Source organism: Bremerella sp. TYQ1 (genome assembly GCF_020150455.1).
GTDB classification, from domain to species: domain Bacteria; phylum Planctomycetota; class Planctomycetia; order Pirellulales; family Pirellulaceae; genus Bremerella; species Bremerella volcania_A.
In genome coordinates this window covers 2941251-3863996 of record NZ_CP083740.1, presented here as the reverse complement: position 1 = coordinate 3863996, position 922746 = coordinate 2941251, and the positions used below count along the sequence as shown (strand labels likewise).

Sequence of the window (922746 nt, the reverse complement as noted above, 5' to 3'; positions counted from 1 at the left end):
CCAGCGTAAGAGGCCGCGCCTCGAGGGTTCCCTGCACGCAGCGCTGGAAACGCGTTGTAGGCATCGTGATACAAATGCAACGCCATGCCGATCTGCTTGGTGTTGTTGCTGCATTGCATTCGGCGAGCGGCTTCTCGCGCTTGTTGTACCGCAGGCAGCAGCAGGGCGATGAGAACTCCGATGATGGCAATCACCACCAGGAGTTCGACCAGGGTGAACCCGGTAGGTCGTTTGTTCATGGTTCAGACGCTTTGGCGAAAAGGATGAAGAAATAGATGCCGGCAGGGCGCAGTCGACAAGACAAGTGAGACCGCGAAGGAAGTACGTCATCTGCTGATGACTCGTTCTATTCGTAAGTGAATACTAACAAATCGAAATGCAGGCAAAGACGGACTTCCTGGTATAAATCTAATTATTTGCTAGGCATCGAGAGGGGGCAACCTTAGTGATTTCACAAAGCGTCTTAAGAATATTTACAGGAGCGGTGACGTTCCACCTGAAGTAAGGGTGTCGGTTTACGGCAGTTCAATGACGTACTGCTGGCGGTCGACATCAATCTGTTTGACGAAGACCTCTTTCTTCGCCTTCAAAATCTGACTGTCATCGGCATCGCTCAGGTTGTTAAAGTCGTTGATACGGAGTTTGCTGGTATCGACGACGGCAATCGTCCACTCAGCAGGACCTGCGGCGACACCGATCGGAGCACGGAACTTCCCATCGACAACTCTTGCTGGCACCGTGCGACCGCTGTCGCCTGCGGATGTCGGATCGATATGCATTTCGGCATAACGGACTGGCTCGCCATTGAGGCGGACTTCTCCTTCCACTTGATAGAAGTCGAGGCCGCTGGCCCCACAGCCGCCGAGGCAGGCAGCAAGCGAGGCGAACAGCGACGCCAAAAGAACGGAACGAATCGAACGCATGACTTTCCCCTGGAATTCAGAACGTGAACGAAGGGGCAACAAAATCTGCCCCTTCTGAAGCGAACGTAAACGCATCGACTAATAACCGCCGACGACGTAGCCATCGGAGTTGGCCAGGAGACCCTCAAAGACCGAGTCGTACGCACCCGTGGAAGTCTTGTGGTCGATGTTCTCGCTCAGAAAACGGACCGAGCCATCGCATAGCGCGAATTGAGCCCCGCCTGGGTGAGCGGAAGAGAAGTTGCCGGACGCTTTCAAGCTGATCGCATCGATCGAAGAGTCGGGGTAAATTCCGTTGATCCCTGATCCGCCCATGCCGAGTGCGTTTGAGGCGCCATGTCCTTGCGTGGGGCCTTTGGTGGAGATCGCGAAGTACATCGCTCCGGCACCCGACGTGATTTTCGCACCACCAACGTTGTAGCTCCAAGCTCGTTCGCCGATAAGGATGGTGTTCGTCGAACCATCGGTGATGTCACGGAATCGCGTGTTGGTGTTCACATTGAAAGGGCCTTCTGCCCAGCCACCGAAGTTCATTTGGAACCAGCGATCGGCACTGCAGCACGTCAGTGCGTCTCGGCCGCGGCCCATGTTACCGACGTAATTGGAAAGCGCCAGAATGTTGTTGTGAACCGTCCCATCGGCATCTTTAACGCCGGTGTGCTTGAGCGAAGGACGATCGGTTGTTTCGCCTGGCTTCGGGTCAGAAGGGCAGTTGAACGTGGGCATAGGAATGGAAATGGCCGCTCGAACGTCTGCGTTGGTCATCGCATGAATCGCGTCGATCCGCCCGACGCCAAGCCGTTCGTGCATGGCCGATTGTTCCATGTAAGGAAGGACCAACGCGGTCCACGCCCAGTCTGGTCCGCCGCGCCATTCGCCGCGCGCGATCGGTCCGCCGCTGTCGCTACCGGTATAACGATCGGTCTTTTGATCCCAACTGCTGATCATGCCGATCACCCCGGAAGGGAACGACTTATTGGCATCGGCGTATGTGTGACATGCCAACGCAAGCTGCTTCAAATGGTTGCTGCACTGCATGCGTCGTGCTGCTTCCCGGGCCTGTTGCACGGCCGGCAAAAGCAAAGCGATCAGCACGCCGATGATGGCAATGACGACGAGAAGCTCTACGAGAGTGAATCCACGTTTCAGACGAATGGTCATTGGTATGGCCCCAAGAATAGAAAGAAATAAGAGAGCGATAAGAGGGTGCTCGCGTCGTGCGGTGAGGAGAGCACCTGACTTGCGCGACCGACCGGGAAATCAGATGAGCCACTTACTTCCCAGGTGGTGTAATCAATTTCTTAGGGCAATTGGAAAAACACGTCTTGGCGGATCGGATTCGAACTTTCGCCCCCGAATTGCAATATAAGGGGCTGTTGAGTTTCCTTACGCGCAGCCGCACATCCGGATGAAAACGATGCGTTTCCGCCGGATCGTAGTAAGAGGTGAGGGCTTGGAATGGATGGAGCTATCGCTTGGTAATCTCGCCGTGGCCAATCAACTTCCAGTTCTTTCGGTCCCACGACCATGTGGCTTTGTCGGCATGCAGGCGAACCCAAAGGTGACGGTCCATCGAATAGAGTTCGATGAACTCTGGCGTATGTCGGATCTCACGGAAGCGATTCGTCGTATAGCGTTCTTTCTTCTCGAGCCATTCGATACCGATCCGCGTAAACTCGCAAGGGCGACCTTGTTCGTCCGCCTCAAGCGTCAACTTTTTGAAGTGCAGACTATCAGGCTGCGATCCCTCATAGTCGGGCTGGTTGACCTCGAAAAGAACGCCCAAGTTCTTAGCTAGAATGGTCGCCTTCTTTTTGAGTGGTTCGGGATGATCGGCGGCAGCGAATGTTTTCAGAGCGGCAATCGATCGATCGGTATTCTCTTGCGAGATTGGATAAGCATCGACACGCATCACAAACTTCTCGAAACCTCGGAGACCATTCTCTTGCATCGACTTGTCTTCCGATTCCAGAAGCGAAAGCAACGCGGTGATCCAAAGGGTGTCCCATTCAGGATGCTGGTCGTGCTTCCAGAAGATCTGATGGTTCAGCGATTTGCCTTCTCGCAAAATGGCAAGTTGCTCTTCGATCAATGCTGTTAGCTTCTGCTTTTCTTCCGCGACGAGTTCGTCGTACTCGTGCAGCTTGCCAATCGATTCTTTCACTGCTCGCGTCTGGCTCGCTTCGTCTGCCCAGGCTTTGGCATGTTCGCCCATTTCTTTGTAGATGATCGAACGATTGTTGCGCAATGCACCTGAGAGAGGACTCATCGACATGGCCATGTTCAAGTCGGCCAATGCCCCGTCGTGATCCCCTGCGTCTCGCTTGACCATGCCACGGAATCGGGGCCAGTCCGAATTTTCTGGCTCAAGCTCGACCATCTTATCCCAGTCTTTGATCGATGCTTCGTAGTTGCGTAGCTCTTCGTGAACATCGGCACGAGCTCGGTAGCCGGATGCGTTTTCCGGTCTTGCTTCCAGGAATGTGCTCAGATCGGCAAGGGCTTTTTCCCAGTCTTCCATCGCGATGAAAATCTCGGCGCGACGAACGACACGAGCCGCATCGCGAGGGTTGAACTCCATGTACTTGGTCGCATCGAGCATCGCTTTTTCGTACTGCTTGGTGAACTTGTATGCCATGCTGCGATACGAATACATGCACTCTGATTCGGGGTCGTGCCAAATGACGTACGTGGCGTGGCGAATCACCTCTTCGCTTTTGCCATAGCCATGCAGAGCACGGACGTAGTGGTAACGCGCCAACAGCCAGTCAGGCTTCGCTTCGACGACCACTTTCAAATCTTGCACGGCGGCTCTACAGTTGCCATAAGTAAAACGTACGCCCAGCAGTAGGTAAGCTCGGTTGTAGCGGGCATCGAGATGATTGGGATCGATTTCAATCGCCTTCGAGAAGTCGCCGTACGCTTCGGCCGTCTTCCATTGTTCGATGAAGATCTTCCCGCGTGCGAAGAGGACGTCAGGGTTTTCAGGCTCAAGCTTGACTGCTTCGTTTAAGTCCGCTTCGGCTTTATCGAAGTGGTTAAGACTCAGCTGAAGCTTGCCTCGCTCGGCAAGGATCGCCGCCGACGGTCCTTGCAATTTCATGTACTGCGTCAAGTCGGTGATGGCGCCTTCGCGTTCTCCTAATTCTGTTCGGATGCGTGCGCGGGAAAGCCAGAGGTTCGGGTCGTCGAGCGATGTTTGCAGTTTGGCAGTGATTCGATCGATCTCTGCTTTCTGCATGTCCCGAATCTCTTTGGCTCGCTGCTCGGCAACACGCTGTTCCTGTTTGGCTTTCTGCTCCGCTTCGGTGAGCTTTTTCGCACGCTCGTCGATCGGGCCGACAAGTTCTTCGATCGACTTTAAGTCTTGGGCTTCCCCAGGCTCGCACCCAATGCCCCACGCGGTGGAAGAAGTGCCGTGCATCGCTACGGCAATGGCCAAAGCCAATAGGGAAAGCAAACGCAGGATTGAGAAACAGTTAGTATGCGGCATAGGTTCGAAACGTTGTCGAAGAATAGCGGTAGGCGGACGGTCAGAATAGGGCTCGACTTGCGTTTTAACGTAGGGTGAGCGGCGCGTGATTGCAAGGAAATATTGAGGGTGTCGCGATGAAGTTGATTCCCTCAAAAAACGAGATTGCGTTTGGGGAGAACTTTGCCCGAAGTTTGTTTAAGATTGATGTCTGGCCGTCGAATAACTGCCTGATTGTTTTCGCAACATGCCGATCTGATCTCATTACACGAATGCCATGGCTTTGATTCCTTTAAATTGTCGCAACTGTGCAGCACCGCTTCAGGTCCCTGAGGATCTGAAACATGTGACTTGTATGCACTGCGGAACGCAATTGGCTGTCGTGCATGAAGGGGGAGCGGCCTATACCGAGAAGCTTGATCAGTTGGCCGAACGGACCGAGAAGATCGAGGACAAAGTCGACCAACTGCATCGTCAACAGCAGATTGCCAGCTTGGATCGCGAGTGGGAGCTGGCTCAACAAGGATTCTTGGTCAAAGGGAAGGATGGTCATACGTCGATCCCTTCGGCCGGAGGCGCTATATTCTCGTGCCTGGCGGGGATTGGCTTCTGCATCCTTGCGACGACCATCGGATTGAACGCCTCCGAAGGAATGAGCGGTCCTGGTCCGGGTCCACAGGTGATCTTCCCTGCATTCGGCGCACTTGCGGCTGTCGTGGGAATTGGAACAGGGTTTTGGCAATTCGTCAGAGCGGACCAGTACCAACAAGCAAAACGCCGCTACGAATCGCGACGACGCAAACTGTTAAGCGAAGATTAGTCAGACCGTTCCCCATTGCTGTTTTCGCTTAGCCGCAGGGAGGTCACGCGGCGAAATGGCCTGCATGAATGTGCTCGTGGGAACATCTTCTTCTTAAAGCCCGCGATTGGCCAAGCGTCCGCTATGCTAGCAGCCAAGAGAAAGAAATATCAAAAATAAGTCGGTAAATTCTTGCACGCCCCCATCGTGTTCTTTTAGGTGGTCTGACGTGGCCTTCTAGTAGTGATAATAGGTGGGTTGGTTGAGAAATGTTACCTCCTGCTAGGGGTTTACGCTTCCATATATTAGGTGAAAAAAGGCAGTGTTGATGCGTTGCTGGGTCATATAAGTGACCGTTAATCGTGTGGAAGGCCGCGAACGGTGCCCTCTGGACCGATTTAGGGGTGGAATTAACTCAGGAAATACGAGAAATATTGTGACTGAGCAACCAAAAGCCATCGCCAGCCGGCCAGCTCGCGGTGGTGCTTTTCCTTTTCTTATCTCTTCTCGTGCTGGAGGCTCTTTTCATGAATCGTATTGCGCTTCAAAAGCGGGGGTTTACCCTCGTTGAACTTCTCGTGGTGATCGCCATTATCGGTGTGCTGATCGCACTTCTTCTTCCCGCGGTGCAGCAGGCTCGTGAGGCTGCGCGGCGTATGCAGTGCACCAACAATCTGAAGCAGATTGGTATCGCGATGCACAATTTCCACGATACCTACAACAAAGTGGTTCCGATGAGCCACGAGGACTTTGGGGATGAAAATACCCATGGAAACTGGGGCTGGGCTGTCGACTTGATGCCGTTCTTGGAACTGAGCAACACCTACGACGCGCTGAATCCATCGTACGGTAACAACAAGAACAACTACTGGCCGTACAACGCAAGTTCACCGAAGAACATCTTGCACAACGCCGTTAACGACGCCACGTTGCTGGGCATCATGCAGACTCCTGTCGATGCGTTCATGTGTCCATCCACTGCTGGGCCGGAATTGAACGAGTCGAAGCCGATTCCTTACGACAGTGGAAATGGTGATAAGTACCTGGCCCGGGCCGACTACATCGTCGCCAACGATGCGGACAACATCGATCGCCAAGACTGCGATGGTTCGTTCGTGTGGACGCGTTACGATTCGCCGCTAACGTTCGCTTCGATTACTGATGGCTTGTCCAATACCATTTTCGTGGGCGAACGTTGTTACACGCTCGGCGGCGAGTTGATCGGAAGCGGCGTGGTTTACGGGCACGCTGGTAACAACGACGGAGCTGGGGGCGGTGCGACAACGACAGGCTTTTTCTACATTGCCGGTAGTGGCTTGATGCCGATCAATTCGACCAATGGTGGTTCGGACAATGATCATCGCCAAGGGTTCGCATCGAATCATCCTGGCGGAGCGAACTTCGTGCTCGGCGACGGTTCGGTTCGTTTCATTCCGGAAACGATCGACCACAACACCGATGATGCTGCCAACAGCACGTTTGAAAACCTGATCCAACGCAACGATGGTCAGCCGTTGGGCCGCTTCTAATTGCTGGCGATTCCGAGATCGTTTTTCGAGGCGTATCAGCGCGGCAGATGATGCTGCCGTGCTGACTGAGGCTACGAACTCCCCCAGCATTGCAATCGGTGCAAAGAAGGTGCTCGCGATGAAAATTTCAACCTGGGCTTCGACGTCCGGAGTGCTGCTGCTGGCGGTCGCATGTGTGATCGGCTGTAGCGGCACCAGCAGCGAACATGGCCATGTGACAGGAACCGTAACGATCAACGGTTCTCCAATTCAAGATGCGACGGTGACGTTCGCCCCAGCAGGAGGCGGGCGATCGGCCATCGCGACAACGCAGGCCGATGGTACGTATGAACTGAACTACACGCCTGGCGTAAAGGGTGCCAAGATCGGAAGTAACACCGTACGCATTACCACCTATTCTGCCCCAGAACTAGACGATAATAACCGTGTCGTGAACCCCGGTAAACCGGAACGTTTTCCGCCAGATTACAGTGGCGGTAAAGAGATAACTGTCGACGTCAAACCAGGCGAAAACACGTTCGACTTCACCATTGAAGCGGACAAAGAAAAGTATCCTCCGCCGAGGGAGTCGTAATTCGCTGCGTCCTTTTGATCCAGCACGAGGGGCAGAGTCTTTCTTCACGGGAGGGAAGACTCTGCCCCGATTCTTTGGGTAGGGATAGCAAGAGCCGGGAACGATTTGCTAGAACCAAGGAAGCGTCTGTGTTTCCGAGGAGTAAGCTGGTTTGTTCGTCCCTCGCTTGATTGTGTTCGATCTCGATTTCACGTTGTGGGATTGTGGAGGCACGTGGTGCGACTGTTTGTCGCCGCCGTTTCGCGTGGATGGTGCGAGGATCGAGGATCGGACGGGACGTCTTGTCCGGCTATACGACGACGTGCATGCGATTCTGGAGTATTGCGATACGGAAGAAATACCATTTGCCATAGCGTCGCGAACGGAACAGCCGACGTGGGCTCGGCAACTTCTTGAACATTTGGCGATCACCGACCGGTTCGCATTCGCGGAGATCTATCCCTCTTCCAAGCTGCGTCATTTCGCTGCGCTGAATCGCGCAAGCGGCATCGATTATCGCGAGATGTTGTTCTTCGACGACGAGATGCGAAACATTCGCGAAGTAGGCGGACTGGGCGTCGCAAGTATTTTCGTTCGCGACGGAATGACGGCCGATCTCTTTCATGACAGTCTCGCAGATTTCGCGGCAGGCGCGAAAAACGCTTAATGCATGTTGCCCCGGCCATTCGCATCTTGCCGGCGAAGCGGTTATCTTAGGCAGATTCCCGCCAAAAGTACCTGCCTTAGTTGAAAGAAACCTCGATGATGCGCTGTGCCGTAGTCTTGGCTCTGAGTCTTGTATTAGCCACGTTTGCTCCGGAGTGGATCGAAGCGGGTGAGCTGTTTGTTTCGCCAAATGATTTTCAAGGTAGCGACATCGAACGCATCAATCAGGCCATTGATGCCGCAGCGAAGACCGGTCAGCGAGTTATCGTTCCGCGAATCAATCACTCCAGCGATGGCGCCAAAGAAGTCTGGCTCTTAGATTCGGCGATCTTGGTGAAGTCGAACACGCATCTGGTGCTGGATAACTGTCGTCTTAAGCTTTCTGATCAAGCACGGGACAATATCATTCGGAGTGCGAACTGCGGGCTCGGAATTACCGACATCGCACCAATCGAAAACGTGACGATCCGTGGTCTGGGGCTCGCCGTATTAGAGGGAGCAGATCGCCCCAGGGCGACCGGCGACTCTGCAAAGACGTTGGGCGAGCGGACCTACGGCACCGATGCCGGTGTGAAAGGGGAGAGCCAAACCGGAGATTGGCGAAACATCGGTATCTTGCTGGCACACGTCGATCGGTTTCGTGTCGAGAACATCGAGATCCGTGACCCGCATTGCTGGTCGATTTCTTTGGAGCGTTGTTCACGCGGAACAGTTCGGGATGTTTCTTTTCAGATGGAAGAAACGAGAACGATTGATGGTAAAACCTGGAAGGTGTTGAACCAAGATGGTTTGGATCTGCGGCAAGGATGTCATCAGATAGTGATCGAGAATATCCGCGGCGTGACTGGTGACGACTTGATTGCACTGACCAACATTGTGGGAAACGTTGGACCAGGCACTGATCATTCGACAATGGTCAGTGGTTCTCATCGCAGCGAAGATGACTCGGATGATATTCGAGGAATTTTCATTCGTAACGTGCAAGGACATTCCCAGGGAGGACATCACGTGGTGCGACTGCTCAATGCCGGCGGACTCAAGATTTATGACGTCCTGATCGATGGATTGATCGATACCTCGCCACCGCATCGTCCATGCAAAGCGACCATTAAAATCGGCGATGCGAATCCAGCTTGGGGTGGCGTGACACCTCTGGGAGATACGTCGCAGATTCTCGTCGATCACGTCACGAGTCGCTCGCGGTATTCGATCTTAATCGCCGGATCGCTGAAAGATTCGATCCTAACGAATATCGTCCGGTGGCGAATTGCCGGAGACGTGGTGACGTATGCCTCCGGGAAAGAGAATGTGCAGAACGTGCTGATAAGCAACGTGGTGCAGCAGGGAGAGTAGCCGCATGGTCCGCTTGGATTACTGCAAGCCTAATTGCTTTTCGCGATCATCTTCGTAGATCTCATCGAAGACCAGAAACGTTGAGAATCTTGGTTGAAGTTGCCCTCGCTCATTGAACTGGCCGACGAGCTTGGGGAAGACTTTCATGAAGTGACGCAACTTGAGGGCATGGTCGGTGTCTAGTTCGACGGTCGCTTGCAAGGGAAACGTGGCCAAATCACTCGGCGGAAATTGCTTATCAATCGCCGGAAGAATGGCATCGATATCTGCAATTGGCGTACTGTTTAACGAGAGCGAGCGGATGGCCCCATCGTCGTCAGCACGTACAGATACTTTCAAAGGGGCCTGTAACGCAAAACGAACGTGCCCGGGACTGAACGGGGGCATGACGACCGGGTAAGTGGTGTCGATATGCCGGATACGAAACTGCTGGATGCCTAGCTGTTGGCACGCATCGACGACGGCTAACAGATCGCCGAAAGTCGCATTCGGATCGAGCTCTAAGTAAACGGTGAGATCACTGGCTTGCCATCGGTCAGGCGTAAGTTGGTTGACTTCTTTTGGCAACCACTGCGAAAACTTGGCAGGAGCAAGAGTTTCCTCCGGTGCGACATGCACATGACCATCTTGTAGAACAGTCATGTCGATTTGGCGCCGACTTGAGGAGCTCTGGTCGCAAGCAGAAGCGGTTGCGACCATCCCTGCGATCAGTAGGACGAGCATTCGTTTTGACGACAAGCTCATGGAGCGTCTTCCGCACTTAAAACTCGAATGGTCGTGCTGAGGTAGAACGGCACTTTGTCGTGGGCGTAAACGACTTCGGCGAACGTGGCCTTGTAGCCTTCCTGCGGAGGAGTAATCTCGATGGAGGCATCGCCTGATTCGTTCCGTGGCACCACTTGGCTCGTCCACTTCGCTTTACGGAAGTCACGCGTTGGCGATTCGGCGGTCCACAGATGAACCACGGCCGCTTTTTCGCCAGGAGAAACATTCAGCTTTAATGGTACGTTGCCGCCGGAGGTGACATATTGCCACGACAGATCGGGGAGGTCTTTCTGATGGTCCACGTGCCGGCGTAGTGCTCGAAGGCCGCCGAAGATACGAATCCAATCGTTCGCTAAATCGTGATCGGCGTTGGGGACGTAGACGATATGCTTTTCGCCTTCGATATCGTCCCAATAAAGGTTCAGCGAATCAACCGTCCAGAAGCTATCGTTTGTGCCGAGGAAGATCAGTTTCGGTTGCTGGATCTGCGGCAGGTAGTGGTATGGATCGACGATAAGACGGAGTTTCTGTCCTTCTTCGGTTTCCATCCGCTGCGGCAGCTTTAAGTCGGTGTAGTCGTGAATACGCGGCGATAGACTGCCGTAGGTCTGCTGCTGATGCTTGAGTTGAGCGTCCATCTTCAGCGTGTCGATCACCATTGGTGCGAGGCCCTCGACGCGTGGGTCGATGGCAGATACCAGCCATGTTGTCCAGCCACGCTTCGATGCCCCCGTCACCGTAAAACCATCGATCTTGATGTCGAGTTGCTCTTTGGCGTAGGCCTGAACGGCATCCATTGCTTTAGTCGTGCTTTTGACCATCGGAAGCAGTAGCGGCCAATCACTTTCGCCGGTGGTCAGGTACTTGTCGAACGTATGGGCAATGATCGCATCTTCCTTCTTGCCGTCGAAGATCGGTTGTTGCGGGACATTTAAAAGAATGGCAATTGGGCAACCAATTTGTTGGGCGTAAACCGAAAGCAGCGTCGCTTCCTTCGGCAGGCCAAGCTTGCCATCTTGCGGCGGTTGCTCGTACTCGTCTTTCCACGAGCCACCGGCAACAACAAGCACGGCATCGGTTTCTTGAGGTACGCCGGACGGCAGAATCACGAAGAGACGGTGCTTCCAAACGATCTCTTTCCATGTCTGAGAAGTGAGCGTCAATTCCGTGACGTCGCACGTACCAATCTTTTCGGTGTGACGAATTTTCCAGGCATAGCTGTCGTCAGGTTTTTGGACATAAGCCTTTAAAGCTTCCGCAGGAGCTTGAGCTTGGATAGCAGGGGCCGCAGAAGCGAGAAAGCTGAGGGCGAGAATGAGAATTGAAAGGCGGGCAAGCATGACGTGGAAACTCCGAGGCAAACCATCGACAAAAATGCCCACGGCCAATCAGCCGTGGGCAACGTCATATTACTTACTTTTCAGAGGCCATGCCAGTTTCATGGCAATCGACTATTTGTCGCCGACGAATACTGTTTTCCAGTCGTCTTTCATGCTGACCACGGTCCAGCCATATTCCTTGGCCGCTTTCAACGCGGTCACCAGTTTGCCGCTGGAGGGCGGGTCTTTGTCGTAGGCATAGGCTCGCTCCGCGTCGGTGTGATGCACGATCAAGCCGAAGCTAGGATACTTATTGCCGATGGTGACATACTCGATCATTTCCTGATCGCCATCCGAGTTGCCAAACGCGGCGATCGGTTTGCGACCGATGAAATGCCAGATTCCGACCGGCTTGCCCGCTTTGTCGTCGACGAAGAACTGGTCCATCGTTTTCGTGAGTGTGGGCTTACCGTCGACCATTGAAAACTTGGCCAGCGAGTTGGAGCCGACGACCTGATTCGGCGGAATTCCATACACGCGATGCGAAAAGACACGCATAAAGTCAGCTCCACCTCCGGAAACGATAAATGTCTGAAAGCCATTCGCGCGAAGGTATTTCAGCAGCTCCTGCATCGGCTGATAGGTTATCCCCGGCAAGTTGTATCCGAAGCGTGGATGCTTGAACGTCTTAATCCAGTTGCGAACGTTTTGGTCGTACTCGTCGGTCGTCATGCCGGCGTGCGTGATTGCCAAGATTTCCATCAAGCCATCGTAGTGATCACCGGCCAGCAGTTTGTCGAAGTCTCCGTTTAACGCGGCTTGAACCATGGGGTTCTTGGCCAGCTTCGGTTCTTCGGGGACGCGTCGTTTAAGTTCGTCCAGAACATAGTAGATTTGCATCGGCAGAGGCGCTTCACACCAAAGCGTGCCGTCGTTGTCGAATGTTGCAATGCGGTCATACTTGGGAACGAAGTCTTTGCTGCCTTCGGTGGTGACTTTTTCGACAAAGTCGATGATCGACTGCTTCGCCGCGCCATCATTCCAAGAAGGAAGCGGATCTTCCTGACTGAAAGCAATTGAGGGAATCAATGCCAAGAGGAAAAGCGAGAGCCATTTCATGGTTTAGTTCCAGCAAGGGATAAAAAAAGCTTCCGCCGCCTGGGGATACCAGACGACGGAAGCTTCGTGTTATTGCCAATCAAATTAGCGACCGCGAGCGGCGTTTTCAATCTGTTCCTGTACTTTTTGCAGGTTAAATGAGCCAGGCGTTTGGCTTGGGGGATAGTCTGCCATTGATTTTAAGAAATTAGCAGCTACCTGTTGCATTGGAACAATAACGAATGCTCGATCGAGCCACCAGTCGTGATAAGTATTCGAGTTGTGTTGGGCTTTTTCGAACGGATCGCGGCGTAAGTGGAACAATAGTGGAACACGTAGCTCCACAAACGGTTCCCGCCAAATTTGAAGCGTCTTTTCACGGTTTTCCAGGAAGACCGCTTTCCAATCGCCCAGGCGAATCGCCACGATTTGTCCGTCGTCGTTGACGTAGATGAATTCTTTTCGCGGCGAGTCTTCAACTTTGCCCGAGAAGTAATCAAGCATGTTGTAGCCGTCCGGGTGATTGCGGTACTTTCGGCCGTTCAGCTCGACACCTTCCATCAGCTTTTCTTTGATGTCTGGAGCACCTGCAGCCGCAGCCAACGTAACCATCCAGTCTTCGTGAGCGACGATGCCATTGCGGACTTCGCCAGCTGGGAATTTACCTGGCCAACGAACGTAGCAAGGAACCCGGTAAGCACCTTCCCAGTTCGAGTTCTTTTCGCTGCGGAAGTGAGTCGTGCCTGCGTCTGGCCAGGTGTTGTAGTGAACACCGTTGTCGGTGGAGTACATCACCAGCGTGTTGTCGGCAATGTCGAGCTTGTCGATCAAGTCCAGCAGTTCGCCAACCATGCGATCATGTTCGACCATACCGTCATGATATTCGTTGCCGCTCTTGCCAGAGATGCCGGTGTTTTCTTCCTTCACGTGGGTGCGGAAGTGCATACGTGTGGCATTCCACCAGACGAAGAAAGGCTTGTCCGCTTTATGCGCACGTTCGATGAAGTCTTTGGCTGCGGCGACCGTTTCTTCGTCGACCGTTTCCATACGCTTCTTCGTCAGAGGCCCTGTGTTTTCGATCTTGCCGTCAGCGGACGACTTGATCACGCCGCGTGGACCATACTGTTCGAGGAAGGTCTTGCCGTTAGGCAGAACGTAATCGCGTGGATAGTCGCGATTTTCTGGTTCTTCTTCCGCATTCAAGTGATACAAGTTGCCGAAGAACTCATCGAAACCATGGTTGGTCGGCAGGTGTTCGTCACGATCGCCGAAGTGGTTCTTACCGAACTGCCCGGTGACGTAGCCCATGCTCTTCATGATCGTGGCGATGGTGCAGTCGGTTTCTTGCCAACCTTCTTTTGCGCCTGGCAGACCGACTTTGGTCATCCCGGTACGAACAGGAACGGTACCACCCATGAATGCCGCGCGACCGGCGGTGCAGCTTTGCTGACCGTAGTAGTCGGTGAAAAAGAGACCTTCTTTAGCGATACGGTCGATGTTAGGCGTCTTATAACCCATCATGCCGCGGTTCTGATAACTGATGTTCCAGTTACCAATGTCATCGCCCCAGATGATCAAAATGTTCGGTTTGTCGGCTGCCTGGGCTGCTGCACTGAGCAGCAGTACGGCACAAGTCGCCAGTAGGGAGCGTGTCCAAGTCATAGGTTCGCCTCGCAGGGAGAAAGGGGGAAGCATGTTCGTGAATCAAAGTCGTAGTTGCTGGCGTAAAGAACGGTCTCGATAAGAAAAGATCTTTCGCTCTGCGTGATGTCAGATGGGCCGACAGCAATCTCGCACAGGAGGCAGGCGACTCGTCAAAATTGTTCTGAAGAGAATGAGATGTTCCATCTGAAATCTAGGGAACCTTGGTCGGTCCCGCAACCACTTTCGGGGGAATTTCATAAAAACCGTAGTGAGAAATTTATGTGGAATTTCCTGACGTGCGACGAAACGTTAAGCTGCTGCCGTGATTTCCCGCCGCTTGTCCTTGCTGTCATAGCTGACCGAACGAAATATGAAAATTAAACAAATAGCCATTGCATGTGTTTTTCTGCTTTGGGGTGGACTTCATGTTGCGGTCAGCCATGCCGAAGAGCCCACGTTCGAGAGATGGGATCGGGCAATTTGCTTGTTGGAGCAGCAAGTCGACAAAGAGAATAACAAGCAAAAATTCGACTGGTCGACCTGCTTTCTACTTCAAGACGAACATCACATTACGTTGGTTGCCACTGCCCACGGAGCTCGATTGACGAGTAGTAATACGAAGGTCATCTTTCGTCGTGCCAACGGTGAAAGCGGATTGTTAACGCTAGGGCAACTGAGTGCCGGAGAAGGCAATCCGTGGCGATTCCACCCCAACGCCGATGTCGCGGTGATGCGGCTGGACGATGTGGAAGAAGCAAATGAACTTCGTAAGGAACTCGTTCGCTTGGCAATCCCGCGAAAGAATGTCTCGGTAACTTTGCCGCGTCGATCAACCTCGGTCGAAATGGCCGGGTATCCCCTGGGATTAGGAATTCAAGGAGTGAATCAGCAAACCGAAACCTCGCCGTTAGTGGTTAGTGGCGAGATCGCATCCCGTGAACTGCCATTCTCGACGAAGTGGGGAAGCGAGTCGATCATTCTGGTCCAAGTCGCAGCGCCTGGGGGGATTAGTGGCAGCCCTGTCTTTCGACGGGAAGAGTCCCCGGAAACGTGCGAAGTTTTGGGAATGGTCATGGGTTACGTCCGCGAAGATTCCTCCGGTTTGATGATGAGCAAAGTCATCCCAGGACATGTGCTGATCGATGCGATCGAAGGTGCTTACTCTCGTTTTTCGGAGTAATGCGACACAAAACGGCAGCTTCGTCGACCCGTGGCTTGGTGTATCGATTGGTCTAAGTTGTTTATTTGAAAGTGGTTAGGCGGTATTCCATCCTAAGGTGGCGGGCGAAAATAGTTTTCGTGTAAACTTTTTTCGCGTAAGGTGAAACGGCTCACGCAGCGCGGCATCGAACTGTTACGTAAGCGCGGCCCTGTGCCGCATTGTGCTGACCGATTGTTTCGATGCGACCAAGGATTTGACAATGAGCCATAACGATTCGCCCCTGTTTCAGCCATTCGATTTGCGTGGACTTGAACTCGCCAACCGTATTGTGATGGCCCCTCTGACGCGGGCACGTGCTGGCAAAGACCGAATCGCGAACGATTTGATGGCCGAATACTACCGGCAGCGATCGTCGGCAGGTTTGATCATTTCGGAAGCGACTTCCATCTCGCCTCAGGGGAATGGTTGGAACGAATCGCCTGGCATCTATTCCGACGCGATGGTCGAGGGTTGGAAGGGAGTCACCAGCACCGTTCATGGTGAAGGAGGCAAGATCTTTCTCCAGCTTTGGCATACCGGCCGCGCTTCGCACAGTAGCTTCCACGATGGTGAGCCGGCCGTGGCTCCATCGGCAATCATGATCGATGACGGCGAACTGCAGCACACCCCCAAGGGAAAAGAGCCGCGGGAAGTTCCTCGGGCGCTGGAAACGGACGAGATTCCTGGCGTCGTGCAGGACTACGCCAAAGCTGCCGAGCGAGCCAAAGCGGCTGGCTTCGATGGCGTGGAAATCCATTCGGCGAATGGTTATTTGCTGGACGAGTTCCTTCAATCGAAGTCGAATCACCGTAACGATCAATACGGCGGAAGTATCGAAAACCGCTACCGCATGCTTGATGAAGTCGTCCAGGCGGTCAGCCAAGTCTGGGGAGCTGAGCGAGTTGGCGTTCGACTCTCTCCGAACGGCGTTTACAACGGCATGGGGTCGCCTGACTATCGCGAACAATTCACCTATGTCGCCCAGCAGCTGAATCGCTACTCGCTGGCCTACTTGCATGTGATGGATGGAACCGGGTTTGGATTCCATGAACTAGGCGATCCGATGACACTCCAGGAATTCCGTAAGGTATTCGACGGGCCACTGATGGGGAACGTTGGCTATACGCGAGAATCAGGCGAGCAGGCCATCGAGCAGGGGGATGCCGACTTGATTGCCTATGGGCGGCCATTTATCAGTAACCCTGACTTGGTGACTCGATTCGCAGAGAACGCTCCGCTGAATCCTGAGGCCGATATGAGCACGTGGTATACCCCGGCCGGGGCCGAAGGCTATATCGATTTTCCGACTTTAGATGCTGTTTAACTGATTACACGAAGCGTGACGTCCCTTGGCCCGCGAATGTCCAGGCATTCGCGGGCCTTTTTGTTTCCCTACCGGAAAAATGAGCTCGGATCGCTCGCTGCTGATCTATCGGGGAGCGAAACCGCATGAAATGTCCCAGATTTTATGTCAGGTTCTGCATCGGAAGTCGTTTTCTTAGTAGGACGTAAGCATAGTGAAGTAGTCCTGAATACAGCGAGAAACGCAAAGCGGATGCAAGAAAGTGACGTGGTTCGTGTCCTGCTGGAGGCTCGAGTTCGTTTGACCGTGCCGATCTGGTCGATCGTGCGCGAAACGCAAGCAGTGGAAGATATCTTCCAAGAGGTGGTCCTCAGGGCACTTCGGCAATGCGACACGATCCAGGACGAGAATCATCTTTTGGCATGGTCGCGGACGACGGCTAAGAATCTAGCCGTCGATTGGCTGCGTCAACGCGGACGATCCCAAGTAATGGATGGCGGTGCAATGGACCGCATCTGGGCCATTTCGGACGAGCAGTCGCAGGCCCTTTCCGATCGCCAGGACGCACTGCGGTTATGTTTAAAGAAGGTACCGCAGCGACAGCGAGAAATGTTGCAACTGCGTTACGGCGAAGGCCTCAGCTGTTCGGAGGTCGCCAAGCGAGTCGGCGCGTCGCTCGACGCCGTTTACAAACGCCTGTCACGAACGCATCGAGAGTTACGCCGATGTGTCGAAGGGACGCTGCTGGGGGAATCGAATGGCTGATCAGGGGACGCATCCCGTATGGGGCGAGGCATGAACGAGAATCATCCACAACCGAACGATCAGTCGATGTCCGACGATGATCTGCTGGACTTAATCGTACGTTACCACGACGACGCACTCGACGAGTTCGAGGTGGCGGCACTTTCCGCTGCGCTCGAAGGGGACGATCGTGCGTTGGAGATCTTCCACCACGTCGGGCTTCATGCGTTAACCATCGCCGAAGTGACTCCTGCCCAGCTGAAACCTTCCACCAAATCTCGTTCTAGTTTTCGATGGTGGGGCGTTGGTTTGGCGCTTGCGGCAAGTGTGGTGATTGCTGCGCTCGTGGGAACGATGGCGGCTCAGCCGCAAGCCGTGGCAAAGCTCGTGGAAGTTCACGGTACGGTAACACTTGCGACGCCTGGAGGAGACTCCCGCGAGTTAAGCGTCGGCGATTCCATTCCAGCGGATACACGTTTGTCGATACGTTCGGTCGGAAGTTCGGCAACGTTAGAGTTTCCCGACAAAACACGCGTGCGGCTATTTGATACGAGCGAGATCTCTTGTCGCGAAGAAGACCAGAAAGAGATCCACGTTTACTCTGGAAACGTCGTTGCCGATGTTCAGCCGCAACCACCTGGCCGACCATTGATTATGATTACGCAGCAGTCAGTGACGGAAGTGCTGGGAACGGTGTTGGCCATTCAAGCTTCGCCGTCGCGGACCGACGTCGATGTTGTCGAAGGAACCGTTCGTGTGAATCGAACTGGTGATCGAAGTACTGTCGATGTTTCTGCCGGGCAAAAGACAACCGTTTCACGCGACGTTCCGCTGAAGAGCCATCGCCGCGAACCGACGCCGATTGCTTGGGGATGCGACTTTGAAGATGGTCTGCCGACCGATTGGCGACGCGGTATCCTTATACAAGATCGCTTGCCGAGCGGGTCACATCATGGAGTTCTTGCCGAAGCCAGGTCAGGCTACACCGACCCTTCCACAATCTGGTACGAGATCGAAACATACAATCGTTGGAGCGAAGGGCTGTTCACGGTGACCGAGGATGCTCGAATGAAGCTGAGGCTGCGTGCGGATCAGTCGAGATGGGTCCAAGTCGTTCTCTTGACGCGTTCGACCGACTTTCAAGGGCCCGAGGGAATCTTCGAGTATGTCATGTCAGACTACGATCGCACGCGATCAGGCGATTGGCAGACGTTTGATATTCCACTTTCCGACTTCAAGCGGACCGTTAAAAATCCTGATATTGGCTACAAAGAATCGCCCGTCAATCCACCCAAAACAGGCGATGTGGCCTTCAAAGTGGTTATTTCTACACAAGATCGTGATTTGGGCACGATCGTCGACGAACTCTACTTTGGGCCAGAGTCGTCGCCATAACCGTTACCAGCGGATTGTTCTTCGGCTCCCCCGCGCGGCGTTTGTAAGGAACTTGCAGAAGTTTCACGCAACCGTTTCTTGGAACGCTCGATGATCTTATTGGCAGGCAAGAAGCCACAAACAACGGCACGGAGAGCTTGATCGTTTAACGTGCCGGAAGTTGGCACTTGTCGATAAGGTTCCGAGCAATGGTTACATTCGACTTAGTTCAGTGGGAAGATGCAGTACGAACTGCGTTGGGAAGAGGAGGGCACCTGGTCGCATTGTTGGTCGCGATGGTTTTGATCGCAACCTACATGAGTGGCGGCCATCTGCAAGAGAATCCGGCCAAGTTGGTTATCGGCGGTTTCTTTGTCGGAGCCCTGCTGGATATGGCTTTCAGTCTTTGCTGGTACCAGGTTCACGGCTCGAAGGCTTAGGCCAAGCCCGTTTCCCCCGCCGATTTTTTTACGACCGTCGATCCCCACCGACTCTACTCCTCAACGTTTGCTTCTGATTGCTGCATCAGAAATCTCGCTTTCGGACTTTTCTTTCACCGAATAACGAGGCCTCATCAGAGCGACATCGCTTCTATTTCCTTGCGGACTTTGTTGGCATAAACTGGGGTTATCCCGCCTAACTTGCCTGCCTGGATCGGATAAAGATGATTCGCCGTTTTTCGCTTGCGGTTCTATGTACGCTTGCCGCCGCGCACGTTACGTTTGCTCAATCTGAGCTGCCACAATTTCATGTGCCAGGCCATGAACAAATGACTACATCGTTGGAGTCGATGTTCCAGCGACATCATAGCCCTCGCACGCGTTGCACGTTGTGGGATGGCTGGATTCCAATGTCGACGTTGTGGCCGGCCGTCGGTGAAGAGGCTTCTGCCGAAGCGATGCGATCCTTCTATCGGAACGTATTTCTATCACGACAAATTTCACCGGATGGTTATGTCGTCATGGATCAACACCGCGGCCACGCCCATCCTGGCGGATGGCCATTTCCACTTTGGGAACAAGCCGGCGGCGCTGGCTGGCATTTTACGGTTGCGGCAGATCCGTACCGCGAAATGATGCGGATGCAACCGTTCAACGCCAAGGTGATCAACTTTCAAGGAGCGACCCATATCGAGCAGGACGATTCGTTTGGAGTTCGTTTGCTGACGCAAGGAGAACAAACTTCGTTGACATTTCCGCCGAGACCATTCGATAGTTTCGTGGCTCCTTTTTTCGTGATCGAATGGTCGAGCGATCGACTGGCGGAAGACTCTCAGGTAACGCTTCAATGGCGTAGGAAAGAAGACCAGCAGTTTAACGAAACGCGGTCGCTGGTCGTCACAAAAGATAGTGGAATGGGCGGCCAGTATGGGGCTGGGCTGAAGCTAAGCGTTGTCCCGGTTTATCAGCACGAGTTGTGGAATGGAACGATCGAACAGCTTCGGTTGTCTTGGGAAAACGAACAGCCGCAAGAGATAACGATCCGCAACATGCATACGGCGACCGACTCGCGTCACCCTATCACCGGTCCCATGTTTATTCGCGGAAGTGCGGACTATTTTCTGTGGACGCATGATGTCGATTTCCTCCAAAAGAACATCGAACGCATGCGAACGGCGATGGCTTATACGTTGAGCGAGTTTCAAGTTGCCACGAAAGGTGCCGTGCTGGTTTCGTGGCCAGGGCATGATGGCCGTACTGGTTTTGTGTTCGATGCAATGGGAAAGAAGCAACTGCGGCATGGACATGGCGTCGGCAACAATTACTGGGATCTACTGCCGTTCGGTCACTACGACTGCTACGCGTCAATGGTGACCTACGACGCATTGCAAGTGATGAGTACGTTAGAAGAGGCGATTGCGGAACACCCGGAATGGAAGCTGCCACCGCCAACATATTCTGCCGAAGCGCTTCAAGCCGTGGCTGCCCGTTTGAAGCAACAAGCTGGTCAGCGATTTTGGGATGCGGAGAAAGGGCGATTCATCGCGTGTATTGATGCCGATGGACAACCGCACGACTATGGCTTCACGTTTCTCAACTTGGAAGCAATCTATTATGGGTTTGCTTCGGAAAGTCAGGCGAAGCAAATCATGCAGTGGATCGACGGAGACAGAATTGTCGAAGGCGATACGTCCACAGGAGGCGATATCTATCGTTGGCGATTTGCACCCAGGGCTACCACGCGGCGGAATACAGAATGGTATGCCTGGGTCTGGCATAACCCTGATGCGATTGCCTGGGGAGGGCAAGTGCAAGATGGAGGAGCCGTGCTCGGCTTTTCGTTTCATGACTTGATGGCTCGCTTGAAAGTGCAGGGGCCCGAGAATGCCTCGGAGCGGCTCAAAGCGATCACAAAATGGTTTGCCGAGGTCGAAGCGGAAGGAGGCTATCGCAAGTACTACGCGGTGCCTGGCCGTGGCAGTTTGCAGGGCGGGGGCACGCCAGGCGGTCTTGGGTTAGATCACGAATTCATGGAGTCGGTATTGGTTCCGCAGGTCATGCTTTATGGCTTCCTTGGGTTTCAACCGACGGCAGAAGGATTTCGCTTGAACCCTGCGTTACCAGAAGATTGGCCGAGCATCGGAATTACCCGAATCGCGTTGGCAGATCATACATTCGCCGTTACGGCAACTGACACGTCGGTGGAAATCGACTTTCAGCATCTCGGTAAAAAGCCATTAGTGATTGAATTGCCCCCGGGAGATTGGCGTGTGGACGAAGGGGATGCGGAGCTTTCTCAGCAGATGCTTAAGATCGATCCAAGTCGTCCCACGACGCGAATTCGCGTTGAGCGCATAAAAACAGGTGGCTGACCCTGCCAAGTCAGCCACCTCTTCCGTGCCAGGCGTGCGAGCAAGATTTACATCTTGGACGCCATGCCTTCGGGAATCTTGCCGTCCTTCGTCAGATCAAACTCGAAGTTGTTCTGATCGGGAGCGACGGATATGCGTAGTTTCGATTGGCGGTTATAAACCGCGGGAATGATCGAAACTCGGTCTTCTGCTAATCCACGTTCGATTTCTTCACGTGTTGGATTCGGCTTTTGAACCATCTTGTGGGCATGGATCTGCACAGCCATCTCGCCGGGGGAAGACTTGGCTGTGTAATAGCCATCTTCGATCAAGCCACCTCCCATGCTGCCGCCACTAACCGGCATCAGGGAGATCGAACCGTCCTGGACTGGTTCGCCGTCAAGGGTGACCGTTCCAGTGATTGTGATCATGCCGTCATCCGCACCGCATCCGGTCAGAAAACAACAGGCCAACAAAGCTGTCAGCGTACTGCTAAAGGAGAAAAAGCGTTTCATACTCATCGGACATGTGCTCCGCCTAGGAGTGTCGGGAAGGGAGCATCGTGAAGATGGTCCCTTCTCCAACAAGCCAGGTCATGTTATTGACTGATAACCTCGCCACCTTGAGTCGACGTACGAGCACGCCATGCCCAGATGTCGATCGTTTCCGGAACGAAGCTGACCGATCCATCGAAGTTACAAGCATTCACCCCGCCTGGGTGCATGCTGAACGCAGCGAAAGTTGCCGTGTGCCAGTGGTCGCCACCGTTGTGGCAAGGAATCTTCTGGAGATAGTCATCAGGGTTCCAGCAGCGACGACCGCCGTCGACCGAAGCCTTGGTGTTCGGGGTCAAGTAACCAGTGAAACCAGCGCCGGAAGCGTAGATGCCTGCGGCGTACATCCCTTGCCAGCCATTTTCGTTTTGGTTCATTGGCAATTCCGAAACCATCACGGTGTTACTCGTACCGTCGGTCACCGAAGCCAGGCCGGCAATCTTGTCGCCCATGCGGAAAGCGGAACCACCGTTGGTGTAAGTCCACAGACCATCCCAGTTGTTCGCGTTCTCCTGACCGTAGTTCGTGTTACCGACGCAAACACCGTAGCTGTATCGCTGATGCGACCAATGGTTGTTGCCACTGTTGGCTTCGCCCAGCGTCACCGTTTCCGAAGGGCACGAGTAAACGTCGATCGGCGTGGTGCGGTACAGCTTGTTGTTTCCATCGTTGGCACGCACGTTGAAGTTCAGCGTGTCGTACATTGCCGTTTGTTCGATGAACGGCAGCAGGCGACCGAATACCGAGATCGTGTCACCGTTCCAGCCGGTGAAGCCGAGGTAGGGGAGGTTCGTATAGGTATCGTGGTAGTTGTGCATCGCCAACCCAATGTTCTTGAGGTTGTTAACACACTGGGCGCGTCGAGCGGCTTCGCGAGCTTGCTGGACGGCAGGAAGTAAAAGCGCGACGAGGACACCAATGATGGCGATCACCACGAGCAATTCGACCAGCGTGAAACCCCGACGATTTCGGGACGATGGACGTTGAGAATCAAGAAGCGATTTCATGTTTAGGAGCCTTTCACCGCCATGCGGCAGAACAATGGGATGAGGGGAGATAAGCTGGGACTTCGGGAAAACGATGAGATAAGTCGATTAGCGAAGTGAACCAGGTAAAGCTTATTTTCCGTTCTTTTTGCTGAAAGTGAATGAGAAGCCACGTTTATCTTTTGAGAAGTATTTCGGCTCTTACATCCTCAGGAAAATAGATAGTGCTGCGATCTTCTTTGCAAGATGCGGGTTTGTGCAAGTTTCATTCGCGTACAGAGGATGGTGACCGCGAAATGCGCAGGGGAAGACTGTTAGTTGTTTCGGGTGGGTTTTGCGAAACAGAATGACATGCTCATTGAGAAAATCCTTCATTCATGGCCCCTAATGGGGTCGTTTCTGCTACTCGCAAACGAGCATTTTCAAGAGATAACTCTCGTCCAATTGAGCTTTTTTCCTTTGGCGATGGCCAACGCTCGACCATCAGCTGCACGAAAAACTTCGCAAAGAAAGTCCAGGCGGCATGAGAAATCTGGTCGTTCAGTCTTTCGATTTGCTAGCAAATTAAGTCCGACCGCGGCGAAAAAATTTTCTCGGCGGCCCTTTTCGTGAGGCCAATACCGGGCCGGTGTACTCATCCAAGGGGGTAAGTACGGCGTTTTCCGGGGTCAAACAGGCGCATAAGAGGCGCAGACTTCGTCAATACTTCGCGCACATTTCGCGATCTTTGTGGGCGCTTTCACGCAAGCAACCATTTGACTTCGCGTGGGGAAGACGTAGATAGCTGGGACGCAAATCGTATGTGGCTTTCGATGAGCCTGGCGTTGGGCGTCCATCCAAACAACAAACTAAGCAATCTCATTTGGGCAGGAGATGTTCCCATGCCAAGCAGCGCCACGATTGAAGCTCCACAGAAGTCTTCCAAATCGACCACGACGAAAGCCAAGTCGACGTCGACTCGCTCGAACTCGGTCGAAGCGCGGCTCCGACAAGAGATTGCTCAACTGAAAGCTGAGAACGCCGCCATCAACAAATCGCAGGCGGTCATCGAGTTTTTGCCAGATGGTACGATCCTGACCGCTAACGATAACTTTCTCGGTGCCGTCGGCTATACGTTGGAAGAAATCCAAGGCCAACATCACCGTATCTTCGTCGATCACAATTACGCCAACAGTGCCGAATACCGTGACTTCTGGTTCAAGCTCGGCCAAGGGCAATTCGATGCCGGACAGTACAAGCGATTCGGCAAAGGTGGCAAAGAGATCTGGATTCAAGCTTCGTACAATCCCATTCTCGACGACAACGGTCAAACCATCAAAGTCGTGAAGTACGCCGCCGACATCACCGAACAGAAGAGGCAGTTCGCCGACTTCTCCGGTCAGATGGAAGCGATCGGCAAAGCCCAAGCCGTTATCGAATTCAACATGGACGGCACCATTCGTTGGGCTAACGAAAACTTCCTGAACACCGTCGGTTACACCCTGGGCGAAATCGAAGGACAACATCACCGTATGTTCGTCGGCGCCGAGTATGCTCGAAGCGCCGAGTATCGCGACTTCTGGGCGAAGCTTAACCGTGGCGAATACGAATCGGCCGAGTACTGCCGCTTCGGCAAAGGTGGCAAAGAGATCTGGATCCAAGCCAGCTACAACCCAATCCTCGACTTGAACGGCAAGCCTTACAAAGTCGTCAAGTTCGCTACCGATGTGACCAAGCAGAAGATGCAGTTCGCCGACTTCTCCGGTCAAATGGAAGCGATCGGCAAAGCCCAAGCCGTTATCGAATTCAACATGGACGGCACCATTCGTTGGGCCAACGAAAACTTCCTGAACACGGTTGGCTATAGCCTGGGCGAAATCGAAGGACAGCATCACCAAATGTTTGTCCATCCTGAATTTGCCCGCAGCAACGAATACAAGCAGTTCTGGGACAAGCTCAACCGTGGCGAATATGAATCGGCCGAATACAAGCGTGTCGGCAAAGGTGGTAAAGAGATCTGGATTCAGGCCTCGTACAACCCAATCTTCGACGTCAACGGCAAGCCCTACAAAGTGGTGAAGTACGCCACCGACGTGACCGATCAAAAGCTGGCCAACGCAGATTTCTCCGGTCAAATGGAAGCGATCAGCAAGTCGCAAGCGGTCATCGAATTCAACATGGATGGTACTATTCGTACCGCCAACGAAAACTTCCTGGCCACCGTCGGTTATTCGCTCAGCGAAATCGAAGGTCGTCATCACCAGATGTTTGTCGAGAAAGAACTTGCTGCCTCGCCGGAATACGATCAATTCTGGGCGAAGCTGAATCGTGGTGAGTTCGACGCCGGACAATACAAGCGTGTCGGCAAGAACGGCAAAGAAATCTGGATTCAAGCTTCCTACAACCCAATCTTCGACCTCAACGGCAAGCCGTTCAAAGTGGTCAAGTACGCCACCGACATCACGCCTCAAGTTCAGCTGCGACTGGACATGGGCGAACTGATCTCGAACGTGCTGGAAAGTGCCAATCAGTTTGCCGAAAGTGCCACGACGGTCAGCGAAGCTTCGCAGTCGGTTGCCGAAGGTGCTCAAACGCAAAGTGCCGCCGTCGAACAGATCAGTGCTTCCGCTCAAGAGCTGACACGCAGCATCCAAGGCGTGCGTGATCGAGCCACGGAAACCGATAAGCTGGCCGCCGACACCAACCTGATTGCGATCGAAGGGGGTGAAGCGGTCTCGAAGAGTGGCGAAGCGATGGACTTGATCAAAGCTTCGTCCGAACAAATCAGCGAGATCATCCAGGTGATCAGCGAGATTGCCAGCCAGACCAACTTGTTGGCTCTCAATGCGGCCATCGAAGCGGCCCGAGCTGGCGAACACGGACTTGGTTTCGCAGTCGTCGCCGACGAAGTTCGCAAGTTGGCCGAACGTGCCAGCGATGCCGCCAAGGATGTTTCGGCACTGATCAAGGAATCGACCGCTCGTGTTGCCAACGGTGTCGAGCTGAGTGCTCAAGCCGGAAACGCATTGTCCAAGATCGTCACTGCCGTCGAAGCTACCTCCAGCAACATCGCGGAAATCGCTTCGGCTACCGACGAACAAATGAGCATGGCTCAAGAAGTGTACGGTACCGTCCAGCAGGTCGCTTCCGTCACCGAACAGTCGACCGCTTCCAGCGAAGAAATGGCAGCAAGTGCCGAAGAACTGGGTGCCCAGGCTACCTCGCTACGCGACCTGGTCGAAGGCTTCGACATGCAGCGATAACGTTATCCACGATAACGCGATCGAGCAACTTACAAACGGAGGACGAATCGCAAGGCATTCGTCCTTGGGTGGCAGGGGACATCCCGACACGAGGATGGCCCCTTTCGCCGATTCTTGGGAAGCTTACTCCGCCAATTCTGGCAGCGGCTAAGAAACCCTCTGGTGCGAATCGACATATTGTTTCACAAAGTCGCGCAGTTCTGGCTTGTCGCATTCAAAGCCCATCGCTTCCGCTTTTTCCAGCGTTTGATCGCCGGTCATTCCGTTTTGGACAGCCATGTGCATCATGACCATCGCTCCGGCCCGCTTGCCACTTTTGCAGTGCGCGAACACCGGCTTGGGCATCTGCTGATACGCTTCGCGAAACGCATCGACCACCTCGGGCGTCATCGATTTCATCGAGACGGGAATGTGATGATACTTAAGCCCGCACTCCTGCGCGATCTGACCTTCTTCAAAGGGGGAGATCGGCTGGTCTTCTTCGCCATTGGTGCGGAAGTTAATGACCGATTGAAAGCCCTTCTGCGGTAGCTGCTTCAATTCGTCGGCAGTGGGCTGCCCGCTTACGGTGACGTTGTCGTTGATGGAAATCGTATTCGACATGGCGAGTCTCCTTTTCTGGTCAATCAACGAACCAAGTGGCTCCCCTCCGCGCAGTGGAAGCGGGGAGTTAACCTGGAATAAGAGGGATGTGGAAACAGACCATTCCCAGTGCAAACTTCACGCCGAATGTCTGCCAGCCGAGGGGGGACGCGGCGGAAGCGTGATCGGCAATGCATTGCGATTGGACAATCTGACGTGTATAAGAATGTATGCCGATCCATCGCAAATAGACTTCGCAGAAAGAGTTCAGGCCATGGCCAACGACCCCCAGAAGATTCGCTTCGTCATGTTGGGCGGTTTCCTCGGAGCAGGAAAAACGACCACCATCGGCCGACTTGCCAAGCATTATCAAGAGCAAGGCTTGAAAGTTGGTGTCGTAACGAACGATCAAGCGGCCGACCTGGTCGATACCAATCTGTTGCGTTCCCAAGGCTTGAACGTGGGAGAAGTCGCGGGCGCTTGCTTTTGCTGCAACTTTAACGAACTGACAAGCACTGTCGAAGCACTCGCCGAATCGGAGCGACCAGACGTCGTCATCGCCGAGCCTGTGGGCAGCTGTACGGACTTAGTCGCGACGGTTGTGCAGCCGCTGATTCGACTGTTCGACGCCCAGTTTGACGTCGCTCCGTATGGCGTGATCTTAAAGCCGTCGCATGGCCTGCGGATTCTTCGCAACGAATCGAACATGGGTTTCTCGCCCAAGGCTGCCTACATCTTCGAGAAGCAGTTGGAAGAAGCCGACTTTCTGATCATGAACCGGATTGACGAATTAAGCCCCGACCAGGTGGCTGAGCTGGACGAGCTGCTGCAACAGTTTGCGCCAGAGACGCCGGTGCTGCGGATGTCGGCAAAGACAGGGGAAGGCTTTGAAGGCTTGACCGAAATGCTCGATCAGCGCGGAGCGTTTGGGCAGAAGATCTTGGACCTCGACTACGACATCTACGCCGAAGGCGAGGCGGAACTTGGTTGGCTAAACAGTAGCTTGGATATCCAAAGCGAAACGCCATTTGCATTGGACGACCTAATTTTGGGAATCGTGGAAGCGCTGCGTGTTCGACTTGAATCGGCCAATGCCGAAACGGCTCATCTGAAAACGATTGGTTTAGCGGAAGGGGCATACGGCGTGGCGAATCTGGTCAGCAGCGATACGCCGGCGGTCCTTTCGTTGCCTTCGCACTTCGAAACGAAGGAAGCCAACGTGGTGGTGAATGCTCGCGTGGCGGTCGATCCTGAGCTTCTTCGACGGGACGTCGAAGCGGCGGTCGAGGAGGTCGCAGGCCAGATGGGCGTGGCCGTTAAGTTTCGACAAACACAGAGCTTCCGCCCAGGCCGGCCGGTGCCGACGCACCGATTTGCCAAGGAAGATCGCTAAGGGGAGGGTGTCGCATGGCGCGACATGCCTGTCGGACCGAGTGACATTGCGAGCGAGCCAAAGGGGCGTTTTCTCGGAAAAAAGCAGATGGCGCGCTAGTTGCATTCTGGCGAGGGGTTGCGGAAACGAGGCTTCCACCGGCGTCGATTTCCGCAGGCTTCGTTTCTCCGAACGCTGAAAAACGCGTTCGTCCGATTCCCCTAGCAGAAGTGTTCAGCAACATGCATCGAAGTTATGATGTCATGAGCGGTACCCAAGTGGCCGACCGACCTGTGGTAAGTCCGGAAGCCGAACGAGAGCAGCAATCGCCGATCGTTTCGCAAGACCTGCTTAAAGGGCGGCGTCAGGTGTGGATCAATCACGATGGGACGCTCTATTGTTTGAAGGCGACCTCGAACGGGCGTCTCTATTTGACGAAATAAAGCTCCGCCAAATCGGGGCTTGCTAGCAGCTTGCCCCGACGGTCGTTTCAGGCCGCGGCGTGGCGATTTCCATGCAACGACTGACGACTGCACAACTTGCCATACGCATTTCCATCGCCGTCCATCTGGGCGCATTGATCTGCATGGCTTGGCAGAAGGCGTCCGTCTTGCTGCGAACCGATTTCGCCGGGCAGCGTCAAGCTGTCACCGTTGCGGCCACGTTCGCTCCGCCGGTTCCTTTAAGCGAGCCAGAACCGGTCGAAGTCGTTCGCAGCGAATTGGACGATGTTGAGTCGACGACCGATGTCGAACCCGATTCGACCGTCGCGAAGCAGTCGCCAACCCTTGTCGCCACGGTCGATGTCTCGGAACTTCTTGTTCCAGATCGCGCGACGACTCCTCCTGTGGCCCGAGCCGATCGTCGCCGGTTCCAGCAGCAGGAAGAAGAAGTTCGGCCGGAAATGGCCAGGCTTCCCCGCAAGTCGCATCCAATCACGCATGCGACGATGGCTTCGGCGGTTCCCATTCCGGTAGGAACCCAGAAAGAAACGCCGCCAGACTTTTCGATGAATCCTCCGCCGAAGTACCCCGCCGAGGCGGCACGCAACGGTTGGCAAGGGGAAGTTATTCTGCGACTGCTTGTCGCGCTGGATGGAAGTGTCAGCCAAGTGGTTGTCGCGAAGAGCAGCGGTTATTCGATTCTCGACGAAGCCGCACTGCACGCGGTCCGTCGCTGGAAGGCCATTCCAGCCACCAGAGGTGGGGAGCCTGTCGCGGTGGTGAAGCTGATTCCAGTCCAGTTTATCCCGTAGTTCGCTTACGGGCGGGGCCATCTCGGTACCGATTAGGCCGACTGATCGGTACAGCCTGACTCACCGTTCCCGTTTTACCAATTGCTATGTCAAATATTGCTGTTGGGCCATGCAGTGCGGTTCGCGGTGCCGATAACGGTTTTGGGGTCTAGGCAAACGTTGCCAGGCACGAAGTGGTTGGGGTCTACCTGGGCAGGGACACCATGCAATCCAACAAGTATCACTTACGTGTCATCGTCGAGGTGATTCTCACGGTGGCATTAGCGGAAGTAGCGTCGACGCTGCTTTTGCCGTGGGTGATCCCCCATCTTCCGTCGCTATCGGAGCGGCTGCTTGGTATGGCGATGACGCTGTTAATCGCCGCGCCGGTGATCATCTTTCGCCTCCTTTCAATCTGGTCCGTACATACCGTTTCGCCAGAAGTCGCTTCGATGAAAACGCCGGTGATGCGGCCGGTCGCGGTGGCTCTTTTGTGTGGGGTAGCGATGACCGCCTATACCGCCTACTGGATGGCGTGCGAATCGCACCGGCAAGCCGAGAGTAAGTTCGACGCGTTGGCCGAGCGAGTGAAGTACGAAGTCGCGCGCCGCATGAAAGAATTCGAGGATGGCTTGAAGGCCCTCCGCGGTCTTCATGAAGCGAGCGAGCAAGTCACGCTGGAAGACTTCCGCGACTACTGCAAAGTGGTCGACCCGTTGGTCTGTTTCCAAGGAGCCATGGGGCAAGGCTTCATTCGCCGCGTTCCCAAAGATGGAACCGAATCTTTCCTCGCGTGGTCTCACGAGCATCTCGATCCGAACTTCCGCATCAAGTCGTCCGGAAAGCTAGATCAATACGACGACTACCTGGTCATCTGTCATATCGAACCATTGGCGAACAATCGAGCCGCTTGGGGCCTGGATGTCGGGTCGGAAAACAACCGACGTGTCGCGGCGGAAAAAGCGAAGACGACCGGCGTGCCGACACTTTCCGCGAAGATCAACCTGGTGCAAGATCAGCTCGATCACAATGGTTTCTTGTACTACCTTGCCGTTTACAAAAGTGGTGCTCCGCTTGAAACAGAGCAGCAGCGCGACGACGCGTTTGTCGGTTGGGTCTATATGCCGATCACCTCGGAATTGGCATTGGAAGACATCACCGCATCAGGCGACGAGATGGTCGATGTCGAAGTCTACGACGACATGGCGTTCGATCCTTCGGCCAAGCTGTTCAGCGGGCATGGGTATCGCTTTGAAGATAAAGTCGCCCAAGGGAATTACAAAGCGTTGTTCTCGAAGACGTACGCGCTCACGTTTGGTGGACGGCCCTGGACGATCCTGATTCAAAGCAATCCGAACTTCGATACCAGCGATCTCTTCCTGCGGCCATTCATTGCCACGGTCGTCGGTGGGACGCTTACCGTAATGGTTGCCGTGGTGGTGTGGAACATGGGAACGTCCCGTTTCCGTGCAATTCGCATGGCCGAGTCGATGACGGTCGATTTGAAACTTGCCAAGGAAGAAGCCGAAGATGGTTTTCGACGTTTCAATACGATCTTCGAGAACGTTCCGATCGGCGTGAATGTCTTGGATGTCGATGGCCACGTTTTGCAGACAAACCCAGCCGGGCTAGAGCTGTGGGAAGCCGAATCGCAGGAAGCGATCCGCGGGATGTCGCTGATGGATCAAATCCCGAAGACATCGCATTCGATGGTGATTCAGGGCCTGTGTAGCGCGTTGACAGGGCGTTCTTCGTGTGTCGAATTCCAAATGATTGGCCTGCGTGGTTCGGTACGATTGATCGAACTGCATGCCGTGGTTGTCCATAACCCGACACGCGTTTATCAGCAAACGCATCTGCTGACGGTGCTGCGAGACATCTCGCCACAACGGCAAGTCGAAAGCGATCTGCGTGAGGCACGCGAAAAAGCAGAGGAATCGAACCGCAGTAAAAGCGAATTCCTGGCCAACATGAGTCACGAAATTCGTACTCCGATGACCGCCATTTTGGGCTATGCCGATTTGCTGGCCGAGCCAGAGCAGGGGGGCCTCGGGCATGAAGACAAGATGGAATACATCGCGACCATTCGTCGCAACGGCGAGCACCTGTTGACGATCATCAACGACATCTTGGACTTGTCGAAGATCGAAGCGGGGAAGATGACCATCGAGTCGGTCCCGATGCGCGTCGATGCCCTCATTCGCGACGTGATGGACCTGATGCAGGTCAAAGCCTCGGCCAAAGGGTTGTCGCTTGACTCGATCATCGAAAGCCGGATTCCGATGATCATTCATAGCGATCCTATTCGCCTGCGGCAGATCTTAGTCAACTTGTTGGGGAACGCGATCAAGTTCACTGAGATCGGTCGGGTACGTTTGCGTGTCTGTTACTTAAACAACGATCAGCGGTTGCGGCTTTCGATCGAAGATACCGGAATTGGTATGACCGACGCCCAGCAGGCGTCGCTGTTTCAGGCCTTTGTCCAAGCCGACAATTCGACCGCGCGAAGGTTCGGGGGAACTGGGTTGGGGCTGCGAATCAGCAAGCGGCTCGCTCAAATGCTCGATGGCGACATCAATGTGACAAGCGAAATGAATGTCGGTAGTGTCTTCTGTTTGGATCTGGCCGTCGGCCGCGTCGACGAAGGTAACTGGCTGACCGCGTCGGAAGCACGCGCAGTGCCGGTCGGTAATGAGCCGGACGAGGAAACCACGGCCACCAAGACTTCCACACAGCCGCTGCAAGGCATGAAGATTCTTTTGGCCGAAGATGGTCCCGACAACGTTCGTTTGATTGCCTTCCATTTGCGAAAAGCAGGGGCGGAAGTCGCTACCGTCGAGAATGGTAAGCTGGCCGTCGAACAAATGACGACCGACGGAACCGTCGGCGGTAAGTTGACCGACTCGCCACGCTTCGACGTGATCTTGACCGATATGCAGATGCCGGAAATGGATGGCTATGCTGCGACGCGGCTGCTGCGTGAAAAAGGGTGTACGCTGCCGATCGTGGCGCTGACCGCCCATGCGATGGCAGGCGATCTGCAGAAGTGTCTCGATGCTGGGTGCACAGCCTACACGACGAAGCCAATCGATCGGCAACGACTGATTGAAACGCTTCAGCAGTACCACCCTGCCGCGATGCAATCGGCGGTGATCTAAAGACACCGCTTCGAGGTATTTGGTCCGTTCTGCGGGAAACCTCATGCCGGCGCCCCTTGACCAAATTGCGAGTTGGTTCGTAGGCTAAATGTATCGTTGCTGAGACGATATCTCTGTAAGGCAAGCTTGTCGCCAGCCGCATCGATTCGCCTCCTGCCCCCCTCGAATCTTGCTACAAGGTTGCCCCCATGCTTCGTCGAAAAGGCTTTACGCTAGTAGAGCTGTTGGTGGTGATTGCCATCATCGGAATCTTGATCGCCCTGCTGCTTCCCGCCGTCCAACAAGCCCGCGAGGCTGCCCGACGGATGCAATGCCAAAACAATCTCAAGCAGATTGGTTTAGGCTTCCATAACTTCCATGACACGATGGGAGGTTTCCCCGGAGCGATTTCCAACAACGGTGCCCGGCATTATTGGGGTGCTCAGATTTTGCCGTACATGGAGCAGAATCCATTAGCCGAGTTGTACGACTATTCCGTTGCCTGGAATGCCGAAGAAAACAAAGAAGCGGTTCAATATCCGGTCTCGTTCATGCTGTGTCCTAGCACGCCCGGCAGTCCGATTCCGCATCCGAAGTTTAAAGCCGGCACCAATGGCTGGGGTTCGCTCGGAGCGGATTACATCGGTTCGCAAGGGCCGAACGCTTCGCAGTGGGCTTTTGGATCGATCCCAGAACCGAACGACTACAACGGTTTCTTTACCGGCTCGGTCGAGACCGCCAAGAAAGGACGCCGTATGCGGGACATCACCGACGGAACATCGCATACCAGCGGTGTCGTCGAGTGTGCCGGCCGCCCGCAGTATTGGTACAAGAGTAAGCTTGTCCCGGAAAGTGGTTTGGCGACCAGCAGTGGATCGATGTACAACTCGCTGTGCAGTTGGGCCGATCCGAACATCGCCAAGATGAGAGGCTGGACGTTCGACGAAACGCAAACCGATCCGATGGATCGATTCGACGACCCCGGTCCGCAAATGGTCAACGGTGTGAACAAGTGGTCGATCTATGCGTTTCATCCCAGTGGTGCCAACGTTTCGATGGCGGACGGTTCGGTTCGTTTCCTTAGCGAATCGACTAGTGTCGAGATCGTGTGTGCTTTGTTGACCATCGACGGACGAGAGATCGTCAACGAAAACTAAGGAAACGCCACGTCATGCTTCGCCTCCTCGCGCTCCAAGCCATTTTGCTGCTTGGGGCGTTTGTTTCGTTTGGCTTTGCCCAAGAGACCGCCACGGTCGAGCGGCCGAAGGTGCGGCCAGAGCAGTCGGCGCTTCAGCAAGCGGCACGCGCCGAAGGGCTGCGAACCGTTTACGCACAGTCGCCGGAGAAGTGGCCGGCGCCGCATGTTGATGAAGGGGTGGCGTGGAAAGAGATCGGTTTGCTGCCTGAGGTAGTCCATCCCGCGGACAATCCTTTTAACGAATCGAAAGAGGCGTTAGGCAAAGCGTTGTTCTTCGATCCGCGGCTATCTGGTAGCGGTCAGATTGCGTGCGCTTCGTGTCACGATCCCGACTTGGCTTGGACCGATGGACGCACGACCAGTTTCGGTCATTCGCGAAAGATGCTGGCTCGAAACGCTCCGACGACCCGTTTCGCGGCGCATCAAGAGACTTTCTTTTGGGATGGCCGGGCCGATACGCTTGAAGGCCAAGCCGTTGCCGTGCTGTTGAATCCAGACGAAATGCATGCCAGTCGCGATCATGTGGTGCAGACAGTTTCTTCCATTACGGCCTATCAAAAGCTGTTCGGCGAAGCGTTCGGAGACGAGGAAGTCACCCTGCAGCGTGTCGGTCAGGCCATCGCCTGTTTCGAGCGAACCGCCGTCAATGGACGAACGCGATTCGATGCGTTTTTGAAAGGGAAGACCGACGCGATGTCAGACAGTGCGATTCGTGGGATGGATTTGTTTCGCCGCGAAGCACGCTGTATGAACTGCCATCATGGCCCACTGCTCAGTGACGGAAAGTTTCATGATGTCGGCCTGAGCTACTATGGCCGGAAGTACGAAGACTTGGGCCGCTTTGAAATCACCGGCGAAGCAGCCGATGTCGGTCGATTCCGGACGCCGGTGCTGCGTGATGTGACTTCGACCGAACCACTGATGCATAACGGATTGTTTCATTTGCCAGGCGTTTTGAACATGTACAACGCCGGCATGCCAACACTGAAGCGGAAAGAGCATCAGCAAGCGGACGAGCGTTTTCCGACCAAGTCGCCGCATCTCAAACCGCTCGGACTGAACAAGCAAGATCTTGCGGATCTCGCTGCTTTCCTGCAATCGCTGGAAGAACCGAAGCTGCGTGTTCGTCCGCCGGAGCTTCCTGGCCTGCATCCGGCTCCTTGACTAAATCCTCGCCGGTCAGGCGATTTTCAACTAGGCTGGAAGCGTTCTAGGGATTGGCAACCGAGAGTTTTCCGCCATGCGTTTTTCGCTTCGTGATCTGCTGTTGATCGTCTTAGTCTGTTTCGTGGCACTGCCAGCGATTCAGCCGACGATTCGATATTTTCAGTGGAAGCAGAAGCTGGCAGGAATGTCTGAGCTGCAAGTCGCCATCGAGCGGTTTAAGGCCAAGCTCGAATTGGAACGGAACGCTCGGTCGTATGCCATAGGGCGTCTTCGAATGCGAGTGCAACTTGAAGAAGCCGAGTTAGGGCGACTGGCCGAGTCAATCGTGCGTTTTGAGTTAGAAGAAATCGGCCGCGAGCCAGCGTCCGCTGAGTGACTCGCGGCCGGCTTCCTATCGCTGCGGGACGGCGGCTGGGGGCTTCTCGCTCGAGCCTTCGGCCCGGGCTGGCTTGCCGGCCATAAACCGGTTGCAACCACCATTTCCGGTAATTCGGAGGTGAAACGGTTGCAGGTCCTGCTCGATGCAGTAACCGCACGTTTGATCCTCAATCGAAGCGTCTGGCTCGATCTGCCACCACTTACAACTCTTGCAAAGTCCCCACTGTTCGGACATTACTCGTCTCCTTGTTTGGACGTAGAAATCGACTGGAAGTGCAGAGCCAAACTGCACACAGCGTGCCGGAATTCGCAAAAGTCTTCCCGGGGGGACCCCCTACGAATCTGGCTTCGTTCGCGGTAACCTAGTACCGAGGCGAAGTTTAGGTAACGAACAAGCGAGACGAGAGCTGACATGTATCACGAAGAGCATGTGCCGGGATTGAATCTGTTGGTCGAATTGCTCGATCAAGTTGTCCGCGAACAAGTCGGAGATTCGTTGGCCGAGACAATGAGCCGAATCCGACGAATGTCGCTCGAACGCCGCGCCGGGCTGCCCGATGCGGAAGAACGATTGCTGGCCGAAATCGGTCGCATTCCGAAAGAGCAACTCCGCAGCGTCATTCGCTGGTTGAGTCTCTACTTCGATCTCGCCAACTTGGCGGAAGACTATCACCGAGTCCGAATTTTGGATCAGCGTGCTGCCGAAGCGGAGGCGGAAGGATTACCTCGCAGCGAATCGATCGCCGACGCGATTCGTCAGCTTTTCGAAAGTGGTTGCACCGCTGCCGAAATGCAGGAATGGCTCGACCGGCTCGCGATCACTCCTGTCTTCACCGCTCATCCTAGCGAAGCCAAACGCCGCACCACGCGGGAACTGCTCCGTCGCTTGCGCGATCACTTGCCATACTTGGAAGTGCAGCCGCACGACGAAGACTTTGAAGCAGCGCTCAGCGACTTGACCCTGTTGTGGCAGACCGACTCGCTCCGTCCACAACGACCTGGCGTGATGGGGGAAGTCGAGCGTGGTCTGTTCTTTGCCGAGGCACTTTGGGATGTCGCTCCGCAAATTTATCGCGAGATGCGGATGGCTTTGGCTCGCTACTACCCGCATCACCAGTTCGAGATCAAACCGTTCCTGACGTTCGGCAGTTGGATCGGTGGCGACCGAGACGGGCACCCGTTCGTGACCGCCAAAGTAACCGAGACAACACTCGGACTTCTGCGAAAGACGGCCCTCGAACGGCATTTGTCGTACTGCCGCGAACTGAAAAAGACGCTTGTTACTTCCGATCGTCAGGCCGCCGTCAGCGACGAGATTCGCGAGCGCGTTCAAACGGCAACCGAAAACTGGGAAGAGCTGCAAGCCCGTCTGGAAGAGGTTTCGCCCAATGAAGTGTATCGCCGCTACTTGAAGATGATCGAGTTTCGGCTCGAGGTTTCTCTGGGTAGCGCTTTTGTCGAAGGGGATGAGCATGTCGCCTATCATCAGCCGGAAGAGCTGATGGAAGAGATCGAACTGCTACGCGATAGCATGCTGGAGCATCAAGGACGCCGCGTTGCCGAGCGTTACTTAGACCCTTGGAAAGATCGCCTGCAAACGTTTGGCTTCCACTTCTTTTCGCTGGATGTCCGTCAAGACTCGGACGTACACCGCAATGCTCTGCGCGAGATCGTGTTCGCCGATATTCCAGCCGATCAGACGATCGAAGAAGCTGATTGGCTCAAACGCCTGGCACAGCTCGACAACGTGCCGAATGTCGATGCTTCCAAGCTCAGCGAAATGACGCAGGAAGTTTTGGCCACGTTTGGCGTGTTGGCCGATACGATGGCGGCCGGTGGTACGAAGCCATTTGGTGGGTACGTCATCAGCATGACGCATCAGCCGACCGACGTGATGGCCGTGCTGTGGTTGTGGAATTACGTTTGGAATCAAAGACATCCCGACAAGCCGCGTCCTTACCTGCCGATCTCGCCGCTGTTCGAGACAATCGACGACTTGGAAAGAGCACCGGCGATCTTCGAGGCGATGCTCAAGCAGCCCGTTTATCGAGAGTATCTCAGCCAACAGCCTCGGCTGGAACAGATGATCATGGTCGGTTACTCCGACAGTACCAAGGATGGTGGTTACCTGACGGCCTCGTGGAACTTGCACTCCGCTCAGGAACGCCTCGCGGAAGTGGCTGCGAAGCACCACATCGAGATGACGATATTCCACGGTCGTGGGGGAAGCCTCGGCCGAGGTGGAGGTCCTGCGGCTCGCGGTATTCAGTCGCTGCCGCCTCAAGCGGTCGACGGCAAGCTGCGACTGACCGAGCAAGGGGAAGTGCTGGCCGAACGATACGACAACGCGGTGATCGCCCATCGTCATATTGAACAGCTGACTAACGCAACATTGCTTGTCAGTGCTTCGACGCCATCTCCGGAAATGGAAAACTGGAAGGAGATGACCGAGGCAATGTCGGACGCGGCATTGACGAAGTATCGCGAGTTGGTTTCGCACGAAGACTTCCTGCGTTATTTCGATCAGGCCACGCCAATCAGCGAGATCGAAGGCCTGCCGATCGGTTCGCGTCCGGCCCGACGACGTGCGAGAAAGTCGCTCAAAGATCTGCGGGCAATTCCGTGGACGTTCGCGTGGACGCAATCGCGACAACTACTGCCGGCGTGGTACGGCATGGGAACCGGCATTCGAACGTTGGTCGATTCCCAAGGAGGGGATTGGGCACCCCTTCAAGAGATGTACCAGGATTGGCCGGTCTTTCAGGCCATGATCGACAACGCCGAGTTGGCACTTGCGAAAGCCGACATGGACATCGCACGCGACTACGCGGAACTTGCCGGCGACGCACAAGAGAGCATCTGGCGTCTGATCGACGAAGAGTATCGGCTTGCTTGCGGCGTGATTTGCTTGATTCGCCAGCAGCACGAATTGTTGGAAAAGATCGGCTGGCTCAACCGCAGCATTCGTAGTCGAAATCCTTACGTCGATCCGTTGAATCTGATTCAGATCGAATTGATCAAGCAGACTCGCGAAAACGGTACGTCGCAAGATGAAGAGGATACGGAAGGCTTGCCGCAGATGGTACGGCTTACCATCCAAGGCATCGCGGCCGGGCTGCGCTCGACGGGATAATCTGGGAATCTGCTAGGAATTCGGAATCTATTCGGTAGACTTAGGTTCCTAGCCCAGATTCCTTTTCCCAATCCCACCTGCAATTGCCATGATTAACATCCGCCCGTTGATGGTGTGGGGATGTTTTGTCCTCGCCATCGGTTGTGGTCCGACGGTTGATGTCTCGATTCCGCGATTTCAACCTCGTCCGGTCGTTTGGTTGAATAACTGGGAAAAGCCAACGCCAACCGAGACCCGCAAAGAGGCCGAACAGTTTCTGCAAAAAGCGGACGTGATGAAAGAGCTCGCGCTGTTCGACGACGCCGAGCAAATGTATCTTCGTGCGGCGAATGCCGATCTCGACTTCGCCTATCCGATGTATCAGCTCGCTTGTAACTACGAGCTTGCCGGAAAACATGAGGAAGCAGTCGACGCGTTTCAGCAAGCGATCCAGCGTGGCTTCGATGACTTCCCGACCGCGGTCAACGACGACGAGCTTGGCAAGATTCGTCGGCGAAGCGACTTTGGCGATGCCTTGGCGACCATTCGTACGCGGTACATTATTTCCGCGCCGGCCCATGTTGGGCAGCCGATCGCCGTTCGTCCTGAAACCGATAAGCCGCCGGAAGGTTGGCCGATCATCTTGATGCTGCATGGCTACGGCGATAGTCATTTGAACTATCTGGACGAGGCACGCTTGTGGGCCCAGCAAGGGTTTGTCGCGGTGGTTGTTCCTGGCAGCGTGCCGACGCATGGCAGCTATTACCAGTGGTCGAACGATTCGAGCGAGCCGACGCACGAGGACCTGCAAGCGATCGTTCAGTCAGAACTGTTTCATGGCGTGATCGATTTGAACAAAGTCTACTTGCTGGGATTCTCGCAAGGGGCACTCCATTCGATGCTGGTCACCCAGGCCCATCCCGATCTTTACGCCGGCTGCGTCGCGTTATCGCCGGGGGGAAGTCTCATCAATCAGCTCGCACGTCCAGGGCTCGATCCCGAGAAGGGGGCGGCGCGTGTGGTGATCATTCATGGCGACGAAGAGCCGCACGCACCGCTGGTCCGTATCTGGGCGAGGGAATGTGGCAAAGCCAAATGGATGTTTGAAAGTCAGACCCATCCCGGCGGGCATCATTTTCCGGACGATTGGGAAAGCCGCGTCCCAGGAATTGCAACGTTCCTGCTGAAATGATCCCGCCTACGGTTTCTCGGGAATGATTGCCTCAGCCGATCGATCGTCGACTTTGAAATAGCCCAACGGTTGATCTTGGAGGGAAGAGATTTGCCACACCGCGCCGGGGCGAGTCTTCTGAGTGAACGTCTTTGTCGGTGCGATCTCTTGGTAGAACTTCGCTTTGCCTTGCTGGTCGATCCAGTAAAGCTTCACTGGCGATTCGGTTTGGTTGGTAAAGAAGACGGGGAACGTCGAACCATCGGGTCGAGACGCTGGTGACGATTGACTGCCCAGTGGAACCCACTTCAGTTTGACGAGCGACTCGACACTCGGGGCTGGCTTTTCGGCGAACTTGGTTGGGGCTTTGACTCGCAGTTCGGCAAGCTTATCGGCGTGCGATTTATTGCCTGCAAGATTGTTCCACTCGTATGGATCGGCTTGCGTGTCGTACAGTTCTTCTTCGCCGTTAGCATACCGAACATACCGCCAATGACGATCGCTAAGGCCAATATTGCCTGGCCTCTCAAGATGCGTTACCGAAACATGCGGCCATGCGGCGTCGCTGCTCTCGAGAAGTGGCTTGAGGCTTGGAGCGTCGTGTGCTTCGTTGGGCGGCAATTGGCATAGATCAAGCAGCGTCGGGGCGAGACTTAACAGATTGACAGGTTGATCGCAGACGGTCGGCGAAGTTCCTTCTGGAAGGCCGGGACAATGCTTTGGCACACGAATCATCAGCGGAACTCGGGTACACGCACGCCAGGCGGTGTACTTCTGCCAATGCTCTTTTTCGCCCAAGTGCCAGCCATGATCCGACCACAGAACAACGATCGTGTTGTCGGCATACTCGCTGTTATCCAGCGCGTCGAGTACGCGTCCGAGCATGGCATCGGCGAAGTGGATCGACGCCAGATAAGACTGAATTGCTTTCTTCCACTGGCCATGCTTTTGAATGTGCGCGAAGTAACGATTGCGTGCTCGCCGCTGGCCTTCTGCTGGCAAGTCGTTTAAGTCGTCGGCTTTATATCCTGGTGGAAGCTGAATCGACTCGAGTGGAAAGGGCTCGAAGTATTTCTCGGGAACGAACCATGGTTCATGCGGACGGTAGATGCCACACGCCAGAAAGAACGGTTTGTCGTGTTGCTTCGCGAGTTGCTCGGCAACGTATTGGCTAACGAGATAGTCTCCGCCGAACTCTTCGTCGGTAGCTTGCAGGGCGCCCCAATCGGTTTCGACATATTGCCATGGACCTCCGCGAGGCAGATTCAATGGACGCTTGTCAGGATAAAGCGTTTCTGGAATCGGCATCTCGGACGCGGGTTCCGGGTAATAGTCATCCCATGACTGCGCATCGATGATGTAATGCAGCATCTTCCCCGATCCAGTCGCGAGGTATCCGTTGTTCGAGAACGTCTTGGGAAGCAGCTCGGCATCCGGCAAGACTTCGCGTAACACTTGGTCGTTCGCGTAAACACCAGAAACATTGGGTGCGATGCCTGAGAAGATCGCGATTCGCGATGGGTTACATGCCGGGGCTGCGCAGTGCGCGTTGGTGAACAGCACGCCTGATTTCGCCAAGCGATCCAAGTTCGGCGTAATCGTTTGAGGATGGCCTCCCAGGCATCCGATCCAGTCATTCAAGTCGTCCATGGCGATGAACAAAACGTTCGGTCGCCCCGGTTCCGCTGCCGCAGTCGTGCTTGTGGCGATCGCGAGCAGGACGATCGAAAAGAAGGGGATCGAGCAAAGTCGGTTCATAGCGAGGCACCAATTTTCTGGCAGATCGATTGGTTGGTGAAAGATCGCGTCAAGCGAGTCAGCCCTTCAGTATCTCCCCCGCTCGTCGACGCTTCAACGAACGATTCGACCGATGTCATGCCGAAAAAACACAAAAACGGCCGAGGGGTTCAAAGGTTCATTTTGGGGAATGCCCCACGTTTTTAGTTGCACTGCCGGTGAGAAGCTCTATTTTCAGAGGCATAGTTCCCGTGACATTCCATGCGTGCGACCTCTTTGCGTTGACGCGTGGAAGCATGCGGTTCATACTGTGATTTCCCTCGATATCTAGCCGCGACGCACCGTTGGACCGGAGCCTGATCGAATGTCTCGAACTTGCCGTTTTGCTTCTCTCTGTTTAACTGCCTCTTTGTTATTGGTCGGAGTGTTCTCCGCTGCGGAAGCGGCTGATCGTGCTCCGAACATTGTTTTCATTCTTGCCGACGATCTCGGCTACTCTGAACTGGGCAGCTACGGACAGCAGAAGATTAAGACGCCCCACCTGGACCAACTGGCCCAAGAGGGCATGCGATTCACCGACTTTTATTGCGGCAATGCGGTGTGTGCTCCGTCTCGCTGTGTCCTTCTGACCGGCAAGCATGGTGGGCACGCTTATGTTCGCAACAACGGTGATCCTGGCGAGATGCTGCCCGAAACGAAGGCCCTCGGCGCCGAGTTCCCTGGCCAAAACCCTATCCCGGACGAAGAAGTCACCATTGCTGAAATGCTGAAAGCCAAAGGCTACGCGACCGCCGCTATCGGTAAGTGGGGCCTGGGGCACTTCGGTTCGACAGGCGATCCCAACAAGCAAGGCTTCGACTTGTTCTACGGTTTTAACTGTCAGCGTCATGCCCACAACCACTATCCGAAGTACTTGTGGCGTAATCGTGAAAAGGAAATCCAGCCAGGCAACGATCGTACATTGCATGGCGAAACCTATTCGCAGAGCCAGTTCCGCGACGTGGCGATTGAATTCATCGATGCCAATGCCGACAAGCCGTTTTTCCTGTACTTGCCGTTTGCGGTGCCGCATCTTTCGATTCAGGTTCCCAACGACGATCTCGAGCAATATGCCGACATGCCGGAAACGCCTCACAAGCATCATGGCTATCTGAAGCACCCCAAACCGCACGCCGGGTACGCGGCGATGATTTCGCACATGGATCGTGACATCGGTGCTATCCTGGACGCGATCGAAGCAAAGGGGCTGACCGACAACACCGTCGTAATGTTCAGCTCGGACAATGGCCCAACGTACGATCGCCTCGGTGGAAGCGATTCGGACTTCTTCGAATCGTCGGCCAACTTCCGCGGTTTGAAAGGAAGTTTGTACGAAGGGGGCATCCGCGTTCCATTGATCGTGAAATGGCCAGGGCACGTGAAGCCAGATACGACAACCGACCATCCGGCCGCGTTTTATGACTTGATGCCGACGTTCGCCGAGATTGCCGGCTTGAAGGCACCTGCTGGTATCGATGGCACGAGTATCTTGCCGACGCTATTGGGCAAAGAGCAGAAAGCTCCCGAGTATCTGTACTGGGAATTCAGCGGTTATGGTGGCCAGCAGGCCGTCCGAATGGGAGACTGGAAAGCGATTCGTCAGAACATGATGCGGCCGAAAGTCCCCGGGGCCGGCAAGCTGGAACTGTACAATCTGAAGAGTGATCCGAGCGAATCGAAAGATGTCGCTGCCGATCACCCGGATGTTGTCGCAAAAGCGGAAGCAGCAATGAAAGAGGCCCACACGCCATCGAAGCTGTTCCGAATTCCGATGCTGGACGGAAAGAAGTAACTACAAGGGTTTCACGACCGATGATGGGAATTGGTATCCAGGAATTACTGGTTTTACTCGTGATCATCGGTGTCTTTGTGATCCCTCCTGCGTTGGTGATTGCAGTCCTTTTACTGCTGGTTTTGAAGATCACCAAGAAGAAATAGTCCTTCATCATCTTCCGCCGTCGCAACACTTTACAGCTTCGGCTTGAGTCAAAATGGGCTGCTAGCGTCGATTTTGCGGGAATTTGATCTAGGAACAGGGCGTCCGTTTGGTTAGCCTTTGAAAACTTTACAAGTCGGCGATACGCCTCTCACATGGCTGAACGGATTGACGCCGGGAAGCGTATCGAAAAGGGCTGTCTGTGCTCCGATGACCCCAACAACCCACGGGAGGCACGACAGCAGAGCCTGAACATGTTGCCGCCAGTCCACCGCATGATGTGACGGAGTGGTTGGGAACCTATTTGCCTGGAGCCTGCTATATGAGCATGGATGCTCGCGTGATGCGTCACGCTTTGGTGACGTTGTGCGTCTGGACTGTCCTTTTGACGGTCGCTTCTGCTGCCAGTGTTCGTGGAACCAACTTCCTGGTTACCGCTCAAGACCCGCAACTGGCGAAACAAGTTCTCGAACTTGCCGAAGTCTATCGCCGCGACTTAGCCATGGAATGGCTCGGACGCGAACTGCCTCCTTGGTCGCAGCCATGTCCCATTTCGGTTCGAGTCGGTGGTGGTGCCGGCGGACAAACCAGCTTCGCTTTCCATCAACGCGTCCCGTTCAACTGGACCATGGAGATCTTTGGCCCACGCGATCGAATCCTCGATAGCGTCTTGCCACACGAAATTCTGCACACTATTTTCGCAACGCACTTTGGTTGTCCGCTCCCTCGCTGGGCAGACGAAGGCGCCTGCACGACGGTCGAACATTCGTCGGAAAAGAATAAGAACACCACGCTGCTGTACCGCTTTCTCAAGAGCGACCGCGGCATTGCGTTCAACCAGATGTTCGCCATGAAAGAGTACCCGGCCGATATCCTGCCGCTGTACGCCCAAGGCTACTCGTTGGCTCGTTTTCTGATCGCCCAAGGGGGCAAGCAGAAGTACGTGCAGTATGTGGGTGAAGGGATGCGAACCAACAATTGGACGGCGACCACCAACAAGTTTTACGGACATCCAAGCCTCAGCAGCTTGCAAGTTGCCTGGCTCGATTGGGTTCGCGACGGCTCGAACGAAGGGATGATCAACGAATACTCCCCGACGCAGCTGGTTTCCAATCAGCAGCCAAACAATGGCGTCGCTGTCGTTCGTGGTCAAAGCCCACAATCGCACGGCAACGAAGTCGCTTCGGCCCAAGGACAACAAGATCGTCCGTCTCCTTTGACGGGGCCGATCATGCCAGTTGGACATCAGGAAGACATCACTCCGCGTGAGCCTGGCGTAAGCGGCGGTTTCTATTCCAACGGAGGCCGATTGGCTTCGGACGAAACCGAACCACGCACCACGTCGGTGCCTCAAGAACGTCGCGAGATTCGTCAGATCGATGCCATGCCGATCTCGACGGGAGGTAAGAGTGCTCCTACGTTCTACCTGCCCGGCGGAACGTCGCTTTACCGCTAACGTTCCATTACCAATCCACACGTGATCGAAGCGGCCGCTCGGGGCAACCTGAGCGGCCGTTTTGCGTTCTTGCGGATGGTTTACTCAAAGAGAACTCGTTAACCCGGCGGCCAGGTCATTTTGCGTCCGCCGAGTAAGTGATAATGCAAGTGCGGCACCTCTTGTCCGCCAGCTTCTTTGCAGTTGACGATCACACGGTAGCCTTCTTCCAGGCCCAGCTCTCGAGCCAGGTTGCGAATGACGATCCACATATGGCCGATCAGTGCGGCGTCTTCGTCAGCAACGTCATCAACCGTGGCGATCTCCTTCTTGGGGATAATCAGCACGTGCGTGGGGGCCTTGGGGGCGATGTCCTTGAACGCGAGACATTGGTCATCTTCGTAAACGATGTCCGCAGGGATTTCTTTGTCGATAATGCGCTTGAAGATCGTCTTTTCCGACATCGAGGGTGCCTTTCCGAGGGGGATTGAATCGGCAGTTCAGGCTACCACTTCCCCTTGTCGGCACAAGCTGGCAACAGAAATTTTCGCACAAGCGTTGCTGGATGAAAGCACGCCTGATTCCGAGTCGATGACGACGAACCCGCGGCGTTTGCGTGACTTAGATTCATCGAAGCCAATCGATCCTCGTTTCCAGGCGATACGATGGCAACGCTAGCGTGGCAATTTGTGTGAACTGGTGTGAAACCACGTGCCGAAACGGTTACTAGGAGAAGCTGGGAAACGCGGTAAGCTGCGAACTTCCGGCGATGTCTCTTACTGATTGGCAGTTCGCAAGGATGCGAATGGCCAACTCATTTCTACGATCGATTTGGACGCTTGGGGGAACGCAGGATGCGCTGCCGCGGACTTGTCCTGGGAATGCTGCTTTTCGGGACCGCTCAACCACTTTTGGCTCAAGAGAACCGTTTCGTCAATGAAAACGGCACGACCTATAAAGAGGTCGTCCAAAAGGTCAAAGTACCTGTTTCGGAAACGACCTATCAAACGCACACCGAGAAGTTCTATCAGGAACGTCTGACGACCGATATTCAAGAGTCGCAGCGAGCCTATCTCGCTCCTGTGACCGAGTATCGCTGGGAAGCGTACACACCGTTCACGCTGAATGTGTTCGCCCCGCCACGCATTGCGTACCGCTATGTTCCGCGAACGCACTGGGAGCAACGAACCGAAACGGTTCGCACCCCTGTCACTCGTCGTGAACTGGTCCCCGCGGAACGCACCGTTTCGCGTCCGGTCACGACGCTGAAGATGGTCGAACGCGAACAAGTCACGCGTATTGCGATTGCACCACCGACGCAACCGGCAGCGAGCGTCGCGTCGCGTGGCTCGATCGGAGGCGTCTCGAATCTGCAGAACGATCCGCCACGCATCGGAACGACATCCCTGACGCCGATGGGCAACCTGCGACGTTAACTAGATGTCGTTGGCAATTCGCCGGCAGCAGAGCGGAGCGAGGTCATTTGGGCTTTGACTTCCTCTTTGCCGGCATTTGATTGCAGAAGCTCTTGCAGCTTCTTGGCTTCATCGCGCACTTTGGCGAATGCTTCGCTACGTTCGGCACTCCCTTCGAGCGACTCAAGCAGCAATGCTAATTCCCCTTGCGCACGGGAAGGAGCTTTCTCTGCTTTTGTCAGAAAGGTTTCTACCAAGTCTTTCGTTGCCTGGCCAAACTCTCCATCTGACGTGCCGCCACCTTGGCTCGCCGGGCCAGGCATGCATCCGGCAAACAACGAGAGACAAAGGACAACGAGAAACAAGTTATGTGAATGCGTCATGGTCGTTACCGCGTACTTGGTCGGAAAGATAATAGGCCAACAAAGAAAGCCCATTTGCTGCCCGAGCAGTTCAAATGGGCTTTTATCGGTTCAAGGGTATTGCCAAAGCGGCACTGGTTATGGCAGCTGAGTGGGGTTGCCGTCGGCGATGGCCAGGGCGTTCACGTAAACGGTTTCGTCGATCGTTTCCGACACGAACTGGCAGCTTGCATCCCCCAGGCACATGATGACGCCGCCAGGGTGGAAGCTTCGAGCAGCGACACATCCGTCCAGCGTGTCGGGATTGCTGTTCATGCCATAGATGGTTTGCGACGTCGAGTTAAACGAGTAGTGCGACGAGTCGTACTGCTGGTTGTCGTTAGGCGTCAAAATGTTCGAGCCGTTGCGTCCATTGAACGTTGCCCCAGTATTCCAGCCCCAGGCACCACGGTCGTCACCACCGGAGCTGACGTTGAAGATCTCGCTGAGCATCACGGAGTTCGACGTGCCGTCTGTGATATCACGGAAGCTTGCTCCATATTGCTCTACACAGCTGAACGCACCCTTACGAGCGTTATTGTTGAAGTCGGAACGTCGCCACTGTCGAGCCGCTCCAAGGCTGACGGCATAGTTAACTTTGGCAAAGCCGTTGAAGTCTTGCGTCAAGCGGCCGGTTACTTCGGGATGACTAGGGCAAAGGAACGCTTCCGGCTTTTCCCGAGTCACTTGATTATTGCCGCTCGAGGCACCACCGCTTCGAGCCACGGCTCCGAAGTTGTACTGGGCGTGCAGATTGTTCTGTTCGATAAAGGGCAGAATCATCAATGCCCACGTCGCCCCCCAGCTGGCATCACGTCCATTCTCGGGAGCGGTGGAACCTGATCCGAGCCAAATCGCGGCCGGCGGAAAACTACCGAACGTATCGTGATAGTTGTGGATCGCTAGTCCCAATTGCTTTTGCTGATTGGTGCATTGCATCCGGCGAGCTGCTTCTCGTGCTTGTTGCACGGCCGGCAGTAGCAACGCGATCAGGACGCCAATAATTGCGATCACCACTAAAAGCTCGACAAGCGTGAAGCCAGGTTTCTTTTGCATGAAAACAGTCTCCGGAGATTTGAATGAGAAATGAAAAGAAGCCAGAAGAGACCACGGGAAGCCTGAGATAGAAAAGAGAAACTGCTTCAGCGTGGACAAGGAAAAGGGGCGAACGTCATTAAGGCGTGTTTGCCGGGGTGATGATCGCCGTTATGTATCAGTGTATAAACATATTTAAAAATGCACAATAACAAAACACAGTAACCCTGAGTGTGGTTGCGGGGTGCGATGTAGTTTTATTTAGGGGTTTTTGGTTGGATTACGACACACTAACCCGGGAAATCTCACAAAAACGGGTCTCGATCGCCCATTCAAACCGCTTCGGAAAAATCTACTCTTCCGAAACTGCGCGATATGCCGGCTGTTCGTGCTGTGCCTGTCGAGCGTGATGTAACTTCGCACCAGAAAAAGGTTTGTCTTCGCTAGCACTCTCGCCGATACCTTCCTGTGCAAAGGCAATGTAGCCAATTGGAATTGAGGAGGCATCGGAAAGACATGGCAAAGAAAGACACCTTCCGCGTGGTGACCCGAGGCGCCAACGGCGAGATCCGTATCAAGGACTATGACTCGGCAGAACCCCTTTTGAAGATGCACTCCCAAGTTGGTACGGAAGACAGCAGTACCGATCTGGCATTGCGAGGCATGCCCGTTTTCCGCGGTCTGATCGGTCCTATGCCGGAAGGCAAGACCATCATCCGTTACGAATCGCCTGAAGTGTTCGAAACATTGACGAAAGAATGGAGCACCAACAAGCCAAAACGTCGCCGACGACGTACGACTGCTCCTGAATCGGCAGCGACCGAAAGCTAAACAGCGTCTGAACTTATCACTAGCCGCCGCCGGTGGTAAGCCAGACGCCCTCCAAGTCACCCTCCCGGGCGATCCCGCCGAGTATCCTGTTCTCGGCGGTCGCCATAGCGAGAAGCGCGGATCACGGGTGGTTGAGAAGTAACGCACGAGAATTCTCCAGAACTGGGTATTGGAGAGTTTCTCTCCTTTACCCTATTTCTCAACCACCCGGCGCTCTCGCCGACGTTCTACGGCAATCAGGCTGATTGCAAGCACTCTGCCCCTATTTTCGCTCTGGCAGTGGTTTCCGTTCTCTGTCTATAATCCGCGGCCATTGTCCAATCAGGGCACGTTATTCCGTTCCTCTGAGAAACGCAGCCTCATGCTGGCACGACTGGTACAGGGAAGTCCCGGCCGACAGCGCATTAACAGACTGCTCCGAACCGCGAAAAGGAAGTTCGCAGTGCGGTGTGTCTCGCTATGTGCGCTGACGCTTGTGCTGCTTCTGCCTGCGATCAGCAACGCCCAGACAGACACCCCAACCCAAACAATCCGCAGTACGCTGCGAGTCGCTTGGGGAGGATCGGTCGAAAAGCGTTGGCGCGGAACCATCTCGTTGAACGCCGGCAAAATTCAGCTGCTTAATTTGCTGGGAATGGAAGCGGATGAAGCCCGCGCGGTCCTGCCTGCTCAAGGGCGTGTCGAGATCAATCATCTCACTCCGCGGATTTACGATGGCTTCGACATTCAAGTCGATGCGCCAGCCGCCGCCCAGTTGACCATTCATCTCAGTGGCAACCCCACCGAGAAAGCGAAGACAATCTCGATTCCGATAGCGACGTTGATGCAGCAGCCCTATCAGGCCGCGCTCGACGAACAAGGCTCGCGAATTCTCATTCAGCGGGCTCCGACTGATGTCATTCGGACCGAACTCAATCGGGATCACCTCGTCTTTTCGCCGGAAGAATCGTTGCGAACGACCATTACCGGGTATCAGACGCAATTTCCCCCCAACACAACGGTCGAAACCTGGGTCCGCGTTCGTCCGGCTCGTACCGGTCGGAGTATCTGGGAAAAGAAATTGACCGCCACGGTCGATGGCAACGGCAATCTCGCGCTCGGGGAAGCGATCGAAGTGGAGATGCCCGCCGAGGAAGGCGTCTACGAGTTGGTTATCACCATGACCGAGCAGCGTCTTTCGAGCCTGGTGTTTGCCTCGAAACCGACCCATCAGCGGGTTCTGCAATTTGTCGTCATCGATCCGCAGCTGCAGTACGCTCCGAGTCAGGAAGAGCCTCGCTCGCTGGCGTCGTTCGATCCGACCGCCGCCGACTGGTGGCCGAAGCTTTCCAAGCTGGCGTCTTACAATCCTTGGATGAAGTCGAAAACGTCCGAGCTGCACAACAGTCAAACCAAGACGATCGAACACAACGACCGCAAATGGCAGCAGCTACAGCCGGGCGGTTGGCATGCTTACCCCTTGCCGATCGAGGCAATCGGGGCTCCGCTGGTTGTCGAAGTGGAATATCCGACCGATCTGCCACAGAGCATGGGGGTCAGTATTGTCGAGCCAGACGCGGCCGGCATGATCACGCCGATTGGTATCGATTCCGGCGTGGAAGTCTCGCCCCCGCAGCCGGGCGTCAAACCCGGTGAAGCGAAGCACCGACTTGTCTTCTGGCCCCGAACCAACACCCCGATGTTGCTTCTGACATGCCGAGATGAAACCAATCCATCCACCTTCGGTCGTATTAGCGTGTTGGCTGGTCGCCCGAAGATGCCAGGAGCGGAAGAGGAAGAATCACCGGCGACTCGTCCCCGCGACGACGATCGTTTGGCGATTGCATTCTGGGATAAGCCTCTGTTTGCCAAGGGCTTTGGTTCACCGGAGGATTTGAACGTTGCATCCAATCGCTCGCTGGAAGATTGGGTGACGTTCCTGGAAGGAAGTAACCGCGTTGTCGAGCACATGAAGCGTGTTGGTTTCAATGCGGCATGCATCAGCGTGATGAGCGAGGGCGGGGCTCTGTACCCTAGTCCCCATTTTCGTTCGACGCCGAAGTTCGATAAAGGCTTGTTCTTCGATGACGGCCGCGATCCTTTTAAGAAAGATGTTGCCGAGCTGCTGTTCCGGCAGTTCGATCGTGCTAATTTACGATTGATTCCTTCGATGGAACTCAATGCTCCACTGGCGCGATTGGAAGAGGCCCGCATTCGTTCCGCAAATCCGAACTATGCCGCTCCGCTGAATCTGCTTGGCCAACCGGCGATGGACCAGCTTGGGAACACGGTTGGCGAAGGTGCCTATTACAATCCATTGAACGAAGACGTGCAGCAGTCCATCAGCGACTTGGTGCTCGACTTCATCTCGCGTTACGGCCATCATCCATCGTTCGCAGGTATTTCGTTAAATCTCGACAGCGATGGCTATGCGTTGTTGCCTGGCCCGCAGTGGGGCATGGACGAGAACACGCTGCTATTGTTCGCTCAGACATTGCCGGCCGTTCAGCAGCAGATCTTCGCGAACTTGCCGCCCGATGTCAAAGTGCGTGCTGAATGGGTATACACCCAGCAGAAAGAAGCCTGGCTGCAATGGCGCGGCGAGCGAATGTTCCAGCTTCATTCCCGATTGGCGACGATCCTCCGCAGTGCGAATTCCAATGCGGTGCTGTACCTGAATACCTCCGGCTGTTTTCATGGGCCGCATGCGAAAACTCGCCTGACTCCTGAGCTGCCTCGCACGGTGACGACGACCGACGTTTTGTTGGAACTGGGGATCGATGCTCGGCGGTACAAAGCTCATCCGAACATTGCGTTGCTGGAAACCAACTTCGTTCGTCCCCAAGGAAACGAAAAGCGGGCTCAGTGGTATGCCCACTATCAAGCCGCTCGGGAAGAAGAGGTTTCATACTCCGACGAAGACAATCGTGGAGTGCTTCACTTTCATGTGCCCGACACAATGCATGTGGCCGGGTTCGATCAGGCCAAGCCGTTTGGGCGCGACGGCAACTTTACTTGGATCGCCTCGCAGTTTGCCGGCAGCGGCGCGGAAGTCCGAAAGCCGCTCGTCGAACACCTCGCTTTAGAAGATGATCTCAGCATCTTCTACGGTGGCTGGATGGTGCCGATGGGGCAGGACGAAGCCCTGCACGAATTCCTGACCGTCTACAAGATGTTGCCGCGTGGTAATTATCACCGCTTGAATGTGCCGCAATCGCAGCCCCTCGTAATACGTAAGCTGACGACTGGATCGGAAACAACGCTTTACTTCGTGAACCCTACGCCGTGGGATTTAAACGCCACGCTGACGGCTCAATTGCCGAGCGATGGGACGATCACACCGTTGGCTTCCAGTCAGATTTCACGCGGCCCGCAACCGAAAGGGGAAGGGCAGTGGAGTATCTCGATTCCTGCCTACGGCTTGATTGCCTGCAAGGTAAACGTTTACGACGTGGCAATCACCGGTGCCAAGGTTTACTTGCCAACCGGCGTCATGCGAACGATGCGTGACGAGTTGGATGCGTTGGCATTGCGGCTACGAAGCATTCGTTCGATGCCACCGGTGGCGATCCTGGCCAACGGAAACTTCGAGCAGCCTTCCAACGGCGGAGAGATCCCCGGATGGACAACCAGTAGCCAGGCCGAAACTGCCATCGGTTTGGAAAAAGTAAAAGTCTACGAAGGTCTTCAGTCACTTCGACTTCAAAGTAACGGCCCGGTGGTTTGGGCTCGCAGCGAAGAGATCGAGATTCCCAAGAGTCGTCGGATGCTGCTGAAGATGCATCTGATGAACGACAATCGGGCCATTCAGCCGAACCTGCGAATTGTGCTCGATGGTTACATTGGCGGGCAAAACGTTTATCGCCCAGTCTCTGTCGGCTCGGGCACTCCGTTTCCATTGCAAGCCGAATGGAGCGAGTTCGCTTATCCTGTGCTCGACTTGCCGCCGGAGCTCGACTACGCGAAAGTTGGCTTCGATATGATGGGAGACGGCAACGTACTTGTCGATCGGATCGAAGTTTACGACGTGGCGTTCCGCGATAATGAAATCGCTCAACTCAACAAGCTCGTAACGCTGGCATATGCCAAATACCAGCAAGCTGACGTAGGAGATTGCCATCGCTTGCTGAACAGCTATTGGGTGAAGTTCCTGGAAGAGCATGTACCGATTGCTCCAGCATTGGCTGAGAAGCTCGAGCAAACGCGTGCGGCGAACCTGGCACAAAAGAAAGCTGCCAAGGAAGAACCGGCTCCGAAGACCTGGCTCGAAACGTTCCGCAGTTACACGCCGCGGTTGCCTCGCTTCCAGTAGACGACTACACCGCCTCTTTCAATTCGTCGGGGATCTCCGGCAGCGGCGAGCCATCGCGATACGCTTTCTCGATCGCCAAAGCCGTGTTCAGACCGACCTCGGCGATGTTCTTACAGCGATCGGCCACATTGTTGACTTCCCAGCGATCGTCTGGTTTGACGAACAACTCTGTCGCGATTTGAAACGTGTCGATCTCTTCCAGCGGCGTTTCCAAGTCGGGAAGATGATATCGCAAGCTCCAGTGTTTCGATCGAAAACAACGCTGATCGGCGAACCCGGAGAGTACAAACTCGCGTGATTCTCCTAACCGAACAGTCAGCAGATTCAAGCCTTCCTCTGACGCGTTCTGTAGGCCGAACGTTTCGACGATGGTCGGTAAAATATCGCCAAGCCGTGCGATCCCTTGGCAGCGTGTGAGTCCCTCTTTGGCGCCGGGCTGGCGAATCATCAGCGGGACATGCAGCGTGTCGCTGTAAAGCCGGACGGTCGATTCGTCGTCGCGGCCAATCTGTCCATGGAGCCCCAGGGGGTAGCCTCCGGTGGATGTCAGCACGACCAGCGGTTGTTCCTCTTCGGGAAGCTCTTCGATGGTGGCTAATAGTTCGCCGAGCAGCATATCGAGAACCGTTACCTGGCCGGCATACGCCTGAGTGATTCCCAGGATATGATCGGAATCGAATTCTCGATTTTCTCGTTCAAACGGAGGCTGAACGATCTCCGGCGGGGCGGGATCTTCTTCGTCGGCTAGATCTTGCCGAAAACTGTAGGGGGCATCCCAGGGGCCTAGCATGCCGCGGGCATGAGCCCAGATCACTTCTTCCCGGGCAGGCTCTTCCAGCCAATCCAAAAGCACGCTCGCGAAACGAGCCAGGGTTGTTTCTTCCGGCGAGCTTGCCGCTACTTCCGCAACTTCGGGAAACGTCTCGACCGAAGCCAAAGGAGTCGTGTCGCGAAGTTCGGCCAGACGCGGATCGTCCGAAAGCAAATGGACAGGGATTTCGGCGTCGGCAAGCGCACTCATCAATCCGCCCGGCTGGATGGCACCCACGGGATGCGAACCGCCAAACAGGTGCGGATACAGGGTCAACGGATCGGGGCATTCCGACACGCATTGCTCGAACAGCACCGACTGACACGCCCAATGATCGAGCGCCGGCGTATCGAGCCACGAATTTCCATAGCAACCGAGAAACCCGGCTCCCCAGCCATCGACAACGAGAACAAGTGCGCGACGCACGTAAAACCTTCCTCTTGAATCGGCCTACCACGTGGGGTGGTACGCGACGACGAAACGACTTCCCTGCCGCAACTATAGAGGGGACGTGCTATTTGGAAAAGTCGGGGCGACGCAGACCAGGCTTGGTCCATTCGTTCCACAAGATGCGTGGAAACACGACAGCATCCTTCGCGTAACGCTTGGCCAGCCGTTTGGGATCGGTGCCAATTCGGTAGGCCCATTCCAACCCGGTACGCTGCATCCACTTTGGAGCACGACTTTTTTCGCCAGCCAGGAAGTCGATCGTTGCCCCGGCACAGACAGCCACTTTGGCAGCCACTTCATGCCGATGTTGATGGATCCACAGCTCTTGCTTGGGGGCCCCGAGGCCGATCACAAGCAGCTGTGGCTCGGCGTCGGCAATCCGTTCCATGATCTTTTGATTTTCGGTAGCGTCGTTCTCGAAGCCAAGCGGCGGGCTATAGGTTCCCACGATCTGCACATTGGGGAATTGCCGATGCACGTTCACCGCCGCACGCTGGGCAACGCCAGGGGCAGCTCCCAGCAGAAACACTTTCAGCGGAGCAGCACCGCTGGCCGCATTGAACAACGCCGGGATTAAGTCGCTACCGGTAACGCGTTCAGGAAGCGATTTACCGAACAGCCGTGAAGCCAACACCACCGGCCAGCCATCGGCCAAAACCAGGTTGGCATCTTCGTAAGCTTCCCGCAGGGGAGCACTCGTTTGGAGGATCACCGTATGATCGACATTGGGCGTAACGACAAACTTACATGTCGAACTCGACTCGGCATGCAGCCATGTCATCAAGCGATCAACGGCGCCGCTCATCCGCAGGGCGTCAATCTCGATGCCAAACATTTCAATGCGTTCAGGTTTCATGATGGTTAACCTCGCGCGGCGGCTTGTGGCTGCCAGGGGTTGGAAGTGGAAGCAGTGTGTCGGGAACGAGGCAACAATCCAAAGTCGTATGCCAACGCGGCATTCATGCCAGCCACAAGAAAAATCAGCAAATGGTCGTACGGCATGAAGGTGATTTCATGGCCGATCATCTGGCAGAACGCAATTAGCACGACGCCAACGCCCAGCGTGCCGACTGCTTTCGCCCATGGTGGCGAGTCGCCACGTGCTTGTCGCCAGGCATTGTGCAGCCACATTCCGTACATCGTGATAAACGGAATGAAACCCAGCAGGCCAAGATCGCACAGCACACTGAGGAATGTGTTGTGGTGGTCGTAATCGCGGATCGATTCGAGCACTAAGTCGACGTTGCGATTGGAAAGATACGGCAGCTTGGCCTTCTTAAACTGACTGAAGCCATGCCCCAGGATCGGTCGGTCGAGAAACATTTCCCACGAAACGTAGGTGAAACTTGCACGCATGCTGACTGACCGTCGTGTGTCTTGAACAGAGCCTTCTCGCTTCAGTCCCATGATGGCATCAGACTTGGCCACCACCGCCAGCATGCCACAAACGACCATGCCGCCGATCAAAACGGTTCGAGCTTTGCCGCGCATCGTCAGGAAGATCCCAGCCATCAAGCTCAAGCCGCAGCCGGCCCAAACCGTTCGTGTTTTGGTAAAGAAGATCGCGGCAAGGAAGAGGGGAATCAAGCTGAAGACAAACCACTTCCACTTCTGCGACGCGCGCGTCCACAGCAGGCATGTCGTCAGCAAACAGCCGCACAAATAAACCCCGTAGCTGACCGATTGCACCATCGGTCCTCGAGCACGGCCAAAGTGCAGCCCTAGTTGCGGATCGGCAATGTACCGAGGGAATACCAAGCCATAAAGGCCCAGCCCTTCCAGCACGCCAATCACCGCCAGGTAAACCCCAAAGGCGGTCATCGCCATCAGGAACCAGTCGATCTGTTGTTCGTCATATTTCAGATTTCTCGCAACGACATACACAGCCAGCGGAATCAGGTAACCGTTAATCAAGTGCTGAACCGGCGGAACTTGCCCGGGGGCGATGTCGCGGTAGTCATGCGTAAAGGTATTGAAGAAAAGCACGCCGAAGAATAGGGCGATTACCGTATCAAGCGTCATCCAAGGACGCAGCTCGACTTTGCCCATCTTCCACTGCACAACGAAGGCCGCCACCAAGCCCACAATTGCCAGGCGATCGATCGAAAGCGTGATCCCGCCGAGATCAAACTGCAGAAAGTAAACGCCGAACGTCGATGTCGCGACGAGTAAACCAACACATGCCAACAGCAAGTTGCCGCGCGTGGCCAGAATGGTTCCCCAAACCAATCCAACAAGAGCAAAGATGGCAACAATGGCGGTCATGAAAACGTCTTCAGCGAGCCGTTTTCAATCGTGCCGAGCGGCGAAAGTTTGAAAACGGGAACTAGTTCGGGGAAGGGCTCCGGTGAGCCAAGTGGAATAAAGCTTCCTTCAAAGATAGGCCATGCCCTGCATCAGGGGCCGCCGATTGATCTCCCGTTGCGTCATTCGTGCTGGAGGTTGCCGGTTGTGCTGATTGTGCCGATGATGCCGACAGCGAGGGTACCGTCAGAAAGAGAATCCCTAGCCCCACGGCCACGCCGCCGAGCACGCCGGCGGCAACGATGGCTTTTCGGGAAGGACCGACAGGGTAATCGCTCACTTCGGTACCACTGACTTGCGTGATCAAACTGGTCGTCGTGGCCGCTTCGACCGACGAATTCGCATCGGCCAAATCGGTGCGAATACGCGTCAGCTTCTCATTCTTCTCACGCACTTCCGCTACGACGTTGTTATAGCCTGCTCGTAGCGAAGCAAGTTTCGTCATTCGCTCGCTGACATCGTTCAGCATTGTTTGCAGCTGAATCATGCGGCTTTCGTTAACACTACGGTCGGCATTCAAGCTGCGGATGGCTACGGCAATTTCCTGGTGCAAATGCTCGCGGATCTCTGTTTCAGAATGTCTTGCCGCGACGACGCTTGGGTGGTTTTCAGTACGTGTTCCCTCCAGCTTCGCCGACTGAAGCTGAGCGTCAATCAGGCCATCTTTCAGACGCTTTAACGAAGGCTGCGATTCCAACAATTGATTCGGCGTGGCAATCAATTCACTCGTGTTTTCCTGAGCCGTTTCCAAGATCTCTAAAAGTCTCTGCGAGCTTTGTTGATCGGCCATGGCGGTGCGGAGCTCGTTTTTGATCTGCACCATTTGCTCACGAAGATTCCCATTGCCGGAGCCAACTTCGTTCAAAATGCGCAGCTCAGCCAGATCGGTTCCGACTTTCTCTTCCATGGCGGAAAGCCTTTGGGTAACACGATTCAGCGCTTTAGCCGCTTGGCGTTCGCGGTGTGCCAGTTCCGCGACAAGACTCTCCGCGCGATCGTTTCGCATCTTGCCCAGCTGCCGATCGAGACCGGCGCAGATCAGTTCATTCAATTGTCGAGCTCGTTCCGGGGAGTCGGCTTCGACGCGGATATATAGCATTTCGGTCGTGCCGAATTCGGTACCACTAGGAGAATGCACACCGATCGTTTCGCGTGCGGCGGCAATGTCTTCTTTGCTGGGCCACGCAGCGGTCGACCAACTGTTTTCCGGGGGACCTAAGCTTTTCAGTGCCGACTGCACTACCTCACGCGATCGGGCCAACTGCAGGACCGTTTCCTGGGCATGCTTCATTTCTTCAACGCCAGAAAACTGCCCTGGTCGGCCGAGGCTGCTCACCGCTTCGTCGCGCAGGACGATGGCTTGCGTGGCTTCCCAGCTACTGGGTTTCAGCGTGGCATAAATCAACGCAGCACATGCGATCGCAGCGGCTGGCAAGATCCAACGCAGGCGATAATGGACGAGAGCGAAAAGAACGTCGGCAAGGCTCCCCATTGGTTGCTAGTCTCGCAGAAGAAGTCGTTCAGGCAGGGGCAATAAAAAAGGTGCGGGAAGCAAGACGCAGCCATTCGGCCGGAGGTCCTGCTTCCCACAACCCCGATTCGTAAGGACTAAATGGCAAAGGGAATGCCAAACTGCACGTCGTACGTGATAAAGCTCCGTTAAATGCCGACGCGCAGATGACTTAACGTCGATTTGCTATGCAAGACAGCATGGCGTGCCGCGGTGGTATCTACGCAACGTATGTGGCGAAAAAGCAACACTTGAGGCAGAAACGACACGGCAGCCGAAAACAGGGGGAGCATCCCGCACAAACCGATCCAAGTTCGTTTGCATTTACTAAGCGGTGGCGAATGTTTGAGAGACCATTTACCAGTGGTACGCGTTTGTTAGTACACAAATGCCAGACAGTTTCATGGCTTCGTCCCCACAAAAGCACATGCACGTCGAACGATTTTCCGACCCACAATCGATTGCCCAGCTTCGCCCAGCCTGGAATGCGTTGGCCGAAGGTGTGCCATTTCGCAGCTACGAATGGATGATGTCGTGGTGGAACCACTACGGCGCCGATCGTCAGCTGTACGTCCTCAGCATCTTTGATGAAGAACGCCTCATCGGACTTGCTCCTTGGTACTGCACGCCGCTGACTTCCGGCGGCCGTACGATCCGTTTTCTGGGCGATGGCGATGTCTGTAGTGACTATCTCGATATCCTTGTCGATCCGCAAGAAACGCAGCGGGTGATGCCGCTTCTCGTCGATTGGCTGCAAGAGGCGCTGACCACTTCCGATGCGTGGGATGCGATGGAGTGGGATAGCCTGCCGCAAGATGCTCGGAACGCGTCTTCGCTGAGCGAACGCCTGACACATTGTCATGCGATGGTTCGCCGTCTGCCTGCTCAGAATTGTTGGCGACTGCAGTTGCCAGATTCATGGTACGACTTCGAGATGCAGCAGTCGAAGTCGCATCGCAAGCAAATTCGTCGACACATCAGCCGCGTGCTCGATACCGATCGTTGCCAGCTGAAAGTTTGTCGCGATGCCGACACGCTCGACGAAGCGATGCCCATTCTGATCGACTTACACATGCGACGCCGGCAATCGCTCGATCAGCCAGGTTGCTTTGCTTCAGACCGCTTTACGAAGTTTCTGCACGAAGCCTCGCGCGAGATGATGGAGAACGGCCAATGCGAGATCCTGTGGCTTGAACTGGATGGAAGTCCGGTCGCCGCCGAGATTCATTTTCCCAGCGAAACTATCGCATACGCCTATCAAGCCGGCATCGATCCCGATCGTCTATCCGACGAGCCAGGCAGCTTGATGCAGATTGCCGTCATTCGCCGGGCGATTGAAGAAGGCAAAACGGCAGTCGACTTCCTGCGTGGCGACGAACCCTACAAAGCTCATTGGCGAGCCGAGCCATCGGCTTGCGAGACGTTACGCATCGTTCCGAATACCACCTTCGGGCTCATTCGCCACGGCATTTGGAGCACGAAGGACCAAGTGAAAACCTGGTTCAAAGCCTCGCTCGGAAAAAGCTAGATACGCATTCATGCACAGCATCAAGGGAAGCCTGATCGACGGATACTACGCGGCAACTTGGCCTTGGCGGGCCCGGTTTCGCCACGTCCGCGCGCGCGTCGGCATGGCTCCGGTGATGGTCTTGTTCTACCATCGTGTCGCCGACCAAAACGTGACCGAATGGACGATCCGTAACGACGATTTCAAACGCCATTTAGATTGGTTGCAATCGCATCTGGAAGTGGTCTCCCTGGCCGAAGCCCAACGCCGTGTCGCATTTCGGATGAACCGAAAACCGTGCGTGGCGATTACCTTTGACGACGGCTACGGCGACAACAGCGATCAAGCCATCCACGAGCTGATAAGCCGCGAAATGCCGGCGACTTACTTTGTCACGCTCGATAACGTTTTGACCGGTAAACCGTTTCCGCACGACGCGAAGTTGGGGATCAATGCCAGGCCTAATTCGGTCGACGAGCTTCGAGCGATGGTGGCCAGCGGCGTGATTGAAATTGGCGGCCATACGCGAACGCATCCTGATGTCGGGAAGATCCATGACCATGCGCTGCTGCAGTCGGAAGTGATCGATGCAACGTATGAACTGGAAGCGTTGGTCGAGCAGCCGATTCGCTACTTTGCATTTCCGTTCGGGCAGCATGCCAACTTGAACGACGTGGCGATCAACATGCTGCGCGAGCATGGCATTCAAGGCTTTTGCTCTGCGTACGGGGGCTACAACTTCCCAGGCGACGACCCTTATCACATCCAACGAATTCATGGCGATCCAGAACTTTCGCGACTGCGAAATTGGTTGACGGTCGACCCTCGTAAAGTGCACGGCGTGACTCGATTCCAGCCGCGCTACTCGAAATTATCGACGGCGAATGGAGGCGACGCATGAGCAGCGCATCCACGCTCGATAAATCGGTTGAAGTTTCCGGCAGTCCGAGCTATCAAACAACATCGTTGGCCGAAAGCATGTTGCTGTTGGCGATGCTGACGGTGTTTCAGCGTGGCATCGGCTTCGTACGCGGCGTGCTGTTTTGCCGCTGGCTACCTGCCGAACAGTTGGGACTTTGGGACTTAGTGTTCGGGTTCCTCATGCTTGCCGGGCCACTGGTCGTGCTGGGGATTCCTGGTTCGTTTGGCCGTTACGTCGAACACTTCCGCCAAAAAGGACAGCTCCGTACGTTCCTCCGCCGTACAACGATCGCGACCGTGGTGCTCTCCGCGGTGGGCTGCAGTTTGTTGTGGGTGTTTCATGAGCAAGCGGCCGTCATTCTGTTTAAAGATGGCAGCCTGGCCCCGATCATTCCTGTCGTGTCGCTCACGCTGGTGTCGGTGGTGGGATTCAACTATTTCGTCGAACTGTTTATCGCCATGCGGCAAATGCGAACGGTCTCGGCGCTGCAGTTCGTTAATAGCGTGCTGTTTGCTTCGGTCGGTTTAGGTTTGCTGCTGTGGTACGAATCCTCAGCCGAAAGCGTCATCATTTCGTACGGCATCGCGTGCAGCGTGACCGTTGTGCTGGGCGGTGTCGTGCTGCTGCGTGATTGGCGGCAGTTGCCTCTTTGCGACAGCGTGCCGATGCAGTCGGAGTTCTGGCGAAAGCTGCTTCCGTTTGCTGCCTGGCTGTGGGCGATCAATCTGCTTTCCAACTTGTTTGAAGTGGTCGACCGCTACATGATCGTTCACTTCAGCGGGCTTTCGCCGGAACAAAGTATCACGCTCGTGGGTGACTATCATAGTAGCCGCGTCGTGCCATGGTTGATGGTGGCGGTGGCAAACTTGTTCGGCGGAATCCTCTTGCCGCATCTCTCGGCTGACTGGGAACGAGGCGAACACAAGCAGGTTTCCGATCAACTCAATTTGCTGCTGAAAACCGCCGCGATGGTCATGATGGCAGGCGCGATGGTGATCGGACTCACGGCGCCATTTTTGTTCGAGCATGTCTTCGAAGGAAAATACAGCGGCGGTTTAGCCGTGTTGCCGTGGACGCTGACCTACTGCGTATGGTACAGCCTCAGCGGGTGCGCGATGCTTTATTTTTGCTGTGCCGAGAAGACCTATGCGGGGGCGATTGTGTTTGGCGTCGGGCTTGCATCCAACGTGGCTCTCAACGCCATGCTGCTGCCGATGTGGGGACTAACTGGGGCGGTCGTTGCCACGGCATTGGCCAACGCCATCGCGATTGTGCTGGCCCTTTATCTCGCGAAACGGCACGGGATGGAAGTTCAGAAATCAACGATCTTACTTGCCGCGGCTCCATTGCTATTGGGCTTCGGCTGGGCCACTGCCATGGCGGTTTGGATTGTTTTGCTATGGCAAGCTTTCGCCGCGAACTGGGTTTTCAACGAACAAGAAAAGCGAACGCTGCTCGATGGCTTGAGCGTCCTGACCAAGCGATTCCAATCGTAAAGAAGAAGAGACCGAGAGGGAAATACGATGCGACGACGAACCCACTTGCCGATCGACAGCCGCGGCCCATTGAAGGTCATGTACATGGTGACCAGCATGCCGGTCGGTGGCGCGGAAACGTTGCTGGTCAACTTGATCCGGCGGATGGATCGCAGCCGCTTCGCTCCGGAACTGTGCTGCATGAAAGAGCTCGGCCCTTTGGGGGAAGAGATGCAGCAGGAAGTTCCCACGTTCCACAACATGCTTAGCGGCAAGTACGATCTGCGCGTTGTCCCGCGACTGACGCAGCTGTTCTCGATTCGCGAAATCGACGCCGTGGTGACCGTCGGCGCCGGCGACAAGATGTTCTGGGGCCGACTCTGTGCATGGCTTGCCGGCGTTCCCGTGGTTGCTTCGGCAATTCATTCGACTGGATGGCCTGACTCGATCAACTGGCTCAATCGTCGTCTGACGTCGATCACCGACCGCTTCATTGGTGTCGCAGCTCCGCATGGCAAGCATCTAGTCGACGTCGAAGGTTTCCCCACTGAAAAAGTGACCGTCATTCCCAACGGTATCGATACCGATCGTTTCGTCCGCAGCGAAGAGATCCGTCGCCGCGTGCGTGCCGATTGGGGTGTCGCCGAAGACACCGTTGTTTGCGGAATTGTCGCTGCGCTGCGTCCGGAGAAAGATCACGCATTGTTTCTGAAATCAGCCGCCAGGGTGATCAAGCACTGCCCGAACACCCATTACGTGATCATCGGAGATGGGCCGGAGCGACCTGGTATTGAAGCACTGCGAGATGAACTGGGAATTGCCGATCATATCACGATGATGGGTAGCCGCAGCGACATTCCGGAGCTTCTGTCGGGGATGGACTGCTTCGCGTTGACATCGAAAAACGAAGCCAGTCCGGTCTCGATTCTCGAGGCAATGTCAATGAACTTGCCGGTCGTTGCCCCTCGCGTGGGGAGCATCCCCGATGCAATCGACGACGGCGAAAATGGTGTGTTGGTCGAAGCCAGCAATCTCGATCAAACGGCCGACGCGATGCTTCGCATCATGCAAGATGCGTCGCTCCGAGAAGCGATGGGCCAGTCTGCTCGGGCCAAAGTGCTGCGGTATGGCTCGCTCGACGCCATGGTGGCGGGGTACCAGGACTTAATCAGCGGCGTTTATCGCCAGAAGGTTCAAGCGGCGCTGCATGCGGCGCGTCAGCCCTCTTCCAATGCCGTTCTGCTGCCCCAGACGTCAGATGTGAAGGCATCGTAAACCTCAGTCAGCACAAGAGTTTCGCTTGTCGGGCCGCTAGTCGTAACCGTCGCCGCGCGATACCATAAGGGGAATCGATGCTGTCGCGCACGTAGGTTTCTTTGGCTCAGGGTTCCGAAGCAAGGTGAAGGTCAACTTAACGGGTCCGTTCTTGGCTGGTCTGGCGAAAGTTGTCGCCGGAAGCAGTGTCCGCTGGGTGGATTGCCACCCCGACACCTGCCAGCGGATCTATTTTGCGAACCACACCAGCCATATCGACGCCGTCATCATTTGGGCTTCGCTGCCGAAGCATTGCCGAGAACTGACGAAACCGGTCGCCGCGAAAGACTATTGGGACCGGGGGTGGTTTCGCCGCTATCTGGCTCGCTCGCTGAATGCGATGTTGATCGATCGCGAGAACATCAAAGTTCACCGCAGCCCTGTTGAATCGATGCTACAAGAGATCGGCGACAAATACTCGGCGATCATCTTTCCCGAGGGAAGCCGGAACGACGGAACGACGTTGCGGAACTTTAAAAGTGGGCTTTTTTACCTGGCAAAGAAGCGACCCGACCTGGAACTTGTTCCTGTCTATGTCGACAATATGACACGCATTTTACCGAAGGGTGAATACCTTCCGGTTCCTTTGCTTAGTCGCGTAATCTTCGGACCGCCCATTTGGCTGGAAAATGGCGAGCCAAAGACAGACTTCCTCGTCCGTGCTCGGGAAGCGGTTTCCCGGTTGCGAGACGTTTGACGCTGAAACGACACCATGCATTTGCTGCCTGATTGCCTAAGCACGATTTTCACAGCACCGTTGTTGGCCCAACAAACGGCGTTTCTGCTGGATGGTGCAACCGGCATCTTGCTGGGCGTGGTGATCAGCTGCTTGTTGATTGCGACGGGGGCAGGCCAAATCTTACGGCGTCAGCCTGACTCGAGCGTGAACCCAGCCATCGTTCAGGCATTCATTCGTCGCGTGCGAGCATGGTGGTTGATGACCGCTATCCTGGCCGTTGCGTTCATGATTCCCTCGCCGGTTGCGACGGTGATCTTATTCTTCCTGATCTCGTTCTGGGCACTCCGCGAGTTCATTACGCTGACCCCGACACGGCTTGGCGACCATCGCACGTTGTTCTGGGTCTTCTTCGTGTTGACGCCAGCCCAGTACGTGCTAGTGGCCATGGGGCAATCGCAGTACGAACTGTTCAGCATTTTGATTCCCGTTTATGGCTTTCTCTTTGTCGCCGCGCGAATCGCGGTGGCAGGGGACTACAAGCGGTTCCTGGAACGTATCGCGAAGATTCAAGCGGGGCTTTACATCTGTGTCTACTCGCTCAGCTACGCTCCGGCACTGTTGTACCTGACCGATTGGACCGATCCTGAATACTCGACGAAAAGTACCGCCGGGCTGCTGTTCTACTTCCTGCTGATTGCCCAGCTGAGCGACTTGTTGCACTTCGTTTGCAGCCGTTTACTCGGAAAGAATGTGATTGCCCCCAACATCAACGCCAGCCGTACTTGGGAAGGCTTTTTCGCAGGAACCGGGGTAACCGCGGTTGTGGGGGCACTGCTTAGTTTGACCGGGGCGACGCCGTTCAATCCGTGGCAGAGTGCGGTGATGTCGATCGTGATCGCTGTGATGGGGGCCGCCGGCAGCATGGCGATGAGTGCCATCAAACGGGACCGCGGCGTACAAGATTATGGCACATTGGTCGAAGGACATGCCGGCGTGCTCGACCGGATCGACGCGTTATGCTTCGCTGCTCCGGTCTTCTTTCATCTAACGCGGTATTACTTCACCACCGCAGGCGGTTAGTCGGCTACGAAGCCGTCAGCTCCGGATGCACTTCCGGTGGTGTGGCACGCTCCGTTTCGTACTGGCTCGCGTCGAGATAGCTTTCCAGTCGCTCAGCGAATGCCTCGTCCGATTCGGCAAACAGACGCATGCCAAGCGTTTTCGCTTCGGCTCGAAGTTCTCGCTGGCGGCGTACTGTAAGAATGACGAACGCGTCGGTGGCCTCCGCGCCGGCAAACGCTTCCGCTTCCTCTTGAATGGTCTCTCGCAGCACAGCCAAGTCGTGATCGTCTCCTAGCAGATCGGCCAAATCATCCGCTTCTTTTCGCCGCGCGTTCACTTCGCGTTGCCAGATGGGCCGGATCAGTCGCATGTGATACCAGTGGTACTTCACCCGTTTTCGCCACTCGTGGAACTGCTCGGAGTCATCTTTCTTGTAGGCCTTTTTCATTGCCTTCAGCCCGCGCTGGTAGGTCTTGTCGATTCCGGCCATGATCGCCTCAGGCTCCATTTCGTCGAGAGGCCAATAGGGGATTCGATCGCGACCTTCTTCCAGCTTCGCCTTCACGTCGCGTAGCTCTTCGTCGAGTTGCACATCATCTTCCAGCAATTCTTTCAGCCGCATCGTCAGTTTGCGGCGAATCGGCCCAAACAGTTGCCGATCGACTTCTTCTTCGTAACGCTCCATCAGCTTGTCGTACGTTTCGATCAAAACCTGAGCATCTCGAACGTCCGACAACCGCGCGGCGATATCGCGATACCACTTGTTTTCGGCCTGATAGGTTTTCTCAAACTCAGGTCGGACCAGCCGCACGAGGCCGCGAATCTTCTTGCACCGTTTGCGAACCTGGTGAACCGCTTCGTCACGCGGCACCGTCTTGTCGTCGATTTCTGCGATGGCCTGATCGATCTGCTCTCGGGCAATTCGCCGCAATGCGTGGGAAAGTGGTTCGTTGTCGACTAGCTGATAGGTCATGATTACTCCCTTCGTGGCGTCGTTTCAGTGCCAGTCAGAGCTGCAAAAATCGTGCCTAGCCGACGTCGGCTCTTCTTTCGCCGAAGAAAGCGGAGAAGAAGTAGGACCCAATCGCGAACCAATCTCGGCCCCAAGCGTCCCAAGAACATTCACCCACCATTTTGGCCTGACTCCCGGTTGATCAGATTCCAAGAGTCGATAAACTGGAGAGTTCCCAAGCCGGGAGGATACGCGAACTGGCTAGCAGCTTGACTCGAAATCAAGTGCCGGGCAACCGGTTGAGGGTTCGAATCCCTTGTCCTCCGCTATCGGTAATATTCGAACACAAAGGGACTTACACGTTGGTGTGAGTCCTTTTGTTGTTTCTTGGGCTGCCGGTTTCTGGGTGGCGTAAGCCGTGGGGGTTTTCGGCGGTGATTGAATATCTGGCTGGGGACTAGCATTTGGCTGCGGGGAGCCGCAGGGCTTGAGGTTGCTGGGGAAAATAGCTGGTCAGATCTTGCCCTTAGGGCCTGCTTGGTGGCTAACTCTTGGCCATTTCTTGGAAAACGCCGGGTTTTTGCTGTTTCGGCTTAATGGCGCCCCATATTAGCGTACGGGACGTGATCTTCCCGTCGACACGTTTTATTCGGCATGAGGAAGGGGCGCTTCATGGTAATCGAGCAAAGCCAAGCACAATCTTCAGCGGTCGCGAAACCGACACGGCGTCAGTTTCTCGGCCAAGCTGCCGCGGCTGCTATGGGGGCGAGTTATCTCAGTTCGCCGCCGGCCGTACATGCTTCGCGAGAAATCACGCTTCGTGTTCTGGGAACCGACGTCACATTGCAGGAAGACATTCGCCGCCAGGCCGAAAAGGACTTGGGCATTCGTATTGTCTTCGAGCCGAGCGGAAGTGCTGGGACGCTGCAAAAGGCTTCGACGCGGCCAGAGTCGTTCGACGTTTACGAACAATGGTCCAACAGCATCAACGTGCTGTGGTACGCCAATGCGATTCAGCCGATCGAGAAGTCGCGCATTCGTCGTTGGGACGAGATCAACCCACTGACGAAGTCAGGCCAACTGACCCCGGAGATGAAGATTGGGGCAGGGGACGCGCCGCATAAAATTCTGCATGTCCAAAGCGACGGCAATCTTGGACCGAACGCGACCGACCACATCAGCTTCGTGCCGTACGTGCACAATGTCGACTCGTTTGGCTACAACACGTCGGTCATCCCTCAAGGAGTGGCTTACGAAACGGAAAGCTGGGGCTGGCTGCTGGACGATGCCTACCGAGGCAAAGTTGGTTTGGTGAACGAGCCAGCGATTGGCATCTTCGACGCCGCACTGGCCGCCAAAGCGAAAGGCCTGGTCGAGTTTGAGGACCTTGGCAATTTGAAGCGGTCGGAAGTCGATAGCTTGTTCGAGGTGTTGCTGGATTACAAACGCCGCGATCATTTCAACGGCATTTGGAATTCGGTGCCGCAATCGGTGCGGTTCATGAAGTCAGGCCGCGTGGTAATCGAGAGCATGTTCTCTCCGGCCGTTTCCAGCTTGAATGGAATGGGAATCCCGGTGACGTACGCCGCGCCGAAAGAAGGCTATCGTGGCTGGCATGGGGTGTTGTGTTTGTCGAGCGCGGCGACGGGACACGTTCGCGACGCCGCCTACGATTACATGAATTGGTGGCTTGAAGGTTGGGCAGGTGCGTACATGGCACGGCAAGGCTACTACATTTCGATTCCGGAACGCACAAAGCAATATCTGAGCGAATCGGAATGGAACTATTGGTACCAGGGCCGCCAGGCCGCGACCGATTTGCCAGGTGCCGACGGGACGATTGCTGTCAAACGCGGAAGCTACCGCACCGGCGGCTCGTATCACGAACGTCTCGGCAATGTGGCCGTCTGGAACACGGTGATGGATTCGTACGAGTACAGTCTCGTACGTTGGTACGAGTTGTTGACCACATAAGCAGGTTCACCGGCGACAATTATGAGCATGCAACGAGCAACCACCTGTGCCAACAGCTTAAGCGTGAGCGCGAAGATCTCTTTGGGGTTCTTGATCGTGCTCATTCTGCATATCTCGATTGCGCTGCTGGGGCACTATGGTTTGTCGAAGGCGCAGCGCGACCTGGAAACGTATGGCAAGCTCGATCGTGAAGTCGAGCAGTTTCACCAAATCGATCGCCTCGTTGCAGCGCTTCAGCGGAACGTGTTGTTGTTTGCGTTCACGGGGTACGAAGGGCCAGAGCAACGCGCGAAAGAGTTGCAGTCGCAGTTAGAAGCGTTGCTCGAGAAAGCTGCCCACAGCGATTACCTCAAGGAACGCGAAGCCGTGCAAGAGATGCAGGCTCACCTGGTGAAGCATCAAGAGATCTTCGCTGCCGTGGCTGCCGATCGAGCCAAGCGGCGCCGGCTGGTCGACGAAGGTTTGCAGCAGCATGTCGATCGCTTCGAGCAGGGGCTTCTAGCCCTCGAAGGGAACCCACGGATCGAACGCGAAGTCACCGAGGCATCAGCCGCATTCACCGCGGCGCAGTTGAACATTTTGAAGTTCGTTAACGGACCTGATTCGACGTACTTCCGTCAGGCGAAAAACGAGATGGCCGAAACGCGTCGGCACTTACTCGCAGTTCGTGAGGTGATCGGTGCGGAAGAAAACGTTACCCTGATCGCGATGCTGGACTCCGTCGACGCTTACGAAGCGGCCTCGATCCAAATGGTCCAAGCGACACGCAGTTACTTGCACCTGGTGAACGTTGTTTTGGCCGGCGAATCGGTTGAGTTCCGTCGTCTGGCGACCGACATTCGCGAAGAACAAGACCTTCGCGTCGGTCAGTTGGCCGAGACAATGACCGAAGACAACCGCCACTTCCAGTTCGCCAGCAATATGTTTTCGGTGATCACCATCGTGTTGGGCGTTGTCGCGGCATGGTTGATCGGAAAAGATGTCGTGCCGCCGCTCGATGCCATTGCCACCACGTTCGATCGCCTTGCGAAAGGGGAACGGATTGAATCGATTCCGGCCATGGATCGCAGCGACGAACTCGGCCGGTTGGCTCACGCGGCTCAGGTCTTCAAAGAGAAAGCCAACGAAACGGAACGGTTGTTGGCAGTCGCCGAAGAGTCGCAAGACGAATTGAACTCGGTCAATCAAGAACTTGCCAAGCAAAGTGCGCTCGCTGAAAAAATGGCCCAGGATGCCACCGCGGCGACGGTTGCCAAAAGTGAGTTCCTGGCCAACATGAGTCACGAAATCCGTACGCCGATGACGGCCATTCTTGGCTTCGCGGAAACCGTTGCCGAGACGACCAAAGACGAAGAAACACGGCAATCTGTGGAAACGATTCAGCGTAACGGCGAGCATCTGTTGTCGATCATTAACGACATTCTCGATTTGTCCAAAGTGGAATCGGGCAAGCTTTCTGTCGAGATGATGTCGGCCTCGCCGTACACGGTCGTTTCCGAAGTCATTTCACTTGTCCAAGTCAAAGCAGACGGTGCCGGTTTGAAGCTTTCGTCCCGCTTCATGGGGAAAGTCCCCAAGTCGATTCATACCGATCCGACGCGGCTGCGGCAGATTCTGATCAACTTGCTGGGCAATGCCATCAAGTTCACCGAGATCGGCGGAATCTCGCTTCAGGCCGAACTCATCCAACGCGATGGACGCGCGGTGATGCAGTTCGACGTCATCGATTCAGGCATCGGCATGACCGACGAGCAGTTGGCCCGATTGTTTCAACCATTCTCGCAGGCCGATACCTCCACGACGCGGCGTTTTGGTGGAACCGGACTGGGGCTTACCATCAGCAAGCGACTTGCCAACATGCTGGGGGGCGATCTGACGGTGGCTTATTCGCGACCTGGCGAAGGGACATCGTTCCGGCTGACGGTCGATGCCGGCCCGGTCGAAAAGATCGAATTCCTCGATGCCCCTTCGGCTCATGCCCTGCAGCAAGAGAAGGACGAAGTCGACTGCGAACATGTCAGCCTGGCAGGGCTACGCATTTTGCTGGCCGAAGATGGACCGGACAACCAGCGGCTGTTGAAGTTCGTGCTCAACAAAGCTGGCGCCGACGTGACCATTGTCGCTAACGGTCAGGAAGCGGTCGACGCGGCTATGTTGGCTCTTGAAGAGGGAAGCCCGTTCGACTGCGTGCTGATGGATATGCAGATGCCGGTTCTGGACGGTTACCAGGCCACGCAAACTCTTCGCGAGCGAGGCTACTGCAAGCCTATCTTGGCTCTGACGGCCCATGCGATGGAGCGAGAAAAGAAGAAGTGCCTGAACAGTGGCTGCGACGATTTTCTTTCCAAGCCAATCGATCGCAAACGAATGTTGCTCACCGTTTGCCATTGGTCGCGCAGTGCGACATGCCAGTACGAGTGCCCACTGAGTAGCAGTTGCCAGCCGAAAACCCAAAGCCAGATCGACCAGAGCTACACGTCGTAGTCGATCTGCGAATGCTGGCCGATGTTCGCCTAGCGAATCGGTGGCTTGCCTGACAAGCGACGCAAAAGACCCATCTGGCCGAAGTGCATCATCGCGTGGTACGGCAGGAAGACGAGCGTGTCGAACTTGGTCTTGAACAGCGGGTGTTCCGGCAGGCTGGGTTCGTCTAGCAGGTCCAGCGAGTACGTTTCCATTTCTTCCTTCAGCTTGTCGTTGACGCGCTTATAGAGTTCGATCATGCGCTCGATCGAAGGATAAATGGTTTGGTCCTGCGAAGGGACACTGCCGCGGCCGAACGTCGCCGCATAGCTTTCCGGCAACAGCCCAGCATCTTCGGCCTTCTTGCCGCGAACACGCATCATGCCGAGGCCATAGTTGGCCAGCGTGATATGTCCGACTTGCCACGCAATGTGGGTGACTCCTTCGCTTGGCATGCGGAACCAAAGCTCCGGTTCCAAGCCTTCGATGAATTCACAAATCATCTTATCGGTGAAGGCGATCCGTTGCTTGGTCAATTCCCATTGAGCTGCGTCAGCCATTCTTCTTCGTTTCCAGTTGGGGTAGGTTAATCTTCTAGTGGATGTGGAAGGCCTGCGATCTGCAATGCTTCGCGATACGCCTCTGGCGTGTTGACATTGCGTAGCAAGCCGAGGTTCGGATCGATGCTGCTTAGTTGGCGCACCTTGACCCAGCGTGTTTCAAGCCCTTCGATGCAGGACAGCAAGCGGTGGTTACCAGAATGCAGGATATTCTCGATCGGCTCTAACGCCGCGTTAGCATACACGGCGGCTAATGGTTGCGGAAAGCCTTCGAACCGCGGGATCACCGCGTCGAAGTGATTTAATTCGGCGAATAAAAACTCGATACTTTCTGCGGTGACCAACGGCAGATCGCATCCCAGCACGACCGAAGCTTCCGACCAGCTGGTGACATACTTCAGCCCTTCGTACAGCGCCGCCGCGGGGCCTTGTTTTTCCACACGATCTGGCAGCTCGGTCACGTCGTAAGGAAGCTCGGGGACTTCGTACACTTTGCTTGTCAGCAGTACTACTTCTTCGACCAACGGAGAAACGATCCGCACGACACGCTCCAGCATCGTTTCGTCGCCGAAAGGAAGATGCGCCTTCGATTGCCCCATCCGACGGCTTTCACCACCGCAAACAATCAATGCCGTTCGCTGAGATCGAGGCAACGTGGTCATGTTGTCAGAACACTCGTCGGTTATATTGGAAACGTGCCAGGCAATGCCCCATCACGTTTGTGTTGTCGGTATGTTGGGGTGGTCCCGGTTTTTAAACCGGGATGGCCGAAGGCCACAAGAAGCCATTGTAAGTAGTTTGTCCTATAAGCAACGGTTTCATTCGCTTCCCAACGCATTCAATGGCAGCTTGTCGGCTACGCCGATACCGATTTAAAAATCGGTACCATCCTGCATGCACAACCTGATCGTTTGAATCACGTCCTGACTTTGATCCATAAAGCCATGAGACTTCGCCTACGTCACGATATCACGGTTGGCCTCGATCTTCGAGGTGTCCTTCCTTCGCGCTTACTGCCGATGTCGATCGAAGAAGCCGCGAAAGTCACCGTTTGGGAAGGGAACCGCCGTGTCGAACTGGGCGAGTTGTTCCATATCGAAACCGAAACACGCCGTGAAGAGACGCTTCGATTGATTGGCAACTTGGCCAAAGCGGACAACATCGGAGCTGGCCTCGATGGCGGAACGCTGTTCGTGCAAGGAGCTGTCGGTCATCATGCCGGGCAAGAGATGAAAAGTGGTTCGCTTTACATCCATGGCCATGTCGGCAATAACCTGGCCGAAGGGATGAAGTCAGGCTTCATCAAAGTGCTGGGAAATGTCGGCGATCGTGTCGGAGCACCTCTGCCAGGCCTGAAGAAAGGAATGGCCGGAGGCAACATCTTCATTCTCGGTTCGGCTGGTAAAGAGCTGGGTCATCGGATGCGGCGGGGAACAATTGCGGTGACCAACGACTGCGGCGATTTCCTCGGCTACGAAATGCTGGCTGGGACGATCTTCGTCGGCGGGAAAGCAGGTGCCCACGCCGGGCTTTCGATGCGACGCGGAACGATCATTCTGAATGGCAACAAGCAAGCCGACTTAATGGCTGGGTTCATCCATGCATGCCAGTTTAAGCCAACGATGATGCCGCTGTTGGTGCAAGAGTTCGAGCGGCTGGAAGTCCCTGAGGTGGCCCGGCTGATGTCGACCGCCAGCTACGATCTTTACCATGGCGACTTGGCCCAGATGGGACGTGGCGAAATTTTGCTGCCAGCGTGACCGGCACTCTGCCAGGGGGCAAGCGGAAGGGAAGCTGCACCCCCTTTATTTTCAAGCGAACTCTCGTCTGCTTCGCCTCGCGCCTATTCTACATAAGTCTGCGCACTCTTTGCAAGAAATATTAATAAGGTGTTGTGCAGTTGTGCTTCAGGATTGAGCGTTTCCAAGGCCTTTACCGTCCCGACGTCAAGCCAAATTAACGGTAGCGATTCGAGCATCGTTTGAAGCGTTTGGGAAAAGGGGCATAACCCTCGGGAAAAACGTGGTTCCCGAAGTCCCCTGTACACGCTGGTAGAATCAAGAGCGAGTCTCCTTGCCAGGGGAACGCTCGTTGGCAATTCGATCGCTCTCTGCAGCTTCCGCCGCGGTGCTTGAGGTATCGTTGGTTTGCGATAGGCTCTCCCAGATCGGGTGCCATGCCTTCGTCTTCGTAGGCATGCTCTTGTCAGGAACCCCCATGCTCACGAAGACGAGAGCATGGCACCCTGAATGACTTTCCTTTCCCCAGGGGATGACGGGGTTAATCGTCAGAATCGATACAGTCGGCATTCTCTTTTCGGGCAGGGCAATCGGGGGCACGGCTGAGGCTGCCTTCGGTCGGGTCGTAGGTAACGTTTAATCCTTTAAATCCGAGGCGAACCATTTTCTGAAAAAAGCATGGATCAATCAGCCGATACCTGTTTGTAGCCACGGATGGGTGAAGTGACTCATGGATGGGCAAATCTCGAAACCACAACGTTGGGACGTAGAATATGCCTGTCGAACTACTACACGCTTGCTTGGGCGTCGCATTTGTTGCGACTTGGGCGATGATCGGCCAAGTGACCCTCGAGCGAAATTAGCTGCACTCGGATCGTATCGGGAAAGAGCACCCCTTAAAGCCTTACGCTTTCCTCGGATCGTCCCGTTTGCAGCCTTCACCCCCTTTTTCAGGCGGTTCTTTCTTTGCGCGTCTAGTTGACAGACGCATCGGAATTGATTTTCCTAGCGGCAACTTTTCTTTTCTTTTGAAATATATTGCCCCGGAAAATCCCGCATGTCTTCCTCCCCACCTCCAGCCCGACCAGAGCCCAAGGTTGCCTATTGGCGTCAAAACCTGATGGTGATCGGCGTGCTGCTTTCGATCTGGGCGTTTGTTGCCTTTGGTTGCTCGATCTTCTTTGTCGAGTGGCTTAACCAGTTCAAGATTGGCAACTTACCGCTAGGCTTCTGGTTCGCCCAACAAGGCTCGACGTACGTCTTTTTGGTGCTGATTCTGGTCTACGCGTTGGTGATGGACTATCTCGACCGCAAACATGGTGTGAAGGAGTAGTCCGTGGAATTCAACGACGTATTGCCGCTATTGGGCACTGCCATGACCGAAACGCGGGCATGGACGTTTACCTTCGTGATCATCACTTTCATGGTTTATCTTTACATCGGCTGGCGAAGCCGTGTGAAGGAATCAGGCGAGTTTTACGTGGCCGGGCAGGGCGTTCCCGCGATTGCCAATGGTGCCGCGACGGCTGCCGACTGGATGAGTGCCGCGTCGTTCATAAGTATGGCCGGCCTGATCAGCGGATTGGGCTCGGACGGCTCGGTCTTTCTGCTCGGCTGGACAGGGGGCTATGTGCTGTTGGCCATGCTGCTGGCGCCGTATCTCCGAAAGTTCGGACAGTACACCGTCCCTGACTTTGTAGCGAAACGGTATTACAGCGAAACGGCCCGAATCGTGGCGGCCATTTGTGCGGTATTCGTTTCGATCACCTACGTCGCCGGTCAGATGCGTGGCGTCGGAATTGTGTTCGCCCGCTTCCTGGAGGTCGAAACCTGGCAAGGGGTGGTCATCGGTATGTTTATCGTCGGTGTCTTCGCGGTGCTGGGGGGCATGAAGGGGATCACGTGGACTCAAGTCGTGCAGTTTTTCGTGCTGATCGCTGCGTTTTTGATCCCGACGTTCGCCCTTTCCGGAATGCTGACCGACAGTTCGATCCCACAGATCGGCTTCACGACGGGGGACGTTCACGAGAAAGTGAACCAGATCCACGAAGACCTTGGCTTTGCTTCCTACACGCAGCCATTTACCAACTATGACATGGCAAACGTGCTGTTGATCATGTTCGCCTTGATGACAGGAACGGCCGGGCTGCCACACGTGATCGTCCGGTTTTACACGGTCGCCAATGTGCGAGCGGCACGCTACAGCGCCTTTTGGGCATTGTTGTTTATCGCGCTGCTGTACACGTCGGCCCCTGTGTTGGCGATGTTCGCACGGTTTGAAATTTTGAAGACCCTCGACGGTGCTCACATCGGCCAAGTCACCCAAGACGACGGCGATGATGCGAAGTACATTCCGGTTTTCCAAGAGAATGAAGAGGGCGAGAAAGTCCCTGTCGAGTGGGTAAACACCTGGCAGCGAACCGGACTGATTGAAATTGAAGACAAGAACAATGACGGCATCCTGTCGCTGAAAAACGTCGACGGTAACTTCGAGGAAGTCAAAATCGACAAAGATATTTTGGTGTTAGCAACGCCGGAGATCTCGAAGCTTTCGCCCTGGGTGATTGCGATTGTCGCTACCGGCGGTTTAGCTGCGGCACTTAGTACGGCGGCTGGGCTGCTGCTGGTAATTTCGAGCTCGATGGCGCATGACTTGTATGTTCATTTCGTCGAACCGGAAGCGTCCGAACCGCGGCGATTGATGATTGCCCGAATCATGATTATCGGGGCGATCTTGGTGGCTGGTTACTTCGGAATTTCCCCGCCAGGGTTCATCGGCGAAGTGGTCGCGTTTGCGTTCGGTTTGGCGGCGGCGAGCTTCTTCCCAATCATTTTCCTGGGGATCTTCGACAAACGCATGAACCGCCAAGGCGCGATTGCGGGGATGATCGTGGGTATCTTGTTCACGGCCATCTACATCATCGCATGTCGCTCTGATCGTGTGCTGGGCTTTGATCAGCCGCTGATGACGCCTTGGTTCAAGGACAGCAGCTGGATGCCCAACGGTTTACGCCCCGAAGGTGTCGGGGCGATTGGTCTGGCGCTGAACTTTATCGTGGCGATGGTGGTCAGCCGACTGACTCCGGCGCCTCCGGAAGATGTGCAAGACCTGGTCGAAAGTGTGCGAATTCCACGTGGGTCGCATGCCCCCGAGGCACACTTCGACGAAACGGATGCCGAAGCGGACAATCCGTAGGCAAGAAACGAAGCGTGGCTGCTCGATCGAATTCGGGCAGCCACTTATAGTAGGTCGGTCTAGGGCTTTCGCCAGCAGCGACACATTGGGCCATGCTGCGGCGAAGGATAGGGGGAGTGGAGCTAGTTTGATGCGTATCAGACGAGCTCAAGCGACTCCGCAGGAACGTCATTGCCTTCGCGGTACTTATCGAGCATTTCTTCCTCGACGTAGTACGTGACGCCCTCGTCTTCGGTGAACAGCCCTTTCAGGCCGGCCGACGTTTGATCGGCGCGTGTGATCTTTCGGCACGAAACTGCCAAAGCACAGAACTGTTCGGGATCTACAAACTGAACGTTTGGTTGATGACGCAAATGTTCGCGTCGTTCCCAGAGAGTTTTGCCGTTCAAACCGCTACTTGCTTTCAAACCGACCATGATTTCAATCTTCCTTCCATTCTCTATCGACAATTCGAGCGAGAATCATCAAGGGAAGGAAATCCGTTCCATGTCGCAGGGTCTTCAATGACGCCTGAAATCGCACGTAAATCCGTCGCGCTCTCCATTTTTGGGAGGAATCCGTTCCGACCGGCATCGCCTGCCGACCGTACTTGCTAGCACGACATCCTTGGCGGAACTGATTGTCTTCGCGTTAAGAACGATGACAAGCTTCGCCACGTGCGATTAACGATACCTTAATCGCGAGTTCACTTTCAAGAGGCGGCCGAAGCAGATTGCGCAAATCATCATGAGCGGGATGGAGTTATCCGGAAGAAGGGGTAATTGCTTTAACCTCATTAATTTAAAGAGTTTAGGTTCCATGCCGCTTCGCGGAACCGATACCCCACCCCTCGGACTGTTTCGATCAGGACGCCTTTTCGGTCGAGCTTGCCGCGGATCGACTTCACATGAACGTCGATTCTTCGGGTTCGGCTGGCACTTTCCGATTCGGTTTCTGGCTCTTTGTCTTTGGCCGGAAGTCCGGCTGCTTCCTCGAGCTGAGCCCGCGTCAGTACGTGCCCCGGACGTGCTAGCAGTGCTTGGAGCAAGCGAAATTCGGTCGGGGTGAGATCGAGTCGTGTTCCATCCATCTCGACAAGTGCGAAGCGTGGGTCGAGCCGAATTCCATGGCATTCAAGAACCGCCTGCGCGTCGACCGTATGCCGGGCCCGATAAGTCAACGTCTTTACGGACTGGGCCAACAGATCCAGTGCGAGCGATTCGGCCAGGCGAGAATCGTGAGCGGGATCGTCAATTGCGGTGACGTCCGAACCGGTCGGGGCAATCAGAATGGCAGGCGTGGAGTCCTCGCCCAAGTTCCGCATGATCGAGCGACATAGATCCAGCGTGTCAGTTTCCGTCAGCGAACGCGACAGGACAACAACATCAGGAACGAATTCCATGGCATGCTGCAAGCCGTCCCGAGTACCGCTGGCCAAGTAAACCTGGCAGCCGGTTTGCTGCAGGTTGTGGGCGACGTTGTGAAGCGGTCCGCCTGCTTTTTCCACGATCAAGATGCTACGTTGAGACACGGTTCGTCATCGCATTTTGTTGGAAGGAAACAAGCGGCAAAGTGCATCCAAACAGCTGAGGGAACGCTTCCTGCTTTGTGGCCATCGATCTGTCATGCGGATTCCTCCTCGGAATCGAGTGCTTGACGGTGACGGACAATTTCGCCTTCGATCCAATAGATCACGATCTCGGCAATGTTCGTTACATGGTCGGCGATTCGTTCAATGTGTCGCGAGATACTTGTCATCTCGAGCATCCAATCGATGTCGGCCGGATTGCGGTGAATGCCTTCTTTGAGCCAATGAAAAATTTCACGGTGAAGCCGATCGAGTTCACGGTCTTGTTCGATCAACTCGCGACAAGACTGGGCATCTTGTTCGATAAAAGCATCAAGGCTCTTTCGCAGCATTTCAATCGCCTGACGGTTGGCTTCTTTCAGGCAATCAGGGAACACCACTTGGTTGGTCAGGTGACCTCCATCGCGCAAACGGACAACACTGCCAGAGATATTGACCGCGAGATCGCCGATCCGTTCCAGTTCGTGTCCGACGGACATGGCTGAAATGATCAATCGCAAGTCGGACGCGACCGGCTGAAACAACGCAATCGAATGGAGGCATTCCTCTTCGAGTGCCACGTCCAACGCGTCGAGCTCATCGTCGTCGTCGATGACTTTCAGCGCTCGCTCACGGTCTAGGTCGAGCATCGCACGTGTCGCCTCACTCACTTGAGCTTCGGCATGCGTACCCATCGATAGCAAGTGCGAGCGAATTCCTTCGATTTGCCGAACCCAATGACGCGTCATTCGTTAAAACTTTCTTTTCCTTGAAGCAAAAAGTACAACCGAACTTATTGGCCAGGTTTGCCCAGGAACTTGTCGATAGTGTCGGCGTCGGGGGCTTTGATGGTCGTTCGCATTGGCCCAGCTCCGATTCGCGTGACATGTTTTTCAGGAAGGCCATCTTCTGAGAACGCCTTGGCGGCGTCGGTGTGTTTTGCGAAGACCCAAGCTCGACCTTGTTCAAAGTGGGTAACGAAGCCAGGGCGAGTGAATAAGTACTGCAGTGCTGTCTCACGACTGTCCGATTTGATCGTCTTGCGATCCGGTCCGGCGCCGGGAAGTGTGACATGCTTCTCGGGACCGTCGCCGTGGATCAGCTTGGCGACATCGTTGCTTTGCAGAGGTAATACCCAAATGCGACCATCGACTTGCTTGGTGATAAATCCTCGACGATTGAACTTGGACTGATCGGCTGAAGTCTTCACGACGGTACCGTCGGCAAGATAGTAGAGTTCGTACCAATCGTTGTTCTTTTGGTTGACGCCTTCTCGAGGGCGAAACAATGCCGAGACCGCGTGTGGTTTGCCATCGTGTTGATGTTCGATGACGAGGATACTTCCGTAGGCCATCTCGTCGACTGCATGGGCCGCCATTTCGTTCCAGTAGATCGTTCCCTCGGTGCCTGCCTCTGGGCGAGGAGCCGACGCGGGATAGCTATCGGTTGTTTGCCACGTCGGGTACTTATCGCTCAGATAACTCCAGAATTGTTCTGCGAATTGTTGATGCTCCGCCGTGCGAGGGAGTGGCTCTTCGGCGTGCGCTGCGGTTGCGAAGAAGCTGACCAATGCGAACGCAAGGAGCGTTAGGAATCTGGCTTCCAGACGAACTTGAGGAATCATCATCGACGTCCTTTCGCAAAGATGGAGAGTAACTACTTTGATTAGCCGAATCGGCCGGTGACGTAAGCGTTGGTTTCCGACAGTTTGGGTTTCGTGAAAATATCGACGGTTGGTCCATACTCGACGAGTCGGCCGAGATACATGAACGCGGTGTAATCGCTGATGCGCGACGCTTGTTGCATGTTGTGTGTGACGATCAGGATGGAATATTCGCCGCGAAGTTCACGAATCAAATCTTCGATCTTCCCGGTGGCGATCGGATCCAAAGCCGAGCAAGGCTCGTCCAGCAGCAGCACTTCCGGTTCGCTGGCTATCGCCCTGGCAATGCAGAGACGCTGCTGCTGACCGCCGGAAAGGCTCAAGCCACTTTCATGCAGGCGATCCTTTACTTCGCTCCAGATGGCAGCCCCTTTGAGGCTATGTTCGCAAACCCCTTCCAGGACGCTACGACTTCGTTCGCCATCGATACGTAGGGGATAAACAACGTTCTCGAAGATGCTCATGGGGAAAGGGTTAGGTTTTTGAAAAACCATTCCCATGCGTTTGCGAAGCTCGATCACATCGACGCCTCGGTCGCAGATCGATTGATCGTTCAAGTAGATGTCGCCATGAATGCGCACCGTATCGATCAAGTCGTTCATCCGATTCACGCAGCGAAGCAAAGTCGACTTGCCGCAGCCTGACGGTCCCACGAGAGCGGTGACTTGCCCCCGAGGAATCGGCATGTTGATGTTAAAGAGGGCTTGCTTGTCGCCGTACCACAAGTTGAAGTTCTTGATCTCCAGGACTTTTTCTTCGCGGAATACGGCGTCGTGGACGACCGGCGCGAAGTCGTGCCCTTGGGCAATCAGTTCCAGCCGACTGGTTTCGGATGTACGTGTGGTAGGTTGACTCATAGGGAAGATCTTGGGTTGGCCAAAGCTTGTGCGATCTGGCAATTGAACGGCATCAAAATTGGCCTGATTGGAAACGTTTTCTTAGGCGAGCACGAAGCCAAATGGCAAAAATGTTTAGCGTCGCAATCACGGTGATTAACAGCAGTGTTGTCGTAAACACCATCGGCTTGGCAGCTTCGCTGTTGGGGCTTTGGAAACCCAAGTCGAAGATGTGAAAGCCAAGATGCATAAAGCTGCGATCTAAATGGACAAAAGGCGCCGTCGTATCTATTGGCAGTTCTGGGGCTAACTTGAGAACCCCGACAAGCATCAGCGGCGCGACTTCTCCGGCACCACGGGCCATGGCGAGAATCATGCCGGTCATGATGCCAGGAAGTGCATGGGGAAGCACGATACGACGAATCGTTTGCCACTTGCTGGCTCCGCATCCATAGGAACCTTCACGTAGTGAATTGGGCACCGCAGCAAGGGCTTCTTCGGTGGCGACAATAACGACAGGAAGAGTCAGCAGGGCCAACGTCAGGCTTGCCCAAAGCAGACCGCCTTTGCCAAACGTCGGGTTCGGCAAGCTGGCCTGGTAAAAGCCGTGAAAGCTAGGCGTAAAAGCGACGAGAATGAAAAATGCGATCGTCGTTCCGATCCACAGCAGTAAGCTGATGATGCCTAAGTGAGGTGTCCGCATCCGCGTGAGAATCTTTCGACTGCCAAGCGAATACGAGGTCGTAATGAATGCACAGAAGGCGACCAACGCTAAGCCGGCCGCGGTGAGCCACCACCAAAACGGAGGAATCGTTGGCAGGTTGGCATTGCGTGGGCCGCCATCGATATACGCCCCTACAACAAGGATCAGGAAGCCATAGCCAAACACACCGAAGACGATACTTGGAACGCCGGCCAGGTTGTTAATACTGATCCGAATGATACTGACGATTGGGCCACTCTTGGCATATTCACGCAGATACAACGCGGCGAGTACGCCGAAGGGGACCACGATCAGTGACATGATCATCGTCATCGCCACTGTTCCCCAGATCGCGGGAAAGACGCCACCTTCCGAGTTTGCCTCTCGTGGATCGGCCAACAGGAATTCGCCCCAACGCGAAAGGTAAACCTTCAATCGCCCCAGCCAGTCCAGTTGATTTGAAGGAAACGCTCGGACGATCTCACCCAGCTTCAATTCGGTTTCGATATCTTGCGCCGTCGTGGCGAACAGGCTAACACGATCGTTACGTTCTTCAATCTCGTGGATACGCTCCTGGATGGCGGAAATCTCATTGTCGACTTCAAAGCGAACTTCCACAAACTGATAAACGGCTTCGCGTGCCGAGTTAGGAACCTCGTCAAGAAGCTGTGCGATCTCGTTCAGGCGGTTCTCGATTGTGTTCTCTTTTGCGGTGCGATCGGCATTCAATGCCGCCACCATCTCTGGCCCAACTTTCGCCATTGCGGAGTCTTTGCCTAGCACGCGTGAGGCTCTTTCTACCACGCGTGCGTCTCGTTGCTTCTCCTCTTGGATCGCATTGAGCTCAAGCTTCAAGTTGTAAATTTCATTGGCCAGGCTTTCGATGAATACATCGTGCTGTAACTCTTGCGAACGTAGTCGAAGGCGTGCTTTTTCCTGTCGAAGACTACTTTCGCCCACTTCATATTCCGCGATGCGATCGGCGGCTCGAACGCGCTCGCGAGCGTCGGCATGATGCTTCTGGTACGCGGCGTAAGTGTCGGGTGCTCCTTCGGTGATTTCTTCGATGGACACAAGATTGCCATCGGCGGGAATGTCTGAAATCGGAAGAGTTTCGCCGCTAGTCAATAAGCCATGCAGGTTTCGATTGGCGCTAAAGTTTTGCTTAATGAAGCTTTGTGAGTTCTCGGATTGAAGGGTTTTTAGCTTTGCTCGGACGGTTTCGATTTCCTGGTTAAGCGATTCGAGTGTCGCTGCCCATTGAGCTTGATCTTGATCGTCGGCATCTGCGGGAATTTGAAGACGGCTTTTATTGTTTTCGTAGAACTGTTCGATCGCCGATAAGTCGTCCTCATCGGATGAGATCGGTCGCGGATTGGAAATGATAAACCGCTGAGGGGTACCGATGAAGCGGCCAAGCTTCGTTCGCTCGAAGAGCATCGCCCACTCGGGCATCGTGGGTGGTGGATCGGCAAGTTGCTCTTCGGTGACCCACTGATACGTGCCGCTTTGCGATCCCTTGAATTCAAAATTATCGGTCCGATATTGCCAGCGATGTTGTAGCGGCGAGTCGGTTTCTTCCGTGTCGGTCGTGGCAGAGCTACTTTGTTGGTAGTCTTCCTCGTCGGTCAACTCACCCATCAAGACGGTGCCGTCCTGCAACGTCACGCGATACAAACGGCCAGGCCAAAAGCTGGCCATTCCTTGATAGAGAATCAATGCCAACAGGCCAAAGATCATCAACAGCGCGAGTGCCAATGCGCCGCCGGAAAGCCAGATCATTGGCTCGCCCTGGGCAAGTACCGTCAGCCCTGGCCGAACGGTTCGCTGGTACTTCTTTACGTTGCTTTTCGCGTTGTCAGAAGATCCGCTCATAGCTGGTATGCCCGTCTCCTGAAGTAAAGACGAACCACTTCTGCCACCGTGTTGATCAAAAAGGTAAGCAGAAATAGAACCAGGGCGGAAAGGAACAGGACGCGATAGTGCGAGCTGCCTTGGACGGCTTCGGGCAATTCAATGGCAATGTTCGTGCTGAGCGTACGGAAGCCGTTGAAGATGTTCCAATCTTCGATCGGCGTGTTGCCGCCAGCCATGAGTACGATCATCGTTTCCCCAGCAACACGCCCGAGCCCAATCATCAATGCCGAAAACAGTCCGCTCATCGCCGTCGGAATCACAACGCGAACGGCCGTCTGCCAATGGGTCGCCCCACAGCCAAGAGAAGCTGATCGCAGGTGAGCCGGAACTGTCGAAAGGGCGTCGTCGGCGATCGTGTAGATGATTGGAATCACGGCGAACCCCATGACAAATCCAACGATCAACGAGTTGCGTTGATCGTATTCACCAATGTAGGTCCCGCGCGGGTCCCATCCGATCAAATCGAGAAGACTGCCCAGTCCATAGGCGAAGAGCAGCGTGCAAATGACCATCAACACGAACTTCACCAGGCTTAGCACTGCGAACGTAAATCTCGGTGATCGAGCGACTTGACCTCGCCAGATCGAATTGAACCCATAGGCGTCTAACGCGAAAAGCAACAGAGCGCAAGTTGGAATTAAAATGAGCAGCCAACCACCGACGCCAGATCCTTGCTCGGGATGGACGAGCCAAAACTTGATGTTGCCGAGGAACAACCACTGCTCAACGAATGGTCCAAGTAGGTAGGCGAAGTAAATACCCAGTAGCAGCACCGGCGATAGGAACCATAGCCGAAACGGTTGAATTCGTAGCGTGACCGCACGAGGAAGCGTTTGCCAGAGAAACGCTCCGAGCAAGATCGTCATGGGAACGGTAAACACCGATGCCAGGCAGGCCGGAACGACTTTCTCGACTACCGGAGCAAACACCAACGCAGCCAGAAAACCAAGTACAACACTCGGCAGGCTGGCCATCATTTCGACCGTTGGTTTGACCATCATGCGGGTGCGTCGCGTGCTGAATTCGCTCGTGTAAATGGCTGCCAACAATGCCAGAGGAGCACCAAAAAGCATGGAGTAAAACGTTGCTTTGAACGTGCCGGAGACAAGCGGATAAAGCGAAAACTTGAGTTCGTCCTCGATGCGGGAGGAAGAGCTTTGCCACATGTTCAGTGGTTCGGCGTAGCCTTCGTACCAGACCGGCAGAAAGAGCGACGCCAGGGTGATGTCAGGAAAGCCTGGCGAAAGTGCGTAGTGATAGATCTCGCCGTTCGATTCAATAAACAAGCCGTCGTCGCGTGGTGAAATCTGAGCGATATCAATTGAGTCCGCTTCGGGCATCTCGATATCGGTGACATGCTTTTCGGTGGTCATATGAAAGAGCGAGCACGCCCCGGTCTCGTAGCCAACCAGAAACATGCGACTTCGGGAGGAAGCTCCAAAGGCAGAGACCGGGCCGGGGCCTGGGCCGAATTGATGGGCACGCACCAAGGCAAAGCCGTCGGTGCTGCTACGGTCTGCAAAGGCATTGTCTTTGCGGTCGGCAAGCCGGATCTGAAACCAGCCAGAGCAGTTACCGTTGCTATCGCCGACGAAAAGGGTTTCGCGTCCTAAGATCCAATCGCATACGGTGACCGTAGCTTCCGAATCAGGAACGAGATCGACCGTTTCGGCAACAAGCAGGTTGTTCTTGTCGCGGATATCGTACCTAGCGAGCAAGCCATCTTTGTCGATGGCATAGAAATTGTTGCCCAGCCCTTCCATCAAGACGAAATGCGGAACGCCGGCGCCGGAAGCTGGCAAGTCGTACAGCTTGGTTTGTAGTTTTGCGGTGCCGGTGAGTAGGCTCTTTTTCTCACTGACAGTTCCCAGCTTAAGCTGCTCATCCTCGGTCAATGCGACAAAAGTCGTTGATTGGCTGCTAAGTCCCGAGCGATTGTTCCCTTGCGGGACGTGATCGATCAGCCGAATTGCCGACTCGGAAACTTCGATCGGATCGCTGAGGGTCCATTGGACGTTTTGGGCCCGATATTGTCCTTGGGGCGTTAGTTGGACGACCCCATCGCGGTAGACGGCCGTATCGCCTGGGCGAGAAAGTTGAGTAGCGGAAGCAGTGCCCGATTGCTCGACCAGCCAGTCTTTAATTTCAATCGGATCGACAAACGTTGTCTTCAGCGAAACGTCGGCCAGCCGTATCGTTCCGTCTGCCAGGCCGATGATCAGGTCTGTCTCGCCGGTGGCAGTTGAGATAGCGGTGATTTGGCCTTCTTCAATCAGCTTGGTCTCTTGAACGACTTCAAACGCGGCAGCCATTGACGACTGAGTTGCATTCGTTTCGGAAGAAGGGGACGTAAGCCGAATGACCTGAAGCGTGCCGTCGGAGGTCAGTAGCCAGCCCATCGTTTGATATTCGTTCAGCTCAAAGTGAACGATGGCGTCTGTGTCCCATGGCGTTTCGCGAATGCCGAGCGGAGTGACCGAGGCACTGCGAAAAAGAGGAATCACTTCCATTACCAAGACCAACGCGACCAGGCAAACGGCGACGATCGTTCCAATTCCACCGATGGTGATCACGCCTTCCGATAGAACGTCCGAAAGCCGGACGCTCCAGTGCGTCTTCAGCTTGCGTTTTCTACCGGTAAATCTTGGCTGGATGCCACTCATGGATATTGGAAGTGCTTGTTGGGAGCCAGCGGTGAAGGAGGATGGCGGGAAAGGGAAGCGACAGAAATAGCCCCGTTCCCAGCTTGCCGATATTCGGCGTTTGGTATTGGGGCCATGTGGCAAGTGGGAGGCTACTTGGTGATGCCCACTTTAGCGAGTTGAGCTTCAGCAATCACGGCAGGAATCGGCAGGTAGCCATCCTTCACGACCGCTTTCTGTCCTTGTTGGCTATAGATGTATTTCAAAAACTCACGTCGAAGCGGATCTAGCTCGCTGCCCGGGCGATAGTTCACGCTGACGTAAAGGAAACGCGAGAGTGGATAGTCGTCAGCGTTTTCAGCGGTTGGCTCGACGTAGTCTTCCCCTTCCAGGGAAAGAGGGAGTGCTCGTACGTCGGAAGTCTTATAGCCAATACCGCTGTAGCCGATGCCGAACTTATCGGTCGCGACCCCTTGCACTACCGAAGAACTGCCAGGCTGTTCTTTGACGGTTGGCTTATAGTCGCCGCCGTAAAGGGCATTCTCTTTAAAGAAAGCATAGGTGCCTGACGCTGAATTGCGCCCATACAAACTGATCGGCGACTGAGCGAATGAGCCTGACAATCCAAGCTCGCCCCAGCGGCTAATGTCTTTCTCGGCTCCCCCTTTACGGTTGGTCGAAAAGATGGCGTCGACTTGCGGAAGCGAGAGTCCTTCAATCGGATTGTCCTTGTTTACGTAGACGGCCAGCATGTCGATGCTGGTTCCGATCTCGGTTGGCTTATAGCCGTATCGCTTCTCGAAGTCGTCGATCTCGTTCGCCTTCATTGGGCGACTCATGGGACCGAATGTGGCTGTTCCTTGGATTAATGCCGGCGGAGCGGTAGAGGAGCCTTTCCCTTCGATCTCGATCTGAACGTTCGGATAAATCTCCTGAAAGCCCTCGGCCCATAGCGTCATCATGTTGTTCATCGTGTCGGAACCGATGCTTTTGATGGTGCCGGACACGCCTGAGACACGCTCGTAAACAGGCAGCTTCGGATCGACTTGAAGCTGGGCGAAGAGCATGCCAGGAAACAGGACGGCCAGCATAAATGCAAGCATGGAAACACGTTGGCGCAACATCGGATCAAATCCTTCCGAAAGCGGGCAATCAAGTTGTGGGAGAGGGCGACGACGCCAGGATTGTAAATGGGAGCGAATTTCGCGTTAACAATATGCTAACACTTAAGAAAGCTCGCCATAGCTAGGCCAAACGAAAGGAGAATAAGCCAAATTCCCGGGAAAAAACGCACGTTGGACCATCGCTCAATCTTCAGAAAAATCGCCCCCCAAAGAAAGCCCCTCCATCTTTTGAGCGGATATATTTACATAACGTTAATAAAACCAGCAGAGGGAATAGTTGGTTAGAGGGGGTTCTGCAAAGAAGTGTGGAGGTTACTCCTCCGACGAATTGGCTTCGCTTGCCGTCAGAAAGCCATCGCTGTCGGCATCCAGTTCTGCGAACTGCTGCGGCGTGCCGAGGAACTCGCGGGGACTGATGTCGCCGTCGCCGTTATAGTCCATTCCGGAAAACCACGGAGGGATATTTGCCGCCGTGGCAGAAGGGTCGGCGGTTGGCTCGACATAGGGTACCGCACGAAGGGGCGAATCGTCCTGGTCGCCACGGAAGAACTCGAATACTAACAGCGAAGGAATCTCGTCGAATTCGATGGTCGAAGATTGATTCCGATCGAGCGAGGCTAAGCGGTCACCGAACCCACGAAGTTCGCGTGCGGAAAGTTTGGTGTCGCGATTGGGATCGACCATACGAAACAAGGGATCGTCGCCATCGATTCCTTGCAGACGGATATGACAACGCTGAAACCAGTTTCTCTGTAGCAGGGCCGTTTCTAATTCTTCACTGTATAGCTTCTCATCGCCATCCGTATCGGCGACTTGAAAACTGACTCCGATGCTGTTCTCCGGAAGTTCGTCCTCTTCGAGATAGCCATCTTGATTGCCGTCGTAAAGTTGCAAGATGTTTTCCGCTTGCTGCGTAATGAGTTCTGAGTCGACACTGTCCCGCATTCGGAAAATGAGCCAATCAGCACCCAGATTTAAAGCGACCTCTTGTCCATCGGCCAATGGGGTGTCGTCGATGCCGAAGCTGCGCCGCAGCGCGATCCGTGGCTGTTGCTCAGGTCGTTTTCCGAAGCGAAGCGTAAGATCGTACTGCGGGGGCTGCTTGCCAATTTCCGGTAGTTCTTCACGACTGAGTTTTCCGTCACCATTGGCATCGACTCGATGCAGAAGATTGTTCTTCGGAAATCGATCTAGACGAAGCGTCCCGCCCCGCTCGTAGTTCTCTTGCATGGCATAGTGCAGATCGCCCCAAGGAGTGGAATCGTCCAGCGTGAACATGGCCTGACCGCCAAAGAAGCGGCGTCGATCTCCGCGACGGTTCATGTCGTTCATCGATTGCCCGGAGGTTATTTGAAGTTCCATGGGCGTGACGATTTCGTCATCGTCGAGATCTCTCGAGCGAATCTTTTCAGCGGCGGATGCGATTTCGGAATCTTCAATGACGCCGTTGCTGTTTTCGTCGAGCAGCTGCCGCAGTGGCGAATCGTTCCGGCTTCGATCCGCGGCATAAGACGTCCGGCGAACAGAGAATGCTTCGGTCTTGGCCCGGCTACGACTCACCAGCCGAGGCACCTCGGATCGATCGACCCAGCCGTTTCGATTGGTGTCGTAGCGGTCGATGTTTTGCCGTCGCTGGCGAGGATCTTCGAACGAAAGATTGCCAAACTGGCCGCTTCTCAGTTGCGGTTGATCGGCTAACTCTTCCCACGTGGCTCGTCCATCTTGGTCGGCATCGGCAAGTTCAACGACATGGTCGACTAGTTTCTCGAGTGCCTGATCGAACGGTTCGTTGTCGATCCAAAGTCGCACATCCACACGAATCGGTCCCTGCGTCGTGAAGACCAAAAGACGCTGCGGCTTGACGATTGGGTCTAAGTCGAATGGTATGCCTGCTTCGATCGTGGCATGGCCGTCCAGCGTAATCGAGTCGGCAGGATGGGCCGGCGGCGAAGCAGGTGTTTGTGGCGGCGGAGGCAACTGCTTGGCGACGCGGTTGTTGCAACCAAGTGCGACAACAGCGATGGTGAGAGCCAGCGTTAGAACAGGGAGCGGACGCATCTTAAGCCAAGACCTGATCGATAGGATTGCCTTCCGAGATTTTGATCGGACGAGCTTGCGGCGAATAGTGCTCTGTCGCGGGATCGACGCCGACGGCCTGGCATAGCGTCGCTAGGAGATCCTGCACCTCCGTCTTGCCATCGGTGACTTCGGTGCCTCCCTCATTGGTCTTGCCGTAGGCCTGACCTCCGGCGATTCCACCCCCTGAGAGTACACACGTCCATGCGTCTGGAAAGTGGTCTCGTCCGGCATTGTTGTTGATGTTCGGCGTTCGACCGAATTCCCCCATCCAGCAGATCGTGGTGGTTTCCAGTAGGCCTCGTTCTTTCAGCTCGGTCAGCAGTGTGCTCCAGCCTTGGTCGAGTTCCTTGGAGAGTCGCTCGACGGCAGGGAAGTTGCCTTGGTGGGTGTCCCAGCCGAGTCCGTTGCCACCCAGCGTGACTTCGACGAATGGTACGCCACGCTCTACCAGGCGACGAGCAATTAGGCAGCCTTGGCCAAACGTGCCGCGGCCGTACGACTCGCGAGTCTTCATCGATTCCTTGGAAAGATCGAACGCCGAAGCCGCTTCGGGGTGCATTAGTTTGACGGCCGATTGGAAGATGGTTGCTTGCGCCTCGGCAGCGCCAGAGGGGTGACTGACGATAAATTGATTTTGCTGTTCTTGCCACAAGGCAAGTCGCGCGTCGTGGCGTTGCTGATCGATGCCAGGGGGAAGCGAAAGAAAGTCGACCCCTAAGTCGGCCATCGCTTCGGCGTCCTCAGGCCGCGGTGTTCCGCGCGTACCTACGGTGGCCGCAGCATAACGAGGACCGAGGAATCCAGAACCGAGCGCCGCACCGTTCAGTAGCCCGCTGGGATTTACCGCGACGTAGCTGGGCAGTATGGACGAATAGTCTTTGAGCGCTTTGGCAAGCGAAGCTCCGATGGCCGGATAGTTCAATGGACCGCCGGGGCGTTGGCCGGTGTGCATCAAGTAGGTTCCGCGAAGGTGGTCTCCTTCGCGAGTACTCATGCCTCGCAAGATGGCCAATTGATCGGCATGCTGGCCGAGGCCGGTGAAATGTTCGCTGAAGCGAAGTCCTGGAACACTCGTTTCGGCCTCTTTGAATTCTCCTCCGTTGGCATGTCCTGGCTTCATGTCGAAGGTATCGGTCTGTGTCGGGCCGCCAGCCATCCAGAGCAAGATGCAGCTTCGCTTTCGCTCGGGGTTGGGAGCCGCCGCTGCAGCCAACTGTGGAAGCCACGAGCAGCTGGCTGCCCCCATTAGGCCGGCAGTCGTTTGCAGGAAACGTCGTCGCGAATTCGATAGGTAGTTCATCGAAACTCTCGTTAGTGATTCAGCATGAACTCGGCACTATTGGCCAAGACCCACAAGATATCTCCCAGAGCTGCCGATTGGTCGGACGGTGAACTCTGCGAGAGAAACTGTTTATAGCGAGCCAATTCCGCCTCGTTCGGCGTTCGACTATAAGCGGCCAGGAAAAGGACATTCAGTCGCTGATCATCCGAAAGAAACGGGGCCGAGACCGCTTGCAGTAGCCCGCTCGTTTCTGGCGACGTCGCTGTCGAAACCGGCGGACCATTCATGACCGCCAAGGCCTGAGGCATGCCCGTGTCGAAGCTTGTGCGGTCTTTGCTCGCGGTTCGCATGCGCGCGACAAATACGTTTCGTCCGCCGAGGTTTACCTGGGGGCCATTGCCGCCGCGAAGCAGTCCTACTTTCAACAGGGCATCGTAAAGCTGTTCCGGGGTAAGCGACTTTACTGCCATCCGAGCAAACAGCTCCGGCGGCGCTTCTGAATCGGAAACGGCTTCGCTGCTGCGAGCATAAGTGTCCGTCAGTGCGATCGTTTGCAGCAACTGCCGGAGGTCAAAACCGGTTTGGATGAAGTAGGTCGTCAGTTCGTCGAGTAGTTCTGGATGGCTTGCAGGATTTTGCGGCGACATGTCATCGGCAGGGGAAACCAAGCCGCGCCCCATCATGTGGGCCCAAGCCCAGTTCACTGCACGCCGAGGCATGTAAGGGTTGTCGCGCGAAACCATCCAGATCGCCAACTGCTGCCGACGCGTCCCGCCAAACGATGCGTAGCTAACATCGGTCCCGGGGAATGCTGGCGGTACCACTTCTTCCGTTTCCGGGATGGTCACTTCACCGACGTTTCGATCGACAATGTCGAAACGCCCGAGTCCCACAATGTTGTCATTCGCAGGACGTTCCAGTTGAGCGAAGAATGCGGCCAGGCCCCAGAAGTCGTGCTGTTTCCAGCGATCGAAAGGATGGTCGTGACACTGAGCACATTCGAGCTGTAAACCCAGAAAGATTCGCGAAGTTTCCGACGCGAGCATCTCAGGCTTGAGTTCTTGCGCCGCGTAGAAATAACCAGGGCCGTCACTTCCTTGCGTAGCTGTAAGGAACTCTTCCACGAGTCGGTCGTAGCGAACATTTTGGCGGAACTTACCACGTAGCCATTGTTGAAGCCCTTGTTCGTTCTGCAGGCTTTGCGGGTCGTCGGTGGCTTCGAGAACGAGTGCACGCCAGGTGTTCGCCATGTGGCTGGGATAGGCTGGCGAACTTAAGAGCTGCGAGATCAAGTTCTCGCGCTTGTTCGGCGAATCGTCGGCGAGGTAGGCCCGCGTTTGGGCGACGGTCGGAATGGTTCCCGCAAGATCCAAATAGATGCGACGAATGAATTCGCCATCGGAGGCCAGCGGAGCGGCAGGAACATTTTCCTGATCGAGCCGCTGCTGAACGAGGGCATCGATCCGCGCGGCCATGGCATGCATCGTCGGCTCTGACGTGTTCGTAGCGAGATCGTTTTCCGCAGCAAAGGCTTGCCCGCCGCAGGTCGCCATCAGGACCGAAATCGCTAACGCATGCACGATGCGAAACATGGTTCCGCCTTGTTGGAGAAGAGACAATTTGTGAGCACAATTGCGGGGGAACGAGTGCCACCCGATGCCCCCTCATTCTAGCAATGACTGGGGCATGTGATAAGCAAAATGCGGCCGATTGTCAGGGAAAATCGGCCGCACAAAAAAGTTCTCGATGCTTGTACAGGGCATCTGATAGCATGGGAAAGATTAAGCTTTCTCTTTCGCCTTCTGCTCGGCCGCGGCAGCACGGCGTCCACGGACCGCATCCACTTCCTGGGCTTGTCCCCAGAAGTAAAGCAGGATACCCAAGATCAAGCCGACAACGCTGGCCGAAAGAACCGCGAACGGACTTTGTGTGAACGTCGAGTTTTGAGCCGCAGCTTGCGTCGTCAGTACGAGACCGACCAGGCTGATCACAAAACTGAGCACGTCCGACAGGATCTCGCGAATGCTGAAGCCGAGATGGGCCACGACGACCAGTTTTCCGATGACCAACTGCAGGGCAAAACCGATCACACCGGAGAGCATCAATGCGAACGCCAGCCAATGAAACGCAGGGAATTCCAACGCTTCGGCGACCAGGTAAATGGGCGTTAAAATGCCTGCACTGGTCTCCTTAGCCGTTTCGGAATCGTCAACACTTTTGGCGATGTCTTCCAAGTGGGTTGGAAGTTCTCCTTTGGGTTCGTTGACTTCCTCTGGTTCGGCTAGTTGCTCCTTAGGGGCTTCCTCTTCGGTTGCTTGCGGAGTGCCAGCTTCCGGGGCGGCGGCTGCTTCCACCATCGGCGTATCGCCGGCGGCATCTTGGCCGTAGACGGTCGGCTGAACGAAACAGCACGTTAACGAGAACAGAAAAGCAAACGCAACAAGACGAGACATGACTTCCACCTCCGTTTCAGAAACAGGATAAGACGCAAAACGCCGCGAAGTCGATTCTATCGCTCCAATTGGGTAGTTACGTCTCAACACATGTGAAGTTTCGCTTCGTCTGGAAGACGTATTCCCGCGATAAATCGCTGGGCTCGAATGGGTATTCGCCGAAATCAAACTTTTCTTGGCCAAATCGAAGCGATTCTAGGCGAGTGCTTCACAGCACGAAATTATTCCTATCGAGGGGTAAGTGAGAGACTATTGCGCAAATGGGATATTGTTTTTCGCGGTCGCTCTTGGTTTGATAGAACGTGCGACTAGTCTCGCCAGAATCTACAAATTATCCTGCCTAACCATCGATGGAGACCTTCGCTCATGAGCGCTTCCGATGCATCGCGTCGAACTTTTTTGAAATCATCCGCCGCCGGCGTTGCGGCGACTTCGCTTGCCATGCAGGCCCAGAAGTCGCAAGCTGCCGACGCCAACTCGAAGCTCCGTATCGGTTTCGTCGGTGTCGGTGGACGTGGTTTCGGTGCCCACGTTAAGAGCCTCTCGAAGATCGCGAAGGAAGGGGCCAACATCGAATTGGTCGCCGTTTGCGATGTCTACGAGCACAACCGCAATCGCGCCGCCGACTATATCGAAAAAGAAAACGGCGGCAAAGTTGCTCGCTACGTCGACTTCCGCGACATGTACGCCAAGGAAAACCTCGACGCTGTCAGCATCGGTACGCCAGACCACTGGCATGCCATTCAAGCCATCGAAGCCCTGCAAGGCGACATGCATGTCTATTGCGAAAAGCCGATGGTCAAGCAGGTCGAAGAAGCGATCGAACTGGTCCGCGTCTGGAAAGACAGCGGCAAAGTCATGCAGGTCGGCGTTCAAGGGACCAGCCTCCCGATTTGGGATGCAGCACGAGAAAAGATCGACGAAGGTCTGCTCGGCAAAGTCCTGATGTATCAGACTGAATACTTCCGTAACTCCGACCTCGGCCAGTGGCGCTATTACAAGTTGTCGAAAGACATGTCGCCTAAGACGATCGATTGGAAGCGATTTCTGGGTGTGGAAGAAGGTTTGGCCGAAGATCAGCCATTCGATCGTGCCGTGTTTGCTCAGTGGCGACGTTTCTGGGAATTCGGTAGCGGGATGTTCACCGACTTGTTCGTCCACCGAACCACGCAGATGATGAAGGCAACCGGGCTACGTTACCCAGCTCGCATCACCGGCAGCGGTGGTCTTTACCTCGAATATGACGGCCGCGAAGTGCCAGACGTTGCGACCGTTGTGGCCGAATTTAACGAAGGCTGCCAAGGTCTCGTCACCGCGACGATGGCTGCCTCGGAAACCCCAGTTGAACAACTGGTTCGTGGACACGACGGTTCGATTCTGTTCGATCGACCAGATAGCTCCGGCGAATTCACGTTCGTTCCGGAACGACCTCAAGTCACGCACATCAGCCCAACCGTTCTGCCGTACGAACGTCAGGTGATGAAGGCTTCCCAGGAAGCACCGAAAGATCAGACGAAGGCACACTTCGAGAACTGGATCGCTGCGATCGAGAACAACGAGCCGCAGTCGTGTAACAACCCACCAGATCTCGGCGCCGCGGCAATCGTGTTGGTGAACCTTGGTGCACGCAGCTATCGCGAAGGCAAAGTTTATCGCTTCGACGACGAAACGATGACGATCAGCGAAGCAGACGGTTCCTGGTCGAAGAAGTGGGAGAAAGTCTCCAAGGAACGTGGCAAGCCTGAGCATGTCCCTGGCTGGAAAGCTGGCGACAAAGGTTCGACCATCAACGATCCAGACCATCAGAAGCTGGAAGGCCCATGGATCGACGGCAAAGATCCTGCCTCCTAATGGCCAATAGCTTAACATTTCAAACCAAAAACGGCACCTTCGCGAGGTGCCGTTTTTCATGCGCCAATCGGCCGACAGTCGCCTGCCGGAAACGATCTCAATCGCGGTGTCTTGTCGTCCTTCATGGGCAGAAAAACAGGCGAGTATGGCGAGTTTGCGCAGGGTGATCTCCGCGCGGTATTGATCAAAAGGTCGTAAATACTTTTGGCAAAGTGTGCGCATACTTGCGTACAATAGGGGCACGCCACGAAACGCTTCCACTTCCAGACGATCTTTTCGGCAACTTCTGCTCGGCCAGCAGCCGTAGCATTGCCAGGTGTGGCTTGACGGTGCGAGAGCCGTTATGGTGAGACAACGCATCGTCGTCTGATTTTGGGCGATGCCTGAGAACGTTTCGAGCAGAAGGAGAAGCGATGAGTCACGTCTTTATCATTGGTTCGACCGGAGGTGTTGGGTCGCGGTTGGTGCCGAAGTTGGTTGCCGCTGGGCACGAAGTGACAGGTCTGCATCGCAAGCCAGAGCAAGCCGAACAGTTGCAAGCGGCAGGTGCGAAAGGGGTGCTCGCTGATATCATCGACATAACCACCGAACAGCTGGCCGAAGCGACCAAGGGTTGCGACGTGTTGGTCTTTTCGGCCGGGGCGGCAGGCAGTGGGCCAGAGCGAACAACCGCGATCGACGGTGGCGGGGTGATCAAGATGATGGATGCCGCGAAAGCGAACGGCATCAAGCGGCTGTACGTCGTTTCGGCGTTTCCCGATGCTCGCCGCGATGCGGAGCGGAAAGAAGGTTTCGAGCATTACATCAAAACCAAACGCATGGCCGACAACGCGTTGGCCGCCACCGACTTCGATTGGGTCATCCTCCGGCCTGGCACGTTGGTCACCGAAGAAGGCAACGGCCAAGTCGCCGCCGGTTTGGCTTTGCCGTATGGCAACGTGGCCCGAGGCAACGTAGCCGCCGTGTTAGCCGAACTGATCGACACCCCACAAATCCGCCGCGAGATCATCGAACTAACCGACGGGGACGTCCCAGTAAAAGAAGCAATCCAGAAACTGGTGCGATAGTTGTTAGGCCTAGCCTGGAGATGATAAATGGGGACGGGGGCTTTTTAGGAATCGCCATGCAGCGTTTCAGGACAACGGCCAAAGGCAAAGTGACAGACGATTGATAACCTCAGCTGTATCACTCAGTCGAAAAGACTCCCGCCGTCTTTTATTCGTCGCTTCAAGAACTCGACAGAAGGTGGAGGACCTCTGAATGCAATTGAGATATTTGGGGATGGCTTCTTCCTAAAGAAAGTGCGACAAAATTATCTATTGGAATACGAACACCCCAGTCACTGGAAATGGGGCGGACTGGGTGACTGGTAAGTTGAAGGAACTTATATGCCAATAACTCGAAAGATCCGTTTCGACTGCAACAGCCCACTCGAACGGGTGCAAGAGAGGCTATCGCACCTATTCAACAGTCCGCTACAAAGGGGCACATCGCTAGATGGCAGCACAGTCTATTATTTTAAATCAATGGGAATAGAAGGATCGGTATACAAGTGGGACTTTTTCGATCCCGACTGGGACCCGCGACTGAGCAGGAACGATGCAGTTATAAGTATAAATATATATGCCTCGATGACAGGCAATTTATACGACAATGCTGACGTGGTTTTCGAGTACGCAATAATACTCGCCCTTATGACGGCGGCCTGCATGGATTGCCCCGTCTACGTCTGTTCGGAAGATAACGAGGTCATGGAAGAGGTATTGCCGACAAATCTCGTAATCTGTAAGTGCCATCACGACACGCAACGGCTAGTCAGAGGCGATGTCATGTCAAAAGTGGTTAGAATTCGGTTCGGTTTTGCAGGAACTCTTGAACAGGCACAGGAAATGCTTGCCCAGCTATTCCATGTGAAAACAAAAAAGGCAGTGTCGTCAGTCTACGATGAGTATTTCATTTTCTCATCGATGGGGGTGCAAGCAACACTTTCAAAAATATTTTACTATGACCCCGAACTAGATCCAATGCTAGGAGGTAAAGACCTAGTATTAGATATTTCGCTGTGTGTGCCCATGTCGAGGTGTACGCATTCGGAGGATGATGTGATCCTTAAATTGTCGTCAATTCTTGCTGGTATGGTAGCGGCCAATTTTGATTGCCCTGCTTATATCTGTTCAGAAGACAATAAGGTCATAGAGGAAGTACTTCCGGCGAACCGTTAAGAGAGTGGGCTGGGTGGCACTCAACGCTGGTGACGATATCACCTCGCGAAAAAAATAAGACTTGATGCGGTGGGCACAAAAGGGGGCGGGGGCTTTTTCGATAGGATGGCACGTTTGAGAATGTCGTGTGCCGCTTTGCCTTTGGCTAGGGGATGGGAGCGTTGCTTGGCGATCCACAAAAGCTCCCCGTCCCCTGTTGTTATCCTGCATTGTATATTCATTTCAGGATGATGTACTAAGAAAAGTGGTTTATGCGGATTCAATTGGCAATATTATTTATGCATTTCCATATGAAGAATCAACGGGAGTTAATTGTTACGACGATGGCACATCGGAGGACTAACCATTCAGTTCCTGCAATCTCAACTTGGATGCTTGGGATTCTTTTCGTGGTGATGCTTACCGCCGGATGTCAAGAAAAGAAAACAGCCCTAGCACCAAGTCCTGTTAATTCGCCGGTGAAGGTCCGAAAAGAGAGGTACACAATCGTTCAAGCGGAAAAATGGGAGCCGAAGGACTTTTTCCAAGATGGAGAATTTGTTCAAATTTGCCAGGCTGTTACTGCACGAGATCAAACAAAACTTGAGGAATTGCTCAAGCGATCACCGGATATCAACGCAGGGGGGAAGTACGGATTCACTCTGCTACATTGGGCATTCGCCGAGCGCAATATGGAAGCATTTCGACTCCTACTTGAATATGGAGCCAACCCAGATCAAATGCTCAAGGAAGACGTACCGTGCAAAGCGTATGATGTCAGCTTTATCGAAGGTTCCAATATTTTTTTCACCAGCATTCAGTGTCTTTATCCGCAATATTGCGTGGCGGCACTACCATTTTCTGACGACCCGAATCAGGCGACTATCGGCGGAAACAGTTTGCTGCACCTTGTGCTTAGCAGAATGCCATGCCCCGCCAATAAGGAGGACATCGATGTGATGCTAGAACTGGGGATCGAAGTGAATACCCAGGGCGCGTATGGTTACACCCCATGTCATTGGGCCGTTCACAATGCACCTCGTCTGTGCGTCACGTTGTTGGAAGCTGGCGCAGACCCAAGTATCCAAGATGATAAAGGAGAAGACATCGCGGACGCATTGGAGTGGGAAATCGCCCAGGCCAGAAGGCTAGGCCGCAAGATTGAAGAGTACGAGCCTGCGATCGTGTGGCTTTCCAAGAATTATCGTAAAATTGACGATCAACAACCTTCCGAAATCGCTCCTAGCACCGAGGGGAAATAAAAGGGGACGGGGTCTTATTCGGTAGGCACAGTTAAAGATCCCTGTCCGTTGTTCGACTGCGATGCACCCTACTCAGTCAAAAAGCCCCCCGTCCCCCTTTTAACTCCAATATTAGTGTATCTGGAATAACGGATGCGATTATGATAAAGCTACTATGGACGACAATCCCTACGGTTCGCCAAATTGCAATCGATCCCAGAAAAAGAAGACAGAAGAAGCAAGTTGCGATAACAGCAGCCTTAAGTGGCATGTTGCATGTGGGTTGATGATATACGGTTTTCGCCTAGCTCTAGTGCTGGTATATGGCTTACTTTTAAACCCTGTGGCAATTGGTGGGCCGCATGCGGACAGCGGCATGTTAGTGTGGCTTCCGTTTTTTCTAGCTGATCTTCCTTGGAGCGTGTGGTTTGACAGTTTTGAGTACTCTTCAAATTTCGTGGCCCTCGCAGTCTATGCAATAGTTGTTGGGTTGCCGTGGATCCTGTATGGAATCGTTTTTTCGCGTTTCGCGACCTGGTGCATGAGAAGGTGACTCCGGGTGGCACGCTCAGTCGAATCTGATGTCAAGCGTGCCACGCAACGCTGGCAACGATTTTACGAACACTCGCTCGCGATCCTGATCTGTCATACCGTGGCATCTTTTACTTTGGGGGCTCCGCAACTGGGAGATTCCTATTTACACGGGTAGTGACGTAGAATGGCTACCGGCGTCTTTGTCGGATAGCCATCTTCATGCTCGTAATAGGTCGAAGTATGATTTCGATCGCGAAATTCCAAATATCTCTGAAGGCGTTATTGCTGATAACGGCTGTCTTGGCAGCGATGTGTGCCTGGTACTTCCACGACCCTTTTGAGCGGTCGGTTGAAGCGGTTCTGAGTCATGGGGGCGCGGTTTCCTATAGCGATAAGGCGATCTATGTGAGCTTTGGGCCTTTTATGCCGAGCGGGGCTGCCGAGTCATGGACAAATCGAAAGCCAAGCAATTTCGTCGTCGCGGATCTTCACGAGATTTATGACGATCTGAAAGTACTCGCAACTTCCCGTAGGACGTTCCGAATCGAGTTTTCAGACGCGTCCCAGGCAAGTGAAATTAAGAAGTACTTCGATTCCGCGATGATCAAAGGAAGAACGGTAAACCTGGTTGAGCGACGGCCAGGCTCGCTGGCATTGATAGTGCTGCGGAAAGACAAGCCCTAAGGATGACAGTGAAAACGTGTCCGCGAGGGCTATCGCTGGGCTAAGAAAAGTCAGGGCTTTAGTATCGCATTCAACAATTGGAAATGGTGCAATTCGTGGACTTGAAATTCAGCATCAGAACTCTCTTTGTTGTCTTGCTGCTAACTTGCGTCGTTTTAGGTGTGACAAGCGGCTATTCAATGCAGGCATCTTATGCAATGGACGCACTAAAAAAGAATGGCGTGCAGGTCCATGAAACGAGGTATGGCGGACCTTCCTTTTTGTCTTGGTGCTTCGAGCCTCTTGGGATTGGCTTTTACGCCACCGAAATATCTATTTCAAATTACGAAGAAGATGCCGCTTGGGAAGAATCTTTCGCGAGTAATTCACACATTTGGTGCGTTGAATTACGTGACGCCAGCAGTCGTAGCCAGTCAGTTATTTCCGCGTTGCATAAGCTGTCTAGCTTGCAGATGCTTATGGTCATATGCGATGAGCCTGGGACGTTGATCTCCATTCCGAATAGTGGTGATTGCGGTTATCTAGAAGATCTCTATTTCTACCGGGTCAGTGTTAATGAGGAATTGGTCGATAGCATTGTCGGGCTTCCCGGTGTGCGTGAAGTGCATTGTCTTGAGTGTGAAGTAATGGATAGAGACCTACTGGACAGTATGGTGAAGAGTTGCGAGTTAAGGCTATTGAACCTGGAAGAATCCTCACTGTCTCGAGATGACGTGGAATGGCTCAGGCAGTCAAACCCACAAACAGACATCACCGACTAACACAGAAAGAGAAGTGGATGGCACCCTGGCTTCCAACTCAACCGCCGATCCATGATGTCGCATCGCAAATCTCCTTTAGGATACGCCCTGCCGAAAGTGTATGTTAAAGAGAGTCAAGCGATTTCGCACACGTTAGGTTACTGACGCAGGAATAAATTAGTGGGATAACTCCATGTTCAACAATAATCGCTGGCACGGTTGGGAAGCTCGATGTTTAGGGGTATTGATTGCCGTAATTGCCCCCGTGGGATTGTATCTTGTAACTCTCAGGCCAATTTTCGAGGCTCAAAAAGGAGCGGAGCGGGTTGGCGTTTACCCTGGTTTAACCGGAATGCTTAGCGGGTGCCTAGTAATGGGACTCGCCATGTTACTAATGGGTAGATCATTACGGCATTACGTCGTTTTGAACGAAAAATTCTACGACTATGGTGAGAAGCATACGCTGACCGCCAAGATTGGTTTCGTTTCAGTCTTGCTCGTAGGCATCATAGGTGAATTGGTCTTCGATAGAATCATGCTCAGCTATGGATTCCGCGTTTGGTTGTAGCCTCTGGATAAAACAGGTTAGTTGCTTATTGCGCCCTGCGCCATAAATCCTATCCGAGATAAAAGAGGACGGGGCCTTTTTGCTGTGTGGTACAACTGAGGCTTGCCCGGCGGTTGTTGAGATCGATCTGGTGAGACGCGTTACTTCAAGTCGATATCGATCTGATTGGCGCCTTCGGTCACCTCGAACTGAAGGCCGCTTGTTGAAAGTTGGCGATACTTGAAGGCGAACTCGTTTTGGTTCTTCGCCGGTTTGCTGAGCTGCGGATTGTCGAGCAGTTCTTCCGCGGAAGGTTCGTCTTCGGCGGTTAGCGTGCTCGCCGGCGGCTGTACCATTACGCGGTACATGCCGACCGGAATTGCATCTCCTTCGGACGAAGAGAGCTTGTACGAACCATCATCGGCCAACATGCCATAGGCGGCGGTGCCTTTCTCGTTGTGAATGAAAACGATACTCGTTTCCGGCGAAAGGTTTTTGCCCTTGTTGGTCAATGTGCCTTCGACGGTGCCTGTCGGCCCAGTGGGCCCACCGCCGGAGCAGCCTAGAAGCATGGCGCCCAGCAGGACGCCCCATATCTTACTACCGCGCATGATTCGCAAATCCAAGTTCATCAGTTCAAAGTGGTGGTGTGCTGAAACGTTCGCCGAGGTTTAGCCACGATCGAAGACCTGGCCGTCGTCACGCGTGGCCATCTTCTTCAGCGCTTCCAAGGCCATCGTGTCGGTGAAGAAGTGAATCGAACCATCGGCCAGGCCGACATTCACGCCGCCAGGATGGTTGGACGAAAGAGGATTGTTCGCACCGACGTTGCTGGCCATGCCGGGGAACAACTGATAGGCGAACGGATCGGCATTGGGCGAATAACGCACCGTGGTCAAGTTGAAGCAGCGCTGGTCGCTGTTGGAGCCATTGTCGAGATTCGGCGGGTAACCGGTGACGCGGTTGCCCATCAGCCAGCCATGCGTGGTACCTGCTGCTGCAAGCTCCGAGTACGCACCATCAAGCCGCTTCAGGCGACCGGAGATCTCACCCAGGATGATCGTGTTGGAGGAACCATCGGTGCACGACTGGAAGCCAGTCGAATAGTTCGGCAACATCATGCCACCTCCGGAAACGAGTGTCGGTTGCCCGGCAACGGTGACCGTTGAGATACGGTTTTCAGTGAACGAAGTTGGTTCCGCACACCCAGAAACGCCGGCGTAGTGGGCTTGAGGGCAGAAGTTATCGCCGCCCCTTAGGGGACCACTCGAGGAAGGGCAACGCATGACGGTGATTGCACCGGCTTGCTGCACGAAAGGACGGTTCGCATCGCCTGCACTGCCGGAACCTTCGGCGATATAGCCAGGCGATTCGCCGACCCAAGTCATGCTGTCGTACAGCGCGGCTTGCTCGAAGAAGGGAAGCATCATGCCGTAGAAGCTCGGCCCGAAGCTGTTCCCGCTGCCGCCGCCGTTTCGAGGAACCGTCGAATTAACGCTGCCTGGGGGAAACGCGAGAAATTGATCGTGGTAATTGTGTAGCCCAATCAGCAGTTGCTTTAAGTTGTTGGTGCACTGCATCCGCCGGGCCGCTTCACGAGCTTGTTGCACCGCAGGAAGAAGCAGGGCGATCAGCACCCCGATAATCGCAATGACGACCAATAATTCCACTAACGTGAAACCACGAAAAGAGATAGGGCGTTTCACTGAAGCACCTCGCAGCAAATTGAAGAGAATAGATAGAGCATGAAAAGAGACGGTTTTTTGTCCGTCTGATGGATTTCTCCCAGGCGGAAGGGAATTCCCCAGAGAAAATGGAATTTTTCGCCTGAATTGCGAAATGAGGAGTCCGAGGGCGAAATGGTCGCGAGATATTCGTCGGGGCATAGCAGTGCCCCGAATAGAGATTGCTCTATTCGCTTAGCGTGCGAAGTACCGAGCCAGTACGATGTCTACTCCGAAAGCAAGCGTCCAAGCTCGCGTGCTTCGGCTTGCTTGCGGCGGTGCTCTTCGAGACGCGTTTGATACGTCTGGGCCTCTTTCAGCGTGGGGAAGACTTTGATGCTTTGGATATCTTCCAGCCGCCACCACTCTTCCCATTTCAATTCGTCCCATTCGTTCGACACGATAATAAAGCTATGCGAGCCGACGGTTTCCACGCGAAGGTCGCCGCGGACGATTTCTTTATACCCTTTGCGCTCGAGCCAAACCCCTTTGCCTTCGAGCTGAGGGAAATCAGTTTTGCTGGGGGCCTCGGGTTGCATCGCGGCCAACGAACCAAGCACTCCGATCACAATGACGACACCCAGGGTGATACTTACAAAACGATTCATGCGAAGCGGCTCCGGCGGAAGACATTAGGCAGCTAATCAAACGCTTTCGCTGAGCATATCAGTCTGCCGGTGCCGAAGCCAGAAAATCGTGGGAAAGAATCTCGAGGAATGAAGCGAAGTAATCGCGAGGCGGAAAATTTTGGATGGGGATGTCGAATCGGACTGAGCTGGGGCGACTACTTCGTGAAAGCTCTTAACTATCTACCTCGCAGGAGAAACGTCGTATGTCTCAAGCATCGAATACCGTCCGACTTCATCGCGTTTTGCGTGCCCCGGCCGATCGCGTTTACAAGGCATTCATCGATCCCGATGCGTTATGTCGTTGGCTGCCGCCGTATGGTTTTTTGGGGAAGATCGACCGCTTCGATCCGAGCGTCGGCGGCGGCTATCATATGTCGTTCACCAATTTTGGAGCAGGGCAGAGCCACTCGTTTGAAAGCCGCTTTGTGGAATTGGTACCGGGGAAATTGATTCGCCTGGCCGATCAATTCGACGATGCCGCATTGGCAGCTGATATGACGAAGACGATCACACTCAACAAAGTCAGCTGCGGCACCGAAATCGAGATCCTCCACGAAGGCCTGCCTGCGGCGATCCCCGCGGAAATGTGCTACCTCGGCTGGCAGGAATCGCTCGTGCAGCTGGCCCATTTGGTCGAGCCTGAAATTCCAGCAGGGGAATAGCCGTGGCCGCTTTGAGTAGGGAGGCAGATAGCTTTCTGTCTGAGTCAGATGGCTGCGTCGTGTGGCTTTCGGCTTAAGCGATCTGCCTCTTGTTTGCTTCCTGGGCAACGCCATTTAACGACAGCTACTTGAATTGGAGGCTCGCATCGATAGCGTTCAACGCAGTTTCCGGGCATCAAGCCATCAATTCCTTTAGCGAAGAGAGTATCGCGTCGGGTTTGCCCATGTGGCGGCTTAGCGAGTTGCTGATCGAGATATTGTTAACGGCTTGATAGCGGCCGTCACGCATGCTCTTTTCCATCGCTTTAAGCTGCTTGGGGGAGATGTCGATGATGCCGACCGACTGCAGTTGCATGCGTTTGTAATGCGTCTTAGAGCAAGTGCCAGGGCGGCGGAGTTCCCAGGGAGATTCCGTCTGCAAATGATCGAACGAAGGTGCTTCGTCCGCATCCCAATCGGCAGCGAGAACCAGTGGATGATAGCAGGCCAGGTAGCCAAAGACATGATGGCTTTTGAGAATGCAGCAGGCACCCCAGCCCACTTGTTCCCTCTCGGGCTTATTGAAATAAGGATTAAAGCAGCCCTTCTGTGGGTTGCGAGGAAAGATCAACACTTCGCCTGGCTGCATCAGCAATGGCTGGGGTTTCGCAAGCGTTTTGCGGGCCTTCGTTTCCAAAGGTTGGGCAAGCCGCGTGCGAAGTTCGGCCAGCTTCTTTTCCCGTTGCTTTAAGTCCGACTTACTGAACTCTTGATGGCAAGGATGTTCTAAGTCCATGCCGGAGTCGATGATGTGCATCGCCTTTTTAACGACATCCTGGGAGGTGATGCCGCGTTTGTGAAACTGGTCGGCGAGGACCAACCAGAATGTTGTGTACTCTTCGTGCCCTTCGGTTTGGCTGGCCTCGGGGTAATGCTCTTGCAGGATCTCGACAAGCTCTTCCACTTCAACCGGCAATCTGGCTACTGCGCTGATCGCCGGTTTGAAATCACGGGCAAAGTCGTTCGCGTACAGCCCCGCTCCCCAAGTTCCCATGGAATTAGCCTTCCTCGAAGTCTTCCAGTTGTTCCTGGTATTCCAGCCACTTGGCTTCTAGTTCCGAGATCTCGTCGGCGACTTCCGTGAACTTGGCGTGCACTTTTTGGGCTTCGGCGGGGTCGGTGATTTTCATCAGCTGTTCGTTGAGCGACTTGCGTTCGTCGTCGAGCTTGGCGATTTTGCTTTCCAGCTTGTTGACTTCCTTCCGTGCGGCGCGGGCCTCTTGGTTGCGTCGCTTGCGTTCTTCTTTGGCCAAGTCGGAATCGCGGCCGTCGCCGGCAACTTGAGCGGCGACCTGGTTGCCATCTTCCTGTTCGATTTCCTGGCTTAAGCGATAGAGATAATGCTCGTAGTCGCTGGGGATGTGGGTCACTTTGCCGCTGCTGACTTCGATAATCTGCGTCGCGATGCGTCGGACGAAGTAACGATCGTGGCTGGTGAAGATGACCGTTCCGTTGTAGTCGTCGAGCGCTTCGCACAACGAGTCGACCGTTTCGACATCCAAGTGGTTGCCTGGTTCGTCGAGGATCAAAATGTTGTACTTGCCCAACAAAAGTCCAGCGAGGCAAAGTCGGGCACGCTCGCCCCCGCTGAGCACTTTCACTTTCTTTTGCACGTCGTCGCCACGGAACAGAAAACTACCGGCGACGCTAAGCACTTGCTGATGATTGATCGAAGGATCGCGGACGCTGACCAGGTAATCTTCGACGGTATCATTAGGAGGCAGCGAGCCATACACATGCTGGGCGTAAATACCGATGTCGGTGTTGTGCCCCCAGCGGACTTCCCCTTCTTTCGGCTGCAGCGAACCGACGAGCGTCCGGAGGAAAGTCGTTTTTCCTTGGCCGTTGTCACCAACGACCGCGGCTCTGGCACCATGTTCGATATCGAGCGTAATGCCGTCGGCAATGGTGCGGTCAGGATAACCGATGGCGAGCTCTTCGCAGCGAACGGCCGTTCCCTTTTTGCGATCGACCTGAGGAACGCGGATGTAGGCACTCGCTTCCTCTTCTTCGATCTCGATCATTTCAAGCCGGTCGAGCTGCTTCTGTTTATTCTTGGCCTGGGCGGCCGTGTTGGCTCCTGCACGGTTCTTATCGATGAACCGCTGCAGCTGTTTGGCTTTCGCTTTGGTGGCAGCGTTGACCCGTTCGTCGTGCTGTTTTCGTTCTTCGCGGTACTCGATGTAGTCTTCGATGCTGCCGGGGTAGAGCGTTAGCTTGCCGCGTGAGAGCTCGAGCGTTTCGTTACACGTCTGCTTCAGGAAGCCACGATCGTGCGACACGATCAAGTAGCCCCCTTTGTAGCTTTTAAGGAACCGCTCTAAGAGCATCTGCGTTCGGATGTCGAGGAAGTTGGTCGGTTCGTCCAGGATGAGAAACGTGGGGTCGTGCAGCAGCAAGGCTGTCAGCTTCACACGCGTTTGCCACCCGCCGGAAAGATTATGAACCGGGGCGTCGAGCATGGCTCCTTTGATTTCAAAGCGAGCCGCGACTTCGCCACACTTCCAGTCAGGCTGGTTACTGTCGCGCATCAGGAAGCCGACTACCGTTTCGCCTTCCTGGAAGGGATCGTGCTGGCGGAGATAGCCTAGCCGTGTTTTAGGGTGGAGGACGACTTCTCCCTTTTCGAGTTCTTCGTCTCCGAGAATGGCACGGCATAAAGTCGACTTGCCGGCACCGTTGCGGCCGACCAGGCCAACTTTGTGGTCGTCCGTAATGGCCGCAGTGGCGCTGTCCAAGAGTACTTTATGACCGAATCGCTTCGTGGCGTTTTGAATGTTGATGACGGGGGGCACGGTCGCAGTTTATCGATCAGTTAAGGGTTTCAAATAAGTCGTAACACGATCTTCACACAGTGCGACTATCGAACCTTGCGCGATGCCCGTATCTTGGTGGCTCTTTAAGGAATTGACACCATAGTGGGGTCTGAAAGCCCGTTCACCGCAATCGCTCTGATGAATAAGTCGCAGCCACCGGTAATTGTTGCGGAATCCGCTTCCGTGTCCAAGACGGCCTACAACGAGGGCAAATTGACGCCTGAAACGTTGGTCGACTTGCGCAATAAGCACCCTAACTTCACTGGCGACTGGGTTCACCTCGTTCATCTGGAAACTGGCCTCCGCAAACCGAACACCGATCCCGAGCGTTTTCAGGCTTGGAACCAGTGGCGTCACGATGCCTTGGAAGGGGACCAGCCGCAAGACAAAGTGGTTCACTTAGAGGGCGTTTCGCTGCGAAGCGTCGACTTGCGAGGGATCCATTTGGAAGGGGCCGTACTGCGGGACGCGACCATTGCGGCCAGCGATTTTCGTGGAGCACGCCTGGCAGGGGCCATCCTGGAAGAGGCGAATCTTTCCTTTGGCGACTTCGCCGATGCCGACATGACGGGGGTGCTGCTGAAAGATGCCAATCTTGATCATGCCAATTTGCGTTCAGCCACGCTCGATCAAGCCAACTTGGACGAAGCCGTTTTAACTTCCGCCAAGCTGAAGGAAGCGCGTTGTCACGTAACTTCGTTTGAACGGGCGAAGCTGGCCGGTTCCGATTTCAGCCGAGCCGATATGGCTGGGGCGAGTTTCTTTCGAGCGAACCTGGCCGACGCGATCTTCGAGTCGACGTGCCTCGACAAAGCGAACTTGATCGAAGCAGATTTGAACTATGCGAATCTGCAGAACGCGAGCCTGAAAGATGCCGAGCTGCAGCGAGCCAATCTGCACGGAGCGACCGCCCATGGCGCGGACTGCGAAGGGGCAGACTTCACCGCGGCCATTTTGCGTCAGGCCAACCTTGGCGATTGCAACCTCAAGGGAACCCACGGGCTGCTGCTCGATCAGACATTCGTGACCGGGGGCGAGTTCGACGCCAAAGCGAACGATCCCTGGACGCGGCTTTTGCAGACGTATACCTGGCAGCGGTTGGGACTCGTCGCGCTGATCTTTTGCTTATGGGCAGTCCCGTTTGGTTTTGGAAACTATTTCAAGTCGCCGAAAGACCTGATCGAACCTTCGGTACCTGCGCGGCTGGAAGAGATCTCGGCGAACTTTTTTAAAGTGCCACATACCGGGTACGAACTGCAGGAGTTCCTGGAATTCCGGTACGAAGAATACTATCGGCCTTTGGTGAGCGGTCTGGATAAACCGGCCACGTGGGCGTACCTGGCCATCGGCGGTGTCGATGGCATTTTGTTTTACGCGACAATTCTTGCGATGATCCTGTGCGTCTGGCAGCGAATCGCGTTGACGCGAAGCATTCATAAGTTGGAAGCGGCCAACACGGTGTTTCGACGCACGCCCAAGTTGGACGAATACATGGGCCCCTACAGTCCCATTGGCGAAGAGCCACATAGCTGGTACTTCGCGATGGGCAAATGGATTCAAGGGCATTTCACCGAAACCAAAGCCGGGCACGGGCAAACTGAAACCAGCGTTCGTCCCTTTCGTTGGTTGCGGCTTCCGAGCTGGTGGCTGGCTGGGATGCAGGCGATCAAGCCGTTGTGGAAGGTGACGCCCAGTTTTGTGAAGAGCCTGCCACCTCCTTCTTGGATCGACATGCTCGGCATGACGCGAATCGATCGGATGAACCAATGCCTGACGTGGGGCATTTTTGTTGTCGTCCTGTTCATGCTTTGCCGTTTGGCGATCGAGCTGGTCCTGGGCAATCAGTTGGTGCTTGGGCAGTAGACGGCCTCTTTGCGTTAAATGTGCAGCGGCGTCTTTGCCAAGCGAACTAGAAACGCGCACACCGGCGATCACTGCTTGCTCTCATAACTGTCATCATCGCGCCAGGCAGACCCCTTCGCCATCCTGCAGGTGGGTTTCCCGCAAGCTGTGGGGGAGATGACTATCTTCAACAGTACTCAGGCAGCGCTGTGACCTACTCTTTAGCAGCGTAATGATTGCCGATCTGCATGGGCCAGACCGGCTTACCTGGCAGCACTGCATTCACAAGTGACATGGCATCTTCTTCGACCATTGCGACGCAATGCCTTGGCTATACACCCATTCCGGTAGGACTGTTGTCCGCGGAAGAGGTGCCTGCCGTAGATCTGTATTGCAAGGATAAAGAAAGCGGGCGATTCCGACTTTATCGGGCCGCCACGTTACCAATGCTGCCGGAAGACTTGCAGCGATTGGTCGCCTCGAAAACGAACTGGCTGTACGCTTCCGATATTGATCACGACGACATGCAGCGTCTGATCCGCAGGAAGCTTGACCTTCTGATTCGGGATGAAACGATTTCGCTTAAGGATCGTTTCCAGAAACTCAACGTCGTCGTCGAAGGCATTCTTGCTTCGGCGTTCGAGTCGGACGATACCGAAGAAGTGATGCGTGGGGCCGGAACGATCTCGGCACTCGCGGTACGTCTGTTGTGTCGCGACGACATGACTGCGGGAGACTTGGTTTCGCTGCTGCATCACGATTATCAAACGGTGACGCACTCGCTAAATGTTTCATACATGATGGTTGCCCTCGCTCGCGAGCTGCGACTTGTGGGCGACGACGAACTTCCTTCGGTGGCGGCCTCTGGCATTCTGCACGATGTCGGAAAGCTCTCGGTCAGCGAGCGGATCCTTTCCAAGAACGATCGTCTGCAGCGCCGCGAACAACGAATCGCCCAAAAGCATCCGGCCCTTGGCTTTCGCCGGTTGGCACAACGCGTCGATGTTTCATTCGCCCAGTTGATGGTCGTCTATCAACATCACGAACGCGTAAATGGCAAAGGGTACCCTGTTGGCGCGATGGGGGACGAGATTCACCCTTGGGCGCGTCTGTGCAGTGTTGTGAATGTGTTTGAATCGCTCATCAGTCATCGGCCGTATCGCCAGCGATATTCGCTAAATGAAGCGGTCAAGATGATGGACCAACATTTGTCGGTCGGCTTGGATCAGGAAATGTATCGATGCTGGAAACAGTCTATTCTCAAAAAATGAAGCTGCTCTTGGACCGGCTGCGTTGTCGAATTCAGCTGCCGGATCAATTTGCCGACTTGGAAAACCGCCGCGGTGTGCTGCCGGCGCAAGCACTCGACATGCGCCGCACGACGCGCATGTATTGCCCTGGCAAACTGCTGATTGAGTCGTTCGCGTCGCTTCCTTCCGTACCCCGAAATCATCAGTACGTCGTAGGCTACTCCGTAGATATTTCATCGACAGGAATCCGCTTTCTGCACGATACCGAGCTCTACCCCGGCGAGCAGATTACCCTGTGGACTTCGGCTCAGCGTTTGACATGCACCGTGATCCGTTGCCGCCGTTTGAACGAACTTTGCTATGAAATCGGCGCCTCTTTTGCCGACGACGATCCAAACGTCGAATCGCCTCAAGATGTTGAACATCCTGAACAGGATGGACATCGCAGCGAAGACTTCTTGAACTAAAACGATCGTATTCTCTTTACGGCCGTAGCTGTCAGGGGCGAATCCTCCTGCTTCTCCACTGGCAACCGCATGTTGACTGTGAGTCACGATGCGTGTATCCATAGTGCGTATCCAGCATCCCCCTCAAAACCTTGGTGGAGAACGCGGTGAGCGTACTAAGCGATTTGAAGAAGGGCGATTCGTCCGATGTCGTAGCAGCCATTCTCGAACTGTTTCGAACGCGAGGCGATTCCGAATATGGCAGCGAAGCAGTGACTCAATTAGAACACGCGCTTCAGGCCGCCACATTGGCTTTGGAAAGTAACGCGACGTCGGAGTTGATCTCGGCGGCACTGCTGCACGATGTTGGCCATCTGCTGCATGACTTGCCGGAGGATGCTCCGGAGCAAGGGATCGACGATCATCACGAGAACATTGGATTTCACTTTTTGAAGTCTTATTTTGGCCCAGAGACGTACGAGCCAGTTCGGATGCACGTCGATGCGAAACGGTATTTGTGTGCCGCGCGAGAAGGGTATCACGAAACGTTAAGCGAGCCGTCGCAGCTTAGCTTGCGGCTGCAAGGTGGACCCATGAACGCGGAAGAGGTGGTCCAGTTCGAGAGCAATCCCCACTATCAAGCGGCGATCGAGCTGCGGGGTTGGGACGATACGGCGAAAGACCCAGAGATGAAAACGCCGCCGCTGGAAGACTTCGAACCGCACTTGCGACGTGCGGTTCGAATGCCTTCGTAATCGCGATTATGGTTGCCAGGCTTCGTCGAAGAAGTCGGCTGCAACAACTTTGCCAGGCGCATTGCCGTCCGGGTCTTGGCGAATGTCGATCAACGCCCAGTCAGGCAGCTTGGGGTTCTGCAGACTGTTGGTCCGATCATGGTTTTCGCGGAACGTCGGACCACTGTTAAGAACCACATACTTCTGCTGATTGAGTGGGTTAGGGTAGATCATCAGCGGAACGTGGTTCGCGGCGTCGACTTGATGCTTGCCGAGCGAGATTTCTTTCTCGTCCCAGCTTAGTGGCAACTTGCCGATCGTTTTGCCGATCACCGAATTGCTTTCCGGCGTACCGAAACAAATCAGGTTGTAGTTTTGGATGTCTTCGTCGGTGACGTCTTTGTCGAGCTTCGTGCGAAGCTTACCGCGGAAGAGTGCTTGCCAACGATCGGCTAAGTGCTTCACCTCGAAATCAATCCAACGCTGAACCTGTTTGTTGGATGCTTTGCCGGATGGCAGAACGACCAAGAAAGGAGACATCAACGCGTCGTCGATGGGACCTTGCAGGCCTGGCGATTTGACGAGTTCGTCTGATGGCGTGTCGTTCAAGATGACTTGCCACTGGCCGTCTTTCTTCGAGAGGATGATAGCGTCTTGACCGTCGAGGGCGACATCGAACTCTTCGCCGTCGATCTCGATGTTGAACTTCTGGTGTGTACCGGGATCGATCTTCATTTTCGCGACGTTTCGCGTGACGATGTAAAGTTCGTCATCCGACTTCCACAAAGCCCCGACGCGGGAATCTTCCCAGTGACGCGTCAGTTCAAGCAGTTCGACCCAGTGCATCTTGCCGTAGCGAAGTGTCGGCGTTTGGATGGTGACGTTTTGGGGATATTCGGCTTGGCCTTCTTCGCGAGCCGCTTTGACCATGGCCAAGATTTGTTCGAGCGTTTCCGGAGCGTACTTGTGCCCCATCTTGGGACCGATCAGGTGGGTCAGCTTTTGGCCCTCCTTCTCGAATGCTTCTTCCATCACGCGTGCCGCTTGGATTTGCTTGTCGTTCTCGCCGCTGTAAGCAACCACGGGAAGATTGAACAAGTTGGTGGTGTAATTCGGAACGTCGTACACCTTCCAAAGCGTTTGTTCGTACGGAGCAGGGTAGTCTTCTTTTTTCAGTTTCTGATAACGCGCCGTTTCGGCAAAGCCGGCGCCGGGGCTCATGGCGACGAAGTCGTCGGCGTAGTGGGCACCGATGTGCCAGCATCCGGCGCCACCCATCGAGAAGCCCATCAGCACGATGCGACGATCGTCGATGTTGTACTGCTGTTTGACTGCTTCAATCGCATCGAGCACGTCAATTTCGCCAGCCGATTTGAAACCGATACATTGACGACCGAAAGGATGCAACACGATCGCATCGTCGGGCGAGATTTGCCCGGTCTTCGTGGAGCGCTCGTGAATGAAGTGCATATCGGTCGCTTTGTCGCCGCGGCCATGCAGCCAAATGTAGAGTGGCTGCGGTTTCGATAGATCAAGGTCTTTCGGAATCACCAGGCCGTACGGCTGCGAGCTGCCGTCGATACTGCTGGTGTACCCACGCACGACCAAGCCGGTTTGATCTTTCCAGGGCGTGTCCCCCTTGGCGAGGCTTTCGGCGCGGTTGCGAGCCATCGTCAGACAGGCCTGGGCCTTCTTGATGTCTCCTTCGCCGTAGAACTCGTTGTGCTTCAGCGCGAACTCGACCGCTTTGCGATAGACGTCGACATCGGCGAACAACGGATTGTCTTGGATCGGGGCCGAGAACTTTTCGACTTCCTCGATACGGTCTTGCAGGTTCTTCTTGGTCGGCTCCGGCAACTTGTAGTCGCTCTTGGCCGGCAAACGCCTGGGGATGGGCTTGATCGGATCTTGCGCGACTGTCAGCGACGCGAAGAGCAACAGGAGCGAAAGCGATATCGAAGCGCGAATCATGGCAGGTTGGCTCGCAGGTAAAAGGGAATGCATTATTTGTGTTGGCTGGCGTATTGGATCAGGCGGGTCAGCGACTCGGTGGGGATATCCAGCGGCGAGTCGAAGGGGACGTAGCGAATATGCGAAAGGTCTTCGCCTTGGAGCAAACCATCTTCGTCCGGCAGACGCGTGCCCCATTGGAACCCAAGCCGAACGTGGTCCGCTTTCGGTTGAATGAACGCGAAATAAAACGCATCGCGGTAGCCGATGATTCGCCAACCGGGATATGCTTTTTCACGCACGCCGGGGACGGTCTCTTTCAGCAACTTGCGAAGCGTTTCGGCCGAGTCACGAACCGAGAGGGGAAAGTCGGCAAGCAGGTCCTTGGGAGAGAAGACTCCTACCGGCCGACGTTTTCCCATGTCTCGAATTCCTGCGTGGGCGGAAGTTACTTCTTCACAACCCAGATGTTACGAAACACGACTGGGTTGCCGTGGCCTTGCAGATAGATGGCATCTGCTTCGGGGCCTTCTTTATGGCGGCCAGGCGTTTGGCTTGGCAGTTCCAAGTCTTTGTGAATCACGACACCGTTGTGCTTGATGGTGACACGAGCGTTGTCGGTCTTCTTGCCGTCAGCATCGTACTTTGCCGCGGTGAAGTCGACGTCGTAGGTTTGCCACGTGAGTGGCGGGAAGCACATGTTCACTTTTGGCTTGGAGACTTTATAGATGCCGCCGCATTCGTTGTCGGCGCCGGTCAGACCAAACGAATCGAGAACCTGGCATTCGTAACGGCTCTGGATGTACAGACCGCTGTTGCCGCGAGCCTGGCCGCGAGCGTCGGGCTTGAAGGGCGTACGGAATTCGAGGTGCAGCGTGTGATCGCCAAACTTCTCTTTCGATTCGCAGTCGGCCAGCAGAAGATCTTCCTGGACGATCTTGCCGTTGTTCCAACCATCGGCGCTGGTGCCGTCGAACAGAACGATAGCGCCTTCAGGAGCTTTCGCGCCAAGCGTTGGGCTTTTGCGAACGACCTTTTCGAGCGTGCCGATGTTGTTGCCACCTTCGCCGACGACATTGATTGCGCCGTCGGAAAGCGTAGCGACGAAGCCTTCGCCTTTGAACTCGATGGAGTCGCCGTTGGCTTTCGCTTTGGCTTTGAGCAGTTCGTCGTAGTTACCGCCGGAGTAGCCTTCGCCGGGCAGACCGCCTGGGTAGGTGACGGCTTCAAATTCGTCGTTGCCGAGGGCGATCACTTGAACGCCATACTTCACTTCGGCACCGTCGACGTTGACTTTGCCAACGTATTCGCCTTGAAGCTTATAGGAAGCAGGGGCTTCTTCAGGCGTAGTGTAGGTCTTCGAATCGTCGGCGGCGAAAGCGGCCAACGGAGCGGCGACAGCCAACAAGGCGGCCAAGATTGTGTGTGCAAGGGGACGCTGCATGATGAACTCCCAGCAGTTGGTCAGGGGGTGAAAGAACAAGGAGAGGGACGTTCCATTGTGGTTTGCCGTGAGGCGAGATGCAACCATCCTCAAGAATCACACCAGGGAAGGTTCTAAACGCATTAACCGGCGGTCGATCGGCGTCGGGGGAAACCAATCGGAATGGTTTGCGGAGGTAAGCGGCGACCGGCGTGCAGGGCCCTGGTCATTTCCATTTGATCGTTCGGGCTAACGGGACGCAAAAACTCAATTTCGCCTCCACGTTTTATGGCAATGACTTGACCGTTTTGCCAGATGATGGCGTTGGTGTGAATGGCCGGCACTTTGGTGTCGTCGGTCATCACACCGGCCAGGTTCAGCGGATCGGTCCCGCTCACGGCAACCCAGGGATCGTCCGGGGCGGCATCGCGAAGCTTTCGCAGCGCGTAGATGGCTTGTTCGGTACCATATTGTTCGCCCCCGGCATTCTTCACGAAGCGTCCCCCCCGCAGTTCGCCACGACGTTCCATCCGCCGCAGCATCGGAACGAGTTGAGCCCAGGAGGGGGCCGCCGATTCACGATGCAACAGATCGCGAAAGATAACGCCGTAACGCGCGACCAATTGCAGGCACCAGTTGTGGAGGTAATCTTCCGACGAAACTTCTTCGACAATGCCAGGGAAAAGAGACCATCGCCCGGCCCGCGCGGTGGCGTTGCTCTTGCGTCGGCTGCGCGACTTCTTCGTCCCGCTATCGTCAACGATCTTGCGGACCGCACTGAAGCTATCGCATGTCACCAGGCCGAGTGCGGCCAGTTCTCGTAGCGCTTCGTCCAAATGCGTAGGCATCAATTTCGTCAGCACTCGGATATCTTGATGGAACAATGCCCCCCTCGACGTCAACGCTTCGAGCACGTCTTGAGCATTGCCCCGCGCGAGAGCTTCGGCCGATTGCCGTACATCCGGAATGAGCCAACCTAGGTTCTCGCGACTGACGATCGCCATCGGGACGGTGCGGCGCAGCGACGCCATGCTGGGGCCTTCTTCGGCGTCTCCGTGCGGTGGTCGCAAGCGTCCCCAAATGAGTTCACCGGAGGTTAGCTGTTCGTCGAGCCAGTCAGGGTCGTAATCGTCGAGACGAGCCGCAAGCAGGCTGCGTTCCCAACTTCCGGCCGAAGCTTCGAAGCCTTGCAGCAACTTCATGACGGCATTCAAACCGCGGGCACCGGAGGCTTTGGTTTCTCGCTGTAGGTTTTGATGCCGCACAAGAAACCGCAGGAAGACGTCGCGTTCGACCGGTTGAATTTGTTGCCGTAAGCCATTGACCGTCAAGCGATGAATGCGAGCGAGCAAACGGCGGTCGCACCACTGCAGGTCTCCTTCATGCGAAGAGCCTTCGGTGGAGTAGTGCCCTCGCAAGATGACCCCTTCCGCTTCGACCGCTTCGCAGGCAGCGTGCACGCTAGAAGGTTTCAGACCCCAAGTTTGGGCAAGCTCTTCGGTCGAGAACGGACCGAGGCAGGGGGCCGCACTGCGAATCAGTTCGACCCAGGCTTGATGCGATTCCAGTTCTTTAGCGACACCTTCGGGAACGTCAACCGAGGGCTGGGCAGTCCCGCCAGGAAGCGCGGCTTGGATGACGGGAAGGGTTTCTGTAGCGGTCCAAAGGGGTTCGTGACCGTCGCGGATATAGGCGGTGGCGCGGCCTTGTTTGACGAGGCGGTCGAAGAGGCTCTTCCATTCCTGCCCCTGGGACGCTGGTAGCGCGATCATGGAGCTGAGCACGTCGTGCAGCTCGTCCGGATCGCGAGCGGTTGGCCAGGCCTCGCGACGGACCGTGGCGATCGCTTCAGGGGAGAGCTGGCCCAGCTCTTTCATTTCGTTGGGGGCCAGCGTGCGACGCGTGCTGACGGCACGCGTACGGCGGTCTTCGAGCCCGGCCGGGTCGAGGAACGAGTAAGGATTCGCGTTGATTCGTTCGTGAGCAAAGGGGGAAGGCTCTCGCGTTTGTCGAGCGACGAACTGGACTTCGCCCGCTTCGACGGCGCGGAGTAAGTCCTTCCAGCGTTCGACGTCCATCCCTTCGGTCAGGCAATCGTGCAGGGTCTGCTGAACCAATGGATGGTCGGGATACTTGATGTCTTCGTTGTGGTTTTCAAGGCAGCCGACTTGATCGGGGAATGCGGCCGCTAAGAGGTCGTCAGAGCGGAAGCGAACCATGTGGGGCGGAACCTTCTTGCCACCCATGAAACGCAGAATGGCAAGTGCTCTGGTCGCGTTCCACCGCCAGCGAATGCCGAACATGGGAAACGCGAGCAAAGCTTGTTCGAGCAGGGCCTGACCGTTGGTCGAGTTCAACATTTTGAACATGTCTTCCAACGGGAAACTGTGCTGCGGGCCAAGCGATAAGACAAGGCCGTCGTCGTCAGCGCTGGCTTGCAATTCAAAGTCGAAAGATCGGCAGAATCGTTTGCGGAACGCGAGTCCCCAGGCGCGATTGATCCGCGTACCGAGCGGGGCATGGACCACTAGCTGCATGCTGCCGGCTTCGTCAAAGAAGCGTTCAAAGACGATCTTCTTTTGTGTAGGGACTAAGCCCATGGCCGCGTGCTGGGCGGCTACGTAGCGAACGGCCTGAAGTGCTGCCCAAGGGGTCGCGTGACATTCGGCTTGAATCCAACGGACGATCTCGACATCGATTTGATCGAATGACGACTCCAATAGATCGCCATCTTGCGATTGGATTTTGAATCGGTCTCGAGTGGGATCGTTGGCGGAAGCGACCACTTTGTCGGCGATCTCTTCCCGAAGATCGGCAACTTCCTGGGAGAGTTCGATCGTGCGTCCGGGCGATTCACCAAACCAGAAAGGTACACTGGGAGGTTGCCCCTGGGCATCCTGAACGATGACGTCGCTACCGCGAATGGCGAGCACGCGCCAGGAGGTATTCCCAAGCAGGAAAACGTCGCCTGCTTTACTGTCGACGGCGAAATGTTCGTCGACCGTCCCGACGACCTGATTTTCAGGATCGGTCAACACGCGGTAGATCGGCATGTCGGGGATTGCCCCGCCGGAAGTGGTGGCGCTGATGCGTGCCCCACGCCGTGGTCGCAGCTTGCCATTGATCCGATCACGATGAAGATGAGCTCCCGTCTTGATCGAACGAGTTACCCCTTCGTTCACCATTTCCAGAACATCTTGATACTTCTGGAACGTGAGGTCGCGATACGGCCAGGCGCGTTTGAATCGCTCGTATAGCTCCGCTTCATCTTGCTCTTCCGCCGAGACCTCCGCGACGATCTGTTGAGCGAGGATATCGAGCGGGGCAACGGGGATTTCGATCCGATCGAGGTGCCCCTTATCGACACTGCGCATCAGCGCGAGGCATTCGATCAATTCGTCACGCGTGAGCGGAAACAACCGGCCTTTGGGAGTGCCATGCAGCGAGTGTCCAGAGCGACCGACACGTTGCAGGAAGTTGGCAATGCTGCGAGCCGAACCGATCTGGACAACCAAATCGATGTAGCCGATATCGATCCCCATTTCGAGCGAAGCGGTCGCGACAATCGCCTTCAGTTTGCCTTCCTTCAGGCGCTGTTCGGCGGAGTGGCGGATCTCTTTGGCGAGACTGCCGTGGTGACTGGTGATGACTTCGTCGCCGAGAACTTCCGTCAGCCGGTGGGCGACACGTTCGGCCATGCGGCGTGTGTTGACGAAGACCAGTGTGCTGTGATGCGACTGAATCAGCTTAACGAGTTCGTCGTAAACTTCGCCCCATTGTTCGTTGGAACAAACCGCTTCCAGTGGCGAAGCAGGCACGGTCACTTCAAGGTCCAACTCTCGCTTGTGGCCGCCGTCGACGATCGCACAATCTGGCACGTTATTTTCGTCGACACGCTGAGCACCGACTAAGAAGCAAGCAATTTCCTCAATCGGTTTTTGGGTGGCGGAAAGGCCAATGCGTGTCGGTGGTTCGATCGCGAGGGCTTCCATCCGTTCAAGCGTGATCGACAAGTGCGAGCCACGTTTGTCGCGAGCCAATGCATGGATTTCGTCGACGATAACGGTGTCGACATGACGCAGCGTTTTGCGACTGCGATCGGCCGTTAGCATCAGGTAAAGCGATTCCGGCGTGGTCACCAAGATATGGGGAGGCCGCCGCGTCATCGCTTGCCGCTGCGAAGGAGGCGTATCGCCGGTTCGGACGGCCGTCCGAATTTGGGGAGGCAGCATGCCCATGCTCTCGGCCATCTCACAGATCTCCATGAGTGGCGTGTCGAGATTGCGATGGATGTCGTTGCTGAGCGCTTTGAGGGGAGAGACGTAGACAACGTAGGTGGTGTCGAGCAGTTTTCCGGCCAGCCAGCGGCGAAAGAGCCGGTCCAAGCAAACCATGAACGCGGCGAGTGTTTTACCAGACCCCGTGGGGGCGGCAATCAGTGTACAGCGTCCTTCGGCAATGGAAGGCCAGCCGGCGTTCTGAGCGTCGGTAGGCTCGCCAAACCGCTTGGTAAACCAGGCCTGGACAACGGGATGAAAAAGCTCGAGCGACATGCCCGGCCATTATATCGTACTGTACGGATGTGCATAGAGAGAAGTTTTGCGGTTGGCCGATTGCCGGCTTCCGCGCGACCATTGATGAGCCGTTTAAAGCTTCTCCAGCTCCAAATTCCGCAGGGCCGCTCCGGTGTTCCAGGTACCGATACCTAGCGGTTTAGTAGTGTCTTGTTCGATCCAGATAGAGAGTTTTCGGCCTTCAGGGTTGTAATGGATGATCTCTTCGCCATCGAGCCAAACTTGAACATGCTTGGGCTTCACGCTGAGGCGGATTTTGTACCACTTGTCGTTTTCAAATTCGGTGTACCCGGTCGTTTCGTTTTCGACGGCGGACATGCCGTCGATGCTCGTGACGCCGGTAACGCCACCTCCCCAGCCGCCGATGATCAGCGTTTGGTGGGCTTCGCCAACGGGAAACGTAAGTCCGCAGAAGAAGTCGGACCCTTCCACACGCATCGCCTCTAGGCGAATTTCGTAATTCATCTTGGGGGGATTGCCTTGCAGGACGATCCCAGTCGCCGGGTCACCTTTGGCGAGGAAGATCTGGCCATCCTTGACGGTCACTTCGCCATGATCTGCGTAGAAGCCTTTGTCGTTCAGCTTCCACCCTTTGAGTGATTTGCCGTCGAACAGCTTTTGGACTTTGGGCTTGTCGGCGTCTGGCTTTTGAGGCTCTGGCTTGGCGGTCTCTTTTTCGTCGCCATGTAGCGAAGCGACAGGAAGCAAGAGCAGGCTACACAGCAGCAGGGAATGGCGAAGCATGGGAAGACCTCTGGTTCGATGGCGAGATTCGTACGATCCGATTCTCGCACGAGCCGAGGCAGATGGCAACGGCTACGTTAGCTGGTAGCGGCGGCATGTTGGGCGAGTTGCCCGTAGCGATGAACGATATCCACCAGCGCCGCTCGTTTGATCGGCTTGGTGAAGTAGTCATCGCAGCCGGCGTCCAAGCAACGCTGTCGATCGCCGCTGAGGGCATGTGCGGTCACCGCGAGGATCGGTTTTTGAAAGCCGTTATCGCGCAACATGCGGGTTGCTTCGTATCCGTCCATCACCGGCATCTGCATGTCCATCAGGATGACATCGACGCGGGGGTCTCGATCGAGCCCGGTGTTGGCCGTATCGCGTCGATTGGCACTGATCCATTGAACCGCTTCCAGCCCATTTTCTTTTAAAACGACCGACGCACCAGCTTTCTCCAGGAAGGCCTTTAAGATGACCTGATTGTCATGGCCATCTTCGACGAGCAATACCTGGTAACCATCGAGACGTGGCAGCTTCGGCTTTTCGTTGGTGTTGTCTTCGCGAATACGCTCTTGAAAGGAAGTGGTGGGAACTTCTACTGGGATACGTAGCAGAAACGAAGTGCCGAAATCGACTTCGCTTTCGACATCGATCGAACCACCCAGGATATCGGCGAGTCGGCGGCAGATGGAAAGCCCAAGGCCTGATCCCGAGTGGCTGCGCGACGTGGAATTGTCTCCCTGGTTAAATGGCTCGAAGATAGTTTCGAGACGACTCGGAGGAATGCCAATGCCGGTATCACGAATGATGAACTGAAGCGTTGGAGTCGGAACTTGAAGCAAGCTGGCATCCACGCTGACTTCGCCGGCCGGCGTAAACTTAATGGCGTTCTCGACCAGGCGGGCCAAGATCTGCCGTGTTCGTGTGGCGTCGGCGTAAATCGTCGCAGGCGAATCGTTTGGCCAATGGATGTGTAGCTTGAGTCCTTTTTCGACCGCTTTCTGGCGATAGATTTCATTCGTGTCACGCAAGATCGCATCGAGCGACGTCTTGGCCAGCTTAGCCGAAGGACGCGCTCCTTCGATGCACGAAAGCTCGAGAATGTCGTCCAGCAAGTGCATCAGCTGATGACAGTTCTTGCGGATAGAATCGAGCGAATCGGTCGCGGTTGGTTCGGACGAAAAGTCTTGCAGTAGTTCCGCGTTGCCTAAAATAGCATTAAGCGGCGTCCGCAAGTTATGGCTCATGTTGGTCAGGAATTCGTTCTTTGCATGGATTGCCGATTGAGCCAAATCGGTTGCTTTAGAAAGCTGAAGCTCCGCTTCTTTCTTCGGAGTGATATCAACCGCGGCTCCGAGAATACGGGAATGGTTGAGCGCCGTTGATTGTTGCTGACCACTGAGCGTGAACCAGCGATAGACGCCGTCCTGTCGTCGAATACGGCACTCGATTTCAAACCGTCCCGAGTTTTCTAGAAGGTGCTGCCGTATCTTGTGCGCGACTTGGGGGCGATCCTCTTCATGAATTTGATTTAGCCATGCATCGACATTCCGAGGAAGTTGATCGGTCGCTAAGCCGAGCATTTTCTGGAATTGTTTCGAGAGATAAACGAAATCGATGCAGTCGTCCCACCACCACAGGCCTACGTTTCCTTCTGCGACGGCGACACGGTACCACGTTTCGTGCAGGCGAAGGTTTTGGCGAATCTGGGCTTCATCAATCAGGCGAGTCAGTGTTGCCTGGATGGTATCGGTTTCGAATTCTTCCCACGCCAATACACAAGGGGAATGCTTGTCTTGGTTTGTGTCTTGGACGTAGACGTTCAGGCATCCGCACGACAACGCCGCCGATTGGCAAGGATCGGGAAGATAGGGATCGTTGGTGTCGTCCGGGCTTGTTCCCCAGATGCACAGACCGATCGATTCGTGAACCAGTTCCGCCCAGCGGTTGGGTTCAACGTGAACGATCTGCCGAGGCGAAACACCACAGGCGTGCAAACGCGACTGAATCTTTGCCGATTCATGCGCGCGCGCAACGATCGCGATTTGAATTTTCTCTGGCTCCATCATCGATCTGCCCCCACGACCTGACGAGGTCGTGAATCAATGTGAGTTAATAAGTTCCGTACTCTGAGGAGAGTGTTCCCTTCGAGAGATACTCAACCGTACGTTACGATAACCGCTATGTCACACTTTTGGGGGTAATCTAACCGAGGCGAATGACGACGGTAGCGGTTGTGCGGCTTTTGACGTGGTCGCTCAGGCCTGTTAGTTCTTCAGAAGCTCTTCGCGGTAACGTGCCATTACGTCGGCGCGAATGAGTAGCCCGATCAAGACGCGCTTGCCGCCGGTGGTGATTTCGACCGGCAACGTATCGACGTCCCGGGAGCCGAAGTCACGTAATGCTTCCAGCAGGTTTTCGTCTGGCGAAACCGCAATCGGCGACACCATCGCGATATCGTGCGCGTTGACTAAGTAAGGAGAGATGTCGGTGTCGAGCACGCGGTGAAGGTCTTCCGGACGAATGATGCCGTGCAGACTGCCATCGGCATCCATCACCGGAAGGCTTTCGATGTGCGGGTTTTCGCGAGCGATCTTGATGATCTGCATCAAGTTATCGGTGTAGCTGACGGTGGGGAACTTGCGGACCATCACGTCACGAACGGCAATGCCTTCAATGTGGTGCAAGTCGTGGCTTCGGGCGATCGACTCGCCACGTCGCGAGAGCTTCTTCTCGTAGATGCTCTCAGGATCGACCCATCGGGCAATCAAGCTCGAGATGCCGGCAGCGGCCATGATCGGCAAAATAATGCGGTAGTCATCGGTTAATTCATAAACCACAACAATGGCGCTTAATGTCCCGTGCGTTGTTCCTGCGACGACGGCTCCCATACCTACCAGCGCATAGGCGCCTGGGTGATCGCACCACTCCGGCGCAATCAGGTTTAACGCCAACCCAATAACGGCGCCAGTTGTTGAACCAATAAAGAGGCTAGGCGCAAAGATACCGCCAGAGCCACCGCCTGCCAGGCAAGCACTTGTCAGAAATGGCTTGACGAGCACCAGCGGAAGAAGCCAGACCAAGTGCTGCCACATTTCATCACGCGACAGCCGGACATTTTCGTGATGAGCATCTTCTTTGTCGAGGTCGGCGTCGGTAATCTTCTGCGCGTTTTCCAGGTGCAAAGTATGGCTGATCGCGGCATACCCGGTGCCGTAAAGGACCGGAATCGGATGGCTTCGATCGATATCTTGCTGAGCGGCGACGGACTGTTCGGGAGCAACAGGGTACACCATGTAATAACTGGTACCGATCACACCGAGCAGCAAGCCGCAGGCAATCGAACGAACCCAGTGCTTCGGAATCCAATACTCCGATTTATCTTCAAACCAATACAGCAGCTTCGTGAAGCCAACCGCCATCAACCCGCAGACGATCCCCAGGAAGATGTACGAAGGAAGTTCGTGATAGGCACCGTCAAACTTGTGTTCGATATGGGGGAACTCTGGGGCGAAGCCATGGTCTCCCTGGTTTTGCTGTACGACGTTTGCCAAGACGGCGGCAATCACAATCGCCGAAAGGCTTTCCACGGCGAAGTTGCCGAGGATGATTTCGCTGGCGAAGATCACCCCGGCAATCGGCGCGTGAAATGTCGCCGAGATACCAGCTGCTGCTCCGGCGGCTGCCAAAACTTTGATGTTCCGCGCTGAAAGCTGAAAGACTTGCGCGGCCGTACTGCCAAATGCCGCCCCGATTTGAACAATAGGGCCTTCGCGACCGATGGAACTTCCGGTCCCAATGCAGAGACCGCTCGCCAGTAGTTTGACAATTGCCACCGGAGGACGAATGACGCCATCTTTCCGGGCAATTGCTTTCACCACTTCAGGGACGCCGTGCCCGACCGCTTCGGGGTAGTACTTTCGCGTATACCACGAAACGATGACCAAACCGACGACAGGGCAAAGCACCAAGCCAACGAGCCCCAGCCAATTGTGCTGGGCAAATTCCATGCAGGGCCGAATGGTGATGCGCTCGATCCATTGGATCATCAGCGAAAGAAATATCGAGCTATACCCGGCCAGAATGCCAACGATACCTGCCAGCACAATGGTTAGTGGCTGCGCAGGAATGGTCCCACGTTTCAAATGCAAGGCCAGCCAGTCTTGAACCGGCGCCATCCACCCACGAACCCGAGACCAAGGCATAGCACTCGCTGGGGAAAACAACCCCCGGACTCGACCCCGGAGGGAACCAAATTGGCAAGGAAAGCGCTTTAGGGTATCAGGGATGCGGGTTCGGTTAAAGGGTGCCATATCTCACAGAGCGGCCGCTAATTCACCGCGAATTCAACTTTCCTACATGAAATGCCAGCCGAGCAAGGGGATAAATCGGGATTACCTTCGGTCGAAAAATTCTTTGCATGGAAAGGCTAAAGTAATGAACGCAGAAGACCTGCGGAAAATCATTGGCGCGTCGCAAGAGCCGGTTGAGTACGCTCCAGTCGCGATGTTGCTGAAAACCGGCTATGCCTGCTTTGGGCATTACAACCACAAGCTGAACGAAGACCTCGGAGAGACGCTTGTCGTACTGAACGCTCAGCTAATGGACTTGAAGGCCGAAGCACATCGCAGTCGGCCAGCCGCGGAGGACTTTCGGGAATTCCTATTAGAAATCGTTGGCGCGTACGACTCGGAAGAGCAAGACGATTTGCCGACTCGCGAGTTCCTCGGCAAGTCGATCCCTTTGGTGGCGATTCCGTTGGAAGAGATCGCGATCGTTTACCCCGTCGCGCAAATCGTTGCCATGTTGCAGCGAGTCAGCCCCGAGAAGCGGGAAGAAGGAGCGACGCCGGCTCTGTTCGATTTCAATCGCAGCGAGATCCTGAACGTGTTGCGAATGAAGCTTTGGTAAACCGACACGCATATTTGTCTCTCAAAAGTGTCGAGCGGCCGGGGCCAACGTCCGGCCGCTTTTCATTCGCGGGCACTTGTATTGCGCAATTGATCCCGTAGTGTGATTCATTTCACCGATCGGCAGCCGAGGAATAGAAAGGATAAGGGAACCTTCCCGACGATTCCTTCCCTTGCGACCCAAAGAATGTCGATGCGACGTATCTACCTGTTTCTGTTGAATGCCTTGGCGGTATTGTTATGTGTGGTTTCGATTGTTCGTGCCGAAGAGAAACTCACACCGCCGAACGACTATCCCGCTGGCCCCTTGGGCGAGGTCGTTCGTCTGGGCGAAACGTTGGTAATGGAAACGAAGGATCATCCATTGAGCAAGCCGTTTGTCGGCAATCAGTTGAACTGCACTTCGTGTCATTTAGATGGCGGTAAGCACCCCGCGGCTGGAAGCTTTCTGCAAACAGCGGCGGCCTATCCGGCCTGGTCGCCGCGCGAGAAACGTGTCATCACGTTAGAAGATCGTGTGCTGAACTGTTTCATGCGAAGCCAGAACGGTATTCGTCCCCCTAACGGCAGCGAGCCGTCCGTCGCGATCACGGCTTATATCACTTGGCTTTCCACCGGCAGCAAGATCGCCATGAACGAAGAGAAGCCACTCGGGCCCAATCATGTGCCGCCGTTGGAATACGACTGGAGCAAAGCCAGCAGCGAGCGGGGCAAGCTACTGTACGAAAATCATTGCCTCGATTGCCACGGCGAAGCAGGGGAAGGGACTGCCGACGGGCCGCCGGTTTGGGGGCCGAAGTCGTTTAACGATGGAGCCGGTCTAAGCCGCATTGAAAAGATGGCTTCGTGGCTGAAAGTAGGCATGCCGCTGGACGATCCTTATCTGACCGCTGAGCAAGCCGCCGACTTGGCAGCCTATATCAACAGCCACGAACGCCCCCACTTTAAATTAGAAGAGCATCTTCCGGCGAAGGACCGACTCGGCGAATACAACTCGGCGGTGAAATCGCCTTAGGCGAGGAATAACCGGTAAACAGGGTTCTCGGTTTCTTCCACATACGAGTAAGCCACGCTATCGATGAAATCTTGAAACTCGGTCGTCGCGTCGCTGGGAATTTGTAGGCCGACGAGAATTCGCCCGTAGTCGGCCCCTTGATTGCGATAGTGGAACAAGCTGATATTCCAGTCGCTCGGCATCGCCGATAGGAAACGCATCAGCGCCCCAGGGCGTTCCGGAAAGACGAAGCGGTAAAGATGCTCACTCGCAGCAAGTTCGCTCCGGCCTCCGACTAAATGCCGGACGTGTAGCTTCGAGAGTTCGTCGTCGGTCAAGTCCAGCGTATCGAAACCATTGGATCGCAATTCGTCCGCAATTCGTTTTGCTTCTTCGCGGTTGCTGACGGCGAGACCAACAAAAACATGGGCATTGCTGGAATCTGAAATCCGATAGTTGAACTCGGTTACCGCGCGTGGCCCGATCAGTTCGCACAGTCGCTTAAAACTGCCGCGCTGTTCTGGAATGGTGACGGCGAACAATGCTTCTCGTTCTTCACCCACTTCGGCACGTTCTGCCACAAAGCGAAGGCGATCGAAGTTCATATTCGCCCCGCACGTGATCGCTACCAAGGTATCACCGAGCAAGTGATGTTTGGCCGCGTACTGCTTCAAACCAGCCACGCTGAGTGCCCCGGCAGGTTCTAAGATGCTTCGAGTATCTTCAAACACATCCTTGATCGCCGCACACACGGCGTCGGTATCGACGACAACGAAGTCATCTACCAATGCCTTCGTGACGCGAAAGGTTTCTTCGCCGACTTGCTTGACTGCAGTGCCATCAGAGAATAGTCCGACGTCAGGAAGCTGAATTCGTTTGCCTTGTTTGACGCTGCGAACCATGGCGTCGGAGTCGTTCGTCTGAACGCCGATCACTTTGATGTCTGGGCGGACTGCTTTGATGTAGGCGGCCACCCCCGAGATCATCCCGCCGCCGCCGATGGCTACGAAGATAGCGTGAATCGGTTTTTGGTGTTGCCGCAAGATCTCCATCGCGATCGTGCCTTGCCCGGCAATTACGTCGGGGTCGTCGAACGGATGGACGAACGTCATTTCGTTGGTGCTGCTCAGTTCGTTCGCGTGTTGGTAAGCGTCGGTGAAGCTTTCGCCATGCAGCACCACATTCCCACCGAGTGCTTTGACCGCTTCGATCTTCAGCTTTGGCGTCGTCTTCGGCATGACGATCGTGGCAGTGCAGCCGAGATGACTTGCCGACAGGGCGACCCCCTGAGCATGATTGCCGGCCGAAGCACAAATGACGCCTCGCTGAAGTTGCTCCGGCGAAAGCTGGGCCATCTTGTTGAATGCCCCACGAAGCTTGAAGCTGAACACCTTCTGACTATCTTCTCGCTTCAGCCAGACGTTGTTCTGCAGTCTCTTGGAAAGCTTCTCGGCACGTTCCAATGCCGACTCGTGAGCGACATCGTAGACTTGGGCATTGAGGATCTTACGCAGGTAATCCATCAGCCCGAGATGCGTACCATCTCCGACAAGACCACGCATGGCAGGCACCGAGGGACCAGACTTCGATTTAGGCGTTTCATTCATTCCTTTATTGGAAGCGAAGAACGCCTGGGGGTCTAGGGCTCTGTTGGGCGAGCGTGAACCCGATCGAGCAGAACCAGGCAAAACTCAGGAGCAAACGTAAACTCGTTTCGAGTCACGATGATCAAAGGAAGCCCATTCCGGAACTCGATCTCAATTCCCTCAAGGGCGTCCAAGACTTGCTCGGGAGAGGAATCGGCAAGGATCGAATTGCGGCGAAACATAGGATAAACCGCATCGATTTCATGGATCGGCCAACTCTTTACATTACGAAACCAAAATCCCTTGGCGCGGATGGTCTCTTCGTTGACTTCCACCCAGTGGTAGTCTCTCGATAGTTGGCGAATGATCAACAAGCTTAATGCGACATACGGAATCGCAATAAGATTCGGCAAGGGTGTGAAGAAAATGGTGATCGACCACAGCGCCGTCCCCGAAAGATAAGCGGCAAAGAGCAGCGGGTTCCAAACAATGTTGGAAAAAAAGACAGCCCAGCGTTTCTCGCAGCGAACAATCGGGTTAGGTGGGGTGTTCATCGGCGGGAACTTAGTACCTTTCGTTCGTGCTCCAGGAGCCACTTCTTTCGCCAAAGTCCGCCGGCATACCCGCACAAGTGACCATCGCTTCGGACGACACGATGACATGGAATAACGATCGCGAATCGGTTATCACCGTTGGTACGTCCCACGGCACGCGAAGCGGTCGGTCGCCCCAGCATTTCGGCAAGTTTACTGTACGAACACGTTACGGCAAACGGGATCTTCCGCAGCTGCTGCCAGACCGATTCCTGAAAATGCGTTCCGTCCATTCGTAGTGGCAAGTCGAAGGATGTTCGTGTTCCATCAAAGTACTCAGCCACTTGATTGGCCGTTTGTGCGAGCACCGCATGGCTGCCCGGCAAGATGGGTTGGCGATAAAGCTTGCCAATCCGCTCGAACTGTTTCGGCAGCATCTTGCGGTCGGCAAATTCTAACAGGCAAAGTCCAGCGTCGTTCCCTGCGGCAAGCATGGGACCGAGCGGAGTAAGAATGCGATCGACAAGAATCGGTTCGCCTGACTTGGCATCGGTTGGCGTTTGCCCGGTCCATTTCCGCAGGCTATCGCGGAAGCCACTTAACGACTCGAATCCGCTATCGAGTGCCGTGGACGTGACATCCAATCCCGTTTGCAGCATATCGACGGCCAAGCCAATCCGGCGCGTCCGCAGGTAAGCGTGGAATGTCATCCGATGATGCTGTTGGAACCACCTGCGAACACGGATCGGAGATAGGCCCATCGCTTCCAGATCGGCATTCGTCCAGCGGCGTGTGGGATCTTGTTCCAGTGCTTCGGTTAACTGCTCGAGCCAATCGGGGACGCTCCCGGCAAATTCCGTTGGGCGGCAGCGTTTGCAAGGGCGATACCCTGCGGCAATCGCTTCTTGGGCGTTGGCAAAGAATTCGACGTTCTCTCGTTTGGGAGTTTTCGCCTTACAACCGGGCCGACAAAATATGCCGGTTGTCTTTACCGCGAAAACGAAGAGGCCCTCCATTTCGACGTTGCGGTCGACGATGGCCTGATACATGACGTGCGGGTCGGGGAGTGAAATGGTAGCGTTCATGCCATCACTATAGGAGCACTCGGCCCGACCTGGCGACCGAAAAAGGAACAAGCAATTCGGAAAGCTGCTAGTTCAAGATTTCGGTGGTTTGACGAACGATCTCCGAGATCTCCTCTTTGGAAAGGTGAGGTGCCAGCGTGCGATTTACTTTCAAGCCATCGTCGTTCCACATCATGACTTGAATTCTTGCTTGGGGGGATAATCCGTAGCCGGCAGGTCCTGACTCGCCATCGAAGACGGTCATCGGCGTGTTCTCAATATGTTGAGCCACTTGAACACGTTGTAGTTCTGGCTTCACCTTCTCGGTATCTTTCCCAACAACGACCATGAAAGCGGAGAGCTTTTTGTCGCTATGTTCGGCCACTTTCTGATCGAACTGCTGAACAAGACTCGTCACGGAATCATTCACTTCGCGGGCAAAGATCACCACGGTCGGTTTGCCGCTGTACTTGCAGCGATAGCAAAGGATTTCACCAGCGGCAGGCCCCGTGACGTCTTCTACCTGAAACGCCCCCGGTTGTTGGCCGATTTGCAACGAAACCAACTGATGAGGACGCGCGTCGGACGCCAGCGAGCTATCGGAATCGGCAGAAAACTCGGGGGCTTCAAATTTCGCACATCCGAGGGCGAGCGTTGAACAGACCGACAACGCGAACATGGGGATAAGGGTTCGCATAAGACACCTCCGCGAAGATATCAAGCAATCGCAAGAATAGAGCGGATCCATCCGGGGATTCCGCCAACGGTGCGTAGCTGAGAAACGAACTTCCCGTCGCACACATCCGCTTCATTATAACTTCCGAGAAGTTTTTGCCACGAACTGGGACACGATCCAACGAACGTTTTCCGGAACGATTCACACAATCGGCAAATTTTTGAGCGTCAGCTGACGACACCTAATTTAATGTCGGCTTTTCGCAGGGAATTCATCCCGGTTTGCTAGCACAGTTAAGGTAGGCGGTTATGGGTGACGAGGCGCTACAGGTATCGGAACAGTTTGAAGCGTGGGCCAATTTGTTTTTGACTTGGGTAGGTTTCGGCACGCTCACCGGGCTGTTTGCCAAAGCGATTATGCCAGGTCGAGATCCTGGCGGACCGATTGCTACATTGGCCATGGGAATTGGCGGATCGGTGATCGGCTGTGGAATGCTGTCGCTGTTCTTTGAAGGCTACAAAGTCTCGCCGTTAAGTCCGATTGGGTTTGTCGTTGCGACCGGCGGGGCTTTTTTGATTCTGTTTTTCTACCGATTACTTTCGGGGCATGTCATCGACGAAAGTCAGCCAGCTCCACGCAGAATGCGGCTGTATTCGACGCGCCGCCGATCGAGCCGTTCGACGGTCGATCATTACTAAAGCCTGTCGATGAACTTTGCTTTCGCTGCAAGCGTAAAAAAAGCCGCTCCAAGATAGGAGTCGGCTTTTCGAGTATTTCTTAGGTGGTGCCTGATGGCCGGTGCGCGGGGGCGATCAGGCACATCGCGGCATTGCCGCAAAGTCGATCTTAGATAGCGGACGATCCAGTTTCCGCCGTGCGAATGCGGATGGCATCGTTCAGTTCGGAGATGAAGATCTTCCCATCGCCGATTTGGCCCGACTGTGCTTTCTGGATAATCGTGTCAACGATTTCCTGGCACTGTTCGTCGGTGCAGACGATTTCGATCTTGATCTTAGGAACGAAATCAATCGAGTACTCCGCACCACGATAGGTCTCCGTCTGTCCTTTTTGACGTCCAAATCCCTGGACTTCCGTAGCGGTCATACCACCAAACCCTTTGGTTACCAGGGCTTCCTTGATTTCGTCCAACTTGTGGTGGCGGACGACGGCTTCAATCTTCTTCATTAATGCATACTCCAACAAACTGACGTGACGTTATTTGGACAGGTCTGGACGTGGTGCTCGTTTCAAAGCGGAGCCATGCACCCAACAAGGCGGAGAGCAAGTGCATGATGAGCGGGCGACCTAATTTGTCCTTCGCCCCGCTTGTTTGCAACCGTTATGCCAATTGAACCGACAGGATGCTGCGACTTCTTGTAACTGGCAGTATAGCAATTGCTTACGTCAATTAAAGTTTTCCGCATTTTCGCCGTGTAGACCCCCATCTGCAAGACAAATCAGCAGTAAGAGGGGCACCTGCCTAAGATGGTGACAGGAAAAAGTTTTGCAGAATACGCTTTCGCGCATAAAAATAGCCGAGGTTAAGGAGGCAAAACCTCCTCAACCTCGACTACCGTTCGCGGCAGCCCCACTGCACGCGAACAACACCCCATCATGCTTCCACACTGTTCGGGTCAGATCACTTGGATTTGATCTGCGTTGCTTGTTCGGTTGGAAAGCGAATCGATCGAGCTTGTCCCCACCCCTGATGACACTCCTTATCACAGAAGTGCGGGGCAAGCAGCTTATGCTTTACCGCAGAGCAGAGTTCCGAGGTACACGATCCTTCGCGACCGGTTCCGAATCTGCTTGCGATTCGCTTTCGCCCTACATTAGATGCATTCGGTGTGCCAATTCTGCTGCGGGCGAAGAAAACGCGACAAAAACGGCTCATTTCCCGGTTTTCGGGCAGGAAAGTGCCTGTAGTTTTTTTGACCGCCCCTAATCTGCCAGCGAAGAAGTGCCTAAAATGCACGCAGCTGCTGCCTCATAAGGCATCGACGCGATGTCGAGACTGCGGGTAACCGTGGTTCTACCGGCTGATTGTCATGTAACATGGGCGATAAGAGCGTAGACCACCTGATTTTTGGGGTACTGATCCCAAATAGTCCTTCCGGTTTTCGGCAAACTACGCGCAAACTTTTGCAACACTTTCCGCATACTTCAGGCAAACTATGTCACTCGATTGGTCCACCCTCTATTCCGGTGCTCTTTCTTACGAAGACTTCCTCGCCAAGTACGGTAACGAGAACCAGCAACAGCGCTGGGCTGCGAAGCGAAGCACGCTTTCTCTAAGCGATGCTCAAAAATCGCTGCTGGGTAGTTTTACCCGCAAGATGCATGTTCTTTGTCTGGCCGGAGCATGGTGCGGCGACTGCGTCGATCAGTGCCCCATGTTTCAGTTGATCGAAGAAGCTTCCGAGAACATCGAGATTCGCTTTGTCGATCGTGACGACGCATCGGACGAGCTGAAAGAAGCGATCAAAGTGTGTGGGGGCAATCGTGTTCCTGTAGTTGTGTTCCTGAACGAAGACGATCAAGTTACCGGCATGTACGGCGACCGGACTTTGGCCAAGTATCGTCAGATGGTCGAAAACCTGACAGGCGCTGCGTGCAGCACTGGTATCGCTTTGGGGACCGAGGGGCAAATGGATCCGCTGACCAGCAGCGTGTTGGCGGAATGGATCGACCAGTTCGAGCGAAATCAGTGGATTTGTCGCACGTCGACCCGCCTCCGCGAAAAGCATGGCGACTAGAATAGATTGGCAAGGAGCAGCCTGAGCGGTTGACGGAGCTCAGGCTTTTGCGGTCCCTCCTTCGGGAAGAACTTCAGTAAGAAAGGCAAACGTTGAACGAACCGCCAGCATTAACTGCGGAAGAACTGATCGATGACTTCGAGTTCGCGGAAACCAAAGAAGAACGGCTCAAGTTGATCATCGAACTGGGGCGTGAGCTTCCCGACATGCCGGAAGAACTGCATCGCGAGGAATTCAAAGTGCAGGGCTGCCAAAGTCAGGTTTGGCTCGTGCCGGAAGTGGTGGAAGAAGGTTCGGCCAAGAAGATCGTCTTTCAGGCCGACAGCGACGCCCACATCGTCAAAGGGCTAGTCGGTATCTTAGTGATGCTGCTTTCGGGAAAGAGCCCGCAAGAGATTCTCGACTTCGATCTGCGAGGGCTGTTCGATAAGTTGAAGCTCGAGAATCACCTGGTTCCGGCTCGCTCGAACGGTTTGCATTCGATGGTTCGCAAGATCCACGAGATTGCTGTGAGCGTTCGTTAGCAGGCGAGGGGATTGGTGGGGTGAAGCGTCTATTTGATTTTGAACCCACACCCTAGCCCTCTCCCTTGGGAAGGGAGACGGGACAAGAGTTTTGTTGCCATGCCCACGAAGACGTGAGTATGGCACCGGGTGAGTCAGCTGTCGGCTTCTAGTGTGCGGGCTTGTTGCGGTCGTCTTCGTGGATGACCATTTCAATCAGCTCGTCGGCGGGGATATGTTGATCCCACCAATTCTTGGCGTCTTGTTGTGTCCAGGGGAAGTCCTCGATCATCTTCTCGACTTCCTGGATCACTTCCTCGGCGGACTGGGGTCGGTCCTTCGGGTCTTTCGCCAGGCAGCGCGAAATCAAGTCTTGCAGGGCATCAGGAACGATTCGATCCGAGGCTTCTTTGATGGAAGGAATCGGCTTGGTCACGATCTGAACAAGCACATCGACGGCACTGGCCGCGTTGTAGATCGTTTGCCCTGTCAGCATGAAATAGGCGGTCGCTCCGAGAGCATAGATATCAACCCGGGGATCGGCTTGGGTCGGGTTTTTGACACGCTCCGGAGGAATGTACATCGGCGTGCCGCTAATCTCCGTGGTGTTGGTGACCAGCGTTGTGCCGGCATCGGCGGATAGATTCTTGACGAGACCAAAGTCGAGCACCTTCGCAACGTCGAACTCGCCCCCGACGCGGCAAAGCATGATATTCAACGGTTTGATGTCGCGGTGAATGAGTCCGCTATCGTGAGCTTCTCGCAGCGACGCAGCCACTTGCCGCATGACCCACAGAACCCTGGCCACCGATTGCCAGCCATATTGCCGAACGAGCACCTCCAGCGTGATGCCGTCCAAGTATTCCATCGCATAATAGAAAACGTCGTTCGGGGTCTTTCCGTAGTCGTAAATCTCGACCGTATTCGGGTGTTTCAAACGACTGGAAAGCTGCACCTCACGCTCGAATCGTATGAGCAGCTGCGGATCGGTTTGCTCTGGGCGAAGCAGCTTCACGGCGGTGGGGCGTTTCAGCATCTGGTGCTTGGCAAGATAGACCTGACCCATGCCTCCTTCGCCCACTTTGCGAAGCAGTTCGTAGGCACCGACAACGGTATGCTCGCCGATGGTGCGTCTCATCTGGACCAAGGAGTTCGCCGCGTAATAGGCGAGCCCTGCGAAACCGGCGACCAATACCAGCAAGGAAATCTGGGCAATGGAAATGTAGGTATAAGGACGAAATGCTTCATGCGTCTGTGTTTCGTAAGCGACGCCGAAGTTGTAATCGTCGAGCCACTGCCAGGCTCCGATGGTGTTACGGCCAAGGTAGTTGCCGTAAGGGTCCATGATTAGCCCAGAGCTGTTGCCGGTACCGCGCGAGTTGATTGCTTCTTCGACAAGTTGCGTGAAACGCGAGTCGGCCCTGCCTGGCGGATGATGCCGCGCGTGAGGTGGCTGAATGACCAGGTTGGCGCGGGAAGGGGTTCCTTCCGGCAGAATTCCGTGGCGCCACAAATCTTCGGTGAAACGGCTTTCGGTCAGCATGCGACCATTTTCATCGAAGGCGTATGCTTCGCCGGTCGCCCCAGTTCGGGCACTGGTAAGCGAACGGGTAAAATTGCCGACCGAGAAATAGCCCAAACTGAGCACGGCCGACGGAAGTGGCCCTTGGTCTTTGATCGGCGTGTAAACCCATGTCAGCGTTAAGTCTGGGTTGGTTTCGTCGAGTTCGCTTTCCTGCTGGGGACGCATCGGAGGAATGAAACCGGTGCGGCCCATAACCGTATCGGAGATGACTCGCGCATGGCGATTGCCGGGCAGTTGGGTGCCGATGATCGATTCTTCGGTCGCCGCGAGGATTACTCCGGTTGGCGAGGCGACGAAGTAGACCCCTTCGTCATCGATGATCTTGGGAACCGAACCTGAGGAGCCTAACGTTTCGTTCTGTCTAAGAGGGTCGTTCGAGTCGACAAACCGTTGGGCATCTTCCTTGTCGCGGTTGAACTCTGGCAGGCGATCGCGGAAAACTTGCAGCTCTTCCTGAATGCTTTCGTGGGAGTAGTCTTTGCCAAGTTTGGCCTGTTTCTCAGCCATGCTGAAAATGGCATCGCGGATTTCAGGATCGGTAGCGACCACTTGCAAGTGATCTTTTCGGGTCTCGATCCACATGGTGAGCGCTTGCACGTCGGCGGCAAGCAGCGCCGTGAATTCCTGTTCGCGGATTTTGCGTAGCTCGTTCCATACCAGGTAACGTGAGCCGATGCCGAGCAAAATGATCAGCACGACCAGCGAGACAATCGCCACGGTGCGGTAAAGCTTCGAGGCCCAGACACGCACCAGCATGTTGGTTCCGGGAATGAACCGGGTCGTTGCTTGCTTGGGATGCAGCGAATGTTGAGAGGGGGCATCGGGGATATGCGTCGCGGTGACGTCCAGCTGCTGCGGGACCAGCGTGCCGAGACGCTGCGGTTGGAGCCGCTGTTCGACAAGTTCCCGCAATGCGATATCAGTGCCGCAGGTATCTTCGAGAAATGCTTCGCGAGCCGCTCCCTGGCGTCGTCGTGCTTCCGCGGCGATCTTCTGAACAACTTCGGGATCTGGCTGAGTCATGGGCTTCGTGCGTCAAGTCAGGCAAGTGGCAGTTGCCCCTATCGTAATGGCAAGCGAAAGCGAAAGGACCAGCATGACGAAAAAAAATAGCGTCGGCAAACGATGCCGATTTCGTGCTGTGGTTGCCGTTACGTGCGGAATGTTCGATGTCGGCACGAAAAAAGCGACTCCCCGGGGGAAGTCGCTTTCTTGTTCAGTGGCATGGTCTGTCGAATGATTTACTTTTCGACGGAGAACTTATGCACGGTCGTTTCGTGGAACGTTTCGCCTGGCTTGAGCGTTGCCGATGGGAAGTTGGGCTGGTTCGGCGTGTCGGGGAAGTGCTGCGTTTCAAGGCAGAACGCTTCGTGCTGATTCAAGCCGGCGTTTCCTGCGGTGCCGTCCAGGAAGTTACCGCTATAGAACTGAATGCCTGGCTGCGTGGTCCAAACTTCCATCACGCGACCAGAGGTAGGTTCTTTGACGGTCGCTGCAAGGGCCAGGTTGTCGGTGTCGTCGCTCAGGACGTAGCAGTGGTCGTAGCCGACAGGATCGCCGCCGGTCTTCTGGATATCTTCGCCGATCGTCTTGAACGAGGTGAAATCCATAGGAGTGCCTTTGACCGATTCCAACTCGCCGGTTGGGATCAGCGTCTCGTCGACCGGCAGGTACTTGTCCGCTTCAAGCTTGAGCGAGTGCTTGTAGTTCTTGCCGCTCTTCGCACCAGCCAGGTTCCAGTAGTTGTGATTGGTCAGGTTCAAGACGGTTGGGGCGTCGGTGGTCGCCGTGTAGTCCATCACCAACTGGTTGTCGGGCGTCAGGGTATATTTGACGGTGACTTTAAGATTGCCAGGGTAGCCTTCTTCGCCATCCTTGCTGGTGTAATCGAACTGAACGCCGACGGCGTCTTCGGTTTCGATCTTCTTGGCAGCCCAGATCACTTTGTCGAACCCTTTTTCGCCGCCATGCAGCGAGTTCGGTCCGTTGTTGGTGGCCAGGGTGTACTCTTTGCCATCCAGCGTGAATTTGCCTTTGGCGACACGATTGGCATAGCGGCCGACGGTTGCCCCGAAGTAAGGCGTTCCGCCGAGGTAGCTTTCCAGGTTGTCGAAGCCGACGTTGATATTGGCCGACTCACCATTTTTGTCAGGCGCGGAAAGACTGGTCATGATGGCGCCGTAGTTAATCAGCTCCATCACGATGCCGTTGCCATTATCGACCGTATACTTGGCAATCACGGTTCCGTCCGGCATTTTGCCGAATTCGCTTGCGGTCACATTCATGGGGGTGTCACTTCCTTTTGCTGCAGGCTCCGCGGCGTTCAGGCCAGAAGCACTCAATACAATCGCCGCAAGGCATAATGCGGCAGGGGCTAAGCAGCGTTTCATCATCGGGACTCCAAGCATTTGGGGCTAGTAGACTGACGACAAGTGTTGCCGTCTGGGGAAAAGCAAAGGTGACGTGCATTGAGAAACATTATCTGGCTGGAATTTGCGGAAGTCTAGCGTTTGCCGGGCTTTACGGAGTAAACCAAGTCGGTTTTTCGCACGTAGAAGTAGCGTTTGAGTTTGATTGCACAGCCATCTGAGATATTTTGCGAAAATTTCCGCGATTCCACCGCAAGGTTTTCGCCCCAGCGGTAACTAACCCTCTGAATACAGGATGAACCCCATCGAGTTGCCAGGAGACAACGTGAAGCCGGAGCCCGCACAACTGCTACAGCAGCACGAGCGATGGCTGAGGACCGCGCTGTTTGCACGATTACGCAGCGTGATGGAGGTTGACGATGTGATGCAGGAGACGGTCACCGCGGCGCTGGAAAACTGGCAGCAGATAAGGGACCCCAGCGCCGTGGGACCGTGGCTCTACAAGATTGCCATCCGTCAGGCACTCTTGTACCGCCGCAAGCAGGGCCGAATCCGCAAGTTGCACGAAGAGGCCGAAAAGAACGTTCCGCCGAAAAGCAACGCTGAAGCAAACCCTTTGGATTGGCTGCTCGCGGAAGAACGCAACGAGATGGTTCGCAAAGCCTTGAACGAATTACCAAGACGTGATGCGGAGATCCTACTGCTCAAATATACCGAGCATTGGAGCTACCGCGAGATCGGCGAACGACTGGGCATTAGTACCAGCGCCGTCGAAGCCAGACTTCATCGGGCTCGCCAAAGAATGCGAGACCGGTTAGTGGCCCGCGAGATCGTCTCGTCGGGTACCTGAGTGAAACAGAACTATGAACGATTCATCCGACAACATTGACGATCGCCAGCTCGACCGACTCGTCGACGGCGAACTTACCTCGGACGAGTATCGCGAGCTGCTTGCCGAGTTAGAACAAACCCCAAATGGTTGGCGACGTTGTGCCCACGCGTTCCTCGAGTCACAAGCGCTGGGGCAATCTCTGCCGTTGGTGATGCAGACCGCTCCGTCTAGCCCCCAGACAGAGTTGGCACCAACGGTAGAGAAGTCGTCCAACACGCAGGCCGCTTCGTTTTATCGAATGGAGAAGCTTGCCGCGATGGCTGCTTCCGTAGCGGTCGCGTTTGGCATGGGATGGTTTATTTCCGACATGGGAAGCGGCACTCCAGCGATGCCTGGGCCAGCCCCTGGACATGTCACCAATGCCGGCAACCCACCGCTTCCGCCTGATGGACCTCGGCATGAAGTCCAGAAGCCTCAGTTTGTCTACGTCAATCAATGGGACGGACAAAAGGGGAGCGGCATGCCGATCCCGATTGATCCGACGAAACAATATAACCCGGAAGAGAAATGGGATCCGGCTTGGGGGATGAACCCTCAGCAGATGCAGCGGCTGAAAGATGCCGGGCACCAACTGCAGACGCAAAACCGGTTGATCCCTGTTTCGATGGACAACGGCGAGAAAGTCGTCGTCCCGGTACAAGACGTTATCGTCTACGAGAAACCCAATCTTCCGTATCACTAATTCACTTACTGCCCCACGGGCACCAGCACGAAAACTTTTTCACGATTCATTTAAGCCCCCACACATTGAGAAGGAGTGAAAGAATGAAGGTCAGACATTGGTTCATGGCCGCGCTTTTGACGATGGGTGTCGTCGCCGTTCCGATGATGCAGGTTGCATCGGCCGACGAAGCCGCCCAGCAGGAAGTCAAAGCCGAGTCCAAGGACGAAAAGCCGGCCGAGAAGAAGTACTGGCTTGGCGTGCAATTGGCACCCACGCCTGAAATCTTGGTCAAGCATGTCGAGCGTCTGAAGGATGGCGGCGCCATGGTCGCCGGCGTGGCCCCAGAAAGCCCTGCCGAAAAAGCAGGATTCAAAGCCGGCGATCACATTCTGAAAGTCAATGAAGTAACCGTTACCGCTCCGGAACAAGTCGTCGACGTCGTTCGCGATAGCAATGGTCAGGCGATGAACGTCCGAGTCCTCCGCGGTTTGGAAATCGAATCGCTCGCCGTTCAGCCGGAAGAAGCTCCAGCCGAGGCAGCTCCCCAAGTGCAGTCGATACGACGCGTTCCAACAATGCCTGGCCAACCGGGAGCTCACTTCCGTTTCTTCGGCCCTGGACAAGTCGTTCCTCCGCAATTTCGAGTTGGCCTGGCCGGAGAAGACCTGCCGCAGAATCTGATGATTCGTGTTGAAAAGCAGGGCGACGGACCTACGAAGCTGCACATCGAACGGGACGGCAAGTCTTGGGACGTAACCGAAGACAACGTCGACGAGCTTCCTGAGGACCTGCAAGGCGTTGCCAAGCGTTACCTCGAAGGGGGCGGCAATGGCAATATCATCATCAGTGGTAAAGACGTTCCTCTCATCGAACTGCAAGAGATGATGAAAGGGATGGATCCGAACATGATGCCAGGCAATGGCCAATTCGAGCAACGGATGCAGCAGGAAATGCAGCAGATGCATGAAATGATCCGCAATATGCACGAGCGAATGGAACGCATTCAAGTCGCTCCGCCTGCCGCTGAAAAGCCCGCCGCAGAGAACGAAGTGTAAAGCACACGAAGAACTGCTGATTTATCCTGGTCCTACCTCTTAAGCCAGGAGACGACAGGCCGCCGGACCGCAATCGTGGACCGGCGGCTTTTTTTGTATAACGAAGGCAACGTTCTCCGCGAAACGATCACGCCCAGTTGCCGACGCCCCTTATGAATCGAACCGATCACGATCCTTTTCAGCTTTTAGGCGAGGCGATTCAAGAGAATCCGCGGCTCGCGACGATGCTCACGCAACTTTGGCGACAGCTCGACAATTCGAAAAGCTTACCGCAACTGCTTAGTGGAATTTGCCAGTCACTGGTTCAGTCGTTTCCCAAGTCTTCGGCCCAGTTTCTGCAGCAGCAAACCTCTGGTAACTGGAAGCAGATTGCTTCGGCTGGGACGATACGCGAGCCCAGCCTCTCGCAGATCGAGACTTGGGTCCAGGGAGATGTTTCGCCTGGCAATCCGGCCGCGTTAACGTTGCCGATGGAGAACGAGCCAAATCGATTACTCGTACTCGAAGGCATTGCGGCCATGCCGATGACGTCGCTGCAAGCCATCGCCCAAGTCGCTCGATTTGCCGTGAAGCGATTCATTGAAGCCAAAAACAAAAACGATCGCGCGACACGTCTCAAAGCAATGCTGTCGATGGTCGAACGTTGGCATCAAACTGACGACCTGGTCTCGCTGCTCAATCAAATGGCCGAGTGTTCGACCGAGTTCTTTGATGCCGAACGAGCGAGCATCTTTCTATGGGATAAGCCCAAGAGGCAGCTTATCGGTCGGCCAGCATTGGGCGTCGAAGATGGCAAGCTGGTGGTGCCGGATGATAAAGGAGTTGTCGGTGCGGTTGTGCAGTCAGGCGAACCGCGACGCGTTGACGATATGCTCGCCCACGAGGTGAATCGCGAGATTGATAAGAAGCTTGAATTTCATACTCGCAGCTTGTTGTGCGTACCGCTTCTCGATCGCAGGGGCAAAGTGTTTGGCGTCTTCGAGTTGATCAACAAGCGAGAGGGGAACTTCACGACCAAGGACGAGCAAGGCCTAACCGAAGTTGCCGTACACGCCGCGGCAGTGATCGAAAGTTCGCAGCAAATTGCCCAGCTGATGGAAAGCCGCGATCGAATTGCTCAAGCTCAAGCCTCCGAGATCGAACTGATCGGCGAGTCGCCGGCGATGATGCAGCTGCGGAAGAATATCGATCGCATAGCCGCCACGAAGTTGCCTGTGCTGGTGCTCGGCGAGAATGGTAGCGGTAAGGAAGTGGTCAGTCGCATGATCCACTTTCAAAGCGATCGGCGTGGCCAGCCGTTGGTGGCCGTGAACTGTGCGGCGCTGCCAGATACGTTGCTGGAAAGCGAGCTGTTCGGGCACGAAAAAGGAGCGTTCACCGGCGCTCATGAAACGAAAGCAGGTAAGTTCGAGTTGGCTTCTGGCGGAACGTTGTTTCTCGACGAGATCGGCGACATGAGTCTGCCTGGCCAGGCCAAACTTCTCCGCGTGCTGGAAGAGCACGTCGTAACGCGCCTCGGGGGACAAAGCGATATTGAAATCGACGTACGAATCATCGCCGCGACCAATCAAGACTTGCCGAAGCTGGTCAAGAAGAACAAGTTCCGCCAGGATCTTTTCTATCGCTTAGATGTGGTTTCGTTGGTATTGCCGCCGCTGCGTGATCGCGGGAACGATATTTTGATTTTGGCCGAGCAGTTTCTCGAACGGTTCTCGAGAAAGGCACATCGTGAGAAGCCGATGCTATCGACCGATGCCAAGAGCCGACTGCTAGAGCACATGTGGCCAGGCAACATTCGGGAGCTGCGCAACACGATGGAACGTGTCGCGTTTCTTTGCGATCGCGAAATTGTCACTGCCGAACTGCTTCCGCTAGAAACGCTGTCTGGTCCGCAGGTTCACCAGGTATCGGCTCAGCTCGATTTATCGGCGGCGACTGACCGCTTTCAGGCCGATTTCATCAGCTATCACCTCGACCGAACCGGCGGCAACATGGCCCAGGCAGCCAAGAATATGGGGCTCCACCGATCGAATCTGCACCGCAAAATGAAGCAGCTCGGGCTGATCGAAGAAAAAGAATAAGGCCCTAAGTTCGGGCGAAACGGCAGTTGCCGGTTTACCGTACCGAAAATCTTAAAGCCGCCCCTTCACCACAGCCGAGAAAAGCGTTAAAGTATGCGTTTCGCCCCCGGAATCCGATTCCCACAGGGCAAAACCGAAGGATTTCGGCCGAACCTCAAGTTCCCCGAACACCTCCTTTAACAAACAAGCTCCCTTAGCTCAATTGGCAGAGCAACTGACTCTTAATCAGTAGGTTGTTGGTTCGATTCCAACAGGGAGCACTCAGAAGCCCTTAGCTGACAACAGCTTGGGGTTTTTCTTTTGCGCTACCCGATTCAGAATTCGGGCTACTGTCCAGAGAAGTGTCCATTCTTGCGGCATTCCAGATGGCATCGGCAACACTTTCAGCCTGTTGGCCGACGTAGAAATTCATAGTCGTCTGAATATTCTCGTGTCGCATTAGCGTTTGGAGAATTGCCGGCATAACTCGCTTCGACCAACGAACGCCAAACGTTCGTCGCAGGTCGTGAGCACTCGCATATTTAATCTTGCCGGATTCGTCCTTTACTTTGATGCCGGCTTTCTCGCCGATGTCCGAAATTCGTTTCCCGATGGCGTAAGGGCAGATCATTGGTTTGCCGGCTTTATTTTGAAGCGGAAAAACCTTCCCATTTCGATTGGCTTCGGGAATGGAAAAAAGGAGTTCAGCAAAATCCGGTGTTATCGGCAACATGCGGTCTTTGAATCCCTTCTCCGCACTTGCCGGAATTAACATCATGGGGCGTTTGCCTTCCAGGCAAATAATCAGGCCTTCGTCCCCATCCCATGACAATTCCAAGGCTTCACTAATGCGAAGTCCGGAAAGCCACAGTCCACGAAGCAAATGCGTGAAGCTACCGCTACCTTTTCCGCATACATCGTTGGCCTTGGAAATCATTCGGTCGAATTCTTCGCCCGTAATTGGCCGCCCCTTCATCATTGACTGCCCCTTAATTCGTTTGGGCATTTTGATTTTTGGGGCCTCAGGAATTAACGATAGGTCTGCGGCCCAGCGTAAAGCTGATTTGATGTGACGAAGATAGGCGGCAATCGTTGCTTCGGCCAATTTCTCTTCTCGCAATTTAGCCTGGAAATCTGCCAGGACATTTGCGGAAACGTCTCGCAGTCGTTTCGGATCGATGATTCGTTCCAACGCTGCAAATGCACCGCGATAAGCCTTTTGCGATTTTTCAGCCAGTCCTGAGCAGTGGTCTCGCTCAAAACGTTCCGTGAATTCCTCCCAGGTAATTTTTGAAGGGGCTTTGTATTTCCCATTTTTTAGATCGGCTTCCCAGATGCCGGCGAATCTCTCCGCTTCCTTTTGGTCTGCCGTCTTCGTGGATCTGGCCACTTGTTTTCCGCTCAGAGGGTCAACATAGTAGGCCATCAAAAAACGGCGATCTGTCTTCTTGGTGACAAATACTTTGATTTCTTCCATTCACAATTCCTTATTGCCAGGTCAGTTTCACCTTAAGTCAATCCCTTGGTGACCCGAAGCCAGGGGACGCTTCACCTAAAGATTAAGGCCGCTTGGTGCCTTGCTCTTGCAATCCTTTCTGTAAGTCGCTGCCGTTGATAAAGCCTTTACGGCCCACGTAGTAAATGTAATTTCCAAGGCCGCGTTTTCTTGCGGCGAGCCAAGCTGCCTTTGATGGGAACCAACAGGCTCTTACTCTTTCGATTGGGTAGACCACATCGTGCTTAATTGCCGGTGGCACTGCCCGATTTTGTGTTGTTGGATTTTCAGAGGGGGATTTTCTATTTCTCATTTTTGAGGGCTCAGTTGCGATTTTATTCGTTGAATTTCGGGCTAGCTACGTCTGTTGGTGAATTTGCTCTGGAATAGGCGGAAGGGGTGTTCTTCCGACTTGGGTGGCGAGCCTCGTAGAAATTCATTGAATTCAAAATCAGCCCGAATTGGCTTACATTTGTCAGCCAATTTTCGATCGCCCATTCTTTCGCTCGAATTCGCGCTAAAAGGGCTATTTTCAGGGGAAATGTTCGCAGCAAGTTTCAAGGAACCGTTAATTAAATTGTTGCCGCCTTTTGCGAATCCATGCGGTCTTTTGCGAAGTACTGCGACCTTGTCGATATTCGCTCGTTGCCCTGAATTTCGACCGTGAGTGAATTTCCAATTCTCGGAATTTGTTAAGCGAGTGGGCTGTTTATCGATTTCCCTAAGTGGAAACAATTTGGCAAGGAAAACGTGCCATCGGTGGGGCGGTAAAACTGGCCAATATTCGCTTCTGGTTACTCGCTCTTGATAGGCAAGCGAAGATTTAAATGGGCTGACCCCGCATGGCCGAATTAACCAATTGCCTTTTCGTTGCTTGTCGCTGAAGGATTTTCTGAGCTTCTGTTGGTCGATGTTTATTTTCATCTTACTTGTGAATTAATGAGCAATTGCTTGCTACCGGGGAGTCTGTGGAATTGTTTTCAGGGCACACGCTGAGTCCCCTGAGATGACTTGAAAAACTTGAATTAATGGGAGTCCGAATTTCTTCCCGTCATTCGAGCGTTAATCCACTTTCGTAAGGCCGTTCTGGAATACATGACCCTGCGACGAATTCGGACGAACGGGATTTCTCCTTCGTTGGTTAATGCCCACAGCGTTCTAGGTGAGACTGAGAGCAGTTCTGCGGCCTTGGTGGCACTGATGAGTAATGGGTCGTTATTTGGTGGATCAATCGTTTTCGGCATGTTCATCTCCGGGGGAAGACTTCGTAGGCATGGGCGGTTGGAGCATTCGTATTGAACGCGTCCCTATACTTATTCATCGGAACGAGTGGCTTGCGTTTGCGCCGGAAAACAGACCTCTTTGCGAGTCAATACGCGTCCAGACGGCCAAATGACACTGGTTTTTACGGGGAATCACAACGATTGACGTGATTCGTGCCCATCTAATTTTTGGGGTATAAAAGTTGCCCGGCTCTCTAAGAGATAGAGCGATTCACACGTATTTCAGAAGGTGGCGTTTGACTATAATCGCGTGATGCCGTGGGCCTTCGTGCCTACGGCTGACAATTCGGTTTAGCTTTGCAGACCCCGATAAATCGCCAAATCTTTCGCTGAGTGTCTGCGGGCGTACACCCCCACAAATCCTTGTGGGGCGTGGCGCTCGCATAGTGTCCACTCAGCAGGCTTTGGCGAGCCTTTCGGGGGATTACGTGTGGGCGTCCCCCCTCCTTTTAATAAGCGCCCACACTTCTCCGGCAAAGCTGGCCATCTGCCAACAACCTTTGCCGGAGAAGATGATGAGCAATAATTCACTCAGCCCGAAAAAGACCGTCTTGGCGGTCGTCCTTGCCGTTCTGGCAGTCCCGTTTTTTAGTTGCTGCGTTTGTGCCCCGATGGTCGCGATTTTTATTCCTTCCGAATTGGCGGAAGCGGACCAGATGTGGAAGGACGGTCGAAAAACGGAAGCAGTAGCGATTTACGCGGAAAATATTGAAAGCGGAATCGGTGTATCGAATGAGACGATGTTGGAACGGCTAGTCACCTTTTATTTCGAGCAGGGGGACAAGGAACGGGCCAAACAGTATCGACGCATAGCCATCGAAAATGGAACTGACCTAGCTCTTAGCCCTGATTCTCTCCGTGCGGCCTACGAGCGAGAGAAGATGGCCTACGAAGAAGCAGAGAAACGGCAAATTGCAGCCAAGCAGGCTCAGGATGAAAAGGAAAAGCAGGAAGCGGTTCAGAAGGCTCAGGAAAATAAGCGGAGGCTTGCTGAGAAAAACAAAACCGACCTAGAGCGAGCGAACGATTTTTGGGCCGAAGGAAAGCGAGCTGAGGCCGTGAGAATTTATTCGGTGGAAATTACCCGAAGGAAGCCGGCGGAAATTCCAGAGGTTTTTGAACGGCTAATTATTTACTCCCACGAATTACGCAACGGGGAGCAGGCAAGGAAATTTGCTCAAATGGCAGGGCGAGCGAATTTAAAGTTGAAATTCGATTCAGAGACGCTGCAAACCTATTACGATGCCGAGTCAGCCCCCAATCGCCTTCGGGCCGAACTGGAAAAGCAATTTAAGGATCAGGGGCTCTCCGTTGAAATCAACGACCACGCATTAATGCCAGAGAAGAAAGTGATTTTGGTGCGTTTTGATCTCAGCGACAATTTAACGAACAGCATGATTAAATTCGGGGCAAAATCCGACGTCGCTAATATTCTGAGGGCAGTTGGCGAATCGCGGATTAATTGTGCCGAGACGACCGTTTTCGGTTCTTTCCCACTCACGGATAAATTCGGTAGTTCCCAAAAAGAAGTCGTCGTGAAGGCGTCCTACAGTGGCGAAACGATTAAGCGTATCGACTGGTCGGGATTTCTTTTAGACAACGTCTACGAAATTGCAGAGAACGTTTGGATGCATCCGGCATTTCGAGACTAAGCCTTCTAAAGTTGGGGCCTTAGAACGATCCGCTTTCACTTTAGATCCTCTAAGTAGAAATAGTTTCCATTGTTGCGGGCGCACTTTTGGGGAAATATACTCCTGTAATATTGGGGGGCGTCGTTCTTATCCCTAGCATCATAGACCAGCAAGTAAGTTTGGGGACAATGTCTAAACTCTTTTCAGGCCTGTACGAGATCGTCGAGCACCAGTGTAAATACGACCACATTCAGGCCCTTCTCAGAGAGTACAAAGAGCATAGTAAGAAGCACTTTTCGGAAATTCGTTACTCGGGGACGAAGCCCGAAATCGTAAAAAATCTCAGGCGAGTCGTATCAGCGGGGCTGATTCCGAAGCAAAGGGTTTACGACCTTATTCAGAGCAGCGAGGAAAATGGGCATCAGCACATTTTCTATTTCCGCCCAAGCGATCAACTCCTCGAAACGATTCGAAAAGGCGACGAAATCGCACAAGCGCTATTTGAGGACCAATGGGGCGAGGACTTTTTCCCTCGTTTTGATCGTTTTGAGGATTCGCTGTCATGGTCCGATTTTAGAATAGGCCTTCCCGGCAAACCCAAGGATTGGGTTGCAAAAGTCTATGGTCACCAGAAGGTAAATAGGGTGACAAAGCGAGAAATAAAGGACGAAACGGCTACTTCCTTCACGGAAGTCGTCAATTATGTTCGGAAGGATTTCTCCTATATTTTGATGGCTCGCTGGAATGATCCTGATTTGCTGGAGGTGCGTATTGATCAGGAGGGGTTATTAAAGTCGGGAATGTTAGAAACTCGCCTCGGGGACATTTTGTCCCTGTTAGGAAAAGCGATTCCAGCCGATCAAATTGAGCCAGCCGCTCTCACGAATGTGGTCCACAATTTGCTTGAAAAGCGTACAGAGAACAAGTCACAATACATTATTGGAACTGCAAGGCTACATGACGCGAGCCGGGGGATCATCGATTTTTACCCCGATCATGACGATGAGGAAATCGATACCGATCCTGGGCGAGCTGAAGCGTTAAATAACCTGCTAGCAGCGAAAGCGCGAGCTCGTAAAATGGGAATTAAGTGGAAGCAAATCGAAGGTTCCGAGCATATCTTGCCCGGCGATTTGCCGACAGTTATTACCGGTGAGCACTTAAATCAGTTGGTGATCTCAAGTAAGACCACGGCAGCAGCAATCGATTATGTCACGAATCAACTTCGACAAAATTCGTGAAAAGAATCCGCGTCTTGCGGAGACTTATAATCGGATTGAGAACTGGCTCGATTCGCATCCGGCAGCGTCGTATGTAGAGCCACGCCGGCTGTCTCACGACTTTCCTGAACTAAACATCTCAGAGCTTTCTGAAGCTCTATATGTGCTCACGATTGATTCGGGCGTTAAATTGGCGTTTAAAGTTAAGCAGCCAAACGGGGCCTTCTTGCCTTACGTCTTTGACGACGCTAGCGACATTCCGGATTCGTTGCCCGATCGTTTACACGAGCATTTTTTCGAGGTTGGACCAGACGATATCTTTCCAATCTTCTACTTCGTGCATGATGACGAAAGTCACTCGCGGATGGCAGAAGGGGGATGAAAAATGCCGTCTGAAGAGGGTGTTGGCTGCGACAAGCAAGCGGTTATAGATGCTTTTCACGAGATTGCTTGCCTTGAAATCACCAGTCAGCGTCACGCCCTTTCAGAGTGGTACAAATTTGCGAATGAGAAGTGTGGTGAGCTGAAGTCGATTTGGTTAATTATCTACCAAACCGCCTCTGGTAGGTTAGATGCAGAGCATCGTATTCGAGAATCAGACTCTGTAGTTCAATGGGTTAGCAACGTAAATATTCAGGTGAATGTCATGGCAGAAGATAATAGCGTAAATGTAAATACTGGTGGTGGGGATGCTACGAACATTTTCGGTGCCAATTCACAATTCTCGAATACCCAGATTCAGGCACTGAAACAAATACAAGAATCCAGCAACATCGATCCGGAATTGGTGTCACAGTTCAAAGAAGCAATCGGTGCCTTGAACGCAGAAGACGAGCTTGACGAAATAGAAAAAGATTACGCCGTGAAGCAGCTTGGGAAGCTTCGTGACGAATTGGACAAACCCAAAGATGAAGTCGACGCTTCTAGCGTTAAAGTTGCTTGGGGAAAAGTTTGGGGAGCAGTAGAAGGAACGGCTAAAGCTGCTATCGCTATTCATGCCATCGCCCAAATGGTTTCTGCCTTTTACGGAATTCCATTGTTTTAACGCCGCGAATGTTCTGCTTTGGCATTTGCTGACTTGAAAGACAATCAAAACCTCAGCGAAAGTGGTTAATCAATACACTTGTCTAGTAATGGTTCGTTGATCTTCATGCTGATCTCAAAATCCCTTGTTTCGTAGGGTAAAGAAATTCTCAGGGCCTAAAAAACTACAAAGGCTCTTGGCCCGATGGAGGGGGCAGGTTCTTTAATAATTTCCAGACCGCCTTGAGGTCAGATTTTTGTTGAATCTTGGGATCGAATTTGTCTTTCGGTTTCGAGGAGTTTCCTCCGTAGGAATCTTTCGCCCATTGTCCTCGTTTCCTTTGATGACTTCTTACTTCGAGCGGCGTGGCATTCGGATCAAGAAACGTGTGAAGCGAAGCACCGTTTGTCCACATGGCTAAATCTTGCAAGTCATGATCAGGTGCCTGCAAATCGGGTCGGAGAATTGAATGGTAGTGAGGGTGTCGCCTGTATCTGTCAGTTGACTCGGCCAATATTTTCGCATCGCTTTGAATCGCCCAGAGTACGGCATCAAGCAGCCACTCGCATGAACCGTAGACTGCCCAGCCAGAATGCTGAATTTCGATCGTGCCTATGACGATTGCGGATTGTTCTTGCGCGAAATTCGCTAGAAACTTTATTTGGTCCGCCAAGTTGCCGTTTTTCTCCTGGGGGCCACTCGAAACACGTCCGAATAATAGGACGCGATCACCGGGGTAAATCCCTCTATGAGTTATTAATTGGCTTGCATCGCCTTTCTCGAAACGAATACGTCGGTTTGCCCTGCTGGGCTTATTGGATGATGTTTTATTGGGTTTCATCGCTATTTAAAGCTGTCCAGGAAAGTGTTCAGAAAACGAAGGTCACGCGAGAAAAACCGAAGATGGTTTTCGCCAGAGAATTCCGCCCAGAACTGTATCAAGACATCACCCGATACGGCATCAGAACCGTATCAGGTGACTCTTAATCAGTAGGTTGTTGGTTCGATTCCAACAGGGAGCACTTCTTAAACCTCGTGAGTGTCAGCACTTGCGAGGTTTTCTTATGCGCTTTCTGCGAAAGGGTTTCCGTTGCCCTGAATTGCTTTCGGTCGAAGTGCTTAGGAGCGTCTCTGGCAGACTGATATTATTTGGCGGTGGTCGATTCGTCGATTATATTGCCAGCGAATCTTGGGAGGGCCTGATCGTTGAAGACCTATTTGTCGTTGGCTGGGATTGTGCTGGGGAGCCTGTTGGGGTGTTCGCCTCCGGTGATCGATGCAAGTAGTGACGAAGCGCTGATAGCTTCAATGAATAAGGTGTTGGAAGGCGCGACCGAAGAGGAATGCAATCGGTTGGTCGAAGACATCAACTTTCTGTCGTTTCGAAATGGTGTTGAAATCAGAGACGATCGGTATGCGGGGATCGATGGCCACACCTCGGAAGAAATTCAAGTATTGGCTGCTAAGCGGCGGGAAGAGCTTGAAGCGCGAGATGCGATGATACGCGATGTCCTCGCCAAAATTGACGAGGGGTTAGCTTTCGCTTTTCTCTCGGACGAGGGCCGCATGGAACGAGACGTGGATCGAGCGCGAGAAGCGATGCAAGACGTAATATCGAAGTACGATACCGATGTTGCGAAAGCGACCTCTCAGGAGGAAAGATTGGAGCTTCAGTGGATGTTCTTGATGGAGTTGGAGTATGCGAAATCGGATCTACACGAAGCGGCCGTTGCCTTGGACGCGTGGATGAAAAAGAACGCCAAGGGAATTATCATCGATTAACCATTCGCGGTTGTGCGTTCGGTGGAATGCGTCGACGTCAGGTGCCCGTAAAGGTGAGCTATCACGCGAAGTGGTCTCTTGGTACGGCAACGCGGTAGGCCCCTCCGTTATGTCCCAGGATAGAAGTTCTGACCGCCGGCTTGGTTGCTGGCCGGTTGGGGAGGGAGAGGGACGACCTCGGTAGCTGGAGCATTGAGCATTTGTTCCAGCTCTCCGACACGGTTTTCGAGGGACATGATTCGGGCCTTGGTTTCGGGGTGATCGCCGTGGCAAGTCTTGCCGCCCAAACTGAGGCTGAAGCAGCCTGGCGTGATGACCAACAAGCATGCAGCAAGAATCAACCGCGTCGGAAGAGATAGAGTTTGCATAGATTGATTGCCCAGTGCGGAGGATAGGAAAGCCGTTTCGTGAGAGCCTGGCGATAATCGTTTCGGGTTCCTAATCGTGCAATACGAATTCGATGTTATGCATCCAATTCGCGTCTAAATTGAGCTGACCGGTTTGCTGCAGTGCAAGCTGTATCGGGTTACTTGGAGTTTGTCTGCGCAATGGCTGTTTCATGCTGACAAGCCGCCGGAGTGTGTTGTAGCCGCGTTTGTTTGGTGTCGCTCACTGGCAGAACTATAATCGTGGCAACTCGCCTTAGCTCCCTCATGCCTTGGAGGAACGATGATCGCCTCGAGAACCCTTCTGACTTCGCTTGCAATGCTGTTTGCATTTCTGCTGTTGGCTTCGCCTGTTTCGGCGGAGAAGCCGAACGTGCTGTTTATCATTTCCGATGATCTGGGAAGCCAGTCGCTGGGATGCTTTGGGAACGAGCAATGCCAGACGCCCAGCATCGACAAGCTGGCATCGCAAGGAATGACGTTTCGCCGCACGTATACTCAGTACCCTGTGTGTGGGCCATCGAGGGCGGCGCTGATGTCCGGCATGTATGCTCAGGCGATTGGTGTGACGTCGAACGGTGCTTCGGATAAGTTCACGAAGAACTTAGGTGATCGGCCGTCGATGACGCAGCACTTTCGAGACAACGGCTATTACACAGCCAGGGTCAGCAAGATCTATCACATGCGAGTGCCCGGTGATATTACGGCCGGGGTCGATGGGCCTGATCATCATGCATCGTGGACCGAACGTTTCAACTGCCAGGCACCAGAGCAGTGGAGCGAAGGGGAGCACAGCCATTTAACGAAAGAGCGGCTGAAGCCTGATCCGAAGCGATCGATTCATTACGGTTTGGGCTATGGTGGTGCGTTCTACGTCGTGAAAACGCCAGGAGATGGCGCCGAGCAAGCCGACATGAAAGCCTCGGCCAAAGCGATTGAAATTCTGGAAGAGCGAGCCAAGGACAAGCAGCCATTCTTTTTGGCCGTTGGCCTGGTGCGACCCCATGTTCCGCTAGTCGCACCAGAGTCGTTCTTTGAAAAGTATCCAGCGGAAACGATGAAACTGCCGAAGCAAGTCGAGGGCGATTGGGAAGACATCCCCAAAGCAGGCATGGTTAAAAACAGCCGGAGCAGCGGGCTCGATTCGCAGACCAAAAAACAGCAAGTTCTCGAAGCGTATTACGCGTCGGTTTCCTTCATGGACGCTCAGGTCGGCAAGATGGTAGGCGCCCTCGATCGGCTCGGTCTTGGCGAGAACACGATTGTCGTCTTCACGGCCGATCATGGATATCACCTGGGGGAACACGAGTTCTGGCAGAAGATGAGTCTGCACGAAGAGTCGACGCGAATTCCGCTGATCGTTCGGATGCCAGGAAACAAGCAGGCGGAAACGGAGGCACTTAGCCAGCAAATCGATATCTATCCAACGCTGGCAGAACTGTGCGGGCTCAGCATTCCAGCGCACGTGCAAGGGAAGAGTTTAGCGAGCCTGTGGAGCAATCCACAGAACAACGTTCATGACGAGGTTTATACGCTTCGCAACCGGAACGATCATCTTCTGCGAACCGATCGCTGGGCGTTAATGCGCTACGGGAATGGTGACTTAGAGCTTTACGACATGCAGAACGATCCGCAGCAGTTCACCAATTTGGCATCCGATTCGAAGCACCAGGAAACGCTGCAAACGCTGCAGGCTCGGCTCGATGAAAAGCTGAGCGAAATGTAGGCTTCCGCTTCATAAAAATAAGGCCACGAGCAGATCGCTCGCGGCCTTATTTATTGGTTGGAAAAGTTGAGCTTAAGACGCCGCCGTCTTGCAGGCCTCCGACGCGATGTCGAGGCACTGCTGGATGTCGGCGATTGGATCTTTCGGGTTCTCTTCGTATTCCAGCGACAGGCATCCATCGGCAGGGAATTCGACCTGACGCAGAGCACGGAATACGCCGACCACATCAAGATGCCCCTTGCCGAGAATCACGCCTTTGGTGCGTTCCTTTTGTTCGGCGAAGTCTTTCAAATGGATGCCGAAGAGGCGACCTTTGAGCAGGCGAATCACTTCCACGGGATCTTCGCCGCTACGGATGAAGTGTCCTAAGTCGGCACAGGCTCCGATGCGTGGATCATGTTCTTTGACCGCGTTCAAAACGTCGAGGGCCGTGTTGTAGCGGTGCGATGGACCATGGTTGTGGATCGCAATGCGGATGTCGTACTTGTCGACCAACTTGTCGAGACTGTCGAACGAATCAGGGGCGGGATCTGCCGAAAGGTTTTTGATACCGGCCGCTTTGGCGAACTTAAAAATCGCCTCGTTCTGGGCATGATCTTTCCCAAATCGATTCACGCCGTGGCCGTAAATTGTCATCCCTTGGTCGGCCATCTTCTGGTTCATCGCCGAGATTTGTTCGGCCGACGAGTTGATCGGGAAGTGGCCGCCATAAAACTCGAGGTGAGCACAGCCGAGATCGCCGGCATGTTGAATGGCTTTGTCGACATCGAAGCCACGTAGGGAATAGCTTTGCAGTCCAACTTTGAAGCCAGGGAAGCGAGACTGATCGTACTTGGCCCAAGCTGTTCGTCCGGAAAATGCAGCCGCAGCAACGGCAGCAGAAGAAGTGGCGAGAAATCGGCGACGCGAAAGCATCATGATGGTTGGTCCTTTGCGTGAACTGAGGGGATCGGCGGGAAAGGGGAATCAGTGCGACGCATTATAGCTGCCAGCTTTCGCAGATTCATCAGTTTGCGTGATTTCACGTTGGTGACGGAAAACGCCTGAGATTCGTAGCAAATGTGTCCGGCCAAGTGTGGTTTTTTGGCAACAACTCGTCAGCACTCGGGTTAATACCCCAATCTTGCCAGCGGTGTCGAATCAGGAAGCATCCCGGGCAAGTTTTGCAATCGTTATAACGGGAATTTGATTACCGTTACGGCCGGAAAAACTGGGCCAAATTCGGCCGATTTCGTAGTAAGACCAAGCGAGAAACTTGGTGTAAAAGTGCGAAAGGGAAGTCGTTTGCAGAAATCTTGCCGCATAATTGTGAAAGGGTCTTAACTTGATGACGCAGATTCCTATAGTGAAGTTGGTTACCAACGGCCCGCCATTCGCCCAGTCGCAGGACGCGATTCCTACCCATCAGGAAGCGATTTCAAGGAAAAAGCTTCCGTCTGTCGTTCCCATGGAGAAGGAGACCGCATTGCGTCCTGTTACTGAATTTGCCCAAAAACCCGAAGTACGTCAGTACGCCGCGTTTCTTGTGATTCATGCCTTGGTGTATGGCATCGGCTTTACGATTGCCTTTTTGCCTTAGGGCAGAATCTTCTTAACAGATCAGGCCGACAGACGCTCAAGAATGGCCTGAACGGTTTGCCCTGCTGTTGGCAGATCGGTCGATACGATTTCTCGAACCGGAAGCGGCATATCGTCCATGCGCGACATTGTGCCGCTGCTGTTTAATGCCGGTCGAGCGATCGGTAGAAAAACGCCTTCCGCTGGCGTCGCCCCTGACTCTCGATGTCCCAGAATGACATGTGGAATGGACTGCAGTGTTTGACGGGCATCGCTCGGCAGCTTCTCGAGCCACTCTCCGGCCAGCAAAAACGCCGCATCGACGCGCTTCTGCGCAAGCAAGTTAACCGCAGAAAAATTGTCAGGATCGAATTGCGGTAGACCCTGCAACAACGAGGCACTGCCAGGGTAGCCAGTTCGCGAGGCAACAACACCGCCGGCCCCGACCCAGTTCGGTCCTGGCCGTAAGATCGTAACGGCGCCTCGCGTTTGTTCGTGCAAAGGACGGACGTACTGCGAAAGGAGCTCTAGCGAGACACGGCCATGATCACGCTGCAGAAACGTTTCGCCCAGAACGAAAACGAAATACTTCGACTGTTGAATTTGCTCGTGCAGCTTCGCTAATGCCGGCGTCAACTCACCCAGTTGATTCTCGATGACCGACGAATTGAAAGGCTTTTTCTGAGCCAACGCGACAAGATGATGCAGCGCGGCTACTTGATGTTCGCTATCCAGCGGGATGAATTCGTCGCACTCTGCGGTGGTTGCGTTTGCTGAACCCATGCCGACGACATGGCGATCACTTCGCCCGCCAGGCACAAATCGACCGGTTGGTTCCACGCTGTAACGCTGCCAGTGACGCTCGTGGGTCGTCTTGGGATCGCATCCCCAGAAGATCACCATATCCGCGCGATGGCGAATCTCGCCGAGGGAGCACGTCACCATTCCGGTTGATTGAAGAATGCGTCCTGTCGGGTCGTAGAACGTTGGATGCGAGGCATCGACAACGCCGCCAACGCGATCTGCCAGATCGATCACTCGCCGCACCGTCTCGCTGGTCGATTCGCCGAGTCCAAAGAAGAGAGGAGCTTTCGCGTGACGCAGAATGTCGGCCGCTTTCGTGACGGCTTCCTCCCATGTGGCTTGCTCGCCATCAATTCGACATGCGTCCTTCGCGACGATTGGCTGCTGGAAATACCGAGCCGCTTTCGCGCATGCTGGTTTGATCGACGTTACGTTGCCGTTGCTTACTTCCAGCGTCAGGTCGTCACATAGGCAGCCACAGCCAGGGCAGGGGACATCGTGATGAAGTTCTAAGGCTTCAGCCATATTTGCCGTGCGGGAATGGGGAAGAGATCGAAGCGAAGTCGTTAGATAAAGTATAACGGACGAGATTGAAATTCGAGCCAGGTCGTCGAACGCGAACGCAATATCCGTTAACTTGTGACGAATACCCGCTTGCGCAACGAGTCGCTTGTTGCCACCTTATTTTTCAAGAACCTGATCTCTTCCTATGAAGTGTAACAGTTGCGGCGCCAATTTGCCGGAGAATCAGTCGACGTGCGAATATTGTGGAAGTCGAAGTCTATCGACGGAACCGTCGCACGACGCCGAAATCTTTCGACAGATTAAAGCGTCGCCGAAGTTCGTCAATCGACTTTCCGAGGAACGCATTGCCAAGATTCCCAAGCCAGGAATCGGGGGGATGATTTTTCTGGGTGTCTTCTTCACGATGTTTTGCGGCATTGCCCTTTTTATGTCGTTCATGTTTATCGGTGTCGGCGGGGCATTGAGCTTCAGTGGCGACGCGTTCCCTTTTTCGCTCATGCCGATCTGCATGGGGGTCGTACCGCTGGGAATGTTTGCGTTGGGTATTTTTCTGGCGGTGACGCAATTTAAACGATTCCATCAAATGACCAACGGCGACGTCGATGCCGTTCCAGCGATCGTAACTGGCAAGCGAACGGCCATCAGCGGCGGCAAGAATCGATCGACAAGCTATCACGTGACGTTTGAATTCGAGGATGGCGAGCGAAAAGAATTTCCTGTTTTCGATGGCAGTTTTTACGGACGCTTGTCCGAAGAGGATGCCGGCATTTTGTTCTTGCGTGGAGAATTTGCGGCCGATTTCGATCGAGTTCGCATTTAACCGCGACGGCAATTCCCCCCAACGCGTGCTGGGACTTGTCGCTAAGAGGGAACGTGGCATAATCGGGGGCTAAGTTTGCCTGTCCGTCGATTTGAACCGGGAAGTCCCCAAATGCTCGATCTGTACGACAAAATTCAAGACGCCCTGAAAGTTATCCACGCGAAGTGGGATAAGACCCCCAAAGCCGGCATTATTCTGGGGACCGGGCTCGGCGGTTTGGCGGAAGAGATCGAGGAAGAGGCATCCTTCGAATACACCGAGATCCCGCATTTCGCCGCATCGACGGCAACAAGTCATCGCGGCCGTTTGGTTTGCGGTACATTGTGCGGGGTTCCTGTCGTTGCCATGGAAGGCCGCTTCCATATGTACGAAGGTTATTCGCTTAAGCAAATCACGCTTCCGGTTCGCGTGATGAAAGCGATGGGGGCTGAACTGCTGCTTTGCTCGAACGCATCCGGCGGGATGAATCCCTTCTACAAATGCGGTGATATCGTACTGATCGACGATCACATCAACTTGATGGGCGACAACCCGTTGATTGGAATCAACGACGATCGTCTGGGCCCACGTTTTCCTGACATGTGTGCTCCGTACGATCACCAGTTGATCGACAAAGCATTGGAGATCGCTCGCAAGGAAGACATCGTCGCACATCGCGGCGTGTTCGTTGCCGTTGCGGGACCTAACTTGGAAACCCGTGCCGAGTATCGTTTTCTGCGAGCCATCGGAGCGGACCTGGTCGGCATGAGCACCGTTCCGGAAGTGATCGTGGCGGTGCACTGCGGCCTGCGTACCGTTGGCATGTCGATTGTCACCGATATGTGCCTTCCCGATGCATTGAAGCCAGCAGACGTTTCTGAAATTATTTCTATCGCCAACAAAGCCGAGCCGAAGCTGCGTACCTTGGTGAAAGGTGTCCTGACCGAGTTTGCCGGGAAGTAGCGAACCAGAGGAAAGAATTTGTTCAAACTCAAAGCCCAGGTCGAAGAAGTGGCTGCGGCCATTCGGCGCCGATGGAACGAGCGTCCCCTTGCTGGGATCATTTTGGGCACAGGACTCGGAACACTGACCGATGGCGTCGACGTCGAAGTGACGATCGACTACGAAGACCTACCGCATATTCCATCTTCTACCGCCCTAAGCCATAACGGGCGACTCGTATGTGGACGACTGGGCACTGTCCCAGTGTTGGTCATGGAGGGCCGTTTTCATGTTTACGAAGGGTACTCGCTCGAGACGATTACCTTGCCGGTTCGTGTGATGAAGGCGCTGGGGGCCAGCATTTTGGTCGTCAGCAATGCCAGCGGCGGCATGAATCCGTTTTACAAAAGCGGCGACATCATGCTGATGGAAGACCACATCAACTTCATGTGGAGCAATCCGCTGACCGGCCATGCCGATCCGAACCTCGGCAAGCGTTTCCCCGATATGTCTAGCCCCTACGATCGCGGCTTGATCGATACCGCGGCACGTATCGCTCGCCGAGAAGGGATCACGCATCATCGAGGCGTTTACGCCGCCATGACGGGGCCCAATTACGAAACGCGCAGCGAGTACCGCTTCTTAAAGAAGATTGGCGCTGATGTCGTTGGTATGAGCACCATACCGGAAGCGATCGTGGCATCGCAGGTCGGGCTTCGCGTGCTCGCGCTTTCGACCGTTACGAATATCTGTCTTCCAGACAACTTGGGCAGCGTCGGCAAGTACGACGTCATTCACGCCGCGCAAGCTGCCGAGCCGCGGCTACGCTACATCGTGCGAGAAGTTTTGCTGGAAGAGCAGGGGCAGTTGGCTTCCGTCTCGTAGCCGTCAGAACGATCGGCTACTTCCGCCAAATTTGAAATTCGTCGTTCTGCCAAGCGGCGGCAAACCCGGCTTCGGTCAGCCACGCAGGAAGTTCTTCAGGCTGATCGCTCGTCGTAATCACAACATCGACGTCGGCTTGCTCGATGGTACGCGTCAGCGAAGCTTCGTCGAGCGGAATTGGATAGCCTGTGCAGTTTCGTCGCGTATAAAAAGCGAGAACGCGAGGCTTGAAGAACAAGCAGACCTGATCATCTGAAACCGTTTGCTCCACTTCCGCAAAGAGGGCTTGTGACGCGGGGCTATCTGGGCCAGTAATCGAGCCATATTCGGCCGTCACATATTCGCCGGCAAAACAAAGCAGCGAGTAACCAATCACTGCAGCGATACCGCTGGTTCGCCACATTTTCGACACCGGGAGGTTCTCGCACGCATACAGCAGCCAGTAAAGAAACGCCGGCAGTAGGGGCCAGATCATGCGAATGCCATTCGCACCCGGCCACACAACGACAAGAACAAAGTGCAGTATCGAGGCGATTGCGAGAAGAGTTGGTCGCGGCCAGTTCTCTTTGGTGAAGCCTCCGATCGCGATGAGGCTGAAGCCCAAGCCTGCCCCGGCGGCCAGGTATTTGTAGTAGCCGTTCTTCCAGACGAATAAAAACGAAAGCGAATCGGCAAAGAGGTTCGAGGATAACGTCGTGGAATTGATTTGCGAAAGTTGATCGAGGTACCCTGATCCTCCAAGCGGCAACAGTAGTTTCTGGATCGCGTAAAAGAGAATCGCTGCGACGAGACTGACAATGGTAAAACGCGTGAGCCGGCGATACGTAATAGTTTCTGTCAGTAAGATCGCCGGCGGTAAAACGATGCCGACCGTTCGTGTTCCAATGGTCAGGTAAACGAGCAGGCCTGCGACGATCGCGACCCATAGGCTGTCTGATTTGTTTTCGGTGTCGCCGCGGTACTTGGTGTAAAACCACATCAGCAGCATCCACCAGAAAACGAATAAATGCTCGGAATCAATTGTCTGGTTGAATTCCCAAAACAACGGGCAAAAACCAATGAGCATTGCCACGCCGATGGTCGTCCAGGCCGATAGCTTGCGTGCGAACAGCAGTGACGAAACAAAGATCATTCCGACAAACAACGCTACGAGACCGAGTCGAATCGCCGTGAGATCCGCGCCAAAGATCGCGTAGAACGCGGCCAGGAATAAAGGGAAGATCGGCGGGTAGGCACGCGGCCCGATCACAGCCGCGTCGGGGTTGTAAACGTATCCAGTATCGGCGTAGCTTTGTCCGGTGGCGATGTTGCGAGCGTGACTTAAGTACTGGGCAAAATCACCACCCCAGTCATGCCCCGTTCGCAGCAACAATGCGTGAAGTATGAATACGGAAAGTAGTACGGCTGCAAGAACGATCTTCTGCAGCGAAGTCCATCTGGCGACGTGTTGGCAATCCGTTTGTTCCACGAAAGCACCGATGGTTTACGTTTCTTGCGCCCACTTGTCCTGGTCGATCACCTCGAACATATAGCCGTTGGGGTCTCGAAAGAAGAAACGCTCGAACGGGGTCGGACGGATTGGTGGAATCACTTCAACGTTGTATTCCGCAAGACGCTTGCGAATCTCTGCCAGCTTGGCTGCCGAAAAGAAAAACGCGAAGTGTCGACCGAATTCCTCTTCGAATGGGGACACCTCGAAAGGGTCAACTTTCAGCACATGCAGTTGCTGTCCCTTGCCGATATCGAGCCAGTAGGTCGTCGGATCGACATTGGCTGGGCGATGCACTTCCGGCCAGCCAAAGATGGTTTGAAAAAACTGAGCAGTCGCTGCGGAGTCTTGGGCAGCGATCGTAAAGTGAGCGAGCGTCATGTGGATTGCTTTTCCAGAACTTCAATCATGGCTCGGCAGAACGCCGGTAAGTCGTCAGGGCGACGGCTGGTAACCAAGTGACCGTCAACGACCACTTCTGCATCTTCCCAGGTAACACCAGCGTGAACCAGATCGTCTTTAATGCCGGGGGAACCGGTTTGACGTGTACCACGACAAATGCCTGCCGAAGACAGCAGCCAGCCACCATGGCAAATCGCCGCGACTAGCTGGCGTTTCTCGTGGATATGGCGAATGATCTGCTTGACCTTCTCGTCGCGTCGCAACTTGTCCGGCATGAAACCGCCAGGGCAGATTACACCGTCGAAGTCATCAGGATTGACGTCGGCAATCGCCAAATCGGACTTCGCAGGGTAGGTATGCTTGCCGTCGTAGGTAACGCCAGCTTCGGGGCCGGCCAGGACCGATTCGGCGCCAGCTTCTTTCAATCGCAAGTGCGGATACCACAGTTCCAAATCTTCATAGATGTCGCCCACGAAGATGAGAATGCGTTTTCCGTTAAGTGTCTGCTCGGAAGGCATGAGAAAATCCTTATTCGTAATCGATGGAGAATATTGTTTCGAATAATCCTCACAATTGCCAGCCCGAGGACAACCAGTGCTGAAGTGGGGGGCTTCGGCGGGGAATCTCGGCCATCGACTCGACCAACGGGAAATGAGGGTTAGAATTAAAAGCCGGATTAGCCCGCCTTTCTAACTCGTCTCGGGAGTTCCCAGAAACATGCCTCGCCGAATCAGTAAACTTCAAAACGCCGCTATTGGATGGATCTGCGCGACGCTTCTCGGCGTGATCATGGTCGCTGGCTGTGGCGAGAACGTAAAGTTCCGTAATCCGCTTGCCAAGAATCAACCCAAAAAAGAAACGACTTCCACCAAAAAGCCGGCCCCCAAGCCAAAGCAAGAAACGAAGCCTGCCGAGTCGAAAGAAGCTCAGGCTCGCAATTCGATGATTCGGACGACCTCGCTGCGAGGAGGCGGCACCAGCCGTTTCAGCCAAGGCAAGTCGGTCGGTGCGAATGCTTCCGTGGAAGAGAATGTTGATCGTTTGCGAAGTGAAATCGCCAGCAGTATCGACTTCGCCCCGACGATGATTGTCTGGGTGATCGACTCAACGCTCAGTGCTTCGGAAATGCGAACCTCTTGGGCCAACGCGGCTAAGAAGCTTTACTCTGACTTCCAGTCGAGCGGACTGCCAGGCGATAAACCCGCCAACAGTCTGTCGACGGCGATCGTGAGCTTTGGTGGAAAGACCAACTTCGTGCTCGAGCAGCCGACGACCAATTTCGGCGAAGTGATCAGTAAGCTGGATACGATTTCTACCGACAATTCTGGCAAGGAAGCGACGTTTTCGACCATCGGTCAAGTCCTCGACAAATATGGCCCCATGAAGCAGCAGCAGGCTCGGGAACTGATGGTAGTGGTCGTTACCGACGAAGCTGGCGACGACTGGAGCCAAGTCGATGCGGTCGTAGAAAAGGCGAACACCACCGGCGTGCGAATTTACACGGTCGGCGTGCCTGCCCCGATGGGACGGCAGATGGCCGAAGTTGCGCCGCAAGAGTCACGCAGCGATGGCATGCCGGCGATGCTGCAAGGGCCGGAGACACGTTACTCGCAGCGAGTTGATATGAAGTTTAACAGTGGCGGCTTCGGCGGTGACGACGTTGATAGTGGCTATGGACCGTTCGGGCTGAGTTACCTGGCGTATCAAACGCGCGGGGCGTTTCTCGTTTCGCGTCTTCGTTCGGCTCCTTGGCCGGCAAGTGCGATGCGTTTTGAAGACGACGTCATGCGAAAGTATCCGCCGCAATATCTGACCGAAGCTCAGTATCAGGCAAAGTTGTCCGAGAACAAAGCGCTCGCCGCGCTTCATCAAGCCGCACGGCAAGGACAAGTCGAAGCGATGACCTATCCCGCTTCTCAGTTTGTGGTCGAGGATGAAGCTCGCTTGAAGAACGCGTTGGATGGCGCCCAGCGAATTGCTGCTCGACTGGAACCCCTGGTGAACGCCATTTACGAACCGCTGGCGGAAGGGGAGAAGGATCGCGACAAGATCACCGACAAGCGTTGGCAGGCCAGCTACGACTTGGCATTGGGACGTGCTGCGGCGGTTAAAGCTCGCGTCGATGGCTACAACCAGATGCTCGCCATCTTGAAAGGCGGGCGAAAGTTCGAGGACCCTTCGCACAATACCTGGAATCTGGAGCCGGCCGATACGCTGGAGGAAGCTGGTAGCCGCCTCGAAAAGACACGGCTTCAAGCGAAGGAATACCTGGAACGGATTATCCAGGAGCATCCCGGCACGCCATGGGCTTACTTCGCCGAGAAAGAGCTGGAAACGCCGATCGGTTGGAAATGGGTCGAATATTAATCGACTTCGGTTTACCCGCACTCTGAATGAGATCGGCGCAAAAACTAAGGCCGGCATCGCATAAGACGATGCCGACCCAAGCGGAACGCTTCACAGCGAGAGTCATTGTTTATGACCGCTCTGCTGGCAGCAATCCGCGCGACGATGTACCAGCGCTGATTCGTCAAAACTAAAACGCACCTTTAACGGACATTAACCCGCTAGGCCGAAATTGCCACCATTGGTGGGTGGTCGTGGCCGCATTCTTGCTATGTCCGCGCAATTTGGCGTCGGTCCGCCTCTTGGATCGATGAGGGCACCACTTGGCCTGTGTTCATCATGCTATCGACGCGGCAGGGCATGCATGGCATGTGAACGCGTCGACCACACTGAGGGCAACGTTCGATCGGGCCATCGAAGAACGAACTGACGTCGTCCTCGGCCGATTCGGTCGGCTTCTCATTTGCCGCAGAATGCTTGCCGGTGAGAATCTGGTGAATCGTCGTCCGCGAATGCCCAGTGATTCGCTTGATTTCTGTTTGCGTGCATCCTGCCGCTTTCAGGCGGCGGATCTCGGAGACTTGATGAGGTTGTAGCCGGTTGCGAGGAATTCGTGGTGATCGCGACATAATGTCCCTGGCTCCCAATGGGTGACTGCATGAAAAGCTGCTGCCAAGCTCAAGAACATCCCGTCCAACTCAGCGCGCAACGAACCTATGAACTGCGTGAAACGTGTCCTGACAGAGGGCTCGAATCGCGGGCAAAATTCAGACGCGAAACGAGCGATTCAGGTGGCATAGATGCGATCGGACGGCGATCGCTGCCGGCAGCGCCCGGGCTGACGAGGTTGTCTTTCTGAGATGACTATTACTGTACATAAATACAGTAATATCGGCAAGCATTCGCTAGCCCAAAATGTGGGGGCACTACCGGTGGGAAGGCACAAGGTATTCGGGCATCAAGTCATGCTCGACCAAAGGTCTTCCACGTCCTTTTTCAAGCGTTCCATTTCAGCCTTCAGGGTGGCAATTTCCGCACGCAATTCCTCGATTTCGCTGCTGTTGGAAGGGGCGGATGGTGCGGGATTGGCAGGGGTGGAAGCTCTCAGCGGCTCCTGCGAGATCGGACGATCGATTGGCTCGGCAATCGTTGTTGCATCAGGAGGTTCGACCGGGGTATCGACTACGCGACCACCGCCGAGGCGTTCTCGCTGTTCGGCCAGTTCTTTCTCGCTGAAAAGCCCGTGCGTGATGACCTGACCACGTCCCTTGGGCGTCAGCGGGACGACAAGCTTCTTACGTTGAAGCTCTTCCAGTAGAGGCTGCAGCGTGGCCATGTCGGGAATTTTGCCCATGCGAGCCGCGCGTCCACGTAGTTCGCCTACGGTTTGAGCGCCGCGGAGAAGAAGCTCGGCCATGATGGCGAGTTCGTTGCCGTCGCAGCCGAGCCAGTCCTTACCGTAGTGTCGAAACTTAACAACTCGACCGTCGCCGTGGACTTCCGCAACGGCCCCCATATCGCGCAGCTGCTCCAAAGCTTCTTCGATCTCCCAGCTTTCAAGGCTCAGCTGTGGATCTCGATTGCTCTTTTGGTTGCTGCCGGTCGTCAGGCCGTTAAGCGACATCGGATAGGCATCCGGCGTCGTCTTCGCTTTCTCGATCAGCACGCCAAGGACGCGACGCTGAATCTTAGTTAGCGGACGCCAAGCTGGTTCGGGGGATTGCATCTCTTCAGACATGGGGGCCTTCCTGGTTTTGCGACAAGATGTATGTCGCGCAGGATACGACGCCCAGTGTTTGCTGGCAAGGATGCGGCACAACGAAATAGCGCGTAATTCGTTGTGCCGCTTCTACCAGCGGAGTCTCGTCAAGCGATTAGAATCGTCGCGGTTAAGCTGACGCGTCTTTCGCTGCGGGAATCAGAAATTCAAGATGATGCTGGCAATGCCACAAATGCACTTTTCGCCATTCGTCTGCGGTCAAATTACCGAACAGTGGCGACGGTACAAACTGGGCGTCGGGGCTCGTGATGCGAGCGATTCCCTTTTCCAGTTGCGGCAATGCGTTCTGATCTTCGGCCCACTCTCCGGGGGTGAATTCCCGCAGCGTTGGCATCTTGGCCGGCATCTGCTCGTTACGAAGAATCTTGCCCAGATACATCATGCGAGCGAAAGGACGCATCAACGATGCATAGAACGGCGTCGGCGGAAAACCGTCGAGCGACGCATCCATGAATCGTGATAGGTGGTCGCAAATTTGCCCAAGCGACCACTTGGATACACGATGGTATCCGACTCGAGAAAGACTTCTGGCATCACCCAAGACATCTTCGAATGTCTCGAAGTGAAGTTCGCGCCGCGACAGCTTGTCGCTAGCACCATTCCGATGAAAGCTCATACATACACCGTAAGTAAGCTGGTCCAGTGTTGGGTCCACAACGGTAGTGAACCACAGGCAAAGTGCTGGGTGCCTCTGGATAGCGAAAGTCTACGCGGTTCCGAACGCGCTGACTTTTACCTGGTGCCTGGCGTCTCTGTTCTTGTTGCTTCCCCGAAGGAAAGCGGTTCCTCTTCTAAGCTGGAAGACGTATGAGCTTATTGAATGATACGATCGTCTTCTGGCTTATCGACTCGAGGAGTCTGGCCGCCCCGCAGAACGCTATTCCCTTCAAACAACGTACGTTGATCGATGGGTTCTGGGTCCAACCAATCCGATTCCTCGAACTGACCGCTCTGGCTATAAGCTGCCAAAGCGTTCTTGTAACAGGTTAACTCAACGTGCTCTTGAGGGACACCCCGCTCCAACATCAAATTTCCTGTTTTCGGAACCGCAAGCGGATCGGAAACACCCCAGTCGGCGGAGGAGTCGACAATGATTCGCTCAGGCCCATACTTCTTTACGACTTCCACCATCCGTTCGTTCCCCATTTTTGTTTTGGGATAGATGGTAAATGCGGCCCAGTAGCCGCGTCGCAGGACCTCTTCACAGGTCTCTTCATTGTTATGGTCGATGACCACTAAATGGGGTGGTATGCCGTGCTCTTCAATGATGTCCATGCTCCGATACGTTCCCTGCTTTTTATTGCGATGGGGCGTGTGGATTAGGACGGGAAGATCGACTTCCTTAGCCATTTCCAGCTGCAAGCGAAGGTACTTCTCTTCGAGTGCTGTCATGTCGTCAAAGCCAATCTCACCCACGGCGACGACGTTCTCTTTGGCCAGGAACAGCGGCATGATTTCCATGACTTGTTCGGCGAGCGCTTCGTTGTTGGCTTCCTTCGAGTTCAGCCCGATGGTGCAGTAATGGCGAATCCCAAACTGAGCCGCTCGGAACTTCTCGAAGCCGACCAGGCTGCTGAAATAGTCCTGGAACGAACCGACATGCGTACGAGGCTGGCCAAGCCAGAAAGCTGGCTCGATGATCGCCGCCACGCCAGCTTTGGCCATCGCTTCGTAGTCGTCGGTCGTACGCGAAGTCACGTGAATGTGGGGGTCGATGAATTTCATGGTTCGTCTTCAGTGGTCAGGGGTCAGTTTTCAGCAGGAGGCTCGACGCCGCACAATCGTGGATGATTTAATACGCCGCTTCCGCAATCGCGTGCCAGGTGATCTCGCCGCTTTCGGCACGTTTGGCGATTTCGGGATTGGTTTTCAGGATGACGTCCGCTTCGTCCGAGGCGGTTGCTACCAGTGCCAACGCGATAGCAGACTGCTCGAGCTGCTCGCCGGAGGCATACAAGGCCTTCATGTCTTCTAATGCTATTTCATCGGCAAACGGTGCCGCGACACGCCACAGTTCCACGGGAATCGGTCGTGTGGCTGCCCGGCGTTCGTGGGCAAAGTCGATCAGCATTCGGGCCAATTCAGGGTTCACACGCTGGTCGATACCTTCGATCGGATCGAGGGCCGCACCGATGAACAGTGCCTTTAGAATCATCTGATTCCACGCATGTTCCGTCATCAACTCCATCGGTAGTGGGTTGTGATGGGCGATCGACTCGAAGACGGTCTTGATGTTCGTGCGGATGCCCTCGGACAATCGGTCGTCAAACAGTTCCTGGTGTGGCAACAACTGGAGGGCCTGATAGAGACAAATCTGCTCGCGAATTTCGGCGGTCTGAAACAGCTTTTCGACCGTTGCGAAATAGGCCGCATCATCTTCGGCCGGCAGCGACATCAACAGCAATACGCGTGCGGCTTGATCGAGTGTCCATGTGTTCGGCTTCCACCCTGGGCGGGCTTCGGCGGCATCATTCAGATCTCGCTCAGTCAACTGCAGATCCGCTTTGCCAACTTTCCGTGGAGCGAAGCCGAACGACATGTACAACGCCTTCAGGTCGCCGGTGGCAACCGCTTCGCGCTGCGTGTCGAGCCAGGCCTGGCCGGCATCGGAAGCTTGACGCAGAATCCAATTCTCGAGTAACTGAATTGGGGTGTAGGACATATCGTCGACCTGATTGTCAAATGGAGGATTTCTTGCCGCAGGAAATAGCGGAAAGGCATCACTTTTAGCCTAAATCGCAGGGGAGCTCGAGGCAAGGGATCGGCCCTCGCTTCGTGAGTTCGCACCGCGCAATGTGAAATGTCTTCATCCGGAATTCTTTGCCCCTGCAAAGGTAAGAACGCCGGATGCTTGTCAGCCCTTTCGCAGCATCTCGGCGGCTTTCGGGGCGAAGTATGTCAAAATGCCATCCGCTCCGGCTCGCTTGAATGCGGTGAGGCTTTCGAGCATGGTCTTGTCTAAATCGAGCCAGCCATTGGCCGCGGCGGCTTGCAGCATCGCGTACTCGCCGGAGACCTGATACACGTAGGTCGGTTGCTGGAAGGTTTCCTTCACGCGCTGGACGATATCCAAGTACGGCATGCCTGGTTTGACCATCACCATGTCGGCCCCTTCTTGAATGTCGAGGGCAACTTCGCGTAGCGCCTCGTCGGTATTGGCCGGGTCCATCTGGTAGGTCTTTTTGTCGCCTCCTCCCAGGTTGCCGGACGAGCCCACTGCATCACGGAAGGGACCATAAAATGCCGACGCATACTTGGCCGCGTACGACATGATTTGCACGTGCTGAAAGCCTTCGTGATCGAGTGCTTTGCGAATCGCGCCGATGCGGCCATCCATCATGTCGCTAGGGGCGATGATGTCGCAGCCAGCTTGGGCTTGCACGATCGATTGTTGGCAGAGCATCTCGACCGTTTCGTCGTTGACGACATAGCCATCTTTGACGAGCCCGTCTTGGCCGTGGCTCGAGTAAGGGTCGAGTGCGACATCGCACAAGATACCGAGGTTCAAACCTTTCTCGTGAATCGCTCGAACCGACTGGCAGACCAGGTTATCGGGATTGATGGCTTCTTCGCACTGAGGCGTTTTCAACTCGTTGGGAGTTGCAGGAAAGAGGGCGATGACCGGGATACCAAGTTCGACGGCTCGCTCCGCTTCTTCAGCGGCAATGTCGATCGTCACACGGTCAACACCTGGCAGCGAGGGAACTGGGGTCCGTGTCGCTTTGCCGGGCTGAACGAAGATGGGCCAGATCAAGTCGTCCACCGTCAGGTGATTTTCGCGAACCAGTCGGCGCGACCAATCGGTTTGACGATTCCGACGAGGGCGAGTTTGCGGGTAATTTCCTAGTGGACCCATGGCAGTCATGTTGGCAACGTTCCCAGGGGAAATTTTAGAATGGATTGACTTTTACGGTTGACAGGAAACGATTGTCAGTAAATGAGTTATCGACACAACACGTCATCGGCTGTCGTCGGAATCATTGAGCCGAAGCGTCTCTCGCGAAACAATGATTCGTGGAAGGCGGGATATTCCTTAGTGTACTCAGTTTGTCCCCGTCTGGGCAGTCACAGCTGTCTGTAACTCAAGAGTGCCGTTGGCATCTCAAGACGTGGCGCGTGGGATCGACTATGATAAAGCGTTGCATTTGGTTTGATTCCGCATCGCCGCCAAAGATTCACCGGACTAGAAAATAGCGGTTGCCCCCATGCGAAATTGCCGGTCTAGCCTCTGGCAAAATCCGACCGCACTAAAATACCCTCCGCCAAGGAAACCTTGATGTCTACTGACTCGCCTTTGTCTTCGCAACCTGCTTCGGCTACGCCGTTGGCATCGGAAGCGACTCGACCTTTGGCTATGGACACCTCGCCTCGTTTGCTTCCCGACGTCGCTAACGACACCGCTCCGCAGTTTCAATCGGCCATCGATCGTGTCGGTATGTCGGGCATCGAAGTCGCCATCGTCGTACGTGGTGAAGACGACATCATGATGCGAACGCCGGCCAAAGTGGATGCCTACGTCAGCTTGGACGATCCCGCGACCAAGGGCATTCATATGTCGCGGTTGTACTTGAGCTTGCAAAACGAGCTGCACACCGAGTTTTCGCGAAAGCAGATCGAACGTATCCTCGGCCGCTTTCTGGAAACGCACAACGAGATGAGCAAGTCGGCCTACTTGCAGTTTTCGTTCGAGCACATGATTCAGCGGGCCTCGCTTTTGTCCGACAATACCGCCTGGCGAAGCTATCCGGTTCAAGTCGAAGCGTTGCAGCAGGGGGATCAAGTTAAGTATCGCGTTCATGTTCGGCTGACCTATTCCAGCGCGTGCCCATGCTCGGCTGCACTGTCGCGTCAGCTTTTGCAGCAGCAGTTTGAAGAACAGTTCTACGGCCACAACTGGCTTAGCGCTTCGACGGTCCTCAACTGGCTTGGCTCGAACAACACCCTGATTGCTGTTCCGCACAGTCAGCGAAGCCACGCTGATATCACCGTCGACTTGGACGACTCGCGTGACGATCTGCCAATCGACGAGATCATCCAGCGTGTCGAGGGTGTCCTGAATACGGCAGTGCAAGCCGCGGTGAAGCGAGCCGACGAACAAGAGTTTGCCCGACTCAATGGCGAGAACTTGATGTTCTGTGAAGATGCCGCTCGCCGCATGAAGTCGGCTATCGACCCGATGCCTGGCGTGATTGACTACCGCGTTCAAGCAAGCCATTTCGAGAGCCTTCACCCGCACGATGCCGTGGCAATCGTTGTCAAAGGCATCCCCGGCGGCATGGTTCCGTAGTCTCTGTTTTTGCACACTCATTGGCTTCCAAGTCCATGCTTAGTCGTCGAACATTTCATCAACAAGCTGCCGCCCTGGCAGCTTGTTCTTTGTTGGCAGGCCCAACGTCGCTGGTGGAAGCTGCCCGGCAACATGGGATCGAGATCGCAACGCAGCAGTATCCCTGGGGCACGTTTTATCGCCGCAGCGGGAAGGCTCTCGGCAATCTCGATCTTCTTCTGGGCGAGATCCAAAGTTGTGGTTTGACTGGATATGAACCAATCGCCAACTCGCCGCAGCAGATCAAGCAAATAGCGAAAGCCGCGCGTCAGCGGGAACTCAAAATCGATTCGTTGTACGTCAACAGTACGCTGCACGATTCGGATCAGACAGCGGCAAGCATTCAAACAGTTGTCGATATTGCCACCGCGGCGAAAGAGGCTTGCGGAACGCAGATCATCGTGACCAATCCGAGCCCAATTCAATGGGGCGGGGCACAAGATAAATCGGACGAGCAGCTGCGAACGCAAGCCAAAGCATTCGATCAGCTGGGGGCCCGACTGCGAAAGAACGGCCAGCAGTTGGCCTATCACAATCACGATGCGGAACTGCGGCAAGGTGCCCGCGAACTGCATCACATGTTGGCGTCGACCGACCCCGCAAATGTTCGGTTTTGTTTGGATGCCCATTGGATCTTTCGTGGTTGTGGGAATTCTGAAGTGGCTGTCTGGGACGTCGTTCGGCTTTACAAAAATCGCATTGTCGAACTGCATTTACGGCAGTCGCACGATGGCGTTTGGGACGAAGCTTTTGGCGACGGCGACATCGATTACACGCAACTTGCCGACATGCTTTCCGATTTAAAAACACCTCCGCTGCTTGTGCTGGAACAAGCGGTCGAAGGGAAAACTCCCCAGACTCAATCCGCGGTCGAGGCCCACACACTCGGTCGTGCGTATGCTCAAAAAACCTTTGCGAAACTGGCGGCCAAGTGACTGACGAAAACGATGCTTTGACCCTGCGTGCCGCTCAAGAGGAAGTCGATCGTTGGATTCAAACGATTGGCGTTCGGTACTTCTCCGAGCTGACGAACTTGGCTCAGTTGGTCGAGGAAGTCGGCGAGGTCGCTCGCATCATTTCTCGCACCTATGGAGAGCAAAGTTTCAAGGCTTCCGACAAGAAGGTTGAGCTCTCCGACGAACTGGCCGACGTGTTGTTTGTGGTGATCTGCCTGGCCAATCAAACGGGAGTCGATCTGACCGAAGCGATGCGTCGCAACTTGGAAAAGAAGACTAAGCGTGACGCGACTCGGCATCAGGAAAACGAAAAGCTGCGATAGACCCCGCGGCCAATCCCCATGGAATCGGAAAAGTGTCCGCGGGGCAATTTTTATTTTTGAGGTCTCGCTTGTACCGCAATCAGGCACAACGCCCTCTGAGATCCGCTGCCTGCCCAGCTCCCTGTTTGGCGCAAGGGTAGACAAGCTTGGACAAGAACTCGTCAATAAATGGTGGATACTTGGACAATAAAAGCGTAAAATGATTCTTTAGCGAAAACGATCTTCGTGTTTCTGAGTTCCTCAAAAGTTTTTTGCCGATTTTGGCGTTTCCATCGCCGGCCGAATCTTCTGAAAATCGCTTGACACTTGGACAACTCAGTCGATGCTCATTCCGCCCTGCAGGACACCCAATTGGGGATCCATTCTTTTGGGGTACTGGTAATTGCCTGTGAAAAATGGTACGATACTGGATGCTGTGGAAAAACTGGCGCATTTCTGTAAGTAGCACGAAGCTGTTTCAGCGGGCGTTTTCTTTTTCAAATCGATGATCGCACGAGCCATCGTCTCGATCATTCGCCACACAGCTCCAACGGCTTTATGGAGAAAGTCGCCAATTTGATAGCAGGAGGCTGAGCTCTTCGAATTCCTACATAGGAGCTTCCCATGCTGACCGAAGGCGAAAAGAAAGTCCTCAGAACATTCCGCCAATACTTGATGGATCCAGGCCGAATGCTCTGCTTCACTGGCCCGATGCTCGCGACCCACAGCAAATCTCTCACCAAGCTGGTCAAGCGGGATTACCTGGTTCCTGAATCGTTCAAAGGCGCTTACAGCCTGACGAACGCTGGTTTTCAAGCGATGCGATCTTGTAAATAACGATCTCCAATTTGGATCGTTTACCATATCCGGGTGTCGGGATGACTTCCAAACCAAGTCGACCCGGCACCCGTTTTTTTATCTGCTCTACCGACAGCCAACCGCCACCATCAATCCGCATACCCGGGTCAAGTGGCACGGAAGCCACTTGTCTCTTACAAGCATCGCTTCGGATGAAATGTCGCTTCGTTTGACGGAACGAATGCTCTGAGCGACGGGAATGCTTAAGCCTGGTTCGCACGCGGCGAATGTGTTAATTCATTTCACCTGGTGGTGCGTCTTTCGTTTCTGACGTAACGATCGTGTTCTCTTCAGGCTCGGGGCCGCTGCCAGGTTGCAGATACCACGTTCTTGTCTTCGGTCCATTGATAAGCAGATTGTGACGAACGGTTACCTGCGAGGGGCACTTGAATTGAGTCCCGCCGGCGGTGACCAGAATGAGGTTCGTCTTGTTGTCGTTGGCTCGCGCATCGACGACATTGTCCGCGATGGTCACATTCGTTGAATCGCTTAGCACCATCACGACGCCGTTGGTCTGACGACTCGAACCATGCACGATCGTGTTGCCGGTAAGGGAGATATTGTTGGAGCGATCCTCGACATGCAACGCTTCGCTGCCGTAGTTACGAATGTCGCAGCGTTCGACTTTGCTGTCGGCAACGTTGGCAAAGCCGACCGCGAAACCTGCCCCTGGTGTTTGGCAGCGATTGTCGCGAAACGTGCAGTCTCGAACGATGATGTTTCGCATCTTCCCTTTGGGCGAATTGAACTCGAGATCGGAGGCTCGGTTTTGCTCGAACGTGCTATGCTCGACAAGAACATCCTCGACGGTGCCGGTGGCGTCATTCGTCTGGAACAGCCCGAACGAACAACCGCGGATAGCAATACGGTTCAGCTTCAAATCCTTCAACGTACCGAATCCAACTTGCATCGCATGGCAGTAGGTGCCGGGAAATTGATCGGCGTTGCCCACGATCTCGACGTCGCGGAACGTAATGTTTTCCAGCGTGCCGAACATCGGCAACAACACCGCGGGAAACGCCTCGACGCGTTCGATCGTCAGCCCGGCAAGCGTAACGTCGCTGCTTAGCTTGAACAGATTGCGAAACTTCTTTTCCGTTCCCGTCGTCGCGAGAAGCAGGCGAGTCTGCCCCCCTTGGCCCAGGAGCGTGATCCCGGAAGGAACGGTCAAAGGGCTTTCGGTCAGTTCGATACGATACGCGCCGGCCGGAAGCACCAACGTGTCGCCAGGTTCAAGCTTGTCAAACGCTTTCCTCAGTGCCGCACGATTGTCCGTTTTGCCATCGGCGACCGCTCCAATCGATGGATCCGTAAAGAAGTATTCCCCAGCCGCTGCCGCCTGAGAAAGGAAAGTAAACGTGCCGAGCAACAGGAGCAAACGGAAAGTCATCATCGAATAGCGGCGATCGTAAGAGGGGCAGGGAAGGGGCGCGAAGGAAGCGTTATTCTGATTAAGTCGACCGCAAGCGTCAATTATTCGGGAGGCTCACTAAGCCACGCCCGCAATCGCGTTTCATCCTGCAAGCGAAAGCGACTGGTGTTGGCGTGGAGCGTGAGTTGCTGTTGGTTTTCGGTCACGACGAAAGTGATTGGGTTGCGGCCTGATTGGATGGTGACTTGCGTGACGATGGCATCAGGTTTGATTGGGGTGGGGCTGATCCGACTCGCCGAGTCGAGGCTTGCCAGGAACGCTCGGGCATCGGTTTCGGTAAGGTCGATTCGCTGGCCAGCAGCGGTTGTTATGGACAGATTAAAGATCCGCGCCGTTTGCAACTGCTTAAGATCGACTACATCAAGCGGTTGGGTTCTCGAACTAAAGCAGCCGACAACGCAACACAGCAGGAGCCCGGCGATGGTGCCCCTGGAAAGTCTTACTCGAAGGGCATGGGCTGCCACGTAACGGAAGGCCTGCATTTCAAGTGGTGAAGTGGAGTTGCCTACGGATGCTTTGGCAGATCGGTCATGTCGACGACTCGTGTTCCCGTCGGAAGAAGAAGAGTAAGGTTTTCGTCGGTTGGGGGATCGCGAAGTTCGTGAGAGGTCAGCGTAAGCGTTGTTGTGGGGCCGATCTTCTCGGTGGGAAGTTTTGAAACGTCTCCCTTAGCGAATTGCCGCATGTCGACTTTCGAGACCAGCCAGGCGTCTCGCGATTCGATTCGCTGGTAGCTGATTTTCGTGTGCCACAGGATCGAGCCGTCGACATGGTAGAGGATCGACTCGACCGGTAAGAGGTCGACTTTCGGATCGAAGCGAATCCAAAAACGGTTTGGGCCGTCGTACTCCGCTTCGATTTGCTGCAGTTCGCCCTCAGGCGAAACTTGCTGGGTCAAGCGGAACTCCGGCAGCAAGCTGAGAAACGGTTGGCGAATGTCGAACATGCAAGCTTCGCGGGGATCCAGCGGAAGCATGCCTGCCATCTGATCGGGGCGGCGGACGGCAAGCGTTTTGTTCCAGGATTGCCATTGGTCGTAATGCTGGCCGTCAAACAGGAGCCGCGTCCTAGGGTCTTTTTCGCCAAGCTCTTTACTTTCGTAGCGGTACTTCTCGCCGAGGTAAGCCACGGAAATTGCGTGTTCGGTTTTCGGCCGCATTGTCATGATGAACTGGGCACCATCCGGCGTGTCATGCTTGATCGTTTTCTCTTTGTCGACTCTCGGGTCCAAGTTCAGCGAGTCGTATTGGGCTTCGACCATGCCCAGTCGATCGTGATTCTGAACCCACGCGGCTTTCACTTGCTCGCGGAGCGACGCTGACCGATCGGCTGTCTCTTGAGCCATCGCGAAACTTGTCAGCGTGCCTGGCACGACGATACTGGCCAAGAAGATACCGAGAGCACGACGAGATAACATGGCAACGGAACGCATAGGTTTCTCCTGATCCATGCAGAAAACCGATCGGCGAAATGAGAGACACACTGCGAATCTTAAACCTGCGGTTTACCGGGTGTCAAAACAATCTGACTCGGAAGAATGGTTATCAGCAGTGGTCGGGGCTCGACCCGAAATGGGATCGTGCTAGGCTGAACCGTTCGCCGCAGGTTGTGTCCTGCCCGGAATACGTTGCCATGAAAGGATGGGCCGAGATGCCACCGATCGAATCGCTTCCCTATTTTCTGCTGGCCATGCTGGTGATCAGTATGACGCCGGGACCTGATATGTTGGGCATCTTGAGTTACGGAATTGCTCGGGGGCGTCAGGCCGGCATGGGGTTCGCTTTTGGAGTCGGGCTGGGGACCCTCTTTCACACCGTATTAGCGGTTGTCGGAATCTCGGCTGTGGTGGCGACATCGCCATGGGCGTTTCGTTTTATTCTTTACGCAGGTGCGTCGTACTTAATTTACCTCGGCACCAAAGCGCTCATGAGCCGCAGTAGCGTCGATGAATTCGCGATCGATGACAAGCCGGCACGGCAAAGCTTTGGCGAAGCCTGCTTGCGAGGCTTTGTGTGCAACGCATTGAATCCGAAAGTCGGCCTCTTCTTTCTGGCGTTTCTGCCGCAGTTTATCGACGCCGGCCGGCCAGCATGGTCGCAGCTGCTGGTGCTGGGGATCGTCTTCTGGCTTTGGACGACGCTCAGTTACTCGCTGCTGGGGTATTACTGCGGCGTGGTCGGGCAATGGATTCGCGGCCATGCATCGACTGGTCGTTGGATCGACCGCGTGACCGGCACACTGTTTGTCGGTCTCGGGCTACATCTGATCTTTACCGGGCAGAAGTCTTAATCTCGACCCATTTCGGTACAGCAAGCGAAATATGCAATTTCGCTTATGGGAAATAACACCACTTTATGGTTGTTCGGAACCATCGCTTGTAAGTGGTCAATAAATGGCCTACTCCAAAAGCAGTGGGTGTGCTGGCTAGAAAGTACTAGTCGTGCCGTTGTATCTTCCTGCGCATGTAGCCCGGTGGCAGGGTAAATGTGAAAAAACACGCAGAAAAATATTGCAATGCCTACCGGGCATCGGTATGCTTCGAAAACTTCGCGAATGTCACGTGAAATCTTGACGAAGCGAATCTCGGAACGGAGAAACGGCCATCATGCAAACGCTGCAAAGCCTATTGAGAGGCAGGCTTGGCAGCGAAGTTCCCTCGGCAATATGTGATGTGGACAAGATTTGTTCGCGTAGCTGTACAGAGGGGTAATCGAGCAGCTTGGTCGAAGGTGTGTTGCCAATGCGTAAAGGGAGAGAATCTTACACAGGGTGAATGGTTTCACTGTGTAAAGGATCTTCTTGTTCGCTTGGGAATCGCCTCGTTTTCATCTTTCTTTTCTTCGGTTCGTTGGAGATTCCTATGACCGTGACGAGAGTGCGTAGGACTGGCTTTACGCTGGTCGAATTGTTGGTGGTGATTGCCATCATTGGCGTTCTGATCGCTTTGCTGTTGCCGGCCGTGCAACAGGCTCGCGAGGCCGCACGGCGGATGCAGTGCACCAATCACTTGAAGCAGATTGGTTTGGCGTTCCACAACTATCACGACATCTACGGCAAGTTCAGCTGTGGGGCTCGCGGTATGGACGATTGGTCGTTGAAGAATGGTTCCAACTGGCGGACCGCCATCTTGCCGATGCTCGAGCAAGGAAACATCTACGACCAGCTCGACTTCAGTGGTAGCTTCGCGGGCAACAGCTATGCCGGCAACGAAGTGCTGAAAGACCTGGTGGTGGATGGCTTCCTTTGTCCATCAAGCACGCTGCCAGAGATTGATACTTCGGTGGGGAACAATACCTGGGGCATGTGCCATCACTACGTTGGCTTGCAAGGAGCGGCGCCGACGGTGCCGGGCAACGTGGGCGGCTACCACGACTGCAAACATGGTTGGTCGTGTAACAATGGTTTGCTTTCTCCGAACGAGTATCGCAGCTTTCGTGATGCGACCGATGGTTCGTCGAATACGTTGTTGATTGCCGAACAGTCGGGACTGACGAACAATCTGAACCGCACTGCGAATTACTACGGCGGTTGGCACGGCGCACGAAACTACGGCCATGTCGGCAACTCGACGGAAGGATGTAGCGACTTGTGGCAGTCTGGAACGACGTGCGTTCGTTTCGCGATTAACTCGGACATCATACAAGTGGGTGCCACCGATACGACTTATCGCAACAACACCATTCTGAATTCGTTCCATCCTGGCGGGATCAATGCGATGTGCTTGGACGGCAGTGTGCACTTCATTCCTGAGACGATCGACTTCGACATGCTGAAGCGGCTGGCGGTTCGTAGCGATGGACAGACGGTTGAATTCTAGTTGCGTTGAAGTTCTTTGTTTCAAGCGCTACGTCGCGCGGTAGCGGTAACCTGTCGCGACGTAACGCTTGTGTCTTAAGCCCCACAGACACAGGAAAGTAAAGTTAATGAATCGAGTCTTATGGACCCTATGCGCGGTCGCGGCCGTTGCATTGGGAAGCACAGGCTGCAACAACGGACCCGGCTACCCTGTCGGGCAAGTCGAGGGAACGTTGCTGCTGAAAGGAAAGCCAGTGAATGACAACGTCGAACTCTTTTTGATGAATCATCAAACAGGCTTTGCCTACAAAGCGAAGGTCGGCGAAGCAGGAGCTTTTAAAGTGGAAGAGCCAGTGCGTGTGGGCGACTATGTGGCCTACGTGCAGCCGGCGGTTGATGTGAATCTCGATATGGACGGAGCACCCACTCCGGTCACAGCCGTTGCTAAAATTCCTAGGAAGTACACCAACGACGTAGGAAGCGACTTAAAGATCAGTGTCGCGGAAGGAGAAAACGTCGTCGAGTTTGACATGAAGTAATCGGCAGCGTCCGGTTACTTCGCAGCGAAAAGGCCAGGGCTCATGGTGCGAGGCGAGTCCTGGCCTTTCGTATGCGCGGTGTCGATCTGAAACGTTATGCGAGCAATGCTCGTTAGGATCCGGTGTCTTACTTCTTCAGATCGAAGTTGATTTTGTTCTCGCCTTCTTGCACGTTGGCAGTCAGTCCGGATTGGGCTTCAGAACTGTAGCGAGACGGAATCAGCGGGCGAACAGGGTGCTCTGGGCCGAGATCTTCCACGGCGCTGATCATCACGCGGTACGATCCGATAGGAACGTTCTTGCCGTACTCTTTCGTTTCGACGTGATAGGTCCCATCTGGCTGGATGGTCCCTTGGGCGTACGGCATTCCTTCTTTCTCAGGAATCAACATGATGGTTCCTGTGGGAAGCGGCTTGTCCTTGTAGGTGACGTTCCCGATGACTTGGCCTGAAGGGGGGCCTCCAGGACCGCAGCCGATGGTCACCGTGCAGGCAAAAACGAAAAGAAGCAATGCAATGGAATGTTTCGTCACGAGCATAGATCTCTTGGGGATATGTATCGAAAGCAGATTGCGGTACCACCGCCGCGAAAGCTGACGATGGCACCGCTTCATCTTCTGACTGTTTAGCTGTCGGTTTAGTTATCAGCGATCACTTCGCCGTTGCTACGTGTAGCCATGCTCTTCAGCAGGCCCAGTGGCATCGTTTCGGTGAGAAAGCTGACGCTACCGTCGCCCATCAGGAACATGGCGCCGCCTGGGTGTTCGCTGGTGTACGGCGTCGTAGAGGTGATGAAGTCGCCGGTGTAGTTGATGGGGTAGTTGACCGTTTTGTGGTCGATCGTCAGCCACGATCCGGTGTACTCGAAGTAGCCAAACACCCATGGCTTAATACCACCCCAGCCGGTAGCCATGTTGGAGGTAAGCCAATCACGCGACTTCGAGGTTTCGCCAAGCAGGATTGTGTTGGTCGTACCGTCGGTGATGTCACGGAAGCCGATTTTGCTGCCAGGATACATGATGCCGGAGCGGCTGTGATAGCGACTTGAATCGCCGCTGCTGGTATCGAGATCGACGTCGTACGAGCCTGAGTTTGCGCGGTAGTGGAGCGAGCCTTGCTGCTGGGCGTTGGGGAAGTTGCCGCCTGGTGGGTGATCGGAGGCTAGTTCACCAATGGCCGACGAAGGGCACGTAATGCCAGGCACGGCGCCGAAGATAGGGTTGTCGGTATCGTGGTTACGGTAAGGGCTACGTGCGGTGAGATAGTGCGGATGCAGCGCCTTCATCGCTTCCAGGCGGGTGCCTTGCTCGATGAAAGGGAAGATGCGAGGAACCCAGCCGAGTGCGTACTGGATGCCGTTGTCGCGAATATGGATCGGGCCAAGCGGAAAGCTTTGGTAGGTATCGTGATAGTTGTGAAAAGCGAGACCCAGTTGTTTCTGGTTGTTGCTGCATTGCATTCGGCGAGCAGCTTCGCGGGCCTGTTGCACGGCCGGCAGTAACAGGGCAATCAATACGCCAATGATGGCGATCACAACTAAGAGCTCGACAAGCGTGAAACCGGAACGTTGTTTCATAAGAAGTAGAACCAATAAAAAGGTTGTTCGTGGCGCAATTTCCGATAAGGAGGCTGCCGACGATCAAGCGTAGTCAGCCTAGTGTCATCCGCCATGACACTTCTGATGATACCACGTGGCATCACAAATGCAAGCTTTTTGCGTTTCGGATTGACTTTTGCGCAAGCGAGAGATTGTCGCGTAGTATTTGAGAGAATTGCCTGATAGCATTCTTTTTTCGCTATGTAACGGTTATGCTGGCACGTTTTCTCAGATTGAAACAGACGGAACGATTCGATGGATACTGAGGCGATACGGAAGAAAAGCCTGTCGAAGGCTAAGAAGCTGGGCTATCCGATTAACGCAGAGCTGCCGCTGCTGGGCGACCTTTCGATTAAGCGAACGCCGGAAGAGTTCCTCGATCGGATGCTTTGCCTTTACACGTGTGTTGCTTGCTCGTTTGGGTTTCCGAAGCAACTCGGCTGGTCTTGGTTGGCCCAGGAAGGGCTCCTTGAGAAAGTGACCGAAGAGGAATCGCTGTTTCTGCGAAACAAGGATGACGCACCACTGGACAAGTTCGCCCCGCATGTCGAAACCGTCTGGGCGATGACTTGGGTTGGCCAAATTCAAGATACGCTTGAGTTCGATCAAACGTGCACCAACGACATGGTGACATTCTTCCCGAACTTGAAAGCTTCGGCATCGAGCGAAGCGTTTCGCAGTAAGTGTCAACTTCGTACCGCGGAAGAGATCGCGCCGAAGCTGGATCTGGCTTACTGCATTCATTGGGCAATCCAGCACGAGACGGCCAACAACTTGGAGCTGCCCAAGAAGCCAAAGCGTCTGCGGCCGTATATCATTATCAACCGGCGGCATGCCCTCGAGTGGCTCTTTTGCGATGAGCCATGGGCGGAAGTCCCGATGGATATCGACTAGCCGCCGCGGCCAGGCAATCTACGTTCAATGCGGCGAATGGCCAATGCAGCGTCACGAACCTCACCGGAAGGAAGGCATCTCTTATGCGCAAGTTGGAAGGTAAAACGGCAATCGTCACTGGCGGCTCTCGCGGCATTGGAGCCAATATCTGCGAATGTCTTGCCGCGGCAGGTGCCCAGGTCGTCGTGAATTATGCCCACAACGAACAAGCGGCCGCCGAAGTGGTCGAGCGAATCGAGGCCAGCGGAGGTATCGCGGTTGCGGTTCAAGCGGACGTTTCCAGTTCGGCCGATGTTGCTCGGCTGTTCGATGCGGCGGAAGAGAAGTTCGGCAAAGTCGATGTTCTGGTCAACAATGCCGGGATTGTTCATTACAAGACGATCGAAGAGACGACCGACGAAGAGTTCGCCAAGCTGATGGCCACGAACGTCAGCGGCGTCTTCTATGGGATGCGTGAGGCTTCTCGGCGGTTGGCCGATGGTGGTAGGATCATTTCGATCTCGTCGTCAGCGGCACGCATGTTTCTGCCAACATATGGTCCTTACTGTGCGACCAAGGGAGCGATCGAACAACTCTCGCGAAGCCTGGCGAAAGAGTTGGGGACGCGCGGCATCACGTCGAATATCGTTTCGCCAGGCCCAACGGCAACGGAACTATTCCTGGGAAACAATGACCAGGAAAAGATCGAACGCATGTCCAATCTGGCCGCCCTTGGCAGACTTGGCGAACCAGAAGATATGGGCCCCGTCATTGTCTTTCTGGCCAGCAGCGACGGAGGCTGGATCACCGGTCAGGTCCTCCCTGTAAACGGTGGGACCGCTTAGTAAAGAGTGACTAGGGGGCGATGTCGTAAAACCGCAATGGAGCGAATCCTTCCCATGGTGGTGTTCGGACACTAGGAAGAAGGGATTCGCCGTGCTAAGAGGCTAGAGCCCCTTCTTTGAGGAGTCTGGCGTGCCGCTATCACGGGATAGCAAGGGGTTTAAGCATTGGCGTGACATATCTGCGCACTTTCAGTGCAGCTTTTCAACGCCTGACGCGCGTGGGCAAAGGGTGATACTGAAAAAACAGTATCTGTTTCATTTTAATGGCAGATACATCTCCTGGGATGGCGATTTAGGGAATGCAATGTCCCTGTGCGGTGTTGGTGCGGCAAACTTCATTGAGGATTGAGGTGCTGGCAAAGGGATTTGGAACAAGATTTGATCAGTAACAGTCCGTAACCTGGAAAGGGAGATTCCCTTCCATTACGACTTCCTCCTTTATCCCTTCCTCTGGAGATGTTGCTGATGTCTGTTCCTTTCCGATCGCGTCGCGGATTCACGCTTGTGGAACTGCTGGTGGTGATCGCCATCATTGGTGTTCTGATTGCTCTTTTGCTTCCGGCGGTCCAGCAAGCGCGTGAAGCGGCTCGGCGGATGCAATGCACCAACCACCTCAAGCAGCTTGGCTTGGCGATCCACAACTATCACGACACCTACGGCAAGTTGCCGTACAACGCGGTGCCGCAGCTAGGCAGCGTGGGGGATCGGCAGCGTGGCCCTTCGTGGTTCGTCCGCATGCTTCCTTTCATGGAACAGAATGCCGCTTACGATCAATTTGAATTCGCAGGCGACTGGACGATGCAGGATGGGCCAAGTCCCAATGCTGCGATTCTGGGCCAGCTGCGCGTGCCTGGCTTCAATTGCCCATCGAGTCCACTGCCTGAAGTCGAAACGCAGTCGACCAACGCCAACGGCAGTGTTGATTTGCAAGTGGCCAACTATGTCGGCATTACCGGTTCTTACTTTCAAGGAGGCACCACGAGTGTGGTATCGACTTCGCCCCAAGACAGCAGCTACGGCGATGCGGTTTATAACGGGATGATCGTTCCGATCAATTCCAAGAGTCGCGCGATTGGCTTGGAAGCTGTGACCGACGGTACCAGTAACACGATGATGGTCAGCGAGCAAAGCGACTACTTTTATAACGCGTCGGGAACCAAGATCGCTCGCCGAAGTTCCGGGCATGCCGGTCGCACTTGGGGCAACGGCGGTGGTGCTGGAACGTGGACGTCCAACGTCACCACGGTGCGATACGCCATTGCTACCGAAGGTGGGACTGGTAACGCCGCGAACTATAACGTCAACGTCGCATTGATCTCGGCCCATCCAGGCGGCGTGAACTTGGCGTTAGGGGATGCAAGCGTCCGTTTTCTGGCGGAAACGATCGACTTTGCCATTCTGACCGGACTTGCGGATCGCCAAGATGGCGCGGTCCTGGGTGAATTCTAATTCCATTGAGAAACGGCTTGAGAATGTTGATGAAACGATGGCAACTTCATGTTGGTTTGGCCCTCGTATTGGCGATGCTGACAGTCGGTTGTGCTCAGGAAGATTACGGTGACTTAGGAAAAGTGACCGGTAAAGTTACCCTCGACGGATCGCCCTACGCAGACGCGATTGTTACGTTCGCGCCTGAGGGTGGTCGACCGTCCAAGGGTGCCACCAACGCAGACGGCAGTTACGAGCTGACCTACATCCGCGCCACGAAAGGTGCCGAGCCGGGGGATCATGTTGTTTCCATTGAAACACAAGCTCCCACGCAAGCAGATGACTATCGTGGACCGGCATTCAAAGATCCGATTCCGATGAGGTACAACCGGCGAAGTGAATTGAAGCGAACGGTTGTGCAAGGAGAGAATACGTTCGATTTCGATTTGAAGTCTAAATAATTCGCCACTCGGAAACGAACAACAGAGAAGAGACGTCTTGTCCGTCCTGGGCAAGGCGTCTTTTTCTTTCTTGTCGTTAACCGATAGGATGGAGCAACTCAATTCGACCGAGCAAGGAATGCTGATGATTCAGGAACAAGAACCACTGCCAGATGTCCCCGAGCCGGACCAACCATATCGCCGGCCTGTCGAAACGATGTCGCGTCCCCAAGTCGAAGCGGAGCTTCGTGACTTGTTCGGCGGGGCTGTCATGTATTTGCTGATCCCCATCTTTTTAATCGCGCTGAGCACAACAACGCTGGTGACCACGCCGATCTTTGTGAGAGTCTTGCCGGCCGTGGCGATTATCTTTGTTGGCTACTGGGTTCTGCAGAAGGCCTACGTCCCGATGCTGGAAGCGGACCCTAAAATGGCACTTTTCTATCTGCGCATGGTCTCGCGGCTGGGGGGCGGCATTATGAGTACTCCTCATAGTCGAGTCGTCGAACTTTGCAAGCGACGAGAGGATTTGAGCCATGCCGAGGGGCCTGAGGCGTAAAGGATTGAAGGGCGCTCGATCTACCGTTATCCGTGCTAGCTAATCTGTTACCTGTTTAAACGGGTATTGGGCGAATTGGGTCACTTTGTATCCCCACCAATGGCAATGAAAGGGGGTTTGTCAACGGGGGTGAAATTTGCGTTAAAAGGCAAATAGCTTCGATAGCGGTGCTAGGCTTCTTTTTTCGACAAAGTTTACCAAGAACGTGCAAGAAGAATTTAGTCGAGAAGTAGGAGAAAATGTTCGCAAGGGAACTCAGTTGAACTGCTTTCTGCCATGCGATTGAATAAAGTGGGGATCTTGTCCTTTAAGGGGGGTGTCCCCGTGTCAGGGAAATTAGTTTTTTTTAGTTGGCTGATTGCCCCTCGTGAATATCAGTTTCTGGAGTATAAAGAATCACGCAGCGCTTTTCATGCAGTCAGATTCCTCATCAATCGATCTGCTTTTACGCTGGGTTAACTGACCAATAGAGGCACGGAGAACGCCATTCTCCGGGGTCGGAAAACCGGTTCTCGCTCGATGATTCAGCGGGGGCTCGTCCATCTAGTTCTAATTTCTTGTAGATCTCTGGGAACAGAGAAGGAGACTTACGTGACTCATTCTTGGAATGCCCGCCGGGGTTTTACCTTGGTGGAACTGCTTGTTGTGATTGCCATCATTGGCGTGCTGATCGCACTGCTTCTTCCGGCGGTCCAGCAGGCTCGTGAAGCCGCTCGTCGTATCCAGTGTACCAACCACTTGAAGCAGGTTGGCCTGGCAATGCACAACTACCACGACACTTACATCAGCAAGCTGCCATTCAACGGCGGTACCACGCAGATGCAATCCCCAGCCCCTTCGTTCTGGGTTCGTCTGTTGCCATTCATGGAACAAAGTGCTGCTTTTGATCAGCTGAACTTCAACAACATTGCTACTGGTGCTTACCTGACCAATAACATTGGCACCTCGTCGGCTCCTGGTACACTCGCCATACTGAATGTTGATGGCCTGTTGTGCCCATCGAGCCCACTGCCAGAAACGGCTGACGCTTATCCGAAGTATCAGTTCACCAGCTATGTTGGTATCGCGGGTACTTGGGGTCAGGTCAATCAGGCTGACGGTTCGATCGCAGCGATCAACTCCAGCAACTTCCAGAACTACAACGGTGTTGTGATCAACATTGGTAACGGTGCCAGCGCTATCGGTCTGGGTAGCATCACCGACGGTACCAGCAACACGATGATGGTCAGCGAAGTCAGCAACTACTACTACGACGAGTACAACAACAATACCCGTCAGGCCGCGACTCTTCGCCCAACGGTTGGTACTGCTGTTGCCAACGGTGGTGCTTGGGCTACGCCAACAAGCGTTGCCAAGACGGCTGACATCGGTTTCCAGAACATTGTTGGTATTCGTTACCCAATCAACAAGTTCAACAGCAACACTCTGACCGACGACGGTAAGGCTATGGGCGGCGTCAACATGCCACTCACCTCGCCACACCCAGGCGGCGTGCTTTGCAGCTTGGCCGATGGTTCGGTCCGTTTCCTGGCTGAAACCATCAACCAGGCAACGCTGGTCAACTTGGCTTCTCGCCAAGACGGTCAGGTTCTGGGCGAATTCTAATCGCTCGGTTTCATCTGAAACAACGAAGCGAGGGTGTCGATCGGCACCCTCGCTTTTTTTATGCGCGGCTTGGAAAGACGAAGCTAGGGATAGAGCGGTCGCTCGATGGAGAACTTCCCAATGGTCCAGGCCGGTAGGTTGGAAGAAGAGCCTATTCTATCGAGAACGTATCGCCCGGCTGTTGGATGATCTCCGGCTGATTGAGGCTTTGTTGATAGGCGATCGCTGTGGCGGCTCTGGCGTAGTACAGCTCGACAGCGCCCAGTAACTCTTGCTGATCGCTTTGCTGTTTGGGAAGAGGGATCTTGATGGTCTGCTTCTTGCCGTCGCGACGGATGACGATGTCGAGCCTGGCTCCCCAGTCGTTCTCGACCGACATGCTTTCGACTTCGCGGAAGTAAAGTGGTTGATCCCAGTCTTCGTAGGTGATCTTCTCGTAATCGAAATGAACGAGTCGATCTTTGGCGGCCATTCGCTGGATGGCAGGGAAGAACTTCTCGACTAGTTCCTGCTCGGTCTCGTTCGAGGGGATATAGCGATAGGCGAGGACTTGTTCGTGGAACTGGCGGAACTGCTCTTCGTAATGTTCCCATTGGGAACGTTCGAGGTGTTCGGCGCCATCGATTTTCTCGAACCAAGGGCCGAGCGTATCGTCGAATAAAGCGTTACGCATCGCGTCGGGCGAAGGGTGAAACCCGAGTGCCTCGAGCCGCTGCTGAAGGGGAGGGTGCGTATCAAAGGGATGTACGGTGGCCAGTTCGCCGACGTCTCGTTTGTCGACAAACGCGCTGGCGAAGTTGGCAAAGCCACCTTCAATGCGTTCGGACAAGTTGATTTCTTCGTGGGCCTGTTCGGCGTCGAAGATCTCTTGTTCCAGTTCGTTTCGATATTGGGAATAGGCGGTGATGCGAAGTAGAGCGTGCGCCATCGACTCAGGCGATGTTTGCTCGGATGCGAGTCGATCCGCACGGAACTCACGCTTACGGCTAAGGCTGCCGAGTGACAATTCGTACAACGCACGGAACATTACTGCATAGTAGAACACCGGCAACGAAAGACCACCCTCGTACAGACCTTGCAGGTAATGACCGTAGCGAGAGAGCAGGGGAGAGATCTTCTGTGTGTAAAGGGTGTCGTTGCCGCTGAAGTGAGCCAGTTCGTGCAGCAGGACGGCATCTGCTTCGCGGTGGGGTAAACGCTTGAGAAGCGATAGGCTAACGAACAGCGTGCGTCCTGTCAGCGTTTGTAGCTCTTCGCTTTCTTTCACTTTTAATTTGACAGGCATCTGGGTGACGAAGAAGTTGTCGTCGATGCCAGCGATCACATGATCTGGCGGAGCCGTCTCCATCGCAACGCTGAGACGTTCCAGATCTTCCCACAGCACTGGAGCCATGTCACGGGTAACGTTTTCGCCTTCAATGACAAACTCATCGTCAACCTTCTTGAAGATCGCAGCGAGTACCGCACCCACGGCACAAATGCCCAGCAGCCCGATGATGAAGAGCAATTTGATGCTGTAGAAACTGAAGAAGAAGGCAGGCACCCAAAACGATAGGGAGAAGACCAACAGTGCCTGAGCGATGACTTCCAACGTGCAAAAGATCCGCAGCGTATGCCAGCCAACAAGTAGGCTGTAATACTGCATCCATTGCGATCGCATGGAAAGAATGACGGCGATCCCAGTCAGGAAAAACGCTCCTACGCCAGCAAGGATGCAGAACCACGCAATGCGGATCGCCCAAATCAGCGAGAGATTGTAGTAGAGATACTCCGTGGCGAGGCCGTCCCGGAATGCCACCACGTTGGGATCGTTGCTCACCATCAACCACGACAGCGGCGTGCTCTTCACATTGGCGATGCTGTCGGCTTTCTCTTGGGGTGTCAGCTGTGCGCTCGCTTGAATGTCCGCAATCGCCATCTCCATGAATTCCTGATCGTACGTATGCTGAACGTACTCATAGAACGCGAGCGATGCGATTGGAATCAAGAAGAGTGCAAGTGCCGGGTAGACGTACGTTTTAGCGAAGCCGAGGCTGGAAACATCTTGCTGCATAGCGATCGTCACTCACAAGCAGAAGGAGAGGAAGAAGAATCAGGCTGCAGTATGGGGGATGGCCAGCGGCAAGGCAAGCAAATCAGACGAAGACAGAATCTTCCACCATTTGCCATAGCGAATCTTCTTTTTGGGGTGGTTTCGATTTCTGGTACTCCACCGCCGCATCGGAACGGTTGGAGTAGGAGGTGATAATATGCTTCAGCTGGTCTTGGTGGACAGGATCCAAGCTGATCGGCAGGACGACCGACATGTTTTTCTGGTTGCGCCGGAACGAGATTTTTAGCGTCGGGTTCTGGCCGAATCGGTCCAGGGCCAAGTGGTACAGTTCATGGTAGTAGATCGGCTTTTCCCATGCTTCGTAGATCAGCTTCTCGCAGTCGTAGTACAACCGTTGATCGTCTCGAACAACCAGTTCTCCAGGCGGGAAATACGATTCGACAAATTCCCATTCTTCCCGGGTCTTCGGCAAGTAACGGAAGAGTAGTGCATGGCGATGGTTTTCGACGAAGTTCGATTCGTGGGAAGACCATAGTTCAGCTTCCATCGACGCCGCGTCGGCAACGAGGTTCCATGCCGGTTCGGGAACCAGGTTCCTAATGGCGGCTCGAAGCATACCGTCTTCCGTGGTTGTGCCTAACACAGCCAACTTGCTTTGAAGGGAAGGATAAGGAAGCTCTGAATGTTTTCCTTCTTCGGGTAAGTTCGGCGGAAAATCTAAGAGATGCCATTCCAAATAGCGAGCGTAGTGCTCTTCCATTAGTCTTTTAATTTCCGCACATTCCAGTGGGTGTTCATGCTGGAAGTACGTGCTTTCAATGTCGTGCATGAGATCGTACAAAGCGAATGATCGTACGATCGTTTCAGCCGCGATGCTGGATGAGGTAAAAGTGGCCGATGTCTTGTCCGCATCAAGTCTTAGTTGGCGACCATGCTTGGCGTTGGCAGGGTTAAGTGCTCTGCGGAGGAAGGCTCCATAGTAGTAAATAGGGCGGAGGAAAATGTTGTTCTCTAGGCCAAGCATGAAGTCTTCAAAGTGATCGTTTTGTTCATAGATTTTAAAGTAAATCTGTGGAGAGCCCTGGCGGAAGAAGTGCAAGTTAGCCGCGATGATCGCCGTCAATTGCTCTTCGTTGAGGTAATTCAAGAGAGCGAAGTTCAAGTAGAGAGTGCGACCCCGGAGTGTATGTTGTCGGCCGTCAGGTTGATACAAAACGAACGAGGTATTCAAGCTGTGCGCAGGTTGTGAGACGCCCAGGATGATGTGGTTCGGAACGGGGATCTCCATCCGCTTGCACAGTGTTTGCACAAGTTCCCATAGCTGTGGTGCGTCCTGAACTGAGGTGAGTATTCCCGTGATCCCCGGAAGTTGCCGCGATGGCTTGAACAATGCAATTAACGCGGCGACGACAGGAATTCCGGCAAACATTGGGAGCAGGACCATCGTGAGAACGACACTTTTTTGCACGCTGCCAACATCGACATCCAGCGCGAACATGCTGAACATGAAAAATACCATGACGGCAACGGTCGACTGTAAAAGGTAAGAGGCGACTCCGAAGAGTCGTACGAGCGAGAAGCCGATATCGAGCCCTGAGTGATAGGTCTGCGGGGACCGTTTGGCGTACTTGCTAATGAGCCAGATGGTGCCGTGCATGACGAAGGGAAGCAAGAGGCCTGTCCAGCAAAGATAGATTCCCCATCGGACTGCAAGAAAGTATTTTTGATCTTCTTTAGGAACTGCGTTACGAAGTGGTGTCCACTTTGGATCAGATGAGCTGAGTGCGGTTGAGAGAGATGCTGACTCCAGCAAGGCAATGGTCTCATCTTGTTGCTGGGGTGAAAGGCTCTCGTTCTGAGTGATTTGTTCTCGCGCGAGTTGGCTAACGTCATGATTCATCTTCCACTGAACGCCATAAAAAATGGCCAGGCAGATAATCGGAATGACGCAAAGCAGTGACGTGCAAAACACATAGGCGAATACAAAAAAGGATTTCGAGTTCGTATGTGGATTGGCCATAGGACGCTTTCGGCGGAATGGAAGGGAGTGATTAGAAATTCGAGTCGAGTGAGAACGTCAATTCTGAGACAAGAAATTAGGCTCAAAGCTGGATCGGCGAACGTCCGTGCGAAACCAAGTTTGCAGTTAAGATTCGATGTTCGGGTAGCGTCCCATGGATGCGGCAAGAAAGCACGCACCAAGTGGCATGCGACAAATTGGCCTAGGCGGGGCGTTACTTGCGGGGCGGACGGCAACCCCTATTGGGAGTATATGCTCTGTTTCGGCGAGAGGTCGAATCTTGCACGAATTGGGCAAGATGACTTAAGAGAGGGGCGTGTTATGTCAGCGCATGAAAAAAGCGGGCCGAGATGTAAAGTCTCGGTCCGCTTTCTAGGGAAAGATTGACTTGTTGGAATGCGTCAAACCGCTTAGCGGATGAAGAGCATTTCCTGGTAGGTCGGCAGCGGCCACAGGTCGTCAGCGACGTAGCCTTCCAGTTCGTCGGCGTACTTACGAACATCGTTCATCGCCGGCAGAACTTCGTAGCAAGCAGCTTTGGCGTGAGCCTTGGCACAATCGCCTTCTTCGGCCTTTTCAGCAGCAGCTTCCAGAGCCGTGATGCTATCCTGCAGCGACTTGACGAGGCTGGTAACTTTGTCCAGCGTGTTCTTGTCGAAGTCGTAGCCGAGAGCTTGAAGGTTGGCACACGTTGCAGCCAGCTCGTTTTGATAACGAATCGCAGCTGGGAAGATCATCGTGCGAGCCATCTCGATGGTGAGATTGGTTTCGACTTTGATGCTCAAGCAGTACTGTTCCAAGTACGTCTCCATGCGGCTTTCCAGCTCGCGTTCCGAGAGAACGTTGTACTTGGTGAACAGTTCTTTGACTTCGTCCTTTTCCAGGAACGGCAAAGCATCGGCGGTGGTCTTCAGGTTCAGAAGGCCACGCTTTTCTGCTTCGGCGTGCCATTCGTCGGAATAGCCATCGCCGTTGAAGATGATGGTGCCGTGCTCGTTCATGATTTCGGACATGAGCTTCGTCAGGGCAGCGTTCAACTTCGACGAGTCGCCGCCGGTCGCTTCTTCCAGCTTCGTCGCACAGTAGTCCAGCGATTCAGCAACGATGGTGTTCATTGCGACCAGTGGGCCAGCGATCGACTGATTGGAACCGACTGCACGGAACTCGAAGCGGTTGCCGGTGAAAGCGAACGGGCTGGTACGGTTACGGTCGCCAGCGTCTTTTGGCAGAGGCGGAAGAACATCGGCACCAATTTCCAGCGTACCCTTTGGAATGGAGCTGCTGGCACCGCCACCTTTGATCTGTTCGAAGACGTCCGTCAGTTGGTCGCCCAGGAAGATCGAGATGATCGCTGGAGGAGCTTCGTTGGCACCGAGACGGTGGTCGTTGGAAGCCGAAGCAACAACGGCACGCAGCAGGCCTTGGAACTTGTGCACGGCACGAATAACGGCTGCACAGAAGACCAGGAACTGAGCGTTTTCGTGTGGCGTGTCGCCTGGATCGAGCAAGTTGCCCTGCGAGGAGCTGCCCATCGACCAGTTGACGTGCTTACCGCTACCGTTGACGCCAGCGAAAGGCTTTTCGTGGGTCAAGCAAGCCATGCCGTATTTCTCGGCGACTTTGCGGAGCGTGATCATGATCAGCTGCTGATGGTCGGTTGCCACGTTGGCGAACTCAAACATCGGAGCGATTTCGTACTGACCAGGTGCGACTTCGTTGTGACGCGTTTTAACTGGGATGCCCAGCTTGAACAGTTCTCGTTCGCTTTCGAGCATGAAAGCCAGAACGCGATCTGGAATCGCACCGAAGTAGTGGTCGTCGAATTCCTGGCCCTTAGGAGGTGCAGCACCGAACAAAGTACGGCCGGCGTTGAGCAGGTCTGGGCGAGCAAAGAAGAAGTTTCGATCGACGAGGAAGTATTCCTGTTCAGGACCAGCGGTGGAGCTGACCATGGCACCGTCGGTGTGACCGAACAGCGTCAGAATACGTTGAGCTTGCTTGTTCAAAGCTTGCATCGAACGCAAGACAGGCGTCTTCTTATCGAGAGCTTCCCCGGTCCACGAAACAAACGCCGTTGGAATGCACAGCGTGGTTCCGTTCGGGTTTTCCATGATGTAAGCAGGGCTGGTAACGTCCCAAGCGGTGTAACCACGCGCTTCAAACGTTTGGCGGATACCGCCCGATGGGAAGCTGGAGCCGTCCGGTTCGCCTTGGATCAGCTGCGATCCGCTGAATTCAGCGATGGCGCTGCCGTTGCCGTCAGGGCTCAGAAAGCTGTCGTGCTTTTCGGCGGTGCTTCCGGTCAGCGGGTAGAAGACGTGGGCGTAGTGGGTGGCACCCTTTTCAATGGCCCAATCTTTCATTGCCGAGGCGACATAGTCGGCGACCGTCGTGTCGAGCTTTTCGCCCGTTTCGATCGTCTTCATCAGCGTCTTGAAGATCGGCTTGGGGAGACGGTCCTTCATGACCGATTTGCCGAAGACGTTCGAGCTGAACAGCTCTTGCGTAGGCGTCTCCAAGAAGTTCATGGCAGGGGCGGAGGGCTTGTAGTTGGTAACCGCAGCAATCGCAGCCATTCGTGCCGTGCCGCCAGCGTACCCGCTACCGTTGCCTGTGGTAGTTGTTCCGTTGGAACCCGCCTTACCTTTCGATACCGTACTCACTAGTGTGTGACCTCCAAAGCCTAGCGCGAACGGTAACCCCCAAAAGGGATCGTCGTCACGCTTTTCGTTGTTGAAATTCCCTTACGATCTTTCGTTTCGCGATCCCTGCGAAAGCTTGGTGCGGACAGTTAGCAACTACCGTGCCGCGTCGTCAGAAGACGTAAAATCCCTAGGAAATGACCCCAGAAGGGGCATCCTCTGCGCGCAAAATGAGCGTGACCTGCATAGAAATGTAGCAAAAAAGACTTGCCGAGGCCTGTTTTTTAAACTTTGCAAAAAGGGTGCCGGTAGCACTTGCGAGGGAGACCATTTTTTGCCCACCTTATCCAGGGGAGAGGTTTCTCGTTTGATAAAGCTAAACGACAGGCCGAACATTTCTATCACTGAAAGCTCTTATTCAGTGGCCACAATCGCTAAACTTAAAGCGCCCAGAATTCAAAGGGAAGTAGGCAATTCCGTCAAATGGCGGAAGGGGCGAAACTATCTCGGAGGATCATGACTGATGAGAACGTTTTTCCTGCCATTTCATGTCTTGGGGGTGGCGCTGGCCATTTTGGTGCTGCATTGCAGCTCCGTTTGGGCTGAGAAGCCTGAGACGCAGGTTCCGCTATTTGCTGGCCTGGGAGATCACACTTGGAAGATTTCGACGGACAATGCCCAAGCGCAAGCCTACTTCGATCAGGGGCTCGCTTTCATGTATGGCTTCAATCATGACGAAGCGATTCGTAGTTTTCACGAAGCGGCGAGGCTCGACCCGAAGAGCCCGATGCCGTGGTGGGCGATTTCGTTAGCCAACGGCCCCAATATCAACTATCCCTTGCTTGACGAGAAACATGCTCCTCTGGCATGGGAAGCTCTGCAGGAGGCCAAACGGCGAGTAGAAAACGGCTCGGCGCTAGAGAAAGACTTAATCGCGGCATTGGATAAGCGCTATGCCGACCCGCCTCCTGTCGATCGCAAGGCGCTCGATCAGGCATTTGCCCAGGCGATGCGTAGTGTGTGGGAGAAGTATCCGAATGAGCCAGACGTAGGGGCGTTGTATGCCGAAAGCTTGATGGACCTTTGGCCGTGGGACTTATGGCAAAAAGCAGGAGCGGCAAATCCAGATACAAGAGAAGTGATGCAGACGCTGGAGACAGTGTTACAGCAAGCTCCTCTTCACCCCCTGGCGCTGCATCTATACATTCACACGCTGGAAGCGTCAGGAGAAGTTGCGAAAGCGGCAGACGAAGCAGATCGACTTCGCGACTTACAGCCCGGCTTGGGGCATATGGTTCATATGCCGAGTCACATCGATGTTCGTCTAGGGCAGTGGCGAAAAGCGATCGAGGCTAACGAAAAAGCGATTGCCGCAGATACGGCGTATAAGGAACAGTCGCCGGAGCAGGATTTCTTTCGCATCTACATGGCCCACAATCGACATATGCTGGCTTTTGCCGCCATGATGATTGGGCAAGAGAAAGTCGCGACAGATCAGATCAACGCCATGTTAGAGGAAATGCCTCCGGCGTGGGTGAAAGCGAATGCTCCTTTCGTCGACGGGATGCATAGTATGCCGTACGAAATGCATATTCGGTTTGGGCGCTGGGATGAAATTCTTGAAATGCCGGAACCGCCGGATCATTTCCCGATCACACGTGCACTGCATTATTACGCTCGGGGTGTGGCATTCGCAGCTAAAAAAGACAAGCGGGCCGGGGTCGAACTTTGCATCTTTATGGCCGAAGCAGGTAAAGTGCCTGAAGAAGCCTTCTTTGCTCAAAACCGGGCTCATACGATTTTCGAGATCGCTCAAAATATGCTCGAAGGCGAGATCCTTTATCGAGAGGGACGAACGGATGATGCGGTTGCTAAGTTAGAAGAAGCTGTCCGCATTGAAGATACGCTTCGCTACACAGAACCGCCCGATTGGATCCAGCCGGTGCGACATGCACTGGCGGCTACGCTGATGGATGCCAAGCGTTACAAAGCGGCAGAAAAAGTGTTGCGGCGTGATCTTGAAATTCACCCGCACAACGGCTGGGCACTTCATGACTTGGCCCGAAGCCTACGAATGCAAGGCAAACTTGACGAAGCGGAGAAGGTTCAAGCTGAGTTCGAGGTGGCCTGGAAAGATGCCGATGTTCAGATGAGTTCGGCATGTATGTGTCTGCCGGCCCAGTAGAAAGAGCCGGCGAGTTATCTTTTGCCGCGTTTGCCGTCACGTCGGCGAGCGCTTCGGCTCTCTTGAGGTGGAGATTCTTCAGGCTCCGAGTGCAGCAGCGGAACAGGGTGATCCAAACCACTAACCGTCTTAAGCATGGTCTCGCGAACACTTTTCCAACGCAGCATTTTCGGGGCGAGTAAGTTGCGAAGCGTTCGTTTGATGAACGACTCCGCTTTGACGTAGCCCGTGATGGTTCGAATGCGGCTTACGATCGCGTTGTCGATTGGCCATCGCTGTTGGTGGTATAACGCAAGTTCGTCCCGCTTGGCCAACTCGGCAAAAACCCAGGCATCTTCGATTCCAAGGTTCATCCCTCTGGCGCCGACGGGGGAATGCAGGTGAGCCGCATCGCCAGCAAAGTAAACTTTGCCAACGTTCATCGACTCGACCAGGCGATGGGCGATATGAAAGGACGAGTTCCAAAGCGATTCGCCGACAGGCGTAGACTCGGTTAGCTGTGAAAGCGGTTCCGGGTAGTTGCCGATCACTCGCCACACGGTCGGTTCGCCCGGTTTTTCTTCTCCGGTGAAGACGGGAAGCATGAACAGAAAGCCATCGTCTTGAAGCTTGATGTGAGCACGATCCGGAGCGAAATCGGTGGCAAGTGGAATATCGTCCAATACCCAAGCCCGGTCGTAGGTATCGCCAGGGAAGGGAACGTGGACGGACTTACGGGCAATGCTATGCGCGCCGTCGGTTGCCAATATCCAAGGGGCCTCGATGGTTTCGTTGGCTTGTGTTTCAACATGTACCAAATTGGCTTGCCCTTCAGCCAGATTCGGTGATTCAACAAGCTCTAAACTGCGCTCAATCTCGATGCCTCGCTCGGCAAGATCCTCTCGCAAGACTCGTTCCGTGCTCGCTTGAGATAACGCGAGCATGAAGGGAAAGCGATGCTCGATTTCCTCGAAATCAATCTCGGCGATAACGCGGCCGTTGCGATGGATGGTGGCTCCGTGGATCTTGCGGCCCAAAGCCAGCAATTTATCGGTCAAACCACTCTTTTCCAGCAACTCGAGAGTTCTCGGGTTGATCGCGAGAGCCTTGGAGTACCGGGATGGTTCGGCGCGTTTATCAACGATTCGCGGAACGATATCGTAACGCGAAAGTAGGGCGGCGGCAGCCATTCCGACCGGCCCGGCACCAATGATTAAAGGTGGTGAATGCGTCATGCAGTGTGATTAAGGGGAGGAGATTTCGTCGATTCGGCGAAAACCTATACCCATCACCCTAGGGTTCCGCGTCGTTCTCTGCAACTAAGGGAACCGATGGAATGATTGAGAATCGCCAATCCGGGCCGTTAGAATAGGCAGTGAAGAACGATCCTCTCAATTTCTTAACTCGGGAGAGCCTGGATGTCGCTTTCGCTTCGTTTGGTTTTGATGCTTTTATGCTTGGCAACGTTTCCTGTTCTGTCCAACGCCGAAGACTGGCCGCAATGGCGGGGACCGAATCGCGATGGAATTTCCAGCGAAACTAACCTCGCTGAATCGTGGCTGGAAGACGGTCCCAAGTTGTTGTGGCAAGTTGACAACCTTGGGGATGGCTATGGAGCCGTTTCGGTAGTAGACGACTCGATCTATCTAGTCGTCAATGATGGACTGGAAAGTGAGCTAGTCGTCGCTTTAGGGGCCACTCGTGGGGAATTAAAGTGGGGCACGCGCATTGGAAGGGTTGGCAATCCAGATCAAAAGCCGAGCTATCCAGCGGCGCGAAGCACACCCACGATTGTTGGCGAGCAAGTCTTTGTGCTGGGGTCAGATGGAGATCTCGTTTGCTTGGAAGCAAGCAGCGGCGACATCGTATGGCAAAAGAGCGTCCGTAAAGAATTTGGTGGCAAGCCTGGCGAATGGGCCTATTCGGAGTCGCCATTGGTCGATGGAGATAAAGTTGTCGCGACTCCCGGAGGCAAAGAAGCGGGAATCGTTGCCGTAAGTAAGTCCAGTGGTGAAACGATCTGGAAGGCGAACACGCCGGAAATGGGAGCAGCGGCCTATGCCTCGGTGCAAAAGGTAATAACGGACGCCGGCGAACAGTATGTCTCATTCATGGGAAATGGCCTCGCAGGTGTGGCAGCGAAGGATGGCAAGTTCCTTTGGTCGTACACGCGCACGAAGGGAATTGCGAACATGCCGACCCCTGTTGTCGATGGAGACGTGGTTTACAGCGGTGGAAGCCGCGCAGGTGGTGGAGCGGTGAAGTTGATCGGGAAGGAAGATGCGATTGTCCCGGAAGAACTGTACTTCAATCCAAAGCTTCCCACGGCCATTGGTGGATCGGTCAAAGTTGGGGAGCATCTTTATGGATGTAGTGGGTCGACACTGATGTGCGTTGAGTTTGCCACCGGAGAAATCAAGTTGCAGGAACGAATCAGTGCCGGGGCTTCACTTCTCGCAGCCGACGGACGACTCTATTTGCATACCGAAGATGGCAAAGTGATGATGGTGGCCGCCTCGCCGGACGAGATGAAAGTGATCAGCGAGTTCACACTACCGAAACAACCGGAAGGCACCGGAAAAGAATGGGCTTATCCTGCTCTGGCCGATGGCAAGCTCTATTTGCGTCAGCATGGAACGGTTTGGTGTTACGACGTGAAATAATCTCGCTTGCCGCAACGAGATGGGACGGCAGCGAAACCAGTTCTTCCGCCAAGCAAAGGGTGGGTTCGCTTGAGGTGTCATGGCTTCGCTGCCGCTGCCCCACATTGAGTTAGGTCGAACAACTTGCGGCCTGATTCCATGGCATTTTCGCCAACAGCATTGCCATACCACACGTGTCGGTGATGCCGGCAAACATGAGTCCAGCTCCGACAAACGCGGAGAGTCCGGCAAAGTATGGATGGACAAAAATCGCCAAAAGAGCCCCCAGCAGTACCAGGAATCCAGCCGCGATTCGTACCTGGCGTTCCAATGAAATGGTTTTCTTTCCTCGCACAACCGGCAAGCCGGAAGAGGCCCAGGCGTCCGTTCCCCCTTCGACGTTTACTACGTTCTGATAGCCTGCGGCGATGAACTTGTCGCAAGCTTTTCCTGCGCGGTTGCCTGACTTGCAGATCACATAAAGTGGTTGGTCCGCCGAGCCATTTCGGGCTGCCATGATCTCTTGTGGAGCCAAGCGATCGAGCGGCTTATTGATGGCTTCGGTCGCATGAATCTCTTGAAATTCGGCTGGCGTTCGGACGTCGATCAGGTCACACTTTTGCGATTCACGGAGCTTCGCGAGCTCCTGCGGCGAAATCGTTTGAACGCTCATGGTGTGCTCCTTAACGAATCTTGTTATGTCGTGAGTTGACGATGTAAAGTGGCAAATAAACTTACCGACTAGCGTTCAGTAGGAAGCGACTTTCGATGCAGTTCATGATGTCTTCCAGGTGAGGTTCGGCGACGGCGTAGTAAACGCGCCGTCCTTCACGTTCGCTCGTGAAAAAACCACATCGCTGCATAAGCCGAAGGTGCTCGGACGCCAGGTTTTCAGCGATACCGCAGTCTTCTGCAATTTCACCCACGGTATAGCGCCCATGCAGCAGCAGCTGGACCATCCGGATACGCACAGGATGGGCTAAAACCTTCAAGCATTCAGCCGCCTCGTTTAAAGCGTCCATCTTGAGTGGTGGTTTCGCAGCAGATTTCTTGGGCATATTGACTCTCCTTATGTCAATATATCGTGAGTTGGCGAGGTGTCAACGAAATGAACTGATGTGGTTCGCCGAAGCCGAACGATTGTCTATGGCAGATCTTGGTTAGAAATCTCGGAATGGACGCCGTGGTTCTGCTGCTTCCATTTCTGATTGCCAATGGGCCAGACGCTGTTTGAGTTGTTCGACTTTTTCGGGGTGCTTTTGGGACAGATCGTTTTTCTCGCCGATATCTGTTTTTAGATCGTAGAGCCCTTTGGCGCGTTTGCTGTCGACCCATTTCCAATCGCCCACGCGGACAGCCACTTCGCCGCGACGTTGCCAGAACATTTCATTCCGCGGAGACTCGATTTTTCCCTGGAGAACCGGCAGCAAGTCAAATCCATCGAAAGTGATCTGCTCAGGAAGCGGTTTGCCAGCGGCAGCGCATGACGTCGGAAAGACTTCCAGCGAAGTCAGGAATGCGTCACTGACTTTTCCTGCTGGCACTTTGCCTGGCCATCGAACGATGCATGGCACGCGATTGCCTCCTTCCCACATCGTTGATTTGCGACCTTGAAGTGGGGCGTTATTAGCAAGCCCACTGCCACCGTTGTCCGAGAAGAAGATGACCAGCGTATTGTCGGCGATCTCGTACTTGTCGAGTCGAGCGAGGATCTCGCCGATCGCCGCGTCCATTTCTGTTACCGCGGCCATATAGCCACGTCGACGTTCGGCCGACTTGGAACGGCCTTCGGGATACTTCGCAAGATACTCTGGCGAAGCTTGTACCGTACCGCGAATTTCACGATCAAGATTCGAGGCGCCATGAGGGGCGTTGAAAGGCAGGTAAAGGAAAAAGGGGCGATCATGATGCTTGTCGATGAATTCCAAAGCGTGATCACGGAAAAGCGATGTGCAGTACGTCCCTTTGTCTTTCGTGGTGGGCTCGTTGCCGTCGAACATTGATGGCACGCCGTAGCGTTCATGCGTGAAGTAATCGATGCCCGTGTTGCAGAAACCATAAAAGTCGTCAAAGCCACGCTGGAGCGGTAAGAAACGTTTTAGCTGCCCTCCATCCCACTTGCCGTAGCATCCACACGCATAGCCGGCATCGCTGAGAGTTTGCGAAAGAAACACTTCGCGAACGTCGGTGCCTAAAAGATGTTCGGGTGAAAGGACGTACTCTTCCGGCGAATAGAGATGACCGTCGTCGACTCGATCGTTGCGGATCATGTCATAGGTGCCGTTTCGTTGTGGATAACGGCCTGTCAGGATGGCGGCACGCGACGGAGTGCAAGCATTCCAAGCAACATAAAAGCTTGTTAGGCGCGTTCCTTCTTCGGCCAAGCGATCAAGATGCGGAGTTTTCACATCGGTGGCACCGAACGAACCAAGGTCGTGATAGCCTTGGTCGTCCGAAACAATCAGGACGATGTTCGCCGGAGGTTCGGCGGCAAGCAAAACGGTTGGGAGTAGCAGAAAGGCTAAGCTGATAAACGCACGCATAATTCGATCCCTTAACGGCGGGAGGGTTGGTAGGCTAGTGCGTTTTAGGATACCCCTTTAGAAAGCGGAAGCAAGCATTTGCGGGGGAAATGATATTACGAAATATCAAATCGGGTAAATTTTTTATGTGGTGGCTGCTAACCGGTGCTTAAGGATGGCGAAATGGTCCTGCGAACTGATGAAGAATTCTCGTGGCATGATCGCGTACCGATCAAGTGTTTCTTCGGTATGACTCCAGCCCATTGCTGCGGCCATGTCAAAGGCTTGTAAGCCTCGTAAGATTCGTTCTTCTTTTTGGTCGAACTTCCAGAATTGAAGCCACTTACCTGCTGGGAAGTAAGCAAACTTCACCGCTGGCATCAATGCGAGCGACTTCATCAACGGCCAATCAAATTCGGCGACTGCTTGCTCGATGCGTGGGCCGACTATAGTTTCTTGCTCATCACGAAAGTGCGTTTCAAAGATATCTCGTTTCGCTTGATCGGTCAGTTGTTCGCCACGGCGATTGGCCGAGTGCACTATTTGGAGTGCGGCGTGTAAATGGGGAGCGACGAATTGTGTGACATCAGGATGGTCGCCGTAACGTTTCGTGAAGTGGTAGGTGGTATAGATTTGAACGCACACACGTCGATTGACTTCACGGAACTCTTCGGCGAATCTTTCAAGTTCATCCATCTTTTGTTGCCGCTGTCTAGGCGAAAGCAGATACTGCCACGACATCAACGCCCCCAGTTTCATGCCGAAAGCAAAGTAGCCCTTGGCCCATAAAGCACCATGGGCGGCAATTAACGGAAAGATATGATTCCGGCCAGAGTCTTCGTAAACATGATGATACGTTGCGGCGCGTTGAGGAAGCTGTTTAGTAGTGCCGGCCAAGCGTGTGGCTTCGGCAAAAATGGCATCGTAGCATTGCTGCAATTGGGCACAGGTGTCCATGTCCCAGGGCCTCGTTCTTCGAGTGGGTTGTGGGAAATCTTTCCGGTATGTGGCAAACCGAAGTGGGGGGACTTGCGATAACCTGAAAAAAGGAAATGTTTCCGTTGCCTGCCGAAGAACGCATAGAATGGAAATAGCAGTCAGCTTTTAGCTACTCGCTAGTCAAACACCCCGCCGGTGTTCATCCGGTACGTTGCCCCCATCGATCTAGGAGAGACTCATGATTTTGTCGACGACCGCCCCCGTCGCTCGCCCCGAGACCCAGGCTTTTATCGAGCAGGATCACAAGCTGTTGATCGATGGCCAATGGATGGCGGCTGAGACGGGGAAAAAGTTTGAAGTCACCAATCCGGCCGACGGGAAAGTTATTGCCCATGTCGCCGAAGGTGGGCAGCAGGACATAAACAAAGCAGTTGCCGCGGCACGCCAAGCGTTCGAGAGCGGAGCGTGGCCGGCAATGACTGCGTCCGAACGGGGAAAGTTGCTGTGGAAGTTGGCCGATCTAATGGACCAGCACATCGAGGAGTTCGCAGAAATTGAATCTCTCGATAACGGCAAGCCCAAAGCCGTAGCGGCCGCTGCAGACGTTCCCCTCGCGATCGATATGTTTCGCTACATGGCTGGTTGGGCTACGAAGATCGAAGGAACGACCATTCCCATTTCGGTTCCCTATTTGGATGGTGCGGAATTTCATAGCTATACGCTGCGTGAACCAGTTGGAGTAGTAGGGCAGATCATTCCATGGAATTTTCCACTGCTGATGGCAGCTTGGAAATTGGGACCTGCGCTGGCGACTGGGTGTACCGTGGTACTGAAAGTTGCGGAAGAGACACCGCTGAGCGCACTCCGTCTGGGGCAATTGATCCAAGAGGCAGGATTTCCACCTGGCGTGGTGAACATTATTACCGGCTTCGGTGAAACGGCCGGGGCGGCTTTGTCTTCTCATCCAGATGTCGACAAGATCGCGTTTACTGGTTCGACCGAAGTTGGCAAGCTGATCGTAAAAGCGGCTGGTGAAACCAATCTGAAAAAGATCTCGCTGGAACTCGGCGGTAAGAGCCCCAATATCATTTTGCCAGATGCGGACATTCCAGCGGCAATTGCTGGTTCTGCGAACGCCATCTTTTTTAATCATGGGCAATGCTGCTGTGCAGGCTCGCGATTGTTGGTGCATCGCAGTCGATTTGATGAAGTCGTGGAAGGGGTTGCAGAACAAGCCAAGCAAATCAAATTGGGACCTGGGATGCATCCTGATTCTGATATGGGGCCGATGGTTTCCAAGGTTCAGCAAGATCGTGTCTGCAGCTATCTCGACATCGGCGAGAAAGAAGGTGCGAAAGCCGTCTGCGGTGGCAAACGGGCAGACAGCGAAGGCTACTTTGTCGAACCGACCGTATTAGTCGACACTCGCTCCGATATGAAAGTCATTCAGGAAGAGATCTTTGGACCCGTGGTTGCCGCTGTCGCGTTTGACGATGTCGAAGAGGTTCTAGCGGAAGCCAACGATAGTATCTATGGTTTGGCCGCCGCAGTTTGGACCAAGGATATCAGCATGGGGCACCGCATTGCCAAACGATTGAAGGCAGGAACGGTGTGGATGAACTGCTACAACGTGTTCGATGCCTCCCTTCCGTTTGGCGGCTATAAACAGTCTGGCTGGGGACGAGAGATGGGGCACGAGGCAATCAATCTTTACACGCAGACGAAAGCGGTCACGCTTCAGCTTAAATAGAAAATCGTGATAAACTCCAGAATAAGGACCAGTTTTCCTCGTCAGGAAGCTGGTCCTTTTCGCTTAAATAGAGGAGCCGATTCGCTACTTCGATTCTTCCGAAAGCTTTGAAACCAGATGCTCCGATCAATCTCTTCTCTTCTGCTTGGCACGGTAATCTGCACGTCACTTTGGGCCGAGAAACCGAATCTTCTGCTAATTGTGGCAGATGATATGGGATACGGCGACTTGTCCTGTTATGGCTCGAAACAGATTGCCACACCTAATCTGGATCGACTTGCCGGCGGAGGTGTGCGTTGCACCGATGGGTACGTCTCTGGCCCCGTCTGTGCACCATCACGAGCAGGATTAATGACAGGACGGTACGGATCGCGATTTGGATTCGAGCATAACTTGAGCCATCCGGCTGGACTAGAAGATGAATTCGCAGGCATTCCGCTCGACGAGACATTGCTTCCGCAGCGGCTGAAAGAGCAGGGGTATCGCACGGGGCTTGTGGGTAAGTGGCATCTCGGGGAAGCAGTGCCAGGGCATCATCCACGAGAACGTGGCTTCGATTTTTTCTTCGGAATGTTAGGTGGTAGTCATGCTTATTTTCCGACACCGAGCAAGAACCGCTTGCTGTACGACCATGACTCGCCCAAAGAAATTCGAACACCATATCTGACTGATTGGTTTACGCTCGAAGCGATCGATTTCATTCAGGGCGAAAGGAAGTCGGAAGATTCAGCGATAGAACAGCCCTGGTTTCTTTATCTGTCCTACAACACACCGCATGGTCCGATGCAAGCCAAGCCAGAGGACATTGAGCGGTTCTCTCATATTCACGATAAGACCCGGCGTATTTATTGTGCCATGCAATATTGCATGGACGAGAATGTTGGCAAGATCATCGATGCCTTGGAAAGCACAGGCCAACTTGAGAACACGTTGATCGCGTTTATCTCGGATAATGGTGGTTCTGTCGAAGTGTCTCACGCGGTGAATGCTCCACTGCGAGGAACGAAGGGAACGTTTTTGGAAGGTGGGATTCGTGTTCCGACCATCTACCATTGGCCAGCCAAGTTGCCAGGCGGAACCGTTTATCGCGAGCCCGTGATCGCGTTGGATATCGTGAATACGTTTGTTACAGCCGCAGGCGGAAAGATGCCGTCGCCAGGCCGAGCCGAGCAGGGAAAAGGAAGAAAAAACTCTCCAGTTTATGACGGTGTTGATCTGGTTCCTTTCTTCCGAGAAGAGACAAAGGAAAGCCCTCACGATGTTTTGTATTGGCGGATGGCGCTACGTGGAGCGGCGGTTCGCGAAGGGGATTGGAAATTGCTGATACCCAACAGCCAGCTTCCCCAGCTATATCACTTGAAGGAAGACATCGGAGAGACTGCAAACTTGATTCGCGAAAAGCCAGACATTGCGGAACGCTTGCTGGCAAAACTGAATGCCTGGGAAGCAAACCTCGAACGGAATCCGCTGTTCATGTCTGGCCCTTACTGGTCGAGCTATAACAAGCGTTTGTACGACAAGATCTATTCGTTAGAGCAGCCGCTGCCTGATAGCATGGAAGATATCTGGTCATTCTGATCGACGTGGCAGCTTGTCCAAGAATCCGTTTTCCTTTACCGCGGTGGCGCGATACAAAGAAGTGTGCGCGGAAGCCCCAGCCATCCTCAACTTCAGGAGGAATCGCCATGCCCCTATCTCGCCGCCAGATGCTTCAATCGAGTGCCGTTGCCGGTAGTCTGCTTTCTATGGGAGACATTGGTCTTCTGTCTCAACTGCGACCGGTGTCTGCGGAAGAAGCCAAACTTGATCCAAGCGTTGTAAGGCTCGATCCCAGTATCGAACCGTTGGTTCGATTAATTGAAGAGACGCCGCGGGAGAGATTGCTGGAAGAAATTGCCGCCAAGATTAAGAAGGGCACGAGTTATCGAGAGGTACTCGCGGCGCTGCTTTTGGTTGGTGTTAAGAACGTCGAGCCTCGTCCGAGTGTCGGTCATAAATTTCACGCCGTATTGGTGGTGAATTCGGCCCATCTAGCGAGCATGTCCTCGCCGGATGAACATCGCTGGCTACCCATCTTTTGGGCTTTGGATCATTACAAATCGGCTGAAAAACGAGACGTGGAAGAGCGCGGCGATTGGACAATGTCGGCGATGGATGACAGTAAGATCCTTTCCCGCAATAAAGCCAGAGCCCAGTTTATCGAGGCAATGGATAACTGGGATGAAGGAAAAGCTGATATTGCCGCAGCGAGTTTGGCACGAACCGGTGGAGCGAACGAGGTCTATCGATTACTGTTCAAATATGGGTCACGCGACTACCGCAGCATCGGACACAAAGCGATCTATGTTGCCAACAGTTACCGTACGCTGGGGTGTATTGGGTGGCAGCATGCCGAGCCGGTTCTGCGAAGCTTGACGTATGCGTTGCTCATGCATGAAGGGAGCAATCCTGCCAAACGTGATGACGAAGCAGATCGTCCATTTCGCCGAAACGAAGAACTCGCCGGCAAGTTTCGTGACGACTGGACGTCTGGCAAAATCGATTCGGTGGCGACGGAGACGCTCATCGAAACACTACGCTCCGGTTCGAATGACGATGCCTGTGATCAAGTCGTGCAGTTGATCAACCAAGGTATGCATCCACAAGTGATTTGGGATGCACTTCACGTCGTTGCTGGAGAAATGGTGATGCAGCAACCGGCGATTGTTCCTTTGCACAGCGTGACCACGACGAACGCTCTCCGTTATGCTTATGAGACATGCGGGGACGATGAAACTCGCCGCATGTTGATGCTGCAGAATGCTGCGTTTCTGCCAATGTTTCGAAGTGGTATGCGCGGCCGTGGAGGTGTCAGCGAAGTGAACGTAGGCAAGCTCGATCCACACAAACCGACCGGTGATACCGAGGAATCGGTAGAAGAGATCTTTGTCACGCTCGGAACCGATCCGATGCAGGCAGCCCAAATGACGCTTGGCTACCTGCGAGATCCAGAGAACCACTCCGCCAAAGCAAAGCAGCTTATCGATGCAGCCAGAGTGCTCGTTTTCCGCAAGGGAACCAACGCCCATGACTACAAGTTTAGTTCGGCGATTTTGGAGGATTACTACCATGTATCGCCGCAATGGCGCGACACCTACTTGGCATCCAACATATTTCTGCTGCGGGATTCAAAACGAGCCGACAATCAGCTTGTCCAGAGGATCCAGTCGGCTCTGGCATAGTCGCTGAGGGTAGCAGGGCTTACTCTTCAAGCAGTTTCGGTGTACCGAAGACAGTTTGTTGATCGCCTTGCTCCTGCATCCAGGCATCCAACTTGCTGCCGAGTTGAGTCAACAACTCGGCATGCTGAGGATCGTTGGCTAAGTTGTGCTGCTCGGTGGGATCGGCGTCGAGATCGTAAAGTTCCACGGCTGGACGCTGGAGATATCGTTTGACTTTCCTGGCCGCTTCCGGAGTCGTCTCGGCTTTTCGGATCCAGCTCCCCCAGTAAGGCTGTGGTTCTTTATCGAGCAACACGTGCGACGTGAATTTGAACTCAGGGTGAAGGTTGCGAATATATTTCCATCGCGGAGTGCGAACGCTTCGTGTTGGATAAACGTTATTGTTGCCGTCGCCACTATGAACGGTGAAGATCACGTCGCGATGTGTGTCGGCTTCTCCTTTGAGAACCGACATAAACGAACGGCCATCTAAGTCCTGGGAAGGTGTTTGCCCGGCCGCCTCGTACAAGGTAGGAAGAATATCGACCCACGAGACCATGGCATCCGTTCGATGGCCAGGCTCAATCTTGCCAGGCCATACGGCAATCATCGGCGTGCGTATGCCTTCGTCGTAGAGAGTCCACTTTCCGAAAGGCCACTGTGCCCCGTGATCGCTCGTATGGAGGAACAAAGTGTTTTCGCCGAGCTTCTCGTAGGCCGCATCAAACACCTGTCCTAACTCTCGGTCCATCGTGGTAACCGCTTGGTAATATCTTGCCCGAGCCTTTCGCGTTTGCGGTGTGTGAACGTGATGGAGCGGGATTTTAATCGTGTCGGGGTCAATGTCTTCCGCCACCGGCCAAGGAACATGCGGCCAGTTGGTACCGACAAACAGTAAAAGCGGTTTGTCACTTTCCCTGGCTTTGAGCCATTTCAATGCTTCGCCGACCGCGATGTCTTCGTGATATTTGAAGTGCCGAGCGATGTCGAAGCCATACTCAGGGGTTTGGCGATAATGCCCCACTTTGCCGAAGGAAACGACTTCGTAGCCGAGCTCCTGAAAGTAGGCGGGCAGCTTTTTGATTTCCTTGCGAGGACGCGAATGGTTGGGCTCAGCACCATTTCGTGACGGCATCAATCCTGTTAGCAGTGCGGCTCGACTCGGTGCGCACGAGGGTGAAGCAACGAATGCCTGATCAAACGTTACTCCTTCCTTCGCGATTCGCTCCATGTTTGGCGTCGGTAAGTCGGTCGAACCATACAACGACGAGTCCGTGATCGTGTGGTCGTCGGAAAGGAAGACGACGATGTCTGGTAAGTCACCGGCGGACGCAATGCCAGAGCAGATTGCCACGAGAAATAAGCACAGTAGGGAAATCCGCATAAGAGAAGCTCCTTGGCGATTTTGAATGTCGATAGCGCTGGGGGCATAGACTTACGGTCTGACGCGATCAAACCACGCTTGCCACTGTTGTTTCATTGCTGCGACTCGGTCAGGATGAGCGGCAGCGATGTTCTTTGTCTCGGTTCGGTCCTTGGCAAGATGGTACAATTCCCAGTCACCATTTTGCTTCGGCTGCACAAGCTTCCAGCCATTGGCAATGATCGCTTTGCCACCTTCGTGCTCGAAGTAAAGTTGGTCGTGACCGTCGCGTTGTATTCCACTGAGGATCGGTTTCAACGACTTGCCTTCGAGCGGTTTGACGGCGTGACCATCGAATGTTGTAGGATAATCCGCTCCAGCGATTTCCAGGCATGTCGGCATGATATCCATCACGTGACCTGGCTGATCGGTCATGGAACCTGCTTCAGTTTTCAAGCCGCTTGGCCAATGGGCGATGAGCGGGGTATGAGTTCCTCCCTCGAAAGACTGAGCCTTCCAATATCGGAACGGCGTGTTGCCGGCATTGGCCCAGTAAGAGCCGATGTAGCCCCATGTTTGTTCGCTGCCAGGCTCGAAAATTCCTTCATATTGGATCGGGTTGCCGCCGCGTGTTTCATTCGGACGATCAAATCCTGGATTGAGATAGCGTTCCGGCGAAGCGCCATTGTCGGCCATGACTAAAATGAGCGTGTTGTCATAGCGGTCGGTTTCTTTTAGAGCTTCAACAATCTGTCCAACCCCTTGGTCAACGCAATCGACCATGGCGGCATGAACGGCCATTAGTTGAGCCATGTGTTTCCGTTCTTCTTCGTTCAGCGAGTGCCAATCTGGCCCCTCTCCTTGAAGTGAGGGTTTCGGGTGCGTTGCGGGATCAATAATGCCAAGATCTACCATCCGCTGATAGCGATCGTCACGCAATTTCTGCCAACCCTCTGCGTAGGTTTTTTCGTACTTGGCAATGTCTGTGGGCTTCGCGTGAAGTGGCCAATGGGGTGCCGTATGGGCGACGTACAGAAAGAACGGAGCATCCTGCTTCGCCATCGTGTTGATGTACTGCACCGCTTTGTCAGTGATGGCATCCGTCATGTAAAAATCTTCAGGGACTTCGGGAACGATGCTTGTTCCGTCGACCAAAGAAAACGGGTCGAAGTAATTGACGACTCCCCAAATTGGACCGAAGTGATGCTCGAATCCTCGATTGGCCGGATAGGTTTCCAGGGGGGCGAACGGTCGATTGAAGTTGGACTGATGATTGAGCCAATCGAGCTGTTTCTGGCGATCTCTTAGCGGGTTGGTTTCGCTTAAGTGCCATTTCCCGGACATCGCTGTTTGATAGCCTGCCGCTTGCAAAGCTTCAGCAATAGTCACGCCATCCTTTGTCAGGGAACGTCCATTGCGGATGAGACCGACTTGGTGTGGGTAGAGACCGGTAAGCAATGCGGCACGAGTAGGACAGCAGCGCGCACAGTTGTAAAACGACGTAAAGCGAAGTCCGGACTTGGCCAGCGTATCGATGTGAGGAGTCTGTATTTCACCGCCATAGCAGCCGAGATCGGAGTACCCCAGATCATCCAGCATCACGACGACAATGTTGGGGCGGTCGTCGGCCTGGGCGGCCATGCACCAAGCCAGTAATAAACCGCATGCGATAAGAGACGTTCGTTTCATGGTCACTATTTCAGATTCGAGTTATTTCTTCTTGTTTAAGTTGCCCCACGGCCAAGGAAGTACGTCCGATGTTTCAGCCCAGGCTTGCCATTGATCCGCCATTTTCTGCACTAGTTCAGGATGCTGTTCAGACAAGTTGTGTTGTTCGGTTCGATCCGCATCCATGTCGTACAGTTCCCACGGCGTAGTTGCTCCGGATCCCATTTTGCCGTAGCGGACGATCTTCCATTTGCCGTCTCGGACAGCGCAGTTCGCTTCGTGTTCCCAGAAAATGGGTTTCCCACGTTCGATCTTTTCGCCATGAAAAGCAGGCTGCAGGCTGACGCCGGCCATCGGTTTAATCGATTGGCCACCCAACGGTGACGGATACTTTGCTCCAGCGATGTCGACACAGGTAGCCATGATGTCAATCAAATGGCTTGGCGTGTCGTTCAGCTTGCCATTGAGTTGCGAAGTAATGCCTTGGGGCCAATGCACGATTAAAGGAGTCGAAATGCCTCCTTCGTGGACCCAATGTTTGTACTCGCGAAATGGCGTGTTCGAAACGTTGGCCCATGATCGTCCGTAAGCAATGTATGTGTCGTCCGCCCCTGGCATTGTTTCAGGACCATGTCGAATTGGACGACCGTCACGAGTAAATCGAGGGATGACATCAAGTTGGATTTCGTCGGCTGTCATCGCAGGTCGTTTCTTGGGCAAGTTCTTGTCGCTTGCACGCCCGACGCCTTCGGCACATCCGCCATTGTCTTGCATGAAGAAAATCACCGTGTTGTCGAAGTCTCCGGAAGCCTTCAACTGGGACGTGATCTTGGCGATATTCTGATCCATGTTGTCGATCATCGCAGCATAGACTTCCATGTTGCGAATTTCCCACTCCTTGTGCGGCGTCTTTTCCCAGTCGCCAGCTTGCTCGGACATCGCCCAAGCTTCATCGATGAGTCCGAGTTCTTTTAGTTTGGCAAATCGAGTAGCACGGATCGCCGCGTAGCCGTCGTCGTATACGCCGTCATACTTCGCAATGTCTTCTGGCAATGCATGCATCGGCCAGTGGGCTGCGGTAAAGGCAACATATAGGAAGAACGGAGTCTCAGCCGATTCTTTTTCGTGCTGTTTGAGAAACGCAACAGCGTTATCGCCGATCGCATTGGTGTAGAAAAAGTTGTCTGGTTGATATTTCGGATCGTTTTCTGGTGTGATCAGCGTATTGTCGCGACACAATGCCGCTGGGTCGTAAAAACTGCCAGCTCCGGTGATGGTTCCGTAGAAATGATCGAAGCCACGCTGTCGAGGCCAATTCTTCTTGAGACCATCAGGTCGAATGTTATGACAAACGTGCCACTTGCCAGTCATGTAAGTCGCGTAACCGGCGGGCTTGAGCACTTCCGCAATCGTTTGACAGCGATCGGTCAGGCCCATTTGAAAGCCTGGGAATTTGGATATGTCGTAGTTTCCGGTCACCATGTGCCCAATTCCTGCCTGGTGCGGATAAAGCCCCGTTAGCAACGAGGCCCGCGTTGGACAGCATCGGGCCGTGTTATAGAACTGAGTGAACCGAAGGCCATCGTTGGCCAGAGTGTCGAGTGTGGGTGTCTTGATTTCACTGCCGTAACAGCCGATGTCGGAATAGCCCATATCGTCTGAAAGAATCAGAACGATGTTGGGTTGATCCGCAGCAGAAAGCGAAGCCGCGAGTAGCGTCGTGGCCAAAACAGCCGACATGAGTGGTGTCAAAAGGCGGTCAAGCATGGATGGGTCTCGACTGGAGGGTTTGAGAGTGGTGGCCATGATTGTAGCCCAAAGAAAACTTGAAAACGAATCCGTTTTATTCGAATCGATAGAACATTGCCGAATCGTTCGGAAATCGAAATAATCGATGCGCAAACTTAGAATCTTTGCGATGTAAGCCAATCTCCTTTAATCGATTGAAGTCAGAAATGTCTCGAATGTTCGGTCCGCAAATTCTTGATGATGGAAATGTCCGCTTCACGGTCCACGCACCGGCATGCGAGCAATTGACACTAAGTATTGAAGGGGAAGACGCTCAAGAGATTCCCATGACGGACGAAGGTGAGCGTACTTACGTTGCCATGGCACGTGTTCCCGTAGGAACGAAATACTGGTTCCGTGTTCCAGACGGAAACCCAAGGCCAGATCCTGCAAGTCGTTTTCAGCCTGATGGTGTGCATGGAACATCGCAGCTCATCGATCCCCACTCCTATAGCTGGCAGGATGCTTCCTGGCGCGGCTTACCGAAAGGGGAGATGATTTTGTATGAACTGCACGTTGGTACGTTTACCAAAGAGGGAACCTACCTCGCGGCGATCGATCGCTTAGATGAACTGGTCGAGTTGGGGATTAATGCGATCGAGGTAATGCCGGTGGCACAGTCGGCTGGTCGGTGGAACTGGGGCTACGACGGAACGAACTTCTTCGCTCCACGAAACACGTTTGGAACTCCCGACGAGTTGAAAGCTTTCGTAGACGCGGCGCATCAACATGGAATCGCGATGGTACTGGATGTGGTCTACAATCATTTCGGTGCTGAAGGCAATTACCTACATCCATTTGGAGGCTATGTTTCACCACGCCATCAAACTGTGTGGGGAGATGCTCCGCATTTGGATGGAGACGGGGCAGACATGATGCGGGACTACATCATCGAAAACGTTCGTTACTGGATCGAGGACTTCCACTTCGATGGACTACGACTCGATGCTACGCATTGCATCTTGGATGATTCCTCTCATCATATTGTCGGCGAGGTAGGAGAGTTGTTCGCTCAAATGAAAACTCGCCTTGGCCGCGAGCTTCATTTGATCGCTGAAAGCAACGTGTACGACCCTGATCTTCTCAAACCGATTACTTCGCAGGGGTACGGATTTGATGCGATCTGGTGCGATGATTTTTTACATGCCGTTGCTGCGGAAACCAGGCCTGACGAGCATATGTCAGATCGACGGTATCTACCTGGAGAAGATATCGATGCGGTATTGCAGCGAGGATATGTTTTTCGTGGAACGTTTGAGGAGAAACGACGACGCATTCCATTGCACGAAGATGATCGTGCGGCAGATTGGGAATCGTTAATCTTTTCTATTCAGAATCATGACTTCATCGGAAACCATCCAGAAGGTAAACGACTCCATCAAGTGACGTCCGAAGACGCACACCGAGCATCGGCAGCACTAATGATGCTGCTGCCTGCGATACCGATGTTGTTCATGGGAGAGGAATTCGCCTCGGAGAAACCGTTTTATTTCTTCACTGACTTTGGCGACGCGAATCTTCGTGACGCCGTCGAGAAAGGGCGACGACGCGAGTACCCGCAGCATGATTGGACCGACACGGTCTCATGTCTTTCCAAAGCTGCCTTCAACAAATCTAAGATTGGTCCGCGAGAAAAAGGGAACCGTCAAACGCTCAATTGGTATCGCTCGCTAATCGAACTTAGAAAAGCCTGGAAGACCAGTGGCCTGTTTGCGGGGGGGAATTTAAAGGCAACTTGGGACGATCTCGCGAAAGCGGCCATCCTTCAATATCAGCAAGACAAGCAGACTTCTTTTGCAATCGTTGGGCTTGCGTCCAGTTCTGGGAATATGACCCCTTCTGATATTAAAGTGGATGGTAACATTCGATTGAGCCAAAACGCTGGCATCGATGACCTAACCGGGCAGATCTCGCTTGGCTCGTTCGGCGTGTTGATCGGTGAGGGAATTCTTCAAGCGAACGAGTGAGTTCCAGTCTCAAGCTTCAATCGCGGCGGAGTAAGACGCTTCACGGAGCAATGCCCGTTTTTTTCTGTTAGTCGACCCTCTCTCAGTAATGGCGTCTTGTGCGACGTTCTTTGCTTCAGAAGCGGGTTAAGGGCGCTTCGTTGCGTCTCGTTAAAATGGGGTGTTAGTGAATTTGTCTTTTTTCAGGAATATCGCGTTAAAAGATACGTGTAGCTTGGAAAAGAGTCTTTGATTGCCCCGCGTTTCAGGTGGTGTCGATTCCTGTTTTCGGATGGGGTTTCGTCATCACACAGGCGAAACGATTTCCTACCTAATCTCCTCATGCCTCATCAGTCGGCCACAGCCGATGAGTTCCCTTTTTTGCTCCCAGACTTCCAGGGTTTGTGTATCGACCTCACTGACGAGGTTTTGTGATATCCCATGCAATTTTCGTGAAAAACAGACATCTGTACGTCTGAACCATGTCGGATTGTGCACAAAAGTTGTCCGATTTAACAAAGACTATCAAGATTTTACTTATATACTGAGTTTGTCGCAGTTGACGCGGGAAATCACTCGATTTACTGGTTAGCCGCGAGTCCTTATCCATTTTCTATTCTTATGTTAGGAGCTTCCCTATGCGCATCGAGAAGCAGAGAGTCCGTGGCTTCACGCTCGTAGAATTGCTTGTCGTAATTGCCATTATCGGCGTATTAATCGCTCTGTTGTTGCCGGCTGTTCAACAAGCCCGTGAAGCGGCAAGACGAATGTCCTGCTCGAACAACTTGAAGCAGGTCGGAATTGGATTGCACAACTATCACGACACATTTGGCTCGTTTCCATACGGAAGCTTGGTCAAGCGGATTGGAACATCCAACTCTTTCGGCCCATCTTTCTGGGGCGGCATGCTGCCGTTTATCGAGCAAGGGCCGTTGTTCGATCAATTGAACTTTTCGGTAGCTCATTGTGGTTGGAGCGCGAACAGCGGTGTCCTGACGGGGCATGCACCAGAAACTCTTGTTTGTCCTTCCTTTGCTGGGGACGTCGATACGATTCCACAGAATCCATCTTGGGACTCTGCGACTACGTACATCGGAATCGCCGGGGCCATGATCGACAACGCCAACTTCACGGAAACGAGAACAGCAACCGGGTTTGATTGCTGCTCGCATTCTGGTGGTCACAACAATGGAACGACTGCTGCCGGAGGGATGCTGGTCGCGAACAAAGTTTTGCGATTCCGTGATGCAACAGATGGAACGAGCAACACGTTGGCCATCGGAGAGTTAGGGGGCCGTATGTTCACTGGCAATTCCAGTTCATACGCAAACATTTCTGGTCCGAATGTCTTGATGACTGCCAGTGGTATTTATCACGGGTGGCTTATGGGAACGAACGGTACGGGAACTCCCACGGCTATTCGTACGTTCAACCTGACGACGATTCGATATGCACCGAACACTCGCAATTTCGACTTGGATGGTATCAACGGAAACTACGGCCCCAACAACCCTTTGTTGTCGGATCATCCAGGCGGTGTGATGGGGGTCTTTGCTGATGGGCATGTCGAGTTCATCGCGGAAACGATCAATCTTGACATTTTGAAATATCAGGCGACCCGAGACGACGGTCAGGTAATTCCTCAGTCGTAACCTCGGATGACCCAATTAGAAAAAACTTTCCCGGCGGAACATCAAAATCGGCCGGGAAGTTGTCGTTACGCGCGGATTGATATCTTTTCTTTCTCTTATCCAAGGATCGAACGATGGCTATTCGTAATCCTGTGCGCGGATTCACGCTTGTCGAGCTCCTGGTCGTGATCGCGATTATCGGCGTGTTAATCGCCCTTTTGCTGCCAGCCGTGCAGCAGGCACGCGAAGCAGCACGGCGTATGTCGTGCTCGAATAACTTGAAGCAAATCGGCGTGGCACTTCATAACTATCACGATACTCACTCCCAATTTCCCTTAGGGGCTTGGAGATCGGCTGGGGCAACGTCGAGTCCGTTTGGGACTTCGTGGTGGGGAGGGCTGCTGCCGTTCATCGAACAGGCCGCTCTTTACGACCAAATCAACTTCGAAGCCGATCGGCCTGGCTGGTCGGGGAACACATCGGTTCTCGTGGGCACATCGGCCGACGTTATGGTGTGTCCATCATTTCCAGGCGAAACATCTCAGTGGAATAATCGCAACTGGGACTCTGCTGCTACGTATATCGGTATTGCCGGGGCGGTGATTAATAACGCCGAATTTACCGAGTCCCGTACCGATGCTGGTTTCAATTGCTGCTCGCACTCCGGTGGAACAAACGACGGCATTATTTCGGCTGGGGGAATTATGTTTCCGAACCAGTGCGTTGGATTCCGTGACGTGACGGACGGTTCGAGCAACACGCTTGCTGTTGGTGAGTGTGGCGGTCGAATGTTCACCGGTAATTCGGGTTCTCTCGCCAATATTTCTGGTCCCAATGTACTGATGACCGCGGGTGGACAGCATGGTTGGCTGATGGGTTCGGAAGGTTCTGGAACACCACCAAATTACAACGGTTCGCGTGCATTCAACATTACGACCGTTCGCTACGCCCCCAACGAAAAGAACTATGACTTGGATGGCATAAGTACCAATTACGGTGCAAACAACCCGTTGATCTCCGAGCACCCCGGCGGTGTCATGGCCGTGTTTGTTGACGGCCATGTCGAATTTATTGCCGAGACCATCAATGTGGACATCCTGAAATATCAAGCCACGCGGGATGATGGCCAGGTAATCTCTCTGAATTAGCCTGGATCAACTTTACCCATTTTCATCGCCCTGGATTCAGGGCATGCCCTTATATAGGAATTTATGTTGTGTACCGTGTTACTGCATCGATTTTGCTAGTCGCCTTTTTGGCAGCCGGGTGTGAAGAAGCTAAATCAGGACTAAAGGGAGTTCAGGGAACGGTTACTGTGGACGGTAAGCCAGCCCCTGAAGGATCTCAGGTAAGTTTCAATTTGGTGGGAGGAAGTTATCGGTTTACAACGCGTACGGATGGAAGTGGCGCGTATGCGTATTTGCCACCTCCCCAGGCACCACTGGAGCGAGGAGAGTATCTCGTAGCCGTGTTGCCTCCTCCAGGTGAAACGATGGTGGACGAAACGGGGCTCTCGGTCGAAGTTGCCAGTAAAGGCTCGACAACAAACTTCGGGAAGTTTTCAAATCCCAAGACAAGCGGCATTAAGACGAGTCTCGGAGGAGATGTCGTGACCCTCGACATTGCTGTGGAAACTTAGGAGGTGTCTTTCTCCAGTGCATAAAAAAGGTCCGGCAGATATTTCTGCCGGACCTTTTGGAATGGCTACTCTTGCTGAGGTTGCTTAGTAGCTGAACTCGCTTAGAGTTTCGTTTAGCTGAGAGGCCAGCGTAGTCATGCGAGTGCCGACTGTGCCTGTCTTCAAGGCATCGCTCGCAGTACGGCTGGCGACGTCGTCGACTTGGGCGATGTTGCGGCTGACTTCCGCACTTGCTTCGGTTGATTGATCGAGGCTGTGCGAAACCGATTGAACTCCCGTTGCAACGTTGGTCAATTGTTCCGAGATGCTTTGAGCAACGCAGCGTTGTTCTTCCACCGCAGCGGCGATCGTTGTCGAAATATCGTGAACTTGTTTCACCACATTATCGACGTCTGAAATGGTTTCGACGGCCAAGTTGGCAGAAGACTGAATTCCAGCGATACGATTGCGAATATCGTCCGTCGCCTCGGCCGTTTGACGGGCCAGGGCTTTCACTTCGGTGGCCACCACCGCGAAACCACGGCCAGCTTCTCCGGCCCGCGAAGCTTCAATGGTTGCGTTGAGTGCCAGCAGGTTAGTTTGCTCTGCAATGTCTTGAATCACTTCCGTAACACGGCCAATTTCCTCTGCCGCTTGACTGAGAAGCTGCATCTTTTCATGGCTGCTTCCCACAGTGATTGAAGCCGAGTTGGCAATTGTGGAGGATTGCTCGGTATTCGTCGCGATCTCGGAAATGCTACGGGTCATTTCTTCCACGGCGGTCGAAACCATCGAGAAGCTATCGTTCATTTCGTGCGTTGTACGCTGGATATTTGAGATGGAAACCGACATTTCTTCCGCTGCGGCTGCCACGGATGAGCTGCGTAGCGAAGCTTCTTCCGCACCTTTCGAGAGGCTACCGGCCGTTTCGTCGAGTTCTGCTGACGAGGACACCAGCACTTCCGAGTCGGAAGCAATCCGACTGACGACATGCTGAATCTTCTCAATAAAGCGATTGAAGGAACCTGCTAGTCGCCCGAACTCATCGCGACGATTCATAACCAAACGCTGCGTCAGATCACCACCACTGGCTGCGATTCCGTCAAGCATGCGGATCGTCTGATTCAGCGGCGTAATAATCGATCGAGCGATAACCGTTCCGAGAACCATGGTGAGCGCGATTGCGATTCCACCGATAAGGAGGAAGCTATTCACCGACGACGCGGCCGTCTCGCGGACGTTTTGTGATGTAGCAACAACAGATTCGCGGCTTTCGCTCGCTTTCTGTTCACTCTCGTTAATAAGTTGCTTCTTCTTATCAATCGCCTCCAACGCGGCAGCGATATCAAGTTGAAGCTGTTCTTTGGCACCATCAAGAGGTTCGCGAAATGCCTCGAACGCGGCAAGAGACTCCGCCGTCAGGCGATTCATTTCTTCCGTGTTGAATGTCTTGCCAGGAGCGGAACTGGCGACGATTTGACGAGTGATTTCCTTCCAAGCTTCCAGTCGAGAAAGGGACGTCTCTAGCAGAGTCATCGCTTCGTCACTGAAAATACCATCGCGTGAGCTGCTAACACGGCGGTCAATCTGAGAAAGATTGTCTTCGTGATCGGTTAAGAACTTTTGGTAGAGCTCGTCATCTGATTCGCCCATCTTGGCCAGATTGCGGGCTTCCATTTCCGCGATCAGAACTTGATAAGCGTCGCGGTCTGCATCAAGCATCAGCAAAATACTGTCTTGCATCTGCTGGGTTTTGACGAGGTCTTCGTTGAGAAAGGGAAGGATCTCGTCCTTCAGCAGTGGCGTGATCTTTTCGTCGATGAGAACCAGAAAGTGGTTGTCGACGATATCGTCCAGACTTTGAACTTGCTGAGAGAGTGCGGACCAACCAATTCCCATCAGAAGAACGAGTGCCAGACAGCTGATCGTTACCAGCCCTCCGATTTTCCCCTTGGTATTGAACATCGCTTGAGTTTCTGCCCCGTGACCGTTTTTCGGTCATCACTGAAATAGCGTCCAACATGGCGTCACCACCGTCGGCAACGCGACTGCGGAAACCTAGGTCACGGCGAAATGCCGAAACATCGCAGGCACGAAAAAAGACGGTTCTGGAACCTGGTTCAGCGTAATTTGCGGGAACCTGCAGTTTCAGAAGAGGCGACATAGGCGAGTTCTCGTACTAATTGGTGGTATGAGCAAGATGGTCTGGTGGTGCTCACCGGAACCCCTCGTCTGGAGAGAATGCGCAAAACTTTCCGTAGCTGGCATAACGGCGAGTTAGAAGCTGCGGGAAACAGCAGCCCGAACCGATCTAAGCACTTTTCTATGTTGGCACTGATAGCAATGCGCCGAACCTGCAAGTGCCGGACAATGGATGGGCCGGCTCGACTTCGACTTCTGACAATTGGCATTGGGGCAGAAATCAATGACACGATGGATCGTAATGGCCGCCGTTTTGGTGGCCAGTGGCCTGCGGACTGCGCACGCACAATATGAGGCTTCTCAGTGGGGGAACGAGCTTCCCCCCGTACCATCTTCTCCTTCAGATCAGGTCATGGCCGTTGACCAAGTCGCGATCTTACAGGCACAGATCGACGAACTGAAAAGGGAGTTAGAGCGATCAAAAGTTCAAGCAAATGTGCCGGCGATGAACGTCAGTACGCCAAACAGTACGTCGCCTGATTTGATCGGTGATGTCGACAGCCTGATGAAGTGGCGTGCTTCTGTCGAGAAGTCGGAAGCAAGTGCAGCCGCTAAAGCCGCGTTAAAGCCTTCCTTAAAGATCGGTGGGCGAATTTTTCTCGATACGGCCGTGTTTGGCCAAAACGACGAAAGCATGGCCCAAGTTGGCGACGCCGAAAATGCGATCAAAGTCCGAACGGCTTGGGTTGAACTGAAAGGGGACGTTCTCGAGAACACTCAATACCGCCTATGGTTCGACCTGGCAGGCCAAGTAAGTCTGCTGGATGTATACCTCGACTTCGGCGAATTGCCCTACATCCAGAATCTACGAATTGGTCACTTCTTCGAGCCATTTAGCTTAGAGCAACTTACGCCCAACAAGTACCTGACGGCCATGGAACGATCGAGCCCGTTTTTGCTCGGCCGAAACATGGGTGTGATGGCTCACTCAGACAACGCTGAAGCAAACTGGACTTACGGTGTTGGTCTTTTTGTTTCCGAGCAAGGATCTAAGCCACCGTTTTATCAAAGCGATCAGGACTCTTCGGCAATCACCGGACGTTTGACTTACTTGCCATGGTACGATGAAGCTAGTGATGGGCGCGGATTGATTCATCTCGGAGCTGGCTACAGTTGGCGGCATCTGGGAGACGGCACGCTGGAGTTTGACAACAAGCCTGACTCCTCGCTTGCTCCGGTAATTGTCGATACCGGAGTGTTCGGGGCAGATGCGTATCACTTGCTGGGACTCGAAGCGGCTTATGCCTATGGCTCTTTTACACTGCAGTCGGAATACCACTGGGCTTCAGCCGACACCGACGATTTTGGTGCGGAGTCGTTTGACCACTACTACGTTCAAGCCAGTTACTTCCTAACCGGTGAAAACCGAGCCTACAATCGCCGATCGGGTTCGTTCTCGAATCGCGTGGTTCCGTTTGAAAACTTCTTTCGCGTGCGAACCGAAGACCAGTGCATTTACAATGGTTGGGGTGCCTGGGAAGTGGCCTATCGTTTCGCTCACGACGATTTGAACAGCGACAACATCTTGGGTGGTACCGACTATCGGCACTTGGTGGGTTTGAACTGGTATCTCAGTCCGTATACGCGGGCCATGTTCGAGTACGTCTACTCTGATACTGACCGACAGATCGCGTCCAATGGCAAATTGCAGATCTTTCAGATGCGATTGCAAATCGATTTTTAAACGGCGATACAGCGACGACTTGAAAGTTACGAAACCTGATAACTGCTCATTTTGAAAGACATAATCATGCTTACCCAATCCAGGATCATGGTGTTGATATGCCTGACGGCGAGCCTGGCGATGCCGTTACACGCAACCGAACCGATCGCCATCCCTCCTGTCCCAAACCCTGAAATTCCACCGATTCAATCGATGGAGCAAGTCGTTTACGGCGAGCCAAGTTGTTGTGCTCACTGCACGCAGCATTGTGCCTGCCAGAAACAAACTTATGTTGTTTGCGAGATGAAGAAGGTCAAAAAGACCGTCTTCGATTGTGAAACAGAAGATGTTTGCGGACTACTGCCGCAAACGATGCTGCCTGATACTCTCTTCGGATTCTCGCTTTGGGGGAGTAAGAAGGTGGGTTGTGGTGAAGATGGCTGCGGAGACTGCGCTGCTGGCTGTTGCACAAAGTCACCCAAAGCTGGCCATTGTCGCTCGCGAAAAGTCCTTGTCAAAAAGACGATCGTCGTCGAAGTGCCGGTCTATAAGTGTGTCGTCGAGTATTCGTGCGACAGCTGCGGTAGTGCGATTGATGTTGCTGAGTTGAAGCAAGGATCGAGTCAGGCCTCGCTTAGCAAAAAGGAAGAGCCACGAGTCGCGACGCTTCCACGCAATCAAGCAGGCTACGGCGAGTAACCTTAATTCTCTAAAGCGGTTCAATTCCCACTGCGTCTGCTGTGCCTGTTGAAAGATTGGCACAGCTTTTTTATGCGCGAGTCCTGGCGCATGAAAAAGCCCTGGTCGATGGGACGCCAGGGCAGTGAAATTTGACGGTGACCGAATCGGCTTAGCTTTCGCCATAGCCCATCTCATCGCGGTATAGCGAGGGATCGTTGGCGTGTCGAATCACGTTAATAGTTGGGTAGTATGAAGGTGTCGAATGATAGTAACGGTATTCGACGCGGGGTGCGGAATGGTAGTGTGGACGATATACACGTCGTCCAAAAATACCAGCGTCAGCCGTCGATACTAACGTGCAGCCGACAAGGGTCGCGAATGCAACGGAAGCGACAATGCGAGTCATCATGGTGTGTGGGCCTCCAAAAGTCTTCAGACGATAGACCAGGGAATTGTTAGCGGGGGCGGCGAACTTCTTTTAGTCATCCTAATCGGCCTGAGAAAGAGTTCAATTGTTTGCTGGTTCGCTGAAGAGCTTGCACTAAAAGGATGCCGGCTTATCGCAGTAATGTTTCGCGATTGGCAAGCGAATCGATCTCGTGAGCGATAAGAAATCGTTTCGATTAAAACGATTGTGACGAAGAAGGACCCACATCTGTGGTTCATCCACGACCCAGAGGTAAGAAACCGACAGGGTCGTGACGAGACGAAAAATTTTCTCGATTTTGAAGCAATGTACCGCGGTAAGCAGTCAGTTAGAACAAGCTTTTCAGATCGGAGTTACCGGTTGATCTATCTCGGCGCGACGTGGCGAGAGCATCTTTACGAGTGCCTTCTCGGCTTGGTCATACGAACGATAGGTACTTGGATCGACTAAGTAGCCGCGTTCTTCACGTGCCATATCTTCCGGCAATTGCCCGGGAGGCACTTGAGCAATGGTGAGGTTTTGGTTGACCTCGATAATGGCAAATCGGACCATGATTGGACTCCTTTTCGCAGTAGGTTCCATTCAGTTAATCCCTATGCCCAGCGTTCCTAAATCCGCCTCGAACGTTGAGACATCGTCGCTGTTTCCGTGCGACACGTTCTCCTTATTTCGGCAGTTTGGCACTCCGCGGAAAATCTGTAAATGGGAAAAATTTCACGAAGTCGGAAATTCACCAAGTCTAAATTGAAGTGGCAATTAATTACCCAGTTTTCGCGCGAAAGGATACGGCGTATTAAGTGAGGCCCAGAACATCGAGTTCCGCTCGGCCTTCGTTCATGTCGATGCGTTCCGGCCGGCCTTTGTGGCGGTAGATCAGCTTGGTGTGATCGATACCTAGAACGCGCATGATCGTGGCGTGAAGATCGTGGACGTGCAGAGGATTCTCGATCGCTTTCAAGCCCAGTTCATCGGTTGCCCCAATGGTGCGGCCTCCTGGAATGGCTCCACCGGCCATCCACATGGTGAAGCCTGTAGGATTGTGATCTCGGCCGTTTCCTTTTTCCGACATCGGAGTTCGGCCGAATTCACCACCCCAAACAACGAGCGTTTCGTCCCACAGGCCACGCCGCTTCAGGTCTTTCAGCAAACCGGCGATCGGTTTATCGACTTCTTTGCAAAGCTTGCCATGGTTGCCTTCGATATTGCTGTGGGCGTCCCAGCCGCTGCCGGCACCGCTATAGAGTTGAACGAATCGAACCCCGTTTTCGACCAATCGACGAGCTAAGAGACAGTTGTTGCCAAAGACGTTGGTCTCTTTCTGGTCGATACCATAAAGCTGCTTGGTTTCTTCGGTTTCGGTGCTTAAGTCGACGATGTCAGGTGCGGCCGACTGCATGCGAAACGCCAACTCGTACGACTTGATACGAGCTTCCAGTTCCGAATAGTCCTCTCGGTCTGCCGCATGGCGACGATCCATTTGGCTTAAGAAGTCGAGCTTCGCTTTTTGGCGATCGGTTGTGATATGGCTAGGAGGATTCAGGTTGAGAATGGGATCCGCGCCTGACTTGAATTGAACGCCTTGGTAAGCAGCCGGCATGAATCCGCTACCCCAGTTTCGCGATCCATTCACTGGTTGACCTTTGCCGTCGGTTAATACCACGAACGCCGGCATATCTTGGTTTTCGGTTCCTAGTCCATACGTTGCCCAGGCACCCAGGGAAGGGCGTCCGCCGATCACGTGCCCGGTGTTCATCTGGCAAACACCGGACGAATGGTTGATGCCATCTGAGACACACGAACGGATCACGCACAGGTCATCCGCACATGTAGCGATCTCTGGAAACCAATCGGAGACCCACAAGCCACTTTCGCCATGCTGCTTCCATTTTCGAGGACAACGCATCAGTGGTGCATCATTTTCCCCCATGGCGAGAATGACTTTGCCGAAGCTGTCCGGCAGTTTTTGGCCGGCCAACTCGTTGAGCAATGGTTTGGGATCGAACAAGTCGATATGGCTCGGGCCACCTTCCATGAACAGAAAGATGACGTTCTTGGCTTTCGCTGGGAAATGCGTCGTCTTCGGGGCGCGGGGATCAACGGGAGCTCCACTTGCCGACTGACCCATCAACGCCGCCAAAGCCATGGCACCAAATCCTCCACCAGACTTGGCAAGGAATTCACGACGAGTCGTAGGAATTTCAATGTGAGGTTGGTTATGCATCGCGATTCTCCCTTCGGAGTTTCGTAGGTAGGCGTGAGGTGAGGTGCGCTAATCGACAAACTGGAATTCACTGGAATTCAGCAGCACGTGGCAGAAGTCGCTCAAAGCAATCTGCACGGCATCAAGACCACGACGATCCGACCGCTTGGAAAGCTGCAAGTCGCGGGTATCGTCGGCGACGTCCGCGAGTGGACCGCGTGGATCGGAACGAACGAATTGCCACATCCCGACGGTATCTTCGGTAACCAGGTCGTTGGGGGTGTTAATCAAGATTTTTGATTCATCTTGAATCGCGGACTTGGTCAGGCGAACTTCATCGATAAGGCCATCCCAGTTATGGGGGCTTTGAGAATCTCTTCCGCCAACGCTGAAACGTAAACTGTTACTGCCGCAGTCACTGACGATCGAATGTTTAACAACAACCGTTTCTAACTCCGACTCGTCGTACGACATATCGCGAGCGAAAAACGTGGCGGTTCCCGCCTCGAAATCTACGGCTGCCGCTACGTAGTAAGGCTTGTCCGATGGGATTCGGATGTTGGAAGGAACCACTTCGTATTTCACGTCACCGTTTTTGTCGTTACCAATCAGCTGTAGGATGAGATTACGGGGACGATAGGCCGACTTTTTGCTGGTAATACCGAAGTTCCAACCTGGCGTCGAATTGGAACCATTCCAGTGAGAAGCGATTGTACGTACCGAGGCGTCGTTGAATAACGTTCGATTGAAAACGATTGCTTCGATCGTAAAGTTATCCGCAGGCAAGGGACGCGTGTCTGGTAGCGTTAGAAACTGATGTGGCGTTTTATCGCTGATATTGAATGCCGTATTCCAGCGATGCATTTGAGGCTCATCAAGCAGCGCCGTCGAAGGGATTTCGCCATCTTTCGCTTTGTTTAAGTCGCGATTGTAGGCCACTTGTTCTTCAATAAAACGAATTGCCGCTTCCAGTTCCGCAGGTTCGGGTGGACGGCCAAAGCACTCACGAAAGCTCTCGCGAACAACTGTTTCGTAGTCGTTACCATAAGCACGATGCAGACGCTTGGCCATCGCTTCCGAGCGTTTTAGCGTCCAGTCACCATTGAACATCAAGAGCGATTGTGTCGCGGTTGTTGTCGCATTTCGCGAAGCAACGCTGGCAAAGCCTGAGGGTGAATCAAAACTTTCAAGCAGTGCATCAGGAGAATTTCGCATCTTCTTGGTAAAGACCGAACGAACCGCACTGTTACTGGAAGAGGCAGGGCCTCCTTCTTTTTCATTCAGCTCGCCACTGACGGCCAGCATGGCATCGCGAATCTGCTCTGCTTCCAGGCGATGAGCAGGAAATCGCCAAAGGAGCCGGTTCTTAGGGTCAATTAGCTTGGCTGTTTCCGGCACGTCGATCAACGACGACTGGCGATAGGTTCCTGAAAGCAAAATCTGACGATGCAGGGGCTTCAGACGCCAGCCGTTGTCGATGAACTCGCTTGTCAGCCAATCGAGTAGTTGCGGGTGGCTAGGTGCTTCACCAAGTCGGCCGAAGTCGCTGGAGTTTGACGATAGCCCGACACCGAAATGATACTGCCAGACACGATTGACAATCACGCGAGGTGAAAGCGGATTGTCATCTCGGCAAAGCCATTTGGCCAATGTCGCACGACGCCCACTGCTCTGGGGATTGGCGCTCAGCGAAGCGTCGACCTCCGCGGGGCCAGGCTCAAGGATTGTAAGGAACCCAGGATCGATGGCTCGTTGCGAGCGATCGTCTGGGATTGTCGTCGGAGGAATTTTCCCGTCCGCGTCGACAGCAACACTGGCTACTGGGGGACGTTTGGGTTTGCTACTGAGGACGTCTTGAAGCTTCTTCTTCAGGTCTTCCCAGTCTTGCTTTTTGTCTTTAGGAATACGGTTTTGCAGGCGATCGTATTCGAACTCGACTTGCTCTTCGACCAAATAGAAGATCTGGTTTTCGTAGGTGGTTCGTTCTTCGGCTGACTTCCAGTACATTTCCTGGACTTCTTCCGGGAACATCTCGACCGCTTTTCGCCGAGCCGATTCTCGTGGCTTCTTTTCGATCGCAGCAATCTTATCCAGCAACTCTTGATGCTTAGCTTCCCACTTGGCGAGATCTTTCTGGTACTGCTCGAGCTCTTTCCTGTTGGCAAGCGGATGGTCATCTTTCCAGACCAGAGGCTTGAAGAAAGCCTGTAAGCGATAGTAGTCGTCCCGCAAGATCGGATCGAATTTATGGTTGTGACAATGAGCACAGGCGATGCCCATGCCGAGGAAGACGTCACCGACGGTATCGGTTAATTCATCAACGATCAGGACCTGCTGGCCTTCGGCGTCACGGCTGTTGTATTCGTAGACACCAGCTCGGAGAAAGTAGGTCGCGACCATCGCGTCGGGATCTTCCGGAGCAATTTCATCGCCGGCGAGTTGTTCCGACATGAATTGCTTATAAGACTTGTCTTCATTCAAGCTGCGGATCACGTAGTCGCGATAACGATAAGCTAGGGGCCGATAGGCATCTTGGCGGTAGCCATCGGAGTCGGCATAGCGAACGATATCGAGCCAGTGCGTTGCCCAACGCTGCCCATAACGAGGATCCGCGAGGACTTGATCGACAAGCTCTTCATATGCAGTTGGGCTTGAATCTGAGACAAATGCCGAGACTTCTTCCGCGGTCGGAGGAACTCCAAGCATGTCGAAATAGACACGGCGAATCAAGTCGCGACGTTCCGCAGGAGGAGCGGTAGTGAGCTTGTTTTCCTTAAGCTTGGCAGCGACGAAGTTGTCGATCGGATTTCGTATTTCGGCATTATTGTCAGCGCTGGGAACTTTGGGACGTTGCACCGGTTGGAAGGCCCACCAAGCGAGATCTTCTTTTGTGAACAGTTCGTCTTCACGCGGTTCGCCGGCATGCTCTGGCCAGTAAGCTCCGTTCTTCACCCAGGTTTCCAAGATCGCGATCTGCTCGTCCGGCAATTGCCCGGAAGGTGGCATTTCGTAGCTCTCGTATTTCACGGCTGCGAGTAGCTCGCTCTCGTCTGGTTCTCCTGGCACAACAATCGGACCGCCAACGCCTCCTTTCATGAAATGATGGCGGCGATCCAATCGCAGATCCGCTTTTTGTTCTTTGGAACCATGACACTCGAAGCAGTGCTGAGCCAGCAACGGGCGGACTTTGGTTTCGAAGAAAATGGCTTTCTCGCGATCGTCTGCCAGCAACATTCCAGACGAAAGCAAGCACGTCAGGAATAGTGTTGTTGGAGCGATTAATCGGAACATATGCGGCATGATTTACTCTTCCGTTGAGATGGGCTCTTCGGGCGAGGCGGGATTCAGTAGGGAAGGGAAGCCACCGATAAATACAGGATCGACATAGTTGTCATCGTCCATGGCATCCTGAAAGAACAGCTCATGGACCTCGGCTCCTTCTGGATAGCCAAGATCCGAAAGGTCGATTCCGGTGGCGATCACATTGGCAGGAACAGCATGGGGAACGCCGCCGTTGTGGTTGGATTGGCAAAGCTCTTCCACGCTGCGAATGCGTCGATCAAAGCCATAAAGCCGAAAGCTGCTTAGGCGATGGGAGCCATGATCGGCGAGGGAAATATCAAATTGACGAACGGTGTGTGATTGAAGGCCAGGCTCGAACTTAAGCGGCGAAACATGAAAAGGATCGCCATCGGCTGGATGTACCACCACGTGAAGATCAAACAGCACCACATCCGGGCCAGGACCATTGATAACCGGTTGGTGAAAACGTACGGCAAAGCCTGGCGTACGTTGGCTGAGATCGGAGTTCGTAATGTCAGGATTGGACGTCAAAGGAACGCTATTGCCTCCAGGATTCAAGATGCCTGTGCAAAGGCAATGATCGCGATCGAGGTAATCCATGCGACGCCGGGAATCGTCTCCCTGCTTGGGATCGAGACTTATCAGTGGTGTCGTCAGGTTGTTGATGTTCTGATTGACTTTGAAGTGAATCAAATCGAATCCAATGAGCTCATCGACGTCGTAGGTGACAGGTTTGCCGTCCCGTTGGACGATGATATCGACGAGCTTGTCAGGGTGAGGGGAGCCGGAGGGCGTCACATTAAAAGAAACAACACGATCAGGTAATTTGGATTTGTAAACGCGACCAAACTGCGACGCATCACCAGCGGCAATTTCGCCCAGGGAATTGATGACTCGACCTTCTCCTGCTTCGAGCAAGAGACCGGCGTGCTGTGGGTCGATCGCTTCCTCTGCGGTGAAAACCTCTGCTGCGCCTTCAATCACTTCTACGTCTGCTTCCCCCGATTCGTTGACGCTGATGGAAAAACGGGTTCCCTTGTCGATCACTTCAGCTTGAGGAGTCAGGACGCGAAAACCTTCCGCGCCGTCTGGGGCGTAGACCGAGCACTCGCCCACTTTCAACATAACTTGCTCGGCCGATTGAATCGAAAATACGGCCGGGGCCTGAACAATCATTTCCGCGCCAGATCGACTACGCATCTGAACGCTGCCTTCTACTAAGGCATAGTCGTGATTTAATTGCAGGATATCGCCGGGCGCCAGAGCTTTCGGCTCACCAAAAAAGCGGCTGCGTGCGAGTTGCGTGATTTGCATCTCCGGGGTCAACAAATCGACTTGGGCGACTTGTGGAGCATCGGTGGCGGAATGGTCTTCCGTCGGTGGATCGTTGTCTGCGACGGAAGGGGCGGCCCTATTCCAGATCGCCCAAGGAATCGCAATCAAGCCGATCAAAGACAAAGCGAGAGCTAACCAGCGATAGGACTGGGGCCGTTGGCTCGACGATTGACGACGCTCGACGGTTGCCGCCGGAACGATCGCTTCCGGCATGCTCAGTGTTTGGCGACCGGTTTCTTCGGCTGCCAGTTTAGCCAAGCCATATTCCAGATCGAGCAGACAAAGGTATTGATCTCGCAGCGACTCACTTTCAAGCAGCATCGCTTCCAGTTCGGCATGCTCTTGATCGGTAAGCAGTCCATGCACACTACGATGGGCCAATTCGGCTAGGCGCTTGTTTTGCTTCTGATTCATGCGTCCTCTCCTGCTGCGGTGAGTTGCAGCTGAACACATTGGGCCAGTTTGCGACGGATCGTTGCCAATTGGTTGTAAAGCGTCTGGGCCGATCGGCCAGTCGCCGCAGCCAGATCGGCCATTGTCGTGGCGCTACCGTATGCTTTCCAAACAAGTTGCTGCTGATTATCTGTCAGTTTCTTGACGCACAATCGCAATGCGGCGAGTCGGTCAGGCATACTTGAAATGTCTTCACTTCGACGCTCGGCAAGCAAGTCGAGTAATGTTTCACTAAATTGTAGGCGGTCTCTTTGGGCAGTTCGCAGGAAATTCTTCACTTCATAAAAAGCGACACCGCAAGCCCAAGAGAGAAAGTCACGTTCCTGATCAAACGTCTCGAACTTTTTCCAGAGCAACAGGCTGCAACGCTGAAAGACATCGTCGGCATCAGCATGGTGCGGCAGCAGCGAGTAGATGTAGGCATGCAAGCGTTCGCAGTCAGCCGAGAAATAGGCCAAAAAGTCTGCGTAAAGCTGCCCTTGCGATGCATCCTCTACTGGGGAACGTTCTGGAAGTTCGTAGGTCATTATTAGGCGGGGTATTCGTGGGAAGGGCCCCAGCAGGCAGCTAGGACGTCAATAATAGATCGTACGCCTACTCATCAGTTTACTACGATGAAACACACAAAAAGAATGGAATAAAGGGGCGGCCACCCACCTAAGGCGCGAGGCCGCCCGCGGAAAGCTCTTATCGAGCCTCCAACCGAATAACGAAATCGTTCTCCCCCGGGCCCACGTCAAACTTGAGTCCGGACGTTTCGTAATTGCGGTATTTCTTAGGAAAGGACGGAGCTGTTGCCGCGTTCGAGCCATCGCCCAGTGCAGGACTGAAGAGGATCGCTTCGTGTTCTCCGGCAAGGGCCCCGTCTCCGTTTTGGAACGTGCTGAGTTCAAAAGTGCCATCCGAATTGATCTGGCCGTGGGCTTTCACGGTCTCTCCTTCTTCGGAGGTTGTTCGAAACTTAATGATGCCACCGCCAGCTGGTGAGCCGTTCGCGAGAACCACTTTTCCCTTCACGGGATGCGTCGAAGTCGTTTGCTCGCATCCCACAAGCGGAATAATACAGGCCAGCATGACTAGCAGCTTCGTTGCTTGCTGTCGTAGATTGCGTTGCATGATAGGTCGCCTTCTTTGCTAAATGACGAGAAGTGAGCATTTGTGCTTAGAAGTCGACGTTGATCACTTGGCCATCTTCCCGACTAGCAAGACGGCCGAGATTGTCCTCATCGATATTGACTTGAATCGGACGAACGCTGCCATCTCCCATCACGAAGTTGACAATGCCTGGGTGAAAGCTGCCAAAAACAAGATGCTCAACACCATCGACATCGTCTCGCATGTTTTGGGCTAAGGGGTAATCGGGCCCTGCCGCTCGCATAGTGGTGTACGCCCATCCGCTGAGGATCGGGCCGTCGTGGCCGGTGTTTTCGTTCTTTAGCTTTTCAATATGGACATGACGTTCGCCGATCATGATGGTGTTCGTCAAACCATCGGTAACCGAAGCAAAGTTGGTTTGACTGCTGTAGCCATCCTTGTTTCCCTGGGCGACGACCAGCATTCCTTTTTCTTTTCCGAATTGACGGATGATCGAGTTGTCGCCGCTGGGGCCGCAGACGGTGGCGTAATCCCAGACGGCACCGTTGTCGGCATTGATGGCTTGGACAGCCGTCGTTTGATCGCCAACTTTATGGCGGCTTGGGCAGACATACCCCGCAATCCCGGTTTGCTGAACGGCGGTCGTTTGAGCGTTGTACTTCTTCTTCAGGTCAATTTGATCGTATAGGTTCGACTGTTCCATGAACGGCAGTAGCAAAGCAGACCAGCCAAGGTATTCGTATTGAATACGTGATGGTGGGAGCTCGCCGAATGTGTCGTGAAAGTTGTGTACGGCGAGGCCGACTTGCTTCAAGTTGTTCACGCACTGGGTGCGTCGCGCCGACTCGCGAGCCTGTTGTACGGCGGGCAGAAGTAAGGCGATCAGGACGCCAATAATGGCAATGACCACTAACAATTCGACCAAGGTAAACGCGCGACGCGCAGGGGGGACGAGGGAGATAGCCATGTTAGATTTTCGCAGAATAGAGAATGGATTAGAGGGAAGCGCATGTTGGAAAGCAGGAGGAGAATTGCCTTCCGTAAAGAAGTCGTACTGCGATTGGGTTGTTTACTAATGTTTTGTAGGTAATTTCAATAAAAAAAGTCACACCCTTGGTTTGGATGTGACTGGCCTTCCCTAAAGTGCCTGTTTGTTAGGAAGTGTGGTCAGGAGTTGGCCATTAAGCTATTTCCGCTTTTTGACCCTTTGGATATACGATTTGTACTCCCAGCGATCTTCCCATTTGGGGACATACGACTTGTAGCGAGGGTGGGTAAACCAAAATTGAGGTTCCGGATCAGGCTCATTCAGTTTCCCTGCCTCATAATCTTTCCCGGCGAAGCTGGCTTCAACTTCCTCGTTCCAAGCGTTGTATTTGCCTTTGAGCTTTTCAAACTCCTCTGGCTCAGTTTTCGCAAGATTGGTCGTTTCGTGCGGGTCGTCCTTAAGATTGTAAAGCTCGAAGCTCTTTTCCTGATTTCGATTGGTCGTTACGAGCTTCCAGTTGTTGTCCACCAGCGCCGCTTGTTTGTGAAAGCGAAAGGGGATCGGATTCTCGCGTGCACCCAGATCGTCCGACATCAATGGTTTCAGGCTAACACCGTCGAGTGGCTGAACGAACACATCGTTAGGAAGGCCCAAGACATCGGCGACCGTTGGAAACAAGTCCATCGTGCAAGCGGGATACTCGGTAATGCGAGGCTGAATTTTTGAGGGCCATTCGATGATCGCTGGTACGCGAAGTCCCCCTTCGTAAAGGCTTCCTTTCTTTCCACGAAGGCCACCGACGGTATCGGGCTGGATCTTGGGCAGCCCGCCATTGTCGCTACAAAAAACAAACATCGTGTTGTCAGCCATCTTCATTTCCCGCAGGGCCGATCGTAGCGTTCCAATGCTTCGATCCATGGCAACCAACTCGCCATAGTGATTTTCTGAGTCAGCCTTCAAATTGCCAAAAGGGATCTTGTCTTCATCCAACGCTTTGAAGGGGCTATGCGGTGTACCGAACCAAACGACAGTAAACGTCGGCTTGCTGCCATCTTTATGCTTTTTCAAGAACTCAATTGCCTCGGCGATGACGACTTCTGATGAGTCTCCTTGCATCTGTTCTATCTTGCCTTGGCGGCTCATCAGGGGATCGACATCGAAGAAGTTTGTCACCGAAAGCCATTCGTCAAATCCAAAGTTGCCAGGGTTATAGTCGTCGTTGTCTAGAATCGGGACGCCGGGTCCTTTTAGACCATCTAAATGCCACTTGCCGAAGTGCCCCGTGACATACCCTGCATCTTTGAGAGCCTGGGCGATCGTTTTTTCCTGGTGACGTAGTGCGTATCCATGCGAAAGCACGCCGCAACGATCTGGCGATCGACCGGTGAGCACGCTTGCACGTGTCGGTGAACAAACGGCACATCCCGCATAGAAACGCTCGAATCGCAATCCGTTGGCGGCCATTAAATCTAAGCTGGGCGTCTTTAGAACGGGGTGATTGCGATAGCCCGTTTGGCCCCACCCCATGTCATCGGCCATGACAAAGATAATGTGCGGACGGTCTTGTTCGTTTTCGACTTGAGCCGTCGCGACGGATAGCCCCCAAGTCAGATGGAGGGCAACGACAAGCGTAAGCATGCGAGTCATAGGGAGGTCTCTTCAATAGGGAAGTGCAGGGAGGCTTAACGAACCTGTCCATGCGTTTGTATCGTTTTGAGTTTCTGCTTTAGCTTTTCGACACGTTCAGAATTCTCTGCGTATCGATTTTGTTTCTGGGCAGGGTCATCGCTCAGGCGGTAGAGTTCGCCTGGTTGCGGATTGTTAATGTACCCACGCTGCTCGTTGAACCACTTGGGAATTCGATTATGCGAACCTGACGAGGAATCAATCAGTAGCCAATCTCCATCCCGAATCGCGTAGGCCTTTGCGAAGGTGTTGTGAATGATTTCGGTACGAGGCGATGCTTCGCCAGACGTCCAAACGGCAAGTTGATTGTAGCTATCGTGAGCCGTGTCGGCGGGAACCTCGTAATCGATGATCGCAGCAATCGTCGCCATGATATCGACTTGACTGGTCAGCGCATCACTGGCGGTGCCTGGCGTGATCTTTCCGCGCCATTTCACGATGAAAGGGACATGATGTCCCCCTTCATATAAATCTCGCTTCACGCCACGAAATGGCTCGGAGCTCCAGTGATCATACTTCTTTACGCGTTCGTAGGCGTACTTCTCGGCGCCGTTGTCGGCGGTGAAAATGACGACGGTGTTCTCTTCGAAACCGTTCTCTTGCAAGGCTTTGAGGATGCGTCCTGCCATGGCGTCGGTCATTGTGACGAAATCACCGAACGGTCCGGCTTGGGAACTGCCAACGAACGGTTCGGTCGGCACGATAGGCGAGTGAGGTGAATTGAACGGTACATAAAGAAAGAACGGTTTGTCAGATCCCTTCTGTTGGGCAATCCAGTCGACCGCGTTATCGGCTAACTTCGGAACAACATTCCAAAAATCCCAGTCCTCGACGGCAGGGCCAGGGCGTGCACTCCAGCTTCCTTCAGGTGTTTTGGGAGTCTTGGTGAGAAGCACTGTCGGCGTTGTGATGACTTTATCGTCTTCAAACCAAGCATAGGGCGGAAAGTTGGGAACGTCGTCGCCGAAGTAGAAATCAAATCCATGCGAGGTCGGACCACCTGAGATCGATTGGCTCCAGTCGATGTCTTCTGGAGAGAGGATCGGATTGCGGCCAACCAGTTTGGCTTGGGCCTCAGGGCGAATGACTTCCTTCCAGTTCCAGCCTAGGTGCCACTTGCCGATGCAGGCCGTACGGTAACCGCTGGCCTGCAGCATCTCGGCCATCGTCAATTCATCGGCATCAATCACGGGAGGTCCGAACGAATGCACGATGTCGTGAAACTTTCGCCAGTGATATCGTCCTGTTAGCAACGCATAACGACTCGGCGTGCAGATACCTGACGAGCTATGGGCGTCGGTCAAGCGAAGCCCTTCTTCGGCCAGCTTGTCCAAATGAGGCGTTGGAATCTTTGACTTTGGATTGTTTGCACCCAGATCACCAAAGCCCATGTCGTCGGCATACAAGATGACAATATTCGGCAACTCGTTAGCCGCGGCTGATGTAGCCGCTGCACAAATAACTGCCATCGCAGATAAAATGCGAATCATAAGTTAATCCTCTATGTAACGAACGATTGCATAATACGCACCGACTTCACCACCATCTTCCATCACAAACAGTGGAGATAGTTTGTGCGATCCTTTCGTCAGCTTCGTCTTAAAACGGACATCGTGGGCATCGGCGGCAACCCGCTTCGACTCCAAATCGGTATCATCAATCCGAAGCGTGGCGGAGACAACTGGAATCGATACGCCAGGGCGAGTACGAAGAGCCTTCGATGCACCAGGTACATCCGAACCAGGGGGAAGTTCGGCTCGAATCGCTTGATCGGCTTCCACGGGCCAGCGTCGGAGGCTGACTTCGTACGTTCCATCGCGAACGACTTTTACTGCCCAGTGTCCCTCATGCTTGGCTGGCTTTTTCTTTGGTTTGCTACCATCGCCAGAACGAATGTGCGCTTGGCTCCAAGGTGGGTAGGCCGATTGGATCCAGTCATGGGCGGTCAGCGAAACTTCCGGAGCATTTTCGTCGCCCAGGTAGATCTCTGTTGGGTTCGCGAATGTAGGTTCTAACTCGGCCCACCACTGATCGTAAAAGGCAGTCATCTTGGCGACTACATCAGGGTGCGACTTGGCGACGTTGTTCTTTTGGCCAGGATCTTTCTGGATGTCGTACAGTTCCTTGCCATTGACTAGTCGCCACTGCTGCGACATGACCGCCGTCTGTTTCCACTTGATCGGATCGCGGACACGCTGCGAGTCCGTTACCAAATATCGATCTGCCCAATCGGTATCCGACTTGGGATCGAGCAAAGCTTTGATCGAAACCCCGTCGAACTTGTATCCTGCCGGCGCGGTTCCTCCGACCATGTCCAGGAGCGTCGGGGCAATATCAACAGCGTGGGTTAAGCGGTCGCTTACATGCTTTTCATTGAGGCCCGCTGCAGGCCAATAGCACATGAATGGTACTCGGTGTCCGCCATCGTATTCGCTTCCCTTCTTGCCACGCATTCCGGCATTGAAGACAGAGCCTCCTGTCGCGGTGCCGTTGTCGGTGGTGAAGATAAAGATGGTATTCTCGGCGATGCCCAGTTCTTCCAATAGCTTTCGCGTCTTGCCAACGTTATCGTCAATGTTCGTAATCATGCCAAAGAACGCTGCGATAGCAGGTTTCTGATCGGCATACATATCCATGTAGTTTTGAGGACAATGAAGCGGACCATGCGGAGCGTTTGTCGAGATGTACGCAAAGAATGGCTGCTTGGCTTCAGCGTTCTTTCGGATGAATTGATTCGCTTGATCGAAGAAAACATCCGTGCAGAAACCTTGGGCAGGCTCAATGTTACCGTTGTGAAAATAGCTACCATCGAAGTAGGCGTTATCCCACACGTCAGGCGTTTGGCCGACACCGCCGCCGCCGTGGCGATATACTTCGTCATAGCCGCGGTCTTCCGGACGGTAAGGGAAATTATCTCCGAGGTGCCACTTGCCGAACATGGCGGTGGCATAGCCATTGTCTTTAAGCAATTGACCGAGCGTTGCTTCCTCGGCGCGAAGCATCGACCGACCCATGATCGTGTGCCAGGCACCGGCGCGATCGGTCCAATGCCCTGACTGAAGGGCAGCACGCGTCGGTGAACAGGTCGGCGCGACGTGATAATTCGATAGCTGCGAAGACTCCGAAGCCAGCGTATCAAGATTGGGTGTCTTGATGACTGGATTGCCATAGCAGGCCAAATCTCCGTAGCCTTGGTCGTCGGTGATCACTAAGACAATGTTAGGTTTAGCGGCCGACGTACTTGCTGTTCCAAGTACGACAAGTAGCACCGCGAGTAAACCGTTTTTCATGGGGGAGCTTTCCTCAGATGAGATACGAATGAAAGGTTCTATTTCTTGCGACGTTGTTGCTGCAGCTCTTTCCAGTCCCAGACGCCGCACCGTTCTGACCAGGCTTGCCATGCATTGGCTAACTCTTGCGTTTTGTCCGGATCCACTTGATTGAGATTGGTCGTTTCCGTTCGATCTTCTTTCAGGTTGTACAGCGACCAGGGCCCGTTCTTGATGCGAAGTGCCTTCCAGTCACCGCGACGAATGGCCTGATTGCCCTCATGTTCCCAGAACAAATCCCGTGGCTTCGTGGCTTGCGACGCGTCAAACTGAGCGGCGAGGCTGGTGCCTTCGTAAGGGATCACTTGCTTTCCGTCGCGATTCTGAGGATACGTCGCCCCGGCAACTTCCAGCAGCGTCGGCATGATATCGATCACATGACCAGGCATGTCGACCAAGCGATTGGGCGATTGAATCCCTTCAGGCCAATGCAAGATAAGTGGTGAAGAGATGCCTCCTTCTCGCGTATCCATTTTGAATTTGCGAAACGGGGTGTCACTAGCGTTGGCCCATTCCAAGCCGACGCTTGCGTAGGAACTGCCGGTGCCGATGGGAGCGTTCTTCTCACCACGACTAAAACCGCCTGGTCCTCCTTCGGCCGAGCATCCGTTGTCTGATAGAAAGATGAACAGGGTATTCTCGAACTGGCCAAGTTCTTTCAATTTGCTTACCAGCCGACCGACGTTCTGGTCGATGCAGTCGACTTGGGCAGCGTACACTTCCATGCGGTAGGCCAAGTCTTTCTGCGTTTCGGCGGAAGTCTTGGCCCAGGGCTTGGCTTGTCCGTCACGCTCGCTTAGCTGGGTTCCGTCTGGAAAAAATCCCATTTGTGTCTGGCGATCAAAGCGCGCCTTGCGTACCGCATCCCATCCGATGTCGTACTTGCCGTTGTACTTCTCGATGTCTTCCGGCTTCGCTTGAAGTGGCCAATGCGGAGCGATGTGGGCGAGATACAAGAAGAACGGTTTCTTGGTTTTGTTGACCGCTTCGTCGACAAATTCAATCGCGTGATCCGTAAAGGCATCCGTCACGTAGAAGTCGTCGTCGATCTCAACTCGCTCCTCGTTGTTGACGAAAAAAACGGTGTTGCGAACTTTGAGAGACTCTTTGAAGTAGAAGCCACCTCCCGTGGGTGTTCCCCAATAGCGATCAAAACCACGTCGCGTGGGCCAGTGTTCCTGCTTGGATCCAACATGCCATTTGCCGGTCATCAGCGTCGTGTAGCCGGCCGGACGAAGGGCCTCGGCCAAGGTAACGCATTGATCGTTGAGGTAGCCTTGATAGGAAGGGACACCGTAATCGCCAACCATATGGCCGATCCCGGCTTGGTGCTGGTAGAGCCCAGTCAAAAGTGCAGCGCGTGTCGGGCAACAGCGAGCCGTGTTATAGAACTGCGTAAATCGGAGGCCGCCCTCGGCCAAGGCATCGAGGTTAGGTGTATCGATTTCACCTCCGTAGCAACCGATGTCGGAAAAACCCATGTCATCGGCCATGATCAGGACGATGTTAGGCTTCTCCGCAGCCATGGTGAGCAGCGGCATTACCAATGCCAGAGTCAACGCCCAAGTCGAGACGCGCAGGGAAAGACTAGGAGGCATGGATGGTCCTCGTGAAAGAATGGCAGATTAGCGAGCGCGGTGAGATATTAGAGGACTCGTTATTGTCTTCGCTTCGACATGCCGAGTCAACTTTTTGCCGAAATCGAATCTGGGTTACTTCTTCTTACCGTGAGATTCGATGAAATCTGCCACTCTTTTTGGGTCCGGATGGGTGAAATGATGACCCTGCGACTTTTCGGTTCCTTCTTTGACCTCGATGATGTCGATCGTGCCACCCAGTTGCCGATACCGTTCGGCCAGAATGAATGTGTTTTCCGTTGGCGGAACTACGACATCGTTGAGAGAAACAATATGAAGAACCGGGATCTTGGCATCCGCGATCGGCTGGAGGATCTCGATGGGATTCTTAGAATAAGCCATCGCTTGTTCTTCGGTGAAGTCATATTCCTCGAGTAATCTCTTCCAGGTACCGCTGCTGCCGACCCCTTGGCCCTTACCGCCAGGCCAGCTCTTGATGTCGCAAACTGGCGTATCGCAGTAAATGCAAGCGACAAGTTCAGGGTGTCGCGACGCCCAGCCATAAACGAAGAGCCCACCGCGACTGACTCCTTCCAGGCAAACCTTCTTTGAAAGCCCTTTCTCGGTCAGGAACTTGTAGAAGTTGTCCCAATGCTGCATGGCTCTAGGGCTGCCGAGCATGTCGTTGGTATTGATGTAGGCAACGTGAAACCCACGGTCCAGGAGCAATTGATCTGCCTCCGCATGGAAGCCGGGAAAACGAGCTCGCCAGACCCATGGATTGCCATCGGCCGCTTGTTTGGGAACGACAACATAAGCTGGCCGCTGATCGACGGTGAAATCAAACTTCTGGAAACCATTCCAGGTCGACTCTTTTCCAGGCCAATCAGCACGAAGCGTCCCCGCCATCAAGCAGAGAGCAAAGAGTGTGGTAATAACGAATTTATGGCTTGGATGTTTCATAGAAGTTGCTCAGGTTGTATTGCTGTATTGATGAGGAGTTGCGCAGTTAATGTAATGATAGGAAATCGCATTTAGGAGAATTGTGGAGGGACGTTTGTAGGTAGTTTCTGTTCCTCTATGCGGCTCGAAGTGGCTTGTAACGGAAGTTACGTGACACTAAGCGTTCTCCAGGGGCTCTAAGTGGCTTTAAAACTCCATAATTCGCATCTACTTAAGGTGAGGGGGTATCGTGCCCTGGTAATCGGTAAAGGCGCAACGAATGTACGGGTTTACCTAAATCTGATTGAGAACCCTTGACACATAGTTTGACCACTCCTGCGGCATACCGCAAGCTTCAGTAGTTGCTCGTGGTGGGGCACAAATCACCATGAGTGGGGCACAACAAAACGATCCGAGGGGCAGGGCACGCTATGAAAGCGGTCATTCTCGGGCCGGCTGCGGTCGCGGAAACGCTTGCGCCGGTCGTTCAGCAGCGAGGAGTTACGGTCGTCGATCGCATCGACAACGACCTACCCGCAATTCGCGCATATTTCGAGCAGAATACGGCTCAGTGCGATCTCGTGCTGTTGGTTTCCGGAGAGGATCTGCACGAAACACGCTCGGTTATCTGCGGCTTGCAGATCTTAATGAGCAAGCCCATTCTTGTATTCGGTGTTGCGCGTTCAGCATCAGAAGTCATTCAAATTATGCGCAGTGGTGCTGCAGACTTCATTGAAATGTCGGGAGACTTTCTGCATGACTTAGAGGACTCACTCAAACGATTATTTGATTCAGAAGGACTGACGAAACGGAATGGTCAAGTCATGAGTGTCGTCTCGGCGGTGGGAGGGACGGGGCAGACCGCCGTGGCGACCAACATTTCGGCATATCTCGCAGCGAACAAACGCCACAGTACCGTCTTGGTTGATTTGAACTTAACTGGAGGGGACGCGGCCGAACATCTCGGTCTCTCGCCGCGGCAGACCATTGCGGACTGTCCTCGGTATGCGGACGAAATTCATACCGTTACCGTTTCAACGCTGCTCGAGCATCACGCGTCGGGGCTGAAGCTTGTCGCGGGACCTAACTATCTGGGCGAACATGGTGTTTTGCCGGCCGACGCGGTAAAGGCGTTGCTCGCGAATCTCGCGCAACTACACGAGTTCGTTGTCGTCGACGTCGAAGATGCATTTCATGCGGAACAGCACGCCGCACTGGAATGTTCCGACATCGTCGTGGTGGTGACCAGGCTCGATTTCCCAGGCCTCCTAAGAACGAAGCGATTGATCGAACATCTCGAGAAGTTGGACATCACCAATCTGTGCGTCGTGGCCAACAACTATATCAAGGGAACGAGCATTCCCGAGACGAAAGTCGAGTCGGTGATGAAGCGTCGACTCAGCGCGGTGATCCCTCATGAACCTGCTAGTGTTCTCAATGGGGTGAATATGGGGGAACCAGCCGTACTGGAATTCCCTCGATCGAAGTTCAGCCATTCCATTGCCAAGCTCACAGATGCCATCTTGTCTGCGACGCCAACACGGGAGATGGAAATCCATGTTCCAGCAAACGCGTACTGAGCAAGCCAAAGCGACTTCGGACATCAAGTCGTCTCGAAACGATGACAAGCAAATCAAAGAGAAGTTCCATCGATGGCTCATCGAGATGGTCGACGTCCGAGCGATGCTCAAGCTGGACGAGTCGGTCGTTCGCCGAGAACTGCGAGCTGCGATTGAAAAGCTTTTCCTGTCGCATCCCGAGTTGGTTCGGCACCGCGAGAAAGATCGTCTTGCCCAAGAGTTGATCGACGAAATGGTCGGCTTCGGGCCATTGGAAGCATTGCTAAGAGATACATCGATTTCGGACATTCTGATCAATGGCCCACAGCATGTGTATGTCGAACGAAGCGGGCAGTTGGAAGAAACTCCGGTCCGATTCTCCGACAACGAACAGCTAGTGCGTATCATCCAGCGTATCGCAAGCCGCGTAGGCCGCCGTATCGACGAATCGTCACCGACAGTCGATGCCCGACTACCGGACGGCAGTCGATTTCATGCGGTTATTTCGCCGATCGCGTTGGATGGTGCGTTGGTTTCGGTGCGGCGATTCACGACGCACGCGATCACTCCAGAGCAGTTCGTATCTGGCGGCGGCATGTCAGAAGAAATGATGGCGTTTCTGCAAGCGGCCATTCGAACGCGGCTGAACATGGTGATTGCCGGAGGGACAGGGAGCGGGAAAACGACGCTGCTCAATATGTTGTCTGGATTTATCTCGCCTAGGGAACGCATCGTCACCATCGAAGACGCGGCGGAACTTCGTTTACGGCAGCCCCATGTCGCGAGAATGGAAACTCGTAGCGAAAACCTGGAAGGAAAAGGACTCGTCTCGACGCGAGACCTGGTTCGCAATGCACTACGAATGCGGCCTGATCGGATCATTGTCGGCGAGTGCCGTGGCGAAGAAGTATTCGACATGCTGCAAGCGATGAACACTGGCCACGATGGTAGCCTCACAACGGTTCACGCCAACAGTGCCGACGATGCGATCAGTCGACTGGAAATGTTGCTGGGGCTCGCTCAAGACAATTTGCCGATGTGGTACATCCGGCAACAAATCGCGGCTTCGATCGATCTTGTCGTGCACGTAAAGCGTCTGGCCAACGGTCAACGAAAAGTCACGCAGATCGGTCAGGTCGTTAAGCAAGGAGACACGGTCACATTGAAACCGATGTTTGTTTGCCGATTTCATGAGGATGGAGGAGAACCGACATTCGAGCGGCTCGACATTCCATCCGACTTAGTTTCCAAAATGAACTCACGCTGTTAATCAGGACAATATAGGGGCAGGTCCGATGTCGGAATCATTCATTTTGATCAATACGTTTCTCGGCGTGACGATCGGAGTCGTCGCCGTTGCGTGGCTGGTCTACGACGCGTTCTTTCGTGTGCGGGGAAAAGTGGCCGAGCGAATCGACGGTGCGATGCGCGAGCATGTCGAATCGCATCAAGAGAATTCGCCGATCATCAAGGACATGGTTCGGCCGATCAACTCCGGCAATAAACAGTTCACCCAGCGAATGCAGGAGCGAACGCAGACTTGGCTTGATCAAGCCGCGACAGGGATGAATGTCTGGCAGTTTTGCGTGATCAGCATTGTCACGGCGATTTTCTCCGGCGGGATTTTTTGGTTCGCGTTCGGGCCGGGATGGGTTTTGAGTATCGGAACACCGCTGATGATGCTAATGCCTGCGGTGGTCGTTTACTCGCGGCGAAACGCTCGTAGCGAACAAATCTCGACACAATTGCCGGATGCTTTTTCGGCAATGAGCCGTGGTCTTCGAGCCGGTCAGGCCGTGCCTGCGGTGGTGCAGATGATTGCCAACGATTTTCCCAAGCCACTTTCCGAAGAGTTCAACTACTTCTACGAACAGCAACACTTAGGTGTTCCGCCGGAAGTTGCTTTGCGAGACATGGCTCGACGCGTGAACGTGATGGAGCTTCGGATTTTCACGATCGCTTTAATCGTTCATAAGCGAGCTGGGGGTAACCTGGCCGAACTTCTTCAGCAGTTGTCCGAGTTAGTTCGCAAACGCGTCAAGATGAAACGACGCATCAAATCGCTGACCGGCGAAGGTCGTATGCAAGCGGCCGTTCTGATTGCGATGCCCACGATTGTTGTTTTGATCATGGCGCTGATCGCACCGCAATACATCAGCGTGCTGCTGGAACGACACGACATCCTCGCCGGCTGTATCATCTCGCAGATGATCGGGGCGTTCTGTATCTATCGCATTGTCAACTTCTCGTATTAACCGAAGCGAACATTTCAGGGGCAGAAAAATGTTTGGATTGGATTGGACAACCTGGTTGATCATCGCTTCGGTGTTCACTGGTGTGTTTTGCCTGGTGATGGTGGCTTCCAGCTTATTGGCACCGGTTCCCGATAAAGCGCTTTCTCGTGTCGATGGGCTCATCGATGGGAACCGCGACAAGACCGTTTCCAAAGCTTCGGAGCTCTTAAGCCGAGTTGCGGTGAGCGGCGCGACGAAAGAACTCATGCGGCGTTTGATGCCGGATGACGAGACTCGTCGAACAAGGATGATGAATCGATTAATCCGTGCGGGATACTACGAGCCTGCGGCGTTGGGTTACTTCATGATCATGAAAGTGAGCATGATGGTCGCCCCGCTTATTTTGTGCTCGATGTGTGCCTGGGCGTTACCCTGGTCTTCGCACTGGACGGTGATGGTCGGAGCTTTGCTTGGGTTCGTCGGAATGATGATTCCCGACGTAATCCTCAGTTCCATCACGCGTGGCCGTCAACGCCGTTTCCGTCAGGCACTTCCTGACTTTGTGGACTTGTCAATTACTTGCGTCGAAGGGGGCATGGGGCTTTCCGAAGCCGTGGCCCAAGTGCACGCGGAAATGCGACAGACCCATCCGCTTCTAGCGAACGAACTCGACTTCGTGTTGCGGGACGTTCATCTGGGACAAACCCTGGGGCAGGGGTTTCAACGGATGAGCGACCGCACCGGAGTCGACGAAGCACGAGCGTTGGCGTCGTTCGTCGAACAGTCGCAGAAGTTCGGTTCCGAAATGGGGTCTGCATTGCGAGAGTTGTCGGACATGTTGCGGTTTCAGAGAGAGCAGCGTGCCGAGGAACTCGCTCAGCAAGCGTCGGTGAAGATCTTGGTGCCGACTCTGCTGTTTATCTTTCCCACCATCTTCGTTGCGTTGGCTGGCCCTGCGGCTCTGCAAATTCAGCAGTCGTTCCAGGAAATGCCTGCCGAAACGAAAGCGACGGAGGCTAAGAAATGAGATCCCTCCATCGGCAATCAACGCGTGCTGTCGCGGCTACGGAACTTGCCATTTGTCTTCCACTGCTGTTTGTCATGACGATGTTCTGCGTGCAACTTGCCCAGGGCTATCACATCAGAGCCGTGGCCAACCAGGCCGCATGGCGAGCAATACGTTTCGCAAGCACTACGCGCTTCGACGAAGACGAAATAGAGCAGTGGAAAGCGGAAGTCACCGCCGAAGCGGTCGAGGAGCTTTCGCAGTTAACCTCCTTCGATCCCGATCAATTGACGTTGGATTTGGAAGCCACAACGACCGACGACCGAGTTGAAATTGAAATGCAAATGCGTTTGGTGATCGACTCGCCGCTGCAGTTAATGCCTGGCGATTTTGAAGTCAATCGAACCCTTAAGATCCGGCAGTACCGATGAACAATTCCAGGAGAAAGCGACGTGTTTATCGACGAGGTGGCACTCTCGTTGAAACGGCACTGGTGCTGATGATTTTTTTCATCACGATCTTCGGCATCTTCGAGTTCGGAATGACCGCCATTCGACAGAACGTATTGGACGAAGCCGCGCATCGGTTGGCTCGCGCGGCGGCCATTCGGGGCGAAGATTCCGAGATGGGCCGCTGGGGGCCGACGGCAATCGAAGCAACGCTCGACAGCCAAGAAGACTTCATGGCCGAGATCGGTCCGGCCGCCTATTTGTTGGATACCAGTCTCGTGAATGTGCAGATGTCTTGGGAAGACGACATGGCCACGACAAATTCTGAACTGACCGTTCAGCTGACATGTGATCAGCCGCTGTTATTGGGAACGTTTTGGGGCATGCAAACCATTCCACTTTCCAGTCGAGCAGTGGAACGCATCGAGTAATCGATGAATCACAAGGGGCAAAATAATGAAACGTCAGATCCGTCGAAACACACGCCACGGCAAGATTCTCGTTCTCTTGGCTGTGCTGCTGCCAACGCTGTTTACTTTCCTGCTTTTGGTGCTGGATGGTAGCAACGTGACGTCTAGTTTTCGAGACGCCCAGCAAGTAGCAGATACCGCGGCACTATCTGGTGCGGACGAGCTCTTCTTCGGATCGACACCGTCCGAAGTGGAAGCGACTGCCCGGGAGTACGCGGAGGCAAACGTCTCCTCAGGCGGCGCTACGATTGAAGTGAATTGTCCTCCGGTTTCTGGAACATTCGTGGGATCTTCCAATCATGTGGAAGTGATCTTGCGCGATACCGTTAGAAATTCCTTTGGCTCAAGTCGCCTGGGGAATGAAGAGACCACCATCAGTGCCCGATCGGTGGCAGGCCTGAAGGCAGTTACCGACGACTCGGCGATCATCGTGTTGGATGACGATCCACCACCGTTCGCCTTGTCGCCGGTGCTGCCTATCGTGCCTTCATTGCCGGCTATTCTTGGCGGCATGGAAGTGCTCGGGTTAGGTCGGGTTACTGTGGATGGTGCGGTGATCGTGAACACCGATTGGGGTGGTGTCGACGAGCATGGCGAAAACGTCGGTGAGAACCGACTTCCTCCGTTTGGAATCACTTGCATGCCGATTCTTCCGTTGTCGAAATTGGTCGCTACCGATATCCGTACGACCGGCGGTGTCGATCGCCTGCAGAACTACTCGAAGTACGGAGGCGATGGTTCCGAAAGCGTGCTGCAGGCACGACGACGTCCGGTGCCCGATCCGTTTCGCGACGTGCCGGTGCCGACAGTCTCTGCCGATAGCAGCAACGTGAAGAACGTCTACCATGGCGGCCGAACAATTGTTGGCATTCCGTTGATTGGGCCTCCCATCACATTAGAACCTGGCGTGTACGAATGGATTACGATCCTTGCCGGACGCATTCAGTTCGAGCCTGGCGTTTACATCATTCGGAACAAGGACCCACTCTTGCAGATTTCGCTCACCATGTTGGCCGGCGAAGTGGAAGCGGAGGGAGTGATGTTCTATATCACCGACAACACTGGCTACTCACCGGTCAGTGGCAGTCCCGACGCATCCGATGGCGAAACTCGTCCCGACGATGGCGGCTTGCTGGCGGACGTTTTGGGGCTGCTTCCATCGGCCGTGGTGAATATCGGGCTGTTGGGAAGCAACATTACACCGATCAACGATTCGAGTAGCCCGTTCGACGGCTTCTCGTTCTACCAGCGTCGGATGGATCGTCGTCCGATTGTGTTTGTCCAAGAGAACCTTTTGGGAAATGGAAGTCTCGAAGGGAACGTCTATTCCAAGTGGGGGCACGTCATTCTAGCCGGAAAAGGGACTTTCGATGCCCGGTTCGTGGTGGGCACGATTCGTCTTATCGCGTTGCTAGATATGGACATACGTCCGTCGGTCGAGCTTCCGCCGGCCTACGATGTCTATCTTGCTGAGTAGAACACCCTGGTGGGCTGAAAGGGGCTCGAAACGGGTGCTAGCAGGCGTAAAGCTTCTCGCTTTTCTTGAACATATTGGCTAGAATACCTACCGGATGCCGATGGAGAAACGAGACCTGCCAGGCATCCGCACCCTCCTTTAATTCCGCTGCGACTCATGCTCGCAGCCTCTCCCACCTTGCTTGCGAATCCTATGAATTTCATCCCACGCGTTTCGACATGCGCGCGCCTCGGTATTTTGACGAGTGTGACGGGTCTGATTCTCTTGCTGACGACAAACGCGACGCTTACCGCGGCCGAGTCGTCCTCGAACCCCGTGCGCTCGTTCCTTGAGAACAACTGCTACGACTGCCATGTCGGCGACTCGGCGGAAGGGGCGTTGGACCTCGAGCAACTTTCGTTTGACCTGGGCGATGCCAGCAATATGCAGCGATGGGTCCGCGTTTACGATCGTGTCCACTCTGGGGAAATGCCCCCTGAAGATTACGGGGAAGCCGATCCTAAAGAGCGTGCCGCGTTCCTCGGGGCAACCCATCACGGTCTGAGCGATTTTCAGAACAAGATCAATACGAAGTATGGCCGCGTGCGTGGTCGTCGTCTGACTCGAAAGCAGATCGAGCGTTCGCTGCAAGACTTGTTTGCCATCGACGTTCCTTTGATGGAATACCTCCCGGAAGAAAACAAGACCGACGGATTCACCACCGTTGCCTCAGGGCAAGGGATGTCGCACTTTCAGTTGGCGGCTCACCTCGATACGGTCGATGCCTCGTTGGACGAAGCGTTCCGGCGAGCGCTCAGTCCCGAGGACAAGGATGAACGCGACTTCGATGCCAAAGGCGTCGCACGAACCAACCCCAAACGCCGCTGCCGCGAACCGGAGATGCGTAACGGTCAGGCCGTCATTTGGTCTAGTGGAATGATCTACTATGGTCGAATGCCAGCGACAACTGCCAAGCATGATGGATGGTACGAGTTTGAGGTGACCGTTTCGGGGCTGAAGCTTCCAAAAACTGGGGGCGTTTGGTCGACCGTGCGAAGCGGCCCTTGCGTTTCGAGCGCTCCATTGTTGACCAACGTGACCACATTCGAGGCGATGGAGAAACCGCAAGTGGTCAAGTTCACCACGTGGCTTCCCAAGGGGCATATGCTCGAAATTCGCCCCGGCGACACGACGCTCAAAAAGGGGCGGTTTGCCGGAGGGCAAGTCGGTGTCGGTGAAGGAGAGCCACAAGACCTCCCTGGCATCGCATTCGATCGTGTCACGATGAAGCAAATTCATCGCAACGGGAACGACGATCTCGTCCGCGAATATCTTTTCGGCGACCTCAAAGTCGAACCGCAGAAAGATAAACGCAAGCCTTGGAAGGTGATTAGCAAAAATCCGAAGGCGGATGCGGAACGCCTGCTGACTCGGTTTGCCGGACGAGCATTCCGCCGACCGGTAACTTCGGACGAACTGCAGCCATACCTGGAAGAGGTCAACGCCGCACTCGATAAAAAAGCAGAGTTCGTCGACGCACTGCGCCTCGGCTATCGAGCTCTGCTTTGCTCGCCGCGGTTCGTTTACTTCGCCGAAGAGCCAGGGCAGTTGGACGACTTTGAAGTGGCGACACGTCTCAGCTATTTCCTCACCGGAAGTACGCCTGACGAAGAGCTGTTGCAGTTGGCTGCGGCGGGCAAAATTCGAGACGAAGCAATCCTCAAGCAGCAAGTCAATCGCCTGTTGAAGGACGAACGGGGCGAGCAATTCGTGCACGATCTCGCGGCCGAATGGCTCGACTTGGATCAAATCGATTTTACGCAGCCCGATAAAAAGCTTTATCGCACGTACGACCCCATTGTCGAAATCGCCATGCTCGACGAGACGGAAACGTACCTCCACGAAATGCTGGAAAAGAACCTGAGCGTTTCACACTTGATCGATTCCGATTTCACCTACATGAACAGCCGCCTGGCTCGCTACTACGACATCGACGGCATCACCGGAGATGAGCTTCGCCGCGTGAAGCTGAAACCGGAGCATCATCGCGGAGGCTTGCTTACACAGGGAGCCATCATGAAGGTGACCGCTAACGGCTCGAACACTTCGCCGGTCATTCGGGGTGTTTGGGTTTCCGAACGTCTGTTGGGTGTCGAAGTGCCTCCACCGCCGACCAATGTCCCCGCGGTGGAACCTGACATTCGGGGAGCGAAAACGATCCGCGAGCAGTTGGCCAAGCACCGCAGTCAGGGACAGTGTGCCAGCTGTCATACGAAAGTCGATCCGGCTGGATTCGCGCTGGAGAACTTCGACCCGACCGGGCAATGGCGAACGCACTACGTGAAAATGGAGCGTGGCAAGCCGCGAAATGGACTGCCGATCGATGCCAGTTACGACTTGCCCAGCGGCCAGAAGTTTAAAAACATCAAAGGCTTCCAGAAGATCGTCACCAGCCACCCGCATCGCCTGGCCGCTAACGTTGCCGAGCACATGCTGACCTATGGCACCGGGGCGACGATCGAGTTTGTCGATCGTGCCAAAGTGGAAGCGATCGCCGAGAAGTCGGCCACGGATGACTACGGTTTCCGCTCGATCGTCGAGCATGTCGTCACCAGCGAACTGTTCCTCACCAAGTAAACGTCCTCACCTCCAACGAAAAGAGACAAGTGATGTCGCGCCAAGTTCATTTCAACTTCGGGAAGAAGCTGAGCCGTCGAACCGTGCTGCGTAGCACCGCAGGCGTGGGGATGGCGATTCCTTGGCTGAGCGCCATGCGGAAGGCATTCGCTGGCAACGAAGAAGAGCAGAAGACTCCTAAGCGGTTCGTCGCGATGACGCTTGGCCTAGGTCTGCACGCGGAGAACTTGAACCCTAAGAAAGAAGGCCGCGACTACGAGTCGTCGATGTACCTCGAAAAGCTGAAGGACATCCGCGATAAGTACACCGTCGTTTCGGGGACGTCGCATCCGGAAGTTTCCGGCGGGCACCGTGCTGAAGCCAGTTTGCTGTCGGCCACGCCGATGGGATCCGGGGCTCAGGCTCGCACGACCATCTCGGTCGATCAGCTGATGGCGAAGCACCTGGGGCACCATACGCGGTTTCCATCGCTGGTGCTCAGTTCGTCGGGCAATAACAGCCCTTCTTATACCGAGAACGGTTCGATGATTCCGGCTGAAAGCTCGCCGGCTCGGCTGTTCATACAGTTGTTCGTTAATGACTCGCCGCAAGAGCAAGCCAAGCAACTGCATCGTGCTCGTCAAGGGAAGAGCATCATGGACCTGGTCGCCGAAGATGCCAAGTCGCTCTCACGCGAACTGGGGGCTGGCGATCGTGATCGGTTGGCGGCTTACTTCCAAAGCGTTCGCGAGTTGGAAAAGCGGATGGTCGAAGCCGAGCAGTGGGCTCACTTGCCGAAGCCGAAAGTCGACATGCAGAAGCCGATCGACATCAACAACCCGAACGACTTCATCGGCCGTCAGCGACTGATGAACGATATGATTCGCCTGGCTTTGTCGACCGATTCGACCCGATTCATTTCATACCACCTCGGCGGCAGCGGCGGTGTCGTGCCGATCGAAGGGGTCGACGAAGGGTATCACTCGCTCAGCCATCATGGCCGCGACGAAGAGAAGCTGGCCCAGTTGGCAATGATCGAAACGGCCATCGTTCAAGCGTGGGGCGACTTCCTGCGTGGGCTCGACGGCGTTCAGGAAGAAGAGGGAAGCTTGCTCGATAACACTTCGGTGCTGCTGACAAGTAACCTCGGGAACGCTTCCAGTCACGATAACCGCAACATGCCGGTGTTGCTGGGTGGTGGTGGCTTCAAGCATGGGCAGCACCTCGCGTTCGACTCGAAGCGGAACTATCCGCTGCCGAACTTGTACCTCTCGGTGCTGCAGCAAACCGGCTTGGAAGTCGACTCGTTCGCGACAAGTACCGGAACGATGCGCGGGCTCGAGCCTGCGTAAAGGCTTGGCCGAAAAGAAGATCGAATTGCCATAGATCGGTGCTGGAAACTCTTGAGTTATTATATCGGAGTGTCCAAGCGACTCTGGCAAAGAAATTGAAAGTGCGTAACTCGTTGGGGCTACGCACTTTTTGTTGCGCGCATCGGACCAGGTAAAAACGGCACCCTTAATTTCGACCGCTTGCGGCCCAAAATCAGGTGTATTCTTCGCGAAGACTTGCCCATGTGTTGGAGTGCAAGTGTGCAATAATTCTTGCAAAGAGTGCGCAGACTCGTTTATAATTCAACGCGTCGGCAAGTAAGAAGCACCGGTGCGAAAATTAGTGGCGTTCAGTCCGCTTTAAGCATGAGGCTTCGAGGCGACCAACTCCCACGGATCTTGTTCACCACACTGGGTGACCATCGCGGGGAACCCTTTCTCGAGGGCGTCGCGCCAATCGCTGGGGATCTCGCCGGCGATGGTGGCCAGCTTCGGACTGCAAGGTTTCGATTCTGCTTCGATCTGAAAAAAGATGACCGGCGGATTGGTCATCCATTGGTCGAAATGATCGGCGACGCGCTGCGTCAGGCTTTCGTCCGCGTCGGCGAAATGGTTGTCGGCAACGAAGACGATTTCGCACGGCTTCATCATCTTACCCCACAGTCGATCGCAGCCGCGCTGAAGCACGCCGGCAAGCCGATGCCGCAGGAAGCTGGCCTGATCGTCGAACGATTGGCCGACGTAGGGCGCAAGATCTCCCTGTTGGGAACAAAGCAGTGGGGTGGTGTTGCCGGCCTGATCGATGCCGGCGACATACCAGCGGAACGATGCCGTTTCGATCAGAACCGTTAGCAGCACAGGTTGTTTGGTCGACAAAGGGGCTACTCTCCTGCGGCCGGTTTGCATGGTTCGTTGGCAAGTTCTTCCAACAAATTGCCGGTTTCGGTGAACGATTGCAGCAAGTCTTGATCGATGGTCTGCCCATCTTGGCCGAGCCGTAATTGCTGCGAGATCTGCTGACCCATGCCCACATAGCGTTGCATCTGGTGGAGCATTTCCCGATGAGCGGTTTCTTTTTCGTAAACTTCCACCGCTTCGGTAAGCAGATCGATCAGTTCGTCCGGGTCCCAAGGCTTCGTCACGTAGCGGTAAAGTCCGCCGGTGTTGATGGCCTCGATGACCGACTTGATGTCCGCATATCCAGTGAAAAGGATTCGCGTGGTTTTGGGGAACCGCCGGCAACAATGACTGGCCAGTTCGGCCCCTGTCATTTCCGGCATACGCTGATCGGTCATCAGGACGGCAATGGGGTGCTCGGCCATGATTTGCAAAGCTTCTTCGCCTGACGTCGCCGTATGCACGGTAAACTGTCGGCGCAGCAGGCCAATCAGCGAGTGCAAGATATCTGGCTCGTCATCCACCAGCAAAATCGATGGCTTATTCTTCATGACTACCTCCCGTGGTTTGACTCTCGAGCGGTCGTACAGGCAATTGTACACTAAAAGTGCTGCCGCGGCCCAATTGACTGCGAACTTGAATCGAACCTCCATGGTCGCGGACGATGCCGTAGCTGACCGCGAGACCCAGCCCTTGGCCGCTTCCTACGGCCCTGGTTGTGAAAAAGGGTTCAAAGATATGAGCTAGCTCGCTATCTGACATACCGCAGCCATGGTCTTGAACTTCGATTTGGACACCTTCTTCGCAGCGGGAAGAACGGAGCGAGATATGGCTGCCGGGCTGGCTCGCTTGGACTGCATTTAGCAATAAGTGGTGCAGCACCTGTTGGATCTTGACGGGCTCGCACAGAATGTCGGGCACTTCGCCGGGGTCGATGGACAGTTCGATCTGACGCGACTCGATTTCATGGTGCAGCAGCTGCGAAACGGCAAACAACGCCGCGTTGACGTCCATGTAGTCGAGTTCCGCTTCGTCGAGCCGAGCAAACGAACGGAGGTTCTGCACGATGTCGCGGACGCGCTGCAGGCCATGCTGCGAACGGTCGAACATCTGGGGGGATTCGTCGCGGATCCATTGATAGTCGCACTCTTCTTCCAGCTCGGCTGCTTTCTGGGCAACTTCAGGATGCGTCTTGGCGATCTCTTCGTGCAGCGATCGATATACGTCCAGCAGTTCGAATGCCGCAGCGACGTCGCGTTTGAGGACTGCCAGGTTGTTGGCGACCAGGGCGATGGGGTTGTTGATCTCGTGCGCCATCCCGGCCGCCATCTGACCGAGACTGGCCAGCTTTTCGCTTTGGACCAACGCGGCTTGGGTCTCGCGAAGCTGCCGGTTTTGCTCGGCGAGTTCTTGTTCCAAGCGAACGATCCGTTCTCCTTCCCGAAGACGGACACGCAGCTCGTTGTGATCGACCGGTTTGACGAGGAAGTCGTCGGCGCCTGCCTCCATGCCGACCACCAGGTCTTCCTTTTCGCTCTTCGCCGTCAGCAGAATGATGTAAACGTAAAAAGGCGTTTCGGAAGAACGAATGCGGCGGATCAGCTCTAAGCCGTCCATCTCTGGCATGACCCAGTCGGTCAGGATAATGCGGAACGGTTCCTGCTGAAACGCTTCCCAAGCTTGATTGCCATCTTCCACTTCGGTGACGTCATATTCCCAGCCCTCGAGCGCCCGAACGAGGATTCGCCGCATCATCATTCCATCTTCGGCAACGAGGACTCTCATGGGGAATGTTCGTCTCGGGGCGTTTGGGCTGCGGACAGGGCGGACGTCAACTGGTCGATTTTTTCCTGCAGATTGCTCCATGCCGAGGAGAACTCGTCGAGTTTCTCGTCGCGTCCCATGAACTCGATTTTGCGAGCCGCTGCGGTTGCTTCGTCGGCCGCAAACAGCGCTACGGAGCCTTTGAGCGTATGGGCCGAGCGAATCAGCTTTTCGAGATTGCCGTTTTCGTAGGCGTCTTCAATCTCGTGCATCTGCTTGGGGCACTCGGTCAGGAACAGGGCAATCATCTCTTGCAAGATTTCGTCGTTACCCCCGACGTTTTCTAAGGCTCGTTCCAGATCGAACGCGCCAGTGTCTTGGGCAGGGGGCGTCGTGCTTTCGCTGGGGGATGGATCGGGTTCGTCCCCCAGTGCCGGTTTAATCTTTTCGACGGCAGCGAACAGTTCTTCGGGGCGGAATGGCTTGGAAACGTAATCGTTCATACCACCTTCGAGACAACGTTCGCGATCTCCTTTCATGGCATGGGCGGTCAACGCAATGATGGGAATGCTGCGTTCGGCGTTGAATTCGAGCTGGCGAATTTCAGCGGTCGCCGCGAAGCCATCCAAAACCGGCATCTGCACATCCATAAGGATCAAGTCGAACGTGCCGGAGCGATACGCATCGACGGCCAGGCGACCATTCTCGACCGCGGTGACATAGTGTCCGCGATTTTCGAGCAGGCTTTGGGCGACTTTCCGATTCACGACGCCATCTTCGGCCAGAAGGATGTGCCGCGGCACGAACTTCTTGGTTTTATCAGGCAGCAGATGCTCGCCATGGATCGAATCGGAACGGGAGGTACCCATCGCCGTGGCAATGCCATTGAGCAGCATCGACTGGGTGATGGGCTTGGTGATGCATTTCGCGATGCCATGTTTGTCGCTGAAGTCAGGATCGGTCGGACGATCGGCCGACGACAGCATCATGATCGTCAGTTCGGGCGAGTCCTCGATCTGGCGGATGTGCCGCACCAACTGCAATCCATCCATCTCAGGCATCATTACGTCGACAAGAATCAGCTGATACGGATCTTCCTTTTGCCGAGCTCGTTGCAATTCCTGCAGGGCATCTTGGCCGCTGGAGACCGACTTCGGTTTCATGCCCCAGTTAACGAGCATCTCTTCGCAGATGATGCGGTTGGTCGAGTTGTCGTCGACGATCAGAACGTGTAAGTCGTAAAGCGAATCGAGTGCGGCAGGCTTGGTGTCGGGCTGTTTTTCTGAACGGCGGAACCGAGCGGTGAAGTGGAACGTGCTGCCTTGGCCGGCGGCACTTTCGACCCAGATTTTCCCTCCCATCATCTTGGTCAGCTGCGAGGAAATCGCGAGTCCCAATCCGGTGCCGCCATATTGCCGCGTGGTGGAAGCGTCCGCTTGCGTGAACGCGTCGAAGATCTGGGTTTGCTTCTCCGGCGATATGCCGATGCCGGTATCGCGAACGGAGAAGTGGAGGGTGATGAAGTCGCCGGAGAACGCTTCGTTCTCGACTTTCATGACGACTTCTCCTTTTTCAGTAAACTTGATCGCGTTGCCGACCAGGTTCACGACAATCTGCCGCAAGCGACTTGAGTCGCCGCGAAGGAAGTCGGGCACATCCGGCACGATTCGTACGGCCAACTCAACCCCTTTGCTGGAGGCCCTGCCGGCGAGCGTATGCAACGTGGAACCGAGCGTGTCGCGAAGACGGAACGGAGCATCTTCCAGCTCCATCTTGCCTGCTTCGATCTTGGAGAAGTCGAGGATGTCGTTCAGCAGGACGAGCAGGGCGTCGGCCGAACTTTGCACAAGCTTCTGGTACTCGCGCTGTTCGTTGGTCAGGTCGGTATTGAGCAGCAATTCGGTCATGCCGATGATGCCGTTCATCGGCGTGCGAATCTCGTGGCTCATGTTCGCGAGGAAGTCGCTTTTGGATTGGTTGGCCGCTTCGGCTTGTTCCTTGGCGGTGACCAGTTGGCGATTCATCTCGGTCAACTGGGCCGTCATCAAGTTGAACTGCCGAGCAAGCTGGGTCGCTTCGTCGCTGCCATGGACGGGGACTTTGGTCTCCCAGTCGCCTTCACCGATCGAGACCGACGCGTCGGTGATCTCGCGAATGCGACGGGACAGCGACCACGAGAACCCTCCGGCCACGGCCAATGTCAGTAGCGTCGCGAAGAGAGCGAGCGACCAGATGTTTTGCCGCATGGTATAGATCGGCGCGAAAACGAGGGCCGCTTCCTGCTGCACCATAACAATCCAGTTCAAGTTTTGCCGCGCGTCTGCTTCGCCTGCCGAGGTGGCGTAAGCGGCAAGGACTTCGCCGTTGCCATCCGGTCGGCGGCGTGTGGCAATGACGCCCTTCTGGGTGAAGTCTTCGTCGAGGTTCTGAAAGTATTCGCGACCATCGGCAAGTGGTTCCGAATGGCCAGCAGGACCGCGGACGATCTTGAAGTCTTTGGTGAACAGGAAGAACTCGGTGTACGCGTGGGTGTCGGCACGCGATTGGCCATCAATGATGTTGAACACTTCCTGGATGTTCAGCACAGCTTTCATGACGCCGGCCAGTTTGCCGTCGGGCGTTTCGACGGCAATACAGATTTCGACAGAGTAAACGTGAGCGCTTTCGTCGAACGCGACATCCCCCACGTAAATCTGATTTTGGACTGCCTGTTGCCACCACTGCTCGTCATCTTGCCGGAAGTCGGACGTGCGGCTGGTCAGCGCCGCGATGCCGCCGTAACGGTTGGTGAAGAAGATCTCGCCATAGACGGGATAGCCAGCGGCTTCCTGGAGTTTCTCGGAACGCAATCGCAGTTCCTGGGAAAGCTGGTTGTCGATCAGCCCGGCAAGCAAGTCTTGCTGCTGAGCGACGCTGCCGGTCTGCCAGATCTTGTCGAGGTTCTCGACTTCGGCGAGCGGATCGGCGAGTTCTGCGAACGTGGCATTCGATTCGGCCAGCGTCTGCCGAACGAGAGTACTTCGCGAAAGGGCCTGTAGGTTGGCGATGTGGGAGGTGAGGGCCCGATCGATTTCATCCATCACCGCCGCGGCGCGCGCCGACGAACGTGCCTCGATCACTTCCTTCAGGCTACGTTCGCTGACAGCAACCGCATAGTACCCGACTACCCAAATCAACAGGGCCGGCAGGACGGTCGCCAACAGCAACTTATGGACGATACGCATGCAATAGTTAGATAAGTCAGCGGAGCGAATAGTCACACGTTCACGCGTCCGCGTAAACGTGATACGTTGCATCCAAGAGCCATTATTAATGTAAGGCAGATAACACCTTACAGGCAACGACTTACCACCATGATGAGCGTGGATAATCGCAAGTCGCGAAAATCTTTTCCGCCGAATATTGACAAGTCAGATCGCCGTTACAGCGACCAGACCGGTTCCAGCTCTACCTCTTCATCCCATTGGGCAATGTCTGCGGGATCGGAGAAGTCTTCTTCGTTTTCCCATGCCGCGTCGATGAAACGAGGATCGAACGATGTGCTGATTGCCCATGGTTCGGCAGATTCCTCGGGATACTCTAGCGGCAGAGTGGACTCTTCCGCAGGTGTCGTCGATGGGGAAGTGGACGTGAATAGAGGATACAGGGCCGATGGTTCCGTGACGGCGTTATCGACGGAAGTAGCTATTTCGATTGCTGATGCTGCCGCGATGGTAGTCCGTGGTAGCGATGCTGGCGGCGCGATCGATTCCCCTTCAAGCAGCGAGAATGTCGCGGCCTGGGCTGGTTCGTCGAAGCCACGAATGTCGTACACGGTTTGCGGGCCACCTTTGTAGAAGCCGAAGTGGATGACGAACAAGCCAAAGTCGGGCAAGCTGACATGGCCGCTGAGGTTGAAGTCAGAGCCATAGGCATGAGGGAACTGCTCGCTAGGGGTCAGGTTAAACGCTTGCACGAACAAACCAAAGTCGGCCAGGCTGACTTTGCCGTCGTCGTTAAGGTCGTACACCACAGGGATAAAGCGGCCGGTAACGTCTTCCATGGTGCTGAAGGCTTGCTCGGTGCCATCGACGCCGCCGGAAAGGAGCTCGACACCATGGTTAGTGCTCGCGGTTGGATATTGGCCGGAGGCATTCATCGGAACGCCGACAACATCTTCCGCATTCTTCGGGAACTGAATGGTGGCCAACAGTACCCGATCGCCTGGCTGATGTTCGGTCAGATCGACATTCTGAAGTGTCGCGGTCGTGATGCCAGATTCGGTCGACCAGGTGGCGCCGTCTCCCACGCTGTCGAGTAAGACGGGATCAATAAACCAACTGCTCGTGCTTGCGAATTGGAAGGTCAAGTCGAACGGCGCGGCAGGAATATCGCCGGCAATGGTGATCCACAGCTCGGCCGTGGCATCTTGCCATTCGTTGAACGTGGCTTGCGGCGAAGAACCGCTGTTGTCGACTTCACCGGCAGTGCCGAGATCGTTCTCGAACTTCAGTTCCAAAACGGAGCTTGTCGTCACGTTGATCGACTGCTGGACGGTGTGCGTTTTTCCATCCCCGTCGGTGACTGTCAGCACAATCCGATATGCCCCGGCTACCGAAGGGGTGAACTGGAAGTTCGTCAGCGCTGTGCCGCTATCGGAAGCAAAAGGTGTCATTTCCTGATCGAGGAACACTTCGTAGCTGAACGTCAAACTGCTGTTGGGCGTGTCGACATCGGTCGCCGAGGCGGTCACGTCAATCGCGTTGCCGACATAGCGTGCGGCGCTGATCGAGTCGATCGTAGCAACCGGGCTATCGGCCGAACCTGTGATCGTAATACTGATCAGCTGAGGCGTCCCATCGACCGACAACACGGTGAACAAGTCGGTTGCCGTTTCATTGGCGTTCAGGCTTTGTGCCGCGGCATTGTCGAGCGTGTAAGACCAGACGCCGGCTGCATTGACGGAGAACTCTCCGAAACTGCTCGTGGTGTTTGCTTGAGCGACAAACGAAGCTTCGCCGGGGTCGGCATCGGTGATTGTCAGTGTACCGCCGATGGCAGACGTATCGTCTTCACCGATCGTGCCGGTGATGGTTCCGCCAATGATGGCACTGTCTGGCTGCGAAGTGATCGTCAGCAAGACGGTTGCCGTGGCAGTGAATCCGCTGCCGTCGCTCGCTTGGTAGGTGAACTGATCGGTCCCGAAGTAATCGTCGTCCGGGTCGTAGGTGAAGCTGCCGTCAGGGTTGAGCGTCAACGTTCCATGCTGCACGTCGGTGACAATGCTGGCCGTTAAAGAACTGCCGACGTCGTTGGTTAGCACGCCGGACGCACTGACGGTCAGCGCCGTGTCTTCATTCGTTTCGTAGGAGTCGTCCTCGGCGGTTATCGGGGAGGAGACTTCCACGCCGTACATAATACGCGTGCCAGCCCCGTTGAACGAACTGAAGTATAAGTGATTGCCGACGGTGACTAAGTAGGCAGGGAATCCTGAGGAAACGCCTGGATCGACATCGAAAGCCGTGATGCTTCCGGCCCCATTATTGGCGGTCGGATCGTATTGCCAAACCTCTGAGCCTGTCAGCGGAGTGAAGGCAGCAAAGAAGAGGCTTCCGTTGAGCGGGGTCAGGTCCGTCGGTGTCGAGTTGGGAAGTCCTTCGTTGAGATCGTCGATGAGCGTGACGGCGTGCGTTGTTGAGTTGTAGCTCCAAAGCTCGGCACCCACATCGTTGCGGAACGCTTGAAAGAACAGTTCGCCGTTGAATACTGCCAACGAATTGGGGAATGTATTCCCTGTTCCTGAAATGCCGGTTCTGCGTGTCAGCGTTCCGTCGACGCCTGAAGCAGGATCGAACTCCCAGATTTCTTTTCCGACGGTACCGTCATCGGCGGCGAAGTAAAGCTTGTCGTTAAGCAGCGTGATTTCCGTGACTGAGAAACCGTCGTTGCCGGACGAATTGATTTCTGAAACGCGGGTTGCTTCCCCAGCGCCTGCGTTGGCGGCTGGATCGAAGACCCATAGCTGCGACTTGTAGTCGTCGTCCCATGCGGCAAAGTAAAGCTTGCCGTCGAGTGGGGTCAAAAATGTCGGGTCGGAGGAGCCTTCGGCATAGATATTGGCAGCGAGCGTCGTTTGGCCGGTGTCGGGGTCGTAGCGATACAGCTCTTTCTGAAGGTCTGTTCCGAAGGCGTTGAAATAGAGCTTACCATCGAGAACGGCGTAGTTCTTCGGGAGCGAGCCTGAGGCTTCTGCACGAATGTCGGTCACGTTATAGACGTCGCCGGCACCTTCGAGGGCAGTGGGGTCGTAGACGAAAACTTCCGAGCCGACGTCGGCCGACGTGGCAGTGAAATAAAGCTTATCGCCCAGGATGGTGAAATGATCGATGTTGGACGACACACCTCCGACGTTGATGTCTTTGATAAGCGTTACGTCGCCGGTCGCGGAATCGTAGGTGTATAGCTCGTCGCCGACCTCATCGTTCTCGACACTGCCATAAAAGAACAGCTTGCCTTCGAACTCGATGCCGCGCTCGAAGTAGATCTCGAGCGGCGACTCGGGAGTTCCGCCGTTGATCGCCGACGCGGTCAGCATCAATCGCGGTTCCATCGCTTCGACTGCCGAGCGGCTGCGCCATCGGCGACGCTTCGGCTGAGGGGTGGACTTCGAGTGAATGCTTAACAGGCGATCGCGGAATCGTTTCAGCACAAGAGAGGCCCTTAACGTCGCTGGAGTCGGCTTGTGATATTGGCGGTTGGAAGGTGCGCTTGCCACGACATTTCAGCCACGGCGATGCCCTTCGGAGGAGGGAAATGATCAATCCCCATTGATATTGCCACCCGTTCTACCGAACCGCTTGTCGAGAGAAAAGAGTGATTCTTGGGGTTTTAGGGAAAAAATAACGCCAGGTAAACCTCATTCGGCTTACCTGGCGTGGCGATTCATTTGAATTTCTTGATCTGAGCTGGCTATTTCCGTTTCGCAGCGGAAGCCGGCACTTGGAGATCCTCGACGTGATTCTCTTCGGGGAACTTCAGTTTCACCTCGTAATCGCGAAAGATGACCTGACCGTCGGGGAATAAGCCATCTTCGTCGTTGGCAGGCTGAACGCCGTCGTAGCCATCGACGCGAACGATATAAGGACCGCCCATCACGCCAAAGCGAGAGCTGGCCGTATCGTACTTGCCATCCTTGATGGTCGCGGTTCCTTGCGGGCCTTGGTTGCCGAGCGAGGTATCTGGCGTGAAGTAGATCTTGCCGGCCGGGAGCGGCTTGCCATCGAACTGGACGGTACCACTGACATGATAGGCGGTCGCACTGTCGCTGGAAGAGCTACAGCCAAACAGCCCGGCAGCAAGCAGTACCGTGGCGATTCGAAGGAGAAACGTAGGTTTTCCGTGGGGCATGGAAAAGGCTTTCAATCGATGTCGAAAGAGGAGCGAGGAGGTTAGTTGTCCGACGCAGGTTCACCGCCGGCTTTGCTGGCCGCCGATTGATAGACGTCGAAGTCGATCGTTTCCGAGACGAAACTGACCGATGCGTCTCCTAAGGCAAACATCACACCGCCGGGGTGCTCGCTACTGAAACTGATGTTGTTGAAGTTACCGCCTGATTCACTTTGCAGGCCAATGCCGTAGCGGATGTTCTTCGACGATGCCATGCCGTTGCCACTGACGCCGCGAACCCAACTGGCGAAGCTGCCGTTCTCGCCGCCGATTTCGCTCAGCACGTACGTGTTCGACAAACCATCGGTCGCGTCCCGAAACTTGACGCTCTTGTCCAACAGCATCATGCCGCCTTGGCAGAAACCACCATGGCCGGAAGGATTGGGCTCGTGAGGATACGTGGCGCCTGTCACCGAGTTGGTTCCATAAGGACCCATCACCCCGTAGTAGTGCGTCGTGAATGTCTTTCGGCCGTCGGTCAGCGTGCTGCTACCGTGGGTGGTTTCCAAGCGAGGCGAGCTAGGGCACATGAACATATCGATTTGATTCAAACCGTGGATGTTCTTGTTGGGGCCTTCTTTATTGGTGCTGGCGTTCCATGCGCCGGCGTTGAAGTTGAACTGATCGTGCAGGGGGCCTTGTTCGATGAATGGCAACACGAAGCAGTGCCAACCGAGGGTGTTCGAGTTGAGCGCCCCAGGCGGCAACGTGCCGAACGTATCGTGATAGTTGTGCAAGCCCAAGCTAAGCTGTTTCAAGTTGTTCGAGCATTGCATCCGACGAGCCGCTTCGCGCGCTTGCTGGACGGCCGGCAACAACAGGGCGATCAAAACACCGATGATCGCAATGACGACCAGCAGTTCAACCAGCGTGAAACCAGATGGCTTCTTCATAACGCTACCTCTTCCGAAAAGAATAAGAATGATGGGTGAATGGGGATGTGCGCCGTACCGCCGCGTCAGGAGGCAGGGTCGTTGAATTCGACCGGCAGCCGCTTGATGGCATCTTCCGGTGAATGCCCTTGGGCTTGCTGCACGAGTGCTTCGGCCAGGTGCGCGCCGATGGTCTCGGACGAATCGACGGTACGGATTGAAGGCCATGGGAGCTTGGCCTGATTCCGGCTGTAGACATCGGAAACGACAATCGGAATCGATTGCAGCTTCTTCTGTTTGGATGCTTTAATGGTCTTAGCGGCCGATTCGGCAAGTGGTTGCGATCGGCAGATGAGCCCGGTGATTCCTTGTTCGTGAATCAAGTCACGCGTGGCATGCTGGATCGATTGATCGTCGGTAGGCAGAAAGCGGACCGTCAAATCGCTCGGCGTGAGTCCCAGCTCGGCGGCCGTTTTCCAGATGGAATCCATGAAGGGATGATCGCCCGGCAGGACTTGGCTTCGCATGAGTACGCCCAAGCGGCGAACCCCTTGCTCGAACAGTTTCGTCGTCAGCAGTCGACCAGCTTCGACGTGGTCGCGATCGATCGACGGCAATGCTTGAATGGAAGGAAACCGCGAACCGAAAATGACCGTCGGCAGGCCGCTCGCTTGAAATAGCCGCTGCGATGTCAGCGACGAACGGGCAAGCACGAATCCTTCCGCTTGTTGCGAGCGAGCCGTTTTGGCGATCAGTTCCGAAACCCAGGCTGTATCGTCACTGCCGGGCAGGTGATTGAATTCGATCTCGGCATGCGGCAGCACACTTTGAATGCCGACAATCACTCCGTCCGCCATCATCCCTTCGGTGGCGAGATAGGTATTGTTGACGACCAGGTGAACGCGATCGATGGTCCGCTCGGCTTGGCCATGGATGCCGTCGGCAATGAATGTTCCCCGTTTTTGGCGGCGGCTGAGGATGTTTCGTTGCACGAGCAACTGCATCGCGCGATTAGCCGACGTAGTGCTGACCCCCAGCATTCGCGCCGCTTCGGCCGTGCCAAGATAGGGGTCGCCAGATTGCAGGCCGCGCGTAGCGATGTCGGCCATGATTTGGTCGGCCAACTGAATAACTCGAGGTGTCGTTGAACTGTCCATAACTTTTAGATTACCGCGAGGTGAGGAGAATGCAATATTTATTTTCGTAATTAGACGGAATATTTCCTGGTGTGTTGAAAATAATTGAGCGGGACATTAATATGGCCTTAGCTGGGGAATGATTCCCGTCCGATCCATTTTCTCGGCTCTCACCCGATCTTCCTTTCTAATCGAGAACCCACCGTCATGCTCCGTTATGTCTACTTATTGCTTGGTTGTGCGATGCTGCTGAGCGTCGCGGTTTCCCCCGTTGCTGCCGACAAGTTGCATGCCATTGAAAGTGGCGTAGCGCACGAGCTGCGGCTGGAGGATGGTGCGTGGAAGACGGTCGACGATGGTCTGGTCGGCCAAGGGGTAGGGCATGTGGCGTGGGCCGCGAAGTCGATCGTCGGTCCCAATGCGACCGTGCGTGTTCGACTTGCATTGAATGAATTAAACCATACTGCGGCCTCCATTTCGCTAGGACCTGGCAGCCAATTCGGGCTCGATGGGACGAACGGCAAGCTGTTTGTCCAAGGCTCGATCTTCGGCGGCAAGACCGCCTACTTGAACGACGTCGACTCAGGCATTCAGCCCAACAAGATGTTTCTGTGCGAGCTGAAAAGTTCGGCCGGGCAACTGACGATTTCGATCGACGGCAAGCAGGTTTACCAAGGAGCGATGCAAGGAACGCTCGGGATGGTGGGCCTTCGCCCGTGGCGTTCGACAATGACGGTTCAGGAGTTCACCCTTGAAGGCGATCTCAGTGAAGGGAATTGGCTGCCCAAAAAACTGGGCGATACGATTACGATTCCGACGCTCGATCTGTCAGGCGATACGGCTCGCCAAGTGGTGGTCGCTCGCGGAACGAAGGAGATTTATCAGGGGCATCCGACAACACTGCTGATGCCGGACGGCAAAACGATCTTCGCGGCGTGGACTTACAATCATGGTGGTCGCTGCGGTCCCTTGAAGCGGAGCGATGACGGTGGTTTGACATGGAGCGAACTGATCGACGTGCCGCAGAATTGGAGCGACGTCGAGAACTGCCCTTGTCTGCATCGCCTGATCGATGCCGACGGAACGGCACGTTTGTTTGTCTTCGCTGGGCGCGGCGACATGACCCAGTCGGTCTCGCTCGACGAAGGAAAGACCTGGTCGCCGATGCAGAAGAACGGCTTGAAGTGTATCGTCGCACCAATCACTATTTTGCCGATTCACGGGGGCAAGCAGCACCTGGCGATCTATCATCGCGGAGCAGGGGATCAAGATCGTCCGCCGCTACAAATCTGGCAAGCAATTTCCAGCGATGGTGGTTTGACTTGGGAAGACCAGCGAATGGTTGCCGCCGTGGAAGGAGCCAACCCTTGCGAACCGTTTCTGTTGCGTTCGCCAGATGGCAAACAGGTAATGTGTCTGATGCGTGAGAATGCCCGGCGGCTTAACTCGCTGGTGATGGTTTCCAACGATGAAGGCCAGACCTGGTCCGATCCGCAGGAAGTCAATGCCGCACTGACCGGCGATCGGCATTGTGCTCGGTACACCCAGGATGGTCGACTGATCATCGTCTTCCGCGATGTCGTGAAGAAGAGTCCCACCTACGGTCACTTTGTGGCTTGGGTCGGTGAATACGACGACATCCTGGCCGGAAAGCCAGGGCAGTATCGCGTTCGTCTGCTGGAGCATCATGGCCGTCCGCTCGATACCGGTTATCCCGGGCTGGAACGCCTTCCGGACGAAACATTCGTGGCAACCACCTACGTCGGCTATCGACCCGACGAGAAGAACTCGGTCGTTTCGGTGCGATTCACGATCGACGAACTCGACCAACTGGCCAAAAAGCTTACGCCGATCACGGTTTGGAAGAGTGGTGAAGATGGTTACGACACCTACCGCATTCCCGCATTGATTCAAGCTCAAGATGGAACCCTGTTAGCTTTCTGCGAAGGACGTCGCGAATCTCGGAGCGATACCGGAGCGATCGACCTGGTGATGAAGCGTTCCACCGATCATGGCAAAACATGGAGCGATCAGGTCGTCGTCTGGAAAGATAAAGACAACACGTGCGGCAATCCTTGTCCGGTCGTCGATCAATCGACCGGGCGCATTCATCTTTTGCTAACGCACAACTTGGGGGAAGATCACGAGTCGGCCATCAAGCTGAAGAAGTCGAAGAGCACGCGAACCGTCTGGGTTTGTCATTCCGACGATCACGGCCAGACATGGACCGATCCTGTCGAGATTACCAAGACGACGAAGAACCCTGACTGGGGTTGGTACGCCACTGGGCCTGGCGTTGGTATTCAACTGCAGCATGGACCACACAAAGGACGCCTGGTCATCCCGTGCGATCATAGCTACTCCATCGATCCGGCCGTCGACAAGAAAGGGTACGGCTTCGGTTCGCATGTGATTACCAGCGACGATCATGGTAAGACCTGGCAACTGGGCGGTACCATTACGCCAGGCATGAATGAATGCCAAGTCGTCGAGATCGGCGATCAGGGGCACATGGTGATCGACATGCGATCGTACCGCGGCCAAGGGTGTCGCGCTCAGTCGATCAGCACCGACGGCGGCCAAACGTGGTCGGAGATCACCGATGCTCGGGAACTTGTTTCGCCCGTTTGTCAGGCCAGTATGATTCGTTATCAGTGGCCTACGACCGACGAGCCCGGCATGCTGTTGTTTTCGAGTCCACGCGATCCGGCCAAACGCCGCAATCTGACCGTGTTGGCCAGCTTTGATGACAATCTGACATGGCCTTGGAAGCAAACGCTTTATCCCAGCCAAACCGCCTACTCGTGCCTCGCTCCGCTGGGTGAGGATCAGTTCGGCTGTTTGGCTGAAATTGGTGAGAATCACCCGTACGAAACCATTTCCCTTTTCCGCTTGGACGTGCCACAATCGAAAGCCAATACCCCATGAACATGGATACGATGAAACCGGAAACGCTCTCGATGGACGGCCCCGAACCGTTGCCACAACCGACTTCCTCTGGCCGCTTGCAATTGGAAGGTCTTGTCGCCGCTACGTTCGCGCCCCTTTCCGCGGAAGGGGAGCTTAACCTGGACGCGATTGGACCGATGGTCGATGCATTGGTCGACGCCAACATCGCGGGGCTTTACGTCAACGGAAGCACCGGCGAAGGGGTTTCGTTAACGGGTAGCGAGCGTCGGCAATCGGCGGAAGAATTTGTGCAAGCGGCCGGTGGTCGTTTGCCGGTGATCGTTCAAGTGGGGCATACAAGCGTTCGCGAAGCTCAGCAACTTGCCGAGCATGCTGCGTCTGTCGGTGCCGACGCAATCAGTGCGACTCCGCCAACTTACTTCAAGCCGGCCACCATTGGGCTGCTATTGGATTCGCTGCGAGAGATCATGCGCGGCGCGCCTTCGTTGCCGTTTTATTACTATCACATTCCGCGAATCACTGGGGTCGACTTTGACTTGCATCAACTGCTGACGCAAGCCAGCGAAGAACTGCCGCAACTCAACGGCGTGAAGTATACGGCTCAATCGATTCACGAGTTCCAGGCCTGTCGTGCCCACTTCGCCGATCAGTTTGATTTGTTGTACGGCTGCGACGAGATGCTGCTGAGCGGTCTTGCGGCAGGTGCCAACGGAGCCGTGGGAAGTACGTACAACTTCGCCCCCGGCCTCTATCGCCGGCTGATCGAAGCGTACCGCCAAGGAGAAAACGAAGCGGCCCAAGAGCTGCAACTTCGTTCGGTTGAAATGGTGCAAGCTTTCGTCCGCTACCCCGCATTGCCGGCCCAAAAAGCAATCATGGAAATGATCGGCCTCCCTGTCGGTCCGCCCCGTTTGCCGTGGCGTGACTTGACTGCGGAAGAAAAGCGAACGCTGGAATCTGATTTGAAGTCGCTCGGCTTCTTCGACTGGCGTTAAGCTTCGCAGCATCGGCCAACAAACGGTCGCGCCCCATCAATAAACCTTATTCAAGATGGCTACGCTTTTAGAAGCGATAGCCATTTTTCTTAAGGACAACGTTCAGGGGCTTAGAGGCTACGACTGTCGATCGCGTTTACAGACTGTTCCAAAGGTACATGTTGCGATTCGATTCCGTTGCCGACCGAGCAAGCCGGATCAATGCAACGAGTAGATCACGCAAGTCTTTGTCGTTATTGTACGGAGCTTCTTCGTCAATTCTCCACTTCTCAACGATGGAGGCAATTTGTGACTCTTCCAATTCGATCAATGCCGAAACAAACGATGGCGGAAAAGCGAAGGTGATTTGTGAGTAGTCCTCGCTCATCGCGACCGATTCAAACTGAGGGCATTCGGTCCCCGTGATTATCTGAAATATGGGAGCAAGTCCGGTGTGCATGACGCGGTAGAACACGGCAAGATGCTCCGCGGATCCGCCTTCGAGGCCATCGTTGCGTTCGGCATCTTCACCTGTGGCAATGAAGAAGTGCGAGGCGAGACTCATCATTTACTCCGTAATTAACTAGGGTCAATGGGACGTTCCGGCACGCGAAGCATGAATTATTCTAGCTGTTCACGATATGGCGAAACTTGTCGCCATATGATTCCCGGCAAAAAGTGGCAAACGTGAGGCAACTTCGTTCAGGAGTGCACCCAAGTTTCGATCACCCAGCAATCCGGCGATTGTTTGACGAGTTCCCAGAAGCGATGCTGCCATTTTTGTTTCGCGATTGTGTTGGATCTCTCATCATTCAGCATTCGAAAACCGAAGTCGGAAAGATCATGCCATTGGCCATTAGGCGTGATCACTGCGCCAGGCAACGAATCGCGTTTTATGCGAGATAGACGGGAAACGTACCCCGCATAGGCATCGTGAATTTCTCTGGGAAGTTCGGCGTCCGTCTCCGAACAGTTGAGGGTCGGTTCAAACCGACATAGGTAATCGAATCGCCAATCATCCTGGATGTTGTCTTCATCCTTCAGTCGGTGGGGTTCCAGGAGCGTGTCGACAGCATCATTCAGCATTAGAGGTTCTGTCGATTCAGGGACAAAAACGTACAGCAAGGTTTTCATGGCTGGGATTTCGAAGAGCAATTGAGTCTCAAGATTGCGACAATAAGCAACGCCTCTGACGCATCATACCCTAAGATTTCAGAAGAAAGCGCGAACCTTCTGGCGAGTCGTTCGTCTAAATAGTCAGAAGTGAACAACAAAACTTTTTATGTGCGAGAGTGAAGAGCCTTCGATGTTGACATTACGAAACAATGATCGAAATCAGATGGATCGTGGTAAGCGATTGCCTGGGTTGCCCGGCATCGGTTATCTCGCTCATTCTTCGCGCTTATGACAGGGGAAACCCTTTCGTGGCTATTGAAAAGCCCGGTGTCATAAGCGACGCCGGGCTTTTTTTGTGCCCTGACGGAAGCATGGTAGTCGAGGACTGGTTGTCCATGCCTGACTGATACTCAGGCCGCGCTGAGTTCGATTCCCAGGGCTACCACTGAAGTAATTGGGACCGAGGTGTTATGGCGGCATCCCTGGCTCTTAACCAGGCGGGTGAAGGTTCGAATCCTTCCGATCCCACTTTGTCACGATTCGTCATGACGCACCGGTCGTCCAGCGGTCGAGGACACCGCATTCGTATTGCGGAGACGAGGGTTCGAATCCCTCTCGGTGCTCTTTGGTTCTTTGAAAATTGAAAAGCAAAAACGCGCTCATGATGTAGTGGCAGCCTACTGCCTTGCCATGGCGGAAGTGTGGGTTCGATTCCCGCTGAGCGCATTTTCAACTTAATCAGGGTGTGGGAAAGCTTGGTTTAATCCGCGTGCTTTGGGCGCACGAGATCGCTGGTTCGAGTCCAGCCATCCTGACTTTTAATTATGTGGTGGGTCCTGTGTTGGTACGGGAAGGCGGCTGTTAACCGCATTGCCGCAGGTTCGATTCCTGCCTCCACAGCTTGTGCATTGAACGTGTGCCCTTGGCCGAGCGGCAAAGGTTCCAGGCCTCCAACCTGGCGAGGTGGGTTCGACTCCCGCAGGGCACTCTCGGTAGGAAGAACGTGACGAGACGAAGCGCGGAACATCGGTGACCGATCAGCCGTCGTGCTGTTGCGTTCGTTCGACTTACATCCTTGCGAGGTAGACGCTGTTGGTAGTATCGCCTGGCTCTGAACCAGGAGGTCGTTGGTTCGATTCCAACCCTCGCAGCTTGAAAGAATACGTCCCTGGTGTAACGGGAGCACGGCTGGTTCCAACCCAGTCAAGTCAGGGTTCGAATCCTTGGGGGCGTGCTGACCTACGAACAATACTAGTCCTGTGGCCCAGCGGCAACGGCAACTCTCTTACAAAGAGTCGATCGGGGGTTCGAGTCCCTCCAGGACTACTTCGCTGTGGCGAGATGGCATGGCGGCGTTCCTACACCATGTAGGCCGCAATGCCAGGTATTCACACTCAAAACTAACACGCGATTCATCGCGCATCAAAAGTTCTCGTGGAGCAGCGGAATGCTCGCTTGCCTGTCACGCAAGAGGTCGCCGGTTCGAATCCGGTCGGGAACGCTTTCAACAACATGGCACGCTACGCCAATAAGGCAGAGCGGCCTGGCTCAAACCCAGGCGGATGGGGGTTCGAATCCCTCGCGTGCTACTGCAGAAATATGTCAAGGGTTGTGCTCCTCGCAGCGGCTTGTAAAGCCGCCGTCATAAAAGAAGCGTGGTGGCCGACGAGAGGTTCAATTCCTTCACGACCCACTGTGTTGTTTTACTTAGAAGTACACGTTTTGCCCAAGCTAAAGAGTTCATGTGGATACCTATTCATCAAAGAGCTCGGAGGCGCAATTCGTCGCCGGTCCGTTAGCCGTGCTGCGAACTGGTTAGTTCAAGCGAATCTGATTCAAGGACGCGTGCTCGACTATGGGTGTGGTTTTGGTTTCGATGCAGACAGCCTCGGTTGGGACGCATTCGATCCGTACTATCGATCCGCACCACTGCAAGGAGAATACGACACCATCGTGTGCAATCACGTTTTGAACATGCTGACCCGTTCGTCACGAACTCAGGTAATCGCATCGATTCAACAACATTTGCAAACGAGCGGCACCGCCTGGTTGGCTGTGCCAAGAAACATTCCCTGCCGCGGAAAAGTTGGCCTACGTAAACGTATCCAGAACTATGTGATCCTAGACCTTCCGTCGGTATGGCGCACGGACAACCTAGAGATTTATAAGCTTAGAAAGAAAGCGGTTGTTATTGATCGAACCGACGAGATCGAACTCCGACTTTCAGGACGATAGACAACCATGGCCAAGTGGCGGAATTAGAAGACGCGCGACGCTTAGAACGTCGTGCCCGTTGGGCGTGGGAGTGCAAGTCTCCCCTTGGCTACTTTCATACTATCGCGGGTGGGCCAGTGCTCATCCGGGCCTCATAAGCCTGGACGGTCGGGTGCGACTCCCGAACCCGCTACTTTTTTCGCTGGGCCTGCATGCCGATGGAGGCGACTGATCCTTGCAAGATCGGTGCGATCGGTTCGACTCCGATCAGGTCCACTTCCTTACTTTTCAACCCCGATCGTACCGCCGGACGACACTGCCATGATGCGGCCGTTGTTCGCTTGGTTGGGAATAAGTTGGATTCCCAATTGGTCTACGGAAAACGAAATCAATCGAGAATGGGTGGCTGGGGCGGTAACCCTGGGGATGCTGCCGGGTCGAGTTCGCGGAAGTGGAGAGAGCTCCTCGGCAACTGGCCCCAGCCACCCCAAATTATGGTGACTGAAGTGTACTCGGTAGGCACGCCTGCCTGTGAAGCAGGAAGTGGGAGTTCGAATCTCCTCGGTTACCCCTTTGACTTGATAGTGTAACGGATCGCACGAGACCCTCCGAAGGTCTAAGTCCTGGTTCGATTCCAGGTCGAGTCACTCCTTTCATGTCCTGGGAGTGTGCCGGATTCGCACGCGAGCATGCGACGCTCGTAGACCAGGTTCAATTCCTGGCCAGGATACTTTCCGCCAAAGCCGTAGGGTCCGCTGTGGGACGCGGGGCGGAAAGAAGGGTCGCCACAGAGGACACAGAGTTCACCGAGAGAGGAGTAAAGCCGGGGGTGTCGTGAACACCGGTCAGATCTTCAATGGGTAGCCCAGGTTGCTTGCAACCTGGGGAGCGTAGCGAATAGAGGTCTTCTCGATGGATAAACCGCACGTAGAAACCTCGATTCGGCTTCGCCTCCCTTGCTTGCAAGCAAACAAGGCTACCCAATTCCTGAGGAAACCTAACATGCGGTTTTTCTCGTTCTCCTCCCTCTGTGGCTAATCTCAGCTCTATCGACTAAGTGATTTCGGCATCACAGCGTCTTCAAATACGCAATCAAATCAGCCGTTTCTTCTTCGCTTAGCGGCTTCGTGCCAGAGACTTCTTCGGGGGAGTGGAAATCGTTGAGCACTTCTTCGAGGCTGCCGGCGCGGCCGTCGTGGAGGAAGCGAACTTTGCGATAGATGCCAACCAGACTCGGCGTGTTGTAGCCTTCGTACTCATCTTCTTCCGAGCCAAGACCGACGTCATGAATTTGACCATCGGTGAAACGATCGCCGCTGTGGCAACTACTGCAGTTGGCGGCGGCACCCATGAAAATCTTTTGCCCTCGCTGGGCAGCCTCGCTAAGGGAGCCATCTTTCTCGCGAAATGGATTCGGCGGCGTTCGGTCGGTTCGCAGATAGGCCAGCATCGCTTCCGTTTCACGCGGTCCAACGGGACGCCCTTGCATCGTCGTCGTGAACGACTTGTGCATCGCGTCGTGTAGATCTTCCTGCCAGCCATGCCATGTCCAGGGCCCTGTTTCTTCCAAATGCTCCAGCGGCAAGACGGTCTTCATGGTCAGCGCCGAACCATCGTTCCATGTGTCCATCGCCTTCGAGTTCACGCCACCGTTGTAGTGGCAAGTGTGGCAGCTATACCACTGATCGAGGCTTCGCCGAGCATCATAGAAGAGCTCTTCGCCATGCCGCTCCTTCGTACGTCGCGGACGAACGCTTAGCGGAATCTCGCGAATGATATGGCGATCTTCGATGTCGACAACTTGAATCATCTCTTTCAGGTAATTGGCCACGTAAACGGTGCGGTCGTCTTTGGCCAGGGCAGCCCCCATCGGTCGACCACCGAGATTGATTCGAGCAAACAAATCGCGATCGCGCGTCAGCTTCGGATCGATCAAGTCGCCCGGCCCACCGACTCCTTCCCATGGCAAGTCTGCGCGGCGATAGACCAGCAGTTCGTGCGTACCGGAAGCTGTAACGGCAATCCGTTTGTCGTTGCTGCTTAGCACAATCCCATGCGGGTCAGCCACTGCCGAACCAGGCACGTCCAGCGTGATCGCTTCGCGGTACTTCGGTCCATCGAGGCGCACACGGCCGATGCGACTTCCCAGTACCCAACCGCGGCGGATGTTGTCGCGGTTGATCGGATTGCTGCGATAGATCATCCAGGGAAAGTAAACGTATTCGCCGTCGGACGAACAGCTGAGGTGGCCGATGTTGATGCCGCCAGAAAGTTTCTCGGAGTAGGCAACTTCGCCGCTGTCCAAGTCGACGATGACAATCTTGCTTTCGCCACTGCAGCCAACGGCCAGACGATTGCCCTTGGGCGAAACGGTCAGGTAGCGGGGCCACGCACCGACAGAAAACTTGCGAGACACAGTTCCCGTTTCTAAATCAAGCTCGGCGACTTCTCCGGTCGCGACGAGCCCGGCGTAGGCTTTCTTGCCGCTTGGCGAAACGGCGAGCCCGGTCGGTTCGTAGCCGATGTCGATCGACTTCTGCTTATGAAGCTTTCCCGCTTGCACATGAATCAAATCGACTTGACCGGCATGCGATCCGCTGACCAAAACATGTTCGCCGTCCAGGCATTTCACCACGGACGTGGGGTGCGAGGCGCAAGCGATTTCGTCGAGCGTTTCTCCCGATGCGACATCGATCAAGCTGACGGTGCTTGACGTTTGATTGGCGACAACCAACCAAGTGTCGTGCTTCATCAGAACTAAATCGACCGGAGAGCGATATTCGGCCGACTTTGGCGGAGCAGGGACGGCTAGCACCGGAACGGCAGCGACACAAAGCAAGATGCCGAGGGCGATCAGATAGCGAATATTCATTGAAGGAAGGCCTTTATTGCGTCTGCGCACAGGAACTGGCGCTACTTCTAACCGGTCTGCTGCGAATTCCGGGGCTTCCCGTGGGCACCCCTGTTCGTTCGATTATGCAAGTTTCAATAAGGAGAGTAACCGGCAGGCTTTTCTGGGGTTTGTTAGCAGCATAACAGAATTACGGATTCTAGTGGATAATCATTCCCAAGACTTGTAGCGTGACTCCGGATTGCGGATACTTGCATCTGACCGGGATGGAGGTCCCAGGTCAACCTCAACGCTCGGAAGAGGGCGTTTATCCCTTCCGTTTACCTCCCCGTTTTGTCCCCCTCGGTTTGTTCCAGGAGACTCTCAATGAAATTTTTGACAATGGCTTTGACTGCGGTCGCACTGATGGCTGGTTCTTCGCTTGTAATGGCGGAAGAAACCAAAAGCGGTTTGCAGGAAGGCGAAATGATCGGCGCTTTCTACGTCACCAAGCTTGCTGGTGCTTCGGAAGATGGTGTCGACGTCGGTAAGAATCTTTGCTACCGCTGCAAGAATGGCGGTCGTCCTCAGGTGATCATCTTCACGCGTAGCGGCGACAAAGCCGTTGTCGATTTGGTTCAACAACTCGACAAAGCAATCGCCAAGAACGAAGACAAGCAGCTTCGTACGTTCGTGAACTACTTGGGCGAAAACAAAGCCGCTGCGAAAGCTGCTGCCGAAAAGTTGGCCAAGACCGCCAAGGCTGACAACGTCCCATTCGTTCTGCCAAACGAATTTGAAAATGGTCCAGAAGATTACGGCATCAACCCAAATGCTGAAGTCACCATCATCCTGGCCAAGGGTGGCGAAGTGAAAGCAAACTACGCTGCTGCTTCCGCCAAAGACCTGAAGGTCGACTCGGTCGTTAAGGGCCTGAAGTCGATCCTGAACTAGGTTCGCTTGGAACCCAATCGAAAAGAGCCGTCGATCCATTAACGATCGGCGGCTCTTTTTTTATGCGCGGTGCGGAAATGGTTTAACCGAAGATTTCCATCACTGGTTTGCCTTTGCCATCTTCGGTGGCGTAGAACGGTCGGCGTTCGACTTCATACTGCGTTCTCGGGCTGATGCCCATGGCCGTGAAAATGGTCGCGTGCAAGTCGGTCACCGAGATCGGATTCTCGGTGGCAATGAAGGGACGCTCGTTGGCCGTCTTGCCGTACAATTGTCCCTGCTTCACACCACCGCCCCACATCATTACGCACGATCCGCCGGTGAAGTGGCGATGCTGACCGTAATGCTTCAGCTCTTTGAGGATGTCCACTTTCTCGGTCGCTTGATCACGGGCGTTGGAGCCTGGTTTGCCTTCCATGATCATGTCGCGACTGAATTCGCTGGCGAGAATGACCAGCGTGCGATCAAGCATCCCGCGGCTTTCCAAGTCGCGAATCAACTGAGCCACCGGCTGATCGATTTCCTGCTTCATCCGCTGTAACGTGGTGAAGCCGTTGGCATGCGTATCCCAGTGCAAGAAGGGAACGTACTCGGTGGTCACTTCGACAAAGCGAGCTCCGTTCTCGACCAACCGGCGAGCCAATAGACATCCGCGACCGAAGCGTCCGGTGTCGTACTTCTCATACGATTCTTTCGGTTCGAGCGAGATATCGAACGCTTCGCGCTCTTTGGCGGAAAGCAACCGATAGGCATTCTCCATCGAACGCAACTGCGATTCACGTTGAAAGTCGCCGATGAAGTCGCGCTGCGGAGATTGATCGATCAGTTTTTGGAACAGCTTGTTGCGATTGGCGAATCGCTCCGACTTCATCCCTTCTGGCGGACGCACCGACTGCGCGGCTTGCTCGGGGTAGGGCAGATTCATCGGGCCGAACTCGCTGCCGAAGAAGCCTGCGGTGGTGAAAGCTTTTAGCTCTTCTTGTTCGCCGACCCCTTCCAGCCGCTGACCGATGTTAATGAACGCCGGCATGACAGGGTTCAGCGGGCCAAGCACTTTTGCCATCCACGCACCGATATGCGGACAAGCCACCGTTTGCGGCGGGACGTACCCGGTATGCCAATGGTACTGATGTCGCGAGTGCAGGATGCTGCCGAGGTCTGGCTGCACGTGCGAGCGAATCAGCGTGCCGCGATCCATGACCTGGGCGATGTTTTCCATTCCTTCGGTGATCTTGATGTTGTCGACGTTGGTATCGATCGCGGGGAATGTGCTTTCGACTTCCGCGACCGGCATTCCTTCTTGGAAAGGAACGTACTTCTTCGGATCGAACGTGTCAGGCGCCGCCATGCCGCCAGCCATCCACAGCAAAATGCAGGAGTCGGCTTTCGCGGCAGGATGTTCGATCGGCTGGCCATCGTTGGCGGTCACCAGTCGCGGCGCACCAGCCATCATCGTCGTTGCGGATGCAGCGGCCATTTGCTTGAGGAATTGTCGTCGAACTTGGGCGCGGTCCATTGGGAACCTCACTTAGTGAACCAATTGAAATTCAGGGAGCATGAAGACGGCCCAAAGCACGTCTTCCATCGCTTCGGCCGACATGTCCGGCCCCAGAGAAGCGGCCAGCGTTGTCAGCTCGGCCTGGCTTGGATCGCGGCTAAGGGCAAAGTGATACAGCCACGTTACAAACACCTCCGGCGATTGCCATTGCCGCTGCTTCAGTTTCGCGGCGCCTTGGCGAAGGGTGTTGGCAAGCGTCTCGCCATTGGAAAGGTCGATCGCTTCCAGCGTGGTAAGTTCCAGCGGACGCACGCTCACCACTTGATCACGATTCGGTCGACCGAGCGAACGCATCAGGAAGTCACTCTTTAGCAGCGACGCACGCACCATGTATTGTTGTGCGTCGAGTCCTTGGGAAAGTAGCTGGGCGATGGGGTTTTGCAATCGGCCCATCCAAACAGCTGCCCCTTTCACGACGGCGGCTGCTTGCCAATCGCTCGGCTGTTTGGCGAACTTCCCCGACTTCTTATCAGGCAGTGTCGCAGTCCATTGCCACGATTCATCCGAAGCGATCGTCATGTCGCCTAGGCGAGCCTCGAAGAAAAGCCCTGCCGCGTTGGGACCGCTGCCGGCGTTCTTGGCGATGATCAACAGCTCGTTCCGCCCCTTCTTCAGCGAAGGAAGCCGAACCATCTTCGGTTCCATCCAGTTGTCACTCGCGCTGACTTTGCGGCCGTTGACGAAAAGTGTGTACTCGTTGTCGCAAGTTATCACGGCGAAACCATCGTGAACTGGCTCGGTCAGATCAAACGTTTTACGCAGCGCGATTGTTTCTCCGGCGGCAGCCTGAGAAACGTCGGCCCGATTCCAAATCCATTGCGCGACAATTGTTTCGCCAGGCTCCGATTTCGCCGCGGGCTCACCACGCATGACTGGGGCGTCATATTTGCTGGGGGCCATGTCGGTGATTTGCCAAACGCAGTCGACAAACTGTTCGGCGGTCATCCGCTTGCTACGAGGGCCAGCATATTGATAGCCGTCGACGTCGGTCTTTTCGGTGACACGCTCTGACTCGGTTTGATATGCCTTGGAAGTGGCGATCAGTTCAAGCGTTTTCTTTAAGTCGTATCCGTTGTCGACTAGATGCTCGGCCAGGTAATCGAGCAAGTCGGCGTTCCACGGCGGGCTTTGCATTGCGTCGGTGGGATGCACGATCCCGCGCCCCATCATGCGATGCCACAATCGATTGACGATCGTACGCGTGAATCGGCCGTTCTCGCGGTGGGTCATCAGGCCGGCCAGTTGCTCAAGCCGCTGTGGCTGCGGAGCGTTGGCATCGACCTGACCAATTTCTGGGAAAAGCCACGCTGCTTCGGCCGTTTTACCGATCGGCTTGTCGCACCGATGGAGTTCCAGCGATCGCTCGGAGTAGATGGCTGCCAGGCCGTACGCATCGGTCAGCTTCCAGCGGTCGATGAAGCTATCGTGGCAAGAAGCACACTTGAGGTTAATCCCCAGGAACGATTGCCCCACGTTTTGGGCAAACTGAATTTCCACCGCCTGGGCAGCGCTCACTTCGCCACGCCATTTAATCCCGCCAGCGAAGCCAGAGCTTTCGTCGTTGGGTGGAGCGATCAGATCGCGGGCAAACTGATCGTACGGCTTGTTGGTTACCAGTGCGTTGTACAGCCACTTGGAAATTTGTTTTCGTCCGCCGGTGATGAACCCAGTGCCTGCGTAGTCGTTGCGGAGTAAGTCGTTCCAGAATGTAAGCCAATGCTCCGCGTACTCAACGTCGCGATCCAGCAGTTGGCGAATCAGTCGGGCACGCTTGTCCGGGGACGAATCGGCCATGAACTCCGCATGCTCTTCAGGAGTCGGCAACAGGCCGATCAAGTCGAGATAGGCACGCCGCAGGAACGCTTCGTCGCTGATCGGTTCCAGCTTGTCGCTCTCTTGCGATGCCAATTGAGCGTCGAGGATTCGGTCGATCGGATTGGTGCGTCCGGCAATCGCAGGCGGAAGCTCGGGGCGGCGTGGTTTGAGGGGTGGTTCATAGATCTTTTCCCCGAATGTGAAACCAGGCTCCCAGGCGACGCCCGATTTAATCCAACGTTTGAGGAGCGAAATTTCCGTCGGTGAAAGAGGATCTCCTTCAGGAGGCATTCGTGTGAATTCGTCGTCGGTGGTTACCCGGGCCAACAATTCGCTTTCGTCTGGTTTGCCGGGAACAAGACTGCTGCCAGATTCCCCGCCGGCGAGAAGTGCTTCGCGAGTATTGAACGAAAATCCGCCTTCTTTCTGCGTTCCACTATGACAATTGCCGCAGCGCTGCTTGAGCAGGGGGACAATCTGGTGGGCGAAGTCAATCTCTTCGCTACGCACCATCCCAGCAATAGCCAGGAGAACGATCAGGGAGGCAGTTCGAGTCATCGGATCACTTTGGCAAGAGCAGTAAGGCAGGTCCCTTTACTGTACACGAAAACGGTTGGCCTGCCCAATATGCAAATTGCGAAAACGCAAATTCACAACTTGTCCGAGATCTATGCTGATGCAGCCGCGACCGACACTCTAGAGCATTTCCTGGCGATCACGCAGATAACGCGTTAACGCGTCTTGCCATGGCGGCAGCGGCTGGCCGATTTGCTGGACAAGCTTCGCGTTATCCAGCACGCTATAGCAAGGACGCGGAGCAGGGGCCCCGTACGCTTGCGTGCTAATTGGCATCACGCGTATCGAATGCCCTGAGTGCTCGAAGAGGGTTGTCGCGAACTCGTGCCAGGTCGTGCTTCCGCTATTGGTCACGTGATACAGTCCGGTCGCGCCAGTTTCGATCAAACGAATAATCGCCGCTGCCACATCGCAGCCATAGCTGGGCGTGCAGTGTTGATCGTTCACGACATTCAGTTCGTCACGAGTTTCGGCCAGGCGTAGCATCGTCTCGACAAAGTTGCGGTGGATGGGCCCGCCACCATAAAGCCCACACGTTCGCACAACCAAATTTCGCGGAACCGAAAGGGCCGCTAATTCGCCGACACGTTTGGCGTATGCATAAACGCCGCGCGGATCGACCTCGGCCGATTCGGTACGTGGCGTGTCGCCGGAGTAGCTGTCGAAGACGTAGTCGGTACTAATCTGAATCAGCGGAACCGCACGCTCCGCACAGTTTTGGGCTAATACTTCCACGGAACGCCCGTTGATTTGAAGGCATGCTTCGCAATCTTCTTCTGCCTGGTCGACCGCCGTATACGCGGCGCAATTGATTACGACTGCCGGACGGGATCGGTCGAGCCACACGGAAATTGCTTGCGGCTGAAGCAAGTCGAGTTGCTCTCGCGAAACGGCGACGGCTCGATCGCCCAGTTGCTGCATCAATTCGCTGCCAAGTTGACCGTTGGCACCCAGAATGGCGATTTGACTCATGGAAGAATTATCGGCGTATGGCAGCTTTCAACTAGAAACAGCAACCGTTGATCGTAACCGAGCCGAACCAATTCGGGGAGTCGCTTCGCGGAAGTTACTTTGCTTTTCTCGGTCGCGATTGATCGAATTATGAAGATGTGCGACGTTTCTTAACAGAAACTGAAAGTTGCTCAGGCATACTAAAGAGTCTTTGGATCGACGTCCCAGCAATGGTAATACGTAGACATGCAGAAAATTCTTGTTACCGGCGGTGCTGGCTTCATCGGCAGTTGTTTCGTGCGCCAACTGTTGCAGCAAAGTGAAACCTCGGTCATCAATTTGGATCTGCTGACCTACGCAGGGAATCTTGATTCGCTGGAGTCGGTCGCCGCCCATCCCCACTATCAGTTTGTTCAGGGAAGCATCGGCGACGCTCAATTGGTGAGTCAGATTTTTGAAGTGCATCGTCCCACCGCCGTGGTGAATCTGGCCGCGGAGTCGCACGTCGATCGTTCGATTGATGGTCCAGCCGCTTTCGTCGAAACGAACGTGATGGGAACGTTCCAGTTGTTGGAGACAGCACGTCACTACTGGGGCACGCTGTCGAGCGACGAACAAGATGCATTTCGGTTCCTGCATGTCTCGACCGATGAAGTCTATGGCTCGCTGGGTGAGACTGGTAAGTTCACCGAAACCACGCCGTACGCTCCGAACTCGCCCTACTCGGCATCGAAGGCTGCTTCCGATCATTTCGTACGAGCCTATCACCACACGTATGGCTTACCGGTTCTGACAACGAACTGCTCGAACAACTATGGCCCGTTTCAGTTTCCTGAGAAGCTGATTCCGTTGATGATCGCCAACGCGGTGGCCGGAAAGCCGCTGCCGGTTTATGGCGATGGGCAGAATGTGCGAGATTGGCTTTTCGTGGAAGACCACTGCGAAGCCATCGCCAAAGTACTGGAGTTAGGCCGCGTCGGCGAAGTCTATAACATTGGTGGCGATAGCGAGCGAACGAATCTGCAGGTGGTGGAAGCGATTTGCGACATCGTCGATCGGCTGCTGCCGGAGCTCTCGCATGCCCCTTCGCGGCAGTTGATTCAATTCGTGAAAGATCGACCAGGTCACGATCAGCGTTATGCCATCGACGCCAGTAAGATTCAGTCGGAACTCGACTGGCAGCCCCGTATCTCGTTCGAGGAAGGGCTCGAAACGACGGTTCGTTGGTATCTCGAAAACGGGGCGTGGGTCGATCGGGTCACCAGTGGAAAATATCGGGGCGAACGCCTGGGACTTTCGGCGAATCCCGCGTAACGCGAAGCAACCATCAGCGATCGAAGTTAAAAGCGATGAACGACACCACGGCTCGCAACAAGGGAATCATCCTCGCGGGAGGATCTGGCACGCGGCTTTATCCAATTACCAGGGCCGTCAGTAAGCAGTTGCTGCCGGTCTACGATAAACCGATGATCTATTACCCGCTGTCGACACTGATGCTCGCCGGCATTCGGGATATTTTGATTATCTCGACCCCGCACGACATCGGCAGCTTCGAGCGACTGCTGGGGGATGGCAGTTCTTTGGGGATTCAAATTTCGTACGCGGTTCAGCCTAGTCCTGATGGACTTGCCCAAGCGTTTCTGATTGGACGAGAGTTTATCGGAAACGATCGCGTGGCGTTGGTGCTTGGGGACAACATCTTCTACGGGCAAGGTTTTCAGCCGATGTTGACGCGTGCGTCGACGCAGCAGGAAGGGGCAACCATCTTCGGTTACCCGGTCAGCGACCCTGAACGTTACGGAGTGGTCGAGTTCGATTCCGCAGGCAAAGCGATCTCGATTGAAGAAAAGCCGCAAGTACCGAAGTCGAACCTGGCTGTTCCAGGGCTTTACTTCTATGACAATCGCGTGGTCGAGATTGCCGAGAACCTGAAGCCATCGCCGCGTGGTGAACTGGAAATCACAGACATCAACATGAACTATCTTCGTCGCGGATTGTTGAACGTCGAAGTCTTCACGCGAGGGTTTGCGTGGCTGGATACCGGGACGCACGATTCGCTCATTCAAGCTGGCAACTATGTCGAGACCATCGAGAAGCGGCAAGGGCTGAAGATCGCTTGTCTGGAAGAAGTGGCGTACCGCAAAGGGTTCATCACGCGAGACCAGCTTGTCGAGCTAGGTCAACAAATCAAGAACGAATATGGCGAGTACCTGACGAAGATTGTCGCCATGGAGCGCGTTTAACATGCAGATCGAACCGACCGCAATTGCTGACGTGCTGTTGATAAAGCCTCGAGTCTTTCGAGACGAACGAGGCCATTTCCTGGAAACGTTTCGCGCGTGTCGATATGCCGAAGCCGGGATCGATGTGGCGTTTGTTCAGGACAACTTTTCTCGTTCGACGCGTGGGATCTTGCGTGGGCTGCACTATCAGCTGAATCATCCCCAAGGGAAGCTGGTCAATGTAATCCGGGGGGAAGTGTACGATGTCGCGGTCGATCTGCGCGTCGATTCACCCACGTTTGGTAAGTGGGTTGGGGCATATCTTTCCGAAGAGAACAACCACCAGCTATATATCCCGCCAGGTTTCGCGCATGGCTTTTGCGTGGTGAGTGATGTTGCCGACTTCATGTATAAGTGCTCCGATACCTATCATCCTGAAGACGAGCATGTGATTGCCTGGAACGATGCCCAGCTGGACATCAATTGGCCGATCGACACGCCGATCTTGTCGGATCGCGATCGAAACGCTCAGCCATTCTCAGACGCAACTTACTACGAGCATACGCTGGCCAAGTAGTTGCCTGCCCCCCATGCGGTTTCTTCTCGCACGACGTCGGCCGAAAAAAAGACGAGGTTTCTTCTTTGCTGCGATCTGCCCCGCAAAGCCACGTTCAAAAGTCGTTAACGGGAAATGAATTCCCCGCGTGAACGCCTGCATGCTGCCAGCCGCAGGGTGGGTGTCATCTTTTTTCTGTTTCTTGACGAGAATTGAACCTTCTCAGGATGAATCACCATGCAGAAAGGCAAGAAGCGTTGGAAATATCGCAACAGAATGAAGAGTTTGTTCGGCTGTATGCCCGCGACGAAGGTCGTTTGCGGCGTTATGTCGCTGCGCTTGTTCCTGATGCGGCCGACGTCGACGACATCCTTCAGGAAGCGGCAATCGCGCTGATGCGAAAGTTCGATCAGTACGACGCCACTCAGCCATTCTTCAACTGGGCATGTCGTTTTGCGTTGTACGAAGTGCTGCAACATCGGAAACGGACCAAGACGCGGCGGCGGTATTTCTCGGAAGAAGTCGTCGAAGCGATTGCGGCCGAGTACCAGCAGCATCAGCAACGATCCGAACAACGCAAGAAAGCATTGACCGACTGCCTGACGAAACTTGATGCCCAAGATCGACGCTTAGTCGAACTGCGTTATTTCAGCGACGAAACGGTCGATAGCCTGGCCGAACGAATTGGCGAACCTGTCGCGCGACTTTATCGTTCGCTGGCTCGCATTCGTTACCAACTGGCAACTTGTGTCCAGCAAAGGGTCGCCTCGGAGGGAGGCTCATGAGCGAAGAAACCAATCCACGTCGCGATCGCCAACTCAGCGACTTGATCGCCGCGCTGATCGATGGCTCGATCGACGACGCGCAGTTTCAACAGTTGGAAGATTGCCTGCGAGACGATCCGGCCGCGCGCCAGCTTTATCTCGATCAGCTCCAGATTCACGAAGACCTGCCCGAAGTCGCGTTCCCTGCCGACCGTGTGGAAATCGCTTCTCGGCAGCAATCCGCCGAGCCGCTGCCAAGTGCCGGGCTCACGTTGTGGCAAGCTGGCTTGGCCATTGCCATCATGTTGCCCATCGCGTTTCTGATCGGCACGCTGCTTCCCCGCGGTACGCAACCGGTAGCCCTCAATACCGATAATGGTGTTTCCGGAGTTCAGTTCGCGAATCTTGCCCACGCAAAGTTCTTTGGCGAGATGCCTCCGAAAATGCAGTCATCTCCCCAGGCCCAACGAGACTATGTCTTGATGGAAGGGATGGTCGAACTTTCCTTTCCTGCCGGGGCATCGGCCATTATTGAAGGCCCTGCCGTCTTTCGTGTGGAATCGGACGAACGTTTGGCGCTCGACATGGGACGCTGCAGCGTGCATGCTCCGGACGGGGCCGAAGGGTTTCAAGTCGATACGCCTGACGTACAAGTGGTCGACCGTGGAACACGTTTCTCGGTGAATGTCTCGGAAGATAACGCAACCGAAGTTCAAGTGGTGGAAGGGGCCGCCGATGTTTACGGCAAGATGGCCAGCGCGAAAGAAGCGGCGCTCAATCCTCCCCTCGAGCTCCGCATCCTCCCAGCCGAAGCACGTCGCTTTTCCTATGCCGATCCCTCTCAGCCGATTGCAGTGGCTTTCAAGCCTGATCAATATCAGCGGCAACTGCCTGATCGCGTCGTCTCGTACGAAGCCACCACCGCCGACGATGGTCGTATCGATCAGCTGACGCGGCTTCTCGTCCAGCGCGGAGGCAAACAGTACAACTACCCCGTGGAAGCGTTGATCCCTTCACGCGTCACCCACTTTCATGCCCAGGAAAACCATGGGTATCTAATCGGTGATGCGAAGCTGCCGGACGATCGCACTCAGTTTGCCTCCGACCGCAGTCTACGAACAGGACTCATCAATATCGGTGGCAGTCGGCAGCCCTTGACCGAAAATCCTGATCTTTCCGCCGACGAAGCCAACGGCACGTATGGTACGCCTGGGCTTGCCGTTCGGTTTGATCGTCCCGTCCAAAATGGCCCCGGCGACGACGTCGTGCTCTTCGAGATTCAGATGTTTTCCAATCCGTTGTCAGGCGACGCCTTTCATGTCAGCCCACTCAAGTTTGCTTCCGGCCTGAAGTCGCACACCGTAACGCGATTTGACTTGACGTTGGAATCCCCCGAGGCGTTCCCGCTGCAGACACTGCATCTACAAAAGTTTGAACAGTTGCCGCGCTCGCTCGACGAGCTTCAAACGTTTGCCTGCACGCCGGTCGTACAGGCCGTCAAGTTCCGAGCCATTGCCGTCGGCATCGATCTTTCCGACCTCGGCTACGCCGAAGGAGCGACCGTTGATGGGCTCTTCTTCCAAGATGCCATGAACGACGAAGATGTCGTCGACCCGACGTTTATCGCCGGGCTGCCAGCCGAGTTGCCATGATCGATTTACCCAACATTTAAGCCAGCTTTTCCCCTTATCCCAAAATCCTATTTGGACGACATCGAACGCTTCGTTCGACCGATTACCTCGCCTAATTCCTTATTTTTCATTCCTCGTGCTTCGAAGGTTTCTTCTCATGAATCATGTTTCCATGAATTCCCCGCGTCGTGGTTTCACGCTCGTGGAGTTGCTCGTCGTGATCGCGATCATTGGTATTTTGATCGCGCTGTTGTTGCCAGCGGTCCAGCAAGCGCGTGAAGCGGCTCGCCGGATGCAGTGCTCGAACAATCTCAAGCAAATGGGGCTCGCGTGCCATAACTATATGGACACCAGCCAAGGCGCCTTTCCGCCGGGTTCGTATTACAAGCTGCAGTCTGGCCAATGGGACAAGCATGGCTGGGCCGTCGCCATTTTGCCGTTCATTGAGCAAAACGCGTTGTACGACGCCTACGACTTCTCGGTCGCTCCGCTGGCCGCGTTCCATGAAGACATCCGTCGTACGGTGATCGATGGCTACATCTGCCCCAGCTACAACGGGCCGTCCACAAGCGAATCGAGTTCGCTATTTAAGGATGGAGCTTTGCTGACTTATCAAGGGGTCGCGGGTGTTTACTACAACGACTCCACCCTCGATCAAAACCTGCCAGGCAACGCCGGTAACGGGATGATCACTTCCAACGGTGCGTTCCGAATCAATGGCGAGCGTCGTGCGGCCGAAATTGTGGACGGCTTGAGCAATACCATCATGATCGGTGACTACATCCACGCCGACCGTACCGGAGCCAACAGCGGCAAGCCTGGCAACGTTCGCTGCTGGATCATGGGAACCACCGACGTCGCCAAGGGAGCGTTGTACAACGTGAAAATCATTTACGAAGACACGATCAACTCGCGTCGTGATCGTAACGATGGCATCGCGTTCAATCACTTGCCATTTTCAAGTCAGCACCCTGGCGGCGCTAACTTTGTCGCAGCCGACGGAAGTGTTCACTTCCTGCCAGAGACGATCAACTTCGACGTCTACCGCGCCGTGGCAACCATCAACGGTTCCGAAGCGAACTCGATTCCTTAATCCTGCTGATCCGTTATTCATCCTGCCCATCAATCGTCATTCGCTGGGAAGCTCGCCATGGAGGCGAGTCCTTTCCCGGCGAGGTGACTGGAGAATCCCAATATGCGTATTGCGAACTATTGCCTGATCTTGCTTGGCGTTGTGCTGCTCTCCGTCGGCTGCTCCGGTGGCAACGGCCTGGAAACAGCCCCGGCAGAAGGAGTTGTGACCTACAACGGCAAGCCACTTCCTTACGGCCGCGTTAGCTTCCGCCCGGAAGCGGGTTCGCCGGCGACCGGAGAAATTCAAGACGACGGTACTTTCACACTGTCGACTTACGGCACCGGAGATGGTGCGATTGTCGGAACGCATCAAGTTTCGATCAGTGCCACCGAACGCGATGCCGGCTTAGAAGGGGAGATCAATCCCAATGCCGAATTGCCGGTCTCGAAGTCGGTCATTCCCAAGAAGTATTCCAGCTTCTCGACAAGTGAATTGACCGTCGAAGTCGTCGCGAGCGGACCGAACCAGTTTACCTTGGAACTGAACGACTAAGCGTTCGGTTTCACCCAGCAAGTCCCGCCTGCCTGACAACACCCCGCCTTGTTTTAGTCGATGATCGGAAAGCACCCCATGAAGTTCACTCGCATCTTAGCTGTTGCTAGTCTCTCGGCGTTCATGCTCGGCATGGCGTCGCCGGCCAGCATTGCCGCGGCGGAAGAGCCTATCGCCGCGTGGGAATTCGGCACCGAAGAGGCAACGCCGCTCCGATCGGTCGGGGGCGTTCATCGCGACGTGCCTGGCCCGCGACCTCCCAGCTTCCCCGACTTTCCTGAGAACAATACCGCCGTGGCGTTCGATGGAAGTGGTGCACGATTCGTCTTTTCCGACCCCGGGGTAGAAAGTGACTTCGACTTCACCAACGGCGACGAGATCACGCTCGAAGCCTGGGTCAACGTGAAGGAACTGCGGGAAGGGGAGAACACCTACGTCATCGGCAAGGGACGAACCAACCGATCTGGCTTCGCACCGAACAACCAAAACTGGGCCCTGCGAATCCGCCGCTTGAACGGCAAAGCATGTGTCAGCTTCTTGTTCGCCACGCCTCCCGAAGCTGGCGGCAAAGATCCTTGGCATCGTTACACCAGCCACGAAGGGTTCGTCCCTCGCAGCGGCTGGCATCATGTCGCGGCGACCTATCGGTTCGGCGATCCGAACAGCATCGGCACATGGATCGATGGCCGCAAAGTCTCTGGTTTTTGGGACATGGGGGGCAGCACAACCAAGTCTCCAGTGGTGGATAACGACGAAATCTGGATCGGTTCGTCGATGGGCGGGGCGTCGACGACCAGCTTTCGCGGGGTGCTCGATTCCATTGCCATCCATCGCGAAATCCTTACCGATGAAACCCTCAAGAAACGTTTCCGCCGTGTCGGCGAGCCGACCGTGATTGGGCCTGCCCCAGAAACGATGCCGAAGCTGGGACTCATTCCCGCAAGCGAAGTGCAAGTCACGTTTCACGAAGACTTCCCCGCCCATGATCGTTGGCGGATGAGCGACGAGCCATTTCCTGAAATGGCCGCCGCGTGGTCTGGCGAAGCGTTCCTTCTCGATAGCCTGCCGACGCGGTTCGATAGCTGGGGCATCCGTACCGCGTGGAAAGCGCCCGTCGTCGTTCGCATGGCCGGCGATGTGATGCTACCCAAGGGAGATCACACGCTGTTGCTGCGTGCTCGCGGGATGGCTCGCGTTTGGGTCGACGGTCAAATCGTTGCCCGAACGGCACCACTTTCAGGTTCTCCCGACGGCGAAGAAGCGATCACCCCTGTCGCCGATCCCCCAGCCCCTGGGCACCGAGCGAAGTGGCATCGCTGCAAAGAAGTTACCGGTCTGGTCCACCTAGAAACGTCTGGCCCCGTGCGTGTGGTTGTGGATGCCATCGCCGGCGGCCAGCGTTTCCGACCGGAGCCTGGCGAACTGACCGTGGCCATCAGTACCGATGGCGAAGAGACCTTTTCGGTGCTGCGACCGGTCGGACTGTCCGCCGATCCGCTTCCCCTGACCGATGCCGCCGTCGAAGCGGAACTCGACCGCATTGCCGCTTCCATGGAAGCATTGAACGATCATCAACGCCGCGCCGCCGCGGAAAGCCAAAACGCCTTCTGGGCCAAACGGCATCAAGCGGCCAAGGAGTATGTCGCGAAGCATCCCGCCCCGCAGCCGCCGCAATCTGGCGATTCGGCCCGGCACCCAGTCGATGCGTTCATCGTCGCACGGATCGAAGAAGTCAAGTCGTCCGAAGCGGGCAGCTCGGCGCCGCAGGAAAGCTATTTCCACGACAAAGTCTTGCCAATCCTGCGGAGCGAATGCTTCCGTTGTCACGACGAAAAAGACAAAGGGGGCCTCTCCCTGAGCACGCGGGAACTTGCCATCGGTGGCGGCTTCTCCGGCGAACCTGCCATCGAGCCTGGCGATCCGCATGCCAGCGCGATGATGACACGCATTCGCAGCCAAGATGCCGAAACCCGCATGCCGCCGACCGGCGATCCTCTTTCTCCTGAGCAGATCGAGATCCTCGAAAAGTGGATCACCGCAGGGGCGAAGTGGCCCAAGAAGACCGTCTCGGCCGATCGAACCAAACGGGCTTCGATCGTTGACGACGCCACATTCATCCGCCGCGTCTACCTCGATACCGTCGGCGTCGTCCCCACCGAAACGGAAGTCAAAGCGTTCCTCGCGGACGAGTCCGCCAACAAGCGTGAAAAGCTGATCGATCGCCTGCTGAAAGATCCTCGCTGGGCCGATCACTGGGTCAGCTATTGGCAAGATCTGCTGGCGGAAAACCCAACGATGATCAACGCCACGCTCAACGCGACAGGGCCATTTCGCTGGTTCCTGTACGACTCGTTGAAAGATGACAAGCCGCTCGATCGCATGGTCACCGAACTGATGTTGATGAAGGGCAGTGCTCCGGAAGGTGGCAGTGCCGGGTTCGCCCAAGCGGCTCAAAACGATTCGCCGTTTGCCGCCAAGGGGCATGTCGTCGCGAGTGCTTTTCTAGGTGTCGAGATGCAGTGTGCTCGCTGCCACGACTCGCCGTATCACTCGACGACGCAAGAGAACCTCTACTCGCTCGCGGCGATGTTCGCGCGGAAATCGGTCACCGTGCCGAAGTCGAGCACCGTACCAGCGGGCTTCTTTGAAAGCAAAGAACGCGAGTCGCTGATCGAAGTCACGTTGAAGCCTGGTCAGCCGGTTCAACCGGTCTGGCCGTTCGCCGAATTGACTGGTGCCGAAGACAACGAAGCCCTCGCCGCGCTGATGCAGAACAAGTCCGACACGCGTGAGAAGTTGGCCACGTTGATTACCGCGCCGCAGAACACGCGCTTCGCCCAGGTGATTGCCAATCGCGTTTGGCGTCGACTGATCGGGGCTGGTATTGTCGAACTGCCGCACGACTGGGAAGGCAATCCGCCCAGCCACCCAGAATTGCTCGAGTGGCTCGGCAAAGAGCTTGTCGCGCATAACTACGACGTGAAGCATCTTGCCAAAGTGATCATGACTTCCGAGCTTTATCAGCAGGAAGCGATCGGCGAAAACCTGCATGCCGAACCGGCTCAGCGATTGTTCAACGCGCCGGAACGTCGCCGCATGACGGCCGAACAAATCGTCGATTCATTCTTCACCGCCACTGGGCAAAAGATGGACGTCGAAGAGATGACGCTCGACCCCGACGGTCGTCGCCCGGCACGCAGCCGTAACACGTTCGGCACGCCACATCGCAGTTGGATGTTCGTCAGTCTCTCGAACGAACGCGATCGACCGAGCTTGACGCTGCCAAGGGCCGAAATGGTGATCGAAGTCCTTTCCGCCTTCGGTTGGTCGGCCGAACGACAAGCGCCCAAGACCGATCGCGAAACCGATCCGAACGTTCGCCAACCTGCCGTGATGGCCAATAGCAGCTTGACGATCAATCTGACCAAAGCGGCCCACGATAGCCCGCTTGCCGATCTCGCGGTCGAAGCGAAGTCGGTCGACGCGTTGATCGATTCGGTCTTCCTGCGGTTCCTGAGCCGCTACCCAACCGAGGAAGAACGAACGCTGTTCGCACCGCGTCTGGTCGAAGGTTTCGACAGCCGCTTAGTTCCAGCCGATCAAGTGAAACGTCCGGCACCACTGGAGCGATTGCCCCAAGTGACCTGGTCGAATCACCTTCGCTCGGAAGCGAACACCATTCAAAAGCAACATGCCCAACGCGTTCGCCAAGGCCCAGCGGCCGACGGACGACTGCAGCCCGAGTGGCGTACACGCTACGAAGACTTCGTCTGGAGCGTGGTCAACCTGCGCGAGTTTGTCTGGATGCCCTAGGCCCAACAAGCAGCCCCCAAACCTACCCACAACGGACCCTATTTCAGGACAGTCCCATGCATACTCCTTCCCTCAATCGTCGCGGTTTCCTGGCCGCAAGTGCTGCCGCAGCCGGCATGGCTGCCACCCCGGCGTTGGCTTCCAGCGATGCTCCTCGTTTGCAAGGGCAAGCGGAACATGTCATCTCCATTTGGCTTGGTGGTGGCATGGGGCAGATCGATACGTTCGATCCGAAACGCAAAGGTGACCCTGCCAAAAAGCAAGCGGGCTCCTACTACGATTCCATTCCGACCGCCGTCGAAGGTGTCGAAGTATGCGAGCATCTCTCGCGAATGGCTGGCGTCATGGATCGTGTGACCGCGGTCCGAACGGTCCACCATTCGGTGATCGACGAGCATGCCGCGGCAACCAACTGGATGCATGTCGGTCGCCCGGTGAGTGGGACGGTCGTCTATCCGTCGCTCGGATCGATCATCGCTCACGAGCGTGGCGCCGTCAGCGATGCGGCTCCACCGTACGTGCTGATCGGTTACCCCAACAGTTCGCGCGGCCCTGGCTTTTTGGGCGCCCAGCACAGCTATCTTTACCTCACCGAAACAGGTCGCGGTCCGGCCGGTCTTTCGCGTCCCGACGCCATTTCGCCGGAACGTCAGTCGCGTCGCGAGAAGTACCTGACCAGCCTTCGCGGCGTACAGCCATCGACCGACGATACGCGACTGAAAGATTACGATGCGGCGGCCAAGCTCAGCTTGAAGCTGAGCGGTCCGGAATTCATGAAAAGCTTCGCTCTCGATAGCGAACCGGCCGATCTTCGTGAAAGCTATGGCGGCGAGTTTGGGCAGCGCTGCTTGCTCTCGCGGCGACTGGTCGAACGTGGTGTTCGATTCATCGAAGTTTCTCACAATTTGAACTTCCTCAACGGTGCCGGCTGGGACGTCCACAATCGGGGCATTCTCGATCAGCATAAGTTGATTCAGGAAATGGACGCTGCCGTATCGACGCTGCTGCTCGACTTGGAAGAGAAGAAGCTGCTCGACAAAACGTTGGTCGTCATCACCACTGAATTCGGGCGTCCGCCTCAATTCGACGGTGGAGGTGGTCGTGGCCATCAAGGCTCGACGTTCTCCTGTGTCTTGGCCGGTGGCGGCTTGAAGCATTGCGGCGCGTATGGCGAGACCGACGAGCTGTCGCGGAAGATTGTCTCCGATCCGGTTTCGGTGCCAGACTTCTTTGCGACGATCCATGCCGCGATGGGAATCGACTACGCCAAGTCGCTGTACGATGGCGACCGTCCGGTACCCATCACCGACGGCGGAAACCCCATCGCCAAGCTGTTCGGCTAAAGCGTATTTCACAATCGCAACTCGAACTTCGCATTCCCAACAACGAGCATCGGTTAGCCCAGGTTGCAAGTAACCTGGGCTAACCCAAGTTGTCGGCACAAACTCTGTTTCTTCCCGGCAAGGCAAACGTTCCTCTCTCGAATTCGCCGCGGCAAGCAACTAGACTAAGCTCTTTCCGGAAACCAACGCTGGCCCCAAGCTTTGGGTGACTCACGCCGCGCGAAATGCCCCGGCCGCCCTTGGAATTGGTTTTCGATTCCAATCCTAATTTTCCTTCCCCAAAACACCCTCCCTGGAGTCCCACCGATGAAGCTGTTTTCTTCTTTGATCTCTTGCGGCTTGGTAATGATCGCCGCGGCGTCACTTCTCGCCGAGCCGACTTACGAGCCAGTCTCCGCCGAATTGGTTCGTCCGCGTGAAGGTCTGGGTAACGTGTTGGCGAAGCTGGAAAATGGCGAGACGGTTCGCGTCGCTTACTTGGGCGGTTCGATCACGGCCGCCAACGGTTGGCGTGTGAAGACGACGCAGTGGCTCAAGGACCAATACCCCGATGCGACCATCGAAGAAATCCACGCGGCAATCGGCGGCACCGGCAGCGACTTGGGCGTCTTTCGTTTGGAACGAGACGCACTTCGTCACAAGCCGGATTTGTTGTTTGTTGAATTTGCCGTGAACGACGGCGGAGCTTCGCCCGATCGGATTTGGAAGGCGATGGAAGGTATCGTACGGCAAACTTGGGCCGCCAATCCCAAGACCGACATTTGCTTCGTGTACACTTTTCGTGTGAACTACGAAGACCCGCTTCGTAACGGCGAATGCCCCCAAGCCGCTTCGGCCATGGAAATGCTGGCCGATCACTATGGCATTCCTTCGGTGAACTTCGCCAAGAAGGTGGTCGAGCTGGAAGCGGACGACAAGCTGATTTTCAAAGCGGACGAGCCTGTCGAAGGAAAGATTCATTTCTCGAAAGATGGCGTTCACCCGCTCGACGCTGGGCACGAAATTTATCGCGACGTGTTGGCCGCGGCGATCCAGCAGATGGCCGACAGCAAGCCTGTCGATCACAGCAAGAAACTGACCGAGCCATTTGTCGAAGATCATTGGCAAGCGGCCAAGATGGTTTCGCTCTCGCCGAGCATGCTTAGTGGTGACTGGAAGCCGCTGCCGGAAGATGCCCGATTGCAACGATCGTTCGGCAAACGGATGGGGCAGATCTTTGAAGCGACCGAGCCAGGCAGCAAGCTGACGTTCAAGTTCAAGGGCTCGACGGCGAAGCTGTACGATTTGCTCGGTCCTGACGGCGGTCAGGTCATCGTCACCGTCGACGGTAAAAAGCGTGATAAGCCAACGCCGCGGTTCGATAGCTACTGCACTTATCACCGCATCGCCACGTTAACGCTTGCAAGCAACTTAGATCCGAACGAAGTTCACACGGTAATCGTCGAGATTCACCCTGAGCAGCCTGATCGTCAACCGGTTGCGTTTCGCCTGAAGAATCCCGAAGAGGAACTGAAGGGGGAGAAGTACCAAGGAACCAACGTTCGCGCGAGCCAGATCTTGGTGCTCGGTGATGTAGTCGAATAACGCTCGTCAGACGAGCCACAATCTGAGCGAATAACGCCGCACTGAATCCCCTAATTCTCGGCCCATGTGCTGAGGGTTAGGGGATTCTTCTATTGTAATGAAGTGTGCGCACAGTCTACAAGAAGTATGTGTGAGTTCTTGCGTTTCTTGCAGCAACCGTGCATGAGTTATGCTGGTCCTTCCCGGGGGAAAGTGGGCGTCAAGCAAAGGCGTTCGTTCCGGCATGCATACCTCGCGCAAAAAAGAAGTGCGTAACTCTCGAGAATTACGCACTTCAGAAAAAGCATGGGGTCGCTTGAACACTATTTTGCGACAATGGCCAGCGACTGTATCACGTGGCCTCTGGGGGAGGCTCGGAATCGGCCTGGTGGGTATGAATCGGCGAAAGCCCTTCCTTCTGCAGCAGCTTCATCACGACGTAGTAGAACACCGGGGTGAAGATCAGACCGAAGCCGGTCACGCCGAGCATCCCGCTGAAAACGGCCACGCCGAGTGCGAATCGCATTTCTGCCCCGGCCCCGTGACCCCATAGCAGTGGAGCGACGCCGAGCACGAACGCGAAGCTGGTCATCACGATCGGACGCAGACGCGTGATCGAGGCTTCGACGGTCGCTTCAAGCAGCGGTTTGTTTTCCTTTTCCATCAAGTCCTTGGCGAACTCGACCACCAGAATCGCATTTTTACACGCTAACCCCACAAGCACCACAAACCCGATCTGCACGAAGATGTTCATGTCCATGTGGGCAATCATCACCCCGGCCAACGCCGCCAGAACGCACATCGGCACGACGAGAATAATGGTGACTGGGAGCTCCCAGCTTTCGTACTGAGCCGCAAGGATCAGGTAAACCAGAATGACTGCCCCGATCAGAGCCGAGATCGGGTTTTGCAGCACATCCTTGAACGAAGTGAACTGGCTGGCTTGTTCCTGCAGGAACGAGATTTCAGTCCACTCCGCTTCCATCGACGCCGGAAGTTCCTCGGCAGCGAGCTCGTTCATGATGTTCAGCACTTCCCCGGTACTGACGATCGGCACGTTCACACCGTTGATCGCCGCGGCGGGGAAGTTGTTATAGCGGTTGATGAACATCGGCCCGACGCTGTCTTCAATGGTACAAAGCGTGCCGAGCGGAACCATTTCGCCGGTACGACTTTTCACTTTGAACTGACGAACGCTTTCCGCATTCACACGGAACCGGGAATCGGCTTGAACGTTCACCTGCCAGGTTCGTCCGAAGCGGTTGAAGTCGTTCACGTAATAACCACCCATGTAGACCTGGAGGGCCTCGAAGACGGCATCCAATTCCACGCCCATGCTCTTGCACTTCTCGCGATCGATGTCGACGTAAAGCTGCGGAGTACTGGCTCGGAAACTGCTGAAAGCGACCACAATGCCAGGCTGATCCAGCGCGATACTCGCCAGGCGATCGGCTTGAGCTTGCAACGCCGCGTAGCCGTTATCGCCGCGGTCTTCGACCATCAGTTTGAAACCACCAGCGTTCCCCAAACCATTGATCGGCGGAGCCTCGAATACCGAAACACGCGCGTCTTGGAGCTGACTGAATTTCTTCCGCAGTTCCATGGCGATGTGTTCGGCCGTCAGATCGGGGCTGTTTCGCTTGGAGAAAGCATCGAGCACGATAAAGCCACCACCCAAGTTCGACGTCACTGCGTTTTGGACGAACGACTGACCTGAGACATCGACGATGTGCAAAATGCCAGGCGTGTCGAGACAGATCTTTTCCACTTGAGCCATGACACCGTCGGTACGTTCACGCGAAGCGGAGTCTGGCAGTTGAACGTCCAGGATCAAATAGCCTTGGTCTTGGGTCGGAATAAAACCACCAGGAACAACGGTAAATCCATACCCTGTTAGCCCGATCAAACCAACGTAGACCACCACCGCGACAAAGCTGATACGCAGCAGCGAAGCGATCCCTCGACCGTAAACCGAAGTGGCCCAGTCGAAGGCTCGATTGAAAACGCCAAACACGGCCGCCAACGCACGGTTGATTGTGTGAGCGAGAAAGAAGCCAAGCAGTGCCCCAGGAATGAACAACGCGGCTTGCATCCAAAGTTCGAGCTTAGTTTCGCCATGTTCGCCGGAGCTGCCGAGGAAGATACCTCCGAGCCATACAAACAAAATGCCGCCCAAGATGGTGATGCCCCACCAAGGAAGTGCTTCGCGATGATGCGTATGGTCTTCGCCTGGCTTCGGGTCCTTAAAGATCGAAGTCGCACGAGCCGGGGTCATCGTCATGGCGTTCAACGCAGAGATCAACATCGCCGCGGCAATCGTCAGCGCGAACTGTCGGAAGAACTGTCCGGTGACGCCCCCCAGGAACGCACTCGGAAAGAACACACTACTCAGCACGAGGGTGATCGCGATAATCGGCCCGGTAATTTCCTGCATCGCATGAATGGTCGCATCGCGCACTTTGTACCCCATGCCGATCCAACGCTCGATGTTCTCGAGCACCACGATCGCATCGTCCACCACAATCCCAATGGCAAGCACTAAGCCAAACAGCGTCAGGTTATTCAGCGTGAAACCCATCACCGCCATAATGGCAAACGTACCGATAAGCGAAACGCCGACGTCAATCAGCGGCAGCATCACCGCTTTCCAGTCTTGCAGGAACAAGAGCACCACGATCGCGACGAGAATCACCGCATCGCGTAGCGTTTTGAACACTTCCTCGACCGATTGCTCGATGAAAGGAGTGGTGTCGTAACCGATTTCGTATTTCAGGCCCGGCGGAAAACGTTCCTTGAGTTCTTCCATGCGACGTTTAACACGTTCGCCGACGTCCAAAGCGTTCGATCCCGGCAGCTGAAAGATCCCTAGCCCGACCGAAGGTTTTTGATCGTAGCTACACAGCGTATTCAGGTTCTTCGCGCCCAGTTCGACGCGACCAACATCGCTGACACGTGTGATTTGGCCATCGCTACCAGTTTTGACGACAATGTCCGCGAACTGTTCCGGCGTACGAAGACGACCGAGTGTGGTCATCGTCAACTGCATCTCCTGGCCTTTGGGTACAGGAGGTTGACCGATTTGTCCAGCCGCGACTTGAACGTTTTGTTCCTTGAGAGCGGCCACCACTTCACCGGCCGACATGCTGCGTGAAGCCAACGCATCAGGGTTTAGCCAGACACGCATGCTGTAGTCTTGCTGGCCCAAGATGCCGACGTCGCCGACACCGTCCAGACTGGCCAACTGGTCGCGAATTTGAATCGTGGCGTAGTTGCTGAGGTAAAGATTGTCGAGGATCGGTTTGCCGGTTTCGGGATCGGTGTCGGAAAACAGGCTCACCGCAAGAAGGATGTTCGGCGACTTTTTCTTCGTCGTCACACCGGTTGCTTTCACCACGTCGGGAAGCAGCGGCGTGGCTTGAGCGACGCGGTTTTGAACCAACACTTGGGCCATGTCCAAGTCGGTGCCCAGGGCGAATGTCACCGTCAACGTATAGCTGCCGTCGCTGGCCGACTGCGATGACATATAGAGGGCGTTTTCGACGCCGACCACTTGCTGTTCGATCGGTGCGGCGACCGTTTCGGCCACCACGTCGGCACTTGCTCCTGGATATTGGCACGTCACCGAAACCGTCGGCGGTGCGATTTCAGGGTACTGAGCAATCGGCAAGATCCAAACGCAGATCGTACCTGCCAAGACAATGACGATCGAAATGACCCAGGCAAAAATGGGGCGGTCGATAAAAAAGCGAGCCAGCACGATGCGTTCCTTCGTCGATGGTTACAGCTACAAAGTGGCAGGACGGCGATTAAATCACGACTAAGAGCCAGCAGGCTTCGGGTCCGCAGGAGGTTTCGAGTTATCGGCAGGTTGCGATGGGGCCGACTGCGGCATCGGCGACATCGATTTGACCGATTCGAGAATCGTTTTGTCGATCGGTGGCGGCTCCGGCATCGTCGACTCGGTGGCTTTGACCGGTTTGTCAGGCCGAACCAAAAGCAGGCCATTGATGATCACTTTGTCACCTTCCTGCACACCACTTTTAATGACTTGCAGAGGGCCATGCTTGGTGCCTAGTTGAACGCTACGACGCTGGGCATTTCCGTCTTTATCCAAAACGTAAACATAGCGATCGCTTTGATCGGCTCCGATCGCTTTTTCAGGAACGAGCACGGCATCGTAAGGAGGTCCAGCGGCCACTTTAACACGGATAAATAGACCGGGACGCAATTTGCCATTTGGGTTCGGAACGACGGCTCGAACGGTAAGCGTACCGGAGCCAGCGTTGACTTGATTCGAGCCGAAGTCGATCGTCCCGAGGTGTGGGTAAAGTGTGCCATCGGCGAGGTAAAGCTGAACGGGAATCTTCTTCTCGCGAAGCGAACCGTCGCCACGCTCGTTGGCTTGCTTGACGCGTTCCTCGACATAGTGGAGCAACGCAAGTTCGTCGATATCGAAGTAAGCGTACATCGGATCGACCGAAACAATTGTGGTCAGCAGCGTGGGCTGGCCGACACCGCTTTGAATCAAGTTACCGTCGGTCACGTAGGTTCGGTCGATACGCCCACTGATGGCAGCGTTGATCGTGCAGTAGTCGAGATCGACTTTGCGAGCCGCGATTTCGGACTCGGCAGCATTCACTTGAGCAACTGCTTCGTTGGCCGCGGCGACACTTTCGTCGTAAAGTTCCTGACTGACCGCTCCCGAGCCGACCAGCTTTTTGTTACGGGCAAGTGTCGCTTGAGCCAGTTCGTTTTTGGCGACGTACAGCTCTTTTTGCGAGACGGCCTGGTCGTACTCGGCTTGATAGGTTCGCTTGTCGATCTCGAACAAGAGATCGCCTTCCTTGACGACGGCACCATCTTCAAAGGCGACTTTTTGTAGATAGCCAGAGACTTTGGCGTAAACGTCGACCGAGGAAACCGCTTCGACATGACCGGTATATTCGTTAAAGTCGACCACTTGGCGTTTGATCGCCGGAGCAACGGTTACGTTAGGCGGTTCGGCTTTCGGCATCTCGCGGCGGCGACCACAACCAGAGGCGACCAATGCCGCAAGAGCGAATATCGTTGCCAGGCGAAACGCTTCAAACTTCATTTTCCACTTCCTGTTGCTGCTCAATGAAATGCAGTAACGATCGCGCGAAAAATTAGCGGCGCGACCGGGCGACGAACGAATTTAACGAATTCAGAGACGCTCAGTTATAGCGTGTCGTCTTTAAGATACCACGAATGGAAGTCAAATTGGGGTGATTCGTGGCAGGACAAGAAACAAAGGCGGTGCCAACCGTTTTGGTGGCACGACCCTCAAAAAATGAGTATTACCAATGCGGGGTAAGCACTCGTTGCCGACCCCGCTGACGCCACGCAGCCGTTACGGCAGGAACCACTGCAGGTAGGCATAAACAACATCGCTGTCGTATACGGCCGAACGCATGATGTGGTACTCGGCACCGGCCGAGAGCGAACCGTTGATGTCGCAGTAGCTCTTGATTCGTCCGATGTTATAGAACTCGCCCCGTGAGTCCCATTGGCCGCGATATTCCATCGATGCCCAGCACAGGGGAGCCCCATTGAACGTGTACTGGCTGAAGTAATGCTTCCACTCCAAGCCCAGGCTCACATTCGAGAAGCCCGATGGCGAGAAGTAAGGGTGAGTCGTCCCTTGGATGCCAGGACCTGGCCCGAACACCGAGCCTTCGTCGTACGATAGGAAGTCGTAGTCGGCCAGCAAGTTCAGTTCGTTCGGAGCTTCGATCAATCGGAATTGATTGTGAACGTAGAAGTCGTGGCGGAAGTTGTGATCGGAATACCCGATGAAGCGATATCGTGATTCACCATACCAACGAGGCATCAAGTGCATGTAACCGAACAGTCGGCCACCACCCATAAAGATGTCTTGTTGAATCGACTCACCGTTCTCGACAACGTTTTCCAGGAAACCGCCGACTTCGACATGGCCGTCACATGCGGTATCCATCCCGAGACCTAAATTGAACGTAGGGCGGCTGCTGAATCCTTCGTCGAAGACTTGCACGTCCATCTCGGCGAAGTAGGTATAGCAGCCCATGAAACGATCGTAGATCCCACCACCAAACGCGTTCCCAGTCACGGCGTCGTATCCAGGGCCGTCGTAGATGAGGTGGGTATAGTGGAACTGGACATATTCGTCTTCGTTGCCAAACGGAAATACAACACCCCAGTCGAGTCCCAGTCGTGTCACGTTCGCCAGGCCATCACGACCACTTTGATGAAAGTAAAGGAAGTCGAAGTTAGTGCGAGGAACCACTTTGCGAACCGTTCCGTCCAGCGCGATGTGGGCAGGGTGGTTGCAAGGGTTCACATCCAGCAGTTCCTTGTACGAGTGAATCGCTGCATGCGTGTTCTTCTTAACCGTGTACTGTTGCCCCAAGTCAAAGTAAGCCGCTTCGTTGGACGGTTCGACGGCGATCAGCTTTTCATACTCGCAGATCGCAGTGGAGGCTCGCCAATCTTTCCAAGACTGAGCCACTTGCTCGATCGCAATCGCTTCAGTCAAGCCATGCGATTCAAACTTCATCGGATCGATGGAAAGCATCGGTCCGAGTTTGGGTGGCGGAGTGGAGCTTGGTAAATGCTTGGGAGCCTGTTTGAGTAAGTTGTTGTAAGCCGCATCGCCATGCACACGACCTCGGCGATCGTACACCAGGCGAGCGTTTTCACGCTGAGCGGTGACAAAATTAGGCATGTCCCGCGTTAAATTGTGATAACACTGTTCCGCTTCGGGATAACGTCCGAGGTTTGTCAGCACGCGACACAATCCGATTCGGGCCGCAGCATTGGTCGGCGACATCGTCAGCACGCTGCGGTACATTTCCTCAGCAATGCAGAATGATGCCCGATCGTTCATCGCCGAGTAGGCATCGGCTTGGCGTACGATCAAAGCGATTTGGTCGCCACTCATATGTCGAGCTTGATCGAGGATCTCGACGGCGAGTCCGGCCATGCACTCATCCAATGCATCGTTGGCCGTTTCAACCGAGATGCTGAGGGATTCGCTGCAGATCATCATCAGCTTCGCTTTCGCTGCCGAGGCAACCGCATGATCTCCGGCGATCGTCGCCGCTTGATACATGACGAAGTATCCCCGAGCAAGCTGAAGCCGTGAGGCAGGCTCGAAGTTACGTAACAACTCCATCGCTTGGATGGCTTGTCCCTTTTTCGTCAGGATATGAGCCTGTTCGATGCGAAGGGCAGAAATCAGCAGCAACTCCTGCGAGCGTGTCGCTTGAATCTGATGAATCAGTGCCAACGCGTCGACGTAGCGGTGTTGTTCAGCCAGCATGCCGAGATAAGCTTCGTAGGTATAAACGATGCCGGGATACTCGGTCAGGATCTCTTGATAGATACTTTCGGCCATCACGAAGTTGCGACGCTCGACATGCAGCTGAGCCAGGCGATACTTGACGCTGAGAAGGTCAGGGTGGTGGTGACCGTAGTCGGCGAGCATCGCTTCGGCAACATCGTATTGGCCGAGATATTGCAATGTTTCTGCTTTGCCAAGCGTGGCTCGCAGGTTCTCAGGATCGAACGAAAGCACTTGATCGAAGTCGGCGAGCGCCTCGAAATAGTTGCCGGTGCGAAGCATGATCTCGCCCATCAGCAGCGTGCATTCGTATTCTGGAATCACACCGCAGAACTCTTCAATCGCTTGCTGTGCGGCGGTTAACTGGAACTCTCCGATACGTGCTCGTGTAAGCAACGTAAGAATCTTGGCTTCCGGCTCGGTATATCGTGCGGCTTCTTCCAAGATATGCAGAGCGGCAAGACTGCGTTCTTCGTCGAGCAGTTCTTCGCCGAGGCTGAGGATGACTTGAGTGTTTTCAGGATTGAGCTGGATGTGGTGGTTTACCAGGTTTCGCAGCGACTCGAAGTGCCCTGTGATCGCATAGCATCGCATCGCCAGCTTCAGGCCATCGGCACCCAGTTGATCGGTTTCCATCAAGGGAATTAGAAGTTGAATCGCCCCGGAAGGATCGTTTAGATCGACAAGAAGTTGTCCCGCAGTGATACGATCGTAGCGTGCCGAAACGTTTTGCCGGATGTGTTGATTGAAGACCTGCATCGCCATGACGCGTTCGTTGGTTTGCAGGTAGATTCGACAGAGTTTCAATGCGACTTTGATGTTCTGAGGATCTTGCTCGAGTTGACGAATCAACAGATCCGCTGCTTCGGCCAGGTTCTCTTGCTCCGCCAATAAATCGGCCAAAGCAGCAATGGCGGCTGCATTGCCGGGATCAAGCTGGAGGATCGTTCGGTAAACTTGAATGGCTTGCGTAGTCCGTTCTAAACGAGCAAGGATACCTGCGTATTCAATACGTCCTTCGATCTCGGAAGGGAATGCTTCGATCAACGCCTGGAAACGTTCTGCTGCTTCTTCCAGATCGCCTAAGGCAACCGAGTTACGAGCCGCCTGAATGAGAATCTGACGCTGTGTATCGTCGGTAACGCGAGGGTTCGGGGTGTCAACGGACTCCGATTCTTCCTCAACGATTTCGTCTGTCACGGGATCTGCCGGTGGGGCAGGAGGAGCCGGCAACTGAGGTGCTTCAAGGGCTGGCCCTGGTCCCGCATCGGCCATAGGAGGAGCTTGAGCGACTTGCATATTCGCCAGGCCATTGCCGGATGCAGCTTCAAGCGTATGCAACGGGGGAGTGATCGCACCAATAGTCGTTTCGCCATCCGTACTGGAAGCCTTCGTGGCTGGCTCTGGAGTGAACGATTCAGGCTGCTCGAACTGCGCCGGAAGAACTTTAGGTTTGACCGAGGCGGTTTCTGAAGCGATCTGCGTCAGCGATTCCATCGCGTCAGAAATGGGAGTTTGCATCACCGCATCTTTAGAACTTTGCAGATCACGCGAGTTCCATGTGGCATCGACGGCAATGATGGAAGTTGGAGTAGAGTCGAGCCACTTCGAGGTGGCTTTGTCGGTTTTGGCGGAAGGGGATTCGACAAGAGTCGTCGGCTGCAGTGCATCGTGTCGGTCGTCGAGCGGTGCGCCGAGCACGCTTGGCGATTTCGGCGAAGAACCACTTGGTGACGTAGCAACCGGAGATGAATTCCAAAGTCGGATGCCGTCGACGTTGGTGTAAGCAACCACTGCGGTAACGATCGCAATGGTGCCGAGCACCCAAATCAGTGCCGAGGGTGAATGTGGCACGATGCTTAACGTCGTTGAATTCTGCTGCGACTGTGGGGCGCCCACATTCGGATTCTGTTTATCTGGCCCAATCGACATTGTTCTTCCCCCAACCGAACAATCGGCTCCATCCGTTTATCACGCACTTTTCGTGCAACTGTGCCCCGCCTGACAACTCTTTCGTCTGGCCGGACCCCTAAAATTAGTAGTTTCGAACTGCAAGGGGTTAAGTAGTAGAAAATGATAAGCAGGGGTAGATGCGAGGTATTTGCGGTGCCTTGAAAGTCCGTCTTATAAGCAGATTTGCCGAAAGCGATAAAGTCGGTGAATCCTTTGTGGCTCTCCTAGGTTTTCTAGTTGAAGGGCAAATGCAAGAAAAAGAGGGGTTAGTGGTTAATAAATGGCCACTGGCGATGCTGGAACAGATAGCAAAAAGCCGTCCTGCGATGGTTGAGGAGCAACAGCGTTGAGAGTCGTCGTCGAGGGCCAATTAGCCAGCCATTTGGCGAAGCATCGTCTCTAGAGGTGGGGAAAGCATGCTAGCGAAATCGCTGGGCTGTACTGAGAGCGGATAGTCATTCCACCATTCCCCCGCCGCCCAATATCCGGCAGCCAAATGAGCCTCATGAAGCTGTTTTGAAGCGGATGCGACAAGTTCCAACCAGCGAGGATCCGTATTCGGAACTCCGATCTCACCCAAGTAACCAGGCACTTTGTTTTCTTGGCACCACTGCACGAAAGGTGAGAGTACCTGAATCGGTCGTTGCGCCAACTTTGGATCACGTTTCAATTCTTCGTCGTAGCTCAAGCGATACTTGCCTGACTGATCTGAGTCGAAATAGGCATGGGCTTCGTATACTGTTTTGTTCGCCACGTCCGAAATCCATGGCTTGTTACCGTTGGCGGATTGAAAGCGGGCAGCCGACGCCCAGCTTCTGCCACACACGGCAATCCACTTTTGCTGATCGACCTGACGAATGGCATCGACCACCGAATTCGATGCCGCTTTCCAATCCAAGCTGCCCAGATCGTGCGGCTCGTTCATGATTCCAAAGCACGCCACACTTTCGCGAGGACTCAGGGCTGTCGCCAAGCGTCGCCACAAGTCGCAGAGATCTGCCGTCGAAACGAGGACTTTGCCGTCGTAAGTTTCATCCATCACTGCTTCTACCACTTTTTTGCGGTGAGCAATTCGATAACGACAGTAATTATGCAGATCAATAATCGCCGTCGCGTCACATTCTTCGAGCCAAGTCAGGAGAAGAAGAATATTCGAGAGATATTCTTTATTTAAGTCCTGCCTTAAATTGGGCTGCAAACGTTCCCAGGCAATCGGAACTCGAAATGTCCGAATGCCTCGTTCTGCGAAATATCTCACCGTCGCCAGACTGTTAAACGTGTAGTCCTGATGTAGTTTGCCAGGGTTTTCGTTCGAGTAGCCAGGCTGCTGCATGCCAAATTCTGCCCCGGCCAAATTCACGGTGACGTCGAAGGGAAGTTCTGGCATTGGTTCCGTTACGCTCTCCTGGCAACCATTAAGCATGGTGTTAGCCGTTAAGAAAACGCCAGTGGCTACGAATCCTCGACGAGTTAAAGTCACAGGGCTTCTTTCCTTCAGTGTCGTCGTTCAGCGGGTGATGTGCGGCTCAGTGTTTCTGTAAGGAAATATCACTGGAATTCTCGTGAAAGGCAACTGGAATTGCGGGTGTTGCCAAATACCTCTGTGGAATTTTGTCAGGACTTTTTCATTCTTTCAGTGTGGATATTTAAAGGTCTAATTGATTTTAACTAAACGTCTGGTGCTAACAATTATGCAGACTACACTGATCCTTGCGCAAATCATGTGCATCTTTTGGGTGGTCAGAATGGGCCTGTTAGAAGAGGTCATTTTTTGATCAGATGCCAAAAATCCCTAGTGGTAGCGATGATTGCATTGCACCAGGGGCATGGGGGTTGATCGGCAGGTTGGAGGGAAATAATCGAAAGATTGCCATGGTTCGATGCGTATGGCGCCAGCTTTGCATTGGACGAAAGCCTGGCGGAAATCGAACAGACAGAGAAAGCATATTCGGGGGGAAGGCTAGATGACTTCAAGTTTAGCTCGAAAGCTGGCAATTCTTGCCGCGGGCTCAGCAGCCGTTTGTTACCTGACGTTTCGGGTAGGTTTCACAGTGAATCTGGAAAGCTACTACTCCATCGTCGCGTCGCTTCTTCTATTGAGCGCCGAGGCATGGGGGATTGGGTTGATGTTCCTTTATTTCCTGCAAGTTTGGGACACACGGGAACCGGAAAAAGCAGCAGTCGTGCCTGGGAAAACGGTCGACGTTTTCCTGCCGACCTACAACGAAGATGCCGAGCTCTTGCGTGGCTCGATCAATGCTTTGAACCAGTTAGACTATCCCCACACAACGTACGTGCTGGACGACGGCAGGCGTGAATCGGTGAAGAAGCTGTGCGAGGAAATGGGGGTCGAGTACATCTCGCGCGATAATAACCTGCATGCCAAAGCAGGTAACTTGAACAATGCACTCGATCGTACCAATGGCGAGTTCGTCATTATTTTCGATGCCGACCATATCGCACGTCCTCATTTCATTTCGCGTTTGATCGGCTACTTCGAAGATCCCAAGCTCGCGTTCATCCAAACGCCACACGCGTTCTATAACTTCGACAATTTCCAGGCGCACGTGGACTATAAAAAGGGCGTCTACTGGGAAGAAGGTCAGTTGTTCTACAACGTGATCCAGCCTGGCAAAAACTGCTGGAATGCAAACGTGTTCTGCGGAAGTGCCGCCATGTTCCGCCGCTCTGCGTTGGAAGAAGTCGGGCTGATCGCCACGGAAACGATTACCGAAGACATGCACACCGGTCTGCGAATTCATTCCAAAGGCTGGAAGTCGCTGTTTGTTAACGAACGGATGATCTCGGCCCAAGCCGCACCTGACATCACTACGTTCATTTCGCAGCGTTTGCGTTGGGGGGAAGGGAATCTCAGTATCTTCGCGTACGACAATCCATTGACACTGCCTGGGCTGACGCTTGCTCAGCGATTGAACTATCTCGGTTCGATGTTGGGGTGGACGACTGGACCGGCTAAGCTGATGCTTTACGCTGCACCGATCATGATGCTGTTCAGCGGTGTGTCACCAGTGGGTGAGTTCAGCTGGCTACTAGGTGTAATCACCGTCGCTTACCTGATTTGCACTTGGATGGCAGTGAAAATTGTCAGCGATGGTTATGGCCGCTTGTGGGATATCGAAGTCCAAGCGATGACGAACTTTTGGGTTCAATGTCAGTGCTTGTATCGTTCGATCGTGCATCGCGGACGGGGTAAGTTTGTCGTCACGAGCAAACGTGGTCGACAAAGTAAAAGTATCTTCTCGTTGATTCTTCCGCACATCGTTTTGATCTCGGTAGGAATCGCAGCGATTACCTGGGCTTCGGCCAAGATCTTCTTGGGAGTCAGTGCAGACTACCTTGGCCTGGCAGTGGGGGGAACGCTGATCGGTTTACAGTCGATCATGGCATTTCAAGTGGTGCGAAAAGCACTGCGACCTTCGGATGGGCGTTTCTCGTGGCGTCATCCAACGAGCGACATTCATGTTCGCTATGACTCTCGCGAAATTGCTGGCCAGGCAATCAGCCTTGATATCAACGAAACCGGTATCGGCTTGATCGCTTATCACCCAATGACCAAGGGAGATCGACTTGATCTAACACTTACCACTGCCGAGCAGGAAGTCACTTGCCTGGGCGAAGTGCGTCACTGCACGCCATTCAACGGGCTCGGCGTGGGGCAAAAAGCTTACCGCGTGGGCGTCCACTTCGAGGATTTGACGACCGATCAATTGAATGCGATTTGGACAATCGCGTCGAACGTAGCGGTGGTGAAACAGTACGAACGAATGGCCAAGACGAACGCCGAAAAGAAAGAAGACCGTCTCGGCTATCGTCTTCCGGTCGAGGTGTTTTCCGCCGATGGAAGTACGCTTGAGTTGTCGGCCGTTTCGACGAAGCTGGAACCGCAAGCAATCTACTTCGAAACGTCTCAACCACTAACCGCCAACCGCGATGTTCGTTTCGAGATCGATTGCTTTGCTGGGACGGTCAGCGGAGGTGGCTATCTGTCATCTACTAACAAGCCGGGCCGTTATCAGCTAGAGTTTCGCTCGTTCCAAGATCAGTCGCGTAGTATTTTGAAGAGCGTTCTGACCGCGCAGCGGGGCGATCATGTCCAACGCGTCGTCAATCCAGTTCCCAAAAAGGCTGCTTGGCCGGTCATCGAGCCCGCCCTCAAGTGTGGCTGGCTTTCGCTTGCCGCATCGGTGCTATGCATGGCCGGAGCATGGTACGTTTGGGAAGATCAATACTTTCTTTCGCACATTGCTCGCCAGGAAGAATTGACTTCTGAGCAGCTTGCTAAAGCGGATGAACTGCTCGACAAGATCGTTGCGGAGCCTAATCAGCTATTCACGACAACCGAAATGTTGGATGCCCGAAAGGTTCTAGAAACGATGGGCGACACCAACCGTTTGGTGAAGTTGGAAGATCGTCTTCTGCTTCAGCATCCAGAAGATGTTGGCTTGAAGTTGTCTCGGGCAAATCGTGCTTTGGCGACCAAGGACTTTGATGGTGCCGCGAAGTCCTTTGAAGCTTTGACCGCCATGGTGCACGAAGCCAATATTAAAGCGACCAAGGATCAGCGATTTGAAGCCAAGGCAGGGCTTGCTCGCAGTCTGGTTGGCTTGGGCGACGTTTCGGGGGCGATCGATGCCTACCAATTGGCGCTCGATGAAAAGAAAGATCCTCAAGCCGCGCTGGAAGTCGCGAATCTGTTGGTCGATCAGAAAGACTTTGCCCAGATTCAAGAGCTTCTCGCGATCTTGCCAAACGGTTTTGAATCACGATTAATTGAAGCTCGCCTCGACGTCGCGAACGGTTTACTCGAAAAAGCAGAGCAGGCCCTGTTTGAGTTGACCGTCGAAGATCCTGCCAATCATTTGGTTCGTCAGACCTACGCTGAAACCTTAGCAGTCAACGACAAGACCGATTCGGCAATCGACCAATTCAAAACGCTGATCAATTCAGAGTATGAGGTCGAAAACCTTCGCAAGCGAACCGCGGACTTGCTGATCCGGGACGAACGCTTTGCGGAAGCCGTGCCGATCTTGGATCAGTTGGCGGTTGATATGGTGCAAGATGAAGAGTTCTGGGTGACCTATGTGACAGCCATTCGTCGTGCGGGAACTCTTTCGCCGACAGCAGCGGGGACGATCGAAGAGATCTATCGCCAGTTGTTGGAAACCCCAGAAGCTTCGATTCAGTTGAAAGTTGAATTGGCGGAGCACTTCGCGAAGCACGACGATAGTTTCAAAGCGGTCAAGCTGCTTGCGTTGTGTACCGATCAGCAGCCGAACAATCTGTCGATCCGCAAACGTTACGCCGAAGTGTTGCACGATGCTGGCCGCTTTGATGAAGCAGATCAGCAGTATCAATTGCTTCTGACGCCTGCGAAGCAGCAAGCGAAGAAGAAGCAGGAGCTGAAGGCAAACCCTGTCGAGCCGCTGCCGGTTCGTCGTCCGGTGGTTTCGCTGGCAAGTGGCTTGCGGTAATTGTCTTCGATCGAACGTTTGAGAACGAAACAAACAAGGCCCGTATTGATACGGGCCTTGTTGCGTTCTTGGAGGTAGAAACCGTTCGCGATCCTAGGCGGAAATACGAACCGGGGTCTGAGCCCGGGCGTCGTTCATGAGCCTGCCGTCGACCAGTTTGAGTTGTCGTGTCGCTCTTCGAGCAACATTCGGATCGTGGGTGACCACAATCAACGTTCGGCCTTGCCGGTGGCATTCGTCAAACGTATCGAGAACAACCTCACGACTGTCTGGATCGAGATTTCCGGTCGGCTCGTCCGCCAAAATGATTTGGGGATCGTTTACCAGCGTGCGTGCCAAGGCAACTCGCTGCTGCTGACCGATGCTCAGTTCTGACGGCTTATGGTGAAGACGTTCTGCCAGGCCAAGCTGTGTCAGAATCTCGGTTGCTCGCTCCAGTTGTTCGCTGGCCGGAAGCTTGGCCAAGCTTAAGGGAACTTGAACATTCTGAAGCGCCGTCAGGTACGGGATTAGATTGAAGCTTTGGAAAACGAAGCCCATCTTCTCTCGACGTAACGCCGATCGCGCGGAAACCGATTGGTCGTAGAGCGAAACCTCGTCGATGGTAATCGAACCGGATGACGGGGAAAGCATCCCGCCGAGCATGGAAAGAAGCGTTGTCTTTCCACTACCGCTTGGTCCGACGATTGCCACGTATTCGCCATCGGCGATCGTGAGTTCCTCGGACGAAAATGCCGTGATGGATTGACCTCGACGCGTATACTGTTTGGCGATGTTATGTAGTTCAATCATGGGCTTATACCTCGCGGAAGCAGATGCAAGGGTCAAGATGAGCCGCTTTTCGGGCCGGAATCCATGCCGCGAGAAGGGCCACGAGCGTAGCGATCAGCACTGCCAATACGGAAGTGCCTGCCAACGGAGAGATAGCAACACCTGCCCATGCTGGACCTGCCAACAAAGCCGTAGCAACACCGAGCACGCAGCCGACCGTTCCGGCACCAATGCCCAGGATGAACGCTTTGCCGAGGAACAACTGTTGAATGTTACTTGGCGTCGCTCCCAAGGCCATCAGAGTGCCGATCTCGCGACGACGTTCGCGCACGTTGGCAGCGATCGCCCCTGCCAGACTGGCACCACCAACCACCACGAGAACCGCGAGAACAATCCACGATGTCTTCGCCATCAGTTGGTTGACACCCACTTGGGTTTGAACGACCTGAGAGATGGTGACGACTTTAGCTTCCGGCAACAGATTCTGTAGTTCAGGAACCAAGCTACCGGCAGCATCTTCGCAGCAGCCAACAATTTCAATCGCGTTGCACGTTGCGCCCGATTCCGATAGCCGCTGGACTTCGTGCAGGTGGGCAAAGATGCGTCCATCGTCGACGGTACCTGTCGCGGGAAGAACGGCCTGAACGACAAAGCTTTCTCCGAAGAGGTTAACTCGATCGGCCGCTTCGCATTCCAGCTTTTGGGCTACATCGGCCCCTAACACGATCGAGTCCTTGTTCAGATCCTGGATCGCACGGTGCTGAATGAGTGCTTCCGGTTTCGCAAGATCGTCCGTCGAAGCGACGTTGGCTCGCTGGCAACAACCAGAATCTTCGGCATTCATGAACATCGTCGTCGCTTGCCACGTCGCAAGTGCTTCTACTTCCGATTGCGGCAAGATGCCTGTCACGGCAAACGATTTTCCCTGAACGTCGGTCGTAACGTTTAAGCGAGGCGAAACCTGTTCGATTCCGGATAGACCTGCCAGATAGATTTCTGCCACATGTTCTTCCGACAAAGTGCCTCCGTTTTGATCGGCGGCGTAGTAATCTTGCAGCGTAGCGTCCTTGGGCAACACGAGAATGTTCGCCCCCAGTTTCGTCAGTTGCTGCGAGATCTCTTTTTCTGAATGAACCGTCACGTGGCGAATGGCCACCAGGGCGGCGACACCTAGCAATATTGCAAGGCTATTGAAAACTAACGTACCTGGCCGAGAAGTGAGTTCGTGCCAGATGATCGATCGAAGATTCATCGATAGATTCCTTTATGTGAAATGCACAAACTTATCGGCGGGACGTGGTCGACTGCGAAGCTTGAGCCGAAGCGCCATGCTTGCAGTTAGGGTCATCGCAGCATTTGCCTGCTTTATGAATGGCCGCGGCAATTTGGTCGGCCGAATCGGTGGCATTGAAGTGACCCACCAGAACGCCAGGAGGGGCGATCAACGCCGCCATGGGGCCGCTCACCATATTGGCGTCGACTTTCAGTTGGTTCATCAGTTTCGCTTCCGTCGTGTCCTGGACGTTCAGGCCGATCAATGCCATGCGATCCTTGAACATTGGATCGAGCTGCAGCGCGCGAACTCCAGCAGGCACGGCTGCTTGTTCCGACTTCGTCAAGCAAACAAACACCAGCTTTTGCTCCTGAAGTTCCTTCATGCATTCCATCATGACGGGCGGAACAATGGCTGAGGCGACGTTTTGCGGAGCGACTTGCTTCGCGAACAGTCCCGTCACCGCGCCGTTAGGTGCCACGACAACGGTCATGGGCATGGGAGCTCTGGAAACTTTGAACTGCTCGGCCAGTTGTTGTCCTTCCGGTGTCGCGAGACTGGTCGTCGCCATGGTGAGATTCGGAGCATGGGCCGTAACGCTTTTCTGGACGACTTCCAGCATCTTATGCGTTGGGGCCGAATTGTCTCGATAGAAAACCAGGCAGGTGAACTGATTGGCTTGCTGAGCTTGCTGCAGCGTTGCCGCTGGCGACTGAGCGAACGCAGTCGCGGCAGGGAAAGCGAAAAGACAAGCCAGCAGCGGCAGCGTATAGCGATGGAATTTCATGAGTTGATCCTTAAATTCGTTCATGGTTCTTGTTCGTGTCTACGATCGGCACTACGAGTTGGAAACACGCACTGCGTCGTGACATCGTGTGTGATAAGGAATTCGCAAGCGTGGGATGATCGAGGCTTGCTAAATGATCCATTTCGGGGCGAATGACTTGGGCGAACGGATTTCGCGCGATGGCATCCGCATGCGTCCGTTAAAGAAGGAGAACGGAAAAGGATAGATGCAGCGGAACGTGTGGGCTTGGTTTCGGCGACGGCTGGGGCAATTTCGGATGCGGCCGATAAAGCGAATCGGCCAGGCAAACCGCCGACGTATCGACAAACAGCGGTAGCGGGGCATCGAACTGGGCGTCGTGAATCAGTCCCGTCAGCGAAGATTCGCTTTGAATGAATGGAAACTTCGACAGCCCGCAGCCCTGGCATTGTTGATCTTGCAGCGGAGCCTCATGGGCGATGCACGCGTTCTCATGAAATGCTGGAATATTGCTGGCCGGTTGACAGCAAAGCTCGAGATGGTCGTGATGCGTCATTTCGCCGTCATCGCAACGATGGCATTCACAATTTTGAGCCGCGACTTGAAGGCATCCGCAGGCTTGGATGCAATGGGCACAACAGCCCAGTAGACAGTGCAGGGTCACTGCTGCTACTGCAAGCATGGTTGTGATTCTTCGAGTCATAACGCTGTATTGGTTAAAACCGTTAAAATTGGCCCTGGGGTTTTTATCGACTTCCAGGGCAAACTTCCATTACCGTTTCTCTCTTTCACGTCGGCGAAAGTCACGTTCATCAAATGGCTGTTTTTCCAGTGATAGCTTTACTGGCGCTGGGGAATCCGATTCAATGAGCGTGGTGCTCTATCTACAGACGCACCCCGTTCGCTTCAAGATCGAGTTACTGCACCGTTTCGCTTTAGTTGGCATTTCGATGGATATACGCGAATCAATACAACAAGTTTCCAATCAGCTGAACGAGGCGGTCATCGGTCAGGCCGAAGTCGTCGAACGTCTGGTGATCGCTTTGATTGCCGACGGACATGTCCTGATGGAAGGCTTGCCAGGCACGGCCAAGACCCGATCGATTAAAACCTTGTCGCATTTAGTCGATAGCACGTTCAGCCGAATTCAATTCACGCCTGACTTATTGCCATCAGACGTGACGGGGGCCGAAATCTATCGCGAGCAGAAAGGGACGTTCGAGTTTTTACCAGGCCCGATCTTTGGAAACCTGGTCTTGGCCGACGAAATCAATCGTGCCCCGGCCAAAGTTCAAGCGGCACTGCTCGAGGCCATGGAAGAACGCCAAGTCACCGTCGCTGCCGAGACGCATCGCCTGCCAGAGCTTTTTCTGGTGCTCGCCACGCAAAACCCCATCGAGCAGGAAGGAACGTATCCACTTCCCGAAGCTCAGATGGACCGCTTCATGATGTATGTCCGCGTCGACTATCCCGAAGGGGACAACGAATTGTCGATATTGCGTCTGGTTCGTGGCGAGAAATCAGGCAGCAAACAGCAAGCGTCAGAGAAAGTGTCGCAAGAGTCGATCTTTGCCGCTCGTAAGGAAGTGCATGCCATTCAAGTTTCTGAACCTGCGGACCGCTACATCGTCGACTTAGTGCTCGCGACTCGCCGGCCAGAAAAGCTGAAGGGGGACTTGGCCAAATGGATTCGTATCGGAGCGAGTCCCCGCGGTACGCTTGCTCTCGACGCGGCAGCAAGAGCCCATGCATGGCTACATGGTCAAGAGTTCGTTTCTCCGGAGAATATTCGTGCCGTCGCGCCGGCTTGCCTGGCTCATCGAGTGCATCTGTCGTACGAAGCGGAAGCAGCCGGAATTACGAGGACCGACGTCATCAACGAACTGTTAAAGACGGTGGTGCCAGCCTAACGTGAAAAGATGAAAGCACGCATTCAGGTAACGTTGGACGATTTGCTTTTGCTGAAAGCCAAGGCTCGCGGATTCTCGCTGCAGGCTCGGCAACCGGTGTCTTCGTTGCTCGCCGGACGGCACGCCTCGCGAATCCGAGGTCGCGGTTTGACGTTCGAGGAGCTGCGACGTTACCACGAAGGTGACGATGTTCGGACGATCGACTGGAAAGCAACGGCCCGACTGCGTTCGACCCAGGTACGTGTCTATACCGAAGAACGCGAACGTCCTGTTCTTTTTATCGTCGATCAGCGAAGTCCCATGTTCTTCGGCAGCCGCCACATGATGAAGTCGGTCGCCGCCGCCGAAGTGATGGCGCTTGGGGCGTGGCGTGGGTTGCATTCCGGCGATCGTGTCGGTGGCCTGGTCTTTAACGAATCGGAGATCGCCGAGGTCCGTCCCCATCGCAGCCATTCACGCGTGCTGCAGCTTTTTCATGAAACCGTTCGGCTCAACGATAAATTGGCGCGACATGAAATTCCAACGGGCGATATTTCTTTGAACGACGTCCTGCGTCGGGCATGCAATCTTGTGAACCACAGCCACATGGTCGTTTTGATCAGTGATTTGGACGGCGCGGACGAAGAGACGCAGCGATTGTCGACTCAGCTGGCCGCGCATAACGATGTGTTAGTCGTGGCTATTTACGACCCGCTAGGGGCATCGCTTGTCGGAACCCCAGGCATGTTGGCCGCCGATCGTGGTTCGGTCTGGGAGATTCCCGCAGGGAAGAGCTTCACCGATCGGTTCCAGCAAGAGTTTCAGCAGCAACTCGATAAATGGACGCAACTGTTTCAGAACTTGCGAATTCCTGTCCTTCCGATTTCGACCGCGATTCCGGTTGCGGACCAGATACGTTCCCTGTTGGGGCAGCGATAAAGGCATTCGATGAGTGACGACCCTGGAAGTCTCGACAATTTGCACGACATCGTCATGCCGCCTGATGTGGCATGGTTCCCGTTGGCGCCTGGTTGGTACGTGCTGATTGTTATCGTCTTGGTAGCGATCGGCTGGGCAATGTTCCGTGTTTATCAAAAGTGGCAGGCCAATGCTTATCGCCGTGCCGCATTGCAAGAACTGCAACATGCCGATTCTATCTTCGCCATCTCCGAGATTTTGCGAAGAACCGCATTGGTTTTTACGCCGCGAGAAACAATGGTCGATCTGATCGGTAACGACTGGGCCGATTGGCTCACGCAAAGGACAAGCCAACCGATGCCGACGGTCGTTCGCCAGGCATTTGCTGAAGCGATGTATCAACCGAATTCAGCTGGAACCAACATCGAGCCTGTCCGCGCGTATGCAACCGCGTGGATTCAGCAGCACCAGACAGCGGAAAGGGCTCCGTCAGGTTAACGCGATGCTGTCGTTCCTTTACCCCTGGCTGCTACTTATTCTGCCGCTACCGCTGTTGGTGCATTGGCTGGTGCCGCCTCGGCGTGTCGAACCGGAAGCGGTACGAGTGCCTTTCGGGCAAAGGCTTTCTACCATTCTCGGCGCCGGCGATGGAGCTGCTGCCTCCGCAATTTGGAGTCATTCTACGTTCTTCTCGATTGCGATCTGGGCGCTTGCCGTTTTGGCATTGGCGCGACCGCAGTGGATCGACCCGCCCATCGTCAAGGAATTGCCGACACGCGACTTGCTGTTGCTCGTCGATCTTTCTGGCTCGATGGATCAGAAAGACTTTACCAACGCAACGGGAGAGAAAGTCGATCGTTTGTCGGCCGTCAAAGAAGTGCTCGATGAATTCGTCGCCAAGCGAAAAGGGGATCGTGTTGGTTTGGTCGTCTTTGGGGACGCGGCATATCTTCAGGCTCCGTTTTCGACCGACCTAACTTTGGCCCAACGACTGGTAAACGAATGCCAAGTCGGCATGGCGGGACCACGAACGGCCTTGGGAGATGCCATCGGGCTGGGGGTGAATTTGTTCGACAGCAGCGAAGCCCCGGCCAAAACCATGATTGCATTGACTGACGGAAACGATACCAAAAGCCAGATTCCTCCCGTCGAAGCGGCCCGGGTTGCTGCTCAGCGAGAGATTCGTATTTACACCGTAGCGATCGGAGACCCTACCACCGCGGGCGAAGACAAGCTGGACGAGCAAGCGTTGCGAGAAGTTGCCAACGAAACCGGCGGTTCCTATTTCTTCGCCGCCGATCGTCAGTCGTTAGGAAAGATCTACGATAAGCTGGACGAGATTGAAGTGCATCAGGTCAACACGGTTAGCCATCGCCCACGCCACGACTTGTTCCAATGGTTTTTGTTGGCGGCACTTTTACTGTGGCTGACCGACAAGCTTTGGACAGTGCTTGGACAAGCTGCCAAACGCCCGAAGCCTGAAGCCCAGGCCCGCGTGCACGTCAATCCACGAACAGGAAAGTTGGAGGTGGTGTCATGATGGAACTGCTGACCAACTTTCATTTTCTGCGGCCCTATTTTCTTTTGCTGTTGCCGATTGTCGGGGGCGTTTGGTGGCTTTGGATCACACGCACCGGACCACTTCAAGGGTGGGCCAGCCAGATCGATCCCGACCTGCTTGCCGCTTTAACGCTTCGTCGAGGCAACGCAGAGGGAGTGTTTAAATGGAGTTCGTTGGTGGTAGTGTCGCTTATGGTCTTGGCCATCGCGGGACCAACGTTCCGTATGCAGCCGAGCCCCTTTGCGGAAGATGCTCCGCCGCTGATGATTTTGTTGAACGCCGACAAAGCGATGGAACCGGACGACCAAGAAACGTCGCCGCTGAATCAAGCGAAGTTGAAGATTGCCGACCTGGCCGACGCGAGAAAGGGGCAGCCATTGGGCTTGGTCGTCTACGCCGGATCAGCTCACTTGGTATTGCCCCCCACGGAAGATACGTCGGTCGTCGCTCAGATGGCAGCTGAAGTGAGCCCCGAGATCATGCCGCGTCCTGGCAATCGACTTGACTTAGCCATTCAGCAAACCAGAGAAGCCCTTGGCGATGATCTCAACGCATCGTTGTTGGTTATAACCAATTCCGTTTCTGACGATCCATCGCAGATCGAATCGGCGGAAGAGTATTTATCAGGAATGCCGGTTCAGTTCCTCGCAGCAACGCAGGAAGATTCTAGCGATTGGAATTCCATTCAAAAGGTGGCCCGGTCACTACGTGCACCCTGCCGTGCGTTGGCAGTGGATGATGCCGATATCGAAGCGATCGTTCGTTTTTCAGAGTCGTCGTCAATTGCATCGGTAACCGGCAGCGATCGGCAATGGTCGGAAGCAGGTTACTGGTTCGTTCCTTTCATTGTCGTGCTGATCGCTTTGTCCTTTCGCCGTAAAGTGCCCCGCGTCGAAGGAGGCCGTTCATGAGACCTATCACCCTTCTGCTGGCGATGACGTGGACCAGCTTGTGGTACACGCCCGACCAACTTGGGCAATACTACTTCGACCGAGGCGAATTTGCGGAAGCCGCGAAGTCGTTTGAAGACTCGATGTGGAAAGGGGCGGCTCTGTATCGCGATGGCGAATTCGAACAAGCAGCTCAAGAGTTTTCACGCAGTTCGTCCGATATCGCGAAGTTCAATGCCGGCAACGCGTGGCTTTTCCGCGGCAAGTACGACTTGGCGATTGCCAGTTACGAGAAAGCCTTAGAGCTTCGGCCAGATTGGAAGGAAGCCCAAGAGAACATGGCCATTGCTAAAGTACGTGCCGATAAAATCAAACGAGAAGGGGGCGATCTTGGCGATCAACAGGAAGGCGCGGACAAAATTGTCTTCGACAAAAAGAAAGAAGGAGGCCAAGATACCGACGTCAGCGGCGACAAAGCGACCTCCGATTCGGCTGTACAAGCGATTTGGTTACGTCAGGTTCAAACCAATCCGGCCGACTTTTTGAAAGCCAAGTTCTCGTACCAATCTGCCCAACAACCGGAGAGTCCATGATGGTGAGTCTTCGTTGGCTTGGCCTATTGTCGATATGGCTTTCGGCGGCGTATGTTTCCGCGGAGGACTTGCAGCCGGTGGAAGCCAATATTGCCGTCGACAAAGCTTGGGTTGGACAACGTATCCCTTTTCGCGTGGTGCTTCGTGCGAAAGGATCGTTCGAAGGCGCTCCCAGCTTTTCGATGCCGCAAATTCCTCAAACGGTGATTGTGAAGATTGGGAGCCCGACCGTTTCCTCCGAACAGCATGACGACGAAACATGGTTTGCTCAGTCGCATACGTTCGCCATCTTCTCGCAGGCCGCCGGAACGCTGACCATTCCCGCGTTTCCTGTGCGATTCAGTCACCATGAAGGCTTTACTGGTCCCGTTCAAGACGAAGAACATCAGGTTCCCGAAGTCACCGTTGTCGTAGAAGACCCGCCCGGCCGACCGAGCGATCAATTCATCGTATCGACCAATCAACTTGAGATTGCGGAAACCTGGAAGCCGCAGCCAGGAAAGTTCAAGCAAGGGGATATCGTCGCGCGAACGATTACTCAGACTGCGAAAAACATGACAGGGATGGCCTTGGCTCCGCCTATGGAAAATGCCCCCAGCAGTGTGAGTCTCTACCCGAGCTCGCCAAGCGTTCACGATAAAACCGATCGTGGCGATTTAGTCGGGCAGAGGATCGATACGTTGAAGTATCGCTTCGACCAGCCCGGCACGGTGATCATACCTGAGTCGACTTACACCTGGTGGGACCCTGATAAAAAGCAGTTCGGTAAGAAGACATTGCCGGCAGCAACTTTCGAGGTGGAAGCTGTCCAGCAAACGACCACGGCCGGATCGCCAGCAAGCGAGAATGGGTGGCGATGGATGGCTCTCTTGCTGCTGCTTCTCGGCACAGTGGGCATTTTGTTCTGGCAACGTGAATGGTTGTTCGATCGCTATCGAAAACTGCACGCCGTGGTCTATCCACCGCACAAAGTCGCCGCGAAGAAGCTGCTGCGTGCTTGTCAACGAAACGATCTCGTCGAGGCGGAGCATGCCTGGGCCGAGTGGCAGAACCTTCAGGAAGCCAGTTTTACCCCTTCGTCTGATCTTGCCGCGGCGGTTCACGAACTTCACGCCGCGCGTTACGGCAACGGTTCATCCAGCGATTGGAGTGGCGAAGCATTGAGCCGTGCGTTTCGTTTGCAGTTGACCGAGGGCAAACAAAAACGGCGGCAACACGAGAACGCGCTGCCGCCGATGAATGTTTGATGTTCGCGAATCAAGCTCTCGCGAGACGTTTACTTGCCAGCTGGTGAAAGCCAGATCGCTTCGCCTTGGTTGGCCGACAGCTTCAGCTCGAACTCATCCTCAGAGTCCACCTCGGATGTCACGACACGGACTTTGGTTTTGGTATCCATGGTCGGATCGTCCTGGTAACGTCGGGCTTGATAAGATTGTCCAGCAGAGAGGAAACCAAGCGGCAAGCTGAACGTGCGCGTTTCGTTCGCGTTGATCGCACCGACGAACCACTCTTTGCCGCTGCGGCGGGCGATCACCGCGTACTCGCCGATTTCTCCGGAGATGACGCGAGTTTCATCCCAGACCGTTGGTACTTCTTTGAAGAGCTCAAGCTCTGGCGAATCAAAGATGCGGTTCCGCGACTTCCGAGGATCTTGGCCGGAAGTTGCTGGCGCGTCGTACCAATAGATAAACTGCCACGGCGAATAGGTGCAGATCGCTTTGGCCAATTGCTGACCGTGCGACCAGTTCTTATCGACGCGTGTATCGAAATAGCAAATCGTATGGTCAGCCGCGCCTGCCAGGTTTCGTGTGAACAATGTCGTCACGGCCAAGCTTGTCGGGGGCGTTGCTTCATCGCCACGCACGCCTTCTTGCGTCATCAAGTTAGGATACGTGCGTGAATATCCGACCGGACGATACTCGTCATGGATATCGACCATCAGCTGATGATCGGCCGCTTTGCGAACCGCGTCGTGCAGCCAGGAAGTCCATTCCTGCGAACCGGTATTCACAAAACCATACTTCACGCCGGCGATGCCCCACTTCTTATACAGAGGCAAAATCTCGTCCAGCTGTTTTTCGAGCGCTCGGCGATTCACATAAACAATGATCCCGATGTCACGGTCTCGGGCATACTTCACCATCCCTTGCAAGTCGAGCGGACCTGCCGAACGTTTAGGGTCTAGCGTCACGGTCGTAGCGTCCGAGGCGTCGTCATATTCATGGCCGTACCAGCCTGCATCGAATTCAACGTACTGAAAGTTGTTTTCGACCGCGAAGTCGATACAAGCCTTCGCTCCCTTGGAAGTCAGGCTAACTTCACGAATCACTTTGCCTGGCTTGATCCACGAGGTGTCAGCAATCGCACATGGTTCGTTCAAGTTCAGGATAATGTCGTTGTGCTCCAGCAAATCGCCAGGGCTATCGCCGATCATCACCACGCGCCAAGGAGTCGTCATAGGCGAAGCGGAAGTGACTTCTCCGCGAAGTTGGCTCACGATCGTTGGCTGGCCATTTTCGGTCGAGCGAAGTCGCATTGCGGCGTAGTCAACCAACTCGGCTTCTGCGACGGCAACGTAACGGTTGTCGTTCAGCTTCACCGTCAATGGTCGTTCGACATTGCTACCCAGTTCGCTTAGCGGTACCTCATCGTACACCCCTTGGGCGCTGGTCGTTCGCCAGGCAGGGGCATCCTTGGGGAAAGCAAATTCGCTGTCTTCCTTCTTGATTGCAATTTCCTTTCCGTCAGCACTTGTCAGCGTCGTACGGAATGCAATGCCAGAATCGTAGCAGCGAACTTCAACCGCCATCGAGCAGTTCGCGGCGGTGTCGGCAAACTGAAATGTCTGGGCCTGGTAATGATCGCGAATCTGAGAGCGTTCGCCATAGACAGGCTTCCAGGTTTCGTCGTGGCTCGTCGGTTCACTCTTCGACTCAAAGCGAAGATGGTCGCCAATCACAACGCCATCGTTTCGTGTAAAAGTGATCGTCGAGTCGGCGATTACAACTTCATCCTCGACAGAGACTTGGTAGTTAAGCTGTTGGCGTTCGCCATCTTCCTGGACGTCGAGGGCCACGGTGATGCGACCGTCCGGCGATTTCACTTCATGCGCCAGCAGCGCCGAAGGAATTGCCAGGCAAAGGGTGACTGCCGCGACAAGATATCGGGGCAGCGAGACGTTGGGCGTTAGTACTTGCATACGAGGCATGCGGCGAGTCCTGTTGTTGAAAGCAGTAGGCGGGGCTGGCACGAACGTATCAAGGATAACTTGCTTCGTGCGTTCGTGCGAATGAAACAAAGCCAAACGTTAATTCTTCAGCTCGAACTTTCCTAAATCATTTTCGTTCTGCGCGGCGACTTCCACTTGCAGGCCGGACTTGTCGAACTGAGCATACTTCTTGGGCAGAAAGTCCTTTTCTCGAATTCCCCCAGGCTCGCGAACCACTTCGACTTCATTGCCGTTGCGGTCAATCAACTTCGTTTTGCGGATCGCGACTAAGTGCGAGCCTTCGGTCAGTCCGTCGGCAGGCTCGAATGTCTGAGCTTCAAAGAAACCGTTTGAATCGGTAATTGCCGAGCCCCCTTTGCCATTGGGATCGACCGGCTGAAATGTCACCGTTGCTTCAGCGACCGGTTCGCCGTCGAGCAGTACCTGGCCGGCGGCAGGATAAACGGGCGGACGTCCTTGTGTCCATTTGTCTTGCTTTTTCGAGCACCCAGCCGATATGGAGGCGATTGCAGTAAATACCAACAGAGCCATCAACGAAAACGCGCGAGATTGCATGGCAGATGTCTTTCAGAAGAGAAGAGCCAAATGCTTCGAGCAGGAAGAGGTTGCCTGCTCGAAGCAATGAATAGAGACGCAGCAAAACTAGAGAGTCGTGTTGGTTTCTCCACCACTCTTCGAGCCAATCGCTCCCCAAACGCCGTAAGGGCTTATGCCGGAAATGGGCGGCGTAAGAGACAAGTTGCCGGTATCGATCGTTTCCGGGACGAATCGAACGGAGCCATCCGCGAACAACGAAAGCACGCCGCCTGGGTGACGGCTGGCAGGCGTATAAATCCCTGCGCTGGCCTGCGTGCTGCACGTTGCGCTGTTGGGGGGAAGGATGGTCGTGACCGCACAATAGCCAGGGCGACCATCCTGCCAGCGTTGTCCATGGCAACGATACTGGGCAATCATGGTGCCGGACGTGTATTCATTGCGCGTCAAGTGAGCTCGGCATGCCAATGGGTTGTTCGACGAACTTGCGACGGCTCGACCCAGTTGTTCTCCGGAAGGGGCGACGATAATTTCAGACATCATCATCGTATTGCTCAAGCCGTCGGTGATGTCGCGGAAACGCGTGAACGAGAGATATCCGAAAATACCGCGCATGTTCTGATCGGCCTGCGAGGCATCGAAGTTGACGTTGCAGTTGTCTCCCATCGAAAGACCGTAATTCAGTGGCGAGTATTCCCCGTTTCGGTCAGGACCGGTCGGCGAGAACAAACCGTCGGAAGGACAGATGAACGCATCGATCTGACCGACGTAGCCGGAGTTCGTGTTGTTGTGCCAAACGTGGTTGCGAGTCGATTCAATCTGGTCGTATCGCGAACTCGCTTCAATGAAGGGAAGCAAGCTGACAAACCCGCTCCAGCGTGGGTGACTGTTGTTGCCAGACCAATCAGGTCCGCCTTGTCGGGGAGGCAACGCCAGGTACGTGTCGTGATAGTTGTGCGTCGCCAGGCCGAGTTGTTTGAGATTGTTCGAGCAGCTCATACGCCGAGCCGCTTCACGTGCTTGTTGCACGGCGGGAAGTAACAAAGCGATTAGAACACCAATGATGGCGATCACCACAAGAAGCTCGACGAGGGTAAACCCAGTCTTTTTCATAACAAGATCCGATGTGAGAGAAGGGAAGGATGAATTCAAAATAGAGGCGAAAAGGGGATGACGAAAAACGGAAACATTCATTCGTCTACTGGCACTCAGTGGAGTATAGAAGCAGCTTATTGAGGCGGCAAATAAAACATAGAAATTGAAAATTACGTACTTGCGAAGGGTTTGGTTGGAAAAATGCTTCTGTGGAAAGCGGTATATTACAAACCGTTCTGACGTTCGAAGCTCAGGCGGTATTCGCAACTTGTTTGTTTTAACGCCTTTAAGTCGCAACGATCTCAATTGAGGTCGGTTGCTCTGGCTTTGTAAAATGTTTCCCACCTCGAATAGGGAGAGATTAAAATCCAAATTCAGGGTGACGAAAATGGGGAAATCGTTGACGAAAATGGGAAAATGACTTCGCTCAATCAATTGGCCCAAAGGAACTAGGAAAGGCCCCTCCGCATGCTCCATCGCAAGCTGACGGTTCTGCTGTTGATCGAGTCGTCTCGTGGGTATGGTCGTGGATGTCTGCGTGGCGTGGCCGACTACTGCCGAATTTATGGGAACTGGCAAGTCATCCATGTCGAACGCACGATGAACGAACCGCTTCCCCGCGGCATTCGCGACTGGAAGCTCGACGGAATTATCTCGCGGTCCGAGATGGCCGACATTTCTCGCGAGGTCGACGCATTGGAACTGCCAACGGTCGATCTGCGCGGTTCATACGTTCCGCGTCACGGCGTTTCGTTAGATACCGACCCTTATGCATGCGCACTGCAAGCGGCGGAACATTTCTGCGAACGCGGACTGCGTGACATCGCTTTTTGTGGCTATGGTGGCGTCGACTTTTCCGATGCCCGAGGAAGCGCATTTCGCGAGATCGCGGCGGAGAAAGGGTGTCGTGCGTATCACTTCGACAGTCCTGCGAATCAGTTCTCTGGCATCTCGCGAGAACTCTCGGCCGAAGGTGATGACACCGAGTTGATCAAGTGGTTGAAGACGCTGCCGACGCCGTGTGGGGTGTTCGCTTGTAACGACGTTCGCGGACGTCAGGTGCTTCGGGCATGTGCCGAAATTGGTATCGCCGTTCCCGAGCAGCTGGCACTTGTCGGGGTCGATAACGACAGCGACATTTGCGATCTCACGATACCTTCGATGAGCAGTATCGAGCCAGACACGCACCGCATTGGTTTTACTGGGGCAACGTATCTAGCGGAACTGATGAATGGAAACCGCGTCGACGAGAAAACCTTCGTAAAGCCGAAAGGGGTCGTCGTGCGTGCTTCGTCCGACATGGTGGCGATTGCCGATCGAGAGATCGCCGGCATCCTCAACTACATCGGGCGGCATGCGTGCGATGGCTTGAATGTCGAGATGCTTTGCCAAGAGTTTCGCCTGAGCCGTTCCTCCCTGGAGCGGCGTTTGAAGAAAGCGATCGGGCGCAATGCGAAAGCGGAGATCGATCGTGTGCGGATCGAACGCGCCAAGCTGCTATTACGCGAAACGGATCGGAAGTTGCTCGCGATTGCCAATCACGTCGCCTATTCCTCGGCAGCTAAGTTCGCAGTGGCATTCAAGCGGATTACCGGGAAAACGCCGGGAGAGTTCCGCAATCAATACCACACGAACTGACTTCAATACTGCGTGATTCAAACGGTGCACAATCGCTACGGGGCGTCGCTGCCGGACGGTTGCTTCAGCTCGATCATGGTTCGTGCCATCTCGTTGCCGATGCGCGTGAACCAGATGGCACTGCCGAGATAGTGATAAGGCCGATCCGACCCGACCAGCTTCCACTCCTCGACGTGATCTTTCCAGTTGGGGAACTTCGCTTCAGCCGTTTTGTCGACCAATAGATCGGTACGAATCGACTTCACGTTGCCGGCGAATTCTGGAATGGAATTCATTGCTAACTGAGCGTCTTGGATCTTCTTCATGTTCTCGGCCGGAGGGCTCGAACCGTTTTGCCCTAACGCTCCGATGACGACCGGCAGCTGCGGTGCATTCCATTCCTTGCGGATATCGCCGATGAGCAGCTTGAGGTTTTGCTCGTATTCGGCCGGCGCGTAATCACCGAACATGTCGTTGAAGCCTTGGAACCAAACGAAACCAGCGATCTGAGGCGTTTTCCCCTGGAGTTGCGGGAACAACTGATCCGCATCGTTGAGCGTCGATTCGACTTCGTTCATCATGGCTCGGTACGAGACGCCATACTCTGACTTAACATCGTCCAGCGTCGGCAGCGGGTCTTGGCGGTTGCGTTTTTCGTTGTTTTTTCGAGTTCGTTCCTGAAGACGGGCAAGTTCTTCCTGCAGCACTTCCTCGCTCGGCAGGCCGGCGCTCGGTGGACGAAATTTCTGGTACAGCGAATGGCCGCCCCATGCGGTTTTGATCAGCAGCACGGGCTCGTCATAATAGTCGCCCATGATGCTGCCGAAGCCAAGTTCGAGGCCAGTCTTGTCCCGCGAACCATAACCCAACGTCAGCGGCCCATGCCGCTGCAGAAACTTGATGAACACGTCGTCGCGTTCGATCCATTGGCCGTCCTCGCGGAACGGAGCGAAAAACGATTTTGTCGCTTCGGCGTTAGCTTGGTGCTCGAACAATGCATTGCTCGCTTTGCCTTCCATGTTCGATTGACCCGCCAAGATAAACACCTGGTAGGTCTCGCCAGCAGCCGCCGACGAAGTGCCGATCAGCCCGAAACAGGTCACAGCAAGAAGCAGTAATGAGGTTCGCATGAGACGGTTCTTTCCAACAGGACGTGGGACGTGCGGGATGAGAAAAAACGAAGGGAGGTGTTAGCGGGAAACGGTTTGAGACGCCAGGGAACTCGAACCGTCCTTAATACGCGGCAGATCAATCAGGACGACTCGCGGTAGCCCAGCGGCGCGGCGACGTTTATGGTTGGGCGGAAGTTTTCTCGGCGGACTTCTGTGGTTGGGGACGCGAACTGGATCGACCGCCCCAGCACTTCTCGGCCATTTCGTAACCGGCCGGATCGTAGGTCTTCAGCTCCGCACGAACGTACGGGAAAAAATCGTTGGTGCCGAAAAAAGCTTCCGAGGTTTCCGCGAAATATTCCATCGGATTTGTTGCCGCGTAATGCTCTCGCTCCGCACCGTTGATATGACTCACTGGGCCATAACGATCATCGGACGTGGCGGCCTCGAATGTTTTGCGGACCGCGGCATTTCGGAATCCGTTTTCCAGAAACTGATGATGATAGCCATGGGCGAGCTCGTGCAGAATCATCCAGGGCTGATCCAGACTCCATCGTACGAAGTTGTGGGCATTGGCAAGCTCGACGCAGCGATGCTTGTCGGGGTTGAGATCATGTTCGACCAGCCATTTTGCATCGGGATGATAGGCGGCACAGGGATGGTTTTTCTCGAACAGTTCCACCCAGATCGTAATCTTCTTCAGCTTCGCGAGGGCTTCGTCCGGAACGACCCGGGTAATCTGGTAGAGTTGCGATTCGATCTCTCGCAAAACCTCGCGGCAAAGCGCCGGCTCGTCCTTAACAAGCCGGCGATTCAGTTTGATCTTCCAACCGAGTATCTCGCGATCGTCATAGTGGGTAGTCGGTTCGTAATTTGCTTCGGTCGATTCGGCCGCCGAAAGGGGCGAAACGTGCCAAGCTACGATAAAGACGATCAGACAACGCAAGATACTCGACAGGTTCATTTCCTTGCTTTCTCGGCTTCTGCCATCAAAGACTCAATATCGTCCGCTTCGATCGGGATGTCTTTCATCAAATCGATCGGGCCATCTTCGGTGACCAGAATATCGTTCTCCAAGCGAACCGCGAAACCTTCTTCGGGCAAGTAAATACCTGGTTCGACGGTCAACACCCAGCCAGGCGCGAACGGCGCATCGACAGGGGCCACATCATGCACGTCCAAGCCAATCGGATGGCCGAGACCATGCATGAAGTACTTCTTGCAGGCCGGTTTTTCGCGGGTGCTTTGTTCCACTTCTTCCTTGGTCAGAAGCCCCAGGCCTAACAGCTCTTGATCCATGTGCTGCTGCGATTCGTATTGCCAATCGCGATGTGCTTTGCCGACGACCGCTCCTTCGATCGACGCTTTCATGACACGGAGCACTGCTTCGTACACGTCGCGCTGACGCTGGGCGAACTTGCCATTAACGGGAATGGTGCGTGTCATGTCGGAGTTATAGTTCGCATAGTTCGAACCCACATCCAGCAGCAGCATGTCGCCATCGTTGCAAATCTGATCGTTGTCGATGTAGTGCAAGCCGCACGCATTCTTGCCAGAGGCAATGATCGGCGTGTAGGCGAACGCTCCGCGGTTGCGAATGAACTCGTGAGCTAATTCCGCTTCCACTTCATATTCCGTGACGCCTGGCTTAACGAACTTCAACAGACGCTCGAAGCTTCCCTTGGTGATCCCGACGGCTTCCTTGATCAAGTCAATTTCCCACTTCGATTTGACTGGTCGCAGTTGGTGGAGCAGGGGGGCCAGTCGTCGATAGGTATGCAGCGGGAAGTCTTTCATGCACTGCGTAACGAAGCGGTCGTCACGTGTCTCGACGACGGCAGCCGCTCGGCGATGTTCGTTTCGATTCAAGAAGACTTGCTCGGCGCTGAGCATGCAATCGCGGAAGACTTGAGGGAAGTCTTTCAGCCACTTAATCGTAGGGATGCCGGAGACTTCGGTCGCTTGTTCCTGCGTTAGCTTGTTGCCTTCCCAGATCTGCATCAGCTCGGTTGGTTCGCGCAGGAAGAGGATCTCTCGATGGCGCGGTTCGTACGCATCGGGAAACAGCAGCAGGATCGATTCTTCCTGTTCAATCCCCGACAGGTAAAACAGATCGGCATTGGGAAGAATCTTCAGGCTGCCATCGGCGTTGGTTGGCAACACGTCGTTGGCGTGCAGCACGGCAACGGAATTCTTAGGAAGCAGCTTCGTCAAGTTGGCGCGGTTTTCGACAAATAGTTCCGCGTTGAGAGGACGATGTCGCATCGAGTCTTATTCCTTGAATGGGATTACGAGCTTCAATTTTAATAGGGGATGAGACGAGGCTCTTGGAAATTGAAAGAGACAATTCTACCAAATTGCGCACAATCTAGTCTCTGTCAGGCAAAACAATCGTTTTCACGCAGTTCGGCCTGTTACGGTAGAACTTGCCGGAATTTGCTGGGAGTGGTGCCGGTCGCTTTACGGAACGAACGCGTGAAAGCACTGTGGTCGTAGAAACCGCAACGATGAGCGATCTCTGCCACGGAAAGTTCGGTCTCTTGCAGCAATCGGGTCGCCGCTGCGATGCGGATCTTAGTGATGAACTGCCCCGGCGTCAGATCGAAGACCCGCTTCGTTAAACGAGACAATCGATGGGGCGAAAGATGGCACCGCTCGGCGAACCATGCCGGCGTTACCTCGGTCGATAGGGTCTCTTCAAACTCGTCGAGTGCTTGGGCAAACTCAAGCGGTATCTCGTCCGCTTCGATGCGCGAACGAATGTCTCGCGAGAACCCGACCAGCCCGATCACGTTGCCAGAATCGTCATGAATCGGCAGCTTGGTTGTGACGCACCATGTCGGGATGTGCGGCCGATGCCATTGCATCTCGAGCTGATCGAGTAATGGCTTGCCGGTTTTCAAAACGCGTTCGTCCTGTTTCGAGGGGATTGCCCCGAAATCGCCTTGGCAGATCTCCGCCGATTTTTTGCCCAGGACGTCCTGTTTGTTTTTCCACCCATGGCGAAGTGCCAGCGATTCGTTGACGGCGAGATACCTTCCGTCGGCGTCTTTCACAAAGAACGCCGTATCGGAAGCATGGTCGAATAACTGAGCCAAAAGTTGGACGTCGATGTGCATCTGTTGAGCTTCTTGCAGCCGGCGATCTGTGCAATGTGCGCGCATTGGCGACATTGCACGAAGATTCACCAAGAATCGAATTCAAGGAGACGTTATCTTAGGGAACGTTGGAACAGGCCCACGTTTCAAGCTTAGTAACTCGGGGGCCATTTCACAGTAGGCCAATCTTGTAAAAGTTACCGAGCTGCTTGACGAGACAATCGATGGAAATCGCCAGAATTTTTGCCCATCAAGTCGATCTTCCGTTGGTCGAGACAACCTATCAATGGGCCAAGGGGAAATCGGTAACTGTTTTCGATAGCACCATTGTCGGGGTGGAAACCACATGCGGGATGGTTGGCTACGGAGAAGTTTGTCCGCTTGGCCCGGTCTATTTGCCGGCCTACGCAGGTGGCGTTCGTGCTGGCTTGAAAGAGCTTGCTCCGCAGCTGCTGGGGCAAGATCCACTGCAGCTGGCCAAACTGAACGAACGGATGGACTTGGTTTTAAAGGGGCATCCGTACGTGAAGTCGGCGATCGATATCGCTTGCTGGGACTTGCTGGGGCAACATGCTCAGATGCCGGTTTGCGAACTGTTAGGAGGCCGCTTCGGTGACGAGGTGTTGCTCTATCGAGCAATCTCGCAGCTTCCCCCGGACGAGATGTCGGCCAATGTGGCCAAGTATCGGGCGGAAGGGTACCAACGTTTTCAGCTGAAAGTAGGTGGCGATCCCGATCAAGACATCGAACGAATCCATGCCGCGCGGGCCGTCTTGCCACCTTCGGATCGGCTTGTCGCTGATGCGAATACCGGCTGGAGTCAACACGAAGCAATGCGTGTCGTTCGTGCGGTACGCGACTTGGACGTTTATATCGAACAACCATGTGCGACGTACGAAGAATGCGTTGCCGTTCGCCGAAGTACCGACCATCCATTTGTGCTGGATGAGAACATCGACAGCCTGCAGGCATTTCTCCGCGCGAAAGCGGACTTGGCCATGGACGTCGTTAATTTGAAGATTAGCAAGCTCGGGGGACTGACGAAAACCAAACAGCTGCGCGACCTATGTGTGTCGTTAGGAATTGCAATGACGCTGGAAGATAGCTGGGGTGGCGATGTAACGACCGCCGCGATTGCCCATCTCGCGCATAGCACTCCAGAGATGTACCGATTCACCTCGACCGACTTCAACAGCTACGTTACCGTCAGTTGCGCGGAAGGCGCTCCGCAACGAATCAACGGCGCGATGACAGCTTCGACGGAGCCTGGACTAGGCATCCGTGTCCGTCCGGAAGTCTTGGGCGAGATGGTCTTAGAAGTTACGAATCGTGAAATAGTTTGCGCGTAGTTTGCGCCTTGTTTACGAAAAGAATGCAGGTCGGAAATCACCCCAACGGTTTTCGACCGAACCAGTGCTGACAAAGGATAGCCAGACGTAAAGTACGAACTGCCAATGACTTGCCACGAGGCTTCGCTACGACAGGGGCGGAATTCGTGGATCAAACCTCCAAAATGAGTAGTTTGCTGTACAACCCACCGATATACTGAATAGATGATTCCCGCCTGTCCCGCCCCAGCCAATTTCCTCCCCATTTCCGCCGCCCAAGTGGTGATTGTTTAGGTCATGACCATGCCGCTTGAGCATGGATGTGACCCCGTCGAGACGCCCCTTCGCCAGTAACGTAAATCGCGACCGAAACTCGTTTTCGTGGAAGGACCGAACATGCTCAATCGAAGAGAACTGCTGCGTGGAGTGGCCACCGGAACTACTGCTGCCCTCGGACTGTCCCTGGTCGATCAAAACCTGCTGGCCGCTCCGATTCAAAGCAGTACGACGCAAAACTCGACGCCTAAACGCATTATTTTCTTCATGCAGAATCAAGGCTTCGATCCTGCGACTTGTATTCCCAAAGGAATGAAGAACAGCGGTTCTTTGGCCAAGGCGGAACTGCCGGAACCGATCAGCCCGCTCGAACCGTACAAAGAGCGAATGCACATCATCAACGGTCTGCATGGCCTGCATACCAGTCCGTCGCATAGTGCGTTCTTCGGGGCTTTGGGCGGTTATCGTGGAAGCGATGGGGTTCCGCCCAGCGGGGCAACGATCGACTACGAACTGAGCAAAGTGCTGCCGCAGACGTTGTTGCCGCATCTTTGTATCGGCATGGATTCGATCGAAAACATGACCACCAAGCCGACGTTGGCGACGTTATCGGCAAGTGGGGCAGGGCAGCCGATCTTCATGTATTCCGATCCAAGCCAGCTTTACCAACTGCTGTACGGCGGCATTGCCACTGGGGACATTCGTCGACAGCACGAAGCCCGGTCGAACATGTTCAATCAAATCGAAATGCTCGCCGCGGCTAAAGGAAATTCCTTGCCAGGCACCGAGCAGCAGCGGTATGGGCAGTTCGTACAAGGCTTCGAAGACATCAACGGACTTCGCGATCGACTTGGCACCGTATCAGAACATCTGAAGAAGTTCGCTCCAGAAGTCGACGAGCGATACACCAAGCCAGAATTCGAAACCGACTGGCACGATGTGCTGCTTGATCTGGGTATCTCGGCACTGACATCCGGCATCACCAACACGCTGACAATCGGCTCCGGCCGAGGCGAGATCTTCGGCGCCTGGAAGGGGCTCGGCATCGAGCAACAGGGGCACAACCTCGGGCACATGAAGCAGCCGGATAACCCAATCTGGATTAAGATTCGTCAGTACAACAGCCAGATGCTTGTCCGTATTATGCAAGCCCTCGAGGCCGTTCCAGAAGGCAACGGTTCGATGATGGACAATACGTTGATCGTCTATACCAGTAACAACGCCGATAGTCAGCACACCAAGGGATCGAATTGGCCGGTCATGCTGCTGGGGAATTTTGATGGAGCGTTCAAAACCGGATGCTTCACCCAACTGGATGGTACCCGTCCGATCAACGCTCTTTATACGTCGCTGCTGCGTGCCGCAGGCGTGACCTGCGATCGATTCAACATGAGCGATAAGCTGGCCAAGAAGTTTGATAGCGGAAATGGTCCGTTGAAGGAAATCCTGGCATGATCCGGCTCGATTCCATTTCGGCACTGCTTCTTTGCTTGACCCTACCTGCGGTCGTTCACGGCGAGAAATACACGCCGGGTCAGGGCGTCAATCAAAGCTTTGAACAGATTGGCCAGCCGTTTCTCGTGAATCACTGCGTCGATTGCCACGGAGAGTCCGATCCAGAAGCGGGCTTCTCGCTCAGCGATATCGGCCCGATCGACGAAGTGAACTCCGATGCGTGGACGGCGGTGTGGGCCCAAGTCGCACTGCAAGAGATGCCGCCGCGTGATATGCCGCAGCCAGAAATTGTCGAACGGCTTCGGTTCTCGGAATGGATCGTTGGCGAACTCAAGCGAACGCTCAAAGACAAAGGCGGCTTCCATGTCGATCGTGATCCTAACAAAGGAAATTTTGTCAATCATCAGTTGCTCTTTGGAAAGCTGCCGGAAGGGATTCAGCTGCAGCCAACCTCTTCGCCTGCTCGACTGTGGCGGGTAACGCCCCAGGAACATATCACTCGCTTGAACGAGTTGATCAATCGTGAGCCAGAATTCGATCCCGCAAAGCCCGGTCTTCGCACGCACGGAGACATGGTTCCGACCAATCATGGCGGCGAACTGAAGCTTTACTTTGGCATCGACCGCATCATCAAGTGGCAAGGAGGAACGGTCGCCTATGCCACTGCGGTGAAGAGTGTTCCTGTCGCGTTGTCTTCGGCACGCGACCATGGGCTCGAAAATTACCCTCACTTTTATACGGTCAACAGTGCCGAGGCGACTCAAATCATTGGCGTCGCCGAAGACATTATTGGCTACATGGCCTATGGTCCTTTGAGCATCGCCGAGCCGTATCAGATTACCGACAATCCCAATTCGATCAAAGACAAGATGCAGGGAGATTTGCGAGGGCTGCCGACGTCGCTGGTTTACAGCACCAAGGAAATGCGGCCGCTGACTCCCATTCGTGATTTGATGGAGAGCGAAGAAGTTACCGATGAAAGCCTCCGAGAATCGGTCGATTTCCTTTTCGAGGCGTTGACGTTTCGCCCACCATCGGCGGAAGAATCGGACGCGTACCTCGCGATTGTTAAGCAATCGATTGCCAAGCTAGGGAAAGAAGATGGCGTGGTATTAGGTTTGTCGTCGATCTTCCTCGACCGAGATGCGTTGTTTCGACCTGAATTGGTAGAAGCTGGCCAGCCAGATCGTTACGGCCGTGTAATGTTGCAAGACTGGGAGCTTGGCCTCGCCGTGAATCATGCGCTGCGTTACATCAAACCAGATGCCGAGCTGAAAGCGGCCATCGTCGAAGGGCGGATGCGAACGAAAGAGGACGTCAAGCGAGAAGTCGAACGCATGCTGGCAGACGATACGATTCGCAAGCCACGCATCTTGCAGTTCTTTCGGGATTACTTCGACTACGACTTGGGCGGATACATTTGCAAGGATACCAAAGCCCTGGCCGATACTGGGGCGCTCAATGGCCAGGCACACTACTCGGCCATGTTCGATGCGACCGCAAGTACCGACCGACTTGTCGAACTGATTCTGGAAGAGGATCAAGAGGTTCTCAAGCAACTTCTTACGACGAAGAAAGTGATTGCCGCGAATAAGGACAGCACCTATTTCGGCGAGCGGCGATCTGATAAAGAAACGGCCCAGGCAGCGGCAGAGGCTCGCAAAGTCTACAACGCGGAGATCGCCGCGTGGAAGAAAGCCAATCCCGATAAGATGCCGCCGGCCGCGTTGGTCCGGAAGTTTCGGAACGCCAATCACAAAGTAGAGGAAGCAGAATTGTCAGGCCCTGAGATCTATGCTCGTGTCGGTCGACGCAGCTTCGGAAGCGGGTCGCTAAAGCCGGAACGCGTTCTTTCGACCGTCCCTGAAGGGCAGCGATTGGGGATTTTAACGCACCCCAGCTGGCTTGTCTCGCACTCGGATGCCATGGACAACCATGCCATTCGACGAGGGAAATGGATTCAAGAACGGCTCCTCGGCGGAGGCATTCCGGACGTGCCGATTACGGTCGATGCCATGCTACCGGACGAGCCACATCATACGCTGCGTGAACGAATGCGGGTCACCCAAGAGACGTACTGCTGGACTTGTCATCAGAAGATGGATCCGCTGGGTTTGCCGTTCGAGATGTATAACCACGCGGGGATTTACCGCGAATCAGAACTTGGCAAACCGGTCGAAACCTACGGCGCGATTATCAATTCTGGAGTGCCGGAGCTTGATGGCGACGTTGCCGATGCGATCGAGTTGATCGAAAAGATTGCCGCAAGCGAGCGTGCGGAGCAAGTCTTTGTGCGGCATGCGTTTCGGTTCTGGATGGGACGCAACGAAACGCTGAATGACGCTCCGGTGCTGCAAGCGGCACATCAAGCTTATCGAGAAAACGGGGGCAGCATGAAGGCGCTGCTCACGTCACTGCTGACGTCCGACGCGTTCCTTTATCGAACGCGAGAATACCCTGCGAATGGTTCGCAAAACTAGCAGGCCACGCGCAGACTTGGCGCAAACTTCAGGCAGACTTTGAGATCTTATGGGCACAATGTGCGACTATGGCGTCACGTTGAGTGCGGCTCGGTAGTCGGCCATCGCTTTGAAGAAATCTGCTTTGGCAGAAATCTCAATAATCCTGGCATCGGTGGTCGCTTGCTCGTAGATATTGAGTTCTACGAGATCGATGTCGCCGGCATCGAACTGAATTCTCGCCAGCTTCAACGCTTCATCTGCCAGGCTGACATTTTGCTCGGCTCGGGCAATACGTTCTTTGGCGTTGATCAAAGCCGAGACGGCATCTTGAACCGCGGCGATCGTTTTGTCGGCGGTGAATTGACGCTTCGCGGAAAGTTGCTGAAGCTTCGCTTGCGTTGAAGTAATCTTGCCGAATGCTTCACGACGTTGTAGCGGAACTTCGCCGAACAAACCAAGTTCTAACTCGAACGGTGTCTTATCACCTTTAGAACTTGTCGGGTCGCCGATATCTTTCGAGGCGTACAACTGAGCGTCCAGTTTCGGTAAGACCGAGTTCTCGGCTTGCTGCAAGTCGACTCGGTTTTGACGTATCTGCCAGTCCAGCTCGGCAAGCAGCGGCGAAGCGGCAATCGCCGTATCGGAGGCATCGGCAAGGGCCTCGGTCGTGGGAAGCTCTTGCGCTGGAAAGCCATCGGGCAGCAGCGATTCGTGCGGCAGCAGTGGCTCGCCGGCAGGATCGCGGAAGAAGAGCGAAAGCTTGATTGCGGCGCTTTGCAGTTTTCGCTCCGACTCGATCACCTTCGTTTCGCGGGAAGCGATCAGCTGTTCGTTGTTGATGCGAGTGATCGGTTTCAAGTCGCCCAGTTCGATTCGCTTTTGAATGTTCTGCACGCGCTGTTGGGCCAGCGTGAGTAGGCCTTTCTGGGCGTCGCGAGCCTGTCCGGCGGCAACCCAGTCCCAGTAATAAATCGAAGCGACTCGGCTGAATTCGATGAGCTGAGCACGAATTTCGGGCTCGACGCGTTGCTGTTCCAGTTCAGCTTTGAACAACTCGGCGCGGCGTTTGTCGATGGCGCGACCTTTGAGAAGTGGAATCCCCACGCCAGCGGCGAATTCGCCGCCACCGTTAGTTTGTCGTTCTCCGTACCATGGCGGAAAGTTGCCTTCGCCGAGGCGATAGCCACTGTAGAGATAGCCGCCGGAGAAGAGTGGTTTCTCCATCGAGACGGCTTGGCGGTAGGTTTCGTAAAACCCTTCCGGGCGGGAGATCGACGAGCCTTTCAGCTTCAAGTCGAATTCGCCCCAGGCCGAGGTGTTTTGCCCCGCGGCAACGGCCCGGCTCAGGTACGCGCTTCGCAGCAATGGATAGGAAGCTTGCACCGCGGTCAGCACGTCTTGCATGTTAAGCGGCGACGGCTGGATCTCTTCCAGCGGAACAAGCTCTAGATTAGAAGGCGTGTTCGCGCGGCCCGGCAGCTCTTCATCGTACGAAACATATTGGAACTCGGACGAGTTCTGTTTGTACGATGACGGCTGTGGTGCTTCGTCGACGTTTTGTAAGGAGAGCTGTGGTTGCTGCTCGGCATATTCCGGCGGGCTTGGCGAAGCGGTACGGCATCCAGAGATGGCGAATGCGGCGCTCAACGCAAGCACGACGATCCCAACGAAACCTACTTCGGTAGCTTGACCTTCGGTTTCGCAGCATCCTTGCTCTTGGCCTTTTCGGTATCCGAGGCCGTGGGAGGAAATCCGTTTAGTTGTCGCCATATCTCGTAGCCCAGAGGAACCTGATTCAGCATGACCCAGCCGTTGGCTTGAACACCTTGCCGTAAATAACGATCGGATGGCCATGAGGATTCCTCATCTGGCACGACCAACACGCGAAAATTTCCCATTCCATCGTCCGTGGCATCGACGCTGGCGACGGTACCACTGAATGTTCCCACGGCCACCGAAGGCCACCCGGCAAACTGAACTGCCGGCCATCCTTCAAACTGCAGCCGCACGTGGTCGGCTGCATGGACCAAGGGAACATCGTTTCCGGAAACCCACAGTTCGACGGCCCGCTGACTTGTCTCAGGGACGATCGTAAACAGGGGATCTCCTTCCTTCAACATCTGCCCTTGTTCAAACACTTCGACACGATAAAGCGTGCCGTCACGCGGAGCTCGGATATTCAGTCGTTGCAGTTCCGAAAGCTTGATCTCGATGTCACGACGTTCCTTGTTGGCGGTCGCAACTTGTCCCAAGGCTTCCTGCTGCATCGCTTTGGCGTAATCGACTTTTGTCTGAGCTTCGCGTTCCTTCTGGATTCGTTCTTTGCGTTTGGCGCCCAGTTCTCCGAGCGCCGCGTTCACTTCCAATTGAGCCGATCGCAAGTCGGACTCGGCAACGTTCAAATCTTTCTGCAGCTTTTCAAGTTCCTTCTCGGATTGAAGGCCATTCTCGAACAGCTTCTTTTGGCGTTCCAAATTAAGCTGAGCTTGCAGGCGTTTCGCTTCATATCCGGCGACTAATTTTTGCTTGGCATCCCACTTGGCTTCGGCGGCTTCCACCAGTTGATCGGCAGCGGAAACGGCGGCCGATTTCGCCTCGGTGAAGTCGATGACGTTTCGTCCGTACACTTCCGCTTTGGTCTCGGCCGTGGCGACTTTTGCGTCCAAGTCTCGGAGCGAGGCTTCCAGTTGGCTGACTAAGTCGGCCGCGCTCGGTTCCATTTCAAGGATCAAGTCACCCTTTTTGACGATCGAGCCTTCGCGGAGTTCTGGCGAAATGATCGCAACAATTCCCTTCGTCGGGGCGGTCACCGTTTGTTGACGTTCCTGCGGCGAGTAAGCGATCACCTGGCCGGCTCCGCGTGCGGATTGCTGCCAGGGAACGAAAATCATGCCGACGATACTCAACAAAAGGAGGACGAGCAGTGCATTGGCAAATCGCCAGACCCAACGCGACGATTGGACTAGCTTCAGTGCTGGCAAGCTGGCGTCTCGTGATTGCGTCGAGGCCTGCATATTCGTCAAACCCATTCTCTTCATCGGAAATCGCTATGAAGAGCCCTTAGAATCGATTCGTTTTACTGTGTATTTACCTGGGTATTCTTCGTGGGGCTCGTTAGACCCAACGTAACTTGACGCTCGCATTGTTCGGCCAGCCGTTTTCGGGTGGTCGCCAGGACAAGCGTCCAGGTTTTGATCTCTTGGATGCGTGCTAGCAGACGATCCGCCATTTCGTCGGAAAGTCCATCCAGAACCCCATCGAGCAGAAGCATGCGAGGGTGGCCAACAATCGCTCGGGCGATCATCAGTCTGGCGGCCTGGCTGCGGGAAAGTTTGTGTCCGTGTGTCTGAACCATCGAGTTCAAACCGTCCGGCAGTTCTTGGAATTCGTCCAGCAGTTCGACAAGGCCCAACGCGTCGCGAACATCTTTCGCATTGATATGTGCCCGATTGAGATGGATGTTTTCGTGGATCGTGCCGTGGAAGATTTCCACTTCACCGGCCAATGCGATATGTTCTCGCAACGAGTCAGGTCGAAGCTCGCGAATGTCGATGTCGTCGAGTTCGACGCCTCCTTTCATCGGCTGACGAAGTCCGCACATGAGGCTGAGGAACGTCGACTTGCCGACGCCTGAATCGCCGTAGATCGCTGTCGAAACGCCTGGTTCAATTTCGAGGTTTAAATCGTTGAACAAAGGACGCTGCTGATTGGAAAGCGAAACACTTCGCATCCGCATGCTGGCCGGTTCTCCTTCGCGGAGATGGAACAAGCGGTCATGCTGTTCGATGCTTAGGTCGAACAGCTGCCCCAGTTTGTCGACCGAGGCGAGCAGATCGTAGAAGTTCTCGAGGTGCTTCCCAAGCTTGGCAAACGAACTGAGGATGGTCATCACAATCAGTTCGGCGGCAACCAGTTGGCCCAGCGTCATTTCGCCTGAAATGACCAGCCAGCCACCTAAGCCGAGCAAGCTGGTAGCGGCCACCGCTTGCAGACCGAGCACGAACAGGATTTGACGCAGGATGATCCGGAAGTGGGTTCGGCGTGCTTCAAGCCAATGAACGGCCAGATCGTCGGCACGTTCCAAAGCATAGGCTTGCCCGCCGTTCATTTTGAATGCCGTGGTATGCCGCGCGAGTTCTTCCAGCCAGGCGGCGACTTCGTATTTCATCTTCGATTCTTTGATCGATGTTTTCACCGCACCACGGCCGAGTCCAAAGACCGCCAACGTGAGCAGCAGCAACAGGACGATGTCGAAACCGAGCAGAAACGGGTGATAAAACGCGATCACCGCCATACCGATGAGCGTTTGCAGCACGATGGCAACCCCATCGAGCAGCAGCGTCGAGACCGCTTTTTGCACGGTCACCACATCGAAGAAGCGGTTGGTCAGTTCCGGGCCATGCTGTGCGTCGAACTCTTCCTGCTGCACGCGAGGCAATCGATACGCGAGGTCTTCGACCACGCGGATGAAAATACGACGCTGCAGCACTTCCGCAACGAAGATGATCAGGGCTCGCATGGCGGCGGCAAACAGCAGGAACGTCAGCAGCAACATCGCGAGCACGATGACCGGCTGTAAGTAGCGGCCGAACGCGACGGTGTTGACCAACACTTCCACCGCGACCGGCGTGGCCAATGCCAGTAAGCCGACAATCGCGGAGAAGATCAGCAGGATCCACAAGTCGCGGCGTTCCGGCATCAACAGCGAGATGAGCCGAGCGAACGGTTTCAGGCCGCCTTCTTTCGTCGAAGGAATGTTGGTGGGGCGTCCTTTCGCCTGGCAGCTTAGCGCCGGCTGGCCGATGATCCAGCGGTATTTGGTGTCGCGTGTCGAGAGCGAAAGTTCTTTCCGCAACGCCGACATCGAATGCCAGTGTTTGCTATCGCTTAGCGGTTCGTAGACGAGAACTTTGTTCCCTTTGGCCTCCAGGAGGACGTGCCAGTGCACGTCGCCGGATTCGTCCTCGCTGCCGTGAGCGACGGGGACTCCGTCTTGAACGAAAGCGATGATGCGATCAAGGCTAGCATCGATCGTGCGAACTTTCAGATTGATGCTCTCGCCAACTTCGACGAGCCGACGCCCCCACGCAGAGTGGTCGGTGCCGGGGATCGCGCGTTCCGCTTCGTGGAGTAATCGGCGAACTTGCCCGCGATCGAATGTCACTCGGGCTGACGAAGAGAATTGGGCTAATACTTCCGTGGCTCCTCGGAGTGAAGTATCTTCCCATTCATTCGGACGTCCCAGCGTCATTGTTTGTTATCTCAATCGGACAGGATTTTGCGCAACACGGTACCTAACCGTAGATTATCGTGACAAATATCGTTCGGAATAATAGATTTATTGCATCGGACGCATAGAAAAAATCGATACATCCAGCAAATTCACGCGGACAGTCACCGATTTCAGCCGACCAGGGCCGCTCTGCTGCTAGTCTGATACGTTTGCCGAAAGCAATTGAGACCCGGAACGATCTCGCCAATAAAAGCCGATCTCAGGCCATTTCCGTGCCGATCGCGGACCCCCGCAATTTCTTAATGTGCCGTCCAATCTAGGGACGCCCCAAGGCTTTTTGAGACACGGAAGCCAGATTCCGCGGCGTCAATTCAAACGGTCTAGGCCGCCGTAACACTGCCGAGGTGGGGAATTGGTAGGGGATTACAGAGGAATTGTTTTCCAGCGAATTCAGAAAAGTTGGAAATTGTGTGGCCGCTATCTCGGCTGTCACTCGCTGGGCTTAGTAACGAGACACTTACCGGCCACAACCCACGGCCAACCAAATTCCCTCCCCCTATCACAGGAAACGGAACCATGAAAAACGTTGCTTACCTCTTGCTCGCCGCCGTCGCACTCACCTCCTTCAACGCCAGCCCAATTCAAGCGAAAGATCTCAACTGGGGGCCCATCGAAATCGAAATTCCCGGCTACTGCCCGAAGCCGATCCAGCGACACCGACATCGTGTGACGCTGTACCACCCGATCAGTGGTGGCGTTGTTTGGTCGACCGTAGTCAATTCGCGAAGCCAAGCCGACTCGGTCGCGGATCGCTACCGCCGTCAGCACTGGAAGATCTGGAAGTACAACGGCATCGGCCAGGAACTTCACTCGCGACAGTTCAGCAGCTACCGTGCAGCCGATAAATACGATCCACCCAAGAAGCTGCTCGGTTTCAACAAGCGATACGTCCGAGCCGGACGCGTTTCGGTCCGCAAACTGTAATCCCAACCAATCCGAAGCAGAAAGCGGCATGTGCCTTCGAGCCATGCCGCTTTTTTCGTTGTTACTCTGAATCGAAACGATCATGACGATCGATGGCAGTCGGCACTTTGTTGCGACGGTCAGATCGTCTCACTAGACTGAAGACATAACTAATACTCGGGGGAGTGAAATTCGATGGATGACGAGGGCGATTTGGCTCGAGATATCGATACGTATATCGAGCGAATCAACAGCGGCGACGAGAACGCCGTTTCCGATTTACTGAATGTCACCTGTGACCGCCTGGTGCGATTGACTCGCAGCATGCTGCGAAACTTTCCGAACGTCGCGCGTTGGGAGCAAACCGACGACGTCTTCCAGAACGCATCTCTTCGCTTCTATCAGGCATTACGCGAAACGCAGCTGACCAATGCACGTCATTACTTTCGCTTGGCGGCACTGCAGATTCGTCGCGAACTGATCGACATGGCCAGGCACTATCAAGGGCCGCAGGGGATGGGGGCGAACCATCAAACGCAGTTCTCTGATCCGCAAGAGTCGCTGGCTCCTCAGCAGTTTGAACATGCCGAAGTGACCAACGACCCTGGCCATCTGGCCGAATGGCAAGAGTTCCATTCCCGTGTCGAGCAGCTTCCCGCCGAAGAAAAAGAAGTGTTCGATCTGATCTGGTACCACGAGCTTTCGCAGGAGCAAGCCGCCGGCGTGTTGCAGACGAGCGAACGTACCGTGCGACGGCGATGGCGATCTGCGCGATTGATGCTCCACGATGTTCTCATGGGTTCCGGCGTGGTCGTACCCGACGGCGAGGCTTAAGCGGTGAGTGAAACGTCTGAAAGCCGACTCGCTCAACTGTTGGATGCGTGGGAAGAAGCTGCCGAGCGAGGCGAGTACCTTCATCCGGCAGAACTTTGTCGCGACGATCCAGAGCTTCGTTTCGAGTTGGAACGGCAAATTGAAGCGTTGCAGAAGATCGATCAACGACTGCAATCGGAAGAAGTAACACTCGGATACGAGGCGCGTGACGAAGGTCGCGAAAACGACTGTATCACCAGCGCACAGTTTCGCAGCCTCCGCTTGTTGGCCCAGGGGGGACTGGGGGCTGTCTACTGTGCGCAAGATAACGAGCTTCATCGCGAAGTCGTGCTCAAGTTTATCCATCGGCACATCAGCCACAGCGACGAACATCGCTCGATTTTTCGTCGTGAAGCGGAAGTGACCAGCCGGCTCGATCACCCTGGCGTTGTGCCGGTGTATGGTCTCGGTGAAAGCGTCGACGGACGGCTCTTCTATGTCATGCGGTATATCCAGGGAGACACGCTCGACGACGCGATTTCGCAGCTGCATAACAACGGTTCGCATGCCCCCAATCAAGCACAACTGCGGCGGGTGTTGGCCCAATTCATCGCGGTCTGCAAAACGATTGCTTACGCTCACAATCGTGGAATCATCCACCGAGATATCAAGCCTGCAAACATCATGCTAGGCAAGTATGGCGAAACGTTGGTAGTCGATTGGGGTCTGGCAATTCCGTTTGGGCGAGATGATCAGTTTCGGCAAGCGGGCGAAGAAACGCTTTTGCCCAGCGACAGCGACTCGAACAGTGGCTTGGATCACGGAGCCGGAACGCCTGCGTACATGAGTCCGGAAGTGGCCGAAAGAACGGCCGCTTGTCTGACCCCTTCGACCGATATCTACAGCTTAGGGGCGACGCTTTACAAGATTTTGGTCGGCGAGTCTCCCGTGACAGGCGATAGTTTGAACGCGATTCGTCAGCAGATCATTCGTGGAGATGTCACACCTCCGACCCAAAGCAAGCCAGGCATCTCCAAAGCACTTGAGGCAATCTGCTTGAAGGCGATGTCGCTGAATCCTGCGAAGCGTTATGCCACCGCACTCGACTTAGCGCAGGACGTTGAATGTTATCTGGCCGATGAACCCGTCTCCGCATACCAAGAGCCGATGTCACGCCGCGTCGCACGTTGGTCGCGTCGGCATCGATCGTTGGTTGGTTCGATCATGGTAAGCGCCGCCGTTTTGATGGCGGTGACTGTTGGTTCCACATTGTGGCTCGGATATTTGGCTCAGAGCGAGCACGAGGCTCGGCTCATCGCTGAAAAAGCCAAGCGAGAGAGCCTTCAGATGTCCGCCAAGTTTGCTGCTCGCACGATTGCCAGCCAGATTGATTTGCGCTGGCGAATTCTGGAAGCAGCCGTACGCGATTCTGAGATCAAGGAAGTGCTCGCAGGAATCAATCAGGAACCAAACGATCTGCAGCGTTGGAGGAAGGCTCAAAACTGGTTGAATGAACAGTTCATTCAGCTTCGCGCTGAAAACGCTTTGGACTTCAACACGATGTTTCTGCTCGACGCATCCGGAACCCAGGTCGCGCGAACGCCGGTAAGTGGAACGATTGGAAACTCGTACGCGTTTCGTGATTATTTCCATGGCCTGGGGCATGATCTGTCCGCTGAAGAAGCACGTGACGTTTCGCCCATCTCGGAAGCGAGTCTCTCAGCGACTTATTCCAGCGATACGAGCAAGATCTTAAAGGTCGCGTTTACAGTACCGGTGTTCGCGGGTAGCGGTGCCGAAAAGAAAATCGTCGGCGTATTGGGAATGTCGGTCGAGTTGGGTGAGTTTGGGATTCTCGATACCGATCTGACGAGCGATCAGATGGTCGTTTTGATCGATCTTCGGCCAGACATGATCGACGGTGTTTCGCAAACCGGCTTGATTTTGCATCATCCAGCGCTCGACTATCACGAAGGAATGGCCGAAAGTGCCCGGCTGGACGAGACGTTGCTGGCCCAGTTTACGTCAGATGAAAATTCGGTGCGAATCCTCAACTATATCGATCCCTTATCGCTCGAGCACTGGACTGCCGCCGTCGAGCGTCTTGTCGTGGAAGGTAGACGTGGCAAGAATCGCTTGCCTGGCTGGGCCGTTATGGTTCAAGAGAAAGCGGAACCATAACGCGAAGCATCCACTGGGAACGCTGCGTTGCTGATCGCAGCGGCGAACGCCCCGGTTCAGCGAGACTCTACCCTGTTCTTCGGCGTAGGGTGAACCTCGTTGGCAATTAACTGTGTGGCCGTATTTTGATTCCACTGATGAAAGATGCCTGCCAATACATGTTGGCAAAACGTGTAGACGATGATCGCCACCATCGCGAGTGGAAACTGATCTAGCCAAACGGCTGCCAAGACCAAAGCCATTCCGGTATTCTTCATACCGACTCCGTAAACAAGCGACGGGACTTCCGAGCGGCCGACTCCGAGGCGAGATGTCAGTGTCACGCCAATGCCGAACACAATACTGCACATCAACGCGGTCGCTGCGATCACCATCAACAGCTGTTGCGGTTGGAAGTCGCGAACGATTTCAGGCAGTGCCAACGAAGCGTTTGTGTAATTCAAGAACAGCAAAAGTAGCACATTGCAGACTTTGAGCGCCGGACGAAGGTACGCGACGCGATGTTCTCCGAGCAGGTAGCGAACCAGAATTCCGAGAAGCACCGCGGGGACAATCCACGATCCGAACATCCGTATCGGCATGTTCACATCGCTGAATTCAACCGAGCTGGGATTGAACGCGAATGTCAGAATAAGCGGAGTCAGCAAAGTGCTGAGAAGGAGCAATGCGAAATTGATAGTAACGTTGCCCCGGCTCAGTTGTGTCCAAGCCACCGATGCTGCCGCCGTCGGCATTAGCGCGACCAGGCCAAGTCCGGCGATCGTTCCTTCCGGTAAAAATCGACTGGCGAGACTAAGCGAAGCCACGACAACGCCTGGCACACCCACCAGCAGCACGCAGGATAAGAGGACTTGCCACCAACACCGAGTCGCTCTCCCTAGCTCGCGCGGTTCTATGCCAACTCCAGCAAAGAACAGCAACGCGCCCAGTAGCACAACGGGTAAAGGACGCTCCAAGAAAACATGCGTCCTGGCAACTGTCCCCAGCGATGGCAAAAAAGCGGCCAAGGCGTATGCCGCAATCAGCAGCGGCAACAAGTACGCATGCAGAACATGAGCCACACGCCCCAGAGGTGCTGAATTTGCCGCGACAGTTGTAGGCTGAACGTTGATGAAATGGCTCCTTATAGCGTCGTTGTGCCAGGGGGATCTCGCCTAAGATGCCTAGCGGAAGCCGGCGGCCGAAGCGGCCAAATATTTTTGCTGTTTCGTTTTTGATGCTGTAAGTGCTTTCAGTAAAAGGCTTTGCGTTTTTTGTGGGCTGGGCGATCGGCTGGTCATTGAAGAGCGTCGGCAGGAAGGACTTCAAGTTTCTGACCGATTTTCGCTGAATCTCTGCGACACTAGCGATTCTCGTGGAGAGTAAGGGTACGGAGATTTCATTGCGATGCTGACAAACGAACAACAAATGCAATTCACGCGACTGTGGACCGAGGCCCAACCGGTGGTCAGTCAATACGTTGAATCGCTCGTAGGAGATGCTTGGGCGGCGCGCGACATCGTCCAAAATACGTCGGTGGCGTTGCTATTGAAGTTTTCGCAGTACGACCCGTCTCGCCCCTTTCTGGCGTGGGCATTAGGAATTGCCAAGTTCGAGATCCTGAGCAATCGGCGTGACTTGGCCCGAAGTCGAATCGTTTGCGATGACGAGCTGCTGGAACAATATACGGCGGCCTGGGTCGAGATTTCTCCACAGGTGGCTGACGAAGCGTTGGCACTGCGTAGTTGTGTTGCCAAGCTGGAAAGCAAGCAGCAAGAGCTATTGCGTCTTCGTTACGTCGAAAACATGAATTCGGATGCCATTGCCGGTCAGTTAGGGCGAACGGCCACGAGCGTTCGATCGACACTGCATCGGATTCGAATCGCTTTGCGGCGATGCATTGAAGGGCAACTTCGCGAGCAAGGAGCGTTTTGATGGGAGACATCGAGAATCGGCTGCTTGATCGTTGGCTGGAAGGAAGTTTGACCGACGCCGAAGAGCAACAGCTTCAGCAGTGGCTCAAGCAAGATCCGCAGAACATGCGTCAGTTTGTCGAAGCGAACATTCAGGAGCAACAGTTACGGACGGCGGTTCGCTCCGTATGCCATGCCCAGCAAGCCAACGAAAAAGTAGATGTCGCCCCCGTTGCACGCAAGCGGCCAACATGGCGTCAGGCGTCATTAGGGTTTGCGTTGGCGTTGTCTTTGTTACTTGGCGTCTGGTTCGTTTTGCCGGGAGGCTCGACTGGCGTCGATGTCAGCGTGATCGGGGCGACTGATACACAACTACAAGGGTTTTCCGGTTCGTTGTCGGCCGGACAGCAGATCTCGCTTGGGTCGGTACGACTTGAAGCAGGCGCTTTAGAAATCATGTTGCCGCGGAATGTTCGTGTCGAGTTGATCGCTCCGCTGGAGGCCGTCTTCGAGAACGACACGACGCTACGATTGATCGAAGGACGGCTGAGCGCGGATGTTGGCAGCGGTGGGGAAGGCTTTACGGTTCTGACCGCGGCGGGAAAAGTGGTTGACTTGGGAACCAGTTTCGGACTGGAAGTCGAACGCGATGGCGAGTCACGTGTGGCCGTTTTCTCTGGCACCGTCGAGTTTCATCCGGCCGACACGATGTCTTCGCGCGAGGTCGTCACGCTGACCGAAGGGGAAGCACTTCGCTTCTCGGCCCGCGCCGGGTTAAGACGTTGGCAGCAAGTCGCCTTGCAGGCGGACCGATTGGGACTGCGTCGCGTGTCGAGCCAAGGGGTGGTGCGAGAGGTTTATGACAATCTCGGCGATGGCGACTTGCGGCCGTTTTATGCGGTGATTCAGGAAGGAATGAAGCCTGGGGCGTTGGCGTTCAACGATAAACCGAATCCAGTATGGGGGGCGGTCCCGGGGGAAGAATTTCCGGAGTGGATCGACAACGCCGATCTCATTCGGACGTATTATCACTTTCGTTTCATCGAAGACTACGAGCTAACGCTGGAGCTGAACGAGCCTGCGGTTGTCTACTTGTTGGTTGTCTCGGAAGGGCAGACGCCTGATTGGGTGGCCGAACGATTCGAACCGACCGGCGCGACGATTCGGGCCGGTGAATGGCATCCTGCGATGGAGTCGCATCCGGCGGCAACGGTCGAAGAAGATGGCCCCTACGTCAACTTTGCGATTTGGAAATGTGAAGCGGGACCTGGCGAGTTCAAGCTGGGTGCGCCGCTGGAACACCGAGTTCGCGGCGTCCATTCATTCATGTACGGTCTGGCAGTGAAAGCAAAGTCGTCCCTGTGAAAACCACTCGAGCCATGAACGATTCAGTAAACTCCCTTTCGCGAATCCAGCGCTCTGTGATGGCGACTGCCGCCGTTTTGCTGGCTGTCTCTACGGCAGCAGCGGACGAAGCAATCATTGGTTCGTACGTTTCCAAGTATTGCATCGAGTGTCACGGAAGCGACACGACCGAAGGAGATGTCGATCTGACCGAATTGCAGCGTACTACGGATATCGCGTTGCTCTTTGGTACGTACGATCAATCGGCGCTGCATAACATGCCGCCGGAATACTCGCAGCAGCCAACGTCATCAGAACGCGCAAGATTTATTCGTTCTCTGGACAACGTGCTCAAAGCAAAGGGACATGATCGGACTCGCCAGCCTGGCTATGGCAATCTGGTCGATCATGCTCGTTTGTTTACCGAACCCCAGGTACGAAAGGCCGCAACACCAGCGCGGATCTGGAGACTTGACGTCGATTCGTTCATCGAAAGATCGCGCAGTATTACGGCCAGCCCGAAGTTGTTCTACGATCATCGCAATAACGCGAAGCCGGTTTCGTTTCCGTATCAAACGCCTGACCACACGTTCCTCGACTTTGCCAACGTACATGCTTTTGATCACTCAACGACCGAGATGCTGCTCTTGGAAGCGGATTTGATTGTCGACTCCTTTATGAGCCGACAATGGAAGCGCTACCAAAAACGAGCGAATGGCGATGATGAAGAACTGTGGGGTGCGATCTTCCACGCGATCACCGGCCAACGACCTCAAGAGGAATCGCTCGAAGCAATTTTGGAACTGCATGCCAAGGGTAAGCGAGATCTGGGCCCACAAGTTGCCAACCGTCTCGCCGTCAAGGCGATCTTATTGCGTCCGAACGTGTTGTTTCGTTTCGAGCTAGGGGCAGGCGAAAAGGATCGATTCGGTCGGCGATATTTGAGCCCCTGGGAGGCGGCTACGGCGCTGGGCTACGCGTTGGATGTCGCTGGTCCAGATACGGCGCTGATTCGCTCTTTAGAAAGGGTGGATCTGAACGATCGGGAACGACTTCGTTCGGTCTTAAAACCCTACTTGGAGCGCGACGCAATGCGGACACGGTTGCTTCGATTTGCTCACGAATATTTCGAGTACCCTCGGGCGGAAGAAGTATTTAAAGATGCGGACAAGCACGACTACCATCCTAAGCGTCTCGTTCAAGACGCGGACGCGTTCATCCTAAAGATCATCGATGAGGACGAAGAGGTACTGCAGAAGTGGCTTACTTCGCGACATTATTTTGTTCGTGGGATGTTCAACTATACCGGAACGAAGATCTCGCCGATCCGCTGGGAAAATGGCTACAAAGATTACCATCGCAACTACAATTTGAAGCCGAGCGACGTCGGGAAGCACCCGGATTGGTTCACGATGCCAGGGGAGGAAAGGGCAGGAATCTTGACCCATCCCGCGTGGCTGCTGGCGTTCTCGGACAACGAAAAGAACCAGGCGATTCAACGAGGGCGCTGGGTCACAACGAAGCTGCTCGGCGGGATGGTTCCGGATGCTCCTGTCGAAGTTGACGCTCGTCTCCCGGAAGACGAGTCGTTGACGCTTCGCGAAAAAATGCACGTGACTCAGGCACAGCAGTGCATTCACTGTCACCGGCATATGGATCCGTTGGGCTTACCATTCGAGCAGTACGACCTATTTGGACAGTTCCGAACGGAAGAAAAATCGAAGCCAGTAGTCACCACTGGGGAGCTATGGGAAACCGAAGTTGCCGGACCAATCCCCTACGTAACGCAGCTGGCCGAATCACGAAAAGTGAAACAAGTATTTCTGCGGCATCTGTTCCGCTTCTTCATGGGCCGCAACGAAACGATCGTTGATGCCCCGACGTTGATCGATATGGAAGCCGCCTACGACGATTCAAACGGAAGTCTCAAGGCTGCCGTTTTGTCCCTGCTAACTTCGGATTCGTTTCTCTATCGTGTCGACGACCAGGCAACGGTAAATGCATCATGAATGGTAACCTGCAAGCACGCCGCACATTCCTCAAGAGTCTTTCGCTGGGACTTGGAGGAGCAACCTATCTGACACCGATGCTGGCCAATATGGCATTGGCCGCAGAAGGTGTTGAACGCAAGTCGCCGCGATTCCTGTTTGTCCTGGAAGGGAACGGTCTTCCGCCGGCACAGCTTCATCCGCGAAATCTGCCATTCATTAAACGGGAAGATCGCCAGCAATTGGATGTGCACCCATTAGAAGCAGATCAGTTGCCTACCTCGCTTCAGCCTGTGCAAAAGTATGCCGACCGCATGGTGGTGATGCAGGGGATTAATGGCGAGGTTTGCGGAGGAGGGCACTCGACAAGTCACGGTGCGCTGGGGGCCTTTAACACGCGTGACGGGAAAGTGATTCACGATGCAACGATCGACTATGTTCTGGGACGCCATGCCAATACCGTTTTTGATCATGTCGTTCTCGGAATCTCTGCTCAAGATCGTGATGTGGTGTTCAATTGTTCGGCGACAGGCCCAGGCCAAAGCGCGGCGACGTTCTGCAGCCCTGACGCGGCTTATAAAAGGATCTTCGGTCCCATTGCGGCTTCCGATACGACGAAAGAACAAGCCTATCTGCTCGACTATTTGAAGGAGGATATCCGTAGCGCTCGAAAGGCACTTCCGAAGGCCGAAAAAGGAAAGCTCGATTTGTACCTGGATGCTTACGAGAACATTCAGGTCCGCAACCGACGCGTGAAGGAACTGGCTGGTCAGAAGACGTTGGATCCCTTCAAGCCAAGCGATCCACTACGCTCGACGCTGCCTGAAGCTCGGCTGGATGCGCACTTCGATTTGGCAATGTCAACGCTTATCTCAGGCTTGACCGATGTTGTGACGATCGCCTCAGGCGTTGGCTTTCGGCACTTTAACATTCAGTTTGCTAAGTTCGCCTCGCAGTCAAAGCATCCGATGGGACATGCCGTGATCGGCGGCGACAAGCAGGCGATTGCGGAAGCGGAGGCCATTCGTGCTTATCATTTTCAGTTGATTGCGCGAACGATGGATCGGCTGGCTGAAATTCCCGAAGGTAACGGAACCATGTTGGACAACACGGTGATTGTTTACCTGAGCGACGCGGCCGATAAACATCATACGCAATGTTTGGAATGGCCCTACGTGCTGCTGGGCGGATCGCCGCGATTGAAGCTCGATGGCCGCTACGTCGTCTATCCCACACGGGGCGAATCAGGCTGGCGGACGGTCAATACAATTCACAACTCGCTGCTTCACGCAGCCGGACTACCTGCCGATTCGTTTGGCCATCTGATGGCCGGCGTCGGTGACGATGTCCAAAAGGGGCCGCTTGAGGAGTTGATTGTTTAATGCTGGACCAACGACGCATAAATACATTCACACAGAGTTTTCTGTGTAGCTCTTTGCTAATTGGAACACTGTGCGGAACCGCGATGGCAGGCGAAGTACCGCCGAAGGTTACCGATGCGGAAAAGCTTGCGATGATTCTTAACGGAAAGAATGACTTTCCTCGGGCTTACCGCATTCAAACGTTCGCACGCGAGGGAGAGATTGACGCCGTCGGACGCTTGGTCACCATCGGGAAAACCGTCTATTTCAAGACGGCCGATCAATCTTTTATTCCGCAGGAAAAGCGTTTTCCCTATCCCGAGTTGTTTCTCGAACTTCACCTGTCCGAAGCCCACGCGTACAAGCCGATGCTAACGCAAGATATGGTCCGAAAACGGCATGTTGTTTATGACGGCCCCATTCGCGTTCAAGGAAATTGGGCCTACGAACCTCCTTATCATATCTTTGGGCTCGTCTGGGTTGATGAGGTTTCCAGGGTCGAAGAAAGTCCGGAGGCGGATTGGGGACCATGGCTAGAGAAACAGGCTTCGACCAAGAATTCTTCCGGCGCAAAACCATAGTACGCGTCGAATTCCGCTGTAGACGAGCTTTATGTCGGCGGGCAGAAAAACAGGACACCAGCGGTAATGACTCAATTGAACTTACGTACGGCTTTAATCGCGGTAGTTGTCTTGAATGCGATTGCCTGGACGCAGAATGCTACTTCTTTGCAGGCCGAAGATCGTGCGATTGTCGGCAATCAATTTGTCCAGCGTGAGATATCGTGGAGGCAAGGCCATCCGCGAACGCAATCGATATTAAATCATCTGGCAAATACGGAGGCACGACCTCGAGAAGGAGAAGAGTTTGCATTAACCGTACGAGTCCAAGGCAATGCCGATGACGTACGTTTGAAAGCAACCGATTTCAAGGTGAAGAGCAGTCAGGCAAGTCCTGATCGTACATTGCTCGAACTGCATTTGACTGCCGACACGGTGCAGCTCGATGTGGTTCTGCGTTACTTTACGAAACCGGAGAAACCATGGATTCGGAAGCAGCTTGTCATTTCGCCGCGGCAATCTATTGAGGTCGTGGAGGTCGAGCTTGAGAGCTTGGCAATCGACGATGCGTATGCTCCTTATCAAGCAGATCAGTTTACCGCGCAAGGGCCTGCGAAATGGCGGCCGCCGCTAGGACAGCCTGTCTATACTTCCACGAGTGGAACGTGGTGGGGTGTGGAGTTTCCTGCGGCACGAAATCAGGTAAAGGATGGCCGGTTGGTTTGTCGGTACCTGACCGATGTGCATTTGGAAGCCGGAGATAACTATACAACGCATTCATCTGTATTGGGCGTTTCCGACGATCCGAAGTTCATTCAAGATGCATTTCTAAGCTATATCGATCAAACTCGGGCACGCCCTTTACGTCTGCAAACGCAATACAATTCATGGTTCGACTACAACCGAGACGTGGACGCGGAGAACTTCATTGCCAGCGTTCGGAAAGTAAACGAAGAGCTGGTCGTTGATCGTAGTGTTCCTCCGCTTCGTGTTTACGCAATCGATGCCGGCTGGCAGGACATGACTCAAGATTGGACGAAGGTAGGCGTCTGGCCGGTCAATGAAAAGTTTTCTCCTAAATTCGAGCGATCTCAACAAGAGGTTGCCAAGGCAAACGCCTCGCTTGGCTTGTGGGTCAGTCCTGGCTGTTTGTTTGGAAGTCAGAAAGCGATTCCCAAGATGCGGGAAGCTGGTTGGCGTTCTCTCGATCCATGGATGTCGATGACGGGGCCAAAATACATGGACGCCCTGGAGCAACGCTTGGTTCAGTTGGCCGAAGAAGGCGTGGGCTACTTCAAGCTGGATGGCGTCTTCGGTCACTTGAGAACGCGGAACTTTGACATCGAGGGCTTTCAGGGAGGAGAAGCGGTTCTCAATGAATCTAAATATGATGACGCGAAGGAACGGTATCTGTCGCGAGGTTCAGAACGACTGATCCAAATCTTCGATCGCATGGAAGAGGCGAACCCAGATGTCTATATCGTGATCTCCAATGGGGCGTTCTTAAGCCCATGGTGGCTGCAACATGTCGACGCCGTTTGGTTGATCAATGTGGGCGATCATGCCCGCGGAGATGATCGCAATTCGCAGCTTGCCTATCGAGACGGGGCCTATTATCAATTCGCATCTGCAGCGGCAGACAATGCTCAGTTCCCGCTGAACTCGATCTTTAATCACGAGCCGAAGAAGATCTCCAGTGACGAAGACCCCGAGGTGTTTCGCCGTTATTTGCTGATGAGCCTGTCGCGGGGAACTGGATTCGTTGAGTTGTATCTGAAAACGTTCAGTCTTAGCGAAAAGGATTGGGATGTCTTGGCGGAGGGGATGTTGTGGGTCGAGCGAATGTTCCCTACCTTCCGACGAGCGAAGATGATTGGTGGCGATCCTATGCAGAGCGAAGTGTACGGTTTTACCGGATGGGACGAGGAGCGTGGCTATCTCTCGCTGCACAACCCTTCCGGTGATTATCGCAAGTTTGAGATCGACTTGGATCGAACCGTGGGCCTGCCGACGACGCAGCAACAGCCAACAACATATGAGATATCTTCACCCTTTAAGGAAGACGAAGATGTCTTGCCCAAGAAGGCCATCGCTGGGAAGCGTCTAACGATTGATTTGCCCCCACGTTCCATTCGTGTCTTGGAGTTCAAAGCTTCACGAGACGGCGAGTAACGACCAGGAAACTCTACTACGCTGCGTGTTGCTTCTATAGTTTTCGATCAGATACTGCCTTCGACGAACGTATCAGATGTTCTTGTCGCTCTGGGGCGATCGAAAGGAGCTTCTCGAACAACATTTCGAGGACAGATTCGCCGGCGATGAGGGAAGGGGCCTCTGCTTTGATCGGATCGCGATTCGCTGTCGTGATCAGCGAGGTATCGGCCAACGAGTTAAGGGGAGACGTCGAAAAGTTTGTCATCGCCACGATCGAAGCTTTTTGCTCCTTGGCAACTTCCGCAGCATGTAAGATGTCTTTGGTGGCTCCAGAAGAACTGATCGCAAAAAGCGTATCGGATTTCGTCAGCAGTGTCGCATTGACGGCCATGACGTAGCCTTCGGTCGAAGAGCGAGCGTCAATGCCGATGCGACTTAATTTCCAAGCGAGGCTCAACACAAGAGGTGCCGAGCTGGCTACGCCCACGATCAGGACGACGCGACTTTTAAGTAGCTTGACGGCTGCCTGGTGCAGATCGTTTTCTTCCAGCAGACGCAGTGTCTCGTTTAAGTCACTGCGAAGTCGCTTGGCCGTTTCGCTTTCGGCAGGGTTCGCAGAGTTGTCTTCTACATGTCCGTGGGCGACTCCATCGGTCGCGAGCAGAATCTTGAACTCTTGAAAGCCCTTGCACCCAAGCTTTTGGCAGAATCGAATGATCGTGCCATAGCCAATCTCACTATGGGCGACGACTTCACTAATGGATCGATAGGCTGCCTCGGGATGATTTTCAAAATATTCCCCAGCACGCTGCTCCGCCGCGGTGAGATCGCCGTGAAGCCTGCGAAACGTTTTTCGCCAAGAGTTAGGTGAGACGTTGTTAGGGTTTCCGATGCTCATCGTAGCTTAGGCGTATCTATGAAAAGGGGCATGGGCCAGGCAAAGCTCACATGGTGCTTGCGATGAATTGCTGAGGTGTTTTGACGTCAGAAGATCATGGCAGTTGCTATGCATCATCATATTCGTTTGCCAGCAATGAACAACGCGTCTCATTGGCAGGATGAAATGTCCAGGATTTGTTATTGTAGAGTTAATTTTATCCAGAGTGATAGACTGGCTCGAATTAATTCGCCATATTGTGGTCTGAAAGCAGCAAGTTAGAAGTCTTGTTGTAGTGAATAAAAAATCCACTCGGCATTTCATGCGAAGTTGTCGAATCGCAACTTGGAGATAAGACACGATGCACAACAGGCCTCCGTTATTCCGTATTCAACTCGGGATGATTGCGAAATTAACTCTAGTAATGACGATCGGCTTTATGCTCAACCCATCACGCCTTCTGGCTGCTACCCAAGATTCAAAGTCGGTTAAAGCTTACGTCTGGGATCATCAGGATAAGTGGACGAATCGAACCGGTAGCGAGCAACTGCTCGCCGATGCAGGTTTCGAGGTCGAGCCTCTTCCGATGGATAAATCGCCGTGGGGGCTTTCCGGGCTGATCTTCATCGGAAGCTTCGCCAGTGAAGACCCCGCCTACCAAGGCTACATGAAGAAGTATGCCGAAGATCTCTACAAATTCGTAGACGACGGCAACGTTCTTGTGCAGATGACTCAGGCAGACCAAACAGAAGATCGACCGCCATTTCTGCCCACGACGTTAGAAGCACGTCGATGCGATATTGATTCTTCGGATGTGCACGTTTTGTCTCCCCAGCATTCGTTGGTTAAGGGAATGCCAACCACCAAGAACAAGCTGGCGTTCACGCATGAACGCCTTGGTTGGGAGACGTTCGATCGACAAAGCGGGTTCGAGGTTATCTTGAGCTCCGATATCGGAGCAGGGCACCCGATTCTAATGGAAGGAGCCTATGGCCAGGGACGTATTATCCTCGGGGCTATGCACATCGATAAATCGATCGATGAGGAAGGAAACCGCGTCGACGAACCGCAACGGCAAGATCTTGCCAAACGCTTTGCGTCGAATTTGCTGACCCACGTGCAAGACGTCGATAACCGCAAAGCGAAAGCTATCGAAGTCACGTTATCTCCGAGAGTCCAGCGAGGATTCGTCGAGGGATCTTGGACATTGGCGTTGCTGCCAGATACCCAGGTTTATTCCGTGCGGTACCCAGGTTTGTTCTCGACGCAAACGGCTTGGCTGCGTGCCCATGGGAAGGAACGAAACATTCAATACGTGCTGCACCTTGGGGACATCACCGACAATAACACGCGCAAAGAGTGGGAACGTGCCTCCGAATCGATGCGTTTGCTCGACGGCCAGTTGCCCTATGCGATCGTCGGTGGAAACCATGATTATGGCCCATCTGGAGACGCTTCCACGCGAGATACTTTTCTTAATGAATACTTCTCATTTGAGAAAACGGCGGAAATGCCCGGCTTTGGTGGAGCATTCGAGGATAAAAAGCTCGATAACACCTTCCATCTGTTTGAGGTCGCTGGCCAGAAATGGATTATCATCGCGTTAGAGTGGGCGCCACGCGACGAGGTGATTGCCTGGGCGAATGACGTGATGAAGAAGCATGCCGATCGTAAAGGCATCTTGGTGACGCACGCGTACATGTACTCCGATTCGCGGCGGTATGATCACACCGATTCGTCCCATCCCAATCACTGGAATCCACACAAATACCGTACGCCTCGTCCGGTGAACGATGGACAAGAGCTGTGGGACAAGTTGGTACGCAAGCACAACTTTGTATTTACCTTCAATGGGCATGTCCTTAACGATGGAACCGGATATCGCGCCGATCGGAACGACCACGGCCAATTGGTGCACCAGATCCTTGCCAATTACCAGATGCGGGAACTTGGCGGAGAAGGGTACTTGCGATTGCTTGAATTCGATCCAGATGGAAATACGGTTCACATGATGGCCTACAGCCCGCTCCACGACAGCTACATGTTGGCTGGAGATCACACTTTCACGATCAAGCTGGATCAAGCACCTGCCGATCAGCCGCAGCAAAGTGGATCGGAACCCAATGGTGATCCGCAAAGTCACCAACCAGAGTCCGTTACTCACGGAAAAACAGTTCGACCAAACATGAAGACGGTGAAAGCCCCCTGATGATTGGAAAGCCTGTCCGCCAGTTTGCAATGCATTTCTTCCCGGTTTTACTCGGCATTGTCGGGTTCTGTACGACGACGTCGGTCTACGCGGAGGAAATCCAGCGAGACGGCAGCGAGCAGAAGCCGCTTCAGGTAATGCTCATCCCGGCAGACACAGGCGCCGATACGACATTGAGTGACTTTCGACCGGTCTTCAATGCCATCAAGGAAAACTTTGGTCTTCATTGCGAACTGCGAGTTGGTACTTCCTACGCGGCTGTGGTGGAAGGCCTTGCTGCGAAGCGGGTTGATATCGCATTCGTCGGTCCAGTCACTTTTGATCAGGCTCGCCGCCGAAGTGCCGCGGAGCTTTTGGCCGTGGCGGTCAAGCGAAACTCGAATTCTTATCGCTCGGCCATCGTTGCACGGCGAGGTGAGAATGACCGCGGTCTGACTGACTTGCGTGGCAAGACAATCGCGTTGGGAGATATCAACTCGACCTCGAGCTTCCGATTTCCGATTGCGATGCTACTCAACGCGGCCGTCGATCCTGTCCTGGGATTGAAACGTGTCGTCATTACCGGCAGCCATAGCGATGCGTTGGCTGCACTGCGAGAAGGACATGTCGATGCAGCCGGCTGTTCGCTCGATGCCTATGAGAAAGCAATCAACACCGGTTCGATCAATGCAAAAGAGTTCCAGGTCGTTGCCGTTAGCCCACCTATTCCCAATCCTCCTTTGGTGATGAATTGTGGCTTGCCCGGCGCGGTGAAGGAAAAGCTGCGAGACGCATTTCGCAAGATCCATCAATCACCTGGTATTCGGCCAGAGATGATACGAGGATATGGTGGCGATCAATACGAGCGATATGACATTGATTTTCCCCAAGAGGATTTCGATGACGCCATTGCCCAGCTTGCTCCCGTTACGCCGCAGTTGATTGGTGCAATCATCGAGCGTGCGGCGAACCGTTAAAGAGTCGTGCAAGTCTCGTGCATCATTCGGTCAATTTTGCTGGCCTATCGGCTTCCGTTTTATCTTCTAAATGACAAGCAGAAACGTGATGCTTTCGATAAACGCGGTTAGCAAATCTTACGAAGGAAAGACAGGCCCAACGCAAGTTCTGCGCGATGTCAGCTTGCAATTAAAGCGAGGTGAGTTCTGCGTGATGTTAGGGAGTTCCGGAGCTGGTAAATCGACTCTTTTAAAACTGATCAGTGGGCAGTTGACCGCCGACCAAGGGCAAATTGCAATTGATGATACCGTTTTGACGACTAGGAATTGCCGGGAGCTGCAACGTCAAATCGGTATGGTTCATCAGCACTTCGAGTTGGTTGAAAGGCTGACGTGTCTCGACAATTTGATGCTTGGAATGCTTCCCTGGGTGCCACGGCGTCGATCCGCTTTTCGGTATTGGACAAGCCGAGAGCGTGCCAATGCATGCCAATGGCTCGATCGCGTTGGTCTGGAGCCATCTCATGCTCTAAGGCGATCGGGAAAGCTCTCAGGCGGGCAGCAGCAAAGAGTCGCTATCGCACGAGCCCTGATACGACAACCGAAATTGGTTCTGGCAGACGAACCTGTGGCGAGTCTTGATCCTGAGACGAGTCGTGCCATTCTTTCGTTACTCCGTGATGTTGCTCGTGAGTGTAACGCAACCGTTTTGTGCAGCCTTCATCAGCCTGATCTGGCTCACGAATATGCCGATCGTATTGTGCACTTATCCTCTGGGGTCATCCAGTTTGACGGACCTGTGACAGAGTGGGGCAACATGTCGAATGATCGTGGAGCGGCAGCCGTTCATCACAACTAAGCCAAGCATTCTCTAATCGTTTCTTAAAGCGATAGTAAACTGAACCGAGCCTCGACAGGCGAAAGCAACAAAGAGATTCTCGTGGTGCCCACCAACGGTTCTTCCCGTGACCAGCCTGAAAGTTCGGTAAATATCGACGCAATGAACCAAGCGGGCTGGCCTGTAAAGCGGCGTTCACTTTTGCCAGTGTTTTTGGCAACGATTCTGATTGGCTCGGCACTTATTTATTCGTTTGGACGAGTTGGATTGGCCTCGGCCGCGCAAGAAACAGTTCAGGCGATTCTATCTCTGGTGGGTCTCGGAGAGTCGAGTCAAGTCGTCGAAGCGACGACACGTTTTTTCGAGCAAGGTTGGCCGCCGATGATTGCAAGCGAGCAGGAAACGAGCCGAATCGAAAACTTTGAACGCGGCAGCTTACCGTGGTTTAGTTATATCGAGAAGCGAGAAGTGCCGGCGATATCGGTTGAGTTTGTTGATGGAACCGTGGTCGAACGAGAGGTAACCGAGGTAAAAGAAGTGCTCGTCAAACCGGTGGGGTACTTGCAGCGAGTTGCGTGGCTTATGTGGGAGACCTTGGAAATCGCCCTGTGGGGAACCATCATGGCGATCGTATGTGGTTTTCCCCTGGGAATGCTGGGCTCTAGGCGGATTACCAAAACTGGTCCACTTGTTTCGTTAGCAAGATCTGTTTGCAGCTTGAGTCGGGCCATCCCTGAACTGATCTCGGCACTTTTCTTCGTCCTGCTCTTTGGGTTTGGCCCTGCTGCCGGCGTTTTGGCACTCGGGCTTCATTCGGCAGGCTTTCTCGGAAAATTTTTCGCCGACGACATCGACAACACCAAGCCTGGTCCTTCGGAGGCACTCTCGTCTAGCGGCGTTGGTCGAATTGACGTATTTCTTCATGCGTTGTTGCCACAGGTGTTGCCACAATACCTCGCGTACGTTCAGTACATTTTGGAACGCAACGTACGAGCGGCTACAGTACTCGGGATTGTTGGCGCGGGAGGAATCGGGGTTGAGCTGATGGGGAAGTGGCATAACTTTCAGTTTGGACACGCGACAACCGTACTGATTGCCATCTTTTTGACCGTGGTTACCTTAGAAGCAATTTCACAAACTCTTCGGATGAAGTGGATACAAGACTAGTCAGCTTGTCGGTGCCGACATGTGAGCGACGTTCACTCGTTGAAGAGCTGGAAGCAGCCAAAATGGTTTGTCCGCATTTTCGAGATGAGGGCTTTGCTCGATTCCCTGAATTGATTCGGGGCAAGTTCCGCCGCCAAGTTGGCATGTTGACTTGCGAGGGACGTTTCCTGGATGTCTTCGTAAAACTGCGCGAGCAAAAAATGGCGTTCGGCAGTCGGCTGTATTTCCAACAGGCGAAGATAGGCGGCTTCGGCTTGATCGATTCTCCCAAGCTTGCGGAGTGCAAACGCCTCGCCTTGGAGTGATTGAGCGAGTCGAGCCTTTCGTAATTCTGAATTCTGCTTTGACCGCCAGAACTCAGAAGCCAATTGGAAGTGAAAAAGGGATTCCTTCCACTCGTGACGGTCTTGGTAAAGCGTTCCAAGTAGTTCATGGCCTCCATTCATTGCAAACGTGGGTTGCTGTGCGACGGGAAGCAGTAGTAGCAATGCGTCCTCGCGTTTGCCTAAAACGGCCAAGTCGATGGCACGTTCGATGCGGGGTGGTGGGAGCGAATCATCTGGAAGCGGATGCACGGCTCGAAGCTTAACCGTCGCGAGCCGTTCTTCCAGGTCATCGATCAATGGCTGAATCGGTCTTCCGCGAAAAGAACTCTCTGGATCCAGCAAGAGACAGCGTTTTAAAAGTTGCGACGCTTCCGCGAGTCGGGATTGGTCGAGGAACTCAAACGCTCGTTTCTCGCTTGAAAGAAGCTTGGCACGTTCATAGGTCATGGGAACCAGTATTAGCAGCAAGATCGCAAACAGCCATGAAATAGAGTTGGCATGCGATCGATCTTGTTCGGCCGAACCAACGCTGTTCTGTTTGTATGAAAGCAGCGTGCATACAATTCCTAGCGACGCCAGCAGCGCAGCAGAAATTCTGGTCGTGATGTTTCCATGCTCCAGCATGGTTGTTGTCGTATTTTCAGTCACGTTCCAGAAGCCAAGGCGAAATGCTGCCAGCAATGTTATGCCCACGCCCAGGGCAATGAAGGGAGGGAATGATTGGTTGCAAAGCCGGTATTCCGACCAGCTAACAATCAGCCAAGCCAAAGGGATGCCTGATGCGATTGCAACAGCTGCTACGTCCCACCAGGCATATGGCAGCAAGAGGCCGTCGTTGTTGCCATGAAAGAGCAGCGAGCCGATCCATGACGTTAGCACAAGAAGTGATAGCAAACGCGCGAGAGTCGAAGATGGTTGTTGTTCAAATGGATGACCCATGAAAATCTCTCGTCTTATTGTCCAACGCGGTTCGTCATGTTCGATCAGCAGGAGTGTTTGTTTTACGTTTTTTCCAAAGGGCTCCGTCGTACCCATAATGCAGAAACGCAACGATGACGTTCAGCAGGAGCCATGTTTCTAGGAGCTGGTGTTCAAAGAGCCAACTACAAGAACCAAGGACGACGATAAATATCAGTAGAGAAAAAGCCCATCGCGAGGCGATCCACTGGAAGATTCGATCACGAGAATCAATTTCGCGATTGCCGTGTTGCTTCTGCATCCGCCAGCCGACGACGGCCAGATATTCGCTTGCATGAAACCACGCTGAAGCGGTCGTCAACGTGAGTACGATCGCAGGGAAACTGAAGTGGATTGCCCAAAGCATGCCGGAAAAAAGTCCAATCATACTTATCAGGTATAGGAGCCGCCCGAGTGATTTTCGGTTGTAGTGCCATAAGCAATCGAGAAGCACCATGCCAGGCATGATCGGCGCTATCCAGTCGGCAATGGATAAAGCATCAGAAAGCATGCCTGGACGAATTGCGACTTGGGCTACTCTTAGAATGCAGTAAAGCATGAAGCCGCGTAGTAGAAGCTTTTCCAGCCAGCCTGGCAGGAATGTGTTGGCTTGACTTAGTCTCCCATAGATGCGGTAGATTCCATGGTGTTGGGATGCGAAGTGCCAAGCATTCCAAGTGTAGTCAATTGCCAGCAGGCAAGTTAGTTCTCCTGTTCCAATCCGTACGCCAACGCAGATAAGAACGACGGCGATAGCAAAGCCAAGGAAGAATCGAGGATTGGCCCGATAGGGGGTTCGATCAAGCAGGACCAGCCCCAACGTGCTCCATCGATGAGGTGTCGTAATGAAATAAATTTGCCAGAACTGGATTGCTTGCCGGCCGGATCTGTCGTCGAAATACTGGACGAGCACAAGAAGCGGCCAGAAGATGTTCGCGATCAAGAGGAGATCAAGCCCAGGGCCAAGGATCCAGCGGGGGCTTGGCGAACGAACGGAAGTATCGCTTTTCGATGCCTGCCGAGTTGCGGGCATCGAATTGGCAGTTTTCTTCGTGAGAGTTTTTTCCTGCAGGAGATCGCTCACATCAAGCCCTCGTGCGAGCGTCTTACATCCGTTTCAAGTCAATTGTCAGATCGTTTGCGCCTTGTGGTTTTACTTCGATCGTAATCGGAGACTTAACGGGATCTGCGTAGATGAAAGGGATGCGGTCCACTTTCGCAACGGTTTCGATTGGCTCGGACGACATCTTGGGTTCCTCGCCTGAATCACTGGCCACCATTTCCGGTTCCTCGGAAACTGACTGGACGACCATGACACGGAACTTGCCAGGAATCGATCCATCGCCGTCATTGTAGGTCGACATGACAAACGTACCGTCTTCACGAATTTCTCCTCCGGCGGCTTTTCCAGCTAAGTTGCCAATTGGGACAAAAGAGATCGCTCCTCCTCCCTTCATTGGTTGGCCATTGAATCGAATCACTCCTGAGGTTGGGTAAGCTTGGGGTTGTTCGTTTTGCGAACATCCAAGGGTGGATAAGCAGAGAATGGCAAATGCAATCAGGCGATAGGATGGCAGCATTGGATGTATCCTAAGAGAATTCAATGAGAATCAATCGAAGCCGTGGCGGCGAGGGAAGTCGGTATTGCTCGCCGCTACGTAGGTATGACGGTTTATTGTGAATTCGTTTGTGGCTTCATAAAGAAGGCTATGGGATGGAGACCACTTCGCGTCCACCGCGAGTGCCTAATCCTTGCCAGATTGTTAGATCGATGGTTTCTGGGAAGAACCGAACCGAGCCATCGGTCATCGCTGCCATGACGCCACCTGGATGATAACTGCGGGCCGCCGAATACATCTCGGTGTAAGGGCTACCAATTTGTACGCATGGCATGCCTTCGGCAGGGAAGTTGCGACATCCCCAGACACCATCAGGGGTGGTACTGTTGGGGCCGGTTTTGGTGCTGAAAATATCGGCTCCCATGGCAGGGTAGGCCCAAGTTCCGCGACTGTCTTGATAGGACGGACCGGTGCTGCTGGGCAAACGGTATTTCAGTTCGCTTAAGGAAATCGTGTTCGCTGTTCCGTCGGTGACGTCTTTCATGCTGAAGTCGGAGTTGTTTCCGAACACGCCCCCTTCGTCGGCGGTCTTCGTGTGGATCATTCCATAGCCAGCTTTACCGTAGCAAGCGGAATAGTTACCGCGTGCAAGATCTTCCAGGCCGGTTCCGTTTGCCAGCTGTTCGGTGGTGGACGGATGGGAAGGGCAGTTCATCGCATCCAGTTGCTCTGAGCCAACGGTAATACCTTGCGAGGTATAGGTCCCATTGCCTAGCCAGTCCGTAACTTCAGGTCGCTCGTTTGCAATGATCATGAACTGCTCGTGAAGGGCAGGCTGCTCGATATGTGAGAGAATCAACAGGCTCCAAGAGGCACCGATCGCAGGGGTTCCGCTACCGTGAGCTCCGTTAGGGTTGTCTCCTCGTTCGTTGATTGCACCGGAAGGGAAAGCAAGGAATGTGTCGTGGTAGTTATGAACGGCAAGCTGCAGTTGTTTTAGCTTGTTCGAGCATGACATTCGCCGTGCTGCTTCACGTGCCTGTTGAACGGCGGGAAGAAGCAGCGATACGAGAACACCGATAATCGCGATGACGACTAGCAACTCGACCAACGTAAAGCCAGCCAGCGATCTTTGAGAGGCACGAAAGGGCGAATTGATGACCTTCATATCGGTCTCCATTTCAGAGTGCGAGAATGATCTAAAGATTTAAAAGAAGGGGCCAGGTAAAGCGGCTTAGGCCAATGCGAACGCTCGAGAGTACTCGCAGAGGGACTTGTTTGCCGCATGGATGGATAATCTATCCGTTTAGCTTGTGAAGTCCATCAAGTTTCTAGATTTAGCCAGGACATTCACAAAATGTTAACCCATTGAAGGCGTTTTCTTTAGATCCAAACGCGGGTGGATTGGCGTAAGCAGTATCGCACTGTCGGTACAATCAAGACGCAATTCGCAATGTGAATATAATATCCATTCGTGTTTAGGGTAGTTGCGTTGCCACAATTGTATGCTGATTGTGTGGCAGTCTTCCGCAATCTAACGATGACGTCTTTAGATTGATCTTCGCGGCGATGCTTGGCCCTTAAGGGGACGCGGTGATAAAGAATTTGCCGGTCAGATGGCAAGTGCTATCGGCATGTCACGCGAGCGGACAAAGCCTCAGTGAGCGAATTGGTCCACGCCATGTTAAGGGATCGTGGTCGCATGTTCGCTTTCTTTAGAGGATTCCGCGACAACTGCACCATGTTGCCGCAATGCCCTCATGACGCCTAGATAAATGAAGGGGTTGTTGCCAGGGGAAGATTGGTTCTTTTCGCTCCAGCGATCGTAGCCGAGTTTCTGGAATGCTTCATCGTCGAGGTGCCCGAGTTCGATAAGTATCGAACGCATCACCGAGGCGCCTTGCAGATTGAGATCTTGCATCACGGGTGAACCGTCGGAGTAGCGGATTGCGGCCAACTTGCGTAATGCTGATGTCTTGGGAAGTGAGGTGTCAGCATCAGTTGCGGCAGCGATCGGGTTCCATAGTGTGTATTCTGCGTCGTATGATTGCTGAAAAATCTTAGACTGCTGGCCATGAGACTGTGGCCATGGCCCAGCAGGATCGTAGCGAAGGTCCCCCAATGCCTGGTGGCAAATGCCGTGCTCGAACCAGCGTGTCATGCCTTCGAGGTACCAGCGATTCTTAAAGTACGTGGCTCCATATTGAATCAAGTGGAACATCTCGTGCGCTGGTGTCACGTTATGAATAGGGTCGACATGAGAGCCAATGGTGATCGCCAAGACTCTTTCGTCGGGGCGGATGCCATTCATCGGACGAGCTCGGCTCATGGCGTCATAGGCAACTCCATTTCCTTTCGCACGATGAAGTAGCGTGACCTGAATGCAGGTTGCTTCCTTAAAGCGTGATGAGGTGAGGGGGTCAGGGAATTGGAGAACTTCGCAGTAAAGTCGATAGGCAACGTTAAGCTGCCGAGCCACGTCTTCAACGCGGTCCGGTACGCCTGAGCGATCATGATCGTCCGGTGCAACAGCCGATTCGCCTTTGAGGGTGTAAAAGATGCGGAACTTACCGGCAATCAAATAGCGGTCTAGTTCGGTAGCTGCATAGATTTCCGCCGGGAAAGAACTGGCTAAAAGGACAACGCCCAGCAGTCCGAACGATGTTCTCCAAGCGGAACGCGAGTTAGTCAGCAAACTTCTCTCTCCAGATGGCAATACCACGGGCTCCAGTTGAGTTAGCCCAGGCACGGCTCATTGAACTTGTGTTGAATTCAAATGATATGTTGCCCTGTTTGTCGACTGCGATAAGGCCTCCGTCGCCGGGTTTGAGTACCTCGTTGATGCACGCTTGCATCGCTTCAGAAAGCGATTGATTGGCAAATCTTATGCGCCAGTTTACCTGCGCCGCAATTGTATGACGGATGTACTCTTCGCCGCTTCCTGTAGCACTGACGGCGCATCCTTGATTGTCAGCATAGGTTCCCGCGCCGACGATCGGTGAGTCGCCGACGCGTCCGACCATTTTTCCCGTCATTCCTCCGGTGCTGGTTGCCGCCGCAAGATTTCCCCGTTGATCCAATGCTACGCACCCTACGGTTCCGCGTGAAATATCCTGATCGCTAAGGTCTCCTTCCTGATTCATCGTCGTAGGCAGTTGATATTTGGGTGCCTCCGGAACTGGCTGTCCTTTGCTGAGAAGTTTCTTTTGCAGTTGCTGCCATCGGGTGCCATCGTAAAAGTAATCAGGCGATACCGTGGCAATGTTTTGTGATTTGGCAAACGCTTCAGCTCCTTCGGATGTCAGTAAGACATGCGGCGTCTTTTCCATCACAGATCGGGCCAGCTGAATAGGATTGCGAATCGTTTCCACGGCTGCGACGGCGCCGCATGATAGGTCTCTTCCGTCCATGATCGAGGCGTCCATCTGGTGAAATCCCTCGGCATTGAATACGGCTCCTTTGCCTGCGTTGAAGCAAGACGCATCTTCAAGAACCGTGACGGTTCGCTCGACAGCATCAAGTGCTGAGCCGCCTGAGCTTAAGATAGATTCTCCTTCGCGAAGTGCTTCACTCAGAGCTCTCTTGTATTGCTGCAACCGCTCTGGCGAGATATCCTTCGAAACAAATCCTGCCCCGCCGTGCAAAGCGATTGCCCACTGCGGTTTTTCCGCGGAGAGTCGGCCGCAGGCGAACGCCGTTGCTAGAAAGCAGATCGAAAGCGCCAAGTGTTTTCGATTTAAGTCGGAAGGCTGCATCGTGATTCTTTCCACTGGCAAGCAAAAGAAAGTCAAAGACGGCAAGGGAGGCCACATTCAAATCTAGTTTGGACGAAGAAGCCAGCAATGCTATATTGCGCAAAATGCCTGGGCTTATGCGCATGGCCATTGGAACCATTCCTAACGAACTATACTGAAACACCCCATATTGAAACGCTCCGAGTTCTCATGATTACTCTCGGGGGTAACAGCCTTCCACGTCAGCCCCACGGGAGATTCCTGGCTAATGTCGAGTGATCGGTCGATCGTCGTTTTAGTGGAAACTTATGACAGCTGGGGACGCAACGTTGTCGAGTCTATTTCTCGTTTCGCTCAACTCGCACGTTGGTCCCTGGTGATCTCACCTCGCGATAACGACGGGCGATTGCATTTGCCACCTCAGTGGAATGGAGATGGGGTAATCGCCATGTTGCGCGATGCGGCCATGGTCGACCACCTTCTGGATGCCCACGTTCCGGTCGTGGACGTCGATGCGATAATGCAACATGTTGGTGGAGTCGGGCGAGTCATTACCAATGACAATCTCAGAGTGTCGATGGCGGTCGAGCACTTCCGGGCAATGAACTTTCGCCACTTTGCGACCTACGCTCCGAGGGTGAATCGATATCCCGATTGGCGATCGCAGTTGTTTCGCGAGGTGGTCGAGGAAGCGGGTTTTGAATGTTTCGACTTCCACGACGCTTGCGGTGAAAACTTCGGTTGGTTTGCTGACTCGAAAGAGGTGGCCAGCTGGATCCGACAACATCCAACTCCACTAGCAGTCTTTTCTCCCGATCCTGTTCCTGCTCGACAACTTGCGGAGATTTGCCAGTGGGAAGAAATTCGCGTCCCGGATGAGGTCGGGATATTGGCAGGTGATACGGATGACTTGCTGTGTTCCATCGCCTTTCCGCCAATTTCCAGTATCGAGCTTGATTGCTATCGGATTGGTCAAGAGGCGTGTCGTTTACTCGCCGGGATGATCGAAGGCAAGGAGCCGCCGGATGAGCCGATCCGTATTGCTCCGCTGCGAGTCATTCCTCGCCATTCCACCGAAATTTTAGCCGTGTCAGATCAGGAGGTTGCGGAGGTTCTCCGGTTCATTCGTTCCCGAGCATGCGAGCCAATCCGGGTAACCGATATCCTTGAGGTATTTCCAATCTCGCGACGTCGTTTGGAACAGAAATTTCGCTCTCTACTTGGCCGTTCGATTGCTGAGGAAATTCGTCGCGTCCGCTTAGAGCAAGCTCGGCAATTACTTGTCGAGACGACACTGTCGACTTCAAGCATTGCGACCAAATGTGGCTTTTCCAGCGGAGTCGAATTGGCCCATGCTTTCCGGAAGTATCACGGCATCCGGCCGTCAGATCTTCGCAAACGTCGATGATTCAACTCTGCGCAATCACCCATGTTTATTGCGCAGCGGAACATTGCTACTTCTAAAACGCGCGAGCACAATCGAATGCGGTTGGAGCTTTTAGCCTTTGGAAGTGGACAGATTAATCGATGGTAACTTTGTCGAATCCGAAAGTGGAACTGCATAAGTCTGAAAGTAAGCAGGGTAGTACCCTCGCGCCAGGGCAAAAGCCAGTTGTCATTGTCGGCGGGGGAGTGATTGGAGCGGCATGTGCCTACTATCTATCGATGCTGGGAAGCCGAGTCGTCGTAATCGATCAAGAGGCTTTCGGCAACGCATGTTCACACGGCAACTGTGGCTACGTTTCGCCTAGCCATATTCTTCCGCTTTGCCGGCCGGGAGCCGTGCTTTCTTCGTTGAAGACACTGTTCGCAAGGAACTCGCCTTTCAAGATTCGTGCCCGACTCGACCCAAAGATGTGGTGGTGGTTTCTTCGATTTGCTCTGCGTTGCAACCACTCCAGCATGATCGAAGCGGGGCATGCTCGGCACGCCCTGTTGAACTCTTCACGTCAACTGTACCAATCGATGATGGACGACGGCCAACTGGGTGACTGCGAGTGGGAAGCGGTGGGTTTAATGTTCGTCCATAGCGACCGCCCTCATTTCGAGTCGTTTGAAAAGACCAATCAGCTGCTGATGCGGGAGTTTGATACAAGTTTCGAGCGACTGGATCAGGCCGAGCTTCTTCATCGTGAACCGGCACTGCGTGATGTGGTTTGTGGTGCCTGGATGTTTGAGGGAGACGCGCATTTACGTCCGCACCTTCTGATGAAATCGTGGCGAAGATTACTGGAGGAGCAGGGCGTTGAAATTCGCGAGCAGTGCGAGTTTTATGACTTGGACTCGAATGGAAGTAATGCTCACGCCATTGAGACAAATCAGGGAAGAATTGAAGCGGACCAAGTGATCTTTGCCACAGGTGCCTGGTCTCGCATGATTCAGCAAAAGCTCAAAGCTCGAATCCCCGTAGAGCCTGGCAAGGGCTACTCGATTACGATGCAGCGTCCTGAAGTTTGTCCTAAATATCCCATGCTGTTTGAGGACCATCGAGTCGGTATCTCTCCCACAGCAAGTGCGTTTCGGATCGGTTCGACGATGGAGTTCGCTGGGTACGACTCGTCCTTGCGAGAGGATCGACTTCAGCTGCTGACTGATACCGCGAAGTTTTACTTGCACGATCCAATTCGAGATCCGTTTGTCGAGCGTTGGTACGGATGGCGACCCATGAGTTGTGACGAAATCCCTTTGGTTGGACGTGTGCCGCGTTACAGCAATGTCTGGCTTGCTGCTGGGCATAGCATGCTTGGACTGTCAATGGCTACGGCAACCGGCAAGCTCATTTCAGAAATGATGACCGGTCAAACACCTCACATCGATCCCCATCCTTACCGACCCAGCCGTTTTTAATTCGGTGGAAAAATCCAGCGACTATTCTCCGCATTCGAAGAGGAAAGATGATGTTCGCACGATTGTCCCGTCACCTGTGTACGCTTTTGCTGCTCTTGTTGATAGCGATGTCGGCACAAGCCAAAGATGACTTGGTTTTGGCTAACGCGACGATTTATGACGGAACAGGAGATCCTCCGATCGTCGGTTACGTAGCCGTTGACAACGGAAAGATCTCTGCCATCGGAGAAGGCCAGCCTCCGGAAGCGACCTGGACGATCGATGCCAAAGGGCTCGTCGTATGTCCTGGATTTATTGACCTGCATACTCATAGCGACTCAGGTGTCGTGTCACCAACGCGACGGGCCTGCGTGAACTATTTATTGCAGGGATGTACGACCTCTGTAACTGGCAACTGCGGAAGTGGCAAGCGATTAGTAGGGGCGTTTTACGATCAAATCGACGAAGCGGGAGCTGGTACGAACGTCGCTCATCTGATTCCTCAGGGGACGCTACGTCGCTACGTGGTTGGCAACGAAGATCGGGAAGTAACCGATGAGGAAATGCAGCAGATGCGAGACATGGTTCAGAAGGCGATGGAGCATGGCGCCTGGGGGATGTCGACGGGCTTAATTTATTCGCCTGGAATATTTACCCCGACGGAGGAGTTAATCGACTTAACCACGATCGTCGCACAGCATGGTGGTATCTATGCGAGTCACATTCGAAATGAGGAAGCCGATCTTTTACCGGCGATCGAGGAGGCCATTAAGATCGGCAAAGAGTCGGGCTGCCCGGTTCATATTTCCCATATCAAGTCCGCGGGAACCTCGAACTGGGGTGGAGCTCACTTAGCCATCCGAACAATTGAAGAGGCTCGCGCGGCGAACTATCAAGTGACAGCTGATCAGTATCCGTACACGGCTCTTAGTACGACGCTCACGCCGATTCTGTTTCCCGGTTGGGCTCGCTCTGGTGGCAAATCCAAGTTGTCGGAACGTTTGGATGATCCAGAAACAGGTGCCAAGATTCGCGATGAAGTTGCTAAGAAACTAGCTGATATCAGCGATGGCGAGCGAATCTATATCATTCGCTGTTCATCGTTTCCCAGCTATGCAGGACAGAACTTGAAACAAATTGCCGCATCAGAAGGTGCGACTTCGCTTGCAATCGCTGAAAAGATTGTGCGCGGAAGCGGCGCTAGTATTATCAGCTTCGCCATGAGCGAAGACGACGTGCGGCAGATTATGAAACGGCCATGGGTAGCAACCGCGTCTGACTCTTCGACTCGGCTTCCCGGAGCGAGCCGTCCCCACCCGCGAGGATATGGCACGTTTCCGCGAAAGCTCGGGTTCTATTCACTGCGTGAAGAAGTCGTACCGCTCGAACATGCAATTCGCAGCGCCACTGGACTTCCTGCCGATATTATTGGCTTTACCGACCGAGGATATCTCAAGCCGGGTATGGCTGCAGATATCGTTGTGTTTGATCCCGAAAAACTCATCGACAAAGCGACATTTGACCAACCCAATCAGTATTCGCAAGGCGTCGCTTACGTCTTTGTGAATGGTACCGTAGCCGTCAGTGAAGGAATTCCTACTGGTGCTTTAGCCGGAAAGGCGCTTCGCAAGCCGCAAAAAGATACAAGCAAGAAAGCATCTTCAAAGTAACAAGTTGATGGTTACAGATAGGAACGAATAAGAGGGACTTACGGATGAACGAAGCCCTTCGAAATGCGCAAAGTGCCAAGTATTTTACGCATTGAACTATCAAGATAAATGAATGCTTAAAGTAGAATGATAGAACACCTGACCATGCATGCGACTGCCTTTCCCCACAGGGCTCGTCGATTTAGTTCTATATGTATTTCACTAAAATTGCATGAGGTACGGGTATGTCTTCAACGACACTTCGACGTCCAGGTTTTACTCTGGTCGAACTCTTAGTTGTTATTGCTATTATTGGGGTTTTGATCGCTCTTTTGCTGCCGGCGGTCCAGCAAGCACGAGAAGCTGCTCGCCGAATGCAGTGCAACAACAATCTGAAGCAGATTGGGCTGGCTCTACACAACTACCATGATACCTTTGGATGTCTGCCTGCAGGTTATCATGACGTCGACTACGCCTATCGTCTTGAGCCGATCTATGGCTGGGCCGTTTCGATTTTACCATTCTTGGAATTGAACAACCTCTTCGAGGAACTCGATCCTAATCACATTCCGTTAAGAGCTCGCTATCATTCTGGCTACACCGCAGATGACCAGCGCCTTCTTCAAACACGAATTGACGCGTATCGCTGTCCCTCGGATATCGCCGGGGATACCCACGCGTTTGTCTTTGGTGCGACGGATCACTTCTACCCAGGAACATCAAATTATGTTGCCTACGGAGGAGCTGGCGATACAACGGTGACGCTTCGCGACAACAACGACGCGCATGGTACATTCTTCGGCGGATCGTATCTTAAGTTTCGTGATATCACAGATGGAACCTCGAACACGTTTTTCGTTGGTGAACGAGATGCAAGTAAGGTCGGTCCATCAAGTAGTGGCCATACAACAAACTTCGGTGCCGCAGTTTGGGCTGGTGTCGCTAGCCGAACGAATTCCCATCGTCCTTACCGAACCCTTACTCATGCGGTCTACCGTCCGAATCATGACTATGTTGCGGCTCTCGATGACGAGTCGAACATATATAACGGGAGAGGAGTTAGTAGTCTTCATCCCGGGGGTGTCAACGTGCTGTTGGGGGATGGTTCGGTCCAGTTCGTCTCCGAGACCATTGAGCATTACTATACGTACCGCTACATGGTTTGGCGAAACGACGGCAATGTCGTAAGTGAGTACTAAGCTCTGTCGTCCCTGTCTGGAATTTTGCCTGAGCGTTTCTGGGGACGCTCAGGCCTTTCAATCATCGTATTTTCGGAACGTCATGACGGCGCCGTTACCTTAGGAATCCACTAATGATTTCAGCACGATTATTCCACCTGTCTAGCATCCTATTGGCCGTTGCAGTACTTGGTTGTTCGTCCGCAACAGGTACAGTTGAAGGAACTATTACCGTAGACGGCGAGCCAGTTCAAGGTGTTGAGGTGATTTATCAATGCCCTAGCTTTTCGGCTGAAGGCTCTGGTATCACCAATTCGGAAGGTCACTACCGAGTATTCTATGGCCGAGGCAACCGTGATCTTCCTATCGGGGAATATCAGTTGTCACTCGGAATCATGTTGCCTGAAGACTCAAGTGGTGCCAGTGGCAAGCTTCACAAAAAAGTGAAGCTCTTCAATGACAACTCAAGATCGGAACAAGTCAAGTCGGGCAATAATGTAATTGATATTGAAGTGAGCAAGGGCTCGGCTTAGTTCAGAGAATGCCTAATGCCGAACAATGATTTGTTCGGTTCAAGCGAATTTAACTGAGCATTTTCCGTCATCGAAGTTGTGTCTGCAGCTTCGGTGACGATTCAGTTCGCCGATGCGTAACGTAAGATCAATTGCAGGACTTACTTCGAACGCATGTGTCCCAGTTTTCGAGTGTGCACGACATCGACAACTTTGCCTTCATCAGATAACGCAAGATGAAAACGATCTTTTCCTTGAAGCCGATGCAGCGACAAGTGATACGACTCGGTCGATTTAGCGAGAAAAGGACGATCGTCCGGTCCATCTGGTGAACGAATCTTGCCCCACGAGCCGTCGCCGAGATAAAGGATTCCTCGCTCATTGACCAAACCGTCCTTAATTCGATGCGTTCTCTTAAACGCGTGATCGTGGTGTTCTAAGGCGGCGTCAACGTTGTATCTCTCTAGTAGCGGACTCCAGTGTTTTCGCATCGAAGCGTGTAGCTCTCCGTCCGCACCACGTACGCATGGATACATAGGAACGTGATTTACAACAAACACGTTGGGATGATCTTCACGCTGCTTAAGTGTTTTCTTAAGCCAGTCGGTTTGCTCGCCATGGACAGACGATGTGTGTCCAGAATCCATTAACACAAGGGAGAGGTAATCGCCGAAATCAAGAGTGGCGTAACCTGTTTCTGGGTACAGGCCGTCAAACATCGCGTAAAAGAAGGGGGCCTTGGATCGTGTCTTACCGTAGAAACCATCCGTTTCATGATTGCCTATGCAGGCCACAAGTGGAATCAGGTGCCCACGGTCGTCACGTAAGTCTTCGGAGTACTGATCGAGAAACTTCAAGAAGGTACTGGCCGATTTTCCATTTTCGTACGCGAGGTCTCCTCCCATGATGACAAAACGCGGTGACTGAATCGCGGCAACCTGATTGGTTCTGCGGGCGGCGTTTCCGGTGCCACTATCGCCGCCTGACACAAAGGTAATTTCATTAGTTGCTTTGGCTGGCATTGTCCGTACGCTCTCTTGTGGTGAGTCGAGCCCAATGCGAATGCGGTAGGTCGCGTCGGGCACTAAATCAACCAATTCGGCACGAAATTGCCATAGATCGGTATGGGGAAATCGACGAGCGACATGAGGTATCTCCCGCCACGTATTTTGCCCACTTTGTCGATACCAAAGATTTCGAGTCAGTCCGTCTTGTTCATTCTCGCCCAGCCATTGCAAGGTCATCGTTGTGGTGGGATCACGCTGCCAAGTCGCAAGGAGGGCACGAGGCTGAAAGGAGGGTTTCTCCGTAAACTTTGGAGCTCCCAACGCGTGATGATTGTGATTCAAAATGCCTGACAAACCGCCAGCGACAAGCAGCGAAGATGATCGAATAAAAAAGCGACGATCGAATGACACGTGACCAAACCTTGTGGCAAAAGTGGAGCAGGGGGGGAGGGATTTCGATACTACTTGAAGTCATGTTACATGACAAACGGAAACGATGCCCATCGGTAATTCCTCGCCTGAGATTCTCTAGTAGTTTTGCTTTCTAATTCAAATTTCTTTGGCGGCAGTTCGCAAACTCGGTAAGTGGTTTCGAGTGCTTGCCGGAAGATTGGATCGAGCATTTGTTCGCGCCAATCACGTAAAGCGTGATAAGAATTCCCGCCGTGCACAAAGCGATTATTGGAACGTACGTCAGAAGGCTGAGCATGGACATCTTCCTTAGGCAGTAGGTGTGTTAAAGTGACTACTGCCAGTCTAGGGAGGCTCCCTAAAGTGCCCCTGAAGATTAGATAAAATCGGCCTTAGATAGACGAAACCGTCGCGATGGTTGGCTTCGCACTCAAGTATTTGGGGCAAGATGAAGTCGATTTTATGTTCAAAACAGAATCACCAGGAAGGCTTCGGTAAGATAGAGGGGTAGTCAATCGTGCCAAAGGAAATCTGCTTACACCGTTATGTCTAGCCGCCTGTTAATCATTGAAGATGAATCGCAAATTGCCGATTTTTTGTTGCGTGGTCTAGGAGAGGAGGGGTTTAGCGTCCAGCATGTATCAGACGGGCGCATTGCTTGGCAATTATTGCAAGAGGAAACATTCGATTTAATTCTTCTCGATTGGTGGCTACCTGGCGAGGATGGAATTGACGTGCTGCGTCGATTCAGAGGCATTAACCGCGAAACGCCAGTCTTGTTTTTGACTGCGCGAGATTCGGTTTCCCATAAAGTAGAAGGTCTTGATGCAGGGGCTGACGATTATTTGGCGAAACCATTCGCATTCGCTGAACTGCTGGCTCGCGTGCGAGCCCTTTTGCGACGCCCCAATCAACCGTCAGGATTGCATTTAGAGTACGGCGATGTCCGAGCAGATTTAGGAAGTCAGAAAGCAACACGAGATGGATCGACGCTCGGCCTGACGGCTAAGGAGTTTTCGCTGCTCTGCTTATTCTTGCAGAATCCGGGCAAAGTACTGACGCGTACACGGATCTTTGACACCGTCTGGGGCGATACCTTTGATGGTCTCTCGAACACTATTGAAGTTCATATCAAAGAACTTCGGCGAAAGCTGGAGCAATACGGTCCGAGGGTAATACAAACAAGACGTGGACGCGGATACGTGTTAGAAGCGAACTCACCGGAAGACGAACTGACATGACTCTAGTCAATCGAGTTTCCGCCTTCTTTCTCGTAGCATTGGCAGTAAGCCTTCTTGTAAGTTCGTGCGCGATATTTTTTTCGATTCGCTATTATTTGTTCAGCGAGTTTGACTCACAGGTTTTGACTGGAATGCGCGTTGTCGGAGCTGCTATCGAAGTCGAAGAAGATGGGGTGAAATGGCAACCTTCCGAGCACACAATCGGTGTTGGGGACGACTTGGAAATTGATGACGTTCGCTGGATCATCGTGGATGAAAATGGCCGTGAGATTGATCATTCGGCGAATATGAACCATAGCCAAGAGGCTATCGACGCCATTCAACGTCTACCAAAGTCAACGCAGCCAGGCTCACTGCAATTCGCAACTCAAGGTTCATGGCGATACGTATGGACAACGATGACCGCACCGTCCCCGAAGCCTGAAGGTGATCGCGAGCTAGATGAGTTTGCTGAGATTGTTTTAACGGTTGCACGGCCAACGGACGAATTGCAACAAAAAATTGCCCGACTCGGAATCTTCTGTCTCTTGCTTCCTTCGCTTGTCTGGAGTGCGGCTGCATTCATTGGGAGAGCTTATTGCCAGAGAGCTCTTAGGCCTGTGAATGTCATGTCAGCGCAAATTCGTGAATCGAAGGCGAACGAATTTGAATTTCGCTTGCCAAAATCCAATCAACGCGACGAGTTGTCAGAGATGGCTGATGCATTCAATGATCTGTTAGAGCGAATGCAGGAAGCTTTTCAGAGGCAACAACGGTTTAGTGGAGATGCTGCTCATCAGTTGAGAACGCCTTTGACGGTGTTGCGAGGGCAAATTGACGTTGCTCTGATGCGTCGTCGGAGCGAGAGCAACTATCGCAAGGTCTTAGAGACGATCAGTGAACAAACAACGCAATTGCAAAACATCATTGAATCACTCCTCTTCTTAGCTCGAAACGAAGATGACAGTGGTGCCATTCTTGATCGCCAACTCTTGCCCGTCGATGCGTGGATGAAAACCTATGCGGCAGGATGGGGTGCGCTACCGCCTGAGAAGCAAATTTCCTGGAGCATTCAAAGCCAGCAAGCGATTGACGCTTCACCGACATTGCTCCGCCAACTGTTAGACAACCTGATCGAAAACGCCATAAAGCATAGTCCCGCGGGTACTCTCATTCACGTTTCAGCGACCGACCAAGCCGATTGCGTGATGATCTCTGTCGAAGATTCAGGCCCCGGCATTTCGATCGAAGATCAAAAATACATCTTCGAGCCATTCTACCGAAGCAGTTCTGCCAGAAGTCGCGGCGTTCACGGGACAGGCCTCGGACTAGCAATCGCTGCCCGCATTGCAAAGCATATGCGTGGCGAGGTCACATGCGATTCAGCGGCCAGGAACGGATCACGATTCACCGTCAAAATCCCTGCCACCTAAGTGCCGGCCAACGAATGATGTTTAGCTTTCGTTATAGTAGATTTAGTTCAAGGGGGCAGGTCACAGTAAGTCTTGTTCTCAACAATATGGATGATGATCTACTGTAGTTTTGCTATGCAGCTCTTCGGGACGTCGTTGCCCCAGAGTGAGTTTCTGGCTGTGCAGTCGTATTGTCGACAGGGATATCGGTATATTGGCCTGGCCCAATGTATCGAAAAAAGAGTGAAGCAAGTTTGAATGGCCCCAATAAGAAGTCTTTCGCTTTCAGGCGACTTCCTTCGGCGTCTACCCATCGTTCCAGTGGTTGCTCGTAAACAACCTCATGCAGGTCCGTCCGGAAAAGCTTTCGCATCCGAATGAACATCTCGACATCAAAGAGCCAGCGATCGTGAAACGGTTTTGCAAAAATTTCGCTGAGCCATCGCTCGTTTCTAAAAAGCTTGGCTCCGCATTGAGTATCCCGGAGTCTCAGTCGGAAGAATAGGTTGGTTAGCGTGGCAAAAACCATGCCGATAAACCGTCGACGTGCCGTGCGATCTATCGAACGCCCAGCTAACTTGAGGCGACTGCCTATCACGGCCTTTATTCGAGGAGCTGCGAGTATTCTTTGATGCATGGTAACAAGCTCGCTAAGCGGGGTTGCCAAGTCGGCATCCAAGTAGCCAATAAATCTTATGCCACGAGGCTCCGCGAATATTTCCTCTTGAGCAAAAAGAATGCCTTGTCGTGTTGCTTCTGCTTTGCCTGAATTCTCTTCTAGGTGCAATATGGCGACCTGCCGTATTCCAGATGAGCTTCGCAGAGAGCAGAGTACCTCTTGGGTATTGTCCGTGCTGCCATCGTTCACAAAGACAAAGTGAAACGCCGTATTGGCTCGGGCAAAGTCAATAAATGCTTGTCTATCTAAACGGTCAGCTTCATTGAAGCAGGGAACCACGATAGCAACATTTTCAGCGTCATGTTGTGTCAGCATTGGAACTTGAAGTGCTTGCGTTTCGATAGAAAGGGAGAGGGGCATCATGGGGGCGAAGCATAACTGAACAGCGCTTTTTTTGTAAATACGAATCGCATGAGGCCTCAACTGCTCGGTACCGCGGCTACCCACTTACGACTAGCCACTCGTTTTTGGTTTTGCCAGAATGCCAATTGCTGGCTGTTTTTGGCGACTGTTCTTGGAACTTGGTCTTTGACAAGTTCAGTGCAAGGAGTATCTTCCATTCCAATGTTTGCAAACAGCGCGTTTGAGCAGGCTTGGGGGACGTTTTCCTTCTTTTCTGCTTAAGTCATTATTCTTAGGATTTGCTAGCAGTCAGGTTACGCTGCCCGCAAATGACTAGGCATTAAGAGATGCGTTAGTAAATTCGGGCAACTGTGAAAGCTAACAAGGTGGCGGCCTACTACAAAGCGATATTCGTTGCGGTCTCTGTTTTTGCATCCGCGATTCTTTTGGCGTCATTGGCACGCTATGACCAGGCCATCGTTACTTTTAGTAGCGATGAAACCTATGTCGGTTTGCTGTATCGTCATCTTCTAGAAAATGGAAACGTCCGTGATTTTGCACTGAGCAATACTTCGTATCTCTTTCCCGATGTTTTAATTCACGCCCTTTCGCTAAATCTTTTTTCCGACGAACTGACTGCGCAGATTGGTTATGGGGCAATTTCGCTGACAATTCTGTTCACTTGCATGTTGCCCTGGTTTCAGGACATTGAGAATTCATTTTCTGAGGCCGATAGTCGTACGAGTCAACGCTCACTGCTACCGGTGTTCGCCGTTATTGCTTGTGCGTTTCTCGTCATTGGCTGGCAAGGCGTCATAGCGACGCCGCTACGAACAACTGGATATCAGCTTGACTCGTTCTCTTTATTCTTTTGCCCAGCTCATCATGTGGGAGCGGCTATTGTTGGTTTCCTAGTTCTTCTTTTAGTTAGACGTGTGTACTTTAGTGCGAGGGGTACGTCGTTACTGACGCTGCTAGGTATCTTCGCATTAACATTTTCTACATTCGCATCTGATGCGCTAGCTCTACCTTGGTGGATAGCATCGATTGCCGCAGCCTCTTTGCTATTCATGCGAGATGCGGACCTGCGCACAAAGGCGGCGCAGGTTTTGGGAGTGCTGATTCTCGGCGTGCTTTTGGGAGCTGTGGTAAGTCGGCTGCTTCGCAATATGGCAATTCCCTACGATCCTGGAATGAGCATTAATCTCTCGCTAGAAAATGCTCTGATGCAGATCGGACGACTTTGGGGATATTATTCTCATGTGACAATCCATTCACCTGCAATAATTGTGATCAATCTAGGAGCCATGCTTTCCGCTTGGCATCTGTGGCAATCTAAGTCGATCGAAGCAAGGTTTGTATCGAGGGTATATGTATGTTCGTTTCTTCTTTCAAATATGGCGGTACTTGTTGGACCAGTTTACATAACGACCCGACTTTTTATTGGAGTGGATTGCCTTGCGTTATTGCTTTTTGGCATGGGGGCATTCTCACTTGCTTTGGGAGTCTCTCAAGATCGAACAAAGTGGCTGATTTGCCCGTTTCTAATGACTGGCTGCATGTATGCTGCCTCGATGGTTTATGTGAGTAATTTGGAGCCGTTGCCAGAGGACGCCTCAACCAACGAAGACTTTATCGCTCTTCTCGATTTCCTAGAGGAGAGTGGGCTTACTGTTGGCGTGTCACACCTATACGACGCGAAGCGACTTACTTATGTATCAGGTGGGAAAATTAGCGTGACGCCGTTGAGATGTTATCAACCCTTCAGTCCGTCCTGCGCTTTGGTTCATCCAGGCCGAGGGGAGATGCAATTTATCGTCACTCGACGTTCTGGAATATTAGGCCATCCCGTCGATCACCTCGATGCGGATTTGCTTGAGAAGTGTTTTGGCCAGCCTACGCATTCCCTGGACGTAGGTATGTATAGTGTCCGAGGGTTTGAAGGCAATGATGAATTTGCGAGAACCTTCAAGCCCAAAATACTGCGCGAAGCAGGAGAGAAAATTGAACTCTTTCCAATTCAATTGACTTTTCCGGACTTGGCGAAGGGGGTACTCAATGCTGATGAAGAAGTACTCGATGCCAAATCAAATGAGGCCACTCGAGAGATACTTGTGATGGTTGAGAACGTCTGGCTCAACGATGGCAAGTATAAGCTGACCATCGATAAAGAGCACAGCGGAGCTAGTATTTCAATTGATATTATTGGGGTGAAGGGAACAACGTCTTATCTCGCAGCGACAAAAAACTTAGATCCCGCGGAAGATATTTTTGAGTTCGAATTTGATGGACCGTTTGAGAACGCGACGCGAGTCGTCGTAAATATTTTGTCGAATGGAAGTGTTGAGGCAAAAATTCGTAAGATCACAATTGAGAGAAACGGTGACTTAAAAATACAAGACTAACAAATGGTTCTAGCACCCTAAGTCGCGGCCATTGAGTTGATCGATCGTGTGATAGCCCGCGACTGTCAGGCAGTGGCGAGCTAGGGTTTCAACGTTGCTAATACCAGGGCGTGTTCGGCTTCGTATTGGTCTGGCGACTTTTAGCCCAGCGTCTAGTGAATGAGATACCATACGCCCGACAAGTCCATTACCCAGGACGACCAACCGCTATCGGTGCACCTCGACTACGATCGTACGGAAATCTCCATGAATGAATCTATTACCGCCACGGCATCCGTGGCCAATCAGATGGATTCGTCGGCTGCAATGGTCATTGACCTGCCTCCACAAATGAAACCAGTCTTTAGTTGATAGTTTTCAAGGGTGCTTCCCCTGGAAGAATTGCCTCCGGTGCCGGTGGGCGATTCTCCAACGAACTGTGCGGGCGTACCGTGTTGTGCTCGACTCGCCGCCGTTCGATCAACACTTTCGCTTCCAGCAGAGCGTGTCGAAGATCTCTCGATCGAGTAGTTCGTCTCGCAGTTTCCTGTTGAAGGATTCGATGTAGTCATTCTCCCACGGACTGCCTGGCTCGATGCACAAGGTGTTGGCCTCGACGCGTTTCAGTCCGGGTGCGAACGTTCACGGCCGTAAACTCGGAGCCTTTATCGCTGCGAATGAAGTCTGGTATGCCGCGGAGAACGAACAGGTCACAAAAATAAGGCCTTCCAAAACTTCCTCGCTGGTTAACTGATGGGCCAAGTCGATTGCCAGGCACTCTCACGTGTACTCCTCGATCAGCGTCAGCATCTAGAACGCTGGACCATCGTGCATACGGAGATGTACGAAGTCAAAGCTCCAGACCTCATAGCGATGACTCGGCCGCAAGCGAACCATCATTCAGCAACAGTCGACGGCGTTTCGACTGCCTTTTCGGGACTTTCAAGCCTTCACGATGTCACATGTGTTCGATGCGTTTATGGTTCACCTGCCAACCTTTTCGCCGTAACATCTCAGCGATTCGCCGATGGCCGTAACGACCCTGCTGTTCCGCCAACTCAATCATCTCCCGGACCAGGCGAGGTTCGTCATCGGGAGCATTTGCCTTGGGAATCGCTTTGGCTTCGGCAACGATTGAAATCTGGTTCGCGTTTGGGCCGAATCAGGGGAATTAGGTAATCATGCTATCGGTGTCACGACTGCACCACGGATGTCTCATTGTTGATAGTGGTCGCCAATAACGAACCGTCATGAGATTCTCAGCCCTTGGTCCGCAGTTTGGAAATTGGTTGGATTCGAGGCAGCAGATCTTGGATACGTAAAAGAAGATCCAACCACAGCGTTTCTTCGTGCAATGAGTATTCTCATGAGCGGCAGTAGGTTACGTCGTTGACTGGACATTGGCCGCTAGGCAAATCGTATCTCCTAAGCTGGCTGCTGACGAATAGCAGTGGAATCGATGTAAGTGTTTCGTGTTAAATGGTTGTGGCGAGTCTGTGGTGCATTGCTAGCATCAGGTATTGCGTCCCGAACGACAATCCTAGTCGTAAGTCCTTATTTACCAACAGTATTGGCAAGCGCGTCTGACCAAATTCCGGACCTGCGCTTGCCAACCGCGCTTGCCAGATGTAGTACTTTACGTAAACGCATTGCCACTGGCAGGAGCGAGGTGCGCCCAACCTGTAGAGAAATAAGATGGCCCACAATGATCCGATGACTTGGCGTTCTAAGGAGCAGCGATGGACGAAATGGTACAAGGGGAAAATCTACAATGTATCCCCCAAAAAGCTGATTAAAGAAGGGCTCCTCGAAAAGGGGACGCCCGCAACCAAAGATGCAACACGTACCGCGATGCGGCAATGGTGGGAAAATACTCAGGCCCGACTTGAAGCTGCCAGTCGCCAGGACGATGAATTACAGCGGAAAGAACGAGTACAACTTTCCGGAGTTGGAATCAAAGTCGATTATGGCGAGGATGGCAAAGTAAGCCGGAAGAACCAGATCAATTTGCGAATCAAGCGGCACGTCACTAAAGAGGGTGACGTTCTGACGGAACCGAAGGAAGATGTTCAAGAAACGATAGGCAATCTCATCTCCGAGGGGAATCGGCGGCTCGAAAAAATCCATGCCGTGACGCCTGTTGAGCAAACGATCCGTTCGAGTGTCGATGATTTCATGGCCTTCAAACGCTCGCAAGCCGAAGCTGGGGAGCGAAGTGTCGAACGGGTTGAAAGTTTACGCGGTCACCTCGAAAAATTTCTTCAGTGGATTCAACCTGATTCACCCGTGGCCAGCGTCGATGAACAGACTGTGGACACCTACTATCAGCACCTCCTCGCTCAATGCCGGTCTAGCAAATACTCCCGCTATTACGCCCGTGACTTATTCGCGTCTTTTCGGCAGTTCGCTAGGTGGCTGGCAAGTCGGCGACGAATTGCAATGCCTCATAATCTCAACAGCCGTGAATTGGGGTTCAAGTTGCGTGGCACGATCAAAATCTTCACGGACGATGAAGTCAAAGTTCTTTTAGAAGCCGCCAGCGAACGGACCAAGCTCTACATACTTCTGATGTTAAATACCGGCGGAACACAAATCGACATCGCCGAATTGTCTAAGACTGCGATAGACTTTCGACAGAGAGAATTAACTCGGAAGCGGTTCAAGACGGAAGCTCATGAAAATGTTCCCACAGTGGCGTATCCACTATGGCCAGAAACATTAAGGCTATTAAAAGTTCACCTCAATACGGATGACTCTTTGGTAAACCGTCATGGCGAGCCCCTCGCGCTGGTATCGGAGAATCAAAAGCCTCTCATTACACGACACCACGGTCCCAAGGGGCAACTCATAAAAACCGATGCGATTCGGAGCGCCTTCGATCGAGTCATTCGGAAGCTGAAGAACGAAGAAGTCGTGATTACGGGGAGCCTCAAGACGTTCCGGAAAACGGCATCGTCGAAACTGGAAGAGCATCCAATCTACGGTAGATATGTTGTGCAGTTCTTGGGACAGTCACCTGAAACAATTGCTGGCCGGCACTATGTTACGCCCAGCCAAGAGCAGTTCTCTGCAGCGGTGAGATGGCTGGGTAGTACCGGATTTAGTGCCATCTCAGGGGAACTTTGAAGAAAGGAAGAAGTTGGTTAAAAACGGGCTCGGAAATAACGAATACTTGTGAGTGGTAGGACAACAACTGGCAGGGACTCGTTATTCGGGTTGGCATGTATGGCATCGGCGCTGTGTGAATTGGATTGGCCCCGCTCCCGCAAGGGAGCGGGGCTTGGCTTCTCATGCGAGCATTTGAAGCTAATCAGCGGACTCTTCGTTTCTGACGATGTGTTCGGATTCATGACGAAATCCCTCTGGATACTGAAAAGGTGGCGAACTGTCACGATCCAAGGGACTACCCCAAATCAAGGATGCTGAAATATCGGCAAGCATTTGGGCTGACACGTTGTGTCCTTCAAATGAGGAGGGGAAACATCGATACGTAAGTTGATCTCGGTTGAATCGTGATCGTAAGCAGAAGTGTCCTGATAACGATCCAACGAAATGCGGCATGGCATAGACGTTGCCTTGGACGTTGTGAACAAACTGTTGGATAAACTCAGAGTGGTTCATGAACTCTCGATTCAGGTATCTCCAATACGTCCTCGCAAGCGTTCGTCCATCAAAGCCAATTACAGCTCCGACAATTCTGCCACACCGGCGCTCAAGCAGGCTGTGAGAGGCGTGACGGCGGCGTAGCTGGGTCAAGACATGGCGCTTGGCCGTGACGACGTTGCAAAGCCCTTCTCTTAGCGGGTTGCTCCTGCCTAGTGTGTTCAGTCGCTTCTTCACCTGAATAATGCCGAGGACAGATTCAGGCTGCACGATAACGAAATCATCCATCCGAAAGATGGGACGGTATGTTTGTTGATCGTGAATCAAAATGTCAATTTCCGGCGAGGACTCGGCCCCGTGGTCATCCGCTGTTCGACCATAAATGAATCCCTTGTCCACACCCATCCACGGCAGGAGAACTCGACGAAAGTAGTCTCGCAACAACACTTCGCACAAAGTTCCAGTGTGCAAGTGATCGTGCGAAGATCGGCCAAGCAGGAAGTCAATTCGTCGATATTGTGCGAGGAGTGCCTCTGCCTCCGAACTGTAGAATCGGAGGAGTCCTTCATCTCGTGGCGGCACACTCTCAGTAGGAACAGGGCTGTCGGTACTCATCTTGGCGATCCGTGAATAGAATTTGTCTATCGTCCATCGGGTCCGTCCTCAGCACATTGTCGAATGAAAACTACTCGATAACCTGCATTCTACTGACGCTTAACCGCAGTCGATAGAATCGAGTCGGAAAGGGCCATCACCATAAACAAGAGTGAACGACAAGGACCAAGGAAACCAGCGCCAAGATACCTAACCTGCAAATGAAGATGGCGCAGGCCGAAAAGTCGATAGTGAAGGTGAAGCGGGACAAGAAAAAGTGACAACGCAGCCCTTCATTCCTGCCGAGCAGTTGAAGGAGAAGTCGGGGCTTCGGTCACTTCTACTCGGTCGAACTCGCTTCCAAGGAGGTCGTGGAGTGCCGAAGCGTTTTGGCGATCGTCAGCCACGACCACACTCCAGCCGATCACACCGAGTTGTCAGCCCATCGGCCCGACGCCGTGTTCATTATGATGAATCCCGGCTCGTTGGAGCCTTTGGTGGAGCCTTGGGTGGAGCCGGGATCGACGAACAAGTAGCTGACACTCCATTTTGCATCGACCGGCTCGACGACTCCGACGATAACACTGATCATCCGACATTCAAGTGCTAAAACGCAAATCATCGTCATTCGTGGTGGCGGATCAACCACCCTAGCAGACAATCAATTACCTGCAATTGAAAAGTACCAGATGCGCCTAACGGCTTATTCCAGCAAATATGACGATATTTGTGAGGTATTACTTGCAACTGCTCAGTGAAATCTTGCCGGTTGTCATATGTAAGCAATTTGTGTTTCTTGTCAGCGTATTGACTGTTTGCCTGCTCAACTACAAGCTCAGCAAGTTCCTCATTGCGATACATCATCAGGCATTCGACACCATCAACGTCGCCAATCACGAATAACTCACCTTCCAAGTTCAGTTCTGATTCTAAGCAGAGTGCCCAGACAGGAAATCGCAGGTTATCGTTGTCTGCAGATGCTTGCATCACACTTGAGACCTTAAAGACAATTTAACTCTAGGGCCACGTATGTTTTGCAAGCTGACAATCATTGCCGTACGCATATTGAGCACTCGCCAACGCAATCGCGTCGGGTAATGGGATCTCTTGAATCACGGTCAATTGATTTGCTGGGTATTCCAAAAAGCTCCAATTCATTTGGGGCTCCCAGTATTCATCAATTGCTAACGGTAATTGGGCGAAAGCGGCTGTTTTCGTACCGAGATGCCCGATTACGGCCATTGGTGATGGATTGACTATATCGGGAGTAACTTCGTAGACGTGAACTGTCACACCAGAGTTCTGCGAGATGGCGAAAAGTGCGGCGTTCGCAGGAGTATCAGACGCATAGACCGCGAATTGACGATCTGTTGCTCGCCCATTTCGTAATGCCTCAAGATGGATCTCAACCCACTGCTTGCCCTGAGAAACTGCATGTTTATATGCGTTGGAGGTCGATCCAGTGGGCACGGAAATGACCGCGCCTTGTTTGTGAATGTTGACGGTGGCGTGAAAGTATTCAGTCATATATCTGTGGAATACCGTATTGTACGATTTGGTGTTTCCGTAAAGGTCTGTGGCAAGGCGACAAAGCTTGTAAAATGTGCTTGATACCACATCAACAGGGTCACACACAAGCGAACATCGAGGCTATATCATAAAAGTCTATTTGCCCATCGTTTTCAAGTGCCGTTGAATGAACGCCCGTTTGAACGTGTCGCAGCTGTTCGCATAATATCGCGGGCTTATCGGTTTGACGATAAATGCAAAATACTGGCTAGACCAAGAATGACCGAGCCGGATAGTGCCAGAACATCAGGCGGTGTTGGACGGTGGAGCTTCCAATTAAAAATGGCCCCTAGACGCCACTCTTTCCATGTAATCGCCTCCAGTGTTTTCCTTAAGCAACCTCCAACGACTACATACCCTACCAGCTATTTTTTTTTGCTTGCGACAAGTACCGATTTCTGGGAAGTCCGAATTAGCTGCTACCCTCACCGCCATCCTGGTTCTGTCGTTGGGCAACACGATAACGTTCGTTGGTGTCAAATTAGCCGAGCAGTGTTCAAGTCGGTAGTGGAGCGACATCCCTATGCCTACCAAACCGCCTATTTTTCACTCCCACAGCGGTGCCTTCTCTGGGAGCGAGAATTTGCTGAGTTTTCTCGCGTTTGACTTGACGAGTTCGGTTTGGTGATTAAAACCAGAATCGTGACCACTGAGGGCGATTCTCTATCGCATTGCCACGTTTGAGCTCTTGCTCACTCTACCCACTGACGGGTGCTTGTAACCCGTTCTGTCTCACGACGTGACAGATGTTTTTCAAATGAGTCGTCGACTGCAGAGCATCGTTTTCGACTCCAGAATTGAGAACAGATTTAGATCGTTACGAATAGTCGGTAAGGCGGCAACTCGTAACGGTTAAATCGCCAGGAATCGAGTAATCTGGGCAAGTCTTCAGCCACACGCCAACTGTAGGGCATGTGCTGATCATCGCTCGATTTATTCGACGAGTCTTTCTTGAGTCATTCGCGGAAGAGCCGAGGCAGACAGGACAATAATCAATGAACCACTATCACGCATCGTTGCCAGATAACAGTCAGGTCAACTTGTCGACAGATTCCGACGCACAACTTGCTTATTTGCGATCACTCGACCTTGCGACTCGGGCATCGCGATTTACTCTCCAGGAGCCCACGATCCAGTTTGAAGACCTCAATCTGCTTTTTAAGCATTTTCTTTGCGATCCGTCTTTTTTCGCAGAAGCAAGACCGCATGTACTCGAACACTATTTTCATGACCATGAAGTTGCTGTCCGGTGCGTTTGGATGGCAATGTGCAGTCGATATCCAGCTCCGTTCACAGTGGAAGGAATTGTCAGTGCAATTCACGAGTATCGCAGTTCTCAGCCACAAATCATGATTTCGCCAGATGTTTATAACTTGCTGACAGGACCTCATAATCGAGTCGGTGAATGGCTTGCGACTCCGCGTGAGTCGCTTGATATTGGTCGAGCGCGTACGGTCCTCAAGCGATTCCTTTATCAGCGGTCCGTCTTTCTGCCAACCCGTCAGTACGTAGGTAGTCATGGACCTAATTTGGCACCCGCGGATATCGTTCCATTCTTGCAGCACGCCATCGAACAGAGTCACTCCATTGAAACGCTATTTTCTCCTCCACCTCGGACGATGGGAGACATCTGGGACGAGCATGAATCACGTCTGGCAATCACTCGTGGTCGTGATCTGGTAGGACTACAAACAGGGCTGACGAAGCTAGACGAAAAATTACTCGGATTACGGGGCCTTACATTGCTTGGGGCCATGCCCTCCGTCGGCAAAACGGCATTGTGCCTGCAGATTGCATTGGGAGTCTGCGGGGCCCACGCTTTCAATGATGCGGTGGTCGTGTTCATCTCACTAGAAATGACACGAGATGAGTTGATGACTCGCGCCAAGTGCATGCTTTCACGACTGGATTGGAGCACCTATGTCCTAGGATCAGTTGGCTATCGAAACGGTGGCGAAAATGTCTTCAGCCCCGAACACTTGAACTGCATTCAATTCGGTCGCCAACGCATGATTGACCAACAGATCGATCGACGTCTCTGTATTATTGATCGATCTCAAGTAGGTGACGATCTCAGTTCTACGCAGATCCAAAAATACGTAAATGACATCAAGTCCCGGGCGAACGCCAGCCGAGCGTTAGTCGTACTTGACTATCTCCAACTGCTTTCGCCGGGAAAGGCTGGGCTGAGTGATTTGGAGGCAGACAAGCAAAGAATGCGTGTACTGCAGGACGTCGTGAATCGTTCAAGAATGGATTCCAATCCAATAGGTGATGCACTAATCGCAATTTCCGAGGCCAGGAAGCCTGCCGGCGCAACGGAAAACAACCGTAAGATTGTCTGGGGACAACGGCTGCAGGAGTTGATGGGATCAGCTCGTCTAGGCTACGGGGCGGATGCTGTTCTTCTCTACAGGCGTATGAGTGCCGAGGACATCAAGGATTGCTACAGCTTAAGAAACAACGATCAAATTGAGCGTCAATACGAGACGCTTGAAAATTCGGGCATATCGCCAGTCATTCTTACCGTCGAGAAAGGTCGAGACGGTACTAAACGTGGTGAGATTCCCATGGAGTTTCATTATCAACAGAACCACTTTACGGAACTTTCTTCTCGCAGTTTTGTTACTCCATCTCGTCCATCAAGACTAGGCGATCGCGCAGGGGCTGCCGAGGCTCAAAGTGAAATGACTGGTCAGCCAAGACAAAGTTCCGAAAGTAGCATCCCCATTACATAGATAGTCAACGCATAGTATGTCTTACTTAGTCAATCAGATCCCTGACACAGTCATGACGGATACTGTACAGGAACAGCTGTTCACACTAGTAAGTAGTGAACGCTCTCCATTTCGCGGACTCTCTGAGTGGCCCTGGCTCGACGAATTACTACGTGAACGGTCAAAGGAAATCCTCGAAAAGCACGGGGAGGTCTCTTGGCAAATGGCTGGAGGCAAACTTAATCCGCAAGGCAAACCGACCTTGGATCTGCGCAGCGACACGGTCGAGGCAATGCTAGGAGAAGTTGAGGAGAACTACGGCGGCATATTGTTCCATGACGAAGATGGTACCACGTGGGCCCTGAAGTTAAGGACGCTTTGTCATAATAGCGTGCGAAGCCGTTTCGGATATGGAATCACTTGGTGGAGGGAGTCTCCAAACGTACTAGACCCACTGGTAAGAGAACGCTGCCATGACTTGGCGTATCAAAAAAGCGAATTGAAAGAAACCCTGAATAAAGTTGCCACCAATATATTGGTATACAGAAGATCGGAGCAGCTGCTTTGGTTAATCCATTTTCAGGTGCTCGCCCAGCGGTCATCAATCGTGACGATCCCAGATGTGAGCATCGGAGAAATGTTCTGGGGAGAACGCAGGCGATGGCCCCAAAACTGGCGACGAGACATACGGCGAGCTCTAATCTCACTTACTGGACTGCATAGTCAAGCCCTGAGATTTGTAGGGAATGGCTGGCAGCCCCAGCTTAATTCTCATTCTGTCGCGCTCGCAAATATTAAGTTTATCTCCACCAATTCAAGTGATTCGCCCAACTGCCCCCCCTGTTGCCTTCTACATAGTAGTGAACGCCGCCACGGTCATTATGAAGTGCAAGTCGGTAGGGGATTTCTCGGTGTTCTGGAAAACTACTTGACGAACGTTGATGGCGATCGCTGTCGTTACGACTTCAAGCGGGAGCCGAGTGGTGAATCAGGTACGTTGCTCAAAGCTAGTCGAAATGAAGGTCAGATTGCCACGACCAACCTCCCTTTGAAACTTTTGGGCCCCGCGAAGTTCTCTGGCTTTTCTCGCCGAGTGCAGCAATTGCTTGCCGGGCTATTTCGCGAAGTAACGCGCCGAAAGAAGGGTAAGACTCTTGAAGAGATTCGGAATCGGCAAGTAATTGGGAGTTCAATCAAGGAGGTCGTAAAATGTCCATCTCTAGACCCCAGCCAAACGTACGTGGTCTTCGGTGGCAATGGTCATCGCCGTGGATGCGGTTATCAGGTTATTGGGAGGTCGCGAACTGGTTGGCTGTCGAAGTGCGGATATGAGATTGGTGCTGCGAATGACCAGGAGATGAGGCGATTTGCTCGCAAATGGCTGAAAGACCTTAGAAAGCTTGAATGTGAACTGGGATTCAAAGTAGTTGGACTTCTTCCAAGATCCAAGGAATGGTTCGACTTGGAGAAGATGCAACAACTGACTCACCACAAGGCGAGTTGGAATCGTTTGCAGCTATTACACATACGTGTCTACGCACCTTCGGACTATGAAGCACGGTTGCGCAAACTGCTGATGGATCGCGCTGGTCTCGCGAGCTACGAGGCCTTAAGTCAGGATAATCAAGATTGCAGTAATTTTGGAGAACGCTTCGCACGGCTGGGGATTAAACAGCAGGTACTCGCCGATTATCTCGGGACGTCACGACCGTATGTAAGCAAACTACTAAACGGCGGCAAATGGCCGGCCGATCGTGCCGCTCAGGTTGAGACTTGGCTAATCAGTATGGAAGCTCGCACGTAACCATTTGCTCACTTTTTAGGATGAGATGTAACCAATCTGCTCACTTTTTGGGGTGATGTGTAACCAGGTTGTTCACCTTTAGGGAAGTAGTTTGGCGACAGAAAGGTGTCGTATCTCGTGACAGCAAAGCGTGTTACAGCGGGGACGATAGCCGCCACTAAAGAACACCAAAGTTCACCTGCGGTCGGCCGTTGGTCGGCCGTCCGCTGGACGAGAGGAGCGATTATCGCAATGCCATTTCGCGAGCCTATCTTGGTAACTGCCCGTATCCTGAGGAGTTGCAGACCGAAAGAGATCACGCTGCCCTGCGAGAAGTGCCTCCTCAGTAACTTGCAGCCTTTGAAAACCTTTCATTACATCTAGGTTTGAGCAGCTCACTTTTATGGGAAGTGACAATCGACTCGAAAAGGCCCACCAGTGCCCTTTCTATCTGGGGGGCCCAATGCCAAGTTCGCCTGGGCCCACTCGCAATATTCTTTCACGCAGCGGTAGCCAAAACCGGCCTCTACGAGCGCTGATATCGTTGGTCGATTCGCGTCATTAGCGTACGAAGGCTCGATCGATGGGTGACGCAGAGATCGTGAAATAGGCTGTCTTGCAATGGTTTGTGTCAATTATCTTCTTCTGTGATGTCGGAGCCGAGAAGGGATCGCACGTTGTTAGTTCACTCCCTGCTGACAGTATTTTGCAAAAATGCTGCAATCACCCATGGTCTACTCATCGAAAGATCCCCACGCCATCGTGCCACGTATTGAGTCAGCGACCCTACCCTTGGATCGACTGCTTGGAGGCCAAGTATTCGCCTAAACCAGGTCCATTGGTAGGATTGCCAATCGTCGATGTGAACCAACTTTGTTTCGCAAGGTGACAACAGAAGCTTAGGGTTTACCTAGCAAAATCATTAGCTCTGCCCCTGCCACTTCCCGAGCTCCACGAATCAACAAAAGTAGTCTTAACTAGCTCGCTCGCTTAGTGAGCCTTCCGATTGCCGGCCCCATAGAGCCTATGCGTCGCTCTGCGGGTTTGAACCAAGAGTTGACCATGGTAGTAGACCTGTCATTTCCCTCGCAGCGTAGCGTGTCTGACAGGCCAAAGGGCTCTCAGAGCTCTCACAGCGATTTGGCGACGGGAGAAAACCTGTACGGAGGGAGCATTTTGTACGCTGTCCGTGACTGCCCCCGTACGAATGCGATGAAGGGAAAAGTTCGTAAGGTGCTGCCGGCTAAAGGATTGCGTTAGAGAGCAGCGAAATCAGCGGGTTTCCGTCTCTCGCTCCAAGACGCTCTTAGTTCGACCGCTGCTGAAACGAACACGAAAGAGGCCGCTGTTGCCCCTGGGGGATCGACCGCAGTTCCGCTAGGCCAGGCTCAGCAAGCCATGCAGGGCTTCCTGCCGCAGCCTGGCCCGATGGCCGGCGGTGGACTGCCCCAAACTGTACTGAGAGCACAGTTGGCTCTATACGCCCAGAATGCTTAAGAGGGTGTCGGCCAGGCCCCTGCTGCGCTTAGGCGAGAAGGTACCGCTGCGCCTAGCGTGGAAGCTATCGCTGCGGCTTATCCATGCGATATTCACGGGTCGCTTGATCTGCGAGGTCCGGCCCTGGATGGCAACCACGCGAGCAGCGTGGCCAAGAGCGATCTCAGCTTTACACTGGGTGAGTTTGAGGACAGATACCTGGCAAAGACCCAATGGGAGCTGAGGCCATGGGACGAATCGTAGGGAAAGATGGCTATAGCAGATGGCTCTAAACACGCTCACAGCCATTTCAATTTGGCCGATTGGCTGTCACAGCTCTCACAGGCAATTGGCTCTCAGGGCTCTGGGAAGCCTACACTCCTTTCGATCAAAACAGACGTGGCGACAGACACAGTCCTGAGATGAGGAAAGGTGTTTGGCAAAACAGAATTGCGATAGTTGCCTAGCGATGCTTGACTCACTTTAACTCTCTGCAATGATGGAAAGCGAAGGAAGTCATACCCGACAACCTTCCACACAGATAAACGGACCCCGGCACGCGTAAGGCGACCGGTTAGCTAACCGTAGTGTGCGAAAGAGACCTACACCAATTCCGGTGGGAGTCCGCGCGCATTTACGGTTTTTCTTGCGCTAGGCTCCCGACTTATAAGAGGAGCCTATCTGTGACTGATCTGCTGCAGAACGGCGACTTGCTTCCAGTCGCCTCGGTCGCTGAACAAATTACAGGTCAGCGGCCAAGTCGACCTACCGTCTGGCGCTGGCTCCGTAATGGAGTGTCTGGAGGAGTGAGGCTGCAGGCCGTACCCATCTATGGGAAGTGGCATACGACCAATGCCGCTTTCCGAGACTTCTTGAATCGACGGGCAGAATCAATGCGGCAGTCCATCGAGTCACGTGCTTCCTCACCTTGTGACGATCTCCAGGCTGACCGGCGTTGATAGAGACGATGTACCCGACCTTGTCACTCAACTGCATTCGGGAAATGAGGTTTTTCCGATGACACGCAGAATCAGGCTAGTCTTTCAGCATTGTCCAAGACACCCTAAACCACCACACCGAGCCACTCGAATGAATACGACAACGCGTCCCATTGCTGAATTGCGACCACATTCAATGCAGCAAGACGTCTACGGCAATTTATCCGAGCTGGAATTTCAGGCTCTGGTCGTCGACATTGACGAGAACGGTCTTCGGCAACCGATTGAGATCGCCAAGGATGGAACGATTGTCGACGGCCATCAGCGTGTGCGTGCCTACCAGCACCTCGGACGCCAAGTCATCGAAGTCGTTATCTACGACGGTTTGACGCAAGATGAAATCGACGAGCGTTTCATCAAGGCTAACCTGATACGCCGGCAGCTTGACCCCCTCGCCAAAGCGCGGGCTATTCAAGCTCTCGTGGACTTGGAACGTGATCGCCGGGGTTGTCCTGGCGTCGAGTTCCGTGACAGGCTCGCGCAACAGCTTGGTGGTAATATCTCGGGACGGACGATAGATCGCTACTTGAAGCTGTTAGAGCTTCCACGCTCGATCCAAGATGCGGTGTCCATACGGCAACTCCCTATGAATAAAGCACTGAAACTTGGTTCTTTGCCTATTATTGAACAGGAAAGAGTAGCACAGGCTATTGCCGATGGTGCGGTTCCCAAGCAGGCTGCTGCTGCGGCCCTTGCCCTAGGTAAACCGAAAGAAACCATCGATGACAATTCCCCAGCGCATGCCTATGCCGTCTTTGTCTTTTTTCTAGAAGATCAACTCGGGCGAATGATGGAGCACGCAGACGAAATCGTTGGTAAGGCATCCAGGAGCGAAGCAACGGCGAGTCTGCTGGAGCAAGCCGCAATCTTTTGCAAGCACATGCAAGAACTGGAGCTGGCGGCTCACGATGACGACCTGAATCAAATACGGTCAAGGTTGGACATGGACTGATCAATTCGTCGGACACGGTGTCCGACTTGATGATTTGGTTTCTAGCTACCGCACCGCAGTTTTGTCGTTGTAAGAAGTAACATGATCAATTTCCAATTCGCACGGAACTATCCGCAGTCGCCATCGATCCGAATTGTGCCTCGTTACCTAGCTGATATCGATGCCACGTTTGAGCCAGTCATATCGGATGGCTATCCTACTGCTCGAACAGTCAGCGCGACTCCATCGGCACAACCACCTCTTGCTCACACCTGCGATCCTAAAGGAGGCTGGAATAGATCGCTCGGTGGCTTATCGTGCCTGTCGGAAGTTGGAAGAAGCCGGTTTAGTATCCGTGCGGCGATGCCGCGGCAGCAATCCGATGGTATCTCTATGCCTTTCTAGCCGGCCTGCCGACCCCAGCTCTTAACTGGGGACAAACCCCTGCCATCCTGGGGCGTTTGCGGCGAGCCAAGTTTGTTAGCAAATACCCGAAGCGTACCAGGCAAAAACCAATTTCCGCTCGGCAATCCGTTGTCTAGCCGTGTAGGGTCTGACAGGTGAAATCATTCGCTCTGAGCCTAGCGTTTGGCGCGTCCATCTTGTGAAGAACTATGACCGTCGCAAGGTCTTTAGGCCATTGCCGCTCAGAAGACGGGAGCATAGAGGGTATGCGTCGCTCTGCGGGTTCTAATGCCAAGTTGGCCTAGGCTCACTCACATCAATCTTCCCCGCAGCGTAGCCAAAACAGCGCATTTGGAGCCAAACCGGGTCTCTACAAGCGATAAAATCATTGGTCGATTTGCATCAGTAGCGTACGAAGGCTCGATCGCTGGATTACGCAGAAATCGTATAACAGGCTGTCTTGCAATGATTTGTGGCGAAAACTGACTCCGGTGTCGTGACAGTTGAGACGTAGTCGCACGCTGTTAGTTCACTCTCTGTTCATAGCATTGTGCAAAATATCGCGTTCACCCATGGTCTACTCGTTGAATAACGCCCGGGCAATCGTGCCACGTATTGACTCCGAGCCCTATCGTGGGATTCGCCGTATTGAGTCCAAGTATTCGCCGGCTCCAAGTCAGTAAGCGATACATCGAAGCCTCCCGCTCGAACAATTCCGTTACGAAAGCGATGCGCCGAAGCTATGGGTTTAGGTGGCGAAATCATTAGCTCTGACCCTGGCGTTCCGCGAGGCCGTCCTATGACACGAATCGTTCTTCCTAAGACCTTCGGGGCATCGCAGCCCATGAGAGGGGAGATACCCCAAGCACTGCGTCGCTCTGCGGGTCTAAATGCGACATGACCAAGGCCAGTTCGGTGTCAGACGCCCCACAGCGTAGCCCGGATGACAGCAAGAATAGCTCTCAGAGCTCTCACAGCGATTTGGCTCAGGGAAAAAACCTGCGAAGAGGGAGCATTTTGTACGCTGTCGGTGTCTACCGTGGCACGAAGGGAGCGATGAAAGTGTGCGTAAGATGTTGCCAGCTGAAGGATTGCGTTCGAGAGTAATAAGGTCGGCGGCCTTTCGCCTCTCCCAGCAATACGCTCTTAGTTGGACCGCTGCTGACACGCACGTCAAAAATCTTGCTGTAGCCCATGAGGGATCGACCTCTTTTCCCGTAGGCTCAGGACTACAAACGATGCAAGGCTTTCTTCCCCAGCAGGATCTGATGGTCGGGAGTGGGCTGCCCCAAGCTGACCTGAAAACATAGCTGGTTCTAGACGCCCAGCCCACTGCAGATGGTGTCGGCCAGGTCCCTGCTGCGCCTAGCCTGGAAGGTACCGCTGCGGCTTTCCCATGCGATATGGACGGGCTGCATGACCTGTGAGACCTCGATGTTCGTCTTTCGCGTATCTACGCTTCGCCGATTGTTTTTTCTCCAGTTTCCGTCTCCGATCAAGTACCAATCTTAACTTGCGCATAGGTAAAAAAAGGAGATCGATCCGTCCGGCCTGGCTGGCCGGACGGACAAGGGCTGTCTGGGAGACTAGCTAACACACATTGCGGATCTCTTCTTCTGCGAGCGCTGTGAGTCACGCTTGATTGGTGGATCGGGGCGTCTTGCTTTGACTGAGCAATCAGCCGAATCCACCTGCATAGCGTCGTCCGACGGTGGAAACGCACTCTCTTGACACAAGTTGGCCCATACGAACGTTCGATGATCAGACTTGGCAACAACGGGCGATTCCGGCCTATCCACCTGGAAGTTCCGGAAGCCGAGCTGAACTGCTCGTGCAAGATGGTGACGATTCACGGCGAATCGAATGAATTTACCCGTCCATCGCGACCGGCTCATAATCAAGTCACATGCTGACGACTTTTCCGCATCCCGAGCGCGGAATACAACTTTGCCGTTGAGATCGACCGTGATCGGTGAATTGGCCGCATTTGTGCCGGGAAGATGCTGAAGGTTCTGTTGCAGGAATGCTGCGTCCTCGTCATTTAATGCCAGTAGTCTATCCCCATGGACTGCCGTCGGCACAAGTGAGTCTACCTCTGGAAATCGACTCGTCTTATCGATCTTGAGCCAAATTGACCATGGACCGTTCCGGAAGACTACCCAGGCCTCCTGGCATGCAACATCGGTTGAGGTGCCACGTTGCAAGTCAGCACAGGAAAACAGCGGACTGGCAGGAATCAACACCTGGCCCTCCCATGGAAGCGAAAATCCATCTTGGACGAGCAGTTGTCGTCCATCCGTGGCCGCGAGTTGACCGTCATGCCCGCGTAGACGAATACAATTCAACGCGTATTGGCTGGATTCAGAGTCGGCCGTCCCACTTGCATCGCGGAGAGCTGTCATTAGCTCTGAGTTGTTGCTGCACCACTGCTCTGGTTCGCGAGGTAGGGGTTTCGCAGGCAAACGTGGAAACAGCTTTTGTTGCGGGATGGCTCCCTCGAACCAGGAGACGTCTACCACTTCATTGCCAGCCTTAATGAGAACATCAGTTCGCGTGCTTGCCGAACATTCTCGCATGAGTGCCAGGGGGGCAGCGAACTGAACAGGGACGAAGCTGCCCGACTCTCTGTATTCTAGGATCGCGTTCTCGCTCGAAATGCTGATACTCAATTCTCGTTGGTTGGCAATGAACGTGATCGGGCGATTGGATTGTCGCTTGTTCATGCACAAACCTTTGCGAACCATCGTCCGCAGTTGCTGGAGGACTTTTCCGGAAATCGAAATCATAGCCATGGTTGATATTCCTCTCTTGGTTATTGCGTTGAGCGATTGGGAAATATTGGCGGCCGATTGTGGTCAAGCTGTTCCCTCGGCGAGATGACCTCGAAAGTTCAAGGGCAAGGCTTGCACGTTATTCAAGGTTGGTTAGCGGCGACGCCGGCGTCGGTGGCGACGTCTTGGCCCGTTAGGCGGTTGGGGGAATCGGCTTCCCGTCATTACAAACGCGGTTGCCAGCCAAACGAGAATCGCGACGGGGCCAGCATGGACAGACGCGATCAAGCAGGCAATCGCGAGCCAAGCGAGGAAGCGATGCACCGCGTCCTCGTAGTCAGATTTCATGGGCGCTCCCGTAAGCTCAGGGATTAACTCCCGGGGACCGGTCGACACAAAGGACGCTAAGCAACCATGTGATCGATAGGGCCTGCCATGGGCGTAGGCTGACCAAGCTCTTCGTTATCCCAGTCGATCGACTGGGCCAGGAGATCGTCAGGTTCTGGGTCAAAATCAATCTCGAAAGGATCGGCGATCGAAAATCCTCGGCGACGAATTTCAGCGAGGTCTTCGCCGGTAGCACGAGAAACGGCAGAAACAATTTCAGTCTGAGTCATAAGACAGGTATCCTTGTTAAGAATGATGGAATCAGATCCCCATCGCGAGCGATGGAGCAAGAAGCAGCGCCGATAACAAACACGGCACCATAGAAAAGGGGAGGGCAGATGTTCAGAATGGAAGTCGCAGGTTCACCGGTTGGTGGCGAAGATGCGAAAGAGAAGCAGTGGATGGATCAGATTGCCACTGCCAATGACTTGTCGAACGTCATTCTTAGGTTCCAGATAGAACCCAATCGCAACGTCCACCTTGACAACCTGGTACGACCCGCGATGCACGCTCTCAAGAGGGCGGGCTATTACCACGACGGATTCCGAGAGTTGAACTCGATCGCAGCAACGAGAGCATGGAATGAGCCAGAAGGTCTCGTCGTCGAGTCGGGATTCTTAAATCAACCTAGGGGAGAAGTGCTCGACATCGAATGGCGTTCGGTTCCACCTTCCGAGTCGGCAGGGGATTGGAAGCAGGAGTGGACAAACGCTATCGCCGAAAGTTACAACTCGCCTCCAATTAGCCAACCCGCTTGGGTCGCCATCACGACAACCAGCCGTCGATCCTTGGTCGACTTATTGGGGCCAATCATCAACGGATTGGAACCGCTGCTTGGTCGTGATCCGGCAGGCTCCAATCCGTTTAGTCCCAATGCCAACTTGATTCAGTGGCTTCACGTCCGACGTGTCGAAGCCGGGGAACCTCTTCGCCTTGTGGCGGGCCTACTTTAGCGACTTTGCTGCGCGATGAGGAATCCAGTTCTCACTCAGCCAACGATATTCCGCGGCGAGAGCTGCGGTACGCGAGTCAAAAGGGCCCAGAAGTGGTCCATTCACGGGAGAGAGGTCTGCGGTCCATTGGCCCGCCTGAGTCGGTTCGACATGCGATCCGCGAGTAATCGTCAATCGACCAAGAGAGCCTAGGGGCAAAGCCTCGTCGTAGACACATCGTATGGCACCATTGGTCTCAATCAGAAGTTCCATTTCAAAATTCCTTATCGCGGCCGGCGGAGAATATTACGGCGAGGTCGATCGACCAGGAGGTTGTCAAGCGAGGCTTGGACAGCTCCGAGCTGACGGGCTACCTGCTGGCGCAGGCCTTCCTCGTCACGCAGTTGCTGTGGTTCGACCCCAGTCACAATCTGCTGGGCACGCTGTACGAGTGCATCCAGGTCCGGATTAGACCGCACGTTCAACGTTCGGAATCGCTCGAAGAACTCAGTCAGGTTGCCAACCGCCGAATCTCGGAAGACCTTGGGTTTACCGTCTGAGTTGCCACTGAGACGCTCAGTAAGGTGATCGACTAGACGGGAGATTTCCTCCAGGAAGGCTTGTTCCGCGAGCTGAACCGCCTCGTCAAAACGTGACTGCATTCGCCGGCACTCTTGTTCGTACAGGTCCGGATTGAGCTGTCGCAGATAATTGGGAGGTTCGACGCTGGGGTAGTCATGCTCGATCGCAAACATGCCAATCAGCGTCGGTGGGTAGTCATCGGGGTGATACAACGCACCGAGACGACTTCTGGCGGCTTGGCGAAGCTCATCGAAGTGCTGATCGAGTTCCTGGACAGCTTCGGCAAGTTCTTCCTGAAACTCAGCAATACGACCATTGAATTGACCGATCGCATCTTGCCGAATCAGGCGGATGCCCGGTTCGGGAAACGGCAGGCTCATGCCTTTCCAGTAGTGAAGTGCCTGGCCTCGGATGGCCGTTACCGCCTTGAAAGCCGGGTGCGACGTGTCGAGCAGCTTCTTGCCGGCCGACAGGAACTTGCCTTCGGCTCCGAATGAATCAGCGGCTTGATCCCTTTGATGCGAGTTGAGGGACTTACGCACGCCAAGCCAGGTGAAGCTCAGCCTGGCAGCTGCCATGGTTGTCAGCATTCGCTGCGACGGGGTTCTCGTTGTCGATAATTCACTGTCCGTAGAAGTGATCATTGCTTTTGGCCTCATACAATAAAGGTCTAGTCCCACAAAACGAAAATAGCCTTGGACAACGACCACAAAGGAAGTCATCCAAGGCTAACGGGTAAAGATTTGTTCTTCGACGTCGCATCGACTGGCTAAATGCGAGCTATTGGTCATGAGCCTCCGGTTCAGCGGGAAGCTCGGGCAGTGGAAATGATTGATTGGGATATCGAGTGCGAAGGACATGCCGCATCGACTCGATTTCCGTGCGTTGGTTCTGACGCTCTTCCAGAATACTGAACAATTCCGTGAACCAGTCTTGCATCGCCGGAGGAAGCTTTACCCACTGTTCCTCTGTCAATTCGGCCATCCGATTCAAGGCCTCTGCGGCTGACAGGTCTTCTCGGGGTTGGTTTTCAAAGTTCGTAAATGTGGCAAGTTCGTTCGCCCAAGCCAGCTCCCTCTCATCCGTCGCCACGAGACGCTGGACTAACTCCCGTAGCTGCGGATCGGCGTGCGAAGCGGAGCGAAACGAGTCTCTCGTCTTGTCGAATTGTTTGGTCATATTGGCAATCACTGAGTCAAAATCCTCTTTGCTTTTGACCGGCGACATTGGGGGACCGAACCGGTGGAGGTGACGCGAGGCGACGGCTGCCTGCCAAAGCGTCTGAGTAGTCTTTCCGGTTTGCTCCACCGGACTATTGGCTAACGCTCTCGGCTGAGCATTGGGAGGCAACTTGGGACGAGCATTCTTCTGGTTGTCGACGTACTTTACGAACGCCATCATCCCCAGCATGGCCAGCACGGTACCGAACTTCTGCAGCCACGAGAGTTTCGTGAACTCGACCCAACTATGCAGTGCATACAAACCCATGCAACCAAGCACGAAGATCATAAATGCCCCTGAAGAGTCGATCCAATTGAAAAACACTCCCACTAAAACCAACAGCAATAATCCGGCCCCCATGCCCAGAAATGGACTGGCGTGAAAGAACTCCTTTACCGCGGATGGCAGGGATTCCTCGCCTGGACGTTTCTGGCTGGCTCTATCTACCTTGGTAGATTCCAGCAAGCTGTCTTCAACGAGAATAGCCTCTACGCAATCGTCGTCAGCACCAGTCGTTGCCTTCTTTGAATTACGTGCAAGCCGGAAGTAGAAGTTCACGGCGAGCAAAATGACTCCAACGGCAATCAAGGCAGCACTGGTCGTCACACCGATGATACCTAATACTCGCGCAACCACGACGACGGTCACCATGGCGACACCCGTTCCAAGCTCTGGAACGTGCCGCATGGCTCTGCCAAGTTGGAAGGCCAGCTTGTCGAGCCCGGCAATTCTTACGTCTTGATCATCAGGATCATCGTTTTTCGGCATCAGCTAGGCTCCTTTCCCAAATGGGATGTTGATTAAATTGCATATGGGTCCCAAATCAATGATACTTATAGTCCGTGGTGCTATGGTAGTCATTGCCGCCTAATTGGCGTAATGGCAACCACGGCAGACATTCTCGTTCGATTTGGCAAGCGAGTCCGGGAACTACGGACAGAGCAAGGCTATTCCCAAGAAGCGTTTGCCGATGCTTGTGAGCTCGATAGGACCTATGTCGGCGGAATCGAGCGTGGCGAAAGGAATCTGGCCTTACGCAATATTGAAAGAATCGCTGAGACGCTCGGCATCTCCTTGGCGGAACTCATGCAGGGTCTTTAGTCCTTGGGTTTCGCTTTAAATAGCAGAGCAGCCTCAAGTGGTTGCTCTGCATTTCCCGGGCTTTCATCCTCTTCCTGACACACCCGGGCACTGTTATCGATCATCTGCCCGGTGCGGGCGTCAATCACGACCGGGCGAATAGTAGTCGACTCAAGCGTGCGAATCAGTTCAGATACTTCTTCGGGATTGAGTGGTTCGGCGTCAAGCTCCTGGAAGTATGGCTTCGACAGAGTGTGATCGTGCGAAGCCATCTCGTCGTGCCAATACCGAAGGGCAGCCCGGATCGTTGCCAGATGGCGTTCGTTGAGCATTGACGTCTCCTTACGAGGCGATTGAGGTTTCCTCGAACTAGTTACTCGACGGATCACGGGAAACACGTCGTCGGGATTTCGCTTGTGCCGCACCGACTTGGTAAATTCCAGCCTGAGAGGCATTCAGACATCGACCACTGGCCCACTGCCTCAGTCGCGATACCGACTCTGCTGAGGTCACGGCGACGGGGACAATATACTGAGCGGCCTGCGTCAGCGAGACGTCTAATAGGGCGGCAAGCCGGCAGCACGCTCGGATCTCTGCACCCGTGAAGTCGTCATCCCTGGGGACTCGCTGTTCTGGATCAATCTCGAACAGCGTTCGATAGATGTTCCAAATGGCATCTTTCTCTTCCTGTCCCGGTAGATCGACGAAGAACACGCCGTCGAATCGTTCGCTGCGACTGAACTCCGGGGGAAGCTTGCTGACATCATTGGCTGTGCAAACCACAAAGACATCAGACTCGTGATCATTGAGCCAAGACAAGAACGTCCCGAACATGCGAGCGGATACTCCGGAGTCACTGCTGCCCTGAAATCCGGAAAAAGCCTTTTCGACTTCGTCGATCATGAGGATGCAGGGAGTCATGGCATCAACTGTGCGGAGTGCCGCCCGAGTTCGCTCTTCACTTTGTCCGACTAACGAACCCAGCAAGCTGCCAACATCCAAAATCAGAACGGGGCGGCCAACTTCGCTTCCAAGGGCCTTACAGAACGCGGACTTGCCACAGCCAGGTGGCGACAATAGCATCACGCCCCGAGGTCGTTTCAGCGGATTGTTTCGGCTCGGCTGAAGTAACGCACGTTTCGTGAACGCCTTCAACGCCGAAAGCCCACCAAGTCGGCTAAAGTCGTCGCCTCCGCGGTAGAGGTTCAGGAGCCCGCTCTTCTTGAGCATCTGAGCCTTTTGCTCCCAGAGCGTCGCTGCGCTGAGCCGGTTATCTCGGACGAGTGACAGGCTAAACGCGCCTTCTGCCTCGAAGCGAGTCAGTCCTACGGCGGCATCCAGTAGTATCTCCCGATCCTGGCCGTCGGGGAACTCACCCTCTTCGGTCGCAATCCCTTCGGCAATCTCCCGCAGCTGCTCGCGATCAGGTAGTTCATGCTCCAAGACAACAAACAACTTTTCCAGTTCCACAGGTAGGCTGACCACTGGCGAAAGGATCACGACAAACGTACGGTTTTGTTTGCCGGCAATGACCTGCTTGGCGAGTGCCTGAACAATCTCGGCCGACTGCATGAATCGGTGGAAGTTCTGTAGGATGACCAAGGTAGTCCCGTCCGGTGTGGCGAGCGTGTTGATCGTCCGGATCACTCCCAGAGGATCTCCGGCTGACGAGTTGGCTTCGCTGGCTGGCGATCGCAGCCCAGCTTCCAGATCCCATGTTGCCAATTGCCAGTTTTCCTGCAGGCAAAGCTGCGCAACAGCCACAAGAGCATCCTCATGTTCGTGCGATTCAATCCACAGGCCCGTGAAGCACGCGCGCACGTACTCCCCGAGCCGCTGAATAAGCGTCATAGAAAGACTCCAAAATAGGAGGTGAGAGTTAGTTAAGCAGAGAGCTAAGAGAAGTGTTAAATGCCGGTCTGGGTTGCCTGGCGTAGCGTCTCCGACTGATAAAAAGCCGGTTTGAGAAGTTCGTCTTGTTGCCGGCCCAGAGCGTTTTCCAGAAATCGGCTCGCGGCCTGGCAATCGGAGCCAGTAAAGCCTTGGGTTTCAACGCGGGTTTGCCCGTCGGTGGCGACCGTGATTTCGATGATTCGATTCATATATTGCCTCGAACATTTACAGTGAGTTTGATGGAACCGTCATCGAGTGTTTGCTCGATGACCGAATGCCCCTTTTTTACGGCCTCTAGCTTGGCCTTTTCGACCGCATATCCTTGCAGGAAGCGATCGAGATGGCGTTGATCACCCCAACGGCCGCCATAGTTGTCGAACGCGATCTTTGCAGTGGCGACATCGCAGACGACGGGATAACGCCAATCAGGTAGCTGAACTGCCCAGCCCGTCGACGACGAACTGAACAGTTTGGTTTTGCCGAAAATCGGCTCGGGAAGTCGCAGGCGACCACATGCTGACCGGATGGCAGCAGGGTCGCGGACTTCGGTTTGAATGGAAACGATGTGTGACACAGAGGCTCTCCTTCTTCTCGAAGATCAATATCCAGGAAAATCCTGCCTCGGAATAGCTAAGCCACTCCCTACGTCTTACTTGACGTGTTTTTTCGGTCAATTTAGCTATCCTGGCACAAACGGACCTAACGTGTCATATGCCCCCAGAACAATGGCTTAGTACGAGCTTTCCGAAGGGGGGTAGACTTTGATAGACTGGTGCGACATTCACGTGGGGCGTCATCTCCACAAACCGAAGATGCGGCGAATGGAAAAGCTGAGTGATTGTCTGAAGACTGCGAAAGCCGCCGAAATCCTGGGGTGTCTCAAACAACCCTGAGAAAGTACGCGGAGGCCGGCAAGTTCAGCATGCGACGGAATCCCGTCAACGGCTATCGGCTGTTTCGACGCGGAGACCTCGAAAGCCTCCTGAAGCAGATTGTCGAGCCAACTCAGAAACCACGAGCCAAGAAAGGGTAAGATCCACGCAGCATGGTGCGAATCGAAGACCTGCAACCCGGAATGTCTCTCGTGGGACTTGAAGCATCGGGCGTCGCCACGATTGCCGCTCTGGTTCCTATCTCTGACGACTCCGTCCAAGTCATCTACAAGACTGGTGACGGATCGCTCAAGGACCGGCTTCTCGGTCGAGCTGATGAAGAGAACATCAGTATCGCCGAAGCGGAACGCCCATGGTCGTTCGAGGGAGATGGTGAAGCGTTCAAGCTGGCCGTTGAGGCCAAGCGAATTGACCTTGCGTTCCTGTTCGACCCGATGATGGCGGTGCACACGTCCAACGTCGAACCACTGCCCCACCAGATTACTGCCGTTTACGAATCCATGCTGCCGCGGCAGCCACTCCGGTACGTCCTTGCCGACGATCCCGGTGCTGGTAAGACCATCATGGCTGGCCTCTACATCCGCGAGCTGGTCATGCGGGCCGATGCCCGGCGAATCGTCATCGTGTCACCAGGTAGTCTCGTCGAACAGTGGCGAGACGAACTCTGGGAAAAGTTTGGGTTAGAGTTTCGAGTGTTCTCGCGAGAGCTGGAGCTGGCTTCACCTAGCGGAAACCCATTTGAAGATCATGACCGACTTATTCTTCGACTCGACCAGATGTCTCGCAATGAGGAACTACGGGACAAGTTGTGTAGCGCCCAGTGGGATCTGGCGATCTTCGATGAGGCCCACAAGTGCTCCGCCCACTATTACGGAAACAAGTTGGAACGGACTAAGCGGTTCATCCTGGCAGAGCAACTCGGTGGTGTCTCCCGACATCTACTGCTGATGACCGCCACTCCACACAACGGAAAGGAAGAGGACTATCAGCTCTTCCTTTCGCTACTGGACTCCGACAGATTTTATGGCAAGTTCCGTGACGGTGTTCACAAGGTCGACGCTTCGGACGTCATGCGTCGGATGGTCAAGGAAGAGCTGGTACGCTTTGATGGTACTCCGCTATTCCCCGAGAGACGCGCTTATACGGTCAACTATACGCTCTCAGACAAGGAAGCAGCTCTCTACGAAGCCGTCACGAATTACGTGAAAACAGAAATGGGCAAGGCAGAAGCCCTCGGTGGTCAACGGAAAGGATCCGTTGGCTTCGCATTGACGGCCCTGCAGCGGAGATTGGCGTCTAGTCCGGAGGCGATCTTCCAGTCGCTCAAACGCAGACGCGACCGGCTTGAAAAGCGGCTTCGGGAAGAGCAGCTGCATCAGCGGGGGCAACGGCTGTTGGCTGAGACTTTAGAAGCTCCGCCCGAAGATGATGATGACCTGAATGCGGAGGAGCAAGAGGAGCTCGAAGAAGAACTGGTCGATCGAGCGACCGCCTCGCAAACTCCAGAGGAACTTCAAGCAGAGATTCTGATCCTAGAAGGACTCGAGCAGCAGGCCAAAGACGTGGTCGGTTCCGGTGAAGACCGCAAATGGGATGAATTGTCCCGAATTTTGCAAGACGCTCCAGAACTCAAGGATGCGAACGGTCGTCTTCGAAAGTTAATCATCTTCACCGAGCATAAGGACACGTTGTATTACCTGCATGCCAAGATCGGCGGCGTTCTCGGCGACATGGACGCCATCGTGACTATCCATGGCAGCGTAAAACGAGATGATCGCCGTCGGGCCCAAGCCCTATTCCGTAGCGATCCGGACATCCGCGTCCTGATTGCCACCGATGCTGCTGGGGAAGGTGTCAACCTCCAGAACGCCCATCTAATGGTCAACTATGACCTGCCCTGGAATCCAAACCGGTTGGAACAGCGATTCGGTCGAATCCATCGTATCGGCCAGACTGAGGTTTGCCATCTCTGGAACCTGGTCGCCAAAGAAACCCGCGAAGGTGATGTTTACCATCGGCTGCTCACAAAACTTGAAGTCGAGAACGTCGCCTTGAAAGGTCGGGTTTTCGACATCCTGGGCGAGGTTTTTGAGGAGGTCAGCCTCAAGAACCTGCTTATGGATGCGATCAAATACAGTGATCTTCCGGAAACGCGAGCCAAGCTCCAGCAGCAAATCGACCACGCATTCGGAGAAGAACACCTCAAGTCGATTCTCAACCGGAATGCTTTATCCCAGGAAACTCTTGGGCCAGAACGGCTGTTTTCCGTCAAGGAAGAGATGGAAAAGGCAGAAGCGCGCCGGTTGCAACCCTATTTCGTGCGATCGTTCTTCACCGAAGCATTTAATCGGGTCGGCGGCACAATGCACCCCCGTGAGAGTGAGCGATTTGAGGTCACACATGTTCCGGCCTCTCTACGTGAACGGGATCGCCGCATCACGGGCCGAAATCGACGGGATCAGACGCCGGTTTTGAGGCGATACGAACGGGTATGCTTTACCAAAGAGGCGGTCCAACCTCTGGACAAGCCTGGTATGGCCCCAGCTGTCATGCTGCACCCTGGTCATCCGCTGATGCTGGCGGTTAGTGATATCATCCTTGAGGAAAACGCAAATCTGCTACAGCAAGGTGCAGTGCTCATTGACCCTGCGGATGATGGCGACCAACCGTGGCTGCTGTTCATGCTGACTCACGAAGTCAAATCGGGTGATGGTGAAGTCATCTCTAAACGCCTGCAATTCGTGCGAGTCACGAATGAGGGTGAAGCGACATTCGCAGGCTGGGCACCTCATCTCGATTTGGAGCCGGTCCCGGAGGATGCCAAAGAACTGGCCAGAGAGCAGCTTGAAGCTGAGTGGTTGACTGGGAATCACGAGCAGCGGGCTTTGGCACTCGCCGCTTCGACGCTTGTCCCCGAACACTTCAAGGAAGTCTCAGGGCGTCGAATTGCTCACGTTGATAAGACGCTCCATGCCGTCAACGAGCGGCTCACTAAGGAAATCGACTTCTGGACCGATCGCTGGATGAAGCTCAGTGAGGATAAAGAAGCAGGCAAAGATGTCCGCCTGAACCTCGAAAATGCCCGTCGCACGATCAATGACCTCCAGGGCCGACTGGATAATCGAAAGAAGTCGCTGCAATCCATGCGGCACGTGACTTCCGGGACACCCGTGGCATTAAGTGGTGCGTTGGTCTTGCCAGCTGGACTGCTTAAGAAACTCAGAGGCGACGCTCCTTCTCCAGGTCAACTATCTCACGACCAGGTCGCGAGAATGCGAATTGAGCAACTGGCGATGGATGCGATCACAGAGATTGAACAGTCACAGGGTTGCCGCGTCGAAGATGTTGCGGCAGCCAAGTGCGGTTGGGATATCACGTCTTATCCCCCTTCAGTTGATGGCAAGCAGCCAGACGCGAAGCACATTGAGGTCAAGGGGCGTGCTGCAGGAGCAGAAACCGTAACCGTAACCCGCAACGAAATGCTTTATGCCTTGAATCAGGCTGACAAGTTCATATTGGCGATTGTGCAGATCAATAAAGACGAATCAATCAAGAGTGTTCATTACCTAAAGACGCCATTCGATAGCGAGCCACCCTGGGGAACGTCGTCGATCAATTTCAATGTAAAAGACTTGCTCGAACGAGGAGAGCAACTGCGATGACGGAACACCCTGTTATTTCTCCAAAGAAACTCATTGAAGTAGCTTTGCCGCTCGACGTAATCAACAAGGCCTCCGTCAGGGAAGGTTACATTTACAGAGGAAATCCATCCGCACTTCATAAGTGGTGGGCCCAACGACCATTGGCTGCAGCTCGGGCCGTGATTTTTTCGCAACTTGTGAATGACCCAGAAGATGTGTGGAGGATTCGCAATCCAAACGCGACGCCTAATTCGCAAGTTAAGGGACACTGGACAAAACAACGCGAGCGGTTGTTTCAGATTATTGAACAGCTGGTTGTATGGGAGAACACGAATGATGCTGAAGTGCTTGCACTTGCACACAAGGAAATTCGTCGATCATGGAAGGACGTGTGTGAACTAAATCAAGACCACCCTGAATCACCTACACTTTTTGATCCCGAGTCTCTCCCGTCTGTGTACGATCCGTTCGCAGGAGGAGGCACCATTCCGCTCGAGGCCCAGCGTCTTGGGCTAATTCCACACGCCACAGACCTTAATCCGGTTGCAGTCCTTCTCAATAAAGCGATGGTTGACTTTCCTGCGAGGTTTTCTGGGAAGCCGGCAGCAAACAGTTCCACAAGAGACGAAAAAAGTCTGCTTGATCGTGAGTGGTCAGGCATCGCAGGAATCGAAGAAGATATCCGCAAGTACGGGCGAAGGATTCTCGAGGAGGTTCGGAAAAGAATAGGCGAGTATTTCCCAACGATTTCACCATCCGTCCAGATGAGAGATGACGAGGAAGATGTATCGCACCGTGGACGTGAATTACCTGTTATCGCTTGGTTGTGGGCCCGATCTGTAAAAAGCCCCAATCCTGCGTTTTCACATGTCGACGTTCCTCTAACCACTACGTTCGTATTAAGTAGCAGGAAAGGAAAAGAGGCCTTTGTCGAACCAATCATTTCATCCGTCGGCTATTCGTTTGTTGTGAGGCATGGAACACCGCCGAGTTCAGCCAAAAAAGGCACAAAGGCGGGACGAGGTGCGAAATTTCGCTGCGTAATGTCACAAACCCCAATAGAGCCGGAGTATATAAAAGCGGAAGCTATGGCCGGGCGTATGGGCAAAGTGTTGATGGCCATTGTTGCAATTGGTGAGGAAGGTCGAACTTACTTATCCCCAACAGCTTTTCATGAAGATACTGCGAATTCAGCGAAACTACGTCATCGGGATCAAAGTATTGAGGTGCCAATTGCTGAAGACCCGCGTCCAATGACATGTCTTTTGTACGGCATGAAGCGGTTTGACCAACTCTTCTTGGAAAGACAGAAAGTTGCCTTAACTACGATCAGTGATGTGATTAAGGAGTTTATCCCAGTCATCTCAAGTGAGGCGTTAGCGGCAGGGTATCCAGAGGATCAAACACCGCTTTGTAGAGGCGGCTCTGGTGCACTGGCTTATTCTGAAGCTCTCGCAACGTACCTCACTTTCGCTCTAGATAAAACCGCAACTTACAACTGTGCCTTGGTGCCATGGAACGCTAAGGAAAGTCGCCCTAATAATTTGTTCACGCGTCAAGCAATACCAATTCTCTGGGATGTCGTTGAACTCAATCCGCTTGAAGATATTGGGGGGACATTCATAGCCTCAGTTAACATTGTCGCGGGAAGCTTAGCTGGAGTTGCTCCCGCTGGTCGTGTTGGCATTATCGAGCAGCACAGTGCAACCGATCCGCCAATACTTGGCTGCAAGCCATTCGTTTCAACGGATCCTCCGTACTATGACAACATAGGATATGCGGATCTATCGGACTTTTTTTACGTTTGGCTGAGACGGACTTTGCGAGATTGCTTTCCGGAGTTGCTCGCCACTATCAATACGCCCAAAAGCGACGAGTTAGTAGCGACAGCCTTCCGACATGGTGGCAAGAACAAGGCGGAAAAGTTCTTTTTGAAGGGTATGGCGAAAGCGATGGAAAACATCGCGAAACAGGCCCATCCGGCAGCTCCGATAACAATCTATTACGCATTCAAACAGTCTGACACTTCCAATGAAGAGGGAACTTCTTCTGCGGGATGGATGACATTTTTGCAGGCAGTATTGGATTCCGGTCTCGCAGTGACTGGTACTTGGCCCATTAGAACTGAACGCTCAGGTCGTATGCGAGATGCTGGGTCAAACGCACTCGCTTCATCAATAGTTTTGGTGTGTCGGCCACGTACGACAACTTCGACTTCTATTTCGCGTCGGGACTTCATACGCGAATTGAACACCACGCTACCTGCGGCAATGGACGCGATGACACGTGAAGCCGAAGAGCTTCCGTCACCTGTAGCACCGGTGGATCTGTCTCAAGCGATTATTGGGCCAGGTATGGCAGTCTTCTCGAAGTACTCTGCGGTACTTGAGGCGGATGGGGCCGCAATGTCAGTAAAAAACGCCCTTCAACTAATCAATCGGTTCTTGGCTGAGGACGACTTCGATTCGGATACACAATTTTGCTTGCACTGGTTTGAACAACATGGTTGGGAGAACAATGTGTTTGGATCGGCGGATGTTCTTGCCCGTGCAAAGGACACAAGTGTTAATGGACTGGCTGAAGCGGGGGTCGTTCAAAGTGGTGGAGGTAAGGTTCGGCTTCTCAAGTGGAATGAATATCCCGCTGATTGGGATCCCTCCAAAGATTTCCGCACCCCTGTCTGGGAAGCATTGCACCATCTGATCCGAGCTTTAAAGCAAGGCGGCGAATCCGCAGCTGGCAAGGTGCTCGAGGGTGTCGCCTCAAAAGCCGAAGCAGCTCGACAACTTGCCTATCGCCTTTACACACTATGCGAGCGTAAGGGCTGGGCCGAAGACGCCCGGGCTTACAACGAGCTCATTACTTCATGGCCAGCAATCGAATCTGCTGCACCGAAAATCGAACAACGGGAACTGTTTTAGACCTTAGGAACGCATACCAATGAGCTTAAAGCCCTGGCGAGAAGTTATCGCCCCCCATGCCGACGTGCTCGAAGGCACGTTCCAGCAATCCGAGTTTGCCGCGGATATCACTGCCGTGCATACGGGTAACGCAACTCGTGAATACCAGGACGCAACGGCGTTCTATGATCGCACCTTTATTACCGACGGAATGCGATTGCTGCTGACGTCGGTCGCCAAACGACTAAACGGCAAAGGCGGCGATCCGGTGATCCAGCTACAAACAGCATTCGGTGGCGGTAAAACTCATACCATGCTGGCCGTCTATCACATGGCTACTCGCGATTGCTCGCTGGACGAACTTGCTGGGATCCCTGGTCTTTTGGACCAAGCCGGCCTGATGGACGTTCCGAAGGCCAGGGTAGCAGTTATCGACGGGGCGGATCTTGCTCCCGGACAACCCCGCAAGCACGGCAAACAAACGGTCCGTACACTCTGGGGTGAGCTCGCTTGGCAACTGGGCGGCGAAGAGGCCTATAAGCTGGTCAAAGATGCCGACGAAAACGGTACCTCCCCAGGGAAAGACACTCTCAAACAGGTGATGGAGAACTACGCGCCTTGCGTAATTCTGATCGACGAGCTGGTGGCCTACATCCGGCAGTTCCCTGAATCGGGATCTGTCAGCGGGGGCTCTTATGACACCAACCTCTCCTTCGTTCAGTCACTTACCGAGGCGACCAAACTCGTTCCCAACGCCATTGTCCTGGCTTCGCTACCGGAATCTGAGTTGGAAGCGGGCAGTCAGCGGGGAGTGACAGCCCTTCGGGCGATGGAAAAGACGTTTGGCCGGGTTCAGGCGCTCTGGAAACCTGTCGCCACCGAAGAAGCCTTTGAAATCGTCAGACGACGGCTTTTCGACAAGGTTCGGGACGAAGAAGCCAGGGATACCATTTGCCGCGCCTTTGCGGATTTATACATCACCGAAGGGGGCAAAATGCCCTCGGAAACCCAAGAATCACGGTATTACGATCGCCTGGTTCAGGCCTTTCCCATTCATCCAGAGGTTTTTGACCGCCTGTTTGAAGACTGGACGACACTAGAAGGCTTTCAGCGGACCCGCGGCGTGCTGCAACTCATGGCCAAGGTGATTTACCGAGTGTGGAAGGACCAGAACGCCGATTTCTTGATTATGCCGGGTAGCTTGCCGCTCTATGACGGAGATTGCCGTAATCAGCTGACCTACTATCTGAGTGCCGGGTGGGACGCGGTCCTTGAAAAGGATATCGACGGTGAAAGAGCCGAAACGAACGCATTGGAGAGCAAAGAACCACGCTTCGGAGCCGTCAGTGCGGCTCGGCGAGTTGCCCGGACGGTCTTCCTGGGAAGTGCTCCGGCAGCAGGTGGGACCAAAGCCGGGACACGAGGAATTGACCGAGGCCGGATCCTATTGGGCTGTCTCCAGCCGGCTCAGACCGGTTCCACCTTCGTCGATGCCCTGAATCGACTCGCAGACCGCCTGCACTATCTCAACAGCTCCGGCGACAAGGCTCAGGAATCGACCCGGTTCTGGTTCGATGTCCGAGCCAATCTCCGACGCGAGATGGAAGATCGTAAAGGTCGATTTGACGAAAAGAACGAAGTCGTTGGCAAGGTAGCAACACTGCTGAAGAAGTTGACGGCTGGGGCAACTGGATTCGACGGAACTCACATTTTTACGCCACATGCTGACGTCCCAGACGACACTTCACTTCGGTTGGTATTGCTACCGTTAGCAAACGCCTATTCCCGTGATGAGTCATTCAACGCGTTTGAAGCAGTCCAAGAATTCGTCAAGAACAACGGAACCAAACCGAGGTACCGCGGAAATCGCTTAATATTTGTAGCCGCAGATCAACCTTCCCGTAGTCGTTTGAAGGATGCGATTCGCACAGCACTCGCTTGGGCCTCAATTGTCGATGACGTTAAAGAAGGTCGCTTGAACATTGATCGCCTGCAAGAGAATCAGGCCAAGAAGGAACTGGAAACCGCCGAAGCTGTAGCAGCGCGCGTCGTTTGCGATTGTTTCCGCTGGGTGCTGTGTCCTTACCTGCTCAACCCCACGGATCAGACGCCGACCGTGGAAGCATTCCAGCTCAACACGAGTGGCAGTGGATTCGGCCCTGAGGTCGAACGGGTCTGTGAGGAAAATGAACTGGTCATCAACACATGGTCGCCAATCCACCTGCGATCAAAACTCCAAGAGCTTTACTGGAAAGACGACAAGCAGGTCCTCCCTGCTATGACATTCTGGGAGGATTCACTCCGTTATTTGTATCTCCCGCGACTGAAGAATCGCCGTGTCCTGGAGCAAGCGATCGTTAAGGGAGCCGCAAGCAAAGACTTCTTTGGGACCGCCTACGGCCAGTCAGGAGACAAGTACGACGGCTTCAAGTTCGGAGATTCCAATGTGCAACTCGATGATACGTTGTTGTTGATCGAACCAGCAGCCGCCACAGAATACGAAGCGAGCATTGCTGAGCCCCTGTCAACATCCGATCCAGGGACTGGAGGCGACGGAGATAGTTCGCCCGGCGGTGGAACAACACCAGATCCTGACGGAGGATCAACCGGCGGTGGAACTGGAGGCGATGGCACACAACCACCACCCAGCGAAACGTTGAAGGCATTTTACGGATCGGTCGAAATCAACCCTTCGACAGCCAAGATGGGCATGGTTCAAGTCGCAGAAGAGATCATCAATCTGCTCTCGTCGGACCCGAATGCGTCGTTGAAAGTCACCGTCGAGATAAGCGCCGAGTTCCCCGAAGGAGCATCGGACCAGATCAAAAGAGCCGTTTCAGAAAACGCAGCCAGTCTCGGTTTCAGCACAAAGAGTTGGGAGTAAAAACCAAATGCGTTCAATGAATTATTCGGCGGCGGAGTCAACAAAACCGCAGATAATGAAGCGGGGGCCAGTGTGACATTGCCAAGCGACTTGCTGAGAGCTGTTTCATCTCCTGAAGGAGGCAAGATTGCCCTTGTCACCGGGGCGGGGTGCTCGTTTGAGCATCCAACAAGGCTTCCCTTGGCTTGGGAGTGCTCCGTATCAGCGCACGAGCGTTTGGTTGATGACGGAATACTGAATGCGGGCGATTGCACAGATCCTTGTAACCTCTCGCAAGTTGCCGAAGTTGTTGCTCAGAAGACCGGCAGCCAGAGAGACTTGGTGAGGGCATTGCCAACCACTGAGTTTCGCAATGCCAAGCCCAACCCAGGCCATTTGATTGCCGTTGCTCTAATGGTCGAAGGTGCCGTATCCAATATCGTCACCTTGAATTTCGACTTGGCATTCAGCCATGCTCTTAGTGAGTTGGGCATTCGTAATGAGGTTGTTGTTCTGAACGGCCCGGAGGATCACGCGCATATGGGGCAGCGCAACATCATTTATTTGCACCGAAGCGTGGATTCTCCGCCGGAAGCTTGGATCTTGACTAAAGAATCACTTGACCATGCTTGGAAGGACGGCTGGGAAGAGTCGATGGCAAGATTCGCCACGCTTGCCCCAGTGACGGTTTTTGCCGGACTTGGGTCATCCTGCGGTGTTCTCACTTATAGCTCGCAAAAACTCCGGAATAGCCTTAAGGAAAATGCTGTCCTTCTGCTTGCTGATCCTGGTGATCCAGCGAATTCCCACTTTGTGCAAGAGGTTGGCATCGAGATTTGCAATTGCATCCGCTGCGGATGGGTTGACTTTATGTCACAACTTGCAGAACGCTTCGTGCGAAAAGTGCTGAGCGATGTTAGAAGCGAGGGGCAGGTTCTAGCCGTTCGCGAACAGTGGGTCGCGTCGAACAAAGACTACGAGAAGCTACTTGAACCATTACTGGTCACCTTGTATTCGGATATTGAGAACCTAGGTCTTCTAGGTCTTGGAGAACTTCGTGCAGCGTGGTTCCAAGAGTATGACCGATACTCGACCACAGATCCCCAACAAATCGGAGCACTTGCGGACTTAGTAGTCGCTATTGCCTTTATTCTCCACCACGAATCCGGTTCAGCTCAATTCCACGAAGACGGGACCGTATCCATTTCATTTTCTAGTGGACCTGAAGTTAGGATCATATTGGCCTCAGGCTGGCGAAAGCACTTACGGTGGAACTCGTTGGAGACTGCCCTAAAGGAGCGAGTGAGGCGCCGGCGCAGAGGTGCGAGCACGCCCCAAAAAGTACTTGCAAGTGGAGTCACCGGAAAAAAAACCTCGGAAACGACGGCACCGATGGATATCGTCGGTTCAACGCCTTCTGACAGTATCATTGATGCGGACGGCGGGATGTTGATGTGGAGTATCGACGACCTGCGTGAGGATCCGAGGATAATTCAGGAGATAATGTCATGACGAGCGATGCGGTGCTGACTAGAGATCAAATCCTCGGCGAAGTCGTGGACGTTCTTTCAAGGAACGATTTTTCATTTGTAGGCGATGAGCAGCTCGTCGGATTCGACAGCATCTATCAGCGTGTGTTCGAGGATGCGTATAGTGTGGTAGCGGTTGTGTACTTCGAATCGTGGGAGGACTTGAAAGCCACTTGGATTGAAGTTCAGACCTCGTTTGTGGAGTTGATCTCCGAAAACTTCACGAGGTCAGATCGCAAGAGCTGGGAAGCTTACCTTGTACTTATGTCAACAGATTTGGTGCCGTCACGAGACAGCACTCGTGCACACGACATACGCTACAACACCAGCCGCGTAAGGAAGTTACTGGCTACAGGTGACCAACTCCGAGAGCTTCGTGACGTCGAAGCATGCTTGTTACCGTTGTTACCGATTCGCACTCAAGAGGGGAGTATTCGCAGTTCCAATGTTCTGCAACAGCTTCCAGGTTTGATTTCAGGTCCGGAGCTTTCCCGTCAGCAGATTCAGGCCATCGTTGATGCCTATGAGCAGCAGGCCTCAATGCTCGAAGCCGTTTACCAACTGGAGGACGGACCATGAGGCTAAAGCACATTGAAATATCTGGATTCCGTGGATTTCCAAAGACGGTCGCGTTTGATTTAAGTGCTGATGCGACAATCTTGGTTGGTGCGAATGGCCTTGGAAAGACATCCTTGTTGGACGCCATTCACTGGGGACTGTGCGGACAGCTTCCGCGTTTGGGCGAAAATGGAAGCGTGATATCGCTTTACTCAGAAACCGGGCAGGCTAGGACGACATTGCGCCTCACTCAGCCCAATGGCGAGGAATTGTGCATCATAAGGCTCATTGATAGCGATTCTCACTCAGTTTCGGTTGTCGAGAACGGACAGCAGCTAAAAGGGAGTATTGCCAAAGCCCGATTGATCGAGAGCTTGTGGCCGGACGCTGCGTCCGCGAACGACGAGAATTCTGTGCTCTCATCGACATTAACGCGATGCGTTTACTTGCAGCAGGACAGGATCAGAGATTTTGTTGAATCGACCACAGATCGAGATCGGTTCAGCGTGATTAGTGAGCTGGTCGGCACCGGAAGGCTTAACGAACTTCAGAGCCAACTTGAATCGGAGAGTCGCAGCTGGGCGATCGCTACCGGAAAGTTGGCGAAGGAAAGCGACCCGCTCTCCAAGCGGGTTCAGGATCTCGAATCCCAATTATTGCGACTTCGAGAAACAGTCGATTCAAAGACCGATGGAGAGCTTCCTGAATGGCAAGTCTGGTGGAAAAGAGTTGGCACTGTCGTCGATGTACCTAACGTTCCTGCACCGTCTTCGCCAGACGCAGCAACACGTGTGTCTGATGCAATTCAGCGGCTAGAGTCAAGTCGTGCTAAACAGCGACGCCTCGAGGGATCGGCGGTTCAACTTCGAGAATTAGCTGGTTCAAAACCAGAGTTCAACTCAGAGGCAATTCCTGAGGCTCAAGTCTTGCTAGATCAAGCAGGAAAAGAGTTGGCCGATGTGCGACAGGAGATCAAGTCCGCTCAGGAAAGGACGGCATCTTTGAGGGCCGAACGCGTGCGAGCCAAAGAGCTTGTTGAGCAACACAAAGCCCTTGCGGAGATAGCAATTCGGCTGCTCGAGGAGCGATGTCCCGTGTGTCAGCAAGATTACGATGTTGATGCTACTCGGGCACGATTGGAGGAGCTGATCGGAGAGAAAGGTCCGTCTGAGCCAGTTGCTGCAGAGAATTCCATCGAGAAGCTTCTGGAGCGGGAAAAGCAGTCGACTGAGAAGGTCTCGAAGTGTGAAGCTAAGCTTCGAGACGTAAAGGCCCAAGGGGCAAAGCATGAACAGTGGAAGGTAGACGTTTCGAGTCTGTGTCAGGAACTTGGTGTTGACCCCAGCAAGATTGAGGAAGAGATAGAGCCTGTTCTGGAGAAGCTCAAGGTCAAAGAACAGCTTGCCGTGCAATGTGTCCGCGATGGTGAGTTGATGGCGGCGAATCTTGCTCGAGAGTCAGCAAAAGCACGCCTATTGGTCGTGGAGGCAGAACTTGAAAAGTCAAGACAGGAGCTGCTTCAAAACTCACGCAGAATAGAAATACGTGAAAGAGCATACAGTACAGCACGTCGTATAATTGAGGAGCTCCGAGAAGCCAACTCAAAGATAGCGGTTGAGCGGTTGAGGGACATCGAGCCGTTTCTTCAACGGATATACGCCAGAATAGATCCACACCCGGCATTTCGGGCTATCAGTTTCGTTACATCGCTAAGTCGCGGAAAGGGACGACTCAACGCGGTGATTAAGGATGAAGAGGCCGTGGTGTCATCGGAGAAGCCATCTTCGGTTCTGTCGAGCTCACAATTGAATGCTCTGGCTGTTTCTTTGTTTTTGTCATTCAACTTGACCCTTCCCAGCATTCCAGTCCAGGCGGCGGTGCTTGATGATCCAATTCAGAGTCTGGATGAGATTAACTTACTCGGTTTGGTTGATTTGCTTCGTAGAACCAAAGATGAACGCCAATTACTCGTGTCGACTCACGACTCTCGGTTTGGCGAACTGTTGGCGAGAAAACTTCGCCCGGCGAGCCCCGGAAAGAGGACTTCAGTAATTGAGTTGCGTGGATGGAGTCGCTCTGGCCCTGACATCGAGCAGTACGAGGTTGAAGCTGATGTTTCACCCCGACGTTTGGTCGGTGCAGAATAGAGGCAATTTGCTGATATTTTAGAAAAGGCCTGTACCGGACTTCTACCAGTCGGTACTACGTCCGTTTTCAGTCCGCGCAGTGAAACAGACGCTCTGGAGTATTACGCCGATCTGGGATTGAAAGCGAACGATGGCCTATTCGCGACATTCGCCTTTGGAATGAACGCTATCATTCAGGATGTTTACCGGAACACTTCGGCAGGATTGCGATACGCTGTCATGGAGAAGAAAACTCGTCCGATGAAGAAAGGTCCACAGCGGGGCGCAGAGGAAGCCAAGATTAGCGCACTTCGCAGGATGAAGGAGAACCGATTCGCGATCGGGTCAAAACTGACCCGTTCCAAATTCGACCGTTGGCTATCCGAGAAGGATTCTGGATTAAATCGTAACGTCCGCTACATCCATAATAAGTTCATTCTGATTGACCCGCTCACAAGTTCGCCAATCGTGATCGCCGGCTCAGCCAACTTCAGTGAAGCTTCATCGACTAAGAACGATGAAAACATGTTGATTGTCCGCAACAATAATCGAGTCGCCGACATCTACCTAGGCGAGTTCATGCGGCTATATAATCATCACGCATTTCGCGAGTTCCTGGAGGGAGTTGACGCCAGCAAACTAGGCACAAAGCCCAATCACTTGAGAACGGATGAATGGTGGAAAGGTTACTTCGGGGATACTGCACGTTCACGTCAACGGCAGTTCTTCGCAGGATAGCTGTTTCTAGTGCATGGCATCACTTGCCAGAGCTAATCCCATCAGGCAAATCAATCCAACCTCCGTTAATTCAGCAAAGTACCACTGGGTTTCGGAGTGGTTGTGTCGCAAACGCCGTATCCGTCGATCGACAGCCCAAGGAAGTTCTCATGGACCAAGATTACAAGACGCTTTCGGAGAAGCGCCCAGTCGCATTGATTCTGAATGGGTTACGCTAAACGCGGTTCGTGAGCTCATAAATCTCGCGACGGCGGGGAACTAGTCTAAAGCGACCTACCGAAAGGCTCTTGAAATTGGAGGTCAGATTTGTCCGGAGGTACTCGGGGATTCTAGTTTGTTGCGCGAAGCACAAGTCAGTCCAACTGTCCGCGAGTTCATTCAACTCGCCAAACTTCGATCTAAGCAAAGCTTGTTGTCATCCCACACTTTGTATTGAATCATCACGACCTGAACTCGTTCTGACTGGGGATGATGACGTTCGTAGATCAAATCGGCTCCAGTGATCTCTTCTGCTTTGTCTGGATGTCACGCTCGGACCCGAAGTATATGTCCGTCAAATAGTTCGTAATCTGAATACGCATGCCCTTCAGCGATGTTTGATAAATCGTGATTGAATTGTCTAACATCTCGATTGATAATCTGATTCTCGCTCATCTGGACAGGAGTCAATTCAACCTTAGCTGCTTCTAATTTTCTAACCCTTTGACGAATACGATCCGTGGCATTACCTCGATCTGCAACGGCGAGTAAAGAGTTTTCGTTAGATAACTCCACTTCAACAAGCAGTAAAGGTGAAACATGTTGGCCGTCTTACTTGCGTGATCAGCGGTTAAACTCGCAGCTTGCGAGGTTAAAAGGAATGACCTGCGATAATTATCTATGCCGGTTCGCTGATGATCAAAATAGATTTCGCTTTCCCTGCTGTTGTGGATTCCTTCGACCGACTGATCGTCTTCAATGTCCTAACCAAGTCCTTCGGACGTCGGGAGAGCACATTCCCGTTTGTGAGATAGAGGGGCTGCAGTCCATGGGTAAACGAGGCGCGCCGATTCTTCAACGGGATGATGTAAGAAAAGTCTCGCTTTCGCATGTTGAATTTGAGTCCCTTTTTCGATCAGGGAAAATAGGGTCTCGCCTACTGAAATATGACGAACTCCCACCTTTATACAAATCAATGACATCGTTAGCAGCGACTGCGACAATTGTCATTCATGCACAAGACTGCGAGCTGTGATATCTGATCCGATTGAAAACGTAGGTCAAAACACTGCAGTCACAAGACCTGGTGTGGAAACCCTTAGATTCGACGAGTGGACCTCCATCTGAAGTAATTCTATACGGCTTTAGCCGTCATTCACGCTACATACTGACCCTGCTTAGCTACCTTCTTAGCCTTCGAGACTGACCCGCCTTGAATTCCCGTATTGCGTCTTAAGATAGCTCAGATATTGTTGTTCTTCATCGTGATAATTGCTTAAAATCTTCACGTCACTTAAGGAAGTGTTGCAGTGACTCAGCTAACAGGTCTTAGGTTGTCGTAAATTACGAAAGCTTCTGGGGGTTTAAATTGACAGTCCATTACATCCCTTGTGGCGAGTTTGCTAACGAGAGTGAAAGAATCGCCGTAGAACGATTGAAGGCGGACTTGAATAAACTTCAGGGAGGAGGCGATTGGATTATACTTTCCAATCTTCCCCACTCGGTGACGACTCAAGCAGTTCCGGACGATGTGGATGTGATCGTAATAGGGCCCACTGGATTACACGTAATCGAGGTAAAACATTGGGATGCCTCGTATCTTAAAAGTTCCGGTCATACCGTAATTCACGAGGCAGATAAGCTTGCAAACAAATTGCGAAAGATCGCCAGTAAGTTGAAGCGAGCAAGCATTGATGCCGGTTTTCTCGCTGGAAAGTTCCTGCTTACACGTGGAAGTGTTTCTTGGTCCTCGAATCGGCCAAAGATTCACGGTTCCACTTTTTATGGACTGAAAGACAGTTCTGAGATGCTGGGGGTTGGGTTACCTAATGTACTCAAACCGATGGAAGTACAGCAGATTTGTCAGCTTCTACAACCGCTGAGCAAAGTTGTCCTTCGCGGCGAGGTTCGGAACATCGCAACCGCTCGCAATTTAGAACGAGTAGAACCGGCCAATGATCGCTTTCATAGGGTCTACCGGGGAGAGCACATTAGGACGAGGGATAAGATTGTTCTTCATTTGTATGACCTCTCTGCGAGCGATGACCCCAAATCAGATGATCTCGCTCGTCGTCATGCGGAAACTCTCCAGAAACTGCAAAAGTCTGCGTACGTACCTCGGTTAATGGACTCGTTTCAGGAGGTTCCTCAGTATCCTGGCGAGCTAATGTACTTCTCGATTGTCGACCCATGCGCCCCGTCCCTCTTAAAGCGTTCGGGCGATGCCAAATGGGGCGAAGATCACCGAATCGAGTTTTGCTGTCGTGCCCTCGCCGCCTTGGAGGAACTTCATGCCAGTAACCTACAAGACGTTCAGTTTGTGCATCGTCACATTTCTCCAAGTTCGCTACTTGTCGGTGCGAATGACCAGCCGATTTTCACAGATTTCGATTTGTCACGTATTTCTGCGTCAAAAACGCTTTCACCGAACGCAAAACTGAACCCAGCGGATGCCGACTTCGCCGCCCCAGAAGTAGTCACTCACGGCATAGGAGGGGCTGACCAACGCAGCGATATCTATTCACTATGTATGACGCTGAGAACGCTGTTCCAAGACAACGGAAGTGATGCGGCCATCAGTGCATCAATCACGCTCGAAGAAGGAATGACTGACGAGCCGAGCAAGAGACTGTCACTCCCAGAATTGATTCAGTCGTTGACCAAGGATAATAGCAAGTCCGAGCCTCAACCTAGCGTCGAAGCAACTAAACTCTCGGCAAGGTATTGGAGTGAAGGCGACATAATTGAATTCAATAACCAACACTACCGGATCGCCAGCAAAATTGGATCAGGAAGCTACGGATCGACATTCAAAATAGTTCAAGTGCAAGATGGGCAGGATGTTGGGGTCTTTGCGGGAAAGGTGATGTTTGACGAGGAGAGCGGATCGCGGTCAATAGATGCTTACCGTCGTGTTCGTTCGCACACTGACAAGCCGCATTTGGCAACAGTATTTGAACATTCCAATCAGTGGGAAGACGACCGCTTTGTGGCACTGCTCAAGTGGGTAGAAGGCAGCACGCTCTTCGATTGGATTGGGTTAGCAGAATTATTGGCCGAAGAACTGGGCGAAACACCTCTTTCAGTGATCGGTCGCTGGATCATTAGCAGCTGCGAAGGATTAAGTGCGTTACACCGAGCGGGTCTGGTTCACGGCGATGTTAGCCCTAAGAATCTCATCGAACATGCTGGTGATGTGACCCTTGTTGACTTTGACTTTATTCTCAAAGAGGGAGAGCCAATCTGGAGTCCAGGCACAGTGATGTACTCCCCAGGGGAACAGTCGGAGGGACAGCCGGCCTCGGCTTCGCACGATGTCTACTCCCTGGCGGCGACAATGTATCACGTCATATGTGATCGCGATCCATTCTGGTATGGAGGGCAGAAACAACGCGAGAAGGGTCTGAATTGGGAGAAAGTTGACCGAGAGGTTTGGGGCTGGATTCCTGAGTTTTTGGATATTGCCACATCTGCAGATCGGGAACAACGTTTCCTCAATGCGATCCAGGCATTGAAATGGATAAAGAATTCAACATCACAATCAGACGCGGAAGATAAGTCCCCAAGCAAGGACCACGCAGCCCCGGAACATGAGTTTAGCACAACTGTGAAGCAGACGTTTCGTGGTAATGACAATGGAGGAGAGTTCGATGACGCAACACGTACTCCTAATCGAATACCTTGGCTTAGCGAGCTGCTTTCGACATACCCAGGATCTCCTCGTGGTGGAATTGAAACTCGCGGACTGGACTCACCTTTTGCTGATCAAACATATGTTGAAACAACGCTTGAGAAAAATCTGCTTGAGGATATTGAAAGCGGCAAAGTACAACTCGTTATACTCTGTGGAAATGCGGGTGATGGGAAAACGGCGTTTCTGCAGCATCTTTCGGTAAAACTTGGTCTCGGAAGGCAGGAGTCGTCGCAACGTGTCAACTCCGGCACGGCACTTGGCTCGACGATTAAGATAAATCTAGATGGCGCAGCATCGTTTAAAGGTCAAACGGCAGACGAGCTACTCAATGATCTCTTTGAGCCTTTTCAGCAGGGGCCTTCGGAGGAACCTAGAGTCCACTTGGTCGCGGTTAACGATGGACGTCTACTCCAGTGGGCGGAAAGTTATGTCAGCGCCCATAGCAAAACCCCACTCACCGATTGGATAATCACCAGTTTGATAGGGGAATTCGGTCCCGATCAAACTGTAGAACATATTCGGCTGGTCAACCTAAATGAGCGCTCACTTGTCGGTGATGCGCGACGGTTGCCACAGAACGAAGATGAGAAAGAGAATTGGAAACCGTCTACCGAATTCTTTAACGCTCTCCTTGATCGTATGCTTGGGGGCAAAGAGTCTGGTGACATCTGGAAGGGGTGTCTTACCTGCACTTCTGCGTCGCGTTGTACGGCGTGGAATTCGGTCAAGACTTTAACGGGAACCGGTGAACAGGCTGAGAAACTCGCAGCAAATGTGCGTCAACGAATGGCGGCCGCATTGCAAGCGGTGCATCAGAGAGGAATGGTACATATAACAACTCGCGAATTGCGAGGTGCGCTTAGTTATATCTTTTTCGGTGTCTATTTCTGTGACGAGTTGCATGAGTCACCCGATTTAGAGCCGAAGCACTACTGGGATCGTGCATTCGCATCAGACTCGATCATGCGCCAGGGCGATTTGCTCTCAGAACTTCAACGACTTGATCCGGCATATGGCGCGAACCCGTCAGTTGACCGTTATCTGCGAAGCCATGAGGCAGTGGTCGATCCGGACAAGCCACCGAAGTTTTCAGATCAAGACACCTTGGTCTCTAAAAGACGACGAGCCTACTTCGAGTGGATTGAAGAACAATCGTGTAACGTTACGAATGAACCGCAGGCAATCGAGTTATTTCAAAACTCAAGCTTGAAGCAGTTCCGCGACGTACCGATATTGTCGGACGAGGAGAATCGCGAATTGACGCGTCGCCTGTGCTTCGGAATCTCACGCCTCGAACAATTGCCGCATCGCGTGTTATTAAGGCCAGATGTCGTCCCATTGAAGATCATGCCAAGGACGCCTGTCGAGACGACTTTTTGGGTCGAAAAACAACTCGACCGATTTTCGTTGGAAGTCGATGAACGCGGAAATAGCGGCGGAGTTGAATGGTTGGCGAATGGGTTGATCTTGCGATATCACTACCGGGGCAACAGCCGTGAGGAAGAATTGAGGCTAGGCGCCGATCTGTTCGGTTTGTTGCTGGAACTTGCAGAAGGTTATCAGATCATGGATGCAGCCAACGATGACATTTTTACGAACCTGTCCATCTTCACGCAACGTTTGGCACAGGAAGATGAGCGAGAGGTCTTTGCATGGAATCCGAGTCAACCAGACGATATATACCGTCTCGGCGTACGTGAAAGCAATGGCGTTCAGCAAATGTTCTTCGAGGATACGCAGATAACTGCCGGCACGAGGGAGGAAACAACTAATGCCTGATAAGCTCGAGAAGGAAGTGCTGAACGAGATTCTGACTCCTGCGATGGTCAATGAAATCTGGACAACAATTTACACAGAGGCTCTCCCGTTTACACCGCAAGATTTTTCGGTTGGTGCCTTGTTGCCGGCGATGTTCTATATGTTTCGTCGGGGACACCGACGTGGTCAAGGCAACTTTGCTGATACGTTCAAACCCCTCCCAGACGAAATGGAGTTCACACGATCTAGCACAAAGAAGGCTGCCACTGTCTTTAGCGTTGCGAAAGGCCTAGCTGCTGATGAAAGCCAGTTTTCCGGATTTGACTCTCCTTTTGCAATTAACGTTCTTTCTGATTTCTTGCTCACGCACTGCCTAGAAAACAAGAGTCATGAACCAGGAAGGAGAAAACCAATTATTCGGGCATTTCCGACACATTATCAATCGGCCTGGATGGATTTGCCAATAAGCGTCGTCAATCTACGTTTGGTACCTGAGTCTTTGGTCGCAATTCTTGCTGATCAGAAAGTGGGCGACGCGATTGAACCTAATTCATCGGATAAATCATTCTTCAGGGTGAACGATGATTTCACGCAGAACATCTTACTAGCGGTCTTTGGTGCTGGCATGAGCACTCGCGACCTGAAGTCTGATCTAGTTGACGAGTTCGACGAATCAGCGAGGCTGGGACTCGATCAACTAGCAACGGTTCGCATTGCAAGACGATGCAAGCAACCCATTAAATTGAAGGGGACCGAGAAGTCAAAGACCAGCAGTCACGGTCGAGGATCAAGCGCCATTGCAAACCAGCATCCGATTGCAAAACAGGCGACCGACGCGTTCCGTGAAGACACGCGACTTTTCCTACAAGACTATGGTTCAACAATTCCTAGGCAATCGCTAACGCAGATGCTTGAGTCTTGTATTGGCTTGAGCTTGACTAATATTTTTCTTTCAACTGCCGCAATGCTCTTTCAGTGGGAGCGCGATGGTAAACTTCCCGGAACTACTGATCCATGGCCGCTCGTCGTTGATTGCTCAAGTGGGGCGGACCATGAGCTTCGTCGACTGTCTGAAGAAGTGACTGAAGATGTGACTAGGCAACTTCATCGCTTACCCGTGGTCTTGATGGCACTTAGGATTCTTGAGAGCCAATCCCGCTATGAGATTTCTGATTTGCCACCAAAACGCCCTGATGCAACCGATCGAATCAACGTTCTCGGGGATGTGCTATCCCAGCGGCATGGGGATAGCAAGATGATCTTGCGAGATGTGAAGAGGCATTGCATGAAATTGTCTGAGCGTTTCAAGGAAGATGGAATTGGGGATGCTTGCATCGCAATTTTGGATGACGAAACGGCGATTCCTAATCCTGTCATGCGACTTGCGGAAACTGTCACTCAGATGATGGGAGATCGGCTTCAATTGGCACATATCCTCAAATGTTTTGGATCATGCCTCATGATAGGACAGGCAAATGGCTTAGCAAGTGAGCGGCGAGTATCCTTTCAGACCATGAGAAATGGCCGCAAGTCTGGCATGATGAAGTCGATACTGCTTACTGATACTATGCTCGACTTTCTCGTCCATCGACATCTTCGTAAGTCAGGTATAGAAGGTGATTCAGAAATGAATCCTATTTCATTCAATGACTTTGTGTCATTGTTGAAAGAGCGTTACGGACTATTGATTGATCAAGCTCCACCTGGCCAAACGATTTCTCGTGAGTTGTTGCTTCGCAATCGGCGATTCTTGGAACGAAGACTTCGTAGCCTCGGGCTTCTAGTGGGCGTCAACGACGCTGAGTCGATGAAGCGGCTTCGCCCCAGATTTGATCTGCGTGCTGCCGGAATAGGAGCCTAGCACATGACTAACGTTGCCGACTTGAATTCGCTAACCAACGAACTTACAAACTTTCTCAATCGAGTATTCTCTGAGCTCATTGGCAAGGGGACTGAGGGAAATGTCACATTCTGTCGATGCCTTTCACCTTCGGTCGTTGAGTCACTTGCTATAACCGCAGAATTCTCCCCGGAGGGCTGGGATGTCCGAGCGGTCGTTGACGAAATTGACGTGTCCCGGCGTTTCATACGCTCAGATGAAGCGGTCGAAATACGTGAAGAAAAAGGGCAAGCTGTTTTATTGTTGATTGACGTACAGCGGGCCGGTGCAGGGATGGACGGTATCTACAGCGCTTCGCGTGAATTGACCGAAGAAATGATCTTCCGTCAGACGAAGGAGATCACGAAAAGGGAGCTCGGACGCACTCTGTACGACAAGGCTGAACAAGCCATAAAGCAGGTTCGCTATATCGGAGAGCGAAAGTCATTGTCAAAGTGGCAACAGATAGAGTTCTTGGCTTCTTTATGCGATAACCCTGCGAATTTTGGGAGAGCGATCTCGTTACTTGGCCTATGGCCGATCAGTGGAAGTGTTGATTCCATTCTTCACAGCGATCTGCAAGTGTCAGCTCGAATGGTCGATCGTCTTTTTCTAGGCTCTGGAAACGCGAGAACACCAGCAGAGAGAGTCGAGTCTTTGCTATTGAAAGGCGAAACGCCATCACAGAACACTAGCTTGCAGCAGGCGGTTCGAGCGGCGTCCCGCCGCCCAATCTCGACCGTAATTCAAGACGTTGTCAACGATACGACACTATGGCTGGGTGAAATTAAGCCTGAATTCCTTAGCCAACAGTTACGACGTGTGAATCTCAGGACTTGGCGAAGCAAACAGGGAAGAATCGCCAAATGGTCTGGTCTTGTCGATGGTACTCCACCCGAATTCCTACTTTCATCGGAAAAGACATCCAAACTAGAAGTCCGATTTGAGACCGAGCCGGAACAGCTTCCGAAGGGAAGCGTTGAGTATCGGGTAAGCGTAGTTTCTGGCGAAGATGAGCTTGCCTATCGCGATATCTCGCATGGTGTCCGCAAGGGTGGGCAGTATCAATCCGTCAAATTGACAACTGAGGACTTCGAGGGAATTGCAGAGGATTCGCAGTTTGAAGCTCGCGTAGTTGTTTCGGTTATTGGAAACTCACAAGAAATCATTGAAGACGAATCAGAAGAGTTTCTGATTCGATTTGGTGAGGCTACGACCGATACGACTTCAAACACAACGAAGTTTGAACGCTGCATGGCAGAGGGCGCAATCAACATCTCTGACGGAGAGCAGTTCGACGCTGACGTAACGAATTCAGATTGCTACTTGATTGACTCATCAAAGAACTTCATCGCATTCAGGGCGGCAGCTTCTAAAAAGAGTTATAAGGTTCACCGACCAACACTGATCGAAGTTATTGAACGAATGCAGGCAGAGCAGACCTGCCTTGGACGTTGGTCTGTCAAAGTACGAGGTGATGGCCAGAGAATCGCCGAGCCAGAATTTCATCCTTTTGATACAAATGATGATTTCGGCACTGAATGGGAAAGAGTTGTAAAGGCTTGTTCTAGTTTACAGAGTGAACTTGGCCAACGCGGTGGGTTTTGGGGTAGCGTCTACGGTGGAAGCTTAAAGAAGGCCGATGAATATTTGAATGCTTGGTTGCCTGTCTTAGAAAAAGGTCAACCCGAAGTCGCATTGACCGAAACAGTAGAAGTCCAGTCGTTGTCAGGCGAGACAATCGGTTTGATCGTACTTCCGAGCCACCCACTCCGTGTCGCTTGGCATGTTGCCTACGACCAGTTGTTGCGGAATATTCGCTATGAAGTTGATATGACACCAAGTCGCGTGCGGGATGCTGTGGCAAATCTTCAAGCGGCACATTTTCCGTCAATCTTGCCCGGACTAACTAAGGGAGAAAACTTCGTCTATGCAGATACCTTATCGTTCTTCGCAACAGCGATGGTTTGCGATCGCGACCCTGAGCCTAAGTCTGCAGTGGCAGTGTTAATGAGGACACTCGGCCTGAATGAACATGACCCCGGCGTCAGCTCAATGGGAATACAGGTCAGTACCTCATTGGCGAAAGAGGTGTCACGCTACATACAATTTCATGAATTGGGCGAATCGTCTAGCGGAGCTGTTCTGCTTCATGCACTTCGCCCAGGCGACGGTTGTACGGTAGCCCGAGCGTTGGGAACTGCTCTCAAGATGACTGACAGTGATGGAGAGTCAACGTCCGTACGATTCAATTTAGAGATGTTCCCTGCACAGGAGAATTCGGACATCACTGGTAGTTTCCTCGTTGATGTCGTGGAATGCCATCGAACTGGGGCGTCGGGGATTTCTGACGGAGACCGTTGGATGTTGGAAAGCCAGGCACGCGATGGTGGTGTCACTCTACCGCGTCTACGATGGGCCAAGAAAAATGTCCAGGTGCCTGAATCATCAGCTCACCTCGCGATTGCATTTGATAGTTTTGATACGAATGTTCACTTCGTTCCAGTGGAGGATCTGCCGGCTTCAGCGCCATTGCATGTCTACGGCCTGGTTGCAAATATTCAGCGTTCATTCAAGTTCAAGCCTGACGCAGAGTGGCTAAGCTGGCTGCCTCCAAATGCTGATGGAGAAAAACATCCGGCCGGACGTGCAATGTCCGATCGCTTGACGAAGCTCAACAAAGCCATCATGAACTGTGTCTGTCGCTTTGCCGGCCAAGACGGTGATGTTTGGCCTGTATTGCGTACTCAGCTTTCCGCTGAACAACAGGAGATGCTTAAGGTCGTACATCGCCTCGCGGATTGGGTGATTACAGTCGATCGAAACGCGGGGGTTGAGTTCTTTGACGCACCGCGTGATGAACCGTCAATCTATGAGACCTATGTTATCGACTGCGTGCCAGAGCGAGATGATCTTGGAAGCTTACAAATGATCACCTCAACAACGCGAACCGACGAGATTCGCGAGTTACTCGACGAAATGCTTGAGCGAATGAGCTTAAGTGCGAGTCGACGAAATTGCGAGTTTCTGGTCCGGCATCTAAAGGGACTTAGCGGTAGGCTTGCCATGCGGCTAACCAGCCTTGGCAGCACGAGCAGTGAGCTCATCGCTCTTGCTCTTGTACATTCGCAATGCGAAATTGCTTCCGAGGATAGCAGTTCTTGGATGTCATTGGAGCGAGGATTTTTTGTTCCTGTGGATGACATAGCCGATCTTGCGCCGAGAGAGAAGGGGGATACTTCTACCACTCCCGAAGACACGACTCCGTTAGTTCGATCTGACCTCATATACGTATCCCTGCCTTCAAGAGGCGGACTCTCGTTCACATTTGTAGAAGTGAAATATAGGCGAAACCTCCGTGCTGCGCGGGCACCTGATCTCATCGTTCAGATCGAGAAGCAGACAACTCTCCATCGGGATGCCTGGGTGAATTGGTACTTTGACGAAAGCGTTGCCGAGTCGCTGCTCGCGATTCGACGCAGCCGACTTGTAAGAGCACTACGCTTCTATTTGGAGAAGGCTCGTCGGCACTATCTGAATGAGGATCAATACGATCGAATTCGGCAGCAGCTTGACCGGTTAATGGCCGAAGGGACAAGGTATAAATTCAGTGAGCCAGCTGTTCCGAATCGCGGGTACATTTTCTGTCCGGAATATGTCAACTCTGATCCGGTAACGATCTCGGAGCCCGGTTCACCGACGAATATAGTTTTATTCGGGGCAACGACCATGCCTGATCTCGCGATCGGAATCGAAAGGACGCCGACGCCCGCTCAGGTGCCTGCAGGCTCATCCTCAACGAGCCCTACAGACGATCAAGGTTCTCCTCCACCTGAACCAGCCTTTCACCAAGGCCTGGAACGAGAACTGGTTGCAGAATTGCCAGAGAACTTAGAAACACAAGAAGTCGCGGATGGTTCAGATAACGCAAGTAGTAACTCTGCCATTGTACCTGCCCTTATACGCTTTGGTTTAGACAAAACTTCCGAAGAACCAGTTCAGTGGTCGGTCTCAAAGTCCGCAAATCCACACTTAATGATTGTTGGTTTTCCTGGAATGGGAAAGACCGAGGCTGTGATGAACATTTGCCAACAGTTAATGGCACAGTCAATCACTCCAATTGTTTTCTCATACCACCCGGACATCGACGAGCGACTGTCAGAAAAACTTGCTAATGTCCAGCTTCTCGATCATCATCAACTCGGATTCAATCCGATGCACCTGGATACGGTTACTCGTACGGCGCATGTTGACAGTGCGGGGATGTTACGAGACGTTTTCTCTGCGATGTTTCCGGATCTCGGTGATATTCAGCTAGAACGCTTACGGAGCGCTATTCGCGAGTCGTATGTCCGGAATGGCTGGGGCGGAAACGCTGAATTTCCAACAATTCCCGAGTTTCGAGATTTTTACACTATCCTAAAAAGCGATCCCAAACCCGAAAGGAACCTGCTCGCTCGCTTGGACGAACTAGACGACTATCAAATATTTGGCAATGCAGGTGAGGTTCGCAGCCTATTAGAAAGTGAAGAACCTCTAGTTCTCCAAATCCATGCTACGCAAAATGAACTTGTTCAACGTGCGGTGGCCATGCTTGCGCTCTACAACGTCTATAAGGAAATGTTCCGCCGTGGCGTCCAAGATAGAATCACACATGCGGTAATTTTCGATGAAGCGCATCGTGCCAGCAAACTCAAACTTCTTCCTAAGCTTGCCGCGGAGTGTCGAAAGTTTGGTATTTCACTGATCCTCGCATCTCAATCGGCAAAAGATTTTGACACGGCATTGTTCTCCAATGTTGCCAGTTATTTGTTACTCCGGATGACGGATCAAGATGCAAATATCTTATCGAAGAACATTACAACATCTGATCAAGCAAAGAGAACCGCTGATCGCATGAAGCAACTCGAAAAATATCATGCGCTTTTTTTCCGAGAAGGATTCCGCCATCCATCGCACGTTAGGCTCGATCCGCCATCGTAAGCTTGTTAAGTGACCTAGTTCTAGATGGTTAGTCGCTCGGGTCCCATTTCAGAAACTAGCCAGGCAAATAGAAACTCTCGCTGCTTTCGCATGCCCTCAAGTTCGGCGTCGATCTCATCCCATCGGCGTTGAAATTCTTCAGGTGGCACTAGTACCGTTCGCATCAGGCGTCTTTGTATCTTCTCAAATAGCCATCATAATGAGGGGCCAAATCCCCCGAAAGCGAACACCGCCACTATTTTCGTGTCCTTTTCGGAAATATGGGAAGGTATGCACATGCAAGATACTCAGGAAATTACCGTTCAATCGATCCGCCCGGAATCGCTTCTTTATCAAGAGGTCAAACAGCTTTGGAGAACAAACAGCAAGACACTAGGTTTTCTGCCGGACGGGGCTTTCCTGGATCATGCAAGCCAAGGCCACTTGCTCGTTGCCGTGAATGGTTCGGAGTTAATGGGCTACACCTTGTACCGAACGGGTAAACGAACCGCTGGCATTATCCATATGTGCGTGGCTCCAAACGCTCGCGGAAATGGGGTCGCCCGTACGCTGTTGAACGGCCTTCGTGCTCAGGTAAACCGCCTGGAACATATCACGCGGATAGAGCTTCGTTGCCGCCGCGATTACGGAATCGATGACTTTTGGGCTGCTCTTGGTTTCGTGGCCAGAGTCGAAAAAGTTGGTAGAGGAAAGGATGCCGCCGAAGTTACCGAATGGCACATGAAGCTAGAACGTGCTTCGCTATTCGACGGCATCGACGAGGAAGAAACTAAGCTTCGAGTCTCGATTGATACAAACGTCTTCCTCGACTTGGAGGTGGGAAAAGACCCGGAAGCAATCGAATCGCGTGGCTTGGTCTCGGACTGGATTATTCCTTACCTACAGATTGAAGTCACACCGGAACTTCAGAACGATCTAAACCGACAGCAAGACAACGAGGAACGCCAAAGGGTAAAGCGCAAAACGAAAAAGTACGTTGAATTAGCGCCCCCTCAGCTTCGAGTAGATGAGTGCATCGAGGAGTTGCGAGAACACTTTTCGCAACAGCTTTCGGACAACGATGAATCGGACCTAAGACATATCGCGCAGTGCGTGGCCTCAGGTATAAGCGTATTCGTAACAAGGGACGATGCCCTCCTGAAAAAATCGAGCAAGCTCCGAGAATTACACGGGCTCGAAATCCTTAGACCTTCGGAGTTAATCGGGCGAATTGACACGCTTTCGCGGTCGGCCGAATACCAACAGAGGTTCGTAGCCGGGGCAAATAGCCTTGTCCGAGAACGTCTCAAACGAAGTGATTCGGAACTACGGGCGAACTTCTGCAATTTTCATGGGGGTGAACTAAAGAGAAAGTTCAACCAAGGCATTCAAGAGTGTCTCGCCCATCCCCACAGTTTTGAAGTTCATGTTGTCAAGGAACGACGTGGGGACGACGTCGCCCTGGAAGCAATCGATTGGCGAAATGAAAAGTACGTCAACCTGAAAATGTTTCGTGTAAGGGCTTCGCGGTTTGCTGGTTCCCTTGCTTGTACGCTGCTAAGCAATCTAACTCTCCGAGCTGCCACCGAAAACAAGCTCGCTCTTATCGCTACGGACGCCCACACTAGCGAGACAGTAACCACAGCGTTACACGCCATGGGGTTCATTCCTGCTGACGGTTCGCACGTCAAGTTTACGCCCCGTGGTATCTTCAAGGCTGAAGAACTCGGCGCTTGGGTAGAAAACGCCGCGAATGAACTATCAGTGAATGGGGAAAGTGTCGAACGATTGATTAGCGTTCTCCGGAGCGATGAAATCCACCTTGACCCTAGCCTAGCTTGCCAGGTTGAACACTTGCTTTGGCCTGCCAAGTTGATTGACTGCCAAATCGAAACCTACCTTGTTTCGATTCAACCTGAATGGGCATCGCATCTATTTGAAGAAACGCTCGCCAACGAGACGTTGTTCGGGGCCGAAGAACATCTTGCGATTAACCCGGAAGCTGTCTACTATCGGGCCGCGCGACCTAAGGTGTCACCCCATGGGCGAATACTGTGGTACGTAAGCAGCAGGGGCAAGTATTTGGGCCGGATGAGCCTGAGGGCTTGCTCGCGAATTCGAGATGTCAACGTTGAAGCGGCTAACATCCTGTTCAAGCGGTATCGACGACTAGGCATCTTTGAATGGGAAAATGTGCTGAAAGTCGCAAAGGGCGTTCCAGATGCTAGCATCATGGCCGTAAACTTTGATGACACCGAATTGCTACCCAATCCGATAAAATGGAATGATCTAGAACACCTCCTCGAAACCCATGGTGTTTTTGGGACTATCCAGGGACCGAGAAAACTCCCCAATGAAGCTTTCATCGAAATCTACGAACGTTGTATCGGAGCTGGCCTCCGATGACAGGTTGACATTGTGGTTATCGATTAAGCCCACATTCGCTGGATTGATTACTTCGGGTGAGAAAACGGTAGAGCTTCGCCGGACAAAGCCGTCCGCTTCGGCCGGTGATATTGCCCTGATCTATGCTTCCTCCCCGGAACGTTCGTTAGTAGGTGCCGCTGTTATTGCATGCGTGTTGTGCCTAACCCCTACCGAACTGTGGCCCCACGTCAAAGATTGTGCCGGAGTGGACCGGCAGCAGTTTGACGACTATTTCGAGGGAGCATCTACAGCTGTAGGCATTTGGTTTGAAGACGTTCATGTCCTTCAAAAGCCCATCACGCTCGCCAAGGTTAGAAACAAGCTTCCAGGCTTTCATCCACCGCAAACCTATCGCTACCTAACACAGCGAAACATCCGTTCCCTGGGGCTTTCATCCTGCCTAAATGAGCTGACCGCTTTCTAAGTGAAGAAAAAAGTCTTGGCGAAATTTTTTCCGAGGCGAGAATCTGATCCGTTTCGATTGTTCAGTGTCTCGTTTCGTGAGGTAAGGGTTTGGATACAATCAAGACCAGGAACAGCCACACTTTACAGAATGACGCGAAAATCAGTTTTGCCATGTTAGCCAGGCTGAGCATCCAAATCATGTCTGGCCGATCGACTTCATCTTCGATCGGACCGAGAACGGTCGGCAATTGAAGATCCTGTCGCTGGTCGACGAGTCCAGGCGGGAGTGCATCGCGTTGGAAGTGAGTCGCAAGCTCACTGGTGATCACCTGATGGAACTGCTGACCGACCTGTTCGCGATCCGCGGCGTGCCAAAATACATTCGCAGCGATAACGGCCCCGAGTTCATCAGCCGTCGTGTGCAGCAGTTCCTGGAGAAGATCGACGTTGGTTCGTCGTTCATCGAACCTGACAGCCGATGGCAGAATGGCCAGCGTCGCGAACAGTCCGGTGAACTCTTGGCCGCCGTATCGTCATATGGAACTAACGGCTGCCTATTTCTGTCCTTCTCATGGATTTCCATCAGATTCACGAATGAGCGGATTCCAGCATCGACTAGCATTTGGACCCTCCCTTGGTGTTCCGCCGGGTCTGGGTGGCCAGGATAGGCACCAGCGAGCAAAAGCGATGGCACGACCCAGTAACTGAACGAAGTTGGTGGCAGGATAGAATTATCAGCGAGCTTTAATCTCATGAAATCCCTCAAGAAGCGGCAAATTTGATCAAATCGAAGGACGCGCCGGTGGTTGGCCTTCTCGTAGCCCGGGAGACGCTACGGGATCTGGGCGCAACATTTTGGCCAACTTCCTACTTTTTAAACGATTCGAGGATTATTTCGAGTACAAATTCGTTGCGGTTGCGTATTAAGGTGCGTGCTTGCCATTGTGCATCAGCCACGTGAGGCCACGGTCCTCATTCTTCGGACGATCCTCGTCACGAGTACCGCTTTTCCAGTCTTGGCCCAAGATGGTCTAAGAAGTTGCCAGGGAGTGCTACGGCCAACTTCTATCTTTGGGAGACTTGCGAATGCAGAACTCCAAAATTGGGTGGACCCACTACACCTGGAATCCATGGTGGGGATGCAACAAGGTGTCGGCTGCCTGCCGTCACTGTTACATCGGTCAGATCATGCGTCGATCGGGCAATGAGCCGTTTGATGGCCCGATGCGAACCAAGACCACCTGGCGATTGCCATTTCGATGGAACCGCGCGGCCATCGGAACTGGCGAACGTCTTCGCATTTTCACTTGCTCGATGTCGGATTTCTTCCACCCAGGCGCGGATAAGTGGCGCTGCGAGGCCTGGGCGATCATCCAGGCGTGCCAGAACCTTGACTGGCTTATTTTGACGAAACGCCCTGAACTGATCCGGGATCGGCTTCCGAGCGATTGGGGCACCGGCTATCCGAATGTCTGGATGGGGGTCACGGTGGAAGACCAAAGCCACATCAAGCGCATCGATAAGCTCGCTAAGATCCCGGCTGCGGTTCGCTTTGTTTCCGCCGAGCCTTTGCTTGGTCCTGTTTACTTTGGTCGCCGGCTTCGCCAGCTCGACTGGGTGATCACGGGCTGCGAAAAAGCGGCGAAGGCCAAGCGGCGAGGCTTGGAAAATAGCTGGGTGCGCAATATCCGCGATGAGTGCGAGGCGAGCGGCGTTGCGCTCTTTCACAAGCAATACTATCAGGGCAACAAAATCATGTTTGATGGCCTGATCGACGGCAAAATCTATCAGAAGTGGCCCGCATCGACTGCGTAACACTTCCCTCTCACACTCGAAAGACCGGTCGTGCTGATCGGTCTTTCGAGCACATGGTTTTCCATGATGGCATTCCACCTTTTATGGAACGGGAAACTCAAGACGAGATTCCCGTTCATTAGGAAACACCATGAACTCCATCAGCAAAACACCAGGCGTTTACGTCCTGATTTTTTATCTTCACAAGAAGATGTGGATCACGTTCGATAAGAAGGGCTCAAAGCACTATTTTGACAGGGGCTGGTACGCGTACGTTGGCAGTGCACGTGGACCCGGCGGTTTGCATAGCCGCGTCGCACGCCACCAGCGCCGAAGTGATCACGGCAAACGCATGCACTGGAATGTCGATTATTTCCGTGAACATGCGGTTCTCCGCGAAGTATGGTATGGCAAAACCGACGATCCTCAAACGGAGCACACTTGGGCAAAGACGATGGGCACGCTTCGGGGTGCCGGCGTCCCAGTGGAGCAATTTGGAGCAAGTGACTGTTCAGCTGGGTGTAGGTCTCACTTCTTCTATTTCTCAGATCAGCCCAGGACATCGGAATTTCGCGGTCGCTTGCAGAATCTGAATGACGGTCTGCCGGTCTTCGTGGAAATTGTAGACGGTAAGAAGGGCACTTCTCGAAAGTGGTCTTCCTTAGTCGCAGAGTATTACCTCGGTCGCCAATTTCTTGAGCAACGTCGCCTGGCCGTTGCAGAAGGGCCTATCGGCTTTGATGACTTGAAGAGCTTAGCGAAAGGACGTCCCGGTCGCTTTCTGGCGGAACAGGTGGTTAAAAATGCGAAAGTCTCATTCCCCCGATTGAAGGCAGCGATTGAGTTTTCGGAAGCGGTCGAGACGATTATGGAAAACTGCGGTTCAGACTCTTTCGACGTATTGTTCGACTCGAAACGGCCGCAAGCTCGAAAAGCGATCATGCAGATTAGTCGGACGTCCGACACTCGCCAGCAATATCGATTTCACGGTGTCGTATCTGGGAGATTTCGTTCCATCGGACCGAGCAACGACGATACTGTCTTTGACACAGTGGACTTTACAGAAGTCCTCAAGAGGCTTTTTAGGGCCCGCGGTGCGATCCAGAAGCTCAATTCAGAGGTCAAGCGATCGCGGAATATCGGTGTTCGTTGTGAATCCCAGCGACTGTCTCGATTGTGCATGGAAGCAGCTCGGACTCTCAAAGGAATAACGACTTCCACTCAACCCAATTCACAGAGCGTTCCGCATGGACTCAGGAAGGAAGTAGTCATGCCTGTCCTGCGAGAACGCTCTGCTAAAGGAACGGTCGTTGGGCTGGGACGCCTCGCATTGCGGCTGACGGTCAAGAACGTCTGGGACCACCAGGAAATGGTCCATCGGGACATTCTTCCCACCGAAGATCAACGAAAGCGAGTGCGACAGGAAGTCCAGCTTATCGTGGAAGCCGCAAAGGCCATTCGCCAGACCGTAGAATATTCGCATGACGTACCAATTTCTGTGGCCGGCTTTGGATGAGTATTGGAAAATGAAGTTGGCATTCGGCCTCTGTTTCGGCCGCATGCCTCGATCCGGGGATTCCGCACCGAGAATCCCCATAAGATGGAGGCGAGAAATGTCAGCTGATTCCGAACAGCCCGCACTAACTCGAACAGAACTTTATGATCGCGTTTGGAACGAGCCATTAAGCCGAGTTGCCAAAGCATTACAGAAAACCGACGTCGCCCTGCGACAGCGGTGCCACGAGCTTCGTATTCCAATCCCGGACCGGGAGTATTGGAAGCGGAAGCGAAACGGTCTCTCCGTCCGAAAGATCGCGCTTCCGCCAGAGGGTGATATACGCAAGAAAGCTAAGCGTTCAGGGATATCCAGAAGACGCAAAATCAATCTTGAACGATACGATTCCGACATTGCCCAGCGGATCGCTTTTGAACAGGAGTCCAGTAACAGAATCTTCGTACCTAAGAGACCGACCGCTCCACATCCTATGGTCCTAGTAACCAAGGAAGCGATGAAATCAGCCTTTCGTGGAACGTATGACCGATTAACGTCCCACTGGCGAATCGAGGAGACGCTCACGATTGAGGTCTATGAGCAATCGATTTCAAGGGCACTGGCTCTATTGGATGCACTTCTCAAGGCTTTGCAATCCCGCGGATACGAAACGGCTTTCCGGCGCAGCACGCACCGCAACAAATGCCCCTACGAAGTTACGATGTTAGACCATAGCTTCCACTTCGTTATCCGCGAAAGATTTCAGAAGGTTGAGAAGGCGGAGCAAAGGTCGCGTTTTATGACCGACTATGAATACAGACCAACCGGTGAGCTGCGACTACTCGTATGTCGTGGCGATGGTTGGGGACCGATGTTCACTCTTTCTGATGGTGAGACGCTCTTGGAAGATCGCCTGAATGAGGTGGTAATTAAGCTACTCCAAGAGATTCAAAAGTCTCGCCACCAGGAAATCCGAAACCGCCAGGAAGCGATTGAACGCGAAGCGGCAGAACGCGTACGACGGAAAGCCGAAGAGAAGCAGAGAAAAGAAAGGGAGCGACAGAAGCACTTTTTAACTGCCGCGACCGATTGGGCCCGTTGTGTGGAACTTCGCCAATACATCGAAGCGGTTCGCGAGGAAGCAACCCAACGGTCAGGTCCCAAACTGAGTCATGAGTTGAATGCTTGGCTTGATTGGGCAAACGGGTACGTTGATACGCTTTCGCCACTGGCGAGGGATAGGCCGCTACCAAGAATTGATTCTTCCGACGTTCGGGGCAATCCAACGGATGAGACGAACGATTAGCCGTCGAATCGGTTACCTCTCTCTTATTGGGAGCTGTGCCTCTTTGAACGTTGGAAGAGTGCTATCTGGCAGTTTGAGATTCAAGAAGTCCATGTTCCCCACCGGCAACTCTATGGCATATTCAATCGACAATTAGTGATACTTTTCGAGACGTGGTTAAAATCCGAAAAGTCAATTCTCCGTATCCAACGCTGACTATCATCATCCTGGACGTGAACGTAGGCATCCGAGGCGACCTTGTAATTGGGCGTATGTCCCTGCCAGTCATCGACATATTCACGGGGAACACCCTGGGCAATCGCGTGGCTCTTGAAGAAGTGCCTCAGAGAGTGGAGCGTGAAGCCTCCGTTTTTCTGGCCAGCCGGTATTCCAACCCTTCGGAGTGTTGCCTTAAAGTCGTCGTTTAGGTCGTCGGGATCGATGTGATGATTTCCATCAGGGTACTTCTCGCTGGCCATCGCTGTGAAGTACCAGCCTGTTTCATTGGGTTGGTAGCTTAGTAAGACGTCGCGAAGTCGTGGGTGAATGGGAACCTTCCAATTTTGGCCGGTTTTGGTTTCTCGTCCTTTTCGGGACACAATGTAGATCCAGCCGCTTTCGAGGGCCACGTCTTCTATCAGCAAGTTTCGCAGTTCGCCGCTGCGCATGCCTGTGAGTGCCAGCACACTAAACATCGTTTGACGGGTCGGTGTGGCTGACCTAAGGATCTGATTCACCTGTTCAAACGTGAGCACCGACTTCTTTCTCACGTTAGGCACGTGGAACTTCTCGTTGGCTAGAAGGCTGGTCTCGATATAGCCACGCGTAAAACACCAGTGGAGAAAGTCCTTCAACAGTCGCGACTCTTGCCAAAGGGAATGCCCGCTGATGACCGGCTTCCTCATGCTGCGGTAGCGATCGAAGAGGGGGACCGTCACTTGGTCGACACGCTGCACTCTCACCTTGGAAGCAAAATCACTGAATCGATCGAGGATTGAAGAGTAGCGGGCAATGGTTCCCGGGCGATTGCCTTCGGCTACTCGATATTCCATGAACTGCTTGATAGCTTCCGCGAGAGCAGTTCTGGCGATTCTGCTTTCCTGGACATTGGAACCGAATGTGCCTTGGATGAGTTGTGCTTCCACAACAAGTGCTTTCTTACGGGCGATTTTCAAGTTCCGGGTTTTGGTTGTCAGTATCCGATGCCCTTTATAATAGAAATCCATCTGCCAGATTCTCTTCTTGCCACGCTGGACGAGAGTCACACGGTCTCCGACGAGGATACGCTTCTTTTCGACATGCTTTTCGGTCATTTCAGGTGCCCCTTTGAGATAACGTGGGATGAGTTGTTCAACTGGAATAGTATGCCTCGTCCTAGCGTTGGGGCAGTGACGCTGACTTGCATCTGTGCGGCTGAGATTGGATCATAGGGCAACCATTGTCCAGCTTTGATCCAACTACAGATGATTTGAGGGCCGGCGTATGCCGCCATCGGTATTTCTTTCGATTCCTTGCGACAAGTGGATTGCATCCAACGAGGTCGCCTTTGCAATCTTCGACGGCTTTCCCGTCAGCCCCGGGCACGCCTTGGTGATCACTCGGCGTCTGGTGCCTACTTGGTTCGATGCCACGTCGGCCGAACAAGTTGGCCTGATGGACCTGGTCAAAGAGGTGAAGGCAAAGCTCGATGAAACACTCGACCCGCAGCCCGATGGCTATAATGTGGGCTTCAATGCGGGAAAAGCAGCGGGGCAGACAGTACCTCATGTGCACATTCATGTGATTCCGCGTTACCTGGGCGATATGTCCGACCCCCGTGGTGGCGTTCGCCATGTGATTCCCAGCAAAGGTAACTATTTGGTGGAGTCGCCGGAGCAGGGCTTATCTGGCTCCAAGCAGGTCGGCTTACAGCTTAGCTCGGGATACCCGGACTCGCCGTTGTGGGAACATCTCTCATGGAGAATCGCGGGTGCCCGGTATGTGGATGTCCTGGCCTCCTTTGTCCAGTTATCAGGTCTGGACGTCATCGAAGAGCGGATCTTTGACGCTATACGGAATGAAGCGCGCGTCCGCATTCTGGTGAGTGATTACCTCTACATCTCCGACGCTCAGGCGCTGCGACGTCTTCTGGGGTGGTGTGACCTAGCCGTTGAGGAGTTTCAAGCGGAGCGGCTGTTCGTCAAGTTGGTGGAGATCGCCAAACTCCCATCGAGACCGGCATCGTTTCACCCCAAGGCGTGGCGAATTGCGGACGATCACCATGGCTTCATCTCGATTGGGAGTAGCAACCTCTCAAGGCCCGCTTTACAGACAGGCATAGAATGGAACCTGCTTTCGACTCAAGAGGCAGAGCCTGAAGCCCATTCTCAGGCATCTACTGAGTTTGATTCGTTGTGGGAACTTGCTTCACCTCTAACGCCAGAACTGGTTGAAGACTACTCGCAGCTTGCCGCCAAATACCGGGCGAAGCATTTTGAGCCTGAGGCCACGGATATTCGTGAAGTACCGCTGGTTCCACGTCCCTGGCAGGCGGAAGCCCTTCAGGCTCTCGATCAGCTTCGTTCCGCGGGTTACCAGCGAGCCTTGGTTGCAGTAGCTACCGGTATGGGCAAGACATGGCTGGCAGCCTTTGATGTGCGGCAACTTGGAGCGGGCCTGGAACGCCGTCCGCGAGTCCTCGTGATTGCTCACCGCGCCCAGATCCTGGCCCAAATCGAAGCGGCTATTTCGCTGGTTCTGGACGCAGCCTACGCCGAAGGAACGACGGCTTGGTATGTAGGCGATCGAAATTGCTTGGACGGCGATACGGTCATTGCCTCGATTCAGAAGCTATCGCGACCTGAGGGGCTGGAGCAAATCGCCCAGCAGGAGTTCGACTACGTAATTGTCGATGAGGTCCACCATGCTCATGCTCCCACTTACCGGCGAGTTCTCGCCAAAGTCCAGGCGGGCTTCATTCTGGGGCTGACGGCTACGCCAGAACGGGCGGATGGTTTCGACGTGGCCGCCATCTTCGACGACAATCTGGCCTATCATGCGACCATTGGCGACGGAATAGCCGAGGAGGCGCTGGTGCCGTTCCATTACATCGGGATCAAGGATACCGTCGACTTCCGGCAAATCCCCTGGCGTAATGGTCGGTTTGACCTCGAAGAGCTGGAACAACGCGTCGAGACAAGCGAACGCATGGATCGCCTTCAGACTGCCCTTAACTCGCATCCCGGTGAGCGAACGATCGTCTTTTGCTGTTCTCGGAGACATGCCCTGTTCACCCGGGACTGGCTCCGATCGATCGGCATGTCGTCCGCGGCTGTCTTCTCCGGGGCCGGTAGTGATAGCTGCGGTGAGTCTCTGGAGGCCTTGCGGACCGGCAAACTAGATACTCTCTGCGTCGTCGACATGTTCAATGAGGGACTCGATATTCCGGCTGTCGATCGAGTCGTCATGTTGAGGCCAACCGAGTCGAAAGTCATCTTCCTACAGCAACTTGGTCGAGGGCTACGAGCCAGTGAGGGCAAGTCTCGCTTGTTGGTGATCGATTTTGTCGGGAACCATCGAGTCTTCGCCCAGCGAATCATCCACCTTCTTTCGCTACGGAGTTCTCAGGAAGGGTGGCAGACTCTCAGGCAGTGGCTCAACGGCGAGCCTCCGAGTCTGCCCGAGGGATGCTTATTGGATGTAGAACTGGATGCCCAAGACATGCTCAGGGTGTTCCTTCCCCAAGGCAGATCAGCTGCGATCGAAGGGTATCGGAGCATCCGTGACGACCTGGGACGACGACCAGCTATGTTGGAAGTGTTTTCACGTGGCTTTCTGCCGCGAACTATATCAGCCGCAGAAGGCAGTTGGTTCCCATTTGCTGAGTCGGAAGGCGATTTGTCCCAGGAGGAGCAAGAAGCTACCGCCGAATTTGCGGACTGGCTAAGAATGCTAGAGACGACGAATCTCAACAAGTCCTACAAAATGGTTGTCTTGCGCGTTCTGCTCGACCAGGGAAAGCTATTTGAAGGCGTGGACCTGCGAGAGTTCGCGAGCAAATGCCGGCAATATCTCATGAATCACCAGGTTCTTCGTCGCGATCTTGAAGGAGACGGGCACGCTCTTGATCACGAGACGGCGGAGGATGAAGCTTGGACTGCCTGGTGGAACCAATGGCCGATCGGGCGCTGGCTTGCCAAGCAAAAGGGCAAGACCTGGTTTGTCCGAGAGGGTGATCACTTCCAACTGGCATTCGACGTTACCGAGCACTTGAAGCCGGCCTTTGAAGCAATGACGGAAGAGATCGTCGAATGGAGATTGGCTGCCTATGCCAAGAGCCGGCGTTTGGTAGATACCGAGCCTGGTGAAGTAGTATTCACAGCAAAGGTCTCCCACGCCAATGGGCGTCCCATTCTGTTCCTGCCTGATAGGGCAAGAGAGCCCAATCGGCCGGTGGGAGTTACCGAGGTCCAACTTCCCGATGGCGAGGTTTGGGAGTTCAAATTCGTGCAGGTGGCCTGTAACGTGGCCAAGCCTTTGGGGGAAACCAAGAATCAGCTTGGTTCGCTTTTGCAGGAATGGTTTGGGCCAAACGCCGGACTGCCTGGTACCAATTTTACAGTCCAGTTTGAAAACCGCGGGGAAGGATGGCAAGCCAAACCTGAGAATATGCCCGAAGGGCATTCGGCAGAAATTTCTGAGTTACCTGACGATGTTTCCAAGATCGGGATCTTTGATGAAATCCCTGTCGAAGCACAATTCACCACGCACGTTCCCATTTACGACCTTTCTGTCGCGGCTGGCGGTTGGAGCAACGTGGGAATCCCAGAACCCATTGGTTGGCTTCCTGTCCCAAATCAGCGTCTCAGAGAAGGGATGTTTGCCGCGCAGGTGAAAGGCCAATCCATGGAGCCGACTATTCCTTCCGGTGCGTGGTGTCTGTTCCGGCCATGTCCAGCAGGTAGCAGGGAAGACCGACTCTTGCTCGTTCAGGTGAACGCGCATCTCGACCCGAAAGATGGGGGGCGCTACACGGTAAAGCGGTACCGCTCCAGGAAGCGAAGCAGCGAGGGCGGCGGGACGTATCAGACGATCGAACTTGAACCTCTCAACCTGGACTACCAACCGATTCCCATCACTGAGGACATAGCGGGATCAATAAGAATCATGGCAGAGTTTGTTGCCGTTATTAACGACGGAAAGCGTTGAGGCTCCGTATTTATCACTGTCGACGATCGGTCCCATTCTTACGAGAGTTGACCATCGCCGGCCCCAAGTCAGGGCTGTTGGACTCACTGAGGACAAGTAGAGTCGAGGTTTCGAGTCGCCCGTAAATTCGAAAGCAAGTGAGAATGTGTCTTCGAATGAGGTCAGAATATAACAAATGTGGAATGGGTTGATACGAGCCAATCATTTCTTTCGTTTGCGGCTTTTAGGGTAAGACTTCGCAAACGCTCGTTCAACACGTTCGCGGATTGCGTCAAGAGACATCGAACTCTCCTCGATCCTTCGTAGTATTTCGTGCACTTCCAACTCTAATCTCGATTCTTCCTTGAAGAAAGACTGTTGAACCTCTTGCCGATGAACCACATCGGTATCCGATTGATCAGCCCAGCGAACGTTGGTTGAAATGAGTGGCAGAATTTCGACTTCTAGTACGCCACGCGAAATCGTGCGAAAATCTGGTCGGCCTGAATCTCGGCTTTCGAGAAGCGTCATCAATTCCGCTAGAGCAATATCGCAAGTTGGTCTTTCAAGCCAATGTGATGGGCGTCCAAGCTCTCTCCGCATCAGCCAGCCTAAGCCGTTTCCATAATTGTCAACGGTGGTTTCAGGAACAAATCCAGCACATACGCCATACCACAGAAGACTCTCTCGCAATTCGCCGATTAGTGGAAAGATCAATGATAGATGATCTAATGAGCCAGGCCTCACTCTGCTGACCAAGTAACCCATTGCAAAGGCGCGATTTCTTTGCGTGGTTTTTGTTCCTGTTGCCAATGTACGAAGGCCAATTTCGACAGCAATTACTCGACCTTCGCGGGGGCCTTCCATGGCTGACCAGAGTTCCGTTGCGGAAACCGAACTGGGCAAAAGATTGCCCCATGTGTTCTTCGAAAGCCGTCCTTCCAACTTGAGTTCGTGAAGCGCAGTTGCAACGATATCATTCTCGCTTGGAGCATCTGAGGCCAGAACTACTTCCCATACGTTCTTGACTTCATTCGGTGTCAGGTCTAATGGTGGATTGCCGACGAGCTTTCTGGTTGAATCCCATCCCTTCTCCAATAAGTGTTGAAATTCCCGGCTCGAAACGACTGAGACCTCATAGTTCCGTACAGCCTTTGCTAGCGCGAATGACATCGTTCGCGTAAAAGCACTAAAAGGTAAACGATTTATGTCGGCGCGACCGATTGAGTAGGCAATAGCTTCTGTAATGATCAAGCCAAGGTCAACAGATCGGTTTCTTGTAGTCCAATCGGTACCGGCTGCACTGGCTGCAAGTCGTGCATTTGGTGGATTTTCAACGCGGCAATGCGCTGTAAACGGTCGAATGTTTCGAAAGTAAGTCGAGCACCAGGCAAGGAAATCCGAAGTCTTCCCATCGGCGACAACTGCGGCACGAGGAAGCGAAAACGAATCGGTAGGTGGAGACTTCCATGCAAGAAGAACGTCATCTCCCCGAACAATAAAATTTTCCGGAGATTCGCTTTCAATAACAACCTTTCGAGGGACTGGATTTCTACGCGAGAGCAATTCAACGAATTCTTCTCGACTGCACTTCCAAAAGTAGTTCATTTCTTTCCTCCAAAAACTGACGCCATAGTAGGAGGACTTGCAGCTGGCTCAACTATTGTCAATGCCGCTTCGAAATAGCCATGAAGATCGTCGGTGTGATAAATCGAGAGGGCCGTTTTTGCTCGTGTCACCGCGGTAAATGCCATCTTCCTGTTGTTTCCAAATTTCTGGAGGAGTTCACAACCTGCCAGATGAAGCGCCCGAAACTCTAAGCCTTTCGCGGCGTGAAACGTTGAAACAATTATCCTTTTGTCCGCGGGAAAGGTATCGCTCGCACTACCATGGAGCAAGAATGCGTTTCCTCCGTGTGCCGAGGAACTGATGACTTCCCAAACAGTGCTCATTTGCTCCTTCTTAGGGCACAGTATTCCAATGTACTCATCTGGAAACGCGGCAGTCTGCGTATTCAAACGCGAAACAATTTCTGTCGCCTGAGCTTCGAGCGACGGGAGTCGCTTGTAGTCTACAGTGGACGGATTGGTGGCTTCGTCATAGTTCGAGGTCTCGACGAGTGGACGGTAACCATCCCATTTCTGAGCAATTTCGTCGGCTACACGGCATATGTTTACTCCATTTCGATAGTGAAATTTAAGCTCAAATGTCTGATTAACTCGATTCGCGATCGTGCTCAATGAGTCGTCGCCGGCATAGATTTTTTGTCGCTCATCGGCTACGCAGAACAGACGTTCGGTTAATCGGTCAAACAATTCAATTTCTTTCGGCGTGTAATCTTGAGCCTCATCAAGCAGGATGCCGTTATAGATACTCTCAAGCTTGTGCTCGTCGGCAACTCTGAGCATTTCATCTAAAAACGTTTCACGAACTTTCTCAAATGTTCCTGTGGGATCTATATGGCGTCCGTATTGATGCAGAAAGTCGATTTGCCATTCCCGACATGTCACGATCTTCGATGCTGGGAAATCATATTGACCGGCTCCACTGGCAATGAATTCTTTTAATGAGCGTGTAAACGTGATGATCTGAATATTCTTCAGCTTTGACAAATAGAGATAGTTCGCCCTAAGCAAGAGCAAATTGGTTTTTCCAGAGCCAGGTGGCCCCGTAACAAGGTAATTTCCAAATTCCGGCAATGCGATGACCTTTTGTTGATCCTCGTCAAGCTCGTCCTGACCTACCCACCATGTTTCGCTCATGACTGCTCCTCAGTTGAATGAAGGGGTGCCAGCCAGTTCGGATTACCAGATGAATGAGAACCCTGATTATTAGACTGGACGGCATCCAGCCATTGATACAAAGCATTTTGAACATTTGTCGGCAGGCTGGAAGAGTCTAATGGACCTCGAAACAGACCGCACTCAGATGGAGGTACTCCATGATCATTGGGGCCATCTAACAAGCACGCCGATGCGGAAACGTATACAGATAGCGTCGGCTCATCTATCACCTCGGCGACGAACTTGATTGAGAGCTGACGTGGAACCATGAGCGTCACATTAGAATCGAAAACAACGTGAATTCCTACTTGCCCACCCGTAAGTTCCACGATTTGCATGCGTGGAAACGCGGAATTTCCTGCACACTCCAATCGTACAATTCCACTCAATTTGTCGTTTATCTGACGCGTCAGTTGGGCAGGCGGCGATGTGTTCGATCCAACCGTAAGTTCATCTGATGCCACACGTGCTGATAAGCTGCGTTTTCTCACGCGATCTCGTGCGCTTTGAGCAGATTCTTTTGGTGGAGAAGTTAGTTTAAGGAAGTCGTCCCAACTGACCAATGCAATGCGTGATTGGGGAGATTTCACCAAACAATTCTGTGCAAGCAGAACCAAGTCCGGCGAAACTTCATCCCCGTGTATTTCAGGTTTCTCACTTTTTACAGCCTCGACCAGCACAGCATACGGCTCGGAGAACTCGTCGAATAATGGACGACGGGTAATCAAGTCGTGCAAAACTCCACCGAGTTGGTAAAAAGTAATAGCCCTCCATCCTTCGATGCTGTCCTCCTCTTCTCTCCTCAAAAATTCGGGAGAACTGTAGCGAAGAGTTCCAATAAAAGGCCGTCCTGCCTCGTCGGTCAGACTCGGATCGCCGAATGGCCTTAAGACCCCAAGGTCTAGCAGAATTGCTCGCTCAAAATCGTTGGTAACTGCAATATTGGATGGTTTTATATCTCGATGGGCGAGTTCTTTGTCTTCGAGAAACTTTGCCGCCGCAGCGACTTGTTCAACTATGGACGCGATCTTGTCTAGGGGGACATCGGGAAGAGCTTTTTCGAGATCACGAGCTTTCAAGAATTGCATCGCGATGAAAAGATGTCCCGACTCTTGACATTCACCGCCATCGAAGATTTCTACGAGATTTGGATGAGACTCGCCGATTAAAGCACATTCGCGTGCGATTCTCGAAAGTTGGGTTTCCTTACCAAATCTTTCCACTAATTCGGGGTCGAAGATTTTGAGGGCAGCATCCTGTGCGTCCTTTCTAGCATGAAAGACTAACGCAGATTTTCCAGATCCTAAGTATGAGATGATGTTCCAGCCAGAAACGGATGATCCGATCAGTTCGCCGGACATTATCTTGGCCCGTGCTTCATCCATACTTGTTCTCCAATCGTCGGCTACTGCGTTTCAAACTCCTCGGCCTCCACATCATCCTGCGAATGTAAAGGTTGGCCAGTTGCAAGCGGTAATGTATCTTACCTCGTGAGAAGCGTCCAGAATCAACCAGGTTTCCGGGGGCTGGGGTGCTCAAACTGGCAACGAAATACATGAAATAAGAGTCCGGGCCGATTTCGAATCGAAAGTTCGGAGCGAACGATTGCAGTCATGGAGTTGACGGCGATCGATCATGGTGTGAATTAGTTGTTGCCTCAAGCGTGGTGAGACAGTCTGTTGGTTTGGTTCGAACTCGACATGTCCGTCGAAGTCGGCTCGGCGAGGACAAATACCTTTCGAGACCAAAAATCTGACCTGCAAGGGTTCATCGATGTCCTCATGGAGTAGATAACCCTGACCAGTGAACGAAATCGGTTACGGAGTCGTTTTTGAGGTTTCTAGACAAAAGATCGGAACTGGCGTCTTCCAGTGTAAAAGGTGATTTGGCGACTCTTATACATGTTGCACGGTGGTTTTACTGGCAGCGGCCTTTCCTGTGGGGAACCTATGCAAGGGTGTTAGAAACATCGACACCGATGAACCCGACTGGCGTGGTCTCGAAGTTTTGCAGGTCAATCGATTGCGAGCTGCGGCAGAGCAGTTTGTGCAAACGGTGGTGCACACTCGTATTCAAGTGAATCCACGGCTTTATAAAGATATGCGTGACCTATGCAGTAATTCTTCTTAGGGCATTCCAAAGAAGACCCTTTACTAGATTGAGAAGTGATGATCACGTCGGCAACACCCGAGGAGTCAGTTCTTTTCCTTTGCTAAGTGTAATCTTTGTCAATAGAAGGACATTATGTTTCAGGCTACAAGTCGGCTCGTCTCCATTGCCTCACCGTCCCAGGTATGACAGCCCGGCACTGGGACCTCTGAAGAAAGCCCAATCATGCCACAGAATTGGTCAGAAATCGAAGTTCAGCTGATTGTTGAGGACTACTTTGAGATGCTGCAGAGCGACTTACTCGACCAACCCTACAGCAAAGCCGAACACCGACGGTCGCTTAGCCCACAACTAGATGAACGCTCAAGCAGTTCGATCGAGTTCAAGCACCAAAACATTAGTGCAGTGATGGTAGAGCTTGGCCTGCCCTATATTCAGGGATATAAACCGAGAGGGAATTTTCAATCACTCTTGGCGGATGGTGTCAGGAATTACCTTGATGTACACCCCGACCTGCTGGACAGGCTGGCGGATGGTCCGGTAGTCAGCCCAGATCGTGTGCCGAAGATGAAACCAATGTCCTTCAATTCGGTGCAAGAGACCCCACCCAAACGCATTTTTTCGCCATCTGAGTCTTCCCGTCCGTGGAACACCCGGAAACCACGTTGCCGCGATTTCGCTGCACACGATGCCGCCAATCGACGTTTGGGACAGTGTGGCGAGGAGTGGGTGGTCGATATCGAACGGCAAAGGCTCATTTCGCTGGGAAGAGATGATCTTGCAAACAGAGTGGAGTGGGTGGCGCAATCGATAGGCGATGGATTAGGCTTCGACGTGTTGTCTTTTGACGCGGTTGACGACTCCGAACGGTTGATTGAAGTCAAGACAACAGGGCTTGGCAAATACTTCCCCTTCTATGTGACTCGCAACGAGTTGCGTTGCTCAGAGGATGTCGAGAAGCAGTTTCATCTTTACCGGGTGTTTGACTTTGGCCGCACGCCTAGATTGTTTGTGCTACAGGGGTCGCTTCGTATTGCGTGTCAACTCGAGGCCGTGCAGTATATGGCGGCGATTTGAGTCTGCATGAACAACTAGTGCCTTAAGCAGTTGTTAGCTCATCTGTTTTTCAATTTTGACTCGTCACCTTTCGCCACTCTTTAACTTCGACCCGAATGTATTCCGCTTTCCCGTCTGAGAGTCGGTCTAAGTTATCGGACAGGTCGTGAGCTCCGCCCAGTATTATGATGGAGAGATGTCCACCGTTGAGTAGCAGACGAGCCTGACTATCTTCTCTATCCTCGATCTTTTCCTGATCGAAACTCACAGTTCCGTCTTCGGCAATCGGTCTAGCTGCTTGATGAGCCTTCTCGTCCTCCAAGGGCAAAACACCTTCCAATTCACCGGAAAGCACCAACCGGCCGGCAGCACCAAGTTGAAGAATGTCACGATGGTACTGCTTCTCCAGCTTTTGAATACCATCAATGATTCGCCTTGTTGGGACATCTGGCTCCGAATCGGCGAACAACTCACGATGCTCCTGCCGTAGATCGGAAAGCTCTTTGCCAACGACTCGCAATCCTTCCACTTTAGCATTGAAGATCAACTGGTCCGGTTTGGTCAGGCCTTCTAGATGAACTTGCTTTAGACCGAAGTGTTTGATGAGCCACCGCAAAACGGCCATCTGCTGTACCTGCACTCGATCCACTTCGCCCAGTAATTCAGCGAATCGGCGGTCGATGTCTTCATCAGAAATGGGTTCGTCTGAGAGGGATCGCAGGTCGGCTGCGTAATCTTCCCGATCAACATAGTGCCAGTCAGCAATGTGGATGATGCGATGCAGCGGCTGTTCATCCGAACCATATCGCTTCACGTCCGCAATATCTGGATGCTGTTGCAGAGTATCTATGGGATTTGAGTTGAGGTTATTTAAGTCAGTGATTGCTGGAAGCGAATGGTCCTCAGTTTCCTTAGAACTACAACCGCTGACAGCATGTATGACAAAAGCGATCCAGCACAGATACGCCACAAAACCTCGCATATTCGATGTCCCAACTGAATTACAAGGCCCGAACTTTATGGAAAGAAAGGTTCTCATGGCAACCCCGACGTTGCGTAGTTATCATCGTCCTTCACAATCTTAATCGAACAGAGGGGAGACACCATGCACCTAATGAAGGCCATTATCAAAGCCCGAAAGATTGGAGCAGCGGTCTGCTTCTGGACTGAGACTGATGACTTTCGTACGAAGCTCATCGTTAAATTGAAGGACGCCAAGAGGGCCGAGGTACTCGACTATGAGTTTGAGGAGGTGTTGACCGATCCGGCGGCGTTTGAAGAGGTCATCGCCCAGCAAATTGATCGGTTTGTAGCGGAATGGTAATGCCATGATGGCGAAATGACAGGGGATAGCGGCATAACTAAATCAGGCGCTGTGTATGGCGATGTGATCGAAAACAGGTGATGGATCTATCAAGACTTGAACAAATCCAGCCCCCTCAACTGCTGCAGGTTATCAGGACAGTCGCGAGGGTGAGATGGAGTAGCTATCCTGTTAAGAAATAGGGCACAGGACCCTCAATCGACATTTTGGTTGCTACTGGATTTAAGCGTGAACGAAAACGCGCCTGGCTGTCTCACGGTGATCCTCCGAATGTTTGGCGTCAATCTTGCGTCCGGCATCGAACCGACGTCGCAGACGCTGCCGTATCTTTTGCGGGATGATTTTCTTTCACCCGCGGAGCTATCCTTTTTTCATGTATTGCGGAAAGCTGTAAGCGACAAATACATCGTCATCGCAAAGGTGAATCTGGCGGATATCTTATTCGTCCCAGGGAAGGAAAACATCTCCTATCGCAACAGAATCGACCGGAAGCATGTTGATTTCGTTTTGTGTGACCCGGTCTCGATGCAACCGATCTGTGCGGTTGAGTTAGATGACCGATCACACCGACAAGCCGACCGACAGCAGCGTGATGAGTTGGTAGATGCAGCACTGGCTGCTACCGGCCTGCCATTGATTCGCGTGCCGGCAAAACGAGGATACAACGTGGAGAATCTGCGTGAAATCCTCGCTACTATTCCGCTTCAAGATTCACAAAGGATAGAGCCTGTTTCTCCGCCGAGCGGTGAGGTTCCGATCTGTCCCAAATGCCAGACCTCCATGAAGCGACAAACAGCCCGACGTGGAGCGAATGCTGGAAAGCAGTTCTGGGGATGCTCCAACTATCCAAAGTGCCGCGAGACGATGGACATTTCCGGCTAAACAATCAGCATCCACCGAGCGGATCGACGCACAATGAAAGGAAGGCCCGAGCCAACCTCGGGCGTCAGCCCTAGGGCCACAGGAGCAGAGTCACGCGTTTTGAAATGTGGGCTTGCCAATCGGACTGGCGCTTGCCAAAATTCTTGCCAGACGCCGCGCTTGCCAGAAATGGCCAAAAGAAAAGCCTCGCAAATCATTGATATGCAAGGCTTTAACAAGTCGGGGTGACACGATTTGAACGTGCGACCTCTGCGTCCCGAACGCAGCGATCTGCCAGGCTTAGCTACACCCCGATTGCGTTTGCTTTGGCGGGCTGATTTGTGCGAAGGCCAATTGGAGGGGAGGATTTTAGTCGGTGGCGAAAGGTTCGGTCAACCTGATGGGGTGGCGGTGATTTCGGCTGCGGCGGGCTTCCAGGCTACTAGTTGTAGCTCTACATTGCTGCGGCCTCGGAAGGTGTTGATGACGGGGTGGTAGGCAACGTCGAGAGGGCCGTTGTTGGCTTCGAGTTCCTCTGCCCATTCTCCGCGGCCGAATGCAACGCCACGGATCTTAACTCCGTGATGTTCTAGATGGATTGCGAGGTGTCGTTCGCCACCTCCAATACGTTTCGGAGGAGAGGCCAGCTTAGCTCCCGACACGCACATAAGCGGTCGAGGGTTGCTTTGTCCAAATGGGCCTAGCTGGTCAATTTGTTCCACGATTTGTCGCGTCAGTTGGCTGAAGGGGGCTTCGGCGTCGATGACCAGCTCAGAAATCCGATCTTTGTCGGTAACGTTCGCGGCGGCGTATTCGCAAAACTCATGGCGGAAGGTTTCGATCTGGGCCTCGTCTATTTGTAACCCTGCCGCGGCAGCATGTCCTCCGTGTCCAAGCAATAGGTGATCGCAAGCTTGTAGGGCCTCGTGCAGATTCAGCCCGTTGGCTGAACGGCAGGAACCAACGCCAGGTTTGACGCCAGCTTCGTCGAGAGCAATCATCACCACAGGGCGGTTGTACTTGTCCGACAGCCGGCCAGCGACGATGCCGATGATGCCTGGGTGCCAGCCGTGTCCGGCGAGTACAAGGGCGGGATCGTTTTCGGGGTCAAACTGTTCTTTGATCTGCTTCGTGGCCGCCATCTGGACACTGCGTTCCAGGCTCGATCGGCTGTCATTCAGTTGATGTAAGTATTCGGCGAGTGCTAGCGCTCGTTCATTGGAATCGGTCGTTAGGAGTTCGATACCTAGCTGGGCTTGGCCTAGTCGACCGGCGGCGTTCAGGCGAGGTGCCATTGTAAAGCCGATGTCATCGCTCGCTAAAAAAGGCTTGTCTTGAAGACCGGTGATTTTCATTAGTGCACTGATACCAGGCACAGGAAACTCGCGGAGGCAATTCAGGCCGTGACGAACGAGCAGGCGGTTCTCATCGGTAAGTGGCACGACATCGGCAACCGTTCCGATCGATGCTAAGCCGACAGCCGAGAGGAGATAGTTTTTGAAGCGGTCGGTGACCCTTTTCGATTGGCACTCCAGCTGGCAAAGTGCCCAGGCCAGTTTCAATGCGACGCCAGCTCCGCAGAGTCCACCAAATGGATAGGCGGTGCCAGGCAGTCGTGGATGAACTAGAACGGAGGCGTCGGGGAGTTGTTCTCCCATTTCATGGTGATCGGTAACGATTAGCTCGATGCCGAGTTCTTTGGCTCTCGCGGCTTCTGCTACGCTTGCGATACCGCAATCGACGGTAATCACCATGTCGTTGTCGCGTTCGGCCAGCTTTTCAAGGGCTTCGACGTTTAGGCCGTATCCTTCATCAATGCGATGTGGCACATAGTAAGAAACGGACGCACCCATGAGTTTAAGGCAACGATAGAGAATTGCCGTCGAGGTGATACCGTCGGCGTCGTAGTCGCCGTAGATCGTGATTTTTTTCTCGGCTTTGATCGCCGCGTGAATTCTCTCTGCCGCTTGCTCAACTCCCGGCAGCAGCTCTGGATCTCGCAGCCCTGACAGTTTGGCGTCGAGGAACTCGCGCGCGGTTTCTGCATCTCGGATGCCTCGGCAGACCAGCAGTTGGGCCACGATCGGGGGAATGCTAGCGGATCGTTCTAAGTCGCGTACGACTGCCATATCGTGCGGAAGAATTCGCCAGTTAGCATCCATAGGGCTGTGTGTCGCTCCGTCAGAGATAGAGGAAAGGCTTAACGCATGTGCCAATTATCGAGAAGGAAGGCCGTATTTCCAGCCCTTGCTTGACATTCATGAGAATAGATCGGATCGCGCTTGCATCTAGCGCATGCAAGAAGCCGGATCTTTTCGACCCGGCTTTCAAGATTCTTGGTCCACGACTCAGGTCCCGATGGCGTTCATCGGGAGCGGAGACTATTTCTTCTTTTCAACGTGGACGGTGTGCTTTCGCAGTCGCGGGCAGTACTTCTTCAGGCGAAGCTTCTCACCGCCAGGCTTGCGGCGTAGCGAGTAATTGTAGTCGCCAGACTCTTCGCAAACGAGAAATACGGTTTCAGCTTTCTTATTCTTCTTGGCCATGGGTTCGGACCAATTACCTGCTTGTAGTCTTCGGAAGGGTATGTCGAAACCTTAGTTTTTAGCAAAACGGTCGCTCCGTCGTAAGGGGTTGTTGTCGATTCTCGCGATCATTTTAGCCACTAAGGCAAATCTTGGCTTTCTTGGCAAAACTGAGCCGACTGAAGAGTACTTCTGAGGCAGAAAATCGTTCCTAGCCATGTAAAGGTTCGCAATAATTCACGTACGATGGTGCGAATCCTTTGATTAGAACCCAATAGACTCATCTAATGCGGATTGCGGATAGCAAAGTTGCCTCCCTTGTTGGGGGGTGTTGGCGGGGTTGTTTCCCCGTAGAATAGGGAACGGCCGGGAATTCTCTCGGCGTTCGCAGCACCTAAACGGCTTTCTATTCAAAGCTTCCGGGGCCTTTTCTTTCCCAGAAGATCGCGACAGTCTTGCGAATGCAAGCCTTGGTGAGGCAATGAGTTGTTAATCTCCGCTTCTAGCGTGAAGCGATGAATTCCACGGAGAATTGAAATGGCTCAAGTCGATACAGATCACGAATCGCATGACGAGCACGAAGAACAGCGTCCCAAGATCGCGACGCGGTTCCTTTTGTTTACGGCCGTTCCGTCATGGCTGATTAGTCTTGTCGTGCATTTGGTCTTTTTCTTGATCTTGCTGACTATCTTTATGCCGCCAGTGAAGCGGGATAAGCGAATTTTGACCATCAACGATTCTGCTGATGCAGAGGAAATCGAAGAGTTGGTGATGGAAGAGTTCGAGCCGATCGACGAGCAGACGCTCGAGTTCGACGATCCCCCTGAGCAGCCGGAAGAGGCCGTCTTGAGCGATGAGATCGTCGTTTCTGACTTCCAGGAAGAGATGGCTGCTACGCAAATGGTCGAGCTAAGCGACTTTGCTGAGGAAACGATGCCGTTTTCGGACATCATGAGCGAAGTTTCCGGGGTCGACGGCAACGCGACTTCAGGCCGCGGTAAAGCTACGCGAACTCAGATGCTTCGTGAGAATGGTGGTACTGGGGCGAGTGAGCAAGCCGTTGTGTGGGGAATCCAGTGGATTGCCGACCATCAACTGAAAGATGGCACGTGGAGCTTCGATCATCGCCGGGGTGCTAAAAAGCCTGGCAGCAAAGATTGGGGTAGCTTTGGCGATTCACCTCGTGCGGCAACTGCCATGGCCCTATTGCCATTTCTGGGTTCGGGCATGACGCACAAAGAAGGTAAGTACAAGCAGCAGGTCGAAGCGGGGTTAGGCTCGCTCATTAAGCTGATGGAGGTTCGCGGCGATACCGGAAGCTTCCGTGAGCAAGAAGGCAACATGTACTCGCATGGCCTGGCGACGATTGCGATCTGCGAAGCCTATGCGATGACGCAAGATAAAAACCTGCTGGGACCATCGCAGTATGCCATCAACTATATACAGGCCGTACAAGATCCCGTTGGCGGTGGCTGGCGTTATCAGCCGCGACAGCCGGGGGATACTTCGGTCGTTGGTTGGCAAGTCATGGGACTGAAAAGTGGTCACATGGGATACTTGAACGTTCGAAAGAATACGATTGCTGGAGCGATCAAGTTTCTTGACTCGGTGCAAACCAAAAATGGTGCAGCCTACGGTTATGCAGATGCAGGTAGTAAGCCTTCGATGAATGCCGTCGGTTTGCTCTGTCGCATGTACACCGGCTGGAAGAAGGATAATCCTTCGCTTCAGCAGGGGGTGGAAGAACTGGGCAAGCGTGGTCCAAGTCTGGGTAACAATTCGGACATGTACTACAACTATTACGCGACCCAGGTCATGCGTCAGTATGGTGGTCCTCAGTGGGATCAATGGAACGAAAAGATGCGTGAGTTCCTCGTTAAGCAGCAGGTTCCTCAGGGGCAGGCCGAAGCAGGGAGCTGGCATTTCAATGGGCCCCATACCGAGCGTGGTGGACGTCTCTACAACACTTCGTTGTCGTTGCTAACGCTCGAGGTGTACTACCGTCACCTGCCGATCTATAAGGCGAATGCTTCCGAGGAAGACTTCCCGCTGTAAGCGACGCAATCGCTACAATCGATACGAAAGAACCTCGTGGTTGAACTCGATTCGCCGCGAGGTTTTTTGTTGCGCGGTCAGAAAAAGAACGCGACCTATAGTTTTCCGTTTTTACTAATCAGTAGCCAAGGCAACGCAGATCTTGCAAGCCAACACATCGAGTGCGAATCACGAAAGCGCGGCCTATGGGGCGTCGTCGAATGGCGCTGCGCCGATCCGTTTCAAATTCCGTAAGTTCGTATTGTTTTCCGCGGATCGCTTGCAGGGGAGTATCAGCTTCTTTGCGAGTGCTGCGATTCATTTCGTGTTGTTGATCGTTCTTGCGTTATGGACTGCGCCTGTCGGGCCGAGCGGTAACGCGAATAACATTACCTTGTTGCCCTATGAGAAATTGCCTGAGGATCTCTCGATCATTCAAACCGTAACGCCGGTAGAGATCAGTGATGCCCAGGATGTGATCGAGCAAGAACTTCAGACTGACTCAGCCGCTGCCGGAGAATTGACCAAGTTGACGGAGCCTCTGCCGAATCAATTTGCAACCAACAGCCAGGCAGCAACCGTCGACGTGACGAGCGATTTGCAGAAAAATCTGCCTTGGCAAATGACAATTCCCTCGAAGAGTGGCGGTGGATTTAAGGGACGTAGTGGAGAGCTCCAAAAAGAGTTGTTGGCTGCTCGCGGCGGTTCGCCGGCAACCGAAGATGCCGTCGAAAGGGCCCTTCGCTGGATTGCTGCGCATCAGTTGCCGGACGGTTCGTGGAATTTCGATCATCACAAAGCTGAAATTGGGAAGCTAAGTCCCAATCCTGGCGAGCCTCTCACGCGGACCGGGGCGACCGGTTTAGCGTTGCTGCCATTTCTCGGCAAGGGGTACACCCATATGAACGACAATCCCTATCGAGACCAGATCGAGCAAGGGCTGTACTTTTTGCGAGCCAATCAAATTGTCGGTCCTAACGGTGGAGACTTGCAGGATGGCTCAATGTATGGGCATGGGCTTGCGGCACTCGCGTTGTGCGAAGCATATGCGATGACCGAAGACCCTGCCTTGCGGACGGAAGCGGCCGAGGCGGTGCGATTCATTGAATATGCCCAGCACGAGCAAGGAGGTTGGAGATATCAGCCCAAGCAGCCAGGCGACATCAGTGTATATGGTTGGCAGTTAATGGCGCTCAAGAGTGCTTTGCTTGGGGGGATCAAAGTCGATAGCTCGACGATCGGGCTCGCAGAGTTTTGGTTAGATCGTGTTCAGCAAGCAGACGGAGCCTACTACGGATACCAGCATCCGGGAAAAATGATCTCTCCGACATCGATTGGTCTACTAAGTCGGATGTATCTTGGTTGGCCTCGTGAAGATGCCAGGATGCACAAAGGTGTCGACTTCCTGGCAGACAAAGGACCGTCGAAAAGCGACATGTACTACAACTACTATGCCACCAACGTTCTCTGTCACTACGGCGGCCCTAAATGGGACAAGTGGAACGAGGAACTAAAGGGATATCTGCTGAAGACACAATCGCGTCGTGGCTATACGACCGGCAGTTGGTATTTCGATGATCCGCATGCAAGGGTGGGGGGGCGATTGTACGTGACGTGCCTCTCGGCGATGATTCTGGAAGTCTATTATCGCCACATGCCCCTTTACTCGGAGAAGTCGCTTGACTTCACCTTCTGATCGCCCCGATTGGTATGACGCTATCTTGCCGGTTATCGATATCAGGCATGGTCACGTCGTGCGTGGACTCGCAGGGCGCCGAGACGAATACCAGCAAATCGACTCGCGATATACCGAAGATTCTCGACCTGGAAGCGTTGCCCACGTTTATGCGAACCGTTTCGGCTTTCGCGATTGCTACGTTGCTGATCTTAATGCGATTTGCGATCGGCACTTGGATGTGGCTGCCCTGGAAGCAATTGCTGTTCAAGGGCTCAATGTTTGGCTCGATGCCGCCGTCGGGAGCGTCTCGCAATGGGAGGCCCATGAGAAATCGCTTCGAGATTGGCGTCCGTTTCGGTGGATTGTTGCCCTGGAATCACTTGAACGTTGGTGCGAGCTGGAAGCCCTGTTGGAAAAGGTCGGGCCTGAACGGGTGGTGTTCAGCTTAGATCTCAAGGAGGGGAGGCCGTTGACCTCGCAAAAGGACTTCGCCGATATGGAAGCGGTTGAAATTGCCCGTCAGGCGACGTCTCTTGGCGTTAAGTCCATGATCGTGCTCGATTTGGCTGCCGTCGGCGAGGGGAAGGGGAGTCTCACAGAATCGCTTATCGATCAGTTGCACGACAAGCAATCAACCGTCGAGTTGATCGGCGGGGGCGGGATGAGCTGGCCTGAGGATATTGAAGCACTCGCTCGCTGCGGAGTTCAGAGGATCTTGGTGGCATCCGCACTGCATGATGGTCGAATCGCGCCAATCCGCGGATAGCCAATTCGATGAATTTTTCTGGCGACCTCAAAAAAAATTCTGCCGCCCTGTGGGGGAAAGCTAGGCAAGTTTCCATGAGCGAGAAGCTCAATTGACGTAGTTTTCTTGCGTAGCGAGTGGAAGCTAGGAAATGGATTGCCAGACCGCTTCCCTTAGGGCATCTCAACGGAATTCTGTTTTCCACTACGGATTTTTCCCGGTTTCAATATCGGCTGGGAGCGTCAGCATCGAGAGTGAGGGGTTCCCGCAGGTCGTTTTAAGCGGTCGAATCTCCCCTTGCTGCATGATCCGTAGGCATTATGATTTCATGAGTCGAGCTGGTTACCCCACCACGCACTGAATGTTCTGGAAAGATCCCGGGCAGGCTAAGCCGCATCGACGCAGGCATGCCTCCCTCCTTGGTTGCGACCATCTTTCACTCGGACAGTAACGCAAACTACGCATTCGTTTTTTCCGAGGATTCCCAAACAAAACATCACGCGGGGGACATTCGACACTGACATTGTGATACTTTTCACAATGCCCTCCTTGCAAGTGTGTTGAACTATAGTCTCCCAAGCGGGAGTGAGGCCCAAGATGCCACGCCAGATCACGATTAGCAAAGGCTTGGATCTGCCGATTGCCGGCAAGCCGAAACAATCGGTCGAAGAGATCGCGGACGTCCGTAAGGTCGCCGTGATGGGACGCGACTACATCGGCATGAAGCCGACCATGATGGTCACCGAAGGGGACACCGTCCAAGCCGGTCAGCCCCTGTTTGAAGACAAAAAGACGCCCGGCGTTCTCTTTACATCGCCGGTCGCTGGCAAAGTGGTTGAAGTCAACCGCGGTGCTAAGCGTAAGTTTCTTTCGGTCGTCATCGAAGCCGAAGGCGACGATAAAGTTGCCTTTGAGTCGTTCAATCAAGCCGATCTATCGCAATTGGATCGAGCCAAAGTTGAAGAGAACCTGGTCAAATCAGGGCTTTGGACTGCTTTCCGAACTCGCCCGTTCGGCAAGATTCCCGCGTTGGGAACGTCGCCACGCTCGATCTTCGTTACCGCTATCGATACGAATCCTCTTGCCGCGGATCCTGCTCCGATCATCAAAGGAAACGAGCTGGAATTCATCGCCGGCTTGGAAGTGATCAGTAGCCTGACCGAAGGCAAAGTTTTCCTGAATCAGGCTCCCGGTGCCGCATTGCCTGGTAGCAGCCTCGATTTCGTTGAAGACGTCGAATTCGCTGGCAAGCATCCTGCCGGTTTGGCTGGGACGCACATTCACTTCCTAGATCCTGCTGGGCCTGGAAGAGTGGTCTGGTATCTGGGCTATCAAGACGTGATCGCCATCGGACATCTCTTCCGGACTGGGGAACTGGACACGAAGCGAGTTATTTCGCTGGCTGGTCCTGGAGTGAAGAATCCTCGCCTGATCAAAGCGCCGCTTGGGTCAAGCATCGAAGACCTGACCGATGGGGAACTCAATGAAGGCCCCATGCGAAAGGTCTCCGGATCGGTTCTTTGCGGTTACGAATCGCAAGGAGTTGAAGCCTATCTAGGTCGTTACCACACGCAGGTTTCAGTTCTGGAGGAAGGCCTCCAGCGAGAAATGTTTGGCTGGTTGGCTCCAGGCTTTAAGAAGTTCTCGGTTAAGTCGGTGTTCGCATCGTTCCTCTCGCCTGGCGAGTTGGAAATGACAACGACGGCCAACGGTAGCCACCGTGCGATCGTGCCGATCGAAGTGTACGAAACGGTCATGCCGTTGGACATCGAACCAACCGCTTTGCTTAAGTCGCTCATCGTTGAAGACACCGATTCCGCTCAGGCTTTGGGCTGCTTGGAATTGGAAGAAGAAGACATCGCTCTGTGTACGTTTGTGGACACAGGTAAACACGATTTCGGTACCATTCTGCGGAAGAATTTGATCCGCATTGAAGCCGAAGGATAGCCATGAAATTTTTACGCGGAATGCTCGATAAGGTCGAACCAATGTTCCTCGAAGGAGGAAAGTTGGAGCGACTCTATCCGCTGTACGAAGCGGCGGATACGTTTTTGTACACGCCACCAGATCGTGCCAAGGGACTAACCCATGTGCGCGACGGGCTGGATCTCAAGCGAACGATGATCTTCGTCGTTCTCTCCCTGATTCCATGTATTTACATGGCCCTGTGGAACACCGGGTATCAGGCCAACTTGCAGATCGCAGCTGGGGCACAGCCAACGGCTGATTGGCACGAGACGCTGTTCGAGATGACAGGGCTCGCGCACGATCCGTCAAGTTGGATTAGCAACATCGTGCTGGGGACAATCTTCTTCCTGCCGGTTTACATCGTCACGATGAGCGTCGGTGGTACGATCGAATTGATCTTCAGTATCGTTCGCAAGCATGAAATCAACGAAGGCTTCCTCGTTTCCGGAATGCTCTTCCCGCTAATCCTGCCTCCCACGATTCCTCTATGGCAAGTGGCAGTCGGCATTGGGTTCGGCATTCTTGTTGGTAAAGAAGTCTTCGGCGGTACTGGAAAGAACTTCCTGAACCCTGCTTTGACGGCACGTGCATTCCTGTACTTTGCCTACGCGACGGACATTACCGGGGAAAAAGTCTGGACGGCCGTTTCGCCAGATGGCTTTAGCGGTGCAACGACATTAGGTGTGGCTGCTTCGTCTCCTACGGGAACGACCATGGCAGAAGCCGTTCAACAGGTCGACGCTCACGGAATTACTTGGATGGGAGCCTTTATGGGCTGGATCCAAGGTTCGATGGGTGAAACTTCGACGTTCGCTTGTTTGCTCGGTGCCGCCTTCCTGATCGCAACCGGAATCGGCTCGTGGCGAATCATGGCGGGCTGTGTGATCGGAGCGATGGGCTTGTCCGGCATCTTCATGCTGGCCAGCAGCGACGTTCTTCTCGGGATGCCTCCCTGGTGGCACCTCGTTATCGGCGGTTTCGCTTTCGGTACCGTGTTCATGGCAACCGACCCTGTTTCGGCAGCGATGACGCGAACCGGTAAATGGTTCTACGGCATTTTGATTGGTGTCGTCACGATCTTGATTCGTGTCGTCAGCCCGGCGTTCCCTGAAGGGATCATGTTGGCCATTTTGTTTGGCAACGTGATGGCTCCGCTGATCGACTACTTCGTCCTGCAAGCCAACATCAATCGGAGAAAGGCCCGCTATGCGACGTGATAGTGTAGGCGGAACCATCCTGGTTGCCGCAGTGTTATGCGTGGTCTGCTCTGTGATTGTGAGTGTTGCAGCGGTTGGCCTACGAAGCTTCAAAGAGAAGAACGCTTTGCTCGATAAGCAGCGAAGCGTCCTGGCCGCCGCAGGCCTGTTGGATCCAAAAGATTCCGGCAAGCAGGTCACCGAGAAGTTCAACAATGTTGAAAAGCAGATCGTTAACCTCGAGACCGGCGAAGTCGCCACTCCCGAAGAGTTGAAGGAAGCTGGTATCCTCGATCCAGCCACCTACGATCCCAAAACTGCTCGTGACAATCCCAATTTGAATCGTGCCGTTGAGGACTTTCCTGGTTTTCAAACCACCGAAAAGTACACCAACGTTTATCTGATCAAGAAAGACGGCAAGCTGGAAACCCTTGTTCTTCCAATTTACGGGAAGGGTCTGTGGTCGACGATGGAAGGCTTTTTGGCCTTGGAATCCGACCTCGTGACGGCCAAGGGGATCACCTTTTACTCGCACGGTGAAACGCCTGGCTTGGGTGGTGAAGTCGATAACCCGACTTGGAAAGCTCAATGGCCTGGCAAGAAGCTGCGTGACGAACAAGGCGACGTGTTGATCGAAGTAAAGAAAGCCGGGGGTGCTTCGGCAGACTCCCAGTCGCAAGTCGACGGCTTGTCCGGTGCCACGATCACCACCAATGGTGTGAACAATTTCGTGCGGTTCTGGCTCAGCAACGAGGGCTTTGGAACCTATCTCGAACACCTCCAATCGAAGGAGAAGTCCGATGGCTAAGAGCTCCGCAAAGGACGTTTTGCTCGACCCAGTCGTGCATAACAATCCGATTGCCCTGCAGGTCCTTGGGATCTGTTCGGCGTTGGCTGTGACCTCGAGTTTGAAGACTTCCGCGGTGATGTGCCTGGCCGTGATCGCGGTCACCGCATTCTCGAACTTGGGCGTCAGCTTGATTCGGCAATTCGTTCCCGGCAGCATTCGTATCATAGTTCAGATGACGATCATTGCTTCGCTTGTGATCGTGGTCGACCAGCTGCTTCAGGCATTTGCCTACGGAATCAGTAAGCAAATGTCGGTGTTTGTCGGTCTGATCATTACCAACTGTATTGTGATGGGCCGAGCGGAAGCGTTTGCGATGAAGAACAAGCCAGGGATCAGTTTCCTGGATGGTATCGGCAACGGCCTCGGTTACTCCGTGATCTTGCTGATCGTTGGTTTCTTCCGCGAACTTCTCGGCAGCGGCACGCTGTTCGGATTCACGGTGCTCGCACTGCAAAAGAACGGTGGCTGGTATGTGCCTAACGGCTTGATGCTGTTGGCTCCTAGTGCGTTCTTCCTGATTGGCTTCATCATTTGGGTCATTCGCGCTTTCAATCCTGAACAAGTCGAATCGGAGGGCTAAACGATGGAAGATCATTTAACCATCGCCCTTAAGGCGATCTTCAGTGAAAATCTGGCTCTCGCATTCTTTCTCGGGATGTGCACATTTTTGGCGGTGTCCAAAAACGTGAAAACAGCCCTCGGGTTAGGTGTGGCCGTGATTGTTGTGATGACGATCACCATTCCGGTTAATCAATTGATCTACTTTAACTTCCTGAAGAAGGGGGCCCTCGGCTACTGGCTCGGCGAAAGCTACGCCTCGGTCGACCTCGACTTCCTGCGGTTGATTACCTTTATTGGTGTGATCGCGGCAATCGTGCAGATCCTGGAAATGACGCTCGACCGTTACTTCCCGCCGCTGTACACCGCACTCGGTATTTTCCTTCCGCTGATTACCGTGAACTGCGCCATCCTGGGTGGTTCGTTGTTCATGGTTGAACGTAACTACAGCTTCAGTCAAAGCGTTGTGTATGGCCTGTCGGCTGGCTTTGGCTGGGCATTGGCGATTGCCGCGTTGGCTGGTATTCGTGAAAAACTGAAATACAGCGACGTGCCGGACGGGCTCAAAGGCCTGGGCATTACCTTTATTACCGCTGGCCTGATGGCGATGGCCTTCATGTCGTTCGGCGGGATGTTGTAAGCCAATCGTTTCGGCTCACCACTGAAAAAAATTGACAGACTCCTGGCATCAGGAAGAACATTGCAATGGGTACAATTTTTCTCGGCGTCGGCATGTTCACCGTAGTGGTTCTGCTGCTGGTGGCCGTCATTCTCTTGGCCAAGAAGCTCTTGGTTCCTTCCGGTGACGTCGCGATCGACATCAACGAGCATACCAAGGACATCAGCGTTCCAGCTGGCGGCAAGTTGCTCAATGCTCTCGCCGATCAGGGCGTGTTCGTTTCCTCTGCCTGCGGTGGTGGTGGTACGTGTGCCCAGTGCGTCGTGCGTGTGAAGAGCGGTGGCGGCGACATCTTGCCGACGGAACGCTCGCACATCAACAAGCGACAAGCTCGCGAAGGATATCGACTTTCCTGTCAGGTCGCTGTTAAGCAGGACATGGAAATCGAAGTTCCGCACGAAGCTTTGGAAACGAAGAAGTGGGAATGCGAAGTCATCTCGAATCGCAACGTCGCCACTTTCATTAAAGAATTCAAGCTGAAGATTCCGGAAGGCGAGTCCGTTCCGTTCAAAGCTGGTGGTTACATTCAGATTGAAGTCCCACCGCACGAACTTGCGTACAAAGACTTCGCCATCGAAGAGGAATACCACGAAGACTGGGACAAGTTCAATCTCTGGCGATACACCAGCAAAGTTGACGAACCGGTTATTCGCGCTTACTCCATGGCCAACTACCCGGGCGAGAAGGGCATTATCATGCTCAACGTCCGTGTTGCTTCGCCACCACCGCGTGCTCCCGAAGGTACGCCTCCTGGTAAGGTTTCCAGTTATATCTTTAACTGCAAGCCTGGCGATAAAGTGACCATCAGCGGTCCTTACGGCGAGTTCTTCATCAACGACAGTGACGCTGAAATGGTGTACATCGGTGGTGGTGCTGGTATGGCTCCGCTGCGTAGCCATATCTTCGAGTTGTTCAAGAACTTGAAGACCGGCCGCAAGGTGACTTACTGGTATGGTGGTCGTAGCTTGCGTGAATTGTTCTACGTCGAAGAATTCCGTGAAATCGAAGAACAGTTCCCGAACTTCAAGTTCAACATCGCGTTGTCCGATCCTCTGCCGGAAGACAACTGGACCGGCTACACCGGCTTTATCCACCAGGTTCTGTTGGAAAACTACCTGAAGGATCATCCGGCTCCGGAAGACATCGAATACTACATGTGTGGTCCACCGATGATGAACCAAGCCGTCTTCAAAATGCTGGACGACTTGGGCGTGGAACCGGAAAACATCCGCTTCGACGACTTCGGCGGCTAAGCCCTCACTTGGCGAGCATGTTCGGCTCGCGAAACGTCATGCGAAATTACATCACGGCCGGCCTTCTGGGGCTGGCCGTTTTCCTTGGGTGCCAAACACAAACCCCGCCAGAGCCGGTCGCGTCCATTCAAGGACAAACGATGGGGACGACCTACGCCGTTCGCGCGGTTACAGGTCCCGATGGTGCCAAGCGGTTGGAGTCTCTGCAGCCGAAAGTCGATTCGCTTCTCGCCGAGATCAATCGGCAAATGTCGACTTACGATCCGCAGTCGGAGCTTTCCCAATTCAACCAAGCGAAGGCTAACAACTGGGTTTCGGTTTCTTCGGAACTTGTCAAAGTGGTTCACGATGCCAAGCAGATCAGTGATGCCACCGAAGGGGCGTTTGATGTCACGGTTGGCCCAGTTGTCAATCTGTGGCGATTTGGTCCAGACAAACAGCGCAAGAGCTTTCCAACCGACGAAGAGATCGCGGCGGCCGACCAGTTTGTTGACTATCGGCACGTTGAAACGCAAGGCAATCCGCCGGCGCTGCGGAAGCAACAAGACGAAACCTATGTCGATCTGTCCGCCATCGCCAAAGGGTATGGCGTCGATGCCGTTTTCCAGTTGTTGCGAAAGGAAGGCTTGACCGATTTTATGGTCGAGATCGGCGGCGAAGTACGCGCGACAGGGCTCAAGCCGAATGGCGAACCTTGGATGATTGGGATTGAAACGCCGTCGGATAACCAGCGTAACTTCAGTATTGTCGTCGGTTTACACGATAAAGCCTTGGCAACGTCAGGCGACTATCGAAACTTCTTTATGCACGACGGCAAACGCTATTCCCATACCATCAATCCCAAGACAGGGCGGCCCGTCGAACATGACTTGGCTTCTGTCAGTGTGCTCCATCCAGAATGTGCAATGGCCGATGGTTACGCGACCGCTCTTTTGGTCTTAGGGCCTGAAGAGGGATATAATTTCGCTCAGGAGCACAACTTGGCCGTGCTGTTCCAAATGCGGAAAGAAGACGGCAATGTTGAGACCAAAGCTACCACCGCTTGGCAGCAATACCAAATGAAATAGAGGATGACTGAAAATGCTTTCCATGTTGCTAATCACCGTAGGCGTATTCGCGATCGCCTTGGCTGGAATGGCGGTCGGTGTGATCCTCAGCAATCGCCGGATCAAAGGAAGTTGCGGCGGGCTGAATAACTTCAAGGACTCCGTCGGCAACCCTATCTGCGATGCCTGTAGTAATCCATCGCCAACATGCAGCCGAATTCCGGAAGAGGAACGTTGCCAGGAGCCTGCGGACTGCACCGATCATGAAACCGAAGAGAACGCGACGCACCACGCCCATTAGGAATCGCGAGCGATACCTGAGAGCCCTTTTTCAGGGCTTTTGCGAAACTTTACGGATAGAGTGGGGGTTTAACAGTCGAACCCACACTTTTCCTAACTTCGCAATTTCTTTCCAGGGGGCTGGCCATGAAATGCTCAGCGCGGTGTCTCTCGGTGCTCGGTTGTCTCTTGTTAGCTTCGGCAGCGTTTGCTCAAGCACCCTCTTTCGATCGACTCGATCGCAACAGTGACGGTAAGATCGAAAAAGATGAATTGCCGATGCAAGTTCAGCGGTTTTTCGATCGACTTGATGCTGATTCCGATGGCAGTATCTCCGAAAAAGAATTTGATACTTTCGAGCAGCGCCGGGCCCAAATGCAAAGAGCACGTCAGGGCCAAAACAATCAACGAGACAACAACGTGCAAGGCGTAAAAGTTACTCGAGACATTCCCTATCTCGACGGGAAGAATGATCGCCAAATGCTCGATATCGCGATCCCGGAAAAGCCGTCCACGGAAAAGCCACTGCCGGTCATCGTGCTTATTCATGGGGGCGGCTGGCAAGGTGGCACACGCGGTCCCTTCTTAAGCCGGGCCATGCCGTTAGTTCGCCAAGGCGATTATGTGGCTGTATCGATTGGCTATCGCCTGACCGATGAAGCCAGCTGGCCGTCGCAAATTCATGACTGTCAGGCCGGGCTACGTTGGGTCAAAGCCAATGCCGAAAAGTACAATTGGGATCCTGAAAAGATCGTTGTCTGGGGCAGTTCCGCCGGTGGTCATCTTGTGGCAATGCTGGGCGTTTCGGCCGACGTGAAAGAATTAGACGGAAAGCTTGGCCCTCATGCTGATCAAGATCTTACGGTTGCCGGAGTGGTCGATTTCTTCGGCCCTGCGAACATGTTGACGATGGGAGAACCGGCTGGGTTCGAGCGTCACGACAGCCCTGATTCGCCGGAAAGTAAATTGCTCGGCGGACCTGCTAAAGAGAACGTTGACGTAGCGAAGTCGGCATCGCCGCAAAGGCATGTCTCGAAGGAAGACGCTCCATTTTTGATTCTGCACGGAACGGAAGACGCCACGGTTCCGTTTCAGCAGTCGGTCGACTTCCACGACGCACTTCAAAAAGCTGGCGTCGATTCGACCTTTGTGCATGTCAAAGGGGGAGGGCATGGTTTCGGCGGTCAGGAAATCAATGAACGTGTCGAAGCGTTCCTTGCGAAGACACTACTTGGCGAAGACGTTGAAGTGAGTGACAAGCCGATTGAAGTCTCTCCACGGCAACCGCGACGTCAACGTCCGATGCGACGTGCCGAATAATCACTCGCTGCGTGCAATCGTACGTTCAGTTGATTACACTAGGCTGATGAAACCGCAAAAGTTTCGTCAGCTTTTTTTATGGGAGTCACCGATGTCTCGTGTCGTACTGTTCGCTCTGCTACTTACTTTCCTGGGTGTGACTTCTATTTCGGCGGACGAGCGTCCAAACTTCGTCCTGATTTACGCCGACGATCTTGGTTGGAAAGATGTCGGCTACCAGGGTAGCGACTTCTACGAAACCCCCGTGATCGATCAACTCGCTCAAGAGGGGATGACGTTTTCGGCAGGGTATGCGTGTGCTGGGAACTGTGCTCCTAGCCGTGCTTGTTTGCTTTCTGGGCAATATACACCGCGGCATGGTTTGTACGCTGTCTACAACACCGAGCGGGGTAAGAAGAATGAAATGCGTTTGGTACCGACACCTAACAGTGACGGACTGAGCGCTTCTAGCTACACGCTCGCTGAAGCTTTGAAAGATGCTGGCTATGTGACCGGTCATTTCGGTAAATGGCATTTGGACGGCAAAGATGGTGCCAAGCCAAGCGAACAAGGCTTCGATGAAACGTACGATTCGTTCGGGGATGGCGAGTTAAAGGAGGGGACTGAAACCAATAAGAAAGGGCCGCCTACCGATCCGAAAGGTGTATTTACCCTGACTGATAAAGCGTGTGCGTTTATCGAAAAGAATCGCGATCGTCCATTCTTCTGCTATTTGCCGCATCACGCCATTCATGGCCCGCTTCAAGGGCAACCCCAGACGGTTGCGAAGTTTCAAGAGAAGACAAAAGGGGAAGAGCACAAGTCGGTAATGTATGCCTCGTGCACGTACGACTTGGATGAAAGTGTCGGGCGTCTCCTGAAGAAGCTGGACGAACTAGAGCTTTCCGAGAAGACGATGGTGATCTTTACGAGCGATAACGGAGCGACGCCACAATCTTCACAGGAGCCACTGCGTGGAAATAAGGGAGGCTATTACGAAGGAGGCATTCGCGAACCGTTTATCATTCGTTGGCCAGGCAAGATTAAAGCAGGCAGCAAATCGGATACGCCGATCATTCAAGTCGATCTCTACCCAACAATTCTCGATGCGGCTGGCATCGCGGTTCCAGAAGATAAGAAGCTCGATGGCGAAAGCTTAATGCCGCTTCTGACCGGCGACGGCGAACTCAAACGCCAAGCAATCTTCTGGTACTTTCCTGGTTATCTGGATCGACCTGTCACGCGTGGACGTCCGTTGGATGTTCGAACAGGGTTTCGATCGCGTCCGGTCAGCGTGATCAATAAGGATCATTGGAAGCTGCACCTATTTCACGAAGAGTGGGTGCTCGATGGGGGCATGGATAATCTGCCGCAAAACGGTGCCGTCGAACTCTACGATCTTCGGGCCGATATCGGTGAGCGGCACGATCTGTCGGCTAAAAATCCAGAAAAACGAGACGAATTGGTGCGAGATCTCATCGAGTGGCATCAGCACGTTGGGGCCAAAATTCCCAGCCAGCCGCACCCGAAATACGATCCTGGAGCCGAAAATAAGGGTAAGCGTACGAAGAAGCAAAACGGTAAGGGTTAGGCAAGCTTCATTCATTGGTGCCATCTGGGGGAACATGCTTGCGTTCCACCCGTCCGGGGAGCCGTGTATCAGCCGCAACTTATGACTATCAAAGGGTTTTCCTATTGGACTTACCCTGGCGGCCTCGTGTAAAATAAAATGACCTGAGACATTTCAGGAAAAACTGTAGGCAGTTAACGACGATGTAATACATAGTCGACCTGCCGACGGTGATCCCGCCTCCGTTCCTTCCCCACCTGTCAGTTTTGTAGAACATCGACGTTTATATTCCATGAGGAACGTCGGCCGGGCCGTAATACCCTTTCTGCAAAACACCTCCGGAAACCTATGAAGTCCTTCGCTTTATCTGCTGGAAAGATCCTTCCGCTTGCGCTCTTGGCGGTGCTTGGCGTCAGTCAATTGTGCTGGGCCAACGACGAAGCCTTGCGCGACAAGGGAAAGAAGATCTACACCAACATGTGCGCTGACTGCCATGGCGAAAATGGCGAAGGGGTTGTCGGTGCGTACGAATCTCCGCTGGTTGGAGATGCTAGTCTGGGGGAACTCTCGCACCAAATCGTTAAGACGATGCCGGAAGGGGATGCCGAGTCGTGTGTTGGTCCCGATGCGGAAGCCGTCGCCGCTTACATGCATTATGCGTTCTACAGTGAAGCCGCTCGAATACGTAATCGTCCACCACAAATCTCACTGGCCCGTTTGACTGGCAACCAGCTTCGTCAAAGCCTGGCCGACATCTACAGCCATTTCCACGGAACGCCTGGCTATACGGAAGAACGTGGTGTGAAGGGTATCTACTTCACTGGGGCTCGTTGGAAGAATGAGAATAAAAAGATCGAACGCGTCGATTCCATGATCGACTTCGATTTCGGTCGTGAGAGTCCCGGCGAAGGCATCAACAAAGAAGACTTTCTGATCCATTGGAACGGCAGCATCATTGCCGAAGAGACCGGCGACTACGAAATCGTCGTTCGCAGCACCGTTTCGTTCACCATGGATTTCGGCAAGTTGGGTCGAACGTTGATCGATAACCACGTTCAATCTGGTGATAAAACAGAGTTCCGGGAATTGGTTCGCCTGACCGCTGGTCGCGCGTATCCATTCAAGATCGACTACGTCCAGCGAAAGCGTAAGACCGAACAACCACCGGCGATGATTTCGCTCTCGTGGGTTCCGCCGCACGGTACGGAGCAATTGATTCCGGAGCGGAATCTGATTCCATGGACGACTGAACCAACCTACTCGTTGCAAACCAAGTTGCCGCCCGATGATCGAAGCTACGGCTTCGAACGCGGGATTGCTGTCGATCGCCAATGGGACGACTCGACCACATCCGCCGCAATCGAATTCGGAATTGTCGCCGCCGAAGAGCTTTGGCCTCACTACAGTCGTCGCAACAAAAAAATCACCGAAGAGAACCGCGAGCGTCTGAAGTCGTTCCTTACCGAGTTCGTCGAAGTCGCTTTTCGCACGAAGCTTTCCGATGAATTGAAAGAGCTGTACATAAATCAGCAGATTGCTCAATCGCCGGACGACAACGAGGCGATTCGCCGAGTTGTATTGATGACGCTCAAATCGCCACGTTTCCTCTACCCGCAAACGGATAAGCACGATTCTCCTTCGCAGCAGGCCGCCAATCGTTTGGCGTTGACCTTCTACGATTCGATTCCGTCCGATAAGTGGTTGCTGGATAAAGTCGAGAAGAATCAGCTGCAAAACGAACAACAAGTTCGGGACGCTGCCTGGCGAATGGTCAACGACTACCGCACACGTGGCAAGACCCGCGAGATGCTGCACGAATGGCTCAACGTCGGGCACTTCGGCGAGATTACCAAGGACGAAGCACGTTTCCCTGGATTTGAGCCTGAACTGGTCGCCGACATGCGAGCTTCGCTGGACGCATTCCTGGACGACGTCGTCTGGAGTGAAAAGAGTGACTACCGACAGTTCTTCACTGCGGATTGGGCCTACTCGTCGGATCGAATGGCGAAGTTCTACGGCGATGCTTGGAAGCCAGCCGAAGTTGCGATACCTGAGGAAGACAAGCAGCCCCGCGGACCTCGCCCGCAAGATTTGCGAAAGACGGCCAGCGACGGCAAGCATCGTCTCGGCTTGTTGACGCATCCTTACTTGATGAGTGGCTTGGCCTATACCGATTCGACTTCTCCCATTCATCGTGGTGTCTTTTTGATTCGCTACGTGCTCGGTCGGACGTTGCGACCACCGAATGATGCGTTCACGCCTCTGAGCCCTGACTTGCATCCCGACCTGACGACACGTGAGCGTGTGGCTTTGCAGACCAGCCCGGAAAGCTGCCAGGTATGCCATACACGAATCAACGGCCTCGGATTTACGCTCGAACATTTCGATGCGGTTGGTCGTTTTCGTGAACTGGAAAAAGAACGACCTATCGACTCGACTGGTTCGTACACGACCCGTGACGGTCAAGAGGTCACCTTTCAGAACGAGCAAGAGTTGGCCCAGTTTTTGGCCAATAGTGACGACGCCCATCGGGCATTTGTCAGCCGTGCGTTTCAGCATTTCGTCAAACAGCCGGTGGCCGCTTATGGGCCGAATAAGCTGGACGAACTGACTGAGAAGTTTAAGAATAGTGGATATAGCATCCGCGCTTTGTTGGTCGAGATCGCAGTGATCGCGGCCATGGAACCCCACAACGCCAAGATCGCAGGATGAACCTATGGTGCATCAACTTTCACGACGTGACTTTTTGCAGAAGACCGGCATCAGCTTTGCCGCCGCGAATCTGCTTGCCGGTTTGCCAAGCCTCGGCTGGGCATCCCAAGCCGCGCCGAAGAAGCGTCTGGTGTTTATCTTCAGCCCTAATGGCGTGATCCCAGACCACTTCTGGCCAAAGACGCTCGGTTCCGACTACGACATGCAGCGGATCCTCAAGCCGCTCGAGCCTTTCAAGCAGCAGACGATGACCATCAAGGGCATCGGCAACCTGATTAAAGGGGATGGCGACGGTCATATGCGCGGCATGGGCTGTCTGCTAACAGGGATCGAACTGTTCCCCGGCGACGTCCAAGGTGGATCCGATACCCCAGCCGGTTGGGCCATGGGGATCTCGGTCGATCAGTACCTGAAGAATCAACTGCAAGCCAATGCCGACACCCAGACCCGATTCGGTTCGCTCGAGTTTGGTGTCATGGTTCCCGATCGCGCCGACACATGGACGCGTTGGTCGTACGCTGGTCCAAATCAGCCGGTCGCCCCGATCGACGATCCTTACCAGATGTTCGATAATATGTACGGTCAGGCCAAGAACCGAGCCATGCTTGCCAGCGTGCTCGACGATCTAACCGACGACTTTAAGAAGGTTGAAAAGCTGATCAGCGTCGAAGATCGCCAGCTGCTCGACACGCACATGCAAATGGTGCGAAAAGTCGAATTGGAACTTCAGGCCGAAATGGCTCAGCAGCAAAAGCAAAAGGCGGAACAATCGGAGGATGAAAGAGCCGAGCTCGATCATGCCATTCCTGAACTGCCGCCGAATGTTCGCGAAGACAACGACAACATTCCTCAAATCACCAAGATGCAGATCGAGTTGATGGTCAACGGTTTCGTGCACGACATGAACCGCATCGCTTCGCTGCAGATTACCAACAGCGTAGGTCAGCCAAAGATGAAATGGCTGGGCATCGACGAAGGGCACCATGGCTTGTCGCACGAGCCCGATAGCAACGAAGACGCTTACGAGAAGTTGATCAAGATCAACACCTGGTACTGCGAACAAGTCGCTCACTTGGCCAAGCGTTTGTCGGAAACGCCTGAGCCCGGTGGCAATGGTAGCATGCTCGACAATACCACGATTGTCTGGACCAACGAACTGGGTAAGGGGAACTCCCACACCCACAACAACATTCCGTTTGTTCTCGTTGGGGGTGGTCTCGGCTTCAAGATGGGTCAGGCCCTCGACTTCAAGAAGGTCCCGCACAATCGTTTGCTGATGAATCTCTGCGAAGCGATGGGCTATCCGCAAAAGACGTTCGGCAACCCCGACTACTGCGGCGACGGCCCCCTGACCGGGCTGACTTAATCGCCCACTGAGCATCCCACAATAAAAAAGGCCGTAGCAGTTGCTACGGCCTTTTTCGTATGTCCGCTCTCAAAAACCTCACCCGGCGACTTCCCATCCCCTGTCGCCGGGTGAAGTTTGATGTGGAAGTTAATGGTTCGCAGGCGGAGGAATGTCCTTCTTCATTTCCGGAATAACAACTTCGTTCATGAACTTCTTCCAAGCGCGATTCGATTTGACGAGTTTCTCATCATGCATTCGAAGTCGCTCAAGTGTAGCTCCATCATACTTTTCATGAGGTGGAAGCTGATGCCAAGATTCCAGAGTTAAATTGGCAGTCTCTTGAGGGGATGACGGACTGTTGGCTTTTTGGCTGCTACAAGCCATAACTCCAAGCAGGGCCATGCAAATGAGCCAATAACAGAATGCTCGCATTGGAAGACTTCTCAAAGGTTTGAGCTCGGCGGAGACATCTGGCAGTTAGTAGCTCTGCCAGATGTTGGGGATCGATCGGAGGGAAATGCTACGGTAGTTGTGCAACTTCGCTTCCGGAACGCGTAAACATCGCGTGGTAGATGTCTTCGTTTAATGTCTCGGCAACGAATCGAACGGAGCCATCAACCAGGCCGAAGTGGGCTCCGCCAGGGTGCTGGCTGCGAAAGCCACCGTAGGTTGTCGTCGTGTGGTCATGCTTGTTGAAGGGGTGATAGCTCGATCCCCAGCCATAGAAGTAACCGTACGACCAAATGGCACCATATTCAGTCGATGGGACACCTCGTGGCGTAAAGTCCGTTTCACCAACCATAAAAGTGTTGGACGTACCATCCGTCATATCGCGAAACTTGGTTGCATCGCGGTGGTTGGGTCCTGCTGGGTTATCCGAATCCGTGAACGTTTTGGTAAGAATAATCGCACCATCACATGCTGGCTCAGGAACGCCTGAGGCTCGATAAGCATAACCATACTGCAGGTCGATATCACTGAACGTACAAAATTGGTAACTACTAGGGGCTCGATTTTCGGAACCTCCCACTGGCCCTGTGGGCATGGTCATCGTCGGGCACAGGTAGCTTGGGATAATCTCTTGCTGAAGCAACGCGTTCGTCCAGCCATCACCATCGGTATCAACGGTGCTGTTTCGCCGTTCTTCTGGATCCCAGCGACTCGCAACGGCGTCTTGTTCGAGGAAAGGAAGGATTTGGATCCAACCGGTGTCATATGTCGCCACCGAACTTCCCTCTTCACGGTCTCGCATCGCGAATGGAAATTCACCAAAGGTGTCGTGGAAGTTGTGCATCGCCAAGCCAACTTGTTTCAGCTGATTCGAGCAGCTCATGCGGCGGGCAGCTTCCCGGGCTTGTTGGACGGCGGGGAGCAGGAGAGCGATCAGAATACCGATGATAGCAATCACCACCAACAGTTCTACCAGCGTAAATGCATTGCGAGACGACCGAGTCGACATCGTAAAAATACCTTTGTAAGTACCAACCAGGGAAGGATTTAGGGCAGGAAAAAGAAGCCCTGACACGGTGGCGTGGCTGGCATCGCAAAGGCGACGGCTGGCTGCGGCAGAGACTCATTCGTTAGCTAGTTAAATGAAACTGAGTCTCAGTTGCATTCCTTTTTATGGGACAGTTTGTCGAATGTCAACCGTTAGCCCTGTGGATTCTCCAAACAATTTCTCGACGGCTTTTCTGCCTGTCGAAATGACAACCAGTGCCATTTTGGCAGTGACACTGCGGTGTTGGTTTTGGCAGCAAGAAAGTTCTGCTCTTACACAAGTCCTTAGAAAGTAGTGACTTGCGGAAATGCCAATTTCGTTCACCGGCGATTGGCACACTCGTTGCATTTCTGGCTGTCGCCTCGCCACACCGAGGCACTCAAACCGACAAAGAAACTGAGTTTGCAAACCCAAATAATTTGGTGCGGTTTTGTTTCAACTTCTGTAGGAACTGTTTATGGAAAGGTTGATCAAAATGGTACGTCCACAAACCCAATCGGAATCGAAGTCTCACGCTTTGGCCAACTGGTCGAGCGAGATGGACAACTTGTTTGAATCGTTCTTCCGCCCGGTACGGCAAAGTGCCTCTGGGGCTTGGATGCCGGCGATGAACATCTCAGAGTCGGAAGGCAGCTATCAAGTCGATCTCGAACTGCCAGGCCTAGGTGCGGAAGATGTCAACGTCGAACTGCACGACGGCAAGCTCACGATCTCTGGCGAACGGAAGACCGAAGAGCAATCGGAAGATCGTCGCTGGCACCGCGTCGAACATGTCTACGGCAAGTTTGAACGCGTGCTGAAACTCGGCATGCCGGTCGACGACGAGAACGTTTCAGCCAGCTTCAAAAATGGTGTGCTTTCGGTCACGATTCCGAAGTCGGAACAAGCGAAGCCGAAGAAGATTGAAGTAACGAACAGCTAAGGGGTACATGCCCTCAACGTGCATTTTCCTTGGATGAGTAAGACGCCGGTTCGCGAACCTCTACGCGGCCGGCGTTTTTCTTTTCTTGGTTGATTCGTCCTCGCGACCACCCCCGACATGTTGGTTCGCTTGAGGTTTGGTCCAGGGCCCGGCATACTACTTGGTTACCTCGACTTCCTTCATGCCATTCTCAAGTGAACCCTCCCATGGAACGACCTCTCAATTGGAATAGCCGAAATCTGACCCAAGGCTGGCAGCGCGGAGTGACCGCGTTTTATTACGGTCTCAACTTCCAGGAAGAGGATTTCCATAAGCCGCAAGTTGGTATCGGCGTGCCACTTTTGGAAGGCAATCTTTGCAACGTCCATGCGTACCGACTCGCAACGCTTATTAAGCAAGGGTGCGAAAAGGAAGGTCTGATTGGTTTTCCGTTCGGAACGCCAGCGGTCAGCGACAACATCACGCAGGGGCATGAAGGGGGCAATGCGAGTTTGCCTTCTCGAAATATGATTGCTAACGCAGCCGAATGCGTGACCAGTTCGCATGGTTACGATTTCCTGATCGGCATGCACAACTGCGATAAAAACGGCCCTGGATTCGCCATGGCTTTGGCACGGCTGAACTATCCCGGCTTGATCGTCAATGGAGGAAGCATCAAGCCAGGCTGCCACCGTGGTCACGATACTTCGATTCTCGATGTTTACGATTCTCAGGCTGCGGCGAGCGTCGGTGCGATGTCGCATGACGAAGCGGATCAGATTTTGCGAACTGCTTGTCCTGGGCCTGGCGGCTGTGGTATCGCGGCATCGTTCAACACCTGGGGAATTGCCCTGGAAGCGATGGGACTTTCCGCTCCCTATTCCAGCAGCAACCCTGCCGACGATCCTTCCAAGATTGCGGAATGCGAAAACATTGGTCCGATGGTCAGGCGGCTGCTGGCCGAAGATATCCGCCCACGCGACATCGTCACGCGCGCATCGATGATCAATGCAACCCGTGCCGTGGCTGCGATGGGTGGTTCGACCAATGGCGTCTTGCATCTCCTGGCACTTGCTCGTGAAGCCCACGTAGATTTCCATTTGCAGGACATCCAAAAGATTTGTCGCGAAACTCCGGTGCTGTGCAGCTTTGCTCCGCGCGGCAAGCGAACGATGTTCGATCTTTTCAAGCTCGGCGGGACGCCCATGTTTCTGAAGTACCTCCTGCAGCAGGGAATGCTCGATGGAGACTGCATCACTGTCACTGGGAAAACGGTTGCCGAGAATCTTGCCGATGCCCCAAAGATCGATTGGAATCAGGATCTCATCGTGCCGGTCGAGAAGCCCTTCAAACCGTATGCAGACATGCAGATCTGCTTCGGCAACCTGGCCCCAGGCGGCGTTGTGTTTAAAGTCAGCAGCATGAAGGAGCCAACGTTCCGCGGCAAAGCAATTTGCTTCGACGAGGCCCGAAAGATTGTCGAGGCCGTGGAGCGAGACGAAATTCAGCCAGGCAGTGTGATCGTGTTGCGGTACCTTGGCCCAGTTGCCTCAGGCATGCCGGAAGTGTTGGTCGCCACGGCCGCGCTGGCAACGCCAAAGCTTGACGGCAAAGTGGCATTCCTTTCCGACACCCGAGTCTCTGGCGTTTCGCACGGAGCGATCGGGGTGCATTGTTCGCCGGAGGCTGCCGTTGGCGGGCCGATTGCTTTAGTCGAAAATGGCGACGAGATTTCATTCGATCTCACCGCCGGCGATCTCACGCTGCATGTTGACGACGCCATCCTGGCCGAGCGCCGCCGTGAATGGAAGGCACCTGAGATTCCCCGAACGCGTGGGTATCTGGCCGACTTTGCCGCGACCGTTTCTCAGGCCCATCATGGCTGTGTCAGTCAGGCATTCCTGCCGGATGCGGATTAAGTTTGGCACTCGGTCAGAAAAATTTTCTTGCCCAAAACAAACATCTTCCTTTATTGGGTGTGTAATGCGGAATCGTTTTCCGTTCGAATTCCTAATGGTGTGGTGACCCGTGACCGAGCCGTTTTTGTTGGGTAGGATCAGGCCAGAAAATGACAACCTTGCACTCTCAACAACTTGGTGCCACGCATGGACCTACGAGAATCTCTTGGCATTCGTCAGCCCGGTGAAGTCTTTGACCCGAAGTCGGAACGACAAGAGTTGATTCGCTACATCAACTTGCAATTGATCGCCAATGAACTGCCTCCGGCGCTCGACGAAAGCGACGCACAGTTTATTGGTTTGGCCAAGGGGCTTCTTGCGAACTACCACGAGAAGACACGCCTGCTGTACGATCGACCTGCTCCTATCGATCAGCGTATCGAAGCATTTCTGCAGCGTTACTTCCGCGATTTGAAACCAAGCGAACCACTTAAGCTGCCACGTCGTACGCTGACGCTTGAACGACATGGAGTAGCACGCGAGCTTTCGATTCCTGTGAATCGTTCTTCCTTCAAGAGCGAACTGGTCGAATCGTACCGCATTGCCAATGGTGTGCTGCACAATCCTCGTCACGACCGTCGTACGACGAAGGGGACCTTCCACGTGACCGAAGGTGGCCTGCCGATCGCAGGCGACAAACGCGCCGTGCCGCGGGAAGTCTTCATGAAGATGTTCCAGATTGCGGTGAATCCACCTGAAGAAGATACACTGCTGCCATTCACGGCCGATAGCGATAACCCGGCCCATAGTATTGTCTCGCTGTTGCTGCGTCCGATCGTCTGTCCGGAAGTACCCGGCGTGACTCCAGAAAAGACGATGGAAGTTCGCTTCTTCGTGCCAGGCCAGTTGGTCAGTAACTTGGACTTTGTCGAATCGATCTTTGGCAACGCCGGCGATCCGTACATCTCGAAGAACGATTCTGGTCTCGACGTCGAGCACTGGACCGGCCACACCGGCTGTGTGATCTTGGCTCCGCACTTGGGGACGTACACCAAGAAAGAGCTTGGTCTTCCACATTGGGACGATGCTACCGAGCGTCAACGTAACGACTCGATGTGTTGGAAAGACGAGTCGGAACTGTACAACGATGGCATGGCGTTCAAGCTGACTTGCCGTGATGCCAGTGGTGTGGTGGTCACCCTGATTGCCGATAACTACTACGGCTATTGCAAGAAGGAAGTCAAAACACAGATCAGCTATGCGGCCAACCTTTACGGCGATACCGAAGAAGAACATGCCGGCGGCTGCATTGCTTACACCAGCTGGAACTTGGGTGACGAATTCCAAGTCAACAGCCAGAAGTACAACGGCCGCACGATCGACGACGTGAAGCAAGACTACGGCGATCTGATTGACTTCCAGCCGGAAGGATACGGGGTCGATAAGCTGCATCCGGAAGTCTTCTACATTCCGGAAGATGCCCGCGCGACGATGGCCGATCAGTGCATCAAGTGGACGCGCGATGGTAAGGAGCATCGCCTGCCGCTGCTTCCCAATCAGTACTACATTGCTCCGTCCGGCTATAAAATCCGAATGGAAAAGCATCCGGCTGCCCCCAGCTGGCGACTTGTCGGGAGCACGGCCGAAGGCGTCTTCTGTCACAAGCCATGTACCGTTAGTGGTGGTGGAAAAAGCGAAATCAGCAAGTCGTTGACCGACTTCACGCTTTACGGGCCGATCTTTGTTTCCGATATCGAGAAAGATCTCGATATGGTCGACGAGATCTTCCAACGCGACTATTCCGATCGCTGGAAAGCTGACTCGCCGAAGCGACCGGACTACTCCTCGCGGCCATCGCGTCCGATCCTTTCGGCCGATCGAACCCTGGGTAGCGTGATCAAATTGCTGACGCCGTCGCTGGATTACACCGACGAGTACAACGAGTGGCTCGGCAACATCCCGCACCACATTACCTCGATCGTCTTTATCATCAAGCGTCTGATGCTGCCGGAATGGGGCGACAACTGGCGCGAATACTTTGGCGTCGATATCGTCAACGGTGTTCCCGGTCACGAACTGAAAGTGCTCGACCGTCACCTGGTCGGTACCTATCTGCGTGTCGGCTTCAACAAGGACAGTCGCTGGCGAACGTTCAAGTTGCGGCAAGACTTCATGCCGTCGGACAAAGTTCAAACCGAGGACGATATTAGTGCGTCGGTGATTGTCCCCAACGCATTGCTCAGCGACTTCGAGCCGCAAGGGGATGGGGTTGCCTCGAAGTTCACGATTAACTGCGAGAACCGCTTATTCCAGCGACCTGACGAAGCAATCCATCGTGGTTTCGATAAGAAAACTGAAATCGACTTGGCTAAGCCAAGTAACTTCATCTCGAACTTCGAGCCACTAACGAAAGACTTCGTCGATCAGATGGCAACACACGCCGTCGACTTCGATTCGTTTACCGAGCCGATGAAGAGCTTCTTAGGCGAGTTCCTGAAATCGGACGAAGATTACGTCGTCAGTTCGGCGAACCCTCGTCTGGTTAACGGTGTGCCAACGAAGAATCCTCGTTATCTGCAAACGCGACCTGATCTGGAAAACCCATTGCCGAAGTACGTTGGCGAGATGGGGGCGCGGCTTTATCGCAAGCTGAAGCCTTCGCAACCACTGCATCAACCGGTGGGGGCTGTGCTGTGCGGTCGCCGTAACAATCCGGCCGATAAGGAAGCTGGCATTCGTGGTTTGGCTGTTTACGGGCCGATCCATTATCAGGAACTGCCGGAATTGTTCATGGACTTCGTCGCGTCGCTGACCGGCAAAAGCCCTTCGACGACTGGGGCTGGTAGCGAAGGGGCTCTCACCAAGGGGCCATTCAATTGCCTGCGTCCGACGGCCGACTTGAATCAGGCGTTAGTCGGGTACATTCTTACCGGGCTCGGCGGGTTTTCGACGGCGGCTGGTTATATCGGACCGAACGTCCGAGTCGATCACGACATCAGCTTGTTGGTTCCGGAAGTCTGGTGCCGACTTTCGCCGGAAGAACGTGACCCTGAGTTCCTCATTCGTCAGCGCATGCTAGAACGAATCGACGACTTCGAGCATGAAGGCGAAACCGTTCCGGCCAGCCGACTCGGTTACCGGATTACTCGCGGCTTCGTGCGAATGTTCTTCGGGCGCGTGTTCGACTATCCGCTGTCGGTCTTCGACGAGTCGATCCTCAAGCCAGAAACGCAAGGCATGGAAGACTACATCGACGGTATCAAGCATATCGCCGAGGTACAGCAGCGTGTCGCTCAGCGTTACCTGGACGACGGTTCGATCGAAGAAGCTTGTCCGCCATTGAAGGCTCTGCTGCACATCATGGCGACTGGTTCGTACGAAGGGAAAACGGTCCACGACCCAGAGTTCCGCGGAATGTTCACGCGAGAATCACTGCTCAAGAGCGACTGGTATCAGGAACGTCTCTCGACGAAGCAGAAGCGGGACATCGAACTGTGGCAAAGCCACATGAAGTCGCTCGAAGCTGCTCTCGCCGATTCAAGCCACCTCGAATGCGACATGAAGCAAGAGCTGGAGCGACGCCAGGAATATGTCCAACGACAATTGGCGAAGCTACAGGCCCCTGAGTACCTCGAAACCCAGGTAGGTGCCATCGGCGTTCAGCCGATGTAGAGGTAAACCCTCTCGCAAGAAACGAGAAAAGGAGCCCCGGTAGCATACATCGGGGCTCCTTTTATTTTGCCGTGTGGAAGTCGCCTATTTCTTTTTTGGGCGAAATGCTTGGATCCGCTCTGGGTTGGTTTCCAGGTACGGCCCCTCCATCAAGTCGATGCAGTAAGGAATCGCGGGGAAGACCGCGTCAAGGCATTCCCCGATCGCTTTCGGTTGCCCTGGCAAGTTAATAATCAGCGAGCCCCCACGCAGTCCGGCCGTTTGGCGAGAAAGGATCGCCGTCGGGACTTTTTCAAGGCTCACCTTCCGCATCAGTTCGCCGAAGCCTGGCATCATGCGGTCGCAAACCTGCTCGGTCACGTCAGGCGTTAGGTCACGCTTGGAGGGTCCCGTACCGCCGGTCGTGATAATCAAGCAGCAGCCGACGTCATCCGAAAGACCAATCAGCGTTTGAGCCAAAACATCGCGTTCGTCCGGAATTACTTTGGCGACCCCTTCCCACGGCGAAGTCATCACTTCATCCAGGTACTCACGAATGGCCGGACCTCCGCGGTCTTCATACTCGCCGCTGGAGGCTCGGTCTGAGACAGTAACAATTCCGATCTTAGCTAAGTTGTTGGTCATCGAGGGAGTATTCAGTGTTCGGTGTTCAGCAGAAACGCACGTTGAGCGATCGAAGTCTCTTCAGCTTGGTGCCCGTGCAGGGGGGCTTTACTCGCTAAAACCGGAACACCAAGCCCTCAAAACGCTTCTTACGAAATCATCGGTTCGGAAAGTTCAGCGACCGTTTGCACATTGCCGGCCGTGTCGATGCTGGCTTCGGCGAAACTGTCTTCGGTTTCCCAGATGGCGACTTTGCTGCAAGTCACGCCGGTTCCTTTGAGCAGCTTGGGGCAAACCTTTTCCAAGAGGTAGGTCGCCATGCTTTCAGCGGTCGGGTTGGTCGGCAGGATGTACATCTTGCACGGAACGACTTGTTTCAACGCTTGAATGCCGTTGTCGTCGTTCTCGTTCAATATGAATGCATGATCCCAGTGCTCGTCGATCCAGCCTTTGAACAGGCGTTTCAGCTCGGCGAAATCGATCACGCGGCCGACGTCGTCTACCTCGTCTCCGCTGACGTGGAAGTCCGCAACGTAGTTGTGGCCATGGAAGAACTCACACTTTCCGCCATGTTTGTAAAGTCGGTGCCCGGCGCAAAACTTAATACGCCGCATAATGGTCAGGCTCATATCTCTCTCCCTGGACAAAGTTTCCAGGATTGGGCGGCCCGGGGTAGGGGCCAAATGCATCTTCTACTGAATATTCTCAGCGATTGTGCCGGTCGAGGCAAGCAGTTGCGGATCGGGCGATTCTTCCTGCTCGGCATTGATCGGCCGTTGAAATCGCGTCAGGTCGATTGTCGGCCGCCAGGTCAGCTTCGTCAGCAGTAGGCCCAGCACGACGGTAACTCCGCTCAGAACGGCTGCCGTAGCCAAATCGCTCCAGCCAAACGGCTGATGCCACTGATTCCAAGTCAAAACCAGCAAAAAACTACTCGCCAAGATCGACAGTTCCAAGCCCCCGGCGAAATCGACGCGGCCGATCCGTTTGAGGGGAGGCCAAATCACCAGGGCCATGAGTACCGACATCGCGGCAATCGCAAACGTTGCTTGCCAGCCGAAGTACAGCCCCGCGGCAACCATCATGATCGGTATTCCCAGTCGGCGTGATTGGTCGGTCGATTCTGGCCGCGAGACGAACTTTCGCAGCACGATTCCCCATAAGCTACCAGCGATCGCTCCGCAGAGTAGCGTCAGGAAGACTTCCATGCGCTCGGCATCGACAACATTCATGGCCTCGAATTCGCCCCAGCGAACCGGCAAAAGATTCGGCCAGATCATCGGTCCCAGGAAGCCTACGCCGTAGCCCAACACGCAAAGCGTCAGTGGCATGCGCGAGCGGTCCCACGCAATCATGGCCCAGCAAACCATCAGGCTGAACAGGTAACAGTGAAACACGTAGATGGAAAGCAGCGGAAACTGCAATTCCAGCATCGCCCTGGCATGGGAAAGCCGTATGGCTTCAATGCCTGGCAGGTTGCCTCCGCCACTTAAGACTTCAAACTGCAAAAGCAACAGGAAAATCAGCCCCACGACCGTTTCGATGATCGGGTATCGGGGCGAAATCGGCAGTCGGCACGTGCGGCAGCGGCCACCAAGCATGATCCAACCGAAGACCGGGACGTTATCGTTCCACTTCAACTGAGTACTGCAAAAGGGACAGCGGGAAGGGCGAGAGACCACCGTTTCTCCGCGCGGCATTCGCCAAATGACAACGTTCAGGAAGCTGCCAACGGTTGCCCCGAAGAAAAAGAACCACGTATAGAGAAACGCGGCGATCAGAATCGTCTGGACCCACTGAATTTGATCGAGACGATTTTGCCGGCTGACGAAGTCTTCATCGGTGCCGGAGAGCCAAAGCATCTCGAACGCCGGCCACGCCAATAGCGCCCCCAGCCCCAAGCACACGGCAATCGCAATCGTATAGCGAAGCCAGGTCAGGCGAGTATTTCGTTGGTTCATTGGCCAGCATGTCAGCAATTGTTGGAAGTCGTATCCCTGCATTCTAAAATGGAGCCCCTAACCCATTAAAGGGGAGCCCCCATCATGGCTGGTAAGGGGGCACGTCAGGCTTCCCATATTCGTCCTTCTTGAGGTTCACCATGTTGTCCGCCGCCGAATTCCGCGAACGCTGGTATGCTGCCGAGGATGCCGAGCCCTTAAAGTCATTTTCGGCTGAGGCACTCGCTGGTGTCCATCTTCCCAAAGCAGCCAAAACCTTCTTGAAAGAAGCGGGATTGCCGGAATCGGCGGCTCCATTTCTTGATTTTCGTGTCCCGGAACGAGGCCCGTTGCCAAGTGTCGCCGAGGATTGGCATTTGGAAGACGCCTATCGTCGATACCGCGTGATCGGTTCCAACGGATCAGGCGACCCTATTTGTTTGGACGAAGCGATGGATGGAGCCGTTGTCTATCTGAATCACGATGCCCGTTTTCAGGCCATTTACATGAATGCCACCATCTTCCAACTGGCCGAATCGCTGCTTTCGTATCGCCAGATGATTGAAGAGACCTGCGAGCGAAACGGCGAGGATGCGTATCTCGACGGTGATATCCCTGACGAAGTCAAAGCATGGCTCAGAGACGAGTTGACCCGGATCGATCCCCATGCAATGCGGCCGGGAAGCCATTGGGCGATTGAGGTAGACAACTTGGAAGATCTCGCTTGATTGCTACCGGAAAAGCAGCAGTGCAAAACAACAAAAATAAGTGACATCCGATACGACGTTGGCTAAACTTGCTGTCCCACATGCCCCGATGCAGTGAGGGACATTCTTTTCGCGCAGAATTTGGAAAACCAATGGCAACCGGCAGCAGCGAGAATCCTTCTACAGCAACCGAAACAGGGCCAAACTCTAAGCGGCATACTGTTGAGATTCTTCCTTTTGCAGTAAACGACCGAGATGTCGATTGCATGAACGTCTCGGCGAAAGATGCGGTCGAAATGTTCGAGAAAAAGTTGGTCGCATGCTGCGAAGACTTCGGCTTTGAGGTGGTTGATGGCCCTGGAGACTTTCGGATCAAAGGAACCATCTGCGAAGTCGTCGATGACGAGAAAGCTTTGAAAGCGGTTCTTGGCTTTCTCCAGTATCCACTACGTGTTCGTTATGGCAAGCTGAAGGCGGTCCGTGTCTATGTGACCGGAAGTATCGATCAGGAGGGGCACTTTGCCGAATCGTTTGACTATCCAATGTCATTTTTTCGCAAAGCTAAAGTTGCTCCGGAAAGCGATGAGATCGTCAAGTCGATGTTCGGTTCCATCGCCGGCAAAATCTCGACCGCTGCTGCTCGGGTGGCCGGGGACGCGGTAAGCGAGACCTCTGAGGAAGTCGCCCGTTACTTCCGCAAGGTTTACATTGCGATCGTGGCCGTTGTCTTGCTGGGAATGCTAGGTGCCGGCGGCTGGCTGTTTTTCAACATGGGACAGGACGAAAATCTTGTCTCTACGATCGCAATGGTAGCGGCAGACCTCTTCGTTGCTGGGTTTTGCACCTACTGGCTAGGACTTGCCATTGCTCCGACATCGGTCCTGGAAGACCGTTCCATGATGCGGTTTCGGGCCTACTCCGGGGTATCCAAAGTCTTTATGCTTCGCTTGGTTCTTCTTGGACTTGGTTTATTGCCGCTGGGTTGGTTTTATCTTCAGATGACAGCCTTTCAAGACTGACGATCCAACGACGCGGGTCGCCGCAACCCGCAAATTTCGTCGAACCTATCTTGCTCAAGAATGCCGACCGTTTCTACAATTCTGCAAATGGTGCCCGAGGCATGCCAGACCTGAACTCTTAACCCCAAGGTCTGCCCCGGCGCAGCTCCTGCGAGTGCTGTCCTGGGATGGCCAATCCGTTCGACTTCGAGATCCTGCCTCAGCCGGATGATACGACCTGTGGGCCAACGAGCCTGCACGCCGTTTACCAGTACTTTGGCTTAAACCTTGATCTCCACCAACTGATCTCGGAAGTGCCTAGCTTAGAGCAGGGGGGAACCCTCGGCGTGATGCTAGGTATCGATGCGCTGCGGCGCGGCTTCAACGCCACGATCTTCACGTACAACTTAGAGGTGTTCGATCCGATCTGGTTCACACGCAGCTACGATCTGACCGAGCGTCTGGAAGCCCAGCTGACCGTCAAAGCCGAGCCGAAGCTCCACTTGGCCAGCCGAGCCTACGTCGAGTTTCTGGCCCTGGGGGGAAAGATCAAGATGCGCGACCTCAGCGCGATGCTGATCAGTCGTTACTTGCATCAGTCGATCCCGATCTTAACGGGGCTCAGTTCCACGTATTTGTACAGCGGCCCACGCGAGCATGGCTTGAAGAACACGCCGGACGACGTGCGTGGGCTTCCGCAGGGGCATTTCGTCGTGCTGTATGGCATGAACGAAAACCAAGATCGCGTTTACGTAGCCGATCCCTACCTGCCCAATCCGCTCGGCGAGATGCATCACTACCCCGTCAGTTTTGATCGGCTGGTTTGTTCCATTCTGTTGGGCATTTTGACGTACGACTCGAACCTCTTGGTGATCGAACCGAAATCGGAGGGCCCCACCAAGGGTACGCGAAAGATCTGATGACATGTGATGCGGACCGGAATCCGTGCCCCACGTCAATCGTTTTCGATCTGGGTGTTCCGGGCTTGCAACCCCGGTCCACCCGTAGTCCTTTGAAACTTTAAACCTCCGTCCCCCACGACGCATAGAAAAGCCCCCATGGCCGTATTGATTGTGACCGACCAAACCGACCGCTGGCCCAGCGAAGATCCAGCGGTAACGGTGGTCGATCCGAAAGCTTATATCACCCAGCCGCAGTTCAGCGAAATGCGTGGGGCGAAGGTGTTTAACCTTTGTCAGACGTATCGTTATCAGAGCGTTGGCTACTACGTTTCGCTGCTGGCCGAGGCCCGCGGCCATCGTCCGGTGCCAAGCGTCGGAGCGATGCAGGACTGGAAGACACGCAGCATCATTCGACTGATCAGCGAAGACTTGGACGACATCGTGCAGAAGTCGCTCGCTCCGATCAAATCGAACAAGTTCACCCTCAGCGTTTATTTCGGCAAGAACATGGCCAAGCGGTACGACGCGCTGGCCTGGCGGCTGTTCAATGTCTTTCAAGCTCCGCTTCTGCGGGCCAAGTTCATGCTTGAAAAAGACCGTTGGCAGTTAACCAGCGTCGGCGGGATTTCCGCATCTGACGTGCCTGACGCTCACTGGCCATTTATCGTCGAAACGGCGCTCGAGCATTTTTCGAAGCGACGCAGCGTTGCCAAAGTCAAGAAGACACGCTTCGACATGGCAATCCTGCGTAACACTGACGATCCCGAACCTCCTTCGGACGAAGTCGCTTTGCAGAAGTTCGCCAAAGCGGCAGCTCAGCAGGGGGTGTCGACCGAGTATATTTCGCGGGAAGACTATGGCCGTCTGGCCGAGTTCGACGCACTGTTCATTCGCGACACGACGGCCGTGAATCACTATACGTATCGCTTCGCACGACGGGCAGCGGCGGAAGGTTTGGTGGTGATCGACGACCCGACATCGATCCTGCTTTGTACTAACAAAGTTTATTTGGCCGAACTGCTCGCCCGGCACAAGATTCCTGTCCCCAAGACGGTCGTCGTGCATCGCGACAATGCCGAAACGTTGGCCACCGAACTGGGCTTTCCTTGCGTGCTGAAACGTCCTGACAGTGCGTTCTCGCGCGGCGTGGTGAAAGTGAAGGATCCCGACGAGCTTCAGCAGAAACTGAAAGAGTTCTTCGCCGACTCCGAGCTGATCATCGCTCAAGAGTTCCTCCCGACCGACTTCGATTGGCGGATTGGTATCTTCGACGGTCAACCGTTGTACGCATGTAAGTACTACATGGCCAAGGGGCACTGGCAAATCATCCGCCACGAAAACGCAACGCGTGGACGTTACGGCAAACTGGAAACGTTGCCGGTCGAACTGGCTCCACGAAAAGCAGTTCAAGTGGCATTAAAGGCCTCGAACTTAATTGGCGACGGACTGTACGGCGTCGACGTTAAAGAGTCGGACGGCAAGTTCTTCGTCATCGAAGTGAACGACAATCCCAACATCAACGCCGGCTGTGAAGATGCCGTATTGAAAGACGAGCTATACCGCCGCATGGTCTCGACATTCGTGAAGCGAATCGAGCAAAAGAAAGCTGGCGTGGAATAGTTTCCGCGGCCCAATATTCAAGCAATTCACCCTCCGCTATTTGTAAGGCACCCCAACATATGTTGGCTGAGTCTCCTGAATCGAAACGCAACGCTATTCCCTTGTTCCAGGCCTTCGGCGTGGAAGTGGAATACATGATCGTTCATGAAAGCTCGCTCGATGTCGCACCGATCGCCGATCAGTTGCTGCGCGACGAACAGGGCAACCCAAGCGAAGAAGTCGAGCGAGACGACATCGCCTGGTCGAATGAACTGGCGCTGCATGTCGTGGAGCTGAAAACCAACGGCCCTGTCGAAAGCCTCGACGGTTTGGCCCAGCGGTTTCAGGACAACGTCCACGATATCAACCAACAGCTGAGCGGCATCGGAGCTCGCCTGATGCCCAGCGCGATGCATCCCTGGATGCGGCCAAACGTCGAAATGAAGCTGTGGCCGCACGGATATAACGAGGTGTACGAAGCGTTCAATGTCATCTTCAACTGTAGCGGCCATGGCTGGGCCAATCTGCAAAGCTGCCACCTGAACTTGCCGTTCAGCAACGACGAAGAGTTCGGACGACTGCATGCCGCCATTCGGTTGCTGCTGCCGATCTTGCCGGCCCTGACCGCCAGCAGCCCTGTTTGCGAACGCCAGATCACACCTCACCTCGATCATCGTTTGGAAACCTATCGCCACAACGCGATGCGGATTCCCCAGGTCGCCGGAGTGGTGATCCCTGAAAACTTCTTCACTGAAGAGGACTACCGTCAGCACATCTTAGAACCGATCTACCAGACGATGGCTCCGCTCGATATGGCTGGCGTGCTACGGCACGAATGGGTCAACAGTCGCGGAGCAATCGCTCGGTTCATGCGTAATACGATCGAAATTCGCGTGATGGATGTTCAGGAACACCCTGCTGCCGACGTTGCCATCTGCCAGCTAGTCGCTAACGTGGCCAAAGCGTTGACTGAAGAAACCTGGTCGAAGTTTGCCGATCAGAAGAAAGCTGAAACGTTACGCTTGCGGGACATCTTCCTCAACGTCATCGACAACGCCGACGAGACAATGATTATCGATCCAGATTACCTGCACTACTTCGGCTGGAATCAAGGGATCTGCACCGCTGGTGACTTGTGGCGATCGCTGGCCGAACGTTTCCCGCTCGAGCAGCAGCCTCTTGCCGATGCGATGGACGTGATCCTGAACGAAGGTCCCTTGGCTCGGCGAATCGTCACCGCTTTGAAGGGGGACGTCGATCAGCAATTGCCGATCGTCTATCGTCATCTGTGCGATTGTTTGCAGGAAGGGCACTCGTTCCGCCCCAGCGTGTTGGGTGCTTAGCGGATGCCGACGCGCTGCGAGACCGTCTTGCTGTTAACTTGCGAGCATGGCGGCAACCTCATTCCGAAGAAGTTCGCCAGGCGTTTTGCCGAGCACGATCAACTGCTCGGTACGCATCGCGGGTGGGACTTGGGGGCTCTTGCCACGGCGAAGCATTTTGCCAAGCAGCACGCGGCGAAGTTATTCTTCAGTCAAACCTCGCGGCTACTGGTCGACTTGAACCGCTCGGAGTCGAACCCCGCGTTGTTCTCCAAGTTAATTGCCCCGCCCAGCGAAGCGGATCGAGGAGAAATCGTAAACACAATCTATCGGCCTTGGCGTCAGGAAGTGCTCGATTGGATCCATGCACGGATCAGCGAAGGGCGATTCGTGCATCACATTTCCTTTCACAGCTTTACCCCAGCGCTCAACGGCGAAGTCCGAACTGCCGAAATCGGTTTGCTTTACGATCCGGCTCGGCATGTCGAGAGAAGCTTCTGCCATGCGTGGCGCGATCAACTGCGGCAAGTCCTTCCCGCGTTTCGCGTTCGGATGAATTACCCGTATCGCGGAACGGCCGACGGCCACACGACTTACCTTCGCAAACAGTTCACCGGCGACCAATACGCAGGCATTGAACTCGAGGTAAATCAGCAGCTTTATCAAGCATCACCGGAAGATCTTCGGCGACTACTCTGTGGGCTGAGCGATTCGTTACCGCAATCGCTCAACTTATCGGGTGGTCCGGGTTTGTAAACCCGGATGGCCATCGGCCACAAGAGGCAGATAAGACGCGGATAGAACCTTGGTCGCAGTCACTATGCATCTCAGAACTCTGGGATGCGAATAGGAATACCGACGCTGCGTCCCTCGTCATACCATCGAGCGGAACTCCATTTCCAGTCGGTTGGTATCGACGTCAGCCCAGCTCGAACTGGGTTCTGATGCATGTAGATCAATTTCTCTTCCAGCTTCTCCCGACAGTAGATCTCGAAGCTGTAGAAATTCGCTTGCCAGATGGGATCGTCAGACGCAAGCTGATGCCGGTATGCCCAGTCCCGCTTCTCCATTTGCACTTTGATTTGAAAGCTGGTGTTCCGCTTCCATTCTCTCAAAGCCGTTCCTAAAGTTCCTGGCTGTGGGAACCAAAGTACTAAGTGCACATGATTCGGCATGAGCACAAAGCCCTGGCACATGGCATCAAACGTCTTTAGAAGTTCCGTCAGAGAACCAAGTACGATACGTTTCGCATCGTCAAATTCCAGAATTCTTCGTCGCTTGTAGCAGCTGTAAGTCACGAAGTGGAAATATAATTGATCACTGGGAATCTTGGCTGGCGGCATGGCGAGAACCTCCGCGGCGATTTTATCGAAGGTAATATCCTTCGGCGAGTGTTTTTTGCTGAGATGTGTGGTAGCCGCTACGTGCTTTGGGCTCAAACGATCTGCCTCTTGTCGGCTGCGCCGATCCGGGTTGGCAAACCCGGACCACCCGTAGGTAAGCCCTTCGTTTTGCTCGGCCTGGCATATCTTCTATCACCGGTCGTAACCGGTTGCCTGCTTGCTACTTGAGATTCGCCCTGGGAATGGTATTCTAACGATTGGCAAACAGGGAGGGGCTCCTGGCATGCTGTCGGTGCGCGCGACGGCAATGCTAGTCTCTCGACAATTACCTTCTGTTCAAGTTCGGGGGAACGTCGAACGATTGGGAATTAAGGCAGGGGATCGCCAGGACGCACGGATTCGTCCATGTACTGGGGGTATATCACGTCCAAGAGGCGTACTTCTGCTTGTTGATCCCACGTCGGTGGTTCTCACCTTCGCAATCTGAATCGCTAGCGGAATAGGAATTTTGCATGAAGAACCCACCCATCCATTGGTCGGAAGGGATGTTTCTTCGCCCCCATCATTTCCAAGCACAGGACCGCCACTGGTACGAGTTCTTCGAAAACTCCATCCGTGACCTCATCCCCTATGCCTACGGAATTCGCTCCATAGAGATCAGCGATCAGGCCATCGCCAACTTTCAAGTCGAGGTCTCGCATTGCGAAGCACGCATGCGCGATGGGTCGATCATCTCCATCGGTGGCAACGATCAGATGGACCGCGTCGACATTCGCCAGGGCCTCAAAGGCTTGCAAGACTTAAAAGAGGTCTTCCTGGAAAACGAAATCATCCGCGTCTATTTGGCCGTTCCCAGGATTAAGCAGGGGCACGAGAACACGGCACGTGACGCCCACGAGCCCAATACCCGCTACTACGAGTTTTCCCGTGAAGACGAGGAAGAGAACCGTGGCGGCAATCCTCAGGAAGTTTCCTACCGCGAACTGAACATTCGCATTCTACTTTCGACCGACGATCTTTCCGGATTCGAGTTGCTGCCGATCTGCCAGATCATTCGTAACGAATCGGACGGAACGCCTCGGATCGATCCGAACTATTGCCCACCCTGTCTGTCGGTCGATGCGTGGACGCCACTGGGCACCGGCATCGTTCGCCGGGTGTTCGACTTGATCGGCGAACGCATCGAGCGTTTCCGCAATGACATTCTGAATCAAAACATCACGTGGGATCCGCGCGAAATCGGCGACCTCGAGAAGATGATGAGGCTGCGTACGCTCAATGAAGCATACGGCGAGTTGCGTGTGCTTGCGTTCAGCGACGGCATTCATCCGCTTAAAGTTTATACGGCGCTGTGTCGTATCATCGGACAGCTGGCGATCTTCGACGACAAAGAACGCCGTATCGAAAGCATTCCGAAGTACGACCATGAAAACCTCGCCGACATCTTCCAGTGGGCTTACAAAGAGATCCGCCGCTTGAGCGAAGGTCGAATCGATGCCAGTTACGAGCATCGTTTCTTCTTGGGCAGCGGCCAGTCGATGCATGTGCAGTTGGACCCGAAATGGTTCGACCCCAGTTGGGAGTGGTACATCGGCTTCGAAGGGGTCAGCATCTCGAAGGAAGATACCTATCAGTTGGTCACCCAAGGTTTCCACTGGGTGTTTGGAAGTGGCGAGCAAGTCGAAACGTTGTTCCGCAACAACATGCCTGGCGTGCGGCTTCGCCCAGTCGCCCAGCCGCCGCGCGTGCTGCCGCAAGGGGGCAATTGGGTTTACTTCCAAGTCCAACGCCAGGGACCCCCGTGGGACGAAGTCCAACGCACGCAAACCATGGGATGGCGTTTCCAGGAAGAATACATTCACGATGTCAAAGAGCTGCAAGGCAAGAAACGCCTCGTGCTCAACATTCGCAATCAATTGATCGCGTTGCATGTGGCCGTCTTCGCGCTGCGGCATGGAGATCAGAAGAGGTAAGGGGAAGGGAGAGGGAGTTTTCAGTTTTCAGTGTTCAGTTTTCAGTCGGAAGGGGACGCTTCCGCGGTTGGGCACTTGGGCTGAAACAAGAGACGTGGTTTCGAATCGCGGGCCGTTTTTCTCTACGACTCTCCCCCTCCGAACTGAACACTGAAAACTGAAAACTGAATACTAAAAACCAAAATGACTCCCAAATTTGCCAAAGCGGTCGATCCTATCTTCCTCTGCGTGCTCGATTTGTTGGATCGGATCGAACGGGACGGTAACTCGTTGGACCCCGGCCAAGAGCGGATTCGCGTGAAGAAGCGGATCGACACCGCGGAAAACATATTAGGGCAAACGGCCGAATGGGAACTTGCCAAATACGCACTGGTCGGTTGGATCGATCAGATGCTGATCACCGCTCCCTGGAACGGCGCCAACTGGTGGCAGAATAACGACCTCGAGTTCGAGTGCTTCCACAGCGGTAAAGCATTCGAGCATTTCTTTGTGGCGGCGAAAGAAGCTCAAAGCTTGCCGAACAAAGATGCGTTGGAAGTTTATTACATCTGCGTGGTGCTGGGCTTCCGCGGCTTGTATGGGCATCCGCACTCGTTGCAATACACCCAGCACTACGGCTTACCAGCCGACTTGGATACGTGGGCCAAGCAAACCGCCTCGGCACTTCAGTTGGCCATCGGACGTAGCCCCATCATGGATCGTCCCGAGCCTGGCGAAGGGGCCCCACCTCTGACCGGCTACAGCAAGCTGATCAACATGTCGCTGTTCGCGGTGATCATGATGGCGATCTGCGTCGGTTACTTTTTGATGTTCGGAATTAAGTAAGTAGGGTTAGTTTCCATTCGTAGGGTCCGCCGTGCGGATGCTGTCCTGCAACCTGCGAAATAACGAGAACCGAAAGTTCGTCCCATGATGTCTTTTGTTTACAACATCGTTTACTACGCTACGCTGCCGTTCAATGCGTTTCATACGCTGGCGTCCAACTTGCCTGGCGTGCGTAACCTCGGGAAGATTTCGGTTCCCACGCGAATCGCCTTGTTGGTGTTCGTGTTTCTCTTTTTCGTGCTCGTCTCCTTCGCGATCACGTTCCAGTTTTCGGATACGTCGGCTCAGTGGTCTGACTATCTGTTGGATTGGAAGACCGGGCTGACCGTGTTGGCGTTGATGATCGTCATTCCGATCGTCTCGTACTACGTCGTGAAAATCTGGATGGAGGAAGATACTTCCGACTTCCCCGACATCGATAAAGCCTGGAAGCAGGGCCTCACCGAGCTCGAAAAGCATGGCATTCCACTCGGCAGCACGCCGCTGTTTCTGGTGGTGGGAAACCCGGACGATCGCCGAGCCAGCAATCTCATGCGGGCCTCTGGCTTCGGGTTCAACGTATCCGATCCAGCCCAAGGCCCCGCCGCGCTGCATTGGTATGCCAACCCTGACGCGATCTTCATTTTCCTGACACAGACGTCTTGTCTTTCGATGTTGGCTGACGGCTATAAGAACAATACCAGCACGCATTCGCAGTTGGCGACGCCCTCGCCGCAGCAAATCCCCGGCGGACAAACAATCGTTGCCGGGGCCGGTCAGCAAAGCCTTGTCGCCGATCAATACCACGATCAAACGATGGGCGCTGAAGAAGATGACGAGCAGCGTTTCATGGAAGCTCCTTCCGGGGCTCAGCAAGGAGTCGGGGCGACCATGGACTTCGGCCAAGGCATGGCCGGCGGTCAAACGATGAGCTTCGGCGCCGAAGATGCCGCCAAAGCAGCCGCCCAGTCCAAAGGTATGCGGCAATCGAAGACTGATTTAACCGACCAAATGGAACGCCTGGAGTACGTCTGCAAGCTGATCAACAAAGCCCGCCGGCCCGTTTGCCCGATCAACGGCTTGTTGGTCACCGTTCCGTTTGACATGATCGAAGAAGTCAGCGAGCCAGTTCAGATGGCGATCCAAAGCGACTTGGAAGTCATCCGCTCGACCACGCGGCTTCGCTGCAGCGTGACCGCTTTGATCACCGAAATGGAAAGCGCCCAAGGCTTCATGGAACTGATCAAGCGTGTCGGCGAGAAGCGGGCCAAAGAGCAACGTTTCGGCAAAGGTTTCAACGTCTGGAATCCACCCATCGCCGAGCAGTTGGAAGCGGTCTCGCAGCATGCGACCGGCGCGTTCGAGGATTGGACATACCTTTTGTTTCGCGAGAAAGATGGCCTCCGCCGGCCTGGCAATCCGAAGCTGTTCGAGTTGCTCTGCAAGATTCGCGGCCGCTTCAGCGAATGCATGACGAACATCATTGCCAACTCGTTTGGCTTCGAGCCCGACAAGAACCCGCGCGCGGCCGGCAATTCGCTGCTGTTCGCCGGCTGTTACTTTGCCGCCACCGGAGACAACAGCGACCGCCAGGCCTTCGTTCGCAGCGTGCTGTACAAGGTGATGGAACAAGACGCCGAGCTCGATTGGAGCCAGGAAGCCTTAGAAGAAAACGCCGGCGCCGACTTCGCCGCCAACGTCGCGGCCCTGATCGGAGGTGTCTGCTTGTTAATCCTGATCGGCGTCGGCATCAACGCAGCATTCGGCGAATACATGCCGTGGCATCAGGACGGATAGAGCTCGACCGATCATTGGTATTCGCCACTTCCAATAGTCCCTGCCCATGGCCCGCAAACGCTATTTCGGAATCTCGACGAAGACCGATCGCCAGCCGATCGAGTGGCGGAAGTTTTCGATTCGGTTTCTCTTGGTGCTGACCGCGGCGGTTGCGTTGGGGCTGGGATATTGGCGGGCCAACTCCTATCGTCATCCGGCCCACGAAGTTGCGGCTTACGAAAACGCTCCGTATACTTCTAGCCGCCGCATGACGATCGGCCCGAACGAGATCGCCATTCGTTCGATTGCTCGAAATCGCTACGACGGCAAGATCGATCTGATTCAGGGGCCAGGGCTCCAAGCCAACATTCCATATGTCGGCCAGCTGAAGAAATGTGCGAAGTGGTTGGATGTGGTACAGCTTGAAATTGAGCCTGGGCCTGACCGCGTGTCAATTATTGAAGCACGCATCTTCGACCATGAATCGCGAACGCTGCTGACTTCCGCCAATGTCGGTTACGGCTGGAGTGTGCTCGATCGGAACGTCATTCATATCTATGGCTATGGCAAAGAGCTGCCGGACAAGCTAGACGTTTGGCTGCGTGTGCAAAGCCACCCTGACAATCGCGTCTATAAGCTGGCTGCCCAGCCCGGTGCGACCGTCGAGATCCCCGGTGGCGTGATCGAACTAAAAGACCTGACCGAGCACTTCGGTGGATGGTCGTCGGCGACCGGCTTTACCCCTTCGGTCAATCCGGCCACATCACCGATTGGGCTCACGTTGAAATGGCAAGGGGACTGGAGCGAGCCAACACGTTACCAAATGCATGCGGTCGCGGACGATGGCCGACGGGTGTTTGAAGATACTTATCTCGCCCTGGAAAATCCGCATCAATTTTCCGGACCGCTCGACTTCATGCTGCCACTGAGCAGTGTCGACCATTTTGCATTGCAGCCCTATGGCGGCCGCGAGCCATTCTTTTTCGACGGCGTCGAGATCCCTCCGCAAGCTGGACGAAAGTTCGATCTGGTGGCCAACGCCACTATCCCCGTCAACGGTCAAGCAGTCAGCGGCATCATCGATCAGTATGAACCGCTTTGTATCCGCTACCTCGTCGACGAAGGGGATCTGCTGCATCGTCAAACCCCGGAAGAAAAGCAAGCCCAGGGGGATCAGATTTCGGTGATCCTTTACTCACCAGGCAATTTGAATTTCTATACCAACATGAATCTGTTCGGTCCCAGCGAAGAGCCAGGCATCCCTAACCAACTTCGAGCCAACTCCAACGGAATAACCTACAATGCTTCCGGTTCCCGCACCGCCGCGAAAGTATTTAAACTGCCGCTCGAGCAAGTGGATCATCTGAAAATCGAACCGGCCCCCTTACCGTAAGCTCGCCCTGCTTTGGGTATCGGCACAAAAAAAGACGATCGACCTACGATGGCCGATCGTCTTTTCGATGGATTGCATTGGGTGCTGCGAGCCGATGCCTGATTAATACTCGCCGAGCACTTCGCCACCGGCTCGGGTACCAAGAGCACGCCATGTGGTCAGGTCAATTGTTTCGCTAATCGAGCGTGCGCTGCCGTCGAACATTACCACATCGACGACGCCGGGGTGCCAACTACGGCTGGTCACGATGGCATAAGTCGGGCTGCCGCTGCTGCCATCTTTGCCTTCCTGCCAGGAATTGAAGTCGCACTCTTCGTAGGCTGTGCCGCCGACGGTACAGCCCGTCTTGGCGTTGGGCGGCATGGTAACGGTGAAGCCAGTATGGTGTACACGACCGTCAGGCCACTCGGTGTGGCCGGTGTTCTTTTCATCCGACCCGGAAGCGATCTGTGTTTCGGCATCGCTGATCGAGTTAGGAATGGTGGTCGAGTCGGGGCCGGCGTTGCGGCGATACGGCGTCCAGGCTTTCACCTCCGCACCGAGCAGCGTATTCGAGGAACCATCGGTCGCGTCACGGAAGCCAAGCTTCGAGTTCGGGTAGAACAAACCGTTACCGCCTTGGCGAGTGGTCGGGTTATAGACAAACCACGTGCCGTAGTTGAAACCGTACGAAGTGGGCCAAAGCTTCACTTTGCCACTGCCAGGGTCACGTTCGCGGCCAGCCCCTGGATCGCTAGGGCAGCCATAGCCAGGAATCTTGAGGCCATCAATCGCGGTCTGAAAATCCCAAGCCGTTGTGATGTCGACCTGGTCGTACAAGTTACCCTGTTCCAGGAAGCTGAGGATACGTCCATGAACGCCCCACGAGCCGTTGTTCCCAGTCGACGAGACCGAAAGATCGACCGTGCAGCCCATCGGCAACACGCGGTAGGTGTCGACATAGTTGTGTAGAGCGAGCCCCATTTGCTTCAAGTTGTTCTTGCACTGCATCCGCCGAGCGGCCTCGCGGGCCTGCTGCACAGCTGGTAGTAACAATGCGATCAGCACACCGATAATGGCGATCACAACAAGCAGTTCCACAAGTGTGAAACCAGAACGCGGCATTTTCCGTGGGGTTGGAAATGTCGTCATGCTTCTTCTTCTGTCCTTCCTAATGAGAGCTCCGTCGTGGTCAGTGACGAAGTCTGTTGGGTGAGAACGCGAGCCGAATCACAACAATCCAACGAAGGGGCCCGCGCAAGTGAGACACTTGGGCAAATTGCATACCTAATTGGCAGGGTTTGCCTGAGCGGAAAATGTTCGCACGCTAAGCGATATGCTAAGACCCGGCGTTTAGGATGGTTTTGCCAGGGCAGGGCAGTTGGGAAAAATTCAGCGAACTTCCCCGCCCAGAAATTGGTCCCCTGCGGCGTGTCATTTGAGGTGACATGCGTGTCGTACGAGGCGACTTGATAAGATGACGCAGACCCAGTTGCCACCAAATGAGGGGCCGACAAGGGGTGGGCTGCTGTTGGAAGTTAATTGTAGCGAAGTATTGTACAAGTGTACAAATAGTAAGTAGAAAATATTGGTGAATAGTGATCGGTGTCACCGTGATTATGCTTTGAGTTGACAGGCAAATTAAGCAGTAAGGGAAACTGGAGAACCATTATGGACGCGATGATTGACCTGTTTCGAGACATCGATCGAATGGCTCCAGGAAGCCGGGAAACGACATTGAGGGCGTTTACTGCCGCAACAAAAGGAAACGATGTCCAAGTGATCGTTGAGTTTGGTTGCGGTAGCGGAATTTCGACGCTTTTGTTGGCGGAGCAAAGTGCTGCCCACGTGACGGCGATCGATACCTGCCAGGCATTTTTGGATCGGCTGCAAACGAAAGCGACCGCCGCGGGGGTGAGCGATCGGATCACCATTGTTAATCAAAGCATGGATAAATCTTGGCCCAGTGGAACGCAATTCGATCTGATCTGGTGCGAAGGTGCGGTGTACAACATGGGCCTCGAAACGGCGTTAACGCAGTGGCGTCCACTTCTCTCGAACTCAGGTCGAATTGCGGTCAGCGATTTGATTTGGCTGGAAGGCTATCCTGAGGAAGCGGTGCGGAATTTCTGGGAAAAAGAGGGGCTTTTCATGCCCACCATGCAGGAAGCAGAGGCTTTGTTCGAGGCGTGCGGGTACCGAATGATCGATCGGTTTGTCTATCCTGATTCCGACTGGGAGAACTACTACGCCCCTGTGCGCGAGCGGCTCAGCGATTGGGCCGCCGGATGGCATGACGCCGACGAGGCAAAAAGCACCGTCAGAATGTTCGAAGATGAGATGAAAGTATACGAAGATTTCGGCTCGCAGTATGGCTACGCGTTCTTCGTCGCGGAGGTTGTTAACTGAATTCGAGATCGGCGACGCGGCGTGCTATAATCGAAGCCACTCCTACTCATTCCCCCCTTGAGATGAAATCATGCAACGCGGTCTATTGAGTCTCGTTCTTTTGTTGATTTGCGGCACGTTTTCGTACGCCGCGGACAAGCCGAACTTCCTGTGGATCATGTCGGAAGACAACTCGAGCCATTTTCTGGAACTGTTCGATCCCACGGGAGCTTCCGCTCCAAACATCGAAGCCCTTGCCAGCGAAGGACTTGTGTTCGAGAACGCGTTCTCGAACGCTCCTGTCTGCAGCGTGGCCCGAACGACGCTGATCACCTCGTGCTATGCCCCACGGATCGGAACGATGCATCATCGCAAGAGTTTCATGGTGCCGATGCCGGAAGGATTGAAAATGTTTCCGGCCTACCTGCACGAGGCTGGGTACTATACGACCAACAACAGCAAAGAAGATTACAACGCAAAGAAATCCGCTGACGTGTGGGACGATTCGTCACGCAAAGCGAGCTGGAAAAATCGTGGAGAAGGGCAACCTTTTTTCCACGTTCAAACGTTCACGACAACCCACGAAAGCTCGTTGCATTTCCCTGAAAAGGACATCAACGACAAGCCAACGAAGACCGACCCTGAAACGGTTTTCGTCCCACCGCATCACCCCAAGACGAAGACGTTCAAATACACGTATGCTCGGTACCACGACCGCATCCAGGATGTCGACGCACAGATCGGAAAATTGATTGATCAGCTGAAGAAAGACGGCCTTTTGGAGTCGACGTTTGTGTTTTATTTCGGCGACCACGGAGGTGTGCTCCCGCGCGGCAAAGGGTATGCCTACGAAACTGGACTGCACATCCCCCTGGTAATCCGCATCCCCGAAAACTTCCGAGAAAACCTTCCTCAAAAGCCCAACACCCGAATCAAATCGTTCGTGAGTTTTGTCGATTTTGGGCCAACGGTTTTGAATCTGGCTGGTGTCAAAATTCCCGAAGGAATCGACGGTCACGCGTTTCTTGGATGGGGCGATCAGCAGCTGCAAGAGACCGACGAATCGTTCGGATACGCCGATCGATTCGACGAAAAGTACGACATGGTTCGCACGCTGCGGAAAGGAAAGTATCGCTACGTTCGCAATTTCCAGCCGTTCAATTTCGATGGCTTGATGAACAACTATCGCTACAAAATGGTGGCCTATCGAGAATGGCGAAAGCTGTACGATGCCGGCAAACTGAACGAAACAGAAGCTCAGTTCTTTAAGGCCCGTCCAGCTGAAATGTTGTTCGACGTCGAAGCTGATCCGTACGAAACAAAGAATCTGGCTAACGATCCAAAGCAGGCCAAAGTGCTCGCGGAACTACGAGGGCGGTTGAACCAGATTCTGACCGATATGCCTGATTTAGGTTTCTATCCCGAAAGTTACCTGGCGGAAAACGCCGTGGACAACCCGGTCGCATTCGGACAGAAGCACCAAGCCGAGATCGCTAAGCTTTTGGAAATCGCGAACCTGGAGAACCTTCCTTTCGCCAAAGCGAAGCCTCGTTTGGAAGAGGCTTTGCAGTCTTCCGATCCATGGCAGCGTTACTGGGGTGTGATTGCTTGTACGTCCCACGGAATGCCAGCTGTTTCGTTGGCGAAGTCGTTGGAATCAATCGCCGCGAACGATCCAGAGAATCTGGTACGTGTACGTGCTGCGGAGTTCTTGGCATTGCATGCCGAGATCGATCCGAATGCCGTGATCAAGCAGGCCATTGCCAATGCAGAAACGGCAACCGAAGCCAACTTGATTCTCAACACGGTTGTGCTGCTGCAAGATGGCCAGCCGGGCTATGCGTTCAAGCTGAAGCGTTCCGACTTCAAGCATGTGACAGGGAACCGAGGCGAATTGGATCGACGTCTCGAGTACCTATTCGGGAAATAGTTTTCTGCGACGCTTTCGAAATGAGAAAAGGCCTGAGACATCGAATGATGATTCAGGCCTTTTGAGTATCTGCTGCGAAGTGGCGGCTTAGTGGAGCCAGACTTCTTTGCCGGAGGTATCACTGCCGAACGAGAAGTTTTCGCTCGACTTCGCTTCGGCGGCTCGGATGATTGGCGCCGGAGCGATCCGTTCGACCGGAGCGATTGAATGGCCAGCCGGTTTGATAACACCGCTGCTTTGCGCGGAAGCCGATCGCAGTGGATTGTTTCTCACCGGCAGCGAACTGGTTCTCGCCGATGGCGAAACTTCGGGTGTTGCGGGTGGGATATTCAGCTTTTTCATCGGCGGTGTGACCGAGCCATCCTTGGGTTTGGCCACCAAGGTGTTATCGACTTTGCGAGGTTCGCCGATCACGGCTTCGTTGATCACGTAATTGTGATGAGCAGCACGCTTGTGAAGATCACGCATGACGGCATCGTTGTAAGCTTTTTGCGGCCACGGGCCTTCGGCAAGCGAGATCTGGTAGAACTCAAGCAGCGAGCCTTTTTCAAAGTGAACATTCTTCACCGCCAAGGCATAGTCGACACGTGCCTGGTTGAACAAAGCACTCGAGTCGATCACGCGGCGTTGGGCTTCCAGCAGCAAGTCGATCGGAGCTTTACCGGCTTCGTAACTCGCACGCACGGTCGCCTCTTGAGCGTTGGCAGCTTCGCGGCGATTGAAGAGCAGTTCCATGATTTCATAGGCACGTTGAATTTCCGCGTAGGAATTCGACAGGCCGTACATGATCTGCTTTTCCTGTTCCTCGCGAACCGCTTTAGCTCGAGCCAATGCCAATTCGCTGCTGCGGACGGCTGAATGGGCTCGACGGAAACCGATCGGCATGTCGAACTCGAAGCCAAGTTGGTATTCGGCGAAGTCGCCATCGGTCAGGCTCTGCAGGGCACCTGCTTCGCCGGGGATGCTGCTTTCGTCGGACAATGTTGGGCCGAAGCCACGCTGACGATAGCGTGCGATCAAGTCCAAGTTGGGCTTCAGAAAGTTGCGGTTGGCCAGCAGTTCCAGTTCACGCTGTTTGATAACCCATTTCTGGCGACGCAGTTCTGGGCGACGTGCCAAGGCTTCCGTTGCAACCGCGTTCCAGTCGAATTGAACTTTCGCGACTGGGGCTTCTGTCGAAGGACGGATCAAACGGCCATTGGTTTGCGTCAGTCCCATCATGAAACGCAAGCGACGTTCGGCCACGCGAACACCACCGGGGTTGTTGAACGTACCACCAAGCGAACCGTTGTTCCCGCGGGTGCGTTCGACGAGTCGGCCGTTCAAAGCGTTGACCACTTCGACTTGGAAGCGGAAGTATTGTTCGCGAGCTTGGGCTTCGGTATCGGCCGACTTTTTGTCTGCTTCGACGTTGGCGTAGGCCTTCTTCCAAACTTCCAGCACGTTGTTACGTGCATTGATTTTGACATCGAGATCTCGGTAAGCGAAGAACAAGTCCCAGTAAGCGTTTTCGACGTCGCTCACCAGGTTTCGCACGGCAATCTCGAAGTCGGCCAGGCTGATGTCGGTGCGTGTGCGAGCGATCAAAACACCATTGGCAAAACCAGGTTCGCCGTTGGGGCCTGCGATGCGGTTGAACATGACGCCGGCACCTTGGAGTAATGGCTGACGTACTTCGGCATCGATGTAGGTGTCCCAGCCGGCGCTGAAGATCTTTTGTGGATTGTTGTTGTAGTCGTATTCGGTGATACCACGAATCGAGACCAAACCACCGGTCGCGTTTCGCTTGCTCAGGTTCACTTCGTAGTTGTGCAAGTCTTGCTGGAAGAAACCATTGTCACCAACGGTAAAGTTGTTGACGCGGCGATCGTTCGATTCAAAGTAAGCGCCGGCGCCGAATGTCGCATCGAAGGCGCTCAGTGCCGCTTCTTCACCGAATCGTCCATCGGTGTAGACGATTGCGGGGTCGTACATCGAAACTAATGCTTCGGGGCTGCGAAGCACACCGCCGAGGTCTTTCATGACCTGCGAGTTTTGAAGAGCCAGGCGAACCGCTTCTTCCAGGCTCAAGTCCCAGTAGCCGGTTTCCAGGTTGATATTGTCAGGATTGATTGCATCTGGCGAGTCAGGAATCTCTAGCCAGTCTTCGTCTTCACACACGCTGGGGACAGGGTCTTCGATCTTCAGACCACGATCGGCGTATTCCGAGATGAGGCACTCGTCATATGCGGGTGGATCGGGGCAATCGTAGCTTTTCCAACACGGATGCAAGCAACCGCTCAGCCCGGTCGTCATGCAGGTGCCTAAAACTACGAACCAATGTGTATAGCGATTTAGCATCGCTAGTTCCCTCCTGGGGTCGATCGTACGTGCCAACTGGCCGTTGTGTGGGTGACGGTCGTTTGCGCGAAGGATGAGCCGATGCAAAATCTGACAGGGTCGATCGTCAGCTGGGTCGTGCGCACCACGCTTCTGGGTTGAATCCTTCACCGTCTTTTTCGGCTGTCAGTATTTGTAAACTCAATAAAACCCGTACTTTCTGAGGATCGGTTAGGAATGGTCTGATGCATGCAATCGCTAGCAACGGTGGTTGCCTCGCCCTGGTTTTCCTAACCGGAATAGTCGCCGGAAGATGCCAGCGGTTCTGGCAATGCATTGCTGACTGATTGGAATGATTGGAAGGATTGGTATACTCACGGGACGTGGAGCACACAGGCAATGGGGGTTGCCTGATCAAAACGTTCCACCAACGGCAGTGGTTTATCCAACTGACGGGGCAATAACTTAGGGGGGAGCTATGCCTTCCGGAAACTGGAATTCCGATCCATCGGAAGACGATCGCGCACGGGACGAGCTTTCCGAAAACGCGTGGTCGCTGGACGATGTTCTGCGCCGCACGGGTGATTCGGGGCAGATCGATGACGTTGTCGAAACGATCAAGCAGCTCCAACAAGCCAATCCCCAGGCCAAACCCAACGAGATCGATACCATCACTCGTTTCGTGCTGGCTTTTCTGAAACGCCGCTATCCAGACTTGCCGCTGAAGAGCGAAAAAGTGCTGACGATGGCCTCTTCGATCGCCCAGTCGCTGATCGAAGACCCGGTGGCCAGCGAACGAATGCGTCTCCTTTGGTCCCAGTTGAGTTAAGCCATGACTGCTGAAGCGACCCAACTCGAGCAACGCATCCAGGAAAACCAAGGGCTGGTGGTTTCTCTGGCGAAATCAATTCATCGGAAACTGCCGCCGCAGATCGGCATGGACGACCTGATCGCCTACGGTCAATTGGGCCTGGCAGAGGCCGCTCAGTCGTTCCAAGACGATAAAGGGGCCAGTTTCTCGACGTTTGCCTACTATCGCATTCGAGGAGCGATCTACGATGGCATCTCGAAAATGAGCTGGAACTCGCACGCCGCACGCATGCAGAACCGGTACCAGAAAATGGCTGCCGATACGCTTCAAGCAGGTGCTGCCGAAGGCGATCCGGCCAAAGCAACTGCCGAAGAAAACGCGAAATGGCTGGGGAGTCTCACCGAGAAACTAGCCATCGTTTACTTGGCCAGCCATGGGGAAGAAACCCAGCATGCGTTTCAGGCCGTCGCCGATGCACGAGCCGAAAAGCCGGACGATCAGCTCGAGAACGAAGAGATCCAGCGTTTGCTGAAAAAGCTGCTCAAAACGTTAGCCCCGCAAGAGCAAGACTTGATCCGGATGACCTATTACGAGGGACTCAGCCTGAAGGAAGCGGCCGACAAGCTTGGAAAGAGCAAGTCGTGGGCAAGTCGACTGCACCAAGCGATCCTCGAGCGACTTGCGAGAGCCCTGCGGCAGACTACTTAAAGCTATGTCGAATGAGAAGTTAAGTTAAATGGTAGGGATTAAATCGATCGGAATGGTTTTTAGGAGAGTGGATAGCCGAAGAGCACCGTAAGAGGACTTCTGCAAGTGGTTTGGCCAGGCAGATTGGCCCCTACAACTTGGTTGAAGTTCCCAGATTGACACTTATACTTTCGCGGCAATTTGGTTGTCCCGTCCGCATTTCGTCCGAGAAGAACCGCCATGGCATTCCCACAAGTGCTAGATGTTGAGTCGCTGATCACTCCGATTTCGGAAGATAGTCCGAGCGGTGTCGAGCTTCGTCGTTCCGACAATGCGACAGAGTTCTTCGACCTTCGCGAGGTATTCAATCAATCCAACAAAGCAGAACGTGATCTCCTTCAAGCGATGGCATTTCCGGACGAAGAGTTTCCGGACTTAAAAGATCCTCAGTGGGAAGAGGTTCGCGATCGAGCGGTCAACATACTCTTGAGTTATTCCAAAGACGTTTCGGTCGCATCCTGGTTAATCGAAGCGACGATGCGTTTGGATGGCATCCCAGGCGTCCGCGACGGTTTCAAGGTGATGCTCGAAATCTGTCGTCGCTATTGGGACACGATCCATCCCGAGCCCGACGAAGACGAAGGATACGCAGAAACCGTTTCCCAGTTGGTCGGTCTGACAAGCGATCGAACGTTCGGCGTGATCGACAACATGCCACTTACCAGTGGCGCCGGCGGTAACTTCTCGATGTTCGATTTCAACGAATCCAATCGCTTGGACGGTATGGATGCGGAGGAGCGGCAGCGACATCTTGCCAACGGAGCCATCGAGCGGTTTACGTTTGATGAATCGTTCCGGGCAACGCCTCGCGAGCACTGGGACAACGTCGTAGAGGACCTCGACGCGGTTATCGATACGATCCGAGAACTAGGCAGTTTTCTGGACGAGCGTTGTCTGCGGAACTCGTACGGCGAAGAGACCTCGCCGTCGATGACTTCGTTTCGTCAGAAGCTGGAGTCGATCCGTTCCACCGTCCAACAACTGATGTCGGAACTGTTACTGGACGAAGTTGGAGATGCTGCTGAAGCAGGAGACGCCGCCGAGGAGAGTGGCGAGACGGTCGTCCAGCAGAAGGCGGTCGTCGGTACCATTCAGTCGCGAGCCGACGCAATCAAAATGATTCGTAAAGTGGCGGAGTACTTCCGCAAAACGGAACCACAGTCGTTCCTGCACTTTAAGTTAGAGCAAGCAGCACGCTGGGCTGAAATGCCATTTCCAGAGTTGCTTAAAGAGCTGCTCCGTGACGAAACGGCCATGAGCGAGTTGCATCGCCAAACAGGGATTCCGATTCCTAGCGAAGACGATTAGTGAAAATCCTTTAATATCTGCCTGACTTCGATTGAAAACTGTGCGGATATTTCCGAAATTAGGGGCAGGTTAAGTAGGGGCAATACTTGGCCAGTGACGATGCGTGCTGTCCAGAAAAGCTCAATCCGCTTTTCCTAAACGCATCTAGTAGTACTGACATTGAGGGGAAACGATGGCTGAAAGTTATCAAAAGAGGCTCAATCGCGTTCGAAAGCCTCGTGTCCACATCACTTACGACGTGGAGACCGGCGATGCGATGGAAAAGAAGGAGCTTCCATTCGTGGTGGGTGTCATGGGGGACTTCTCCGGCAACCCTGCGGAAAAGCTGGAACCGCTGAAGGATCGCAAGTTCGTTCAAATCGATCGCGATAACTTCGACGACGTGATGAAGCGATTCCGTCCAGAACTGAACATGCGTGTCGACAACACGCTCGCGGACGACGGCTCGCAGATGGCGGTCAATCTGAAGTTCAACTCGATGGACGACTTCAGCCCAGCCAATGTCGCCAAGCAGATCGAACCTCTTAAGAAGTTGCTGGCCACCCGCGACAATCTCCGCGACTTGCTGACAAAGATCGACCGTAGTGACGATCTGGAAACGCTCTTGGAACAAGTCATGAACGATGCCGATCAGCTGAAAAAGTTGGCTTCGGAATTGGGCGTAAATGAATCGGACGGTTCCGACAAGGGAGATAGCTAACGATGAGTGCTGGCGAACAACAATCGGCCCAATCGGCCGCACAGAACGAAGAAGCTACCAGCTTGCTCGATGCCGCGATCACCGCGACCAAGCAAACCGAGCAGCCGCGTGCTAAGGAACTGATCGAAACTTTGGTCCAAGAGGCCATGAAGGGAACGGTCACGTTCGACAAAGACATCATCCGCACGATCAACCAAGGGATCGCCGCCATCGACGAAGCGGTCTCGAAGCAGTTGGCCGCGGTCATGCATCACTCCGAATTCCAAAAGCTGGAAGGTAGCTGGCGCGGCCTGCATTACCTCGTCAGCAACAGCGAAACGGGCGAGATGCTGAAGCTTCGCGTGCTCAACGCGTCGAAGAAGGACCTTTCCAAGGACTTGGAACGTGCCGTCGAATTCGACCAAAGCACCGTCTTCAAGAAGATCTACGAAAGCGAATTCGGTCTTGCCGGTGGTACGCCTTACGGCGCGCTGATTGGCAACTACGAATGGGACAACACCCCTGACGATATTGCCGCGATGGAAAAGATGTCAGGCGTCGCCGCCGCGGCATTTGCTCCATTCCTGACCGCTCCGAGCGCTGCGTTCTTTGGCTTTGACGACTGGGAAGAGCTCTCCAAGCCTCGCGACTTGGCGAAGATTTTCGACTCGCAAGAGTACATCAAGTGGAACTCGTTCCGTCAGTCGGAAGATTCCCGCTTCGTCACGATGTGCATGCCTCGTACGCTTGCTCGCTTGCCATACGGTGCTGCGACGAAGCCGATCGAAGAGTTTGCTTACGAAGAAGTCGCGACCGGCCCTGGCGGTCAGCCAATCGAAGTCGATCACGAAGAATATTGCTGGATGAATACCGCCTTCGTGATGGGCGCCAAGCTGACCGATGCTTTCGCCAAGACCGGCTGGTGCACGGCCATCCGTGGTGTCGAAAACGGCGGTAAAGTCGAAGGACTGCCGGTTCACGTTTTCAAGAGCAGCGACGGTGACTCCGGCGTGAAGTGTCCGACCGAAGTGGCGATTACCGATCGTCGCGAAGCGGAACTGAGCAAGCTTGGTTTCCTTTCGCTCTGTCACTTTAAAGATACCGACTACTCCGTCTTCTTTGGTGGCCAGACCACGCAGAAGCCGAAGCAGTACCACGAACCAGATGCCACTGCGAACGCCGAAATCTCGGCCCGCTTGCCGTACATCATGGCTTCGTCCCGTTTCGCTCATTACCTGAAGGTGATCGCCCGAGACAAAGTTGGCGCCTTCATGGAACGCGACGACTGCGAACGTTGGTTGAACAACTGGATTCATAACTACGTTTGTGCGGATGAAAAACCATCGGCGGAAGTCAAAGCACGACTGCCGTTGGCTGAAGCACGCGTGGAAGTCACCGAAACGCCCGGCAAGCCCGGTTCGTACAACGCGGTGGCCTATCTGCGTCCGTGGCTGCAGATGGAAGAATTGACCGCCTCGCTTCGCATGGTGGCTTCCATTCCGCAGAAGTCAGGCGGCTAGTTTCGCCTGTCCCAGGTAAGCAATCCCAGAGGCACATTGGGGACCGCTCCTCTGTGCCTTTTTTTATTACCTTCTTCTCTGCGCCGATGCCGCGATGAGTGCCAAGTTTCAATCGCAACCTGAAGATTACGCCGAGCCTCTCACGACCGAGGCCTCTCCGCAAGATTCGCCGGAGATCGCCTCGGAAGCGGATGCGTCTGGCTCGATTCTCGATTGGATTGTTTCCAACGAGAACGTCGCGCATGCCCAGCGTGCTTCGCATCGTTGGGACGACTTCATTCATGCCCCGACCGTTCGAGAAAAGCTGCTCGCTTGGCTGGGGAAGATCGATGGTCTATCGCAAAAGTCACTTGTGCGTCGTCTGAATGCGGACGTTGCCCAGATCGATCAGTGGCTCAACGATCAGCTCAATGCCATTTTGCATCATCCGCAGTTTCAAAGACTAGAAGCCTCGTGGCGTGGCCTTCAGTACCTGACCGATATGGTCGATGAAGAAGCCGATCGCGAACAAGTGCACATTCGCGTGCTGAATGCCAGTTGGAAAGAAGTTGAGCGTGATATTGAACGCGCCGTCGAGTTCGATTCCAGCGAATTGTTCAAAAAGATCTACGAAGAAGAATTCGGTACCGCCGGCGGAAAGCCTTACGGCGTGATGATTGGCGATTACGAGATTCATCCTAATCCAACGAAAAATCATCCACATCGAGATCTCGACACGCTGCAAGGTCTCGCCGGAATTGCCGCCGCCGCGTTCTGTCCGTTTATCGCCGCGGCAAGCCCGATGATGTTTGGCTTGGATGATTATGCGGGGCTCGAGCATGTCGAGAACCTGCGTTCTGGGTTCGATCAGGCCGAGTTCACCCAGTGGCATGCATTTCGCAAAACGGAAGATTCACGTTTTGTTGCGTTGACGATGCCGCACGTGCTGATGCGGCTTCCGTATGAAACCTTTGATGCTCGCGCCGACGGTTTCAGTTTTCGTGAGGAAGTCAGCGGCCGCGATCGACGCAATTACCTTTGGGGTAATGCTTCGTATGCATTCGCCGAAGTGCTGATCCGGGCCTATTCCGAATGTGGCTGGCTCGCCCAGATTCGTGGTGTTCAGCGGAACATCGTTGGAGGCGGATTAGTCAGTCGATTGCCGGTCGACTATTTTCACACCGATCGGCATGGAGTCGCTCCGAAGTCTTCAACCGATTGCCTGATCTCGGATCGACAAGAGGCTGAACTAGCCCATCTCGGTTTCATTCCGCTGACGCACTGTCACGATACCGAGTTCAGTGCTTTTTACTCAAATCAAACCGTGCAAAAGCCACGTGTTTACGAGGACGAAGCCGCTTCGCAGAATGCCAAGATCTCTTCGATGCTGCAGTACATCCTTTGTTCGTCGCAGTTTGCTCATGCGTTGAAGGTCATCGCCCGCGACAAAGTGGGTACCTTCGAAGACCGTCAGGCCATCGAACAGTTTCTGAGCGATTGGATTCACAACTACGTGACTCCAGACGAAAAGGCGAGTCCTGAAACGAAGGCCTCACGGCCACTCCGCCAAGCCGACATTCAGCTTCGCGACGATCCGAGCAAGCCTGGCTCGTACCATTGCAACTTTAGGCTTTGGCCTCACTATCAACTCGATGACCTGGTCGCATCGATTCGGATGAAGACTACCATCGAAGGTCGCCGAAAATAAGCTTACAATCCAACATTGGCTGAGAATCGACTGCAGGGGAAGCACATGAGTATCGGCGAACAACTTAAGAATGGGCAACTGAACGAAGCGATCGACGCGGCGATTCAGGATGTCAAAAAGAAGCCCATGCAATGGGACTTGCGAATTGCACTGGCCCAACTTCTTTGCCTGCGTGGCGACTTGGAGCGTGCCGATAACCATTTGGACACCGCCCAGATTCAATCGCCCGATGCATTGCTGCGGATTTCGATGTATCGCCAAATGATTCGTGGCGAAATGACTCGGAACGAGTGTTGGCAGGAAGGCCGTACGCCTGACTTGATGCAAAATCAGGATCCGAGCCCACTGTTCGAGAAAACTCTCCGCATGATTCTTGCGATGCGAGAAGGAAAGAACACGGAGGCCGTTCAACTGGTCGACGAGATCGAAGAGGAACGTCCTGTCGTCCAAGGGACGTGCGATGGTGTCGCGTTCGAGGATATCCGCGATCAAGACGACCGGACCGCTTACTTCATGGAAACGATCACCAGCAATGGCAAATATTTCTGGCTTCCATTCGATTCGATTGACTCGATCGAGTTCCATGCCCCGGAACAGCCATGCGATTTAATCTGGCGTCGAGCGACCATGAATGCCTTCGGTCAAGAAGGCGACGTCTTCGTCAACGCATTGTATCCCGGCAGTTCGGCTAGTGATGACATCACGCACAAGCTGGGGCAAAGCACGGCCTGGCTCGGGGGAGAAGGAGAGCCCGGCTGCGGACTTGGCCAACGGATGTTCTGGCTCGGTGAAGACGAGAAGTCGATCATGGAGATCGGCACATTGGAATTCTCGAAGTAAATCAGCGATTCAGGAGGGATCAATGTCGCGAGGGAATCCTGAGGAAGAGCCGCTCATGCCGTCGGTCTTTGACCGATTGCTCGATTTCGAGCCGTACAACTCCCAGGAAACGCCACGATCGCAAACACAGACGATGCGCGAGATTCGCGAGTCGGTGATGCGTGATCTGGAAAACTTGCTTAACACGCGTTGGCGTTGCAAGTCGTGGCCCCCCGACATGAAAGAACTGAGCAACTCGCTGGTGAACTATGGCATTCCCGATTTTTCGTCGATCGATCTCAGCTCCGAGATGGATCGTAATTCGTTACGGGAAGCGATCGAGTTCGCGATTCGTACTTTTGAAACGCGGTTTGTGACGGTGTCGGTCGAGATTCCTCCGGATCACAAGAAGGAAGATCGCACGCTGCGGTTTATTATCAGGGCCGAACTCCACGCCACTCCGGCTCCTGAGCCCATCGTCTTTGATTCGAAGTTGGAGCCATCGGATCATCTATTTCATGTCAAACGGAAGGATCGATGAGCGACGAACTGCTCGATTTTTATCGACGCGAACGTGCTTACCTGTTGGATCAGGGAAAGGCTTTCGCGCGAGCTAATCCAAAAATAGCCAGCCGTTTGGGTTTGGGTGGGGATGATTTCAAAGATCCTCACGTCGGCCGATTGGTCGAATCGTTTGCCTACCTCAATGCACGCACACGGCTGAAGCTGGAGGACGACTTTCCTGAGATTGCGGCCTCGATGCTGGAGGTGTTGTTTCCGCATTTGCTGCGGCCGATTCCTTCGATGTCGGTCGTACAGTTTGGTTTGGACAGGGCCCAAGTCGAAGCCTTCAATGGCATTCAAGTCGCCAAAGGGACCAGCCTGGAAACGGAGCCGATTGACGGCGATCCATGCCGCTTTCGTACCTGCTACCCCGTCACTTGTTGGCCGATCGAGATTACCGATGTCGGGATGATGAGCCATCCGTTCGAGGCTCCCCAGACGCCGTACAACGCCGATTCGACGGCGATGATTCGGATTCGCTTGAACAGCTTTTCTTCAAGCGGGGCACTGAATCAGCTGAAGATGAAGTCGCTTCGTTTCTTCATCAAGGAGCAAGCACCCTACAAATTCGACTTGTACCAACTGCTGATGACTTCCGTTGTTGGAGTAGCCGTCGCCGAAAGTTCCAAGTCGGCCAGGTACGAAATGCTTGGTCCGCGTTGTATCGAACCGGTCGGTTTCCGGCGTGACGAAGGGATGTTCGATTACCCCGCTCGATCGTTCCTGGGGTATCGCTTGTTGGCCGAGTTCTTCACGTTTGCCGACAAGTTCCTCTTCTTCGATTTGAATCTCGAAAACTGTTTGAAGAAAATCTCCGGCAATCAGGCCGAAATCTATATCTTCCTCAAGGAAAGCAACTCCGATCTCGAACGTCGTTTGCAAGCCGATACGTTGCGGATTGGATGCACGCCGATCACCAACTTGTATCGTCAAGAGGCGGAGCCCATTCGTCTGACGCACGAGAAGACAGAGTATCACTTGATACCAGACGCGCGTCGTCCGTTCGCCAACGAGATTTACTCGGTCGACGAAGTCACCGCCGTTTCGCAAGATCATCGTGAAGTCAGCTACCATCCGTTTTATTCGTTCAAGCATGCCTCGCAGGCCAGTTCGGCCAGCACCTACTGGCATGCCACACGTCGGCCGAATCCCAAAGGGGAAGAGATCAACGATCGTGGCACGGAGTTATTCCTGTCGGTGGTCGACTTGGATTTCAAACCAAGTTCTGAAGCCCAATGGAGTTTGCATGCCGATCTGACATGCTTCAATCGAGACTTACCGGAACGGTTGCCCTTTGGCGGAGATCAGCCGAAGCTCTCGATGTCAGGTCTTGCTCCGATTACGAAAATCCGCTGTTTGCAGCCTCCCACTCCGACGCGTCGGCCAGACATGGAGCAAGGCATTCGCTGGCGGTTGATTTCGCATCTTTCGTTGAATCATCTTTCTTTGAGCGACAACGAAGAAGGATCGCACGCGCTGCGAGAGATTTTGGGTCTGTACGACTACGTCGATTCCGGGGTCAGTCGTGCGTTTACCGAAGGAGTTCAATCGGTTCGCAGCGAACCATGTACGGCGCGAGTCAAAACACCCAATGGCACTGTCTTCTGCCGCGGAACGCGAATTCACCTGACGTTCGATTCCAGCAGCTATACCGGCGGCGGGATGTTTCTGATGGCGAGCGTCCTGGAACGATTCTTCGCGTTGTACTGTACTATCAATTCCTTCACACAGACGGTCATGCATGACGAGACCGGCAAGGAGATCTATCGTTGGGCACCGAGGGCCGGCGAAAACGTGCTACTGTAGCAAGCCGTTTGATCGAGAAGCCGTATCAGTTCGACTTCTTCCAGGCCATGCGTCTGCTGGAGCGTGTTGCGCAGGAAGATCCCGACGCGTTTCCTGATTGGAAGTCGGTCGGTCGCGACGGTCCGCCGCAGCGCGAATTGGTCGAGTTAAAGGTGCTCTGCGCCCGAACATTTCCACCAAGCGAAGTGACGTCGATCATTCGCAAGCGTCCTGATGCTGAGCATGCCCATCCCGAAGGGGAACCACCCTTCACGATGACGACCACCTTCATGGGGATATTTGGTGCCCAGGGGGTGATGCCGATGCATTATACGCAAACGATCCTCGATCGGGTTCGGCGAAAAGATTATGCCCTGCGCGACTTCATCGACTTGTTCCATCACCGGATTTTGTCGCTCTTTTACAAAGCGTGGGAGAAGTATCGCTTTCCGATCGCCTTTGAACGTGCTCGACGTCATTCACTGAAACCGAAAGAGCTGGACCTCTTTACCAAGTCGCTGCATGCATTGGTCGGCATGGGGACCGATGGCGTTCGTCAACGTTTGCTGATCGATGACGAGACATTTCTATACTACGCCGGCCACTTCGCCCACCGTCCTCGCTCGGCGTTGGGGCTGCAACAGATCTTGGAAGACTACTTCGCGTTTGATGTCGTCGTGCAGCAGTACACCGGCCATTGGCTTTACCTCGACCCGGCCGATCAGTCTCGCTTGCCGAACGCCTCCGGCACGCTCGGAGGAAACAACCGTTTAGGCGAGGAGACGGTGATTGGCCAGCGGATGTGGAACTGCGAGACACGCTTTCGTTTGCGCATCGGTCCGGTCGGTTATCAGCAGTACCAGCGACTGATGCCTAATGGCGATCAGCTGGCCGAAGTCGCACAACTGACGCGGACCTATGTTGGGAATTCATTGGATTTCGATACACAGCTAGTGTTAAAAAAATCGGAGGTTCCTCCCTGTGTCTTAGGGAGCGAGGAAGAGCCATGTTATTTGGGGTATAACATGTGGCTGCGCGTCGGCGAATTCGTCAACGACGTTGAAGATGCCGTGTTCCAGCACTCGGGGTATCCGCTGGGCACCACACAGACGGCGACGCAATAAGAAGATCAATTCACGTACGAATTGGGGCATGTCGGATCAACTCGGGAAACATTCAAAGATTGAATTGAAAGGGATCGACCTACCATGGCATCCGTAAATTTGAAATCGTTGGTGGGCAAGCTGAACGGGACGTGTCGGCGAACGCTGGAAGCAGCGGCTGGCTTGTGCCTTTCGCGAACGAACTATAACGTCGAGATCGAGCATTGGCTGACGAAGATCCTCGAAACGCCCAACACCGATCTCGAAGCGATCATGCGCAACTACGAGATCGATCCCAGTAAGTTCATCACCGAACTTTCTCGAGCGATGGACAAGCTGAAGACCGGCAATGCTCGGCCACCGGCACTTAGCCAAACCGTTGTCGACTTGGCTCGCGACGCATGGCTCTTGGCTTCGGTCGACTACTTGGAGCCAACCGTTCGCAGTGGGCACTTGGTGATCGCCATGCTGTCGGATCGCATCACCGCCCAATCGGTGCTGTCTAGTTGTCCCGAACTGGAAAAGATTAGCCTCGAAGATCTGAAAACGCACCTCGCGAAGATCACCGCCGAAACCTCCGAAGAGGAAGAATCGCAGGCTTCGATCGCGACGACGTCCAGCAGCGGAACAAGCGGTGGCGGTCCTGCCAAACCGACGAAAACGCCAGGCCTAGATCAGTTCACCATCGACTTGACCGAGCGAGCCAAGAAGGGTGAAATCGATCCGGTTCTCGGTCGCGATGACGAAATCCGCCAAATCGTCGATATCCTGTGCCGTCGCCGTCAAAACAATCCAATCCTCACCGGCGAAGCTGGCGTCGGTAAGACGGCTGTCGTCGAAGGGTTCGCACTTCGTGTGGCTGCCGAAGACGTGCCCGACGCGCTCAAGAATGTTTCGATCCGTGCCCTCGATCTCGCTCTGCTGCAAGCCGGAGCCGGGGTGAAAGGGGAATTCGAGAACCGATTGAAATCGGTGATCGAAGAGGTCAAATCATCTCCCAAGCCGATCATCCTGTTCATTGACGAAGCCCACACCATGATCGGGGCCGGCGGACAAGCAGGGCAGGGAGATGCTGCCAACTTGCTGAAACCAGCTCTGGCACGTGGCGAACTCCGAACAATCGCTGCGACGACTTGGGCAGAATACAAGAAGTACTTCGAACGCGATGCGGCCCTGGCTCGTCGCTTTCAAGTGGTCAAAGTTGAAGAACCAAGCGAAGACAAATGCATCGGCATGATGCGTGGTCTTGTGGCGACGCTCGAGCATCACCACAACGTTCGCATTCTGAACGAAGCAGTCGAGTCGGCGGTCAAGCTTTCCAATCGGTACATCTCCGGGCGGCAGTTGCCTGACAAAGCGGTTAGCCTGTTGGACACCGCATGTGCACGCATTGGCTTGAGCCAAAACTCAACGCCACCCCAGATCGAGCACCTGACCCGCTTGATCGATCGGATCGATACCGAGGTGGAAATCCTCAACCGCGAAATGGCCGCTGGTGCCGAAGGGCACGAGGAAACGATTGCCCAGTTGGAAGAGCAGAAGACCGCTTCCGAAGCAGAGCTGGAAGCGTTAACCAAACGCTGGGAGCAAGAAAAAGAACTGGTCAATCAAATCCGTGAGATTCAGGATGAATTGGCCGAAGATGACGCCAAACGTCGCAAAGCAGTACCGGAAGGAGAGCCGAAGCCAGAACTGCTTTCCGAAGAGCAGCGTGCCGAAATCAAGCAGCGCGTCAAGAAAGAGCAAGCCGACTTGCTGGAAATCCAGGGAGAATCCCCCTTGGTCCATATCTGCTGCGATACCAATGCCGTCGCGGAAACGGTCGGCGCTTGGACCGGAATTCCTGTCGGTAAGATGGTGGCTAACGAGATCGCAACCGTTCTCAAGCTGCAGGACATGATGGAAGAAAACGTCGTCGGTCAGTCGCACGCGATGGTGCAGATTGCCGAAAGCATCAAGACGTCTCGTGCTAACTTGGAAGATCCCAATCGTCCGATCGGGATCTTCCTGCTCGCGGGGACCAGTGGTGTCGGTAAGACCGAAACGGCGCTGACGCTGGCCAACCTGCTTTACGGTGGCGAGCAAAACATGACGACCATTAACATGTCGGAGTTCAAAGAAGAGCACAAAGTTTCGCTGCTGATGGGTTCCCCTCCCGGGTACGTCGGTTATGGAGAAGGGGGCGTGTTGACCGAAGCCGTACGTCGCAAACCGTACAGCGTTGTGCTGCTCGATGAAATGGAAAAAGCGCATCCTGGCGTGCAAGACATCTTTTACCAAGTGTTCGATAAGGGGCACATGAAAGATGGTGAAGGTCGCGACATCGACTTTAAGAACACCGTCATCATCATGACTTCCAACGCCGGCACCGACTTGATCATGAGCCTCTGCAAAGATCCCGAAACGCGGCCTGATCCGCAGGGACTGCACGACGCGATGCACGAGGAACTACTCAAGACGTTCAAGCCCGCATTCCTTGGTCGCGTGTCGATCATTCCTTATTTCCCACTCGACGACGACGTGATGAAGAAGATCATCCGTTTGAAGTTGAAGAAGGTCGGCCGCCGTGTGCAGGATCATTACCGTGCGACGTTCGATTACTCCGATGCATTGGTCGACGCCATCGCCGCGCGTTGCACCGAAGTCGATACCGGGGCACGAAATGTCGACAAGATCCTGACGCGGACGCTGCTTCCGGAAATGTCGGGCGAGTTCCTCTCTCGCATGGCCGAAGGCAAAGAGATCAAAGCGGTCGGCGTCGACGTCGATAAAGATGGCAACTTCGTCTACGAGGTCGGCTAGTCCGATTATGCGGATCAAGTAAACTGAATCGTCCACTCCGATTCTTCCAACGGCAGCACCTCGCTGCCGTTTTTTTGTGGACGTTTCTTCTGGTTTGACTCGTCAAATCGGGGGAACTACGCGCTCTGCGTTTATAGTGAAACGTCGTATGTCCCACCTGCGGGCACCCTGACAAGGCATAATCCATTTGCCGCGTTTCACGAATTCCGGATAATTCAAGTTTGATCCTGTCGCGCACTATGTCTTCCGCGGACAGGACCATCCCATCGAACCATGGAATCATCGTTGCATCATCAAGACGCACCCCGGACGGCGGACGAGGCCCGGCAGAGAATCGAGTCGTTGCTCGATGAAATGGCCGATTTGTCCGACAAACCGATTGCGCCGGACGTCTTCTATGGGCAACTGCTCGATCGTCTGACGTTCGCGGCGTCGGCCGTCGGGGCAGCTATCTGGACGAAGGGCCCCAGCGGCCATTTGCTTCTCGCCCATCAAACCGATTTAGCGGCCTGCTACCCGATGGGACAAGCCGCGAAGGCAATGAGCGACGACGAAGCCTATTTGTTCCAGGTCTTTCATAGCGGTGAAGCGGACGTGCTGCCGGGAAGTGACGCCGCGCCAGGGAAGTACCAACTCGTCGCCGTGCCGCTGCAAGTTGCTGGCGATCCATGGGGGGTGCTTGCGCTCTATCAGTCGACGAATCTCGCCAAGTCGGTCGTTCATACCCATCAACGAATCACGCACGCATTCGCGGAAGTTGCCCAGCACTATCAGCAACAGTCGCTACTAAGGGACTTTCAGCAGCACCAATTCGACTGGAAACGCCAGCTCGAATTTGCCGGGCTCGTGCATACGGACCTGTCATACGAGAAGACCGCCTACCGAATTGCCAACGAAGCACGTAACTGCCTCGATGCGGATCGAGTCGCCGTCCTTTCCACGCGAGGTAGCCGTTGTCGATTGGAAGCAATCTCTGGCGTCGACAAGCCGCACCGACGCTCCAACACCGTTCGTAAGCTGGAACGCCTGGCCGCGGAAGTCGTTCGTTCCAAGCAAACACTGCTCTACACCGGCGAGACAGAAAACCTCCCACCACAAGTCGAGGAGGCCTTGGTCGAATACCTGGAAGAGACCCCGTCGAAGGTCCTCGCCATCGTGCCGCTGTTGGAAGCAGCGAAGTCGGACGACGAAGACGAATCGAACATTCGCCCCGCGCAAGAACTTGTTGGGGCCCTCGCCATCGAAAGTATCGAGCAACTGGATGGACATCATCTGCTGCAGCGTGCCGAGCCGATCGTGCGTCATGCGAGCACAGCACTCGGTAACGCGAAAGCTTATCACCAACTGCCGTTGGCCTCGGTACTGATTCCGTTGGGCGGCCTACTAGCAACGGTCGGTTGGTATCGCTTATCGACGACGCTCAAAGTGCTCATTCCGCTGATCGTTGTTGTCGCGGCGTTGTTTCTCATACCTACCGACTTCTCGATTGAAGTGCATGGGCAACTGGTTCCCGTCGTCGAACGCAATGTGTTTGCCCCGTCCGATGGCTACGTCGAAGAGATCTTTGTTAAGCATGGGCAGCCGGTCGAGAAAGACTCGCCACTGATTCAGCTCCGATCCAACGAATTCAATTTGCAACGCACCGAGATCGTCGGGCAACTGCAAACGGCCCAGGCCGAACTCGATGCGATCTTGGTCAAACGTTCGCAAGGGATGCGGCGCGATCCTCGCTCGGAAAGTCGCCCGCCGGAATCGTTCGAGGATCTTTCGGCCGATCAGATGAAGCTGACCAAACTGATTGAAAACCTCACTCAGCAGCGAGATCTACTGCAGAAGCGAGAAGACGATCTGAAGCTCGTCAGTCCGATCGATGGCCAGGTGCTCGACTGGGAAGTGGAGCAAGTTCTTGCCGCGCGCCCGGTCAGTCGCGGCGAACTGCTAATGAAAGTCGCCGATGTCGATGGCCCTTGGATGTTAGAGTTGGAGCTGCCCGACAAACGCACGCATCACGTCGTCACCGCTCAGCAGCAGGTCAAAGAACCTTTGGCGGTTCGTTTTCAACTCGTCAACGAACCAGGCAAAACGTATCGGGGTGAACTGGTTGAATCGGCTTCGATTGTTGATCTCGACGAGGACTCCCCGGAGCCATTCGTGCCGCTTGAAGCGGAAATTGACAAGTCCGAAATCCCGCACTTACGTCATGGGCTCAGTGTTGTTGGGCGGATTGAATGTGGTCAGCGATCGGTCGCCTATGTGTGGACATATCAACTGGTCGAGACCGTCCGCCGCTATTTGTTTTGGTAATTCGCCTCCCTGTTTCCTCGTGCACAACGAGATCGATTTATGCCTCGAAAATCATGGTTTGCCCCCACGCTTCTCGCTATCGCCGCATTCTCGTTCGTCTCGAATACGCTTGCCGCAGAAGAAGTTGAGGTCTCGGCAACGCTGCTGAAGATCGTCGAAACGGTCGAGGTTCCTGCTCAGCAGTCGGGCGTGCTGGAAGACGTTTCGGTTACCGAAGGAACGATCGTCGATCGAGGGCAATTGATCGCCAAGATTCACAGCGTTGAAAAAGAACTGGAGATGCAGCGAGCCAAAGTCGATCTCGATATCGCCGAGCGCGAAGCCAAGAACGACGTGAACATTCGCTTTGCTCGCAAGAGCCTGGATGTGGCCGCCGCAGAGCTGGCTCGTTCGGAAGAAGCATTGTCGATCGCGGAGAAAAGTGTTTCCGCGACGGAAATGGATCGCCTGCGATTGGTCGTCGAGAAAAGCCGTCTCGAGATTGAGCAGTCGGAAGAAAAAATGGCCATTGCCGATCTGACGTCCCGCCTGCGTGATGCGGAGTTGCAGATCGTGCAAATGCAACTTGAGAAACACAAGATTTATTCGCCGATCGAAGGTATGGTCGTCGGTGTTTATCGCAAACGCGGCGAATGGGTCGAAACCAGTGATACCGTTTTCAAAGTGGTTCGCATCGATAGACTTCGGGCCGAAGGATTCATTCGCAACGAAGAAGCGATGATCGAGCTAATCGGTTCACCAGCACTTGTGACTGTCGAGATTCCGAATCGTGATCCGATCGAAGTGACCGGGAAAGTGACCTTCGTCGACCCGGAAGTTGATCCCGTTAACGGGCAAGTTCGCGTTTGGGTGGATGTCGAGAACAACGGCTTGAAGCTGCGGCCAGGGCTTCGTGCCTCGATGACGATTCAGCCGAAGTCTTAAAGGGAACACGCGTGGCGACGGCGACCGTCGAGTCTGAAACTGGCCTCCGCAGCGGAGTCCGCATCCGTCCTGACTTAGTCTACGCGCGGCGACGGGAAGATCGCGAAGAAGTCTGGGTCGTGAAAGATCCCGTGACGCTACGCTACTTTCACTTCGGGCCGTCCGAAGTGTTCATCATGCGTCGGATTGATGGCCGCAATACGCTTGCGGAAATTAAAGAACAGTACGACGAAAAGTTCGCTCCGCACCGAATTTCTCAGCAAGAGATTCTTGGATTCTGCCATAGCCTTTATCAACGTGGGCTACTCGTCGGTTCCGCTGACAATCAAGCCGAAGGACTGCTCAAGCGGAAGCAGAAACAAGCATGGATGCAGGGGGCCAGCCTGCCGCTGCAAGTCTTAGCAATTCGACTTCCCGGTGTTGACCCAGAACGTTTTTTGACCGCGACAGTCGGCGCCGTTCGCTTGCTGTTTCGGCCGACCACCGTTTGGCTGGTTATGGCGTTCGCCGCGATGGCACTACTGCTGGGGCTGCTCAATGCCGAGTCGATTACGGCTCGCATGCCGAGCGAATCGGAGTTCTTCCGCGGCGAAAATCTTATCGTGCTGTTGGTCACGTTTGCCCTGGTGAAAGTGCTACACGAACTGGGGCATGCCTACTGCTGCAAAGCACTCGGAGGTGAATGCCATCAGATTGGTATTCTACTGATGGTCTTCACCCCGGCGATGTACTGCGATGTTTCCGATGCGTGGCTTTTTCCGAGGCGGTGGCAACGGATCTTCGTTTCAGCGGCGGGCATGTACATGGAAGTGATCCTCGCCACCATCGCTTTCACGCTGTGGTACTTTGCCCAGCCGGGGCCGATCAGTGAATGGCTGTTGAACGTTGTCTTTGTATGCGGCGTCAGCACCGTGCTGATCAACGCCAATCCGCTTCTGCGATACGACGGCTACTACATTTTGTCCGATCTGCTGAACCTTCCGAATCTCAGTTCGCGAGCAACCGAAGCGTTTTGGACACCGCTCAAGAACTGGTTCTATCGCTATCCGCAACCTACGATGCCGGAACCACGTGCGGCAACGCTACGGACGTATGCCGCTTTAGCAATAATTTATCGAACGTTCGTATTTGGCTTGATTCTGTGGTTTCTGTACAAAGTATGTCGCCAGAACGATATGGTTCCGCTATGGCATACCATTGTTGTTTTATTTGCCACTGGGCTATTGCTGCGTCCGGCAATTCGTTTCACGCAGTGGCTCAAGCGGCCGAAGGGAAGGGGAGATGCCATGGTGAAAAGCCGCGTCGCGTGGGCGATGGCTGGGCTAACGCTGGTCGGTTTCGGACTGGCCATGATTCCTATCCCCTCACGAATTCATGTTCCTGTCATCGCCGAAGTCGACTCCGACCATCGCGTCTATGTGCAAGTCGATGGTCGCGTGATCGAAACGGTGCGCCCAGATCAGGCCGTTCAAAAAGGAGACATCCTCGCGACGCTGGCCAACGACCAATTGGAAGCCGACTTGCTGAAAACCAACGGCGAGATCAACGTTCAGCGGCAGCACCTCAAAGGTCTCGAACTTCGCTCGAACAACAACCCGGAAGCGGCCGCCCAGATTCCGACCGCCAAGTCCGCACTCGCCGATCTCGAGCAGCAGTTGGCCATCTTGCAGCGGCAGCAAGATCAGCTAACCATTCGTGCTCCGGAAGATGGCGTTGTCATTTCAGCTCCACGCAAAATGGAGAAGCAGAAGTCAGATCGCTTCTTGGCGACCTGGTCAGGTAGTCCGCTAGATCCTAAGAACCGTGGCTGTGTTTTAGAACGGGGCGAACTGCTTTGCCTGATCGGCGATGCGTCGGCGCTTCAGGCCCGGCTTTTAGTCAATCAGGATCAAATCGAGCTGATTCGCCCCGGCGATGATGTTTCGATCTTGTTCGATGGTGCTTCGCTGCACAGCGTGTCCGGCACCGTAAAAGAGGTGTCGACCGATCAATCAACCGACGTGCCGCGTAACCTGACTGCTAACGAGTCATTGGCACTCAAACGCCAGGAGGATGGCTCGCTGGCCCTGTCACGCGGGGCTTACTCGGTAACGGTCGAGCTGGTTGAAGACGAAAACGCGGCAACGGTACTTCCAGGCACCGTTGGCCGAGCCGTCGTCGTCGGGCGAACGCAAACGTTGTGGCAAGTGCTTGCCCGGTTCGTTCAGCTCAACTTCCGCTTCTTCTCGTAAGCGACGCAAAAGCGTCTGTTACCACTAAGGAAATGCAGCGCCAACGCCGGAGTAAACGGCCCCGGTGTAGATGACACCCTTCCAGGTAAACGGTGTCGTGTGGATATCGTGCGGGTTACAATCGCCAGGTCGATAATGGCCAAGCGTATAAATCCGTTCGCACGGTGGATAGGCACCCATCTTGTATGGCAAAGCCAACGTGTTGCCGAAGAAATGGGCCGCCGAGAACACCGGCTGCAAATGCTTATGCGTGTGGCCATAACGTTCGAGGTTGACTTCCTCGAAGTAGAGCGGACGATGGTACAGTGCTGGGGCTTCCCACATGGCCACCATCGGATACCAATCGCGGTGATAACCGTTAGGGAAGTCTTCGACAGGTTCTTGCGAGAACACTTTCGCCGCAATATTGGTTGGCGGAGTCACTTCCTTGCCGTCGATTTCGTAGTCGAACGTGCGGCCGATTCCAAACTGATCCGGCAGCTTGCCATCGTAGAGCAGCTCGCGGTCTTCCGGGGTCAAGCTCTCGAAGAAGCTGTCAGGCTTGCCCGTCAGCCGTCCACGATCATTGGCCAGCGAAGGCAACGGCTGCGGGGCCGATGGCGCCGAATCAGATGGACTGACTGCTGGGGGCGACATCGGTTGAGCCAGCGGCGCAACAGGTGGATCGACCATTGGCATCGGCATTGGAGCGTCTAGTTGCGGTGTTGGAGCTGTCGGTGCAGCTGGTTCGACAATCGGTGGAACGATCGGCGTCGGATCAGCAGCAGGAGGCTCTGGCTGAAGCAGCGTCATGGCAGCTGCTTTGACGACTGGTTTCAGTGTCGAGGGAGACGTACCGCCGGTTTGGCGAATGGTCGCCGAACGCTGCATGGTCTTCTGGGAAGTGACCGGATGAATGCGCAAGCGTGGCTTCGTGGTCGGTTCTGCCGCAGAAAGAGTGCTCACCAGGCATAGCGTCAGCATCAGCAGAGCGGTAGCTCGGCCAAGGTGGTGAAAGCAAAGTTTCTGTATTTGCAAGACGCTGGGCATTGCGAGGAATCCTCTATCCAGACGTGGCACTCGATAGGCACACCGACTCGACCCGCTCCCCAGAGGCAGCGACGTCCTTGGTTCTTTCGACCGTCACAGAACGTCCCCCACACAATTATGGGGGCAAATGAAAGGGTTTATCTAGTTTGCCTATTGTGATTCGCCCATTCATCACGGTTTTGCCCGTAGCAAGGCATTTGCCTAAGGGACGATGGTCTCCCGCAGAGGGGTATTTGAAGGAAATAACGGGGCCTTATTCAATTTCATAGGAAGTTCATTGACATCCCACAGGACCGTGACTTGAATGAACTTCTATCTGAGAATTCGTTAGTCTGGGGGATTTAGCGCAAAATAGGCAATTTGCGGCCTCCTTGTTCCGCGCTCTCCTCCTTGATCGGTCCCATCCTAACGAGTTCCTGCCTCTCCTTGCCGCACGCTGAGCAGCGAACCATGAAAAAGCAGAGCCTCTGGAAGCGTATCTTTGGCCAGAAGACCAGCCCCAAAGTCCGCGCGCAGCAAGCATTCCAAGAGCAATACGATACTAAGCTCCGCTTCCGGGAACTCGAGCCCCGTGTGGTCTTGGCAGCCACGGCGACGTACGACAACGTCGCGAATTCGCTGACGATCGTCTACGACGCGGCCGGTGCGGACGTTTCCATTGGTCGCAACGGCGGCGGCTTTCTAGAGGTGACTGGGGCCACGCTGGTCGGTGACCCATTCGTCAATACGGTTACGTCGCTAGACGACTTGTCCGTCTTCGACGACACCAATGGTAACTCGACGTTGACATTCCTGGGAATCGGGATGGGGACCGAGTTGACGGGGGTTCTATCTAGCGACGTCGAGCTTATGAACGTCGACTTAGTAACCATTGAATTTGGAGCCGACTTCTCGGTCACCAACGATTTTGAATACGTTGCCGATCTATTTGATACGGATAACAATCTTCTGCAGATCGACGGAAAGCTGACGACCGATCGATTCCTGGTAACAAATTTCGGCGATTTTGAGACGAACATCGTCGACGCGGTCAGTGGTGAATTGACTGCTGCCAATTTGGAGATCGACGCCTTAGGGGCCCTTGGTTCGGTTAGTGTTGACCTATCGGCAGGTTCGCACGATTTCGATTACTTCCGGGCCATAGGGAATAATATTGAGGCTTCCGTCAGTGATGTCGACGATATCATTTTAGAAGATATCAATGTCGCCAAACTGCAGGTCGTCTCGACCGGCGGCAACATCACGCAGGATGCCTTCGACACGATAACCGTTGATAATCTTTCGATCGTCGATCCTGCTCAGGAAACCGCCATCTTCCAGGCCAGCGGCAACATCACCTTGGATCAAGCTGGCAACTCGTTTGCCGGACATGTCAGCCTGAGTGGTCAGATCGTCGATGTCGACGTGACCGTAGGCAGCGTCATTCTGGACGATGTGAATGCGACGAGTCTTGATCTTTCGGTTACCAATGGTTCGATCACGCAGACCACGACCGGTGTAAAAGTCACCGATACGGCCACATTCATCTCAGGAATTGGTCAGGTGATAGATCTGGATACCTCAGCCGCGAATGAGTTCAAAATCATTTCCGCGACTGGAAAAGGAGGAGCCGCATCCATCGTCGAGATTGCTGATAGCGACACCAACGTGGATGACTTGCAGCTGGACGACGTTCACGCGTCCACCCTCAATGTCGCTACCGCAGGGGCCATTTCCCAGACCGCCACAGGCATTCAAGTCAGCGGCGTCAGCACGTTTACGGCTGGCAACGGCTTGGACATTCTGTTGGCGACAAGTGGCAGCAATAAGTTCGGAACCGTCTCCGCACAAGGGGCAACGCTTGCCGCAGGTACCGTTAAGCTCGACGACAGCGAGGCCGACTTAACTCTCGGCACGATCAACGCTGCGGACTTGGAAGTCACTGCGACGAATAACATCTCGCAAAGTGGCACGGTAACCGTATCCAATGACGCGACGTTCACCGCTGGAAACAACATCACGCTGGGCGGCGCAAACGAATTTCAAGGGATCGTCAACGCCAGCGGAAACGTGGTAACGCTGAACGATACTTCCGCGGTGACCCTCGGTAGCATTACCGCCACGACACTCGATGTCATCGCGACCGGAGAACTGAAAGATTCGACCACCGCGTCGATCGTATCGGTAACCGGATTGGCCAGCTTTACCGGCGAGTCGATCAAGCTCGACAACACGACCGACGCCGAAGGGCATCAGCTTAATGAAGTCACGCTGAACACAACAGGCGCTTCGCCGACGAGCCATGCATTCCTGAAAGAAGATGACGGCTTCTCTTTCAAGGGAAGCAGCGCCGTACAAGGCAACTTGACCGTCACCACGAATACCAATGGAATTGGGCAGATCGACGGCGACTTGACGGTCGATGGCACGACGAACCTGACCGTCGAAGATGGGGCGGCCGTTACACTTGATAAAGCGAACGATTTCGTTGGCGTAGTAACGGTTAGCGGAGCGATGGCAGATGCCGGGACGGTCACGCTGAACGATACCAACGCAATTGTGCTCGGGAACATCAATGCCGACACGGTCGATGTCACCGCGACCGACGCAATCTCGCAAGACACCGGAACGACGATCGACGCGACTACCTCGGTCACATTGACGCAGAATGGTGTTGGTACCGGCATAACTTTGGGCAACATCGAAACAGACACGCTGATCGTGAATGCCGATGCCAACGTCGGCGTTGCTTCTGGCACCACTATCAATGCAAGTAACTCGGCCGCGTTGACGTCGAACACCGGAAGCGTTGTCGTCGGGCCCATCGAAACGAATGTCTTAACGGTCGATGCGGTCGATCAGATCTCATTCGCATCCGGGGCCACCGCGAAAGCAACCACTTCTGCCACATTCACCCAAGTCGATTCGATGCAGCCAGGGATTATCCTCGGTAATGTCGAAACGGCCACGCTGATTGCAACCGCCGGGGCATCGATTTCTCAGGAAACCGGCACCTCGATCACGGCGACAACCTCGGCCGACATCACCTCGAATCAAAAGAGCGTTACCGTTGGTGCGATTTCTACCGATGCGTTGACGGTCACCGCGCTCGAAGAAATTTCCTTCGCGACAGGAACGCTGGCCCAAGCGGCCACATCGGCCAAGTTCGTCCAGAACGGAGCGGCCACCGACCCTGGCATCACGCTTGGAAACGTACAAACGCTTAATCTGACTGTCGATTCACAGGCCGGTGTCGCGCAGCAGGCGATGACAACGCTCGACATCGGCGGTATCACGACTGTGAAGGCTGGCGACGGTAAGGACGTCACGCTGTTCAATGCCGGCAACGACTTCACCGGAGCGGTCAGCGTTAGTTCTGATGGCGGAACGCCTGCGACGGTAAAGATCCTGGATGCCGATACGCTGCTGCTAGGCAACATCGAGGCCGATATGCTTCAGTTGGAAGCTACCACCGGCAACATCACTCAGGCCATGGGGACGGCACTCGATATTGAAGGAACGACTCTCGCGACGGTAGCGGGAACCTTCGACGTACTGCTCAATAAAGCCGCCAACGATTTTACGGGAGCCGTTTCCGTGACGGGAGCGAGCACGGCCGGTGAAGTCGAAATATCGGACGGGAATAGCCTGGTCCTTGGCGATATCGATGCCGATAAGCTCACTGCGACGGCAGTGGCTGCCATTTCGCAGGCAACTGGTACGTCGATTGATGCGGATACTTCGGCCAGCTTGGACGCGGGCACCACGATCGCGCTTGGCGATATTACCACGCCGATGCTTACGCTTATTTCTGGCGACGCCATCACCCAAGCCGAAGGCTCGCTACAAGTTTCTGGCATGACTACGATTGAGGTCGGAGCTGGAGTCGATGTAACGCTGCTTCAGCCAGGGAACAACTTCGGTTCTATCTCGGTCAACGATGGACTTGTCGACTATGCCGGCGAAGTGAAGTTCTTCGATAGTGCCGACGGGATCGTGCTTAAGAACATCCAAGCCGACGTGCTGGAAGTGGAAGCGGATGGGATGGCTGGCACCATCACGCAAATGGCCGGAACCACGATCGATGCCACCACGTCGGTTAAGCTTGATGCCGAAAGCACGCTTTCCTTCGAGGACATCGTTTCCCCGAGCGTTGAACTGATCTCAGGCGGTGCCATGACGCTGGGAAGTGTCGCGGCGACGACGCTGACGGTGACATCTGGCGGAGCGGTCGATCAGGCTGCGATGACTTCGCTCAAGATCACCGACATGACGACCGTCACCGTCGGGACAGGAGAAAACGTCGATCTGTCGGCCGCCGCGAACGAGTTTAATTCCATCGGCGTTACGGGCACCGGAGCCACTACGGCCGGAGACGTGACGATTGTTGACGCCGATGGCGGAATCGTGCTGAAGGATATCATCGCGGAAAACCTTTCGGTGACGGTGAACGATACCATCGATACGGTCGACGTCACGCAGTTGATGGCGACTTCGGTGGCCGTAAGCAGCACGACGACCATTACCAACAACACCGGCGGCAACGTTACGCTCGCCAACGCAGGCAACTTGTTCAACGAGATCGGAGTCACGACACAGAAGGGGGTGACGCGTGGTGATGTCACGCTTGTCGACGAAGAAGACGGACTCGTATTTAACAATATTATCGCCGCGAATCTGACCGCCACCATCAACGACACGGCCGACGTCGTTGGCGTTTCCCAGAACGGTGGGCAGACGCTCGATGTTACTTCGATGATCACCATCACGAATACGACTGGGGGTGATGTCGATCTGTCCAACGCGATGAACAAGATCGCCATGATCGAAGTTACGTCGGTCGACGGTATGACCCGCGGCAACGTGACGATCACCGACGACTACGACGGCCTGGTGCTGAAGAATATCGTCGCGAATGATCTCACCGTCACCGCCGATGATGTCGACGACGACATGGTGGTCGATATCAGCCAGTTGGCCGCGACAACCATCGACACGACCGGACTTTCGACATTCACCAACAGCACCGGCGGCAAGATCGATCTGTCGGAAGTTGGCAACGAGTTCGTCGAGTTCACCGCGACCAGCGAAGATGCGATCACGACTGACGTAGGCGATATCATCGTCAACGACGATGCCGGAGCGTTACTGATTCACGATGTCCAGGGAGCAAGCCTCGACGTCGATGCCGTCGGGGCCATCTCGCAAATGGGCGGCACGTCGATCAATACCGCCGATTCGGTCGACCTGACTTCCGAGACAAGCACCGTCACGCTCGGCGATATCATGACCGACAAGCTGACGGTCGTCGCCGAGCAAGCGATCGAAACCGATCTCGCCACCACGGTGAACGCCACCACTTCGGTCGATCTTACATCCAACACGCAGTCGATCACACTCGGTGACATCAACACGACCGACCTGACGGCAACGGCTCAGCTTGATATCGATTCCAATCTCGGTACGACGCTTGATGCGGAAGAAACGGTGACGCTCACCTCGATAAAGGGGGGCATCACGCTACACGATATCGAAACGAAAGTGCTGTTGGTGGAAGCCGAACTCGCCATCGATACGCAGGCCTCGACGACCATCGATGCATTGACTTCGGTCGATCTTACGTCGCACACCCAGTCGATCACACTCGGTGACATCAACACGACCGATCTGACCGCAACGGCTCAGCTCGATGTCGATTCCAACCTTGGCACGACGCTTGATGCGGAAGAATCGGTGACGCTTACCTCGAAGATGGGTGGCATCACGCTGCATGATATCGAAACGAAAGTGCTCAAAGCGGAAGCCGAGCTCGCCATCGATACGCAGACCGCAACGACCATCGATGCATTGACTTCGGTCGAACTCACCTCGAATACCGAGTCGATCACACTCGGTGACATCAACACAACCGATCTCACCGCGACCGCGGAATTGGCAATTAATGCGAATCCATTAACGACCATTGATTCGGAAACGACGGTGACACTGACGTCGAACATGTCGACCGTCGAAGTTGCCAACATCGAAACGAAAACGCTCACTATCAGCGCTGGGGGCGATATTTCGCAGCAGGAAGATACGCTGCTGACGATTGAAACGAAGACCGATTTGACCCTGACTGCGGCTGGGTCGATCACGCTGCTTAACGATGGCGACACGGACGTCTGCTTGGATCTCGATCCGACCGATGGCAACGACCTTTCAGCCGATGTCAATCTGACCGTTGCGGTTCCAGCCAACCTGTTGAACTTCGAGATCCTCAACATCAATGCAGCGGCAGATATTCCGACCGGCGACTTGACTGCGATTTTGCCAGCCGGAACGATCACCGACTTGACCCTCAAGTTTACCCAGGCCCCGCTAGTGACGCTGCCACAGATCAAGATCATGGGCGATCTGTCGATCGAATCTGGCGGCGACATACAGCAGTCCGCTTCGGTTGCCGTGGGCAATGCGGCCACGTTTGTCGCGAATGAAATCCACCTCGCAAGTATGTTCGGGCACAACTTAAACGTCACCGGGCATGCCACGTTTGTTGCTCGCACTGGCGAGATTGAAGTTGGCGTCGTCTCGAAGGCGATCGACTCGATCGACCGTGGCGAAAACTCGGCGGCCATCGTGAACTTCGATTCAATCACGTTCAACGCTGTCGGTGCGACAGGGCATGTAACGATCGCTGAAGACTCGACGATGCAGCTCAAGAGTGGCGAGATTTGCATGGTCGAAGTCGAGAACTTTGCCCAAACGGCAGTCCTCAATTCGACCGGCAACATTGTCACGCTGGCCGATGCGAAGCTGACCGTGGCCGATCTGGCCAGCTTCTTCGCGACGAACGTCGACCTCGGTAACGCGGCCGGTTCAGAGGTTGACCTGCGAATTCTTTACATGGTCGCCGACAACGCTTCGATCGTTGAGATGTCCGACTTCAACGGAGCCGATCCTAACAACACGGCCCTTTCCATCGTCGATGGCACCACCGTTAGCGGAACCGCTGCCATCCAGACCGGCGGTCACCTGATTCAAGTCAACGACATCCATTCCGACAGCAACTTCACCCAGGTCGAAATGACCAATGCGTTGCTTGTCGCAGACGGCGCGATCCTGATCACCAACGCCTCGATTGATACGCTGGCGGCAAGTGCTGGAGGTGTCGGCCAGACCACGCTGAACGTCACCCCGGGCAGTGCGTTGTCGCTGGCCACGGCCGGAGTGACCGCGATCAATAGCGACAGCGGTTTCATGACGAAGTCGACGCTGACGACCGACGCGATCGATCCGTTTCTGCCAGATCAAAATAGCGACGCGTTTGCCGCTCCGGCGAGAGCAACCGGGTTCGACGCAGCGGTCGGCGAAGACTATTCGATCGTCGTTCGCAACAACGGCGATCTGCTGATCGATACGGTCTCTGACGTGGTCGGGGGGATCAGTTCGGTCGATGGATTACGGACATATGGCGGCATGGCCGGCGACGTCTTTCTGCGTGCGGTGGGTGCGGGAGCTGACTTAACATTTGGTGGTGCGGCCCCGGCCGGAGCGATCGTTGGTTTGGCCAACAATGGTGTCATCACGGCGCTGGCCCAGGGACAAGTCGAGATCACCACGAACTACGCGTTGATTGTCACCGCGGGAACGAATCCGGACATCGCGGCTGCGTTGGCGGCGGTCACCACGATCGAACCATTTGTCGACAATCCGGTCAGCCCGTATGAAATCGACAATACAGCTCCGCCGACGAATGATGGCCCTGTTTATTCGCGAATCCCTGGGAATTCCGATACCTACGTACTGCCAACGCAGACTACTGTCGATTCGCTGGCTACCATCGTGGTCGACATGCTTGGCCAGCCTGGCGGCACCAATGAAATGGACTTCGAGATCACGATGGATTTCGGAGACGGCACGGGGCTGCAGGTCTTTACCTTCGCCGACTTGATCAACGCCGATACGGCTCTGCAGCATGCCATTCCGTGGGAATTCGCGACGACAAACGCCTTCACCACGGTCACGCTCAATGCGTTCAACAGCCCACAGATCAACTTGTTCGAGTCGGTCGTCAACGATACGACGTTCAACAACTTGAGCGTGGTCGTCGATACGTTCAACATCTTCTTCCTGACGCCGATCGACTTTGTGCCGGAGATGCCGGAGTTTGTACCGCCGCAAAATCCGTACGTAACGCCGATCATCATCCAAGAGCCAAGCGTCACTCCGTACGCAGCGCTGACAGAGATTGCGGACGATACACGTGTCGCAACGCAGATCGACGGCGTTACGGTGGTTCAAGTCGATCCGAGCGATTTTATGGAGATCGGCGAAGAGATCGAGTTGGACGACGACTTCATGACGCTCGACGCGGTGAAGGAGTATATCCAGAACGGCGATCAGTTCCCGCCGGGGCTGTACAAGATCGAGATCCTTTATCCTGGCTCGGAAGTACCGGAAGAGCATTTCTATTGGAAGCAGGACCGACCAGATCCGTTCGACTTGTTCAGCCGTTCGACCAAGCCAATCTCGCCGAGTGCCGCCGAGCTCGCCGCGGTGGAACGAACTCAGTCGCAGCTTTCCGCCGAGGAAGTTTGGGCACGCGAGTACGACAAATGGTTCCCCGGAGTCTCTGCTGAAAGCGATGCCGATGCGTTCTCGGTACCTTCTGCCGAAGGGGAAGAATCTTCCGGCGATGTGCTGCCGAGCGAACAGGACATCGTCTTCCAACGTGTCAGTCAGGTCGATCTGCAAGCGATCGATCGCGTGACCGATCGCCTGCGGGCCAAGCGTCTCGCGGCTCGTGATGGCCTGCAAAACGCGATGGTGGGCGGAGCCGCATTGATGGCGGCCGTTGGCGCCCAAGCTCGCCGCGACGAAGAAGAAGCTGCCGACGATGCTTCGCCAAATCAGGAAGCGGAAAACGATCTTGGTCCGGCACCGCTCAACCGTCTCCAGCGTCGCGTTCGTCAATGGCTTGATTAAAGGTCTAAAAATCATGCCTTCTCGCGAGTCGGATTCCTTGGGAACCGACTCGCGGCGCGTTATTATCGTTGGTTCTTGGCGATCCACTTCCCCACAACTGGTGAGGATGAGTTAGGATCGAATAGGCGCGTCGCCAATTGCTCGTAGTGGTATGGGTGAGAGTCGTGGTGCACGCGAGTTCGCGGGGGATTTTTGCAACATGTCGACTTTCAAGTGCCCGAGCTGTCACGCCGAACTTCCAGACTTTCAGCAATCGGCTGGCTTCTGTCCCTATTGCGATGCCAAGTGGGGCAAGGAAGGGGTCGACGCCCAACAATCTGGGGGTGACTCGCCTGCCGATGCTGATAATTCTTCCACGCTGAATGCCGGCGATCACGATTGGGATGACGACGACGCGCTGGCGATCGAGCCCTCTGACAATATCGACTCAGACAAGGCCGACTCAGACAATGCCGCCGAAAAGGCCTCGGCAGGACAGACGCTGCAGTTGGATGACTCGGAAGAGACTCCGCAGGAAGATGTCAATCAAACGATCGACCTTCCAGACGCGGCCGACGTCGGCAGCGAGTTCATGGGAGCGAAGCACGAGCAAGTCGATCAAACCATCCAGTTTGGCGAAGACGACACGTCCGCCACGGTTGTACCGGACAAGCTGCTCCAGGGAGGCGATCCGAGCCAAACGCTCGATCTCGATCATGGCCCACCCTCAGGCGTCGACACCAATCAAACGATCGATCTTCCGCCGAGTGGTTCGCCTGACTCGATGCAGACGCTCGACTTGGACGACATGCCTCCGGCCGGCAACAACCGGAACTCACAGACGCTGGCGTTTCAAGTTACCGACGACAACCAGCAAACGATCGACATTCACGACGCCAACGGTCCCGAGAGCGAAGACGACTTGATGGTCACCTTCGGTTCCAAGCCTTTGTCGCCCAGCGCGGTGAAAAAGTTTTGGGGAACCGGAGAAGGCTCGCCCATGCAGACAATGCGTACCGCAACGGTCAGCAAAGCGAAAGAGTTGGGGGTCGATCTGCGTCGCCGCGTGCTTTCCGATCAGGAAGAAGGTTCCGACTACGCGATCATCAACCAACTGGGCAAAGGGGGGATGGGCGTTGTCTATGCGGCCAAGCAAAAGTCGCTGCGTCGTCGCGTCGCGGTAAAGACGTTGAAACGCGATATCGGCCAGCGAGACGATGACCGCGCGAAGTTCCTTAGCGAAGCGGTCATCACCGGCGTGCTCGATCACCCGAACATCGTGCCGATTCACGAACTGGGCCAAACCGAAGATGGCACGCTCTTCTATTCGATGAAGTGCGTTACCGGTACCGAATGGCACAAAGTCATCCGCAGCAAAAGCGAAGCGGAGAACCTCGAGATCTTCATGAAAGTGGCCGACGCCGTCGCGTTTGCCCATTCGAAGAACGTCATCCATCGCGATCTTAAACCTGAGAACGTCATGCTCGGCGAGTATGGCGAAGTGCTGGTGATGGACTGGGGGCTCGCGGTCGACTTAAACCGCAAAGAAGAGTTCACCATGGGGGGCACTCCAGCTTATATGTCGCCTGAGATGGCGAAGGGGCCGCTCGACCGCATCGGGAAGTGTAGCGATATCTACTTGCTCGGGGCGATGCTGTACGAAATCGTCACCGGCTTTCCACCCCATGCGGCATCTTCGATTACGGAGTGTCTTGTCGCGGCGGCTCAGAATGTGATCGTTCGTTCCGAGTCGACCAGCCGCTTGAAGAACATCGCGTTGAAAGCGATGGCGACTTCCCCCAAGCTGCGATTCAACTCCGTCGCCCTGTTACAGGAAGAAGTTCGCAAGTATCAATCGACCGCGCAAAGTATCGAGCTGACCAACACGGCCCAGCAGGAACTCAAGACGGCGAAGGAAACCGAAAACTACGAGCTGTTCTCCCGCGCGATGTTCGGCTTCGAGGACGCGCTGAAGCTTTGGAGCGAGAACGACGCCGCCGATCGCGGGATCAAGGAAGCCCGCCAAGAGTACGCCAAGTGCGCGCTGAAGAAAGCGGACTACGACTTGGGTCTGCAGTTGGTCAGCCCCGCCGATCCGGACGAAGCCCCCATCTATCAAGAGCTTACCGCGGCGAAAGCCAACGCCGAACGGACATCGCGCAACGCCAAGATGGCCCGTTATGTGGCGGTTGGTTCGCTGCTGTTCGCACTCGTCGGTGCTGGGATCGGCTTATTCATCATCAATGGCTTGTACCAGAAAGCGGAAGAGGCTGCCGACATCGCCATCGCCGCCGAACAGGAAGCAACCAAGCAGCGTGACGACGCGCAACAGGCCCGCCAGAAAGCAGAAGATCTTGCCGAGGATCTCGCGACCGAACGCGACGCATTGAAAGTTGCCTACTCCGATCTCGACAAAGCAAACTCTGAGCTGACCAATGCCAACTCGACGCTCGAAATGAATGCGAGCACCATCCGCAAGCAAAACAGCGAGCTCGAAAAGCAGCGGGACAGTCTGAAAACCGCCCTCGTTACCGTCGAACGAGAACGCAATCGCGCTAAGTTCGCCGGTATGTTCGCCTCGGTCGGTCTGGCACAATCGAAAGTCGAGTCGAACGATATTTCCTCGGCGCTGAATCTACTGGAAGGCGTTCCAACCGAATTCCGCGGCTGGGAATGGAAGCACCTGGCGTATCTTTGCCATCCCGATATCCCACACATTCCGCTGAAGCATATCGGCAGCGCGGTTGCTATTTCGCCAGATGGTAAATGGACCGCCATCGGCACGCAAAATGGCGGCGTCGATGTCTATCCGACCGACAACGCTACCGCCCCAGGCACGCAGCCCAATCATTTGAATCTGCTGGACGCGCGGATCACCGCTTTGCAGTTTTCCAACGACGGCAAACAGTTGTGGATCGGTACCGACAACACGCAGAAGCTGCTGCAAGTCTGGAACATGCAAGGCGAACCTCGTCCGATTCCTCTTAACGGGCTCAACGAGTTTTCGACGTTCCCGGAAGTCAGCGCCATTCAGTTCACCCCCGGCAGCAACCCCGAAGCGTTGTTGGCTGTGGGAGGTCGCTGCTATCGAATGAACGCGTCAACGTTCGCCGGTCGACCGACGATTAACGTGGCCAACGTTTACGATCTCGCTATTTCGCCCGACGGTCAGCAATATGCTCACTCGCAAGAATGGCAAGGCGAATACCGCGTCAAGCGTTTGTCGGTCGTCGATGGGAATAAAGAAATCGCCGAGCTGCAATTGAGCGACCGTGCAACGCACTGCGAATATGTTGCCAACGATCTTGTCGCGATTGCGTCGGCCGATGGGAGCCTCAACTTGTGGGGCGGGCCCGAGAACCGCTACGAAACCGTGTTCACCATGCCGGCTCAAATTAACGACATGCAGTTTGATGCCGGCCGCAACTTGCTTTCGGTCGCCTTGGCGGACAGTTCGCTCAAGCTTTTTCAGTTCAATCCGGCTACCCGTCGACTCAGCGAAGCCAAGACCCTGCGTGGGCATCAAGCTTCGGTGCTCGGCTGTGCATTGCATCCTGGCAAACCGTTGTTGGTGTCGGCGTCGGAAGACGAAACGGCTCGGTTCTGGGACTATCAGTCGTACCAGGATCAGCGAGAAGTCGATCTGCCTAACAGCGTGTTGTGGGCCGGCTTCTCGGACGATGGGAATCGTTTCGTGACCGGCGACCAAAGTGGCAGGGCCCAAATCTGGAACAGCAAAGCGACCAGTGCGAAGCCTTTAGTGGAACTGGTCATTGGTGACTGGACCGGACAAAACATCGCTCAGCGTTCCGCTTCCACGCCCCTGGGTGACGGCAAGCATGTGCTTTCCGCCGATTCCGATGTCGGCCTGGCCGTTTGGGATATCGCCAGCCAGCGAATTGTTTGGCAGCGAAAAACACTCTCGCAGTCGTACCAGGTCGCCGCCATTCCGCAGACCGATCACTTCGTTTACGTCGACGTAGAGCGAGACGAAAACGAGAACGAAACCACCATCCTGCGAGGCGCTACGGCAACCGGCCAATCGCTGTTCGATGTCGAGACGCTCGTGGAAGCGAAGCAAGTGCTCGATCTGGCAGTCGCTCCGAGCGGTAAGTTGCTTGCCGTGCGAAGTCCCAACGGCATTCGTATCTACCCGATGCCGCAGAAAGGGGACAAGGAACTGGCCAAAGAGATCTGGAGTTCTGACTCTGGTCCTGTCTTGCAGATGGAATTCCGTTCGGACGATGTGATCTTGCTCGGCTATCATCCCGGCCAGGAAAATCCGCGGCTGTCGGTCGTGAATTTCAAAACTGGCCAAGTCGTGCACGACTTCCCCAAAGAAGCGGGTGGCCTGCGTTACTTGCACTTCACCGTTTCACCTGATCGTAATCATGTCGCACTCGCGTTCACCAATTACTCGGGCACCCAAAACGATGCTCCTCAGGCGATCTCCGGGCACTTGAGCTTGTACAACTTGGACCAACCTGATAAGCCGATCGGATCGGTGACTTGTTCCGGAGTTGCCGCTTACCCGGCGATCTCGGCCGACAATCAAGCGGTTTACTTCGTCCAGCAACACAGCCTGGGCGACCGCGACATTGGCCAGTGGAAAGTAGGCCAGAACAAGACCGAGATCTTGACGTTCTCGCGAAAAGGGATCGATACCGCTGGGACCGGATCTCGCGAAGTGTCCCAAGTCGATTTCATTCCTGGCAAGCCAAACGATATTCTCGTCAGCTTCAGCAATCGCGACATGGAAGAGTGGGACCTGGCCAAGCAAAAAAGCCTGGCTCGCATGGCCCCTTCTCGGGCCGTCGTCTTCTGCGACTTCTACCAGAACGATCAACAAGTGGTCACCGCGCATGTCGATGGCCTGGTTCGCTTGTGGGACGCTGCCAGCGGTACGTTGCTGCATCAGTTCGATGCCGACTACCAGGCCGTTGAAGCAGCGGCGCTCTCTGGCGACTTGCTCGCTGTGGGGGGATCGGCCGGGAAGATCGATATCATCGACTTAGGTCAGAAGGTGGTCACGCGTTCGTTGCCGATCGATGGTGCGTCGATCGATGCGTTGGCGTGGGCCGCTCAAGACGGCAAACCAATCTTGATGGTCGCGACCAGTCAGATAACGCCTGACGCCGACAACGGCGAGCATCGTGTCGGTCAGCTTCAATTGATCTCGGCGACCGATTGGACTCCGCTGGGGCAACCGTTTGCTCAGCACCCTGGCCGATACCATAGCCTGACCGTTTCGCAAAAGGGAGATCGCTTCGCGGCGACAAGTTCCGATAAGGGCGTGCGATTGTGGACCGATGCCCAAGTCACCGACTTGGCTGCCACCGAGCCGAAGATTCTCTCCGGCCACTCCACCGACGTGACAGGGGCCGCGTTCTCGGCCAATGGCGATCGTCTGGTGACCGGCAGCTTCGACGGTTCGTTGACGGTCTGGTTTGTCGATCGTCCTGTCCGTCCGGAAGCTGGCATGGAAGAAGGAGCCGTCCCAGAGCAGGGCGAATTGCACATCCAGCAGTTCGTTCCGCTGAAGGGGCATCGAAAAGAAATCTCGTCGATTGCCTTTTCACCAGATAGTTCCATGTTGCTGACATCGTCGCTCGACCGTAGTGCCATTTTGTGGTTCACGACCGACCTGCCCGGAAACTTGGCTATCGATGCCGAGGGGGAATCGCCAACCAAGCGCGAGGTAGTGTCCAGCATGCAGCCAGAAGTGACGCGATAGCATTTTTCATCCACACATCATGATGTGTTAGGGCGAAATGCTGCCAATTTCACGCAATTTTCCCAAATCGCGCCAGATATTTTGGAAAACCGAGCGACGCGAATCTCTATTGTTAGATAATTAAATAAGCGATAACAGAAGATCCACGGGCAAACGGTCTTTTCGCTGACGGAGTTTTCTCTTGCGTTTCGCGCTTCAAATTTATTCAGTGACTTCCGGTAACCGTCGTGTTTGGCTCGACGCGGAGCAAACCGTGCGCGTTGGTCGAACTACGCAAGCCGACCTGACTGTGCCGGACGATCCTCATCTTTCCGGGCTCCATTTTTCGATCTCCCTCGATGGGGATTCGATCGTCCTGAAGGACCTGCAAAGCCGCAATGGTACCTTCGTTAATGGAGCGAAAGTCGGGACATCGATGCAGTTGCATGATGGCGACGTGGTCGTTGCCGGAAAAACGCAGTTTCAGATCCTTTCGGTGAACGATTTGCCCGGTAGCAATGCCGCTCCGGAACCACCGATGCTGGCCGATCCGCAAGCGACCCCTGGCAGCAAAGCGGCCCAGTTCGACTATGATCGGACCGAATCGATTGCTCCGGAAAACAATCCCTACTTCACGACTGCCAGCGGTCAGTACGACTCGAAGACCGTGCAGAACTATCCGCGGCTGAGCAGTCAATCGTTCAAAGATGTCCGCCGCAATGCCGGGCTGGGAAGCGATTACCCAGGCCGCCGTTCGGTGCAGATGCCATCTCAAAACATCGACCCTGGCCCAAGTTCTCCACCCCCGGCTCCGCCCAGCGTTTCCGGTATGGACAACGTACCGCAGCGATCCCTTTCCGCTTCCGAGCTGGAACGTGGATTACAGATGCGATACGAGACACGATTGGCGCCTTCGGGGATGACCTATTTCTGCCCTCGCAATGAAGTGAAACCACCTACCGACGTGGCGGACTTCATCGGACAGAATCGGTTCCTGTACGCGATTGTCAACTTCTCGCGACTTCAGCCGCAGCAGCAGCCGACGTTCTATAACGAAGCGATCGCTGCCGGTGCCGTTCAGATTTCCAGCACGCAATTGCTGATCCCCAAGCGGGACGCGATGGCGTTCCACGGAATCTTACGCAGCACGTGGGGACAAGATGCGTTGATCTGCATGGCAAGCCGACTGAACAAGTTAGAGTTCATGAGCCTGGCCTATCGCCTGACCAACGAACTGGCGAGCCCCGCCGAACTGCTGAATCACCTTTATTCCGATGGCCAATACAGCAACTACGGTTTCCTGGATGGCATCTCGGCTGTTCTGCTGGAAATCGAACGAGGCTCTCGCTGGGTGATCTTCAAGAACGATTCCGAGATCCGCACCTGGCGAACGCTCGGTTTGCCATGCCCACCTGAATTGGTCGGCTAAAAAGATTGAGAAAATAGATTCGGTTCTGTTTGAAGGCATGCCACTGCGGTATGCCTTTTCTTTTTGCACCGTAGCAAACTCCCTTAACATCGCTGCCGATCAGCATCGCGCTTATTGTAACGAAGTATTGTCCAAGCGTCGAATAAGTTTGCGCGAGATCTTGCAAAGTGTGCGTCGGATGATGGTCGATTTTCGCTGATTTTCGAGATGCGGGAAACGCCAAAACAGCGGCCGCGATTGTTACACTCGCGTTTCGCGCAAAAACGAAGTGCGTAACTCTCGGGAATTACGCACTTTTAAAATAGTATTCGACATGTGTACACGAAAGACGCGATAATGCGTAACGAGTCTATCCGCCGATCATGACTTGGGGACAGCCAGCGACAATCGATCCCCCATGAGCCGTAGTATCCCCCAGCCGAGCCGCTGGCATAAAACCAATCATCACGGTGGCGGACCCTTTGGCGATCACATCAGGAGGGCCAGTGCAGACGGCCATATCGCCGACGCGAGCCGCCGGCATGAAGCCAATCATGACGTTGGGAGCTCCCATGCAGACTGGGCCGCCCACGTGAGGCACCGGCCCTGGATTGACCAAAGGGCAGGTATGCATGTCAGTAATTCGTGCAGCAGGGGGCATGGGGTGACTCCTAAAGTACAAGTTACTCTGGCAACGACTTGAAGCCTGTTTTCTCGTCGTGGGCCATAGCAGGTTCGGTAGGGGCTGCTTTGGTGACGGTTTCCTCCGGACCTGTCGGTGCGGTCGGAGTTGTCGTGGAAGCGGCTTGAGCGGGGGTCGACGAACCGCCGCTGTTGATGTTGACCAGCGTTCCCTGAATGAAAATACCGCCGGGGTTGATACTGATGAAGTTGCCGCCAACGCTCAACGAGAGGCTAGCCCCCGCTTGAATGTTGACATTCATACCACCCTTGATATTGATGGTTTGATCCGCGGTTTGGTTGAACGTGGTTCCAGCCTCAATATCGATACCAGTACTCGCGGAAGTGCTGATCTCGTTGCTGGACGTATTGAAACTTGAGTCGACGGTGAAGTGCAGGTTTTTGCTCTTCTGCATAATATCACCATCGACGAGCAGTTCGTGGTCGCCTTCGGTGTGCTGTTTCGAGTCTCCTTCACAGGTCATCTCGAGGCCTTCGGAGCCGATCAGGATGCCGACACTTTTTTCGACGACCAAGGCGATGTTGCCACCTGTCGACTCGTCGCCGTGGCCAACCATCATTTGATGATTGCCTTCGATATGTTCAATCTGGTGGCGTTTGACGTTGATCTCTTTGTCCTGATAGATCAACTCACGCTGCCAACCGCCACGTTTACCTTCCTTGTCCTCGTAACCAATGATTTGCGATCGATTGCCGAACGTGCGATTTCTCGAATCGTTCAAGACGCGGACGTCGAGATCTTTCTGTGCATGCAGAAAGATGCGTTCCTTTTCCGCTTTGTCATCGAAGAACAGCTCGTTAAAGCCTTCACCGCCAGGCGTGCTGTTCGTTTTGAAGTAGGTCTTCGCCATGTCGTCAGGAAGCTTGTAGGCGGTTTCCTGAGTCGAGTTATAAACCGAACCGACGACCAGCGGCCGGTCGGGATTGCCATCGAGAAAGTCGACGACTACTTCCTGTCCGACGCGAGGGATCGAAAGGAACCCCCACTTTTTGCCGGCCGATGCCTGGGCCACACGGATCCAACAAGATGTTTGCGTACTAGGTTTTTTTCGGTCGCTGTTTTCCGGGCGAGCCCAATGAAACAGACATTTGATTCGAGCATGCTCGTCGGTGTGGATCTCTTCCCCTTCGGGACCGATCACCGTCGCCGTTTGAATGCCACCAACGGTTGGTTTCGGAGTCGTTCGCGGAGGATTAAAGACGTAGCTTTCCGGGACGCATGTAAACGAATTTGTGTACTTTCCGCCGGCGGCAGGACCGGTGGCGTAGTTGGGGTTGCTGCCGGAATGCTGCACGGAAATGATGGCAAACGTCTTGCTGTCGTCCGCTGGAACACGCTTGGAATTGAGCGTGAACTTACTGCCTGCGGCAAACGAAACGCAATCGCTTGTGCCGGTGACGCGATCGAACGGGTGCTCCTCTTCGCCGATTCGTACCTTCGATAAATCGGTCGACTGGGTGCTGCCGTTGCTGGACGACTTCGAGTCGACAAAGTTGCCGGGGTAATCGTACATCTCGTACTTTTTGAAGTCGGATGCAAGTTTGTTGCTGATTTTAGTTTCCGAGTTCTTTTCAAAGTTCTCGTAAGGTTCTTTGAAAGTATGATCGGAATGAGTCCACTTACCGGCGACAAATTCGTAGCGGTGTTCCCAGTCAAGAATTTCAGGGCCAACGTTGTGCGTTCCAGCCGACGTGGTGCGTTGGATCGGGTTTTTCTCGATCGAGTCGAAGTAGGCTTGGGCATTGTCGGCCATGATTAGCTTATTGCTATTGGACCCATCGCCCGAGAAATCGAAGAAATAGAAGATGCCGGCTTCTTCCATCAGGCGACTGACGAAATTAAAGTCGGTTTCGCGATATTGAACGCAGTATTCCAGCTTCGGATAGTTGTTCTCTAATTTTCGCTCGAACTTGGCTATGTCTTTAATCGGGTCGGAATTGAAGACATCCTCGATGATATCGGGAATCGATTTATCCTCGAAGATTCGGCAGTCAGACGTTTGCGTGAGAAACCAAAGCCACGGGACAAGTTCGGCATGGAAGCCGGCCAGCACGCCTGGCTGGTAGTCGGACGAAAAACGATTGATGTAACCTTTGACGTAGCGAGTATCTGAATCGCCAACATAGAAACGAAGCTTGGCCTCCTTGTTCAGGATTTCCTCTGGCTTGTGCTGCATGTCGTCGCGTCGTGATGCGAGGTGCAGCTGATAGCTAAAGAGCTTGGAGATTCCTTCGCTGCCGGTGAACGACAAGAGATAGAAATCTTCCCCCAGTTGGTCTTCCAGGGTGTACGCACGATTCTCTTGAGCTTTGTTCATGGTCGGTGGAACGTCCAAGATGGAAAGGCTGACGAAAAACCAACATGCCCGGTGCGTTGCGGTTGGTTCGGCGTTCGCTGGTTATTGAACGCAAAAACGCAGGGGAGACGGATAGAGCTCCCCTGCGTCCATTCGATCGGAGCGTTTTAGCCGTTCTTGCCGGCTTCGACATCCCACTTGGCTTCGACTTTGCCCTTGTTCGAGCCGTCTTTGCCGTACTGGGTGTAGGTCCACTTGATCATTTCGGCGTTCAGCGAGAACGATTCGGTCGGCACAACGCCGTCCCCTTCGACATTCGCACTGAAGCTGTACGAGGTAACGATCACGTTATCCAGCTCGAACTGGAAGAACGGAAGGCGTTTGCCCTTATCGCCGAGGGACATGACCATGTCGATTTTGACTTTGCTGTGCACGGTACCAGCGGCGACCGATTCGATCAGCTTTGGAGTCGACTTGTCCATTTCCTTCACGCAGACAATGTCGCCGAAGATAGCACTTTGGACGTGTCGCGACGAACCGGACGAACCCTGCGAAGCGGCACGCGTGATGCTTTCGCTGATGGACAGGAGGTTAATCCAATCCTTGTGATCGGTATCGTTGCTTTCACCTGGGATGTTCGGAAATTGAATGAAACCAGACATTACTAATCTCTCCCTCAGTCATGAAATGTAGGTGTACGATGGAATCGGCTTAGGCTCGTGTGTCTAGCGCGAAACCCCTGTGATTGATCTCAGGTTGGCCCCGCTTCCCCTGAATGTATCTAGGTTTACGACGCGTCGCGGACATCGTTGCGTGGATTTCCGAAAGAATCTTGGAAATCTGGCAGCAACCCATTGGAACGAGCATTCAAAGGTCGCAAGTGGAATAACTGTAATGATTTGCGGCAATATATTGGCGTGCCGCCAGCAGCTTGATACGTACCTCATCGCACTGAAAGTGTCGAAGCGGAATACGTTCTCAGGCTTTGGGGTTTGGCAAAGTGTCCTGCGCAGCTTGCCTAACTTCCGAAGTGGCAGAGCCGGGGATTACCACTTCGGGATTTGCACGTCGAGCGTGAAAGAAGGAGCTCCGGTCGTCAGCTGTTCGCGTGTCCAGATATCGACTCGAGGATTGGCGGCCGCCTCGACATCGTTTTTACTTTCGTACATGAAGCGATGGGTGATGCTGAGGATCTCCTTGCTTCCGTCGCCAGCAATTGTGTACGTCCGCTGGATCCGCGGCGGAGCAGGGAAGATGCCAACATGGTGCGGCTGGATGCCCTGCGTCCCAGGCTCGACGCGAACGACGATCTGATATTTGTACTGATCCAAGCTGGTCGACGATTCGACTGTGAAGTCGCCAGCCTCGAAATCGGCGTCGGTGTTGGTCACGTTGTTTACCAGCAAGTCGCGGAGCGAGATCGACTTCCTTGGTTTGATTGGCTTTTCAAGCTGCGTATAAACTTTGACTCTGGCCCATTTGGCAGCCGGCTGCCACTGGTTCAGGCGGATGAGAAACTCGGGAAACTGCGTTTCATTTCGTAAAAGCAGATCGCCGAAGTAACGTGTCTCGAACAGTTCGTTCGGTTTGAACGCGTTGGTCACGCTCGGTTGGATTTCGGCCCAAATATGAAAAGGGCGAACGGTAAAGTAAGTGTTGTTCGTGTTCTCGAGACGAATTGGAATTTCAAGCGTGCCTGTATCGGCGTCGGGCGACTGGAAGTTAAGAATCTGCGCGAGGTATTCCCCCTCGAAATTCAAAGCATCATGCACAGAGATGGTGGCCTGAGCAGCTTCGTCCGTTGGATCGTCGGTGAAGATTAGCTGCTTCAATTTGCCATCGTATCCGAGGCGAACTCTTTCGCCCCCACGCAATTGAATCTCTGCGGTGTCATCTGTATGAAGTTCTCGAACGATGTAGTCGTGACGCTGGTTGTCAAATCGATCCTTGGCATACCAGATTTCTCCGAAGTCGTACGGAACCGGCTCTTTCGGATCATCCGTTCGTTGGACCGAAAAGTAGATTTTCGTTTTGATCAGGTCTTCGATTTTTCGTTTCAGCTCAATCTGTTGATCGGCTGGAATGAAACCGCCGCGGCCTCGTTCCTTCGCCAACCAGGCGATCTCGGCAAGCGTGTTCGCTTTGGGACGCGAATTGGGATTGGTTTGCAAATTGCGTGCTTGTTCGCCTAAAGCGAAACCGACCACTTGAAGCTGTAAATTACGGTACTTTGGCTTCTCGAGCTCATCAATCAAGTTGATCGCGCTTGTTCGATAAGGACGACTGCTGGGGTCGTCTGCCTGATCGTTCGCTCCATCCGTAATCACGATGATTTGGGTCGGTTTGCTAGGGTCAACTTTTTGTAGCGCGCGTGAAATTGAGTAGTAGAGTGGCGTTTCGCCGTAGGCTTCCAGGTCTTCAATTGCATCTTGAATTCGAGCCACGTCGACGCCTGGTTCGTTTCGCTGCGGCGTGCGATTCAATAGTGGAGCCAAGTTGTCGTTGACCAACGTCATGACATCGTTGGCCGGAACGATGCCTGCGGGCACGTCAGCCCCAGGTCGCTGGATCGGTTGATTATCCGCGTCCCAGCCGACACGACTTCCAAACGCATACGTCAAAACGCGAAACTGCCCTTTGGGGCTCGCCATCGTTCCCAGAATGTCCTTGAGAACCCCTTTGGCAATACTCATGCGTGACGCCGGGGGATTGCCAGGAACAAGCTTGGCCATCGAGCCAGAGCAGTCGAGAATGAAAATGACATCGGCCGTGCCAGACAGCTCGCCCGAGACCGAAACGTTAGGTTGCCGGAACGGGAAAGGATTGATGTCGACAACTTGAGTAATGCTGTCGGGTCGCTTAGTGCCGGAAATTTGAAGTGGGAATCGTCGGGCGTTTCCGCGGAAACGAATCCGCTCGGTACATGTCGTCGTTCGTAAGATTTCCTGCGTCTTGATGATCTGCTCGAAGGGACGTTGGGCCTGATAAAGGCCGGTCGGCTGCGTTTGAAATGGATGAGCACGCTCGGTTTGGCCGGTTGCATCAGCATATGCGATGGCGGTTCCTTCGTTGACGAGCACATCGATGGCCGAGATGCCAGAAGGAATCGATTTCGGAAAATGAACCGTGAGTGTATGCCGTAAGTCATCCGAGGAATCGCTGATAGAAGCAGGCGGATTACCGACTTCCACCCATCGAATGTAATCCTTCCGGAGTTGGCTGAGCCGACTGATGACACTAGCGGCCAGATCGCTCGGTGCACTTACGGACTCTTTGCTGAAGGGCTCAAGAAAGCTTTGGGCGGAACGATCGAAGTAAGGATTGCGAGAGTCGTTCCCCCAGAAATCTTCCATGGCTCGGTTCGCGCACCAGGCCAGATGTTCTTTTCGTTGAACACGATAGTCGACCTGAGGTGGCGTCGTGCGATTGACTTCCAGGCGAGTGCGATTGCTGACCACTAGCCCGGTGAATGCCGTGGCCTCGGTTGCGTTGGGAGCACTCGGAAAGGTTTCGATTTCGCGAGTCGGCGTCAGCGAACTCTCCATGGCTTGCTGAAAAACATTTTCGGCGAATTGAACTGTCGCTCCGCTGTTCTTCAGCAATTGCTGGGCTTGAGCTTCTCGTTCGGTCGAAAGTGCGGCGATCTGATAGTCGGAAGCACCGCCGGCCTGGTTCATTGCCAATTTCCAGGGGCCTTTTTCAAACGAGGAAAGCCCCAGAATCAGCGGGCTGGATGACTCAGGCTGTACATTCACGGTGCCGAGCGACTGTCCTAGAATGGCCTGCATTTTGGCTCGCAGCGAATTGCGATCGTACGTGGTCATCGAAGGGCTAAGCTTTGCCACGTAACGCACACGAAGCAGGTTGTAGATTTCCAGCAATGTTTCGGAATCGGAGCGATCTTTTCCGCCTTGGGCATCCAAAATGTCTTGCGACTCGCGATTGAGGAAACGCACGACTTCGCTGTAGCTTTGGGCGATGTCGTTGACGAGTGTTTCGTCGGGCATGGGGGCTTTGGAATAGTCGGGACGGTTTTCACCCTCAAGCTTTCTCGGCGAGAGTGAAATGGCCAGTTCGTTCGTTTTCTGAATCGCCGACGTGACTTGATTTAAACGCGATTGCCGTTCGGCATTAGGGTACGGATGGTGCGCCAGCCAATCGAGGAAGAACGGTGCCGACGCACGGACACTATCGACGACCAGGTAGGCGGTGGTGAGACGATCCTTCTTCTGCTGGATCGCTTGAAGACTTTGCGTTCCATCATTCAACGTAGCGTTGAGCTGTAGCGATTCCTTCGGCTGCAACGCGTAGAGTCGGTCTTCCGCTTCGCGACGCGTTTGATCGGCATCGGCCAGCGAACGTTCTAACCAAGGAAAGACGCGTTGATCGGTAACGAACGCGATCTTCTCGAGTTCCCGCCGAGTTTGTAACGCGGCAACCATCGCATTTCGATAGTCGGTCGCGTCGTACGAATCGGACTCGATTCCAAAGTTGGTTTCCAAGGTTTGGAAGAAGTCGCGTAGCATGACCAGCATTTCGACTTCGATGACATGCGTTCCTTCGTTCTCGCCGGTAACAGGAGAATTAGGGGCGGTCTGCAGGTAAGCGAGAAGGAGCTTGATATTCTCTAACGTTAAGTCACGCTGGTTCTCTGGAGTGAAGCCATCCAGAAGGAATTCGGCCGCTGCATAGTAATCTGCACAGACAAGCGGTTTGAGTTTGTCTTGTGTCTTCTGCTTCGTATCTTTGGCTTCCTCGTTCAGCTTCTGTTCATGGGTTTTGATCTCGGCAATGGTGGGAACGCCGGTGATCTGTTTCGGATGCGTAGCTCGCCAGGCAGCCAAACTGCTATGGGGGAATGGCTTCGCATCGGAAACGTCCCGCTGGAGGCTGCTGTCCTTATAGTAAGCCAACTGCGAGTTCATTATCGCCGCTTGAGCGATCGTATCGTATTGAGCCAGCGTCATTGCCAGATCGTCGATCGACTTGTTGATCGCTTTCAAGCTTTGGGCGAGTTCTGCCTGATAGGCAACGCCTGACTCGGTAAGTTGCTCGGCACGCGTCAAATCGTATTGAAGCAAGCTAAATCGTGCCGGCGCGATCTTCAAAGCTCCCTGGTCTCCGAGCAGTTTCAACGCATCCCATAACTCTGCCAAACGCAGCTGGCTGGAACTGTCTGAGCCTGGCGATCCGCTAGGTTTGACTTGGAACTTGGCGTCACCAACACGGCTTAGCAGAACACTTGCCGGAGCCGGGGAGTTGCCAATTGGGATTAGCATCGGGACTTGGTGCGAATTGCGATTCTGCACTGCCCACTGATCGACATGCTTTTGCAGGTAAGTGTGAAGTTCGTCCAGCGAGACACTATCGTCCGCCACCGATGTTGGCATCTCGTTGGCCTCGCCCATCAGACCGCGACCGAAGAACAGCCCAAAGTTTGTGCCTCCTTCATATGGATTGGACCAAGCCTTTTGCCCATCGCTATTGGAGAGCAGCAGGAAAGTGTTGCCCAGTTGAATATCTTGCGGAAGGGACTGAGCCAACATCTGCGATGCAGACGGGAAATCGTTGAACAGGCGGTTGGAGGACCATTGCGATTCGGCTCGACCCATGTCGAGCACTAACAGCTTGAACGCCTTGGGATACTTCTGGATCTTGGGATGGTCCGCAATGGTTTTCAGGATATCCGTGAGCGGTACCAAGTCGGCGCCTTGATCCGACTTGCCGGGCGAGAGCGAGCGGCTGTTCTTCGCGACAAGGTAAGGAACACCATCAAAATTGGTTACGCCATGGCAGCTGAGATAAAAGATCCACCCCCCAGGTCGTGGTCCGCCGGGACCATTGGCAACCTCAAGATACTGGCTGATGGCCGAAGTGAATTCGCTGTCGTCTAGGTCGATCCAAGGTTTTTGCTGGCCTGCGCCGGCTGCCATTCCTTGTCCGGAGACCAGCTCGATGTTGCTGGCGTTGTCTTCCATGGTGAACTCGAAGTTATTACGGTCTTCCATCGCGTAAGCGTTGGGCAGCCACAACGAATCTTCATGTTCCAGCGTGGTCAGGTGCATCATCGGAGTTTTCGTTGGTTGGCAGCCAATGATGGCCACAAACGATGCAACGAGGATTACCAGGGCGAGCAGCAGCAAATTCAAAATGCCGATGTTCTTCGGGCCTTTGGTCTTACCACCTTGTAGATAGGCTTTGTCGGAGCGGCTGTTCCCTGCGTTCGCTTCGCCCCGTTTGCGGCTGCGCCAATCGGAGGGATCTTTGGGAGCCTTAGAACTGGGCTGAGGGGGGCCGGCGGGCTTTCCCTTGGACTTCGGTTTGCTCGAACCTTCTCGCCAATCGGCCATAGTGCTCGCGTTGCTCCTATTTCACGCGGACCCGAGTTCGTGATCTTCCAGATGGCGGAGATTGTAAAACAATTCTCAGGTCGACTAAATCGAGGTTACCAAATAAACCGCGATGTAGAGAACGAGATTCTTCTAAAATCAACATGTCGCCACTGGAAGCCCAAGAACGCAAAACGCTACGTCATCGTTTGGGCATGACGTAGCGTCGAGAGATGCTTCGTTCGTCAGCTGTTTGACCCGTTAGCGGGCAATGGTGATCGCACTGCCTGGACGAAGAACTTTGAGAGCCAATCCGTCGACAGGGCTCACATGGACCAGGCTACCGTCGATCTTCATGACTTGGACCATTCCGTCGATCGTGTGGTTGCCGCGTCGGCTGTGGATTTGAATCGGAAGTACTTCACCGACACCAACTTCGGCGGTCTTGGGCATGTGCATAACTGCCAGTTGTTGGTTGTCGAGAACGAACTCGACCTTCGTTTCGACGTTGAGGGGCTGCTTCGTTTGCGGAGCCTTGCGAGCTACTTGAGCTTGTGGGGCCTGATTGTCGTGAATGACGATCGGAGCCGAAGTCGACGCAGGCTTAACATCCGAAGGCGAGATAACTGGAGCTGGCGTGTTTTCAGCGAAGCCAAGATTCACAGGAGCGTAAAAGTTCGTCGCAGGTGCTTTCGCTTCGTTTGTCGACGGCAGCGAAACGAATTCCGCTTTGTGCAGCTTCGGAGTCGAAACATCCATCGGGGCTGGTGGTGGAATCGGTGGCAGCGGTTCTCCAGCACCTGGGGCAGTCTCGCGACCAGGAATCGGTGGAGTAGGAACCGTTTCACGATTGTCTTGCTCGTTGGGGACGACGCTGATCGGCGGACAAGCGGAAAGGGCCTGCATGGCGATCGCTCGGACTTCGGCGGAAGGCTCGTGCCAACATCCGTCCGTTTCGCCGTAAGCCATGTCTTGTAGTTTCTCTTGGATCTTTTCGGTGCAGCAGTTGTTACCGCAACCGTCGTGGCAGCTGCAATTTCCAACGAGTGTAAGTACCGTTTCGGCCGCAGTCTTGCGAACTTCTTCGGTGCAATCGTTCAAGCCGGCAAGCAACGCGGCTTCGACTTTGCCTTCTTTGTCGTAGCAGCCACATCCGATCGTGGCGAGATACTTCAAAGCTTTGATCTTTTGTGGTGCGAGATCTTCTTCTGCTTTGATTTCGGCTGCCGCTTTAATGGCCGGGTTGGGCGATTGTAGGTTGGCCGGGTCGGCGATTCGCTTCAGCGGTGCCGTCTTTTCCCATTGGGGATGGTTGCCACGTCGATTGACGAGGTTGGCATTGGCAGCATCGAAGGCTTGCGGAATGCCCATCTTGTTCCACACCGTCACCGTTGGTGGTGCGGAGTGAATCGAGCATCCATTGGCAAACATGGCTACGCACGCGAGTAGGGCGTAAGGCAGGGATGGCCGAACCATGAGAAACTTCCTGTTTAGATTAAGACGCAAGTTCGATGTTAGCCTCGCATGAAGGACAATCCGTTTACGCGGGATCAACGCGCAAGGGATCTCCCCCACAGTCACTACCATCGGAGTCCTTGTCCCTCAAAAACAGTATTCGAGATGCTTGCGCAAGAGTTGACGCAAGTTGGCAAGTTGCCGCAGAAGGAAAAGTTTGCCAGAGCCTCCCAGGCTGCCGTCGATCGCTAAATCGCTGGCAGTCTGAACGATTTAGCACGGTTGAAAAGTCGCTGGCAGCGCCATCAGTGGCGGCATGAAAGCAATGCTAGTCAAATTGCAAACGATAGATCGGAGCACGTTCTTTGGCAGGCGTTGCCTGCGCGACGGTTTCGGTCGACTTAATCCCTCCGGACGACTGTCGACCACTTGTTTGCAGCGTGTAGTTGGTGTCTGGCTTCAACAGTGCGCTCTCGAAGACCCAGGTGATATCGTCGTTGTCCAGTCGTGGCTGGATCGGCAGTTCTTTGATTTTGGGTTTGTATTGGCGGTCGGTCGTCGCTTTACCGTTGACGAAGACAATCTGCGTTTTGATCACCATCAACTGCGTTGGATTGTCCATTGGGTCTTCCATCTTGGGGCCAACTCGAACAACCAGATCGAGCGGCTTTGATTTTAATCCAGCTCCGTTGACGGCAAGCACTCGCAATTTGTGCGTTGTGCCGACTTCCCATTTCAAATCTGTCGGGCGAATCTGTAGTTGAAACTGTGGGAAACGATGGAACGGGTCGTTGGCATTCGGAACGATGTTTCCGACAAGTGGCTCCAAGCGAGCCGGTTTCCCACCGATCGTGTCGCCGGGGCCAGGATCGCCATATTCAAGGTACTTGATGCCGGAATCCTTATCCTGCGCCGGAATTGTCATGGTCGCACTTCCGTTGACAGGAACTGTCATCGGCGAAGGATCGATATCGATTACCGGGGCATCCTTGTCGATCACCACAGGAATTCGCAGGCTATCAACAATCTTCCGACCGTTGAAAATCTCGACGACGAAATCGCCATTGAACGTTTCGTATGTTTTATCGCTGAGTCCTTTCACGGTGATGTCTTGCAGGGTCGACGTAATCACCAGCGGGCCTTCTGCTTGAGCTTTGGTGAGTTCGGCTGTGAACGATCGGTTCGAGTAAAGCGTCTCGGTGAAATTCAACCGAGCCGATTCAAATCCGTTCCCACGTTCCAGCAATCCCAGCTGGATCTTGTCGGGATTGATTTCGCTGGCTCCATTGAAGCTATTGGTATCGGTGGAAACTGCCAGATTCCAGTCGACCGTTTGGCTTTCCGTGGGCAAGATGATCGGAAAGCGATCAGCCGGCCAACGCGATGCCATGACGTCGATCGGTACAGGAGGCTGCATGGCGCCTTCAAAATGAGGGACATAGGAATCGAGTCGCAACGCTTCAAAGCCGGCGGACGCATCGGCATCGAGCTGCCCTGTGTTTAGATTCATGACATCACGAAACGCTCGACGAAGCGTCGGCAGTTTTTCTCCGGAGGCGATGTCTAACAAGATCGGACGTTTGACTGGCTTGGTGCTTTGGAGATTTAAGATGGCACCAAGTGTGGCGGTCGCATCAGGAGAGGCGATCGTTCCGAACGACTGGCGTTTAATCAGTTCCGAAGCATCGAAAGTGTTTTCCCACTTCCAATCCCATTCGACTCGAATGGGAACCTTCGCCAAGTTGGAAGGAAGGCCTAAATAACCAGCCAGGCGGTGTTCGTCCCAAGTCGCCGTCGGCAACGCACGTTCGCCGGTAATTGGCCGAACGATCACTTCCAAACGCGAGAGCTTGTCGGCCGGTAAAACGGAAGGTTGTACTTCGAGATAAGACTGAGGATCGCGAGGAACCCATTCGATCCAACGCATCCATGTCACAGGCTTTCCGGCGGCGTCTTTGTTTTCTTGATCTTCGATGACGACCAACAGGCCATTCGTCAAATCAACCGAAGCAATCTTCTTCGGCTCGACTGGTTTGCCATCGGCTGCCGGCGGCCCTGTCGGCCCGGTAAAACGTAGCCACTGACATCGCTCCGGGGCGACTGCTTCATTGATAATCCGCCCGCGTGCCCTGGTGGCTGGCGGGGGAACTTGGTCATAGGAAGGCGCTTCAACTCCCGTAGCCACTGCCGTGGGAAGAAAGTCTGGTCCCAAGTTCACTTTCAGGCGTTCATACGAAGCGACCTTCCAAGGAGCGATTTCGGCCGCTTGGCTGTCAGGACCACCGGAAAGTGGCTTGCGATGATACTGATCGGAAAAGATTCGCCCGGTCGGCATCACGCTTGTTTCAGGCCGGACAACGGGATACAGCGAGACATTCACTTTGCGGTTAATCCGCGAGCGATTCAAAATGCCGAGTTGGAATTCTGACTCTCGATTGTCGAACAGCGGGATTTGAACGCGTTGGCCATAGAAGATGCCTGGTTGTTGAGCGTTGACCTGTTGGACAATAAGTTCGACGACTTCCGCCCATGGAAGAGAGACATTTAGCACACTCGTGGGACTGGCATCGGTATCTGGCGAAACATATTTCGGAGGAATCGTCAGGCGGATCGCTTCCTGCTGGGCAGCTTGAATATCGCTAAGGTTTTTCCTTCGCGCATTCGCTTCTCGGTCTAGTTTGGCGGAAACGGTTCCCTGAATATTTATTGGACCACTGGCATCGATGGTGTAGTTCAACATTCCTGTCGACGAATCGAAGCTTCCGTTTTCAAACGAAATATCGAGGGCATCTCGATCGTATTCGACTTGAAAATTGACCGGACCAGGCGGGAAATTTGATGCGAGCAGCTGAAATTGAAATTCTGTCTTACCATCGATCCGATCCAGCTCGACTTGTTGCTGCTGCGAACCGGAACGAACGGCGAGATAGGGTGTCTTAACTTTTACCGGGAAGCGAAACGGTAGCGGAGGCACCTCGCCGACAATCTGCGTCATGTCGCGCCAGTCCAATGTTCTGACCCGAACTTGATAGCGAACTTGGGCATGGTAGTCCGAGGCAGTTGGAAATTCTGCAGGGACGGTGTTACCCAGAGAAACGAACGGATCTTGCGAACTCGTAGGTAACGGGCTGCCTACCGAGGCAATCTGTAGATAAAGCTCGCGCAGCTTGTCCATGCTGGCCGGAGATGCATGGGGCAGGGCAGCCGTTGAGAGCTGAGGAAGAAATGGATCGGCGTTGTCGATGAACGTATAGTCCGGGATCGGTTGCTCAGCAAACTTCTTCAGCGATTGTGCCATTCGCTGACGATCGGCCGCTTTGGGTAGCGACGTACGCAAATAGCCAATCAGCCGCAACGCGTCAGCCATTTGAGCATTGAGATTCGATGCCTCCGGGTTCCGCGGCGTGATGGTCATGTCGGCGTTGGCGTATCGCCGCATCCCTTCCAGTTCCCCAAGAGCTCGGCTGACGACATTAGCCAACGGAAGATTAGCTAATTCGGGACCGTTCGAGCCACTGGGCGGGACTTCCAACATGCCAATGGTGACATCTCGGATGTCTTGGAGAAGCGACTGATAGCCAGCGAGCGTCGAATCACTGCCCGTGTGCTCGAACATCTGAGTCACTTGAGGCACATGATAAACGCAGTAATTCCAACCTAAAATCGCGTCGCGTGTGCGCTGGCCAGCCGATGTCAGATCGGCACTCCAGGCCAATTGATAAGGGGAGTCAACAAACTGATTCCAGGACTCGATGAGGTTGTCGGCCGGAGTATCACTTAGCGGAGGAATCGTCTCGACTTTGCGACCATCGCGAATATGCGATTGCAGGGTTTCCAGCGACGATTTCATCATCGCCAGTTTCTCTTCCGGCACGCTGCCGCTGGAAAAGAGAAGGCGAAACTGATAGCCGATCAGGTAGTTGTCTAAGCGACGAAAGTACTGTGGCGCGAAGTCGACGGGGCTCCAAATCATTTCTCCACGTGCCGCTGGGGGTTGAGCCAGTTGATCGCGAAGTTGCCACACTTCATTCAAAGTGACCCAGCGAGGATCTTTGGGTTCCTCGGCTGATTTCTGTTTGTCGTCTTTCTTTTCTGAATTCGCTTTAGGCTTCGGTGCGGCAGCAGGTTTTTTCTCTTCAGTATCGGATGGCGAAGCGTCTTTTGTTTCTTCCGAAGGCTCTTCCTGGAAATACCGACAGACAAAAGTCGCAGGAAAGCTCTCGGTGAGAATGCCTTGGCCGCCCTGGAAGAGTCGCGGGGTTTGGGCGATAACACCATCGCCGATGTGGTTCTTTACTCGCACGCAGATGTGATGGTAAAGCTCGTCAAGGCTGAGTGATCCATCCGCTGAAATATCGACGATTCCTTTGCCGCTGAATGCCTCTTGTACTGCCTGCGAAAAGATGGTGTTGTGCTGCAGCGAAAGGGATAACGACTTCTGGCCACTTTCGTGCGAGGTAATCAGAAATAACTCGGAGTCATCGCGATTCTTCATTTCCGTTTCCAACGCGGAAGTGAAGTTGTTGTCCATCAAGTCGATGCGGCCGTCCGAGACAATTGTTCCTGCGTCGAGCAACACCAGCTTCAGAGGAGAATTGGCTTCCGCAATCCAATCGAGTACGACACTCAGCGGTAAAACGCCTCGGCTCTGCCAGTTTGCCAACGAGTTGCGGAGAAACGTCGGCGTCGCCACGACTACGTGCGGCTCTCCCTCGACATCGTAGCGAAGCGTGTGCGCTTGCAGATAAATCACGCAGGCATCGTTTCGGCCTGGTATGCTGCCGCCGGAAGCTTTTGCCGCCAGCTGATTGATTGGTGAAAACGTTTCTTCCAGGGCGACACTGCCCATGTGAAATGAACGTGGATCGTGATTTCCATCTTGGGCAAGCGTGTCAGCAACCGAGCTGTGGACCAACGGGATGGTGGCCCACAGGTCGTATTCGACAGGGTCGGCCGCGAAGAAATAGGTGCGCTGCTCCGACGGGGGAAGCAGGAACCAAATTAAGACACCCAAGAGAATGAGGAACAGCGTACCCACCATAAGAAGACGGACCATCCGTTTCATAGGACGTCCGCCATTGGCGGGGCGATGCTTCCAATCCTGCTTCATGCCGGGCGTCAGCTTGGCCATCGTATAACTCGTATTTTGCGTAGATTTTCGGGCAGCTGGGGCGGCTGCCCGCTTCTCCTCCGAAAGAAACGTCGACAACGGCTCCACCATCGGTCATTAAATCACACCCGTCCAGCGATTCAAGACAACGTGCTCGAGACAATCGGTTCTCAGCGTACAAGAACGAAAAAAGCGGACCAAGTTTTCTCGGTCCGCTTTCCTGGGGAATGAGATTTTCCAGGTTCTTAATCTTGCTTCACGAGCAGGCTTGCTTTTGCGACCCGGCTCAGCACTTCGTCAACCGCTTTATCCATCACGGTATCCATCGAGAGGCTATCGGGGCGTTCTCCCTTCTGCTGGATGACGAGCTTTCCTTCGTCGACAAGCCGCTTTAACTCTGCGACAAGCTGGTCTTTGGTACGTGTACCATCCATCAGCGGCACGAGATGCTTCGATAAGTCGTCTACGGTGACCGTTTCATGACGGCAGCTGGTCAGGCGGTTGGTGCTTTCGGCCTGCATCCGAGCCACGGCAGACGTTTTGGGGAACTCCGGAATGTCTGCCGTATACCGCGAAGGGTTGTACTGCAGTTCCACGATCCCGCTGACGGTCATGTGAATGATGTTGGTCGCCAGCGAGCGCTTCAGGGCTTCGATTTTCGTCGCGTCGGCGATCACCCCGTCGACCATCTTGTCCATCGCATGCTGGAACAAGTCTTCAAAAGAAATCGCACAAGGGAAGGCTTCTCTCAGCTTCATCACCGTTTCGATCACCAGTGGGTCTTGCGTGGTCATCGTTTGGCGGGTCAAAGGATTGACGAACGTGCGTGGATCGCCGGGCTTAGGCTGCTTGCCCTTTTCGATCTGTTCGTCCAAATTGCCGGCGACGTGCGCCCCTTCAAGCGACTCCATTTTCAATGCTCTCGAGACGGGAGCATCTTTGTGGCACAGCAACGTTTGGCGGAAAGTTCGGTTGCGGACAAAGTCGGCGTATTGCTCGCGCTGAACAATATCGGGAGCGATACGTTCCAACGTTTGTGCAACGTCTTTGGGGAAATTGCCAATCCACATCGTTGCCAACTGCGACTCACCGAGGTATTGCAGGTCGTAGGCTTTCGCACGCTCGATAAATTCGTGGAAATAAATCGGTGTATTGTCCTTTTCCAGGTGCTCGTGGAAAAGGTAATTGTCGGACTGACGACGCAGCAGTTGCAGTTCGTTGTTGAGCAGCATCCCATAGGCACCCTTGTCGGCCGAGACGCTCTTCGCGAGGAATTCGAGCAACGCACGCGACTGTTGAATACGACGCGGAGCATCTTTCAGGTTGCGCACATGATAGTTCATCATGTCGCGGATCATGCCGCGAAGATGCCACCCTGGGTAGGTGTTGTAGCTAACGTAGGCAATTCCGTTTTCGCTAAGTTGCTTCTGGCAGATCTCGAAGATACGTTCCTGGACATCTTCCGGAATCCAAGAGAACACCCCGTGTACGATGATGTAATCGAACGTGCCCATCGACTCGTCGATGTCAACACAGTTCATGTATTTCAATTCGATGTTGGTCAGTCCCAACGAATCGATGTTGAGTTGTCCTCGTTCGATCTGCTTCTTCGAGAGATCGACACCAACAAATTTGCTATCAGGCAGGCCTTCTGCCATGGGAATCAGATTACCGCCGGCGGCACAGCCGATTTCCAGTACACGGCAGTTATGAATATCGGCAGGCTTGATCCCAAAAAGATTGCCCACCGAGGCAAGACGTTCCGGATGGGATTGGCGGAAGGGATGACTCGGGTAAGGAACGACGTCGTAGCTGTACTCTTCTTCGGCCAGCGATTGCTGTTGCAGGTTGTCCGCAGTGCTCATGAGCTCTTTCACGAAGGGGGTCAGAAGAATGGACGAGGGTAATCAGGGCCAAATCGCCCTTGAGCCAGTAAGGTTTTATTCTTCCCACAATCCGGCGGGGTGTCGTGGGCAAAGTCGGAAAACTCGACGAATTCTTCCGGTTTTCCGGGGTATTCTTGGCGATTGCAGTCAACGAGACAGTTGGGGTGAATCACGCGATATGCGCGATCATGACGTACATGCAGGTTGTATCGGCATCGGGGTAACAGTTTCGTTCCGCAGTTGTAGCAAAGCTGTTTTAGACTTCATTGTGCGAAGTCGTTGCGACGTAATTGTTTGACGAGGTACTTCGATACTGATCTAATCGAACTTTGGACTCATTCTCCCTAAATTAGGCACAGTTTCTACATCATGTTGGTTGTCCTCGAGGTGGTCGTCGGCGCGGAAGTCGGACGCCAAATCAGAATTCCGCGAGATCAGACGTGCAAGATCGGACGGACGAATTTCTCGGACGAAGCTTTCTCGGACGACGTGATGATGTCTGGCCAACACTTCGAGATTCGCAATGACGGCAAATATTGCTGGCTGCGAGATCTTGATAGTCGGAATGGAACACGTGTCGACGACGACTTTGTCAAAGAAGGGCTCGTCATCCGCGATGGCCAGAAGATCTACGCCGGGCGAACCGAGTTCCTTGTGAAGATTGATGGCGGGGCGAAGAATCCATACGAATCGACAAACGTGGGTAATTTCGAGCCGGTGAAGAACAGCTCGCTCATGTCGATGACATTCGGTAGTCAGGCGAATATTGAACAGGACCCTCGATTTCCCCAATCAGAAGTGCCTGGATCGCAGCCCCCTGGGGCACCGCTTCCACCGGGAGCTCCTGCGGGACCCCCGGTGCCACCAGGAGCTCCTATGCCTCCGGTAGGTGGCAATCTCGAAATACCTCCAGGAGGAGAATCGCCCGGTTTTCCACCGCCAAACTTCGATCCTCCGACCGCTGACGCAGTTCCTGGCCAACCGCCGGGAATGCCACCTCACAGCGCGGGCAAAAACCCACCATGGGGTCAGTCAGCTCCGCCGGCCATTACGCCCGGCCAATCGCAGCCCTTGCCGCCAGGTGCTCCGCATGATTCACCCGGCAATTTTCCACCGGGCATGCCGCCCAAGCGTGGAGGTTCGGATGGTCCGGTTTTCCGATTCGCAAAAGGAGGCGTCGATAAAGGGCCCATTGGTCCGCCACCTGGTTTGCCGGGAGATATAAAGCCAACGCCCGGCAAGTTTCCGCCGGCGAATCCTGCCCGATCTGATTCACCACCGTTTGATCGTGCTGCTCCGGGGAACGCTCCACCGAATATCGATCCGCCTGAGCCCCCCAACTTCGAGAATCCTGAATCGTTTCCGCCGACGCCTGATCACCCGTTACCGCCCGGAACTCCGCCCGGCAACTATGTGAACTTTGACGAGCCGGATGATCCTCCATCGTTTACAAATTTCCCTCCTGAAGAACCTGGCAAGTCTTTCCCGCCCGGAAGCCAAAACGTGCCGCCGTGGGAAAACAAAGGGGGCTTCGGCCAGGGAGCGAATCCGAATCTCGATTTCGGTTCGGACGATTTCGGTCCGAGCATTGGTCCAGCTCTCGACTTTGAGGAAGATCCGGAAGACGACCCCAAGCTTGGACCTCCATCCTTTTCGCCCCCGAGCGGGCCGTCGTTTACCAATCAGCAAGGGCCCGTCGGAGGTAACCTTAATTTAATAGGCTTTTCGGACGAGGAAGAGCCGGCCGCGAAGTTTTCGCCCCCACCCACATTTGAGAAACCAGATGAATCGTTAGGCGATTCACCAAACTTTGTCGAACCGAAACGGCCGGAATCGCCAGCCGATTGGCGAAATCCAGACTACGCTTCGTCGACGCCACCAGCCTCGATTTCTGAGGAGCAACCGGCTGCTGAGAAACCGACGCCTATCACGTCGATTCGTGGGCTTTGCTTCCAGGAAGAGATCGCTAAGTCGAACTACCCTGTCTATCACAGTATTATCGAGGGTGTGCCTCAGGTTCCGTTTTCTCCGTTCGCTTTGATCCGTGAACTATCGAAGCTTGCAAAGCCGGTCTTGTCGATTCATTTTCTACGAGCGGAGAAGAGCATTCCTGAGGACCTGGCAGGAGTGCCTCTGCGGGGTGATCTGGACGAGAAGTTCGCCGCGCTCGGTGGACCGATGCTTTACTGCCCAGAAGACTTGGAGCCGTTCCGCGAGATCATTGAAGAGTTGTGGGGAATGGATGCCATCAGCTGCTTGTTCACCCACGGTGACCCGAAAGCAGTCGTCGAGCATTTCCGGGAAGGGCTGTTTGCTCCGACGCGGGGAGACCTGCCGGCACCAGGGCCTGGGCCACAATTCTTTGCCATCTTTTCGCCGAACTTGCTGACGACTTTTCTTTCGCAGCGAGACCAGGAAATTATCGATGAGCTGCTGGGTGACTCCGTGCAAGGCGTCCTCACCGAAGTTGCCGACATGCCTGATAGTTGGCAACTGTTCACGAAGAAGCCTTGGACGGAATCGCTTAAAAAGCTAGGCATGAATCGCGTCGTCGAACAATCGCAATAGACGAACATCTCGATACCAATTTAGGAAGACAGCCTCGGGGGACATCATGGCGGAGATTCAAGTCGGGGGTTCGCGCAGTCATGCGCCAGAGGTAAACGAAAAGACGCCGCTGCACATTTTGTTAATCGGTAATTTCCGAGGCAGTGTGCATGATGATGCAGCGAAGACCGTGAGCGTCGATCGCGACAATCTGTATGAATTGCCAGAGCAATTAGGCGTTTGCTTGAATGGAATTCTCGCTTCGGCTGATGGCCAGACCGAGCAGATCGAATTCCACGAGTTCGAAGATTTCGAGCCGGACGAACTATTCGAGAAGTTATCGCTGTTTGAAAACTTGCGAACACTGCGACGTCGGCTTTTGAACCCCAAGCACTTTGATTCGGCCGCAGCTGAAGTGATGAGCTGGGCCCGATCGTCGGAAGTTTCTTCCGCAGCAGAGGCGACCGAAGCGTCCGGTGTTTCGGCAGCGGCACCAGGGTCGGAAGATCTTTTCGCAGACGTACTTTCTCAATCGCACGACGCCAGCGGTTCGCCATTGGAAACAGGCAATTGGGAGGCGTTCATACAAGAGGTGCTTGCCGGGAGCAACATCCAGAAAGTCGATCCACGCCAGGATGATTTGGTTGCCCTCGTGGATCAGGCGATTGAAGAATCGATGCGGTTGGTCCTGCGTAGCCCTAAGTTTCGTTCGTTGGAAATGAACTGGCGTGGACTGCGGTGGCTAACTTTTCAGATCGAGACGCACGCGAAGCTTAAGTTCTACGTGCTGGACATCTCGGCTCAAAGATTTCGAGAAGCACTCGAATCGGACGACTGGCAGAGCGGCTGGTTGGCCGAGACGATTACGAAGCCATCCAAAACGCCAGGAGCAATTCCTTGGGGAATGGTTGGCTGTTTGTTTCCATTGGGCGTGAATCAAGACGACTTAATCCTAGCCGCGAAACTGGGAGATCTGTGTCAAAACGCTGGGGCTGCTGCCGCAGTTGAGCTTCGAGCCACCAAGCCAGACTGGCTTAAGATGGACGACGCGGTCCATGACTTTTGGCAGGCCAATCGCATGACGCGACCGATGTTGAACGTGGCAGGGCTTTGGCCACGCGTTCAATTGCGGTTGCCGTATGGAAAGAAGTATAAATCAACCGACCGTTTCTCGTTTGAAGAGGTCTCGCAGCCAGGCGGAAGCCAATTGGCATGGGGAAGTCCTGTGTGGCTGGCCTGTGCCGCAATCGCCCAAGGCTATAACGAATCAGGCTGGGGGCTCGATACATCTGCGGTATCCCAGTTCGGCGACTTGCCGCTCTATTACGATCCGGCTGACGATGGCGATGCCTACCCTTGTGGCGAGCACCTGTTGACGGACGAAGAGTTCGCCAAGCTGATGGAGCTGGGATTAAGCCCCGTCATTTCGTTCAAGAATCAGGATCGTGTTCAAGTGCGTGGGCTTCAGTCCATGCGTGGCGGAAAGCTGCAGGGACCTTGGAGCTGAGTCGCAGCAAGCTCGTTCACTAAAAAAAGAGGCTGCCTGCGAAATGCTGGCAGCCTCTTTCTAGTTTGAGACCTCGCGAGATCTTACTGGCCGAGGATGTACGAGAACATCAGCGGGGCAACGATCGACGCGTCGGAGTTGATCATGAACTTCGGGCTATCTTTACCGAGCTTGTACCAGGTAATCTTTTCGTTCGGTACCGCACCGCTGTACGATCCGAACGAAGTCGTCGAGTCAGATATCTGGCAGAAGTAGCTCCACAAGTTCGAGTCCCGCATTTCCAGGTCTTGCAGGATCAGCGGCACCGCACAGATGGCAAAGTCGCCGGCGATACCACCACCGATTTGGTAGAAGCCGATTCCTTTCTTTTCATGCTCCAAGTACCACTTCACCAAATCCTGCATCATGCGAGTGCCAGGGTGAATGACGTTGTGGGTCGACAGCGTGCCATCGTAAACACGAGCGGCAAAGATATTGCCCAGCGTCGAATCTTCCCAGCCAGGGGTGAAGACGGGAATGCCTTTTTCATAAGCGGCGAGCACCCAGCTGTTTTCTGGGGGGATCTGGTAATGCTCTTGAAGCTTGCCATCTTTCAGCAAGCGGAAGAAGTAATCAACAGGGAAATGTTGTTCCCCTTTCTCGTCAGCTTCTTTCCAGTATTCCAGCAAGTTGTGCTCGAAGTGACGGATGACCGTTTCCGGAATACAAGTGTCCGTCACGCGATTGAATCCACCGTCGCGAAGTTTCAATTCTTCTTCCGGCGAAAGATCGCGGTAGTTCGGGCACAATTCGTATTCGTCGTGAGCAACGAGATTGAAGAAATCTTCTTCGAAGTTGGCCGCAGTACAGCTGATAGCGTGGACTTTGTCTTGGCGGATCATCTCGGCCAGCGAGATGCCTAATTCAGCGGTACTCATTGCGCCGGCGATCGACATGAACATCTTGCCGCCACCTTCGACCATAGACTTATACGTCTTGGCCGCATCCAGCATCTCGCGTGCATTGAAATGGCGGTAGTGCTTCTCCATGAACGCGCTGATGCTCATCGGCAATCTCCTGAGGAATACTGGGGCAGCCATTTTGGCCAAAAACCCCCGGGGCAAACTTGGTGAACGTAAGGCGCGAAATTATATCAAGGGGGCAACGCGTGTGAAATCGGGTGAGAACACGGTATGCGTAGACCCGTACACCTCGCCGCTGAATCGGTAATAATTCAGCAGTCACGACGAATAACGAAACGGCAACCCTGTATCGTACCCCAGGAAGTGAACGCCCCCCATGGTTTACCTCGCCGCAGTTCTACTTGCTTTGCTCAATAGTTTTGCCTGGCTGACAACATTCATCACGTTGCCGGGCAACTGGATTTTGCTGTTGTTCACCGTGCTTTACGCTTATTTTCTTCCGCCGGACTATTATCCGCGGGTCAGCTGGACCGTCGTCATCGTAGTCGCCGTGCTGGCCGTCGTCGGCGAGGTGGTCGAATTCTTGGCCGGAGCCGCAGGTGCCGCTAAGCAGGGAGGCAGCCGCTGGGGTGTCTTTCTGTCGATCGTCGGGGCGTTCATCGGCAGCCTGACAGGGGCCGTCTTGCTAAGTTTCATTCCGCTACTGGGAACCATGATTGGTGCGCTGCTAGGCGGGGCGCTCGGCGCGTTTGGAGGGGCCTGGCTAGGCGAACACAAAAGCGAAAAGACCCGTGAAGAACGAATGGCGATCGGCCAAGGAGCGTTTCTCGGCAGGATCCTCGGCACCGTCGGCAAGTTGATCGTCGGCGTGATGATGTTGGTGCTCGTCACGCTCGATTCATTTTTCGATCTGAAAAGAGAACCCATTCCGGAACAGGTTCCAACCGAAACGCCGGTCACTTACTTCGACAACTCGAAGTCAAACGACGCTTTGTCGTCAGAAACGTCAGCACTCAGATCGGTAGTACGAATCGAGTGATACTTCTTGGGGATGTTGTCGGCGTACTTCGTCGTCGGCGGCGAATTGGGGTTTCTCGAAGGAACTTCCACTAAAGAAGGTTCGACGGCAATTTTGTATTCGCCAGGAGGAACCGCGATTTCGTAGCTGCCGTCGCCGATATCGCCCCGTGCCGCGTGACCTGTGGCTGTATTTTCAAAGGAAATGGAACCACCTTGAACAGGCTTGCCGTCCAGCGAAACCTGACCGGTAACGGTCACTCGATGAGGGCCGGACGGGCCACAGCCAATCATGAAAAGCAGCAAAGCGAAAAACGAAACGTATTTAAACATTCGATCTGATGGGGAAGAAGATGGGCAATCGAAACCGCATGGCGAGTTAGCTCGCCATGCAACAGTTGACACAACAATTACGGTAGTTGCGTGACGTTTCCATCATCTCGATCGGCCAGGTTCTTGCCGACGTTGATATCCAGAGTTTCAGGGAGAAAGCGAACCGAAGCATCCGAGACAATCGCCAATGCTCCGCCAGGATGGGCCGACTGAATGGGCGTATTGCAGGCCAGCGGTTTCGCCCAATTGCCACCGATGATGTTGGTACCGATGCCTTGACGCACGGTCGTAATGTTCCAACAGCGGTCGTCGGTTCCCCATGAATCGTCAGTGCCATCAGGGCGAGCAATAATCTTGGCTCCCATGTACCAACCACTTACTGGATGCCCGCGTCCATCAAACGTTTTGTTGGTGCCATCGACGGTGAAGCCAGATTGCTCGGAGACACAGATCGTGTTCGACGTACCATCGGTAATATCACGGAAGCTGGTCCCGACGAAGTTTCGGAACACGCCACCATCCGAGACCGAGCTGCTGTTGTAAGCGGCAAAGTCAGTGCTGATGTGGTTATCGCTTCCAGCGATCAGGATGTAGTCGGTCTTGTGGACTTGAACTTGATCTCCGGAAGGGCCAGCGGTTCCAAAGCGGGGAAGGGCACTCGAAGGACAAGAGTAGCCTTGGACTTCGATGTCTTTGACCAAGTTGCGTAGCGGACCAGAGCCTGTGGAACCAAGCCAGAACGTCATGCTGAAGTCGTTGGACGTTGTACGGATTTGATCCCAGAACGCTCCTTGTTCAATGTACGGCAACAGGCAGACCCAAGCAGTCGGACCGTGGGCACCCGTGTTCCAGCGACCGGCAATCGAAGATGGCGGGAACGTGCCGTGGGTGTCGTGGTAATTGTGTAGAGCCAAGCCAATTTGCTTGAGATTATTGCTGCAACTCATTCGGCGAGCTGCTTCTCGGGCCTGTTGGACGGCTGGTAAAAGTAACGCGATCAGTACGCCGATGATCGCGATCACCACCAGCAATTCGACAAGCGTAAAGCCTCTTCTTCGCATTCTCGTCGGTTCCTGTTTGAGTTGCAAAAGTTCTCAATTATTCCGCAAATATCTTAAGTTTAGAACGATTCTTCCTACCGGCAATGGAGTGAAGTGGGCTAATGGCATATGAAATGGCAAAAATGCCATATTGAAGGAGTGTTTTTGGATGCTGAGCCATCCGAAGGTGGGGAGGTCGGTTTTGGCGTGCGGTGCTGATTGGCTAATTCGAGGGGGTTAGGTGTCCTCATCCAGGATCGACACGTGCGAAATCGGCGGGTGCAGCAGCGGGGCGAAAACCTTCGTCAGCATCGGCATGACGACCCAGGCCAGCGTGATGGTCACGCACATGGTCGTGAGGGCAACGGTCATTAAGCTGGGGATTGCCGTCAGGTACGGGGGCAGCAGCGTGCCCCAGAACAGCACCGAAGGAAACACACCAAGCCACGTGATGATGGCCATCTTCCAGCGTGGAGGGCTGGTGCGTGGATCACGAAAGAATGCTTCTAAGCCATGAAGCTTTCGGCGTGTTGCCTCTTCCACCACCAATGGTTTTGTCAGTTCGTGAAATTGACGAAAACGCTCCGATTGATAAAACGCGTCGCAGGACGACTGATCTTCGAACGAACGCAGAATTCCGTACTCGCACCCATGGGTTCCCGGAACAGGGGCTAACAACAAAACGCCAGCTGTTCCTGGCTCGTGAAGCGATTCCCGTGCGAAATTTCGTAAAGCAGCTTCGTATTCTGCTTCTTTTCCTGGCTTCGCCTGGTGGGTGATCGCAACATGCACACGGCTCATGACTGCCTCGATGGTAGGTTAAGAAATCGTTCTACGTGATGATACGTAACCGGAGTGGTTAATCGGTACTCGCTATGACTGTCCTCGCTACCGACGGCAATGCGAAGATGTTCAGAGTTCGAAATTCTTGCTGCACGAACCATTTTTCTAGCAACCATTGTGTGGTCTCTCACGATAACCTGCACGACGCGGGACTTATCAAACAATCGGAGGAACCGAAATATGTGGCAGATCAGTGCATCGGTAGGAAGTTACGAAAGTGGAGCGGTGAATCATGCAGCGGACGTGACCACGGTGCAGAAAATGTTAACCGAAATCACGCGTAAACTCATGAATCCCTTGTTCGATCCGAAAGGGATTGATGGCAAGATCGCTCGCACGGCAGCACTTTCCAGTACGGTCAAAGCGATCACCCATTTTCAATCGCAGCGTGTAGGACTCGCGCGGCCGGACTCGCGGATCGACGTTAATGGTAAGACATGGAACACGATGACATCGATCATCGGCGCTGTGGCCCCACCTCCTCCAACACCGATCGGCGGCAACATCACGTTGACCGTGCAGCATGGTGGTTTGATTCCCAAAGGAACCAAGCGTGAGGGTAATATCGCCCATACGTTTGAAGGACTTTACGAATCGAAGTTTATTCTTTCCGGAGGCGGCGTCGGGGGAAGCTTCCGCGGGTCGATTTGGCCGGACGATATGACACGAAAGGGCCGCGTCGTGGATGGTACCTATCCGCTGCATATCGGTTTTCACAAGGGTGGCAACAAGGCTCAACAGGAAGCCAAAGACCTGGTCGTGAAGTGGGAAGGCATTCGGGCAGGGCTGTTGGTCAACATGCGAGAGTCGGTTCCTGTGACAAGTGACAACGCTGCCAAGGTAACTTCGCAAGGGATCAATGTGCACAATGGTCAATACAACTCGCGTGGCTCGGACGGTTGCTTGACAATTCAACCGACCGATTGGACTCGATTCATTCAGGTGTTTCTCGATGGATTCCCGAACATTCAAGATTGGCACAAAATGTACGCTAATACGGGAAAGAAGATTGGCGACCTGATTATCAAGCCGTAGGTGCTTGCCAATAAAAAAGGGTGAATGCGATCGAGATCGCGTTCACCCTTGGATGCGTCACTAATTCAAGCTTCTCTATTCGCTGCCGAATCCATTGGGTGGCAATGCGTCGGGACTGCCGAACCCATTGGGGGGAAGCTCTTCGTCCGGGGCGCTACCAAATCCATTCGGAGGAAGTTCGTTACCGCCGCTCCCGAAACCACTTGGAGGAAGAACATCCGGCGTGTTCCCTGCTGGGGCATTGGTCTGCGAATCGGTCGTTTCTTCGTCGTCGAATTTGGGTGGTGGTTTCAGGTCGCCTGCGATGAGTCCTCGCGTCGTGACATCGGTGGTTCCCAAACCGCGAGCATACTGCGGATGCATGACTCTCGCTGGTAGGTCGACATTCTCGAAGTAGGAAACGCTAAGCTTTTCGTAGCCAGGCACACGTGACTGAATCGATTCTTCTGGTCGAATCGTAATGAAGGGTGGTAGCCCACTTCGCATTTGGCTACTCCAAAGGTCTTCGTCCTTAACGGCGATCTTGAGTTTGTAGAGATTAGGAGTGTAAGTCACGGACTCGCGACGATAGACCCCCGGCCCGGAAACAACATACTCGGTAGTGACAGAATTCTGACGTTCCGCATCAGCGTACATGATTGCGTAGGGATTCTCCTGGTCGAGAATCCAATCATTTTCTTCGATCTTCTTTTTCAGTGCGACGTAAACGTCTTGGTTGATTTCGTCGCCGCAACGAACCTCCAAGCGAATACGCGTACCTGGTTTGATGATCTCGAGATCTTCGCGGTTGATCCCATCAAACACGTCCATCACTTTCGGGCCAGGCAGTCGGACGTTGCCTACCGCCAAGCCAGAGTTGCCGTTGTCGTCCTCGACGATCGCACTGTAAACCAAGTGGTCGTTGATGACGTGAACCAAGGGGCGTTCGGCCGCACCCCGCTGCGTTTTGCCTTGGAATTGATAGCTCCAGAGCACGATTCGCTGGGGAAGACTGAAGAGATACATTTCTCCACGAGCCGTTGCCATAAGCTTGTCGTTTCCAAGCCAGAAGAGATCGTTCACCGAGGCACTGCCAATCTGGTCGGCATGATATTTGAGCGGCTGCTTCGAGGCGTCGGTCAAATCCCAGACAGTGATCTGGTTTCTGTCGAGCACCGCGACACGTTTGCCATCTTCACTGACGGCGATAGCGTTCGATCCGTTCGGAGCAGGAAGCGAAGTCAATGTCGTTCCTGACAGGGGTTCAAAGACACGAACCTTCTTATCTTCCGGCAGAAACCCGTAACGTTTCGAGCCACTGAACGTCGGCAACGGTTTGAAGAACGACTCTTGCTTGAAACGGTAGGCGATCGTTTTTCCGGCAATGTCCCAGCCAACGTACTCGCCATCGTTCCGCCGCTGCAGGACCGTGTTGCCATCGATCAGTCGAGCATAGGGTGTGTCCTTCAGGCCTTCGCTCGGGCTCGTTTCCCAGCGAACGACAGGCTTCACCGATTCATCGGTCGGAAGAACTTCCCAGATCGCTAAGGCGATTTCTTTATCGCGAGCATGTACGTCACCCTTGGTATAGCTGTACGTCAACAGCCGATGAGTCGGCGGGTGATAGTCGAGAACAAATTCGTTCTCGGGCAACTTCTGCTCGTTGATGACTTTTTGTTCAGAAACCGAAATCCACAAAATACGCGTGATTGGTTTTTGATTGCGGTGCGACCAGCGTGGATGGACTTCGCCGGAAGCAAGGATCAGCGACTGCGGACCACCAACAGGGATGATCACGCCGAACTCTTCACCCCAGAAGCTGGCGTCTGTTCGGCCAAACGCGACGCCCCCTTCGCGAAGTCGCATATAGGCAGGGAGTGGGTCTGGCAGAATGGCAATTCGGCCATCCCCGGCACCGAAGGAAGAGGAGATCGTGTTGCCGGATCCTGATTCCGAGAAACGCTCGGCCGGAAGGTTTTCTGGAACGGGAGTAATCGCGCTACCCATCTCACGTTTCAATCGCTCGATGTAGCTTTGGTCCGATTCGCTGAGTTTGGCAATCGGAACTTCTAACTCGGTCATGTCCTCTTTGCGGATCTTCAGCATTTCCCCTTCAACGCCTAATGGAGCAGCAAGGACTTTGAACGAACCGGAAGCATCTTTCCAAGTTCGGGCCGGTCCGACGGCACCATCTTCAAACGCAAAACGCACCGCGCGGGGGTGGTAGACATCGCGTTTGAGGCTCAACCGGGAAGAGGTTTCGATCAGCAACTCACCACGGCGATTGATATCGACCACGGTGCCGTTCTTCCATTCGTTTCGCCAGTCGTCGTAGACCTGAACGACGTCGCCAACTTTGTATTTTCCTGCTTCGGCGACAAGCGGAAAGATTGCGAGAAGCAGCGGGACAAGAAGCCATGCCCCAATAAAACGATCCAGTTTCATCAAATTCACCATGCCCAGGGCGGATAGGACGTTGAAAAAGGTATTTGCCGTGAGGATGTGGTTGTTGCAACGAGACGCGCGGGTTCGTCTCGGGGTGGATTCACCCTATGAACGCTCCTAAGCGGCTACGTCCGGGGGGTGAGTGGCCATCCTGTGACACTTATTATGTCAACGATGATGTCTCGTGTCAGGTCGAATTCTCAGGATTTGATCAAACCTCCACAAAACACCCATATTGTCGCTACGTTATGTTCAGGCGCAAAGAAAAAGGACCCAATAATTCGGGTCCTTTTCATGAAACTTCGTTCGATCTGCGATCGGCCTAATTAGGTAGGCATTTGGCTGCTGAGACCGCCAGCGGCTGGCACATAGCACAGCTTGGTATAGTCAGCGACCATGCGGTGAGCACTGAATCGCCAAGCCGAAGTGCTGATGCTGTACATCATGCGTTTGATCCAGTCGCGCGGCAAACCGTCGACGTCGCGGTCGTAGTACAGCGGAATGACTTCGTTCTCGAGCACTTTGTACAAGTCTTCCGCGTCGCGGGCATCTTGCTTGGCCGAATCGGTGTGAGTTCGACCGGTGCCGATGGCAAAGCCGTTGCGGCCATCGTAGGCTTCAGCCCACCAACCATCGAGAATCGAGCAGTTTAAACCACCGTTAAGAACGACTTTCTGGCCGGACGTTCCGGATGCTTCCAGCGGCTGACGTGGATTGTTCAGCCAGACGTCGACGCCCTGAATCAGGTGGCGGCAAACATTGATGTCGTAGTCTTCGATGAAGACGATCTTATCGCGGAACTGCGGATCGTGTCGCAGGTTCTGGATCTTCTTGATCTTCGCTTTCCCTGGCTCATCTTTCGGGTGAGCTTTACCACTGAAGATGAACTGAACCGGACGATTCGGATCGCTCATCATCTCGACCAAGCGATCGACATCCGACATGAACAAGTCAGCGCGTTTGTAGGTGGCGAAGCGACGTGCGAACCCGATCGTCAGGACGTTCGGATCCAGCACGGTTCGTGCGCGTTCCACCGATTCATCACTCTCACCTCGGCGACGACATTGACGCGAGATACGGCGACGTACGAACTGCAACAGCAAGTTCTTCAGCGTGGCGTGCGTTTCCCACAGTTCGCCTGGGTCGACGTCGTGGATATGCTGCCACACGTCCGATTCACCCATACGTTCGTACCAGCCACTGGGGAAGTGGCGATCGTAAAGTTGCAGCATCTGCCAGGCGATCCACGATGGGATATGCACACCATTGGTGATATGCCCAATCGGAATTTCTTCCTCGACTCGCCATGGCCAGAGGTGAGCCCACATGCTGCGGGAAACGTGCCCGTGCAGTTGGCTCACGGCGTTTGCCCGACGCGAAGCCTTCAGGCCGAGAACCGTCATGCAGAACGTTTCGTGCTGGTTGTTGGTATCGACGCGGCCAAGGCCCATCAGTTGTTCGTGCGAGATGTTGATCGATTCACGCAGTTGGCCCAAGTGTTCTTCGATCAGGCCGGCATCGAAGCGGTCGTGACCAGCGGGAACCGGCGTGTGCGTCGTGAAGACGGTACGCTTAGCGACTTCGCGAAGGGCGTCGTCGAAGCTCATGCCATCTTCGTGCATATGATCACGAACAGCTTCCAGCGTAGCAAAAGCACTGTGGCCTTCGTTCAGGTGATAAACGCCTGGGGTGATACCGAGGGCCTTCAAGGCTTTGATACCACCGACGCCAAGCACCATTTCCTGACGGATACGCGTGCGTTCGTCGCCACCATACAAGCGGCTGGTCAGTTCGCGATCTTCAGGACTGTTGCCTTCGACGTCGCAGTCGAGCAAAAACAGCGGCACGCGGCCGACATTCATCTGCCAGACTTTCGCCAGCAGATTGCCATCTTTCATTTCGATGGTGACGGTGATGTGCTTGCCATCGGGATCCGTGGCTGGCTTCATCGGAAGGTTCTCAACTTTCGTGTCGAGGTATTCTTCCATCTGGTAGCCTTCTTCGTTCAGGTGCTGCTTGAAATAGCCCTGATCGTAGAACAAGCCGATGGCGACCAATGGAACACCCAGTCCGCTGGCACTTTTGATATGGTCGCCGGAAAGAACTCCGAGACCGCCGGAATAAATCTGAATCGATTCGTGAATACCGAATTCAGCCGAGAAGTAAGCGACCGGCTTACCACCGAGCACACCAGCATGGGTATCAGCCCAAGGGGTGCTGCTGGCCATGTATTCTTTCAGTCGGCGATACGCGTGGTTGATGCGGCTATACAGCACCATTTCCGCCACGCGTGTTTCCAGTCGCTCCGGAGTGAATTCGCGAAGCAGCGCGATCGGATTGTGATCTAACTGTCGCCAGCGAATGGGGTCGAGATCTCGAAACAGGTTGAAAACGTCTGGCTGCCAGGTCCACCACAAATTGTTAGCCAAAGACATGCACTTTTCGTACAGCTTCTCGGCGGAGAGTTCGACTGGTGCTGTCACGTTTTCGTCCTCGGTTCTTGCCATTTCAGCCTGGCTCATCGCGGTCACCTAACTGGTTGAAGATACAAGGGCTTCTGAATCCATGCACACTGGCAATGTAGCGAGTTGATTTCCAACGTGCGACCCCTGCAAGCAATCGCAGGGTAGGGTTTATGCTAGGAAATTCATGCAAGCATCCGATCAAAGTCCAATCCCCCTCGGCAATCCTTTCGCAGCTTGCCAGCTTGGCGTAGCTTACGACCGCAAAGCGATGGAATCGTTCACGACTGGTTTCCGAGGAACGTCTCCTTAGGGAGGTCAACTTACCTTGGCGGAGTGGACTGCTCGATGCGAAAAACGAATCATCGCATGCGGAATCTGTCCGATGATTCATCGCGGACTCGAGACGCTTCTCGGTATCGCATCAAGTCGATCAGCAGGGAAAGAACGGTCAGCGTATGACTTGCTATTCCGCTCACATTGGGAATGATGGATTGAATGCGAAAACAACGAGCGGTGTGGATTCGCAAAACAAGTGCCAACAAGCCAGCGGTGCTGGCGCCATCGCCTGCCAGCGAGAATTCAAATGACCGATAAAGAAATCATTACGCCCGATTCAGACAACCTTGGGGCACTTTGTGCGCAGCTAAGCGAAAAGGCAAAATCTCTGCAAACCGCGCAAGATTGGCCAGCAGAGCAGCTACAAATTTGTGCAGACCATGGGGTCTTTCGCTGGTTCATCGCTCAAGAGCAGGGCGGTCTGGGGTGGACGCCGGAAGATGTCGTGCGTGGATATCTCGAACTTTCAGCCGCATGTTTGACTACCACATTTGTCATCACGCAGCGAACAGGGGCATGCCGACGAATTGCCTCGAGCGAGAACGAACGGCTCAAGCAGTCGCTATTGCCAGATCTCTTATCAGGGCAGACGTTCGCGACGGTGGGAATCTCGCACTTAACCACCAGCCGGCAACACTTGAAGAAGCCGGCATTGCTCGCAACGGAAGTCGAAGGGGGCTACCAACTTGATGGATATAGCCCATGGGTAACTGGCGCGAAGGAAGCGGACACTTTGGTGGTGGGGGCCAGTTTGGAAGACGGCCGGCAAATGCTGCTCGCTGTTCCAACAACGGCAGCAGGAATTGAAGTCGGGGCCCCTGCAGAGCTAGTCGGCTTGTCGGCGAGTCAAACAGGACCGGTCAACTTCAACGGGACGTTCTGCCCGCAAGACTGGCTGCTCGATGGACCTCGCGAAGATGTCATGAAGAAGGGGAAAGGGGCAAACACGGGCGGCCTGGAAACTTCGACGTTGGCCGTAGGACTTTCGACCGCTGCGTATCGATACCTCGTCGAACAGCGAGAAAAACGAACCGAATTCGCGCAGCCGACCGAGCACTTCGAGGCCGAGCTCGAGTCCCTCAAAAACGACCTCCTAGCGGCTGCTTCAGGAGAGCCTCAGTGCGATCCAATGCAGATCCGTTCGCGTGCCAACAGCTTGGTTCTGCGGATCACGCAGGCCGCCCTAAGTTCAGCCAAGGGAGCCGGTTACCTGCAAGGGCATCCGGTCGGACGATGGTGCCAGGAAGCGCTGTTTTTCCTTGTCTGGAGCTGTCCTGCGAACGTCCTGTCCGCGAACTTGTGCGAACTTGCTAGAATTGAGGGCTAAACAAGATTCGCACCTCGCAAACGTAAGTACGCCGCATGTCCGATAACGTCGAAATCACCTGGCACGATCACCATGTTTCTCGCGCCGATCGAGAGAAACTTAATGGGCACAGCGGCGGCGTTGTTTGGTTCACTGGGCTCAGCGGTAGCGGAAAAAGCACCGTCGCGAATGCGGTCGACGCGAAGCTGCATCAACTCGGAATTCACACGTTCCTGCTCGATGGCGACAACGTCCGTCATGGCTTGAACGCGAGTCCCAAGATCTTGGAAGAAAGCTACTCGCCAGAGGTCGCCAAGCGATTCGGTTTAGGCTTCGGGGCAGACGATCGGGCCGAGAATATTCGGCGAATCGGCGCGGTCGCGGATCTCTTCTGCCAAGCCGGAGTGCTCGTGCTGACAGCGTTCGTCAGTCCCTATCGGGCCGATCGCGACGCCGTTCGTAAGATAGTCGAAACGAGCGGAAACGCTGGGGACTTTCTCGAAGTGTTCGTCGATACGCCGCTGGAAATCTGCGAGCAACGCGATCCGAAAGGGCTGTACAAAAAGGCTCGGGCCGGTGAGATCAAAGGGTTTACGGGAATCGACGATCCGTATGAAGCTCCGAGTCAGCCGGAACTCCATTTAGCAGGTGGTGATTGCTCGCCAGATCAGCTAGCGGATCAAGTAATCGAACAGCTGCGAAAGCTCGGTAAAGTGCCGCAAGTTTAACTTGACCATCTGTTGGTCGAGTTCTACAACTAATGGGGTGCATCGCTGCCCTTGAGGAACACTTGCCGCGACGGATTTTTCCGCAGTGATGCCGCCTCAGCTTCTCCTGCTCTCAGCCCAGGCTTGCCCGGACAAAACGCACCTGTCTCGGGGAAATCGCCTTCCAGAGGATTAACGGATGATCAGTTCCTCGATGAAAGACATTCGCTCGCGCGTGGCTACGGCGCTGGCGGCCAGCAATGTCCCCCGCCTCCGATTCATTCAGGTCGAACTCGACGACTCGCACGAGAACGCCGTTTGCCTCAGTGGACGTGTCGCTTCCTTCTATCAGAAACAGCTCGCCCAAGAGGTCGTTCGGGCCATCGATCGTGAAGTCGAAGTGCGGAACAATCTTAGCGTCGAAGAGCCTTCCGCGTCGTAGCGGGATATTGAGTTTCTTTACCCGGAAACGGCGCAGCGCTCGTGTAAACTTGTAAGAAATTCTTTGCAAAGAGTGCGCAGATTCGCGTAAAATGGCGCACGAAACGAATTTCGACGCAAACCAGCCCAGCTCAAGCGGCGTCGCGCGATCTCTTTAGGCCACTTTGCTCTGATCGGTTTGCCAATCGAGTTGCCGTTGGGCCGCTCGCAGCACATCTTCCACCGCCAGATCTCGCATGCAGCGGTGATGCTTCAAGGGGCACTCTCGCTCCGCGCACGGGGCACAGTCGGCGCCGGACGAAAGGATCAGCTCGTGCGGGTTATAGTTCTCTGCCCAGCGTGGATCGGTCGGGCCGAAAATCGCTACGGACGGCGTGTTGAATGCCGCGGCGAAATGACGTGGGCCGGAATCGGTCGTGATCATCAGCGACGCCATGTTGATCACCGCTTTGCTCAAGCCGATGCTCGGATTCTCTTCGGCGAGACTGCGAACGAATGGGTGGTTCACTTCGCGCTGGATTTGGGCGACCGTCTCACGCTCGCTCGGGCCGCAAATCAGCAGTACCGCATTGCGTGGGTCTTCAACCAAACGCCGGGCAAACACCGTGTAATAGTCAGCCGGCCAATGCTTCGCGCCGCCGTAGGCTCCGCCGGTGTTGAAGACAATCACGCGGCGTTCGAAGAAGCGGTACTGACGCCAAAGCACTTGGGCACGCAGGTCGTCCACTTCGGTGAAGCCAAGTTCGCAGTGACGCGTGCGAACGTCATAGCCGGCAAGCTCGGCGAGGGAAAGATAATAGTCGACGGCCGAAACAGGAATGCGTTTGCCGTTTTCAGTCGGTGGATTCAATGCGTGAGTCAGCAGGGGACCACGGCCGTAGCGACGATAACCGACTCGCTCTTTCGCACCGCCAAGGTAAGCCAGTCCGGCAGAGCTCATCGAGTTGGGCAGCAAGATGGCCTGATCGAAACGTTGCTGGCGAATCTTCTTCACCACGCTCAGAAAGCGTTGGCTCGCGTCGTTCGACTTCTTATTCCACAGGATCACGTCGTCCAGGAAGTTGGTACCGGCCAGCACATCTTGAACGTATGGCTTCATGATGCCGACAACGCGATCGCCTGGCGATAGGCCTTCGCGAATTGCTCGCAATGTTGGCGTCGCCATGACGACGTCGCCAATCCAATTGGGCAAAACGACCGCGATGTTTCGTGAGCCAGACATGGCAGGTCCTAAATGCTTTTTAGCGGGAGTGAACCGATTAAATTGGGTAGCCCTGTTTGCTTGCAAACTGGGGAGCGAAGCGAATCGCGGTCAGTGTGTTTGGGCAGGCCTCTTGGCGAAACCTCTGTTCGGCTTCGCCTCCTCAGGTTGCAAGCAACCGTGGGCTGCCCGGGATTGTTGGCTTGGCTATACCTGTCGAGGCGATAGCCACCATTCGCTTCAGTCGGCAAGATGGCTATCCACGAAGACGTCGTTAGCCATCCTACGACTTGGTTTGCCCCTCACCCTAACCCTCTCCCCTCGGGGGCGAGGGGACCAGATGAATAAGGCAGCCCCACGCAGTCGTGAGCGTGGCACTTGGTATATTCGCTTAGGCGGCCGTGCGGCGGATGGTTTCGTTCGCGGCGACCTTCTGGATGATGTCGGTCGTCGAGAAGCCACCCACGATATCGACCAGGCGAATCTCGCCGCCATATTCCTGCAGGATGTCGTACCCGGGAATTTCTTCCGGCACGTAGTGGCCTCCTTTGACCAGCACGTCGGGACGGACCGCTTTAATCAGTTCGTACGGCGTGTCTTCGCCGAAGACGACCACGTAATCGACACACGACAAAGCGGCCAGCATCGCGGAGCGTTCGGTCTCGCTGATCACGGGACGCGTGGGGCCTTTCAGCTTGGAAACACTTTCGTCGCTGTTCAAGCCAACCACGAGCACTTCGCCCATCTTCGACGCTTCGGTCAGGTTGCTCACATGACCAAAATGCAAAAGGTCGAAGCAGCCGTTGGTGAAAACGATTTTCTCGCCCCGACGACGATGTTCTTCGGCGATCGAAGCAATTTGCTCGTGCGTGATAATCTTCTTCTGACCAGGCAGCAAGTCGGTTCGCAGTTCGGCTTCGATTTCGGAGAGCGGAATGACGGCGACGCCTGACTTTTCGACTTCCAGTCCGGCGGCAACGTTGGCCAGGCGAACCGAGTCTTCTTTGTTCAAACCACTACCAAGACAAGCCCCGAGCATGGCCAGGACCATGTCACCGGCTCCGGTGATGTCGTACACGCTGCGGGCCTGGGTGGGGAAATGACTGGAGGTACCATTCCGATTGACCAAAGCCATACCGTCGCGATCGAGCGTGACGATCACGTCTTGCAGATCGAGTTGTTGGCAAAGCTGACTGCCAGCTGCAGAGGCATCGGAAACCGCACGCAGCGAAACGCCGGTGGCCAGTTCCGTTTCGATACGGTTTGCTTTCAGCAGCGTCGCACCGCAGTAACGCTGGTAGTCGTGCCCTCGCATTGGATCGACGAGGGTCGGAATGTTGTGTTCGTTGGCCAGCTGAATGACTTTTTGCAGCAGCTGCGGGGTGCAGACCCCTTTGGCATAGTCCGAGATCAAAATGACGTCGAAATCTTCGATCTGGTTCTCGATGCCGTCGTAGATTTTGTCGACCAGCCAATCGGCGATCGGTTCGGTCTTTTCGTGATCGACACGAAGAATCTGGCTGGGGTGCCGCGAACCGGCTCGACCGACGAAGCGTTCTTTCAGCGTGGTGGGCCGGGAAGCATCGCAGGCAATCAGACGCGTATCGATGCCAGACTGCTGGGCGAGCTCGACCATTTGCGTGCCAGACTCGTCGCGGCCATGCACGCCGGCAGCAACAACGTGGCAGTCGAGACCCCGCAGCATGTTACAGACATTGGCAGCACCACCCAGACGCAGTTCCTGGTCGTCGGCATGCAGCACAATGACCGGCGATTCCTGGCTGATCCGCTGGGCGTTGCCGTACGTGTAGCGGTCGAGAATCATGTCTCCCAGGACTAAAACCCGGGCAGGACGCATCGATTTGAACGCTTGCAAGAGCGGGGGGAGGCTCATGGCTCGTCTTCCTTGACGCAGCTTTTATTCGGAAATCCCAGGCACCAGCGCATCCGTGGCCAGCCCAGGCAAAGTTTATCGGGCCTTCGTTATACCCAGAATGAAGAACTGGGCAAATAGAGAACCTGACGATGCATTGTTACCACCAAGCACTAGTCCGGGTGGTCCGGGTTTGTAAAACCGGATGGCCGAAAGCCACAAGAGGCCGATATGACCCGGCCGGAAACTAATTGGAAGCAGCAATCAGGGTAACGCTCAAACGAGCAGCCTCTTGTCGGCTGCGCCGATCCGGGTTTACAAACCCGGACCAGCCCTGATTGGGAAAGGGCATTAAGCGTTCGTGCTAGCACCGAGCACGGCTTCGACGTTGTTGACCACCTGGCGGCAGCTGATGGCGGCCATTTGGAAGTTGGTGTGGTCGGAGATTTCGGGCTGGATCTCTTCGAATAGCTCGCACGCTTTGCGGAGTTTGCTGAACTTCTTCTTGGCCTGTTTCATGTAGGCGGCCGGATCGCCTGCTTGGACGGCGGGACCGAGCGCGAGCATGTAATCGTAAAGCGTTCGGGCCACTTCCTGCAGTTCGTCATCTTCTTCCGTTTCCTCGGCATGCTTGAGGAACGTCCGAACCATCCACAAATGCGCCATCTGCAAATCGATGGCGTCCATCTGTTGCTGAGGGGTCAATGCAGCATCACTCATGGGAACAAGCGTTGTTGGGTCCGCTGGGCGGACGCAGGAATCTGGTTTGCCGTGATGGGAATGTTAGGGGGATCCACCAAAATCGGGTGCCATGCCCACGTCGGCGTGGGCATGTCTTCGTGAAGGGGAACATGCCGACGAAGACGACGGCATGGCACCTGGTTGGAAGACTTGCGTACTCCAATCCTCTCGCCCGCAGGGAGGGGCAAGGGGATTGGGCGATTGACGTTTAGTTCGTTTCGTCCGGGGTTTTGCCGGTCAACTGCTCGACGGCGGAAGGTTTCTGTTGGGCGTCTTCCTTAGGCGAAACCTTTTCGGTCGAATGGGCAGTCGACTTTGTCGGTGGGGCACCCTTCGGAGCGAACAGCAGCACTGTCACGGCGCCAGCGACCACCATGATGATCCCGGCGTAGAAGACCGGGCCGGCCTGGCTCCAAAGGTTCTTGGTAAACAGCGAGATGATCGTGGTGACGATCGGGGCGAAGCCAAACACCAGTGGCATCACCACCCATGGCTTACCACCGTTGGTCAGCGCGAGAATCAGGCCGAACGCACCAAACGTTCCACAGGTACCAGCGATGAAGCTCCATGTGAAGCCGCTGAACGTCCAATCGGTGGTGAACTTGCCTTGGGCGATCAGCAGCGCCGAAGGAAGGATCACCGCGACGACGAGGTAAGCCAAGCCAACGCAGATGAGTGGCTTGATGCGGTCATTGCCGAGGTGGTGCTGGCCTTCGTGGAGGACTGGACCGTAGCTTCCCCAAGCCAACGCCGTTAACGCGATACCACAGATGACGAAAATGTATTGCATGGGAAGACTACTCCAGGTTGGGTCGGGGGAGAGCAAGATAGTTGTTAGAACGACTTTCGCCCATTCTAACGGGACAAAACCAAGTTGGCGAGGTCCAGCTAGGGGAGGGCAGCGGAACGGGCAAACCAGTCGGTTGTAAAGCCGGTGCCATGCTCATGTCTGCGTGGGCATGTCTTTCTGAAGCATTCACCCAGCTTGAAGACCCCCTCACCGTAACCCTTCTCCCCCGTAGACGGGGGCGAGGGGACTGGAGTTAGGCAAACCGCCGAATCAACTGCCACGTAACGCGGGGACGATGTTGCCGCGAAGGGCGGAGCGTACTGCCAGCGTGCTGCTGATCAGACCAACGATCAGAATGACACCGAGCATGGTTGCGAGCGACGCAAACGGAACCGAGGCATCGCCAAACAGCATGTGCGGCACGACAGTGACCAATGCGGAGAGCACGCCAAACAGCAGCCCTCCGAAGAGCAGCAGCATGGTCTCGCGGAGGACAAGCGATTGCAACCGCGAACCGGCGAACCCTGCCGCACGAAGCAGTGCGAGTTCAGCGCGGCGTTCCAAAATGGTTCGAAGCTGAACCGCGGCGAGCCCAAACGTACCGAGCAGCAGCCCGAGTGCTCCGAGGCTTTGGAACGTCGAGAGGTAGGTGTTCTGCACTGCCAACAAACTGGTCAGCATCTGCTGGGCGGAAACGGTATCGAACCCTTGATCCGCGAGGCGGCTTTCCAGGATCTGAGCCACTTCGGTCGACTCGCCGGCAGGCGTCCGAACGAGGAACATCTCGTACCCGCTCACGTCGGGATAGCGTTCCAGGAAGTTGGTTTCGCCGATCAGCAAATTACCTTGGAAGATGCTGTTGGAAAGGAGGCCGGCGACGATGTACTTGGTTTCGCGGCCATCGTCGTCGGTGGTGGTAAACTGCTCGCCGATGCCGGCATACAAGTGCAGTGCATACATGGCGGTGTTCTTATCGAGAACAACTGGGATCGGCGTTTCGATGCCGTCTGCTTTCTGCTCGAGCAGATGCCATGGATTTTGCTGGGCTGCCTCTCCTTCCGCCGCCGAAGCTGCCCACTCGAACGACGTGACCTCAGGCTGATCGTAGTAGGCGATCATGCTTGGCGTGACGCCCAGCACGCGGGGGCTGTTGGATTGGTAGAGATTCAAACAGCTCGCATCATCCCCCGGCTGCACGCGGAGGGAAAGAATGGTGGTGTCGGCCAGCTGTTGTTCTTCCTCGGCCGAGAAGCCTGTTTCGAGACGACCTTCCTCGGTGTTCAAGTTGCGGTACAGTGGCTGCGAGCTTTCCGCAATCAGGTCCATGCCGCCAGATCCTTTTTCAGTGGGGGAAAGCCGGAAGGCACCGATCGCGACAATCAGAAACGCGGCCGACGCGATCAGACCGACCGTCAGCGTGCTGCGGCCAGGGTTTCGCGCGGCATTACTAAACGCCAATTGACCGAGCGAGAACGACGACTCGCTTGCCGAGCCGAAACCGCTTCGCATCGCATGCCATAACAGCAGCAGGCAAGCCGACAGCACCATCGCTCCGGAACCAAAGAACGCGCCGGCTTGGGCTTCACCGCCAAGGCTTGTCGCCAGGATCGAAAGCCCCACTGCCGCGATGCCGCAGAAGAACCCAGTCAGCAGCGCCCAGCGTCCACGCTTGCCGAACGTTTGCTGCGTGTCGGTGGTGCTGCCTTGCAAAAGTCCGCGGACAGAGAGCTTCTTCAGGCCACGCATGCCGAAATAGATCGTCAGCCAGCAAACCAGCGAACCGCTGACCAGGCCAATCAACAAGCTGCTAGGGTTGTCCAAGTGCAAAAACAGAAACGGTGTCACTACCGCTCCGAGCCACCACGTTCGCAGGCCAGCCAACATCAGCCAGGCATAGCCAATTCCGATGATCACCCCAGCGATGCTACCTAACAGCGCGACGAGGCCTGCTTCGCGCATGAGTAAGCCTTGGGTCGTTTGACGCGTGAGACCCACCGCTTGCAGCAAGCCGATCTGTTGGCTGCGTTGTTCGAGTCCCAGCCGGAACAGCAGAGAAACCAACATCAACGCCGAAGCAATAATGAACATCGAGAACCCCATGAACAGCACGTTGAAGGGGGTTGTCCCGGCCGCTGCCCGCAACGCATCTTGTCGGACCGTCAGCAGCTGAAAGCCGAGCTGCTGGCGATGAGGGGCTAGAGCGTCTTCGATCTTCGATTGCAGCGCATGTTCGTCGGTATACTTCTTGGCCGGAAAGCGAAACGAAGTCACGTCGCCGAAGCGGCTACCCCACAGTTTTTGACCGGTCTGCAGGGCAATAAACGCTTTGGGAGTCGTGCGGTAGTTCTCCCAGTAGGCGTCGTCGTCGCCGTCGATGCGACTGTTGTCGTACGGAAACGGCGGATCCCAGTCGTCAATCGAATCTTGATCGGTAATCCCTTCCACGACCGGCGTGTAATCGGGATCGTTCGCCGTCGTAGGTGCGGTCTCGAACACCGGAGGACGCCGCCGCCGGAAAGGTTGGTCCGGCTCAGTAAGGGGCGTGATCGCGACCAGCCGAAACGTTTGTCCGGTCTCTTTCGCTTCGCCATGCGAGCTTTCAGGCTCGAAGTATTTCAGGTAGATCGTATCGCCGACTTTGGCATCAAGTTGATTGGCGGTCCAAGAGTTCAGCACCACCTCGTCGGGGCCAATCTGGTCGATGCGATTGCCATCGAGATCGAGCAGTGGGTAATCGAGATCGCTGGCTTGCAGCGCCGTGACGGTCGAGTAGGGAATGGCATCGGTATCGTCACCAGAGGGCAATTCCCCTTTGCCGATCGACGTGGCCAGGTAAGTAAACGTCGGGTGCGCGTCTCCCCGAAAATCGTTTTCGACGGCATCGGCGGCCGTGTTGCTGAAGATCATCCGGCTGGAGGTGAGTTGCCAATAATCGAAGATCGTCTGCTGCTGGCCATCTTCTGGCTGGAACGTTTGTTCGACTTGGGTCAGCTCGAAGTTGTAGTCGGCCAGCGTCAGGAAGAGTTTACTGAGGTCGAGCGTCTGGCCCTCTGGGTGACTGACCAGCACGGCGTTGACGCGGTCGTCTTGTTCTAACGCATCTTGCAGAGCCGCTTTAGATGCGTAGGCATTCATCGGCAACTGCTGCGTGGGGTGCATTCCGAATCGACCGAGTCCTTCGGCTGGGATGATCGCTTTCACCGTCAACCGTGGCAAGCTTTGCGTTTCTGCCGTTTTGCGGCCGAGCGGGCTATCGGCGGGGACATCGTTACCGCCTGGCAATCGCAACGTGACTTGATCTCCTTGCTTCACACCGAGTTCGTCGGCGAGAGGCTGGTTGAGGATGATCTCTTCGTCTCCAATTGGCGTAGGCGTCCAGCCAGGAACGTCTCCTAGTTGCCAGAAGGTTTCCTCAATGCCAAGCACGGCCAAGTTGCCGGCCACTCTGGTCGGATCGTCGGGGCTACCACCAACGGTTTGCAGCGTCCCTTGCATCAGCACAATGGGAACGGTCGTCGCGTTTTCGTTTTGCTGAGCGATCTGCTCGGCGACATTCGGACGAAAGAAACGATCGGCCAACAAGATTTCTTGAATCGATCCTAAGCGGGACAGGGCCAAGTCGCGGAGACTACCGCGGACCGAGTCGCCGATGATCAGTGCGCCTGTCAAGACGGCCGTTGCCGCGGCAACACCCAACAGCACGGCCAAGTTGGTTTGCCAAAACTGCTGAGCACTTCGCAGGACCAAACGCCAACGATTCATGGTGAGGACCTCCTTGGCGTTACGATTGAGCGACCGGCGGTTGGCCTTGCAGTTTGCCGTCGTCCAGCTGGAACTGCTGCTGGAAGATGGTCGCGAGTTCCTGACTGTGCGTCACAACAATCAGAATCGACCCTTCCTCTTTTTGCAGTTCCAACAGCAGATTGCCAACCGACTCGGCGTTCGTTTTGTCGAGGTTGCCGGTCGGTTCGTCGGCCAGCAGAAGCTTGGGTTGGTGGATCAAGCTGCGCGCGACGGCAACGCGTTGTCGTTCGCCGCCGGAGAGTTCGGCCGAACGATGTTCGATCCGCTGCGATAGCCCGACACGGTCGATCAGCATCTTGGCTCGCTCGATCTGCTGGGGTGTCGATTTGCCTTCGGCGAGCGTCGGAACGAGGACGTTTTCCAGCACGGAAAGCTGCGGCAACAAGTGGTGATCTTGAAAGATGAAACCGATGTTCTCGCTACGAAAGCGGGCCAGTTCGGTTTCGCTGAGGGCGAAAGGATCTTGGCCGTCCAGGGTAACGCTTCCAGACGTGGGGGCTTCGAGCGTACCGATGCAGTAAAGCAGCGTGCTTTTGCCACAGCCGCTGGGGCCCAGGATGGCGGCGCTTTCGCCTTGGGAAAGCGAGAGGGAGATCTCTTGCAGGACTTTCAGCGACTCGGCCCGAGTCGGGTACTCCTTCGCCAAACGCTCGATTACCAGGTCGGCCATGATCGTCATTCCAAGGTGAAGTCCGGGGGTGAGTTCAACAGGGCGAGGCTTCCCAAACCATAAAACGTGTATTCCACGTCTGCAACCTCGTCCCATGCGGCGCCGAAAAAGCCACCGCTCTCTTGTTCTAAACTGCGAACGTACTTCAGGGCATCTTCTTGTTCGATTTCATGCAGCGCGTCGAGATCGGTCAGCGTCAGCATGCCGGTGAACGTACTGAGCACGTCGGCAATGGGGATACGCGTGTTCGCGCGCAGGCCTCCTTCATCGTTCTGCATCTCGGCCAAAAAGTCGAGGGTGCCTTCGATGATGTCTTCGGTCAGGCTATCGAGGATACGCAGCGCGCCAATCGCGGCGGCGGTCGGATTGGTGCCGGCTCGTTTACTGGCGCGGATCTCGCGAAAGCCGCCATCTTCTGCCTCTTGCGACAGCAGAAACGTCACCATCGACTCAGGCTGCGGGATCGGTTGTTCGATCAACTGCAGGCAAAGTAGCACAAGAAACGTGTGATAGGTGCTGCTGGCCATTCCTTCGGGGCCTTTGGCATAGCCACCATCTTTTCGCCGCAACGTATGCAGCGTGTCGGCGACACTTCGTTGCCAGTCTTCGGCGGCGTGAGCGAAGATGTCGATGCCGGCAGCCGATTCGAGTAGCTTGGCGCTGTAGATCAGCGAAAGGAAGTCGACAACCGATTCGTGTCCTGTCAGCTTGGTCTGCAGGAACGTGGCTGCACGCTCGGCGACTTCGCCATGCAGTTGCCCCAGGATGGCCAAGCTGCGGAGGCCGAAGCTGGTGTAGTAAAGATCGCTTGCTCCTTCGCGGCCAGCGAAACCGCCGTCTGGCTGCTGCTTGGCAAGGAGGAACTGCGTGTGACGCAAACGCGTCGGTTCGTCAAGCTCACCGATCCCGGCCGCAAGTCGAAGCGTGAGTTGTTCGTGGTAGGAAAGCATGCCGGTTTGATTGCGTTGTGGTGTGGCCCCATTGTTCTCGCTTTTAACGAAGAGCACCTGGGGCGAATGGGCTTGGGTTGGTTGGATCGCGGGCCCTACGAGTCGAAGTCTGGCCGCGGTGTTACGGGGCGGCTTGGGTATCGACGAAGGGGAGCAGCTTCTCGTGGAACCATTCAGGGATGTCCATGCTTTTGGGAGGCACGCCAGGCTGGACTTCGCAGCAGACCGCCGTCATCGTTCCTTCGGCAAGCTGGTGGCCGTCTCGCTCGAAGCGGACTTGATAGGTGACGCTTCGCTTGCCGATCCGCGCGATCGAGAGGGAAACGTCGAGGATTTCTTCAAACTTGGCTGGGCCTTTGTAGTCGCAGTGGATCGAAACGCGCGGCCAACTCATCGCCGAGTCTTCCAGCTGATGATGGACGCTGAGCCCGATGGTGCGAAGGAATTCGTGCTCGACTTGTTCCATGTAGATCAGGAAAGCCGAGAAATGAACGATCCCCGCGGCGTCCGTGTCTCGGAATTCGACACGGCGGGTCGTTTGAAAGGTTTGCGACATGGTGTTCTCCTGACCCCATTGTTAGCACTTGGGTGAGGTAATCAATATGAGGCAACTTGGAGACGAGGGAGATGGGGCAGGGGAGCGACGCTTCGCGCGCACGAAAAAAGCCTGCTAACACGGAGGAAGCAGGCCTTTTGATGTTTGGGCGGCGAATGTGGTCTGTCGACGATCGCCTGACTGTCTTGAGGATGACTGTCCTCAGGACTAGTCTTTGACGTAAGCCAGCAGGGCCATGAATCGGGCACGCTTGATGGCTTGGGTAACCGCGTGTTGGCTGACCGCGGTGCAGCCGCTCTTGCGACGACCGACGATACGACCGTGACGGTTGGTCAGTTTCTTGAGCAGCTCGACGTCCTTGTAGTCCACGAACATGGGACGTGGACGTTTGCCATCGACGAAAATCGGATCCTTTTTGGATACTCGGGCCTTGGTCTTGGCACGCTTACGGGCTTTGGACTTATTGGCTGGTCTCATATTTCTCTTTCGGGCGTCTCTAATATGCCGCATTCTGACGCGGCAACGTTCGACATGACTTAGCGATATTATGGAGGATAGGGACGCGTGCGTCCTTTACCCTGGAATTTCCGTCTAGTGGAAACTCAAGATTCTATAACTGCTGGGGCGAGCTCGCAACCCCCAATGACCGATTCCCACCGTTTCGGCGGAAGGGGCCCAGGGAAACAAGTCACGTTGTGGGTGCTGCGGCGACGCCGGATCGGACACAGTCCCTCACCGTCGTCCAATTTCCATCCCCATGGTGGCGTCGCCGATGCACCCTAACGTGAATTGTAGTAACGCGTTGCGTTAATCGGCACCTTCTGCAGTGACCGCCATGACAACGGGAGCGGTGTCGTCGTTACCTTTGACGAGATCGATCGAAGCGACCACTTTGGCTTCGCTCGGGCGAACCGTCAGATAACGCATCTGGCGGCCGTTGAGATCGAAGGCGAACTTCGACTCCGGCACGTCCACGCGGCGGATGTAATCCGCGATGTGGATCCCGTTTTTCAGCTCGTGATCTTCCGTGGTGCCATCTTCGTACTGGAAGCGGACGATCATCGACGTGGTGCCTTCTTTCCCGTAAGGGGAGGCCCAGCCGGCGACGCCACCCAGAATGTGGACCGCTTTCAGTGGCATGTTACACGGAATGGAGACCTGCTTCGGCATCTTCGGAGGGAGATAGCCCCCAGGAGCATGCAGCAGAACGGCGTTCGGTTTGGAAGTTCCTTGTGGATCGACCAATTGGAACGGAACGCCTTCAACGGTTTTCGGTTTCCAGTCGTCGAAGACCAACGTTTCGACGGGAGCGTCCTTCGAGACGAACATTCCTTCGGTGCTGACTGCGGTGGCAACTTTTTCCAGTGGCAGCGGCACGAACTTGCCTCGCTTGGTGAGGAACGCCAACAGGTCCTCAAATTCCTTCGGCTTGATTTGCTTCTCGAAACCGACCGGCATCAGCGACTGTGGCGTGCCACGAAGTTCGTCGATGTCTTCTCGCAAGATCGATTGCTGCTTCCCTTCGGCGTCGACCAGCTCGATGGCGGTTCGGCTTTCCGAGGCGAGCAAACCACTCATCACGCGGCCATCCATGGTGGCAACCATGTAGGTGCGATAGTTCGATTCGACACTACGGTTGGGGTCGAGGATTTCGGTCAGCAGCTGCGACTTCGGATGGACAGCCATCCCAGTCAGATCAGGACCGATCTTCGAGCCTTCGCCGCTGTGGATGTGGCACTTCGAGCATTCTCGCTTGAAGACCAATTTGCCGGCGGCCGCGTCCCCTTTGGCCTCGGTGGTTGCCCACAGTTCTTTGATGACCTTCTCGCGGTCAGCGTTCGGCAATGCACCACCACGGGCGAACAATGCTTCCGCCTTTTTGCGAAGCTGCTTGTCAGGATGCTGCGACAATGCCTGGCGTTGGTCGAGAGCCAGTTCGTTCAGCTGAATGGCCCCCTTGTCCATCGAAGCAAGCAAGTTGGCCGTCCATGCAGGTCGACCGAGCATAACGCCGATCGCTTCTTTACGAGCCGTTGGGGTAAGACTCGGCAGCGTTTCCAGGACGTACTGGCCGAGCTCGTCGTTTTCGCTCGCTTTCAAAGCGCTAAGCAGTGCGGTGGTGACATCGGCAGACGTTTGTGGGCCGATCGAAGCGAGCAGTTCCGCTTCGACAGGAGGATCCATCTTGACGTTCAGTTCGACGATCTCGCGAGCGAGCTGTTGAACTTGTTTGGCGTTCAAGTCGCCAGAATCGATTTGATCGAGGGCGTTCTCGACGAGTTCTTCCAACTGCGAAGCGAGTTTCACGCTGCCCCAGTTCACCGCCATGCGGATCAGCTGGCCTCGCGAAGAAGCGGGCAGCTTCTCGATCAGGCTGGCGAGTGAGTCGTCCATGGCCGCGGTGATTTGCGGCTTGGAGTCTTTCGGCCAACCTTTGGCGAGACCGGTGACGATGGCCTCGGCCACTTGCGGCTGAGCATCGACAATCGCTGGAAGCAGTTCGGCGATTGAATCGGTGGGACCACCACGCGAGTAATGCTCGGTGACGATTGCGACGAGATTCAACACTTTGTTGTCGACTTGGTCTGCTTTGGCGACCGCCTTCAGGAAGCTGCCTCCTTGGTTGGCGGCAGCGGACGTCGCAGCGTCCGGAATCCAGCGATCGGTCGCGTTCTCTGGCTGAGTGATCATTGCCAAGATATCAATCGCGGCGGCATCACTAGCAGGCAGGTCGGCCAACGCAAGCAGTGTCATCAGGCGAACCTGAGGATCGACATCGTTCAGTACGCCAGCTTCCAGAATCGCAGCAGTACTTTCAGGTGCGTGTGGCAAGACTTGAACCGCATTGCGACGAACACCAGGAGCGTTGTGCGACAAAGCAGCGTAGGCAGCCTTGGTGGCGTTGCTGTTGGCGTTGTCCAGGGCACCGAGGCCTTGTAGTGTCCACAAAGCGTGGATTGCTCCGACGTTCAAGCCGATGCTGTCCATCGAATCGTCTTCGATCAGTGCGATAAGCCCTGGCACAGCGTCTCGGTTACCGCGTTCGACCAAGATCTGCTGAGCGTGACGACGCCATAGCAGGTTGTCGCTCTTGAGGGTATCGACCAGCTTTTCGGTCGAGGCTTTCTCGAGGTTAACGTGCCAATCTTTGTCGGCTTTGGCCCCTTCGCCGGTGTAGACGATGCGGTAGATACGGCCATGGCGTTTGTCACGCAGGTCGGTTTCGTAGGCGGCGCCTTTCCCGGTTTCAAAGCCATGTGGCGTCGGGTTGTGTTGGACGATGTAATTGTACCAGTCGAGAACCCAAACGTTGCCGTCAGGACCAACTTCGGCTTGGATCGGAGCGGTCCATTCGTCGTCGGAAGCGACTAAGTTGAATGGACTCGTCGAGTGGAAGTTGCTGCCGTCACGCGAGATGACGAACGCACCTGTCAGGTGACCCGTAGGACCGTTGACAAATGCAACGCGGTTCCAGAACTCTTCTGGATAGTTACGAGCCGTATAGAGCGAATGCCCGGCCCCGGCAGTGTAGCCACCATGATGATCGACTTGGCGTACTTTGTCGGTGACAGGGTCGAACTTGTGCGTGTCGGCCATTGAGTCGAGTACCAGGCGAGCCGTCCAGCCGCGAACTTGTTCGTAGTAGCGGTTCGGAATCGGCATATAGACGCTCGGACAGTGGTTGGCGGTCGAACCGAAGATAATGCCTTCTTCGCTGATCCCCAGCCCCCACGTGTTGTTGTTAGTCGAACGAATGAACTCCAACTGGCTGCCATCTGGCTTGAAGCGGAAGAAGCCGTTGCGGAAGCCTGGCTGTTCTTCACCATTCACAACGACATGCGAGTCGTTGTAGCCCTGCATGCCCCAGATCCAGTTGTCGTGGCCGTACTGGAAGTTGCTCACGCCGCCATGGGTGTCTCGCATGTTCCAGCCGGTGAACATCACCTTCTTTTCGTCGGCAACGTCATCGCCGTTGGTGTCTTTGAACCAAAGCGTTTCGGTCCCGTTTTGCACGATCACGCCGCCGTCGTGGAAGGCGATCGAAGTCGGAATGCTAAGGCCCTCTGCGAACGTTGTGACTTTGTCCGCTTTCAAATCACCATCGGTATCTTCGCAAACAACAATGCGGTCACGACCAGGTCCCTTGGTGTGAAGTTCGTTCGGGTAGTCGAGCGTCATGCACATCCACAAACGACCGCGAGCGTCCCAGGTCATTGCGATAGGCTTGCCGCCGTCGAAGATTTCTTCCGAGGCGAACAACTTTGCTTCAAAGCCTTCCGGCAGAACCAGGTGCTTGCCGGATTCTTCTGGCTCAAGCGGCTTCTGCATCAAGTTGAGCGGCTTGGCTTGCGTTCCCCAGTTGGCACCAGCGGTGTAGTTGGGGATCTTCGCACCGACGTCGACATAGTCGAACGGTTTGACGTCCTTGTTTGATTTTTGCGGCTTGGGAACGTTCATCGGACGATCGAACGCAGTAACGAGACCATCCTTTTGTGGTGGGAAGTTCGGGACGATGCTTGGATCTTGTCCCACTGCCCAGCGAACGCCACGTTCGACAAGATTGGCGAAGCCGGGGTTGGTCCACGTACGGGCGTCGTGTCCCCAAGCGGTGTAGAAGACGCGTCCTTGGCCTTGTTCGCGTACCCATGTCCATGGTTCACGTTCGCGATCGCTGATGCGGTAAGTCAAAACGGTGCGATTTTCTTCGTTGTGCTTTGTATGCACGTAGGTTTCGTCCCAGCTTTCAAACCCTTGGAAGCCTTGCATGATTGGGTGCGAAGGCTCCGTGATCTTCGTGCGGAACGTTCCCGTTCCGTGGCTCTTGAACTGCGCCCCGACCAGTGCGATGTACTTCGGCGAATTCAAGAAGCAGTAGGAAGCACAGTGCAGAGGGATGAGCCCGTGACCTTGCTCGACGTAATCGATGATCGCCTTTTCCGAGGCCGGATCGATTTGCTCGATGTTGGCGTAAATCATCAGCCCATCAAACTTCGCGAGCGTTTCTGGATTGATGTTGGCCAGCGAATCGGTGTACTTCAGATCGATTCCGCGCTGTTCGAGGACCGGCTGCAGTTCGACGAATCGCTTGGCCGGTTGATGATGCCCATTGTCGCCCAGGAACAGAACCGAGAGACGTGCTCCCTGCGTTTGGGGTTCTGCCGCCGAAAGGGTGGTGAGGCTGGCCAGTGTCAGAATCAAGCTGGCAAAAAACCACGCGCTGCGAAAGCTGAGATTTTTACGAAGCATGGCACTTGGTGGGCTGAGGTTGTACTGAATTAGGATAAGGGTTTGGTCGGTCGCGCTGCCGTGGGTATTAGGGGGAAAAGCTGGGCAGAACGAGTTTTCCGACTTATTCCAATATAGTGGCGTTTCGCCAATAGTCTTCCTAAATAAGTCTCGCAGATTGTAGCTATTTCACATGTGAATCGGTTAACGGGGCGATTGGCTCCCTATTCAAGCTCTGCGCGATCGTTCATACTTGCCGATTCGGTTCGAGAATTTACCTGCCGCGAAGAGACTCTCTTCGCTTTCCTACAACCTGAACAACGAGAATCATGACTGAACGAACCGCTGATCGACCTGTGATGTCGATCCAGTCAACCGCTTTGCCTTGCTCTGTTTTTTCCACCAGCGAAGCCCTCTCTCGCTACGTCGCTGAAATGGTCGCCGCGATTATCCGCGAACGCCAGGCTCAAAAAGCCACAGCCGTGCTAGGGCTTCCGACCGGTTCCACGCCGATGGGCGTCTATCGAGAACTGGTTCGCATGCACCAGGATGAAGGGTTGGATCTATCCAACGTGATTACCTTCAACTTGGACGAATACTACGGTTTGAAACCGGACCAACTGCAAAGTTATCACCGAACGATGCACGAGGTTTTCTTCCAGCATGTGAATATTCCGCCTGAGAATATTCACATTCCTGACGGAATGATTTCGCTGGACGAAGTCGACCGCTACTGCGAAGAGTACGAACAAAAGATCCGCGATGCCGGCGGGATCGACTTGATGCTACTAGGCATCGGCTCGAACGGTCACATCGGTTTCAACGAACCGTTCAGCATTCGCAACAGTCGCACACGCTTGTGCACGTTGGACCCGATTACCCGCCGTGGTGCGGCTTCGGACTTCTTCCACGAAGAAAACGTTCCGCATCAGGCCATCACCATGGGCATCGGAACGATTCTGGAAGCTCGTAAGATTTTGCTTCTCGCCCTCGGCCAAGGCAAGTCTTCGATCATCAACGAAACGCTCGAAGGGCCGATTACCAATCGTGTTCCCGCGACCATCTTGCAGGAACATCGCGACACGTCGGTTTACATCGATACGGCCGCCGCAAGCAAGCTGACCGCTTTCGCGACTCCTTGGACCGAAGGAGAAGTGGAGTGGGATCAGACGATGATCAAACGAGCCGTGCTGTGGCTGTGCGAACAGACCGGCAAAGCCTTGCTGAAGCTAGATGACGACGACTTCCGCAAGTACAACTTGCACCAACTGCTGCGTCATCACGGTCCGGCTCCAAAACTGGCTCACCGTGTGTTCCGCTGGATGATGGACACCATCGAGTACCATCCGGCCGGCAAGGAAAAGAAGAAAGCAATTTGCTTCAGTCCTCACCCGGACGACGACGTCATCAGCATGGGTGGCACGCTGATTCGCCTGGTTGACGATGGACATGAAGCCCACGTCGCCTACATGACCAGCGGTAATATCGCGGTATTTGACCACGACGCTCAGCGTTTCGCTGACTTCGTCACGCAGTACAACCGCTTGTTCGGCATCGAAGAAACGAAGTCGGCCGAAGTCGAAAAGCAGGTCGTCGATTCGTTGAAGGCCAAACCGCCTGGCGAACCTGATATCGATACCGTGCTGACGATCAAAGGTTTGATTCGTCGCAGCGAAGCCATTGCCGGTGCCCTGAAAGCAGGCTGCCAGGAAGAGCATCTGCACTTCCTCGACCTGCCGTTCTATCGCACGGGGAAAGTGGCGAAGAACCCACTGGGCGACGAAGATGTGCAGATCGTGAAAGAGCTGATCATGAAAGTTCAGCCCGATCAGGTCTACATCGCCGGCGACCTTTCCGATCCGCACGGAACACATCGTGTTTGTGCGATGGCGATCTTTAACGCGTTGATCGAGATTGAAGCCGAAACCGGAAGTCGACCGGAAGCTCTGCTTTATCGTGGTGCCTGGCAAGAGTACCCACTGCACGAGATTGAAATCTGCGTGCCACTTTCGCCGAACGACATGTACAAGAAGCGTCAAGCGATCTTCATGCATGAAAGCCAGAAGGATAGTGCGTTGTTCCCCGGAACCGACCCACGCGAATTCTGGGAACGTGCCGAAGACCGTAACACCGGAACGGCCGATTCTTACAACAAGATCGGTTTGCCAGAATACTTCGCCATGGAAGCATTCGTTCGCTGGAACGGGCAGCCATTGTAAGTCTCGCTTGCATCGTTTTCGATAAAACTAGCAAAAGGCTCGGACTTCGGTCCGAGCCTTTTGCTTTATCTGGCCGGCGTTACGAACGGATCGGCAACCATATCTGATAGCCGCCGAGACCGGTTCGCGGATCGAACTCTTGCCCGTAACGTTCGACCGTGGGGGCTTCGGCCGCTTGAAGTCCTGACTCCGGCAACCATTGGCTCCAGATCGCCGAGAATGCCGCTCGAATCCCTGCGATGTGACCTGACTGGGTAAAGATGGCGTATCGCTGCGCGGGGACTGTTAGCCGCTGGAAGTCGCTTGGCAGCTTTGCGTCGGCTTTTACTTCGACCCCGGTCAGGTAAGCGAAGTTTCCATCGGAATCGAATTCATGGATCACGCCGTAGGCAGTCGCTCCGATTTGGCCCGGCACGTTGCCAAGATGCGGTCCGAGGCGTTCCCATTGCCGTGGAATCCCTTCGGGCGATTCGCATTGATACCGTTGGACGAGCCCTGCCAAGTGCATTTCCGGCATTTGCTGAATGGTCGGTTCCGCCAGTTCGGTGGATGGCGTTTGGTTCATCGTGATGATCTCCTTGAGCGTAAGTTCGTGTACATTTCCCTGGGCTCGAACATGCTCTGGCGTCACGCCAAACTGGCTGCGGAACGCACGCGTGAATGCTTCGTGCGATCCATACCCATAATCAAGGGCGATGGCCAGGATGTCGTCGGCGCCGTCGGCAAGTCGTTGTGCCGCCTCACTCAGGCGGCGGGCCCGGACGTAACGCATCAAGGAGATTCCCACGCTTGCGGCGAAGGCTCGTGTTAAATGGTACGACGACACATGACATGCTTTGGCGATGACATCTAACGAAAGATCACCGCGCAAATGACTTTCGACGTACCAACTAGCTTTTTGGACCGGATTCATGCGAGCTCCTTGAAGTGGCGTTGCCCCAACTTAGCGAGGATGGAACGAGGCTCGCTTGATCGTTCTTGCGGAGTTGAACAGAAAGGACGCAGGAAGAAAGAAAAGCCACCATGCGTGACATGTTACCTGCGAAAGCCGTGGCAATGCTTCGATTTCGAAACGAAAAAACTCCACCCAATTAGCATCGCATTGCGGATGGGTGAAGTTGCGTAAGTTGTTCGATTCAAAATCGAGGTGCGATCATACACCCAAATCTGGGAACGTTCGTTCGATCTCGCTTTTCGAGTAGTTGTAGCTATCAAGCGTTAACGAACCGATGTACGCAATCGCCCCCATGCATGCCATAAGGATCATGGCCATCATGATGGCGTACTCGACGGAAGTGGGTCCATCTTCCGATCGCAGGAAATTGAGAATCTTGGGGAGCATGGTACCGTTCCTCTGGGAAAGGACCGACGATGGATAGTAAACGTGAAAGTCCATGCCCACGAGAAATTCTCAGGGGGGTAGGCTTCACGGCAATGAGTCAACTGAAACCTACTTCACAATCTGGGGGGTGGCAAAAAAATCGTCTCAGGCTGCGCGTTATGGGAGTTGACATATGTACAGCGTCGGGCTAGGCTCTAATCTCGACATCACCTTTCCACGCTGGAAGGGGAGTAGCGCGACGGATCAGGATCCCAAGAACATGGCAAGTTCGCAGTCGGCCACCGATTCCCTTACCAAACGTCAAAAAGACGTTTTCGAGTTCATCCGCGAGAAAATCCTGAATCGCGGCTACGGGCCGACCGTCCGGGAAATCGGCGAACAATTCGAAATCAGTTCGCCCAATGGTGTCGTTTGCCATCTGAAAGCCCTGGAGCGTAAAGGGCTTATTTCGCGCGAAAAAAACATGTCTCGCGCTATTCAGCTGCAGGTAGAAGCAGAAGAAGAGACCGGTTTGCCGTTGGCCGGACGAATTGCCGCTGGTGTGCTGCATGAAGCGATCGGCCAGGACGAACGTGTCGATTTCGGGACGATGTTCAACCGTCGCGATCATTTCGTGCTGGAAGTGACCGGCGATTCGATGATTGAAGCGCACATCGACGAAGGAGACTACGTCGTCGTCAAGCAGCAAGATACGGCCCGGCCCGGCGAGATTGTCGTTGCGGAAACCGACGAAGGGGAGGCGACGCTCAAGTATTGGTTCCCAGAAAAGAACCAAATCCGCCTCCAGCCTGCCAACAGCAACATGGACCCCATCTACGTCAAAAACGCCAAAGTCCGAGGCGTGGTGATTGGAGTCGTGCGAAAGTTTTAGTGCGGTCGCGCGTGGTGCTTTCTCAAACGATAGATCTTGTGAGCTCAATCTCGCGGGTGAAAGTGCCAAGCATGCTGTTCCTGTAGCATTCCATGATAGGACGTTTCATCCGTCTGTATCGTAGAGTTAGCAATGAAGTCGAACGTGACTATTGCGGCTTTTGGGGTGTGACGATGCTGAGACTTTAGTTGAACGTCGACCGTTGCCACTTCGATATACTCGGCTGGGATATTTGAGATCGCCAGCCGTTCTAAGAACCAAGCTTGAAGTTCTGAGGCAATCCACAACTCGACGGCTCCCACGAGATCGTGATGAGCCGTTCCGGCTAATACGTCGAGTGATAGTTTTCCATCTGGAAGCCGAGAGAGTTTTTTGACGTCCTCGGCCATACGCCAGCTTACAAACATTTGGCACAGTGTATTGGCGTAGTCTTGTAGGATCTTTCGACGCATGCGTCACATCATCAAAATCGTAGGACCCGCGTGTCGCGGGTCGGATCCCTGGTACATGCTTCGCGACCCGCGGCACGCGGGCCCTACGGCTAAGCCGATTTCTCGCTCGCGGTGGCCTGATTCAGCTTGTTGTAAAGCGTTTTCAGGCTGATGCCTAGCTCTTCGGCGGCTTGCGGCTTATTACCTTCGTGTCGGTCGAGAGCGTCGTGGATGGCTTGCATTTCGAGTTCACGCAACGACATGGGACCACTCACCGCACGCAGTTCCGGGGGCCCACCGCTGTGCGATTGTTCGCTGAAGCGTCGCGGCAGGTGCTGCGGTTGAATCGGAAGTTCTTCACACAGAATCGTTGCATGCTCGACGACATTGGCTAGTTCGCGAACGTTGCCTGGCCACGAATGAGACTTGAGCGCGTGAATAGTTTCGGTGGCAAAGACGGTGTGCGTCATCGGAATGGTTGGCCAGAACCGGCGACTGATGTGCTCGGCCAACAGCGGAAGATCTTCGGTACGTTCGCGTAGCGGCGGCAGTTGGATCTCGAACGTATTGATGCGGAACATCAAGTCTTCGCGGAAGTCGCCATCTTGAACCATATCTTCGATGTGGCGATGGGTCGCACTAATGATGCGAACATCGACTTTGATCGAGCTGTTTTCGCCCACTCGGCGAATTTCGCCCGTTTCCAATACTCGCAAAAGCTTCGCTTGTAGCGCCTTGGGAAGTTCGCCGATTTCGTCAAGGAAGAGCGATCCGCCATGGGCGACTTCAAACAAGCCGATGCGGGTTTCTTCCGCTCCGGTGAAAGCCCCTTTGCGGTGGCCGAACAGTTCGCTTTCGATCAGGTTCTCAGGAAGTGCCCCGCAGTTTACTGCCACGAAGGGTTGCTCGTGTCGGAGGCTTTGATCGTGGATTGCTTTCGCTACGAGCTCTTTACCGGTACCCGTTTCACCGCGAATCAGCACGGCCGAGTTAGACGGGGCGACTTTAGCGATCATCTTGTTAACGATCTGCATCGCACCGGAGTCGCCGATCAGCTTCGATTTGCCTTCGATGCGATCCAAGCGGCTGGTGAGCGCCTTGATTCGGCGATCTTGTTCCCGCTTCTTGGCGACACCTTCGAGCAGGGTCTTTAGTTCCATCAAGCGGCAAGGCTTCGTCAGGTAGGCGAAGACTTTGAATTCGACCGCCGCGATGGCGCTTTCGGTCGACGACTTGCCGGTCAGGATGATGGCTTCGGTGTCAGGCTTGGTTTCTTTCGCCTTTTTGATGACGTCGATGCCACCTTTGCCAGGCATATCGAGATCGACAAGAAGACAGTCAAAGTCTTCTTTCTCGAGCGCGGCGATCGCGGTGACGCCATCGGGACAAACGGTGACGGTATGACCGAGGCGAGGAAGCTCGAGCCCCATCAACTTTTGGAGCGACTTCTCGTCATCGGCAAACAGAATTTTCAGCGACTCAGGCTGCTTGGTGTCTTCGCTCATTTCGCTTACTTGCTTCCCTGCATGGCAGCGTAAAACTAAACTCACTTCCGAGGCCTGGCCCTTCGCTCCTCGCATCGATCTGACCGCCATGGTCGCTCACAATGCGATACGAAATGGAGAGCCCCAGTCCTGTCCCTTGGCCATCCCGGCGTCGGGTAAAAAATGGTTCAAACAAGTGACGACGGACTTCTTCGGTCATACCGCAGCCGTCGTCTTTGACGGTCACGAAGACCTGGCCTCGTTCTTCGCCCACCTTTACCAAAACGTGCCCGCCGGGGTCGATACTGTCCAGCGCGTTGGTAATCAGGTTGAGCACCACTTGCTTGATTTCCGGTCCGTTGACCGGAGCGAGGGCGACTTGATCGTCCTCGAAGATCAGGTTCTTTTCTCGATACTTGCCCAAGTGGCGTACCATGTCGATGACGCCTTGAACCAGATCTCGCACGTCGGTTTCCGTTTTCTCGACATCTCCTAGACGCGAGAAGTCGAGCAAACGTTCGGTGATCTCTTTGCAGCGAAACGCTTCTTCTTCAATCATCCCGAGGTACGTCTGTAGTACCGTTACGTCACTGTCCCGGAATTGGGTCGTTTCGTTTTCAGGATCGGTCTCGCCTTCGTTGATTCGCGAGCGGAGCGACTCGGCACAAAACGCGATCGAAGCGAGCGGATTGTTGATTTCATGAGCGACACCGGCCGCGAGGAACCCGACACTGGCCAGCTGTTCGCTGCGAACGACTTGACGGGTACGGTCCTGGACTTGCTCGTTGAGATTTGATTCGATGGCCTGGAAACGATGCGTCATCGCGTTCATGGCGTCGGCCAGGATCGCCAGTTCGGCGTGTCCTTCCAACTGGATACGATGGTCGAAGTCGCCGTTGGCTACGCGGCGCGAACCATCCATCAAAATCTTCAATGGACTGAACAGCCATCGCCAGCTGGCATACGCGGCGAATGCAATCGCACAAACGGTCATCGCAATAACGACTAACGAGGCGGTAATCCAGTTGCGGTATTGGTCGCGGACTTCGTCTTTGAGCTGCTGCATGTCTTCAATCAGGAACGACGGCAGCTTTTTAGCGAGGACATGCAAGCGGTCGATCTCGCCACTTAGTTCGTCGCTTTTGATTTCGTTATGAAACCAATCGGCGTCTTGGTATAGCTGATCCAGTTTTTGAATCGAACCATGGATTTCACCGATGGTGTCGCGTTCGTCCGAATCGTCGCCGATATCGCTATCGCCAGCGCCGCTTCGGTTGAGCTGGTCTTCGTACCGCCGGAGGGCTTCTTGAACCGACAGAAACTTCCCACGGAATTCTTCATGCAGCAGGGGTGGAACCGCGCTGGAATCGAAGAATGTCGTCAGCCGTTTGGCTTGCTTGGCCTGATTGAGCGTATGGCGAAGTTCGGTAACCGCGAGAGAAAAGTCGATCGCGAGCGGGAGTTCGACGGAGCGAGCACTAATGTCGCGGGCGACTTGACGATACGACAGACCGCCGGTGAACGTGACCGCGAACAGCGCGAGCACCAAGATCAGCAGCAGGCCGCTGCCTAAGAGCAATTTGTGCTTGAGTGGACGTCGGTTGAGCACCGCGACCTCCTTGTCGCAGAAGCATCAGAGACCGGCAATCAATCGGGGCCGGTCGATCCATTACGCATCCCAAAGGCTTTTGGTGCGCGAGGAAGAGTCTATCAGTTGAATTGCAATTTTTACAAGGTCGATGTGACCGGATTCTTGGCAAGCGACAAGATTCCTGCTTTCAACGGAACTGATTCCGCAGGATTGCTAGCAGCGCCGGGCGCATAAAAAATCCCGCTCTGTAGTCCTCTTCCAAAAGGGAGGAGGACTGGGCGGGATATGTTGGCATGCGGCAGGGCGTTAGATGATATCTAGCTTGCCGGTCGAGTCGCCGAAGTCGGCATCCTGGATACCCATGCGGTTCATCATCGTGACGAACATATTGGCCATCGGGGTGCGTTCTTTTGCATCGAGCTGCAAGTGGCGATTGGTCTGCAGCGTACCGCCACCCTTACCAGCCAAAATGATCGGTAGGTTGTCGTGGCGATGGCGATTGCCGTCGGAAAGACCGCTACCGTAGACGATCATCGAGTTATCGAGGACCGATGCTCCGGAAGGGTCTTTCATCGATTTAAGCTTGTCGATGAAGTAGGCGAACTGCTGAATGTAGAAGTGGTCGATCTTGGCGATCTTAGCCAGCTTCTCTTCGTTGTTCTGGTGATGCGAAAGGCTGTGATGTCCTTCCGGCACGCCGATGTCGCGGAAGTTGCGATTGCTTCCGTCATGGGCGAGCATAAACGATGCGACGCGGGTCGAATCGGTCTGGAACGACAATGCGAGCAGATCGAACATCAAGCGGATGTGGTCGGCATATTCCTTAGGAATGCCAGCCGGAGCTTCCATTTCGATTTCAGGCAGGTCCCGGAACTTCTCCGCGTTTTCGATACGTTGTTCGATCTCACGAACGCCGGTCAGGTATTCGTCAAGCTTCTGAACGTCGTTGCGACCGAGCTGCTTCGACATTTGCTTGGTTTCGCCCATCACAAAGTCGAGCACCGAGCGACGTTCGGACATGCGGCGATCGAAGTTCTGTTGACGTTCGTCGGCACCGCCACGACCAAAGAGACGTTCGAAGACGAGTCGTGGGTTCGACTCGGCTGCCATCGGCGTGTTTTGGCTACGCCACGACAAGTTGAACTGATAAGCGCACGAGTAACCAGAATCGCACGAGCCTGACTTACGAGCCCCATCACAGGAAAGCTCCAGCGATGGCAAACGGGTTTCGTAGCCGACGTACTTGGCCATTTCCTGATCGATAGAAATACCGAGCTCGATATCCGCTCCGGCCGTCTTCTTCGGACGTGCTCCGGTCAGATAAGTGGCATGTGCACGGGCATGGTCGCCAGCTCCGTCGCCGTTGGCAAAACCATGTTCGTGGGCCAAACCGCTGACGATCTGGAAGTCGCTACGATGCTTTTCCAGAGGCTTCATCGTGGCGTTTAGTTTGTAGTCTTGGCCGGTCCCTTCTGGGAACCATTTGTTCACGTTCACGCCATTAGGGACGTACAGGAACGCCGAGCGAAGTGGATCGCCAGCAGCGGTCATTGCCGTCTTAGGTGCAGCCGCATGGGCCGTTCCTGGCATCAGGCTTTCCATGGCTGGCAAAGCCACGGCCATACCGAGTCCTTTGAGGAAATGGCGGCGGGTGGGTTGCATTTTCATGGCATCAATTCCTTTGTTGCGCGAAAGCAGGCAGGATCAGTGGGTCGACGACAGGAGATCGCCATCGCCACGTCGCTTTTGGAAAGGGGCGCTATCCACGAGGGTATGAATCATGCGACGTAGCTTGCCGTCGTTGGCAAGCATGTCGTCAACAATCGTGTCGACTGTTGGTGTGTCGTAATACTCCAAACCCCGCCCAAGGGCGAAGGTGAGCATCTTTTCGGTCAAACAGCGATAAAAATCGACTTTGCGTTCGTTGGCGAGTACATGGGAGAGTTCGCGAACGTTCGTGAACTCTTCACCGGTGATCAATTTGCCGGCCGTTTCAATCTTTTGGCCGTCGTCTTCCTCGCGGAACTGACCGATGTAGGTGAACTTTTCCAAGGCCAAACCAAGTGGATCCATTCGTGCGTGGCACGATTTGCACAATGCCTCGCTACGGTGCAGTTCCATTTGTTCTCGCATCGTCAGCTTCTTGCCTCGCTGGCGGACTTCTTCCAGGGCCGGAACATCGGGCGGAGCCGGAGGTGGTGGGCTTCCCAGAATGTTATCCAGGATGAACAGTCCACGTTTGACCGGGGAGGATCGTGTTGGGTTTGATGTCACGACAAGGAATGTCCCTTGCGTGAGGATCCCACCTCGGTTGCTGTCCTTAGGCAAGTCGACTTTCTTCAGCTGGCGATCTTCCAGGCCTTTGATTTCTTCCAAGCCATAGAACTTCGCCAGCGGCTTGTTCAAAAAGGCGTAGTCGGCCGTCAGTAATTCGCCAACCGAGCGGTTTTCTTTCAGGATGTACTCGAAGAGCATTTCGGTCTCTTCCCGCATCGCACGGCGAACCGTCTTGCTGAAGACGCGGAACGAATCGCCGAGATCTCGAATTCCCAGGGCCCGACGAGCGTCGATGCTGATCGATTCCACATCCTGAGCTTGCAGCCATTGGCCGATGAAACGCTGAATGAATCGATCCGATTTCGGGTCGTCCAGCATACGATCGACTTGAGCGTGGAGGTTCTCTCGGAGCTTGCCTTCGCTGGCGAGCTTCATCAATTCGTCATCCGGTACCGAGCACCAGAGGAAATAGGAAAGTCGAGAGGCCAATGCGTATTCATCGACCGGCACGATCTTGCCGGGGTTGTTCGGTTCTGGCTGAATTTCGGCACGGAACAGGAACTGCGGCGAGATAAGCATCGCTGCAAATGACTGGGCAATGCCATGCTCGAAGGTGCGATCCTTCTGCGAACTGATGTGCTGCTGGATTTGTACCAGGCGATCGAGCGTTTCGTCCGAAATCGGTCGACGGAATGCTTTGGTGCCGAAGTGCTTTAGAATCTTGCGAGCATACGCTTCACGCTCTTTCGCATCTTCCGGCGGCGGACCGTCGAAAAAGACTCGCTTGTATTTCGAGTCGTGCTTGCCATCTGTCGGAACGACTTCCTTGACGATCTCTTGCGCGGCGTCAAAGTACTTTTCAGTCATTAGCGGCGAGATCGAAAGGACATCGCCGATCGTATCGAAGCCGTAGCCGGTATCGTCGGGAGGGAAATTCTCGTCGACTTTGTATCGATAGCCGAAAAGATCTTCAATCGTGTAGCGATATTCATCGCGGTTCAAGCGACGGATGGTGACACGTCCGGGATCAGGGTTGGCAGGATCGAGGCGAAACACTTTCGATTCGATCCAGCGGCCGACCAGGTCACGCTCTTCCTGCGACGGTTGATCTTCGTCAGCGGGAGGCATGGTTTGAGCACGCATGTTACGCCAAACGGCCAGCCAAGATTCCTGGGCGGCGACGCGATCTTTCTGGGAAAGCTCTTCCAGGTTATCGAGTGTCACGCCTCCTTCTTCTGCACCGTAGCCATGACAGCCATAACAGTAGTTCTCGAGGACGGGTTGGACCTTCGAGAAATCTGGCACTGACTGCTTCGGTTCGGCAGCACTGCTATCAATGGCAGTGGTCAGCAGAGAGAGGATCGCGATTACTATGATTCGTGGCATCGGCATTACTAGGCGGGGACGGAGTGAACCTACATCGATATCCGAATTATTCGTGAAGAACACAACTTTCGGACAGGGAGGCAGGAAACTTCGCGGGTAACACATTGCATGCGGTCGGTCAGTGGAGGGGGTTGTGACCGCGCAACAAGGAAGGCTTCAATTAGTTATCGTAGGGAGGGATGCCCTCGAAGTAAAGATTTATTCCACCCAATCAGCAATTCCCCCAAAGGGTGGTAGGATTGCTCAGGCAGGGAATGATAGGGAAAAAGCCTCGTTTTTGGCTGTGTCAGGGTTTTCGCCGAGAAATATCAGCGAAAACGTCACTTCGAATGTGAAAAAATGAGTGCCTGTGTCTGCCATCGAAATCCATGAACTCGAGAAACAATTCGGCTCGGACTCGCCGGTTTTAGCGGTCGATCGATTGTCGATCGCTCCGGGAGAGTTCGTATCGCTGGTGGGCCCTTCAGGGTGTGGTAAGTCGACACTTTTGCGACTGATTGCCGGATTGGAAACACCGAGCAGTGGGATGCTACAGCTCGACGAATCAACCTCTGCGGAGCGAGCGTTTGTTTTCCAGGACGCGAACCTCATTCCCTGGCGAACTGCCCGAGAAAACGTTCGTCTTCCGTTGGAACTGCGAGGGAGCGTTTCGCGTGAAGATCACGCGGCAATCGATGCTGCGATTCGCATGGTCGGACTGCAAGACGCAGACGGCAAAAAGTACCCGCGAATGCTTAGCGGTGGGATGCGGATGCGTGTCTCGCTGGCGAGGGCACTCGTCACCGAGCCTGGCATTCTTCTATTGGACGAACCATTCGCCGCCTTAGACGACATGCTACGGAATCAACTGAACGAGCAGATCCTCGAAATCTGGAAGCGACAACAATGGACCGGGCTTTTCGTTACCCACAATGTCGCCGAGGCGGTCTTTCTGAGCCAACGCATTTTGGTAATGCAGGCTCACCCAGGACGGATCGTGGCCGATATGCAAGTTCCCTTTGCGTACCCGCGCGAAAGCAGTCTCCGGAACGACCCTGAGTTCGCCACGTTTTGTGGAGAGGTGGTCAGCACGTTAGCAGGAGTGGCCGTGCGATGAGAGAAGCACCCTTTTCGTGGCGGACGATCGTTTTGCCGATGTTGGTGTTGGTTATTGCGTTGTTGCTGTGGCAGGCGATCGTGATGTTTAGCGGACTGGAACCGTACATCTTGCCGGGCCCCGGCGTCGTCGCGAAGACGATGTGGCTTAAGAAGTGGGACCTGCTGGGCTATTCGTTACGTACCGGAATGGTGGCCGTCGCTGGGTTCGTTATCTCGGTCGTACTGGGCGTCGTCGTTTCGCTTTTCTTTTCGCAGTCCTCCATCTTGCGGCAAAGTGGCTATCCGTTCGCGATCTTCTTTCAGACGGTACCCATCGTGGCTATCGCGCCACTGGTGATTGCGATCTTCGGATATGGCGAATTGAGTGTGATCGTGGTGACGACGATGATCAGCTTGTTCCCGATTATCACGAGCACGACGACAGGGTTGATCACGATAGATCAAGGTTTGCTCGATCTGTTTCGGCTGAACAAAGCCACACGTTGGCAGATATTGTGGAAGCTGCAGTTTCCCGGCGCGATTCGCTACTTATTGACCGGAATGAAAACGAGTGCGGGGCTGGCAGTCGTTGGGGCGATTGTCGGAGAGTTCTTCGCAGGGCATACCGGCGGTCATCAAGGGCTCGGTTCGTTCATTTTTATCTCCAAGAGTCAAATGAACACGTCGGCACTGTTCGCGGGGACGATATGCAGTACGCTGGTAGGCGTGGTCGTTTTCGCTTCGATTTCAATTCTGGGACGCATGTTCCTGCGTCGCTGGGTTTGGGAAGGTTAGCCGTGCACCAATTGCGTTCAAGCTGGGCTATTTTGATCGTCGTTAGCATCTTCTTGGGGTGCAACGTCAAGGACGATACGTACCATACTGGACCGATCGACAACGATCCCACCGCACGGACCGACGTGAAGCTGGCACTCAACTGGTTTCCCGAAGCGGAGCATGGCGGATTTTACGCCGCGCAGCTAAACGGTTATTTCGCGGAAGAAGGCTTGAATGTCGAGATCTTGCCGGGCGGTCCAGGGTCGCCAGTCATTCAACAGGTCGCCCGCGGCTCGGTTGAGTTCGGTGTTGCGACGGCCGATCAGGTTCCTTTGGGACGTGCTCAAGGAGCAAATGTTGTTGCGACGTTCGCAGCGATCGATCAAAGTCCTCGCTGTTTCCTGGTGCATGAAGAGTCGGGCATTAAGTCACTGGAAGAGCTGAAGGGCGTGACGCTGGCGATGAATAGCGGCCGGGCCTTTTCGGAATATCTCGTCAAGCATGTCCCGCTGACCGATGTGCGTGTGGTGCCGTACGACGGAAGTGTCGCGGCATTTTTGCGAGACAAGAACTTCGCGCAACAAGCCTACGAATTCAGTGAGCCGTTTCTGGCAAAAGAGCAGGGGGCAAACGTGCGTGTGCTGCCGATCCGAGAGATTGGTTACAACCCTTACGCCAGCATTTTGATTACTTCGGACAAGCTGAACAAAGAGAATCCTGAGCTAGTCGAAAAGATGATGCGTGCTTGTCGCAAAGGGTGGCAAGACTATCTGAAAAACCCCCAGCAGGCCAACAAACATCTTGAGTCGCTTAACCCAGAGCTTTCGCCGGGCGTATTGGAATTTGGCGTCAAGGCAATCGTTCCGCTAACCAACGTCGAAGAAGAATCATTCGGACAGATGACTGCGGAGCGATGGAAGACGTTGGTTGAACAGCTGGTTGAAATCGGTTTGCTTGAGAAAGACGCCGTCCAGTCGGAAGCATGTTTTCAAGAGGCATCATGAGCGTTACGATCCCAGACGATACGTGCTGGATGTTTCTGGTTCGGCATGGGGCAACCGATTTTAATCTTAAACAGCCCACCGTCCTGCAAGGCAGCGGCATCAATGGACCGTTAGCGGCGATTGGCCGTGAACAGGCGACGCTGACCGGGGAATTTCTACGCCGATATTCATTCGATGCGGTCTATGCGAGCCCGATGGTTCGGGCGATGGAAACGGCCCAGATTATTCAGCCAGGTCGTGAGATCACTCCGGTACCTGAGATCGTCGAAGCGGACGTTGGGCGATGGTTGGGACGCGATTGGGAAGACATCAAAGCGGCTGAACCAGAAGCGTATCGGCTGCACCTGGAAGATCCTTCGGTCCACCCTTATCCCGAAGGAGAATCAGCTACTGATGTCGCCCACCGAACGGTCCCTGCGCTAATGAACCTGTTAGAGCAAAATCTCGGCAACCGTATCTTGGTGGTGGCCCATAACATCGTGATTCGCGTGATGGTAGCGCATTTGTATGCAATTCCGCTGAAGCAAATGCGGACGATTCGTCAGGATAACTGCGCGGTCAATGTGATTCGCTTGCAAGGAGACAAGCGGGAGCTCGTTACCGCGAACTCGACGTTTCACCTTGACACGTTGAATCAATAATCTGCGTAGGGATCGTCCGGGATTTGCTGGACGATTTGCGAGAGGCGTTCTTCCAGCTGCGGCAGGCCGTCAACGATATTCGCCTCGATTGTCACTGCCCAAAGCGGTTTGTCGAGGAAGCGATCGAGTCCGATCTTCACGAGGTCTTTGTGGGTGCAGACCACCGCGTCGACATCGTCGTGCTGCGTGGTCCAATGTTCCAGCAGGTTGATATCTTCGCGTTGGTAATCGTGATGGTCGTCGAACGGCTTTAACTCGGCAACTTCCATACCCGCTTCGACAAGCGTATGTTCAAATCCGCTCGGATTGCCAATGCCGCAAAAAGCGAGCACTTTCTTGCCGCGCAAGCTTTCCAGAGACTCTGTCTGCCCGCTGAAATTCAAGAGACGACTCGGCTGGTGATGCATTTCGACCAGCACCGCGTTGTGGTCAAGCTGAGTGATCCGCTTCCAGATGGCTTGCCGCTCTTCGCTGCTTACCATGTCACCGCGTGTCAGAACAATGACGTCGGCCCGATTAAGGCTTTGGACCGGCTCGCGTAACGTTCCACGAGGAAAGAGATAACCAAAACCAAAGGGTTCGGTAGCGTCGATCAGAACGATGTCGAGATCGCGGGCAATGCGGCGGTGTTGGAAGGCATCGTCTAGCAAAAGAACTTGAGCGGCAAGTTCTTCCGTGGCAACTTGCGCTGCAGCGACGCGATCTGGATTCTGCAGATGAGGAACGTCCGGTAACAGTTGCTCGAGTTCTTTCGCTTCGTCGTTCTGAGCTCCCTGTTCGGCACCATAGCCGCGGCTGATGAGTGTCACGCGAATATTTCGCTCGCGAAACCATCGTGCCAGCCAAGCTACCATGGGCGTTTTACCGGTACCGCCAAGTGTGAGGTTGCCGACGCTAATGACAGGAACATCCACGGACTCGCCGGGGCGAACGTTTGTGTCGTATTGTCGATTGCGAACACCAACACCAATGCCATAGAACAGCGACGTTCCCCACATCAGCCCACGCAAAAGCGTCGAGCCGATTCCTTTGCGGCGGCCACTGACAATCTCTTTGAAGTCGCGAGCGGTGAGCATCGTGGTGTTGGTTCGTTAGGGTGCATGAACAACGAAAGGGACGAAACCTCGCGGCTTGTCCCTTTCGATCGATTCGATTTAACCGCAGAAGGTTTAACCCTTCAGCTTGGCACAAATGGCGTCGGCCATTTCCTGGGTGCCGACGGCGGATGGATCGTCACGGTTTGGCTTCAGGTCGTACGTGACGTCCTTACCTTCCTTGATGACGTCGGCAACCGCTTGTTCCAGACGCTTCGCCGCATCTGTTTCGCCCATGTGCTGAAGCATCAGCATGCCGGACAGAATCAGAGCGGTTGGGTTAACTTTGTTTTGGCCCTTGTACTTCGGAGCGGAACCATGGGTTGCTTCGAAGACGGCGCCTTCAGGGCCGATGTTGGCACCTGGGGCGACGCCGAGACCGCCGACGATGCCGGCACCGAGGTCGCTGACGATGTCGCCGTACAAGTTAGGCAGAACGATCACGTCGTACAGTTCTGGCTTCTGTACCAACTGCATGCACATGTTGTCGACGATACGTTCTTCGAATTCGATGCCAGGGTAATCCTTGGCGACTTGTTCGGCGGTGGCCAGGTACAAGCCGTCGGAGTACTTCATGATGTTCGCTTTATGAACGGCAGTGACCTTCTTACGGCCGTTCTTTTGAGCGTAATCGAAAGCACAGCGAACGATGCGTTCGGTACCGCTGATGCTGATCGGCTTGATCGAAACGCCCGTTTCTTCTGCACCGGTTTTGATCTTGCGATCCGAAGGCAGGCCATTGATGAATTCGATCAACTGGGAAGTTTCTGGCTTGCCCTTCTCGAATTCGACACCGGCGTAAAGGTCTTCGGTGTTTTCGCGAACGATGACAATGTCGACGCCCAGCTTGCTGAAGTAGCTGCGAACACCGGGATACCACTTGCAAGGACGAATGCAGGCAAACAGGCCCAGTTCCTGACGGAGGTAGACATTGATGCTGCGGAAACCGGTCCCCACAGGCGTGGTGATCGGGGCCTTCAGGGCACACTTGGTGCGGCGGACGCTTTCGATGGTCGAGTCCGGAATAGGCGTTCCGGTACGTTCCATAACGTCGACGCCGGCTTCCTGGACGTCCCAGTTGATTTCGACGCCGGTGGCATCAACACACTTACGGGCAGCTTCGGCCAATTCGGGACCGGTGCCGTCGCCGGTGATCAGAGTGACTTCGTAGGCCATGAGGTTTTCCTGGCAGCTGGGGGATAATCGTGGTTCTGATAAGCTAACTAAGGCGAATTGATTGCCTTTGGTTAAGAAGCCCAAAATAGCAGACCAACCGCCGGTGGTAAACCTAGCGTACTGCCAGAGTTCAATTGGCCGTTTGGACTGCATCGGGGCCATCTTCGTGGGCATGCCGCGTTTCTAAGCCACATGCTCACGAAGCTGAAGGCATGGCACCCTCCACTTGTCGCCGCTACTGACCGATACAGTAAAGCGTTTTGTTGGTCCTCAGGTACATCTTGCCGTCGACGATGGCGGGGCTGCCGTTGGCGATCGAATCGTCCGTTTCAAACTCGTTGACGGTGATCAGTTCGTATTCAGGCTTTGCTGCGAGGACGTACGTGCCGTTTTCTCGGGTCACGTAATACAGCTTGCCACCGGCGACCACGGGGGAGGCGTAGATCAGTTTCGGACGCGGTTCCATCCGTTCCTGATAAACGACTTCGCCAGTCTTTGCGTCAGCACAATAAGCGATCCCTTTGCTTTCGCTGACCCAGTAGAGATGGCCATCGTGATAGGTGGGGGAAGAAACGTTGGAACCTTTGTCGAGTTCCCAAACAAGGTTCGTATCGGTTACGTCGCCGGTGCCGCCGGTTTTGATGGCGATGGTTGTGTTCTTGCGAGCACCCATGGCGACGACCATATCTCCCACGGGAATCACGCTAGGGCAGATATAGTCGTCGATCCCCTTCGAGTGCCAAATCTCTTTGCCGGTTGCTGGATCAAGGGCACGTACGGCACCTTCTTCGCTGTAGATCAGCTCGTCACGCCCGTTGGCAGTAATCAAGATTGGAGTGTTCCAGGAACGGTTGACTCCTTCGTGCTTCCAAACTTCTTCGCCTGATTTCTTGTCCAAACCGACAATCGCATTGCCTTCGACGCCTGCATTCAGAATGACAAGATCTTTGTAGAGGACCGGCGAGTTAGCGGTACCGAATGCATGCGTTTGATCGCCAAGGCTTACCGTCCAGCGATGGGTTCCGTCGAGATCATACGCGGCGGCTCCCGTGGTGCCGTAGTAAACGTAGACGCCGGTATCGTCAACGTTGGGCGTGCTGGAAGCATAGCCGTGCAGCGCGACGAAACCGCTGAAGTCCTTGGTATGTTCAGCATCAGCGGGGATCTCTTTATTCCAGAGGATCTTGCCGCTGGACTGATCGATGCACAGGAGGTGACGCTTGAGGTTGGTCTTTTCGCCAGGATCTTCTTCGTTCATGCCGTATCCGGTCCAGCAAGTCACGTAGATCCGATTGTTGAACACGACCGGGCTCGAGGCGCCTGGGCCAGGCATGTCGGTCTTCCAAACGATGTTTTGGGTGTCGCTCCACTGCGTGGGAACCGACTCTTCCGCAGCAATACCGGCTTGTGTTGGACCACGGAAGCGTGGCCAGTTCTCGGCTTGTAGAGGAAAAGCGATCGCCAGGATAGCGAACACAGAAAGCAGCAGCGAAAGATTGCGTTGCATCGACCTATTCCTTGAAGGGCAGGAGAGCGGCGTGGATTGTCCCAATTTGGTTACCGCGATTATAGCGCTTCCCCGAGGGAGTCAAAACCTGGAAGGGATAAGATTGTCCCTTAACGTCACTCGAAAATGATTGTCGGCGGCGGGCGGAAGGGCTATGCTGACAGCCCATATCGCGGTGATTCGCGTCGCTTCCGCCAGGAGAACTCGCCATGGGTTTTTCATTTCGCAAGTCGTATACCTTCGGTCCGCTCCGCATCAACTTAAGTAAGACAGGCGTCGGGTTCTCGTTTGGAGTCAAAGGACTGAGGGCAGGGTACAGTGCCAATGGGCGGAAGTATGTCTCGGCAAGTGTTCCAGGGACGGGGGCTCGGTACTATAAATCGACCAAGTCCCTATCGGGCTTATGGAACGAGTGGTTTGGCGGCGATGAAGACGAGACAGAAGCCCCGCAGAAGAAGCCCAGCAAGCCGCTGAAGAAGAAAGAATCGTTCTGGTAAAGGCAACCACAATGAAAGCTAAGTTCATTCGCATCTTTCGCACGTCAAGTTCCGAACGCTTTTTGCTGCATGATCTGACCGGCGAAGAGATGGGCATGCTCGACCTCCATTTTCTGGCCGACGGTACTGTGGCAGGCAATTTGTTTCTCGTCGCATCGAAAGTGACCGATGAAACAGGCATCCGGGTATTGCTGGAACAGATTGACGAACAATTGGTCCCCGCCGCGAGCATGGAAGACGCGAATCTCTCGTTTACCGTCACCCAAGGCGAACTGGTTGGAACGTTTTCAAGTGAAGAAGATTAGAAGCGAGGGCTTCTCGTGAGGCTAAATCTTCTTGCATCCCTTTAAGTAAACCGTTCAACTAGACGGTGCGCGGATTTTGGATCTGTCTGCCCTATCGCAAGTTACGAGGAGATGCTCATGCGACATTCGTCGTTGGTTGCTGCCGCCGGTGTTGTTCTGACACTGTGTGCCAGCGTGGTTTATGCTGTCGATTTGCCAGGCTTTTCGGCCGGTGAAGTGGAGTTGAAGTCGGCCGGACCGCTGTCGTTCGCGCCAGACAATGTCCTGATTGTAGGCGATCCAAAAGCGGCCACCGTCTATGCCATTCAGTTGGATAAGTCGGCCGCTAAATCATCGACAGATTTGCAGATGCCAATTCCCGACGGAGTAAGCGTCGCCGACTTGGCCGTCAGCCCCGATACCGGAGTTATCTATCTTTCGGTCACCGAAAACGGCAAGCCAGGAATTGTTCGTGTGGATGGCGAAAAGCTTGTGCCAGTGCCGCTCGACAAAGTCAAAAGAGCAGTCGCTCAGCTGGCGAACGCTCCGGAAGATAAAGTCGTTGGGGAAGGGCGTCGCCGCGGAAATCGTCGTGACGAGTCGATTACGGATGTCGCTTATGTTGACAACCAAGTGATCGTTACCGGTCGTACGGCCGGAGATGCTTCGGCTGCTGTGCATTCGATTGCCTATCCATTCCAGGAAGAAGGCCGCGCGATGCCGATCGAAATCTACCATGCTGCCCACGGCCGCTATGAAGATGATGCCGTCGCTCGGGTATTCGTGCCGTTCACGATCGGTGGCGAACCTCATTTGCTCGCTGGCTTTACTTGCACACCGCTGGTGAAGTTTCCTTTGTCAGCAGTTAACAAGTCGCAAGAGAAAGCTTATCGCGGCACGACGGTCGCCGAGCTTGGCAATCGTAATCGTCCGCTCGACATGGTTGTTTACGAAAAGAGTGGCAACCAATATCTGCTGATGGCCAACAGTGCTCGCGGCGTGATGAAGGTCAGCACCGATGACATTGAACGCGAAGAAGGTTTGACCGAGCCAGTTAAAGGTGGTGGAACCGCTGGGCAAGACTACGAAGCCGTCGAATGGGAAGGGGTTGTTCAGCTGGACAAGTTGAATGACAACCAGGCCGTGATCATTACCCAGGCCGAAGGTCAGCCTGCCGTATTAAAGACGGTAGATCTGCCGTAGGTCGGCAGTTTTGAAAAAAGTAATTAAACGCTTCAGCGAGGCTCGCGTCTGAAAAGATGCGAGCCTCTTAGCTTTGGGGTAGGCGTTCTAAGATGTTTCACCTTTCCGCGGAAACTTGAGGCCGGTATTCTGAGGGAATTGATCCGCGTCAAAACTATATGGCCGTCAACGGAAGATCGCTCGACATGATGTCTCTTGCGCAGCCTCGCCTCCTTCTTTTCACCGTAATCGTTTTGTCTTTCTTTGCCGGGGAAGGCTTTTCGCAAGAAGCAGCGAACAACAACGCTGAGCTATCGGGAAAGAAACTACTGAAGCAGGTTCGCGACCAGTTGGCATCGCTTCCGCTCAAGACCGGACAGCGACCAGATTTTGCCGATCAATCGAATCGGCAGTGCATTGTTTTTCTCAGCTTGGCTCGACCTACCCAGGGGGCGATTGTTGGCTTGGGAGTCGGTGCAAAAGTCGACGAAGCGGTAACCGATGCGGCAGCCCACTTGCGTTCTCAAGCAACCATGGAAGATCTGAGCTCTGGAAAGTTAAAGCTCGACGTGGCGACATTTCAAAGCGATTTGCCCACCGCAGAAGTTCTCGGGCCACTTCGCATTGTGACGGGGCCATTTGGAATGTGGTTCGCCCAGGACAATGTGATTTACTTGCCAGAAAAAGGCGATCCGCGAAGGCTTTCGGTCGGCGTTGGAACGCGTCCGTACGCCTATACCAGCTGGATTGAGACAGAGAAGGACAAAGTTGTACCGCTACGGTTCGGCAATTTGGAAAAGTACAGCGTCACACCACAGTCCCTTTTGCATGCAGCCATTGCTGGGGGAGATTACCTGGTGCGTCATATGCGACTCGATGGAAGATTCGATTACAGCTATGACCCACTGACGAATGAAGTCAGCGCGGACTACAACTTGCTGCGTCACGCCGGCACATGCTATGCGTTGTTGGAATTGCAGCAGGCCGTCAACGAAGGTTCTTCTGGCGAGAAACGAGATCAAAAGTATCTAGAAACTGCGCGACGTGGAATGACTTATCTTTTCGAGAATCACTGTCAGCCGGCACCCAAGCCGGAAGAAGGAGACTTTCAGGCAATCGTCTCGCCGGACAAAGATGCCAAGCTCGGCGGCGCTGCGCTGGCAATGTTGGCCACACTGAAGTACCAAGAAGTTTCCGGGGATGAACGTTGGCTTCCATTAACGAAACAATTGGGAAGGTTCCTGATTTTCCAGCAGGAAGAGAGTGGGCGTTTTGAATCGCGGTACTTCTACGGCGAGCCTGACCCGGTGTTGTTTGATTCGATTTACTATCCCGGAGAAGCGATCCTTGCATTGGCTCGGTTAGCGAAAGTCGATCCTGCAGGGCCTTGGCTGGAAACGGCTAAGCGTGGTGCCGATTGGCTGATCGATGTACGCGATGTTGGAAAGAAAGCCGAAGAGCTACCAGCCGATCATTGGTTGCTGATGGGGATCAACGAATTAAGCACGCTGACGGATGATCCTCGTTACGTGCAGCATGCCCAAAAAATTACCCAATCGATCTGCCATCACCAGCGCCTCGACGATCCACAGCCGGAATGGATCGGAACGTTTTATACCCCGCCTCGATCAACTCCAACGGCAACCAGATCGGAAGCACTCGTGGCAATGATAAACCTCGCGAGGACACGGGAGTTGGAAAGTGCCGAATATCTGCGCCGGTTGAAGTTGGCGATCGAGTTTCAACTGCGGTGCCAGATCATTCCGGAGAACGCCATCTATTTGCCCCGGCCTGATCAAGCCATGGGGGGCTTTCGAGCAAGCTTGGAGGATTGGGAAGTCCGAATCGATTATGTCCAGCACAATATCTCTTCCCTTTTAGGGCTCCGCGAATTACTCGAAAGCGAGTAGCCGCGGCCGATACACCGTGTTGTTGCTAGCAATCGGTGTCCGTCGTGTCGGCTGTATCGATTACCGCAATGGGGTGGTGCGCGGAAGAGGGAATCTTAGCTCGATGCGTTCAGAGCCGTCGTCTTAGGCGTCGATACGACTACAGGTTTTCTTAGGACCCTCGGTCACGGATGTCCGTACTCTCGGATGCATTGGAGGCATCATGCGCGGAACTTTCAGCAAGTTCTTGTTGGCGACGTCGTTCACATTTGTCGCGGCTACGATGGCCGATGCGCAGAAGCAAGCCACTTTTCCCGAGTCTGTTTTTTCCGGGGAAGACGCGTATAACTCCGCCGTTCAGCCGACGTCTTACTACGATACCTACGACGGTTCCTGCGGCGTCGCATGTGGTGATTTAGTGCCAAGCTGCGGCGGAGGCTGTCTTAACGCTTCGCATGACTCTCTTTGGACGCGTGGCCAATTGACCGGCGATTGGTATGGGCACCGGAGTTGTCTGGCCGATTGCGGTATTACTGTTCAAGGGGCACTGACGCAGTTCTATCAAGGACCGGCCAGTGGCGGAAATGAACAAGTGTTTCGTTACGGCGATAAGCTTGATCTTTACGTCAACGTTGACACGGGAAAACTTGGTCTCTGGGAAGGAGGCCAGCTCACGATGCATGCCGTGGACTGGCAGCTCGGGCAGAACGCGATTCTCGATGCAACAGGGCTTTCCCCGGTGAATTTGGCGATGCTAACGCCGAAAGCAAACGACCCTACATTTGCAATGACGAGTCTGCAATATACGCAGGCCATCAGTGGCGGATTTGCCCTCACCGCAGGTCGAATCAATATGCTCGATCTATGGGCGACTTTCTATCCGGAATATGGTTTGGGCGTGGATGGCTTCATGAACATGTCGATGATGATGCCGATGAGCGTCGTTCCGAGCTTGCCCTTGGTGACCAACGGAGCTGGGATTATCAAAGCGGGAGAGCGTGGCGTGGAGGGCGCGTTGCTCGTCTTCGAGAGTCAACAAACTCCGACCACGGTAGGCCTCGATTTTGAAAACGGCGTGACGATTGTTGGTGCCGCTCGTAAGTACACTGATTTCTGGGGATTGCCTGGTTCACATACGCTGGTCGGCGTTTATGCAACCGGCGAATATACTTCGTACGATACTTCGGGCTGGATTGTCGTGCCTGGCGGTGGTGTTCGTCCTGACGCGAAGCAAGGAACTTGGGTCGCCGGGTACCTTGGTCAACAACAACTTTGGGCAGATGCCTGCAATCCCAAGCGGCACACCAGTTTGTTTGGCTACATTGGCTTTTCAGACCCTGACAACAGCCCGTTTCAGTTCACCACGAGCATCTCGATCGAGAAGTTCGGTCCGTTTGCCTCCCGTCCAAACGACCGAGCCGGGATCGGTTACTTTTACAACGGTTTGAACTCGGACTTCCAGAACACGTTCAGTCTGCTTGCTCCGATCGACGATCTGCATGGCGGCGAAGTTTATTACAACGCCGAAATCGTTCCATGGTTCCACCTGACAACCGACTTGCAAGTAATCCAGCCTGGGATCGTCGCCAACGATACGGCCGTCGTCCTGGGGCTTCGTGGAAAGATGGAGTTCTAGAAGTTATCAGCTTTGCAATGCAGGTTTACGCTGCGTCATTGCTAGGGTTTGAGGGGGTGGCGCGGTAAAGTCGATACCATCGAACGATCAATGGAACGTATAAGCAGGCCCCTAAGATGTGAGCAGGAATTCCAACTGCGTACGAGATAACAAAAAAGTTAACTCGCAAGTAGTAAAACGCGAATACCCACGTCAGCCACAAGACCATGCCAGGAGCAGCCAGAAAGGCGGCCGGTTTTAGGCTGCGATAGAGGGCATCGTTCCATGCATTCCTGTCCACTTTCGTGGCAAGTATTTCCCGGATTAACTGTGCCAGGAATTCTAGAATCGGTAGCAGTAGGAACCAGCATGCCACAACGAGAAGAGTCGTTGCGACCGCGACCATTGTGATCTCTCTGGAGTCATAGGTCGGTCCTGTACCGACGATGATGAAGAAGTCTGCGATCGTGTGGTAGAAGGCGAAAATGTTAAACAAGCTTGCCGTCGTTAGCAGTACTGTAGCAACACGTAGTGATTTCAGTGCGTCTTGTCGTTCCGGCGGTTTGGAAGTTATGGATGCATTGTTAACTTGCGGTGATTGATAAGGGTTGATCGACATATCGCAGTGGTTGTTTTTAGTTTGACGAAATTGTCTTCGTGCCTCGATCTAGCAGAGATATATGTTACATGACAAAAAAAGGCCCGCATCGGTTGGATGCGGGCCTTTTATTTTTCTCGAAGCGGAATCGGGACGAGGCTTAGCCTTCGTCGCTTGATTCGCCACCTTCGCCGCCGCTGCCGGCTCCGACTGCTTCTTCGGCTTCTGGCTCTTGAAGCGAGCCCTTGAAGTCCAAGCGAGTCAGTTTACCTTCGTCGTTGGCGATGGCATCGACCGTGATGGTGTCCATGCCTTGGAACTCGCCCTTGAGCAGTTCTTCGGACAGTGGATCTTCGATCGAGTTTTCAATCGCACGACGCAGTGGACGAGCACCAAAGTCTTGGGCTTTGTCCGACTGGTGGCTGCGGCGGATGATCAATTCTTTCGCGGCGTCGGTCAAAACAAGGTTGTAACCACGTTCCTGCAGACGTTCGCGGACTTTGGCCAGCTCCAAGTCGATGACTTGCTTCAAGTCTTCCTTCGTCAGGTGATGGAAGATGATGACCTGGTCCAAGCGGTTGATAAATTCAGGTCGGAAGACCTTGCCGATTTCTTCTTCCACGCGAACCTTCATGCTTTCGTATTCCGCACCTTCGTCAGGAGCTTGGAAACCGAAGGCTGATTCGTTCTTGATCGCGCCGGCACCAGCATTGGTGGTCATGATCAAGATTACGTTTCGGAAGTCGACGTTTCGACCGAAGCTATCGGTCAGGCGGCCTTCTTCCATTACTTGGAGAAGCATGTTGAAGACGTCCGGGTGAGCCTTCTCGATTTCGTCGAGCAGCACGACCGCGTAAGGACGACGGCGAATCTTCTCGGTCAGCTGACCACCTTCTTCGTAGCCGACATAGCCTGGAGGGGCACCGATCAGACGACTGACGTTGTGCTTCTCCATGTATTCGGACATGTCGATTTGAATCAGGGCGTCGGCGTCACCGAACATGAATTCGGCCAAAGCCTTGGCAAGCAATGTCTTACCAACCCCTGTCGGACCGGCGAAGACAAACGTACCTGTTGGACGCTTCGGATCTTTCAAACCGCTACGGCTACGACGGACAGCTTTGGAGATCGCTTTGATGGCGTCGTCCTGGCTGATGACCTTCTTGTGCAGAACGTCTTCCATCTGCATGAGCCGCATGCTGTCTTCGGTCGACATACGAGTCAGCGGAATGCCGGTCATCTTGCTGACGACTTCGGCGATCACTTCTTCGTCGACAACGCCATCTTTTTGGCGGCTCTTGGCCTGCCATTCTTTGACGATGTCTTCCTTCTTCTTTTTCAGCTTGTCAGCCTGATCGCGCAGGGAAGCCGCCTTTTCGAAGTCTTGATCGGCGACTGCTTGTTCCTTCTTGCGGTTCAGCGTTTCGACTTCTTCGTCGATCTCTTTGAGATCTGGCGGACGAGTCATGACGCGAAGACGCACGCGGGCACCCGCTTCGTCGATCACGTCGATGGCCTTGTCTGGCAGGCAACGTCCGGTGATGTAACGGTCCGAATACTCGGCGGCCGCCACAACGGCGTCGTCAGTGATCTGAACGTTATGGTGTTCTTCGTAGCGATCTCGCAGTCCCTTGAGGATCTCGACGGTTTCGTCCTTCGAGGCCGGATCGACCTGAATTTCCTGGAAACGTCGAGCGAGAGCGCTGTCCTTTTCGATGTACTTGCGGTACTCGTCGAGTGTGGTCGCACCGATACACTGGATTTCGCCACGAGCCAAAGCAGGCTTCAGAACGTTGGCGGCATCGATGGCACCTTCAGCACCACCAGCACCCACGAGGGTGTGGAGCTCGTCGATGAAGAGGATCGTATTCTTAGCGCGACGAACTTCGTTCATCACTGCTTTGATACGTTCTTCAAACTGACCGCGGTACTTGGTACCAGCAACCATCATGGCCAAGTCGAGCACCACGATTCGCTTTTCTGCCAGCAACTCCGGCACGTCACCGTCGATTACGCGTTGAGCGAATCCTTCGACGATGGCCGTCTTACCGACACCAGCTTCCCCCAGCAGCACTGGGTTGTTCTTGGTACGGCGGCACAGAACCTGAATGGCTCGTTCGATTTCGCGTTGGCGACCGATCACAGGATCAAGCTTGCCTTGCTTGGCGAGCTCGGTCAGATCGCGACCGAAGCTATCCAAAGCAGGCGTCTTGCTTTTGCTGCCTTTGCCGGGGTTTCCGCCCGACTCGGCAACACTGCCTGGTTCGCCGCGGCCTTCGCGACTGCTGTCGCCTTCCATGCCGTGGCCAAGCAGATTGAGGACTTCTTCGCGAACATCTTCCAGCTTCAGACCCAAGTTCATCAGAACTTGAGCGGCGACGCCTTCTTGTTCTCGCAGAAGACCCAGCAAGATATGCTCGGTGCCTACGTAGTTATGGTTGAGATTGCGAGCCTCTTCCATCGAGTATTCGATGACTTTCTTGGCTCGGGGCGTTTGCGGAAGCTTGCCCATGGTCACCATGTCGGGACCGGATTGGACCAGCTTTTCGACTTCGAGTCGAATTTTCCGCAGGTCGACTTCCAACGTTTTCAACACGTTGGCTGCCACGCCGCTACCTTCTTTGATCAAGCCCAGAAGGATGTGCTCGGTACCGATATATTCGTGGTTGAACCGCTGGGCCTCTTGATTGGCCAGCTGCATCACCTTCCGAGCACGATCTGTAAATCGTTCGTACATGGTCATCCGTCCTCATTTCGAGTTGGCGACTGCATCAACTACTGTCGTTCCAACCCTATGTTGTCTCACAATTACGCGGCTTCCGGTAGGCTGGGTTCGCCTCTCTCCGCGTTTTGTTCACCCAAGTTGTTTGTCGAAGACTTGGATGCTTCGACGTGGGCGTCCGTTTCCCCCTCTTCTCGATCGGTCAGAAGCTGCTTTTCGCGGTGGATTTCAAACCACCAACGTCGGCTAGCATCGAGTCGCTCTAATTTTTCGAGCGTCTCTCGCGCTTCGTCAAATTGCTTCGTATGCCGCTTGAGCGTTGCTAATAGTAGGAGCGCTTCCGCGTCATCCGGCTCGCGCCGTAGAAGCCGTAGTAATACTGCCTCGGCTTGGTACCATTGACCTTTTAAATAGGCAGTCTGGGCGATTTGGTAGAGCTGGTCGATCGAGGCATCTATGGCATCCCAATTGCCAGTAGCAATTCGGAACCCCATCCATCCTGCATTCAATAGCCAGAAGCCAAGGACTAAATACCAGAGTCCACTACGGACCCAGACGTTTCCTAGCTCTGGCCAGACTCCTTTGGAAACCAACGCCGCATTCAATAGCAGCGTGAATCCTAGAGCCCAAACCAGTCCAGTCCAGCGCCCGCGTACCCAAAGCTCACTGAGCCCCGGCCACAGGCAGGTAATCCATGGCGTTGATAGCATCCTTACTATTCCATAATGTGCGGTAAGCAGCTGTGAGATCACGCACTCATCCGCTAGGAAACGCCGGGGAATTGTAACTTCCGAAACCAGGGGGAGCAAGGTAAGTCGGCAGAGTGCATGCAGTTAGATAAACTAGGAGCATCCGGCAATCGTTAATAGCGGGCAATCCGACGGCAGGAACTCTTTCGCGGAGCCTTTTTTTCCGGCGAAAAGTTACCAATCGTTTCAACGTCACATTCGGCAAAACCGGTTTCTTCATGACTGATCCTTACCAACCTACCGATGGCGGCTTACCGCCGTCGATGGACATTTCGCTCTGGCGAACTCTCGATGCCGCAGCGAATCGGGCCAGTGAAGGACTACGCGTCATCGAAGACTTTGTCCGTTATGGCCAGAACGACCGCTTCCTAACGTCTGAGTTAAAATCGCTGCGACACCAGTTGGACAGTACGCTGCAAAAGTTTGATCGAATCGACGCGATTCGTTCGCGAGACACCTTTGGCGATGTGGGAACAACCGTTCAAGGAAGTCTCGAACAGACTCGGTCCAGCTGGTCGGATTTGCTGACGGCCAACTTCAAACGTCTGCAACAAGCTCTACGAAGCTTGGAGGAGCATGCCAAGCTGGTCGATCCTGTTGCAGCCGCCTCGTTCGAGAAAGGACGTTACCTGACTTATTCGCTGGAAAAGATGGTGATGACGACGATCACCGCGAGTCAGCAGTTTGCCGAACCAGCCATCTACGTATTGGCTGACGGCCGGGCAGATGGACAGTTGTTCGACACTTTCGTGGCGAAGTTAGTCGAAGCGGAAGTCGATGTGATTCAACTCCGCGACAAGCAGCTGGACGATCGAACGTTGATCGCTAGAGCAGAACTGCTGCGGAAGAGAACGTCCGGCACGACTACCAAGATGATCCTGAACGATCGAGCCGACATTGCCAAAGTAACTGGCGCCGACGGCGTCCACGTCGGGCAGGAAGAGTTGACCGTTAGCCAAGCCAGAGCTGTGCTGGGGCCAAGCAGGCTGATAGGCGTCTCGACCCACAGCGTCGACCAGGCCCGGCAAGCTGTTCGCGACGGAGCCGACTACATCGGCATAGGCCCGACGTTTCCGAGCGGAACGAAATCGTTCGATGCATTCCCTGGCGTTCAGCTCCTCCAGGAAGTATCGAACGAGATAACCCTACCGGGGTTTGCGATCGGGGGAATCAATCTGAACAACGTCGTTCACGTTGCCGAAGCTGGTATCCGCCGCATCGCCGTTGCCGGATGTGTTACTAATGCAAATGACGTTGGTTTGAGTGTTCAGGAACTGAGGAAAAAGCTCTCGGGAACGTAGCGGAAGAGGCGAGTCTTATGTCTTCTGAATTGATTGTCCAAGTCCCCGTCTTCAGCGATCTCGCCAATCTGGCATTTGCACTTCGTCGCGAGGTATTTGTCACCGAGCAAGGGGTGCCAGAAGAAGATGAGTTGGACTCTTTCGATTTAACGGCGGATCATTACGTTGCCATTCAGCAAGGAAATGTCGTCGCGACGACGCGAGTCATTCACAAGGAAGAAGGGGCGAAGCTGTCGCGGTTCGCAGTTCGCAAGTCGGCACGAGGGCTAGGTATCGGCGGGCGATTGCTGGCGTTTGTCTTGGAAGACTTGAAGGCTCGGGGGCTTACAAGAGTTTTTATGTCGGCCCAGTCGGACAAGATCGGGTTCTACGAAAAATACGGCTTTCACGCGTATGGCGATGAGTATCTCGAATGCGATATCCGCCATCGGATGATGAAAAATTGGTCAGATTGATAAATGCCATAAAAAAACGTCGGAGGATGCTTCGAATGGCATCCACCGACGTGTGTTTTCCGGTCAATTAACCGATTGGCATTTACTTGGGGGCCGAGACGTTGGCACATGTTTCGGCGACGTTCGTCAGGGTACAGTCGGCATTGGATTCTTCGTCGAGCGTATCCTGCAGAAGTTCGGCGGCCGCTTGGTGTCCGAGTCGTTTCGCCAACGCACGTGCGGTGCCGTAGCCGGCAATTTCATAATGCTCGACGCGCTGGGCAGCGGCGATCAGACCGGCATCCAGGACGTCCGGATTGCCCTTCGCTTCGAGCATCTCGTCTCCTTCTTTAAGCAAGCCTTTCATCGCTTCGCATGTCTCGGCTTTCGGCGACTCACCGATCAAGCGAAACACTTCTTCCAAACGTTCGACTTGACGTTCTGTTTCCACTAAGTGGGAGCTGAAGGCTTCTTTGAGCGACGCACCATTCGCAGCATCACGCATTTTGGGCAATGCTTTGGTAAGCCGCTGTTCGGCGTCGTAGAGATCTCGCAGTTGAGCGATAAACAGTTCTTCGAGGGTTTCAAATTTGGTGCTGGTAAACATTCCCATGGTTATTCATCCTTATGACAGGGGCATTGCTTAATCGTTACTGATTTCACGAATGTGCAAGCAATGTGCCAGCTGAAGGATTACATTTCACCAAGCGATGTTTCGCGGGATAGCTGTGCTTCGGTGAATCAAATTCGATGTGATGGATGATCAAAAGACGCGCGGCATGGATGGCCATTAACCATCGATTCGGAGGAGGCGTCTCTACTGTTTTCTCCGTGCCGTTCAGGACCGACGAGATCCACCAGCAGAGCCCAGAGAACTACGGTTGAACCCGGCTTCACGTGATCTTTATACACTCTGAACACGTAATCCATTGCAGCCTAGTAGCTTTAGCAGCTTAGATAGAAGTTATGGCTACGTCGAAAAGAAGTTCCGTCGCCGTTCGCTGTTAATATTTCGTGCAAAGGCCGCTCGTGGAGACCGCTCAAATTACGGACAACGATGCTCAGCCTCGGAGCGGGGGAATCTTTGTTTCCGGGTACGACGAAATCACGATCCTTGTCGTCGACGACACGGCCGTCGATCGTGCGCTGGTAGGCGGCATTTTGCAGAAGAACAATGCCGGGAACCTTTCGATCCACTTTGCTGAAAGTGGTGAAGAAGCCTTGGATATGGTGGCATCGGAAGAGCCCGATATTGTTCTGACCGACTTGCGCATGCCTGGCATGGATGGCTTGGAACTCGTCAAGGCGATGCGGTTCGAGTACCCGTTCATCCCTTGTATCTTAATGACTGCTCACGGAAGCGAATCAATCGCCGCCGAAGCGCTCAAGCATGGTGCGGCTAGTTTCGTGCCCAAGAAAGATCTGATTCACAAGCTGGCCCAAACGTTGATTAACGTACTCGCTTCGGCGCATCACGAACGCATTGCTCGCCGCTTTGACGAATGTTGGCACGAAACAACTTCGCAATTCACGCTGACCAACGATGCAAGCCTTATCGGGGCAGTGACAGGGCACGTGCAAAACTATTTGCAGAAGTTTCGGAGTGTGCCAGAGAATGAACTGGTTCGTTTAGGCGTTGCCCTCGATGAAGCACTGCGGAACGCAATGTTTCACGGGAACTTGCAGCTAGAGTCGGAGCTGTGGGCTGCCGATCCTGAAAAGTTCTATGCGGAAGCAGAACTACGGCAAAACCGAGAGCCGTACCGTAACCGTACGGTTCACTTCACACTGACTTGCCGGCGTGATGAAGTCCGCTTCGTCGTCCGAGACGAAGGACAAGGCTTCAATACCCACGGCCACGAATTCGATCCCGGCGATCCTATGCAACTGACGCGTCCCAGCGGCCGGGGGTTGTTTCTAATTCGGACCTTTATGGACGAAGTTTTTTTTAACGACGTCGGCAACGAGATCACAATGATCTTTCGTCCGAAAATGGCGGATGAACTTTCGTTCGATGAAGTCACGATGTAACGCCGTCGCTTGAGCAATTTTTTGCCGCGCAAAATTCTTTCGTTAATCGCCGCAGCGTCTCTGCGGTTTGCCACCGAGCAGACGAGATCTCGCCCCTCGAGTTTTCCCGGTGGACAAGCGTGCCTGTTTCGCAACGACGCGCGACAACCTTGTTACGGGATGTTTCGGATTCAAGCCATTCCTCACAAAGGTTGATTATTATGACTCTGCCCAAAATTGCTCTCGCCGCAATCTGTACTCTCGCTCTCGCCGCTTCCTCCGCAATTGCTGAAGATGCGAAGAAGCCAGCCAAGGCGGACATCGTCGATACGGCCGTCTCCGCGGGTCAGTTCAAGACTCTGGTCGCGGCAGTGACCGAAGCAGACCTCGTAGAAACGCTGAAAAGCAAAGGTCCTTTCACGGTATTTGCACCCACCGACGAAGCATTTGCCGCACTTCCTGATGGAACCGTGGCAACCCTGCTGAAACCAGAAAACAAAGAGAAGCTGGTCAAGATCCTGACCTACCACGTCGTCCCCGGCAAAGTGATGGCTAAGGACGCGATGAAGCTGAAGGAAGCAAAGACCGTTGAAGGTTCGACCATCGACATCGAGGTCAAAGATGGCTCGGTGATGATCGACGAAGCCAAGGTCGTCAAAGCTGACATTGTCACCTCGAATGGCGTGATCCACGTCATCGACAAGGTGATCATGCCGTAGTCCATTGTGGATGCGTCACGAAAGCTGATCTCTCTTCCCCGGAGAGGTCAGCTTTTTTTATGCGCTGCTGCTTGCTTTGCGGCTATCGCGTGTTTCGCGATGAAGCAGCAATGCGTGTGAACCCCAACCGCCCAAGATGGCTGCTGGCAGATAAAGAGCCAAGTCGATCAGGATAAACCAAAATGGAAACGCCATCGAAACAGCATTCACCAGACCCATCGCCGTAAAGATCCCACCGATTGCGAGAGACTCTTTCCAAACGCGATCACCTTCCACAAATCGGCCAAATGCGGCCCCGCTGAAAGAGCCGCCTGCATGTGCGATCCATACCAGAACGAAAGCGATAAACGGCAACGAAGCCAGGTGATGGCCGAACGCTTCGGCATCGCTCGGATCTTGCAGGTCAATTCCCGACGGCAAAGGGTACATTAAGAAGCAGGGAGTCAACAGCAAGACCATCATGGCCATGCCGACAACGACACCCAGCGGAATGGAAACAATGGCCCGAACGGTTGCCATCATCGTAGTTGCCGCTCCCTTGGGATTGCGGCCTCAAAGTTTGGAGGGTGATAGCGCCACGAAACGAATACCCCTTCGTAGCGCGAATGTAGGTGGGATTCGCCGAGCTATTATCGTCGGCGTTGTTGGGTGCCATCATAGCATTCGTGCGGATTGCGGGAAATAGAACGACCTTACCCTCCTAGTGGCCTCTTGCTAGCGTTTCTAGCCCTTCGGCGTGCGAATAGTTTCTCTAATCGGTACAACTTACTGAAGCCGCAAGGTGGATCGCGTCGATGATGAAAGAGACGACGCGGCACGGATTCGCCGCGGAAGGTGTGCTAGCACGAAAAGAGAAACCGCTTTGGCCTCAGGGACGGCAGACAATTCGAACCACGAAGAGCAGCAGGAGCCTGTCTCGACGCTTGCCGCAATCCAGTTGGCACTCTTTAACTGGCTTGCCGACTGGGGAGCTGTGGCAATTGATTGCGTCGTCGCGATCGGCGAATTGACTCTTTTCGCCTGGCGAACGGCTGCTTGGACGTTTGGGCGACTTCCTCGAAGGGAAACGCTTCTGCCGAGCTTCTATCAAGTGGGTGTCATGAGCCTGCCCGTGGTTGCGTTGACAGGCACATTCATCGGCATGGTACTCGCCGTGCAAAGCTACTATCAATTCCGCGAGCTGGGGCTTGAGACCCGGTTAGGGGCGGTCATTAATATGTCGTTGGTGCGAGAGCTTGGCCCCGTTTTGGCCGCGACGATGCTCGCTGGGCGTGTCGGAAGTGCCATGGCGGCGGAACTTGGAACGATGCGTGTTACCGAGCAGATCGACGCGTTAACTTCCATGGGCGCCAATCCGATCCACTACCTCGTCGTTCCCCGGGTGCTCGCAATGCTCTTGCTGATTCCCGCACTCACAGTCATGGCGGACTTCATGGGGTTTGTCGGTGGTTACTTCTACAGCGTGATCATCATCGGTATCGACAAGCACTTTTACTTGTACAACTCGCAACAGTTTGTCGGTTCGTGGGACATCTTCTGCGGTCTGTTCAAGAGTATCTTTTTTGGCGGCGTGATCGCGTTGGTCAGTTGCCATCAGGGATTCTACTGCACGGCCGGAGCAGAAGGGGTTGGCAAAGCGGCAACCGCAGCGTTCGTTTATTCGTTCGTGATGATCTTGATCATTGACCTCGTCCTGAATATCGGCCTGGAGCGTATTTATATGACGCTCTGGCCCGATGCGATGGTGACTTTGTGAGGTGATGAAATGATGCATGCCAGACTAGAAGCGGACGACGCCAACCCCCTGATCGAAGTCGACGATTTGCTCGTGCAGTTCGATGGTCAGACAATCCTCCGCGATATCAATCTTAGTATTCCTCGAGGTCAAACGCTGGCGCTAATCGGTGAAAGTGGTTGCGGCAAAACCGTGTTGCTGAAGTCGTTGATCGGCTTGGTCAAGCCGACGCGGGGCGAAGTTATGTTTGACAGCCGCAACATTCATGAGTTGAACGATCGACAGCTTACCAAGGAACGCATCCGCTTCGGCTTCGTGTTTCAGAATGCAGCGTTGTTCGACAGCATGACGATCGGGCAAAACGTTGCGTTTCCCCTGAAACAGCACACCAATAAGCCCCTTTCCGAGATTCGCGACATCGTCTTTCATCACCTGAAAGAGGTGGGACTACCGGAAGCAGTTGTTTGGAAGAAACCGGCCGAACTCTCCGGAGGGATGCGAAAACGCGTTGGTCTAGCACGGGCATTGGTCCTTAAGCCAGACGTTGTCTTGTACGACGAGCCGACGACCGGGCTCGATCCGATTATGAGTGACGTCATTAATGAACTTATTTTGCGAACACGCAGTAAATACCCAGTGACCAGTATTGTGGTCACGCACGACATGCGGACGGCCCAGAAAGTGGCGGACCGGATGATCATGATGTACCCCGCCGCACGGCTGAAAGAAGCCGAACCGCAGATCTTGTACGACGGTCGACCCGAGGAAGTGGAAGACTGTCGCGACACGCGAGTGACGCAGTTTGTGCGTGGGGAAGCAGGGCAACGCATCGAAGAAATGGGAGCCTTCATCGGCGACTAGCCCGAAGGAGCTAAGGTCAATGGACGACCGCGTTTTACAATTTCGAGTCGGTTTCGTGATGCTGGTCGCTGTGCTGCTGACTGGGATCTTGTTCTTTTTGCTGGGCGAACAACCACAGTTCCTTTCGCAAAAGGAAACGGTCTATGTCGTCTTTGAGACCGCTCCCGGTGTTACGATCGATACGCCGGTGCGCACCAGCGGCATCCTGATCGGCCGCGTCAGCAATGTGAAACTCCAAGATGATCGCAACGTCTTGGTGACGCTGAAAGTCGAAAAGCAAAACATGCCACATCAGAACGAGGTGTGTCGCATTGTTTCAGAATCGCTGCTGGGGGATGCGGCCCTCGAATTTGTGCCGACCGATCGCCCGGGGCTTCCTAACGAACCCCTGCCGGATGGGGCGAAGATTTCTGGCCTCGTTCAGACGAACCCTCTCGATGTACTCGTTAAGCTGGAAGGATCGCTCGTTTCGGCATTGACCACCATAGAGCAAGCTGGGGGCAACGTCAGCCAACTTGCGGCGAATGCCAATAAGCTGATCGAAGACAACGGCGACGATGTCGGACGGATCATGGCGAAAACAGAAGGAGCGCTTGAGCGTTTCGACACTACGTTGGCTTCCGTCCAGAACTTGGTGGGCGATCAGCAACTTAATCAACAGTTGAAGGAAGCGTTGCAAGGACTACCGCAGACTATTCAAGAGTCGCGAAAGCTAATCGACGAGCTTCGGACGGTGGCTGGGCGTGCCGATCGAAATCTGGAGAACCTCGAAGGCTTTACCGAGCCGCTTGGCGAACGAGGAGAACAACTTGTCGCCAACTTGGAAAATAGCACCGAGAACCTCAACATTCTTGTCGCTCAATTGGCCCAGTTCGGTCGTAAGGTGAACGAGTCGGAAGGTTCGCTGGGACAACTGATCAACGATCCGCATCTCTATCAAAACCTGAACGATGCGGCTCGCAACATTCGTGAGCTGACACTTCGGCTGCGGCCGATCGTGGAAGATGCTCGCGTCTTCGCTGATAAGATCGCTCGAGACCCCGGCCGAATTGGCGTGAAGGGTGTCTTAAACCGAAATCAGTCCGGCATTAAGTAAACCGGACTGACTGAGACGGTTCTAGAACCCGCCGGAGGGCAGGGGAGGAAGTTCGTAGCCGCCAGAGGGCAGGCTGTTCATGCCGGAGCTTGGCTGCGGCACTTGTTCGGCCGGAGGCGGTAACGTGGCGGGGTCCCAGTAAGGAACTCGCTGCTGGGCCGAAGGAGGAACAACCGTCGAAGGAACAGGCTGTTGCTGAGTAGGAACAATCGGCGTGGCGAAGCCGGCCTGGGCGTTGGCACGTAGCTGTTCCGCTCGTGAACGTAGCTCTTCGGGTGGGATCATGCGTAGGGGAACCATCTCGAAATCAAGTTCTCGCTGATCACGAATTTCCCACGGTACGAGATTCTCGGAAACGAAGTCCAGGCCCGGATATTGGTACCAAGGTGTCCGGAACGTATGTAGCTGGACGACCGGTTCGTAGCCATCTTTCTCCAAACGGATTTCCCGGGTGCCGTAGTAGGTATAGTCGGTTCCGACCGGTGTGACGCCGATTTCTTGGTTATCGACATACAGCACCGCACCGGGAGGATTCGTCCGAACGGTAAACCGCCGGCGCACGCAACCAGGGCTCATCATCAGGAGGGCCAGCAGTGCCAGCACCATGATGGGATGAAAAACGGTCGATTTTTGTGTGAAAAAAGGCCCCATGAGCTATCCTGAAATCAGGGGAGATGTGGGGCGGGAGTATAGCGATCTCACTTATCCGTGCCTAGATAGTTTTCTGAAAGTTGCTCTCTAAGCCGAAAAACTTGAGACGATCTCCTGCCAATCGGTTCAATTTCGCCAAATACGTGGCAACGCGAGACTTGGTTCTCGGTTGATAATGGGGCGAACAAATCGTAACCAACGAGCCTGTCGCGAGTTGCCCTCGCTAGCGGGTGCGTTTATTATCGAAGGCTTCCGATAAACTTTGTTGACAACGTAGGGGGGCTCGTTTGGGGCCCGCCGATAAAACATGGATGCAGGGCTTTCCGCAAGATACTTGCTAACTCTTGCCGAAAGATCGGTTAGCCCCTGTTCGACGAGGATTGCGTAGGTTTCCACGAGTATGCCCCAGAGTGAAAAGCATGATTGGGCCGGGTGTCTGCATGTTGCTGCGATGAGCGACGTGGGGATGCGACGTTCCAACAATCAGGACCACTTTGGCGTGGCGCTCGCACCTTCGTGGGAAGAATGGCAGGCTCGCGGCCATCTATTTATCGTCGCCGACGGCATGGGAGCCCACGCCGCAGGCGAACTTGCCAGCGAGATCGCCGTCGAACAGGTTCGCCATCTCTATAAGAAGTACCTCGACAAAAAGCCTGCGATGGCGCTGACTTCGGCCATCGAAGAAGCCAACCTCATCATTAACCGTCGCGGCGAGTCGAACGCGGCTTTCCATAAGATGGGGACGACGTGCAGTTGCCTGTTGCTGTTGCCGCAAGGGGCCGTGATGGGGCATGTCGGCGACAGCCGAATTTATCGGCTCCGAGGCGACAAGCTCGAGCAGATGACGTTCGATCACAGCATGGCCTGGGAAATTAAAGCGGCCACTGCCGGCAAAGACTATTCGTCCGACGTCTATGCAGCCATTCCTAAGAACGTAATTACCCGCTCGCTGGGGCCTTCGGCCGAAGTCGAAGTCGACTTGGAGGGGGCTTTCCCGCTAGAAGTGGGCGATACGTTCATGATGTGCAGCGACGGTGCCTCCGGTCCAGTTACGGACGAAGAGATCGCCCTGATCCTGCATTCGCTTGATCCCCCCAAAGCGGCTCAGTTGATGATCGACTTGGCTAACTTGCGCGGCGGTCCAGACAATATCACAGTGATCGTGGCTAGGGTTACGGATGAAAAGATGGCCAACGATTCTTGCAAAAGCGAGCCATTGATCGAAGAGGAAGATCTTCCACCTCCTCCAGTCGAGCGGCAGAAACGCGCCATTCCCAAAACGTTGTGGCTGGGAATCTTCTTATTGCTCGTCGCGGCTGGGATGGCCTATTACCTGCAGCAGATTCCTTATGCTCTCGCTGGTGTTTTGGTCGCCTTCGTCGCAACGATCATGGCATTCGTTTACAAATTCACTGGCGAACTGATTCCGGTGCCTGTGAAAAAGAAGTTTCGCTTCGGCAAAGGCCCTTATTCCGAGGTGCCGTGCCATGCCGATTCGAACACCGCTTTGAATCTGAAGATCCTGTACGACGAGCTTTCCGATGCGGCCGAATCAAACCAGTGGAAGATCGAATGGGAAAGCGTTAAACAGCTTGGCGAACGCGCCGAGGCCGAGATGAAGAAGGGGGGCTACTATGCCGCCGCGAAGCACTTCTTACTGGCCATCGGCTCGCTGATGTCGCAGATTCGCGGGCAGAAAGGGGCGAAAAACCCCCTGGAAGACGATTCTCGCGTCGATCTGGCCTGATTGTCGTTTTCTCTCTCGGCTGTAATTGCTAAAGTACGTGCCGATTCTTTTCTCGGCACGGGGCTGAGACCGGATCGAAATGGATTTCGATCGCGATGGGTATTTTACAGCGTTACATTGTCGAAGAGCTGCTGAAGGTTTTCGTTCTTGCGCTCGTCTCGCTCACGGCGCTGCTGTTGTTCATCGGTCTCGGCCAGCAAGCGGTTAAAGAGGGACTCGGGCTTGTCCCGCTGCTTAAAGCAGTTCCTTACCTGCTGCCCAATGCTCTGAGATTCGCCATCCCCGGCACGATGCTTTTCGCCGTCTGCAATGTCTACGGTCGCGTGAGTGCTAGCAACGAGCTGAACGCGATCAAGTCGGCCGGCATCTCGCCGATCTCGCTTATTGCTCCAGGGCTGTTCATCGCGTTGATGCTGTCGTTAGTTTGCGTCTGGCTGAACGACGTAGCCGTTTCGTGGGGGCACATGGGACTGCGGCATGTCATCATGCAATCCATCGACGAAATCGTTTATGGCGTGCTCAAAACCAAAAAGTCCTTCCACAGCGATCAGTTTTCGATTCTCGTAAAAGATGTCGATGGCGATCTGCTAATTCGCCCCGAGATCTCCATCACCAAGTCGGGCGAACAGGGCATGGTTAGCATCTCGGCCGCAACCGCGAAGCTGGAATCAGATCCTGCCCACAAGCAAGTGATCGTTACGCTCACCGATAGCCGCATTCATTCCACGGGACCGAAAGGCCAGCTCTTTGAGCACCCAGGAAAGTTTGTCACTTCGATTCCGCTGGTCGATCCGACCGCGGTCGAGGGGATTCGGGACGCATCGCACCAACCAATGCGGCGTCTGCCGGCATGGCAAGCGAAGATGAAAACATATCACCATCAAGTCGCCCAAGTCCTGGCCGCCAAAGGAGCGGCATGCCTGGTCACCGGACAGATGCCAAGCGAAGATGATCCGACATGGAGCTATTGGACGAAGGAAAAAGATTGGTCCGCCTCACAGATCAATCGACTGAAGACCGAACCCCATCGTCGCTGGGCAAATGGATTCAGCTGTTTGTTTTTCGCACTGCTAGGTATCCCGCTGGCCATTCGTCAGCGAAGCAGCGACTTCATCTCCAGCTTCTTCGCCGCATTCTTGCCAGTGCTGTTGGTTTATTATCCGCTGATGGCATTGGGGGTCGATCGAGCCAAAGATGGTCAGTGGCCAGCCGCAGCCGTTTGGCTGGGGAATATTGCTCTACTGGCTGTCGGTGGTTGGCTATTGCAGCGAACGATGAAGAACTAAGCTACTCGGTAATGTCCGAAGAGCGTCCGCAGAAGGGGCACTTCGATGCCGCGACAGGGTCGAACTCTTCGTCCTCGTCATCGCTGCGGAACGCTTCCGTCTGACGAAAACCACAGTCAGGGCACTTATGTTCCCACGAATGGATTTCGAGCTCGTCGTTCTGAAAGTGATTGTGCTGACACGTTAATAGATCAGAGCCGCACTTCGGGCAGCCACCAATCGTGATCCGCTGACGTGGCATAACGATTTTTCCTTTCGACCCAACAAAAAAGCAGGCTCCCCACGGAACCTGCTCTAGTTTGATCTATTTCAGTTCGCGAGTCATCGCGTATCAAAATCCGCGAGCGGCGATGATGTCGTCGAAGTCGCGCAGATGGTAGTCAACGCCGGCAAAGTCGAGGACCTTACAGAAGCCTCGCAGGGCCACACCGAAACCGTCTGGTCCGCTGAAGCCACCGAACTGACCGCCACCCTTGACGTGTGGTTCCATGTCGCAGAAGACGCCTGGGATGCCACGTTTCTTCAGCTTCTTTTCCAACTTCGGAATCGAGGAAGCGAAGTCACGCATGATCCGCTCGTAGGCGCTGTCGCCCAAGTCGGCAGGGACGAAGTTCTTCAGGGCATCTTCGTCGATGTGACCTTTCTCGCCGACTGGCTTGGTGATCTTGTAGTCTTTCACGTGCATCCAGCCGGTGCCTGGCTTCATGGCGATGTATTGATCGTACACTTCGTCAGGCGTGTACCCTTGGCAAACCAAGTTACCTGCGTCGAAGATCAGCATCATCGCTGGGTGATTCACTTTCTTGTGAATCTCGGCGAGAATGTCGCCATTCTGTCCGATCAAGTTAGCTTCAACTTCCAAACCGAATGTCAGATCGCTGCGATGACAAGCCTCGGCGATCTGTCCAAGTTGATCGACGGCCTGGGCAATGTGATCTTTCGGATCGGTTCCCTTCGGATGATAGAACGAGAACCCACGGATCAGTTTCGTTTCGAAGGCATGGGCCAATTCACAGGCCTTGTTGACGTCCTTTTCCAGGTACTTCTTGAACGGAACGAAACGGTTCTTGGTGCCGTCTTCTTCATCCAGCAGTTTGACTTTACCGATCGGCGAACCGAGCGACGAAACGTTCAGGCCGTATTCGCCTTCCAGGGTTCGCAGCTTGGCGATTTCGGCCTTAGTCAGATCCATCACGTTTTTGATGCCGTTGCCGACGTCAATGAAACGGATGCTGTAATACTCCAGCCCCAACGCTGCGAAGGCGCTGAACTGCTGTTCGGCCGTCTTCTGGTTCGCAGATTCGTCAGCAAAACCGGTCAAAATCACTTGGGGCTTGGTCATGTCGCTTTTCCAACTTGTGTCGCGTAACAATTCTCTAATGCACTAAGTTTCATGCACGGGAAGCCCGTATTGTGAATGCCCGGACACGCCATCGCAAGTGCCCCGCGGAAAGAGGGGTTGGTAGAAGTCGGAAGGTATTCGCCGGTAATAATCGTTCGGTAGCAAGTTCTCCGTCTGTTACAACAAGCTACACACCACCCTTGAAGCAGGAAGACCCCATGACGCCGGAATCTCTCATGCAGTTGGCGATCGAGAAGTGTCGCGAAGGTATCGCGTTAGGCCAAACCCCGTTTGGCTGTGCGATTGAAATGGACGGCGAAGTGATCGCCGTTTCGCATAACACCGTTTGGCAGACGATCGATATCACCGCCCACGCCGAAATCAACGCCCTCCGCGAAGCATGCCACGCCAAGCAGCATCCCATTCTGGAAGGTGCCACCGTCGCGACGACTTGCGAACCATGCCCTATGTGTGCCGCCGCACTGCACTGGGCACGTGTCGATAAAGTCTATTTCGGAGCGACGATTGAAGATGCCGATACGGCCGGTTTCAGCGAGCTCGACCTTCCCGCCGAGAAAGTGATCGCGGCCGGTGGAGGCTCGACTATTTTGGTGCCGAATCTGCTTCGCGATGAATGCAGAGCCCTTTTTGAAGAATGGAAACAAGACGAACATCGTCGACATTACTAAGGCATTTGCCAATTTGCCCAAAGCTTTCCGGGGGCCAGCTACCGATAAACGAAGCCTAGTCAGGCGAACCATTTTTGTAGGAGAACATGCATGTTCTGTTCTCAGTGTGGTGTGAAAGCGAGCGGCAATTTCTGTTTCCAGTGTGGCCATCGACTTCGGTCGGCAAGCGAACACGCGGCTGAAGAATTGGTTCCAGCGATGGTTGCGTGGGAAGACGACGCGGTTTACGAACGCGTTGCGGCGAATGTCGAAGTTCGTACTGCCATTGCCAGCCATGCAGCGCAAGCACGCCCCGGACTGTCGGCCGACGCGTTGATGGAAATCGCCGACAAAGTGGTTCCGATCGGCGTTTCTTATTCCGCGGTAACCGCTGTGGCCCAGCCAATGTGGGCATCGCTTGGTGTGCGAACTGGAAAAGAGCGAACGGAAACGCTGGTTGAACCAGTCGGCCGCGTGTTGGCCAAAGTCCTGTGCAGCTTGGCCAAGCATCAACAAACCGTTCAACGTGTCGAGCAAGCGGAACAGGGATGTACGATCCTCGCGGAACTTCCGTCGTCGATTTGGGCCATGAAAGGGGAACTGTCGATTACGTTGGCCCGACAAGACAAGCAATGCGTCGTTACCGCAGCCACCAATATCCCCGGCCAGGCATTCGACTGGGGGCTAAGTCAACGCTGTCTCGAGGCGTTATTTGTGGACTTGGGAAGCGAAACGATTTTGTCGGTCACCCGCACGAGCATGGATGCTGCATAGAACGAGTTCTATGGCTTGGGTTCAGACTCGCTGTGTGTCGACGCGTGGGAACCTTTTCGTCGTGACCGCCATCGGTTCAACGCCGTCGCTGTGATAAGAAACAGCACGCTACAGATGCCGACACTAACCAGGACATTCCGTACCTGATCTTCGACTACGCGGCTTCGGTGTGGATAAAATGACGTTTCTGGTAAGACGGTCGTCAACGCATTCGTCATGATCATGCTGATGAACAATGTCAGCATGGCATAGGCGAGTCGGCGAATCATGGATCGCCCATGCGAGTTGACGAAGAGTTCTGATCCCGCGAACGTGAGTACTACGAAAAGCCCGCGAACCCAGGCATCGTTCGGAGTATGCCCTGACGAACCGAAGTAATCGTAAGCATAATAGATCGTCCCACCCCAAATTGCATAACCAAGAGCCCCAAGCAATACGGCCCGAGCAACACGTGCCCCCGGCGACAAAGCGGGAGACTCTGCTGGGGCAATTTCCGACTGCGGTGACTCAAACGGGTTGCTGTCTGGCATGCAGCTTCGCTTCGTGGTAGGGCCCGCGTGTCGCAGGTCGGTCAGTGGCTTGGAGACCAACGTTCTAACCCTCGACACGCGAACCCTACCGAGACGCCTTAAATTACCGTCAACTCGTCCGGTGGGGTTTCGCTGTAATGTTCGACGGTGATCGTCGAGCTGATTCCGCCGCGAGGGGTGAATTCGGCTCGGACTTGCATCCAGCGAGGGTGAAGACACTCCACTAGATCGTTCAAGATGACGTTGGTCACGTTTTCGTAGAAAATCCCTTGGTTGCGATAGGCCTGCATGTACATCTTAAGGCTTTTCAGCTCGACGCAGGTCGCTTCCGGGATGTAGGTGATGTGGATCGTACCGAAGTCGGGCTGGCCGGTTTTGGGGCAGACCGAAGTGAACTCAGGCACGCTGATTTCGATCTCGTAATCTCGGTTGGGGTGTTGATTCTCGAAGGTTTCGAGAAGGCCACGATTCTCTTCTGACACGGTCCGATACTCCTCGCTTGGTGGTAAACTGCTATTTTGAGGGCAAACCGGAGGCCTGACTAGACCTGACTTTGCTCGGAAATTTGCCTATTTCCGTGTGCGGTCTGCCGAACATGTCCCACGCGTTAGGCTCTTTCTGGGTATTCTGGAAGATTCGTTGCGGCCAGCGTAGCGATTGGACTGTGAAATAGTGGGAAGGGCAAACGTCCTTCCGCGGTGATTTATAAGTGCGTATTGCGGAAATTTATCGATCCATTCAAGGCGAAGGCCTGCTCACCGGCGAGTCGAGCACCTTTGTCCGCGCCAGTGGCTGCAATCTTCGCTGCTGGTTCTGCGATACACCGCACGCTTCGTGGAACCCGGAAGGGGAAGATCTTTCGGTCGCCGAGATCTTGGGCCGCATCGAACTTTTAGAAGTTGATAAGGTCGTGCTCACCGGCGGCGAACCGATGCTGTTCGCCGAAATGATCCCGCTATGTGAAGGAATCCAGCGATCGGGGCGGCACATCACCATTGAAACGGCCGGCACGCTGCATTTGCCGCTCGCGTGCGATTTAATGTCGATCAGCCCCAAAATGTCGAACTCGGCTCCGGATGCCCAAGAGTTTCCTCGTTGGCATCGGCGGCATGAACAAACCCGCGATCAGTTGGACATCGTGCGCCGGTTGATCGGCGAGTTTCCATACCAGCTGAAGTTTGTCATCGACAAGCAACCAGATTGCGACGAAGTGCTGCAGTATCTGGACCGACTACCAGAGATCGACCGCCAGCGGGTATTTGTGATGCCGCAGGGAATCGAACTTCCGCAACTGGAAGCAATCGGTCAATGGCTCAAGCCGTGGGCTGAACAGCACGGGCTGCAACTCTGCCAGCGCAAGCAAATCGAATGGTTCGGATTTGCTCGCGGGACTTAGACTTCTTCTTCCTCGGTCGGCTCTGATTCCTGTGCCAATCCGTGCGGATTGATGATCTCGTCTTTGAAACGCTTGTCCATGCGTTCCTTGCGATTCGACTTCACGTGCTGATAAATAACCGCCGATTGCAACCACCAGAAAACCGTGATCACGTACGCCATGCATGCTCCAGCGAACGCCACGCTCAGGTAGCTTGTCGACAAGTAGTGCAGCGTGAAGCCGGCCGCCAACGCAAACAGCGAAACCATCATCTTCGACTTGCAGAGTGTTTCCCAGCGATTGATCGTGGCCGAGTCGATGGCTGCTTTGGCCGTTTCGTTGGCCAGTTCCCGTAGCTTGCGAATATCGGAGGTTTGCTCAGGCGCGTTACGTGACGGAATGAACTCTTCCCGCGTGATTGGACGAACTGGTTCCGGCTCAGGCTCCGGTTCCGACTTCTCGACTTTGACCGGTTCGGTCTTCTTGGGCTGCGGAGCCGGTTCTGGTTCGCCTGTCTTGGCACGCATTCGAGCCAGCAGGTTTTGCATGTAATCGTCGATCGAGATGTCGTCGTCCGACGTACCACCGGCAGGCTTGTCTTCTTTTACTTCGTTAGATGGCGATTCGTGTGCGGTGTAATCCGATTCGGGCGAATCTTGCTCTTCCTCCGGAAACTGGAAATTGGGGAAACTCGTAAGACCCGTTACTGGGTTCACGTTCGGAGTTTCCTTTTCATTCGCCAACTCCGCCGGCGATTCTTCCTCGGGCTCGGTCGCTTCGTGAGAAGTCGGTTCAGGCGTTTCACGCAGGATTCCCATTGAGCGAAGGTGATCGATCGCCGAGTCATGTTCTTCGACCTCTTCCGGCGAATCGGCAGCGGTCGGAGGCGTGGCGATTCGACGTTCCTCTTCCAACTGCCGGCGAATTGTCAGGCATTGTTGGCGAGCATCTTCGAGCTGTTGCTTCCAGTTCTCTTCGATCTCTTTTTGCTGGTGAATCGTTTTCTGAAGTTCGACGTTTTGCTCGCGTAGTTCGTCAAGTTGCAATTTGAGGTCATCGCCACGAAGCGTTGCATCTTCCAACTGATGACGAAGCGAATCCACGTCTGCCGCATGTTGGGCAAGCTCTTCTGGAGAAGCTCCTTCTGGCTGGGCCTGATGGGCTTCGCTTAGTTGTTGTTCCAACTCGGCAATCTTCGACTGCAGTTCGTTGGCAAGTTGCTCGCGCTGCTCAAGTTCTTCCTGCGACCACGCCAATTCACTTTCGGCGTGCTTGAGCGAATCGCGATTCTCTTGCAGCTCGCGCGATGCATCGTCGTAGGCCAGACGCAATTCGGTGAGACGGGACACGGCTCCGTTGTCTTCTGATTCCGATGTTTCTTCGGCAGGGACAACCTGATCACGCATCTCGCGGAGGTGAGACAAGATCGATTTGACGCGAGTCTTGCCATTCTTGCGGGTCGAAAGCCAGCGTTCGCGAAGTTGCTCGGCACGGGACTGGAGTTCTTCCGATTGTTCTTTGAGATGCGAAACGGTCGCTTCGGATTCTTTCAAGGTGGCTTCCAGGCGACGCCGCTGAGCACGCTCTTCTTCGCTGGCGTCGGCGGTTGAAACCAGTTCCTGACGAATCTCGGTAATTTGGTTTTGCTTGATCTCCAGCTGTTCGCGCAGCTCGGCTTGCAATTGACTGTTGCTGGTAATCAGATCGCGGACATGATTCAGCAATGTCCTTACGCGGCGATTGCTTTGCTTGCGGCGTTCGATGCGCTGTTCGGTCAGAAGCTGTTCGTGCGACTCTGTCGTCGTTTGAACGTCTGCTTCTTTGGCCAACAACGAATCGACGAGCTTTTGCGTTTCGTCAAACTTTGCTTGCAGATCGCTGAAGGTGTCTTTTTGTTGACGCACGACATCCAGCAAGCTGCGAATGCGGCGATTGGTTCGTTTGCGCAGCGCGCGGCTGGACGGTTTCCGTTCTGGGAGCGGTTGCGTGACGTTTGGAGAAGCGGCTTGCTCGTCTTCCAGGATCTCGAAGCTCAAGCTGCCGAGGCTCAGACGATCGCCGATACGTAGCCAGGCTTCGGAGATTGTGTTGCCATTAATACGTGTATCGCGCGTCCACGATTTAACAATCATTCCCCCTTGGCCGCGATAGATGACGCAGTGCTTCGGCTGCACGTCGGCGGCAATCAAACGCAACTGGCAGCCAGCATCTGATCCGACGAGGCACTTCGGCGCATGAACGCGGATGATCTGTCCGTCGCGTTCGGTTCCTTCGACTTTCAGGACCAGCGGCGAGGACGATTTGCCCAAGAGCTTAGAAGCGCGTTTCGAGGGGGGGAGAACGTTGTTTTGAACCATGGTACTGCTTTGCAAGGGTAGGAAACGCCTCAGGACGTCGGGCTGCTGACTCGTGCAGCAAACCGCGGGGGGCGGCCTGTAAGTGCCTATTTCGCTAAGGGATATAGGTCACGCTGACTGTACGGTCAAAGCAGTACCTGCGGAGAATCTTGGGCGATCAAAAAGAGTTCACCCGGGCAATTTAGATAGGGAAATTGAGAGAAAATGTCGATGATCCGATTGCACCGACAGGGGCTACCGCAAAGCAAGTTGACCCGATTTTCGCAAGAGGAAAGTGTCTTGAATATGAAATCGGCTTGGCCAATCCGTGGTAAAAAAGCCTCAGTCGACCATGGCTTATGCTTTGTAAAGCTTTATTGCAGAACGTGTTACGGCAAAATCGAGAAACTGCTAAGAGAACGTGAAACCGGAGGAAAATTTCTCGGTTACTGTTCTAGAGGCGTACTATAGTTTCGTTACGTCAGTGAGATGAAAGATTTGCCCGCCAAACAGGGGGACTGAAAGCCTCGATTAGTTTCGAGCTTTCCGCTCCATTTAAATACTAGGCAGGGGCGAAACGAATCGCTAAAAATACGACTTTCCTGCTCCCAAGGTGACATCATGGCACGGTCAAGAGACGAATTTATCGGCAAGATGAAGGAAATTCTCCTTCGCCGTCGCGACGCCCTGCGTAAGGCGTTGGCTGGGGACTTGAGTCTGTTGAAGGAACTTGAACAGACCTCCGGCGACGTCGTCGACTTCGCGCTCGATTCGGTCCAGGACGAACTCAGTTCGCAGTTGGCCGAAGTCGAAAGCCGTGAACTTGCCAGTATCGATACGGCACTCGAACAAATCAAAGCCGGCAAGTACGGTGAATGCGAAGGCTGCAGCGCCACCATTCCGATCGCTCGCCTGCAGGCATTACCGTACGCGACGCTGTGCATCAAATGCCAACGCGAACTGGAAGAACTTGGTCCTGATGGCGTCAGCTGGGCCCAGACCGACGACACCCAAGCCGTCAACTAACGCACGGCCGCTACAACCCGCAAACTTTTAACGGGACGAGTCTAAAACTCGTCCCGTTTTTCTTTTCCTCGTCGCACTGCTAGCACGATCTAACTTGTGGGGTGTGGTTCATGATGGACCACGCCGACAGAACTCCCCCGGTTTTGGTGTCGATGCTATGCGATCTTACCTATCCCTCTCGCTTGTCTTGCTCGTTTCCACGATTGCTTCGGGGCAAGAACGCTATGTCTCGCCGATGGAGCGTGCCGAGTTGCGTGAAGAAATTCTCGCTGAGGCTGATTTCCTTCAGCGGCATCTCAATCATTTAAAGCGTGTGGTGAAGTTCGTTCGTCCCTCCATCGTGCATATTGAAACGACGATGGCTGGTAATGGCTTCTCGCGAAATAGCGAAGTCGACGAAGCTGGTGCAGGGATTATCTTCTCACACGGCAAAGGTTTCTTCATCCTGACCAACCGCCATGTCATCAATCAGGCCCCGCTCGAGCGGATCCGAATTTACCTGGAAGATGGCCGGCTGATCCGCGCCAAGCGTGTTCTCACCGATCGCGATACCGACGTCGCCGTCGTTGAAGTCGACGCCGAGCGACTCGTGCCTGCCGAAGTGGGAGATAGTTCCCGGGTAGAAGTAGGCGAAATGGTATTTGCGGTCGGCAGTCCTTTTGGATTGAGTCAGACAGTAACTTACGGAATCATCAGTGCCGTTGGACGCCGCAACTTACAACTTGGTCGCCAAGGCTTGAAGTTACAGAATTTCTTTCAGACCGATGCCGCCATCAATCCAGGAAATAGCGGTGGTCCGCTGATCAACCTGCGAGGCGAGGTTATCGGTCTGAACACGGCCATTGCCAGCAACTCAGGCGGAAACGATGGCATCGGCTTTGCCATTCCGATTCACGCGGCCCTTAGCGTTGCCGAGCAATTGATCGAGAAAGGGCAAGTCGCGCGGGCATTCTTCGGTGTTCGTATGGATGCCGACTTCGACGCCGCAGCTGCCAAAGAGATCGGTTTGTTTCGTGCTCGCGGAGCGAAAGTAAGCGGCGTCACGCCTGGTTCACCTGCGGAAGCTGCCAAGATTCAAGTCGGTGACATCATCACCAAGTTCCACGGACAGGAAGTGGAAGACGATTTGCAACTGATCAACATCGTCAGCTTATGCCCGCTCGACGAAGACATTCGCTTCGAGATCTTCCGCGATGGCAAGTTCGTCGAAATGACCGTACGGCTTGCGGCTCGAAATCGATTTGAGAACTAGACAGTCTCTAAGAATCGGAGAGTGGCTCTGTCTTTTACGTCCGAGCCACTCCGCAATGGAGCGAGCCGGTTCCTATTCAACCGTCTCGCTGGCAGCTTGAATGATGCCTCGCAGGATGCAATCTTTCACGGCTGCCGCATCGACGCTGGTCATCACTTCCATGTTGGGCGTCCAAGTCTTTACCGTGCGTTGATCAAAGATTGTTGCCCCAAGCGTCAAGTCGCCTTGCGTTTCAACGTCGCACGCCATCGGAACGGCTTCAAATAGTTCCGGCTGCAGCAATGCGACCAATGCAACGGCATCGTTCAGGCAAATGCCTTCCTGAGCCAGGTGCCGTCGATGCGAACGGAAGGAATAGGGCAAGATCTTATTCAGCAAGTTCGTGACGCGTGATTCTTTCTTCGGAATCTGTTCCAGCAGATCGATTCCAAAGGTGACCTGGCTGGTGATATCGATCGGTACCAGCGTCTTGGTCGTCTTCGAGTGCAGCACCCGGCGAGCACTTTCGGCATCGAAATGGCAGTTGAACTCGGCACACGGAGTAACGTTGCCGACGCCATTCAGTGAACCACCCATGATCACAATTTGTCCGACCTGAGCAGCAAACGCCGGATCGCGCTGCAGGCAATTGGCGATATTGGTGGTCGGACCAAGGCACAAAATAGTGACTTCTTCCGGAAAGGCCCGGATTTCGTCGCCGATCAGTTTTTCGGCCGAATGGGTTTGATGAAGCTTGGCGACGTTCAAATGAATTTCGCCTAAGCCGTCGCTGCCGTGGAGGTAGGTTGTGTCGACAGGAGGTGCGAGACGTGGGCCTGGCCCCATCGCAATGCGAGGCCGACGAGGCGGATCGAGACATTCGATCAACGCTTGCAGGTTGGTATAAGCCTGGTCTGCGTTCACGTTCCCTGCGGTCGATGTCACTGCAAGGACATCCAGACGAGAGTCGAACAAGGCGATCATGAGCGCTACGGCGTCGTCGATGCCGGGATCGCAGTCGATAATGACCTTCCTGGACATATAGGACGGAACCTCCTGCCTTCGTGGAACGGGAACTTGAGGGCCGGCTAGGGCGAATTGGCCTAAGCGAAACGTCGATTTGCATCGGTTCACCTAGGTCGGCTTCGTCATGTTATAACAGTTTTCCCCCGCCAGCGGCAGAGACATCGTGGCTAGGACCGCGGCGGTTGGGGGACTAAAATGGTCGATTTCTCGTACGCATTCATCCCAAAATTGGGGAGTTGGTCCGTTGTCGCACTCTGAAGTCATCGCCAAGGTAACGTCTCGCACGGACCTCTCGTTAGAAGAAATGGCCGCCGCCATCGATCAGATGATGGAAGGGGCTTGGAGTGACGACGACATCGGGGCACTGCTGTTGGCGCTCAACGAAAAGGGCCCCAGCGTGGACGAAATCGCCGGAGCCGCGACCGCCATGCGAAAGCACATGGTGAAGATCGCTTCTCCCAGCGAAAAGTTTATCGACACGTGCGGGACCGGCGGCGACCGCAGTGGAACTTTCAACATCAGTACCGCCACCGCGCTGGTGATTGCCGCCGCTGGTGTTACCGTCGCAAAGCATGGCAACCGCAGCGTGACCAGCAAGTCCGGCAGTGCCGATGTCCTTTCTCGACTCGGCGTGAACATCGAAGCGGACGTGCCGACGATTGAAAAGTGCCTGAACGAAGTTGGTATCTGCTTCTGCTTCGCACCGCTGATGCACAGTTCGATGAAGCATGTGGCCCCCGTGCGTAAGAAGCTGGGCGTTCCGACCATCTTCAATTTGCTAGGGCCGCTCTGCAATCCGGCCAATGCTCCGTTTCAACTGCTCGGCGTCGGCAAGCCAGAGTACCGCGAACTGCTGGCGAGCGCCTTGCAAAAGCTGGGAACCACCAAAGCGGTGTTCGTAACTGGTCGAGACGGCATGGACGAAGTGACCATCAGCGACGCTACTGATGTCACGATCGCCACGCCCGGCGGCACCGTCCCGATCGTTTGGCAGCCAGAAGAATTTGGCATCGAGCGGCAGGGCAAAGAAGACATGCTTGTTGACGGCCCCGAAGAAAGTGCGGCCATGATCCGCAGTGTTCTTGCCGGCAAGAAAGGGGGCGCTCGCGATATTGTGGTCATCAACGCGGCGGCTGCGTTGTGGACGTTAGGAAAGAATGATTCGTTGAGCGAATGTGCCCGACTCGCTGAGATCGCCATCGATGGCGGTGCCGCGGAAGAGACGCTGGCCAAGTTGGCGGAGGTCAGCCACGCGTGAAGGCGGCCGGAAGTACGTTAGCAATTTTGATACTCGCGGTCTGCGCTGCCCATGCCATGGTGCATGTGCTGGAAGGTTCATTGCCGTGCGTGGAACAATCGATCGCGGCCCAATACGACGTCGGATCGGCAACCACGGGGTGGCTGCAAACCGTGTGGCGTTTTCCGTGGGGCGTCGGCGCATTGGTCGCCGGATGGTTGGTCGATCGGTACGGGGCGAAGCGGATGCTGGCCCTTTATCTGCTTGGCGGCGGCGTAACATGCTTCACGTCGATCTTGCTGCCAGGGCTGCCGCTGCTGTTCGGCTCGATGTTTTTGATGGGGGTGATGGCGAGTATTTATCACCCAGCTGGCTTGGCGCTGCTTTCGCATGAAACAACTCCTGATACGCTGCCGAAGACATTGGGTTGGCATGGCGTGTTTGGTTCGCTCGGAATCGGCGGCGTGCCGTTGATCGCAGCTGGCGTGTTATCGCTCACCCATTCGTGGCATGCGTTTTATGCCGTGCTAGGGGTGATGTCGATTTCGATCGGCATGGTGTTCGTTTATCTCACGCTGCAGTCGCCGGAGCGAGTTTTCTCGAAGGTCGATCAAGCCGCCATCGAAGACCGTGGCAACTGGGCCAGTTTTGGGATCTTGCTGGTGATGTCCAGTTCGATCGGGCTTTCTTACCATGGCGTGATGAGTTTTTTGCCAAGATATCTGTCCGACGCTCAGGTACTCGGATTTCAGACCCAGGGCGAGATCGGCGGCAATATTTTGGCCGCCAGTTCGCTTATTTTGGGGTGTATCGGGCAGTATGTCGCAGGTCAGATCGCTCGGCCGAAACGGTTAGAAATCCAGTTGATGACCATCTGTGCTGGTACGGTACCCTTTTTAGTTGGGATGAGTTTCGCCCCTCCGCAGTGGAAATGGTACTGCGTTGCTGCGTGGGGGATGATCTTTTTCATGCATCAACCGGTGTTTAACAGTCTGATCGCCAAATACACGCCGAGGGCGCGCCGAAGCCTTTGTTACGGGGTGTCGTTCGCGGTCGGAAATGGCATCGGGGCAATCGCTGCCGGGCTGGTCGGAGAGAACACGCACTTGCAGTCGGCCTACTTAGGATTGGCCGGATGTGCAGCAGTGGCGTCCGCAGCAGGTCTGATTTTATGGATTCGCGCGACTAGGAACCCTCCTAGCGGGGCGGAAAACTCGTGAGAACAATAGATTATGCTTTGCTTTCCCAGCTTCGCTAGAGATAATCGAGGCATCTGGAGAGGGCTGGCTCCATTGACCTCCCTAGTGGTCCTTTTCTACCCTGCTAGGGGTTCCTACTTTTTCATTCGTTATCCACGCGCGATTTCTAGAAAGCCCACTCAATGGCGATCAAATACCATTACCTGAAAGTCCGTGACGTCCAGGAAGTTGTCGTCGCCGAGTTCATTCAGTCTTCGATTCTGGACGAAACCGCGATCGACCGCGTGGGAAAGGAATTCGAGCAGTTGATCCTGGAAGCGGCGACCGCCAAAAAGTTGTTGCTCAACTTCCGAGCGATCGAGTACATGTCGTCCGCGATGATCGGCAAGCTGATCTTGCTGAATAAGAACTGCAAGAACGCCAAGATCAAATTCAAAGTCTGCAATGTGACCGGAAACATCATGGAGGTGTTTCAGATCATGAAGATCGGCAAAGTCATCGATATTCAGAAGGACGAAAAGTCCGCCATCGATTCCTTCAATGGCCCATCGATTGGCAAGTGGTTCGGCTTGGGTTAATCCCACGTCTTCTCGCCACGCTGTATCTAAAGCCTTGGGTGGTACCGAGTTGAATACCGGAACCACCCAGCCCAGACGGTACGCTTCTGCACCGACTCTTCACACGTTCGAGCTACTTCTGCGCTTCGAATGCCGCGATGGTGTGCTAGCATTGCTAGACACGCGCTTCGCTCTTAGCGCCGGATAACGGTTTGCGTAAGATTCTGCGAACCTCCTACATGTCTCGATCATAAACCTAGCAGGCCGCTCGGTTTTGAAGTCCTTCGCGCGGTCGCCGCTGGCACATGCCTAACCATCACGAAACGTCGGAAGAAAAGTCGTTGCTCGCCAAGCCGTTGGCCTGGGGAACACGTCAAGTCGTGCGCTATCCGATTGCGGTGCTGCTGGTGGCGTTTGTCGTCGCAGGGCTTTCGGTTTTCTACGCGACGAATCACCTTGGGTTCAAAACAAGCCGGCTGGATCTGATCAATCAGCAAAGCAGCTTCAATCAGCTGTGGTTGGAATACCTCGACGAGTTCGGCGCCGACGACGATGTGGTCGTTGTCATCGAAGGACCTGGCCGCGAAGAAATCGTCCCGGCCTTGGAAGATCTGTATACCCAGCTGACCGCCGAGCAGCAGTCGTTCTATGCCGTCTTGCACGAGCGCGGTCTCAGCAAAGTTCGCGAGAAAGGTTTGCACTTCCTGCCGGAGTCCGACCTGACGAAGATCGATCAGCAGTTGCAGCGCCTGCGTCCGGTGATGCAGGGGCAGTGGGATTCAATCGGCGTCGGGCAAATGGCGTACAGCTTGAACCAACAGATGCTCTTCGCCCAGCGGCAGCCTGGTTCGCCCCAGGCCCAGATGATGGCGGAGCAAAGTCGGCAGCAGCTCGATCGATTGGCCAGCAACTTGCTCGCCGCGATGGGGCAGGGGGAATCGCAAGGTTCCGTGCTCGTTCCGCCGAACGATTCCTTGAACGCAATGAGCCAGATCGATTCCGACTATTTCCTGGCCAACGAAGGGCAAATGGGGCTCATCTTGCTTCGCCTGGTGAAGAACAAGTCGGAGCTCGCCCAGGGCAAAGAAGCCATTGCTCAATTGCGACAAATCCTCGATCGATTCCAAGCCAAGTATCCTCGGCTCAAGTTCGGTTTGACGGGGTTACCGGTGATGGAAAACGACGAAATGGAACGCAGCCAGGTCGACATGACCAAAGCCAGCGTTATCAGTTTGGTTGGCGTCGCGTTTCTGTTCATTGCGTCCTTTGGTGGTTTGCGGCATCCACTTTTGGCCGTCGTCGCGCTGCTGATCGGCATTGCCATGTCGGTTGGTTTCACGACCGCATTCGTCGGACACTTGAACATTCTCAGCGTTTCCTTTGGCGTCATCTTGATTGGCCTGGGGATCGACTTTGGTGTGCATTACGTTGCACGATACTTGCGTGAAGCAGAAGAAAAGAAGACCGGCGATGCGTTGGTTCAAACGGCTAAAGATATCGGGCCTGGGATTGTTACCGGCGGTTTAACGACCGCGGTGGCGTTCTTTACGGCGTCGCTAACCAAGTTCACCGGCGTTGCCGAGCTGGGCATCATCGCAGGTGGCGGGCTTTTGGTTTGTTTGGTCGCTTCCATGACGGTCTTGCCGGCAACGATCCACCTGGCCGATCGGCATCGTAATCGCTTTCAACTTCCCAAACCCCTGCATCTCGATTGGTGGGTGTTGCCGCTGATTAAGACGCCCAAGACAACGCTCTTGGTTTCGTTGATTGTTGTTGGATGTATCGCGATTGGGGTGCCCAAGCTGCGTTACGATCACAACCTGTTGAACCTTCAGCCAAAAGGTTTGGAAAGCGTTCAGTGGGAAGAGAAACTACTGAACGATACCGACCGCAGCGTGTGGTTTGCGTTGTCGATTGCCGAAGACCGCGAGACGCTGCTGAAGCGAAAGGAAAAGTTCGAGGCCCTGCCGACGGTGAATCGCGTGGAAGAGATTGCCTCGCTGATGCCCGACAGTTCGCCTGAAAAGCTCGACATGATCGCCGACCTCGATCATCGCTTGAAGCAACTACCCGAAAACGTTCCGACCATTTCGATTCCTCCGGCCGGCCATCTTGGTCAGGTCCTTGCCGATTCGCAGCGGCTACTTTCGCCGGACGATCCGGCCGCTCAGCATACCTATCGGCGGCTTTCGCAAATCCGCGAACTGCTCCGGGGAATGCCAGAGCCGAAATACAACGCGATCATTTCCCAGTTCCAGCAGCGTAACGCCGGGGAATTGCTGCAATGGCTGCATTCGCTCGCGGCCATCTCGAACCCTGATGCTCCGACGATCAGTGACTTGCCGGAAGCGCTCGTCTCGCGGTTCGTTGGCAAGAACAACCAACTGCTGCTGCGTATTTATCCCAACGCCAGCATCTGGGATATGGACGCACTGGAAGGCTTCGTGAATCAGGTCACATCGGTCGACAACAAAGTGACCGGGCAGCCGCTGCAAACGTTTTATGCCTCGCGTCAGATGCAGCTCAGCTACGTCCATGCGGCGATCTACTCGCTGATTGCCGTGATGATCATTCTGTTGATCGACTTCCGCAGCATGACCAACACGCTGCTGGCGCTGACCCCCGTCGGGCTCGGCATGCTGATGCTGTTTGGCGTGCAAGGGTTCGCCGACATTCCTTTGAACCCTGCCAACATGATTGTTCTGCCGCTGATCTTAGGGATCGGCATCGACGATGGCGTTCACGTGGTGCACGACTATCGCCGGCAGTCGAAGGGGTATTCGCTTGGAGCTTCTACGGCGACCGGGGTGATTATTACTTCGCTGACGACAATGATTGGCTTCGGAGCGTTGATGCTGGCCGATCACCGCGGTTTGGCCAGCCTGGGCCGCGTGCTGACCATCGGCGTCGCGTGCTGTCTATTCACGTCGCTGGTCGTTTTGCCCTGCATTCTGACGCTTATCTCTGGCTTCCGCCGCGAAGTGCCAGAGATCGAAGCGAAAGCGTCGGCCCCCCGCGAGCGTCCTCGAGGCCGCAAGCTGGCCGACATTCCCGACGAGCCGAAATCGCACCCCCACAAGGAACCGTCCCGCGATGACGCGGAAACTCGCGATTCCTTTGACGATTCGTCCATGAATCGCTAACTGCTATGCCAGTAAAGGTTTAGCGTGTTTTCTGTGGGGCGGCTAAACCACCTCTGAGGCCCCCATTAGGGCTTTCGGATCGTCCCCAAATCGCTATACTAAATAGATTCTGAACCAAATCGCGGCGCAGACTTCCGGGTTTGCCCCACATAACGTCATATTTTCCGAACCTATAAGGGATACGAACCATGGCCAAGCCACATCGTAAGTTGAAGAAAGCCAATCACGGTGCACGTCCTGCGAATGCAAAAGCTCGCAAGGCAAAGCGTAAGCACATCAAGACCTAGTTCACGTACTAGTTTTTGGCTGTGAAATGCGTCGGCTCGGATGATCCAGCCGACGGCTCATTTGAATACCCACTTTTGTTCCACATCGATAGCTGAAGGATTCACGGTGGCGCGAGAAGTCCTGATTCTCGACCCTGCGTCGATCAACTTTGACAACGTAATCGCGGACCTCGAAGGGGTTCGTAAGACGAATCCGCAGCGTTACGAGATGGAACAGCTTTCCGGCATCGTCCACGATGACGTCGAAGCAGGCATCTGCGCCGGCTACCTCGACATTGCTGACGACGCCTTCTGGGTTCGCGGTCATATGCCTGGGATGCCCCTGATGCCAGGCGTGTTGATGTGCGAAATGGCTGCCCAAGTCAGCACTTGGTATGTTGTCACGCACGACTTGATGCCAGGCAAGCGAATGGGCTTCGGTGGCTTGGATGAAGTCAAGTTCCGCGGCATCGTACGACCCGGCGACCGGCTGCTGTGCGTGCTGAAGCAAACGCGCTACAGCCCCGGACGCATGCTGGTCTGCAGCTTCCAAAGTTTCGTCGGCACCACCCTGGTTGCCCAAGGCGTGATCCGCGGTATTCCTCTGCCGGACGCGATCTAAAACGCTGGGGTGCGGCCACGCCTACGAGTGCCGAGTCTCTGCTGGTAACTCCCCATGCTATTCCCACTGATCGACGAAAACCCGACGCGGCGTTGGCCGATCGTGACCGTCGGTCTGATCGTGGTGAATACGCTTCTGTTGTTAGGGATGCTGGGGATCGACCCGCTGGAGCATAACCGTTTCTTTCTCGAATATGGTTTTGTTCCGCAGCGATTCACTTCTGCCCTGGAAGGGGGCGAAGCGGTTCGCGTCGATCTGCAAGACTTGCTGAAAGGTTCCCCGGAAGCGAAAGAGGTTCTCGAAAAAAGTGGCGATGATACGGTCGTCACGCTTCCTGCGACAATGACCGCAGCCGTCGGGACCATCTTTTCATCGATGTTCCTGCATGCCGGAATCGCTCACCTGTTGGGCAACATGTGGTTCCTTTGGATCTTCGGGAATAACGTCGAAGATCGCTTGGGGCATGTTCCGTATCTGCTGTTCTATTTGTTCGGCGGCATTTGCGCGGCGCTCGCTCATTGGGCGACAACCACCGCGACAGGTGCCTACGTGCCGACGGTGGGTGCCAGTGGGGCGGTGGCGGTTGTGCTTGGTGCGTACGCGGTGACCTATCCCAGAGCCCAGGTTCGCTGCTTGTTGTTTGTCGTGATCATCTTCATGATGGTCGATCTTCCGGCATTGGTGGTGCTGGGGCTATGGATCGCAGTTCAGCTGTTCCAAGGGATCGGAGCTTTGCACTTGGGGCTTGACGGCGGCGTGGCGTGGTGGGCGCACATCGGCGGATTTTTGTTTGGGATGGCGATCATGCCGCTGCTGACGATGATCATTCCGGACACCACGTATGGCTCGGTCTTGAAGCAAGAGCGAGCGTTTCAATTTAATCCTCGTCGTGACGACGAATTCCGTTTCTAGTTTTTCCTGTTACGAATCATCATGGGCCGTAGAGCACTCCCCAAACTGAACCCTGACGTTGACTTCTCGCAGCACTTCTTCGAGTCGGACGTTCTCGAGACGCGTCCAGACTTGCAGTCGTACTTCGCCCAAGAGCAGCCGCTCGAGCTGGAAGTCGGAACCGGCAAGGGGCTCTTCATGAAGAACGCCTCCGGTCAGTTCCCCGAGCACAACTTTCTGGGGATCGAAATTGCGTTCAAGTATGCTCGCTTCGCCGGGTACAAGCTGGCCAAAGAGGGCCGCACCAATGCGGTCATGTTCCATGGCGACGGGCAGAAGATCTTTCGCGAGGTCATCAAAGACAACTCGCTGGAAGCGGTGCACGTTTACTTTCCCGATCCCTGGTGGAAGGCCCGACATCATCGTCGCCGCTTGATGAACGAAGAGTTTTGCCAGCAGATCGAACGGGTTCTCCGTCCCGGCGGCAAGCTGCACTTTTGGACCGACGTGCTCGATTACTTCGAGATGGCGGTTGAATCACTCCATAAAGTGACCAAACTGCAGGGCCCCATCGATGTCGACGAGCCCCCATCGGAGCACGATCTTGACTACCGCACGCATTTCGAGCGGCGGATGCGAAAGAACGAAATGGATGTGTTTCGCAGCCAGTTCTTGAAGCCGGAAGCTTAGTTATTCGCCCGTTGCAAGGGGTTGCAAGGGTAGGTACCATGCTCACGGCTTTGTGGGCATGTGGGGCATTTGAAGACATGCCTACGCGGACGAAGGCATGGCACCCTAGCCTGATACCTGAAGGCCAGGGCATGGTACCCAAGATTGTATGGGCGGCGTTCATAGAGAGCTGAATCACTTACCCTGGCCCTCTCCGTTTGTAGGAGAGGGGCAGGGCAAGTTGAGTTTTAGAGGCCGTGGCGGTAGCGTTTCGCCGTGGACTAAGCCCCAGTCGATGTCGCGGCTTGTTCTTCTTTGCGACGTTCGTAGGTGCGGCCGTTGCTGTTTTCCTGGTCTTTGGTTTCCAGGGCAATCTGGTACAGCTTCTCGCCGCCGGCCGTTGGGTATTGCCCCGTGATGCAGGCCTGGCAGAGGTCGTCGCTCGAATAGTTCACGGCCCGGGCGATCGAGTCGACCGAGAGGTAACGCAGCGAATCCGCCCCAAGCTGCTGGGCCATGGCATCTTGCATTTCTTCGGTCAGCAGGTAGCTGTCACCCATGAACTTCGGGGCGAACAGTTCGCTGATCGTCGACATATCGATGCCGTAGAAGCAAGGAGCGATGATCGGTGGACAAGCCACGCGAACGTGAATCTCTTTCGCACCGCCACGCTCTCGCAGGCGGTTGATCAGCACTTTCATCGTCGTGCTGCGAACGATCGAGTCTTCTACCAGGAAGATGCGTTTCCCTTCCAGCACTTCGCGTAGCGGCGTGTATTTGATCTCGGCCGCACGACGACGCTTGCTGCCACTTTCGATGAAGGTTCGGCCAGAGTAGCGATTGCGGATCAAGCCTTCGCGGGAAGGAATTCCCAGCTCGAAGGCCATCGCGTCAGCAGCCGCTTTGCTGGTATCGGGGACGGGAACGACAATCGTGTCGCCGTCGTCCAGCGGAATGTCGTTTCGCTCGCGTTCGATGGCGGCCAGCTCTTCGCCCAAGTTGGTGCGGCTGACGTAGACGCTTTGGTTGTCCAGCGTGCTCGCCACGTTCGCGAAGTAGATCCACTCGAAGAAGCAGTGAGCGCGACGCTTCGATTCGATGAACTGCTTCACCTCGACTTTGCCGTCGGTAATGGTGATGGCCTGGCCAGGTTCAACGTTCTTGATTTCGTCTTCTTCGAAGCCCAGATTGATCAGCGCGACACTTTCGCTCGCGGCGGCGAACAGCGGGCCGGAAACGGCATAGCACAGTGGCTTGATGCCGTACGGATCGCGGGCCACAAGCATCTCGCCGTAAGCGTTCAGCATGACCAGGCTGTAAGCCCCATCAAACCGTGGCGCGGCACGCTGCAGGGCATCGAACATCGTGATCCGCTTTTCCCCGGTCATCTCACGGCTGAGCTCGTGCATGATGATTTCGGTGTCGGTTTCGCGGCTTAAGTGATGGTCGTCGTCGGCAAGCAGGCGATCGCGAAGTTCGCTGTAGTTGGAAAGCTGCCCGTTGAAGGCGAAGCTAAACCACTTGTGCTTCACCAAGTGATGTCGCTCGAATGGCTGGGCGTAGCTCTTGTCGTCTTGCCCGCAGGTAGCGTAACGAACGTGCCCGATCGCCGCACGTCCGGCATATTCCTTCATCAGCGATTCGCTTTTGCCGCGGTGCGACAGGCGAAACACTTCCTGGACGGTACCGATGTCTCGGTGCGTGTCGATCAGCTGATTACGTTCCGGGCTGAAGGTCGTGAACCCCGCCGCGAGTTGTCCTCGATTCTGAATATCCAGCAGCATTCGCGGCATCATCCGCGAGACTTCTTCAGGACCTTGATCGGGACAGAGAGGACTTTCTTCGTCGCTGGGGAGATGATAAATCGCCGCAACACCACATTCGTGGAAGAGTTCACTCATAGATTTTCAGTTTCAATCCTGCCGAGTTTGCAGAGTTCCCCCAAATCGAGATCCATTTCGCGGGATTGTCTTCGTTGGGGGTGTGGGCCGGAACAAGCAAGCACATGCTCATTTTAGGGACGAACATGCGAATCCTCAACCGTCACGCCGCGGAAGTCACGGATTCCCCCATGCCTACCTGCGACTGGGTGGGAAGCATTTCCGGGCAAGGCAAACTATCCCGACTTAAGGTGCTCGCAAGGGGGGAAGGGCGAGGGGCAAGCAGAATTCCAGCTACTAGGGTGGTCCCGGTTTTCAAACCGGGATGGCCGTAGGCCACAAGAAGCCATTGCAATATGCCCGCAGCTGAGTGAAACAATCTTTACAAGGCAACCTAAATGCGATGATGGGAATTGACGTTGTTGCAGAGATGTGAGTTATGGTGTTTTTCAATCAGAAATCTGGCATTCGGATGGGGACTCCAACCGAGCGGCCATTTTCGTACCAGCGTGCCGAACTCCATTTCCAGTCGCAAGGAAAGTCAGAGAGCCCTGCGCGGACTGGATTCTGATGCATGTAGGCGAGCTTCTCTTCTACCTTGTCGGGATCGTAAATCTCGAAGCTGTAATATCGTTTCTGCCAGATTGGATCGTCTGGCGGGACCTGCTTAAAGAAGGACCATTTGTGCTTGTTCACTTGTCGCTTGATAAAGTGACTCGATTGCTGTTTCCAGTCATGCAGAAAATCGGCAAGTTGGTTTTTTTCTGGAAACCAGACAAGCAAATGGACATGGTCAGGCATCAGGACAAAGCCAAGGCAATCGCCCCGGAAAAACTGAAGCGAACGATTCAAGCAAGAAAGTACAACGCGATTTGCTTGATCAAATCTGAGAACCTGTCGCCGTTTATAGCAGCTGAATGTCACAAAATGGATATACAGCTGTTCTGCGGGGACGTGTTTACGACGCATTCGTGATGTCACCTGGCAAGGTGGAGTGTGCCAATGATGGAAAAACGCAAATTAAAGCGTGGAATACGAGATGCAAGCTAAAAGTGAAGAAACACTGAGGGGGAGCGAAAAGGATTGAAACCTGGGCACCAGGATAGACTTGTTTCAATGGCTTCTTGTCGGCTGCGCCGATACCGGTTTGAAAACCGGTACCACCCCCCAATTTTCCGATTCAGAAAACCCCAGCGAAACATGGTCCCTTCAGGCCCCCATGGCAAGTGGCTCGTCACACTTTAAGATATCGATACGTTGGCACCCCCTTTTTGCTTGAAACTTTGGACACTATGACCGACTTGCTGCGGCAGGAAATTGCGACTTCGGCTCACACGATTGTGGTAAAAGTGGGCACGCGCGTGCTGACGACCGACCAGGGTGTGCTCAGCGAAGAGCAGATCACTCAGTTAGGGCGGCAACTTTCGCAGCTGGCCGCGTCTGGTCGTCGCGTTGTGTTGGTTTCCAGCGGAGCGGTCGGGGCCGGGATGAGCCAGTTGGGTTTGACCGAGCGGCCCACCGACTTGGCCAAGCTGCAAGCGGTTGCCGCCGTGGGTCAGGCCAAGCTGATCGAGCTGTACGATCTGGCCCTGCGCGATCATGGCCGGCATGCTGCCCAGGTGCTGCTCACCGCGGAAGATCTCGACGACCGAACGCGATACCTCAACATTCGAAACACGTTGTTAAGCGTGCTCGATTTCGGCGCCATTCCGATCATCAACGAGAACGATACCGTGGCGGTCGAAGAATTGATGCTGACGTTTGGCGATAACGATCGCCTCGCGGCCAGGGTCACTAATCTGCTTCGTGCTCCGCTGCTGATTCTGCTTTCGGACGTTCAGGGGCTATACAACGGTTCGCCGGAACTCGCCGAGTCGAAATTGCTTTCGGTAGTGCCGAAGCTCGACGAAGAGGTGATGGGTTTTGCCCGCGACAAAAAGACTGGCCATTCCAAAGGAGGCATGGCCAGCAAGCTGGAAGCGGCTCGCATGGTCACATCGACCGGCGAGAACATGATCATCGCTTCTGGCCGCCTGCCGAATGTTTTGCCACGACTGCTCGACGGCGAAGATCTCGGCACGCTGTTTCTAGCCCAGGGGAAAGCGGTCACGCCTCGCAAGCGTTGGATTGGCTATTCAGTACAGCCACGCGGCGAACTGATCGTCGACGATGGAGCGGTCAAAGCGCTCGGTGAGAAAGGTCGCAGCCTTCTTCCGATCGGTGTGACCGAAGTGCGCGGGACGTTCGATAAAGGGGACGTCGTCCGTGTCTGCAATACCCAGCAGCAAGAGATCGCCCGCGGCCTGACGAATTATACGTCGGAAGAAGTCGCCAAAATCCTCGGCAAACAAACCGACCAAATCGAAAGCATCCTCGGCCACCATCCGTACGACGAAATCATCCACCGCGACAACCTGACGGTGAGCCGGGTTTAACAAATCGTTTGGCGACTATGCCCACAAGACGAAAGCATCCTGCTGCTTTTCGTTGATTTGGTGGAGCCAGCCGGAAAGTTCATCGACGAATTGGCAACCTTCCGGGGAAAGTCGCACGGCGTACTCTTTTCGCAGTTCTTCCGGCATATAGTCTGGTAGCTTTCGTTCGTACGCTTTTGCCGCATCAAGAGCCGCGAGAAAGCCCTCTAGGTTAGGTCTCTCTACCACGCTGTAGAAAGCCCAGGACGTGGAAAACGAGTCGCCAAACAGCGGCGTACCACTTAGAAGCTTTACCATGCATTCATGGTAGATCATCGGGCATTCGCTGGAGCGAGAAAAATGACACGCACTCAGTTCGCGGCTAAGGCCTTCGATTGCCGAATGATTCCAAGTCGACGACTCGTTGGCGAATGAAACATGCGAATCATCGGCTAGGGCCTGAACTAATGCGAGCAGGGCATAAACATGCGTTTCCGCTTCGACGTATTTGACAATGAGACCCCCATGAGACTCTGTGGAAGTGGACTTGCGTTCTTCTCGCAGTTGGTGCCCTTGGGTGATCAACGTACGCAACCAAGCCGTAGCGCGGCTGCGAGGTTCTTCCTCAGAAAACGCTTTTGCGATATGCGTTTCGGCCGTCTGCAAAAGCGCCTCGTCGTTCGATGCAAGGGCGGCAATGACTTCTTTCATGTCACAGCCGTACAAATTCATTCGCAAGGACATGAAGTCAGTTTCCAGCGTTACGAAGGCATGGTGCGGACGGCGGCACAGGAAGTTTCAATGTCGTCCGCAAACATTGGGACCAAGTTGTGTTGTTCCGTTTAACGTATTGAAAACGGAAAGTCTTAAGAGTGAGCGTTGGCTTACTCTGACTCAGGCATGCGAATGTAGATTTGATTGAATTCGTCTTGAACGGAGGGGATCGGGGTGTCTGGAGTGAGGTTCATCGTCAGGTCATCGTCGAGCATCTTCACTTGATACTTCCAGCCGCTCGGCAGTTTCTGAAAGCGTTTGCCGAGTGTCGCCAATTGGTCAGCGGGGATCTTGTGTCCTTGCAGGACATAGACGTGACCTTCGTGGTCGATCAATTGATAGACCGGCTTGCCTTTCTGCCAGACCAGGTTCTGGGTTTTGGCCGGATTGAAGACATGATACTTGGGGGCCTCCAGCGTGCCAGGCGGAAGATGGGCTCCGAAAATCATCTGCGTGCCGTCAACGTTGATGGGCTTCGATCCCATGACACCTACTTCGTCCATCGACCACCATTGAGGGCCGTTCTTGTAAACCGACTTCGCGCCGAACTCCTGCGCCAACGCTTGAACGTCGAGATCGTTCCACCATTTCAAATCGGCAGGGGAGAGAGGGGACGTGCTGTAGATGTCGTTGCCTCGATCGCCGTAGTCAAAAACAAGCTCGCAATATTGGTACCCTCGCGCGTCGCTGAGGTTTTGCATTGTTAGTGCGTACGTTTTTCCGTGGCCGGTTGTTGCGGTCGCCTTCTTAGAAGTGGGTTCGCCTGCAGGCAATGGGACCAGCATGCCCAGCAAAAAGCAAAACGCCAGCAGCGTCGCAGTGACAAGCCATTGGTAAAAACGAGCATTCGAAAGATGGGAATTCGACATCAGAATGACCTCCGCCAAGATAAGAGCCTGTCTCTATTAAAAGTCGGCGAAGGCTGACGTGCAAAGTTTTTTGTTTACGAGTTCAGCTGAAGCGTAAACTTAATGTCATCGTCTTCCGAGTAGAACGCAGGCTCATGCTCGTTGGTCAGGAAGCCGAACGTGCGGAGGAGCTTTTGTACCGGAGCGTTCTTGGTGACGACGTACGCGTGCAGTCGAATGATGCCGCGATGCCGGGCCTGATCGATCAAGCTTTCCAGAAGCACGCGGCCGAGGCCGAGCCGTCGCATGGTGGTGTCGACCACAATCGATATTTCGGCTGACTGCCGTGCTTCGTCCGTATGAAAGCGGCCGAGGGCAACGATCTTCGATTCATCAGCCGAGAAGATCGCCAGCGCAGGCTCCCACGTTGGATCTAGTGACGCAATCTGCTGAGCCGTGTCGATGGTGAGTTGCGATACCATGTGCCCGTACCGGCAGCGAATCGTGGGAGGATCGAGCTGATTGAAAAACTTCAGATAGATCGCCGCGTCGTCCGCGGTCAGCTGCCGCAGAAGAAACCGATGCTGGTCGATGGCAAATCGTTGAATGACAAGCTGGGGGGAAGATGAAGACATTTTTCGCTCCGTAGGAATGCCGTTTATCCTACCGCAAAAATCGAGAATGAGCCAATCGGCCGCGGAATGCCAATATTGTAACGAAGTATTGTCCAAGTGTACAAAAAGAATTCACGAGGTGTGCGTCGTCTGGCGTCCACTGGTTGACCAAATTGGGACCGTTTAGCGCTGAAAATAAGGGAAGGCATTTCCACACGTTCGATCGGCGCAAAAAGAAAGGTGCGTAACTTCCGAGAGTTACGCACCTGAGATTGTTTCTTTAGGTGCTTGGACACAATTGCGGCATAATGGCCACTACGTCCGCGCGGTTACGACTTTTTCGGGAAGAACCGCTTGAGGTGTTCCTCGTCCGGCGGCTGCGTCATCAGCGAAACCACGATCATGGCGATCGCTGCGGCTGGGACCATCGTCGCGACCGGCATCATTCCGAACACCGTGAAGTGTGGGTTCAGCGCCAAGTCACTCATGTAGAAGAACAAGCACCAAAGGCTGATCGCGGTGATCACGCAGGCATAGGCACCGGCTTTGGTAAGCCGCTTCCAATAAAGTGCCGCAAACACCAGCGGGAACAAGCTGGAGAATCCGCTGAACGTCCAAACGCCAAGCGTGAACACCCGCCGCGGTTCAAACAGGCTGAGCCCATAGGTGATCGCCACGATCGCGATGATGAAGCAGCGAGCGATGATGAGCACCTGTTTGTCGGTGAACCGTTTTTTACCGCCGTAGTGGACGACAATGTCCTCGGTGAACATCGTTCCGATACAGAGGAACTGGCTATCGAGTGACGACATGATCGCCGCGAGCACGCCGGCGGTGAGTAGACCGCTGAGGAAAGGACCACTCATGTTGGCCACCATAAACGGCAGCACCGCGTTCGGATTGAAGTGCGGCGGAATGAGTGGGCGTCCTGCGTCGGTAACCGCGGAAGTGGCCCAGACGCCGACCAGCACACAAGGAATCCAAACGATCGCGATAAACAGCGGGTGAGCCACCACGGGAAGCTTGAAGCTTTGGGCGTTCTTCGCGGTGAGCCAGTGTTGGAACAAGTGCGGGAACATGCCGACCGAAAGCGGAATGAACATGTAAGTAACGAAGACCAGCATCGACATCGCCCGAGGTTCTTCCGGCGACCATTTCGTGGCGCGGTAAACCCCAGCGGTGCGTTTACGAGTCCATTTCCGGCCGAGGTCTTCGTTCTCGGGGTTAATGAACTCGTCTGGGTGTCCCATGTTTTTGTTATAGATCGGGTCGGAGTAGGCCTGAAGTACGGCATCCTCGTTGCGATGGTATGCGTTCAACTGATGGCCGGTCATGACTTGCGTGTTCCACCACTCCGGTTTTTCCTCCGGCATCACGCGGTCGTCTTGTTGGATGAACGCGTCGTTCTTTTCGGCGACGGAAAGATCGATCAAGTTGTTGGCCACGGCAACGTTTGCTTCGGCGCGAGCCTTCCAGTTGCCAATTTTAGGGCCTTTGTAGTCGGCAAGCGCTTGAGCTTTTTGCTCTTCAGTCAGTAGGTTGCCGTCTGCTTTTTGATTGGCGAAGTTGTACTCGGCAAGCGACTGCCAGGTGGCGAACGCTTTCTCGTACTTTTCTTCGTCGGACTTCGCGACCGAACGCATCAACTTGGATGGGTTCCGTTCCTCGACCGCTTCCGAAGCGGCTTGAGCGCCACCGAGATTATCGGAGATCACCCAGAACGTGATGATGCCGAGCACCATGAAGACCATCGTCTGGAAGGCGTTGGCCCAAGCGGTACCACGCATGCCGCCGAAGAAAACGTAGATCAGCACGACGATCGAAATGACCAGGCTGCCGAGCCAGTTCGGTACGCCGTAGTCGTATTCGGCGAACATGCTGGAAAACGCCCCTTCGCTCACGGCGTTCACCACCGTGCCGGAAGCCATCACGCCGATCAGCAAGTAAGGAACGACCAGGCCGACCAAAATCGGGAACAGCAGGATGCCGATCTTGTCGCTTTGCAGGCGATCGCGGAAGAACTGAATTTGGGTGGTGTAGCCATACTTCTTGCCAAACGACCACAACTTGATGCCCAGCACGAAGAAGCAGAGCGAGTGGATGATCCCGCTGGAAGAAGCCAGCAAACCATAAACACCAACCCCTTCGGCATAGGCTTCGCCGGTCGAACCGACGAGAGCGAATGCGGTCATCGTCGTGCCGAACAGGCTCATCAGCAAAAGGAAAGGGCCAATCGAATGGCTGGCCAACATATAGTCTTTACTGGACCCACGAAAGAGCGTGCTCGCGAAGATCCCCAGCGTCAGCAGGAGTGCCAGATAAACGCAGATAACAATTAACGGTACCATTATTCGCCCCCTTCCGCTTCATGCTGAGCTTCTTCGATCAAGTCGGTTGGCCAGGCAAAGATGGTTGCCAGAAACCAAACGATGGCAGCCCCCACTGAGATGCCGCCTTGCCAGAGCAGGGTGATCGGCATGAAGCCCCAAACCAAGGTGCGATCGTTCCAATACCAGAGGTCTTGATGGAGGATGATAAGGGCTACGACCAGTAGCCAAACCACGTATCTCATGGGTGTGCGGCCTTCAAGGTGGAGTGGGGCGGGCAAAACACGTTGAGAAGACAGTTGGTTAAACAACTATTGGGCCCATTCTAAACGTCTCCTTAGGGCGATGCCATACGAGATCGTTACTTTTCCCGTGACTTCCTAGATCGAAAGAAACGCAATTCACGTTGGAGATCGCTACGAACGACTGTTAGACTGAATGTCTGATCGCACCACAGTCCCTCCTGGCGATGCCCCTTCCTGCCACCTTTTCGTGTGAGGTTTCCATCATGGCGAATTCCCTTTCCCGTCGACAGCTTTTGGCCGCCTCTGTTTCCGGAGCCTTAATTCCGGCCGCGGTCTTGGAAGCTGGTGCTTCCGATTCGTCCCCTGGCGAAATGACAGAACCGCAGCGTAAAGTGCCCATTGCTGATACCACCGACGTGCTAGTTTGCGGCGGGGGACCATCCGGCATTGCCGCCGCTATCAGTGCTGCACGTAGCGGCGCTTCGGTTCGCATTTTGGAAGCCCATGGCTGTCTCGGCGGTGTGTGGACTAGCGGAATGCTTTCGTACGTGATGGATGCCCAGAAGCCTGGCTTGAATGCCGAACTTCCTCGCCGATTGGCTGCCATGGATGCACATCGTGCCAGCGGCTCGAAGAATTACGTGTACGACGTCGAAGCGATGAAGATCTTGCTTGAGCAGATGTGCGACGAAGACAAGATTAAAGTCCAGTACCACACACGCGTAGTCAGTGTCGAAAAGGACAACGCCAATCGGATCAAGGGCGTCGTCACCGAGTCCAAGTCAGGCCGTCAGGCATGGCGTGCTCATACGGTGATCGACACCACCGGCGACGGCGATGTCGGCGCTTTGGCTGGTTGCCAATGGGAATTCGGCCGCGATCAAGATTGCCCTTGCCAGCCGATGTCGTTGATGGGAATCATCACCGCAAGCCCCGAAGCGCTGCAGCAGTTCGATCGCTTGAAAGGTGGGCACACCAAGGACGAATTTCGCGAGCTGATGAAATCGGCAGGGCACGATCCTTCTTACGCCAAGCCAACGCTGTGGTACATGGGCGGCAGCGTGGCTGCGGTTATGATGAATCACGAATATGGTGTACGTCCGTTCGATGCCGCCGCGGTCACGGAAGCCACCATTCGAGCGCGTCGCGAATTGTACGATATTTGCCAGACGCTTAAGGGAGTCGGAGGGGCTTGGAGTGATTGCCGGTTGGTCGCTACGCCTGAGCAGATTGGCGTGCGGGATGGTCGTCGGATTAAGGGACGCTACTTCGTCACCGTCGATGACGTTCGCGAAGGAGCACGCCACGAAGACGCCATTTGTCGCAGCGAGTTCAGTGTCGACATCCATGCCGCAACGCGTGAAGAAAACAAAAAAGCGGCCTACAGTGGGCAAGGGGTCAAAGCCAAACCGTTCGACATCCCGCTACGTGCGCTAATCGCTGCCGATGTGGATGGCTTGATGATGGCAGGTCGCTGCATCAGTGGCGACTTCTTCGCACATGCCAGCTATCGGGTGACAGGAAATGCCGTTGCCATGGGAGAAGCGGCTGGCGTTGCATCGGCACTGGCCGCGAAAGAGAGTTGCTTGCCGCAGGACGTTGCGTGGAAGAAAGTCTCAACGCAACTCGCGTCGCTCCGCAAGCCGGTGGCTTAAGCGGAATTAGTCTCGCGTGACGATTTCCAGCAATTCGACGGCAGGCTCGCCGTTGCAGTAAATCAAAGCCGTTCGACCGTAGACAGTTTCGTTCGGCTCTAAGGCCAGCAGTTCGCGAAGTTCTTCGGCGGGTTGAACGTGCCAAAGACAAGTCAGCTGAACTTCTCGCAGCACGTTATGTTCGATCAGCACGCGTCCCAGTGGAATGCGTTCGCTTTTGATCTCGTTGGCCGGTTCTTCGTCGAGGAACTCGCAGTTGAGCCGGACGATCCCGTACTGCACGACTTTGCCGTCGCTCTGCCGCGTGAGCAAGATCTTGCGAGAATAGTATTGGCCGTCGGTTTGCTTGTCGAGAACTTTCACATCGACATGGCAGCCGTGAAACTTTTCGACGGTGACAGTCATGTGCTCGTTATGAGCGAGCAGCTGATGAAACGGCGGCGGCGTTTGCTGGGCCGAGACTTCCTCGAACTGCCCCAGCGTTTCCGCTTTGTCGTAGAAAAGTGCGATCAGTTGGCTGAGCTCAGGCATCGTGTGGCGAGACGGCTTCACGTCGGATCCTCTTTTTCGAAAGGGAGACGAAACTTGAGTTGGCCAACGAAAAAATCTAGGTGGGGCTTAGGAGGTAGGCGCGGCCAAGGGGAATTCGAGTGAGGTGGTCGGGATGACAATGGTTGGTTTGTGATCCTCGGTCGTTTCCAAAATCGAATCGACTAGATAATACAACAATCGTCGAAACGGTTCAGGTTCGATTTCGTCGGCGATTTCTTCCGCTTTGGCCCGATATTTTTCCACGAGCTGCTGGGCGGCGTCGAAAACGCCTCCTTCGAGGTAAAGGCTGCGAACACGTTGGATCTTCGCCGCAGCGGTCAGATCTGGATCGTTCGCAATTTGAATGAGTTCGTTTCTGCGTTCGTCCTTCAAGTTCTGTAGAGCCAGTGCCCACAGGACCGTTGGGCGGCCGCCGATGATATCGTTGCCAGCGGAAAGTTTGTTGTCTGAATCGCCGAGCCAGTCCTTCAAGTCGTTCAAGATCTGGAAGGCGACACCGACGTGTCGGGCAAACTTACGCATCTCGTCGCGATAATCGTTTTCGGTTTTCGCCAACGCGATACCACAGTGCAAAGCAGCCTCGAACGCCGGCGAAGTTTTCAACGCATATATTTTCAACGCGTCGATCGGAGTCAACTGCTTGCTGGCCGAATCACGCCACATCAGCTCGGCCCCTTGGCCTTCCGAGAGTCGCATGTGAGCTTCGGCAAGTTGATCGACAATCTTCGATACGACTTCCGGGCCAAGCGTTTTGACTTCGCGGCTGACCAGGCGATAGCCGAGCCCGATCATGTAGTCGCCGAGATTGATGCCTGTCGAGATACCGAATTGACGATGTACCGTTGGTTCGCCGTAGCGGAACTCGTCGTCATCTTCGATATCGTCATGAACGAGCGATGCTTTATGGAAGGTTTCAATCGCGAGCGCTGCACGTTTCACTGCATCCGAATACTGAGCGACATGCTCAGCACCTTCGGGCGACATGCCTTGGGCGCCTGTTAGCGAATCGTATACGGCAAGCGTGGTGAAAGGACGCGAGTATTTACCACCACGCCCAATGAAGTCGATCGCCAGGCGTTCGGTCGCCGCGACAGGATCGAGATTGGGCAGGTCGATCGCTTCGGCGTCGAGGGTTTCCGCGGTTTGGCGCTGCGGTGCGACAAGCCGAGTCAGTTCGTTTCGCTCGAACATGTCCTGGGCTGCTCGCATCAAGTGAACGTACGTGGCCGTCTTCTGCTGTGGCTCGCGGTGTGGCAGATGGATCATGTCAAAGACCCACTGCTCGTCGACTGACGTGTTGCGGCAGTCGCTGGAGTGCAGTGGTACCGCCATGCAAGGAATACCGGCGAGTAAGATTTTGTCGAAGGCCTTTTCCAGCACATTCAAACAGGCGACACCGACAACCGCATCGACGTACCCGCTGACAAGAATCTTCATCACAATCGGTGAGCCTTCGGCAACCAACACACGGTAGCCAAGCTCTTCCGCTTGCGAGCGATAATCGGCGATGCTGCAAGCGCCGCACGTTTTGCAATCGAGCCCGAATTGATCGTAATCGGCCGGACAGCCTTCGGCATGTTTCAGGCAATGAGGAAGCAGGAACAGTCGTCGCTCTGGCGGAATGGCGGAGACCTGATCTCGCCAAAACGCGGACGTCATCATTACCATTACCCAGCCGACATACGACTCGGGCAGGTTCATCTCTTCCAGAAGTGCCCGCGTCAGCTTCTCCATTTCGTCCTTGGAGAGGGGACGCGACTTATCGAGGTTCTCGCAGATCTGATAGCAACGATCACGGATCTCTTCGCGCAGTGCCAAGCGATCGGGGACTTGCTTTAAGTGGGCCGTTTTGCGGCGGCGGGAAACCCGCTTCTTGGCACCACCGTTAGATTCAGGCTGAGAGGGGGAAGGCATAGGCAACGTTGCTTAACTCGATTCTCTGGTTCCACTTCCGCTGAGTGCTTCATCGGGCGATGAAGTATTTAATGCTCGACAAGCATGGGCCAGGGCGCTGACCGTCATAATCCGCGGGTAGAGCTTTTCATAATACCACAGCTTAGAGAAGTAAAAACCGATTGGCGAACATTCGACATGAGAATTTTCCTCGACGCGATGGCATAACCAATCGAGGGCTTTCTCGAGTCCTGGGTAGTTTTCGATTCCCTTATTATCGCAAAGAAGCCCCTCAATGGCGAGCGAAGTCTCCTCGATACTACTCTCGTAGCGGCCATTGGTGGCATCTTTTACCGCCTGACCGCCCCCAAATCCGCCATCTTCGTTTTGTTGCTGGGCCAGCCAATTGAGAGCGTTATCGCGAGCCGCTGCAATCTTTTCCGGCAGCGGGGCATCTGGATTGTAGGTATCTCGGAAGTAGGCGAGCACTTTGGAGGTGCCGTAAATGGGGTTGTCTTCTTCCTCGCGATCTTGATTGCCGAACCACAGCGGAAGCCAGTGGTCGTCGACACGATGCTTGGAAAGGTAAGTCATGCCGCCGCCCAGTGGATTTTGGCGCTCGTGGGCCCAAGTCCACGACCAGACAAAAAGTCCGCGCATGACATGGGCGGTCAGATCGCTTCCACTTCGGTCGAACGGTTGAGTCCCCCAGCCACGACAAAACGTGGGCCACCCTTTGTCGCCGTTTTGAAGATCGAGCAACCATTGGCATCCGGCCGACGCAGCTGCTTCAATTCGCTGATGCGTTTCCTGATCGAGATCGGCCTGATCGTAAAAGTTCCGCAACGCCAAAAGTGCACCCGGCGTATCGTCGGCATCAGGAACGCTGCCGCTCAAGTCGGTCCAGCCCCAAGCCCCGGGTGCTGCTCCGGTAAACGGGTGAACTTCCTTGGTTTGACAGTCCAAAAGCCACTCGAGGCATTCCGGCGTGAGGTGTGACTTGTCGTCGCCGAGTACCGAAAGAGCGTTGATGGAAAGTGTTGTGACCCAAGTTGCCAGATTGGTATCGATTGGCCAACTTCCATCTTCGCGAACACTTTCTCGGATGAATCGCAATCCGTTCTGGGCCACCTGGCTGTTGGCTCTGTCGGTCGCGGCGAGGCTCATCACCACGAAGCTGGTCAGCGGAATTGCTTCCAGGTAGCCGCCACTTTCCGGCTGCATCTTGGTCAGAACTTTCGCAGCTGAGTTAAACGTGCTGCCCCGGATCATCCGCATCAACGGATTCCAAGGCTTGTCATGAAAGTACTTGGCCTGACCGATGGCAACGAGGGCCGGAATCGCATAGCTAACGACCGGCAACTGAATGAACTTGTAAAAAGACTGCGGCAGGACGGCGGCCTCGAACGGAAGCGGGGCGACCTCTTTCCAATCGACCAAGCCAGCAAGGGCATAGTTCGTTAAAATAGGAACTGCAAAAGTTTTGTCTTTGCCGTATCGTTTTCGCAGTCCAGGAATGCCACCTTTCTTTTCGATATAGGCGTTGGCGGCCGACAGGACACTTGGGTTTTGCTCGGCATCGCCGGTCAACGTAAGGGCCGCAACGGCCAACATCGTGGTCGCAATGTTGGAGTAACTTAAGTCGGTATCGCCCCAACCGCCGTCGCTGTTTTGGTGGTCGAGAAGGTACCGCACACCCCCGCGAATGAGTGACACATCAGCGTCGCTCGATTGTGAGCCATTTCGCAAAGCGAGTTGCAACGCACTGACAGCCGTGGCTGTAGAGAGGGCAGACGTCGAAAGTTCGCCGATCCAATGGCCGGAAGCATCTCGCTCGTTCAGGAGATCTTGGCGGGCAATTTCGTAGCAAGCACGGACTCGGGCGGGATCGATCATGCAATCGGTTCTGCTAACTGGCAAAGCAAGGAAACGTCTTTGCATCCTAAATGGCTGGACGAATCATGTCCATTAGCGACCCTGTTTCCACTGACTTTTGCGTGCCGATGGGTTAGAATAAACCGCGGCACGTCTTCGATTGATCCCACCAAGGTAACTGCATGTATCTTCGCCTGGCCAAACGCGCCCTGTTGGAAACCGACAAACGTCTCGTAGCCAAGTTTTTGTGGCTGATGGGATTCAAGGGTCTGCGCAGCGTTCAGAAGCATAAAGCTCGACTCAAACGAGGCGAGTTTTTTCCACCGTTTTTGTATGTCTCGGTGATCAACAGCTGCAACTTGCGCTGCCAAGGATGCTGGGTCGATGTCTCGGCGAAGCAGTCGAAGCTGGATCTCGACGCGATGGATCGAATGCTCGGCGAAGCCAAAGCGATGGGGAACGCGTTCTTTGGAATTCTGGGCGGCGAGCCATTCATGCACGCCGACATTCTGGAGATCTTTCGTCGCCATCAAGATGCATACTTTCAGGTCTTCACCAACGGGCATTTCATCACGGATGAAGTTGCCAAAGAGCTTCGCAAGCTGGGCAACGTCACCCCGTTGATCAGCATTGAAGGAACCGAGATTATCAGTGACGTCCGCCGCGGCCGTGGCGGCGTGTACAGCAAATCGATGGAAGGCATTCACAACTGTGTGAATAACAAATTGCTGACCGGCGTTTGTACCAGTTTGTGCCAATCGAATTTCGACGACTTGTTGCGGGAAGAGTGGATTGATCGCCTGATCGAGATGGGTGTGTTTTACTGCTGGTATCACGGATACCGTGTTGTCGGACCGGTCCCGAATCCTGACTTGGCTCTTACCCCCGAACAACAACTGGCGGTACGAAAGTTCGTAGTCGAGATGCGGGTAAAAAAACCGATCGCGATTATCGATGCCTATCACGATGCCGACGGTAACGCGTTGTGCCCGGCAGCAACCGGATTCACGCATCACATCAGTCCCTATGGCGATATCGAACCATGCCCGGTGATTCAGTTTGCCAAGGAGTCGATCCACGACGAACGTCCCTTGCGTCAGGTATTTAACGAGTCAGCCTATCTGCGAGACTTCCGCGAACTGGCGGCGAAGAATACTCGCGGCTGTATCATCCTCGAGCGTCCCGACTTGCTCGCCGATTTCGCTCGTGGCCATGAAGCGAAAGATACAACCGTGCGTCATGAAGCGTATCAAGAGTTGGATGCGTTAAAGTCGAATCCGTCGCAGTATAACCCCGGCAACGAGATCCCTGAGAAAAGCTGGGTTTACTGGCTACTAAAGAAGTATGCGTTTCACGACTACGGAGCATACTCGCAGCACTTCGACGTCAGCAATTGGCAACCAACATTGCCGCAGCAAGCGACCAGCAACGGATCGGCGCCTGATAATCTGGTTCAACTGGAAGCTGATTCGCCAACGAAGGCTTAATTCGTTGCTTGCGTTACTTGTTCTCTTTACACTGAAGTCGTCAATTGGACATGCAGGCATAGCATTTCGTTCGCAACTGCCTCGTTTTAATTATCTTTAGCGAAGAACATGATGCGACTTCTGGCCTGCTTGCTGTCTCTATGCCTGGCGACAACGCTTCAAGCCCAAGATCCTTCCAAGCTCCCCCACGGAGAGCATTTGCCAGGGGTGGACAATGTGCTGAAGGTCACCCCCAACGTCGTCAGCGGAAGTCAGCCCCACGGCGAAGCGGGCTTTAAAACGTTGAAGGACCTCGGCATCGATGTGATTGTCTCGGTCGACGGGGCGACTCCTGATATCGAGAATGCTCGCAAGTATGGCATGCGTTACGTGCATGTTCCGATTGGCTACGACGGCATTTCGGACGAAGCTCAGGCGGCCTTAAAGCGGGTCATGAAAGACTTTCGGCAAGACAAGATTTTCTTCCACTGCCATCACGGTAAGCACCGCGGCCCCGCGGCTGCCGCGGTTGCCTGTTACGAATCAGGCGATTTGTCAGAAGACCAAGCCCTCGATTTCATGCGAAGCGCAGGCACCAGTTCCAGCTATGGCGGATTGTGGAAAGAGATCACCGATTTCAAACCGGTTCCTTTTACGACGCAGTTGCCGATGCTGGTTGAAGTGGCGGAGGTAGAATCGGTCGCGGCCGCAATGGCGAAGATCGATCGTATCTATGACCAATTGGTCTTGTGCGATCAAGCTGGCTGGAAGGCACCTCCGGAGCATGCCGATCTCGATCCGGCCCAACAGGCGTTGCTTATACAGGAAGGCTTGCACGAAACGGGTCGCCTGTTGAAGGAAGATCAGTACGACGCCAAGTTTCGCGAGATGCTTGCGGAGAACGAACGCTTGAGCAAGCAGCTCAAACAGCAGATCGAAGCAGGCCGGAACGGGGAGGCTACGAAGACGCTGAAAGCGGTGAAAGCCTCTTGCTCGGCATGTCACAACGACTACCGCAATTAGATGTCGAGTTCGTCGACGGCATCGATCAAATCGTCGAGGGCGTCATTCTCGCGGTCATCCTTCTCGGCTTGACGCTTAGGCACACCAACGGTTTCGCCGACAGCTTCACGCCCGGCAATAAGTAGTTGTTCGTCTCGTTCTCGGACAGCCGTGTCGAGCGATTTTTCATCTTCCTTCGGCTTACCAAACAGCTGCGAAAGGTCGATCTTCAAACCGCCTCCGGCTACCTCATCGCTACCGGCAATCGTGGGCGTTTTATGCTGTGGGAAGATGATAGCGTTTTCTGGACAAACGCGACTACAAGCAGGACACCCTTTGCGGCAATTGTCTGGCATTTCGACCAGAATGGTCTCGACTCCATCCACGCCGTAGACGCCGAACAAGCAGAAGTCGATGCACTCCATGCAGTTCGTACAGCGGCTGTAGTCGATAACGGGATACCAGCGGCGTTTGGCATCTTCTTCAATGCGGAACGGTTCGATGATGTCGGGCTTTTCGAGTTCGCCGCCATCTTTCAACGCCGTGTCGTTCGTTGGATTGGCAATGCGTTCCAGCTGCTGCGGCGTTGGAGAAGGGGAGCCATTGAGCCCGCCCAGTTCGACCACTTGCGTCGAGAGTTCCTGCTGGATTCGTTTAACTTCCTCGACGTAGTCTTCCACTTTGTTGGAGACGCGAAGATCGATGCAATAGATCATTCGGTTCGGCAAAGGGCGATTGTCGACAACGCGAAGCTTTTCTTCTTCCGGTTCGTCGTCCAGCAAATCGTCTTCGTCTTCATCCGATTCGTGAACGAGAAGCGTGGTCCCTTCTTTGCCGCGAACGTTATTGCGGTCGAGCGTCCAGCGAGTGGCTCGTTCGTATAGCCAGGAAATGACGACGAAGTCGGTGGTGATTGCCTGGAGGCCGAGGATGCCGGGGCCGTCTGGTTTGAGATCGTACAAGTGAGGGACGATGGTGACCTCGATGCCTGGCTCAAACAGCAGCGACGCAACGATATCCTCTTCCAGCTTTCGCTTGGCCGGATTGTTGCTTTGGCCTTGGCTGACGACGACCGTCAAACGTTTGGGCATGGGGGTTACTCGTTCAGTTGTCCCTTGATTGTCCGCTGGGTGATTTCCCAGACCGACGTTAGGTGTTCGATATATTGTTGCGGGTCGAGGAGCGTTTCACCACTTCCTTCGATTTCGTAAAGCCATCCTTCGCCATACATATCGACGTTAATCTGTGAAGGATCGCTCATCAACTCGGGGTTCAACCGCGCAAGAACACCGGGGATCGGCGGATAGAGTTCGCTTTCTGCTTTGCTACTTTCGATAAAGCCGATCTCTTGACCTTCGGAAATTTTAGCCCCTTCGTCAACCTGCCACTCGAGGAAGTAGACATCCTGCAGCAGCCGAACCGCATAGGCAGAAAACCCAAAACGGTACGCATTGCCGCTTTGGGTCGCCCAGCAGTGATTTTTGGCATACATCCGGTCAGTGGGGAATTTGGCCTCGAATTTCCCCATCATGAAGACCAACTCGTCGCTCATTAGGTGTACCGCACTCCCTGGAATTGCGGTTCAAAGAATGGCGGCAGAAGACCATCGGCACGTAGCAAACCATCGCGTGTCAGCTCGATTCGATCGCCGTCGACGGTGACCAAGCCTTCTTCCTGGTACTGCTTCCAGATATCTGCCCACTTGTTAAGGATCTCGACGTTGAACTTGTCTCGGAAGTACCCAGCGTCGAGGTAACCTCGCTTGAGCAGCAAAATCGTTTCCCGGATGAGCAACTGTTCCGGCGTTGGGCGATAAGCACGCTTCAGCGGAAGTTCTTCCTTTTCCAGCAGCGAACTGGTGTAGTCACCCCATTCGGTCTTATTCTGGTAATGGATGCCGCTGATATGTCCGAAGCTGGCAACCCCAGTCGCCAACAGGTCGCTACCACCGAACAGATTGTCGCGATAGCTGAAGTTAACTTTGCTGGGGTCTTTCACCATTGTGTAAGCGCTGCTGACGCTATAGCCCGCTTTGGCAAGTTCGTCGAACGCATAGCTCACCCAAGCACGCTTCATGGGCCAGTCGGCGACCGGCGTTTCAATTTTGTTGCCCAGGATGTCTTGCGAGTAAACCGTGTTGAATGGCAGTTCCATCTGGTAGATGGTCACACTCTCAGGCGAGAACTCGAGCACCTTTTTGATGTTCTCTTTCCAGGTATCCCACGTTTCGCCCACCATCCCTGCGATCAGGTCGATATTGACGTTTGGGAAGTTGGCTTCTTCGATCCATTCCCACGCGGTATAGACTTCTTTGGAAAGGTGAGCCCGACCGTTTTCTTCCAGGATATTGTCGTGGAAGTTCTCGACGCCCAGGCTGAGCCGGGTGACGCCCATGTCTCGCAGCGCTTTCACTTTCGTTTCGCGAAGTGTGCCAGGCTCGCACTCGAAGGTGACCTCTTCCGCTTGATCCCAGCTGATACTCGATCGAAGACGATCTTCCAACCGTTTCAGCTGTTTCGGGCTAAGGAACGAAGGCGTGCCGCCGCCGAAGTAAACGAAACGGAATGGTCGCCCACCCATCGCTTCGGTTTGGCTGACCAGCTCGATTTCTTTAACAAGCGCCGAGACGTACGTTTCGACTTCCTGGGCATTCTTGTCGGTGTAAACGCGGAAGTAACAAAACTTGCAGCGTTTGCGGCAGAATGGCACATGCAGGTACAAACCGAGCGGAACATCTTCGCGCGGCGGCGAGTGCATTGCCTGGTTCAAATCGTCGGCGTAATCCTCGCTCCATTGCGAGAAAGGAGGATAGTTCGAGATGAAGTAACTACCGACTTCGGTTTTGGTGGAATCGGTGGCCATGAATCAATCTTGCTTTCTGCTAAGGGAAACTTGCCGGAGGCTGGCTTTAGCGAAAGGGTGTTTGCGTGACTTATTTCTTTTTGGCGAAGCAGTACAACGTGCCTCGCTCGCTGGCAATCAGGAGGCAGCCATTGGAAACAGCAGGACCTGCGGGGAAGCCACTCTTGGCTTCGTATTGCCAGACTTCCTTGCCGGTTTCGACATCGACGGCACGGACTCGACTGTCGGCCGAACCAAAGTAAACGCGATTGCCGGCAACGACCGGCGAACTGTTAATCTTGCCGCGAGCCTTGAACGTCCATTGCTCTTCTCCGGTCTCACGATCGAGCGAAACCAGGTTTTTGCTGAACGAGCCGAACAAGACGCGATCCGGCAGTACGGCTGCGCTGGCACGGATCTGCTGGCGATTACGTTCGTCTTGAAATTGCCAGACAACTTTCAAGTCTTTCCAGTCGATTGCGAAAAACGATCCCGACTCGGTGCCGAAGTAAGCAACATCATCACGAACCGCGGGGGCGGAACCTGTCGGGCCGTCGATCGGAACGGTACCAATGGCTTCCCCTTTGTCGAGATCGATTACGTGCAATTTGCTATCGCAGCCGGCGACGAAACCTCGATTGGAAACAACCGTCGGCATACAACGGATTTGATCGTCGATCTGAACTTTCCAGGCAAGCTTGCCATCTTCGATATTCAAGCAATACAAATTCGCGTCCTGGGAACCGATCAAGATTTTGTCTTGATAAAAGTTCACGCTGCCGTTGATTTCCAGCCCGGCTTCGAACTTCCAGATCAGTTTGCCATCCTTCGCGTTCAGACAGTGAAGTACACCGTCGATATCGCCGACATAGATTCGACCGTCGCGATAGGCAGGCGAACCCATGAATCCGGAAAGTTGGTCGACGTTTCCTTCGTAGGTCCAAACCTTCGAGCCGTCTTCCAGCTTCAACGCGTAAACGCGGCCGTCCAGATCGCCAATGTAAACCGTTCCGTCGACCACGATCGGCGTCGCTTCAAATGCCCCGTTGTCGATCTCTAGCTTCCACTTCAAGTCGAGATCGTCCGGGAGCTTCTCGTCCGAAACTCCTTGGGCGAGGGCATTCCCTCGATACAACGGCCAATCCGCGCGTACGGACGCGAGCGTCAGCATCGCGAGGCAAATCGCGGCGAGCATTGGCATCCATCGTTTGTTCATAGCGGAATCCTCAACGGTGAGCGTTAGGGGGAGGGCGATCCACCTATTCTACTCAAAGCGACGTGACAAGTCGCATTGGCCGGTTTAACTCATGGCCGATTGATATAGCTTGGCAAACTCTCCGGCGTCGACTTCACGGGGGTTAAAGTTGCCGGTCCATTGCTTGGCGGCGTCGCTGGAAAGGGTCTCCAGCTTTTCGCCGTTGATCGACAGTTGATTTAAATTGGTCGCAAGGCCTGCCGCATCGACCCACGATTGAACCAAATCGGCCAGGCCAACCGCGCCTTGTTCGGGCGTTGGGTAATTCGGAAGATCGACCGGGATTGAAAGCAAGTCTTGGTACAGTTCGTTGAATGCTTCGCCGTTGTACCGAATCACCGAAGGGAGCATCACGCCGACTGCTTGACCATGGACGATACCGTAGTGGGCCGTCAAGGGATTCGCCAATGCATGAGCCGCGCCCAGCATCGAGTTTTCAATCGCCATTCCTGCAAAGCAGGCCCCCAGTTGCATTGCTCCGCGGGCCTCGACGTCTTCCGGATTGGAAAGTACCCGGGTAAAGTTGCCGGCCAATAATCGCCACGCTTCTCGGCTGAACGCCAGGCTGACTTCGTTCCGTTTCTTTGTAACGAAGGTTTCCAGGGCGTGGCTGATCGCGTCGATGCCTGTCAGTGCGGTCACCTTTTGCGGCTGAGTGACGGTCAGCTTGGGATCGAGTAAGGCAATCGCACAGGCGGCCTTTTTGTCGCCGCAAGCCATTTTGACGTGTGTTTCGGCATCGGTGATCAGGGCGAAAGATTGTGCTTCGCTGCCTGTACCGGCCGTCGTAGGAATGGCGATCATCGGCAGCATTGTCTTCGTTGCTTTGCCGACTCCCCAGTAGTCTTTCATCTCTCCGCCATTAGTCAGCAGAAAGTTGATTCCCTTGGCACAGTCCATCGCGCTGCCACCACCGAGCCCAACGATCAGTTCTGGCTGACAGTCTTGGGCGAACGTGACACCGCGGGCGACGTTTTCAGTGGAAGGGTTTTCCTGAACGCCGTCGAAAAGGAACGTTTCGATTCCTGCCGACTGCAGGCAATCGATTCCACGCTGTGTGTGGCCGGCATGGATCACGCCAGGATCGCTGACGACGAGCGCTCGTTTCGCGCCAAGCTCTTGGGCCAGTTCGCCGAGCCGCTGAAGGCTATCCGGGCCAAACACAATCCGTGTGCGCGGCTGGAAGTCGAATGGAATCATGCCTCGGGATCCTGTTTCATTCCGGTTCCCTCTCCACCGTCTACGGGGGAGAGGGTTAGGGTGAGGGGGCGAACCGTGTACCCGCGCCGCCCCTCACCCTAGCCCTCTCCCCAAAGGGGCGAGGGGACAGAAGCAAGAGGCTTTTCTCTACTAAACTACGAAGCCGCGACTTGGACAGGGGCGGATTGGTAGGCTCGGCTACGGAAGAGGAACTCGATGATGTTCCCTTCATGCGGCTGAAGCCAATCCACTTTGTGTGTTGGAATCGGGCCGATGTTCAGGCGATCGATATGCGTCGCATTGACGAGGTCACGCGCGAACTTCTCGTCTTCCGTAATCGCCGAGCAAATCAGCGAGTAACCCATCTTCTTGATCATCTCTTCCTGTGGACATTCCACCACCGAGACGAACGGGAACATGTACTCTTTACTGGCAACTTGCTTCTCTGGATTCTCGGCATGAATGACCATCGGCTTGAGGTAATCGCAGCGTTCCATCTGAACAAGGCGATCACCATAGGAAGCGGTGTAATCGGTCACGCCATCTTCGGCTAAGTCTGATTCGATCATGCCCCAGACGGCCGGTGCCATGCCGGGCATGGTGAATGCGGCCAACGCGGCTTCGTCGTCGGTTGGATCTTTGATTTCCGTAGGACCGATCTTTTCGGCGATGGCTTGGGCGATTTCTTTTGTATGCCGCGAAGCCCAGATGCCCGATGCGTTGATGCAGCTACGTCCGCTATTGGCGAACACGCTTTGAACCATCAGGTCCAGGTATTGCGGCCAATCGTCAACGACATCGTCACCCAGCAAGATCTTGCTGAAACCAGGGCCGTGCGGTTGGACTTTCGGATTGCCAGCGTACTGATCAATTGTTTGCTGACCACCGAACACCATCGCTCGATCGACCGAAGAAAGTAGCGACGAACCGACGTCACTTCCCGCTCCGGGATAAAGACTGAACGCCTCGGCAGGCAGACCTGCTTCGACCATGGCAGAGAAAATCCGGTACGGCGTCCATGGCTCCTTTCCGCCTGGCTTGAGAACCAGACCAAGTTGAAGCGCGACGGCCGGAAGCCAGAGGGTATGCACCCCGGGCGAATTGGAAGGCAACACGGCGCCGAGTACCGGACTTTGAACTTGATAGCTGAGCGTCACGTCGCGGCCAGGTTCTTTGCCGTAGCCACGAGCGAGGATGTCTAAATCGAGCCCGCGCGTAAGCGAGTCGAGAATTTGGGACATGTTTTGCAGCACGAAAGCGTTCTTCTGCATGTTCGCGCGGCACATATGTTCCGGCAAACCAGTCGAGGCGCTTTGAGCATGCACGAACGCTTCAGGCGTTTGCGAGCCATCCCCAATGGGAAGGTCTGCTTCCAGATAAAGCTTTCCGGCAGCGGACAACTTTTCGAGAATCTCGGCCGGGCTGAACTGCAGCAAAGCGTCTCGAGCGGACTGAGCTTTCTTCATGTCTCGCTTCAAGATGCCGCCGCCGACTTGACTTAGCTGGGCGATCGGTTCGCCGGTGCTAAAGTGGACGACGTCTTCTTTTTCGAGCGAGTCGTAGGGCTTGCCCCAGCGGATTGCAGGAATGTTCAGCATGATTGGCGTCCGTATTTGAATTTTAAGATTCGGAAGGTGGTTGATCGGCCACCGCGGAAAAGTCGGCGGTGGCATCCGTTTCGATTTCGTTAGTACACACCCACGGTGGTGCTGCTGGCGAAGCCGTGGAACGGTCGAACGCCGCTCACTCCATCCCAAGGATAGGTCTCGAACGGCATCTCGCGTTCCCCTTCGTCACGTTCCAGGAAGCCTGGCACGAAGAACTCCTTGGTGAGCGTCGTCAGTTTGACTCGGCCCGTTTCGCCGAAGCCAACCAATTCGTTCGGATCGTCAAACGAAACGACTTCCGTCACCGCACGTGGTTGAGGAGCGTAGTAAGAGATCTTGTAGCCGTCTTCCGGCGTGACTGGCTTGCTACATGCCAGACCCATCAGCGTATTGCCGTAGGTAGGAGTCATGTAGATTCCGCTTTCTTCCGGACCACCACCAAACAGTTCTTCCACGCAGTATCGCGTCCACTGTGGGGTGAACTCGGTACCGCCGCTGAAGATCCCAGTGATCCCGACATCGGCGAGCGTCGTTCCCTTGTCTTCCAAACCGAGACAAAGCGATTCGATCAGTTTGGGAGTACCGAACATGCACTTCACGTCGTGACCGGCGGTCAGAACGGTGATGGCCTGATCGATACAGTGTTTCTTGTACGCTTCCAGTTCGTCCATCTTGCCGCGTTTGATCAGCTTGACGACCCAGCGTGGATCTAAGTCGATACAGAAGCTGATACCGCCACGAACTTGGGCGAGGTGCTCGACGGCCAATCGCAGGCGACGCGGACCCGATGGGCCAAGCATCAACCAGTTCGCACCCTTGGGGAAGTACTTGTCAGGGAGCGTTTCGCTGAAGTTGGAGTAGTCGGTTCGGAAGTCGTCGATGGCGATACGGCTTTTCGGAATGCCGGTCGTGCCGCCGGTTTCGAAGACATAGATCGGCTTGTCGGCAAATGCCTTGGGAACCCAGCGACGCACGGGGCCGCCACGCAGCCATTCGTCTTCAAACAACGGGAACTTCTTCAGGTCGTCATAGCATTTCACTTCGGTCAGTGGATCGAAGTTGAGCTCCTTCTTCTTTTCCAGCCAGAAGGGGCAGCCGGTCGACTCGTGGAAATGCCACTGGACGGTCTCGTAAGTGTGGGCGTCGAGCTTGTCCTTTGCGGCCTTCATTGCCGCTTCGACTTCGGGGGTCAGCGTTTCGCTTGCCATGGTTCCAATTCAAGCCAACTAGGAAGGGAAGAAAGGACTCGCCGCGGACGAGCTTTTCGGCCACGATGCGAGCAGAGGGATGTGACTTTACGGATGGTACCGAAGAAAACTTGTTCTGACAACCTTTGGTTGCCCGAGTAATTTTTCTGCGCAATAAAAAAACCTGCGATCTAACAGGTTTTTTAGGAAGATTTCTCGCTGAGCGACGTCCGTTACGACGATTTCGCCTTGGTCGCTTGGACCGGAGCACCTAGTTGGGCAAGCATCTGGAGGACGCCGTTTAAGTGGGCGATGCGTGGACCGAACCGGTCGACGAATTCGCTGAGCATGAATTCGCTGTCGATCATGTCCTCGGCCGTATCGTCGACTTCGTTGGCCAAAGTGCCTAAGAAGTCTGCATGAACTTTGCTGAGGGCCTCGGCGGCCATGCGGCACTTTTCAGCCAATTCTGGATGGGCCTTACGCCAGGCGTTGAGCTCGGCGGAACGTTGCTTTTGCGTATGCACCTGTTGCTGCAGCATCTCTTCCATCAGCAGCGTCTGACGTTCCTGCAGCTCGATCATCCGCTTGAGCAGGGCATTCGTTTCTTCCGTGTGAATGGTTTGCTGCATGGGAGATGGGTTGGAGCTGACGTCGACGTGGGTGAAAAGAGTGGACAGGTCTTTCGGGTCGAGCGACATAGGTTCATTGGTCTCCAGGTAGGTTAAGTAACTCAGTATACCCACGATGCCTGCTGACTGTCGAGCATTTCGTTTTACCGCAAGCACTGCTAGCGGTGGGATAACCGCCGTTACGATAGTTAAAGTCCACCTTTCCCAAACACCGATTCAGTTGGTTAGGCTGCGAGCCCTAGCCGCCGCAACACGATATGCTGTCATGATATGCAAATGGGCAAGATGGAGTGCCTATGTCGAACCGGAACGAGAAAACCGTGCCCACCCTCGGATTCCTTACCGTGGTGGAGCATACCCCTGGTGGTTTATTTGGTGGACTCTTGGTCTTAAATCTGGCCGGACGTCCCCTCGAATTCCACTGTACCGCCCCCGTGAAAGCCAACCGTGCTCAAGAGATCCTGTACGGACCGACGCTGAAGCCCTATTTGTATGGCGAACAGATCGGCGGCGCATTGCTGGCAAAGCTGAAAACGCCGGCGCTGGCCGTCTGCACCGATAGCGAGCATGTGCTGTCGCTGCGGGATCATATTGATGTGCCGGTCTTGTTGGTCCCCCCCAATTGTTCTGAAGAAGCGGTTGCTGTCGATTCCTCCCCGACGTACCAGCAAGATACCGCTCAGGTAGCTGTGGCTCCCCCCCACATCCGATCATTCAAGCTTGGCAGCTATGAGGTCGCCGTCAGTGCGGATCATCAAGCCGATACGGCCCAGTTGGAAAACTTGTGGCAAGAGCGCGCGATCGATCTCGACCTGAACGAGCCGTTTACCCGAATCCGTGAAGCTATCGAGGAAGCCCACGGCGTCGGTAAGTAAGGACGCGTCACAAGCGTTTTCCAAATTGTGGGTGCCACTGGCTATGTCAGTGCTTAACGAACCTAGGCACTGGTGAAGCCAGTGGCACCCTTTGTCTGTCCTTGTTTTCGATCAGGCCAAGCCATTGACTGATACCCTGGAAACCAATTCGTTCGATCTCAATATCAAAACCGAGGTCATTCCCTTGGGCTGGACTCCGGCACTCGCTCGAGCTCCGCAAATTACGATCACGTCCGAGAACTTCAAATCGGAACGTCCCAAGGCGGTCTCGCTGACATGCAGTGGACCGAAAGTCCCTGTCAAAAGTTTTGTCTTCCCGGAAGCACCAGCGTGGCTGCAAGCCCTCGAAAAGAAGGCCCCGCCGAAGAAAGAATCTTCCGACGAGCCTGCCGCTGAAGGGGCCGAACCTCGCAAGCCGAAACCGAAACGCGTCACGCACATTCGTCCCCCAGGCGATGTGATCAAACTGGAAGACCGTCTCTATTATCTGCTGCAGCCGTCGCTCGAATCGCTGGTCACCAGCGGAGCACTCGAATTCCCGTTCGAGCCGTTTCCGTACCAGTTTGAAGGCATCGCGTTTTTGTATCCGCGTCATGCGGCCGTGATGGCGGATGAAATGGGGCTCGGCAAAACCATGCAGTCGATCAGCACCATGCGGATGCTGCTGCGAGCCGGCGAAATACGCAGCGTGTTATTGGTCTGCCCGAAGCCGTTGGTCTCGAACTGGAAGCGGGAGTTCTCTCTGTGGGCTCCTGAAATTCCGATCAGTGTCATCGAAGGCGATTCGGCCAAACGAAGCTGGCTCTGGCGAGACAATCAAACACCGGTGAAGATCGCCAACTACGAACTGCTGATGCGCGATCACGAACTTGTCAGCGAAGAGAGCGGGCTCCACTTCGATTTGGTCGTGCTCGACGAAGCACAGCGTATTAAAAACACGAACAGTACCACCGCCGAGATCGCCACGAAGATTCCTCGCACGCGAAGCTGGGCACTCACGGGAACGCCGATCGAAAACAGTACCGACGACCTGGTCGGCGTGTTCGAGTTTCTCGCTCCTGGTTTGTTGACCAAGGGGATGCCGATCAAAGCGATGAGCTCGACGGCCAGCGAGTACATCATTCGCCGCACCAAAGACCTGGTGATGACCGATATGCCGCCGCGGCTTTATCGCGATGCCGAGCTGCATCTTTCACCGGCACAGCAGGAAGCGTACGAAATCGCCGAGAAAGAAGGGGTCGTCCGGCTCGAAGACATGGGCCAGGAACTGACGGTGCAGCATGTGTTCGAGCTCGTTTTGCGGCTCAAGCAAATTTGCAACTTTGATCCGCTGACCGGCGAAAGTGCCAAGATGGATCAACTGAAAGCCGACCTCGAAGAAGTCGCTGCCAGCGGCAAAAAGGCGATCCTCTTCAGCCAATGGACGCGAACCATTCAAGAGATTCGCAAGCATGTTGAACCGTTCGGGCCGCTGGAATACCACGGCAAAGTACCGCACAAGCAGCGGGAAGGAGTGATCGATCAGTTCAAGAACGACCCTTCCAAGCATGTCATTCTGATGAGCTACGGGGCTGGTAGCGTCGGGCTCAATTTGCAGTTCTGCGAGTATGTCTTTTTGTTCGATCGCTGGTGGAATCCGGCCATCGAAGACCAGGCCATCAATCGGGCCCATCGCATCGGAGCTGCCGGGGCGGTGACCATCAGCCGATACCTGGCCGTGGGGACAATCGAAGACCGCATCAACAAAGTGCTCGAAGAAAAGCGTGAGCTGTTCAACACGCTCTTCAGCGACACCGGCGAGCCTGCCAAAGTTGGTTTCTCGAAAGAAGAGATCTTCGGCTTGTTCGATCTCCGCAGCCCGAAAGGCCCCATCCGCTTGGCTGCTTAAAAAGGGACCTGCGAGGGCGTGAATTGTCAATTTTCAACGAGCGATCTTGGTAGCGATAGAGTCGCTCGTCATTGTACCAGGGTGTCCAAGCGAACCGCCCCTGATTTGTGAATCGTTTGTGCCTGCCTCGGTCAGATGCACCACTTCGCAGCCCAGCACAAGGCATCGCGGAATCGGCCCCCTTATTTCTCGCCCAACCGAGGCGCAGGCTTCCGGGAAAAACGATCCGCAAACACGCAGGACGGCGCAAGATTCACGCAAAATAGTTGTACACTTGTGCAATACTTACTTAAAATAAAGCCCGCCGAAGCAAACTCGCCATCGCCACAAAAACTGTGGCAGTCAGATCCACGTTAATCGAGATGAGGGAACCCGATTGTTATCGCGCCTTCAACTATTCCTGCCCGGTTCCGAGGCGGTAAGACAACTCTTCGTTTTCCATTCCCAGGCTACCGTTCATCTTCATTCGGAGTGACTAGCTTAGTTAGTTGCTTTTCTAGTTTGGTGTCAGATTCGTCGGTCCCGTAGAGTTCCAGTTGGATGTTGTGTTCGGCCGGGGAGAATTTGTCGATGTCCTGGAATTTGGTGTCATGGAATATCAGCGTTTCAAGGCTTGGAATCTGCACCAAGGTTTTCCATTCTTCCGGGGTGATTGTCTGATTGAGCATGTTCAAGTTTTTCAAGCCTGGCGTGTCGGCAACACTGCGGAGCTGTTCGGGCGTGAGGTCGTTGAACGACAACACGAGTTGTCGCGTGTTGAGTTCTGAGAGAATCGTGAGCGACGTTTTATCGAACGTCTGCTCTTCGTCCCATGGTTCAAACAGGAAAATCTCGTGGATCGGGCCGTCGATTCCTCGCAGCTTTTGCAGGTATGTTTCGCTGTTAAGCATCAGTTCCAATTTGCCGGAATGCGACAGCATGTTCAGCTGCTCGGTGATGTTGTCCGGCATCTTCGTGGTGTCGTTGAAGTCGACCGAGTAAACGGGGGAGGCGTCCTGCTCGTCGGTGTCCGCGCCCAGTACGATGAGTCCGAAGTGATGACGACTCAAATCGCACAACGATTGGCGGATTTCTTCCGAAGGGACTTGTGACCAGACGACGCTAAATCGCTGTTCGAGTTGCTTGGCACCCGCAGGCGTGATGTGCGTTTGATCGATGAGAAGCGTTTCCAGGGAATCGATCGCTAATAAATCAGGAATGCAGGCATCGGTAACGTAGCAGCCGGAAAGATCGAGGTTCCGCAGATTGTTCATGCCTCGCAGCTGAGAAACGCCCCCGTCGGTAATATTTGTGTAGGGACAATGCACATCGACGAGGTTGGGGCAATTCAGCAGAAAACGGACCTGAGCGTCGGAGAAGTTCGATCCCTCCAAGAGAACGGCTGTCAGTTGCGGAAGCGGAAAGATGCGTTCCCATGACAGTTGTTCGACATCGCATCGATTCAGAATATAGGCCAGCTCCTGATCGCTTTCGTAGAAATCGCCGCCAGCTTTCGACAGTTCGGCTTGGATTTCTTGGTAACGAGCCGTGTTGTCTTGGCAGCCAGACAAGACGATAAGCAACGCAAGCAGAGCGAAGAGTTGGTTAACGAGCGAGGGCATAGAGCAGTCCGATGAAAGGCGGGGAACATGTGGCGACTACGGCTGTTGGTCCGTTGCCGCAGCTTGGGTCAATTCTAAGAGCTTGTTCCGAGTTTCTGGCGGTGGAGGTTCGAAGAGATCAAAATGGATTTGAATCGCATGTTCGGCCCCTTCGTACAGACCGAGTTGATTGAATTGGCATCCGATGAAGTGAATCGATTTGAGTTCGCGGCAATGCATTAGCGCTGACCACTTGTCTGGCGTGATGGTCTGATTGCTAATGTCTAATTCGCGAAGTTTCTTGATGGAAGCGACCGCTGCAAATTGATCGGCTGGAGTATCTTCTACATACAATGTCAGTTTATGGATTGTTACTCCAGCAAGATATTTCAACTGTTTGAGGTCGAATTCTTCATCAGTTTCCCATGGCTGCCTGACTTCTAGATCGTCAATGCGTGAAATTGCTGGAAGGTGCTTGAACAAGGCGGACGAATTGAATTGGATTTTCAGTTGCCCGGCGTGGCTCAGCATGTGGATATGTTCGACGACTTGATCTCGGGGGCCGGAAGCGTTTTCGAGATCAAACGGCCATAGCCTAATGTCATATTGATTCGGCTCGTGTCCTTCGATCGTTTGATCTTTCGGGGCAGGCGTCAGCCAGACGTCTCTTCGGGCCAGAGCAGATAACCCTTGGCGGACTTCCTCGGAAGGGACGTCGCTCCAGGTTATTTGGAAACGCTTGGCCAGCTGGCGAGCCCCTTCTTTGGAAATGGGCGTTTCCAGCAAATTGACTTCTCTGAGTGATTTATGGGCCAATAAGTCAGGGATGCAGCCGTCAGTAACACGGCACCCGGAAAGGTCGAGGAATTCGAGTCTCGGAATATTTTGAAGCTGAGAAACACCGCCGTCTGTGATTTCGGTGTACGAACAGTCGACATGCATCAGTTTCGGGCAGTGAAGTAGAAAGCGAGCATGCGCATCGGAGAAGTTGGAACCTGCCAAGTGCACCGATCCGAGTTTGTCTAGCGGAAACACACGTTCCCAGAAAAGCGGAGTGACGTCGCAGCGTACGAGATCGTAGACAACCTCCTTCTCATGGTCGTAGAAGCTGCCGTTGACTCGAACGAGTTCGTCTTCGATTTCGCGATATCGAGCCGCTTGGTCTTCGCACCCCGTCAGCAGAGGCAGTAACGCCAGTGTGACGAAGATCGTCCAAACGAGCGAGCGCATGCGACTTGGCTTGAAAGTACGACGACCCATGCGTTTCTTTCCCGGTAGTAGTCGTAGGATGGCTATGCCTTCCGAGGAGATAGCCATCTCGGTTGGGCCGATGGATGTCTCGTTATGAAGGTGGCTTTCCATCGAAGAGGACGGTAGCCATCCTACGTCTCTCATTTCTCTTTTTCGTGTGGGTACGACTTACTACGTAAGTGGGCGTATTCGCTTTCGTCATGCTCTCCGACGTAGCAACCTAGTGGTATCACGCCTAACGGTGCTACTCCGAGATCAAGTAGCGTGTCTAAAACGCGACCGGTAATGACCGGAGAACTACCTCCTAAAAAGTCACGTCCGTCCCATCGGTCGAAATCTAGAACGTCCATATTCCCCCAATCAAAAACCAGCTCGGAGGTTGAAAAAGTTTTGTTGTCGCAATGAGGACACCGCCTTGCATACTCCGGACAAGTTTTACACACAATGGGCGAGTAGCCACACTTTGAACAGTAATTCTCCGCCTCTGGGATGACGACGTGGGGGCGATCGATGACTTGTCCATCAAAACACATCAGCATCAATTCGTTCGGATCAAAAGGCAAAGGATCGCTTGCCAAAACGGTACATGGCGAGAAACGCGTGCCAACAAAATCTGCTTGCAGTAAGGCGTCGCGGACATGTTTTCTGGCATAAACGAAGCCATCGTCACGATTACCCAGCATGCCATGCCGAACGACACTTTCCGTCGACCAAAGTTCCGCGTAGGAGCTTGTTTTTATGTCGATCGTCGCGAAATTCAATCGCTCGATATCAACACGATCGGGATGACGAGAGCATTGCCCCTGCGATATCTTTTCCGCATCGATCGAAGTCGTCACGGACATCATAATCTCATCGTCAGAATGGGGTGGAATCAAAATGAAACTGTTGTCGAAAGGGTCTTCACCGTAGATCTCTGCAAAGATAAAGAAAAAGAGTCCCAACTCGATTCGACCTGAATGGTCGTTTGAAACGACTCCTCGATGTTTCATTTGTGAACTACGTCTGGTGGGGTACAGGAGTCGTAGGGTGGATACGCCTACCAAGGCGATAGCCGTCGCGCTACGTAGCTAGGCCGATGCGGCGGAGTTCTTCGACGACTCCGGCGACGATGCGGGCCACGTCGTCAGGGTTGGCGGTTGCTTGACCGGCTGGGCAGCCACCGACAGGTTCGTCGACAAAGCCTTCGGCCGACAGCAGGCATTGCAGTTCGCTACGCAGGATATCGACTTCCAATTTCTGGCTGGCCGACTGCGGTTGGCGGCCGCTGCCAGGTTTGAAGCCACGCAGGGCGAGCGCCGCGCGGAAGCCTTCGGGGAACTCGCAGTTTTGGATCATGGCGTCGAACAATGTCAGCAGGCGGTACTGCAGATCGCGAGCTTCTTCGATGCGGCCGAGCAGCGTCAAGTCGAACAGACGCCGCGTAATTTCGGGGACGACGCCGCTGGTGGCGTTCGTGCCGCCATCGCAGCCGATCAACAGCATCGGCATCAGCGCGGCGTCCCAGCCGGTCATGAAGCTGAAGTCAGGGCGAACGGGTCGCACGGCCGAGATCATCCGCATCATGTGCGGTAGATCGCCGGAGGAATCTTTGATGGCTACGATGCGTGGGCACTCTTCGGCCAGACGGCGGACGGTGGGTACGTCGATCGGCGAAGCGAACATCGGGATGTTGTACAGCGTGACGTCGATCGGTGTGTTGTCGCCGATTTCTTTGAAGTAAGCGTACACCGCCGAGGGGCTTAGCTTGTAGTAAAACGGCGAGACGATCGCGACCGCGCGGCAACCCATTTCGTGGTAGGCTTCGCACGCTTTGAGCGTTTCTTTAACGTTCGCTTCGGCGGCACCTGCGAGAATCGGCACGCGGCCGCGCGTTTGATCGGCAATGATCTCGATGATGCGGCGGCGCTCTTCAACGGTGAAGCGAAGGAACTCTCCGGTTGAACCGTTAGGGTAGAGCCCGTGCACTCCTTTTTCGATCAGCCAATCGACATATCGCCGCAATTCCGCCTCGTGAATGTCGCCGTGAGCGTCGAGGGGAACAATGTTGGGCGTGAAAATACCAGAAAGTCGTGTCGATTGAGGTGCCATCGAATCAATCCGAGCCAGACGGGGGTTAGTCGAGGTGGTGGGAAACCCGTTAGAATCTACGGGCCATCATGGTTGCAGGTAAATAGGTTTTTAAAATTTGGGTGGCATGCGCTCATCCTGGTGAGCATGCTTTCTTATTCCTGTTCCCTCTCCCCTGCGGGGAGAGGGTTAGGGTGAGGGGCGAACCTGGTACGCGCTTCGCCAACCCTCACCCTAGCCCTCTCCCTTGAGAAGGGAGAGGGGACAGGAATAAGAAAACATGCGACGCCGCTGGAGGCATCGCGTCCTGATCTCTGCACCAGGCTTGTTAAGTTGAATTCAATAGACCATTAGCATAGTCCGCCAAGTTGGCCACGTCAGCCCTTTGTCACGAACTGCCTAGTGTCTCGTAAGAATCGTACCGAACGTCACGCATCCGCTTCTGGCTTTCCGCTGGGGCTGTTGTTCCTGCTGATTGGCATGGTGGCGTATGCGCTGTGGTATTTCTCGGTGCCGATGCCATGGCCGGCGCCGCAGCCAGGGCAGTTGCCCTTTGAGCCATCGCGCGGCACGTTGGTGCAGACCGGGCTGCTGCTGTTGCCGGAGAGCATCAGCGTTTGGTTTGGCGGCGGAGAAATGCCACTGGGCTTGTTCGACCGCGTCGGCATTGTGCTGATGGCCGGATTGATGCTGATGTTCAGCTATGCCTTGGGGGAATTCCTGCTGGTGCGGCTGAAGCTGCTCGATTTCTTTGGTCGGGTCGATGGAATCATCTTACGTCTGGCGATCGGCTTGACGCTTGTCTCTTGGTCGACCGCCGTGCTGGGAATGTGTGGTTTGCTGCAGCGACCGTTGGCGATTGTGCTTGCGCTGGCGATCTTGTTTGTGGCACTAGGGACCGAATGGAAGAAGCAGCTTTTCGCCCCGAACCCGCAAGACGAGCCGGAAGAGGAAGACCTGCCGCCGAAGGAAGACGAAAGCGAGTCGTGGTGGTGGCTGCTTGCCGCGGCGCCGCTTTGCTTGTTCGTTCTCGGCGTGTCGATTTTGCCGCCGTACGAATATGACGTGCTCGAATATCATTTGCTGGTTCCCAAAGAGTGGCACGAGATCGGGCAGATTCGCGTCTTGCCGAACAATGTTTACAGTGGCATGCCGATGGGGGCCGAGATGTGGGCCCTGCTGCCGATGGTCTTTTTGCCTGGTAGCCAAGGGTGGCTTACGGGGGCGTTGGTCGGCAAGCTGGTCATCGGGATGTTTACGCTGCTGACCGCAGGGCTGTTGTATGGTGCCGGCAAACGGCTTGCGGGGATTTGGGCTGGCCGGGCAGCGGCATTGTCGGCAATTGCCGTTCCGTGGTTGGCCTATCAAAGCGGAACCGGATTGGTGGATGGCGTCTGGGCGTTCTTTACGTTAGCGGCGGCTTATCCGGTGTTGATCGTGCTAACGAGCGATCCGCACGACGACCACCGCGACGGCCTGGCCGTGTTGTCAGGTCTGATGGCGGGAATGGCGTTCGCGGTGAAGTATCCAGCGTTGCTAATCGTGGTGCTGCCGGTCTTCGCGTTGTGGATTTATGCGGTACGCACCGACTGGCGTGTCTTGGTGATGCACGTGGTCGCGGTGACCGTGATTGTTTCGCCCTGGCTGATTCGGAACATGGTCGATACCGGCAATCCGGTTTATCCGTTGGCCGGAAATGTGTTCGCTTCGGATGTTCGCTCGGAGGCTCAAATCGAGCAGTGGAATCAAGCTCATCAGGTTCCCAGAAATGCGTCGGGAAGCCGTTACTCGATCGGCCAGTTGATTGATGGAATCACAAAGTTTGCCGGCGGCAGTCCCTGGGCTGGGCTGGCGGTCGTTCCTCTGGCCATTTGCGGGCTGTTTGCTGCGAACCGAAAGTTGGTTGTGCCGCTGGCCATCCTGTTGGCCGTTTGTTGGCTGGTTTGGTGGGGCTTTTCGCACCGGCTGGAACGGTTCCTGATTCCAGCCATCCCTCTGGGCTGCTTGTTGGCAGGGATCGGGGCTGAGAAAGTGGCCCCGCACGCGGTCGGCCGAATCGCTCTTCGGGTTTGGTTAGGACTGGGACTGCTAGTCGGATTTGTCCTGGTGAATCAAACGCAGTCGATCAAGCTCGACCCGCGCATGTTCGTTTCGCTCGAAGCTTTGGCCAAGTCGCACACGTCTGGCGCGGTTGCCTATTTGAATAAAAAAGTCGCCCCTGGCGATGCGGTCCTGGCGACAGGAGATGCGGCCCTTTTTTACTTGCAGTCGCCGGTCTTCTATCACACCTGTTTCAATGACTCGACGATGCAGCAGTTGGTGAATAAAAGCGCTGAAGAGCGTGCGGCCCACCTGGCCGAGGCCAATATTGCATGGATTTACGTCCACTGGGGCGAAATCGACCGTTTCCGCGGCCCTGGCAACTACGGCTTCCCCGACGACGTCACACGGGCCCTGTTTGCGGAAATGGAGAGCCAGGGCATTTTAGAGCGTTCTGACTACGTCACCGGCGACCCTGAGAACCCGACGGTGGTTATCTATCGAGTCCTGCCTACGGACGGCCCGTAGGTCTGACTTGCCCCGTTTGGCGATCTGGCATAGGTTGACGGTTTGGAAGAACTGATTCTCCCCCTGTTTTTCACGATGAATTAGCCATGATGGATGGATCCTCCTCACTTGCCCGAGATCGGCGGCCCAATGGCGGCGCCGGCAACGGCTCTGCTGACGCTCCTTCTTTGTCGACCGCTATCGAGCGGACTTCCAACTGGCTCCTTTCGCAACAGGCGGAAGATGGCTATTGGTGTGCCGAGCTGGAAGGGGATTCGATCCTGCAAAGCGAGTTCCTGCTGCTCTTGGCTTGGGCACGTCGCGAAGACTCGGAACTGGCCCAGCGAGTCGCCAAGAAACTGCTCGAACAGCAGCGCGAAGATGGCACATGGAGCCAATACCCGGAAGCGAAGATCGATATCAGTTCCAGCGTGAAGGCTTATTTCGCGTTGAAGCTGACCGGGCACTCGCCGTCGGCTAACTACATGGTGAAAGCTCGCGATGCGATCCTGGAGGCAGGCGGCGCCGACGCGGTGAACAGCTTCACGCGGTTGTACTTGGCACTGCTGGGGCAAATCCCGATGGAGATCTGCCCCGCAATTCCGCCAGAGATGATCTTGCTGCCCAACTGGTTCCCGCTGAACATCTATCGCATGAGCAGCTGGTCGCGAACCATTTTCATTCCACTGGCGATCTGCTGGGCACTTCGTCCGGTGGTCGACCGAAGCGACGAGTGCTCGATTCAGGAACTGTTCATCAAGCCGCCGCACCAGTGGCCAGAGCTCCGCTGCCCAGGGCAAGAGAAAGCGAAGGGGCTGTTCACGTGGGATCGTTTCTTCCGCACAGCTGACAGCTGCTTGAAGCAGATCGAAAAGCTGCGTCTGCGTCCGCTTCGATCGCGGGCTTTGAAATTGTGCGAACAATGGATCCTCGACCGCATGCCCAAAAGTGACGGCGTCGGGGCGATCTTCCCGCCGATCCTCTGGAGCATTGTCGCGTTCAAAGCCCTGGGCTACTCCGACGATCACGAGTCGGTGCAGTACTGCTGGGACGAAATCGACAAGCTGATGCTGCACGACGACGAAGAGGAAACGACCCGCATTCAGCCCTGCAGAAGCCCTGTTTGGGATACGACCATCACGCTGCGAGCCCTCGCCGCGGCACGCCATGGCGCGGACGAGCCACGGATTCGCAAGTCGGTCGAATGGATGCTTTCCAAGGAAGTCCGCGAGAAAGGGGACTGGACGAACAACGTCCGCTGCGAGCCAGGCGGGTGGTACTTTGAGTTCAATAACGAGTTCTACCCTGACCTCGACGATACGGCGATGGCACTGATGGCGCTGCAAGAGCAGTTGGCCGAGTGTGGCGTTTCGCTGGAAGTGCATCCTGGCCAATCGTGGGAAAACACCACGATCGTCACGACATCGAACAAAGTTTCGGCTCAGGACGCCGTCGGTCAGGCCATGCTGCTGGACCGGATTTCGAGTGCCACCAAGCGTGCGCTGGCGTGGAGCAGCGAGATGCAAAACCATGATGGCGGTTGGGGAGCGTTCGATAAGAACAACGACGCCGAGTTCCTGTGCAAAGTGCCGTTCGCCGATCACAACGCCATGATCGACCCTAGCTGGCCAGACTTGTCGGCGCGAGTGATCGAAGCGTACGGACTGTTGGGCGTGAATGAAAACAGCCGCGGCAAACTGGGCGATACCGTTCGCAAAGCGATCACTTACATTCGCGACAACCAGTACGAAGATGGCTCCTGGTTTGGCCGCTGGGGCGTTAACTACATCTATGGTACCTGGCAGTGTATTGTCGGCCTGACCGCGGTTGGCATTCCGACCGACGACGAGGCCGTACAGCGCGGGGCCCAATGGCTGATCGACACGCAGCAGCAATCAGGCGCGTGGGGCGAAACGTGCGACAGTTACGAGAATCCCAATCTGAAAGGGATCGGCACGCCGACACCTTCGCAGACCGCTTGGGCATTGCTGGGACTGATTGCGGCCGGCAAAGAGGACAGCGACGCTGTTCGCCGCGGCATTCAGTACCTGCTTTCGACACAGAATGAGGATGGCACATGGGACGAAGAGCCGTACACAGGTACCGGCTTTCCCCAAGTCTTCTACCTCCGATATCACTACTACCGTATCTATTTCCCACTGTTGGCATTGGCCACGTGGGCGAAGAAATCGACTGACACGAAAGAAGGCTCGCGATGAGCGTCCCAATCTCGCAAATGTGGACCGTCGCGTCGTACGTCCTCAAGCAAAAGCTGCTCGGGCGGAAACGTTACCCATTGGTTCTGATGCTGGAACCACTGTTCCGCTGCAATCTGGCATGTGCCGGGTGCGGGAAGATTCAGTTCCCTGTCGAAATCCTCCGCAAGCAGCTCACCCCAGAGCAGTGCTTCACGGCCGTCGATGAATGTGGGGCCCCGATCGTCAGTATCCCCGGCGGCGAGCCTCTGCTGCATCCGCAAATGCCGGAGATCGTGGAAGGGCTGGTGAAGCGGAAGAAGTACATCTATTTGTGTACCAACGCGCTGAAGCTGGAGAAGTCGCTTTCGCAGTTCAAGCCGAGCAAGTACCTGACGTTCAGCGTTCATATGGATGGCCCGCGCGAAGAGCACGACCATGCCGTCTGCCGCGAAGGAACGTACGACATCGCCGTCAGCGCGATCAAAGCGGCATTGAAGCAAGGCTTCCGTGTCACGACAAACACGACACTGTTCGACGGGGCCCAGCCGGAACGGATTCGAGGTTTCTTCGACGAGATGATGAAGCTTGGCGTGGAAGGAATGATGCTTTCGCCAGGCTACAGTTACGAGAAAGCGCCGGATCAGGATCACTTCCTGAAACGGAACCAAACCTACAAGCTGTTCCGCGAGATCTTGTCGGCTCCGAAGAAGGCCTGGCAGTTCAACCAAAGCCCGCTCTTCGTCGAGTTTCTGAAGGGGAACTACGATCTTGAGTGTACGCCGTGGGGCAATCCGACGTACAACATCTTCGGCTGGCAAAAGCCGTGTTACCTGGTCGACGAAGGGCACACGCAAACCTTCGCCGAGCTGTTGGAAGCGGTCGAGTGGGACAACTACGGCACGCAAAGCGGTAACCCCAAGTGCGCCAACTGCATGGTGCACAGCGGCTACGAACCGAGCGCCGTCGACGCAACGTTCTCTTCGCTTCGCGGTTTGATGGAAACCGCCAAGCTGACTCTTTTCGGCGCTCCGAAAAAGAACCGTACGATCACCGGCTTGGATGAAGACCAACGCATCGACGAAGCGGAATCGCCGCAACGGCCAGACCGCAAGCAAACAGAACTGCCGGTACTGCAGTAGCGTTCGCCGTGCGGACAGAGGTGTACGCCATGCCGACGTTCGAACCATCGCAAGACCGGTTGAATGAGACCAACGACGACGAGCCGGCTGATCCGGAAATCGCGTGGTCTTTGAGATGGCTCGCGCTTCTCGCACTCAGTACGATCTTTTTCAAAATCGTCGGCTCAAGTGAAATCGCTCCGGTATTTCACTGGGCGCGGCCGTTACTACCGCTGGTTTATCTGTGGCCAGGTCAGATCATTCTGGTCGCCTTTGTCCGGAACGCAGCTCGGGATGAAAAGAAGTCGACCACGTACGTGGCTATCGTTACGCTTGTGGCGTTGGCATTTGTCGCTGGGTCATTATGGGTGATGCTCCCCTCGGTGCAGTAGCAGGGCACCCAACGCTGGTACGGCGTTGAATGACCAAAGGAGATTTCTTTGCCAGATAACCCTTATCAATCTCCGCGGAAGGCATCGGAAGGCCGAGGTCGAACGTTGTCCTGCTGGCCGATCTTCGCCGTCGTGATGATTTTGGGACCGTCCTATCAGCTGCTCGGTTACAGCGAATGGGAGCCCACTCTTTCATGGCTTCTGCCCTTGCGTCCACTCATCGCGACATGGCCGCTTCAGGTTGGTCTCGCCGCAATCGCTGTTTACCGAGCCGTTAAGTCGGGACAACCGATATGGGCAATCGTGGTGATTACTATTCTTTCGATCGTAGCCATCGGCTGGTCGCTGTCCGGAATGTTGCCGCCGGTGCGCTAACTTCGTCGCAACAGAATCCGGAGTCCGGCGAAAGCTCCGATCAATGCTACGCAGATGGCGATCGCTGTCAGGGAATTCTTTTCGGGGCGTAAGAGAGAGCCTTCGTAGATACCCATCAGCATGATGGTGAGCGCGACGAGGACGAGCCAGCCTTGGCGGAAGAGCAGCCCAAGCGAGGCGAGCACCAGCAGGCCGCTGGCGGCATAACCCACCAGCCACGCCACCGACGCGGCCATCGCGCATGCGGCGGTGAATTCCATCAGCATGGCAATCGTGAAGTGACCGATCGGTTGAAACGACTTGGTGGGCATACACTTTTCCCAAAGGCATCTCGCCTTGCAAATAACCGAACCGAGGGTGCCGTGGTAACAATCGCGGGGGGAGAAATCCTGAGATAATTGCCGAATTGTCGTTGTGTGCCGGACAGGTTTCCCAGTTGGCGTGTCGTTCCTTGAATTTTCAGCACAGGAGGTTCGCATGACGCGGCCACAATCGCTTTTAAGTATCGTGTTCGGGCTTAGCCAACCGGTGACGCAGCGGCAATACATTGTCGCAGGGGTTTCGCTGACGGTGCTCAAATATGTCGTCGAGGCGATCAGTGTCTACGGTGTGACGAAGCAGTTTTATTCGCCGCTGGAATTCTTGAGCCCTGTCTTTTCGTATCATGCTGCCGACTTCGCCGACCACACGCTGTTGGCGTGGAGCATCTTCATTTGGACGATCCCTTTTCTGTGGATCGCATTGACGATGAGCGTGCGCAGGGCGATCGATGCCGAAGGAATCTCGCCCTGGATGGCGCTGTTCATTCTCGTTCCGCTGCTCAATCTTATTATTGTGGGGATACTGGTCTTCACGCCTGCGGCACCAGCCGAGCGAACCGTAAAGCGGGTGCCTGAAGAGCCAGAAGAAGATCCGCAGCTACAAGCGTTGATCGTCGGTTCGATTGTGTCTGGGCTGGTGATCGGGGCGTTGATGATGACCGTCAGCGTTTTGTTTCTGGGAAACTACGGCACCGGTCTATTCATCGGGTCGCCGATCGTGATGGGGACGACGAGCAGTTACTTATTCAATCGACGGCAGACTATGTCGATCTGGGGCAGCCTGGGCATCGGACTGGCGGTGGTCAGTTTCGCGGCGGTGGGGCTGCTAATGTTCGCGCTGGAAGGACTGATATGCATTGTGATGGCGCTGCCGCTGATCCTTCCGCTAGGGCTCTTCGGGGCATTGCTGGGCTGGGTGATCGCGGAAGCGACGCGCGATGAGAATCAAATGCCTCACATTTCAGCCATCGTGATTTGTTTGCCGTTATTGGCGGGGCTCGAAACGTATACCAATACGCCGTACGAAACTGTGGTGATGACGGCGGTCGACATCGACGCATCGCCGACCGAAGTTTGGGAGACCGTCATTGCGTTCCCTGAAATTGAAACGCCACCTCCATGGTACTTTCAGCTTGGAATTGCCTCGCCGCAGAGTGCGTATATCGAGGGGCATGGCGTTGGTGCGGTTCGCCACTGCGAGTTCACGACGGGCGAATTTGTTGAACCCGTTACAGTTTGGGACGAACCGCATCGACTCGCGTTTGATGTGACCGAGCAGCCAGATCCGCTGGTCGAGTTAAGCCCTTTCCGTGGAGTCCATCCGCCACATTTGGATGGCTACATGCGGAGCAACCGCGGCGAGTTTCGTTTGGTTCGCTTGGCCAACGGGAAGACACGATTGGAAGGCCGGACGTGGTACCAACTGGAAATGTTTCCCCAAGCCTACTGGATGCTGTGGAGCGACATGATCGTCCACCGCATCCACCTCCGCGTACTAGATCACATTCGAGAGACAGTCGAAACGAACTAACGAGCGAAATCAACGGTCAGGCATTCCACTTTAAAGCAAGTGCGACAGCCCTTTTTGCTGAAGACTATCCATAAAAAAAGGGCGTCCCGAAATCGGAACGCCCTTCGCCCTCCTGGGAATTGGGTCGTTATGGGAGGATGTATCGCAAGCTGTTGCGGATCGGCTGGCCTTCGGTGTAAACCTTTGGCTGGCCCAGCAGACCGCGGCCGACGTACGAATTGTTGTTCATCGGGATGATCGGCAGCACCGGGCGGAACGATGTGCGATCGACGGGATAAACGGTGGCGTTAGGTACGGGAACCGTGCCGGTGACCACAGGCGTTTGAACTACCGGAGGGTTGTTGTACGCGATGGTCGTTACCGGACGATTGACCACAACTGGATTGCCGGTGGTGGTCATTGGAGTGGAGTAGGTCGCCGGGGCGGTGTACTGAACTCGCTGAACACCATTGTTGATAGTGTGCCAAGGGTTGGGATTGGTTGGCTCGACATAGTACGACGTTTGCGTCTGGTACCCAGGGTATTCAACGCGGCGAACCTCTTGCTGCGGCATCGGTTGTGGATTGTCGTACACGATGGTGCGAGGCTCGTTAGAGTACTGCACGATTGTCTCTTGTGGCGGGCTCTCGACAACGACCGACGACTGCGACTGGACAACAGTGCGAGATTCGCTTTCGATTGGTTGACCGACGTAGGTACGCAGCACGCTTTGCGACTGGTTGTTTATTGGAGTAACAGCCGACGTACGCTGGATATCCTGCGATGGGTTGGCTGTTCCGTTGGCGGAGGAAAGCTCGATTGCGCCTGGCTCTTTTAAATCACCAGGAGCGGCCATGCGGGTCATCGGACGGTTTTCGTTGTAGGTGGCGTCGACCCATTTCACTGCAGGCTGCTCCTGGGCGGAAAGGAGAGCCGGAGCCGCAAACATAACGCAGGCGGCAAGCGTGGTCTTCCTGAACATGGGGTCCTCTTTTCTTTTCACAGGGTCATTGGGGAACGCTCTTTCATCTTGCAACCGCTATGCCGAGAAAGCAAACATTTGCGAAAAGTGGCCTGATAGCAGCCCCAGATAGCCTTGCCAGCACAATCGCGCAAGTTGAACCGTTGCCGATGGTTGCGAACCAACCAAAGGCGCTGAAAAACAAGGGCATGACGCCCGTGCCAGCAAGAGGTCACCTTTGCCGAGTCGGCCGATCTTGTAACAGTTACAACGCGATTGGCAGATTCGGGAGGGGCAAATGCTCAGGCTGGGGGTTCGTCGGCCAATCGTGGTCGCTTTACGAAGCGTGCCGCGTTGCCATTCTAAGATGGATCGGGCGATTGTTTCATTTCGGCGGCGATCGTTTCTGGATTGCGGCCTAGAAGGAAGAGTGTTCCCACGAGTACTCCAACGCCCAAGATATGGCAGAAGAACACCGGCAGGCCAAGGGCGACGGGAATCGTACCAGCAACGATCGACGCGACCGCACCAAGCAGGGCATACGGCATCTGCGTTCGCACGTGCGCCACATGGTTACAGCCACAGCTTTGAGAGGAAAGGATGGTCGTGTCAGAAATCGGTGAACAGTGATCGCCGAAGATCGCGCCAGCAAGGACGCTTCCGACAACGGTCAGCAGAATGGGATCGGACACGTCGAGCGGTTGACCGCCGGCGGTCAGCATGTTGGCAGTCAGCGAAACGGAAAGGGGAACCAAGATTCCCATCGTGCCCCAGCTGGTACCTGTCGAAAATGCCACCGCCGAAGCAATCAGGAAGATGATTGTCGGCAGGAAGGTGATCGAAAGATTGGCTCGCAAGATTTGTTCGAGGTAACCCGCCGTGTTCAGGCCGTTGAGTGTCATTTGCCCGGTCGCTTCGTCGATGGTTGGGGGCTCTGTTTGAGCCGCGAGGGAAGCTGCCAACCACAAGATGAACAGGGCCGGAGCCATCGCCCAGAAGCCCTTCAAAACGGCCCAGCCGAGCTGCTTGGCGGAAAGCAAACGCTGTGGAGCAATTTGGACGATGGCAACCATCAGCCCAATCGCCGAACCGTACAACAATGAAATATAGGAGTCGCCATTGCCGAAGATTTGCAGCAGGGACGGATCGGCGATGCCTTCTTCTGTGGCCGTGGTGAAACCAGTGTAATAAAGAAAGCCAATCACGACCGTCAGCATCACGCCGATTGGAATGGCGGCGTTAAGCCAACTCGATGTTTGCGGCAACTTGTCCGCGGCTGGATTGGTTTCATCCGCGATTTCCGGCTCGGTCAATGCAGTAACTTCCGCTTTAACCATTGGTCCCATGTCTCGTTTAAGGACCGCCACCAGTGGGACCAATAGCAGCGCCCAAAGCGTGTAAAAGCGGTAGGGGATGCTTTGCAGGAACAGCAGGAACGCGTCTGGTTTGTTCTCGCCGCTGATCTGGTTGATGCCTTCTTCGATGTAGTTGATCTCGGTCGCGACCCAAGTCGAAACAATGGCTAAACCGGAGACAGGAGCGGCCGTCGAGTCGACGATGTAAGCGAGCTTCTCGCGGGAGATCTTCAAACGGTCGGTGATTTGACGCAGTGTTCCGCCGAGCAGCAGCATGTTGGCGTAGTCGTCGATGAAGATGACCAGGCCCATCAACCAACTGGTAACTTGCCCCTTTGAACGCGTGTTGGCGAAGGGAACGATAAGATTCACCAGCCCTCGCATGCCGCCGGAGGCAGAGACCAAACCGATCATCCCCCCGGTCAACAGGGTGAATGTATAGACTTGCAGCTTGTCTTCCGCGATCAGCTTTGGCCAAAGATAATCGGCCACGGTCGACCAAAGTCCGGCGAAGACGTTGCCATCTTGCAAAATGATGGCCCCAGAGATGATGCCGATCAGCAGCGAAATGAGGGTTTGTCGAGTGAGGATTGCCAGGGCAATCGCAACCAATGGGGGAACCAAGCTCAGCCAGCCGAACGGGTGTGGATCCATCCGTTACTCACTCTCGTTGTTGATTTTCGGATGCAAAGGAATTTCAAGGACGATCCTCGCCCCGGGACCAAACGCGGTATCGACGTAGGTGTCGCCGCCGTGTGCTTTGGCAATGGTCCAGCACTTCGTTAGGCCAAAGCCCAATCCGCGGCCAGCTTCCCGTCCACTGTGGAACGGATCGAATACCACGTCTGCCATTTCGTCCGCGATGCCAGGGCCATCGTCTTGAACGGCCAACGTGGCAACTTCTTCGTCGGCAGCCAACGTGACTTCTACTTGCCCGCCATGCTTAAGGGCTTCCAGCGCGTTTCGAATCAGGGCCGCGGCGGCAAGCGTCAACAGATTGGCATCGGCCGTCAAAGTAGTCGTTTCGCTGGGAATCTCTAGCTTCAAGTCCGTTTGCTGCTGCTGGGCGGCAGACTGCATTTGCTGAACGGCATCGGTCGCGATTCTGTCAAGCGAACACTCCGCGAGCTGCGGAGCAGGGGGCCGCGCGAAAAGCATCAAGTCGGCAATCATTTCGTGGCCACGCATCGCTTGAGCATAGATGGTGGCCAGTTCGTGACGGCGGTCGGGATCTTTCTCACCCAACAGAAGGGCTTGAGCCCGGCTGGCGATGTTTGCCAGTGGATTATTGATCTCGTGACTGGCCCCATACGCGAGTCGTTTGAGGCTTTTCAGTTTCTCGTCGCGCAGCTGTCGGCTCTCATCCGAGCGGTTCGCGGAAGAAGATTCCATTTCGTGAGAGGCCATGCGACGACGGTTTAGCAATTAGCGACAATCAAATCCAAAGTTGGATCTTATCTTAGTCGATAACGCGGAAATTCATACGGACAAATTGTGACCTTTAAAGGCCTACAATCTACTACCAAAGAACCACATGACGCCGGAGACACCCACCAGCAGTATCCCGGCCAGCATGCAAGGAATCGATTCAAAGAATCCTGGGAATGGCTTATCGACCTGCAAGGTGATTGCGTCGTCTATCGAACCATTCCTTACGATATCGCCAAGCTCTTGCGCCTGATTGCCGCTACTGCCTGGCACGCCATAGGTAAGGATACCTGTCAACTGTTCGCGCTCGGTGACTTCGTCGAACCTGGTAAAAGTACCGATCCAATCGAGGCCTGCTGGTTCCTCGACTTTGTCATCGGCATTGGTGACATAGAGGATGATGGGATGTTCGGTAGGCTTGGAACCTCCTTTTTCTGTCTGAACTCTTAGCGGGATCCAAGCTTCTCCGGAATAATTTGAGATGTATCGAATTGGAAAGTCATAGCCGGTCAGCGTGACATGGTTACTGGAAATCGAGCCTGACGCATCGAGTTCTTCAAGCGTAATCTCTTTGGGAGTCGACCAGCCGCCGACGTAGACGGACGAGTTGAGAAAGCCAAAGTAGATGGCGACCAAACCGAGGGCCAATACAAAAAAGCCACCCATGTTGAGCAAGGGACGCAGAAGAGCATTGCGCATACGTGAATTCCTGTTGAGGGATGATGTGAATCTAGTCGGAAAATCAACTTGAAGGAGTGAGTCAGGAGGAGGGGCATTCTGCCAAGGCAGACGCATGGGGGACGGGAGTCCGCACGTTAATCGATTCCATGGGAGTTGCCACGCGAAGTTGCTTGAAATTCTTTCATCGACGGTATTTCCGTAACTTCTTCCGGTTGGTTGGCCGCTTTGAGGGAAAGCCAGATGCAAATGGCAATTAAGATGCTGCCGAGCGTTACGAAGCCCAAGATTGCAAACAGCGAGGGGAATTTTTCATCGATGTTAAGAACGATTGCCTGTGTGAGATTCGCGTTGTCGGTTACGTCCCGCAGGTGGGCTCTTTCACGGGCATCGAGTGCATCGAGACGGTTGGCCACAAGGCCAGTGACTTCTGTTCGTAAGAAGACTTCGTCCAGGTACTTCGCATCGTCTTGGATGTGGTCAACATGCGCGATCACCGGTCGCTCTGGCGAGGTGAACGAGCCATCTTCCTCGACAACGAGCATCGGAATCCAAGCTTCGGAGATGCTGTTCTTGGTGATGCCGCCTTGGATGTATTCCGACTGAAAGACAAAATCGGTTACCGTGAGATGAATATTGTTCGGGCGATCATCGGATGCCAACTGCCGTAGTGTGACTACTTCTGGCTCGGCAGTTCCTTTTATCCAAGTCGTGAACTGCATCAACGCGGCGATACAGAAACCGAATCCGATGATGCCAAGAAAAACGCGGACATATGCCATGGGAACAGTTGCCTGGGTCGACTAGAGATAAGGGTTGGATCGTCCTGACGACTGGAACTCGCCGTCCTCCGATTCTTCCTCTTCGTCCGATCGGTACGGCCGCGAGAAAAATGCGTGGGCGGCAACAAGCCAAAAACCGGCGCCTAGCAGAAGGGCGATGACGATTGATTTGGTTTGGGGAAAGCCGCGATCGACGTTGATCACAATCGCGTCTTCAAAATGCAGTTGATTGGTCGCACGAAGCAGTTCGGCACGTGTGTATTTATCGATACCGACGACGCCGCTGGTGATCACGCCCGTTAGTTCGGTTCGAGTGACTAATTCGTCGAGGCGCTTCTGGTAGTCTTCAAAGTTGTCGACGCGAACAATGACGGGATAATTCGTTTGTTGCGAGTACTTCGTCGAGCCTGGCAGTTGCAAGGGGATCCAAACGGTTTGGACTTTGCGCCGGACCGTTTCCGTGACAATCGTGTCAGGAAACTCGAAGTCGGTGATCGTCACGTGAACGTTGGATGGATCAGGCGACGAGCCGAGTGTCTCGAGCGTGACGCGAAGCGGGCTTTGCGTGCCACTAAGCCATAGTGTTAAGTCATTGCCACCGATCCCGAAAGCAACGAGCCCAGCAAACGCCAAAACGAACGCGAGCAAGTGATTGGGCTTCAGAGTGAATGGCAAGTCTGGTTTCATGGGCGTTCGGTCCGCAGTTCCGACAGAATCCCAGCGCATGCGGCGATTAAAACGGGACGCATTATCCGCAGCAGAATAGGCATGAGGATTCCTTGGGGCAGGGGAGAGCCAAAGAGGCTCAGACGAGGGCTGCCGCCAGTGACGGGGCAACTGAAAGACTCAGTTTGCCCCAAAGAAGGTTGCCAGGCAACTCTTTAGAACTAGGAATTTACCGATTCCATGTCCAGCATGTTGCAAGCCTTGTCGACGAGTGCTTCGACAGAGAAAGGCTTCTGCATGAATTCATTGGCTCCGCATGCCATCAGATCGGCGACTTTGTCTTGCTCGATCATGCCTGAGATGCAAAGGATTTTGACGTCTTCCATCGTCTTGTCCATGCGGACGCGCTGGCAGACTTCCTTACCATTAATATCGGGCAGCATGATATCCAGCACGACGATGTCAGGATGAAATTCCTTGACCAGCATGCCGGCATCGAAACCGTTGTTGGCAGTTCGCAGCTCGAAACGGCCATCGCGTTCGAATGCGTCGACCAACAGTTCGACCAAGTCGACGTCGTCGTCAACGATCAAAGCTTTGCGTTTGCCACTTTCCAGGGCATCGGTCGGGATGCCGTTTTCACGCATAAAGTTGTACAGCTGATCGCGCGGGATGCGTCGGAACCGGCTGCCAGGGACGCGAAATCCTTTCAATTGCCCCGAGTCGAAGCAACGAATGATGGTCTGTTGGCTGACCTTGCAGATCTTCGCTGCTTCACCGGTGGTAAAGACTGTTTTCATGTGCTGTCATCCTATCCCTAGCGTGTTGGGCAACCAATGCGATAAGTGAGGTTGGAGGCCGCCACGGTTTTCTGAGCATCCTCGCGCTCTGCGCATCCCTGTCAAACGAGTACATCCCGTTTAAAACTCTGATTTTCTGGAAGGTGTGTAATCGTTCCACCCCACGATAAATGAGTATTTCCGCTCTTCATCCGGATATACCCTGTTTACCGAATTTGCCAGATGCCGGAATTATATCGTCCCAGAATGCCACGTCAAGATTGATGTGGATGTCGTAACTTAAGCACCGATAACGCTTTGCGACTCAAAGCGGTTCGTTGGTCAATATTTTGCCTAATCACAATCGAAAACGTTACAAGCCCGTTCGTGGCTAATTTTCGGCCTGCTTTGATGGCAAGCTAGTGATAGCAACTCTATCGGATTCCCCAAGTTAGGAGGATTTCGGCCCCATCCGTCCGTCGAGATAAACCAGTAGCAACGCGATGTCCGAAGGGGTAATCCCGCTGATTCGTTCGGCCTGAGCGACCGAGGTGGGACGAATCTGGCCAAGCTTTTCCCGCGCTTCGGTCCGCATTTGTGTGAGTCGCGCGAAGTCGAAAGATTCTGGAATTCGTTTGTGCGAGAGTCGCTTCTGACGCTCGACTTCGACTTGCTGCCGGGCAATGTAACCTTCATAGCGGATGTCGTAGGTGACCTGAAGTGCTGCTTCGTCGGAGATATCACATAAAGCAGGTGCCAATTCGCAGACTTGCTCCCAGGTCGAATCGTTCCGCTTAAGAATACTCGACAGAAGATTACCCTGGTGTCGCGTTGAGCCGAGCGTTTCCATGGCGGAATCGATCTGGGACTGCTTCTTTTGGAATCGTTCCCAGCGCTGCGGCTGAATTAAACCACGCTCGTGGGCCAGCGGCGTTAGGCGGCGGTCGGCGTTGTCTTGTCGGAGCATCAAACGATGTTCGGCCCGGCTGGTGAACATACGGTACGGCTCGTCGACCCCGCACGTGACTAAGTCGTCGATCAATACACCGATATAAGCTTGTTCGCGGCCGAGAACTAATGGCTCTTCGCCTCGTCCTTCCAGTGCCGCATTGATTCCGGCCATCAGCCCTTGAGCGGCCGCTTCTTCATAGCCGGTCGTGCCGTTGATTTGCCCGGCAAAGTAAAGTCCGCCGACATCTTTGGTTTGCAGTGACGGCCAGAGTTGGTCGGGAGGGCAAAAGTCGTATTCGACAGCGTACCCATACCGCATGATCTGAGCGTGCTCGAGCCCTGGGATCAGCTTGAACATCTCGTCCTGGACGTCACGAGGAAGGCTCGTCGAGATACCGTTGACGTAAACTTCGCGGGTGTTGAAGCCTTCTGGTTCGAGAAACAACTGATGCCGATCCTTATCGGCGAATCGTACCACTTTGTCTTCGATGCTGGGGCAATAACGTGGGCCGCGCGATTCGATCTCGCCGCTATACATCGGAGCACGATGAAGATTGGCGCGGATTAAGTCGTGGACTTTTTCATTGGTATACGTGATGTGGCAGGGCATCTGCTCCAGCGTTAGCTTCTCGGTCAAGTACGAGAATGCCTGGGGATCTTCATCGCCTGGTTGGAGTTCAACGTTGGCGAAATCGATCGAGTTATAGTTCAAGCGAGCCGGCGTGCCGGTCTTGAATCGATCGAGACGAAAGCCCAATCGATTTAGTGCACTACTGATTCCGCTGGAGGTCCCTTCGCCGCCACGACCGCCAGGCGTTTTGGTTTCGCCGGTATGCATGATGGCCGATAGAAACGTCCCGGTCGTAAGCACCACGCAGGGAGCAGCGTAGATTGCTCCACCATGAACACTGACGCCGGTGATTCGCTGTTTGCCGTCGACTTCTTCGGTCAGCAGATCGCTAACGATCTCTTGCCGTAAGTCGAGATTGGCTTGATCTTCGACAGCCAGCTTCACCCAAAACTGGTAAGCCTTCTTGTCCGCTTGAGCTCTCGGACTGTGCATCGCGGGGCCTTTGCGGCGATTGAGCAGTCGGAACTGAATTCCTGTCGCGTCGATCGCTTCCCCCATGACACCACCCATGGCGTCGATTTCGCGGACGATCTGTCCTTTGGCAATCCCGCCGATCGCCGGATTGCAGCTCATTTGCGCAACCGTATCGAGATTGGTCGTCAGTAGGGCTGTTTTCGCCCCCAAACGCGCAGCCGCCATGGCCGCCTCGGTACCTGCGTGCCCGGCTCCTACGACGATAACGTCATACTGATAACGACACTCCGACATCCAATCACCTTGCAATCGACCTGCTTTATGAGCGAAGCTTGTATTGTAGAGGCCCCCACGATAGTTCGCGAAGGGGCGAGATACGAGTTTTCAGCCTCCAGTGTTCCGTTTTCAGCAAGAGAACGCCAGAACGGACACAATTTGCGGGGCACCGTACCGGGGTAGCTGAAAACAGAACACCTCACACTGAAATTCAACTTATGTTGTTACGCTACTTGGTTTCCAACTTTCTTCAACAACAAGGGCAAACGGTCGTGCGGGACTTTGTCTCGCAGCAGTTGGCCGAGCAAAATGCTGACGAGGTCGCCCCGGAGGACCTTCCCAAGCCGGAAGTGGTGGTGTTGTTTGCGCTGGGTATCGAATCGGCCGGTTTCAAAGAGAAGCTGGAATCTGCCACGCCGGTGAAGATGGAAAAACGGACCGTCACCGTCGGTAAGCTGGGTGGGCAGGTTGTGGGCGTTGTCGAGACCGGCGTGGGAAGGAATTCGGCAGCCGCGGCGGCAAAGGATGTGATCGATATCATCGGTCCGACGTGGATCATCTCGGCTGGATTCGCAGGCGGGTTAGTTTCGGAACTCAAGCGAGGTCATGTCGTCATGGCCAACCGCGTGACCGATTTAGAAGGGAACGAGGTCGCCATTCCCTTGAACCTGACCGAGCAGCAGATTGAAGCGACTCAGGGACTCGCCAGCGGCAAGCTGCTGACTGTCGATCGCATCATCCGTACCGTCGAAGAGAAGCGCGAGTTGGGCGAGAAGCACAGCGTTGTTGCCGTCGATATGGAGACGCTCGCTATCGCTCAGTCCTGTCACGAGAAACATACCAAGCTGATCTCGGTACGAATTATCTCTGACACCGTCGATCAGCCGCTCCCGAAAGACCTGGAAAAATTAATGAGCCAGAAGACCACTTCTGGCATGCTCGGAGCGGCAGCAGCGACCATTTTCAATCGACCTGGCAGTATTAAAGACATGTGGAACCTCAACGCAATGGCCAACAAAGCCAGCGACAAACTAGCTGGATTTCTCTCGGGGGTTGTTCCACAACTCGATTTAGCCGTCAGGGACGAACCAACTGACTAGCCCGCTTTACCGGTTGTACTGATGTAGGCTAATAGTCCTGCCGAGGCGAGGAAGATGACCCACTCTATTCCGGCGAGAACGTAGGTGGTTGTTCCGAAGCCGGTAAAGAGGAACAGGCTGATAGCTCGGAAGATGACGGCCATGCTGTGCATGAGTACGCAGCCGATCAGCAGCGGTCGGGTGGCTTCCGTCATCAGAAGCGGCATCAGGAAGATCAAGCCCCACCCAATCTCTAGCCCGCCGTAGACGGTGAAGAACTCAGACTCTCCACTACCTGGCGTCAGGTTAAAGCCGACCGACTTTGATGTCTTGCCTGGCGCGGCGGCGCACCACACACCAAGGAACATGTACGCGGCGCCAATGACAGCCAGGAAGATTCGGGCAGCAAACATGGTGATCCTTTCACAGTTCCGGTGAGGTTATTCCGAAACTGAGGAACCGCAATTGGCGTGCCTCGATTAACGATTCGATTCGTCTTTCCCGATTCCCCACAGCATCTTCGAGAGGAAACTGACGGGAAGATCGGCGTCGCCGACCGAATCGTGGTAGTCGTACTTCCGCAGAATGGCTTCCGCGGCGAGGTACCCGCTTCGGACGGCTCCTTCCATGGTCGATGGCCAACCAGTCTTTGTCCAATCGCCGGCCAATGCGAGACCAGGCAGAATGGTCCCTTGGGCTGGCCGTAAACCTTCCAAAGCGGGCGTCGCAGAGAAGACTGCTTGCTTTTCGGTCACGACCTGAAAGTCCAACAAGTAGGGCGCTGGTTGAGCTGAAAAAGCACTGACCAGTTCCGCGAGAACGCTTCGCGACAATTCCTCGTGCTTTCGACCAGCAAGATCTTGCGAGGCACTAATAACGACCTGGTAGTAGTACGCAGTCGATTTCTTGAATTGCCGAGCCCCATGGTTGAAGACCCACTGGCTCGTTCGATCCAGCAGCACTGCGTGCGGAAGTTTCGTCAGGGGGCGATCCAGCCATAAGTGCACGCTTGAAATGGGAGACGAGTCAATCTCGTCGACGTTGTCGAGCTTCGGCATCAGGTTCTTCAGGATCGGCGAAAAGATCTTTGGAGACTGATGCCATGGTACTGCGGCAATGAAGTTCTCGAAGATTCCTTCTTGGCCTTGTCCGAAACGGACATTGAACCGCGAGTTGAAGTAAGCGACTTGCCGTACCGGCGATTGACGATGGAAGCGGACGCCACGTTCACCAAGCCTCTGAGCTGCTTGTACGTCGAACACATCTTGCAGCGGGATTCGCGGAACGTAGACCTGGTATGCTTCTCGATGTCGGAGGAAGCCATCGACAAAGACTTTCCGCGCCGCGACGAACGAGACTTCCGTCAGCGGAGCCCCTAAGGCACTCACCAGTACAATTTCCCAGAATCGTGCGATCGCTTCTTCCGATTGAAGCTGCTCGACGAGCCAGTCGTGCATTTTCCAGCCGGCATACTTTTTGACTGCTTCCGGAGGGGCCATCGCCCACAGTGCCGAGGCGATTCGCTTTTGATCTGGCTTGGAAAGATAGCCTTGCTTACGAAACGCCGAGGCCAAGTGAAGCGGCGCAGGGAGCCAACCGCTTGCCGAAAAAGGATGAGCTTTTCCTGCAGCGTCGATGAAGTGCAACTTTGTATCGCGGCGGAAGCACTCTTCCAGTTCCAGACGCTCGCAGAACCCAAGGAAGTTGGTACAGCAGCCCATCGCCACATGCTGACAACGATCGATCAGCGACGGATGGTCGGGGTCACTATAGGCTCCGGCGCGACCACCTAAGGAACGCTTTGCTTCAAACAGATGGATCTCAAACGGAAACCGCGAAAGAGCTTCCGCTGCGGCGAGTCCTGCCAGGCCACCACCAACGATTGCGACGCGTTGACCACGCATGGCGTTGACGTCCATCACCAAGCCTCCGCCTGGCGAGGGCCGCTGCTCCCCAGTGGCATTCGCGACATGGCCAGTCGGGCCACCAATTTCATTTTTCGCCACGAGCCGACTTGAATCTTTCGCTGCAGCACTTCGGTCGGTGTGCGGGAAATTTGTTTCAGCAGATCGTGATAGGTTTCAGTCATCGCGTCGTAGATGCGTAGTCCATCCGGCGAAAGATCGGCTCGCAAGGCTTGCGCCGCGGTAAACTGCTGTTCGGCTCGTTCGATTTCGTGCCGCATCAGTGGCTCGAATCCAGCGGTCAATTGACCAGCCAATAGCGACGCTTCCGAGACATCAAACTGCTGAAGATCTTCCAGCGGAACGTAGATCCTTCCGCGCTGCGCGTCTTCGTGCACGTCTCGCAAGATATTGGTCAGCTGAAACGCGACGCCGGCCGCGATGGCCGCGTGGCGATTGAAGTTGGGACGTATACCCCAGACCGGCAAGCAGCTTAAGCCAATCGCGGAGGCAACCTGGTAACAGTAATGTTCCAGTTCTGCGAAGTCGGCGAATCGCGTTCGTGTCAGATCGCTTTCCACTCCGTCGATCGATTCCAACAGGTACTGCTCCGGTATTTGATACCGATGAATGGTATCGACCAATGCCTGCAGTCGGGTGTCGAGGAATTCGCCTTGCATCGCAGCACGGAAGTGCTCTCGCCAAATGTTCAAGTTAGCCGCGCGATCGGAACCTTCGTCATCAGCAAGGTCGTCGGTATGGCGAAAGAATGCGTACAACGCGTACATCGCCTGACGTTTTTCGCGAGGCAGAAACCAAAACGAAAGCAGGAAGTTCGAACCAGACTGCTTCGAGAATCGACGACACTCTTCGTAACTGGCATCAAGTGAAGCGTTCATGCCGGCACCTCGTACGGATCGGCACTGAATCGTTTGTTGCGGACGCGGATCTCCCACCAGGCCTGGGCGAGCAGTTTAACTTTGGTGCGTTTGCTGACTTTGGGGCGATGGCTCCACGAATCGAAATGCTGATGGCGGATCTGTTTTAGAATTGTTTGACCACCACGGATAAACAGGGCGATATCGACTTTCAAGTTGGACGGAAAGAAGTCGACGATCGGTTCGCCCGAGGTCAGCAGTTGATCGGCCCGGCGGACTTCAAACTCGATCAGTTCCCGGAAGGCATCCGTTTCGGCACATGTGGGCATGTCGTCGATGGAAAGCTCGAACTGCTCGAAGTCTTCGGCAGGGATATAGATACGACCTTTGTCGAAATCGCGGCGGACATCTTGCCAGAAGTTGGCCAGTTGGAGCCCTGTGCAGACTCGATCGGAATAGACGACCGCTTCCGGCGAATAGCAGCGGCCCAGATACATCACCAGGCGTCCGACCGGATCGGCCGAGTTTCGGCAATAAGCGAGTAGTTCGCGATAGCTGTTGTATCGCTTCTTGGTTTGATCCTGACGGAACGCGATCAACAGATTGCGAAGTGGTGTGATCGGGATTTTGAATTCGCGAATGGTTCGTTTCAGCGCCACGAATACGGGGTGATGGGCTTCCTGTTGATAGCAGGACTCGAGTTGTTCTTCCCACCATGCCAACAGTTTGAGGCCTTCAGCATCGTCGGCGACTTCATCCGCTAGATCATCGGCCCAGCGGCAATACGCATAAATGGCCGCGAAATGAGGATGCAGTTCGGTCGGCAGAAACCAGCTGATCACCGAGAAGTTCTCGTACGACGAAGCCGTCAGATCTTGGCAATACGCGTAGGCATCGCTCGTGCTGGGGGTTTGCCAGCTGGCGTTCGGTCCATAATTGGCCAACTGGTACTGAAATGGAGTCACGCGTTATCCGAAGTGTTGGGAAGTCGGTTGCTGCCGTAGACAGGAAGGCAAACTGCAAATTTTGCGGAAATTCGATCGCAAAGATAGACCGTTTTCCCATTCCATGCTGGCATCCGGTGGGCCTGCTGCTCTATGCCCTGTTATTGGGTTGCGGTAAGATGCAAAGTATGGAGGAGGTACTTCGCCCAATGAAAGTTATTCTAGCAAGTCCCCGCGGTTTTTGTGCCGGGGTGAACATGGCGATCGAGTGCTTGGATCTGGCGTTAAAGTCGTTCGGAGCCCCGGTCTACGTCTATCACGAGATTGTCCACAATAAGTACGTCGTGGAAACCTTCAAAAAGAAGGGGGCCATCTTCGTGGACGATCTGCAGGAAGTTCCTCCCAAGTCGATCTTGCTGTTCAGTGCCCACGGCGTTTCTCCGGAAATCCGTAAAGCGGCCAAAGACCGTGATTTGACGGCGATCGATGCCACGTGTCCGTTGGTGACGAAGGTTCACCTGGAAGCGATTAAATTCGCCAAGCTGGGCTACACCATCTGCTTGATTGGCCATGAAGGGCACGACGAAGTGATCGGCACGATGGGCGAAGCCCCTGAAGCGATCGTTCTGGTCGAGACCGAAGCGGACGTCGACAAGCTGGAAATTGAGGACCCGACCAGGCTGGCCTACCTGACGCAAACGACTCTTTCCGTCGACGATGCGACTCGGATTATTAATCGGCTTAAAAATCGATTCCCCGAGATCAAAGGACCACCGAAAGCCGACATTTGCTACGCGACCCAAAACCGCCAGGAAGCGGTGCGAATCTTGGGAAGCGAAGCTCAAATGGTGTTGGTCCTGGGCAGTCAGAACAGTTCCAACAGCCAGCGACTGAAAGAGCTGGCCAAGGAATCTGGCACGCCAGGCTACTTGATCGATGGGGCCAGTGACATCAAGAAGGAATGGTTCGACGGCGTTGAAGGTGTCCTCGTAACCGCCGGCGCAAGTGCCCCGGAAGATGTCGTCCAGGAATGTCTCGATTACCTGGTCGAGAACTTCGACGCGACGATCGAAACGCGATCGATCCGCGAGGAAGAAGTTCACTTCCCTCTACCAAAAGAACTGCGAAAGCTGGTCAGCATCACCTAAGCCGATTGCCGCAGGTGCTGACTTACTTTTCCAACGAATCAAGGGCCATGCTCACTTAGTGGTGAGCATGGCCCAATTTTTTGTTAGTCGTGTTTCTAACCGCAGCTTTCGTTTACTTGGTTCGCTTGACGGGCCAACGTTCCGGCAACTCTTGGATTTGAAAGTTACGGAACAGCACGTCGGTCGTCGGATCGTGACCTTGCAGGATGATCGTGCCAGCTTCCAGACGTAGTCCGCGGCGCGGGTTTTCATCGGCTTTGCGTTGATCGGTCCAGTCGGTAACTTGATAGCCGTTGACCCAAACCGAAATGTGGGCACCTTCGGCGATCAGAGTTTTAATGAGCCACTCTTTGTCTTTACTGACCACTTTGCGAGCGACGCTTCGTCGGAAGATAGCTCCGGTACCGCTGTCGATCGGCTTGGTCGGATCGTCACCTTCGATGCCGTTATGGATCTGGCTTTCGTAGCCCATCATCTTGTCGCCGGGGATGCTACGGAAAAAGAGGCCTGAGTTGAGGTTCTCTGCATTGGTCTTCGCTTCCATTTGCAGAACGAAGTTTGCGTAGACGCCTTCGGTTTCGAGTTGTCCTGGACCGTCTTGGGCACGAATCGCCCCTTCTTCGGTGACGGAGAACTTGGTGACCATCTCGGGATACTGCTTCCAGCCGCTAAGGTCCTTGCCGTTGAAGATCGACTTGAGCCCAAGCGGTTTCAAAGCGATGTTGCGGAATTTGGCTTTACCACCGTTGTACTGCAAACCGATGAATCCCTTGCCCAAGTAGTCCGTATCTTCCAGCGTGGAGACAACTTCGCCATCCAGTTTGACTTCCAAAACGGGGCCTACTGCGCGGATCTCGAAGGTATGCCACTCGCCCGGTTTGCATTCCGGCGTTACTTTCTCGCGGCCGACGATACTGCCCGTGGGAAAGGAATTGGAAGGGGGAGCGATATTCAATTCATAACAGTCATAAGTCGGGCTCTTGGGTTGTGGAGAAGTCCGCAGGAAGATCCCACTGTTGGTGTTTTCTTCCGCCATGAAATCGACTTTGAGCTGGAAGTCGGCGAACTGGGTTGTCGTACAAAGCAGACCGACATCCCCGTCGCTCACCTCGATGGTGCCGTCGACCACTTTCCAGTTGGTCTTCGTGATTTGCTTCCAGCCAAAAAGCGTTTCGCCATCGAACAGCGAAATCCAGCCATCTTCGATTTCTTCCTGCGTCAGACCTGGCGTTTGAGCCGATAAGGGGTTCACTGTGGTCAGCGACGTCACGGCAACGACGAGCAGCGAGAGCACAAAAGGACGAAAAGAGTAACGGCTGCGGTTATCAACAGGCATGGCGTGCAGTTCCTGGGCGGGAAATGAAGGACCTTATCTGGCCGATAGGCGGAACACTCTAACCTAAAGAAATCATTAGGGTTTGGGAAGATCTGCGGGGTTTGCTCTTGCGCCACGGTAAGGTAGGTTAAAGATCCTTAGGAATGCGAACGCCCTAGGATGCGTCCGCGATCTGGAGATTCAAGTTGTGGAAGAAAAGCTATACCTCCTTTATTTTGCCGGTATTTTGGCCCTGGGCATCTCTGCGCAGTGGCTGGCTTGGCGGTTAAGGCTCCCTTCCATTCTCCTTCTGTTAGGGTTCGGCTTTTTGGCCAGTTTCCTTCCGGAAGGGCCTGACGAAGTGATCGGCCGCGAAGTGCTGTTCCCGATCGTCTCGCTTTCGGTTGCCGTCATTCTTTTTGAAGGGGGCATGAGTCTGCGCTTCGCCGAACTGCGCGAAGTGGGGCCTGCACTGGGTGGTTTAGTCACCATTGGGGCGCTGATTGTCTGGGGATTAGCGGCCGTCGCTGCGCATTATGTAATTGGCTTTTCGCCGGCGATTTCCGCCGTGGTGGGGGCGATTGTCGTCGTCACAGGGCCAACGGTCGTGGGGCCACTGCTGAGTCATATACGTCCTTCCCGCAAGATTGGCTCGTTGGCCAAATGGGAAGGGATTGTGATCGACCCGATCGGGGCCGTTTTGGCGGTTCTCGTGTTCGAGTTCATCATGCAGACCGGCGAAGGGGCAACTTGGGCCACGCCGATGTGGTCGATTGCTAAGACAATACTCGTGGGTGTTGTCCTGGGCGTTTTGACCGCCTACATGATGATCTTTTCGCTGAAGAGCTACTGGATTCCAGATTTTCTGCACAACGCGTTCATTCTGGCCGTGTTGCTTTCTGTTTTCGCGATCTCGAATTACATCCAGAGCGAGTCTGGTTTGTTGACGGTTACCGTGCTGGGGCTGCTGATGGCGAATCAGAAGCACATCCCCGTGCGGCATATCTTTGAGTTTAAAGAGAACCTCCGCGTACTCTTGATTTCCTGCTTGTTCATCGTGCTTGCCGCACGAGTCTCGTTGACGACGTTATTAGAAGTGGGCTGGATGGGTCTGCTGTTCGTGGCGATCTTGATTGTGATCGTTCGCCCGGCGTCGGTGTTTCTTTCGACGCTCGGAAGCGGGCTGAATTGGCGGGAAAAGGTGTTCCTTTGCTTCATGGCCCCGCGTGGTATTGTGGCGGCCGCGGTCGGTTCGATTTTCTCGTTTGAACTCGCCCATCATGCCGAATCACTCGACTTGCACGAGATCGGTGGCATTCCTGAGGGAACGCTCGTCGTGCCGGTCGTTTTCATGGTGATTGTCGGCACGGTGACGTTTTACGGTTTGACTGCTTCCCCGGTCGCACGCTGGCTGGGACTCGCTAGTCCAGCCCCTCAGGGTGTGCTGATTGCCGGGGCAGATCGCTGGATTCGCGAACTGGCCGTCGTGATCAAAAGTGCTGGGTTTCACGTGATGTTGGTCGATACGAACTTCCGCAATATCACTGCCGCTCGGATGCAGAATTTACCGGCCCAGTGTGCGAGTATTCTTTCCGACTTCGTCAGCGAAGAGTTGAACCTGGGCGGTATCGGCCGGCTTTTAGCGGCCACGCCGAACGACGAGGTGAACTCGCTCGCTTGCATGGAATTCACCCATTTGTTCGGCCGTAAAGAGGTCTACCAACTCAGCCCGTGGGATTCAGGGTCTGGCAAACGTCAGTCGGTCTCGGATCATTTGCGGGGTCGCGTGATCTTCGGGCATGGGCTCGACTTCTATAAAATTGCCCGGCGTGTGACCGCGGGGGCCCAGTTTAAAAAGACTTCGATCACCGAAGAGTTTACCTACCACGACTTCCAGCAAACCCATGGCGAGTCAGCCACGTTGTTGTTTGTGATCACGGAAACGAATCGTCTGCGAATGGTTACTGCGGACGACAGTTTCGTTCCTAAAGCAGGGCAAACGATCATCGCGTTGATCGATGCTCGACCTGAGCCGGTCAAACCGCCGACGAAGTCGAACGAGTCTAATGCGACTGAGGCGGAAGAATCGCCAGCGAAATCTGCGGAGTCGGAATAGTCTCTGACAGTTCAGCGACTTCGCCTACCGAGATGGTCAGACAGCACCGATCTGTTAAATGATCGCCAACGTCCAGGGCATGTTCCTTTTGCGCCGGAAACATGCCCAGGCTGGTATCGTTCAGTGAGATCGATCCTGAAAAGGGAAGTTCTGCGAGCTTCAATTGGACGACGCTACCGTCGTCGATCCCTGTCGGGCGATGGAACCATCGCTGCAGAACAATCGAGCTCGAACGTGCCGCTTGAATGATCTGCGGCCAGGCAGCGGGAAGCTTCACGCGAGTCGGTTCGTCTGGAACCCCGGCGATCATTTCCCACGGACCGTTGAGACGGATGGTATGGGGTTCGGTCATATTCAGTAAAAAAAGCGAGCACACCCCGAGAGCGTGCTCGCCATCTTTCTCGTTAGAAAGCTATTGGAGGTCGTCTATTCCGGCAGGAAGTCTGAGATCACAGTGTCCTGGCGAACCTGGCGGGTACCGTTTTCGATCGCTCGAATCGTAATCGATACGGCCCGCAAGGGAACCGGATAAGGAGGCGACGTTTCGTATTCACTAATGTCGTCGACGACACCGTCGCCGGTGTCATCAAATCCGTTGGTACCTTCGTCAACTTGACCGTTGCCATTCTGGTCGACGCCATCCGATTCGTAAGCGAGCGGCCACGTGTCGTAATAAGCATACTGAAGGGCTAAGTTCGGCGTGTCGGCCGGATTGCCGGTAATTATCAGTTGCGACGGAATCTGTGGAAACGCCGTGAGAAGATCGCCGAAGTTTGTAGGCGCCGTTCCGAAAATTTGGGCATCGTTGACTTCCACGCTATTCAGCCCAGAGCTTGTGGCTGGTGCACCGCCGAAGGTGCTTGTCGCTATCAGGGACTGCCGGGCACTCCAGTTCAAGTCCGTAAAGGCGCCAGACATCGGCGTGGATGTATTGAGTACCCCAGCTCCGTTGGACGGATCGTATCCCAGTTCCCCGGGAGCTATACCGAAGTTCCCGGAGCCATCCTGCAGCACAACGGCCGATGGATCGAACACTTTCACATCGAAAGCCAGGGCATTGGTCATGATGACATCTTCGCCGGTACGATCACGACTGCTGCCACCAATGATCCCATTGAGCTGCTCGAAGGAACGCATCCGATGAGGCTGCATCACGTGCGGGAAGTTGTAGTTGTTCGCTGTATTCCCGGTGCCGTTATGGGCAACTCGGTAGGCACGATCTTGCAGTCTTTCCAACGAGTTGGTCGTCCAAGGGTCAGTCCCTTTGCGACTAACCGAAAGATCGTAGTAGTTCCTCAGTTCGGCCTCAGTGATATCAGCCGTTGTGTAAGGGGTCGCGGTATAGGGCGAAGAAGTACCGATCGTACCGAAGTAGATATCTGGCCGAATCAGGAACGCGCGTCGATAGAGCGTGACGGTTTCGTTCGCATCTCGGTGGCCGGCCACATTCCACGTTTCGAGGTTGGCATCATCCGTAGGCGTCAACTTGGTGAAGTAAACGATTTCTGCGTAGTGCGAAGTAATTGTCGTGAAAAGTGCAGGATTCGACCGGTCGATGTAGAACTTGTAAGGAGAGGAAGCATCCGTTGGGACGGCCTGCAATTGCCCTTGAATGATCCCAACAAACGGCTTGTCTTTGCTGTAGGACGTAAAGCAGAGCATGTCATCGGCGTCTCCAGCTAGGGCGCCTTGATCGCCGGGAAGCGTTGGGACGATGTCGACTAATGCGTAATCGATGTCGCGGTCAGGGCCTTCGATGATCTCGAAGTAACCTTGGTTGCTTCCCGGTTCGACCCATGGCAAAGCATCAACCGAGACGTTGTCCAATTCGCTTTGCAGGCGATTGGAGACGCTTCGCAGGTTGCCGGAAAGTTCGATCGTGGCTCGGGCATCTCGCATGGCGGAACCCATCATGCCGAAGATCTGGGCCACTGCCGCGAACATGATGAGCGTTAACGCAGTCGCCATCAACATTTCGACGAGCGTTAGTCCGCGCACTTGTTGGGTGGTGTGCGGTTTACGAATGTTCCACATACGATGTGCGTCCTGTTGGTTACGCCTGAATTGTGTGCCTGCCCATGGCTGAAAATTCAGGTTTGCCGTCCTCGCTGGCTCGAAGGCAGCCTGGCGAGCTAGGGAGATAAGTTGCTTGTCGACTAGCTGGCGATAGAATCGCTGGAAACCATTGGTATTCCAGCTGTTTAAGTATATTGCGCCCCTGGTCGTTATTCCACCGGGAATGTCGCAATCGGTCAAGCGTTTTGCAACGGTTGCCCGTATTGTTGGGGGTTAGCTCTGCTTGAAACGGATCACGTCAGCGACGATGTCCTCGAGCGTGAACTGAGGGGCATATTCAATGCACCCCTTAATCTTCGTTAGGTCAGGCACACGGCGATTAATGTCCTCGAAACTCGCATTAAACGCTTCCTCATAAGTCTGGAACTGCACGTCGAGCTCTGGATTGACCTGAGCAATTACCATCTTAGCGAGTTCCAAAATCGTGACCGGACGGTCGCTCCCGATGTTGAAGACCTGGCCCAACGCCGCGTCCGTTCGCATTAACTTAATCACCGCTCCGATTACGTCTGCCACGTGGGCGAAGCAGCGGATCTGGCTTCCATCGTGGTGGACCGTGGGAGACTTGCCGGCCATCGCAGCATCGACAAACCTTGGCAGCACCATTCCATAAGTCCCAGTCTGGCGAGGCCCTACGACATTAAAGAAGCGGCCGATCACCACTGGGGTCTGCTTTTGGTTCCAGTAGGCTAACGCCAGGAACTCGTCGATTGCCTTTGATGCGCCGTAACTCCAGCGTGGCCGGGTGGTTGCGCCGAATACTAAGTCGTCCTCTTCGGTCCAAGTTGCCTTGGGGTTTTTGCCGTATACCTCGGAAGTGCTTGCCAGGAAGAGGCGAACTTCATCCCCTTCGCTGTTACGACGCTGAACCTCGGCGAGGAGCAGTTCGGTGGGGTAAATGTTGCGTTCGATCGTTTGGATGGGCTCTTGGTTAATGAGCGCGACACCCACCGCGGCCGCCAAGTGATAGACTTCATTGGCTTCGTTGACCAATTCGCGGACGAGGTCGCGATCGGAAACCGTGCCGTGGACGAAGCGGAAGTTGGGATCGGCGAGCAGTGGCTCGATGTTTTGCTTGGTGCCGGTCGATTCGTCGTCGACGACGATGACTTTGTTGCCGGCTTTCAGAAGGGCTTCGGCCAGGTGCGAGCCAATGAATCCGGCCCCGCCGGTGATCAGAGAAGTTGCCATGCGTTGCTTGCTTTGCTGAAAAATCGCGAAGCGCGATCCATCTTCACGATGATGCGTATGGGGAAAAGCGTATCCCTAACTCGTCGGGAGGCTGTTCCAGATGCCGCTTGATGACGACAACTCGTTATCCTACAAGGTTTTTCCCCACTTAGTCGGACATTCCTATCTATCATGATCGACAATGGGATGAAAAAAGCTGCAAAGTCCTTTTCGGCATGGAAATTTAGCTCTAGAAATGGTTTCCCAAGGCGGAATAATGAAACTTCACGGAATTTCCGTCACAATAGAGTGGAAAGATCGCCACTCGATCCCACCCCGATCTGCCTGCAATTTGCTGATAAATAACGAGGACCGTTGTTCCATGCTGTCTCTGTTTTCGGGCCGCCAGTCCCTTTCCGCACGAAGCGTGACCCTGGGGACATCGCCTCGCATAAGAGAAATCTTCGTCGCGATGTGTGCATTGCTGCTGATGATGTTCAGCAGCACCGTGGCGACCGCCCAGGAATCGTCACGTGAAGCGGCACTCTTCTTCTCCGATGTCGTGAACTACCAAAACGCCGGCGAATTTGAATTGGCCGCGGACGAATGGAAGAAGTTCGTTGAAAAGTTCCCCAACGATCCACTTGCCGCCAAGGCCCAGAACTATCTGGCCGTTTGCCAATTGCAACTGAAAAAGTATGCCGACGCGACCGCCAACTTCGAGACCGTTCTGAAGAAGTACCCCCAAGCCGATTTCCGGGAAGAGGCGATGTTGAACCTCGCGTCGGCCAACTACGCTTGGGCCCAGAGCGGGAATCAGGCGAAGTATAAGGAAGCGGCCGATCGGTTCTCGGCATTGTTGAAAGACTTCCCTAAGACCGAGTACGCCGACCAGGCCCAATACTTTCTGGGCGAGTCGCTCTATCTTTCTGGGCAGAAGGACAAGTCGATCGCTGCTTACGATCAACTGGTTAAGTCCTTTCCCGACAGTGCCCTCGCGGCCGATGCCCTTTACGCAAAAGGGGTGACGCTGGAAGAACTGCAGAAGTTTGCCGAAGCTCAGGCCGTCTACGATCAGTTCCTCAAGTCGTATTCCAAAAATGCGTTGGCAACCGAAGTCACGATGCGAAAAGGAGAGGCACTGCTTCAGCAGAATCAGTTTGAAGCGGCCGAAAAGCTGTTCGAACAGGCTTCGCAGCAGGAAGGCTTCGACTTGGCTGATCATGCCATGTATCGTCTTGCATTCTGTGCGCTGCAGCATGACGAACTGATGAAAGCAGGCAATGCGTATGCTCGTATTCCGCTGGAATTCCCAAAGTCGGCGTATGCCCCGGAAGCTACGATGCTCGCAGGTCGCTGCTATTACCGAGCAGGTCGTCTGGACGATGCCGCCCGATGGCTGGCCGCCGCGGGACGCCAAGGAGGAGAGTTCGAGGTAGAAGCGGCTCACTGGTTGGCTCGCGTCTACTTGCAACAAGGCAAAGCAGCCGAGGCAGAAGCTCTCGCGAAAGCAATTCTGGCGAAGTCGAAGGAAAGTGAATTTCAAGTCGACTTGAAGCTCGACATGGCCGATGCGGTCTACGAACAAAAGGATCGCCGCAAAGATTCGATCGCGCTTTACCAACGGATCGTGAAAGATCATCCCGACACGCCAGAAGCAGCTCAGTCACTTTACAATGCTGCGTTTGCCGCACTCGAACTTCGCGACTTTGAAAAAGCGGCGGCTCTGTCGGATCAGTTTGCCAAGCAGTATCCAAAAGATGAGTCGCGGCTTGATGCGTTGTACGTCGGGGCAGAAGCGAAGCTGCAAACCGATAAACTGGCAGCCGCCGAGAAAGACTTGCAATCGCTCATTCAAGCAGGGAAAGATCGCCCTGAGGTCGGTCGATGGCAGCTTCGACTGGCCCTGACGCAGTATCTGCAAAACAAGTACGCCGAAGTCGAGAAAACGGTTGCTTCGGTCAAGTCGAGTTTGAAAGATCCTGAACTGCTCGCTCAAGCGAACTACCTGGTCGGTGCCAGCGCGTTTCAGCAGCAACAATATGCCAAAGCCCAGCAGGCGCTGGAGGCATCGGTAAAAGCTTCCACTAATTGGGCTCAAGCTGACGAGGCTCGGCTGATGCTCGCACGTACGCTGCATGCCGAAGGCAAAACGAGCGAAGCAATCCAGCAAGCGAAAACGGTGCTTTCGAGTTATCCCAACAGCCAGATTCTCGATCAGGCCAACTTCCGGCTTGGGGAGTTCTTGTTCGCCGAAAATCAATTCGCCGATGCGGCGGCTGCTTATGCGGCCGTGCTTGCGAAAGCTCCCCAGTCGAGCCTTGTTCCGCACGCTTTGTATGGGCAAGCATGGGCCGAGTTGAAGCAGTCGAAACTGGCCGCTGCAGACAAAGCGTTCAGCGAATTGATCGCGAAGCATGGCGATCATGAGTTGGTCATTGACGCCCACACCGGTCGGGCCATCGCACGTCGTGGGGAAGGGAAATTTCAGGAAGCGATTGAAGACTTGAATCAGGTCATCGCCAAGAGCAAAGATGGCACACAGAAACTGGAAGCAGAATACCTCAAGGGGGTGAGCCTGGTCGACGCCAAGAATCCGGCCGAAGCGGAAAAAGTGTTCGCCGCGATTCATCGGCAGAACCCTAAGTTCGCCAGCGACGACAAAGTGCTGTACGAACTCGCTTGGGCGCAACGGGCCCAGAATAAAACCGATGCCTCGATCGAAAGCTTCCAGCAGTTAGCCAAATCGCACCCGAAAAGTCCGCTTGCTCCAGAAGCGATGTATCATGTTGGCGAAGCGTACTATGGCAAGGAAAACTTCGCCGAAGCGGAAACGTGGTACACATCGTCGGCCAGCCAAGCAAAGTCGCCTGAGATCGGCGAGAAAGCCCTTTATAAGCAGTCCTGGTCGCAGTATCAGCAAGGCAAAACGCAAGAAGCTCTCGATGGGTTTGGCAAACAGATCACGCATTACCCCAACGGGGCGCTCGCGTCCGATGCAATCTTCATGCAGGGCGAATGCTTCTATAAAGATAAGCAGTACGATGCGGCGCTTGATTCGTATGCCCGCGTCGATCCAAAGCGACTTTCCAGCGACGAGATGCGTTCGCTCCTGATGCTGCACGCAGGACAATCTGCCAGTCAGCAAAAGCTGTGGACTGAAGCGAAGAAATGGTTCACGCAGCTTGTCGATCAGTTGCCGAACTCGCCCCTGATTGGCGAGACTTACTACGAGCTGGGTTGGGCCAGTTACAACGAAAAGCAAAGCTCCGACGCAATTTCTTACTTCAATCAAGCTGCCGAAGCATCACGCGGGCTCGCAGGAGCTCGCGCTCGGTTTATGCTTGGTGAAATTTACTTTGAGCAAAAGAAGTATGAAGATGCATTGGGGCAATTTAAGCGTGTTGTTTACGGCTTCGGCGGCGAACAGTCGCTCGATAGCGTCAAGCCATGGCAAGCCAAAAGTGCCTACGAAACGGCCCGTTGTAACGAAGTCCAAATTCGCAGCGCCGCTGCCGACAAGAAGTCGGAGTACATCGACGAAGCGAAGAAGTTTTACACCCTCGTGGTGCAGCGATATCCTCAATCGCCCGAAGCCAAACTCGCCCAGGCACGGCTCGATGCCTTGGCGAAACTTTAATGCCTGCGTTCAGGCAAAGTGACCTGTCCGAAATGATTGATTCAACGCGACTTGGAAACCACTCTCCTATGCCCAATTTCACTCGCGTGATCCTGGCCCTGTTTGTCCTGCTGATCATCAGCCTTCCAGCCTTCGCCCAGGATGGTGCTCCCAGCGGGGAAGATTCGGGCGAAGAAGCAGCTCCCGCGCTGATTGAAAAACGCCTGAGCGATTCCGAATCGCTAACGCTCGTAAGTCTTATCTTGCGTGGCGGAAAGATGATGATTCCGTTGGGGGTGATGTCGGTGATCGTCGTCGCGCTAACGCTAGAGCGTCTTTTCGCCTTACGAAAAGCGCGGATCATTCCCTACAAGCTACAACGCGAGTTGTCTCAGCTGCGTTTGACGGAAAAAGGGCTCGATCCTCGCGAGGCGTACAAGCTCTGCAAGACATATCCGTCGGCGCTTGCGAATGTCGTGAAGGCAATGCTCCACCGCATTGGTCGTCCGCAGTCGGAAGTCGAACATGCTGTCGCCGAGGCAACCGAACGTGAAGCCGATCGACTGTACGGCAACGTTCGCTGGATTGCACTGATGGGCAGCGTTGCGCCGCTGTTGGGGCTGATGGGGACCGTTTGGGGCATTATCTGGACGTTTTATAAAACCACGCAGCTGGAAATCGGGGCCGATCGCGCCGATCAGCTTGCCGGCGGGATCTTTGTGGCACTTGTGACGACTCTTGGCGGTTTGACGATTGCCATTCCCGCAATGATCTTTGCCCAGTATTTTGAAAGTCGGATCGTGGCCCTGTTCCACGAGATGGACGAGATCTTGTTCGACTTGATCCCCGGCTTCGAGCATTACGAAGGAAAGCTGCGAGCCAAGCATCGCACTTACGATGGTCCGGCAACGACAAGCGTGAAAACGATGGAACCGCCTGCGAAAGGAGTTGCCCCCGGTGGAACGCTCGACGGCTCGCAAACACAAGCGTTGCCGCGATCTCAATAAACTTTCGTGCCATCGATCCTTGAAATCAACTTCCCCTGACCAGAAGAAAACAACGTGGCAGTCAAACTCAATCGCGGACGCGCTCGATCGATGCTGGATATCACTCCGCTGATCGATATCGTGTTCCTGTTGTTGATCTTCTTCATGGTGATGACTCGCTTCGACGAAGAAGACTACAAGTTGGACGTCGTCCTGCCGACTGCCAGTGAAGCCCAGCCGCTCATTTCCCAGCCGCGCGAACTGTTTATCAATATCGATCCCGAGGGGCGATACTTTGTGCGTGGGGACGAGCGTTCGATTGCCGACATCGAAGAAATGCTGGCCCAAACGGCGGCCGACAACCCAGAAAGCTCGGTGATTATTCGAGCGGACAAAGAAAGCAAAATTGAATTTAGCGTTCAAGTGATGAATGCATGTAACAAAGCCAAGCTCAACAACTACTCGATCAGCACCGCCGCCATAGAGCCAAACTAAGTAGCAACCGCTCCAATCAACTGCGGAGCCAAGCGGAATATTCATGGCTGAAAACTGGAGAAATGAAGACCGATCGTCCCACGCCTCTTCGCCCGAAGAAAAGGCGTGGCCGGTGTACGCTGCGTACACGTTCTTCATGCTCTACTTCGGTGCGTCCAGCTATCTGCTGTTCGATTGGGACCACGATCTGTGGTACTTCAACGCCCAGGTATATATCGCGTTTGCCGCGGTGGCATGGATTGTCGGTCTGGCCGTCATTCCGCTACTGGATATTAGCAGCGTTCGACGGGGGATTCAGCTTTCGATCGTGCTCAGCCTGATGCTGCATCTAAGCATGTTTCTCGGCATGGTGGCGATCGACGTCGGTGAAATCGCCGACACGTCGTTGAATCAAAACAAAGAGAAAACTCCGAAGCGAGAAGCGGTCGTCGTTCCTGACTACAGTCCCGCGCAGATCAACGAAGATCGCGAGACAGAACGAGAATACGAACAGCCGGTCGAAACCAAAGAAGCTGAAGCGGAAGTCGATCCGCTCGAGCAAGAGAAGATCGAGCACCAGCAGCCGCAGATGAAGGAGAACGAAGTCTCACAGGAAGAGTTACCGCGCGAAGTTGAACCGGAGCAGATGGATCGCCGGGAACAGCAAGTCGAGCAGCCTAAGCAAGAGACGCTTCAAGACTTGCCGTCGGAGCTTGCCAAGCAGGCCCGCGAGATGCAGCAGCGCGAAGTCGAGCAAGCTCAACAAATCGAAGTCCAACGGCAAGAACAGCAGCAGCCGGAACTTTCAGCCGCCGAAGCCGCCGCTCAGCGTTCCGCTCAAGCTTTAGAAATGCAGCGTCAGGCCTCGAATATTCAGGAGGCCGTTCAGCGAACGACCGAAATTCAACGACAAAACACGGTCCAAGATCTACCAAGTCTTTCCCCCAGTCAGGCTCAGGAAGTTCAGCGGCAGCGTATGGAAGCCAACAATTTGGCACAAACGCAAGCAGATGCCGTTGAAGTTCAGCGAGCCAATCCACAGCAGCTTCGCGCCCAGGCTCAAGCGGCCCAACTGGCTCGCCAGCAATCGCAACAGCAAGCCAATCAGCCGAGAGCGTCTGCCGTTTCGCCTAGTCCCACGACGATGGCTTCCAGCATGGCGATGACACGCAGCCAGCAAAACCCCGAGATGCAAATTGCTCCGTCGGCTGCCGCTGCTGATCTTGCTCGCAATTCAGCCACAAGCAACCTGCCGACGGTCAACTCGACGATTAGCGATAATCTCCCTCGTCCTACACCTGGCCAGGCCAACAACTCGCAGCTTCAACCTGCCGCGGGAAGCATGGCTCGACAGGAAGTGGGGGGCGATGGTGTCGAAGCGAATGCCGTAAATCCTGGCCAATTGTGGGCCAAGCCTTCGACGGCAAGTCGAACCGCCGAGATGGTGCAACAGCATGGGGCAACTCGTAGCTCGGCCGCACGGGACGAAGGAATTGTCACCAATGATTTGAACAATCCATCCATCGGACGATCGGCGGCAACAGGTTCTCAGGCCATGGCTGGACCAAGCACGAAGATCGATTTCCAAGGACCCAATGGCGGTAATCAATCGGCAGCGAATGCGGCCGCGTTGGCTTCCGGTCAGTTTGCAACGCCTTCGATGAACGTGGGCCGAACTAACGGCAACGCGGCAGATGAGTTTGGCGAAGGCCAAGTCGGTTCGGTGGAAGTTGGCTCTCCAGGGGCCAACCTTGGTACCGACTTAGCTGGGCTTGCCCGAGGAACTGCCGCCCGCGGAAGTGAAGAGGGTTCGCTCGCCGAAATGGCCTCTGGAACGCAAGGGCTGCCTGCCGGGCGATCGCCGGGTGCAAGTCCAGTGCTGGGAACTCAAGCGACCGCCGAAGGCATCCCTGGCGGTGGTGGCGGTGCGATGCAACCTGGCGGGGGAGACATTGCCGGATCGCTTCCTGGATTGGGCAGCGTTCCAGAAATTCGTCGACGAAACTTGGGCGGACCGGCAATGCCGTCAGGCCGACCAGGTGTGAACGACTTAGCAGGTGCTCCGATCGGATCGGCAACACAGCCAGGATTTATCGGCCGACGCCGCACCAGCGATGCTCCGCAGATTACCACGAACATGGCCAACATTCCGGTTCGTTCGCCTGGAAGACGGGGACCGCTGCTTAGCACTAAAGCTGCTGTTCCGACGGAAGCTTTCAGTCGCCGTGCGATGCGTAAAGGGGGCGGGGCAGGGGATGGTGCGATTCGTCCTAGTCGTGAAACAGAACTTGCCATCGAACGTGGTCTCGCCTTTCTGGCGAATCATCAGTCGTCTGACGGTCGGTGGAGTTTGCGTGGCTTTGCCGCGGTTCACCCAGAAAACTTCCCGCTGTATCGTGATGAACTTTCCACGCTCAACTCGGATACGGCTGCCACAGGACTTGCCTTGTTGGCATTCCTGGGGGCTGGCTACGACCACCTGAGTGACAAGTACGAAAAAGAAGTTCGCGACGGGGTCACCTTCCTTGTCGAGAATCAGAAAGAGAATGGCGACTTATATATCGAGATGGACGCGACTTCCAACTCGAGTTGTCGTCTATACAGCCATGCGATTGCCGCTTTGGCATTGTGCGAAGCCTACGGGATGACCCAGGACGAATCGCTGCGGGCCGCAGCGCAAAAGTCGCTGGATTACATTGAGGCTTCACAAGATCCGCAACTCGGTGGTTGGCGATACACGCCAGGCCATGGGACGGACACGTCCGTTACCGGTTGGATGACGCTGGCTCTCAAGAGCGGTCAATTGGCAGGACTTCGAGTCGATCCCAAATCGTTCGAGGGGATTCGCAAATGGCTTGCTTCGGCAGAGTCTCGTCAGCGAGGCCGAGCCGTTTATGTTTATAACCCTTACGCACCGAACACGCCGCAGCAGCGGCATGGACGGGATCCAAGTCAAACGATGACTGCCGTTGGCGCTTTGATCCAGCTTTATCTTGGCAACCGTCGTGACAGCCGGATCTTGCAGGACAGCGCCGACTATTTGAAAGAGAATCTGCCGGCGATGGGAACGCCGGAAGCGCCTTTACGAGACACGTACTACTGGTATTACGCGACCCAGGTGATGTTCCACATGCGAGGCGATCACTGGGAAGCATGGGACAGCAAACTGCACGTCATGCTCGAGCAAACCCAAGTGTTGGAAGGCCCAGCGGCTGGCAGTTGGGACCCCAAAGGCCGCGTGCCTGATCGCTGGGGAGGCTTTGCCGGGCGGATCTATGTGACAACGATGAACCTCCTGTCGCTGGAAGTTTATCACCGTCACTTGCCGATTTACGACGACGTGGCGAACTAGAGCGGTTCCATTCTATCTGTAGCGCCCTGGCTGGCTGTGGCTACGTTGTGCTTTGTTGACCTGTATCGACGAATCTAGCGGATTCGCCTGCTTCGGTCGCCGCGCACAGCTTGCCTCGCTTGCGCCCCAGACGCTACAGCTTTCATGGAAACGCTCTCGCCCATCGCGTTAGGTGGGCGATCCATGCTCGTCGATCAGGCCGATTAGCTTATTACGGCCTTTTTCAAAGAAGTACAGCTTGTTCTCTCGGGCGAGCCAGCCAACGGCTTGCAGGACGATATCCTTCTTTTCGCCGAGCTCCTTCGTCAGTTTGGTGATCGTGACTGGCCCTTCGGTCGATAGGTAGGACCAGACGTGGCCTGCCGTTTCCCCAATCTTCTGCATGGTGTCTTCGTGGAGATCGGTCGAAATGGACATCGCGAGGCTCTCCTCAAGTTGAGAATCGAAGTCGATTGATCCGCCAACAGGGAAAATTATAGAGGAGTCGCCGAGGCAATTGCCAGTCTTCTCCTACGAGCGAACCAGGTCATGTGTGATGGCGCTGAATACCTGATCCAATTCCTCGAACTCGCGATCTTCCCCTTGGCAGAGGATTACGCAGGGACGCACGCCGAGCATCATTGCGCGAATTTTGGCTTGCACCAGGAAGTCCAAGCAGTAGAAGTTCAAGTCGCAGCCAATCAGTTCGACATCTTCGATCGTTTGCTCGGCGGGAACCGACTCGAAGTCGGTGTATTCTTCACTTAACGCATCCCGAACGGCGTCGACCAATGCTTCCAGCTCAGTGCCAGGTTCGTAGATCATCAACGTCCAGAACGCTTCAGTAGGGCTATGAACCGAGACACTTCGGGGCCAGGCGTTTGTCTGATCTTCCGAAATTCGCCAGTTCTCGGGATAAGAAAACTTCACGCCCAAATTGTCGTATGTGGCAACCACGGCAGCCTTCGTTGCGTATTGGTTCAAGTTTCGGAGGCTCTCGCCTCAGGGTGAATCGATAACATTTTCCCGTATTTTAACCGGTTTAGCTGCTTTGCCTATTGGCGGTCGACAGCATCAGCCGAGCCTGATCTAGGACGAAAATCGCCAGTTTGGTAGTCTCTGCCAGTTGGTCTTCTTCCGCGAATGGAATCGCCGGAAAACCTTATGAATCGGATGCAATCTTCGACAACTGCAAAGTGCCGCTGGCAGTCTGCCAGCGGAGGCGTACTCGCTGCGCTGATGCTAGCAGTTTTCAGTGGTTGCAGCACGTTCAGTCAGGCCAATGCGTCGCATCAACAAGTTGTTCAGGCTCGCCAGCTTACCCAGCGTGGTGTTCAGGCCATGCATCGCGACGATTGGGAAAACGCCGAGAAGTTCCTCGCTGAAGCGAAAAAGAACGCTCCGTATGACTTGCAGGCACGGATGCATTACGCGGAAACGCTCTGGAAAACTGGCAAGCCGAAAGAGGCGATCGCCGAGCTGGAAGCCGCCATGCCGCTAGGAAGCGACGATCCTAACTTGCATGCGACGCTGGGACGAATGTATCTCGACGCTGGCGACCCTACCAAAGCCCACATCTCGGCCAACCGAGCCATTGAATGCGATCCGAAGTTCGCCCCGGCCTGGCAGCTTCAAGGAGACTTGGCCCTGGTCCGACGAGACCTTGAGTCGGCGAAGCTTTCTTACATTCGCGCGGCAACCAACGGCGACTCGACCAATCGCGACGTGCAAGTTCGCCTGGCGTCGACGTATCGTCAGCTAGGACAGCCTAGCCAAGCGTTGGCTTGTATCTCATTGGTCCGGCAAGTCGAGTTCGGGCATCGCCTTCCGGCCGACGTCGGTGCCGAACAAGCGCTTGCGTATCGCGACTTGGGGCGGCACTTGGAGGCGGCCGATTGCCTTGGCGAATTGGCGGAAGCCAACGAAATGTCGGCCGATATGCTCTACGTTTGGGCCGAGTGTGAAGTGGCAGCCGGAAGACTGGCTCGCGCCGAGTACGCGGTCAATTCGGCACTGCAGCGTGACCCGCAACATCCTTCTGCGCTGAAGCTGGTCGGTCAGCTTCCCGCGTTCCGTCAACAAGCCCAGCAAGCAATGCGTCGTTAAGAATCGGCTACGTTTCTGGTCCATTGGTAGCAGTTGTAATGATCGTAGGAGACAACTCCGGCCAGGGCGGCAGTTCCATTGTGGCTATCCGTCATCACGGTTTGACTTCGGGAACATGCGATCTAGGTTTTCAAGACCAAAACCTCGGTAGTTTTCCGAGAATTGATAGTTGAAGACTGACAGTCGGAGATGCTTGTGATGAATCAATCTGTGCCGGCGACGACCACGCCGTTTGTCGACCGTCGTAGCCCTCGAAAGCCTGGCGAAACGCCAGTGTTTGAACGACGTCAGTTCACCAACAGTCATGAAGGGCTCTCGCCGGGAGCTCAGGAATTGGCTCTGGCGATCGACGAATACAAGCTTCGCAATCGTCGTCGATTCATCACGTACGAAGAGATGTACGAGATCATCACCGGACTTGGCTATACCCAAGTTTAAAGCCGCATCGGCACACTTCAACTGCCGCTAACGATCAGTCCTCGGTGTCGACATGTTCGGTCGATACCGATACGTCGTAGTCGTGCAATTCGGTAGGGCACTGGAAGCAGTGCCATTTCTCTTTGGGTACGCCTTTGAAAGCTTTGGCGTACCGCTTTTCATTCGAGTTCTTGCCACCAAGATCACGAATGAAGATCTTCGCGACTTGATCCGGAAACTTATTCGCCATCAGGCCGTACGTTTCAGGGTCTTTCTCGCCAGAGTCGCCCACCAGCACAAACTTGCGATCGGGAAACGTGCGCAGAAGCTGCTTGATTGCTTTCCGTTTGCCCCAGCGCCGAGCAATAAACAGCTGCAGCACGGTGGGGTCACGAAAGCGAACACTCTTCATATGGAACGAGCCATCCGGCAGGCCTTTGTCTTTGAACAGCTCCGAAAGCGGCTCGAACAGCTGCCAGGGGCTGCTCGTCACATAATGGAACGAAGCTCCTTGCTCGTACCACTTCTGATAAAGCTCGACCATCCCCGGCACCGTCGCGAATTCATGCAGAAACGTGTTGGCAAGCATATCCTTGCGTGTCGCCACTTGAGTATGCTTGACGGTGTCGTCGATATCGGAAATGACCGATACCCCTTGATGGTCGATTAGCTTGACCAGGCCTTCCAGCGGGGTCGCGACATCATACTGCGAGTGGATCGCGTAACGCACATGCCGCGTCGCGCCGACGGTCATCGCGATAGTGTCGACATCTTCGTTAGGAATCAGCACCGTACCGCGGAACTGGCCGTTCTTCTTGGTCTTGCCGCGCAACTGATAAAGCTTATCGCCGATCTTCACGGCAATTTGCTTACCGCCATGTTGATAAACGGTGAAGCCGAGAATGCGTTGCTTGAAGACCGCCGTTTCGAGCTGTTCCTGGGTGGCTCCCATCAAACGAGCGAGCACACGAATCAGAATTTTGCGCGGCAGATTTTCCGGTACCGCCTCGGATACACTTCCATGAACCTGAAGTATCCATCCGTTTTTATCCGGATCGGGATAGGCATAGGAAGGGTAGAGCACGACCCGCTCGTTGTCTTTCAAATTGCTGTGGGCAGTCTCGTCGGGAAACATGCGCAGCCTGCGAGGGGCCTCCGAACCAAGAAGTTTCATTAGCGACCTCCCCACTTCGTTTCGATAGTACGTCGTTCGAGGGGGATTGGCCATAACGCATTCTACTGTAAGTGGGACCATCCTTGCAGCGATCTCCGCGAGATTCTCGTCACAAGGGGTAAGGGATTTTCCTATTCTGCCAATCCCTGGGTATTCTAGGGGGTGATTCGCCGCAGAGAGCTTGATCTTGTGGGGGTCTGGCTTGGGAACTCTTAACGATTTGGTTATATTTTTGGTGATTGTTTGCCCGCCAAAACCGCTCCCTTAATGCCGAACTGCCTCTATGAGCCAATCAGAAGCGACCCCTGCGTCCTCCCCTGAGAACCAGCGTGGCCTCTCGGAAGACGTCATTGCGATATTCGCTGGCGTTTTATTATTGATCCTCTGCTTTGCGGCGACGTTCACTATGGGGAACGCGAAAACCGACGGCGAAACGGTTACCTCAATCGAAAGTCCCTTAAAGGGGTATGTCGCCAAGCCAGGGGGGTGGACTGCCAATCCGCTCGAAGCGTTCAGTGGCCCCGCCGATAAACCGAAGTTAACTTGGCCTGGCATTTTAGGGGCATTGATCATCCTTGGCGTGCTGATGACGGCTCTGGCCCCGCTAATGCGACCGGCGGCGAATCCTGGAGCGTTCCTCGGTGGCTTTTTGATTTTATTTCTGCTGGCGACCATTGCTTACATCTTGGCCGGACAGACGGTCGTGAAAAGTTACAACCTCGAGTATGCCCTGTGGGCACTCGTTGTTGGGTTGATCATCGGCAACACAATCGGCAAACAGGCCTTCGGGGCGATGGGCGAAGCGGCCATGCGAACGGAGTTGTACATCAAGACCGGCCTGGTGCTACTGGGGGCGGAAGTTTTGTTCAGTCGCCTGATGGCGCTCGGGATGCCTGGCATCATGATTGCTTGGGTGGTCACACCGATCGTGCTGGTCACCACCTTCTGGTTTGGACAGAAGATTCTGAAGATGAAGTCCGCATCGCTCAATATGACCATCTCGGCCGATATGTCGGTGTGTGGTGTCTCGGCTGCCATCGCAACGGCCGCCGCATGTCGTGCGAAGAAGGAAGAACTGTCGGTCGCGATTGGGCTTTCGCTCTGCTTCACAGCCATCATGATGGCTGTCATGCCGGTGTTGATTACCGTGATGGGTTTAGACGCGGAAGTGGGTGGTGCTTGGATCGGCGGAACGATTGATGCCACCGGTGCCGTCGCGGTTGCCGGGGGAATTCTCGGCCAGGAAGCATTGGAAGTTGCTACTACCGTGAAGATGATCCAGAACATCCTGATCGGCGTGATCGCGTTTGGCGTCGCCGTTTACTGGACGACGCGTTCGGACTCTGAAGATGGCGAAGCTCCCAAGATTGGTGCCGGTGAAATCTGGAAACGCTTTCCTAAGTTCGTTCTCGGCTTTATTGGAGCATCGATTGTCGCCTCGTTGATCTACGCTTCCTCCGATCAAGGAGAAGTGTTGGTCTCCGCGACCACTTCGGTTACCAAAGGACTGCGTGGATGGCTCTTTTGCCTGGCGTTTGTCTGCATTGGAATCGATCTGAACTTCCGGCAGTTGTCGTCGCAGTTTTATGGAGGCAAGCCGCTGGTACTTTACATTTGCGGTCAGACGCTCAACGTGGTGCTGACGCTGATCATGGCTTACATCGCCTTCAAAGTGATTCCTTGGTAACTGTTATGCCGAATGCTGCAACATCCAAAGGTTGGTTCGCTCTGACGCTGGTCATGCTTGTCATTACCGGCGTATGGGGGATCGTTTTGCCGGCACTCGCAAAGACAGATGTCGTACAACAACGCGAGGCATTTCTGGAAGCCAATCGAATCGATCCAGCTGCGATGTTTTACACCGAGCTTGAGTGTCTCGAAACCGACACGTAGCTTATCGTGGCAAATTCGGCTTTTCGATCTGCGGATAAACGTTGCTGCGAAGCCCTTCGCGTAAGAACGTGACGAGTGCTTTCTTCTCGCCCGGCGTTAAATTAAGCGGAACGATGTGCGGATCGAGTCGAGGATTCTTGCCGCCTCCTTCGTTATAGAAGTCGACCACTTCTTCCAGCGTTGCTTTGCTGCCGTCGTGAAAATAAGGAGCCGTTCGCGCCAAGTCTCTGAGCAGCGGCGTGCGGAACTTGCCCACGTCTTCCTGACGACCGGTGATCGCTGACAGTCCTGGCTCTTGGCGGAGGCCATCGAGCCCCGTGCCGATGTTGTGAAACTGATGGTCGGTATAGACCTTCGCGATGTGACAATTGCCGCAGTGTGCTTTCCCAAAGAAGATCCCGCTGCCTTGGCCGATCTCGCCTTCCAAAGCGTTGGCATGTCCTCCTCGAAAACGGTCGTAGGTCGTTTCTCCGGCAACAAGCGTTCGCTGGAACGTCGCAAGTGCTTTGGCCACGTTGGATGCCGTTACTCCATCTGGAAAGATCGCCTCGAATTGGCTTCGATAACCCTTGATCCCGCGTAAGCGATTTTCAAGCTGCGTCAGATCGTTGTCCATCTCCAGCGGATTGGTCAGCGGAGCAAGGGCTTGCTCTTCCAGAGAAGAAGCACGACCATCCCAAAAGAACGTACGATGCAGTCCCACGTTCACAATGGTAGGCACGTTTCGCGTCGTCAGTTCGTTATGGGCCCCTGGCGAAAACCGCCGATCGTCCGCCCAGCCTTTGTTCGGATCGTGACAGCTTGCACAACTGACTGTTGCATTGCCGGAAAGTCGCGGGTCGAAGAACAGCTGTTTACCGAGCGACACTTTGGCGGCCGTCACTGGGTTGTCGTCCGGCACAATGATCCAATCAATCCCCAGCGGCACATCACTGTAATAAGTCGACTGCGCGAGTGCCCTTTCGGCCGGCAGGCACAGAAGCAGGACGATCAATAGAGAGAAGGTGCGAAGCATAAATCAAGAGATCTCAGGCAGGAATCGATCAGTTAACTATTCTATCGCAATCCCTGGCTGTCAGGCGAATTTTAGTAGCCGCCGCTGCCCAGTTTTCCCTCACTTGGCGAATCGTTCTCGCTCTTGGCGTAAGCGTCGTACGCATCCAAGATCTGAGCGGTGGCGCTCGTGCCGCAGCGTGTCGCACCCAGCTCTCGCACGCGGATCAGTCCGGCCAAGTCACGAACTCCGCCAGATGCTTTCACTTGCACGCCGTTGGAAACGGCCGCTTTCATCAGTTGCAAGTCATGTTCGGTTGCCCCTTGGTAGTTGTAGCCACCACCGGCTTGCTTGACGAAGCCAAACCCGGTCGACGTCTTTACCCAATCAGCCCCGGCGGCTTCGCAAATCTGGCAGAGCTTTTGTTTTAAGGAGTCGGCATCGAGCCCTGATCCGCCGCCACTTAACAAGTCGTTCTCCAGGATCACCTTTAATTTCGCTCCGTGACGATGTGCTTCGTCGGCAACCGTTTGGATATCGGCTTGCACGTAATCCCAGTCGCCACTGATCGCTTTGCCAATATTGATGACCATGTCGACTTCCGCCGCGCCATCCCTGCAAGCTAACTCGGTTTCCAGTCGTTTTACTTCGGTCAAGTTGCTGCCGTGTGGAAAGCCAATCACCGTTCCGACCAGCACGCCGGAGTCGGTCAGCAGCTCTGCCGCGCGCTTGACGAAGTAAGGCTTCACGCAGACCGAAGCGACGCCATACTTCGCCGCCGAGTGACAGCCAGCTTCCAAGTCGGCATCCGTCAGCGTGGGGTGCAGCAATGCATGATCGATCATCTTGGCAAGTTCTTCGTAGCGGTACGGCATGGCCAACTTTCTGGGGTGAGTAATTTGCCGGGCGAAATCGAACCGTGGTATTCTGAAAGCTGCATGGGACCAGCTTTTCATACCGAATGGGACGTCAACTTATCATGGCGGAAAACAAAACAAAACCGACCAACGTCAGCGCCGCGAAATACATCGACGCGCTCGAAGATCCACAGCAAAAGAAGGACTGTAAACAGCTCGCCAAAATGATGCGAGCCGCCACCGGAGAACGAGCCGTGATGTGGGGCCCCAGCATCGTCGGTTTCGGCTCGTACCATTACAAGTATGCATCCGGGCATGAAGGCGACATCATGATCGTCGGCTTCGCCCCACGCAAAGCCCAGATCAGTTTGTACCTGTCGTGTGATATCCAACAAATGGCCGATCTGTTATCCAAGTTAGGAAAGCACAAGACCGGCAAAGGCTGCCTCTACATCAAACGCCTCGCCGACGTTGATCTCGACATCCTCCAGCAAATGATCGAACGAGGCATCGAAGAAGTCGAGCAACACCACCCACAGAAATAGCAATGCTTACTGCTCGAACGTAACGGCCCCTGTTTCACTGACCGAGCAACGGAATGTTGCACCTCCGCAGTGTACCGCCAATGTTCCTTCGCCCCACGGAGACTCGATGATAGGGCTTTCGTACAACGGCAGCGACGACAAATCGCGGCGGCTACCGTTTCGCCAAACCCCGAGGTCCAACGGATCGTCGTTCCAGTGGATACCGAGCCACGTTCCCTCGGTTGATTTGTACCGAGCGACTCCTCGATCCAATTCGCTCGTGTCGACCTCGGCTGCTTTTGCCGCTTGGCGAAATTGATCGAACGAGCCGTGCGACTGCTTTTCACCAACTTCTACGGCTATGCCACAAAACTTGTCTGATGTGCCGCGGCAGCTTAGCACTTGATGGTTGGGGAACCGCGATTTCTTAGAGCCCTTCAACACATCGGTAAGCTGAGTGTCGATTTCCAGTGGTGTGCAGCCCAGGGGACGAATACTCACCCAGGTCTTATCGCATTCTAAAATGGTTCGCTCGCCGTCACGATGGACCTGAACCGAATTGGGTACTACCCAGATCCAAGGGGATTTGCCGTTTTCGGTCAGCCACAAAGCGATGTTCTTTTGCTGGGCAACTCGATTGGGGGCTGCGACGACGCCAGTCTGATACATCGGAGAACCGACCATCAGCGGATTATCCGTTGGGCTGGCATGCAATGCGACGGCACCCTCTTTCTGATCCCAAGCCAAAATCTTGAACCCGTTCACATCGCCACCATCGACGGAAGTAACACCGGTGAGCGATCCCATTTGAAAGCTATGGGCTAAGTACTGCGTTTCCGAATATTCCGGCTTCGCATCAAATTGGTGGCTCGTTGTTGCTGAGTAGGGTGGTTTCGCTGCGAAAACCTCGACCGGTTTGTCGAACTGCTTTCGTGCCAAGTGAACGACGGCTAACGGTGGACGATACTGGCTGGTGATTTGGTGTACTTCGTCCGATTCCCAGTGATCCTGCTTGCCGCTGGGGTGATCGCCAAACCAAACCCACAGCGAATTCGCCGCACTGCCACCAAACGGCTGGGCATGGTTGTAATCACGTTTCGTCGGGCCGTTGAATCCACCTCGCCAATACTTTACCGCTCCGGCAGCGGCATAAAAGTCGAGACATGCCTTGGCGGCTTTTTTCACTTCGCGGTCTTGAGCAAAGTCGTATAAGTTCAGCAGCGGAGCAATCGAGTGGCCATGGTAATTCTCTGAATCCCACTCGCCGATGCCAACACGATATAGCGTCGCGGTGTAGTCAAGGATCTCTTGTTTGTACTTGGCGGTCGTTGTTTGATTACCGGTTTCCTCTGCCATCAGGTACACGCTCGTCACGCGCATCAGGTATAAGTTTTCGGTACTACGAATATCGACCCAGCTGTTGCGCGCATCAGGACCCCAGCCTTGTTTGCCTTTCTCGAAGGCGTAATGAGGCCTCCGCATCGGATCTTTGGCCGTCCACTTTTGTGCGCCTGAAAACATCAGTTTTTTGTATTCAGGGGCAAGCAGATCACCAAAGTAAAAATACTTTCGCATTTGATGCTTCAACGTAAAGCAGGCATAGTAATCAATCCCGTCGGTCTCGCGATGCCACTGTTCATGCTGATGATCTCGCTCTTGTAGCTTGGCTATCGCCGCTTCCGAGTCGCCCGCCAACGCATGAGCCATAAGATACCCGTACGTTCTTTTTTCGTTCTCGAAAAACGTATTCCCGCGGGGTAAACCGTCTGCGACTTGAGCACGCAAGATCGTCCGTGCTCGAGCTTGGAATTCCGCTTCCAACTCGGCCGGCCATCGATTTCGTAGGTCGTCGTCGATAGGTTTTCCGTGGTAAACCGGTTGGCCATTTTCTTGCGTGACCATTTGGGAATAGGTCCACTCCGCTTGAGCAACCGAAGCAAAGAAGACCGACAACAGCGCAAGCAATCGCACGCTATGCATGGTAGGGCCTCGTGAGATGAGAAGAGGGCAAGTGGAGGAGACTGACAGGTAGGCGGTGTCACTTCCAAGAAGTCTACCAATTAGACGTACATCTCACCAGAATTTTTCCAGGCACGTCCATGTGATCGTCTGCTAGAAAGCCACCAGCGAGACTACTTGTTGGTACTTCCACCCGAGTGGCGGTTCAGGTGTAGCTTCTTTTGGATCTCTTCTTTGAGATCTTGCACCACCGACTTTTTGTCGGTCTCTTCTAAGATTCGTTTGACGACCGTTTTGGGGCCTTCGTCGCCCCAGCTGGCGCCATGCTCGAAGTAATACTTGGCGGCTTTGCCAACGATGTACGAGCCATAGCCAGCCGCGCCCCCTTGAGGTAACGCGGTGAGTACGGTGCCCCAGCCGAGGGTCAGTGTTTTGACCACCGAGCTTAAAGCGTGCGTGCCCAGTTCGGCGGTGATGGTCCATCCGGCGGCTTGCAGGATGCTCGTCGCTAGTTTCTCGACATTCGACCAGGTCATGTCGATGCCATAAATGTGGGCCAACGCCCGAAGCATGGCCACGTCGACGGCACTTCCCCCGAGCACATCAAAGAAAGGGGCAGGGTTCACAGCGACCGCCGTCGCTTTCACCACCGCGAAACTCCAGATCGTTTGATTGGCGCGATGCTCGCGAATTTTCACTTTCAACGAAGCTACGCGGTCTGACTTGTCGGCGGCGTACATGGCCGCGTTCAATGCCAACAGTCCAAGACCATCTTCTTCCAGCACTTCCAACAGTCGCAGCTTTAAGTCTTCCACTTTCGGAGGCGGCATGCGCCATTCGCTCCGTTCGCTGCCGTCGGCCTGTTGAATGATGTATTCCACTTCTTTCGGCTGCGCGGAGGTCTCGACAATGCTCTCCGGCGGAATAATTCCGGCGAGACGTTCGTTCAGAATCTCTTCCAATCGCTCTCGTTCGCGCGGCGAATAAAGATCGATCTTATTCAGCACGACGATGATCGGCTTGTTGACGTTGGCCAGCGACATGAGTGCCGAGTATTCGGTCTCGTTCATGTCGGAGTCAATCACGAACAATATAACGTCTGCCTGTCGCGCCGTATCTTGGGCCATCTCTCCCCGATCGGCACCGCCCACTTCGTTGATCCCCGGCGTATCAATCAGCACGACTTCGCTGTCGGCCAGTCCTGGAATTCGGTACCCGGCACCTTCCCAAGCGACGTGCCAAATCTCTTTGGTCCAGCCCCCTTGGATATCGACCTGGGTGACCGCTTTGCCCACCAACGCATTGATGAGGGCAGACTTGCCGGTGCTGATTTCACCGAAGACAACAATCTCGACGCGGCCGCTGGTCAGCTTCGTTTCCATCGTTTGAAGCTGGCTTAAATCGCGCCGGAGCAATTCCTTTTCTTTTTCACTGCAGCCGCGAAATCGATCGAGTGTATGGCGAACCGATTGCAGCGCGTCGAGGTAGCGGCGATCGTCGGCTGAGATCGACTCGCTGGCAGGTGCCGCGGTGGCGACGCCGGAATCATTCGCGGCAGCGGCCGAAGGAGGCACGTCGGAGGTTGGGTTATCGTTACTTTCGGTCGACATAACGCTGTCGGGCTTCCTGAACCAGTTTTCGCAGGTATTCGCCGTCGGTCACTTTTTCCCATTCTCGCCGAGCCAAACCGGCCAGACCGCCTTCGGGTTCCTGCATGTCGTTTTTAAAGTACACCATGAAAATATTCCCAATCCATCGAGTGACCAACGCCATGACGATGCCGTTAAGTAGCATGCCAGAGACGGTACCGATTCCGGGAACTGTCTTGATCATCGAACCAATTGCCATTGCGACAACAGGGGCTGCCATCTGCACACCGAGGTAGCCTATGAACTGCTTGCTAAGTTGCCCGAGCAAACTGACCGCCACATCAAGATCGACATCTTGCCGATAGATCTTCGCCAGATCCATCACCATTTTGGTCGAGATCGCGACGCCTGCGGCAAGTTCCACCATCGGTACAGGAAGCGGATTGGTCAGAGCGCCAGCGCCGCCAGACGCCCACATGTATCGCGTGACCAGTTGATTCGCCTGGCGATCGATCGAATCTTCGACTTCTTTGCGAGCCTTCTCGACGAGTCCTCGCGATTGCGTCAACAAGTTGGCCAGCAATAGATCGGTGCCATCCTTTTTGATGACCTGCATCATTCGCCGAGCGAGTGGCTCGATGCTGAGCGGTACGTCGACTTCCTCTTCAATCTCTTGCCCATCCGGCAAAACGCGAATCCGTTTTCGCTTTGTAGCTCGGCTGCGGACGGAGAGGATGTCTTCCGCTTGAACGATTTCTTTGGTTTGCTGAGTGATCTGCTGAAGCAGTTTCGCTTTGTCGGTATCGGTGAACCAATCTTCTTTGTTCAGGCAAAGCAGAACGCGTTTGTCCATCTTGGCCAGCAGTTCCAGCAGCTGGAATTCGCTGTGCCGGAGCGGACCATCGACGACTAGCAGCACGACGTCGGCGTCGTGAGCCGAATGGGTCGCGATCTCTTGGTGAACGCTGCCGTCGACTTCTCCGAGCCCTGGCGTATCGATCAGTTGGACTTTGTTGTTCCCTGGCCACTCGACTTGATTGCGGCGAACGGTTGTCCCGCCGACGATGTCGGTGCTGAATGCATCGCGACCAGCAAGCGCGTTGAGCAGTGATGACTTGCCGCTGCTGATCGTACCGAAGGCGATGATCTCGAGGTTGCCACCTTCGAGCTTCGCTTCGATTCGATCGATCATCGGGTCGACCGCTTCCCGGAAGTCGCCATCGGACATCTCGTCGCGAAGATCGGAGATGCTTTCGAGGTTTTCTTGCAGCTCGGCACGACGCTGATCGACGGAAAGCTCTCGTGGGTTTCGATTCCGCATTTCTTTGCGGCGATCTTTACGGACTTTGGCAATCACCAATGTCCAGATGCCCCAGCCGGCAAGACTCAGCAAGATGGCAGCGCCGAGTCCGACGATCGAGAAGTAGATCCATTTGCCGACCGTGCCGAGATCGTTTCCTTCGCGAATGATGCCGGCAATCCAGCCAGGCACGTAGATCATGGCCAGTCCCAACAGGACGAGCAGCACGATCAATCCGAGACCCTGGTTTTTCCACGGTTTAGGCATGGGGAGATGGCTGAGTAAATGGCGAAGGAAATTCATACAGTAGTTTAGGTTACGCGTCGAAGGAAATCATCGCCAACGGGGGGCACCTGGGACAAGCTCGGTTTCCGGTCGATTTTGCGGGTTATAGGGAAATTTTACGAGCAAGAAACGAAAAAGCGGACCGAAACATGTCCGGTCCGCTTCTCGTGGGATTCGACCGACAGCGACACTTGGCCGCCTCGGACGAGCTGTTTTGCGGGCGAAAACTATTCGGCCTTCTTCTTTTTCTTATTCGCGCCGGGCTTCTTCTTATTGAGGCCGAGCTTTTCTTTTTGCTCTTCGGTCAGAACACCAGCCAGCTTTTCGCGGATCTTGCCATTCAGAGCGGCAACTTCCTTCTGAGCTTCTTTCTGTTCGTCGGTCAGAGGAGCTTTGGTTTCGACGAACTCACGCATTTCTTTGCCTTTGAGGCCTTTTTCTTTGGCTTCTTTCATGGCGGCCATGCGTGCTTCGCGGTCTTCTTTGGTCAAACCGACCGCTTTGGTCAGCTCTTGCAGCTTAGGACCGAATTCTTTCTGGATGGCGGCGACCTTTTCTTTTTGCTCGGCGGTCAGGTCGAGCTTCATCACTTGGGCGAAGACTCCGCGCTGCGGACCCTTGGCTTGCTGCTTCTTCTTCGGCTTGGCTTCATCCGCACCCAAAGCGGTACCAACCGACAGAACCGCCACGAGGGCGAACATCAACAGGGTGTGACAACGAGACATAACTACAGGGACTCCGAAAGAGTAGGGGGAAAAGTCACGAAGTGTGAATCGCAAAATGCCTCGACTCCTCTTACGAGAAGAGTTGGCGGATGACCTGACCGTCTCGCACGATGGTGATCGGGCGACCGGTGTTGGTGTGATATTCCTTGGTGTGATCGATACCGAGGTTATAGAAGAACGAAGCCGCGGCATCGTCAGGCTTGAACCCGACACCATCTTTCGGCTGCGTCGCCTTCTCATCGCTTTCGCCGATAACTTGACCACCGCGAACGCCGCCGCCAGCCATCAGCATGGTCATGCAGCGAGGGTAGTGGTCTCGACCGCCGCGACCGTTGATCTTCGGTGTACGACCGAATTCGCCGGTGACGAACACGCCGGTCGAATCGAGCAGGCCCTTGCTATGCAGGCCATTGAATAGCGCCGCGAGACCGTTGTCCAGCTTTGGCAGCAAGTTATCTTTCAAGCGAGCAAAATTGTCCTGATGCGTGTCCCATCCACCGTTAGTGATGGTAACGAAACGGACGCCACTTTCGATCAAGCGGATGGCCAGCAAGCAGCTCATGCTGAACTCGTCTTGCTCGAAGGCTTTCGAGAACGAAGGGTTCTCTTTCGAGACATCAAACGCGTCTCGAGCTCGCTTCGAGGTGATGATCGCGTGGGCCTGGTGGCTGAAGCGATCCAAGCCGTCCAGCAGCTGGTCGTCCGATTCGAACCCGGCGAACGTCTGGTCCAGCTGAGCCAGCAGCTTGTGGCGGCGCTCGACGGTGTCGATGGTTAGCCCGCCGGCCAGGCTTATCCCGCGCACCGAATAAGCCTGACCAGCTCGGGGCGTACTATTGGTCGCCAACGGAGCGTATTTCACACCTAAATAACCGGCCGACTGCGAGCTGCGTGGAATGGCGACGAACGGCGGCAGATCTTCCGGCGTTTCCAGTTCCTTGCTAACGATCGAACCGTACGCAGGGTACTGCAGCGATGCGATCGGTCGCGTTCCGGTATTGACGTATTCGGTTCCCAGCTGGTGAGCTGCAAGCGTGTGCGAAACACCTCGCATGACAACGTACTTGTCGGCTTGCTGGGCGAGCTTCGGCAGGTGTTCGCTCAGCTCCAAACCTGGCACGTTCGTTTTGATGGCTTTGAATTCGCCACGGTACTCGCTGGGAGCGTTGGGCTTTGGGTCGAACGTATCGACATGCGTCGGACCGCCGTTCAGGTTCACGAAGATCCCTGCTTTCGCTTGACCGCCGCCGGAAACCTGGCCCGCTTCGGCCATGGAAAGATACGTCGCCAGGTTCAAACCAACGCCGCCCATGACGCCGACTTTCAGGAAGTCGCGGCGGCGTACCCCGTCACATGTTCGATTGGTAGGCATTCGAAGGATCCTAAGAAGTAGTTTGTTGTTTTGAGGGTTCCACGTTCAGGCGTTTTCTTGGCCTGCAAACTGAACACGATTCCGCTCTCCAAAAGAGAGGAATCCTAATGATTGACGATGAACTCTTTCGTGTTGAGCAATGCCCACATCAGATCATGCAGACCTTCGACGGGCTCTTCGGCTTGCTTTAAGTGCGTTAGGGAAATGGTCATTTCCTTTTCGCTTGGCTGTCGGCTAAGCGTTCGCATGTAAGCTTCGGTCACCATGTCGGCTGGCGAATCGAACACGATCGGCTGAGCTTTGGCTTCTTCTTCCTGCTGCTTGGCTTTGTCCAGCTGCTTGCGAAGATAGTCGAGGCGTTTCTTGCCGGCGGCCAGCTTCTGACGAATCTCGGCGGCACGCTGTTTGTTGCCGTTTTTGGCTAAGCGTTCCGCAGCCGCACGGCCGTTGCCCATCTGCTCGTACAAGCGTTTGATCTGAGCTTGCAGTCGTCCCGTTTCGGTCGCTTGCTTGTCGATCTTTGGGCTCATCGATTGATTGACCTGACCGATCCAGCTATCGCGATCCGCCATCGACGCATGCAAACTGAAGTCGTTTTGCAGGAACACCGTTTGAAGCAACGTCGCTTCCATGCTTCGATCGCAATCGCAGTTACTCGCTCGTTCGCTGCGGCCGAAAATCTGAAGCGGATAGGAAGCACTGCCTTGGATCCGTGTGCCTGGAATCGCAATCGCACGATCCTCGATCTTCGTCAGGTAGGTATCCATCGACTCGTCTCCGGAAGTCGCTTGCTGAATGATGTCGTAAGCAACTTCGGCAGGCAGACGCCGAGGGACCGAGCGGCTGAAGTTTCGGGTGTCGAGCCGATTGGTTTCGTTCGGTTCCCACGAAAGCTGATAGGTGCGGCTCATCGCGATTTCACGATGGACCCACTTCAAGTCGTAGTTATGCTCTACAAAACCTTTGGCCAGGTAATCAAGCAGCGGTTCGTTGCTCGGTGGGTTACCCAAGCTCAAGTCGTCGGTCGGATGCACGATACCGACGCTGAAGTAAGTCGCCCAGATACGGTTCACGATGGCACGTGCGAAGTAAGGGTTCTCTTCGCCACGCAGCCATTCCATGACCGGCTGACGAACGTCTTCGTAATCACGAAGGTCGATCGCTTCTTCGCCGAGCACGCGGGCCTCAGAGGCACGCGAGGCAAGGCCTGGACGTTTCTTTTTGTTCTTGGCGTTACGCGTCACATTCTGCACCGGTGAAACGACCAGTTCCGGGAACGGAACCGTCTTGCCGTTGCGAAGTTCCTTGGCGAACTCGCGACGCTGTTGATTACCGCGCAGATCTTTGTCGATTTCGAGCGCGTCTAAGATTTCTTCGTACTGGGCGAAGCCTTCGCGATCGAACCGAGGTGGTTGATTGGCAAAGCGAGCCCCTGTGAAGAACGTCTTGAACTCGTCGAAGTCATTCTTCGACCAAACATCGAACGGATGCTTATGGCACTGGGCACATTGAATACGGACGCCCATGAACGCATAGGCAAACGCAATGGCGCGTTCTTCCGGTTGGCGGAATTCTCGGCGAGCCCAATAGTGCGTCATGTATTCTCGATCGGCGAAGCTGCCCCCATCGCGATACATGTCGCTCATTTCTTCGCAGTATTCGCGATAGCTTTCCCCTTCCAAGCGGCTGCGTGCGAGGATAATCCCGGACGCGATTTCGTCGTAAGGAGTATTCTTTTCGACACGGTCATAAATCCAGTCGTACCATTCCTGGGCCGGACCGACACGCATCGGCGAGACATTGACCAATTGTTGATCGTTGTTGCCGGTGATGTCGCACAGCAGTGTCGTCATCTTGGCAACGTAGGCTGGCGTGGCCAGCAGTTGGTCGATCTTCTTTTCCCGCTTGTTCGGATCGGTATCGGCGACAAACTCGCGAATTTCTTTCGGCGTCGGCAATGTGCCAGCGATGTCGAGGCTCACGCGACGCAGGAACTGCTCGTCGGCGGCAAGCTCCGAGGGAACGATACCAAGCTTTTTCAGTTTCTGGACGACTAACGCGTCGATCTTTGTCGGCGTGGGTACGTCGGGATAATTCTTGCCGATCAGCTGGCTGACAGGGCGAATCACCGGAATGGCGACGACTGCTTTGTCGTACGCTACAACAACGTGCGTGTCACCAGGCTCGCCGCTGGTAACGATTCCTTCGCCGTTGATGTCGGCCACTTGATCGTCGTTGGTGGTGAACCGACAGAGGGGCGTGACATCTTCTTTCGTGCCATCGGCCCAGTGGGCGACAACACGCAGCGGTTCGCTTTGGGCATGCGCATTGAAGACGATTTCTTCTGGAGTTACTTCCAGACGTTCCAGCACGGCGACGTCGGACGAATCGAATTGGGCCCCAGCTTTGATCCAGTTGTGCAGCACGCGATGTTCCCAGCTATCGAGATCGTATCGCTTGCCCCCTTCGTGCATGTCTTCGTCGGTCGGTTTGTAGATCAGCATGCTTTCGTCAGGCGAATCGACATCGACGCGCGGATCGTCGCCTTCGGTGATCGCAGCATGATCTGCTTTGAAGTCATATCCGAACAGCGACAGCATAAAGCCACCGCGACCTTGGAACGATCCATGGCAGCTACGTCCGTTGCAGCCAAGCCGCCCCATCAACGGAGAAACGTGCTTCTGGAAGTCAGGCGTTTCCGAAACGTCTTCTGGCGTGAAGCGATCGATGATGGTGGGCTGGATCTTGCCACGCTGCGTGGAGTCGCCCAGCTTTTCCGCGTGCAGCGGAAGCGCGATCAGGCCGAGTGTGGCAAACACCAACAAGTGGCGTGCGAAAGTGGCGTTCATGGAAATGCTATCCTTCGCGAGGTGCTGGAAGAGGATGGTGATGTTTCGGTTTTCAGTCAGTTCGCTAGTCGTTTCGCTTGCGTGGAGCCAGTTGCCGCATTTGTCGATCGATCATTTGCGGACCATCTTGCTCGAGTCGCTTGAGGTTTTGTTCCAAGCGATCGACGCGAGATCTGGCTCGGGCAAGTTCTTCCTTGGTGACACGTTTTTGTGTCGCCAGTTTGTGGTCGAGTGCGGCACGCAGTTCCTGGCGGAGGTCTTCGTTGCCGGGGTTCAGTTGCAGGCGAGCTGCCAGCAGCGTGGCGCTGCTGCTGGCTTTCCAGAGGTCGAGTTGAACTTCGTAGAACAAAGGAGCTTTCTCTTCGAGGAGGCTTAGACGTTCGCTCACGCGGTATAGTTCGCGAATCGCTTTGCCATACTCTTTCTGATCCATACCACGCAGTTGCCGCAAAAGTTTCTCGAGTTCCGGATGATGCTTCTTGGCGAATGCCAACGCCGCTTGTTCGCGACGACGACGCTCTTCGACCGAAAATCGACCTTCGGATGCGGGGGCTTGGGCGACTTGCCGACCGGGGACTCTGGCAGGTCGGGCTGCCACGGGAGTGGTTCGTTCCTGACTCACAGCGGTGCTGACTTCGGCCAGCGACAAGATCGCGGCGAGCATCAGGAGAAGAGAAACCGGGTGAGTCGTGAAGGGAAAACGCATCAGGAAATTTCTGGGGTTGGAAGTCTCGCTAGGAAAACGGGCTTACAGAGCAGGATTGTTCGCTTCTTCTTCCTGCTGGGCAGCCAAGGCTTTGAGCATCCAGCTAGGAGGATTTTCAGGCGATCCGGCCAACAGTTGATCGAGCGATTCGTCCTCGTCTTCGGGAAGCTCGTCCCAGAGGACGTCCATCTCTTCGGTCTCTTCTTCAATGTGCTGGACCCAAGCGACGGCAAGCTGGATCTCTTCCGAGTTAGTATTTGGCTGAGCGATTTGCCGCTGGACACCGTCGTTGAGGTAGAACGTCGTTCCGACGGTCAACGCAATGACCAGCATCGCGGCGAGACTGGCCAACATGGTCCAGGAAAACCGGTTTCCAGGAACCGTGTCGAGTTTTGAGGCGACCTCGACAGGTTCCTTGGAAACGGTGTGCGGCACATGCGCTTGATAAGTGGCTTCGGTGAGCAGAACGGCTTCTGCCAACTGTTCGCGGAGCGATTGATCGGTGGCCAGGTCGGCTTCGAATTGCTCGGCCTCGGCGATCGTCATTTCGTCGAGGAGATACCGCACGGCCTCGAAGAAGCGGTCATCATCCGCGGGTTGTTCGTTGTGCGTTTCGTTACGCGTCATGTTGGTCCGACTTTATGTAGTTATGAGTCGCGCTGAGTCCAAGCCAATTTTCCGCGCAGCTTGGTCATCGCGTTTCGCATTCGTCCGAGGGCTGTGCCGAGCGGAATGTCGAGCTCGACAGAGATTTCAGCGAATGTTTTGTCGTCGTAAATTCGCATCCGCAAGACTTGTTGAAGTTCCGACGGAAGCTCTTCGATTGCTTCGCGAACCGACTCGGCCGTTTCCGCTTGGACAAGCGGGTCGACCGTGGCGGCATCTTCCTGGTGCCGAGAACCATGGTGGAGGTTTTCGAGCACCTTCTTTTGCGTGGCACTTCGCCGGCGTTGGGCGAGGGCCTCGCGGTAGGCGACTTGAAAGAGCCAGGCTTTGCGGCTCTCGGCTTGGGTATCGTGGCCGACTTCGACCAGTTTCCGAAAGGTAATCTGGACGACGTCTTGGACCAGGCTGGCTTCCCCGAGCACCCCCCACAGGAACCTGCGCAGCTCTTCCGCATGGAGTTCATGCAAATCGGCTATCTCGGCTTCGTTAAGCCGGTGAGGTGCAGGTGAAGTCAACGCGCTGATGTCCCTAACGCCACGGTCGCCATGTGGCATCTAAAGAGTAAGAGTGATGAAGGCTTTCGATTATTGCCAAAAATGTACGAATAGTTTGCTCGAAGTTTGCGCGAAGAGTTGTCATAGTGGTGTTTAGCCTGTTCGCCCAGATTACGAAGATTCGCTTAAATTGAACTCGCCAATCGAGCGAAGGGTTTCGTTTTATTGGGGCGTGTTATAATGATTCGTTTCCCTCATTTCACGTAACCTGTTTGGGAGTCTGGACTTGTTTATCGGTCCGGTATTTACCCGCGAAGCGGCCGTAACCCCGCGTCGCAGCAAGTTTTACGTCTACCGCGCGGTCTACGTGGCGGCTTTGTTTCTGTTGATGTGCACCGCCTGGCTGGTGCTCGCAGGAACGCAAGTCATTGCCAGCGTTGGAGATATGGCACGCTTCGGGGCGAGCATTTTCCACATTCTGGCTCCAATTCAGCTTTGCCTTGTGATCTTTTTCGCCGCATTCAGCGCCGCCGGTGCCGTCGCCCAGGAAAAAGACCGCAAAACGCTCATCCTTCTCCTAATGACCAGGCTTAACAACTCCGAGCTTGTCCTGGGGAAGATGCTTGCCAGTCTGATTAACGTTTTCGCACTGATCATGGCCGCCGCACCGGTCTTTTGTGCTTTGTTTCTCTTCGGTGGAGTTTCTGCCGCTCAGGTGCTGAGAGTCTTGTTAGTGACGCTGATCACGGCACTCGCGGCTGGCAGTATCGGCAGTACGATGGCCCTTTGGCGTGAGAAAACGTTCCAGACGCTTGCCCTGACGGCCATGCTGATCACCGTTTTGCTGGGCACAAGCGTGTTGGTTTCGCAGCGAGTACTGTTCGACCGCTTCCTCGGAATCTCCGCCGCCGACTGGGGCACGGCCATCAATCCGATTTGGGCCGTTATGGAAGCCGCTAATCCTTTCCCAGCTTCGGCCGGGAATCTTTCGGCTGTGGGCGGAATTATCGGCCTGCATGTGATCATCATGACGATCGGCATCGTGTTGATGAACGGCATTGCGATTGCTTTGGTGCGAGTTTGGAATCCATCTCGTGAGGCCCGGCGTGGCAAAGAGATGGAAGCCCAGCAGCAGGAAGAAAGCATCTGGGGTGCGGAACACGACATGGCGAAGATGGACGAAGCAGCCACGTCGAATTCCGCGAACGAACAGCGTCGAGCCGGGCATGTCGATGCTCGCACGACCGAGGTTAAAATCGATCATCGCCAGGTTTGGGAAAACCCAATCTTATGGCGGGAAACACAGACTTGGGCGTATGGCCGTAAAGTTCTGATTATCAAGTTTGTCTACCTCGCTTTGGCAGTCGCCGCGACTTACATGCTTTATAGCATGGTCGCCGCTGGGACGGCCGTTTACCGAGGGGATCAGTTGGGAACGACCATTCCGCCGATTGCCTGGGGAATTGTTCCGCTATATTTGATCAGCCTCGTGATCGTGAATGCGTTAGCAGTGACTTCGGTCACGAACGAGCGAGACGGTCAGGCTCTCGATTTGCTCTTGGTCACCGATCTCACGCCGAAGGAATTCACGTTCGGCAAACTGTGGGGCGTGATGTGGGTGACGAGGGAGATGATTCTCGCTCCGCTCGCGGTAACGGCTTATCTGTGGATTGCCGGGGCGATGCAAATGGATAGTTTCCTGTTTGTCAGTGCCGGGCTCACGGTGATGTATTTCTTCGTGACAATGTTGGGACTGCACTGCGGAATGACGTATGCCAACAGCCGCACAGCCATTGGCGTAAGTTTGGGAACGGTCTTCTTTTTGTTTCTCGGCGTGATAACTTGTATCTTGCTGATGATCAGTTTCACCGAGTCGTTCCATTTCCAGCTGTTCCCATTCCTGGGGTTTGTGGCTGGGGGTGGTCTTGGCTTGTATGTGGCGATCGGTCATCGCAATCCTTCCCCCGCAATTTTGATGGCAACCCTTTTGCTGCCTGGCATCTCGTTTTTCGCGATCGTCAGCTTTCTGCTGGGGAAAGGTTTTGAAGTGGCTTTGGCGACCGCAATTGCCTATGGTTTCACTACGATTGCCATGTTGATTCCTGCCATTAGCGATTTTGACATTGAAGTTGGACGCCGATCGGGCAACGACGAAGACTAGGCACGCCTTCTTGGCAGGCATGCTGATTCCCAAGTAACGAAGCGGAAAGGAGTAGCAGGTTGGACGTCATTGTGGCCATTGCACCGTGGTTGGTGGCAATGCTGCTGTTGGTCGCCTGCTCAGGGATGTTTTCCGCATCGGAAGCGGCATTCTTCTATTTGAAACTGGAAGATCGCAAACGCTTTCGAAAAGGGACGACGTCTCAGCGTGCTGCCGCGGCACTTCTGGGTGATCCTGACCGGCTGTTGTCTGCGATCCTATTCTGGAACTTGATGATCAACGTGGCCTACTTTGCCGTTGCGGCGGTTGTCGGTTCGCGACTTGTAAATCTTGCTGGCGCGACGTACGCGACTGTCTTTTCAAGCTTGTCACTGCTAATCATCATCTTCTTCAGCGAGATGTTACCGAAGAGTCTGGCGGTACTGCGCGCTCCAGCATTGGCGGCGTTGTTGGCGGTTCCGATTGCATTTGCAGTTCGCATGGTTGATCCAATTCGCCCGGTGATGCGTGCCGTCAGTACGCTTTCTCAGCGACTCATCTGGCCTCGGTTTGAAGAAGAACCGTACATGCAAGTCTCGGACTTGGAACGCGCTATCCAGATGTCGATGGAAAGCAGCACGGTTCTCGAGCAGGAAGAGATGGCCCTTCGCGGGATCGTGGGGCTCTCTGATTCGCTTGCTCAGGAAATGATGCGACCGCGCATGCGTTTCAAAATGTTTCAGCCGCCGGTGTCGCTGAAGGATCTCGATAGCGAGATGACGCCGAGTGGTTACCTGTTGATTTCGGACGAGCAGGAAGACGATGTTGTTAGCGCCATCAACTTGATCGATGCGACTGAGCTTCCGCAGGACAACTTGGAAGCGGTCGCTCAGGAAGTGCTCGTTTTTCCATGGTGCGCGAAGGCGTCTGATGTTTTCCAGCAGATGCTTTCTACAGAAAACGAAGTCGCCGCGGTCGTTAACGAACTAGGAGAGACGATCGGCATCATTACGCTCCGTGACATGATGGAAACGATCTTCTCGTACTCGCATGGTCGTAGCGAACGCATCTTGCAGCGCAAGACGTTTGAAGAGCGGGAAGATGGAACCTATCACGTTTCTGGCATGACGAGTGTCCGCCGGTTGGCAAAGCACTTTGATTTGGAATTACCAGAAACGCGTCACGCGACGATCAACGGCATTCTGCAGGAAGAACTGGAACGCATTCCCGAAGTAGAAGATGTCGTCGAGTGGGGGCCGTTTCACTTCGAGGTGATCGAGCAACACTCCGAAGGGCATATCCTCGTTCGATTGACATTGCGTCAGGAGGAAGTCTGACGCCATGGGCACGATCGCATTTCTATTTGTGTTGGGTGTTTTTCTCAGCGCGTTTTTCAGCGGATCCGAGACTGGGTTCTATCGCGTCACGCGAGTGCGTTTAGTGCTGGATGGATTAGGGGGAGACTGGCTTTCTCGTTTCCTGCTTTTCCTGACCAATCATCCGGCGTTGTTTGTTGCGACGACGCTTATCGGAAACAACCTGGCGAACTATATGGTTTCGCTTTCGATCGTTCTTTTCACTCAGGCTACATTCCCTGGAAACTCGACCGCCGAAATGGCGTTGCCGCTGGTGATGGCTCCCTTTCTGTTTGTTTACGGCGAGTTGTTGCCAAAGTATTTCTTTTATCGTGCCCCTAACTTTTTACTGCGTCGTACGAGTTGGCTGTTCTTTCTTTTCACCGTATTGTTTGCTCCTTGTTCGGCACTCTTATGGGTGTTGGGGCGAGCATTGCAGCAGCTTCTCGGTGAATCTCCAGAAACGGTTCGCTTGGCATTGGCTCGTACAGAATTGGAAGACTTTCTGGAAGAAGGGGGCGAGTTTGGCATTTTGAACAAGGCTCAGCGGCGTGTCGCCCAGGGCGTGTTCGGAGTAGCCAATCGTCGGGTGACTTCCATAGCGACGCCCCTTTCCCGTGTGTGGACGGCCAAGATCGGCTCGAAGGTCAACAACATCATCCGCGTTGCCAAGCGTCGGCAATTGTCGGTGATTCCCATTGTCGAAATGCAAGGCAAACGTACCATTCCTATCGGCTACGTCCGCATCTGCGACTTATGCATGGGCGATGGGGAAGAGATCGAAAACTATCATCCATTGCCGGAAGTGAAGGCCAGCGACAGCTGTATTTCGGCGATCACCCAACTGCATAGCACCGGTGAGCTGATGGCAAAGGTGGTTAGCCGAAATGGCGTGCCGGTCGGTATCGTCACCATGCAGCAGCTTCAACGGGCCATCCTCGACGCCAAGAAACAACCCGCTTAGATCGACGACAGAATAGCGACATGACGACGACTCCACTTAAGACTCTTGCACCGGGGCGCCACCGATTAACGATCGACGTGGAAGATCGTGAACGCGAATTCTGGGTTTACATTCCCACACAATCCGCAGAGCCTGCGGAGGGATGGCCGGTCGTTTTTGTTTTTCATGGTGGCTTGTCGAATGCCCCGACGATGGTTCGATTCTGCGAGATGCATGAGTATGCCGACACCGATGGCTTCGTGACCGTCTTCCCGAACGGTACCGGGCGCCTACCCACCATGAAGACGTGGAACGCCGGGATGTGCTGTGGGTATGCTCAACGGGAAGACGTGAACGACATCTTCTTTGTCGAGCAGTTGTTGGCCGATATTCCTCAGCGGCTGAATGTCGATCGGACGCGGGTTTATGCTACAGGGATGTCCAACGGGGGCATGATGTCTTACTTGATCGGTGACAAACTAGCAGACCGTTTTGCCGCGATTGCTCCTGTCGGCGGCACGATGGGAAACGAAACATGTAATCCAAGTCGACCGGTTCCGCTGCTGCATATGCACGGGACCGATGATCAGTTTGTTCGCTGGGAAGGAGGTGTTGGATCTCGCAGCAAATCAAAGCTGAACTTCCATCCCGTCGATCACGCAATGGAAAATTGGATTGCCGCAAACCATGCCGAAACAACGCCGACGATCGAGAAATTGCCTGTCACAGTGGACGATGGAACATCGGTTGAACGATTCAGCTATGCGGCCAAAAACGAAAACTCTGCGGAAGTGATTCTGCTGAAGATCCACGGCGGTGGACATACATGGCCGGGGAAGGAAAGTCGCCTCGAACTCTTGGGAGCGACTACGCACAATCTCGATGCGAATGACGAGATTTGGAAGTTCTTTCAGCGGCACCGCTTGCCGACGTAGGAAGAACTCTCGCCCTCCCTGGCGAAAGATCCCCAAAGGAGAGCGGGCAATTACGATTCGCTTTCCGACAGTAGTTTCTTCGCGGCGGCCTTGGCGGCTTCGTTTTTCTCGCGGCGAAGTTCTTCTTCAGCGATCAGTTCTTTGATTCGCGATAGTTGAGCATCGGTCAGGACTGATTTGACTTCCTGTTCCATGTCAGCTTCCAACTTGGCGATCTGGTCTTCTAACTTCTTAATTTCGGCATCGTAGCTATGCTGGATCTCGTAGATCTTTTTACGCTGATCCGTGGTAACGACGTCGCCCCAGTGGTTCGGTAAGCGACCACGCAGCTCCTGGATTGTTTTCGACTTGGGCGCGGTTTCCGCTTCCTGAGCGGAAAGTGTCGAGATTGCAGGTACGGCCACTAACAGAGCCAGTAGACCCAGCGATAAGAAGGTAAGTGACTTCAACTTCATCGATAAAACCCCCATCAATGCATTTCATCAAGTAGCGCCGTCGTGGCAGAAACTGGGGGTGCTCCATCACCAGAATTGCGGGTGATTTTAGCAGCCTGGTGGGGGGTGGCAAGAGAATTTTGCAGAGGGGCACCGAAGCGCATTAAAAAAGGCCAGAAGTAGTCGATCCATCGTCTACTTTGGCCTTTGATCTCACGGGGCCACATCCTGTGTCCCGTCCTCCCGGTGTTCGATCAGTAATAGTTATCGTCCCTGGCTTAGGCAGTTCTCGACTGAAAATCTGGTATTTTCGTGCTAGCACTTACCATCTCTACAACAGCTTGTGTCGGCTAGCAAAAATATGCGGGCAGATCCCCATCCAGGATCTGCCCGCAAGACGCTTTGGCTCAGCTGCAAACCACACTCCCCAGGTAGCTTGGTCGAGCCGGTCGCGTTGGTTTGGTGAGCTTAGTTCAGCGGCAGCAAAGCTTGGAGCGAAGGAAGCAAGCGAGCTTCCTGAGCTTCTGGCTTCGCAGGAGCTGGAGTCGGTTCGATCGCAGGGGCGACTTCCGGCACGCTGTGCTGCATTTCTTGTTCGATGCTGATGATCTCGGTGTTACCACCGCACGAGCTGCAAGTTGGAGCTCCGCAGCCACAATTACCGTAGTGTCCATGTCGGAAGCCACGCAGGTGCAATCCGAGGCAGCTTGGGCAAGCACTTCCACAGCCTTTGACCATGCGGCCGTGATTACATCCGCACATGGGGTAGTCGCCGCAGCATGGCATCGCCGTTTGAACTTCGCAGCCGCAGGAAGGCTTTGCGAACCAGTGGTAGCGGGTGTGCAGCTTGGGACGGCAACCGCCGACGTGACGGTCTGCACAGTAGTTGCTCCACAAATCGCCGCAGCAGCCAGCGGAAGGATGCTGACAAACGTAACCGCTATGACCGCAGCTGTTGCATCCAGCAGCACCACATGCGGCGACGTATTCGCTGCTCGCATGAGCATGGGCGGTTGGGTAGTTGACCGTCATGGCATCCCAGAGACCTGCCGAAGCGGTTCCCGAAGCCGACAAAACAACCAGGCACGAAGCAATGGCAAGACGAATCATTTTTAGTTCCTTAACAGTTTGGGGAGTTTGGTGAGGGAGTTGTTGTTGCACTGAAGAAACATGCCCCTCAATTCGTGATGTGCAAACGCATCATCGAAAAATTTTGCCTCATTGCTGGCCCTTACCTGGCCGTACAACCGAACCAATCCGGCACAATCGGACTTATCGGAACGGTTCCCCCTCTGCAGGTCACCAGCGATAGTCGATTCGTTAGAATAGAAAGAGACCCATTCGCTTCTGTTGGACTTCCACGTTGGATGACTGCGTTGTTTCTTTTGGCACAGCTAGAACTCGACCCAGGCCGGCTTACAGCTGCGGTAAACGCTCTGCTGGGACTAGCAGGGGTGGTGCTTCTGTGGCGGGGCCGACAAGCAATCCAGGGAACGACCCTCGTCGGCCCTTGGTTGTGGACTATGGTGGCTTGGATTGCTTTGTGCGGTACCGAAGCCGCAATTGGCATGCTGCATTGGTACGAGATTTCGCTGCCTGATGACCAGCTGCGTTATCTGGCCACGATGACACTCTTCTGTCCGCAGCTGTCGCAAGTCGGTTCCAAGCGGCCGAATAGTCTGCTATGGCAGTTGGTAGTCGCAAGCTTCTGGCTCGTGCTTTGCGTTCCCGTGTTCCAAGTTTGGTCTGCAGGAAGTTCAGGGCATGTGAACCCTGGTTGGATTTGGGGAACGTTTCTCGCAGTGCTCATCCTCGCTGGACTTCTCAACAACGGTCCGACCCGCTTCGCAGTGTCGGCGATATGTCTGGCTGGAGCACAAGTTTTAATGACGTACCATTATCTACCTTGGGCCACCGCGGAAGTGACGGTCAAAGGAGCTCTTCTGGCGATCGGCTTGGGCCTCGTCGGGATTGGCTTAGTCTCGCTGGGTTGGCCAGGCCGGTCGGAAAATCTTCGTCCCGAAGATCGAGCATGGCTTGATTTCCGGGACAGTTTCGGTGGTTTCTGGGCAGCCAAGGTGCTGTTTCGTGTCAACGATTCGGCAGTCCGCTTTGAATGGGGACTTTGCCTGAGTTGGACCGGATTCTTCCAAGTCGAAATTGTTGGCTCGCATCCCGAGTTTCGAGATGGTGTTCGCGAAGGTCTGGTGACTTGCATGCGAAAGCTACTTAGCGATTTTGTCGACGAAGCCTGGCTCGACGAGCGATTGCCACGACCATCGAAACAAAAGACGGGGCTAGAAGACCTAGAGGTATAAGTCGCTTACCCATCTCAGCGACAATTCTTTGTCCCCTTTCCGGTAGAACTTCGCGTAGGAAGTCGCGAGCTGTCTATGCACGCAAATCAAGAGACCTATCCGGCCTGGGCGATCCATGAAGTTCTGGAAACTACTGACGCTGACGACTTTGGTGATGATATTGCTCAATGGGCTCGCTTATTACGTCGTGCTCGCAGGATTTCTGGCGTATCGCGTTGACTCGAACTACGCGAGGCTCTTGGTAAGCATCTACTCCGAAGCGGAATGGTTTTTGAGTCCGCACTTGATATTCGATGGAAACTTCGTGTTGCTGACTTCGCCAATTATCTTGCTCGTCGAAGGCATCCTCGCGGCTCTAAGCGTCCGCGCCGGGACATGGGCTTTTCGTACCCTTTACGCCCGACGGCTTGAATTCAGGCAGAATCATGGCCGGAAATCCAAATCTGTCCAGGGCGGCGAGAATCCTTACGTTTCACCACGAGAGTAGGGGGCGACTAATTAGTTGCCCTCAACGCGTTTCGTAATTGCCGACGGAGAGACAAAACTCTCGAATTCTCCGTGACACTTCGGTTGCCAAGAACCGATTTGGCATCGATACTTGAACGTGCTGTTGCCGTGAATCCATCTTGGCTCTCGGTAAGTAGTTAGGGAGTGGGCCGGACGTTTTCGGCTCTCGATACGTTCTCTGTGACGCCCCCATTTGAGACACCCATGACGGAACTGAAGAAAAATAGCGGTGACGCCGCGCCGGAGCTTGACCTGGCTGGTCGCACGGTGGGGGACTATCGCATTTTGCGGCGTTTGGGCCGGGGGGCGATGGCCGAGGTCTTTCTGGCCGAACAGCAAAGTCTGAAGCGGAACGTCGCGGTTAAAATTTTGTTGCCGGAACTGGCTAAAGACGACGCATACGTCCGACGATTTCACCGAGAAGCCCAAGCTGCTGCCGCGCTGACGCATGCAAACATCGTTCAGATTTATGAAGTGGGCAACGCTGACGGGATCCACTTCATTGCTCAAGAATACGTTCCAGGGCAAAACCTGAAGCAGTTGCTCAGCAAGCAAGGGACGTTGGAAGTAAAACTGGTCGGGGCGATCTTACGCCAAGTGTCTGCCGCACTTTACAAAGCGGCCGAGCAGGGGATCGTTCATCGCGACATCAAGCCAGAGAACATTCTGATCACCGCCACCGGTGAAGTAAAAGTGGCCGACTTCGGCTTGGCCCGAGTGATTGCTCCGGGGGCTGATGGGATGAATCTGACTCAGGTCGGCATCACCATGGGCACGCCACTTTACATGAGCCCTGAGCAGGCGGAAGGAAAGAATCTGGACCAGCGTAGCGATATCTATTCGCTCGGCGTGACATGTTATCAGCTTCTGTCGGGACGTCCTCCATTTGAAGGAGACAATCCCTTGACGGTGGCGGTAAAGCATTTAAACACCGAGCCAGAGCGATTGGAAAAAGTCCGTGGCGGTGTACCGCCGGCTCTTTCGCGTGTCATCCACAAAATGCTCGCCAAGAAGCCAGACGATCGGTTTCAAAACGCATCGGAGCTGCTTCGCGAACTTCGCGAAGTACAGAAGTCGATGGGGACCGACGCGTTTGGTAGCGATCCATCCGACTGGTCGATCGCCGAACTGGCTTCTCTCTCCGAAATTCGTAGCGGTGGATTGGAAGAACTTTCCAATGTCATGAAAACGTCAGCGTTGACTGTCTATCGCAAGCCATCCTGGGGAAAACGTTTGATCGCGATCGGCGGTGTAGTATTGGTTTGCATGATTGTGGGGGGAACGTTGGCTCTTGCATCAAGAGAGCCCAACCTGCTGGATGTCCCTCCGGAGCAGCAAGAGCAGCTTCTGGCAAAGCTCGGAACGACAGCCCGCGAGCAGTTCGACTTCGCCATGTTCAAGAACAAAAATCTTGGGCAGGATCAGCGACCAGAGTTCTTTGCCAGCGTTTATCGCAACTTTCCGCTGGAAGCGAGCGAAGAGAATCGTGTCTGGGGCTTGAAGGCTATGAAGCAAGAAGCAGTCTTGCTGTTAAACCAAGACCGATACCGCGATGCTCTTCACGTTTTCCAACGCATGGCAGAGCAAGAGCCGATTTACGTCGAAGCAAAGGCCTTCGGTTATGCCGGCAAAGCCATCTGCTTAGAGTACCTCAATGAAATTCCTGATGCGGAACGAGCAGCTGCCGATGCTTCGCAGCCGCAATATCTGGAAGCTCTCGAAGATGCCGACCCTGAATTCGCGGCCGTCTTCAAGGAAATCCGTACGCGGCTTTTGTTCGGGCAAACTTAGTCGTCCAGTGCCACTTCGCACAGAACGTCGAGCATGGCCTCGATCGACGAAAGGGCCGCCGACTCTTCTGGAGTATGGTAACCAGTGGTGGGAACCTGAAGGGTTGCTCCTTGGATAGCACCCTCGGACGCTAAGACAACACGGCCCAGTTCGGTACTTCCCAAGGACGAAGGTGTTTTGCCTTCGGCGACGCGTGTCTCATTTTGCTTGGCGATGTACTCGTCTTTGAACAAATAGCGAATGCCGTACTTTTGACAGGCCGTTTCAAGGCGTTGCACCATCTTCGGATTGAAGATCGCATTCGCATCTCGTTTTCGTAATACGACCTGCTGAGCATCTGCCGTAGCGATATCGGGAAACGGACTGGTATCGAGCACTAGTAAGTCTTGGGTCTCAATCCCGCAGCGACGGAACCATTCCAACAAGAACCGCCAGCTTCGGCCTGCTTCTTCCTGGGCAGTGAACAATACCGTTCCTTGGAACCCATGCCGAAACAAATAAATCAACATCGCCGTTGTCAGAACGTTGTCGAGTTGGGCGGAGACGCGTCCGTAGCTCACCGCCAGGCGATCTTGGTAGGCGACCGGGGTGCCTGGCAACACGTGATCGAGGCCTTCGACTTCAAACACGAGGTTTCCCCGGCGTTCGCAGAGGTACGATCTTTTGATGGTCCCTTTGCCCAAGTAGGTACCGCTCCACGGAACGTAGGCTTGAACAAACCGTTCATGAAATCGTTCGGCAATTGTTTGAAAGGTTTGTTCCGAGACCGAATCCCCTAAAAGGTCACCGCGGTTTCTGGCAACGAACGCGGCGTATTGAAATTCGTTGGGCCCAGTACAAATCAGGCCATGTCGGTCAACGTGGGCCGAGATATGCATATGATCAGGACGAGTGCCGCTAGCCACGAGCAAGCCTTCGTAAAGCGTTACTTTGGCGTGCGTTTCCTCAAGTTCCCGCTGGAGGTAACGGAAGAACGCATGCTCCGATCCGACTACCGACGGATGGCGAACCAGCTGTTTGAGGATATCCAGGAAATCGTCGAGGTCAGATTTGGTCACGGGCCTAAGTTCATCGAGCAGGGACAATAGATTTGAGAGAGTCTGTCTCCGCGCATAGTGTAGTAACTTCGGGCACTTTGGGGGAAGAGGAAGACTGCACGCAGAACAGGCCGTTTCCTGGGGCGAAACAGCGAATCGGTGAAAATTCTTTGCCCTCTGCAAAGAACGAGAGGATAATACAGGAGACGTTTTCTTTTTCCCGTGGAGATTATCGCCGTGCGTACCCTATCGATCATGGTTGGTCTGGCACTCTTTGTGGCAGCAAGCAGCGCCGAGGCTCAAGGATTAGGGCAATATCAGTACAAAAGCCGCGGGAACATCTCGGTAGGTCGAGGAGGTTACTCCGACGTGACGGCGCCGAAGTGGAACTCTGGGGGGCGTCACGGAAATCATCATCACCATCAACATGGTGGCGGTTACGGATACGGCTATCCCTATTACGGCAGCTACTGGGGGGGCACAAGTCTAGCCATTGGATTTGGAATTCCGCCAGCGTATGGCTACGGATATGGATATACGTATGGGAATCCTTACGGCTACGGTTATTCGAGCCTCTATCCGTATGGCACCTATTACCGCCCCAGCGATCAGTACATTGAGTACTACTTGCCGCCGACCGAACCGGCCGAGCTGAACTATGGTCCCCAGGCCATGAAGCAGTTTATGGGCTTGCCACGCGACTTTGCCATCGAGCCGCAGCGCAATCAGGCGTTTGAATCTCTCGTGACGCCGCTACCTAGCCCATTGCAAGTCGACGCGGCCAAGCCGATAACAATCGAGCAACCTAGCGAACAAGCTGTCGAGAGAGCGGAGCATTTCATCCAAGCGGGAGATAACCTGTTTCAACAGCAGCGTTATCAGGAGGCCTTGGGGCGATACAAAGATGCGGTCGCGGCTGCCCCTGGATATGCTGAGGCCCATCTTCGAAAGGGGCTCGCTTATCTTGCTACGAATCGTCCTGACGAAGCGATCGAATCGATCGAGCTTGCTGTGCAGCAAAACCCAGAAGTCGCTAATACCAGCCTGACGTTGGATGCTTTGTTGGGGAACAACGGGCTTGCGAAAACATCGATCATCGAGGCGAACGCCCGGCGTGCCGTGGCCGATCCCCAAAATCCAGAGTACCTCTTCTGTGTCGGTATCTTGTTGTACTTCGACGGGGACAAGGACCAGGCGCAGCGATGCTTTGTCGCGGCGCTGCAAGCTGGTGGCGATTCTGACTACATTGATGCGTTCGCGAAGCAGATTCCGTCAGCGACAACCAATCCCGTGGGATTCGATCTGTAGATTGGTCGGAAGTGCCCAGAATGTGGGCCTCTATGATTGGCGCGGCTCTTTTCCTGCCGAATAATCGACGGTTTCCCGCGAATAGTACGGGAGGCGGATTGTGCCGCCAGCAGTGGCGACATGCCTGTGACGATATTCGATCGATGCCAACTAAGGAGTCTGGCTCTATGAAAATTGGAAAGCTATTGTTGATCTTGTGTGCTTTGGCCGTGCCATTCACGTTGAGTGGTTGTAACTCGGCCAAGCCTGATGCAGACGCCGGCCATGCCGATCATGATCACGATCATGGTGAAGAAGGACATGACCACGACGATCATGATCACGCTGAAGGTGGTCACAGCCACGAACTTGGACCGCACGGTGGTCACTTGATCGAGCTGGGTGGCGAAAAGTACCACCTGGAGTGGGACCACGATGACGAAGCGAAGATTTTGACGTTCTACGTTTTGGATGGTGCGGCCAAAGAAGAAGTCGCGATTGCTGGCGACAACATCACCATCAACGTTACGGTGGATGACGCCAAGCAAGACTTTGCGGTTCCAGCGGTTCGCAAAGAGGGAGAAGAAAAGACGGCCAAGTTTGAAACGAAAGACGCCGATCTTTTCGCTTTGGTGACTGCCGACGAAGCCAAAGCCACCGTTTCTTTGGAGATCGAAGGAACGCCGTTCGAAGGCGAAATCGAGCATCACGCTCATTAATCGACCACGAACTAACGTTCTTATAAAAAAACGCGATGCTACGTGCATCGCGTTTTTTGTTTCTTGACTACAACAATAAGCCTGACGTTATCGTCGGCCTGATGCTGCCCAGGCCTGAGCCAACTGGGATGGCGTCATATTGAACGCCGACTGGAAAGCTTCATCAAACTCGGTTCCCTGGCGAAGCGAGTTCATCATGGCATCAAACGAGTTGCCACGACCCATGATCGCTTTCAGGAACGCATAGCTGACGACGGATGTTTGATCTGGCGACAAGCGATTCATCACGAAATCGTCCGGCTTGTTCATTGTTGCCAATGCCGATTCGATTTGGTTGTCCCATTCGACAACGCGAGGGTCTTTCTTACTCATTCGAGAAGCAACCACACGGCCAACACCGTCAGCGAACCATTCCGGGACACTTCCATTACCCAGCGCGGCGATATGGCTCGAGGCGATCAACTGTCCCAGCAAGACATCCAACTCGTATTCATCTTCCGATGGAACTTGAATCGAGCCGTAGGCATCCGTGACATCGTATCGGTAATGTCCCTTCCAGTTGGCCGGTAGATCACGTCGCTCGGTCATGTTGCCGAACTCGGCATAGTCGTAACGCTTGTTGAAGAAGTAAAGCGTCATTTTGCCCTTAACGAGCGGCTGGCCTGCGGGGATCTTCAAGATGGTACGGACTTTGTCGGCCGACTTATCCGCTTCTGTGACGTACTGTTTGAGCGTTTCCTCGCCCATTGTGCCGAATGCCAGGAAGTTGGAGCCGTCGACCTTGGCCGAGGTCACGTTCGGCATACCAAGGCTCCATTTCTGTTGGCTGCTTTCGGCTCGCATCGCGGCAAGTTGTTCGTGCGTCGCTTTCTTAGCAAGAGCAATCTGATTGATCCGCTGCATGGTCTCGTCGTTGGCTGAGTCGCCGTCGAACTTTCCACCTTCGCGAATCCACGTTTCAATCTTGGCGATCTGGTCGGCCGAGAGCGGTGGGCCGTTTCGTGGCATGCGGCCATTTCCGGTGGCTTTGATCAAGCGGACGATCATGCTGTCTTCCGGCTTGCCGGGTACGAATGGAGCACCACTGTCGCCACCGCGGATGAAGCGAGCGAAGTTATCCATTCCCAAGCCGCCTGGCGGATTATTGCCGCTATGGCAGTTCACGCAGCGATTGGCCAAGACACCGGCAACGTCCATCCCGAAGCTGACTTGCTCGTTTCCGCTGGCCGACATCACTTCCAGTTCCATCATGGCCGCTGGATTTGCCGCGGCGCCAGACTGGCCAATCGGAGCTTTCGGGTCCGTGCCGTCGAACTTGGCTCCTTCTTTGATCCATGTCTTGAGTGCGGTCAGTTCAGGGGGACGAACGCTTCCGCCACCGCGAGGCATGTCGCCCGATTCAATCGTCTCAATCAATCGACTGCCAATGTCATCGCCAGGAAAAATCACCGTACCAGCGGCAGGACCCTTCATGAGATTCTCGAACGTATTCGCAGCGAAGCCACCTCGGCTGCCGGTGACGTGGCAATTACCGCAGCGGGCAATCAAGATCGGTGCGACATGTTTTGTGAAGCTGATATTGGCGGTGGGAAACGTGGTCGGAAGAGGTGCCGGGGCTGCCGGTGGGGTTCCCGGAGCAGCGGGAACGTTGAACATCATTTCACCGGCCGGGGCAACAGCCGACGCGGTAAGTGGTTTAAGCGTATAACCTTCGAGTTCTAGTATGCCGTGCGAGACCGCCAGACTTTCGGCAAGTTTTTGAAGTTCGGCGGTTACTTCGGCATCGCCTGCGACGCCGAGCTTCTCCATGCGTGACTGAATATCACGAACGAGTTCAACCGACTCGGTCACCATGCCGCGTTTCAGGAAATTCGAAGTCTTGCGAATATCAAGCTTCAATGCCTGAAGCTGCATTCGCTGTTCTTCATTCGGTGCCCCTTGCGCTGTCGAGGCAAGCGTGAAACCCAGAACAAGGAGAATGACCGCCGTGGTGAGGGTAGGGGATTTGGACAATGTTCGGCCCTATCGGAGTCGGTAAACGTTTGAAATCAAGAAGCGTCGATGCCTGAGGCTATCGTAGCGAGAAGCGAGGATCGATGCACCTGGAATGAACGTCGACGAAGCAGGAATGTACCCACAAACGCTAGGACAGCGAGCAGTTCAATATCGCTAAGCCTAGTGCATGCAACCATTTGCTAAGAAAGCATAGCTTACAGCAAGACTACGTGCTGTGATGGCGGCGGACCACCTTTTTGGCGGCCCTTTGAGCGAGCTGCTTGCGGCGACTGGGACGATAGCCATATTCGATGGCGAACCATTCAGCGTAGCGTTCTCGGGCCAGGTAGTTGTTGTTTCGCGTATCCAACAAGTGACCCAGTTCGTGAATCAGTACGTTGTTAAGATAGAAGTCCTTGATGGTGTCTTCGGTCCATTCCAGACGCCAATAGCCATCTTCGTCTTCTTCCCAGACCGCTCCGAACATCTTGGCTTCAACCACTTGCTCTGGTCGAGGAGGATGCGGAAAGTACTCGATCAACGACTCGTCCATCGGGTAGAGGTAAATCGCTGCACCCCACTGCATTCCATAACATGGAAAGCTGAGCTTCTTTTTGGTAAGCCGGCTTAGCTGAACGACTTCCAGCCCTTCCAGCATCCACTCAGGCAACTCTTGAAGGCGTGATCGAATCTCTTCTTCCGTCAAAACGTGACAAAAGCCTTCGCCGGGCGACTGATAGATGAACTTGTAGGCCGAGCCGGTATTGCCGACTGGTTCGTGCCAATCTTCCGGCGGCACGAAATAGCCATCGTTCGAGGTACGTCCAGACTCAGCTCCACGACGACGCGACGCTTGGGCGGGCAAACGAAAATCGCGTGACGCGACTTTCGTCTTCGCCACTTTCGTATGCGTGATGCCTCGGTGTGACATGCGTGCCATGGAATTCTCTTGGTTAGGCCTGTCGAGCGATCGTCAAACGTTCACTCGTGGAGTGGATCTAGTCGGCTTTCCTGCGACGTGCGGAACCGCGAATTCCATTTCTGGTCGGAGTTCGTACGGAAGCCAAAAGGCTCCGTTGATCTTCTACCTTATCCTACGTCGCGGTCCGAGCAGATTTCAAGCGATTTTGCTAAGTTGCTATGCAGTAATAGTTTAGCGTTTTGCTTGCACAGGCCATTCAGACCCGATAGGCCTCAGATTCAGGCCTGAATAGAGATGTCAAGATACCTCTGTGGAGGGTGTTCGGCATGTCATGCTGGGTGGCGAACCTGACATGACCTAAGATGTTCGAGCTTCAAGATTGACCTTTTTGATGTCTTTCGGCTGCGAATCCTCTTCGGCTGTTTGATAGCTGATGGCAATCAAAATACCGATGAGCATGAAGAGCACAGCGACGACGATCCAGATAATTGCTGGAATCCCCTGCACGGTCGCGTTGAGATCAACGTTATCCGTGACGCTGGATTGAGACGCCGCACGCCGTTTCTTGGCTTCGGCGGCTTGGCGTTCTTCCGCTTGTTGTTTTAGTTCTGCCGAAGAGATCAACAGCGAACCACCCACGTCACTCGCAGGTACGTCCATCGCGAAAGGATCTTCTCCCGCGAACTCTTGCGAATCGAAGAGCGACGAACTGGAAGTCGACGCAGGAGCATTGGAATAGAATTCGTTTGCATCGTCGTTATCGAGCGGCTTCGCGACCGGAAGGGAATCGGTTCCGGGACTCGCAGGTCGCGGAGGGTTGGGCCGCGGCGACGTATCGTTCGATCGATCGGCCACCGTATCTCCAATGGCCGGATCGAACTTACTTGAGGAAGGGGAGTCCCGCATGTCAGGCGGCAGCAAGTCATCGACGTCATACGTTGACCCGCCAGATTGTCCGGAAGGACCGGTTCGGCGGCTGGACTGATGAGCCGCACGCGAGCGATCGGCAGCTTGTTGAGCCGCAACGGAAAGAATGGCGGAACCAGGCTGTTCGTCAGCGTGTGTCGGTTCGGTTCCGCGTGTTTCCATCCAGGATCGCAGTTCCGCGGCCACTTCCGAAGCGTTGGTAAACCGATCCTCAGGCTGCTTGGCGATCATCTTCTCGCAGATTTTTTGCAGCGAAGGAGGGCAGTTGGGCCGTGACTTCTTAATTTTATCCGGCATCACGCTTTGATGCTTCGCGATCCGCTGAGCTAAGCTGCCTTCCGGAAATGGAGGATGTCCGGTCAACAGGTAATATAAGGAACAGCCGAGACTATAAATATCGACTCGATGATCTACTTTATGGCTGTTGACCGCTTGTTCAGGAGCCAAATAGTCGGCCGTGCCGAGCACGTTTTCTTCGTGGGCGATCGTCAGCGAGGCTTTATCGTCCTGTTTGATTCGAGCCAGTCCCATGTCCAGAATCTTGACGACACCCCGATCATCCAGCAAAAGATTCGCTGGCTTAATGTCACGGTGAACGACCTCTTTATCATGAGCATGCTGCAAACCATCGGCAGCTTGAGCGATATAATCGGCGGCCGCTTCGAAAGGAACCGGGCCATTTTCGCGGACAACCTGCTGGAGATCTTTCCCAGGGACATACTCCATCACGATGTAATGTGTATTGTCTTCGTTATCGACGTCGAAGGCGCGGACGATGTTCGGATGGTCCAAATGGGCGGCCGCTTGAGCTTCCAAGTGGAATCGGGCCAGGTACGAAGCGTCGTTAACCCTGCGTCGCGGTAGCACTTTAATGGCTACTTTGCGGTTCATCAGGGTATGCTCGGCCAAGTAAACGCTACTCATCCCGCCGGTACCCAAGTGCTTCAGCAGACGGTACTTGGAGAGGAAGAAGCCTTTATATTTGCCGTTTCGGAGTTTCTCACAGTGCCAAGATGTCAGCAAATCCTTCTCGACGAAGTACTTCTGAAGCACATCGATTTCGGCGGGAAGTTCTCCTTCGTTGCTAGCGCGTAGCTCTTGAACCGCTTCTTCGAGAACGGTTTCCTGGACGAGCTTGCTCTTTCCGATCAGCTCGATAAAACGCTGCGAATCAACAACCGGTGGCATGCCAACCTAATCATTCGCTAGGAAGGAGAGGGCACGTTTATAGGGTGCACACCTTTACTTCCTTGGCTTAAGGATCGAAAATTCCCTTGTCAGGGAAAGTCGTTAGACAGATTCAAAGTATAGACTAACAAAGACATAATGCTCTAAACAACAATCGATGGCAATTTTCGTCCGATTGAAAGCCGTACGAAACAGCCCCTCAATAAAGAGGTGAAAATCGACTCCCTACATCCAATCGTAGGGGCCTGCGTTGGGTAGGATCGAGCGTGTCTTCAACGAATCTTCACAAGGTGATCGATCCGTGAGTTCCAATTCCAATCCACAATATGACGCTTCGGTCGTTATCTATACGCGTGAGGGATGTCATTGTTGCGATAACGCGGTAGGTTTGGTCCAAAATTTCGTTTCGGACATTACGTTAGTCGATATCGATGCGGACCCTGTTCTTACGCAGAAATTTAACACCACCGTTCCTGTCGTCGAAATAAACGGCAAAGTCCGCTTTCGTGGCAAAGTATCGCCCATGCTGCTTCGTCGCGTTCTCGAAGCAGAAGCCAAGCCGATCGACACGAAGATCTCTTCCTAAACAAACCCGCCCCTCGCTGATCGATTCGGCCTTCCCCTGATAGGTTTCGTCTTGCCGCCGACTGACTCTAGTTCTCCAGATTTTGTGCTCGTCGGTGGAGGTGTCATCGGGCTATCTATCGCCTACGAGCTCGCGGGACGTGGGCACCAGGTAACGCTGATTGAAAAAGGAGAGCTTGGCCGTGAAGCCTCTTGGGCCGGAGCAGGCCTATTGCCGCCGGCGAACGAACAAGACGCCTGGGAACCGCAGGAGCAGCTGCGCGGATTGAGCCATCGACTATTTCCAGAGTGGTCGGCCCAGCTTCGCGAAGAGACCGGAATCGATAATGAATTCGAGATTCCTGGCGGACTCTATCTGGCCCGCGATCCCGGCGAGGCTGCCTCACTCCGCATGGCTTGCGTGCAATATGAAGAGGAAGGGGTTGAAGTCCAGCGGCTCACTCTCGAGCAGCTTGCGATGCGTTTCCCTCATCTTCAGGCCGATCAATCGATTCGAGAGTGCGTATTTTTGCCGGGCGAAGCGGTTGTTCGCAATCCGCGACACCTTCAAGCCCTCGTGGCCGGATGTCAACAGCGAGGGGTGCAGTTTCTGGAACAGACCGAGGTATCTCGCTGGAATTTCCAAGGCGAGAAGTTGGTCTCAATAGAAGCTCGGCAGCAGCAGCTTTCGCCCAAAGCCGTTTGCTTGGCCACCGGAGCATGGTCGCAACTGCTTGCCGATCATGTCCTCGATCAGGGGCACTTCACAGGAATTATGCAGCGGCCTGAGATCGAGCCGATACGAGGGCAATTGGTTCTCTTGGATGCTGGTGAACGGTTTTTCTCTGCCCCGGTTAACGAAGGCATTCGCTACATCGTTCCACGCCGCGACGGATTAGTTTTGGTCGGAGCAACCGTGGAAGAGGCCGGTTTCGACAAGTCGACCACTGCAGAAGCGATCGAAGACTTAACGCAGTTCGCACGACAGTGGATTCCGCAACTGCGTGAAGCATCTGTCGTCAAAGCATGGTCAGGCCTGCGACCGGCAAGCGTCGATCGTATCCCTTATCTCGGAAAATTGCCTGGCATGGAGAACGTGTTTCTCGCCGCTGGTCACTATCGCAGCGGATTGCATTTGTCGCCTGCGACGGCTGTCGTAATGGGGCAGCTGATGTGTGGTGAAGATCTTTCGATCGATCTTCACCCATTTCGAGTTAACCGAGCTTAACGGCAGCTTAAGTGGCTGCGGCGGCAGCTCCCCACATGCGTCGGACTTGGGTCGAGATTGTCGATGCGGCATCGTCAAGCGAGAATTGCCGATCGACGTTTCCTTCCAGGAAGGCGACTTTATTCATGCCATAAACGTCCGACGTCGCTTCGTCTTGTCCGAGCACGAACCCCCCTCCAGATCGAACCGCTCCGCAGCCATCCGATCCGTCGCGGCCCATGCCTGTCATGATGACGCCCAGGATCCGGTCTCGGTAAATCTTGACAGCCGATGTCATCATCACATCAACCGAAGGGCGATGACCGCTGACGAAATCGCCGTCCCGAACCAAAAGCTTGCCCCCCTTGGCTCCATGACGAACAACTTCCAAATGCTTTCCGCCTGGGGCTAAGTAAGCATGTCCCGGAAGAAGAACATCGCCTGTTTCGGCTTCTTTCACTTCGATTTGCGAGATCGAGTTCAATCGTCCCGCGAAGGCTTTCGTGAAGTTCGCAGGCATATGCTGTACGATCACGATCGGTGGCAGGCCCTGCGGTAAGATCTCGAACATCGATGCCAGTGCCGGTGGTCCGCCGGTCGAGATCCCAAGGGCAATCAGTTTGTCGGAAACCGGCAAGTCGGTCGGTGGCAGACGCTTGGGAACCGAGGCTTTCGCTTCATGGTTCAAGCCAAGTTTTTCGCGTCGCTGCTTTCGGCGTTCGGCACGCTCGCGGCGCATTTTGAGTACCTTGCCGACGTCGGTATTGGCCACCAGGCGAATCTTACGGCAAAGCTCGGTACGTAACGTCGTTTCCGCTTCTCGCAGGCCTTCTGGCTTGGCAATGTAATCGATCGCCCCTCGATCGAGCGCTTCCAGCGTGATCTGGCCGCCCAGCTGAGTGGTGGCGCTAACCATGATGACGGGAATGTTTTGCTCCGAGAGAATCGCGTCGAGCGTTTCCAGGCCGTCCATCTTCGGCATCTGCACGTCCAGCGTGATCAGATCTGGCTTAAGGGAACGTGCCTTTTCGACTGCTTCTTTACCGTCGGATGCAGTCCCGATCACTTGGATGTCCCCTGTCTCTTCCAAGAGATCCGAGATCAGAGTTTGAATCAGTCGTGAGTCGTCGACAACGAGAACTCGAATTGTGCGTTGGACCATTTTCCTGCCCTACAGTCCTGAACCATTTGAGATCGACAGCCAAGGGGCATGCTGTTATCGAATCCTGGTTTCAAATTAAAAGCCCCAAAAAACGTAGGTTACTTAGCCCGAGCGATGCTTCCGTCGCGCTAAACCACAACGATTTTTTCTGTCCTGGTCCTAACTGAGGGGCGAAGAGTCGTTTCTTCCTTATAATCGTTACCATGGGCCCGTATTTCTGAGGTGTGTGTACCCTGGGTCGAACATGTTTCCTCTTGCGACAAAGGCCATCGGATGGCAATAGATACCCCCGCACACATCGTTATTGTCGGAGCCGGACCGATCGGTATCGAGGCCGCTTTGTATGCTCGCTTCCTGGGTTACAAAGTCACCCTGCTCGATTCAGGGGAGGTCGGAGCCCATCTAAAAGCATGGGGGCATGCTCCGATGTTTACCCCTTTCGGAAGTAACAGCACACCGCTGGGAAAGTCGGCCCTTTCGGCTCAGCGGCAAGATTACGGGCCGCCCAGCGACGACGCGATGCTCACTGGGCAACAGTTTCTGGACCAGTATCTCTTACCGCTGGCCGAGACCGATCTGATTGTGGATTGCCTGAAATTGCATCACACGGTGATCTCGATCGCGCGTAAGTCGCAAACGAAACAGGAGAATCAAGGGGACGAAGCCAGGGCTGATACACCCTTGGTAACGTTGGCGAAAGATCGTGACGGACACGAGCATGTCTTCGAGAGTGAAGTGGTGCTCGACTGCAGTGGAGTGTATGGCCAAGCCAACTATCTTGGCTCCGGCGGAAATCCGGCGCTGGGAGAACTGGCGGCACGCGAGCACTTCGGTTGCGGGCTGCTCAACTTGAAGGGGAAAGATGCCGAGCGATATGCCAACCAGCAAGTCTTAGTCGTCGGGGCAGGGCTTGCCGCGGCGACCAATATCTGTGAGTTGAGCAAGCTCGCACGCGAGTCGCTGGAGACGCACATTACCTGGATCACGCGAGAAGCCAACGCTCCTGGGCAAAGTGGTCCCGTTGCGGTGCCAGCCGACGATCCTCTACCGCAGCGGACGAAGATCGCCTCCGAAGCCAATCGCCTGGTCGTTGAGGAAAATGGTCACTTGGCTCATTGGCCAGAAACGACGATCGAAGCAGTTCACTACGAACCCCAAAACAGCCACTTCCACGTTACCCTTGCCGGCAAGCATAGCGGGGTGCATACGTTCGATCGCATCGTAGCCAATGTCGGCTGCCGTCCAAATTTGGAAATGCTCCGCGAGCTTCAAATCGATCTGCGCGACTCGACCGAAGGCATTGTGAATCTCGTTCATTCCGAGCCCAACTTTTACATTCTCGGAGCCAAGAGCTTCGGTCGTGATTCCAGCTACGTTATCTCCGACGGGCTCGATCAAATCCGCCAGGTGTTCGCAATTCTCGGCGATCGAGAAGACCTCGATTTGTATGCTCAACCACTTGGGAAATCGAACGAGGCATAAACCGATTTGTCCGTAGAAAGTCTGTCCCGCGATATCGAAGATTCAACGTCCAGGGGCTTGCTGCAGTATGCCGATGCTATCAGGTAATTTGTGATCAAAGTTTGATCAATCTTGAACGAATGTTCGTCTATGGTTCTCGGGGCGATGGCGTTTCGGCCGAGAAAATCAGGGAAAACGCCTCGATTCCGTGCCAACCATTTCTTCGAGCGTTTCGTACAGCTTGGCGTGCGTCGAGCATCTCGATCGCTTATAGTACGGGAATCCAAAAATCGGATACCTCGCAAGATAAGCCCCCACTGAATCGACTAAGGCCTGAAGATGAGTCTGCCTGCGGTATCGAAAACAATTGTTGGAGCCCTGTTTGTTCTGTTCGCCATCACGGCGGTCGGGCTGGAAACATCGTCGGCTGAAGATACTGACCGCGAGCAAATCATCCGCCGTTGGGTTCGGCAACTCGATGCCAATCAATTTGCCGCGCGTCAAGAAGCGGCCGAAGAGCTAACCAAGCTCGGCAAAGATGCCATTCCCGCCATCGAAAACGCGGCCCTGACAGGAACCGGAGAAGTCGCAAGCCGCTCGGTCGACTTGCTGAAGAACTTTGCCGGCTCGCCTGACGAAGAAACATCTACGCTCGCGTTGTCCTCCCTGAGACGTCTTGCTGCCAGTGGCAATCAAACGGCCGGCTATATCGCCAAAGAAGCGATCGAACAACTCAAACGAAAACTTGGCCCTCATCGCATTGCCGAGGACGCCCCCCAGCAGCCGCCGATCATGCCGGCCGGCAACTTCAATCGCTCGGTCCGGATCTCGAACAATGGCAACGGCGAAAAGACGATCGACGTCACCGAGAACGGCCAGCGTGTCGTCGCTCGCACTTCAGCCAACGGCCATGTCTGCGTCACGTTCCACTTGCCCAATGGGAAGCAGGAAACGGTCGAAGCCGAAAGTGTCGATAAGCTGCGAGAAAAAGACGCCGCAGCGTTTGCCAAGCTGGAAGAGCTGACCAAGATTGTCGACGCCGGTCCTCGCCGACTTCCTCAAATGGAAAACATGCCACGCGTGCATGTCCGTGTTCCGCGAGCTCGTGAAGGGGTCGATCCTTTTGCTGAGATGGATCAACAGATCGAAGCGATGCGTGCCCGGCATGAACAGTTTCTCAACGACATGCAGCAAAACATGCGTGTCCGCCGCTTGGATGCCGACGTTCGTGTGAACCGCAATGCCGTGAGTGACGAGCAACTGAAAGAGGTTCGGGAACGACTTTCCGCAACGCTCAAGCGGATCGAACAAGCAGAAGCGAACGATATCGATTCGGTCGATCTTCAACGACTCGACGACGCGCTCAAGCGAATCGAATCGACGCTCGACGCTTCTTAATCGTCCGTTTTCCGGGGCGAAAGAATTCTCCACTGTACACGAGCCGCCTGCACTTCCGGCTTGTGGATCTCGTAGGTTCGCTCCGGCACCGACTCGACGAAGTTCTGCACGACCTGATCCGCATACGACTCGCTGCCACGGATGATCAGAAAAACGCGACTGTCCGCGTTCGAGTTGGCCAAATAGCTCGGCGTCGCTTGGCCAGGGTCGGTGTATGTCAGTCCAAACGATTGCCCTTCGTGCGACGGCAACGCATAGATCGACTCCACGGGCAATCGGGCATATGTTTCCCATAAATCGAGATCGTCTAGGTCGAGCCGAAGGATGTCCGATTCGATCAGACCTGCGGAAATCAAAACGTCGGTAGTTGCTTCATTCGCTTTCAGTTCTGCCGAAGCAGCGTGAACGACCGTCCGCCAATCTTCTCCTCGCATCGGCCCCAAGTAGGCAGGCGTTCGCCAAGCCAACGCGATGCCCAATCCCAACAAGATCGCCCCCCGTCGCCACCATGGCGGCGGAATCAAAACGGCTGTTGCGGCAAACAACAGTGGAATGAGACTCTCGGATGAAATCAGGTATCGTCCGAAAAACAGTGCCGCGATATCGGTGGCCGTTGTGACCCAGCCGATGGCAATCGGCACGATGACAACCGCCAGCAGCAAAACCAGACGCCGTATTTCTGCCGATGCCCAGCCAAGGTTTTGCCATCGTCCCATGGCAATCGCCAAAACGGAAACAGGGGCCAAACAAGCGAACGCGGTTCGCCAGCGACGCCATTCGTTCCACGACGTGGCCGAGATAAAGCTGGCCCAGTTCTCTCGTCGCTCGAAGATGTTCATCAAATGAGGCAGGCTGATCAATACGGCCACAGCGACGCACGCAATCGCTCCGAGCAAACGAATACGCGTCGCACGATGGTTCGCCAGTCCCAGCAGTACGATGGCCAATGTACCGGAGAACAGCAGCGTGCTGTAATGCAAATAGAAACTGACGATGGTGACCAAAGTCAGGCCAATCCAATCGCGCCGCCGATCCTTTTCCAGTGCGTTCCATGCGAAAGCAACTTGAGCAATCGCCGCCAATTGGACGAGACCGTAAACGCGTGCTTCGGTTGCAAAGAAGATCCAATCGACATCGACGGTCGCCAGCATGCCGGCGGCTAGGGCAATCCAGCTGCTGCGTGTCCAGCGGTGAGCAATCCCAACGATTCCCCCTACCGCACAGACGCTACCGATCAGCGACGGCAGACGCAGTGACCACTCATGCAGACCGGTTAGCTGCGTTCCCAGCCAAACGAGATAGAAGTAGAGCGATGCCTGATTCCCCATCGCAGCGCGTTGCGGGACATCTTGAATCGCATCCGAGACCACCCAGGCCGTATGAAGCTCGTCAACCCAAAGGCTTTCCGAGATCGCCGGCAAGCGAAGAGCAACAGCCACCATCGCGAGGCTACTTGCCAATAGCGCAGTCGTCCGCCACGAAGGAATATCAGGGGACGGACTTGGCTCGTTGGTGCTCACGCCGATTGATTCTAATAGGCACAAGCGTCGCCGCCAGGGCAGGGGGGCGTTTATTCAGGAACGACGGTGACCAATTCGTCGTGGATCGATTCAACTTGAGCGGCGTCGATCTGGCGAATTTCTTCTGCATAGCCAATTAGCAAGGCCAAGTCGCATAGGCGATTGATTTCACGCGGATTGCCTCGCGTGATCTCGAATAGTCGCTGGAGCCCTTCCGGCACGAAGATTTCCCCTTCGCATCCCGCCACACGCAGGCGATGCGTGACATAGGCCGCCGTTTCGTCTGGCGTAAAGCAACGCATCAGCGACTTGACACCGATACGGCTTTCCAGCGAAGGAAAACGTTCGATCGCAGGAATAATCGCCGTTTGACCGACAAGTACCAGCGTCAGATCGAGTTTGCCGTCGGTCTCGAAATTGGTCAGCAGGCGCAATGTTTCCAGCGAAGAATGATCCGACAGCAAATGGGCATCGTCCACAACGACGACCGCATGATGGCCTGACCGAGTATTTTCGGACAGGAACTGTTGAAGCTGCCAGATGCTTTCGCTGGGGCTACGTTGCGATTCGCCGGAACGTTGGCCACGGCCAAGGTTCAGCAGCAGGTAGGGAATCAGTGAATCGCTCGGCAGTTTTGGGAAAACAAGATGTGCCTTCGGCGAAAACGACTCGGGAAGCTGCATCAGCAACGTGCGAGCGAGCAAGCTCTTGCCCAAGCCACATGCTCCCGCAAGGATCGCGGCACCGCGGCGATTTTCGACTGCGTAACGAAGCTTCAAGAGCGCGGCCTGGGCAGACTCGGCCGGGTAATACGACGCTTCCGAGTAAGTATTCTCGAAGGGGCGAGTCTTGAGTTTCCAGTACGCTTCGTACATTCGTGCTTCCGCTGGTTGCCTAACGCTGATTATCGCCAGAAGTTGTCGGCGATTCCGATCACGTTGATCTTACGCTGCTGCAGCTTCGGCAGGATTTGGCTCAGTTCCTGATCGTGTGTGCCGCGAGCATCGCGAACGACCAGCACACTATTCAGCAATGCAAGTCGTTGCCAAACTTCTGGACGATCGCCGCCATCCCACAGGACAACATCGAAATCGCTGGCAAACTGTTGGAGCTCGTTCGCCGAGAGATCACCCAGTTGGCGGTAACCGGCCGGCAAAATGGCGATTGGCTGATCGGCAGCTTGGATCATGCCTTCGTACAACGTTTCGGCTGGTTCGGTGTCGGCCGGATAACCTTCGGCAAGTCCCAGGCGAACCGTCAGGCTTTCGGTACCGCTACCTTCGTCGATGATCAGGACGCGGCGGTTCTGCGAAGCCAGTAGCTTGGCCAGGCAAGCAGTCATCGTCGAGCAGCCACATCCTTCGCCCAGCGAAACAAGAGCAAGCGACTTCACGCTTCCCGAAATGCTGTTGGCAAGCGATTCCCATTGATCTTGGCAGAGATCGAGAATCATGTCGGTCTCTTCCGGCCAGGCCAGCGTTTCGGTTTCCCATTTAGGATGGGCCAGGCGGCGCTGACGGTAAGCTGGTGCCGGAGTAGCAACTGGTTCAGCTGCAGGAGCTTCGTCGGTCGATTCTTCCACTTCCGCTGCACTCGAAGTAGGAAGCGTGTTAGTGACGAACGTGAAACCTTCTTCCGTTTCTTGGGCGGCTGCCTCCGTGGACTGAGGTTCCCACTGGTCGATCTCGACCGTTGGCGTTGGAAGGTCCGCTTTTTCCGCAGCGGGTTTCGAGGCCGAAACGGGATGAACCGGCGTATGTTTGCGACCGGCTCGTGCCATCAAGCGATCGAGGGCTTCCGAAACGGCGGCCGTGTTTTTAGCGGCCAACTCGAATTCGTCTTGGGTAGGTTCCCCGGCTCCGTTTTCGGATGCTGACGATTCGTCGTACGAACCGACCAGCGGCGAACCAGGCATATCGATCCGAATGCCCTGATTCTTCCAGTGCTGCAGTTCGCTAAGAGTTGGCTTGCGGGTCATCGTGCGAACCGAAGCCGATGGCGTTTGCTGGGAAGATTGGGATTGGTTCATAACTGGTTCCACCATTGAGGCCGTGGCGTCTGCCGTGGGGCCATGTTGTTCCGAGGTGTAAGCACGGATAAAAGCGCGATCAAGCTGGCTCATTACCGGGTTTCCATATCAAGACGCTCGACGCCACCGAGACGTGCTCGCGGCTGGTTGGCCTCTTGAGGAATGGCCGAGCCTGGGTAAGGACCGTACCCGTAAACGTCGTTTTGATTCGGCATGCTTGGCATGTTGTTCTGTGGCGGTTGGTTGTTCACCACTGGCAGATCGGCCTGGTACTGTGGACCTTCGACAATCTGCGGTAACTGCGAACTGGTTGGCAGCGAGTTGCCCGAAGGATTTCGCTCGGCCAGCTTGCCTTCCTGAAGCATCCAGTGACGTTCAGCCGAATTTGGATTGGCCGAAGGGTACTGCGACGTTCGAGGAGCGTTCAATTTCATCGATGGTGCCGACGATGGCTGCGAAGGACCGCCGTCGAACGAAGGAACATAGGCTTCCGTTGGAGCACCGCCATAGCTAGGCGAATAGGAATCGTCTGCTGGTGCTTCAAAGTCAGGGTTTTTGTTCGACGGACCAAACTGCGGGATGTACGTGTCTGCAGGAGCTTCGTTGGCAGGCATCCCTTCCACAGGGTTGTTATAGTTGCCAGCCGGTGGAGCGTAGTCCAGCTCGTCGGCGGTAGAAATGTTAGGTAGTTGGGCCTGATGCGATGGGTTCGACATCGCTGGGCTTGGCGAGATGTCTCGCGACGGTGCCGAAGCCATTTGCGGAACACTGGAAGAACCCATTGGTTCCAGCGTAATTGTTTCATTTGGATCGCTCGCGGCCGGATTGCCGTCCCAAGTCGGGGCAGGGCCCAGTTCGCCGGTGTCGACAAACAGCTCTTGCTCGACTTCGCTGACGGGAGGTTCTTCGCCACCGCCACCGCTGGAAAGTGCCCAGACGCTGACAAACAGAAGCGAAACGGCCATCCCGCCGAGGGCAAGTCGGTTCTTCCACTGCCCGCTGATTAACGAAGCACGTCGCTGAGTGCGACCTTCGCTGGAGTTGTGGATATAGCTTGGCTTGGTTGGACCGAGAGGATCGTTCTTCGCCGATGGCGCCGCAGCAGGGACGACCGGAGTCGGTGGCAAGTCGGCAACCGGTTCCGGCATTGGAATCGGTGCGGCAGCGGTATGAACCAGCAAGCTATCGTCCGATTCGATTTCGTGCGGATCTTCTCCCAGCAGGTTCGAGACCCAGTCTTCCTGTGGTACGGGGGCCTCTTCCACTGGCGGCTGCCAGGTCAGGTCCTTCACACGGATTACGATCGGATGACCGTAGAAGGTACCTTGAGAGTCTTGGTGATCACGGTTTTGGGGAGTTCCCAATGGTTTCGTCATCGTTTCGGCTTCCTTGCCTGACGTGAGATCGACGCACAACGGCCACGCGCTGATTGTGGCCCGTTGTCCTATCCATCGGTTCGGTTTGTAACGGTCTTTAGCTCTAGATAAGAAAAATCAAGGATTCTGGCTAGGTAAACTTTAGCGATTAGCTGCCAATCCCTGCCGGTTGTGACCAAACCGGAAATTTGGGATATTTGGTAGGTTTGAAGCATAGATTTTTCCTTGCCAAGGAACGGGATGCTATCTGACAGCACGGCAGCTGACAGCACTCAACTCGTTCTGTGGCAGGCATTTCAGTTCTCCGGAAGCAGCCCATGCCAGGTCCCCGATTCGCCGGCCGACAGCACCCGATCTTCGACGACATTCAAAAACGGATTCTGATTCTCGATGGTGCCATGGGGACCATGATTCAGAAGTTCAAGCTGACCGAAGCGGATGTCCGTGGCGAGCAATTCGCTAACGAAGAAAAAGACCTTCGCAATTTCAGCGATCTGCTTTGCTTGACGAAGCCTGACATCATTGAAGGCATCCACCGCGACTTCCTCGAGGCGGGCGCCAACATTATCGAAACGAACACCTTTGGTGCTACCCCGATTGCCATGGACGAGTTCGCACTAAGCGAATCGCTGGCAACCGACATCAATGTCGCCGCGGTCAAGCTGGCCAAGAAGGTGGTCGACGAATACAACGACCGCGATCCCGATAACTTGCGTTACGTGGCCGGGTCGATCGGCCCGACAAGCAAAACGGCTTCGATCTCGCGACGCATCGAAGACCCTGGCTTCCGCGACGTCACGTTCAATCAGTTGGTCGATTCGTACCTGGTGCAGATCGATGCCATGGTGCAAGCGGGCGCTGATATTCTCTTTCCTGAAACGACGTTCGACACGTTGAATCTGAAGGCGTGTCTGTTCGCGATCGAGAAGTACTATCGCGAGAAGCAAATCGAGCTGCCGGTGATGACGTCGGTCACCATCACCGACGCTTCCGGTCGAACGCTCTCGGGGCAGACAGTTGAAGCGTTTTGGAACTCGGTGTCGCACTTCCCTATGCTCAGCGTTGGTATCAACTGTGCCCTCGGGGCCGAGTTGATGCGGCCGTACGTGCAGGAACTGTCGTCGATTTCGTCCTGCTACATCAGCTGCCATCCCAATGCCGGCTTGCCGAACGAAATGGGCGAGTACGATCAAACTCCCGATCAAATGGCTGCGACCATCCGCGAATTCGCCGAGAATGGCTGGCTCAACATCGTCGGCGGGTGCTGCGGTAGCACGCCAGCGCACATTAAAGCGATCGCCGACACAATGCGCGACTTCGAGCCGCGCCCGTTGCACAAGCAAGAAGAACTGACACGTTTGAGTGGTCAGGAACCGTTCACGATCACGCCGAACACCAACTTCGTGATGATCGGTGAACGGACCAACGTGACAGGGTCGCGTCGCTTTGCTCGACTGATTCGGGAAGAGCATTTCGAGGAAGCGATTGCCGTCGCGCTGCAGCAAGTTGAAAGTGGCGCCAACGTGATCGACGTCAACATGGACGACGCGCTCCTCGACGGCGAAGCGGCCATGACACGCTACTTGAACCTGATCGCTGCCGAGCCAGATATCTGCAAAGTGCCGATCATGATCGACAGCTCGAAGTGGTCGGTTATCGAAGCGGGGCTACGCTGCGTCCAGGGCAAGTCGATCGTCAACTCGATCAGCCTCAAGGAAGGAGAGGAAGAATTCCTCAACAAGGCTCGACTCTGCCGCGATTACGGCGCTGCCGTTGTGGTGATGGCGTTCGACGAAGTCGGTCAGGCTGTCGAGCTCGATCGCAAAGTCGAGATCTGTAAACGAGCCTACGACTTGTTGGTCGAGAAGCTCGAGTTTGATCCGACCGATATCATTTTCGACCCCAACATTTTGACGGTCGCTACGGGGATCGAAGAACATAACGACTACGCGATCAACTTCATCGAAGCGACGCGTCAGATCAAACAAGTTTGCCCCGGGGCGAAGATCTCTGGGGGTGTGAGTAACGTTTCGTTCTCGTTCCGCGGTAACGATGTCATTCGCGAAGCGATCCACGCGGTGTTCCTGTACCACGCCATCAAAGCGGGGCTCGACATGGGGATCGTCAACGCCGGTCAGCTTGCCGTGTATGACGAAGTTCCGCCGGAGTTGCGTGATCTGATCGAAGATGTGCTGTTCAATCGCCGGGAAGATGCGACCGAACGACTGGTCGACTTCGCCGAAACGGTCAAGCATCAGAAAGGTGCCGGGCCCAAGCAGGAAGATCTTTCCTGGCGAGAAGACACCGTCGAAAAGCGACTCGCCCACTCGTTGGTGAAAGGCATCGACCGGTTTGTCATCGAGGATACGGAAGAGGCTCGCCAGAAAGCGGAACGCTGTCTGCATATCATCGAAGGGCCGCTGATGGACGGGATGAACATCGTCGGCGACTTGTTCGGTGCCGGCAAGATGTTCCTGCCGCAAGTGGTCAAAAGCGCTCGCGTGATGAAGAAAGCGGTCGCCTATCTTCTGCCATACATGGAAAAAGAAAAGGAAGAACTCGGCACGACCGACGAAGATGCCCGCGGCAAAATCTTGATGGCGACTGTCAAAGGGGACGTCCACGACATCGGCAAGAACATCGTCGGCGTGGTGCTTGGGTGTAACAACTACGAGATCATCGACCTCGGCGTGATGGTTCACTGCGACAAGATCCTTGCCGCGGCCAAAGAGCATGGCGTCGACGTCATCGGCCTTTCCGGGCTGATCACGCCGAGCCTGGACGAGATGGTACATGTCGCCGAGGAAATGCAGGCCGCTGGAATGAACATTCCACTTCTGATCGGCGGAGCGACAACAAGCGCCAAGCATACGGCCGTGAAGATCGCCCCGACGTACGATCATGCCGTTGTGCACGTGCTGGACGCATCGCGAAGTGTGGGTGTCGTCGATCAGCTGCTCAGCAAAGAGAACTCGCCGGCGTTTCTGGAAAAGAACCGCAAGCTACAGACGGAGCTTGCCGAGTCGTACCGAAAGCGTCAGGCCATTACGTTGGTTTCGCTGAAGAATGCTCGCGAAAAGCACTTTGCGACCGACTGGGAAAACATCGATATTCCGACACCTTCGTTTACCGGGACGAAAACGCTGAAAGAGTTTCCGCTGGAAACGCTCCGCGACTTCATCGACTGGTCTCCCTTCTTCAACTCGTGGGAGTTGAAAGGGAAGTACCCCAAAATCTTTGAAGACGAATATGTCGGCGAAGAGGCGAAGAAGCTGTTCAAGGATGCCAACGAACTGCTTGATCGGATCATCCAGGAGAAGCTGTTCACTGCCAATGGCGTGTTTGGTTTTTGGCCGGCAGCCGCCGACGGCGACGACATCATTATCTTCGATCCGAACGATCCCGAGAAGGAAATCGAACGCTTCTTCACGCTGCGTCAGCAATGGGAACGCAAAGGCCAAAGCGACTTCCGCGCCCTCGCGGATTACATCGCCCCAGTCGATAGCGGCCGCCGCGACTACCTTGGTGCGTTCGCGGTAACTACGGGGATCGGTTGTCAGGAACTGGCTTCCCAATTCGACGCCGACCACGACGATTACAACTCGATCATGGCCAAGGCGTTAGCCGACCGTCTCGCCGAAGCGTTCGCCGAATGCCTCCACTTGGAAGCTCGTAAGCATTGGAAGTATGGCGAGTCGGAAAGCTTGACCAACGAAGAACTGATCAAGGAAGGATACCGCGGTATTCGTCCCGCTCCAGGCTATCCGGCCCAGCCTGATCATACCGAGAAATGGACACTGTTCCGTCTGCTCAATGCCGAGCAAGAGACCGGAATCGAGCTGACCGAAAGCCTCGCAATGATGCCGGCGGCAAGCGTGTGTGGTTTGTACTTCGCACATCCTGCGGCACGTTACTTCGCGATCCATCAGCTCGGCCGCGATCAAGTCGAAGATTACGCCAAACGCAAAGGCATGCCGCTGAAAGACATGGAAAAGTGGCTCTCGCCGAACCTTTCGTACGACGCGTAATCGCCCGAGAGGATTGACCGTCGATGGGCACGATGGCTACGCTAGTCGAGGCGATAGCCATCGTGGAAGTTTCAAGCGAGATGTTGCTTACGTCGTGCCGACCGCGTTGACGGCGGTTGAAGCGGAGTTCTTTGGCGACAGCACCAGGAACTTGCTTTGGTTGTGATCGGTGACATCGAACGCCGCCACTTTGCCGATCAAGCTGAAGTGTCGGACGAAGCCTTTCGCGGGAATGATCAGGTTATCGTCCTGAACTTTCGTGGCGATCGCTTCGTCGGCGGTGGCGCGAACGAACTTGATCAAGATGCGACCGGTCGGTGGATCGTAGCCAAGCACGGCGTAATCCATTCTTGCACGCTTGTTCTCGATGTTCTTCAGCGGAATGACCAAGTCGCCATTCATCTTGCGAACATAAGCAGGGCTGCGGGTCTTCGCGTCGTTCTTAGGCGAGTACATCTGGAAGGCCGTTTCCATGCCTTCCACGTTGTCTTCGGCGAGGTATTGGATGATGTCCGAAATCGAAAGCACGCCAACTAATGTCTGGGCCGAATCAACCACCGGCAGGCAGCCAATCTTGTTGGTTGCCAACACGTACGACGCACGTGCCAATGGAATCTCGGGACCGACAGTGACAGGCTTCTCGACGCTGATCAGTTCTTCGACACGGCGATGTTCGGTTTCCTGACCTTCTGGCTTCATGCTGCTCATCAAAGCGCGAACGATGTCACGCTGCGAAACGACGCCGATCACTTTCTTCGTGTTATCGACGACAACAACCCGGCGTAACGAATAGCGTGCCATCAAGTCCGCTACGATGTTTACGTGGGTACCCACGGTCGCGGTGTGCACCTTGACCGACATCACGTCCTTGACGGTTCCTTGTAGTTGCTTCGAGATCGTTTCGATAGCGGTCATACTTCCCTGGCGTCTTCGAAAAATTCCTGGTCGAACAAGTCTCGTGGGTTGGCTCGTTCGACGAATTGAACAGTTCTCTATTTCCCGATAAGAACCAGCGGTGTGCCCTACGCGAAAGAGATGTTCGCGTACAATCCTGCCGGTTGGTGAAACTATAGCATCGAAATAAATGCATGGTTGAGCACTTCTATTTTGAAGCCGTCACGCGTCGAGAACCACATCCGGCAGGGTCCGATTATGCCGGCGATGCGCGTTAAGAATGTTGTTCCGCCGCGCAATGCCCCTTCCTTCTGGGCAGAAGCAACCGGCAGAAAGCGATGTTTCGGCCGGCCATGGGTGCGAAGCGGTACAAGCCGATCGGCAAAGAGCGAACTGCGCGAGAGTTAATTCTCTGGCATGTAGACGTGCTGGATTTCGGTGTTGGGCAACTTCATCGCCAACGCGTTGGCCCCTTCGTCGGTGACGGCCGTTCGCGTGACGATCAATGTCTTGAGCTGCGTCATTGGCGCAAGCTTTTGCAGGCCATCATTACTAAGCGAAGTCGAGCCAAGATGCAGCCACGTAACCCCATCCAGCTTCGTCAACGCTTCGATGTTGGCATCGCCGATCGCATTGCGGTCGAGGTTCAGCCACTCGAGCGACGTCAGTTCGGCCACCTTGGGAACGGCGGCGTCGGTGATCTTGGTGGCCCAGAGATTCAGCTTTTTCAGGCCGTCGTATGGGGAAAGATGCTCGACGGCGGCGTCGCTGAAATTGGTTTCGCTGACGTCCAAGTCTTGCAGCGCGGTCAACCCGGCCAACTGCTCGAAACCGTCGCCGTTGATCTTCGTACCACGCAGGCGAATCCGCTTCAGCTTGGTGAACGGTGCCAGCTTGACCAGGTTCGCTTCCGTGAAAGGAGTGCCGAACAAGTACAACTCTTCCAACTGGATGAGGCCTGACAGGTGATCGAAGGTGTCGCCCTGGACGGCTGTCTCGTCGAGTCCAAGCACTTTCAGTTGTGTCAATTTGCCGAGCAGACGAACGTCGGGATCGGTGATCGAGTTGCCGCGAAATTGCAGATTCTTCAGCTTCGAGCACATGGCGATTTGTGCGAGTGCTTCCCCGGTGACTTGCGTTTCGCGAAGGTCGAGCACTTGCAGTTCTTTCGGCGAACCAAGCCTTTCCAGCATCGCGTTGTTGATCGCACATCCCCGCAGCAAAAGCTTTTGCAACTGTGGTAGCGTGCCGATCCGCTTCATCAGGTTGTCGTCGATCGGCTTGCCAGAGAAGTCAACGAGCACGACCGCACCGTTGCCATCTTTCTCGACCCGAGCCCCAGCGTTGACCAGCATGGCTTCGGTGGCCATTTGATCTTGCGTGGGGGCCTGACCGGCTGCGTTATCGACCGCGGGTGAATCGCTGGAACTGCATCCGATAGAAAGACTGCCCAACAGTGCCAGACAAAACAAAACGGAGAGCAGGTTACGCATCAGTGGAGGTCCTCAGGCAGCAAATCGACGGGGAATCCACCTATTCTATCGACTACCAACGTCCTGCGTCACCGGGAATTTAAACAGAAACGCCTGCGACGTAGCCGCTGGACCATGCCCATTGAAAGTTGAAGCCACCAATGCGTCCGTCGACATCGCAGATCTCACCGCAAAAGTGCAGCCCCGGGACCAAGCGAGATTGCATCGTCTTCAAGTCGATCTGCGAAAGGGGCACACCACCGGCCGTGACTTCGGCCACTTTGAATCCCAGCGTTCCTTGAACATCCAGTGGAAAGCTACAAACAGCCGTGACCAGGTTCTTTCGCTGGTGCTTCGTCAAGTCGACGCCTGTTTGATCCAAGGGCACTTCCGCGACTTCCAACAGCAACTCCGCCAAGCGATCCGGCAGACGTTCGCGAAGATAGGCCCGCACAGAACGCTTGCCGAGGTCCAGCAGATCGGCTTGAACCGTTTCTTCGTCGGTCTCTGGCAACCAGTTGGCCGTCAGACGAACGGCCCTATCTGCCGAGGCAGCAATCCAGTGGCGGCTCATGTCCAGCACCGCAGGGCCGGAAAGCCCTTTGTGGGTCAGCAGCAAATCGCCTGAAATGGTCTCGATCCGCTTGCCGCTCGTTTCACTCAGCTGCAGTCGCGCCGGCAGGGCAATTCCGGAAAGACGCGTCAGTGGTGCGCCGTCGGTCAGTTGCAAAGGAACGAGTGCGGGATAAATAGTTGAGGTGATCTCGTGCCCTAATCGCTTGGCCAGTTCCAGCCCATGTCCATCGCTTCCGGTCTTGGGAACACTCTTCCCCCCCGTCGCCAGAACAAGTCGTGGGCTGACCAAGTGTCCCCAGGGACCGACCACCTCGAACGTGGTTTCGCCAGAATCATTGGTTACCGCTTTGATGTTCTCGACACGATGCCCCAGGCAGATCTCAATTCCCAGCCGCTCGACCTCACCCAGCAAGGCTTCCAGAACGGTTTTGGCTTTATCAGTCGTAGGAAACAGTTTTCCGGTCGGTTCTCGCTTCAGCTTGACGCCTAGTTCGGCGAAGAATTCGATCGTTTGCGGCTGTGTTAATCGACCGAGCACCTTTTTGATCGCGTTCGGAGAACTGCCCCAGAAGTCTTTGGGGGTGACTTTCTCGTTGGTCACATTGCAACGGCCGCCCCCGGCGATCAAGATCTTCGCCCCCAACCGTTTAGCACCATCCAAAATGACGATACGTCGCTTCGGTTCGGTCCGGCCTGCCCAGATGGCGGCCAGCAATCCGGCCGCACCACCACCCACAATGGCCACATCGGCATGTTCGGACGCATTCAGTTCGTTCAAGCAATTTCTCCCCTGTTGCCCTGTAATGTGGAGCCCCAGCGTCATGCTGGCAAGGGGACCGCAGAGGTGACTGGCCCCCCAATTGCCTGCTTTCCTATAATCAAGGGCATCGTTGCCAGAGAAAGCCCTTTGCGGTTTTCACCAGGGCCGCGGACTTCTTTCGGACATGCCCACGCGGATGTGAGCATGGCACCCAATGTTTGAAATTGGTTTTAATGGATTCATGATCGAGCGTCTTTTCGTATTGCTGATGGTTCTCGCCGTGCCGGTCGTGTCGGTTGCGGAAACGCCCACCGGCGATCCCCAGGCTGGCTATCAGCATCTGATCGATACGCCTTACTTGCCTCCTTATTTCGACCAGGAAACGTTCGACAACGTTTGGAAGATCTGGCCCAAGGAGTTACGTGAGCAAGCGGAACAAGCCACCCCCGACGAGCGCCGACAGATGGCGTTCGAGCGGTATGGCCTTACAGGGCGGCCTGAAGATCCGACCAAACCGCTGCAGTACGTTGTCGATAGGAAAGGAAACTGGACGCTCAACTGCTTCTCGTGCCATGGGGGCCAAGTTGATGGAAAACCGATTCCTGGCCTGCCCAACAATCGGTTTGACTTCGCCGGCATCACGGACGAAATTCGCCTAGCGAAAGCACTGATGGGCAAAAAGCTGGTGCCGACCGACTACAGTTCGCTTGTCTTTCCGATGGGCAACAATAAGGGGACCACCAACGCCGTGAATTTTGGCGTGGCGCTGCTTTCTCTGCGGGATGCCGATTTGAACATGGTCCCTGGGGCCAGCTTTCCGAAGATGCTGCATCACGACATGGAGCCGCCGCCATGGTGGCATTTCTCGAAGAAAGAGAATATCTACCTCGATGGTTTCGCCCCGAAAGGGCATCGTGGACTGCTGCAGTTCACGTTGGTGAAAGAGAACAAAGCCAAAGCGTTCCGCGACCGTGAAGAAGATTTCCGCGACGTGTATGCCTATTTAAGTTCGCTTGAGCCACCGAAGTACCCAGGAAAGATCGATACGGACAAAGCGGACCAGGGGCGGATTGTATTTAACAATCATTGCAGCGAATGCCACGGGACTTATGGCGACAACGCGGAGTATCCTGAGCAGATGGTTTCGATCGACGTGATTAAGACCGATCGGGCCCGGCTCGATTCGCTGACGCCAGAGCATCGCGAAGGATATGGCAAGAGCTGGTTCAATACCTATGGTGAACAGAAAGGCCTGATCGCCGATCCCGCTGGCTATGTCGCCCCACCGCTGGATGGCATCTGGGCATCGGCTCCGTATCTGCATAACGGATCGGTGCCGACGCTCTGGCACTTGCTGCATCCCGAGCAGCGGCCAAAGGTTTGGCGCTGGAAGAACTTGGATTACGACCACGAGCAGATGGGCATTTCGGTCGATGTGTTGGAGGAAGTTCCCAAGGGGCTTTCTTCGATCGATCGACGTGAGGTGTTCGATACTTCTCGCTTCGGCAAGAGCGCCGCAGGACACGACTTCCCCAGCGTGCTGAGCGAAGCGGAAAAAGGATCGCTGCTCGAGTATCTGAAAACCCTATGATTTTGGGTCTAAAACCGGGGTTTCGCCCCCCGGAAGGCCCCTCTGCCAGATTGACACGGTAGGGGGACTCGATACCATGAATCGTTGAGCGAAAGCCTTTAAAAAATCAGCGGTTACGACCAAACCGCGTCACACGAAACAGGCCGGCGGCCTGAACGAGGATTCTGAATTTCATGTCGACGCAACTGCTTGCAGCAAAAGAGGGGACCATCACCCCGGAAATGGAGTATGTGGCCAAGCGGGAGAATCTTTCTCCTGAGTTGGTGCGGGACGAAGTTGCCTCCGGTCGCATGGTGATCCCAGCTAATAAGGTTCACCTGCAAGGGGTTCTCGAACCGATGGGCATCGGTCTGGCCGCCAAGTGCAAGATCAACGCCAACATCGGCAACAGTGCCGTGACGAGCGACTTGGATGGCGAACTCGAAAAGCTTCACGTCGCCGTGCACCATGGTGCCGATACGGTGATGGATCTTTCGACCGGAAAAAACATCGACGCCATCCGCGCGAAGATTGTCGAAAAGAGCCCTGTGCCGATCGGTACGGTGCCGATGTACCAGATGCTGGAAAACCTCGGCGGTAACATCGAGGACATGACTCCGCAGCACTTCCTGGATATGGTCGAGCATCAAGCCAAGCAGGGGGTCGACTACATGACCATCCACTGCGGCATTTTGCTGGAACATCTTCACCTGACGACCAACCGCGTGACGGGCATCGTCAGCCGCGGCGGTTCGCTGATCGCCAAGTGGATGATGGCTCACCGTAAGCAAAACCCGCTGTACACCAGTTTCGACGACTTGTGCGACATCATGCGTCAGTACGACGTCACGTGGAGCCTCGGCGATAGCCTCCGACCTGGTTCGCTGGCCGACGCTTCGGACGACGCCCAGTTCTCGGAACTGGATGTCCTGGGCGAACTGACCAAGCGTGGCCGTGAAAAGGGCACCCAAGTCATGGTCGAAGGTCCCGGACACGTGCCGATGGACCAGATCGAAATGAACATGAAGCGTCAGCAGGAAGTCTGCGATGGCGCTCCGTTCTATGTCCTTGGTCCACTGGTCACCGATATCGCTCCTGGCTACGACCATATCACCAGTGCCATCGGTGCCGCACTCGCTGGATGGCATGGTGCCGCGATGCTGTGCTACGTGACGCCAAAGGAACATCTGGGTCTGCCAGAAGCCGACGACGTCAAGCAAGGGGTGATCGCCTATAAGATCGCTGCCCACGCGGCCGACGTTGCTCGTCACCGCCCCGGCGCACGCGATCGGGACGACGCCCTCAGCAAGGCTCGTTTTGCATTCGACTGGAACGAACAGTTCCGTTTGTCGCTCGATCCTGAAACGGCCCAGGCCTACCACGATCAAACGTTGCCGCAAGATACCTTCAAAAGCGCCCACTTCTGCAGCATGTGCGGCCCGAAGTATTGCAGCATGAAGATCACCGAAGAAATCCGAGCGATGGCCTCGCAAGACGAACTAATCGCCCTGCAAGACGACAAAAGCTAGGCCCTTTTCGGTCACCTTCCCCAAGTGAATTCGCTTCAGTGGAAGGGTATTAGCAGGTAATCAGGAAACGCGGTACCCAGTGGTGGCCGCGTTTTTTATGCGCGGTTACATAGGTCAAATATTCACTGGGACGAAGCGAATACCGTTCTAAACGGCGACATACCTCTCGGCGAGTTTGATGATGAACAAGTGGATCGATGCTCAGGTACTTCATCTCAATTTAGTGCGTGCCGCTCAAGTTCGTTCGCTCGTGACCATGGCAATGTTTTTGCCTGCCGTGGGAATGGCAGTACTACTTGGCAGCCTAAACTCAACGTTTGCTGGTGTAGCGGCCATCAGCTGTTTCTTTGGCATTCCGATTATCATTTCATCTGTCGTGACAGAGTGGTACTGTATTCCCAAGGTGAAATGCCCCACTGTGGCGAGTCGCTTTGGTATTGCGGAACGAATAGTTTCAAGCCACGCAAAATGAGGCTCCGCGACGACAAGAGGTGTTGTCCTGGCTGCGAGACGCCCATTCTTTAAAGGGCTTAATCTGCAAAGCAAATGCGAATAGCTTGTTTCCTTCGGCGTCTATCTCAAGCGATTGCCGATCAAACTGATCTTGTCCTGTGGCGGCCGATTCTCGTACCCTTTGTGGGCCGTATCCCATGCTGCGAATGCTAGCAGCCATTCCACGATACGGCGGCGGTATCACCCTAGACGATTGCTTACGAATTTACGGATAGATCCATGCCTAAAGCTGGCGAACTGACCTATTTGAGCGCCCTGTCGGATGGCCGTAAGGAACATGCCGAGAACAAGCCGTTTTCCGACACAGGTGCAGGGCACTTGTTTGCCGATTTGGGCATGATGCGGATGCTTCTGCATGATCCGCCTGGCCGGGTTTTGGATCTGGGCTGTGGGACTGGTTGGACTTCCTGCTTTCTAGCCAAAATGGGCTACGAAGTCGTCGGTCAAGATATTGCCCCCGACATGATCAAGTCGGCCATTATTAACAAGCAGCGTTACGAAGCCCATTCGGCGAACTTCGTCGTCAGCGACTATGAATCGATGGCCTACGAAAACGAGTTCGACGGTGCCTGCTTCTTCGATTCGCTTCATCATGCGGAAGATGAACGCTTGGCATTGGAAGCTGTCTTTCGCGCTCTTAAGCCTGGCGGAGTTGTCGTCACTCACGAGCCTGGCAAAGGGCATTCAAAGCACGAGGATTCTATCCACGCGGTGGAAGAATATGGCGTGACCGAAAAGGATATGCCTCCTTCGCACATCATGCAAATCGGTGCGGAAATTGGGTACTCGAAGGCCCGCTACTTCCCGTTTCCTCGCGACGTCATGAACATGCTGATGCGTACTAAACCGCAGTCGCTCGCTTCGCAGCGAGGCGGAATGATCGGCCGCATCGGAAGTGGCCTTTGGACGTTTGGTGCCCGTTTGCATACGCTTAAGCGACTCTTCAAAGTGGTCAACAGTGCCGTCGATCGTGGTGGCTTGGTCGTGCTGACCAAGTAAACGCTGGTCGGCGTTACCTAAAAACTTCCAGAAAATCTAACGCGGTGAGCCTGTTTCGCCGCGTTTTCTATGCGCACTCGCCTAGGATCATTCCCGCGAAACGTCGATAATGCCTTCCATGGACGCGACTTCTAATTCGTACGAATCCCCCACGGAGGGCTCTCTGGGCGAGGTGATTCCTGAGCGACTCTCAGGCGACTCCTCGTTCTGGGCAACTACGGCTACCCAGTTCTTCGGGGCGTTCAACGACAACATCTTCAAGCAGTTGCTGCTGCTGGTTGCCGTTAACCAGGCATTGCAGGGGAAAGACGAAACCGACTATCAAGGGCTCGCGATGATTGTCTTCGCGGCGCCCTTTGTGCTGTTCGCCGGACCGACCGGATTTCTGGCCGACAAGTTCAGCAAAACGTTCATCATCCGCGTGTCGAAAGTGCTCGAGATCGTGGCCATGGCGCTCGGCGTCGCCGCTTTCTTCTGGTACGACCAACTCGGCATGACCGGCCTAATGCTCGTGTTAGCGTTCATGGGCTTTCAAAGCACGCTGTTCGCCCCGGCCAAGTATGGCATTCTGCCAGAGCTGTTCCACGGCCGCGATCTGCCGAAAGTCAACGGCGTGTTCCTGATGACCACGTTCCTGGCGATCATTTTCGGAACGGTCCTCGCCGGTATTTTGCGAGATACCCTGTCAGGCAACCTATGGATTGCTTCGCTCGTGTGTGTCGTTGTGGCGGTCATCGGAACGCTGACTACGATTCCCATTCGCCGCACCCCCAGAGCCACCCCCGATGCCAAATTCACCTGGCAAGCGGCTGGTATACCGAAGAAGACCCGGCAACTGTTCATGCAGGATCGTTCGATCTTGAAGGCGTTGCTGGCGTCGTGCATGTTCTGGCTGACGGCCGGTATCGTGCAACAAGCCGTCAACTCGCTCGGCAAAGTGCAACTGCAACTCAGCGATACCCAAACCAGTTGGCTTGGCGGAGCGATCGGGCTGGGCATCGGCATCGGCTGCATGCTGGCCGGCGTGCTTTCCAGCGGCAAAATCGAATTTCGTTTGGTTCAGATTGGGGCTTGGGGCATCTTGTTTTGTCTTGGTTTAATGGCCACCCCCGGCGGCGATCATGGCCACATGCTCGGTCTGTGGGGAAGTCTTCCGGTGCTGATTTTGCTTGGCGTTTTCACCGGAATGTTTTCCGTTCCGATCCAAGTCTACCTGCAAGCGAAAGCCCCCGAAGATCAAAAGGGCCAAGTCATCGCGGAGATGTCGCGAGCCAACTGGCTGGCCATCTTCCTGTCAGGGTTCTTGTATTCCGTCTTCGATCAGGTTCTGCTTTGGGGAAGCATGCCTCGTTGTTACCTGTTTGCATTCACCCTCTTCATCATGCTTCCGGTGGCCCTGTTTTATCACCCGCGATCGGAAACGTTGGAGAACGAAGCGGAAACCGTTTAATGGTCAGCACGCAGCCCATGCCTAGTCGCGTCATCCCCAACAAATTCCACCGGTCATCCCGATAAAGATAAGGACAGCAATAAAATGCTCGGAGCATCGCTCGACATCGCGGCGTACATCGATCGCTTCAAAGCCGAACTCGACAAGCTCGATCAATCGCAGATCACCCAGTGGGCCGATCTCGTCTACGAAGCTTACCAAAACGGCAAGTTCGTTTACATCTTCGGCAACGGCGGCAGTGGCTGTAATGCCAGTCACATGGCCGAAGACTTCGGCAAAAGCTCCCTTCGCGAGTCCGATCTCGGCGACGAATCGCTGCGTCGGTTGAAAGTGCTCAGCCTGACCGACAATGTCGGCTGGATCATGGCCGTCGGCAACGATATCGGCTACGACCAGGTCTTCCTCCAGCAAGTGATGAACTACGGCCAGGAAGGGGACGTCGTCCTGGCGATCAGCGGTAGCGGCAACAGCGAAAACATTTTGAAGGCGGTCGATTGGTCGAATCGTCATGGCCTGAAAACGCTTGGCCTGACCGGCTACGGCGGCGGCAAGCTGCGCGACATGGCTCAGCACAGCTTCCACGTTCCGCTGGACGACATGGGCATGGTCGAAAGCATTCACCTGGCCATCTTCCACTGGGTGCTGAACGACGTCTTTGCCCGCATCAACGATGAAGGCCGCTACGCCAAATGAACGTCATCGGCGTTGAAATCGGCGGGACCAAGCTGCAAGCCACGTTAGCCGAAACCGAGCAGCTGCAACCGATCTGTTCGTTGCGGGAAACGATCGACCCAACCCGTGGCGCGGAAGGGATTCGCGAGCAACTGGAAGCGATGATTCATTCGCTTCAGTCGCAGCACGAAGTCGACGCGATGGGCATTGGGTTCGGTGGTCCCTTGAATGCGAAGACCGGCATCATCACCACCAGCCATCAAGTCGAAGGTTGGGATCAATTTCCGCTGGCCCATTGGTGCCGCGATCAGTTCGGCCTGCCAACGATCATTCGCAACGACTGCGACACGGCCGCCCTCGCCGAAGCAACGCTGGGGGCAGGGAAGGGGAAGCAAAGTTCGTTCTACGTCACCGTCGGCAGTGGCATTGGCGGCGGGTACGTCGTCGATGGAAACTTGATCGGAACGTCGCGGCCTGCATTCGCCGAGATCGGTCATCTGCGTCCTGGGGTGGCTTATAAAGATGCGGACGATACCGTGGAAGCCGAATCGAGCGGATTTGGTATTGCGAACCAGCTGCGGGACTGGATGAGCCGAATCGAACCGGAGGATCAAGAGGACGACTACCGCGCGATTCTGGCTCGCTGCGACGGAAACCTTGACGCGCTGACGACGCAAGACATTGTCAAAGCGGCGATCGACGGCAGCGGCATGTGCAAGATTGTGTTGGACGACGCCGTCGAAACGCTCGGCTGGGCCATCGCCCAAATGATGACATTGATGGCCCCGGAAGTGGTCGTCATTGGCGGCGGGGTATCCATGATGCCGGAAGATCGCTTCCTGATCCCTCTCAAAGAAAACGTCGCCCGGTACGTCTTCCCACCGCTGGCCCAAAGCTACGAAATCGTCCCCGCCCAACTCGGCGAAGCAGTCGTCGTGCAGGGCGCGTTGCTGCTGGCCAAGCAATACCTCGAAAAGTAAAACCTACCCGCACGGCGCCAAGCCTATGCCCACGTAGGCGAATCTTACCGTAGGGTCCGCTATGCGGACGCAGAGAGTTTTCTCCATCGCTTCACGCGTAACGGGTAATCAACAATCGGGAGATCGAGTCTGGCCAACGAGCGTAAGGATAGCTACGCTAGCCCGGGCGATAGACCTCTTCGCATTTCGAGTTCATGAACCGTTTCACCACATGGCCCTAGGCACCAATCGGCGACACGACGTTCGATGACCGAAAAGCCTTGTTGCTGAAACCACTCGTGATTGCCTGTCTCAGCGATTGTCGACAATTCGATCGTATCTTGTTCACGGCTTTTGGCGATTTGTTCTGCGAACTGGAGCAATTGCCGAGCGATGCCTTGCCGGCGATATGTGGGAAGCACACCAAGACCAATCACGCGGAGAGTCTTTTCTGTGTTGTACAAGCCGATCACGCCAGCATCGATTTTGTTGATTGAAGCAATGGCATCGAGTCGTTCCCTTGGAAGCGATAAGGGATTGGCTTGGCGATCCGAAATGGGACGATAAACGTCACGGACCGACGCAAAGCAGCGTTCACGAATCTCGACCACAAGAGACGCCTCAGCCGTCGTGGCAACGCGAACAGAAATCATGAATTGCTTGCTCCGTCGATTCACGGGTTGCCCATGGTTGCTTGTAACCTGGGGAGGCGAAGCCGAATCGAGGTCTTGGGGTGCGGTTTACTCATCCGGAAACCTCTGTTCGCTGCGCTCCCCGGGTTGCAAGCAACCGCGGGCTACCCAAGGGAATGCGGGATGTACGATCCAAAGTCGCGCCTACCAGTTTACTTCGCGAATTTCCCCCGGAACTCCGGCAAGGGGTAATCAACAATCGGAAGATCGAGCCTGGCCAGTTCTCTTAGGCGTTCGTAGCCACGTGTGACGAGCATTTCCCGCTGCTGAACGAACGCCGGGTCGAGATTTTGTTTGTCGAAATCGCCGGGACAGGCGACCGGTTTGAACTTCTCGTGGACGATGAACTGGGCCAACGCGGGATTGCATTTCACATGGCGTTCCGGCGTGGTGTGCAGCACTTCCGGATCGAGCTGGCCGATGACGTAGCGGAGGTAGAGATCCGATTCAAAGATTCGTTCGACCGGCTGCCCGCATACATCGCACAGGTAGCCTTCGTCACATTTGGCCATCGCTTGTCGTTACCACTGAAAGAATTCAAGATCGGGGATCTCGCTGGGATCGGCCCCACGGATGGTTTGCTGCAGCAGCTCGCTCGCTTCTGATCGCGTGACCGGTTTTTGCATCGACCCACTGCGGTCGGCGTCGGGGATATCGAGCTGAATGTAGTTCTCTTCCCACATGAACTGCATGATCTGGCCGTTCTCGCAATAGACGCCCAGGAACGATCCTTCGACCGGAGAAAGCGTTTCCCAGGCGTTCAGAATGTCCGCTTCCTGACCTTCCAGCGTGGCATTCGATTCGACGCCTTCTTGGGTCGTGTTGTCGAAGTAGAAATATTTCATCAGCCATCCGTCGTCAAAGAATCGTCGCACCAGAATGGTAGCCTACCGCGATGGCTGCAAGCACACAACCGGAAGCAGAGCCAGACCGGGGCCGCCTGGTAGCTGCGAGAATCACGGACCTTAAGTGTGCTTTTGGCTCCCCTTAATTGTGCCGAAAGCACGTTTCATCGCGAGTGATACTTATTGTAACGAAGTATTGTCCAAGTGTACAAAAAGTACTTGGTAAATATTCGGTTGTGTGCAGGCCATGTGCGGCGAATTCGGGCAATTTCCAAGCTTAGAGGGACAAAGCACGTGGCAGAAAAAACGCCCCTCCCGATATGCAATAAGCCGAACGTGACATCGCTCGGTCACGCTCGGCTTGAAGGTCTTCATGGCCGACAGTCAGCCATTACGAGAAAGCGTCGCGCGAGCGATTACTTTCCTTTCCGCTGTTGGAGCTGCTTGGAAAGCTCTTTGACATCTTGCTGTACGGCAGGCTTTTCAGCGACGTTGGTATCTTCCTGAGGATCGCTTTGGTGGTCGTAAAGCATTGTCGAATGGACGTTGCCATCTTTGCCGAAGTACTCGGTGTAGCGGAACTGATCGGAGCGGATCGTGTCTCCCGGGCCGAACCGACCAACCGCGAATGGCTTGCCCTCGGCAGCTGGATCTTTCAGTAGGCGAACGAAGCTTTCGCCTTGGCAGTGCTGTGGAGTTTCGAGCCCGCACAGTTCGCAGAGGGAAGGATAGATGTCGATGAATTCCGTCAACGCCGCCGTCTTCTGACCGGCATATTTGCCGGGCACTTTAACAATCAGCGGCGCGTGCATCGACGTTTCGAAGCAGGAATGTTTGCACCACAAAGTATGCTCGCCGAGGTTCCAGCCATGATCACCCCAGAGGGCGACGATCGTGTCTTTGGCGAGATCCAGACGGTCCAGTTCGTCGAGCAGGCGGCCGATGTTGGCATCCGTATAACTGACGCACGCATAGTAACCGCGGATCATGTTCAGAGCCGTTTCGTCCGAAACAGGTCCCTTTTTCGGAATGCCAGCATAGGCGCGGAGTTCGCCTGAGCTGTGGATCGCAACGTTTGGAGCATCTTTTGGGCGATGATACGTTTCCGGCAATTCGATCGTGCTTGGATCGTAGAGATCCCAGTACTTCTGCGGGGCGACAAACGGCAGATGCGGCTTGAAAAAACCAACGGCAAGGAAGAACGGCTGGTCTTGTTCCTTGAGCCGCTGGAGGTCCTTGATTGTCTTGTTGGCCAGCTTGCCATCGCGATAGAAGTCGTCTTTCACGTCAGCCGCTTCATAGGCAGGGCCACGCTTTTTGGGCGTGGTTTTCGCGGCAGCGAGGCTTTCCGGCAGCTTGTAGCTCGGCCCCTTGGGACGCCAAGGCTTTTCGCTCCAACCATCGGCGTTATCGCTCGCATGATGGAAGATCTTGCCGTTCGAGATCGTCGTGTAGCCAGCGTTTTTGAAGTGGGTATTGAGCGTAACAATGCCGGGGGCTTCTTCTTCGGCCGAGGCAAGATACGAAACGAACCGTTTCTTGGTCGGTCGAATACTCGTCATCAACGAAGCACGCGATGCCCCGCACGTGGGAACCATGCAGAACGACCGCTCAAAGGTGGTGCCTTCCGCGGCGAGACGATCGATATTAGGCGAGTGGATATGCGGCTTTCCGTAACAACCGAGCTCGGGGCGTAGGTCATCGACGGCAATAAATAACACATTGGGACGCTCAGCCGCCCCAATTGCAGGCGTGATGGTCAAAAGTAGAAGCAAAATGAATAGTACGCGAATCATTCGGGGCGACTTCCATTAACAAGGCTATGGGCAGGGTGAATGAGGAGGAACGTCCCATTCTTCCCTCGGAACCACCCGTTTTGCAATCATTTCCTAGAAAAACAGACGCAAAAAAGGACGCTGGATCAGAGCTTTTGCGACACGAGGTATGCCAAATGTACATGTAAATTACTAAGGCATGTATGAATAATGTTTCATTGGGTTTTGCAGCGCTCATTGATATTCTGGAAAAATCGCCTGACGCGATTGCCCAATGCTTACTGCCAAGTTTGCCTCCTTGTCGGATCTTAAGCGTGGCGATCTCACCTCAGGTGTGAAAAATCATCGTTCGTGCCTAATTTTTGTTTTGCTTTTCTTTTCGTAGGATTCCTGAAGAGTCCCCTTATCTTGCGTGCTAAGTCTCATACTTCTTAGTCGTAGATATGGCTCCTTATCCTGAAAGGTTCCATCCCATGTGCAACGCCTCTTGCAACTTGGTCGGACGTCATCAACGACGTGGTTTCACTTTGGTTGAATTGCTGGTCGTCATCGCGATCATCGGTGTTTTGATTGCTCTGTTGCTGCCTGCGGTTCAGCAAGCTCGCGAAGCTGCTCGACGTATGCAGTGCACCAACCAGCAAAAGCAATTGGCGTTGGCCATGCACAATCATCACGACACCTACGGCAAGCTTCCTGCGGGTAGCTACAACAATGCTGCTTGGGGCCGCGACTCTTACTCGTGGTACTGCTATATCCTTCCGTTCATCGAAGAAAACGCGATGTACGAAGAACTGAACTTGACCGTAAAGATCAACGGCGGCGCTTCGGTTCGAAGCTATGCTCGTATGCAGCTTTTGGACGCGATGCTGTGTCCTTCGGACGATAGCAAGATCCAGGAAGTGGGTGCCGACGATTGGCAGAACTCGCTGCATAACTATGTCGTTTGCTACGGCGACTCGAACTTCAACTCCGGGACGCCATGGAATGTGGTCGATGGCTACGCTGGAAAAGCGGGCATGTTCGTTCCGGAGAAAGCGGCTGGACTTCGCGATTGTACAGACGGTTTGTCCAACACGCTATTGTTCTCGGAAATCATCACCCCTTCGGAAGAAGACTACTGGAGCAGCATCGGTCGTGCTCAAGTCGCTATGGGAGCTGGTTTCACGACATTCCTGACACCCAACGCTGATGCGAACGATCGTACCAACCGTTGCCATTTGAACCTGGGAGGTGCTCTGGGGGCCAAGTGTACTCAACATGCCGATTGGGACTGGGGAGCCAACGTGGTTGCTCCACGCAGCTGGCATCCAGGCGGCGTGAATGTCGCACTGACCGATGGCTCAGTTCGATTCGTTGCCGAGACGGTGAACTTGACCGTTTGGCGTGGCCTGGGAACACGAAACGGTGGCGAAGTTCTCGCGGAATACTAATCGCCACGCAATCGGTTTTCCAACAATCGCTCTTCTAATTACCGGAGAAGTAACATCATGGCCACCACCTCGTCACGAAGCCTGATGTGTCTCGCAATGCTCGCTCTCGTTGCACTGTTGGGGTGCAACGGGGACGGCAAAATGGAAGTCGAAGGAACGGCAACTTGGAACGGGCAACCGATCCAAAAGGGATATATCGAGCTGCAGCCAGTCAACGACGGGCACTTCGCAAGTGCGGAAATCGTAGATGGAAAGTTCACCTTGCAAACCACTCCAGGACTTCGCCTGGTGAAAGTGACTGCCGAAAAGAAGATCGGCGAAACGCCTCCGACCGACCGGATTCCCGAGGCTCAGCCCATCATGTTTCAATTCGTGCCGCCCAAGTTCAACTCGCAGTCGACTATGGAAATGGAGATTGCCGCTTCCAACCCAACATTGAACGTTGAGTTAGAAGGGGAAGAGCTGAAGCCAAAGTCAGGACTTTCGGCCGAAGATAAACGCAAGATGAATCTACAAAGCGGAGGACGGCGATAAGCCTCTTTTGCAGTCACCGCCGACGTAGCAGGACGTAGCGGGTTCGAGACGATCTTGGAGGATGCATCGCACCCTCGTCCGATCGCTCGGCCCGCTATTTTTGTTGACGCGCGGACATCAGGATTTCAGAATGGGGGCCGCTTCTCGTGTCTCCCAACCCCACCTGAGATCCCATCATGAAGACTTCCCTTGCCGCCATCGTATCGTTGCTGTTTGCTTGTTCGACGCTGCTTGCCCAGGCATCGCCAGATCCTTTGCCGAATGTCATTTTGATCGTGACCGATGACATGGGTTACGGCGATATGAGCAGTCAAGGAGCGAAAGGCTTCGAGACGCCCAATCTTGATCGACTTGCGGGGCAGGGAACCCGGTTCACGAACTTTTACGTCGCTCAGCCGGTTTGCACGGCCAGCCGCGCGGCGTTTCTTAGTGGGTGCTATCCCAACCGATTAAGTTTGCAAGGCGCGCTGAACCATACCAGTAAGAATGGAATTCATCCGGACGAGTATTTGCTACCGGAGATGTTTAAGGATCTCGGATATGCGACCGCTGGGATGGGCAAGTGGCATCTTGGAACGGTGATGGAGTTTTGGCCGACGCGAAACGGGTTCGATGAATGGTTCGGTACGCCTTATTCCAATGACAATACGAAGTATCATCCTGTGCTCGCCGCTGAGATGCCGCCGTATCCGTTGTACGAAGGAGAAACGGTTGTCGAGCTGGACCCTGACCAAAGCTTCTTTACGAAACGAATTACCGAAAAAGCAATTTCGTTTATCGAGCGAAATCAAGAGCGGCCATTCTTTCTTTACTTGCCGCACATCATGCCGCATGTGCCGATCTTTGCTTCGGAAGAATTTCGCGGTCGTACACGGCATGGGCTGTATGGCGATGTGATCGAAGAACTGGATTGGTCGGTGGGCGAATTGATGCGAACGCTCGATCGTTTGGAACTCGCTGAAAACACGATTGTCATCTTCTTCAGCGACAACGGACCATGGCCGAGTTACGGAGAGCATGCCGGCGATGCAGGTCCCTTCCGGGAAGGCAAGCTGACCACGTTTGAAGGGGGCGTTCGCGTGCCGTGCGTTATGCGGTGGCCAGGACATATTCCGGCCGATCATGTGTGCAAAGAACCGATCATGTCGATCGACTTGGTTCCCACGCTCACCAAGCTGGTGGGTGGAAAAATGCCTACCAAGAAGATCGACGGTCTCGACATCGCGGATGTGATGCTAACCAAAGAGGGGAAGACTCCGCACGAAGCCCTATTTTTCTACGGTGGCACCGGACTGCAAGCGGTGCGAAGTGGCAAATGGAAGTTGCATTTCCCACACCCTTACATCACCGTCGCCGCCGAACCAGGCAAAGGTGGCAAGCCTTCCAACTGGGGAAAGAACCCGGCCCAGTCGATCACCCAAAGTGGGATTGAAGGCATCGCCAGTCGCCATGGTGGTCGTGTCGAGAAGATCGAGTTGAGTCTGTTTGATTTAGACGCAGATCCTGGCGAGACAAAGAATCTCGCTGAGCAGCACCCTGAGGTGGTCGAGCGACTAAAGAAATTGGCCGAGCCGATTCGTGCAGATTTGGGCGATTCGCTGACCGGCGTCGAAGGAACCGGTGTTCGTTCGGCAGGCTGGGTGAAGTAGCGTTTAACGAGAACGCCCCCTTCGAAACGACATTGCCCCGGAAGGATCCGGGGCAATGAACGATCTGCTTTTGATAATCCGCGTGAAGCGATTACTTCTTGGCTTTGGCCAGGATTTCCTTGCCTTCTTCTTCACTGATTTCGCGAATAAAGATATTCTTCCAGCGGATTTCGCCACCATGCGTTTGCAGCATGATCGGTCCGGTTGCAGGAAGTGGCTTGCTGCGATCCCAGTAGTTTTCCATGACGGCACCGTCAACGACCAACTTGTCGTTCAGCCAAACCCAAGTGACGTCGCCGACCTGGCGAACTTTCACCGAGTTCCATTCGCCGAAGGGACGATCGGCCAGGACCAGTGGATCACGACCAGGGGCACCGACCGAATTGTTCCAGAGGCTGCCGGAACCGAGGTGGCGTTTGATGTTCGGTTGTTCTGGATTGAACGGAGTTGTGACGTCCCAGATTTGAACCTGAGGGGTCCCTCGCAAGTAGATACCGCTATCCGCCTTGGGGACGGTTTTATAATCGATCATCAGTTCGATGTCGCCAAAGTCTTTTTCGGTCGTGGCGTAAGGACCATGGCCGTCGTTGACTAGTTCGCCATCTTCAACCGTCCAATGCTCGGCGAATTCAGCTCGCTGCTTTTTGAGGTTTTCCTCTTTCTTTTCGCCCTTCAAGTTGGCCGATTGATGAGGATTCAGGCCATACCAGCCGGTGAGATCTTTGCCATTGAACAAGGCTTTGAAGCCTTCCGGCGGTTGTGGTTCCGCGGCATTAGCCGAAGCGGCAAACATGGTTCCAACAAGTGCCACGGCGCAAAAAGCCGCGCGATCGAAGAGGCGTTTCATGGTGTGCTCCAATGTAAGGATGGTAAATCCGGTGAGGGCTCGAAGATGAGGTAGGAGCACAAAGTATAAACAAAAGAAAACGGGAATGGTTCCCCTTTCCTTTGGGGGCCACTCCCGCAATTTAATCGCATTCAGCTTTTTTGATCTTACAGACCCAGCACGTCGTTCATGTTGTAGAGACCGGGATCTTTTCCGGCGGCGAACTTGGCCGCTTGCAGGGCCCCGCTGGCGTAGCAGTCGCGGTTGCTGGCTCGGACGGTCATTTCGATCGTTTCGCCGAGCAGCCCAAAGATGATGGTGTGCTCGCCAGGGTTGTCGCCGGTACGGATCGCGTGGTAGGCAAGCTCGTTATGCGGACGAGTGCCCGGGCGACCTTCGCGTCCATGGACAAAGTTCGTGATCCCCATCTTGTTGGCGATCAGCTCACCGAATCGCAAGGCGGTCCCGCTCGGGCTGTCTTCTTTGAAGCGGTGATGACGCTCCAGAACTTCGACGTCCGCACCGCCCGGGATGTCTTTCAGCGCTTCGGCAGCAATCTCGCACAGCTTCATCGTTAAGTTAACGGTGGTGCTCATGCTCGGAGCCCAAACCACAGGAATGACTTTGGCTGCTTCACGAATGCTGGCCTGTTGATTTTCGTCCAAGCCGGTGGTGGCCATCACGAGCGCCGCTTTGGCATTCAGCGCACGTTCGACTGCCGCATCGGCACCTGCGGGAACCGAGAAGTCGATGATCGCATCGAACTGGGCCGATGTTTCTTCTGCCAACCGAATGCCGATCTCACCGATACCAGCCACACTGCCGGCATCTTCGCCGAACTTGGTATGTCCGGAGTGCTCGAAGCAGGTAACTACTTCCAACGATTCGTCCTGGCTACCGAGGGCAACAAGCCGTTGCCCCATGCGTCCCGCGGCTCCGTTGATTGCGACTCGTGTTGGCATGATCAAATCTTTCGTGACGGTCAATGAATGGATCAATAGGGGGACATGCTCACATCCGCGTGGGCATGGCTTGCATCTAATAGAAGCATGCTCATCCAGGCGTGAGCATGGCACCTGGCAAATCGTTGATGGCTTCTAGCCGTATAGCTGAATCGCTTGAACGATATCGTTCATGTCGTTCTTTACGGGGACTGAGCGGTTCGCGAATGTGGCTCGCTTGACGCCTCGGCTACCGAGAACTTTGTTGAACGTCTCCTGATCGGTTGTATGGTAGGCAACCGTCGCGTTCGGATCTTTCAGAAGGTGTCCGGTCAGGATGCAGACAACGCGATCGCTTGGAGCGATGATGCCTTGCTCGCGGAGGATCTTCGCGCCAGCCACGCTCGCGGCACTTGCTGGCTCGCAGCCCATTCCGCCGGCACCGACTTGGCTTTTGGCATCCATGATCTCTTGATCGGAAACCTGACGCACGACGCCGTCGCAGTCGTTTAAAGCTCGCAAGCATTTGTGCAAGTTGACTGGTCGATTGATTTCGATCGCGCTGGCAAGCGTAGACGCTTTGGCTTGAGCTTCGTCCATCTTCTTGTAGTAGTCGCCGATCGTTTCACGTGGGTAGCGACCGTCGTTCCAGCGGACATCGTGATTGTTGTAAAGCTGATCGAGCGTATCGGCACCGCTGGCGTTGATGACCGCCAGTCGAGGAATTCGGCTGATGAGGCCCAGTTCTTTCAGTTCGGCGAATGCTTTTCCGAATGCACTGCTGTTACCAAGGTTCCCGCCGGGGACGACAATCCAATCTGGCGGTTCCCATTGCAATGCTTCCAGCACGCGGAACATCACCGACTTCTGGCCTTCCAGGCGGAATGGATTCACACTGTTGACCAGGTAAATGCCCATGTCCTTGCTGACTTCTTTCACGCGAGCCATCGCATCGTCGAAGTCGCCCGCAATTTGTAGCGTTAGCGCGCCATAGTCGAGAGCTTGGGAGAGCTTGCCGTACGAGATTTTCCCGCTGCCGATGAAAATGACCGCTTTCATCAAGCGGGTCACGCTGCAGTACATCGCCAACGACGCACTCGTGTTGCCGGTCGAAGCACACGCGGCTCGCTTGGCGCCAACCATTCGAGCATGGGTAAACGCGGCGGTCATGCCGTTGTCTTTGAAGCTCCCGCTCGGATTCATCCCTTCGTATTGAAGGTGCAGCTTACCAGGATCGAGACCGACGAATTTGCCGACATGATCGGTCTGCTGTAGAAGTGTTTGCCCTTCGCCGAGCGTGACAATCTGCTCGTCGGTCGCATAAGGGAAGAGCGAACGGAAACGCCAGACACCACTAAAGTTCAGCGGATTGGTCCGTTTGGCCCAGTTGGCTTCGATATCTTTCCAGGTTTTCGGCGGTTCACAGCGATCCCAATCGTAGGCGATATCGAGCAGATCGCCACACTTGGGACAAGCAACGAGAACTTGGGAAAGATCGTACGTCTGGCCGCACTCGGGCGAGATGCAGCGCTGAAAGGCGGCAGGAGTCGTGGTCACGCTTTGAATTGCTTGGGGTCAAAGGGTTTCGGTGTTCACGGGAGACGCGTCGCCGCGCCGCAGTTTGCCCGAATGATCAGTGTTCCCTTGAGTTTAGAACACGATAGCGATTCTACCGGAGGGGAGTGTCATCCGAAAAGAACGGTTCGCGGGGAAAATAGATCTCGCACCCATGAATTCAGCAAGAGCGTGTCCACTGCAGACTTATTGAGACATCTTCACGATTACCATCACCATGAGCACAACGCCACCAATATTGATTTTGAAGCAGGTATCGCTCGAAAATGGGAACGATTGTCCTTGCTTGTTCCGGTAAAAGCCGTAGCAGCCAATGCTGCAAAGGGCGAGCGATAGAAGAAGGAAAAAGATGTTAAGAGCAAACGTGGCCATGATGGAAAGTTATGTCAGTAAGGTGAGTAAGTGACGGAAGAACGGAGAGGCCCGCATTGTTTGCGGTAATCAGACTGTCTGGAAGGGGGGTGCGGTCTGCGACTGGTAAATCGCCGAAGATAAAATTTGACGGTTTCCTAGCATTCGCGATAAGCTAAGAATTCTGCCCATTGCACTGGCAATTACGGCAGATCGGCTCTCTAATTGCGAGGAACACCATGGCAAAAACGAGCAGCGGAAAAGGAGCCTATTCGAAGGAAGAGGCGAAACCGTACCACGACAAGTTGCGATTGCTTCGCGCCAGGATGGTGGGTGATACAAATCATCTGGCCGACTCAGCATTAAAGCGGACGCGAAGCGAAGCGGCCGGCGATCTCTCAAAAATGCCTATCCATATGGCAGACATTGGGTCGGATAATTACGAGCAGGAGTTCTCGCTTAATCTCTTGGCCGCGGAACAGGTTACCCTGGGTGAGATTGATTCTGCCCTGGCCAGAATTGAAGCAGGCGAGTATGGTGCGTGCGTTGAATGTGGACAACGCATCAAGAAGTCGCGCCTCAATGCCATCCCCTTCACCCACTACTGTATCGACTGTGCCAGCGAACGAGACCATGAAACCCGGCGATAGCGTCAGCACCGTGCCGGTAAGCCGCTATGTTTGGTTTTTTGGCCTGGCTATTGTTGGGTGTGGTGTTGATCTCTGGAGCAAGTATGCCGTCTTCGCTTGGCTCGGGATGCCTGGTCAGAACCGATATTTCTGGTTCATCGAGCCCTACATCGGCTTTCAAACGTCGCTAAATGAAGGTGCCCTGTTTGGCTTGGGGCAAGGGTACACTCCGGTATTCGCAGTCTTTTCAGTGATTGCAGCTCTCGGGATTTTGTACTGGCTTTTCATCGCCAAAGCGGCGAGTGATTTGACGCTAACCATTGCCCTTGGCCTGATCACCGGCGGAATCTTTGGCAATCTATATGACCGCCTAGGAATCTGGGGTCAGCCTGCGGTGCGCGACTTTATTCTGTTCCGCTACAACGATCAGTATGTTTGGCCCAACTTCAACATTGCTGATGCACTTCTCGTCTGTGGGGCAGGTCTGATGCTTTGGCATTCCATCTTCATGGCCCAGCCGACCACGGCTAAGGAGCCATCCGATTCAACCGCCTCGGAAAGCTAAAAGCGACCAGTTAGCGCTCGCGTTAACGGCGCAAACCGTAGATATAGGCGTTTTAGCCCGTAGCTGCGAGCATTCTTTTCAGCCATGGGATGCATCTTCTAGTGGCATTTAAGACTCCCCAGAAGGCTTGTTTGAGGGGGTTGATGTTTGATTGTCACGGTAAATCTATTGTAAACAGCCAATAACTGTGTGATTTCTGTTGAAACCCCCATGTTTTGGGTGTATGCTCACTTATTACCGCATGTGGGGTGTAAGTCGCAATGTTTGCGAAATATCTGTTTTGGGTTTTGCCGTAGTCTTTGGCCAGCTGACCTGATCCATCTCCACGGCGGAAGTCAGTCGAATTTTCATAGTCGCGAAAAAGATGAAGGGTTAGCTCGCAGCACAATCGTGTCGCGCACGTTCGTTGGATTCGGGCACCCTTGTGACGCGCATTTTGGAATCGGAGACGATTTCATCGGGGGCGCCACATTGTGCGTTGAAAATTTTCGATCGTTCCATTTATCAAGAGGGCAGTGGAATGAAACTTTCGCGAACCGTCGCTTATGCATTGCAGGCGACCATGCAACTTGCCGTGTCGGATTCCGACACTCCTGTTCCTTGTAGCCAAATCGCCGCTAAGGGAGAAATGCCTGAGCGTTTCTTGCTGCAAGTTCTTCGTAGTCTGGTAAATCACGGTGTACTTCGTAGTACGCGCGGGGTCGATGGAGGGTACATGTTGATCCGTTCTCCGGACGAGATCTCACTTCTCGACGTCATCGAGGCAATTGAAGGGCCACTCGATTCCAAGTTGCCGTTGCCTTGCACGCCAGACGATTACACGCAGCAGAACTTGCAAAAAGCTCTTCAAGACGTGACAGAGACCGCTCGAGAGCAGCTTGAATCGATCAAAATTGCTGCATTGGTTCTGGCACCAGAAAGCCCAGAGGCTTCCAGCATGCCAGAAACCGCCGAAGTGGCCGTCGCTCCGTCTCATTCTGAGGTGCTGACTAGCGCGACGACCAACGAAGCGTCGCAAGCACGATCGGCCTAGGTTGCGGACAAAGATGTTCATTTGAGGAAAGGAGCGGTGAAGCCGTATCGGGGGCTTGTTCCTCCTGCGCCACCGTTCTATTCTCATGTCCATGAACACCTCACAAAGCGATCTCGAAAAGCGTTTGGAAACAGCCCGACGGCTGGCCCGATTGGCAGGCAAGAGCACCCTGGAGCACTTCCAGCGGTCCGATCTTTCTTTTGAAAAGAAGGAAGACGAATCTCCTGTTACGGTGGCCGACCAAAACGCGGAAAAGATTATCCGCCAAGGACTTAAGGAAGAGTTTCCGGACGACGGTATCATTGGTGAGGAATTCGGCAGCGAAGAAGGTTCGACCGGATTCAACTGGATTGTCGACCCAATTGATGGCACCAAAGCCTTTATCGCTGGGGTTCCTCTTTTCGGAACGATGATCGGTGTGGAAAAGGATGGCAAATCCCGTCTCGGCGTGGTTTACATTCCTGGCTTGGACGAAATGATCTCCGCCGCCGAGGGGCAAGGTGCCTGGTACGAACGTCCGCACCACGACCCCGTTCGAGCACAAGTCAACAAGACGCCTAAGCTGAGCGACGGCGTGATGGTGACTTCTCAGGTCAGTACTTTCAACAAGCGAAATGCTACTCAGGGCTTCTTAGAGCTTGAAGAAAGGTCTTTCGTCACCAGGACTTGGGGCGACTGCTATGGCTACATGCTGGTCGCCACAGGGCGTGCTGTCTGCATGATTGACCCGATGATGAGCATCTGGGATGCAGCCGCACTTCAGCCGATCATGGAAGAAGCTGGCGGAACGTTCACCAGTTGGACCGGCGAATCGACCATTTACAGTGGCGATGGGATTGGGACGAATGGCATGGTTCTGGAAGAGATTCTGGAAGTTTGCCGCAAGTACCCGATGCCAGAGTAGGGAAATCCACGTTTCTCGACACCTTGCGGACTAGCTGCCGTCTCGGTAAACTGGTCCGTTTCGTATCAAGCATCTGACGACCGTCTAGGAGTCGCTGGCAATGGCCAACGTGTGTGAAATTTGTGGCAAGGGCCACAGCATGGGCAATAAGGTTACCCTCCGCGGTAAGGCGAAGTACCTGGGCGGTGTCGGTACCAAAATCACGGGCATCACGCGTCGCAAGTTCAAGCCGAACCTGCAGACCGCCAAAGCTGTTATGCCCGATGGCGAACACAAGAAACTGAAAGTTTGCACCCAGTGCATTCGCAGCGGTTACGTCAAGAAGGTTGTGCGTCATCGCCCCTTCAAGCTTCCTTCGGAAGAACGCGGCCGCTAGTCTAAGTCTTTAGGAGCGATGCTCGCGATAGAGTGGGCGTGCGTTCGTTTAAGATTTCGTCCCCTGATACTCATGGGGACGTGGCCTGATAGGTTGCTTACCACGGAGAAGTTCGATGTCCTCGCTGACCCGGGAAGAAGTCGAAAAGGTTTCGCTGCTGGCACGTTTGCGTTTGTCGGAAGACGAATTGACGACGATGACCGAGCAAATGAGCCAAATCGTCAGCTATGTCGATCTTCTCAGCGAAGTGAATACGGACGATGTCGAGCCGATGGCTCATGCCGTCGAGCAGCATAACATCTTTGCAGAAGATGCTGTCCATGAGTCGCTGCCACGCGACGCTGCTTTGGCCAATGCTCCGAAGCGGGACGACGAATGCTTCCGCGTTCCCGCAGTGCTGGGCGACTAGGTTTCGCTCCTGATTACATTATGACCCTCGATATCGGTGTGCACCTTGGTGCTGCGTCTGATCGAACCGGTCACCTTCTCGCGTGCAATCGTTCCTGCTTCTCTGGCTGATTGCTCTTACGACGACTAGTCAACCGCCGCCAATTCCGCCATCATAGGCAGTTCGCAGACTTAACTGCTTACGCGGCACTGGCATAGCCGGTGGCACCTTTGGAAAACGCGGCATGTCCGCAATACCGACGGAAAGAAAAGGCAAAACGCACGATGGCTTTGTACGAAGCGTCCGCCACCCAGTTGTTGTCTCAGCTTGAATCTGGCGAAGTGACCTCGGTCGAGGTGACAAAGGCCTGCTTGGATCGTATTCGCCAACACGATGGCGAAGTCGGTGCCTTTCTGAAGGTGATGGACGACAAGGCATTGGCCAAAGCCGAAGAGGTCGATCAAAAACGTAAAAGTGGTCAAGCAGTCGGCAAGCTGGCCGGCGTTCCAGTCGCGGTGAAGGATCTCTTGTGCACGGAAGGGGAAGTCACCACGTGTGCATCGAAGATGCTCGAAAACTTCGTGCCGCCCTACAGCAGTACCGTTATCGAGAAACTGGAAGAAGCGGACGCGGTGATCGTCGGTAAGACGAACATGGATGAGTTCGCCATGGGTGGCTCGACCGAAAACTCCGCTCTTGGAAAGACCCGAAATCCTTGGAACACAGCCCTCGTGCCGGGCGGGTCATCCGGTGGCGCTGCGGCCTGCCTAGCAGCTCAGATGGTACCTCTTTCCATCGGTACCGATACTGGCGGATCGATTCGCCAGCCTGCTTCGTTCTGCGGTGTAGTCGGTTTGAAGCCGACTTATGGTCGCGTCAGTCGTTATGGATTGATCGCGTTCGCCAGCAGCTTGGACCAGATTGGCCCGATGGCGCGAACGGCTGAGGATACGGCTCTGTTTCTTGAAGCGATGAGCGGCCATGACCCGCAAGATTCGACATCCGCTAATGTGCCGTGCCCGTTGTTTAGCAAGTCGGTCGATAAGCCGCTGGAAGGGCTGCGAATCGGTTTGGTTCAAGAGCATTTCGGCGATGGCTTGAACAGCGAGGTCAACTCGGCAGTTCGAGAAGCGGTGAAGGTTTACGAAAAGCTCGGTGCGAAAGTCGTCGACATTTCGCTTCCGCACAACAAGTACGGCATCGCCACCTATTACATCATCGCTCCGAGCGAAGCTTCGAGTAACCTGGCACGCTTTGATGGTGCTCACTACGGTCATCGTTGCGACGAATCGGAAATGCTGGAAGCATTGCAGAAAGAGAAAGAAGCCCTCGCGGCAGCAGGGGACGAGATCGGCCTCAAGCGAATGGACACGCCTCTGATTCGCATGTATCGCCAAAGCCGTGCCGAAGGTTTCGGTCCGGAAGTCAAACGCCGCATCATGCTCGGTACCTACACGCTTAGCGCCGGCTACTACGACGCTTATTACTTAAAGGCGTTGAAGGTTCGCCGTTTGATTCGCGAAGACTACGACAAAGCGTTCAAAGCGGTTGACGTCATTGTAGGGCCAACGGCTCCTAATCCAGCGTTTGCCGCGGGATCGAAGACCAACGATCCGCTGGCGATGTACCTAGAAGACTTGTACACGGTGACCGCCAACCTGGCAGGTATCCCCGCTATTTCGGTCCCTTGTGGGATGACGGCCGATGGCTTGCCGATCGGTCTACACATGCAAGCCCCCGCGTTAGAAGAAGATCGCCTTCTGCGTGCGGCCCACATGTTCCAGAAGGAAACCGACTGGCACGCGAAGACGCCCAGCCTGTAAATCGGTACGGCTCGAATCACGAAACAATTGATGGATCACGACGAGTAACGTCCAGGAAAAGTCATGAGCGACGCTTACGAAATCATTATTGGGTTGGAAGTTCACGTGCAGTTGGCAACGAAGACGAAGCTCTTCTGCCGCTGTAGCACCAAGTTTGGGGCTTCACCCAATACGCAGACATGCCCAGTATGTCTTGGTATGCCAGGCTCTTTGCCGGTGATGAATCGCGAGGCGTTTCAGCTTGGGTTGAAGACTGCGTGTGCGCTCAATCTGAATGTGCCTCGCTTTACGAAGTGGGACCGCAAAAACTATTACTATCCTGACCTTCCCAAGGGATATCAGATCAGCCAGTTTGATCTGCCGATGTCGGAAGATGGTTATCTTTGGATTAGCGATCCGAAGGAGCAATTTGAAGCCAAGAAGGTCGGCATCATTCGTGCCCACTTGGAAGAAGATGCCGGCAAGTCGATGCATGATGAAGTCGCTGGCAAAGCGGATACTCGCGTCGACTTGAACCGTACCGGAACGCCGCTGCTAGAGATCGTCAGCCAGCCTGAAATGAACTCGCCGCTGGAAGCGAAGGCATATCTTAACGAGCTCAAGCTGATTCTCACGTACCTCGGTGTATCCGACTGCAACATGCAAGAGGGAAGCTTGCGTGTTGATGCAAATGTGAATTTGCACATCAAGTCGGACGATCCTAAGAAAATCGCCACGCCGATCGTCGAAATCAAAAACATGAACAGCTTCCGCGCCGTCGAACGTGCGATTGCCTATGAGGCAACGCGTCAGTACGACGAATGGCAGGAAACTGGGAAGACGATCAAAGACGCTCCCAAAACAACACGCGGTTGGGACGACGCTGCCCAAGTCACACGTCCACAGCGGGAAAAAGAAGACTCCAGCGATTACCGTTACTTCCCGTGCCCCGACTTGGCTCCCGTCACCACGACGGCCGAAGAAGTCGAAGCGGTTCAACAGTCGCTGTGTGAATTGCCAATGGCGATCCGCGAACGTTTGCACGACGGCTACGGGATTCCTGCCTACGATGCTGACGTGATCGTCAATCAAGGCATCGTCGCCGTGAAATATTACGAGGAGTTAGCCCTCAAGACCGGCGACGCCAAGATGTCCAGCAACTGGGTACAGCAGGACGTACTGCGGGTACTTAAGGAACGCGACATCGAGTTCGATCAGTTCCCCATCTCGGTGGAACGTTTGGCCGGTTTGCTCAAGGCAATCATGAATAAAGAGATCGATACGACTCGGGCCAAGGATGTCTTTACGCAGATGCTCGATAGCGACAAAGACGCCCAGGCCATCATGAAAGAAATGGGCATCGAGAAAGTCGACGATTCCGAGATCGACAACCTGGCGAAAGAGATCCTGGAAGCCAATCCCAAAGCGGTTGAAGATCTTAAGAACGGCGTGCAGAAAGCGGTCGGAGCCCTCATCGGTCAGGCCAAAAAGAAGAACCCCAACATTGACCCCGGCACCTTCCGAGCAAAGTGCATTGAGTTGGTCAAGGATATGTAGACGTTCGAGCACATCCAATCATAGGCGTTTTAGTTCTAGCCATTGATGCGGTGTAAAAAGAGAGGCGTAGCCCGCAAACAGCAGTCTCCAGCCTTTCAGCCGACCGCTGACTTCAATGTCGATGATCTCGCCTGCCTGGATTTCCAAATACATCGGAGCCGTCTTCGCCCAGTCGATACTCGCAACGATCGATACGGTACCCGCTTCCACCGGGATGAGAATCGTCTGATTCACAGCGATTTTTTCGCGTGGGACATTGTTGACGGTAATTAAGTACCTCCGCACGAAATCCTGGTATTGCCATTGCCGCCTAATGCGGATCGTCGCGTCTCCACGGCCGCTCTCTGCCATGAGTATCTCGGCCTTGGGCGATTCAAATGGATTGGTCTCAGGCATCGAAGCTGGTCTTCGTTGGGAGAAACGTTTGTCGTTCGTTACAATAGATTTAGTAACGACAACGCAACTCGTGACGCTGGAACATCATTGTAGCAGCTTCGGATATGTTCACTCCCAGTGGAATCATCGCTTTCACTACCGACTTTCAGACCGACTCTTTTTATGTCGCCGAGATGAAAGTTGCCGCGTACCAAATTGCCAGAGAGGCAATGCTGGTCGATGTCACGCATGCGATTCCACCGCAAAACGTTGCCCAGGCAAGCTGGACGCTGCTGCGAGCTTTGGAAGCGTTTCCGGAAGGGACGGTACATGTTTGCGTCGTCGATCCAGGCGTTGGTACCGAACGGAAAATTCTCGCTGCGATTATCCACGGCCAAGCGGTGATAGGTCCCGACAACGGACTGTTCGATGTCATCGCTTCGCGCTATCACGTGTCGGCCGTTGTGGAACTCAATAATGAGGTCTACTTTGGCCCGAAGCGTTCCAGCACGTTTCATGGCCGAGACATCATGGCCCCCATTGCTGCCCATTTGATTCGAGGCATTCCCATCGACAGCTTAGGCGACTTGCGGGATAGCCCGCTTGTTGCGAAAGAAGCGAAGGAAAAAGTCCTTGCTAAAAGGATGGGCAATGAGATTCATGGGCACTTCGTTTACGCCGATTCCTTTGGTAACAGCGTGACCAACATTTTCGCTGAGGACATTCCAGATCAGTGGGAAGCCAATCGAATTCACATCGGGTCGGACTTGTTTCACGTAGATGGATTGATCAAGACTTATGGAGAGCGTGAGCCTGGATCGTTGGTAGCGCTGGTCGGTTCGTCTGGCCAATTAGAGTTGGCTGTCGTGCAGGGCAACGCCGCCCAAAAGTATGGTTTTGCTCCAGGTACGCCCGTTAAGATCGTGCATGAATAAGGCGATTGGGTGGTTATCCGCCCTTAACGATCGCAAGATGCTTGGCGAAATGGGTGAAGATAGCTAGAATCGCTCGCAAGATTCCTCCTCCTCACCATTTCAGGAATATGCCAACGTGCCGAGTCGCATCTCCGGAAAAGTCGTATCCATCTCGGAAACGGGAGACGCCATTACCGACTTGGCTCACGAACAATTGGCCGATGTCCCGCAAGATGACCGGACGTCGATCGAGTGCGGCGGACATACGACGCTGGGAGTCTATCCGCTGGATCACGACCAACCAGAAATGACCTACGTCGCGATTCTGGGAAAAAGTGGCTGCTTGGAACTGTCCCTCATTGGTGATAGTGCTGCGAAGTTTCTGGGGCTGAAAGTCAACGACGAAGTGACGATCAAGTGGTAGAGCAGTCGCCTGGTCCTAAAGACGAAACTTCCAACGTCGAACATCAGCCGAGGCGATTCGGTTTCTGGGCCGCCTACTTCTTAGTCGTCGCCAGTATGGTCGGGGCCGGCATTTTGACTTCGTCTGGATTCACGTTGCATGATACAGCCAATCCGGCTGGCTTGATGATGATCTGGACGCTCGGCGGTATCTTGGCATTGTGCGGAACCGTAACGATCGCGGAACTTGCCACCATGCTGCCCAAAGCAGGCAGCGATTATCTGTTTGTGCGTGAAGCTTATGGACGTGAAGCAGGTATCGTCGTCGGCTGGGCCACGTTCGTTTTAGGGTTCGCCGCACCGACCGCTGTCGTAGCGAGATTATCTGCCAATTACCTCTCGATACCCGTTTCGCAGGTCATCAGTGTTGGTCCCGCCGAGGCTTACCTCGAGCCTTTGTTGGCAACCGCTTTTGTGGTTGTCTTAATGGTGACGCACTGTTTGGGGCATCGCGAGAGTAGCGGAATTCAGGTTCTCTCGACACTGGTTAAGATCACTCTGCTTGTAGGTCTCGTTGTTATCGGGCTCTTGTTCGGCGAAGGAGATTGGGGACATTTTGCGGCGAGTCATGTTCCTGATTCCAACGAGTTTTTCACGCTGGGCATCGGTTTGATTTACGTCAGCTATGCATACACAGGCTGGAATGCCGCAGCCTATGTCGCTGGTGAAGTCCGCGATCCAGAGCGTTTGTTGCCACGAAGTTTAATCGCCGGATGTCTGTCGGTGATGGGCTTGTACCTGCTGGTAAATCTGACGTATATCTTCGCACTTGATCCACAGGAAATGACGCAGCGAAGTATTCCGGAAGTGATTCCTGTGGCCCAGTTGGCTGCGAAACAAATGTTTGGAAACCAAGTCGGCGATGTTGTCTCGGTACTGCTTGGATTAGGGATGCTGGCTTCGGTGAGTGCCTATATGTTGTCGGGGCCGCGCATCGCGTTTGCCATGGCGAACGATGGCGTCTTTCCAAGATTTGCTGCACGTTTACATGAGCGTCGGCAGACACCGATTGCGGCAATTGTTGTGCAAGGGTTGGTCGCCATTGGCATGGTTTGGTCAGGGCCGTTTCTCGACATCCTGAATTACACAGCCATCGGTTTGGCGGTCATTTCTGGCTTGGTAGTCGCGAGCATCTTTCCGCTACGAAACCGAGAAGATCTACCGCATCCCTATCGATTGCCGCTGTTTCCTCTGCCGCCGCTTCTCTACTTGGCGTTAATGGGATGGATCGTGCTCTCAGGGCTCATGCAAGATTGGCAGGGGATCCAAGATGGAGAAGGTTTGCCGACAACGACGCTGAGCTTGTTAACCATCTTGTTCGGCTTGCCGGTGGCTTACATCTTAGAGCGTCGCCGCCGTTCCGCTTAGACCGAAGCCGATTCGGAGTGAAAGCGAATCAATTCGATCAGCTTGGCGCGATCGACTGGCTTAGTCGAATAGTCGGTGCAACCAGCTTCGATACAGCGATTGCGATCCTCGGCCATCGCATGAGCCGTTAACGCGATAATTGGACCTTCATAGCCATCGGCTCGTAGCTTGGACGCTGCCGTGTAACCATCCATGATTGGCATTTGCATGTCCATCAGTATGACATCGAATGGTTCGCCCTGGGCGGTTGCGTCCATGGCCTTTCGGTAGCCGAGCTCGCCGTTTTCTGACATATCGACGGATGCACCTGCCTTCTTCAGCAGGAAAGAAATCAATCGCTGATTGTCAGGGCCATCTTCCACCAGCAAGATCTTTAAACCGTTCAACACATCTTTCGCGTTGGTGGTCTTGGCTGGTTTGATGTCTTCGGCCGGTGCGACCGCTTCCGGTTCTTGAAACTCAACATTGTGCAGCGGACCAGGATCGACTTGCAGCCGGAATGTTGTACCGAGGTGCGATGTTTCTAAGATAAACAAATCTCCGCCCAGTAGTTCGGCGAAGCGTTTGCTGATCGTCAATCCAAGGCCGGTGCCTCCGAAACGCCGCGACATCGAACCATCCCCTTGAGTGAACGGTTGGAATAATTTGTCGCGCATCTCGTCAGAGATACCAATTCCGGTATCGCGAACGTCTATTTGTATCTTTCGATCCGGTGCTTTACCCACTAGCGAAACGGTCAAATTAAGCGATCCCTCGTGCGTGAATTTGATCGAGTTGCTCAGCAGATTCATCAAGATCTGACGCAAACGTGTCGGATCGGTCAAAATCATCTCAGGAATCGGACCATCGTATTTAATGTTGATGGTCAGCTTCTTCTCTTCCGCTCGGACTTGCATTAATTGTCGAAGATCGGCAATCAGGCGATGCAGCGAGCAGGGTAGGTTTTCGACTTGGAATTTGCCTGCTTCAATCTTCGAAAGATCGAGTAAATCGTTGATCAGCGCGATCAGGTGCGAACCGTTTCGGCGAATGGTTTCAATCGCCTCGACACGTTCCACAGGAGCTTTGTAAATGTCACCTGTTTCCAAAAGCACGTCCGCAAAACCAAGAATTGCAGTCAGTGGCGTTCGGATTTCGTGGCTCATATTCGCCAGGAACGCACTCTTTGCACGGTTGGCTCCTTCGCTCGCTTCGATAGCTTTGCGAAGTTCATCCGTCTGACGCTCTAGGCGTTCGTGCGATTCCTGCAGCACAAGACGCTGAAGTTCGATCTCGCGGGTACGATCGGTCACTTCCCGTTCGACTTCCGCTTGCATCTTTTCCATTTCGGCTCGCCGGTTGGCGATGACGGTCATTTCACGGCAACTGACCCAAGTCGAATAGATCAGGAAGATATCTTCGAACACGACCCAGCCGATATGCTCCAAAGAGCGTTGCCAACCGAAAATAGAAACGGCATATATCGATTCCGGCCATAGCATTCCCCGCAAGAGATGGTCTGCCGCGACGACTGCCGAGGCAGTCACGAGAACTTTCCAGTCTCGATAAAACGCGAGAAACGCAAGAGATCCAAACACATGGAAATGCGCTTCGAGGCGTCCACCCATGAGGTGAATCAGAAGGGCCGAAGCGAGGGCCTGACCAACGGCGATTGTCTGGCGAGTGATAGCCCGGCCAGGCAAATAGTTGGCAAGCAAGATCGGAAGGCTGCAAATCAGTCCGCCGAGAAACAGGGCAGACCACAAGTGTGGATGAACATACTGAGTTCGCCCGGCCCAAGAGTAAGGAGACACCCATAGCGCAATCGCAATTCCTGCAAGCCATTGCAGGAACATAAGCACGGCGAACATGTGATCGGTTCGCCGATATATGGCATCGCGATGCTCTTCCAGCAATTCGCGAGCGCGATCGTTAATGGGCCGGTCTTCACTCAGAGGCACGACTCATACCTCCGGAGGAAACGTCTAGCGATGCTGCATCGTTCAAGATAGAGCAACCATAAATATTGGTCGAATCGCAGATCGATTTTCCGTCAAGGATGTATTGGACGATGGAAGATCGCCCCAAGTTGTCTCCTTCGTGTCCCCGAGCCATGGTGATGCCGCCGCTAAAAATTCGGCGTCCGTCTGGAGCATAAAGGAACGTATGCCCTGAAGTCATCGCTCCAAACGATTCGGAAAGATGACCTTCGGAATCGTTGAAGATGCGAACGTTCGGGATCTCGAGAGCCTGGCGAATGATTCGGGTGTTGTCCCAGGCCTCTTCGTCAGGGTGATAGATAATGATGTGCGTTGAGATTTTTGAACCGCACGTAGTTTGAATTCGTGCAAGTTCGTTCAACGTAGCGCTCGAACAGGGACATTTCGGATGGACGAATACCAAAAGGTTCGGGCGATTCGTATCGAGCTTAATGGCCGTATTAAGAGGCCAAACACTCGCATCGTCGTTTCGATGTCCTGGCGTGTTGTGATAATACAGCATGGCGGCAAAGCTGCTCCCGATCATGCTCGCCCATACAAGGACGATGATGGGTAGAAGGGATCGGCCTTTTCGCGGAGCTACGCCCGTCGCGTCCGAATCTTCCTGGGCCTGCCTGGTTTCTCGACTCATAGCTAACTTTCGACTCGTACCATGCTCGACCGGTGGTGCACTTATTTCCGGTCTGAGCCAAAGCTTAGGTCGTTAAGAACGCCGGCGCACGATTACGGCCATTGGATGAGGCATGCCGTAGTCATCGTCATCCAATGACAACGGTTGTAACGATTCTGCGGAAGCGTGATTTGAGCGTCAGAGAGTTGGTATCGCTTGATTTAACCCACCAGGGGGAGCGAGTTGGATACGTTTAGCTCAGAAAGTGATCGCGAAAAAGTCGCAGCAGCGTTTCGCATTGAGGGGCCGCTTTGCATCGGCGACGGAAGACATCAAATGGAATCTTCGCGATTCGCTCGCAATACTCGGGGTAGGCCTCGATGCGGCTCAAGAGCATCGGCAGTGTTAGTTCTGGGTGGAACTGCGTGCAGTATATCGGTCGCCCGTCAAATCGAAATGCCTGTTGGGCGACGGTGTCGTTCGTGGCGAGAAGGGTTGTTTCAGGCGGAAGTTCAATCACGCGATCTTCATGCCCCATATAGGCAGGGAATGTTTCAGGAAGATGCGAGAAAATGGGATCGATAAGTCCCGCATCCGTGAGAGAAACGTCGTTTGTGCCTAGTTCCGCGTGCTCAAGATCATGGATCACTTTTCCTCCAGCTGCGCGGGCCAACGCTTGAAAGCCCCAGCAGGATGCGAATGTTGGTTTGCCGCTTTCTAGAAGCAGCTTCAAGCTATCCATCGCTTTGTGTAGCCATGGGGCATTGCTGGTCACACTATACCGACCAGAGCCCCCGATCATCACCATGTCGACTTCTGCTAAGTGCGACGTTTGAAGCGAAGTCGACAAGAGATCGAAAACCGCAATCGCGTCCGACGAGCATCCCAACGCGTCTGAGAAGCACTCGATCTCTTGCAGACGAATGGGATCGTCAGCGTCACGGATTTGGATCAACAAGTAACGAAAGTCGTTCATTTAGTCGAAGCCTTGTTGAGAGTGACATGATCGATTCCACGAGCGATCACTTCGCAAATCGTATCGATTTGCTCTAACGATACGGCAAGCGGCGGCATGATCACGAGTACGTCCCCAAGCGGGCGAATCCAAAGTCCATGATCAAGGGCAAACTGACAAACCTGGTGGCCGTGGCGTTCTGCCCAGGGGAAATGCTCGCCGGTCGTGCGATCCTTCACTAACTCGACAGCGGCGATCATTCCATTCTGACGGACGTCTCCCACATGAGGATGTTTGGCCAGTTGCGCCAGGTGGTGGCCAATTCGTTCGATCTTAGCCGGCAGTTTTTCCAGGGTATGCTCTTGCTCGAAGACATCGAGAGTGGCCAATGCGGTTGCAGCACTAAGTGGGTTCCCGCCGAACGTGTGCCCGTGACAGAGCTGTTTCGCTTCAGAATACTCACCAAGATAAGCGTCCCAAATCTCCGTAGTCGCGATCGCCGCGCTCATGGGCAAATAACCTCCGGTAAGTCCCTTGCCGAGGCACAAGATATCAGGAACGACGTCTTCTTGCTGACAACCGAACATGGTGCCTGTGCGTCCCAAACCGACGGCGACCTCATCGGCGATCATTAGCACGTTATACTTCTTCGTCAGCTCACTAACCCCACGTAAGTAGCCTGCTGGCTGCATGATCATTCCCGCTGCACCGAGGACAAGGGGCTCGATCACCACAGCGGCGATCGTCTCGTGATGCTTGGCGAGTGTTTCTTCCAAGGTGCGCAGGTGGTGCTCGCAGCTGGTTTCACGATCAGGCGTGCGTCGGTCAGGAATCGGCAAACGATGGACTGGAAACATCAATGGTTTGAAGACCGCATTGAATCGATCGACACCGCCAACACTGATCGTGCCGATCGTATCGCCATGGTAGGCATCCTCGAAACCGATGTACGAAGTTTTCTGTGGCTGAGGTTCACCGCATTGATGCCAATACTGAAACGCCAGCTTGATGGCGACTTCCAGAGCGGAAGCACCATCGCTACAGAAGAACGTATGGTCGAGATTGCCTGGGGTGATCTCGGCCAGCCGTTTCGCTAAGCGAATGGTGGTACTATTCGAGCACCCAAGATTAGTCACATGGGCCACTTTGCCAAGCTGTTCTTGCACGGCGGCGTCGATCACCGGATGACGATGTCCATGCACGTTGCACCACATGCTGCTGACGCCATCGATCAGACGACGGCCTTCGGTATCGATCAGCTCGCAACCTTCGGCCGATTCAATGATCAACGGATCGTAGCAGGCCATTTGGGTGAAGGCATGCCAAACGAAGTGCTTGTCCCAGTCGCGAAGCTGCTGCGTGTTCGGAGTCATACGCTCGAGATGAAATAAGGTCGCAAAACAAAGACCTTATTGTAAAGGATCACACCGAACAGGTCAGGCTGGGGCTACTGCGAAGATGAGCGAGAGCCTTGGGGGCTGCCGCCGATGGGGTAGTCGGCTGGAAGTGGTCGCGCAGCGGTTGTGAAACCAATCTCATATAAATCGTCGCGGACGGTTCGGAAGTCTTCAAAGCTGTCAGGGTAAGTCCAGATGGTGATCGTCGTCCGGCTCGGATCGAGCGAAGCAATGATTTCACGAAATCTGGAACCAGGCTGAAGGGCTTCGTTGACAGGATATCCTAGCTCTGGCATCTCGGACTCGAGCGTGAAGTTCTGCAGTTCGACGCCCCCACGCGTTGCCGTCCCAAGTGAAGTTTCCATTTCGTACGAGCGGCTAACGAGAGTGTACTCCATCACATAACCGTTCATGGGACCGATGCGAGTGACTACTTTGCCTTCGCGTCGAGCCCGATCGAGGTGGTTACGAGCATCGTTCTTCATCGCTTCGACGAGACGTTCCATCGGCACGTACGAAATCCGCCCATGCTTCAAGCGAAAGTGCTCTTCCTTGCCGAACACAGTTTTCGCGAGTGGCGTTGGGTAATGTGCCAGTTCTTTCACTTCCGGGCGATAGTCACGCAGGCTTTCGATTTGATCGTAAAGTTGCTCCAACTGCTGCGTCGTTTGCAATAGCTCGCGCTGCTCGGTAACTTCCTGCTGTTTGGTCGCCGAAAGCTCTTCCTGCTTTTGATTCAAAGTCGTTTCTGCAGACGTCAGAAAGAGCTGCAACTGGTTGCGTTCCTCGAACGCTAGTTTGGATTGCTCTTGTACTTGCATGATGTCTTGCTGAATGGCCGCGACACTCTGGGCCATGCTGTTCAGTTCTTCCAGTGTCGGTCCCTTCGGCTGTGGCGGCGAAGGTTCTTCTACTTCTGGTTCGACAGGAGCTGGAATCGACAGTGCTGGCGGCTTTGTCGGTTCGGTTTCACCAAGGGCCGCATCAACGATGGCATCTCGCGCCGTGATTCCGACCACCATAATCAAGATGATCAGAATGCCGACCAGGTTGGTGACCACGTCGAGAAACGAATCGAGCGAAGGGGCGTTATTGTCGCCACTTGTTTTTTTCGCGGGGCGTCTCACTTGCGATTCACCTCGATACCAGATCCGTAAAGAAGCGTTTCCAATTGCTGAACGACTGGATCGCCACCTTGCTCGACGGTGATCTGCAGGATTGGCTTCCAGTAGAAGTTGCGGCCTGCCATCCCCCAGCTGTCGATCCGAGTATGAATCAAGCGAACCAGTTTATCGGCGGCCGCTTCCATGTTGCCATCGACAGGGACCGTCTCCGCTGGTCCCAAGACGCCTCGCTCTTGCACGAGAGTCATTTGGGTGCCGCTGACAACGAGTGTTACGGGGCGAGTAATTGCCGTGTTCTTGGGTCCGGCGCCGGGAAGTGCCCAGTTACTGCCACGCTTGGCTGCCAGGGGCGTCGCAGACGAGCGACTTCCGCCTTGGCCGCCGGAAGCATTCGGTTGGTTCGGGCCGGCTTGTTGAGCATAAGGAGAACCACGTTGGCCATCGGCTGACTGTTGTTCAGGTGGAGCCTGGCCAGAGTAAAAGCCTGGGCCGGACGTTTGTTCACCGCGTCGCTGCTGGCTTTGCTCAAGCATGTTGGTTGCTTCTCCGCCGCCCAGTTGGCCTGACCCGCCGTACGTTTCCGCTGGCATGTTGCTGGTGCCATGGCCTCCGTCAACGAATCGGTTGGCGAGGAATTCTTCGTCGCCGTTGCCACCGCCACCTACCGGCTGGAAGCCCCCGTTACGTGTCGCGGCAAGATGCTGATCTTCCAGTCGACCATACTTCTTCGGTGCTGCCATGATCAACGCGATCTTGCGACGTCGAGCAAGTTCGACCGTTTCAATCAGCTGTTTGGCCAGAAAGCGATCGGCCGGTGGATAGGCAAGCTTGGTGTCTTCGTCGACCAATTCATAGCCGAACTCGTCGTCCCAGCCATTAAGCGCTTCTCGCGCCGCGGCATACGACTCTGCACCTCCAGGACGAACCACCAGCAACGGGTAAGGATTTCCTTGGCCTGGAATGCCTTGCGATTGACGGTATTCGCGAATGGTGCGTAGTGATGCTGCGAGTGGGTTGCCGGGGCCGAGAGGCTCTTGGAAATCGTTTCCTGAAAGGCCGATACCTTCCGGCTGAATGATAACGCGGTCGGCCGTGCATTCAATGTAAATTGGCTGGCGTCGCGTGCCACTTTGGCCATCGTAAGGAACCAGCGCGTAGGCGGGCTTGCGTCCTTCGATCTCTTTGCGAACTTGCTCGAGTTCCGCTTGTGCTTGGGCAATCTCTGCGTCGAGGCGTTTCTTCTGCGTCTCGAAGTCGTCGGCGCTGCCGGTGACGTTGTCGGTTTCTCCTTCAAGCACTGCAATGTCTGCGCGAAGCTTGCGAATTTTGTCAGTCAAACGGCGGCTATGGTCTTCCAGGCCAGCCAATTGCAAACGAGCATCCTCCAACTGCTTGAGACGTTTCTCTCGCAGCTGTTTGAGCTCTTCCATCTGCTCGGTGTAGTCTTCCTGCGGCGGTGGTTCTGGTGCCGGAGCAACAGGTTCCACTTCGGCAGGTGCCGGGACCGAGAGAGGTGGCAGGTCGACCGCAACCGCTTCCGTACGTGCTTGAAGAACCATCACCACAAACAGCACGATTAGTGCGCCCATGGTACAGATCAACACGGCGAGGAAGGGGAACAGCGAGATCTCGACCGTATGTCGTGCTGAACGACGTCGACTCACGCGGCTTGACCTTTGTCCTTGCGATCGAGTTGGACCGAAGCGTGGCCGCTTCCAGTCATGCGAGAATTAAGCAGGTGAATCGTTGCGGCGAGGCTTTGAACTGTTTCCTCAAAGTGCTGCTTGCCGGCCAACGTTTCCAGATTGCGATTGAGCGATTCTTCGAGACTCGCCACTTCGCCGGTCGCTTCGACGACTTTCAGCAAAATCGTTCCCTGTTCGGTCAGCTGTTCATGCTGATTGTGGATCGAAGAACTGACTTGATACAACGCGTCGACAATACCGTTGAGCTGTTCGGCTGAACGCTGAATCGAGTGCTGCTGGGCAGAAGCGAACGCTTCGGCATGCGTCTTCAACGATTCAGACAGGGCATTGTGCAATGCTGTTTCCATCTGTTCGCTACTGGATGTGATCAGGCGTTGCCAATGCTGATGCGCTGAGGAGACCGTGTCTCGCCACAGTTCCGTTTGGCGAACGACCAGGTCTTGCGTCGTTTGAATGGTACGCTCGGCCATCTTTTTCACGGCCAAGACGCTCGGATCAGTCGCGCTGCCTTCGGTCTCGAAGCGAGCGGTCAGCTCGTCGGCGGCGATGGCATCGACACTGTTAAGCAGTTCCGATTCGACGCGTCCCACAACAAACTGAGCAAACATCAATCCAATGGAAAGCGTCAATGCGAGTGCGGTCGTATCGAACGCCACACTCAATCCTTGCAGCAAGCTTTCCATGGCAACTTTAGGTTCGTTGACCAACGCTTCCGGTGAAAGATTACCCAGTGCAAGCGTGATCCCAATGACGGTACCCAAAAAGCCGAGCATAGGCGTTGCCCAGATAACGATGCGAACCATCGAGTAGTCGTGTTCGCATTTCTCTTGGTCGATATCGGCCAGGTATTTCAGTTCGTCCTGCAGGTTCGAGGCGGTCTGGCTGGCATGAACATGCTGCAAACCTTTGGAAAGCCGCTGGAACAAAAGTGTCGGATGAAACGATTCCGGTAGCTGATATAGGGAATCGAGAAGCGACGGGGCCTGTTCGATCTTGGCTCGATTGCCATCCTGGGGAGGCAAGTCGACATGATGGAGCGAGCGGAACTCACCGACCAGCTGACCAGCTTTCAGCAACAATGCTGCGACACCGACCATGAACATGGCAACTTCCGCATATTCGACCGGATGGGCCGTGACATAGCGAAGCAGCGGGTGGTTGGGGACCAGGCCAAAGTGTATCGCTCCGTAGAACAATACCGTCAGCGCCGAGCCGATTAAAAGGGGCCAACCCAGCTTCGCGGCAATGGATTGGGAAATCTTGGGGGCGTCCGTCTGTTGCACAATCGAACTCCTTTTCGATGGCACCGCACATCCCGGGGAAGGGGGCGGAACAAAAGGGAAACTCTCGTTAATCGTTAGAATCGACATTTCGACCCCTAACTAATCAGGCAAAATTTCAAGCCAATTTGGAACGGTGTTAGTTTGGGAAGGAATGGAGGCTTGCGGCAATGCAATGGATTTTTCGAGATTCGCCCCAAAAGAGCTTCAATACGGCGTCCCAGGTTGCCGATAACTCTTAGCGTCGAGGCAATCAACGCTTCGATAAACTCCGCTCAGCAGCGGACTTGCTTAAATGCAATCGCACGTAAGTGCGTCGAATTAAATCCCGGGGGGGAAATGAATGTTCGGCCGACGGACTTAGTCCGTCGGCCGATGTTCTTTCTTGGAAGAATTTTTCTACGACGGTCATTCTGGCCTCTTAGCCCACCAAATCGATGTTTGTGGCATCTCCAGCCATTGATAAACTAGGCCTAGTTCGGGCGAAAATGACGATATTGAGCACGTTGACCCCCGCTATGGTGGTTGTCGCCGTCAATTCACCCTAAATAACCGTCCTACAAATAGTTGCATCTCGGAATTGGGCTTCTAGAATAAGTCTTGGAGGAACGATTCCGTAAATCGCGTAATCTAGGTGATTTATGTGGAAGACGCTTCTCTCGGCGATCGTTGTCATGGTCGCTGTCACGCTGAGCGCTGAACTTTTCCGCAATACCTCGTCCGCATGGGCCCAAAAGCAGCATGGACTTCCAGTCTCCAGCGGATTGGTCGTACACAATATGCCGTGCGAAAGTGGTGGCCAATTTATGGTGATGGTCGACCCCGAAACACGGGTTTTGGCCGTTTATCATGTGGAAGGAAACGGGGGGAAAGTTTCCTTGAAAAGCGTTCGCAACTTACAATGGGACTTACTCATCGAGGAATTTAACGGGGGCGAACCAAGCCCGCGCGAAATTCGCACACTGCTCAACCAACCGTAGTGGGGTCGCCATAGGAATATGGCTTCCCGCGAGGTTGGAACCTTTTGGGAGCCATCATGGCCGATTATCTTCCACTTTCTGAATTCGCCGAGAAGCTCGGTGTCTCTGAGGAAACGATCCAAGACCTCCGCGAACGTGGCAAAGTCCGCGCTTTCCGAGATGGATCTAGCTGGAAGTTCAAGGAAGACGAAGTTGAAAAGGCGAAAGCGGTTCTCGCCGAAGAAGGCCTCGGCGGCAGCGACAGCGAAAGCCAGGAATTTGAACTGAGCGGCGTGACCGATTCGGATGAAGGGTCGTCCGGATCGATGGACAGCCTGCTTATCTCCGACACCGGCGAAGGTGGCGACAGCGGCTCCTCGAACATCATCGGTGATGATTCCGACAGCTCGCTCAGCTTGGATAGCGATATCGGACTGGGAGATTCCTCCAGCAGTAGCATCGACCCTGCCGGCGAATCCAATCTCAGCAGCTTGGATCTCGGCGAAGGTTCGGACATTCTCGAAGGTTCGTCCATCAACAAGCCAGTCGACGAAGATAGTTTCAGTCTGTCGGACGACGACGAAGAGCTTTCATTAACCGACGACGATGGGAGCGACGCCAACATTGACTTGGGTAGCGAACCTGCTGACCCAGAAGGTACCGGCAGTGGCCTAAGCCTTGGCTTAGACGATGAATCGCTTGATCTCGGAACCAGTGGTATTGGGCTGGACGACAATGACAGCAGCGGCGAATTGACGCTCGACATCGAAGATGACGAAGACAGCAGCATGGATTTGCTCGCTTCCGACAGCGAGCTTGGTCTCGCCGACGAACCTGCTTCCAAGGGTGGAAGTGAAATCAACCTGGTCGACGACGACAGTGGTGTTGGACTCGCTGCGGACTCGGAAGATGACAGTGACTTCTCCCTTTCCAGCGGCGACAGCGGTTTGGAATTGATCAGCGACGACGATGCCGCAGAAGTATCGGCGGTAGAAGTCGAAGAGATCGAAGAAGTTGAAGTAGCTGAATCAGCCTCAGGGGCGGCAGAAGATGACTTCCTGTTGACGCCTGTGGAAGGGGAATTGGAAGATGACGACAGCGGTTCGCAAGTGATCGCGTTGGACTCCGATTCGATGTCTTCCGAATCAGGCCTGTTCGGCAGTGCCGCGCTTGAAGGAGACGACTTCGGCGGCCTCGGTGAAAGTGATGGTCTAGAAGCGGACGACGATTCCGTGATGGCCGGAAGTGGAACGATGGCCGCGGCCGCTCCTGTTGCCGCCGCACCAGCGGAAGTTCCCTACTCGTTCATGAACGTTCTCAGCTTGGGCATCACGGCAGTGTTGCTGGTCGCGTGCGGCCTGATGGCGACCGACTTGATGTGGAACATGTGGAGCTACAACGAGCCTTATGCACTCAACAGCACATTGATGGATGGTATCCTCAGCATGCTGCCGTAGTCACCTTCGGGTGATTGCTTGGAAAGTACAAAACCGCGTTTCACAACCAAGTGAAATGCGGTTTTTTCTTTAGGGAATTACCTCTGCGGGGCTACGGGGCGATTCGCCTTCGAAATCCGGGGCTTCCTATCCGGATTTTCCGGCCAAGATGGGACAAATTCGGAAAACTAAGTCTGCGGGTTCCCCGACGACCATGTATCCGTAAGCGGTCGCCGCGCTATAATACTAGTAATGCCTCAAGCGGCGACGACCACATGGACGTAAGTTGTTGCCAGATTAGGCAATTTGGCCAAAATAAAATCGATGACTGGGCCCCGCTTCCCAGTTTTCGCGAAGAACGAAACTACGAAGCCGCGATCGTGATGCCACAGGCGTGGCTAAGGTTCCTCCCATGGCAATCTTGTGGGAGGGCCACATCATCACCCCGCCTTGCTTTTCAAGCGAATCGCTTGCTTCCTGACCTCATGGAATAACTCGTGGCAAGACCCAAACTTGTCTCCCCTGATCAACCTCTTCCGGTTCGCATCCTGCTGCACTTCTACGAGTTCGCAGCATCGCTCAGCTTAGCAGTGGTGCTGATTAGCTTGATGGCGATTGCGCTGATCTTTGCCACGTTCGTTGAAGCAACCTTCAACACCGACGTCGTGCAGTTTTATGTCTACCGTTCGTGGTGGTTTGGATTGATTTATGGGTTGTTGGGGGTCAACATCTTTTGCGCGGCAGCCATTCGTTATCCTTGGAAGCGACACCAGACAGGGTTTGTGATCACGCATATCGGATTGCTCATGCTTCTGCTCAGCGGAGCAATCAGCCGCAGCAAGGGCATCGATGCCCAAGTTCACGTCTGGGAACATGATTCGTCCGAGCTCGCTTTCGACAACGCCTACTACTTCGATCTGCGAGTCAACAACGACGCCATGGGGGCTCCGATGATGGGGCCGGCAGTCAATGAAGTACAGCGTCATACGATCGACTTCGCACCTGGCATGTTCAACTGGGCATCGTACGGCGAAGGTTTCAAGAATTGGAAAGTCGCCGAGCCTGATCTCGCGAAATGGTTTACGCCGGTGTTTTATATCACCATGCGAAACCGCGCCGGCAACGTGATGTACAACCACGACGGCGTGAAGCTGGAAGTGCTCGATTACTATGCAGATTGCAAATGGTGGGACAACACGCCGACCATTCAAGTGATGATGAGCATGCCTGAGACGACTCAGCGTGCAGCCGACGGGCGAATGGAAGCGGTTGGCGAGCAGTGGATGCCGATGCGGCTGTCTGTTTTCAAGGCGACTCAGCAGCCGAAGTATAAGTACGGCATCGGTGACGGCCAGCGTAGCGGTGGCGGCAGCATGACATTTCACATGGCTGGAAGTCGCGCCGCGACGGAAGCTTTTCTAAAGTGCGTGCCGGAAGAAGGTTCCATTGGCGAGAACGGTCAAGCCATTCTGTATGTCGACGGCAAGACGACGGTGATTGACGTCAAAGAGCAGCTTGGTAAGGACCCACAGCCTATCGAAGCATCTGATTTGACCTATCAAGTTAAGTCGTATTTCCCCACGGCACAGCTCGATCAAGTTGATGGCAAGGACTTCGTCTGGGTTGAAGTCCCGGAAGAGGAAGGGGCCGAACCACGCAATCCGACCGTGGTGATCGACATTCTGAAAGGGGACGAAAAAGTCGACCAGCTGACGCTGTTGGCCAACATGCCGCAGATGAACATGCAAGGCTTCGCCGAAAATGTTTACGGCCACTACTGGTACGACTTCGGCGAGAAAGATGCGGCCCAGCTCATGCGTGGTGGCGACAATGGTTCTCGGATCGACCTCATTCAAGGCGTTGCCGAAGGGGCGGAAGACGAATCATCTACCGAAGCAAAGCGAGTCTTCTATCGTTACTGGAATCGCAAAAAGGTCGTTGCTTCTGGCGAACTAAAAAGTGACGCGACGGAACTCGATGCGGTTGATGCGTTCAAGATGCCGTTTGCCACGCTGCGGATGTATGTGAAAAGCCTCGTCGCCGCAAGCGAGCCGATGGCCCAGCCGGCTCCGTTGCCATTTGGTGCATCTGGACCTATGGGCAACACGCCTGCAGTCAAAGTCCGTTTGACGGTGCAAGGCGAAACGGATGACGATACCAAGACCGAAGAGTTTTGGCTGCGTGCCCACATGAACGAACCAGATGTCGGACTCGATGACGGTTCAACGCTGCATACGCTGACCGTGGGGGACCGCGAAGTAAAGCTCTCGATGCCGATCAAGTCGTACCCGATTGGGTTCCGCATCCAGCTCGATCAATTCGAACGCCGCTTAGATCCTGGTACTTCGCAGCCGTCGCACTATTCCAGTGACGTGCAATATCTCGATCGTCAGCACGATCGTTACTTCATGCGTTCTCCATCCGGAAGCGATCAGTTCACGCAGTTGGAAGTGGTTGAAGCTCGCAATCCCACGTCGATCGGCAAAGCAGGCTCGATGCTTTACTGGATTGACGTAGCGGACAACACACAGAAGATTCTCGTCAAAGATCTGAGTAAACCGGAAGAACCAGCCACGGAAATTGTGACGCGTGCCGGCAAGGATCCCCGAGACTTAGTGGTCGACACCGCTGGCAATAAACTGTGGTGGCTTGCCAAGCAGTCGAGCCGTCTCGCTCGTTCCGACGTCGATGTCTTGATGCAGGCCGATCTGTTCAGTGGAAGCCCGACGGCAGTAACGATGTTCGACCGTACGCCTCGTGGCTTGGCAGTTGATTCGGAGAGCGGTTGGGTCTATTTCGGTAACCCGGCAGGCAAGGCGATTGGCCGAGTCAGAGACGACGGCAGCGAAATGGAAACCAGTTGGCTCAAGGGTGCCGGCGTTGTCACCGCACTTGCCATCGACCCTGAGAAGAAGACGATCTACTTCGCCGACGACGCCAACAATGCCATTGGAAAGTCGTCTACCGAAGATCCTCGCACGTCGTACTTATACACCTACACCAAGGAGGGACGGCCCAACAGTCTGGCGGTCGATACCCAGAGCAAGCTGCTGTATTGGAGCGATGAAACGCCCAACGGCATCGACCCGAATGCCCGAAAGCATTTGGGCGATCCGGCGATCGATCGTTCCGCTCCGCAAGAGATCAACACGGTGATTCGTGTGCTCGACTTGAGCAAGCCATCGAGCGATCCTGAAGTGCTGCATGCCAAGCTGCTGAACAAGCCAGATGGCTTGGCCATCGATCCCGACACGGGCGACTTGCTCTTCACTCAGACCGCTTTGTTGAAACGCGATGTCTGGATCACGATGAACGCCCCGGACGATTTTACTGAACCAGCCGGCGGACGCGATTTGCGAATCTTCCAGGAGTCGTTCGAAGGGCCCTATCTGGCTGGGACTGCGCAGTATCGCGAGTTCGTCCCGAAACGCAGCAATGATTCCGAAGTTTATAAATCGGTCTTCTCGGTCAACTACGACCCCGGCACCGCGCTGCGGTATTGGGGATGTTTGTTCGTGATCGGGGGGATTGCCTGCATGTTCTACATGCGAGCGTATTTCTTCAAAACAAAACGAACGTCCGATCCTCAGGCGAAAGCGAAAGCTCACCCAACGACGATCAAGACAGAAGTGGTTTCGTGATAATGACTGGTAATAACATGAACGGCGGAATTCTACGAACGATGGGAATCGCGGCGCTCGCGATATGCGGTACGCTGCTCGCGTTTGGGGCTGTCAAAGCGGACGAATCGTTCCCGGACGATGTATGGCGTGAAGTGCCCGTCTATCACCACGGTCGCGTGAAACCGATGGATGGCTACGCGCGTCAGGTCGTCCAGAAGATCACCGAGTTCAACAAGTCGAAGCCGAAGTTCAACCTGACCGACTACTACACCGAGGAAGAACTTCAGAAGCCAGAATTCGCTGGTGCGCTAGAGATCTTCCCCGAAGGCAAGCTTCGCAAGTTCACGCCGAGCGAATTAGTTTTCGATTGGCTCGCTCGGCCTGAGAAGTGGGAACGCGTTCCGTTCATCTATCTCGGTCGCGAAGATGTTCGTGAAGAGCTTGGTTTCCCCGTCAACGGTCCCAATGGCATGAAGCTGAACTTCGTGTCACCACATGATATCGCCACGTCGCCGCAGCTGCGACTTTATCTCCGCGAAATGGAAGAACGCCGCCAGGAACAAGCAGCCAGCGGCGAGTTGGAAGAAACCGCGATGGATTCGCACATCTGGCGAGAGATGATGTTCCGTTACGGTGTGTTCCGGGAAGTCACTCTCGATCCACGCAAGAAGGTAGCCGTCACCGATCCGCTGCCCATCCCTGGCGCTCGCGATCGCTTTGCCGCCCAGGTCTTTGCCGCTGCGAAAATCATCTTCGGCGATGGAGCCAGTGACGAACGAACGTTGAAGAATCAGCTGACGGCGCTTCAGCAACTCGGTGGCGATCACCCGATGGGTGCTGCTTCGCGCGAGTTGCTGGAATCATTCGACGAACTGGTCGAGATTTCCCAGGCCGCTTACGTCAATAAGGACGAAGTTCTTGTCGTTCCCCAAGTCGACGACATGGAGGGAGACGATGGCGAAGAGCTTTCGGCCGCGGAAATGCTGGAACTCGATATCGACTTTGAGTCAGTCGAGCCTGTCGAACCAGAGTTCGCCCCGACTACCCAGGAAATGGAACCGGTCGTACAGCAGTTCCGCGACGCGGCCAAGAACTTAGCAAAGATCCTGGAAGAGCAACGTGACACCGTCAACAACAGCACCACGCTGAGCGATTCGGAATATGACAACATCAAGCCGATGTTCCAGTCGATGTTGGTGCGTGTTCGCCAGCTGGAACATTTAGGACTCGAGATTCATCTCGGTCTCTACGAGAACGCCAACACCGGGGCCCTGACGTCTTCGACGTCGATGGATCGCAGCGGAAATCATGTGCAAGTCGTGCCGTCGCTCAATCCATACGCGTTGAGCAAGTCGCGCGATCCGAGCGATCTTTCCCAGCCATGGCTCGGCCTGACGACGCTGTTGTATGGTTCCGATGCCGTGTTGGACGACTACGACATGCAGATGGTCAACGCCGTACGTTCCAACTGGCAGGCTGCCGAAAAGGCTTACGCCAGCGGTGGTGATGTTCGTCCTGCGATGGAGAAATTGGCTGACAGCCTGCAGCGACTTGGTCAGCAGAATAACGACCAACGGGTGGATGTGATCGAAGAAACGATCGGCCCCGACGAGAAAGATTCCGGCATTCTGACTTACACGGCTTACCCGCCGATGGATAGCTACCGAATCGCCACGGAAGTTCGCTACAACACGATGGACCCATTCATGTACGCATGGATTTTTACGTTCATCGCCACGCTCGGTTTCGCGCTTGCGTTTGCGATGATGCGTAAGCCGATGTTCTGGACCGGCGTTGTATTCCTTGTGTTCGGTCTTATCTGGTCGACCTACGGCTTCTATATGCGAGTCGTCGTCACCGGTTGGGCTCCTGTCACGAACATGTACGAGACGGTCATCTTCGTGCCCTGGGTCGTGTGTGCATTGGGGCTGATGTTTTTGATTCTTCCGCTAATCGATCGTGGTCGACTTGCCGCTTGGCGGGCCACGGCCATTCCATTTACCTGGGAAGAATCAGAGTTGGAGAAAAGCCATTTAGAGATGTTCTCCAGCTTCGTTTGGACGTTGTTCGGCTGGGCTTCGGTGATCATCCGACTGCCGCTCATGTTGATCATGTTCCACTTCATGACCATGCGACCGGTCTATGACGGTAATCGCCCGATCATCAACATGACCGACTTCCTCGATCAGATGGCTGCTCACGGTGTCATCTACGCGTCAATCTTCCTATTGGTGAAGATGTTGGTCCTGACGCTTTGCGTCTGGTACGTTCCACGTCTATTGATTGCCGCGATTGCGTTGCCGATCTTCTGTGTTTACGACTGGCTGATCGATGCGAAGCTGAATGACAAGTTCGAGAAGACGTACCAGCGTAACTACTACGGTCTCGCGGCCGCTGCTTGCGGAACGTTCCTGCTTTGCGTCGCTTCGATCGCTCCGATTGTGGACACCGGCTCGTCGCGCGTACTCAATACTGAGTTCTCGCCACTTCAGCCGGTGCTTCGCTCGAACGTTTGGTTAACAATCCACGTGCTGACGATCGTCGCTAGTTACGGGGCTGGTATTCTGGCTTGGGGGCTCGGTTGGTTGGCCCTCGGTTACTACATGTTCGGCAAGTATCGTGCTCCTGTCGCAGCGAGCCCCTTGAACAAAGGTCTCGCTCCGGCTCATGGACATGGACCGCAAATGAGCTATCGTCCGCCAGAAGAATGCTTCACCCTCGGTCAGCACTGTTATCGTGCGATCCAAGTTGCCGTGCTGCTGTTGGCCACCGGAACGATCCTCGGTGGTATCTGGGCCGACGTTTCCTGGGGCCGCTTCTGGGGCTGGGATCCGAAAGAAGTTTGGGCGCTGGTCACGCTGTTGATTTACGTGGCGATTCTGCATGCTCGGTTCGCTGGATGGTTCAACAACTTCGGCTTGGTGGTCGGAACGATCATTGGCTTCTCTGCGATCGTCGGCAGTTGGTACGGAGTGAACTTCCTGTTGCCGCTGTTCAAAGGTGGCGACGCCGTTGGTCTGCACTCGTACGGCAGTGGTGGTAAGGGAAGTGAAATCATGGTGATGGGTTTCGTCGCCGCCAACTGGATCGGTCTCGGCTTGGTCGCCCTCCGCTTCCAGCTCTCGAAGCTGTCGGTGGTCGACGAAAACGACGTCGAAGAAGTGGTCATCAAAACCGACCTGCCGGAACCGAACGAAGAGGGCGGCGGCTTGGCCGACGCCCGGTAAGGGACGTCGGTCAATCCATGTAGGGTGCAAGTATCAAAGGGAATCGCACCCACGTTATTTTGTTGGCTACCGCAGTGCACTGCCTGGTCGTTCGGCCAGCATTGGGGCGGTTAGCCAGCGAGCCATATCCACGGCCGGCTGCGAAGCGGGGACCATGGGAAATTGGTTGTCGTGAAAAACACTTGCTAAGTTTGTAGCGGGTAGCTCCTGATTTCGTCCCTCGAAGACGATTGGCTGATACGGCCCCGCCATCATGGTTCCCTCCGCAAAGCCGTCGCAAAGTCCTCGCAGACTTAGCCGGCCATGCTTTAAATCGAAGCCAATGGTCATCTCGTGATAAGCTACGAGGTCTTGCTGCTGTAAGGGCGGTACAACGTGAACCCCCAAATGTTCTACGGCGCGATCCAGTAGTTTTCGTGGCAGCTGACCATTGAAAGAACGAATACCTCCACGTGCCTCGACGAAGTTGCTGTCTCGAATAAGCACGCGCGTTAGGTAAAGCGTCGCTTGTCCCGCCGATCCAAATTGATTGTTGGTTGCTAACGCTGTATTAAGATCAATCTGCTGTAGCTCGCCGTTTAACTCTAGATAGGGATAGGAGTGGTTCAGCTCCATGGAGACCTGACCCAAGAACTGCGCTTCGTCACCAAGGCCAGCCAATTCTGGAAACGCGAATCGCCAGGGATGGATCGGGATAGGCTTTTCGGTGCTCGCTAATTGAACACGCCAGTGGACAGGGTGGCTAGTATCGATGTTGGCGATCAATGCCGAATTCTGAGTTGTATCGCCGAGTACAACCGAACTCGTTAACGTCGGTTGGCTGTTGGGGTCGTGCTTTACGTCCAATTGGCTGAGCGATGGCATTGTGCCATCTAGAAAAGAGATCTTCGCAACTGTCAGGCGAAAGGCCTGATCGCTGGTTGGATTCAAGAGAACTCCCTCTTGAAGTGCTTCCCATAATCGATGTCGAGCATTCCAAGCCACTTCCGCTTCATCTGCGGAAAACAGCCAGGTCTCGTCGACAAGTTCAGCCTTCAATACCGGGAAGAAAACGGCGTCGCTGCCGGCGCGTTCCAAGCGGACTTGTTCGAAGACCCATTTGCTTGGTTTGGGGTTATAGTACTTCGCAATGCGACACTTTAAGCCGATCGTGTCAGAGAGTTCTGCTTCGACTGCCGCTACCGACCAGGAAGATTGTCGGTACGTAATCCACGAGAGGGTGCACATCGTCGGTACGACGCATCCCAGCAGAAATGCGACCCGGCAGAGCAGGCGTCTCGTCGATTCGTGCATGCCGAACATCCTTGCTTGGCGTGCGCTAAAATTGGCGGCCGGGATTAACGCTTCCGGGCCATGTCCATAAACAGTTGGTAGCGAGCCTTCATTTCTTCCAGGCTGTCACCACCGAATTTGTCGACCATGGCCGTGGCAATCTCAAATGCCACGACACTTTCCACGATCACACTCGCCGCGGAAACGGCACAAACGTCACTGCGTTCGTACGAAGCAGCGTCCGATTCTTTCGTTTCCAGGTTGACCGATTCCAACGGCTTGCGAAGCGTGCTGATCGGTTTCTTGGCCGCACGAACTACGATCGTCTGACCGTTGGTCATGCCTGCTTCCAAGCCGCCGGCATTGTTAGTTGGCCGGGTATAGCCAAGGTTCGTCGACTCGTGTTCCATCGGATCGTAATGGATCGGGTCGTGAACTTGCGAGCCAGGCTTGCGGGCGGCTTCAAAGCCCATGCCGATCTCGACACCTTTGATCGCTTGCACTGCCATGACCGCTTGGGCCAACTTGCCGTCGAGCTTGCGTTCCCACTGGGCGTGCGTACCCAAACCGAACGGAGCCCCCACAACGCGAACTTCCACAATCCCGCCGAGCGTGTCGCCCGACTTACCGGTCTTGTCGATCAGTTCTTTGAATTCGGGATCTTGCCCAGGGTTGAGCGAGTAGATGATGCTTTCGTCACGCTTGGCAATCATCGCGTCGACATCATCGACGTTCTCTGGCCGATCAATGGCTACGCCGCCGAGCTCGTCGACGAAACCGTAAACCTGAATGCCGAACTCGGCCAGAAGCTGTTTGGCCAAAGCACCTGCGGCGACGCGAACGGCCGTTTCGCGAGCACTCGCACGTTCCAAAATGGCCCGGATCGGACCGAGGAACTTGATTGCTCCCGTCAAATCGCCATGACCTGGTCGCGGACGCGGAAGATCTTCCAGGCGTTCCAGCTTGTAATCGCGATTGATCACTTGCAGTGCGATCGGACTTCCCAGCGTGAGACCTTTCCAGATCCCCGTCATCACTTCGACTTTGTCCGTTTCGATTCGTTGACGTCCGCCACGGCCATAGCCTCCCTGGCGACGAGCCAACTCGCGATTGATGGGTTCTTCGTCGATCGCCAACCCGGCCGGAAAGCCGTCGATCATGGCGAGAAGGGTTTTACCGTGGGATTCGCCCGCTGTCCAATAACGCAACATTATGCAAAATAAAGACTTTGGTCCTGAGCCAGGCCCGGCGGTCGCTCCAATTCAAAGGCCGCAATTCGGGCAAACTACCCCAGGTACCGAGGTTAAGTGCAAACCGATCTTCGATTCTAACCGCAACCCCGATCGGCAGATAGATCGGTTAGGTAAAAGAGTCGGCCCGGCAAACCCCACCTGGGGACCAGAAAGCGAGCAACGCGTGCGATCTTTACTCCGAAGGCATTGGTTCCTGGCCGGGCTGCTAGCAGTGGTAGTCATTGGTTTCGCGTTCTCCGAGCCTCTTCGTGATTTGCCAGAAATGAGCTTGTTACGAAATGGCATCGTTGTGACGGTACTCTTTCTGATGGCGTTTCCGTTGGCATTCGGCGACTTGCAAGGAGCTATTCGTCGGCCATTCGCTGCTATGCTGGCCACGCTGATCAACGCCGGCATCTTGCCGTTAATTGCCTGGGCCGTCTCGCTGTTGGCATCCGGCGACTTTGCGATCGGGATCAACTTGATGGCGGCTATCCCATGTACGCTCGCATCGGCTGCCGTTTGGACTCGGAGGGCAGGGGGCAACGACTCAGTCGCGTTGATCGTGACCATCGTGACCAATTCGCTTTGCTTTCTTATCACTCCGTTTTGGCTGCTTTGGACCACCGGCAGCGAAATCACGATCACCATAGGAGCGTCGCCCGACGGGAAGGGCCTTTCGCTAATCGATATGGTTACGAAGCTTTTTGTCGTTGTTGTCCTGCCGATGGCGTTCGGTCAGCTTGCCAGGCTGTTGCCCAACGCAGGGAATTGGGCCACGCGAAACAAGTTTTCCCTCGGAATTTTCGCCCAGATTGGCGTGTTGATGATGGTCTTGCTCGGCTGCATCAGTTGTGGGCTGAAGCTGCGTGGTCTGCCGACCGATCAAATGCCCACGGTTCTTTCGTTTGCCGTGATGATTGCCCTGGTCCTGGGAATTCACCTCTCCGCGCTCTTTTTGGGAATCGGAGCGGCACGGCAACTCAAGTTTTCGAGGCCTGAAGAGATTGCGATTGCTTTCGCAGGTAGCCAGAAGACATTGATGATTGGCCTGGCAATCGCCACAGAGTTTTACACCGCCAACCCGTTGGCCATTCTGCCGATGGTCGCTTTTCACGTAGGCCAGTTATTTCTCGACACGGCCGTCGCCGACCGCTACATGGCCGCCGAGTTCGCCAGCGTCCATCCCGAAGAGCCACTGATCGAAGGGGATTGATTCCCAAGCGAACCGAAGCCCCGCAGCAGATGTCTTATCCACAACGGCTTCCCGTCAGATGGCAGTTCGGCCCCTAGACAGGAAGGAAAAACCGTTATAACTTGATTAAGCCTTCGAATATCGCCGTTGATTGATCTCAAACACAATCAATCGCCGATATCCCTCGAAGCAGTCACCCACCATGCCCCCTTCGTCTAGTGGCCCAGGACGTCGGGTTCTCAGCCCGAAAACAGGGGTTCGACTCCCCTAGGGGGTGCTCAAAGCCGCACTTGTTGCGGCTTTTTTTATGTGCTGCGTTGGGGGATCAGGGGGCTTGGGGTTAGGGCGTCGATACGTTAACTCAAACTCTCTCGGCAGCGTAGCCATGTTTCTGGAAGGGCGGGGGTGCCGACGTTTAGCGCGACGATGCCTCCGATGATGGCGCATGTGGTGTCGATGTCGCCGCCGACTCGGGCGGCGGTCCAGAGGGCTTTTTCGTAGTCGTCCAGGAATGCGGCGGCCATCCATACCGTGTAGGGAACGGTGTCCTGGGCGCTGATTTCCAGGCCGGTGCCGACTTGCGATGCAATGGTGAAGGGCCACGTATCGAGTGGGTACGAACTGACCCATTCCAAACGTTTGCGGACTTCGCTTTCTTCGATCTTCGAGGCAACCCAGCGAATCAAATCTTCCGCCGGTTCCGCTTCGCGGCGAGCTGCCCAGCCGGCAGCAAGGGCGATCGCGACTGCACCGACAATTCCTTCGTGATGCGTGTGAGTCACTTCGGCGGAGAGTGTCGCTTGATGAATCGTTTGCTCGACATCGTCAGCGAACCAAGCTCCGAGCGGAGCGACACGCATCGCCGACCCGTTGCCGTAAGAGCCACTGCCACCGAACATCGCTCGACTGAGCGTTCGCCAAGATCCGCCGTGCCCGATCGCTTCCAGAAGTTCGCGTGCCCCGGCTCCATAGCCGCGGTGCGGATCGGCCTGATAACGCTCGGCCAGGCGTCGTGCGAAATCGTCTTGATCGACCGCCCCATGTTCGTGGAGCGTTTCGACCAAAGCGATCGCCATTTCCGTATCGTCGGTGAACTTCCAAGGAGGTGGTGGCAGACGGCCAGGCTTCGCTTCCGCGGCAACCGAAGGAGAGAAGAACTGTTGGCCGAACGCGTCGCCCAGAGAGAGTCCCTCGAGTGAAGTTCGAGCAAGTTCCAGGCGAACGTCCGACATCTTCGGCTCCCAAGATACCGCGTTTCAAGCGACGTATGTTTCAGTCTCTAAAAGTAGTCGTCCCGATTCACGCCGTCAAAAGCGACCTCGCTTTAAGCAGCACTTCTTGAATCGTTTGCCAGAGTCACAGGGACACAAATCGTTGCGACCTAGTTTTTCCTCCAGCAACTTGTCGCCATGCACGACGCGGACACCATGCTTCACGTTCGTTTCCGAAGGGAAGCCGCGGCGGCGTTTACTCATGGGCTCGAAAGGATGGTTGTTCGTCGAAGTTTTCGTCGTGGAAAGATCGCATGGGACACCTCCTGTCCTAAAGGGATTGAAGCAATTCGGTCATGCCGATTGCAGCCCAGGACAGTTCCTACGCATCGCAGGTTCGCGGTTCGTTTTCGTTTATTCTTCCCAGTAACGCGTCGGCTGCTCGGCGAATTTGGCGAGCGTTTCTTCCGAGGCGAAGAGATACATGCGGCCGCGATACTTCATTCCATGTTGAATGTGGCCTGGCTCGGATTGATTTTCATCTTTGGCCAGAACGATATCATTCCCTGAGAACGCCGGCAGGTAAGGGATCGGGTCAAGTTGGAACTTGGCTTGTTGCTCGGAACTAGCGAACAGAAAAATCTGCTCTCCCTTCCGCTCTTGAAACTTTCGATTGCCGACTTTCCACTGCCAATCATCGACGAGCGTCACGGGGCAGTAACCTTGAAAGGCGTACGATAACTCTTCCACTTCCGCAGGTGGAGTCACCGGGGAGGATGGATTGCTGAGCGAGCGATAAATGCCGCCGAAAAGAACCAGCATCAGCACGGCCAACGAAACGAACCCGCCACCGCAAACGGCACCCACGAAAAAGAGCATCGAGTCACGCTTCGACATGAGGAGCCTCCGTTCTCTTCCTTGGCAAATTGGCAAACGTTCTGATCAGCCAGCATGAATGGTTGGCATATGGGAGCCACGTTCAGGAAATAATAACGGGGCCGCTGGCATGTGTCATGTTGAGAATTGTGGAATCCAAAGAACGCAGCAACTTTTCCTGGTTCAGCGAAGTATTCCCTAGGGGTACGATGGCACATAGCGAATTCAAATCAATCTTCGGGGCGGGGGAAAAGAGATGAGTGACGACGATCAGGTTTCCGTAGAAGCACACCCATCCAGCGATGCGACCAGCAAATGGAAGCCGCTGCGGACGTGGCCGGTTTGGGTTTTGTTGGCGATCATGTTGGTGACTCGTTTGTCGCCGCAGTTGATGACCGAACCGAACGATTGGGTGTGGATGGTCGCGGCGTTTGGTCCCGTCTTGGGATCGCTCGGCATCTTGCTGTGGTGGATCTCGCTTAGTCGAGCACGGTGGCATGAACGGCTGGTTGGGTTCTTCGCAACCGTTGGGTTAGGTGTGGTGATCGGCGTCCTGGTCGATCCTTCCATGCGCGGGCCCGGCATGATGGTAATGATGATTCCGATGGGAATGGCCGGGTTTGCGATCGGGGCGATTCTCATGGCGCGACAGCTTACGTTTCGCCGCACGCTGATTGCTTTGGTTTTGATGACACTCGGTTTCAGCTTCTCGCTGTTGGTTCGCAACGAAGGGATGTGGGGAAATTATGCGATGGGGCTCAAGTGGCGTTGGACCCCTACCAGTGAAGACAAAGTGATGGCCAGGGCCGACACCGATGCGGACATCGATACAGAGCGATTTCAGGAAGCGATAGTCAATCCGCAGTGGCCAGGGTTTCGCGGACCCAATCGCGATGGCGTTCAAACCGACGTGCTGATTTCGAGCGATTGGAAGTCGCATCCGCTAGAGCAGGTATGGAAAGTTCCTGTCGGGCCAGGCTGGTCTTCTTTCGCCGTCGCTGGCGACTTGCTGTTCACGCAGGAACAACGAGGCGCGAACGAAGTGGTCGTTTGCTACGACGCCAAAACTGGCAACGAAGTTTGGGCACACGAGTTCGCCGCACGATTCGACGATCCGCTCGGTGGGCCTGGTCCCAGGGCAACGCCGACGATTGCCGGAGGTGCCCTCTTCGCACTAGGGGCGACTGGCGAACTGATGCGATTGGATCCATTCAATGGTACCGTCGCGTGGCAGAAAAGCTTGAAGGAAGTCGCCAACCGCCAGCCGCCGATGTGGGGCTTTGCATCGTCGCCGTTGGTTGTCGAAGACAACGTGATCGTGCATGCCGGCGGCGCCGACGACAAAGGCTTGCTTGCGTTTGATGTGGAAGATGGCGACTTGATTTGGTCCGCTCCCTCGGGCGATCACTCGTATAGCTCACCCCAACTGGTGATGCTGTTCGATCGACCGACGGTTCTTTGTTTGACCAACCAGGGACTCGACTTCGTGAACCCTGCTGACGGAACCATGTGGCTGAATCATGCGTGGCCGGTCGAAGGAGGCTATCGCGCGATGCAGCCGCAACTCTTCGGCGAAGACAAGATTGTTATTCCCTCGACGATGGGTGATGGGACCAGGGCCATTCAAGTTGCGAAGGATGGCGAGCAATTGAAAGCGGAAGTGTTGTGGACGTCACGAAGCTTGAAGCCTGACTTCAACGACATGGTCGTCTTCGAGGGCAACGGGTTTGGTTTCGACGGAACGATCTTTGCCAGCATCGATCTGGAAACAGGCGACCGCAACTGGAAGAACGGCCGCTACGGCAAAGGGCAAGTGCTGCTGCTGAAAGATGCAGGACTGTTGCTGGTGCTGACCGAAAAGGGAGATGCCGTTTTGGTCGAAGCGACCGGTGAAGCGTTCAACGAAGTGGCCCGCCAAAACGTGCTGGAAGGAAAGACGTGGAACCATCCGGTATTGATCGGCGATCGATTGTTGGTTCGCAACTCGCAAGAGGCGGCATGTTATCGCATACCCCAAGCAGCCACCGAAACGACATCGGCCGACACAACGGGAGATGAAGATTCGATGAAGCCGTGATCGGCTTCCTAGAAAATAATGACGCTTGGATCACCTTTATTTTTGAGTGGTCCAGCGGCACGCTCGCGATCTGCGTATTGTAACGAAGTATGCGCACACACTACAAGAAATAATGATCAATTCATGTCATTGTGTGCGTCGAATGTGCCTGTATTTACGGTCTAGGCGGGTAGCTGGGCAGTCGATTTTAAGGGCGGAATGTCTTCCGCGGAGGCAGCAAAAAACTGTCCGCCGGAGCGAGACGGGATCGTGAAATAGTCTTCGTCAATGCGTACACAAATGTGGCATAATGGTTGATGAAACCAGCGTCAGACGAAGGGGTTACGACCCGGCTTCCGTCCATCGTGGGGGAATGAACCGCGAAGGGATCGTGAGTTATACTTAGGTAAGTAACTTTTTCGAGAACCCACTTCGACGATCGTCAGGATAGAACGTATGCGTGCTTCCGCTTTTTTCCTAGTTGTAACGGCATGTTGGGCCAGTTTTCTCGGTACCGGAGAAGCTCAAATGATTGTGGCTCATCGCGGTGCTTCCTTCGATGCTCCCGAAAATACGCTGGCTTCTTTCCGCGAAGCCTGGGCTCAAAAGGCCGATGCCATTGAAGGCGATTTCTATCTGACGAAGGATGGCCATATCGTCGCGCTTCACGATAAAACGACCGAGAAGACGACCGGGGGCGCCGCTAAATTGGTGCCTGCGAAAGCAACGCTCGCCGAACTGCGTAACTTGGACGTCGGCTCTTGGAAGCATGAGAAGTACGCCGGCGAGCAGATTCCGCTGCTGGAAGAGGTGCTCGCGACGGTGCCGCAGTCTGGCAAGATCCTTGTCGAAATCAAATGCGGGGTAGAGATCGTTGAACCGCTCCGCGTTGTGCTGGAAAAGTCAAGTCTTCGACCAGAGCAGATCGTCATCATTTGCTTCAACGAGGACGTGGTAAAGCAGTGCCGCGAAAAGATGCCGCAGTACAAAGCGAATTGGCTGACGAGCTACAAGAAGAACGCCGTGACCGGTAAGTGGTCGCCAAGCGTGGATTCAGTGCTGAAAACGCTTAAAGAAACCAAAGCAACAGGGCTCGGCACCAAAGGGGAAGACGCCGTCGTTGATGCCGAGTTTGTTCGGAAGCTTCGCGACGCAGGGATCGAGTGTCATGTTTGGACCGTCAACGAGCCAGCCCAGGCGAAGCGCTACGCGGAGCTGGGATTCGATTCGATCACGACCGACAAGCCCGCGGTGATTCGCGAAGCGTTGTTCGGCTCGCCCAAATAGTTTCGGCTAGGAAGACGTGGACTCTTTCGAGTCGGTCAGGTCGTAGATTGTGCTGCGATCAGGCTCGACCGACGGCAGGCGAATGATAAACGTACAGCCGTTGCCGAGTCCGTCGGAATGCAACCGAATCGTTCCTCCATGGAAGTCGACGATTCGCTTAACGATGGCCAGCCCGATCCCAGTTCCGTCCGAATCGGGATCGAGCTTGTCGAAGAGCTGAAAAATACGTTCCTGGTATTCGGTCGCCACGCCAGGTCCGTCGTCACTGACTTCGATCACGACAAAGTCGTCATCTTCGATGGCCCGAATCGTAACTTTCGGGTTGTCTTTGCGATTGTGCTTGATGCCATTGTCGATCAGATTTTGCATCAGCTGCCGCATTTGGACCGGATCGCCATAGACGGTCAGATCTTCTATTTCGCAGCGAACATTCGCATCGCGAGCTTCGATTTCGCCGGCCAACAGCGTGATCGCCTCGCAGACGATTTCCTCGAGCGAGATCATCGAACGCGACTTGTAATTGCGGCCGATACGCGAAAGTTCCAGCAGGTCGTCGAGCAGCTGTTTCATTCCGTCGGCGGCTGAACCGATGATCGACAAGTCTTCCTCGATAGCGGCGGAGTCTTGCTTTTCGATGTCTTCGCCGAGGATGCCCAGAAACCCTTTGATGGTAATCAGCGGCGACTTGAGGTCGTGCGAAACGGTGTAGGTAAACTGCTTGAGCTCGGTGTTAGTCGCTTCCAGGTTTTTGATCAGCGACTCGCGAATTCGTTCCGATTCGATCCGCTCGGTAATGTCGGACAATGCGAAAACGGCCCCTGCGAATTCTCCCTCTTCGTCAAATAGAGGAGCCGCATTGGTCGAAACGATGATGAACGATTCCGAGCCGAACTGAATACGAAACCGCATGTCGTAAACGGGACGTAGCGTTCGCTTGACGATCGCAAAGGGACGCTGTTCCGGCGGGAAAGGCTGCCCCGACAGATCTTTGACATCCCACGGAAAGTCGTAAAGAAGTGTTCCCTGCACTTGGTCTCGCCCAACGCGAAGCATCTTCTCGAGCGTTGGGTTGAGGAATTGGATATTCGCCCCGGCATCGACCACCATGATCGCGGCAACGCTGGTTTCCATCACCTGATCGAGCAACGCTTTTTCCCAAACCAATTGCTGTTCGGCACGAACGCGGTCGGTAATGTTGGTGGCGACGCCGAGAATCTGCGTTGGAAATCCGGTTGGATCTTTCTGGAAGAAGACGCGATGAAACTCGAACCAAACCCAATGTCCGTCAGCATGTCGCATGCGGAAGTTGTCGCGGCGAACGAGGGGATCGCCCGTTTTGTACCATTGAGTCGAGGCTTCATTCAGAGGACCGAGATCTTCAGGATGGACCACCTCCGAATAGAACCGACTGCCCAGTTCTTCCAGGTACTGCTGCGTGTAGCCAAGTTCCTTTTCAATGTTCTCGTTGATGAAAACAATGGCTTGCGAAGCGAGGTCAAAGATGTACACCACGCCGGGGGAAGCGTTGATGATTTTTTCGGCGAACTCTTTCGCTTCCTTCGTTTGCCGCTCGGCCGCTTTGCGAAGCGTGGCATCGCGGACGGCTGACATGACGAATGTCTCTCCGCCTCGTTCGATTTGCGTCAAGCGAATTTCAACGGGAAAAGTACTGCCATCCTTACGGCGGTGAACGCGTTCGACTAATGGGTGATAACGTCCCCCTTCTCGGGCCAGTTGATTCCAGAGTCGTCGCGCATCGGAAAGCGTCCATTCGGTATCGATCTGCGAGATCGACATGCCGATCAATTCTTCCCGCGTATATCCCAGGGCCCGGCAGGCCTCTTGGTTGACGTCAAGGATGCTGCCATCCAGCGTTCGCAGATAGATGGCATCGGCTGCCCCATCGAAGAGGAGTCGGAAGCGATGTTCGCTGTCCTCGATTTTACGAAGGTGTTCTTCCTGTTGCCGGCGAGCTTCGTCCAGTTCGTCCGCCATCGTATTGAAAGACTCGGCCAAAAGACCATATTCGTCGCGACTCTTGCTCGAACAGCGTGCCGATTGTTCGCCTCGTGCGTAGCGGCGAATTGTTTGCAGGATGTCTTGTAGTGGGCGAAGTGTGCGTTCACTGAAGAACAACGCAAGGATCACTGTGGCGGTGATGCCGCACGCAACCGCCGTCAGCTTCGACCAACCCATGCGATTGTAAACCGCTTGTACTTCCAGCTCAGGAATCGCGGCGATCAATGTCCAAGTCGTATCCGGCACATTGTCGGTTGAGACGAGATACCGCACGCCGTTCTCGTCTGGAAGAATCGAACGTTCTGGCTCAAGAATGCTTTGTCGCAGGAAGTCCGCTTTTCCGGTCGCTGCGATCATTCGGTCCGAGTCGTCCACCAAGGCAAAGAAGCCCCCTCGGTCGACTTCCAGCGAGCGAATGAAGTCAATCAGCTGAGTGTCGAGCAATGTTAGGCTCACCGCACCGCGAAGCGTTCCTTCCTCGGTTCGCAGCGGCACCAACAGCAAGATGATGTTTTGGCCGGTGCCGCGGCTTTTCAGGATACGCGTGATGACTTTTTCGCCTCGCTCGACTTCGCGGAAATAATCGCGATCGAAGACGTTGAATGTCATCCCATCGGTGCCATGTACGGTTCCATCGAGTTCGTCGAAATAGAATCCGCGAATACGGCTAGGCATCGCAGATTCTTGAAAACGGAGGAACTCCATGATCTCTGGCACGGTGCCGTTTTTTACTTCCGGCATCGCTGCAAAGGTCTCAAGCAACGCCAGATGCTCGTCCAGAAAGTAGCGAACCTGACTGCTTTTAGTTTCGAGCTTCGCTTCCAGCGTTTCGTCGATTTGTTCCTGCAGCAAACGCTGGGTGATCTGATAGTCGAGCACCGTGGACAAGCCCACCGCGATCAGCGCGGGGATCGCACCGAGCAAGAAGTATTTTCGAAGTAGATTCACAGGCGATTTGTTTCAGCTTCAAGAACAGCAAGCGGAGGTGCCAACCGCTTTCGATTATCAAGAAACGGAGCCCGAGCGTCAAAACCGATTCCGGCGGCTATCCGCGAAATGGCAAGATTGACGCTTACTTTATAAGGTAAATCAACGAACCGATGACCAGCGTAGCTTGGCTTAGGAAGATTGCCCCGAGCACGATACGTAAAGTCCACTGCAGCCGGGGCGAAGCCTTATGGAAAAGGATGGCCTGACGGCGCTGCTCGAAGCTGGGATAGAGCCAGGTTTTTTGGTTCGTGCGAATGCCTGAAAGATCGGTCAGTCGGGCAAGAGCTCTGAGCAGGGTACACGTGCTGCGATTGCGATCCCCTGATTCTCGGCTGAGCAAATCAACCGCGAAAAGATCGGCTTGGAACTCCAAAAGCGGGGCGACAAAGTGCAGCATCAGCGACATGTACAGCATTGTTCCCAAAATCACAATCGACTGAGAGAGTAGCTGCGAAGTGCCGACCTGCTCGGCGTATTGAACCATGGCCATACCGAGTAGCCCGCCAGCGAAGACGATGCTCAGGCGAATTGGAACGTGCCAGAGCCGGAGGTGCCCTAGTTCATGGGCGACGATGGCTGCCGACTCGCGCGGCGACAACCGCTGAAGCAGTGCGTCGCTGATTAACACCATCGAAAACCGGGGAACGCACCCGACGACGGCAGCATTGCAAATTCGGTTTCCGGTGTTCCAGATACGAAAATTACCGACAAGCGATGCGTCGACGAACGGTAATGTTCGTTGTAGCTCTTCCTGCTGAAGCGGAGTCGGTTGCTGTAAGCTTAAAAGCTTCTTTGCCAGCGCAGGATAGGCCATCACTGCAATGATGGGAATCAGCAGCGAGGCCCACAGCAAGAAGCTGTCGCTTCCTGAAGCAGAGGCAACCAGAGGATCGGAAAAGAGTTCAAACAACGAGTTCAGCGCTTTCCAGCAGTTGATGAAATGAGGCCATAGTCTCAAAGTAATTCGTTCGTCGAAGGCTTCAATTGCCGTCGCGCATAGAAAAACCGGCGTGCGTTCCTGACGAGCCGGTTTTTCAGGTTATTCCGATTGTAGCGATTTTATCGCAGCCAGGTAGGCATTTCGCCAGCCGCTGGAAGTTCGATCACTTTGCAGCTGGTGATGTTGTCGCTGCTCATTACTTCCTTCACGGCCTCTTCGGTCGGAAGACCGTCCAGGTTCAACACGCCCACGGCACTGCCAGGGGTGGTGCTGGAGCGGCCAACGGCCATTTGGGCAATGTTGACTTTGTGATTGCCGAAGATCGTTCCCACTTTACCGATGATGCCTGGGACATCGTTGTGGGCGAAGACGAACAGCGTGCCGTCGAGGTAGGCTTCCAGACGCTGGCCGTCGAGCAAGATCAAGCGAGGCATGTTGCTGCCGAACAGCGTGCCGCCGACTTGATGCGATTGGCTGCCTTCTTCGATGGTGGCAGTAATGCTGCTGGAGAAGCTGCCCATGTCGGTGCTGGTCTCGGTCGAAAGTTCGACACCGCGATCCAGCAGCAGCATTTCCGAGTTAATGATGTTCGGTTCGTCTTCCAAAGCCTTAGCAAGGAAGCCAGCGCAGAATGACGCGGTCAGCAGCTTTGTGTTCTTGCTGCTCACTTCGCCACGGTAGTTCAGCTTCACCGACTTTACGCCGCCGGAATGAACTTGAGCAGCAACCAGACCGAGGCGATAAGCCACGTCCAGATAGCCACGCAGGTTTTCGAGTGTCTTGGGATCGAGCGGAGCCACGTTGACGGCGTGACGAATCTCGCCGGTCGAAAGGTAGTTCACCACCAAGTGAGCTGCTTCGACGGCGACTTGGGTCTGAGCTTCTTCGGTGCTCGCACCCAGGTGAGGCGTGCAAACGACGTTTTCCATACCGAACAGTGGGCTGTCGGTGCATGGCTCTTCGGCGTACACGTCCAAGGCAACCCCGCCGAGGTGCCCAGACTTCAGACCTTCGACAAGGGCTTCTTCGTTATAGATTCCGCCGCGAGCACAGTTGATCAGACGTGCCCCAGGCTTCAACGTCTTGATCGACTCGGCGTTGATCATGTCCTTGGTTTCAGGAGTCAGCGGCGTATGTACCGTCAGGTAATCGATACTCGGCAGCATTTCAGGAACCGTTGGCGAAAGCTCGATTCCCAGTTCCGCGGCTCGTTCAGGGCTGACGAATGGATCGTAAGCGATCACTCGCATCTCGAACGCCAAAGCCCGTTTGGCGACTTCCATCCCGATGCGACCGAGACCGACAACACCAAGCGTCTTGTCGGCCAGCTGCGTACCCATGTACTTCTTACGATCCCAACGCCCTTCGACAAGGCTTTGGTTCGCGGCTGGAACGTTACGCGAAAGAGCCATCATCAAGCAGAAAGCATGTTCGGCCGTGCTGATGGTGTTACCGCTAGGGGTATTCATCACCACGATGCCATGCCGTGCGGCCGCTTTGGAATCGATGTTGTCGGTACCGACACCGGCTCGAGCGATCACCTTTAAGTTGGTGTTGCCTTCCAGCACGTCGGCGGTGATCTTTACACCACTTCGGCAGATGGCACCTTCGAACTCGTTGAGGGCACTTCGCAACTCTTCGCCTTTCAGGCCGGTGCGAACTTCGTATTCAATCCCGGGGGCTTGATCTAAAAGATCGAGACCTTCCTGGGCGAGCGTATCGAGAACAATGACTTTAGGCATGATGCGTTTCTTTGGCTTAAGGGTGGCCAGCGAAGTTAGGGTTGTGTGGGGTGTTTATTTCTTGAAATCAAGCATGAAGTCGCGAAGCTTTTCGACACCTTCAACAGGCATCGCGTTGTAGATCGAAGCACGGACGCCGCCCACGCTTCGGTGACCGCCCAGTTGGGTCAGGCCAATTTCGTTAGCGGCGGCAAGGAACTTCTTGTCCGATTCGTCGTCGCCCAGCTTGAAGGTGACGTTCATCTTGGAGCGAACTTCTGGAACGGCATGGCCAATGTAGAAGCCGTTCGACTCGTCGATCGCGTCGTACAGCAGTTTGGCTTTGGCTTCGTTCTGAGCTTGTAGCTTTTCGAGGCTTCCGATTTCGTCCTGCAGCCACTTGCAAACCAGGCCAAGCAGGTAGATCCCGAAAGTTGGCGGCGTGTTCCACATCGAGTCGGCTTCGGCATGGTTGCGATAAACCATATAGCCAGGCAAGTCGCTGCTGGCGTGTTCCATCAGGTCCTTGCGAATGATCACCACGGTCACCCCAGCGGGGCCGGCATTCTTTTGGGCACAAGCGTAGATGATGCCATACTTCGAGACATCGACAGGTCGACTCATGAAGTCAGACGAAAGGTCCGCCACCAAAGGAACGTTGCCGACTTCTGGTTCCGATTGGAACTGAACGCCTTGAATGGTTTCGTTCGACGTGATGTGAACGTAAGCCGCGTCGGACGTCAGCTTCAAGTCGCTTTGGCCTGGCAGGTTGTTGTAGTTGTTGGGCTTGCCGTCCCAGGCAACGTTGGTCTTGCCTTCTTTGACGGCTTCTTCCAGGGCCTTCTTGCCCCAGCTGCCGGTAACGACGTAGTCGGCCGTTTTGTCGGTTCCTTTGAGCAAGTTCAACGGAATCATCGAGAACTGCAAACGCGATCCACCTTGCAGAAGCAGAACGTCGTGCGTGTCTGGGATGTTCAGCAGCGAAACCAAGCGAGCCTTGGCATCGGCGTGAATGTCCATGTAGGTCTTGCCGCGGTGACTCAGTTCCATCACAGAACTACCTACGCCGGGCAAAGCGACCAAGTCGCGCTGGGCTTCTTCAAGCACAGGAAGGGGCATAACGGCAGGACCGGCAGAGAAATTGAATACGCGTTCTGGCATGACAGTCGGCTCAAAGGGGGATGGTCCACCGATGGTGACCGCCTGTGTCGCTCGCGAGACATCCCAGACGGAACCGGCGGGTAGTAAGTAAACCCAGATTTTACGGGGAATTCCTCTTCGATAGAAGCGGCCCCCGCACGCCTAGCAAAGAATTGAAACCACTAGGCGCAAATTGAGTCGCAACAGAGGGATACAGATCACCAGAAAGGGTTCGTCCGCATCGGAAGGGAAGGGGATTGATGGACTGAAAATGACCACCCAGATCGCTAAAGCTGCGCGTTAACGCACATTAATACCGCTGGCGATTGCTGCCAGGCTGATTGGCCAGTTGCGTTCCACTGGAAGGAGACATCGGGACTTCGCTTTGGATGCCTTGTCGCTGGAGCGTGGCAATCCGCGAACCGACGCCGGAATCGAGGTTGTTCAGCTGGTAAGAACGCTGATAGTTGGCCAACGCTTGGCCCAGTTCTCCGTTTTGTTCACGCAGGCTACCAAGGGCGGCCCAAGCACGAGCATTGTTCGCATCGACTGCCAACGCTTGATTCAGCTGGTTCATGGCGTTTTCTTTATCGCCAAACTCTTGATACAAACGAGCCAGCTCGACCTTCGGGTCAGGCAACTGCGGGGCACGTTGTTCCCAGCGTTCCATCAACGTAAAGGCTTTATCGCTGCGGTTGGTATCCACAAGTAACACGGCCAAACCACGATGGCATTCGGTATGATTCGGGTTCAAGTCGAGGCATTGGTTATAGAGGGCCTCGGCTTGATGCATCATGTTGCGGTCGTTGTTTTGTTTCCCCATCTGATGATAGGTCGCCGCCAGATTGTAGTAGGCGTCGGGATTGGTCGCATCGTGACTCAGGGCCTTCTGGAACTGCTGCATGGCGACTTGAGGCTGACCTTCTTCGGCGGCGCGCACGCCGGCGACGTTATACCCCGAGGCAGCCATCTGGCAGCCGAGTCCCATGGCGATCAAGGGAACGAGAAGGGCGAGGGTGGTCAGTTGTCGGTGAAGAGTCGTTTGTCGATGCACGTCATCAACCCCATTATCCTGTTGTCAGGCGACTTATGTTCATGCGTCGGGGGAGAATAGTGACGTTTTCTTCCTCAATCAAGACGAATTTGCTCAAGAAAAGACATCGGGAGACCGAAAGGCCTCCCGATGTCGCTAGCAACGTTGGTTTGTTTTCGCCGCTTGGGCTTAGTCTTCGATTGCTGGAACTTCGTCCGAGAACGCTGGAGTTGGTTCTTCGGCTTGCAATTCTTCTTCGGTTGCTTCGGAAAGCATGTTGCCACCGCGAGAGTACCCAAGTCCGCGAATCACTTCCAGGATTTCGCTGCACGTTGGGAACATGCGGCCGCTGGAACGCTTGTAAGCGTCAAGAGCTTGCATGAACTCGATTTCGTCGTTGGTGTAGTCGCGTTCGCAAGTGGTTGGGTCGATTTGACGACGACGATTCACCTTGGCACGACGTTCCATCTTTGGCTCAGCGGCTTCAGGAGCCTTGGTTTCTTCGGCGATTGCTTCTTGCTTTTCGGTCTTATCGGCAGCGGCCTTGCTGCGACGATCGCTGCGGCGGCGATCGATCGTGACTTCCTGGTCACCCGCTTTGGTCTTTGGCGACTTGGTGCTCTTAGCCTTGGTCGAGGTTTTAGCGGAGGTCGTCTTGCGGGTTGTCGTTTTTGCTTTGGCCACGTTGGTAAGCTCCGTTGACTTGGATGGTTGGGGGAGATGCGTTGGGAATACTCAACATATCGGAGCCCTATGTGGCAACTTTGCAACATTCCGTAAAGCTTGTAGGTTGTGCAGATTATTCCGGTTAGCCGGACCTATTCGGCTGCGCAAAGAATGCAACAAGCCTGAAAACAGCCTTCTATCCCACAAAAAAAGCCCTGCGAGAGGGTCTCGCAGGGCTTTAGTAAGTCAGAAAGTTAACGCCGTCGGAAGCTTATTCGTCTGTGCCAACCGGCTCCGGAGCAGGCTTCTCAGACAGTTTCTTCAGCGTGTCCTTGGCAATCTTTGCCCGAGCCCCAGGATTCTGGCGAATCTTGTCAAACGCTTCTGCCAAGACATCGGCAGTTTCTGGGTTCTCTTTCCTCACACCTTCGACGACTGTATCGAAAGAATCGGCCTCACTCGTTACAGGAGCCCCATTGGCATAGTTCTCCAGCAGCGATCGTGCATTCTCTAAAGACACAGAAGCTTTGAGAGGAATAATGCGTTCCTTCTGGCTCGACTGCGAACAGCCGATAACTAACGCAAGGGTGACGCAAAGTGGGATTACGAATCGGGACACGGGAAAAATCATATATCGAATTCCTGGAACCAACGAAAAAAGTCCTTCAATCAATGTCGTTACGGAAGAGTCGTTGGTTGACCATCTCGAGCGTTGCCCATGCGTTGCCAAGTGAGAAGTTCGACCGTCTCGGCAACGAATCGGACAGACCCATCACCCATGGCAGCATTAACACCGCCGGGGTGCATACTACGAGCCCCGATGAAACCGCGTCCCCAGTCGTGAGCACCGCCAGGACAGCAGTTTCCACCGACCGAAGCATACTTCCAGTTCGGAGGCGTGGATGTGTTCAGAATCGATTGTCCATGAGAGTACCAAGCCCATAACGTTCCGTTGTTGCTACGTTCGCCAGAAGGACTGCTTTCGGCTTGTTGGCCAATGCCTTCGATTTCTGCCTGGGTAGGAAAGTCTTTGTTGGCAATGCTGTTGAACGGTGCGTCCGATCCTGTGTACAGGATGTCGAACGGGTAACGAGGCGTGTCGGCAATACCGTCACCGGAAAGAAACTCTGAACAGAACACCGAGTTGGATAGTCCGTCCGTAACATCGGCCATCTTCGTCTCTTCTTTGGTCGTCATCATGCCGTTGCATTGCGATCGATTACACGCATGTGCTGTGTACGGCGAGCTTCCCGAACACCAGCCGTAATTCGAGCCAGGGCCACCCCAGCTGAAGTCAGGTGTTGGTGCTGGTGGAGAAGAAGGGCACTTGAATGCGGCGAGCTCAACGTTCATCGGCCCATCACGGTTTGCGCTCCAGGTGCCGTCCAAGTCGAACTGGTTGTACAGATTCTCTTGTTCGATGAACGGCAGCAATTTGTAGTTGGCGCTGAACAGATGCCAACCATCCCAGGTTGTGCCTGGGTTGGGGCCATAAACGTTTTTGGGAAACGTGTTGTTCGTGTCATGAAAGTTATGCATCGCCAGTGCGAGCTGTTTCAGGTGATTCAAGCATTGACCACGGCGGGCTGCCTCTCTCGCTTGTTGAACGGCAGGAAGCAGAAGGGCAATGAGAACACCGATGATGGCGATGACGACGAGTAGTTCTACCAGGGTAAAACCAGAGCGTGCGCGCAGGACCGGCCGATTGGTGTGCATGATAGGGCCTTTGGGGTGGGGGACGCGATTAGCAAACGGGGGTGTAACCTAATAATACAATAATAGGTTAAAAGTTGATTGATGGAATCCCATTTTAGTGGGGATTCACGTTGCCCTTAGCTAACCACTGAACCAGACTCTGGCGATGGAGGAAGCGTTTCGGCTTCGGCGTCTTGGGTCGGAGCGACCGGTTCGACGGTCGATTCGTGCAGCGCTGAGAAAGCGTTGCTTAAAGAATGTGTGCCAGGCAGGAAGCCTCGCGTGAGTGTATTTATCAGAGGGGCCGCCTCTCGGTAAGCGGCTAAGTGTTCGTCGATAGGGTTCAAATCGGTCGTTACCTGATTGAACGACTTGATCGCAAAGTCAGTACGACTGGCCATGCTACGAGCCAGCGGCTCAAACGATGAAGTTGCGAAGCGGGTAAAGTCTTGAGGTTGAGCGTTCGAAGCGATCTGCGGCGTTGATGCAATCACGCCAGGAGCCGCAGGGGGCGTTTCCATCGGTTGGCCTGCATCGGTCAGAGCAGGGGAGGGCGTCACCGTTCCGGAGTCACCAGCAGGAAACAAACCGGGAACGAGAGCTACCAGCGTCAAGCATAACGCCATGGCAAGTGCGAGACCTGGCAGCGAAACGTCTTGCCAGCGAGATCCAGACTGCGGCAAGTCTACGGAGGGCTCTTGAGCAGGTGTCGCGGAATCGAAAGAGCTGGAAGCAGCGAGTCCAGCGAAAAGTGCCTGGTACGTAAACAAGAGTTCCTCACACTCCGCGCGATCTGCTTCGCAGACCATCGGGATCAACGTATGCGCCTCTTCGAGACGACCTTCGTCGAGCCAATCTTGCAGCGTGTTTTCAAACTCTTCAAACGTCACGGAACCATTCCTGCGGGCTAACTTTCAGTCAAACTTACTCTGCCGACTTGGCAAGTTGATGGGCTCGGTAATCTTGCGTGACACCACGATTCGCCAAGCGTTGAACCAGTTCGCGTCGGGCACGATGAACCCAGGTTTTAACCGTTCCCAAAGGGCACTCCATTTGTTCCGCAATCTCACCGTAACTCATTTGGTGATCGTGGAACAAAAGGAACGCCATTCGGTATTCTTCTCGGACATGCGATAGAGCCAGCTGAACTTCTTCTGCGAGAAGTTCCCCGCGGTGGTCGGTGCCGCGATGGTCTTCGACATGATCCTGCGACTCGCACGCGATCGGGCGACGATTGCGCTGAGCCAAGTGAGTCCGGCAGCGGTTACCGGCGATGGTCATAATCCAGGGTTCGATCGGACGATTTCGATCCCAGCGGTGCAGATTTCGGAACACGCGCAGGAATGTCTCTTGAGCCATATCTTCGGCTTCGTGGTGCTCTCCCACCATGCGATAGCATAAAAGATAGACCTGATTTCGAAATCGACGCACGAACTCAGAGACTGCGCTCTGGTTCCCTTCCATGCATTGGTCGACTAGCAGGCTGAAATTCGTCAAAGGACCGCTCCTGGACTGATCACATCCACTCTGCATGTTTATACCGACGACCAGAAAAGAAGGTTTCGCGGAATTGGAAAAGTATGAAGAATTGACCAGTTATTCCTAGCTTAGCGGGTATTCTTGGCCGTCGCGAGCGAGAAACTCGGGAATATAAACAGACTTCACCGGACGACAACAAAAAAGCCGCTCCAGGGTGGAGCGGCTTTAAGTGCTTTGTAACGAAGCGTTTGGGTAAGACAAGCGTCTCGCAATTAGCGACGGTTGTCCATCAGACGGCGAATCGCATCGTTGGCGGCAGACTGACTGTCCTTGGCGTTATTCGATTCCATTTCCGGCAGCTTGCCGTACGTCTTCTTTTTCGAGCCGAACATGCCTAGCAAACCCGTTTTGGTTTTGCCATCTTTGCCTTCGGCGTTGGCGGCCTCTTCCTCTTCCAACTCTCGGAGTTCGTCCAAGGAGACCGTTCGGGTTTCATCGACGCGGAACTGACGCGTTTCTGGATTTTCCAGACGCATCTGACGTTCTTCTTCGTCAGCTTCTTCTAGCCAACTAGCAACGTCGTTTCCAAGGCCACTCGATTCGGCTACGCGGCTGGCAGCTTCTTTGACGCTGCTGACTTTCGACCGTTTCGCGGCACCCAGTGTGTGATCGATCAGAATCAGGAAGTCGAGCGGTCCAACGTGGAGTTCGTCTCCCATCTTCAGTTCGACAGTACCCTCAACACGTTCGCCGTTGACGTACGTTCCATTCTTGCTTCCGAAGTCTTCCAGAAACAGCTTGGAATCACGTACTGCCAGGGCGCAGTGCTTGCGACTCACCATGTCGCTCTTGGGCTTCAGGTGACATCCATCACCCCGTCCGATGACAAAGTTGTCGACTGGGAGTTTGAACTCCTTGCCGGCACTTGGTCCTCGGATTACTCGTAGCATGACTTGCATATTTAAATCCTTCCTGTGCAACGGCTAATCCCACCTTTGAGAAACTCAATAATGGCGGTTTAAAGGGAAATCTTGGGATTCACCGAGCCGACCGAAGGGTCTATTAGTTCCGATGCAATCAGCGCGCCGAGATCAGAGACAAATGGGATAAATCGGCGTACTGACCGTACAGAAGAGTCCCATCACAATAACTGTTTCGAAACGGATTGCAAATGGTTTATTCGGGGGTGCGGCAAGCCGACAACCGAGAATCAGACCGTCCGTTGCAATCCAAACTCTCAAATAGTTATCGGCAATCTGGCCGACCACCTTAAATAAGCATATGCCACCATTAAGCTGCGGTCAATGGAATTGAAAGTGGCATAGGCTATCGTTTATGGGTCCATGCTTCGGATGCGAACTTTTCTCGCTCTATTTGCTGCGCTGCGGCCGTTTCTGGCTCTATTAGGGGGGTTGGTGCGTAAGTTCTTGCAAACTTAGTCTTTAGAGCCTCCGACCACGCTTCTGTCAGCATCGTTACAGAAATTTCCCGACCGCTAAGTTCCTGGAGGCCTGGTAGCTCGGGCGCCGATGCGGATTGCTGCAAAAGAACACTCCCATGTTGCAAAACGGCAGCTTGATGGCGGCGTTGAGCACTTCCGCAGATCTTATAACCCCCGACGACCACGTCTACTTCGTGGCGACGCTCGAAGCACAAGAAGGGGTCGGCAGGAGAGCCCTTTTGGGGATTACCACTCAGTTGGGCGTCGATACCCCAGTTTGCTAGCACTTCGATCAATGTCTCATGGAACAAATCGAACCAGCGTGTGGTTTCATCGGAACGGGAGTCACGGACCGGAGCTACAAAGCTGTAGGTCAGTTCGCGGTCATGCATAATCGCGCCGCCGCCAGAGGCGCGACGGACACACGTACAATTCAAACTCGCTGCATGTTGATTGCGAGCTTCATACTTTTGAAAGTAGCCAAGCGAAAGAGTCGGCTCGCTCCATTGATAGAACCGAAGCGTCGGCATGCCAACGTCGACCGAATTTCGGAGGATGGCTTCATCCAAAGCCATGTTCCACGTACCGCGGGAAGGCGGATCGATGATTAAACGCATCTCGTTCATAGAAATACTGTCCACTCATGCAACATGCCCACACAAGGGTGGGCATGGCAGATCTTAATCAAGTTTGGCACGCAGGTTTGTTAGGTGCTGCAGAAATCGGCCCTGAGGCAAGGACTTCGCGCCGCTTGAACTTCGTTCGGACGGCTGATCGGTGTCGAGTGCGGGGCATCGTGCAAAAGTTCCGCATCCTCTTCGGTGATCTTGAAGAGCGTCTCGACAAACGCATCGAGCGTTTCCTTGCTTTCCGTTTCGGTCGGTTCGACCATGATGGCCTCCGGAACGGTCAGCGGGAAGTAAACCGTAGGAGCATGGAAACCGTAGTCGAGCAAACGTTTGCCGATGTCCATGGCGGTGATACCACGTTCCTGCTTTAGCTTGGAAGCTGAAGCGACGAACTCGTGCATGCAGCGTTCGCCACGCGGAACCGGCAGGAAGTGCTTCACTTTGCTTAGCAGATAGTTCGCGTTGAGAACGGCGTTCTCCGAAACTTCCTTCAAGCCTTGTGGGCCGTGCGAAAGGATGTAGCAGTACGCTCGCACGAGCACGCCGACGTTTCCGAAGAAGCTTCGTACGCGACCGATCGATTCAGGTCGATCGAAGTCGAGCTTGTAGCCTTCGCCATCCTTTTCAACCATCGGCGATGGCAGGAAAGGCTTCAGCTTTTCGGTCACGCAGATCGGACCTGCGCCAGGACCACCGCCACCGTGTGGACCGCTGAAGGTCTTGTGAGGGTTGTAGTGCATCATGTCGGCACCGAAATCGCCAGGGCGAGTGATGCCCAGAATGGCGTTCATGTTGGCGCCATCCAAGTAGATAAGTCCACCCTTTTCGTGCACTGCCTCAGAGATCTCGCGAATGTTCTTCTCGAACAAACCAAGTGTGCTTGGGTTGGTGATCATCAGCACGGCGATGTCGTCGGTCAACTTCTTGCGGAAGTCGTCCATGTCGACGCCACCGTTGGGATCGCTCTTGATGCTGACCGCTTTGAAGCCAGCCATCTGAGCACTGGCAGGGTTGGTCCCGTGCGAGCTGTCAGGAGCCAGGACAATCTTGCGGTTATCTTCGCCGATGCTCTTGAAGTACTTCGCAGCGACCATCAAAGCGGTTAGTTCTCCATGGGCTCCAGCGGCTGGCTGCAACGAGCAGGCCGGCAGTCCAGAGATTTCGGAGAAGATGCCTTGCAACTCGAACAACAGTTGCAGCATCCCTTGGATCGTCGATTCGTCCTGGTACGGATGCAAGTCAACAATGCCGGGCAGCGAAGCCAAGCGTTCGTTGCGCTTCGGGTTGTACTTCATCGTGCACGAACCGAGCGGGTAATAATGCGTGTCGACCGACATGTTCTTCGTCGACAGGTTCGTGTAGTGACGAACGACTTCCCCTTCGGTCAGCTCTGGCAATTGGGGAGCTTGTTCGGCGAGGAAGTTCGACGGAATCAGTTCTTCAACTGACTGCTCGGGAACGTCACAGGCCGGCCAATGAACGGCCACGCGGCCAGGTCGGGAAAGCTCGGACAGTAGTTGAGTTGCTTGTTGGTTACGCATGGATTGCAGAGCCCCCGGAATGACAGAGGGAGAAAGTTCGGGCCAGGGCGTCGATTTCGTTCTTGGTACGCTTTTCGGTGACGCAAACCAGGAAGCAGTCGTCCATCTCAGGGAAGAACTGACCTAGCGGAATGCCGCCCAGGAAGCCAGCTTCGCGTGCTTCGGCCAGCAGTCCTTCGACGTTGCCTTGCGTGTCGCGAAGAACGAATTCCTTGAAGAACGGATTGCCGCCGAAGACAGGTTCCAATCGTTCGACTTCAGTTAGCTTCGACTGAGCATAGTGAGCCTTCTGCGTGCAAAGCGTCGCCGCCTGCTTCAGACCGCCTGGGCCAACCAAGGCCAAATAGATCGAAGCACGTAGAGCAAACAACCCTTGGTTTGTGCAGATGTTGCTGGTCGCTTTCTCACGGCGAATATGTTGTTCCCGCGTTTGCAGCGTCAACACCCAGCAGCGTTTGCCGCGACGATCTTCAGTCTGGCCAACAATACGGCCAGGCAAGCGGCGAACGAACTTGTCGCTGCATGCCATGATGCCGAGGTAAGGGCCGCCATACTGCATCGGCGAGCCGAGCGAATGTCCTTCGGCAACTGCAATGTCGGCACCCAAGTCACCGGGGCGCTTAAGCAAGCCGAGGCTGATGGGATCAAAGCTTTGGATGACAACGGCATCGTTCTTATGAGCAATCTCCGCAATCGCCGCGACATCTTCGACGCCGCCAAAGAAGTTTGGCGATTGAATGACGACGCAGTTCGTGTCGGCGTTGATCGTCTCTTCTACTTTGGCCAGGTCAGCCACCCCTTCCGGGCACGCGATTTCGACAATCTCGATGCCGAGGTGCGAGAAGTAGGTCTGCAAGATCTGGCGGTATTCAGGGTGAACGGAACCGAGGACGACGACCTTTTCGCCACGCTTGCCGGTGTTCAGTGCCATGATGACCGCTTCGGCCAATGCACTGCCACCGTCGTACAGGCTGGCATTAGAAAGATCCATTCCCGTCAAGTCACAGATCAATGTTTGATACTCAAACATGGCCTGCAAATTGCCTTGCGAGACTTCCGGTTGGTAAGGCGTGTAAGAAGTGTAGAACTCGCCACGCGAAGCCAACGCATCCACCGCCGCAGGCACGAAGTGATCGTAGCTACCGCCACCCAGGAAACAGGCATGCGTTGCCGGCGAAGCATTCTTGGCCGCCAAAGCGGAAAGATGCTGCGTCAGTTCCAGCTCGCCCATTTGCGGTGGCAGTTCCAGATCACGTTTTAGCCGCAGGTCATCCGGAATGGTGCTGAACAGCTCTTCAATCGATTCAACCCCGATCGACTTCAGCATCGCGGCCTGGTCGTCCGGAGTGTTATAAAGATACGTCATCCAATCTGTTCCAAAAATATTTAGTGTTCAGTTGGCAGTGATCACTTTTCAGCAGGGAGTTGAAGCCTCCGACTTCAAACCGCTTCACGCTGAAACTTGAAAACCAAGAAGGCCGTTAGCCCTCTTCCGCACACATCTTGTCGTAGGCAGCTTTGTCCATCAGGTCGGACAGGGCCGAGTCGTCGCTGATCTTGATCTTCGCAATCCAACCGTTGACGTAGGCATCTTCGTGCAGCGAGTCGAGGTTATCCGGCAATGCCGAATTGGCTTCGATCACTTCGCCGGTCACGGGTGCGTAGATATCACTAACCGCTTTGACCGATTCGATTTCACCGAACGATTCGCCGGCGGTCGTTTCTTTGCCCACTTCCGGCAGTTCCAAGTAAACCAAATCATTCAAGGCTTCAATCGCGTGAGCGCTGATGCCGACCGTGGCAATCTTTGCGCCGTCCGATTCTTCCACTTTGACCCATTCGTGCGTCTTGGCGAAAAGCAAATTGTCCGTGGACATAATCGGGGAACTCCTAACTAACCTGCGAATAAAGGGAATGGTATCGATTGAGCGGTAACAGCAGAGCGGCTGACTTACTTGCGTTTGTAAAACGGCAGCGGCACCACTTTAGCGGCGTGGCGTTTTCCTCGCACGTCGACATCCAGTTGGGTGCCTTCGGCGGCAAACGCTCGAGCCACGTAACCCATGGCGATCGGCGAGCCGAGTGTTGGCGACTGCGAACCACTGGTCACTTCGCCGACTTGTTGGTCGCCTGAGTAAAGCGGGTAATGTTCGCGCGGAACACGTTTGTCTTCCATGGCCAGTCCGACACGCACCGGCAACGAATCCTTGTCGATTGCTTCGAGCGCGGCTTTGCCGATGAACTCATGGTCCCACGACATCGCAAAGCCCAGTCCGGCTTGCAGTGGTGTGATTTCTTCGGAAAGCTCGTGACCGTAAAGAGGCATTGCCGCTTCTAAGCGAAGCGTGTCGCGAGCCCCGAGGCCAACGGCATGTCCGCCCACTTCTGCGGCGGCGACAAACAATGCTTCCCAAGTGGCAATCGCGTTTTCGGCAGACACGGTCAGTTCAACGCCATCTTCTCCGGTATATCCTGTTCGGCTGACGAGACCACCGGAGTGGCTAAGAATGGTAGCTTCGCGGCCTTGGTAATATTTCAGCTCAGACAGATCCCCTTCGACGATTGCCTGGGCGATCTCCATGGCTTTGGGACCTTGCACGGCAATCATGGCCGTTTGCTCGGTGTGATCGGTGAACGTGATGTCTTCTGGAAGGCGAGCTTGAATCCACTCGGCGATCTTTTCGCGATTGCCAGCGTTGACCACCATCCACGCGTAAGACTTGCCATCGCTGTCTTGCAGGTGATACGTCAGCACGTCATCCAGGATGCCGCCATCTTCCTTGCAGACCAAACCATAGCGAATGCGGCCTGGCTTCAGATCAGCCACTTTGCGAGTGACCAGGCCATCGAGAAATTCCAAAGCGTTGGAACCGTCGAAGCGGAAGCGGGCCATGTGCGAAACGTCGAAGAGACCGACTGCGTTTCGCGTTGCGTTATGCTCGTTAATGATCGAAGTGTACTGAACCGGCATCGACCAGCCGGTAAAGTCGACCATTCGTCCCCCGTTCGCGGCGTGCCAGTCGTAGAGTGGTGTCTTCTTCAGTGTTTCGGTCGTCATGCGTCGAACGTCTCGTTTCTCTCCCTGGCCGGTCACCGCGCACGGAAGGTGCTCTGGTCAGTTTCCCATTGCGGAAAAAAGCCAGTGATGGTGACCGTTGCACCGCGTTAAGTGCGGGGCTCAGTCGAGCTAAGATGCCAATAAGCGAAGGAACTAAGTGATAGCTTGCGATTGTATACGATCCGGCGCGAGTGAACAGGGGCAAGCTCCGGACGAATGTGGGGGTAACAGTTGGAATTGTTACCATGCGGGAGGGCGCAGTTGGCGACGTGCAGATTTGACTTAGTGAGAGTCGAGAGTGACTTTCAGCACTGGAATACGCTCGGTGAGCCGGCTTAACTCTTCAACCAGCTCGGCCTCGCGATGTACCGCCGGAGCATCGAACGAGAGCCCCGCCTGAACGCCAGCCAATTCCGCCTCCACTTCCTCTCTTTCAGTATTCGGAGGCGTGCGAGTCTTTCGGCGTCAAACTCTGGCTTCATGCTCAGATGGCAACACCGCAGGCTCCATCAATGGTCAATGGTGTTATATAGAAGGAGCCATCCTTCGAAGTGGCCGAGGCGGGGATCGAACCCGCACGAGGGTTACCCCTCGCAGGATTTTAAGTCCTGTGCGTCTGCCAATTCCGCCACTCGGCCTTAGGGAAGGATTTCCACCGCCACGTTAGGTTTTTGGTAAAATGTGAGAATTTCTTGCTCACCTTGCAACCCAAACCGGTGGTGCGGTGTTATATTGCTGGGCGTTGGCAACGGTCGCATTGTGACAGTCTTGGAAAAGAATCACAAGTAGATCGTTTCCAAACAGTTGGGCAGCACGTACTTATCGACGCTCTGCGTCTGACAGCCCGAGGGTTTGGATTGACTTTTTGTCCAAGATCGAAACGATTCCCGCGAAGTAGCATCAGAACTTCACGTATCGCTGATTAGGGATTCAAGAAAGAAATCTAGAACCATGAACTACCGACAGCCTAGCGTCGTAGAGACCATGATTTGGCTCATCGCGGCCACTATCGCCGCTTTTGTGGCGATTGGCGTGACCTTACTGATGGCAACGGTAGGAGCGGTGATGCTGCTGGCCAGGATGGCAGGTGAGGCGGTTCGCTCGGTTTTCTCCTCCTTTGGGGGTGGCCGAACGATTCACAAGCAACATTCCAGGGAACAAGGAGCTCGTCCGACAGTCATCGATGGTCAGGTTTTAAGCCGAAGTTAGTCCAGTTTGGCACAAAACGTGCACAACCGCTGGAACCCGAAGTTTAGAAGTGGCTATTCCCCAGGAATGGCAGTGAACTTCTCAGGCAGCCTTCGGGTCTTACAAATATTGGCAACTTGACCTTTTGAGGACTGGCGAACGAAGACGATGATCGCACCTCGACATTTTCATTTGGCGGGCACGTCCGCAGCCGATCGGCTCGACGTGGTGTTATCGCCGACGGGCAAAACGTTCGTCGACGGCAAGATTATTATTCTCACTGAATTGTTGGCAAAACTATGCGGCGATTCGCGTTGCGAGAACACGCAAGTCCGTATCTATGCTGCTTCCGCTTGCCGCTTTGATCATCTCGCGGATGTCTATCGTTTGTGCAAAGCGCACGGAATTCAGAATGTCGAACTAGTCGCGTAGCGTTATTTCGCGACTTTTTCTCCGGCAAATCGCGGCGATTGCTATCAATGGTAATCGCCGCATGATCGCTTTGCTTGCAGGTGGTTGATTGACCACGCTTGGCTACGCCACCTAGAATGAGTCGCAATTATCCGACTCTTTCGGGAACCGAGCATGACAGGCGATTTGACGAGCGACCCGGTCCGACTGGCCATTGCCATCTGCCCTTTGGCGGCTTATCTCGCGCTGATTGGTGTAATCAATCTGCGTCGCGGGCCGTTTATCACCTCGGGCGGTCGTGACTTGCTGGCGCTTTCGATCGGGTTAAGTGGTCTCGCAATGATCGGTCCCCTGGCTCTGATGATGCCAAGTTGGTCGATTGCCGTCTATCGATCGTATGCCTGGCTGCTGATGTTGGCCCTTTATTTTCTGATGGTCACCTTTTTTATTCTCACGCGGCGCCCCCGCATTGTGGCCTATAACACGTCGATTAAGAATCTCCGCCCGTTGCTGCGGGAAGTGGCCGACGGCTTAGATCCTGGCGCTCGCTGGGCTGGCGAATCGCTATTTCTTCCGTCGCTTCATCTGCATGTCGTAATGGAAGAAGACTACGGCACGCGCAACGTGCTCATCAAGTCGGTTGGCCCCCGCCAAGACTTTAATGGCTGGCGACAGTTGGAGCTTGGCTTGGTGCAAGTCGCTCGACAACATAAGAAGCAGTCGATCAATCCCTACGGTATCTTTCTCGTTTCCGTTGGGATCTTCATGCTGCTTGCCGTCTGCTTTCAGGTTTACCTGCACGGCAATTTCGTCGATACGTTTATGCACGATTTTTACTTGGACGTACCGTAGCGAGGCGCTATGCTTCGTACGGCTGCCCGAGTTCGTAAAGGTATTCGTAGCGATAGATGCCGGAATCGTGCCCATCGCTGAAGACAATCTGGTAGGCATAGTGCCCGACCGGATTCATCCCTTTGATGGTAATCGGAGCAAGCTCTTCCGGACTGAGAATGGTGAGCTCGTTGGTTGGCTTCTCAGAGGCGTGCGACTTCTTTTCACGCGTGAGGGCATCTGGGCTGGCATCGCGTAGATCGCGTGGCTTGTAAACTCGGGAGCTCTCGTCGCTCCAGTCGATGCGAAGCCTGCCATCCGGCAGAAGGGCCAACGCGGTGGGCTGCGGAGTCATTGGTTTAACCTTTTCGCGAGTCGACAAATCGACGTCCTTTCCCTTCAAACCGTGGCAGCGTGCCGGCTTCCACCAGTTGCACGTCCACTTTCAGTCCCAGACGCAGCTGAAGCTCGTGAGCGATCCGCTCCGGCTCTTGCTTGCGGTCTTCGACTTCTACCGATATCGCGTCCATCTCGCCCCGTTTGACAGCGGTCAGGCGATACTCGATCACCTCGGGGAAGCCTCGCAGTATCTGCTCGATTGACGTAGGGAAGACATTCACGCCGCGAATGATCAACATGTCATCTGTCCGGCCGAGTACGCCCCCTTCGAGCAGGACAAAGTTACAGCGGCTCGAGTTATTCCAGCTCGGCCGTACGAGGTCGCCGGTCCGATAGCGAATCACGGGAGAGCCATTGCGACCGAGCGTGGTGATGATCAGCTCGGAAAGCTCACCTTCGCCAGCCGCGGTTCCTGTGTCGAGCGAAATGAACTCGGGCAGGAAGTAGGCTTCGTTGACGTAAACGCCAGTTTGCTGTGAATTGGAGAAGCCCCACGGGCCAACTTCCGTTGCGCCGCTATGGTCGATTACTTTGGCATTCCAGGCCGATTCAATCCGCTCGCGAATTTCAGGAATCGAGCCTCCTGGCTCGCCAGCGAGTATCAAGCAGCGAACGCCTAATTCATCCAGATGGATATGATTTTGCTGGGCCACTTCGGCCATGTGCAGGGCATACGTCGGCGTGCAGAAGACGACGTTGGCTTGGTTGTGTTGGATCAGTTCTAACCGGCTTGCGGTGCTTAGACCGCCACTGGGGATGGCCAGGCAGCCGCGATGGGTAGCCGCGTCGAACGCACTCCAGAAGCCAACAAACGGCCCAAAGCTGAAAGCGAAGAAGCAGCGGTCGGCCGATGTCACGTCGGCGGCGTCGAGCACGAACTGCCACGCATCGATCCACCACTTCCAATCTTGTTCGGTATCAAGAACCACCATCGGGCGGCCCCGCGTTCCACTGGTACGGTGGAAGCGGACGTACTGATCTCGGTCGTACGTCCGGTTGTTGGCCAAGTCGCCACTTTCATGCGTGCCGATCAGCTCTTCTTTAAACGTAAAGGGAAGCTTGCTTAGCTCTTCGAGCGAAGTCAGCGGTAGTTTCACGTCCGAGAATTTCTCGGCGTAAAACGCATTTTGCGGAAGAATCTCGGCGAGCATCGCGTTCAGCTTGTCCAGCTGATACTCGGCCAGGTTCTCTGGACTGTTGCAGCGGTACGTTTCGCGCTGTTGGGGGGTGGTGCGTTCCATGGTTGAATCATAAAACGTCCGAGTTGCCGAGACCAGTCGGGTGGCACGAGAGATCCTGCTGCCCACCTAACGCGGTAAGGGGTGTTGCGATTAAGATGTACGGTTTTCCCGCCGTTGCAGTACCCAGCCGGAGAAGTAAATGTCAGAAGCCGAAGCCACACCGGAAGCTCCCCAGTCAGGCCGCGCGGCTCGAGGAATTGTCTTCCTGACGGTCTTTATCGACTTGTTGGGCTTCGGGATGGTGCTGCCGCTGCTGCCGATTTATGCCGATCAATTCGTCGTCGATGAAGCGGGCTGGCAGATCGGCCTGTTGATGGCGAGCTTCTCCGCGATGCAGTTTCTTTTTGCGCCAGTTTGGGGAAGACTCTCCGATCGTATCGGCCGCCGCCCGGTGTTGATGATTGGATTGTTGGGTAGTGTGATTTTCTACACGCTATTTGGCATCGGTACGATGATGCAGTCGCTAACGGTTTTGTTCATCTCGCGGATCGGGGCTGGGATCGCCGGGGCGACCATTTCGACCGCGCAGGCTTACATTGCCGATACCACTTCGCTGTCGGAGCGACCGAAGGGAATGGCATTGATCGGGATGGCGTTCGGGCTTGGCTTCACGTTTGGGCCACTGTTTGGTTACCTGGCGGTGCCGAGCGGAGAAGGGGACCCAGGTCCGGCACCAGGTTTTGCAGCGGCGGGGCTTTCGCTGGTCGCACTCGCGCTGGCCTATTTCAAGCTGCCCGAGAGCCGTTCGTCCGACAGTCCTTCCGCGGCCAAGCACAATTTCTCGGCGACCGGGCTACGTGATGCGTTGTCGATTCCTTCCATCGGGCTTTTGCTGGTGGCTTTGTTTGTCGTGGTGTTTTCGTTTGCGAATTTCGAGACGACGCTTTCGATGCTGCTAAAGGGCTTCACCGGTTTGGAAGGGGAAGAGCAGCCGTTTCAGTTCTCTTTCGGCGAAGTTTGTTTGACGTATGCCTATATCGGATTCACGTTGGCCGTGGTGCAGGGGGGAATCGTCCGCCGCGTCGCCGGGAAGGTCAGCGAAGCAGTCCTGGCTTCGACCGGCTGTGTGTTGATGGCAGTTGGCATGCTGTTGATCTTGAAAGCGACACAAGATCAATCGACCGGGCTGTTGATGGGAGCCTTGGCGGTCGTTGTCTCTGGCTTCGGCTTCATGATGCCGTCCCTGAACTCGTTCATCTCGCGTCGGAGCGATCCGGAAAAGCAGGGGGGCATCCTTGGCATCGGGCAAAGCGTCAACTCGCTGGCCCGCATTATCGGATCGGCGCTGGGAATCCCGCTGTTGAAGCTGAACATCCTGGCCCCGTTCGCGTTTTCTGCCGCAGTGATGGGACTAGGACTGCTGCTGGTGATCTTCGCCTCAAGAGGTGGGAAAGACTTTCAAGAGTCGTAGCGTGAAGCCGCGATTAGAATCGCACTGACTTCCGATGGCGTCTCATCACTCGATAAACGCCTGCCATCGTCTTCGTGGGCATGTCGATTTAAAGGCATGTTTATAAAGACGAGAGCATAGCACCCAGGGTTGCGACGGTCTCGCACCCATAGATATTATGCGAGGCGTTATCGATCTTCCAGGCCAGAGATACTGCCCAACGCACGGTCGGGATTCTCCATGAATGCCGTGAGTAAGATCTGGGCGGAAAGCATGTCGAGCCGAGCTTTGCGACGCTTCTTGGTGAGACCTGCCTCTTGTAGCATGTCTTTAGCCATGCTGGTGGTGAAGCGTTCGTCGTAGAAGGTGACGGGAACGTTCGTCGTCTCGTAAAGCCACTTGCCGAACTCGCGAGCTTCGTGCGACTTCTGGCTTTCGTCCCCGCTCATGTGAACCGGCAGGCCCACCACAAACATCACCACGCGTTCCAGTTCAGCTAGTTCGCGAAAGAACTGAGCATCTTTGGAAGGGCTGCGGCGGTTGTAGTTTTCCAGCGGACTTGCCAGAACGCGATCAGGGTCCGTAATCGCAATTCCGATGCGGACCGTGCCATAGTCGACGGCCGCAATGCGTCCTTTGTCTGGGATCGAAGGAAGTTGACTGCTCATGACTGCGGTCCTTTACAGAAGGTTCCGCCGGCCTCCCTCGTCCAGTTTTTTAACGACCTGGCGAATGTCTTCTTCCCGCGACTTATCCGCCACTAATGTCGCATCCGGCGTATGCACGATGATCAACTCTTGCGTACCGAGCGTCACGATCAGATGGCCATCTTCGCCGCGGACAATGCACCCGTTGGAGTCAATCGCCAGGACATCGCCCAAGTGCGTATTGCCACAGTCGTCCTGCCCATGCAGCCGAGCCATGCTTTGCCAATTGCCGACGTCGTCCCAGTTGAAAGGAGCTTCGACGACAACAATGTCGTTGTGGTGTTCCATCACCGCATAGTCGATCGACTTGCCTTGGATGGCACCGAACTCGCGATCGAAAACTTCGGCCTGCTCGGCGGTGCCCCAAGCATTGGCAATCGCTTCGAGGTGGGCATACATTTCTGGCTCGTGCTTCTTCAAAGCGTCGAGAACGGTCTTCGCTTTCCAGATGAAGATACCGGCGTTCCAGTAGAAGTTGCCAGACTCGAAGTACTCTTCGGCGACTTTCCCCTTCGGCTTTTCGCGGAAGCGAGCAACGTCGAACGCTTTGATGGAAGTCGCGTCCAGTGAAGCTCCCCGTTCGATGTAACCGAATGTTTCCGCCGCATACGTTGGAGGAATCCCGAAGGTGACTATTCGCTCAGGCTTGGCGTCGACTAACGCAACGGCCGCTTCAATCGATTCGCGAAAGACCGACTCCGGCGAGATCACATGGTCGGACGGCATCACTACCATCGTCGCGTCAGGGTCGTTCTTCTGTACCAGCATCGCGGCGAGACCAATGCAGGGGGCTGTGTCTCGTTTGTGCGGCTCGCCGACGATTGAATTCTTCGGGATCTGCGGCAGCTGTTCGCCGATTGGTTCGACGAGATGCTGCGCGGTGAAGATGTACAACTGCTCCGGTGCAACCAGGTCGCCCATGCGGTTGCACGTCGCTTGAATCATCGTCGCTTCGCCAGTCATTCGCAGCAGCTGCTTAGGCTGCCGATTTCGACTAGCGGGCCAAAAGCGCGTGCCGGATCCTCCAGCCATGACAATTGCGTGAAGCATGAAACTCTCCTTAGTCGTTGATGTAATCGGCTTCGGCCAATTGGGGATTGGCTTGCAGTTTTTCTTTGAGTTCGTCCGCGTCGAGGGCGGTCAGTGGGCTGATTTCGACCTGGCGATCGGCAGCACAGGAAACGCCACATGCTTCCAGCCAAGATCGATGCATCGCACACAACGCTTCTTTCGCCGCTTGGGGCGTATCGGACGGAGCCCCATCGGCGTTTTTGACGGGAGCGAAACGGAGTGCTGGATCGACTTCCACCACCATTGGTTTTTGGGCTTGGGGAAGCAGGTCGAAGATGAACCGCTCGAACTTGATTGCATTGGGGGACTCGGTCGAAACGGTATCGCCGGCCGGGCTGACATACGCGATCTTCTTGATGGCTTTATGCCACGGCAAGCTGCCGGCCAATGTTGACATGCGCTGCAGGAACGAAGTCTTCACGCCATGCACGGCAATGTTGCCGGCCCAGTGCTTCAGTGTGCCATCGTCGATTTTTTCGGCCGCTTGTTCCGCAGGCAGTTCGCTGTATTCGACCAATTGCAGTTGGCCGTCCAGTTCCGCGAGGATACCCAGCTTTTCTTCCGGCAGTTTCTTGGCGACCACTTGCGTCGACATTTCGCTGTCGGCCTGATGATGCAAGCCGAGGAACTCGGGCTCGCAGACATCAGCCAATGGGTTATCGACTTGGAAGTAGTAGATCTGCTCGATGCCGCGCTGCGTCATGTCTTCCAGGCAGCCACTTTTCACCAACGCAGCAAGCATGCCGCCGTGTCCGTCAGGGCTAAGGGCCAGTTGATCTGGCTCCGCCAACAGAAGCTGCTTGGTCTCTTTGTCGATGGCTGGCATCGTTCCTTGGCAGAAGATGTGCAAATCTTCCTGGGCCATGCCGAAGCGATCGTGCTTGTCGAGAAACTCGATCGTTTCTTCGTGCGTCGCAGGGCTGGTCATTAAGTAAAGTGGAATCGCTTTGCCATAGCGGCGACTTCGTGCGACGATCTTTTCGAGGTGAATCTGGAAAAGCGTTTTGCCAGAAACAGGACCAACTGGGAACATGCCCTTGGGGTGCTCGAAACCAAGACGCGAGCCTTGCCCGCCGGCGACCAATAGGGCCGCGACTTTGCCTTCGCTGAGCAGCTTCTCGCCGATCGCTTTTGCTTCGGCAATCTTGGAGGGGTCGTCCAGGTCTTTCAAGCGAACCGCTTTGGGGGGCTGAAGCTTGGTGTAGTCGCGTGGGCTTTCTTCGGCGTCTTGTTCGCCGGCTAGTTCCGAAATCTCTTTTAGATCGACTTGCTGGAGCTGGTCGGCTAACTTCTGGGCGATTCCCTCTTCGCAAACGGCCAGATACTGGGCCATTTCAGTTTGGCCAGCTTCGTTGAGTTGATTGACAAGTTCCTGCTGCGACGGCATGTTGCTCTCCGGTTTCACGTTAGGCTGTGTGCACGCGTAATAGGGTTGCACGTCATTATTGAAAACGTGCTAAGACTTACAAGCCAGCTAAAGCATTGCGCACGCCGAAACACGCGCCATCGCGAAAGTTCTCGGAAAACTTCTTAGAAAATTCCCCACGGTGTCGTGGTGATTTGAGAAAAGTGGTTGCCAGACGAACAACCTGATAGAATCGCCCACCATCGGTGACACTTGGCGACCGCATCGCAACGATGTTTGAAAAGGCAGTTTGCGTGTCTGATTTTGAAGACGATCCGTTTCGATCTCCCCAATCGGCCGGGCCTGCTAAGCGGCGGCCCAATCGAGGTGAAGATAGTTCCGCCGGCGGGCTGATCCTTGCCGTGGCGATCATCAACTATATCTTCGGAGCTTTTCATGTCGCGTGCGGTGGATGTGTTGCGATATTCGGAGGGGGCCTTATTGCCATGATCGCATCCGCAATCGCCGAAGATCAGCAGATGCAACCGCAAGGAGCCGTCGTGAGCGTTGCCTCGGGTGTGGTCATCGTGGTGGGAATTGTCATCGCGCTGCTTGGGTTGCCGGTGATCCTGGCTGGCTACGGGGTGCAAAGCCATGAAAACTGGGGCCGCATCCTGACGTTTGTCGTTTCCGCCATCTCGGGGCTGATCGCCCTGTTCTGGTTAATTTCGCTGAATCCCATCGGCGTTTTCTACGGTGGGTACACGGTCTTCACGCTGGTGGTGTTATTGAAAGACGATGCGGCCCAGCTGTTTAAGTAGTGGATGACTTCGCTACAGGAAATCCTGCGTGAAAGATCCGACTCGCCCAACGAAAGACGCTTCCACGAACTTAGATCTGGTCCCAGCAGAGTTGGTTCGGTATGAAAAATCAGCAACCCAAACCGACTGCTCCGGCGCGGGGCTGATCAGTTTGGGAATCGGCGCGTTTCAAATTGTCGGCACGCTTCTCATGCTGTGGGTGATCGAAAACTATTTGGTCGCGCTCACGGAAGGCAAAATCGATCGGGTGCATCTCGACAACGTACGCCTGGTCTATTGGATGGTGTTCGGCTTTGGATGGTTGCTTTGCCTGGCCGGGCATGGACTTCGCAAGCGAGCACGATGGGGAAGCACATTGGGAATGTGGGTGGGGCTGATTCAAGTGGCCGGCGCAAGCTACTTGTATTACGTGGTCCAAAACCCCTGGCCATTGCTGCCACTTGTGCTGGGCGTGATCGTCTGTGTCGCGATTGGCATCGAGCGAATGGTGGTCGAGCTATGGTAGTTCGTCCATCGAGGAACACGCCATTCTCTTGGTTCACATGCTGAATTGAAGCCATGCTCGCAATGACAAGAGCATAGTATCCATGCTGCCGAACCAGGCGTTAGCAGGCTTCGCGAAGATTGTCTTGTTCGGACGTAGGCGCGCTGGCGATAAATTCGAACACCGGCAGTGCGTCGACCGTTGGGGCTTCGCGAAGCTTGAGGTCGAAGCGAACGCCGCTGGTGAGAATTTGGCCTGGTTTGATCTGGACTTCCGGGCCTTCCAGTTGATGCAGTTCCACGTGCGGCACACTCGGCAGAGGAGGGCAGAAGCCAACGTGCAAGTAGACATGCCGCTGTCCGGAGGTGAACTTGGCCCGGACTAAGCCGTGCACTTGTTCCTGTCCAGACTCGATCGCACGCGTCAACTGCTGCGTGACATTGGGCGGCAAGTCCAAGCACTCTTCTTCTAGCGTTTCTTCAGCAAGTGCCGGCGAATCGTGAAGGGGGGCGTCGTGGATCGGCAGCGGAACCATCTTTTCGGGGGCAGGCTCTTGCGTTGCTGGTTCGGTAGCGGCGGCCAGGTGCGGAGTGGCTTTCCAGTCGGCTGCCAACGTGCGAAGTTGCTCGCCGAATAGTGTCGAGACAAACAGCGACAGTGTAATTGCTTCCTGGGCAAACGTCGCGAACCAAAGCAGCGACGTGGCGAATTCCGTCAGCGGAGCGAAAGTTACGACGCGTGCGATCAGCAGCGCCGAAAGCAGAGGAGCGGCAGCAATCACGCCGTGCAGTTTGGGGCTCAGCTCCTGGGGAGAAGCGACAAGCCAAGCCGCGCGAATCGATGCACACCATGCGGCGGTCAGCAGGGTGATGCACAGAGCCGGTCCGGCCGACAAGTAGGCGTCATCGCCCAGTGCCAAGCGAATGCCGCAAGCGGTTATCGCAGCGGTCGCTAGCAGAGCCGTTCCCATGGCGGCAATCGAAAGGCAAATGCCACGAATTTCGGGCGAAACGGTGGGGCTACGGCGATCCATGCCAGCACAATCCTGCAGCGAGGCGCAAAAAAAGGGTTCCTGTCGCGAAGTGTGACAGGAACCCAAAATTCTCGCAATGCGGATCTGCTTTTCAGAGCATCTCCAGTGCTCAGCCGCTTAGGCCGAGACGGTCACGCCAGCTTGCTTGGCGAGTTCTTCGGCTTTGTCGGTTGCTTCCCAAGGGAATTCGTCGCGACCGAAGTGACCACCTGCGGCGGTTGCCCGGAAGATTGGACGACGCAGGTTCAAGTAGTCGATGATGCCACCGGGGCTCAAGGGGAATGTTTCCTTGACGATGTCGGCGATCTTTTCGTCGTCGACTTTGCCGGTGCCGAAGGTATCGATATGAACCGAAACCGGATCGGTCACGCCGATGGCGTAAGCAAGCTGAACTTCGCAGCGATCGGCCAGGCCGGCAGCAACAATGTTCTTGGCAACGTAGCGGCCCATGTAGGCGGCACTGCGGTCGACTTTGGTCGAGTCCTTGCCACTGAATGCACCACCACCGTGACGACCCCAACCACCGTAGGTGTCGACGATGATCTTACGACCAGTCAAACCACAGTCGCCCATTGGGCCACCCACGACAAACTTGCCGGTTGGGTTGATGTGGAAGATGATGTCGTTATCGAGGAACTCTTCCGGCAGAACCGGCTTGATGACTTTGTCGATGACGAAGTTGCGGATCGTTTCGTTGTCGATGCCGTCGGCGTGCTGAGTCGAAACGACCACGGTGTGGATGCCGACAGGGCGATCGCCATCGAACTCGACGGTGACTTGGCTCTTGCTGTCAGGTCGCAGCCAATCGACTTCGCCGTTCTGACGAGCTTCGGTCAGGCGATTGAGGATACGGTGCGAAAGAGCAACCGGCAGTGGCATCAGTTCAGGCGTGTGGTTACAAGCGTAACCGAACATCAGGCCTTGGTCGCCGGCGCCGATTTCTTTGCCCTTGGCCGAGTCGTCGTTAACGCCCTGGGCGATGTCGGGGCTTTGGCGATCAAGCGTTACCATGACGGCACACGTGTCGGCATTGAAGCCCATGTCGTCGCTGGTGTAACCGATGTCGCGGATTACCTGGCGGATGACGTCTTGATAGTCGATACGAGCCTGGGTCGTGATTTCACCGGCGACGATGGCAACACCGGTGGTGACCATGGTTTCGCAGGCCACGCGGCTGTTTGGGTCTTGAGCGAGCAGAGCGTCCAAGATGCCGTCGGAGATTTGGTCGGCCATCTTGTCGGGGTGACCCATGCTGACCGATTCGCTAGTGAACAAATACTTTCCGGAAGCCACCGATAGATTCTCCTGAGATACTATGCTGCGCTGGTGCGCGGGGAGGAATGGACACGCCAACACATGGCCCCAGTCCATAGGCGAATGCCGCATTATAGAGATAATTAAAGAAACGTAACAACCGGGTAATTCGGCCTAAAACGACTTGTTACACCGAATTCCCGCCGTGCGGGATCAGATTCGAGAAAGGGGAACGGTTACAGTCCGAAGCGGCCAGATGGACCTTAGTAGGAATGCGTTTTCCCAAGACATGCTCACGAAGACGAGAACATGGCACCCAGGGAGTCATCGAAAGATCTCGTCAACCAATTAACTGTCGTCTGGCACTCGGGTTAGGCGGCCGAACGGAACTTGACGATCCGTGGCGGATCGAGCAGCGGCTTGAGGCCGGCGATCGTACGCGCGGTCGCTCCTTGCTGAGCGAGTACCGTGTCTCTTGCGCGATGCCCCTGGTTGGCACGCCAACTCGAGTCGAGAGCGGCTTTTACGACGAAATCGGCCAGGCTGTCGGCGTCATGAACGACCGTCAACGCCTCGGCGGAACGAAGCTTTTCGACGACATCTTTGAAGTTCCACGTGTTCGGGCCCACGGCGACCGCCGAGCCGTAGGCGGCCGGTTCAATCATGTTTTGCCCACCCCGATTGCCGAGGCTGCCCCCCACGAAAGCGATTTCCGCGGTTCCCCACCAGGCCGAAAGTTCGCCGACACTGTCGACCAGCAAGACGTCGTTTTCACATGCGGCTGGTTCCGCAAGTTGGCTGCGGCGAAGGAACGAGATGTTCTGCGATTGAAGCCACTGTGCCACTTCGTCGAAGCGATGGGGGTGCCGCGGCACGAGCAGTAATTTCAAGTTCGGGACTTGCTGTTGGGCGAGTTGAAACGCGTCGAGAATGATCGGCTCTTCGCCATTTTGCGTACTGCCGGCGAGCCAGACGATATCTTCCGGACGCAGCCCTGCCAGTTGGCGAAACGCGATTGTTTGGGGATTGGCTCGGTCAGGCGTGATGCCGTCGAACTTGATCGAACCGGTCACCGTGACACGCTCGGCATGCGCCCCCAAGTCGCGAAACCGTGCGGCGTACGCTTCGTCCTGCGCTCCGATCCAGTCGAGCTTTTTCAGCAGCGAGCCGACGAGGAAGCGAATCCGGCGATAACCGCGGTGGCTCTTTTCGCTCAGGCGGCCATTCACAACGGCGATCTTAGCGCCATGCGGATCGGCGAAGCGGATCAGGTTGGGCCACAGTTCCAGTTCGGCCAGCAAGACCGCCTCGGGTTGGATACGGCGATACGCACGTTTCACCGCCCAAGAGAAATCGAGCGGCGCGTAGCTGACCGTATGTTCGGCATACTTGGTGATCGCCAGATCGTGCCCAGCCTTCGTGGTGGTGGTGATATGAAACGTTGCATCAGGGTAAGTCTGCTGCAGTTCTTTCAGCAGGGGAGCGAGCAAGTTGACTTCGCCCACGCTCACTGCGTGCAGCCAGAAATGCTGCGTGCTGTTTTCCGGACGGCTTGGTACTACGCCAAAGAACTTGGCAGCGAACCCTGCGCGGTATTTCCCTTTGAAAGCGGCGGCCCAGAGCAGAAAGGGAGACAGGACCGCGATCAATCCAAGGTAGACGAAATTGAGTAGCCAGGTGAGCATGGGATCCGTCCCGTGAATGCAGGTGCCGTAACTAATCGTCTTGCGTAACGAATGCGTAGGGCCCGCGCGTCGCGGGTCGATGATTAAAGTCGTAGCTTCATGGCCCGCGACACGCGGGCCCTACGTTTTGTATGCCCACGTGAAAGTGCTTACTTCGCTTGTTCCTGCTTCATGCAGCAGGCTTTGTACTTCTTGCCGCTGCCGCAAGGGCAAGGGTCGTTGCGGCGGATCTTCTCGCCGACGTTCCGAATCGGTGCGGTCACTTCGACTTCGCCTTGCGAGTTGCTGATCGCCTCTTCCTGCTGGCGAGCCATGTCGCCCATGCTGGAGGCCGATTCGTGACGGGCTTCCGATTCCTTCCACGTCGAGCTGACGAACTCTTCGTTCAGGTTTTCGATCTTGTAGACCAGGTCGGTGACACGTTCGCCGACGCTTCGCCACATTTGATCGAACAGTCGCATGCCTTCACGCTTGTATTCGACTTTCGAGTCGACTTGAGCGTAACCGACAAAGCTGACTGCACTGCGAAGGTGGTCCATCGCCAACAGGTGATCTTTCCACGCGTTGTCGATCAGTTCCAGCAGAACGCTGCGTTCCATGCGTGTCATTTCAGGACGGTAACGCTCGTACACTTCGCGGATCAGACGCGACTCAAGCTGAGCTTTGTCGAACTGTTCCAGTTCTGTGTCTGGGATCTCGGTTTCGATGTTCTGCTGAATCCAAGCATTCAGCGAACCCATCTGGCCGTTGCCACCGCTGATGACCGACAGGGTCTGGCTTTCCGAGTTGTCGGCGTAAAGCTGCTCGACTTTCTCGTGGACCGCTTTCATCTTGTCGAGGGCAATCCGCTTATGCTTTTCGCTTAGCGGGATCAGCAGTTGGTGAATCTCTTCCCGTTGCTTGCTCTTGAACTCTTCCGCGTTGAGCGGCGTTTCAAAGCGGTTAGCGGCCCATTCCAGCAAAGCTTCGCGATTCAAGCGGGCATGTCCGCCGCTCTTATCGCTGAATTTGTACATGCCGGTCAGAACAGGGTATTCAGCTTCTTTCTGGTCGTAAACTTCGATGGCCTTTTCGTGCACCATTTCAATGGCGGCTTTGGCAGGCTTTTCGCGAAGCTGTTCGACGTCGATATTGAAGCCAAACTTGTATTTGCACCAATGGTTCAGCGTGACCAGGCCGAAGTCTTTGTCGAGGAACTTTTCGCCTTCGCTCAGGTCGACTTTTTCGATCGATTCGCGAGCCTTGGTGATCAGCAGTTCATCGACGTGATCGCGGCCGACTTTTTTCAGGTCGCGGTCGTTCAGGTTCAGCTTCCACTGGCTGTTGGCGAACCGGGCCATCGCGCCCCAGTTCCATTCCGATTCGTCTTCGCTATCAGGCAGATTCTCGTCGATCGAAGCCATGATGTTCGACGCGGCGGCACGCTCGGCCATGTCCTTGGCATAGGTCTCCGCGGCAGGGTAATCCATCCCGCGAATATCACGCGTGTTCAATTCGCAGGAAAGCTCGCTGCCGGCCCACTTGGCGAATGTTTCGTAGCCGAAGTCCTTTTCCAGGAACATGCGGACGTGATACTCGATCTGCTCGCGGACCATGTCCATGATCAAATCGCGGCTGTCGCCCCCTTCCAGGATTTGCTGGCGGAAGCCGTAAACTCGCTTACGCTGCTCGTCCATCACTTCGTCGTATTCGAGCAGGTTCTTGCGAGCTTCAAAGTTTTGTTCTTCGCGCTTCTTCTGAGCACCTTCGATACGACGCATGATCATCTTGCTTTCGATCGCGTCGCCAGGCTGCGGTCGCATGGCGGCCGGCATCCGTTGGATGAAGTTCTTGGCCCAGTCGCCGAAGTAGATCCGCATCAGGTCGTCTTCCAAAGAGAGGAAGAACCGCGAACTACCAGGGTCGCCTTGACGACCACAACGACCACGCAGCTGAAGGTCGATACGACGCGACTCGTGCCGCTCGGTACCGATGACGTGCAAGCCGCCAAGTTCCTTGACCTTCTTCCCCATCGCTTTCATTTGTTCGCGCTGTTCGATCTCGTTGACCAAAGCGTCCCACTCTTCCTGCGGAACTTCCAGACGCGTCGGGTACTTGTGCTGCAGTTGAGCCCAAGCCATCGTTTCGGGGTTACCCCCCATGATAATGTCGGTACCACGACCGGCCATGTTCGTGGCGATGGTCACGGCGCCGATTCGACCGGCCTGGGCAACGATGTCGGCTTCGCGCTTATGCTGCTTGGCGTTGAGCAGATCGTGCTTGATGCCACGTTTGTCGAGCAGTCGCGAGAGACGTTCGCTCTTTTCGATGCTGACGGTACCGACCAACACCGGGCGACCTTTGTACTGGATCGCTTTGATCTTGCTGCGGTCGATCGTCGTAGGCTGCTTCTGACCTTTGGGATGGATCTGGATCGTGTCCTCTTTCTCTTCGAGGATATCGCCCCACATCTCGTCGCCGTTTTTGAACATGACGACATCCCACTTGATCGTCCGTTCGATCTCGTCGGCAACCGCTTCGTACTTTTCCTGCTCGGTCATGAAGATGACGTCGGTGTACGTGATTCGCTGCATTTCGCGGTTGGTCGGAATGGCGATCACGTCCAGCTCGTAAATCTTCCACAGTTCGCCCGCCTCGGTCATGGCGGTACCTGTCATGCCGGACAGCTTGTCGAACAGCTTGAAGAAGTTCTGCAGTGTGATGGTGGCCAGCGTTTGGGTCTCTTCTTTGATCTTGACCCCTTCCTTCGCTTCAACCGCTTGATGCATGCCGTCGCTCCACTGTCGGCCTTCCATTTTACGGCCGGTGTGAACATCGATGATCACGATCTTGCCATCTTCCACCACGTAGTCGACATCCAGCTGGTACAAGTAATGAGCACGCAGCGAGTTGTCGATCAGGTGAGGCCATTCCATATTGCCGGAAGTATAGAAGCTCTCGACCCCGGCCAGGCGTTCCGCTTCGCGCACGCCCTCTTCAGTTAGGTTGGTGGTACGGTCTTTTTCGTTAACGACGAAGTGCAGTTCTTTCTTCAGCGTCCGCGCGATGCGATCGGCGTCGCCATACTTGTCCTTGCTCATGTTGGCCGGACCACTGATGATCAGCGGGGTCCGGGCTTCGTCGATCAGAATGTTGTCGACTTCGTCGATGATCGCGTAATGCAGACGGCCTTGCGATTGTTGATAGTCTTTCGGGAATCTCTCGTCCCCGCGCGCCGCTGGACGCATGTTATCGCGAAGGTAATCGAAACCGAATTCGTTGTTGGTACCGTAGGTGATATCGCAGCTGTAGGCTTGTTGACGATCGCGGACCGTCATGTCGTTTTGAATGGCGTTTACCGTCAAACCGAGCCCGCGATACAGCGGCGCCATCCATTCCATGTCACGACGAGCGAGGTAATCGTTCACCGTAATGACGAAGACCCCTTTGCCTTCGATGGCGTTCAAGTAGGCCGGCAATGTGGCGACCAGCGTTTTCCCTTCACCGGTGACCATTTCGGCGACGTTGCCGCGGTGCAGAACGATCCCACCGATCAGCTGGACGTCGTAGTGCCGCATGCCGAGATAACGTTTGCCGGCCTCGCGGCCGACGGCAAACGCTTCAACTAATATGTCGTCCAGCGTTTCGCCGGAGGCAAGTCGCTGTTTAAAGAGCCGTGTCTGGTCGCGCAGTTCGTCATCCGAAAGGGCTTCGTACTTCGGTTCCAGTTCGTTGATCGCGTCAACGAGACCCTGTAACTTCTTGATATAGCGGGCATTCGACGAACCGAACATCGACGTGATCAGTCGTTCAAAGCCGCTCAAAAGACCGCCGAAAAAGAGGCTGATCTTTTCCCAAATCTGTTCCAGTTTCTCCATCGCTGAATATCACCTGGGGTGGGGGGCGAATCAAAAGCACTAGCTGCGGCGAAACAAGACCTTATTTGTAGACACCGCCACAACTTAAGCGTGCGCGCAAACCCTTCCCATCTCGTAGATTATAGGGATTGGCCAAGAGGGTCAACCGCGCTTGAGCCGCACCTGCGACGTGCTCCGCTATCATGGTATTCGATCCCACAACCATTTCCCTTGCCCAGCTAGCGTAGATTCCGTGAAGTTTCTCCCAGACGAGCCATCCCCATAGAACGGGGGGTGGTTTCAGGGTCTGCATTTTCGCCGACCCACCCTGCGTAAATCCCCTAGATTGGTCCAGGGTGCCATGCTCGCGTCCGCGCGGGCATGTCTTAAAACGCTCGCCTGGTTCAAGGTAGTGGCAATGCTTGTGGGTTCCACATACGTAAACGGAATGGCTGATCAAACGTTGTTTCGCATGCCCACGCGGACGTGAGCATGGCACCCAAGCAAGGGCTACGACTCGCAACCTAAACGAAATTATCTTCGTTTCCATCCCCGCACACGCGCCACTTAGGCAGCCCCGCCCGAAAGCGTTACGATAGGCCAAACGTCAACTGCCACGCACCCGGCTCAGGGCGGCAGTGGCACCCGGATTGTTCGTCCACTGTTCGGGCGTCATTCAGGAACCTTTTTTCTGGCCCGGGTCACTGGCCGAAAGTCGTGGGCTATCGCACTTACCTGCCACCGATTCTCGAACAAAGATTACGCGTCATTGTTAATCTCAGACAGGAGTCTGGTGTACTCCTCTGATTTATTTGTTTTTAGGAATCGCTTCATTTCTTCAAATGCATCGTCTTCCTTGCCAAGGTTCCACAGGCAATGGAATAGTCCGAGTGAGATCGCTTCCGAATCTGGATTCAATTCTGATGCTTTCCCAAAATAGTACGCTGCGATTTGAAGATCGTTAAGCTCCCAGCACGCACTCGCCATCAACGAAAACACCGCAGGTGAAATCAGCCCGTCCGAAATGACTTCTTTCAGCAGAGAACGTGTACCATTCATGTCTCCAGCAATGAAAAGCTGGCGAGCGGTTTCAAGCTTTTTCTTTCTCTCAATTTCCACCATCAATTGAACCTATTAGTCTAAATTGTCGATTAAGCTTGGCGCATTTGCGAGATCCTTCTATCTAGTTTTTTGCTCATTCCCTGGTGCCATGCTCACGTCCGCGTGGGCATGTCTTCGTGCGGTCAGCAGGGCACATGCAAGCGATGCGTTTCCACAATGGCAAGTCTCTCTCGAAAGCCCGGCCTCTGCGGAATTCTACCGTCCGTAGGCGGAAAGCGTTACGATAGGCCAATCGTCACCGCCACGCATTAGGCCGGCAGGTTCTTAGTTCGCTCCCCTAATCTCAATAATGTCTTCAGCATGACATCGGAAAATACGATTCTCGTCGACTGACGATAGAATCACTTCAAGGTTATTGGCATTCGGTGTGGATATGTGTTGCAGCCACATTTCCGTATCGCTTGATCCAGCATAGACACATCCAATCGATCCATTTTCGTGAATCGGATACCATTCTTCCTCTTCCACCCACTCTTCAATAAAGTGGCCTGTTTCGCGATCTTTATTGTCAAGCAGGAACCAGGAAGAGAGTACCTGGTCTTCATCTCGAAGCTCTCGAAATGTTGCGAGTAATATGGGCGTAGAAATATGCCAATGGTCGATATCATGAGATTGCAGAATTGATTCAACCAAGGCGAGTTGCTTGATCAAGCTGTCATCTAAGATGTTCCGTCGTTCTTCAACTTTTTCATTCCAATTCGAGAGAGAATCTTGAACGTCCTCACCGATCGATAAATGACTGCCTACGCTTATTGCATTGGGGTAAATTGCAAGCGATAGATCTTTACGATCCTTTGATTCTACGTGAAGAATTCGCCAGTTCGGGAAATCCTTGAAAAAACGGGCCTGAAGAGCGAGGAAAAAGTTGAAGTCCACGAAGCGATATTCGGAAAAGCAGATTGGAATCGTTCGATCGCCTCGTGAGTCTCCAATGTTAGCAAGATCCCATGCCGGTTCTTTCGTCGGAGTCAACCTACCTGCCTTCGAGCTTGCAAGGTACATGACTACCAATTGATTAAAACGGCTAAAGGCGTTATCTGACTCTTCAAGTGTCAATGTTTTGACGTCGTTAGATGTTGAAACATGCCGAACTGGCAATCCATCAAAAAGGTGCCCCTCCAGTCCTTTGCCTTCGGGAATGTTATAGGCGATATCCTCTGTCGCGGCTGGATACATTAGCGATCTCTATTAAATGGATGGCCAAATCGAGGACCGTTTCGTCCGGTTCCAAATGCCCCACAGCTAACGCACACTAACTCGTTGGCAGGCTGGGTGGCACGGTCGTTCATACAAACTACCATGCACCACTGCCGCCCTCGGCAGGACAAACGCAAGCGATGCGTCACCACGATCGCAAGTCTCTCGCGAAAGCCCGGCGTCTCCAAAATTCTACCGTCCGTAGGCGGAAAGCGTTACCATAGGCCAATCGTCAACCACCACGCACCCGGCGCAATCGCCGTGAGTGATATGCTGATCATCCTATAAACAAGTCACCCGACTTAAGCATGCACAAAGACCTTGCTGACGCAATTCGACTTTTTCGCCGCGATCAAGAGTTGGCATTGGACTACATCCACCGCAGGCTTGGCATTCCTGTCCCTCGCACTGCGTCCTCTTGGGCTGCGGATGCTCATGAACAAATTGCTGCCGCATCCTCGATCGCAACAACAGACGGTGTGACCCTTTATGTTCATGGCGTTGGAATCGAAGTCACGCACCCTGACTTTCACATCGACTACGATTACGGACCTGTTGGACAGTGCGATTGTTTTGACGAATGGCGGCTTTCACTGCATCGGCACATCCGACTCAGCCTTCCCAATCCGGTTGATGATCCGCGCCCACTTGATAATTGGATTCGCGATGCGGTTGAGGCGGGCGAACTGATTCGTGTTGCTGATTCATATTCGATGATTTACGATCCATCCTTACCCTCCAAATGGTCTGGCACTGCCGAATCCGTCGGGTAGCTATGCGTTGGACGGCTGGGTGGCACTGTCTTCCAATCAATCAAGGGTGTGCCACTGGCGTCTCGCCAGTGTGAAGTGCCAAGACGTTTTGCGCCGACAATCACCCATCTGCAAAAGGCACTGGGCAGAGACCAGTGGCACACATTAGTTCGTCGAAATGACAGTGCCACCCTGCCGCGACCGATTGGGAATTACTTCAGATTTATGATAATAAAGAATGGTGGTCGAGAATTAAGTGGATTGAGGATGGAAAAGTAGTACCAAATCCTTTCGAGTGGGATTAAGGCATGTTTAAATCAGATCGCAATTTTAGGCTATGGGATTTTCGGGTCAGTCATAATCAACTTCTAATCCGCAGCCCATCGACACGAGAAATTTCAACAAACGTGGACCTAGTTTTTTGGGGTGTCGAATTCATGTCGATACCGACGGCGTTAAATGGGTTGGAAATTACTCGGACAGAATCCAAAAACGATGATGGTTTGAATTTTAAGCCACCTTCTAACGGAAGTATGTTCTTGATCGAAACTGCTAGTACGAAAAATGTAGTAGTGGCAGCGGGGTGTAAAGTTTTGAAAAACACGCTCGATATATTTGATTCGAGCTTAGAAGGCTTTGCAGCGACTGATCAGAACCGAGACTTAGGTGAAGTTCTCGCTCGTTTTTAGAACCTGTCTGAAAAGCCACTATTTCGGCTGGGTGGCACTGTCTTCCAAGCAATCAACGGTGTGCCACTGGCGTCTCGCCAGTGCGAAGTGCCAAGACGTTTTGCGCCGACAATCACTTATCTGCAAAAGCCACTGGGTAGAGCCCAGTGGCACACAGGCGTTGGGACGCACCTAGACATGGCGAATTGTCCTTCGGACGGCAGGGCAGGGGTTGCAACTTGGGCGGGCATTTGCGATTCTCAGGCAGGAAATGTCTACCCGAAAGACCTGGAATGAGTCAGTCGAATTCTACCCGTTCGCTCAAGAAAGAAATTGCCACGCGCGACGTGCGTGGCCGGCTTCTGTTTCTTGGCACTGGCACGTCGATGGGAGTGCCGGTGGTGGGTTGTCTTTGCGACGTTTGCCAAAGCACTAATCCGAAAAACAAACGCACGCGCTGCAGTGTGATCTTCGGGCTGCCGGAGGGGAACCTGCTGATCGATACGCCGCCTGACTTGCGGACGCAGCTTTTGGCCAATGGCATCGGTGTGATTCATGCCGTCGCGTTCACGCACAGTCATGCCGATCATTTGTTTGGCTTAGATGACGTCCGCTTGTTTCAATTTTATCTGGGGCATGAAGTCCCGATTTATTGCGAGCCGAACGTCGACGCGAAGATTCGCAAAGTGTACGACTACGCGTTCAGCACCGAAAGTCAGACGCATGTTGGTTCGCGGCCGGCGCTCGACATGCGCGAGATTGGTCTCGATCGCTTCGACGTGCTGGGGGCAGCCGTCACGCCGATCCGCTTGCAGCATGGCCCACGCTTCGAGGTGCTGGGCTTTCGCGTCGGCAACATCGCTTACTGCACCGACGTGAATCATATCCCGGAAGAAAGCTGGTCGAAGCTGGAAGGGCTCGACGTGCTGGTCCTCGATGCGTTGCGACCAGAGTCACACGCGACCCATTTCTCCGTGGAAGAAGCGGTGGAAGTTGCTCAGAAATTGGGTGCCAAACAGACCTACCTGACCCACATCTCCGATCGGCTGGAGCACGAGCGAACCAACGCATGGCTGCCTGACGGCATTGAACTGGCCTACGATGGTTTAGAGTTGCCGCTGAGCTAGTCGGGTCTAAGTTGAACGAGTGGGATGGTTTGTGGAGGTGTTAAGTCAATGTTCCACCGTGGAGAGTCACTGTACTGAAGCTGAAGGAACTTCGCTTGAATTGAAGGTGCTGGTTCGCTAATAAAGCTAAAGTAAGTGTCGATTAGATCGCCATCTTCGCCAGGTATAAACACGCAGAATGTTTGGGATGGAGTTTCAACGAGAACGCCGAACGCGAAGATGCTCCTATTTGCAGCCAAGCAAGCAATAATAACCTTCGAAGTCAGGCTTCCCGCTAATCGTTCCCCAGACCTTCTTTGCATGGGAAAGATCATTGAACACTCACGAGATGAAAATCGTTTTTTAAGAATGCCCTGTATGTCAGCGTTCGGCAAATGTTGTGCGTCTTCGTAAAATCTCGACAGAACCGAGGATAGAAACCTTCCACCAGGCGACAACGCAAAGTTGTAGTCTGAAAGATAGAAAAGCGTTAAATGAGCCGCTTTAATAATTGAAGCGGCAACTTGCGGCGACAAATCTGATTCAAGTACTACTTCCAGCGGTTCACCGCATAATGCACGAAGCTCTTGCTTGGTCTTTTTAATCACGAAGCGAGATATAGTTTCACCGTCGCCATTTAAGAAGTCACCCAAACAATGCCGCTCACTGATCTTTATCTTTGCGTCTGCAGGTACGAAAAAGTGCTCAATTAACTCGTCTTTATGTTTGAGTTGGGGCTTGAATATCTGATTTGCATCTTTGTTAAGCCAGATTTCCGTTGGTGATTTTTCCGCATGATTCATTGCCGTCCCGAATACTGCTTCTGTTGTGCGTCCGAAGAAACTATCAACATCTGCTCGCTGAGGCACCCACGTGCCAGAAATTCTTAGATTGGCAGGGATGACATGTCCTCTGCAGAGCTCCCCAGGGATGTCTTTTAATAGAATTGGGCAGAAGAAATTTTCTACAGTCTTGCCGGTAACTATACGATATCGTTCGTTTAGCCGACTCACCCGTTCTGAGAGTTCATCTGATCGCTGTGAATGCATTTTTAGATGATGCGAAAAAGGAAGTTGCAACGAAATCAAAAGTATAAAGAAACCGTCGATTCGGTAAAAACTGATATTTCAAAATCAGGTTTCCTTTTTTGCAAGGAGCGTTTCCATGCCCTAAATTCTTTACTGCTACGCTTGGCTTCCCGATAGGAAAGTATTCTAACGAAGTATTGTCCAAGTGTACAACAAAAAGATGTAAAGTCTTACCAAGTATGCGCGGCCAGCAAGTGGAAACTACGTGGGCAAAAGCGGCGTGAGGCGTTGAAATTTGTGGTGGCGATTTTCGCGCTCGCATTTCGCGCAAGCCAGGCGTGCATAACTCTCGGGAAAAACGGCCATTTCAAGAAAGGTTCGGCGCAAGTACACCTTTGCGAGATAATCGGCGTGCCGTATGTTCCGGCGGATCAGCTGCGGGGAATGATCCAGCACGACTCGTGCTTTTCCATGCCGATATGCGGGTAGTACTCCGCCGCCTTGGGAGCCGCGAGAAGGAGCAGGATGGTGTGTTTCCCAGCCGCCTGATGCGTTTGGGCGATCAGCTCTCGCCCGATCCCTTGCCGCTGAAACGCTTTATCGACGGCGAGATCGGCGAGGTAAGTGGCATGGGCGAAGTCGCTCATGCTGCGAGCGATGCCGACCAGCAAACCGTTGTGGCGAGCGGTGTAGAGGATGTCGGCGTTGCGAACCATTTTGGAGAGCTTTTCGCGGTCGTCGACCGGACGCCGTTCGGCCAGTTCCGAACGGACAAGCACGTCCAGGTATTCGTCCACAGATAGGTTCGGCTCGACTTGGTACTCGATCATTCGCGGCTAATGGTCAGGGCGGTCGGACGGATTCACTAAACAGGTTACTTCACGAAGCAGATCGCGGTGGTCTGCCTGTCGTCCATGATAGTCGGCGATCGCCGAATAGCCAATTGGCGAAAAGTTGTTCAAGAGTGCGTTTTGCTGCGGCGGTCGATTTTTTCGGAAACTGACTCGGCTTCCTCTTCCGGGGTTCGGCCGGCGGAGGTCGGCACGATCACTTGCGGTGGCTCGTCGGAGAAGACCATTTTCCAAAACGTGGTGGCTCGCTTCTCGTATTCTTCGGGAAGGGTGTGCCAGCAGTTGGCGTGGGCCGCTCCGTGAACTTTCCAGAATTGCTTCGGTTCGTCCGCCGCATCGTAAACGGTCCGCGACGTATCAGGCGGGAAGAGTTGGTCGTGTTCGGCATCGATGATGTAGATCGGTCGCGGAGAAATCTTCTTTACGGCCGTGTGAGGTTCGACGATTCGCAACTTCGCTTCGAGCGACCAGTCGAGCAGGAACCGAACTAATCCACCGATTAGGAACGTCGGTAGCCGGGTCATTTTGTTGGCGACGTGCCCCAGCATGATGGTCATCGAAACGAAAGGGCTTTCGGCCAACACGCCACGCACGCGTTGGTCTTCGGCGGCAGCCATAATCACACAGGCCGCCCCGAGAGATAGGCCATGCAGGCCGACCTGGTCGGCGTCGATGCCTGGTTGACTGCGAACCCATTGAACGGCGTGCAAGACATCGCGCCATTCGAGAAAACCGAGTGTCGAAAAGCCACCGTCGCTGTCGCCTCGGCCGCGATTGTCGTACAGCAAAACGCTGTAGCCGGCGCGGTAGAGGTAAGAAACGTGCGGCAGCATTTCAATCGATGGACCATCAATTCCGTGTACGACGACGATCGCTTTATTGCTCGACCCTTTCCAGAAGCGTCCACGCAGCGTTGTCTGTTTTTCCGCTTCAAACTCGACCCGGGAAGGTTCGGGGATCGAGAAGTTTTTCGGCCGGTACGGATCGATGACCTCGCCGGCTTTGTAGGTTCCGCTAAGTAGCTTGCGAATCACGATGCGGATTCCCATCGCCGTTCCGATGATTGCGATGGTGGCCACGAGGGCCGTCAGCCAGATTCCATTCATGATGCTTGCCTACTCGGCGCGAACAGGAGCTTTGCTACCGTCGGTCCGACGAACAGGCTCGAAGATTTCATCCGACTCGAACAGTTCCTGGGGAGTGATCATGCCAGGCTGCTGTTCCAAAACGCCAATACCGTCGAACTCAGGCTGCGACTTGAGGCAGTAAGCACCCAGGGCACTGCATAGCCAGCGGCTGTCGCTCTCGACAAGCGAGTCGACGGCGCGGTTCGCTTCGTCGGAGGTCATCCAATTGATGATCCAGCCAAGGAAGTTTTTTTGCAGAGCCAAGTTGGCGGTGGTTGAGTAATCGAACTCGGTACCCAATTCCGCTTCGGCTGCTTCGGCAATGCGATCGGCCAAGTCGGGCGTTAAGTTTTTCGGCTTGCGAAAGATCACATACCGATCCGGCTTTGGCCAGTATTCCTCGCTCAGCTTCGAGCGGACAACGCCTTTGGGGTAGGCCGCTTCCACGCATTCGTCTTCGCCGGTTACGACAAAGACATGCGAGACGGTCACGTCCGAGACTTGCCGCCATTGCTGAACTTGGGCGATACCTTTGGAAAACCAGCTGTCGGCGTGATTGAAGCCGATCCAGCCACGTTCGTAGTCTTCGCCATATTTCGGAGCTGTCGTGTTGAAAATCTTAATGGGAGCCATGGTCCTATGTGGAAGTTCAAACGAGTAGTGGAAGTTGTTAGCCGGCCGCGACTTGCTCTTCGGTTGGCGGTAGTTCCGCCGTGCAATGAGCACATCGCGTCGCACGATAAGGAATAGTCGACAAACAGTAAGGGCACTTTTTGTTTTCAGGGTCGCCTGGCTGCGGCTTCTGGCCGCCAAACGTGTTTTCCAGACTTTTATCCAACTGGTTGACCATGCGAATGATCAGGAACATCGCGAAGGCGACCAGCAGAAAGGAAATAATGTTGTTGATGAACAAACCGTAGTTGATCGTTGTGAGACCAGCTTCCTGAGCTTGAGCTAACGTGGCATACGTTTGCTCAGGATCTTTCTGGTTCAAAACGATAAACAAGTCCGAGAAGTCGCTGCTTCCCAGGAGGTACCCAAGCGGGGGCATGATGATGTCGGAAACCAATGATTTGGCCACCGACGTAAATGCGGCTCCGACCGTAAAGCCGACCGCCATGTCCATCAGGTTTCCCCGCAGCGCAAACTTTTTAAAGTCGCTGATCAAACCCATGATGCGCATCCTCATCCGGCAAGTGGTTGTTGTGGGTTGCGAAAAGTGCAACTCTCATGCCATTTTGCCGAGCAAGCTACGGTAGATCCAGCAGAAAAGGGTTTTACCGTACTTTCGAGGCAAAACGCTGTATCACACTTGGTCGAAAGAGAACCACCAAGGTGAATCCACCGAGCACGGTTCCGATCGGAAACAAGAAGCAATTGAGTCCAGCCAGGATCAAGCAGAACGTTCGATGGCGACAGCGTTTCAGCGAGATGCCGGCGAAGATCAGGCCGATTGCGTGCAGCAAGAATAATGCAAAATAAACAGCCAGGACCACATGAACCGTATCGAGAAGCTGGTCTTGTTGCAGCTGAAGTTCCGAAGACATCTGAGCTTGTTTGAGGATCGAATTCACATAATAGAGTTGAAGAAGCATTCCACCCCAGAAAAGCATAATGGTACCAGCGAACACATAATGTCCGATGGAAAGTGCCATCAGCTGCTGCTCGTCCGCATCGGGTACTGCTGGACGGAGATCAGCGCCGTTCGAGGAATCTTGTTCGCTCATTCAAGTAACGCCGAAGAGTCGTTTCACGCTCGGACGCATGAGCACGATAATGGTGAAGACGCCCAGTAATGTTCCAAGCGGAAACGACAAACAGATGATGGCCGAAATCACCAGGCAGAACGTGTGATTGGTGTGAGCCTTCAAGTAGCTCCCACTCAAGTAAAGACAAAACGCCATCGTCCAGCTGATGGCCATGATCATCAGGCCGATCACGATAAACATCGCCCCAACGCCGGCCGTCAGAAGACGGGCCTCGGGTTCCGGAACGTTGCCGATGGTACCGCCGACGAGCGCGAAGATTCCGACGACGACGTGTATGATCGGAAAAAAGCCGGTCAACGCAGCCAGACCGGCAATGACCCAATGGAATACAGAAAGCAGGTTCAGATGGCTTTCATCTTCGCTGCTTTGCTGTGGATTCGGTTCCGCCTCGATCGACATGTTAGTGCATTTCCGTTTCGACGGTGCCAATTCCACCGCGATAGTAACTGAACGTCACGTTGGGATGGTCGGCCAGAAGCGACATCGGCAAGCTGGTATCGGCGATCCCTTTGCTGATCATCAACGCGGACAAACGCATTCCGAAGGGATTGTCGTGGTGGCCAGGGTGCCAGATCGAAACACGTTCCGCCTTCCAGGTTTCCTTTGGCCCAACAGTGCAAGCGCGTGTCGGAACCATCGGCACGTAACCACCGCCACTAGTTCGAGCGTTTTGAATGACCGTCATCGGGTGCAAGTCGGTAACGCGTGTTCCCAGCTCGCGATAAACTTCCGGCGGTGGCGGCGCATCGGTGTATTCGCCTTCTCGTTTCGGCGGGTCGTTGAATGCCCAGTGCTTCACTTCGCCTTGGCCGCCTTGCATGACGAGACAGCGGACGTCGTCGTACGACTTGGAATAGGCGTCCAAGTCGCCGGTGGGGAAGTGGAGATTGGCCGTCGGCATCGAGTACTTCGGATCGATGCGATCAAAGCAAAGGTCCTTGTCCGCTTTGGCGAAAGAGAGAGGAAATTCGACAGGCACTGGTTTGTCGTTTTCGTCGACCCATTCATCCATGCCCCAGAAATGGGCATCCAGTTTTTTCAGATCGATCCCCAGGGCGTTGACCATACGAGCCACCAAGGGAAGCTGCTCGGTCGGACCGATCGGCCCGCAAATTCCGCACGGATTGTCGGGTGTGCTTTGTTGCCAGGCCTCGATGTATTCCAACGCTTCAGCACAGTACAACTCTTCCAGCGTATCGAAGATGCGGACCGTAAAGCCAGGGCGAGAAAGCTGCAGCAAATCGTCCGCGGTTAGCTTGGCCGCGTCGGAAAGCAGTTCTTCATCAAGCGTGGTGTAGTCCCACCACTGCGGTGCCACTTTGCTGATCGGTCGAGCCATGTTGTTTTGTCCTTGCGTCTAGGAGGGAGGTTGGTCGTGGGTACGCAGTCAGGGGAGGAGTTCGGCGAGTAAATCGTTTTGAGGAAAAGCGTGGCCGCGATGTTGGCGAAAGCTCTCGGCATAGGGAGTACCGATCAGGGAGCCTCGCAGCGCACTATGGCGTTTCATTGCTTCCAGGTATTCGTCCATGCCATGATGGGCACGCAGCCATTCCCGCTGCGAAGCATGGCAGGCCAACATCTCTGCCTTGGTTTCGATTACCTCGGAGACGTCAATGGTAACCGTTGGCGTGACTAACTCGCCAGTATAGGGATGGAGGCCTTCGATCGGGTCGGCGTAATAAAGGTGCGGAATCGAAGCCTCAGCGGCCAGCGGAGTTTCCGAGGCGTTCGGAATCGGAAAACTAAACGCCGCACTGCGAGCGAGAAGATGCGTTTGCTCGTGATCGAGCATGTAGTCTTCTCGCGGATGGGTGATGACGATTTGAGGGCTTAACTGACGGAACAAGTCGATCGCTTTTCGATTGGTAGGCTTGTCGAAAACGACGTTCACGTCTGGCTCGGCCAGCGTGTGATAGGTGCCGCCGATCAATTGAGCGGCCGCGACTCCTTCGTTTTTGCGAATGGCGGCGATCTCGTGTGGCGGCAACGTTTCCGAGCCACAATCACCGGCAGCCACTGTGGCGATATGAACTGCCCAGCCCAATTGGCTCAGGCGGATAAGAACGCCGCCGCATAAGATCTCGGCATCGTCCGGATGGGCCATGAAACAAAGGACCACGTTCTTCGCGTCACTCAACGATCGCTCCCAGAATAGGCAGGCAGTTTGATTTTCAGGTGGGACGGGGAGGGGGGGATGTGCGGAAAAGTTTAGCAGATCGATAGACGTTGGCGAAATAGTTTCTTGAATGCGAATTAAAGGTCGAAAAGAAAGTCGAGGATTTTCCAGCCTCGACCGCTGTTGTCGACAATACGCGGATCAAAATGCTGGACCAATCCGCAGAAAACGCAGCTCGCCACAATGAACTCATGGCATTGCCAATCCATCAAACGCGAGATGCCGGCCCCTGTTGTGGCAATGCGTTTTACGTGGGCTCCGTACGATCGGCAATTCGTGCAGCGGTAGGTTCGCATCAGCATGGCGTCGAAACCTTCATCACCTTTGTCGCCAATGTATCGTGGCGGTCGCGGCCGCGAAGGTTTTGGCTGCGGTTTGATACCGTAGTTGCAGCTACCGCAGCGATGCCTGGTTTCAGAACATTCGGTTTGGCATGCCGGACATTGCATCGGAAGCGTTTTTCAGTAGAGGAAACAAGTTCGTATGACACCGCGAAGGGATTCGCTTTGCTCAACAGGATATTGGCTTTTATCCGTAGATGCCAAAAAAAAGGGCCTGCGTCGGCAGGCCCTTTTTGGGGTTGAATTTTCAAAGTCGATGGCAGGTTTAGTTGTTTGCCGCGACTTTTTGTTGTTCCAACAGGCGGACGTAGTCTTCGGTGATCTGAATCACTTCGTCGAAGTAGTAGTCACGCTCGACAATTTCGTTCGGATCTTTGTCCTCGTCGTTAACCAGGCTTTCGATCTCTTTCTCACGTTCGCTCAGGGCTTCGTATTCGGCCATGAACTTTTGCTTGTTGAGGTCGACCTGTTTCTTGTCTTTCTGCTGCAAATACGTGTCGATCATCTTGTTGAGCTTCGAGAAGCCTTCCGACGATTGAACACGCTGATTGGACAGTCGATTCAATTCCGCAACGAGCGGAGCTGCGTTGGCATTGCTCTTAGGGTACTGAGTCGTCTTCACGGTGTCGAAAGGAACTGGGTAATCAAGATCCCCTTCGGCGATGTCCATGTTGGCGGTCAGTGCCGGCAACGAAACGTCCGCTTCGACGCCCTTGAGCTGCGTGCTCTTACCGCTTGGGCGATAGAACTTCTGCAACGTAATCTTCAACGCACCCAGCGAAGGTGGATTGACTGGGTTGGCACCCATCAATTCTTCGCGGCCAAGGTCGAGCAACGTTTGCACGGTGCCTTTGCCGTGGGTTTGTTCGTCACCGACAACGATACCGCGACCGTAGTCTTGGATGGCACCTGCGAGAATTTCACTCGCACTAGCACTCATCTTGCTGGTCAAAACAACCAGGGGACCGTCCCACAGCATGCCGCGGTTCATGTCTTCATAAGGATGTACGTTGTTCTCGGCATCTTTGACTTGAACGACAGGACCTTGGTCGATGAAGAGACCGGTCAGATCGATCGCTTCGGTCAGACTACCACCACCGTTTCGGCGAAGGTCGAGCACAACTGCTTCGACACCTTTTTGACGGAAGTCAGCCAACAGGCGAGCCACGTCGATCGTGCTTCGCTTGACGTTTGGATTGCCGGAGCGAGCCGCTTCCATGTCGAGGTAGAACGAAGGAAGGTCGATCCAGCCGATCTTCATCTTGCGTCCGTCCGGGGTGACGGCGTCGATGATTTCGCCGCGAGCTTCGCTGTCTTTCAATTCGACTTTGGCTCGGGTGATGTCGTAGATCTTCGTTTCGCCTTTACCCTTTTTCTTCACGCCGAGGCGAACAACCGTATTGGCTTTGCCGCGAATCATGTCGACCACGTCGTTCAGCTTCATGTCGACAACGTCGACCATTTCGCCATCGGTGCCTTGCCCGACGGTGACGATGAAGTCGCCGGCTTCGAGCTTTTCGTCAGGATTCTTCTTGCCATGCTTATCGGCGGCACCCCCAGGGATGACCTTCGAAACTTTGCAGTAACCATCTTCTGACATCAGGGCGGCCCCGATGCCTTCCAGGTTCAAACGCATCTGGATGTTGAAGTTTTCCAGGGTGCCTGGCGACATGTAGGTGGTGTGCGGATCGTAAGCGGAAGTCACCGAAGTGAGGAAAATCTCCAGCAATTCGTCTTCGCTGGTCTGAGCGATCCGGCGTGCGTAGCTGTGATAACGCTTGCCGATACGTTCCTTCGCTTCTTCCAGCGTTTTGTCGTCGGCCAACTGCGTCAGCAGGTCGTACTTCAAACGTTTACGCCAGCGATCGGTCGCTTCGGCAGCGTTGGCTGGGTAATCGACTTTGTCACCATCGGTGATGAAGACTTCATCTTCGTCGAAGTTGAACTCGTGATTCGCCAATAAGTCGTCCACCGTTTGAACGCGTTCGAGCGTTCGCTGAATGAAGCGATCGTAAACCTTTTGGGCGAATTCGGTGTTGCCGCTGCGAACTTGATCGTCCAGCAGATTGCGATTGGCCGCAAATTCGGCGACATCTTGCTGCGTGAAGTACAGTTTGAGCGGATCCCAGAATTTCAGGAACTTATCGAAAGCTCGCTGCGAGATCGTATCGTCGAGCGGGGCACTCGAAAGATGGTCGCGAAGTAACAGACGCGAGACCATTCGCGAGATGTGTCGTTTGGGAAGTTGACGCTCTTGAGCTACCAAGGGGCCTTGGGCTGGAGCGTTCTTCGGAATAAGCGAAGCGCCAATCAGTGTGGCGAATGTAGCGATTACGGTGAATAGGAAGAACGCGGGATGGCGCAGTGCAGTCCAATTCCGTCGAACGTTTGCCATGATGTTTCCTTATCGCAGGACGTGTGCGTAAATAGTGCGAATAGCAGATTTGGGGGTATGCAGGAAGGGCATGTGTAATCCTATCTAGGTCGGCAACTCGACTCAAGGTGAATGCATCTCACCCAATTGGAAGGATTCACAACTCTCGATACGTACAGAAACCGGCAAAAGTTGGTTTAGGTCCGGGGGAATTCATGCTTTTCCTGTTCGAATTTGATGACCCGACTGGCAAGTCGCAGCGTAAATTCCGTAAGATAAGACAACTACTTAGGTTAGTGGCAGCTACCAGGAATGCCTGCCACCGGTAGGGAACAGCGGGGTTTGTCGGCCGAACTGATGGCGATTTATAGCTACCTTAAGATGATCTCAGGCAACGGGCCGGGGAAGAACTTTCCCTTAGATGGCTCGCGCGATAACCTCATTGGACGAGGCTTAGAGTGCGATATCACGTTGACCGATCCGCTTTGTTCTCGGGTTCATGCGGCGATCTTCCTAAAAGACGGGAAGTGGTTCGTGAAGGATCGAGAGAGCCGCAATGGTAGTTTTTTGAACGATCAGCCGATTGATCAAGTCGAGCTGACCGACGGGGCCCGCCTTAAGGTGGGGGATACCGAATTTACCTTTAATCACAGTGCGCAGCCTCCCACTTCGCACGACGAGCTTCCCCCGAGCATTACGCAGACAATCGTCCGCAACATGCCGGTGAACCCGCAAGATACCAATCTCATTGCCCTGAAAGAGCTGAAGGACTATCAGCAGGCTCAGCGGCTTCTTTTGCTGCATCAGTTCGCGATTCGCCTGATGGGCGAGGACGATCCCAACACGATCATCCAGATCGCCTTGGAAATGGTCAAAGAACAAACCAAGGCGGTCGTCGTTGGTTTTTTATGGCTAAGCGACGATGGACAGTTGAAAGCGAAGCGTGTCTACCCGGACGATACCGATGGGCCCGCTCCGTTAAGTGAAGCCCTGACCGAGATCGTCACCAAAAAGGGAAACGCGGTTTGGATTGCCAACGAGGCGACCGGCGAAAGCAGCAAAAAGCTGACCCATTTTGCCGACGCTATTTGCGTTCCGCTGATCCACAATAAAAAGACATTTGGGGCACTGCATCTCTATCGCAAGCAGGAACGGTTCTGGCACAACGAACTCGATTTCGCGATTTCGGTCGGTAATATCCTGACCATCGCGCTGCTGCGGGCCTGGAAAGTGACCCAGTTGCAAGCCAATTATCAGCAGTTGGTCGACAAGTCGGCCGCGTTCGACGAGTTGATCGGCGAAAGCCCCGCGATGGGCGAGCTGAAGCAGAAGATTACCCGTATCTCGAAAGCTGGCGGCTGCGTTCTCGTTCGCGGCGAAAGTGGCAGCGGCAAGGAACTTGTGGCCAGGGCACTGCATAAAGCTTCGAATCGAGCCGACCGCCCGATGCTTAGCGTGAACTGTGCCGCACTGCCGGAAAACCTGATCGAAAGCCAATTGTTCGGGCACAAAAAAGGGGCGTTCACCGGAGCCGACTCCGATCATATCGGCTTTTTTCAGCAAGCCGATACCGGAACTTTGTTTCTCGACGAAGTAGGCGAACTGACGCTCGATGGCCAGGCCAAGCTGCTTCGTATCTTGGAAGGGCACCCATTTCTCCCATTAGGGGCGACTAAGGAAGTGAGTGTCGACGTTCGCGTGATCGCGGCGACAAACCGGGACTTGGCCGAATTCGTTCGAGAGAAACGCTTCCGCGAAGATCTCTATTATCGTTTAAGCGTTTTTGAGTTATACATTCCTCCGCTTCGAGAACGCGGGAATGATATCAACTTGCTGGCCGACCATTTTCTCGAGCACTTCCGTAAGTCGCACGGGCGGCCGATGTTGACGCTTTCGGATAGTGCGAAAAAGAAATTGGCCGACTATAATTGGCCTGGCAACGTGCGACAGCTTCGCAATGTGATCGACAGCAGCGTCGTCCTGGCGGACGAAGAGTCGATCTTGCCGCACGATTTGGGCCTACGAGACGCAGGCCTTAACGAACCGGAGTCGTTAAGGTTTGACTTCTGGGAAAAGAAATTGATCGAAGAAGCTCTTTCCAGAACTGGAGGGAGTATTCCCGAGGCCGTAAAATTGTTGGGCACCAGTCGCGCGACGTTGTACCGAAAAATCGAAGAGTACCAAATTCAGCGCTAGTAAGATGAACTGCATGGATGGCAGGGTGACCCCCTGTGGCTGAACAATGCTGGCCCGATCTCCTTATGTCCTAACTTCCGTACGGCCTTTTAAGCCTCACCCTTTGCTGCGGAATTCCCACGCGCAGACCATTCTTGGTGCGTACTGGGTCGGACATAACATTCCCTATAACGCACGTCAGCATCACGTTGTTTTCGACGATGGTGACCAAATTGTCCTGCACGACGACTGTCCTGAAAATTGGAGCCTGGGCGATCGCACCGTACTCATGATTCATGGCCTCGGCGGTTGCCATCGAAGTGGCTATCTCGTTCGGATCGCCCACAAGCTAAACTCGCTTGGCATTCGGACATTTCGTGTCGACTTGCGTGGATGCGGGGCAGGGCATCACTTGGCCAAGCGTCCGTTTCATGCAGGATGCAGCGACGACATCGCCCACTGTGTCGAGACCGTTAGTGCTTTGTGTCTGGGCTCGCCGCTCACGCTGTGTGGCTTCAGCATGGGGGCCAACATCGTTCTGAAGCTTGCCGGCGAAATGGGCTCTGGCCGCATCGGCGGGATCGACAGCGTCATGGCAGTTGCTCCTCCGATCGACTTGGCTCACTGCTGCGAAAACATGACGCGTGGCTTTAATCGCTTGTACGACTGGGACTTCTCGCGCCGTCTGGTGGGGCTTGTCCAAGGACGTCTGGCGAAAGATGAAAACTTCTACGAAGGCTTCCAGTTTGACGAACGGCCACGTCGAATTATCGAGTTCGATTCGGTCTTCACGGCCCCTCAGTGCGGCTTTGAATCGGCCGAGGACTACTACGCTAAAGCAAGTGCGTCGCGCGTGCTGACGGACGTCAAAGTGCCTGGGCTGATCCTGACGGCCGATGACGATAGCGTCGTGCCGGTCGAGATCTTCGAGAAACATTCGCGGTCGAGTTCGATCGAACTGGAAATCACCCAGGGAGGCGGTCACCTCGGTTTTCTCGCCCCTCGCAGCATCGCCCCGGACCGCCGTTGGATGGATCAACGGGTCGTCCAATGGATCGCTCAGCTCGATTCTCGCTAAAAACGCTTAGGGCGAATAAGCCTCCGCAGTCCGTTGACGCGAAGAGGGCTCAGATGGCGTGAATTTGAGATTCATTACGCCAAATCCGCAAAACGCTCGCGTATGCTTTTGTGACATTTGTTTGCAACTTGTACATAGTTTGTTGTAAACTTATTTATAATCGACGCGTGAAACGGCAGCCATGGTTTGCTGGCTTGGCTTATCGGCCGGTTCATGGCGTCTGCGGTGCTGTTGGAAGGCCTTTCTGGTATCTGCCAGGGGGCGTGTCACTCTTTTACCGGCGAACCCCTTTCTAGCGTGGAAAGTCGCGCCGAAACTGATTACCATCAGAGGCGAAATCTCCTTCCCCTGATCCTGCCTTTTGCTATTCGGTATAGAAATGATGTCGACAAGTCGTGTGCTGCTTGCCGTGGTGATGTTGGGCCTGACGGCTCCTTCCTTATTCGCTCAGGAGTGGACTCGGTTCCGCGGTCCCAATGGAAGTGGTGTGGCTGCCGACGCGAAGATCCCGTCGGCTCCGACCGAGTCTGATTTCAACTGGAAAGTGGAACTGCCTGGCATTGGCCATTCGTCACCGGCCGTCTGGGGCGATCGTCTTTTCCTGATGAGTGCCGACCCCGACTCAGGAATGCGGTACGTGCTGTGCCTGGACGTGACGAGCGGCAAAGCGGTTTGGAAGCGTGAATTCCCTGCCGGCGCAAGTCATGTTCATTCGAAAAGCAGTTACGCTTCGTGCAGTCCCGCCGTTGACGATATGCATGTCTACGTCGCTTGGGCCGACGATCAAGAGACGCGTCTGGTCGCGTTGAATCACGATGGCGAAACGGCCTGGTCGGTCGACTTTGGCCCTTGGGTCAGCCAGCATGGTTTCGGAACGTCGCCGATCATCTTTGAAGACAAAGTCATCATCTCGTTGATGCAATTAGGCGACGAACGCAAGCTGCGCGATCGTCCGATTGGAAACAGCCGTTTGGTTGCCCTCGATCGCAAAACCGGCGACCAACTTTGGGAAACGAAGCGGGACAGCGATGTTGCCGCGTATTCGGTCCCCTGTGTCTACGAAGGGAAAGATGGCAAGAAGCTTTTGGTCTGCAACAGCAGTGCCCACGGTATTGCCGCGCACGATCCAGAAACCGGCGAGCAAGTTTGGGCCGAAAAGGTGTTCAACATGCGAAGTGTTTCTTCGCCCGTGATCGCCGGCGACTTGATTCTTGGTTCCAGCGGTTCCGGAGGGGGTGGCAACACGGTCAGTGCCGTCGATCCTAATAATGGTCAGCCGAAGTTGGCCTGGCGGATGGCGCGTCAAGCGAGCTATGTTCCGACCCCGGTCACGTACGACGACAAAGTTTTCGTTTGGTACGACAAAGGGATCGTCAGTTGTCTCGATGCGAAGACCGGCAAAGTGCTTGGGCAAAAGCGAATTGGAGGCAACTTCTACGGTTCGCCAGTTCGTGTCGGGGATCGCCTGTTCTGCATCTCCGAAGAAGGCATGTTAGTCGTCGTCTCGGCAGACACGAACTTGGAAGTCCTCGGCGAAACGAGCCTGGGCGAAGGAAGCGAGTCGACGCCATCGGTAGCCGGCGGTGTGATGTACCTGCGAACGTACTCGCACTTGATCTCGCTGGGTGGCAAGTAAACGCTGCTCCTTGGGGACGAATGTTACGATCAAAAAAGCCGGACCGCGAAATGCACGCGATCCGGCTTTTTCTGTTCCGGCCCCAGCGAGATAAGTTCGATTAGTATGCCGTATCGATCACTTGGGCATCGTTGCGGATGAGGACTTGAATCCACGTTCCGTCAGGCGAGTCGTCCCAGTCGGTGGTGCCGATCTCGATGGTTTCCGGGATGAAGTGGACGCTGGCGTCAGCGAACGCAAACTGGGCCCCGCCAGGGTGACGACTCGAAAAGCCTGCGTCGCATTTGCCGGTACATCCACTTGGGTCGAGATAAGCGTTGATGAAGTGTTCGTAGCGGTTGCCGAACGAGTGCATCGACTGCCGACCGGCGAGCGTGTCGTTATTGGCTTGAGCCCAAACGGGGAAGCCGTCGTCGCTAGGGTTCGAGTGCCCTTCGGTTTCACCCACCATCAACGAATGGCTTGTGCCGTCGGTGATGTCGCGGAAGCTAACGTCGCTGTTGTCCCAAAACAGTCCGCCTTTGTCGCCGTTCTGGTACGCGCCCCCTTTGTTGCACTGATAGTTGTTGGTCCCGTGGCCGGCAGTGCTTCGCTCCGGAAGCGTTGACGAAGGGCAGCGATACGTATCGATGATTGCTCCGGCTTTATCTTCCGTATTGGCCGAACGTGAATTGCCGAAGTCAGGGCTCAGTTTGTCGTGAATGTTGCCTTGCTCCATGAACGGCAAGATCAACGCGCTCCAAGCATGGTAACGGCTGCTGCCGACTTGGATCCAAGCCGAGGGAAACGAGCCGAACGTATCGTGGTAGTTGTGCATGGCCAAGCCAATTTGCTTCAAGTTGTTGCTGCATTGGCTTCGCCGAGCCGCCTCGCGGGCCTGTTGCACGGCTGGCAGTAGCAGCGCGATCAAGACTCCAATGATGGCGATGACGACCAGCAATTCGACGAGTGTAAAGCCTCGCTTCGATGCGTTCATAAATAGGTCTCCTGAAATTCAGACGATAGAAAGAATGAAGGCGAACTAGGATTTATCGGGAAATCAACGAGCGTTATTTTTTGCCGCTCGTCAGATCGAATTGGAACGTGTTGTCACCATCGGTCGTCACTTCGGCACGCAGCTCGGACCGGCGGTTGTAGCGTGGCGGCAAGCTGACTTTGGCGATGCCTGGGCCGGGGTCAGGATTCGGCGAGACTTGCACGAGATGCTTGCCGATGAGTGCCCCTTGGATTTGCGAAGAATAGCGAAGCGTGAACTGACCATTTTCATCGGTTTGGCCGCGCGAGGATGTCTTCTGTTCTCCTTCCAGCGGCGTGAACAGAACGAACAGCCCAGGGCATGGTTTGCCATCGAGCGTAATCGAGCCGCTGACCGGCTGAATATTGGAAGGGCCACTACAGCCAAACAGTAACGTTACGCCCAACAAAACGTTGAGTGCTAAAAAGCGATGCGTCATGCGAATGGTTTTCTAACGTGATGAGTGCCGCGAAGACTTGGGGCGGTCTTCGCTGCTGAGTCATGGGTGGGGGTGATGCACGATTTCAGCGAAGCAGATTACGCTCTGACGCAATTTCTTTTTCTTTTCCTGGCTACAGGTTTTGCAGTTGCCGGAAGCCTAGAAGCGACAACGATTTACAGATGCACTGAAACAATGCGCAAAAAAAGACCACCTGCGAGATGCAAGTGGTCTACGTAGAAGCAGGCGAGAGGTAATCGACCGAAATGGATCGATTACAGTCCGCTGTTGCCAAGGATATCGGCCAGGTTATTCAAGACTCTCGTCAAGGAAGGGTACGACGTGTCTTCCAATTGCGAGTTGCGTTCGTTGATCGTTTCTCGCAGCGAAGGATGGGAAAGGGCTTCGGTATCTTCGCGGTGCAGGGCATCGCTGATCGATTCCATCACCCCTTCCAGTCGGGCCTTCGTTTCGGTGTCCAGCTCGTCGACTTCACGCAATTCGCGTTGGAGTTCGATGAGCGTTTCCCGGAGTTCGGTCAGTTTATCTTGCATGAGAGTTGGTTTTCAATTTTCGGTTTTCGGTGTTCAGCGGGGATGGACCAATTTTAGGTGAATCTGCTCCGACTGAAAACTGAGCACTGAAAACTGAAGACTCTTGCCAAAACGGAAGATAGCGGAGAGAACCATCCGCTTCTATTTTAATTCGACGTCTCGGACGGAATCCAGCGGGTTTTGCCAGGGGCAAGCTCGGATTCGCCATTTTCAGAAATGACCGGCTTCGCACTCACGCGAGACTGGACAATCTGCTGCTTACCGGTCGCTCCCACGGCGGAAAGCATCTTCGAGACCGACTGAGCCAGTTCGTTGCCAGGGATGGCATACGTGGCCACGCGTCCGGCACGAGCGATGTTCAGCCCCACCACCTGGCCATCCAAGTTCACGATCGGACCGCCGCATTGTTCCGGCTGCAAGTAGCTGTCGTGCTGAAAGACCGAAGGGAAGCCGCTTCGACGCGTGCTCAGTTCGCCACCGAGATGGTTCTGGAATTCGTGACGTGCTTGGTTTGGCCCGGCAACCCATTCGCCGAGAATTACGCTGAGCTGCATTTCTTCTTCGGCACGCTTCAGCTTCACGCGAAGTGAATCGCCTGGTTCAAACGTGCGAACCGTTTCGATCAAGTGCGTGCCGGAGTCGATCGCCATATCGTTCAAGGAGACGATGATGTCTTCGGCAAGGATGCCAGCGTTGGCGGCGGCACTCTTTTCGACCACCATGTCGACGGTCGCTGGGCCAGGATTCCGCGAAAGCATCACGCCGAGCATGGCGTTCTTCATTTCAACAGGACGTGGCGTCAGACCGTAGACGCCGATCGAGATCGGTTCTTCTTCCAACCCAGAACTTGCCAACAAGCTGCCGACAGCCGGCTTGGACGAGTGGGCAATCTCCATGACCGGCAGGTTCTTCGCGTCGATACGGACGAGAGCCAAGTCGTTCTCTTTGTCGATCGCGGCAATTTCGCTGGTCAGGTATTGATCGCCGTTGGCCAACTCAGCCACCAACGGGAACTCGTCACCGTAGGTATTCACCAGGCTGGCTTTTGTCACGATCAGACCACTTGGGTCGACAACGCCGCCCATGGCAATGCGTTTGCCGCCACGCTTCAGTTCGACGGTGGCACGACGTGTATTTCGGACAACAGAATTGAACGCCCCAAGGACTTCGCTGCTGCTACGTTGGTGGACGCGTTTCATGAAACGCATCGCGATGCCATCACTTTCAAAGACTTGCCCAATGGCCGGTGTCGGCGCCAAAAAGGCAATCGACAACGGGGCCACAAGGGCAAGGGATAGCAATGTATTCAAACGAAACCGGGGCATGTGTTCACTCCGTTGTTTCGTCGAAAGTTGGTACGGTATTGAGGGACGAATAGATCTTCCCCGCTTGCTCTAGTTCTCCAGGCAAGTTCGTGGCTGTAGTGAGCCTGTCTCTTCCCAGGATTACTCTAGTTCCGGTCCAACTCGCGACGATCTGCAAGTTCAACTTCAAGAGTAATAACGTTGCCCGAGCTGCGCCGTATCCGTACCTTAATGCGATCGCCCGGAGAGTACTGATTGACCATCAGTTTCAAGTCGTCGAAGGAGTTGATCTTGCGATCGTTGAGATTCAAGATCTCGTCTCCTTCCTGGATTCCCGCTGTTGCTGCCGGGGAATCTGGGGTGACGCGTGTGACAACGACATCCTGTCGGTCAGAATCACAACGTACACCTAAATAAGGTTGCGTTCCACCAATTCGTCCCCAAACCTCCGACTTTTTCAGTCGGTCGATCGTTTCGAGGTACTGCGTGGAAGGAACGTGTAAGTTGGCCGTGATGCGGTTGCCGATGCGGCTGTTGATGCCGATCACGTTGCCTTGAATGTCGAGTAGTGGCCCACCGCTGTCGCCGCCCACGAGGGTGGCGTCGGTGGCAATGACGTCTCGGCTGGAAGCCAACACGCGGCCCAAACGAAGCGCTGGCTTGCGGTCTTTCACAATCCCGCCGGCATGTCCCATCACCAAAACCCATTCCCCTTCGCGAAGGCCGGTCGATTGGCGAATCGGTCGATAGGGATACTTGCCGGGCGTGGTGATTTGGATGGCTCCTGAGTCGATACTGCGGTCCATCCCCAAGGTGATTCCTTTGACGCGACTTCCATCGTTCAAAATAACGGTGACTTCGCGGCCGGGTGAACCAATCACGTGACCGGCGGTGAGGATCAAACCATCTTCGCTGACGATCACACCGCTTCCTTGAGCGGCCCCCACGATCACACCCACGGTGGCTTCGAGGGCAGACTTAGTGACTTGTTGAATCTGCTGTTCCATCGAACGCAGATCTGCGACGTTGTCCGGGGCGTCGCCGGTTAAAATCTCGGCGAAGTGTGCGGTGCGTTGAATCTGGGGATTGGCGTTATCTTGTGCGTTGGCCATCAAAGGCAAACACAAGATCAAACCACAGACGATCAGAAATTTTCGGAAGGAAGCTGCCACGCTGCCAGGAAGATAAGAGGAGGGGAGGATCCGATGTTTCATGATATGCCCTTTGAGGATTCATACTGCCAACCTCGAATACGCTCGGATCGCATCCGGGTTCGGTCTTATTCTAGGAATCCGATCAAGAGTTTGTCACGCTCTTGGTCACTAGCACCTGAGGCGGGGCCGTCCTCACGGGGCGTTGCTATCACCGCATTCCATTTCCATAGTAGTCAACCCCGGCGCGCTTTGGTAGTGTCGCCGCGGAATTGATAGAATTGTCAGAAGCACTAAGCACATCAAGGTTTAACGCTTGTGCGGACTAGTCAAAATGTCGAAGGGAAACCATGGATTCACGCTCGCGAATGATCGTCGGATGTGGCTATGTCGGAAAGCCACTCGCCGCCAAATGGCATGCTTTGGGGGATGTGGTTTTCCCTACGACACGTTCTCAAGATCGAGCCCGACAGTTTGAACAGCAGGGTTGGCAGCCCATTTTGGCCGATGTGACCCACCCGGAAACTTTGCGCCAATTGCCTGAAGCGGACACGGTCGTGTTTGCCGTAGGGTACGACTCGGACAGCGGGGCTTCCCGCGAAGATGTCTATGCGGAAGGGCTGAAAAATGTCCTCGAACATCTTTCCGAAGCGACTCGGCGATTGGTTTTCGTCAGCACGACCGGCGTTTATGGCGATGCCGATGGCCAGACGGTCGATGAAGAGACCCCCTGCGAACCTGCGAGAGCCGGTGGCAAAGCATTTTTGAAGGCAGAGCAGTATTTGCGCAATCACCCGGTTTGGTCGCAGCGAAGCATCACGCTACGGATGGCAGGCATCTACGGACCTCAGCGGATTCCCCGATCGGCCGATATCGAAGCAGGCAAACCAATCCCTGCGCCTGGGGGTGGAGCATTAAACCTGATTCATGTCGACGATGCGGTTCAGGCGATTTGCTTGGCCGCCGATGCCGAGAACTTTTCTCCTTTATATATTGTCAGCGATGGCAGTCCGGTCGATCGCCGCGATTACTACCGCGAAGTGGCCCGGCTGCTCGATGCCCCGGAGCCAACGTTTGAAGACCCGGAAGCGGACTCGCCTGCGGCCCAGCGTGCGAAGTCAGACCGCAAGATGAGTAACGCCCGTCTCGTGACCGAGTTGGGTTTTCAGCCAACGCATGCCAGTTACCGGGACGGTCTGGCCGCAATCCTGCGTTAAGGCAACAAGCGGTTACCCGTGGCTCATCGCGCAGAGTTGAGCGAACACCTCGTCGAAATTTCCATTGGTTTCGGCGTTGCGAAGCGGCAAGGCATTTTCGACAAGGATCTCGCCGCGTAGCGGACCCGCCTCGAGAATCTGCATCGTCTCTTGAATGAATGCGTCGAGCGGCATCGCGCGGGGATCGCTCGCTTGCTGTTCGCTCATCAACTCGGTTTGCACGTACGGCGGAGCAAGCTCCAAGACTTCGACGGAGGTTTCCTTCAGTTGCTCTCGGAGCGAGATCGCGTACGAATGGATAGCCGCTTTGGTTGCGCAGTAGGTTGGTGTCAGCGGCAACGGAGTAAATGCCAAGCCTGACGAGACCATCATGACAGTCGATCGTGCTTGCCTTTTGAGGTGCGGAAGCAGCGCGGCCGTTAAGCGAATCGGTCCCAGCAAGTTGGTCGTGATCGTTAGCTCGGCGGTCGAAAGATCGAGCGTATCGGCGGTCAAGTCTTCCGGACGCATGATACCGGCATTGTTGATCAAGACGTTTAAGCTGGGGACTTCGCTGATTACCGTTTCGGCAAAGGCTTGAATCGCTTCTGGCGAGTTAGCATCGAGGGTATAGCTTTTCATGCCGGGGTTGGCGGCCGTCGTTTCGTCGAGCGGTTCTTGTCGTCGTCCGGCGATAATCACTTGGTTGCCGGACGCGTGAAAGGCTTCCGCCAAGCCGCGACCGATGCCGGTTCCTCCGCCGGTGATCAGAATGGTGTTGCCGTTCATTTTCATGGCTATTTCCTTTTCGTCGATTGACAAGTTGTGTCCTCGAAACCAACGATAGGATGGTTGCCATCGAAAAGTAAGAAGGCACCTCAAAGTGCTTTACTTACCTAGCAGTGAGTAATGGAAATGGCCGACAGAAAAACAACATCGTCCTCGCAGCGCACCGAAAAGAATTCGCCAGAGTGGTCGGACATTGACCCCGCGGTGACGGCGTTGGTGAACGATATCATGGCTCGCGTGGCCGACAAGTGGACGCTGTTGGTGCTCGAGGCGTTGGATGAAAACGGGGTCGTGCGCTTCAAGGAACTGAGCCGGCTTGTCGAAGGCATCAGCCAAAAGATGTTGACGCAAACGTTGCGGCAGATGGAATGCGACGGGCTCGTCACGCGGACCATCTATCCGGAAGTTCCGCCACGCGTCGAGTACGAATTGACGCCGCTCGGGTCGAGCCTGGGCGAGGCATTTTGCGGCGTATGGAAGTGGGCCGAGACGCATTGCGCTGAAATCGAAGCGGCACGAAAGCGATTTGCTGCAAAGCACGATTCTTAACATTCGTCGTGTCATTCGACCAAGTTCAGACGGTTTTCGGCGATCTCTCAGGCCGTCTGATCGGTGCTTTCTTTGAATGTTAAGCGGCAATGAAGGAAACCGGGAAAGTGTCAGGCAAGACGACTTAAATCGTCATCGGAAAACGATTCTATCTCACGATAATTTCGGAAGGTCCAACGCACTGCGTCGCAGGGCCGCTCTTAAACAAGTAGCGATTTGTTTCCGAAATCATTCTAGATCGTCCTGAGGAGAGTATCGTGAGTTCTCGTACGCGAGCCGGTTTTACGTTGGTCGAGTTATTGGTGGTGATCGCCATTATCGGTGTGCTTGTATCGCTTCTGTTGCCGGCCGTGCAGCAGGCTCGGGAAGCGGCTCGCCGGATGCAGTGCACCAACAACATGAAGCAATTGGTGTTGGCCACGCATAACTATCACGACACGTTCGCCACGTTGCCCCCGTTCGGCATGGGCGGCACAGTGACGTACGACTACTCGCCGCACGTGATGCTGCTTCCGTTCTTCGAGCAGCAAGCTCGTTACGACATCCTCGCCGCGACTGGGTTCAACATCGAACCGTGGGATTCTTCGCCTGCTTGGGACGGAGTGATCGACGCACTCGTTTGTCCTTCCGATGCCAACAATATCTCGCCGGACGGAATCGCAACGACGAACTACTGCTTCTCCGAAGGGGATCGCCTGATGGAGTATTACAACAGTGCGGCCAATACTCGCTCGGCGTTTCCGGTACATCGCTCGCATCAGTCGGCCAAAGCGGCGTTTCGTGATGTGACCGACGGGCTGAGTAATACGATCGTCATGAGCGAACGCTGTGCGAGTGCCAATGCCAACGGACAGCCATTTAACAAGATTAAAGGGGGCATCTTGCTGAACGTGCAAACCTGGTACGACGGACCGCAAACTTGCATGACGTATCGTGGTAGCAATGGTCAGTACAACATCTCGATGTCTGGCCGCAGCGGCACACCATCGCCGGTCGGCGGACAAGGCTGGAGCTTCTCTTACTGGGGCTTCAATGTTTGCCGCTTCCAAACGATTCTGCCGCCCAACGGGCCATCCTGCTCGTACAACACCTCGAATCCCGCGGCCGAAGCGAATTTGATGCCGCCGACCAGTTACCATCCCGGCGGCGTTGTCTGCGGCATGGGGGATGGCGCCGTGCGATTTGTCACCGACACCGTCGACACCGGCGATCTTTCGGTGCTTGCCAAAGACGTGACCAGCGGTCCTTCGCCGTATGGTGTGTGGGGCGCGCTGGGTTCGATCAACGGTGGCGAAGTGAACCAGCAGTTCTAAGTGGTTTGTGTCACGATCATGCATCTGATTTTTACTGGAGATCATTTCGATGTCGATTCCATATCCACTGACGAACCGTGCCGCAATGCTGTTGCTGCTCCTTGGCGTCGCTGCTTTCGTTGGCTGCGGACAAGAACGCTTGCCAGGCTTGGTGCCTGCTTCCGGCATCGTTACCTATCAAGGCGATCCAATCGCCGATGCCTGGGTAACGTTTGTTCCTTCGCAACCAGGCAGCAGTCAGCGAGCCGCTTCGAGTGTTACCGATGGGCAAGGGCATTTCACGATGACCACGCTCGACCCTGAAGACGGTGTTGTGCCGGGCGAATACTTCGTCAAGATCTCGAAGAAAGTCGATTCGACCGACAACTCGAAAGCGGACATCGATGCCGGAAGAGCGAAGCCGAAGAACAACACGCGGCACATTCAGTATGTGATTCCGCAGAAATACGAGCAGCCGGAAGAGTCCGGGCTGGTCGTTCAAATTGAATCGCAAGGCAACCAGGCCATCGAGTTTCATCTCGACTAGCGGGGTTGCTTTTTCGTGCCTCGACTGATGGGACCACACGATTAACGGGACGATGCTGGGTGCCCTGGTCCCATCAGTCTTTTTTCTTGCTGGGTACGAATTCGCGCCGATCTTAGGTATGCTGGAAGCTTCGCTTGCCGAGATTCCTGCCCGCCGAAGGACGTTCTGCCATGATTCGTATTGCCGCATTGATGCTTGTTGTCGGCTTTGCTTCGTTAAGCCAAGCCGCTGAGAAACCGATGAACGTGCTGTTCATCATTTCGGACGATCTAACGCCGACAGCTCTTTCGTGCTATGGCAATCAGGTCAGCAAGACACCGAACATCGATCGGCTGGCGAGTCAGGGAACCCGGTTCACGCACGCTTATTGCAATGCGACGTACTGCGGTCCGAGTCGGGCCTCGTTTCTTTCTGGCTATTATCCGCACGCGACTGGAGTGTTCGGCTACGTGAGCCCTCGCCCAAAGATCGGCGATCGTGCGATGTGGCCGCAGCATTTCAAGGACAACGGTTATTACACGGCTCGCGTGAGCAAGATCTTTCACATGGGCGTGCCTGGCGGGATTGAAGATGGCGGAAACGGCGCCGACGATCCTGCATGTTGGGTCGACCGCTTCAACAGCCCCGGCCCAGAATGGAAGGCGCCCGGCGATGGCGAAACCTTGGAACGCAATCCCGATGGCAAGCGGCCGGTGGTGGGTGGCAATACGTTTGTTGTGGTCGAAGCGGATGGCGATGATCAGGTACACAGCGACGGCAAGACGGCCGCCAAAGCAGTCGAGTTGATCGAGCAGCACGCGAATGGAGAAAAGCCATTCTTCCTGGCCGTTGGTTTTGTGCGCCCGCACGTTCCGTTTGTTGCTCCACGAAAGTACATGGAACCCTACAAGCCGTACGCCGATCGCGAGCTTCCACTCAAGATCGACGGCGACTGGGACGACATTCCGCGGATGGGCATTAACTATAAGACCAGCAAAAACATGCAGATGGATATCCGCCGGCAGAAGAAGGCGGTCGGTGGGTATTACGGAGCGGTCGCATTTCTCGACGCTCAAGTTGGCAAAGTGCTTGATGCGTTGGAAGCAAGTGGTCAGGCCGACAACACGATTGTCATCTTTACCAGCGATCATGGTTTTCACCTGGGCGAACACGACTTCTGGGCGAAGGTGAGCCTGCACGAGGAATCGGCCAGCGTTCCGTTGATTATTAAAGTACCGGGCAAAGAGCCAGCCGTTTGTGATTCGTTGACGCAGCTGTTGGATCTTTATCCCACCACGGCCGCGTTGTGTGGCTTGCAAGTGCCTGAGCGGCTGCAAGGGAAAGACATCACGCCGATGCTAAGCGACCCTACGCAAAGCGTGCATGATGCCGTGTTGAATGTCTCGCCGATGCAGAAAGGTTTCTTATTGCGGACCGATCGCTGGGCGTTCATTCAGTACAAGGAAGATGCCTCCGGCGGCGTGGAACTGTTCGACATGGAAAACGATCCAAAGCAGTTCAACAATCTGGCCACCGATCCGAAATATGCCGACCTGGTAGCGAAGTTCCAGCAGCAACTGACGGAGAAGTTGAGCGAGCTACGCGAGAACGATCTCGGTCTGTAAGTCGCACGTTACATCTGTAAGAAATAGGTGCGATAGACAATGTCCAACAGTGGCAGCACCATGATCAATACCAAGCCAAGGTAATGGTAGTTGTCTCGAGTAGTTTGTTGGCGGATGTCTTGCTGAATTCCCAGTACTGTGATGAACAGGACGGCAGCGTTGAGCAAGAAGATGATTGTGTTCAGGACATCCAGCGAATACCACGGAACGTAATAGTTGACTGTGCCGATGTCGCCCATTGATGAGTAGTAGTTCTGTAGATATAGCGACAATAGTTTTGCGGCCAGATCTACCGGGAAAATTACGACAACGGTCCATGCGTGAACCTTCCATATCTTCGCTTCCTTTGAAGTCGTCGCGAAAACACCGAGGATCAGCGGAATTAAAATCCAGGGAACAAACCAAGCGACCGATTCCGTGATCAACGCCAAGTATGCGATCAGCCGCCAATGCCCGGGCATAAGTTTTGATAGGTTTTGCTCGTAGATGCTATGGATGAGTACGACCAGACCCAAGCTGTAGATCAGGCCATAGCAAAGATCGATCGGTACCCAAAACAGTCGGGCCAGTACGGAGTAGTTTGCATCGGTATAAAATGAAATGGATGAAATGAAGTTAACGGTGTTCCCGGCGATCAATCCAGCGACAAGCAGTCCGAAGCTTGGCAATTGAGAGTTCGTCGCGACGTTGATATCTTCCGGGCCGGGCGATTGAAACGGATTGTTTTCAGGTAAGTCAGGCACGATCTCAAATCTTTTGTCGGCAGCCTAAAAGGTTCTAAAGTCGAAGTAAGAGCGTGCCCAAGAGCGGCAGCAGGACGATCTGTATCGCGACTGCTGCGATGCCGAGGTAGTGATAGGTATCGCGTCGGCGTCGGGTTTTTAGATCGAATCCGTAGCCCAGCAGGAACGCCCCGAACGATACGAACCGGCATAGGCCGATTACCGTTGAGGTGGCTCCGGAGAATGCTTCGTAAGAGCTTTGGGATAAGTCTTGCAACGTCAGGAATACGATGCCAGATAGTGTCATGTTAAACGCAAGCAGCAGCTGAGCCCAGGCAAAGACTTTCCAGGTTTTGGTTTCTTCGGTCGAACATAAAACGGCTAAGTAGAACGCGAAGATTATCGCGTAGGCGATGCTCGAGATGATCAGGCCAGACGCGACGATCGGAAGTATCAAGCCGCGGACGCTATAATCGCCGCTGAAGTCGATCTCGGAAAGGAAAATGCTGTATATCAAGGCCGCAATCGTGACAGGGGTCGTCGCGATCAGGCACCAATGCCCAGGCATCAGCTTGCCAAATAGGTTGCGACGAATTGCGTCTACGAAAACGGCCAGACCCAAGCCGACGATCACGCCCTGAATTAAATCGGGCAGTTTCAAGAGGGCTCTTTCCGGATGCAGAAATTCCTCGATATCCACGAAGACTTGGGCCAGGACGCCAAGCAATATGCCTGCCCAGATGGTCGACTTATCCGGCTTAATTTCATGCGGGCTGGCAACACGTGTATCTTGTTCGGTCGATGCTTCCGGCGATTGATACGGATTGTTGGAGGTCGCCGATTCGTCGGAGTCGTGGCTGCTCATGCAGTGCATTCTAAGCTTGGGATGCGGTTGAAGAATTTGCTAGACGTCTTCCCAGCTTGCGCCAGGGAACAGCATACCGCCAACGACCAATGTCCAGATGACTTTGGCGATCGGTAGGACCATTACCAGCCCAATGCCGAGGTAGTGATAAAAGTCTCGACGGACTTTGTGTTGTGCATCGGTAATCATGCCCACGATCAACAGAACCAACGCGGCCAGGTTACCCACTTGCGTGAAAAGAGAAACAGCGAGAAACGCGATAAACCAAGGGGAGCCGAAGATGTTCGCACCGGCCGCGGTCGGATCCTCTGCCCCAAGGAAGATGTCCGAAAAGAACAGCACGGTCGCCATCTGCACAAATTCAAAAAAGTAAATGACGACGCATGCCCACGCGTAAGATTTCCAGGTACCTCGTTCGTTGGTCGTCGCTATGAAGATGGCATAGGCAACGAGGGCACCCAGCGAAGGAGCGAAGCTTCCAGCGTAGATGAACCAGGAGGAAAGAAACGCGATCAACCGCCAATGGCCAGGCATCAGCGTCGACCATTGGCGGTACCAGGCCGTGTGAATCAGCATGGCTAGTCCCAAGCTGTAAGCCAAGCCGAAGAATAAATCGGGTATCACCCAAGATAACCTTACGGCCAACGAATAATCTTGATTCAGATAAACGGGGCCTGACGCGGCCAGATTGACGATGCTGACAACCACCAAGCAAATGCCCAGCAGCGTACCGTTGGGAGAGTTTGGATGGGTTGCTTGAGAGGCCTCGAGTTCTATCGGAGATTGAAACGGATTCTCGGGCACCATCGGCTCGGGCAGGCTGCTATTGGTCATGCTGGATGATCTTTACTAAGAGCAACGTGATGGGAGAGGGGGAACGATGTGTCAGCGTCGTTAGAAATAGGCATTGTGCAATGTGACAGCAGTCGCCAATAGCAGCGGCAAGAGATAGGGAACGACAATGCCTACCCAGTGCAGAAGGTCGCGTGGACGTTTTTGGATCAAGTCGAATACCACTCCACAAATTGCCAGGACAAATGCCACGGTGACTAAAAGCATGCCACCGATGCCGAGGACCAGGAGGATTGGTTTCGGAAAATCAGGGATCGCTAACAGGGGCTGCAAAACGAGCATCGCTCCTGCACCGATGAGCGATACATACGCGAACGATTTCCAGAGTTTCGTTTCCTTGGTCGTCAGGACGACCGCTAAGAAAAAAAGTCCCATCAATCCGTAGTAGCCACAAGTGACGTACGTCGAGGTCGTAATCATTGGTGAGCGGTCGGCCAAAAAAAGGGGTTGTCGATCGATAAGCAGGTTGGCCCAAAGAGCGACGAAATAGCAGGCTGTCGTGATCAGTCGCCAATGGCCAGGCAACAAGCAAGAAAACTTTTCCTGGCGAATGGAATCGAGCAGCAGGGCCAAGCCAAGCCCTGCCATGACACCGTAGGCGGTGTGGAGAATGAGAAACGAGACAGCGGTGATCGACGTCAGAGAGATTTCACCAAGACTTTCCAGTTCCATGGCGACCCCAGCCGCAAGTCCCAGTGCCGCTCCACACCAGGCAATGATCGGCCGGATATGAAAGCGATCGTCCGAGGGGACATCTGGAGGCGTGTTGCCATTCGGCGAATTGGTTTCCGGCGGGGATTCCGCGAATTCGTTCATGGGCGCTGAAGTCTTTTCTAGACAGGATTACGACGTCACACCCAGCCACGATCTGGGGCCTCACAACTTAGCATAAATATTCGGCGCATTCGAAACCAATTTCTTCGACCCTGCCTGTTCGATTTGATAGGTTACAGGAATGAACGATACTTAAAAAAAGAGGTGTGTCATGCGATCTCGTTGGATCACGGCCGTTCTTGCGTTTGTTTTTCCTTGCGTAGCGATGGCTTGCTTGTGGGATGAAGATACGCTGGAGATGGAACGGCAGCAGTATCCCGAAGTACACGAGCTGATTGTGGGGCACTTCGTACGGCATAGCGATGCCTACTATCAATGGAGAATCGGCGACCGAACGACGAAATCGGTCGATCAACGCACCCCGGAAGATTACAACGACATCGCCGTTGCGTATGACAAGTTGGGCGAGCATGACAAAGCAATCGAAACGATTCGCGAAAAGATGGAACGTTGGCCCGACGAAAACGTTTACGAGTCTCAAGCCAATCTGGGCACGTTTCTAATTCACTCTGGCAACTTTGACGAAGGCCTGGTGCACATCGCCAAAGCAATCGAGATCAACCCGGACGCTCACTTCGGCCGAGAGATCTATCAGCAGTTGTTAGTCGAGTACGTGATCGAGCGGCGCGCCGCGGGAGCAAAGCTGCCCCTCATGCATGACACGGAAGAAGTGCACGGCGGCGAGGCAGGCCCTCGCGTGTCGGGCTTCGCAGCTTTCGTCAAACAGCGACGAGGGGACGATGCAGAAGATGGCCTCGACGCCGAATATGCCAGGGCCCTGAAAGGTGTGCTCGGCATGGTGCGTTTCGGCAATCATGATTCGCCTATCCTGATGGAAGCGGTCGGCGATCTGATTTCCGCGACCGAACCGGCTAACTTGCTGGCAGCTCGTGCGTACTATCGTGCTTCATACGAGACGGACGATTCGTTGGCCCGCAGTCGCTACCGCGTGAAAGCGGAAAATGCGGTTGCCAGTCAACAACTTCATCCCAACCATAGGAAGGATGAATTGATCGAAGCGGCGCTGAAAGATGAGCTCGCGCAAGCGGAAGCGTTTGCTTCGCAAATTGCCACAGACGAAGCCAATTGGATTGCCCAGGGAGAGAAAGTGGATGAGCGGTTTCGCGAAAAATACTACGGCAGCCATCAGCTCAACATTCAACGTTCGGAAGGGGTTGCGGACGCAGTCATCGTGCAGTCGCGACCGACCATGCATGTCTACGGCGATTTTGAGTCACAAACGCCTCCAAGTGTTCGACCAGAGGTTCGGCGAGATCTCGGCATGCTGTTGCTTGCCGGCATGATTCTGTTGGTAGGGGGCACGGTTTTCTTCGGGGTGGTCTTTGGAAGAAAGCCGCATCGTCCCTGATTTTGCCTGATTTTCTCGGATGGCATGGCTTGGGGGCATTTTCGCCCCTTGCCACCGCCGACCCCCTGACCGAAAATGAACCTCTTGCCTGAGGCACCTTTCCCCTAGCATAGGGAGCCTGGGCGTGGTTCTTTCTCTAGTTTCGTAGTCCATTCGCTCGCGAGCATCAAAAAATGCCAAGTTGTGTTCTTGCTTACTCTGGGGGTCTTGATACTTCGGTCATCTTGGGATGGCTGCAAGATGAAGGGTATGACGTGCATGCCGTGTACGTCGATTTGGGACAGCCCTGCGAGGACCGCGAGGCCATTCTGCAAAAGGCGAAAGATGGCGGCGCCGTGTCGGCTCGGATTGTCGACGGTCAAGAAGAAATGTGCCGCGACTTCGCATTCCCTGTGCTGCAGTGGCAAGCCAAGTACGAATCGATCTACCTGTTGGGGACGTCGATCGCTCGTCCGTTGATCAGCAAGATCTGCCTGCAAGTCGCCAAAGAAGTAGGAGCCGATGCTTACGCCCACGGTGCGACGGGGAAGGGGAACGATCAGTGCCGCTTCCAGCTGGCCGCGGAAGCATTGGACCCGACCGTCAAAGTGATCGCCCCTTGGCGTATTAAAAAGTTCCGCGATGCGTTCCCTGGCCGAACGGAACTGATTGCTTACTGCAACGAAAAGAACATTCCTGTCAAGGCTTCGACGGCGAAACCTTACAGCAGCGACGAAAACTGTCTGCACATCAGCTACGAAGCTGGCGAGCTGGAAGACTTGACCGTCAACGGTGTCGAACTGGTCGACTTCGGGATGGGCGTTAGTCCGCAGGAAGCTCCTGACAAGCCGGAATTGGTCACCATCAAAGTCGAGAAAGGCGTTCCGACCCACGTCAACGGCGAGAAGTGCTCGGCGTTGGAAGTGGTGAAGAAGCTGAACGAGATCGGCGGACGTAATGGCGTCGGTCGAATCGACATGGTCGAAAACCGTTTCGTCGGTATGAAGAGCCGCGGCGTGTACGAAGCCCCAGGCATGACCATCCTGTACGATGCGTTGCTGAACGTCGAACAACTGACGCTGGACCGAGATCTGATTCACCTGCGTGATCAGCTGAAGCCGATCGTCGCCGAAGATGTGTACAACGGTTTCTGGTACAACGCCAAGCTTGATGCCCTGCTGGCATTCATTAAGAACGCCATGGAAAAGTGCACCGGCGAAGTCACGCTTCAGCTCTATAAGGGCAACATCATCGTCGCCAGCCGCTCCAGCGAATTCAGCCTCTACGACGAAGGCATCGCCACCATGGAAGGGGGCGGCAGCTACAACCAAGACGACGCCGAAGGCTTCCTCCGAATCCAAGGCCTGCCGAGCCGAGTCCAAGGACGCGTCACGCCCCGAGCATATTAATTCGCTTCGCGACTTGAGAACGAAGACAAAGAAAAAGGCTACCGAGATTTCGGTAGCCTTTTTTGATGCGCTGAACGTGTTACTTGTTTGCGTGTCGACGGCAAACGGGATAACATCGCCAATCGTGGGGGTGTTACCTGAAAGGAAGAAGATGTTGGCTCGAGTATCGTTCGCCATGTTGGCTATGTTTCTGGTCGTTTGTGTCGGTTGCTCTTCAAGCAATTCTGACGTTGGAAAAGCAGATAGTTCCAACTCAGATTGGGAAGTCGAAGACAAAAGCATGATGGATCTCGTTGAGGAAGGGTTGGGACAGACACCAACCGACGAGGAAGATCCGGAGGTGTTGAAGAAATTTGAGGAGAAAGGATGGCGTCTCTATAACGACTTCCTGATTTCGAATGGCGATCCCATCGTCTCGCTCAGTTTCAATGGGGAATTGACGGACGAAGATTTGGAACTGATCTCACAGTCAAAAACGATTTCGTTCCTCAACTTGATGACGGCAAATCCGAGCGACGAAGGGGTAAAGAAACTTGCCCAGCTAAAGACGCTCGAACGGATATTAATTGGTGGCGAAGATGTGACCGACGAAGGAGTCAAAGCCCTGGTTGCTTGCCCTAAGCTTAATTCGGTCATCATCATGCTTACGAAGAAGGTTACCGATGACGGAGTCGCCGCGCTGGCAGAGGTCGATACACTTCATACTCTGTGGATCTCGCACGTCCCCATCACTGGGGAATGTTTTGCAAAGTACGAGGAGCATCCCACGCTACGTGAATTGAAGCTGGAAGGGATGGGAGACTTTACCGATGAAGCGGCGATTTCGATTTCCAAAATCCCAAATCTGGAAACATTGAAACTTGATGTCTCTTCATGGTTGTCCAGTGGCGAAGGGCTGACACGGAAAGGTGTTGCGGCGATCGTCAATGGCAACATGCCGAAGCACTTTGACGCACCAGACGCGTTAATTGACGATGAGCTATTTTTGACGATGTTAGACAAAGGATGGGTTCCGCCCAGTGCCGACGACCCACCAGAAAACCCAGAGGACCTGAGTGTCTTGGTTTTAAAAAGGTACAGTATTACCGACAAAGGGCTCAACGCAGCGCTGGACAGATTCAAGAGGTTGAGGAGCATCCATTTAGAGGGGCTGGACACAAGCGGCGACGCGTTGGCCCGTTTAAAAGAGCAAACGCAATTGAGGTATCTTAACGCCAACAAAATGAAGGTCTCCGGCCAGGCACTGGACGCGTTGGCAGATCTACCGATTGAGCATCTTCAGATCGAAGGGACCGAACTCGCCGAAGAACATTTTAAGGCCATCAGCAAAATGGATCAGGTCCAAGAGTTATGGCTTAGCAACTCGAAATTCGACCCGGCCTGGCTTGAGCACATCCAAGCCCTGCCTGCACTGACAGACTTAGGGCTGCGATCCGCTGCGTTTAATGATGAAGCCGCGGAATATGTGAGCAAGATGCCCAATCTGGAAGAGATTGTTTTGAACTACACTGACCTGACGGATGTTGGTTTCGAGAAACTTCTTAAAGCACCGAAACTTCGTTCCGTCATTTTAACGGGCACTAAAGTGACACCGGAGGCAGTCGAAGCTGCGAAAGCGAAGTATCCTGATAAGTCGATTTATAACTAGGCTTCCTCAGGAAACCGCCACGATTCTTTGGGAAGATAGCAGCAACCCTAGGTTGGTGTCCCAGTTTTTTGTTTCGTTCGCGATTGGAAGCGAATGATTCGACCAATGAAGTAGCTTGGCTGCACTATCCATTCGCACTCACCAGTCCAGTCCAGTTGCACCCTGGTCAAAAGCAATCTCCTTACATGGCAGAGAACGGAGAATGGCAGAATTCTTTGCACTGACTGAACTCGTTTTTCGCGTAGGTTAGTATCAGGACGAGATACGGTTATGTTTCGTCCTTCGAGCAGCGACTGAAGCGAGGGTGTTGATGCGGCTTTATCTTTCTTTGATGACCGTCTTTTTGCTGGGCGTCGCACTGCTTGGAGCGTGGCCAGCTTTGTTTTCGGTGATGATCTTTGATGCGCCTGGTTCGGCGGCAAAGCCTGAATTGTGGATGCTTTTTCTATCGGTGTTTTCGTTGCCAGCCGTTTGTGTATTCGCCGTAGTCATGGCGTGGAAGTTTTACAAAGAAGGGAATTGGCCGCTGGCCCGCGGTGCGATTCTCCTGCCAACGATCAACTTATTGGGATTAGCCGTTGCCGTTTTGATTTCTCACTATTGGTAGTCTTGATCTTCGGCCCTGGTTTCTCAAACTACCGAACCGAGTCTGAGTTTCTGCCGATTACAGCCCTTGGTCGAATTCAGGTGTCGCGTTTCTTCTGGCCGCTCGCTGTATGTTTTTTTGACCCCGGAGCTGTTGATTTTCGCGATGGATAGGGGGGCCACTGATTGATCGATTTTCCTTAGGTCGTTGCTATGTCCGAAAGTCCATTTGTCTCGCCGAAAGTTGCTGAGACGGCTGTGCCTCGCTCACGACCGAATTTGCCGCTGGCGATCCGCTGTTTCTGGTGCGTGCTGCTGGCAACTCCGCTTTGTTATTTGATGCTTTTAGGGGTGGCGTTTGTTTCGCTCGATATCTACTACGGAGTACCGATGCCGTGGTATCTGCAGATCGTGGGCCTGTTGGTGCCGGTCATTGCGGTAGGCGTGGAACTGCTCGGTATCTTGTTTTGGAAGTCAGTATGGAACCTACCGCCGAAGCATGTCTGGGTCGAACGGGGCGTCGTTGTAACGTTCGCAATGATGATTACCGCTGTGCCGTTGGTGGGGGTGTTCGGAGTGATCGTCATCATCGCGAAGGGCTTCCTTTTTCCGCCTGATGGTCCGGCGTTAGTCGAGTTATAAATTGCCAAAGTTTGCCTCCAAGATTCTTTCTCCTGAAGCGAATAACCTCATGTGGGAACGGTATGCGCGTGCAGATTAGGTGGGCTGTTAGCTGGACATTTGTGTTGCCGCGTCTAAGATTCGTATGAACCTGGAGGAAACATGATGCATAGTGAAGCCTATCAAAGGCTGAATGAATACGCCGAAAAGGCGTCGCCCGAAGATGTACAGAAGATTCGCGAGAAGCTTGGCGGTATGAACCGCGGGCCCATCAAGAAGTTGTGGAACGATGTTCTGTCTCTTTGGCAAATGATTACCGATCCGAAGGCGAGCTGGTCTTCCAAAGCTGTCGCCATTGGTGCGGTGTTGTACTTGATTTCGCCCCTGGACGGCGTGCCTGACTTGTTGCCGTTGGTCGGACTTACCGACGACGCGGCCGTGATTCTGGCAGCCGTCGCGACATTGGCATTCGAACTGAAAAAGTATCGCGATTCCCGAAACTCGAAGACCGTGGAAGGCTTGAAGCGATCGGTCGAATCAGGCGCGGCATAAACTGCTTGGATTGTCGGAACAAAATTTGCTCTACTTGGCGTTAGGCAAACAGCAACCACCGCCATGGAGAGCAATGCATGATCATCGACTGCCACACCCATCTGAACAACTATCACGAAGAACGTGTCCGCTCGATTCACGAATGTCTCGATAATCTGCAGGAAGATATGTCGGCCAATAGTGTCGACTACGCGCTGGTCTTAAGCTCTTACAAGATCACGCCGCACCGTCCCGCGACGCGGGATGTGGTTGAGGCGACGCGCGACTTGGACAACATCGCCGTCGTGGCAGGCATCAGCTATCTGCATTACAAAGAACGCGATCTGCGCGAGATGGCGGACTTCCTGCGGGATGGCCTCGTGAAAGGCCTGAAGCTCTACCCCGGCTACGAGCCGTTCTATCCGCATGATCGTCGGCTTCAGGTGATCTACGACTTGGCGATTGAATTTGATGTTCCGGTGATGATTCACAGCGGCGATACGTACAGCCCTACCGGGAAAGTGCGGTACTCGCACCCGTTGCACATCGATGACGTCGCGGTCGACTTTCCTGATTTAAAGCTGGTGATCTGCCATGTCGGCAACCCGTGGATTCGCGACTGTATGGAAGTGGTTTACAAAAACGAGAACGCCCACGCCGACATCAGTGGATTGGTGCTGGGAGACTTCGAGGACCGCTTCGAGCAGTTCATGCTGCAAGAGATCCGTGAGATGATCTTGTATGCCGGCGAGCCGAAGTATTTGCTTTATGGCACCGATTGGCCGATCTGCGGAATGAAGAGTTACTTGAAGTTCATCCGGGGGCTCGGCCTGCCGGAAAAGAGCTTGGAACTGATCATGTGGCAAAACGCGGCTCGTCTATTCAAGCTGGAAGTGAAGGATGGCAAAGTCATCAACTAGCGATCGGCCAGTTGAAGAAAGTCGTGCCACTGAACGCCATCGGGTAGCTGCGACGAGGCTGCAAATTCTAAGTGGACGATACGCCGGTGAGTGGTCGTCCCTTCCTGCGACATGCTGCTGGAATGAGAGAGCAGGGGACGCATGGCCAACACGTCGCCGGCCGCGGCACTTAGGACGACCGGTGACTTCTCTTTCGTCTCGTCCAAGCGATGCGAGCCCGGGATGACCGATAACGGACCGTTTTCTTGCGTCATCGCATCGAGATGAATCCGTAGCGTCAGCATTTTGCTCAACAGCGCGTCGGACGCTTCGTAGTGGTCAATGCCTGCTTTGGTGGTGGGGTGCTGGAAGTGCGTGCTCGAAATCGAATTGTCGACCACAGCGATGGTTCGATCGCGATGCCAAGGCAACGACCAGCTACGATCTGGTGGCTTGTCGAAGAACAGGCCACGAACGAGTCCCACTTCCGTGCCGAGTATTTGAAACAGCAGCGCAGTTATCGCTGGGCGCGCGATGGTTTCGATGAGCCAGGGGCAAGCGGCAAGCATATTCCGCGAGCCATAGATGCGACCGCGACTTTTCAGTAGGGCAGGGCCTTGATGGGCTTCCAGCGAATCGAGAACACGTTTGCCGAGTTCTGTCATTTCATAAGGTGCGAATAAGCCTCGGAGCATTGTGTATCCATCTTCTTCGAGCGACGATTCCATCAGGGGTTCCACTTCCTTGCTGAGCTAAGCCATGGTGCGTGCGTCGCTGATTTTATCAGCTTTGGAAAAGGGGCGGCAGTATTTAATTGACACGCTGTTGGGCTTGGGATAGCTTCAGGGCGATGCACCCGAACGGAGGGGGCAAGGCCACGCCACGAGGAGCTTGTCGTATGAGCAGTCTGCAGGAAAACCCGTTTGTCTCGCCGGCCGCAGAACAAGAACTGGTAACGCCGATTGAAGAGAAAAGAGAGAAGCGTGAGAACCTGCCGGTCGCGGCATCTTTGGAACGTCGACGTCTTAATCACATTGTCGATAGCTTGATCGTTGGCGCGGCGTGCTATGGAATCGGCTACGTGATTGGTTTCGTGTTTGCTGCCAGCGGTACTTTTCCCATTGCGCAAGGACGACCACAGTTCCCCGCGTATTTTTGGGTGGTCGTGCTTTCGAGCAGCATGCTGTTTTTCTGTTTCTACTTCATCTTGATGGAGTCGGTCTTTGGCCGCACGATCGGCAAGCTGCTGACGGGGACGAAAGTGGTTGGCGAAAATGGCGAGCATCCGCATGTCATGCAGGTGGTCGGTCGCACGTTCGCACGCTTGATACCGTTCGATCCGCAATCGTTTAAAGAAGACACCGGTCGTCGAGGTTGGCACGATACGCTCAGTTCGACCGTGGTTGTTCTCAGCAATCCGAAATCAGTCGAGGAAGAGACGTTCTTTCAATAGCTCGTCGAGGTGAGAATCGACGCGGTCGCGGATCAGGGTGATCAGTCTTCGGTCCATCAATTGGAATTGGTCCGGGATCTCCAGCACATGCACCGGACGCTGACCGAGGGCATTGCGGTGCTGCGAACGAAGCTTGGCCAAGTGTTCGTTTTCCATCACGAAAATGACATCGGCCCAGTGTAAATCTTCCGGCGAGATCCGCCGCGCGGCCTTGGGGCTAAGGCCGCGCGAGCGAACCGCGAGTCGCGGGTCGTTGCAATAGACCCGCTCTGCCGTTGGACTTCGCCAAAGGTTTTTCGAGCAGATGAATAGTACGTTCATGGAAGACACCGGCATCCTTTCCATGGTGCAAAACGTTAACGTCGTGGAGGTGGCCCAAAGCGAGGAGGCCCAGGCCCACGACGAGGAGGTTCGTCATAGGGTCGTGGCTCGCTATCTGAATCTTGACGTGGCCCTCGTTGAAAATCGGACGAAGGTGTTCCGCGGTAGCTTCGAGGAACAACCGGCCAATGCTGCGTCAGATAGTAGGCGTATGTGCCCTCGGGGAATTCTGGCGTAATCCCGAATCGCCCGTTGCATTCGTCCAAGTCGCCATGGCCGGCGACATACTCGTAGTCTTGAATGAACGTCCCATCGTAACGCCCACCAGGCTCTCCATCGCCACTCGGACGGCGTCCCTTCTTCAAACGAAACGATGGCTGCAGCTCTACGATCTTGCTTTCAGGGTCATTCGCGTCTTGATAGGCGTACATCGCATAAATCGGAAAACCGTCGGCGGCCCAACCAACGATCGGCGAATGAGCTCCCTTTTGCACGCCCAGCTCCTTCAGCAATCCGCTCGGTAGGCCGTGATAGTGATACGCCCCGGTTGGCTGAACATGGGCATGATTGGCATCGATTCCCAAGGGAACGGCGCCGGACAATGCCTCGTACTGCCAGCCGCCGCGTGGGTTACCTTCGTACCATTCGGCAGCCCCAGGATCGAACGGAACTCCGTTCACTGCGATGCCAAAGTTATGCATCCGAAGCGGTGTCGTGCGATCGGCGGCTACCGGATTGGCGGGAATGCGGTAGGTGTACTGCTGCTGCGTAATGCGATGAGGATTGCCTCGATTCGGGAACGCGCCTGTCTCGTGATCGGGGACTCCGTTGGCCTGAATAATTCGCTGGTCGCCAACAATATCGACAGCAATCTGGTTTTCGCCGGGAGGCTTCGTATCGGCAGGAATCAGACGCAGGGCTCGGGCCTGATTGACGAGATGCCGGCGCATTCGTGGCGCCATCTGGGCCAACATCGGTCCTGCGCCGAGCACGACTGCGAGGAAGAAAATGATCGCGAAATGGTACTTGCGCATTATGGGAATGCTCCACTCATTGATTTCTACGGGTTTTGCAGTATATCGGTAGTGAAACCCTTTGGCGAGAGTTTTGTTCCGATGGAACAGTGGAAATTGGCAGAAAGTCGCTTTATGATCGGCATCACCATTCATCATCCGACCTGTCGAATTAGCCCCGACTGTAGCCGAAGGACCTGCCTGCCATGTTTGTACGCCCTCTCTCGTTTTCCCTCTGTCTGCTCATTCTGCTTGCTACGTCAACGGTCGCCATTGCAGAAACGTCGCGAAAAGTGGTGAAGGATCTCGAGTTCGCCAACGTCGATGGGCAAAGCCTTAAGCTCGATTTGTATTTGCCGGAAGCATCTTCGGCACCACTTTTAGTATGGATTCATGGCGGCGGTTGGCATGCCGGGAGTAAGGATAATTGTCCCGTGAACTGGCTGACCGAGCATGGCTTCGCGGTGGCAAGCATCTCGTATCGTTTGACCGACAAAGCGACCTTCCCGGCGCAGATCCATGACTGCAAAGCGGCTGTCCGCTGGCTGCGGGCTCATGCGGACGAGTATGGCTATTCGACCAAGAAGATCGCCGTGGGAGGCTCAAGTGCCGGAGGACATCTGGCAGCATTAATGGGAACTTCCGGCGACGTCGAAGCATTGGAAGGAACCGTCGGTGGTAACGTTGATCAGTCTTCCCGTGTTGACTGTGTTGTCGATTTTTATGGGGCGACCGATTTCATCCTGCGATCGAAGACACAACCCCATCGCGCCAACAAGCCAGGATCGGTGGTTTATAAACTGCTTGGTGGAGGAGCCGATCAGAAGACCGACCTCGCACGACAGGCGTCCGCCGCGTTCCACGTGACCGAAGATGATCCTCCCTTTCTCGTGATTCATGGCGACAAAGATAATACGGTTTTGCTGGATCAATCGAAGCGGATTCAAAGCGGTTATCAGGAAGCCGGATTGCCGTTAGAGTTGATCGTGATTGAAGGCGGCAAGCATGGTGGCCCCGAGTTCTATGCAGGTGAGCGACGTAAGAAAGTCGTAGCGTTTCTCGACAAGCACCTGAAAGATTAAATCTCGTCCTAGGCTGTTCGGACTGAATGAGGGCACCAACTTGGCAACCGCAACCGACACGTGCGAGCGATCTGCGTTTGTGGAATGGCGCATGCTCGCGACAGCGTTCCGTAACATGTTCTGGCCACTGCTATTGGTGGCCGCTGATTTCAGCATTCGCCTGGGCGTGGTCAAAGTAGATGTGCTGCCGGACGCACTCGGTTGGTTCTGGCTTGTCGGTGCGTTAGGACCGATTCAAAAATTGGCACCGTTGCTTCCGTTGCTCAGGAAGTTGGCGATCGTGATGACTATTGGTTCGTTGCCGAGCTTGGTCCTATTCGATTTCGAGCCAATTCAATCTGGCGTTCATTGGACCTTACACGATCGCATGCCGGTGGATCTTTGGACGTGGGGACAATTACAAATATCTCAGATGAACTCGCTGATGTTTGCTTTGTTCATATGGTGCCTGGGCGGCTTTATGATCAAAGTCGCCATGTCAACAAACTATCGCAGCCTTGCCAAAGTTGTGATCTTTCGACGCTGGTTGTTTGTCGTTCCTGTTCTACTTTTACCCTGGGCGATAGGATTTAGTCCTTTTGCGTCGGGAGCTTCGCTGATGGCGATCATGTTGCTGGGGATGACTTACTGTATTGCCGTCATTATGTTTCTACCGCTTCCGGCAGCGTTGGCTGTTTACTGTGAGAGCGAAGCCCTTTCCAATGATTCGGGCGTTCCTGATCTATCTGGCGAAGAGAGTAGTCCTTTGGAAAACCGCTTACGTCCCTCTGAGAATCCGCGTTCGCCATTCCGTTTGTCGCTGTTTACCGCAATGTTGATAATGGCGGTCGTGGGGATGGCTTCGTCCCAAGTTCATCTGATTTGGCTGTCGCAGGAGTCGGCTCAAGAGTTGTTAACGGCAAAAGAAGAGATCCGCTTCTATCGCGAACAGCTCGATGACCTACGCATTCTCGAGCCAGATCAATTTTATGTAAGGAAGGTGCCTCGGATGGAAGATTGGATCACCGAATGGCGGATCTATGTTCCAGAGGGAGGCCCGTATGAATTGTGTGCATGTTTCCGCGATATTCCGGACGAAGGAATTCCCGAAGAAGACCCTGACATTCAGATTCAACTTCAGAAGGGAGAGTCGGTAGTGACGTTTGAGGTTGATCCTGAATCAGGAAGTCATGGATCGGTCCGCGTGTCGGTGCTTTGGGACGATCCGTCACGACCACGCCACTTACGATCTGTCAACGGTGGTCCGCTGGTGGAAGTCAGCGATGAGATGCCAAGGGTAGTTCGGCGAACGCTGCAAGCGGATGAAGCCGCGTTCTATCAACAGGACCGATCCCAAGGTCCTCACGATGTCGCCGACAATGGTAATTCGCCAGCCAAGTTGGATGGTCCGGTCGTCTTCTGGCGTGTGCGAAACTACGATGTTATCTCTAACAATGCAGGGGGGACGATGTCACGTTTGCCAGAGGGAGATAGTCGAGGATTGATCTTGTGGATTCATCCCAGCGAATTTTAGGCAATGGATGCGGCGGCTGCTGAGCCGTGATCATTTGCCGCCAGCATGCTTTTGGATGAACCGAGTCATTAAGAGAACGCCTGGTTCGACCATGTTGCCATGATCAAAACCTTGTAGTTCGTGCAGTTCTACATTGGGATGTTTGGCGAACTTCAACATCTTATAGAGCAGTGCGTTTTCTTCGTAGCGCAATGGGATCTCAAGATCTCGATCGCCAGTGGTCAGCAGAAGCGGCGGGGTATCGTTTCGCACGTGGTAAAGCGGTGCGAGTTCGTCTGCCAAACCGACGTCGCGGCCGAGGCCACGCTCTTTGCGGATGGTGAAGTGGGTCAGCGTTTGACCGCTGTGGGGAATCGCCCCAGCGAGTTGGCTTGGTTGAATGTCGTGTCGAGCGAGCCAACGGTCGTCGAGAACAAGTATGCTCGTGAGATATCCACCGGCCGAGTGGCCGCTGACAAAGATTTTGTTGGGATCGCCACCATACTTTTCGATATTGGCGAACGTCCAAGCCACCGCCGCGGCAGCATCTTCCAAATAGGCAGGCGACTTGACTTTGGGGCTGTGGCGATAATTGGCCGAAACGACTGCGTAGCCGTTATCGAGCAAATAGTCTGGGATTCGTTTGTCGCCATTCTCTAAACCGCCTCCATGGAACCAAACCACCGTGGCGAAACCCTTCTTCGCAGGGCAATGCACATCGAGTCGGCACTGCTGCTGGGAGTAATCGTCGAGACCTTCTTCGCTGCGGTAAAGGATATCGGTTTCCAGCGTCGATGCCGATTTGTCCTGGGCATGCAGACAAACGGGAACGAGTGCCAGAGAAGCGAAAAACAATAGAGCGGTGAAGGTGCGCATCGTGGAATTCAATTCAACAAAGGACAGCGAAACAAGCGGGAAGTCGTTGGCAGGATGAGGCAACTATAACTGATTGAAGGGAATACTAAAGGTATCTCCTTGGTCCATGTCGCCGGTTTTCAAACCGAGATAAAACCATTTGGCTCGCTGCTTCGAGCTGCCATGGGTAAAGGACTCTGGCACAACAAAGCCGCGCGATTGCATTTGCAAACGATCATCGCCGATGGCAGTGGCGGCGTTCAATGCTTCTTCGATGTCTCCCTCTTCCAGGATGTTCCAGTTTTGCTGTGCATGATGCGCCCAAACACCAGCGAGAAAGTCGGCCTGAAGTTCCTGTCGAACGGAAAGCTCGTTCGCTTCCTCTTTGCTTACCTGGGTGCGTCTCTGGTGAACTTCTTCGCTGATGCCGAGCAAGTTTTGAACGTGATGGCCTACCTCGTGAGCGATGACGTACGCTTGGGCGAAGTCGCCGCCGGCACCAAGCCCATCTTCCATTTCGTCAAAGAAGCTTAAGTCGATGTAAACCTGTTGATCGAGAGGACAATAAAAGGGACCAGTAGCGGACTGCTGAAAACCACACGCCGACTGAACTGCTCCGCGGAACATGACGAGCGTTGGATCATGATACTGTTTGCCCATTTCGCGGAACTGTTCTTGCCAAACGTCTTCGGTGTCGGCGAGAACGACCGAGACGAACTGAGCTCGCTCGTCTTCTTCCGGATTGATCTGAGCCGGGGCACCGCCTCCGTTTGGCGGTTGCTGGACGGCAAGTCCGCGCAAGATTGCCATCGGGTTTCCACCCAACAGCCACACGAGCAGCATTACAAGTAAGATTCCCACGATGCTGCCACCGCCGGCCATCGCAGGTCCACGCGAGGATCGCCGATCTTCCACATTGTCGCTACCTCGTCTCCCTCGCCATCGCATACGTGCGGTCCTCTCAAGTTGCCGATCGTGTAAGGCATCCACTCGGATGCTGAATCTTGCCTCTCGATTCTCTTCGATCAGGCACGCAATTGGGATAAGCAATCGGTGAAAAAATGAACCCATCAACCGATCCTAATGGTCTGTCCCACGCTGTCACACGAAGCTAAGCGGTCACGCACATCGGGCAGGGGAAACGGTTGTCGCGGGAAATCATTCTGAAGGGCCCTTTTGGATCTACCGCTAGAATGGTATAACGATAGAAAGACGCCTATTGATTTATATTTAGTGGCGTTGATTCGGTCTCTAGGGGCAGGGAGTCGATTGTCTATTCTTATCATCTCGTCTGTTATATTGGGGACCTTGCGATGTTTATCTTTAAGATTCTCTCCTTCTGCTTATTGGAAGAATGTGTTTGGGCCGTGGCATTTATGGGGTCATGCGGTCTGCTTTTTGGCTGTACCGACCAGAAAGAGCAGACGCGTTTCATGATCTCAGGCACGGTTACCTACGGGGGACAACCGGTCAAATCGGGACTCGTGAAGTTCTATCCCGATCTGGAGAAGGGTGGAAAGGGCGTCGGAGACTACGCTCCGATCAAAGATGGCGCGTTTTGCACGGTGACGGGGCTTAACGCCGGCCCGATGAAGGTCACCATCTGCGGTCTCGACGGCATCTCGTACGATCAAATCAAAGATGCCGAAACGGTGCCGGAAGAGTACTTTCTATTTAAAGAATACCCCGTTCGCTTCGAGGTGAAGCGAGAAGATGCAAACGTCCGATTCGAGGTTCCTGGTTCTTACACCAAGACGAACTAACGTTTCACTTCAAGCCTGGCAGACTCCTACTTAGGAGTCTGCATTCTGGCGGCGCTGCTGCTTACGGTACTGACTTGGCGTCACGTTCAATTCATCCCTAAGCAGTTTGTTCAGATAAGAATAGTGGCTATAGCCGACCATTGCCGCGATCCGCTGCGTCGACAGGTTAGTCGTTTCAAGCAGATGTTTTACGCGTTCCAGGCGAACTTCACGAATGACTTCGCCCATCGAACGGCCAATCTGTTTCTTGAACTCGATCTCGAGGGTACGAATCGGAATACGGACCGCGCTGGCAACATCTTTCAAGCGAATGCCATCGCAAGCGTGATCGCGGATGTAGTTCACGGCTCGGTCGATGTCTGTTATCGCGGCACGCTTCCAACCGGTGGTAGATCGTCGTGCGGTGACTTTCTCGGCAGGAATCTCGAAGACCGTTTCCTTCGGCGAATTCCCTAGAATCATCGAATGCAATAGCGACGCACAGCGATAACCGATTTCAACGCCAGGGGTTTGTACGCTGGAAATCGGAGGATCTGCCATCCGTGCCCGTTCCGAATCGCCAACACCCAGGACGCCCAATTCATCCGGAATAGAAATCCCCATTTCACGTGCGACTTTGGCAATGAACTCCGCAACAACATCGTTCAACGCAACAACGGCGAGCGGCTTAGGGGACTTGTCGAGAAGTTGCTGTACTTTCTCGACCGTCGAATCAGAGATCTCTCGTTCGTCTTCCACCGAGTCGACAGGAATCTCTTTCAGCGCGAGCGCCTTCAGCTTGATACCGCGCTTGGCCAACTCGTCCGCAAGACCGTCGCGGCGACGCTTGGAACCATCTGACTTTTGATAGCCAACAAACGCGATGTTCTCGAAACCTGCTTCGGTTAAATGCGAAGCCGCAAGACGACCGACCGAATGGACATCGGTGTAGACCGAAACAAATCCGGAATCGATCAAGTCGGCGCTCGCCATCACCACCGGCACTTTCCCGCGACGAATCCATGTGGTGATCCCTGGGTTGCGACCAGCTGCGACGATCGCTCCGTCCACTTTACCGGTCCACGGAGGATTACCTACCAGGTTGGGATCGTTGCTCGAGAAACGGAAATCCCGCACTTGAATGTTCGGGAATTCTTCGATGTAGTTAAGCAATCCCTGCAGCACACGTCGAGAATGTTCCGTCCAGGAAGCGGAATGGATTCCAATCGTAATTTTTTCGCTCATATGCGTCCAAGTAGTCAGGTGAGCCCGTCACGGGAGAGGACGTCGACGTGCGCGATCTTGTATGAATGTTTGCGCGAAGTTTTACGTGTAAAATCGCTTTATTGCAATAGACAGACGCCGCGTGATGTCGCGATCTGTCTAAAGCCATGCACTTCAAAGGGTACTTGCCGGTAAAACCAGTTGGGAACGTAAGTCCCTTATTTATTTCGTGTTAAGAAATCACTTCCTTAATATGCATGCTGTCCGAAGCGTGTGCAAAGAATTCTCGCGAATGGAGAAAATTTAGAGTAAATACCCAGGGGTTCGATTGTATTTTTGCGCAGAGGTGAACGGAAAATGACCGCAAAACGCAATCGAAATCAGGTTCAATCACGAATGAAGTGGACGTTACTCGCATCGTTAGATGCCAGCGATCGGGGCGAAGCCGTGATCAGAATTGGGGTCGTCGGCAGATTCTCGCAAACTAACTTCTGCATGTCCGATTTCAACAAAATTGAATGATCAACCAAAAAAGAGTGGCAGATCTATCCAACTTGTGCTGTTATCTGGTGAGTCGATGGTTTCCTCTCTTCATTGAATCGCCGGCTTGATCTCACCCCCGCCATTTCCTCTCAATACAACCTCATTCATTGCGAGTTCGAATTCTATGTCGCGTTGCCTGATTGCGATTGCGCTGTTGTTCCTGTTGGGAATTCACGCATCGGTGGCTGTTGCCCAGGAGACTCAAGCACCCAATATCTTGATTCTGTATGCCGACGATCTCGGATACGGCGACCTGACTTGCTACAACCCCAACAGCAAGATACCGACACCCAATCTGGACCGACTTGCAGCCACAGGAACAAGGTTCACCGATGGCCATTCTTCCTCTGGCATTTGCACGCCAAGTCGCTACGCGATGCTGACCGGACGCCATCATTGGCGCGACTTTCATGGCATTGTTAATGCGTTCGGAAAATCAGTGTTTCGGCCAGAGCGTCTTACGATGCCTGAGATGTTGAAGGAAAATGGATACGCAACAGCTTGTATCGGCAAGTGGCACCTCGGCTGGGACTGGGATGCGATACGCACGAAAAAAGGCGTCGAGCCTGACTGCTTTGATTGGACGAAGTCGATTCCGGATGGGCCGCTCGCTCATGGTTTCGATCACTACTTCGGCGACACGGTGATCAACTTTCCACCATATGCGTGGATTGAAGACGACAAGATGGCACAAACGCCAGACACGATGAAAGATGAGTCGAAGTGGAAAAAGATCAAAGAAGGAAACTGGGAATGCCGGCCGGGACCGATGGTCACCGGATGGGATCCCTACGCCGTGTTGCCAACGCTTACCGACAAAGGCGTGGCATACATTGAATCGCGGGCCAAAGAGACCGAGCCGTTCTTTCTTTACTTCGCGTTTCCTTGCCCACATGCTCCTATCATTCCGAACGACGCGTTCGACGGTAAAAGCGGAGCTGGCCCCTATGGGGACTTCGTCGTGGAAACCGATGCCATGGTTGGCCGGCTATTAGATGCGTTGGAAGCCTCCGGGCAAGCCGATAACACAATCGTGGTTTTTAGTGCCGATAACGGACCTGAGCATTACGCGTATGCTCGCGATGCCAAGTATGGGCATTGGTCGCCGGAGCCGTTTCGTGGGCTCAAACGCGATATTTACGAAGGTGGACATCATGTGCCCTTCATCATTCGTTGGCCTGGTACGACCAAGCCGGGGCATGTCAGCAATGCGTTAGTTTCGCAAATCGATTTGATGGCGACGTTTGCTTCGATGCTGGAGTTTTCGTTGCCGGAGGATGCGGCAGAAGATTCGCACGACATGCTCGCTCACTTGCAGGGCGAAACCGATGCAGTTCGCACGGCGCATGTTCACAACACGTTCGCGAATCAGTTCGCGTTTCGAGAAGGAGATTGGCTGTTGATCGATACGGCGACGGGGTACCGATCGCGTGGCTGGAAGGCCTGGGAAGAGCGGCATGATTATCCCGGCGACGACAAGCAATCGGTCGAGCTCTACAACTTGGCGGAAGATATTGGGCAGCGGAACAACGTTGCCGACGCTCATCCTGAAAAGGTGAAGCAAATGCAGCAACAGCTCGCGAAGATTCGCAAGCAAGGATATTCAGCGCCTCGGTTTAGCCAATAAGTGTGGGAGTAGGCAGACATGATTCGCCTCGGTTTTGTCGGCGTCGTAATATGCTTCGGTCTTTTCAACGGAGAGATCGTTTCTGCTGCTGAGAAGCCGAATATCGTGTTCGTCCTTTGTGACGATCTTGGGTTTGGCGATGTCCACTGTTTGAACCCCGAGCATGGCAAGATACCGACGCCACATGCCGACCGCTTGGCGGAAGAAGGAATGACGTTCACCGATGCGCATTCTGGTTCGTCGGTTTGCACGCCGACGCGGTACGGTTTGTTGACGGGACGATACAGTTGGAGAACGACACTGCAGCGTGGTGTCGTCACCGGATTCGCACCATGCTTGATTGATGAATCTCGCCCGACGGTTGCCAGCTTTCTTCGGCATCAGGGATACGAGACAGCGATCATCGGGAAATGGCATCTGAACTTTCAGTATTGCGATCCAAAGTCTGGCGAGGCCTATTCGGCGAAAGACTACAAGTCGCCACCGGTCGGGACGAAAATTCCGGATGGGCCGATTTCGCGAGGGTTTGATTACTACCACGGATTCCACCACGCGCGTGACATGCAAACGGTGATCGAAAACGACACGGTTATCGCCCACGATGCCCCTATTAACATGCTGCCACGGCTGACGCGAAAGTCGGTTGAATACATTGATCAGCATGCTGAGAGCGAAAAGCCATTCTTTCTCTATGTGCCGCTGGGATCGCCTCACACGCCGATCTTGCCGACCAAGGCTTGGCAGGGCAAAAGCGGCCTGGGGGATTACGGCGACTTCGTCATGGAGACGGACCATGCGTTGGGCGAGATTTGCCGAGCTCTCGAGCGGAATAATCTGGCGGACAACACGCTTGTGATTTTCTCCAGCGACAACGGCTGCAGCAAAGCGGCAGGAATTGGCAAGCTTGCCAAACAGGGGCATCGCGTCAGCGCCGACTTGCGGGGATCGAAAGCAGACATCTGGGACGGTGGTCATCGTGTCCCGTTTATTGTTCGTTGGCAGGGAACCGTTGAGCCTGGCTCCACCAGCGATCAAACCATCTGTTTGACCGATCTTTTTGCAACCGCTATTGAGTTGGTCGATGCGGAAGTTCCCGCGGGCTCTTGCGAAGACAGCGTTAGCTTTCTGCCGGCGCTGAGGGGTGAAACGATCCAGTCGACACGAGCAGGAATCGTGCATCATTCAATCAGTGGGCACTTTGGATATCGCCAAGGACCGTGGAAATTGGCGCTTGCGCGAGGCTCGGGTGGTTGGAGCTCTCCTAATGAAAAACAGGCCGGCAAAAGTGCTCCGAAAGCTCAGCTGTACCACATGATCGAAGACATCGGCGAACAGGAAAACCGCTACGACATGGATTCGAGCATCGCAGAAAAGTTACTCCAACAGCTTCGCCACGATGTTCGTCGTGGGCGGAGTACCGATGGGCCTGACGCAGAGAACGACATCCGCGATATTGATCTTTGGAAAAGCGAAAAGAACTAACTCTCCTCTTACCCCTCCCCATGCAATAAAGGCAATTTCATGTCTCGTATTCTGACTTGGTTGTGCGCCGCGACGCTCGTCGTGTGTGGCAGCATGAATCCGGTTTTCGCCGCGGAACGACCGAACATCTTGTTCATTATTACGGACGACCAATCGCCGTTCGACTTCAAGTTTTATAACCCTGAATCGAAACTCGATTCGCCAGTGATCGATCGCTTGGCATCCGAAGGGATGGTCTTCGACGCGGCGTATCACATGGGTTCGTGGTCCGGAGCCGTTTGTACTCCGTCGCGTCACATGGTGATGAGTGGCCGAACCGTGTGGCACATTCCAAGTCGTATGAATCGAAAGCGAAATCCAAACGAGTCCGATAACCAGTTGGTGCCGCCGAATCTCGAGAAGTACACGATGGGAGCCGTCTTTAATGGAGCCGGCTACGACACAATGCGAACTTGCAAGAAGGGCAACAGCTACGATGCTGCCAACAAGCAGTTCACCGTCGTTCATGACGCAACAAAGCGTGGCGGCACCGAAGAGAGCGGCAGTGCATGGCATGCCGAGCAAGTGCTTACTTACCTGAACGAACGCGAAAAGTCGGAAGACGCCGATCCCTTTTTGATCTACTTCGGATTTTCGCATCCTCACGATACGCGAGACGGCACTCCGGATTTGCTCGAGAAGTATGGTGCGATCAATCACACCAAGAAGACGACGCTGCCGAAGCCGAACGAAAAGCAGCCGCAAATGCCGCCGAATTGGTTGCCGAAGCATCCCTTTGAAAATGGGCACTTGAATGTTCGTGACGAAGTGGCCGTCAGTGGTGTGTGGACCAATCGCGATGAAGCAACGATTCGTAACGAACTCGGTCGAGAGTTTGCCTGCAACGAGAACATCGATATTCAAATCGGTCGCGTGCTCGACAAGTTGGAAGCGATGGGCGAACTCGACAATACCTACATCTTCTACACATCCGATCACGGAATGCCGATCGGGCGACATGGCTTGCAAGGCAAACAAAACCTTTATGAACATACCTGGCGTGTTCCGTTCATCGTCAAAGGGCCCGGCATTAAGCCTGGCTCGCGTGCCTCAGGCAACATCTATCTCTTGGATGTCCTGGCCACCATGTGCGACTTGACCGGAGTGTCGGCACCAAAAACGAATGAAGGAACGAGCTTCAAGCCGGTTCTCATGGGCGAGCAAGAGAAGATCCGCGACGTCCTATACGGCGTTTACTGTGGTGGCGAGAAGCCGGGCATGCGGAGCGTTAAGCAAGGGGATTGGAAACTCATCAAGTACGACGTACCCAAAGCAGGCATTCAGGAAACGCAGCTCTTTAATCTGGCCGAGAATCCGCACGAGTATCTCCCGCAGCATCACTCCAAGGAAGTTCAAGCCGTGACAGGCGTCTCTCCTGACAAGCATCAAACCAATCTCGCAGACGACCCGCAGTACGCGGCGAAGCGAAAGGAACTCGAGGCGTTGCTGTACTCGGAAATGAAACGCCTGGACGATCCCTTTACGCTATGGGATCAGGCCAAATAACGGGCCCTTTCGGACGTTGCCATTTCGCAACGCGAACCTCCTAAAGCTGCGCTTCATGCGCAGCTTTTTCTCGTTCTTGGCCTTTCGGCCGTCGAAGGACCCGACCAGCGTTCCTTTGCTTGCGCGAAAGATGCAAGAAGGCATGTCGGTCGTTACGGCTGTTCTGATTGTCCGGCCCCACTTTTAGGAGCGATTGATGCCGAAACACAACCATGTTGCCAAATGGCATCAACGTTGGAAGCAATTGCGGTTCAACCGCAACGGACGTAAGTCTCTTTAAATTGCGGGTTTGGAGAAAGTCGAAACGTTTTCACGACGGCATTGGCATACCTACTGCAATTTCCCTTGGACATTGGATCATTCGATTTCAATTTTCATGGGGTAGGCAATGAGACGTTACGTTCGAGAGATCAACGATCCCGCACAACTCGAGGCACTCGCAGGCGATTGGGAAAAGCTGCACCAACAAACGCCAGGGGCGACATTCTTTCAAACCCTCGATTGGCTCCGCATTACGCTGCGGCATTTCAAGCGAGAGCAAAAGCTGCGGTTGCTGCTGGTATGCGAAGGGGACGAACTTGTTGGGATCGTCCCTTTTACGGTTCGAAGCGAGCGTTTTCGCTTAGGGTACTTGCGAGTGCTTTCGTTCCCGCTGGACGATTGGGGAACGTTCTATGGACCGATCGGTAAAGATCCCGTGTCGATCTTCCGCGAAGCGATGTACTACATTCGCCATCAGCCGCGTGATTGGGATGTGATCGACTTTCGCTACTTGTGCGAGCAAAGCGAATTCTTTCCCGATCAGGCCGATCTGCTCCAGCAGCAAAGCATCAAGTTCTATCGTCGACCCCGCATGGAAGTGCCCGTCGTGCAGATGGCTTCGTCGTGGGAAGCTTACACGAAAGAGAAGTCAAAGAATTGGCGACGCAGCATGAAGCGTGAAAAGGAGCGAGCCGCACAGCATGGCAGCCTGCGTTACGTCCGCTATCGCACCGACGTGACCGAAGACAAAATCGATCCACGCTGGGTCTTGTTTCAGCAGTCGCACGACGTCGCCGAGAAAAGCTGGCAGGCTGACTCGGACATTGGTGCTTCGTTCTGTAGTCCACGAGTCCGACCGATCTTGCGAGAACTGCATGAAGCCGCAGCGGAAAAAGGCATGGTCGACATGAACTTGCTCTATCTAAACGATCAGCCGGTCGCGTTTCTGTACAACTATTATTGTCGCGGCAACGTTTACTGCTTGCGAAGCGGTTACGACGCATCGTGCGAAGCGAAAAGTCTCGGCACCATTTTGCTTGCCGAAGTGATCGAGGACAGCCACTACCGCGGAGATCGCCAGGTCAATTTTGGACCCGGCACGCAAGACTACAAGTTACGATTTGCTAACTCGATTCAACGGGCCATCACCTTCACCCACTTCAGTCCTTGGGGTGTCCATACCCAGGTATTGGCTGCCCGAGCAGCTTGCGACCCGCTGTTGCCAGGGTTTGGCGAACGATGCCAGAAGCGGCTGGTGACTTAAGACTTCATTTTTGACAAAGCATTGCTTCGTTCGACAAGCGGGAACGAAACCGATTTGCCACCTTGTCGGTGCGAGTCGAAGACACCACAAATCATTTCAACGGTTGCGGCCCCTTCGTGAATGTCGCATACAGGGGCCCGATCTTCTGCCATAGCGGCTATTAAATCATTCCCGGCACGAACATGGTTGTGGACGCTTTGAATCAACGGTTTGTCGGTCTCTGGCTTTCCGACGCCGGCCGAGGTAATCGGTATCCATTGTCGTGGGGCCAGAGTAGGATCGAACGGATTGCCGGGAGTAAAGTGAGCTACCGGATCGCGATCGATATGCCAGGTCACCGTTCCCTGGCTGCCGATGATCTCGAAGCAATACCCACTTCCATTGGTGCCATCGTTCGCAATCGACTCGTAATAGGCGACTAGGCCGTTGTCCATCAAATAACGTGCGTGGACTTCGTTTCCGGCCAGCGGCCCGAGTCCTTCGGCACCGTCATGAACATCGCCGGCAGTGACCAGACGACCATCCTGAAGCATCATTGCCGAGCAACTTTTGGGCTTGCCGCCACCGAAGTAGCAGAACAAGTTTAAAACATGCGAACCCAGGACCCAGAGATCTTCTCCGCCGCCGCGACGATCTCCTTTTCCTTTGCCACGCAGCTCAAGGATTTTGCCAAGCTTCTCTGATTCGATTAACGCATCGATGTGGGCAAGGGCAGGGTGGTACCGATTGCGATGAGCAACGGCGATCTTCGTTCCTTGCTTTTCCGCTGCGGCAAGGATGGCGTCTGCTTCTGCTGGTGTGCGAACGAATGGCTTTTCGCAGTAGATCCCTTTCGCACCAGCATGAATTGCAGCAAGGATCATGTCGTGATGTTGATCGGCATGCCGAGGGCAAACGGCGACGATGTCTGGACGCACTTCGGGGAGCATCTTGCGGTAGTCGTCGAAGCCATGGGCCAAGCCGAGTCGTTTCGTGGCGAGCGAAAGTCCACGCGGATCAGCATCGGCTAGGGCAACGATTTGGGCGTCGTCGATCTTTTGCCACATGGTATCCAGACCATGGCCGTAGTTCCCTCGCCCGGTGTGCCCGATGACAGCAACACGCATCGAAGGATTCGCCGCATGGGCACCAAGAGGAAACAGCATTGCCGCCGAGGTGGCAGCGAGAAACGTGCGGCGTTGCATGGGCGGAACTCAGTCTGGATAGGAAAAGGGAAGAGGAGCTACGGCGAGGTTTCAAAAGCACCGATGTCAGGGGCATCTCCCTCGAACGGCAGTCCAACATCAACGCCAGCGTCGATCAGTTTACTTTGCCGAGCGAGGTGAAGGAAAGTGATCTCCGGCAAACTGCCATCGGCTTGTCGAGGGGCGGTAAGCTGCGAGTGGTCTTTTAGTTGCACAAAGTCTTTTTCGTCGACATGCAAGTTGTCGGGAAACGTATTGGCTTCCAGTTCGCATCGATCGAGATCGATTTCGATCAGCGCACGCGAACTGCCGAACGCGAGATTGTTCTTCAGCACATGCCCGAAACCTGGGACGTCTTTGGAGAAGTCTGTCGAGCGATTAAGCATGTTGAAGTTCTTCGGATTGCGATAGGCTGTGTTGTTCAGCCAGTCGCAGCCTCCGGGGTGATGATTCGCATAAAATCCGCTCGCCTTATTGGCGACTGCTACGCAGTTTTGAATGACATGCCGTGGAATCTCTTGGGGAACGCGCGGGTTAGGCGAAATGCCGTAGCCTCCCGCTTTGAAACCGTTGCCATCGGCCCGTTTTTCAAACCCCGGAGAAAATCCATTCCAGAAAGCCCAGCAGTTTTCAAAGCGAACTGCTTCGTTCGCGCTGATGCAGTCGAATCCATCGTCAGCGTTAAACCACGCACGACATCCGCGGAAGACGTTGTTCTTAGCTCCGCGCGTTGGATGACAGCCAAAGCCATCGACATTTCCACCACGTCCCCCTTGAGAAACCGGATCGTGGTTTTCGTAGGCGTCGCAGTTCAGAAACAGATTGTCAGAGCCGCGAACGGTATAGATACCGATGGCATGACCATGATGCATACTGAGCTGTTCAAATAGGTTGTGGCTTCCATTGCTGGAAAAGCAGATCGACTGCGTGTGCCCTGTCATCGTGACTTGAACGCCGACCACTTCCAAGCCTCGCAAATGGAGCCAGGATCCTTCGACTTCAAACGCATGCACGCGATGGCCGTCGGGCTTGACCGCCGAGAAGTCAAAGATAGGGCGTTCGTCCTGGTACGCGACGTATCGAATTGGCTTACCTTCTTCGCCACTTTTACGGAGATGAATGACATAGGCCCAGATCCGACGCTTGCGCGCGATGTCGGACTCTTGCATGCGATACGTGCCGCCGCGGATGAAGACCGTATCGCCAGGGACAACGACCGTTTCCGCATGTTGGATCGAAGCGAAAGGGGCATCGATGGTTCCGGAATTTGTGTCGAGTCCGTCGGTCGCCACAAAGTATTCCGCGGCAGAAGTCGTGGAAGCGGCGAAAAGAGCAACACAAATCGAGACCGCAAGCAGAGTGATTCTGGGTGTCATAGTTCGAAGGTGGGCAGCGCGGACTGTCAGGACAACAATCGCAGGATGGGGCAGGGTGACTACTAGACAAGTCTAACATGCTGCCTGCTGGCATGCTACGAACGCAGCAGACCAGCTGCGTGCCGGCTTTTTAGATCTTCAAGGGAGAATCGAGCAGCCTCAAACGAGGTCCCCTTTGTTGCGTCCTTGATCGTCGTAGCGAACGAAGCTGAAGTAGACAAAGACGACGAGGAAGATAGGAATCAGAATGACAAAAAAGGGAGTCACCACGTAAGCAACGCTCAGAATGGCGACCAGAAAAACACACCACAGCCACCAAGTATCTCGCCAAAGACCTCGAATAGGGCCCATCTGATTTACTCCGCCTCGTATCGATAGAAGTTGCCTGAATCTACGGCAATTCTACGCGAAATATGCGCGAAACGTACAACGATAATGACGCACCCCAAAGAGGGGGCTAGCGAGTAAGATTGAACGGGAAGGAGTTATTTCCCCCCGTAATGACGGTCGCGCGAAGAGAGGTCGATTCCAAGTCGCCATACTCCGCCGGCAACAGCTGAACGGTCTCGGACTGCGGAGGTAACGTAGGATGCTCACTAGGTTTTGTGATCGTTTGCTCGCTTTTCTTAACCGTTACGACGTAGCGACCTTCTGGAGCACCATCTTCGGGATCATAGGTCGTCAGCGAGAATTCACCGTTTTCATTCGTCTTGCCATACGACGTAATTCGCAGTTTTTTGCAGAAGAACATAACCGTCGCGTTGGCGACAGGTTCGTTATCAAGGGTGATGACTCCTTGAACTGGAATCGTTGGAGAGCGACCTGGAATCGTACTGGGACTTCCGGAGTAGCAACCTAACGAAGGGAGCCCCAAAAACAGTCCGAGAAGTAACAGATACCGAGTCATCCTTATTCGCTTCCTGGTGTGTATTCGCCGCCGCTCTTGCTGCCCATCGAGCCCCAGACACCGTAAGGACTTGGACCTGACGCAACAGGTTCAGCCCCTTGGTTGCCGGCATCGATCGTTTCCGTGATAAACCGAACCGAACCATCCGCGAACGTTGCCATGACACCGCCAGGGTGATAGCTCGAAGCCGTATAAAAACCGTCCTGAGCATCATGATTTGCGAATGCACATTGAGGACGATTGGGGGGAAGGCAGGTATTCATTGCACTGAATGCTGAACCACCATCGGTCCAACGGCTGCCTGGCGCACTGACCGCATGTTCGTAGCCACTGAACGGATCGAATGTCAACGCACACTCCGCTGGCGTCGCAGGATCGCTGCCATAGTTTACGTTGAAAATATCTCGGCTACTCGTGGGCAAGCCATGTTCCGAGAGTGCCAACGTATTGCTTGTACCGTCGGTGATGTCGGAAATCTTAGTGTGTTTGACCAGCCCGAAAATGCCTCGTGGATCGAGCGATTCCGTATCGGTCGAATCGCCTGCACAGAAGGTGTAGTTGGAGTCGGCAATGGCGTCGTTGGACATATGTGGGGGACTGGAAGGACAAAGCAGCGAGGAAAAGCTGGTTTGCCATGGCTGCCAATCATCCCAAGGCGTCTTCGACTGGCCGTTGGATTGAACTTCGTTAGCAACCGCGTTTTGTTCTAAGTAAGGAAGCAAAGCAACAAAGCCCGAAAGCCGTTGGTAAGGGGCAATCGTTCCGCCGTTATGTTGGTGCCGGCCATATCCCCCTTCGCGATAAGGGAATACCAAATGCGTGTCGTGATAAACGTGCAGTGCAATTCCCAACTGCTTCATATTGTTGGTGCACGCCATCCGGCGCGAAGTTTCACGTGCTTGTTGCACAGCCGGCAGTAGCAAGGCAACCAAAACACCAATGACGGCCAGCACGACTAAGAGTTCGACCAGTGAAAAACCACCTCGTGTGGAACGGGTCATCGTCAAAATAAAACTCCGGCAAAAAGCTTTGACAGAAACAAGGATCTCAAATTGCTCTGCTACCTAGCTAATCAAACCGCGTTCCAATTGAGCTGCTTGTCGCCGCAGAGAGGATGCGGTTACCCGGC

729 protein-coding genes, 19 tRNA genes and 1 pseudogene (1 of these 749 cut by a window edge) are annotated in these 922746 nt (G+C 54.4%); 381 read left to right on the top strand and 368 right to left on the bottom strand.

The annotated features are described in order from the left end of the window. The 4 genes from LA756_RS15360 to LA756_RS15345 form a co-directional block, all read right to left on the bottom strand. Window positions 1-239: the beginning of a DUF1559 domain-containing protein gene (locus LA756_RS15360; protein ID WP_224435601.1), read on the bottom strand. It extends 820 nt beyond the left edge of the window; the window shows 239 of its 1059 coding nt (coding positions 1-239); it begins with the start codon at window positions 237-239; its stop codon lies off the left edge, out of view. 276 nt (window positions 240-515) lie between these two features. Next, a complete protein-coding gene (locus LA756_RS15355; protein WP_224435600.1) occupies window positions 516-923 on the bottom strand; it encodes a hypothetical protein in 408 nt (135 codons plus the stop codon). Window positions 924-1001: 78 nt separating this feature from the next. Continuing rightward, window positions 1002-2084 carry a DUF1559 domain-containing protein gene (locus tag LA756_RS15350; RefSeq protein WP_261362038.1) on the bottom strand — a complete coding sequence of 361 codons (1083 nt, stop codon included), beginning with the start codon at window positions 2082-2084 and terminating at the stop codon, window positions 1002-1004. A 307-nt stretch (window positions 2085-2391) separates the two neighbouring features. Then, window positions 2392-4416, bottom strand: a complete 2025-nt coding sequence (locus tag LA756_RS15345) for a tetratricopeptide repeat protein (RefSeq protein ID WP_224435599.1) — start codon at window positions 4414-4416, stop codon at window positions 2392-2394. 256 nt (window positions 4417-4672) lie between these two features. Here LA756_RS15345 and LA756_RS15340 point away from each other — a divergent pair, with 256 nt between their 5' ends. The 5 genes from LA756_RS15340 (at window position 4673) to LA756_RS15320 (ending at window position 9295) form a co-directional block, all read left to right on the top strand. Further along, complete coding sequence (locus LA756_RS15340) at window positions 4673-5215, top strand: hypothetical protein (RefSeq protein WP_224435598.1); 543 nt, start codon at window positions 4673-4675, stop codon at window positions 5213-5215. Window positions 5216-5721: 506 nt separating this feature from the next. Further along, complete coding sequence (locus LA756_RS15335) at window positions 5722-6723, top strand: DUF1559 domain-containing protein (RefSeq protein ID WP_224435597.1); 1002 nt, start codon at window positions 5722-5724, stop codon at window positions 6721-6723. Between the two features lie 118 nt (window positions 6724-6841). After that, window positions 6842-7297 (top strand): carboxypeptidase-like regulatory domain-containing protein, encoded by a 456-nt coding sequence (locus LA756_RS15330; protein WP_224435596.1) that lies wholly within the window; start codon window positions 6842-6844, stop codon window positions 7295-7297. 151 nt (window positions 7298-7448) lie between these two features. After that, a complete protein-coding gene (locus LA756_RS15325; RefSeq protein WP_224435595.1) occupies window positions 7449-7943 on the top strand; it encodes a magnesium-dependent phosphatase-1 in 495 nt (164 codons plus the stop codon). A 95-nt stretch (window positions 7944-8038) separates the two neighbouring features. Next, a complete protein-coding gene (locus LA756_RS15320; RefSeq protein WP_224435594.1) occupies window positions 8039-9295 on the top strand; it encodes a hypothetical protein in 1257 nt (418 codons plus the stop codon). Between the two features lie 18 nt (window positions 9296-9313). Here the strand turns inward: LA756_RS15320 and LA756_RS15315 are convergent, their stop codons facing one another. From LA756_RS15315 to LA756_RS15300, 4 genes are all read right to left on the bottom strand, one after another. Further along, on the bottom strand, window positions 9314-9937 hold the full coding sequence (locus LA756_RS15315; protein ID WP_224435593.1) for a hypothetical protein: 624 nt from the start codon (window positions 9935-9937) through the stop codon (window positions 9314-9316). Window positions 9938-10035: 98 nt separating this feature from the next. Next, window positions 10036-11400, bottom strand: a complete 1365-nt coding sequence (locus LA756_RS15310) for a PhoPQ-activated pathogenicity-related family protein (protein WP_224435592.1) — start codon at window positions 11398-11400, stop codon at window positions 10036-10038. Between the two features lie 111 nt (window positions 11401-11511). Then, a complete protein-coding gene (locus LA756_RS15305) occupies window positions 11512-12498 on the bottom strand; it encodes an HAD family phosphatase (RefSeq protein WP_224435591.1) in 987 nt (328 codons plus the stop codon). Between the two features lie 84 nt (window positions 12499-12582). Next, entirely contained in the window at window positions 12583-14139 is a 1557-nt protein-coding gene (locus LA756_RS15300; protein ID WP_224435590.1) for an arylsulfatase, read from the bottom strand. Window positions 14140-14491: 352 nt separating this feature from the next. On the opposite strand from LA756_RS15300, the gene LA756_RS15295 reads away from it, so the two are divergent. The 6 genes from LA756_RS15295 to LA756_RS15270 all read left to right on the top strand — a co-directional run bounded on the left by LA756_RS15295 (window position 14492) and on the right by LA756_RS15270 (window position 21555). Then, a complete protein-coding gene (locus tag LA756_RS15295; protein WP_224435589.1) occupies window positions 14492-15301 on the top strand; it encodes a hypothetical protein in 810 nt (269 codons plus the stop codon). Window positions 15302-15542: 241 nt separating this feature from the next. Further along, window positions 15543-16646, top strand: a complete 1104-nt coding sequence (locus LA756_RS15290; protein WP_224435588.1) for an alkene reductase — start codon at window positions 15543-15545, stop codon at window positions 16644-16646. A 231-nt stretch (window positions 16647-16877) separates the two neighbouring features. Then, a complete protein-coding gene (locus tag LA756_RS15285) occupies window positions 16878-17390 on the top strand; it encodes an RNA polymerase sigma factor (protein ID WP_224435587.1) in 513 nt (170 codons plus the stop codon). Between the two features lie 30 nt (window positions 17391-17420). After that, window positions 17421-18764 carry a FecR domain-containing protein gene (locus LA756_RS15280; RefSeq protein ID WP_224435586.1) on the top strand — a complete coding sequence of 448 codons (1344 nt, stop codon included), beginning with the start codon at window positions 17421-17423 and terminating at the stop codon, window positions 18762-18764. 188 nt (window positions 18765-18952) lie between these two features. Beyond that, window positions 18953-19183 (top strand): hypothetical protein, encoded by a 231-nt coding sequence (locus LA756_RS15275; RefSeq protein WP_224435585.1) that lies wholly within the window; start codon window positions 18953-18955, stop codon window positions 19181-19183. A 224-nt stretch (window positions 19184-19407) separates the two neighbouring features. Continuing rightward, a complete protein-coding gene (locus LA756_RS15270) occupies window positions 19408-21555 on the top strand; it encodes a hypothetical protein (RefSeq protein WP_224435584.1) in 2148 nt (715 codons plus the stop codon). 47 nt (window positions 21556-21602) lie between these two features. On the opposite strand, the gene LA756_RS15265 is transcribed toward LA756_RS15270, so the two are convergent. Next, entirely contained in the window at window positions 21603-22055 is a 453-nt protein-coding gene (locus LA756_RS15265; protein WP_224435583.1) for a hypothetical protein, read from the bottom strand. A 77-nt stretch (window positions 22056-22132) separates the two neighbouring features. Continuing rightward, window positions 22133-23095 carry a DUF1559 domain-containing protein gene (locus LA756_RS15260; protein ID WP_224435582.1) on the bottom strand — a complete coding sequence of 321 codons (963 nt, stop codon included), beginning with the start codon at window positions 23093-23095 and terminating at the stop codon, window positions 22133-22135. A gap of 860 nt (window positions 23096-23955) precedes the next feature. On the opposite strand from LA756_RS15260, the gene LA756_RS15255 reads away from it, so the two are divergent. Further along, on the top strand, window positions 23956-26316 hold the full coding sequence (locus LA756_RS15255; RefSeq protein WP_224435581.1) for a PAS domain-containing methyl-accepting chemotaxis protein: 2361 nt from the start codon (window positions 23956-23958) through the stop codon (window positions 26314-26316). 147 nt (window positions 26317-26463) lie between these two features. Here LA756_RS15255 and LA756_RS15250 read toward each other — a convergent pair whose 3' ends face one another. Continuing rightward, entirely contained in the window at window positions 26464-26919 is a 456-nt protein-coding gene (locus LA756_RS15250; protein WP_224435580.1) for a sulfur transferase domain-containing protein, read from the bottom strand. Between the two features lie 253 nt (window positions 26920-27172). Between LA756_RS15250 and LA756_RS15245 the strand changes: the two genes are divergently transcribed. From LA756_RS15245 to LA756_RS15215, 7 genes are all read left to right on the top strand, one after another. Next, entirely contained in the window at window positions 27173-28291 is a 1119-nt protein-coding gene (locus tag LA756_RS15245) for a GTP-binding protein (RefSeq protein ID WP_224435579.1), read from the top strand. 221 nt (window positions 28292-28512) lie between these two features. After that, the gene (gene hemP, locus LA756_RS15240) at window positions 28513-28713 is read left to right on the top strand and encodes a hemin uptake protein HemP (protein WP_224435578.1); all 201 of its coding nucleotides are present in this window, start codon (window positions 28513-28515) and stop codon (window positions 28711-28713) included. 71 nt (window positions 28714-28784) lie between these two features. After that, window positions 28785-29525 (top strand): energy transducer TonB, encoded by a 741-nt coding sequence (locus LA756_RS15235; protein ID WP_224435577.1) that lies wholly within the window; start codon window positions 28785-28787, stop codon window positions 29523-29525. 203 nt (window positions 29526-29728) lie between these two features. After that, window positions 29729-32662, top strand: a complete 2934-nt coding sequence (locus LA756_RS15230; RefSeq protein ID WP_224435576.1) for a CHASE domain-containing protein — start codon at window positions 29729-29731, stop codon at window positions 32660-32662. A gap of 188 nt (window positions 32663-32850) precedes the next feature. Then, window positions 32851-33798 (top strand): DUF1559 domain-containing protein, encoded by a 948-nt coding sequence (locus LA756_RS15225; RefSeq protein ID WP_224435575.1) that lies wholly within the window; start codon window positions 32851-32853, stop codon window positions 33796-33798. Window positions 33799-33812: 14 nt separating this feature from the next. Beyond that, entirely contained in the window at window positions 33813-35003 is a 1191-nt protein-coding gene (locus LA756_RS15220) for a cytochrome-c peroxidase (RefSeq protein ID WP_224435574.1), read from the top strand. A 76-nt stretch (window positions 35004-35079) separates the two neighbouring features. Beyond that, the gene (locus LA756_RS15215; protein ID WP_224435573.1) at window positions 35080-35382 is read left to right on the top strand and encodes a hypothetical protein; all 303 of its coding nucleotides are present in this window, start codon (window positions 35080-35082) and stop codon (window positions 35380-35382) included. A gap of 15 nt (window positions 35383-35397) precedes the next feature. On the opposite strand, the gene LA756_RS15210 is transcribed toward LA756_RS15215, so the two are convergent. Continuing rightward, on the bottom strand, window positions 35398-35619 hold the full coding sequence (locus LA756_RS15210) for an META domain-containing protein (RefSeq protein WP_224435572.1): 222 nt from the start codon (window positions 35617-35619) through the stop codon (window positions 35398-35400). 177 nt (window positions 35620-35796) lie between these two features. On the opposite strand from LA756_RS15210, the gene ppc reads away from it, so the two are divergent. After that, a complete protein-coding gene (gene ppc / locus LA756_RS15205) occupies window positions 35797-38517 on the top strand; it encodes a phosphoenolpyruvate carboxylase (protein ID WP_224435571.1) in 2721 nt (906 codons plus the stop codon). Between the two features lie 88 nt (window positions 38518-38605). Beyond that, complete coding sequence (locus LA756_RS15200) at window positions 38606-39688, top strand: hypothetical protein (RefSeq protein ID WP_224435570.1); 1083 nt, start codon at window positions 38606-38608, stop codon at window positions 39686-39688. Between the two features lie 6 nt (window positions 39689-39694). Here the strand turns inward: LA756_RS15200 and LA756_RS15195 are convergent, their stop codons facing one another. After that, complete coding sequence (locus tag LA756_RS15195; RefSeq protein ID WP_261362117.1) at window positions 39695-41317, bottom strand: sulfatase-like hydrolase/transferase; 1623 nt, start codon at window positions 41315-41317, stop codon at window positions 39695-39697. 451 nt (window positions 41318-41768) lie between these two features. Between LA756_RS15195 and LA756_RS15190 the strand changes: the two genes are divergently transcribed. From LA756_RS15190 to LA756_RS15185, 3 genes are all read left to right on the top strand, one after another. Further along, window positions 41769-43235, top strand: coding sequence for an arylsulfatase (locus LA756_RS15190; protein WP_224435568.1), 1467 nt, complete (start codon window positions 41769-41771; stop codon window positions 43233-43235). A gap of 20 nt (window positions 43236-43255) precedes the next feature. Then, a complete protein-coding gene (locus LA756_RS27185) occupies window positions 43256-43381 on the top strand; it encodes a hypothetical protein (protein ID WP_261362037.1) in 126 nt (41 codons plus the stop codon). A gap of 320 nt (window positions 43382-43701) precedes the next feature. Further along, complete coding sequence (locus LA756_RS15185) at window positions 43702-44835, top strand: hypothetical protein (protein ID WP_224435567.1); 1134 nt, start codon at window positions 43702-43704, stop codon at window positions 44833-44835. Between the two features lie 98 nt (window positions 44836-44933). Here LA756_RS15185 and LA756_RS15180 read toward each other — a convergent pair whose 3' ends face one another. After that, window positions 44934-45278, bottom strand: coding sequence for a histidine triad nucleotide-binding protein (locus tag LA756_RS15180; RefSeq protein WP_224435566.1), 345 nt, complete (start codon window positions 45276-45278; stop codon window positions 44934-44936). A 390-nt stretch (window positions 45279-45668) separates the two neighbouring features. On the opposite strand from LA756_RS15180, the gene LA756_RS15175 reads away from it, so the two are divergent. Then, window positions 45669-46250: a hypothetical protein gene (locus tag LA756_RS15175; RefSeq protein ID WP_224435565.1), complete on the top strand. Its 582-nt coding sequence runs from the start codon at window positions 45669-45671 to the stop codon at window positions 46248-46250. Here LA756_RS15175 and LA756_RS15170 read toward each other — a convergent pair. Next, window positions 46247-46612 carry a hypothetical protein gene (locus LA756_RS15170; RefSeq protein WP_224435564.1) on the bottom strand — a complete coding sequence of 122 codons (366 nt, stop codon included), beginning with the start codon at window positions 46610-46612 and terminating at the stop codon, window positions 46247-46249. The genes LA756_RS15175 and LA756_RS15170 overlap by 4 nt on opposite strands. A gap of 117 nt (window positions 46613-46729) precedes the next feature. Then, window positions 46730-47686, bottom strand: coding sequence for a DUF1559 domain-containing protein (locus LA756_RS15165; RefSeq protein WP_224435563.1), 957 nt, complete (start codon window positions 47684-47686; stop codon window positions 46730-46732). A gap of 495 nt (window positions 47687-48181) precedes the next feature. On the opposite strand from LA756_RS15165, the gene LA756_RS15160 reads away from it, so the two are divergent. Together LA756_RS15160 and LA756_RS15155 are read left to right on the top strand one after the other, a co-directional pair. After that, the gene (locus tag LA756_RS15160) at window positions 48182-48496 is read left to right on the top strand and encodes a hypothetical protein (RefSeq protein ID WP_224435562.1); all 315 of its coding nucleotides are present in this window, start codon (window positions 48182-48184) and stop codon (window positions 48494-48496) included. A 442-nt stretch (window positions 48497-48938) separates the two neighbouring features. After that, entirely contained in the window at window positions 48939-52787 is a 3849-nt protein-coding gene (locus LA756_RS15155) for a family 10 glycosylhydrolase (protein ID WP_224435561.1), read from the top strand. 4 nt (window positions 52788-52791) lie between these two features. Here LA756_RS15155 and LA756_RS15150 read toward each other — a convergent pair whose 3' ends face one another. From LA756_RS15150 to LA756_RS15135, 4 genes are all read right to left on the bottom strand, one after another. After that, window positions 52792-54024 carry a sulfatase-like hydrolase/transferase gene (locus LA756_RS15150; protein ID WP_224435560.1) on the bottom strand — a complete coding sequence of 411 codons (1233 nt, stop codon included), beginning with the start codon at window positions 54022-54024 and terminating at the stop codon, window positions 52792-52794. An 88-nt stretch (window positions 54025-54112) separates the two neighbouring features. Beyond that, window positions 54113-54904, bottom strand: a complete 792-nt coding sequence (locus LA756_RS15145; RefSeq protein ID WP_224435559.1) for a WecB/TagA/CpsF family glycosyltransferase — start codon at window positions 54902-54904, stop codon at window positions 54113-54115. A 5-nt stretch (window positions 54905-54909) separates the two neighbouring features. After that, on the bottom strand, window positions 54910-56313 hold the full coding sequence (locus LA756_RS15140) for an O-antigen ligase (RefSeq protein WP_224435558.1): 1404 nt from the start codon (window positions 56311-56313) through the stop codon (window positions 54910-54912). Window positions 56314-56374: 61 nt separating this feature from the next. Beyond that, entirely contained in the window at window positions 56375-57844 is a 1470-nt protein-coding gene (locus tag LA756_RS15135; RefSeq protein WP_224435557.1) for a hypothetical protein, read from the bottom strand. Window positions 57845-58265: 421 nt separating this feature from the next. On the opposite strand from LA756_RS15135, the gene LA756_RS15130 reads away from it, so the two are divergent. From LA756_RS15130 to LA756_RS15105, 6 genes are all read left to right on the top strand, one after another. Then, window positions 58266-59390, top strand: coding sequence for a GNAT family N-acetyltransferase (locus tag LA756_RS15130; RefSeq protein WP_224435556.1), 1125 nt, complete (start codon window positions 58266-58268; stop codon window positions 59388-59390). A gap of 10 nt (window positions 59391-59400) precedes the next feature. After that, window positions 59401-60270 carry a polysaccharide deacetylase family protein gene (locus LA756_RS15125; RefSeq protein WP_224435555.1) on the top strand — a complete coding sequence of 290 codons (870 nt, stop codon included), beginning with the start codon at window positions 59401-59403 and terminating at the stop codon, window positions 60268-60270. After that, on the top strand, window positions 60267-61787 hold the full coding sequence (locus LA756_RS15120; RefSeq protein ID WP_224435554.1) for a lipopolysaccharide biosynthesis protein: 1521 nt from the start codon (window positions 60267-60269) through the stop codon (window positions 61785-61787). The genes LA756_RS15125 and LA756_RS15120 overlap by 4 nt, the downstream gene beginning before the upstream one ends. Window positions 61788-61814: 27 nt before the next feature. Beyond that, entirely contained in the window at window positions 61815-63041 is a 1227-nt protein-coding gene (locus tag LA756_RS15115; RefSeq protein WP_224435553.1) for a glycosyltransferase, read from the top strand. A gap of 151 nt (window positions 63042-63192) precedes the next feature. After that, complete coding sequence (locus LA756_RS15110; protein WP_224435552.1) at window positions 63193-63777, top strand: lysophospholipid acyltransferase family protein; 585 nt, start codon at window positions 63193-63195, stop codon at window positions 63775-63777. A 15-nt stretch (window positions 63778-63792) separates the two neighbouring features. After that, window positions 63793-64839, top strand: coding sequence for a phosphatidate cytidylyltransferase (locus LA756_RS15105; protein WP_224435551.1), 1047 nt, complete (start codon window positions 63793-63795; stop codon window positions 64837-64839). A 4-nt stretch (window positions 64840-64843) separates the two neighbouring features. Here the strand turns inward: LA756_RS15105 and LA756_RS15100 are convergent, their stop codons facing one another. Next, a complete protein-coding gene (locus tag LA756_RS15100; RefSeq protein WP_224435550.1) occupies window positions 64844-65794 on the bottom strand; it encodes a CHAD domain-containing protein in 951 nt (316 codons plus the stop codon). Window positions 65795-66016: 222 nt separating this feature from the next. Here LA756_RS15100 and LA756_RS15095 point away from each other — a divergent pair. The 3 genes from LA756_RS15095 (at window position 66017) to LA756_RS15085 (ending at window position 70231) form a co-directional block, all read left to right on the top strand. Beyond that, window positions 66017-66099, top strand: a tRNA-Ser gene (locus LA756_RS15095). Between the two features lie 346 nt (window positions 66100-66445). Then, window positions 66446-67747, top strand: a complete 1302-nt coding sequence (locus LA756_RS15090; RefSeq protein ID WP_224435549.1) for a PotD/PotF family extracellular solute-binding protein — start codon at window positions 66446-66448, stop codon at window positions 67745-67747. A 27-nt stretch (window positions 67748-67774) separates the two neighbouring features. Then, window positions 67775-70231, top strand: a complete 2457-nt coding sequence (locus tag LA756_RS15085; RefSeq protein ID WP_224435548.1) for an ATP-binding protein — start codon at window positions 67775-67777, stop codon at window positions 70229-70231. A 29-nt stretch (window positions 70232-70260) separates the two neighbouring features. On the opposite strand, the gene LA756_RS15080 is transcribed toward LA756_RS15085, so the two are convergent. Further along, a complete protein-coding gene (locus tag LA756_RS15080; RefSeq protein WP_224435547.1) occupies window positions 70261-70770 on the bottom strand; it encodes a DinB family protein in 510 nt (169 codons plus the stop codon). Between the two features lie 26 nt (window positions 70771-70796). Continuing rightward, window positions 70797-71432, bottom strand: coding sequence for a molybdenum cofactor guanylyltransferase (locus LA756_RS15075; protein ID WP_224435546.1), 636 nt, complete (start codon window positions 71430-71432; stop codon window positions 70797-70799). Window positions 71433-71714: 282 nt separating this feature from the next. Between LA756_RS15075 and LA756_RS15070 the strand changes: the two genes are divergently transcribed. Next, a complete protein-coding gene (locus LA756_RS15070) occupies window positions 71715-72530 on the top strand; it encodes a formylmethanofuran dehydrogenase subunit C (RefSeq protein ID WP_224435545.1) in 816 nt (271 codons plus the stop codon). Between the two features lie 297 nt (window positions 72531-72827). On the opposite strand, the gene LA756_RS15065 is transcribed toward LA756_RS15070, so the two are convergent. After that, window positions 72828-73079, bottom strand: a complete 252-nt coding sequence (locus tag LA756_RS15065; protein ID WP_224435544.1) for a hypothetical protein — start codon at window positions 73077-73079, stop codon at window positions 72828-72830. Between the two features lie 487 nt (window positions 73080-73566). Between LA756_RS15065 and LA756_RS15060 the strand changes: the two genes are divergently transcribed. Together LA756_RS15060 and LA756_RS15055 are read left to right on the top strand one after the other, a co-directional pair. Beyond that, a complete protein-coding gene (locus LA756_RS15060) occupies window positions 73567-73842 on the top strand; it encodes a DUF4212 domain-containing protein (protein WP_224435543.1) in 276 nt (91 codons plus the stop codon). A gap of 3 nt (window positions 73843-73845) precedes the next feature. Next, a complete protein-coding gene (locus tag LA756_RS15055) occupies window positions 73846-75705 on the top strand; it encodes a sodium:solute symporter family protein (RefSeq protein ID WP_224435542.1) in 1860 nt (619 codons plus the stop codon). Window positions 75706-75842: 137 nt separating this feature from the next. Here LA756_RS15055 and LA756_RS15050 read toward each other — a convergent pair whose 3' ends face one another. The 12 genes from LA756_RS15050 to LA756_RS14995 all read right to left on the bottom strand — a co-directional run bounded on the left by LA756_RS15050 (window position 75843) and on the right by LA756_RS14995 (window position 91950). After that, on the bottom strand, window positions 75843-76121 hold the full coding sequence (locus tag LA756_RS15050) for a hypothetical protein (protein WP_224435541.1): 279 nt from the start codon (window positions 76119-76121) through the stop codon (window positions 75843-75845). A gap of 359 nt (window positions 76122-76480) precedes the next feature. Continuing rightward, window positions 76481-77215, bottom strand: a complete 735-nt coding sequence (locus tag LA756_RS15045) for a response regulator transcription factor (protein ID WP_224435540.1) — start codon at window positions 77213-77215, stop codon at window positions 76481-76483. Window positions 77216-77307: 92 nt separating this feature from the next. Next, window positions 77308-78000, bottom strand: a complete 693-nt coding sequence (gene phoU, locus LA756_RS15040) for a phosphate signaling complex protein PhoU (RefSeq protein WP_224435539.1) — start codon at window positions 77998-78000, stop codon at window positions 77308-77310. Between the two features lie 44 nt (window positions 78001-78044). Continuing rightward, entirely contained in the window at window positions 78045-78878 is an 834-nt protein-coding gene (locus LA756_RS15035) for a hypothetical protein (protein ID WP_224435538.1), read from the bottom strand. Window positions 78879-78916: 38 nt separating this feature from the next. After that, window positions 78917-79771 (bottom strand): phosphate ABC transporter ATP-binding protein PstB, encoded by an 855-nt coding sequence (pstB, locus tag LA756_RS15030; protein ID WP_224435537.1) that lies wholly within the window; start codon window positions 79769-79771, stop codon window positions 78917-78919. 52 nt (window positions 79772-79823) lie between these two features. Next, entirely contained in the window at window positions 79824-82328 is a 2505-nt protein-coding gene (locus tag LA756_RS15025; RefSeq protein WP_224435536.1) for a phosphate ABC transporter permease PstA, read from the bottom strand. After that, window positions 82325-85033 (bottom strand): ABC transporter permease subunit, encoded by a 2709-nt coding sequence (locus tag LA756_RS15020; protein WP_224435535.1) that lies wholly within the window; start codon window positions 85031-85033, stop codon window positions 82325-82327. Before LA756_RS15020 ends, LA756_RS15025 begins: the two co-directional genes overlap by 4 nt. A gap of 131 nt (window positions 85034-85164) precedes the next feature. Then, complete coding sequence (locus LA756_RS15015; RefSeq protein ID WP_224435534.1) at window positions 85165-86136, bottom strand: PstS family phosphate ABC transporter substrate-binding protein; 972 nt, start codon at window positions 86134-86136, stop codon at window positions 85165-85167. A gap of 312 nt (window positions 86137-86448) precedes the next feature. Further along, window positions 86449-88194: a hypothetical protein gene (locus tag LA756_RS15010; RefSeq protein ID WP_224435533.1), complete on the bottom strand. Its 1746-nt coding sequence runs from the start codon at window positions 88192-88194 to the stop codon at window positions 86449-86451. 1 nt (window position 88195) lies between these two features. Continuing rightward, window positions 88196-89515, bottom strand: a complete 1320-nt coding sequence (locus tag LA756_RS15005; RefSeq protein ID WP_224435532.1) for a DUF1501 domain-containing protein — start codon at window positions 89513-89515, stop codon at window positions 88196-88198. 11 nt (window positions 89516-89526) lie between these two features. Next, entirely contained in the window at window positions 89527-91089 is a 1563-nt protein-coding gene (locus tag LA756_RS15000; protein ID WP_224435531.1) for a DUF1549 and DUF1553 domain-containing protein, read from the bottom strand. A gap of 189 nt (window positions 91090-91278) precedes the next feature. Next, window positions 91279-91950 carry a hypothetical protein gene (locus LA756_RS14995; RefSeq protein WP_224435530.1) on the bottom strand — a complete coding sequence of 224 codons (672 nt, stop codon included), beginning with the start codon at window positions 91948-91950 and terminating at the stop codon, window positions 91279-91281. A 366-nt stretch (window positions 91951-92316) separates the two neighbouring features. On the opposite strand from LA756_RS14995, the gene LA756_RS14990 reads away from it, so the two are divergent. The 7 genes from LA756_RS14990 to LA756_RS14960 all read left to right on the top strand — a co-directional run bounded on the left by LA756_RS14990 (window position 92317) and on the right by LA756_RS14960 (window position 99769). Next, window positions 92317-93801, top strand: coding sequence for a Gfo/Idh/MocA family oxidoreductase (locus tag LA756_RS14990; RefSeq protein WP_224435529.1), 1485 nt, complete (start codon window positions 92317-92319; stop codon window positions 93799-93801). A gap of 413 nt (window positions 93802-94214) precedes the next feature. Continuing rightward, window positions 94215-94868: an SDR family oxidoreductase gene (locus LA756_RS14985; RefSeq protein ID WP_224435528.1), complete on the top strand. Its 654-nt coding sequence runs from the start codon at window positions 94215-94217 to the stop codon at window positions 94866-94868. Between the two features lie 321 nt (window positions 94869-95189). Further along, window positions 95190-96023 carry a hypothetical protein gene (locus tag LA756_RS14980; RefSeq protein WP_224435527.1) on the top strand — a complete coding sequence of 278 codons (834 nt, stop codon included), beginning with the start codon at window positions 95190-95192 and terminating at the stop codon, window positions 96021-96023. Between the two features lie 251 nt (window positions 96024-96274). Further along, entirely contained in the window at window positions 96275-97264 is a 990-nt protein-coding gene (locus LA756_RS14975) for an ankyrin repeat domain-containing protein (protein ID WP_224435526.1), read from the top strand. 753 nt (window positions 97265-98017) lie between these two features. Then, window positions 98018-98461: a hypothetical protein gene (locus LA756_RS14970; RefSeq protein ID WP_224435525.1), complete on the top strand. Its 444-nt coding sequence runs from the start codon at window positions 98018-98020 to the stop codon at window positions 98459-98461. A 95-nt stretch (window positions 98462-98556) separates the two neighbouring features. After that, on the top strand, window positions 98557-99222 hold the full coding sequence (locus LA756_RS14965; RefSeq protein WP_224435524.1) for a hypothetical protein: 666 nt from the start codon (window positions 98557-98559) through the stop codon (window positions 99220-99222). Window positions 99223-99394: 172 nt separating this feature from the next. Then, window positions 99395-99769: a hypothetical protein gene (locus LA756_RS14960; protein ID WP_224435523.1), complete on the top strand. Its 375-nt coding sequence runs from the start codon at window positions 99395-99397 to the stop codon at window positions 99767-99769. Between the two features lie 140 nt (window positions 99770-99909). Here the strand turns inward: LA756_RS14960 and LA756_RS14955 are convergent, their stop codons facing one another. The 3 genes from LA756_RS14955 to LA756_RS14945 form a co-directional block, all read right to left on the bottom strand. Next, window positions 99910-100359, bottom strand: coding sequence for a hypothetical protein (locus LA756_RS14955; RefSeq protein WP_224435522.1), 450 nt, complete (start codon window positions 100357-100359; stop codon window positions 99910-99912). 60 nt (window positions 100360-100419) lie between these two features. Beyond that, window positions 100420-101454: a DUF1559 domain-containing protein gene (locus LA756_RS14950; RefSeq protein WP_224435521.1), complete on the bottom strand. Its 1035-nt coding sequence runs from the start codon at window positions 101452-101454 to the stop codon at window positions 100420-100422. Window positions 101455-101699: 245 nt separating this feature from the next. Then, a complete protein-coding gene (locus LA756_RS14945) occupies window positions 101700-102080 on the bottom strand; it encodes a hypothetical protein (protein ID WP_224435520.1) in 381 nt (126 codons plus the stop codon). A gap of 224 nt (window positions 102081-102304) precedes the next feature. On the opposite strand from LA756_RS14945, the gene LA756_RS14940 reads away from it, so the two are divergent. Continuing rightward, entirely contained in the window at window positions 102305-102763 is a 459-nt protein-coding gene (locus tag LA756_RS14940) for an SRPBCC family protein (RefSeq protein WP_224435519.1), read from the top strand. A gap of 175 nt (window positions 102764-102938) precedes the next feature. Here LA756_RS14940 and LA756_RS14935 read toward each other — a convergent pair whose 3' ends face one another. Then, the gene (locus tag LA756_RS14935) at window positions 102939-103796 is read right to left on the bottom strand and encodes a hypothetical protein (RefSeq protein ID WP_224435518.1); all 858 of its coding nucleotides are present in this window, start codon (window positions 103794-103796) and stop codon (window positions 102939-102941) included. Between the two features lie 4 nt (window positions 103797-103800). After that, window positions 103801-105597, bottom strand: coding sequence for an ABC-F family ATP-binding cassette domain-containing protein (locus tag LA756_RS14930; RefSeq protein ID WP_224435517.1), 1797 nt, complete (start codon window positions 105595-105597; stop codon window positions 103801-103803). 123 nt (window positions 105598-105720) lie between these two features. Here LA756_RS14930 and LA756_RS14925 point away from each other — a divergent pair, with 123 nt between their 5' ends. The 4 genes from LA756_RS14925 to LA756_RS14910 all read left to right on the top strand — a co-directional run bounded on the left by LA756_RS14925 (window position 105721) and on the right by LA756_RS14910 (window position 109911). Then, window positions 105721-107481, top strand: a complete 1761-nt coding sequence (locus LA756_RS14925; RefSeq protein ID WP_224435516.1) for a pentapeptide repeat-containing protein — start codon at window positions 105721-105723, stop codon at window positions 107479-107481. 272 nt (window positions 107482-107753) lie between these two features. After that, complete coding sequence (locus LA756_RS14920) at window positions 107754-108731, top strand: HD-GYP domain-containing protein (RefSeq protein ID WP_224435515.1); 978 nt, start codon at window positions 107754-107756, stop codon at window positions 108729-108731. Next, window positions 108701-109177: a PilZ domain-containing protein gene (locus LA756_RS14915; RefSeq protein WP_224435514.1), complete on the top strand. Its 477-nt coding sequence runs from the start codon at window positions 108701-108703 to the stop codon at window positions 109175-109177. Before LA756_RS14920 ends, LA756_RS14915 begins: the two co-directional genes overlap by 31 nt. 146 nt (window positions 109178-109323) lie before the next feature. After that, on the top strand, window positions 109324-109911 hold the full coding sequence (locus LA756_RS14910; protein WP_224435513.1) for a phosphonate degradation HD-domain oxygenase: 588 nt from the start codon (window positions 109324-109326) through the stop codon (window positions 109909-109911). A 6-nt stretch (window positions 109912-109917) separates the two neighbouring features. On the opposite strand, the gene LA756_RS14905 is transcribed toward LA756_RS14910, so the two are convergent. The 7 genes from LA756_RS14905 to LA756_RS14875 form a co-directional block, all read right to left on the bottom strand. Then, a complete protein-coding gene (locus LA756_RS14905) occupies window positions 109918-111861 on the bottom strand; it encodes a prolyl oligopeptidase family serine peptidase (RefSeq protein ID WP_224435512.1) in 1944 nt (647 codons plus the stop codon). A 32-nt stretch (window positions 111862-111893) separates the two neighbouring features. Continuing rightward, entirely contained in the window at window positions 111894-112262 is a 369-nt protein-coding gene (locus tag LA756_RS14900) for a DUF1801 domain-containing protein (RefSeq protein WP_224435511.1), read from the bottom strand. A 26-nt stretch (window positions 112263-112288) separates the two neighbouring features. Beyond that, window positions 112289-113284 carry a DUF1080 domain-containing protein gene (locus LA756_RS14895; RefSeq protein ID WP_224435510.1) on the bottom strand — a complete coding sequence of 332 codons (996 nt, stop codon included), beginning with the start codon at window positions 113282-113284 and terminating at the stop codon, window positions 112289-112291. A gap of 122 nt (window positions 113285-113406) precedes the next feature. Continuing rightward, entirely contained in the window at window positions 113407-117816 is a 4410-nt protein-coding gene (locus LA756_RS14890) for a DEAD/DEAH box helicase (protein WP_224435509.1), read from the bottom strand. A 93-nt stretch (window positions 117817-117909) separates the two neighbouring features. Further along, on the bottom strand, window positions 117910-118581 hold the full coding sequence (locus LA756_RS14885) for a DUF1080 domain-containing protein (protein ID WP_224435508.1): 672 nt from the start codon (window positions 118579-118581) through the stop codon (window positions 117910-117912). A 77-nt stretch (window positions 118582-118658) separates the two neighbouring features. After that, window positions 118659-120632, bottom strand: a complete 1974-nt coding sequence (locus tag LA756_RS14880) for a PAS domain-containing hybrid sensor histidine kinase/response regulator (protein ID WP_224435507.1) — start codon at window positions 120630-120632, stop codon at window positions 118659-118661. Window positions 120633-120830: 198 nt separating this feature from the next. Continuing rightward, the gene (locus LA756_RS14875) at window positions 120831-122741 is read right to left on the bottom strand and encodes a chloride channel protein (protein WP_224435506.1); all 1911 of its coding nucleotides are present in this window, start codon (window positions 122739-122741) and stop codon (window positions 120831-120833) included. Between the two features lie 259 nt (window positions 122742-123000). Here LA756_RS14875 and LA756_RS14870 point away from each other — a divergent pair, with 259 nt between their 5' ends. Then, complete coding sequence (locus LA756_RS14870) at window positions 123001-123474, top strand: hypothetical protein (protein ID WP_224435505.1); 474 nt, start codon at window positions 123001-123003, stop codon at window positions 123472-123474. A 192-nt stretch (window positions 123475-123666) separates the two neighbouring features. Continuing rightward, entirely contained in the window at window positions 123667-124488 is an 822-nt protein-coding gene (locus LA756_RS14865) for a c-type cytochrome (protein WP_224435504.1), read from the top strand. On the opposite strand, the gene ilvA is transcribed toward LA756_RS14865, so the two are convergent. The 4 genes from ilvA to LA756_RS14845 form a co-directional block, all read right to left on the bottom strand. Beyond that, window positions 124485-126074, bottom strand: a complete 1590-nt coding sequence (gene ilvA / locus LA756_RS14860) for a threonine ammonia-lyase, biosynthetic (RefSeq protein WP_315858318.1) — start codon at window positions 126072-126074, stop codon at window positions 124485-124487. The two genes, LA756_RS14865 and ilvA, sit on opposite strands and share 4 nt — an antisense overlap. Window positions 126075-126106: 32 nt before the next feature. Further along, window positions 126107-126607, bottom strand: coding sequence for a hypothetical protein (locus LA756_RS14855; protein WP_224435503.1), 501 nt, complete (start codon window positions 126605-126607; stop codon window positions 126107-126109). Then, entirely contained in the window at window positions 126604-127671 is a 1068-nt protein-coding gene (locus LA756_RS14850) for a bifunctional transcriptional activator/DNA repair enzyme AdaA (protein ID WP_224435502.1), read from the bottom strand. The genes LA756_RS14855 and LA756_RS14850 overlap by 4 nt, the downstream gene beginning before the upstream one ends. A 67-nt stretch (window positions 127672-127738) precedes the next feature. Beyond that, complete coding sequence (locus LA756_RS14845) at window positions 127739-128347, bottom strand: hypothetical protein (protein ID WP_224435501.1); 609 nt, start codon at window positions 128345-128347, stop codon at window positions 127739-127741. Between the two features lie 287 nt (window positions 128348-128634). Between LA756_RS14845 and LA756_RS14840 the strand changes: the two genes are divergently transcribed. Beyond that, window positions 128635-129024 carry a GlsB/YeaQ/YmgE family stress response membrane protein gene (locus tag LA756_RS14840; protein WP_224435500.1) on the top strand — a complete coding sequence of 130 codons (390 nt, stop codon included), beginning with the start codon at window positions 128635-128637 and terminating at the stop codon, window positions 129022-129024. Between the two features lie 148 nt (window positions 129025-129172). On the opposite strand, the gene LA756_RS14835 is transcribed toward LA756_RS14840, so the two are convergent. Further along, window positions 129173-129511 (bottom strand): P-II family nitrogen regulator, encoded by a 339-nt coding sequence (locus tag LA756_RS14835; protein WP_224435499.1) that lies wholly within the window; start codon window positions 129509-129511, stop codon window positions 129173-129175. A gap of 989 nt (window positions 129512-130500) precedes the next feature. On the opposite strand from LA756_RS14835, the gene LA756_RS14830 reads away from it, so the two are divergent. Both LA756_RS14830 and LA756_RS14825 read left to right on the top strand, forming a co-directional pair. After that, window positions 130501-131082 carry a thioredoxin family protein gene (locus LA756_RS14830; RefSeq protein WP_224435498.1) on the top strand — a complete coding sequence of 194 codons (582 nt, stop codon included), beginning with the start codon at window positions 130501-130503 and terminating at the stop codon, window positions 131080-131082. A 92-nt stretch (window positions 131083-131174) separates the two neighbouring features. Next, window positions 131175-131606 carry a SufE family protein gene (locus LA756_RS14825; protein WP_224435497.1) on the top strand — a complete coding sequence of 144 codons (432 nt, stop codon included), beginning with the start codon at window positions 131175-131177 and terminating at the stop codon, window positions 131604-131606. A 148-nt stretch (window positions 131607-131754) separates the two neighbouring features. Here the strand turns inward: LA756_RS14825 and LA756_RS14820 are convergent, their stop codons facing one another. Beyond that, on the bottom strand, window positions 131755-134193 hold the full coding sequence (locus LA756_RS14820) for a serine/threonine-protein kinase (protein ID WP_224435496.1): 2439 nt from the start codon (window positions 134191-134193) through the stop codon (window positions 131755-131757). 218 nt (window positions 134194-134411) lie between these two features. Beyond that, on the bottom strand, window positions 134412-135455 hold the full coding sequence (locus tag LA756_RS14815) for an aldose epimerase family protein (protein ID WP_224435495.1): 1044 nt from the start codon (window positions 135453-135455) through the stop codon (window positions 134412-134414). 379 nt (window positions 135456-135834) lie between these two features. Here LA756_RS14815 and LA756_RS14810 point away from each other — a divergent pair, with 379 nt between their 5' ends. The 5 genes from LA756_RS14810 to LA756_RS14790 all read left to right on the top strand — a co-directional run bounded on the left by LA756_RS14810 (window position 135835) and on the right by LA756_RS14790 (window position 140491). Continuing rightward, the gene (locus tag LA756_RS14810; protein ID WP_224435494.1) at window positions 135835-136389 is read left to right on the top strand and encodes an RNA polymerase sigma factor; all 555 of its coding nucleotides are present in this window, start codon (window positions 135835-135837) and stop codon (window positions 136387-136389) included. Between the two features lie 13 nt (window positions 136390-136402). Next, complete coding sequence (locus LA756_RS14805) at window positions 136403-137113, top strand: hypothetical protein (protein ID WP_224435493.1); 711 nt, start codon at window positions 136403-136405, stop codon at window positions 137111-137113. An 83-nt stretch (window positions 137114-137196) separates the two neighbouring features. Further along, entirely contained in the window at window positions 137197-138150 is a 954-nt protein-coding gene (locus LA756_RS14800; RefSeq protein WP_224435492.1) for a PDZ domain-containing protein, read from the top strand. 152 nt (window positions 138151-138302) lie between these two features. Continuing rightward, window positions 138303-140231: a sigma-54-dependent Fis family transcriptional regulator gene (locus tag LA756_RS14795; RefSeq protein WP_224435491.1), complete on the top strand. Its 1929-nt coding sequence runs from the start codon at window positions 138303-138305 to the stop codon at window positions 140229-140231. A 187-nt stretch (window positions 140232-140418) separates the two neighbouring features. Continuing rightward, a tRNA-Lys gene (locus LA756_RS14790) sits at window positions 140419-140491 on the top strand. Window positions 140492-140502: 11 nt separating this feature from the next. On the opposite strand, the gene LA756_RS14785 is transcribed toward LA756_RS14790, so the two are convergent. The 3 genes from LA756_RS14785 to LA756_RS27350 all read right to left on the bottom strand — a co-directional run bounded on the left by LA756_RS14785 (window position 140503) and on the right by LA756_RS27350 (window position 142949). Then, window positions 140503-141687, bottom strand: coding sequence for a site-specific integrase (locus LA756_RS14785; RefSeq protein WP_224435490.1), 1185 nt, complete (start codon window positions 141685-141687; stop codon window positions 140503-140505). Between the two features lie 372 nt (window positions 141688-142059). After that, a complete protein-coding gene (locus tag LA756_RS14780) occupies window positions 142060-142629 on the bottom strand; it encodes a hypothetical protein (RefSeq protein WP_224435489.1) in 570 nt (189 codons plus the stop codon). Window positions 142630-142730: 101 nt separating this feature from the next. Further along, entirely contained in the window at window positions 142731-142949 is a 219-nt protein-coding gene (locus LA756_RS27350; protein WP_224435488.1) for a helix-turn-helix domain-containing protein, read from the bottom strand. A 425-nt stretch (window positions 142950-143374) separates the two neighbouring features. Here LA756_RS27350 and LA756_RS14770 point away from each other — a divergent pair, with 425 nt between their 5' ends. From LA756_RS14770 to LA756_RS14760, 3 genes are all read left to right on the top strand, one after another. Beyond that, window positions 143375-144640 (top strand): hypothetical protein, encoded by a 1266-nt coding sequence (locus LA756_RS14770; RefSeq protein WP_224435487.1) that lies wholly within the window; start codon window positions 143375-143377, stop codon window positions 144638-144640. A gap of 167 nt (window positions 144641-144807) precedes the next feature. Next, window positions 144808-145860 carry a hypothetical protein gene (locus LA756_RS14765; protein ID WP_224435486.1) on the top strand — a complete coding sequence of 351 codons (1053 nt, stop codon included), beginning with the start codon at window positions 144808-144810 and terminating at the stop codon, window positions 145858-145860. A 364-nt stretch (window positions 145861-146224) separates the two neighbouring features. After that, window positions 146225-146884 carry a hypothetical protein gene (locus tag LA756_RS14760; RefSeq protein WP_224435485.1) on the top strand — a complete coding sequence of 220 codons (660 nt, stop codon included), beginning with the start codon at window positions 146225-146227 and terminating at the stop codon, window positions 146882-146884. A gap of 163 nt (window positions 146885-147047) precedes the next feature. Here LA756_RS14760 and LA756_RS14755 read toward each other — a convergent pair whose 3' ends face one another. Further along, a complete protein-coding gene (locus LA756_RS14755; RefSeq protein WP_224435484.1) occupies window positions 147048-147704 on the bottom strand; it encodes a hypothetical protein in 657 nt (218 codons plus the stop codon). Between the two features lie 365 nt (window positions 147705-148069). Here LA756_RS14755 and LA756_RS14750 point away from each other — a divergent pair, with 365 nt between their 5' ends. Continuing rightward, window positions 148070-148645 (top strand): hypothetical protein, encoded by a 576-nt coding sequence (locus tag LA756_RS14750; RefSeq protein WP_224435483.1) that lies wholly within the window; start codon window positions 148070-148072, stop codon window positions 148643-148645. A gap of 107 nt (window positions 148646-148752) precedes the next feature. Here the strand turns inward: LA756_RS14750 and LA756_RS14745 are convergent, their stop codons facing one another. After that, window positions 148753-149013 (bottom strand): hypothetical protein, encoded by a 261-nt coding sequence (locus LA756_RS14745; RefSeq protein ID WP_224435482.1) that lies wholly within the window; start codon window positions 149011-149013, stop codon window positions 148753-148755. Between the two features lie 301 nt (window positions 149014-149314). Between LA756_RS14745 and LA756_RS14740 the strand changes: the two genes are divergently transcribed. Beyond that, a complete protein-coding gene (locus LA756_RS14740) occupies window positions 149315-150757 on the top strand; it encodes a sulfatase (RefSeq protein ID WP_224435481.1) in 1443 nt (480 codons plus the stop codon). Between the two features lie 72 nt (window positions 150758-150829). On the opposite strand, the gene LA756_RS14735 is transcribed toward LA756_RS14740, so the two are convergent. Continuing rightward, window positions 150830-151675, bottom strand: a complete 846-nt coding sequence (locus LA756_RS14735) for a sugar phosphate isomerase/epimerase (RefSeq protein ID WP_224435480.1) — start codon at window positions 151673-151675, stop codon at window positions 150830-150832. Between the two features lie 409 nt (window positions 151676-152084). Between LA756_RS14735 and LA756_RS14730 the strand changes: the two genes are divergently transcribed. Then, the gene (locus LA756_RS14730; RefSeq protein WP_224435479.1) at window positions 152085-152336 is read left to right on the top strand and encodes a hypothetical protein; all 252 of its coding nucleotides are present in this window, start codon (window positions 152085-152087) and stop codon (window positions 152334-152336) included. Between the two features lie 20 nt (window positions 152337-152356). On the opposite strand, the gene LA756_RS14725 is transcribed toward LA756_RS14730, so the two are convergent. Further along, the gene (locus tag LA756_RS14725) at window positions 152357-153643 is read right to left on the bottom strand and encodes a hypothetical protein (protein ID WP_224435478.1); all 1287 of its coding nucleotides are present in this window, start codon (window positions 153641-153643) and stop codon (window positions 152357-152359) included. A gap of 184 nt (window positions 153644-153827) precedes the next feature. Between LA756_RS14725 and LA756_RS14720 the strand changes: the two genes are divergently transcribed. The 3 genes from LA756_RS14720 to LA756_RS14710 all read left to right on the top strand — a co-directional run bounded on the left by LA756_RS14720 (window position 153828) and on the right by LA756_RS14710 (window position 156269). Next, complete coding sequence (locus tag LA756_RS14720; protein WP_224435477.1) at window positions 153828-154463, top strand: DUF2500 family protein; 636 nt, start codon at window positions 153828-153830, stop codon at window positions 154461-154463. A 111-nt stretch (window positions 154464-154574) separates the two neighbouring features. Next, window positions 154575-155405, top strand: a complete 831-nt coding sequence (locus LA756_RS14715) for a purine-nucleoside phosphorylase (protein WP_224435476.1) — start codon at window positions 154575-154577, stop codon at window positions 155403-155405. 18 nt (window positions 155406-155423) lie between these two features. Beyond that, on the top strand, window positions 155424-156269 hold the full coding sequence (locus LA756_RS14710) for a purine-nucleoside phosphorylase (RefSeq protein ID WP_224435475.1): 846 nt from the start codon (window positions 155424-155426) through the stop codon (window positions 156267-156269). 16 nt (window positions 156270-156285) lie between these two features. On the opposite strand, the gene LA756_RS14705 is transcribed toward LA756_RS14710, so the two are convergent. From LA756_RS14705 to LA756_RS14695, 3 genes are read right to left on the bottom strand one after another with little or no spacing between them, the layout of a single operon-like run. Then, window positions 156286-157737, bottom strand: a complete 1452-nt coding sequence (locus tag LA756_RS14705) for a glycosyltransferase family 39 protein (protein WP_224435474.1) — start codon at window positions 157735-157737, stop codon at window positions 156286-156288. A 15-nt stretch (window positions 157738-157752) separates the two neighbouring features. Next, complete coding sequence (locus LA756_RS14700) at window positions 157753-158139, bottom strand: VOC family protein (protein WP_224435473.1); 387 nt, start codon at window positions 158137-158139, stop codon at window positions 157753-157755. Continuing rightward, window positions 158136-158678 carry a type 1 glutamine amidotransferase domain-containing protein gene (locus tag LA756_RS14695; RefSeq protein ID WP_224435472.1) on the bottom strand — a complete coding sequence of 181 codons (543 nt, stop codon included), beginning with the start codon at window positions 158676-158678 and terminating at the stop codon, window positions 158136-158138. Before LA756_RS14695 ends, LA756_RS14700 begins: the two co-directional genes overlap by 4 nt. A gap of 199 nt (window positions 158679-158877) precedes the next feature. Here LA756_RS14695 and LA756_RS14690 point away from each other — a divergent pair, with 199 nt between their 5' ends. Beyond that, window positions 158878-160527 (top strand): vWA domain-containing protein, encoded by a 1650-nt coding sequence (locus tag LA756_RS14690; RefSeq protein WP_224435471.1) that lies wholly within the window; start codon window positions 158878-158880, stop codon window positions 160525-160527. Between the two features lie 248 nt (window positions 160528-160775). Here the strand turns inward: LA756_RS14690 and LA756_RS14685 are convergent, their stop codons facing one another. The 6 genes from LA756_RS14685 to hemB form a co-directional block, all read right to left on the bottom strand. Further along, window positions 160776-161135, bottom strand: coding sequence for a hypothetical protein (locus tag LA756_RS14685; RefSeq protein ID WP_224435470.1), 360 nt, complete (start codon window positions 161133-161135; stop codon window positions 160776-160778). Between the two features lie 329 nt (window positions 161136-161464). Continuing rightward, window positions 161465-162244: a DUF480 domain-containing protein gene (locus LA756_RS14680; protein WP_224435469.1), complete on the bottom strand. Its 780-nt coding sequence runs from the start codon at window positions 162242-162244 to the stop codon at window positions 161465-161467. Window positions 162245-162395: 151 nt separating this feature from the next. Then, complete coding sequence (locus LA756_RS14675; protein ID WP_224435468.1) at window positions 162396-162902, bottom strand: DUF1569 domain-containing protein; 507 nt, start codon at window positions 162900-162902, stop codon at window positions 162396-162398. Between the two features lie 197 nt (window positions 162903-163099). Further along, on the bottom strand, window positions 163100-164011 hold the full coding sequence (locus LA756_RS14670; RefSeq protein ID WP_224435467.1) for a TatD family hydrolase: 912 nt from the start codon (window positions 164009-164011) through the stop codon (window positions 163100-163102). Window positions 164012-164078: 67 nt separating this feature from the next. Then, window positions 164079-164948 (bottom strand): EboA domain-containing protein, encoded by an 870-nt coding sequence (locus tag LA756_RS14665; RefSeq protein WP_224435466.1) that lies wholly within the window; start codon window positions 164946-164948, stop codon window positions 164079-164081. Between the two features lie 192 nt (window positions 164949-165140). Further along, on the bottom strand, window positions 165141-166151 hold the full coding sequence (gene hemB, locus LA756_RS14660) for a porphobilinogen synthase (protein WP_224435465.1): 1011 nt from the start codon (window positions 166149-166151) through the stop codon (window positions 165141-165143). A 411-nt stretch (window positions 166152-166562) separates the two neighbouring features. On the opposite strand from hemB, the gene folE2 reads away from it, so the two are divergent. From folE2 to LA756_RS14640, 4 genes are all read left to right on the top strand, one after another. Next, window positions 166563-167573: a GTP cyclohydrolase FolE2 gene (folE2, locus tag LA756_RS14655; RefSeq protein ID WP_224435464.1), complete on the top strand. Its 1011-nt coding sequence runs from the start codon at window positions 166563-166565 to the stop codon at window positions 167571-167573. Between the two features lie 35 nt (window positions 167574-167608). Next, a complete protein-coding gene (locus LA756_RS14650) occupies window positions 167609-168547 on the top strand; it encodes a sugar phosphate isomerase/epimerase (RefSeq protein WP_224435463.1) in 939 nt (312 codons plus the stop codon). Further along, window positions 168544-168891: a nucleotide pyrophosphohydrolase gene (locus LA756_RS14645; RefSeq protein WP_224435462.1), complete on the top strand. Its 348-nt coding sequence runs from the start codon at window positions 168544-168546 to the stop codon at window positions 168889-168891. The genes LA756_RS14650 and LA756_RS14645 overlap by 4 nt, the downstream gene beginning before the upstream one ends. A 603-nt stretch (window positions 168892-169494) precedes the next feature. Then, the gene (locus LA756_RS14640; RefSeq protein WP_224435461.1) at window positions 169495-169707 is read left to right on the top strand and encodes a hypothetical protein; all 213 of its coding nucleotides are present in this window, start codon (window positions 169495-169497) and stop codon (window positions 169705-169707) included. Window positions 169708-169960: 253 nt separating this feature from the next. Here the strand turns inward: LA756_RS14640 and LA756_RS14635 are convergent, their stop codons facing one another. Then, complete coding sequence (locus tag LA756_RS14635) at window positions 169961-171121, bottom strand: right-handed parallel beta-helix repeat-containing protein (RefSeq protein WP_224435460.1); 1161 nt, start codon at window positions 171119-171121, stop codon at window positions 169961-169963. Between the two features lie 224 nt (window positions 171122-171345). On the opposite strand from LA756_RS14635, the gene LA756_RS14630 reads away from it, so the two are divergent. Beyond that, window positions 171346-171654, top strand: coding sequence for a hypothetical protein (locus LA756_RS14630; protein ID WP_224435459.1), 309 nt, complete (start codon window positions 171346-171348; stop codon window positions 171652-171654). Between the two features lie 11 nt (window positions 171655-171665). On the opposite strand, the gene LA756_RS14625 is transcribed toward LA756_RS14630, so the two are convergent. Next, window positions 171666-172592, bottom strand: a complete 927-nt coding sequence (locus LA756_RS14625) for a hypothetical protein (protein ID WP_224435458.1) — start codon at window positions 172590-172592, stop codon at window positions 171666-171668. Window positions 172593-172630: 38 nt separating this feature from the next. On the opposite strand from LA756_RS14625, the gene LA756_RS14620 reads away from it, so the two are divergent. From LA756_RS14620 to LA756_RS14610, 3 genes are all read left to right on the top strand, one after another. Beyond that, window positions 172631-173449: a LysE family translocator gene (locus tag LA756_RS14620; protein ID WP_224435457.1), complete on the top strand. Its 819-nt coding sequence runs from the start codon at window positions 172631-172633 to the stop codon at window positions 173447-173449. 571 nt (window positions 173450-174020) lie between these two features. After that, the gene (locus tag LA756_RS14615) at window positions 174021-174977 is read left to right on the top strand and encodes a DUF1559 domain-containing protein (protein ID WP_224435456.1); all 957 of its coding nucleotides are present in this window, start codon (window positions 174021-174023) and stop codon (window positions 174975-174977) included. Window positions 174978-175083: 106 nt separating this feature from the next. After that, window positions 175084-175494 (top strand): hypothetical protein, encoded by a 411-nt coding sequence (locus LA756_RS14610; RefSeq protein ID WP_224435455.1) that lies wholly within the window; start codon window positions 175084-175086, stop codon window positions 175492-175494. 127 nt (window positions 175495-175621) lie between these two features. On the opposite strand, the gene LA756_RS14605 is transcribed toward LA756_RS14610, so the two are convergent. Beyond that, window positions 175622-176032, bottom strand: coding sequence for a hypothetical protein (locus LA756_RS14605; RefSeq protein WP_224435454.1), 411 nt, complete (start codon window positions 176030-176032; stop codon window positions 175622-175624). A gap of 98 nt (window positions 176033-176130) precedes the next feature. Continuing rightward, on the bottom strand, window positions 176131-177069 hold the full coding sequence (locus LA756_RS14600) for a DUF1559 domain-containing protein (RefSeq protein ID WP_224435453.1): 939 nt from the start codon (window positions 177067-177069) through the stop codon (window positions 176131-176133). 276 nt (window positions 177070-177345) lie between these two features. Between LA756_RS14600 and LA756_RS14595 the strand changes: the two genes are divergently transcribed. The 6 genes from LA756_RS14595 to LA756_RS14570 all read left to right on the top strand — a co-directional run bounded on the left by LA756_RS14595 (window position 177346) and on the right by LA756_RS14570 (window position 182840). Then, entirely contained in the window at window positions 177346-177984 is a 639-nt protein-coding gene (locus LA756_RS14595; RefSeq protein ID WP_224435452.1) for a DUF4272 domain-containing protein, read from the top strand. An 83-nt stretch (window positions 177985-178067) separates the two neighbouring features. Continuing rightward, window positions 178068-178808: an SDR family oxidoreductase gene (locus LA756_RS14590; protein WP_224435451.1), complete on the top strand. Its 741-nt coding sequence runs from the start codon at window positions 178068-178070 to the stop codon at window positions 178806-178808. A gap of 465 nt (window positions 178809-179273) precedes the next feature. Continuing rightward, on the top strand, window positions 179274-180257 hold the full coding sequence (locus LA756_RS14585; protein WP_224435450.1) for a DUF1559 domain-containing protein: 984 nt from the start codon (window positions 179274-179276) through the stop codon (window positions 180255-180257). Window positions 180258-180280: 23 nt separating this feature from the next. Next, window positions 180281-180697, top strand: a complete 417-nt coding sequence (locus LA756_RS14580; protein ID WP_224435449.1) for a carboxypeptidase regulatory-like domain-containing protein — start codon at window positions 180281-180283, stop codon at window positions 180695-180697. 124 nt (window positions 180698-180821) lie between these two features. Further along, window positions 180822-181235, top strand: a complete 414-nt coding sequence (locus LA756_RS14575) for a hypothetical protein (RefSeq protein ID WP_224435448.1) — start codon at window positions 180822-180824, stop codon at window positions 181233-181235. 591 nt (window positions 181236-181826) lie between these two features. After that, window positions 181827-182840 (top strand): DUF1559 domain-containing protein, encoded by a 1014-nt coding sequence (locus tag LA756_RS14570; protein ID WP_224435447.1) that lies wholly within the window; start codon window positions 181827-181829, stop codon window positions 182838-182840. Between the two features lie 151 nt (window positions 182841-182991). Here LA756_RS14570 and LA756_RS14565 read toward each other — a convergent pair whose 3' ends face one another. The 3 genes from LA756_RS14565 to LA756_RS14555 form a co-directional block, all read right to left on the bottom strand. Continuing rightward, a complete protein-coding gene (locus LA756_RS14565; RefSeq protein ID WP_224435446.1) occupies window positions 182992-184893 on the bottom strand; it encodes a M48 family metalloprotease in 1902 nt (633 codons plus the stop codon). A gap of 82 nt (window positions 184894-184975) precedes the next feature. Beyond that, entirely contained in the window at window positions 184976-186913 is a 1938-nt protein-coding gene (locus LA756_RS14560; protein WP_224435445.1) for a hypothetical protein, read from the bottom strand. A gap of 410 nt (window positions 186914-187323) precedes the next feature. Then, a complete protein-coding gene (locus LA756_RS14555; RefSeq protein ID WP_369123653.1) occupies window positions 187324-189489 on the bottom strand; it encodes a glutamine synthetase III in 2166 nt (721 codons plus the stop codon). Window positions 189490-190078: 589 nt separating this feature from the next. Here LA756_RS14555 and LA756_RS14550 point away from each other — a divergent pair. Beyond that, window positions 190079-191740, top strand: a complete 1662-nt coding sequence (locus LA756_RS14550; RefSeq protein WP_224435443.1) for a tetratricopeptide repeat protein — start codon at window positions 190079-190081, stop codon at window positions 191738-191740. A gap of 14 nt (window positions 191741-191754) precedes the next feature. On the opposite strand, the gene LA756_RS14545 is transcribed toward LA756_RS14550, so the two are convergent. Beyond that, window positions 191755-192954: an FAD-dependent monooxygenase gene (locus LA756_RS14545; RefSeq protein WP_224435442.1), complete on the bottom strand. Its 1200-nt coding sequence runs from the start codon at window positions 192952-192954 to the stop codon at window positions 191755-191757. A gap of 183 nt (window positions 192955-193137) precedes the next feature. Between LA756_RS14545 and LA756_RS14540 the strand changes: the two genes are divergently transcribed. Continuing rightward, a complete protein-coding gene (locus LA756_RS14540; RefSeq protein ID WP_224435441.1) occupies window positions 193138-194382 on the top strand; it encodes a PQQ-binding-like beta-propeller repeat protein in 1245 nt (414 codons plus the stop codon). Between the two features lie 109 nt (window positions 194383-194491). On the opposite strand, the gene LA756_RS14535 is transcribed toward LA756_RS14540, so the two are convergent. The 4 genes from LA756_RS14535 to LA756_RS14520 form a co-directional block, all read right to left on the bottom strand. Next, entirely contained in the window at window positions 194492-195034 is a 543-nt protein-coding gene (locus LA756_RS14535) for a rhodanese-like domain-containing protein (protein ID WP_224435440.1), read from the bottom strand. 61 nt (window positions 195035-195095) lie between these two features. Continuing rightward, window positions 195096-195419 carry a helix-turn-helix transcriptional regulator gene (locus LA756_RS14530; RefSeq protein ID WP_224435439.1) on the bottom strand — a complete coding sequence of 108 codons (324 nt, stop codon included), beginning with the start codon at window positions 195417-195419 and terminating at the stop codon, window positions 195096-195098. A gap of 102 nt (window positions 195420-195521) precedes the next feature. Further along, window positions 195522-196904, bottom strand: coding sequence for a sulfatase-like hydrolase/transferase (locus tag LA756_RS14525; protein WP_224435438.1), 1383 nt, complete (start codon window positions 196902-196904; stop codon window positions 195522-195524). Window positions 196905-197027: 123 nt separating this feature from the next. After that, window positions 197028-197840, bottom strand: a complete 813-nt coding sequence (locus LA756_RS14520; RefSeq protein WP_224435437.1) for a hypothetical protein — start codon at window positions 197838-197840, stop codon at window positions 197028-197030. A gap of 220 nt (window positions 197841-198060) precedes the next feature. On the opposite strand from LA756_RS14520, the gene LA756_RS14515 reads away from it, so the two are divergent. The 3 genes from LA756_RS14515 to LA756_RS14505 all read left to right on the top strand — a co-directional run bounded on the left by LA756_RS14515 (window position 198061) and on the right by LA756_RS14505 (window position 202793). After that, window positions 198061-199572 (top strand): aldehyde dehydrogenase family protein, encoded by a 1512-nt coding sequence (locus LA756_RS14515; protein ID WP_224435436.1) that lies wholly within the window; start codon window positions 198061-198063, stop codon window positions 199570-199572. A gap of 117 nt (window positions 199573-199689) precedes the next feature. Beyond that, a complete protein-coding gene (locus tag LA756_RS14510; protein WP_224435435.1) occupies window positions 199690-201150 on the top strand; it encodes a sulfatase-like hydrolase/transferase in 1461 nt (486 codons plus the stop codon). 107 nt (window positions 201151-201257) lie between these two features. Then, window positions 201258-202793, top strand: a complete 1536-nt coding sequence (locus tag LA756_RS14505; RefSeq protein WP_224435434.1) for a hypothetical protein — start codon at window positions 201258-201260, stop codon at window positions 202791-202793. A 19-nt stretch (window positions 202794-202812) separates the two neighbouring features. On the opposite strand, the gene LA756_RS14500 is transcribed toward LA756_RS14505, so the two are convergent. Genes LA756_RS14500 through LA756_RS14490 form a run of 3 tightly spaced genes read right to left on the bottom strand, consistent with a single transcriptional unit; the run spans window position 202813 to window position 207570 of the window. Beyond that, a complete protein-coding gene (locus tag LA756_RS14500; protein ID WP_224435433.1) occupies window positions 202813-204156 on the bottom strand; it encodes a sulfatase in 1344 nt (447 codons plus the stop codon). Between the two features lie 51 nt (window positions 204157-204207). Then, window positions 204208-205824, bottom strand: coding sequence for an arylsulfatase (locus LA756_RS14495; protein ID WP_224435432.1), 1617 nt, complete (start codon window positions 205822-205824; stop codon window positions 204208-204210). A gap of 21 nt (window positions 205825-205845) precedes the next feature. Further along, on the bottom strand, window positions 205846-207570 hold the full coding sequence (locus LA756_RS14490; protein ID WP_224435431.1) for an arylsulfatase: 1725 nt from the start codon (window positions 207568-207570) through the stop codon (window positions 205846-205848). A 188-nt stretch (window positions 207571-207758) separates the two neighbouring features. Here LA756_RS14490 and treZ point away from each other — a divergent pair, with 188 nt between their 5' ends. The 4 genes from treZ to LA756_RS14470 all read left to right on the top strand — a co-directional run bounded on the left by treZ (window position 207759) and on the right by LA756_RS14470 (window position 212807). Further along, window positions 207759-209558, top strand: coding sequence for a malto-oligosyltrehalose trehalohydrolase (gene treZ / locus LA756_RS14485; RefSeq protein WP_224435430.1), 1800 nt, complete (start codon window positions 207759-207761; stop codon window positions 209556-209558). 617 nt (window positions 209559-210175) lie between these two features. Then, window positions 210176-211189 (top strand): DUF1559 domain-containing protein, encoded by a 1014-nt coding sequence (locus LA756_RS14480; protein WP_224435429.1) that lies wholly within the window; start codon window positions 210176-210178, stop codon window positions 211187-211189. Between the two features lie 113 nt (window positions 211190-211302). Continuing rightward, window positions 211303-212316, top strand: a complete 1014-nt coding sequence (locus LA756_RS14475; protein WP_224435428.1) for a DUF1559 domain-containing protein — start codon at window positions 211303-211305, stop codon at window positions 212314-212316. 68 nt (window positions 212317-212384) lie between these two features. Then, on the top strand, window positions 212385-212807 hold the full coding sequence (locus LA756_RS14470; protein WP_224435427.1) for a DUF4198 domain-containing protein: 423 nt from the start codon (window positions 212385-212387) through the stop codon (window positions 212805-212807). Between the two features lie 84 nt (window positions 212808-212891). Here the strand turns inward: LA756_RS14470 and LA756_RS14465 are convergent, their stop codons facing one another. Then, window positions 212892-214751 carry a methyl-accepting chemotaxis protein gene (locus tag LA756_RS14465; protein WP_224435426.1) on the bottom strand — a complete coding sequence of 620 codons (1860 nt, stop codon included), beginning with the start codon at window positions 214749-214751 and terminating at the stop codon, window positions 212892-212894. 460 nt (window positions 214752-215211) lie between these two features. Here LA756_RS14465 and LA756_RS14460 point away from each other — a divergent pair, with 460 nt between their 5' ends. Next, entirely contained in the window at window positions 215212-216672 is a 1461-nt protein-coding gene (locus tag LA756_RS14460) for an OprO/OprP family phosphate-selective porin (RefSeq protein ID WP_224435425.1), read from the top strand. Window positions 216673-216738: 66 nt separating this feature from the next. Next, the gene (locus tag LA756_RS14455) at window positions 216739-217350 is read left to right on the top strand and encodes a hypothetical protein (RefSeq protein WP_224435424.1); all 612 of its coding nucleotides are present in this window, start codon (window positions 216739-216741) and stop codon (window positions 217348-217350) included. Between the two features lie 151 nt (window positions 217351-217501). Here LA756_RS14455 and LA756_RS14450 read toward each other — a convergent pair whose 3' ends face one another. From LA756_RS14450 to LA756_RS14390, 13 genes are all read right to left on the bottom strand, one after another. Further along, complete coding sequence (locus LA756_RS14450; RefSeq protein WP_224435423.1) at window positions 217502-217741, bottom strand: hypothetical protein; 240 nt, start codon at window positions 217739-217741, stop codon at window positions 217502-217504. A 360-nt stretch (window positions 217742-218101) separates the two neighbouring features. Next, window positions 218102-218311: a hypothetical protein gene (locus tag LA756_RS14445; protein ID WP_224435422.1), complete on the bottom strand. Its 210-nt coding sequence runs from the start codon at window positions 218309-218311 to the stop codon at window positions 218102-218104. 241 nt (window positions 218312-218552) lie between these two features. Beyond that, complete coding sequence (locus LA756_RS14440; protein WP_224435421.1) at window positions 218553-219980, bottom strand: DUF1501 domain-containing protein; 1428 nt, start codon at window positions 219978-219980, stop codon at window positions 218553-218555. Window positions 219981-220028: 48 nt separating this feature from the next. Continuing rightward, the gene (locus LA756_RS14435) at window positions 220029-223259 is read right to left on the bottom strand and encodes a DUF1549 domain-containing protein (RefSeq protein WP_224435420.1); all 3231 of its coding nucleotides are present in this window, start codon (window positions 223257-223259) and stop codon (window positions 220029-220031) included. A gap of 3 nt (window positions 223260-223262) precedes the next feature. Beyond that, on the bottom strand, window positions 223263-225011 hold the full coding sequence (locus LA756_RS14430) for a FecR family protein (protein WP_224435419.1): 1749 nt from the start codon (window positions 225009-225011) through the stop codon (window positions 223263-223265). Next, a complete protein-coding gene (locus tag LA756_RS14425; RefSeq protein WP_224435418.1) occupies window positions 225008-225577 on the bottom strand; it encodes a sigma-70 family RNA polymerase sigma factor in 570 nt (189 codons plus the stop codon). The genes LA756_RS14430 and LA756_RS14425 overlap by 4 nt, the downstream gene beginning before the upstream one ends. Window positions 225578-225737: 160 nt before the next feature. Beyond that, window positions 225738-226166 carry a hypothetical protein gene (locus tag LA756_RS14420; RefSeq protein WP_224435417.1) on the bottom strand — a complete coding sequence of 143 codons (429 nt, stop codon included), beginning with the start codon at window positions 226164-226166 and terminating at the stop codon, window positions 225738-225740. A gap of 46 nt (window positions 226167-226212) precedes the next feature. Continuing rightward, a complete protein-coding gene (locus tag LA756_RS14415; protein WP_224435416.1) occupies window positions 226213-227112 on the bottom strand; it encodes a DUF1559 domain-containing protein in 900 nt (299 codons plus the stop codon). A gap of 219 nt (window positions 227113-227331) precedes the next feature. After that, the gene (locus LA756_RS14410; protein ID WP_224435415.1) at window positions 227332-228780 is read right to left on the bottom strand and encodes a sulfatase; all 1449 of its coding nucleotides are present in this window, start codon (window positions 228778-228780) and stop codon (window positions 227332-227334) included. 35 nt (window positions 228781-228815) lie between these two features. Next, the gene (locus LA756_RS14405) at window positions 228816-230309 is read right to left on the bottom strand and encodes an arylsulfatase (RefSeq protein WP_224435414.1); all 1494 of its coding nucleotides are present in this window, start codon (window positions 230307-230309) and stop codon (window positions 228816-228818) included. A 3-nt stretch (window positions 230310-230312) separates the two neighbouring features. Then, window positions 230313-232109, bottom strand: a complete 1797-nt coding sequence (locus LA756_RS14400) for an arylsulfatase (RefSeq protein ID WP_224435413.1) — start codon at window positions 232107-232109, stop codon at window positions 230313-230315. A gap of 38 nt (window positions 232110-232147) precedes the next feature. Then, complete coding sequence (locus LA756_RS14395; protein WP_224435412.1) at window positions 232148-233746, bottom strand: arylsulfatase; 1599 nt, start codon at window positions 233744-233746, stop codon at window positions 232148-232150. A gap of 114 nt (window positions 233747-233860) precedes the next feature. Then, window positions 233861-234688, bottom strand: coding sequence for a S9 family peptidase (locus tag LA756_RS14390; protein WP_224435411.1), 828 nt, complete (start codon window positions 234686-234688; stop codon window positions 233861-233863). A 410-nt stretch (window positions 234689-235098) separates the two neighbouring features. Here LA756_RS14390 and LA756_RS14385 point away from each other — a divergent pair, with 410 nt between their 5' ends. From LA756_RS14385 to LA756_RS14345, 9 genes are all read left to right on the top strand, one after another. Next, window positions 235099-236247, top strand: a complete 1149-nt coding sequence (locus LA756_RS14385) for a hypothetical protein (protein WP_224435410.1) — start codon at window positions 235099-235101, stop codon at window positions 236245-236247. Further along, a complete protein-coding gene (locus LA756_RS14380; protein WP_224435409.1) occupies window positions 236225-237496 on the top strand; it encodes a CpaF family protein in 1272 nt (423 codons plus the stop codon). The genes LA756_RS14385 and LA756_RS14380 overlap by 23 nt, the downstream gene beginning before the upstream one ends. Window positions 237497-237521: 25 nt before the next feature. Beyond that, a complete protein-coding gene (locus tag LA756_RS14375; RefSeq protein WP_224435408.1) occupies window positions 237522-238481 on the top strand; it encodes a type II secretion system F family protein in 960 nt (319 codons plus the stop codon). Window positions 238482-238509: 28 nt separating this feature from the next. Then, complete coding sequence (locus tag LA756_RS14370; RefSeq protein ID WP_224435407.1) at window positions 238510-239487, top strand: type II secretion system F family protein; 978 nt, start codon at window positions 238510-238512, stop codon at window positions 239485-239487. Beyond that, window positions 239484-239897 (top strand): TadE/TadG family type IV pilus assembly protein, encoded by a 414-nt coding sequence (locus LA756_RS14365; RefSeq protein ID WP_224435406.1) that lies wholly within the window; start codon window positions 239484-239486, stop codon window positions 239895-239897. Before LA756_RS14370 ends, LA756_RS14365 begins: the two co-directional genes overlap by 4 nt. Window positions 239898-239965: 68 nt before the next feature. Continuing rightward, window positions 239966-240346 carry a hypothetical protein gene (locus LA756_RS14360; protein WP_261362036.1) on the top strand — a complete coding sequence of 127 codons (381 nt, stop codon included), beginning with the start codon at window positions 239966-239968 and terminating at the stop codon, window positions 240344-240346. Between the two features lie 25 nt (window positions 240347-240371). Next, the gene (locus LA756_RS14355; protein WP_224435404.1) at window positions 240372-241862 is read left to right on the top strand and encodes a pilus assembly protein TadG-related protein; all 1491 of its coding nucleotides are present in this window, start codon (window positions 240372-240374) and stop codon (window positions 241860-241862) included. A 192-nt stretch (window positions 241863-242054) separates the two neighbouring features. Then, window positions 242055-244478: a DUF1592 domain-containing protein gene (locus LA756_RS14350; protein WP_224435403.1), complete on the top strand. Its 2424-nt coding sequence runs from the start codon at window positions 242055-242057 to the stop codon at window positions 244476-244478. Between the two features lie 32 nt (window positions 244479-244510). Then, window positions 244511-245809, top strand: a complete 1299-nt coding sequence (locus LA756_RS14345) for a DUF1552 domain-containing protein (RefSeq protein WP_224435402.1) — start codon at window positions 244511-244513, stop codon at window positions 245807-245809. A 339-nt stretch (window positions 245810-246148) separates the two neighbouring features. Here LA756_RS14345 and LA756_RS14340 read toward each other — a convergent pair whose 3' ends face one another. The 8 genes from LA756_RS14340 to LA756_RS14305 all read right to left on the bottom strand — a co-directional run bounded on the left by LA756_RS14340 (window position 246149) and on the right by LA756_RS14305 (window position 257903). Beyond that, window positions 246149-246664 (bottom strand): hypothetical protein, encoded by a 516-nt coding sequence (locus tag LA756_RS14340; protein ID WP_224435401.1) that lies wholly within the window; start codon window positions 246662-246664, stop codon window positions 246149-246151. Between the two features lie 5 nt (window positions 246665-246669). Beyond that, window positions 246670-247236 (bottom strand): response regulator, encoded by a 567-nt coding sequence (locus tag LA756_RS14335; protein WP_224435400.1) that lies wholly within the window; start codon window positions 247234-247236, stop codon window positions 246670-246672. Then, window positions 247226-248470, bottom strand: coding sequence for a sensor histidine kinase (locus LA756_RS14330; protein WP_224435399.1), 1245 nt, complete (start codon window positions 248468-248470; stop codon window positions 247226-247228). Before LA756_RS14330 ends, LA756_RS14335 begins: the two co-directional genes overlap by 11 nt. Beyond that, window positions 248467-251745, bottom strand: a complete 3279-nt coding sequence (locus LA756_RS14325; RefSeq protein WP_224435398.1) for a response regulator — start codon at window positions 251743-251745, stop codon at window positions 248467-248469. The genes LA756_RS14330 and LA756_RS14325 overlap by 4 nt, the downstream gene beginning before the upstream one ends. A gap of 125 nt (window positions 251746-251870) precedes the next feature. After that, window positions 251871-255203, bottom strand: coding sequence for a VCBS domain-containing protein (locus LA756_RS14320; RefSeq protein WP_224435397.1), 3333 nt, complete (start codon window positions 255201-255203; stop codon window positions 251871-251873). 194 nt (window positions 255204-255397) lie between these two features. Beyond that, window positions 255398-255835, bottom strand: coding sequence for a hypothetical protein (locus LA756_RS14315; protein WP_224435396.1), 438 nt, complete (start codon window positions 255833-255835; stop codon window positions 255398-255400). Window positions 255836-255876: 41 nt separating this feature from the next. After that, a complete protein-coding gene (locus tag LA756_RS14310) occupies window positions 255877-256767 on the bottom strand; it encodes a DUF1559 domain-containing protein (RefSeq protein WP_224435395.1) in 891 nt (296 codons plus the stop codon). 65 nt (window positions 256768-256832) lie between these two features. Continuing rightward, a complete protein-coding gene (locus LA756_RS14305) occupies window positions 256833-257903 on the bottom strand; it encodes a GntR family transcriptional regulator (protein WP_224435394.1) in 1071 nt (356 codons plus the stop codon). A gap of 186 nt (window positions 257904-258089) precedes the next feature. Between LA756_RS14305 and LA756_RS14300 the strand changes: the two genes are divergently transcribed. Together LA756_RS14300 and LA756_RS14295 are read left to right on the top strand one after the other, a co-directional pair. Beyond that, the gene (locus LA756_RS14300) at window positions 258090-260810 is read left to right on the top strand and encodes a sialidase family protein (protein ID WP_224435393.1); all 2721 of its coding nucleotides are present in this window, start codon (window positions 258090-258092) and stop codon (window positions 260808-260810) included. After that, complete coding sequence (locus tag LA756_RS14295; RefSeq protein ID WP_224435392.1) at window positions 260807-261787, top strand: dihydrodipicolinate synthase family protein; 981 nt, start codon at window positions 260807-260809, stop codon at window positions 261785-261787. Before LA756_RS14300 ends, LA756_RS14295 begins: the two co-directional genes overlap by 4 nt. Window positions 261788-261923: 136 nt before the next feature. Here LA756_RS14295 and LA756_RS14290 read toward each other — a convergent pair whose 3' ends face one another. Then, complete coding sequence (locus LA756_RS14290) at window positions 261924-262334, bottom strand: hypothetical protein (protein ID WP_224435391.1); 411 nt, start codon at window positions 262332-262334, stop codon at window positions 261924-261926. A gap of 134 nt (window positions 262335-262468) precedes the next feature. Then, complete coding sequence (locus LA756_RS14285) at window positions 262469-262900, bottom strand: hypothetical protein (RefSeq protein ID WP_224435390.1); 432 nt, start codon at window positions 262898-262900, stop codon at window positions 262469-262471. Window positions 262901-263338: 438 nt separating this feature from the next. Between LA756_RS14285 and LA756_RS14280 the strand changes: the two genes are divergently transcribed. From LA756_RS14280 to LA756_RS14210, 15 genes are all read left to right on the top strand, one after another. Next, window positions 263339-263410 (top strand) — tRNA-Lys (locus LA756_RS14280). A 22-nt stretch (window positions 263411-263432) separates the two neighbouring features. After that, window positions 263433-263505 (top strand) — tRNA-Thr (locus tag LA756_RS14275). Between the two features lie 32 nt (window positions 263506-263537). Next, window positions 263538-263608: transfer RNA gene (locus LA756_RS14270), tRNA-Gly, on the top strand. 13 nt (window positions 263609-263621) lie between these two features. Further along, window positions 263622-263697: transfer RNA gene (locus tag LA756_RS14265), tRNA-Pro, on the top strand. A gap of 10 nt (window positions 263698-263707) precedes the next feature. After that, window positions 263708-263782, top strand: a tRNA-Asn gene (locus LA756_RS14260). Window positions 263783-263798: 16 nt separating this feature from the next. Beyond that, window positions 263799-263870 (top strand) — tRNA-Gly (locus tag LA756_RS14255). Window positions 263871-263958: 88 nt separating this feature from the next. Beyond that, window positions 263959-264033 (top strand) — tRNA-Gln (locus tag LA756_RS14250). Window positions 264034-264044: 11 nt separating this feature from the next. Further along, a tRNA-Trp gene (locus LA756_RS14245) sits at window positions 264045-264116 on the top strand. 19 nt (window positions 264117-264135) lie between these two features. After that, window positions 264136-264208, top strand: a tRNA-Val gene (locus LA756_RS14240). A 102-nt stretch (window positions 264209-264310) separates the two neighbouring features. Continuing rightward, a tRNA-Asp gene (locus tag LA756_RS14235) sits at window positions 264311-264383 on the top strand. Window positions 264384-264396: 13 nt separating this feature from the next. Then, a tRNA-Leu gene (locus LA756_RS14230) sits at window positions 264397-264471 on the top strand. A gap of 133 nt (window positions 264472-264604) precedes the next feature. Continuing rightward, the gene (locus LA756_RS14225) at window positions 264605-265117 is read left to right on the top strand and encodes a bifunctional 2-polyprenyl-6-hydroxyphenol methylase/3-demethylubiquinol 3-O-methyltransferase UbiG (RefSeq protein ID WP_224435389.1); all 513 of its coding nucleotides are present in this window, start codon (window positions 264605-264607) and stop codon (window positions 265115-265117) included. A gap of 8 nt (window positions 265118-265125) precedes the next feature. Then, window positions 265126-265208 (top strand) — tRNA-Leu (locus LA756_RS14220). Window positions 265209-265593: 385 nt separating this feature from the next. Continuing rightward, a tRNA-His gene (locus LA756_RS14215) sits at window positions 265594-265666 on the top strand. A gap of 5 nt (window positions 265667-265671) precedes the next feature. Further along, window positions 265672-265743, top strand: a tRNA-Arg gene (locus LA756_RS14210). A gap of 422 nt (window positions 265744-266165) precedes the next feature. On the opposite strand, the gene LA756_RS14205 is transcribed toward LA756_RS14210, so the two are convergent. After that, the gene (locus tag LA756_RS14205) at window positions 266166-267968 is read right to left on the bottom strand and encodes a c-type cytochrome (protein WP_224435388.1); all 1803 of its coding nucleotides are present in this window, start codon (window positions 267966-267968) and stop codon (window positions 266166-266168) included. 345 nt (window positions 267969-268313) lie between these two features. On the opposite strand from LA756_RS14205, the gene LA756_RS14200 reads away from it, so the two are divergent. Further along, window positions 268314-268880: a hypothetical protein gene (locus LA756_RS14200; RefSeq protein WP_224435387.1), complete on the top strand. Its 567-nt coding sequence runs from the start codon at window positions 268314-268316 to the stop codon at window positions 268878-268880. Window positions 268881-268962: 82 nt separating this feature from the next. Here the strand turns inward: LA756_RS14200 and LA756_RS14195 are convergent, their stop codons facing one another. The 3 genes from LA756_RS14195 to rfbD all read right to left on the bottom strand — a co-directional run bounded on the left by LA756_RS14195 (window position 268963) and on the right by rfbD (window position 273801). After that, window positions 268963-270396 carry a DUF1501 domain-containing protein gene (locus LA756_RS14195; protein ID WP_224435386.1) on the bottom strand — a complete coding sequence of 478 codons (1434 nt, stop codon included), beginning with the start codon at window positions 270394-270396 and terminating at the stop codon, window positions 268963-268965. Between the two features lie 12 nt (window positions 270397-270408). Continuing rightward, complete coding sequence (locus LA756_RS14190) at window positions 270409-272811, bottom strand: DUF1549 domain-containing protein (RefSeq protein ID WP_224435385.1); 2403 nt, start codon at window positions 272809-272811, stop codon at window positions 270409-270411. Window positions 272812-272949: 138 nt separating this feature from the next. Continuing rightward, window positions 272950-273801, bottom strand: a complete 852-nt coding sequence (gene rfbD, locus LA756_RS14185) for a dTDP-4-dehydrorhamnose reductase (protein ID WP_224435384.1) — start codon at window positions 273799-273801, stop codon at window positions 272950-272952. Window positions 273802-274026: 225 nt separating this feature from the next. On the opposite strand from rfbD, the gene rfbB reads away from it, so the two are divergent. The 10 genes from rfbB to LA756_RS14135 all read left to right on the top strand — a co-directional run bounded on the left by rfbB (window position 274027) and on the right by LA756_RS14135 (window position 287320). Then, window positions 274027-275094: a dTDP-glucose 4,6-dehydratase gene (gene rfbB, locus LA756_RS14180; protein WP_224435383.1), complete on the top strand. Its 1068-nt coding sequence runs from the start codon at window positions 274027-274029 to the stop codon at window positions 275092-275094. A gap of 35 nt (window positions 275095-275129) precedes the next feature. Further along, window positions 275130-276023 carry a glucose-1-phosphate thymidylyltransferase RfbA gene (gene rfbA, locus LA756_RS14175; protein WP_224435382.1) on the top strand — a complete coding sequence of 298 codons (894 nt, stop codon included), beginning with the start codon at window positions 275130-275132 and terminating at the stop codon, window positions 276021-276023. 1 nt (window position 276024) lies between these two features. Continuing rightward, window positions 276025-276579 (top strand): dTDP-4-dehydrorhamnose 3,5-epimerase, encoded by a 555-nt coding sequence (gene rfbC, locus LA756_RS14170; RefSeq protein WP_224435381.1) that lies wholly within the window; start codon window positions 276025-276027, stop codon window positions 276577-276579. A 236-nt stretch (window positions 276580-276815) separates the two neighbouring features. Continuing rightward, on the top strand, window positions 276816-277343 hold the full coding sequence (locus LA756_RS14165; RefSeq protein WP_224435380.1) for a sigma-70 family RNA polymerase sigma factor: 528 nt from the start codon (window positions 276816-276818) through the stop codon (window positions 277341-277343). Beyond that, complete coding sequence (locus LA756_RS14160; protein ID WP_224435379.1) at window positions 277340-278974, top strand: FecR family protein; 1635 nt, start codon at window positions 277340-277342, stop codon at window positions 278972-278974. Before LA756_RS14165 ends, LA756_RS14160 begins: the two co-directional genes overlap by 4 nt. 136 nt (window positions 278975-279110) lie before the next feature. Further along, window positions 279111-280046: a DUF1559 domain-containing protein gene (locus tag LA756_RS14155; RefSeq protein ID WP_315858317.1), complete on the top strand. Its 936-nt coding sequence runs from the start codon at window positions 279111-279113 to the stop codon at window positions 280044-280046. 102 nt (window positions 280047-280148) lie between these two features. After that, on the top strand, window positions 280149-280580 hold the full coding sequence (locus tag LA756_RS14150) for a hypothetical protein (RefSeq protein WP_224435378.1): 432 nt from the start codon (window positions 280149-280151) through the stop codon (window positions 280578-280580). A gap of 78 nt (window positions 280581-280658) precedes the next feature. Further along, window positions 280659-284393 carry a DUF1553 domain-containing protein gene (locus LA756_RS14145; RefSeq protein WP_224435377.1) on the top strand — a complete coding sequence of 1245 codons (3735 nt, stop codon included), beginning with the start codon at window positions 280659-280661 and terminating at the stop codon, window positions 284391-284393. Window positions 284394-284449: 56 nt separating this feature from the next. Further along, window positions 284450-285736, top strand: a complete 1287-nt coding sequence (locus LA756_RS14140) for a DUF1501 domain-containing protein (RefSeq protein WP_224435376.1) — start codon at window positions 284450-284452, stop codon at window positions 285734-285736. 306 nt (window positions 285737-286042) lie between these two features. Continuing rightward, window positions 286043-287320, top strand: a complete 1278-nt coding sequence (locus LA756_RS14135) for an SGNH/GDSL hydrolase family protein (RefSeq protein ID WP_224435375.1) — start codon at window positions 286043-286045, stop codon at window positions 287318-287320. 331 nt (window positions 287321-287651) lie between these two features. On the opposite strand, the gene LA756_RS14130 is transcribed toward LA756_RS14135, so the two are convergent. From LA756_RS14130 to LA756_RS14120, 3 genes are all read right to left on the bottom strand, one after another. Next, the gene (locus LA756_RS14130) at window positions 287652-291056 is read right to left on the bottom strand and encodes an efflux RND transporter permease subunit (protein WP_224435374.1); all 3405 of its coding nucleotides are present in this window, start codon (window positions 291054-291056) and stop codon (window positions 287652-287654) included. Window positions 291057-291116: 60 nt separating this feature from the next. Then, window positions 291117-292394 carry an efflux RND transporter periplasmic adaptor subunit gene (locus LA756_RS14125; RefSeq protein WP_224435373.1) on the bottom strand — a complete coding sequence of 426 codons (1278 nt, stop codon included), beginning with the start codon at window positions 292392-292394 and terminating at the stop codon, window positions 291117-291119. A gap of 276 nt (window positions 292395-292670) precedes the next feature. Continuing rightward, on the bottom strand, window positions 292671-296573 hold the full coding sequence (locus tag LA756_RS14120; RefSeq protein ID WP_224435372.1) for a tetratricopeptide repeat protein: 3903 nt from the start codon (window positions 296571-296573) through the stop codon (window positions 292671-292673). A gap of 158 nt (window positions 296574-296731) precedes the next feature. On the opposite strand from LA756_RS14120, the gene LA756_RS14115 reads away from it, so the two are divergent. Beyond that, complete coding sequence (locus LA756_RS14115; protein ID WP_224435371.1) at window positions 296732-296944, top strand: hypothetical protein; 213 nt, start codon at window positions 296732-296734, stop codon at window positions 296942-296944. A 20-nt stretch (window positions 296945-296964) separates the two neighbouring features. On the opposite strand, the gene LA756_RS14110 is transcribed toward LA756_RS14115, so the two are convergent. Beyond that, a complete protein-coding gene (locus LA756_RS14110) occupies window positions 296965-298074 on the bottom strand; it encodes a glycoside hydrolase family 5 protein (protein WP_224435370.1) in 1110 nt (369 codons plus the stop codon). Between the two features lie 484 nt (window positions 298075-298558). On the opposite strand from LA756_RS14110, the gene LA756_RS14105 reads away from it, so the two are divergent. Continuing rightward, on the top strand, window positions 298559-302086 hold the full coding sequence (locus LA756_RS14105) for a glycosyltransferase (RefSeq protein ID WP_224435369.1): 3528 nt from the start codon (window positions 298559-298561) through the stop codon (window positions 302084-302086). 93 nt (window positions 302087-302179) lie between these two features. Here LA756_RS14105 and LA756_RS14100 read toward each other — a convergent pair whose 3' ends face one another. The 4 genes from LA756_RS14100 to LA756_RS14085 form a co-directional block, all read right to left on the bottom strand. Beyond that, on the bottom strand, window positions 302180-302878 hold the full coding sequence (locus LA756_RS14100; protein ID WP_224435368.1) for an ABC transporter ATP-binding protein: 699 nt from the start codon (window positions 302876-302878) through the stop codon (window positions 302180-302182). 4 nt (window positions 302879-302882) lie between these two features. Next, a complete protein-coding gene (locus LA756_RS14095) occupies window positions 302883-304109 on the bottom strand; it encodes an FtsX-like permease family protein (RefSeq protein ID WP_224435367.1) in 1227 nt (408 codons plus the stop codon). Window positions 304110-304140: 31 nt separating this feature from the next. Further along, complete coding sequence (locus tag LA756_RS14090) at window positions 304141-304917, bottom strand: hypothetical protein (protein ID WP_224435366.1); 777 nt, start codon at window positions 304915-304917, stop codon at window positions 304141-304143. A gap of 199 nt (window positions 304918-305116) precedes the next feature. Then, on the bottom strand, window positions 305117-305452 hold the full coding sequence (locus tag LA756_RS14085) for a hypothetical protein (protein WP_224435365.1): 336 nt from the start codon (window positions 305450-305452) through the stop codon (window positions 305117-305119). Window positions 305453-305846: 394 nt separating this feature from the next. On the opposite strand from LA756_RS14085, the gene LA756_RS14080 reads away from it, so the two are divergent. Genes LA756_RS14080 through LA756_RS14050 form a run of 7 tightly spaced genes read left to right on the top strand, consistent with a single transcriptional unit; the run spans window position 305847 to window position 311994 of the window. Further along, window positions 305847-306806 carry a MoxR family ATPase gene (locus LA756_RS14080; RefSeq protein WP_224440388.1) on the top strand — a complete coding sequence of 320 codons (960 nt, stop codon included), beginning with the start codon at window positions 305847-305849 and terminating at the stop codon, window positions 306804-306806. Between the two features lie 9 nt (window positions 306807-306815). Further along, the gene (locus tag LA756_RS14075) at window positions 306816-307724 is read left to right on the top strand and encodes a DUF58 domain-containing protein (RefSeq protein ID WP_224435364.1); all 909 of its coding nucleotides are present in this window, start codon (window positions 306816-306818) and stop codon (window positions 307722-307724) included. Window positions 307725-307733: 9 nt separating this feature from the next. Then, window positions 307734-308201: a DUF4381 domain-containing protein gene (locus tag LA756_RS14070; RefSeq protein ID WP_224435363.1), complete on the top strand. Its 468-nt coding sequence runs from the start codon at window positions 307734-307736 to the stop codon at window positions 308199-308201. A gap of 4 nt (window positions 308202-308205) precedes the next feature. Beyond that, window positions 308206-309243 carry a VWA domain-containing protein gene (locus tag LA756_RS14065; protein WP_224435362.1) on the top strand — a complete coding sequence of 346 codons (1038 nt, stop codon included), beginning with the start codon at window positions 308206-308208 and terminating at the stop codon, window positions 309241-309243. Then, window positions 309240-310175: a VWA domain-containing protein gene (locus tag LA756_RS14060; RefSeq protein WP_224435361.1), complete on the top strand. Its 936-nt coding sequence runs from the start codon at window positions 309240-309242 to the stop codon at window positions 310173-310175. The genes LA756_RS14065 and LA756_RS14060 overlap by 4 nt, the downstream gene beginning before the upstream one ends. After that, a complete protein-coding gene (locus LA756_RS14055; RefSeq protein ID WP_224435360.1) occupies window positions 310172-310747 on the top strand; it encodes a tetratricopeptide repeat protein in 576 nt (191 codons plus the stop codon). Before LA756_RS14060 ends, LA756_RS14055 begins: the two co-directional genes overlap by 4 nt. After that, window positions 310744-311994, top strand: a complete 1251-nt coding sequence (locus LA756_RS14050) for a hypothetical protein (protein ID WP_224435359.1) — start codon at window positions 310744-310746, stop codon at window positions 311992-311994. Before LA756_RS14055 ends, LA756_RS14050 begins: the two co-directional genes overlap by 4 nt. 29 nt (window positions 311995-312023) lie before the next feature. On the opposite strand, the gene LA756_RS14045 is transcribed toward LA756_RS14050, so the two are convergent. The 3 genes from LA756_RS14045 to LA756_RS14035 all read right to left on the bottom strand — a co-directional run bounded on the left by LA756_RS14045 (window position 312024) and on the right by LA756_RS14035 (window position 315623). Then, window positions 312024-313955 (bottom strand): glycoside hydrolase family 97 protein, encoded by a 1932-nt coding sequence (locus LA756_RS14045; protein WP_224435358.1) that lies wholly within the window; start codon window positions 313953-313955, stop codon window positions 312024-312026. Window positions 313956-314054: 99 nt separating this feature from the next. Then, window positions 314055-314531 (bottom strand): carboxypeptidase-like regulatory domain-containing protein, encoded by a 477-nt coding sequence (locus LA756_RS14040; RefSeq protein WP_224435357.1) that lies wholly within the window; start codon window positions 314529-314531, stop codon window positions 314055-314057. Window positions 314532-314618: 87 nt separating this feature from the next. Continuing rightward, window positions 314619-315623 carry a DUF1559 domain-containing protein gene (locus tag LA756_RS14035; RefSeq protein WP_224435356.1) on the bottom strand — a complete coding sequence of 335 codons (1005 nt, stop codon included), beginning with the start codon at window positions 315621-315623 and terminating at the stop codon, window positions 314619-314621. Between the two features lie 450 nt (window positions 315624-316073). On the opposite strand from LA756_RS14035, the gene LA756_RS14030 reads away from it, so the two are divergent. Then, window positions 316074-317243 carry a DNA-binding transcriptional regulator gene (locus LA756_RS14030; protein WP_224435355.1) on the top strand — a complete coding sequence of 390 codons (1170 nt, stop codon included), beginning with the start codon at window positions 316074-316076 and terminating at the stop codon, window positions 317241-317243. 35 nt (window positions 317244-317278) lie between these two features. Here LA756_RS14030 and LA756_RS14025 read toward each other — a convergent pair whose 3' ends face one another. The 4 genes from LA756_RS14025 to LA756_RS14010 form a co-directional block, all read right to left on the bottom strand. Then, window positions 317279-318352, bottom strand: coding sequence for a sialate O-acetylesterase (locus LA756_RS14025; protein WP_224435354.1), 1074 nt, complete (start codon window positions 318350-318352; stop codon window positions 317279-317281). Between the two features lie 160 nt (window positions 318353-318512). Continuing rightward, window positions 318513-319298 carry a hypothetical protein gene (locus LA756_RS14020; RefSeq protein WP_224435353.1) on the bottom strand — a complete coding sequence of 262 codons (786 nt, stop codon included), beginning with the start codon at window positions 319296-319298 and terminating at the stop codon, window positions 318513-318515. Beyond that, a complete protein-coding gene (locus tag LA756_RS14015; protein WP_224435352.1) occupies window positions 319295-320599 on the bottom strand; it encodes an aminopeptidase P family protein in 1305 nt (434 codons plus the stop codon). The genes LA756_RS14020 and LA756_RS14015 overlap by 4 nt, the downstream gene beginning before the upstream one ends. A 149-nt stretch (window positions 320600-320748) precedes the next feature. Next, complete coding sequence (locus tag LA756_RS14010; protein WP_224435351.1) at window positions 320749-321453, bottom strand: AraC family transcriptional regulator; 705 nt, start codon at window positions 321451-321453, stop codon at window positions 320749-320751. Between the two features lie 203 nt (window positions 321454-321656). On the opposite strand from LA756_RS14010, the gene LA756_RS14005 reads away from it, so the two are divergent. The 3 genes from LA756_RS14005 to LA756_RS13995 all read left to right on the top strand — a co-directional run bounded on the left by LA756_RS14005 (window position 321657) and on the right by LA756_RS13995 (window position 326971). Beyond that, entirely contained in the window at window positions 321657-322781 is a 1125-nt protein-coding gene (locus LA756_RS14005) for a cis-3-hydroxy-L-proline dehydratase (protein ID WP_224435350.1), read from the top strand. A gap of 375 nt (window positions 322782-323156) precedes the next feature. Continuing rightward, window positions 323157-324491 (top strand): DUF1552 domain-containing protein, encoded by a 1335-nt coding sequence (locus LA756_RS14000; RefSeq protein WP_224435349.1) that lies wholly within the window; start codon window positions 323157-323159, stop codon window positions 324489-324491. Continuing rightward, complete coding sequence (locus LA756_RS13995; protein WP_224435348.1) at window positions 324488-326971, top strand: DUF1588 domain-containing protein; 2484 nt, start codon at window positions 324488-324490, stop codon at window positions 326969-326971. Before LA756_RS14000 ends, LA756_RS13995 begins: the two co-directional genes overlap by 4 nt. Before the next feature lie 66 nt (window positions 326972-327037). Here the strand turns inward: LA756_RS13995 and LA756_RS13990 are convergent, their stop codons facing one another. From LA756_RS13990 to LA756_RS13980, 3 genes are read right to left on the bottom strand one after another with little or no spacing between them, the layout of a single operon-like run. Beyond that, window positions 327038-328723, bottom strand: a complete 1686-nt coding sequence (locus LA756_RS13990) for a TolC family protein (RefSeq protein ID WP_224435347.1) — start codon at window positions 328721-328723, stop codon at window positions 327038-327040. After that, window positions 328627-329982 carry an HlyD family secretion protein gene (locus tag LA756_RS13985; protein ID WP_224435346.1) on the bottom strand — a complete coding sequence of 452 codons (1356 nt, stop codon included), beginning with the start codon at window positions 329980-329982 and terminating at the stop codon, window positions 328627-328629. The genes LA756_RS13990 and LA756_RS13985 overlap by 97 nt, the downstream gene beginning before the upstream one ends. A gap of 47 nt (window positions 329983-330029) precedes the next feature. Then, window positions 330030-332204, bottom strand: a complete 2175-nt coding sequence (locus tag LA756_RS13980; protein ID WP_224435345.1) for a peptidase domain-containing ABC transporter — start codon at window positions 332202-332204, stop codon at window positions 330030-330032. A gap of 558 nt (window positions 332205-332762) precedes the next feature. On the opposite strand from LA756_RS13980, the gene LA756_RS13975 reads away from it, so the two are divergent. The 3 genes from LA756_RS13975 (at window position 332763) to LA756_RS13965 (ending at window position 336143) form a co-directional block, all read left to right on the top strand. Beyond that, window positions 332763-333170: a hypothetical protein gene (locus LA756_RS13975; RefSeq protein WP_224435344.1), complete on the top strand. Its 408-nt coding sequence runs from the start codon at window positions 332763-332765 to the stop codon at window positions 333168-333170. Window positions 333171-333344: 174 nt separating this feature from the next. After that, window positions 333345-333983, top strand: coding sequence for an RNA polymerase sigma factor (locus LA756_RS13970; protein WP_224435343.1), 639 nt, complete (start codon window positions 333345-333347; stop codon window positions 333981-333983). Window positions 333984-333986: 3 nt separating this feature from the next. Then, window positions 333987-336143 (top strand): serine/threonine protein kinase, encoded by a 2157-nt coding sequence (locus tag LA756_RS13965; protein WP_224435342.1) that lies wholly within the window; start codon window positions 333987-333989, stop codon window positions 336141-336143. 56 nt (window positions 336144-336199) lie between these two features. On the opposite strand, the gene LA756_RS13960 is transcribed toward LA756_RS13965, so the two are convergent. After that, the gene (locus LA756_RS13960) at window positions 336200-337204 is read right to left on the bottom strand and encodes a bile acid:sodium symporter family protein (protein ID WP_224435341.1); all 1005 of its coding nucleotides are present in this window, start codon (window positions 337202-337204) and stop codon (window positions 336200-336202) included. Between the two features lie 346 nt (window positions 337205-337550). Here LA756_RS13960 and LA756_RS13955 point away from each other — a divergent pair, with 346 nt between their 5' ends. From LA756_RS13955 to LA756_RS13930, 6 genes are all read left to right on the top strand, one after another. Continuing rightward, window positions 337551-338057 (top strand): sigma-70 family RNA polymerase sigma factor, encoded by a 507-nt coding sequence (locus tag LA756_RS13955; RefSeq protein ID WP_224435340.1) that lies wholly within the window; start codon window positions 337551-337553, stop codon window positions 338055-338057. Continuing rightward, the gene (locus LA756_RS13950) at window positions 338057-339400 is read left to right on the top strand and encodes a FecR domain-containing protein (protein WP_224435339.1); all 1344 of its coding nucleotides are present in this window, start codon (window positions 338057-338059) and stop codon (window positions 339398-339400) included. The genes LA756_RS13955 and LA756_RS13950 overlap by 1 nt, the downstream gene beginning before the upstream one ends. A 14-nt stretch (window positions 339401-339414) precedes the next feature. Then, window positions 339415-341388 (top strand): DUF1588 domain-containing protein, encoded by a 1974-nt coding sequence (locus tag LA756_RS13945; protein WP_224435338.1) that lies wholly within the window; start codon window positions 339415-339417, stop codon window positions 341386-341388. Further along, window positions 341385-342749, top strand: a complete 1365-nt coding sequence (locus tag LA756_RS13940; protein WP_224435337.1) for a DUF1552 domain-containing protein — start codon at window positions 341385-341387, stop codon at window positions 342747-342749. Before LA756_RS13945 ends, LA756_RS13940 begins: the two co-directional genes overlap by 4 nt. 83 nt (window positions 342750-342832) lie before the next feature. Next, on the top strand, window positions 342833-343309 hold the full coding sequence (locus LA756_RS13935) for a hypothetical protein (RefSeq protein ID WP_224435336.1): 477 nt from the start codon (window positions 342833-342835) through the stop codon (window positions 343307-343309). A 66-nt stretch (window positions 343310-343375) separates the two neighbouring features. After that, window positions 343376-345460, top strand: a complete 2085-nt coding sequence (locus LA756_RS13930) for a hypothetical protein (protein WP_224435335.1) — start codon at window positions 343376-343378, stop codon at window positions 345458-345460. A gap of 34 nt (window positions 345461-345494) precedes the next feature. Here the strand turns inward: LA756_RS13930 and LA756_RS13925 are convergent, their stop codons facing one another. Continuing rightward, window positions 345495-346340, bottom strand: a complete 846-nt coding sequence (locus LA756_RS13925; RefSeq protein WP_224435334.1) for a MurR/RpiR family transcriptional regulator — start codon at window positions 346338-346340, stop codon at window positions 345495-345497. Between the two features lie 418 nt (window positions 346341-346758). On the opposite strand from LA756_RS13925, the gene LA756_RS13920 reads away from it, so the two are divergent. The 4 genes from LA756_RS13920 (at window position 346759) to phnE (ending at window position 351468) form a co-directional block, all read left to right on the top strand. Continuing rightward, the gene (locus tag LA756_RS13920; protein WP_224435333.1) at window positions 346759-348528 is read left to right on the top strand and encodes a metallophosphoesterase; all 1770 of its coding nucleotides are present in this window, start codon (window positions 346759-346761) and stop codon (window positions 348526-348528) included. After that, window positions 348528-349484 (top strand): phosphate/phosphite/phosphonate ABC transporter substrate-binding protein, encoded by a 957-nt coding sequence (locus tag LA756_RS13915; protein WP_224435332.1) that lies wholly within the window; start codon window positions 348528-348530, stop codon window positions 349482-349484. The genes LA756_RS13920 and LA756_RS13915 overlap by 1 nt, the downstream gene beginning before the upstream one ends. 88 nt (window positions 349485-349572) lie before the next feature. Beyond that, window positions 349573-350322: a phosphonate ABC transporter ATP-binding protein gene (locus LA756_RS13910; RefSeq protein ID WP_224435331.1), complete on the top strand. Its 750-nt coding sequence runs from the start codon at window positions 349573-349575 to the stop codon at window positions 350320-350322. Window positions 350323-350403: 81 nt separating this feature from the next. After that, window positions 350404-351468 carry a phosphonate ABC transporter, permease protein PhnE gene (gene phnE, locus LA756_RS13905; protein ID WP_224435330.1) on the top strand — a complete coding sequence of 355 codons (1065 nt, stop codon included), beginning with the start codon at window positions 350404-350406 and terminating at the stop codon, window positions 351466-351468. 32 nt (window positions 351469-351500) lie between these two features. Here phnE and LA756_RS13900 read toward each other — a convergent pair whose 3' ends face one another. The 6 genes from LA756_RS13900 to LA756_RS13875 form a co-directional block, all read right to left on the bottom strand. Beyond that, window positions 351501-352733, bottom strand: coding sequence for a tetratricopeptide repeat protein (locus LA756_RS13900; RefSeq protein WP_224435329.1), 1233 nt, complete (start codon window positions 352731-352733; stop codon window positions 351501-351503). A gap of 34 nt (window positions 352734-352767) precedes the next feature. Next, complete coding sequence (locus LA756_RS13895) at window positions 352768-353784, bottom strand: hypothetical protein (protein WP_224435328.1); 1017 nt, start codon at window positions 353782-353784, stop codon at window positions 352768-352770. 73 nt (window positions 353785-353857) lie between these two features. Next, the gene (locus LA756_RS13890) at window positions 353858-354331 is read right to left on the bottom strand and encodes a hypothetical protein (RefSeq protein ID WP_224435327.1); all 474 of its coding nucleotides are present in this window, start codon (window positions 354329-354331) and stop codon (window positions 353858-353860) included. Window positions 354332-354458: 127 nt separating this feature from the next. Further along, on the bottom strand, window positions 354459-355478 hold the full coding sequence (locus LA756_RS13885) for a DUF1559 domain-containing protein (RefSeq protein WP_224435326.1): 1020 nt from the start codon (window positions 355476-355478) through the stop codon (window positions 354459-354461). 516 nt (window positions 355479-355994) lie between these two features. Continuing rightward, window positions 355995-357005 carry a hypothetical protein gene (locus LA756_RS13880; RefSeq protein WP_224435325.1) on the bottom strand — a complete coding sequence of 337 codons (1011 nt, stop codon included), beginning with the start codon at window positions 357003-357005 and terminating at the stop codon, window positions 355995-355997. Further along, complete coding sequence (locus tag LA756_RS13875) at window positions 356995-358035, bottom strand: isoaspartyl peptidase/L-asparaginase family protein (protein ID WP_224435324.1); 1041 nt, start codon at window positions 358033-358035, stop codon at window positions 356995-356997. The genes LA756_RS13880 and LA756_RS13875 overlap by 11 nt, the downstream gene beginning before the upstream one ends. 277 nt (window positions 358036-358312) lie before the next feature. Between LA756_RS13875 and LA756_RS13870 the strand changes: the two genes are divergently transcribed. The 5 genes from LA756_RS13870 (at window position 358313) to LA756_RS13850 (ending at window position 364230) form a co-directional block, all read left to right on the top strand. Next, entirely contained in the window at window positions 358313-359452 is a 1140-nt protein-coding gene (locus tag LA756_RS13870) for a DNA-binding transcriptional regulator (RefSeq protein ID WP_224435323.1), read from the top strand. 119 nt (window positions 359453-359571) lie between these two features. Further along, entirely contained in the window at window positions 359572-360891 is a 1320-nt protein-coding gene (locus LA756_RS13865; RefSeq protein ID WP_224435322.1) for an FAD-binding oxidoreductase, read from the top strand. Window positions 360892-360938: 47 nt separating this feature from the next. After that, a complete protein-coding gene (locus tag LA756_RS13860) occupies window positions 360939-362540 on the top strand; it encodes an amidohydrolase family protein (RefSeq protein ID WP_224435321.1) in 1602 nt (533 codons plus the stop codon). Between the two features lie 224 nt (window positions 362541-362764). Further along, window positions 362765-363718 (top strand): DUF1559 domain-containing protein, encoded by a 954-nt coding sequence (locus tag LA756_RS13855; protein WP_224435320.1) that lies wholly within the window; start codon window positions 362765-362767, stop codon window positions 363716-363718. Window positions 363719-363831: 113 nt separating this feature from the next. After that, window positions 363832-364230, top strand: coding sequence for a carboxypeptidase-like regulatory domain-containing protein (locus LA756_RS13850; RefSeq protein ID WP_224435319.1), 399 nt, complete (start codon window positions 363832-363834; stop codon window positions 364228-364230). A gap of 140 nt (window positions 364231-364370) precedes the next feature. Here the strand turns inward: LA756_RS13850 and LA756_RS13845 are convergent, their stop codons facing one another. Then, entirely contained in the window at window positions 364371-365627 is a 1257-nt protein-coding gene (locus LA756_RS13845; protein WP_224435318.1) for a metallophosphoesterase, read from the bottom strand. Window positions 365628-366172: 545 nt separating this feature from the next. Between LA756_RS13845 and LA756_RS13840 the strand changes: the two genes are divergently transcribed. Further along, the gene (locus LA756_RS13840; RefSeq protein WP_224435317.1) at window positions 366173-366868 is read left to right on the top strand and encodes a response regulator transcription factor; all 696 of its coding nucleotides are present in this window, start codon (window positions 366173-366175) and stop codon (window positions 366866-366868) included. Window positions 366869-366999: 131 nt separating this feature from the next. Continuing rightward, window positions 367000-368280 (top strand): cell wall metabolism sensor histidine kinase WalK, encoded by a 1281-nt coding sequence (locus LA756_RS13835; RefSeq protein ID WP_224435316.1) that lies wholly within the window; start codon window positions 367000-367002, stop codon window positions 368278-368280. 112 nt (window positions 368281-368392) lie between these two features. On the opposite strand, the gene LA756_RS13830 is transcribed toward LA756_RS13835, so the two are convergent. Beyond that, window positions 368393-369301 (bottom strand): glycosyltransferase, encoded by a 909-nt coding sequence (locus tag LA756_RS13830; protein ID WP_224435315.1) that lies wholly within the window; start codon window positions 369299-369301, stop codon window positions 368393-368395. Window positions 369302-369651: 350 nt separating this feature from the next. Here LA756_RS13830 and LA756_RS13825 point away from each other — a divergent pair, with 350 nt between their 5' ends. Beyond that, window positions 369652-371685, top strand: a complete 2034-nt coding sequence (locus LA756_RS13825; RefSeq protein WP_224435314.1) for a hypothetical protein — start codon at window positions 369652-369654, stop codon at window positions 371683-371685. A gap of 343 nt (window positions 371686-372028) precedes the next feature. Here the strand turns inward: LA756_RS13825 and LA756_RS13820 are convergent. Both LA756_RS13820 and LA756_RS13815 read right to left on the bottom strand, forming a co-directional pair. Next, window positions 372029-372760 (bottom strand): annotated as a pseudogene (locus tag LA756_RS13820) (integrase core domain-containing protein); the annotation flags it as partial. 818 nt (window positions 372761-373578) lie between these two features. After that, complete coding sequence (locus LA756_RS13815) at window positions 373579-373791, bottom strand: hypothetical protein (RefSeq protein WP_224435313.1); 213 nt, start codon at window positions 373789-373791, stop codon at window positions 373579-373581. Between the two features lie 3 nt (window positions 373792-373794). Between LA756_RS13815 and LA756_RS13810 the strand changes: the two genes are divergently transcribed. Further along, window positions 373795-374790, top strand: coding sequence for a tyrosine-type recombinase/integrase (locus tag LA756_RS13810; protein ID WP_224435312.1), 996 nt, complete (start codon window positions 373795-373797; stop codon window positions 374788-374790). 180 nt (window positions 374791-374970) lie between these two features. Here the strand turns inward: LA756_RS13810 and LA756_RS13805 are convergent, their stop codons facing one another. Then, entirely contained in the window at window positions 374971-375882 is a 912-nt protein-coding gene (locus LA756_RS13805; protein ID WP_224435311.1) for a DUF6602 domain-containing protein, read from the bottom strand. A gap of 256 nt (window positions 375883-376138) precedes the next feature. Here LA756_RS13805 and LA756_RS13800 point away from each other — a divergent pair, with 256 nt between their 5' ends. Continuing rightward, window positions 376139-376471 (top strand): hypothetical protein, encoded by a 333-nt coding sequence (locus LA756_RS13800; protein ID WP_224435310.1) that lies wholly within the window; start codon window positions 376139-376141, stop codon window positions 376469-376471. Window positions 376472-376485: 14 nt separating this feature from the next. Here the strand turns inward: LA756_RS13800 and LA756_RS13795 are convergent, their stop codons facing one another. Together LA756_RS13795 and LA756_RS13790 are read right to left on the bottom strand one after the other, a co-directional pair. Continuing rightward, window positions 376486-376851 (bottom strand): hypothetical protein, encoded by a 366-nt coding sequence (locus LA756_RS13795; protein ID WP_224435309.1) that lies wholly within the window; start codon window positions 376849-376851, stop codon window positions 376486-376488. 27 nt (window positions 376852-376878) lie between these two features. Continuing rightward, window positions 376879-377388: a hypothetical protein gene (locus tag LA756_RS13790; RefSeq protein WP_224435308.1), complete on the bottom strand. Its 510-nt coding sequence runs from the start codon at window positions 377386-377388 to the stop codon at window positions 376879-376881. Between the two features lie 1037 nt (window positions 377389-378425). Here LA756_RS13790 and LA756_RS13785 point away from each other — a divergent pair. The 4 genes from LA756_RS13785 (at window position 378426) to LA756_RS13770 (ending at window position 385356) form a co-directional block, all read left to right on the top strand. After that, complete coding sequence (locus LA756_RS13785; RefSeq protein ID WP_224435307.1) at window positions 378426-380168, top strand: DnaB-like helicase C-terminal domain-containing protein; 1743 nt, start codon at window positions 378426-378428, stop codon at window positions 380166-380168. Between the two features lie 16 nt (window positions 380169-380184). Further along, window positions 380185-381951: a helix-turn-helix transcriptional regulator gene (locus tag LA756_RS13780; protein ID WP_224435306.1), complete on the top strand. Its 1767-nt coding sequence runs from the start codon at window positions 380185-380187 to the stop codon at window positions 381949-381951. A 2042-nt stretch (window positions 381952-383993) separates the two neighbouring features. Further along, window positions 383994-384365: a DUF1580 domain-containing protein gene (locus LA756_RS27345; protein ID WP_369123631.1), complete on the top strand. Its 372-nt coding sequence runs from the start codon at window positions 383994-383996 to the stop codon at window positions 384363-384365. A 175-nt stretch (window positions 384366-384540) separates the two neighbouring features. After that, entirely contained in the window at window positions 384541-385356 is an 816-nt protein-coding gene (locus tag LA756_RS13770; RefSeq protein WP_261362035.1) for a ParB/RepB/Spo0J family partition protein, read from the top strand. A 1970-nt stretch (window positions 385357-387326) separates the two neighbouring features. Here the strand turns inward: LA756_RS13770 and LA756_RS13765 are convergent. From LA756_RS13765 to LA756_RS13755, 3 genes are all read right to left on the bottom strand, one after another. Further along, window positions 387327-388532 (bottom strand): hypothetical protein, encoded by a 1206-nt coding sequence (locus LA756_RS13765; RefSeq protein WP_224435303.1) that lies wholly within the window; start codon window positions 388530-388532, stop codon window positions 387327-387329. Between the two features lie 132 nt (window positions 388533-388664). Further along, window positions 388665-388859 carry a hypothetical protein gene (locus LA756_RS13760; RefSeq protein WP_224435302.1) on the bottom strand — a complete coding sequence of 65 codons (195 nt, stop codon included), beginning with the start codon at window positions 388857-388859 and terminating at the stop codon, window positions 388665-388667. A gap of 56 nt (window positions 388860-388915) precedes the next feature. Continuing rightward, entirely contained in the window at window positions 388916-389128 is a 213-nt protein-coding gene (locus tag LA756_RS13755) for a hypothetical protein (protein WP_224435301.1), read from the bottom strand. A 108-nt stretch (window positions 389129-389236) separates the two neighbouring features. On the opposite strand from LA756_RS13755, the gene LA756_RS13750 reads away from it, so the two are divergent. Continuing rightward, window positions 389237-389851 (top strand): hypothetical protein, encoded by a 615-nt coding sequence (locus LA756_RS13750; RefSeq protein WP_224435300.1) that lies wholly within the window; start codon window positions 389237-389239, stop codon window positions 389849-389851. Here LA756_RS13750 and LA756_RS13745 read toward each other — a convergent pair. The 3 genes from LA756_RS13745 to LA756_RS13735 all read right to left on the bottom strand — a co-directional run bounded on the left by LA756_RS13745 (window position 389843) and on the right by LA756_RS13735 (window position 392401). Further along, a complete protein-coding gene (locus tag LA756_RS13745) occupies window positions 389843-390103 on the bottom strand; it encodes a hypothetical protein (protein ID WP_224435299.1) in 261 nt (86 codons plus the stop codon). The two genes, LA756_RS13750 and LA756_RS13745, sit on opposite strands and share 9 nt — an antisense overlap. Window positions 390104-390114: 11 nt before the next feature. Beyond that, window positions 390115-390990, bottom strand: a complete 876-nt coding sequence (locus LA756_RS13740) for a hypothetical protein (protein ID WP_224435298.1) — start codon at window positions 390988-390990, stop codon at window positions 390115-390117. 202 nt (window positions 390991-391192) lie between these two features. After that, window positions 391193-392401 (bottom strand): hypothetical protein, encoded by a 1209-nt coding sequence (locus tag LA756_RS13735; protein WP_224435297.1) that lies wholly within the window; start codon window positions 392399-392401, stop codon window positions 391193-391195. 111 nt (window positions 392402-392512) lie between these two features. On the opposite strand from LA756_RS13735, the gene LA756_RS13730 reads away from it, so the two are divergent. Beyond that, window positions 392513-392734 (top strand): helix-turn-helix domain-containing protein, encoded by a 222-nt coding sequence (locus LA756_RS13730; protein ID WP_224435296.1) that lies wholly within the window; start codon window positions 392513-392515, stop codon window positions 392732-392734. On the opposite strand, the gene LA756_RS13725 is transcribed toward LA756_RS13730, so the two are convergent. The 4 genes from LA756_RS13725 to LA756_RS13710 are packed head-to-tail and all read right to left on the bottom strand — an operon-like array spanning window position 392731 to window position 395180. After that, a complete protein-coding gene (locus LA756_RS13725; protein ID WP_224435295.1) occupies window positions 392731-393045 on the bottom strand; it encodes a hypothetical protein in 315 nt (104 codons plus the stop codon). The genes LA756_RS13730 and LA756_RS13725 overlap by 4 nt on opposite strands. 37 nt (window positions 393046-393082) lie before the next feature. Then, entirely contained in the window at window positions 393083-394564 is a 1482-nt protein-coding gene (locus tag LA756_RS13720) for an AAA family ATPase (protein WP_224435294.1), read from the bottom strand. Between the two features lie 56 nt (window positions 394565-394620). Beyond that, complete coding sequence (locus LA756_RS13715) at window positions 394621-394815, bottom strand: DUF2997 domain-containing protein (protein ID WP_224435293.1); 195 nt, start codon at window positions 394813-394815, stop codon at window positions 394621-394623. Next, window positions 394812-395180 (bottom strand): DUF1257 domain-containing protein, encoded by a 369-nt coding sequence (locus tag LA756_RS13710; protein WP_224435292.1) that lies wholly within the window; start codon window positions 395178-395180, stop codon window positions 394812-394814. The genes LA756_RS13715 and LA756_RS13710 overlap by 4 nt, the downstream gene beginning before the upstream one ends. A 300-nt stretch (window positions 395181-395480) precedes the next feature. On the opposite strand from LA756_RS13710, the gene LA756_RS13705 reads away from it, so the two are divergent. The 11 genes from LA756_RS13705 (at window position 395481) to LA756_RS13655 (ending at window position 422366) form a co-directional block, all read left to right on the top strand. Further along, window positions 395481-395639 carry a MerR family DNA-binding transcriptional regulator gene (locus LA756_RS13705; protein WP_224435291.1) on the top strand — a complete coding sequence of 53 codons (159 nt, stop codon included), beginning with the start codon at window positions 395481-395483 and terminating at the stop codon, window positions 395637-395639. 51 nt (window positions 395640-395690) lie between these two features. Beyond that, entirely contained in the window at window positions 395691-399161 is a 3471-nt protein-coding gene (locus LA756_RS13700) for a helicase-related protein (protein WP_224435290.1), read from the top strand. After that, a complete protein-coding gene (locus LA756_RS13695; protein WP_224435289.1) occupies window positions 399158-402061 on the top strand; it encodes a DUF1156 domain-containing protein in 2904 nt (967 codons plus the stop codon). The genes LA756_RS13700 and LA756_RS13695 overlap by 4 nt, the downstream gene beginning before the upstream one ends. Window positions 402062-402080: 19 nt before the next feature. Then, window positions 402081-404924: an ATP-binding protein gene (locus LA756_RS13690; protein ID WP_224435288.1), complete on the top strand. Its 2844-nt coding sequence runs from the start codon at window positions 402081-402083 to the stop codon at window positions 404922-404924. A 216-nt stretch (window positions 404925-405140) separates the two neighbouring features. Then, window positions 405141-406415, top strand: a complete 1275-nt coding sequence (locus LA756_RS13685; protein ID WP_224435287.1) for a hypothetical protein — start codon at window positions 405141-405143, stop codon at window positions 406413-406415. Further along, window positions 406412-407011 carry a hypothetical protein gene (locus LA756_RS13680; protein ID WP_224435286.1) on the top strand — a complete coding sequence of 200 codons (600 nt, stop codon included), beginning with the start codon at window positions 406412-406414 and terminating at the stop codon, window positions 407009-407011. The genes LA756_RS13685 and LA756_RS13680 overlap by 4 nt, the downstream gene beginning before the upstream one ends. Continuing rightward, on the top strand, window positions 407008-409137 hold the full coding sequence (locus tag LA756_RS13675) for an AAA family ATPase (protein WP_224435285.1): 2130 nt from the start codon (window positions 407008-407010) through the stop codon (window positions 409135-409137). Before LA756_RS13680 ends, LA756_RS13675 begins: the two co-directional genes overlap by 4 nt. Window positions 409138-409296: 159 nt before the next feature. Further along, window positions 409297-409854 (top strand): phospholipase D-like domain-containing protein, encoded by a 558-nt coding sequence (locus tag LA756_RS13670; protein ID WP_261362034.1) that lies wholly within the window; start codon window positions 409297-409299, stop codon window positions 409852-409854. A 1645-nt stretch (window positions 409855-411499) separates the two neighbouring features. Next, window positions 411500-415525, top strand: coding sequence for an NERD domain-containing protein (locus LA756_RS13665; protein ID WP_261362033.1), 4026 nt, complete (start codon window positions 411500-411502; stop codon window positions 415523-415525). Beyond that, complete coding sequence (locus LA756_RS13660) at window positions 415518-417365, top strand: hypothetical protein (RefSeq protein WP_224435282.1); 1848 nt, start codon at window positions 415518-415520, stop codon at window positions 417363-417365. The genes LA756_RS13665 and LA756_RS13660 overlap by 8 nt, the downstream gene beginning before the upstream one ends. A 3-nt stretch (window positions 417366-417368) precedes the next feature. Beyond that, entirely contained in the window at window positions 417369-422366 is a 4998-nt protein-coding gene (locus LA756_RS13655; RefSeq protein ID WP_224435281.1) for an ATP-binding protein, read from the top strand. 20 nt (window positions 422367-422386) lie between these two features. Here LA756_RS13655 and LA756_RS13650 read toward each other — a convergent pair whose 3' ends face one another. Next, window positions 422387-422530, bottom strand: coding sequence for a hypothetical protein (locus LA756_RS13650; protein WP_224435280.1), 144 nt, complete (start codon window positions 422528-422530; stop codon window positions 422387-422389). Between the two features lie 112 nt (window positions 422531-422642). Between LA756_RS13650 and LA756_RS13645 the strand changes: the two genes are divergently transcribed. The 6 genes from LA756_RS13645 (at window position 422643) to LA756_RS13620 (ending at window position 429769) form a co-directional block, all read left to right on the top strand. Then, window positions 422643-424751, top strand: a complete 2109-nt coding sequence (locus LA756_RS13645; RefSeq protein WP_224435279.1) for a GNAT family N-acetyltransferase — start codon at window positions 422643-422645, stop codon at window positions 424749-424751. Continuing rightward, entirely contained in the window at window positions 424699-425196 is a 498-nt protein-coding gene (locus LA756_RS13640; protein WP_224435278.1) for an ASCH domain-containing protein, read from the top strand. Before LA756_RS13645 ends, LA756_RS13640 begins: the two co-directional genes overlap by 53 nt. A 190-nt stretch (window positions 425197-425386) precedes the next feature. Then, window positions 425387-425845 (top strand): DDE-type integrase/transposase/recombinase, encoded by a 459-nt coding sequence (locus LA756_RS13635; protein ID WP_224440387.1) that lies wholly within the window; start codon window positions 425387-425389, stop codon window positions 425843-425845. A 418-nt stretch (window positions 425846-426263) separates the two neighbouring features. After that, a complete protein-coding gene (locus LA756_RS13630) occupies window positions 426264-426992 on the top strand; it encodes a DUF5131 family protein (protein WP_224435277.1) in 729 nt (242 codons plus the stop codon). Window positions 426993-427122: 130 nt separating this feature from the next. Next, window positions 427123-428487 carry a DUF123 domain-containing protein gene (locus LA756_RS13625; RefSeq protein WP_224435276.1) on the top strand — a complete coding sequence of 455 codons (1365 nt, stop codon included), beginning with the start codon at window positions 427123-427125 and terminating at the stop codon, window positions 428485-428487. Between the two features lie 775 nt (window positions 428488-429262). Further along, a complete protein-coding gene (locus LA756_RS13620) occupies window positions 429263-429769 on the top strand; it encodes a hypothetical protein (RefSeq protein WP_224435275.1) in 507 nt (168 codons plus the stop codon). Between the two features lie 110 nt (window positions 429770-429879). Here LA756_RS13620 and LA756_RS13615 read toward each other — a convergent pair whose 3' ends face one another. Further along, window positions 429880-431061: a tyrosine-type recombinase/integrase gene (locus tag LA756_RS13615; RefSeq protein WP_224435274.1), complete on the bottom strand. Its 1182-nt coding sequence runs from the start codon at window positions 431059-431061 to the stop codon at window positions 429880-429882. Between the two features lie 169 nt (window positions 431062-431230). Here LA756_RS13615 and LA756_RS13610 point away from each other — a divergent pair, with 169 nt between their 5' ends. Further along, entirely contained in the window at window positions 431231-434935 is a 3705-nt protein-coding gene (locus tag LA756_RS13610) for a DEAD/DEAH box helicase family protein (protein ID WP_224435273.1), read from the top strand. Window positions 434936-435136: 201 nt separating this feature from the next. On the opposite strand, the gene LA756_RS13605 is transcribed toward LA756_RS13610, so the two are convergent. The 3 genes from LA756_RS13605 to LA756_RS13595 are packed head-to-tail and all read right to left on the bottom strand — an operon-like array spanning window position 435137 to window position 439082. Then, window positions 435137-436522, bottom strand: a complete 1386-nt coding sequence (locus LA756_RS13605) for a hypothetical protein (RefSeq protein WP_224435272.1) — start codon at window positions 436520-436522, stop codon at window positions 435137-435139. Then, window positions 436519-437676: a UvrD-helicase domain-containing protein gene (locus LA756_RS13600; protein WP_224435271.1), complete on the bottom strand. Its 1158-nt coding sequence runs from the start codon at window positions 437674-437676 to the stop codon at window positions 436519-436521. The genes LA756_RS13605 and LA756_RS13600 overlap by 4 nt, the downstream gene beginning before the upstream one ends. Next, the gene (locus LA756_RS13595; RefSeq protein WP_224435270.1) at window positions 437673-439082 is read right to left on the bottom strand and encodes a protein kinase; all 1410 of its coding nucleotides are present in this window, start codon (window positions 439080-439082) and stop codon (window positions 437673-437675) included. Before LA756_RS13595 ends, LA756_RS13600 begins: the two co-directional genes overlap by 4 nt. 949 nt (window positions 439083-440031) lie before the next feature. Between LA756_RS13595 and LA756_RS13590 the strand changes: the two genes are divergently transcribed. Continuing rightward, window positions 440032-440883: a DUF3883 domain-containing protein gene (locus LA756_RS13590; RefSeq protein WP_224435269.1), complete on the top strand. Its 852-nt coding sequence runs from the start codon at window positions 440032-440034 to the stop codon at window positions 440881-440883. 49 nt (window positions 440884-440932) lie between these two features. Here LA756_RS13590 and LA756_RS13585 read toward each other — a convergent pair whose 3' ends face one another. Then, window positions 440933-441901, bottom strand: a complete 969-nt coding sequence (locus LA756_RS13585; protein ID WP_224435268.1) for a hypothetical protein — start codon at window positions 441899-441901, stop codon at window positions 440933-440935. Window positions 441902-441967: 66 nt separating this feature from the next. Here LA756_RS13585 and LA756_RS13580 point away from each other — a divergent pair, with 66 nt between their 5' ends. Together LA756_RS13580 and LA756_RS13575 are read left to right on the top strand one after the other, a co-directional pair. After that, on the top strand, window positions 441968-442186 hold the full coding sequence (locus tag LA756_RS13580) for a hypothetical protein (protein WP_224435267.1): 219 nt from the start codon (window positions 441968-441970) through the stop codon (window positions 442184-442186). A 270-nt stretch (window positions 442187-442456) separates the two neighbouring features. Beyond that, entirely contained in the window at window positions 442457-443068 is a 612-nt protein-coding gene (locus tag LA756_RS13575) for a DUF2726 domain-containing protein (RefSeq protein WP_224435266.1), read from the top strand. 219 nt (window positions 443069-443287) lie between these two features. On the opposite strand, the gene LA756_RS13570 is transcribed toward LA756_RS13575, so the two are convergent. From LA756_RS13570 to rpmG, 3 genes are all read right to left on the bottom strand, one after another. Then, window positions 443288-443361: transfer RNA gene (locus LA756_RS13570), tRNA-Pro, on the bottom strand. 78 nt (window positions 443362-443439) lie between these two features. Next, entirely contained in the window at window positions 443440-445209 is a 1770-nt protein-coding gene (recJ, locus tag LA756_RS13565) for a single-stranded-DNA-specific exonuclease RecJ (protein WP_224435265.1), read from the bottom strand. 219 nt (window positions 445210-445428) lie between these two features. After that, window positions 445429-445593, bottom strand: coding sequence for a 50S ribosomal protein L33 (gene rpmG / locus LA756_RS13560; RefSeq protein ID WP_224435264.1), 165 nt, complete (start codon window positions 445591-445593; stop codon window positions 445429-445431). A gap of 516 nt (window positions 445594-446109) precedes the next feature. On the opposite strand from rpmG, the gene LA756_RS13555 reads away from it, so the two are divergent. The 15 genes from LA756_RS13555 (at window position 446110) to LA756_RS13485 (ending at window position 464805) form a co-directional block, all read left to right on the top strand. Next, a complete protein-coding gene (locus LA756_RS13555) occupies window positions 446110-447627 on the top strand; it encodes a prenyltransferase/squalene oxidase repeat-containing protein (protein WP_224435263.1) in 1518 nt (505 codons plus the stop codon). A 142-nt stretch (window positions 447628-447769) separates the two neighbouring features. Continuing rightward, a complete protein-coding gene (locus LA756_RS13550) occupies window positions 447770-449302 on the top strand; it encodes a prenyltransferase/squalene oxidase repeat-containing protein (protein WP_224435262.1) in 1533 nt (510 codons plus the stop codon). Then, a complete protein-coding gene (locus tag LA756_RS13545; protein WP_224435261.1) occupies window positions 449286-450050 on the top strand; it encodes a HisA/HisF-related TIM barrel protein in 765 nt (254 codons plus the stop codon). Before LA756_RS13550 ends, LA756_RS13545 begins: the two co-directional genes overlap by 17 nt. 576 nt (window positions 450051-450626) lie before the next feature. Further along, entirely contained in the window at window positions 450627-451976 is a 1350-nt protein-coding gene (locus LA756_RS13540; RefSeq protein WP_224435260.1) for a Na(+)-translocating NADH-quinone reductase subunit A, read from the top strand. A 2-nt stretch (window positions 451977-451978) separates the two neighbouring features. Continuing rightward, on the top strand, window positions 451979-453214 hold the full coding sequence (locus tag LA756_RS13535; RefSeq protein WP_224435259.1) for an NADH:ubiquinone reductase (Na(+)-transporting) subunit B: 1236 nt from the start codon (window positions 451979-451981) through the stop codon (window positions 453212-453214). Further along, window positions 453204-454001 carry a Na(+)-translocating NADH-quinone reductase subunit C gene (locus LA756_RS13530; protein ID WP_224435258.1) on the top strand — a complete coding sequence of 266 codons (798 nt, stop codon included), beginning with the start codon at window positions 453204-453206 and terminating at the stop codon, window positions 453999-454001. Before LA756_RS13535 ends, LA756_RS13530 begins: the two co-directional genes overlap by 11 nt. Next, complete coding sequence (locus LA756_RS13525) at window positions 453994-454623, top strand: NADH:ubiquinone reductase (Na(+)-transporting) subunit D (protein ID WP_224435257.1); 630 nt, start codon at window positions 453994-453996, stop codon at window positions 454621-454623. The genes LA756_RS13530 and LA756_RS13525 overlap by 8 nt, the downstream gene beginning before the upstream one ends. Before the next feature lie 3 nt (window positions 454624-454626). Beyond that, window positions 454627-455241: an NADH:ubiquinone reductase (Na(+)-transporting) subunit E gene (gene nqrE / locus LA756_RS13520; protein ID WP_224435256.1), complete on the top strand. Its 615-nt coding sequence runs from the start codon at window positions 454627-454629 to the stop codon at window positions 455239-455241. 65 nt (window positions 455242-455306) lie between these two features. Next, window positions 455307-456533: an NADH:ubiquinone reductase (Na(+)-transporting) subunit F gene (gene nqrF, locus LA756_RS13515; RefSeq protein ID WP_224435255.1), complete on the top strand. Its 1227-nt coding sequence runs from the start codon at window positions 455307-455309 to the stop codon at window positions 456531-456533. 38 nt (window positions 456534-456571) lie between these two features. Then, complete coding sequence (locus LA756_RS13510) at window positions 456572-457600, top strand: FAD:protein FMN transferase (RefSeq protein WP_224435254.1); 1029 nt, start codon at window positions 456572-456574, stop codon at window positions 457598-457600. 13 nt (window positions 457601-457613) lie between these two features. After that, window positions 457614-457880, top strand: coding sequence for a hypothetical protein (locus tag LA756_RS13505; RefSeq protein WP_224435253.1), 267 nt, complete (start codon window positions 457614-457616; stop codon window positions 457878-457880). Between the two features lie 125 nt (window positions 457881-458005). Continuing rightward, complete coding sequence (locus LA756_RS13500) at window positions 458006-459178, top strand: alpha/beta fold hydrolase (protein ID WP_224435252.1); 1173 nt, start codon at window positions 458006-458008, stop codon at window positions 459176-459178. A gap of 91 nt (window positions 459179-459269) precedes the next feature. Next, the gene (locus tag LA756_RS13495; RefSeq protein ID WP_224435251.1) at window positions 459270-460748 is read left to right on the top strand and encodes a sulfatase; all 1479 of its coding nucleotides are present in this window, start codon (window positions 459270-459272) and stop codon (window positions 460746-460748) included. A 327-nt stretch (window positions 460749-461075) separates the two neighbouring features. Then, window positions 461076-463439 (top strand): DUF1592 domain-containing protein, encoded by a 2364-nt coding sequence (locus LA756_RS13490; RefSeq protein ID WP_224435250.1) that lies wholly within the window; start codon window positions 461076-461078, stop codon window positions 463437-463439. 4 nt (window positions 463440-463443) lie between these two features. Further along, window positions 463444-464805: a DUF1552 domain-containing protein gene (locus LA756_RS13485; protein WP_224435249.1), complete on the top strand. Its 1362-nt coding sequence runs from the start codon at window positions 463444-463446 to the stop codon at window positions 464803-464805. Window positions 464806-464934: 129 nt separating this feature from the next. Here the strand turns inward: LA756_RS13485 and LA756_RS13480 are convergent, their stop codons facing one another. Both LA756_RS13480 and LA756_RS13475 read right to left on the bottom strand, forming a co-directional pair. Then, on the bottom strand, window positions 464935-465219 hold the full coding sequence (locus LA756_RS13480) for a hypothetical protein (protein WP_224435248.1): 285 nt from the start codon (window positions 465217-465219) through the stop codon (window positions 464935-464937). 88 nt (window positions 465220-465307) lie between these two features. Next, window positions 465308-466246, bottom strand: coding sequence for a DUF1559 domain-containing protein (locus LA756_RS13475; RefSeq protein WP_224435247.1), 939 nt, complete (start codon window positions 466244-466246; stop codon window positions 465308-465310). Window positions 466247-466760: 514 nt separating this feature from the next. Here LA756_RS13475 and LA756_RS13470 point away from each other — a divergent pair. From LA756_RS13470 to LA756_RS13460, 3 genes are all read left to right on the top strand, one after another. Beyond that, window positions 466761-467207, top strand: a complete 447-nt coding sequence (locus LA756_RS13470; RefSeq protein ID WP_224435246.1) for an Hsp20/alpha crystallin family protein — start codon at window positions 466761-466763, stop codon at window positions 467205-467207. A 206-nt stretch (window positions 467208-467413) separates the two neighbouring features. Continuing rightward, window positions 467414-469105: a dihydroxy-acid dehydratase gene (locus tag LA756_RS13465; RefSeq protein ID WP_224435245.1), complete on the top strand. Its 1692-nt coding sequence runs from the start codon at window positions 467414-467416 to the stop codon at window positions 469103-469105. Window positions 469106-469291: 186 nt separating this feature from the next. Beyond that, a complete protein-coding gene (locus LA756_RS13460) occupies window positions 469292-472756 on the top strand; it encodes a hypothetical protein (RefSeq protein ID WP_224435244.1) in 3465 nt (1154 codons plus the stop codon). An 84-nt stretch (window positions 472757-472840) separates the two neighbouring features. Here LA756_RS13460 and mog read toward each other — a convergent pair whose 3' ends face one another. The 3 genes from mog to LA756_RS13445 form a co-directional block, all read right to left on the bottom strand. Then, entirely contained in the window at window positions 472841-473380 is a 540-nt protein-coding gene (mog, locus tag LA756_RS13455) for a molybdopterin adenylyltransferase (RefSeq protein WP_224435243.1), read from the bottom strand. Between the two features lie 128 nt (window positions 473381-473508). Next, on the bottom strand, window positions 473509-473988 hold the full coding sequence (locus LA756_RS13450) for a 6-carboxytetrahydropterin synthase (protein WP_224435242.1): 480 nt from the start codon (window positions 473986-473988) through the stop codon (window positions 473509-473511). 63 nt (window positions 473989-474051) lie between these two features. Then, on the bottom strand, window positions 474052-475320 hold the full coding sequence (locus tag LA756_RS13445) for an A24 family peptidase (protein WP_224435241.1): 1269 nt from the start codon (window positions 475318-475320) through the stop codon (window positions 474052-474054). 140 nt (window positions 475321-475460) lie between these two features. On the opposite strand from LA756_RS13445, the gene LA756_RS13440 reads away from it, so the two are divergent. From LA756_RS13440 to LA756_RS13415, 6 genes are all read left to right on the top strand, one after another. Further along, window positions 475461-476027 (top strand): SUKH-4 family immunity protein, encoded by a 567-nt coding sequence (locus tag LA756_RS13440; RefSeq protein ID WP_224435240.1) that lies wholly within the window; start codon window positions 475461-475463, stop codon window positions 476025-476027. Between the two features lie 245 nt (window positions 476028-476272). Beyond that, window positions 476273-477025, top strand: coding sequence for a hypothetical protein (locus tag LA756_RS13435; RefSeq protein WP_224435239.1), 753 nt, complete (start codon window positions 476273-476275; stop codon window positions 477023-477025). 167 nt (window positions 477026-477192) lie between these two features. Next, window positions 477193-477924: a C39 family peptidase gene (locus LA756_RS13430; protein ID WP_224435238.1), complete on the top strand. Its 732-nt coding sequence runs from the start codon at window positions 477193-477195 to the stop codon at window positions 477922-477924. 138 nt (window positions 477925-478062) lie between these two features. Continuing rightward, window positions 478063-479526: a RimK family protein gene (locus LA756_RS13425; RefSeq protein WP_224435237.1), complete on the top strand. Its 1464-nt coding sequence runs from the start codon at window positions 478063-478065 to the stop codon at window positions 479524-479526. 59 nt (window positions 479527-479585) lie between these two features. Then, window positions 479586-480848: a glutamate-cysteine ligase family protein gene (locus LA756_RS13420; protein ID WP_224435236.1), complete on the top strand. Its 1263-nt coding sequence runs from the start codon at window positions 479586-479588 to the stop codon at window positions 480846-480848. Window positions 480849-480851: 3 nt separating this feature from the next. Then, window positions 480852-481583: an N-formylglutamate amidohydrolase gene (locus LA756_RS13415; protein ID WP_224435235.1), complete on the top strand. Its 732-nt coding sequence runs from the start codon at window positions 480852-480854 to the stop codon at window positions 481581-481583. Window positions 481584-481654: 71 nt separating this feature from the next. Here the strand turns inward: LA756_RS13415 and LA756_RS13410 are convergent, their stop codons facing one another. Next, window positions 481655-482170, bottom strand: coding sequence for a transposase (locus LA756_RS13410; RefSeq protein WP_224435234.1), 516 nt, complete (start codon window positions 482168-482170; stop codon window positions 481655-481657). Window positions 482171-482682: 512 nt separating this feature from the next. Between LA756_RS13410 and tssK the strand changes: the two genes are divergently transcribed. The 4 genes from tssK to LA756_RS13390 all read left to right on the top strand — a co-directional run bounded on the left by tssK (window position 482683) and on the right by LA756_RS13390 (window position 488116). Next, window positions 482683-484143, top strand: coding sequence for a type VI secretion system baseplate subunit TssK (gene tssK / locus LA756_RS13405; protein ID WP_224435233.1), 1461 nt, complete (start codon window positions 482683-482685; stop codon window positions 484141-484143). 183 nt (window positions 484144-484326) lie between these two features. Further along, entirely contained in the window at window positions 484327-484968 is a 642-nt protein-coding gene (locus LA756_RS13400; RefSeq protein ID WP_224435232.1) for a DotU family type IV/VI secretion system protein, read from the top strand. A gap of 84 nt (window positions 484969-485052) precedes the next feature. Next, window positions 485053-486744 (top strand): type VI secretion system protein, encoded by a 1692-nt coding sequence (locus LA756_RS13395; protein WP_224435231.1) that lies wholly within the window; start codon window positions 485053-485055, stop codon window positions 486742-486744. 46 nt (window positions 486745-486790) lie between these two features. Further along, a complete protein-coding gene (locus LA756_RS13390; protein ID WP_224435230.1) occupies window positions 486791-488116 on the top strand; it encodes a hypothetical protein in 1326 nt (441 codons plus the stop codon). A 102-nt stretch (window positions 488117-488218) separates the two neighbouring features. On the opposite strand, the gene LA756_RS13385 is transcribed toward LA756_RS13390, so the two are convergent. Further along, window positions 488219-489247, bottom strand: a complete 1029-nt coding sequence (locus LA756_RS13385; protein WP_224435229.1) for a DUF1559 domain-containing protein — start codon at window positions 489245-489247, stop codon at window positions 488219-488221. 519 nt (window positions 489248-489766) lie between these two features. Here LA756_RS13385 and LA756_RS13380 point away from each other — a divergent pair. After that, on the top strand, window positions 489767-490504 hold the full coding sequence (locus LA756_RS13380; protein WP_224435228.1) for a cyclopropane-fatty-acyl-phospholipid synthase family protein: 738 nt from the start codon (window positions 489767-489769) through the stop codon (window positions 490502-490504). Window positions 490505-490574: 70 nt separating this feature from the next. Next, window positions 490575-492413, top strand: coding sequence for a sulfatase-like hydrolase/transferase (locus LA756_RS13375; protein WP_224435227.1), 1839 nt, complete (start codon window positions 490575-490577; stop codon window positions 492411-492413). Between the two features lie 87 nt (window positions 492414-492500). Here LA756_RS13375 and LA756_RS13370 read toward each other — a convergent pair whose 3' ends face one another. Continuing rightward, complete coding sequence (locus LA756_RS13370; protein ID WP_224435226.1) at window positions 492501-494708, bottom strand: TolC family protein; 2208 nt, start codon at window positions 494706-494708, stop codon at window positions 492501-492503. A gap of 502 nt (window positions 494709-495210) precedes the next feature. Between LA756_RS13370 and LA756_RS13365 the strand changes: the two genes are divergently transcribed. From LA756_RS13365 to LA756_RS13300, 14 genes are all read left to right on the top strand, one after another. Further along, window positions 495211-495561 (top strand): hypothetical protein, encoded by a 351-nt coding sequence (locus LA756_RS13365; protein WP_224435225.1) that lies wholly within the window; start codon window positions 495211-495213, stop codon window positions 495559-495561. A 3-nt stretch (window positions 495562-495564) separates the two neighbouring features. Beyond that, complete coding sequence (locus tag LA756_RS13360; RefSeq protein ID WP_224435224.1) at window positions 495565-496251, top strand: sigma-70 family RNA polymerase sigma factor; 687 nt, start codon at window positions 495565-495567, stop codon at window positions 496249-496251. 219 nt (window positions 496252-496470) lie between these two features. Beyond that, on the top strand, window positions 496471-497598 hold the full coding sequence (gene tssA / locus LA756_RS13355; RefSeq protein ID WP_224435223.1) for a type VI secretion system protein TssA: 1128 nt from the start codon (window positions 496471-496473) through the stop codon (window positions 497596-497598). Window positions 497599-497770: 172 nt separating this feature from the next. Then, window positions 497771-498298 (top strand): type VI secretion system contractile sheath small subunit, encoded by a 528-nt coding sequence (gene tssB, locus LA756_RS13350; RefSeq protein ID WP_224435222.1) that lies wholly within the window; start codon window positions 497771-497773, stop codon window positions 498296-498298. A gap of 2 nt (window positions 498299-498300) precedes the next feature. After that, a complete protein-coding gene (tssC, locus tag LA756_RS13345; protein ID WP_224435221.1) occupies window positions 498301-499797 on the top strand; it encodes a type VI secretion system contractile sheath large subunit in 1497 nt (498 codons plus the stop codon). Window positions 499798-499891: 94 nt separating this feature from the next. Next, window positions 499892-501484 (top strand): type VI secretion system contractile sheath large subunit, encoded by a 1593-nt coding sequence (tssC, locus tag LA756_RS13340; RefSeq protein ID WP_224435220.1) that lies wholly within the window; start codon window positions 499892-499894, stop codon window positions 501482-501484. A 45-nt stretch (window positions 501485-501529) separates the two neighbouring features. Beyond that, window positions 501530-502324, top strand: coding sequence for a type VI secretion system accessory protein TagJ (locus LA756_RS13335; RefSeq protein ID WP_224435219.1), 795 nt, complete (start codon window positions 501530-501532; stop codon window positions 502322-502324). Between the two features lie 22 nt (window positions 502325-502346). Beyond that, window positions 502347-502844 carry a type VI secretion system baseplate subunit TssE gene (tssE, locus tag LA756_RS13330; RefSeq protein ID WP_224435218.1) on the top strand — a complete coding sequence of 166 codons (498 nt, stop codon included), beginning with the start codon at window positions 502347-502349 and terminating at the stop codon, window positions 502842-502844. Further along, window positions 502841-504673, top strand: coding sequence for a type VI secretion system baseplate subunit TssF (gene tssF, locus LA756_RS13325; protein WP_224435217.1), 1833 nt, complete (start codon window positions 502841-502843; stop codon window positions 504671-504673). Before tssE ends, tssF begins: the two co-directional genes overlap by 4 nt. After that, entirely contained in the window at window positions 504637-505776 is a 1140-nt protein-coding gene (gene tssG / locus LA756_RS13320; protein ID WP_224435216.1) for a type VI secretion system baseplate subunit TssG, read from the top strand. Before tssF ends, tssG begins: the two co-directional genes overlap by 37 nt. Window positions 505777-505860: 84 nt before the next feature. Continuing rightward, window positions 505861-508557 (top strand): type VI secretion system ATPase TssH, encoded by a 2697-nt coding sequence (gene tssH, locus LA756_RS13315; protein WP_224435215.1) that lies wholly within the window; start codon window positions 505861-505863, stop codon window positions 508555-508557. 273 nt (window positions 508558-508830) lie between these two features. Beyond that, window positions 508831-510861 carry an efflux RND transporter periplasmic adaptor subunit gene (locus LA756_RS13310; protein ID WP_224435214.1) on the top strand — a complete coding sequence of 677 codons (2031 nt, stop codon included), beginning with the start codon at window positions 508831-508833 and terminating at the stop codon, window positions 510859-510861. Between the two features lie 39 nt (window positions 510862-510900). Continuing rightward, window positions 510901-511785, top strand: a complete 885-nt coding sequence (locus LA756_RS13305; RefSeq protein WP_224435213.1) for an efflux RND transporter periplasmic adaptor subunit — start codon at window positions 510901-510903, stop codon at window positions 511783-511785. Window positions 511786-511796: 11 nt separating this feature from the next. Next, complete coding sequence (locus tag LA756_RS13300) at window positions 511797-514016, top strand: site-2 protease family protein (protein ID WP_224435212.1); 2220 nt, start codon at window positions 511797-511799, stop codon at window positions 514014-514016. A 24-nt stretch (window positions 514017-514040) separates the two neighbouring features. On the opposite strand, the gene LA756_RS13295 is transcribed toward LA756_RS13300, so the two are convergent. After that, window positions 514041-515045, bottom strand: coding sequence for a hypothetical protein (locus LA756_RS13295; protein ID WP_224435211.1), 1005 nt, complete (start codon window positions 515043-515045; stop codon window positions 514041-514043). 450 nt (window positions 515046-515495) lie between these two features. Between LA756_RS13295 and LA756_RS13290 the strand changes: the two genes are divergently transcribed. From LA756_RS13290 to LA756_RS13280, 3 genes are all read left to right on the top strand, one after another. Further along, a complete protein-coding gene (locus tag LA756_RS13290; RefSeq protein ID WP_224435210.1) occupies window positions 515496-523991 on the top strand; it encodes a hypothetical protein in 8496 nt (2831 codons plus the stop codon). Window positions 523992-524190: 199 nt separating this feature from the next. Next, window positions 524191-529704: a WD40 repeat domain-containing serine/threonine protein kinase gene (locus tag LA756_RS13285; RefSeq protein ID WP_224435209.1), complete on the top strand. Its 5514-nt coding sequence runs from the start codon at window positions 524191-524193 to the stop codon at window positions 529702-529704. Between the two features lie 181 nt (window positions 529705-529885). Beyond that, window positions 529886-531112, top strand: coding sequence for an FHA domain-containing protein (locus tag LA756_RS13280; protein WP_224435208.1), 1227 nt, complete (start codon window positions 529886-529888; stop codon window positions 531110-531112). 349 nt (window positions 531113-531461) lie between these two features. On the opposite strand, the gene LA756_RS13275 is transcribed toward LA756_RS13280, so the two are convergent. The 7 genes from LA756_RS13275 to LA756_RS13245 all read right to left on the bottom strand — a co-directional run bounded on the left by LA756_RS13275 (window position 531462) and on the right by LA756_RS13245 (window position 548849). Further along, a complete protein-coding gene (locus LA756_RS13275; RefSeq protein WP_224435207.1) occupies window positions 531462-531752 on the bottom strand; it encodes a PAAR domain-containing protein in 291 nt (96 codons plus the stop codon). 22 nt (window positions 531753-531774) lie between these two features. Continuing rightward, on the bottom strand, window positions 531775-534111 hold the full coding sequence (locus LA756_RS13270) for a type VI secretion system Vgr family protein (RefSeq protein WP_224435206.1): 2337 nt from the start codon (window positions 534109-534111) through the stop codon (window positions 531775-531777). Window positions 534112-534257: 146 nt separating this feature from the next. Further along, a complete protein-coding gene (locus LA756_RS13265; protein WP_224435205.1) occupies window positions 534258-534752 on the bottom strand; it encodes a type VI secretion system tube protein Hcp in 495 nt (164 codons plus the stop codon). Between the two features lie 384 nt (window positions 534753-535136). After that, window positions 535137-540440, bottom strand: a complete 5304-nt coding sequence (locus tag LA756_RS13260) for a vWA domain-containing protein (RefSeq protein WP_224440356.1) — start codon at window positions 540438-540440, stop codon at window positions 535137-535139. Window positions 540441-540680: 240 nt separating this feature from the next. Beyond that, window positions 540681-541895 (bottom strand): hypothetical protein, encoded by a 1215-nt coding sequence (locus LA756_RS13255; RefSeq protein ID WP_224440355.1) that lies wholly within the window; start codon window positions 541893-541895, stop codon window positions 540681-540683. Between the two features lie 307 nt (window positions 541896-542202). Continuing rightward, on the bottom strand, window positions 542203-547005 hold the full coding sequence (locus tag LA756_RS13250) for a hypothetical protein (protein WP_224440354.1): 4803 nt from the start codon (window positions 547003-547005) through the stop codon (window positions 542203-542205). Between the two features lie 224 nt (window positions 547006-547229). After that, window positions 547230-548849, bottom strand: coding sequence for a methyltransferase regulatory domain-containing protein (locus tag LA756_RS13245; RefSeq protein ID WP_224440353.1), 1620 nt, complete (start codon window positions 548847-548849; stop codon window positions 547230-547232). 390 nt (window positions 548850-549239) lie between these two features. Between LA756_RS13245 and LA756_RS13240 the strand changes: the two genes are divergently transcribed. Further along, window positions 549240-551438, top strand: coding sequence for an FHA domain-containing protein (locus tag LA756_RS13240; protein ID WP_224440352.1), 2199 nt, complete (start codon window positions 549240-549242; stop codon window positions 551436-551438). A 46-nt stretch (window positions 551439-551484) separates the two neighbouring features. Beyond that, the gene (locus LA756_RS13235) at window positions 551485-552924 is read left to right on the top strand and encodes a type VI secretion system contractile sheath large subunit (protein ID WP_224440351.1); all 1440 of its coding nucleotides are present in this window, start codon (window positions 551485-551487) and stop codon (window positions 552922-552924) included. 83 nt (window positions 552925-553007) lie between these two features. Here the strand turns inward: LA756_RS13235 and LA756_RS13230 are convergent, their stop codons facing one another. Next, window positions 553008-553970, bottom strand: coding sequence for a deoxyhypusine synthase family protein (locus LA756_RS13230; protein ID WP_224440350.1), 963 nt, complete (start codon window positions 553968-553970; stop codon window positions 553008-553010). Window positions 553971-554202: 232 nt separating this feature from the next. Here LA756_RS13230 and LA756_RS13225 point away from each other — a divergent pair, with 232 nt between their 5' ends. Beyond that, window positions 554203-554865: a DUF456 domain-containing protein gene (locus tag LA756_RS13225; protein WP_224440349.1), complete on the top strand. Its 663-nt coding sequence runs from the start codon at window positions 554203-554205 to the stop codon at window positions 554863-554865. Here the strand turns inward: LA756_RS13225 and LA756_RS13220 are convergent. From LA756_RS13220 to LA756_RS13210, 3 genes are all read right to left on the bottom strand, one after another. Next, window positions 554787-555176, bottom strand: a complete 390-nt coding sequence (locus LA756_RS13220; protein ID WP_224440348.1) for a carboxypeptidase-like regulatory domain-containing protein — start codon at window positions 555174-555176, stop codon at window positions 554787-554789. The two genes, LA756_RS13225 and LA756_RS13220, sit on opposite strands and share 79 nt — an antisense overlap. A gap of 77 nt (window positions 555177-555253) precedes the next feature. After that, complete coding sequence (locus LA756_RS13215; RefSeq protein ID WP_224440347.1) at window positions 555254-556237, bottom strand: DUF1559 domain-containing protein; 984 nt, start codon at window positions 556235-556237, stop codon at window positions 555254-555256. A gap of 216 nt (window positions 556238-556453) precedes the next feature. Further along, window positions 556454-557017: an antibiotic biosynthesis monooxygenase gene (locus tag LA756_RS13210; RefSeq protein ID WP_224440346.1), complete on the bottom strand. Its 564-nt coding sequence runs from the start codon at window positions 557015-557017 to the stop codon at window positions 556454-556456. Between the two features lie 222 nt (window positions 557018-557239). Here LA756_RS13210 and LA756_RS13205 point away from each other — a divergent pair, with 222 nt between their 5' ends. Then, window positions 557240-558094 carry a hypothetical protein gene (locus LA756_RS13205; RefSeq protein WP_224440345.1) on the top strand — a complete coding sequence of 285 codons (855 nt, stop codon included), beginning with the start codon at window positions 557240-557242 and terminating at the stop codon, window positions 558092-558094. A 75-nt stretch (window positions 558095-558169) separates the two neighbouring features. Here LA756_RS13205 and LA756_RS13200 read toward each other — a convergent pair whose 3' ends face one another. Both LA756_RS13200 and glgP read right to left on the bottom strand, forming a co-directional pair. Further along, window positions 558170-560518 (bottom strand): SHD1 domain-containing protein, encoded by a 2349-nt coding sequence (locus LA756_RS13200; protein ID WP_224440344.1) that lies wholly within the window; start codon window positions 560516-560518, stop codon window positions 558170-558172. A 326-nt stretch (window positions 560519-560844) separates the two neighbouring features. Next, window positions 560845-563040, bottom strand: coding sequence for an alpha-glucan family phosphorylase (gene glgP, locus LA756_RS13195; protein WP_224440343.1), 2196 nt, complete (start codon window positions 563038-563040; stop codon window positions 560845-560847). 526 nt (window positions 563041-563566) lie between these two features. On the opposite strand from glgP, the gene LA756_RS13190 reads away from it, so the two are divergent. From LA756_RS13190 to LA756_RS13180, 3 genes are all read left to right on the top strand, one after another. After that, window positions 563567-564646 carry an acyl-CoA dehydrogenase family protein gene (locus LA756_RS13190; protein WP_224440342.1) on the top strand — a complete coding sequence of 360 codons (1080 nt, stop codon included), beginning with the start codon at window positions 563567-563569 and terminating at the stop codon, window positions 564644-564646. A gap of 35 nt (window positions 564647-564681) precedes the next feature. Continuing rightward, window positions 564682-565353 carry an adenylyl-sulfate kinase gene (cysC, locus tag LA756_RS13185; RefSeq protein ID WP_224440341.1) on the top strand — a complete coding sequence of 224 codons (672 nt, stop codon included), beginning with the start codon at window positions 564682-564684 and terminating at the stop codon, window positions 565351-565353. Window positions 565354-565531: 178 nt separating this feature from the next. After that, window positions 565532-565774 carry a BON domain-containing protein gene (locus LA756_RS13180; RefSeq protein WP_224440340.1) on the top strand — a complete coding sequence of 81 codons (243 nt, stop codon included), beginning with the start codon at window positions 565532-565534 and terminating at the stop codon, window positions 565772-565774. Between the two features lie 153 nt (window positions 565775-565927). Here the strand turns inward: LA756_RS13180 and waaF are convergent, their stop codons facing one another. The 10 genes from waaF to LA756_RS13130 all read right to left on the bottom strand — a co-directional run bounded on the left by waaF (window position 565928) and on the right by LA756_RS13130 (window position 581605). Further along, on the bottom strand, window positions 565928-566995 hold the full coding sequence (waaF, locus tag LA756_RS13175) for a lipopolysaccharide heptosyltransferase II (RefSeq protein WP_224440339.1): 1068 nt from the start codon (window positions 566993-566995) through the stop codon (window positions 565928-565930). A gap of 370 nt (window positions 566996-567365) precedes the next feature. Further along, window positions 567366-568868, bottom strand: coding sequence for a D-glycero-beta-D-manno-heptose 1-phosphate adenylyltransferase (rfaE2, locus tag LA756_RS13170; RefSeq protein WP_224440338.1), 1503 nt, complete (start codon window positions 568866-568868; stop codon window positions 567366-567368). A 330-nt stretch (window positions 568869-569198) separates the two neighbouring features. Next, window positions 569199-569567 (bottom strand): amidohydrolase, encoded by a 369-nt coding sequence (locus LA756_RS13165; protein ID WP_224440337.1) that lies wholly within the window; start codon window positions 569565-569567, stop codon window positions 569199-569201. A 229-nt stretch (window positions 569568-569796) separates the two neighbouring features. Beyond that, complete coding sequence (locus LA756_RS13160) at window positions 569797-570378, bottom strand: hypothetical protein (protein ID WP_224440336.1); 582 nt, start codon at window positions 570376-570378, stop codon at window positions 569797-569799. A gap of 270 nt (window positions 570379-570648) precedes the next feature. Next, on the bottom strand, window positions 570649-574140 hold the full coding sequence (locus tag LA756_RS13155; protein WP_224440335.1) for an ABC transporter permease: 3492 nt from the start codon (window positions 574138-574140) through the stop codon (window positions 570649-570651). Window positions 574141-574159: 19 nt separating this feature from the next. Further along, window positions 574160-574852, bottom strand: a complete 693-nt coding sequence (locus tag LA756_RS13150) for an ABC transporter ATP-binding protein (RefSeq protein ID WP_224440334.1) — start codon at window positions 574850-574852, stop codon at window positions 574160-574162. A 5-nt stretch (window positions 574853-574857) separates the two neighbouring features. Beyond that, a complete protein-coding gene (locus LA756_RS13145) occupies window positions 574858-575802 on the bottom strand; it encodes a prenyltransferase/squalene oxidase repeat-containing protein (RefSeq protein ID WP_224440333.1) in 945 nt (314 codons plus the stop codon). Between the two features lie 121 nt (window positions 575803-575923). Next, entirely contained in the window at window positions 575924-576358 is a 435-nt protein-coding gene (locus LA756_RS13140; RefSeq protein ID WP_224440332.1) for a thioesterase family protein, read from the bottom strand. Window positions 576359-576565: 207 nt separating this feature from the next. Further along, complete coding sequence (gene rpsR, locus LA756_RS13135; protein ID WP_224440331.1) at window positions 576566-576835, bottom strand: 30S ribosomal protein S18; 270 nt, start codon at window positions 576833-576835, stop codon at window positions 576566-576568. 330 nt (window positions 576836-577165) lie between these two features. Then, window positions 577166-581605: a PVC-type heme-binding CxxCH protein gene (locus tag LA756_RS13130; RefSeq protein ID WP_224440330.1), complete on the bottom strand. Its 4440-nt coding sequence runs from the start codon at window positions 581603-581605 to the stop codon at window positions 577166-577168. Between the two features lie 308 nt (window positions 581606-581913). Here LA756_RS13130 and nagB point away from each other — a divergent pair, with 308 nt between their 5' ends. Continuing rightward, window positions 581914-583803, top strand: coding sequence for a glucosamine-6-phosphate deaminase (nagB, locus tag LA756_RS13125; RefSeq protein ID WP_224440329.1), 1890 nt, complete (start codon window positions 581914-581916; stop codon window positions 583801-583803). A gap of 79 nt (window positions 583804-583882) precedes the next feature. Here nagB and LA756_RS13120 read toward each other — a convergent pair whose 3' ends face one another. Continuing rightward, window positions 583883-584716: an AraC family transcriptional regulator gene (locus tag LA756_RS13120; protein ID WP_224440328.1), complete on the bottom strand. Its 834-nt coding sequence runs from the start codon at window positions 584714-584716 to the stop codon at window positions 583883-583885. A gap of 240 nt (window positions 584717-584956) precedes the next feature. Continuing rightward, on the bottom strand, window positions 584957-585145 hold the full coding sequence (locus tag LA756_RS13115) for a Flp family type IVb pilin (RefSeq protein ID WP_224440327.1): 189 nt from the start codon (window positions 585143-585145) through the stop codon (window positions 584957-584959). Window positions 585146-585404: 259 nt separating this feature from the next. On the opposite strand from LA756_RS13115, the gene lexA reads away from it, so the two are divergent. Next, on the top strand, window positions 585405-586016 hold the full coding sequence (gene lexA, locus LA756_RS13110; protein WP_224440326.1) for a transcriptional repressor LexA: 612 nt from the start codon (window positions 585405-585407) through the stop codon (window positions 586014-586016). Window positions 586017-586060: 44 nt separating this feature from the next. Here lexA and LA756_RS13105 read toward each other — a convergent pair whose 3' ends face one another. The 5 genes from LA756_RS13105 to LA756_RS13085 all read right to left on the bottom strand — a co-directional run bounded on the left by LA756_RS13105 (window position 586061) and on the right by LA756_RS13085 (window position 593185). Continuing rightward, on the bottom strand, window positions 586061-586468 hold the full coding sequence (locus tag LA756_RS13105; protein ID WP_224440325.1) for a hypothetical protein: 408 nt from the start codon (window positions 586466-586468) through the stop codon (window positions 586061-586063). 89 nt (window positions 586469-586557) lie between these two features. Continuing rightward, on the bottom strand, window positions 586558-587922 hold the full coding sequence (locus LA756_RS13100) for a sigma-54 dependent transcriptional regulator (RefSeq protein ID WP_224440386.1): 1365 nt from the start codon (window positions 587920-587922) through the stop codon (window positions 586558-586560). Window positions 587923-587926: 4 nt separating this feature from the next. Next, window positions 587927-589540, bottom strand: a complete 1614-nt coding sequence (locus tag LA756_RS13095) for a sensor histidine kinase (RefSeq protein WP_224440324.1) — start codon at window positions 589538-589540, stop codon at window positions 587927-587929. A gap of 288 nt (window positions 589541-589828) precedes the next feature. Further along, window positions 589829-591190: a DUF1552 domain-containing protein gene (locus tag LA756_RS13090; protein ID WP_224440323.1), complete on the bottom strand. Its 1362-nt coding sequence runs from the start codon at window positions 591188-591190 to the stop codon at window positions 589829-589831. Window positions 591191-591226: 36 nt separating this feature from the next. Further along, window positions 591227-593185, bottom strand: a complete 1959-nt coding sequence (locus tag LA756_RS13085) for a DUF1592 domain-containing protein (RefSeq protein ID WP_224440322.1) — start codon at window positions 593183-593185, stop codon at window positions 591227-591229. Between the two features lie 349 nt (window positions 593186-593534). On the opposite strand from LA756_RS13085, the gene LA756_RS13080 reads away from it, so the two are divergent. Genes LA756_RS13080 through LA756_RS13065 form a run of 4 tightly spaced genes read left to right on the top strand, consistent with a single transcriptional unit; the run spans window position 593535 to window position 596684 of the window. Beyond that, entirely contained in the window at window positions 593535-594281 is a 747-nt protein-coding gene (locus LA756_RS13080; protein ID WP_224440321.1) for an ABC transporter ATP-binding protein, read from the top strand. Then, window positions 594278-595057 (top strand): ABC transporter permease, encoded by a 780-nt coding sequence (locus LA756_RS13075; RefSeq protein ID WP_224440320.1) that lies wholly within the window; start codon window positions 594278-594280, stop codon window positions 595055-595057. The genes LA756_RS13080 and LA756_RS13075 overlap by 4 nt, the downstream gene beginning before the upstream one ends. 2 nt (window positions 595058-595059) lie before the next feature. Then, entirely contained in the window at window positions 595060-596043 is a 984-nt protein-coding gene (locus tag LA756_RS13070) for an ABC transporter substrate-binding protein (protein WP_224440319.1), read from the top strand. Further along, window positions 596040-596684: a histidine phosphatase family protein gene (locus LA756_RS13065; protein WP_224440318.1), complete on the top strand. Its 645-nt coding sequence runs from the start codon at window positions 596040-596042 to the stop codon at window positions 596682-596684. Before LA756_RS13070 ends, LA756_RS13065 begins: the two co-directional genes overlap by 4 nt. On the opposite strand, the gene lpxK is transcribed toward LA756_RS13065, so the two are convergent. The 3 genes from lpxK to LA756_RS13050 all read right to left on the bottom strand — a co-directional run bounded on the left by lpxK (window position 596678) and on the right by LA756_RS13050 (window position 600461). Continuing rightward, a complete protein-coding gene (gene lpxK, locus LA756_RS13060; protein WP_224440317.1) occupies window positions 596678-597760 on the bottom strand; it encodes a tetraacyldisaccharide 4'-kinase in 1083 nt (360 codons plus the stop codon). The two genes, LA756_RS13065 and lpxK, sit on opposite strands and share 7 nt — an antisense overlap. Window positions 597761-597853: 93 nt before the next feature. After that, window positions 597854-598954 carry an isocitrate/isopropylmalate dehydrogenase family protein gene (locus tag LA756_RS13055; RefSeq protein ID WP_224440316.1) on the bottom strand — a complete coding sequence of 367 codons (1101 nt, stop codon included), beginning with the start codon at window positions 598952-598954 and terminating at the stop codon, window positions 597854-597856. 235 nt (window positions 598955-599189) lie between these two features. Further along, a complete protein-coding gene (locus tag LA756_RS13050) occupies window positions 599190-600461 on the bottom strand; it encodes a PQQ-binding-like beta-propeller repeat protein (RefSeq protein ID WP_224440315.1) in 1272 nt (423 codons plus the stop codon). A 209-nt stretch (window positions 600462-600670) separates the two neighbouring features. On the opposite strand from LA756_RS13050, the gene LA756_RS13045 reads away from it, so the two are divergent. From LA756_RS13045 to LA756_RS13025, 5 genes are all read left to right on the top strand, one after another. After that, the gene (locus tag LA756_RS13045) at window positions 600671-600958 is read left to right on the top strand and encodes a DUF4236 domain-containing protein (protein ID WP_224440314.1); all 288 of its coding nucleotides are present in this window, start codon (window positions 600671-600673) and stop codon (window positions 600956-600958) included. An 11-nt stretch (window positions 600959-600969) separates the two neighbouring features. Continuing rightward, window positions 600970-601263: a hypothetical protein gene (locus tag LA756_RS13040; RefSeq protein ID WP_224440313.1), complete on the top strand. Its 294-nt coding sequence runs from the start codon at window positions 600970-600972 to the stop codon at window positions 601261-601263. A gap of 117 nt (window positions 601264-601380) precedes the next feature. Beyond that, the gene (locus LA756_RS13035; protein ID WP_224440312.1) at window positions 601381-602445 is read left to right on the top strand and encodes a hypothetical protein; all 1065 of its coding nucleotides are present in this window, start codon (window positions 601381-601383) and stop codon (window positions 602443-602445) included. Window positions 602446-602630: 185 nt separating this feature from the next. Then, on the top strand, window positions 602631-604334 hold the full coding sequence (locus tag LA756_RS13030) for a hypothetical protein (protein ID WP_224440311.1): 1704 nt from the start codon (window positions 602631-602633) through the stop codon (window positions 604332-604334). Window positions 604335-604536: 202 nt separating this feature from the next. Continuing rightward, the gene (locus tag LA756_RS13025; protein WP_224440310.1) at window positions 604537-605949 is read left to right on the top strand and encodes a carbohydrate porin; all 1413 of its coding nucleotides are present in this window, start codon (window positions 604537-604539) and stop codon (window positions 605947-605949) included. Between the two features lie 25 nt (window positions 605950-605974). Here the strand turns inward: LA756_RS13025 and LA756_RS13020 are convergent, their stop codons facing one another. The 3 genes from LA756_RS13020 to LA756_RS13010 form a co-directional block, all read right to left on the bottom strand. Next, the gene (locus LA756_RS13020; protein ID WP_224440309.1) at window positions 605975-606547 is read right to left on the bottom strand and encodes a hypothetical protein; all 573 of its coding nucleotides are present in this window, start codon (window positions 606545-606547) and stop codon (window positions 605975-605977) included. 139 nt (window positions 606548-606686) lie between these two features. After that, window positions 606687-609263 (bottom strand): ATP-dependent Clp protease ATP-binding subunit, encoded by a 2577-nt coding sequence (locus tag LA756_RS13015; RefSeq protein ID WP_224440308.1) that lies wholly within the window; start codon window positions 609261-609263, stop codon window positions 606687-606689. A 71-nt stretch (window positions 609264-609334) separates the two neighbouring features. After that, the gene (locus LA756_RS13010; protein WP_224440307.1) at window positions 609335-609958 is read right to left on the bottom strand and encodes a M48 family metallopeptidase; all 624 of its coding nucleotides are present in this window, start codon (window positions 609956-609958) and stop codon (window positions 609335-609337) included. Between the two features lie 257 nt (window positions 609959-610215). Here LA756_RS13010 and LA756_RS13005 point away from each other — a divergent pair, with 257 nt between their 5' ends. Beyond that, entirely contained in the window at window positions 610216-611298 is a 1083-nt protein-coding gene (locus LA756_RS13005; protein WP_224440306.1) for a thiamine phosphate synthase, read from the top strand. Window positions 611299-611315: 17 nt separating this feature from the next. Beyond that, window positions 611316-611753 (top strand): GNAT family N-acetyltransferase, encoded by a 438-nt coding sequence (locus LA756_RS13000; RefSeq protein WP_224440305.1) that lies wholly within the window; start codon window positions 611316-611318, stop codon window positions 611751-611753. 82 nt (window positions 611754-611835) lie between these two features. Here LA756_RS13000 and LA756_RS12995 read toward each other — a convergent pair whose 3' ends face one another. Beyond that, window positions 611836-612345 carry a ferritin-like domain-containing protein gene (locus tag LA756_RS12995; RefSeq protein ID WP_224440304.1) on the bottom strand — a complete coding sequence of 170 codons (510 nt, stop codon included), beginning with the start codon at window positions 612343-612345 and terminating at the stop codon, window positions 611836-611838. A gap of 416 nt (window positions 612346-612761) precedes the next feature. On the opposite strand from LA756_RS12995, the gene LA756_RS12990 reads away from it, so the two are divergent. Both LA756_RS12990 and LA756_RS12985 read left to right on the top strand, forming a co-directional pair. Further along, entirely contained in the window at window positions 612762-613763 is a 1002-nt protein-coding gene (locus LA756_RS12990) for a response regulator (protein ID WP_224440303.1), read from the top strand. Window positions 613764-613963: 200 nt separating this feature from the next. Then, complete coding sequence (locus LA756_RS12985) at window positions 613964-614461, top strand: fasciclin domain-containing protein (protein WP_224440302.1); 498 nt, start codon at window positions 613964-613966, stop codon at window positions 614459-614461. 57 nt (window positions 614462-614518) lie between these two features. Here LA756_RS12985 and LA756_RS12980 read toward each other — a convergent pair whose 3' ends face one another. Then, window positions 614519-614983 carry a hypothetical protein gene (locus tag LA756_RS12980; RefSeq protein WP_224440301.1) on the bottom strand — a complete coding sequence of 155 codons (465 nt, stop codon included), beginning with the start codon at window positions 614981-614983 and terminating at the stop codon, window positions 614519-614521. A gap of 409 nt (window positions 614984-615392) precedes the next feature. Between LA756_RS12980 and LA756_RS12975 the strand changes: the two genes are divergently transcribed. From LA756_RS12975 to LA756_RS12965, 3 genes are read left to right on the top strand one after another with little or no spacing between them, the layout of a single operon-like run. Continuing rightward, complete coding sequence (locus LA756_RS12975) at window positions 615393-616217, top strand: ABC transporter permease (protein ID WP_224440385.1); 825 nt, start codon at window positions 615393-615395, stop codon at window positions 616215-616217. Window positions 616218-616229: 12 nt separating this feature from the next. Beyond that, complete coding sequence (locus LA756_RS12970) at window positions 616230-617057, top strand: ABC transporter ATP-binding protein (RefSeq protein WP_224440384.1); 828 nt, start codon at window positions 616230-616232, stop codon at window positions 617055-617057. 19 nt (window positions 617058-617076) lie between these two features. Next, a complete protein-coding gene (locus LA756_RS12965) occupies window positions 617077-618153 on the top strand; it encodes an MlaD family protein (protein ID WP_224440300.1) in 1077 nt (358 codons plus the stop codon). Window positions 618154-618174: 21 nt separating this feature from the next. Here the strand turns inward: LA756_RS12965 and LA756_RS12960 are convergent, their stop codons facing one another. After that, window positions 618175-618804, bottom strand: coding sequence for a PEGA domain-containing protein (locus LA756_RS12960; protein WP_224440299.1), 630 nt, complete (start codon window positions 618802-618804; stop codon window positions 618175-618177). A gap of 400 nt (window positions 618805-619204) precedes the next feature. Between LA756_RS12960 and LA756_RS12955 the strand changes: the two genes are divergently transcribed. Both LA756_RS12955 and LA756_RS12950 read left to right on the top strand, forming a co-directional pair. Beyond that, window positions 619205-620551, top strand: a complete 1347-nt coding sequence (locus LA756_RS12955; RefSeq protein WP_224440298.1) for a PP2C family serine/threonine-protein phosphatase — start codon at window positions 619205-619207, stop codon at window positions 620549-620551. A 95-nt stretch (window positions 620552-620646) separates the two neighbouring features. After that, complete coding sequence (locus LA756_RS12950) at window positions 620647-621837, top strand: LptF/LptG family permease (protein ID WP_224440297.1); 1191 nt, start codon at window positions 620647-620649, stop codon at window positions 621835-621837. 1 nt (window position 621838) lies between these two features. On the opposite strand, the gene LA756_RS12945 is transcribed toward LA756_RS12950, so the two are convergent. Both LA756_RS12945 and LA756_RS12940 read right to left on the bottom strand, forming a co-directional pair. Then, window positions 621839-622078: a hypothetical protein gene (locus LA756_RS12945; RefSeq protein ID WP_224440296.1), complete on the bottom strand. Its 240-nt coding sequence runs from the start codon at window positions 622076-622078 to the stop codon at window positions 621839-621841. A 90-nt stretch (window positions 622079-622168) separates the two neighbouring features. After that, the gene (locus tag LA756_RS12940) at window positions 622169-623179 is read right to left on the bottom strand and encodes a sugar phosphate isomerase/epimerase (protein ID WP_224440295.1); all 1011 of its coding nucleotides are present in this window, start codon (window positions 623177-623179) and stop codon (window positions 622169-622171) included. Window positions 623180-623397: 218 nt separating this feature from the next. Between LA756_RS12940 and LA756_RS12935 the strand changes: the two genes are divergently transcribed. Together LA756_RS12935 and LA756_RS12930 are read left to right on the top strand one after the other, a co-directional pair. Further along, on the top strand, window positions 623398-623868 hold the full coding sequence (locus LA756_RS12935; protein ID WP_224440294.1) for a nucleoside deaminase: 471 nt from the start codon (window positions 623398-623400) through the stop codon (window positions 623866-623868). A gap of 90 nt (window positions 623869-623958) precedes the next feature. Then, entirely contained in the window at window positions 623959-624621 is a 663-nt protein-coding gene (locus LA756_RS12930; RefSeq protein WP_224440293.1) for a hypothetical protein, read from the top strand. A gap of 8 nt (window positions 624622-624629) precedes the next feature. Here the strand turns inward: LA756_RS12930 and LA756_RS12925 are convergent, their stop codons facing one another. Next, the gene (locus LA756_RS12925) at window positions 624630-625151 is read right to left on the bottom strand and encodes a hypothetical protein (protein WP_224440292.1); all 522 of its coding nucleotides are present in this window, start codon (window positions 625149-625151) and stop codon (window positions 624630-624632) included. A gap of 98 nt (window positions 625152-625249) precedes the next feature. Beyond that, window positions 625250-625633, bottom strand: a complete 384-nt coding sequence (queF, locus tag LA756_RS12920; RefSeq protein ID WP_224440291.1) for a preQ(1) synthase — start codon at window positions 625631-625633, stop codon at window positions 625250-625252. A 227-nt stretch (window positions 625634-625860) separates the two neighbouring features. On the opposite strand from queF, the gene LA756_RS12915 reads away from it, so the two are divergent. Further along, a complete protein-coding gene (locus LA756_RS12915) occupies window positions 625861-626547 on the top strand; it encodes a 7-carboxy-7-deazaguanine synthase QueE (RefSeq protein WP_224440290.1) in 687 nt (228 codons plus the stop codon). On the opposite strand, the gene LA756_RS12910 is transcribed toward LA756_RS12915, so the two are convergent. Then, the gene (locus LA756_RS12910) at window positions 626544-628835 is read right to left on the bottom strand and encodes an FHA domain-containing protein (protein WP_224440289.1); all 2292 of its coding nucleotides are present in this window, start codon (window positions 628833-628835) and stop codon (window positions 626544-626546) included. The genes LA756_RS12915 and LA756_RS12910 overlap by 4 nt on opposite strands. A gap of 648 nt (window positions 628836-629483) precedes the next feature. Between LA756_RS12910 and LA756_RS12905 the strand changes: the two genes are divergently transcribed. Then, on the top strand, window positions 629484-629888 hold the full coding sequence (locus tag LA756_RS12905) for a TraR/DksA family transcriptional regulator (protein ID WP_224440288.1): 405 nt from the start codon (window positions 629484-629486) through the stop codon (window positions 629886-629888). A 157-nt stretch (window positions 629889-630045) separates the two neighbouring features. Then, window positions 630046-631140, top strand: a complete 1095-nt coding sequence (locus LA756_RS12900; protein ID WP_224440287.1) for a S1C family serine protease — start codon at window positions 630046-630048, stop codon at window positions 631138-631140. Between the two features lie 72 nt (window positions 631141-631212). Here the strand turns inward: LA756_RS12900 and LA756_RS12895 are convergent, their stop codons facing one another. Next, on the bottom strand, window positions 631213-632160 hold the full coding sequence (locus LA756_RS12895; protein WP_224440286.1) for a nucleoside hydrolase: 948 nt from the start codon (window positions 632158-632160) through the stop codon (window positions 631213-631215). Window positions 632161-632389: 229 nt separating this feature from the next. Between LA756_RS12895 and trpD the strand changes: the two genes are divergently transcribed. From trpD to trmB, 7 genes are all read left to right on the top strand, one after another. Further along, the gene (gene trpD, locus LA756_RS12890; protein ID WP_224440285.1) at window positions 632390-633403 is read left to right on the top strand and encodes an anthranilate phosphoribosyltransferase; all 1014 of its coding nucleotides are present in this window, start codon (window positions 632390-632392) and stop codon (window positions 633401-633403) included. Beyond that, window positions 633400-634602, top strand: a complete 1203-nt coding sequence (locus LA756_RS12885) for an MFS transporter (RefSeq protein WP_224440284.1) — start codon at window positions 633400-633402, stop codon at window positions 634600-634602. The genes trpD and LA756_RS12885 overlap by 4 nt, the downstream gene beginning before the upstream one ends. 161 nt (window positions 634603-634763) lie before the next feature. Further along, window positions 634764-635159 (top strand): STAS domain-containing protein, encoded by a 396-nt coding sequence (locus tag LA756_RS12880; protein ID WP_224440283.1) that lies wholly within the window; start codon window positions 634764-634766, stop codon window positions 635157-635159. A 284-nt stretch (window positions 635160-635443) separates the two neighbouring features. Then, window positions 635444-638281: an MMPL family transporter gene (locus LA756_RS12875; protein WP_224440282.1), complete on the top strand. Its 2838-nt coding sequence runs from the start codon at window positions 635444-635446 to the stop codon at window positions 638279-638281. Window positions 638282-638674: 393 nt separating this feature from the next. After that, entirely contained in the window at window positions 638675-639169 is a 495-nt protein-coding gene (locus tag LA756_RS12870; RefSeq protein WP_224440281.1) for a 3-hydroxyacyl-ACP dehydratase FabZ family protein, read from the top strand. Between the two features lie 54 nt (window positions 639170-639223). After that, the gene (locus LA756_RS12865; protein WP_224440280.1) at window positions 639224-640081 is read left to right on the top strand and encodes a rhomboid family intramembrane serine protease; all 858 of its coding nucleotides are present in this window, start codon (window positions 639224-639226) and stop codon (window positions 640079-640081) included. 21 nt (window positions 640082-640102) lie between these two features. Next, window positions 640103-640750 carry a tRNA (guanosine(46)-N7)-methyltransferase TrmB gene (trmB, locus tag LA756_RS12860; RefSeq protein WP_224440279.1) on the top strand — a complete coding sequence of 216 codons (648 nt, stop codon included), beginning with the start codon at window positions 640103-640105 and terminating at the stop codon, window positions 640748-640750. Window positions 640751-641010: 260 nt separating this feature from the next. Here the strand turns inward: trmB and LA756_RS12855 are convergent, their stop codons facing one another. Then, window positions 641011-642630: an amidophosphoribosyltransferase gene (locus LA756_RS12855; RefSeq protein WP_224440278.1), complete on the bottom strand. Its 1620-nt coding sequence runs from the start codon at window positions 642628-642630 to the stop codon at window positions 641011-641013. A 432-nt stretch (window positions 642631-643062) separates the two neighbouring features. Continuing rightward, the gene (locus tag LA756_RS12850; RefSeq protein WP_224440277.1) at window positions 643063-643578 is read right to left on the bottom strand and encodes a transposase; all 516 of its coding nucleotides are present in this window, start codon (window positions 643576-643578) and stop codon (window positions 643063-643065) included. Window positions 643579-643901: 323 nt separating this feature from the next. On the opposite strand from LA756_RS12850, the gene proB reads away from it, so the two are divergent. Continuing rightward, on the top strand, window positions 643902-645044 hold the full coding sequence (proB, locus tag LA756_RS12845) for a glutamate 5-kinase (protein WP_224440276.1): 1143 nt from the start codon (window positions 643902-643904) through the stop codon (window positions 645042-645044). Between the two features lie 15 nt (window positions 645045-645059). On the opposite strand, the gene LA756_RS12840 is transcribed toward proB, so the two are convergent. The 5 genes from LA756_RS12840 to LA756_RS12820 all read right to left on the bottom strand — a co-directional run bounded on the left by LA756_RS12840 (window position 645060) and on the right by LA756_RS12820 (window position 649831). After that, the gene (locus LA756_RS12840; protein ID WP_224440275.1) at window positions 645060-645767 is read right to left on the bottom strand and encodes a hypothetical protein; all 708 of its coding nucleotides are present in this window, start codon (window positions 645765-645767) and stop codon (window positions 645060-645062) included. A gap of 140 nt (window positions 645768-645907) precedes the next feature. Next, a complete protein-coding gene (locus LA756_RS12835) occupies window positions 645908-646666 on the bottom strand; it encodes a hypothetical protein (protein WP_224440274.1) in 759 nt (252 codons plus the stop codon). Between the two features lie 74 nt (window positions 646667-646740). Then, window positions 646741-647280: a GNAT family N-acetyltransferase gene (locus LA756_RS12830; protein WP_224440273.1), complete on the bottom strand. Its 540-nt coding sequence runs from the start codon at window positions 647278-647280 to the stop codon at window positions 646741-646743. A gap of 308 nt (window positions 647281-647588) precedes the next feature. Next, window positions 647589-649607, bottom strand: a complete 2019-nt coding sequence (locus LA756_RS12825) for a sodium:solute symporter (protein WP_224440272.1) — start codon at window positions 649605-649607, stop codon at window positions 647589-647591. Beyond that, a complete protein-coding gene (locus LA756_RS12820) occupies window positions 649607-649831 on the bottom strand; it encodes a DUF3311 domain-containing protein (RefSeq protein ID WP_224440271.1) in 225 nt (74 codons plus the stop codon). Before LA756_RS12820 ends, LA756_RS12825 begins: the two co-directional genes overlap by 1 nt. Window positions 649832-650094: 263 nt before the next feature. On the opposite strand from LA756_RS12820, the gene LA756_RS12815 reads away from it, so the two are divergent. Next, on the top strand, window positions 650095-651486 hold the full coding sequence (locus LA756_RS12815; protein WP_224440270.1) for an FAD-dependent oxidoreductase: 1392 nt from the start codon (window positions 650095-650097) through the stop codon (window positions 651484-651486). Between the two features lie 6 nt (window positions 651487-651492). On the opposite strand, the gene LA756_RS12810 is transcribed toward LA756_RS12815, so the two are convergent. The 3 genes from LA756_RS12810 to LA756_RS12800 all read right to left on the bottom strand — a co-directional run bounded on the left by LA756_RS12810 (window position 651493) and on the right by LA756_RS12800 (window position 655827). Then, window positions 651493-652038, bottom strand: coding sequence for a hypothetical protein (locus LA756_RS12810; RefSeq protein WP_224440269.1), 546 nt, complete (start codon window positions 652036-652038; stop codon window positions 651493-651495). Window positions 652039-652104: 66 nt separating this feature from the next. Next, a complete protein-coding gene (locus tag LA756_RS12805; protein ID WP_224440268.1) occupies window positions 652105-653952 on the bottom strand; it encodes a polyprenyl synthetase family protein in 1848 nt (615 codons plus the stop codon). Between the two features lie 12 nt (window positions 653953-653964). Next, on the bottom strand, window positions 653965-655827 hold the full coding sequence (locus LA756_RS12800; protein ID WP_224440267.1) for a prenyltransferase/squalene oxidase repeat-containing protein: 1863 nt from the start codon (window positions 655825-655827) through the stop codon (window positions 653965-653967). 161 nt (window positions 655828-655988) lie between these two features. Here LA756_RS12800 and LA756_RS12795 point away from each other — a divergent pair, with 161 nt between their 5' ends. Together LA756_RS12795 and LA756_RS12790 are read left to right on the top strand one after the other, a co-directional pair. Beyond that, window positions 655989-657293, top strand: coding sequence for a radical SAM/SPASM domain-containing protein (locus LA756_RS12795; protein WP_224440266.1), 1305 nt, complete (start codon window positions 655989-655991; stop codon window positions 657291-657293). Between the two features lie 108 nt (window positions 657294-657401). Beyond that, window positions 657402-658295 carry a tyrosine-protein phosphatase gene (locus LA756_RS12790; protein ID WP_224440265.1) on the top strand — a complete coding sequence of 298 codons (894 nt, stop codon included), beginning with the start codon at window positions 657402-657404 and terminating at the stop codon, window positions 658293-658295. On the opposite strand, the gene LA756_RS12785 is transcribed toward LA756_RS12790, so the two are convergent. From LA756_RS12785 to LA756_RS12750, 8 genes are all read right to left on the bottom strand, one after another. Next, window positions 658292-659365, bottom strand: coding sequence for an ATP-binding protein (locus LA756_RS12785; RefSeq protein ID WP_224440264.1), 1074 nt, complete (start codon window positions 659363-659365; stop codon window positions 658292-658294). The genes LA756_RS12790 and LA756_RS12785 overlap by 4 nt on opposite strands. A gap of 5 nt (window positions 659366-659370) precedes the next feature. After that, window positions 659371-659826, bottom strand: a complete 456-nt coding sequence (locus tag LA756_RS12780; RefSeq protein WP_224440263.1) for a glycine cleavage system protein H — start codon at window positions 659824-659826, stop codon at window positions 659371-659373. Continuing rightward, complete coding sequence (locus tag LA756_RS12775; protein WP_224440262.1) at window positions 659826-661136, bottom strand: coproporphyrinogen-III oxidase family protein; 1311 nt, start codon at window positions 661134-661136, stop codon at window positions 659826-659828. Before LA756_RS12775 ends, LA756_RS12780 begins: the two co-directional genes overlap by 1 nt. A 70-nt stretch (window positions 661137-661206) precedes the next feature. Further along, on the bottom strand, window positions 661207-662331 hold the full coding sequence (locus LA756_RS12770) for a PQQ-binding-like beta-propeller repeat protein (protein WP_224440261.1): 1125 nt from the start codon (window positions 662329-662331) through the stop codon (window positions 661207-661209). Between the two features lie 84 nt (window positions 662332-662415). Then, entirely contained in the window at window positions 662416-663570 is a 1155-nt protein-coding gene (locus tag LA756_RS12765) for an iron-containing alcohol dehydrogenase (RefSeq protein WP_224440260.1), read from the bottom strand. A 155-nt stretch (window positions 663571-663725) separates the two neighbouring features. Next, complete coding sequence (locus tag LA756_RS12760; protein ID WP_224440259.1) at window positions 663726-665168, bottom strand: aldehyde dehydrogenase family protein; 1443 nt, start codon at window positions 665166-665168, stop codon at window positions 663726-663728. 89 nt (window positions 665169-665257) lie between these two features. Next, window positions 665258-666385, bottom strand: coding sequence for a hypothetical protein (locus tag LA756_RS12755; protein WP_224440258.1), 1128 nt, complete (start codon window positions 666383-666385; stop codon window positions 665258-665260). Window positions 666386-666597: 212 nt separating this feature from the next. Next, entirely contained in the window at window positions 666598-667110 is a 513-nt protein-coding gene (locus LA756_RS12750; RefSeq protein WP_224440257.1) for a hypothetical protein, read from the bottom strand. Between the two features lie 182 nt (window positions 667111-667292). Here LA756_RS12750 and LA756_RS12745 point away from each other — a divergent pair, with 182 nt between their 5' ends. Together LA756_RS12745 and LA756_RS12740 are read left to right on the top strand one after the other, a co-directional pair. Then, window positions 667293-667871 (top strand): hypothetical protein, encoded by a 579-nt coding sequence (locus LA756_RS12745; RefSeq protein WP_224440256.1) that lies wholly within the window; start codon window positions 667293-667295, stop codon window positions 667869-667871. A gap of 91 nt (window positions 667872-667962) precedes the next feature. Continuing rightward, the gene (locus LA756_RS12740) at window positions 667963-669759 is read left to right on the top strand and encodes a DEAD/DEAH box helicase (RefSeq protein WP_224440255.1); all 1797 of its coding nucleotides are present in this window, start codon (window positions 667963-667965) and stop codon (window positions 669757-669759) included. A 449-nt stretch (window positions 669760-670208) separates the two neighbouring features. Here the strand turns inward: LA756_RS12740 and LA756_RS12735 are convergent, their stop codons facing one another. From LA756_RS12735 to LA756_RS12720, 4 genes are all read right to left on the bottom strand, one after another. Next, window positions 670209-671360, bottom strand: a complete 1152-nt coding sequence (locus tag LA756_RS12735; RefSeq protein ID WP_224440254.1) for a hypothetical protein — start codon at window positions 671358-671360, stop codon at window positions 670209-670211. Window positions 671361-671396: 36 nt separating this feature from the next. Continuing rightward, window positions 671397-672599 carry a hypothetical protein gene (locus tag LA756_RS12730; protein WP_224440253.1) on the bottom strand — a complete coding sequence of 401 codons (1203 nt, stop codon included), beginning with the start codon at window positions 672597-672599 and terminating at the stop codon, window positions 671397-671399. 131 nt (window positions 672600-672730) lie between these two features. Next, a complete protein-coding gene (locus tag LA756_RS12725; RefSeq protein WP_224440252.1) occupies window positions 672731-673534 on the bottom strand; it encodes a hypothetical protein in 804 nt (267 codons plus the stop codon). 118 nt (window positions 673535-673652) lie between these two features. Next, window positions 673653-674681 carry a dihydrodipicolinate synthase family protein gene (locus LA756_RS12720; RefSeq protein WP_224440251.1) on the bottom strand — a complete coding sequence of 343 codons (1029 nt, stop codon included), beginning with the start codon at window positions 674679-674681 and terminating at the stop codon, window positions 673653-673655. Between the two features lie 381 nt (window positions 674682-675062). Here LA756_RS12720 and LA756_RS12715 point away from each other — a divergent pair, with 381 nt between their 5' ends. From LA756_RS12715 to LA756_RS12695, 5 genes are all read left to right on the top strand, one after another. Beyond that, window positions 675063-677228 (top strand): glycosyltransferase family 39 protein, encoded by a 2166-nt coding sequence (locus tag LA756_RS12715; RefSeq protein ID WP_224440250.1) that lies wholly within the window; start codon window positions 675063-675065, stop codon window positions 677226-677228. An 86-nt stretch (window positions 677229-677314) separates the two neighbouring features. Beyond that, the gene (locus LA756_RS12710; protein WP_224440249.1) at window positions 677315-679426 is read left to right on the top strand and encodes a prenyltransferase/squalene oxidase repeat-containing protein; all 2112 of its coding nucleotides are present in this window, start codon (window positions 677315-677317) and stop codon (window positions 679424-679426) included. Then, window positions 679423-680544 carry an adenosyl-hopene transferase HpnH gene (gene hpnH / locus LA756_RS12705; protein ID WP_224440248.1) on the top strand — a complete coding sequence of 374 codons (1122 nt, stop codon included), beginning with the start codon at window positions 679423-679425 and terminating at the stop codon, window positions 680542-680544. The genes LA756_RS12710 and hpnH overlap by 4 nt, the downstream gene beginning before the upstream one ends. Window positions 680545-680573: 29 nt before the next feature. Further along, window positions 680574-680915: a hypothetical protein gene (locus tag LA756_RS12700; protein WP_224440247.1), complete on the top strand. Its 342-nt coding sequence runs from the start codon at window positions 680574-680576 to the stop codon at window positions 680913-680915. A 48-nt stretch (window positions 680916-680963) separates the two neighbouring features. Then, window positions 680964-681290 (top strand): hypothetical protein, encoded by a 327-nt coding sequence (locus LA756_RS12695; RefSeq protein ID WP_224440246.1) that lies wholly within the window; start codon window positions 680964-680966, stop codon window positions 681288-681290. Here LA756_RS12695 and LA756_RS12690 read toward each other — a convergent pair. Beyond that, window positions 681287-681601: a hypothetical protein gene (locus LA756_RS12690; RefSeq protein WP_224440245.1), complete on the bottom strand. Its 315-nt coding sequence runs from the start codon at window positions 681599-681601 to the stop codon at window positions 681287-681289. The two genes, LA756_RS12695 and LA756_RS12690, sit on opposite strands and share 4 nt — an antisense overlap. A gap of 166 nt (window positions 681602-681767) precedes the next feature. Here LA756_RS12690 and LA756_RS12685 point away from each other — a divergent pair, with 166 nt between their 5' ends. After that, the gene (locus LA756_RS12685; protein WP_224440244.1) at window positions 681768-683141 is read left to right on the top strand and encodes a hypothetical protein; all 1374 of its coding nucleotides are present in this window, start codon (window positions 681768-681770) and stop codon (window positions 683139-683141) included. 127 nt (window positions 683142-683268) lie between these two features. Here the strand turns inward: LA756_RS12685 and LA756_RS12680 are convergent, their stop codons facing one another. From LA756_RS12680 to mnmG, 8 genes are all read right to left on the bottom strand, one after another. After that, the gene (locus LA756_RS12680; protein ID WP_224440243.1) at window positions 683269-684102 is read right to left on the bottom strand and encodes a hypothetical protein; all 834 of its coding nucleotides are present in this window, start codon (window positions 684100-684102) and stop codon (window positions 683269-683271) included. A 341-nt stretch (window positions 684103-684443) separates the two neighbouring features. Continuing rightward, window positions 684444-686090, bottom strand: coding sequence for a Na+/H+ antiporter NhaC family protein (locus LA756_RS12675; RefSeq protein ID WP_224440242.1), 1647 nt, complete (start codon window positions 686088-686090; stop codon window positions 684444-684446). 3 nt (window positions 686091-686093) lie between these two features. Continuing rightward, complete coding sequence (locus LA756_RS12670; protein ID WP_224440241.1) at window positions 686094-686828, bottom strand: HAMP domain-containing sensor histidine kinase; 735 nt, start codon at window positions 686826-686828, stop codon at window positions 686094-686096. Window positions 686829-686945: 117 nt separating this feature from the next. Then, a complete protein-coding gene (locus LA756_RS12665) occupies window positions 686946-687563 on the bottom strand; it encodes a hypothetical protein (RefSeq protein WP_224440240.1) in 618 nt (205 codons plus the stop codon). 116 nt (window positions 687564-687679) lie between these two features. Further along, window positions 687680-688324 (bottom strand): hypothetical protein, encoded by a 645-nt coding sequence (locus LA756_RS12660; protein ID WP_224440239.1) that lies wholly within the window; start codon window positions 688322-688324, stop codon window positions 687680-687682. A gap of 21 nt (window positions 688325-688345) precedes the next feature. Further along, window positions 688346-689011 (bottom strand): hypothetical protein, encoded by a 666-nt coding sequence (locus LA756_RS12655; RefSeq protein ID WP_224440238.1) that lies wholly within the window; start codon window positions 689009-689011, stop codon window positions 688346-688348. Window positions 689012-689211: 200 nt separating this feature from the next. Beyond that, window positions 689212-689790: a response regulator gene (locus LA756_RS12650; protein WP_105350268.1), complete on the bottom strand. Its 579-nt coding sequence runs from the start codon at window positions 689788-689790 to the stop codon at window positions 689212-689214. Window positions 689791-690220: 430 nt separating this feature from the next. Continuing rightward, window positions 690221-692059: a tRNA uridine-5-carboxymethylaminomethyl(34) synthesis enzyme MnmG gene (mnmG, locus tag LA756_RS12645; protein WP_224440237.1), complete on the bottom strand. Its 1839-nt coding sequence runs from the start codon at window positions 692057-692059 to the stop codon at window positions 690221-690223. Window positions 692060-692259: 200 nt separating this feature from the next. Between mnmG and LA756_RS12640 the strand changes: the two genes are divergently transcribed. After that, complete coding sequence (locus tag LA756_RS12640; protein WP_224440236.1) at window positions 692260-693141, top strand: hypothetical protein; 882 nt, start codon at window positions 692260-692262, stop codon at window positions 693139-693141. Here the strand turns inward: LA756_RS12640 and LA756_RS12635 are convergent. The 4 genes from LA756_RS12635 to hpnC form a co-directional block, all read right to left on the bottom strand. Next, window positions 693138-693533, bottom strand: coding sequence for a hypothetical protein (locus tag LA756_RS12635; protein ID WP_224440235.1), 396 nt, complete (start codon window positions 693531-693533; stop codon window positions 693138-693140). The two genes, LA756_RS12640 and LA756_RS12635, sit on opposite strands and share 4 nt — an antisense overlap. A gap of 66 nt (window positions 693534-693599) precedes the next feature. Further along, window positions 693600-695126, bottom strand: a complete 1527-nt coding sequence (gene hpnE, locus LA756_RS12630; protein ID WP_224440234.1) for a hydroxysqualene dehydroxylase HpnE — start codon at window positions 695124-695126, stop codon at window positions 693600-693602. After that, the gene (locus LA756_RS12625; protein ID WP_224440233.1) at window positions 695039-695923 is read right to left on the bottom strand and encodes a phytoene/squalene synthase family protein; all 885 of its coding nucleotides are present in this window, start codon (window positions 695921-695923) and stop codon (window positions 695039-695041) included. Before LA756_RS12625 ends, hpnE begins: the two co-directional genes overlap by 88 nt. Beyond that, window positions 695920-696867, bottom strand: a complete 948-nt coding sequence (gene hpnC, locus LA756_RS12620; protein ID WP_224440232.1) for a squalene synthase HpnC — start codon at window positions 696865-696867, stop codon at window positions 695920-695922. The genes LA756_RS12625 and hpnC overlap by 4 nt, the downstream gene beginning before the upstream one ends. Window positions 696868-697055: 188 nt before the next feature. Between hpnC and ispH the strand changes: the two genes are divergently transcribed. Further along, complete coding sequence (gene ispH, locus LA756_RS12615; RefSeq protein WP_224440231.1) at window positions 697056-697994, top strand: 4-hydroxy-3-methylbut-2-enyl diphosphate reductase; 939 nt, start codon at window positions 697056-697058, stop codon at window positions 697992-697994. A gap of 112 nt (window positions 697995-698106) precedes the next feature. Here ispH and LA756_RS12610 read toward each other — a convergent pair whose 3' ends face one another. Further along, window positions 698107-699330 carry a DUF1080 domain-containing protein gene (locus tag LA756_RS12610; protein WP_224440230.1) on the bottom strand — a complete coding sequence of 408 codons (1224 nt, stop codon included), beginning with the start codon at window positions 699328-699330 and terminating at the stop codon, window positions 698107-698109. A 187-nt stretch (window positions 699331-699517) separates the two neighbouring features. Between LA756_RS12610 and LA756_RS12605 the strand changes: the two genes are divergently transcribed. Then, entirely contained in the window at window positions 699518-701425 is a 1908-nt protein-coding gene (locus LA756_RS12605) for a sodium:proton antiporter (protein ID WP_224440229.1), read from the top strand. On the opposite strand, the gene LA756_RS12600 is transcribed toward LA756_RS12605, so the two are convergent. The 3 genes from LA756_RS12600 to LA756_RS12590 all read right to left on the bottom strand — a co-directional run bounded on the left by LA756_RS12600 (window position 701373) and on the right by LA756_RS12590 (window position 704692). Further along, on the bottom strand, window positions 701373-701777 hold the full coding sequence (locus LA756_RS12600; RefSeq protein WP_224440228.1) for a hypothetical protein: 405 nt from the start codon (window positions 701775-701777) through the stop codon (window positions 701373-701375). The two genes, LA756_RS12605 and LA756_RS12600, sit on opposite strands and share 53 nt — an antisense overlap. Window positions 701778-701851: 74 nt before the next feature. Continuing rightward, window positions 701852-703459 (bottom strand): PilW family protein, encoded by a 1608-nt coding sequence (locus LA756_RS12595; RefSeq protein WP_224440227.1) that lies wholly within the window; start codon window positions 703457-703459, stop codon window positions 701852-701854. A 255-nt stretch (window positions 703460-703714) separates the two neighbouring features. Continuing rightward, complete coding sequence (locus LA756_RS12590; protein WP_224440226.1) at window positions 703715-704692, bottom strand: NAD(P)-dependent oxidoreductase; 978 nt, start codon at window positions 704690-704692, stop codon at window positions 703715-703717. 361 nt (window positions 704693-705053) lie between these two features. On the opposite strand from LA756_RS12590, the gene LA756_RS12585 reads away from it, so the two are divergent. The 4 genes from LA756_RS12585 to LA756_RS12570 all read left to right on the top strand — a co-directional run bounded on the left by LA756_RS12585 (window position 705054) and on the right by LA756_RS12570 (window position 713102). Next, window positions 705054-708311, top strand: a complete 3258-nt coding sequence (locus tag LA756_RS12585; protein WP_224440225.1) for a tetratricopeptide repeat protein — start codon at window positions 705054-705056, stop codon at window positions 708309-708311. Window positions 708312-708379: 68 nt separating this feature from the next. Then, on the top strand, window positions 708380-709297 hold the full coding sequence (locus LA756_RS12580; protein ID WP_224440224.1) for a MotA/TolQ/ExbB proton channel family protein: 918 nt from the start codon (window positions 708380-708382) through the stop codon (window positions 709295-709297). Between the two features lie 54 nt (window positions 709298-709351). Next, window positions 709352-709771 carry a biopolymer transporter ExbD gene (locus tag LA756_RS12575; RefSeq protein ID WP_224440223.1) on the top strand — a complete coding sequence of 140 codons (420 nt, stop codon included), beginning with the start codon at window positions 709352-709354 and terminating at the stop codon, window positions 709769-709771. A 43-nt stretch (window positions 709772-709814) separates the two neighbouring features. After that, window positions 709815-713102 (top strand): prenyltransferase/squalene oxidase repeat-containing protein, encoded by a 3288-nt coding sequence (locus LA756_RS12570; RefSeq protein WP_224440222.1) that lies wholly within the window; start codon window positions 709815-709817, stop codon window positions 713100-713102. Between the two features lie 168 nt (window positions 713103-713270). Here the strand turns inward: LA756_RS12570 and LA756_RS12565 are convergent, their stop codons facing one another. Both LA756_RS12565 and LA756_RS12560 read right to left on the bottom strand, forming a co-directional pair. Continuing rightward, window positions 713271-713519, bottom strand: coding sequence for a winged helix-turn-helix domain-containing protein (locus LA756_RS12565; protein WP_224440221.1), 249 nt, complete (start codon window positions 713517-713519; stop codon window positions 713271-713273). A 93-nt stretch (window positions 713520-713612) separates the two neighbouring features. Continuing rightward, window positions 713613-714038, bottom strand: a complete 426-nt coding sequence (locus LA756_RS12560; protein ID WP_224440220.1) for a hypothetical protein — start codon at window positions 714036-714038, stop codon at window positions 713613-713615. A gap of 207 nt (window positions 714039-714245) precedes the next feature. Here LA756_RS12560 and LA756_RS12555 point away from each other — a divergent pair, with 207 nt between their 5' ends. Together LA756_RS12555 and LA756_RS12550 are read left to right on the top strand one after the other, a co-directional pair. Next, entirely contained in the window at window positions 714246-715187 is a 942-nt protein-coding gene (locus tag LA756_RS12555) for a lipopolysaccharide assembly protein LapB (RefSeq protein WP_224440219.1), read from the top strand. A 198-nt stretch (window positions 715188-715385) separates the two neighbouring features. Then, window positions 715386-715625, top strand: coding sequence for a hypothetical protein (locus tag LA756_RS12550; protein WP_224440218.1), 240 nt, complete (start codon window positions 715386-715388; stop codon window positions 715623-715625). A 34-nt stretch (window positions 715626-715659) separates the two neighbouring features. Here LA756_RS12550 and LA756_RS12545 read toward each other — a convergent pair whose 3' ends face one another. After that, window positions 715660-716778, bottom strand: coding sequence for a phosphatase domain-containing protein (locus tag LA756_RS12545; protein WP_224440217.1), 1119 nt, complete (start codon window positions 716776-716778; stop codon window positions 715660-715662). 283 nt (window positions 716779-717061) lie between these two features. Between LA756_RS12545 and LA756_RS12540 the strand changes: the two genes are divergently transcribed. Together LA756_RS12540 and LA756_RS12535 are read left to right on the top strand one after the other, a co-directional pair. Next, the gene (locus LA756_RS12540) at window positions 717062-718465 is read left to right on the top strand and encodes a YeiH family protein (protein ID WP_224440216.1); all 1404 of its coding nucleotides are present in this window, start codon (window positions 717062-717064) and stop codon (window positions 718463-718465) included. 5 nt (window positions 718466-718470) lie between these two features. Next, a complete protein-coding gene (locus LA756_RS12535; protein WP_224440215.1) occupies window positions 718471-718671 on the top strand; it encodes a hypothetical protein in 201 nt (66 codons plus the stop codon). A 1-nt stretch (window position 718672) separates the two neighbouring features. On the opposite strand, the gene LA756_RS12530 is transcribed toward LA756_RS12535, so the two are convergent. Next, complete coding sequence (locus LA756_RS12530; protein ID WP_224440214.1) at window positions 718673-719686, bottom strand: cytochrome-c peroxidase; 1014 nt, start codon at window positions 719684-719686, stop codon at window positions 718673-718675. Window positions 719687-719757: 71 nt separating this feature from the next. Then, a complete protein-coding gene (deoC, locus tag LA756_RS12525) occupies window positions 719758-720540 on the bottom strand; it encodes a deoxyribose-phosphate aldolase (RefSeq protein ID WP_224440213.1) in 783 nt (260 codons plus the stop codon). 104 nt (window positions 720541-720644) lie between these two features. Between deoC and LA756_RS12520 the strand changes: the two genes are divergently transcribed. Further along, window positions 720645-721067: a DUF1801 domain-containing protein gene (locus tag LA756_RS12520; RefSeq protein ID WP_224440212.1), complete on the top strand. Its 423-nt coding sequence runs from the start codon at window positions 720645-720647 to the stop codon at window positions 721065-721067. A 6-nt stretch (window positions 721068-721073) separates the two neighbouring features. On the opposite strand, the gene LA756_RS12515 is transcribed toward LA756_RS12520, so the two are convergent. The 9 genes from LA756_RS12515 to LA756_RS12475 all read right to left on the bottom strand — a co-directional run bounded on the left by LA756_RS12515 (window position 721074) and on the right by LA756_RS12475 (window position 733012). Further along, complete coding sequence (locus tag LA756_RS12515; RefSeq protein ID WP_224440211.1) at window positions 721074-723026, bottom strand: hypothetical protein; 1953 nt, start codon at window positions 723024-723026, stop codon at window positions 721074-721076. A gap of 152 nt (window positions 723027-723178) precedes the next feature. After that, window positions 723179-724615 carry a YcjF family protein gene (locus LA756_RS12510; protein ID WP_224440210.1) on the bottom strand — a complete coding sequence of 479 codons (1437 nt, stop codon included), beginning with the start codon at window positions 724613-724615 and terminating at the stop codon, window positions 723179-723181. Next, complete coding sequence (locus LA756_RS12505) at window positions 724599-726161, bottom strand: YcjF family protein (RefSeq protein WP_224440209.1); 1563 nt, start codon at window positions 726159-726161, stop codon at window positions 724599-724601. Before LA756_RS12505 ends, LA756_RS12510 begins: the two co-directional genes overlap by 17 nt. 245 nt (window positions 726162-726406) lie before the next feature. Continuing rightward, window positions 726407-726904, bottom strand: a complete 498-nt coding sequence (locus tag LA756_RS12500) for a hypothetical protein (RefSeq protein WP_224440208.1) — start codon at window positions 726902-726904, stop codon at window positions 726407-726409. A gap of 70 nt (window positions 726905-726974) precedes the next feature. Continuing rightward, window positions 726975-728276 (bottom strand): DUF1501 domain-containing protein, encoded by a 1302-nt coding sequence (locus tag LA756_RS12495; protein WP_224440207.1) that lies wholly within the window; start codon window positions 728274-728276, stop codon window positions 726975-726977. 104 nt (window positions 728277-728380) lie between these two features. Then, window positions 728381-731125: a DUF1549 and DUF1553 domain-containing protein gene (locus LA756_RS12490; protein ID WP_224440206.1), complete on the bottom strand. Its 2745-nt coding sequence runs from the start codon at window positions 731123-731125 to the stop codon at window positions 728381-728383. A gap of 64 nt (window positions 731126-731189) precedes the next feature. Next, a complete protein-coding gene (locus tag LA756_RS12485) occupies window positions 731190-731831 on the bottom strand; it encodes a hypothetical protein (protein WP_224440205.1) in 642 nt (213 codons plus the stop codon). Window positions 731832-731873: 42 nt separating this feature from the next. Further along, the gene (locus LA756_RS12480; protein WP_224440204.1) at window positions 731874-732458 is read right to left on the bottom strand and encodes a hypothetical protein; all 585 of its coding nucleotides are present in this window, start codon (window positions 732456-732458) and stop codon (window positions 731874-731876) included. A gap of 20 nt (window positions 732459-732478) precedes the next feature. After that, a complete protein-coding gene (locus tag LA756_RS12475) occupies window positions 732479-733012 on the bottom strand; it encodes an RNA polymerase sigma factor (RefSeq protein ID WP_224440203.1) in 534 nt (177 codons plus the stop codon). Between the two features lie 265 nt (window positions 733013-733277). Between LA756_RS12475 and LA756_RS12470 the strand changes: the two genes are divergently transcribed. The 4 genes from LA756_RS12470 to LA756_RS12455 are packed head-to-tail and all read left to right on the top strand — an operon-like array spanning window position 733278 to window position 738364. Then, window positions 733278-735152 carry an ABC transporter permease gene (locus LA756_RS12470; RefSeq protein WP_224440202.1) on the top strand — a complete coding sequence of 625 codons (1875 nt, stop codon included), beginning with the start codon at window positions 733278-733280 and terminating at the stop codon, window positions 735150-735152. 59 nt (window positions 735153-735211) lie between these two features. After that, on the top strand, window positions 735212-736468 hold the full coding sequence (locus tag LA756_RS12465; RefSeq protein ID WP_224440201.1) for a CNNM domain-containing protein: 1257 nt from the start codon (window positions 735212-735214) through the stop codon (window positions 736466-736468). Window positions 736469-736472: 4 nt separating this feature from the next. Beyond that, window positions 736473-737450: a CNNM domain-containing protein gene (locus LA756_RS12460; protein WP_224440200.1), complete on the top strand. Its 978-nt coding sequence runs from the start codon at window positions 736473-736475 to the stop codon at window positions 737448-737450. A gap of 20 nt (window positions 737451-737470) precedes the next feature. Then, window positions 737471-738364 (top strand): PHB depolymerase family esterase, encoded by an 894-nt coding sequence (locus tag LA756_RS12455; RefSeq protein WP_224440199.1) that lies wholly within the window; start codon window positions 737471-737473, stop codon window positions 738362-738364. Between the two features lie 50 nt (window positions 738365-738414). Here the strand turns inward: LA756_RS12455 and LA756_RS12450 are convergent, their stop codons facing one another. Both LA756_RS12450 and LA756_RS12445 read right to left on the bottom strand, forming a co-directional pair. Continuing rightward, window positions 738415-738819, bottom strand: coding sequence for a hypothetical protein (locus LA756_RS12450; protein WP_224440198.1), 405 nt, complete (start codon window positions 738817-738819; stop codon window positions 738415-738417). Window positions 738820-739266: 447 nt separating this feature from the next. Further along, the gene (locus tag LA756_RS12445) at window positions 739267-739908 is read right to left on the bottom strand and encodes a hypothetical protein (RefSeq protein ID WP_224440197.1); all 642 of its coding nucleotides are present in this window, start codon (window positions 739906-739908) and stop codon (window positions 739267-739269) included. Between the two features lie 257 nt (window positions 739909-740165). On the opposite strand from LA756_RS12445, the gene LA756_RS12440 reads away from it, so the two are divergent. The 3 genes from LA756_RS12440 to LA756_RS12430 all read left to right on the top strand — a co-directional run bounded on the left by LA756_RS12440 (window position 740166) and on the right by LA756_RS12430 (window position 743414). Then, on the top strand, window positions 740166-741116 hold the full coding sequence (locus LA756_RS12440) for a hypothetical protein (RefSeq protein ID WP_224440196.1): 951 nt from the start codon (window positions 740166-740168) through the stop codon (window positions 741114-741116). A 115-nt stretch (window positions 741117-741231) separates the two neighbouring features. Further along, window positions 741232-741603 (top strand): hypothetical protein, encoded by a 372-nt coding sequence (locus LA756_RS12435; RefSeq protein WP_224440195.1) that lies wholly within the window; start codon window positions 741232-741234, stop codon window positions 741601-741603. Window positions 741604-741827: 224 nt separating this feature from the next. Then, the gene (locus LA756_RS12430; RefSeq protein ID WP_224440194.1) at window positions 741828-743414 is read left to right on the top strand and encodes a serine/threonine-protein kinase; all 1587 of its coding nucleotides are present in this window, start codon (window positions 741828-741830) and stop codon (window positions 743412-743414) included. On the opposite strand, the gene LA756_RS12425 is transcribed toward LA756_RS12430, so the two are convergent. Continuing rightward, window positions 743411-744472 carry a peptidase M42 gene (locus LA756_RS12425; RefSeq protein ID WP_224440193.1) on the bottom strand — a complete coding sequence of 354 codons (1062 nt, stop codon included), beginning with the start codon at window positions 744470-744472 and terminating at the stop codon, window positions 743411-743413. The genes LA756_RS12430 and LA756_RS12425 overlap by 4 nt on opposite strands. Before the next feature lie 216 nt (window positions 744473-744688). Between LA756_RS12425 and LA756_RS27245 the strand changes: the two genes are divergently transcribed. Further along, window positions 744689-745759 (top strand): tetratricopeptide repeat protein, encoded by a 1071-nt coding sequence (locus LA756_RS27245; protein ID WP_315858361.1) that lies wholly within the window; start codon window positions 744689-744691, stop codon window positions 745757-745759. A gap of 167 nt (window positions 745760-745926) precedes the next feature. Then, complete coding sequence (locus LA756_RS12410; protein ID WP_224440192.1) at window positions 745927-746457, top strand: hypothetical protein; 531 nt, start codon at window positions 745927-745929, stop codon at window positions 746455-746457. 87 nt (window positions 746458-746544) lie between these two features. On the opposite strand, the gene LA756_RS12405 is transcribed toward LA756_RS12410, so the two are convergent. The 3 genes from LA756_RS12405 to LA756_RS12395 form a co-directional block, all read right to left on the bottom strand. Then, a complete protein-coding gene (locus LA756_RS12405) occupies window positions 746545-748470 on the bottom strand; it encodes a c-type cytochrome domain-containing protein (protein ID WP_224440191.1) in 1926 nt (641 codons plus the stop codon). A gap of 208 nt (window positions 748471-748678) precedes the next feature. Then, window positions 748679-749392, bottom strand: coding sequence for a hypothetical protein (locus tag LA756_RS12400; protein ID WP_224440190.1), 714 nt, complete (start codon window positions 749390-749392; stop codon window positions 748679-748681). 339 nt (window positions 749393-749731) lie between these two features. Then, a complete protein-coding gene (locus tag LA756_RS12395) occupies window positions 749732-751489 on the bottom strand; it encodes a serine/threonine-protein kinase (protein ID WP_224440189.1) in 1758 nt (585 codons plus the stop codon). Between the two features lie 301 nt (window positions 751490-751790). On the opposite strand from LA756_RS12395, the gene LA756_RS12390 reads away from it, so the two are divergent. Together LA756_RS12390 and thiO are read left to right on the top strand one after the other, a co-directional pair. Continuing rightward, complete coding sequence (locus tag LA756_RS12390; protein ID WP_224440188.1) at window positions 751791-752075, top strand: glutaredoxin family protein; 285 nt, start codon at window positions 751791-751793, stop codon at window positions 752073-752075. A 51-nt stretch (window positions 752076-752126) separates the two neighbouring features. Beyond that, complete coding sequence (gene thiO / locus LA756_RS12385) at window positions 752127-753281, top strand: glycine oxidase ThiO (protein WP_224440187.1); 1155 nt, start codon at window positions 752127-752129, stop codon at window positions 753279-753281. A gap of 7 nt (window positions 753282-753288) precedes the next feature. On the opposite strand, the gene LA756_RS12380 is transcribed toward thiO, so the two are convergent. Next, window positions 753289-754422 carry a chemotaxis response regulator protein-glutamate methylesterase gene (locus LA756_RS12380; RefSeq protein ID WP_224440186.1) on the bottom strand — a complete coding sequence of 378 codons (1134 nt, stop codon included), beginning with the start codon at window positions 754420-754422 and terminating at the stop codon, window positions 753289-753291. A 273-nt stretch (window positions 754423-754695) separates the two neighbouring features. Between LA756_RS12380 and LA756_RS12375 the strand changes: the two genes are divergently transcribed. Both LA756_RS12375 and LA756_RS12370 read left to right on the top strand, forming a co-directional pair. After that, the gene (locus LA756_RS12375) at window positions 754696-755904 is read left to right on the top strand and encodes an FAD-dependent oxidoreductase (RefSeq protein ID WP_224440185.1); all 1209 of its coding nucleotides are present in this window, start codon (window positions 754696-754698) and stop codon (window positions 755902-755904) included. 318 nt (window positions 755905-756222) lie between these two features. Beyond that, window positions 756223-757281, top strand: coding sequence for a hypothetical protein (locus LA756_RS12370; RefSeq protein WP_224440184.1), 1059 nt, complete (start codon window positions 756223-756225; stop codon window positions 757279-757281). On the opposite strand, the gene LA756_RS12365 is transcribed toward LA756_RS12370, so the two are convergent. From LA756_RS12365 to LA756_RS12350, 4 genes are read right to left on the bottom strand one after another with little or no spacing between them, the layout of a single operon-like run. Next, window positions 757278-758801: a glycosyltransferase family 39 protein gene (locus tag LA756_RS12365; protein WP_224440183.1), complete on the bottom strand. Its 1524-nt coding sequence runs from the start codon at window positions 758799-758801 to the stop codon at window positions 757278-757280. The genes LA756_RS12370 and LA756_RS12365 overlap by 4 nt on opposite strands. A 50-nt stretch (window positions 758802-758851) precedes the next feature. After that, window positions 758852-759676 (bottom strand): ExeA family protein, encoded by an 825-nt coding sequence (locus tag LA756_RS12360; protein WP_224440182.1) that lies wholly within the window; start codon window positions 759674-759676, stop codon window positions 758852-758854. A 29-nt stretch (window positions 759677-759705) separates the two neighbouring features. After that, entirely contained in the window at window positions 759706-760923 is a 1218-nt protein-coding gene (locus LA756_RS12355) for a hypothetical protein (RefSeq protein WP_224440181.1), read from the bottom strand. Further along, window positions 760923-762206, bottom strand: a complete 1284-nt coding sequence (locus tag LA756_RS12350; RefSeq protein WP_224440180.1) for a hypothetical protein — start codon at window positions 762204-762206, stop codon at window positions 760923-760925. The genes LA756_RS12355 and LA756_RS12350 overlap by 1 nt, the downstream gene beginning before the upstream one ends. 317 nt (window positions 762207-762523) lie before the next feature. Here LA756_RS12350 and metH point away from each other — a divergent pair, with 317 nt between their 5' ends. Beyond that, the gene (gene metH, locus LA756_RS12345; protein WP_224440179.1) at window positions 762524-766234 is read left to right on the top strand and encodes a methionine synthase; all 3711 of its coding nucleotides are present in this window, start codon (window positions 762524-762526) and stop codon (window positions 766232-766234) included. Window positions 766235-766321: 87 nt separating this feature from the next. On the opposite strand, the gene LA756_RS12340 is transcribed toward metH, so the two are convergent. From LA756_RS12340 to LA756_RS12330, 3 genes are all read right to left on the bottom strand, one after another. Then, the gene (locus LA756_RS12340; protein WP_224440178.1) at window positions 766322-767149 is read right to left on the bottom strand and encodes a CBS domain-containing protein; all 828 of its coding nucleotides are present in this window, start codon (window positions 767147-767149) and stop codon (window positions 766322-766324) included. A 383-nt stretch (window positions 767150-767532) separates the two neighbouring features. Continuing rightward, complete coding sequence (locus tag LA756_RS12335; RefSeq protein WP_224440177.1) at window positions 767533-768621, bottom strand: leucine-rich repeat domain-containing protein; 1089 nt, start codon at window positions 768619-768621, stop codon at window positions 767533-767535. 79 nt (window positions 768622-768700) lie between these two features. Then, entirely contained in the window at window positions 768701-769954 is a 1254-nt protein-coding gene (locus LA756_RS12330; protein WP_224440176.1) for an NAD(P)/FAD-dependent oxidoreductase, read from the bottom strand. Window positions 769955-770177: 223 nt separating this feature from the next. On the opposite strand from LA756_RS12330, the gene LA756_RS12325 reads away from it, so the two are divergent. The 7 genes from LA756_RS12325 to LA756_RS12295 all read left to right on the top strand — a co-directional run bounded on the left by LA756_RS12325 (window position 770178) and on the right by LA756_RS12295 (window position 777649). After that, window positions 770178-771527, top strand: a complete 1350-nt coding sequence (locus LA756_RS12325; protein WP_224440175.1) for a cytochrome c — start codon at window positions 770178-770180, stop codon at window positions 771525-771527. A 173-nt stretch (window positions 771528-771700) separates the two neighbouring features. Further along, window positions 771701-773035, top strand: coding sequence for a phosphomethylpyrimidine synthase ThiC (gene thiC, locus LA756_RS12320; RefSeq protein WP_315858360.1), 1335 nt, complete (start codon window positions 771701-771703; stop codon window positions 773033-773035). A gap of 178 nt (window positions 773036-773213) precedes the next feature. Next, entirely contained in the window at window positions 773214-773507 is a 294-nt protein-coding gene (locus tag LA756_RS12315; RefSeq protein WP_224440174.1) for a hypothetical protein, read from the top strand. 260 nt (window positions 773508-773767) lie between these two features. Beyond that, the gene (locus LA756_RS12310) at window positions 773768-774547 is read left to right on the top strand and encodes a bifunctional 2-polyprenyl-6-hydroxyphenol methylase/3-demethylubiquinol 3-O-methyltransferase UbiG (protein ID WP_224440173.1); all 780 of its coding nucleotides are present in this window, start codon (window positions 773768-773770) and stop codon (window positions 774545-774547) included. A 109-nt stretch (window positions 774548-774656) separates the two neighbouring features. Beyond that, entirely contained in the window at window positions 774657-775997 is a 1341-nt protein-coding gene (locus tag LA756_RS12305) for an MFS transporter (protein ID WP_224440172.1), read from the top strand. 84 nt (window positions 775998-776081) lie between these two features. Further along, the gene (locus tag LA756_RS12300; RefSeq protein ID WP_224440171.1) at window positions 776082-776690 is read left to right on the top strand and encodes an SIS domain-containing protein; all 609 of its coding nucleotides are present in this window, start codon (window positions 776082-776084) and stop codon (window positions 776688-776690) included. Next, window positions 776687-777649, top strand: a complete 963-nt coding sequence (locus LA756_RS12295; protein WP_224440170.1) for an ROK family protein — start codon at window positions 776687-776689, stop codon at window positions 777647-777649. The genes LA756_RS12300 and LA756_RS12295 overlap by 4 nt, the downstream gene beginning before the upstream one ends. Before the next feature lie 152 nt (window positions 777650-777801). On the opposite strand, the gene LA756_RS12290 is transcribed toward LA756_RS12295, so the two are convergent. The 4 genes from LA756_RS12290 to LA756_RS12275 form a co-directional block, all read right to left on the bottom strand. Further along, complete coding sequence (locus LA756_RS12290) at window positions 777802-778281, bottom strand: GNAT family N-acetyltransferase (protein WP_224440169.1); 480 nt, start codon at window positions 778279-778281, stop codon at window positions 777802-777804. 191 nt (window positions 778282-778472) lie between these two features. Further along, a complete protein-coding gene (locus tag LA756_RS12285) occupies window positions 778473-778832 on the bottom strand; it encodes a hypothetical protein (protein WP_224440168.1) in 360 nt (119 codons plus the stop codon). A gap of 9 nt (window positions 778833-778841) precedes the next feature. Further along, window positions 778842-779165, bottom strand: coding sequence for a hypothetical protein (locus tag LA756_RS12280; RefSeq protein WP_224440167.1), 324 nt, complete (start codon window positions 779163-779165; stop codon window positions 778842-778844). Between the two features lie 416 nt (window positions 779166-779581). After that, entirely contained in the window at window positions 779582-780961 is a 1380-nt protein-coding gene (locus LA756_RS12275) for a sulfatase (protein ID WP_224440166.1), read from the bottom strand. A 452-nt stretch (window positions 780962-781413) separates the two neighbouring features. Between LA756_RS12275 and LA756_RS12270 the strand changes: the two genes are divergently transcribed. The 3 genes from LA756_RS12270 to LA756_RS12260 all read left to right on the top strand — a co-directional run bounded on the left by LA756_RS12270 (window position 781414) and on the right by LA756_RS12260 (window position 784553). Further along, complete coding sequence (locus LA756_RS12270; RefSeq protein WP_224440165.1) at window positions 781414-782370, top strand: DUF1559 domain-containing protein; 957 nt, start codon at window positions 781414-781416, stop codon at window positions 782368-782370. 57 nt (window positions 782371-782427) lie between these two features. Then, window positions 782428-782904 carry a hypothetical protein gene (locus tag LA756_RS12265; protein WP_224440164.1) on the top strand — a complete coding sequence of 159 codons (477 nt, stop codon included), beginning with the start codon at window positions 782428-782430 and terminating at the stop codon, window positions 782902-782904. A 176-nt stretch (window positions 782905-783080) separates the two neighbouring features. Beyond that, window positions 783081-784553: a sulfatase gene (locus LA756_RS12260; RefSeq protein WP_224440163.1), complete on the top strand. Its 1473-nt coding sequence runs from the start codon at window positions 783081-783083 to the stop codon at window positions 784551-784553. A gap of 91 nt (window positions 784554-784644) precedes the next feature. On the opposite strand, the gene LA756_RS12255 is transcribed toward LA756_RS12260, so the two are convergent. From LA756_RS12255 to thrC, 3 genes are all read right to left on the bottom strand, one after another. After that, entirely contained in the window at window positions 784645-785400 is a 756-nt protein-coding gene (locus LA756_RS12255) for a DUF1080 domain-containing protein (RefSeq protein ID WP_224440162.1), read from the bottom strand. Window positions 785401-785546: 146 nt separating this feature from the next. Then, window positions 785547-786341, bottom strand: a complete 795-nt coding sequence (gene dapB, locus LA756_RS12250; RefSeq protein WP_224440161.1) for a 4-hydroxy-tetrahydrodipicolinate reductase — start codon at window positions 786339-786341, stop codon at window positions 785547-785549. Between the two features lie 135 nt (window positions 786342-786476). Continuing rightward, on the bottom strand, window positions 786477-787877 hold the full coding sequence (thrC, locus tag LA756_RS12245; RefSeq protein WP_224440160.1) for a threonine synthase: 1401 nt from the start codon (window positions 787875-787877) through the stop codon (window positions 786477-786479). A 608-nt stretch (window positions 787878-788485) separates the two neighbouring features. On the opposite strand from thrC, the gene LA756_RS12240 reads away from it, so the two are divergent. The 8 genes from LA756_RS12240 (at window position 788486) to gatB (ending at window position 795500) form a co-directional block, all read left to right on the top strand. Continuing rightward, the gene (locus LA756_RS12240) at window positions 788486-788896 is read left to right on the top strand and encodes a TraR/DksA family transcriptional regulator (RefSeq protein WP_224440159.1); all 411 of its coding nucleotides are present in this window, start codon (window positions 788486-788488) and stop codon (window positions 788894-788896) included. Further along, window positions 788880-789440: a signal peptidase II gene (gene lspA, locus LA756_RS12235; RefSeq protein ID WP_224440158.1), complete on the top strand. Its 561-nt coding sequence runs from the start codon at window positions 788880-788882 to the stop codon at window positions 789438-789440. Before LA756_RS12240 ends, lspA begins: the two co-directional genes overlap by 17 nt. A 520-nt stretch (window positions 789441-789960) precedes the next feature. Further along, window positions 789961-790473, top strand: coding sequence for an Rrf2 family transcriptional regulator (locus LA756_RS12230; RefSeq protein WP_224440157.1), 513 nt, complete (start codon window positions 789961-789963; stop codon window positions 790471-790473). Window positions 790474-790558: 85 nt separating this feature from the next. After that, on the top strand, window positions 790559-791377 hold the full coding sequence (hisN, locus tag LA756_RS12225; RefSeq protein WP_224440156.1) for a histidinol-phosphatase: 819 nt from the start codon (window positions 790559-790561) through the stop codon (window positions 791375-791377). A 100-nt stretch (window positions 791378-791477) separates the two neighbouring features. Further along, window positions 791478-791753 (top strand): 50S ribosomal protein L28, encoded by a 276-nt coding sequence (gene rpmB, locus LA756_RS12220; protein WP_105329255.1) that lies wholly within the window; start codon window positions 791478-791480, stop codon window positions 791751-791753. A 115-nt stretch (window positions 791754-791868) separates the two neighbouring features. Next, window positions 791869-792162 (top strand): Asp-tRNA(Asn)/Glu-tRNA(Gln) amidotransferase subunit GatC, encoded by a 294-nt coding sequence (gatC, locus tag LA756_RS12215; protein ID WP_224440155.1) that lies wholly within the window; start codon window positions 791869-791871, stop codon window positions 792160-792162. A 263-nt stretch (window positions 792163-792425) separates the two neighbouring features. Further along, window positions 792426-793964, top strand: coding sequence for an Asp-tRNA(Asn)/Glu-tRNA(Gln) amidotransferase subunit GatA (gene gatA / locus LA756_RS12210; RefSeq protein ID WP_224440154.1), 1539 nt, complete (start codon window positions 792426-792428; stop codon window positions 793962-793964). Window positions 793965-794027: 63 nt separating this feature from the next. Next, on the top strand, window positions 794028-795500 hold the full coding sequence (gatB, locus tag LA756_RS12205) for an Asp-tRNA(Asn)/Glu-tRNA(Gln) amidotransferase subunit GatB (RefSeq protein WP_224440153.1): 1473 nt from the start codon (window positions 794028-794030) through the stop codon (window positions 795498-795500). A gap of 18 nt (window positions 795501-795518) precedes the next feature. On the opposite strand, the gene LA756_RS12200 is transcribed toward gatB, so the two are convergent. Beyond that, window positions 795519-795896: a hypothetical protein gene (locus tag LA756_RS12200; protein ID WP_224440152.1), complete on the bottom strand. Its 378-nt coding sequence runs from the start codon at window positions 795894-795896 to the stop codon at window positions 795519-795521. A 104-nt stretch (window positions 795897-796000) separates the two neighbouring features. On the opposite strand from LA756_RS12200, the gene LA756_RS12195 reads away from it, so the two are divergent. From LA756_RS12195 to LA756_RS12185, 3 genes are all read left to right on the top strand, one after another. After that, window positions 796001-796810 carry an S-adenosyl-l-methionine hydroxide adenosyltransferase family protein gene (locus LA756_RS12195; protein ID WP_224440151.1) on the top strand — a complete coding sequence of 270 codons (810 nt, stop codon included), beginning with the start codon at window positions 796001-796003 and terminating at the stop codon, window positions 796808-796810. A gap of 115 nt (window positions 796811-796925) precedes the next feature. Then, window positions 796926-797213: an SAM hydroxide adenosyltransferase gene (locus LA756_RS12190; RefSeq protein WP_224440150.1), complete on the top strand. Its 288-nt coding sequence runs from the start codon at window positions 796926-796928 to the stop codon at window positions 797211-797213. Then, window positions 797207-798619: an APC family permease gene (locus tag LA756_RS12185; protein ID WP_224440149.1), complete on the top strand. Its 1413-nt coding sequence runs from the start codon at window positions 797207-797209 to the stop codon at window positions 798617-798619. The genes LA756_RS12190 and LA756_RS12185 overlap by 7 nt, the downstream gene beginning before the upstream one ends. Here LA756_RS12185 and LA756_RS12180 read toward each other — a convergent pair. From LA756_RS12180 to LA756_RS12150, 7 genes are all read right to left on the bottom strand, one after another. Next, window positions 798616-800559 carry an ATP-binding protein gene (locus tag LA756_RS12180; protein WP_224440148.1) on the bottom strand — a complete coding sequence of 648 codons (1944 nt, stop codon included), beginning with the start codon at window positions 800557-800559 and terminating at the stop codon, window positions 798616-798618. The two genes, LA756_RS12185 and LA756_RS12180, sit on opposite strands and share 4 nt — an antisense overlap. After that, a complete protein-coding gene (locus LA756_RS12175; protein WP_224440147.1) occupies window positions 800546-801229 on the bottom strand; it encodes a hypothetical protein in 684 nt (227 codons plus the stop codon). The genes LA756_RS12180 and LA756_RS12175 overlap by 14 nt, the downstream gene beginning before the upstream one ends. A 232-nt stretch (window positions 801230-801461) precedes the next feature. Next, window positions 801462-802184, bottom strand: a complete 723-nt coding sequence (locus LA756_RS12170) for a type 1 glutamine amidotransferase (RefSeq protein ID WP_224440146.1) — start codon at window positions 802182-802184, stop codon at window positions 801462-801464. Beyond that, a complete protein-coding gene (bioA, locus tag LA756_RS12165; protein ID WP_224440145.1) occupies window positions 802181-803536 on the bottom strand; it encodes an adenosylmethionine--8-amino-7-oxononanoate transaminase in 1356 nt (451 codons plus the stop codon). Before bioA ends, LA756_RS12170 begins: the two co-directional genes overlap by 4 nt. Before the next feature lie 74 nt (window positions 803537-803610). Further along, the gene (locus LA756_RS12160; RefSeq protein WP_224440144.1) at window positions 803611-804687 is read right to left on the bottom strand and encodes a hypothetical protein; all 1077 of its coding nucleotides are present in this window, start codon (window positions 804685-804687) and stop codon (window positions 803611-803613) included. Further along, complete coding sequence (locus LA756_RS12155; protein ID WP_224440143.1) at window positions 804684-806348, bottom strand: hypothetical protein; 1665 nt, start codon at window positions 806346-806348, stop codon at window positions 804684-804686. Before LA756_RS12155 ends, LA756_RS12160 begins: the two co-directional genes overlap by 4 nt. After that, window positions 806345-807673 (bottom strand): MotA/TolQ/ExbB proton channel family protein, encoded by a 1329-nt coding sequence (locus LA756_RS12150; protein ID WP_224440142.1) that lies wholly within the window; start codon window positions 807671-807673, stop codon window positions 806345-806347. The genes LA756_RS12155 and LA756_RS12150 overlap by 4 nt, the downstream gene beginning before the upstream one ends. Before the next feature lie 638 nt (window positions 807674-808311). Here LA756_RS12150 and LA756_RS12145 point away from each other — a divergent pair. The 4 genes from LA756_RS12145 (at window position 808312) to LA756_RS12130 (ending at window position 816915) form a co-directional block, all read left to right on the top strand. After that, window positions 808312-808650, top strand: coding sequence for a hypothetical protein (locus LA756_RS12145; RefSeq protein ID WP_224440141.1), 339 nt, complete (start codon window positions 808312-808314; stop codon window positions 808648-808650). Window positions 808651-808706: 56 nt separating this feature from the next. After that, window positions 808707-810086 (top strand): helix-turn-helix domain-containing protein, encoded by a 1380-nt coding sequence (locus LA756_RS12140; RefSeq protein ID WP_224440140.1) that lies wholly within the window; start codon window positions 808707-808709, stop codon window positions 810084-810086. Window positions 810087-810562: 476 nt separating this feature from the next. Beyond that, the gene (locus tag LA756_RS12135) at window positions 810563-813706 is read left to right on the top strand and encodes a hypothetical protein (RefSeq protein ID WP_224440139.1); all 3144 of its coding nucleotides are present in this window, start codon (window positions 810563-810565) and stop codon (window positions 813704-813706) included. 2 nt (window positions 813707-813708) lie between these two features. Further along, window positions 813709-816915, top strand: a complete 3207-nt coding sequence (locus LA756_RS12130) for a cytochrome c biogenesis protein (RefSeq protein WP_224440138.1) — start codon at window positions 813709-813711, stop codon at window positions 816913-816915. Window positions 816916-816981: 66 nt separating this feature from the next. Here LA756_RS12130 and LA756_RS12125 read toward each other — a convergent pair whose 3' ends face one another. Then, on the bottom strand, window positions 816982-818208 hold the full coding sequence (locus LA756_RS12125) for a hypothetical protein (protein WP_224440137.1): 1227 nt from the start codon (window positions 818206-818208) through the stop codon (window positions 816982-816984). A gap of 44 nt (window positions 818209-818252) precedes the next feature. After that, on the bottom strand, window positions 818253-819398 hold the full coding sequence (gene aroC / locus LA756_RS12120) for a chorismate synthase (protein ID WP_224440136.1): 1146 nt from the start codon (window positions 819396-819398) through the stop codon (window positions 818253-818255). 205 nt (window positions 819399-819603) lie between these two features. Here aroC and LA756_RS12115 point away from each other — a divergent pair, with 205 nt between their 5' ends. Then, window positions 819604-820635 (top strand): bile acid:sodium symporter family protein, encoded by a 1032-nt coding sequence (locus LA756_RS12115; RefSeq protein WP_224440135.1) that lies wholly within the window; start codon window positions 819604-819606, stop codon window positions 820633-820635. Between the two features lie 183 nt (window positions 820636-820818). Further along, window positions 820819-820891 (top strand) — tRNA-Glu (locus LA756_RS12110). A 79-nt stretch (window positions 820892-820970) separates the two neighbouring features. Here the strand turns inward: LA756_RS12110 and LA756_RS12105 are convergent. The 3 genes from LA756_RS12105 to LA756_RS12095 all read right to left on the bottom strand — a co-directional run bounded on the left by LA756_RS12105 (window position 820971) and on the right by LA756_RS12095 (window position 822722). Then, window positions 820971-821846, bottom strand: a complete 876-nt coding sequence (locus LA756_RS12105) for an ADP-ribosylglycohydrolase family protein (RefSeq protein ID WP_224440134.1) — start codon at window positions 821844-821846, stop codon at window positions 820971-820973. 75 nt (window positions 821847-821921) lie between these two features. Continuing rightward, the gene (locus tag LA756_RS12100; protein WP_224440133.1) at window positions 821922-822089 is read right to left on the bottom strand and encodes an SEC-C metal-binding domain-containing protein; all 168 of its coding nucleotides are present in this window, start codon (window positions 822087-822089) and stop codon (window positions 821922-821924) included. A gap of 150 nt (window positions 822090-822239) precedes the next feature. Then, window positions 822240-822722 carry a hypothetical protein gene (locus tag LA756_RS12095; RefSeq protein ID WP_224440132.1) on the bottom strand — a complete coding sequence of 161 codons (483 nt, stop codon included), beginning with the start codon at window positions 822720-822722 and terminating at the stop codon, window positions 822240-822242. A 235-nt stretch (window positions 822723-822957) separates the two neighbouring features. Between LA756_RS12095 and LA756_RS12090 the strand changes: the two genes are divergently transcribed. Both LA756_RS12090 and LA756_RS12085 read left to right on the top strand, forming a co-directional pair. After that, window positions 822958-824778 (top strand): PQQ-binding-like beta-propeller repeat protein, encoded by a 1821-nt coding sequence (locus LA756_RS12090; protein WP_224440131.1) that lies wholly within the window; start codon window positions 822958-822960, stop codon window positions 824776-824778. Window positions 824779-825213: 435 nt separating this feature from the next. After that, complete coding sequence (locus LA756_RS12085; RefSeq protein ID WP_224440130.1) at window positions 825214-826044, top strand: glycerophosphodiester phosphodiesterase; 831 nt, start codon at window positions 825214-825216, stop codon at window positions 826042-826044. Between the two features lie 6 nt (window positions 826045-826050). Here LA756_RS12085 and LA756_RS12080 read toward each other — a convergent pair whose 3' ends face one another. The 18 genes from LA756_RS12080 to LA756_RS12000 form a co-directional block, all read right to left on the bottom strand. Further along, window positions 826051-829011 carry a PAS domain S-box protein gene (locus tag LA756_RS12080; RefSeq protein ID WP_224440129.1) on the bottom strand — a complete coding sequence of 987 codons (2961 nt, stop codon included), beginning with the start codon at window positions 829009-829011 and terminating at the stop codon, window positions 826051-826053. Window positions 829012-829135: 124 nt separating this feature from the next. Next, window positions 829136-830011, bottom strand: coding sequence for a M48 family metalloprotease (locus LA756_RS12075; protein ID WP_224440128.1), 876 nt, complete (start codon window positions 830009-830011; stop codon window positions 829136-829138). 101 nt (window positions 830012-830112) lie between these two features. Further along, the gene (gene serA, locus LA756_RS12070) at window positions 830113-831735 is read right to left on the bottom strand and encodes a phosphoglycerate dehydrogenase (RefSeq protein WP_224440127.1); all 1623 of its coding nucleotides are present in this window, start codon (window positions 831733-831735) and stop codon (window positions 830113-830115) included. Window positions 831736-831789: 54 nt separating this feature from the next. Then, window positions 831790-832875 carry a 3-phosphoserine/phosphohydroxythreonine transaminase gene (gene serC, locus LA756_RS12065; RefSeq protein WP_224440126.1) on the bottom strand — a complete coding sequence of 362 codons (1086 nt, stop codon included), beginning with the start codon at window positions 832873-832875 and terminating at the stop codon, window positions 831790-831792. 289 nt (window positions 832876-833164) lie between these two features. Then, entirely contained in the window at window positions 833165-833908 is a 744-nt protein-coding gene (locus LA756_RS12060; RefSeq protein ID WP_224440125.1) for a lipopolysaccharide assembly protein LapB, read from the bottom strand. Between the two features lie 168 nt (window positions 833909-834076). Then, the gene (locus tag LA756_RS12055) at window positions 834077-834571 is read right to left on the bottom strand and encodes a hypothetical protein (protein WP_224440124.1); all 495 of its coding nucleotides are present in this window, start codon (window positions 834569-834571) and stop codon (window positions 834077-834079) included. Window positions 834572-834824: 253 nt separating this feature from the next. Further along, window positions 834825-835172 (bottom strand): hypothetical protein, encoded by a 348-nt coding sequence (locus LA756_RS12050; protein WP_224440123.1) that lies wholly within the window; start codon window positions 835170-835172, stop codon window positions 834825-834827. 59 nt (window positions 835173-835231) lie between these two features. Further along, on the bottom strand, window positions 835232-836269 hold the full coding sequence (locus tag LA756_RS12045; protein ID WP_315858359.1) for a DUF1559 domain-containing protein: 1038 nt from the start codon (window positions 836267-836269) through the stop codon (window positions 835232-835234). A 116-nt stretch (window positions 836270-836385) separates the two neighbouring features. Continuing rightward, window positions 836386-837138: a hypothetical protein gene (locus LA756_RS12040; protein WP_224440122.1), complete on the bottom strand. Its 753-nt coding sequence runs from the start codon at window positions 837136-837138 to the stop codon at window positions 836386-836388. A gap of 34 nt (window positions 837139-837172) precedes the next feature. Continuing rightward, entirely contained in the window at window positions 837173-837745 is a 573-nt protein-coding gene (locus LA756_RS12035; RefSeq protein ID WP_224440121.1) for an RNA polymerase sigma factor, read from the bottom strand. A 254-nt stretch (window positions 837746-837999) separates the two neighbouring features. Next, on the bottom strand, window positions 838000-838686 hold the full coding sequence (locus LA756_RS12030; RefSeq protein WP_224440120.1) for an FHA domain-containing protein: 687 nt from the start codon (window positions 838684-838686) through the stop codon (window positions 838000-838002). A gap of 367 nt (window positions 838687-839053) precedes the next feature. Continuing rightward, window positions 839054-839794 carry a hypothetical protein gene (locus LA756_RS12025; RefSeq protein ID WP_224440119.1) on the bottom strand — a complete coding sequence of 247 codons (741 nt, stop codon included), beginning with the start codon at window positions 839792-839794 and terminating at the stop codon, window positions 839054-839056. 80 nt (window positions 839795-839874) lie between these two features. Next, on the bottom strand, window positions 839875-841338 hold the full coding sequence (gene gcvPB / locus LA756_RS12020; RefSeq protein WP_224440118.1) for an aminomethyl-transferring glycine dehydrogenase subunit GcvPB: 1464 nt from the start codon (window positions 841336-841338) through the stop codon (window positions 839875-839877). Beyond that, window positions 841331-842704: an aminomethyl-transferring glycine dehydrogenase subunit GcvPA gene (gcvPA, locus tag LA756_RS12015; RefSeq protein WP_224440117.1), complete on the bottom strand. Its 1374-nt coding sequence runs from the start codon at window positions 842702-842704 to the stop codon at window positions 841331-841333. Before gcvPA ends, gcvPB begins: the two co-directional genes overlap by 8 nt. A gap of 115 nt (window positions 842705-842819) precedes the next feature. Then, complete coding sequence (gcvH, locus tag LA756_RS12010; RefSeq protein WP_224440116.1) at window positions 842820-843215, bottom strand: glycine cleavage system protein GcvH; 396 nt, start codon at window positions 843213-843215, stop codon at window positions 842820-842822. 74 nt (window positions 843216-843289) lie between these two features. Then, complete coding sequence (gene gcvT / locus LA756_RS12005; protein ID WP_224440115.1) at window positions 843290-844396, bottom strand: glycine cleavage system aminomethyltransferase GcvT; 1107 nt, start codon at window positions 844394-844396, stop codon at window positions 843290-843292. Window positions 844397-844678: 282 nt separating this feature from the next. Beyond that, window positions 844679-844807, bottom strand: coding sequence for a hypothetical protein (locus tag LA756_RS27165; protein ID WP_261362104.1), 129 nt, complete (start codon window positions 844805-844807; stop codon window positions 844679-844681). Window positions 844808-844948: 141 nt separating this feature from the next. Next, window positions 844949-845034: transfer RNA gene (locus LA756_RS12000), tRNA-Leu, on the bottom strand. 313 nt (window positions 845035-845347) lie between these two features. Here LA756_RS12000 and LA756_RS11995 point away from each other — a divergent pair. The 3 genes from LA756_RS11995 (at window position 845348) to LA756_RS11985 (ending at window position 846847) form a co-directional block, all read left to right on the top strand. Beyond that, window positions 845348-845605 carry a hypothetical protein gene (locus LA756_RS11995; protein WP_224440114.1) on the top strand — a complete coding sequence of 86 codons (258 nt, stop codon included), beginning with the start codon at window positions 845348-845350 and terminating at the stop codon, window positions 845603-845605. Window positions 845606-845752: 147 nt separating this feature from the next. Then, window positions 845753-846016 (top strand): hypothetical protein, encoded by a 264-nt coding sequence (locus tag LA756_RS11990; protein WP_224440113.1) that lies wholly within the window; start codon window positions 845753-845755, stop codon window positions 846014-846016. A 153-nt stretch (window positions 846017-846169) separates the two neighbouring features. Continuing rightward, complete coding sequence (locus LA756_RS11985) at window positions 846170-846847, top strand: hypothetical protein (RefSeq protein WP_224440112.1); 678 nt, start codon at window positions 846170-846172, stop codon at window positions 846845-846847. 7 nt (window positions 846848-846854) lie between these two features. On the opposite strand, the gene LA756_RS11980 is transcribed toward LA756_RS11985, so the two are convergent. Together LA756_RS11980 and LA756_RS11975 are read right to left on the bottom strand one after the other, a co-directional pair. Then, entirely contained in the window at window positions 846855-847181 is a 327-nt protein-coding gene (locus LA756_RS11980; RefSeq protein WP_224440111.1) for a DUF971 domain-containing protein, read from the bottom strand. Window positions 847182-847185: 4 nt separating this feature from the next. Beyond that, a complete protein-coding gene (locus LA756_RS11975) occupies window positions 847186-848466 on the bottom strand; it encodes a phenylacetate--CoA ligase family protein (RefSeq protein ID WP_224440110.1) in 1281 nt (426 codons plus the stop codon). A gap of 139 nt (window positions 848467-848605) precedes the next feature. Here LA756_RS11975 and LA756_RS11970 point away from each other — a divergent pair, with 139 nt between their 5' ends. Continuing rightward, entirely contained in the window at window positions 848606-849877 is a 1272-nt protein-coding gene (locus LA756_RS11970) for an MFS transporter (protein ID WP_224440109.1), read from the top strand. Window positions 849878-850044: 167 nt separating this feature from the next. Here the strand turns inward: LA756_RS11970 and ruvX are convergent, their stop codons facing one another. The 3 genes from ruvX to LA756_RS11955 are packed head-to-tail and all read right to left on the bottom strand — an operon-like array spanning window position 850045 to window position 853021. Next, window positions 850045-850524 carry a Holliday junction resolvase RuvX gene (ruvX, locus tag LA756_RS11965; protein ID WP_224440108.1) on the bottom strand — a complete coding sequence of 160 codons (480 nt, stop codon included), beginning with the start codon at window positions 850522-850524 and terminating at the stop codon, window positions 850045-850047. Between the two features lie 12 nt (window positions 850525-850536). Further along, on the bottom strand, window positions 850537-851613 hold the full coding sequence (locus tag LA756_RS11960) for a mannose-1-phosphate guanylyltransferase (protein WP_224440107.1): 1077 nt from the start codon (window positions 851611-851613) through the stop codon (window positions 850537-850539). 10 nt (window positions 851614-851623) lie between these two features. Then, window positions 851624-853021, bottom strand: coding sequence for a UDPGP type 1 family protein (locus LA756_RS11955; protein WP_224440106.1), 1398 nt, complete (start codon window positions 853019-853021; stop codon window positions 851624-851626). 272 nt (window positions 853022-853293) lie between these two features. Here LA756_RS11955 and LA756_RS11950 point away from each other — a divergent pair, with 272 nt between their 5' ends. Then, window positions 853294-853800 carry a hypothetical protein gene (locus LA756_RS11950; protein WP_224440105.1) on the top strand — a complete coding sequence of 169 codons (507 nt, stop codon included), beginning with the start codon at window positions 853294-853296 and terminating at the stop codon, window positions 853798-853800. A gap of 28 nt (window positions 853801-853828) precedes the next feature. Next, on the top strand, window positions 853829-854305 hold the full coding sequence (locus tag LA756_RS11945; RefSeq protein WP_224440104.1) for a hypothetical protein: 477 nt from the start codon (window positions 853829-853831) through the stop codon (window positions 854303-854305). Between the two features lie 100 nt (window positions 854306-854405). Here the strand turns inward: LA756_RS11945 and LA756_RS11940 are convergent, their stop codons facing one another. From LA756_RS11940 to LA756_RS11905, 6 genes are all read right to left on the bottom strand, one after another. Continuing rightward, window positions 854406-855317 (bottom strand): hypothetical protein, encoded by a 912-nt coding sequence (locus LA756_RS11940; protein WP_224440103.1) that lies wholly within the window; start codon window positions 855315-855317, stop codon window positions 854406-854408. Window positions 855318-855434: 117 nt separating this feature from the next. After that, complete coding sequence (metK, locus tag LA756_RS11935) at window positions 855435-856610, bottom strand: methionine adenosyltransferase (protein ID WP_224440102.1); 1176 nt, start codon at window positions 856608-856610, stop codon at window positions 855435-855437. A 332-nt stretch (window positions 856611-856942) separates the two neighbouring features. Then, window positions 856943-858256 (bottom strand): 3-deoxy-D-manno-octulosonic acid transferase, encoded by a 1314-nt coding sequence (locus tag LA756_RS11930; RefSeq protein WP_224440101.1) that lies wholly within the window; start codon window positions 858254-858256, stop codon window positions 856943-856945. A 149-nt stretch (window positions 858257-858405) separates the two neighbouring features. After that, the gene (locus LA756_RS27240; protein WP_315858358.1) at window positions 858406-862113 is read right to left on the bottom strand and encodes a preprotein translocase subunit SecA; all 3708 of its coding nucleotides are present in this window, start codon (window positions 862111-862113) and stop codon (window positions 858406-858408) included. A gap of 738 nt (window positions 862114-862851) precedes the next feature. Beyond that, window positions 862852-863214, bottom strand: coding sequence for a M48 family metallopeptidase (locus LA756_RS11910; RefSeq protein WP_224440100.1), 363 nt, complete (start codon window positions 863212-863214; stop codon window positions 862852-862854). A gap of 264 nt (window positions 863215-863478) precedes the next feature. After that, window positions 863479-864390: a hypothetical protein gene (locus LA756_RS11905; protein WP_224440099.1), complete on the bottom strand. Its 912-nt coding sequence runs from the start codon at window positions 864388-864390 to the stop codon at window positions 863479-863481. A 329-nt stretch (window positions 864391-864719) separates the two neighbouring features. Here LA756_RS11905 and LA756_RS11900 point away from each other — a divergent pair, with 329 nt between their 5' ends. The 3 genes from LA756_RS11900 (at window position 864720) to LA756_RS11890 (ending at window position 866958) form a co-directional block, all read left to right on the top strand. Continuing rightward, entirely contained in the window at window positions 864720-865184 is a 465-nt protein-coding gene (locus LA756_RS11900) for a hypothetical protein (RefSeq protein WP_224440098.1), read from the top strand. A 287-nt stretch (window positions 865185-865471) separates the two neighbouring features. After that, a complete protein-coding gene (locus tag LA756_RS11895; protein WP_224440097.1) occupies window positions 865472-865852 on the top strand; it encodes a hypothetical protein in 381 nt (126 codons plus the stop codon). Between the two features lie 365 nt (window positions 865853-866217). After that, window positions 866218-866958, top strand: a complete 741-nt coding sequence (locus LA756_RS11890; protein WP_224440380.1) for an MBL fold metallo-hydrolase — start codon at window positions 866218-866220, stop codon at window positions 866956-866958. Here LA756_RS11890 and LA756_RS11885 read toward each other — a convergent pair. The 11 genes from LA756_RS11885 to LA756_RS11835 all read right to left on the bottom strand — a co-directional run bounded on the left by LA756_RS11885 (window position 866955) and on the right by LA756_RS11835 (window position 876624). After that, window positions 866955-867806: a hypothetical protein gene (locus LA756_RS11885; RefSeq protein WP_224440096.1), complete on the bottom strand. Its 852-nt coding sequence runs from the start codon at window positions 867804-867806 to the stop codon at window positions 866955-866957. The two genes, LA756_RS11890 and LA756_RS11885, sit on opposite strands and share 4 nt — an antisense overlap. Before the next feature lie 590 nt (window positions 867807-868396). After that, a complete protein-coding gene (locus LA756_RS11880) occupies window positions 868397-868795 on the bottom strand; it encodes a GNAT family N-acetyltransferase (RefSeq protein ID WP_224440095.1) in 399 nt (132 codons plus the stop codon). Between the two features lie 128 nt (window positions 868796-868923). Then, entirely contained in the window at window positions 868924-869922 is a 999-nt protein-coding gene (locus tag LA756_RS11875) for an alpha/beta hydrolase (protein WP_224440094.1), read from the bottom strand. Between the two features lie 9 nt (window positions 869923-869931). Beyond that, complete coding sequence (locus LA756_RS11870) at window positions 869932-870576, bottom strand: hypothetical protein (protein ID WP_224440093.1); 645 nt, start codon at window positions 870574-870576, stop codon at window positions 869932-869934. A gap of 37 nt (window positions 870577-870613) precedes the next feature. Next, window positions 870614-871117 (bottom strand): large conductance mechanosensitive channel protein MscL, encoded by a 504-nt coding sequence (gene mscL / locus LA756_RS11865; RefSeq protein ID WP_224440092.1) that lies wholly within the window; start codon window positions 871115-871117, stop codon window positions 870614-870616. A 103-nt stretch (window positions 871118-871220) separates the two neighbouring features. Then, on the bottom strand, window positions 871221-871670 hold the full coding sequence (locus LA756_RS11860; protein ID WP_224440091.1) for a hypothetical protein: 450 nt from the start codon (window positions 871668-871670) through the stop codon (window positions 871221-871223). Then, the gene (locus LA756_RS11855) at window positions 871671-872111 is read right to left on the bottom strand and encodes a hypothetical protein (RefSeq protein WP_224440090.1); all 441 of its coding nucleotides are present in this window, start codon (window positions 872109-872111) and stop codon (window positions 871671-871673) included. A gap of 1 nt (window position 872112) precedes the next feature. Next, window positions 872113-873051 (bottom strand): glucosamine-6-phosphate isomerase, encoded by a 939-nt coding sequence (locus LA756_RS11850; RefSeq protein WP_224440089.1) that lies wholly within the window; start codon window positions 873049-873051, stop codon window positions 872113-872115. Between the two features lie 48 nt (window positions 873052-873099). Beyond that, window positions 873100-873849: a PIG-L family deacetylase gene (locus LA756_RS11845; RefSeq protein ID WP_315858355.1), complete on the bottom strand. Its 750-nt coding sequence runs from the start codon at window positions 873847-873849 to the stop codon at window positions 873100-873102. 116 nt (window positions 873850-873965) lie between these two features. Beyond that, window positions 873966-874337: a zinc ribbon domain-containing protein gene (locus LA756_RS11840; RefSeq protein ID WP_224440088.1), complete on the bottom strand. Its 372-nt coding sequence runs from the start codon at window positions 874335-874337 to the stop codon at window positions 873966-873968. Window positions 874338-874494: 157 nt separating this feature from the next. Beyond that, on the bottom strand, window positions 874495-876624 hold the full coding sequence (locus tag LA756_RS11835; RefSeq protein ID WP_224440087.1) for a carboxy terminal-processing peptidase: 2130 nt from the start codon (window positions 876622-876624) through the stop codon (window positions 874495-874497). Window positions 876625-876915: 291 nt separating this feature from the next. On the opposite strand from LA756_RS11835, the gene LA756_RS11830 reads away from it, so the two are divergent. The 3 genes from LA756_RS11830 (at window position 876916) to LA756_RS11820 (ending at window position 881492) form a co-directional block, all read left to right on the top strand. Further along, complete coding sequence (locus LA756_RS11830; protein WP_224440086.1) at window positions 876916-878799, top strand: sigma 54-interacting transcriptional regulator; 1884 nt, start codon at window positions 876916-876918, stop codon at window positions 878797-878799. A gap of 103 nt (window positions 878800-878902) precedes the next feature. Further along, window positions 878903-879856, top strand: a complete 954-nt coding sequence (locus LA756_RS11825; protein ID WP_224440085.1) for a YheT family hydrolase — start codon at window positions 878903-878905, stop codon at window positions 879854-879856. A 379-nt stretch (window positions 879857-880235) separates the two neighbouring features. Then, the gene (locus LA756_RS11820; protein WP_224440084.1) at window positions 880236-881492 is read left to right on the top strand and encodes a PQQ-binding-like beta-propeller repeat protein; all 1257 of its coding nucleotides are present in this window, start codon (window positions 880236-880238) and stop codon (window positions 881490-881492) included. A gap of 100 nt (window positions 881493-881592) precedes the next feature. Here LA756_RS11820 and LA756_RS11815 read toward each other — a convergent pair whose 3' ends face one another. The 5 genes from LA756_RS11815 to LA756_RS11795 all read right to left on the bottom strand — a co-directional run bounded on the left by LA756_RS11815 (window position 881593) and on the right by LA756_RS11795 (window position 886018). Next, on the bottom strand, window positions 881593-882468 hold the full coding sequence (locus LA756_RS11815; RefSeq protein ID WP_224440083.1) for a DUF1559 domain-containing protein: 876 nt from the start codon (window positions 882466-882468) through the stop codon (window positions 881593-881595). Window positions 882469-882541: 73 nt separating this feature from the next. Continuing rightward, window positions 882542-882946 carry a carboxypeptidase regulatory-like domain-containing protein gene (locus LA756_RS11810; RefSeq protein ID WP_224440082.1) on the bottom strand — a complete coding sequence of 135 codons (405 nt, stop codon included), beginning with the start codon at window positions 882944-882946 and terminating at the stop codon, window positions 882542-882544. A gap of 275 nt (window positions 882947-883221) precedes the next feature. Beyond that, window positions 883222-883500, bottom strand: a complete 279-nt coding sequence (locus LA756_RS11805; protein ID WP_224440081.1) for a DUF4404 family protein — start codon at window positions 883498-883500, stop codon at window positions 883222-883224. Window positions 883501-883646: 146 nt separating this feature from the next. Further along, window positions 883647-884825, bottom strand: a complete 1179-nt coding sequence (locus LA756_RS11800; protein ID WP_224440080.1) for a trypsin-like peptidase domain-containing protein — start codon at window positions 884823-884825, stop codon at window positions 883647-883649. A 125-nt stretch (window positions 884826-884950) separates the two neighbouring features. Beyond that, a complete protein-coding gene (locus LA756_RS11795; protein ID WP_224440079.1) occupies window positions 884951-886018 on the bottom strand; it encodes a S1C family serine protease in 1068 nt (355 codons plus the stop codon). A gap of 287 nt (window positions 886019-886305) precedes the next feature. On the opposite strand from LA756_RS11795, the gene LA756_RS11790 reads away from it, so the two are divergent. Then, window positions 886306-887172 (top strand): SDR family oxidoreductase, encoded by an 867-nt coding sequence (locus tag LA756_RS11790; RefSeq protein ID WP_224440078.1) that lies wholly within the window; start codon window positions 886306-886308, stop codon window positions 887170-887172. A 12-nt stretch (window positions 887173-887184) separates the two neighbouring features. Here the strand turns inward: LA756_RS11790 and LA756_RS11785 are convergent, their stop codons facing one another. Continuing rightward, complete coding sequence (locus tag LA756_RS11785) at window positions 887185-887946, bottom strand: SDR family oxidoreductase (RefSeq protein WP_224440077.1); 762 nt, start codon at window positions 887944-887946, stop codon at window positions 887185-887187. A gap of 120 nt (window positions 887947-888066) precedes the next feature. On the opposite strand from LA756_RS11785, the gene LA756_RS11780 reads away from it, so the two are divergent. The 4 genes from LA756_RS11780 (at window position 888067) to LA756_RS11765 (ending at window position 891932) form a co-directional block, all read left to right on the top strand. Further along, entirely contained in the window at window positions 888067-888489 is a 423-nt protein-coding gene (locus tag LA756_RS11780) for a helix-turn-helix domain-containing protein (RefSeq protein WP_224440076.1), read from the top strand. A gap of 257 nt (window positions 888490-888746) precedes the next feature. Beyond that, the gene (locus LA756_RS11775; protein WP_224440075.1) at window positions 888747-889802 is read left to right on the top strand and encodes a DUF1559 domain-containing protein; all 1056 of its coding nucleotides are present in this window, start codon (window positions 888747-888749) and stop codon (window positions 889800-889802) included. A gap of 49 nt (window positions 889803-889851) precedes the next feature. Then, complete coding sequence (locus LA756_RS11770; protein ID WP_224440074.1) at window positions 889852-890328, top strand: carboxypeptidase-like regulatory domain-containing protein; 477 nt, start codon at window positions 889852-889854, stop codon at window positions 890326-890328. A gap of 170 nt (window positions 890329-890498) precedes the next feature. Further along, window positions 890499-891932 carry a sulfatase gene (locus LA756_RS11765; RefSeq protein ID WP_224440073.1) on the top strand — a complete coding sequence of 478 codons (1434 nt, stop codon included), beginning with the start codon at window positions 890499-890501 and terminating at the stop codon, window positions 891930-891932. 8 nt (window positions 891933-891940) lie between these two features. Here the strand turns inward: LA756_RS11765 and LA756_RS11760 are convergent, their stop codons facing one another. The 4 genes from LA756_RS11760 to LA756_RS11745 are packed head-to-tail and all read right to left on the bottom strand — an operon-like array spanning window position 891941 to window position 895187. Then, window positions 891941-892675: a hypothetical protein gene (locus LA756_RS11760; RefSeq protein ID WP_224440072.1), complete on the bottom strand. Its 735-nt coding sequence runs from the start codon at window positions 892673-892675 to the stop codon at window positions 891941-891943. A gap of 34 nt (window positions 892676-892709) precedes the next feature. Next, window positions 892710-893519 (bottom strand): hypothetical protein, encoded by an 810-nt coding sequence (locus LA756_RS11755; protein WP_224440071.1) that lies wholly within the window; start codon window positions 893517-893519, stop codon window positions 892710-892712. 39 nt (window positions 893520-893558) lie between these two features. After that, window positions 893559-894353 (bottom strand): hypothetical protein, encoded by a 795-nt coding sequence (locus LA756_RS11750; protein WP_224440070.1) that lies wholly within the window; start codon window positions 894351-894353, stop codon window positions 893559-893561. A 60-nt stretch (window positions 894354-894413) separates the two neighbouring features. Continuing rightward, window positions 894414-895187: a hypothetical protein gene (locus LA756_RS11745; protein WP_224440069.1), complete on the bottom strand. Its 774-nt coding sequence runs from the start codon at window positions 895185-895187 to the stop codon at window positions 894414-894416. Window positions 895188-895356: 169 nt separating this feature from the next. Here LA756_RS11745 and LA756_RS11740 point away from each other — a divergent pair, with 169 nt between their 5' ends. The 7 genes from LA756_RS11740 to LA756_RS11710 all read left to right on the top strand — a co-directional run bounded on the left by LA756_RS11740 (window position 895357) and on the right by LA756_RS11710 (window position 902267). Continuing rightward, on the top strand, window positions 895357-896574 hold the full coding sequence (locus tag LA756_RS11740) for a hypothetical protein (RefSeq protein WP_224440068.1): 1218 nt from the start codon (window positions 895357-895359) through the stop codon (window positions 896572-896574). A 173-nt stretch (window positions 896575-896747) separates the two neighbouring features. Further along, the gene (locus LA756_RS11735; RefSeq protein ID WP_224440067.1) at window positions 896748-897962 is read left to right on the top strand and encodes an argininosuccinate synthase; all 1215 of its coding nucleotides are present in this window, start codon (window positions 896748-896750) and stop codon (window positions 897960-897962) included. Between the two features lie 151 nt (window positions 897963-898113). Then, window positions 898114-899610, top strand: a complete 1497-nt coding sequence (locus tag LA756_RS11730; protein WP_224440066.1) for a hypothetical protein — start codon at window positions 898114-898116, stop codon at window positions 899608-899610. A gap of 310 nt (window positions 899611-899920) precedes the next feature. Continuing rightward, on the top strand, window positions 899921-900217 hold the full coding sequence (locus LA756_RS11725) for a hypothetical protein (protein WP_224440065.1): 297 nt from the start codon (window positions 899921-899923) through the stop codon (window positions 900215-900217). A 191-nt stretch (window positions 900218-900408) separates the two neighbouring features. Beyond that, the gene (locus tag LA756_RS11720; protein WP_224440064.1) at window positions 900409-900837 is read left to right on the top strand and encodes a hypothetical protein; all 429 of its coding nucleotides are present in this window, start codon (window positions 900409-900411) and stop codon (window positions 900835-900837) included. 141 nt (window positions 900838-900978) lie between these two features. After that, the gene (locus tag LA756_RS11715; RefSeq protein WP_224440063.1) at window positions 900979-901368 is read left to right on the top strand and encodes a YkvA family protein; all 390 of its coding nucleotides are present in this window, start codon (window positions 900979-900981) and stop codon (window positions 901366-901368) included. A gap of 77 nt (window positions 901369-901445) precedes the next feature. Then, window positions 901446-902267 (top strand): amidohydrolase family protein, encoded by an 822-nt coding sequence (locus LA756_RS11710; protein WP_224440062.1) that lies wholly within the window; start codon window positions 901446-901448, stop codon window positions 902265-902267. On the opposite strand, the gene LA756_RS11705 is transcribed toward LA756_RS11710, so the two are convergent. Then, window positions 902264-902974 (bottom strand): phytanoyl-CoA dioxygenase family protein, encoded by a 711-nt coding sequence (locus tag LA756_RS11705; RefSeq protein ID WP_224440061.1) that lies wholly within the window; start codon window positions 902972-902974, stop codon window positions 902264-902266. The two genes, LA756_RS11710 and LA756_RS11705, sit on opposite strands and share 4 nt — an antisense overlap. A 170-nt stretch (window positions 902975-903144) precedes the next feature. On the opposite strand from LA756_RS11705, the gene LA756_RS11700 reads away from it, so the two are divergent. Further along, window positions 903145-903699, top strand: coding sequence for an RDD family protein (locus LA756_RS11700; RefSeq protein ID WP_224440060.1), 555 nt, complete (start codon window positions 903145-903147; stop codon window positions 903697-903699). On the opposite strand, the gene LA756_RS11695 is transcribed toward LA756_RS11700, so the two are convergent. Together LA756_RS11695 and LA756_RS11690 are read right to left on the bottom strand one after the other, a co-directional pair. Further along, window positions 903670-904020, bottom strand: a complete 351-nt coding sequence (locus LA756_RS11695) for a low molecular weight protein tyrosine phosphatase family protein (RefSeq protein WP_224440059.1) — start codon at window positions 904018-904020, stop codon at window positions 903670-903672. The two genes, LA756_RS11700 and LA756_RS11695, sit on opposite strands and share 30 nt — an antisense overlap. A 35-nt stretch (window positions 904021-904055) precedes the next feature. After that, window positions 904056-905054 carry a YHYH protein gene (locus LA756_RS11690; RefSeq protein ID WP_224440058.1) on the bottom strand — a complete coding sequence of 333 codons (999 nt, stop codon included), beginning with the start codon at window positions 905052-905054 and terminating at the stop codon, window positions 904056-904058. A gap of 185 nt (window positions 905055-905239) precedes the next feature. On the opposite strand from LA756_RS11690, the gene LA756_RS11685 reads away from it, so the two are divergent. Both LA756_RS11685 and LA756_RS11680 read left to right on the top strand, forming a co-directional pair. Next, window positions 905240-906115 carry an alpha/beta hydrolase gene (locus LA756_RS11685; protein WP_224440057.1) on the top strand — a complete coding sequence of 292 codons (876 nt, stop codon included), beginning with the start codon at window positions 905240-905242 and terminating at the stop codon, window positions 906113-906115. A gap of 40 nt (window positions 906116-906155) precedes the next feature. Further along, a complete protein-coding gene (locus LA756_RS11680) occupies window positions 906156-907628 on the top strand; it encodes a hypothetical protein (protein WP_224440056.1) in 1473 nt (490 codons plus the stop codon). A 30-nt stretch (window positions 907629-907658) separates the two neighbouring features. On the opposite strand, the gene LA756_RS11675 is transcribed toward LA756_RS11680, so the two are convergent. Both LA756_RS11675 and LA756_RS11670 read right to left on the bottom strand, forming a co-directional pair. Next, on the bottom strand, window positions 907659-908483 hold the full coding sequence (locus tag LA756_RS11675) for an alpha/beta hydrolase (RefSeq protein WP_224440055.1): 825 nt from the start codon (window positions 908481-908483) through the stop codon (window positions 907659-907661). A gap of 63 nt (window positions 908484-908546) precedes the next feature. Beyond that, complete coding sequence (locus LA756_RS11670; RefSeq protein WP_224440054.1) at window positions 908547-909410, bottom strand: neutral zinc metallopeptidase; 864 nt, start codon at window positions 909408-909410, stop codon at window positions 908547-908549. A 365-nt stretch (window positions 909411-909775) separates the two neighbouring features. Here LA756_RS11670 and LA756_RS11665 point away from each other — a divergent pair, with 365 nt between their 5' ends. Next, window positions 909776-910225, top strand: coding sequence for a hypothetical protein (locus LA756_RS11665; RefSeq protein ID WP_224440053.1), 450 nt, complete (start codon window positions 909776-909778; stop codon window positions 910223-910225). A gap of 30 nt (window positions 910226-910255) precedes the next feature. Here LA756_RS11665 and LA756_RS11660 read toward each other — a convergent pair whose 3' ends face one another. Then, window positions 910256-911449 (bottom strand): substrate-binding domain-containing protein, encoded by a 1194-nt coding sequence (locus LA756_RS11660; protein ID WP_224440052.1) that lies wholly within the window; start codon window positions 911447-911449, stop codon window positions 910256-910258. A 646-nt stretch (window positions 911450-912095) separates the two neighbouring features. On the opposite strand from LA756_RS11660, the gene LA756_RS11655 reads away from it, so the two are divergent. The 4 genes from LA756_RS11655 to LA756_RS11640 all read left to right on the top strand — a co-directional run bounded on the left by LA756_RS11655 (window position 912096) and on the right by LA756_RS11640 (window position 918150). Next, the gene (locus tag LA756_RS11655) at window positions 912096-913598 is read left to right on the top strand and encodes an arylsulfatase (protein WP_224440051.1); all 1503 of its coding nucleotides are present in this window, start codon (window positions 912096-912098) and stop codon (window positions 913596-913598) included. Between the two features lie 18 nt (window positions 913599-913616). Further along, entirely contained in the window at window positions 913617-915080 is a 1464-nt protein-coding gene (locus LA756_RS11650; protein ID WP_224440050.1) for an arylsulfatase, read from the top strand. Between the two features lie 93 nt (window positions 915081-915173). After that, window positions 915174-916625: a sulfatase-like hydrolase/transferase gene (locus LA756_RS11645; RefSeq protein WP_224440378.1), complete on the top strand. Its 1452-nt coding sequence runs from the start codon at window positions 915174-915176 to the stop codon at window positions 916623-916625. A 388-nt stretch (window positions 916626-917013) separates the two neighbouring features. Continuing rightward, window positions 917014-918150, top strand: a complete 1137-nt coding sequence (locus LA756_RS11640; RefSeq protein WP_224440049.1) for a GNAT family N-acetyltransferase — start codon at window positions 917014-917016, stop codon at window positions 918148-918150. Here the strand turns inward: LA756_RS11640 and LA756_RS11635 are convergent. The 5 genes from LA756_RS11635 to LA756_RS11615 form a co-directional block, all read right to left on the bottom strand. Next, on the bottom strand, window positions 918147-919334 hold the full coding sequence (locus tag LA756_RS11635) for a Gfo/Idh/MocA family protein (protein WP_224440048.1): 1188 nt from the start codon (window positions 919332-919334) through the stop codon (window positions 918147-918149). The genes LA756_RS11640 and LA756_RS11635 overlap by 4 nt on opposite strands. Window positions 919335-919372: 38 nt before the next feature. Continuing rightward, a complete protein-coding gene (locus tag LA756_RS11630; protein ID WP_224440047.1) occupies window positions 919373-920710 on the bottom strand; it encodes a right-handed parallel beta-helix repeat-containing protein in 1338 nt (445 codons plus the stop codon). A gap of 159 nt (window positions 920711-920869) precedes the next feature. Next, window positions 920870-921061: a hypothetical protein gene (locus LA756_RS11625; protein ID WP_224440046.1), complete on the bottom strand. Its 192-nt coding sequence runs from the start codon at window positions 921059-921061 to the stop codon at window positions 920870-920872. A 106-nt stretch (window positions 921062-921167) separates the two neighbouring features. After that, window positions 921168-921617: a carboxypeptidase-like regulatory domain-containing protein gene (locus tag LA756_RS11620; RefSeq protein WP_224440045.1), complete on the bottom strand. Its 450-nt coding sequence runs from the start codon at window positions 921615-921617 to the stop codon at window positions 921168-921170. A 2-nt stretch (window positions 921618-921619) separates the two neighbouring features. After that, window positions 921620-922618 carry a DUF1559 domain-containing protein gene (locus tag LA756_RS11615; RefSeq protein WP_224440044.1) on the bottom strand — a complete coding sequence of 333 codons (999 nt, stop codon included), beginning with the start codon at window positions 922616-922618 and terminating at the stop codon, window positions 921620-921622. Between the last annotated feature and the right edge of the window lie 128 nt (window positions 922619-922746).

What these genes read in the sequence shown, in the direction of transcription:
- LA756_RS15285 (WP_224435587.1), top strand. Translation starts at nt 16,878, where the DNA reads ATGCAAGAAAGTGACGTGGTTCGTGTCCTGCTGGAGGCTCGAGTTCGT.
- recJ (WP_224435265.1), bottom strand. Translation starts at nt 445,209, where the DNA reads ATGGATGCTAACTGGCGAATTCTTCCGCACGATATGGCAGTCGTACGC.
- LA756_RS13860 (WP_224435321.1), top strand. Translation starts at nt 360,939, where the DNA reads ATGATGTTCGCACGATTGTCCCGTCACCTGTGTACGCTTTTGCTGCTC.
- LA756_RS13890 (WP_224435327.1), bottom strand. Translation starts at nt 354,331, where the DNA reads ATGCTGCCATCCTATCGCCTGATTGCATTTGCCATTCTCTGCTTATCC.
- LA756_RS11855 (WP_224440090.1), bottom strand. Translation starts at nt 872,111, where the DNA reads ATGTCGATCGAGGCGGAACCGAATCCACAGCAAAGCAGCGAAGATGAA.
- LA756_RS13430 (WP_224435238.1), top strand. Translation starts at nt 477,193, where the DNA reads ATGGCCAATCCGTTCGACTTCGAGATCCTGCCTCAGCCGGATGATACG.
- LA756_RS12865 (WP_224440280.1), top strand. Translation starts at nt 639,224, where the DNA reads ATGCTATTCCCACTGATCGACGAAAACCCGACGCGGCGTTGGCCGATC.
- LA756_RS13585 (WP_224435268.1), bottom strand. Translation starts at nt 441,901, where the DNA reads ATGAGAACCTTTCTTTCCATAAAGTTCGGGCCTTGTAATTCAGTTGGG.
- LA756_RS12260 (WP_224440163.1), top strand. Translation starts at nt 783,081, where the DNA reads ATGAAGACTTCCCTTGCCGCCATCGTATCGTTGCTGTTTGCTTGTTCG.
- LA756_RS13955 (WP_224435340.1), top strand. Translation starts at nt 337,551, where the DNA reads ATGCAATTCACGCGACTGTGGACCGAGGCCCAACCGGTGGTCAGTCAA.
- LA756_RS13770 (WP_261362035.1), top strand. Translation starts at nt 384,541, where the DNA reads ATGCAGCAAGACGTCTACGGCAATTTATCCGAGCTGGAATTTCAGGCT.
- LA756_RS12880 (WP_224440283.1), top strand. Translation starts at nt 634,764, where the DNA reads ATGGCGATCAAATACCATTACCTGAAAGTCCGTGACGTCCAGGAAGTT.
- LA756_RS15275 (WP_224435585.1), top strand. Translation starts at nt 18,953, where the DNA reads ATGGTTACATTCGACTTAGTTCAGTGGGAAGATGCAGTACGAACTGCG.
- LA756_RS15085 (WP_224435548.1), top strand. Translation starts at nt 67,775, where the DNA reads ATGCAACGAGCAACCACCTGTGCCAACAGCTTAAGCGTGAGCGCGAAG.
- LA756_RS11860 (WP_224440091.1), bottom strand. Translation starts at nt 871,670, where the DNA reads ATGAGCGAACAAGATTCCTCGAACGGCGCTGATCTCCGTCCAGCAGTA.
- LA756_RS13805 (WP_224435311.1), bottom strand. Translation starts at nt 375,882, where the DNA reads ATGAGTACCGACAGCCCTGTTCCTACTGAGAGTGTGCCGCCACGAGAT.
- LA756_RS14580 (WP_224435449.1), top strand. Translation starts at nt 180,281, where the DNA reads ATGTTGATGAAACGATGGCAACTTCATGTTGGTTTGGCCCTCGTATTG.
- LA756_RS14610 (WP_224435455.1), top strand. Translation starts at nt 175,084, where the DNA reads ATGAATCGAGTCTTATGGACCCTATGCGCGGTCGCGGCCGTTGCATTG.
- LA756_RS15160 (WP_224435562.1), top strand. Translation starts at nt 48,182, where the DNA reads ATGGCAAAGAAAGACACCTTCCGCGTGGTGACCCGAGGCGCCAACGGC.
- LA756_RS11615 (WP_224440044.1), bottom strand. Translation starts at nt 922,618, where the DNA reads ATGACCCGTTCCACACGAGGTGGTTTTTCACTGGTCGAACTCTTAGTC.
- LA756_RS15210 (WP_224435572.1), bottom strand. Translation starts at nt 35,619, where the DNA reads ATGTCCGAACAGTGGGGACTTTGCAAGAGTTGTAAGTGGTGGCAGATC.
- LA756_RS13995 (WP_224435348.1), top strand. Translation starts at nt 324,488, where the DNA reads ATGATCCGGCTCGATTCCATTTCGGCACTGCTTCTTTGCTTGACCCTA.
- LA756_RS13925 (WP_224435334.1), bottom strand. Translation starts at nt 346,340, where the DNA reads ATGAGCATCGGAAACCCTAACAACGTCTCACCTAACTCTTGGCGAAAA.
- LA756_RS15305 (WP_224435591.1), bottom strand. Translation starts at nt 12,498, where the DNA reads ATGAAATGGCTCTCGCTTTTCCTCTTGGCATTGATTCCCTCAATTGCT.
- LA756_RS14920 (WP_224435515.1), top strand. Translation starts at nt 107,754, where the DNA reads ATGGCATCTTCTTCGACCATTGCGACGCAATGCCTTGGCTATACACCC.
- LA756_RS15130 (WP_224435556.1), top strand. Translation starts at nt 58,266, where the DNA reads ATGGCTTCGTCCCCACAAAAGCACATGCACGTCGAACGATTTTCCGAC.
- LA756_RS14190 (WP_224435385.1), bottom strand. Translation starts at nt 272,811, where the DNA reads ATGACTCGAACTGCCTCCCTGATCGTTCTCCTGGCTATTGCTGGGATG.
- LA756_RS14310 (WP_224435395.1), bottom strand. Translation starts at nt 256,767, where the DNA reads ATGAAGAAGCCATCTGGTTTCACGCTGGTTGAACTGCTGGTCGTCATT.
- LA756_RS13240 (WP_224440352.1), top strand. Translation starts at nt 549,240, where the DNA reads ATGTTGGTTGTCCTCGAGGTGGTCGTCGGCGCGGAAGTCGGACGCCAA.
- LA756_RS11730 (WP_224440066.1), top strand. Translation starts at nt 898,114, where the DNA reads ATGTTGGCTCGAGTATCGTTCGCCATGTTGGCTATGTTTCTGGTCGTT.
- LA756_RS14525 (WP_224435438.1), bottom strand. Translation starts at nt 196,904, where the DNA reads ATGCGTGCGTTTATCAGCTTAGCCTTTCTGCTACTCCCAACCGTTTTG.
- LA756_RS14450 (WP_224435423.1), bottom strand. Translation starts at nt 217,741, where the DNA reads ATGATGACTCGCATTGTCGCTTCCGTTGCATTCGCGACCCTTGTCGGC.
- LA756_RS15335 (WP_224435597.1), top strand. Translation starts at nt 5,722, where the DNA reads ATGAATCGTATTGCGCTTCAAAAGCGGGGGTTTACCCTCGTTGAACTT.
- LA756_RS12170 (WP_224440146.1), bottom strand. Translation starts at nt 802,184, where the DNA reads ATGAACGACTTTCGTTACTTGTTGATCCAAATCCGTGACGCTGACGAT.
- LA756_RS11995 (WP_224440114.1), top strand. Translation starts at nt 845,348, where the DNA reads ATGAACTACCGACAGCCTAGCGTCGTAGAGACCATGATTTGGCTCATC.
- mnmG (WP_224440237.1), bottom strand. Translation starts at nt 692,059, where the DNA reads ATGTCGGAGTGTCGTTATCAGTATGACGTTATCGTCGTAGGAGCCGGG.
- LA756_RS12045 (WP_315858359.1), bottom strand. Translation starts at nt 836,269, where the DNA reads ATGCACACCAATCGGCCGGTCCTGCGCGCACGCTCTGGTTTTACCCTG.
- LA756_RS14745 (WP_224435482.1), bottom strand. Translation starts at nt 149,013, where the DNA reads ATGCAAACTCTATCTCTTCCGACGCGGTTGATTCTTGCTGCATGCTTG.
- LA756_RS13855 (WP_224435320.1), top strand. Translation starts at nt 362,765, where the DNA reads ATGTCTTCAACGACACTTCGACGTCCAGGTTTTACTCTGGTCGAACTC.
- LA756_RS12435 (WP_224440195.1), top strand. Translation starts at nt 741,232, where the DNA reads ATGAAGTTCTGGAAACTACTGACGCTGACGACTTTGGTGATGATATTG.
- LA756_RS14360 (WP_261362036.1), top strand. Translation starts at nt 239,966, where the DNA reads ATGATTTTTTTCATCACGATCTTCGGCATCTTCGAGTTCGGAATGACC.
- LA756_RS14440 (WP_224435421.1), bottom strand. Translation starts at nt 219,980, where the DNA reads ATGCATAACCAACCTCACATTGAAATTCCTACGACTCGTCGTGAATTC.
- LA756_RS13230 (WP_224440350.1), bottom strand. Translation starts at nt 553,970, where the DNA reads ATGAGCATCAGCGCGTTCATGGAGAAGCACTACCGCCATTTCAATGCA.
- LA756_RS12945 (WP_224440296.1), bottom strand. Translation starts at nt 622,078, where the DNA reads ATGCCACGTCAGCGGATCACGATTGGTGGCTGCCCGAAGTGCGGCTCT.
- LA756_RS12550 (WP_224440218.1), top strand. Translation starts at nt 715,386, where the DNA reads ATGAATCAATCTGTGCCGGCGACGACCACGCCGTTTGTCGACCGTCGT.
- LA756_RS14160 (WP_224435379.1), top strand. Translation starts at nt 277,340, where the DNA reads ATGAGCGAAGAAACCAATCCACGTCGCGATCGCCAACTCAGCGACTTG.
- LA756_RS11830 (WP_224440086.1), top strand. Translation starts at nt 876,916, where the DNA reads ATGCCTGCCACCGGTAGGGAACAGCGGGGTTTGTCGGCCGAACTGATG.
- LA756_RS12590 (WP_224440226.1), bottom strand. Translation starts at nt 704,692, where the DNA reads ATGGCAACTTCTCTGATCACCGGCGGGGCCGGATTCATTGGCTCGCAC.
- LA756_RS12485 (WP_224440205.1), bottom strand. Translation starts at nt 731,831, where the DNA reads ATGCGTTTTCCCTTCACGACTCACCCGGTTTCTCTTCTCCTGATGCTC.
- LA756_RS13540 (WP_224435260.1), top strand. Translation starts at nt 450,627, where the DNA reads ATGCCACGCCAGATCACGATTAGCAAAGGCTTGGATCTGCCGATTGCC.
- LA756_RS11765 (WP_224440073.1), top strand. Translation starts at nt 890,499, where the DNA reads ATGATTCGTATTGCCGCATTGATGCTTGTTGTCGGCTTTGCTTCGTTA.
- LA756_RS13250 (WP_224440354.1), bottom strand. Translation starts at nt 547,005, where the DNA reads ATGGCCAAGCTGACGCCCGGCATGAAGCAGGATTGGAAGCATCGCCCC.
- proB (WP_224440276.1), top strand. Translation starts at nt 643,902, where the DNA reads ATGACCGACTTGCTGCGGCAGGAAATTGCGACTTCGGCTCACACGATT.
- LA756_RS11840 (WP_224440088.1), bottom strand. Translation starts at nt 874,337, where the DNA reads ATGCAATGTCCGGCATGCCAAACCGAATGTTCTGAAACCAGGCATCGC.
- LA756_RS11785 (WP_224440077.1), bottom strand. Translation starts at nt 887,946, where the DNA reads ATGAAAATGAACGGCAACACCATTCTGATCACCGGCGGAGGAACCGGC.
- LA756_RS11770 (WP_224440074.1), top strand. Translation starts at nt 889,852, where the DNA reads ATGTCGATTCCATATCCACTGACGAACCGTGCCGCAATGCTGTTGCTG.
- LA756_RS14145 (WP_224435377.1), top strand. Translation starts at nt 280,659, where the DNA reads ATGAAGTTCACTCGCATCTTAGCTGTTGCTAGTCTCTCGGCGTTCATG.
- LA756_RS12300 (WP_224440171.1), top strand. Translation starts at nt 776,082, where the DNA reads ATGCTCGGAGCATCGCTCGACATCGCGGCGTACATCGATCGCTTCAAA.
- ispH (WP_224440231.1), top strand. Translation starts at nt 697,056, where the DNA reads ATGAAAGTTATTCTAGCAAGTCCCCGCGGTTTTTGTGCCGGGGTGAAC.
- LA756_RS15235 (WP_224435577.1), top strand. Translation starts at nt 28,785, where the DNA reads ATGCAACGACTGACGACTGCACAACTTGCCATACGCATTTCCATCGCC.
- LA756_RS15145 (WP_224435559.1), bottom strand. Translation starts at nt 54,904, where the DNA reads ATGAAACCTGAACGCATTGAAATGTTTGGCATCGAGATTGACGCCCTG.
- LA756_RS12340 (WP_224440178.1), bottom strand. Translation starts at nt 767,149, where the DNA reads ATGACCGCTATCGAAACGATCTCGAAGCAACTACAAGGAACCGTCAAG.
- LA756_RS13045 (WP_224440314.1), top strand. Translation starts at nt 600,671, where the DNA reads ATGGGTTTTTCATTTCGCAAGTCGTATACCTTCGGTCCGCTCCGCATC.
- LA756_RS13255 (WP_224440355.1), bottom strand. Translation starts at nt 541,895, where the DNA reads ATGGTTCGGCCATCCCTGCCTTACGCCCTACTCGCGTGCGTAGCCATG.
- LA756_RS11975 (WP_224440110.1), bottom strand. Translation starts at nt 848,466, where the DNA reads ATGGAACGCACCACCCCCCAACAGCGCGAAACGTACCGCTGCAACAGT.
- LA756_RS14125 (WP_224435373.1), bottom strand. Translation starts at nt 292,394, where the DNA reads ATGAAGTTTGAAGCGTTTCGCCTGGCAACGATATTCGCTCTTGCGGCA.
- LA756_RS15260 (WP_224435582.1), bottom strand. Translation starts at nt 23,095, where the DNA reads ATGAAATCGCTTCTTGATTCTCAACGTCCATCGTCCCGAAATCGTCGG.
- LA756_RS12775 (WP_224440262.1), bottom strand. Translation starts at nt 661,136, where the DNA reads ATGGCCACCGATTCCACCAAAACCGAAGTCGGTAGTTACTTCATCTCG.
- LA756_RS15100 (WP_224435550.1), bottom strand. Translation starts at nt 65,794, where the DNA reads ATGACCTATCAGCTAGTCGACAACGAACCACTTTCCCACGCATTGCGG.
- LA756_RS12790 (WP_224440265.1), top strand. Translation starts at nt 657,402, where the DNA reads ATGATGCGACTTCTGGCCTGCTTGCTGTCTCTATGCCTGGCGACAACG.
- LA756_RS12720 (WP_224440251.1), bottom strand. Translation starts at nt 674,681, where the DNA reads ATGGCACCTCAATCGACACGACTTTCTGGTATTTTCACGCCCAACATT.
- LA756_RS12995 (WP_224440304.1), bottom strand. Translation starts at nt 612,345, where the DNA reads ATGGGAATGTTTACCAGCACCAAATTTGAAACCCTCGAAGAACTGTTT.
- LA756_RS13645 (WP_224435279.1), top strand. Translation starts at nt 422,643, where the DNA reads ATGCAAGATACTCAGGAAATTACCGTTCAATCGATCCGCCCGGAATCG.
- LA756_RS12670 (WP_224440241.1), bottom strand. Translation starts at nt 686,828, where the DNA reads ATGGAATCTTCTTCCGCGAACCGCTCGGATGAGAGCCGACAGCTGCGC.
- LA756_RS14025 (WP_224435354.1), bottom strand. Translation starts at nt 318,352, where the DNA reads ATGCGAACCTCATTACTGCTTCTTGCTGTGACCTGTTTCGGGCTGATC.
- LA756_RS14590 (WP_224435451.1), top strand. Translation starts at nt 178,068, where the DNA reads ATGCGCAAGTTGGAAGGTAAAACGGCAATCGTCACTGGCGGCTCTCGC.
- LA756_RS12785 (WP_224440264.1), bottom strand. Translation starts at nt 659,365, where the DNA reads ATGCCCAAACGTTTGACGGTCGTCGTCAGCCAAGGCCAAAGCAACAAT.
- LA756_RS13745 (WP_224435299.1), bottom strand. Translation starts at nt 390,103, where the DNA reads ATGGAACTTCTGATTGAGACCAATGGTGCCATACGATGTGTCTACGAC.
- LA756_RS13460 (WP_224435244.1), top strand. Translation starts at nt 469,292, where the DNA reads ATGGACCTACGAGAATCTCTTGGCATTCGTCAGCCCGGTGAAGTCTTT.
- LA756_RS13990 (WP_224435347.1), bottom strand. Translation starts at nt 328,723, where the DNA reads ATGGCGACAACTAAACGGATTTCCTCCCACGGCCTCGGATACCGAAAA.
- LA756_RS13615 (WP_224435274.1), bottom strand. Translation starts at nt 431,061, where the DNA reads ATGACCGAAAAGCATGTCGAAAAGAAGCGTATCCTCGTCGGAGACCGT.
- LA756_RS12595 (WP_224440227.1), bottom strand. Translation starts at nt 703,459, where the DNA reads ATGTGGAACATTCGTAAACCGCACACCACCCAACAAGTGCGCGGACTA.
- LA756_RS13495 (WP_224435251.1), top strand. Translation starts at nt 459,270, where the DNA reads ATGTCTCGTGTCGTACTGTTCGCTCTGCTACTTACTTTCCTGGGTGTG.
- LA756_RS14595 (WP_224435452.1), top strand. Translation starts at nt 177,346, where the DNA reads ATGGATACTGAGGCGATACGGAAGAAAAGCCTGTCGAAGGCTAAGAAG.
- LA756_RS14740 (WP_224435481.1), top strand. Translation starts at nt 149,315, where the DNA reads ATGATCGCCTCGAGAACCCTTCTGACTTCGCTTGCAATGCTGTTTGCA.
- LA756_RS13205 (WP_224440345.1), top strand. Translation starts at nt 557,240, where the DNA reads ATGTGGCAGATCAGTGCATCGGTAGGAAGTTACGAAAGTGGAGCGGTG.
- tssB (WP_224435222.1), top strand. Translation starts at nt 497,771, where the DNA reads ATGGCTGAAAGTTATCAAAAGAGGCTCAATCGCGTTCGAAAGCCTCGT.
- LA756_RS11780 (WP_224440076.1), top strand. Translation starts at nt 888,067, where the DNA reads ATGGCCGACAGAAAAACAACATCGTCCTCGCAGCGCACCGAAAAGAAT.
- LA756_RS11955 (WP_224440106.1), bottom strand. Translation starts at nt 853,021, where the DNA reads ATGCCGTCGCAGCAGGAACTTGTCAATCAACTCAACGAAGCTGGCCAA.
- LA756_RS12875 (WP_224440282.1), top strand. Translation starts at nt 635,444, where the DNA reads ATGCCTAACCATCACGAAACGTCGGAAGAAAAGTCGTTGCTCGCCAAG.
- LA756_RS15220 (WP_224435574.1), top strand. Translation starts at nt 33,813, where the DNA reads ATGCTTCGCCTCCTCGCGCTCCAAGCCATTTTGCTGCTTGGGGCGTTT.
- LA756_RS13755 (WP_224435301.1), bottom strand. Translation starts at nt 389,128, where the DNA reads ATGACTCAGACTGAAATTGTTTCTGCCGTTTCTCGTGCTACCGGCGAA.
- LA756_RS12360 (WP_224440182.1), bottom strand. Translation starts at nt 759,676, where the DNA reads ATGTACGAAGCGTACTGGAAACTCAAGACTCGCCCCTTCGAGAATACT.
- LA756_RS14680 (WP_224435469.1), bottom strand. Translation starts at nt 162,244, where the DNA reads ATGTCTGAAGAGATGCAATCCCCCGAACCAGCTTGGCGTCCGCTAACT.
- LA756_RS11985 (WP_224440112.1), top strand. Translation starts at nt 846,170, where the DNA reads ATGACAGGCGATTTGACGAGCGACCCGGTCCGACTGGCCATTGCCATC.
- LA756_RS14875 (WP_224435506.1), bottom strand. Translation starts at nt 122,741, where the DNA reads ATGGCGCCGGTTCAAGACTGGCTGGCCTTGCATTTGAAACGTGGGACC.
- LA756_RS13015 (WP_224440308.1), bottom strand. Translation starts at nt 609,263, where the DNA reads ATGTACGAACGATTTACAGATCGTGCTCGGAAGGTGATGCAGCTGGCC.
- LA756_RS14675 (WP_224435468.1), bottom strand. Translation starts at nt 162,902, where the DNA reads ATGAGCTTTCATCGGAATGGTGCTAGCGACAAGCTGTCGCGGCGCGAA.
- LA756_RS11695 (WP_224440059.1), bottom strand. Translation starts at nt 904,020, where the DNA reads ATGAACGTACTATTCATCTGCTCGAAAAACCTTTGGCGAAGTCCAACG.
- LA756_RS14295 (WP_224435392.1), top strand. Translation starts at nt 260,807, where the DNA reads ATGAACATGGATACGATGAAACCGGAAACGCTCTCGATGGACGGCCCC.
- LA756_RS27185 (WP_261362037.1), top strand. Translation starts at nt 43,256, where the DNA reads ATGATGGGAATTGGTATCCAGGAATTACTGGTTTTACTCGTGATCATC.
- LA756_RS14415 (WP_224435416.1), bottom strand. Translation starts at nt 227,112, where the DNA reads ATGGCTATCTCCCTCGTCCCCCCTGCGCGTCGCGCGTTTACCTTGGTC.
- LA756_RS14535 (WP_224435440.1), bottom strand. Translation starts at nt 195,034, where the DNA reads ATGAGCGTTCAAACGATTTCGCCGCAGGAGCTCGCGAAGCTCCGTGAA.
- LA756_RS13715 (WP_224435293.1), bottom strand. Translation starts at nt 394,815, where the DNA reads ATGAATCGAATCATCGAAATCACGGTCGCCACCGACGGGCAAACCCGC.
- LA756_RS13410 (WP_224435234.1), bottom strand. Translation starts at nt 482,170, where the DNA reads ATGCCGCCAGCCAAGATTCCCAGTGATCAATTATATTTCCACTTCGTG.
- LA756_RS14835 (WP_224435499.1), bottom strand. Translation starts at nt 129,511, where the DNA reads ATGAAGAAGATTGAAGCCGTCGTCCGCCACCACAAGTTGGACGAAATC.
- LA756_RS11720 (WP_224440064.1), top strand. Translation starts at nt 900,409, where the DNA reads ATGTCCGAAAGTCCATTTGTCTCGCCGAAAGTTGCTGAGACGGCTGTG.
- LA756_RS13290 (WP_224435210.1), top strand. Translation starts at nt 515,496, where the DNA reads ATGAAAAAGCAGAGCCTCTGGAAGCGTATCTTTGGCCAGAAGACCAGC.
- LA756_RS12780 (WP_224440263.1), bottom strand. Translation starts at nt 659,826, where the DNA reads ATGAGCGACGAGTTGGTCTTCATGATGGGGAAATTCGAGGCCAAATTC.
- LA756_RS13050 (WP_224440315.1), bottom strand. Translation starts at nt 600,461, where the DNA reads ATGCAACGCAATCTTTCGCTGCTGCTTTCTGTGTTCGCTATCCTGGCG.
- LA756_RS13505 (WP_224435253.1), top strand. Translation starts at nt 457,614, where the DNA reads ATGCTTTCCATGTTGCTAATCACCGTAGGCGTATTCGCGATCGCCTTG.
- rpsR (WP_224440331.1), bottom strand. Translation starts at nt 576,835, where the DNA reads ATGAGACCAGCCAATAAGTCCAAAGCCCGTAAGCGTGCCAAGACCAAG.
- hemP (WP_224435578.1), top strand. Translation starts at nt 28,513, where the DNA reads ATGCATCGAAGTTATGATGTCATGAGCGGTACCCAAGTGGCCGACCGA.
- LA756_RS13945 (WP_224435338.1), top strand. Translation starts at nt 339,415, where the DNA reads ATGAACGATTCAGTAAACTCCCTTTCGCGAATCCAGCGCTCTGTGATG.
- LA756_RS14880 (WP_224435507.1), bottom strand. Translation starts at nt 120,632, where the DNA reads ATGATGGAGCCAGAGAAAATTCAAATCGCGATCGTTGCGCGCGCGCAT.
- LA756_RS14605 (WP_224435454.1), bottom strand. Translation starts at nt 176,032, where the DNA reads ATGCTCGTGACGAAACATTCCATTGCATTGCTTCTTTTCGTTTTTGCC.
- LA756_RS13690 (WP_224435288.1), top strand. Translation starts at nt 402,081, where the DNA reads ATGAGCTTAAAGCCCTGGCGAGAAGTTATCGCCCCCCATGCCGACGTG.
- LA756_RS13785 (WP_224435307.1), top strand. Translation starts at nt 378,426, where the DNA reads ATGAACCACTATCACGCATCGTTGCCAGATAACAGTCAGGTCAACTTG.
- treZ (WP_224435430.1), top strand. Translation starts at nt 207,759, where the DNA reads ATGTCTCGAATGTTCGGTCCGCAAATTCTTGATGATGGAAATGTCCGC.
- LA756_RS11990 (WP_224440113.1), top strand. Translation starts at nt 845,753, where the DNA reads ATGATCGCACCTCGACATTTTCATTTGGCGGGCACGTCCGCAGCCGAT.
- LA756_RS11900 (WP_224440098.1), top strand. Translation starts at nt 864,720, where the DNA reads ATGCACAAAGACCTTGCTGACGCAATTCGACTTTTTCGCCGCGATCAA.
- LA756_RS12760 (WP_224440259.1), bottom strand. Translation starts at nt 665,168, where the DNA reads ATGCTGAACATTCCTGCAATCCGCTGGGGCAAGCCCTACGACTCGCTC.
- LA756_RS14465 (WP_224435426.1), bottom strand. Translation starts at nt 214,751, where the DNA reads ATGTTCAATACCAAGGGGAAAATCGGAGGGCTGGTAACGATCAGCTGT.
- hpnH (WP_224440248.1), top strand. Translation starts at nt 679,423, where the DNA reads ATGAGCGTCCCAATCTCGCAAATGTGGACCGTCGCGTCGTACGTCCTC.
- ilvA (WP_315858318.1), bottom strand. Translation starts at nt 126,074, where the DNA reads ATGAATGAAACGCCTAAATCGAAGTCTGGTCCCTCGGTGCCTGCCATG.
- LA756_RS12090 (WP_224440131.1), top strand. Translation starts at nt 822,958, where the DNA reads ATGAGTGACGACGATCAGGTTTCCGTAGAAGCACACCCATCCAGCGAT.
- LA756_RS14385 (WP_224435410.1), top strand. Translation starts at nt 235,099, where the DNA reads ATGAAAGCGGTCATTCTCGGGCCGGCTGCGGTCGCGGAAACGCTTGCG.
- dapB (WP_224440161.1), bottom strand. Translation starts at nt 786,341, where the DNA reads ATGCCAACACGAGTCGCAATCAACGGAGCCGCGGGACGCATGGGGCAA.
- LA756_RS14305 (WP_224435394.1), bottom strand. Translation starts at nt 257,903, where the DNA reads ATGGACAGTTCAACGACACCTCGAGTTATTCAGTTGGCCGACCAAATC.
- LA756_RS14765 (WP_224435486.1), top strand. Translation starts at nt 144,808, where the DNA reads ATGTCTAAACTCTTTTCAGGCCTGTACGAGATCGTCGAGCACCAGTGT.
- LA756_RS14980 (WP_224435527.1), top strand. Translation starts at nt 95,190, where the DNA reads ATGCCAATAACTCGAAAGATCCGTTTCGACTGCAACAGCCCACTCGAA.
- LA756_RS15050 (WP_224435541.1), bottom strand. Translation starts at nt 76,121, where the DNA reads ATGGTCGGTTTGAAAGCAAGTAGCGGTTTGAACGGCAAAACTCTCTGG.
- LA756_RS14915 (WP_224435514.1), top strand. Translation starts at nt 108,701, where the DNA reads ATGCTGGAAACAGTCTATTCTCAAAAAATGAAGCTGCTCTTGGACCGG.
- rpmB (WP_105329255.1), top strand. Translation starts at nt 791,478, where the DNA reads ATGGCCAACGTGTGTGAAATTTGTGGCAAGGGCCACAGCATGGGCAAT.
- LA756_RS12450 (WP_224440198.1), bottom strand. Translation starts at nt 738,819, where the DNA reads ATGAAGTTGAAGTCACTTACCTTCTTATCGCTGGGTCTACTGGCTCTG.
- LA756_RS13380 (WP_224435228.1), top strand. Translation starts at nt 489,767, where the DNA reads ATGGACGCGATGATTGACCTGTTTCGAGACATCGATCGAATGGCTCCA.
- LA756_RS12490 (WP_224440206.1), bottom strand. Translation starts at nt 731,125, where the DNA reads ATGAACGCCACTTTCGCACGCCACTTGTTGGTGTTTGCCACACTCGGC.
- LA756_RS15300 (WP_224435590.1), bottom strand. Translation starts at nt 14,139, where the DNA reads ATGACTTGGACACGCTCCCTACTGGCGACTTGTGCCGTACTGCTGCTC.
- LA756_RS12900 (WP_224440287.1), top strand. Translation starts at nt 630,046, where the DNA reads ATGCGATCTTACCTATCCCTCTCGCTTGTCTTGCTCGTTTCCACGATT.
- LA756_RS13215 (WP_224440347.1), bottom strand. Translation starts at nt 556,237, where the DNA reads ATGCGAAGAAGAGGCTTTACGCTTGTCGAATTGCTGGTGGTGATCGCG.
- LA756_RS13245 (WP_224440353.1), bottom strand. Translation starts at nt 548,849, where the DNA reads ATGAGCACTGCGGACAACCTGCAACAGCAATCGCTGGCCGAAGAAGAG.
- LA756_RS12625 (WP_224440233.1), bottom strand. Translation starts at nt 695,923, where the DNA reads ATGAACGCTTCACTTGATGCCAGTTACGAAGAGTGTCGTCGATTCTCG.
- LA756_RS14810 (WP_224435494.1), top strand. Translation starts at nt 135,835, where the DNA reads ATGAACCCCATCGAGTTGCCAGGAGACAACGTGAAGCCGGAGCCCGCA.
- LA756_RS13155 (WP_224440335.1), bottom strand. Translation starts at nt 574,140, where the DNA reads ATGAATCGTTGGCGTTTGGTCCTGCGAAGTGCTCAGCAGTTTTGGCAA.
- LA756_RS13975 (WP_224435344.1), top strand. Translation starts at nt 332,763, where the DNA reads ATGAAAAACGTTGCTTACCTCTTGCTCGCCGCCGTCGCACTCACCTCC.
- LA756_RS14640 (WP_224435461.1), top strand. Translation starts at nt 169,495, where the DNA reads ATGCTGACCGAAGGCGAAAAGAAAGTCCTCAGAACATTCCGCCAATAC.
- nagB (WP_224440329.1), top strand. Translation starts at nt 581,914, where the DNA reads ATGACTGAACGAACCGCTGATCGACCTGTGATGTCGATCCAGTCAACC.
- LA756_RS14550 (WP_224435443.1), top strand. Translation starts at nt 190,079, where the DNA reads ATGAGAACGTTTTTCCTGCCATTTCATGTCTTGGGGGTGGCGCTGGCC.
- LA756_RS12735 (WP_224440254.1), bottom strand. Translation starts at nt 671,360, where the DNA reads ATGCCCTCGCTCGTTAACCAACTCTTCGCTCTGCTTGCGTTGCTTATC.
- LA756_RS13075 (WP_224440320.1), top strand. Translation starts at nt 594,278, where the DNA reads ATGAGAGAAGCACCCTTTTCGTGGCGGACGATCGTTTTGCCGATGTTG.
- LA756_RS14635 (WP_224435460.1), bottom strand. Translation starts at nt 171,121, where the DNA reads ATGATGACTTTCCGTTTGCTCCTGTTGCTCGGCACGTTTACTTTCCTT.
- LA756_RS14560 (WP_224435445.1), bottom strand. Translation starts at nt 186,913, where the DNA reads ATGGCCAATCCACATACGAACTCGAAATCCTTTTTTGTATTCGCCTAT.
- LA756_RS14815 (WP_224435495.1), bottom strand. Translation starts at nt 135,455, where the DNA reads ATGAATGTGACCGCAAGCGAATTCGGCAAAATGCCGGACGGAACCGTG.
- LA756_RS13270 (WP_224435206.1), bottom strand. Translation starts at nt 534,111, where the DNA reads ATGAACAAAGCTCAAGAGAATCGTGCGTACACCCTGGAAGACCAACTG.
- LA756_RS14515 (WP_224435436.1), top strand. Translation starts at nt 198,061, where the DNA reads ATGATTTTGTCGACGACCGCCCCCGTCGCTCGCCCCGAGACCCAGGCT.
- aroC (WP_224440136.1), bottom strand. Translation starts at nt 819,398, where the DNA reads ATGTTGCGTTATTGGACAGCGGGCGAATCCCACGGTAAAACCCTTCTC.
- LA756_RS13580 (WP_224435267.1), top strand. Translation starts at nt 441,968, where the DNA reads ATGCACCTAATGAAGGCCATTATCAAAGCCCGAAAGATTGGAGCAGCG.
- LA756_RS15255 (WP_224435581.1), top strand. Translation starts at nt 23,956, where the DNA reads ATGCCAAGCAGCGCCACGATTGAAGCTCCACAGAAGTCTTCCAAATCG.
- LA756_RS14670 (WP_224435467.1), bottom strand. Translation starts at nt 164,011, where the DNA reads ATGAAATTCATCGACCCCCACATTCACGTGACTTCGCGTACGACCGAC.
- LA756_RS14900 (WP_224435511.1), bottom strand. Translation starts at nt 112,262, where the DNA reads ATGGGAAAACGTCGGCCGGTAGGAGTCTTCTCTCCCAAGGACCTGCTT.
- LA756_RS12585 (WP_224440225.1), top strand. Translation starts at nt 705,054, where the DNA reads ATGCTGTCTCTGTTTTCGGGCCGCCAGTCCCTTTCCGCACGAAGCGTG.
- LA756_RS15170 (WP_224435564.1), bottom strand. Translation starts at nt 46,612, where the DNA reads ATGACGCATTCACATAACTTGTTTCTCGTTGTCCTTTGTCTCTCGTTG.
- mog (WP_224435243.1), bottom strand. Translation starts at nt 473,380, where the DNA reads ATGACCAACAACTTAGCTAAGATCGGAATTGTTACTGTCTCAGACCGA.
- LA756_RS14850 (WP_224435502.1), bottom strand. Translation starts at nt 127,671, where the DNA reads ATGAACGCTACCATTTCACTCCCCGACCCGCACGTCATGTATCAGGCC.
- LA756_RS15270 (WP_224435584.1), top strand. Translation starts at nt 19,408, where the DNA reads ATGATTCGCCGTTTTTCGCTTGCGGTTCTATGTACGCTTGCCGCCGCG.
- LA756_RS14035 (WP_224435356.1), bottom strand. Translation starts at nt 315,623, where the DNA reads ATGAAAAAGACTGGGTTTACCCTCGTCGAGCTTCTTGTGGTGATCGCC.
- LA756_RS13390 (WP_224435230.1), top strand. Translation starts at nt 486,791, where the DNA reads ATGGCCCGCAAACGCTATTTCGGAATCTCGACGAAGACCGATCGCCAG.
- LA756_RS12765 (WP_224440260.1), bottom strand. Translation starts at nt 663,570, where the DNA reads ATGATTCCATTCGACTTCCAGCCGCGCACACGGATTGTGTTTGGCCCG.
- LA756_RS11665 (WP_224440053.1), top strand. Translation starts at nt 909,776, where the DNA reads ATGTTTATCTTTAAGATTCTCTCCTTCTGCTTATTGGAAGAATGTGTT.
- LA756_RS13510 (WP_224435254.1), top strand. Translation starts at nt 456,572, where the DNA reads ATGCGAAATTACATCACGGCCGGCCTTCTGGGGCTGGCCGTTTTCCTT.
- LA756_RS14000 (WP_224435349.1), top strand. Translation starts at nt 323,157, where the DNA reads ATGCTCAATCGAAGAGAACTGCTGCGTGGAGTGGCCACCGGAACTACT.
- LA756_RS13030 (WP_224440311.1), top strand. Translation starts at nt 602,631, where the DNA reads ATGATGTCTCTTGCGCAGCCTCGCCTCCTTCTTTTCACCGTAATCGTT.
- LA756_RS11660 (WP_224440052.1), bottom strand. Translation starts at nt 911,449, where the DNA reads ATGAGCGAAAAAATTACGATTGGAATCCATTCCGCTTCCTGGACGGAA.
- LA756_RS13485 (WP_224435249.1), top strand. Translation starts at nt 463,444, where the DNA reads ATGGTGCATCAACTTTCACGACGTGACTTTTTGCAGAAGACCGGCATC.
- LA756_RS12830 (WP_224440273.1), bottom strand. Translation starts at nt 647,280, where the DNA reads ATGTCTTCATCTTCCCCCCAGCTTGTCATTCAACGATTTGCCATCGAC.
- LA756_RS15185 (WP_224435567.1), top strand. Translation starts at nt 43,702, where the DNA reads ATGAGCATGGATGCTCGCGTGATGCGTCACGCTTTGGTGACGTTGTGC.
- LA756_RS13950 (WP_224435339.1), top strand. Translation starts at nt 338,057, where the DNA reads ATGGGAGACATCGAGAATCGGCTGCTTGATCGTTGGCTGGAAGGAAGT.
- LA756_RS14150 (WP_224435378.1), top strand. Translation starts at nt 280,149, where the DNA reads ATGCGTATTGCGAACTATTGCCTGATCTTGCTTGGCGTTGTGCTGCTC.
- LA756_RS15345 (WP_224435599.1), bottom strand. Translation starts at nt 4,416, where the DNA reads ATGCCGCATACTAACTGTTTCTCAATCCTGCGTTTGCTTTCCCTATTG.
- LA756_RS12105 (WP_224440134.1), bottom strand. Translation starts at nt 821,846, where the DNA reads ATGTCGGACGTTCGCCTGGAACTTGCTCGAACTTCACTCGAGGGACTC.
- LA756_RS12665 (WP_224440240.1), bottom strand. Translation starts at nt 687,563, where the DNA reads ATGCGCAATGCTCTTCTGCGTCCCTTGCTCAACATGGGTGGCTTTTTT.
- LA756_RS11895 (WP_224440097.1), top strand. Translation starts at nt 865,472, where the DNA reads ATGTTTAAATCAGATCGCAATTTTAGGCTATGGGATTTTCGGGTCAGT.
- LA756_RS13180 (WP_224440340.1), top strand. Translation starts at nt 565,532, where the DNA reads ATGATCAGTTCCTCGATGAAAGACATTCGCTCGCGCGTGGCTACGGCG.
- LA756_RS13470 (WP_224435246.1), top strand. Translation starts at nt 466,761, where the DNA reads ATGGTACGTCCACAAACCCAATCGGAATCGAAGTCTCACGCTTTGGCC.
- LA756_RS11805 (WP_224440081.1), bottom strand. Translation starts at nt 883,500, where the DNA reads ATGCAAGATAAACTGACCGAACTCCGGGAAACGCTCATCGAACTCCAA.
- LA756_RS14135 (WP_224435375.1), top strand. Translation starts at nt 286,043, where the DNA reads ATGAAGCTGTTTTCTTCTTTGATCTCTTGCGGCTTGGTAATGATCGCC.
- LA756_RS14935 (WP_224435518.1), bottom strand. Translation starts at nt 103,796, where the DNA reads ATGGGAACTTGGGGAGCGGGGCTGTACGCGAACGACTTTGCCCGTGAT.
- tssK (WP_224435233.1), top strand. Translation starts at nt 482,683, where the DNA reads ATGAAGAACCCACCCATCCATTGGTCGGAAGGGATGTTTCTTCGCCCC.
- LA756_RS13575 (WP_224435266.1), top strand. Translation starts at nt 442,457, where the DNA reads ATGTTTGGCGTCAATCTTGCGTCCGGCATCGAACCGACGTCGCAGACG.
- LA756_RS15070 (WP_224435545.1), top strand. Translation starts at nt 71,715, where the DNA reads ATGAGACTTCGCCTACGTCACGATATCACGGTTGGCCTCGATCTTCGA.
- LA756_RS12350 (WP_224440180.1), bottom strand. Translation starts at nt 762,206, where the DNA reads ATGACGAAACCATTGGGAACTCCCCAAAACCGTGATCACCAAGACTCT.
- LA756_RS13750 (WP_224435300.1), top strand. Translation starts at nt 389,237, where the DNA reads ATGTTCAGAATGGAAGTCGCAGGTTCACCGGTTGGTGGCGAAGATGCG.
- LA756_RS13720 (WP_224435294.1), bottom strand. Translation starts at nt 394,564, where the DNA reads ATGACGCTTATTCAGCGGCTCGGGGAGTACGTGCGCGCGTGCTTCACG.
- LA756_RS15015 (WP_224435534.1), bottom strand. Translation starts at nt 86,136, where the DNA reads ATGTTGCGCCAACGTGTTTCCATGCTTGCATTTATGCTGGCCGTCCTG.
- LA756_RS12455 (WP_224440199.1), top strand. Translation starts at nt 737,471, where the DNA reads ATGACGACGACTCCACTTAAGACTCTTGCACCGGGGCGCCACCGATTA.
- LA756_RS15090 (WP_224435549.1), top strand. Translation starts at nt 66,446, where the DNA reads ATGGTAATCGAGCAAAGCCAAGCACAATCTTCAGCGGTCGCGAAACCG.
- LA756_RS13815 (WP_224435313.1), bottom strand. Translation starts at nt 373,791, where the DNA reads ATGGATTTTTTCGAGCCGCCGATTCCCCTCGGAGATGAGATTGCCTAT.
- LA756_RS14905 (WP_224435512.1), bottom strand. Translation starts at nt 111,861, where the DNA reads ATGATTCGCGCTTCGATATCGCTTTCGCTCCTGTTGCTCTTCGCGTCG.
- LA756_RS11705 (WP_224440061.1), bottom strand. Translation starts at nt 902,974, where the DNA reads ATGGAATCGTCGCTCGAAGAAGATGGATACACAATGCTCCGAGGCTTA.
- LA756_RS13680 (WP_224435286.1), top strand. Translation starts at nt 406,412, where the DNA reads ATGACGAGCGATGCGGTGCTGACTAGAGATCAAATCCTCGGCGAAGTC.
- waaF (WP_224440339.1), bottom strand. Translation starts at nt 566,995, where the DNA reads ATGTCTGGCTCACGAAACATCGCGGTCGTTTTGCCCAATTGGATTGGC.
- LA756_RS13500 (WP_224435252.1), top strand. Translation starts at nt 458,006, where the DNA reads ATGAAATGCTCAGCGCGGTGTCTCTCGGTGCTCGGTTGTCTCTTGTTA.
- LA756_RS11875 (WP_224440094.1), bottom strand. Translation starts at nt 869,922, where the DNA reads ATGAATGGAATCTGGCTGACGGCCCTCGTGGCCACCATCGCAATCATC.
- LA756_RS13160 (WP_224440336.1), bottom strand. Translation starts at nt 570,378, where the DNA reads ATGCAATACATTTTCGTCATCTGTGGTATCGCGTTAACGGCGTTGGCT.
- LA756_RS14760 (WP_224435485.1), top strand. Translation starts at nt 146,225, where the DNA reads ATGCCGTCTGAAGAGGGTGTTGGCTGCGACAAGCAAGCGGTTATAGAT.
- LA756_RS14685 (WP_224435470.1), bottom strand. Translation starts at nt 161,135, where the DNA reads ATGTCGCGATCACCACGAATTCCTCGCAACCGGCTACAACCTCATCAA.
- LA756_RS14325 (WP_224435398.1), bottom strand. Translation starts at nt 251,745, where the DNA reads ATGCAACGTATCACGTTTACGCGGACGCGTGAACGTGTGACTATTCGC.
- LA756_RS14205 (WP_224435388.1), bottom strand. Translation starts at nt 267,968, where the DNA reads ATGAATATTCGCTATCTGATCGCCCTCGGCATCTTGCTTTGTGTCGCT.
- LA756_RS14585 (WP_224435450.1), top strand. Translation starts at nt 179,274, where the DNA reads ATGTCTGTTCCTTTCCGATCGCGTCGCGGATTCACGCTTGTGGAACTG.
- LA756_RS14315 (WP_224435396.1), bottom strand. Translation starts at nt 255,835, where the DNA reads ATGCCCCACGGAAAACCTACGTTTCTCCTTCGAATCGCCACGGTACTG.
- LA756_RS14970 (WP_224435525.1), top strand. Translation starts at nt 98,018, where the DNA reads ATGATTTCGATCGCGAAATTCCAAATATCTCTGAAGGCGTTATTGCTG.
- LA756_RS11670 (WP_224440054.1), bottom strand. Translation starts at nt 909,410, where the DNA reads ATGCGATGGCGAGGGAGACGAGGTAGCGACAATGTGGAAGATCGGCGA.
- LA756_RS15005 (WP_224435532.1), bottom strand. Translation starts at nt 89,515, where the DNA reads ATGAACTACCTATCGAATTCGCGACGACGTTTCCTGCAAACGACTGCC.
- LA756_RS13335 (WP_224435219.1), top strand. Translation starts at nt 501,530, where the DNA reads ATGAGTATCGGCGAACAACTTAAGAATGGGCAACTGAACGAAGCGATC.
- LA756_RS11850 (WP_224440089.1), bottom strand. Translation starts at nt 873,051, where the DNA reads ATGGCTCGACCGATCAGCAAAGTGGCACCGCAGTGGTGGGACTACACC.
- LA756_RS12285 (WP_224440168.1), bottom strand. Translation starts at nt 778,832, where the DNA reads ATGGCCAAATGTGACGAAGGCTACCTGTGCGATGTATGCGGGCAGCCG.
- LA756_RS14435 (WP_224435420.1), bottom strand. Translation starts at nt 223,259, where the DNA reads ATGCCGCATATGTTCCGATTAATCGCTCCAACAACACTATTCCTGACG.
- LA756_RS14565 (WP_224435446.1), bottom strand. Translation starts at nt 184,893, where the DNA reads ATGCAGCAAGATGTTTCCAGCCTCGGCTTCGCTAAAACGTACGTCTAC.
- LA756_RS13920 (WP_224435333.1), top strand. Translation starts at nt 346,759, where the DNA reads ATGCTCAACCCATCACGCCTTCTGGCTGCTACCCAAGATTCAAAGTCG.
- LA756_RS12680 (WP_224440243.1), bottom strand. Translation starts at nt 684,102, where the DNA reads ATGTTCAGGAAGACCACGCTTGCCGCCTGCGTTATGTTTGCGGCTCCG.
- LA756_RS13590 (WP_224435269.1), top strand. Translation starts at nt 440,032, where the DNA reads ATGCCACAGAATTGGTCAGAAATCGAAGTTCAGCTGATTGTTGAGGAC.
- LA756_RS14105 (WP_224435369.1), top strand. Translation starts at nt 298,559, where the DNA reads ATGACTTCAAGTTTAGCTCGAAAGCTGGCAATTCTTGCCGCGGGCTCA.
- LA756_RS12655 (WP_224440238.1), bottom strand. Translation starts at nt 689,011, where the DNA reads ATGAAACCAGACTTGCCATTCACTCTGAAGCCCAATCACTTGCTCGCG.
- LA756_RS11910 (WP_224440100.1), bottom strand. Translation starts at nt 863,214, where the DNA reads ATGGTGGAAATTGAGAGAAAGAAAAAGCTTGAAACCGCTCGCCAGCTT.
- LA756_RS12825 (WP_224440272.1), bottom strand. Translation starts at nt 649,607, where the DNA reads ATGGTACCGTTAATTGTTATCTGCGTTTATCTGGCACTCCTGCTGACG.
- LA756_RS12710 (WP_224440249.1), top strand. Translation starts at nt 677,315, where the DNA reads ATGATGGATGGATCCTCCTCACTTGCCCGAGATCGGCGGCCCAATGGC.
- LA756_RS13850 (WP_224435319.1), top strand. Translation starts at nt 363,832, where the DNA reads ATGATTTCAGCACGATTATTCCACCTGTCTAGCATCCTATTGGCCGTT.
- LA756_RS14080 (WP_224440388.1), top strand. Translation starts at nt 305,847, where the DNA reads ATGGATATACGCGAATCAATACAACAAGTTTCCAATCAGCTGAACGAG.
- LA756_RS14785 (WP_224435490.1), bottom strand. Translation starts at nt 141,687, where the DNA reads ATGGAAGAAATCAAAGTATTTGTCACCAAGAAGACAGATCGCCGTTTT.
- LA756_RS14480 (WP_224435429.1), top strand. Translation starts at nt 210,176, where the DNA reads ATGCGCATCGAGAAGCAGAGAGTCCGTGGCTTCACGCTCGTAGAATTG.
- LA756_RS13535 (WP_224435259.1), top strand. Translation starts at nt 451,979, where the DNA reads ATGAAATTTTTACGCGGAATGCTCGATAAGGTCGAACCAATGTTCCTC.
- LA756_RS14780 (WP_224435489.1), bottom strand. Translation starts at nt 142,629, where the DNA reads ATGAAAATAAACATCGACCAACAGAAGCTCAGAAAATCCTTCAGCGAC.
- LA756_RS11700 (WP_224440060.1), top strand. Translation starts at nt 903,145, where the DNA reads ATGAGCAGTCTGCAGGAAAACCCGTTTGTCTCGCCGGCCGCAGAACAA.
- LA756_RS11725 (WP_224440065.1), top strand. Translation starts at nt 899,921, where the DNA reads ATGCGGCTTTATCTTTCTTTGATGACCGTCTTTTTGCTGGGCGTCGCA.
- LA756_RS11635 (WP_224440048.1), bottom strand. Translation starts at nt 919,334, where the DNA reads ATGCAACGCCGCACGTTTCTCGCTGCCACCTCGGCGGCAATGCTGTTT.
- LA756_RS13480 (WP_224435248.1), bottom strand. Translation starts at nt 465,219, where the DNA reads ATGCGAGCATTCTGTTATTGGCTCATTTGCATGGCCCTGCTTGGAGTT.
- LA756_RS13395 (WP_224435231.1), top strand. Translation starts at nt 485,053, where the DNA reads ATGATGTCTTTTGTTTACAACATCGTTTACTACGCTACGCTGCCGTTC.
- LA756_RS15245 (WP_224435579.1), top strand. Translation starts at nt 27,173, where the DNA reads ATGGCCAACGACCCCCAGAAGATTCGCTTCGTCATGTTGGGCGGTTTC.
- LA756_RS14870 (WP_224435505.1), top strand. Translation starts at nt 123,001, where the DNA reads ATGAACGCAGAAGACCTGCGGAAAATCATTGGCGCGTCGCAAGAGCCG.
- rfbC (WP_224435381.1), top strand. Translation starts at nt 276,025, where the DNA reads ATGCAGATCGAACCGACCGCAATTGCTGACGTGCTGTTGATAAAGCCT.
- LA756_RS13790 (WP_224435308.1), bottom strand. Translation starts at nt 377,388, where the DNA reads ATGACTGAATACTTTCACGCCACCGTCAACATTCACAAACAAGGCGCG.
- rfbA (WP_224435382.1), top strand. Translation starts at nt 275,130, where the DNA reads ATGAACGACACCACGGCTCGCAACAAGGGAATCATCCTCGCGGGAGGA.
- deoC (WP_224440213.1), bottom strand. Translation starts at nt 720,540, where the DNA reads ATGCCGTACCGCTACGAAGAACTTGCCAAGATGATCGATCATGCATTG.
- LA756_RS11690 (WP_224440058.1), bottom strand. Translation starts at nt 905,054, where the DNA reads ATGCGCAAGTACCATTTCGCGATCATTTTCTTCCTCGCAGTCGTGCTC.
- tssF (WP_224435217.1), top strand. Translation starts at nt 502,841, where the DNA reads ATGAGCGACGAACTGCTCGATTTTTATCGACGCGAACGTGCTTACCTG.
- LA756_RS12635 (WP_224440235.1), bottom strand. Translation starts at nt 693,533, where the DNA reads ATGTTTGCTGCCCGAATCTTCCTGGCTGTCATTGGCGCCGCGTACATG.
- pstB (WP_224435537.1), bottom strand. Translation starts at nt 79,771, where the DNA reads ATGAGTCAACCTACCACACGTACATCCGAAACCAGTCGGCTGGAACTG.
- LA756_RS14625 (WP_224435458.1), bottom strand. Translation starts at nt 172,592, where the DNA reads ATGCGTTCCGTTGCCATGTTATCTCGTCGTGCTCTCGGTATCTTCTTG.
- LA756_RS12700 (WP_224440247.1), top strand. Translation starts at nt 680,574, where the DNA reads ATGCCGACGTTCGAACCATCGCAAGACCGGTTGAATGAGACCAACGAC.
- LA756_RS13265 (WP_224435205.1), bottom strand. Translation starts at nt 534,752, where the DNA reads ATGTCTGGTTTCATTCAATTTCCGAACATCCCAGGTGAAAGCAACGAT.
- LA756_RS15105 (WP_224435551.1), top strand. Translation starts at nt 63,793, where the DNA reads ATGCATTTGCTGCCTGATTGCCTAAGCACGATTTTCACAGCACCGTTG.
- LA756_RS12275 (WP_224440166.1), bottom strand. Translation starts at nt 780,961, where the DNA reads ATGATTCGCGTACTATTCATTTTGCTTCTACTTTTGACCATCACGCCT.
- LA756_RS14405 (WP_224435414.1), bottom strand. Translation starts at nt 230,309, where the DNA reads ATGATTCGCATTTTATCTGCGATGGCAGTTATTTGTGCAGCGGCTACA.
- LA756_RS14840 (WP_224435500.1), top strand. Translation starts at nt 128,635, where the DNA reads ATGGGTGACGAGGCGCTACAGGTATCGGAACAGTTTGAAGCGTGGGCC.
- LA756_RS12530 (WP_224440214.1), bottom strand. Translation starts at nt 719,686, where the DNA reads ATGCTTCGCACCTTCTCTCTATTGATCGTCCTGCTTCTGTGCCTGCCG.
- LA756_RS13225 (WP_224440349.1), top strand. Translation starts at nt 554,203, where the DNA reads ATGGTTTACCTCGCCGCAGTTCTACTTGCTTTGCTCAATAGTTTTGCC.
- LA756_RS12985 (WP_224440302.1), top strand. Translation starts at nt 613,964, where the DNA reads ATGACTCTGCCCAAAATTGCTCTCGCCGCAATCTGTACTCTCGCTCTC.
- LA756_RS12030 (WP_224440120.1), bottom strand. Translation starts at nt 838,686, where the DNA reads ATGCAAGTCATGCTACGAGTAATCCGAGGACCAAGTGCCGGCAAGGAG.
- LA756_RS12430 (WP_224440194.1), top strand. Translation starts at nt 741,828, where the DNA reads ATGACGGAACTGAAGAAAAATAGCGGTGACGCCGCGCCGGAGCTTGAC.
- LA756_RS13985 (WP_224435346.1), bottom strand. Translation starts at nt 329,982, where the DNA reads ATGGGTTTGACGAATATGCAGGCCTCGACGCAATCACGAGACGCCAGC.
- LA756_RS12200 (WP_224440152.1), bottom strand. Translation starts at nt 795,896, where the DNA reads ATGCCTGAGACCAATCCATTTGAATCGCCCAAGGCCGAGATACTCATG.
- LA756_RS13670 (WP_261362034.1), top strand. Translation starts at nt 409,297, where the DNA reads ATGAACGCTATCATTCAGGATGTTTACCGGAACACTTCGGCAGGATTG.
- LA756_RS14140 (WP_224435376.1), top strand. Translation starts at nt 284,450, where the DNA reads ATGCATACTCCTTCCCTCAATCGTCGCGGTTTCCTGGCCGCAAGTGCT.
- LA756_RS11930 (WP_224440101.1), bottom strand. Translation starts at nt 858,256, where the DNA reads ATGCTCACCTGGCTACTCAATTTCGTCTACCTTGGATTGATCGCGGTC.
- LA756_RS15075 (WP_224435546.1), bottom strand. Translation starts at nt 71,432, where the DNA reads ATGACCACGTTGCCTCGATCTCAGCGAACGGCATTGATTGTTTGCGGT.
- LA756_RS14545 (WP_224435442.1), bottom strand. Translation starts at nt 192,954, where the DNA reads ATGACGCATTCACCACCTTTAATCATTGGTGCCGGGCCGGTCGGAATG.
- LA756_RS12290 (WP_224440169.1), bottom strand. Translation starts at nt 778,281, where the DNA reads ATGATTTCTGTTCGCGTTGCCACGACGGCTGAGGCGTCTCTTGTGGTC.
- rfbB (WP_224435383.1), top strand. Translation starts at nt 274,027, where the DNA reads ATGCAGAAAATTCTTGTTACCGGCGGTGCTGGCTTCATCGGCAGTTGT.
- LA756_RS13940 (WP_224435337.1), top strand. Translation starts at nt 341,385, where the DNA reads ATGAATGGTAACCTGCAAGCACGCCGCACATTCCTCAAGAGTCTTTCG.
- trmB (WP_224440279.1), top strand. Translation starts at nt 640,103, where the DNA reads ATGGGCCGTAGAGCACTCCCCAAACTGAACCCTGACGTTGACTTCTCG.
- LA756_RS15190 (WP_224435568.1), top strand. Translation starts at nt 41,769, where the DNA reads ATGTCTCGAACTTGCCGTTTTGCTTCTCTCTGTTTAACTGCCTCTTTG.
- LA756_RS12685 (WP_224440244.1), top strand. Translation starts at nt 681,768, where the DNA reads ATGACGCGGCCACAATCGCTTTTAAGTATCGTGTTCGGGCTTAGCCAA.
- LA756_RS14010 (WP_224435351.1), bottom strand. Translation starts at nt 321,453, where the DNA reads ATGCACATCGACGTCCAACTTTTGGCTCAGTTATTCGACCATGCTTCC.
- LA756_RS12980 (WP_224440301.1), bottom strand. Translation starts at nt 614,983, where the DNA reads ATGATGGCAACCGTTCGGGCCATTGTTTCCATTCCGCTGGGTGTCGTT.
- tssC (WP_224435221.1), top strand. Translation starts at nt 498,301, where the DNA reads ATGAGTGCTGGCGAACAACAATCGGCCCAATCGGCCGCACAGAACGAA.
- LA756_RS12800 (WP_224440267.1), bottom strand. Translation starts at nt 655,827, where the DNA reads ATGATCGATCCCGCCCGAGTCCGTGCTTGCTACGAAATTGCCCGCCAA.
- LA756_RS14885 (WP_224435508.1), bottom strand. Translation starts at nt 118,581, where the DNA reads ATGCTTCGCCATTCCCTGCTGCTGTGTAGCCTGCTCTTGCTTCCTGTC.
- LA756_RS12835 (WP_224440274.1), bottom strand. Translation starts at nt 646,666, where the DNA reads ATGTCGAATTCCCATCTTTCGAATGCTCGTTTTTACCAATGGCTTGTC.
- LA756_RS14290 (WP_224435391.1), bottom strand. Translation starts at nt 262,334, where the DNA reads ATGATGAGTCTCGCCTCGCACTTCTTCATTGCCACAGGTGAAGATGCC.
- gcvPA (WP_224440117.1), bottom strand. Translation starts at nt 842,704, where the DNA reads ATGACGTATCTTTATAACACTCCGGACGACCAGGCCGCGATGCTGAAG.
- LA756_RS13970 (WP_224435343.1), top strand. Translation starts at nt 333,345, where the DNA reads ATGGATGACGAGGGCGATTTGGCTCGAGATATCGATACGTATATCGAG.
- LA756_RS15010 (WP_224435533.1), bottom strand. Translation starts at nt 88,194, where the DNA reads ATGCGTCCGCTCCCTGTTCTAACGCTGGCTCTCACCATCGCTGTTGTC.
- LA756_RS13605 (WP_224435272.1), bottom strand. Translation starts at nt 436,522, where the DNA reads ATGAACTACTTTTGGAAGTGCAGTCGAGAAGAATTCGTTGAATTGCTC.
- LA756_RS14100 (WP_224435368.1), bottom strand. Translation starts at nt 302,878, where the DNA reads ATGATTGAACTACATAACATCGCCAAACAGTATACGCGTCGAGGTCAA.
- LA756_RS13900 (WP_224435329.1), bottom strand. Translation starts at nt 352,733, where the DNA reads ATGGGTCATCCATTTGAACAACAACCATCTTCGACTCTCGCGCGTTTG.
- LA756_RS12400 (WP_224440190.1), bottom strand. Translation starts at nt 749,392, where the DNA reads ATGGCACGCATGTCACACCGAGGCATCACGCATACGAAAGTGGCGAAG.
- gcvT (WP_224440115.1), bottom strand. Translation starts at nt 844,396, where the DNA reads ATGACGACCGAAACACTGAAGAAGACACCACTCTACGACTGGCACGCC.
- LA756_RS13525 (WP_224435257.1), top strand. Translation starts at nt 453,994, where the DNA reads ATGGCTAAGAGCTCCGCAAAGGACGTTTTGCTCGACCCAGTCGTGCAT.
- LA756_RS11970 (WP_224440109.1), top strand. Translation starts at nt 848,606, where the DNA reads ATGTCAGAAGCCGAAGCCACACCGGAAGCTCCCCAGTCAGGCCGCGCG.
- LA756_RS15355 (WP_224435600.1), bottom strand. Translation starts at nt 923, where the DNA reads ATGCGTTCGATTCGTTCCGTTCTTTTGGCGTCGCTGTTCGCCTCGCTT.
- LA756_RS11960 (WP_224440107.1), bottom strand. Translation starts at nt 851,613, where the DNA reads ATGCTTCACGCAATTGTCATGGCTGGAGGATCCGGCACGCGCTTTTGG.
- LA756_RS11625 (WP_224440046.1), bottom strand. Translation starts at nt 921,061, where the DNA reads ATGGGCCCTATTCGAGGTCTTTGGCGAGATACTTGGTGGCTGTGGTGT.
- gcvH (WP_224440116.1), bottom strand. Translation starts at nt 843,215, where the DNA reads ATGTCCACGGACAATTTGCTTTTCGCCAAGACGCACGAATGGGTCAAA.
- LA756_RS15020 (WP_224435535.1), bottom strand. Translation starts at nt 85,033, where the DNA reads ATGAGTGGCATCCAGCCAAGATTTACCGGTAGAAAACGCAAGCTGAAG.
- LA756_RS14475 (WP_224435428.1), top strand. Translation starts at nt 211,303, where the DNA reads ATGGCTATTCGTAATCCTGTGCGCGGATTCACGCTTGTCGAGCTCCTG.
- lspA (WP_224440158.1), top strand. Translation starts at nt 788,880, where the DNA reads ATGAAACCCGGCGATAGCGTCAGCACCGTGCCGGTAAGCCGCTATGTT.
- LA756_RS12745 (WP_224440256.1), top strand. Translation starts at nt 667,293, where the DNA reads ATGTCGAACCGGAACGAGAAAACCGTGCCCACCCTCGGATTCCTTACC.
- LA756_RS13190 (WP_224440342.1), top strand. Translation starts at nt 563,567, where the DNA reads ATGACCGATAAAGAAATCATTACGCCCGATTCAGACAACCTTGGGGCA.
- LA756_RS14040 (WP_224435357.1), bottom strand. Translation starts at nt 314,531, where the DNA reads ATGCAATCTCGCGCGTTTTCGTTGATGGCTCTGTTGGTATTTACTGCA.
- LA756_RS14410 (WP_224435415.1), bottom strand. Translation starts at nt 228,780, where the DNA reads ATGACTCGCATGCTTACGCTTGTCGTTGCCCTCCATCTGACTTGGGGG.
- LA756_RS14620 (WP_224435457.1), top strand. Translation starts at nt 172,631, where the DNA reads ATGAGAGACACACTGCGAATCTTAAACCTGCGGTTTACCGGGTGTCAA.
- LA756_RS13625 (WP_224435276.1), top strand. Translation starts at nt 427,123, where the DNA reads ATGAACTCCATCAGCAAAACACCAGGCGTTTACGTCCTGATTTTTTAT.
- LA756_RS12580 (WP_224440224.1), top strand. Translation starts at nt 708,380, where the DNA reads ATGCCCAATTTCACTCGCGTGATCCTGGCCCTGTTTGTCCTGCTGATC.
- LA756_RS14380 (WP_224435409.1), top strand. Translation starts at nt 236,225, where the DNA reads ATGTTCCAGCAAACGCGTACTGAGCAAGCCAAAGCGACTTCGGACATC.
- LA756_RS13840 (WP_224435317.1), top strand. Translation starts at nt 366,173, where the DNA reads ATGTCTAGCCGCCTGTTAATCATTGAAGATGAATCGCAAATTGCCGAT.
- metH (WP_224440179.1), top strand. Translation starts at nt 762,524, where the DNA reads ATGCCAGGTCCCCGATTCGCCGGCCGACAGCACCCGATCTTCGACGAC.
- LA756_RS13980 (WP_224435345.1), bottom strand. Translation starts at nt 332,204, where the DNA reads ATGACGCTGGGACGTCCGAATGAATGGGAAGATACTTCACTCCGAGGA.
- LA756_RS12505 (WP_224440209.1), bottom strand. Translation starts at nt 726,161, where the DNA reads ATGCCTAAACCGTGGAAAAACCAGGGTCTCGGATTGATCGTGCTGCTC.
- LA756_RS12610 (WP_224440230.1), bottom strand. Translation starts at nt 699,330, where the DNA reads ATGCCTGTTGATAACCGCAGCCGTTACTCTTTTCGTCCTTTTGTGCTC.
- LA756_RS12255 (WP_224440162.1), bottom strand. Translation starts at nt 785,400, where the DNA reads ATGAAACGCCTCTTCGATCGCGCGGCTTTTTGCGCCGTGGCACTTGTT.
- LA756_RS12175 (WP_224440147.1), bottom strand. Translation starts at nt 801,229, where the DNA reads ATGAGTCGAGAAACCAGGCAGGCCCAGGAAGATTCGGACGCGACGGGC.
- LA756_RS14990 (WP_224435529.1), top strand. Translation starts at nt 92,317, where the DNA reads ATGAGCGCTTCCGATGCATCGCGTCGAACTTTTTTGAAATCATCCGCC.
- LA756_RS14420 (WP_224435417.1), bottom strand. Translation starts at nt 226,166, where the DNA reads ATGCAACGCAATCTACGACAGCAAGCAACGAAGCTGCTAGTCATGCTG.
- LA756_RS12520 (WP_224440212.1), top strand. Translation starts at nt 720,645, where the DNA reads ATGGCGGAAAACAAAACAAAACCGACCAACGTCAGCGCCGCGAAATAC.
- LA756_RS12195 (WP_224440151.1), top strand. Translation starts at nt 796,001, where the DNA reads ATGTTCACTCCCAGTGGAATCATCGCTTTCACTACCGACTTTCAGACC.
- LA756_RS13150 (WP_224440334.1), bottom strand. Translation starts at nt 574,852, where the DNA reads ATGGCCGACCTGGTAATCGAGCGTTTGGCGAAGGAGTACCCGACTCGG.
- LA756_RS12565 (WP_224440221.1), bottom strand. Translation starts at nt 713,519, where the DNA reads ATGTCCATTTCGACCGATCTCCACGAAGACACCATGCAGAAGATTGGG.
- LA756_RS13140 (WP_224440332.1), bottom strand. Translation starts at nt 576,358, where the DNA reads ATGTCGCAAACCTTTCAAACGACCCGCCGTGTCGAATTCCGAGACACG.
- LA756_RS11620 (WP_224440045.1), bottom strand. Translation starts at nt 921,617, where the DNA reads ATGACTCGGTATCTGTTACTTCTCGGACTGTTTTTGGGGCTCCCTTCG.
- LA756_RS14095 (WP_224435367.1), bottom strand. Translation starts at nt 304,109, where the DNA reads ATGAATCTTCGATCGATCATCTGGCACGAACTCACTTCTCGGCCAGGT.
- LA756_RS12545 (WP_224440217.1), bottom strand. Translation starts at nt 716,778, where the DNA reads ATGAAACTTCTTGGTTCGGAGGCCCCTCGCAGGCTGCGCATGTTTCCC.
- LA756_RS13490 (WP_224435250.1), top strand. Translation starts at nt 461,076, where the DNA reads ATGAAGTCCTTCGCTTTATCTGCTGGAAAGATCCTTCCGCTTGCGCTC.
- tssE (WP_224435218.1), top strand. Translation starts at nt 502,347, where the DNA reads ATGTCGCGAGGGAATCCTGAGGAAGAGCCGCTCATGCCGTCGGTCTTT.
- LA756_RS13610 (WP_224435273.1), top strand. Translation starts at nt 431,231, where the DNA reads ATGCCGCCATCGGTATTTCTTTCGATTCCTTGCGACAAGTGGATTGCA.
- LA756_RS12535 (WP_224440215.1), top strand. Translation starts at nt 718,471, where the DNA reads ATGCCGAATGCTGCAACATCCAAAGGTTGGTTCGCTCTGACGCTGGTC.
- LA756_RS15200 (WP_224435570.1), top strand. Translation starts at nt 38,606, where the DNA reads ATGATTAACATCCGCCCGTTGATGGTGTGGGGATGTTTTGTCCTCGCC.
- LA756_RS14155 (WP_315858317.1), top strand. Translation starts at nt 279,111, where the DNA reads ATGAATCATGTTTCCATGAATTCCCCGCGTCGTGGTTTCACGCTCGTG.
- LA756_RS13640 (WP_224435278.1), top strand. Translation starts at nt 424,699, where the DNA reads ATGAAGCTTTCATCGAAATCTACGAACGTTGTATCGGAGCTGGCCTCC.
- LA756_RS12445 (WP_224440197.1), bottom strand. Translation starts at nt 739,908, where the DNA reads ATGATTCGTCTTGCCATTGCTTCGTGCCTGGTTGTTTTGTCGGCTTCG.
- LA756_RS13010 (WP_224440307.1), bottom strand. Translation starts at nt 609,958, where the DNA reads ATGCTATCAACGCCATGGATTACCTGCCTGTGGCCGGGGCTCAGTGAG.
- LA756_RS13695 (WP_224435289.1), top strand. Translation starts at nt 399,158, where the DNA reads ATGACGGAACACCCTGTTATTTCTCCAAAGAAACTCATTGAAGTAGCT.
- LA756_RS15195 (WP_261362117.1), bottom strand. Translation starts at nt 41,317, where the DNA reads ATGGACGACTTGAATGACTGGATCGGATGCCTGGGAGGCCATCCTCAA.
- LA756_RS15175 (WP_224435565.1), top strand. Translation starts at nt 45,669, where the DNA reads ATGCGCTGCCGCGGACTTGTCCTGGGAATGCTGCTTTTCGGGACCGCT.
- LA756_RS12950 (WP_224440297.1), top strand. Translation starts at nt 620,647, where the DNA reads ATGGGTATTTTACAGCGTTACATTGTCGAAGAGCTGCTGAAGGTTTTC.
- LA756_RS13830 (WP_224435315.1), bottom strand. Translation starts at nt 369,301, where the DNA reads ATGATGCCCCTCTCCCTTTCTATCGAAACGCAAGCACTTCAAGTTCCA.
- LA756_RS12140 (WP_224440140.1), top strand. Translation starts at nt 808,707, where the DNA reads ATGGCCGATTATCTTCCACTTTCTGAATTCGCCGAGAAGCTCGGTGTC.
- LA756_RS14615 (WP_224435456.1), top strand. Translation starts at nt 174,021, where the DNA reads ATGACCGTGACGAGAGTGCGTAGGACTGGCTTTACGCTGGTCGAATTG.
- LA756_RS15280 (WP_224435586.1), top strand. Translation starts at nt 17,421, where the DNA reads ATGAACGAGAATCATCCACAACCGAACGATCAGTCGATGTCCGACGAT.
- LA756_RS14345 (WP_224435402.1), top strand. Translation starts at nt 244,511, where the DNA reads ATGTCGCGCCAAGTTCATTTCAACTTCGGGAAGAAGCTGAGCCGTCGA.
- serA (WP_224440127.1), bottom strand. Translation starts at nt 831,735, where the DNA reads ATGCCTAAAGTCATTGTTCTCGATACGCTCGCCCAGGAAGGTCTCGAT.
- LA756_RS14505 (WP_224435434.1), top strand. Translation starts at nt 201,258, where the DNA reads ATGCCCCTATCTCGCCGCCAGATGCTTCAATCGAGTGCCGTTGCCGGT.
- LA756_RS12280 (WP_224440167.1), bottom strand. Translation starts at nt 779,165, where the DNA reads ATGAAATATTTCTACTTCGACAACACGACCCAAGAAGGCGTCGAATCG.
- LA756_RS14510 (WP_224435435.1), top strand. Translation starts at nt 199,690, where the DNA reads ATGCTCCGATCAATCTCTTCTCTTCTGCTTGGCACGGTAATCTGCACG.
- LA756_RS12600 (WP_224440228.1), bottom strand. Translation starts at nt 701,777, where the DNA reads ATGACCGAACCCCATACCATCCGTCTCAACGGTCCGTGGGAAATGATC.
- ppc (WP_224435571.1), top strand. Translation starts at nt 35,797, where the DNA reads ATGTATCACGAAGAGCATGTGCCGGGATTGAATCTGTTGGTCGAATTG.
- LA756_RS12935 (WP_224440294.1), top strand. Translation starts at nt 623,398, where the DNA reads ATGACGCCGGAATCTCTCATGCAGTTGGCGATCGAGAAGTGTCGCGAA.
- LA756_RS14795 (WP_224435491.1), top strand. Translation starts at nt 138,303, where the DNA reads ATGAATCGAACCGATCACGATCCTTTTCAGCTTTTAGGCGAGGCGATT.
- phoU (WP_224435539.1), bottom strand. Translation starts at nt 78,000, where the DNA reads ATGACGCGTCATTGGGTTCGGCAAATCGAAGGAATTCGCTCGCACTTG.
- LA756_RS13465 (WP_224435245.1), top strand. Translation starts at nt 467,414, where the DNA reads ATGGAACGACCTCTCAATTGGAATAGCCGAAATCTGACCCAAGGCTGG.
- lexA (WP_224440326.1), top strand. Translation starts at nt 585,405, where the DNA reads ATGGCAAGTTCGCAGTCGGCCACCGATTCCCTTACCAAACGTCAAAAA.
- LA756_RS13040 (WP_224440313.1), top strand. Translation starts at nt 600,970, where the DNA reads ATGAAAGCTAAGTTCATTCGCATCTTTCGCACGTCAAGTTCCGAACGC.
- LA756_RS12815 (WP_224440270.1), top strand. Translation starts at nt 650,095, where the DNA reads ATGGCGAATTCCCTTTCCCGTCGACAGCTTTTGGCCGCCTCTGTTTCC.
- LA756_RS14830 (WP_224435498.1), top strand. Translation starts at nt 130,501, where the DNA reads ATGTCACTCGATTGGTCCACCCTCTATTCCGGTGCTCTTTCTTACGAA.
- LA756_RS11835 (WP_224440087.1), bottom strand. Translation starts at nt 876,624, where the DNA reads ATGGCAAACGTTCGACGGAATTGGACTGCACTGCGCCATCCCGCGTTC.
- LA756_RS14700 (WP_224435473.1), bottom strand. Translation starts at nt 158,139, where the DNA reads ATGACGCTCGCTCACTTTACGATCGCTGCCCAAGACTCCGCAGCGACT.
- LA756_RS13930 (WP_224435335.1), top strand. Translation starts at nt 343,376, where the DNA reads ATGACTCAATTGAACTTACGTACGGCTTTAATCGCGGTAGTTGTCTTG.
- LA756_RS15115 (WP_224435553.1), top strand. Translation starts at nt 61,815, where the DNA reads ATGCGACGACGAACCCACTTGCCGATCGACAGCCGCGGCCCATTGAAG.
- LA756_RS11820 (WP_224440084.1), top strand. Translation starts at nt 880,236, where the DNA reads ATGATGTCGACAAGTCGTGTGCTGCTTGCCGTGGTGATGTTGGGCCTG.
- LA756_RS12495 (WP_224440207.1), bottom strand. Translation starts at nt 728,276, where the DNA reads ATGCCTACCAATCGAACATGTGACGGGGTACGCCGCCGCGACTTCCTG.
- LA756_RS13065 (WP_224440318.1), top strand. Translation starts at nt 596,040, where the DNA reads ATGAGCGTTACGATCCCAGACGATACGTGCTGGATGTTTCTGGTTCGG.
- LA756_RS14940 (WP_224435519.1), top strand. Translation starts at nt 102,305, where the DNA reads ATGTCTCAAGCATCGAATACCGTCCGACTTCATCGCGTTTTGCGTGCC.
- LA756_RS12955 (WP_224440298.1), top strand. Translation starts at nt 619,205, where the DNA reads ATGCCCCAGAGTGAAAAGCATGATTGGGCCGGGTGTCTGCATGTTGCT.
- LA756_RS14430 (WP_224435419.1), bottom strand. Translation starts at nt 225,011, where the DNA reads ATGAATCAGAAGCAAAACAAGCGCCTAGCCGAATTGGCCCATCGTAGT.
- LA756_RS13675 (WP_224435285.1), top strand. Translation starts at nt 407,008, where the DNA reads ATGAGGCTAAAGCACATTGAAATATCTGGATTCCGTGGATTTCCAAAG.
- LA756_RS11800 (WP_224440080.1), bottom strand. Translation starts at nt 884,825, where the DNA reads ATGCCCCGGTTTCGTTTGAATACATTGCTATCCCTTGCCCTTGTGGCC.
- LA756_RS13375 (WP_224435227.1), top strand. Translation starts at nt 490,575, where the DNA reads ATGCAACGCGGTCTATTGAGTCTCGTTCTTTTGTTGATTTGCGGCACG.
- LA756_RS11740 (WP_224440068.1), top strand. Translation starts at nt 895,357, where the DNA reads ATGCGATCTCGTTGGATCACGGCCGTTCTTGCGTTTGTTTTTCCTTGC.
- LA756_RS13210 (WP_224440346.1), bottom strand. Translation starts at nt 557,017, where the DNA reads ATGAGCCGTGTGCATGTTGCGATCACCCACCAGGCGAAGCCAGGAAAA.
- LA756_RS12125 (WP_224440137.1), bottom strand. Translation starts at nt 818,208, where the DNA reads ATGCACGAATCGACGAGACGCCTGCTCTGCCGGGTCGCATTTCTGCTG.
- LA756_RS14500 (WP_224435433.1), bottom strand. Translation starts at nt 204,156, where the DNA reads ATGCGGATTTCCCTACTGTGCTTATTTCTCGTGGCAATCTGCTCTGGC.
- LA756_RS14720 (WP_224435477.1), top strand. Translation starts at nt 153,828, where the DNA reads ATGAAGTGTAACAGTTGCGGCGCCAATTTGCCGGAGAATCAGTCGACG.
- LA756_RS13655 (WP_224435281.1), top strand. Translation starts at nt 417,369, where the DNA reads ATGACTAACGTTGCCGACTTGAATTCGCTAACCAACGAACTTACAAAC.
- LA756_RS12355 (WP_224440181.1), bottom strand. Translation starts at nt 760,923, where the DNA reads ATGAGCCAGCTTGATCGCGCTTTTATCCGTGCTTACACCTCGGAACAA.
- LA756_RS14090 (WP_224435366.1), bottom strand. Translation starts at nt 304,917, where the DNA reads ATGAAATTCCATCGCTATACGCTGCCGCTGCTGGCTTGTCTTTTCGCT.
- LA756_RS15120 (WP_224435554.1), top strand. Translation starts at nt 60,267, where the DNA reads ATGAGCAGCGCATCCACGCTCGATAAATCGGTTGAAGTTTCCGGCAGT.
- LA756_RS12850 (WP_224440277.1), bottom strand. Translation starts at nt 643,578, where the DNA reads ATGCGTCGTAAACACGTCCCCGCAGAACAGCTGTATATCCATTTTGTG.
- LA756_RS14455 (WP_224435424.1), top strand. Translation starts at nt 216,739, where the DNA reads ATGCTTACCCAATCCAGGATCATGGTGTTGATATGCCTGACGGCGAGC.
- serC (WP_224440126.1), bottom strand. Translation starts at nt 832,875, where the DNA reads ATGCCAGAACGCGTATTCAATTTCTCTGCCGGTCCTGCCGTTATGCCC.
- LA756_RS13385 (WP_224435229.1), bottom strand. Translation starts at nt 489,247, where the DNA reads ATGACGACATTTCCAACCCCACGGAAAATGCCGCGTTCTGGTTTCACA.
- LA756_RS15225 (WP_224435575.1), top strand. Translation starts at nt 32,851, where the DNA reads ATGCTTCGTCGAAAAGGCTTTACGCTAGTAGAGCTGTTGGTGGTGATT.
- LA756_RS13445 (WP_224435241.1), bottom strand. Translation starts at nt 475,320, where the DNA reads ATGAACCAACGAAATACTCGCCTGACCTGGCTTCGCTATACGATTGCG.
- LA756_RS14425 (WP_224435418.1), bottom strand. Translation starts at nt 225,577, where the DNA reads ATGACCTACGAACTTCCAGAACGTTCCCCAGTAGAGGATGCATCGCAA.
- LA756_RS13295 (WP_224435211.1), bottom strand. Translation starts at nt 515,045, where the DNA reads ATGCCCAGCGTCTTGCAAATACAGAAACTTTGCTTTCACCACCTTGGC.
- LA756_RS15265 (WP_224435583.1), bottom strand. Translation starts at nt 22,055, where the DNA reads ATGAGTATGAAACGCTTTTTCTCCTTTAGCAGTACGCTGACAGCTTTG.
- LA756_RS12650 (WP_105350268.1), bottom strand. Translation starts at nt 689,790, where the DNA reads ATGAAAACAGTCTTTACCACCGGTGAAGCAGCGAAGATCTGCAAGGTC.
- LA756_RS12930 (WP_224440293.1), top strand. Translation starts at nt 623,959, where the DNA reads ATGTTCTGTTCTCAGTGTGGTGTGAAAGCGAGCGGCAATTTCTGTTTC.
- LA756_RS13870 (WP_224435323.1), top strand. Translation starts at nt 358,313, where the DNA reads ATGTCGAGTGATCGGTCGATCGTCGTTTTAGTGGAAACTTATGACAGC.
- LA756_RS14300 (WP_224435393.1), top strand. Translation starts at nt 258,090, where the DNA reads ATGCTCCGTTATGTCTACTTATTGCTTGGTTGTGCGATGCTGCTGAGC.
- LA756_RS14020 (WP_224435353.1), bottom strand. Translation starts at nt 319,298, where the DNA reads ATGAACCTGTCGAGTATCTTGCGTTGTCTGATCGTCTTTATCGTAGCT.
- LA756_RS12660 (WP_224440239.1), bottom strand. Translation starts at nt 688,324, where the DNA reads ATGGCATATGTCCGCGTTTTTCTTGGCATCATCGGATTCGGTTTCTGT.
- LA756_RS13310 (WP_224435214.1), top strand. Translation starts at nt 508,831, where the DNA reads ATGGAATCATCGTTGCATCATCAAGACGCACCCCGGACGGCGGACGAG.
- LA756_RS12855 (WP_224440278.1), bottom strand. Translation starts at nt 642,630, where the DNA reads ATGAGTGAACTCTTCCACGAATGTGGTGTTGCGGCGATTTATCATCTC.
- LA756_RS15315 (WP_224435593.1), bottom strand. Translation starts at nt 9,937, where the DNA reads ATGACTGTTCTACAAGATGGTCATGTGCATGTCGCACCGGAGGAAACT.
- LA756_RS14120 (WP_224435372.1), bottom strand. Translation starts at nt 296,573, where the DNA reads ATGTCGATTGGGCCAGATAAACAGAATCCGAATGTGGGCGCCCCACAG.
- LA756_RS13450 (WP_224435242.1), bottom strand. Translation starts at nt 473,988, where the DNA reads ATGAGCCTGACCATTATGCGGCGTATTAAGTTTTGCGCCGGGCACCGA.
- LA756_RS12305 (WP_224440172.1), top strand. Translation starts at nt 774,657, where the DNA reads ATGCCTTCCATGGACGCGACTTCTAATTCGTACGAATCCCCCACGGAG.
- hisN (WP_224440156.1), top strand. Translation starts at nt 790,559, where the DNA reads ATGTCCATGAACACCTCACAAAGCGATCTCGAAAAGCGTTTGGAAACA.
- LA756_RS14665 (WP_224435466.1), bottom strand. Translation starts at nt 164,948, where the DNA reads ATGTCCTACACCCCAATTCAGTTACTCGAGAATTGGATTCTGCGTCAA.
- LA756_RS12500 (WP_224440208.1), bottom strand. Translation starts at nt 726,904, where the DNA reads ATGTCTCGTTGTCACACCCTGTTGATGTTCGCCCTCGTGGCGGTTCTG.
- LA756_RS15060 (WP_224435543.1), top strand. Translation starts at nt 73,567, where the DNA reads ATGTCTTCCTCCCCACCTCCAGCCCGACCAGAGCCCAAGGTTGCCTAT.
- LA756_RS12230 (WP_224440157.1), top strand. Translation starts at nt 789,961, where the DNA reads ATGAAACTTTCGCGAACCGTCGCTTATGCATTGCAGGCGACCATGCAA.
- LA756_RS14085 (WP_224435365.1), bottom strand. Translation starts at nt 305,452, where the DNA reads ATGACGCATCACGACCATCTCGAGCTTTGCTGTCAACCGGCCAGCAAT.
- LA756_RS12965 (WP_224440300.1), top strand. Translation starts at nt 617,077, where the DNA reads ATGGACGACCGCGTTTTACAATTTCGAGTCGGTTTCGTGATGCTGGTC.
- LA756_RS12970 (WP_224440384.1), top strand. Translation starts at nt 616,230, where the DNA reads ATGCATGCCAGACTAGAAGCGGACGACGCCAACCCCCTGATCGAAGTC.
- bioA (WP_224440145.1), bottom strand. Translation starts at nt 803,536, where the DNA reads ATGACTCCGAACACGCAGCAGCTTCGCGACTGGGACAAGCACTTCGTT.
- LA756_RS13035 (WP_224440312.1), top strand. Translation starts at nt 601,381, where the DNA reads ATGCGACATTCGTCGTTGGTTGCTGCCGCCGGTGTTGTTCTGACACTG.
- LA756_RS14855 (WP_224435503.1), bottom strand. Translation starts at nt 126,607, where the DNA reads ATGAACACCCCACCTAACCCGATTGTTCGCTGCGAGAAACGCTGGGCT.
- LA756_RS14690 (WP_224435471.1), top strand. Translation starts at nt 158,878, where the DNA reads ATGCCTCGCCGAATCAGTAAACTTCAAAACGCCGCTATTGGATGGATC.
- LA756_RS14370 (WP_224435407.1), top strand. Translation starts at nt 238,510, where the DNA reads ATGTTTGGATTGGATTGGACAACCTGGTTGATCATCGCTTCGGTGTTC.
- LA756_RS14195 (WP_224435386.1), bottom strand. Translation starts at nt 270,396, where the DNA reads ATGGACCGCGCCCAAGTTCGACGACAATTCCTCAAGCAAATGGCCGCT.
- LA756_RS13435 (WP_224435239.1), top strand. Translation starts at nt 476,273, where the DNA reads ATGAACGTCTCGGCGAAAGATGCGGTCGAAATGTTCGAGAAAAAGTTG.
- LA756_RS12085 (WP_224440130.1), top strand. Translation starts at nt 825,214, where the DNA reads ATGCGTGCTTCCGCTTTTTTCCTAGTTGTAACGGCATGTTGGGCCAGT.
- LA756_RS14890 (WP_224435509.1), bottom strand. Translation starts at nt 117,816, where the DNA reads ATGTCGCTCGAGCTTTTTCATCCCGTTGTCCAGGCCTGGTTTACCAAG.
- LA756_RS12240 (WP_224440159.1), top strand. Translation starts at nt 788,486, where the DNA reads ATGGCAAAAACGAGCAGCGGAAAAGGAGCCTATTCGAAGGAAGAGGCG.
- LA756_RS14355 (WP_224435404.1), top strand. Translation starts at nt 240,372, where the DNA reads ATGAAACGTCAGATCCGTCGAAACACACGCCACGGCAAGATTCTCGTT.
- LA756_RS13835 (WP_224435316.1), top strand. Translation starts at nt 367,000, where the DNA reads ATGCGCGTTGTCGGAGCTGCTATCGAAGTCGAAGAAGATGGGGTGAAA.
- LA756_RS15125 (WP_224435555.1), top strand. Translation starts at nt 59,401, where the DNA reads ATGCACAGCATCAAGGGAAGCCTGATCGACGGATACTACGCGGCAACT.
- LA756_RS14350 (WP_224435403.1), top strand. Translation starts at nt 242,055, where the DNA reads ATGAATTTCATCCCACGCGTTTCGACATGCGCGCGCCTCGGTATTTTG.
- LA756_RS12265 (WP_224440164.1), top strand. Translation starts at nt 782,428, where the DNA reads ATGGCCACCACCTCGTCACGAAGCCTGATGTGTCTCGCAATGCTCGCT.
- LA756_RS14445 (WP_224435422.1), bottom strand. Translation starts at nt 218,311, where the DNA reads ATGGTCCGATTTGCCATTATCGAGGTCAACCAAAACCTCACCATTGCT.
- nqrE (WP_224435256.1), top strand. Translation starts at nt 454,627, where the DNA reads ATGGAAGATCATTTAACCATCGCCCTTAAGGCGATCTTCAGTGAAAAT.
- LA756_RS14975 (WP_224435526.1), top strand. Translation starts at nt 96,275, where the DNA reads ATGCGGATTCAATTGGCAATATTATTTATGCATTTCCATATGAAGAAT.
- LA756_RS13760 (WP_224435302.1), bottom strand. Translation starts at nt 388,859, where the DNA reads ATGAAATCTGACTACGAGGACGCGGTGCATCGCTTCCTCGCTTGGCTC.
- LA756_RS11940 (WP_224440103.1), bottom strand. Translation starts at nt 855,317, where the DNA reads ATGGATCGCCGTAGCCCCACCGTTTCGCCCGAAATTCGTGGCATTTGC.
- LA756_RS13105 (WP_224440325.1), bottom strand. Translation starts at nt 586,468, where the DNA reads ATGCGTCGAAAGATCCTACAAGACTACGCCAATACACTGTGCCAAATG.
- LA756_RS14540 (WP_224435441.1), top strand. Translation starts at nt 193,138, where the DNA reads ATGTCGCTTTCGCTTCGTTTGGTTTTGATGCTTTTATGCTTGGCAACG.
- LA756_RS13425 (WP_224435237.1), top strand. Translation starts at nt 478,063, where the DNA reads ATGGCCGTATTGATTGTGACCGACCAAACCGACCGCTGGCCCAGCGAA.
- lpxK (WP_224440317.1), bottom strand. Translation starts at nt 597,760, where the DNA reads ATGCTCACCGCTCGCGACTTCAAAGAGATTGTCAGTGGCCGCCGCAAA.
- LA756_RS14805 (WP_224435493.1), top strand. Translation starts at nt 136,403, where the DNA reads ATGAACGATTCATCCGACAACATTGACGATCGCCAGCTCGACCGACTC.
- LA756_RS12325 (WP_224440175.1), top strand. Translation starts at nt 770,178, where the DNA reads ATGATCGAGCGTCTTTTCGTATTGCTGATGGTTCTCGCCGTGCCGGTC.
- LA756_RS12675 (WP_224440242.1), bottom strand. Translation starts at nt 686,090, where the DNA reads ATGGATCCACACCCGTTCGGCTGGCTGAGCTTGGTTCCCCCATTGGTT.
- LA756_RS13735 (WP_224435297.1), bottom strand. Translation starts at nt 392,401, where the DNA reads ATGCCGAAAAACGATGATCCTGATGATCAAGACGTAAGAATTGCCGGG.
- LA756_RS14015 (WP_224435352.1), bottom strand. Translation starts at nt 320,599, where the DNA reads ATGCGACATCGTCCTCTCAACGCGGAACTATTTGTCGAAAACCGCGCC.
- LA756_RS15065 (WP_224435544.1), bottom strand. Translation starts at nt 73,079, where the DNA reads ATGCCGACTGTATCGATTCTGACGATTAACCCCGTCATCCCCTGGGGA.
- LA756_RS12570 (WP_224440222.1), top strand. Translation starts at nt 709,815, where the DNA reads ATGGCTGAAAACTGGAGAAATGAAGACCGATCGTCCCACGCCTCTTCG.
- LA756_RS11980 (WP_224440111.1), bottom strand. Translation starts at nt 847,181, where the DNA reads ATGACTCCGCAGCCCACCGCGTTGGCCCTTCTGCCGGATGGCAGGCTT.
- LA756_RS12095 (WP_224440132.1), bottom strand. Translation starts at nt 822,722, where the DNA reads ATGTCGAAGCGTGACTCGATGCTCTTTTTCGTGGGTGCCGTTTGCGGT.
- LA756_RS11715 (WP_224440063.1), top strand. Translation starts at nt 900,979, where the DNA reads ATGATGCATAGTGAAGCCTATCAAAGGCTGAATGAATACGCCGAAAAG.
- LA756_RS15135 (WP_224435557.1), bottom strand. Translation starts at nt 57,844, where the DNA reads ATGGGGAGCCTTGCCGACGTTCTTTTCGCTCTCGTCCATTATCGCCTG.
- LA756_RS12820 (WP_224440271.1), bottom strand. Translation starts at nt 649,831, where the DNA reads ATGAGATACGTGGTTTGGCTACTGGTCGTAGCCCTTATCATCCTCCAT.
- LA756_RS14005 (WP_224435350.1), top strand. Translation starts at nt 321,657, where the DNA reads ATGGAAATCGCCAGAATTTTTGCCCATCAAGTCGATCTTCCGTTGGTC.
- LA756_RS12025 (WP_224440119.1), bottom strand. Translation starts at nt 839,794, where the DNA reads ATGAACGAGATGCGTTTAATCATCGATCCGCCTTCCCGCGGTACGTGG.
- LA756_RS11710 (WP_224440062.1), top strand. Translation starts at nt 901,446, where the DNA reads ATGATCATCGACTGCCACACCCATCTGAACAACTATCACGAAGAACGT.
- LA756_RS14390 (WP_224435411.1), bottom strand. Translation starts at nt 234,688, where the DNA reads ATGAAACATCCAAGCCATAAATTCGTTATTACCACACTCTTTGCTCTC.
- LA756_RS14375 (WP_224435408.1), top strand. Translation starts at nt 237,522, where the DNA reads ATGTCGGAATCATTCATTTTGATCAATACGTTTCTCGGCGTGACGATC.
- LA756_RS11675 (WP_224440055.1), bottom strand. Translation starts at nt 908,483, where the DNA reads ATGCGCACCTTCACCGCTCTATTGTTTTTCGCTTCTCTGGCACTCGTT.
- LA756_RS13420 (WP_224435236.1), top strand. Translation starts at nt 479,586, where the DNA reads ATGTTGGCTGAGTCTCCTGAATCGAAACGCAACGCTATTCCCTTGTTC.
- LA756_RS11815 (WP_224440083.1), bottom strand. Translation starts at nt 882,468, where the DNA reads ATGAACGCATCGAAGCGAGGCTTTACACTCGTCGAATTGCTGGTCGTC.
- LA756_RS11685 (WP_224440057.1), top strand. Translation starts at nt 905,240, where the DNA reads ATGTTTGTACGCCCTCTCTCGTTTTCCCTCTGTCTGCTCATTCTGCTT.
- LA756_RS13415 (WP_224435235.1), top strand. Translation starts at nt 480,852, where the DNA reads ATGCCGACGCGCTGCGAGACCGTCTTGCTGTTAACTTGCGAGCATGGC.
- LA756_RS12805 (WP_224440268.1), bottom strand. Translation starts at nt 653,952, where the DNA reads ATGCCTTCCCCCTCTCAGCCTGAATCTAACGGTGGTGCCAAGAAGCGG.
- LA756_RS15025 (WP_224435536.1), bottom strand. Translation starts at nt 82,328, where the DNA reads ATGAGCGGATCTTCTGACAACGCGAAAAGCAACGTAAAGAAGTACCAG.
- LA756_RS14955 (WP_224435522.1), bottom strand. Translation starts at nt 100,359, where the DNA reads ATGCGCGGTAGTAAGATATGGGGCGTCCTGCTGGGCGCCATGCTTCTA.
- LA756_RS13360 (WP_224435224.1), top strand. Translation starts at nt 495,565, where the DNA reads ATGACTGCTGAAGCGACCCAACTCGAGCAACGCATCCAGGAAAACCAA.
- LA756_RS13765 (WP_224435303.1), bottom strand. Translation starts at nt 388,532, where the DNA reads ATGGCTATGATTTCGATTTCCGGAAAAGTCCTCCAGCAACTGCGGACG.
- LA756_RS12895 (WP_224440286.1), bottom strand. Translation starts at nt 632,160, where the DNA reads ATGTCCAGGAAGGTCATTATCGACTGCGATCCCGGCATCGACGACGCC.
- LA756_RS12925 (WP_224440292.1), bottom strand. Translation starts at nt 625,151, where the DNA reads ATGCCAGACAGCAACCCGTTTGAGTCACCGCAGTCGGAAATTGCCCCA.
- LA756_RS14365 (WP_224435406.1), top strand. Translation starts at nt 239,484, where the DNA reads ATGAGATCCCTCCATCGGCAATCAACGCGTGCTGTCGCGGCTACGGAA.
- LA756_RS13020 (WP_224440309.1), bottom strand. Translation starts at nt 606,547, where the DNA reads ATGTCGATCAACCCTTATCAATCACCGCAAGTTAACAATGCATCCATA.
- LA756_RS14050 (WP_224435359.1), top strand. Translation starts at nt 310,744, where the DNA reads ATGATGGTGAGTCTTCGTTGGCTTGGCCTATTGTCGATATGGCTTTCG.
- LA756_RS14800 (WP_224435492.1), top strand. Translation starts at nt 137,197, where the DNA reads ATGAAGGTCAGACATTGGTTCATGGCCGCGCTTTTGACGATGGGTGTC.
- LA756_RS12770 (WP_224440261.1), bottom strand. Translation starts at nt 662,331, where the DNA reads ATGAACAAACGATGGATGCCAATGCTCGCCGCGATTTGCCTCGCGATG.
- tssA (WP_224435223.1), top strand. Translation starts at nt 496,471, where the DNA reads ATGGCATTCCCACAAGTGCTAGATGTTGAGTCGCTGATCACTCCGATT.
- mscL (WP_224440092.1), bottom strand. Translation starts at nt 871,117, where the DNA reads ATGGGTTTGATCAGCGACTTTAAAAAGTTTGCGCTGCGGGGAAACCTG.
- LA756_RS13630 (WP_224435277.1), top strand. Translation starts at nt 426,264, where the DNA reads ATGCAGAACTCCAAAATTGGGTGGACCCACTACACCTGGAATCCATGG.
- LA756_RS13725 (WP_224435295.1), bottom strand. Translation starts at nt 393,045, where the DNA reads ATGCTCAACGAACGCCATCTGGCAACGATCCGGGCTGCCCTTCGGTAT.
- LA756_RS14995 (WP_224435530.1), bottom strand. Translation starts at nt 91,950, where the DNA reads ATGTCTCGTCTTGTTGCGTTTGCTTTTCTGTTCTCGTTAACGTGCTGT.
- LA756_RS11790 (WP_224440078.1), top strand. Translation starts at nt 886,306, where the DNA reads ATGGATTCACGCTCGCGAATGATCGTCGGATGTGGCTATGTCGGAAAG.
- LA756_RS27350 (WP_224435488.1), bottom strand. Translation starts at nt 142,949, where the DNA reads ATGCCGAAAACGATTGATCCACCAAATAACGACCCATTACTCATCAGT.
- LA756_RS13660 (WP_224435282.1), top strand. Translation starts at nt 415,518, where the DNA reads ATGCCTGATAAGCTCGAGAAGGAAGTGCTGAACGAGATTCTGACTCCT.
- LA756_RS12540 (WP_224440216.1), top strand. Translation starts at nt 717,062, where the DNA reads ATGAGCCAATCAGAAGCGACCCCTGCGTCCTCCCCTGAGAACCAGCGT.
- LA756_RS13285 (WP_224435209.1), top strand. Translation starts at nt 524,191, where the DNA reads ATGTCGACTTTCAAGTGCCCGAGCTGTCACGCCGAACTTCCAGACTTT.
- LA756_RS14845 (WP_224435501.1), bottom strand. Translation starts at nt 128,347, where the DNA reads ATGCGAACCCTTATCCCCATGTTCGCGTTGTCGGTCTGTTCAACGCTC.
- LA756_RS13740 (WP_224435298.1), bottom strand. Translation starts at nt 390,990, where the DNA reads ATGGCAGCTGCCAGGCTGAGCTTCACCTGGCTTGGCGTGCGTAAGTCC.
- LA756_RS11750 (WP_224440070.1), bottom strand. Translation starts at nt 894,353, where the DNA reads ATGACCAATAGCAGCCTGCCCGAGCCGATGGTGCCCGAGAATCCGTTT.
- LA756_RS14755 (WP_224435484.1), bottom strand. Translation starts at nt 147,704, where the DNA reads ATGAAACCCAATAAAACATCATCCAATAAGCCCAGCAGGGCAAACCGA.
- LA756_RS12410 (WP_224440192.1), top strand. Translation starts at nt 745,927, where the DNA reads ATGAAAATTGGAAAGCTATTGTTGATCTTGTGTGCTTTGGCCGTGCCA.
- LA756_RS14285 (WP_224435390.1), bottom strand. Translation starts at nt 262,900, where the DNA reads ATGAAAACCTTGCTGTACGTTTTTGTCCCTGAATCGACAGAACCTCTA.
- LA756_RS13305 (WP_224435213.1), top strand. Translation starts at nt 510,901, where the DNA reads ATGCCTCGAAAATCATGGTTTGCCCCCACGCTTCTCGCTATCGCCGCA.
- LA756_RS12310 (WP_224440173.1), top strand. Translation starts at nt 773,768, where the DNA reads ATGCCTAAAGCTGGCGAACTGACCTATTTGAGCGCCCTGTCGGATGGC.
- glgP (WP_224440343.1), bottom strand. Translation starts at nt 563,040, where the DNA reads ATGAGCCAGGCTGAAATGGCAAGAACCGAGGACGAAAACGTGACAGCA.
- LA756_RS13475 (WP_224435247.1), bottom strand. Translation starts at nt 466,246, where the DNA reads ATGTCGACTCGGTCGTCTCGCAATGCATTTACGCTGGTAGAACTGTTG.
- LA756_RS14715 (WP_224435476.1), top strand. Translation starts at nt 154,575, where the DNA reads ATGCTCGATCTGTACGACAAAATTCAAGACGCCCTGAAAGTTATCCAC.
- LA756_RS13555 (WP_224435263.1), top strand. Translation starts at nt 446,110, where the DNA reads ATGGCTCAAGTCGATACAGATCACGAATCGCATGACGAGCACGAAGAA.
- LA756_RS13600 (WP_224435271.1), bottom strand. Translation starts at nt 437,676, where the DNA reads ATGAGCGAAACATGGTGGGTAGGTCAGGACGAGCTTGACGAGGATCAA.
- LA756_RS12395 (WP_224440189.1), bottom strand. Translation starts at nt 751,489, where the DNA reads ATGCCACCGGTTGTTGATTCGCAGCGTTTTATCGAGCTGATCGGAAAG.
- LA756_RS13005 (WP_224440306.1), top strand. Translation starts at nt 610,216, where the DNA reads ATGACTGATCCTTACCAACCTACCGATGGCGGCTTACCGCCGTCGATG.
- LA756_RS11795 (WP_224440079.1), bottom strand. Translation starts at nt 886,018, where the DNA reads ATGAAACATCGGATCCTCCCCTCCTCTTATCTTCCTGGCAGCGTGGCA.
- LA756_RS14960 (WP_224435523.1), top strand. Translation starts at nt 99,395, where the DNA reads ATGTTCAACAATAATCGCTGGCACGGTTGGGAAGCTCGATGTTTAGGG.
- LA756_RS15320 (WP_224435594.1), top strand. Translation starts at nt 8,039, where the DNA reads ATGATGCGCTGTGCCGTAGTCTTGGCTCTGAGTCTTGTATTAGCCACG.
- LA756_RS14520 (WP_224435437.1), bottom strand. Translation starts at nt 197,840, where the DNA reads ATGGACACCTGTGCCCAATTGCAGCAATGCTACGATGCCATTTTTGCC.
- LA756_RS12295 (WP_224440170.1), top strand. Translation starts at nt 776,687, where the DNA reads ATGAACGTCATCGGCGTTGAAATCGGCGGGACCAAGCTGCAAGCCACG.
- LA756_RS14730 (WP_224435479.1), top strand. Translation starts at nt 152,085, where the DNA reads ATGACGCAGATTCCTATAGTGAAGTTGGTTACCAACGGCCCGCCATTC.
- LA756_RS12940 (WP_224440295.1), bottom strand. Translation starts at nt 623,179, where the DNA reads ATGACCAAGCCCCAAGTGATTTTGACCGGTTTTGCTGACGAATCTGCG.
- LA756_RS14030 (WP_224435355.1), top strand. Translation starts at nt 316,074, where the DNA reads ATGCTCCATCGCAAGCTGACGGTTCTGCTGTTGATCGAGTCGTCTCGT.
- LA756_RS12795 (WP_224440266.1), top strand. Translation starts at nt 655,989, where the DNA reads ATGTATCTTCGCCTGGCCAAACGCGCCCTGTTGGAAACCGACAAACGT.
- LA756_RS14070 (WP_224435363.1), top strand. Translation starts at nt 307,734, where the DNA reads ATGAGTGACGACCCTGGAAGTCTCGACAATTTGCACGACATCGTCATG.
- LA756_RS14725 (WP_224435478.1), bottom strand. Translation starts at nt 153,643, where the DNA reads ATGGCTGAAGCCTTAGAACTTCATCACGATGTCCCCTGCCCTGGCTGT.
- LA756_RS11630 (WP_224440047.1), bottom strand. Translation starts at nt 920,710, where the DNA reads ATGACACCCAGAATCACTCTGCTTGCGGTCTCGATTTGTGTTGCTCTT.
- rfbD (WP_224435384.1), bottom strand. Translation starts at nt 273,801, where the DNA reads ATGAGTCAAATCGCCATTCTGGGTGCCAACGGTCAACTTGGCAGCGAA.
- LA756_RS14895 (WP_224435510.1), bottom strand. Translation starts at nt 113,284, where the DNA reads ATGCAGCGTCCCCTTGCACACACAATCTTGGCCGCCTTGTTGGCTGTC.
- LA756_RS13055 (WP_224440316.1), bottom strand. Translation starts at nt 598,954, where the DNA reads ATGGCCTACGAAGTCACTCTGATCACCGGCGACGGCACCGGTCCCGAA.
- LA756_RS13220 (WP_224440348.1), bottom strand. Translation starts at nt 555,176, where the DNA reads ATGTTTAAATACGTTTCGTTTTTCGCTTTGCTGCTTTTCATGATTGGC.
- cysC (WP_224440341.1), top strand. Translation starts at nt 564,682, where the DNA reads ATGTCCGATAACGTCGAAATCACCTGGCACGATCACCATGTTTCTCGC.
- gatB (WP_224440153.1), top strand. Translation starts at nt 794,028, where the DNA reads ATGAGCGACGCTTACGAAATCATTATTGGGTTGGAAGTTCACGTGCAG.
- LA756_RS11890 (WP_224440380.1), top strand. Translation starts at nt 866,218, where the DNA reads ATGGGAGTGCCGGTGGTGGGTTGTCTTTGCGACGTTTGCCAAAGCACT.
- LA756_RS14495 (WP_224435432.1), bottom strand. Translation starts at nt 205,824, where the DNA reads ATGAAACGAACGTCTCTTATCGCATGCGGTTTATTACTGGCTTGGTGC.
- LA756_RS15140 (WP_224435558.1), bottom strand. Translation starts at nt 56,313, where the DNA reads ATGACCGCCATTGTTGCCATCTTTGCTCTTGTTGGATTGGTTTGGGGA.
- LA756_RS12460 (WP_224440200.1), top strand. Translation starts at nt 736,473, where the DNA reads ATGGGCACGATCGCATTTCTATTTGTGTTGGGTGTTTTTCTCAGCGCG.
- LA756_RS14600 (WP_224435453.1), bottom strand. Translation starts at nt 177,069, where the DNA reads ATGAAACAACGTTCCGGTTTCACGCTTGTCGAGCTCTTAGTTGTGATC.
- LA756_RS12380 (WP_224440186.1), bottom strand. Translation starts at nt 754,422, where the DNA reads ATGGTCCAACGCACAATTCGAGTTCTCGTTGTCGACGACTCACGACTG.
- LA756_RS15165 (WP_224435563.1), bottom strand. Translation starts at nt 47,686, where the DNA reads ATGCAAAAGAAACCTGGCTTCACGCTTGTCGAGCTTTTAGTGGTGATC.
- rpmG (WP_224435264.1), bottom strand. Translation starts at nt 445,593, where the DNA reads ATGGCCAAGAAGAATAAGAAAGCTGAAACCGTATTTCTCGTTTGCGAA.
- LA756_RS13620 (WP_224435275.1), top strand. Translation starts at nt 429,263, where the DNA reads ATGACCGACTATGAATACAGACCAACCGGTGAGCTGCGACTACTCGTA.
- LA756_RS13025 (WP_224440310.1), top strand. Translation starts at nt 604,537, where the DNA reads ATGCGCGGAACTTTCAGCAAGTTCTTGTTGGCGACGTCGTTCACATTT.
- LA756_RS14985 (WP_224435528.1), top strand. Translation starts at nt 94,215, where the DNA reads ATGAGTCACGTCTTTATCATTGGTTCGACCGGAGGTGTTGGGTCGCGG.
- LA756_RS14400 (WP_224435413.1), bottom strand. Translation starts at nt 232,109, where the DNA reads ATGAAAAACGGTTTACTCGCGGTGCTACTTGTCGTACTTGGAACAGCA.
- LA756_RS11745 (WP_224440069.1), bottom strand. Translation starts at nt 895,187, where the DNA reads ATGAACGAATTCGCGGAATCCCCGCCGGAAACCAATTCGCCGAATGGC.
- LA756_RS15000 (WP_224435531.1), bottom strand. Translation starts at nt 91,089, where the DNA reads ATGTTTCGCATCGTGCATGCGTTAGCGATTTCGGTCCTGATGGCGACC.
- LA756_RS13865 (WP_224435322.1), top strand. Translation starts at nt 359,572, where the DNA reads ATGGTAACTTTGTCGAATCCGAAAGTGGAACTGCATAAGTCTGAAAGT.
- LA756_RS13130 (WP_224440330.1), bottom strand. Translation starts at nt 581,605, where the DNA reads ATGCTTCGTAAAAATCTCAGCTTTCGCAGCGCGTGGTTTTTTGCCAGC.
- LA756_RS14945 (WP_224435520.1), bottom strand. Translation starts at nt 102,080, where the DNA reads ATGAATCGTTTTGTAAGTATCACCCTGGGTGTCGTCATTGTGATCGGA.
- LA756_RS13235 (WP_224440351.1), top strand. Translation starts at nt 551,485, where the DNA reads ATGGCGGAGATTCAAGTCGGGGGTTCGCGCAGTCATGCGCCAGAGGTA.
- LA756_RS15340 (WP_224435598.1), top strand. Translation starts at nt 4,673, where the DNA reads ATGGCTTTGATTCCTTTAAATTGTCGCAACTGTGCAGCACCGCTTCAG.
- LA756_RS12145 (WP_224440141.1), top strand. Translation starts at nt 808,312, where the DNA reads ATGTGGAAGACGCTTCTCTCGGCGATCGTTGTCATGGTCGCTGTCACG.
- LA756_RS15035 (WP_224435538.1), bottom strand. Translation starts at nt 78,878, where the DNA reads ATGATGATTCCTCAAGTTCGTCTGGAAGCCAGATTCCTAACGCTCCTT.
- LA756_RS14820 (WP_224435496.1), bottom strand. Translation starts at nt 134,193, where the DNA reads ATGACTCAGCCAGATCCCGAAGTTGTTCAGAAGATCGCCGCGGAAGCA.
- LA756_RS12375 (WP_224440185.1), top strand. Translation starts at nt 754,696, where the DNA reads ATGGCAATAGATACCCCCGCACACATCGTTATTGTCGGAGCCGGACCG.
- LA756_RS13935 (WP_224435336.1), top strand. Translation starts at nt 342,833, where the DNA reads ATGGCAGGCGAAGTACCGCCGAAGGTTACCGATGCGGAAAAGCTTGCG.
- nqrF (WP_224435255.1), top strand. Translation starts at nt 455,307, where the DNA reads ATGGGTACAATTTTTCTCGGCGTCGGCATGTTCACCGTAGTGGTTCTG.
- thiC (WP_315858360.1), top strand. Translation starts at nt 771,701, where the DNA reads ATGTCGACGCAACTGCTTGCAGCAAAAGAGGGGACCATCACCCCGGAA.
- LA756_RS12840 (WP_224440275.1), bottom strand. Translation starts at nt 645,767, where the DNA reads ATGTCCTTGCGAATGAATTTGTACGGCTGTGACATGAAAGAAGTCATT.
- LA756_RS15330 (WP_224435596.1), top strand. Translation starts at nt 6,842, where the DNA reads ATGAAAATTTCAACCTGGGCTTCGACGTCCGGAGTGCTGCTGCTGGCG.
- LA756_RS11755 (WP_224440071.1), bottom strand. Translation starts at nt 893,519, where the DNA reads ATGAGCAGCCACGACTCCGACGAATCGGCGACCTCCAACAATCCGTAT.
- LA756_RS14060 (WP_224435361.1), top strand. Translation starts at nt 309,240, where the DNA reads ATGATGGAACTGCTGACCAACTTTCATTTTCTGCGGCCCTATTTTCTT.
- LA756_RS14115 (WP_224435371.1), top strand. Translation starts at nt 296,732, where the DNA reads ATGCGAGGTATTTGCGGTGCCTTGAAAGTCCGTCTTATAAGCAGATTT.
- LA756_RS27240 (WP_315858358.1), bottom strand. Translation starts at nt 862,113, where the DNA reads ATGGAGAAACTGGAACAGATTTGGGAAAAGATCAGCCTCTTTTTCGGC.
- LA756_RS12515 (WP_224440211.1), bottom strand. Translation starts at nt 723,026, where the DNA reads ATGCATAGCGTGCGATTGCTTGCGCTGTTGTCGGTCTTCTTTGCTTCG.
- LA756_RS12315 (WP_224440174.1), top strand. Translation starts at nt 773,214, where the DNA reads ATGATGAACAAGTGGATCGATGCTCAGGTACTTCATCTCAATTTAGTG.
- LA756_RS13275 (WP_224435207.1), bottom strand. Translation starts at nt 531,752, where the DNA reads ATGCCCCCTGCTGCACGAATTACTGACATGCATACCTGCCCTTTGGTC.
- LA756_RS14490 (WP_224435431.1), bottom strand. Translation starts at nt 207,570, where the DNA reads ATGCTTGACCGCCTTTTGACACCACTCATGTCGGCTGTTTTGGCCACG.
- tssC (WP_224435220.1), top strand. Translation starts at nt 499,892, where the DNA reads ATGAGTGCCAAGTTTCAATCGCAACCTGAAGATTACGCCGAGCCTCTC.
- LA756_RS13200 (WP_224440344.1), bottom strand. Translation starts at nt 560,518, where the DNA reads ATGAAACTGGATCGTTTTATTGGGGCATGGCTTCTTGTCCCGCTGCTT.
- LA756_RS14865 (WP_224435504.1), top strand. Translation starts at nt 123,667, where the DNA reads ATGCGACGTATCTACCTGTTTCTGTTGAATGCCTTGGCGGTATTGTTA.
- tssH (WP_224435215.1), top strand. Translation starts at nt 505,861, where the DNA reads ATGGCATCCGTAAATTTGAAATCGTTGGTGGGCAAGCTGAACGGGACG.
- LA756_RS14650 (WP_224435463.1), top strand. Translation starts at nt 167,609, where the DNA reads ATGCTTAGTCGTCGAACATTTCATCAACAAGCTGCCGCCCTGGCAGCT.
- LA756_RS13260 (WP_224440356.1), bottom strand. Translation starts at nt 540,440, where the DNA reads ATGGCCGATTGGCGAGAAGGTTCGAGCAAACCGAAGTCCAAGGGAAAG.
- LA756_RS13895 (WP_224435328.1), bottom strand. Translation starts at nt 353,784, where the DNA reads ATGCCCGCAACTCGGCAGGCATCGAAAAGCGATACTTCCGTTCGTTCG.
- gcvPB (WP_224440118.1), bottom strand. Translation starts at nt 841,338, where the DNA reads ATGCGTAACCAACAAGCAACTCAACTACTGTCCGAGCTTTCCCGACCT.
- LA756_RS13090 (WP_224440323.1), bottom strand. Translation starts at nt 591,190, where the DNA reads ATGAAAATGCAACCCACCCGCCGCCATTTCCTCAAAGGACTCGGTATG.
- LA756_RS11810 (WP_224440082.1), bottom strand. Translation starts at nt 882,946, where the DNA reads ATGACGCATCGCTTTTTAGCACTCAACGTTTTGTTGGGCGTAACGTTA.
- LA756_RS15180 (WP_224435566.1), bottom strand. Translation starts at nt 45,278, where the DNA reads ATGTCGGAAAAGACGATCTTCAAGCGCATTATCGACAAAGAAATCCCT.
- LA756_RS12440 (WP_224440196.1), top strand. Translation starts at nt 740,166, where the DNA reads ATGACTGCGTTGTTTCTTTTGGCACAGCTAGAACTCGACCCAGGCCGG.
- LA756_RS11735 (WP_224440067.1), top strand. Translation starts at nt 896,748, where the DNA reads ATGCCAAGTTGTGTTCTTGCTTACTCTGGGGGTCTTGATACTTCGGTC.
- LA756_RS12690 (WP_224440245.1), bottom strand. Translation starts at nt 681,601, where the DNA reads ATGCCCACCAAGTCGTTTCAACCGATCGGTCACTTCACGATTGCCATG.
- LA756_RS12130 (WP_224440138.1), top strand. Translation starts at nt 813,709, where the DNA reads ATGACTGGTAATAACATGAACGGCGGAATTCTACGAACGATGGGAATC.
- LA756_RS14330 (WP_224435399.1), bottom strand. Translation starts at nt 248,470, where the DNA reads ATGAGAGTCCTCGTTGCCGAAGATGGAATGATGATGCGGCGAATCCTC.
- LA756_RS11870 (WP_224440093.1), bottom strand. Translation starts at nt 870,576, where the DNA reads ATGGCTCCCATTAAGATTTTCAACACGACAGCTCCGAAATATGGCGAA.
- LA756_RS15230 (WP_224435576.1), top strand. Translation starts at nt 29,729, where the DNA reads ATGCAATCCAACAAGTATCACTTACGTGTCATCGTCGAGGTGATTCTC.
- LA756_RS14335 (WP_224435400.1), bottom strand. Translation starts at nt 247,236, where the DNA reads ATGAAGAATAAGCCATCGATTTTGCTGGTGGATGACGAGCCAGATATC.
- gatA (WP_224440154.1), top strand. Translation starts at nt 792,426, where the DNA reads ATGGCTTTGTACGAAGCGTCCGCCACCCAGTTGTTGTCTCAGCTTGAA.
- LA756_RS13780 (WP_224435306.1), top strand. Translation starts at nt 380,185, where the DNA reads ATGTCTTACTTAGTCAATCAGATCCCTGACACAGTCATGACGGATACT.
- LA756_RS14530 (WP_224435439.1), bottom strand. Translation starts at nt 195,419, where the DNA reads ATGCCCAAGAAATCTGCTGCGAAACCACCACTCAAGATGGACGCTTTA.
- LA756_RS13085 (WP_224440322.1), bottom strand. Translation starts at nt 593,185, where the DNA reads ATGCCACGAATCATAGTAATCGCGATCCTCTCTCTGCTGACCACTGCC.
- hemB (WP_224435465.1), bottom strand. Translation starts at nt 166,151, where the DNA reads ATGACTGCCATGGGTCCACTAGGAAATTACCCGCAAACTCGCCCTCGT.
- LA756_RS15350 (WP_261362038.1), bottom strand. Translation starts at nt 2,084, where the DNA reads ATGACCATTCGTCTGAAACGTGGATTCACTCTCGTAGAGCTTCTCGTC.
- LA756_RS12335 (WP_224440177.1), bottom strand. Translation starts at nt 768,621, where the DNA reads ATGCGTAACCTGCTCTCCGTTTTGTTTTGTCTGGCACTGTTGGGCAGT.
- LA756_RS13440 (WP_224435240.1), top strand. Translation starts at nt 475,461, where the DNA reads ATGTTGTCCGCCGCCGAATTCCGCGAACGCTGGTATGCTGCCGAGGAT.
- LA756_RS13165 (WP_224440337.1), bottom strand. Translation starts at nt 569,567, where the DNA reads ATGAGTGATGCTGCATTGACCCCTCAGCAACAGATGGACGCCATCGAT.
- LA756_RS13000 (WP_224440305.1), top strand. Translation starts at nt 611,316, where the DNA reads ATGTCTTCTGAATTGATTGTCCAAGTCCCCGTCTTCAGCGATCTCGCC.
- LA756_RS15310 (WP_224435592.1), bottom strand. Translation starts at nt 11,400, where the DNA reads ATGCTTGCCCGCCTTTCAATTCTCATTCTCGCCCTCAGCTTTCTCGCT.
- gatC (WP_224440155.1), top strand. Translation starts at nt 791,869, where the DNA reads ATGTCCTCGCTGACCCGGGAAGAAGTCGAAAAGGTTTCGCTGCTGGCA.
- LA756_RS12755 (WP_224440258.1), bottom strand. Translation starts at nt 666,385, where the DNA reads ATGGCAAGCGAAACGCTGACCCCCGAAGTCGAAGCGGCAATGAAGGCC.
- ruvX (WP_224440108.1), bottom strand. Translation starts at nt 850,524, where the DNA reads ATGAGCAGTCAACTTCCTTCGATCCCAGACAAAGGACGCATTGCGGCC.
- LA756_RS14395 (WP_224435412.1), bottom strand. Translation starts at nt 233,746, where the DNA reads ATGCCTCCTAGTCTTTCCCTGCGCGTCTCGACTTGGGCGTTGACTCTG.
- LA756_RS14200 (WP_224435387.1), top strand. Translation starts at nt 268,314, where the DNA reads ATGAAATTTTTGACAATGGCTTTGACTGCGGTCGCACTGATGGCTGGT.
- LA756_RS12960 (WP_224440299.1), bottom strand. Translation starts at nt 618,804, where the DNA reads ATGGGGCCTTTTTTCACACAAAAATCGACCGTTTTTCATCCCATCATG.
- LA756_RS12270 (WP_224440165.1), top strand. Translation starts at nt 781,414, where the DNA reads ATGTGCAACGCCTCTTGCAACTTGGTCGGACGTCATCAACGACGTGGT.
- LA756_RS11640 (WP_224440049.1), top strand. Translation starts at nt 917,014, where the DNA reads ATGAGACGTTACGTTCGAGAGATCAACGATCCCGCACAACTCGAGGCA.
- LA756_RS13400 (WP_224435232.1), top strand. Translation starts at nt 484,327, where the DNA reads ATGACTCCCAAATTTGCCAAAGCGGTCGATCCTATCTTCCTCTGCGTG.
- LA756_RS15295 (WP_224435589.1), top strand. Translation starts at nt 14,492, where the DNA reads ATGAAAATTAAACAAATAGCCATTGCATGTGTTTTTCTGCTTTGGGGT.
- LA756_RS14695 (WP_224435472.1), bottom strand. Translation starts at nt 158,678, where the DNA reads ATGCCTTCCGAGCAGACACTTAACGGAAAACGCATTCTCATCTTCGTG.
- LA756_RS12480 (WP_224440204.1), bottom strand. Translation starts at nt 732,458, where the DNA reads ATGACGCGTAACGAAACGCACAACGAACAACCCGCGGATGATGACCGC.
- LA756_RS13370 (WP_224435226.1), bottom strand. Translation starts at nt 494,708, where the DNA reads ATGACGACCGGGCTGAGCGGTTGCTTGCATCCGTGTTGGAAAAGCTAC.
- LA756_RS14065 (WP_224435362.1), top strand. Translation starts at nt 308,206, where the DNA reads ATGCTGTCGTTCCTTTACCCCTGGCTGCTACTTATTCTGCCGCTACCG.
- LA756_RS11650 (WP_224440050.1), top strand. Translation starts at nt 913,617, where the DNA reads ATGATTCGCCTCGGTTTTGTCGGCGTCGTAATATGCTTCGGTCTTTTC.
- LA756_RS13115 (WP_224440327.1), bottom strand. Translation starts at nt 585,145, where the DNA reads ATGCTCCCCAAGATTCTCAATTTCCTGCGATCGGAAGATGGACCCACT.
- LA756_RS12555 (WP_224440219.1), top strand. Translation starts at nt 714,246, where the DNA reads ATGAATCGGATGCAATCTTCGACAACTGCAAAGTGCCGCTGGCAGTCT.
- LA756_RS15080 (WP_224435547.1), bottom strand. Translation starts at nt 70,770, where the DNA reads ATGGCTGACGCAGCTCAATGGGAATTGACCAAGCAACGGATCGCCTTC.
- LA756_RS14055 (WP_224435360.1), top strand. Translation starts at nt 310,172, where the DNA reads ATGAGACCTATCACCCTTCTGCTGGCGATGACGTGGACCAGCTTGTGG.
- LA756_RS14735 (WP_224435480.1), bottom strand. Translation starts at nt 151,675, where the DNA reads ATGATGCTTTCGCGTCGCCGATTTCTCGCCACTTCTTCTGCTGCCGTT.
- LA756_RS15250 (WP_224435580.1), bottom strand. Translation starts at nt 26,919, where the DNA reads ATGTCGAATACGATTTCCATCAACGACAACGTCACCGTAAGCGGGCAG.
- LA756_RS14575 (WP_224435448.1), top strand. Translation starts at nt 180,822, where the DNA reads ATGATTCAGGAACAAGAACCACTGCCAGATGTCCCCGAGCCGGACCAA.
- LA756_RS14045 (WP_224435358.1), bottom strand. Translation starts at nt 313,955, where the DNA reads ATGCCTCGTATGCAAGTACTAACGCCCAACGTCTCGCTGCCCCGATAT.
- LA756_RS13915 (WP_224435332.1), top strand. Translation starts at nt 348,528, where the DNA reads ATGATTGGAAAGCCTGTCCGCCAGTTTGCAATGCATTTCTTCCCGGTT.
- LA756_RS11905 (WP_224440099.1), bottom strand. Translation starts at nt 864,390, where the DNA reads ATGTATCCAGCCGCGACAGAGGATATCGCCTATAACATTCCCGAAGGC.
- LA756_RS11880 (WP_224440095.1), bottom strand. Translation starts at nt 868,795, where the DNA reads ATGATCGAGTACCAAGTCGAGCCGAACCTATCTGTGGACGAATACCTG.
- LA756_RS13910 (WP_224435331.1), top strand. Translation starts at nt 349,573, where the DNA reads ATGCTTTCGATAAACGCGGTTAGCAAATCTTACGAAGGAAAGACAGGC.
- LA756_RS13650 (WP_224435280.1), bottom strand. Translation starts at nt 422,530, where the DNA reads ATGCGAACGGTACTAGTGCCACCTGAAGAATTTCAACGCCGATGGGAT.
- LA756_RS13595 (WP_224435270.1), bottom strand. Translation starts at nt 439,082, where the DNA reads ATGGATGAAGCACGGGCCAAGATAATGTCCGGCGAACTGATCGGATCA.
- LA756_RS15215 (WP_224435573.1), top strand. Translation starts at nt 35,080, where the DNA reads ATGCGTTTTTCGCTTCGTGATCTGCTGTTGATCGTCTTAGTCTGTTTC.
- rfaE2 (WP_224440338.1), bottom strand. Translation starts at nt 568,868, where the DNA reads ATGAGCCTCCCCCCGCTCTTGCAAGCGTTCAAATCGATGCGTCCTGCC.
- LA756_RS13885 (WP_224435326.1), bottom strand. Translation starts at nt 355,478, where the DNA reads ATGAAGGTCATCAATTCGCCCTTTCGTGCCTCTCAAAGATCGCTGGCT.
- LA756_RS11655 (WP_224440051.1), top strand. Translation starts at nt 912,096, where the DNA reads ATGTCGCGTTGCCTGATTGCGATTGCGCTGTTGTTCCTGTTGGGAATT.
- LA756_RS12100 (WP_224440133.1), bottom strand. Translation starts at nt 822,089, where the DNA reads ATGAGTAAACGCCGCCGCGGCTTCCCTTCGGAAACGAACGTGAAGCAT.
- LA756_RS12640 (WP_224440236.1), top strand. Translation starts at nt 692,260, where the DNA reads ATGTTGTTACGCTACTTGGTTTCCAACTTTCTTCAACAACAAGGGCAA.
- LA756_RS15290 (WP_224435588.1), top strand. Translation starts at nt 15,543, where the DNA reads ATGAGCCATAACGATTCGCCCCTGTTTCAGCCATTCGATTTGCGTGGA.
- LA756_RS13730 (WP_224435296.1), top strand. Translation starts at nt 392,513, where the DNA reads ATGGCAACCACGGCAGACATTCTCGTTCGATTTGGCAAGCGAGTCCGG.
- LA756_RS12370 (WP_224440184.1), top strand. Translation starts at nt 756,223, where the DNA reads ATGAGTCTGCCTGCGGTATCGAAAACAATTGTTGGAGCCCTGTTTGTT.
- LA756_RS12730 (WP_224440253.1), bottom strand. Translation starts at nt 672,599, where the DNA reads ATGGGTCGTCGTACTTTCAAGCCAAGTCGCATGCGCTCGCTCGTTTGG.
- LA756_RS11645 (WP_224440378.1), top strand. Translation starts at nt 915,174, where the DNA reads ATGAATCCGGTTTTCGCCGCGGAACGACCGAACATCTTGTTCATTATT.
- LA756_RS12905 (WP_224440288.1), top strand. Translation starts at nt 629,484, where the DNA reads ATGGCACGGTCAAGAGACGAATTTATCGGCAAGATGAAGGAAATTCTC.
- LA756_RS13145 (WP_224440333.1), bottom strand. Translation starts at nt 575,802, where the DNA reads ATGCTTTCCTACCACGAACAACTCACGCTTCGACTTGCGGCCGGGATC.
- LA756_RS13120 (WP_224440328.1), bottom strand. Translation starts at nt 584,716, where the DNA reads ATGAATCCGGTCCAAAAAGCTAGTTGGTACGTCGAAAGTCATTTGCGC.
- LA756_RS12510 (WP_224440210.1), bottom strand. Translation starts at nt 724,615, where the DNA reads ATGTCGACCGAAAGTAACGATAACCCAACCTCCGACGTGCCTCCTTCG.
- LA756_RS14075 (WP_224435364.1), top strand. Translation starts at nt 306,816, where the DNA reads ATGAAAGCACGCATTCAGGTAACGTTGGACGATTTGCTTTTGCTGAAA.
- LA756_RS13365 (WP_224435225.1), top strand. Translation starts at nt 495,211, where the DNA reads ATGCCTTCCGGAAACTGGAATTCCGATCCATCGGAAGACGATCGCGCA.
- LA756_RS14555 (WP_369123653.1), bottom strand. Translation starts at nt 189,489, where the DNA reads ATGGCTGCGATTGCTGCGGTTACCAACTACAAGCCCTCCGCCCCTGCC.
- LA756_RS14460 (WP_224435425.1), top strand. Translation starts at nt 215,212, where the DNA reads ATGACACGATGGATCGTAATGGCCGCCGTTTTGGTGGCCAGTGGCCTG.
- LA756_RS13530 (WP_224435258.1), top strand. Translation starts at nt 453,204, where the DNA reads ATGCGACGTGATAGTGTAGGCGGAACCATCCTGGTTGCCGCAGTGTTA.
- folE2 (WP_224435464.1), top strand. Translation starts at nt 166,563, where the DNA reads ATGTCTACTGACTCGCCTTTGTCTTCGCAACCTGCTTCGGCTACGCCG.